Origin of the sequence: Streptomyces sp. NBC_01525 (assembly GCF_045040405.1) — a bacterium.
Classification (GTDB): Bacteria; Actinomycetota; Actinomycetes; order Streptomycetales; family Streptomycetaceae; genus Streptomyces; species Streptomyces benahoarensis.
Genome location: NZ_CP109397.1, coordinates 6,376,753 through 7,096,799, shown reverse-complemented (window position 1 = coordinate 7,096,799; position 720,047 = coordinate 6,376,753). Strand labels below are relative to the sequence as shown.

580 protein-coding genes, 57 pseudogenes and 2 riboswitches (1 of these 639 running past the window's edge) are annotated in these 720,047 nt (G+C 71.4%); of the genes and pseudogenes, 339 read left to right on the top strand and 298 right to left on the bottom strand.

Annotation, left to right across the window (positions count from 1 at the left end; all coding sequences use genetic code 11):
• The coding region (locus tag OG422_RS30850) for a Helicase associated domain protein (protein ID WP_405747569.1) at nucleotides 1–1,814 on the top strand (1,814 nt) is incomplete at its 5' end.
• Nucleotides 1,815–2,069: 255 nt separating this feature from the next.
• Here OG422_RS30850 and OG422_RS30845 read toward each other — a convergent pair.
• A complete protein-coding gene (locus OG422_RS30845) occupies nucleotides 2,070–2,663 on the bottom strand; it encodes a transcriptional regulator (protein ID WP_331757267.1) in 594 nt (197 codons plus the stop codon).
• Complete coding sequence (locus OG422_RS30840) at nucleotides 2,663–3,478, bottom strand: hypothetical protein (protein WP_405738150.1); 816 nt, start codon at nucleotides 3,476–3,478, stop codon at nucleotides 2,663–2,665. The genes OG422_RS30845 and OG422_RS30840 overlap by 1 nt, the downstream gene beginning before the upstream one ends.
• Between OG422_RS30840 and OG422_RS30835 the strand changes: the two are divergent.
• Nucleotides 3,477–3,906: pseudogene (locus OG422_RS30835) on the top strand (transposase); the annotation flags it as partial. The gene OG422_RS30840 and the pseudogene OG422_RS30835 sit on opposite strands and share 2 nt — an antisense overlap.
• 232 nt (nucleotides 3,907–4,138) lie before the next feature.
• On the opposite strand, the gene hutH reads toward OG422_RS30835, so the two are convergent.
• Nucleotides 4,139–5,680: a histidine ammonia-lyase gene (gene hutH / locus OG422_RS30830; protein WP_405738153.1), complete on the bottom strand. Its 1,542-nt coding sequence runs from the start codon at nucleotides 5,678–5,680 to the stop codon at nucleotides 4,139–4,141.
• A 646-nt stretch (nucleotides 5,681–6,326) separates the two neighbouring features.
• The gene (locus OG422_RS30825) at nucleotides 6,327–7,739 is read right to left on the bottom strand and encodes an aromatic amino acid ammonia-lyase (RefSeq protein WP_405748070.1); all 1,413 of its coding nucleotides are present in this window, start codon (nucleotides 7,737–7,739) and stop codon (nucleotides 6,327–6,329) included.
• A gap of 215 nt (nucleotides 7,740–7,954) precedes the next feature.
• Here OG422_RS30825 and OG422_RS30820 point away from each other — a divergent pair, with 215 nt between their 5' ends.
• Both OG422_RS30820 and OG422_RS30815 read left to right on the top strand, forming a co-directional pair.
• A complete protein-coding gene (locus OG422_RS30820; RefSeq protein WP_405738156.1) occupies nucleotides 7,955–9,298 on the top strand; it encodes an MFS transporter in 1,344 nt (447 codons plus the stop codon).
• A gap of 405 nt (nucleotides 9,299–9,703) precedes the next feature.
• Nucleotides 9,704–10,188 (top strand): annotated as a pseudogene (locus tag OG422_RS30815) (IS5 family transposase); the annotation flags it as partial.
• Between the two features lie 448 nt (nucleotides 10,189–10,636).
• Here the strand turns inward: OG422_RS30815 and OG422_RS30810 are convergent.
• The 3 genes and pseudogenes from OG422_RS30810 to OG422_RS30800 all read right to left on the bottom strand — a co-directional run bounded on the left by OG422_RS30810 (nucleotide 10,637) and on the right by OG422_RS30800 (nucleotide 14,103).
• A complete protein-coding gene (locus tag OG422_RS30810) occupies nucleotides 10,637–11,875 on the bottom strand; it encodes an SLC13 family permease (protein WP_405738159.1) in 1,239 nt (412 codons plus the stop codon).
• A 199-nt stretch (nucleotides 11,876–12,074) separates the two neighbouring features.
• Nucleotides 12,075–12,311, bottom strand: a pseudogene (locus OG422_RS30805) (CoA transferase); the annotation flags it as partial.
• Nucleotides 12,312–13,293: 982 nt separating this feature from the next.
• Nucleotides 13,294–14,103, bottom strand: a complete 810-nt coding sequence (locus OG422_RS30800) for an ABC transporter ATP-binding protein (RefSeq protein WP_405747575.1) — start codon at nucleotides 14,101–14,103, stop codon at nucleotides 13,294–13,296.
• Nucleotides 14,104–14,404: 301 nt separating this feature from the next.
• On the opposite strand from OG422_RS30800, the gene OG422_RS30795 reads away from it, so the two are divergent.
• Nucleotides 14,405–15,166, top strand: a complete 762-nt coding sequence (locus OG422_RS30795; protein ID WP_221938146.1) for an IclR family transcriptional regulator — start codon at nucleotides 14,405–14,407, stop codon at nucleotides 15,164–15,166.
• A gap of 241 nt (nucleotides 15,167–15,407) precedes the next feature.
• On the opposite strand, the pseudogene OG422_RS30790 reads toward OG422_RS30795, so the two are convergent.
• The 3 genes and pseudogenes from OG422_RS30790 to OG422_RS30780 form a co-directional block, all read right to left on the bottom strand.
• A pseudogene (locus OG422_RS30790) lies at nucleotides 15,408–17,051 on the bottom strand (methylmalonyl-CoA mutase subunit beta); the annotation flags it as partial.
• A gap of 167 nt (nucleotides 17,052–17,218) precedes the next feature.
• Entirely contained in the window at nucleotides 17,219–18,391 is a 1,173-nt protein-coding gene (locus tag OG422_RS30785) for a CaiB/BaiF CoA transferase family protein (protein WP_405738163.1), read from the bottom strand.
• 3 nt (nucleotides 18,392–18,394) lie between these two features.
• Entirely contained in the window at nucleotides 18,395–18,637 is a 243-nt protein-coding gene (locus OG422_RS30780) for a hypothetical protein (protein ID WP_405738166.1), read from the bottom strand.
• 793 nt (nucleotides 18,638–19,430) lie between these two features.
• On the opposite strand from OG422_RS30780, the gene OG422_RS30775 reads away from it, so the two are divergent.
• Nucleotides 19,431–20,738 carry an MFS transporter gene (locus OG422_RS30775; protein WP_405738169.1) on the top strand — a complete coding sequence of 436 codons (1,308 nt, stop codon included), beginning with the start codon at nucleotides 19,431–19,433 and terminating at the stop codon, nucleotides 20,736–20,738.
• Nucleotides 20,739–20,904: 166 nt separating this feature from the next.
• Here OG422_RS30775 and OG422_RS30770 read toward each other — a convergent pair whose 3' ends face one another.
• A complete protein-coding gene (locus OG422_RS30770; protein ID WP_405738172.1) occupies nucleotides 20,905–21,882 on the bottom strand; it encodes an IS630 family transposase in 978 nt (325 codons plus the stop codon).
• A 421-nt stretch (nucleotides 21,883–22,303) separates the two neighbouring features.
• Here OG422_RS30770 and OG422_RS30765 point away from each other — a divergent pair, with 421 nt between their 5' ends.
• A complete protein-coding gene (locus tag OG422_RS30765) occupies nucleotides 22,304–22,624 on the top strand; it encodes a hypothetical protein (protein ID WP_405747567.1) in 321 nt (106 codons plus the stop codon).
• A 164-nt stretch (nucleotides 22,625–22,788) separates the two neighbouring features.
• Here OG422_RS30765 and OG422_RS30760 read toward each other — a convergent pair whose 3' ends face one another.
• Nucleotides 22,789–23,448 carry a hypothetical protein gene (locus OG422_RS30760; RefSeq protein ID WP_405747565.1) on the bottom strand — a complete coding sequence of 220 codons (660 nt, stop codon included), beginning with the start codon at nucleotides 23,446–23,448 and terminating at the stop codon, nucleotides 22,789–22,791.
• On the opposite strand from OG422_RS30760, the gene OG422_RS30755 reads away from it, so the two are divergent.
• The 3 genes and pseudogenes from OG422_RS30755 to OG422_RS30745 form a co-directional block, all read left to right on the top strand.
• Nucleotides 23,443–23,643 carry a hypothetical protein gene (locus tag OG422_RS30755; RefSeq protein ID WP_405747563.1) on the top strand — a complete coding sequence of 67 codons (201 nt, stop codon included), beginning with the start codon at nucleotides 23,443–23,445 and terminating at the stop codon, nucleotides 23,641–23,643. The two genes, OG422_RS30760 and OG422_RS30755, sit on opposite strands and share 6 nt — an antisense overlap.
• A gap of 91 nt (nucleotides 23,644–23,734) precedes the next feature.
• The gene (locus tag OG422_RS30750) at nucleotides 23,735–24,313 is read left to right on the top strand and encodes a dienelactone hydrolase family protein (RefSeq protein WP_405747561.1); all 579 of its coding nucleotides are present in this window, start codon (nucleotides 23,735–23,737) and stop codon (nucleotides 24,311–24,313) included.
• A gap of 159 nt (nucleotides 24,314–24,472) precedes the next feature.
• Nucleotides 24,473–24,679 (top strand): annotated as a pseudogene (locus OG422_RS30745) (hypothetical protein); the annotation flags it as partial.
• Nucleotides 24,680–24,846: 167 nt separating this feature from the next.
• Here the strand turns inward: OG422_RS30745 and OG422_RS30740 are convergent.
• Nucleotides 24,847–25,845 (bottom strand): LacI family DNA-binding transcriptional regulator, encoded by a 999-nt coding sequence (locus OG422_RS30740; protein ID WP_405748068.1) that lies wholly within the window; start codon nucleotides 25,843–25,845, stop codon nucleotides 24,847–24,849.
• A 245-nt stretch (nucleotides 25,846–26,090) separates the two neighbouring features.
• On the opposite strand from OG422_RS30740, the gene OG422_RS30735 reads away from it, so the two are divergent.
• From OG422_RS30735 to OG422_RS30690, 10 genes and pseudogenes are all read left to right on the top strand, one after another.
• Nucleotides 26,091–26,342: a hypothetical protein gene (locus OG422_RS30735; protein ID WP_405747560.1), complete on the top strand. Its 252-nt coding sequence runs from the start codon at nucleotides 26,091–26,093 to the stop codon at nucleotides 26,340–26,342.
• Between the two features lie 2 nt (nucleotides 26,343–26,344).
• Nucleotides 26,345–27,874, top strand: coding sequence for a sodium:solute symporter (locus OG422_RS30730; RefSeq protein ID WP_405748066.1), 1,530 nt, complete (start codon nucleotides 26,345–26,347; stop codon nucleotides 27,872–27,874).
• A 211-nt stretch (nucleotides 27,875–28,085) separates the two neighbouring features.
• Nucleotides 28,086–28,784, top strand: coding sequence for an urease subunit gamma (ureA, locus tag OG422_RS30725; RefSeq protein ID WP_405747558.1), 699 nt, complete (start codon nucleotides 28,086–28,088; stop codon nucleotides 28,782–28,784).
• Nucleotides 28,785–28,789: 5 nt separating this feature from the next.
• On the top strand, nucleotides 28,790–30,487 hold the full coding sequence (locus OG422_RS30720; protein ID WP_405748065.1) for an urease subunit alpha: 1,698 nt from the start codon (nucleotides 28,790–28,792) through the stop codon (nucleotides 30,485–30,487).
• 195 nt (nucleotides 30,488–30,682) lie between these two features.
• The gene (locus OG422_RS30715; protein WP_405747556.1) at nucleotides 30,683–31,561 is read left to right on the top strand and encodes a hypothetical protein; all 879 of its coding nucleotides are present in this window, start codon (nucleotides 30,683–30,685) and stop codon (nucleotides 31,559–31,561) included.
• Nucleotides 31,501–31,629, top strand: a pseudogene (locus OG422_RS30710) (site-specific integrase); the annotation flags it as partial. The gene OG422_RS30715 and the pseudogene OG422_RS30710, both read left to right, overlap by 61 nt.
• Before the next feature lie 9 nt (nucleotides 31,630–31,638).
• A complete protein-coding gene (locus OG422_RS30705; RefSeq protein WP_405748105.1) occupies nucleotides 31,639–31,761 on the top strand; it encodes a hypothetical protein in 123 nt (40 codons plus the stop codon).
• Nucleotides 31,758–32,084 carry a helix-turn-helix domain-containing protein gene (locus OG422_RS30700; RefSeq protein WP_405747555.1) on the top strand — a complete coding sequence of 109 codons (327 nt, stop codon included), beginning with the start codon at nucleotides 31,758–31,760 and terminating at the stop codon, nucleotides 32,082–32,084. Before OG422_RS30705 ends, OG422_RS30700 begins: the two co-directional genes overlap by 4 nt.
• A gap of 4 nt (nucleotides 32,085–32,088) precedes the next feature.
• Nucleotides 32,089–32,553: a hypothetical protein gene (locus OG422_RS30695; protein WP_405747553.1), complete on the top strand. Its 465-nt coding sequence runs from the start codon at nucleotides 32,089–32,091 to the stop codon at nucleotides 32,551–32,553.
• Entirely contained in the window at nucleotides 32,550–32,840 is a 291-nt protein-coding gene (locus tag OG422_RS30690) for a hypothetical protein (RefSeq protein ID WP_405747551.1), read from the top strand. The genes OG422_RS30695 and OG422_RS30690 overlap by 4 nt, the downstream gene beginning before the upstream one ends.
• A gap of 90 nt (nucleotides 32,841–32,930) precedes the next feature.
• Here the strand turns inward: OG422_RS30690 and OG422_RS30685 are convergent, their stop codons facing one another.
• The gene (locus tag OG422_RS30685; protein WP_405747549.1) at nucleotides 32,931–33,320 is read right to left on the bottom strand and encodes a VOC family protein; all 390 of its coding nucleotides are present in this window, start codon (nucleotides 33,318–33,320) and stop codon (nucleotides 32,931–32,933) included.
• Between the two features lie 87 nt (nucleotides 33,321–33,407).
• On the opposite strand from OG422_RS30685, the gene OG422_RS30680 reads away from it, so the two are divergent.
• Together OG422_RS30680 and OG422_RS30675 are read left to right on the top strand one after the other, a co-directional pair.
• Complete coding sequence (locus tag OG422_RS30680) at nucleotides 33,408–34,220, top strand: TetR/AcrR family transcriptional regulator (protein WP_405747547.1); 813 nt, start codon at nucleotides 33,408–33,410, stop codon at nucleotides 34,218–34,220.
• Between the two features lie 804 nt (nucleotides 34,221–35,024).
• Nucleotides 35,025–36,266 (top strand): IPT/TIG domain-containing protein, encoded by a 1,242-nt coding sequence (locus tag OG422_RS30675; protein ID WP_405747546.1) that lies wholly within the window; start codon nucleotides 35,025–35,027, stop codon nucleotides 36,264–36,266.
• Between the two features lie 272 nt (nucleotides 36,267–36,538).
• On the opposite strand, the pseudogene OG422_RS30670 reads toward OG422_RS30675, so the two are convergent.
• A pseudogene (locus tag OG422_RS30670) lies at nucleotides 36,539–36,726 on the bottom strand (IS5/IS1182 family transposase); the annotation flags it as partial.
• 286 nt (nucleotides 36,727–37,012) lie between these two features.
• Between OG422_RS30670 and OG422_RS30665 the strand changes: the two are divergent.
• On the top strand, nucleotides 37,013–37,519 hold the full coding sequence (locus tag OG422_RS30665; protein ID WP_405747545.1) for a hypothetical protein: 507 nt from the start codon (nucleotides 37,013–37,015) through the stop codon (nucleotides 37,517–37,519).
• 296 nt (nucleotides 37,520–37,815) lie between these two features.
• Here the strand turns inward: OG422_RS30665 and OG422_RS30660 are convergent, their stop codons facing one another.
• Together OG422_RS30660 and OG422_RS30655 are read right to left on the bottom strand one after the other, a co-directional pair.
• Nucleotides 37,816–38,607, bottom strand: a complete 792-nt coding sequence (locus OG422_RS30660) for a nuclear transport factor 2 family protein (RefSeq protein ID WP_405747544.1) — start codon at nucleotides 38,605–38,607, stop codon at nucleotides 37,816–37,818.
• 13 nt (nucleotides 38,608–38,620) lie between these two features.
• A complete protein-coding gene (locus OG422_RS30655) occupies nucleotides 38,621–38,995 on the bottom strand; it encodes a cupin domain-containing protein (RefSeq protein WP_405747542.1) in 375 nt (124 codons plus the stop codon).
• Nucleotides 38,996–39,096: 101 nt separating this feature from the next.
• Here OG422_RS30655 and OG422_RS30650 point away from each other — a divergent pair, with 101 nt between their 5' ends.
• Together OG422_RS30650 and OG422_RS30645 are read left to right on the top strand one after the other, a co-directional pair.
• On the top strand, nucleotides 39,097–39,582 hold the full coding sequence (locus OG422_RS30650; RefSeq protein ID WP_143941042.1) for a MarR family winged helix-turn-helix transcriptional regulator: 486 nt from the start codon (nucleotides 39,097–39,099) through the stop codon (nucleotides 39,580–39,582).
• Entirely contained in the window at nucleotides 39,576–39,764 is a 189-nt protein-coding gene (locus OG422_RS30645) for a hypothetical protein (RefSeq protein WP_251076527.1), read from the top strand. The genes OG422_RS30650 and OG422_RS30645 overlap by 7 nt, the downstream gene beginning before the upstream one ends.
• 29 nt (nucleotides 39,765–39,793) lie before the next feature.
• On the opposite strand, the gene OG422_RS30640 is transcribed toward OG422_RS30645, so the two are convergent.
• The 4 genes and pseudogenes from OG422_RS30640 to OG422_RS30625 all read right to left on the bottom strand — a co-directional run bounded on the left by OG422_RS30640 (nucleotide 39,794) and on the right by OG422_RS30625 (nucleotide 42,414).
• Nucleotides 39,794–40,216 (bottom strand): hypothetical protein, encoded by a 423-nt coding sequence (locus tag OG422_RS30640; protein ID WP_405747541.1) that lies wholly within the window; start codon nucleotides 40,214–40,216, stop codon nucleotides 39,794–39,796.
• A 40-nt stretch (nucleotides 40,217–40,256) separates the two neighbouring features.
• Nucleotides 40,257–41,031 (bottom strand): annotated as a pseudogene (locus OG422_RS30635) (IS5 family transposase); the annotation flags it as partial.
• 110 nt (nucleotides 41,032–41,141) lie between these two features.
• On the bottom strand, nucleotides 41,142–41,699 hold the full coding sequence (locus OG422_RS30630; protein WP_405748063.1) for a GNAT family N-acetyltransferase: 558 nt from the start codon (nucleotides 41,697–41,699) through the stop codon (nucleotides 41,142–41,144).
• 205 nt (nucleotides 41,700–41,904) lie between these two features.
• The gene (locus tag OG422_RS30625) at nucleotides 41,905–42,414 is read right to left on the bottom strand and encodes a M48 family metalloprotease (protein ID WP_405747539.1); all 510 of its coding nucleotides are present in this window, start codon (nucleotides 42,412–42,414) and stop codon (nucleotides 41,905–41,907) included.
• Between the two features lie 197 nt (nucleotides 42,415–42,611).
• On the opposite strand from OG422_RS30625, the gene OG422_RS30620 reads away from it, so the two are divergent.
• Nucleotides 42,612–43,139: a hypothetical protein gene (locus tag OG422_RS30620; RefSeq protein ID WP_405747538.1), complete on the top strand. Its 528-nt coding sequence runs from the start codon at nucleotides 42,612–42,614 to the stop codon at nucleotides 43,137–43,139.
• Between the two features lie 791 nt (nucleotides 43,140–43,930).
• Here OG422_RS30620 and OG422_RS30615 read toward each other — a convergent pair.
• Nucleotides 43,931–45,277, bottom strand: coding sequence for a hypothetical protein (locus OG422_RS30615; RefSeq protein WP_405747537.1), 1,347 nt, complete (start codon nucleotides 45,275–45,277; stop codon nucleotides 43,931–43,933).
• A gap of 285 nt (nucleotides 45,278–45,562) precedes the next feature.
• Between OG422_RS30615 and OG422_RS30610 the strand changes: the two genes are divergently transcribed.
• Entirely contained in the window at nucleotides 45,563–45,790 is a 228-nt protein-coding gene (locus OG422_RS30610; RefSeq protein WP_405747535.1) for a hypothetical protein, read from the top strand.
• A gap of 275 nt (nucleotides 45,791–46,065) precedes the next feature.
• On the opposite strand, the gene OG422_RS30605 is transcribed toward OG422_RS30610, so the two are convergent.
• The 3 genes from OG422_RS30605 to OG422_RS30595 all read right to left on the bottom strand — a co-directional run bounded on the left by OG422_RS30605 (nucleotide 46,066) and on the right by OG422_RS30595 (nucleotide 47,759).
• Entirely contained in the window at nucleotides 46,066–46,257 is a 192-nt protein-coding gene (locus OG422_RS30605) for a hypothetical protein (RefSeq protein ID WP_405747533.1), read from the bottom strand.
• A gap of 84 nt (nucleotides 46,258–46,341) precedes the next feature.
• Nucleotides 46,342–47,454 carry a hypothetical protein gene (locus tag OG422_RS30600; protein WP_405747531.1) on the bottom strand — a complete coding sequence of 371 codons (1,113 nt, stop codon included), beginning with the start codon at nucleotides 47,452–47,454 and terminating at the stop codon, nucleotides 46,342–46,344.
• 11 nt (nucleotides 47,455–47,465) lie between these two features.
• Nucleotides 47,466–47,759 carry a hypothetical protein gene (locus OG422_RS30595; RefSeq protein WP_405747529.1) on the bottom strand — a complete coding sequence of 98 codons (294 nt, stop codon included), beginning with the start codon at nucleotides 47,757–47,759 and terminating at the stop codon, nucleotides 47,466–47,468.
• 530 nt (nucleotides 47,760–48,289) lie between these two features.
• On the opposite strand from OG422_RS30595, the pseudogene OG422_RS30590 reads away from it, so the two are divergent.
• The 4 genes and pseudogenes from OG422_RS30590 to OG422_RS30575 form a co-directional block, all read left to right on the top strand.
• Nucleotides 48,290–48,505, top strand: a pseudogene (locus OG422_RS30590) (hypothetical protein); the annotation flags it as partial.
• Nucleotides 48,506–48,561: 56 nt separating this feature from the next.
• A pseudogene (locus OG422_RS30585) lies at nucleotides 48,562–49,263 on the top strand (M1 family aminopeptidase); the annotation flags it as partial.
• Nucleotides 49,264–49,442: 179 nt separating this feature from the next.
• Nucleotides 49,443–49,652: pseudogene (locus OG422_RS30580) on the top strand (M1 family peptidase); the annotation flags it as partial.
• Nucleotides 49,653–49,762: 110 nt separating this feature from the next.
• Complete coding sequence (locus OG422_RS30575) at nucleotides 49,763–51,457, top strand: DUF885 domain-containing protein (protein WP_405747528.1); 1,695 nt, start codon at nucleotides 49,763–49,765, stop codon at nucleotides 51,455–51,457.
• 140 nt (nucleotides 51,458–51,597) lie between these two features.
• Here the strand turns inward: OG422_RS30575 and OG422_RS30570 are convergent, their stop codons facing one another.
• The gene (locus tag OG422_RS30570; protein ID WP_405747526.1) at nucleotides 51,598–52,161 is read right to left on the bottom strand and encodes a GNAT family N-acetyltransferase; all 564 of its coding nucleotides are present in this window, start codon (nucleotides 52,159–52,161) and stop codon (nucleotides 51,598–51,600) included.
• 260 nt (nucleotides 52,162–52,421) lie between these two features.
• On the opposite strand from OG422_RS30570, the gene OG422_RS30565 reads away from it, so the two are divergent.
• The 3 genes and pseudogenes from OG422_RS30565 to OG422_RS30555 all read left to right on the top strand — a co-directional run bounded on the left by OG422_RS30565 (nucleotide 52,422) and on the right by OG422_RS30555 (nucleotide 54,118).
• Nucleotides 52,422–52,631 carry a hypothetical protein gene (locus tag OG422_RS30565; RefSeq protein ID WP_143944638.1) on the top strand — a complete coding sequence of 70 codons (210 nt, stop codon included), beginning with the start codon at nucleotides 52,422–52,424 and terminating at the stop codon, nucleotides 52,629–52,631.
• Nucleotides 52,632–52,841: 210 nt separating this feature from the next.
• Nucleotides 52,842–53,525 carry a DUF4232 domain-containing protein gene (locus OG422_RS30560; protein WP_405747524.1) on the top strand — a complete coding sequence of 228 codons (684 nt, stop codon included), beginning with the start codon at nucleotides 52,842–52,844 and terminating at the stop codon, nucleotides 53,523–53,525.
• Nucleotides 53,526–53,627: 102 nt separating this feature from the next.
• Nucleotides 53,628–54,118, top strand: a pseudogene (locus OG422_RS30555) (N-acetyltransferase).
• Between the two features lie 66 nt (nucleotides 54,119–54,184).
• On the opposite strand, the gene OG422_RS30550 reads toward OG422_RS30555, so the two are convergent.
• Both OG422_RS30550 and OG422_RS30545 read right to left on the bottom strand, forming a co-directional pair.
• The gene (locus OG422_RS30550) at nucleotides 54,185–55,534 is read right to left on the bottom strand and encodes a SufS family cysteine desulfurase (protein WP_405747523.1); all 1,350 of its coding nucleotides are present in this window, start codon (nucleotides 55,532–55,534) and stop codon (nucleotides 54,185–54,187) included.
• Nucleotides 55,521–56,903: a family 2B encapsulin nanocompartment shell protein gene (locus OG422_RS30545; protein ID WP_143944210.1), complete on the bottom strand. Its 1,383-nt coding sequence runs from the start codon at nucleotides 56,901–56,903 to the stop codon at nucleotides 55,521–55,523. The genes OG422_RS30550 and OG422_RS30545 overlap by 14 nt, the downstream gene beginning before the upstream one ends.
• A 549-nt stretch (nucleotides 56,904–57,452) precedes the next feature.
• Here OG422_RS30545 and gntA point away from each other — a divergent pair.
• Nucleotides 57,453–58,121, top strand: coding sequence for a guanitoxin biosynthesis heme-dependent pre-guanitoxin N-hydroxylase GntA (gntA, locus tag OG422_RS30540; RefSeq protein ID WP_405747522.1), 669 nt, complete (start codon nucleotides 57,453–57,455; stop codon nucleotides 58,119–58,121).
• Between the two features lie 127 nt (nucleotides 58,122–58,248).
• Here gntA and OG422_RS30535 read toward each other — a convergent pair.
• From OG422_RS30535 to OG422_RS30525, 3 genes and pseudogenes are all read right to left on the bottom strand, one after another.
• Nucleotides 58,249–58,452 (bottom strand): annotated as a pseudogene (locus tag OG422_RS30535) (MFS transporter); the annotation flags it as partial.
• A gap of 73 nt (nucleotides 58,453–58,525) precedes the next feature.
• Nucleotides 58,526–59,638: a PP2C family protein-serine/threonine phosphatase gene (locus tag OG422_RS30530; protein ID WP_143944208.1), complete on the bottom strand. Its 1,113-nt coding sequence runs from the start codon at nucleotides 59,636–59,638 to the stop codon at nucleotides 58,526–58,528.
• 43 nt (nucleotides 59,639–59,681) lie between these two features.
• The gene (locus tag OG422_RS30525) at nucleotides 59,682–60,935 is read right to left on the bottom strand and encodes an MFS transporter (protein WP_405747520.1); all 1,254 of its coding nucleotides are present in this window, start codon (nucleotides 60,933–60,935) and stop codon (nucleotides 59,682–59,684) included.
• A 489-nt stretch (nucleotides 60,936–61,424) separates the two neighbouring features.
• Between OG422_RS30525 and OG422_RS30520 the strand changes: the two genes are divergently transcribed.
• Nucleotides 61,425–62,102 carry a ScbR family autoregulator-binding transcription factor gene (locus OG422_RS30520; protein WP_405747518.1) on the top strand — a complete coding sequence of 226 codons (678 nt, stop codon included), beginning with the start codon at nucleotides 61,425–61,427 and terminating at the stop codon, nucleotides 62,100–62,102.
• A 35-nt stretch (nucleotides 62,103–62,137) separates the two neighbouring features.
• Here OG422_RS30520 and OG422_RS30515 read toward each other — a convergent pair whose 3' ends face one another.
• Nucleotides 62,138–62,800 carry a ScbR family autoregulator-binding transcription factor gene (locus OG422_RS30515; RefSeq protein ID WP_405747517.1) on the bottom strand — a complete coding sequence of 221 codons (663 nt, stop codon included), beginning with the start codon at nucleotides 62,798–62,800 and terminating at the stop codon, nucleotides 62,138–62,140.
• A 193-nt stretch (nucleotides 62,801–62,993) separates the two neighbouring features.
• Here OG422_RS30515 and OG422_RS30510 point away from each other — a divergent pair, with 193 nt between their 5' ends.
• The gene (locus tag OG422_RS30510) at nucleotides 62,994–63,941 is read left to right on the top strand and encodes a ScbA/BarX family gamma-butyrolactone biosynthesis protein (protein WP_405747515.1); all 948 of its coding nucleotides are present in this window, start codon (nucleotides 62,994–62,996) and stop codon (nucleotides 63,939–63,941) included.
• Nucleotides 63,942–64,056: 115 nt separating this feature from the next.
• On the opposite strand, the gene OG422_RS30505 is transcribed toward OG422_RS30510, so the two are convergent.
• Both OG422_RS30505 and OG422_RS30500 read right to left on the bottom strand, forming a co-directional pair.
• Nucleotides 64,057–64,830, bottom strand: a complete 774-nt coding sequence (locus OG422_RS30505) for a glucose 1-dehydrogenase (RefSeq protein ID WP_143942399.1) — start codon at nucleotides 64,828–64,830, stop codon at nucleotides 64,057–64,059.
• Between the two features lie 251 nt (nucleotides 64,831–65,081).
• The gene (locus OG422_RS30500; RefSeq protein ID WP_405747513.1) at nucleotides 65,082–65,831 is read right to left on the bottom strand and encodes a DUF4232 domain-containing protein; all 750 of its coding nucleotides are present in this window, start codon (nucleotides 65,829–65,831) and stop codon (nucleotides 65,082–65,084) included.
• A gap of 606 nt (nucleotides 65,832–66,437) precedes the next feature.
• Here OG422_RS30500 and OG422_RS30495 point away from each other — a divergent pair.
• The 3 genes and pseudogenes from OG422_RS30495 to OG422_RS30485 form a co-directional block, all read left to right on the top strand.
• Nucleotides 66,438–67,022 carry a hypothetical protein gene (locus tag OG422_RS30495; RefSeq protein ID WP_405747511.1) on the top strand — a complete coding sequence of 195 codons (585 nt, stop codon included), beginning with the start codon at nucleotides 66,438–66,440 and terminating at the stop codon, nucleotides 67,020–67,022.
• Between the two features lie 64 nt (nucleotides 67,023–67,086).
• Nucleotides 67,087–67,782 (top strand): alpha-ketoglutarate-dependent dioxygenase AlkB, encoded by a 696-nt coding sequence (locus OG422_RS30490; protein WP_143942402.1) that lies wholly within the window; start codon nucleotides 67,087–67,089, stop codon nucleotides 67,780–67,782.
• A 112-nt stretch (nucleotides 67,783–67,894) separates the two neighbouring features.
• Nucleotides 67,895–67,981 (top strand): annotated as a pseudogene (locus OG422_RS30485) (DUF2277 family protein); the annotation flags it as partial.
• 2 nt (nucleotides 67,982–67,983) lie between these two features.
• On the opposite strand, the gene OG422_RS30480 reads toward OG422_RS30485, so the two are convergent.
• Nucleotides 67,984–68,607 carry a flavin reductase family protein gene (locus tag OG422_RS30480; protein WP_143942403.1) on the bottom strand — a complete coding sequence of 208 codons (624 nt, stop codon included), beginning with the start codon at nucleotides 68,605–68,607 and terminating at the stop codon, nucleotides 67,984–67,986.
• Nucleotides 68,608–68,727: 120 nt separating this feature from the next.
• Between OG422_RS30480 and OG422_RS30475 the strand changes: the two genes are divergently transcribed.
• Nucleotides 68,728–69,336: a recombinase family protein gene (locus OG422_RS30475; RefSeq protein WP_405747509.1), complete on the top strand. Its 609-nt coding sequence runs from the start codon at nucleotides 68,728–68,730 to the stop codon at nucleotides 69,334–69,336.
• A gap of 1 nt (nucleotide 69,337) precedes the next feature.
• On the opposite strand, the pseudogene OG422_RS30470 reads toward OG422_RS30475, so the two are convergent.
• Nucleotides 69,338–69,604 (bottom strand): annotated as a pseudogene (locus OG422_RS30470) (dTDP-4-dehydrorhamnose reductase); the annotation flags it as partial.
• 174 nt (nucleotides 69,605–69,778) lie between these two features.
• Between OG422_RS30470 and OG422_RS30465 the strand changes: the two are divergent.
• Both OG422_RS30465 and OG422_RS30460 read left to right on the top strand, forming a co-directional pair.
• On the top strand, nucleotides 69,779–71,110 hold the full coding sequence (locus OG422_RS30465; protein ID WP_405747508.1) for a serine hydrolase domain-containing protein: 1,332 nt from the start codon (nucleotides 69,779–69,781) through the stop codon (nucleotides 71,108–71,110).
• Between the two features lie 81 nt (nucleotides 71,111–71,191).
• Nucleotides 71,192–71,569: a nuclear transport factor 2 family protein gene (locus tag OG422_RS30460; RefSeq protein ID WP_405747507.1), complete on the top strand. Its 378-nt coding sequence runs from the start codon at nucleotides 71,192–71,194 to the stop codon at nucleotides 71,567–71,569.
• Between the two features lie 72 nt (nucleotides 71,570–71,641).
• Here OG422_RS30460 and OG422_RS30455 read toward each other — a convergent pair whose 3' ends face one another.
• The 3 genes from OG422_RS30455 to OG422_RS30445 form a co-directional block, all read right to left on the bottom strand.
• Entirely contained in the window at nucleotides 71,642–72,763 is a 1,122-nt protein-coding gene (locus OG422_RS30455; protein WP_405747506.1) for an IS630 family transposase, read from the bottom strand.
• A gap of 82 nt (nucleotides 72,764–72,845) precedes the next feature.
• Nucleotides 72,846–73,061: a hypothetical protein gene (locus OG422_RS30450; RefSeq protein WP_405747505.1), complete on the bottom strand. Its 216-nt coding sequence runs from the start codon at nucleotides 73,059–73,061 to the stop codon at nucleotides 72,846–72,848.
• Between the two features lie 31 nt (nucleotides 73,062–73,092).
• Nucleotides 73,093–75,033, bottom strand: coding sequence for a glycoside hydrolase family 5 protein (locus OG422_RS30445; RefSeq protein WP_405747503.1), 1,941 nt, complete (start codon nucleotides 75,031–75,033; stop codon nucleotides 73,093–73,095).
• 129 nt (nucleotides 75,034–75,162) lie between these two features.
• On the opposite strand from OG422_RS30445, the gene OG422_RS30440 reads away from it, so the two are divergent.
• From OG422_RS30440 to OG422_RS30420, 5 genes and pseudogenes are all read left to right on the top strand, one after another.
• Entirely contained in the window at nucleotides 75,163–75,699 is a 537-nt protein-coding gene (locus OG422_RS30440; RefSeq protein ID WP_405747501.1) for a hypothetical protein, read from the top strand.
• Nucleotides 75,605–76,192: pseudogene (locus tag OG422_RS30435) on the top strand (DUF6531 domain-containing protein); the annotation flags it as partial. The gene OG422_RS30440 and the pseudogene OG422_RS30435, both read left to right, overlap by 95 nt.
• Nucleotides 76,193–76,237: 45 nt before the next feature.
• Nucleotides 76,238–77,437, top strand: a complete 1,200-nt coding sequence (locus OG422_RS30430) for a hypothetical protein (protein WP_405748103.1) — start codon at nucleotides 76,238–76,240, stop codon at nucleotides 77,435–77,437.
• A gap of 61 nt (nucleotides 77,438–77,498) precedes the next feature.
• Complete coding sequence (locus tag OG422_RS30425; RefSeq protein ID WP_405747500.1) at nucleotides 77,499–78,200, top strand: metal-dependent hydrolase; 702 nt, start codon at nucleotides 77,499–77,501, stop codon at nucleotides 78,198–78,200.
• Between the two features lie 53 nt (nucleotides 78,201–78,253).
• A protein-coding gene (locus tag OG422_RS30420) for an IS5 family transposase (RefSeq protein ID WP_405747498.1) occupies nucleotides 78,254–79,185 on the top strand; the annotation gives its coding sequence in 2 pieces (ribosomal slippage) (nucleotides 78,254–78,587 and nucleotides 78,587–79,185; 933 coding nt in all).
• 15 nt (nucleotides 79,186–79,200) lie between these two features.
• Here OG422_RS30420 and OG422_RS30415 read toward each other — a convergent pair.
• On the bottom strand, nucleotides 79,201–79,977 hold the full coding sequence (locus OG422_RS30415) for a tetratricopeptide repeat protein (RefSeq protein WP_405747497.1): 777 nt from the start codon (nucleotides 79,975–79,977) through the stop codon (nucleotides 79,201–79,203).
• A 390-nt stretch (nucleotides 79,978–80,367) separates the two neighbouring features.
• On the opposite strand from OG422_RS30415, the pseudogene OG422_RS30410 reads away from it, so the two are divergent.
• The 4 genes and pseudogenes from OG422_RS30410 to OG422_RS30395 form a co-directional block, all read left to right on the top strand.
• Nucleotides 80,368–80,613: pseudogene (locus OG422_RS30410) on the top strand (transposase); the annotation flags it as partial.
• A gap of 1,667 nt (nucleotides 80,614–82,280) precedes the next feature.
• Complete coding sequence (locus OG422_RS30405; RefSeq protein ID WP_405747495.1) at nucleotides 82,281–83,042, top strand: hypothetical protein; 762 nt, start codon at nucleotides 82,281–82,283, stop codon at nucleotides 83,040–83,042.
• 98 nt (nucleotides 83,043–83,140) lie between these two features.
• Nucleotides 83,141–83,233, top strand: a pseudogene (locus OG422_RS30400) (SAM-dependent methyltransferase); the annotation flags it as partial.
• A gap of 112 nt (nucleotides 83,234–83,345) precedes the next feature.
• Nucleotides 83,346–83,471, top strand: a complete 126-nt coding sequence (locus tag OG422_RS30395; RefSeq protein ID WP_405747493.1) for a hypothetical protein — start codon at nucleotides 83,346–83,348, stop codon at nucleotides 83,469–83,471.
• Nucleotides 83,472–83,985: 514 nt separating this feature from the next.
• On the opposite strand, the gene OG422_RS30390 is transcribed toward OG422_RS30395, so the two are convergent.
• Complete coding sequence (locus OG422_RS30390; RefSeq protein WP_405747491.1) at nucleotides 83,986–84,159, bottom strand: hypothetical protein; 174 nt, start codon at nucleotides 84,157–84,159, stop codon at nucleotides 83,986–83,988.
• Between the two features lie 148 nt (nucleotides 84,160–84,307).
• Here OG422_RS30390 and OG422_RS30385 point away from each other — a divergent pair.
• Both OG422_RS30385 and OG422_RS30380 read left to right on the top strand, forming a co-directional pair.
• Nucleotides 84,308–84,845, top strand: a pseudogene (locus OG422_RS30385) (DJ-1/PfpI family protein); the annotation flags it as partial.
• Nucleotides 84,837–85,249 (top strand): annotated as a pseudogene (locus tag OG422_RS30380) (DJ-1/PfpI family protein); the annotation flags it as partial. The pseudogenes OG422_RS30385 and OG422_RS30380, both read left to right, overlap by 9 nt.
• A gap of 213 nt (nucleotides 85,250–85,462) precedes the next feature.
• Here the strand turns inward: OG422_RS30380 and OG422_RS30375 are convergent.
• Nucleotides 85,463–86,368 (bottom strand): LysR family transcriptional regulator, encoded by a 906-nt coding sequence (locus OG422_RS30375; protein WP_405747489.1) that lies wholly within the window; start codon nucleotides 86,366–86,368, stop codon nucleotides 85,463–85,465.
• Between the two features lie 103 nt (nucleotides 86,369–86,471).
• On the opposite strand from OG422_RS30375, the gene OG422_RS30370 reads away from it, so the two are divergent.
• The 7 genes from OG422_RS30370 to OG422_RS30340 all read left to right on the top strand — a co-directional run bounded on the left by OG422_RS30370 (nucleotide 86,472) and on the right by OG422_RS30340 (nucleotide 93,669).
• Nucleotides 86,472–87,305, top strand: a complete 834-nt coding sequence (locus OG422_RS30370; RefSeq protein WP_405748061.1) for an oxidoreductase — start codon at nucleotides 86,472–86,474, stop codon at nucleotides 87,303–87,305.
• Between the two features lie 100 nt (nucleotides 87,306–87,405).
• Nucleotides 87,406–88,821, top strand: a complete 1,416-nt coding sequence (locus tag OG422_RS30365) for an MFS transporter (protein ID WP_405747488.1) — start codon at nucleotides 87,406–87,408, stop codon at nucleotides 88,819–88,821.
• Nucleotides 88,822–89,231: 410 nt separating this feature from the next.
• On the top strand, nucleotides 89,232–90,086 hold the full coding sequence (locus OG422_RS30360) for an NAD(P)-dependent oxidoreductase (RefSeq protein ID WP_405747486.1): 855 nt from the start codon (nucleotides 89,232–89,234) through the stop codon (nucleotides 90,084–90,086).
• 49 nt (nucleotides 90,087–90,135) lie between these two features.
• Complete coding sequence (locus OG422_RS30355) at nucleotides 90,136–90,807, top strand: hydrolase (RefSeq protein ID WP_405747484.1); 672 nt, start codon at nucleotides 90,136–90,138, stop codon at nucleotides 90,805–90,807.
• Between the two features lie 171 nt (nucleotides 90,808–90,978).
• Nucleotides 90,979–91,383: a nickel-dependent hydrogenase large subunit gene (locus tag OG422_RS30350; RefSeq protein WP_405747482.1), complete on the top strand. Its 405-nt coding sequence runs from the start codon at nucleotides 90,979–90,981 to the stop codon at nucleotides 91,381–91,383.
• 151 nt (nucleotides 91,384–91,534) lie between these two features.
• Complete coding sequence (locus OG422_RS30345; RefSeq protein ID WP_405747480.1) at nucleotides 91,535–93,283, top strand: enoyl-CoA hydratase-related protein; 1,749 nt, start codon at nucleotides 91,535–91,537, stop codon at nucleotides 93,281–93,283.
• Nucleotides 93,284–93,531: 248 nt separating this feature from the next.
• A complete protein-coding gene (locus OG422_RS30340; protein WP_405747478.1) occupies nucleotides 93,532–93,669 on the top strand; it encodes a hypothetical protein in 138 nt (45 codons plus the stop codon).
• Nucleotides 93,670–94,194: 525 nt separating this feature from the next.
• Here OG422_RS30340 and OG422_RS30335 read toward each other — a convergent pair.
• The 3 genes from OG422_RS30335 to OG422_RS30325 form a co-directional block, all read right to left on the bottom strand.
• Nucleotides 94,195–94,893 (bottom strand): helix-turn-helix domain-containing protein, encoded by a 699-nt coding sequence (locus OG422_RS30335; RefSeq protein WP_405747477.1) that lies wholly within the window; start codon nucleotides 94,891–94,893, stop codon nucleotides 94,195–94,197.
• Nucleotides 94,894–95,209: 316 nt separating this feature from the next.
• Nucleotides 95,210–95,482, bottom strand: a complete 273-nt coding sequence (locus OG422_RS30330) for a DUF1918 domain-containing protein (RefSeq protein ID WP_251076446.1) — start codon at nucleotides 95,480–95,482, stop codon at nucleotides 95,210–95,212.
• A 292-nt stretch (nucleotides 95,483–95,774) separates the two neighbouring features.
• Complete coding sequence (locus OG422_RS30325) at nucleotides 95,775–96,656, bottom strand: universal stress protein (protein ID WP_143940286.1); 882 nt, start codon at nucleotides 96,654–96,656, stop codon at nucleotides 95,775–95,777.
• A 430-nt stretch (nucleotides 96,657–97,086) separates the two neighbouring features.
• Here OG422_RS30325 and OG422_RS30320 point away from each other — a divergent pair, with 430 nt between their 5' ends.
• A complete protein-coding gene (locus OG422_RS30320; RefSeq protein ID WP_405747474.1) occupies nucleotides 97,087–97,515 on the top strand; it encodes a VOC family protein in 429 nt (142 codons plus the stop codon).
• 30 nt (nucleotides 97,516–97,545) lie between these two features.
• On the opposite strand, the pseudogene OG422_RS30315 reads toward OG422_RS30320, so the two are convergent.
• Nucleotides 97,546–97,698 (bottom strand): annotated as a pseudogene (locus OG422_RS30315) (IS5/IS1182 family transposase); the annotation flags it as partial.
• A 20-nt stretch (nucleotides 97,699–97,718) separates the two neighbouring features.
• Nucleotides 97,719–98,102: pseudogene (locus tag OG422_RS30310) on the bottom strand (IS5/IS1182 family transposase); the annotation flags it as partial.
• A gap of 209 nt (nucleotides 98,103–98,311) precedes the next feature.
• Between OG422_RS30310 and OG422_RS30305 the strand changes: the two are divergent.
• The 17 genes from OG422_RS30305 to OG422_RS30225 all read left to right on the top strand — a co-directional run bounded on the left by OG422_RS30305 (nucleotide 98,312) and on the right by OG422_RS30225 (nucleotide 112,680).
• Nucleotides 98,312–99,085, top strand: a complete 774-nt coding sequence (locus tag OG422_RS30305; RefSeq protein WP_405747473.1) for an HAD family hydrolase — start codon at nucleotides 98,312–98,314, stop codon at nucleotides 99,083–99,085.
• A 236-nt stretch (nucleotides 99,086–99,321) separates the two neighbouring features.
• Nucleotides 99,322–100,110: an AfsA-related hotdog domain-containing protein gene (locus OG422_RS30300; RefSeq protein WP_405747471.1), complete on the top strand. Its 789-nt coding sequence runs from the start codon at nucleotides 99,322–99,324 to the stop codon at nucleotides 100,108–100,110.
• Between the two features lie 49 nt (nucleotides 100,111–100,159).
• On the top strand, nucleotides 100,160–100,789 hold the full coding sequence (locus OG422_RS30295) for a hypothetical protein (protein WP_405747469.1): 630 nt from the start codon (nucleotides 100,160–100,162) through the stop codon (nucleotides 100,787–100,789).
• Nucleotides 100,786–101,634 (top strand): hypothetical protein, encoded by an 849-nt coding sequence (locus tag OG422_RS30290; protein ID WP_405747468.1) that lies wholly within the window; start codon nucleotides 100,786–100,788, stop codon nucleotides 101,632–101,634. The genes OG422_RS30295 and OG422_RS30290 overlap by 4 nt, the downstream gene beginning before the upstream one ends.
• Nucleotides 101,635–101,952: 318 nt before the next feature.
• Entirely contained in the window at nucleotides 101,953–103,023 is a 1,071-nt protein-coding gene (locus OG422_RS30285; RefSeq protein ID WP_143940293.1) for a 3-oxoacyl-ACP synthase III family protein, read from the top strand.
• 2 nt (nucleotides 103,024–103,025) lie between these two features.
• The gene (locus OG422_RS30280; protein WP_143940294.1) at nucleotides 103,026–103,994 is read left to right on the top strand and encodes a zinc-binding dehydrogenase; all 969 of its coding nucleotides are present in this window, start codon (nucleotides 103,026–103,028) and stop codon (nucleotides 103,992–103,994) included.
• Between the two features lie 240 nt (nucleotides 103,995–104,234).
• Entirely contained in the window at nucleotides 104,235–104,489 is a 255-nt protein-coding gene (locus OG422_RS30275; protein WP_143940295.1) for an acyl carrier protein, read from the top strand.
• Nucleotides 104,490–104,501: 12 nt separating this feature from the next.
• Nucleotides 104,502–105,482: a beta-ketoacyl-ACP synthase III gene (locus tag OG422_RS30270; protein WP_405747466.1), complete on the top strand. Its 981-nt coding sequence runs from the start codon at nucleotides 104,502–104,504 to the stop codon at nucleotides 105,480–105,482.
• Nucleotides 105,479–106,240: an SDR family NAD(P)-dependent oxidoreductase gene (locus OG422_RS30265; protein WP_405747464.1), complete on the top strand. Its 762-nt coding sequence runs from the start codon at nucleotides 105,479–105,481 to the stop codon at nucleotides 106,238–106,240. The genes OG422_RS30270 and OG422_RS30265 overlap by 4 nt, the downstream gene beginning before the upstream one ends.
• Before the next feature lie 38 nt (nucleotides 106,241–106,278).
• Nucleotides 106,279–107,052 (top strand): SDR family NAD(P)-dependent oxidoreductase, encoded by a 774-nt coding sequence (locus tag OG422_RS30260; protein ID WP_143940298.1) that lies wholly within the window; start codon nucleotides 106,279–106,281, stop codon nucleotides 107,050–107,052.
• A 50-nt stretch (nucleotides 107,053–107,102) separates the two neighbouring features.
• Nucleotides 107,103–107,861, top strand: a complete 759-nt coding sequence (locus tag OG422_RS30255) for an SDR family NAD(P)-dependent oxidoreductase (RefSeq protein WP_143940299.1) — start codon at nucleotides 107,103–107,105, stop codon at nucleotides 107,859–107,861.
• 119 nt (nucleotides 107,862–107,980) lie between these two features.
• Nucleotides 107,981–108,463 carry a MarR family winged helix-turn-helix transcriptional regulator gene (locus OG422_RS30250; RefSeq protein ID WP_405747461.1) on the top strand — a complete coding sequence of 161 codons (483 nt, stop codon included), beginning with the start codon at nucleotides 107,981–107,983 and terminating at the stop codon, nucleotides 108,461–108,463.
• Nucleotides 108,460–109,860, top strand: coding sequence for an MFS transporter (locus tag OG422_RS30245; protein WP_405747459.1), 1,401 nt, complete (start codon nucleotides 108,460–108,462; stop codon nucleotides 109,858–109,860). The genes OG422_RS30250 and OG422_RS30245 overlap by 4 nt, the downstream gene beginning before the upstream one ends.
• Before the next feature lie 135 nt (nucleotides 109,861–109,995).
• Nucleotides 109,996–110,613, top strand: coding sequence for a cysteine hydrolase (locus OG422_RS30240; protein WP_405747457.1), 618 nt, complete (start codon nucleotides 109,996–109,998; stop codon nucleotides 110,611–110,613).
• 287 nt (nucleotides 110,614–110,900) lie between these two features.
• Nucleotides 110,901–111,479 carry a hypothetical protein gene (locus OG422_RS30235; RefSeq protein ID WP_405747455.1) on the top strand — a complete coding sequence of 193 codons (579 nt, stop codon included), beginning with the start codon at nucleotides 110,901–110,903 and terminating at the stop codon, nucleotides 111,477–111,479.
• A 222-nt stretch (nucleotides 111,480–111,701) separates the two neighbouring features.
• Nucleotides 111,702–111,923: a hypothetical protein gene (locus OG422_RS30230; protein WP_143940303.1), complete on the top strand. Its 222-nt coding sequence runs from the start codon at nucleotides 111,702–111,704 to the stop codon at nucleotides 111,921–111,923.
• Between the two features lie 127 nt (nucleotides 111,924–112,050).
• On the top strand, nucleotides 112,051–112,680 hold the full coding sequence (locus tag OG422_RS30225; protein WP_405747453.1) for a TetR/AcrR family transcriptional regulator: 630 nt from the start codon (nucleotides 112,051–112,053) through the stop codon (nucleotides 112,678–112,680).
• Between the two features lie 125 nt (nucleotides 112,681–112,805).
• On the opposite strand, the gene OG422_RS30220 is transcribed toward OG422_RS30225, so the two are convergent.
• Both OG422_RS30220 and OG422_RS30215 read right to left on the bottom strand, forming a co-directional pair.
• Nucleotides 112,806–114,239, bottom strand: coding sequence for an MATE family efflux transporter (locus OG422_RS30220; RefSeq protein WP_405747451.1), 1,434 nt, complete (start codon nucleotides 114,237–114,239; stop codon nucleotides 112,806–112,808).
• An 18-nt stretch (nucleotides 114,240–114,257) separates the two neighbouring features.
• Nucleotides 114,258–114,878, bottom strand: a complete 621-nt coding sequence (locus OG422_RS30215) for an L-threonylcarbamoyladenylate synthase (protein ID WP_143940305.1) — start codon at nucleotides 114,876–114,878, stop codon at nucleotides 114,258–114,260.
• A 258-nt stretch (nucleotides 114,879–115,136) separates the two neighbouring features.
• On the opposite strand from OG422_RS30215, the gene OG422_RS30210 reads away from it, so the two are divergent.
• From OG422_RS30210 to OG422_RS30185, 6 genes are all read left to right on the top strand, one after another.
• The gene (locus tag OG422_RS30210) at nucleotides 115,137–115,895 is read left to right on the top strand and encodes a uracil-DNA glycosylase (RefSeq protein WP_143940306.1); all 759 of its coding nucleotides are present in this window, start codon (nucleotides 115,137–115,139) and stop codon (nucleotides 115,893–115,895) included.
• 273 nt (nucleotides 115,896–116,168) lie between these two features.
• Nucleotides 116,169–118,766 carry an ATP-dependent Clp protease ATP-binding subunit gene (locus OG422_RS30205; RefSeq protein WP_405747449.1) on the top strand — a complete coding sequence of 866 codons (2,598 nt, stop codon included), beginning with the start codon at nucleotides 116,169–116,171 and terminating at the stop codon, nucleotides 118,764–118,766.
• A gap of 133 nt (nucleotides 118,767–118,899) precedes the next feature.
• Nucleotides 118,900–119,055 (top strand): hypothetical protein, encoded by a 156-nt coding sequence (locus OG422_RS30200; protein ID WP_185993807.1) that lies wholly within the window; start codon nucleotides 118,900–118,902, stop codon nucleotides 119,053–119,055.
• Between the two features lie 57 nt (nucleotides 119,056–119,112).
• Nucleotides 119,113–119,433 (top strand): hypothetical protein, encoded by a 321-nt coding sequence (locus OG422_RS30195; RefSeq protein WP_143940308.1) that lies wholly within the window; start codon nucleotides 119,113–119,115, stop codon nucleotides 119,431–119,433.
• A 468-nt stretch (nucleotides 119,434–119,901) separates the two neighbouring features.
• Complete coding sequence (locus OG422_RS30190; protein ID WP_405747446.1) at nucleotides 119,902–121,344, top strand: prealbumin-like fold domain-containing protein; 1,443 nt, start codon at nucleotides 119,902–119,904, stop codon at nucleotides 121,342–121,344.
• Nucleotides 121,345–121,670: 326 nt separating this feature from the next.
• Nucleotides 121,671–122,525, top strand: a complete 855-nt coding sequence (locus OG422_RS30185; protein WP_405747444.1) for an MIP/aquaporin family protein — start codon at nucleotides 121,671–121,673, stop codon at nucleotides 122,523–122,525.
• A gap of 33 nt (nucleotides 122,526–122,558) precedes the next feature.
• Here OG422_RS30185 and OG422_RS30180 read toward each other — a convergent pair whose 3' ends face one another.
• Nucleotides 122,559–123,233 (bottom strand): GntR family transcriptional regulator, encoded by a 675-nt coding sequence (locus OG422_RS30180; protein WP_405747442.1) that lies wholly within the window; start codon nucleotides 123,231–123,233, stop codon nucleotides 122,559–122,561.
• 194 nt (nucleotides 123,234–123,427) lie between these two features.
• On the opposite strand from OG422_RS30180, the gene OG422_RS30175 reads away from it, so the two are divergent.
• The 4 genes from OG422_RS30175 to OG422_RS30160 are packed head-to-tail and all read left to right on the top strand — an operon-like array spanning nucleotide 123,428 to nucleotide 128,460.
• Nucleotides 123,428–124,645 (top strand): sarcosine oxidase subunit beta family protein, encoded by a 1,218-nt coding sequence (locus tag OG422_RS30175; protein WP_405747440.1) that lies wholly within the window; start codon nucleotides 123,428–123,430, stop codon nucleotides 124,643–124,645.
• An 11-nt stretch (nucleotides 124,646–124,656) separates the two neighbouring features.
• Complete coding sequence (locus tag OG422_RS30170) at nucleotides 124,657–124,965, top strand: sarcosine oxidase subunit delta (protein ID WP_143943335.1); 309 nt, start codon at nucleotides 124,657–124,659, stop codon at nucleotides 124,963–124,965.
• Nucleotides 124,962–127,850 (top strand): 2Fe-2S iron-sulfur cluster-binding protein, encoded by a 2,889-nt coding sequence (locus OG422_RS30165; protein ID WP_405747438.1) that lies wholly within the window; start codon nucleotides 124,962–124,964, stop codon nucleotides 127,848–127,850. The genes OG422_RS30170 and OG422_RS30165 overlap by 4 nt, the downstream gene beginning before the upstream one ends.
• A complete protein-coding gene (locus tag OG422_RS30160) occupies nucleotides 127,843–128,460 on the top strand; it encodes a sarcosine oxidase subunit gamma (RefSeq protein WP_405747436.1) in 618 nt (205 codons plus the stop codon). The genes OG422_RS30165 and OG422_RS30160 overlap by 8 nt, the downstream gene beginning before the upstream one ends.
• A gap of 72 nt (nucleotides 128,461–128,532) precedes the next feature.
• Here OG422_RS30160 and OG422_RS30155 read toward each other — a convergent pair whose 3' ends face one another.
• The 6 genes from OG422_RS30155 to OG422_RS30130 are packed head-to-tail and all read right to left on the bottom strand — an operon-like array spanning nucleotide 128,533 to nucleotide 134,390.
• The gene (locus OG422_RS30155) at nucleotides 128,533–128,934 is read right to left on the bottom strand and encodes a DUF6917 domain-containing protein (protein WP_405747434.1); all 402 of its coding nucleotides are present in this window, start codon (nucleotides 128,932–128,934) and stop codon (nucleotides 128,533–128,535) included.
• Complete coding sequence (locus OG422_RS30150) at nucleotides 128,931–129,863, bottom strand: Gfo/Idh/MocA family protein (protein WP_405747432.1); 933 nt, start codon at nucleotides 129,861–129,863, stop codon at nucleotides 128,931–128,933. The genes OG422_RS30155 and OG422_RS30150 overlap by 4 nt, the downstream gene beginning before the upstream one ends.
• Nucleotides 129,860–131,035 carry an Ldh family oxidoreductase gene (locus OG422_RS30145; protein ID WP_405747431.1) on the bottom strand — a complete coding sequence of 392 codons (1,176 nt, stop codon included), beginning with the start codon at nucleotides 131,033–131,035 and terminating at the stop codon, nucleotides 129,860–129,862. Before OG422_RS30145 ends, OG422_RS30150 begins: the two co-directional genes overlap by 4 nt.
• Before the next feature lie 34 nt (nucleotides 131,036–131,069).
• Nucleotides 131,070–132,386, bottom strand: a complete 1,317-nt coding sequence (locus tag OG422_RS30140; protein ID WP_405747429.1) for a M20/M25/M40 family metallo-hydrolase — start codon at nucleotides 132,384–132,386, stop codon at nucleotides 131,070–131,072.
• The gene (locus OG422_RS30135; protein ID WP_405747427.1) at nucleotides 132,383–133,327 is read right to left on the bottom strand and encodes a sugar phosphate isomerase/epimerase family protein; all 945 of its coding nucleotides are present in this window, start codon (nucleotides 133,325–133,327) and stop codon (nucleotides 132,383–132,385) included. The genes OG422_RS30140 and OG422_RS30135 overlap by 4 nt, the downstream gene beginning before the upstream one ends.
• Nucleotides 133,317–134,390: a hypothetical protein gene (locus tag OG422_RS30130; RefSeq protein ID WP_405747426.1), complete on the bottom strand. Its 1,074-nt coding sequence runs from the start codon at nucleotides 134,388–134,390 to the stop codon at nucleotides 133,317–133,319. The genes OG422_RS30135 and OG422_RS30130 overlap by 11 nt, the downstream gene beginning before the upstream one ends.
• A gap of 483 nt (nucleotides 134,391–134,873) precedes the next feature.
• Here OG422_RS30130 and OG422_RS30125 point away from each other — a divergent pair, with 483 nt between their 5' ends.
• On the top strand, nucleotides 134,874–136,133 hold the full coding sequence (locus tag OG422_RS30125) for a nucleotide sugar dehydrogenase (RefSeq protein ID WP_143942231.1): 1,260 nt from the start codon (nucleotides 134,874–134,876) through the stop codon (nucleotides 136,131–136,133).
• 81 nt (nucleotides 136,134–136,214) lie between these two features.
• On the opposite strand, the gene OG422_RS30120 is transcribed toward OG422_RS30125, so the two are convergent.
• From OG422_RS30120 to OG422_RS30090, 7 genes are all read right to left on the bottom strand, one after another.
• Nucleotides 136,215–137,825: a class I adenylate-forming enzyme family protein gene (locus OG422_RS30120; protein ID WP_405747425.1), complete on the bottom strand. Its 1,611-nt coding sequence runs from the start codon at nucleotides 137,823–137,825 to the stop codon at nucleotides 136,215–136,217.
• Nucleotides 137,822–138,646 (bottom strand): class I SAM-dependent methyltransferase, encoded by an 825-nt coding sequence (locus OG422_RS30115; RefSeq protein ID WP_221938143.1) that lies wholly within the window; start codon nucleotides 138,644–138,646, stop codon nucleotides 137,822–137,824. Before OG422_RS30115 ends, OG422_RS30120 begins: the two co-directional genes overlap by 4 nt.
• The gene (locus OG422_RS30110; RefSeq protein WP_405747424.1) at nucleotides 138,643–139,767 is read right to left on the bottom strand and encodes a DegT/DnrJ/EryC1/StrS family aminotransferase; all 1,125 of its coding nucleotides are present in this window, start codon (nucleotides 139,765–139,767) and stop codon (nucleotides 138,643–138,645) included. The genes OG422_RS30115 and OG422_RS30110 overlap by 4 nt, the downstream gene beginning before the upstream one ends.
• Nucleotides 139,764–140,972: a DegT/DnrJ/EryC1/StrS family aminotransferase gene (locus tag OG422_RS30105; protein ID WP_405747422.1), complete on the bottom strand. Its 1,209-nt coding sequence runs from the start codon at nucleotides 140,970–140,972 to the stop codon at nucleotides 139,764–139,766. Before OG422_RS30105 ends, OG422_RS30110 begins: the two co-directional genes overlap by 4 nt.
• Before the next feature lie 92 nt (nucleotides 140,973–141,064).
• On the bottom strand, nucleotides 141,065–141,595 hold the full coding sequence (locus OG422_RS30100) for an EF-hand domain-containing protein (protein ID WP_405747420.1): 531 nt from the start codon (nucleotides 141,593–141,595) through the stop codon (nucleotides 141,065–141,067).
• A gap of 25 nt (nucleotides 141,596–141,620) precedes the next feature.
• Nucleotides 141,621–142,055 carry a hypothetical protein gene (locus OG422_RS30095; RefSeq protein WP_143942225.1) on the bottom strand — a complete coding sequence of 145 codons (435 nt, stop codon included), beginning with the start codon at nucleotides 142,053–142,055 and terminating at the stop codon, nucleotides 141,621–141,623.
• Nucleotides 142,056–142,141: 86 nt separating this feature from the next.
• Complete coding sequence (locus OG422_RS30090; protein WP_143942224.1) at nucleotides 142,142–142,672, bottom strand: EF-hand domain-containing protein; 531 nt, start codon at nucleotides 142,670–142,672, stop codon at nucleotides 142,142–142,144.
• A gap of 506 nt (nucleotides 142,673–143,178) precedes the next feature.
• Between OG422_RS30090 and OG422_RS30085 the strand changes: the two genes are divergently transcribed.
• The 5 genes from OG422_RS30085 (at nucleotide 143,179) to OG422_RS30065 (ending at nucleotide 148,244) form a co-directional block, all read left to right on the top strand.
• The gene (locus OG422_RS30085) at nucleotides 143,179–144,156 is read left to right on the top strand and encodes a UbiA family prenyltransferase (RefSeq protein WP_405747417.1); all 978 of its coding nucleotides are present in this window, start codon (nucleotides 143,179–143,181) and stop codon (nucleotides 144,154–144,156) included.
• A complete protein-coding gene (locus OG422_RS30080) occupies nucleotides 144,153–145,505 on the top strand; it encodes a protoporphyrinogen/coproporphyrinogen oxidase (protein WP_405747415.1) in 1,353 nt (450 codons plus the stop codon). The genes OG422_RS30085 and OG422_RS30080 overlap by 4 nt, the downstream gene beginning before the upstream one ends.
• Before the next feature lie 119 nt (nucleotides 145,506–145,624).
• A complete protein-coding gene (locus tag OG422_RS30075; RefSeq protein WP_405747413.1) occupies nucleotides 145,625–146,503 on the top strand; it encodes an SAM-dependent methyltransferase in 879 nt (292 codons plus the stop codon).
• A gap of 454 nt (nucleotides 146,504–146,957) precedes the next feature.
• Nucleotides 146,958–147,872 carry a nitroreductase/quinone reductase family protein gene (locus OG422_RS30070; RefSeq protein WP_405747411.1) on the top strand — a complete coding sequence of 305 codons (915 nt, stop codon included), beginning with the start codon at nucleotides 146,958–146,960 and terminating at the stop codon, nucleotides 147,870–147,872.
• Nucleotides 147,873–148,100: 228 nt separating this feature from the next.
• Nucleotides 148,101–148,244 (top strand): hypothetical protein, encoded by a 144-nt coding sequence (locus tag OG422_RS30065; RefSeq protein WP_405747409.1) that lies wholly within the window; start codon nucleotides 148,101–148,103, stop codon nucleotides 148,242–148,244.
• Here OG422_RS30065 and OG422_RS30060 read toward each other — a convergent pair.
• Nucleotides 148,234–150,489: a family 2 encapsulin nanocompartment cargo protein terpene cyclase gene (locus OG422_RS30060; RefSeq protein WP_405747407.1), complete on the bottom strand. Its 2,256-nt coding sequence runs from the start codon at nucleotides 150,487–150,489 to the stop codon at nucleotides 148,234–148,236. The two genes, OG422_RS30065 and OG422_RS30060, sit on opposite strands and share 11 nt — an antisense overlap.
• Before the next feature lie 39 nt (nucleotides 150,490–150,528).
• Nucleotides 150,529–151,935: a family 2B encapsulin nanocompartment shell protein gene (locus tag OG422_RS30055; protein ID WP_405747405.1), complete on the bottom strand. Its 1,407-nt coding sequence runs from the start codon at nucleotides 151,933–151,935 to the stop codon at nucleotides 150,529–150,531.
• A 782-nt stretch (nucleotides 151,936–152,717) separates the two neighbouring features.
• Between OG422_RS30055 and OG422_RS30050 the strand changes: the two genes are divergently transcribed.
• Entirely contained in the window at nucleotides 152,718–153,830 is a 1,113-nt protein-coding gene (locus tag OG422_RS30050) for an LCP family protein (RefSeq protein WP_143943108.1), read from the top strand.
• A 16-nt stretch (nucleotides 153,831–153,846) separates the two neighbouring features.
• Here OG422_RS30050 and OG422_RS30045 read toward each other — a convergent pair whose 3' ends face one another.
• The gene (locus OG422_RS30045) at nucleotides 153,847–154,077 is read right to left on the bottom strand and encodes a hypothetical protein (RefSeq protein WP_405747404.1); all 231 of its coding nucleotides are present in this window, start codon (nucleotides 154,075–154,077) and stop codon (nucleotides 153,847–153,849) included.
• 141 nt (nucleotides 154,078–154,218) lie between these two features.
• On the opposite strand from OG422_RS30045, the gene OG422_RS30040 reads away from it, so the two are divergent.
• From OG422_RS30040 to OG422_RS30030, 3 genes are all read left to right on the top strand, one after another.
• Nucleotides 154,219–154,722, top strand: a complete 504-nt coding sequence (locus tag OG422_RS30040; RefSeq protein WP_143943106.1) for a hypothetical protein — start codon at nucleotides 154,219–154,221, stop codon at nucleotides 154,720–154,722.
• A gap of 60 nt (nucleotides 154,723–154,782) precedes the next feature.
• On the top strand, nucleotides 154,783–155,997 hold the full coding sequence (locus OG422_RS30035) for an MFS transporter (RefSeq protein WP_405747402.1): 1,215 nt from the start codon (nucleotides 154,783–154,785) through the stop codon (nucleotides 155,995–155,997).
• A gap of 202 nt (nucleotides 155,998–156,199) precedes the next feature.
• Nucleotides 156,200–156,658, top strand: a complete 459-nt coding sequence (locus tag OG422_RS30030; protein ID WP_405747400.1) for a cyclic nucleotide-binding domain-containing protein — start codon at nucleotides 156,200–156,202, stop codon at nucleotides 156,656–156,658.
• A gap of 61 nt (nucleotides 156,659–156,719) precedes the next feature.
• Here the strand turns inward: OG422_RS30030 and OG422_RS30025 are convergent, their stop codons facing one another.
• The 5 genes from OG422_RS30025 to OG422_RS30005 form a co-directional block, all read right to left on the bottom strand.
• Nucleotides 156,720–157,454: a Mut7-C RNAse domain-containing protein gene (locus tag OG422_RS30025; protein ID WP_143943103.1), complete on the bottom strand. Its 735-nt coding sequence runs from the start codon at nucleotides 157,452–157,454 to the stop codon at nucleotides 156,720–156,722.
• Nucleotides 157,455–157,608: 154 nt separating this feature from the next.
• Nucleotides 157,609–158,286, bottom strand: a complete 678-nt coding sequence (locus tag OG422_RS30020) for a hypothetical protein (protein ID WP_143943102.1) — start codon at nucleotides 158,284–158,286, stop codon at nucleotides 157,609–157,611.
• On the bottom strand, nucleotides 158,283–158,852 hold the full coding sequence (locus OG422_RS30015; protein ID WP_405747397.1) for an RNA polymerase sigma factor: 570 nt from the start codon (nucleotides 158,850–158,852) through the stop codon (nucleotides 158,283–158,285). Before OG422_RS30015 ends, OG422_RS30020 begins: the two co-directional genes overlap by 4 nt.
• Complete coding sequence (locus OG422_RS30010; protein WP_143943101.1) at nucleotides 158,849–159,052, bottom strand: hypothetical protein; 204 nt, start codon at nucleotides 159,050–159,052, stop codon at nucleotides 158,849–158,851. Before OG422_RS30010 ends, OG422_RS30015 begins: the two co-directional genes overlap by 4 nt.
• A 372-nt stretch (nucleotides 159,053–159,424) precedes the next feature.
• The gene (locus OG422_RS30005; protein WP_405747395.1) at nucleotides 159,425–159,832 is read right to left on the bottom strand and encodes a 4-oxalocrotonate tautomerase family protein; all 408 of its coding nucleotides are present in this window, start codon (nucleotides 159,830–159,832) and stop codon (nucleotides 159,425–159,427) included.
• Between the two features lie 38 nt (nucleotides 159,833–159,870).
• Here OG422_RS30005 and OG422_RS30000 point away from each other — a divergent pair.
• Nucleotides 159,871–160,344 (top strand): annotated as a pseudogene (locus OG422_RS30000) (LysR family transcriptional regulator substrate-binding protein); the annotation flags it as partial.
• 9 nt (nucleotides 160,345–160,353) lie between these two features.
• On the opposite strand, the gene OG422_RS29995 reads toward OG422_RS30000, so the two are convergent.
• The 5 genes from OG422_RS29995 to OG422_RS29975 form a co-directional block, all read right to left on the bottom strand.
• The gene (locus OG422_RS29995) at nucleotides 160,354–161,358 is read right to left on the bottom strand and encodes an MASE1 domain-containing protein (protein ID WP_405747393.1); all 1,005 of its coding nucleotides are present in this window, start codon (nucleotides 161,356–161,358) and stop codon (nucleotides 160,354–160,356) included.
• Nucleotides 161,359–161,422: 64 nt separating this feature from the next.
• Nucleotides 161,423–162,259 (bottom strand): PP2C family protein-serine/threonine phosphatase, encoded by an 837-nt coding sequence (locus OG422_RS29990; protein WP_143943098.1) that lies wholly within the window; start codon nucleotides 162,257–162,259, stop codon nucleotides 161,423–161,425.
• Nucleotides 162,260–162,515: 256 nt separating this feature from the next.
• Nucleotides 162,516–164,153, bottom strand: coding sequence for an APC family permease (locus OG422_RS29985; protein ID WP_405747392.1), 1,638 nt, complete (start codon nucleotides 164,151–164,153; stop codon nucleotides 162,516–162,518).
• A gap of 164 nt (nucleotides 164,154–164,317) precedes the next feature.
• Nucleotides 164,318–164,539 carry an acyl-CoA carboxylase epsilon subunit gene (locus OG422_RS29980; protein ID WP_405747390.1) on the bottom strand — a complete coding sequence of 74 codons (222 nt, stop codon included), beginning with the start codon at nucleotides 164,537–164,539 and terminating at the stop codon, nucleotides 164,318–164,320.
• A 180-nt stretch (nucleotides 164,540–164,719) separates the two neighbouring features.
• Nucleotides 164,720–165,961 carry a transcriptional regulator gene (locus tag OG422_RS29975; RefSeq protein ID WP_405747388.1) on the bottom strand — a complete coding sequence of 414 codons (1,242 nt, stop codon included), beginning with the start codon at nucleotides 165,959–165,961 and terminating at the stop codon, nucleotides 164,720–164,722.
• 195 nt (nucleotides 165,962–166,156) lie between these two features.
• Here OG422_RS29975 and OG422_RS29970 point away from each other — a divergent pair, with 195 nt between their 5' ends.
• The gene (locus OG422_RS29970; protein WP_405747387.1) at nucleotides 166,157–168,232 is read left to right on the top strand and encodes a prolyl oligopeptidase family serine peptidase; all 2,076 of its coding nucleotides are present in this window, start codon (nucleotides 166,157–166,159) and stop codon (nucleotides 168,230–168,232) included.
• Between the two features lie 45 nt (nucleotides 168,233–168,277).
• On the opposite strand, the gene OG422_RS29965 is transcribed toward OG422_RS29970, so the two are convergent.
• A complete protein-coding gene (locus tag OG422_RS29965; protein WP_143944516.1) occupies nucleotides 168,278–168,688 on the bottom strand; it encodes an organic hydroperoxide resistance protein in 411 nt (136 codons plus the stop codon).
• 120 nt (nucleotides 168,689–168,808) lie between these two features.
• On the opposite strand from OG422_RS29965, the gene OG422_RS29960 reads away from it, so the two are divergent.
• The 6 genes from OG422_RS29960 (at nucleotide 168,809) to OG422_RS29935 (ending at nucleotide 173,873) form a co-directional block, all read left to right on the top strand.
• Nucleotides 168,809–169,288 (top strand): MarR family winged helix-turn-helix transcriptional regulator, encoded by a 480-nt coding sequence (locus OG422_RS29960; protein WP_405747385.1) that lies wholly within the window; start codon nucleotides 168,809–168,811, stop codon nucleotides 169,286–169,288.
• 282 nt (nucleotides 169,289–169,570) lie between these two features.
• Nucleotides 169,571–169,804 carry an acyl carrier protein gene (locus OG422_RS29955; RefSeq protein WP_405747384.1) on the top strand — a complete coding sequence of 78 codons (234 nt, stop codon included), beginning with the start codon at nucleotides 169,571–169,573 and terminating at the stop codon, nucleotides 169,802–169,804.
• Complete coding sequence (locus OG422_RS29950; RefSeq protein ID WP_405747382.1) at nucleotides 169,801–171,039, top strand: beta-ketoacyl-[acyl-carrier-protein] synthase family protein; 1,239 nt, start codon at nucleotides 169,801–169,803, stop codon at nucleotides 171,037–171,039. Before OG422_RS29955 ends, OG422_RS29950 begins: the two co-directional genes overlap by 4 nt.
• Before the next feature lie 39 nt (nucleotides 171,040–171,078).
• Nucleotides 171,079–171,981: an alpha/beta fold hydrolase gene (locus OG422_RS29945; protein ID WP_405747380.1), complete on the top strand. Its 903-nt coding sequence runs from the start codon at nucleotides 171,079–171,081 to the stop codon at nucleotides 171,979–171,981.
• A 124-nt stretch (nucleotides 171,982–172,105) separates the two neighbouring features.
• Complete coding sequence (locus OG422_RS29940) at nucleotides 172,106–172,837, top strand: HAD family hydrolase (protein WP_405747378.1); 732 nt, start codon at nucleotides 172,106–172,108, stop codon at nucleotides 172,835–172,837.
• Between the two features lie 382 nt (nucleotides 172,838–173,219).
• Nucleotides 173,220–173,873: a transglycosylase SLT domain-containing protein gene (locus OG422_RS29935; RefSeq protein WP_405747377.1), complete on the top strand. Its 654-nt coding sequence runs from the start codon at nucleotides 173,220–173,222 to the stop codon at nucleotides 173,871–173,873.
• A gap of 129 nt (nucleotides 173,874–174,002) precedes the next feature.
• Here the strand turns inward: OG422_RS29935 and OG422_RS29930 are convergent, their stop codons facing one another.
• Entirely contained in the window at nucleotides 174,003–174,191 is a 189-nt protein-coding gene (locus OG422_RS29930; RefSeq protein ID WP_143943057.1) for a hypothetical protein, read from the bottom strand.
• Between the two features lie 526 nt (nucleotides 174,192–174,717).
• Here OG422_RS29930 and OG422_RS29925 point away from each other — a divergent pair.
• Both OG422_RS29925 and OG422_RS29920 read left to right on the top strand, forming a co-directional pair.
• Nucleotides 174,718–175,410, top strand: coding sequence for a transglycosylase SLT domain-containing protein (locus tag OG422_RS29925; RefSeq protein WP_405747375.1), 693 nt, complete (start codon nucleotides 174,718–174,720; stop codon nucleotides 175,408–175,410).
• A gap of 339 nt (nucleotides 175,411–175,749) precedes the next feature.
• A complete protein-coding gene (locus tag OG422_RS29920; protein WP_405747373.1) occupies nucleotides 175,750–176,625 on the top strand; it encodes a lysozyme in 876 nt (291 codons plus the stop codon).
• 112 nt (nucleotides 176,626–176,737) lie between these two features.
• Here the strand turns inward: OG422_RS29920 and OG422_RS29915 are convergent, their stop codons facing one another.
• Nucleotides 176,738–178,300, bottom strand: a complete 1,563-nt coding sequence (locus OG422_RS29915) for an SDR family oxidoreductase (protein WP_405747371.1) — start codon at nucleotides 178,298–178,300, stop codon at nucleotides 176,738–176,740.
• A 411-nt stretch (nucleotides 178,301–178,711) separates the two neighbouring features.
• Between OG422_RS29915 and OG422_RS29910 the strand changes: the two genes are divergently transcribed.
• Nucleotides 178,712–180,007 carry a glycosyl hydrolase gene (locus tag OG422_RS29910; protein ID WP_405747369.1) on the top strand — a complete coding sequence of 432 codons (1,296 nt, stop codon included), beginning with the start codon at nucleotides 178,712–178,714 and terminating at the stop codon, nucleotides 180,005–180,007.
• A gap of 62 nt (nucleotides 180,008–180,069) precedes the next feature.
• Nucleotides 180,070–183,117, top strand: a complete 3,048-nt coding sequence (locus tag OG422_RS29905; RefSeq protein ID WP_405747368.1) for an alpha-mannosidase — start codon at nucleotides 180,070–180,072, stop codon at nucleotides 183,115–183,117.
• A 103-nt stretch (nucleotides 183,118–183,220) separates the two neighbouring features.
• On the opposite strand, the gene OG422_RS29900 is transcribed toward OG422_RS29905, so the two are convergent.
• Nucleotides 183,221–183,436 carry a hypothetical protein gene (locus OG422_RS29900; protein WP_143943305.1) on the bottom strand — a complete coding sequence of 72 codons (216 nt, stop codon included), beginning with the start codon at nucleotides 183,434–183,436 and terminating at the stop codon, nucleotides 183,221–183,223.
• 189 nt (nucleotides 183,437–183,625) lie between these two features.
• Here OG422_RS29900 and OG422_RS29895 point away from each other — a divergent pair, with 189 nt between their 5' ends.
• Nucleotides 183,626–183,817: an antitoxin gene (locus OG422_RS29895; RefSeq protein ID WP_143943306.1), complete on the top strand. Its 192-nt coding sequence runs from the start codon at nucleotides 183,626–183,628 to the stop codon at nucleotides 183,815–183,817.
• A 117-nt stretch (nucleotides 183,818–183,934) separates the two neighbouring features.
• Here OG422_RS29895 and OG422_RS29890 read toward each other — a convergent pair whose 3' ends face one another.
• The 5 genes from OG422_RS29890 to murJ all read right to left on the bottom strand — a co-directional run bounded on the left by OG422_RS29890 (nucleotide 183,935) and on the right by murJ (nucleotide 189,182).
• Nucleotides 183,935–184,177, bottom strand: coding sequence for a hypothetical protein (locus tag OG422_RS29890; RefSeq protein ID WP_143943307.1), 243 nt, complete (start codon nucleotides 184,175–184,177; stop codon nucleotides 183,935–183,937).
• A 92-nt stretch (nucleotides 184,178–184,269) separates the two neighbouring features.
• Entirely contained in the window at nucleotides 184,270–184,476 is a 207-nt protein-coding gene (locus OG422_RS29885; RefSeq protein WP_143943308.1) for a cold-shock protein, read from the bottom strand.
• Between the two features lie 289 nt (nucleotides 184,477–184,765).
• Nucleotides 184,766–186,028 carry a D-alanyl-D-alanine carboxypeptidase family protein gene (locus tag OG422_RS29880; protein ID WP_405747366.1) on the bottom strand — a complete coding sequence of 421 codons (1,263 nt, stop codon included), beginning with the start codon at nucleotides 186,026–186,028 and terminating at the stop codon, nucleotides 184,766–184,768.
• A gap of 178 nt (nucleotides 186,029–186,206) precedes the next feature.
• Complete coding sequence (locus tag OG422_RS29875) at nucleotides 186,207–187,088, bottom strand: endonuclease I family protein (protein WP_405747364.1); 882 nt, start codon at nucleotides 187,086–187,088, stop codon at nucleotides 186,207–186,209.
• A gap of 276 nt (nucleotides 187,089–187,364) precedes the next feature.
• Complete coding sequence (gene murJ / locus OG422_RS29870; RefSeq protein ID WP_405747362.1) at nucleotides 187,365–189,182, bottom strand: murein biosynthesis integral membrane protein MurJ; 1,818 nt, start codon at nucleotides 189,180–189,182, stop codon at nucleotides 187,365–187,367.
• 112 nt (nucleotides 189,183–189,294) lie between these two features.
• Here murJ and ligD (OG422_RS29865) point away from each other — a divergent pair, with 112 nt between their 5' ends.
• Nucleotides 189,295–190,269, top strand: coding sequence for a non-homologous end-joining DNA ligase (ligD, locus tag OG422_RS29865; protein ID WP_405747360.1), 975 nt, complete (start codon nucleotides 189,295–189,297; stop codon nucleotides 190,267–190,269).
• 21 nt (nucleotides 190,270–190,290) lie between these two features.
• Here the strand turns inward: ligD (OG422_RS29865) and ligD (OG422_RS29860) are convergent, their stop codons facing one another.
• Nucleotides 190,291–191,184, bottom strand: a complete 894-nt coding sequence (gene ligD / locus OG422_RS29860) for a non-homologous end-joining DNA ligase (protein ID WP_405747358.1) — start codon at nucleotides 191,182–191,184, stop codon at nucleotides 190,291–190,293.
• Between the two features lie 30 nt (nucleotides 191,185–191,214).
• On the opposite strand from ligD (OG422_RS29860), the gene OG422_RS29855 reads away from it, so the two are divergent.
• Nucleotides 191,215–192,372, top strand: a complete 1,158-nt coding sequence (locus OG422_RS29855; RefSeq protein ID WP_405748059.1) for a Ku protein — start codon at nucleotides 191,215–191,217, stop codon at nucleotides 192,370–192,372.
• Between the two features lie 101 nt (nucleotides 192,373–192,473).
• Entirely contained in the window at nucleotides 192,474–192,848 is a 375-nt protein-coding gene (locus OG422_RS29850) for an RNA-binding S4 domain-containing protein (protein WP_143944556.1), read from the top strand.
• A gap of 25 nt (nucleotides 192,849–192,873) precedes the next feature.
• Here OG422_RS29850 and OG422_RS29845 read toward each other — a convergent pair whose 3' ends face one another.
• Nucleotides 192,874–193,314 carry a YchJ family protein gene (locus tag OG422_RS29845; protein ID WP_405747356.1) on the bottom strand — a complete coding sequence of 147 codons (441 nt, stop codon included), beginning with the start codon at nucleotides 193,312–193,314 and terminating at the stop codon, nucleotides 192,874–192,876.
• Between the two features lie 243 nt (nucleotides 193,315–193,557).
• Between OG422_RS29845 and OG422_RS29840 the strand changes: the two genes are divergently transcribed.
• From OG422_RS29840 to OG422_RS29830, 3 genes and pseudogenes are all read left to right on the top strand, one after another.
• Complete coding sequence (locus OG422_RS29840; protein ID WP_143944557.1) at nucleotides 193,558–193,752, top strand: hypothetical protein; 195 nt, start codon at nucleotides 193,558–193,560, stop codon at nucleotides 193,750–193,752.
• 216 nt (nucleotides 193,753–193,968) lie between these two features.
• A complete protein-coding gene (locus tag OG422_RS29835; protein WP_405747355.1) occupies nucleotides 193,969–195,675 on the top strand; it encodes an FtsK/SpoIIIE domain-containing protein in 1,707 nt (568 codons plus the stop codon).
• Between the two features lie 111 nt (nucleotides 195,676–195,786).
• Nucleotides 195,787–196,120 (top strand): annotated as a pseudogene (locus OG422_RS29830) (VOC family protein); the annotation flags it as partial.
• On the opposite strand, the pseudogene OG422_RS29825 reads toward OG422_RS29830, so the two are convergent.
• Nucleotides 196,118–196,232: pseudogene (locus tag OG422_RS29825) on the bottom strand (IS5/IS1182 family transposase); the annotation flags it as partial. The pseudogenes OG422_RS29830 and OG422_RS29825 overlap by 3 nt on opposite strands.
• A 1,372-nt stretch (nucleotides 196,233–197,604) precedes the next feature.
• On the opposite strand from OG422_RS29825, the gene OG422_RS29820 reads away from it, so the two are divergent.
• The 3 genes from OG422_RS29820 to OG422_RS29810 all read left to right on the top strand — a co-directional run bounded on the left by OG422_RS29820 (nucleotide 197,605) and on the right by OG422_RS29810 (nucleotide 200,491).
• Nucleotides 197,605–197,898 (top strand): hypothetical protein, encoded by a 294-nt coding sequence (locus OG422_RS29820; protein WP_405747354.1) that lies wholly within the window; start codon nucleotides 197,605–197,607, stop codon nucleotides 197,896–197,898.
• Nucleotides 197,899–198,145: 247 nt separating this feature from the next.
• Nucleotides 198,146–198,337: a hypothetical protein gene (locus OG422_RS29815; RefSeq protein ID WP_405747352.1), complete on the top strand. Its 192-nt coding sequence runs from the start codon at nucleotides 198,146–198,148 to the stop codon at nucleotides 198,335–198,337.
• 273 nt (nucleotides 198,338–198,610) lie between these two features.
• The gene (locus OG422_RS29810) at nucleotides 198,611–200,491 is read left to right on the top strand and encodes an ABC transporter ATP-binding protein (RefSeq protein ID WP_405747350.1); all 1,881 of its coding nucleotides are present in this window, start codon (nucleotides 198,611–198,613) and stop codon (nucleotides 200,489–200,491) included.
• Between the two features lie 134 nt (nucleotides 200,492–200,625).
• On the opposite strand, the gene OG422_RS29805 is transcribed toward OG422_RS29810, so the two are convergent.
• Entirely contained in the window at nucleotides 200,626–200,799 is a 174-nt protein-coding gene (locus OG422_RS29805; RefSeq protein ID WP_405747348.1) for a hypothetical protein, read from the bottom strand.
• 128 nt (nucleotides 200,800–200,927) lie between these two features.
• On the opposite strand from OG422_RS29805, the pseudogene OG422_RS29800 reads away from it, so the two are divergent.
• Nucleotides 200,928–201,188: pseudogene (locus OG422_RS29800) on the top strand (helix-turn-helix domain-containing protein); the annotation flags it as partial.
• Nucleotides 201,189–201,194: 6 nt separating this feature from the next.
• Nucleotides 201,195–201,419, top strand: a pseudogene (locus OG422_RS29795) (IS630 family transposase); the annotation flags it as partial.
• A 150-nt stretch (nucleotides 201,420–201,569) separates the two neighbouring features.
• Here the strand turns inward: OG422_RS29795 and OG422_RS29790 are convergent.
• Nucleotides 201,570–203,075, bottom strand: a complete 1,506-nt coding sequence (locus OG422_RS29790) for a PLP-dependent aminotransferase family protein (protein WP_143943184.1) — start codon at nucleotides 203,073–203,075, stop codon at nucleotides 201,570–201,572.
• A 193-nt stretch (nucleotides 203,076–203,268) separates the two neighbouring features.
• On the opposite strand from OG422_RS29790, the gene OG422_RS29785 reads away from it, so the two are divergent.
• The 4 genes from OG422_RS29785 to OG422_RS29770 all read left to right on the top strand — a co-directional run bounded on the left by OG422_RS29785 (nucleotide 203,269) and on the right by OG422_RS29770 (nucleotide 206,814).
• Nucleotides 203,269–203,859 (top strand): YitT family protein, encoded by a 591-nt coding sequence (locus OG422_RS29785; RefSeq protein ID WP_405748057.1) that lies wholly within the window; start codon nucleotides 203,269–203,271, stop codon nucleotides 203,857–203,859.
• Nucleotides 203,856–204,656, top strand: coding sequence for a glycerophosphodiester phosphodiesterase (locus tag OG422_RS29780; RefSeq protein WP_405747346.1), 801 nt, complete (start codon nucleotides 203,856–203,858; stop codon nucleotides 204,654–204,656). Before OG422_RS29785 ends, OG422_RS29780 begins: the two co-directional genes overlap by 4 nt.
• 62 nt (nucleotides 204,657–204,718) lie before the next feature.
• Nucleotides 204,719–206,074: an MFS transporter gene (locus OG422_RS29775; RefSeq protein ID WP_405747344.1), complete on the top strand. Its 1,356-nt coding sequence runs from the start codon at nucleotides 204,719–204,721 to the stop codon at nucleotides 206,072–206,074.
• 362 nt (nucleotides 206,075–206,436) lie between these two features.
• Nucleotides 206,437–206,814: an RNA polymerase-binding protein RbpA gene (locus OG422_RS29770; protein WP_026170122.1), complete on the top strand. Its 378-nt coding sequence runs from the start codon at nucleotides 206,437–206,439 to the stop codon at nucleotides 206,812–206,814.
• 204 nt (nucleotides 206,815–207,018) lie between these two features.
• Here OG422_RS29770 and fxsA read toward each other — a convergent pair whose 3' ends face one another.
• The 5 genes from fxsA to OG422_RS29745 form a co-directional block, all read right to left on the bottom strand.
• Nucleotides 207,019–207,573 (bottom strand): FxsA family membrane protein, encoded by a 555-nt coding sequence (fxsA, locus tag OG422_RS29765; protein WP_405747341.1) that lies wholly within the window; start codon nucleotides 207,571–207,573, stop codon nucleotides 207,019–207,021.
• A gap of 76 nt (nucleotides 207,574–207,649) precedes the next feature.
• Nucleotides 207,650–208,408 (bottom strand): polyprenol monophosphomannose synthase, encoded by a 759-nt coding sequence (locus tag OG422_RS29760; protein WP_143943180.1) that lies wholly within the window; start codon nucleotides 208,406–208,408, stop codon nucleotides 207,650–207,652.
• Entirely contained in the window at nucleotides 208,405–210,081 is a 1,677-nt protein-coding gene (lnt, locus tag OG422_RS29755) for an apolipoprotein N-acyltransferase (protein ID WP_405747339.1), read from the bottom strand. The genes OG422_RS29760 and lnt overlap by 4 nt, the downstream gene beginning before the upstream one ends.
• A gap of 525 nt (nucleotides 210,082–210,606) precedes the next feature.
• Nucleotides 210,607–212,247, bottom strand: a complete 1,641-nt coding sequence (locus OG422_RS29750; RefSeq protein WP_405747337.1) for an amidohydrolase — start codon at nucleotides 212,245–212,247, stop codon at nucleotides 210,607–210,609.
• Nucleotides 212,248–212,401: 154 nt separating this feature from the next.
• Nucleotides 212,402–212,842: an Lrp/AsnC family transcriptional regulator gene (locus OG422_RS29745; RefSeq protein WP_030288641.1), complete on the bottom strand. Its 441-nt coding sequence runs from the start codon at nucleotides 212,840–212,842 to the stop codon at nucleotides 212,402–212,404.
• A 206-nt stretch (nucleotides 212,843–213,048) separates the two neighbouring features.
• Between OG422_RS29745 and OG422_RS29740 the strand changes: the two genes are divergently transcribed.
• Nucleotides 213,049–213,468 (top strand): hypothetical protein, encoded by a 420-nt coding sequence (locus OG422_RS29740; RefSeq protein ID WP_405747335.1) that lies wholly within the window; start codon nucleotides 213,049–213,051, stop codon nucleotides 213,466–213,468.
• Between the two features lie 240 nt (nucleotides 213,469–213,708).
• On the opposite strand, the gene OG422_RS29735 is transcribed toward OG422_RS29740, so the two are convergent.
• The gene (locus OG422_RS29735) at nucleotides 213,709–214,881 is read right to left on the bottom strand and encodes an acyl-CoA dehydrogenase family protein (RefSeq protein ID WP_143941883.1); all 1,173 of its coding nucleotides are present in this window, start codon (nucleotides 214,879–214,881) and stop codon (nucleotides 213,709–213,711) included.
• Between the two features lie 340 nt (nucleotides 214,882–215,221).
• Here OG422_RS29735 and OG422_RS29730 point away from each other — a divergent pair, with 340 nt between their 5' ends.
• The 3 genes from OG422_RS29730 (at nucleotide 215,222) to OG422_RS29720 (ending at nucleotide 219,935) form a co-directional block, all read left to right on the top strand.
• Nucleotides 215,222–216,505: a glycoside hydrolase family 18 protein gene (locus OG422_RS29730; protein WP_405747333.1), complete on the top strand. Its 1,284-nt coding sequence runs from the start codon at nucleotides 215,222–215,224 to the stop codon at nucleotides 216,503–216,505.
• A 411-nt stretch (nucleotides 216,506–216,916) separates the two neighbouring features.
• Nucleotides 216,917–218,173: a GAF domain-containing protein gene (locus OG422_RS29725; protein ID WP_405747332.1), complete on the top strand. Its 1,257-nt coding sequence runs from the start codon at nucleotides 216,917–216,919 to the stop codon at nucleotides 218,171–218,173.
• Between the two features lie 238 nt (nucleotides 218,174–218,411).
• On the top strand, nucleotides 218,412–219,935 hold the full coding sequence (locus tag OG422_RS29720; RefSeq protein ID WP_405747330.1) for an aldehyde dehydrogenase family protein: 1,524 nt from the start codon (nucleotides 218,412–218,414) through the stop codon (nucleotides 219,933–219,935).
• Nucleotides 219,936–220,096: 161 nt separating this feature from the next.
• On the opposite strand, the gene OG422_RS29715 is transcribed toward OG422_RS29720, so the two are convergent.
• From OG422_RS29715 to OG422_RS29705, 3 genes are all read right to left on the bottom strand, one after another.
• On the bottom strand, nucleotides 220,097–221,485 hold the full coding sequence (locus OG422_RS29715; RefSeq protein WP_405747328.1) for a tyrosine-type recombinase/integrase: 1,389 nt from the start codon (nucleotides 221,483–221,485) through the stop codon (nucleotides 220,097–220,099).
• Nucleotides 221,482–221,679: an AlpA family transcriptional regulator gene (locus OG422_RS29710; protein WP_143941878.1), complete on the bottom strand. Its 198-nt coding sequence runs from the start codon at nucleotides 221,677–221,679 to the stop codon at nucleotides 221,482–221,484. The genes OG422_RS29715 and OG422_RS29710 overlap by 4 nt, the downstream gene beginning before the upstream one ends.
• Nucleotides 221,680–222,121: 442 nt before the next feature.
• Nucleotides 222,122–222,439 (bottom strand): MarR family transcriptional regulator, encoded by a 318-nt coding sequence (locus OG422_RS29705; RefSeq protein ID WP_405747326.1) that lies wholly within the window; start codon nucleotides 222,437–222,439, stop codon nucleotides 222,122–222,124.
• Nucleotides 222,440–223,395: 956 nt separating this feature from the next.
• Between OG422_RS29705 and OG422_RS29700 the strand changes: the two genes are divergently transcribed.
• Nucleotides 223,396–223,776, top strand: coding sequence for a hypothetical protein (locus OG422_RS29700; protein ID WP_405747324.1), 381 nt, complete (start codon nucleotides 223,396–223,398; stop codon nucleotides 223,774–223,776).
• Nucleotides 223,777–223,833: 57 nt separating this feature from the next.
• Nucleotides 223,834–225,035 (top strand): IS3 family transposase gene (locus OG422_RS29695; protein WP_405747323.1). Its coding sequence is split into 2 segments (ribosomal slippage): nucleotides 223,834–224,119 and nucleotides 224,119–225,035, totalling 1,203 coding nucleotides; the frame shifts between segments, so codons are not numbered across the junction.
• Nucleotides 225,036–225,253: 218 nt separating this feature from the next.
• On the opposite strand, the gene OG422_RS29690 is transcribed toward OG422_RS29695, so the two are convergent.
• Both OG422_RS29690 and OG422_RS29685 read right to left on the bottom strand, forming a co-directional pair.
• Nucleotides 225,254–226,006: a tyrosine-type recombinase/integrase gene (locus OG422_RS29690; RefSeq protein WP_405747321.1), complete on the bottom strand. Its 753-nt coding sequence runs from the start codon at nucleotides 226,004–226,006 to the stop codon at nucleotides 225,254–225,256.
• 224 nt (nucleotides 226,007–226,230) lie between these two features.
• Nucleotides 226,231–227,018: pseudogene (locus OG422_RS29685) on the bottom strand (IS5 family transposase); the annotation flags it as partial.
• Between the two features lie 229 nt (nucleotides 227,019–227,247).
• Between OG422_RS29685 and OG422_RS29680 the strand changes: the two are divergent.
• On the top strand, nucleotides 227,248–228,030 hold the full coding sequence (locus tag OG422_RS29680; protein ID WP_405747319.1) for a transposase family protein: 783 nt from the start codon (nucleotides 227,248–227,250) through the stop codon (nucleotides 228,028–228,030).
• A gap of 112 nt (nucleotides 228,031–228,142) precedes the next feature.
• Here the strand turns inward: OG422_RS29680 and OG422_RS29675 are convergent.
• Nucleotides 228,143–228,508: pseudogene (locus tag OG422_RS29675) on the bottom strand (transposase); the annotation flags it as partial.
• A gap of 485 nt (nucleotides 228,509–228,993) precedes the next feature.
• Nucleotides 228,994–229,602, bottom strand: a complete 609-nt coding sequence (locus OG422_RS29670; RefSeq protein WP_405748055.1) for a YdeI family protein — start codon at nucleotides 229,600–229,602, stop codon at nucleotides 228,994–228,996.
• Nucleotides 229,603–229,697: 95 nt separating this feature from the next.
• Here OG422_RS29670 and OG422_RS29665 point away from each other — a divergent pair, with 95 nt between their 5' ends.
• The 5 genes from OG422_RS29665 (at nucleotide 229,698) to OG422_RS29645 (ending at nucleotide 234,732) form a co-directional block, all read left to right on the top strand.
• Nucleotides 229,698–231,035: an ISL3 family transposase gene (locus OG422_RS29665; protein ID WP_405747317.1), complete on the top strand. Its 1,338-nt coding sequence runs from the start codon at nucleotides 229,698–229,700 to the stop codon at nucleotides 231,033–231,035.
• Between the two features lie 845 nt (nucleotides 231,036–231,880).
• On the top strand, nucleotides 231,881–232,084 hold the full coding sequence (locus tag OG422_RS29660; RefSeq protein WP_003973099.1) for a cold-shock protein: 204 nt from the start codon (nucleotides 231,881–231,883) through the stop codon (nucleotides 232,082–232,084).
• Nucleotides 232,085–232,429: 345 nt separating this feature from the next.
• Nucleotides 232,430–233,923 (top strand): DEAD/DEAH box helicase, encoded by a 1,494-nt coding sequence (locus tag OG422_RS29655; protein ID WP_405747315.1) that lies wholly within the window; start codon nucleotides 232,430–232,432, stop codon nucleotides 233,921–233,923.
• Between the two features lie 46 nt (nucleotides 233,924–233,969).
• A complete protein-coding gene (locus OG422_RS29650) occupies nucleotides 233,970–234,374 on the top strand; it encodes a CBS domain-containing protein (RefSeq protein WP_405747314.1) in 405 nt (134 codons plus the stop codon).
• A 49-nt stretch (nucleotides 234,375–234,423) separates the two neighbouring features.
• On the top strand, nucleotides 234,424–234,732 hold the full coding sequence (locus OG422_RS29645; RefSeq protein WP_405747312.1) for an SCO5918 family protein: 309 nt from the start codon (nucleotides 234,424–234,426) through the stop codon (nucleotides 234,730–234,732).
• Nucleotides 234,733–234,838: 106 nt separating this feature from the next.
• Here the strand turns inward: OG422_RS29645 and OG422_RS29640 are convergent, their stop codons facing one another.
• Nucleotides 234,839–235,195 carry a hypothetical protein gene (locus OG422_RS29640; RefSeq protein WP_405739126.1) on the bottom strand — a complete coding sequence of 119 codons (357 nt, stop codon included), beginning with the start codon at nucleotides 235,193–235,195 and terminating at the stop codon, nucleotides 234,839–234,841.
• A 1,250-nt stretch (nucleotides 235,196–236,445) separates the two neighbouring features.
• Between OG422_RS29640 and OG422_RS29635 the strand changes: the two genes are divergently transcribed.
• Together OG422_RS29635 and OG422_RS29630 are read left to right on the top strand one after the other, a co-directional pair.
• Nucleotides 236,446–236,778: a MerR family transcriptional regulator gene (locus tag OG422_RS29635; protein ID WP_405747311.1), complete on the top strand. Its 333-nt coding sequence runs from the start codon at nucleotides 236,446–236,448 to the stop codon at nucleotides 236,776–236,778.
• Nucleotides 236,779–236,839: 61 nt separating this feature from the next.
• A complete protein-coding gene (locus OG422_RS29630) occupies nucleotides 236,840–237,643 on the top strand; it encodes a hemolysin III family protein (protein ID WP_405747310.1) in 804 nt (267 codons plus the stop codon).
• Nucleotides 237,644–238,294: 651 nt separating this feature from the next.
• Here the strand turns inward: OG422_RS29630 and OG422_RS29625 are convergent.
• Both OG422_RS29625 and OG422_RS29620 read right to left on the bottom strand, forming a co-directional pair.
• Nucleotides 238,295–238,504, bottom strand: coding sequence for a hypothetical protein (locus OG422_RS29625; RefSeq protein ID WP_405747308.1), 210 nt, complete (start codon nucleotides 238,502–238,504; stop codon nucleotides 238,295–238,297).
• 616 nt (nucleotides 238,505–239,120) lie between these two features.
• Nucleotides 239,121–239,938, bottom strand: a protein-coding gene (locus tag OG422_RS29620; RefSeq protein WP_143944958.1) for an IS5 family transposase whose coding sequence is annotated in 2 segments (ribosomal slippage) — nucleotides 239,121–239,596 and nucleotides 239,596–239,938 — 819 coding nt in all. Because the reading frame shifts where the segments join, the coding sequence is not laid out codon by codon here.
• A 1,145-nt stretch (nucleotides 239,939–241,083) separates the two neighbouring features.
• Here OG422_RS29620 and OG422_RS29615 point away from each other — a divergent pair.
• Both OG422_RS29615 and OG422_RS29610 read left to right on the top strand, forming a co-directional pair.
• Nucleotides 241,084–241,560: pseudogene (locus tag OG422_RS29615) on the top strand (IS701 family transposase); the annotation flags it as partial.
• Between the two features lie 576 nt (nucleotides 241,561–242,136).
• Nucleotides 242,137–242,840, top strand: a pseudogene (locus OG422_RS29610) (PP2C family protein-serine/threonine phosphatase); the annotation flags it as partial.
• 161 nt (nucleotides 242,841–243,001) lie between these two features.
• Here the strand turns inward: OG422_RS29610 and OG422_RS29605 are convergent.
• The gene (locus OG422_RS29605) at nucleotides 243,002–243,391 is read right to left on the bottom strand and encodes an ATP-binding protein (protein WP_405748053.1); all 390 of its coding nucleotides are present in this window, start codon (nucleotides 243,389–243,391) and stop codon (nucleotides 243,002–243,004) included.
• Nucleotides 243,392–244,218: 827 nt separating this feature from the next.
• Here OG422_RS29605 and OG422_RS29600 point away from each other — a divergent pair.
• Nucleotides 244,219–244,557 (top strand): MerR family transcriptional regulator, encoded by a 339-nt coding sequence (locus OG422_RS29600; protein ID WP_405747306.1) that lies wholly within the window; start codon nucleotides 244,219–244,221, stop codon nucleotides 244,555–244,557.
• A gap of 899 nt (nucleotides 244,558–245,456) precedes the next feature.
• On the opposite strand, the gene OG422_RS29595 is transcribed toward OG422_RS29600, so the two are convergent.
• Complete coding sequence (locus tag OG422_RS29595) at nucleotides 245,457–246,575, bottom strand: fatty acid desaturase family protein (protein WP_405747305.1); 1,119 nt, start codon at nucleotides 246,573–246,575, stop codon at nucleotides 245,457–245,459.
• Between the two features lie 8 nt (nucleotides 246,576–246,583).
• A complete protein-coding gene (locus OG422_RS29590; RefSeq protein ID WP_405747304.1) occupies nucleotides 246,584–247,639 on the bottom strand; it encodes a ferredoxin reductase in 1,056 nt (351 codons plus the stop codon).
• An 86-nt stretch (nucleotides 247,640–247,725) separates the two neighbouring features.
• On the opposite strand from OG422_RS29590, the gene OG422_RS29585 reads away from it, so the two are divergent.
• The gene (locus OG422_RS29585; RefSeq protein WP_405747302.1) at nucleotides 247,726–248,865 is read left to right on the top strand and encodes a PucR family transcriptional regulator; all 1,140 of its coding nucleotides are present in this window, start codon (nucleotides 247,726–247,728) and stop codon (nucleotides 248,863–248,865) included.
• 102 nt (nucleotides 248,866–248,967) lie between these two features.
• Here OG422_RS29585 and OG422_RS29580 read toward each other — a convergent pair whose 3' ends face one another.
• A complete protein-coding gene (locus OG422_RS29580; RefSeq protein ID WP_405747301.1) occupies nucleotides 248,968–249,312 on the bottom strand; it encodes a hypothetical protein in 345 nt (114 codons plus the stop codon).
• Nucleotides 249,313–249,871: 559 nt separating this feature from the next.
• Between OG422_RS29580 and OG422_RS29575 the strand changes: the two genes are divergently transcribed.
• The 4 genes from OG422_RS29575 (at nucleotide 249,872) to OG422_RS29560 (ending at nucleotide 251,824) form a co-directional block, all read left to right on the top strand.
• A complete protein-coding gene (locus OG422_RS29575) occupies nucleotides 249,872–250,123 on the top strand; it encodes a hypothetical protein (protein ID WP_405747299.1) in 252 nt (83 codons plus the stop codon).
• Complete coding sequence (locus OG422_RS29570) at nucleotides 250,120–250,509, top strand: restriction endonuclease (RefSeq protein ID WP_405747297.1); 390 nt, start codon at nucleotides 250,120–250,122, stop codon at nucleotides 250,507–250,509. Before OG422_RS29575 ends, OG422_RS29570 begins: the two co-directional genes overlap by 4 nt.
• An 80-nt stretch (nucleotides 250,510–250,589) precedes the next feature.
• A complete protein-coding gene (locus tag OG422_RS29565) occupies nucleotides 250,590–250,997 on the top strand; it encodes a hypothetical protein (protein WP_405747295.1) in 408 nt (135 codons plus the stop codon).
• Nucleotides 250,998–251,006: 9 nt separating this feature from the next.
• Nucleotides 251,007–251,824 (top strand): IS5 family transposase gene (locus OG422_RS29560; protein ID WP_405747294.1). Its coding sequence is split into 2 segments (ribosomal slippage): nucleotides 251,007–251,348 and nucleotides 251,351–251,824, totalling 816 coding nucleotides; the frame shifts between segments, so codons are not numbered across the junction.
• Between the two features lie 20 nt (nucleotides 251,825–251,844).
• Here the strand turns inward: OG422_RS29560 and OG422_RS29555 are convergent.
• Nucleotides 251,845–252,108 carry a hypothetical protein gene (locus tag OG422_RS29555; protein ID WP_405747292.1) on the bottom strand — a complete coding sequence of 88 codons (264 nt, stop codon included), beginning with the start codon at nucleotides 252,106–252,108 and terminating at the stop codon, nucleotides 251,845–251,847.
• A 104-nt stretch (nucleotides 252,109–252,212) separates the two neighbouring features.
• Between OG422_RS29555 and OG422_RS29550 the strand changes: the two are divergent.
• A pseudogene (locus tag OG422_RS29550) lies at nucleotides 252,213–252,558 on the top strand (transposase family protein); the annotation flags it as partial.
• Between the two features lie 51 nt (nucleotides 252,559–252,609).
• Here the strand turns inward: OG422_RS29550 and OG422_RS29545 are convergent.
• Complete coding sequence (locus OG422_RS29545; protein ID WP_405747291.1) at nucleotides 252,610–253,368, bottom strand: GntR family transcriptional regulator; 759 nt, start codon at nucleotides 253,366–253,368, stop codon at nucleotides 252,610–252,612.
• 214 nt (nucleotides 253,369–253,582) lie between these two features.
• Between OG422_RS29545 and OG422_RS29540 the strand changes: the two genes are divergently transcribed.
• The 8 genes and pseudogenes from OG422_RS29540 (at nucleotide 253,583) to OG422_RS29505 (ending at nucleotide 263,393) form a co-directional block, all read left to right on the top strand.
• The gene (locus OG422_RS29540) at nucleotides 253,583–254,743 is read left to right on the top strand and encodes an ABC transporter substrate-binding protein (protein ID WP_405748051.1); all 1,161 of its coding nucleotides are present in this window, start codon (nucleotides 253,583–253,585) and stop codon (nucleotides 254,741–254,743) included.
• Nucleotides 254,744–254,859: 116 nt separating this feature from the next.
• Nucleotides 254,860–255,672 (top strand): ABC transporter permease, encoded by an 813-nt coding sequence (locus OG422_RS29535; protein WP_405747289.1) that lies wholly within the window; start codon nucleotides 254,860–254,862, stop codon nucleotides 255,670–255,672.
• On the top strand, nucleotides 255,660–256,487 hold the full coding sequence (locus OG422_RS29530) for an ABC transporter permease (RefSeq protein WP_405747288.1): 828 nt from the start codon (nucleotides 255,660–255,662) through the stop codon (nucleotides 256,485–256,487). Before OG422_RS29535 ends, OG422_RS29530 begins: the two co-directional genes overlap by 13 nt.
• A complete protein-coding gene (locus tag OG422_RS29525) occupies nucleotides 256,484–257,620 on the top strand; it encodes an ABC transporter ATP-binding protein (RefSeq protein WP_405747287.1) in 1,137 nt (378 codons plus the stop codon). Before OG422_RS29530 ends, OG422_RS29525 begins: the two co-directional genes overlap by 4 nt.
• Before the next feature lie 133 nt (nucleotides 257,621–257,753).
• Nucleotides 257,754–258,443 (top strand): HAD family hydrolase, encoded by a 690-nt coding sequence (locus tag OG422_RS29520; RefSeq protein WP_405747285.1) that lies wholly within the window; start codon nucleotides 257,754–257,756, stop codon nucleotides 258,441–258,443.
• A 4-nt stretch (nucleotides 258,444–258,447) separates the two neighbouring features.
• Nucleotides 258,448–260,337 carry a phosphocholine-specific phospholipase C gene (locus OG422_RS29515; RefSeq protein ID WP_405747283.1) on the top strand — a complete coding sequence of 630 codons (1,890 nt, stop codon included), beginning with the start codon at nucleotides 258,448–258,450 and terminating at the stop codon, nucleotides 260,335–260,337.
• A 443-nt stretch (nucleotides 260,338–260,780) separates the two neighbouring features.
• Nucleotides 260,781–260,888, top strand: a pseudogene (locus OG422_RS29510) (IS5/IS1182 family transposase); the annotation flags it as partial.
• A 1,389-nt stretch (nucleotides 260,889–262,277) separates the two neighbouring features.
• Nucleotides 262,278–263,393: a chemotaxis protein gene (locus tag OG422_RS29505; RefSeq protein ID WP_405747281.1), complete on the top strand. Its 1,116-nt coding sequence runs from the start codon at nucleotides 262,278–262,280 to the stop codon at nucleotides 263,391–263,393.
• Between the two features lie 177 nt (nucleotides 263,394–263,570).
• Here OG422_RS29505 and OG422_RS29500 read toward each other — a convergent pair whose 3' ends face one another.
• From OG422_RS29500 to OG422_RS29490, 3 genes and pseudogenes are all read right to left on the bottom strand, one after another.
• Nucleotides 263,571–263,786, bottom strand: a complete 216-nt coding sequence (locus OG422_RS29500; RefSeq protein WP_405748049.1) for a DUF3761 domain-containing protein — start codon at nucleotides 263,784–263,786, stop codon at nucleotides 263,571–263,573.
• A 276-nt stretch (nucleotides 263,787–264,062) separates the two neighbouring features.
• Nucleotides 264,063–264,444: pseudogene (locus OG422_RS29495) on the bottom strand (transposase); the annotation flags it as partial.
• Nucleotides 264,441–265,403 (bottom strand): FAD-dependent monooxygenase, encoded by a 963-nt coding sequence (locus OG422_RS29490; protein WP_405747280.1) that lies wholly within the window; start codon nucleotides 265,401–265,403, stop codon nucleotides 264,441–264,443. The gene OG422_RS29490 and the pseudogene OG422_RS29495, both read right to left, overlap by 4 nt.
• Nucleotides 265,404–265,857: 454 nt before the next feature.
• Here OG422_RS29490 and rpmF point away from each other — a divergent pair, with 454 nt between their 5' ends.
• Nucleotides 265,858–266,028: a 50S ribosomal protein L32 gene (gene rpmF, locus OG422_RS29485; protein WP_143940751.1), complete on the top strand. Its 171-nt coding sequence runs from the start codon at nucleotides 265,858–265,860 to the stop codon at nucleotides 266,026–266,028.
• Between the two features lie 9 nt (nucleotides 266,029–266,037).
• Nucleotides 266,038–267,139, top strand: a pseudogene (locus tag OG422_RS29480) (GTP-binding protein); the annotation flags it as partial.
• Between the two features lie 585 nt (nucleotides 267,140–267,724).
• Here the strand turns inward: OG422_RS29480 and OG422_RS29475 are convergent.
• Genes OG422_RS29475 through OG422_RS29430 form a run of 10 tightly spaced genes read right to left on the bottom strand, consistent with a single transcriptional unit; the run spans nucleotide 267,725 to nucleotide 278,586 of the window.
• Nucleotides 267,725–269,284 carry an ABC transporter ATP-binding protein gene (locus OG422_RS29475; protein ID WP_143940760.1) on the bottom strand — a complete coding sequence of 520 codons (1,560 nt, stop codon included), beginning with the start codon at nucleotides 269,282–269,284 and terminating at the stop codon, nucleotides 267,725–267,727.
• A gap of 50 nt (nucleotides 269,285–269,334) precedes the next feature.
• On the bottom strand, nucleotides 269,335–270,192 hold the full coding sequence (locus OG422_RS29470; RefSeq protein ID WP_405747278.1) for an ABC transporter permease: 858 nt from the start codon (nucleotides 270,190–270,192) through the stop codon (nucleotides 269,335–269,337).
• Nucleotides 270,189–271,142 carry an ABC transporter permease gene (locus OG422_RS29465; RefSeq protein ID WP_143940754.1) on the bottom strand — a complete coding sequence of 318 codons (954 nt, stop codon included), beginning with the start codon at nucleotides 271,140–271,142 and terminating at the stop codon, nucleotides 270,189–270,191. The genes OG422_RS29470 and OG422_RS29465 overlap by 4 nt, the downstream gene beginning before the upstream one ends.
• Complete coding sequence (locus OG422_RS29460) at nucleotides 271,139–272,746, bottom strand: ABC transporter substrate-binding protein (RefSeq protein WP_405747277.1); 1,608 nt, start codon at nucleotides 272,744–272,746, stop codon at nucleotides 271,139–271,141. Before OG422_RS29460 ends, OG422_RS29465 begins: the two co-directional genes overlap by 4 nt.
• 26 nt (nucleotides 272,747–272,772) lie before the next feature.
• A complete protein-coding gene (locus tag OG422_RS29455; protein WP_405747276.1) occupies nucleotides 272,773–273,585 on the bottom strand; it encodes a class I SAM-dependent methyltransferase in 813 nt (270 codons plus the stop codon).
• A gap of 13 nt (nucleotides 273,586–273,598) precedes the next feature.
• A complete protein-coding gene (locus OG422_RS29450; protein WP_405747274.1) occupies nucleotides 273,599–274,858 on the bottom strand; it encodes an MFS transporter in 1,260 nt (419 codons plus the stop codon).
• Nucleotides 274,855–275,739: an enolase C-terminal domain-like protein gene (locus OG422_RS29445; RefSeq protein ID WP_405747272.1), complete on the bottom strand. Its 885-nt coding sequence runs from the start codon at nucleotides 275,737–275,739 to the stop codon at nucleotides 274,855–274,857. Before OG422_RS29445 ends, OG422_RS29450 begins: the two co-directional genes overlap by 4 nt.
• A complete protein-coding gene (locus OG422_RS29440; protein ID WP_405747270.1) occupies nucleotides 275,736–276,833 on the bottom strand; it encodes a PLP-dependent cysteine synthase family protein in 1,098 nt (365 codons plus the stop codon). The genes OG422_RS29445 and OG422_RS29440 overlap by 4 nt, the downstream gene beginning before the upstream one ends.
• Nucleotides 276,830–277,333, bottom strand: coding sequence for a hypothetical protein (locus OG422_RS29435; protein ID WP_405747268.1), 504 nt, complete (start codon nucleotides 277,331–277,333; stop codon nucleotides 276,830–276,832). Before OG422_RS29435 ends, OG422_RS29440 begins: the two co-directional genes overlap by 4 nt.
• Nucleotides 277,330–278,586, bottom strand: a complete 1,257-nt coding sequence (locus OG422_RS29430; RefSeq protein WP_405747266.1) for an ATP-grasp domain-containing protein — start codon at nucleotides 278,584–278,586, stop codon at nucleotides 277,330–277,332. The genes OG422_RS29435 and OG422_RS29430 overlap by 4 nt, the downstream gene beginning before the upstream one ends.
• A 386-nt stretch (nucleotides 278,587–278,972) precedes the next feature.
• Between OG422_RS29430 and OG422_RS29425 the strand changes: the two genes are divergently transcribed.
• Together OG422_RS29425 and OG422_RS29420 are read left to right on the top strand one after the other, a co-directional pair.
• Nucleotides 278,973–280,244 carry an alpha/beta hydrolase gene (locus OG422_RS29425; RefSeq protein WP_405747264.1) on the top strand — a complete coding sequence of 424 codons (1,272 nt, stop codon included), beginning with the start codon at nucleotides 278,973–278,975 and terminating at the stop codon, nucleotides 280,242–280,244.
• Between the two features lie 220 nt (nucleotides 280,245–280,464).
• Nucleotides 280,465–280,989: a GNAT family N-acetyltransferase gene (locus OG422_RS29420; protein ID WP_405748047.1), complete on the top strand. Its 525-nt coding sequence runs from the start codon at nucleotides 280,465–280,467 to the stop codon at nucleotides 280,987–280,989.
• A 572-nt stretch (nucleotides 280,990–281,561) separates the two neighbouring features.
• On the opposite strand, the gene OG422_RS29415 is transcribed toward OG422_RS29420, so the two are convergent.
• The 4 genes and pseudogenes from OG422_RS29415 to OG422_RS29400 form a co-directional block, all read right to left on the bottom strand.
• Nucleotides 281,562–282,080: a uracil-DNA glycosylase family protein gene (locus OG422_RS29415; RefSeq protein ID WP_405747262.1), complete on the bottom strand. Its 519-nt coding sequence runs from the start codon at nucleotides 282,078–282,080 to the stop codon at nucleotides 281,562–281,564.
• A gap of 137 nt (nucleotides 282,081–282,217) precedes the next feature.
• Nucleotides 282,218–282,610: pseudogene (locus tag OG422_RS29410) on the bottom strand (SDR family NAD(P)-dependent oxidoreductase); the annotation flags it as partial.
• Nucleotides 282,611–283,003: 393 nt separating this feature from the next.
• Nucleotides 283,004–283,165: a hypothetical protein gene (locus tag OG422_RS29405; RefSeq protein WP_405747260.1), complete on the bottom strand. Its 162-nt coding sequence runs from the start codon at nucleotides 283,163–283,165 to the stop codon at nucleotides 283,004–283,006.
• Nucleotides 283,166–283,399: 234 nt separating this feature from the next.
• A complete protein-coding gene (locus OG422_RS29400; RefSeq protein WP_405747259.1) occupies nucleotides 283,400–283,762 on the bottom strand; it encodes a hypothetical protein in 363 nt (120 codons plus the stop codon).
• Nucleotides 283,763–284,108: 346 nt separating this feature from the next.
• Here OG422_RS29400 and OG422_RS29395 point away from each other — a divergent pair, with 346 nt between their 5' ends.
• On the top strand, nucleotides 284,109–284,237 hold the full coding sequence (locus tag OG422_RS29395; protein WP_405747257.1) for a TetR family transcriptional regulator: 129 nt from the start codon (nucleotides 284,109–284,111) through the stop codon (nucleotides 284,235–284,237).
• A gap of 429 nt (nucleotides 284,238–284,666) precedes the next feature.
• On the opposite strand, the gene OG422_RS29390 is transcribed toward OG422_RS29395, so the two are convergent.
• On the bottom strand, nucleotides 284,667–285,209 hold the full coding sequence (locus OG422_RS29390) for a fumarylacetoacetate hydrolase family protein (protein ID WP_405748046.1): 543 nt from the start codon (nucleotides 285,207–285,209) through the stop codon (nucleotides 284,667–284,669).
• A gap of 496 nt (nucleotides 285,210–285,705) precedes the next feature.
• Nucleotides 285,706–286,857, bottom strand: a complete 1,152-nt coding sequence (locus OG422_RS29385; protein WP_405748044.1) for a Dyp-type peroxidase — start codon at nucleotides 286,855–286,857, stop codon at nucleotides 285,706–285,708.
• Between the two features lie 217 nt (nucleotides 286,858–287,074).
• On the opposite strand from OG422_RS29385, the gene OG422_RS29380 reads away from it, so the two are divergent.
• On the top strand, nucleotides 287,075–288,283 hold the full coding sequence (locus OG422_RS29380) for a nitrous oxide reductase family maturation protein NosD (protein WP_405747256.1): 1,209 nt from the start codon (nucleotides 287,075–287,077) through the stop codon (nucleotides 288,281–288,283).
• 7 nt (nucleotides 288,284–288,290) lie between these two features.
• Here the strand turns inward: OG422_RS29380 and OG422_RS29375 are convergent, their stop codons facing one another.
• Both OG422_RS29375 and OG422_RS29370 read right to left on the bottom strand, forming a co-directional pair.
• On the bottom strand, nucleotides 288,291–288,980 hold the full coding sequence (locus OG422_RS29375; RefSeq protein WP_405747254.1) for a hypothetical protein: 690 nt from the start codon (nucleotides 288,978–288,980) through the stop codon (nucleotides 288,291–288,293).
• Nucleotides 288,981–289,283: 303 nt separating this feature from the next.
• Nucleotides 289,284–291,686: an SdrD B-like domain-containing protein gene (locus OG422_RS29370; protein ID WP_405747253.1), complete on the bottom strand. Its 2,403-nt coding sequence runs from the start codon at nucleotides 291,684–291,686 to the stop codon at nucleotides 289,284–289,286.
• Nucleotides 291,687–292,248: 562 nt separating this feature from the next.
• On the opposite strand from OG422_RS29370, the gene OG422_RS29365 reads away from it, so the two are divergent.
• Both OG422_RS29365 and OG422_RS29360 read left to right on the top strand, forming a co-directional pair.
• A complete protein-coding gene (locus tag OG422_RS29365; RefSeq protein WP_405747251.1) occupies nucleotides 292,249–293,124 on the top strand; it encodes an ISAs1 family transposase in 876 nt (291 codons plus the stop codon).
• Nucleotides 293,125–293,303: 179 nt separating this feature from the next.
• Nucleotides 293,304–293,747 (top strand): tyrosine-type recombinase/integrase, encoded by a 444-nt coding sequence (locus tag OG422_RS29360; RefSeq protein WP_405747249.1) that lies wholly within the window; start codon nucleotides 293,304–293,306, stop codon nucleotides 293,745–293,747.
• 147 nt (nucleotides 293,748–293,894) lie between these two features.
• Here OG422_RS29360 and OG422_RS29355 read toward each other — a convergent pair whose 3' ends face one another.
• Nucleotides 293,895–294,104, bottom strand: coding sequence for a MafI family immunity protein (locus tag OG422_RS29355; RefSeq protein ID WP_405748042.1), 210 nt, complete (start codon nucleotides 294,102–294,104; stop codon nucleotides 293,895–293,897).
• Nucleotides 294,105–294,430: 326 nt separating this feature from the next.
• Between OG422_RS29355 and OG422_RS29350 the strand changes: the two genes are divergently transcribed.
• From OG422_RS29350 to OG422_RS29340, 3 genes are all read left to right on the top strand, one after another.
• Nucleotides 294,431–294,793, top strand: a complete 363-nt coding sequence (locus OG422_RS29350; protein ID WP_185993839.1) for a hypothetical protein — start codon at nucleotides 294,431–294,433, stop codon at nucleotides 294,791–294,793.
• Nucleotides 294,794–294,900: 107 nt separating this feature from the next.
• Nucleotides 294,901–295,104: a hypothetical protein gene (locus OG422_RS29345; RefSeq protein ID WP_405747247.1), complete on the top strand. Its 204-nt coding sequence runs from the start codon at nucleotides 294,901–294,903 to the stop codon at nucleotides 295,102–295,104.
• Complete coding sequence (locus tag OG422_RS29340; RefSeq protein WP_405747245.1) at nucleotides 295,104–295,238, top strand: hypothetical protein; 135 nt, start codon at nucleotides 295,104–295,106, stop codon at nucleotides 295,236–295,238. The genes OG422_RS29345 and OG422_RS29340 overlap by 1 nt, the downstream gene beginning before the upstream one ends.
• A gap of 59 nt (nucleotides 295,239–295,297) precedes the next feature.
• Here the strand turns inward: OG422_RS29340 and OG422_RS29335 are convergent, their stop codons facing one another.
• Nucleotides 295,298–295,630: a VOC family protein gene (locus tag OG422_RS29335; protein WP_405747243.1), complete on the bottom strand. Its 333-nt coding sequence runs from the start codon at nucleotides 295,628–295,630 to the stop codon at nucleotides 295,298–295,300.
• A gap of 823 nt (nucleotides 295,631–296,453) precedes the next feature.
• Between OG422_RS29335 and OG422_RS29330 the strand changes: the two genes are divergently transcribed.
• Nucleotides 296,454–296,849, top strand: a complete 396-nt coding sequence (locus OG422_RS29330) for a PPOX class F420-dependent oxidoreductase (RefSeq protein WP_185993838.1) — start codon at nucleotides 296,454–296,456, stop codon at nucleotides 296,847–296,849.
• A gap of 603 nt (nucleotides 296,850–297,452) precedes the next feature.
• On the opposite strand, the gene OG422_RS29325 is transcribed toward OG422_RS29330, so the two are convergent.
• From OG422_RS29325 to OG422_RS29300, 6 genes and pseudogenes are all read right to left on the bottom strand, one after another.
• Nucleotides 297,453–297,593, bottom strand: a complete 141-nt coding sequence (locus tag OG422_RS29325) for a hypothetical protein (RefSeq protein ID WP_405747241.1) — start codon at nucleotides 297,591–297,593, stop codon at nucleotides 297,453–297,455.
• Nucleotides 297,594–297,875: 282 nt separating this feature from the next.
• On the bottom strand, nucleotides 297,876–298,172 hold the full coding sequence (locus OG422_RS29320) for a hypothetical protein (RefSeq protein ID WP_405747239.1): 297 nt from the start codon (nucleotides 298,170–298,172) through the stop codon (nucleotides 297,876–297,878).
• Between the two features lie 169 nt (nucleotides 298,173–298,341).
• Nucleotides 298,342–298,761 (bottom strand): annotated as a pseudogene (locus OG422_RS29315) (Tn3 family transposase); the annotation flags it as partial.
• Between the two features lie 138 nt (nucleotides 298,762–298,899).
• Nucleotides 298,900–299,820, bottom strand: coding sequence for an RICIN domain-containing protein (locus OG422_RS29310; protein ID WP_405747237.1), 921 nt, complete (start codon nucleotides 299,818–299,820; stop codon nucleotides 298,900–298,902).
• An 18-nt stretch (nucleotides 299,821–299,838) separates the two neighbouring features.
• Nucleotides 299,839–302,613: a right-handed parallel beta-helix repeat-containing protein gene (locus tag OG422_RS29305; RefSeq protein ID WP_405747235.1), complete on the bottom strand. Its 2,775-nt coding sequence runs from the start codon at nucleotides 302,611–302,613 to the stop codon at nucleotides 299,839–299,841.
• A complete protein-coding gene (locus OG422_RS29300; protein WP_405747233.1) occupies nucleotides 302,610–308,534 on the bottom strand; it encodes a hypothetical protein in 5,925 nt (1,974 codons plus the stop codon). Before OG422_RS29300 ends, OG422_RS29305 begins: the two co-directional genes overlap by 4 nt.
• A 319-nt stretch (nucleotides 308,535–308,853) precedes the next feature.
• On the opposite strand from OG422_RS29300, the gene OG422_RS29295 reads away from it, so the two are divergent.
• Entirely contained in the window at nucleotides 308,854–309,861 is a 1,008-nt protein-coding gene (locus tag OG422_RS29295) for a hypothetical protein (protein ID WP_405747232.1), read from the top strand.
• Between the two features lie 48 nt (nucleotides 309,862–309,909).
• Complete coding sequence (locus OG422_RS29290) at nucleotides 309,910–310,218, top strand: hypothetical protein (protein ID WP_405747230.1); 309 nt, start codon at nucleotides 309,910–309,912, stop codon at nucleotides 310,216–310,218.
• Between the two features lie 104 nt (nucleotides 310,219–310,322).
• On the opposite strand, the gene OG422_RS29285 is transcribed toward OG422_RS29290, so the two are convergent.
• The 3 genes and pseudogenes from OG422_RS29285 to OG422_RS29275 all read right to left on the bottom strand — a co-directional run.
• Nucleotides 310,323–315,113 carry an FtsK/SpoIIIE domain-containing protein gene (locus OG422_RS29285; protein ID WP_405747228.1) on the bottom strand — a complete coding sequence of 1,597 codons (4,791 nt, stop codon included), beginning with the start codon at nucleotides 315,111–315,113 and terminating at the stop codon, nucleotides 310,323–310,325.
• A complete protein-coding gene (locus OG422_RS29280; RefSeq protein ID WP_405747226.1) occupies nucleotides 315,110–316,681 on the bottom strand; it encodes a hypothetical protein in 1,572 nt (523 codons plus the stop codon). Before OG422_RS29280 ends, OG422_RS29285 begins: the two co-directional genes overlap by 4 nt.
• 431 nt (nucleotides 316,682–317,112) lie before the next feature.
• Nucleotides 317,113–317,280: pseudogene (locus OG422_RS29275) on the bottom strand (NAD(P)-dependent dehydrogenase); the annotation flags it as partial.
• Nucleotides 317,281–318,131: 851 nt separating this feature from the next.
• On the opposite strand from OG422_RS29275, the gene OG422_RS29270 reads away from it, so the two are divergent.
• A complete protein-coding gene (locus tag OG422_RS29270) occupies nucleotides 318,132–318,392 on the top strand; it encodes a hypothetical protein (protein ID WP_405747224.1) in 261 nt (86 codons plus the stop codon).
• Nucleotides 318,393–318,464: 72 nt separating this feature from the next.
• Here OG422_RS29270 and OG422_RS29265 read toward each other — a convergent pair whose 3' ends face one another.
• From OG422_RS29265 to OG422_RS29255, 3 genes are all read right to left on the bottom strand, one after another.
• Nucleotides 318,465–318,713, bottom strand: a complete 249-nt coding sequence (locus OG422_RS29265; protein WP_405747222.1) for a LysM peptidoglycan-binding domain-containing protein — start codon at nucleotides 318,711–318,713, stop codon at nucleotides 318,465–318,467.
• A 123-nt stretch (nucleotides 318,714–318,836) separates the two neighbouring features.
• Nucleotides 318,837–319,169 carry a hypothetical protein gene (locus tag OG422_RS29260; RefSeq protein ID WP_405747220.1) on the bottom strand — a complete coding sequence of 111 codons (333 nt, stop codon included), beginning with the start codon at nucleotides 319,167–319,169 and terminating at the stop codon, nucleotides 318,837–318,839.
• A gap of 229 nt (nucleotides 319,170–319,398) precedes the next feature.
• A complete protein-coding gene (locus OG422_RS29255) occupies nucleotides 319,399–320,160 on the bottom strand; it encodes a hypothetical protein (RefSeq protein WP_405747219.1) in 762 nt (253 codons plus the stop codon).
• A 120-nt stretch (nucleotides 320,161–320,280) separates the two neighbouring features.
• Here OG422_RS29255 and OG422_RS29250 point away from each other — a divergent pair, with 120 nt between their 5' ends.
• Together OG422_RS29250 and OG422_RS29245 are read left to right on the top strand one after the other, a co-directional pair.
• Nucleotides 320,281–321,519 (top strand): helix-turn-helix domain-containing protein, encoded by a 1,239-nt coding sequence (locus OG422_RS29250; protein WP_405747217.1) that lies wholly within the window; start codon nucleotides 320,281–320,283, stop codon nucleotides 321,517–321,519.
• Nucleotides 321,520–322,354: 835 nt separating this feature from the next.
• On the top strand, nucleotides 322,355–322,873 hold the full coding sequence (locus tag OG422_RS29245) for a hypothetical protein (RefSeq protein WP_405747215.1): 519 nt from the start codon (nucleotides 322,355–322,357) through the stop codon (nucleotides 322,871–322,873).
• Between the two features lie 604 nt (nucleotides 322,874–323,477).
• Here OG422_RS29245 and OG422_RS29240 read toward each other — a convergent pair.
• Nucleotides 323,478–323,619, bottom strand: a pseudogene (locus OG422_RS29240) (IS5/IS1182 family transposase); the annotation flags it as partial.
• Here OG422_RS29240 and OG422_RS29235 point away from each other — a divergent pair.
• Nucleotides 323,597–323,778 (top strand): annotated as a pseudogene (locus OG422_RS29235) (IS5/IS1182 family transposase); the annotation flags it as partial. The pseudogenes OG422_RS29240 and OG422_RS29235 overlap by 23 nt on opposite strands.
• A 173-nt stretch (nucleotides 323,779–323,951) precedes the next feature.
• On the opposite strand, the gene OG422_RS29230 reads toward OG422_RS29235, so the two are convergent.
• The 11 genes and pseudogenes from OG422_RS29230 to OG422_RS29180 form a co-directional block, all read right to left on the bottom strand.
• Nucleotides 323,952–324,512 (bottom strand): RICIN domain-containing protein, encoded by a 561-nt coding sequence (locus OG422_RS29230; protein WP_405747213.1) that lies wholly within the window; start codon nucleotides 324,510–324,512, stop codon nucleotides 323,952–323,954.
• Between the two features lie 553 nt (nucleotides 324,513–325,065).
• On the bottom strand, nucleotides 325,066–325,797 hold the full coding sequence (locus OG422_RS29225) for a hypothetical protein (RefSeq protein WP_405747212.1): 732 nt from the start codon (nucleotides 325,795–325,797) through the stop codon (nucleotides 325,066–325,068).
• 488 nt (nucleotides 325,798–326,285) lie between these two features.
• The gene (locus OG422_RS29220) at nucleotides 326,286–326,666 is read right to left on the bottom strand and encodes a collagen binding domain-containing protein (RefSeq protein WP_405747211.1); all 381 of its coding nucleotides are present in this window, start codon (nucleotides 326,664–326,666) and stop codon (nucleotides 326,286–326,288) included.
• 19 nt (nucleotides 326,667–326,685) lie between these two features.
• Entirely contained in the window at nucleotides 326,686–326,871 is a 186-nt protein-coding gene (locus OG422_RS29215; protein ID WP_405748101.1) for a hypothetical protein, read from the bottom strand.
• Nucleotides 326,868–327,716, bottom strand: a complete 849-nt coding sequence (locus OG422_RS29210; protein WP_405747209.1) for an ATP-grasp domain-containing protein — start codon at nucleotides 327,714–327,716, stop codon at nucleotides 326,868–326,870. The genes OG422_RS29215 and OG422_RS29210 overlap by 4 nt, the downstream gene beginning before the upstream one ends.
• Before the next feature lie 150 nt (nucleotides 327,717–327,866).
• A pseudogene (locus OG422_RS29205) lies at nucleotides 327,867–327,962 on the bottom strand (hypothetical protein); the annotation flags it as partial.
• Between the two features lie 163 nt (nucleotides 327,963–328,125).
• A protein-coding gene (locus tag OG422_RS29200) for an IS5 family transposase (RefSeq protein WP_405747207.1) occupies nucleotides 328,126–328,933 on the bottom strand; the annotation gives its coding sequence in 2 pieces (ribosomal slippage) (nucleotides 328,126–328,608 and nucleotides 328,610–328,933; 807 coding nt in all).
• Between the two features lie 351 nt (nucleotides 328,934–329,284).
• The gene (locus OG422_RS29195) at nucleotides 329,285–329,839 is read right to left on the bottom strand and encodes a hypothetical protein (RefSeq protein ID WP_405747205.1); all 555 of its coding nucleotides are present in this window, start codon (nucleotides 329,837–329,839) and stop codon (nucleotides 329,285–329,287) included.
• A 655-nt stretch (nucleotides 329,840–330,494) separates the two neighbouring features.
• Nucleotides 330,495–331,025, bottom strand: coding sequence for a hypothetical protein (locus tag OG422_RS29190; protein WP_405748099.1), 531 nt, complete (start codon nucleotides 331,023–331,025; stop codon nucleotides 330,495–330,497).
• A gap of 153 nt (nucleotides 331,026–331,178) precedes the next feature.
• Nucleotides 331,179–331,394 (bottom strand): annotated as a pseudogene (locus OG422_RS29185) (DNA/RNA non-specific endonuclease); the annotation flags it as partial.
• Nucleotides 331,297–331,812 (bottom strand): hypothetical protein, encoded by a 516-nt coding sequence (locus OG422_RS29180; protein WP_405748097.1) that lies wholly within the window; start codon nucleotides 331,810–331,812, stop codon nucleotides 331,297–331,299. The pseudogene OG422_RS29185 and the gene OG422_RS29180, both read right to left, overlap by 98 nt.
• Here OG422_RS29180 and OG422_RS29175 point away from each other — a divergent pair.
• From OG422_RS29175 to OG422_RS29135, 9 genes and pseudogenes are all read left to right on the top strand, one after another.
• Nucleotides 331,780–332,316 (top strand): annotated as a pseudogene (locus OG422_RS29175) (type I-E CRISPR-associated protein Cse1/CasA); the annotation flags it as partial. The gene OG422_RS29180 and the pseudogene OG422_RS29175 sit on opposite strands and share 33 nt — an antisense overlap.
• A gap of 79 nt (nucleotides 332,317–332,395) precedes the next feature.
• Nucleotides 332,396–333,292 carry a type I-E CRISPR-associated protein Cse1/CasA gene (locus tag OG422_RS29170; RefSeq protein ID WP_405747203.1) on the top strand — a complete coding sequence of 299 codons (897 nt, stop codon included), beginning with the start codon at nucleotides 332,396–332,398 and terminating at the stop codon, nucleotides 333,290–333,292.
• A 33-nt stretch (nucleotides 333,293–333,325) separates the two neighbouring features.
• Nucleotides 333,326–333,970 (top strand): type I-E CRISPR-associated protein Cse2/CasB, encoded by a 645-nt coding sequence (gene casB / locus OG422_RS29165; protein ID WP_405747201.1) that lies wholly within the window; start codon nucleotides 333,326–333,328, stop codon nucleotides 333,968–333,970.
• Nucleotides 333,970–335,094, top strand: a complete 1,125-nt coding sequence (gene cas7e / locus OG422_RS29160; protein ID WP_405747199.1) for a type I-E CRISPR-associated protein Cas7/Cse4/CasC — start codon at nucleotides 333,970–333,972, stop codon at nucleotides 335,092–335,094. Before casB ends, cas7e begins: the two co-directional genes overlap by 1 nt.
• On the top strand, nucleotides 335,091–335,864 hold the full coding sequence (gene cas5e, locus OG422_RS29155) for a type I-E CRISPR-associated protein Cas5/CasD (RefSeq protein ID WP_405747197.1): 774 nt from the start codon (nucleotides 335,091–335,093) through the stop codon (nucleotides 335,862–335,864). Before cas7e ends, cas5e begins: the two co-directional genes overlap by 4 nt.
• The gene (gene cas6e, locus OG422_RS29150) at nucleotides 335,861–336,511 is read left to right on the top strand and encodes a type I-E CRISPR-associated protein Cas6/Cse3/CasE (protein WP_405747195.1); all 651 of its coding nucleotides are present in this window, start codon (nucleotides 335,861–335,863) and stop codon (nucleotides 336,509–336,511) included. Before cas5e ends, cas6e begins: the two co-directional genes overlap by 4 nt.
• A 56-nt stretch (nucleotides 336,512–336,567) precedes the next feature.
• Complete coding sequence (cas1e, locus tag OG422_RS29145) at nucleotides 336,568–337,491, top strand: type I-E CRISPR-associated endonuclease Cas1e (RefSeq protein WP_405748040.1); 924 nt, start codon at nucleotides 336,568–336,570, stop codon at nucleotides 337,489–337,491.
• 1 nt (nucleotide 337,492) lies between these two features.
• Nucleotides 337,493–337,821, top strand: a pseudogene (gene cas2e, locus OG422_RS29140) (type I-E CRISPR-associated endoribonuclease Cas2e).
• A gap of 201 nt (nucleotides 337,822–338,022) precedes the next feature.
• Nucleotides 338,023–338,301, top strand: coding sequence for a hypothetical protein (locus OG422_RS29135; protein ID WP_405747193.1), 279 nt, complete (start codon nucleotides 338,023–338,025; stop codon nucleotides 338,299–338,301).
• A 1,180-nt stretch (nucleotides 338,302–339,481) separates the two neighbouring features.
• Here the strand turns inward: OG422_RS29135 and OG422_RS29130 are convergent.
• The 4 genes and pseudogenes from OG422_RS29130 to OG422_RS29115 all read right to left on the bottom strand — a co-directional run bounded on the left by OG422_RS29130 (nucleotide 339,482) and on the right by OG422_RS29115 (nucleotide 343,084).
• Nucleotides 339,482–340,270 (bottom strand): tyrosine-type recombinase/integrase, encoded by a 789-nt coding sequence (locus OG422_RS29130; protein ID WP_405747191.1) that lies wholly within the window; start codon nucleotides 340,268–340,270, stop codon nucleotides 339,482–339,484.
• 97 nt (nucleotides 340,271–340,367) lie between these two features.
• Nucleotides 340,368–341,222: a transposase gene (locus OG422_RS29125; RefSeq protein WP_405747189.1), complete on the bottom strand. Its 855-nt coding sequence runs from the start codon at nucleotides 341,220–341,222 to the stop codon at nucleotides 340,368–340,370.
• A gap of 181 nt (nucleotides 341,223–341,403) precedes the next feature.
• Nucleotides 341,404–341,634 (bottom strand): annotated as a pseudogene (locus OG422_RS29120) (transposase domain-containing protein); the annotation flags it as partial.
• 109 nt (nucleotides 341,635–341,743) lie between these two features.
• On the bottom strand, nucleotides 341,744–343,084 hold the full coding sequence (locus OG422_RS29115) for an erythromycin esterase family protein (protein ID WP_405747187.1): 1,341 nt from the start codon (nucleotides 343,082–343,084) through the stop codon (nucleotides 341,744–341,746).
• A gap of 677 nt (nucleotides 343,085–343,761) precedes the next feature.
• Between OG422_RS29115 and OG422_RS29110 the strand changes: the two genes are divergently transcribed.
• Entirely contained in the window at nucleotides 343,762–343,983 is a 222-nt protein-coding gene (locus OG422_RS29110; RefSeq protein ID WP_405747185.1) for a hypothetical protein, read from the top strand.
• Nucleotides 343,984–344,038: 55 nt separating this feature from the next.
• Complete coding sequence (locus OG422_RS29105; protein WP_405747183.1) at nucleotides 344,039–345,829, top strand: tyrosine-type recombinase/integrase; 1,791 nt, start codon at nucleotides 344,039–344,041, stop codon at nucleotides 345,827–345,829.
• Nucleotides 345,830–345,900: 71 nt separating this feature from the next.
• Here OG422_RS29105 and OG422_RS29100 read toward each other — a convergent pair whose 3' ends face one another.
• The 4 genes from OG422_RS29100 to OG422_RS29085 form a co-directional block, all read right to left on the bottom strand.
• Entirely contained in the window at nucleotides 345,901–346,836 is a 936-nt protein-coding gene (locus OG422_RS29100) for a GNAT family N-acetyltransferase (RefSeq protein ID WP_405747181.1), read from the bottom strand.
• Between the two features lie 115 nt (nucleotides 346,837–346,951).
• Nucleotides 346,952–347,299 carry a YciI family protein gene (locus OG422_RS29095; RefSeq protein WP_143940799.1) on the bottom strand — a complete coding sequence of 116 codons (348 nt, stop codon included), beginning with the start codon at nucleotides 347,297–347,299 and terminating at the stop codon, nucleotides 346,952–346,954.
• Nucleotides 347,296–348,222 (bottom strand): virginiamycin B lyase, encoded by a 927-nt coding sequence (locus tag OG422_RS29090; protein ID WP_143940800.1) that lies wholly within the window; start codon nucleotides 348,220–348,222, stop codon nucleotides 347,296–347,298. Before OG422_RS29090 ends, OG422_RS29095 begins: the two co-directional genes overlap by 4 nt.
• Nucleotides 348,219–348,896, bottom strand: a complete 678-nt coding sequence (locus OG422_RS29085) for a CatB-related O-acetyltransferase (RefSeq protein WP_405747178.1) — start codon at nucleotides 348,894–348,896, stop codon at nucleotides 348,219–348,221. Before OG422_RS29085 ends, OG422_RS29090 begins: the two co-directional genes overlap by 4 nt.
• Nucleotides 348,897–349,187: 291 nt before the next feature.
• On the opposite strand from OG422_RS29085, the gene OG422_RS29080 reads away from it, so the two are divergent.
• The 5 genes and pseudogenes from OG422_RS29080 to OG422_RS29060 form a co-directional block, all read left to right on the top strand.
• Nucleotides 349,188–350,255, top strand: a complete 1,068-nt coding sequence (locus tag OG422_RS29080; RefSeq protein WP_405747176.1) for a LysR family transcriptional regulator — start codon at nucleotides 349,188–349,190, stop codon at nucleotides 350,253–350,255.
• A 451-nt stretch (nucleotides 350,256–350,706) separates the two neighbouring features.
• On the top strand, nucleotides 350,707–351,474 hold the full coding sequence (locus tag OG422_RS29075) for a hypothetical protein (protein WP_405747174.1): 768 nt from the start codon (nucleotides 350,707–350,709) through the stop codon (nucleotides 351,472–351,474).
• 18 nt (nucleotides 351,475–351,492) lie between these two features.
• Complete coding sequence (locus tag OG422_RS29070) at nucleotides 351,493–351,807, top strand: hypothetical protein (protein ID WP_405747172.1); 315 nt, start codon at nucleotides 351,493–351,495, stop codon at nucleotides 351,805–351,807.
• 841 nt (nucleotides 351,808–352,648) lie between these two features.
• Nucleotides 352,649–352,828 (top strand): hypothetical protein, encoded by a 180-nt coding sequence (locus OG422_RS29065; protein ID WP_405747170.1) that lies wholly within the window; start codon nucleotides 352,649–352,651, stop codon nucleotides 352,826–352,828.
• Nucleotides 352,791–353,126: pseudogene (locus tag OG422_RS29060) on the top strand (transposase); the annotation flags it as partial. The gene OG422_RS29065 and the pseudogene OG422_RS29060, both read left to right, overlap by 38 nt.
• Before the next feature lie 89 nt (nucleotides 353,127–353,215).
• Here the strand turns inward: OG422_RS29060 and OG422_RS29055 are convergent.
• A complete protein-coding gene (locus tag OG422_RS29055; protein ID WP_405747168.1) occupies nucleotides 353,216–353,773 on the bottom strand; it encodes a group II intron maturase-specific domain-containing protein in 558 nt (185 codons plus the stop codon).
• A gap of 84 nt (nucleotides 353,774–353,857) precedes the next feature.
• A protein-coding gene (locus OG422_RS29050; RefSeq protein WP_405747166.1) for an IS5 family transposase occupies nucleotides 353,858–354,666 on the bottom strand; the annotation gives its coding sequence in 2 pieces (ribosomal slippage) (nucleotides 353,858–354,346 and nucleotides 354,349–354,666; 807 coding nt in all).
• 508 nt (nucleotides 354,667–355,174) lie between these two features.
• Between OG422_RS29050 and OG422_RS29045 the strand changes: the two genes are divergently transcribed.
• Together OG422_RS29045 and OG422_RS29040 are read left to right on the top strand one after the other, a co-directional pair.
• A complete protein-coding gene (locus OG422_RS29045; protein WP_405747164.1) occupies nucleotides 355,175–355,801 on the top strand; it encodes a C39 family peptidase in 627 nt (208 codons plus the stop codon).
• Nucleotides 355,802–356,758: 957 nt separating this feature from the next.
• Nucleotides 356,759–357,301 carry a delta-60 repeat domain-containing protein gene (locus tag OG422_RS29040; protein ID WP_405747162.1) on the top strand — a complete coding sequence of 181 codons (543 nt, stop codon included), beginning with the start codon at nucleotides 356,759–356,761 and terminating at the stop codon, nucleotides 357,299–357,301.
• 236 nt (nucleotides 357,302–357,537) lie between these two features.
• Here OG422_RS29040 and OG422_RS29035 read toward each other — a convergent pair whose 3' ends face one another.
• From OG422_RS29035 to OG422_RS29020, 4 genes and pseudogenes are all read right to left on the bottom strand, one after another.
• A complete protein-coding gene (locus OG422_RS29035) occupies nucleotides 357,538–358,338 on the bottom strand; it encodes a DUF6424 family protein (RefSeq protein ID WP_143939501.1) in 801 nt (266 codons plus the stop codon).
• 134 nt (nucleotides 358,339–358,472) lie between these two features.
• A complete protein-coding gene (locus OG422_RS29030) occupies nucleotides 358,473–358,814 on the bottom strand; it encodes a transglycosylase SLT domain-containing protein (protein ID WP_405748038.1) in 342 nt (113 codons plus the stop codon).
• A gap of 195 nt (nucleotides 358,815–359,009) precedes the next feature.
• Nucleotides 359,010–359,303 (bottom strand): annotated as a pseudogene (locus OG422_RS29025) (peptidoglycan-binding protein); the annotation flags it as partial.
• A 29-nt stretch (nucleotides 359,304–359,332) separates the two neighbouring features.
• The gene (locus OG422_RS29020; protein WP_405747161.1) at nucleotides 359,333–360,166 is read right to left on the bottom strand and encodes a peptidoglycan-binding protein; all 834 of its coding nucleotides are present in this window, start codon (nucleotides 360,164–360,166) and stop codon (nucleotides 359,333–359,335) included.
• Between the two features lie 574 nt (nucleotides 360,167–360,740).
• Here OG422_RS29020 and OG422_RS29015 point away from each other — a divergent pair.
• The 4 genes from OG422_RS29015 (at nucleotide 360,741) to OG422_RS29000 (ending at nucleotide 364,989) form a co-directional block, all read left to right on the top strand.
• A complete protein-coding gene (locus tag OG422_RS29015; protein WP_405748036.1) occupies nucleotides 360,741–361,844 on the top strand; it encodes a M4 family metallopeptidase in 1,104 nt (367 codons plus the stop codon).
• A gap of 57 nt (nucleotides 361,845–361,901) precedes the next feature.
• Nucleotides 361,902–362,156 (top strand): protealysin inhibitor emfourin, encoded by a 255-nt coding sequence (locus OG422_RS29010; RefSeq protein ID WP_405747159.1) that lies wholly within the window; start codon nucleotides 361,902–361,904, stop codon nucleotides 362,154–362,156.
• A 390-nt stretch (nucleotides 362,157–362,546) separates the two neighbouring features.
• On the top strand, nucleotides 362,547–363,170 hold the full coding sequence (locus OG422_RS29005) for a lasso peptide biosynthesis B2 protein (protein WP_405747158.1): 624 nt from the start codon (nucleotides 362,547–362,549) through the stop codon (nucleotides 363,168–363,170).
• Between the two features lies 1 nt (nucleotide 363,171).
• A complete protein-coding gene (locus OG422_RS29000; protein WP_405747156.1) occupies nucleotides 363,172–364,989 on the top strand; it encodes an asparagine synthase-related protein in 1,818 nt (605 codons plus the stop codon).
• Here the strand turns inward: OG422_RS29000 and OG422_RS28995 are convergent.
• Complete coding sequence (locus OG422_RS28995) at nucleotides 364,973–366,172, bottom strand: hypothetical protein (RefSeq protein ID WP_405747154.1); 1,200 nt, start codon at nucleotides 366,170–366,172, stop codon at nucleotides 364,973–364,975. The genes OG422_RS29000 and OG422_RS28995 overlap by 17 nt on opposite strands.
• Nucleotides 366,173–367,039: 867 nt before the next feature.
• Between OG422_RS28995 and OG422_RS28990 the strand changes: the two genes are divergently transcribed.
• A complete protein-coding gene (locus tag OG422_RS28990) occupies nucleotides 367,040–368,068 on the top strand; it encodes a zinc-dependent alcohol dehydrogenase family protein (RefSeq protein ID WP_405747152.1) in 1,029 nt (342 codons plus the stop codon).
• Between the two features lie 186 nt (nucleotides 368,069–368,254).
• Nucleotides 368,255–368,929, top strand: coding sequence for an HdeD family acid-resistance protein (locus OG422_RS28985; RefSeq protein ID WP_405747150.1), 675 nt, complete (start codon nucleotides 368,255–368,257; stop codon nucleotides 368,927–368,929).
• 69 nt (nucleotides 368,930–368,998) lie between these two features.
• Here the strand turns inward: OG422_RS28985 and OG422_RS28980 are convergent, their stop codons facing one another.
• The gene (locus OG422_RS28980) at nucleotides 368,999–369,439 is read right to left on the bottom strand and encodes an acyl-CoA thioesterase (RefSeq protein ID WP_405747148.1); all 441 of its coding nucleotides are present in this window, start codon (nucleotides 369,437–369,439) and stop codon (nucleotides 368,999–369,001) included.
• Nucleotides 369,440–369,749: 310 nt separating this feature from the next.
• On the opposite strand from OG422_RS28980, the gene OG422_RS28975 reads away from it, so the two are divergent.
• The 7 genes and pseudogenes from OG422_RS28975 (at nucleotide 369,750) to OG422_RS28945 (ending at nucleotide 377,859) form a co-directional block, all read left to right on the top strand.
• Nucleotides 369,750–371,258, top strand: a complete 1,509-nt coding sequence (locus OG422_RS28975) for an amino acid permease (protein WP_405747146.1) — start codon at nucleotides 369,750–369,752, stop codon at nucleotides 371,256–371,258.
• A 166-nt stretch (nucleotides 371,259–371,424) separates the two neighbouring features.
• Entirely contained in the window at nucleotides 371,425–372,126 is a 702-nt protein-coding gene (locus OG422_RS28970; RefSeq protein ID WP_405747144.1) for a TetR/AcrR family transcriptional regulator, read from the top strand.
• A gap of 197 nt (nucleotides 372,127–372,323) precedes the next feature.
• The gene (locus tag OG422_RS28965; protein WP_405747143.1) at nucleotides 372,324–373,166 is read left to right on the top strand and encodes an enoyl-CoA hydratase/isomerase family protein; all 843 of its coding nucleotides are present in this window, start codon (nucleotides 372,324–372,326) and stop codon (nucleotides 373,164–373,166) included.
• On the top strand, nucleotides 373,163–374,749 hold the full coding sequence (locus OG422_RS28960; RefSeq protein ID WP_405747141.1) for an AMP-binding protein: 1,587 nt from the start codon (nucleotides 373,163–373,165) through the stop codon (nucleotides 374,747–374,749). The genes OG422_RS28965 and OG422_RS28960 overlap by 4 nt, the downstream gene beginning before the upstream one ends.
• 14 nt (nucleotides 374,750–374,763) lie before the next feature.
• Nucleotides 374,764–376,416 (top strand): amidohydrolase, encoded by a 1,653-nt coding sequence (locus OG422_RS28955; protein WP_405747139.1) that lies wholly within the window; start codon nucleotides 374,764–374,766, stop codon nucleotides 376,414–376,416.
• A gap of 210 nt (nucleotides 376,417–376,626) precedes the next feature.
• A pseudogene (locus tag OG422_RS28950) lies at nucleotides 376,627–376,908 on the top strand (transcriptional regulator); the annotation flags it as partial.
• Between the two features lie 156 nt (nucleotides 376,909–377,064).
• Nucleotides 377,065–377,859, top strand: a complete 795-nt coding sequence (locus tag OG422_RS28945) for a heparin lyase I family protein (RefSeq protein WP_405747137.1) — start codon at nucleotides 377,065–377,067, stop codon at nucleotides 377,857–377,859.
• A gap of 759 nt (nucleotides 377,860–378,618) precedes the next feature.
• On the opposite strand, the gene OG422_RS28940 is transcribed toward OG422_RS28945, so the two are convergent.
• The 5 genes from OG422_RS28940 to OG422_RS28920 are packed head-to-tail and all read right to left on the bottom strand — an operon-like array spanning nucleotide 378,619 to nucleotide 383,942.
• Nucleotides 378,619–379,431, bottom strand: coding sequence for an ABC transporter ATP-binding protein (locus OG422_RS28940; RefSeq protein ID WP_405747136.1), 813 nt, complete (start codon nucleotides 379,429–379,431; stop codon nucleotides 378,619–378,621).
• Nucleotides 379,432–379,439: 8 nt separating this feature from the next.
• Nucleotides 379,440–380,465, bottom strand: a complete 1,026-nt coding sequence (locus OG422_RS28935) for an ABC transporter ATP-binding protein (protein ID WP_405747135.1) — start codon at nucleotides 380,463–380,465, stop codon at nucleotides 379,440–379,442.
• Nucleotides 380,466–380,470: 5 nt separating this feature from the next.
• Nucleotides 380,471–381,364, bottom strand: a complete 894-nt coding sequence (locus OG422_RS28930) for an ABC transporter permease (RefSeq protein ID WP_405747133.1) — start codon at nucleotides 381,362–381,364, stop codon at nucleotides 380,471–380,473.
• Complete coding sequence (locus OG422_RS28925) at nucleotides 381,361–382,314, bottom strand: ABC transporter permease (RefSeq protein WP_405747131.1); 954 nt, start codon at nucleotides 382,312–382,314, stop codon at nucleotides 381,361–381,363. Before OG422_RS28925 ends, OG422_RS28930 begins: the two co-directional genes overlap by 4 nt.
• Nucleotides 382,311–383,942: an ABC transporter substrate-binding protein gene (locus tag OG422_RS28920; protein ID WP_143939517.1), complete on the bottom strand. Its 1,632-nt coding sequence runs from the start codon at nucleotides 383,940–383,942 to the stop codon at nucleotides 382,311–382,313. Before OG422_RS28920 ends, OG422_RS28925 begins: the two co-directional genes overlap by 4 nt.
• Before the next feature lie 132 nt (nucleotides 383,943–384,074).
• Between OG422_RS28920 and OG422_RS28915 the strand changes: the two genes are divergently transcribed.
• Nucleotides 384,075–385,139 carry a LacI family DNA-binding transcriptional regulator gene (locus OG422_RS28915; RefSeq protein ID WP_405747128.1) on the top strand — a complete coding sequence of 355 codons (1,065 nt, stop codon included), beginning with the start codon at nucleotides 384,075–384,077 and terminating at the stop codon, nucleotides 385,137–385,139.
• A 54-nt stretch (nucleotides 385,140–385,193) separates the two neighbouring features.
• On the opposite strand, the gene OG422_RS28910 is transcribed toward OG422_RS28915, so the two are convergent.
• On the bottom strand, nucleotides 385,194–386,831 hold the full coding sequence (locus OG422_RS28910) for an amidohydrolase (protein ID WP_143939519.1): 1,638 nt from the start codon (nucleotides 386,829–386,831) through the stop codon (nucleotides 385,194–385,196).
• A gap of 127 nt (nucleotides 386,832–386,958) precedes the next feature.
• Between OG422_RS28910 and OG422_RS28905 the strand changes: the two genes are divergently transcribed.
• Both OG422_RS28905 and OG422_RS28900 read left to right on the top strand, forming a co-directional pair.
• The gene (locus OG422_RS28905; protein WP_405747126.1) at nucleotides 386,959–387,669 is read left to right on the top strand and encodes a TetR/AcrR family transcriptional regulator; all 711 of its coding nucleotides are present in this window, start codon (nucleotides 386,959–386,961) and stop codon (nucleotides 387,667–387,669) included.
• Between the two features lie 112 nt (nucleotides 387,670–387,781).
• Nucleotides 387,782–389,176, top strand: a complete 1,395-nt coding sequence (locus tag OG422_RS28900) for an NAD(P)/FAD-dependent oxidoreductase (RefSeq protein ID WP_405747124.1) — start codon at nucleotides 387,782–387,784, stop codon at nucleotides 389,174–389,176.
• A 97-nt stretch (nucleotides 389,177–389,273) separates the two neighbouring features.
• On the opposite strand, the gene OG422_RS28895 is transcribed toward OG422_RS28900, so the two are convergent.
• A complete protein-coding gene (locus OG422_RS28895) occupies nucleotides 389,274–390,518 on the bottom strand; it encodes a DUF418 domain-containing protein (protein ID WP_405747122.1) in 1,245 nt (414 codons plus the stop codon).
• 650 nt (nucleotides 390,519–391,168) lie between these two features.
• On the opposite strand from OG422_RS28895, the gene OG422_RS28890 reads away from it, so the two are divergent.
• Together OG422_RS28890 and OG422_RS28885 are read left to right on the top strand one after the other, a co-directional pair.
• Nucleotides 391,169–391,831 (top strand): response regulator transcription factor, encoded by a 663-nt coding sequence (locus tag OG422_RS28890; RefSeq protein ID WP_251076363.1) that lies wholly within the window; start codon nucleotides 391,169–391,171, stop codon nucleotides 391,829–391,831.
• Nucleotides 391,828–392,928: a histidine kinase gene (locus OG422_RS28885; RefSeq protein ID WP_405747119.1), complete on the top strand. Its 1,101-nt coding sequence runs from the start codon at nucleotides 391,828–391,830 to the stop codon at nucleotides 392,926–392,928. The genes OG422_RS28890 and OG422_RS28885 overlap by 4 nt, the downstream gene beginning before the upstream one ends.
• A 102-nt stretch (nucleotides 392,929–393,030) precedes the next feature.
• Here the strand turns inward: OG422_RS28885 and OG422_RS28880 are convergent, their stop codons facing one another.
• The 7 genes from OG422_RS28880 to OG422_RS28850 form a co-directional block, all read right to left on the bottom strand.
• On the bottom strand, nucleotides 393,031–395,007 hold the full coding sequence (locus OG422_RS28880) for an acetoacetate--CoA ligase (protein WP_405747117.1): 1,977 nt from the start codon (nucleotides 395,005–395,007) through the stop codon (nucleotides 393,031–393,033).
• Nucleotides 395,004–395,597 (bottom strand): RBBP9/YdeN family alpha/beta hydrolase, encoded by a 594-nt coding sequence (locus tag OG422_RS28875; RefSeq protein ID WP_405747115.1) that lies wholly within the window; start codon nucleotides 395,595–395,597, stop codon nucleotides 395,004–395,006. The genes OG422_RS28880 and OG422_RS28875 overlap by 4 nt, the downstream gene beginning before the upstream one ends.
• Nucleotides 395,594–396,880: an MFS transporter gene (locus OG422_RS28870; RefSeq protein WP_405747113.1), complete on the bottom strand. Its 1,287-nt coding sequence runs from the start codon at nucleotides 396,878–396,880 to the stop codon at nucleotides 395,594–395,596. The genes OG422_RS28875 and OG422_RS28870 overlap by 4 nt, the downstream gene beginning before the upstream one ends.
• Complete coding sequence (locus OG422_RS28865; protein ID WP_405747111.1) at nucleotides 396,864–397,739, bottom strand: TauD/TfdA dioxygenase family protein; 876 nt, start codon at nucleotides 397,737–397,739, stop codon at nucleotides 396,864–396,866. The genes OG422_RS28870 and OG422_RS28865 overlap by 17 nt, the downstream gene beginning before the upstream one ends.
• A 35-nt stretch (nucleotides 397,740–397,774) precedes the next feature.
• Entirely contained in the window at nucleotides 397,775–398,746 is a 972-nt protein-coding gene (locus tag OG422_RS28860; protein ID WP_405747109.1) for a quinone oxidoreductase family protein, read from the bottom strand.
• 26 nt (nucleotides 398,747–398,772) lie between these two features.
• On the bottom strand, nucleotides 398,773–399,831 hold the full coding sequence (locus OG422_RS28855) for a 3-keto-5-aminohexanoate cleavage protein (RefSeq protein ID WP_405747107.1): 1,059 nt from the start codon (nucleotides 399,829–399,831) through the stop codon (nucleotides 398,773–398,775).
• A gap of 174 nt (nucleotides 399,832–400,005) precedes the next feature.
• Entirely contained in the window at nucleotides 400,006–401,025 is a 1,020-nt protein-coding gene (locus OG422_RS28850) for an AraC family transcriptional regulator (protein ID WP_405747105.1), read from the bottom strand.
• Between the two features lie 319 nt (nucleotides 401,026–401,344).
• Here OG422_RS28850 and OG422_RS28845 point away from each other — a divergent pair, with 319 nt between their 5' ends.
• Nucleotides 401,345–402,847 carry a long-chain-fatty-acid--CoA ligase gene (locus OG422_RS28845; protein ID WP_405747104.1) on the top strand — a complete coding sequence of 501 codons (1,503 nt, stop codon included), beginning with the start codon at nucleotides 401,345–401,347 and terminating at the stop codon, nucleotides 402,845–402,847.
• Nucleotides 402,848–403,249: 402 nt separating this feature from the next.
• On the top strand, nucleotides 403,250–403,927 hold the full coding sequence (locus tag OG422_RS28840) for a DUF4232 domain-containing protein (RefSeq protein WP_405747102.1): 678 nt from the start codon (nucleotides 403,250–403,252) through the stop codon (nucleotides 403,925–403,927).
• Between the two features lie 336 nt (nucleotides 403,928–404,263).
• Here the strand turns inward: OG422_RS28840 and OG422_RS28835 are convergent, their stop codons facing one another.
• From OG422_RS28835 to OG422_RS28800, 8 genes are all read right to left on the bottom strand, one after another.
• Nucleotides 404,264–404,851 (bottom strand): NADPH-dependent FMN reductase, encoded by a 588-nt coding sequence (locus OG422_RS28835; RefSeq protein WP_405747100.1) that lies wholly within the window; start codon nucleotides 404,849–404,851, stop codon nucleotides 404,264–404,266.
• Nucleotides 404,852–404,954: 103 nt separating this feature from the next.
• Nucleotides 404,955–405,518: a thiamine pyrophosphate-dependent enzyme gene (locus tag OG422_RS28830; RefSeq protein ID WP_185993785.1), complete on the bottom strand. Its 564-nt coding sequence runs from the start codon at nucleotides 405,516–405,518 to the stop codon at nucleotides 404,955–404,957.
• A gap of 10 nt (nucleotides 405,519–405,528) precedes the next feature.
• Nucleotides 405,529–406,053, bottom strand: coding sequence for a thiamine pyrophosphate-binding protein (locus OG422_RS28825; protein ID WP_185993786.1), 525 nt, complete (start codon nucleotides 406,051–406,053; stop codon nucleotides 405,529–405,531).
• Nucleotides 406,054–406,080: 27 nt separating this feature from the next.
• On the bottom strand, nucleotides 406,081–407,712 hold the full coding sequence (locus OG422_RS28820; protein WP_405747097.1) for a DUF885 family protein: 1,632 nt from the start codon (nucleotides 407,710–407,712) through the stop codon (nucleotides 406,081–406,083).
• A gap of 22 nt (nucleotides 407,713–407,734) precedes the next feature.
• Nucleotides 407,735–409,555 (bottom strand): asparagine synthase (glutamine-hydrolyzing), encoded by a 1,821-nt coding sequence (asnB, locus tag OG422_RS28815; protein WP_405747096.1) that lies wholly within the window; start codon nucleotides 409,553–409,555, stop codon nucleotides 407,735–407,737.
• Between the two features lie 30 nt (nucleotides 409,556–409,585).
• Nucleotides 409,586–410,776: a GNAT family N-acetyltransferase gene (locus OG422_RS28810; protein WP_405747095.1), complete on the bottom strand. Its 1,191-nt coding sequence runs from the start codon at nucleotides 410,774–410,776 to the stop codon at nucleotides 409,586–409,588.
• 103 nt (nucleotides 410,777–410,879) lie between these two features.
• The gene (locus OG422_RS28805; protein ID WP_405747093.1) at nucleotides 410,880–412,241 is read right to left on the bottom strand and encodes a DUF6002 family protein; all 1,362 of its coding nucleotides are present in this window, start codon (nucleotides 412,239–412,241) and stop codon (nucleotides 410,880–410,882) included.
• A 77-nt stretch (nucleotides 412,242–412,318) separates the two neighbouring features.
• Entirely contained in the window at nucleotides 412,319–414,118 is a 1,800-nt protein-coding gene (locus tag OG422_RS28800; protein ID WP_185993787.1) for a non-ribosomal peptide synthetase, read from the bottom strand.
• Between the two features lie 356 nt (nucleotides 414,119–414,474).
• Here OG422_RS28800 and OG422_RS28795 point away from each other — a divergent pair, with 356 nt between their 5' ends.
• The 5 genes from OG422_RS28795 to OG422_RS28775 all read left to right on the top strand — a co-directional run bounded on the left by OG422_RS28795 (nucleotide 414,475) and on the right by OG422_RS28775 (nucleotide 425,105).
• Nucleotides 414,475–414,657 carry an MbtH family protein gene (locus OG422_RS28795; RefSeq protein WP_381058645.1) on the top strand — a complete coding sequence of 61 codons (183 nt, stop codon included), beginning with the start codon at nucleotides 414,475–414,477 and terminating at the stop codon, nucleotides 414,655–414,657.
• Nucleotides 414,658–414,735: 78 nt separating this feature from the next.
• The gene (locus OG422_RS28790) at nucleotides 414,736–421,956 is read left to right on the top strand and encodes an amino acid adenylation domain-containing protein (protein ID WP_405747090.1); all 7,221 of its coding nucleotides are present in this window, start codon (nucleotides 414,736–414,738) and stop codon (nucleotides 421,954–421,956) included.
• Between the two features lie 40 nt (nucleotides 421,957–421,996).
• Complete coding sequence (locus OG422_RS28785; RefSeq protein ID WP_143939542.1) at nucleotides 421,997–422,980, top strand: clavaminate synthase family protein; 984 nt, start codon at nucleotides 421,997–421,999, stop codon at nucleotides 422,978–422,980.
• A 146-nt stretch (nucleotides 422,981–423,126) separates the two neighbouring features.
• The gene (locus OG422_RS28780; RefSeq protein WP_405747089.1) at nucleotides 423,127–424,194 is read left to right on the top strand and encodes an acyl-CoA dehydrogenase family protein; all 1,068 of its coding nucleotides are present in this window, start codon (nucleotides 423,127–423,129) and stop codon (nucleotides 424,192–424,194) included.
• The gene (locus OG422_RS28775) at nucleotides 424,191–425,105 is read left to right on the top strand and encodes an LLM class flavin-dependent oxidoreductase (protein WP_405747088.1); all 915 of its coding nucleotides are present in this window, start codon (nucleotides 424,191–424,193) and stop codon (nucleotides 425,103–425,105) included. Before OG422_RS28780 ends, OG422_RS28775 begins: the two co-directional genes overlap by 4 nt.
• Before the next feature lie 140 nt (nucleotides 425,106–425,245).
• Here the strand turns inward: OG422_RS28775 and OG422_RS28770 are convergent.
• Nucleotides 425,246–425,567 (bottom strand): annotated as a pseudogene (locus OG422_RS28770) (transposase); the annotation flags it as partial.
• Between OG422_RS28770 and OG422_RS28765 the strand changes: the two are divergent.
• Nucleotides 425,533–425,710, top strand: a pseudogene (locus tag OG422_RS28765) (transposase); the annotation flags it as partial. The pseudogenes OG422_RS28770 and OG422_RS28765 sit on opposite strands and share 35 nt — an antisense overlap.
• Before the next feature lie 601 nt (nucleotides 425,711–426,311).
• Complete coding sequence (locus tag OG422_RS28760; RefSeq protein ID WP_251076372.1) at nucleotides 426,312–427,148, top strand: AfsR/SARP family transcriptional regulator; 837 nt, start codon at nucleotides 426,312–426,314, stop codon at nucleotides 427,146–427,148.
• Here the strand turns inward: OG422_RS28760 and OG422_RS28755 are convergent.
• Both OG422_RS28755 and OG422_RS28750 read right to left on the bottom strand, forming a co-directional pair.
• Nucleotides 427,107–428,285, bottom strand: coding sequence for an IS701 family transposase (locus OG422_RS28755; protein ID WP_405747086.1), 1,179 nt, complete (start codon nucleotides 428,283–428,285; stop codon nucleotides 427,107–427,109). The genes OG422_RS28760 and OG422_RS28755 overlap by 42 nt on opposite strands.
• Before the next feature lie 72 nt (nucleotides 428,286–428,357).
• Nucleotides 428,358–429,569 (bottom strand): MFS transporter, encoded by a 1,212-nt coding sequence (locus tag OG422_RS28750; protein ID WP_405747084.1) that lies wholly within the window; start codon nucleotides 429,567–429,569, stop codon nucleotides 428,358–428,360.
• A gap of 61 nt (nucleotides 429,570–429,630) precedes the next feature.
• On the opposite strand from OG422_RS28750, the gene OG422_RS28745 reads away from it, so the two are divergent.
• Nucleotides 429,631–430,677 carry an ArsR/SmtB family transcription factor gene (locus OG422_RS28745; RefSeq protein ID WP_405747082.1) on the top strand — a complete coding sequence of 349 codons (1,047 nt, stop codon included), beginning with the start codon at nucleotides 429,631–429,633 and terminating at the stop codon, nucleotides 430,675–430,677.
• A gap of 447 nt (nucleotides 430,678–431,124) precedes the next feature.
• Here OG422_RS28745 and lpdA read toward each other — a convergent pair whose 3' ends face one another.
• From lpdA to OG422_RS28725, 4 genes are all read right to left on the bottom strand, one after another.
• Complete coding sequence (gene lpdA / locus OG422_RS28740) at nucleotides 431,125–432,552, bottom strand: dihydrolipoyl dehydrogenase (protein WP_405747080.1); 1,428 nt, start codon at nucleotides 432,550–432,552, stop codon at nucleotides 431,125–431,127.
• Nucleotides 432,553–432,797: 245 nt separating this feature from the next.
• Nucleotides 432,798–433,586 carry a hypothetical protein gene (locus OG422_RS28735; protein WP_405747078.1) on the bottom strand — a complete coding sequence of 263 codons (789 nt, stop codon included), beginning with the start codon at nucleotides 433,584–433,586 and terminating at the stop codon, nucleotides 432,798–432,800.
• 131 nt (nucleotides 433,587–433,717) lie between these two features.
• Nucleotides 433,718–434,119, bottom strand: coding sequence for a hypothetical protein (locus OG422_RS28730; protein WP_405747077.1), 402 nt, complete (start codon nucleotides 434,117–434,119; stop codon nucleotides 433,718–433,720).
• A 419-nt stretch (nucleotides 434,120–434,538) separates the two neighbouring features.
• On the bottom strand, nucleotides 434,539–435,054 hold the full coding sequence (locus OG422_RS28725) for a 2,4'-dihydroxyacetophenone dioxygenase family protein (RefSeq protein WP_405747075.1): 516 nt from the start codon (nucleotides 435,052–435,054) through the stop codon (nucleotides 434,539–434,541).
• 643 nt (nucleotides 435,055–435,697) lie between these two features.
• On the opposite strand from OG422_RS28725, the gene OG422_RS28720 reads away from it, so the two are divergent.
• The 13 genes from OG422_RS28720 (at nucleotide 435,698) to OG422_RS28660 (ending at nucleotide 443,302) form a co-directional block, all read left to right on the top strand.
• Complete coding sequence (locus tag OG422_RS28720) at nucleotides 435,698–436,087, top strand: gas vesicle protein (protein ID WP_405747073.1); 390 nt, start codon at nucleotides 435,698–435,700, stop codon at nucleotides 436,085–436,087.
• A gap of 107 nt (nucleotides 436,088–436,194) precedes the next feature.
• A complete protein-coding gene (locus tag OG422_RS28715) occupies nucleotides 436,195–436,650 on the top strand; it encodes a gas vesicle structural protein GvpA (protein WP_185993790.1) in 456 nt (151 codons plus the stop codon).
• Between the two features lie 3 nt (nucleotides 436,651–436,653).
• The gene (locus OG422_RS28710; RefSeq protein WP_405747072.1) at nucleotides 436,654–437,367 is read left to right on the top strand and encodes a GvpL/GvpF family gas vesicle protein; all 714 of its coding nucleotides are present in this window, start codon (nucleotides 436,654–436,656) and stop codon (nucleotides 437,365–437,367) included.
• Between the two features lie 10 nt (nucleotides 437,368–437,377).
• The gene (locus tag OG422_RS28705) at nucleotides 437,378–437,641 is read left to right on the top strand and encodes a gas vesicle protein GvpG (RefSeq protein WP_143939554.1); all 264 of its coding nucleotides are present in this window, start codon (nucleotides 437,378–437,380) and stop codon (nucleotides 437,639–437,641) included.
• Between the two features lie 7 nt (nucleotides 437,642–437,648).
• Complete coding sequence (locus OG422_RS28700) at nucleotides 437,649–438,110, top strand: gas vesicle protein (protein ID WP_405747070.1); 462 nt, start codon at nucleotides 437,649–437,651, stop codon at nucleotides 438,108–438,110.
• A complete protein-coding gene (locus tag OG422_RS28695; RefSeq protein WP_405747069.1) occupies nucleotides 438,107–438,922 on the top strand; it encodes a GvpL/GvpF family gas vesicle protein in 816 nt (271 codons plus the stop codon). The genes OG422_RS28700 and OG422_RS28695 overlap by 4 nt, the downstream gene beginning before the upstream one ends.
• Entirely contained in the window at nucleotides 438,919–439,164 is a 246-nt protein-coding gene (locus OG422_RS28690) for a gas vesicle protein (protein ID WP_405747067.1), read from the top strand. The genes OG422_RS28695 and OG422_RS28690 overlap by 4 nt, the downstream gene beginning before the upstream one ends.
• A complete protein-coding gene (locus OG422_RS28685; protein WP_143939625.1) occupies nucleotides 439,154–439,561 on the top strand; it encodes a gas vesicle protein K in 408 nt (135 codons plus the stop codon). Before OG422_RS28690 ends, OG422_RS28685 begins: the two co-directional genes overlap by 11 nt.
• A 117-nt stretch (nucleotides 439,562–439,678) precedes the next feature.
• Nucleotides 439,679–440,026 carry a hypothetical protein gene (locus OG422_RS28680; RefSeq protein ID WP_143939558.1) on the top strand — a complete coding sequence of 116 codons (348 nt, stop codon included), beginning with the start codon at nucleotides 439,679–439,681 and terminating at the stop codon, nucleotides 440,024–440,026.
• A 5-nt stretch (nucleotides 440,027–440,031) separates the two neighbouring features.
• A complete protein-coding gene (locus tag OG422_RS28675; RefSeq protein ID WP_405747066.1) occupies nucleotides 440,032–440,358 on the top strand; it encodes a hypothetical protein in 327 nt (108 codons plus the stop codon).
• Nucleotides 440,355–441,020: an SRPBCC family protein gene (locus tag OG422_RS28670; RefSeq protein ID WP_405747065.1), complete on the top strand. Its 666-nt coding sequence runs from the start codon at nucleotides 440,355–440,357 to the stop codon at nucleotides 441,018–441,020. Before OG422_RS28675 ends, OG422_RS28670 begins: the two co-directional genes overlap by 4 nt.
• A gap of 178 nt (nucleotides 441,021–441,198) precedes the next feature.
• Nucleotides 441,199–442,080 (top strand): Rieske 2Fe-2S domain-containing protein, encoded by an 882-nt coding sequence (locus OG422_RS28665; RefSeq protein ID WP_405747063.1) that lies wholly within the window; start codon nucleotides 441,199–441,201, stop codon nucleotides 442,078–442,080.
• Nucleotides 442,081–442,975: 895 nt separating this feature from the next.
• Entirely contained in the window at nucleotides 442,976–443,302 is a 327-nt protein-coding gene (locus OG422_RS28660) for a plasmid stabilization protein (RefSeq protein WP_405747061.1), read from the top strand.
• Nucleotides 443,303–443,541: 239 nt separating this feature from the next.
• Here OG422_RS28660 and OG422_RS28655 read toward each other — a convergent pair.
• The 5 genes and pseudogenes from OG422_RS28655 to OG422_RS28635 all read right to left on the bottom strand — a co-directional run bounded on the left by OG422_RS28655 (nucleotide 443,542) and on the right by OG422_RS28635 (nucleotide 448,739).
• Nucleotides 443,542–444,503 (bottom strand): annotated as a pseudogene (locus OG422_RS28655) (electron transfer flavoprotein subunit alpha/FixB family protein).
• Nucleotides 444,504–444,523: 20 nt separating this feature from the next.
• Nucleotides 444,524–445,309 (bottom strand): electron transfer flavoprotein subunit beta/FixA family protein, encoded by a 786-nt coding sequence (locus tag OG422_RS28650; protein WP_405747059.1) that lies wholly within the window; start codon nucleotides 445,307–445,309, stop codon nucleotides 444,524–444,526.
• A 97-nt stretch (nucleotides 445,310–445,406) separates the two neighbouring features.
• Nucleotides 445,407–446,246 (bottom strand): annotated as a pseudogene (locus OG422_RS28645) (acyl-CoA dehydrogenase family protein); the annotation flags it as partial.
• Nucleotides 446,247–446,260: 14 nt separating this feature from the next.
• Entirely contained in the window at nucleotides 446,261–447,760 is a 1,500-nt protein-coding gene (locus OG422_RS28640) for a PucR family transcriptional regulator (protein WP_405747057.1), read from the bottom strand.
• 127 nt (nucleotides 447,761–447,887) lie between these two features.
• Nucleotides 447,888–448,739: a helix-turn-helix transcriptional regulator gene (locus OG422_RS28635; protein WP_405747055.1), complete on the bottom strand. Its 852-nt coding sequence runs from the start codon at nucleotides 448,737–448,739 to the stop codon at nucleotides 447,888–447,890.
• A gap of 54 nt (nucleotides 448,740–448,793) precedes the next feature.
• Here OG422_RS28635 and OG422_RS28630 point away from each other — a divergent pair, with 54 nt between their 5' ends.
• A complete protein-coding gene (locus OG422_RS28630) occupies nucleotides 448,794–449,618 on the top strand; it encodes an SDR family NAD(P)-dependent oxidoreductase (protein ID WP_405747053.1) in 825 nt (274 codons plus the stop codon).
• Between the two features lie 169 nt (nucleotides 449,619–449,787).
• Here the strand turns inward: OG422_RS28630 and OG422_RS28625 are convergent, their stop codons facing one another.
• Together OG422_RS28625 and OG422_RS28620 are read right to left on the bottom strand one after the other, a co-directional pair.
• A complete protein-coding gene (locus tag OG422_RS28625; RefSeq protein ID WP_405747052.1) occupies nucleotides 449,788–451,332 on the bottom strand; it encodes an FMN-binding glutamate synthase family protein in 1,545 nt (514 codons plus the stop codon).
• Nucleotides 451,333–451,983: 651 nt separating this feature from the next.
• The gene (locus tag OG422_RS28620; RefSeq protein ID WP_143939566.1) at nucleotides 451,984–452,964 is read right to left on the bottom strand and encodes an AraC family transcriptional regulator; all 981 of its coding nucleotides are present in this window, start codon (nucleotides 452,962–452,964) and stop codon (nucleotides 451,984–451,986) included.
• 131 nt (nucleotides 452,965–453,095) lie between these two features.
• Here OG422_RS28620 and OG422_RS28615 point away from each other — a divergent pair, with 131 nt between their 5' ends.
• From OG422_RS28615 to OG422_RS28540, 16 genes are all read left to right on the top strand, one after another.
• Entirely contained in the window at nucleotides 453,096–453,275 is a 180-nt protein-coding gene (locus tag OG422_RS28615) for a hypothetical protein (RefSeq protein WP_143939567.1), read from the top strand.
• A gap of 207 nt (nucleotides 453,276–453,482) precedes the next feature.
• Entirely contained in the window at nucleotides 453,483–454,703 is a 1,221-nt protein-coding gene (locus tag OG422_RS28610) for a styrene monooxygenase/indole monooxygenase family protein (RefSeq protein ID WP_143939568.1), read from the top strand.
• A 65-nt stretch (nucleotides 454,704–454,768) separates the two neighbouring features.
• Nucleotides 454,769–456,490, top strand: a complete 1,722-nt coding sequence (locus OG422_RS28605) for a flavin reductase (RefSeq protein WP_405747050.1) — start codon at nucleotides 454,769–454,771, stop codon at nucleotides 456,488–456,490.
• A gap of 572 nt (nucleotides 456,491–457,062) precedes the next feature.
• Nucleotides 457,063–458,331, top strand: coding sequence for a cytochrome P450 (locus tag OG422_RS28600; RefSeq protein ID WP_405747049.1), 1,269 nt, complete (start codon nucleotides 457,063–457,065; stop codon nucleotides 458,329–458,331).
• Nucleotides 458,328–459,461, top strand: a complete 1,134-nt coding sequence (locus OG422_RS28595; RefSeq protein ID WP_405747047.1) for an acyl-CoA dehydrogenase family protein — start codon at nucleotides 458,328–458,330, stop codon at nucleotides 459,459–459,461. The genes OG422_RS28600 and OG422_RS28595 overlap by 4 nt, the downstream gene beginning before the upstream one ends.
• Before the next feature lie 4 nt (nucleotides 459,462–459,465).
• Entirely contained in the window at nucleotides 459,466–460,605 is a 1,140-nt protein-coding gene (locus OG422_RS28590) for a GNAT family N-acetyltransferase (protein WP_143939572.1), read from the top strand.
• Between the two features lie 43 nt (nucleotides 460,606–460,648).
• Nucleotides 460,649–461,095 (top strand): type II toxin-antitoxin system RatA family toxin, encoded by a 447-nt coding sequence (locus tag OG422_RS28585; protein ID WP_405747045.1) that lies wholly within the window; start codon nucleotides 460,649–460,651, stop codon nucleotides 461,093–461,095.
• Nucleotides 461,096–461,136: 41 nt separating this feature from the next.
• Nucleotides 461,137–462,384 (top strand): aspartate aminotransferase family protein, encoded by a 1,248-nt coding sequence (locus tag OG422_RS28580; RefSeq protein ID WP_405747043.1) that lies wholly within the window; start codon nucleotides 461,137–461,139, stop codon nucleotides 462,382–462,384.
• Between the two features lie 20 nt (nucleotides 462,385–462,404).
• Nucleotides 462,405–462,683: an acyl carrier protein gene (locus tag OG422_RS28575; protein WP_405747041.1), complete on the top strand. Its 279-nt coding sequence runs from the start codon at nucleotides 462,405–462,407 to the stop codon at nucleotides 462,681–462,683.
• A complete protein-coding gene (locus tag OG422_RS28570; protein ID WP_405747039.1) occupies nucleotides 462,680–463,930 on the top strand; it encodes a beta-ketoacyl-[acyl-carrier-protein] synthase family protein in 1,251 nt (416 codons plus the stop codon). The genes OG422_RS28575 and OG422_RS28570 overlap by 4 nt, the downstream gene beginning before the upstream one ends.
• Before the next feature lie 31 nt (nucleotides 463,931–463,961).
• Entirely contained in the window at nucleotides 463,962–464,990 is a 1,029-nt protein-coding gene (locus OG422_RS28565) for an SDR family oxidoreductase (RefSeq protein ID WP_405747037.1), read from the top strand.
• A gap of 161 nt (nucleotides 464,991–465,151) precedes the next feature.
• Nucleotides 465,152–465,979 (top strand): alpha/beta fold hydrolase, encoded by an 828-nt coding sequence (locus OG422_RS28560; RefSeq protein WP_405747035.1) that lies wholly within the window; start codon nucleotides 465,152–465,154, stop codon nucleotides 465,977–465,979.
• A 43-nt stretch (nucleotides 465,980–466,022) separates the two neighbouring features.
• Nucleotides 466,023–466,370: a ricin-type beta-trefoil lectin domain protein gene (locus OG422_RS28555; RefSeq protein WP_405747033.1), complete on the top strand. Its 348-nt coding sequence runs from the start codon at nucleotides 466,023–466,025 to the stop codon at nucleotides 466,368–466,370.
• A gap of 259 nt (nucleotides 466,371–466,629) precedes the next feature.
• Nucleotides 466,630–466,932: a hypothetical protein gene (locus tag OG422_RS28550; protein WP_405747032.1), complete on the top strand. Its 303-nt coding sequence runs from the start codon at nucleotides 466,630–466,632 to the stop codon at nucleotides 466,930–466,932.
• A 48-nt stretch (nucleotides 466,933–466,980) separates the two neighbouring features.
• Entirely contained in the window at nucleotides 466,981–468,222 is a 1,242-nt protein-coding gene (locus OG422_RS28545; protein ID WP_405747031.1) for a putative T7SS-secreted protein, read from the top strand.
• Nucleotides 468,223–468,262: 40 nt separating this feature from the next.
• The gene (locus tag OG422_RS28540) at nucleotides 468,263–468,754 is read left to right on the top strand and encodes a hypothetical protein (protein WP_405747030.1); all 492 of its coding nucleotides are present in this window, start codon (nucleotides 468,263–468,265) and stop codon (nucleotides 468,752–468,754) included.
• Nucleotides 468,755–468,843: 89 nt separating this feature from the next.
• On the opposite strand, the gene OG422_RS28535 is transcribed toward OG422_RS28540, so the two are convergent.
• The 24 genes and pseudogenes from OG422_RS28535 to OG422_RS28420 form a co-directional block, all read right to left on the bottom strand.
• Nucleotides 468,844–469,524 (bottom strand): hypothetical protein, encoded by a 681-nt coding sequence (locus OG422_RS28535; protein WP_405747028.1) that lies wholly within the window; start codon nucleotides 469,522–469,524, stop codon nucleotides 468,844–468,846.
• Between the two features lie 133 nt (nucleotides 469,525–469,657).
• Nucleotides 469,658–471,124 (bottom strand): pyridoxal-dependent decarboxylase, encoded by a 1,467-nt coding sequence (locus tag OG422_RS28530; RefSeq protein ID WP_405747027.1) that lies wholly within the window; start codon nucleotides 471,122–471,124, stop codon nucleotides 469,658–469,660.
• Nucleotides 471,121–472,326, bottom strand: a complete 1,206-nt coding sequence (locus tag OG422_RS28525) for a hypothetical protein (protein WP_405747025.1) — start codon at nucleotides 472,324–472,326, stop codon at nucleotides 471,121–471,123. The genes OG422_RS28530 and OG422_RS28525 overlap by 4 nt, the downstream gene beginning before the upstream one ends.
• Nucleotides 472,323–472,856, bottom strand: coding sequence for a GNAT family N-acetyltransferase (locus OG422_RS28520; RefSeq protein WP_143939585.1), 534 nt, complete (start codon nucleotides 472,854–472,856; stop codon nucleotides 472,323–472,325). Before OG422_RS28520 ends, OG422_RS28525 begins: the two co-directional genes overlap by 4 nt.
• Entirely contained in the window at nucleotides 472,853–474,517 is a 1,665-nt protein-coding gene (locus tag OG422_RS28515) for a carbamoyltransferase N-terminal domain-containing protein (protein WP_405747022.1), read from the bottom strand. The genes OG422_RS28520 and OG422_RS28515 overlap by 4 nt, the downstream gene beginning before the upstream one ends.
• A 4-nt stretch (nucleotides 474,518–474,521) precedes the next feature.
• Nucleotides 474,522–475,325 (bottom strand): class I SAM-dependent DNA methyltransferase, encoded by an 804-nt coding sequence (locus OG422_RS28510; protein WP_405747020.1) that lies wholly within the window; start codon nucleotides 475,323–475,325, stop codon nucleotides 474,522–474,524.
• Nucleotides 475,322–476,125 carry a class I SAM-dependent methyltransferase gene (locus OG422_RS28505; protein WP_405747019.1) on the bottom strand — a complete coding sequence of 268 codons (804 nt, stop codon included), beginning with the start codon at nucleotides 476,123–476,125 and terminating at the stop codon, nucleotides 475,322–475,324. The genes OG422_RS28510 and OG422_RS28505 overlap by 4 nt, the downstream gene beginning before the upstream one ends.
• A gap of 21 nt (nucleotides 476,126–476,146) precedes the next feature.
• On the bottom strand, nucleotides 476,147–477,076 hold the full coding sequence (locus tag OG422_RS28500) for an alpha/beta hydrolase (RefSeq protein ID WP_405747018.1): 930 nt from the start codon (nucleotides 477,074–477,076) through the stop codon (nucleotides 476,147–476,149).
• Nucleotides 477,077–477,173: 97 nt separating this feature from the next.
• Entirely contained in the window at nucleotides 477,174–478,172 is a 999-nt protein-coding gene (locus tag OG422_RS28495) for a class I SAM-dependent methyltransferase (RefSeq protein ID WP_405747016.1), read from the bottom strand.
• A 352-nt stretch (nucleotides 478,173–478,524) separates the two neighbouring features.
• Nucleotides 478,525–479,610, bottom strand: coding sequence for a hydrogenase expression/formation protein HypE (gene hypE, locus OG422_RS28490; RefSeq protein WP_405747014.1), 1,086 nt, complete (start codon nucleotides 479,608–479,610; stop codon nucleotides 478,525–478,527).
• A complete protein-coding gene (gene hypD / locus OG422_RS28485; protein ID WP_405747013.1) occupies nucleotides 479,603–480,727 on the bottom strand; it encodes a hydrogenase formation protein HypD in 1,125 nt (374 codons plus the stop codon). The genes hypE and hypD overlap by 8 nt, the downstream gene beginning before the upstream one ends.
• Nucleotides 480,724–481,083 carry a HypC/HybG/HupF family hydrogenase formation chaperone gene (locus OG422_RS28480; protein WP_143939592.1) on the bottom strand — a complete coding sequence of 120 codons (360 nt, stop codon included), beginning with the start codon at nucleotides 481,081–481,083 and terminating at the stop codon, nucleotides 480,724–480,726. Before OG422_RS28480 ends, hypD begins: the two co-directional genes overlap by 4 nt.
• Nucleotides 481,084–481,115: 32 nt before the next feature.
• On the bottom strand, nucleotides 481,116–483,509 hold the full coding sequence (gene hypF / locus OG422_RS28475; RefSeq protein ID WP_405747012.1) for a carbamoyltransferase HypF: 2,394 nt from the start codon (nucleotides 483,507–483,509) through the stop codon (nucleotides 481,116–481,118).
• On the bottom strand, nucleotides 483,506–484,255 hold the full coding sequence (hypB, locus tag OG422_RS28470; protein WP_405747010.1) for a hydrogenase nickel incorporation protein HypB: 750 nt from the start codon (nucleotides 484,253–484,255) through the stop codon (nucleotides 483,506–483,508). The genes hypF and hypB overlap by 4 nt, the downstream gene beginning before the upstream one ends.
• 4 nt (nucleotides 484,256–484,259) lie before the next feature.
• Nucleotides 484,260–484,649, bottom strand: coding sequence for a hydrogenase maturation nickel metallochaperone HypA (locus OG422_RS28465; protein WP_143939595.1), 390 nt, complete (start codon nucleotides 484,647–484,649; stop codon nucleotides 484,260–484,262).
• A gap of 160 nt (nucleotides 484,650–484,809) precedes the next feature.
• Nucleotides 484,810–484,920, bottom strand: a complete 111-nt coding sequence (locus OG422_RS28460) for a DUF6893 family small protein (protein ID WP_405747009.1) — start codon at nucleotides 484,918–484,920, stop codon at nucleotides 484,810–484,812.
• A 15-nt stretch (nucleotides 484,921–484,935) separates the two neighbouring features.
• Complete coding sequence (locus OG422_RS28455) at nucleotides 484,936–485,478, bottom strand: hydrogenase maturation protease (protein ID WP_405747007.1); 543 nt, start codon at nucleotides 485,476–485,478, stop codon at nucleotides 484,936–484,938.
• Complete coding sequence (locus tag OG422_RS28450; protein WP_405747006.1) at nucleotides 485,475–486,908, bottom strand: hypothetical protein; 1,434 nt, start codon at nucleotides 486,906–486,908, stop codon at nucleotides 485,475–485,477. The genes OG422_RS28455 and OG422_RS28450 overlap by 4 nt, the downstream gene beginning before the upstream one ends.
• On the bottom strand, nucleotides 486,905–487,576 hold the full coding sequence (locus OG422_RS28445; protein ID WP_143939598.1) for a DUF6084 family protein: 672 nt from the start codon (nucleotides 487,574–487,576) through the stop codon (nucleotides 486,905–486,907). The genes OG422_RS28450 and OG422_RS28445 overlap by 4 nt, the downstream gene beginning before the upstream one ends.
• Nucleotides 487,573–488,235 carry a DUF5947 family protein gene (locus tag OG422_RS28440; RefSeq protein WP_405747004.1) on the bottom strand — a complete coding sequence of 221 codons (663 nt, stop codon included), beginning with the start codon at nucleotides 488,233–488,235 and terminating at the stop codon, nucleotides 487,573–487,575. Before OG422_RS28440 ends, OG422_RS28445 begins: the two co-directional genes overlap by 4 nt.
• On the bottom strand, nucleotides 488,232–488,771 hold the full coding sequence (locus OG422_RS28435) for a hypothetical protein (RefSeq protein WP_405747003.1): 540 nt from the start codon (nucleotides 488,769–488,771) through the stop codon (nucleotides 488,232–488,234). The genes OG422_RS28440 and OG422_RS28435 overlap by 4 nt, the downstream gene beginning before the upstream one ends.
• On the bottom strand, nucleotides 488,768–490,552 hold the full coding sequence (locus OG422_RS28430; protein ID WP_405748033.1) for a nickel-dependent hydrogenase large subunit: 1,785 nt from the start codon (nucleotides 490,550–490,552) through the stop codon (nucleotides 488,768–488,770). Before OG422_RS28430 ends, OG422_RS28435 begins: the two co-directional genes overlap by 4 nt.
• A gap of 67 nt (nucleotides 490,553–490,619) precedes the next feature.
• Nucleotides 490,620–491,708, bottom strand: a complete 1,089-nt coding sequence (locus tag OG422_RS28425) for a hydrogenase expression protein HypE (protein ID WP_405748031.1) — start codon at nucleotides 491,706–491,708, stop codon at nucleotides 490,620–490,622.
• A gap of 192 nt (nucleotides 491,709–491,900) precedes the next feature.
• Nucleotides 491,901–492,431 (bottom strand): annotated as a pseudogene (locus OG422_RS28420) (chitinase); the annotation flags it as partial.
• A gap of 341 nt (nucleotides 492,432–492,772) precedes the next feature.
• Between OG422_RS28420 and OG422_RS28415 the strand changes: the two are divergent.
• A pseudogene (locus OG422_RS28415) lies at nucleotides 492,773–495,268 on the top strand (BTAD domain-containing putative transcriptional regulator); the annotation flags it as partial.
• Nucleotides 495,269–495,537: 269 nt separating this feature from the next.
• Here OG422_RS28415 and OG422_RS28410 read toward each other — a convergent pair.
• Genes OG422_RS28410 through OG422_RS28380 form a run of 7 tightly spaced genes read right to left on the bottom strand, consistent with a single transcriptional unit; the run spans nucleotide 495,538 to nucleotide 504,240 of the window.
• On the bottom strand, nucleotides 495,538–496,299 hold the full coding sequence (locus OG422_RS28410; protein WP_405747002.1) for a response regulator transcription factor: 762 nt from the start codon (nucleotides 496,297–496,299) through the stop codon (nucleotides 495,538–495,540).
• A gap of 24 nt (nucleotides 496,300–496,323) precedes the next feature.
• Entirely contained in the window at nucleotides 496,324–497,112 is a 789-nt protein-coding gene (locus OG422_RS28405) for a hypothetical protein (RefSeq protein WP_405747000.1), read from the bottom strand.
• Nucleotides 497,109–497,831, bottom strand: coding sequence for a hypothetical protein (locus tag OG422_RS28400; protein ID WP_405746999.1), 723 nt, complete (start codon nucleotides 497,829–497,831; stop codon nucleotides 497,109–497,111). The genes OG422_RS28405 and OG422_RS28400 overlap by 4 nt, the downstream gene beginning before the upstream one ends.
• An 11-nt stretch (nucleotides 497,832–497,842) precedes the next feature.
• A complete protein-coding gene (locus OG422_RS28395) occupies nucleotides 497,843–499,192 on the bottom strand; it encodes a hypothetical protein (protein ID WP_405746997.1) in 1,350 nt (449 codons plus the stop codon).
• A 31-nt stretch (nucleotides 499,193–499,223) separates the two neighbouring features.
• Nucleotides 499,224–499,511, bottom strand: a complete 288-nt coding sequence (locus OG422_RS28390; protein WP_405746995.1) for a hypothetical protein — start codon at nucleotides 499,509–499,511, stop codon at nucleotides 499,224–499,226.
• The gene (locus OG422_RS28385; protein WP_405746993.1) at nucleotides 499,508–503,908 is read right to left on the bottom strand and encodes an FtsK/SpoIIIE domain-containing protein; all 4,401 of its coding nucleotides are present in this window, start codon (nucleotides 503,906–503,908) and stop codon (nucleotides 499,508–499,510) included. The genes OG422_RS28390 and OG422_RS28385 overlap by 4 nt, the downstream gene beginning before the upstream one ends.
• Nucleotides 503,909–503,940: 32 nt before the next feature.
• A complete protein-coding gene (locus OG422_RS28380) occupies nucleotides 503,941–504,240 on the bottom strand; it encodes a WXG100 family type VII secretion target (protein ID WP_143939609.1) in 300 nt (99 codons plus the stop codon).
• A gap of 251 nt (nucleotides 504,241–504,491) precedes the next feature.
• Between OG422_RS28380 and OG422_RS28375 the strand changes: the two genes are divergently transcribed.
• From OG422_RS28375 to OG422_RS28345, 7 genes are all read left to right on the top strand, one after another.
• Nucleotides 504,492–506,039 carry an RICIN domain-containing protein gene (locus tag OG422_RS28375; RefSeq protein ID WP_405746990.1) on the top strand — a complete coding sequence of 516 codons (1,548 nt, stop codon included), beginning with the start codon at nucleotides 504,492–504,494 and terminating at the stop codon, nucleotides 506,037–506,039.
• Nucleotides 506,040–506,285: 246 nt separating this feature from the next.
• Complete coding sequence (locus OG422_RS28370) at nucleotides 506,286–506,858, top strand: TetR/AcrR family transcriptional regulator (protein ID WP_405746989.1); 573 nt, start codon at nucleotides 506,286–506,288, stop codon at nucleotides 506,856–506,858.
• 42 nt (nucleotides 506,859–506,900) lie between these two features.
• Nucleotides 506,901–508,316, top strand: a complete 1,416-nt coding sequence (locus OG422_RS28365) for an MFS transporter (protein ID WP_405746987.1) — start codon at nucleotides 506,901–506,903, stop codon at nucleotides 508,314–508,316.
• Between the two features lie 17 nt (nucleotides 508,317–508,333).
• Nucleotides 508,334–509,503: a M20 family metallopeptidase gene (locus OG422_RS28360; protein ID WP_405746985.1), complete on the top strand. Its 1,170-nt coding sequence runs from the start codon at nucleotides 508,334–508,336 to the stop codon at nucleotides 509,501–509,503.
• 135 nt (nucleotides 509,504–509,638) lie between these two features.
• Nucleotides 509,639–510,112: a carboxymuconolactone decarboxylase family protein gene (locus tag OG422_RS28355; protein WP_405746983.1), complete on the top strand. Its 474-nt coding sequence runs from the start codon at nucleotides 509,639–509,641 to the stop codon at nucleotides 510,110–510,112.
• 116 nt (nucleotides 510,113–510,228) lie between these two features.
• Complete coding sequence (locus tag OG422_RS28350; RefSeq protein ID WP_405746981.1) at nucleotides 510,229–511,152, top strand: RNA polymerase sigma-70 factor; 924 nt, start codon at nucleotides 510,229–510,231, stop codon at nucleotides 511,150–511,152.
• A 384-nt stretch (nucleotides 511,153–511,536) separates the two neighbouring features.
• Nucleotides 511,537–512,478, top strand: a complete 942-nt coding sequence (locus OG422_RS28345) for a phospholipase D-like domain-containing protein (RefSeq protein WP_405746979.1) — start codon at nucleotides 511,537–511,539, stop codon at nucleotides 512,476–512,478.
• 163 nt (nucleotides 512,479–512,641) lie between these two features.
• Here the strand turns inward: OG422_RS28345 and OG422_RS28340 are convergent, their stop codons facing one another.
• Nucleotides 512,642–513,478, bottom strand: a complete 837-nt coding sequence (locus OG422_RS28340) for an EamA family transporter (RefSeq protein ID WP_405746977.1) — start codon at nucleotides 513,476–513,478, stop codon at nucleotides 512,642–512,644.
• Nucleotides 513,479–513,633: 155 nt separating this feature from the next.
• Here OG422_RS28340 and OG422_RS28335 point away from each other — a divergent pair, with 155 nt between their 5' ends.
• The 6 genes from OG422_RS28335 (at nucleotide 513,634) to OG422_RS28310 (ending at nucleotide 520,721) form a co-directional block, all read left to right on the top strand.
• Nucleotides 513,634–514,218 carry a helix-turn-helix domain-containing protein gene (locus OG422_RS28335; RefSeq protein ID WP_143944173.1) on the top strand — a complete coding sequence of 195 codons (585 nt, stop codon included), beginning with the start codon at nucleotides 513,634–513,636 and terminating at the stop codon, nucleotides 514,216–514,218.
• 133 nt (nucleotides 514,219–514,351) lie between these two features.
• A complete protein-coding gene (locus OG422_RS28330) occupies nucleotides 514,352–515,926 on the top strand; it encodes a protein kinase domain-containing protein (protein WP_405746974.1) in 1,575 nt (524 codons plus the stop codon).
• 157 nt (nucleotides 515,927–516,083) lie between these two features.
• Entirely contained in the window at nucleotides 516,084–517,589 is a 1,506-nt protein-coding gene (locus tag OG422_RS28325) for a transferase (protein WP_405746972.1), read from the top strand.
• Between the two features lie 363 nt (nucleotides 517,590–517,952).
• The gene (locus OG422_RS28320; RefSeq protein WP_405746970.1) at nucleotides 517,953–518,861 is read left to right on the top strand and encodes a DUF4328 domain-containing protein; all 909 of its coding nucleotides are present in this window, start codon (nucleotides 517,953–517,955) and stop codon (nucleotides 518,859–518,861) included.
• 262 nt (nucleotides 518,862–519,123) lie between these two features.
• Entirely contained in the window at nucleotides 519,124–519,867 is a 744-nt protein-coding gene (locus tag OG422_RS28315; protein ID WP_143940370.1) for a cyclopropane-fatty-acyl-phospholipid synthase family protein, read from the top strand.
• Between the two features lie 230 nt (nucleotides 519,868–520,097).
• The gene (locus tag OG422_RS28310) at nucleotides 520,098–520,721 is read left to right on the top strand and encodes an FMN reductase (protein WP_405746968.1); all 624 of its coding nucleotides are present in this window, start codon (nucleotides 520,098–520,100) and stop codon (nucleotides 520,719–520,721) included.
• A 62-nt stretch (nucleotides 520,722–520,783) separates the two neighbouring features.
• Here the strand turns inward: OG422_RS28310 and OG422_RS28305 are convergent, their stop codons facing one another.
• Nucleotides 520,784–521,887 (bottom strand): LLM class flavin-dependent oxidoreductase, encoded by a 1,104-nt coding sequence (locus OG422_RS28305; RefSeq protein WP_143940377.1) that lies wholly within the window; start codon nucleotides 521,885–521,887, stop codon nucleotides 520,784–520,786.
• A gap of 291 nt (nucleotides 521,888–522,178) precedes the next feature.
• On the opposite strand from OG422_RS28305, the gene OG422_RS28300 reads away from it, so the two are divergent.
• From OG422_RS28300 to OG422_RS28280, 5 genes are all read left to right on the top strand, one after another.
• Nucleotides 522,179–522,547: a VOC family protein gene (locus OG422_RS28300; RefSeq protein ID WP_405746966.1), complete on the top strand. Its 369-nt coding sequence runs from the start codon at nucleotides 522,179–522,181 to the stop codon at nucleotides 522,545–522,547.
• Nucleotides 522,548–522,872: 325 nt separating this feature from the next.
• A riboswitch (cobalamin riboswitch) is annotated at nucleotides 522,873–523,019 on the top strand.
• A 185-nt stretch (nucleotides 523,020–523,204) separates the two neighbouring features.
• Entirely contained in the window at nucleotides 523,205–525,523 is a 2,319-nt protein-coding gene (metE, locus tag OG422_RS28295; protein ID WP_405746964.1) for a 5-methyltetrahydropteroyltriglutamate--homocysteine S-methyltransferase, read from the top strand.
• Nucleotides 525,524–525,569: 46 nt separating this feature from the next.
• A complete protein-coding gene (locus OG422_RS28290; RefSeq protein ID WP_405746962.1) occupies nucleotides 525,570–525,755 on the top strand; it encodes a hypothetical protein in 186 nt (61 codons plus the stop codon).
• 11 nt (nucleotides 525,756–525,766) lie between these two features.
• Nucleotides 525,767–527,038, top strand: coding sequence for a tRNA uracil 4-sulfurtransferase ThiI (gene thiI / locus OG422_RS28285; RefSeq protein WP_405746960.1), 1,272 nt, complete (start codon nucleotides 525,767–525,769; stop codon nucleotides 527,036–527,038).
• 215 nt (nucleotides 527,039–527,253) lie between these two features.
• Nucleotides 527,254–527,829, top strand: coding sequence for a histidine phosphatase family protein (locus tag OG422_RS28280; RefSeq protein ID WP_405746958.1), 576 nt, complete (start codon nucleotides 527,254–527,256; stop codon nucleotides 527,827–527,829).
• Between the two features lie 175 nt (nucleotides 527,830–528,004).
• Here the strand turns inward: OG422_RS28280 and OG422_RS28275 are convergent, their stop codons facing one another.
• From OG422_RS28275 to OG422_RS28265, 3 genes are all read right to left on the bottom strand, one after another.
• Nucleotides 528,005–528,760 carry a CbtA family protein gene (locus tag OG422_RS28275; RefSeq protein WP_405746956.1) on the bottom strand — a complete coding sequence of 252 codons (756 nt, stop codon included), beginning with the start codon at nucleotides 528,758–528,760 and terminating at the stop codon, nucleotides 528,005–528,007.
• A 22-nt stretch (nucleotides 528,761–528,782) separates the two neighbouring features.
• Nucleotides 528,783–529,001, bottom strand: coding sequence for a CbtB-domain containing protein (locus tag OG422_RS28270; protein WP_405746954.1), 219 nt, complete (start codon nucleotides 528,999–529,001; stop codon nucleotides 528,783–528,785).
• A gap of 63 nt (nucleotides 529,002–529,064) precedes the next feature.
• Nucleotides 529,065–529,147: riboswitch (cobalamin riboswitch) on the bottom strand.
• Nucleotides 529,148–529,290: 143 nt separating this feature from the next.
• The gene (locus tag OG422_RS28265) at nucleotides 529,291–529,905 is read right to left on the bottom strand and encodes a DUF4232 domain-containing protein (protein ID WP_405746952.1); all 615 of its coding nucleotides are present in this window, start codon (nucleotides 529,903–529,905) and stop codon (nucleotides 529,291–529,293) included.
• A gap of 273 nt (nucleotides 529,906–530,178) precedes the next feature.
• On the opposite strand from OG422_RS28265, the gene OG422_RS28260 reads away from it, so the two are divergent.
• The gene (locus OG422_RS28260) at nucleotides 530,179–531,207 is read left to right on the top strand and encodes a MerR family transcriptional regulator (protein WP_405746950.1); all 1,029 of its coding nucleotides are present in this window, start codon (nucleotides 530,179–530,181) and stop codon (nucleotides 531,205–531,207) included.
• A gap of 4 nt (nucleotides 531,208–531,211) precedes the next feature.
• Nucleotides 531,212–531,871 carry a Crp/Fnr family transcriptional regulator gene (locus tag OG422_RS28255; RefSeq protein ID WP_405746948.1) on the top strand — a complete coding sequence of 220 codons (660 nt, stop codon included), beginning with the start codon at nucleotides 531,212–531,214 and terminating at the stop codon, nucleotides 531,869–531,871.
• Nucleotides 531,872–532,019: 148 nt separating this feature from the next.
• On the opposite strand, the gene OG422_RS28250 is transcribed toward OG422_RS28255, so the two are convergent.
• On the bottom strand, nucleotides 532,020–532,196 hold the full coding sequence (locus OG422_RS28250; RefSeq protein WP_405748095.1) for a hypothetical protein: 177 nt from the start codon (nucleotides 532,194–532,196) through the stop codon (nucleotides 532,020–532,022).
• On the opposite strand from OG422_RS28250, the pseudogene OG422_RS28245 reads away from it, so the two are divergent.
• From OG422_RS28245 to OG422_RS28225, 5 genes and pseudogenes are all read left to right on the top strand, one after another.
• Nucleotides 532,158–532,583, top strand: a pseudogene (locus OG422_RS28245) (LuxR C-terminal-related transcriptional regulator); the annotation flags it as partial. The gene OG422_RS28250 and the pseudogene OG422_RS28245 overlap by 39 nt on opposite strands.
• A gap of 382 nt (nucleotides 532,584–532,965) precedes the next feature.
• On the top strand, nucleotides 532,966–534,267 hold the full coding sequence (locus OG422_RS28240) for an amidohydrolase family protein (protein WP_405746946.1): 1,302 nt from the start codon (nucleotides 532,966–532,968) through the stop codon (nucleotides 534,265–534,267).
• Nucleotides 534,268–534,490: 223 nt separating this feature from the next.
• Nucleotides 534,491–535,468 (top strand): annotated as a pseudogene (locus tag OG422_RS28235) (amidohydrolase family protein); the annotation flags it as partial.
• A 228-nt stretch (nucleotides 535,469–535,696) separates the two neighbouring features.
• A pseudogene (locus OG422_RS28230) lies at nucleotides 535,697–536,080 on the top strand (VOC family protein); the annotation flags it as partial.
• 54 nt (nucleotides 536,081–536,134) lie between these two features.
• Nucleotides 536,135–536,695 (top strand): DinB family protein, encoded by a 561-nt coding sequence (locus tag OG422_RS28225; protein ID WP_405748029.1) that lies wholly within the window; start codon nucleotides 536,135–536,137, stop codon nucleotides 536,693–536,695.
• Nucleotides 536,696–536,812: 117 nt separating this feature from the next.
• On the opposite strand, the gene OG422_RS28220 is transcribed toward OG422_RS28225, so the two are convergent.
• From OG422_RS28220 to OG422_RS28190, 7 genes are all read right to left on the bottom strand, one after another.
• On the bottom strand, nucleotides 536,813–538,543 hold the full coding sequence (locus OG422_RS28220; RefSeq protein WP_405746944.1) for an acyl-CoA dehydrogenase: 1,731 nt from the start codon (nucleotides 538,541–538,543) through the stop codon (nucleotides 536,813–536,815).
• 526 nt (nucleotides 538,544–539,069) lie between these two features.
• Nucleotides 539,070–539,567 carry a nucleoside deaminase gene (locus OG422_RS28215; protein ID WP_405746942.1) on the bottom strand — a complete coding sequence of 166 codons (498 nt, stop codon included), beginning with the start codon at nucleotides 539,565–539,567 and terminating at the stop codon, nucleotides 539,070–539,072.
• Nucleotides 539,568–539,597: 30 nt separating this feature from the next.
• Nucleotides 539,598–540,068, bottom strand: a complete 471-nt coding sequence (gene cynS / locus OG422_RS28210; protein ID WP_143940357.1) for a cyanase — start codon at nucleotides 540,066–540,068, stop codon at nucleotides 539,598–539,600.
• Nucleotides 540,069–540,147: 79 nt separating this feature from the next.
• Nucleotides 540,148–540,738 (bottom strand): carbonic anhydrase, encoded by a 591-nt coding sequence (locus OG422_RS28205; RefSeq protein WP_143940356.1) that lies wholly within the window; start codon nucleotides 540,736–540,738, stop codon nucleotides 540,148–540,150.
• A gap of 166 nt (nucleotides 540,739–540,904) precedes the next feature.
• Complete coding sequence (locus OG422_RS28200) at nucleotides 540,905–541,408, bottom strand: GNAT family N-acetyltransferase (RefSeq protein ID WP_251076451.1); 504 nt, start codon at nucleotides 541,406–541,408, stop codon at nucleotides 540,905–540,907.
• A 439-nt stretch (nucleotides 541,409–541,847) separates the two neighbouring features.
• Nucleotides 541,848–542,282, bottom strand: coding sequence for an Rrf2 family transcriptional regulator (locus OG422_RS28195; RefSeq protein WP_405746939.1), 435 nt, complete (start codon nucleotides 542,280–542,282; stop codon nucleotides 541,848–541,850).
• Between the two features lie 224 nt (nucleotides 542,283–542,506).
• Nucleotides 542,507–543,226, bottom strand: coding sequence for a GntR family transcriptional regulator (locus tag OG422_RS28190; RefSeq protein ID WP_405746937.1), 720 nt, complete (start codon nucleotides 543,224–543,226; stop codon nucleotides 542,507–542,509).
• 59 nt (nucleotides 543,227–543,285) lie between these two features.
• Between OG422_RS28190 and OG422_RS28185 the strand changes: the two genes are divergently transcribed.
• The 3 genes from OG422_RS28185 (at nucleotide 543,286) to OG422_RS28175 (ending at nucleotide 545,490) form a co-directional block, all read left to right on the top strand.
• Nucleotides 543,286–543,822, top strand: coding sequence for an amidohydrolase family protein (locus tag OG422_RS28185; protein ID WP_405748027.1), 537 nt, complete (start codon nucleotides 543,286–543,288; stop codon nucleotides 543,820–543,822).
• Nucleotides 543,823–543,884: 62 nt separating this feature from the next.
• Nucleotides 543,885–544,793 carry a transcriptional regulator CynR gene (cynR, locus tag OG422_RS28180; protein ID WP_143940352.1) on the top strand — a complete coding sequence of 303 codons (909 nt, stop codon included), beginning with the start codon at nucleotides 543,885–543,887 and terminating at the stop codon, nucleotides 544,791–544,793.
• A 58-nt stretch (nucleotides 544,794–544,851) separates the two neighbouring features.
• A complete protein-coding gene (locus OG422_RS28175; protein ID WP_405746936.1) occupies nucleotides 544,852–545,490 on the top strand; it encodes a GntR family transcriptional regulator in 639 nt (212 codons plus the stop codon).
• Nucleotides 545,491–545,558: 68 nt separating this feature from the next.
• On the opposite strand, the gene OG422_RS28170 is transcribed toward OG422_RS28175, so the two are convergent.
• Nucleotides 545,559–546,803, bottom strand: a complete 1,245-nt coding sequence (locus OG422_RS28170) for a VanZ family protein (protein ID WP_405746934.1) — start codon at nucleotides 546,801–546,803, stop codon at nucleotides 545,559–545,561.
• 423 nt (nucleotides 546,804–547,226) lie between these two features.
• Entirely contained in the window at nucleotides 547,227–548,735 is a 1,509-nt protein-coding gene (locus OG422_RS28165) for a glycoside hydrolase family 76 protein (RefSeq protein ID WP_405746932.1), read from the bottom strand.
• Between the two features lie 363 nt (nucleotides 548,736–549,098).
• On the opposite strand from OG422_RS28165, the gene OG422_RS28160 reads away from it, so the two are divergent.
• The 5 genes from OG422_RS28160 to OG422_RS28140 all read left to right on the top strand — a co-directional run bounded on the left by OG422_RS28160 (nucleotide 549,099) and on the right by OG422_RS28140 (nucleotide 558,035).
• On the top strand, nucleotides 549,099–549,968 hold the full coding sequence (locus OG422_RS28160; RefSeq protein ID WP_143940349.1) for a serine/threonine protein kinase: 870 nt from the start codon (nucleotides 549,099–549,101) through the stop codon (nucleotides 549,966–549,968).
• A 4-nt stretch (nucleotides 549,969–549,972) separates the two neighbouring features.
• Nucleotides 549,973–552,129, top strand: a complete 2,157-nt coding sequence (locus OG422_RS28155; RefSeq protein WP_405746930.1) for a protein kinase domain-containing protein — start codon at nucleotides 549,973–549,975, stop codon at nucleotides 552,127–552,129.
• Between the two features lie 29 nt (nucleotides 552,130–552,158).
• Entirely contained in the window at nucleotides 552,159–554,282 is a 2,124-nt protein-coding gene (locus tag OG422_RS28150; protein ID WP_405746929.1) for a serine/threonine-protein kinase, read from the top strand.
• Between the two features lie 171 nt (nucleotides 554,283–554,453).
• Nucleotides 554,454–557,192 (top strand): AfsR/SARP family transcriptional regulator, encoded by a 2,739-nt coding sequence (locus OG422_RS28145; RefSeq protein WP_405746927.1) that lies wholly within the window; start codon nucleotides 554,454–554,456, stop codon nucleotides 557,190–557,192.
• Nucleotides 557,193–557,357: 165 nt separating this feature from the next.
• On the top strand, nucleotides 557,358–558,035 hold the full coding sequence (locus tag OG422_RS28140; protein ID WP_405746926.1) for a DUF4232 domain-containing protein: 678 nt from the start codon (nucleotides 557,358–557,360) through the stop codon (nucleotides 558,033–558,035).
• A gap of 162 nt (nucleotides 558,036–558,197) precedes the next feature.
• Here the strand turns inward: OG422_RS28140 and OG422_RS28135 are convergent, their stop codons facing one another.
• Entirely contained in the window at nucleotides 558,198–558,854 is a 657-nt protein-coding gene (locus tag OG422_RS28135) for a TetR family transcriptional regulator C-terminal domain-containing protein (RefSeq protein ID WP_405746925.1), read from the bottom strand.
• A gap of 164 nt (nucleotides 558,855–559,018) precedes the next feature.
• Here OG422_RS28135 and OG422_RS28130 point away from each other — a divergent pair, with 164 nt between their 5' ends.
• The 4 genes from OG422_RS28130 to OG422_RS28115 all read left to right on the top strand — a co-directional run bounded on the left by OG422_RS28130 (nucleotide 559,019) and on the right by OG422_RS28115 (nucleotide 575,133).
• The gene (locus OG422_RS28130; RefSeq protein ID WP_405746924.1) at nucleotides 559,019–560,248 is read left to right on the top strand and encodes a GDSL-type esterase/lipase family protein; all 1,230 of its coding nucleotides are present in this window, start codon (nucleotides 559,019–559,021) and stop codon (nucleotides 560,246–560,248) included.
• Nucleotides 560,249–560,721: 473 nt separating this feature from the next.
• A complete protein-coding gene (locus OG422_RS28125; RefSeq protein WP_405746922.1) occupies nucleotides 560,722–564,756 on the top strand; it encodes a non-ribosomal peptide synthetase in 4,035 nt (1,344 codons plus the stop codon).
• Between the two features lie 92 nt (nucleotides 564,757–564,848).
• The gene (locus OG422_RS28120) at nucleotides 564,849–574,214 is read left to right on the top strand and encodes an amino acid adenylation domain-containing protein (RefSeq protein ID WP_405746920.1); all 9,366 of its coding nucleotides are present in this window, start codon (nucleotides 564,849–564,851) and stop codon (nucleotides 574,212–574,214) included.
• Nucleotides 574,215–574,260: 46 nt separating this feature from the next.
• The gene (locus OG422_RS28115; protein ID WP_405746918.1) at nucleotides 574,261–575,133 is read left to right on the top strand and encodes a TauD/TfdA dioxygenase family protein; all 873 of its coding nucleotides are present in this window, start codon (nucleotides 574,261–574,263) and stop codon (nucleotides 575,131–575,133) included.
• A 55-nt stretch (nucleotides 575,134–575,188) separates the two neighbouring features.
• On the opposite strand, the gene OG422_RS28110 is transcribed toward OG422_RS28115, so the two are convergent.
• Both OG422_RS28110 and tatA read right to left on the bottom strand, forming a co-directional pair.
• A complete protein-coding gene (locus OG422_RS28110; protein WP_405746917.1) occupies nucleotides 575,189–576,016 on the bottom strand; it encodes a hypothetical protein in 828 nt (275 codons plus the stop codon).
• A gap of 49 nt (nucleotides 576,017–576,065) precedes the next feature.
• The gene (tatA, locus tag OG422_RS28105) at nucleotides 576,066–576,479 is read right to left on the bottom strand and encodes a Sec-independent protein translocase subunit TatA (protein WP_405746916.1); all 414 of its coding nucleotides are present in this window, start codon (nucleotides 576,477–576,479) and stop codon (nucleotides 576,066–576,068) included.
• 137 nt (nucleotides 576,480–576,616) lie between these two features.
• Here tatA and OG422_RS28100 point away from each other — a divergent pair, with 137 nt between their 5' ends.
• A complete protein-coding gene (locus OG422_RS28100; protein WP_405746914.1) occupies nucleotides 576,617–578,143 on the top strand; it encodes an LCP family protein in 1,527 nt (508 codons plus the stop codon).
• Nucleotides 578,144–578,171: 28 nt separating this feature from the next.
• Here OG422_RS28100 and mgtA read toward each other — a convergent pair whose 3' ends face one another.
• Entirely contained in the window at nucleotides 578,172–580,832 is a 2,661-nt protein-coding gene (gene mgtA, locus OG422_RS28095) for a magnesium-translocating P-type ATPase (RefSeq protein WP_405746913.1), read from the bottom strand.
• Nucleotides 580,825–581,181 carry a metalloregulator ArsR/SmtB family transcription factor gene (locus OG422_RS28090; protein WP_143939773.1) on the bottom strand — a complete coding sequence of 119 codons (357 nt, stop codon included), beginning with the start codon at nucleotides 581,179–581,181 and terminating at the stop codon, nucleotides 580,825–580,827. Before OG422_RS28090 ends, mgtA begins: the two co-directional genes overlap by 8 nt.
• A 168-nt stretch (nucleotides 581,182–581,349) precedes the next feature.
• Between OG422_RS28090 and OG422_RS28085 the strand changes: the two genes are divergently transcribed.
• The gene (locus tag OG422_RS28085) at nucleotides 581,350–581,763 is read left to right on the top strand and encodes a DUF779 domain-containing protein (RefSeq protein ID WP_405746911.1); all 414 of its coding nucleotides are present in this window, start codon (nucleotides 581,350–581,352) and stop codon (nucleotides 581,761–581,763) included.
• Nucleotides 581,764–581,916: 153 nt separating this feature from the next.
• On the opposite strand, the gene OG422_RS28080 is transcribed toward OG422_RS28085, so the two are convergent.
• Nucleotides 581,917–582,864 (bottom strand): hypothetical protein, encoded by a 948-nt coding sequence (locus tag OG422_RS28080; RefSeq protein ID WP_143939788.1) that lies wholly within the window; start codon nucleotides 582,862–582,864, stop codon nucleotides 581,917–581,919.
• 160 nt (nucleotides 582,865–583,024) lie between these two features.
• Entirely contained in the window at nucleotides 583,025–583,543 is a 519-nt protein-coding gene (locus OG422_RS28075; RefSeq protein WP_143939775.1) for a lytic polysaccharide monooxygenase auxiliary activity family 9 protein, read from the bottom strand.
• Nucleotides 583,544–583,893: 350 nt separating this feature from the next.
• Between OG422_RS28075 and OG422_RS28070 the strand changes: the two genes are divergently transcribed.
• The 3 genes from OG422_RS28070 (at nucleotide 583,894) to OG422_RS28060 (ending at nucleotide 586,046) form a co-directional block, all read left to right on the top strand.
• Nucleotides 583,894–584,238, top strand: a complete 345-nt coding sequence (locus OG422_RS28070) for a WXG100 family type VII secretion target (protein ID WP_143939776.1) — start codon at nucleotides 583,894–583,896, stop codon at nucleotides 584,236–584,238.
• Nucleotides 584,239–584,282: 44 nt separating this feature from the next.
• On the top strand, nucleotides 584,283–584,603 hold the full coding sequence (locus OG422_RS28065) for a WXG100 family type VII secretion target (protein ID WP_143939777.1): 321 nt from the start codon (nucleotides 584,283–584,285) through the stop codon (nucleotides 584,601–584,603).
• Between the two features lie 66 nt (nucleotides 584,604–584,669).
• Entirely contained in the window at nucleotides 584,670–586,046 is a 1,377-nt protein-coding gene (locus OG422_RS28060) for an EsaB/YukD family protein (RefSeq protein WP_405746908.1), read from the top strand.
• Nucleotides 586,047–586,231: 185 nt separating this feature from the next.
• Here the strand turns inward: OG422_RS28060 and OG422_RS28055 are convergent, their stop codons facing one another.
• Nucleotides 586,232–586,867, bottom strand: coding sequence for a response regulator transcription factor (locus OG422_RS28055; protein WP_251076395.1), 636 nt, complete (start codon nucleotides 586,865–586,867; stop codon nucleotides 586,232–586,234).
• A gap of 504 nt (nucleotides 586,868–587,371) precedes the next feature.
• Here OG422_RS28055 and OG422_RS28050 point away from each other — a divergent pair.
• Together OG422_RS28050 and OG422_RS28045 are read left to right on the top strand one after the other, a co-directional pair.
• On the top strand, nucleotides 587,372–588,376 hold the full coding sequence (locus OG422_RS28050; RefSeq protein ID WP_405746906.1) for a hypothetical protein: 1,005 nt from the start codon (nucleotides 587,372–587,374) through the stop codon (nucleotides 588,374–588,376).
• Nucleotides 588,373–591,141, top strand: a complete 2,769-nt coding sequence (locus OG422_RS28045) for a right-handed parallel beta-helix repeat-containing protein (protein ID WP_405746904.1) — start codon at nucleotides 588,373–588,375, stop codon at nucleotides 591,139–591,141. Before OG422_RS28050 ends, OG422_RS28045 begins: the two co-directional genes overlap by 4 nt.
• 87 nt (nucleotides 591,142–591,228) lie before the next feature.
• Here the strand turns inward: OG422_RS28045 and OG422_RS28040 are convergent, their stop codons facing one another.
• A complete protein-coding gene (locus OG422_RS28040; protein WP_405746902.1) occupies nucleotides 591,229–591,945 on the bottom strand; it encodes a hypothetical protein in 717 nt (238 codons plus the stop codon).
• A 202-nt stretch (nucleotides 591,946–592,147) separates the two neighbouring features.
• Between OG422_RS28040 and OG422_RS28035 the strand changes: the two genes are divergently transcribed.
• The 5 genes from OG422_RS28035 to eccCa all read left to right on the top strand — a co-directional run bounded on the left by OG422_RS28035 (nucleotide 592,148) and on the right by eccCa (nucleotide 638,262).
• Nucleotides 592,148–592,465, top strand: coding sequence for a WXG100 family type VII secretion target (locus OG422_RS28035; RefSeq protein ID WP_405746900.1), 318 nt, complete (start codon nucleotides 592,148–592,150; stop codon nucleotides 592,463–592,465).
• Nucleotides 592,466–592,615: 150 nt separating this feature from the next.
• Complete coding sequence (locus OG422_RS28030; protein WP_405746898.1) at nucleotides 592,616–593,143, top strand: hypothetical protein; 528 nt, start codon at nucleotides 592,616–592,618, stop codon at nucleotides 593,141–593,143.
• A gap of 133 nt (nucleotides 593,144–593,276) precedes the next feature.
• Nucleotides 593,277–633,434, top strand: a complete 40,158-nt coding sequence (locus tag OG422_RS28025) for a protein-glutamine glutaminase family protein (protein WP_405746896.1) — start codon at nucleotides 593,277–593,279, stop codon at nucleotides 633,432–633,434.
• Between the two features lie 246 nt (nucleotides 633,435–633,680).
• Nucleotides 633,681–634,112, top strand: coding sequence for a YbaB/EbfC family nucleoid-associated protein (locus tag OG422_RS28020; protein ID WP_405746895.1), 432 nt, complete (start codon nucleotides 633,681–633,683; stop codon nucleotides 634,110–634,112).
• Nucleotides 634,113–634,173: 61 nt separating this feature from the next.
• Nucleotides 634,174–638,262 (top strand): type VII secretion protein EccCa, encoded by a 4,089-nt coding sequence (gene eccCa, locus OG422_RS28015; protein WP_143943591.1) that lies wholly within the window; start codon nucleotides 634,174–634,176, stop codon nucleotides 638,260–638,262.
• 75 nt (nucleotides 638,263–638,337) lie between these two features.
• Here the strand turns inward: eccCa and OG422_RS28010 are convergent, their stop codons facing one another.
• Nucleotides 638,338–641,148 carry a SpoIIE family protein phosphatase gene (locus OG422_RS28010; RefSeq protein ID WP_405746893.1) on the bottom strand — a complete coding sequence of 937 codons (2,811 nt, stop codon included), beginning with the start codon at nucleotides 641,146–641,148 and terminating at the stop codon, nucleotides 638,338–638,340.
• A 479-nt stretch (nucleotides 641,149–641,627) separates the two neighbouring features.
• Here OG422_RS28010 and OG422_RS28005 point away from each other — a divergent pair, with 479 nt between their 5' ends.
• Nucleotides 641,628–642,293, top strand: a complete 666-nt coding sequence (locus OG422_RS28005; protein WP_405746892.1) for a TetR/AcrR family transcriptional regulator — start codon at nucleotides 641,628–641,630, stop codon at nucleotides 642,291–642,293.
• Nucleotides 642,294–642,390: 97 nt separating this feature from the next.
• On the opposite strand, the gene OG422_RS28000 is transcribed toward OG422_RS28005, so the two are convergent.
• Nucleotides 642,391–643,452, bottom strand: coding sequence for a DUF6214 family protein (locus OG422_RS28000; RefSeq protein ID WP_405746890.1), 1,062 nt, complete (start codon nucleotides 643,450–643,452; stop codon nucleotides 642,391–642,393).
• Nucleotides 643,453–643,662: 210 nt separating this feature from the next.
• Nucleotides 643,663–644,034 (bottom strand): ArsR/SmtB family transcription factor, encoded by a 372-nt coding sequence (locus OG422_RS27995; RefSeq protein ID WP_405746888.1) that lies wholly within the window; start codon nucleotides 644,032–644,034, stop codon nucleotides 643,663–643,665.
• Nucleotides 644,035–644,252: 218 nt separating this feature from the next.
• On the opposite strand from OG422_RS27995, the gene OG422_RS27990 reads away from it, so the two are divergent.
• Entirely contained in the window at nucleotides 644,253–644,918 is a 666-nt protein-coding gene (locus OG422_RS27990; RefSeq protein ID WP_405746886.1) for an endonuclease, read from the top strand.
• A 29-nt stretch (nucleotides 644,919–644,947) separates the two neighbouring features.
• On the opposite strand, the gene OG422_RS27985 is transcribed toward OG422_RS27990, so the two are convergent.
• The 3 genes from OG422_RS27985 to OG422_RS27975 all read right to left on the bottom strand — a co-directional run bounded on the left by OG422_RS27985 (nucleotide 644,948) and on the right by OG422_RS27975 (nucleotide 651,045).
• Complete coding sequence (locus OG422_RS27985; protein WP_405746884.1) at nucleotides 644,948–647,437, bottom strand: phosphoketolase; 2,490 nt, start codon at nucleotides 647,435–647,437, stop codon at nucleotides 644,948–644,950.
• A gap of 1,421 nt (nucleotides 647,438–648,858) precedes the next feature.
• Entirely contained in the window at nucleotides 648,859–649,887 is a 1,029-nt protein-coding gene (locus OG422_RS27980) for an SCO6745 family protein (RefSeq protein WP_405746882.1), read from the bottom strand.
• Nucleotides 649,888–650,229: 342 nt separating this feature from the next.
• Nucleotides 650,230–651,045 (bottom strand): SigB/SigF/SigG family RNA polymerase sigma factor, encoded by an 816-nt coding sequence (locus tag OG422_RS27975; protein ID WP_405746880.1) that lies wholly within the window; start codon nucleotides 651,043–651,045, stop codon nucleotides 650,230–650,232.
• Between the two features lie 420 nt (nucleotides 651,046–651,465).
• On the opposite strand from OG422_RS27975, the gene OG422_RS27970 reads away from it, so the two are divergent.
• Nucleotides 651,466–651,654 (top strand): DUF6381 family protein, encoded by a 189-nt coding sequence (locus tag OG422_RS27970; RefSeq protein ID WP_143942008.1) that lies wholly within the window; start codon nucleotides 651,466–651,468, stop codon nucleotides 651,652–651,654.
• 209 nt (nucleotides 651,655–651,863) lie between these two features.
• On the opposite strand, the gene OG422_RS27965 is transcribed toward OG422_RS27970, so the two are convergent.
• Entirely contained in the window at nucleotides 651,864–652,679 is an 816-nt protein-coding gene (locus OG422_RS27965; protein ID WP_251076650.1) for a VOC family protein, read from the bottom strand.
• Between the two features lie 581 nt (nucleotides 652,680–653,260).
• Here OG422_RS27965 and OG422_RS27960 point away from each other — a divergent pair.
• The 4 genes from OG422_RS27960 (at nucleotide 653,261) to OG422_RS27945 (ending at nucleotide 655,586) form a co-directional block, all read left to right on the top strand.
• Nucleotides 653,261–653,803 carry a type 1 glutamine amidotransferase domain-containing protein gene (locus tag OG422_RS27960; RefSeq protein ID WP_405746878.1) on the top strand — a complete coding sequence of 181 codons (543 nt, stop codon included), beginning with the start codon at nucleotides 653,261–653,263 and terminating at the stop codon, nucleotides 653,801–653,803.
• Between the two features lie 149 nt (nucleotides 653,804–653,952).
• The gene (locus OG422_RS27955; RefSeq protein WP_143942010.1) at nucleotides 653,953–654,369 is read left to right on the top strand and encodes a DUF2795 domain-containing protein; all 417 of its coding nucleotides are present in this window, start codon (nucleotides 653,953–653,955) and stop codon (nucleotides 654,367–654,369) included.
• Nucleotides 654,370–654,407: 38 nt separating this feature from the next.
• Complete coding sequence (locus OG422_RS27950) at nucleotides 654,408–655,070, top strand: phosphoribosyltransferase (RefSeq protein ID WP_405746876.1); 663 nt, start codon at nucleotides 654,408–654,410, stop codon at nucleotides 655,068–655,070.
• A gap of 45 nt (nucleotides 655,071–655,115) precedes the next feature.
• Complete coding sequence (locus OG422_RS27945) at nucleotides 655,116–655,586, top strand: DUF5709 domain-containing protein (RefSeq protein WP_405746874.1); 471 nt, start codon at nucleotides 655,116–655,118, stop codon at nucleotides 655,584–655,586.
• Between the two features lie 119 nt (nucleotides 655,587–655,705).
• Here OG422_RS27945 and OG422_RS27940 read toward each other — a convergent pair whose 3' ends face one another.
• Together OG422_RS27940 and OG422_RS27935 are read right to left on the bottom strand one after the other, a co-directional pair.
• Entirely contained in the window at nucleotides 655,706–656,422 is a 717-nt protein-coding gene (locus tag OG422_RS27940; protein ID WP_405746873.1) for a DNA polymerase ligase N-terminal domain-containing protein, read from the bottom strand.
• Nucleotides 656,423–656,603: 181 nt separating this feature from the next.
• Nucleotides 656,604–657,701: an NADH:flavin oxidoreductase/NADH oxidase gene (locus OG422_RS27935; RefSeq protein WP_405746871.1), complete on the bottom strand. Its 1,098-nt coding sequence runs from the start codon at nucleotides 657,699–657,701 to the stop codon at nucleotides 656,604–656,606.
• Between the two features lie 365 nt (nucleotides 657,702–658,066).
• On the opposite strand from OG422_RS27935, the gene OG422_RS27930 reads away from it, so the two are divergent.
• Both OG422_RS27930 and OG422_RS27925 read left to right on the top strand, forming a co-directional pair.
• Entirely contained in the window at nucleotides 658,067–658,657 is a 591-nt protein-coding gene (locus OG422_RS27930; RefSeq protein ID WP_143942016.1) for a DUF4352 domain-containing protein, read from the top strand.
• A gap of 237 nt (nucleotides 658,658–658,894) precedes the next feature.
• Nucleotides 658,895–659,980: a WD40/YVTN/BNR-like repeat-containing protein gene (locus OG422_RS27925; RefSeq protein ID WP_405746869.1), complete on the top strand. Its 1,086-nt coding sequence runs from the start codon at nucleotides 658,895–658,897 to the stop codon at nucleotides 659,978–659,980.
• A 94-nt stretch (nucleotides 659,981–660,074) separates the two neighbouring features.
• Here OG422_RS27925 and OG422_RS27920 read toward each other — a convergent pair whose 3' ends face one another.
• Both OG422_RS27920 and OG422_RS27915 read right to left on the bottom strand, forming a co-directional pair.
• On the bottom strand, nucleotides 660,075–661,034 hold the full coding sequence (locus tag OG422_RS27920) for a sulfurtransferase (protein WP_405746868.1): 960 nt from the start codon (nucleotides 661,032–661,034) through the stop codon (nucleotides 660,075–660,077).
• 210 nt (nucleotides 661,035–661,244) lie between these two features.
• Nucleotides 661,245–661,922 carry a uracil-DNA glycosylase gene (locus OG422_RS27915; protein WP_405746866.1) on the bottom strand — a complete coding sequence of 226 codons (678 nt, stop codon included), beginning with the start codon at nucleotides 661,920–661,922 and terminating at the stop codon, nucleotides 661,245–661,247.
• A gap of 207 nt (nucleotides 661,923–662,129) precedes the next feature.
• Between OG422_RS27915 and OG422_RS27910 the strand changes: the two genes are divergently transcribed.
• The 3 genes from OG422_RS27910 to OG422_RS27900 all read left to right on the top strand — a co-directional run bounded on the left by OG422_RS27910 (nucleotide 662,130) and on the right by OG422_RS27900 (nucleotide 665,242).
• Nucleotides 662,130–663,107: a phospholipid scramblase-related protein gene (locus OG422_RS27910; protein ID WP_405746864.1), complete on the top strand. Its 978-nt coding sequence runs from the start codon at nucleotides 662,130–662,132 to the stop codon at nucleotides 663,105–663,107.
• Nucleotides 663,100–664,107 carry an N-acetylglucosamine kinase gene (locus tag OG422_RS27905; protein ID WP_405746862.1) on the top strand — a complete coding sequence of 336 codons (1,008 nt, stop codon included), beginning with the start codon at nucleotides 663,100–663,102 and terminating at the stop codon, nucleotides 664,105–664,107. Before OG422_RS27910 ends, OG422_RS27905 begins: the two co-directional genes overlap by 8 nt.
• A gap of 178 nt (nucleotides 664,108–664,285) precedes the next feature.
• Nucleotides 664,286–665,242 (top strand): sirohydrochlorin chelatase, encoded by a 957-nt coding sequence (locus tag OG422_RS27900; RefSeq protein ID WP_405746860.1) that lies wholly within the window; start codon nucleotides 664,286–664,288, stop codon nucleotides 665,240–665,242.
• 154 nt (nucleotides 665,243–665,396) lie between these two features.
• Here the strand turns inward: OG422_RS27900 and OG422_RS27895 are convergent, their stop codons facing one another.
• Nucleotides 665,397–666,461: a lactonase family protein gene (locus OG422_RS27895; RefSeq protein WP_143942023.1), complete on the bottom strand. Its 1,065-nt coding sequence runs from the start codon at nucleotides 666,459–666,461 to the stop codon at nucleotides 665,397–665,399.
• 128 nt (nucleotides 666,462–666,589) lie between these two features.
• Complete coding sequence (locus OG422_RS27890; protein ID WP_405748025.1) at nucleotides 666,590–668,089, bottom strand: FUSC family protein; 1,500 nt, start codon at nucleotides 668,087–668,089, stop codon at nucleotides 666,590–666,592.
• 539 nt (nucleotides 668,090–668,628) lie between these two features.
• Between OG422_RS27890 and OG422_RS27885 the strand changes: the two genes are divergently transcribed.
• The 4 genes from OG422_RS27885 to OG422_RS27870 all read left to right on the top strand — a co-directional run bounded on the left by OG422_RS27885 (nucleotide 668,629) and on the right by OG422_RS27870 (nucleotide 672,740).
• Entirely contained in the window at nucleotides 668,629–670,422 is a 1,794-nt protein-coding gene (locus OG422_RS27885; RefSeq protein ID WP_405746858.1) for a coagulation factor 5/8 type domain-containing protein, read from the top strand.
• 107 nt (nucleotides 670,423–670,529) lie between these two features.
• Nucleotides 670,530–671,747, top strand: coding sequence for a cytochrome P450 (locus OG422_RS27880; RefSeq protein ID WP_405746856.1), 1,218 nt, complete (start codon nucleotides 670,530–670,532; stop codon nucleotides 671,745–671,747).
• 90 nt (nucleotides 671,748–671,837) lie between these two features.
• Nucleotides 671,838–672,317, top strand: a complete 480-nt coding sequence (locus OG422_RS27875; protein WP_405746854.1) for an Lrp/AsnC family transcriptional regulator — start codon at nucleotides 671,838–671,840, stop codon at nucleotides 672,315–672,317.
• Nucleotides 672,318–672,461: 144 nt separating this feature from the next.
• Entirely contained in the window at nucleotides 672,462–672,740 is a 279-nt protein-coding gene (locus OG422_RS27870) for a DUF2087 domain-containing protein (protein ID WP_405746852.1), read from the top strand.
• Nucleotides 672,741–672,746: 6 nt separating this feature from the next.
• Here the strand turns inward: OG422_RS27870 and ligD (OG422_RS27865) are convergent, their stop codons facing one another.
• Nucleotides 672,747–673,751, bottom strand: a complete 1,005-nt coding sequence (gene ligD / locus OG422_RS27865) for a non-homologous end-joining DNA ligase (protein ID WP_405746850.1) — start codon at nucleotides 673,749–673,751, stop codon at nucleotides 672,747–672,749.
• 74 nt (nucleotides 673,752–673,825) lie between these two features.
• On the opposite strand from ligD (OG422_RS27865), the gene OG422_RS27860 reads away from it, so the two are divergent.
• The 3 genes from OG422_RS27860 to OG422_RS27850 all read left to right on the top strand — a co-directional run bounded on the left by OG422_RS27860 (nucleotide 673,826) and on the right by OG422_RS27850 (nucleotide 676,940).
• Nucleotides 673,826–674,896, top strand: coding sequence for an ATP-dependent DNA ligase (locus OG422_RS27860; protein ID WP_405746848.1), 1,071 nt, complete (start codon nucleotides 673,826–673,828; stop codon nucleotides 674,894–674,896).
• A gap of 76 nt (nucleotides 674,897–674,972) precedes the next feature.
• The gene (locus tag OG422_RS27855) at nucleotides 674,973–675,698 is read left to right on the top strand and encodes a class I SAM-dependent methyltransferase (RefSeq protein ID WP_143942679.1); all 726 of its coding nucleotides are present in this window, start codon (nucleotides 674,973–674,975) and stop codon (nucleotides 675,696–675,698) included.
• Between the two features lie 162 nt (nucleotides 675,699–675,860).
• Nucleotides 675,861–676,940 (top strand): chitinase, encoded by a 1,080-nt coding sequence (locus OG422_RS27850; protein ID WP_405746846.1) that lies wholly within the window; start codon nucleotides 675,861–675,863, stop codon nucleotides 676,938–676,940.
• 27 nt (nucleotides 676,941–676,967) lie between these two features.
• Here the strand turns inward: OG422_RS27850 and OG422_RS27845 are convergent, their stop codons facing one another.
• The 3 genes from OG422_RS27845 to OG422_RS27835 all read right to left on the bottom strand — a co-directional run bounded on the left by OG422_RS27845 (nucleotide 676,968) and on the right by OG422_RS27835 (nucleotide 680,248).
• Entirely contained in the window at nucleotides 676,968–677,495 is a 528-nt protein-coding gene (locus OG422_RS27845; protein WP_405746844.1) for a DUF4232 domain-containing protein, read from the bottom strand.
• A gap of 256 nt (nucleotides 677,496–677,751) precedes the next feature.
• The gene (locus tag OG422_RS27840) at nucleotides 677,752–678,621 is read right to left on the bottom strand and encodes a D-alanyl-D-alanine carboxypeptidase family protein (RefSeq protein ID WP_143942676.1); all 870 of its coding nucleotides are present in this window, start codon (nucleotides 678,619–678,621) and stop codon (nucleotides 677,752–677,754) included.
• Nucleotides 678,622–678,943: 322 nt separating this feature from the next.
• The gene (locus OG422_RS27835; protein ID WP_405746842.1) at nucleotides 678,944–680,248 is read right to left on the bottom strand and encodes an MFS transporter; all 1,305 of its coding nucleotides are present in this window, start codon (nucleotides 680,246–680,248) and stop codon (nucleotides 678,944–678,946) included.
• A 72-nt stretch (nucleotides 680,249–680,320) separates the two neighbouring features.
• On the opposite strand from OG422_RS27835, the gene OG422_RS27830 reads away from it, so the two are divergent.
• On the top strand, nucleotides 680,321–681,079 hold the full coding sequence (locus OG422_RS27830; RefSeq protein WP_143942674.1) for a DeoR/GlpR family DNA-binding transcription regulator: 759 nt from the start codon (nucleotides 680,321–680,323) through the stop codon (nucleotides 681,077–681,079).
• 210 nt (nucleotides 681,080–681,289) lie between these two features.
• Nucleotides 681,290–683,482 carry an FUSC family protein gene (locus OG422_RS27825; protein WP_405748023.1) on the top strand — a complete coding sequence of 731 codons (2,193 nt, stop codon included), beginning with the start codon at nucleotides 681,290–681,292 and terminating at the stop codon, nucleotides 683,480–683,482.
• A 93-nt stretch (nucleotides 683,483–683,575) separates the two neighbouring features.
• On the opposite strand, the gene OG422_RS27820 is transcribed toward OG422_RS27825, so the two are convergent.
• Nucleotides 683,576–684,352, bottom strand: coding sequence for a LysR family substrate-binding domain-containing protein (locus OG422_RS27820; RefSeq protein ID WP_405746841.1), 777 nt, complete (start codon nucleotides 684,350–684,352; stop codon nucleotides 683,576–683,578).
• A 59-nt stretch (nucleotides 684,353–684,411) separates the two neighbouring features.
• Between OG422_RS27820 and OG422_RS27815 the strand changes: the two genes are divergently transcribed.
• The gene (locus OG422_RS27815) at nucleotides 684,412–684,822 is read left to right on the top strand and encodes a DUF5997 family protein (RefSeq protein WP_143942672.1); all 411 of its coding nucleotides are present in this window, start codon (nucleotides 684,412–684,414) and stop codon (nucleotides 684,820–684,822) included.
• A gap of 45 nt (nucleotides 684,823–684,867) precedes the next feature.
• Here the strand turns inward: OG422_RS27815 and OG422_RS27810 are convergent, their stop codons facing one another.
• Genes OG422_RS27810 through OG422_RS27790 form a run of 5 tightly spaced genes read right to left on the bottom strand, consistent with a single transcriptional unit; the run spans nucleotide 684,868 to nucleotide 690,178 of the window.
• The gene (locus OG422_RS27810) at nucleotides 684,868–686,034 is read right to left on the bottom strand and encodes an MFS transporter (RefSeq protein WP_405746838.1); all 1,167 of its coding nucleotides are present in this window, start codon (nucleotides 686,032–686,034) and stop codon (nucleotides 684,868–684,870) included.
• Nucleotides 686,035–686,038: 4 nt separating this feature from the next.
• Nucleotides 686,039–686,611 carry a GNAT family N-acetyltransferase gene (locus OG422_RS27805; protein ID WP_405746836.1) on the bottom strand — a complete coding sequence of 191 codons (573 nt, stop codon included), beginning with the start codon at nucleotides 686,609–686,611 and terminating at the stop codon, nucleotides 686,039–686,041.
• The gene (locus tag OG422_RS27800) at nucleotides 686,608–687,810 is read right to left on the bottom strand and encodes a type III PLP-dependent enzyme (RefSeq protein ID WP_405746834.1); all 1,203 of its coding nucleotides are present in this window, start codon (nucleotides 687,808–687,810) and stop codon (nucleotides 686,608–686,610) included. The genes OG422_RS27805 and OG422_RS27800 overlap by 4 nt, the downstream gene beginning before the upstream one ends.
• On the bottom strand, nucleotides 687,807–689,135 hold the full coding sequence (locus OG422_RS27795; RefSeq protein ID WP_143944553.1) for a DUF6271 family protein: 1,329 nt from the start codon (nucleotides 689,133–689,135) through the stop codon (nucleotides 687,807–687,809). The genes OG422_RS27800 and OG422_RS27795 overlap by 4 nt, the downstream gene beginning before the upstream one ends.
• Nucleotides 689,117–690,178 (bottom strand): phytanoyl-CoA dioxygenase family protein, encoded by a 1,062-nt coding sequence (locus OG422_RS27790; RefSeq protein WP_405746832.1) that lies wholly within the window; start codon nucleotides 690,176–690,178, stop codon nucleotides 689,117–689,119. The genes OG422_RS27795 and OG422_RS27790 overlap by 19 nt, the downstream gene beginning before the upstream one ends.
• A 662-nt stretch (nucleotides 690,179–690,840) precedes the next feature.
• Here OG422_RS27790 and OG422_RS27785 point away from each other — a divergent pair.
• On the top strand, nucleotides 690,841–692,352 hold the full coding sequence (locus OG422_RS27785) for a glycoside hydrolase family 3 protein (protein WP_143944296.1): 1,512 nt from the start codon (nucleotides 690,841–690,843) through the stop codon (nucleotides 692,350–692,352).
• Nucleotides 692,353–692,480: 128 nt separating this feature from the next.
• Here the strand turns inward: OG422_RS27785 and OG422_RS27780 are convergent, their stop codons facing one another.
• Genes OG422_RS27780 through OG422_RS27770 form a run of 3 tightly spaced genes read right to left on the bottom strand, consistent with a single transcriptional unit; the run spans nucleotide 692,481 to nucleotide 695,482 of the window.
• Nucleotides 692,481–693,308, bottom strand: coding sequence for an ABC transporter ATP-binding protein (locus tag OG422_RS27780; protein ID WP_405746830.1), 828 nt, complete (start codon nucleotides 693,306–693,308; stop codon nucleotides 692,481–692,483).
• Between the two features lie 6 nt (nucleotides 693,309–693,314).
• Entirely contained in the window at nucleotides 693,315–694,400 is a 1,086-nt protein-coding gene (locus OG422_RS27775; RefSeq protein ID WP_405746828.1) for a FecCD family ABC transporter permease, read from the bottom strand.
• Nucleotides 694,397–695,482, bottom strand: coding sequence for a FecCD family ABC transporter permease (locus OG422_RS27770; protein ID WP_405746826.1), 1,086 nt, complete (start codon nucleotides 695,480–695,482; stop codon nucleotides 694,397–694,399). The genes OG422_RS27775 and OG422_RS27770 overlap by 4 nt, the downstream gene beginning before the upstream one ends.
• 164 nt (nucleotides 695,483–695,646) lie before the next feature.
• Here OG422_RS27770 and OG422_RS27765 point away from each other — a divergent pair, with 164 nt between their 5' ends.
• From OG422_RS27765 to OG422_RS27730, 8 genes are all read left to right on the top strand, one after another.
• Complete coding sequence (locus OG422_RS27765; RefSeq protein WP_405746825.1) at nucleotides 695,647–696,615, top strand: ABC transporter substrate-binding protein; 969 nt, start codon at nucleotides 695,647–695,649, stop codon at nucleotides 696,613–696,615.
• Nucleotides 696,612–697,406, top strand: coding sequence for a 2,3-dihydro-2,3-dihydroxybenzoate dehydrogenase (locus OG422_RS27760; RefSeq protein ID WP_405746824.1), 795 nt, complete (start codon nucleotides 696,612–696,614; stop codon nucleotides 697,404–697,406). The genes OG422_RS27765 and OG422_RS27760 overlap by 4 nt, the downstream gene beginning before the upstream one ends.
• A gap of 81 nt (nucleotides 697,407–697,487) precedes the next feature.
• Nucleotides 697,488–698,684 carry an isochorismate synthase gene (locus tag OG422_RS27755; protein ID WP_405746823.1) on the top strand — a complete coding sequence of 399 codons (1,197 nt, stop codon included), beginning with the start codon at nucleotides 697,488–697,490 and terminating at the stop codon, nucleotides 698,682–698,684.
• A complete protein-coding gene (locus tag OG422_RS27750; RefSeq protein WP_405746822.1) occupies nucleotides 698,681–700,330 on the top strand; it encodes a (2,3-dihydroxybenzoyl)adenylate synthase in 1,650 nt (549 codons plus the stop codon). The genes OG422_RS27755 and OG422_RS27750 overlap by 4 nt, the downstream gene beginning before the upstream one ends.
• 14 nt (nucleotides 700,331–700,344) lie before the next feature.
• Nucleotides 700,345–700,977 carry an isochorismatase family protein gene (locus OG422_RS27745; RefSeq protein ID WP_405746820.1) on the top strand — a complete coding sequence of 211 codons (633 nt, stop codon included), beginning with the start codon at nucleotides 700,345–700,347 and terminating at the stop codon, nucleotides 700,975–700,977.
• 2 nt (nucleotides 700,978–700,979) lie between these two features.
• A complete protein-coding gene (locus OG422_RS27740; protein ID WP_143939635.1) occupies nucleotides 700,980–701,207 on the top strand; it encodes a phosphopantetheine-binding protein in 228 nt (75 codons plus the stop codon).
• Nucleotides 701,204–705,133 carry an amino acid adenylation domain-containing protein gene (locus OG422_RS27735; protein ID WP_405746818.1) on the top strand — a complete coding sequence of 1,310 codons (3,930 nt, stop codon included), beginning with the start codon at nucleotides 701,204–701,206 and terminating at the stop codon, nucleotides 705,131–705,133. The genes OG422_RS27740 and OG422_RS27735 overlap by 4 nt, the downstream gene beginning before the upstream one ends.
• Nucleotides 705,130–705,879 carry a 4'-phosphopantetheinyl transferase family protein gene (locus OG422_RS27730; RefSeq protein ID WP_405746817.1) on the top strand — a complete coding sequence of 250 codons (750 nt, stop codon included), beginning with the start codon at nucleotides 705,130–705,132 and terminating at the stop codon, nucleotides 705,877–705,879. The genes OG422_RS27735 and OG422_RS27730 overlap by 4 nt, the downstream gene beginning before the upstream one ends.
• Before the next feature lie 23 nt (nucleotides 705,880–705,902).
• On the opposite strand, the gene fes is transcribed toward OG422_RS27730, so the two are convergent.
• Complete coding sequence (gene fes / locus OG422_RS27725) at nucleotides 705,903–707,192, bottom strand: enterochelin esterase (protein ID WP_405746815.1); 1,290 nt, start codon at nucleotides 707,190–707,192, stop codon at nucleotides 705,903–705,905.
• A 268-nt stretch (nucleotides 707,193–707,460) separates the two neighbouring features.
• Here fes and OG422_RS27720 point away from each other — a divergent pair, with 268 nt between their 5' ends.
• Nucleotides 707,461–708,540, top strand: coding sequence for a YncE family protein (locus OG422_RS27720; protein ID WP_405746813.1), 1,080 nt, complete (start codon nucleotides 707,461–707,463; stop codon nucleotides 708,538–708,540).
• A gap of 87 nt (nucleotides 708,541–708,627) precedes the next feature.
• On the opposite strand, the gene OG422_RS27715 is transcribed toward OG422_RS27720, so the two are convergent.
• The 3 genes from OG422_RS27715 to OG422_RS27705 form a co-directional block, all read right to left on the bottom strand.
• Complete coding sequence (locus OG422_RS27715) at nucleotides 708,628–709,188, bottom strand: helix-turn-helix domain-containing protein (RefSeq protein WP_405746811.1); 561 nt, start codon at nucleotides 709,186–709,188, stop codon at nucleotides 708,628–708,630.
• On the bottom strand, nucleotides 709,185–710,681 hold the full coding sequence (locus OG422_RS27710; RefSeq protein WP_405746809.1) for an MFS transporter: 1,497 nt from the start codon (nucleotides 710,679–710,681) through the stop codon (nucleotides 709,185–709,187). The genes OG422_RS27715 and OG422_RS27710 overlap by 4 nt, the downstream gene beginning before the upstream one ends.
• 183 nt (nucleotides 710,682–710,864) lie before the next feature.
• Nucleotides 710,865–711,737: a YceI family protein gene (locus OG422_RS27705; RefSeq protein WP_405746807.1), complete on the bottom strand. Its 873-nt coding sequence runs from the start codon at nucleotides 711,735–711,737 to the stop codon at nucleotides 710,865–710,867.
• Between the two features lie 413 nt (nucleotides 711,738–712,150).
• Here OG422_RS27705 and OG422_RS27700 point away from each other — a divergent pair, with 413 nt between their 5' ends.
• Entirely contained in the window at nucleotides 712,151–715,369 is a 3,219-nt protein-coding gene (locus OG422_RS27700) for a cytochrome P450 (protein ID WP_405746806.1), read from the top strand.
• Between the two features lie 38 nt (nucleotides 715,370–715,407).
• A complete protein-coding gene (locus OG422_RS27695; protein WP_405746804.1) occupies nucleotides 715,408–716,454 on the top strand; it encodes a zinc-binding dehydrogenase in 1,047 nt (348 codons plus the stop codon).
• Between the two features lie 118 nt (nucleotides 716,455–716,572).
• On the opposite strand, the gene OG422_RS27690 is transcribed toward OG422_RS27695, so the two are convergent.
• On the bottom strand, nucleotides 716,573–717,055 hold the full coding sequence (locus OG422_RS27690) for a DedA family protein (protein WP_405746803.1): 483 nt from the start codon (nucleotides 717,053–717,055) through the stop codon (nucleotides 716,573–716,575).
• Nucleotides 717,056–717,387: 332 nt separating this feature from the next.
• On the opposite strand from OG422_RS27690, the gene OG422_RS27685 reads away from it, so the two are divergent.
• The 3 genes from OG422_RS27685 (at nucleotide 717,388) to OG422_RS27675 (ending at nucleotide 719,364) form a co-directional block, all read left to right on the top strand.
• Entirely contained in the window at nucleotides 717,388–717,714 is a 327-nt protein-coding gene (locus OG422_RS27685; RefSeq protein WP_143939644.1) for a hypothetical protein, read from the top strand.
• Nucleotides 717,711–718,649 (top strand): WXG100 family type VII secretion target, encoded by a 939-nt coding sequence (locus tag OG422_RS27680; protein ID WP_405746801.1) that lies wholly within the window; start codon nucleotides 717,711–717,713, stop codon nucleotides 718,647–718,649. The genes OG422_RS27685 and OG422_RS27680 overlap by 4 nt, the downstream gene beginning before the upstream one ends.
• A 64-nt stretch (nucleotides 718,650–718,713) precedes the next feature.
• Nucleotides 718,714–719,364: a hypothetical protein gene (locus OG422_RS27675; RefSeq protein ID WP_405746800.1), complete on the top strand. Its 651-nt coding sequence runs from the start codon at nucleotides 718,714–718,716 to the stop codon at nucleotides 719,362–719,364.
• A gap of 233 nt (nucleotides 719,365–719,597) precedes the next feature.
• On the opposite strand, the gene rutA is transcribed toward OG422_RS27675, so the two are convergent.
• Nucleotides 719,598–720,047, bottom strand: partial view of a pyrimidine utilization protein A gene (gene rutA, locus OG422_RS27670; protein WP_405746798.1) — the end only. It continues 636 nt past the right edge of the window; only the last 450 of its 1,086 coding nucleotides appear in the window; the start codon falls outside the window, past its right edge; the stop codon is at nucleotides 719,598–719,600.

The following is a 720,047-nucleotide window of genomic DNA, read 5'->3' as shown; positions in this document are numbered from 1 at the left end:
GTTCGCCGGTGCAGATCGTGCAGATCACCGGCCGGGGGCTGCGGCAGGCCCCCGGTGAGGGGAAGGTCGCACGGCTGGTCGTGCCGGTCTTCCTGCAGGCCGGGGAGGACCCTGAGGACATGATGGCCTCCGCTTCCTACCGGCCCCTTGTAGCGGTGTTGCAGGGGTTGCGTGCCCATGACTCCCGGCTCATCGAGCGCATGGTCCTGCGCACCGCCAGCTCCCGTGGCAAGGCCACCTCGGTGGTGGCCCTCGATCCCGGACGCGAGGAGGACGAGCACGACGAGGGCGAGGACGGGCAGTCCGAGGAGGAGCAGCCGGCCTCCGACGGCGGCGCCGGGGAGGGCGCGGAGCAGGACGGCCGGGAGACGGACGCGGCGGCCGAGGCCGCCGGCGGCGAGGACGGGGGCCAGGAGGACGAGGACGGCCGCGGGGGTGTGCCGTTGCTGCGGTTCTCCCTGCCGCGCAACCCCGACGTCATCGCCGCGTTCCTGCGCACCCGGGTGCTGCGGCCGGACTCCGAGGTGTGGCTGTCCGGGCTCAACGCCCTGCGCAAATGGGTCGCGTCGCAGGGGCATGCCCAGGTGCCGATGGACACCGTCGTGCCGCTTGGGACGACCGAGAGCAACGGTGATGGCGGCAACGGCGGGACGTACGCGCTGGGAGCGTGGGTCAGCGAGCAGCGCCGGGCGTTTCGTGCGGGGACGCTGAAGGCATGGCGGGCTCAGTTGCTGGACGAGCTGGGCATGGTCTGGTCAGTCGTCGATGCCCGCTTCTACAAGAACCTCGCCGCCGCCCGGGGCTACTTCGCCGTGCACCGTACGCTCGCTGCGCCCAAGGACGCGTCCCTCGACGGAGTGGCGGTCGGTCAGTGGCTGGCCAACTGCCGCAAGGCGGGCGGGTTGGGCAAGGACGAGGAACGCGCGGCGGAGCGGCGCCGGGCGCTGGAGCGGATCGACCGGGACTGGAATCCGCCGTGGCCGCTCCAGTGGCAGCAGCGGTATGCCGCGCTCGCCGCGGTCCTCGACGACGGGGCCACCCTTCCCGAGATCCTGCCCGGCGTCACCGTGAGCGGCCAGGACATCGGCACCTGGCTCCGCGCGCAGCGGGAGGGGTGGCAGCAGCTGGGCGAAGGGCAACGCAAGCGGCTGGCCGAGCTCGGTGTCACGCCGCTGCCGGCCGCCGTGGAGCGGGCCCGGGCCAGGGCCGCGGAGGGCGGCTCTGCGGCCTTCGATCGGGGGGTTGCGGCCTTGGTGCAGTACAAGGCCCGTACGGGCTCTGTGACGGTGCCCAGGGCCCATGTGGAGACCGTGGTGGTCGACGGTCAGGAGCACGCGGTGAAGCTGGGGGTGTTCTTGTCGAACAGCAAGAGCCGCCGCGCGAAACTGCATGCGGACCGGCTCGCCGCGCTCGCCGCCCTCGCACTGGAATGGGCCGGACCACCACCGAGCTCACCCGGCAGCACGGAGGCGGCCGGCGACGTGCCCGGCCCGCCCGCGCCGTCAGACGCTCGGGTGCCGTCAGACGCTCGGGTGCCGGCGGCCGACGGAAACGGCGCCGGGGCAGAGGAAGAGCACAGGGCCCGGGCGGCGCGGAGCGGCAGGCGGGCGCAGCGCCTGCGTGAGCTCATGCGCAAGCACACCAAGACGGAACTGCTGCGCATGGCCTACGCGCGCGGTCTGGTGCCCTACAACTCCCCCGAGAGGTGGCGCAAGGACGAGATCGCCTCGACCCTCGTGGACCTCGAAGCCCGCGCCCAGCAGGACGAGAACCCTGCGCCGCCGGCCGAAGACCGCGCCCTCGGCACCACCTGACCCGTGGCTGCACCGGCCCGGGGAGGTTGCCCCGGGGCCGGGCGGCGCGTCCGCCCGGCCCCGGGGGGGTGATCGCAGTGGCCATTCCGGCGCCCCGAGGCCTGGCAGCTGGCAGCGCCGGCTCCGGCAGGCCGAGCGGGGCAGGTGAACGACCCAAGCAGTACCTCGTAGATCAGCGCGGGCGGGTGCGGGTTTACGGTGACGGTGAAGGGCCCGGAGTCAATTGGAGTGACTCCGGGCCCTTCGTTCGTGTGGTCAGGCGGCCCAGCCGACGGAGGAGACGTGGGTGTAGGCGTCCCAGTCGGTGCCGAGGCCGCTGCTGATGATCTCGTCCCAGATCGCGTCGAGTTCGTCGGTGTTGCCGTCGATCCAGGCGTCGACGGCGCGGTCCCACACGCCGCCGCGGACGTTGATGGAGCGGGTTTGAAGGTCGCGCTGGTGGCGGCGTTCGACCTGGGACTGGTCGACGGGGTCGATCTCGATGCGGGTGCCGCGGCCGCGGTTGTTGAGCCGGCGCTTGAGGTCGGGGACGGTGTTGCGGCGGCGCAGCTGCCAGTAGGCGGCGTCCAGGCGGGCGAGGTTGGCTTTGCTGGGGGTCTGTTCCTCGGCGAGCCAGGCGATCAGGGTGCGGGGGCGGACGTGGATGCCGGCGCGGTCCATGGCCTCGTAGCCGGCGTCGGAGGCGGTCAGGTAGCGCAGGCGGGCGGCCAGGCCGCGTGCGGTGCCGACGGGTGACTCGATGCCGGTGACCATGCGGTCGAGGCCCTCGGCCAGGGCGACCCAGCCGGGCAGGCCGCGGGCCCGGTAGGCGCCCAGGTCCCGCCAGCGGCCCGCTTCGGTGCCGGCCATCAGCGGGTCACCTTGCCGAGGGTGTACTCGCCGGAGGCCTTGGCGTCACCGTGCTTGATCTTCATCTGGGCCACGCCGCGGCCTTCGGCGAAGACCTGGCGCCAGTCGCCGGTGACGTGCAGCTCGTCGGTGCCCATCATGGCGACGACGTCGAGGCCGGCCTGGTGGGCTTTGTAGGCCTTGGCCCACAGGTTGGCGTAGGCCTGGCTGTGGATGTTGTGCATCCAGTCCGGGCGGATGACGTCGCGGTTGTGGATCGACTCGCCCATGGTGGAAACGAACTTCGAATACATCGCTTTGACGTACTCGGTGGTGACCGTGTCGTCTTCCTCGATCGCTTTTTCCCGCGCGGCGGTGAGAATCTTGCGGAGCGCGTCGAGGAAATTCTCTGTCGCGCCGGACGTCCACGATTCGTGGATTTCTGGCGCGCTGGTAAGGCCGTATTTCGGTCCGGCCAGGCGCGATAGCAGCCTGAGAGTGGCGTCGGTGACCCACAGTGCCCCGTCGGTGTCGCGGTCGCCGAGGGGGTTGGGCAGATGCGGGTGGCGCCATGGGGCGGGGGTGATCAGGTGGACTCCGGAGCGCTTGGGGTCCACGCCGTCGGCGCCGGTGGTGTGCTCCAACTTGCCGATCGGCAGCCAGCACTTGAGGGCGGAGAGGTAGGCCGCGTTGGCGTCGAGGGCGGTGACCTGGACGCTGCCGGGCAGCTTGAGGGAGAAGTCGGGGTGGTGGAAGGCGGGGCGGGCCTCCCAGATCTGGTCCGGCTCACGCTTCGAGGGCTTCTTGAGAATGTCCGGCAGCGCCGGATAGGGCAAGGGCCTGCGACACCAGGTGTTCCTCACCGACACCCCGTACTCCGGCGGCGGCTCCGCACAGTTCCTGGAGGCCCGCCACCGCGGGCATGCCACGGCCGAGGACCATATCCGCTGCGGCAAGACCACCGGCTTCGGCCGCTTCCCCTTCCGCGACTTCACCATCAACGCCGTCTGGCTCGAACTCAGCCTCGCGGCGGTCGATCTGCTGGCTTGGATGCGTGTCCTGCTGCTGGACGGCGAACTCGCGGCTGCCGAGCCGAAGAAGCTCCGGCTACCGGCTGCTGCGCGTCGCCGCCTGCCTCACCCGCGGCGGCCGACGCCTGCGCTTGCGGATCTCGGCGACCTGGCCCTGGAGACACGAACTGGCCACGGCCTTCCACCGCCTCGCCGCTCTGCCCCGCCCCGCCCCGCCCCGCCCCGCCAGCTGACCGGCAAACCCCTGCCCGCCACGAACCGAAGGACTCCGGAGAACCCGACCACCGCGCCGGGACTCCGCCATGCCCGAGCACCGAAACCGCATCGGCCACCCGATAGTGGACCCCTCAGCGACGCCGCTTCAGCCCAACCGAAACGGCGAGGCTAACGATTCGCCCTTTCAGGTCAGGTTGACCGTCGACGGCGGGCGGATAACGCACCGCGCCGCCGGTCCTCAGCCCGACCTCAGCGACCCAGCGGGCCCACCACGTCCTCGGCGACCCGCAGCAACTCCCCGCTTCGCACGAGGTGGGTGATGTGCTCCATGTCGGCGTGGAAGACCCGGTCCTCGTAGACGGTCGGAACGGTCTCCCGGATCCTGGCCCGCAGCGCCTCCGCGGCCGGCGAGGGTGCGAGCGGCGCGAGCAGGTCGAGCGCCTGCACGGCGCACATCACCTCGATCGCTACGACGTAGCCGAGCTTGCGCGCCGCCCGGTAGGCCTTCAGCGCCGCCAGATAGGCGTTGCTGACCGTGTCCTCCTGATTGGCCGAGGTGGTGACGTTGTCCGCGGATGCGGGCATCGCCATGCCGCGCAGTTCCATGGTCAGCGCGGCGGCCGTGTACTGCGCGATCATGTAGCCGCTGTTCAGCCCCGGCCGGGGAGTAAGGAACGCGGGCAGTTCGCTGAAGTTGCTGTTCACCATGCGGTCGGTGCGGCGCTCGGACACCTTGGCCAGCACCGTTATCGCGTTCACCATGGAGTCGGCCTGGATGCCGACGTACGTGCTGTCGCAGTTCGCCCCCATCAGCGCTACCCCGTCCTCGCCCTCGGGGTGGATGACCGGGTTGTCGCCCACCGAGTGCAGCTCCTCGACGATGACCTCCCGGGCCTGCGCGAGCGTCCGCTTCGCACCGCCGTGCATCTGCGGAACGGCGCGCAAGGCCAGGCCGTCCTGGAGCCGATGGTCGAGGAATTCGGCGCTGAGCGCGCTGGATTCGGTCAGCCGCCGCAGGCTCTCAGCGACCGCGGCCTGCTCGGGGTGCCGCTTCCTCTCGTGCAACCGGGCGTCGTAGGCGCGAACGGTGCCCTTGAGTGCCTGCACCGACAGGCTCGCGGCGATGTCGGCGGTGGCCGCCGCGACGCCGGCGTCATGGGCGGCCAGAACGGCGATCGCGGTGACCGAGTGTGTCCCGTTGGTGACCGAAAGACCCTCCTTGCAGCCAAGCCGGGTCGGTTCCTCCCCGATCCGGGTCAACGCCTCGGCCCCGGGCAGCAGTTCGTCGCCATACCAGGCCCGGCCCTCTCCCAGCAGCACAAGAGCCATATGCGCCTCTGGGGCCAGGTAGCCGACGGAACCCTCACTGGGTACGTGCGGCGTGACCCGGGCGTTGAGCATCCGCCGGATCAGCTCCAGGGTCTCAAGCCGGATGCCGGAATAGCCTTCGCCGAGGCCGACCAGCTCCATCAGCCCGATGGCGCGGACGATCTCAGTGGGTAGGGGTTCACCAACCGACACGGCGTGCGAGCGCACAATATTGCGCTGCAGTTGCTCGGCATCCGCCGGGGCAATCACCTCCGTGACGTTGTCGCCGAATCCGGTGGTCACCCCATATACCAAGCGGTTCTCGGCCAGGAAGCGCTCCACGAGCGCGCGGGACTTGCGCACTCGGTCGACATACGTCGCATCGAACTCGACGCGGGCGCCGTGCCGGGCGACCGCGACGAACTGCTCAATGGTGATCGGCTCCTCACCCAAGGTGACATTGGTGATCTTGTGGGCGGCCATGGGGGTCCTCTCAGATCGGCCAGCAGTCGGTGATGGGACCCGTCAGCGGGTAGCCCGTGCTGTCGGCGCCGGTCCCGATGGCACCGTGGGAGCGCTCGGCATTGACGGCGCGACAGCCAGGGCGCGACCGTCCGCAGCGGGCTCCGCCAGGTGGACGGCCACGGACATCTCCTCGCGCTTGACATACATCCATTCACTAGCCAGGCTGAATGAATCACTTTATTTAAAGCTTGGCAAGGGCCACATCGCAGCGAACACTGGGCCCTGCTGGGATCAGGCCGGCGGCTCCCGCCGGATGCAAGCGGCCACGACGGTGGAGCAGACTTTCGCGATCATGAACCGGTACCGGCTTCTGCACCGCGACTACGAGGCACTGCCGACCCGGTCCCGGTCAATGACCCACTGGGCCATAGTCAACTCCATGAGTAACCGGCTGACCGCCAGCCCGAACAAAGTCGGGCAATACCTCCGCCCGAAACCGCCCGCGGCAGCCTGAATCAGTATCGAACACCCTCTCTGCACGCGACGGCGAACCCCCGGCTCATCCGTGCACGCGACTACGGACATTCACAGTCACCACAGCCTGCGCCGGTGTGAGGGTCGGGGGCCGCGGTCCGCCGCGGTGTCCCCGGTGGCCCGGTCACCCTCAGAGTTCTGCCAGCGCCGGCAGCAGATCCTCCGCGACGGTGATCTCCTGCGTCAGCGGGTGATCCTCCTTGATCATCGGCAGGGTCCGCTGTGCCAGCCGCAGCGCGTCCCGCACGGGTGCCCCGGGCAGCTGTGCCCCGCTCATGGTCAGGGCGCGTACGGCTCCGAGCAGCTCGCAGGCCAGGACTGTGCGGTACGACGCGATCGCGGCCGTCGTGGCGTGAGCCGCCTGGGTGGAGAAGCTGGCGTGGTCCTCCAAGCCTCGGGAGATGACGGCCGTGCCGAGTGTCACAGGGGCCGCCGCGTGCCGCATCTGACTGAGGGCGTCGTGGGCCAGGTACTCCAGGATCATGATGCCGGAGCTGCCCGCCGGGCCGTCCGCGAGAAACGGCGGGAGGCCGCTCAGGTCGGGTTCGACCAGGTCGCTCAGGCGCGCCGTGGAGAGTTCCGCAACGTGGTGGACCGCAGCCCGCAGGTGGTCCAGGTCGAGGGCGAGGTGGGAGGTGGCGAAGTGGCCGTGGTGGTAGACGTCGCCCGTCTCCACGTCGATGAAGGGGTTCTCCGCCGCCGCATTGATGTCGACGGTCAGCGCCGTCTCCAGGGCGTCGGCCGCCTCCAGCGCCGGTCCCTGGACTTGCGGGAAGGCACGCAGTCCAAACGGGTCCTGGAGGCGCCGGCCGGGCTCCGGCTCCGTGTCCGCCCACAGCAGCCTGCGCATCTCCGAGGCGCAGTGCACGGAACCGGGATGCGGGCGCTGCGCGTGGACCCGCGCTGCGAAGGCCTCGGGTGATCCGCCCAGCGCGCAGAACGACAGCGCCGCGACGGTGTGGCTGGCGCGCAGCAGAGTCCGCAGGTCGCTCCAGGCGAGTACCGACCGCGCCAGGGTGGCCGCGTTGCTGGAGATGAAGGCGAGCGCGTCACCGGGGCTGACCGGGACCGGTGCGATCCCGCCCGTGCCCCAGGGCCGCTCTCCCGCGAAGGTCAGCGCGATCTCCGCGAGCTGGCCCAGGTCCCCGGTGCCTATGGAACCTCGGGTGTGTGTGACCGGTATCGCGCCGACGCGCAGGGCCGTGGCGAGGGCCGTCAGCAGGCGTGGGTGGACGCCGCTCCCCGCCGCGGCGAGCTGGTTGAGGCGGATGACCAGTGTCGCCCGTACGAGATCCTCGTCCGAAGGCTCGCCCGTGGTGCCCGCGTGGCTGCGCAGCAGGCGCAGGCCGTGCTGGTCGGCGCCGTGCGGGTCGACGACCTCGTGCCTGTTCGCCCCGACTCCGGTGGTGCGGCCATAGACAGCCCGCTTCGTCTCGCTGTCACGCGCTACCTCGTAGGCGTGACCCGCCTGCTCCAGTGCCTTGCCGTCCAGCTCCAGGGAGGCCCTGCGCCGGGCCACGCGGACCACGTCGTCGCACCTCAGTCGGGAGCCGTCAATGCGGAGACTGTTACTGTCGATCGCTGCTCACCCCTTGACACGTTTTCATTCATCAATGAACCTACATGAAACTTGTTATTCACGGCGTTGGCAAGGGTGCGGAGCGGGCGAGGTGTCCACTGCCTGCCGGCCCGGACATACCGCACGTGGGCGGGCGTCGAGAAAGACAACTTCCACGCGGATAGGACCTTAGTGGGACGATGCCTGAAAATAAGCTAGCTCCGATTCCGGTATCAGAGCCGGGACTCGTCCCTTTCGACGACGCCCCCCTCAATAGATTTCACGTCAAGATCACCGCACTCACCTTCGGAGCCAACTTCTCCGACGGCTATCAACTGGGTATCATCGGTATCGCGTTGACACTCATCAGGCCGCAGATGGGATTTGGTTCCGCCTGGGAGGGCCTGCTCGGGGCCTCGGCGCTCATCGGGATCTTCCTCGGCAGCATCACGCTCGGTTGGCTGGCCGACCGTATGGGGCGTCAGCAGCTCTACATGCTGAACTTCGTCCTGATCACCCTGGCGTCGATCGCGCAGTTCTGGGTCGGCGGGCCGATGGAACTATTCGTTCTGCGGCTCCTCATCGGCATCGGCATCGGCGCCGACTACGCCATAGGCCCGACGCTCGTGGCCGAATTCTGCCCCCGGCGGCACCGTGGTTTTCTGCTGGCCTCGCTCACCGCCATGTGGACGATCGGCTACGTCTGCTCCTTCTTCTTCGGCAGCTACCTCATCGACCAGGGCGGCAACGCTTGGCGGTGGCTGCTGGCGAGCAGCGCCCTTCCCGCCCTCGTGGTCCTGCTGATGCGAATCGGCACCCCGGAATCGCCTCGCTGGCTGATCAGCAAGGGGCGGGTCGAAGAGGCCCGCGCCGTCGTGGAGAAGTACATCGGCCGGCACGTGGACTTCGCCTCCATCGCGGCCGAGCCCGGCACGGACAAAGCTCCCTCAGCCTCGTACCGGGGCCTGTTCAGCGCGGAGCAATGGCGCAAGACGGCCTTCGGCATCCTCTATTACAACTGCCAAGTCATCCCGTACTTCGCCATTTACACATTCCTGCCGATCATCATGGCCAGCTTCGGTCTGAAGGAGGGATTCCTCGGCGACGGACTGCTGAACGTATTCCTTCTGCTCGGCAGCATCGCCGGTCTCTGGTTCGTCTCGCGATTCTCGCGTCGCGGATTCGTTATCGGATCCTTTGTGGTGATGGCCGTCGCGCTGGGCCCCATGGGTATCTGGCCCGGTGCTCCGAAGCTTCTGCTCTTCGTTCTCTTCCTGGCCTTCACCTTTATGATGTCGGCCTCGTCCAATCTCGATCAGGTCTATCCCCCCGAGCTTTTCCCGACCGCTCTTCGCAGTTCCGGTGTCGGTCTGCTCAACGGCCTCAGCCGGGTCGGTTCCGCTGCGGGCACCTTCCTGCTGCCGATGAGCATCGATCATCTCGGGTTCTCGCCGTCCATGACAGTCCTCAGCGTGTTCCTGGTCCTCGGCGCGGTGGTCTCCTTCGCCTGGGCGCCCGAGACCTCCGGGGCGACCCTGGACTGAGGGCGTCACGGCCCGGCGCTCGGAGGACTGACCGCGCCACGGCCGGCGGGGCAGCGAACGGGCGGCGCCACGGCCCGGGGGCGGGGCATGCGCAGCGTACGCGGGGCAGCACTGTCAACGCTGCCGGCCCCGCGTCCGCGGGCAGCTCCGCGTCGAGCTCGGCGACGACCTCGCGGACGAGGGTCTCGGCGTCGTGGGCGTCGAAGGTCGGAGTGGTGCGGACGTCGACATTGAGTTCGCACCGGTCTGTGATGACGGAGAAGCCCGGCCGCCGTGGAAGGACGTGACCGACAGCTTCGGCGGCAGCGGGAACGCCGAGGCCCCGTCAATGCCGGGCAGGTCGGCGGCAACACCAGCTCGGCGTGGGCGGAAGCCGTCTACGGGGTTCCGTCGGCCCCGGAGTATGACCATGCCATCGGCCGGTCCCGGGGCGGACTGACCACAAAGATCCACCTTGCTGCCGACGACCGCTGCCGGCCTCTGGCGTTCGTCTGACCGCAGGCCAGGCCGGCGACGCACCTGCCTTCACCGATGTCATGGCCCGCCTGCGGGTTCCCCGCCACCGAGGACGGCCACGCACCAGACCGGACGTGGTCCTGGCGGACAAGGCGTACTCTTCCCGCGCGATCCGCGAGCACCTGCGCAAGCGCGGCATCCGGGCAGTGATCCCCGTCCCCGCTGACCAGCGCGGACACCGGCTGCGACGGGGCAGCCAGGGCGGCCGGCCACCGACCTTCGACCGGGAGGCATACAGGCAGCGCAACACCGTCGAGCGGTGCACCAACCGCCTGAAGCAGTGGCGAGGCATCGCCACCCGCTACGAGAAGACCGCCACCATCTACCTGGCCGGACTCCACATCGCAGGCATCTTCCTCTGGTCCGCCCGATGATCCAAACGAGACCACCTAGTCGTCGAGCCAGCCACGGATCACCGCGCTGAATCTGATCATGCGGCGGCAGCCCGGTGGCAGTCACTCTCCTGGACGGCTCCGACAGCCCTCACCTCCCCGCATTCAGGGTGCCGATGCTCCGGGTCGCCCCTGGCTTCCTTCGAGATCCCCCGGACCGTGGACGCGGCGGCGTTCACGCCCGGCGTGGGACATCTACGATGCACCCTCCCATAGCCCAACTGGGGTTGCCCTTCGCCGTGCACAGGTGTCTCCAACGTCGCCGTGCGATCGGCGGCGTCCACAACTTCACCGAGTTCGCCCGGGAAGCGGGCATCAGCTCCGAACAGCTTGCCCGATCGGCGGTCTCATGGCCCGGCGCGTGGCGAACGGCCATGGCCATGAGACCGCTGATCGAGGCTGGTCGAGCTGCTCGGCCGGTTACGGAACGCTAGATGACGACGAACGCGGCCCAGACCGTGACGGGGGCGAGCGCGCACATACTGGCGCCCCAGCGCAGCAGGCCGCGGTAGGTCGGGGTCCGGACACTCTCCGGTGTGTTGGCGACTACGAGAGCGCCGTTGGTGGAGAACGGACTCGCGTCGACCACGGTGGCCGCGGCCGCCAGGGCGATGACCAGACCAGTGGTGGTGATGGCGCCCGAGGCCAGGAACGGTGCGGCGAGTGGCATCAAGGCTCCCAGGATCCCCGTCGTGGAGGCGAAGGCCGACACGATCCCGCCGACATAGCAGATCAGCAATGCGGCGAACAGCGGGGCGCCGATCGCCGCGATCCTCGTTCCCAGCGAGTCGACGATGCCCAGGCTCTGCAGCAGGGCGATGTAGGTGACGATCCCGCACACGAGGAGCACGACCGGCCAGGCGATCTCCTTGGTGGCGAGCTGCGCCGTGCGCCGGAACACCACGGCCAGGGCCGCTGCCAGGGTGAGGGCGAAGAGGCCGGTGTCCAGGGCGAAGACGGTGGTGCCGACAACCAGCAGCAGCATCGCGCCGAGGGTCACGGCCTGTTCTGCCCCCAGGGCCGGGGCGGGAGTGTCGGCTGCTTCGTCCTTGGCCACCTCGGTGACAGTGGGGCGACGGCGGCCGAAGACGAACCAGGTGATGACGGCGGCGCAGAGATTGACGGCAAAGGTGCCCGCGAACAGCGCGGCGCCGCCCACCCGCAGATGACTGGCTTCGAGGGAGGAGTTCACGATGCCGCCCAGGATCGAGGTGGGGGCGAAACTACCCGCGGCCGCTCCGTTGACCACCATCAGCCCGACGTACAGCGGGTTGAGGTGATGGCGCACGGCGAAGGTGATGCCGATCGGCACGACAATGGCGACGGCTGCCGGAGAGGCGGCACCGGTGGCACACAGACCGGCCGCGAGGAGCAACAGCGTCCAGGGCACCACGGCGGTGCGATGGCCGGCGATGCGGACCGCGGCGTGGACGAGCCAGTCCACCGTCCCGTTCACACGGGCGATGCCGAACAGGAAGGTCACGGCGAACAGCACGATGAACATGTCTGCCGGGAACCCTGCCAGAACCTCCTTGGCGGGAATGCCGAGGCATCCGGTGCCGAACACGAAGGCGGCGACAAGCGCAAGGATTCCCATGTTGAGCCCCCTCAGGCTGGCCAGCGCGAAGACTGCGACCAGGATGAGTACACCGATCAGTTCTGCGGACATGACACGCCTCTGTCCTGGAGGTGCGATGCACGCTGGTCGAACCGGGCGAGCACGGAGTCGGTGTGCTCCCCCAGAGGCGGGAAGGCCCTGAGGCGGCGGTTCGTCTCCCCTGGGCAGTGACCGCCGGGACAAGTCCGCGCGACGTGCCGACCGGGCTGCCCAAGGATGCCCAGTGGCCCCGTTCCCCCAGCGGGGTGCGCATGCCGGAGCAGGTGTACATGCCGACGCAGACGTCGGCGATGGACGGGCCCGCCTTCGACAGGGTGTCCAGGATGCCCGTGCCGGATACCGGTCCGGCCGCGCTCTGTACGAGGAGGGCGTACGCCTTGTGGTCGCGGTATGCGCCACTGCCGCCGTACCCGGATATGGCACGCGTGATCGGGCGTGGGTGGCTGGGCGCCAGGACGGGCCCGGGTGTCCAGCCGGAGCCGTCCATGACCGAGCTACCGAAGGAGCCCCAGGAGGCCTGGCGCTGGTGTTTGGTGAGGCGGACACGGGCGACTGCGGGATCGGTGGCGCTGCTCCGCGCTGGGTGTTTGTTGATCGTCACGAGGATCTCGGTTTCGGTACGGGAGATACGACGGGTGGCGAGCCGGCCCTGCCATCGAGGGCAGACCGGCGGTGATGGGGGGAGGGGAATACGCCGAGCCCGTGCTGCGTGCGGGCGAATGCCGCGAGAGGCGCAGGGGCTGCTCGACACCGCGTGGACCGCATTGCGGACCAATTGACTTCAATGTGGTCCGGAAACTGACGAGGTGACTCGACTCACGTCAAGGGTCAGGCAGGAATTGCACCAGGCCCCACTTGATCGGCGACCAATCGATCGGCATTTCCCTGAGACATCGAAGACCCTGAACACATTCCAGGCACATCGGGCGCCAATCCTGTGCGCAACCCTTGACCCGCCACGCCGCGCCCCATCACTTTCGGTCCACTGTGCGGATCGCTGGACCTCAATGCAGCCCAAGGGAAGGATTGAGAATGCCGAAGGCACCGATCACCGATACCGCCATGATCGGCCCGTCCCACGCGCCGGCAGGCCCACCGGCCACGGGCGTCATCTCGGCTCGCGTTCCCCATCGCCGAACCGCAGTCGGCTCCTCGCCAGTTGCTCCCGACCCACGCCAACGGCGTTCGAGCGGGAGGTGTTCCTCCGCCGGTGCGCGGCCGGCCGCGCACCGGCTGACCCGGCTGGACACCGCCGGGCCCCCGCCGGGGAGGTCCGGACCCTCGACCGGGTCCACGACTGCCCGCAGACCCGGTCGCAGGGACTCGGCATCTGTCACCCCGACGTCCTGGACGTTCGGTACGCCCCACGAAGCGACCGCGCCCGCATCGCGGCGCGGAAAGGCATCCGCTGGGCCGAACGCCCCGATACCCGGACCCCACCGTGGCGAGGGGCCAGGGTCATGCTGCGACTACAGCGGGCGGGGCCCCTGCCCCGAGCGGGCAAGCCAGCGGCCGACGTGGCGTGCCACCTCAATCGGGCGGCCGAAGCAGGCCGTCAGCCGCTCGCTCGTGAGCACGTCGATGGCCGGTCCCGTCGCCTGCACCCGGCCCTCCTCCCGCAGCAGCAGCGCATGCCCGATACCCGGGGAGAGCTCCTCCAGGTGGTGGGTGACCGTGACTGTCGCCAGGTGAGGCCGACCGGTGGCCAGCCGGTGCATGGCGTCGATCAGTTCCTCGCGCGAGGGGAGGTCGAGAGCGTTGAACGGCTCGTCGAGCAGGAGCAGCGACGGATCCGGCATCAAGGCGCGAGCGATGAGGACCCGGGCCCGCTGGCCTCCCGAGCACACGCGGTACGGCCGGTCCGCGAGCTCCTTGCAGTCGAGTTCGGCCAGCAGTTCGTGCGCCCGCTCGCGGGCCTGTGCGTCGTACTCGCCCCACAGCGGCTGGACGGTCCCGGTCGCGCCGGTGAGGACGATGGTGTGGGCGGTGGCGTCCTGCGGCACCTTCTGGGCGCTGGACACCAGGCCGATGTGCGCACGCAGTTCGCGCACGTCCACACGGCCGAGGACGTGGCCGAGGACGTGGCCGAGGACGTCCACTGTTCCGGACGTGGGGTGCGTGGTCGCGCCGATCAGGCGCAGTACGGTCGTCTTCCCGGCACCGTTGGCACCCAGGAGGGCCCAGTACTCTCCGGAGCGCACGGCCCAGTCGATACCGTCCAGGATCACCTGCCCCGTGGTGGAGCGTCGGACGCTCGCCCCCGCGAGGGCCGCGACGATCTGCCCGGCGGTGCTCGCCCCGGCTCCTCCCTCCCCTGCTGGGCCACCCCTTCCGGGTCGTGGCGTCACGACAGATCTTTCCTGCGGGGGGTGCGCTGGTCGCCTGCGGGCTCTGGCGATCCGGGGAGGTCCGGCACGATCACCGGTGGTGCCCCATGGGTGGCCTCGGTGTCCTGGGGCGGGGCTTGCGGCGGCGGAAATTTTCCTCACTCGGACCGCATCATGGACCATTGGCCCTTATCATGGCCCACGGGCTTTCTGAGATTACAAGCCCGCAAATGCGATGGTCAAGGAGTGGGTCATGTCGATGCAGAGCGTGAAGAACGCCCTTAGGGTCCTCGAGGCGGTGGCCGAGCACCAGCCGGCTGGACTGAGTGACCTCACGCAGCGGCTGGGGCTGCCCAAGACCACCGTCCAGCGGTGTCTGACCACGTTGCACGAGGCAGAGTGGATCAAGCCTGCCGGTCAGGAGCAGAGGCGCTGGGCCATCACGGGCCGGGCGTTCTCCGTCGGCAGCCAGGCCGCCAACGACCAGGACCTGCGGTCGGTGGCGCTGCCTCTCCTCGGCGAACTGCAGGTGGCGACGAGCGAGACCGTTCACCTCATGGTGCCCGACGGCAACACGGTCGTGCTGGTCGAACGACTCGACAGCTCCCACCAGCTGCGTACGTTCTACTCACTCGGCACCCGCATGCCACTGCACACATGCTCCAACGGAAAGGCGGTACTTGCCGCGCTCCCGGCCGAGGACGTCGCAGAGTACCTCGCCTCGAATCTGGTCAAGGTCACCGATCAGACGGTCACCGACCCCGACCTCCTGTCCGCCCAGCTGGGGATGATCCGGAAGATCGGCTACGCGGTGAACGAGGAGGAGCAGCAAGAAGGCATCGTCTCGATCGGCGCTGCGATCTGCCCGCCCGGCTCGGGTCCGGTCGCTTCGCTCTCGGTCTCCGCACCCAACATCCGCATGCCCCGCAAGCGCTACGCCGAGGTCGGGAACCTGGTGTGCGAGACCGCCCGGCGCATAGCCCGCCAGCTCCCCTCCTCCAATGGCGTCCACTGACGCGGACCCAGTCGCGCGGCGACCGGCCCCGGAGACACGACGGCTGCCAATAGGGTCCGGTAGACATGGTCCAGAAGCCGCGCGCGAAGGGGTACCACCCAGCAATGGCCTGTCCCTTCCCCCTGGGAGGGACAGGCCATTGCTGCGCTCAGGGAGGGGACAGCATCACTTGGCTGACCCGATCTGCGGCGAGTGGAGCCGGTGATCGTCCAGCCGGTGTTGCGGTTGAGCGGATGGGAGTGGCCGCCCCACTGGATACGAACGCCTCGGCGGCCGTGGACGCGTCCACCGGCATCGGGGCGATGGGTTCGACGCCGCCGGCCTGGAAGAGGCTGGCGGCGAAGGCCGCCGGTGCAGTGTGCGCGGCAGCCGGACCGAGCGCGGCGAGGAAGACCCGGGGCCGGGCTCCGGTAGCCGCCAGATACCCGTCCGATCGCGCGCGCAATGCCTCGTACGCCTCATCGCGGCGGACCCGGGGCAGGCCCTGGCCGTTTTCCACGGGCGCCGGCTCCCGTTCCACGGGCTTCTCGGCCAGGTTCGGGAACTCGCTGACACCTGTGATGATTTCGTGCCGCCGGGCCAGGTTCTCACTCCGGATCTCCCAGGTGGCGGCGAGCCGGGCGCGGACCAGGCCCGAGCGCAATGCGGCCTGCTGACCGCCCGCCCGCTCCAGTTCCTGGAAGAACGCCCAAGCTGCATAGGCGAGGTCGTCCGTCAGTCGCTCCACATACCAGGAGCCGCCTGCCGGGTCGATCACCTTCGACAGATGCGACTCCTCCAGCAGCACCGACTGGGTATTACGCGCGATGCGGCGGGCGAAGGAGTCCGGCAGACCCAGCTGATGGTCGAAGGGCAACACCGTCACGGAATCGGCACCGCCGACGCCCGCGGCGAGACAGGCCACGGTCGAACGCAGCATGTTCGCCCAAGGGTCCCGCCGGGTCATCATCACCGGGGAGGTCACTGCGTGCTGGAGCTGTGCCCCGGCATCGCCGGCCGCCCCGCATGACTCGACGACTCGGGACCACAGGCGGCGTGCGGCGCGGAGTTTGGCGATGGTCAGGAACTTGTCGGCGGTGGCCGCGTAACGGAACTCCAGCTGAGTGCAGGCCGCCTCGACGCTCAGCCCGGCCTCCGTCAGGCGGCGCAGATACGCGACGCCGGTCGCCAGTGAACAGCCAAGCTCCCGGGCAGCCGAGGCCCCGGCCGAGTGGAACGCAAGCACGTCCACGGTCAGGGCCTGCAGAAATGGGTAGTCGTGGTAGCACAGCCGAGCCAGTTCGACGGCCTCCTCCATGCCGGATACCTCGTCGCCGGTGCAGGCAGACAGTCCCAGCGGGTCCGCTCCGAGATTGCCGCACGCTGCCTCTCGGGGCACCCCGCGCTCCTCGTACAACCGCAGCAATTCGCGTGCCGCCGCCTCGAATTCGTCGCCCGGGTCAAGGGCGACCGGCGCCAGTTCGAGGTGGACGCCGGTCAGGGCATCACCCAGGGCCGACACCGGCACACCGGCCGGGCCGCCAACAGCCAGCCAGCCAGCCAGCCACAGCGAAGTGACACCGTTCTCCAGATCTGCGAGCACGGCCTCGTTCGTGTGCTCCGGCTCCGGCCTGGCATGGCGCTGGCGCACGTCCCAGCCGTCGGCCCCGCTGCCCTCGGGCCTCCCGCCGCGGACATAGGGCGCGAAGCCCGGATATCCGGTGTCCAGGGCGGTGTCCCGCGGCGTGTACAGAGGGCGGACTATGAGCCCGTCCTCAAGCGTGATGGACAGCGCTTCCTCAGCCGCCGCACCCGAAACGTCCTTGCCCGACGTGCGCAGTACGCCTTCCACCATGCGCAGCCAATGCTCATGGCTCGCACCCGGGGCAGTCCGGACTCTCCCGATCGCAGGGACGGTGTCATGTCATGTGTCTTTCGTTCGTCCTGCCGGCAACCGCGGCTCGACAGGGATCGGCTGAGACTCCGCGTTCGCGGGTGGATCCGGGGTTTTGGATGACGCCTTGCGCGCGCCGGCGGAGCAGCGCTCCGTCCGCCTGCGCCGCAGTGCCGACGTCAGTCCTCTTGCTCCCGCAGCCATGCGCGAACGGTGCTGTTGTGCTCTCCCAGCCGTGGTGGTGGGGCGTGTCGGAGGCGGCCGCCGTCGTCGAAGCGGACGGCGGGCCCGGGGAGTTCGATGGTGCCGAGCGATGCGTGGTCCACCTCGATCACGAGTCCCTGCGACCGGGTCTGCGGGCAGTCGTAGACCTGGTCGAGGGTCCGGACCTCCCCGGCGGGGATCCCCGCGGAGTCCAGCCGGGCCAGCCAGTGCGCGGCCGGCCGCTGCAGCAACGTCTTCTCTATGTCCCCGACGAGGTCGTCGCGGTGGGCCACACGCTCGGCGTTGCTGGTATACCGAGGGTCTGCTGTGTCCAGCCCGACGATTTCGGCGAACGTGGCCCACTGAGCCTCGTTCGCGACTGCCACCTGGATCGCTCCGCCTTCGCAGCGGAACAGTCCGTAGGGGGCTATGGCCACGTGGTGGTTGCCGGTCGGCCGGCCCACCTCGCCGGCCACCGTGTACCGGGTTCCCTGGAAGGCGTGCACCCCCACGATCGAGGCGAGCAGGGAGGTGCGCACGACCTTGCCTCGCCCGGTGCGCTCACGCTCGTACAGGGCCGAGAGCACGCCGTACGCGCCGTTCATCCCGGCCAGTACGTCGGCGATCGGCACCCCGAGTCGGGTCGGGCTGTCCGCGTCGGGGCCGGTCAGGCTCATCAGCCCGGCCTCGCCCTGAGCGATCTGGTCGTAGCCGGGCCGTCCGCCCTGGGGGCCGTCGTGGCCGAAGCCGCTGATCGAGAGGATCACCAGTCGGGGGTTGATCTCATGGAGCCGTTCGACGGTGAAGCCGAGTCGCTCCATGACCCCGGGCCTGAAGTTCTCGACGAGGACGTCGCCGTGCCGTACCAGCTGGGTCAGCAGGTCCATGCCGTCCGGCGACTTCAGATTGACGGTGACAGATTCCTTATTGCGGTTGCAGGACAGGAAGTACGTCGACTCCGGCGAGACTTCCGGGCCCACGAACGGCGGGCCCCATCCCCGGGACTCGTCGCCCCGTCCCGGCGCCTCGACCTTGATGACCCGTGCGCCCATGTCGCCGAGCATCATCGTCGCCTGGGGCCCGGCCAGGGCGCGTGAGAGATCGACGACGACGATGTTCTCCAGCGGGCCTGCGGTGCTCTGTGCCATGCGTCAGCGCCCCAAGTCGACGGAGACGGGGGTGCGCTGCGGGTACCTGTCCGGCCTCCCCTGGAACGGGAAATCCTCGTCGATCACGATGCCCGGGAGGATTTGCGTGGCGGTGGGAGCAGCCGACGGAGCGGCAGGGGACGCGGCGGCCTGGCCGACCGCGAAGGTGCCGCGGGCCAGTCGCTCGCCCAGGGCGCTCGACACCGGTTCGGCGCCATCCGGAGGTGGGCAGGTGCGATCGGACATGCTGAATTCTCCTTGTGTCGTGCAGAGGTTGAGCCTCGGTGTGACGCGGTGAATGAGCGTGGGGAAGGTGATCAGCCCGGCCGGTGAATCAGCCCGGGTCCGGGGAGACAAGGCGAGCACTACGAGGAGCGGTACGACGGCCACGATCAAGCCGTCGTAGGCCTGCGGTCGGCGGGCGGAACACATCCCGGCCGACACCTGGTGATTCCGGTCAACGGTGCTTTCGTCATCGACACCCCGAAGTGGTCCACTCTACGGTCCACTGATCCGTAGAGTGGTCCGGAGGCTATAGGCGCGCAGCGCAGCAGGTCAAGGGGGTGCGTTGTGGCGCGACGGGAGAGCGCGAAGAACGCCTCTGCAGCCTTGGGGCCGCGGCAGAGCGCCACTCGGTCAAGGCGTCAAGCAGTCAAAGACGCGGACCCTCGAGCGGCAGCCCCCTCCCTGACCGGGCGAACCGCAGGTGGCGACAGGCGGGAACCGCGCACCCCATGACGCTCAACGACGACGCAGTGACGCCATCGAGGGCGGCGGCCTAGCACAATTCCGAGGCAACCGTTGACGCGAGCGGGGCCACCTCGCTAGGGTCCGCGGACCACAATGAAGTCAAGCGGTCCGCAATGCGGTCCAGGTTTATCGAGTGGCCCTTGTGGCGCCTCCCACCATCGCCCCACCGGCAGTCGCCCCGCATGCGGCAAGGGCTCACCAACTCTCTCCCCCCCCACTGCCTACCTGCGACGGAACGCAAGCACCGCCCCCTCCCCCGTCGCCACCTCCCGAGCCGAATCGAGGCCCCATGGCGATCAAAAAGCAAACGGCACCAGCGGCCAGACCTGCACGCATCCGCCTCACCGGCCCCCAGCGTCACGCCTTCTGGGGCTCCTTCGGCGGCTGGGCCATGGACGGCTTCAGCTGGACCATCCCCGGGCTTGTCCTGGCCCCCACGCTGACCGCCCTGCTCCCCGCCGCCGGCATCACCCCGACCCCGGAGAACATCGGCTGGTACGGGCAGATCAGCGCCGCGATCTTCCTTCTCGGCTGGGGCTGCGCTTTCATCTGGGGCCCCATCGCCGACCGGTTCGGCCGCAAGCCCGCCATGATGGCCTCCATCCTCATGTACGGCGTCTTCACCGCCCTGGCCGGCTTCGCCACCAACATGTGGGAATGGAACATATGCCGCTTCCTGGCTGCCATCGGCGTCGGCGGCGAATGGGCCATGGCCGGCACTCTGCTGGCCGAAGTCATGCCGGAGCGCGTCAGGGCACGGCTCGGCGGCGCGATGCACTCGGCCGGATACTTCGGCGTGCTCACGGTCTCGGCCGTGTACCTCCTCTTCGGTCCGGCGCTTGGCTGGCGGGGCATGTTCTTCATCGGCGGCATCCCCGCCCTGGCCATCTTCCTCATGCGCCGCACCACCCCCGAACCCGAGCGCTGGCAGGCAGACGCGTCGAGCCGGAAGGCCCGCTCCTTCTGGCAGCCCGTCGCCGAGGTGCTCTCACCGCCCTACCGCGCACGCACCATCGGCAATCTGCTGCTGCTCATGGTGTGCGTCATCGGTCTGTGGGCCGGCGCCACCTACGTGCCCACCGCCATGACCACGCTGGCGACCGAAGCCGGCTACAGCCACGACACCACGGTGCATCTGGCCAGCCTCTCGTCGATGACCGTCGCCGTGTGCACCATCGTGGGCTGCTTCGCCGTACCCCGGCTCGCCGACCGCATCGGACGGCGCGGCGCGCTCGCCTCCCTCTACGGCCTCATGATCGTCGGCACTGTTGGTGCTTACGGCATCGCCTACCCGATGCACTCCATCGGCCTGACCTTCACCTTCCTGCCGGTACTCGGTCTCGGCGGCGCCAGCTTCGCCGTCTTCACCATCTGGCTCCCCGAGCAGTACCCCACCCGGATGCGCGCCACCGCTTTCGCCCTCGCCACCACCCTCTCCCGCTGGTTCGCCGCCGCCGGCACCTTCCTCATCGGCTACGGCATCCACGCCACCGGTTCCCTCACCATCCCGCTCACCCTCACCGCCGTGGTCTTCGTCATCGGCATCGGCCTGGTACGCCTCGCCCCCGAAACCCGCGGCAATACGCTCCCCACCTGAGCCCAATGGCGTCGGGCGGCCTCGGGCGAGACCGCCCGGCTCACAGCGCTTGAGCGGCACAGGGGCAGCATGCGGGAAGTGCAGCAAGTGCCCTGTGGAGACGGGGCGACGACGTGCGCGGCCCATGCAACCCCAGACAGACATATTGATCAGAAACTCATTGGGTTCACTCGTCGAGGACGTATCGAACGTGCGGGGCTTTGAAGCAGCCGGTAACGATATGGGGCTGACGCTGCCGGCGGTGGAAGAACCTGCGAGTTTCAGTAGCAGGTTCGGCCCGATTCCTGGCCCGCTGAGCGTGGAGCAGGCTGCGTTTGAGGTCGGCGTTGACCAGCTCGTCCAGGTTCCGCTCGGGTGAGTACAAGGGCAGGAAATGCAGCTCGATCTCGTCCTGGCGATCGGCGAGCCAGGCCCGGACGGCTTTCGAGCGGTGGGCCGAGCGCCGGTCCACAATCACGTGGACCTTGTGGCCAAAATGCCCGACGAGCCGGGCAAGGAAATGGCACATGACCTTCGCGTCGAACGACTCGGTGAAGACCATGAAGCACATACGGCCGCAGATACTGATCGCAGACATCGCGTTTACGGAAAACCAGCTCCCGGTACGACGGACGACCGGCGCCCGCCCCTGCCCACCCCAGGCGCGGCCGCTGACCTGGCCCGAGCAGATGCCGACCAGGCCGGCGAAAAGGACTCCACCATTCCCTGCCTTCCCCCCGGCCCAGATAGCCGACCAGGTCTCCTCACGCCAGAGGCGGACCGCTTCCCGATCCCACTCGACGGCCCGTTTGTCTGGACGCTGGAAGGTCAGGCCCCAGCCTGTGAGGTACTCGCCCACGCCAAGCTCGGTGAAGCGGACTCGGCACAGCTTGAAAATCAGCTCGCCTATCTGCCCACGACCCCACAGCTGACCGGAAAGCCCCAGGCCGCAAGGGATGTAATCGAACACCGCCTGCCGGACAGCGACCTGCTCAACCTCAGACAGAACCTGATGTTCCCCCGCGCGACGACCTCGGGCGCCAGACAGCAACGCGCCCCCTCCACCGACCCGCCACTTGACCCACCAGTTGCCCACCACCCTGGCCGACACCTTGAACACAGCGGCGACCTCTACACGGCCCCGGCCCTCCACCAGCACAGACACCACAAGCAACCACACAGCCCCCTGCACATCCGGCGACCAGGTCCGTACATCCCCCACCAAACCACTCACACACCGTCAACAACCCCCAACCCAAAGCACTTCGGATCAATAGAGCCCCAGGTGTGAGCGGCACTCAACCTGAACACATCAACTTGACAGGGAAGCCCGACGCGACGTGCAGGTGCGCCATCACCACGACACCTCCCCACACCCAGACAACGGATTTAAGCCATGACGGCGTGATTCCACCGCACCCTTTATCCGGTAAAATGTTCGAATGAGAGAGTGTGCCCCTCGACGGCCCTCGCGCCCGTTCTCCCTCGTGACGATGCCGTCTGCGGCTCGGTCCAAGAGACCCTCCCGCATGCCGTTTCGCCCGTTTACCGCATAACGCCTCCGCCGTGGGGGTCGCTGTATCCGTGTGACCCCCCGTAGCCTCACCCAGCTCCGGCGCGCGACCCGGACGACCGCCACCAGGGCGAAGGCGCGCAGCGGCGCCGAGGCGGCAGACCGCCTGGCTGCCGCCCGGGCGACTCCTGCGAAGCGGCGCGCCGGTCGGCCACGCGGGCCCGAGCGCGTCCCGTTGTCTGTGCGCCTGCTGGTGGAGACCGACGTCCGGCTCACGCTCGCGTGCGCGCAGACCGGGCAGACGCCTCAGTACCTCGTCGAGGACGCCCTGCAGCTCCTCTTCAAGGAGCTCGGTGTGCCGCGGCCCTCCGCATCGGCGCCGGGAGTCGGGTGATGGCCCGCGGCAGCTTCGGGACCCCGATGACCGTGCACCGACTGCCCACGCGCCCGCCGGACCTCCGCCGCAAGGGCACCTGCCCGAGGTGCTTCGCCATGCAGGGCGAGCAGTGCCGCGACCGGCCCGGCACCCCACCGCCTAACGGCGTTCACGGTGAGCGGCTACGTGCGAACGATGTCGATCCCGCAAAGCTCCCGCCCTACCGGGGACGACGCGGTCGCGGGCGCCGTCGACGCCCCGGCGCTCGCTGAGAGGTCACCCGCTCGCCCCTCGGGAGGAGGCCACGGCTCAGCGGCGGGGTCTGCGGCGTCGACGTCGCCAAGGCTGAGGTGGGCTTCGGCGAGCCGGGACAGGTAGATGGCGTGGCCGCGGGGGAAGGCATCTGCGTTGTATGCCTCCTGGGCATCAGAGGCTTCCAGGAAGTGAGCGAGGGCCCGCTTGGGGTTGCCGAGGTTGAGGGCGGAGCTGCCGAGGAGTTGGTGCGCTTCGCCGAGGTTGTACCAGTAGACGCAGGGAAGATCGTCCTCGATGGGCCCGGCGTACTCGTAGGCGTCCAGGGCGGCGTTGGCGGACCGGTCGGCGGCACGGGTGTCGCCGGCGTGCGCGTGGGCGCGGCAGGCGCGGGCGTGGAGCATGGAGGTCATGCGGGCTGAGCCGGCCCTCGGGGCCTGGGAGAGGGCGGCCTCGGTGAGGTCGACGGCACCGCGGGGGTTGCCGGTCGAGTAGTGCTGGATGGCCCAGAACGAGAGGGTGTTCGCTGCGATCACGGGGTCGTCGGCGCTGGCGGCTGCGAACTCATCGGCCAGATAAGGGACTTGCAAGCCGAGTGGACCGAAGAGGCCATCCAGCGGATCACCACCGAGAACACCACCCTCAAACAAAGGGTCCGCCAGCTCACCACCGATAACCGCACCCTCGACGAGCGACTCAAGGCCGCCCGCTCCAACCTGCGCTTCCAGGACCGCCGCATGGCCGACCTCGAAGCACGGATCGCCGAACCTGGATCAACAACCTGACCCTGCCAGGCTGGGGACCCGCGGTTGTCAGTGCTGCGGGTCATACTCGTGCTGCGGTGCCGCCCAGGCACCGCAGCACGAGGGGAGCGACATGGCTGAGGTGTTGGTTTTCCACCACGGGCACGGACTGACCGCTGGCGTCCGCGAGTTCGCCGAGCAGCTGCGACGGGCCGGACACACCGTCCATGCCCCGGACCTGTTCGAGGGGCACGTATTCGACAGCCTCGAGGAGGGCATCGACTACGCCGAGAGGGTCGGGTTCGGCACGGTCATCGCGCGCGGAACCGCCGTCGCCGAGGGGCTGCCTGCGGAGCTCGTCTACCTCGGGTTCTCGCTTGGCGTCCTGCCGGCGCAGAAGCTGGCCCAGACCCGCCCGGGCACGAAGGGCGCGTTGTTGCTCGAGGCATGCGTCCCGGTCTCGGAGTTCGGCGGTGCCTGGCCCCAGGACGTCCCAGTCCAGGTCCACGGCATGGACGCAGACCCGCTCTTCTCCGGTGAGGGCGATGTGGACGCGGCCCGCGCGCTCGTCGAGACGGCGGCGGATGCTGAGCTGTTCCTCTACTCCGGCGACAGGCACCTGTTCACCGACAGCAGCCTGCCGTCGCACGACGAGCACGCTGCAACGCAGGCCACCCACCGGGTGCTCGGCTTCCTCGACCACATCAAATAGCCAACCGAAGCGGGATCAACAACCTGAGCCTGTCCCCCTGCCCGCCCCTCGAGACCACCAGGACGAGCGACAGCAACGGCCTCAACTCGCCGTCGCGGACGTGTAGTCTACGAATCGTCGCAGTTCAGAGCCGGTACGCGAGCTCCTGCGGTCGGTAAATGTGTGTACCACGTGCGGCCCCACGACGGGCTGGTCGATCCCCGGGTGCCGGGGCTGCGGTTGTCGCCGTCGATGATGTTCGAGCACGGTGTCGCCCGTGCCGGATACATCGAGGTCCCCCGCGACCCGGCGCTCGGATTCGAGTTCCTCAAGACGCAGTGGAGGCCGCTGCACCACTACGGTGTCGAGATCCGCAAGTGCCGCTACAGGACACAGAAGTGCTGCGCCAACCAGGGACACATGCCTACTCAGTTCCGGCCACCCGGACACCGTCCTTGTCATGGAGGCAACACAGGCACGGAAAGCTCTACCGCATCAACATGCGGCGGCGCCGCGCACGGTTACGAACGGCGGCGTATTGAGGATCTTCCTTTTCAGGTCGCGGGGGGTGGCGAGGTGGACGCCCGTACCAGGAGGTCGGCGTTGTGAAGCCACTCAGTGGGGGGTTCCACGGTGGCGGCGAGGATCTCGATCAGCAGCTCGACGGCGCCGCTGCCGTACTGCCGTGGTCGCAGGTCGATCGTGGTGATCGGCGGATCGCACAGCTCCAGGCTCGGGCTGCCTACGCAGGATGCGAGGAGGATGTCGTCGCCCACGTGGCGTCCTATGGAGCGCAGGGTGCCGAGGGCGCGGAGGGCGGTGCCGTCGGGTGCGCACACCACGGCGTCGATGGAGGGTTCCTGCTGGATAAGGTCGCGGACGGCGCGGTCCACCTCTTCCGGCGTGGCGTCGGTGGCGACCGTGCGCACCTGGGGAGCGACCCCTCGGTGCCAGCACCAGCGGTGGTACGCGTCGAGAACGAGTGCGGCCCAGTCGGCTTGGAAGTCCGCATTCTGGGCGATGAGACCGGGAAGTGAGGCTCCGGCCGAGGTCAGGTGATCGAGCAATCGGGCCACCATCGCGGCGTGGTCCGCATTGAGCACCCCTGCGGCGGCCGGGCCGGCGCCGCGGTTTTTACCGACGGTGACCACCGGGAGGTCTGCGGCGAGGAGCTTGGCGGTGATCGGGTCGTTGGTCAGAGGGTCGACGATGACGAGGCCATCGACACGCAGTTGTGGCAGCCGGTCGGCGAGGGGGCCGGGTGCGAGCAGGGTGAGGTCGAGGTGGGATTCGCGAGCCCGCTCGGCAGCGCCGAAGGCGAACTCCATGTAGAAGCTCATGCCCAGCACCCGGCGCGGCATGTACAGGCCGAGGGCGCCCACCTTGCTTCGGCGCAGGTGGCGGGCAGCGGTGTTCGGCGTGTAGCCGATCTCTGCCGCGACCGCCATGATGCGAGCTCTGGTGGCCTCCGACACCCGCCCCCCACCGGAGAGCGCATCCGACGCGGTCGTCTTGGAAACGCCAGCGCGCCGGGCAACATCGATGATGGTCACGGATCGGCTCGACACGGCCGTGAGTCTAGGCACGGCAGGAAACGCAGCCACACCTGGGGCATCCCTGTCCGACGCAGAGTTAAGCGATTTCCCCGTATTGCTCACATTTACCCTTCTTCTTAAGCAACCGAACCCCTTGCCGGAACCTTCCGGCAGCCCTAGATTACCGATGCCGGAACGTTCCGGCTCAGTCTGTCCCCATGCGCAGCGCCTAGCCAGCGCGCGTGGCACGAAGGGCTCCCCCAGTGAGTGAGAACCCCCAGCGCGGCAGTCGCACGCTGCCGCCTTCCCGAAAGCGGGCGCTGTTCGCCGTCCTGCTGGTCATCGATGCGGTGGTCACACTGTTCCCGCCGCTGTACTGGAGTGCAGGAGCCGACCGCAGTGCGGCCGACACGCTGCTGTACTTCATCGGCGGCAGCGGCTTCGTCCTCGCCAGCATCCTGGTCCTGTACGCCATCGACGCCCGCCATGGCACGCACGGGGAGGTCCGGTCGTGAACATGCTCATCGGCTACGGCTCCATCGCCCTCTTCTTCCTCGTCGTCATCGCGGTGCTGGAGAAAACCCGGCGCGCCGATGCGGGCTTCGCCGACTACGCGGTCGCCGGACGCTCCTTCGGCTCCTGGTTCCAGACCATGTCCTTTCTCAACACCTGGTTGCCGGGCGCCGTCTTCATCTCCTTCGCCGGCCTGACGGCCGAAGCGGGAGTCATCGGCTTCTACTGGCTGCCCTACTCCCTGCTCGCGGTCGTCCTGATGTTCTTCATGGCCCAGCGGGTGCACGACTGGGGACGGCAATGGGACCTGAGCACCCAGGCCGACCTGCTCGGCCTGCGCTACGGCTCCACCGCGGTCCGCGTGGTCGCCGCCGTGATCGGCGCGGTCTCGTCGTTCCCATGGGTCGTGCTGGGCATGCAGTCACTCGGACTGGTCTTCTCCTACCTTTCCTTCGGCCGGGTATCCCCCGACGTCGCCATCCTGATCAGCATCGGCGTGCTGGCGGTCCGCCAGATCTGGACCGTGCGCATGGGCATGCGCGGGGTCGTTATCAGCGACATGGTGCAGAGCATCGTGGCCTACGTCCTCGGCCTGTGCATCATCGTCGGCCTGCTCGTCTGGCTGGTCACCAACGGCCACGGGCTGAACCAGGTGCCGGACTCCCACTTCACCATCCCCGGACCGGACAGCGCGGTCGGCCCCCTGTATCTGATGTCGCTCGTACTCACCGGCACGATGGGCGGCTGGTGCTGGCCCGACATCTTCGTCCGGCTGTTCACCGCCCGCAGCACCGCCGTCATCAAGAAATCCGCGGTCCAGGCAGCGCCCATCCTGTTCGTCTTCGCCACCGCGCTGACACTGATGGCGATCCTCGCCGCCTCGCTCCCCTCCATAGCCGACGCGCCCGGCAGCGTCTGGTTCATCACCGCCGGCATCGGCGGCACTGTGCTGGTCGCCCTGGCCGGCCTCGTCGTCCTCGCCGCCACCATGGGCAACGTCGACGCCAACCTCCAGGCCACCGGAATCCAGCTGACCCACGACGTACTGCCACGTCGCACACGCACCGCGGACGGCCGCGAAACCCACGCCGCCAAGCTCACCGTGCTCGCTCTCACCGCCGTGGCCGCGATCACGGCCACGGCCACGATCAAGACCAGTAGCGGCCTGGCCAGCCTGGCGATCCTGTCCTACCAGGGCATCTGCCAGCTCGCCCCCACCCTGCTGCTCGGCATCTTCTGGCGCCGGGGCAACGCGGTCGGCGCGGTAGGCGGCATGGTGAGCGGAATCGTGACCTCCGCCGTCCTGCAGCTCGCGTACCCGACGTCCGTGCCCTGGCTGGGCGGGCTGACCTCGGGTGTCGCCGGACTGATCGTCAACACCGCCGTCTACGTGGCTGCCGCGGTGTTCATCCGGAGTACCGCAGAGGAGGACGCACGCGTCGCCTCGCTCTTCACCGGGCTGCACGGCGCGAGCGCCGAACCGCCGACTGCGGCCTCATTCGCCGGGCGCCCAGCGGACGGACTACCCCACTGATCCCCGGTTGTCGGCTAGGTGATCCCGTCGCCTTCATACGGGACGCCCGCGGCAGACGGCACGAATGATTCCCCTCTGGGGTGGCGGGCGACGTCGGTCGCCCGCCACCCGCACGCCCGTCGGGCCTCCCGCCCGGCAGAAAGCTGATCGACACCATGCACCACTACGGTTCGAACACCCCTCTCAGCGCTCGCTCGGTCCGGGAGGAGTCATGCGGCTGACCCCGACAGAGCGCGACCGACTTCTGCTGTTCGGCGCCGCGGAGCTGGCGCGGGCACGGCGGGCGCGCGGACTGCGGCTGAACGTGCCGGAGGCGACCGCGCTGATCGCGGACACCGTCTGCGAGGCGGCCCGGGACGGGAAGCGGCTGACGGAGGCGATCGAGGCAGCGCGCGGCGTGCTCGGCCCCGACGACGTGCTGCCCGGTGCGGCGGACGTGGTCACCGAGGTGCACGTGGAGGCGGTCTTCGACGACGGTTCCCGGCTCGCAGTGGTCTCCGACCCCATCCGCGGCGGCTCACTAGGCGATGGCGCCCCCGGCGCGGTCATCCCCGGACCGGCCGACGCCGAGCCCGAGCCGACGGTGCGCCTGACCGTGACGAACACCGCAGCGGTGCCCGTCAGCGTCACCTCCCACTTCCACTTCTTCGAGGCGAACCCGCGGCTGGAGTTCGACCGGGCCGCCGCGTACGGCATGCGCCTGTGCGCCCCCGCCGGGTCGTCGACGCGCTTCGACAGCGGCGTCGAGGTCGAGGTCGGACTCGTACCGATCGGCGGTGAGCGGATCGCGATCGGATTCGCCGGACTCGTGGACGGGCCGCTGGACGCGCCCGGCGCCCGCGAGGAGGCGCTGCGCCGCGCCGCCGCCTGCGGCTACCTGGGGGCGAACGTCAAGGAGGAGAACCAGTGACCGGCATCGACCCCCGCGACTACGCGGCCGTGCACGGGCCCCGGGCCGGGGACCGCGTGGTCCTGGGCGACTCCGGGCTCGTCATCCACGTCGAGTCCGACGCGCAGAAGCCGGGCGATGAGTTCCTCGCCGGCTTCGGCAAGACCGCCCGCGACGGTCTGCACCTGAAGGCCGCGGCCGTCTGCGAGACCTGTGACGTCGTGATCAGCAACGTCCTGGTCATCGACGCCATCCAGGGCATCCGCAAGGTGTCCATCGGCATCCGTGAAGGCCGCATCGCCGGCATCGGCCGGGCCGGCAACCCCGACACCATGGACGGCGTCGACGTCGTCGTCGGCACCGGCACATCCATCGTCTCCGGCGAAGGCATGATCGCGACCGCGGGCGCCGTGGACACCCACGTGCACCTGCTCTCGCCCCGAATCATGGAGGCCTCGCTCGCCTCCGGTGTGACGACGGTCGTCGGCCAGGAGTTCGGCCCGGTGTGGGGCGTCGGCGTGAACTCGCCGTGGGCGCTGCGCCACGCCTTCAACTCCTTCGACGCCTGGCCGGTCAACATCGCCTTCCTGGCCCGTGGCTCCTCCTCCGACGCCGCGCCCCTGGTCGAGGCGCTCGCCGAGGGCGGCGCGTCCGGCTTCAAGGTCCACGAGGACATGGGCGCCCACACCCGGGCGCTGGACACCGCCCTGCGCGTCGCCGAGGAGCACGACGTCCAAGTGGCGCTGCACAGCGACGGCCTGAACGAGTGCCTGTCCGTCGAGGACACCCTCAAGGTCCTCGAAGGCCGCACCATCCACGCCTTCCACATCGAGGGCTGCGGCGGCGGACACGTGCCGAACGTGCTCAAGATGGCGGGCGTGCCGAACGTCATCGGCTCCTCCACCAACCCGACCCTGCCCTTCGGCCGGGACGCCGTCGCCGAGCACTACGGCATGATCGTCTCCGTCCACGACCTCAAGACCGACCTGCCCGGCGACGCCGCCATGGCCCGCGACCGCATCCGCGCCGGGACGATGGGCGCCGAGGACGTGCTGCACGACCTGGGCGCGATCGGCATCACCTCCTCCGACGCCCAGGGCATGGGCCGCGCGGGCGAGACCGTGCGCCGCACCTTTGCGATGGCCGGCAAGATGAAGGCCGAGCTCGGCCCCATGGAGGGCGACGGGCCGAACGACGACAACGCGCGCGTGCTGCGCTACATGGCGAAGCTCACCATCAACCCGGCGATCGCCCACGGCCTCGCGCACGAGATCGGCTCGATCGAGGTCGGCAAGATGGCCGACATCGTCCTGTGGCGCCCGGCATACTTCGGAGCCAAGCCGCAGATGGTGCTCAAGTCCGGCTTCCCCGCGTACGGCGTCACCGGCGACCCGAACGCCGCAACCGACACCTGTGAACCTCTCGTCATGGGCCCGCTGTTCGGCGCGCACGGCGCGACCGCCGCCGACCTCTCGGTCGCCTTTGTCAGCGGCGCCGCCGCCGAGGCAGGCTCCCCCGGCAAGGCCTTCGACTCCATGCCGACCCGGCGCCGCCGCGTCGCCGTGCGCGGCACCCGCGGCATCGGCCCGGCCGACCTGGTGCTCAACTCCCGCACCGGCCAGGTGGACGTGGACAGGCGCAGCGGCCTGGTCACGCTCGACGGTTCACCGATGCGCTCCGAACCGGCCGACCAGGTCTCCCTCAGCCGCCTGTACTTCCTCTGAGGTTCACCTTCCCGGTCCCCGACTGTGCGACATCCCGCGAGTTCCCCTGAGCCCAGCTGGGTCCCCGCCCCCGTGGCCAGGGGGTTCTTCCTCTTTCGTGTGCTCTGCGGTTCCGTGACGTAACTTCGGGATTCTTGAAGCGTTCTCGCTTCGTCCGACCGATCCGCAGTCGGGCCGAAGGTGAGGAGGCTCGGGTTGGCGGCGCTGGCAGTCGTACGGGACCTGCGTGAGCACTGGGCGCCCGCGTCGGCGGAGGAACTGGAGCGGTTCGAGACCGACGTGCTCTCCGGGTTCGTCCTCGCGCGGGCCTCGGCGGGCCTGACGGACGGCACCATCCGCGGCGACGTCGGGCACCTGGAGCAGATCAGGACCTGGTTCGGCCGGCCACTGTGGGACATGGAGCCCGCCGACGCCGACGCGTACTTCGGGAAGGTGCTGCGGAACTCGCCCAGCGGTACCCGGCTGGCCCGGTCGCAGGCGCTACCCACGTGCTTCATGTTCCTGGAGCTGCGGCACAAGGTCGAACTCCACCGGATGACCGGCCGGGTGGTCGAGTGCCCGATCGACGAGATGAACCGGCCGCGCGGTGCCAAGGACGCCCAGCTGCGGATCCCGCCGACCGAGCCGGAGATCGGGACGCTGTTCACCGGCTGGGGCGGCGAGCTGGCCACCTGCCGCAAGTTCGCCCCGACCGCCCGGAACTACACCGCGGCGAAGCTGATGTCCCAGGTCGGCCTGCGGGTCAGCGAGGCATGCAAGCTCGACCTGGACGACATCAAGTGGAACCTGGGCCGCTTCGGGAAACTCCACGTCCGCCACGGCAAGGGCGCCCGCGGCTCCGGGCCGCGCGAGCGGATGGCGCCCCTGATCAACGGCGCCGCCGCACGCTGCGGTGGTTCATCCAGGACGTCTGAGGGCAGTTCGACGACGACCACACCCGCCCCGGCGCCCCGCTGTTCCCCTCCGAACGCAAGAACGCCAACGGCTCCTCTCGTCGGGTGGGCGGTGACGCCCTGCGCGGCGGACTCAAGGACGCGGCCAAGGCACACCTGCCAGGCTGGGGCGAGAAGCTGACGCCGCATGTCCTGCGGCATTTCTGCGCGTCCCAACTCTATGAGAACGGCCTGGACTTGCTCGCAATCCAGGAGGTTTTGGGACATTCCTGGATCGCCACGACGATGCGATACGTCCACGTCCAGCAGACCCGGGTCGAGGACGCCTGGGCCGCCGGGACCGAGCGGGCCGCGAAGCGGCTGGAAGGGCTGATCCGATGAGGTGGAACCTGCGGCTGACGGCCGCGAACAAGGGTATCTGGAAGGCGTCCGAGCTCCAACGAAGCCTGGCCGAGCACGGGTTGGTGATCTCGGCGGGGAAGATGTCCGGGCTGTGGTCCGGCCAGCCGGTCTCCCTCAAGCTGGAGGACCTGGACGTCATCTGCGTGGTCCTTGGCTGCGAGATCGGTGACCTGTTGATCCCCGAGCCGGAGAAGGTCCGCCGTCCCGGCGAGAAGACCGGCCAACTGGCCGCAGCAGCGTCCGGTCCCGCCCCGGCGGTGGTCCCGCGTCGGCGGGACGGCCGGTCCCTGCCACCGATGTGACGCGGTGAGTCCGCGCAAGGGCTACCGCAAACCCGCGACCAGCTGTGACGGCTGCCTGGCCTGGGGCGTGTTCACCGGCATGCTCTGCCCGGCGTGCTGGCAGTTCGCTCGTCAGCACGCCGGCGGGGAGTGCGGCGCCTGCCTCCGACGGCAGCCGCTGAAGTCCGGCTACTGCCGGCTGTGCTGGTGCCAGGCCCGCCGGAACATCCGCCTGGCGACCGGCAAGCCGACCTCGGCCGGGCGTGTGATGGCACCCTGGCTGCGGCAGGTCGGTGCCCTTCAGCTGTTCTTCGTCGGCATGCACCACCACCGCGGCGCCTCCACCACACCGCGGCCCCGCGGCGTGGGCCGACGGGGGCGCCCGCGCAAACCGCCACCTCCTGCTGCCTTCCGGCCGGTCAGCCGCTGGTGCCAGCCGGTGCTGTTCGACGGCGTCCCCCGCGACTACACCTGCTCATCAACCAGATGACCGCGTTGAAGACCGGTCCGGTCAGCGGCTGGTGGATTAAGTACGAACTCCATGGTCAGGACGCCACCCTGGAACGGCTCCGCATCGACCGCCAGCTCGAAGAAGCCCTCGTCCACGGTCCCGACCCGCTCCACCTCGCCGAGGTCTTCGACCTGGACGAAAAGACCGCGATCCGCTACGCGGATTCCGCACGGGCCCTGCTGGAGCAGGCCGCCGAGGTCGGCCCTGTCGGGGCTCCCCGAAAATTCGAAAATCTCCAGGCCCGCTCGCGTTCTCTACTTGATTGAGGGGCTCAACAACAGGTCGGGGCCTCTCCTCGCGGCGCCCCTGTGACCCTGACTGGGCGTCATCGCTTTGGGGCGGCGCCGCAGGTCGCCTCAGCGACTGGTGGGTGCGTTCCAGTCGACCAGTTGGACGATGACGCCATTGGGGTCGCGGACCTGAAAGGCACGCTCGCCCCACTCCTCGTCAGTCAGCGGCATGGTGATCGCGACACCTTCGGAGCGCAGGCGCGCCAGCTCGCCTTCGAGGTCCTCGACGATGAAGGCGAGGATCAGACCTGCGGTGTGCTCGTCGCGCTGGTCTGCCGGGAGGGTCTCCAGCCCCCGCCGCAAGAAGATGACGTTCATGCCGACGTCGTCGCGCGTCAGGGACGCGAAACCGTCGGCAGTCATCTCCTCGCGGAACCCGAAGTGCTCGACGAGGAAGGCGCTGGATGCGGGGACATCGTCGACGTTGAGCGACACGGCGCTAGAAGTGATCTTCATGAAAGCCCCTCCGAGATCGCACTGAAGCATATTCTATACGCAGTATAATGTACATAGTACAGAGTTCGACTGCGAGAGGATGACCCCGTGCCAACGGAACGAACCGGCTCGGGCGACCCGGCCCGCACCCTGCAACTGCTGTGGCGCGGATCCTCCTCTGGCCGTCGCCGAGGACCGCGACGGGGGCTGAGTATCGACGCGGTTGTCGAGGCCGCCACCGCCATCGCCGACGCTGAAGGCCTGGACACGGTGACCATGCGCCGGGTGGCCAAGGAACTCGGCGTGGTGCCGATGACGCTGTACACCTACGTCCCCGGCAAGGCCGAACTCCTCGACCTCATGCTCGACGCCGCCTACGCCCGCATGCCCCGCACCGACACCACCGGACAGCCCTGGCGCCAACGCGTCACCGCCATCGCCGAAGAGAACAAAGCCCTCTTCGAACGCCACCCATGGGCTGCGGCCGTCACCACCGTCAGGCCTCCGCTGGGGCCGGGGCAGATGGCAAAGTACGAGCACGAACTGTCCGGGCTCGACGGCCTCGGCCTCAGCGACGTCGAGATGGATGACTGCCTGACCCACCTACTCACCTTCGTGCAGGCATGCGCCCGTGCCGTCGCCGACGCCCGCGCCGCACAGCACGCCAGCGCCCTGAACGACCAACAATGGTGGGAGCTGAACGCCCCGCTCCTCGCCCGGGTCCTCGACGAGAACGCCTACCCCACTGCCGTCCGCGTCGGCGCAGCCGCAGGCGCCGCACACAGCAGTGCCTACGACCCCGCCCACGCCTACTCCTTCGGCCTGCAACGCATCCTCGACGCCTTCGCCGTCCTGATCGGCCGAAGCGGAGACGCGAAGACACCGACTTCACCGCACCGGCACGACGCCATTGCCCCGTGAGCCGGAGCACCTGTCGCCGATGCTCCGGCTGGGAACTCGGTGAGGAGGTCTGGCTCTTCTCCGAGCACAGGGCGGTACAAACAGCTCCATCAGTCCAGCGATTTGAGTACGAGCCCGCGGGCTCATCGCCCAGAATCAGGGGGTCGCACCCACGGGTTCACGTTGAAGTACCTTCAGTTTCCATGAACCCGCGGGCCTCAAGGGGTCCCCGTAGCAATCGCCGCGAAATCAACGGATATCGCTGACCGGTACTGACACGCCTCAGCGATGTTCGGTTACGCGGGCTCTTGGGGCTGACTGGGGACTTTACTGAGATGGCGGTAGACGCCGAACTCGTGCCGCCTCCTGGTGCGCGGCGAGCGCGCGGCGGTGGCCGTCGGAGGCGGTCTCCCGGGCGCGCGGCGGTCCGGCGGGCCCCGGGTCGGGATCGGCCAGCTCGGGCACCAGCACCGTGCCTGGCGCCAGGACGCGCAGGGCGCTGACAACCCGTGCTGCCCGCCGACTTGGGGCCATCCTCGCGGGCGCGGGGAGCAGTAAGACCGTGTCCTATTGATCCGAAATGCTTTGGGTTCAGGCTCAATAAGGTAATCATATTCACCACGTATGCTTCATCGAGTGTGAACTCACTCCTTCCCCTCGTATGGACAGGTCCAGTTCAATCGGTTGAGGCCGCTTCGCAATCGATCGCATTCCGCCTCCATCTGACGGGCTGTTGCCTTGCGGTACGGATGCGGCTGGCTTCTTTGCACAGGTCAGCTGACCTGCGCGCGAACTGATCGCCTACGAGGGAAAGAAGGCTGTGGCATGTCTGCCCACATCACCGCTCTCCACCCGAGCACGGGCCCAGCCGAGGGCGGCAATACCGTCGCCATCAGCGGCTGCGGGCTCGCCGATACCAGCGATGTCACCTTCGGCACCGCTTCGGCCCCAAGCTTCACCGTCACCTCCGACACCACGATCACGGCGGTTGCGCCGCCTGGAAGCGGAAGCGTTCCGGTGACCGTTTTCACCGCCGCCGGCGCCAGCAACAGCCTCACGTACTCCTACGCCGGATCAGCGGAATCACCGGTCCTCAAGGCGATTGCGCCGCAGGCGGGCGATCCGGCCGGTGGCAGCGACATCATCGCTGTGGGCTCCGGTTTCACCGGCGCGACGGCGGTTGACTTCGGTGGTACCGCGGCGGCCGACTTCACGGTGGCCTCCGACACCATCATCGGGATCACCACTCCGCCCGGGACCGGGACGGTGCCGGTGAGGGTCACCACGCCCGGTGGTACCAGCAATGGTGAGGCGTTCACCTACAGCGCCTCACTGCCACCCAAGCTCGTGGCAGTGACTCCGAGGAGTGGCCGTCCCGGCCGCACCGTCGTCATCTTCGGCTGCAAGGTCAACCGCGCTAAGAGCGTCGCCTTCGGTGGGCACCCGGCGGAAAACTTCACCGTCCTGTCCGACAACGTCATCCTCGCTGTCGTCCCCTCCGGAACCGGAACGGTGCCCGTCACCGTCACCACCCCCGCCGGCACCAGCAACCCCGTGCGCTTCACCTACGTCTCGGCACCGGTCCTCAAGGCGATTGCGCCGCAGGCGGGCGATCCGGCCGGTGGCAGCGACATCATCGCTGTGGGCTCCGGTTTCACCGGCGCGACGGCGGTTGACTTCGGTGGTACCGCGGCGGCCGACTTCACGGTGGCCTCCGACACCATCATCGGGATCACCACTCCGCCCGGGACCGGGACGGTGCCGGTGAGGGTCACCACGCCCGGTGGTACCAGCAATGGTGAGGCGTTCACCTACAGCGCCTCACTGCCACCCAAGCTCGTGGCAGTGACTCCGCAGAGCGCCCGCACCGGCGACACCGTCGTCATCTTCGGCTGCAAGGTCAACCGCGCTAAGAGCGTCGCCTTCGGTGGGCACCCGGCGGAAAACTTCACCGTCCTGTCCGACAACGTCATCCTCGCTGTCGTCCCCTCCGGAACCGGAACGGTGCCCGTCACCGTCACCACCCCCGCCGGCACCAGCAACCCCGTGCGCTTCACCTACACCTGATGGTGAATCCCAATGAGCCGTTTCCAACCTGGAGTTGCCACTTCGTTGGCGTGGGCCGGGGGCGGGGTGCTCGGGCCGGTCGACGGCGTGATCCTTAAGGGGCGACCGTCTGCCGTGTGGCCGGTTCCGGGTGCCACGCGGCGGTGGCCTCCTACTCTCCGGAGGAGGGTCCGCCGCAGGTGGGAGCTACTCGCGGCGGATGTGCTGGTGTGGGTGATGGCGTGGCGGGGTGGTGCTGGCCGACCGCGCCGAGCGGCTGCGGAGCACTCGTGTCCGAAGCCCAACTCTTGCGGCAGGAGAACGCACTGGGCCCCGCGGAGCACGAACAACACGCCTTGCAGTGTCTTGCAGCCGTCGATCCGGCGGACCGGTGCCGGCAGCGACGCTCATCCCGAGGCAGCAACGGCCCGGACTCCGCCCACAGTTCGTCACTGACTTCCCACGGCTGCCGCCGAGCCATCCTCACCCCGAGGCGCGATATCACCGACCCCTCCACCGTGCCGCACGAAGATCACACTCGGCCCCGGCACTACTACGGACCTCGATGGATATCGCCTCGTCGTTCACGTCCACCGACTGCACGGCCACGTCCGCGATCGATGCGAATAGCAACTCCCCCAGCCGGAGGACCGTCTCTTCCACGGCGCTGACTGTCGGCTACACCGGGAACCTCACTGGTCATTTTGGGCAACTACCCAATGGCTCGCCGGAGCATCAGCCGTCACTCAGCGTGCGTCAACTTCGCCATGGCCGGAGAAGACGATCCCATGCGGTTCGGCAAAGGCACCCTGCCGCAGCTGAACCGGCACGTGCAATGCCTACACCCGGGTCACGGCCTCTCCGAAGCCCAACGCGAAGAACGCAGGGTTGAAGCCCTTCGAGGACAGCGGCATCCGCTGCGACGACCCGCTCGGACGCCTACCTCGCCTGCCGCACCCCACGGTGTCACCGGGAGTTTCGAGCTGACCACCGTGCATATCGCCTACTCGGACCCGTGGATCATCCCCTTCGTGCTGCGCACGGAAACCGACGGCAACACGACCACCCAACTCGTCGCGTCAGCAAGCCATCCACACGAAGTGCCTATCCCCTTCGAGGAGCTTCCCCGACCACTTACGTCCGAACGAGGACGGATGCGGCGACGGGACCGGGCCCGACTCACTGACTTCAGCACCCAGGCGCTCACGCTCGATTGCCATACGGAGCGGCCTTTCCTCGCCCGCGCCCAGACTCTCCGCAACAAGGAGGTGTGACCCTGGCTGCAGAACCCCCTCATCACACTGGCCGCTCCGCGCGCTCCCCAACGGCCACCATGGCCGTGCCTCGATCGCAAGCCCGGCAGCACCCCGCCGTGCTGGACGGCCAAGGGATCCTCCCGTAAGTGATCGCGCTGGTAGGAGCGTTGGTGAGGATGATGCCGACGGCGGCAAGCGGACCTGATCGGGATCTGGCCGGTCAGGACAGTCGCTTCGCCGCTGCGCCTTCCCCCGGTCATCTGCCGGGGTGTGTCCGCCGCGGCCCGGACGGGATCGAGGCGCACGCCCCCGCGTCACCGGCCCCAACCCCGCATACGGCCTGCCCGTGTAGGCAGTCGCCTACCAGCTGCTGCAGGCGTCTGCACCAGGGCCTGGCCCGGGTCGGCAGCGCCGAGCAGCTGATGTGCTCGCGGATCAGGAGAAGTTGCGATGGCTTTGACTGCGAAAGGCGGCAGGGGCCCTGACATGCGCCAAGGCTTCCGGGATGATTTTTGTTTCTCGTTGTCGGCACGGAGCCAGTCGAACAGCGTCCCGTACAGCTGCCGGACCGGTTCAGGTCGATCGTCGCCGTAAAGGTCGTGGCCAATGGCGTAGTCCTTAGCGCCGAGCAGGCATGTCAACATGCGGTACGAGGGTCGGGCTCGTGCCAGAACATCGGCTTCCAATCGCACGGGCGTGCCGGGGATGCTGGGCGCCAGGCTGTCGTACTCGTACACGGGATCGAGCGAGGTGATCTGCCAGCGCCCGGCGCGGCGTTCGGCGCGGTACAGCAGGCGCGCGTGGGAGGTGAGGTCCACTTCGACGCCGTGCAGATCGCCGCGTAGGTGGATGGCCGCGCCGATCTCGACGGCTGCGCGGTCGCCGACGACGTCGACCGTCGGCGGGGAGAGGATGTGGGTGGCGGCGTCGCCGCGTGCGGCCATCTCCTGGGACGCGGCGACGAACGCCGCTCCCTGTCCGCGGAACCAGCTGAGGCGTATTGCGGCGTCCGGGGCCAGGCACCCTTGCATGAGGTCCCACCAGCCGCGGTCGCGGGCCCGGCGTTCGTGGAGGACCAGCTGGGCCACGGCCGTGATGTCGTTCATGGTCGCTGCCGGTTCACTGGGTCCACGGCGGCGCGAAGGTGGCCCCGTCGGTGGTCGCCTTCATACCGGCGCTGGTTACGGCCGTGAGCTGGGCGGGGTTGTGCGGGCAGCCGTTGCGGAGTTGCAGGGTCGCGTGGGCGGGCACGGTGATCGCGTCGCCCGCCTCGGCGAGTACGTCCTCGCCCGCGACGGTCGCCGAGACCTTGCCTTCGATGACCACGAAGACTTCTTCGCGGTCCATGCTGTGGGTCTCGCTGTGGGCGCCGGGCGCCAGCTCCAGCGCCCAGACGGCCAGCTCGACACTGCCTCGGGAGGGGACGGCGAGCGGGCGGAAGGTGAAACCGTCGCGCTCGAATGTGGGCGCGTCGGCGAGGGGGATCAGGGTCACGGTCACTCCCAGAGAGATATAGTCAACCAACTTGACCATGTGAAGGTACGGCCGATTTCGGAATCGGTCAACTGGATTGACTACTTTGTTGGGGAGTCGCCATGCCGCCCAGTTCCGACTTCACCGAAGCGCGCCCGGGCCAGGTGCCGTTGCTGCTGGCCGTGGCCTACCGCGCGATGACCGACCGATTCCACGCCCTGCTGGCCGAGCTGGGCCGGGAGCCGCTGCGTCCGGCGCACGGGTACACCTTCCGGTATCTGGCATCACATCCGCAGGCGACGACCGTGGACCTCGCGGCCCATCTCGGGGTGACGAAGCAGGCGACTTCGAAGGCGGTCGCGGAGCTGGCGGACTGGGGCTACGTCGAACGGCGCCCGCACAGCACCGACAAGCGGGCCCAGGCGCTCGCTTTGACCACCCGAGGACGTGAGTACCTGGAACTGGCCGACGAGCTCTGGGCGACGGTCGAGGGACAGCTCGCCGACGTCATCGGCGCCGAACGTCTGGCCGCCCTCGACCAGGACCTGCGGACTTACATCGCGGCGGTCCACGCGGACCAGGAAGTTTCGTTCAGGCCCGTGTGGTGATCGCACTGCGCGCGGCGGCCCCGCGCAGGCGATGCCCCATCAAGACGATCCAGGAGGCGACGGGCTGCACGCTTCACGAGGCGCTCGACCTCTTCGCCCAGCGGTACGAGGAGCTTCGCCGTGACCGGCCGGCCGATTTCCAGCTCAGCCGTGAAGAGTACGGCCAGGGCTTTTACTCCTGAGCGGGTTTTCTGGAGCGGTTCGCCGGGTTTCAGGCCGGGTTGGGGTCCGAGGCGGCCGGTGCGGGCTGGGCGGGGGTGAACAGGCCAGGTTCGGTTCGGCGAGGGTGCCGCGGTTGACCAGGCGTTTCAGCTTGGCCCGCGTGGTCTCGACGTGGCGCGGCTCGGTACCGGTGCCCAGGGCTTTGCAGAGGTCCTTGGCGCGGAGTCCTTCCGTGGCCGCCTCGAAGGCGGCCACGGATCTCGGGATAGCCGGGCGGCAGCGGCTCGGGCGGCTCGGCGTTGTCCTCGGCGGCCAGTTCCAGCAGGGTCTCGCGGGTGATCTCCAGCCGTTCCAGGGTCCGTTCGGCAGTGGCGAGTTGCACGCTGAGCCCGGTGATCTGCTCACGCAGCTGGCCGGCGGTCTCGCGGACCAGTTTCTGCCGGGTCTCGATCTTGTCCAGGAGGTGCTTCACGGGTGCTCCTGCTCGGTGGGGATGGGTGCCAGGCGGGCGGGTCACGCCAGGTCAAGGTGGCGGTGCGGGTGAGACGGCGGAGCATGACGTCGGTCATGGACCAGTGGACCCACGCGACCGAGCTGGCTGGCCTGGCCTCATAGTCACGCACGAGGCGTCTGTGCAGCATGAGGGTGCCGAGCGTCTGCTCTACCACCCACCGCTTGGGCTGCGGGGTGAACCCGCGGGCCCCGGGCTCGCGGTGGACGATCTCGACGTCGATGCCGAGGCAGGCGCCGTGCTCGACGACGGCCTCTTTGAACCCGGCGTCCACCCACGCCTTCGTCACGGTGGGCGCGCTCGCGGCGGTCTTGTCGAGCAGGGCGATGCCAATCGCGTTGTCGTGCACGCTCGCCGCCACCACGATCACGGCGATGACCAGGCCGATCACCTCAGTGGCAATCCCTCTCTTCCGGCCCGGGCTCCTCTTGCCCGGATCCAGCCCGGTCGTCTCCTTCGGCGCGTTCGTGGCGGCCCGCACCGTCTGGGAGTCCATCACGAATCGCGGTGGGGTCCTCGCGCCGCCGGTGCATCTCGCGGGCCTGGCAGCGCAGCAGTTCGTGGACGGTCTCGACGGTGCCGTCGTCGCGCCACTTGGCGAAGTAGTAGTACACCGCGCTCTTCGGCGGCAGGTCGTGGGGCAGGTAGCGCCACTGGCAGCCGGCCCGGGCCTGGTACAGCAGCGCGTTGACGATCTCCCGCATCTCGTACTGGCCCTCGTGCCCACTGACCGAGGGATGCCTCGCTTTCCACGCGGCGATGACCGGCCGGATCAGCTCTCAGGCTTCAATCGACAGGTCACTCGGTACGGCTCACGCCCGTCCACGCCCATGAGGGCGCCGCATCCACGGCCTGACGTGAAGCCCAGGAACCGGACAACCTGCCCTCAAGTACTACGACTCCGCCGAGCACTCGCAGGACACCCACTGACATCGTCGGTGTGTGGGCCAAGCGTTCGTTGCATCAGCACGGTGTCGATCCAGCGGTCATGCTTGTAGCCGACGGAGGCCAGCCGGCCCACGTCGGTAAAGCCGAAGCGGCGGTGCAGTGCGACCGAGGCATCGGTGCCGGCGTCGGCGATGACGGCGATCATCTGTCGTACGTGAGTCTGGGCGCAGGCGGTCAACAGGGCTTCCAGCAGGGTGCCGCCAAGACCCTGGCCCGCCCGGCCGGGGGCAAGGTAGATCGAGTTCTCGACGGTGTGCCGATAAGCGGGCTTGGGGCGCCAAGGGGCCGCATAGGCATAGCCCACGACTTCGCCGGACAGCTCGGCGACCAGAAAGGGCAGTTCCTGGGCGGCGAGGTCGTCGAGCCGCTGGTGCCAGGCGGCCACCGGTGGAGGGATCTCCTCGAAGGTGATCACGGTGTAGCGAACGTAGTGCGTGAAGATCTCCGCCACGGCGTCCAGGTCAGCCGGGACCGCGGGGCGGATCACTGACTCCATGGCTGTCACAACGGCGAGTGTAGGTCGTGCTGGACAGGTCACGGCTCAGGTCTGTGGCCAGCGGGTGCGTCCGATATCGATGCCGAGGAGTTCGAGAAGGTGGAGCTGGACGCCGCAGGCATTCACGGCGCCGCGTCGGACGACTGCCTCCGTGTGCAAGGCACCGTCCGCGTGGGGATGCCTCACGTGCCCAGGCCAGGTGTGCTCAGCGCACTTGGTCCGCAGCGAACGGGGGTGTGGCAAGTAGAGGGTGCGGATCGGCCGAGAGGCGCACTGGCGCGGCCGGCGAACCAGCGGCCCAGGTGCGGGGGGGGAAGGCTGTAGAGGAGTTTCCTGGCACGTGAGGTGAGGGGTCTGGCGCGCGTTCGTTGGCGATGTCGGCGCTCCACATGTCGGCGACGGGGGGGGTGCGCCCGCGGGCCTGAACTGCGGCGACGTCACAAGGGAGTTCGCTCCACCAGTTGAAGACCATGGTGGTCATCCACGCGCACAGGGCGGTCAGGGCGAACGCCGGTATGGACAGGAGCCCAGCGGCAAGGGCGCACGCCACCAGGGCGGCCGTCTCTGCGACGCGCTGGGTAAGGGTGTCTCGGCGTCTGACGTGGGCGAGTTCGTGTTCGAGGACGGCCGCCAGGTGATGTGTGTGGTGAGGATGGAACCAGTGACGGCCGATCCAGAGGTGCGCGCGCGTGCCGTGCCGGATGGACCACACCATCGGACAGCCGCAGCGATGCATTCAGGGCCGGCCCTCGCTGGCCGGCGAAGGCGCGCAAGCAGGACACCGAGTTGGCGCCCGTGGTGACGCGGCCCTCCCTCCTCATTCCGAGCGCTGCCGCACGGCGCCCTCGGAGCACCAGAGCGCGCACGCTGGTTGCGGCCGCCGCTCTGTGCGCGGCAGCGGTAGCCGCTGTGATGACGCTGCCGTACACCTCCTCGACACCCGCTCCCCCAGCCGGGACGGTCGCCCCTTCAAGCCCTACCGTCCCGGACACACCACACGGGTACCGGAGGGTTCACGATCCGGCAGGCTTCACCCTGGACGTTCCACAGGGCTGGAGGCGCACACAGAGGACCGACGGGATCTTCTACCAGTCCCCCGGAGGAAAGAACCTCCTCCAGATCATCCGCATCACCGCTCCACAAGAGACGCCCTACGACACCTTGAAACAAGCAGATAAACAGCTCTCGGGGAACCCGGGGTACAAGCGAATCCAGCTGGAGAAGATCAGTTCCGGTGACAATGCCGCTGCGGAGCTCGAGTACACCTATCACAGCACGGAGTACGGACCACGACGCATTCTTGACCGCGTTTTCGCCGAAGGCGACGGTGTGCAGTACGCCGTCGTGGTGGCCGGTCCGGCCGGGCAACGGCTGGAGCAGCGAGAACGGCAGCAGGTCATTCTGGGATCCTTCTGCCCGACATCGCACTGCAGGAAGTGAGCCGTACGAAACCGCCCGCAAAGAGCCCCTACGACATGGGCACCAGACGAATCGACGTCATCAACGAGACCAGTACGTCTGACGACGCCACCCGCACGTGCCCGCACCGCACCGAAACCGCCCGTCCAAGGCCCGCGCTCAGCCCTCTCGCCAAGTCCGTGACCAGCTCCCGACAACGAGCAAGAAACCCGCGCAAACGCACCGGTCCGAAGAGCCGGGCCACGTCGTCAAGCACAGATCCCGACGAACTCATCCGGAAGACACAGCCCGTTATTGGCAGCAAGGCCGACAGACCAAACCTCCAGGTACCCACCGCGCCCGACACGGCACGGCTCACCGCACCCACCCCGGCCGCCCCCACGCGCAAGGACAGCCCCAGCTCAGCAAACCTGGAACAACTCCACCACCTGCACAAGCAAACATCCAGCAACTAACCACACCTCTCAACCAACTCCCCCCCACCACGCCCAACACCACCCCAACCCGAAAAAACAACCACCCAATAACCCACACGCCTGACCACCCCAAAACCCCCAAACGACGGACCCCGACGGCCCCGGCGCGGGCGGTGGCTTCGTGCTTCCGGGTGAAGGGTGTGGTGGACGGGGCGCGTCCGGGACGAAAGTTGGATCAATTGCCCAATTTATTACGTGTGACTGATCCCGTAGACGTGGCAATGGTCCTGGTGGGCGGTTTCCCGACCGCGCCGGTGGACGGCGGCGAGGAGGAACGCGGTACGACGCACGGACGGGGGGACGGGCCGCTCGGCAAGGAGCCGTCCGGCCCGGGGCTCACCTTACGGTCGGGCGCAGAGACTCCCGGAAGTCCCTGACCTGCGGGTTGCTCTGGTAGGGCACGAGGCGGTGGGCGAGCCGGGGCAGCGTGCCGTGGGCGGAGCCCGCCGCCAACTGCCGGTGGTGGCGCAGCGCCTGGAAGGAGTGGTCCACCGCCCCGTCGATCTCGTCGACGGCGAGCAGGGTGTGTGCGATCTGGGCGTGCAGCAGGGCGCGGGCCTTGTGGTGGTCGGCGGGGCGGCAGGCCAGGGAGAGTTCCAGCTCCCCCAGGGCGGTGCGGTGGTCGCCCAGGCAGGAGAGGACCTCGGCGCGTTGGTAGCGCAGCGCGGTCTCGGGATAGCTGGTGAAGGGGCCTTCGGGACCGGTGGCCCGGGCGAGACGCGTCTCGGCCGCCAGCAGATCGGCCCCGGCCCCGCGGCCCCGGCCCGCCCCGGCCCCGACGACCGCGCGCCCGGCGTGCAGATAGGCGCGGACGGCATCCGGCACCGCGCCTCCCGCGAGATCGACGGCCGCGTCGCCGAGGGCCGCGGCCTGCTGATGGTTGCCGAGTTGGTGCGCCTGCACGCTCAGGCAGCGCAGCACGATGGTGTACAGGGTGAGGTCACCGGCGGCGCGGGCCAGGGCGAGGGCTACGTCGTAATAGTGCCGGGCGAGGGCCGGGTGGCCGATCTCGCCGGTGCGTACGGCGAGCAGCAGCGTGAGCTGGGCGGCGCCGGTGAACAGGGCGCGGCGGACGGTGGGGTGGGCAGGGGCGGTCAGCAGCGGCACCACCTCGGTGGCGAGGAACCCGGCGAGCACCGGTCGGCCGTGGGCGCCGCCGTACCGCTCCCCCATGAGGGCGGTACGGAGCGCGACCGTCTCCAGGCGGGCCGGGGCGGCGGCGGACGCCCGGGGTGCGCGGGGGTCGGCCGGGGGGAGTTCGGGGCGCCGTCCGCCCCATCCGGTGTGGAGGCGGGGCGGGTTGGCGAGGGCAGCGGTGGCAAGGGCGCCGCGCCGGGCGGGATCGGCGTCGGTGTGGCAGAGGGCAGCGAGGCGGCGGACCGGGTCGCCACCGCGCAGCGCGGCTCTCGGTACGGGGGCGACGGACGGTTCGGTGAGTCCGGTGCCCTGGAGGGTGACCCGGCGGCCGAGACGCTGGCCGAGGACCTGGCCGATGAGGTGGGCGACCGGGGGGCGGGGGCGGGCGCCATCGAGCCAACGGGCCACCGAGGCGCGGTCGTAGCGCAGGCGCAGGCCCTGGGCGGCGCCGAGGGCGTTGACGGCCCGGGCGAGGTCGGTGGCAGACCAGTCGGCCTCGGCCAACAGGGCGGCCAGCATACGGTTGGGGTGGCGCGGAGGCGTCATGACTGTCTTCCTCGCTCACTGGTCGGACCGGACCGGATGGTCGCGGCGCGCACCTGGGGTCACAGCAGCTCACCGCGGCGGCTTTCCACGCTTCCCGCTGCGATCAGGCGTTCCGCCTCGGCTGGATTCATGGTTCCTTCGGTGCACGGCTCCTGTCTACGGCTGAACGCCTAGCAAGGGCGCTCTCCGGCCGCCGTAAGGCTGCCTCGGAGGAATTCCGGGAGCGCGGCCCATGTCCACGCGCACGGCACCGGCACCCCGCTCAACGACCGTACGGAGGCGGCCGTGCCGGCCCGCTTGTTCGGCACGGACGGGCCGCCGGTGACCTCCGCCAAGGGCGTCCTCGGCCACACCATGGGCGCCGCCGGGGCGATGGAGGCGGCCCTCACCGCCCTGACGGTCAGCCACGGCGCATGCCGCCCACCGCGAACTTCCACCGCCCCGAGCCCGAATCGCCCGCACTCGGCCTGGTCATCGGCGCCCCTCGCGACCGGCCGGTGCCGCCGGCGCTGAGCGATTCTCTGGGGTTCGGGGGCATACGGCGGTGTTGGCGTTCCGGCCGGGCAGCTGACGGGGGCGGCTCCGGCTCCGGAGCCGCGGGCGGAGGTGCCGCCAGGAGTTTCCGCAAAGTCCCGTCGTCCGCCCGCAGGACGGGGCTCGCGGCGTCCGGTGCGTGCCCTCGCAAGGCGGAGGATCGCCCCGATACCGGGTTGTATCGGGGTGATCCGACAACGCCGCAAGGATGCGTGCCGGGTGTCGCGAGCCAGGCGGGGCTTTGCGGACACCCCCTACCGCTGCGGCGGATCCGGGCTGACGCTGAAGGAGACCGGTGCGCTCGGCCGGGCGGGCGGCGGGCCGTCCTGCCAGCCCTCCACGGGAGACCGCAGTGCGCTGATCATCCACCAGCTGAACAGCCCGGCCGCCAGCAGCCCGAGCCCGGCCAGCACACCGCACGAGATCAGCGTCTTCCGTTGCGCCACATCGATTCCTGATCCGGGCCACCGTACGCGGACCGCTCGGCGGGTGTCGTGACGTCGCCCCTGCTCCGCGGCGTCACGGACTTCCTATCCGACGGTCTGCGTCGTGCTGCGCCCCTTGACGTCGAAGTCCTTGGCCATCCCGACCATGTTCAGCCGGGCCAGGTCCGCCTGCTCGAAGTGGAGCGGCCCCTTGTCGAGGTCACGCCGGTGCTCGCTGGGGACACCCCAGTCGTACCGCTTTTGCACCTCGACCTGGTAGGTGACGTGGTCGCCCTCCTTGTGGCCGACGAGACGGTACTGGAAGTGGTTGAGCGCGTAGTACCAGTTCAGGCTCTTGTCGCCCTCGTTGGTGTCGGGGGCGCTGCTCTGCCAGGAGCTTTCGAAGGTGCCGTCCGGGAGTTTCCTCACCTCGGCGAGGGTGGTGTCCACGTTTCGACGGAAGGCCGGCATGTCGGCGAGCATACGGTCCGCGTCGACCTCGACCGGCTCGCCGGAGCCGTCGAGGAAGTGGCCGAGGAGGTCGGCGGCGTCGCTCCATCCCTGGGCATTGAGGTAGCCGCGGACGAGCCCGAGTTGGGCCTCGTTCCAGCCGTCGCCCATACCGGCGTCGTCGCGGTCGACGCGGTCGCGGTTCTCGGTGCGGAAGGTGTCCTCCGTGCCGAAGAGCACCTTCAGGCCGCGCTCCAGGCTCCCGTCGACCTCCGTCGCCAGGCGGAGCACGTCCTTGAGTTGGTTCCCGATCTGCTGGGCCCGGTCGTCGCGTTCCCGTGCGGTGCGCTGTTCCTCCGGCGAGAGCGGGCCCGGTGCGCGTATCACCACCCAGGCGACGGAGCCGTCACCCCTGACGCTGAAGCCCTCGCCGATGGCCTGCTGTTGCAGCTCCGTCGCCTGGCGCTGCAGCTCGGCGAGGCTGCGGAAGCCGTCGCCGGTGCCGTCGACGATGTCGTCCAGGAAGTCCTTGACGCCCTTCGCCTCCTTGGCGACCGCGTCGAGGTCGAGGCCGATGCCCTCGCAGGTGCGGGACGCCTCGGTCGCGTCGTCGCCGCTCCAGTGCGCCCCGGCCTTCAGGGGTGCGGTGACGGCGTCCGTGTAGCTCTCCAGCGACTGCCGCAGACGGGAGGCGATCCAGTCCCAGTCGGAGGCGGCGCTGCGGATCTTCCCGAGATCCAGGCTCACCAGCCCGGTCAGGTCCACCATCGGTCGGCCTCCTATCCGAAGATGTTGTGCCAGGTCTCGGTGAGGAAATTCTCGTTGCCGTCGATATCGCTGGCGTTGAAACGCATGTTCTCCGACGCGTCGGACAGCTCGTCGCGAACGAGTTTGTTGAGTGCCTCCCAGCGCGAGGACAGTTCGTCGACGCTGTCGGTGAACGTCCATCCCGGCGCCGCGCCCTTGAGCGCGCCCACCGCGCCGTCGGCGTTTCCGAGGAGCTTTCCCACGGCGCCACCCGTGGCGTCGATGTCATCGGCGCATTGGCGCATCCAGCGTGTGTCGGCTTCCATCCGTACCCCCGTGCAGTGCCACCGACCGGCCATGTGGGGAGAACGGTACCGGATTCCGGCCCGAGTTGACCCGTGGTCGGCCCGGGAACCGGCCAGCCGACGGTCGGCCCCGCGACCGGCCCCGCCGTACCCGGGAGGCGAGGACCACGAGGGCGGCGCGACTCCGGGGAGCGGGCCTTCCCCCGAACGAATGGGCCGGAATTCGACGGCCGGGAAAGGGAATTCCAGCCTTTCGGTAAACCGCCGAGCGAATCGCCCTTTTCCCTTTCCTGAGGTCCTTGATCGTCGGACCACCCACTCTTGATCCAGCATTTGTGCTTTCGTAGCGCATGCGGACATCCGGGCGTGCATCGAGAGGAGTGCGCCCGCCGGAACGGGCGGCGACGGAAAGGGGATGTCCGCGATGCCGGAACACCCTCCCTGCTCCTCAGTTCACGCTCCCCCCGGCGGCGCGCCGTCGCGGCCCGCGGCGACCGGCATGCTCACCGGCGTACCGGCGGCCACCGCGCGCCCGTCCCGCCGCGCCGGCCCTGGACGCCGGAGGGCGGGTGCTCGACTACCGCACCCTGCTCGCCGAGGTCACCTCGCTCGCCGAGAAGTTGTGGGCCGGCGGCCTCGGCCCCGGTGACCGGGCCACAGGCCGTCCGAAGGGCGTGGGCGTCACCCACCGTTCGGCGACGGCGTTCGTCGACGCGGAGGCCGCGCTGTTCCTCCAGGACGCGCCGCTCGGCCCGGGTAAGACCGTAACGCTCCGCCCCGGAGGCGGCGTACGGGCGCCGCCCCCGGGACCCGCCGTACGTTCGTGACCGGCGCCCTCTCGACCGCCGCGCTGAGCCTCGCAGGGACGGGGCCGCCACCGGCGGCACGGCCCGCCCGGGCGCCGCCGGGCCCGGTGCGCAGCCCCTTCGGGGCGATCGGCTGGGACTACACGCAGGGCTCCGGCGTGGTCGTGGCCAGCCGGCCGCTGGGCGTTCCATCGTGGTTCCCGTGCAACGACCGGCCCGATGACAAGGCCGCCTACCGCATCACGGCCACCGTCCCCGACGTCCTGCACGTGGTGGCCAACGGCGTCCTCCGGGGCCACTCCCCCGGCCCTGGACCCACCCGGACCTGGACGTACGAACATGTTCACCCCATGGCCAGTTACCTGGCGCCGGTCCAGATCGGGACGTTCGTCTTCAGCCGCCAGCACGGCGGCCCGGTGCCGCTGCGCAACGCCTGCCCCGCCCACCTCACCGAGCGCTTCGCCCACGGCTTCGGGCGGCAGCCGGAGATGATGACGCTCTTCACCCGGCTCTTCGGCCCGTACCCGTTCGAGGTCTACGGGGCGGTCGTCGTCGACGCGGTGCTGGACGAGCCGGTGGAGAACCAGACGTACGCGCAGTTCGGCACCAACCGCCTCGACGGGCGGCGCACCGGCGAGCATCTGGTGGCGCACGAGATGGCGCACCACTGGTCCGGCAACAGCGTCAGCCTCGCCGGCTGGCGGCGCATCTGGCTCAACGAGGGGTTCGCCACCTACGGCGAGTGGCTGTGGTCGGAGCACTCCGGCGGGCCGGGCGCCCGCGAGCTGGCCGCGTCGAACTGGTCCGATCTGGCCGATGACGCCCAGCGCATGCGGATCGGCGCACCCGCCCCTCGACGCTCTTCGACGACCGGGTCTACTCGCGCGGCGCGTGCACCCTCCACGCCCTGCGCACCGTCCTGGGCAACGCCACGTTCTTCGCGCTGCTGCGGAGTTGGGCCGCCCGTTACCGCCACGGCAGCGCGGGCACCGAGGAGTTCATCGCCCTCGCCGAACACCACGGCCACCGCCCGCTGCGCTCCCTGCTCCACGCCTGGCTCTGCGACCGGTGTCTGCCGCCGCTGCCGGAGGAACGGGGGCCGGTGTAGCGGGTTGTGGGCGCTTCGTGGCGGGTTCCGGTGCTCCGTCCTCCGGTGGCGCCCGTTCGCCCCGGCCGAAATTCGTGACGCGGACAGCCGGGGCGTACGAGGATGGCGGCATGTCGTACACCCACACACCCGACGAGTCACTGCCCCGCCAGGTCGCCGACGCCTACGTCGACGCCCTCATCGCACTGGACCCGGTCACCGGCACCTACCTCGGCGACGCCGATTCCTCCGGGCGGCTGCCCGATCTGTCGCCCACCGGGCAAGAGGCCCTGGCCCAGCTCGCCCGCACCACGCTGGAGCGGCTGACGGCCGCCGAGGCGCTGCCGGGCGCGGCGAGCGCGGCCGAGAAGCGCTGCGCGCGGCTGCTGCGTGAGCGGCTGGAGGCGGAGCTGGCGGTGCACGAGGCGGGCGAGGGCCTGCGGGCGGTCAGCAATCTGGGCTCGCCGCTGCACCACGTCCGCGAGGTCTTCACCCTCACGCCGTCCGGGACCAACGAGGACTGGGCGGCCATCGCCCGGCGGCTGCGCGCCGTGCCGGACGCCCTGGAGGGGTACCGCGCCGCCCTCGACGCGGGACTGCGACGCGAACTGCCCGCCGGGCCGCTGCAGGTCGCCACGGTCGTGGAGCAGTTGGACGAGTGGATCGGCGCGGGTGCGCGCAGCTGGTTCGCCGACTTCGTCGCGCCGGGGCCTCAGGCGCTGCGCACCGAGCTGGAAGAGGCGGCCGCCGTGGCGACGGGGGCGCTGGCGGAGCTGCGTCACTGGCTGCACACCCACTACGCACCGGCCGTCGCCGACGCCCCGGACGTGGTGGGCCGCGAGCGCTACGCCCGGCTGGCGCGGTACTACACCGGTATGGACCTCGATCTCGACGAGGCGTACGCGTACGGCTGGTCGGAGTTCCACCGGCTGCTGGCGGAGATGCGCATCGAGGCGGAGAAGGTGCTGCCCGGTGCGGCCACCCCGTGGGAGGCTCTGGCCTGGCTGGACGGCAACGGCACGCACATCGAGGGCGTCGAGGAGACCCGGCGCTGGCTCCAGGAGCTGATGGACGAGACCATCGCGGAACTGGACGGTACGCATTTCGCGCTGTCGGAGCGGGTGCGGCGGGTCGAGTCGCGGATCGCGCCGCCCGGCAGCGCCGCCGCGCCGTACTACACCCAGCCGTCGCTGGACTTCAGCCGCCCCGGCCGCACCTGGCTGCCCACGATGGGCGAGACCCGTTTCCCGGTATACGACATGGTGACCACCTGGTACCACGAGGGCGTGCCGGGCCACCATCTGCAGCTGGCGCAGTGGGTGCACGTCGCGGACGACCTCTCCCATTACCAGACCACCGTCGGCATGGTCAGCGCCAACGCCGAGGGCTGGGCCCTGTACGCGGAGCGGCTGATGGACGAGTTGGGCTTCCTCACCGATCCGGAGCGGCGGTTGGGGTACCTCGACGCGCAGATGATGCGGGCGGTCCGCGTGATCATCGACATCGGTATGCATCTGGAGCTGGAGATCCCGGCGGATGCGCCGTTCCACCCCGGTGAGCGGTGGACGCCGCAGCTGGCGCATGCGTTCCTGGCGGCGCACTGCAGTCGGCCGGCGGATTTCGTGGAGAGTGAGATCGTCCGCTACCAGGGCATTCCCGGGCAGGCGATCGGCTACAAGCTGGGCGAACGCGTCTGGCTCCAGGGCCGCGCCGCCGCCCGCGCCCGGCACGGCGCCGCCTTCGACCTGAAGGCGTGGCACATGGCCGCCCTGTCGCAGGGTTCGCTGGGCCTCGACGACCTGCTCGCGGAGCTGTCCGCGCTCTGAGGCCGTCCGGCCGGAACTCGGGTGCGGGGCCCGGGTTCCGGCTTGGGGGCAGGGCCCTCGGCCGGGCCCCGCCTCCGCGATGCCGCCGTCCGGGCAGCACTTCCGTGGTGCCGCCCGTCGGCCTCCGCCGCGTCCGCCCGTCAGCCGGACTCCGCCCGGGGCGCCACCGCGACCACGTGGTAGACGCGCTCGCCCACGGCGACGTCCCCCAGGGGCGTCATGCCGAACCCGTCGACGTGGACGCGCCAGGACGGCCTGTTGGCGGCTTCGATGAAGGCGACGAGTGCATCCGCGCGGCCCGCGGCGGCGGTGCGCGCCATGGTGAACAGCCGTCGGGCGACGCCCCGCCCCCGGTGTGCCGCGTCGACGACCAGCGGCCCGTACAGCAGCCAGCGCACCGTACTCAGCGGGCGCCCCTGCCATCGGAGGGTGTCCTGCGCGGCGAGCAGCGCGCGGACCGGGGGCGGCGGGGCGGGCAGGCTGTCGGGGGCGGAGAGGGCGAGGAGCCCGGCGACCTCACCGCCGTCGTCCGCGAGGAGGAGTCCGCCGTGGGCGGCCATCCCCCGCAGCGCACCCTCGTTCAGGCTCCCTTGGACGAATCCCTGGTCGGCGCGTTGCTCCGCGGTGAGGGCGTCGTGGTGGTTGGCGGCGAAGAGCGCGGCCATGGCGGGCCCGTCGGCCTCGGTGGCATAGCGGTACTGCATACGCCGATGCTGCCACGGATGGGGCACGGCCGCGGCCGGACGGGAGCGGGCACCGGCCGGGTCTCTCCGAGGGGCGGCGCATCGCGCGATCATCTCCGTCGCGCATCGGGCAACCAACGGGGCGTCAATGGTGTTGTAGGAGAGAGGAGTTGGCCGGAAGGGAGCTCGGAGGGAGCCCCGGCGAGGACGCAGGAAGGAACAGGGGGTGCGAGAAGGACCCGATCAAGGACAGGTGCGGGCGGGCCCACTACGCTGACACCGTGTCGAGTAACGAATTGGAACGGCTGGCCCGGATCCGGATGCAGGTGACGAAGGAAACCCTGGAAGCCGCGATGGCGGCCCTTCAAGGACATCCGGTGGACCCCGAACCCGATTCCGACGACGAAAGGCCGCGCACCCCCGAGCCCGAAGCGGACGAACGGCCCGACGACGAGATCCCGCCGCCACCGCGGCTGCGACTGCTGCCCTGACAAGGCATTTCACCGCCCGCACGCGCGGCGCCACCCGGAGCCGGCGGAAACCACCGCCGCGCGGCCGGAGGCCACGGGCAGGGCGGAGCCGCCCACCGGAAAAGCATTGGTGAAACATTCACGGATTGTTGGAGGAATGTCAGGAACGGATCGCATTCTGTGGGGAGCCAGATCCATCGAACCCACCGTTCCTCATGAGGTACCACCATCATGCGCACCGCACTTCGCACCCGCTCCGCCCTCGGACTCGCGTCCGTCGCGGTTCTCTCCCTCTCCCTGACCGCCTGTGACGGAGGTGCGGACGGGTCGAAGGCGTCCGACTCCGCGAGCAGCTCCGCCGCGCGGTCCGACGACGGCGCGGGCACGGACAAGGCTTCCGACAGCTCCCCCGCCCAGGCGGCGAAGAAGGGCGACGAGACCCAGGCCCCGTCCTCGGCCGCGCCGGCCAAGGACCCGAAGAGCGACGACGGTTCGGCCGGTGACGACTGTGTGCTCGGCACCACGGAGATCGCCCTGAAGGAGGCCGGCGGCATGCCGTCGGCGGTGCTGCTGACGGCCACCAACAACGGTTCCACGCCGTGCTCGGTGTACAACGCGCCGTTCGTCTCGGACCCGGTCGCCGGGCACAACCTCACGGTCGACCAGGACAGCAAGCCGCAGGCCGTGGTCACGGTGGCGCCGGGGAGGACCGCGTACGCGGCGATCACCCTGGCGCAGAAGGAGTCGACGCAGAACCACCGCACCAAGAGCCTGACCGTCACGCTCGCCACCAAGGCCAACTCCGGCACGGACGGCCGTTACACGGTCTCCTCCCCCGGCCCGGCCGGTCTGCAGATCAACCCGAGCACCCGGGTCACCTACTGGCAGTCCAGCGAGGAAGACGCCCTGAAGTAAGGGACGGGACGTTGACCCATCGCCCTCGGCCCCGGCCGGCACTTCGCCGCCCGGGCCCAGGCGCGCCGCGCACCCTGTGCAGCCTCGGCGCCCATGAGCTGACTGCCTGACGACTTCGTCCCCCCGTTCACGTGCCGGTGCCCGGCACCGGCCTTCATCTGCGGCCGATCCGGGAGGCGGACACAGCGATCGACCACCCCGCCGTGCTGGGTTCCCAGGAGCGCCTGTGGGAGATCTTCGGCCCGGCGTGGGGCTGGCCCCGGGCGACCCTGACCTACGAGGAGGACCGCGTCGACGTGCTGCGGCACAAGCGGGAGATCGCCGCGCACCAGTCGTTCCACTACGCGCTCCTGGACGAGGCGGAGACGGCGCTCTTCGGCTGCGTCTCCATCGATCCGCCCGAGCGCACCGGCTCCGACGGCGAGATCGCCTGGTGGGTGGTGGACGACCTCGTCGGCAGCGCGGCGGAGCGGGCGCTCGACACGCTGGTGCCGCGGTGGGTCGCCGCCGACCGGCCCTTCCGCGAGCCGCGTTACCTGGGTCGCGGCATCGCCTGGCAGGACTGGCTCGCGCTGTCCCGTACCGCCTCCTGACCGGACGTGGCGGCGCCGCCCACCGGATCCCGCGGACGGGTGGGCGGCGCGCCAGGGGCCGGGACGTCAGGTCTCCGCGTGCAAGCGCTGGAGCGACGTGACCAGCTTGTCCACCTCCTCCGTCGTGTTGTAGAGCGCCAGCGAGGCGCGGACCGCGCTCTCCACGCCGTAGTGGGCGAGCGCCGGTTGGGCGCAGTGGTGTCCGGCCCGTACGGCGATGCCGTCGCCGTCGAGCCAGGAGGCGACCTGGGAGGGGGCGTGTCCGGCGAGGGTGAAGGTCAGCACCGCGATCCGGTCCGGCGCCGAACCCAGCAGTTGCAGTCCCGGCAGCTCGGCCAAGGCCTGGCGGGCGTAGGCCAGCAGGGAATTCTCGTAGGCGGCGACGGCATCCCGGTCGAAGGCGGTCAGCCAGTTCAACGCGGCCAGCAGGCCGACGACACCGGAGATGTGCCCGGTACCGGCCTCCAGGAGGTGCGGGGCGGGCGCGAAGGTGGTCCGGTCGAAGGAGACCGACTCGATCATGTTGCCGCCGCCCTGCCACGGCGCCATGTCCCGCAGGACGTCCGGCTTCGCGTAGAGCGCGCCGATGCCCGTGGGGGCGAACAGCTTGTGGCCGGAGAACACGTAGAAGTCGGCGTCCAGTTCCTGTACGTCGACGGGGAAGTGCGCCACCGCCTGGGCGCCGTCGACCAGCACCTTGGCTCCGTAGCGGTGGGCGAGCGCGGTCATCGCTCGTACCGGCGGGACGGTGCCGAGGACGTTCGAGGCATGGCTGAGCGCGACGAGCCGGGTCCGCATGGACAGCAGGTCGGCGTAGGCGTCCTGGTCGATCCGCCCGTCCGGCCGCAGCGGTACGGGCACCACACGGGCCCGGGTCTCCTTGGCGATCATCTGCCAGGGGACGATGTTCGAGTGGTGCTCAAGGACCGGTACGAGGATGTCGTCGCCCGGTCCGAGGTGGGCGCGTCCCCAGCTCTGGGCGACGAGGTTGATCGCCTCGGTGGTGCCGCGGGCGAAGACGATGTCGTCGGGCGACGGCGCCCCCAGGAACTGGGCGACGGCCGCCCGGCCCTCCTCGTACGCCTCGGTGGCCTCGCGGGCCATGGTGTGCGCGCCGCGGTGGATGTTGGAGTTGGCGGATCCGTAGAACGCGGCCAGGGCCTCGATCACCTGGCGTGGCTTCTGCGTGGTGGCTCCGTTGTCCAGCCAGACCAGCGGGTGGCCGTTCACCGTGCGGTGCAGGATCGGGACGTCCGCGCGCGCGGCCTCGGGGGAGAACGCGGTCCGTCGGCCGGGGAGGCCGGAAGGGTGCGCGGCGGGCGGGGTGGTCGCGGCCGGGGGCGTGCCCGCGTGCGTCGGGGACGGGCCCGGGGGCCGGCCCGGCCGCCAGCCCCGGAGGGGGTCAGGAGTAGTCATGGTAGTGGGAGACCTCGACGTTCTGGAGGACCGCGAGGGCGTCCTCGACCAGCACCGCCGCGTTGAAGTACGCCGTCATCAGGTGTGACGTGATGCCCTTGCGGTCGACGCCCATGTTCCGCATCGCCAGGCCGGGTTCGACCTCGTCCTCAACCTTTGCGGGGCGCAGCCCCACCACGCCCTGCTCGGCCTCGCCGACGCGCATCAGCAGGATCTCGGTGGTCCCGATGCCCGCTCCGCCGGAGAACGGCACCTTGTCGGAGGGGAGCAGCGGCACACCGCGCCAGGTGAGCAGCGGGCTGCCGAACCGGTTGTCGATGACCGGGGGCACGCCCCGGCGGGTGCACTCCCGGGCGAACGCGGCGATGGCGCGCGGGTGCGCCAGGAAGTAGCCGGGCTGCTTCCAGACCCGGGTCAGCAGTTCGTCGAGGTCGTCGGGGGTCGGGGCGCCGGTGCGGGTCTGTACCCGCTGGCCGGGGGCCACATTGCGGAAGAGGCCGAATTCCGGGTGATTGAGCAGGGAGGCTTCCTGACGTTCCCGCAGCGCGTGCACGGTGAGGTTGGCCTGCGCACGGGTCTGGTCGATGGGCCCGTTGTAGAGGTCGGAGACCCGCGTGTGTACCCGCAGCACGGTCTGCGCGAGGGTCATGTGGTACTCGCGGGGCGTGTCCTCGTAGTCGACGTAGGTCGCGGGGAGTTCGGGTTCGCCGATGTGCCCGGCGCTGAGGTCGACCGGCACCTCGGCGCCCGGCAGGACACCGTCCGCCACGAGGTAGGCGTCCAGCGCTCCCCGTACCGTCGCGTCGCGGTCGCACAGCCCGGAGAGCGTGGCGCGGTCGACGCAGAGGGCCACGCCGGGGGTGAGCGCCTTGACGCGGTACGGCAGGGGCGCGGCGCGGGTCCAGGCGTCGAGGTCGAAGAACTGGCCGTCGGCGATCACTTCGAGCAGGGCGTCCTCGCCGTAGCGCCCGCTCACCCGCTTCTCGGCGCGTCCCTGGGCGATCACCCACAGCCGGTCGTGCGCCTCGCCCTCCGCCGCCAGGATCTGCCCGGCGCCGAAGGGGACTTCGGTGAAGGCGTCCGCCAGCTCGGCGAGCAGCGCGTCGTCGGCCTCCCGGAGGTAGGGCAGCTCCCGCAGGTCGCCCGGGATGACGCGGGTCGTTCCGCCGTCGCTGTGGGTGCTGATGCGGTCGTCGCCGAGGACGTAGGTCCGGCGGCGGTTGACGCGGAAGACACCGGATTCGACGTCCACCCAGGGCAGGGCGCGCAGGAGGTAGCGCGGGGTGATGCCGCGCATCTGGGGTGTGGTCTTGGTGGTGGTCGCGAGTTGCCGTGCGGCATCGGGGGTGAGGCTGGTCCGGTCGCTCACAGGGGCTCCTTGCCGAAGGAAGTGCCGACCGGTGGGGCCGGCCGGTACGCGGTGAGCCGATCGTCGATTTCCGATCCCGCCGCCCGCAACCGGCCGCTGCGCGGGCGCGGCCGGAAAGTTTCGCCGTACGGGAGGCGCGGATTCCGCACAGCTGATCGAGCGCCCGCCGCCGCACCGGCGCTACCCTGCGCGCGCTTCCATCACGGGCCCTCGCGGCGCCGTCCTGTTGCGCTCCGTCGAACGTTCCTCACACGACGCGATTTGCCTCGCGAAATACCTTTGATCACCCTCAAGTGAGGCTTATACCAGCAATTTGACGTCTCGTCAGTTCCGCTGACCTCCGTCGGTCACCGCGAAGAGGTGCGGGCGCGGCGCAGTGCCCGTGAAGTAGGGGTTGCCGGTGGAGAGAAAGGGATGCGCGGCCGAGGCTTCGTCGTGCACGATGGCTGACCAGGCACTTCTGGCGTTTTCTTGACGCCGGGGCCGTGATCGTTCTTGACTGCCACGGTCATCCCCGCCTCGGGGCACCTCTCACCGAAGGTCGTGAACATGCTGGCTGACGCCCCCTCCGCCACCGAAGTGGTCGGGCAGTTCCTGCTCGGTGACTCGTTTGCCTGCCTGGCCGGTCGTTCGGCCTGGCGGCAGGGCGGGATCACCCATCGCCATTACACCTGGCTCGGTGACGACGAGGCGGCGCGGCAGCTGGCGGAGGATCTTGAGGCGTATGTGGCGGCCGTGGACTGGACGGCCAAGCCCTTCACCAGCTTCGTCGCGACGTTCTCCGGGCCGCTGGAGGTGCCGGAGACCGAGTTCGAGCGGCTGATGTGGCAGCAGCTGCAGGGCGTGCACGACCACGACAGCCGTACGCACGGCTGGGCCGAGGGGTACGACCACGATCCGCAGTCGGGGGCGTTCGCCTTCAGCGTCGCCGGGCACCCGTTCTTCGTGATCGGGCTGCACGAGACTCATGTCCGGGTCGGCCGTCGGCCGCCGTTCCCGATGCTGGCCTTCAACTCCCATGCGCAGTTCGACCGGATAAAGGCGGCCGGGCTCTGGGACCGGCTCCAGGAGAAGATCCGCAAGCAGGACATCGAACTCCAGGGCGACATCAACCCGAACCTGCTGGAGTACGAGAAGCTGTCGGAGGCCCGGCGGTACTCGGGCCGCCCGAAGCCGGCGGACTGGGTGTGCCCGTTCTCCGCCCAGGTGCGCAGCTAGTCGCCACGCCGGCCGTCGTACGGCGAGGGGCCCGGCCGGGAGATTGCGGCCGGGCCCGTTTCGTTTTCCGGGGTCCGTTTCGCGGGGCGGGCCTCAGTGGTGGACGGGGACGCGGTCCGTACCGGGCGCCGGGGCGGAGACAGGCGCGGCGGGCGGTACGGCGTCGGTGTTCGAGGGCCACCGAGGCGAAGGACAGGACGAGGGCGGAGGCGGCAAGGGCGGCGCCGACAGCGTTGGGGGCCGTGTAGCCGAGATGGGCCGTGAGGGCGAGGCCGCCGAGCCATGCCGCGAGGGCGTTGCCGAGGTGGAAGGCGCCGATGTTGACGGCATTTATTTACTTGCAAGCGCGGGATGTTGCAGTAGCGTAGATACTGGCGGCCGAGGGCGGCTGCTCGGGCCGCTCCCTACGGAGCGTCCGCGCGCCGGATCGCGAGGACCGCCGCGTCGTCGCCGAGCCGCCCGTTGACGTACGCCAGCAGGTCCGCGTGGAGCAGCCGCAGGACGTCGCGGGGGCCGCATCCGCTCCATGCAACGGCGCGGTCGGCCAGCGGGTAGAAGGCGCCCTCGGCGTTGCGGGCCTCGGTGACGCCGTCCGTGACGAGCAGGAGCAGATCGCCCGGCGCGAAGGCGAAGGTGTCGACCCGGAACGAAGCGGGGCCGCCGAGCCCGCCGAGGCCGATCGGCAGGGCGATGTGCCGGGCGTCAAGGGTGCGTACCTCCCCGTCGCGCAGCAGCAGGGGCGGCGGATGTCCGCAGGTGATCGTGTGGACCCGCGGTTCGCGGTCGGGTAGGTCGAGCAGGGTGGCGGTGGCGAAGACCTCCTCCTCGTCCGGGGCGTCGCTCCCCCACTGCGCGGTGTCCCAGCGGATCGCGCCGTCGAGATGCTCCGCGAGGGCGGGCAGCGGTGCCCGGCGGTGCGCGGCCGCCCGGAAGGCCCCGAGGAGCAGCGCGGCGTGCCCGTACGCGGGCAGCCCCTTGCCGCGGACGTCACCGATGAGCAGCCGGGTGCTGTCGCCCGTACGGGCGGCGGCGTACAGGTCGCCCCCCATCTCCGCCTCCTCCTCGGCGGCGAGATAGAGCGAGGCGATCTCCAGGGGGCCGCTGCGGGCGGGCGGCGGGCGCAGCAGCACCCGCTGGGCGACGTCCGCCACCGAACGGGTCGTGGCCAGCCGCCGTTCGATGCGGTCGCGGACCACGGTGAAGAGCACCACCAGGGTGCCGACGAGGATCAGCGCGACGATCTGCACCTGGTGGTTGCGGGAGGTGGCGTCGCCGCTGATGACCCCGATGACGACCTGGGCGACGACGGCGAGCACCGCGATCGCCGCCGTGACCAGCGGCCCGGCGAACGCCGCGGTGAACGTGGGGGCGGCCACCAGCAGCGGCCCGAGGTGCACCTCGGGCGGGAAGAGGCTGTCGACCACGCAGATGGCGCAGATGAGCGCGAGCGGGATCAGCACGAGATACCGGGTGAGCTCCCGGCGTTCCCGCAGTGCGCGCAGCTCGCGAAAGGCCATGTGTCATGCTCGCACCGCGGCGGCCGACGCGCCCGGCGACCCGTTACGTGTCGGAGGCCGACGCGGCCCCCGTTCCCTCGCGCGTCCGCAGGCCGCATACCTGCGGTGACAGCAGCGCCGCGGCGGAGGCCAGGAACACCAGGGCGGCACACCCGGCCAGGGCGTGGCCGAGGCCGACGGCCGCCGCGAGCGGCCCGGCGACCAGCAGCGCGAGCGGTGCGAAGGCCAGGGAGCCGAAGGCGTCGTAGGCGCTGACCCGGGAGAGGACGGCGTCCGGGACCTCGCGCTGGAGGGTCGTCGACCACAGCACGCCGAAGATGTCGCCGGAGACGCCCGAGACGAACATCGCTGCCATGCTCAGCGGCACCGGCGCGTGCACGGCGAGCAGGCCGATCGGCAGGGCCATCGGGAAGGTCGCCAGGACCGCGACGAGAACGGGGCGGCGCACCCGCAGTCGCGCGGCCAGTCCGGCACCGGCCACGGTGCCCAGGGCCTGAGCGCCGACCAGCAGCGACCAGGCGCGGGCACCGCCCAGGTCGCGTTCGGCGATCAGCGGACCGAGCACCCCGACGTGGGCGTTGAGCGCGGCCACGACGAGGGAGAACTGCGCGACGACCACCCACAGCCACTGCCGCCCGGCGAACTCCCGCCACCCCTCCCGCAGATCCGCCCACCCGGAGGCGGTGGAGCGGGGCACCGCCGTCAGCCGCAGGCCCCGGATGAGGGCCGCGCTCACCAGGAAGGAGGCGGCGTTCAGGGCCAGGGCCCAGCCCGCGCCGACGAAGGCGACGGTGACGCCGGACAGGGCGAGGCCGAGCAGCATCGAGGAGTTGGTGCCGACCTTGAGCAGGCCGTTGGCCCGTTGGAGCCGATCCGCCGGGACGATCTGCGGCACCGCTCCGGCCATCGCCGGGGTGAACAGCGCGGTGGCGAGACCGGCCAGCACGGCGAGCGCGCAGAACAGCGGCAGCGGCGCCCGGCCGGTCAGCGCCATGGCGGCCAGTCCCGCGTACGCGGCACAGCCCGCCAGATCCGCGACGATCATCACCCGGGAGCGGGACACCCGATCCGCGATCACGCCGCCGACCAGGATGAACACCAACTGCGGCAGGGCCTGACAGGCGAGGACCAACGAGAGACGCCCCGGCGTCGCCCCGGGCAGCGCCAGCACCGCGAAGGCGAGCGCCACCCGCGCGAAGCTGTTGCCGAGGACGGAGATCGTACGGGCGGCGACAAGCAGCGCGAACCGCCGGTCATGCCGCAGGGACAGTGACGCCGAGGCGGGGGCTGTGGTCACGGGGCGCAGCGTACGGGCTGCCGGGGCGGGCTCGCGGAGCTTCGCGACAGCCGACGGCCGTGTCCCCGAAGGGAGTTGGAGGTGGCCGGTGCCGTCGAGGAGTGCGGGGACGAGGTGGAGGGGTCCGACGGGCCAGGCGGGCCGAGGCAGGACGGCGTGACCGGGGCGCCCGAGGCAAAGCGGCCGAGCCGGGGCGGCCAGGCCGGAGCGCCGCGTTGAGGCCGAGCCAAGCCGGACCAACCGACCTGGAGCGCCATCATTGCGGGCAATTCGATCACCGCATCAGCCACTCCCCCACCCTCAACTCCCTTCCCTCACACGGAGTCCAGCCCCCGGACCACCCTTCCGGGCGGTGGAAATCAAACCACCGAGTTGGTTTTATGGGGCCATGACCCGCCCTCACCCGCACCTTCCCCCCACTTCCGCGCGGCGCTCCACGCGCGCGGCGTCCGGTCCGGCCCGGCGCGTCCGGGTCCTGGGAGGTGCCCGATGAGCCGGCAGCCGCGGTCCGCGCAGACCCGGCGGGCGTTGATCCGTTCCGCCGCGCAGACCTTCGACGAGCACGGGTACCCGCGGGCGAAGCTCACCGCGATCAGCGCGGGCGCCGGGGTGAGCACCGGCGCGCTGCACTTCCATTTCGACACCAAGGCCGCGGTCGCCGCGGCCGTCGAGGACGAGGCGGCGCGCACGCTGCACGAGTCCGCCCGCACCGTGCGGCACCTCACCCCGGACCCGCTCCAGGCACTCGTCGACACCACGCACGTCCTGGCCCGGCAGCTGGCCACCGACGTCGTCGCGCGGGCCGGATACCGCCTCAACTGCCAGTCCGCGTACCGCTCCGGACCGGATCTGCGGACACGCTGGCATGTGTGCGTTCGCGAACTCCTCGACCGGGCCGGGGAGCAGGAACTGCTGGTGCCGGGCCTGGCGGCGGAGGAGTCGGCGACGGCACTCGTGGGGGCGACGACCGGTTTCGAGGTGCTGGCGCGCGAGGACGCGAACTGGCTCACCCCGTCCGCGGTGACGGGCCTGTGGCGGTCGTTCCTGCCGATGCTGGCGGGCCCCGGGGCGCCACAGACCCCGGAGCCGTCCGATACGCGGACGACGCCGCGGATACGGCGGCGAACCGCGGCGGCGCAGCGGACCGCATCGGAGCTGGTGCGGTAGCCCGGCGGGTGAAACGCCCGCCGCGGCGGGTCCGTTCAGCCGCCGGTGGCGGGGGCGTCCGAACCGCCGGACCTCCGGTGGACGCGCCACATCCGGGCGCCGCGGTCGGCGGCGGTGTCCAGTCGGCCCAGCACGCCCGGGACGGCTATGCCCGGCAGCACATGGTCGTACAGCGCCGCGATCTTCGTTTCGAGGCGGCCGCCGTCGATGGCGGAGTTGACCACCTCGACGCCGGTCCAGGCGCCGACGAAGAGCGCGGCGGTCTCCTGCGGGTCGATGTGCGGCAGCAGTTCGCCCTGGTCCTTGGCCTGTTGCAGCATGTCGGCGAGGTAGTCGATCCAGCCCGGCCAGGAGGTGCCGAGGAGCGCGCGGGCGTGCCGGTCGGCGGAGAGCGTGATGGAGGCCCGCAGCAGCGGCTCCTGGGGCAGGCGGTGGGCCAGCACCATGCCGACGTCGACCCATTCCTGCAGCTTGGAGTCCTGCGGCAGCACGCCCTCGGTGGTCAGCGCCTCGCCGAGCACGCCCCGGGCGAGGTCTTCCTTCGAGGTGAAGTGGAAGTACAGGGCGCCCTTGGTCACACCCGCCCGGCCGAGGATCTCCGCGATGGTCGCGGCGTCGTAACCGCGTTCGTCGAAGACCTCACCGGCGGCCTCCAGAATCGTGCGCCGAGTCTGGATCGCCCGTGCCTGCCGCGCCATCAGGGGACCTCATTCGTCTGTCGCCGCCGGTGTTTCCGGCATCCAACGAGCCGGGTTTCCGATGGGCCCGAGCACCGGATCGTCATTATCTTCAGCGACGCATTGCAAAGAAAACCGGGCAGTACGTATCTTAGCATTTGCCGGAGCCGCCGGTTCAGTACCAGACCACCGCACCAGGGGAGTCGAGTGCCCAATGTTGCTCATACCGAGCCACTCCGACCGGCCTGAACTGCCGCACGGCGCACGGCAGCCCGATGCTCCGGAGCGGGCAACCTCCGCGGTGCGCAAGGAATTCCTCCACCTCAGCTTCGATGACTCCGTTTTCCTGACGGGGTGCGAGCGGCGCGGGGCGATGGAGTTCGCTCTCACGGCGCGCTGGCCCGGCTTCATCCGGGCCGCAGAGAGCGGCGGGGTGCGGCACGAATCCCTGGTCGTGGCGCAGACCATCCGGCAGGCCGGACTGCTGATCGCCCATACGGAGTTCGAGACGCCACTGAACCACGCAATGCTGCTGCGGACCTTCGGCTTCCGCCTGGACGCGTCCTTCCAGCCGCCGGAGGGCGTACCGGTCGAGGTCGTCCTGCACGCGTCCGGCACGGAGCAGGGGCGGCGCGGTACCCGGCTGACACGGCTGCGCCTGGAGATGGAGCTGACCACCCCGGAGGGCGTGCGGATCGGCAGCGGGTCCACGGATTTCGAGTGGATCGCCCCGGCGGTCTACAGACGGTTGCGCGGCAATCACGTCGAGGCCGTCCTGGACCAGCCGCCGCTGCCCGTGCCGGTGGCGCCCGAGCGGGTGGGGCGCCACGACCCGGCGGAGGTGGCGCTGTCGCCGACCGAGCGCTCCCGGCGCTGGCAGCTGCGGTGCGACTTCTCCAACCGGCTGCTGTACGACCACCCGGTCGACCACACCCCGGGGCTGGTACTGATCGAAGCCGCCCACCAGGCGGCGCGGTTGACGGCACCCGCCTCGTTCGTACCCCGGACGGTCACGACGGCGTTCGACCAGTACGTCGAGTTCGACGCGCCGTGCTGGATCGAGGCGGAAACCTCCGGCGGCGAGGCCGACGGGGACGGTTTCCGGGTCGTGGTGCGCGGCTACCAGGGCGACCGGCAGGTCTTCCGCAGCACGCTGACGTAACGGCAGCCCCGGCGGGCGGAGGCCGGTGGCCCGGGAGTACGCGCCCCGGACCGCGGTGCTCCGGCCGTCGCCGGGGCGCCGCGGTCCATCGGTACGGACGGTGCCGCCGCTCCCGTCACACCATCGTGAAGCCGCCGTCGACCGGCATCACGACGCCCGTGACGAACGACGAGCGGTCACTGCACAGCCAGGCCGCGGCCTCGGCGATCTCCTCGGCGCGGGCGGTGCGCGCCTGCGGGGTGGCGGCGTGCAGCCGGGGTTCCAGCTCCGGATTGCGGGCGAACCAGTCGGCGATGATCTCGCTGCGCGTGGTGCCCGGGGCGACGCTGTTGACGCGGATGGACCGGTCCGCGTATTCGGCCGCGGCGGCTTTGGTCAGCCCGGCGACGGCATGCTTCGACGCGACATAGGGCGCGGCGGCCGGAATGGACTGCAATCCGCCGACGCTGCTGTTGTTCACAATGGAGCCACCGCGAGGGTTTTCCAACATCGCGCGTATTTCGTACCGCAGGCAATTCCAGGTGCCTCGTACATTCGTTTCCATGATCTGTTCGTAGACCGTGTCGTCCATGAGATGCATGGCGTTCTGATCGCCGCCGATCCCGGCGTTGTTGAATGCCGAATCCAGACGGCCGAAGGTGTCGAGCGCGAGATCCACGACCCTGCGCACCTCGTCCGGGCGTGTGACATCCGTCGGCGCGTACACCACCTGGGCGCCCCTTTCCCTCAGCTCAGTGGCTACCTCGGCGAGCCGGTCGGCGCGTCGGGCGGCGAGCACGAGGGTGGCCTGTTCGGCGGCGAAGACCCGTGCCGCGGCGGCGCCGATGCCGCTGCTGGCCCCCGTGATCAGAACGACTTTGCCGGCGAGAAGGCCGTGTTCGGTAGTCACGGCCGGATTGTGCCACGCCCGTTTCGGACGAATTCCCGGAGAATTGTACGCGGCGGTCTGGTTTTATGGGCGATGAGCGCACACGGGCACCCGGAAGGTCGCCTTCGGGTACCTGATCCCGCGTGGAGCGCCGGTTTTTTCAGACCGTGCGGTTTGGAAATTACGCGCCCGGCGCATTCCGGGGATTCGGAGGCGGCGGGGTGGTATGGCGCGCGGCGGGCCGTGCGTCCGAATCCGGCGGGCTGGCCGCGTCAGCTGAAGGTGCCGGGCTCGACCGCGGTGATGGTGAACTCACCGCCGCAGACCCGGAGGTTGCCGCTGCCCGTCGTCATGGACTCCTTCGAGCCCGGCGCGTAGACGTACACGTAGGCGCCGCGCTTCCAGCACGGGGTGTCGGAGACGCCGTCGTTGACGGTGTGGACCAGGGCGTGGGCGCTCGCGCCGGGCGCCAGGCGGACGACGCCGCCCGCGCCGCCCTCGCGGGTGGCGGGCCTGCCGATGCGGGTGCCGTCGCGGGAGATCAGCGAGACGCCGGGGTATCCGCGCAGCGTGCACGCCTTCTTGCCCTTGTTGGTGAAGGTCAGCGGGTACCGGAAGTTCCCGGCACCGGCGTCGGGGGCGCCCAGGCTCAGCGACATCTGGGCGGAGGTGCAGCGGTCCGATGCGGCGAGCGCGGACGGGGGCTCCTCCTTGGCACCCGGGGTGGCCTTGCCGGGGGCGTGCCCGGGGCTCGCGGACGTCGCGTTGCCCGCTCCGGGGGCGCCGGTGGGCGCGGCGGACTCCTTGGCCCCGGCGCTCGGCCCGTCGCCGGAGGGCTGCGTGTCGACGCCGGAGGGCCGGGTCGCGTCCTGACCGGCGGCGGTGGGCGACGAGGCAGGCGCGGCGTGCGAGCCGGAGCCGGAACCCTCCTGGCAGGCGGTCAGTGCGAGCGCGGCGACGGCGATCAGCGACCCGGCTGCCAGACGGCGGCCGCGGCCGAGAGCCTTGCTGGTGAGCGTCATGCGGCTCCCCCTCGGGTGGTGGGTGGGTACCCGCCTTGCGTGGGTACGCACGGTCGAATCGGCTGCCCGGCCAGCGTGCCCCGAGGCGCTGGCAGGCGGCTAACGGGGCGCTAACGCCTCACTAACGGCGGCGCGGTGCGTTCGGTCGCCCGTCGGCCGCGCCGACCCTCGACGGCAGTATGAACCTCTCGGCCACCCGGCGCCTTCGGACGGCATCTGCCCTCGTGAAGCCCCAGGTCCCGGGCCGGGTGCGCGACCCCGCCCGGTGCCGGGTAGCCGACCGGGGTGTCCGTCCACGGACCGGCTCCGTTGCGTAGGGCAGGTACGTCGATTGGGGAGGGCCCGCACGGCGTACGCCCGGGGACGATACGGCGGGCGCACGGCCGCGTCCAGGGCCCGGCGGCGGGTGGTCACCACCGTCGGGGCGGGGATGACGGCCCGACGGAGCGGCCGACCACCATGGCGGATTTCCGCCGGTCCCCCGCCAGGCCGCGGCGCAGAATTCGGGGGTGACCATCCATGACAGGAGTCGGTACCGCTCGGCCCGGTGCCCGGTGGCGGGGCGCCGCCGGGGCGTCCGCGCGAGCACCGGACGAGGGGCCCGTGATGTCCGCGCGCAGCGGTGAGGGGCGGCGTGCGGCGAGCCCGCTGCTCTCCGCGGCGGAGGTGACCGCGCAGCTCGGCGACGTTCCCCCGCCCGCCGGTCACACGGACGCCGAACTGGCCGCGGTGCTCGGTCTGCTGACGGATCCGACGGGCGCCGGGCGCCGCCGCTCCCGGATCGAGGCGGTCGTCGTCGGGCACAGCCGGGACGCGGCGTCGGCCGCGGCGGCGCGGGCGTTCGCCGGGGCGTGGCGGGCGGCCGGGCGGCAGGTGTGGGCCACTGTCGACTGGCCGGAAGAGGCCGCCTCGTGGCTCCGGTTCGCGGGCCGTCTCACCGCTCCGGAGCCGGACGCCTGGGTGATCGCCGCGGCGGCGCCGGGCTGGGCGCAGATGAGTCGGCGGCTGCGGCACAGCACCGGCTGGGATCCTGCCCGTACGGTCGGTTTCGCGGCGCTCGGCGACTCCCGACTCGCCGCGCTCGCGGGCCCCGGCACCCTCGACGGCATGCGGGGCGCCACCGCCGACGGACACACCTGGGTCATCGACCGGGGCTGGGTCACCCGGTCCCTGCCGGGGCCGCCCGCGTAGCGCGTCGGGAGTGGCAGCCTGGAAGAGGCGTGGCAACAGGCCCGCCTGGAGTGAAGGGGTACGGATGACGACGCCACTGCCCGGTTTCGAGGGGCTCGACGGCCCGGCGGACGGCGCGCCGCGCGCCCGGCGGCAGCTCGCGCCCGGTGCGGTGCACGTCCCGGACTGGCTGGACGTGCGGGCGCAGCGGGAGCTGGTCGCGGCGTGCCGGGACTGGGCGCGCGGCCCGGCGCCGATCCGGCACACCAAGCTGCCCCGGGGCGGCGTGATGTCGGTGCAGACGGTCTGCATCGGGTGGCACTGGCAGCCGTACGCGTACACCCGCACCGCCGACGATGTGAACGGCGCGCGGGTGGCCGCCTTCCCGGACTGGATGGTGGAGCTGGGGCGGCGGGCGGTAACCGAGGCGTACGGGGACGCGGCTGCGGGCGACGGCTACACCCCCGACACGGCGCTGATCAACTTCTACGACGAGGCGGCGCGGCTCGGGATGCACCAGGACAAGGAGGAGCGGTCCGGGGCGCCGGTCGTGTCGCTGAGCATCGGTGACGCCTGCGTCTTCCGGTTCGGCAACACCGAGAACCGCGGCCGGCCGTACACCGATGTGGAGCTGCGGTCCGGGGATCTCTTCGTGTTCGGCGGGCCGTCCCGGTTCGCGTACCACGGGGTGCCGAAGGTGTATCCGGGGACCTGCGATCCGGCGTGCGGGCTGCGGGGCGGACGGCTCAACATCACGATGCGGGTCACCGGTCTCGGCTGACCGGGGGGCCGCTTCCGGTCCGGGTGCCCGCAAGGCCCGTTGCCGTCCGGCTGCCCGGTGGCGCCGGGCGGAGGCAGACTGGGGACATGTACCGCAGCATCACCGCCCGCCCATGACGCCCGAGGTCACCGACGACGACATCAGGGCGGCGGCCCTGCAGTACGTCCGTAAGGTGTCCGGGTCAGGAGCGCCCGCCGCCGGTCAGGCGCCGGAGGTGGTCGGTCCCTGCCAGTCCGCGTAGCGGATGCGCGGGGTGACGTGGACGCCGCCGACGGTGCCCCATTCGTCCTTGCCGAGGCGGCTCAGCGGGCGCAGCCGGTCGATCTCGGCGTGCCCGTCGACCAGGACCTCCTCGGAGATCGCGGCGTGCACCACGCGTCCGAAGACGACGGTCGAGTCACCGATCCGCAGCGTGCTGTGCAGTTCGCATTCGAGCGCCACCGGTGAGTCGGCGACCCGCGGCGGCTTGACGCGCAGGCTGGGCTCGGCGGCGATCCCGGCGGCCTCGAACTCACTGATGCCGTGCGGGAAATCCGTCGCGGTGTCGTTGATCTGCGCGGCGAGCCCTTCGGGGGCGAAGTTGACCACGAACTCGCCGGTGGCCTCGACGTTGCGCAGCGAGTCCTTGCGGCCGACGGAGGAGAACTGCACGACGGGCGGGGCGACGGCGGCGATGCTGAAGAACGAGTGCGGGGCAAGATTCGCAGAAACGCCATACCGGTCGATGGTTGACACCCAGGCGATCGGCCGCGGCACGACCGTGGCGGTCAGCAGCTTGTAGAAATCGCTACGGGGCATCTCTGCAGGATCGAAGTCAACGCGCATGGCGATCAGTATCCACCAGCGAAACCGCGGATTTTACAAAGGATCCACGGCACCGCCCCACCGCGGGGTCCGACGGACAGTGCCCGGTATCGGAAGCATCGCGCACCAGGAGCCGACACCGTGCCAGCCACCGCCCTCACCACCGCCTGGGAAGACTTCGAGGTCCCTGCACACGCCCGCGGCGGGCAGGTCACCCTCAACCTCCACGACCACCTGGCCTCCTATGTCCCGAAGCGCCCCGGCGCCTACCTCCGCATCTCATCCGACCGCTTCGGACTGGAGGCCGGCGTCGACCGCGAGCTCGAAGACGCCGAGGAGAGCCGGGCCCGACTCCGCTGGAGCCCGTTCGTCAAGATCTACAAGGAGAACGACACCTCCGCCTTCAAGAAGCGCAAGATCACCAAACCCGACGGCACCATCGGCTGGGTCGTTCTGCGGCCCGAGTTCCGTCAACTGCTCGCCGACCTCGCCCTCGGCGTGAGCGACGGCGTCACCTTCTACCACCTCGACCGGCTCGTGCGTCAGCCACGCGATCTCGGCCCGCCGCCACCGCCGAGGCCACACCGAGCTCGTCGCCCACACCACGGCCGCACCGCTGGAGGTCCGCGCCCGCCGGGCCGCCGACCAGTACAGCCACCTGGGCGGCGGCGCCGCCCCCCCCCATCGGCCTGCTGCCCGCCGCATCAGCCGTCGCCGGGTCAGCCACCGTCATGGGCAAAACCGGTATGAGTCAACGCTCACGACGCAAGAAGTCACGGGCGCCGCGGAGCGTGGTGTCCAAAATGCGCTGCGTCCGAGCGCTGTCCAGACGGACGTCCAATGCCCCCGGAGAACCGGTGCCGGCGCGGCAGCCGACCGCCAGCGTGGAGGCGTCCAATGCATCACGGCCAGTGATCATGACACCGAGCTCGTGACGGCTGAGGGCGTCTGGCCCTGCCAGGTGGCACACACCTGCGTGTTCGGAGGTGGCCAGCTCAAGGAGAGCTCGGGCGAGGTCGCGGAGCAGGTGGAGTGCGAGAAGCGGGTTTTTGGGGCGGTTTCGTCGTTGATCGAGGCGTTTCAGACGCGACGGGCTGCGGTGTCGGCTGGCGCCCTGGCCGTAGCCGTGGTCGGCATGCTGCCCTCGTCCGCGGCTCAGTCCCACAGCCCCCGTGATGCCGTACGCAAGGGTATGGAACGCCTGTTACAGGACGACAGGTTCCCCGCAGCCCTGGCCGCCACCGTCGACCGTGACGGGCACACCCAGAACTACACCACCGGCGTCGCCGACCTGAAGACCATGGCGAAGGTACCGGTCGACGGACAGATACGGGCGGGCAGCAACACCAAGACGTTCACCGCTACGGTCGTCCTGCAACTGGTCGGCGAAGGCGAAGTCGCCCTCGACGCCCCCATCGAGAAGTACCTGCCCGACCTCGTGCGCGGCGAGGGCATCGACGGCCACCACATCACCGTGCGCCAGCTCCTCCAGCACACCAGCGGACTGCCCGACTACACCAACTTCCTGGGTGAAGAGGCCATATTCGGCACCGGCCGCCACACCTACTACCAGCCCCGCACGCTGCTCGATGTGGCGCTCGCCCACAAGGCGGAGTTCGCCCCCGGGACCAACTGGTCGTACAGCAACACCAATTACGTCCTGGCCGGGCTGCTCATCGAGAAGGTCACCGGCCGCCCGGTCGCCGAGCGGATCACCCACCGGGTCATCGACCGCATCGGCCTACGCCACACCTACTTCCCCAGCACCGGCGACGAACGCATCCGAGATGCTCACCCCAAGGGCTACTCCGCGACGAAGCCCGGAGCCCCGCTGGAAGACATCACACGGATAGACCCCTCCTGGGCCTGGTCCGCAGGGCAGCTGATCTCCACCCCCAGCGACCTGAACCGCTTCTTCTCCGCCCTGATCGGCGGCGAGCTCCTGGGGCCCAACGAGCTCGCCCAGATGCGCACCACCGTCAAGGTTGCCGACACATTCGACTCGGGATCCGGCATCCGGTTCGGCTTGGGACTGACAAGTACACCGCTGAGTTGCGGCGGCCTGATGTGGGGGCACCGCGGTGACACCCCCGGCTACCACACGCGCACCGGCGCCACCGATGACGGCCGCGCCGCCACGATCGCCACCACCGCCAGACCGGCACCCACCTCAAGGGGCCTCAACCACGCCGACGCAACACCGCCCTGTGCAAGAGATAACGGCCGACGCGCCCGGGCTGCTGATGCGATGAGGGGCGTTTGGCCTCCCGCTCCCGCCGGGTGCGCAGGATGCTCGGCTCGGGCAAAGATCCGAACTCGGGGAGGCGATCGAAGAGTTCACCGTACGACGGTGAGCAGTGGGCGGGATGGACCTACCGCTTCGTTGCGCTTCGGCCGGGCGGGCAAGGCAAGCCGTGTGGCCGCGGACGTGGATGCCGCGGCAGTCGATGGGGGCGGCAGCAGGGTCTGCGCCGTGTGCGCAGTACGGCCAGGAGGGCTCCCGCACCTCGTTGCTCCCGTCTAGTGCTGTGACCGGGATGGTCCACCGTGATCGGGGGCCGGCTCGCGGGACGAGCGCACGCGCAACGGCTGGTATTACTGGGGCATGCAGGAAGAGACGGCACGCTCCGCGATCGACACGTTCATCTCCGCGTTTAACGCCTCGGACGACAGCTATGTGACTGCCCTGCTCTCCCAGGCCCTGACCTCAGACGTGGTCTTCTGGGGGCCATTGGGTCGCAGCGAAGGAATCGCGGCGGTCGAGCGGTTCGTGCTGGACATCCGGCGCCACCCGGCGGGGACCGGCACGATGGTGCGCTGCTCATCGGTGGACATGCCTGGCGAGTGGGCCCGGTACCAGTGGGTCTTCACCACGCCGGATGGAGGCCCCCGCCTGGCGGGAACGGACGTCGTCCATCTGCGGCGGAGCCTCATCGACCAGGTCATCGTCTTTGCGGGGGAGATCGAGTCGTCCGCCTCCTGAGTCGTCCTTCTGTCGCTGTCCTTCTCGTGAACTTGTCCCTTTCGGCACTCCGGGGCTGCGGTTCGCGGTCGGTCAGGCTGCGGCGTTGAGGGGGCGTCCGCCCCAGCGGATGCCCTTCTCGCTGCGGATGCGGGCGCGTTCCTTGCGTTGGGCGGCAAGTACGTCGGGGTGGCGGGCGTTGGCGTTGCGCCAGCGCAGGTAGCGGTGCAGTGCCTGGGTTTGTGTGGGGTGGCTGCGGTGGTGGGAGTTGGCCAGGGTGAACTGCCGCAGCGGGCCGAAGTGGGCCTCGATCGGGTTGGCCCAGGATGCGTAGGTCGGGGTGAAGCACAGCTCGACCTTGTTCTTCTTCGCCCAGCGGCGGATGTCGGCGCCGGTGTGGGCGGAGAGGTTGTCCAGGATGATGTAGATCGGGGCGCCGTCGGGTCGGGCGGCGCGGATCGACTTCAGCGCGGCCAGGGTGTTGACGGTGCCCTTGCGGCGGCGGTTGACGCCCCACAGGCGGTCGTCGCCGACGGAGTAGCAGCCGTGGAAGTAGGTGACGCCATGGGTGCGGCGGTAGGTCGCCGGCAGCCGGTTTGGCTTGCCCTGCTTTACCCAGCAGGAGCCTGCGGTGGGCCGGATCCCCAACGGCCCGAACTCGTCGAAGGCGAAGACCCGGTCCGGGAAGCGGTCCAGAACCTGCTCGATCCGGTCGAGCTTGACGTCGCGATCAGGGTCGGGTGATTCCTTCCATGTCTTGGTGCGCTGGAAGGTGATGCCGCGGCTCCGGAGCAGGCACCGTAAGGCTTCACGGCCGATGCGGATGACACGTCCGTGCACTTCCCGCAGGTAGGCGGCGAGTTTGCGGATCGACCAGCGAGTGAAGGGCTGGCCGAGCCTGGTGGGGCGGGTGGTGGCTGTCCGGATGACGAAGTCCTCGTCGTCAGGGGTGAGCAGGCGGGGACGGCCTCCCGCCCACTGAGGGTCCAAGCAGGCCAGGCCGATCTCGTTGAAGCGGTGGATCACGTCGCGCACGGTGCCCTCATCGGCCTGGACCAGCTGGGCGATCACCGGCACCCGGTTTCCGCCCGCCGAAGCGAGCAGCATCATCGCCCGCCGGTAACGCACCGAACTCGTGCTGCCCCGGCGCACGATCTGCTTCAGCTTCTGCCCCTCCTTGTCGGTCAATCTGCGTACACGGACAGGCTCAGCCACCGCGCCTCCAGCGGTCGAATGGACGTCACCGCACATCCAACCGTCACGACCACCAACCCGGCGAACCTACGCGGTCACAGCACTAGGCCGGGTCCCGGCCGCCGCGGCCCGCGGCGCGGCCATTCGCCAGCAGCTCCTCGAACTGCCCGCCCCCGTCGTCGCGGACGCGCTCGGCTACCACGACAAGACCACCACCCGACTCCGCAACGAGACCGGCCGAAAGCCGCTCGAAGAACCACTTCGACAGCCTGCGCGCATCGCGCGGCGCGATCTGGCAGGCGGCTTCCAGCGCGGGCAATGCCGGGTACGGCCAGTCGGTGCGGGGTGGATCAGGCGAGGGGGCGGCACAGCAGGGCGTCGGGGCGGCCGCGCTGGAGCGACTTCCAGGTCATGGCGACACCGGCGACGTACTCGTTGTCGGCACACTGGCCCTTGTAGTCGTTCTCGGCCCAATCACTGCCCTTGGCGCCGCCGGTGGCGGGGCGGTTGTCGCCCTTGTCGAACCACACGCTGCGGCCCTTGGTGGGCAGCGGGGTGGCGGAGGGTGCGCAGAGCAGGGAGACCATGGCGGGGCCGTTCATGCTGTAACCGACCGCGAAGCTGTCGACCGGGCACTGGAGCTTGTTGTAGCCGTTGGCCCAGTCGCCCTGCTGGACGTAGCGCTCGTCGTTGACCATCTCCCAGTCACCCGCTGCCTTGAGCGGCTCGGCGACGTCGGTGCACAGGCCGCGGCCGTAGCTGTGGCTGAGTCCGATCAGACGCTCGGTGTCGGGGCAGTTGCCCTTGGAGTTGCCCGGGCTCCAGTCCGCCTTGGCGAGCATGGCGCGGGAGAGGTTCCAGTCGCCGTGATCGATGTAGACGATGTTCCAGTGGTTGACCGGGGCGATGGGGCCGCTCTTGGCGGGGGCGTTGACCAGCTTGTTCCAGTCGGTGGCCCGCCAGTCGCCGTCGTCCTCGACGCTGAGCCTGTTTCCGGATGCGTCGTACGAGATCAGCGCCCAGTTGTCGTTCGGCGTGCCCTTGTCGTCGCTCCAGCCCACCAGCGGCCACTGGGCGAAGTCGGTGTCGTTCTTCACCAGGATATCGGTGAAGTTCTTGAACCAGGTCTTCTCCTTGGCGTCGGTGGAGCCGCGCCCGGCGGCGCCGAACTCGCTGACCCAGACCGGGGCGGTGAAGTGCTTCCCCTCCTCGGTGACGAACAGGCCCTCGTCGTTCACGACCTGGGCGAGCTTCTCGGGGGTGAAGTCCTGGTAGCGCGGGTCGTCGGTCGATCCCGGGCCACTGCCCGCACCGGTGTTGGCCGGGCCGGTGTAGCCGTAGAAGTGCACCGCGTAGACCAGCTTGTTCGAGTCGATCAGTGTGTGGGACAGAGTGCGGACCGGCTTGAGGTCCGGACGCTGGTGAGGGAGGCCGGCAGCAGGGATGCCCTGCCAGTTGATGCCCTCCATGATGATCAGCATGTCGGGGTCGGCCTGGAGGATCTTGTTGCCGGCCTGCTCGAAGGCGGTGTACTCGTCGTGCTCGTCGCCCAAGCCCCAGTTGGCGTCGTCCCAGGTGTCACGGCGGACCTCGTTGCGCAGGTCGGCACCGACCACGCGCTTGTTGGCCTGGTAGCGCTTGGTCATGAACACCCAGTCGTCGATCCACTGTTGGGTCGACTGTCCGCTGTTCCAGCGCTCGTTGCCGTCCAGGCCGCAGCAGAAGCGGTAGCTGGTGGTGTGGTTGTTGAGGATCACCGCGAAGCCGTCGGCAGTCAGCGCCGCGATGACGGCGTCGAACACTTCCAGCGGCGTCTTCCCCTTGAGCTGGGAGTTGGCCGCGACCGCGGTGTCCGGCACCACGGACTTGTCGTGCACCAGTGCGTTGGCGAACGGCAGCCGGATGCTGTTGATGCCGAGGCTGTGGAAGTCGGCCATGATCTGGCCGATCGGGGTACGGTCCAGGCCGAGCGGAACGTTGTTCGACTTCTGGTGCGCCTGGTGGTTCGCCACGTCGCCGACGTCGCCGCTGCCCACGTACGTCCCCTGGGCTCCCGCCCAGTTGCCGGACTTGAGCTTGAAGCGGTCGCCGTTGGCGTCGACGATGTACCGGCCCCGGGTGCTGAGCGGGCCGGTCCACGAGGTCGCAAGATCATCGCCCGTCAACGCGGCAGGAGCCGAGGCGGGAACGGCGTCCGGAGCGGCGACGGCTCCGGGAACGGCCGTGACCAGCAGCACGGCGGCGACGAGCAACGCCGGGATGCCACGCGTGACGGATCTGACGGTTCTCATGGAGCCCTCCGGGTGTGGTGGGGTCAAGGAGCAGGTCGGTACGGGTCCCGGGCCACGGCCTCATCAGCCACCACGCGAGCCCTTGGCCGCCGTGGACGACGGCACCGTCGCCGAGGAGCACGGCGAGGTGTGGTCCATCACCCTTTCCAAGAGCGGCAGTTGGCGGATCACCGTACACGGCGACCCCGTCGACCGCACCACCTGGACCGGCGGCTTGCGCCCGGCGAGACCCTGCACACTCCGGTCTTCGCCGGTCTGTGCAGCGCGAGCGGCTACGGCGGCGCCAGCCGCGCCTGGCACACCCACGTCCGCACGCAGGCCCTCCCCGAACCGGAACGGGACCGGCCCGTCCTCTCCAACTCCTGGGAGGCCACCGGCTTCGCTGTCGACCGGGCCACCGACCACCCCGACCCCGACCGGCTTCGGACCAATCACGTAGCGCCGTCCACCGGACCAGCGACCGGCTCCGCGCCGACCACCCGGGTCCAGGCCGCCGAGTCCGCCCTCGGCGTCTCCGGTGGTGGCGGAGGGCCTGCGGCAGCGAGTTTCTCCATCCATCCGGAGGGGCTCCATGCACGGGCGGAGCAGCTCCACGCGTATGCACGGACGGTGGCCGGGCACGCCGCCGACTTCCGGGCGAAGGCCGCGGGGGCGAGCTTCGTATGACCAATCCGATCGTCAAAGCGCTGGAGCACGGTGCGGCAAAGCTGGGCCAGACGCTGGGGAAGGACGCGGGCAAGGCGGTCGAGGACCTCTACCACGGGACGGGGAAGCGGCTGAAGAAGGCCGCCACCCACCACGCCGAGAACGACGCCAAGCACGCCAAGGAACTCGACAAGATCCTCAAGGGCGACAAGGAGGACATACCGCACGCGCCTCACGGCACGAGCGGCGGCGGACGGCCGTCCGATGGCGGCCGGCCCGGCGTGGCCCCGAGCAGGCCAGAGCAGGCAACGCCCATGACAGCACCCGCGAGGAGAAGGGGAGGTGCACCGATGGCACGGACCCGGTCGATCTCGCCACGGGCAGGGCGTTCCTGTCCGACACCGACATCGCCCTGCCTGGTGCCCTGTCGCTTGTCTTCACCCGCACATACGAGTCATCGACCCGCATCGGGCGCCACATCGGGCCGTCGTGGTCCTCCACCATCGACCAGCGCCCGGAAATCGGCACCGCCGAGATAATCTTCGTCACCGAGTCCGGGATGCTGCTGCGCTACCCAAGACCCGAGATCGGCGAATGCGTACTGCCCCGGTACGGCCCGCGCTGGCCCCTGATGCGCACCCTCCGGGACGACTGGGCCGTCCACGACCCCGAGACCGGCCGGACTCGCTATTTCAGCGACGCCTTACACGCCCCCGGCCTGGCCCTGCCCAATGAGGTCACCGACCGCAACGGCCACCGGATCACCTTCGACTACGCCGACGAGACCGGCATCCCGTACGCCATCCGTCACAGCGCAGGCTGCGAGCTCAAGCTCACCTGCGACGAGAGCGGTCGCCTGACCGCCCTGCACCTGGTGGGCGTCTCCGAGGACGGCACGGATCAGCTGATCCGCTCCTACGGCCACGATGAGGACGGCAACCTCACCACCGTCACCAACTCCGCGGGCGGCGTGACGCGGTTCGCGTACGACGCCCAGCACCGGATGACCGCCTGGGTCGACTCCAACGGCTTCCGCTACGAGTACACCTATGATCACCGTCACCGCTGCCTCACCCAGTCGGGCGCTGAGGGCCACTCGGTCAACCGGTTCACCTACGGTGAGGCCGACCCGCAGACTGGCCACCGCACCACCACGCGTACCAACGGAGAAGGGTTCGCAAGCCGGTACCTCATCAACGACCGCCTCCAGGTCCTTGCGATCACTGATCCGCTCGGACACACCACTCGCACCACCTACGACACCGGCGGCCGGCCCCTGACGATCACCGATCCGCTGGGCAACACGACACACCTCACCTACGGCGAGGACGGGCACCTCGTCTCCATCCTCCGCCCGGACGGCTCGACCGGCACCGCCGCTTACACCGACCTTGGCCTCCCGACGGAGAGCACGCGATGTGATGGCCTCACCTTCCGCCAGGAGTACGACGCCAAAGGCAATCGGATCACCATCACCGACCCGACCGGCCGCATCACCCGTTTCACCCGTTTCACCCACGATGACCGTGGAGGCGTCACCTCGATCACCGGCCCGCTGGGAAGCGTCACTCGTATCGAGTGTGACGAGGCCGGTCTCCCGCTCACGATCAATTTCGGCGAGCAGTGGTTTGCAGCGAGTGGCGGAGCTGCGCTGCTGCGGTGCAACCGACATCACCGCGTCGACGCCCCTCTTCGGGCGGGGCGTTCCGCTGCTCAGCGGTGCCCCTCCGCCGATCTTCCGGGGCACCCACGCTGGTAGCGTCTGCGCCGTTGTTGAGGGCGTGTCACCGTGCACGCCGGACGGGGAGGACGAACGCACCATGATGGGCCATTCGCACGCGATGAGCGGCGCCCTGCTCTTCGCAGGCACCACACCCTTTCTGCCGCCGATGGTGATGCACGCTCATCTGGCGCCGGAGGAGATCCTGATGGGCACGGTACTCTGCGCCGGCGCCGCGCTGCTGCCGGACCTGGACCACCACGACGGCACCATCGCCAACTTCCTCGGCCCGGTGTCCAAGACCCTGTGCCGCTTCGTGGCCTGGATCTCCGGCGGCCACCGCCACGCCACCCACTCGCTGTTCTTCGTGGCCCTGATGACTGTGGGCACCTGGGCCGGAGTGACGTACCTGGGCAGGCCGTTCACGCTCGGCCTGACCTTCTTCCTCCTGGCCCTGGCGGTCCGCGCGCTTAACCTCTGCCCGCCCGGACACGGCTTCTCCGCCTGGGGCACGATCGTTGCCATGGCCGGGATCGGCACCGCCGTCATCGCCAAGTTCATCCCCTCGGCCCCCGGTTGGCTGCCGTACGCCGTCGGCCTGGGCTGCCTGGCCCACCTGCTCGGCGACTCCATCACCAAACAGGGCGCGCCGTGGCTCTGGCCGCTGAAGAACCGCTACGAGATCGTCATCATCCAGCACAGCGGCAACAAGCTGGAGACGGAGATACTGACCCCGATCATGGGGATCGCCACCGTCGTCCTGCTGTGGTTCACGGCACTGTCGCCGCACCCCTTCAGCTAGGACTTGTCCGGTCGATCATGTGACTGCGCCGTGTCCGGGTCGTTGGTGTGGGCATGGGACGGGGTGATCTGAGTGATGCCGAGTGGGAACGATTGCTGCCGTTCCTGCCGGTTAGCAACCGGCGTTGTGGCCGGTGGCGGGATCACCGGCAGGTGATCGACGGAATGCTGTATCGGGTCCGGACCGGGGTGCAGTGGCGTGACCTGCCGGAACGCTTCGGGCCGTGGAAGACGGTCTATGAACGGCACCGGCCGTGGTCGGCCGACGGCACCTGGGAGCGTCTACTCCAGCAGGTCCAGGCCGCGGCGGACGCCGTAGGTGAGGTCGGCTGGGACATCTCGGTGGACTCCACCATCGTCCGCGCCCATCAGCACGCGGCTGGCGCCCTCACCGATCCGCCACCGGCCCCGGGGTCAAAAGGGGCCGAACTGCCAGAACACCAGCACGAATCCGCGTGGCAGAGCCTGCACGCCCGTCTGGTGGCGGTGGTGCGGGAGGTGAAGGCCTGGGCCGCTCGCGGGGCGGGTTCACCAGCAAGATCCACCTGCGCGCGGACGGCCGCTGCCGCCCACTCTCTCTGATCGTCACGCCAGGGCCGCGGGCGGACTGCACACAGTTCAAGCTCGTGCTGGAGAAGATCCGCGTTCCGAAGCGTGGGCCGGGCCGGCCCCGAAAGAAACCCGACAGTCTCGCGGCCGACAGGGCATACAGCAACGGGCCCTGCCGCGAATACCTGAGACGACGCGGCATCCGACACACCATCCCGGAAAAGACCGACAGCCAAGCCGCCCGCCTGCGCAAAGGCTCACGCGGCGGACGACCACCCGCCTTCGACGAAGAGCGATACAAGAAACGCAACACCATCGAACGAGCAATCAACCGGCTCAAGCAGTACCGAGCCGTGGCCACCAGATATGACAAACGCGGCTACGTCTTCCTCGGCACGGCCACCGCCGCATCCCTGGTCATCCGGCTCCGCACATGACCGCCAGGGCAAGACCTAGTCAGCTCCGCAGGAGAAGCCGTAGTACAGCCCGCAGCCCGGGACGGGCAGCCCTGCGGGCAGCCGGGATCCGGTCAGCTCCGGCACCGGGACGACGTCCCATGGCATGGTCCCCTCGATGAGGTACTGACCGAGGTCGATCGAGCTCAGTTCGACGCCGTCCACATACGTGGTCAAGGTGGGGGCGCCACCCACCCCGCCCTCGGAAAGAGCGAGCCACTCATCGCATGCCCAGCGGATCTCGTCGGCGTCGGACGCGACGATGGTCGCGCTGTGCCGGACGGACCCGCTCCATCCCTCGTCCTCCCACACATAGAAGCTGTACGCACCCTCCGTGGCCGGCTTGCCCTTCGTGCTCCTCACACCAAGCAGCATGGCCAGTTCGTCCAGTCCGGCCTCGGCGTGGTCAAGGGGACCGGCCGCATGTATCCGGGCGTACAGATCCTCCGCCTCGATCTGCCGCTGTCTAATGGTGCCCACGTCCTCCCCGTACTCCGCCATGACGTCAGGGTTCATTTCCAGCACGGATTCCCAGTAGGAGATCTGCTGGGCCACACGCCCGGTCAACATCGTCAGGGCCTCGACGTCATTGGGGTGCGCCTCCACAGCGACGCGCAGCCAGTGCTCCTCAGGCCAGGTCGGCTCACCGTCGCCGGGCTCCTGTGGATCCGATGCCGTCAGACACAACAATCGTCCCAACTGCAGTGCGGCATGGGCATCGCCCGCCACCGCACCAGACCGCAGTCGTGTGATCATCTCGTCAGTGATTGCCATGGGCCGAGGCTACAACCCGCCACTGCCAACCAGGACTCGTGCCGATCCAGCAAGGCGCGCACGAGCCCAGCCAGGCCCACGTCCGTGTCCGTGGCCGTGAGATCGCCGGGCTCCATGGCGAACGGAACGATCAGCCGGTGGGCACGTCACATGATCGGCCGGACAAGTCCTAGTAGAACTTGGTCATGTTCGCTCGATGGTGGCGTGTCCGGCTGATCGGTTGTGTCGTTGATCGGGTGTGCTGGATGGGGAGTTGGCTGCGGTCCGGTGTGATCTGGAGGATTTCGCGGCGGAGGTGTTCGAGCCGTTCGCGCGGGCTGATCAGCGCCGGTGGGGTGCGGTCTATCTGCGGGGCTGCTACTTGACGGCGGGCGCAAGTCGGTGGAGCCGATGGCCGCGCGGCTGGGCGAGGACGGCAACCGTCAGGCACTTGCTCACTTCGTCACCTCCAGCCCGTGGAACCCGGTGCATGTGCGGGCCCGTCTCGCGTGGCGCATGCAGCCGGTCATCAGGCCGACGGCGCTGATCGTGGACGACACCGGCTTCCTCAAGGACGGGGGCGCATCCACGTGTGTGAGCAGGCAGTACACCGGCACTGCGGGCAAGGTCACCAACTGCCAGGCCGGTGTCTCGCTGCACCTGGCCTCGGATAATACTTCGACTGCGGTCAACTGGCGCCTGCTCCAGCCACAGCAGGCACGGGGGGCAGCGAGTCCGCCCGGCTGAGTCACCGGCGGGCTCTTCCTGTGGGCCCAGGCCGAGACCTTGGTCGTGGGCTGCTCCGTGGTGCGCGCCGCGGCCGCACACCATCAGAGCGTTCCGCAGCCGCGCGGTTCGAGCAGTTCCTGGCCGCAGCCGCAGGCGAAGGGCCCGCGCTGTCGGGCGAGCCACACCGAGTCCACCAGCGGCAGGCCGCCGGACTGGATCGGCGATGGCCCGGCCCGCCTCAGCCGCAGCGGCATCGGGCTGGGGACCGCCGGGACCGCACGGACCCCAGCCAGGCGGCCCCCTCGGGGGAACCGCGTTCCACCAACGCCTTCACCAACAGCGCGAGTTCGTCGGACACCCATTGGCGGGCCGCGCCGACAGAGTGGGCCAGCCCTGCCGGGTCACCGCGCCCTGCGGCGAAATCCTCGCAGCGTGACGAACGCGGCGACCGGCTACCGATGCCCTTCGCGGGCGCCGGGCGGACACCACTCGCACACGCAGGCGCCACCCGCGCCGCTCTCCGCACCGGCTCCCGGCTCGCCTGACCCGTTCACTCTGCCCGCCGCATCACCTGCCACGTCGGCGAACGCGCCGCCGCCACTTGTCGCCGACTCCTGTTTCGTAACGACCGGGAATTGTGCCTCAAACGGCGAACTCTTTCCCTCAACGTCCAGCTGGTGGCGGATGACGGTGCCGGCGTCGGGTGTGACGCGCGCCGGGGCCGCTCCTACGCACGTCCAGCGACCAGGCGCACGCACTATCCGCTTTTCCCACCATTCGAGGGAACCCCGTGGATCACCACTGCTGGACCGGCATCGCGCTGCGCAGACTCTGACCGTGTGCCAACTCCACGGATTACCCCCGCCGGTGACCGGCCTCGCCGCCGCCGCTCTCCTCTTGCTGACCGGATTCGCCTCGATACCGGCCCTGGCCTCGTCGGCCGCGGCCGCCGAGACGCACGGCACCGGACACTGCACAACGCACCCCACCGGGCACAGCGTCGTACACCGCACGACACACGGCTCAGGCCACCACAGGGGATACACCACCGACCATCACTCCGCCCACGCCACATCCGGCCACGCCACCGCGCACGCCACCACCGACGGGGCGTACGCATCCTCCGGTGACACCTGCGCCTACGCCGGGACGTGGCCGCCCAGCGACGTGCCGGCCGGGTTCCCGATGCCGCCCGGCTGGCATTTCCCCTGTACGAAGCCGCCTCCCGCCCACCCGCACGAGCCGGCGCCCCGCCCCCGGCCCCACCCGCCGGAGATCACCCCGCGCCCGGCCCCCGCGCCCCGGGCGCCCTCGCGCCCGCCCGCACCACCGCCTCCGCCACCCCGTCCGGCCCCACCCACCCCCGAGCCGACGCCCGCTCCCACCCCGGCCCCGCCCTCTCCCGCACCGCCGGCCCCTTCCCCCATGCCCCCACGCAACTACGCGCCGGTGGCGCACAAAACGCACAACGGGCGCTCGATGGTGACCAGGACCTTGCTGATCACCACCCCCGCCGTATTGGCCGGGGTCGCACTCCGCCCCCGTTCGAGCTCCTCGTCCGGTTCCGCCGGACGCCGTTCCTCGTAGGAGAACCCATGTCCCAATGGCTGGTGCTGGCGATCGCCATGGTCGCTGCCTGTGGCGTCGTCCTGGCCATCACGGTGCTCAAGCAGCGCCGGATCAGCGAGGACGACGATCCGTCCGAAACGCCCGATGTCATCGAGTACATGACGATGATGGTGGGGGTCGTCTACGCAATCGTCCTGGGTCTGGCCATCGCCGGGGTCTGGGAGGCCCGGGGTGCCGCGGAGGACACCGTACGCACCGAGGCGCAGGCCCTGCACGAGGTCAGCGCACGGGCGCGGGCCTACACCCCTCCGGTGCGCGACCGGATCCGTACGGACGTCGACCGGTACGTCACGTATGTGGTGCAGAAGGAGTGGCCGGTCATGGCCGACCGGGGCGAGATCACCGCGCACGGCACCGAACTGCTCGCGAAGGTCCGCGCCGACGTCACCGACCACCGCCCCCGCGACCACTTCGAGGAGCAGTCCTATCAACCCCTCGTCGACCAAGTCGCGGTGGCGGACGGGGCACGCAACGCCCGTGCCGACGCGGCCGGTTCCACCCTGCCGGCCGTCGTGTGGTTCGGGCTGATCACCGGCGCAGCGGTAACCGTCGGCTTGATCTTCACCCTGCAGATCCGGCGGTCGGGGAAGGAACTGCTGATGGCCGGCCTGTTCAGTGCGCTGATCGCGTTTCTGCTGTTCCTGGTCTGGGACCTCGACGCACCGTTCGGCCGCGGCCTCGCCGCTGGAGTCGACTCCTTCACCGCCCTCTTCCCACACGCCAGCTGACCCCACCTCCGGCCGGGGCCCCACCCGGGCCCCGGCCGGAGGCGCGTCGGCCCAGGGGCCGCCGGCCGGAACCAAACGCTCCGCCGCGGAAACGGCCCCACGACGCGGTTTACTCGGTGTTCGGGGCCGCGTGGTTCGCCGCCCCCGGCTGGCTCTTTCCGCTCGTGCGGGCCCGCCTCAACCCGGGCGGTCAAGCCGGCGGTTCAACCCGCCGTTCCGGTGCGCACCTGCGGTCATGCCCAGCGACGGCCAGTGAAGAGGATGTCGAAGGCCGCGTATGACGCGGGGAGTTCGGCGGCGATTGTGCCTGCGACGGCCCGGACGGCGGAGGCGCGCCCGGCGACGGTGGCGAAGTCCGAGCCGCTGGCGTTCCAGATGACGGCCTCGCCGTCCAGGATCGTGCCGGGCGGCAGCTCGGCGGCGGTCTGAGCGTGGTCGGGGAAGGCGAGCGTCGGCGGCCGGAGCAGGTTTGGATGAGCACTTCGTCGCGGCCGCGGACGATCAGGGCGCGCGTGGCCGTAGTTCGCCGGACCGCGCTATGTCTCGGCAGGCGTATTCCGTCGCGTCAGGGGTGAAAGCCACCGACCCGGTTACGCGTGTGGCTGTCTCGGTTCCGTGATGAGCACATGCGGGACCGAAGGTTAAAGGGCCTGGGAGCACTTCTCTACGTTGTTCTCATGGCGGGCTTGATCATCATTTTCCTTCGCACGGGGTGGGACCAGGCGGACAAGATCGCCAGCGTGATCGGTGTGCTGGTTGCGCCGGTAGGAGCCCCGCCCGCTCTCCGCGCCCCCCGTTCTCTTCTCCCTCGCCTCTTGGGAACCGCACCGGCCGCTCGCGGAGTGGCTGGCGGATCAACTGCGCCGCTCCCACCCCGGCCTGCGGGCTTCGGCCACGGCCACGGCCACGGCCACCACCAGCGACACCCGCGGCGATCTCGCTTTCAGGCACTGCTGGGGACGGGGCGCATCCTCTGCTGGACGGCTTCGACGAACTCCCGCCACATGTGCATCCCGCCGCCGTGGACGCCCTCAACCGCGCCCTGACCGCCCGCGGGCCCGTGGTCCCAGCCGCTCGCGCCGCCGCCTACGGGCCGCTCCGGCCGGTCCGGACCCACAGTTCGCCTTAACGGCGCCGCCTCGCCGGGACCAGCCTGACCACCGCGCAGGCGCACCGCCATCACCCTGCGGGTGGTAACCCGGGTGGCAGGAAAGGTGGGGTTTTCGTCATTGCGGACGCAGCGCGAGCTGCGAAAGATGGGAGCCATGACGCAGCGATCCGTGCTGGTCGTCCTCTTCGAGGGCGTGCAGAGTCTCGATGTGACCGGTCCCGTGGAGGTGTTCGCGGGGGCCGGGCAGGCAGACGGGGAACCGTACGCGATCCGCACCGCCTCGCTCGACGGCATGCCCGTCCGCACTTCGAGCGGGCTGCGGCTCACCCCGGACTGTGCGCTGCCCGACGCCGAGACGCCGCACACCCTGCTCGTCCCGGGCGGCAAGGGCACCCACTGCCGACCCCCGGCTGGTCGACTGGTTACGGGAGCACGCCCGGCGGGCGGAGCGCATCGTGTCGGTGTGCAGCGGTGCACTGCTGCTGGCCGAGGCCGGACTGCTCGACGGCCGCCGGGGTCACCGCGGGCATCGATCTCGCGCTGCCCTGGTCGAGGAGGACCACGGCAGGGACATCGCACTCAGCATCGCGCGCTACCTGGTCGTCTTTCTCCGACGCCCGGGAAACCAGGCGAAGTTCAGCGCCCAGCTGGCCGTCCGGACGGCCCGTCGAGAGCCTCTGCGGGAGCTCCAGAACGAGACACTCCTCGGCTGGCTGCGCACCGCCAGCGCCACCAGCGCCTGGACGACTTCGGTCTGCACGGGATCGCTGCTGCTCGGGGCGGCCGGGCTGCTCAAGGGCCGACGCGCGCCACCTCGCACTGGCTGGCGTGGGACAGCCTCGCTGCGTACGGCGCCGTGCCGTCCGGTGAACGGGTCGTCATCGACGGCAAGTTGGTCACCGCGGCCGGTGTCTCGGCCGGCATCGACATGGGCCTCACCCTGCTCGGCAAGGTGGCCGGCGACGAGTGCGCGCAGGTCGTCCAGCTCAGGACCGAGTACGACCCGCAACCGCCGTACGACGCGGGCTCCCCGCAGAAGGCTCCCGCCGCGGTCGTCAGCATGCTCCGTGACAAGAGCAGGTACGTTCAACAGTAGTCCGGTCCATGGCGGCGCCCCGGGGGTGCCCTGGCCCGCGGGGAGCGCGCGCAGGGCGTCCCGAGGTCGCCCCAAGGGCGGGTGTGCTGCTCTCGGTGCCCGATCGGGTCGGCAATCGCGGTTGCCCGAACCCGGGAGTCGGGCTCGGGGTAGCTTCGGTCCTTCTCCCGTCGTCGGGAGCGGATCCCGGCACGTCTTTCGGTCGCGCCCGCCTCAGTCCGTTGTCCCGGTCGCCAGCTCACACGCGCGCACGTACTCCTGCACCAGCCGGCGGTGGTCGTCGGCGCGCCAGGCCAGGGCGAAGCGGCTGGGCGAGATGCCCCTCACTGCACGGGTGACGACTCCGCCGAGGGTGAGCAGCGGGGTGTTCCCGGCCGCCAGCAGGACCACACCGAGACCCGCGACGAGCGCTTCGTACGTCTCCTCGGTGCTTGCCACCTCCGCGCCGATGCGTGCCGGCTTCCCGCCGCGGGAGTCGGTGGCAAGCCAGTGGTCCCGCAGCGGCCCAGCGCTGTCGGGCAGAGCGAGGAACGGCTCGTCCAACAGGTCCGTGAAGTCGATGATCTCCCGGTCGGCGAGCGGGTGAGTATCGGCCATGGCGACCAGGCGGAGTTCCTCGGCGACCACCACCCACCGGTAGCGATCCGGATCGGGCAGCGGTAGCCAGACGAACGCCACATCGCACGTGCCGTCGGCGAGCCCGGCGGTCGCGTCGTTCCAGGGGACCTGGCGAAGTCTGAGGCGGGCACCGGGGCGCGCGGCGGTGAAGCGGGAGCGGATCGCCGGCAGCACGCCGCCGCGCCCCGGGCTGGTACTCATCCCCACGACGAGGACGGCCGCCCGGTCTGCCACGACCCGGGCGACTGCCTCCCGGGCTGCCTCCCACTCGGCGAGAATGCGCTGAGCATGCGGCAGCAGCGCTGCACCGACCGCGCTCAGGCGCACTTCGCGCCGGTCACGCTCGAACAACGCGGCCCCCACCCGTTTCTCCAGCATCCTGATCTGCTTGCTCAGCGCGGGCTGTGAGACGTACAGCCGCTCGGCTGCGCGCGTGAAGTGCAGCTCCTCGGCCACTGCGGCGAAGTACCTCAGGTCCCGTCCGTGAACGTCCATAACCATCGGTTATCACAGCGGATCTTGGACGGGCAACCGGCGTGCCGTGCACGGTAGTTCACACACGGACCGCAGCGAACAGCGGATCACCTGGCACGAGGAGAAGAACATGAACAAGGTGTGGCTGGTCACCGGGGCGAGCAGCGGGTTCGGCCGGGCCATCACCGAAGCGGCGGTGGCTGCGGGCGACATCGTGGTCGCCGCCGCCCGCCGCACTGCGCTGCTCGACGACCTGGTCGCCGCGCACCCGGACCAGGTCGAGACGCTACCGCTGGACGTCACCGACATCGCGGGCATCCAAGCCGCGGTCGACGGCGTGGCAGCCCGGCACGGCCGGATCGACATCCTGGTCAACAACGCCGGCCGGGGCATGGTGGGAGCGGTCGAGGAGAGCACCGACGCTGAGCTGCGGGGCCTGATGGACCTGCATTTCTTCGGCCCCACCGCGCTCATCCGCGCCGCACTGCCACACATGCGGCGCCGGGGCTCGGGCGCCATCGTGCAGCTGACCAGCATGGGTGGGCGGTTCGCCTTCGCCGGAGTCGGCGCCTACTGCGCCACCAAGTTCGCCCTGGAGGGGCTCTCCGAGGCATTGGCCGCCGAGGTCGCCCCGCACGGCATCCGGGTGCTGATCGTCGAGCCCGGCGCGTTCCGTACCGGCTTCGCCGACGCCGCAGCACTGCGGCTCTCCCCGGCCCTGGACGCCTACCAGGACACCGTGGGCCCCGTCCGTTCCGGGCTGCCGGGCGGAAGCGGCCAGGAACCCGGGGACCCGGCCAAGGCCGCGGCCGCCGTCCTCACCGCTCTGGACTCCGACGAACCGCCGCTGCGTCTGCCGCTCGGCAACGACGCCGCCGACGCGATCACCGGCCACCTCGACCGTGCCCGCACCGAACTCCGCTCCTGGGAAATGCTCACCCGCTCCACCGACTTCGACGGCTGACACCTCCAGCCGCCTCCGTACCGGTGCAGGCCGGTCCGCGGTCGTCCCCTGGCTTCCCGTCCCGGTCGCATCCCTTCGAGATCGTCTCAGGAGTGTCCTGATGAAATCGCTGTTCACGTTCTCCCCGGCCGCCCGCATCGCGGGCCCGGCACCGGAGGCGGCCCGGGGTGGTTCCCCCGTGGTGCTCGGTGCCGCCCTGCTGGGCTTCTTTCTCATCTCGCTGGATGCGTTGATCGTCACCGTCGCGCTGCCCGACATCGGCCGCAGTCTTGGCGGCGGCGTGTCCGGCCTGCAGTGGGTGGTGGACGGGTACACGTTGATCTTCGCCGCGCTGATGCTCTCCGCGGGCGCCCTGTCCGACCGCATCGGGGCCCGGCAGGCGTACGGCGGCGGCCTCGTGCTCTTCGGGCTGGCCTCGGCCGCGTGCGGACTGGCGCCCGGTCTCGGCGTGCTGGTGGCGGCGCGGCTGGTGCAGGGGGGTGCGGCGGCGGTGATGATGCCGGCGTCGCTGGCGCTGGTCCGGCAGGGCTTTCCCGACCAGGCCGAGCGGGCGCGGGCCATCGCCATCTGGACCGTGGGCGGCGCGGTCGCGGTGGCGGCCGGACCAGTGCTCGGCGGGGCACTCACCGCCTCCGCGGGCTGGCGATGGATCTTCTTCGTCAACCTCCCGGCGGGCCTGCTGGCGCTCGCCCTGCTCACCCGCGTGCCCGCCTCCCCGCGGCTGCCCTCGCGCCTGGACGCGGTCGGGCAGCTGACGGCGGTGGTCGCGATGGGTGCGCTGACGTATGGCGTGATCGAGGGCGGCGCCGAAGGCTTCGGTCGGCCGTTCGTGGTGGTGTCGCTGCTGGTGGCCGCGGCCGCAGCAGCTGCCTTCCTCGCCGCGCAGGCCAAGGGGTCGCACCCGATGCTCCCGCTGCCGCTGTTCCGCTCGCGGGTGGTGGCGGTGTCCTTGGTGGTTGGCTTCATGCTCAACGCCGCCTACTACGGCGGCGTGTTCATCTTCAGCCTGTATCTGCAGCAGGAGCGCGGGCAGTCTCCCCTGCACGCGGGCCTGATGTTCCTTCCGATGACGGCACTGGTCGCCGTGGTGAATCTGGCCTCGGCGAAACTGGCCTCGCTCTTCGGCCCGCGGGTGCCGATGGTGGCGGGACAGCTGACCGGGGGAGCCGGACTGCTGGCCCTGCTCACCATCACCGCGCACACCAACGTGTGGGTGGTGGCGGCGCTGATGGTGCCGGTCGGCCTGGGCGGGGCGCTGACGGTGCCTGCTCTGATCGCCATGTTGCTCGACGCCGTCCCCGCAGACCGGGCGGGCACCGCGTCCGCCGTGCTCAACACCGGCCGCCAGGTCGGCGGAGCGATCGCGGTGGCGGTCTTCGGGGCGCTGCTGGCGGGGGCGGACACGTTCCTGGCCGGCATGCGGTGGAGCATGCTGATCGCGGCGGCCGGGCTCGTACTGACGGCGGGCGCGACGCTGACGCTGCAGCGGGACGGGCGCCGGGGTGCGGAGGCATGAGCCGGACGGTGTGTCACGGCAGGGCCGCGGGTCTCCTCGCCACCGGAACGGTGCGGACCGAGCTTCAGCGGGTGCCCACGCCCAGCCGAACCGGTATGCGTGGGGCCGCCTCGTGGCCGAACGCAGGTGGAGCGCCGGGGAGGGGTACCGAGCATCCCTGCGGCGAGCCGCACCGAGCGGCGGACACTCTCGAACAACACCGATGACGCACACCCGGCGGCGTCGTCGCCCGCGTCGTGCAGCGCATACTCGCGCTCACCGCAGCAATCTGACATAACGACATCATTGGGCAAAACGCCCTGTGCTCGCTGACCGCCTGTGCCCACTGGCCCCGTGGAATTGATCATCCAGGCGGCGCTCACGGCACCCGCACCATCCCTGCCTGCCCACGGAAACACCGGAAGGAAGCAATGACCACGGTAGCGATCATCGGCTTCGGGGACATGGGGGAGCAGATGGCCCCCCACCTCGTCGCCGCCGGCTACGAGGTCCGTGTCAGCGACACCGACCCCGCCAAGCGGGAGCGCGCCGCCACCACCGGCGCCACCGTCCATGCCACCGCGGCCGAAGCGGCCCGCGGCGCGCAGCTGACCCTCGGCCTGGTGATGTCGCACGACATCCCCGCCGCCTACCTCGGCCCCGACGGCATCCTCGCCGGAGCCTCGCAGGGCTCCCTGGTCCTGGTCTGCTCCACCACCACGCCCGAGCTCCTGAACGCGGCGGTCTCCGCCGCCCCCGGCGGGGTGACCGTCCTGGACGCGCCGATCGTCGGCGGGGTGAAGTACGCGCGTGAGCGCGGCATCACCTTCCTGGTCGGCGCGGCACCGGACGTCTTCGAGCGGGCGCGCCCGGTTCTTGAGACGCTGGGGAAGGTGCGGCGGGTCGGTGAGGTGGGGTCCGGTGTGGCCTACAAGCTGATCACCAACGTCGCCGTCATGGCGGCCGAGGCCGGCATCCGCGAGGCCCTGGACCTGGCCGACCACCTGGGCCAGGACTACGACACCGCACTGGATCTGATGGCGCTCGGGCCCATGGCCGCCGTCGTCTCCCGCGCCCGGGACACCACCAACCCGCGCCCGCTGCGCCGCTCGGCGGAAGACGATGACACCCTGCTCGCCTCCGTCCCCGACCCGGCGCAGCAGTTGCCGATCTCCCACGCCGCCGCCGGACGGCTGTGGAACGCCGTCACCGCGGTCAAGGGCTTCGAACCGGACTTCGTGGACCTGACCCGGAAGACCACCGCCCGCGAGGGGTTCCGCCCCTGAGCCACCACAGCGCCTCCGCACCGATCCAGACGCCGAAAGGGAACACGTCATGACTGCCGATGCCGCCCACAGCAAAACGGCCCCCGAGCCGGTTCGGGACCCGGCCGCCGACCACCTGCTCACGCCGGACAACTGCACCGTGGTCTTCATCGACTACCAAGAGGGCCAGTACGCCACCGTGGGCTCGGCGAGCCGCGAGGAGATCGACCTCGGGGCCGTCACCCTGGCCAAGCTGGCCCGCGCCTACGAGATCCCGACCGTGCTGAGCACCGTCGCCGTGGGGATGGGCGTCAATCAGGCCACGGTCCCCGTGATCACCGCGGAGCTGCCCGAGGTTCCGGAGATCGACCGCACCGGGGTCAACTCCTGGGAGGACGCCGACTTCCGCGCCGCCATCCGGGCGACCGGCCGCAGGAAGATCGTCATGGCCGGGCTGTGGACCGAGGTCTGCCTCACGTTCCCCACCTTGGACATGCTCCGCGAGGGCTTCGAGGTCTACCCGGTCATCGACGCCGTCGGCGGCGTCTCCCCGGTCACACACGCCACCGCGATCGAACGGATGACGCAGGCCGGCGCCCAGCCGATCACCTCACTCGCGTTCGGCTGCGAACTCATGCGCAACTGGGCCCGCCCCGACGCCGACCTCTACCGCACCGTCATCAACGACTACTTCCGCCGCAAGCAGGCCATCGGCGAGAAGACCGGCACCCTCTTCCGGTAAGCGGCCCCTCTCCCCCGCCACCGGCATTCCGGGGCGTCCCTCGACGGGGCGCCACGCCTGACGCCCCCGCCGGTGCGGCCGAGCGGACAACGGCCCGGCCGTGGAACGGCTGGGCCACCGGCCGGACGGGGCGGCGTTCGCGCACAGTGCGGGGCCCCGGCCGTCGCCGAGTTGCGGCCGCTGGCCGAACGGTTGCGGCGCGCCCTCGACGACCACGCGGACGATGAGACGTTGCGCCTCATCGACGCCTATGCCCCGCCGCCCCGGCCCCATGTCGCGGTGCCCCCGCGTGGTGCCACCGGCCACAGTGCCACGGAGGCGCCGCGCGGGCTGCTGTACCACCGCTACACCCTCGATGCGCACGGCACGCTCACCGACGCGGGTCTGGTGCCGCCGACCGCGCAGAACCAAGGAGCGATCGAGGAGGATCTGCGCCGCCTGGTGCAAGAGCGCCTGGGTGCCGGTCAGGCCACCGATGCCGAGCTGACCGCCCTGTGCGAACGCGCCATCCGCAACCACGACCCCTGCATCTCCTGCGCCGCCCATTTCCTCGACCTCACCGTCCAGCGCCGCTGACGGGGCGTCCGCAGGCGTCCCGCCGCGGAACGCGTCCGGGCTCCGGTCAGGTGACCCACCGGGCGAGGCCCGGCACCCGCCGTGACCGTATCGGTGATCATCGCAGCAGCCGGACCGGCATCGGCGCGGGCCCGGCGGCCGGGAGGTAACGGTGCACATCCTGCTGATCGCGAGTGCGGTCAACAGTCTCACCCAGCGTGTCTTCGCCGAGCTGGGCGAAGAAGGCCACACCATGGCGGTGGAGCTGGCGCTGGGCGAGGAATCCTTGCGGGACGCCGTGCGGCGGCACGCACCCGAGGTGATCATCGCGCCGATGCTCACCACCGCGATTCCGCGGGACATCTGGTCCGCGTATCCGTGCCTCGTCGTCCACCCGGGCCCGGTGGGCGACCGGGGCCCGTCGTCGCTGGACTGGGCGATCCACGAGGGCGCCCGCGAGTGGGGCGTGACGGTGTTGCAGGCCGACGCGGAGATGGACGCCGGGGACGTGTGGGCCTCCGTGCCCTGTGCGCTGCCGCCTCTCGGCAAGAGCGATCTGTACCGGGGTGAGATCGGCGACGCCGCCGTGGAAGCGGTGCATCTCGCGGTCCGGCGGTTCGCCTCGGGGCGCTACCTGCCGCGGCCCCAGCGCGCAGACGGTCCGGACGGTACCCGGCGCACGCAGCCCTACTTCGACCAGAGCCTGCGGCGCATCGACTGGGCGTCGGACACCGGCGAAACCGTCCTGCGCACGTTGCGGACGGCGGACTCGCAACCGGGTGTGCTGGATGCGTTCGGGGGCGACGAGTGGTACCTGCACGGCGGCTGCGCCGAAGACACGCTGCGTGGCCGCCCGGGCGAGATCCTGGCCACCCGTGCGGGCGCGATCTGCCGGGCGACGGTGGACGGCGCGGTGTGGATCCCCGAGCTGCGGCCCCGGCGGCGGAAGGGCGGCCCGGCCACCTTCAAGCTGCCGGCCACCCTCGCGCTCGGGGAGCGTCTGCCGCCCGTGCCGGAGGTCCCCGTCCCGCTTCGGTGCCCCGCACACCGGCGGACCTGGACGGACATCCGCTACCGGGAGGACGGCCCGGTCGGCTTCCTGCACGTCTCCTTCCCCGGCGGCGCGATGAGCACCGATCAATGCGGGCGGCTGCTCGCGGCGTACCGCTTCGCCTGCTCCCGGCCGACCCGTGTCCTGGTGCTCGGCGGGGGCCGGGACTTCTTCTCCAACGGCATCCATCTGAATGTGATCGAGGCCGCCGCCGACCCCGCCGAGGAGTCCTGGGCGAACATCAACGCCATGGACGATCTGGTGGAGGCGGTCCTGACCACCACCGACCGGCTGGTCGTCGCCGCTCTCGGCGGCAACGCCGCGGCGGGTGGGGCGATGCTGGCGCTGGCGGCGGACGAGGTGTGGTGCCGCGGCGGGGCCCTGCTCAACCCGCACTACCGCCTGATGGGCCTGTACGGCTCCGAGTACTGGACGTACACACTGCCCCGTAGGGTCGGCCCCGGACAGGCCGCACGCCTCATGCGGCGCGCCCTGCCGGTGACCGCGGCCAAGGCGCTCGGCCTCGGGCTGGTGGACCGCGTCGTCACCTGCGCACCGGAGGACTTCGGTGCCGAGGTCGCCCTCCTCGCCGCGCGCATCGCCACCTCGTCGCCGGTCCAGCGACGCGTCGAGGCCAAGAAGGCGGTACGGGAACGGGCTGAGGCCGTCATGCCGCTGGCCGCCTACCGCGCGGAGGAACTGGCGCACATGCGCCGGACCTTCTTCGACCCCGAGGCCCCCTATCACTCGCTGCGCGGGGATTTCGTGCGCAAACGACGGCCGCAGTGCACCCCGGCACATCTACGGGACGCCGCGCTCCGGGGCGTCCCGCGTGACGCGGCGTACGACCGGCCGCCGGTCGGCCGGTGAGGCCAACTTCTCCACCGGCGGCCCGGACCCCGGCCGCACCACCTTCGCGACGGCGTCATCGAGCTCCCGGGCCACCGCCTGCTCCCGCAAGGTCCGGAGTTCTTGGGCCTCGTCGATCCTGCGGATGGAGCCCGGCGGATACTCCCACGCCGTCACCGCCGTGACGGTGCTCCGCGTCAGCTCCGCCCGGCGCAGCGCCTCCTGCGACGGCTCCTCCCGAAGGGCTGGACGTCACTGTGGCGGAGGGTGTGGCGACCCTCCACGGCGCACACGGCGCACTGGCCGACCGGACGCTCGTGCCGCTGCTGGCCTGCGCCGTGCGGGACGTGGAAGGGGTCGTCGATGTCCGGATGGATCCCGGCATCATCGGTGAAGAAGCCCCGTGAGGAGACGCCGCCCCACGGCTCGGCCACGTCCGCAGGGAAGGGAAGAGGCTGTGCCTGCGTTCCACCTTGTCTCCGGTCATTGTTCCGCTCCTGGTGTGTAGGGCTGTGTACCGTCGCGGAGCCAGGTCCGGCCCCGTGGCCCGCGGGCCACGGTCAGCGGCAGATTTCCTCGACGAAGTGGCAGGTCCTCCGCGGTCGCGCCGCTGCGGACGGCCACCTCGGGCGACGCCCGGCCGGTTTCCCCGGCGAGTCGCTCGTAGGCGGCGGGCACGGCGGCGCGGTGGCCGGGGGCGGCTGCTGACCCTGGTGTGCTGCATGGTGTGCACGCGGGCGGCCGCGGATGACGGACCGCGGCCCTTCTCGTATCCCACCGTGCCTCCCGCCACCGGGAGCACCCCGGTGCCGAAGAGGCCGCCGGCCGGGGCCGGTCGTCCGGGTGCGGCCGGATCGGAAGGTCCCGTAGGGAGTGCCGTCCGTCCCCGGCGAACGGCTCGGTCCGGGCGCGGTGGGCGAGGCGCGTACGCCTCAGGACTCGCGTCGGGTCGGCGTGCCGGGCGCTCCCTCCACCAGGACGCGCCGACCGGTGACCCGGTGCGGGGCGAGCATCACGAGCTGGTCCTGCCCGCCCCCGGCCCAGGGAGCCGAGTGCGCGGCGTCGCGGAGCTTCTCGGTCGCGGCCCGGTCCCTCCCCGTCCGCACAGCGCCGACGAGCAGAACGCTCCAGCCCTGGCTGAAGGCTTCGTCCAGCCGGTCCTCCTCGAAGGCGATCTCGGCGCCGGAGCCCGCGGCCTGCGCGAGCGGCGAGTCCGTCGCGGTCAGGAAGGCGATCTCACCTTCCACGACCCGGTAGTTCACGGGGAAGATCTCCGTCCCGTTCCGGCCGGTGACGGCGACTCGGCCGATGCCGTGGTCATCGAGGAGCTCCCAGCATCCCGTCTCGTCGATCTCGACCATCCGCGCGTGGCCGCCCGCCGCGGATCCGCCGACCGGCAGGTCCGCGGTGTACCCGGTGAGATCCTGGACGGTGGTCTCCAGGGCGTTCGCGATCCGGACCAGGAATTCCACTCTGGGCGTGCACACGCGTTCCTCGAGGTCGGCGACGTAGCCGGGCGTGGCCCCGGCCCGCGTGGCCACCTCCTCCTGGGACAGTCCGAGCCGGGCGCGCCTGGCCTCGATCCGACGGCCGAGGTCGGTCATGTGGTGCCGGTGGGCCGCTGTGCTCATCACAGGTCTCCTTCGGTGGTGGCCGAGCGCCGCTGGGGGCGACGGCGAGCGGGCAGGAGCACGGCCGGCCACGAGAGACCGACGGAGCCGAGCAGCGGACCGGCCGGCGCACCTCGCCCACGGCCCCCGAGACCAGGAGCATGGCGTCCTGTCCCGCGCCGTACGGCTTCGTCGACGGCCCACGCCACGGCCGCCGGGCTCGCGTCGGAACCGTCGACGCCCACCACGGATCGGGCACGCGACGGCGCCGTTCGGCCCTCGCGTCCGGACACGACGGCAGGGACCGATCCGTGGTGGCGGGCGCGCGGCCGCGGGGTCACCGCCGCCGTGGTGCGGCGGACTGCCTCCCGGTCGGCGGGAAGTGCTGGACGTGCGCGTCCGGCCCTGGGAACACCAGGGTGACCCGGTCCGTGTCCGACCAGCGGACGTCATAGGGCGGGGTGCCATCGGTGTGGTGCAGTCCGACGATCTCGCCGTCACGCCCTTCGTCTCCGACGGTGGCACCGCCCACGATCAGCCGGTCGCCTACGCGCGCCCACACGCCCGCGCGGGGCTCGTCGAGGAGGTGTTCCGTCCGGGGCCCGGCCATAGCTGTCTCCTCCCGGGTTGCGCGACCGGCCGCCCGTGCTTCCGTGACCGGCCCCTCCACCGTGCCGTCCTGTCGGCCGCTCCGGCAGGGGCCGAACAGTCCTGTATCGGGACCATTCGGCGCTGCCCCCGGGCGCAGGGACGTGCCCGGGGCCGGGTCGGCAAGGCCCGCCACACCGCCTCCGGGCCGGGCCCCGTCGCGCCGCGCACGGCGCGGGGAAGCTGCTCGCGGACGGTCCGCGTCCGGGGCGCCGGGGTGCGTCACAGGCCCACGAGGACCGGGAGGACGCGCCCTACAGGTCGGGGACCACGGCCACCGGAGCCGGGCAGTGGTGGAGGACGGCATGGGCGACGTGCCCGATGTGCGGCACGTGCGGCCACCGTGTACGGCGGTGTCTGCCGATGACGAGGAGCGCGGCGTGCGCCGAGGCTTCCAGCAGGTGCTGCGCCGGTCGCCCGACGCGCGCCTGCTCGGTGACGTGCACCGCCGGGTACCGCTCCCGCCAGGGTCCGAGCATCTCGTCCACCACTGCCCTCTCCCCCACGGGCCCCCGGCCACCCGGGCCGGCACCGGGTCCCCCGCCGTCCCGGTGGTGCGGGAGCGGGGTCCAGCCGTGCATCACGAGCAACGGGGCGGTGCGCAGCGCCGCGGCCTCGAAGGCGAAGCCGACCACTTCGTCGCAGGGCCGGCTGAGGTCCAGTCCGAGGACCACGGCACCGAGGTCGTCGGCCGCAGCCGGTGGCCACTGCTCTTCCCGGTCGCCGGCCCGGACGAGCACGACGGGACGTTCCGCGTGCGCGACGGTGGCCATACCGACCGAGCCGAGCAGAAAACCCGCGGCCCCGCTCACACCGGCGGTGCCGATCACCAGCAGTTCGGCGTCCGTGGCCGCGCCGCACAGCACCTCCGGCGGCGGGCCGATGACACGTTCCGCCGTGATCTCCAGCCCCGGGTGGCGTCGCCGCAAGCGGTCGGTGACCTCATGTGGCACGCCCTCCGACCACCGGCGTGCGGCCTCCGGTCCCTCCGGCGGGGCGTAGGCATAGGGCTGCCATTCCCAGGCGTGCACGAGCCACAGCGGCACGTCCCTCAGCAGCGCTTCGCGGGCGGCCCAGTCCGCGGCTGCGAGACCGGCCGGTGCTCCGTTCACCCCCGCGGCCACGGGACGTTTCATTCCCGCCTCCTGGAGACACGCGGACGCCGCACCGCCTCACGCGCCCTTGAACCCCTGTTCGTCCGGTACGGCATGCCGGGTTCCTTCCGCTACGACGGACACCTTGAGCATCTCCCGGCAGACGCCCGCGCCGGTATGGGTCGCTCGGCCCCTTGGTGCGCCACCCGGCCCGGCCGGGTGGTCTGCCGTGACGCTCGGGTCAGCTGTGCGGAACTACGGTGAGCAGGGCCAGCGAACAGGACACAGGCGGGCACCCACCGGGACGGGAAGAGCCGGTCCGGCACCCAGCCCACGGCGATCGGCGCGGGGCCGCGCGAACTCGGCGACGGCGCACGGGAATTCCCGGACCACCCGGACGCGGGCGGGCACACTGCGGGGCGGCCGGCAGTCGGCCGCTGACCTTACGTGTCCGCGCTGTTATGGTGCGCCGATGTCCTCGATCAAGCAGTTCCAGGTCACCTTCGACTGCGCAGAACCTGAGCGCGTCGCTCGCTTTTGGTGCGAGGTGTTGGGGTACGTCGTACCGCCGCCCCCCAAGGGGTTCACCACCTGGGGCGCTTTCGATCGCTCTCTGCCGCCCGAGCGGCAGGGATCAGCGTTCGCCTGCATTGATCCCTCAGGCGTCGGCCCGCGACTGCTCTTCCTGCGCGTTCCCGAAGGCAAGGTCGTCAAGAACCGGGTGCATCTCGATGTGCGGGTCGGCACCGGGCTCGTGGGGGAAGAGCGCCTCGCCACACTTGAGGCCGAATGCACACGGCTGGTCGCGCTCGGCGCGGTACGCGTGCGACTCCTTGCCGACGACAACGATTCGTGCATCGTGATGCAGGACATCGAGGGCAACGAGTTCTGCCTCGACTGAGCATCCTCCGGGACGGCGAGGTAAACCGCGTGAGGTGTTGCGCTCTCCCCTCCGAGCAGGCAGTTCGGCCTGGCCGCGTTCGCGGCGGTGCGGGATGACCAGGCCGGTGCCCCGGTAGCCGCCGTCCGCGATGGCCGTGGTCCCGCCAACGGCGGCCTTCGCACCGGACCGTTCCCACGCTTTGATCGTCGACGAGCTCAGAGGTGATCGGCCACCATCGGCTTCAGGACTTCGCTGTCGTGTGTGTGAGAGGCGGAAACGCCGACAGCCGGAGGCAGTCCGTTCGCGTCCGGCGGTACGTGCGTCCCGGAGGCCGGCTCACCCCGGTTCACGGGGCTCGGACCTGTGAGTTCACCCCCCTTTTTCCGTGTTCAGGTGGGCGGAGCCGGGTACCACGCGCGCGACATCGAGCAGGCCGACCTCGTCCAGCCGGTGCAGGATCTCCTCGTGGAGCCGGCCCTACGGGCCGACCCGCGGCCAGATCACGAATCGCCGGTGGGGCGTCGGCTTCACCGTCCCGAAGCACCGCGACAGAGCCCGCCGGACGCACCGCCCACCTGTGCGAAGACGATCGCCGCGAACGTTTCCCGTCGGTCCCCGCGAGTTGCCCGGGACTTACCGGCAACGGTGGTACGTGGCACGGTCTCGACTTTTGAAGCTGGCCGAAACGTAAGCTGCGTCGGCTCCTGTGATGCCTGAGACTGAAGGGACACGACATCGCACTGCGGTGATGCATTCACCAAGGGGATTCATTCCGGCCCCGGTGGATTCGCGTCGCCGGACGGAGGCAAGCGCCGTGAGTGACGGATCTGGATTATCACCGGAATTCAAACATGAGGAAGGCGCCGAGAAGAAACGGCGTCAGGGGGGAGAAAGTCGGCGGTCGGCGGCATTCTTCGATGTTGACGAAACGCTCATCACGGCAAAAAGCATGTTTGAATTCCTGCGCCACTGGCTGGCCCGGAACGGGGACGACGGCACTCTGTACCGGCAAAGAGCCGACGCGCTACGCCAGATGGCCGAACGGGTGCCCCGCGAGGAGGGCAACCGTGCCTACTACACGAACTTCGCGGGCGTTCCGGCCGCCGGGCTCATCGACGCCGGCCGGGACTGGTACGCCGCTTATCGAAGAGGGCCGGACGCATTCGTCACGGCGACCGCCCGCGCACTCGTTCGTCACCAGGCCGCGGGCGACCGCATCGTACTGGTCTCGGGCGGCTTCGCGGCGTGTCTGAGACCGCTCGCCGACGACTTCGCAGTGGACCTGACGCTGTGCTCGGATCCGCTGATCGCCGATGACGGAACGTTCACCGGCGAGGTCGGAACGGCGATGATCGGCAAGGCCAAGGCCGTCGCCGTCGCCCAGGCGATCGCCGAGTTCGGCCTCTCGGCAGCGGACTGCTGGGCGTACGGGGATCACTCCAGCGATCTCGCCATGCTGTCCTCGGTGGGGAACCCGGTGGCCATCGGCGACGACCCGGTTCTGTGCGGATACGTCCGAAGCCAAGGCGGGAGCATTCTGCCGACGACCGGCGGGCGACGGGACGAATGCAGGAGATCAGACGCCTGAGCAAACCCCCTCCGTGCAGGGGGAGAAGAGTGACCAAGACGTGAATATCACGCACCGCCCCATGAGAGGCGCACACCTTCGCCGCCCATGACGTCCTGTCGGGGGCAGGCTGGAATCGGGCCTCATTGGTGCCGCCGGAGCACCCTTGCGGCCTCTCCCTGAATTCAGTGGCGCACACCATGTAAGGGCGCATGAGTGAGGACGCCTGCCAGTCATGTGATGAATGGAATTCTCGCATGCCAGAAAGCAAAACGACCACGTTATTCATCGTCGGCGACCGTTTCGACGCATTTGCCGACCAGACATCGGCCGTTACCGTCTCCCGGTTCATCGACCGGCTGCGGGCCGGCGTGTACCGGAGCACGGCCGACAGCAACGCCCTGGTCCTCGCCGAGGGGCAGGGGGTCACCGCATACGACTGGGACCGCATCCAGGAGGAGTTGACACGCTGCGGCTCGCCCGAGCGCACCGTGATCGAACGAAGCCCACGGGGACGGCCCGGCAATCACACCGAGACGCACAAACACCGCGAGAGCAATGTGCTCATCGCGGGGCTGACCCGGCACTCCGAGACGTCCTTCCGGGCCTCCCTGCGGCTCCACAACGATCAAGAGATGCAGCTTGATCACCAGGCGAGCCATGTGCAGGGCATGGTCGTGCTCGAAGCCGCGCGGCAGATGTACGTCGCCGTGTGCGAGCGCTACCACACCTGCCGCTGGCCGGAACACCGCTACAGCCATGTGTTCGACCGTCTGGAGACCAGTTTCCGCAACTTTCTGTTCCCGTTGGAGGCCAGCATCGATGGCGAGGTCCTCCAGGCGGACCTGAGCGATCCCGATCTGCTGGTGTTCGACATCGAGGTCACGTTCCGGCAGGCCGCCCTGCACGCCGCCACCGTGCGCATGACAGGTACGGCGCTGCCCAGCGCGGTGATGGCGCACAAGGAGCGCCGCGGTGCCGTGCGGGCCGTGCGGCACGCGCTCAAGCGTGTTCCCGCGCCACCCGAGCTCGCGGTCGCCGAGTGAACCGACGGACGCAACCAGCAACCCATTGCCGTGGAAGGGAACGCGTGCGATGACTTCCCCCCTGCTTCTGGTGACAGAGGTACCCGTCGAGCGAGAAGCTTCCCAGGAGGCACTCGCCGTCTGGCAGGACCGCACGCACGCTGCCGCGGGCCGCGGCAGCGTGCTTTACGAGAGCACGGAGGCGCCGGCCGTCCTGGAGCTGACCCCCTTGGCCGGACTCGCCGATCTCGCCGCCCTGACCGACCGCTGGCGTGACCTGCGCGGAGCGCTGGCCCCCCTGTCCACGGGCGATGTCCGCCGCCAGGTGCTGGAGTTCGTGGGAGCGCCGAAGCCCGCGGCGGATGAGCTGCCGGACACGCCGTACATCCAGCTGCGCCACGTCGAGGTCAAGCCTCCGGTGTACGAGGAGTACCTGTCCTGGCGGCAGGGGACCATCTTCGCCGAGGTCCTCAAGTCCGAGCGGATCGAGACGTTCCTCGCGTACCACTCCCTGCTGAGCACGGAGCCCGGAGTCATGTTCGTCTCGGGGTTCTCCTGCCCGCCGCAGGAGTACCTTCCGACGTTCGCCTCGGAGCGCTACGCGGAGATCGCCCGGCAGGCGCATCCCCGGTTCGTCACCGACGAGGGGCTCTACACGCGGATCTACCGTCGAGTGTCCGGCGGGGAGGGCGCGCGATGACTCGTTCCCGGTCGTACGAGCTGAGCATGACGACCCAGGGCCCGCTCTACCCACCGAGCGAAGTGATGAACACCGACGGGCACTTCGTGGTGATCGGTGGGATCAACCGGGCCCTCCCCGGCGGCGAGGTGAAGGCCGAGTGGGGAAGCGCGCTCGTCGCCGCCGACAGTGTTCTCCCGCCCTTCGGTGAGAACGCGCCGTACCGGATCATCCGGGAGCTGACACCCGAACTCTCCGCGAAAGACAGGGAGATGGTTCTCTGTACCTTGCCGCTGCCCCTGCCGTGCTCGAACTACACGGCCGTGATGGCCCCGGAGCAGCAGCCCGATCCGTTCGCCGTGGTGCGTCCGAGCTACCCGTTCCACCAGGTCCCCATCCCGGACCTCCAGCCCGAGGACGGACCCAAGGTGACCGAACCGGTGACGCTGGGACAGTGGATCAAGGCGAGCGGAAACCTGACCGTGACGCTGGCGGAACAGGACACCGCGGCGGACTTCCACGGTGAGTTCCACGGGCTCATCCCGAACAGCCTCTACACCGTCATGGCCATCCGGCGCCGTGATCTCGATCCGGACGGCCCGTCGCATCCCAGCCCGTTCGGCGTCCCCAACGTCTTCGTCGCCGACGAGGAGGGCAACGGCAGTTACCACGCCAGGCTTCCCCACCCCTTCCCGGCGCCCGACTCCGCGGCGGCCGGGAACCGGATCGTCAACTTCGTCGTGCTCTGGATGAGTTACCAGATGAACTACGGCGGCGCCGTGGGACACCACGGCCTGGGCTCGGACATCCACGCTCAGCTGCGGCTTCCCGGACCGGGGTTCGGCGAGTTCGTCACCCACGCCTGACGGCGGACCGGAAGCACCCCGATACGGGATTCCCCACCCGGCTCCCGCACATCGGGCGCTGTGCACTCCCGTACGCGTGTGCCGCACGCCGGCCCCCGGGCGCGGAGCCGTCGGTCCCGTACGGCTGCCCGGGGGTTCCGGCGCCCCTGCCGCACGCGAGCCGCGGCAACGACGCACCGCACCGATGCCAAGACGGCGACGAAACCCCCGGCAGCCGTCGCCGCCATCCGGATGCGTCGGAATTCCCCCTGGGTCCCGCCAGGGAAAAAGACGGCCCTTCGCCGCCTCGCCACCCAACTGACAGATCGGAGTTCCACCATGCCGCACGGCTTGATTCCGGCAACACGAGATATTCCCGATAAAGACCAGGCCCCCCGGCCGTTGAATGCCGCGGCCGGACTCAAACGCCCCGTCGGGATTCGCTCGACCGGGCTCTATGTGCCGCCACGCGTGGTCACCAATGAGGAGCTGACCCGGACGCTCGATACGTCCGACGCCTGGATCACCACGCGTACCGGCATCAAAGAGCGGCGCTTCCTGGAACCCGGCATGGCCACCTCGGACATGAGCACCGAGGCGGCCCGGCAGGCGCTGTCCCGCGGCGGCGTCGACCCGGCCGAGCTGGACGCCATTGTCCTGACGACCTTCACCCCGGACCAGCCGCTGCCGTCCACCGCCCTGATGGTCAAACAGGCGCTGGGCGCGCATCGCGCCATTCCGCTCGATCTCACCCAGGCAGCCTGCGCCGGTGGGATATACGCGCTGCTCGTCGCCGCCCACCTCCTGCAGAACGACTCCTACTCCCACGTCCTGGTCATCGGCGCCGATGCCGGATCGCGTGCCACGGACCCGCAGGACCGCGGTACCCGCGTCTTCCTCGGTGACGCCGCCGGGGCCGTGCTGCTCGGCCCCGGGGCCCCCGGCTTCGGGCTGCTGTCCTGGGACACCGGCGACGAGCTCTCCTACGACGTGGAGATACCCGCGGGCGGCTCCCGCCTGCCCACCAGCCAGGCGACCGCCGACGGCCGTGGCCAGTACCTGAAAATGCTGGGCAAATCCGTGTGGAACATGGCCACCGGCCGGTTGCCGGACAGCATCCGGCAGACGGCGCTGCGCGCAGGGGTCGAACTGGACGAGGTGCGGTACTTCCTGCTGCACCAGGCGAACCTCAACATCATCAACGAGGCGATGCAGAGTCTCGGGGTGCCCGCCGAACGCGCGCCCACGACCGTCGGCCGGTTCGGCAACACGGCCGCGGCCAGCATGTTCACGGTACTGCACGAAACCATGGAGAACGGGGTCCGGCACGGCGACCACCTCATCATGTCCGGGATCGGCGCCGGCTTCCTGTGGGGGTCGGCCTGCTTCCGGTACGACGGGCGGGAGTGAGCATGCTCGCCGTGTCGGCCATACGTACCGACGCCGGAGACCCGCTCGGCTGCCTGGATGTCGGCGAACGGGCCGAGCCCACGGCCGTCGACGGCTGGACGACCGTGTCGGTCCGCGCATCCGCTCTGAACCGGCACGACCTGTGGACGCTGCGCGGCGTCGGCCCGCCGTTCCAGCGCATACCGATCATTCTGGGCTCGGACGCGGCCGGAGTGGACGAGGACGGCAACTCCGTCATCGTCCACTCGGTCATCGGGGACCGTGCGAACCGCCGCGGGGAGGAGGATTCCGACCCGCACTGGTCCGTGCTCGGCGAGCGGCACGACGGAACGTTCGCGGAACGGGTGGCCGTTCCCCGGCGCAACCTCGTGCCCAAGCCTGCGGGCATGTCCTTCGAGGACGCCGCGTGTCTTCCCGGGGCCTGGCTGACGGCTTACCGCATGCTCTTCGACCGGGCGGCGCTGGAACCCGGCGGTACCGTCCTGGTCCAGGGCGCGGGCGGCGGGGTCTCGACCGCCCTGATCGTCCTGGGGTCGGCCGCCGGGTACCGCGTCTGGGTGACGAGCCGCAGCGCGGGGCGCCGCAAACAGGCCGAGGCCCTCGGCGCCGAGGCCGCCTTTCCACCCGGCGCGCGGCTGCCGGTCCGGGTCGACGCCGTGATGGAGACGGTGGGCGAGGCCACCTGGGAGCACTCGTTGCGGAGCGTCCGTGACGGTGGCCGCATCGTGGTCAGCGGCGCGACCACCGGAGCGTTGCCGCCCGCGGGGCTGACACACGTCTTCTTCCGCCAACTGACCATCGCCGGCTGCACTCTCGGCACCCGGGACCAGCTGGCGCGGCTCTCCCGCTTCTGCGCGCGGAACCGGCTCGCCCCGGTCATCGACCGTGTGCTTCCGCTGTCCCGGGCCCGCGAGGGCTTCCGGGCCATGTCCGACGGTTCGGTCTTCGGGAAAGTCGTCTTCGCCTCATGAGACGGATGGTCCGGAAAGCCGACTGAAAGGGGGCCGGCCCACTCGTTGCACAGAAATCGCGGCACCGCCGCTCGCGCATTCAACGGACGCCTTTCCCTTCGGGAACGGGTTATTCGGCATGCGATAAAAGATCGCTCAATGCGCTGCGAGCAGGGCTTGACGGTCAATTATTCACCGGTATAGCTTCACTTTCGAAAGCCATGTCGCCCATCGAATCCAATTCAAGGAGCGTGACTTTTCATGGCAGTTCCCTCCCTTACCAAGAAAGCCGTCGAAGGGTTCGTTGTCGATGTGCTGGAGAAACTCGGCATCGATCGGGAGCAGATCACACTTGACGCGTCGTTCGACGACTTAGGCGTGGACTCGCTCCATGTAACAGAGCTGGGGCAGGCGGTCAACAGGGAATTCGACATCCAGGTGCACGCTGCGGACCTGGAGGATACCCAGAGCCTCCGGGAGGCGCTGGGTGCCATTTACGTGAAAGCCGGCCTCTAGGACAAGGTACCCATGACCGTCACACTTGCCGGTGCCGGAGCGGCGCTGCCCGAGCGGGTATTGAGCAACCACGACTTCGTTCACCTCGACACCTCCGACGAGTGGATCGTCCAGCGCACCGGCATCCGGGAACGCCGCCGGCTGGCCACGGACGCGAGCCTCGCGGAGCTGGCCACGGACGCCTGCGCGCAGGCACTGTCGGACGCGGGCGTCGCCCCGCGCGACATCCGGCATGTGGTCGTGGCCACCTCCACGGCCGACCGGATCAGCCCGGGTATGGCCGTCGAGGTCGCGACCCGGCTGGGCATCGACCGGCCGGCCGCCTTCGACGTCGGCGCGGGCTGCTCCGGGTTCCTGTACGCACTGGACCACGCGATCGCGGTGATCGAATCGGGACGGTCCGAGCATGTCCTCGTCTGCGGCGCCGAGGCGCTTTCCCGCATCACCGACCACACCGACCGCAATACCGCGGTGCTGCTCGGAGACGGAGCGGGCGCGGTCGTCGTGTCGAAGGCGAGCGGCAGCCTGCGACCGGCCTTCGCGCTCGGCTCCGACGGCACGCAGATCGAACTCCTCTACGTGGGGCAGGACCGGTTGCTGCGCATGCGCGGGCGGGAGATCTTCGAAAACGCCGTGGACCTGATGGCCGGGCACACCCAGCTGGTGCTCGAACAGTGCGGCCTCGGCCCGGACGATCTCGATCTCTTCGTCGCCCACCAGGCCAACTCCCGTATCGTCCAGGCCGTCAGGCGTCGGCTCGGCGTCTCCGCCGACCGGGTGTTCCTCAACGTCGACAAGGTCGCCAACACCTCCTCCGCCTCCATACCGCTGGCCCTCGCACACGCGAACGAACAGCGACTGCTGCACCCCGGTGCCGTGCTGGGGCTCACGGCCTTCGGCGCGGGGCTCTCCTGGGGCGCCGGGATCATCACCTGGAAGAGCCCGGCGGTGCACGGCGTGGACGAGCTGCCCGTCAGCGGGGGCGAGAGGTGAAGATCTCGGGCAGCGTCGCGCTGGTCACCGGTGGTACCTCCGGTCTCGGTCTGGCCACCGCGGAGAGATTCCTTGAGGCCGGCGCCCGCGTCGTCATCGTGAGTCCGACGCGGGACAAGGGCCGGGCCGCCGCCGAACGGCTCGGCAGCGGAGCCGTCTTCGTCGCCGCCGATGTCAGCAGCGAAGAGGACATCGACGCCGCGCTCGACGCCGCGCAGGAGCTGGGCACGCTGCGCACCGTCGTGAACTGCGCCGGCGTCAGCAACGCCGTCAAGACCGTGGGCAGCCGCGGCGCGTTCCCGCTGGCGGAATTCGCTGACGTCATCCGGGTCAACCTGATCGGCACGTTCAACGTCATCCGGCTCTTCGCCCAGCGCGTGGGCCAGGCCGACGAAGTGGACGGCGAGCGCGGCGTCGTGGTCAACACCGCCTCCATCGCCGCCTTCGACGGCCTGATGGGCCAGGCCGCCTACGCCGCCTCCAAGGGCGGCATCGTCGGCTTGACGCTGCCCGTCGCCCGCGATCTCGCCGCCCTGAAGATCCGCGTGGTCACCATCGCTCCCGGACTGTTCCACACTCCGATGCTCGCGGCCGTACCCGCGGCGGCCCGCGCCGACCTCGGCTCCCGGACTCCGCATCCCGCCCGGCTCGGCGACCCGAGTGAGTACGCGGAGCTGGCGCTGCACATCGTGGCGAACCCCATGCTGAACGGCGAAACCATCCGTCTCGACGGAGCCATCCGCATGGCTCCGTGCTGAAGCACCGTCCTGATGACTCAGAAAGGCACGGTCCCGATATGACCGGGAAAGACGGCATTCTGTCCGGCAAGGTGAGCCTGATCACCGGCTCCAGCAGCGGCATCGGCGCAGCCGCGGCGCGGGTGTTCGCGCGCGAGGGCTCCGCTGTCGTACTGACCGCGCGCCGTGAGGACCGCCTGGCGGCTCTGGTCAAGGAGCTGCGGCAGGCGGGGGCGGACGCGGAGTACGTGGTGGCGGACGTGATCCGGGCCGATGACATGCGGCGTGCCGTGGAATTCACCGTGGAACGCTTCGGCCGGCTCGATGCGGCGTTCAACAACGCCGGCTACGCAGTCGGCCGCACGCCGTTGCACCTGATGGACGACGAGGTGTACGACCCCATCATGGACACCAACGTCCGAGGGCTCTTCAACTGCCTGCGGCCCGAGATCTCGACGATGCTGGAGAGCGGGAACGGTGGCGCGATCGTCAACACCAGCAGCGTCGGCGGGCTGGTGGCGTCACCGGTCGCGGCCCCGTACGTCGCCTCCAAGCACGCGGTCATCGGGCTGACCAAGGCCGCCGCCGCGGAGTACGGCGGCCAGGGAATCCGGGTCAACGCCATAGCCCCCGGCACCACACGCAGCGAGCTGGTGGAGGAGTGGTACGCCCAGAACCCCGAGATCGAGAAGGAGCTGCACCGGACGACGCCCCAGCCGCGTACGGCGGAGCCCGAGGAGACCGCCGAGGCGGCCGCGTGGCTGTGCAGTGACCGCAGTTCCTATGTCACCGGCGCGACCCTGCCGGTCGACGGCGGCTTCACCGCGCTGTAGCCGCCTGCGCGCGCTCCTGTTCACCCTCCCGTCAGACAAAGGAGAATGTCGTGGTTGGTCGCCTCGAAGGAAGCGTGGCGGTGGTCACCGGCGCGGGGTCCGGCATCGGCAGAGCGATCGCCGAGCGGTTCGCGGCGGAGGGCGCCACGGTCTCCGTCTGGGATCTGGACGAGAAGGACGCCGCCGGTACGGTCGATGCGCTGACGGAACGCGGTGCGAAGTCCGCGGCATGCGCGGTCGACGTCGCCGACGGAGCATCGGTCGGCCGGGCCGCCGAGCGATCTCTGGCCGCGTTCGGGCGGGTGGACATCCTGGTCAACAACGCGGGCGTCTTCGACTATTACGCGCCGGTACTCGACACGAGCGAAGAGCAGTGGGACCGCATCCTGGGCGTCAACCTCAAGGGGATGTTCCTCGTCACCAAGTCGCTGCTGCCCGCACTCCTCGACGGCGGCGGAACGGTCGTCAACACCTCCTCGATCTCCGGAGTGGTGGCGGGCGGCGGCGGGATCGCCTACACGTCGTCCAAGCACGGCGTGATCGGGTTCACCAGGCAACTGGCCGCCGACTACGGCAAACAGGGGGTGCGGGCCAACGCGATTCTGCCCGGAGCCGTGGAGACACCGATGACGAGGCCGATCCTTGAGCAGGGGGACGCCGCCATCCTGGAAACCGTCCGGAGCGTGCCCGCCCAACGGCACGCGCAGCCGGCGGAGATCGCGAACCTCGCACTGTTCCTCGCGAGCGACGAATCCTCGTTCGTGCACGGCTCCAGCTACGTCATCGACGGGGGCTGGACCGCCCTCTGACCGCGGCACCGGCGACTTCGGGGGCCGCACTGCCACCGCGCAAAAAAATGGACAGGTAGCCTGCGGAGATATACTGTGCAGGCTACCTGTTCACTTGGCGAAGTGGTGATGACGGACCAATGGATCTGGCAGCGTTGGCCATGGACCTGGATTTCGCGATGCGGCTGCTGCGCGGTCGCATCCGGGCGGAGTCGGGTGTGGATGCCGAAGGGTTGTCGCGTCCCCAACTGACAGCGCTGTACCGGGTGGTGCGCGAGGGGCCGATCACCACGAGCGAACTGGCCGCCTTGGAGTACATGCGGCCCCAGTCGATGGCGCAGACGCTGGCGGGGCTGGAGAAGGCCGGTCTGGTGCAGCGCAGCCCCGACCCGACCGACGGCCGCAGAATACTGCTCTCCGGTACGGAGCCTGGCAGTGAACTGGTCACCGATCTGCTGGGTCTGCACGCCCGTTGGCTCAGTGCGGCGATCGCGGAAGAGCTGGCCCCCGAGGAACAAGAGGAGCTGGCAGGGGCCGTGAAGCTGATCGGCCGACTCGTCGACAGCACCGTCGGCCCGGTCGTGAGCACGCGCCGCAGGGGCGCCCATGGGGGTGCGCGGTGAGCAGCGAGTTAACCCGCGACAAGGCAGCGGCAGCAGACGGCTCGGCGCGGACGCCGGGGTGGCGTCTGGTCGCCCCGCTGCTGGTGGGATCGGCCCTGAACCCCATCAACAGCTCCATTCTGGCGACGGCGCTGGTGCCCATCGCCCGGTCGCTCGGGGTGAACATCGCGGCGACCGCGGTGCTGGTGTCGTCGCTGTATCTCGCCAGTGCGATCGCCCAGCCCACCATGGGCAGGCTGGCCGAGCGGTTCGGTCCGCGGCGGGTGTTCCTCGCCGGCCTGAGCCTGGTCGGCGCGGGCGGCATCCTGGGAACCCTGGCCCCGAATCTGACGACGCTGACCGTGGCCCGGGTGCTGCTCGGGATCGGCACGGCCGGTGGCTACCCCACGGCGATGATGATCGTGTGGCGGTTCGCCGAGCGCCATCCGGAGGTGAAGGTCGGTGGCACGCTGGGCGCGCTGTCGGCCGCCGGGCTGGTGACCGCGGCCGTGGGGCTGCCGATCGGCGGCGCGCTGGTGGCAGTGGCGGACTGGCGGGCGACGTTTCTCGTCAACGTGCCGATGGCGCTGATCGGCATCGTGATGACCCTCTGCTGGGTTCCGGCCGACGACCGCTCCGGCACCCGCGCTGCGGCGTCGTTGCTCAGCGAGCTGGACCCCCCGGGCATGGTGCTGTTCGCCTCCACGGTCACCTGCATGCTGCTGTTCTGCGGCGACCTGGCCCACCCGGACTGGCTGCTGCTGGCCGCGACCCTCCTGTTGGCGGTCGCGCTCGTGCTCTGGGAGCGCAGGGCCCGGCTGCCCTTCATCGATGTGCGGATGCTCGCCCGGAACCGGCCGTTGAGCATGACCTATCTGCGCGTCGGGGCCACCCTGTTGATTCCGTACTGCATTCTCTACGGCCTGTCCCAGTGGCTGGCGGAGAGCCGGGGGATGTCGGCGATCACGGTCAGTCTCCTGTTGCTGCCCATGTCGTTCCTGGCCTCGGTGGTCACCATCCCCTTCTCGCGCCGGCAACTCGTACGCGGCCCGCTGATCGCCGCAGCGGCCGCGGCGCTGGTCGGGTCGCTGGCGATGGTGAGGTTCAGCCATGGCACTCCCGTAGCCGTGATTGCGGCGGTGACGCTGGTGTTCGGAGTGACGACCGGCCTGGGCTCCGTGGGCAACCAGACCGTGCTCTTCGCGCAGTCCCCCGCCGAACAGGTCGGCGTGGCCTCGGGGCTGCTGCGCACCTCCACCAACCTCGGCGCCATCATGTCCGCCAGCCTGGTGAGTCTGGCGCTCGGCAACACCGCCGGCGACGCGGGTCTGCACGTCCTGGGACTGGCCCTGGCCGGGCTCGCCACACTGCTGTTGCTGGCCACCGTCTTCGACAGGCTGCCGGCGCACACCCGTTGACCCGGGTGCGGATCACCGCCCTCGCTTCGGCGGTGGCCGTCACCCCTGCCCCGCCCGGCGGGCAGCTTCTTTCGGGCCCGCGCCCGATGCCGGGACTGTTGTACACCGTGAGAATGACCGAAAGGAAAGACCACGATGACGGACGCCATCACCTTTGTGCCGAGCCGCACGGCCTTGCTGCTCATGGATGTGCAGGCGGGCATCCTCGGCCTCCTCTCCGACCCTTCCGAGTTGGTGCAGCGGGCCAAGCAGGCCAAGCAGGCGGCCACGGCCGCGGGTATCCAGGTTGTATATGTGCGGGTCGCTTTCACCGAGGAGGACTACAAGGGCATCTCGGAGAACAACAAGACCTTCACCCCCGTGGCCGAGAACCACCTCTTCGCGGAGGGTTCTCCCGAGACCGTCATCGCTCCCGAGATCCAGCCCGGGCCGAACGACAAGGTCTTCACCAAGACCCGGACCGGCGCGTTCAGCACAACGCAACTCGACGATTTCCTGTGCGAGCGCGGGATCGACACCCTGGTTCTGGCCGGGGTCAGCACCACCGGAGTCATACTGTCCACCGTCCGCGACGCGGCCGACCGTGACCACCGGGTGGTCGTGCTCTCGGACGTCTGCGCCGACCCCGACGCGGCCGCCCATCGCACGCTGCTCGAATCGGTCTTCCCCTCGCAGGCCGACCTTCTCGACGGCAAGTCCTTCGCCGACAGCCTGGTCGCGGGCCACGCGGACGGAGTCGGCTCGGCGGAGTGACCGACCCGCGTCCCCGGCCGTGGTCGATGAACCCGGAACTCGGCACCGCACGAGAAGCGGGAGTTCGCCTCCGCCACGGGCCGGAGGACGCGGCTCGGACACGTGACGCCGGCCGGGGGCCACACGGTCCCCGGCCGGCCCCCACTCGTCGGACAGCGTCGCGCCACGCCCTCCCACAGGGATCGCTCTCGCCACCGTCGGCCTGGCAGCGGCCCGCCTGGGGACCACGCGGAGCATGCAGGGCACGGCCGTCGGGCGGTGGCACCCAACTACCGTGGAGGCGCCGCATGGCGATCCGGATCAGGATCGGTGACTACGAGCGGGTGACCGACGACGCACTGGACCGGCACTCGGTCGGCTACTTCCCCCGCATGACCGAGAGCGAGGCATGGGAAGCCGGACGGGGAGTATGGCGCTTGGACCTGCGGATGGTCAGGCGCGAGCGGTACGCCCTCATCGTGGGCGAAGGCCGGGTGAGGGCGATCGCCGAGATCAGCGACGTGACCGTACACGGGACCGACCGGGGCCGGAAGAAGGCGCTGTGGGGCACACTCCTGACGGCCGGGCACCCGATCTACGACCACTACGTCAACCAGATCGATCCGCTGCGCAACGATTCGCGCAACAGCGTCGCCTACGGAGACCTGCCGGAGGAAGTACGGCTGCGGGCCCGGCACTGCGCGTGCGGCTGCGGGCAGCCCACGGAGCAGAACTTCGTCCCCGGCCACGCGCTGCGTGCCATCCAGGCACGGATACGTGAGCACTTCGGCGGCTCGGCGCTCTCCTTCCTCGCCTGGCTGGACAACGAGCTTCCGGCCGAGGAGCCGCAAGCCGAGGTGTTCACCGCCGACAGGGCCAGAACCTGAGAGCAACGTCCGGGCGACGATCGCTCGGCACACAACCGTCGCGCACGCCGACTCCCGCTCCGCTGCGGACCTGTCGGCTCCGGGCATCCCGGCCTCGACCGGAACACCGCCAAGGCCGTGTCCTGCATGGCCGGCGCGAACGGACTGCCCTTACACGTCGGACTCTCCACGGGCGACGCCTACCGCGGTCAGGCGCCGAAGCCGATGCCGTCCCCTTTCCCCATGGGTGACGAAACCGGCCGCTCCGCGTCCGTCCGTGGCTCCCGGATCGCCGTCCTCGACGTGGGCGTACGAGGGCGCTCGACGTGCCATGCCCGGGCGGTCGGTGAGCGAGTCAGCCGCATCGATATCGTCGAGTCGGTCGAACGTTCGGTGACCGGAGTGACCGGCGGTCGGACGCACTCGTCGTCGGCGGTGAACTCCGCGCAGGTACGCCACTGTTGACGTCCGTGAACCGGAGTGCGCCGACCACGCTTGCTTCGTGTCACTTAGCGACATAGCGTCGCATGGCGACACCGTAGCGGAAGGGTGGCGAGGTGCCTTGGTGACGGAGAGACGTAGCGGAGGGGGGATGAGTGAGGCGCGGCGGGCGCGGTTGCGGCTGGAGATCTCCCGGGAGGCGGCACGGCTGTTCTGGGAACAGGGAGTGGCCGCGACGAGCGGGGACCAGATCGCGGCGGCGGTCGGTCTTTCGACCCGCACGATCTGGCGGCATTTCCGCAGCAAGGAGAGTTGCGCCGAGCCGATCGTCCTCCAGGGCACGGTCACGCTGATGAGCGTGTTGCGCGACTGGCCCCGGGAGCGGTCCCTTGAGGAGCACCTGGATGCGGAACTGGTCAGGTTCCGTGACGAGGGGCCGCCCGTCGGTCTTGCCGACGAGAGGCTGGGAAGGAAGATGATCCGGCTCGCCGACACCGAACCGGCGCTGCGCACCGCGTGGTTGATGGCGTGCGATCAGCTGGAGCGGCAGCTGGCGGCGGTCATCGCCGGCCGCCTGGAGCGTCCCGCCGGTGATCTGGAGGTGCGGATGCACGCCGCGGCCGCCGCCGCGGTGGTGCGGGTGCTGGACGAGCACATCGGCGCCGCCCTCCTCGCCGACGCCGACACCACGGAGTTCGAGGACACAGCGGCCGCCTCCCGGCGCTACGCCCAGGCCATCCGGGAGGCGACCGGCGGCGCCATCGGCGATCCCATCACCTGAGCCGTCCGCGACGTCCCGCGGTGACTGCTGTACGAGCAGGACGGCGACGGCGACGAGAACCGGCACAGTGGGACGCCGAAACGGGGCGCGGCCGCCTGGTCGCCACGTCGATGCCGACGGCAGCATCAGACGTGCTGGACCTCGCCCTCGCCCTCGTCGTTCCGCTCCGGTGCGGGCTCCGCGCCGGCGAGGTGGTTCTCGCCGGTGGCCACGGCGCGCCGGATGCGGCGGAAGTAGACGAAGCCCATCACCCCCTCGTACAGCGAGTAGACGGCCCAGATGAGCGTCAGGACGCCGGAGTTGCCGCGGTGGGTCAGGGCGAGGGCGAGGAGGGTGGGGACGCTCAGTACCCAGACGACGCCGATCCGGGTGAGCAGGACGAAGCGGGTCAGGCCGAAGCTCTCCAGGACGGCGCCGCCGACCATCGAGAACAGGAACGCCACCGCGTACATCCACAGCACCCGCGACGCCCCGACCGCGGTGTCCGTCGTCGCCGCGTCGGCGCCGTCGAGGCCGAACGGGGAGAGCAGCAGCGTCGGCAGGAAGACCTGGAAGAAGGCGATGACCAGGACGTACGCGAAGCCGACGGCGAGGGTTGCACGGAGGGCGGGCGGGACGCGGGCGTGCTGGTTCTCGCCGACGGCGTTGCCGGTCAGGACGGAGCAGCCGACGCCCAGGCCGATCAGCGGGATGATCGCCACGTAGTTGAGGGACAGGGCGACGTTGTTGGCGGCGAGCGCGACGGGCCCGAGGAGGCCGGTGATCCATACGAAGGAGGTGTGGCCCAGCTCCTCCAGTCCGCTGGAGCCACCGGCCGGGGCGCCCTTGCGCAGCCGCCGCCCGATCAGCGCGGGCAGCTCCCGGGCGCCGCCCGCCACCAGCCGGGCGAAGCCCGCGTGGAAGGAGCGGGGCAGGCACATCAGGTAGCCCGCGAGCATCACGGAGACGGCGAGGAAGGTGGCGATGCCCGAGCCGCGCATGCCGAGTTCGGGCAGTCCGAAGGTGCCGAATACCAGGCCGATGTCCATGATCACGCCGACCCCCTGCCCGATGAGGCCGACGGCCATCGGGACGCGGGTGCGGCGGGTGCCGTGGAAGTACGACGCAAGCGCCGTGTTGACGGTCATCACCGCGCCGAACCGCACCGACCAGGCCAGGAACACCGATTCCAGCGCGGTGCTCGCGGCCGGGCGGTCGCTGAGCTCCGGGATGCGGACGATCAGCGGGGTGGCGAGCAGCAGCGCCGCGGCCAGCCCGAGAGCGAGGAGGATGCCGACGGCGCCCTCGTCGGCGGTCCCGTCGCGGTCGCCGCGGCCGTGGGCCTGGGCGACGTACGAGCGGGTGATACCGGCGATCCCGGTGACGAACATGATGAGCGTCATGCCGGTGAAGACAGCGGGACCCGAGGCCATGAGGGTGTCGTCCGAGTAGCGGGCCAGCGCGATGCGGTCGACCAGCATCATCACCAGGTTGCCGGCCATGCCGAACATCAACGGCAGCGACACCTGGACCACTTCGCGGGCGATGGACAGATCGCCCCAGGTCCGCGCCGCCCTCACGCCGCCGCTCCCCCGCCGCTACTCGAAGCGCCCCGGGTCCCCCGCGCCGTGGCGGACGATCTCCGGGGCGCCGCCGGAGAAGTCGATGACGGTGGTGGGTTCGGTGCCGCAGTCACCGGAGTCGACGACCGCGTCGAGGACGTGGTCGAGGCGTTCCTTGATCTCCCAGCCCTGGGTCAGCGGCTCGTCCTCGTCGGGCAGCAGCAGGGTGCTGGAGAGGATCGGCTCGCCCAACTCGTCGAGGAGCGCCTGGGCGACGGTGTGGTCGGGGATGCGGACGCCGACCGTCTTCTTCTTCGGGTGCTGGAGCTGGCGCGGCACCTCGCGGGTCGCCGGGAGGATGAAGGTGTAGCTGCCGGGCGTGGCCGCCTTGAGCGTGCGGAACACGTCGTTGTCGATCTGTACGAGCTGGCCCAGCTGCGCGAAGTCGCGGCAGACGAGGGTGAAGTGGTGCCGGTCGTCGAGCTGCCGGATCGACCGGATCCTGGCGACACCGTCCCGGCTCCCGATCCGGCACCCCAGCGCGAAGCAGGAGTCCGTCGGGTACGCGATGAGCCCGTCGGATCGGATCAGTTCGGCGACGCTGCCGAGGGTGCGGCGTTGGGGGTTGTCGGGATGCACATCGAAATACTTCGCCATCCGGCGAGTGTAAGGGCTGTCCCGTCATCCCTGGTGGGTCAGCGCACGGCGTCAGATGCGGTGCATCGCAAGGCGGAGGGACGTCCGGATACTGGGTGTATCCGGGCGTTCCGACAACGCGGCGAGGTGCCGTAGCTGTCGTCGTGCGCCCGCCAGGGATGACGGGACAGCCCTTAGGGGTGGGGGCGGGGCGTCGAGGCGCTGCGCCGAGCCGGATGCGGCGGGGCGCGAGGCGGGCGGCGGTCCTACGGTGTGGGGATGGACGAGGCCGAGGAGGACGCGGGGTTCCCGGCGTACCGGGCGGCGCGCTGTGCGAGCGTGGCGGAACTGGACGGCGCGGTGACCGGGTGCCGGGCCTGCCCGCGGCTGGTGGCGTGGCGGGAGGAGGTCGCGGCGGTGCGGCGGGCGGCGTTCCGGGACGAGGAGTACTGGGCGCGGCCGGTGCCGGGGTTCGGTCCGGCGGACGCGTCGCTGGCGGTGGTGGGGCTGGCACCGGCGGCGCACGGCGGGAACCGTACGGGGCGGATGTTCACCGGGGACGACGCCGGGGACTTCCTGTTCGCCGCGTTGCACGCCGCGGGACTCGCGTCGCAGTCGACGGCGACGCACCGCGCCGACGGGCTGGAGCTGTACGGCGTACGGATCACCGCGCCGGTGCACTGCGCGCCGCCGGGGAACCGGCCGACCCCGGCCGAGCGCGACACCTGCCGCCCGTGGCTGGCGGCGGAGCTGGCGCTGCTGGCGCCGGGGCTGCGGGCGGTGGTGGCGCTGGGGGCGTTCGGCTGGCAGGCGCTGCTGCCGGTGCTGGCCCGGGCGGGGTGGCTGCTGCCGCGGCCGCGGCCGGGGTTCCGGCACGGCGGGCTGGTGACGCTGCCCGGCGGGGAGGGCCGGGGCCCGCTGCACGTCCTGGGGTGCTACCACCCGAGCCGCCGCAACACCTTCACCGGGCGGCTGACCGCGCCGATGCTCACGGAGGTGCTGGAGCGGGGCGCCCGGCTGGCCGGTGGCGCGGGGTGAGCGGCCGGGCGGCTGCGGGCTCATGGCGGCCGGTTCCCCGGTGCGGCCGGCGGCCGGTGACGCGGCGGCCGGTTCCCGGGAGTCGCCGATGGGCGGTGGCCGCGGGTCGCGCGGTCCCCGCGCCGCGGCCCACGGCACCGTCCACATGCGGACCGCCCCGGTGGCCCTGATCCTGAAGCAGGGGCCGCCGTCCGGCGTGTGCGCGCCCGCGGTGGCCGGTAACGGATCCGACAGGCAGCCTGTCGCGGCACCGTGACAGCGGAACGGACACTGATGAGCGACGGATTCATGGGCCCGGAAGGCTTCGAACCGGACCCGTTCGGCGACTTCCTGGGACGCGTCTTCGGCCGTTCGGGCGGCTCCAGCCGGGCGCCGATGCAGGCGGACATCGCCCGGCTGATGAGCGCCGGGGCCCGCGATCTGGTGACCTCCGCGGCGACGTACGCGGCCGATCACGGCAGTACGGAGCTGAGCACCGAGCATCTGCTGCGGGCCGCGCTGGCCACGGAGCCCACCCGCAGTCTCGTACGGCAGTCCGGCGCGGACCCCGACGCGCTCGCCGCCAACATCGACCGCAGCGCGGGGACGGGGCCGCAGCAGTCCCGGGTGGCGGTGACCCCGGCGGTCAAGCGGGCGCTGCTGGGCGCGCACGACATGGCGCTGGGCGGCGGCGCGTCGTACATCGGGCCGGAGCACGTGCTGGAGGCGCTGGCGGCCAATCCGGACTCGGCTGCCGGGCGGATCCTGAACGTCTTCCGCATCGACGCCCAGCACGCCGAGCGGAACGCGGCCCCGGGCCATCCGCCGGTCCCGCCGGAGCCGGGCGCGCCGCCGCGGCACGAGACGCCGACGCTGGACAAGTACAGTCGCGATCTGACGGAGGTGGCGCGGGCCGGGCGGATCGATCCGGTGATCGGGCGCGAGGCGGAGATCGAGCAGACCATCGAGGTGCTGTCGCGGCGCGGCAAGAACAATCCGGTGCTGGTCGGCGACGCGGGCGTGGGCAAGACCGCGATCGTGGAGGGGCTGGCGCAGCGGATGGCCGACGGCGAGGTGCCGGAGACGCTGGCGGGGCGGCGGGTGGTGTCGCTCGACATGACGGGCGTGGTCGCCGGGACCCGCTACCGCGGCGATTTCGAGGAGCGGCTGAACGCCATCATCGAGGAGGTGCGGGCGCACTCCGACTCGTTGATCGTCTTCATCGACGAGCTGCACACCGTGGTGGGCGCGGGCGGCGGTTCGGACGGCGGCGGCATGGACGCGAGCAACATCCTCAAACCGGCGCTGGCCCGCGGTGAGCTGCACGTCATCGGCGCCACCACGCTGGAGGAGTACCGGCGGTACATCGAGAAGGACGCCGCGCTGGCCCGCCGCTTCCAGCCGCTGCTGGTGCCGGAGCCGGACGTGGCGGACGCGGTGGAGATCCTGCGGGGGCTCCAGGACCGTTACGAGGCGCATCACCAGGTGCGGTACACCGATGAGGCGCTGCGGGCGGCGGTGGAGCTGTCCGACCGGTATCTCACCGACCGGTTCCTGCCGGACAAGGCGATCGATCTGATCGACCAGGCGGGCGCCCGGGTCCGGCTGCGTTCGGGGACGAAGGCGGCGGGTGTGCGGGGGCTGGAGCGGGAGGTCGAGCAGCTGACGCGGGACAAGGACCAGACGGTGGCGGCGGAGCAGTACGAGCGCGCCACCGAGCTGCGGGACCGGATCGCCGAGCTCACCGAGCGGATCGGGGCGGGCACCGGGGAGGTGCCGGGCGACGGCCGGATCGTGGAGGTGACCGCGGCGGACGTCGCGGAGATCATCTCGCGGCACACGGGCATCCCGGTCAGCAATCTCACCGAGGAGGAGCGAGAGCGGCTGCTGGGTCTTGAGGAGCGGCTGCACGCGCGGGTGATCGGGCAGGACGACGCGGTGGCCGCGGTGGCGGAGGCGGTGCTGCGTTCGCGGGCGGGGCTGGCCGATCCGCAGCGGCCGATCGGCAGTTTCCTGTTCCTGGGGCCGACGGGCGTGGGCAAGACGGAGCTGGCGCGGGCGCTGGCGGAGGTGCTGTTCGGCAGCGAGGACCGGATGGTGCGGCTCGACATGAGCGAGTACCAGGAGCGGCACACGGTGAGCCGTCTGGTCGGGGCGCCGCCCGGGTACGTCGGCCACGAGGACGCGGGGCAGCTGACGGAGGCGGTGCGCCGCCATCCGTACGCGCTGGTGCTGCTGGACGAGGTGGAGAAGGCGCACCCCGATGTGTTCAACATGCTGTTGCAGGTGCTGGACGACGGGCATCTGACCGATGCGCAGGGCCGGACCGTCGACTTCAAGAACACGGTCATCGTGATGACCAGCAATCTGGGGTCGGAGGCGCTCAGCGGCGGCCGGGGCGCGCTCGGGTTCGGTCCGTCGGGCGGGGACGGCGACGACGGGGCGCGGGAGCGGGCGATGGCGGCGCTGCGGACGCACTTCCGGCCGGAGTTCCTGAACCGGCTCGACGAGATCATCGTGTTCCGGCAGCTCTCCGACGCGCAGCTGCGGGAGATCACCGCGCTGCTGCTGGACGCGACGAGCCGCCGGATGCGGGCGCAGGACATGACCATCGAGTTCTCGCCGGAGGCGGTCGACTGGCTGACCCGGCGCGGTCACCGGCCGGAGTACGGTGCGCGGCCGTTGCGGCGGACCATCCAGCGGGAGATCGACAACGCGCTGTCGCGGCTGGTGCTCGACGGGGCGCTCTCCCCCGGTGACCGGATCCGGGTGGAGATCGAGGACGACCGTCCGGCGTTCCGGACCACGCCCGGCGGGGAGCCCGCACCGGGTGCGCAGCCGCCGGGCGGCGCCACGGCGGACGGGAGCCCCGAGGGGCCGTCGGCCGGGTGAGGGGCCGGTGGCCGGGCGGTGCCAGAGGGCCAGACCTCTTGAAGATTTCTCATGCTTCGCCCCTGTTTGTCGATATCGCGGCCGGGTATCAGAGGGGCACGGGGCAACCCGGTATGAGCGCCGGGAGGTTGTCGTGGTGGTCCTCGGTCTGATCCTTCTCGTGATCGGCCTGGTGACGGGCATCGCGGCACTGTGGGCCATCGGCGCCGTCCTGATGGCCGTGGGGGCCGCGCTCTACGTACTGGGGCTCCGGGGACGCGCCGTCGGCAGGCGGCGCCACTACTGGTAGGCGGCGGGCCGGATGCCCGGCCCGCGCGGTACGCGGAACGCAGCTTCGGAGCACCTCATGTTCGTCATTCTCGGACTCGTCCTTCTGATCGCCGCGGTCGTCGTCGGCGTCGCCGCGGTGGTCGGCAACGTCGGCGCCGGACACGAACTCCTCATGGCGTTCAAGGTGTTCGGCTACCACCTGACGGGCTCCGCGGGTGCGCTGTTCCTCTTCGGGTTGATCGTCGGCGGGGTGGCCGTGCTGGGGCTCGGGCTGCTGGTGGCCGGTGCGGGCCGCTCCTCGCGGCGGGCGCGGACCGAGCACCACGACCGCCCGGCGGCGCCCGGTGAACACCGCCACCGCCGGCATCCGTTCGGTCACCGCACCGCGCCCCACTGACCCGCCCGGGGCGCCGTGGCCGGGACCTGGTCCGGACCCCGGGTGCCCGCCCGCGGAGTGGCCGCCGCGCCACACGTCCCGTGCCGCGGGCGGGATTTGGCCATCGATCGCGGAACGCACCGCGGCCCGTGGGCGGCCGCGGCGGCGAGCGGGGCGGGGCCGGGGCGGCGCGTGGGTGAAGGTCCGCAGCTCGGCGGGGTGGGCCGGGCCGGGCGGTGGTGGCCTGCGGCATTGTGCCCGCCATGGCCGGGATGCGCTTGATTGTGCCGTGTTCCTTTGACATGACCGCGATGGCGGTACTTTTCTGTGGCAGTCCGCGCCGCAGCCGGGCGGAGCCGGGCCCGCCGGCCTCCGCCCGTTCGTGCTGCGGCCGCGCGGGCGGGAGGGGCCGCGCCGCCCGGCGGGCGGCCCGAATTTCGAGGGGGCTCGACTTTCATGCGTACAGCTCGGATGAAGAGACTTTCGGCCATGGGCGCGGTGTCCGTGGTGGTGGGGGTGGTGGGCGCCGCGCTCCCGGCGTCCGCGGCGTCGGCCGCCGACCGGGAGGGACACGAGGGCCGGGCGGTCGGCTGGCATCTGCGGACCGGCAAGCACACCGCGATGTGGACCGGCACCCACGTCCTGGACGACGGCAGCCACGCGCTCTGCCTGGACCTGGCGCTGTACGGCCCGGACGGCAAGGACAACGGCTACACCCGCACCGGCGCGCCCAAGCAGCTGTCCGAGGACACCAAGGCGCGGCTGGCGGAGCTGGCGTCGCGGTACGGCAAGCTGCCGGACACCGTCGAGGGCCGCAACACCTCGGCGGCCGCCGCGCTGGTGACCTGGGCGCTCGCCGCCCACGACGGGATCGACGAAAGCGGCTACAACGGCGAGAAGATCCCCTGGCAGCGGTGGCTGGACAAGGGCATGCCGAAGGGCGCGGTGGCGGGCTACGGCGGCGACGCGTCGGTGGACACGGCGCCCGTCGTCGATCGGTTCAACCGGTTGCGCAAGGAGATCCTGACGGTCGACGCGGCGCCGTACACGCTGAGCGTCGAGGGCTCCGGCAAGACCTTCCCGTACGAGCGGACTCCCCAGGAGAAGGAGCTGACCGTCAAGGTCGCCCAGGGGAAGAAGCCCGCCGAGGGCGTAACGGTGAACAGCACGGAGCTGACCAACGTCGCGCGTCCGGCGAAGCCCGGCGCGGTGGGCACCACCGACGCGCAGGGCCGGACGGTCTTCCGCTTCACGCCGGACAAGCCGGGCGAGAGCGCGGGCGCGGCGTTCGGCGCGGAGGTGTCGGTGAACTCGCCGACGTTCTGGCACACCGACCGCACCGTGCACGGCAAGCCGATGCAGCGGCTGGTGTACTTCGTGGCCGAGCGCAAGCCGCTCAAGGCGTCCGGCGAGATCCGCTTCCAGCCGGCCGCGGTGGTGATCGCGGTGAAGAAGGACCGCGCCACGGGCGAGGCGGTCACCTCCCCGGCGACGTACGAGATCCGGGCGGACGACAAGGGCGCGCCGGGTGCGGTGGTCACCACCGTCACCACCGGGAAGGACGGCCGGTCCGCGGCGGTCGATCTGCCCGCCGGGACGTACTGGATCGTCGAGACGAAGGCGCCCGAGGGCTATCAGCTCGACAAGGAGCCGCGGAAGACCGAGGCGGTGGCCGGGGAGCGGCAGACCGTGACGGTGTGGGACAACGCGGTGCCCAGCCCGTCGCCGTCCCCGTCGGTGCCCACCACCCCGGCCACACCGCAGCAGCCGACGCCCAACCATCCGGCGCCCGCGGGCGTCACCGGCGGGTCGCTGGCGCACACCGGCTCCGACGGCACGCCGTATCTCGCGGCGGGCGCGGCTGCGCTGGTCGTGGCGGGCGGCGGCGCGGTGGCGTACGCGCGGCGCCGCCGGTCGGCGGACGGCCGCTGACCTGCGGGAACGGGTGAGGCTGGCGGTGGGGCGCGGTCCAGGGGGCGGCGCCCCACCGTCGTATCCGGGGGCGGCCCGTCGTCGCGCCCGGGGTGGCGGCCCCCGGAGCGACACGCGGGTGCCGGTGACGGGCGCCCCCGAAAGCGGCCCCGTCGCCCCGCAAGCCGCCCTCCCCGTACGGAGCAGCCGGTCACCCGTCCGGGCCATCATCCGGGCGGCGGGCGGCGGGCCGGGTGGCGCGGGGGACCGGAGGCTGATGACGATCGTGCGACGTCCCGTTTCCACTCCGGCGGGGCGTGACCGCCGAACGCCGGGGAGACGCCGACATGAGCGCACCGCCTCGCACGCCCAAGCTGGTCCATGAACTCCTCGCGGAGTTCCTCGGCACGATGGTGCTCATCCTCTTCGGCTGCGGCGTGGTGGCCCAGGTCAACGCCGGTGGCGCCCTGACCGACCCCAAGGGCGGGCTCGGGGGCCACGACAGCATCGCCTGGGCCTGGGGGCTGGGAGTCACCCTCGGCGCCTATGTGGCGGCGCGGATGACCGGCGCCCACCTCAACCCGGCGGTGACGCTGGCGCTCGCCACGTTCAAGGGCTTCTCCTGGGCGAAGGTGGTGCCGTACGCGCTGGCCCAGACGGTGGGCGCGTTCTGCGCCGCGCTGCTGGTGCGGTGGAACTACACCGAGGTCATCGCGCGGGCCGACCCGACGCACAGCATCAAGACCCAGACGATCTTCTCCACCCTGCCGGGGAACGGTTCGACGACGGCCGGGGTCCACGAGTGGGGCGCCTTCCGGGACCAGATCATCGGCACCGCCGTCCTGCTGATCCTGATCTTCGCCCTCACCGACCTGCTGAACACCCCGCCGGGCGCGAACCTGGCGCCGTTCCTCATCGGCCTGGTGGTCGTCGCGATCGGCATGGCGTTCGGCACGGACGCCGGGTACGCCATCAACCCGGCCCGCGACTTCGGCCCGCGCCTCGCCAGCTTCCTGACCGGATACCGCGGCGCCTGGCGGGATCAGTGGGGGAATTTCTACTTCTGGGTGCCGATCGTCGCGCCGCTCTGCGGCGGCGTGCTCGGCGGCGCGATCTACACGTTCCTCATCGGCAACTTCCTGCGCCGCATCGCGTCCGAACCGGAGCCGCCCGGCCGCATCCCGACGGCCGACGAGGCGTGATCGCGCGGGCACCGCGGCCGGTCGCGGCGCCCGTCAGAGCGCGGTGCGGATGGCGCGTTCGAACCCCTCGACATGGGCGGCGGCGAGGGCTGCGGCCTTCTCCGCGTCACCGGCGACCACCGCGCGCAGCAGCGGGCCGTGCTCCCCGATGTGCCCGGCCACCCCGGGCAGCCGGTCGACGAAGAGGCACCACACCCGGGTGGCGAGGTTGTCGTAATGGACGAGGGTGTCTTCGAGATACGGGTTGCGGGTGGCGGCGTAGACGGCGCGGTGGGCCTGGAGGTCGAGGCGCATCAGCGCGCCGGGGGTGCGGGGCGCGGCCGGGGCGCCCTCCAGTTCGTCCATGAGGACGGTGAGCGCGGCGCGGTGGGCGTCGGTGGCGCGGCGGGCCGCCTGCCCCGCCGCCATCGGCTCCAACTCCCGCCGCACCTCGGAGATATGGGCGAGGTCGGTGATGTTGACCTCGGTGGCGAAGGTGCCGCGCCGGGGGTAGACGGCGATCAGCCGCTCGTACTGGAGACGCTTGAGGGCCTCGCGGACGGGGGTGCGGCCGACGCCGAGGGACTGGGCGAGCTGGTCCTCACTGATGGGGGCGCCGGGGCGGATCTCCAGCATGATCAGCCGGTCGCGGAGGGCGCGGTAGGCGCGTTCGGCGAGCGAGGGCTCCCCCGCGTCGGGCGGTGCGTCCGCCACCCGGTGCTGCTCCATCCGGCCCCCTTGACTGGCTCCCGATCAGTCCCCTACGTTACCGCAAGCTACTGATATATCAGTTGGCCATCAGCTGGTTTTCAGGAAGGTGCGCAGGTCAGGAGGGTCCGGGCGGGCGGCGCAGGCGCGCGGCACGGCGGGACCCTCCTCTCCGGCGCCGCCGCCCGCCTCCGCGACACGAAGGGAACCGCCGGATGAGCACCCCCCTTCCGGAACACCCCGCGCACCTGTGGCGCACCCCCGATCCCCGCTCCTCGTACGACGTCGTCATCGTCGGCGGCGGCGGGCACGGGCTGGCCACCGCCCACTACCTCGCGTCGGTGCACGGCATCACGAACGTCGCCGTCCTGGAGAAGGGCTGGCTGGGCGGCGGCAACATGGCGCGGAACACCACGATCATCCGGTCCAACTACCTCTGGGACGAGACGACCGCCCTCTACGAGTACGCGCTGAAGCTGTGGGAAACGCTCCCCGGCGAGCTGGACTACGACGTGATGTTCAGCCAGCGCGGCGTCCTCAACCTCGCGCACACCCTCCAGGACGTCCGCGACTCCGCCCGCCGGGTGGGCGCCAACCGGCTCAACGGCGTCGACTCGCACTGGCTGGAACCCGAAGAGATCGCCGAGGTCTGCCCGATCCTCAACACCTCCCCGCGCAGCCGCTATCCCGTCCTCGGCGCCACCTACCAGCCGCGCGCCGGGATCGCCAAGCACGACCACGTCGCCTGGGCGCTGGCCCGCAGCGCGGACGCGCACGGCATCGACCTGATCCAGGGCTGTGAGGTCACCGGCTTCGTCACCGACGGCGGGCGGGTCACCGGCGTGGAGACCACCCGCGGCCGGATCCACGCCGGGCGGGTGGGGCTGACCGTCGCCGGGCACAGCAGCGTCCTCGCCGAACGGGCCGGATTCCAGCTGCCGGTGCAGTCCCATCCCCTCCAGGCCCTCGTCTCCGAACTCCACGAACCGGTCCACCCCACCGTCGTGATGTCCAACCATGTGCACGTCTACGTCTCCCAGGCGCACAAGGGCGAGCTGGTGCTGGGCGCCGGGGTCGACGGGTACAACGGCTACGGGCAGCGCGGCGCCTTCCATGTCATCGAGCGGCAGATGGCCGCCGCCGTCGAGCTGTTCCCGGTCTTCGCCCGCGCGCATGTGCTGCGCACCTGGGGCGGGATCGTGGACGTCACGCCCGATGCCTCCCCCGTCATCGGCGCCACCCCGCTGGAGAACCTCTTCGTCAACTGCGGCTGGGGCACCGGGGGTTTCAAGGCCACCCCGGCCGCGGGCTGGGCCTTCGCCCACACCCTGGCGACCGGCGCGCCGCATCCGCTGAACGCGCCGTTCTCCCTCGACCGGTTCACCACCGGCGCCCTCGTCGACGAACACGGCGCGGCCGCCGTGGCCCACTGAGAGGAGACCCCGTGCTCCAGCTGACCTGCCCGTGGTGCGGCCCGCGCGACGAGACCGAGTTCCATCACGGTGGGCAGGCCCATGTGGCCCGGCCCGCCGACCCGGCGGCGCTCGACGACCGGGAGTGGGCCGCGTACCTCTTCTTCCGCGACAACCCCGCGGGGCCGTTCGCCGAGCGGTGGGTGCACAGCCTCGGCTGCCGCCGCTGGTTCCACGCCGTACGGGACACCGTCACCTACGCGGTGCTCGCCACCTACCGCCCCGATGAACCGCGGCCCGGCGTCGCCGCCGCGGCCCGACCGGAGGGAGAGAGCCGATGACCGGACGGCCCGACCAGCCCGCCCGGCTGCCGCACGGCGGCCGGATCGACCGCACCACCACTCTCCGCTTCACCCTCGACGGCCGGGAGCTGACCGGCCACCCGGGCGACACGGTGGCCTCCGCGCTGCTCGCCCACGGGCTCACCGGCGTCGCCCCCTCCCCCTACCGAGGACGGCCGCGCGGCATCGTGGGCGCGGGCGTCGAGGATCCCGGCGCCCTCCTGCGGGTCGAGGGACCCTGCGCGGAGAGCATGCTGCCCGCCACCACCGTCGAGCTGTACGACGGGCTGCGCGCCACCACCCTCTCCGGGCGCGGCCGCCTCGACCCCACGCCGGACCTCGCGGTGTACGACAAGAAGTACGTACACACCGATGTGCTGGTCGTCGGCGCGGGCCCGGCCGGGCTCGCCGCGGCGGCCGCCGCGAGCCGGGCCGGGGCGCGGGTGCTGCTCGTCGAGGACCGGCCGGACACCGGTGGCGCACTGCTCGCCACCGCGCCCGGCGACGGCCCGGAGGGGGCCGCCCTCACCTGGGCCACCGCCACCCGCACGGCGCTGGACGCGGAACCGGAGGTCCGGGTGCTGACCCGCACCTGTGCCTTCGGCGCGTACGACGGCAACTACGTGCTGGCGCTCCAGCGGCGCACCGATCACCTCGGGGCCGCCGCGCCCGCCGGGGTCTCCCGGCAGCGGCTGTGGCACATCCGGGCGCGCCAGGTGGTCCTGGCGACCGGCGCGCATCCGCGGCCGCTGGTCTTCGCCGACAACGACCGGCCCGGGGTGATGCTCGCCCACGCGGTGAGCACCTATCTCCACCACTACGGGGTGCTGCCCGGCCGCCGCGCGGTGGTGGCGACCACCGACGACAGCGCGTACGCCACCGCAGCCGACCTGGCCGCAGCGGGCTGCGCGGTCGCCGCCGTCGTCGACTCCCGGCCCGAACTCACCGATACAGCAAGGGAGTTCCGCGACCGCACCGGGGTGCCGGTGCGCACCGGCAGCGCCGTGACCGCCACCTCGGGCACCGACCGGATCGACGGGGTCGCCGTCCACCCGCTGGACGCGGCGGGCCTCCCCGCCGGGCCCGGCGAGGCGCTGCCCTGCGAGCTGCTGGCCGTCTCGGGCGGCTGGAGCCCGGTGGTGCATCTGCACAGCCAGCGGCAGGGCGCCCTGCGCTGGGACGCGGACCTCGCCGCGTTCGTGCCCGGCACGGCGGTGGACGGACAGCATCTCGCCGGTGCGGTGCGGGGCACGTACGACACCGCCGGATGCCTCGCCGAGGGGGCCCGTGCCGGGGCGCTGGCGGCGTCCGCCGCGGGCCTTCCGGCTACCGTCCCGGCGCCGCACCGGCCGCAGGCCCCGGCGCCGGTACGGCCGCTGTGGCTGGTCCCCGGCGACGGCGACGACCCGGCCGCCTGGGACACCCATTTCGTCGATCTCCCGCGGGAGGTGACCGTCGCCGATCTGCACCGCGCCGCGGGCACCGGGATGCGCGGCGCCGAGCACATCAAGCGGTACACCACGCTGGGCACCGCCCACGACCAGGGGCGGACCTCCGGCGTCAACGCGCTCGGCGTGCTCGCCGCGCTGCGCGGCGCGGACTCCCCCGGGGCGCTGGGCACCACCACCTACCGGGCGCCGTACACCCCGGTCGCGTTCGTTGCGCTGGCCGGGCGGGAGACCGGCGCATTGTTCGACCCCGCGCGCCGCACCGCCCTGCACGAGGGGCACCTCGCGCGCGGCGCGGTCTTCGAGGACGTCGGGCAGTGGAAACGGCCGCGGTACCACCCGCGGCCCGGTGAGGACATGGACGCGGCGGTGGCGCGGGAGTGCCGGGCGGCGCGGGAGGGCGTCGCCTTCATGGACGCCTCCACGCTCGGGAAGATCGAACTCCGCGGTGCGGACGCCGGGGAATTCCTCAACCGCGTCTACACCAACGGCTTCAAGAAGCTCCGCCCCGGCCTCGCGCGCTACGGCGTGATGTGCGGGGAGGACGGCATGATCTTCGACGACGGCGTCACCCTCCGCCTCGCCGACGACCGCTACCTCATGACGACGACCACCGGCAACGCCGCCGCCGTCCTCGACCGGCTGGAGGAGTGGCTGCAGACCGAGTGGCCGGAACTGGACGTGACCTGCACCTCCGTCACCGAACAGTGGGCCACCGTCGCCGTCGTCGGCCCCCGCTCCCGCGATGTCGTCGCCCGCCTCGCGCCCGGACTCGACGTCGGCCGGGAGGCGTTCCCGTTCATGGCGGTCCGCGAGACCGTCCTCGCCTGCGGCGTCCCCGCGCGGATCTGCCGGATCTCCTTCTCCGGCGAACTCGCCTACGAGATCAACGTATCGGCGTGGTATGGGCAAGCCGTATGGGACCGGGTCGAGGAGGCGGGCCGCCCGGAGGGCATCACCCCGTACGGCACGGAGGCGATGCATGTGCTCCGCGCCGAGAAGGGATTCGTCATCGTCGGCCAGGACACCGACGGCACCGTCACACCACTGGACGCCGGGATGGAGTGGGTGGTCTCCCGCCACAAGGACTTCATCGGCAAGCGGTCGCTGTCGCGACCCGACACCGTCCGCGCGGACCGCCGGCATCTCGTCGCCCTGATCCCGGCGGACCGCCGCACCCGGCTGCCGGAGGGCACCCAGATCGTCGACCGGGGCGTGCCGCTGACCCCACAGGACGGGCCGGTGCCGATGCTGGGCCACATCACGTCGGGCTACCACAGTCCGGCGCTCGGGCACCCCTTCGCGCTGGCGCTCCTCGCCGGCGGGCGCGACCGGATCGGCGACGAGGTGGTCGCCGTCGTCGGCGACACCCCGGTGCCCGTGGTGGTGTCCTCCCCCGTGCTGTACGACCCCGAAGGGACCAGGCGTGATGGCTGAACCGACCGCACCGGGGCCCGCCGCGCTGCGCCGCGGCCCGCTGGACCATCTGACCGGCGCGCTGCGCGCCGCCACCGTCACCGGGCCGCGCGCGGTGGCCCTGGCCGAACTCCCCTGCCGGACGATGACCGCGCTACGTGCCGCGCCGGACGGCCCGGCCGCCGCCCGGCTCGCGGAGGTGCTGGGCGCGCCGCTGCCCACGCGGTGCGGGGACACGGCCCGCGGGGAGCACGGCACCGCGCTGTGGCTGGGGCCCGACGAATGGCTGCTGGTCGCGGAGGACGGTGCCCCGGCGCCGCTCGACGCCCTGAGCGCGGCGCTGGGCGGGGACCCGGGTCAGGTGGTGGACGTCTCCGCGCAGCGCACCGTCCTGGAGCTGCACGGCCCCTCGGCCCGCGGCGTCCTGGAGAAGGGGTGCGCCCCGGACCTGCATCCGCGCGCCTTCCCCCCGGGGCGGTCCGTCAGCACCGCCGCCGGCCAGGTCCCGCTCGTCCTGTGGCACCCCGCCGCCGACACCTATCGCCTGCTGCCCCGCGCGTCGTTCGCCGACCATCTGGCGCACTGGCTGATGGACGCGATGGGCGAGTACGGGCTGCCGGAGGTGGACTGAGGGGGCGTCAACGGGCCGGGCCCCGGCGGCGTGCACCCCTCTCGCACCGCCCGGGCCGGGCTCCGCCCGCCGTCACTGCGTGAAGCGGATCTCCGCCTCCGGTGCGAGTGCCAGGTCGGGGCCGGTGCGCGGGGTCGGGGTGGTGAGCAGGATGTTGTAGTGGTTGGGGAAGTGGCAGACGTCGAAGCCGAGGACGGTGCCGAGGCGGCGGCCGTCGGCCCAGACCGTGTCGCCGCGGTCGAGGACCCCGGCGCACTCCAGCTCCACGAAGCCCAGGAACCCCACCCGGTCCACCGGCCCCTCGGCGGCGGTCCCGGTGTGGTCGGTGGTGACCAGCTCATGGACCTCCCCCGCCCGCACACAGCGGGAGGCGAACGGTTCCAGGGTCATCCCGCGGTCGTCGCGGCGGTGCGTGAGGACCTTCACCAGCCGACCGCGCACCGCCCGCTTGGCGCCGTCCTCCGCCGGGTTCACGAGCGGGCCTCCTGCCGGGCGCCGTGGGCGTAGGCGTCGGCGACGAGTTCCGCCGTGGCCAGGCCGTCCGGCGCCGTCGGGCCGCCGGTCGCCCCGGCGCGCACGGACCGGGCGAACTCCCGCAGCACGCCCTCGTACTCGTGCCAGAGCGAACCCTTGAACTCCGGGTGTCCGGCGAGCATGTCGGCACCGTCGGTACGGCCGTCCGCGAGCTGCACCTCCACGGTCTTCCGCTCCCCCGGGTACGACCAGTCCAGCACGATCCGGACGGCGGTCCCGGCGGGGGTGTCCAGCAGGATCTGCGCCGAGCGGTCCACGCCGTGGGCGTCGAGGCGCAGGTCCGCGCCGGTGACGCGGACGTCGCCGAGGAGGAGACGGGCCACGTCGAGGGCGTTGGGCCCGTTGTCGGCGAGGCAGCCGCCGCCGCAGCGCGCCGGGTCGAGGTACCAGCGGTCCCGCCCGGCGTGCTCCTCGATCATCTCCTCGTACCGCACCGTCAGGGAGGCGACGGGCACACCGCGGGGCAACCGGTCGCGGAGCGCGAGGACTTCGGCGTTGTAGCGGCGGTGGAAGGAGGTGAAGAGCACGGCGCCCGTCCCCCGCGCCAGGGCGACCAGCTGCCGGGCGTCCTCGACGCTGTTGGCGAGCGGCTTCTCCACACAGACGGAGCGCCCGGCGGCGAGCGCGTCGCGACAGACGGGGAAGTGCAGATCGTTGGGGACGTTGACGACGACGGCGTCCACGTCGGCGGTGGCCAGCAGCTTCCGGTGGCCGGTGTGGCGGGCGACGTGCGACGGCAGGTCGCGGTGCGTGGTCGTATCCGGGTCGCAGACCGCGACGAGGTCCGCCTCCGGGGAGCGGTCGAGGGCGGCCAGGTAGAAGCGGGAGATGACGCCGAGTCCGATGATGCCGATCCGCAGCGGTGTCATACGGCGCCCCCGGACGGGACGGCGTCGGGGAACGCCAGCCCGGCGGCGTCCGCGACGGCGCGGAGTTCGGCGTGGAGCGCGGGGGCCAGCGGGACGCCGTGGGCGGTGCGTTCGCGGGTGCGGCGCTGCTCGTGCCAGCCCGGGTAGCGGACGGGCTCGTCGGGGCGGTGCGGCGGGCAGTCCAGCAGGGCGCCGAAGAGGCCGGTGGCGGCGGTGGCGACGTTGGCCGGGGAGCGCAGCGCGGACGGGGCGACGGCGAGCAGGAAGTAGCCGACATCGTCGTCGGGCCGGGCGGTCGGCGTCTTCCCGGCGGCGGGCTGCGGGCCCACCCCGGAGCCGGAGACCAGCGCGGACAACACCTCGACCAGCAGCCCGAGCCCGAAGCCCTTGTGGGCGCCGTGCTCCGGGTCGCCGCCCAGCCACCGCAGCTGGGCCTCGCCGCGGTCGTACGCCGCGGGGTCGGTGACGGGGGCGCCGTCGGCGTCGGTGAGCCAGCCCGGCGGGATCGTTTCGCCGGCCCGGGCCGCCGCGCGGATCCGGCCGGTGGGGACGACGGTGGTACTCATGTCGAGGGTGAACGGCGGGTGGTCACCGGCCGGGGAGGCGAGGGCGAGGGGGTTGGTGCCGAGCATCGGGGCGGCGCCGCCGGGCGGCGGGACGAGGCGCTGATGGCCGCAGTTGGCGGTGGCGAGGCCGATCATGCCGTGGCCGACGGCGCGCAGTGCGTGGAATCCGGCGCAGCCGAAGTGGGTGCCGCCGCGAACCGAGACCATGCCGAGGCCGTGGGTGCGGGCGCGTTCGACGGCGAGGTCCATCGCCTCGGCGGCGGCCCACAGGCCGAGGGCGCGGTGCGCGTCGAGCAGGACGGCGGCGCCGGTGTCGGTGACGGTCTCCGGTTCGGCGCGCGGATCGCAGCGCCCGGAGTCGAGGAGCGGAAGGTAGAGCCGGGCGAGGTTGGTCAGGCCGTGGGTGGTGAAGCCGGTGAGGTCGCCGTGGCACAGGGCCTGCGCCGCGGTGGCTGCGCGCCCGCCGGGCAGGCCCCGGGCGCGCAGCACGTCGGTGGTGAAGGTGAGCAGCGCGCCGTACGGGACGCGGACCTCGGGGGCGTCGGCGGGTTCGGCAGCGGTGTCCGGGACGCGGCCGGTGGCCGGTGCGGCGGGAGTCGGGGGCATCGTGGCGGGGTTCCTCTCGGTGTGGGCGGGACGGTCAGCGGGGCGCGCTGGGGTGGGCGCGCCGCCGGGCGGCGAAGGCGGTCAGGACACGGGCGATCTCCTCGGCGTAGCGGTCCAGATCGGCGAGGTCGGCGAACTCCCCGTCGGCGTGGGCGCGGTTGGCGCCGAGGTCACCGGGGCCGAGGACGGCGGTGCAGGTGTCGGGGACATCGGCCATCCAGATGGCGTCGCAGGTGAAGGCCGGTTCGGTGTCCGGCCAGCGGACGAGTCCGGCGTCCTTCCCCAGCAGGTCGTCGGCCCAGGCGGCGCGGCTGTCCAGGGCGGGCAGGCCGCGTTTGTGCCAGCGGACGGAGGTGAGGGCGGCGGCGTCCTCGACGGTGCGGGCGAGGGTGGGTTCGGCAGCGGCTGAGGCCCGGAAGGCGTCGATCCCCTCCCGTACGGCCGCGTGGAGCGCGGCTTCGGCGGCGCGGGCGGTGGCGCGGGTGCCGTAGGAGAGGTTCAGCAGGAGGCGGCCGGTGCCGTAGACCTTGTTGTGGCGGTCGCCGGTGTGGAGCCCGGCGACGCAGACGCCCGCACCGGGCACCCGTCCGGGCAGGACGGTGGCGAGGTGGTGGGCGAGGTGGCCGAGGAGCACGGTGGCGTTGTGTCCGGCGGCCGGGCAGTCGTCGACCGCGTCGACGCCGGCGACCTCGACGCAGGCGGTCATCGCGGCGGTGGCGCGCGGCAGATAGCGGTGGCGGGTCGGTTCGCAGAAGAGGTTGAGGGCGCCGGTCAGCCCCTCGCGGACGAGCGGCCGGGTGCCGTAGGTGCCCATGGCGCCGCCCTCCTCGCCCGCGACCGCCTGGACGAGGACGGCGATGTCGGTGCCGATGGCAGGGTCGCGGGCCATGGCCGCGCGGATCCCGGCGAGGAGGGCGACGGCCGGGCCCTTGGCGTCGATGGCGCCGCGGCCGTGGAAGCGGGCGCCGTCGAAGGACGCGGGCCACCAGCCGCCGACGGTGTCGAGGTGGACGTTGAACATCACAGTGTCCGCGCGCGGCAGCAGCGGTCCGAGCCGCAGGACGAGGGAGGGCTGGCAGGCGAGGAAGCCGGACCGCCCGGCGGCAGCCTCGCGGACCGTCAACGGCACATCATCCAGGTCGAGTTCGTCCGGGTCGGGCGCGGCGTGGCGCACGGTGGTGAGGCCGAGCGGGGCGGCGGCCGCGGCGTAGGCGCGTCCGGCGTCCCACAGGCGGACGCCGGTGGTGTCGCCGCCGGTCTCCAGCGGTCCGGCCGTGGGCGTATCGAGGAGGCGCAGCAGCAGGTCGCGGTCGGCCGAGCCGAGGCGGGCCGGGTGGCGGGGTGCGGTCACGGGCGGCCGCCGTGTTCCGCCGGGGCCGCCGCGGGGCGGACCTCGCGCTCCACCAGGCGTTCCAGGGCCCGGCCGTACGCGGTGAACGCGGCAATGCCGTCCAGCTCGCGGTCGTCCGTGCCGTCGTGCGGGCGCAGCCGGGTGTGCGGTTCGACGGACCAGGTCCCCTGCCAGCCGCGGCGGGCCAGGGCGGTGAGGCAGGCGGCGACGCCGGACTGCCCGTGGCCGGGGAGGGTGTAGACGACATCGCCGTCGGGTCCGGCCGCGGCGTCCTTGACGTGGACGTGGGCGACATGGTCGATGACGGCGTCGAGCAGCGCGGGGGCGTCGTAGCCGTGCGGGACGCCGTTGCCGATGTCGAAGAGCAGGCGCAGCGCGGGGCTGGCGACGTGGTCGAGGAGTGCGAGCATCCGGTCGGCGCGGGTCCCGGCCCAGCCGTGGCAGTTCTCGTGGAGCAGGACGAGTCCGTGGTCCTCGGCGAGGCGGGTGAGGGCGGTCATCCGGTCGAGAACGCGGCGGCGCCACTCATCGTCAGGGAGCCCGCCGTCGGGGTAGGACATCACGCGGACGTGGCGGGTGCCGAGGGTGGCGCAGCGGGCGGCGAGGGTCCTCAGTTCGGCGAGGTCCTGCGCGAACGGATCGGTGGCCGGGCGGCTCCAGTTGGCGATCCGGGAGTCGACGCAGACGACGTCGGTGCCGGTGGCGGCGAGGCGTCCGGCAAGGGCGTCGAAGGCGGCAGGCGCCAGGTCCGCGAGGGCCACGCCGTCGACGGAGCGGAGCTCGACGGCGTACCAGCCGAGGTCGTGGAGGGCGGCGAGCTGGCCCTCGGCGTCGGGCGCCGCCTCGTCGCCGATGCCCGCGTAGCGGATGCCGGGGGCGGCCCATCCGGTGCCCGGGCCCGGCTGTGGGTGGGGGGTGCGTCGGACGGACTCAGCCGGCATGACCGGCCACCTCTTTCCGGTCGGTGGTGAGGGGGTGGTGCGGCCGGGCCATGGCGGCCAGCCGTCGGGCGTCGTCGAGGAGTTCGACGGTGCGGATGTGGAGGCCGAGATCGCCCGGCCCGCCGGGGAGAATCGCGTCGTCCGGGGCGGTGCGGCCCGCGGCGTGGCGGTAGGCGCGGATCAGGCAGCGGGTGAGGGCGTCGTCGGGGAGCAGTTCCCGGGTGACGGTCGTGGGGCCGCCGCCGGGCCGGTGTTCAACGAGGAGCTGCGCCACATCGTCGTCCTCGCTGATCGGGTAGTCGCCGGTCAGGCGGGCGTGGTCGGTGTCGATGACGATGCGTCGGCGGCGGACGGGCGAGGTGAGGTCGGAGTACACCTCGCTGCGCCCGCCGGTGTGGTGGGTCAGGCGCATCCGGGCCGTGCCCAGGCGGGGGGCGACGGCGTCGCCGAGGCGTACGTCGCTCCAGGAGGCGTCCTCGGTGTGGGCGTCGCCGAGCAGCCGCAGCAGCACCCCGACGGCGTGCGGGACCTCGACCTCGAAGGCGCTGGTGTGGCTGGACGCGGTCAAGGAGCGGCGGAAGCGCGGTTTGTGCTGGGTGACGCCGATGTGCCGGACGGCGCCGAGGGTTCCGTCGCCGAGGAGGGTGGCGAGGCGGTCGGTCAGCGCGCTGTGCAGCCAGGGGGCGACGACGGTGACGTCCAGGTGGTGGCGGTCGACGGTGGCGCGGACCCGGCGGAGCGCGGCGCGGTCGGCGGCCAGGGGTTTTTCGACGACGAGGCGGCGGAAGCCGAGGGCCGCGACCTCTTCCAGCACGCCGTCGCGGACGGTGGGCGGGGTGCAGAGGTGGACGACGGTCCGGTCGGGGTCGAGGAGGCGGCGGGCGTCGCGGAGGCCGGCGGCGACGGTGAGGCCGTCCGGGGCGGCGGGCGTCCGGCCCGGGTCCACGCCCACGACCGGTCCCGCGGCGAAGAGACCCGGCTCGGCTCTGCGGGCGCGCAGCAGGACCGGCAGATGGAGCCCCGTTCCGGACCTGCCGAGCCCGACGAGCAGTGTGCGCAGCACGGTGGGTGTGCCTCCTTCGTGTGTTCCGGGTGCCCCGGACCGGGGACCGTTCCCTTTTCCGGCAATCGCCGTTTTCCTGGTATGCCCTCCCCTCCGTCCGTTTTTCCCGGCGGAATTCAGCCAGGATCCGTACGGTGCGAGGCACCCGACAGGAAGGTGGGCGGCGCGTATCCACGCCGGATCATCCGACGGAAAGGAAAACGTGTTGTCACCCCATGACGAGCCGTCACGCTACCCCTCCCCCGCGATCCCTCCCTCCCCCGCCGAAACAATTGATCACATTCGACGAAGGCCGATCGAAAATGCCGAACGATGACCATCGTCAGGCGAATTGAGAGTGACCACGAGCGAGAGTGAGCACTTTCACCAATCCGAGTGAACCCTCTTCGGCTGCCCCCTTCGAACGATTCTGCTCATTTAAGGTTGAGCCGAAAATCGGGGGATCGTACGGAAGTCCGTACGGGGACCGCAGCGTGAGGAGTGATGGTGGAAAGACTGGCCGTGATCGGTCTCGGTTACACGGGGCTCCCGCTGGCGCGCGAAGCGTGCGCCGCGGGAATGCGGGTCACCGGGATGGACACGAATCCGGCCGTGACGGCGACGCTGGAATCCGGCCGTTCACCGCTGCCGGACGTCACGGAAGCCGACGTCAAAGCCATGCGCGCCGCCGGCTTCCACGCCACCACCGACCCGGGAGTCCTGGCCGAGGCATCCGTCGCCGTCCTCTGCGTCCCGACGCCGCTGGACGACGCGGGCGGTCCGGACCTGACGCATGTACGGGACGCGGCACGGGCACTGGGCGCGCATCTGAAGCCGGGCACGCTCGTCATTCTGGAATCCACCTCATTCCCCGGCACCACGGACGGACCGGTCCGCGCGATTCTCGAAGAATCCTCCGGCCTCACCGCCGGCCCGGATTTCTCCCTCGCCTTCTCACCGGAGCGCATCGACCCCGGAAACGAAACCTTCGGCGTACGGAACACCCCACGCGTGGTCGGCGGTTACACCCCCGCCTGTACGGACGCCGCCCTCGCCTTCTTCCAGCGATTGTGCGACCGCGTGGTCCGGGCCGGTTCCGCGCGCGAGGCGGAGCTGTCCAAATTGCTGGAGAATGTCTACCGCAGCGTGAATATCGCCCTGGTCAACGAAATCGCGGTGACCGCCCGTTCCTGGGGTATCGATGTCTCCAACGTCATCGACTGTGCCAGCAGCAAACCCTTTGGTTTTCAGGAATTCCGCCCCGGTCCCGGCGTGGGCGGCCACTGCATTCCCGTCGACCCCGCCTATCTGACGCACTGGGCCCGCGAGATCGGATCCCCGCTGCCGCTCGTCGAACTGGCCCAGCGGATCAACTCCGCCATGCCGTCCCATGTCGTCCGTCGCGCCGGGCAGCTCCTCAACGGCACCGGCAAGGAACTGGCGGGCTCCCGGGTCCTGCTCGTCGGCGTGACGTACAAGCGCAACAGCCGCGATCTGCGGTCCACGCCCGCCGCGCCGCTCGCCCGGCTGCTGGACGAGGCCGGGGCGCAGGTGACGTACCACGATCCGCTCGCCGACGGCTGGTCCCCCGGCGGCACGGCCGTTCCCGCCGAGCCGGATCTGCGCCGGGCCGCGGCCGCGGCGGATCTGACCATCCTGCTCCAGGACCACCGGGTGATCCCCGTCGACGACCTGCCGGGGTGGGCGCCGCTGCTGCTCGACACCCGGGATCGGCTCCGCGGCACCTCCGCCCAGCCGCTCTGAGCCGACCGCGCGGCCCGCGGGCGCTCCCCGGACGGATCGCCGTCCGGGGAGCGCCCGCGGGCCGTTCGCGTGGTGCGGGTGTCACGTCCACCGGCCGGTGCCCAGCGGTTCGGGGGTCCGCGGCCGTACCAGACGCCGCAGCTCAAGGCGGCGCACCTTGCCGGTCTCGGTGCGCGGGACCTCGTCCCACTCCCGTACCACCGGCTCCGCCATCGCGGGCAGATCACGTACCGCCATGGCCCACGCCTCCGGGTCGAGCGTGCCGTCGGCGGTCACCAGCACCGGCAGCAACTCCGGTCCCGGCACGCCCAGGACGGTGCATTCGACGACTTCGGCGAGCCGGTCCTCGATCACGTCCTCCAGCTCCACGCAGCTCGCACCCGGGACGGTGTCGACCTCCCGGTCGGTGAGGATCAGGCTCCCGCCGCGGGTGAGCACACCGATGTCGCCGGTGTTCCACCACGGCCCGTCGGCCTTCGTCGCCCAGCAGTCCTGCTCGCCGACGTACCCCACACACCGCGCCTTGGTACGGGCGAGGAGCAGCCCGGGACGGCCCCGGCCCACCGGGCGCAGGGTCTGCGGGTCGACCACCCGCAGCCGGGTCCGTCCGGGCACCGGCCGCCCCAGGTCACGGGTGGTGGGGTGACGTTCCCCGCTGCGCTCCAGGGACTTGCGGGTCAGCAACCGGAACGTCAGCGGGCCGGTCTCGGTCTGCCCCCAACCCTGCAGCCAGCGCGGCTGCCGGTGCCGGGAGGCCGCCAGGAAGCCGCGGACGGTCGGCGGATGGACGGCGTCGAAGGTGCTGATGTAGAGCCGGACGTCCTGGAGGGCGGCGCTGCGGCGGGCGGCCAGATCGCGCCAGGTGACAAAGGTGGCGGGGGACGCCTCCAGCGTGGTGGGCGGGGTACGCAGCAGCGTCTGCTCCACCGTCCGCGGATCGCGGTCGGCGAGGAGGACGACGGCGCGGGGCTCCAGGTGCAGCACGCTGATCGTCCAGGGCACCGCCCGGCCGTGGGTGAACGGATCGGCGGTCGCCACCGTGTCGGAACGGCGGCTGGCCAGCACCGGAACCCGATTGCACTCGAAGTGGGCGAGCCGGTGGACGATCGTCCGGGTCGAATGCTCCACGAGCTTCGGCAGCCCGGTCGTCCCGGAGGTGTGGTGGATGACCATGGTGTCGTCGACCGCGCGCGACACCACCGGCGGGACGGCGTGCCCGTCGACGTCGGCGGGCGTCAGGATCTCCCCGGCGGCGGGGCCGTCGTACGGTACGCCGCCGACGAGGAGGGTACGCGCGGCGTGCGCGGTGAGGTCGGTGCCGGGGCGGGCGGTGAGGATGGTGGCCGTGGTGACCAGCAGCGCCGGGTCCAGTCGCCGCAGCAGGTCCCGGAGGGCGTCGCCGCTCAGCCGCGGGGAGAGCAGCGCCGGTACGGCGCCGAGGCGGGACGCGGCGCAGGCCAGCAGCACGGTGTCCCAGTGGTTGGGCTTGACGACGGCCACCCGGTCCCCGGCGCGGACGCCGGAGGCGGCCAGCCGGGCGGCGGTCTGCCGCACCAGGTCGGCGAGTTGCCCGATGTCGTACTCCGTCGGGCCGTCGGGCGCCAGGTCGAAGGGGCGGCTGAGGTGCACGGCGGTGCGGCTGCCGCGGTCGGCCAGCAGGTCGAAGAGGGTGCCGAGAGCGGGGGGTTTCACGGTGCCGTACGCACCTTTCCGAGGGAGTCGGAGGCGGGCCGTCGTCCGTGGACGGTGACCATCACCTGGGAGAGCCAGCAGTGGGCGGGGTCGGTGAGGTCCACCTGGGCGCGGGCGAGGCGTTCCTCGGTGACCGCGCCGCGGGCGAGCATCGCGGGCGCCAGATGCTCCAGCCACAGCGCGAACCAGCGCGCCGCGTCGCTGCCGCCGCGCACCACCGCGGAACGCCCTTCCGCCACGATGTCCACCAGCCCGGCGTCGGTGGCGAGTTGGACATCGAGCAGCCCGCAGCGGGGATGGTAGCCGGACGCGCACATCACGTCGTAGGCGGCGCGTTTGACGTCGTTCAGGAAGTCGTCCTGCGCGGGGTGGCTGAAGAGGGAGGCGGTGTCGGTGTCCTCCAGGACGAGATGGCCGCCGGGTTTCAGGGCGCGGTACAGGCGGTCCACGGCCTGCTGCCGGTCGCCGACGTGCTGGAGGACGAGACGGGCGTGGATGAGGTCGAAGTGGGCCTCGGGGAGGTCGTCGGTGACGACGTCGTGGCGGTGGACGGTCACACCGCGGCCGGTCAGCCACTTCAGGCGCTCGGTGTCGAGGTCGGCGGCGACCACCTCGCCGACCGGGCCGACCCGGTCGGCCAGCCACGCGGCGACGGAGCCGCGCCCGGCACCGATCTCCAGGCAGGACCAGCCGGGCCCGACGCCGGTGGCCGCGAGCCGTTCCCGGGTGCCGGGGTCCCAGAGCGCCTCCCCCAGAGCGAGACGTTCCTCCTCCCGTGCGAAGGCGGTGGCGAAGACATAGCGGTCGGCGGCGGGCGTCACCGGCGGGCCCCTTCCGTGGCGAAGGCACAGACGGCGTCGGCGACGTGCTCGACCTGGGTGTCCGTCAGATGCGGGTGGACGGGCAGCGCGAGTTGCCGGGCCGCGGCGCGCTCGGCGTGCCGCCAGCGCCGCCCGGCCGGGGCGTACGGGGCGAACGCCGGCTGCTGCGGCAGCGGCAGCGGATAGTAGACGTGCGAGGCCACGCCGCGCTCGGCGAGGTGGTCGCGGAGCGCGTCGCGCCGCTCGACGAGGAGCGAGTAGACGTAGAAGCAGCGGCCGTCGCGGCCGGGCGGCGGGGGCAGGACACCGGCCTCGCGCAGCGGGGTGAACCGCTCGGTGTAGTACGCGGCGATGCGGGCCCGGCGTTCCAGGCGGGCGGCGAGACCGGGCAGCCGGTGCAGCTGGAAGGCGGCGAGGATCTCGTCGAAGCGGCTGTTGTGGCCCAGGCGTTGGTGGACGAAACGCGGGCCCTCCTGACCGTGGTTGCGCAGCGCCCGTACGGTGCGGCCGAGCGCCGGGTCCGAGGTGAGGACGGCGCCGCCCTCACCCGCCGTGCCGAACGTCTTGACCTGGACGAACGAGAAAACCCCGGCGTCCCCCCAGGTGCCCGCGGGGCGGCCGTCGAGGACGCCGCCCTGGGCGACGGCGGAGTCCTCGACGAGGCGGACGCCGCGGTCGTCGGCGAGCTTGCGCAGGGCCGGCATGTCGGCCATCACGGAGAACATGTGGGCGGGCATCAGCGCCTTGGTGCGGGCGGTGACCGCATCGTCCATCGCCTGGGGGTCGGCCACCATCGTCCAGGGGTCGATGTCGGCGAAGACGGGGGTGGCGCCGAGCCCGGCGACGGTGTTGGCCAGCGGCGCGCAGCCGTAGGCGGGGACGACGACCTCGTCGCCGGGGCCGATGTCCATGGCCCGCAGCACGAGGGTGAGGGCGGAGGTGCCGCTGGAGCAGGCGATGACGTCGCCCGCGCCGTACAGGGTGCGCAGCGCGTCCTCGAACGCGGCGGTGCGGGTACCGAGGATGAACTTCTGGTCGGGCGTGGTGCCGATCTCGTGGACGAGGTCGATGAGGACGTCGCGGTCCTGCTCGAAGAGGTCCGGCGGGAAGAAGGGGATCAACGGGCGGCCCTCCCGGTGGCGAAGCGGCGGATGAGGTCGCAGACGCGGTCGACGTCGTCGGTGCCCAGATCCGGGTAGAGGGGCAGCGCGACGCTCCGCTCGCAGGCCCGTTCGGCGTGCGGGAACTGCCCCCGGCGGTATCCGAGGTGGGCGAAGCAGGGCTGGAGGTGGAGCGGGACGGGGTAGTACGTCTCGGTGCCGACGCCGTGGTCGGCGAGGTACGCGACGAGCGCGTCGCGGCGCTCCACCTCGATCAGATAGACGTAGAAGACCGGCTCGGTGGGGACCTCGCGCTGCACGAGGGTGGGCAGGCGGAGCACGCCGGGGGTGTCGCGGAGCCGTTCGGTGTAGGCGGCGGCGAGGGCGGCGCGGCGGCGGATGTCCTCGGCGAGGGCCGGGAGTTTGCCGAGGAGAACGGCGGCCTGGAGGTCGTCCATCTTGCTGTTGACGCCGATGAGGTCGGTGGGGCGGGAGATGCCCGGGAAGTGGCCGAGGGTGCGGCCGTGGCGTCCGTGGTGGCGCAACGCCGCGACGGTCTCGGCGAGTTGCGGGTCGTCGGTGAGGAAGGCCCCGGCGTCGCCGAGCGCGCCGAGCGTCTTGGTGGGGAAGAAGGAGAGCACGCCGCCGGCGCCGAGGAGCCCGGCGTGGACGCCGCCCCAGCGCATGCCGATCGCCTCGGCGCTGTCCTCCAGGACGGTCAGGCCGTGCCGTTCGGCGACGCGGGTCAGGCCCCGCATGTCGGCCAGCTGGCAGAAGAGGTGCACCGGCATCAGCATCCGGGTGCGGGCGGTGACGGCGGCGTCCGCGGCGGCGGGGTCGAGGCCGTAGCCGACGGGGTCGATGTCGGCGAAGACGGGCGTGCCGCCGGCGAGGGCGACGGAGGAGGCGGTGGCCACGAAGCTGAAGGCGGGGACGACGACCTCGTCGCCGGGGCGCAGGCCGCAGGCGCGCAGTGCGAGGACGAGGGCGTCGGTGGCACTGTTGACGCCGACGGCGAAGCGGGCACCGGTCCAGGCGGCCAGCGCCTGCTCGAAACGGCCCACCTGGCTGCCGTGGGAGAACTTGCCGTCGTCGGCGACCTCGGTGAGGCGGTCGCGGATGGCGGGCCAGCGGTCCTCGAAGGAGCGGGCGTGGGTGAAGAAGGGCACCGGGCGGGGCGGGGCGGTCGGCGCCCCGGTGCGGCCGGTTGTGGTGTGGTGGTCCATGGGTCCTCGGGGTCGGTGCCGGCGGGGCGGGCCGGTGACGGGAAAAGGCCGGGCCCCGCACCCGTCGGCGGGGGTGCGGGGCCCGGGGCGGGTCACAGCAGGGCGACGTCGAGTTCGCCCGCGTGGTACTTGTGCACGGCCTGGACGAGTTCCTCGACGGTCAGCTTGCCGTCGCCGTCGGCGTCGATGGCCTGGAACGCCGTCTCGGCGGTCTCCTCGGGGCTGCCGATCGCGCGGATCCAGGAGCGGAACTCCTCGGGGTCGACCTGACCGTCGCCGTCGGTGTCGCAGAGGCCGACGATGGAGCCGATGGTCGGGCGCAGCACCTCGTCGAAGCCCTCCGGGCCGCGGTCGAGGAGCTGACGGCCGGCGAGGTCGCGGAACTGGTCGAAGCCGAGCGAACCGCCGTCCTCGATCCCGGCGTGACCGGCGAGGTAGTCCCACATGCTGAGGTAGGCGGTGAGGACGGCCTCACCGCGGTCGGAGGACGGGGCGGTCTCGAAGGCGCGGAGGATGCGCTGCGCCTCGTTCTCCCAGTCGCTGCGGTCGATGCGTCCGTCGCCGTCCCGGTCCCACAGCTGGAAACGGCGCTGGAGTCGCTCTTCCTGTACGGCGTTGGTCATGAGGGTCTTCCTTCTCAAGAGAGGGTCATTGGTAGGGCGCGGGGGTACGCACGGCCGTGCCGTGGTCGCCCCCGTCGCGGGCCGAGGCCCACAGGAGGTACAGCGCGACGACGACGGGCAGCACCAGCGTGATCAGCTGGGCGACGACGTCGGCGGGCGAGAACATCGCGAGATGGTGCAGATGGAAAAGGAGGTGTGGCACGGAGAAGGCGAGCTGTGCCAGCGCGGCGGCCCGCACGAGCGGTGGCTGTGGTGTGCGGGCGGCGCAGAGCAGCACCGCCGCCAGCGCCACCACGAGCGAGCCGAAGTCCCGGACCAGATGCTCGTTGTACGGGGCGAACACGGCGACCCATCGGTGGCCCGGCAGCGGGAAGTTCCGGAAGAAGCTGTGGGGCAGGAACATCGCCCACGCGCCCGGAACGCCCTGGGCCAGGGCCGACAGGAGCAGCGCCGCCCGCATCCGTGCCGTCCGTGGGCGGGTCCGGCCCACGCGCAGTGCGGGCCGGGAACGCCGGACCGCACCGCGGGCTGGGAACAGCACCCAGATCAGATGCCGAGCAGCGGGGCGTCCAGCTCACCGGAGTGGTAGCGGCCGACCGCGAGGACGAGCTCGTCGACGGAGAGCTGGCCGTTGCCGTCGGCGTCGACGGCCTGGAAGGCGGTGTCGGCGTTGATGTCGGCGCTGATGGCCTTCAGCCACTTCTCGAACTCGGCCGGGCTGACCTGGCCGTCACCGTCGGTGTCGGCCAGGTCGACCATGGCGCGGATGCTGGGCCGCAGGACGCGCCCGAAACCCTCCGGTCCGGCGGAGATGACCTCCTTCTCGGCCGCCTCCAGGAACTGGTCCTGCGTCAGCTCACCCTCGGCGCCGACCTGCTTGCTGAGGAAGTCGAACAGCTGCGGGTAGGCGGTCAGCAGCGCCTGCGCACGGGGAGCGTCGACCGACTCGCCGAACGCCTCGACGATGCGACGCGCCTCGTTCTCCAGGTCCGCACGCCCGATCCGGCCGTCGCCGTTGGTGTCGTAGAGGGCGAAACGCTGACGGAGGCGGTCCTGCTGCAGAGCCTTGTTGGACATGACACTCCTTGAGGAATGAATGACTGGCGGAATGAGCGACGAAGGACGTCGGAAATGCGGCCGCGGAAGAAATATGCGGACGCCTTGCGCCTCACAAATGACAGACGCGAGGAAAGGTGTCGCGAATACGCACGACGCCTCTGGGAAACCCACCGCTCTCACGGCGCTTCGTGCAATCCAAGAATGTCCCAGCGGCGCCTAGGTATGCGCCGAATGGAGCAAGGACGATCCGTACGAGTGACACCGCCACCCCTTTCCCGCCACCGGCCCCTATCTGGCCGGACGAGTCGGAGAAACGTTCTGAACTGGCCAGATAGGAGGGCCTCGGGCAGCCGGGCGGGGTCCGTGCAGGGCGGTTCGCTCCGGGTGTCGCCTTGAACACGATCACCTGATCTGATGAACATGCCCGTCCGGCACCTCGGCGGGTCCCGGCCTTCTCATACGGTCGCTTCCGATTGATATTCGGCGGACCGTTTTCGAGGTCCGCCGTGACCACGGAGAGTTCTGTGACCCACGATTCACACGGCGCCGTAGCGATCGCGCCACCCGCCTCCTCGGGAAAATTCGCCGCTTATTGCAGACTGGCCAAACTCGACATCTTCGACTATTACCTCAGCCTCGCCATTGCCTGGAGCCTGCTGGCCGCGCCGCTGCGCGCGGACTCCACCACCCTCGCGGTGCTCGCGCTCTTCGGCCTCGGCATGCTCTGCCTCGTCGCCGCGATGACCACGTTCGACGACGTGACGGGGTTGCGCGACGGCAGCGACGCGGCCAACTACGGCCCCGACGCGCCGCTGCGCAAGATCCGTCGCAAGCCCCTGCTGGCCGGGACACTCACCGAACGGGAAGCGATCCGCTTCGGCTGGGCCACGGCCGCCGGGTGCGTGCTGCTGTGGGGCGCGGCCGTCGCCGTCGCCCCGCACGCCCCCTGGTGGGCGGTGGCGACCGCCGCGCTGTGCCTGGTCACCTCGGTGCAGTACTCCTACGGACTGAAGATCAGCTACCACGGCTGGCAGGAGATCTTCATGGTCGCCCTGGGCCTCGGCCTGGTGGTGGCGCCGTACGGTCTGCTGGCCGGGCGTGTCACCGGCTTCGCGCTGGTCCAGGGCACGCTGTTCGGTCTGGGACCGCTGCTGTTCGGCGTCTACTCCAACACCAACGACCGGGCGGGCGATTCCTCCGTGGGCCGTCCGACGGTGGCCGTCCTCACCTCCGAGCGCGGCAACAAGGTCTTCATCGGCGCGGTCTCCGCTACGGAGGGCGCGCTGATCGCCGTGGCGACGGTGGCGGGCCTGGCGCCGTGGTGGTTCCCGCTGGCGATGCTTCCGGTCGTCGCGCTGCGCGTCACGCAGTTCGTGGCGGGCGTGGTCCGCGGCCGGATCCTGACGGCCCGCAAGCTCGGCACGTACACCCATCGCGTCTCCGTCGTGGCGCTGGTCGTCACCAATGTGCTGCTCGCCGCGGCGGCCGGCGGTGGGGCGTGAGCACCGTCCACGACGTCATCGTCGTCGGTGCGGGTATATCGGGGCTGGCGGCCGCGGACACGCTGCGGCGGGCGGGCCGTTCGGTCACGGTGCTGGAGGCGGCCGACGCCGTCGGCGGGCGGATGCGCACCCACCGCGCGGACGGCTATGTCATGGACACCGGCGCCGAGGTCCTGTCCGTCGCCGGATACGACGCGACCTGGCGGCTCATCCGCCGTTCGGGGCTGGGCCCGGCGGAGACCACGCGGATTCCGCACCCCGTCGCCACCTGGCGCGACGGCCGGGCGCACCGCCATGTCGGCGCGCCGCGCGCCCTGCTCAGCGGCGGCGGCCTCTCGCTCCGCGGCCGCGCCTCGCTCGCCCGTTTCCTGACGACGGAGGGCCGTCGCCGGGCCGCCTACGACCCGGATCTGCCGGAGCGCACCCCGCTGGGCACCCTGACGCTGGCGGAGTACGCCCGGGGCTACCGGTCCGAGCTGCACGATTTTCTGTTCCAGCCGATCGCCGGGTGCTTCTTCGGCTGGGACACCGCGCGCTCGGCCGCCGCGCCGTTCGTCACCAACATGCTGGCCTGCGGCTCCACCACCCGCTGGCGCAGCTACACCGACGGCATGGACACCCTCGCCCGCCATCTGGCGCGCAAGGTGGACGTCACCACCGGCTGCGCCGTCCGTGAGGTGATCTCGGCCGCGGGCCACGCCCGGGTGGTCACGGACACCGGCACGCTCACCGCCCGCGCGGTGCTGCTGTGCGTCCCGGCGCCGGTGGCGCTGCGGCTGCACGTCAATGCGCCCGAGGCCGAGGTGCCGTACCTCGCTGCCTGCGGCTATGTCCCGCGCCTGAAGGTGAGTTACACGCTCGACCGGCCCCTGGCGCCACGCGCGGGCGAGTCGGTGTACAGCGTGCTGCTGCCCGCGGCCGGGGAGCCGGATCTGTCGGGACTGATGATGGAGCACAACAAGGGCTGCGGCCGGGCCCCGGAGGGCCGTGGCCTGGTGTCGCTGATGGCGGCGCCCGAGGCGGCCCGGGAGCTGATCCACGCGCCCGAGGGCGAGATCCTGGCCCGGATCGGGGACGCCGCCGCCCGCTATCTGCCGGAGCTGCGCGCTGCCACGCTGCGCACCTTTGTGCACCGCTGGCCGCACGGCATCCCGGAGGCCACGCCGCGGGCGCTGGCGCACCGCGACGCCTTCCTCACCCGCGACGCCGCACCCGTCGAGTACGCCGGCGACTGGCTGATGCTCCGCCCGAGCAGCGAAGGCGCCGTGCGCTCCGCGGAGTTGGCGGCGGCGCGCGTCCTGTCGCGGCTGCCGCACACGGCGCCCGCCCTGCCGGGCCGCTCCCGCTGACCCGTCGTGCGCCCGCCGCTCCGGCCCGGGCGGACGGCGCACGCCACCGAGCCGGACACCCCCGTCCGCCGTACGGCACCACCGTGCCGGACGCCACCGTCACCCTGCGAAGGACCCTCATGACCAGCACGGTCGAAGAGAACATCGGCGAAGACAACTCGGTCATCCGCAGCACCTACGAGCGGCAGCTCCAGGGCTACTGGGACACCAAGACCACCGACGACATCAATCTCCTCCTCGGCGCCGAGGACGGTCTGTACCACCACCACTACGGCATCGGCGGGTACGACCCCGCCGTGCTCGCCGCGCCACCCGAGCGGCGCGAGGCGCTGATCCTGCGGGAGATGCACCGCATGGAGAACGCCGAGACGGAGCTGATCCTGGACGCGCTGGGCGACATCCCGGCCGGGGCCCGCGGTATGGACGCCGGGTCGGGTCGCGGCGGCACCTCGTTCATGGTCGCCGAGCAGTTCGGCTGCCGGATGGACGGCGTCAACTTCTGCGCCCACCACATCGCGTTCGCGGAGCGCGTCGCCAAGGAGCGCGGCTGGGACGACCGGGTGCAGTTCCACTACACGAACATGCTGCAGACGCCGTTCGCCGACGAGTCGTTCGACTTCATCGTCAGCAACGAGACGACGATGTATGTCGACCTGCACGACCTCTTCGCGGAGTTCGCGCGCCTGCTGCGGCCCGGCGGCCGGTACGTCTGCGTCACCTGGTGCCGCAACGAGACGGTCGCGGACCGCTCCGACGCCTCCCGCCGGATCGACGAGCACTACGTGAGCCGGATGCACCGGCGGGGCACGTACTTCCAGGCAATGGCAGCCAACGGGCTGGTGCCGTTCCACGTGGGGCGGCACACCGCCGAGGCGATCCCCTACTGGGAGCTGCGTGACCATTCGGAGCGGCGTACCGGTGTGGAGAAGCCGTTCCTGGAGGGCTACCGGGAGGGGAGCATGGACTATCTGGTGATCGGGTGTGAGCGGGTGCGCTGACCCGGTCCGGCCGGTGGCCGGGCCCGTTCCGACCGGCGTCGTCGCCTTGTGCGGCGGCGCCGGTCGGCGTTTGCCGCCGGCTGCCACGAGAGCAGTCGCGTTGACAGGAAGCGGGTGGCTGCCCGTTAATGGGGCCCGGTGGCGCGTGGCACCGGCCAAAGAGCAGTGGGCCGGCCGGTGGCCGGGCGTGCACCCCGATCGTGAGGGGCCTGCCGTGAGCATGTACTCCACGCCCTGTCTGTGACGTAGCGCGGCCGCCGTGCGGCGCCGTTCCGTGGCGCCCGCCGTGCGCCGCTCCGTCGAGCTGCTTTCTCCTTCTGCCGCGATGCGGTCGTGCGGGCCGTGCCCCGTGCCGCCGCGCCGCGTTCCCGGCCGGTTCGTCCCGTGTACGCCGCGGGTCGCCCGGTCTCGTCACCGCGGCCATCGCCGCCCGTATTCCCGGAGTCTCATCCGTATGTCCTTGTCCTTCACCCGGTCCGTCATCGAGGAGTTCCGCGCCCACGGCGGACGGGTCGGTGGCCCCTTCGAGGGTGCTGATCTGCTGCTTCTGACCACCACCGGCGCCCGCTCGGGTCTCCCCCGGACGACGCCCCTCGGATATGTCCGGCACGGTGGCGCGCTCCTGGTCGTCGGCTCGAACCTCGGTGCGCCGCGCCATCCGGCCTGGTACCACAATCTGCTCGCCCACCCCGTCGTACGCGTCGAGGTCGGTACCCGCGCGTTCGAGGCGCTGGCGGTGCCGGTCGAGGGGGCGCGGCGGGCGGAGCTGTTCCGGGAGGTGGTGCGGGTGGCCCCCGGGTACGGCGACTATCAGGCGGCCACCGAGCGGGAGTTGCCGGTGGTCGAGCTGGCGGCGGCGGAGCCCGAGGGCTGGGCGGGGCCGCCGGAGGTGCGGACGCTGGCCGACAAGATCCTGGAGGTGCATGCCTGGCTGCGCGGGCAGTTGCGGCAGGTGGCGGCGGAGACGGAGGCGCACTTCGCGGCGCGGGACGCGCACCGTGGGGAGGGTGCGCCGCCGGTGCCGGGCCTCGGGCTGCAGATCCGGCAGCGGTGCCTGGCGTTCTGCCAGGCGTTGCGGTTCCATCATGACGGCGAGGACGGCCATGTTTTCCCGGTCATGGCCGGTCACCATCCGGAGCTGGCGGAGGTGTTCGCGCGGCTGGGCGAGGAGCACCGGGTGATCGCCGGGGTCCAGGAGCGGCTGGCGGCGCTGCTGGCCGGTGTCGGGGTGGCCGAGCCGGAGCGGTTCCGCACCGAACTGCGGCGGATGTCGGCGGAGTTGCTGGCGCATCTCGCGTACGAGGAGGAGACGGTCGTGCCGCTGCTGACGGAGATTCCGTGGCCGCCGGTGGCGGGCGGGCAGGGGTGACGGGGCCCGGAGCGCCTCGCGCGGTGGGCGCCGGTTTCCGGTCATTGCCGGGCGTCGTGGACTGGTCAGGGGCGGCGGAGGGTACGTCGGTCCTTCAAGCGGGCGACGCGAAATCGCTGGGCATCTGACGCATCTCCACATATCATGCACATCATGTGCTCAACTTCTGCACCTGGGGCGTTTCCCGCCCGGTCCCTGACCGAGGTGAACGCCGCCATAAGGGCGTTCATGACGGCTCGGGCCGGTCGGCCGCTGGGTCCCGAGGAGCAGGCCGAGTACGAGCAACTGCTCGCGGCCTGGTCGGCCGCCGTCGCGCGGACGCCGGACGCTCCCCGTACGGAACGTCCGGCGTCCGCGCCGCTCACGCCGTAACGGACCGGGGCCTCAGGCGGGCCGCCGCGGTGCCCAGGCCCGTGGGCCCGCCGAGGCGCCGTCCGTGGGCGGCGACGGGACGGCGCAGCTCCGCCTCCTCGTAGCGGTGGCAGCCCTCGTGCCAGATGAGGATGCCGGCAAGCCAGTGCTTCAGCTCCTCGGCGTAGCCGGTGAGCGTGGCCCGGGCGGCCGCGTCGAGTCCGAACTCGTCGAAGAGCGCGGGGAGTTCGACGGCGAGGATGTGCTCGAACTCCCGCATCCGGGAGGTCATGAGGTCGTTGACGATCTCCAGCGCCTCGCGGAGCCCGCAGTCGAAGAAGTTCTGCACGACGAGGACGGCGTTGTGCACCTCGCCCTCGAACTGGATCTCCTTCTGGTACGAGAACAGGTCGTTGAGGAGTCCCGCGTAGTCCGCGGCCGCGTTCTCCATCGCCTGGACGGGGCGGGTGCGGTAGACCTCGGGCGGGACGGTGCGGCCGTGGCCGAGCCGGGACAGGCTCATGGTGAGGTCCGCGCCGAAGGTCTGGCGGCGCATCTCGACGTAGTCGACCGGGTCCGGGATGCGGTTCGCCCAGTGGTTGCCCAGCTCCCACAGCCAGCTTCCGGTCATGTCCTCGATGGTGCGGCGGAAGGTGCGGCGGGCGGCGGGCGTCATGGGGCCCGTGGTGCGCCGCCACAGATCGGCCAGTCCGCGCTCCAGTGCGTTCAGCGGCTCCGGGATGTCCGCGCCGGAGGCGACGGGCATGAACGCCGCGAGCCGTTCGGTGCAGGTCCGGGCGCCGGCCGCGTCGCGGGTGCGGCCGAAGACCACCGGGTAGTAGTCGTCGCCGTAGGTGCCCCAGGTCAGCCAGCCGGTGGTGAGGTCGAGGCCATCGGGGGTGGCGTCCGGATGGATACCGGCGGAGCAGAGGGCGAAGTCGAAGGCGCGGAGCTTGTGTTCGTCCCAGATGACGGACGGCGCGGTGCCGCCGCCGGGCAGCCGCGGCGGCTGTTCCAGCATGCCCATGCGGCGCGCCCAGCCGACGATCCGCTCGCGGGAGCCCGCCAGATGCGGCGAGAGCCGGGTGGTGTACGGCAGGTACAGCTCCGGGAGTTGCACCTGGCCGACGGTCTGGAAGGGGACGTGGGTGTGCTGCCGGACGCGGGCCGGGAGGGTGGCGGAGAGCGAGGCGGCGATACGGGCGGCGGAGGTGCCGAGGCCGGTGGGTCCGCCGAGGACGGGCGCGGCGGCGAGGGCACCCGGCGTTCCGCCCGCGGCATCGTTCATGTAGCGGCTGGAGCGCAGATGCCATTCGTGGCCGCCGGACTGCCAGTCCTGGAGCCCCTTGACGTACGCGGCGATGTCGGCGCAGGCCGCCGGGCCCAGGCCGTGTTCCGCGCAGAGGGCGGGCACCTCGGTGAGCGCGGTGTGTTCGAACTGGTGGAGGCGGGAGGTGAGGAGGTCGTTGACGGCGTCGGCGGCCTCCTGGGTGGTGCAGCCGAGGAATGTCTCGAATACCAGGACGCCGTTGGAGAGTTCGCCCTCCTCCTCGATCTCCCGCTGGTAGGAGAAGAGGTCGTTCCGCAGGTGGACGGCGTCGGAGAAGGTGTCCTTGAGGACCCGCAGCGGACGGCTGGCGGCCACCGCCGCGGGGATCTCGGCGCCCGCCGCGTACTCGACGAGCCCGGCGGACCACGGCGCGCCGCCGACCTTGCGGCGCATCTCGATGTACTCGACGGGGTTGGCGACGCGGCCGGTGCTGATGTTGGCCAGCTCCCACAGCGACTCCTCCAGGAGATGCTGGGTGGCCTCGGCGAAGCGGCGGCGCCAGTCCCGGGACATCGCCGGGATGGTGCGCCGCCACAGGTCGGCGAGGCCCTTCTCGACGGCGTTGACCGGCTCGGGCGGCGGCCCCGCCGGGTCCACCGGCATGAAGGCGGGCAGCCGGTCCAGGTACGCCTTGGCGCCCGCCATGTCCTGGCCGCGTTTGAAGCTCTCCAGGAAGTGGTCGTCGAAGAAGAAGACCCAGACGTACCAGTCGGTGACGGTGGCGAGTTCCGGCGCCGGGGCGTCGGGGTGGGTGTAGGCGCAGAGCAGGGCGTAGTCGTGGGCGTCGAAGTCCCGCTCGCCCCAGATGCCCGACCCTTCGATCATCTCCATCTCGCGGGCCCACGCCTTGGAGTGGTCGCGGACCGCCTCCAGGTGCGGGTTGAGCCGCGCGGGATACGGCTCGTAGAACTCCGGAAGTACGAAGGGCTGTGTCATCTGCGCCTCACCTCGTCTCGTCGTGTCCGCTTGCCTCGGTCAGTCCCGGCCGCGGGCGATCTCGACGTTCTCCAGCACGCCGAGCGCGTCCGGGACCAGCACGGCGGCCGAGTAGTAGGTGCTGACCAGGTACGAGATGATCGCCTTCTCGTCGATGCCCATGAAGCGGACGGAGAGGCCAGGCTCGTACTCGTCGGGCAGTCCGGTCTGGTGCAGGCCGACGACGCCCTGGTTGTCCTCGCCGGTCCGCAGGACGAGCACGGAGCTGGTGCGCTCCTTGGTGATCGGGATCTTGTTGCAGGGCAGGATCGGGACGCCGCGCCAGGCGGGGACCTGCTGGCCGCCCAGGTCGACGTGGTCGGGGTAGAGGCCGCGGGCGTTCATCTCGCGGCCGATGGCGGCGATGGTGCGGGGGTGGGCGAGGAGGAACTTCGAGCCCCGGCGGCGGCTGAGCAGTTCGTCGAGGTCGTCGGGGGTGGGCGGGCCGGAGTGGGTCTGGATGCGCTGGCGGTAGTCGGCGTTGTGCAGCAGCCCGAACTCGGGGTTGTTGATCAGCTCGTGTTCCTGGCGCTCGCGCAGCGCCTCGATGGTCAGCCGCAGCTGGTGCTCGGTCTGGTCCATCGGCTCGTTGTAGAGGTCGGCGACGCGGGTGTGGACGCGCAGCACGGTCTGGGCGACGCTCAGTTCGTACTCGCGGGGCGAGAGTGCGTAGTCGGCGAAGGTGCCGGGGAGGGTGGGTTCGCCGGTGTGGCCGGCGGCGAGGGCGATCTCGGCCTCGCCGTGCTTGTTCTGGGCCTGCTGCGGCAGGGCGGCGAACTCCTGGAGGTGGCTGCGCAGGGCGGGCGCGGTGTCCAGGACCGCGGCGAAGTCGCGGCGCGCGAGGACGAGGACGGTGCCCGCGGTCTCGGCCTTGGCGGTGTACTCCCAGACGGCGTCGGGGTCGGTCAGGCCCTGGGCGCCGAAGTGGTCGCCGTCGGCGAGGACGCCGAGTCCGGCGGCCTGTCCGTAGCGGCCGTCGGCGGAGCGGGCGATGCGGCCGTGGGCCAGCAGGAAGACCTGGTCGACGGGGCTGCCCTGCTCGGCGAGGACCTCACCGGGGGCGACCTCGCGCTGCGCGAAGCGTCCGGCGAGGGCAGCGAGGACGCCGGTGTCGCCGAAGCCGCGCAGCGGGGCGAGTTCGCCCAGTTCCTGGGGGATGACGGCGACGCGGGAGCCGGTCTGGTCGAAGTCGATGCGGCCGTCGCCGACGGTGTAGGTCAGGCGGCGGTTGACGCGGTAGGCGCCGCCCTTCGTCTCGACCCAGGGGAGCATCCGCAGCAGCCAGCGGGAGGTGATGCCCTGCATCTGGGGTGCGGACTTGGTGGTGGTCGCGAGGTTCCGCGCGGCGGCGGTGCCCAGGCTCTGCTGTGCGGCGGCGGTTTCCTCGGTACCGGCGTCGATCGTCATCCGGCGCTCCTCATCGTGATGGACGCCCGGTCCGCGCGGTCGCCGGGCGTGCGGCAATCCGGCGCCGGAGGGCGGGAGTTGAGTGGGGGGGTGGGTGGCCCCGGGGCGGTCGGGCGGATGGTGGCCGGGCCGCTCGGGGATCCGTTGATCACACTAAGGCCGTGCCAGGGGGAAAAAGCCGATTCCGGCACCCCGCCAACCGGGTACGCCCGGACGAGTGACAGTGCGCCCGGCAAACGTGAGGCGGGCCTCGGGTGGCGTGTTTGCGCCCCTCGCTGACGGGTGGGGCGAGGCGCCTCCCCCGGCCTCGCCGCCACTCGGGGGCGGCGAGGCGTGTTCTCGTACGGTCGCGCCGTCCCGGTCCTGGCTTGTTGTCGTGCCCCGGAGGCAAGAGGCAGGGAGCAGAGTGCGTGGCTCCGCCCCGACGGGCCGGGCGCACCGGGCCCGGATCACCCGTGAGGACAAAAAGCGCATTACCCATACTTACGGGCGTGGGGCTCGGGCGTGGTTGTGACCCCGGCCATAGGTCGTCCGTCACGTACGACGCCGGTTAGTGGACGCGGCGGGGGTGTGGGCCTCACGGGTGCGGCGGTTTCCGGGGCGCGGGGCCGGGCGTCTACGCGACGGGGTAGTACGGGCCGTCGTTGCCCGTGGGGCGGCGCCCGCCCAGGATGGTCGGGCCCCGGGCGGTCCGGCGTACGCCGACCGCGATCAGGCGCCCGGGCCATTGACAACGCACGCCGGGCGCAGCCGCGCCCGGGCGGGCGGAGGACGGAGTACAGATGCCGCAGGACAGCGGGAAGAACGGGCCGTATCCGGCGGACATCCCGGCGGACGGGGACGGCCCCCGGCCGCCGCGCCGCCGCCGTCGGGGGCTGCGGATCGCCGCGTGGACCGCGGTGGGCGTGGTGGCCGTGGGCGGCGCCGGGACCGCGTACCTCTGGTCGCATCTGAACGGCAATCTCCAGGGTGTCGACATCGACGCGGCGCTCGGCAAGGACCGGCCCGGCGCGTCGCATGACGGCGCGATGAACATCCTGCTGCTGGGCTCCGACTCCCGGGCCGGTACGGGCGGCGCGTACGGCAAGGGCATCACCGGCGCCCGGTCGGACACCACGATGGTGCTGCACGTCGACAAGGACCACCGCAAGGCGAGCGTGGTGAGCATTCCGCGGGACACGATGGTGGACCGCCCCGTGTGCCCCAAGCCGGGCGGCGGTACGGCGCCCGCCGCGCACCAGGTGATGTTCAACGAGTCGTACCAGGTGGGCGGCCCGGGCTGCACGGTGAAGACGGTCGAGTCGCTGTCCGGGGTGCGGATGGACCACTTCCTGGAGGTCGACTTCACCGGCTTCAAGAAGATCATCGACGAGCTGGGCGGCGTCGACATCACCACCCGGCAGCCGGTGAAGGACGTCCACAGCAAGCTGAACCTCCCGGCCGGGAAGCACACCCTCAAGGGCGAGCAGGCGCTGAGCCTGGTCCGTACCCGGCACGGCGTCGGGGACGGCAGCGACCTGGGGCGGATCCAGTTGCAGCAGGCGTTCATCAAGGCGCTCACCCACCGGATCGACGACGTCGGGCTGAGCAATCCGGCGAAGCTGTACTCCCTGGCGGACACCGCGACGCGGACCGTGCGCGCCGATTCCTCACTTGCCTCCACCGGCAAACTGCTGGGCCTCGCCGAGGAGCTGAAGGGCATCGGCCCGAAGAACATGAAGATGGTGACGATGCCGGTCACCTACGATCCGCAGAACCCGGACCGGGTGGTGCCGCTGCCTGCGGCGTCCGCGAAGGTGTGGCAGGCGCTCAAGGACGACCGGCCGATCCCGGCGTCCGCGGTGCGCGATTCGGTGGGCGACAAGGGCACGTCACCGGTGGTGGCGCAGTCCTGAGCGGGCCGGGGCGGCGTCAGCGGCATCCGGCCGGGCCGCCCCGTCCTCCCGCCCAGCCGTCCCGGTGGCCGGAGACCGTGGCGAAGACGCAGCGGGTGCCCTCGGGGAAGCGGCTGCCGTCGTTCGAGGAGTACAGCGCTGCCCGGCCGCCGGCGGGGACGCCGTAGAGGCCGAGTTTCCAGGCGGCGAGCCGGGCCACGGCGTTCAGCAGCGGTTCGGGGTCGTGGGGTGCGGGTGGGGCGCGCACGCGGCCCGGGGGCCGTTCGGGTGCGCCCGCGCACCCTCTTTTTCCGTTCCCGTCACCCTCGATGACGGTCCGCCAGTGCCCGGGGCGGGTATCAGCCGGTGGTACCGGTGGCATTCCTCTTCGTCTCTCCCGGAGCCGCAGATGATCCAAGCCCGTCCGCAACCCGGCGACATAGGTCTGACTCAAATAAACGGCACCGTGGGCCGGTTGATCCGGTTCGGCCAGTGGCTGAACGGCAACGGCTTCGCCGACTACCAGCACGCGTTCCTCGTCCTGCCCGGCGACCGGCTGATCGAGGCCGAGCCCGGCGGGGCGCGGGTCGCCCCCCTCGACTCGTACGCGGGCGCCGATGTGGTGTACGTCTGCCCGTCCGGTCTGGCCGACGCGGACCGCGACCGGATCTGCGCCGCGTCCTCGGCGTACGAGGGCGTGCCGTACAGCTTCCTCGACTATCTGGCCATCGCCACACACCGGCTGCGGATGCCGGTGCCGGGGCTGCGCCGCTATGTGGCGGCGACGGGCCACATGATCTGCTCCCAGCTCGTCGACCAGTGCTACCAGGACGGCGGGGTACGGCTCTTCGACGACGGCCGGTGGCCGGGGTATGTGACGCCGCTGGCCCTGTACGACCAGCTGGCCGACTGAGGCGGGGCCCGCCGGGCGGACCGGTCGACGGCGCCCGGCGGGGCTCCTACTGTGGCCGTCATGATCACCAGGAGTACGGGCCGCCGTCCGGGGCCCCTCGCGGCGGCCGTGGTGTTCGCCATCGGCATGGCGGGGACCACCCTGCCGACCCCGCTGTACGGCCTCTACCGGCGGGAGCTGGGCCTGTCGCAGCTGATGGTGACCGTGGTCTTCGCGGCGTACGCGCTGGGGGTGATCGCGGTGCTGCTGCTCGCCGGGAACGTCTCGGACGAGGTGGGGCGGCGGCCGGTGCTGCTGGTCGCGCTGGGCCTGTCGGCGGTGAGCGCGCTGTGTTTCGTGGACGAGGGCGGGCTGCCGCTGCTGTTGCTGGGGCGGGTGCTGTCCGGCTTCGCGGCGGGGCTGTTCAGCGGGGCGGCGACGGCGGCGGTGCTGGAGCTGGCACGGCCCGGCGGCGAGGCGTGGGCCGGGTTCGCGGCGACGGCGGCGAACATGGGCGGGCTCGGGTGCGGCCCGCTGCTGGCGGGGGTGCTGGCGCAGTACGCGCCGTGGCCGCTGAAGCTGCCGTTCCTGGTGTATCTGGTGTTGTTGGCGGTGGCCACGGTGCTGGTGATCCGGGTGCTGCCGGAGACGGTGGCGACGCCGGGGCGGCCGTCGCCACCGCGGCCGGGGCGGTTGGTGCCGCCGCCGGAGGTGCGGGGCGTGTTCGTGCCGTCGGCGGTCGCGGCGTTCGCCGGGTTCTCGCTGCTGGGGCTGTTCACGGCGGTGGCGCCGAGCTTCGTCGGCCAGACGCTGGGCGTGCACAACCTCGCCGTCTCGGGCGCGGTGGTCTTCACGGTCTTCCTCGGTTCGACGGCCGGGCAGGCGCTGTCCGGCCGTCTGGGGGTGCGGCGGGCGCTGCCCGCCGGGTGCCTGGTGCTGGTCGCCGGGTTGCTGCTGGTGGGCGCCTCGCTGGCGGTGCGGTCGCTGCCGCTGCTGGTGGGCGGGGCGGTGTGCGGCGGGTTCGGTCAGGGCCTCGCGTTCCGCGCCGGGCTGACGGCGGTGGGCGCGGCGGCCCCGCCCACGCACCGGGGCGGCACGATCTCGGCGTTCTTCCTCGCGGCGTATGTGGGCATCTCCCTGCCGGTGGTGGGCGTCGGGGCGCTCACCGTGCCGCTGGGGCTGCGCGGTGCGGGGCTGACGTTCGCCGGTTGCGTCGTGGTGGTCGCGGTGGTGGTGGGTGTCTATGTGCTGCGGCGGCCGCCCAGCGAGGGGGGAGGGGGCACGGCCGCGAGCTGACGAGGTTCTGCGGGCGAGACGGGGCGGCCCCGGCGGCCGGGCGCCCGAGGCGTGACGTGCCCCGGGCGCCCCGGGCCCGCGGCGGGCGTCCCCCGTCCCGGGGTGCCGTAGCCGCCCGGCGCGGTTCCAATGGAAGGAGAACGGCCGTACGCCCGCGCCGCTGCGGGGCGGGTACCCGCCGACGGCGAGGAGGGCACCGGAGATGACCATCGCGACGCGGCTGCTGCCCGCGCTTCCGACCTCGTACCGTGACCGGCTGATGACGCTGGCGCGTGAGGTGTCGTTCGAGCAGGACACCCGCATCTTCGAGGAACGGGGCCGCGCCGACCGGTTCTGGGTGCTGCGCTCGGGGTCGGTGACGCTCGACGTGAACGTCCCGGGTCGCCGCCGGGTCACGGTGGCCACCCTCGGCCCCGGGGATCTGCTGGGCTGGTCCTGGCTCTTCCCGCCGCACGAGTGGGACTTCGGCGCCGAGGCGTTCAGCCCGGTGCGCGCCCACGAGTTCGACGCCCGCAGCGTGCGCGCGCTGTGCGACGCCGACCCGGCGCTGGGGCTGACCCTGATCAGCATCATCACGCAGGTCCTGGCCCACCGGCTGGAGGCGACCCGGACGAAGCTGATCGACCAGTACGCGGTCCCGCACGGGGCGATGACGATCTAGGGGACGGGAAGGCGCAGGGCCCGGGCCACGCGGAGCCCCGGGCCCGACGCGGCCGCCCGGCTCAGCTCCGGGCCGCCGCGAGGGTGCCCTGTGCCCGGTCGACGAGGGCCTGGAGGCGGGCGTGGTGGGCGCCGCGCCAGTAGACGCGGTCGCACTCCGTGCAGCGGGCGAACACGTCGTAGGTGCGGCGGGTGCCGTGGTGCAGCCGTTCGACGACGGTGTCCTTCCCGGCGTCGGTGAGCGGGCCGTTGCAGGCGGTGCAGCGGGTCCAGGGCGCGGACTCGGGCACGAACCGGCCGAGGACATCGGTGAGTTGGTCGTCGGGCCGGTCGCTGTAGACATAGGCACCGGCCCACAGTTCGCGGCGGTGGAGCAGACCGCGGTCCCGGGTGAGCAGGACCCGCCGCTCCGCCGCCGACCGCGCCGCGAGCGCCGCGTCGCCCGGGTCCTCGGCGGTGTACGCGGCGTCGACGCCCAGCAGCCGCAACCGGCGGGCCAGGGTGCCGAGATGGACGTCGAGCAGGAAGCGCAGCGGGGCGCCGGGGACGGTCTGCGGGCGTGCGACGGCGTGCACCGTGACGCTCTCCCCCGCGCGCGGCACATGCGCCGGGGTGACCGGGACGCCGTCCACCCGCAGCACCCCCACCTCGGTGAGCGGCACCCCGAGCGATTCGACGACATGGCCGAGCGAGGCGGCGCCGTCGGTGACCACGCGGGTCCGGTCGCCGGAGCGTCCCGCCGGGAGGAAGAGGTGGAGCGCGGGCGCGAAGCTGAAGGAGATCTCGGGTCCGTTCACCCCTCCAGCATGGCACCGGCCCCACCGTCCGGGCCAGGGAGTTTCCGCTGGTGGGGGCGGGTGAAGTCCGGCCGTGGGGCGCCGGGCCGCACCACGGACGGGCGTCGGGCCCCGGGCCGGGCCGCGCCGGCGGCCCGCCCCGTGACGGCCCGCCTCAGAGCGCATCGGCGAGTTCTCCGAGCCGGTCGGCCAGGCAGGGATCGGGGTGCGGTACGCGGCCGAACTCGTCGTCCTCGTCGACGGTGAGCAGCCGCACCACGGCGCGCAGGGCGGCGCGGGGCTGCCGGGCGTCGGGGGGTGGTGCGGTGCGGGAGCGGCCGAGCACGGTCGCGCCACCGGCGAGGGCGGCCGCCTGGTCCGCCCAGTGTGCGGCGTCGCGGAGTTCGCCGCGGGTGAGGTGGAGCAGGTGCAGGCAGTGCGCGGCCGCGGCGTTGCCCGCCCCGGCGGCGAACTGCCACCAGAACTGGGCGCCTTCGGGGCACCCGGCGAGATGGAGGAGGCAGCCGAAGTGCAGGGCGCCGTCGGGGTCGATGCGGCGGCTGTTGGCGAGCTTGGCGAGGAGGTCGGCGGCGTCGCTGCGGTGCAGCGCCTGCGCGCACAGGGCGCGCAGGTCGGCCCCGGCCCGGCCGTGGGCGGTGCGCATCACCGGCGCCGGGAGACGGCGGCCGGGGGCGGGGCGCGGAGCGGCGGCGTCCCGGCGCACCGCGTCGGCGGCGGCGAGGTCGTACGCCATGTGCCGCTTGGAGGCGGCGAGGTCGAAGTCGGCGAAGACGTCGGGGATCGCGGCGTCGTCGAGGACTTCGTGGATGCTGCGCGAGGACCGCACGGTCACTCCTCTTCCTTCTCGTCGCCGGTGGCCGCGGTCAGCGGCAACCCCAGCATTCTGGCGATACGGCGCCGGGCGAGGCACCGGTGGGAACGGACGGTGTCGCGGGTGACGCCCATGATGTGGGCGACCCGGTCCGAGGGGTAGCCGAGGACGTAGAGCAGCACGATCACGTCGTACTGCCGCTCGGGGAGGGAGGCGATGGCCGTGTAGAGGCCGAGGGAGGTCTCCATCACCTCGAACTGGCAGCGGACCGATTCGAGGGCGGCGCATGCGGTGCGCTGGAAGGCCGCGGTCTCCACCATCCGCGACGGCGCCGCGGTGAACCGCAGATGGGTGTCGACGCGGACCTTGAGCAGCGCCCAGGCGTACGCCTCGGGGCTCTCCTCCTGGACGACATACGCCCAGTTGAGGGCGAGGTGGGAGAAGCAGGCACGGACGACGACCTGCGCCGCGTCCTTGTCGCCGAGCATCGTGCAGGCGTAGTTGAGATACGCCTTGACGTACAGGTCGTGGAAGGCTTCGAGGGCCGTCGGCAGGGTGTACTGCACCGGCGGTAGGTCGGCGTTCACGCGGAGACCTCCTCGTCCTGGGCGGCCGGTACGTGGTCCGTGCGCCACGGAGGGGCGGGCGGACGGTCCTCGACCAGTGCCGCCGCACCCACGCGGACACCCGCACGCAGCAGACGCCGCGTCATGTGCCGCATGTCCGGGGCGAAGACACGCACCGCGGTGAGCAGTACCAGCGGGGCGAGCGCATCGTTGAGAGTCACGTCGGTGTCCTCCTTCCGGCTCGGCGCCCGCCGCGACGTTGCGGCGGGCGCCGGAGGATTCGCTGTCCTCCTCCGCAGGATTTCGGAAATGGGTGGGCAAACGTGCAACGCGGTCCGAAAGAGAAATACGGAAAGCGATCATCCAGTGACACGGAGAGGTTCCCGCCCCCGCCCGGAGTCCGCTTCCGGACCGCTGCCGGAAGGACGGCCGCCGCCCCGCCGACCTGGGACGGTCACACAACCACCGCTGCACATACGGAACATGACGGAGAGTCAGGCACATGCCACAGGCACCTCCTGCACCGGCCTCCATGTGAGGCAGATCACTGATCGTTGCCGCATGATTCCGGCATGCGCCGGAACCGGGGCCGCTCAGGACGCGGCCGGTTCCCCGGCGAGGCGGCGGTAGTGGACGCGTTGCGTCTCGCCGCCGTAGCCGCAGCTGTCGGGATCCAGTTCGTGGAGCGCGACGCCGCGGCGGGCCAACGGGCCGAGGACGTCCGCCAGCAGCGCGCCCGCCGCGACGACGAACGCCGCCCGCTCCTCCGCGGTGTTCGTGCCCCGCGTCAGGTTGCCCTCGACGTACGCGCCGCGCCCGTCGGCCAGCGGAGCACCGGCCACGTGGTAACGGGCGGGCGGGACGAGGTCGAGGTGGACGAGGGTGCGCGCGACGTCCTTGCGCAGGACGGACACGGCGAGGGCGGTCAGCCCCTCGGCCAGGGCGCGTTGCGCACCGGCGGGCAGCGCGGGGTCGGTGACGGTGACACGGAAGTACGGCATGGCTCTCCCCGGAGCGAAGGTGAACGGACGCCGCCGTCCTCGTCGACCCGCCGTCCGGACCGGGCATCCTCCTCACCACGGACGGCTACCGCGCCCTGCTCCCCCGCGACCACCCGCTGGCGGACGAGCCCCGCGTCGCCCTCGCGGACCTCGCCGACGACGCGTTCCTGGTCTCGCCGAACGGCTGCGAGGAGCGGGTTCGGTACCTCCACGACCCGGTCGGCGCCCGGTTCGCCCCCGCGCGGCGGGTACGCGACCTCGCCACGCTGATCGGCATGGTGCAGGCGGGGCTCGGCGTGACCGTGCTGTCGGAGGCGGCCCGGCCGCTGATCGGGCCGGACCTCGTCCTGCTCCCGCTGGACCCGGCCGCCGCGCGCCGCCTCGTGCTGAGCGGTCCCGGGTCGGGCCCCTGGCACCCGGCGCTGCGTCCGCTGGCGACGGCTGCCGCGGCCCATCCGGCCGGGCCGGCGACGGCCGAGGACGCGCGCCCCGGGCGGGCCACGGCCGGGTGAGGCGGGCGGTCAGCGGCCCCGCTTCCGCCTGCGGGGTGCCGTCGCGCCCGGCGGCCAGCGGTGTGCGGCCTCGCCCGGGGCCAGGCGGTCCACCACCTCGGCCAGCTCCCGGCAGGCGTCCTCGATCTTCTCGCGGATGGCGTTCTGCTCGGCGACGAGCGCGGCGAGCAGCAGCGCGGTGAGCGCCGCCGCGCCGTTCAGGGCCTGGAGGTTGACCATCACCAGCAGGAAGCTGTGCCCGGCGAACGGGCCCACCCGGTCGTTGGCCGCCGCGATGGCCAGGACGGAGATGATCAACGCGACGGGCGCGGCCCCGGCCAGCTGGAACCGTACCGCCGCCCACACGATCAGCGGGAAGACCAGGAACAGCAGCGACAGCGGGCTGCGGGTGCACAGCAGCGCGACGCCGACGGCGGCGATCAGCAGCGCCGCCGCCTCCACGGCGCGCGCCGGGCGGACCGCGCGCGGCAAACGGGCATGCCACGCCACCAGCAGCAGCGGCGTGACGATCAGTACGCCCATCGCGTCGCCCGCCCACCAGGCGGCCCACGCGGGCCAGAACTGCGCGGCCGGGAGATGGCCGATCAGCACCTGGTTCCCGGCGCCGAACGTCGCGCTGATCAGCATCCCGGCCAGCGCGCCGAGCACCACCAGCGCCACCCCGTCCCGCAGCCGGTCGAGTTCGGTACGGAACCCGGCCCGGCGCAGCAGCAGCGCCGCGCAGACCGGGGCGAGGGTGTTGCCCGCCAGATTGCCGAGGATCCCGGCGTCCACCGGGCCGATGCCCGCGATGACGAAGAACGTGCCGAGCAGGATGCCCGGCCACGTACGCAGCCCGAAGACGAGCAGACAGCTCAGCGCGATACCGGTAGGCGGCCACATCGGCGTGACCACCGTCCCGTCGATCACCACCTGCTCCAGCAGGCCGATCCGGGCGCCCGCGAAGTAGGCGACGGCCAGGGCGAGGATCTTCAGGATGTCGGCAGCGAGAGGGGGCACTTTCCCGGTGCGCATCCCCCCAGCATCGGGCAACGGCCCCGGGCCCGCGCGGCCACCGCCACGGACGGCGGCGCCCCGTTCACCCGTTGTCGCGGTCCGCCCGGTCGTAGCAGAGGACGACGACCGCGGCGTCGTCGGTGTGTCCGGTGAACTCCGCGACGTCCATCACCGCCGCGGCGACATCGGCCGGATCGCCGGTCGGGGCGCGATCACGCAGCCGCTTGGCCGCCTCCGCGAGGCCCGCCTCGATCGGGAACGACGGGCCCTCCACCACACCGTCGGTCAGCAGCGCGAACGCGCCGCGCGAGGCGAGTCGCCAGTAGGTGACCGGGTACGTCTCGCCGGGCAGCACGCCCAGCGGCGCGCCGCCGGTCTCCTCGGCGATGCCGCTCCGGCCGTCGTCGGTGGCCCACACGCCCGGTGGGTGACCGGCGCGGGCGGCGGCCACCTCCCAGGTCACCGGGTCGAAGGTGAGGAAGGTGCAGGTGGCGAAGAGCGGGCTGTCCACGGAGAGCAGCAGCTCGTTGGCGCGGGCGAGGACCACGCCCGGGTCGGCGCCGCCGCTCGCCACGGCGCGCAGCCCGATACGGATCTGCCCCATGAACGCGGCGGCCTCGACGTCGTGCCCCTGGACGTCGCCGATGCAGAACGCCAGCCGGCCGCCGGGCAGCGGGAAGCCGTCGTACCAGTCGCCGCCGATGTCCAGGCCGTTGCGCGCGGGGGCGTACGCGGCGGCGGCCCGCACGCCGGGGACGCCGGGCAGGGCGGCCGGGAGCATCTCCCGCTGGAGCGCCTCGGCCAGTTCGACCCGGGCGCGCTGGAGTTCGGCCCCGGCCCGGGCCTGGGCGGTGAGCCGCCCGAGCGTCGACAGCAGATCGTCGGCGCTCAACTCCCGCGCGGGACGCCGCCGGAACATGGACGCCTCCGTGGTGCGGGTCGTGGTCCGCCGCGGGAGGCGCGCGCGGCGTGTCGTGGCCGCCTCCTGATGCCGCCGCCGACCGGACGGGCCGACGCGGAAGCTTCCGTCAGGATAGGCCGCTACGGGCGGTTTCGCCTGGTGGGCGGGGCGGGGCATGGGCCTTACGGTGCGGGGCCGGGGCCCCCGGCGCACGGCGGGACCGGGAGCGCGCCCCACGCGGCCCGAAGGGCCCACGTCCGCCCGCCCGTCCCCCTCAGTCCACCGCCACCGGAGCGGGAGCCGGGACCACCGCCAGGTACCGGACCCCGGACCGTACCGCCCAGAAGAACAGTGCGAGGGCCAGGACGGCGACGGTGAGGGAGTCGTACGGGGCGGGCAGCGCTCCGGTGCCGCCGAAGGAGCCGAGCAGGGACAGGGCGGTCAGCGTGACGAGGTAGCACACCAGCCAGGCGCCGGTGCGCAGTTCGGCGCCGAGCGGGCGGCGGGGCGGCTCGCCCGGGGCGGGGACCGCACCGGGGCGCCGCATGAGGAGGAAGAGCAGCAGCCCGACGAGGACCATCGGCAGCGCCAGCCGCAGCGCGTCCCAGCCCGACCAGTACACGAACTCGCTCGCCACCACGAAGCTCAGCGGCGCGAGCCAGCGCAGGCCCGGCACCCATCCGGCGGTGACGGTGCCGGGATCGGCGCGGAAGACGGCGGCGGCCACCGCGGACGCCGCGTAGATCAGCAGGTACATGTCGCCCATCACGCTCACGATCTGCTGCCAGCCGCCGATCGGCAGGAGGAAGAGGACGATCACGGCGAGGTTGACGGCCAGGGCCCGGCGCGGCACGCCGGAGCGGGCGTCCACCTTCATGAAGTAGCGGGGGATGGTGCCGTTCTTGGCGAGCGCGTAGGTGTGGCGGGCGTCGAGGGCGACACCGACGTACGCGGAGCCGCCGGGTGAGAGGACGGCGTCGGCGTAGAGCAGGCTGGAGAGCCAGTGCAGATTGAGGATGAGGGCGAGCTGGCCGAAGGGCGATTCGAAGGAGACGCCGTGCCAGCCGCCGCCGAGCAGCGACTCGGGGACGGTGAACAGGAACGCCACCTGGAGCGCGACGTACATCAGCACCGCGAGGCCGATCCCGGTGAGGACCGCGGCGGGCAGCGTGCGGCGCGGGTTGCGGGTCTCGCCGGAGAAGTCCAGCGGCGCCTGGAAACCGTTGACGGAGTAGACGATGCCGCCACCGGCGAGGGCCGACAGGCAGGCGGCGTAGCCGTACGGGGCGAAGCCGCCGTGGTCGGTGAGGCGGCCGGAGTGCCAGCCGGAGGCGATGAGGGCGGCCACCGTGACCACCGGCACCACGATCTTGAAGACCGAGACCAGGTTGTTGAGCCGCGCGAACATCCGCACCGCGAACCAGTTCAGCGCGGTCAGCACCACGCTGAGCCCGGCGGCGAGCGCCACGCCGGAGGCGGAGAGCGTCCGCCCGTTGTAGAGGTCGGGCAGATAGTGCGCGGCGTACTGCATGATCGCGCTGATCTCGGCCGCGGTGCCGCCGACCGACAGCAGTACCGACCAGCCGACGAGCGTGCCGACGAGCGGGCCCCCGGCGTGCAGCGGCCAGCGGACGGTGCCGCCGCCCTCGGGGCGGGAGGCGCCCAGTTCGATCATGACGAGGGCGACCAGCGCGCAGAGCAGACCGGCGCCGATCCAGGAGAGCAGGGAGGCCGGTCCCGCGGTCTGTGCGGCGTAGAGGGCGGCGAAGAGCCAACCGGAGCCGACGATGTTGGAGAAGCCGATCGCGGTCAGGCCCCAGAACCCCAGATCCTTGCGGAGCCGCCGCTCCTGCGCCTCCGCCGCCGGGGTCTCCGGCCCCCCGCCCCCGCCCGCCACCTGATGCTCCGCCACGACCTCGGCCTCCCGCTCCGCTTCCGGCTGTACGGCGCCGCGCGCACGGAGCCCGGTGCGGATTCTGCCGGGTGTCGGCCGGAATTCTCCGGGTGACCGGCGAACAGGGCGCCGGGCGCGGCGGGTTCGTCAGCGGATGCCGGTTTTCTTCCGGGGTGGACAGGTCAGCCGCAGTACCAGCACCCGGACCAGCAGGCCGAGCGCGGCGGATGGTGGTGGCATTCGGAGTCGTCCGGGGGCACCACCCAGTCGGTGCCGTCGGCGGTGACAGCGGCGGCGAGGCGGGCGTAGAGGATCACCGTGATCGCCGCCAGTTCCTCCGGTTCGGCCACGCCGCCCTCGATGCGCAGGCCGATGTCGCGGGGCGCGTCCGGCGGGGCGGTCACGGCCGCGCCCCGCGGGTACGGGGCCCCGGCCGGGCGGGCCGTGGCGGGTGGGCGGTGGGGGGCGGGGGTCCGGAGCTGGTCGGCGCGGTCACACGGCCGACCCTAGGAGCGCCGGTGGGGGCTGTCGCGCCCGTGCCGACCGATCGGGCGAGGCGCCTGGAGCACGGGGCGCGGGGGCGGTCAGCCGTCGGCCGTGCGCGGCGTGCCCTGGGCGCCCAGGAGGGCGTCGGCGACCGGGGTGCGGTGGTAGAGGACCGAGGCTCCGGCCCGACGGCGGGTCACCAGCGCGGCGTCGAGCAGCACCTTCAGATGGCCGCCGACGGAGCCCAGGCCCAGCCCGGTCAGGGCGGCGAGCTGGCTGGTGCTCTTGGGCGGATCGAGGAGGGCGAGGAGGGTGGCGCGGTTGGTGCCGAGGAGGCGGGCGAGGGGGTGTCTTTCCGGTCTTCGTGGATCAGGCCGTGGCGTCCGGTGCCGTGCCTCGCAAGGCGGAGCCCCGCCCGCGGACCGGGTGTCCGTGGGTGGGGCGACAACGCCGCGAGGTGCGGTGCCAGGCGTCACAGCCCCACGAAGACCGGGAAGACACCCCCCGAGCGGGTCCGGGACGGGCTGCGGGGCCGCGGGTGCGGGGCGCCCGCCGCCCGCGAGGGCCGTACCGGACGCCGGGTAGATCACCGCGTACCGCTCGGGAAGGTCCCACGCCACCCAGCCGTCCGGGCCGCCGACGGGGACGAAGACGAGGTCGGCGCCGGTGAGGTCGCGGGCGGGGCGGTCGGCGCCGTTGATGCGGAAGCGGCCGTTGCCGAGCCAGCGGGTGCGCGGGCCGAGGTCGGCGACGGTGGCGGCCCAGCCGTGGCGGCTCAGCCGGTGCACCCGCCCGATCACATCGGCCTCCAGCATGCGGCTGCGGCGCGGCCAGTCGGGGCGGACGACGCCCTGCCACACCCGGTCGAGGAGGTCGGCGGCGCGGCCCGCCGGGTCGGGCACGTCCAGGGCGCGGGGCAGCCGCCCGCCGCAGGCCGTGGCGAGGTCGGTGCGGGCCTCGGGGGCGGGGGTGGCGCGGACCCGGGCCAGTTCCCCGGCGAAGGTGGAGGTGTCGTGGCGCGGCGGGCGGCTGAGGAAGTCGGGCGTCCAGTGGACGCCGATTCCGGCGGCCGCCCAGGCGCGGACGAACGGGTCGGCCAGGAGCCGCGCGCGGAACGCTTCCGGGGGCGCGGGGTGCCCGCCGCGCGGGCCGGGGTGCACGGTGAGCGGGCCGGGGTGCGCGGTGAGCGGGCCGGGGTGCGCGGTGAGCGGGCCGGGGTGCGCGGTGAGCGGGCCGGGGTGCGCGGTGAGCGTCCGGAGCGTGGCGACCGTCTCGATCAGCGGCGAGAGCACGAACCGGCTGCGCGCCAGCACCTCCGCGTCGACCAGCCACTCCCCCATGCCGTGCCCCCCGTCCGCCGCCGTCCGCCCCGGGACGGGGCCGCCCTGCATCTCGGTGTGCCTTCGGTCCGGGGACGCTCGGAACGCCGTCCACCCTGGTCACCGGCCACCCCGGCGCGCCGTCCGTCCCGCTCGTCTTTCGTGCCGGGACGAAACAGTAGGACCCCGGGGGCGGGGCGCTCCACTCTGTCCGCCATGCATCCACCCGAGAGCCTTCCGCATCAGTTCCTGCGTACCCGCCGCTTCGCGCTGGGCGCCCCCGACCGGTTCACCGTCTCGCCCGACGGCGCCACCGTCCTGTTCCTGCGCACCGCATCGGGCGGCGATCCGGTGCGCCGCCTGTGGGCGCTGGACACCGCCTCGGGCCGCGAACGGCTGCTGTTCGATCCGGCTGATCCGGCGCACGGCGCGGGCCCGTCCGGCGACGGCGTCACGGCGTACGCCACCGACGCCGCGGTCTCGCTCGCCGCCTGCCTGTGCGGCGCGGCGCTGTGGGCCGTCGACGTCGCGACGGGCCGGGTGCGCGCGCTGCCGGTCACCGGACGCCCGGCCGATCCCCGGCCCGATCCGGCGGGCCGCCGCATCGCCTATCTCGCGGACGGCGCACTGCGGGTGATCGGCGCGGATGGCACCGGGGACCGGGAGATCGCCGCGCCCGACGGGCCCGACGTCCGCTGCGGCGTCGCCGAGTACGCGGCGACCGCTTCGATGGGCCGCGACCGGGGCTACTGGTGGGCGCCGGACGGCTCCCGGCTCCTGGTGGCGCGCGTCGACGAGAGCGCCGTCGCCCGCTGGTACATCGCCGATCCGGCGCACCCTGCGACGCCGCCGCGCGCGGTGCGCTATCCGGCGGCGGGCACCGCCAACGCGGAGGTGACGCTGTGGCTGGTACCGGCCGACGGCGGCACCCGCACCGAAGTGACCCTGGACCGGGCCGCGTTCCCGTATCTGACGGCGGCGGGCTGGGACGCGTACGGCCCGTTCGCGGCGGTGCAGAGCCGGGACCAGCGGACGCTGCGGACGTACGCGGTCGACGCCGCCGACGGGCGGACGGCGCTCCTGGCCGAGCAGCGCGACCCGTGCTGGGTGACCCTGGTGCCGGGCACCCCGGCGCGTACCGCGTCCGGTGCGCTGGTGGCGCACCGGGACACCGAGGGGGCCGACGGCACACGGCAGTTGACCGTCGGCGGCGCGGCCGCCACCCCCGACGGGCTCCAGGTGCGGGAGGTGCTCGGCGTGAGCGGCGAGGAGGTGCTGTTCACCACGTCCGCGGACGTGGTCGGGCAGGCGCTGTGGACCTGGCGGCCGGATACCGGCGCCCGGCCGCTGACCACCGCCCCGGGCGTGCACACCGGGGTGCGCGGCGGCGCCACGCTGGTGCGGGTCTCCCGGGCGCCGGACCGGCCCGGCGCGACGGTGGTGGTGGAGCGCGCCGGGCGCCCGGATCTTCCGGTGGCCTCGTACGCCGAGCGGCCCGTGCTGGCGCTGCGCGAGCGGCGGCTGACGACGACGGAGCGCGCGCTGCGCAGCCGGTTGCTGCTGCCTTCGTGGCACCGCCCGGGCGGCGGGCGGCTGCCGGTGCTGGTCGATCCCTACGCGGGCCCGGCGCTCCAGCGGGTGACCGGGGACCAGGCGCCGATGATGTTCGTCTCGCAGTGGTTCGCCGAGCAGGGCTTCGCGGTGCTGGTGACCGACGGCCGCGGCACGCCGGGCCGCTCCCCGGGCTGGGAGCGCGCGGTGTACGGCGACATCGTGTCGGCGGCGCTGGAGGACCAGGCGGCGGCGCTCACGGAGGTGCTGGGGCGGTTCCCGGAGCTGGATCCGGGCCGGGTCGCGGTCCGCGGCTGGTCGTTCTCCGGGATGCTCGCCGTGGCGGCGGTGGTGCGGCGCCCCGATCTCTTCCACGCGGCGGTCGCGGGCGCGGGCGTCCACGACGCGCGGCTGTACGACACGCACTGGCGGGAGCGGTTCCTCGGGCATCCGGACACGCATCCCGAGCGGTACGACGCCTGCTCCCTGGCGCGGGAGGCGCCACGGCTGACCCGGCCGCTGCTGCTGATGCACGGGCTGGCGGACGGCAACGTCCACGCCGCCCACACGCTGCGGCTCTCCGCCGCCCTGCTGGCCGCCGGACGCCCGCACGAGGTGCTGCCGCTGCCCGGGATGGACCACGCGCCGACCGAGCCGGCGCTCTTCGCGAACCTGCTGCGCCATCAGGTCGACTTCCTGTGGCGGCATCTGGGCCGGGAGGACAGCGGGGCCGTGTCGTAGCGGCCGCTGACGGGGGCGGGCGACGGCGCCGCCCGCCCCCGGGTCTCACTCGATGACCAGCTCGACGTCGATGTTGCCGCGGGTGGCCTTGGAGTACGGGCAGAACCGGTGGGTGGCCTCGACGAGTTCCCGCCCGCGCTCCTCCGCGAGATCGTCCGGCAGCTCCACGCGCATCACGACGGCGAGCCCGAACCCGGTGTCGTCCTTGCCGAGGGAGACCTCGGCGGTGACCGACACCTCCGCGGTGTCGATCTTCAGCTGCCGTCCGACCTGCGCCATCGCGCTGGCGAAGCAGGCGGCGTACCCGGCGGCGAAGAGCTGCTCGGGGTTGGTGCCCTCGCCGCTGCCGCCGAGCGCGGGCGGCATGGCCAGCGGGAGGTCGAGCCGCCCGTCGGAACTGACGGCGCGGCCGTCCCGGCCGTTGGCGGTGGCGGCGGCGGTGTAGAGCGCGTCCATGGGGGTCCCTCCGGTTCCGGCGGCCGCGTCCCGACCACCGGAAAGAACAATGACACACAATTAAGTTGCACACAATTCAATGCTGGGCGATTCAATGCCCCGGCGGGCTAACCTGGGTCCATGGCCGCCTCCCCCAGCCCCTCCGGCTCCCCCGACTCCCCCCTCTCCGACGCCGACCTGCTCCGCCTCGACCACCAGGTCTGCTTCTCGCTGCACGCCGCCTCGCGCGCCTTCGGCGCCGTCTACCGGGACGCCCTCAAGGACCTCGGGCTGACGTATCCGCAGTACCTGGTGATGCTCGTGCTGTGGGAGGACGACCCGCTCCCCGTCAAGTCCATCGGCGAGCGGCTGCGCCTCGACTCCGGCACGCTCTCCCCGCTCCTCAAGCGCCTGGAGGCGGCGGGCCTGGTGCGCCGCGAGCGCAGCGCGGAGGACGAGCGGTCGGTCGGCGTCCACCTCACCGACGCCGGTGCCGCGCTCCGCGAGCGGGCGCTGCCGATGCCCCGCCGGATGCTCGCCGCCACCGGCCTGGACCTGGAGGAACTGCGCACGCTGCGCGGCCTGTTGAGCCGGGTGACCCGCACCCTCGACGAGGCGTGAGCCGCCCGGCCCGGCCGTCACGGACACCCGGATCCGGCCGCGCCCCGTACCCTCCCGTCGCCCCGCGCCGTTAGACGGGGCGAGTGCCTTCCGCGCCGTGCGGGCAGGGGCGCGCACCGCGCGTGCGCCCCCTGCGTCACCCCTCACCCCATCGAGCGAACGGCGTTGGGGAGTCTTCCGGACGAAGGCGTATAAAGGGTGCCGCCGAACCAGCCGGAGCCGCCGGCGGGCCCCGCCAGGACGCGGTGGGCAACAGCGCCTACGAAAGCGGAGGAGTGCCACGTGAACGCGGCAGAAGTCGTCAACACCCTGCTGGTCAAGCGATTCGGGGTCGATCCGGTCAACGTCACCGACGAGACCTCGCTGCAGCATCTGCGGATGGATTCGCTCGCCCTGGAGGAGCTGCGGCTGCTCATCGAGGACCGCCTCGACATCGACCTCGACGAGGTCGCGCTCACCTCCCGGGACACCGTGGGAGCGCTGGTGGCGGCCGTCGACGGCAAAGTCGCCGCGTGACGGCCCGCACGCCGTTCGCCGCGGCCGTGACGGGCGTCGGTCTGGTCACCGCCGCGGGCGTCGGCGCCAAGGCCACCTGGCACACCGTCACCGGGGAGACCACCCCCGTCGGCGTCCGCCACCGCCCCGAACTCACCGATCTGCCCTGCGACTTCATGTACGGCGTCGACGATCTGGACACCACCGAGGTCCTGGGCGTGGCCACCCAGCGGCTGATGGACCGCTTCGCGCAGCTCGCGGTGGTCGCCGCCCGGGAGGCGATGGCCGACGCCGGGCTGGACCCCGGGACCTGGGACGGTACCCGCGTCGCCGTCGTCATCGGCTCGGCCCACGGCGGGCTGCCGTTCTACGAAGAGCAGCACACCGCGCTGCTGGAGCGCGGCGCCCGCCGGGTCTCCCCCAAGCTCGCGCCGCTCACCGTCGTCAACAGCGCGGCCAGCAGCGTCGCGATGGACCTCGGCGCGCAGGGCCCCAGCCTGGGCGTGGCGACCGCCTGTTCCTCGGGCACCGTCGCGCTGGGCACCGCCCATCAGCTGCTGCGCTCGGGCGCCTGTGACATCGCCGTCGCGGGCGGTGCCGAATCGGTCTGCTCCCGGCTGCTGATCGCCAGCGCCTGCCAGATGAAGGCCGTCTCCACCCGCCGCGACGACCCGGCGGCCGCCTGCCGCCCGTTCGACGCCGACCGGGACGGTTTCGTCATCGGCGAGGGCGCCGGGCTCCTCGTCCTGGAGCGCCCCGAGCACGCGCGGGCCCGCGGCGCGACGGTCCGCGCCCGCGTCGCGGGGTACGGCGCGTCCAGCGACGCGTACGCCGCGGTCGCCCCGGACCCCGAGGGCCGTGGTATCGAGCGGGCGCTGCGCGCCGCGCTCGCGGATGCCGGGGTCGGCCCGCGGGAGATCGGCCATGTCAACGCGCACGGCACCTCCACCGTCGTCAACGACCGGATCGAGGCGGCGATGCTCCGCCGGGTCCTGGGCGAGGACGCGCTGGTCACCTCCACCAAGGCGATGACCGGGCACACCCTGGGGGCGGCGGGCGGTATCGAGACCGCGCTCACCGTCCTCGCGCTGGAGTCCCAGCTGGTCCCGCCGACCGCCAATCTGGACACGCCCGATCCCCGGATCCCCCTGGAGATCGTGCGTGGCGCGGCCCGGCCCGCGCCCTTCGACTGGGCGGCCAAGACGTCGCTCGGCTTCGGCGGCCACAACGCCGCACTCGTCCTGACCCGCGCCTGACGCGCGCCGCCCCCGCGGATCTCCCGAGAAGGAACCGTCATGTCCGAGGAAACGATCCGCTCCCTGTCGGTGGGCGGGGTGTCCTACGCATACCGGCTGCTGCACCATCCGGACGGGGCCACCGACCCCGTCATGGTGCTGGGCGGCGCCCTGCAGGGCATGTTCGGGTGGCCGCAGATGGAGGAGCGGCTGAAGCCGGTGGCGAGCGTGATCACCGCCGATCTGCCCGGCATGGGCACCGCCGAACCGCTGCCGCCGGGCCCGAGCACCGAGCTGTTGTGCCGGGCGATCGAGCACATCCTCGACGATCTCGGCGTGGCGCGGATCAACCTCTTCGGCTTCTCCTACGGCGCCGGTCTCGCCTTCGGCTGCGCCCGGCGCTTCCCCGCCCGTATCGCGCGGCTGGCGCTGGGCGGGGTCCCGTCCCACATCACCGACGAGCAGTGCGCCCACTGGGAGCGGGCGGCCGAGGAGCTGCGGCGGGGTGCGGTGGATGCCTTCGCGACGCTCGCCACGGACGGTCTGCTCTGTCTCGACGAGGGGCGGTACGTGACGCGGCGGCGGCTGGCCTACCGCTATGTGCGGCGGTCGATGCTGCAGGCGGCCCGCACCTCCCCGCACGCGCTCGACTCGCTGTGCCGGGCGGTGACCGACCGCCCGGACTTCTCCGGTGGGCTGTCCGGCGTGCCGACCCTGGTGTTCAGTGGCGCCCACGACACCGTGACCTCCCCGGCCCACCAGCAGCGTTTCGCCGCCACCCTCGACGGCAGCCGCTTCCTGGTGATCCCGGACGCCGACCACTGGGTCGTCCTGGAGCGCCCCCAGGCCGTCGCCGACCTCACCGCCCGCTTCTTCACCGACCGCCCGCTCTCCTCGGCCCCGGCGCTGGCTCCGGTCGCCCGCGACGAGGAGCCGACGGACGGGGCTGCGGCGTACGTCTGAGCCGGGGCCGCACGGCGGGCGCGGCTCAGACCGGCGGCGGGCAGGCGCCGTGGCCCGGGCCACGGCGCAGGCGGATTCGGTGGAACGCGCCCGCCATCGGTCCCGTACCCGGTAGGAAGGGCCCATGGCATCCCTCCCGGAGTACGGGCCCGAAGGCCCGATCCGCCCCGTGGCCGCGCGGCCGCCGGTTCCGGTGGCCGGGGTGCTGTTCGACTTCTCCGGGACCCTCTTCCAGATCGCGCCGTACACCGACCGCATCCGGGCGGCCGTGCCGTACGCCGTCGACGACGTCGCGGTGGACGGCTGGCTCACCGCCCTGGCGACCGGGCTGACCGACCCCGGGGTGCGTGCCGCGCAGCACGCCCGCGACACCTCCGCCCGCGCCCACCGGCACGCCTTCACCACCTGGTACGCGTCGGTGCCCGCGCTCGCGCCGTACGCGGAGGCACTGTACGAGCAGCTGCGGACGCCGGAGCACTGGCTGCCGTACGCGGACAGCGCGCGGACCCTTGCGGCGCTGGCGGGGCGCGGGGTCGCGGTCGGGGTGGTCAGCGATGTGGGCTGGGATCTGCGGCCGACCTTCGCCCACCACGGGCTCGCGGAGCACGTCGGGGCCTGGGTGCACTCCTTCGAGCACGCCACCGAGAAGCCCGATCCGCTGCTGTTCCGGCACGCCTGCGACCTGCTCGGGCTGACCCCCGCGCAGACGCTGATGGTCGGCGACCACCCCGCCAAGGACGGCGGTGGCGCCCTCGCCGGGCTGCGCTCCTACGTCCTGCCGAGCGGTGCGGCGCCCGGCGGCATCCGCGGGTTGGACGCGGTGCTGCGTCTGCTCGCGCCGGATCCGGCCGTCTGAGGCGCGTCGCCCTCTCTTCCCCTTGTGGCGCGGGCCACTTCGACCCCCTCCCGCACCGCCTCGCACGCCGCTTTCCGGCCGCCGCGGAGTGAGGGCAGGCACAGGGTGTACGTCACGTACGAGGGCGCTTAGTCGCGGCGGGGCCGCTCATCACACCAGAGAACACGGTTCATTTCGGGCATCACACCTCATCTCACGATGAGAGGTAGTACGTCACATCATTGCCACCGATTCGGCGCCGCGCTAACCATGGATGCCGTAAGCACCGAGAACGTGCCGGTGGACTCCTCGCCCTGGTGAGTGAGCGCGGCCAGACCCTCGGTTCCCTCGCGCCGCCGAAGGCCGCACCCCGCATCAGCACCTGAGAAGAGGTCACCACCGCATGTCCCGTTTCGCCCTGCTCCGCACCGCCCGTGTCACCCGCACCCAGAAGGTCGCCACCGTCGTACTGACCGCCGCCGGCGCCACCACCGCCCTGGCCGTGACGGCCCCCCCGAGCCAGGCGGCGCCCGTCACCGCTGCGCACGCCCCGGCCGCGGTCAAGCCCGTGAGCGCCAACGGCCTGCCGAAGACCGGTGCCGACAAGAGCGCCGAGGCGACGTCCGGCACGGTGTCCGCCGCCGGTCACCTCAAGGTCACCGCCGTCGACAAGCAGGGGCACGCCGCCAAGCAGGCCGCCAGCCGCTCCGCCGAGCGTCAGGCCCCGAAGTCGTACGCGAACAACCTGGACGGCTGGATCCACCAGTCCCTCGACATCATGAAGAACAAGGGCATACCCGGCAGCTACGAGGGCCTGCACCGCAACATCATGCGCGAGTCCTCCGGCAACCCCAACGCCGTCAACGGCTGGGACATCAACGCCGTCAACGGCATCCCCTCCAAGGGCCTCCTCCAGGTGATCCAGCCCACCTTCGACACCTACCACGTCAAGGGCACCGCCCATAAGCTCACCGACCCGGTCGCCAACATCACCGCCGCAGCCAACTACGCCGCCCACCGCTACGGCTCCATCGACAACGTCAACTCCGCCTACTGAGGCGGAACATGACGGCCGTCACCCCTGACGGCGACACCGTCGAGCGACCGGCCCCGGGCCGGTCGTGACCACAGACGAGGGCCCTGTCCGCCTCCCGCGGACAGGGCCCTCGTCGGCGTGTGCGGACGCCTATCGAGCGACGCCGTCCAGCGGCGCGAGGCCGAGGAGGGCGCTGACGACCTCGCCGGCGAACTGCAGACCGGCCTTCTCCTTCGGTGTGAGGTCGTGGTCGTCGGCGGGCGCCGCGGCGGCCGGACCGGCGGTCAGGGCGCCTGCGGCGCAGAGAGCGGCGACCACGACGGTCAGACGACGGAACATAGGCGCTTCCTTACGGTGCGAGGGCTCGGACGGGCCCAGCCTCCGCGAGCCGCGCGCCCCGGCCGGTGCGACAGTCCGGGCGCTGCGGCGAACGGCCCACCGACTGCGCCGCAACGGGCGCCCCGTACGGCCGCGACGCGGGACACCGAGGCCCGCACCCCGCTCAGATCCGGGCCCATTCCGGGCGTGACCCGGGCAACATCCGAGGCCCCCCGGAAGGGGTCGCCTGGTGATGCCGGGCACAGGACGCACGTCACCTACGAGGGCCGGTAGTGACGCCACACCCCCACCAATACAGGATGAAAAGCCCGCAACATCGGACATCTCGCCTCATCTCACTATGAGGCATAGTACGTCACATCATTGCCACCGTTGCCGGACAGCGCTAACTATGAATCCCGTAAGCACCGAGAACGTGCCGACGGACTCCTCCCGCCTGGTGAGCGAGCACGGCCTGACCCTCGGTTCCACGCGCCGCCACAGGCCGCTCCCCCCGCATCCCGCATTCGGAAGAGGTCACCACCGCATGTCCCGTTTCGCCCTGCTCCGCACCGCCCGCGCCACCCGCACCCACAAGGTCGCCGCCGCCGTGCTCGTCGCCGCCGGCGCCACCGGCGCCCTGACCGCCACCGCGACCCCGAGCAACGCGCAGCCCGCCACCGCGCACGCCCCGACCGCCGTCAAGCCCGTGAGCGCCAACGGTCTGCCGAAGGTCGTCACCGGCGAGGCGACGACCGCCGAGGCCAAGACCGCGGACGTCTCCGCGTCGGTCGCCGACGGCCTGAAGGTCACCGCGGTGGCGAAGCAGGACCGGGCCGCCCAGCAGGCCGCCAACCGCTCCATGGAGCGCGCGTCCCTCGCCCCGAAGGCGGCGCCCAAGGCCGCCCCGAAGTCGTACGCGAACAACCTGGACGGCTGGATCCACCAGTCCCTCGACATCATGAAGAACAAGGGCATACCCGGCAGCTACGAGGGCCTGCACCGCAACATCATGCGCGAGTCCTCCGGCAACCCCAACGCCGTCAACGGCTGGGACATCAACGCCGTCAACGGCATCCCCTCCAAGGGCCTCCTCCAGGTGATCCAGCCCACCTTCGACACCTACCACGTCAAGGGCACCGCCCATAAGCTCACCGACCCGGTCGCCAACATCACCGCCGCAGCCAACTACGCCGCCCACCGCTACGGCTCCATCGACAACGTCAACTCCGCCTACTGAGGCGGAGTGACACCGCGCTGACGCGCGCGGGATCCGGCACCACGCCGGATCGCGCGCCGCCCGGACCGCGGACCGGGGCGACTGGCGCGTGCGCCTCGTCCGCAGCCCGCAGCGGGCCCCGTACACCGGGGCCCGCTGCGGCCTTTGCACACCGGGGCGCGCCGTGTCGGCCGACACGCCGTCAGACACGGCCGAACGGGTGAGACTGACCGGCTGAATGGCGGACTGACGGGCCATCGGGTCTTGGGCGTGTACGGATTAGCGTATACGTATTGTTATCGGCAGGAATGTGCCACAGTCTGCCGATTCGACCTCACCGATGGCTTTCGGAGGCACCCGATGCCCTTGCGCAGTTCCGGTTCCGCCCGCCGTGCGTTCCCCGTCACGGCCGGAACCCTTATCGTCCTCACCGCGCTCGCCCTGCCGCTCGCGCTGCCCACCGCCGCGGCGGCCGCTACCGGGAACGGCCAGGAGCCCGCCCACCCCGAGCAGGACTGGATGGGCTCCACCATCGCCGCCCACGAAGGGGGCAACCGGGCCGGCGGCCCGGAGACGGACGACCATGAGACGAAGGCGTCCACCTCGATCGCGTCGGTCAACGGCGTCGACGTCTCCAGCCACAACGGCAACGTCGGCTGGCCCGCGCTGCGGCAGAGCGGGGTGCGCTTCGCGTACGTCAAGGCGACCGAGGGCACCACGTACAAGAACCCGTACTTCACCCAGCAGTACCGGGGGTCGTACGACGCGGGGATCATCCACGGCGCGTACCACTTCGCGCTGCCGGACCACTCCAGCGGCGCGTCGCAGGCGAAGTACTTCGCGCAGCAGGGCGGCGCCTGGTCGAAGGACGGCAAGACGCTGCCCGGGGCGCTGGACATGGAGTACAACCCCTACGGGGCGACCTGCTACGGCAAGAGCCAGGCCGAGATGATCGACTGGATCGCCGACTTCGTGGAGACGTACCGCGCCGAGACCAAGCGGGACGCCATCCTCTACACCTCCACCGACTGGTGGAAGCAGTGCACCGGGAACTCCGAGGAGTTCGGGAAGACCAACCCGCTGTGGGTCCCGCGGTACGGCTCGTCCGTGGGTGAGCTCCCGGCGGGCTGGGACTTCCACACCATCTGGCAGTACACCTCCAGCGGGCAGACGGTCGGCGACCGCAACCACTTCAACGGGTCGTTCAGCCGCCTGCAGGCACTCGCCAACGGCTGACGCCCACCCGGTCCCGGACCACGCGACGGCCGGCTCCCGGCGCCCGAAACGGCGCCGGGGACCGGCCGTTCGCCGTGCAACGACCAGCCCTCTCCCGGCCGTTGCCGCACCGTCACCGTGCGGCCTGGGATTTCTCCGCGGCGTGGGCGATGTTGCGGGCCATGCCGCCGAACACCGCGGCGTGGAAGGGGGCGACGGCCCGCCAATAGGCGTGTCCGGCCAGTCCGTGCGGGTGGAACAGGGCGCGCTGGCCGTAGACGGTACGGCCACGGGCGTCGCGGCCGACGGTCAGCTCCAGCCAGGCCAGGCCCGGCAGCCGCATCTCGGCGCGCAGCCGCAGCAGCCGTCCGGGGACGATCTCCTCGACCCGCCAGAAGTCGAGGGAGTCACCGGCCCGCAGCCGGGCGGCGTCACGGCGGCCACGGCGCAGCCCGACACCGCCGACCAGCCGGTCGAGCAGGCCCCGGACCGCCCAGGCGGCGGGGAACGAGTACCAGCCGTGCTCGCCGCCGATGCCCTCCACCACGTTCCAGAGCGCTTCGGGGCCGGCGTCGACGAGGCGTCGGCGGCGGTCGGTGTAGAGGCTGCCGCCCGCCCAGTCGGGGTCGGTGGGCAGCGGCTCGGCGGGGGCGCCGGGGACCGCGGCGTTGGACCAGCGGGTGGCGACCTTGGCCTCCCGGATCCGGCGCAGGGCCAGGGCCAGCGCGTCGTCGAGCGGGAGCGGGTGGCCGGGCGGGTCGGGGACGTACCGTGCGAGGTCGTGTTCCCGGCAGACGACCTCGTGGCGCAGGGATTCGGCGAGCGGTCGGGCGAGGCTGCCGGGGACGGGGGTGACCAGGCCGACCCAGTGGCTGGACAGGCCCGGGGTGAGCACCGGGACGGGCACGATGAACCGTCTGGCCAGCCCGGCGACGCGGGCGTAGCGCTGCATCATGTCGCGGTAGGTGAGGACGTCCGGGCCGCCGATGTCGAAAGCACGGGAGACGTCGTCGGGCAGGGTGGCGGAGCCGACGAGGTAGCGCAGAACGTCGCGGACGGCGATGGGCTGGATTCGGGTGGAGACCCAGCTGGGCGTGATCATCACCGGAAGGCGTTCGGTGAGGTAGCGGAGCATCTCGAACGAGACGGAGCCGGAGCCGATGATCACCGCGGCGCGGAGGACGGCGGTGGGGACGCCGGAGGCGAGCAGGAGGTCGGCGACCTCGGCGCGGGAGCGCAGGTGCGGGGAGAGCCGGTCCCGCGGGACGCCGGGCGGGGTGAGGCCGCCGAGGTACACGAGGCGGCGGATTCCGGCGGCGCGCGCCTCGTCGGCGAAGATCCGGGCGGCTCGGCGGTCGGTCTCCTCGAAGGTGGCGCCGGTACCGAGGGCGTGCACCAGGTAGTAGGCGGTGTCGACGCCGTCGAGTGCGCCGCGGACGGAGGCGACGTCGGTGATGTCGCCCCGGTAGATCTCGGTGCGGCCCGCCCAGGGGTGGTCGCGCAGCTTCTGCGGGGTGCGGGCCAGGGCCCGTACCGCGTATCCGGCGTCCAGCAGCTCCGGGACGAGGCGCCCGCCGATGTATCCGGTGGCGCCGGTGACCAGCGCGAGGGGGCGCGTCGGCGGGGTGCGTGCGCCGGGGGCCTGCCGGCGCGCGCCCGGGTGGTCCGGGCCGCCGTGCGCTGCGGTGTCGGCCATGGGCCGTGCCTCCTGCCGGGGCGGGTACCGGGCCGTGCCGGGGCGACGGACCGCGCCGCCCCACCCGGATCAGTGTGGCATCGCGAGGGGCAGGGGGCATGGTGGCGGGCCGGGGCGCGGTGCGAGGGCGAGGCACGGGGACGAGTGGTCCGGCGCGCGCCCTGGCGCGTCCCCCGGACGCTCAGCGGGCGGAGGCGGCGGGTTCGTCCTCCGTAGCGGCGGCGAGCCCGTCATGGCCGTTCCGGCCGGTGGCGACCGCGCCCGTCGTGGCCGTTGCGGCCGTCGCTCCCGGCCTTCGTCGCGGCGCGGCGTTTCTCCGTCCTCGATGTGGGTGAGGGTGCGGTCATGGGATGAGGGGTTCGGCCCCCGTCCGGCCGTGTCCGCTGGTTCGTCCGACCCGCAGGAGCCGTCATGCCCGAGCAGGACACCGATCGCCGTCCGCCGCGTTTCGGCGTCAACTACACGCCCTCGCAAGGGTGGTTCCACCACTGGCTCGACTTCGACCTGGACGCGGTGCGCGCCGATCTGGACGCCGTCGCCGGGCTCGGCCTCGACCATGTCCGCGTCTTCCCGCTGTGGCCGCTGTTCCAGCCCAACCGGACGCTGATCCGGCCGCGCGCCGTGGAACAGCTGGTGGCGCTGGCGGACGCCGCCGCCGAGCGGGGGCTTGACGTCGCCGTCGACGGCCTCCAGGGGCATCTGTCGAGCTTCGACTTCCTGCCCGCCTGGACGCGGACCTGGCACCGACGCGGCCTGTTCACCGATCCGGACGTGCTCGCCGGTCAGCAGGAGTACCTGCGGACGCTGGCCGCCGCGCTCGCCGACCGGCCCGCGTTCCTCGGGATGACGGTCGGCAACGAGTTCAACCAGTTCGCGGACGGGCCGCACCCCGATCCGGACCGGATCGACGCGGCGCAGGCCGGGGCGTGGCTGGAGCTGATGCTGGGGGCCTGTGAGCGCGGGGCTCCGGGGCTGCCGCATCTGCACGCCGCCTACGACGCGGCCTGGTACCAGGACCGTCACCCCTTCACGCCCGCGCACGCCGCCCGGCTGGGCGCGGTGACGGCGGTGCACTCCTGGGTGTTCAACGGGACGGCGCAGCGGCACGGCGCCACCGGCGTCGCGACGGAGCAGCACGCCGCGTATCTGATCGAGCTGTCGAAGGCGTGGGCCGACGATCCGCGCCGTCCGGTATGGCTCCAGGAGGTGGGCGCCCCGGCGCCCCACATCCCGCCGGACGGCGTCGCGCGCTTCACCGCGGCCACCGTCGATGCCGCGCTGGACTGCGCGGACGTGTGGGGCGTGACGTGGTGGTGCTCGCACGATGTGGACCGGGCGCTGGCGGACTTCCCGGAGCTGGAGTACGGGCTCGGGCTGTTCACCACCGACGGGACGGCCAAACCGGCGGCGCGGGCCCTCGCCGAGCGGGCCGCCGCATGGCGCGGCCGGCCGCACTGCCCCGCGCCGCGCACCACCGCGCTCGTCGTCGACGTGGGCGAGCCGGAGGCGGCGCCGCGCCGGTCGGTGTGCGCCCCGGGCGGGCCGGTCTTCGAGGCGTGGGCCCGGCTCGCGGCCGACGGGGTCCGGCCCGCGCTGGTGCTGGACTCGCACACCGGCGACGCGGACCGGCTGGCGGCCCGCGGCATCACGGAGCTGGTGACACCGGCGGAGGTGAGCGGCGGCACCACCGTCCGGCGCACCGACTGACCACCGGCCGCCCCCTACCCCGCCCCCCCCCACACGCCCCCTCGACGTGAGGAGCACACCCCATGCACGACGACCGCGCCCTGACCGAAGCCCGCCTCGCCCGCGTGCTCGACGAACGCATCCGGCCCGCGCTGTACTCCGCGTCCGTACCGCTGGAGGTCTCCGCCTGGGTCGCCCCGGGTGAGCCGGTTCCGGTGGCGGAGGGGATCGCGGCCCCGCACTCCCCCGTGGCGGTTGGGGACGCCTGGGGCGCGCCCTGGGGGACAACGTGGTTCAAGGTGACCGGTGAGGTGCCCCGGGAGTGGGCGGGGCGGACCGTGGAGGCGGTGCTCGACCTCGGGTTCGACGAGCGGATGCCGGGCTTCCAGTGCGAGGCGCTGGTCCACACGCCCGACGGCACCCCCGTCAAGGGCCTCAACCCGCGCAACCAGTGGGTCCGGGTCGGCTCCCCGGTGCGCGGCGGCGAACGCGTCGAATGGCATCTGGAGGCGGCGTCGAACCCGGTGATCCTCGGCGATCCGCCGTTCCGCCCGACGCCGCTGGGCGACCCGGAGACCGCGGGCGACGCGCCGCTGTACCGGCTGGCGCGGATGGACCTGGCGGTGTTCGACCGGGCGGTGTGGGAGCTGATCCAGGACCTGGAGGTACTGGGCGAGTTGATGGCCGAGCTGCCCCTGGAGGCGCCGCGCCGCTGGGAGATCCTGCGGGCGGTCGGCCGGGCGCTGGACGCGGTGGACCTCCAGGACGTGGGCGGTACGGCGCCGGCGGCGCGGGAGCGGCTGCGGGAGGTGCTGGCGGCGCCCGCAGGCGCGTCGGCGCACCGGATCAGCGCGGTGGGTCATGCACACATCGACTCGGCGTGGCTGTGGCCGCTGCGCGAGACGGTGCGGAAGGTGGCGCGTACCGCGTCGAACATGACGGCGCTGCTGGCGGACGAGCCGGAGTTCGTGTTCGCGATGAGCCAGGCGCAGCAGTTCGCCTGGCTGAAGGAGCACCGCCCCGCGGTGTACGCGAAGGTCAAGGAGGCGGTGGCGGCGGGCCGGTTCGTCCCGGCGGGCGGGATGTGGGTGGAGTCGGACACCAATATGCCCGGGTCGGAGGCGATGGCGCGGCAGTTCGTGCACGGGCGGCGGTTCTTCCTGGAGGAGTTCGGCGTCGAGAGTGACGAGGTGTGGCTGCCGGACACGTTCGGGTTCGCCGCGGGGCTGCCGCAGATCATCAAGGCGGCGGGCGCCAGGTGGCTGCTGACACAGAAGATCTCCTGGAGCCGGGTCAACTCCTTCCCGCACCACACCTTCCGCTGGGAGGGCATCGACGGCACCCGGATCTTCACGCACTTCCCGCCGGTCGACACGTACAACTGCGAGATGTCCGGCGCGCAGCTCGCGCACGCGGCGCGGAACTTCAAGGAGAAGGGCATGGCCAAGCGGTCGCTGGCGCCGACCGGGTGGGGCGACGGCGGGGGCGGCACCACCCGCGAGATGATCGCCAAGGCGCGGCGGCTGCGGGATCTGGACGGCTCGCCGGTGGTGGCGTGGGAGAAGCCCGCGGATTTCTTCGCGGCGGCGGAGGCGGAGTACCCCGAGGCGCCGGTCTGGGTGGGCGAGCTGTATCTGGAGCTGCACCGCGGGACGCTGACCAGCCAGGCACGCACCAAGCGCGGCAATCGCCGCAGCGAGCAGCTGCTGCGGGAGGCCGAACTGTGGTCGGCGACCGCCGCGGTGACGGCCGGTCACCCGTATCCGTATGCGGCGCTGGACCGGTTGTGGAAAACGGTGCTGTTGCACCAGTTCCACGACATCCTGCCGGGCTCGTCGATCGCCTGGGTGCACCGGGAGGCGGCGCGCACGTACGCGGCGGTCGCGGCGGAGCTGGAGGAGATCGTCGCGGGCGCGCTGGCGGCGCTGGCCGGTGCCGGGGAGCGGGATCTGACGGCGAACGCGGCGCCGCACGCCCGCGCGGGCGTCCCCGCCGGTGGGCTCGCCCCCGCGGTGCCCGAGGGCGGACCGGTGTCGGCGCGCCCCCGCGCAGGCGGCGGGTTCGTGCTGGCCAACGGCGTGCTGCGGGCGGAGGTCGACGGGCGGGGGCTGCTGGTGTCGGTGTACGACCTGGTGGCGGGCCGGGAGTGCGTCGCGCCGGGCGGCGCCGCCAATCTGCTCCAGCTCCACCCGGACTTCCCGAACATGTGGGACGCGTGGGACGTGGACGCGTTCTACCGGAACACCGTCACGGCGCTGACCGACGCCGACGAGGTGACGCTCGCGGCGGCGTCCGACGAGGCGGCGACGGTGCGGGTGACGCGGCGCTTCGGCGCCTCCCGCGTGGTGCAGACGGTGACGCTCGCCCGGGGTGCGGGCCGGGTCGATCTGGCGGCGGAGGTCGACTGGCACGAGACGGAGAAGTTCCTCAAGGCCGCCTTCCCGCTGGACCTGCACACCGACCGGTACGCGGCGGAGACGCAGTTCGGGCATCTGTACCGGCCCACGCACACCAACACCAGCTGGGACGCGGCGAAGTTCGAGGCGTGCGCGCACCGCTTCGTCCATCTCGCGGAGCCCGGCTGGGGCGTGGCGCTGGTGAACGACGCGACGTACGGGCACGACGTGACCCGCACCGTGCGGGAGGCGCCCGACGAGGTGGGCACCACGACCACGGTGCGGCTCTCCCTGCTGCGCGCCCCGCGCTTCCCGGACCCGGAGACCGACCACGGCGTGCATCGCTTCGGGTACGCGCTGGTGCCCGGCGCGGCCATCGGCGACGCGGTGCGCGAGGGCCACCGCATCAACCTCCCGCAGCGGCGGGTGACGGGCGCGGGCCCGGTGGCGCCGCTGGTCACCGTCGCCGAGGAGGCGGTGGTGGTGACGGCGGTGAAGCTCGCGGACGACGGCAGCGGCGATGTGGTGGTCCGACTCCACGAGGCCCACGGCGCACGCGGCACCGCGACGCTCACCACGTCGTTCCTGCCGTCCGCCGTCGTCGCCACCGACCTGCTGGAGCGCCCCGTGCCCGACGGTCCGCGTCTCGTACGGGACGGCGCCGCGGTGCGGCTGGCGCTGCGGCCGTTCCAGCTGGTCACGCTGCGGCTGACGCGGGCGGCGGACGGGGAGTGAGCCCACGGGGGCGAGGGGGCGCGGCCGCCGGCGGCGCGCGAACGGGCCGGGCGGCGTCACCGTGGGCCCGCGCGGCCGCGTCACGGCCGGCCCCGGGGCGGCCTCACGGCGGATGCCCCTCCTCCGGAGCCGTGGAGGGCTCGTTCTCCTCGGGGTAGCCGTCATGGCCCGGGTCGAGGTCCAGCATGTCCATCAGGAGGGACAGCTCACCCTCGTCCCGGGCCCGGCCGGCCAGCGCGGACCGGGCGCGTCGGCGTTCCTCGTCGCGGGTGATGCGGCGGGGCGCGGGCTCGTCGGGCGTGCGGTGTTCTTCGGTCACCGGTGCATTCTGGGCCGGTGACCGGGCCGACCGCCCGCCGGACGGGCCGCCGCTGCGCCGCCCAGGCCGTATCCGTGGCCCGGCCGGGTGACGGCCCCGGGGGCGGGCGCCGTGGGTCGCGGGGATGCGGGTCGCCAGGGCGGGGGCGATGCTGGAGCCGACGGGGATCGTCGTGAGGGAGGATGACCCATGTCCATGCTCGACAAGCTCAAGTCCATGCTCAAGGGCCACGAAGAACAGACCGGCAAGGGCATCGACAAGGCCGGCGACTACGTCGACAAGCGGACCCAAGGCAAGCACAGCGGCCAGGTCGACAAGGGCCAGGACCGCCTGAAGGACGAGTTCGGCGGGGGCGACAGGCGCCAGCCGCCGCAGTCCTGACACCCGGGGCCGCGCCGTCCACCGCGGCCCGCCGCTCCCGTGGCCCCGAGCGGACGCGCCTTCGAGCACGGCCGGACGGGGCCACCGGCACGCCCGGGACGGGCCGCGCTCCCGTCGTCACACCTCGGTGATCTCCAGGCCCCGCAGCGGCTCGGTGTCCAGCACGGCGCCGCCCCCGCCCAGGGAGCGAGGGAGGTCGGCGGCGGTCACTCCGGCGAGGTACAGGGCCGCCTCCTCTCCCTCGGCGGCATGACCGCGCCTGCGGCGGCGGACCTCGATGGTCTCGACCGTCACCTCGCGCGGCCCCGCGGGCAGCGGCAGGAGCGCCCGCTGCCCGGCCCGTATCGCCCCGGAAACCACGTGGCAGAAGATCCTCAACGACCGGGAGCCGTGAGCCGGACACGCCACGGCGCCCGCCCCACGCGTGGGGCGGGCGCCGTGGTGAACCGGGCTCAGACCTCGACGCGGATCTTCTCCGCCTGCGGGCCCTTCTGGCCCTGGGTGACCTCGAACGTCACCTTCTGGCCTTCCTGCAGCTCACGGAAGCCGGTGGCGTCGATGTTCGAGTAGTGCGCGAAGACGTCGGCGCCGCCACCGTCCTGCGCGATGAAGCCGAAGCCCTTCTCCGAGTTGAACCACTTCACGGTTCCGCTGGCCATATCCGTCTCCTTCGTTCAAGGGGCTCGTATCGGCTCCCGCGCGGTGCGGCAGCCGGAGGTGATCGCCCTGGTCCGGAGAGGTATCGCACAGAAAGAACGCCCGTGAAGGCGACACGGGCGTCCGGCACTTCGGAACCACGACAGCTGATCGGGACGCTACACCGAGTGCTGCCCGGCAGTCATCACCGTCGTGGCAGTCGCGTCACGGGTCCCCTACGGGAACGCCCCCACGGTCCACCGAATCCCCGACCGGCCGTACGTCCGTACGGGGCCCGGCCGGGGTGGCGGGTCAGTCCTGGCGGCGGCGCCACACAACCACCGTGAAGCCGCTGACCAGCACCGCGCCCGCGGCGGTGAGCCACCAGACGCCCGGTCCCGGGCCGTCCGGCGTACCGGCGTCGCGGCCCACCGAGGCGGCGCGCAGCACGGCCGCCCGGTCGGTGGCGCGACGATGCGCGGCACGGTCGGCGCGGTCGTCGGCGGGTTCGTGGGAGGCCGGTCCGTCGGCATCCGGCTCCGGGGAGGGCGAGGGCTGCGGACCGACGCGGTCCGGCAGCATGGCGACCGGCTCGATGTCGGGTGCGGCCTCGAAGCCCCAGTCCAGGAGGGAACGGGCCTCCTCGTAGACCGCGTTGTTCTTGCCGGACTGCGGGTTCATGACGGTGACCAGGAGGGTCCGGCCGTCGTGGTGGGCGGCGGCGATGAGCGTGTTGCCCGCCTGCGAGGTGTAGCCGTTCTTGACGCCGATCAGGCCGGGGTACGGCTCCACACCGTGCGAGCCGACCAGCAGCCGGTTGGTGTTCTGGATGCCGAACGAGTCCGGGCCGCCCGCCTCGGGGAACTGTGCCTCCTCGGTGCTCGCGAAGCGGGCGAAGTCCCGGTTGGTGAGCCCGGTCTTGGCGAAGAGCGTGAGGTCGTACGCGGAGGAGTGCTGGCCGGGCGTGTCGTAGCCGTCCGCGGACTCGACGTCGGTGTCGCGGGCGCCGAGGCGGTCGGCCATCGCGCGCATGTCCTCCAAGGTCACCTCCCAGCCGCCGTTCATCGCGGCCAGGGTGCGCACCGCGTCGCTGCCGGAGCTGAGGAAGACGCCGCGCCACAGGTCGGCGACGGTGTAGCGGAGGTCTTCCTTGATGCCGACGAGGGAGCTGCCGGGGCTGATGCCCGACAGGTCGTCCTCGGAGACGGTGTGCACGGTCTCCTGACCGAATTTCGGCAGCACGGTGACGGCGAAGAGGGTCTTGAGGGTGCTGGCGGGCGGCAGTTCGCGGTGGGCGTCCTTGGCGGCCAGCACCCGGCCGTCGTCGGCGTCGGTGACCATCCAGGACAGGGCGGAGACATCGGGAGGTTCATCGACGTCGGGTGCGGTGCGCACCTGGACGCCGGGGTGGTCGAGGCGGGCGGCGGAGGTGGTGGACGGGGCGTCCCCGGTCACGTGGGGGCCGTCCCCCGGAGAGCCTGCGGCGGCGGCCGGGAGGGCGGAGACGGCGACGGTCGCGGCGCAAACGGCCGCTGCGGTACCGGCTTTGACGGAGGGCCAATTCGCTGACGACATGAGGCCACGCTAGGAACGGGCCCGGGCGGGTCGCCGTCTGGAGTGCTCCATACGGTTCATCGTCGGCGCCGGGGCGGTGGCGGGCGCCGGGCCGTGCGGGCGGCGCGGTCGGGTGACGGGCCGGTCGACGCGCGGGGAACGGGCCGGGTCGACGCGCGTCGACCCGGCCCCCATCAGGTCACCAGATCTCGTTGACCCACTCGGGGTGGTCGATGAACGGGTTCCTGTTGTGCTGGTACTTGTCGAAGATCACCTGATTGCGGTGCTGCTCGAAGGCGTCCGGCGGGTCGGCCTGGCTCCACGCCTTGAGGACGGAGAGGCGCCCGATGCTGGGTGCCGAACCGTTGTCGACCTTGTCGTTGGGCTCCAGGTCGGGGAAGCCGTCGTCACCGTCGTAGCGGACGGCCATGTAGAGGATCATCCGGGCGACGTCGCCCTTGACCGCGTCGCGGGGCTCGAAGGAGTCGTTGTCGGTGTAGTTGCCGGGCGCCTCACCGATCTCGGTGCCGCCGTTGTCGAAGTCCTTGTTGCCGCGGTCGCTGTTGACGGAGACGTCGGCGGGCCGCAGGTGGTGCAGGTCGGTGCCGGGGCCGGTGGCGGTACCGAAGTCGCCGTGGGACTTGGCCCAGACGTGCTCGCGGTTCCAGTCGTCCGGGTTGCCGCCGTGGGCGTCCTTGCTCTGGGAGCGGCCGGTGTAGAGGAGGATGACGTTGGACGTGTTGTTCGGGTCCTCGTCGGTGTCCTTGAGGGCGTCCCAGACCTGGCTGTAGGTGAGCTTGCCGGTCTGGGTGGTGCTGATGATGCGGTGCAGGCTGTCCTTCAGCTCCTGCCCGGTCTTGCCGATGGCGTCCTTGTAGTACGTGTCGTCGTAGGCGGCGTGCGCCGCCCCGGATATCGCCGGTCCGCCGGATATGTGGGCGGCGGCCGTCGGGTGGGGGGCGGCGGGGGTCGCCGTGGCGGTGGCCGGGAGCTGGGTGGCCAGTGCGACGGACGCGGCCACGGCGGCCACGGCGAGCGCGGTACGGCGGCGACCTCTGCGGGTCGCGCGGGTGATGTCCACGAAGGTGTCCTCTTCCCGAATGGTGGTACCGGGCCGCCGGTTGTGGGGGTGCGGCCGATACCGGCCGTTGGGTGTACGGCCGGTGGGCAGCCTTCCACCGCAACAATTCCCACCGTGTGAACACCAGGGGGGAGTTGTGTGCGCAGGCAGTGAAGGCCAGGCCATTCATGCCGGACGGCCCCGATTGTCGGACGGCCGCACCGCCGGTTCCACGCCACCGGGTGGCAGCCCACCGGACGGCGTGGCGTCCGGGCCGGGTGGCCACCCGACGACCGGTCAGGCGCGCCGCAGCCCCGGCAGCGGCAGACCGCGCAGTTCGCCGATGCGCAGCAGCCGGGCCAGGGCCCAGAAGGCCGCCGCCATGGTGAGGCCACCGGCCAGCAGGGTCAGGGCGGGCGCCCCGGTGCCGACGATGCCGGTGGCGGCGAGGTGGCCGAGGAGGGCCGCTGCCGCCGCGGCGGCGGCCAGCTTCCCGTAGGTCCGGCACAGCCGCCGCCCGTCGAGCCTGCCGTGCAGCCGGCGGCGCAGCCGGACGGCGGTGAGCAGCAGCCCGGCGGCGTAGGCGACGGCGTACGCGGCGGCCATGCCGGTCACCGCCCAGCGCGGCGGCAGCAGCAGATGGCAGGCGACGGCCAGGGCGATGGTGACGGCGGCGATCTGGGCGGCGGTCCAGAACGGCGTACGGGTGTCCTCGAAGGCGTAGAAGCCGCGGAGCAGCAGGTACTGCGCGGAGAAAGGGATCAGGCCGAGGCCCAGCGCCTGGAGCATGTGGCCTGCCGGGGCGGCGGAGGCGGCGTCGACCGCGCCGTGGGCGAAGAGGAGCTGGGCGGTCTGCGGGCCGAAGGCGAGGAAGAAGAATCCGGCCGGGACGATGACGACGCCACTGGCGCGCAGCGCGCGGGAGAGATCGCCGCGCAGATCGTCCAGGCGGTGTTCGGCCACCGCGCGGCTCATCCGGGGCAGCAGGGCGGTGACGAGCGAGACGGTGACGAGGGACTGCGGCAGCATCCAGATCGTCTGGGCGTAGGAGTACGCGGTGAACCCGACCCCGGCGGTGGGAAGTTGGCGGTCGGCGGCGCCCGCGAGGTGGGTGACGACGGTCATCGCGGCGAGATTGGCCAGCACCAGCAGCAGGGTCCAGCGGGCGGCGGTCAGGCTTGTGCGGAGTCCGGCGCCGCGCCAGTCGAAGCGCGGCCGGAAGCGGAACCCGGACGCCCGGACGAACGGGATGAGCGCCACGGCCTGGACGACGATGCCCGCGGTGGTGCCGATGCCGAGCAGCCGCACCTGGCCCGCGGTGATGTCGGCGACCTCGCGGGGGCCGGTCAGCAGGGCGATGTAGAGGCCGAACACCGCAATGAGGACGAGGTTGTTGAGGACGGGCGTCCACATCATCGCGCCGAACTTCTGCCGGGCGTTGAGGAGCTGCCCGAGGATGAAGTACAGACCGTGGAAGAAGATCTGCGGCAGCAGGAAGCGGGCGAAGACGACGGTGAGGCCGAAGGCCGCGTGATCCTTCGCGCCGTCGGATGCGTAGACCGCGACGATCTGCGGCGCGGCCCACACCGCGAGCACCGTACCGACCGCCAGGACGCTCAACACGAGCGTCACCAGGCGCTGTTCGTGGGCGTGACCGCCGTCGGGGTGCTCGGCTCGGGCCCGTACCAGCTGCGGGACGAGGACGGAGTTGAGGGCGCCGCCGATGAGGAGGGTGTAGACGCTCATCGGGACGACGCCCGCGGTGGTGTACGTGGTGGCGAGCAGGCCGGTGCCGAGGGCGGCGGCCTGGAGGGTCTGGCGGATCATTCCGGTGGCCCGGGAGACGGCGGTGCCCGCGGCCATCAGCGCCGAGGAACGCAGCGCCCCGCCGGGCTTCACCGCGGCGTGACGGCGGCGCGCGGCGGGCGGGCCGTGGGGCGGGGGCTCCGGGGCGGCGGGGTCGGCGGGTGGCTCACCGGGCCCGGCGGGTGGCGGGTCGGTCAGGGCTTCAGCCGGAGCGGGCCCGCCGCACGGCGGGTCGGCCGGGGCCGGACCTCCGGCGTGTACGGACCGTATCCGCAGCGGCAGGGTCTGGTCGGGTTTCTCCTCCGTCATGGGCGTCAACCTATGCGGGGGTGCCGTCGCGGCCGGGCGGATCGGGTCCGTGCGGGCGCAGCCGCCGTCCGTCCGGTCTGCGGGTCCGGGCCGGGCGGCCGACCATCGAGGTATGGCGGATTCCGCGGGCCCCGGGCCCTTTGGTGGTGCGCCGCCGGTGATCGCGCCGATGCTGGCGGTGCCGGGGCCGCTTCCCGAACCGGACAACGACTGGGCGTTCGAGGCCAAGTGGGACGGGGTGCGGTGCGTGCTGACCGTGACGGACGACGGGACCGTGCGGCCGGTGTCGCGGGCCGGGAACGCTCTGACGGCGACCTACCCGGAACTGCTGGTCCCGGCGGACGGCGCGCGCGGGCACACCCTCGTGCTCGACGGTGAGGTGGTGGCCCCGGACGCGGCGGGGCGGCCGGACTTCGGGCTGTTGCAGCACCGGATGGGGGTGACCGACGCGCGGCGGGCGGCCCACCTGGCGCGGGAGACGCCCGTGCGGCTGGTCCTCTTCGATGTGCTGTACCTCGACGGCCGGTCGCTGCTGGCGGAACCGTACCGGGAGCGGCGCCGGGTGCTGAGCGGTCTGGAGCTGTCCGCGCCGGCCTGGTCGGTTCCGGCCGCGCTGCCGGGGCACTCCGCCGAGGCGTGGGACGCGGTGGTGCGGGCCGGGCTGGAGGGTGTGGTCGCCAAGCGGCTGGATTCCCCGTACACGCCCGGTGCGCGGTCGGCGCATTGGCGGAAGACGAAGCGGGTGGAGACGTGGGACGTGGTCATCGGCGGCTGGACGCCGGGGCTCGGCGGGCTGCGGGGGCTGCCGGGGGCGGTGCTGGTCGGCACCGACGCGCCCGAGGGTCTGCGGTTCGCCGGGGCGGTCGGGTCGGGGCTGTCGTTGCGGGAGCGGCGGGAGCTGGCCGGGTATCTGGAGGTGCTGGCCCGCGCGGATCCCCCGTTCGCGGGACCGGTCGAGGTGGCGGGCGCCCGCTGGGTCGAGCCGCGACTGGTCGCCGAGGTCACGGCGTCGTCGTGGACGGACGCCGGGCGGCTGCGGCACCCGGTGTGGCAGCGGCTGCGCCCGGACCTGACGCGGCTGGGGTGAGGGCGCGCCGACCGGGCGTGGTCACGCGGTACGGGGCAGCGGATGCGCGTGGTGGGGGTTGAGCAGCGGGGCGAACAGATCGCCGTGGCGGGCGCGGCGGCCGGCGATCTCGCCGAAGAGGAAGGTGAGTTGGGCGGGGTCGGTGCAGGCGGCGACCTCGTCCCAGGTGACGGGCGTGGAGACGGTGGGGGTGGCGCGGGCCCGCAGGGTGTACGCGCAGGCGGTGGTCTTGGCCGCGGCGTTCTGCGAGAAGTCGAGGAAGACCTTGCCGGGGCGCAGGTCCTTGCGCATCTTGGCGGTGACGAGCCCGGGGAGCGCGGCGGCGGCTTCGGTGGCGAGGGTCCGGGCGTAGGCGGTGGCGTGCTCCGACGGGGCGGGTTCGATGGGGGCGAGCAGGTGCAGGCCCTTGGATCCGCTGGTCTTGACGCAGGCGTACAGGCCGTCGGCGGCCAGCCGGTCGCGCAGCCACAGGGCGACGGCGCAGCATTCGACGAGGGTGGCGGGGGCGCCCGGGTCGAGGTCGAGGACGAGGCGGTCGGCGGTGCCCGGGGTGTCGCGGGTCCACTGGGGTGCGTGCAGTTCGACGACGAGGTTGGCGGCCCACACCAGGGAGGCGAGGTCCTGGAGCACCACCTGTCGGCGCGATGTCGCGGCGCGGGACGGGACCTCGCAGGTCTTCACCCATGCGGGGGTACCGGGCGGCACGTTCTTGGTGAAGAAACGCTCGCCGCCGGGCCCGTCGGGGTAGCGCAGAAAGGAGACCGGCCGGTCGTGGAGGTGCGCGAGGAGGGCGCCCGCCGTGGTGGTGACGTAGTGCAGCACCTCGCCCTTGGTGGTGCCGGTCTCCGGATAGAGGACCTTGTCGAGGCGGGTCAGCGAGAGGCGCCGCCCCTCCACGACGGTTATCGGCGACATACGATGAGAATCCCACACAAGGGATGAATGATGCGATCTGTATGGAACGGCGCCATTTCGTTCGGCCTGGTCAGCATCCCCGTGAAGACCTACAGCGCGACGGACCGCAGCGCCTCGGTGCCCTTCGTCCGCATCCATGAGAAGGACGGCGGACGCGTCCAGTACCGCAAGGTCTGCGAGCTGGACGGCGAGGAGGTCCCCAACGAGGAGATCGGCCGGGGCTACCGGGCCACCGACGACACGATCGTGCCGGTCACCGATGAGGATCTGTCCCATCTGCCGCTGCCCACCACGAAGACGCTGACCATCCTGGCGTTTCTGGACGCCGGTGAGATCGACCCGCTCCAGATGGACCGGGCGTACTACCTGGGCCCCAACGGCCCCACCGCCACCAAGCCGTACACGCTGCTGCGGGAGGCGCTGGAGCACCACGGCAAGGTCGCCATCGGGAAGGTGGCGATGCACGGGCGGGAGACGCTGGCGATGCTGCGGGCGCACGACGGGGCGATCGTGATGCACGCCCTGCTGTGGCCGGACCAGATCCGCTCGACGGCCGGGGTGGCGCCGGACGACGTGGAGATCCGCGACAGCGAACTGACGCTCGCCGAGACGCTGATGGACTCCCTGGGAGACCTCGACCCGGACGAGCTGCACGACGACTACCGCGAGGCGGTGGAGAGCCTGGTCGCCGCGAAGCTGGAGGGCGGCGAACCGGCCGCACCGAAGACCGCGGGCACCTCGGGCGGCCAGGTCATCGACCTGATGGCCGCGCTGGAGAGCAGCGTACGGGCGGCACGGGAGGGCCGCGGCGAGGAGACGGAGGCGAGTGAGGGGGCCGGGGACGAGAAGGACGCGACCGTCACCCCGATCCGGGGCCGGAAGAGCACGAAGAGCGGCACGGGCACGAAGAAATCCGCGTCCTCGGGCGGCACCTCCGGCCGGAAGAGCGCCGCGGGCTCCTCGGGTACGTCCGGCCGGAAGCGGACGGCGGCGAAGACGTCGAGCAGCCGGACGAAGTCGGCTTCCGGTACCGGCAGTTCGGACTCGGGGGCGAAGAAGAGCACCGCGAAGAAGACCGCCACGAAGCGTACGGCGAAGGGGACCGCGTCGAAGAAGACCGCCGGGACCGCCACGTCGGGCGGCTCGAAACCGGCGGCCGGGGGAACGTCGAAGCGCACGTCGGCATGAGTGGCGGGGCGGGCGGGGCCGGGCAGCGGGCGCGGAACGGCCCTCGGCCTCGGACGGGGCTCCGGTGCCCCGTTGTCACCCCGGCGTTCTAGAGTCGGAACATGGCTTCAGACGAGGGGAACACCCGCATCGACAGCTGGATCTGGTCGGTCCGGCTCACCAAGACCCGGTCGCTGGCCGCGGCCGCCTGCCGGGCGGGCCATGTCCGGGTCAACGGCGAGCGGGTGAAGCCCGCCTACACCGTGCGCACCGGCGACGAGGTGCGGCTGCGGTACGCCGGGCGGGAGCGAATCGTGGTGGTCTCGCGGCTGGTGCACAAGCGGGTGGGCGCGCCCGTCGCCGTGGAGTGCTACGTCGACAACACCCCGCCCGAGCCGCCGCGCGCCCAGGCACCGGTCGCCGCGGTCCGCGACCGGGGCACGGGCCGCCCGACCAAGCGTGACCGCCGCGAGATCGAGCAGCTGCGCGGCCGCTGAGCGAGGGCCGGACGCGCCCGGCGGGTCACGGGCCGTCGAGCGCGTCCACGTACACCCAGGCACCGTCCTCGCGGACGAAGCGGCTGTTCTCGTGCTGGCTGTCGGCCTGGCCGCGCCAGGTGGAGTGTGCACGGAACTCCACGGTGCCCTCGGCGTGGAAGGCGCTGCCGCCGGTGGTACCGAGGATGTCCAGGCCGGTCCACCGCCGCTCGGCGTCGAGGTCGAGCGTGGCGGGGCGGGTCGAGGAGTGCCAGGTGCGCAGCAGGTACGCGGTGTCCCCGGCGGCGAAGGCGGCGTAGCGCGAGCGCATCAGCCGCTCGGCGGTCGGGGCGGCGGCGTCGCCCCGGTGGAACGGCGCGCAGCAGTCGCCGTAGACCGCGTCCCGGCCACAGGGGCACGGGTCCGCGGAGGCGAGGACGGGGCGGGCGGCGGGGCGACGGGGCGCGCTCTTCGGCTTCTTCGACACGCTTCGATTGTGCAGGTCCGGCGCCTGGGCCCGGCGGCGGGGCCGTGCCGCGCCCGGTCCGCCCGGACCGAGGGCGGGCCGACGCCCGCGGAACCGGGCCCGATCACCAGGCCGATTCCCCGTGCGCCCATATGGACGGATTCCACGACAAATCACCCTTTTGCGGCTTTTGCTGGCTTGGTACGTCCTGTGAGGTTGGAAGAACTCATGGTGACCGTCCCCACCTCCCAGGAGAGAACCCTCATGATTCTGTCCATTTCCGGCGTGATCCTGCTCGGCGTCATCGTCTTCCTGTTCTTCCGCAAGGACGGCCTCAAGGCTTCGCACGCCCTGGTGTGCGCGCTCTTCGGCTTCTACCTGGCGGGCTCCGCCATCGCCCCGAGCATCAAGGCGGGCGGCGCGAGCCTCGCCAGCCTTCTGGGAGGGATCCGGATCTAGAGGGGGTCCGGCCAGGACCCGGCGGACGGCGCTCCCCAAGGGCGTGTCCGCCCGCCGGACACGACCCGGTGTCCGTAAGGTCGCGTCCGGCCGATGCCCCGCGGGCCGCCCGGCACCGCCCCTCCCCCGCCACGGCGCGCGTCCCGCCCCGCCGTTCTCCGGCCCGGCTCCCCCGCCGGGCCGCCCACCGCCGCGTACGACACCCAGGAGACCGATGTGGCCCGGCGACCTCTGCCCCGCATCCTGACCGACCGCGCACCGCTCACCCGTGGCCGTGAGCTGGCGCGCACCGCAGCCGACGGCGCCGGCGACATCTTCCATCCGCTGATCACCCTCAGCCGCGGGCTGCGCCGCCTCGCCGTCTCCGGCGGGCAGCGCTGGCGCGCCACGCCCCAGGACCGGCGGGCCCCGATGTGCTTCCTCATCGGCGCCTGCGTCCTGGTCGTGGCGCTGGCGCCGTACGGCCCGCTGCTCGGGCTGCTCGCGGTGATGGGCGCGGCCGCCTGGGCCGGACGGGACCACGTGCCCGCGCCCACCGGCCCGGACGAGGCGGAGGCGACCCGGCTCCGTGTGCTGTACGAGGCGCTCGTCCCGTACTTCGCCGGGGACGGCGACCCCGAGCCGCTGTACACGTACGGCGGTGACTGGACGGCGGCGTTCGACGCGTACGAATTCGACGACGACGGCCGGATCGTGCGGCTGCGGCTGCTCTACCCGGCGTACTTCACCGACGGGGAGGCCGCGGCCCGGGCCCGTATCGAGCAGGTGCTGCACGCGAAGTCGGGGCGCGGCCGGGAGTACCGCTTCGACTGGGACGAGGAGGCGAACACGCTGACGCTGACCGTCCTGGAGGCGCTGCCCACCGACATCGCGGCGCAGCGGTTCGTGACCGCGCCGGGTGAGACGGTGCTCGGCTTCACCGATCCGGAGTCGGTCCAGCGGACGCTGCCGGTCACCGACGGCGAGACGGCGCGGGACGAGCCGCCGGTGGTCTGGCGCACCGGACCGCGCTCGACCGCACCGCATCTGCTGATCCTGGGGCAACCGGGTTCCGGCACCACGACGTTGCTGCGGTCGCTGGCGCTCCAGGCGTTGCAGCACGGCGATGTGCTGATCATCGACGGGGGCGGCACCGGCGAGTTCGGGGCGCTGGCCGGGCGCGGCGGGGTGCTCGGCGTGGAGAGCGGGCCGTCGGGCGCGCTGGCGACACTGGCATGGGCGGCGCAGGAGACCGAGCGGCGGCTCCTCACCGCGAACCGGGCGCGGCAGGCGGGCGAACCGGCGCCCGACGACATCCGCCGCCCGCTGTGGATCCTCGCCGACCGGCCCACCGCGCTGGCACATCTGGCGGCCGCCGAGGGCCGCGACGATCCGCAGCGGCTCCTCCAGGTGCCGCTGCGGCACGGGCGCGCGGCGCAGGTCACGGTGGTGGTGGCCGAGCAGTTCGACAGCTCCGACCTGCTGAGCGAGCCGGTACGGGCGCACACCCGGGCCCGGGTGGTGCTCGGGCCCGCGACGCCGGACGAGGTCCGCGCGGTGCTCGGCGCCGCACCGCACACCACACCGACGCCGGTGGTGCCGCCCGGCCGCGGCTACGCCCGGCTGGGGGCGGGCCCGGTGCTGCGCCTCCAGGTACCGGCGACGCCGGACCCGTACGACGAGGCAACGGGCGAGGCACACCGGCGGGCGGTGCTGGCGCTGCTGCCGGAGCGCACCGTGCCCGCCGGGGAGCAGCCGGCCGGTCGGCCGGTACGGATGACGAAGACATTCACCGAACCCGCGACCGGCGAGGAGGCGCCCGGGCGCGCCGCCGTCGATGAGCCAACGCAGGAGGCCGGACCGCCGTCGGCGAGCGCGACCGGCCCCACGGGCGGCGCGATCACGGTCCACGGCACGGTGCGGGCAGCGGGCGCGGAGGGCTGACGGGCGCGCCCGCGTACGTACCGGGAGCCTTGGTGCGGAGAGACCGGTGTGGACGGGCGGCCACGCCCACGGGGTGCCTTTTCGATCTTCGTGCGTCACGGCGCCGCGAAGATCGGGACGACACCCCCAAGGGTTGTCCCGTGCGAGGTGTGGGGGTACGTCGTACCGCCGCCACCTGAGGGGTTTGCCACTTGGGACGTTTTCAAGCGTGCGCACTCACCTGAGCAGCGGGATTCTTGGTTCGCCTGCAGTGATCCCTCAGGTGTGGGCCCGCGACTACTTCCAGCGCGTCCCCGAAGGGAAGGCCACCAAGAACCGGGGGCATCTTGATGTGCGGGTCGGCACCGGACTCGTGGGGAAAGAGCACCTCGCCGCACTTGAGGCCGAATGCGCACGGCTGGTCCCGCTCGGCGCGGTACACGTGCAAACGCTGAATGACGGCAATGGGGTTCGTACCTTCGCTCCGCACCGCAGTGACCAGCTTGCCGAACTGCCGCGGGCTCAGCCCGGAACGGGGCTGTCCAGGATGGCTCCGACGCCGTGATCAGACCAGGCACGGCAAGATCATGCCACCAAGAACAACCGTTACGGGACAACCCTTAGGTCCGCCCGAACGCAACCTGCTCTGGTTGGTCACCGACTGCCGATGCGGACGCTGCTGACCGACCGGGAGGGCCAGGCGCGGGACCAGGTCGTCCAGTTCCGCACCGGCGCCGGCGAACGCTCCGGCGCCCCCGCATCGACCGGCCACCGGGAACTCTCCACCCACAGCGTGGAGTCCAGCGCCTGGCGGCAGGCTCACCGCCCAGCAGACTTCGGCAGCTTCCCCCGTCGGGGAGCTGACCTTCGGCTACGTGAAACGGCGACCCTGGACGCCCCGGGGGAGGCAAACCCTTCGCCTGTATGCAGACCGACGAACAGACCCAACGCAGCCTGCCGCTGTTGCAGGAGGACTGAGGCCGCCGTCTCAAGGGGAACGGGGCGGAGCACCTCAACAGCCGGAGCGCTCCGCTCAGCAGCCGCCCGAGCCAGCGCTGGAAGCGGCCGACGCCGCGATGGCGACATCGGTGCTGCGCCCTACCGCCCGGTCCCCGGCGCGTTTGGCCCCCTCCAGGCCGACACCCCGCGCGCCCGCCGCCATAGTGGCCTCCATACGGCGCTGCTCCAACAACTCGGCGCGCTGCCGCTTCAGTTTGCTCAGGAATGACATCATGGCCCTCGTGTTTTCCTGTGTGACGACACCCAAAGGCGCTGGCGAATCCACTGTACGGCGGACGTACGACAAGACCCCGCGCCACGACGGCGTACCGCTCCAACTACCGCTGCCATAACGGACACCCGGTCCTCGCCCTGGCACACACCGCCCGTGCGGCAGCAAGGGTGTTGGTGGAGGTGGGCGGGCGGGGGCGAGTGGCCACTGGTCCCGACAGCGGTCACGGTTGAGGGTGCCTTCCGCGATGCCGGCACCGCTCGTCCCAGTGGGGCCGACTGCGTTGGTCGCTTCGCTTGTTGAGACGTAGGGAGGGCCGGGCCCTCGTCGTCCGGATCGTCGTCGCAGAGCACGGGTAGGCGACCGGGCCTGCTGTCGGCGATGCAGAAGTCGTTGCCGAGGGCGGTGGTGGCGCACTTGAGCATGAGGCGGAGGAGGAGCAGGTCGACGTCTCCGTTGCGGAGGGCTGTTTCTGCGGCGGTACAGGCGACGGGGGTTGACGCGATGGGCAATACGTACAGGTGACTTCGGCAGCAGCGGGAACTGGCCGGCCTGGCGCAGCAGCAGTTGACGGATGCGGCGATCACGACCCGATCGCGCATTGCCCATATCGAGGCGGCCGGAGGGTCCCCTCCAAGGGGAACGTGTGGGCCTGGCGTCCTCCGGACGGAGAGGTACGCAGGCGCGACGCCACGACCGATTCCCCCTCGGAGTGAGTGATGGGAACGCCGCCGTCGGCTACGCCTGTCCACTCAACGACGTCTCCTCGTATCCAGAAGGAGATCGAGTACGAGGCCGAGGACCACAGCGGCGTCAGCCTCTCCGCCGAGGCCCGCGCCATCCTCGACGGCTACGTCCCACAAACGGGAGAACCGGCGTGTCGGCATCCTCGCCTGGCACCGGGAACCCCTCGCCACCGGCTCGGCACCCCTGACCGGCCCCCGGACCCGACGGGCCTGGACACCTTCTCGGCGCGGCTGACGTGGATGGCGGGGAGCGCGGGCGTGGCGTAGGGACGGGGAAGCCGTCGCCGCGCGTCGACCGTCAGCAACCGCCCTCACACCCACAGCGACATGCACGTTTTGTCTAAATTCCACGCAATGCACTTGTTGGGGTCGAGGGTCCGACGTAGTGTCGAAAGTGTCGCGGTGGAGACGTTCGTCGGAACGAACCGCAGAGAACGCCCTGACGGGCGTGCCGAATCGCCACCAGAGTACGGTCCGGGAAAGCCGCGGCGGCATCCGATCACTGGAGGCAGAGATGACCTTCAAGGTGTTCTTCCCCCGCATCCGCAACGACCGCGGCGGACACGGTGGAGACGGTGACGGCGGTTACGGTCACGGCGGCCGGGGCGATGACTTCGGCGGACGCAACGGACGCGACGGAGGCGGCGGACACGACGGGGGCGGCTACGGCGGATGGGGAGGCGGCCACGGCGGCTTCCGTAGGTGACCATCTGGTCCGTTGTAGCGGATTTCCCGATATCCGTTGACGACCATGTGACATGTGCTTCGGATCCACGGACCTGAGGCACGGGCAGAGGCGGGCTCGCGCACACCGCGCGGGTCGGCCTCGTGAACTGCCGTCAACCGGTTCCCACGGTCCTGTACGCAGCAATCATGCATCTGCGCAACGACCGCCGCGGCCGCGGCCGGAGGAAAGCTGACGACCGTGCGGCGAAAATTCACAACGGCCGGAAACACCGTCAACGGCCAGGAGCGCCGAATGGCCCACGACCGCCTGCCCGAAGCGGACCCGCTCGCCTCCACCGCCGCACCCCTCACCTCGACCCCGGAGGCGCCTCGCCCCTCCTCGCCGCGCACCCAACTCCCCAGCGAAGCGCCCATTCTGACGCGTCACGTCGGCCCCGTAGAGGCGTTCCACCGCTTCTGGCCGCTGACCCGGGGCGACCGCCGCTGGCTGCTGACGGTGATCGGGTGCGCCATCGTCGCCGCCCTCGCCGAGACCGCCGCGATCCTGCTCTTCGCCCAACTCACCGACCACGCCCTGGCAAAGGGCTCGGTCAGCGCCTTCTGGAACCCCGCCGGCAAATGGCTTGCGGTGGCGGTCATCGGCGCTATCGTCGGCTATCTCGGCAACTCCCTCGCCGCCTGGACCGCGGAACGCTTCCTGCTGCGCCTGCGTGCCCGTGTGTTCTCCCATCTCCAGAAGCTTCCGCCGCACTTCTTCCAACGCAATCGCCGCGGCGACCTGGTGGAACGGCTGACCGGCGACGTCGACGCCATCGAACGGCTCGTCGTCAGCGGTGTGGTGGGCGCCTCCGCGGCCCTCTTCTCCACCCTCTTCTACGCCGCCGCCGCCCTCTGGCTGCGCTGGGAACTGGCCCTCGCCACCTTCGTCGCCGCCCCCCTCTTCTACTTCGCCACCCGCCGCTTCACCGGGCGAATCCGCCAGGTCACCCGCCGCCAGCGAGCAGCCGACGGCGCCCTCACCTCCGTCGTCGAGGAAACGCTGGTCAATGTCGTCCTCACGCAGGCGTACAACCGCCAGCACGACGAGGAGGAACGCCTGGTCAGGGAAGCCCGCCGCTGGCTCCGCGCCTCCGTCGCCAGCGCCCGCCTCAGCGCCCTCTACGACCAGTTCATCGAGATCCTGGAAACCCTCTGCGTGCTGGCCATCATCGGCCTGGGCGCCTGGGAGATCTCGGCGGGCCGGCTGACCCTCGGGCAGCTCCTCGCCTTCGCCGCTTTCATCGGCTACCTCTACCCGCCGATCCGCTCCCTCGGCCACCTCGGTCTCACCGCCACCGCCGCCACCGCCGCCGCCGACCGGCTGCTGGAAATCCTCGACGCCCACCCGGCCGTCGCCGACCCACCCCCGGCCCGCGCAATCCCCCTCCCGCACCGCGCCCGCGGCGAACTCCGCGTCGACGACGTCACGTTCCGCTATCCCAACTCCCCCCACCACAACGCCCTCAGCTCCCTCGCCTTCACCGCACACCCCGGCGAGTTCGTGGTCGTCACCGGCCCCAGCGGCGCCGGCAAGTCCACCCTCGCCGCCCTCCTCCTACGCTTCTACGACCCGGACACCGGCACCATCCGCCTCGACGAGATCCCGATCGACCGTCTCCCCCTCACCGACCTCCGCCGCAGCATCACCCTGCTCCCCCAGGAGACCCTCGTCCTCCACGACACCATCGAGCACAACATCGCCTGCGGCCGCGAATACCCCACCCCCACCCGCGACGAGGTCACCCGGGCCGCCCGGGCCGCCGACGCGCACGGCTTCGTCACCGCCCTCCCGGACGGCTACGACACGGTCATCGCCCCGTCCACCGCCGCCCTCTCCGGCGGCCAACTCCAGCGCGTCGCCATCGCCCGCGCCATGCTCCGCGATGCCCCTGTCCTCATCCTCGACGAGCCCACCACCGGCCTCGACACCCTCGCCGCCCAACGCATCCTGGCCCCCTTGCACCACCTCGCCGCCGGCCGCACCACCCTCGTCATCACCCACGACCTCGACCTGGCCACCACCGCCGACCACATCCTCGTCCTCAACGACGGCCACCTCACCGAATCCGGCACCCACCCCCAGCTCCTGGCCCGTGGCGGACTGTACGCGGAGCTGTTCGAAGGGCGGGCGTGAGCGAGAGCGGCCAGTGGCGAGGGAGGACGCCGAGGCACTCGCCACTGTGCGCTCCCGGCAACCAGTGTGATCGGCGGTGGGGCGGCCATCGACGTTTCGGCCCGTGGGCGGGTGGTGCGGTGCGCGACTGCGCGTCAGCCCCAGAATTCCCGCAGCGCGGGGTTGACGGCCGCGGGCTGGATGAGGGCGGGGTCGGGGCGGCGGGCGGCAGCGATGAGCGCGGCGACGGCCGCCGGGCCCGCTGGGGCCTGCGAGGCAGTCGGGACCCGGCCCCCTCCGCCCCCGTCACAGTCATCCCACACGGTCACGTGCACGGCTGTCACAGGGCGCCCTCCCGAGACCTCGGAGCACCAATCCCCAAGGCTAAAGGGGGCTCGGACAGGCCGTGGGAGGCAGGACCTAATGACCTGAGTCGGAGGTTCGTCGTTGGTTGTGTGTGAGTCGTCCTGGACCGAAGATTCCGCCGTTGTCGGTCACTGATGCCCAGCGGGCTGTGCTTGAGGGTTGGGTGCGTCGGCGTTCGACGGCTCAGGCGTTGGCCCTGAGGTCGCGGATTGTCCTGGCATGCGCAGAAGGCCATTCGATCGCGGAGGTGTCGCGCCGTCTTGGGGTCGCTCCTGAGACGGTTCGCACCTGGCGACGGCGGTTCCTCGACCGCGGCCTGGAGGGCCTGTCCGACGAGCCGCGTCCCGGTGTCCCGCGGAAGATCAAGCGCTTCCACCTGCACTTCACACCAACCAGCGCATCCTGGCTGAACCTGGTCGAGCGGTGGTTCGCCGAGCTGACGCAGAAGAAGCTCAAACGCGGCGTCCACCGCTCCGTCCAGGCCCTCGAACGCGACATCCGCGCATGGCTCGCCAACTGGAACGAGCACCCCAGGCCCTTCACCTGGACGAAAACAGCCGACGAAATCCTCAACAACGTCGCCGCCTACTGCCACCGAATCTCTGACTCAGGACACTGGGGGGCGTCTTCCCGATCTTCGTGGATCAGGGCGACAACGCCGCGAGGTGCGGTGCCAGGCGCCACGACCCCACGAAGATCGGGAAGACGCCCCCAGGCCCGGCCCCCGCCGGGCTCAGGCGACCAGTGTCCGCACCGTCTCCACCCCGGCGGTGTGGCCGCCGGCGACCAGCCGTGCCGCGTTCGCCAACCGGTCGGCCGCCTCCTCCGCGACCGCGCCGCCGACCGTGAACGGCAGTCGTACGTACCCCTCGAAGGCGCCGTCGACGCCGAACCGCGGCCCGGACGGCACCCGGACGCCCAGTCGCTCCCCCGCCTCGGCGATCCGGGAGCCGGACAGGCCGCCGGTGCGGACCCAGAGGGTGAGGCCGCCGTGCGGGACGGTGAACTCCCAGTCGGGCAGCGCGCGACGGAGCGCGCCGACGATCGCGTCGCGGTTGCGGCGGGCCTCGTCGCGGCGGATGGCGACCGCCTCCTCCCAGCCGCCGGACTCCAGCAGCGAGGCGATGGCGAGCTGTTCGAGGACGGGTGAACCCAGGTCGGAGTAGGCGCGGGCGGCGACCAGACTGCGGATCAGATCGGGCGCGGCGCGCACCCAGCCGATCCGCATCCCGGCCCAGAACGCCTTGCTGGCCGAGCCGACGGTGATGACGGAGCTGCCCGCCGGGTCGAACGCGCAGACCGGGCGCGGCGGTTCGGGATCGTCGTCCAGCCGCAGTTCGGTCATGGTCTCGTCGACGACGAGGAGCGTTCCGGCCGCGCGCGCCGCGTCGACCATGCGGCGGCGCTGGTCCTCGGTGGCGAGGGTGCCGGTGGGGTTGTGGAAGTCGGCGACGACGTACGCCATGCGGGGCGCGGCGTCCCGCATCACCTGGCGCCAGGCGGGGATGTCCCAGCCGCCCAGCCGCTCGGTGAGCGCCACCGGCACCAGCCGGGCACCCGCGTCCCGCATCAGCTGGAGGATGTTGGCGTACGACGGGGAGTCGACGGCGACGCGTTCGCCGGGGCCCGTGCAGAGCTTGCAGATGGCGGCGACGGCGCCCATAGCACCCGTCGTGACCATGATCTGCTCGGGCATGGTGGGGATGCCGCGGGCGGTGTAGCGGTCGGCGAGGGCCTGGCGCAGGACGGGCAGGCCCGCGGGGTAGTCGCCGTGGGTGTGGGCGTAGAGCGGCAGGTCGGCCATGGCGCCCTGGACGGCGCGGGTCAGCCACGGCTCGGGCGCCGGAAGCGCCGCGCACCCCAGGTCGATCACGCTGCCGCCGGCCTCCGGCGGCAGCGGCTCCAGCCCGCGGGTGGGCAGCGGGTTCCCGGCCGGTACGGCGGTCCAGCTGCCGGAGCCGCGGCGGGACTCCAGGAAGCCTTCGGCACGCAGCGCCTCGTAGGCGGCGGCGACGGTGGTGCGGCTGACGCCGAGGGCGCCGGCCAGTTCGCGTTCGGCGGGCAGCCGGGCGGCGACCGGGATGCGCCCTTCGAGGACGAGCAGGCGCACGCCGTCGGCGAGGCTGCGGTAGGCGGGCAACCGCCGCCCGGTGGCGGTCAGTTCGGCGTCCCTGGGGTCCTGCGACCGGAGCAGCCGGGCGAGCTGGTGAGCGCCCACCGCCGAAGTCCACTGCGCCATGATTGCAGTCCACCTTTCCTGGATTGGCTCTCGATCACCTGCACCGACCTGCCACATGGTGGCATGCGTCGGTCCAATCCTGCCAGGAGGGGGAAGTTCCTTGTCCATCGACGAGGCGCACAAGAAGCCGGGTACTTTTCTGCCGCGTCGGCTCGTGCAGCTCTACACGGGTCTGGTGCTCTACGGCGTGAGCATGGGGCTCCAGCTGCGCGCCGGGCTCGGCCTGGAGCCGTGGAGCGTGCTCAACCAAGGTATTTCCCTGCACACCGGACTGTCGATGGGGACGGTCACCATCGTCACCGGCGCGCTGATCCTGCTGCTGTGGATCCCGCTGCGGCAGCGCCCGGGTCTTGGCACGGTCTCCAACGTCATCGTGCTGGGCCTGGTCATGGACGCGACGCTGTCGCTCGTCCCCGACCCGCGCGCCCTGGCCATCCGTATCCCGCTGCTGCTCTTCGCGGTGCTGCTCAACGGCGCGGCGACCGGGCTGTACATCTCGGCGCGCTTCGGTCCGGGGCCGCGCGACGGTCTGATGACCGGGCTGCACCGGCGCACGGGACAGCCGCTGCGCCTGGTGCGGACATGTATCGAGGTGACCGTGCTGGCCGTGGGTTTCCTGCTCGGCGGTTCACTCGGCGCGGGCACCGTGCTGTACGCGCTGGCGATCGGCCCGCTGGCGCAGTTCTTCCTGCGCCGGTTCGCGGTCAAGGGGCTGTCGCCGGAGCCGTCACGGGTGGTGGCCGGAGCCGATGCCCCGGCCGCACCGGCGATAATTTCCGAGTGACCCCTGCGATACGCCCCCGCCACCCGTACCTCGACCACCCCGCGCCGCTGCCGTTCGCGCACCGCGGCGGGGCGGCGGACGGTCTGGAGAACACCGCCGCGGCGTTCCGGCGCGCGGTGGCGGGCGGCTACCGCTACCTGGAGACCGACGTCCACGCCACGTCGGACGGCAAGCTGGTGGCCTTCCACGACGCGAGGCTGGAGCGGGTCACCGACGGGCGGGGCGCGATCGGGGAGCTGCCGTGGCGGGCGGTGCGTACCGCCCGGGTCGCCGGGCGTGAGCCGCTGCCGCTCTTCGAGGACCTGCTGGCGGAGTTCCCCGAGGCGCGCTGGAACGTCGATCTGAAGGCGGAGGCGGCGCTGGAGCCGCTGGTGGAGCTGGTGCGGCGGGCGGACGCCTGGGACCGGGTGTGCGTCGGGTCGTTCTCCGAGGCGCGGGTGGCGCGGGCGCGGCGGCGGGCCGGGGCGCGGCTGGCGACGTCGCTGGGTACCCGGGGCGTGGCCGGGCTGCGGCTGCGCTCGCTCGGCCCGGCGCCGTTGCCGCTGGACCGGCTGCTGGGCGCGGCGGTGCGGCGCAGCGCGGTGTGCGTGCAGGTGCCGGAGCGGCAGGCGGGGATCCCGGTGGCGGACCGGAGGTTCCTCCGCGCGGCGCATGGCCTGGGGCTCCAGGTGCATGTGTGGACGGTGAACGATCCCGGCCGGATGGCGGCTCTGTTGGATCTTGGGGTGGATGGCATCATGACCGATCACATCGACACACTGCGTGCGGTGCTGACCGGACGGAACGCCTGGATCTGACCCCCGGGCGCCCGGTCGCGCCGCCGGGGGAGAGACGGGGGTGGGCGGTGCACGCACCGACCGTGGACGATCAAGGAGCGCGGCTCGCCGCGCTCCGCCGCGAGCAGCGCGGCTGGTACTGGTACGACTGGGCCAACAGCGTCTACTCCACGACCGTGCTGACGGTCTTCCTGGGCCCGTATCTGACGTCGATCGCGCAGGCGGCCGCCGGTCCGGACGGTTTTGTCCATCCGCTCGGGATACCGGTGCGCCCCGGCTCGTTCTTCGCGTACACCGTCTCGGTTTCGTTGCTGCTGTCGGTGCTGGCGATGCCGCTCGCCGGGGCGCTGGCCGACCGTACGGGGCGGAAGAAGCCGCTGCTCGGCCTCTGCTCCGTGACGGGGTCGGTGGCGACGGCCGGGATGTTCTGGCTGGAGGGCACGCGGTATCTGCTGGGCGGGGCGCTGCTGATCGTCGCGAACGTCGCGTTCGTGGTGTCGATGATGCTCTACAACTCCTATCTGCCGCAGATCGCCGGGCCCGAGGAGCGGGACGCGGTCTCCACGCGCGGCTGGGCGTTCGGCTACGCGGCGGCCGGTCTGGCGCTCATCGCCCATCTCGTGCTGTACGGCGCGCACGCCTCCTTCGGCCTCACCGAGGGCACCGCGATCCGCATCTGCCTGGCGTCGTCCGGGCTGTGGTGGGGGCTGTTCTCGGTCATTCCGCTGCGGCGGCTGCGGGACCGCTGGACGGACCGTGCGGCGGACCGCCCCGGGGCGGGCGGGCCCGCGGTGCTCGGCCAGGGCCTCGCCCAGCTGCGCGCGACGCTGCGCGACATGCGCGCCCACCCGCTGACCCTCGCCTTCCTGCTGGCCTATCTCGTCTACAACGACGGCGTGCAGACGGTCATCACCCAGGCGTCCGTCTACGGCTCACAGGAGCTGGGGCTCGACCAGACGACGCTGATCGTCTCGGTGCTGCTGGTGCAGGTGCTGGCGGCGGCCGGGGCGCTGGTGATGGGGCGGCTGGCCCGGCGGCACGGCGCGCAGCGCACGGTCCTCGGTTCGCTGGTGGCATGGACGGCGACGATCGCGGCGGGGTGCGCGCTGCCGCCCGGGGAACCGGCGTGGTTCTACGCACTGGCCGCGGCCATCGGCCTGGTTCTGGGCGGCAGTCAGGCGCTTTCGCGGTCGCTCTTCTCGCATGTGGTGCCGCGCGGCAAGGAGGCGGAGTACTTCTCCGCGTACGAGATCAGCGACCGGGGCGTGAGCTGGCTGGGGCCGCTGGCGTTCGGGGTGGCCTACCAGCTGTCGGGGAGCTACCGGCTGGCCATCGCGTCGCTGGGGGTGTTCTTCGTGGTGGGGTTCGTGCTGCTGGCGCGGGTGCCGATGCGGCGGGCCGTCGCGGCGGCCGGGAACCCCGTACCGGACCGGATTTAGTGTCGGCGGAGGTGGCGCGGTAGTATACGCCTTTGGCTCACCAGGCGGACCGTTACTGCGCGTTCAAGAAAAGTGGGCGCTGGGTGACATCTCCTGTCAGATGTGACAAAACGGGCGCTGGTGGGTACAACAAGGGGCGGCACGAAGGTAGGCAGCGGCGCACAGCGCCTCCGTCAAGGGCGGTGGTGGGCGACGGGTGAAGGTGAGCAGCGGCGTACGGCGCCTCCGTCAGGAACGGTGGTCGGTGACGGGCGGGCGCATCCATCCCGAATTCGGGAATCTTCACCGCCGACCGGACGTTGACCTGATGACGACGACAGCGACACCTGTCCTGTGGGCGACAAGCCCGGGAGGCACGATTCATGAGTGAGCGAGCTCTCCGCGGCACGCGACTTGTGGTGACCAGCTACGAGACCGACCGCGGCATCGACCTGGCCCCGCGCCAGGCGGTGGAGTACGCATGCCAGAACGGACATCGATTCGAGATGCCGTTCTCGGTTGAGGCCGAGATTCCGCCGGAGTGGGAGTGCAAGGTATGTGGTGCACCCTCGCTTCTGGTGGATGGCGACGGCCCGGAGGAAAAGAAGGGTAAGCCCGCGCGTACGCACTGGGACATGCTCATGGAGCGGCGCACCCGCGAGGAGCTGGAGGAGGTGCTGGCCGAACGGCTGGCCGTCCTGCGCTCCGGCACCATGAACATCGCCGTGCATCCGCGCGACAGCAACCGCAAGTCCGCCTGACGACCGGACTTCCCGACGCAGTACCGCACCACAGCAGCACGCAAGGGCCGGTGCCACCACTCGGTGGCGCCGGCCCTTGCGCATGTCCGGGGCGGCGCGGCGCCGTCCGGGCGGGCGCGGGGCTCCTCTCCCCCACGGGCCCGGCCCTTCAGCGGTGCCGTCCGGGCGGCCCGGCTCCGGCTTCCGCCCGCGGCCTCCCGCCCCTCAGCGGGTCAGCGGCGGGTCCTGGCGGGGCGGGCGCGGCTCGTCGTCGCGGATGACCTCGCCCTGGACGACCTTGCCGTCGGGCCGGTGCATCCGTGCCTGTTGGAAGGCGTCGCCGAGGGAGCCGGGTGCCGGGCGTGCGCCGCGGGTCAGCAGCTTCTCGGCGCGGTGGCGGATCAGCTTCCCGGTCGGCGGGAAGAGGCAGAGCAGTCCCAGCAGGTCGGAGACCATGCCGGGGAGGATCAGCAGCAGACCGCCGAGCATCGGCAGGGTGTTGCCGCCGTCCTTGGCGGGCTCGGGTGCCGTACCGGACTGCACCGAATCGGCCAGCCGGCGCCAGGCCCGGCGGCCCGCCCGCCTGATCACGTAACTGCCCGCGACGACCCCGGCGATCAGCAGCAGGAAGACCGTCCAGCCGCCCGCCGCCTCGGCCACCAGCCGTAGCAGCCACACCTCCAGGGCCAACCAGGCGATCACCGCGAGCGGCAGGACGCGGCGGGCGGCGGAGCGCCGGGGCGGGCGGGACGGTGGCGTGGGCGTGGCTCCGAACGTCATGCCTCAAGTGTGCCTGGCCACCCACGTGGACCGCCCCGGAGGGTCGCCGGGACGATCACCTCGGAGCGGCCGGACGTCACTTCCCGCGGATCTTGTCCAGGCGGGAGCCGACGCCCCAGGCCGTGACCCGCCACAGCGCCTCGACGACGATGTCGCGGCTCATCTTGGAGTCGCCGCGTTCCCGCTCGACGAAGGTGATCGGCACCTCGACGACGTGCAGTTCGGCCTTCACGGCGCGGCGGGCGAGGTCGACCTGGAAGCAGTAGCCCTGGGAGGCCACCTCGTCGAGACCCAGCCGGTCGAGCGCCTCGACACGGAAGGCGCGGAATCCGCCGGTCACATCGCGGATCGGCACATCGAGCAGCAGGCGGGAGTAGGTGGAGCCGCCGCGGGAGAGGAATTCGCGGGACTTCGGCCAGTTCACCACCCGGCCGCCGGGCACCCAGCGCGAGCCGAGCACCAGGTCCGCGCCCTTGAGCGCGGTGAGCAGCCGCGGCAGCTCCTCCGGCTGGTGGGAGCCGTCGGCGTCCATCTCGACGAGGACGCCGTAGTCGTGCTCGACGCCCCAGCGGAACCCGGCGAGATAGGCGGCGCCGAGCCCTTCCTTGCCCTTGCGGTGCAGCACGTGGACGTGGTCGTCCGCGGCCGCGAGTTCGTCGGCGAGCTTGCCGGTGCCGTCCGGGCTGTTGTCGTCCGCGACGAGCACATGCGCCTCGGGGACGGCGGACCGTACCCGCTCGACGATCGGCTTGACGTTCTCCGCCTCGTTGTACGTCGGGATGATCACCAAGGTGGTGCCGAGCGGACCGTACTGCCGCTGACCGCCGTCTGTCACTGCTGCCCCTTCTCGTCCTTCGGTCGCCCGCGCCGGCCGATCAGAGGGGACGCGACGCAGGTCAGAAGGCCCACGATAGCGAGCGTCCACTCAGGTGCCGCACCCACGCGGTCGGCGAGCGTCGTTTCGTCACGCAACGGGATGCGTGCGGAGACGACACCCTGGGTGAATTCGGGAATCTTCCGGACGATCGTGCCGTCCGGCGCGACCACCGCGCTGATCCCGCTGGTCGCGGCGGTGACGACGGCCCGGCCGTGCTCGACGGCGCGCAGCTTCGACATCGCCAGCTGCTGCTCGGGCTGCCCACTGCGGCCGTAGGTCGCGTTGTTGGTCTGGATCACCAGGGCCCGCGCCCCGGCGCGCACGGTGTCGTGGACGATCTCGTCGTAGGCGACCTCGAAGCAGATGACGTCGCCGAGCCGGGCGGGCCCGACCTTCAGGACGCCGGTGTGATCGCCGGGGTAGAAGTCCCGCGGCACCCGCTGGAACCGCGTGATGATCTTGCTGAGCTGTTCCCGGAACGGCACGTACTCACCGAACGGCACCGGATGCTGCTTGGTGTACGAGGCGCCGGGGCCCTTGGCCGGATCCCAGACGATGCCCTCGTTGAAGACGTACCCCTGCTTGCTCGGGTGGTCGACGAGGGCGCCGACCAGCACGGGCACGCCGATGGCCCGGACGGCCTCGTCGATGCGGTCACGGGCCTGCGGGAAGCGGAAGGGGTCGAGGTCGGAGGAGTTCTCCGGCCAGATGACCACGTCGGGCTTCCTCGCCTTCCCGGCCCTGACGTCGGCGGCGAGCTGTTCGGTGGCCCGGGCGTGGTTGTCGAGGATCTGCATCGGGCGGCCGAGGAAGTCCATGCCGGGCCGCTGGACGTTGCCCTGGACGACCGCGATGTCGACGGTGTCGTCGGCCTTCGTCGGTACGGGGATCAGCGTCCCGGCCGCGGTGATCGCCGCGGCGAGGCCGAACGCCTCCACGGCGGGCAGCGCGCGGCGCAGCGTTCCACCGGAGCGCAGCCCCCACAGTCCGGCGGCGCAGGCCGCCAGCAGGCCGCCGGTCAGCGCGACGGCGAAGGTCACCAGGGGCGCGCCGCCCAGCGCGGCGAGCGGGGTGAAGGGCGAGCCGGTGTTCGCGAACGCCAGCCGCCCCCAGGGGAAGCCGCCGAACGGAAGCCGGTCGCGGGCGCACTCCTGGGCGACCCACAGGCAGGCGCCCCACAGCGGCCACAGCGGCAGCCGGGAGACGCGGGCGAGTCCGGCGCCGAGCAGCGCCATGAACAGCGCCTCGGCGAGCGAGAGCCCCACGACCGCGTCCCAGCCGACGACATGCAGCCACTTCAGCAGCACCAGGAAGAACGGCAGGCCGAGGACGAGGCCGAGCCAGGCGCCCTGCGCGGCGCTCCGGCCGCGGACCAGCAGCGCCAGCGCGGCGACCGCGACGAGGGAGAGCGGCCACAGGTCGTACGGCGGGAAGGCGAGGCCGAGGGCGATTCCGGCGCAGGCGGCGAGCGCGGTGCGCGGGGCCATGCGGCGGGCGAGGGCGCCGAGGCGGCGCCACCGGCCGGGGCGTTGCGGTGCCACGTCCGGCGCGAACGGCGGCACAAAACCGTCGGCCGCGTCGCGGTGGTCCGCGGCTTCGGTGGTGTCGGAGGGGCCCGGGGGCACGGTCACGCCTTCCTGCAGGTCGTGCGGTGGTGAGCTGACCGTACATCGGAAGGCCGGGGCGGCGGATGCGGGGGCCGGAGGCACCGGGTGGGGCGGTGCGGATAGGGGCCCGGTGCCCTTCGGGCCGACCTGGGGCCCGCTGGCTGCGGGTCGACCGAGAGCCGTTGTCTACTGAGCGTCCGGGCCCCACCCGGGTCGCACCGTCCTCCCGGCTCTCCAGGGAGCCAGGAGGGACCCCTCCGGCCGGAGCCTTTCCGCGTCCCGTGCCGCTGGTGCTGGACCTGGCTCACAGTGACGGCGTCCGGTCCCGGCACACCGCCCGTGGCCCAGCCGCGGCCGACGACGGTACGGAATCTCCCGGCCGGACGTCCTGTGGTGGACTCGGCCGAACCTACCGGCCGCCGACCGCATGCTGTCAACAGCTGCCACATCCGGGGCCTTTTCACCGCTCCGCCGGGCCGGTGGCCGCCGATCCCAGGCGGGGCAGGGGCGTATGGTGCGGCCGCCGCGCACGGCTGCGGCCGCGGGAAGTCACTCGTTCGGCCGTGCGAAGACGGTACGTCCGGCGACGACGGTGGCGAGGCAGACCGGCAGCGGGCGGCCGGGGCTGAGGTCGGGCAGGCCCGGGGTGCCGGAGCGGGGGTCGGTCGACCAGCGTTCGACGCGCTCGTCGGGCGCCTGGACGACCAGGTCACCGGCGCGCCAGACGGCGTAGTCGGCGGGGGCGCCGGGGACCAGCACACCGGCGTCGTCGCGGCCGATGGCGCGCCAGCCGCCGCGGGTGTGGGCGGTGAAGGCGGCGCGGGCGGAGATGCCGTGCGCCCGGGTGCGGTGGAAGACCGCGGCGCGGATCGTGCCCCAGGGGTCGAGGGGGGTGACGGGGCTGTCGGAGCCGAGGGCGAGCGGCACCCCTGCCTTGAGCAGCGCCGCGTACGGGTTGAGGGTGCGGGCGCGGTCGGCGCCGAGGCGGGCGGCGTACATGCCCTCGCCGCCGCCCCATGCCGCGTCGAAGGCGGGCTGGACGGAAGCGGTCAGGGCCAGGCCGGCGAAGGCGGCGAGGGTGCGCTCGGTGAGCATCTCGGCGTGTTCGACACGGTGGCGGGCGGCGCGGACGCGGGCGAGTCCGACACGGTCGGCGGCGGCCCGGACGCCATCGGTGACAGTGGTCAGGGCGGCGTCGCCGATGGCGTGGAAGCCCGCCTGGAGTCCGGCTTCGGTGCAGTGCGCGACGTGGGCGGCGACGGCCTCGGCGTCGAGGTGGGCGGTGCCGGTGTGGGCGGCGTCGGCGTACGGCGCGTGGAGGTGCGCGGTGTGCGAGCCGAGGGAGCCGTCGGCGAAGAGGTCGCCCGCGGCGCCGGCGGCGCCCAGTTCACGGATGCGGTCGGCCTCCTTTGCGGATGCGACCAGTTCGGCCCAGTAGCCGACGACCCGCGGGCCGTGCCCTTCGGCGGCAAGGGCCAGCAGAGCGGTGAAGTCGTCCTCGCCGGAGATCTCGGGACCGGCACATTCGTGGACGCTGCCGATACCGAGCGATGCGGCACGGGCGAGCGCGGCCCGCTGCGCGTCGGCGCGCTGCACGGGGGTGAGCGTCGCGTACGCGGCCTTGCGCACGGCGTGGTGGGCGTCGCCGGTCAGCGGGGCGTCGGCGTGGAACCCGGCCAGGTCGCGCAGGCCCGGGACCAGGTCGAGCAGGGCGGTGGTGACGACGGCGGAGTGCACGTCGACGCGGGTCAGATAGAGGGGACGGCCGCCAGTGGCCTCATCGAGTTCACCGCGCGACGGCGGGCGCCCCTCGGGCCAGGCGGTGGCGTCCCAGCCGTGCCCGAGGAGGACCCGGTCGTGCGGGCGGGCCGTGGCATGCGCGCGCACGCGGGCGAGCGCGTCGGCGAGGTGGGTGGCCGGGGCGAGGTCGAGTCCGGTGAGGGCGAGGCCGGTCGCCGTGGTGTGCACATGTGCGTCCGTGAACGCCGGGGTGACGAGCGCACCGTCGAGATGGACGACCTCGTCGACCCCGTCGGCGAAGGAATCGGCGGCGCCCTCCTCCCCCACCCACGCGACGCTGTCCCCTTCCACCACCATGGCGGTGGCGAACGGGTCGGCGGGACTGTGCACCTCCCCGCCACGCAGCAGGACGGTACGGGGACGGGCCGGATCGGGGATGCGCTCACTCATACCGGACAGTTTCGCCCCTCCGCGGCCGGTGCCGGTGCGCGGGGTGGGCGAAGGACCGGTGTGGCGGGGAATTCGCCCCGGGCGGACGGATGCGGCCGGGGACGCATGGAACGGTCCGCCCGGGGCGTGCCAGGCGCGCGGGGCGCAGGGTCCCTCAGATCCGAGGCGGCCGCGCCTCGTACGGCGTGGACAGGACGACGGTGGTGCGGGTCGAGACACCGGCCAGGCTGCGGATGCGGCTGAGCAGGTGTTCCAGCTCCAGCGGGGTGGCGACGCGGACCTTGAGGATGTAGTTCTCGTCCCCGGCGACGCTGTGGCACGCCTCCAGCTCGGGAACGTCCGCGAGGCGCTCCGCGATGTCGTCGGGGGCGCTGGGGTCGAAGGGTTTGACCGAGATGAAGGCGGTCAGTGGGAGCCCCACCGCCTCCGGGTCCACGATCGCGGCATAGCCGCGGATCACCCCGCGCTGCTCCAGGCGGCGCACCCGTTGGTGCACCGCCGAGGTGGACAGGCCGGTGGCCTTGCCCAGGTCGGTGTAGCTCATCCGCCCGTCCTTGACGAGCAGATCCACGATTCGTCGGTCCAACTCCTCCACGCGTTCAACTTACTGTGCCGACACGCCCGCGCGCACCGCGCGCCGGGTCGTGGACCCCCCGCACACCGTTCATGTGACGAACGCCACAGGCGCGCTCCGCCGTCCGGAGGGCGGCGGAGATTATGCGCGCGGCATGAGGGGAATTGCTGGTGGTGGCCCGGACCGCCCGTCACAGGAGCGGCGGCCGAGCGGCCCACCCGAGGGGGATGAACATCATGCGACGCGTCAAGCAGGACACCGCTCCGACCCGAGTCGGCACCACGGACGGCGACAGTTCCGGATTCGTGGAGGACGGCGATCCGGACGAGTTCGGTACGTACGACATCTTCCGGGTCTCGTGCCCGGACTGCGGTCAGCCCATCGCGCTGCTCGCCGAGGAGGACAGCCTTCCCGAGCACGCGCTGTGCCCCTCACCGTGGAACCCGTTCGGCCTGACGGTCTGCCAGGGTTCGGGACGGCCGGTGAGCGACGCCGTGGAGACGCCGGGCGCGCTGGACGCCCATGAGCAGGACGCCGCCGTCCTGTTGACGCTGCCGGAGAGCCTGGACTGGCGTCGTCAGCCGTTCTCCCACATCGGCGGCGACGGGTCCCGCGCTCCCCGGTTGCCGCGGATGCGCCGCGCCTGACGCCGCGTCGAAGGCGATCGGCGCCCGCCCCCAACGGCGCCCGGGGCGAGGGAGCCTGACTCCCTCCGCCTCTCCCCCACCGCCCCCGGGCCGGTCCCACCGGTCCGGTTTCTTTCATGCCTGAATCACCGTACGGAAAGCCCCCTCTTCCCTGTACGGAAAAGGCCCGCCCTTTCGGGCGGGCCTTTCCTGATGGTCGAACCGGCGTGGGGCAGGGCGAGTTCGCCGTCCCTGGGCGGCTCAGTGGGATTCGGGTCCGGCGAGGTGGCGGGCGATGACCATCCGCTGGATCTGGTTGGTGCCCTCGACGATCTGCAGGACCTTCGCCTCGCGCATGTAGCGCTCGGCGGGGAAGTCCTGGGTGTAGCCGTAGCCGCCCAGGAGTTGGACGGCGTCGGTGGTCACCCGCATCGCGCTGTCGGTGCAGAAGAGCTTGGCCATCGCCGCCTCCTTGGAGAACGGCAGGCCCGCATCGCGCAGCCGGGCCGCGGCGAGGTAGAGCGCGCGGCCCGCCTCGATCTGGGTGGCCATGTCGGCGAGCAGGAAGCGCAGGCCCTGGAAGTCGGCGATGGGACGGCCGAACTGCCGCCGCTCCGCGGTGTATCCGAGCGCGGTGTCCAGGGCCGCCTGGGCGACACCGATGGCGCAGGCGGCGATGCCGAGGCGGCCGGAATCCAGGGCGGAGAGCGCGATGGTGAAGCCCTGGCCCTCGTCGCCGAGGCGGCGGTCGTCGCCGATCCGTACGCCGTCGAAGTGCAGCTGGGCGGTGGGCGAGCCCTTCATGCCCATCTTGCGTTCGGGTGCGGCGGCGGAGAGGCCCTCGGCGTCGCCGGGGACGAGGAAGGCGGTGATGCCGCGGGCGCCGTTGTCGCCTGTGCGGGCGAGAACGGTGTAGAAGTCGGCGACGCCGCCGTGGGTGATCCACGCCTTGGTGCCGTTGAGGATCCAGCCGTCGCCGTCGCGGACGGCGCGGGTGGTCAGGGAGGCGGCGTCGGAGCCCGACGAGGGCTCGGAGAGGCAGTAGGCGCCGAGGAGTCCGCCGCCGAGCATGGCCGGGAGATGGGCGGCGCGCTGCTCCTTGGTGCCGAATCCGGCGAGGGCATGACAGGCAAGGGTGTGGACGCTGACGCCGAGGCCGACGGTGAGGCGGGCGGCCGCCAGCTCCTCCAGGACCTGGAGGTAGACCTCGTAGGGCTGCTCGCCGCCGCCGAACTCCTCGGCGTACGGCAGGGAGAGCAGGCCGGATTCGGAGAGCAGGGTGAAGGTCGCGCGCGGGAAGCGTCCGGCTTCCTCTTCCTCGGCGGCGCTCGGGGCGATCTCCCGCTCGGCGAGATCCCTGACGAGCGTCAACAGATCGCGGGCTTCCTCGGTGGGCAGACTGCGGTCCACCGGGCGGGGGCCGTACTCGGTCATGGCGGCGCTCTCCTCCGTCTCGGGCGCTGGCGGCTCCGCGCGCGTGGGGTGGGCGGCGGTGCCGTCTTCCGGGTGCCCAGCCGATGATTGCCTTCCGGGTCTCGGAACACGATGACCTGCGACTGTGGCGCTAGGAGTATGCCCGATCGGCGGCCTGGCGTCACGGGTTGACGAATAGGGGATGATCTTTGCGGATGCAGATGAACTCGCGGCGAAATTGGTCCGAACCATTGACGCACTGGTCTAGTCCATCTAGCTTCTCCCCCAACGCCCCACGCGTTTGGGACCGTTCGGAACGCAGGTCGGGTCCCATCCCTCGTCCCCCCTCCGAGGAGAAGACATGCTCAGACCGCACCGTGGACGATCACGCCGAGCCCTCGCCGTCACCACCACCCTGTGTACGGTGGCGCTCTCCGGCTCCCTGCTCGCGGGCCAGGCGCTCGCCGTTCCGTCCGGCGCCCCCGCCGCGCACCCGGCGGCCGCCACGGCGAAGGCGGCGGCGAAGCCCGCCACCGCGGCGGGCGACAAGGTCGTCGGATACTTCACTAACTGGGGTGTCTACGACCGGAATTACCATGTCAAGAACATCGAGGCGTCCGGCTCCGCCGACAAGCTGACGCACATCAACTACGCCTTCGGCAACGTCACCGGCGGCAAGTGCGCCATCGGTGACTCCTACGCCGACTACGACAAGGCGTACACCGCCGACCAGAGCGTCGACGGCAAGGCCGACACCTGGGACGACGGCGCGCTGCGCGGCAACTTCAACCAGCTGCGCAAGCTGAAGAAGCTGCACCCCGACCTCAAGGTGGTCTGGTCGTTCGGCGGCTGGACCTGGTCCGGCGGCTTCGGTGAGGCGGCCAAGAACCCGGCGGCGTTCGCCAAGTCCTGCCACGACATGGTCGAGGACCCCCGGTGGGCCGATGTCTTCGACGGCATCGACATCGACTGGGAGTACCCCAACGACTGCGGCCTGACCTGCGACACCAGCGGGAAGGACGCCTTCGCCAACGTGATGAAGGCGCTGCGCGAGGAGTTCGGGAAGGACGAGCTGGTGACCGCGGCCATCAGCGCGGACGCCTCCGACGGCGGCAAGCTCGACAAGACCGACTACGCCGCTGCCGCCCAGTACGTCGACTGGTACAACCCGATGACGTACGACTACTTCGGCGCGTGGGACGACAAGGGGCCGACCGCCCCGCACTCCCCGCTGACCGGGTACGACGGCATCCCGAAGGCCGGGTTCAACACGACCGACACCACCGCCAAGCTGAAGAAGCTCGGTGTTCCGGCGGACAAGCTGCTGCTGGGCATCGGGTTCTACGGCCGCGGCTGGCAGGGCGTGACCGACGACAAGCCGGGCGGCACCGCGACCGGCGCCGCCCCGGGCAAGTACGAGGCGGGGATCGACGACTACAAGGTCCTCAAGGAGCGGTGCCCGGCCACCGGCAAGGTCGCCGGTACCGCGTACGCCAAGTGCGGTGACCAGTGGTGGAGTTACGACACCCCGGAGACCATCGCCGGGAAGATGGCCTTCAAGAACGAGCAGGGCATGGGCGGCACGTTCTTCTGGGAGCTGAGCGGTGACACCCCCGACGGCGAACTGATCAAGGCGATCAAGTAACCACCTCGCCGGGGAGCGTACGAGGGCGGGAGGCTGCGGCCTCCCGCCCTTCGCGTGGGTGCGCGCCCCCGGTCAGCCGGCCGGCGGCGCCGGGCGGTCCGGTTCGTGTTCCGCGATCAGGCGCAGGGGGTCCCCCAGCCCGCGGACCAGCAGTGCGCAGACCGTTAGCCGTCGGCGGTGTGGCGTACACGGCCGTAGGGCGGCAGGTCGCGGGCGGCCGTGAATTTGAATTTTCGGCAGCCTGCCAGGAACGTCATGTTCGGGGGGCGGGAGTGCGCCGGGGGCGGTCACCGCGGCCCGTACCCCCGGGGCCCGCGCCGGGCACCGTTCTCCCCCGCACGGGGGTTTACGGCGCCGCCGCATTCCCGGACGATCGGCGTACGGGGCAGCGCCGCACCGGAGAGGTGGTACGTGGTCAATCCTTGGCTGGCGTTGGAGGCGGGCGCGGATCCCGCGGCACGGATCGCCTCCCTGCGGCGGGCGCACGAGACGTTCCTCGCGGGCGGGCCGGTGGCGCCGCCGGTGCGCCCGGTGGTCGCCGACTCCTGGCGGCGCTCGGCCGACGCCCGCGCGGCACCCGACGGCACTGTCCCGGTGGAGCTGGACGGCGAGGCGCTGCGCGCCCACCGCGACGGCCATCCGCTGGCCCGCGCGCTGCCCGTCTTCCGGGAACTCCTGGGCGCCATCGCGCAGGACGGGGCGCATCTGCTGGCGGTCTGCGACGCGCAGGGCCGGATGCTGTGGGTCGAGGGCCACCCGGGCGTGCGACGGCGCGCGGAGAGCATGAACTTCGTGGTCGGGGCGCGCTGGGACGAGCAGCACGCCGGGACCAACGCCCCCGGCACCGCGCTCGCCGCCGACCACGCCGTACAGATCTTCGCGGCGGAGCACTACAACCGGCGGGTACAGCGCTGGACGTGCGCCGCGGCGCCGCTGCACGACCGGCGCACCGGGCGGCTGCTGGGCGCGGTCGACATCACCGGCGGCGACCATCTCGCCCACCCCCACAGCCTCGCCCTCGTCCAGGCCACCGCCCGCGCCGCCGAGGCGCATCTCGCCGCGTACACGCCGGAACCCTGCACATTCCTCACCGCGCTGGGCCGCGACGAAGCGCTGCTGGTGGTGGACGGCCGACGGCTGCGGCTGGGGCGGCGGCACAGCGAGATCATGGTGCTGCTCGCCCACCACCCCGACGGCCTGACGGGTGATCAGCTGGCGTTGCTGCTGTACGGCGAACGGGAGGTGCGCCCGGTGACGCTACGGGCCGAACTCTCCCGGTTGCGGCACCTCGTCGGTCCGCTGCTCGCCTCCCGCCCGTACCGGCTGCGGAGCCCCGTCGACACCGACGCCGCCACGGTCGACACCGCCCTGACGACCGGCGGCCCGTCGGCGGCGCTCGACGGTTACCCGGGCCCGCTGCTCCCGCTCTCCGACGCCCCGGGCGTACGCCGGCTGCGGGACGCCCTGGAGGCGCGTCTACGGCGCTCCCTGCTGACCTGCGGCGATCCGGAGCCGCTGCGGCAGTGGACCTGTACGCCCTGGGGCGAGGACGACCTGGAGGTCTGGGAGGCACTGGCCAACGCTCTGCCCCCGCACGCCCCGGGGCACGTACGGGCCCGGGGCGCGGTGCGGCGGCTGCGGGAGGTGTACGGGGTGGCGGGGCGATAGGGCGGGAGGCGCGCATCGGGCGGGTGCCCGGCGGACGGGGCGCGGCCGGGCGGCGGCGCCCGCCGAGTGCGGGCCGCCCCGCCGGACACGGCGCGGGACCACCGTGGCAAGCGGCCCGTGGCCGCAGTCGTCCCCCCCCGCCCGCAACGTTGCGGCAACCTCCCCCGCCCTACCGTGCGCGCACCGTCCTCCGCAGGGAAGCGGAGGGCACCGCGCCGAGCGATTGAGAGGCCGTGCCATGGCCCGCTTTGCCCACCCTGGTTCCGTCGATGCCGTGATGTCCTATCGGAGCCGGTACGACCACTGGATCGGCGGCGAGTACGTCGCGCCCGCGCTGGGCCGGTACTTCGAGAACCCGACGCCGGTGAACGGCCAGCCCTTCACCGAGGTGGCGCGCGGCACCGCCGAGGACGTCGAACGCGCCTTGGACGCGGCGCACGCGGCGGCCCCCGGCTGGGCCCGTACCGCGCCCGCCGAACGTGCCGTGATCCTCAACCGGATCGCGGACCGGATGGAGGCCCACCTCCAGGAGCTGGCCGTCGCCGAGAGCTGGGAGAACGGCAAGCCGGTCCGGGAGACGCTGGCCGCCGACATCCCGCTGGCCATCGACCACTTCCGCTACTTCGCCGGTGCGGTACGCGCCCAGGAGGGCACTCTCTCCGAGATCGACGCGGACACCGTCGCGTACCACTTCCACGAACCGCTGGGGGTCGTCGCGCAGATCATCCCGTGGAACTTCCCGATCCTGATGGCGACCTGGAAGCTGGCGCCCGCGCTCGCGGCGGGCAACGCCGTGGTCCTCAAGCCCGCCGAGCAGACGCCCGCCTCGGTGCACTTCCTGATGAGCCTGATCGCGGACCTGCTGCCGCCGGGCGTAGTCAACATCGTCAACGGCTTCGGCGCAGAGGCGGGCAAACCGCTGGCGTCCAGCCCCCGGGTGGCGAAGGTGGCGTTCACCGGCGAGACCACGACCGGCCGCCTGATCATGCAGTACGCCTCGGAGAACCTGCGTCCGGTCACCCTCGAACTGGGCGGCAAGAGCCCCAACATCTTCTTCGACGACGTCTCGTCGCACGCGGACGACTTCCTCGACAAGGCGCTGGAGGGCTTCACGATGTTCGCCCTCAACCAGGGCGAGGTCTGCACCTGCCCCTCCCGCGCCCTGATCCAGCGCGGCCACTACCAGGACTTCCTCGCGGCGGGTGTGGCCCGCACCGAGAAGATCGTCCAGGGCCACCCGCTCGACACCGACACCATGGTCGGCGCGCAGGCGTCCAACGACCAACTGGAGAAGATCCTCTCCTACCTGGACATCGGCCGTCAGGAGGGCGCCCGCGTCCTCACCGGCGGCGCCCGCGCCGAACTCGGCGGCGAACTGGAGGGCGGCTACTACGTCCGCCCGACCATCTTCGAGGGCAACAACGCCATGCGCGTCTTCCAGGAGGAGATCTTCGGCCCGGTGGTGGCCGTCGCCCCCTTCGCCGACTTCGACGACGCCGTCACCCTGGCCAACGACACCCTCTACGGCCTCGGCGCCGGAGTCTGGACCCGCGACGGCTCCACCGCCTACCGCGCGGGCCGCGCCATCCAGGCAGGCAGGGTCTGGACCAACTGCTACCACGCCTACCCCGCCCACGCCGCCTTCGGCGGCTACAAGCAGTCCGGCATCGGCCGCGAGAACCACAAGATGATGCTGGACCACTACCAGCAGACGAAGAATCTGCTGGTGTCGTATTCGGCGAAGAAGCTCGGCTTCTTCTAGGCCCACGAAAAAAGGCGCCTGACCTGGGCTTTTACCCGTCAGGCGCCTTCCGCCTGGCCCGCTCAGAGCAAGGCCCGGTTTACGTCGTAACTCCCAGTTCCTCCCGCCACTGTCCCGCTCCTGACCAGCTCTTCCGGTCTATTTCCGGTCCAAGTCCCGGCTCACCCCGCAGCTGCCCCTCCTCGGCTGACGCGGTCCCACTCCTGCATGGACTGCTCGATCAGACGGTTGGCCTGCTCCCGGACGCCGTCCAGGAACTTGGCGTAGTGGCGGAAGAGGACTTCAATGCTCTGGCCCGCGCGGCGAGCGCATTCGGCCGGGTCCACACCGGAGTACAGCCAGAACGAGATCCCGGCGTGCCGGAGGTCGTAGGGCCGCTTGGCCAGGCCGGAGGCAAGCTCCGTCCGGGTCAGGACATACTTCCGTGCCCGCGCCCACGTTGTGCCATACGCGGAAGCGTCCACGTAGTTGCCGGCCTCGTTCCGGAACAGTCGGCCGTCCGGCGCCACGCCGAACCGTTCGATGTGTGCACGGAGGATGCGCACGAACTGCGGCGGGATGGGCACAGGCCGGGTCGCGGTAGCCGCACGGCGCTTGAGCGAGTGCACCTCGTGCACTGCACCGTCGTTCGTCCACTCCTTGCCTGCGGTGACGACGCCGCCCGACAGGTTGAGCATCCCCCATCCGGTCTCGGGCAGGTGGCACTGTTCGAGCCGGAGGTGGATGACCTCCGCCGGCCGCATGGCCGCGTAGTAGATGCAGCCGAAGAACGCCTCAAGGTGAGGGCCTCGCCCGCGCTGCTGGGCAACCGCCGCGAGCAGTCGGACAACCTGAGCAGGATTGGGAACGGCAGCCGGGTCCACCTCCTCGTTGACCGCCGGAGCATTCCACCTGAGCCCGTTGAGTGGGTTCTCCGCGAAGTACCCCTTTTCGACTGCGGTGTTGAGAACCTCGTTGAACGCGGCCCTCTTACGCCGCGCCGTCTTGGCCGCAGCTGCCTTCCCATCCAACTTGCGGCACAGGGCGTCCAGCGCCCTTCGCAGCACAACAGCTTCCGCGAGAGCGCTGACGGGCAGGGAGTTCCGCCTTATCCAGTCGAGCGCCTTCCGCCATTCCTCGGTCGGCTCCTGGTCCCACGCGTTCTTGTTGAACGCCCACGAGTACAAGGCGCGCCGCAGCACCCGCGGCTCCGGATAAGTTGCGCCGGGGTGCACCAGGGCAGGCGTGATGGTGGCGAAAGCGTCGGCCAGGGTACGGCGGGTGTTCCCCGGCGTGCGATCCCACCGCTGATCGAGGTATTCGTGGGCGAGGTCGTACCACGTCGTCCGCTGCTTGATTGCTCGCAGCTCGGACGCCGGCAGGCCGGTGTGCTCATCGAACGGCTCACCATCGCGCGCCATCGTCATCAGCTTCGCGCGCCTGCTCTCAGCGAGCCCAGCAGTGCTGAACGATTCCGATTTTTCACGCCCATTGACTGTCCACCGCACCTGGAAACGGTTACGCCGGCCAGGGCGCTCGCGTATGTCCCAGAAGCGGACGTGGTAACTCATCGCCAAGTGTCGGAATCCCTCTCACATGCGTCCCACCAGGCGTCCAGGTCAGCGCGTCGGCACCGGAGTTCACCATTGGGCAACTTGACCATGCGGGGCGCTTGCCCGCGAGCGCGCATTCGGTAAAACGCCGACGAACTCATACGGATTTCCGCCAGAACCTCGGCGAGTTTCAGCGCCGGAGGACGAGCCATGCAGTATCACCTTCGAATTGAAAGACTTCATGCTGGAAATCCGGACGCATATCGATGCGCAGCACAGACTCATATTTCTGCACAGCCGCCCACTGTGGGGTGGACGACAAGGCGCGACCAGGCATCACGGGTCGACATAGCGTGGGATTTCCTCACGGCACACAGGCGAGCGGTCAGCGAGGAGACCTTGCGTAGCGAGCAGCCAGCCATAGCCATAGGCATGAAGGCGCGGACATTGATGTAGCAGCAGGTGGCAGCAGCCGCCCTATTACCTCCTCGCGAATGCGTGCGGCACCGCCTACTGCGTCCGCTACGGCTCCACCGCCAAGCACAGCCGAGTGCGAACACCATCAATGCTCTGGACAATCCCCGGTTTCGGTAACCGGGGATCGTCTGCTATGTATCGCGCTGCGCGACGAGACCTTGCCCATCACCCGCTGTATCAGCCGCGGTCAGGAGGCCAGCCGGTACGACCGGAGAGCGGGGGGGTTGCTCCGTCCGTGACGAGCACCAGCAGCCCGTCGTCGGTGAGTCGGTCGAGGTTGCGGGCCATGACGCGCTCGGAGGCGCCAACGGCTCGGGCGACGTGTCGGGGTGCGGCTCCGGGGTGCACCGCGACGTGCGCGAGGACCGCTCGATCGAGACGGTAGCCGCGTTGCACCAGGTCCTCGCCGAACAGCCCGGCCGCCCAGACACAGAGGCGCAGCGCTGCGGACAGGGCACCGTAGTCCTCTGTCTCCTGCGCGGTCCACGCATTCACAGCGCCAAGCGCCAAGCGGACGGGGGCAGTAAAGCGGACGGATCGGAGAGCGGGATTCGACAGGTGTACCTCCTTGGGACGGGCCTCGGCAGCGAGACAGAGCCGGACGGGGTAAGGGATGCCGTGGCGACCGGGCTGTCTGCCGGTCGCCCCGGAAGCGCACATCCCTTCGCTGACCTGGTGTTTTCCGGGACGTTGTACGTTGGCATGGTCCCGGAGAAGGTTCCAGTCCCTTGGGGCTCTTTCTCGTCTGCCGTGGGCGAATGCCCTTCCGACGCCACACGTCAGACGCGCGCCGCCCCGGACCTATCCGGTCGGGAGAAGCGTTGTGGCAGCGCCGTCACGAAACCAATCCCAGACGATCTGTCGACCGCAGTGCCAATCACCTCTCGGCGGGACAGTAGCGGTCGCGTGCTGCTGTCGCAGCGCACCTCAAGAGCTATGACATGGCCGACCGACCGACGCCCGTCGCGACAAGAATCCAGCACAGCGCTGACCACAAGGACCCACGCACCACCGACCGATACACCTGGCGGTGCTGAGCCCTCGACGCCGGCCCCGCATACGACGCGGCCCCGAGCCTCGCCGAACGGCTGGAAGCCCCCACCGCGTCCTGAGGGGTTCCAGTGGGTAGCCAACGATAACTACGATTGTCGTCGGTAATCTTGAGCCCTGCCGTCATCCGACCTGGTGGAGGGCCATTGAACGACCGATCCCCGCAGGAGCGCTGCCCCGCGCTGGAATTGCCGCACCTGACCTGGCATCAGTACGAAACTGAGTACCGACGCGTACTGGACAGCGAGCACGGGATTCCCCCTGTCCCGTGTGCCAACGCCCTGTCGGCGCGGTCCGCCACTTCTCCCGCAGCAACAGCCAGGCGCACCTCTCGCAGCGCGCCTCGCCTTCGAGCCTTGCGGCCACGAAGCGCTCCTCGGCTACCAGGAAAGGAGGACCACGTGACAACTCTCGTTCCGGCGAATGAGGTTGTGGACGCCGCCCTCGTCGACGACGAGGGCCTGGTGCCCTCCGTCGCCCCGACCGAGGGCCCACTCATCGACCACAACACCGTGCTCCGGCCGGGCGAGGAGATCCCAACCGAGGAGAAAGGTCCGCGATACACGGACCGGGACCTGTACGTCTCCGAGGAGACCGCCCGAGCACTGGACGAGGCGGGCGTCGACGAGTCCGGGCCGCGGGGATCGGCGATGCGCCGGTTCCGGGAGTGGTGTGCCGCGGAGGGGCGCGTCGCCGTCCCGTGCACGACAGCCACGTACACCGAGTACGGCCGGCACCTTATGAGCCGGAAGCTCAAGGTCACCACGATCCGCGGGCCTTGACCCTTGATCCTGGACACACGAGAGACTGGATCCTGAGGATCTGAGAATGGACATCTCGTGGTCATGAAGAACTATCCGCCGCAGTTCAAGGCGGACGCGGTCGCGCTGTACCAGTCGCGGCCCGAGGCGACGATCCGGCAGGTCGCCGCCGATCTGGGGATCAACCCCGAGACCCTGCGGAACTGGGTCCGAGCGGCCGGCGCGAGCCGGCCCCGGGGACGCCGGGCGGAGGTGCCGGCCGAGCCGCCGACTCCGCTGGAGGCGGAGAACGCCGCTCTGCGGAAGAAGGTCCGCGAGCTGGAGGAAGAGCGCGAGATCCTGCGGAAGGCGGCCAAGTATTTCGCCGGGGAGACGCGCTGGTGAACCGCTTCCAGTTCGTCGCCGACCACCAGCGCCGCTACGGCGTGAAGCGGCTGTGCACCATCCTCGGCGTCGCCCGATCCAGCTTCTACTACTGGCGTGCGACGGCCACCGACCGGGCCGCCCGGCAGGCGGCCGACGCCCGCCTCGCCGCCCGGATACGGGTCGCGCACCGCAAGTCTGACGGGACCTACGGCGTCCCCAGGATCACGGCCGAGCTCCGCGAGGCGGGCGAGCGCGTCAACCACAAGCGGATCGCGCGGGTGATGCGGGGTGCCGGTCTGGCGGGAGTGCGCCTGTGCCGCAGACATCGCACCACTGTTGCGGACCCGGCCGAGGCGAAGGCCCCGGACCTCATCGGCCGCGACTTCACGGCAAGCGAGTCGAACACGAAGTACGTCGGCGACATCACCTATCTCCCGCTGGACGGCGGGAAGTTCCTGTACCTGGCCACTGTCATCGACCTCGCCTCGCGCCGCCTGGCCGGCTGGGCGATCGCGGACCATATGCGCACCGACCTCGTCACCGACGCCCTGTCCGCCGCCGAACGGACCCGCGGCAGCCTCGCCGGGGCGGTTCTGCACACCGATCACGGAGCCCAGTACACCAGCCGGGCCTTCGCCGACGCCTGCCGCGAGGCCGGCGTCCGCCAGTCCATGAGCACGATCGGCTCCAGCGCGGACAACGCGCTCGCGGAGTCCTTCAACGCGACGTTCAAACGCGAGACGCTTCAGGGCCGAAAACACTGGCCCAGCGAACGCGAGGCCCGACTCGACGCGTTCCGCTGGCTCAACCGCTACAACACGCGACGCCGTCATTCCCGTCTCGGACAACGCAGTCCCATCGCCTACGAGACAGCACTCGACACGACATCAACTACCCTGACCCAAGCCGCATAGCCCGTGTCCAAGATTCCGGGTCAAGGCCCCTGCATAGATGCTGGTCAACCAACCCCACCCGCAACACTGCCCGTATCCCGGTACCAATGGAAGCCGCACAGGCACCGGATCGGCGTTCTTGCAGGTCATGACGGCAGTGGGCAGGCTGGGAGTCAGCAAACCGTCAGCATCAGTCGAGTCACCGTCCGGCCACTGAGGCTGGTCAGCGATCCCGCCTGCTACGCAGCCAAGTCGTGATCCAAGAGCTTGGCGGCTGCGGCGATCGAACCCGGCATCAGGTGCCGATAGGTGCGGTAGGTGATCTGGATGTTGCGGTGGCCCATCCATTCTGCGACATCCGTGATGGGGATGCCATGGCTCAGACAGTTCGAGGCGAAGAAGTGGCGGAAGCCGTACAAGGTCATACCCTGTGGGGCAGGGGTTTCTTTGAACAGGCTCCGCACGCGGCGCGCCTCCATAGAGAACGTGAAATATCCCGTTGGCCCGCGAAGCAGATATCCATCACTCGAAACACCATATTGTTCAACGAATCGCTCGATGGCTTCCTTAACCGACCTCGGGAGCGGAACCTCACGAAATTCCCCAACCCTTCGATGCTTCAGCGGAGCGGGCAAGTATGTGTTTTTATGTATTTGCTCCGTCACCCGATACACATCGTCGGCAACAATGTTGTTGATATTTACTGCGCGAGCCTCACCATTTCTCAATCCACACCCATACATCATCCTCACGTGCATGGCCAACTGATGATCGGCCGCCTCGGCAGCCTCTCTTATGTACTCGATTGTGGGTATTACAGCCCGACCGGGTATGTACTTCGGTGGTATGACACCGAGTGTAGGATCCGCCGCGATCGCCCCCTTACGGAAGGCGTCCGTCAGGATTGCGTGAAGAACGCCATAAACATTCCTCTGCATCCCAAGCTTCACCTCGTTACGCTCCATGGTTGCTATGAAGCGCTCCAGGACCATCGGAGTGAACGTAGCCATTTTCCTGGAAGACAGCTCCGGGTATACATGCACTTTCAGGTACGTTGCGTGAGCCGGGGCTGTAGCGTAGTCGACGATGTCACGCCGCCGACTACGCCAATCTTCTGCATACTCCTTAAAAGTCATCCGTCCGAGCTCAGCCCTGGCCTCAGCAATAGCAATGGGCGTATTGCGCTTGCTATTGTAGATCTCTGTTAGAGGATGTCTCACGTGGTGAGCTTCGCAAGTCTCTTGTAGCAGGTCAGGGCTGCGGCGAGGCCGAGGAAGGCGAGGAAGTGGCTGCCCTTTCGTTCGTACCGGACGGTGAGGCGGCGGTAGCCGAAGAGCCAGGAGATCGACCGCTCGATCTTCCAGCGGTGCCGGCCGAGCCGCTCGCCGGACTCGATACCGGGCCGGGCGATCCGTGGGATGAGGTTCCGGCCCCGAAGCCAGCGGAGGTGTTCGGCGGAGTAATACGCCTTGTCCGCACGGATCTTCACCGGCCGTCTCCGGCGTGGGCCGCGCCGGGAACGTATGGCGGGGATGCCGAGGATCAGCGGCTTGAACGCCTGGCTGTCATGCAGGTTCGCACCGGACACCGCGACCGCCAAGGACAGACCCTGAGCCTCGGACAACACATGCAGTTTGCTGCCCTTCTTGCCACGATCGACCGGGTTCGGCCCAGTCAGCGAGCCCCCCTTTTCGCCCGCACCGACGCGGCATCGACGATCGCGGACGTCCAGTCCAGCTCACCCCTGGCACCAAGCTCGTCCAGCACCGCCCGGTGCAGCCTGCGCCACAGCCCGGCCCCGGTCCACGCGGTAAACCGACGGTGCGCGGTGGCCGGTGATACACCGAACGACTCCGGCAGATACCGCCACGCGCACCCACTCGTCAGCACGTACACCACAGCCGTGAACACCGCCCGCTCATCCACCGGAGCAGTACCTCCGCCCTGCGGACGGGACGTTATGGAGGGTGACGGGAAGGTTGGCCGACGGAGTCGTTCGGAGCCCCTTGATGGGCAGGCTAACGAGCTCGTGCATGGTTGGCGGTGGCTCGTCGGAACTTGATCGTTGATCATGGTCTGCGTGGTGGGCAACTGGGCACGTGCAGCGGTCATTCGAAGCCAGCGAATCACAGGGCTGACGCCCGACGTCATCGCTGAACTCGTCGCAGAGATCGGCCCGTTGTGGCACGAGCGTCACCAAGCGGTTCTCATCGCGCGCCCTCGACGTAGGGCCGTGGGTGCCGGAGCCAAGCACAAGTTGGTCTTCGTTGACCGGCTGCTGGCCACGCTCGTGCATCTCCGGCACGGCGCCACCCACGACGTACTGGCCTGCTGGTTCGGCGTCGACCGCTCCACGATCACACGTGCAGTCGGTGAAGTGCGACCGTTGCTGGCCGAACGCGGCTGCACCGTCGCGACAGGTCATCGGCTGCGCACCCTCGCCGACGTCATCGCCTACCTCGGTGCCGACGGACGCACCGGGATCATCGACGGGACCGAGGTGAGGGTGCGTCGTCCGGCCGCCGGGCGCAAGGACCGGGAGAAGTTCATCTCCGGGAAGAACAAGCAGAACGCCGTGAAGTCCATGGTCGTCACGGATGCCGACGGACGGCTGCTGTTCTGCAGCCCGGCTGAGCCGGCCAGCTGCGCGGACATCACTCACGCCCGCCAGTTGGGCCTGGTCAAGCTTCTGGCAGACGGCCCCGCCGTGGAGGTCCTCGCCGACGCCGGCTACCAGGGACTGGGCGCCCAGACCGGCGGCCGAGTGGTGACACCGCCGCACCGCAAGTTCAAGAAGAACCCGCCCGAGTGGTACGAGGAGATGCACGAGCGGCAGCGCAAGGCCCATTCTTCACGCCGCATCCGGGTCGAGCACGGGATCGGCCATATGAAGAACTGGCGATCCCTCGCCCGCCACCACGGCCGCCGCGAGCACATGAGCGACATCATCCAAGCCGTCGCCGGACTGCTCTCCCACCAGCAGGCCGTCACGACGGCGAGCGGTACACGAAGGTGAACACTACGGCCGCTCCGCGGCCTTCGACGCGCCACCGCCAACCATGCACGAGCTCGTAAGGGCTGTCCCGTAATCCCTGGCGGGCGCGCGACGACAGCTCCGGCACCTCGCCGCGTTGTCGGAACGTCCGGATACGCCCAGTATCCGGACGCCCCCCCTTTTTCGCCCGGATGTGTGAACCATCCACACACGCCCGGGACCAGTCGAGTTCGCCGGCCGCGTTTAGCTCCGCGAGCAGGATCCGGTGCAGCCGGTCGAAGACGCCGGCCTTCTGCCACCGGTCCAGACGCCGCCAGCACGTCTGACCCGAGCCGAACCCCAGCTCCAACGGCAGGAGTTGCCAGGCTATGTCGTTGTAGAGGACGAACAGGATGCCCTGGAGGCAGAGTCGGTCCGACACCGGCCTCGGCCCCGGCGACCGCTCCGGCCAGGGCGGCAGCAGCGGCTCGATCAGCGCCCACAAGTCGTCATCCACGATCCACGGCCGAGTAGTCACACCATCACGAACGGCCGAATCCTCACACCGGTCACGGCCAACCAGGACGATTCAGCAAGATCGTGTTACGAGCTCTAAGGAGTGTCCGATGGGTCGCCGCAACGCCGCAGAGACCCATCGGACACCCCTTGGAGTTGGGCGGCGCCCCGGCTTACCCAGTCGGGTGAACTGCTCCGGCGGGAACGCGCTGAACCGGTGCGTGGCACGCCTCTCGCAATCGATCGTCCGCCCATGCTGCCCGGCTGGCTGCCCTGTTGGCCAGAAGTCAAGCCGAGAGCGCCCAAGGACGCACACGAGGTTGTTCAACCCGCGAATTGAACATCAGGCACCAAGGCGCAAATCGGGGTCTTCGATCTTGAGCGGTGCGCCCGCTCAGGGCCTCTGACGTTTCGTTACGCTCAGCGAGGTCGCCTGGTGGCTGCTGCTGGGGCCGCAGGCGTGCCGGGGGTCGGGTCCCCTCTCCGTGACTACGGGTGCAGCTTCTCGCCCTTCGCCAGCATCGCTACGTACTTCTCGATCCGGCGCGCCCGGGTCTCGGCCTTCTTGGCATCCTGGATCCGGTACAGGATCGCGTAGCGGTTCTGCCGGTCCAGTGTCTCGAAGAGCTCCGCCGCGCCCGGGTCGGCGGTCAGGGCCGCCGCGAGGTCGTCCGGCACCGTGGCGGTCTTCGCACCGTCGTAGGCCGCCTCCCAGCGGCCGTCCGCCTTGGCGCGGTCGACCTCGGCCTGCCCCGGCGGACGCATCCGGCCCTGCTCGATCAGGGCGGCGACCCTGTCCCGGTTGACCTTGGACCACTTGCTGCGCGGCTTGCGCGGGGTGAACCGCTGGAGCCACCACTGGTCGTCGAACTTGGCCTTCTGGCCGTCGATCCAGCCGTAGCAGAGTGCCACGTCGAGCGCCTGGGCGTAGTCCAGCGCGACGATTCCGGGGCCCTTCCTACGAAGCTTGAGCCAGATGCCCGGCGAGACGGCGTGGTTCTCACCGAGCCATGCCTGGAATGCCTCGGCGGATTCGAATGCGACGATCTCCAAGTCCTGAGTCACCCCAGCAGCGAACCACACCCGGCCGATCGTCATGAGGCATTCGGGCACGGCCCTGGATGCAGGATGCCCGTGGACCTGCGTGATCATCTCTGTTCTCGACGCAGAACGATCATGCAGGAGTCACGGGCTTGCTCAACGATACGACGTTGCTGCTCGACCTCGACGGGGTGTCCGTCGCGTGGGTCGAGCGGCTGGCCGACGGAAGGCGCCGAGTTCACCTGGTCACGGCCGACGAGACAGCCCGAGCCTGCCCGGCCTGCGGGGTGTTCGCCACCCGGGTGAAGGGCTCCGCGGTGACCCGGCCGCGCGATCTCCCTTACGGCGAGAGCGGATTGGAGTTCCGCTGGCACAAGCGACGTTGGTGGTGCCGCGAGGCCGACTGCCCTCGCCGGTCCTTCACCGAGCAGATCCCGCAGATCCCGGCCGGTGCCAGGCTGACCGCCCGGCTGCGGGATGCGGCCGGGTGCCGCATACGGGATGCCGGCTCCACGGTCATCCAGGCCGCACGGGATCTGCATCTGTCCTGGCCGACCGCGATGGAAGCCTTCCGCACGCAAGCCCGCGACGTCACCGAGGCACCTCTGCCGAGGGTCTCAGTCCTGGGCATCGACGAGACCCGCCGCGGACGGACCCGCTGGGAACGGGATGCGGATACCGACAAGTGGCGCCTGACCCGGGACCGGTGGCACACCGGCTTCGTCGACGCCCTCGGCCACGGCGGGCTGCTCGGGCAGGTCGAGGGCCGCACCGTCGCCGACGTCCTGGCCTGGCTCGCCACCACCGACCTGGACTGGAGAAAGGGCATCGGCTGCGTGGCCATCGACATGTCGGCCGCCTACCGCGCCGCGATCCGCATCGGCCTGCCGCACGCCACCATCGTGGTCGACCACTTCCACGTGGTCCAGCTCGCCAACAAAATGCTGTCCATGGTCAGGCGCCGTACCACCGCCGAGACCCGCGGCCGGCGCGGACGGGCGAGCGACCCGGAGTGGAAGGCCAGACGGCGGCTTCTGCTGGGCCGCGAGGACCTCACCGACGACCAGTTCGCCACCATGTGGAACACGCTCCTGAGCGAGGAGAAGATCGGACAGACGCTGCTGACGGCCTGGATCGCCAAGGAGAACCTGCGCACCCTCCTCGCCCTGGCCCCCACCGGAGCCGACCGCCATCAAGTCGGCCAAGCCCGCTGGAAGTTCCTCACCTGGTGCGCGGACTCCGACATCCCCGAAGTCCGCCAGCTCGCCACCACCGTCGACCGCTGGTGGCCCGAGGTCGCCGCGTTCATCGACACCGGACACAGCAACGCCAAGAGCGAAGGGATCAACCGCGTGATCAAGCTCGTCGCCCGCAACGCGTTCGGCTTCCGCAACACCGACAACCAACGGCTACGGACACGCTGCGTCACCACCCGCCGAGCCCGCGGACGCCTCCGCACCGCTCAACCTGACCAATCTGGCCACCTCTGAAGAGGTCGTCGTCGATGCCGGCATCCCCTTCATCCCCGTCGGGCTGGACGGTGAAGCCGTCACTCTGCCGACTCCCGTGCGGTGCCGGATCATTCCCGGGACGCTACGGGTACGGGTTCCCCGCCATCGGCCGGGCGCCACGCCCGCCGGGCGGCCGCCGGGCCGGGGCACCATCCGACGGGTGGCCTCGGCTGTCGGGCGAACGGTTCACGGCCGTCATGCCGGCTGACGGAAGCCGAACCGGGCAGAGCGCGGACTTCCGCCGACCGGATCGAAACCGCACACCGCTAGCTGGCCACACATGCACTCAAGGGAGCACAGATCGACTCCCATTGATCGCCAGGGGGCGAGACGTGGCAGGCAGGATCCTCGAACCCTCCTCAACTCGAACGACCGGAGCATCTCTGCGAACGAGGCGTTCAAGAACCGGCAGACGCACCGGCAGACCGTGCTCGCCTGCCTCGCAGAGCACTCACGGGGCTCGCAAAACGATCGCGGCCGCCCGTGCCTGCCTACGCTGAGTACACCCCAGCGCCCTTCCGGAAACGTTGCACTCCGGGGAATCAATATCTATTCCGGCGACGTGAGAGTTTAGCGGGCCATACGGGCAGAGTTTTTCCTGCAACGAACAGCATGGAATTTTGCAGCGCACACCGGCCGTTCCAGCGTGCTACTGTCGGTGTCAGTTGCAGTTGTGGTTCCCAAAACTTCAAGTGCCCCCATTCGGCTCCTGCCGGTGAGAGCGCTTTTGTATTTCCGGTCATTTTCCGGGCGGGGTAATCATCGCGGCGACACGGTGTCCGCGCAGTGCGGATTCCGCTGTACTGCCCCAAAGGAGATATGACATGGCTGCTGGTACCGTGAAGTGGTTCAACGCGGAAAAGGGCTTCGGCTTCATCGAGCAGGACGGTGGCGGCGCTGACGTGTTCGCCCACTACTCGAACATCGCCGCCCAGGGCTTCCGTGAGCTGCTCGAAGGCCAGAAGGTGAACTTCGACATCGCGCAGGGCCAGAAGGGCCCGACGGCCGAGAACATCGTTCCGGCCTGACGCTGACGCACACTTTGTAGCTGGGGCCCGCATCCTTCGGGGTGCGGGCCCCAGCTGCACGCATTTCCCGCAGCGGTTTCACCTGCGGGACGACTCGGAGGAATCCGCAGTCTCACCACGCGCGGACCCTCCTTCAGGGATGCAGGCGCATCCTGAAGAGCTACACCGCAGTCGACGCCCGGATTTTACGCCCCCGCCGCGTCTCCCATTTCAGCACCCGCGCCCGCGCAGATTTCCGCCGGCCGGACCTGCTTTCTTTTACCATCGGTCCATACTTGTAATTCCCCGTGCCGCTCATCGCTGGCGGGAATTCCTTGATATGCGCCGCATCGAGGAAGGTTCCGCATGAACCGCACACGCACGATCGACCGCTCCGCCCGCACCCGTAATGGCAGTGCCGACGCCGGAAAGGGCGGCAGCCGCTTCGGCTCGCCGGCACCGCGCCGTTCCGGCGGGACGGCCCGTTCCGGCGGTTACGGCCGCCGGCCCGCCGCAGTGCAGGGTGAGTTCGCGCTCCCCAAGACGATCACCCCTGCGCTGCCTGCCGTGGAGGGCTTTGCCGGTCTCGGCATGCCTGAGCAACTACTGGCCGAACTCGGCAAGCAGGGCGTGACCGCGCCGTTCCCGATCCAGGGCGCGACGCTGCCGAACTCTCTGGCGGGCCGTGACGTCCTGGGCCGCGGGCGCACCGGTTCCGGCAAGACCCTTGCCTTCGGCCTCGCCCTGCTCGCCCGCACCGCCGGACAGCGTGCTGAGTCCCGCCAGCCGCTGGGGCTGATCCTCGTACCGACGCGTGAGCTGGCGCAGCAGGTGTCCGACGCGCTCACTCCGTACGCCCGCTCAGTCAAGCTGCGGATGGCCACGGTGGTGGGCGGGATGTCGATCGGCAAGCAGGCCGGCGCGCTGCGAGGCGGGGCCGAGGTCGTCGTCGCGACCCCGGGCCGGCTCAAGGACCTCATCGACCGTGGCGACTGCCGGCTGAACCAGGTGGGCATCACGGTGCTGGACGAGGCTGACCAGATGGCTGACATGGGTTTCATGCCGCAGGTCACCGCGTTGCTCGACCAGGTGCGTCCGGAGGGGCAGCGGATGCTGTTCTCCGCCACCTTGGACCGTAACGTCGACCTGCTGGTGCGGCGTTATCTGACCGACCCCGTCGTGCATTCGGTCGACCCGTCGGCCGGTGCGGTCACGACGATGGAGCACCACGTCCTGCACGTCCACGGCGCCGACAAGCACGCCGCCACGACCGAGATCGCCGCCCGCGACGGCCGCGTGATCATGTTCCTGGACACCAAGCACGCCGTCGACCGGCTGACCCAGGACCTGCTCAACAGCGGGGTCCGGGCCGCCGCGCTGCACGGCGGCAAGTCGCAGCCGCAGCGCACCCGCACCCTGACGCAGTTCAAGTCCGGTCATGTGACGGTGCTGGTGGCCACCAACGTCGCCGCCCGCGGCATCCACGTCGACAACCTCGACCTCGTCGTCAACGTCGACCCGCCCACCGACCACAAGGACTACCTCCACCGCGGCGGCCGTACCGCCCGCGCCGGCGAGTCCGGCAGCGTCGTCACGCTCGTCACACCGAACCAGCGCCGAGGCATGGTCCGCCTCATGTCGGACGCCGGTATCCGGCCGCAGACCACCCAGATCCGCTCGGGCGAAGAGGCCCTGAGCCGGATCACCGGCGCCCAGGCCCCGTCCGGCATCCCGGTCGTCATTACCGCTCCGGTGGTCGAACGTCCCAAGCGCAGTGCCTCCTCCCGAGGCCGGCGCCGCCCCTCTTCGGCGACCCGGCGCGAGCCCGCACGCCAGTCCGTCTTCGATGCGGTGGCCTAGAACCTTCGTGATCAGGAAGCTGACCCATCTCTGCAGGAGGCACCTTTTGTCGCTGGTTCAGATGCAGCCCCGCCCGGCAAGCGCCAACCCCGTGCACAGGACGGTGGTTGAGGTCATGGACGCGACCGGACCGCAGGTCTGTGACGACATGAGCGTCGAGGTGGCGCTGGCCGTCATGGCCGCCGCCCGCACGGGTCGACTGGCTGTTTGCGACCAGGACGGCCAGTGCACCGGCCTGGTCACCCGAACCGACCTCACCGCCGTCCGCGGCAGCTCCGCTTACACGGACCGCGTCCGCCTGCGCGACATCCTCGGCGACCACGGATCGTTCACCTCACCCGTGACCACTGCGGCCGAAGCCGAGCACGCGATGCGCTCCCGTCGGCTCGGTGCCCCGCCGGTGGCCGGCGAGCAAGGCAGCGTCCTGGGCATCCTCGCCCTCTCCCGCTGAACCGTCTCCCCCTGGTCGGGCTGTTCTCCCCTTCTCGCTGTGAGGTCACATGCGCTGCATCATCGCCCGCTTCCCCTTCGAGCTCACCAAGAGCGGCGTGCTGGAATCGATGAAGGGCATCAAGCCCGAACCGGACGCCGGCGAAACGGTGACCATCGGCCGCCGCCACTACCCCGTCAAGCAAGTCGGCCAAGTCATCACCCACCAGGACCGCCGTGACTTCAGCGCCGCCGAAGTCCTCCGGGCCATGACTCAGCTCGGCTTCACCTGCCGCCCCCTCCCCAAGGCCGCACCCGTACGCATCCTCAGCCCGCTCCAGCAAGCCTCCGCGATGCTCGGCACCCCCGTCTCCGTCTGACCGAGGGAACAAGGCACGAGCCGACACCCATACGCGGTGTGGGCCCGACCGGCGCGCGCCGGTCGGGCCCACACCGCGTATAGCGGGTTCTCCTCGCAGTGGTTGCTCAGCGGTCGGAGTAGCTGAAGTCGCCCACGGTCCAGGCGCTGACGTCCTCGATCGCGACGCGGTACATCCCGCCCGTCTCCGGGATCCCGACCGTGCCCTGCAGGATCCGGGCGACATGGAAGTGCAGGTGCGTAGGCGGCCCGTTCGTCGCGGGGGTGTCGAAGACGGCGGAGAACTCGCCCAAGCGGTCCGAATCCGTCAGTACCTCCGACACCCTCTGCCGCCACACTGCTTCGGGAGCCAGCCGACCGGTGAGGACAGCACCACCGGTGACCACGGTCAGGGACATCTGATTGCTCTGCCGGGACTCCACCAGGGCGGCGACGTCAACCAGCAGCTCGTCAGGCTTCGACATGAGGCAGATTATATTTACCGGCCATCCGGCTGCTTGAGCGGTGGCGCTACGGGGCAAGACGGGCGCTTATGGTCTTGCCGCCGGAGGCCCGGCGGGTGACCGCGGTGGCGCGTGTGAGGCGGTTGACCATGGGCCAGAGAGAGGCCGCGGGCCGAAGAAGCGGACCCTCGTCGAGGCGCTGACGGGGCAGCAGGAGCGCCAGTCCGCAAATCGCGGCACCAGCGCCGGCGTGCACCGCTCCCACGAGCTGCTCGGTCATCGGGCCAGGATCGTCAAGGGCCGGCGCAGGCCCTCGCGCCACGCCCGTCACCGGCCAGCCCGTCGGGGTGATACGGCCGGAAGCATGAATGCCCAGTGGTTGGCCGGTACCTGCCGACGATAGCCGTGGCGCCGTCGGCGGCGTCCCGGGAAGCCCGACGGGCTGCGCGGCTGTGGGTCACTCCGAGCGCCGGACCTGAGCTTCGGGGCTGCTCCGACCATCCATGGGCCAGTCGAGGCGGGTTACCTCATCTTCGAGCAGGCGGAAATCTATGCCCGCTGGAGTAGACATTGAGTGGTGGCCTGGTTATGGTTTCTCTCGTAGCCGAGATCAGCAAGGCCCGGCAGAGACGAACTGGCGGGCATCAGTACACACAGTTGCAGTGCGCAAGACGGTGCGGTGGTGGAGTTCCGAAGCCAGGGTTGTTGCAGGACGGCGACGGGACTGACGACCGGACCGGGTGGCCCGCAGTGTGATCAGGGGCCCCGTGAGCAGTACCGCAGTGGCAGTACCCGTAAGTGCAGTTCGCAGTACCCAGCAGTGAAGTCAGTGAGCAGCACCTCGGTGAAGGTGTCGGCTGCGGACGCGCGCACCGGGAGGTTCGGCAGTGGGGTTCTGAGCCAGAGCAGACGCAGGACGGGCGACGGGGCTGACTGTCGAAGAGTGGCGCTACGGGAGGCCACTGAGCAGTACGCAGGAGAGCAGTACCGGCAGTAGGTAAGTGATTGATCTCAGAGGGAAGAACGGAGGGGCCAGGCGCCATCAGGATCGCCCGGGCGGAGAGTTGAGCCCGGGTACCGCAGGACATCGATAGTGAGGTGGTCTCCGGTCAAGCAACCGCGATCCCCGCACACGCTCTCATCCCCCGTGAGCTGGTGCGGAACAAGAAGGCCGGCGCAGTACCAGGGTCGGCAGATGGTGTAGCAGTTCCTTCGGGGCCCTGGTGTCATACGGCACCAGGGCCCCTCCACGTGTTCCACAGAGAGGTGCGATGACAGCGGACGACTCGTACGGCCGTCTCGATGACGACGACTACCCCGCCTACACGATGGGCCGGGCCGCCGACATGCTCGGCGCCACCCAGGGCTTCCTCCGCGCCATCGGAGAAGCCCGCCTCATCGCCCCGCTACGCTCCGAGGGCGGCCACCGCCGCTACTCCCGCTACCAGCTGCGCATCGCCGCCCGCGCCCGGGAACTCGTCGACCAGGGCACCCCCATCGAGGCCGCCTGCCGCATCGTCATCCTCGAAGACCAGCTCGAAGAAGCCCAGCGCATCAACGCCGAATACCGCCGCACCGCATCCCAGCACACGGCAGGCATCTGACCCGCAGTCCGCGGCGACGTGCCGATACCGCACTCTTCCTCTGATTTCATAATATGAGGGCATGATCGCTGAAGACGCCCAGCCGCCGGCACACGAACGGGAGCCCCAGCACCGCTCCGGCACCACGCCCGACACGCTCCGCGCCCCGGCGGTTGATTCGCATGCTGGCACAACCGGCCGGCTGGCTGCCGGGCGGACAGCCGCCGGCCTGGAAGGCGGGGTGGAGTGCGAGGCGGTTGCGCTGAAGCCGAGGATGCGGGGCTGGCTGCACGCCGGGATGTTCCCGCTCTCGCTGGCCGGCGGCATCGTCCTGATCGCCCTTTCGCGCTCGGCTGTGGCAGTGGCGGCATGTTCGGTGTTCGCGGTGTCGGCGTTGCTGCTGTTCGGGACGAGTGGGGTCTACCACCGCGGGACGTGGGGCCCGGGAGGTGAGGCGGTTCTGCGGCGGTTGGACCACGCGAACATCTTCTTGATCATCGCCGGCACTTACACGCCCCTGGCAGCACTGCTGCTACCCGCAGGACAGCAGCTGGTGCTGCTGTCCCTGGTGTGGTCAGGGGCCGCAGCCGGCATCGCGTTCCGCGTCTGGTGGATCAGGGCACCGCGCTGGCTCTACACCTTGTGCTACATCGCACTGGGCTGGGCGGCCGTTTTCTACCTGCCTGACTTCGCGCGCACCGGCGGCACCCCGGTCGTCGTACTCATCATCGCCGGCGGCCTGCTCTACACCGCGGGCGCCGTCGTCTACGGACTCAAGCACCCCGACCCCTCACCGCGCTGGTTCGGCTTCCACGAGGTCTTCCACACTCTCACCATCGCCGCCTTCACCGCGCACTACACAGCGGTCTTCCTTCTAGCCACATGACCAGGCGGGCCACCGGTCTACCGTAGGTCAAAGCCGGTGAAGCCCTCCGCGCCATCAGCCAGCTCGGCTTCACCTGCCACGACCTTCCCCAGGCCACCGCGCTCACGCACTTCCGCAACTCGTTCCAACAGGCCTCCGCCATGCTCGGCGCCCCTGCGGCCATCCGACCCACGAGCATCCGCGAGCGCTGGTCGAGACCGTCCGCAAGACCGGCCTGGACGGGGCAATACCTGCATCGGTATGGCCGAACGCCTCCCACACTGTCACCAACGGCCACGCGATCTCGATCGACGGGACCGCGCACTACCCCAACATGGAGCGCGGTTGCCGCCCTTCTCCGGCAGGCTCCCCAGCCGCGCTCCGCCCGGGCATCAAGGAGCTGGCCACCGGGCTCGTCGCCGGCCTAGCCGCCGCCGGCCCGTCCACCGATCTCGTGGCGGAACTCGCCGCTCCCCTGCCGCTGCGGGTGATCGGCGACCTGCTCGGCGTGGCAGTCGAGGACCATGAGCGCTTCGCCACGCTGGCTGACGCCGCCAGCGCGGCGGACTTCCTCACCGCCGACCAGGGGGAGAACGCGGCGGCGGTGCAGGCATGGAAGGAGCTGACCGTATACGCCGCCGGGCTGGTCGCCGCCAAGCGCCGCCGTCCCGGTCAGCGGTCGAAACCGGGGATGAGCGTGGCAAGGTCCAAGTCAAGGCCTCCTACGATGGCGTGGAGGCTCCAGCTGGGGCCGTCGGGGTTGGCGGTAAGGAGGGCGTTGGGAGCCGGTTGTGCCTGGGAGGGGGTAGCCATTGAGATGCTGCCCAGGGCGAGCAGGGCGCTCACCGCGATGGTGGTGACGATGCGACGGATGCTGTTCATTGCAAACCTCTCGAATGGCGTAAGCGGCTGCTGCCACGCAGACCAGCGGGAGGCTTCCCAGTTCAATGAGCCGCCACTGCCGTACCTGGGGGTGCGCGAGAGCTTGAAGAGGCGTATTGGATCAGGCTTCCGTCATCGCACGACCCGTCGGACAGGCTCTATGCCGGACGAGTTGTGGGAGCTGTTCCGGCGAGTGGTGCCTCCGACAGAGGTGAAGCGCCCGCAGGAAGGCGGTGGGCGTCCATGGCCCAAAGCCGGTGCAGCTCGGCGAGCACCTCGTCTGCGGGCCAAGCACCATGTTGTCGTCTGGACTGAGCGGACCGAGGCTGATGCGTGGGCGCGAGTGCGTGACAACCGCAGCTGTCGTGGGCGTTCTGCGCGGTGTTCACCAGGTGCGCCGATGCCGGCTTGGGTCGCGTGGAAGTCCGCTCACTCCAGCACGGGCCGGCCGTCGGGCGGTCGTGGACGAGGAGGCGCCGGGGGCCGGGGTGAGGTCCTGACAGCGCGTTGGCCTGGGACGTCCACGACGGGGGCGTGTACGTCCCAGGCCGGCGGCCCTCCACCCAGCCGGCCTTGCCTGGCCAGTACCGGGTGGCGGGCGGTCTAAGACCGTGTCCTATGTGGTGAGGCGGGTGAATCGCTTGTAGCAGCACAGGGCTGCGGCGAGGCCGAGAAAGGCCAGGTAGTTGCGGGGGTGGCGTTCGTAGCGGTGGTTGAGTCGGCGGTAGCCGGTCAGCCAGGACATGGTGCGTTCGATGACCCATCTGCGGCGGCCGAGCCGTTCGCTGGATTCGACGCCCTTGCGGGCAATGCGCACGCCGATGCGCTTGCCCCGCAACCATCTGCGCAGGTGAGGGACGTCGTATGCCTTGTCGGCGTGCAGGCGCTGGGGCTTGAAGTGCCGGCCGCGGTGAGGGTCGTGTCTCGTTTGGTGACCGGTGACCATGGGCTTCAGCGCGAGGCTGTCGTGGACGTTGGCTGCAAAGACGCCGACGAGAAGGGGCAGCCCGTTCGCGTCCGACAGGACGTGCATCTTGGAACCCGGCTTGCCCCGGTCCACGGGGCTCGGACCTGTGTGTTCGCCCCCTTTTTCGCCCTCACGTGGGCGGAGTCGAGCACGGCGCGCGAAAGGTCGAGCAGACCGGCGTCGTCGAGCCGATGCAGGATCTCCTCGTGCAGCCGGCCCCACACGCCGGCCCGCGACCAGATAACGAACCTGCGATGGGCGGTCGACTTCGATATGCCGAAGCACGGTGGCAGGGCTCGCCAGGCGCAGCCGCTGACCAGCACATAGACGATGGCCGCGAACACCGTCTCATCAGGCGTGTCCTGAGTACCGCCGCCCTGCGGCCGCATTTTGGACGGCGGGATCAGCGGTTTCGCGATCTCCCACAATCCGTCCGGAACAATCCAACTCCACGTACCCCGCCCCATGATGAGGTCAACGATCGCCTCACCACATAGGACACGGTCTAAGACCGTGTCCTATGTGGTGAGGCGAGCGAAGCGTTTGTAGCAGCAGATGGCTGCGGCGAGGCCGAGGAATGGCACTGCCGTGGGAGGGCACATGTGATCTGACGGCTGCTTGGACGCTTTCGCGGACGTCGCGTGCGATGTCTAGCCTAGGGCGCGGCGGTGGTCGTTGAGTTGCCTGGCGTGGGTGGAGGGCGAGGTGCTCGCGCTGGTCAGGGTTGCGTTGGTAGCAGTCGCGCATTCCCTTCCACACGACTTCACCGACGAGGCCGGCGCCTACTGGCGCGCCCTCACTACGGCCCAGACACACGCACAGCTACGGCACGACTTCCCCGGCGTGCACCTGCCTCGATAAGCCCGTTCCAACTCCGCCCGCTCGGACGCAATTCGTCTGTAACGTTGTGAATAATTCTGTTACTGGGTGTCTGAAAGCGTACGGGGCAGTCAGCTTGATTCATGCCGGTTGATCGGAGTTGGCACGTGCCAAAATTGATACGACCGCAACACGGCTCCCCAAGGGAGAACACCCATGCGCCTGCGTCGACGTATTGCCGCCACTGCCGTTGCGCTTGTGGTGGCCTCAAGTGGCTTGGTCGCTCTCTCCGTTCCCACGGCGTCGGCCGCCCCGACCGGCGCCCAGAGCTGTACCGGCTGGCCCGTCACGGGCAGTGGCGGGCATGCGGGCTGGGAGTTCCAGTGCACCGGTGGGACCGGTGCCAACTGGCGAACCGCCATTGTGTGTCTCGGCGCTCCGCAGCCCTACACGCACTATGGCAACATCGTGAAGGGGAACAAGGCTGGCAAGTCGACCGCGTGGTGCGCGGTTCCCGGTCACCGGGTGACAGACGACGGCGGGGCCATGGTCCCTGCGTAAATCCCGTGCCCTGCGCGGTCCGGCCTTGGGGACCAGCGGTACAGCCGTTGGCGCCAATACTCCAGCAGCACTTTGACGTTTTCCCTGTTCAGGAGCGGGTTGGGTGAGGTAGTGGGCTGGTTGACGGTCCGTATTCCCTTTCCCGGACCGCCCCTCGATCGTGTGCAGCCGCCGCTGATAGTGGCAACGGCCTGGGCAGCCTCCCGGCGTGATCGACGAACGTGCAGTTGAGATCTGGAACGACGAACTAGAGGAACTGTTCCTGCGTACCGGCCACCGCTTTGGGCGCGTTGAGCCGCGTCGCAGGATGCGTGACTACATCCGTGGACTGCTGGGCCCGGTCGGCCGCAAAAACGGCTGGCAGCTGGCCGAATACGCCGGACACCGCACACCCGACCGCCTCCAGCGGCTCCTCAACGGTGCCCGTTGGGACGCCGATGAGCTCCGCGACGACCTCCAGCACTACGTAGCAGAACGGCTCGGCGAGGCTGACGGGATTCTCATCCTCGACGACACCGGCTTCCTCAAGAAGGGCACACCTCGGCTGGCGTGCAGCGCCAGTATTCCGGTACTGCCGGCCGCACCGAGAACTGCCAATCGGCGTGTTCGCCGCCTACGCCACCACGCAAGGACGTGCTTTGGTGGACCGGGAGTTGTATCTGCCAAGTCCTGGACCGACGACCGTGACCGCTGCCGCGCCGCCCACATCCTTACGGCTCCTGAGCACCCCAGATAACGCCGGGCGCCTGCGCCTGGCTGTCGCGCTCGTGCACCCGCTGACCGCCCGCGGTATCCGCGCCACGCTCGCGGGCCTGGCCGCGGGCCTGCGCCGCTCCCCCGCCCGCGGGGGCCGGGCCGCCGCCGTCGCCGCGGTGCTCGCCGCCGCCTACCTGGCCGGCGGCTGGGCCGGCCTGGTCTGCGGCGTGCTCGTCCCGCGCCTGCTGCTGTATCCGCAGCTCGCCTGGATGTCGCTACTGGTGGAACACACCTGGTTCGACGCCGAGCCCCGCACCGGCTCCCCGGCCTGGGTGGAAGCCAGCCGCTGTCTGCGCCTCTACCCCCGCAACCGCGCCCTGGCCCACCTCACCGCGGTGACCTGGCTCCCCTGCGGCGACCTCCACCACTTCGCCCATTCCGGCCCACCCCAGCGTGCGCTGGAACTACCTGCCCGCCCTCGAACGGCACCTGGCCGCACCACACTTCATGCCCGACGGTCTTCTCCTGGGCCCCGGCTCCGTCGCCCGGCGGCACTTCGCTGCGCTGCAGGCCCTCCCGGCCCCCACCACGCGAGGTCGCCGTCACCTTGCAGGAAGCCATGCTCCACGCACCCGACCTGGAGGCATCACCGCAATGTCGCGGTGCGCTACCTGCCCGCAGTCGGCTCCCTCAACGCGTGCGGCGACTGGTACGACGTCGTCGACATTCCGCCCGACCTGCTCGCCCTCGCCATCGGCGACGTCATCGGACACGGCCTTCAGGCCGCCGCCGTCATGGGCATGCTCCGCAGCGCCCTGTCCGCCACCATCCGTGCCGTGCAGCGCCCCGCCCAGGCCTGGAGGTCCTCGGTCTGTACGCCAGGTCCGTGGCCGGTGCCCTGGGCACCACTGCCGTCAAAGCGATCGTCGACACCCGCGGCCGCCTGATCACCTACAGCAACGCCGGCCACCCGCCCCCGTGCTCGCCCACCCCGACGGCAGGTGCGAACTCCTCGACCAGGCCACCGACCCGCCGCTCGGCGCCCGCCCCCTGCACGTCCCCCGCCCGCAGGCCAGCCTGCCCTACAAACCCGACGACACCCTCGTGCTGTACACCGACGGACTGATCGAACGACGCGGCGAGGACATCGACGTCGGCCTGCGCCGCCTGACCGATGCGCTCAGCGACTGTGGCCGCCTGGGCGCCGAACAGGTCGCCGACACCGTCCTGGCGGGCCTCGGCGTCGCAAGCGGCGGCCGGGACGACATCGCCCTGATCATCGTCCGCCTCTGACCTGCCCGGGCGATTGAGCCCCCGGCTTCCACCACAAGCAGGACCCGCGGCATTCGCCCAGTGGCACTGGGCGCCTCGGGGTTCCCACTCCCGACAGCGTCCTTCTCCGCCTCGGTGCCGGGCCCGGGGGCGGGAACGGTGACGGGGCCGGCGCCTTGGTGCTACCGGGGCAGTAGGGCGCTTACAGTCTTGCCGCCGGTCGCGTGGCGGGTCACGGCGGTGGTGCGGGCGAGGCGGTTGACCATGGGCCAGCCGAAGCCTCCGGTGCCGTCGTTCAGGTCGGGGGTGCGCATGAGTGGTGCCTGCGAGCTGTGGTCGTGGACGGCCACCTCGATGGTGTCCGGGTGGGCGGTCAGGTCCAGGGTGCAGGTGCCGCCGCCGTGGCGCAGGGCGTTGGTGACAAGTTCGGAGACGACCAGGATCACGGTGTCGGCGGCCTCGGCTGGAATCGGATGTACGAGACCTTCGAGGAAGTCCCGGGCGCTGGCGCGTGCGCCGGCGACGGATGTCGCGGAGCGGGCGGGTACGGCAGTGGCGCTCATCGTGTCCATCAGGTCACCCTGTCTCTGCATCGTCATGCCCGGTTGTCTGCGCGGTGTTTGTGCCCGGCTTGTGGTCCTTCAACCCCGACGCTGTCACTGTTCGAGGTCGATTACCTCGCCGCCGAACACACGAAAACCTATGTTGGCTGGGGTAGACATTGGGTGGTGCTTTGGTTATGGTTTCTCTCGTAACCCAGGAAGTCAGCAGGGCCTGGCAGAGACGAACTGCCGGGCAGCAGTACCCGCAGTTGCAGTTGGCAGGACGGTGCGGTGGCGGAGTTTCGAAGCCAGGGTTGTTGCAGGACGGCGACGGGGCTGGCGACCGGACCGGGTGGCCCGCAGTGATCAGGGGCCGCCGTGAGCAGTACCGCAGCATCTGTAAGTGCAGTCCAGCAGTGAAGTTGAGTGAGCAGCACCTCGGTGAAGGCGTCGGCTGCGGACGCGCGCACCGGGAAGTTCGGCAGTGGGGTTCTAAGCCAGAGCAGACGCAGGATGGGCGACGGGGCTGGCTGCCGAAGGGTGGCGCTGTCACAGGCCATTGAGCAGTTCGCAGTACCAGCAGTACGCAGTTGATCACCGAGGGAAGAACGGAGGAGCCAGGCGCCATCAGGATCGCCCGGGCGGAGTCTTGAGCCCGGGTACCGCAGGACATCGATAGTGAGGTGGTCTCCGGTCAAGCAACCGCGATCCCCGCAGCCCCCGCCCTCTCCCGGGTGGGCATGCGGATACAGAAGGCCGGCGCAGTACCAGGGCCGGCAGATGGTGTAGCAGTTCCTTCGGGGCCCTGGTGCCAGTACGGCACCAGGGCCCTCAAGCGCGTTCCACAGAGAGGTGCAATGACAGCAAACGACACCTTCGGCCGTCTCGACGACGACGATTACCCCGCCTACACCATGGGCCGGGCCGCCGAAATGCTCGGCACCACCCAGAGCTTCCTGCGCGCCATCGGCGAAGCCCGCCTCATCACCCCGCTCCGCTCCGAAGGCGGCCACCGCCGCTACTCCCGCTACCAACTGCGCATCGCCGCCCGCGCGCGCGAACTCGTCGACCAGGGCACCCCCATCGAAGCCGCCTGCCGCATCGTCATCCTCGAAGACCAGCTCGAAGAAGCCCAACGGATCAACGCCGAACACCGCCGCGTCGCCGGACCACCGAACCCGCCTGCCGCAGCCTGAGACGGCTGGGGGCAGAAACGCCACAAGAGGTTCGCGGGCTGCCGCCCGCGCATGCTGTCCGGAACGCGCAGCGTTCCGGACACCTTTGTCTTTCAAGACTCTTGGGCCGGGAGCGACCTCCGGCCACGGGCCTCACGCACTGTCGTTCTCATAAATGAAGCCGGTGGGCGCGATGGTCATCCCCGCCCAGCGCGGCGGCGTGTTGTTCGCGGTCGGCGGCCGGGACGGGGAGCTGTACGTCAACGGCCAGGCACTCACCCGGTAGTGGGCCGACGACCTGCGGGCCCAGGTGCCGGGGCTGGCCTCGGATGTCGACCGTCTTCAGGCCATGCGTGCGGAGTGGCTGGACTCCCCGCCCGAGGACCGCACGCTGGCGCTGGCTGGCGGCTGCACCGACCAGGGAGTTTCCTGGAGACACGGCACACCCAGTGCGCGAGACCGCATCGAGAGGGCGCCGTGTACGAGACGCTCCGCGTAGACGTCCACACCACCGGGCCTGGCCCACGTCGAGGGAGACCAGAGCCCGCCACCCGTCCCACTTCGGCTCACCTGCCCACCCCGGCTGCAGCGCAGGGTCGGACACAGGGGCGGCGAGCATCGGTTCCGGCAGTGTCTGCGTCATAGCCCATGCCTTCCACCCAGCCCGCCCGTCGGCAAAACCGAGTGCGCGTACGCACCCGACTACCGGCCCGACCACGGCAGGTCAGCGCACTACAACACCTCGCCGGGACCTGTGTGCTGAGCTCCTGGCGCACGTCCAGGCAGCGCAGCCGGACACCGGGCTGCCCGGATCCCGTGTCGTACGGTCTGATGTCGCGGCCGCCCACCGTCCGCAACGGATCTCACCGAACCTGGCGGTGCCGCCGGTAGGGTCGAGAGTTCTGAACCAATACCGGGAATCAGGCCGCGACGAGCTCCTGCTCGCGGTCCGGCGTCTTGGCCTTGGGCTTCTTGTTCGGCAGCGAGAGCCGGAAGACCTTGCTCCACGCGGAGAACACCTGCTTGGGCAGCGGCCCGGTGACGTACTCCAGCTCGTACTTTTCGAACAGCGCGCGCACCTTCACCGCGACCTCGGCGTACCGGTTGCTCGGCACGTCCGGGAACAGGTGGTGCTCGATCTGGTGCGACAGGTTGCCGGTCATAAAGTGCATGGCCTTGCTGCCGCTGATGTTCGCCGAGCCCATCATCTGGCGCAGGTACCACTGGCCGCGCGTCTCGCCCTTGATCGACCGGCGCTCGAAGACCTGCACGCCCTCGGGGAAGTGCCCGCACATGATCACCGAGTGGGACCAGATGTTGCGGACCAGGTTCGCGGTGAACGTGGCGGCGAGCGTGGTGAGGAACGACGGGCCCGACAGCAGCGGGTGGATCACGTAGTCCTTGAGCACCTGCTTGCGGATCTTGCGGCCCACGGCCTTGGCCCGCGCGCGGAACTCCGGGTTCTTGCGGCGGCGCTTGTGCAGGTTCTTGCCGAGCTCCAGGTCGTACGCTGCGATGCCGTACTCGAAGAAGCAGGCGTTGATGAAGTTCCACAGCGGCTGGCCGAGGTGGAACGGGTGCCACTTCTGGTCCTCGTCGACGCGCATGATGCCGTAGCCGAGGTCGTTGTCCTTGCCGATCACGTTGGTGTACGTGTGGTGCAGCTCATTGTGCGAGTGCTTCCACTGCTCGGACGGCGAGACGTGATCCCACTCCCAGGTGGTGGAGTGGATCTTCGGGTCTCGCATCCAGTCCCACTGGCCGTGCAGGACGTTGTGGCCGATCTCCATGTTGTCCATGATCTTCGCCACGGACAGCCCGGCGGTGCCGATCAGCCACGCGGGCGGGAAGATCGAGAACAGCAGCACGCCCCTGCTGACCAGCTCGAGCTTGCGCTGCGCCGAGATGACCTTACGGATGTAGGCGGCGTCTTTCTCGCCGCGGCTGGCGATCACCTCGTCGCGGATCGCGTCCAGCTCGCGGCCAAGCTCCTCGATCTGCCCCGCGGTCAGGTGGGCGGTGGGGTCGATGGCGGTCAAGAATGCTCCTACCGTTCGATGTCGCAGGGGCCCGCCGCGGCGGACACACAGGTCTGGATGAGGACGCCCGGCTCGGCCTCCGTGATCTCGCCGGTGCGCAGGTCGCGGACGGCGCCCGCCTTGAGCGGCGTGACGCAGCCGAAGCAGATGCCCATGCGGCACCCGGAGGGCATGAGCACGCCGGCCTCCTCGCCGATGTCCAGCAACGGCGTGGCGCCGTCCGCGTCGACGGTCTTGCCGGTGGCGCTGAACGTGACCTCGCCACCGTCACCGGCGACGACGATGCCGGGGCGGAAGCGTTCGGTGTGCAGGCGCTCTTGTACACCGTGTTCGCTCCAGTGCTCTTCGGCGGCGTCGAGCAGGCCCGCGGGCCCGCAAGCCCAGGTCTCGCGCTCGGCCCAGTCGGGCACGAGTTCGTCGAGACGGGCGATGTCGAGCATGCCGTCTGTGTCGGTGTGCACCTCGGTGAGCCGCAGCTTCTTGTCCGCGACCAGGTCGTGCAGTTCGTTGCGGAAGATCACGTCTTGCGGCTGTGGCGCGCAGTGGACCATGACGACGTCGTCGAACTCGATGTCGCGCAGCATGCCCATCACGGGCGTGATGCCACTGCCGGCCGTCAGGTAGAGCACCTTGGCGGGCTTGGCCTGCGGCAGCACGAAGTCACCGGTTGCCTGGTCGAGCTGGATCAGCATGCCCGGTTTCGCCCTGCGGACCAGGTGGTTACTGACCTTGCCGTCCGGGATCGCCTTCACGGTGATCGTGACGCGGCCGTCCTGGCGGTTTGTCGGCGAGGTGATGGAGTAGGCACGCCACAGGCGCCTCCCGTCGACGTCGACCCCGATCCGCACGTACTGACCGGCTGTGTGGCCGCGCCAGCCCCGTCCCGGCCTGATCACGATGGTCGCGGCGTCCTCCGTCTCAGGGTGCACGGCCTCGATGCGCCCACGCAGGTCAGCGCCCGCACGCAGCGGGCTGACCAGGTCGAGGTAGTCCGACGGCAGCAGCGGCGTCGTGACCATCTCCAGCAGTTTCCACGCCCTGCTGCGGGGGGCTGCACTCGTCATGACTCCAGCTTGCTGCGCCTCAAGGCGTAAAGTCCTGACCGCAGGACGTAAATCTGGTCGGCTGAATTGTTCGTAGGGAACAAAACGTGAGCTATGCAATCCGGAGGGCCAGCGAACTGGCCTTGGATGAGACGACGGTCACCGCACTTCGGGCCGCGCTGAAGACCACCGCCGACGAGGTCGTCCAGGCGATCATCGACGAGGTCCCTCCCTACGCCAACGCCCTTTCGGGCCGCATGGGCGGCACCATCCGCCGAGCCGTCCGCACCGCCCTGGGGCACTACCTGGACCTCGCGAGCGGGAACGCCACAGGCGGCGACGCCGGTGACGCAGCCTACGAGCTGGGCCGCGGCGAGGTCCGCGACGGCCGTTCGATGGACGCCCTGCTCAGCGCCTACCGCGTCGGCGCCCGCGTGGCCTGGCGATGCCTGGCAGCGGGTGCCGTACCCGCAGGTCTGCCCGCCGCCGAGGTCGCCAAGTTCGCCGAGCTGACCTTCGCCTACATCGACGAGCTCTCCGCCGCGAGCGCCGCGGGCCACGCCGACGAACTGGCCATCCGGGGCAGGGCCCACGAGCGCCACCTGGAACACCTGGCCCGCGACCTCCTCGCCGGCGCGAGTTCGGACGTGCTGCTGGCCTCTGTTCAACAGGCCGGGTGGCAGCCTCCGGTTTCGCTGACCGCGGTCCTGCTGCCCGCCGCCCAGGCCCGGCCTGCCTACCGCGCGCTCGACCCGAGCACCCTCGTCCTCGACGATCTGCCGGAGGCCTTCGGTGTGCTGCTCGTCCCCGATGCCGACCGATCACATCTCTTGCGGCAGCTGACCGACCGCACCGCCGTGGTCGGGCCGACCCGACCATGGACTCGTGCGTCCGCCTCGTACGCACGAGCCGTACGCGCGCGCTCCCTCTCCTCTGATATTCGCGACACCGAGGACCACCTGCCCGAGCTGGTGCTGAGCGCCGACGTGGACGCGTTCGCAGACCTGCGTGCCCGAGCCCTCGCACCGTTGCGGACCTTGCCTGTCGCGACGGCACGGCGGCTGGAGGAGACGTTGCAGGCGTGGCTGCTGCACCAGGGCAGGCGGGAGGAGGTGGCGGCGGCGTTGTTCGTCCATCCCCAGACCGTGCGGTACCGGATGTCGCAGCTGCGGGAGCTGTTTCCGGATCTCGCATCGCCACACCGGGTCCTTGAACTGACGCTGGCGGTCGGTCTTCGGGTCAGCTGACGCGTACTTCGACCGACCACGACCGCGTCCGCGAGCGGTCCAGGAATCGTGTCTCGTTCTCGGTGCCATCAGCTGGCTCATGCGGCCCGGGGAAGAGCGGTATTAGCCAGCCCGGCTCAGGCGTCGGGCCGCGGCGAAGACGCGGAGCGGCGGATCGGCCGCGACGTAGCCACGGGCCAGGGCACGGACATCGGCCGCCAGCTGCTCGCACGCCAGGTCGCCCACGTTGGTGGACTCCGCCCACATCGCCCAGACCGCCGACTCGTCCGCGGCGGCCTCCACCAGGGCACCGCCCACCGGTTCCGGCACGAGCACCGGGGCCGGGGCCGGCGCAGGCGAAGCGGGGGCGGGCCCGGGCTCCAGCAGCTGCCGGTCGGCCGGCGGGAGGTGCGTGCGGTCCTCGTAGTCGACGTCGGCAACGCCGCACCCGTAGAGCTCGGCGAGCATGACCAGCACCCGCGGGGAGGGCTTGCGTCCCGAGGGCGCCGGCCACTTCTCCCATTTCGCGACCAGTGATGGGTCGGCCGCAACCTCCACCCCGCGGCGTGATCCGCCCAGGTCGTTCATACGGTCGGCGGCGGCCTGCAGCGTCAGGCCGTGCGCATGCCGCCACGCTTCACGTGGGCGCAGGAAAGCGCGTTCGCATCTCCATGCTGATCTGCGCCAGGTCACAGCCAGCCTCCGTCATCTCCTACCGGAGCCGGTCCCGGTCGCGTTTCGTGCCGGTCGGATGTGGGGCCATTTCCGCTCCTCGACGGTCTGCCTACCCTCATGGTAGAGCTGTGGCGGGCCGCAGAGGCGTCAACTGGCCGTTCTCCATGGGCTCTCGGTGGCCACACCTGCCGTGCCACACCCGTGTCGCTGCAGGTCGGCCCCGCCCCGCCGTGTCCACATTTCTTGGACTCCAACGCCCGCGACAAGAACGGCGCTCCTTGGAACTGTTGAGGCACCATCCCTCCTGTCGTCTCCCGGACGACCGGTTCGCAGCCCGCGTGAAGGGGCCGTCATGACACCCGGGACCATCAAGAACGCACAACGCGACGCTGAGCTGGCCGGCGCCGCCGCGGCCTCGGCCCTCGCGGCCGCGCTCGCCCGGCTGGGTATCGTCCTCCCCTCGCTGCGCAGCTCCAGCCCGGTCAACGGTCACGGCTTCGTGGAACTGGGTGGCTGCAGTGCAGCCCTGGCGTCCCAGTTGGCGCAGCGCATCGACGACGCCGCCAGCGCCCAGGAAGCATCACAGACGGAGGCGGAGCGGTGACCGCCGTGTACGCCCCCAACGGTCGGCTCGGCGCGAACCTCGGTGTCCGTCTGGACCGCGAGCCGCACATGCGGCTGGTCCAGGCCGTGATTGCCTGGGCCGGCCATGCCACCCTCCCGCCCGGCGATTGCGATCAGATCGCCCTCCAGCTCACCGAGCACGCTCGGACGGTGGCGGCCGAAGTCCGGCGCTGCTGCAGCGTCCTGCTGTCGGACGCCGAGCCGCGCGTCCTGGCTGAGGTGGTGTTGGAGGAAGCGGACCGGCGCCTAGCGCAACGACGTCTGGGAACCGTTCGGTGTGTGCAGATGCGCGTCCGGCAGGTGCGTGCCCTCTATGAGCGGCTCGACCGGTTGCAAGTCGCCCGGGCAGTTGCCACTCCCCCCTGACCGCCTGCAGCTTTCCCCGTAGCTCAGGCGAACGAAGCCCTGGCAGTCCGCACTCCATCTCGGACCGTCGGGGCTTCTCCATGAACGGCGGCGCCGGGCCCCGGCCACCGGTCACGGGCGCCGTGTCAGGCTTGAAGACCGGGTGCTGGGCGAAGCAGCCCGTTGCGGAACAGGTCAGCGGCGGCGTCCTCGATGTCGCGCGGGCTGTGGAGGGGAAGATGCGCCGGCGCTGGGTGTTCGCGAACACCGCCCGCTTCAGGCCACTGTCGGCCGAGACTGATTGGAAGAGGCGGCCAGTTACTTCAAGCTCGGGTTGGCAGCGCGTCACGGTCCAATACGATCAGGAAGCCCCCGACCGGTTCGCGATCGAAGGCTGGGACATGAATGTGCCCTACCTGCTGTTCACCAAGCTCGAGACTGCGTCCACGCTGGACACGGTGACAGGACTTAAAGGGTGTCTCACGTGGCAGTTCACTGATGCGGCATGATGTTGCACCGTGAGGGTTGATCTGTCGCGTCGGCTGGTTCCGGACGAACTGTGGGAGCTGGCAGCTCCGTTGTTGCCGAGGTTCACGTCCCGTCCGCAGGGCGGAGGTACTGCTCCGGTGGATGAGCGGGCGGTGTTCACGGCTGTGGTGTACGTGCTGACGAGTGGGTGCGCGTGGCGGTATCTGCCGGAGTCGTTCGGTGTATCACCGGCCACCGCGCACCGTCGGTTTACCGCGTGGACCGGGGCCGAGCTGTGGCGCAGGCTGCACCGGGCGGTGCTGGACGAGCTTGGTGCCAGGGGTGAGCTGGACTGGACGTCCGCGATCGTCGATGCCGCGTCGGTGCGGGCGAAAGGGGGGGCTCGCTGGCTGGGCCGAACCCGGTCGATCGCGGCAAGAAGGGCAGCAAACTGCATGTGTTGTCCGAGGCTCAGGGTCTGCCCTTGGCGGTCGCGGTGTCCGGTGCGAACCTGCATGACAGCCAGGCGTTCAAGCCGCTGATCCTCGGCATCCCCGCCATACGTTCCCGGCGCGGCCCACGCCGGAGACGGCCGGTGAAGATCCGTGCGGACAAGGCGTATTACTCCGCCGAACACCTCCGCTGGCTTCGGGGCCGGAACCTCATCCCACGGATCGCCCGGCCCGGTATCGAGTCCGGCGAGCGGCTCGGCCGGCACCGCTGGAAGATCGAGCGGTCGATCTCCTGGCTCTTCGGCTACCGCCGCCTCACCGTCCGGTACGAACGAAAGGGCAGCCACTTCCTCGCCTTCCTCGGCCTCGCCGCAGCCCTGACCTGCTACAAGAGACTTGCGAAGCTCACCACGTGAGACATCCTCTAACACGCCCTCTACGGCCCCTCACGCTCGTCCCACCGCTGCATGGAGTCCTCGATGAGGCGGTTCGCGTGATGACGCGCCTCGGCGAGGAACTCGGCGTAGTAGCGGAAGAGAACCCGGATGCTCTGTCCCGCTCGGCGCCACGTCATGATGACTTCCGCGGGGCGCATCGCGGCGTAGTACATGCAGCCGAAGAAGGCGTACAGATGCGGGCCGCGGCCGGGAAGCGCCTTGACCGCTTCGAGCAGACGGGCCAGCTGTGGAGAGTTCGGCACGCAGTCGGGGTCGACTTCGCCGGCAACCTCGGGCGCCGTCCAGCGGAGTCCGGCAAGAGAGCGGGTTCTCGACCAAGATCGCCCGCAGCCACCAGGAGCTTCGCGTGCTTGTCTACCCGTCGTCGATCGACCTGTCCCGTCGCACCCTGCGGTGCCTGACCGGACGACTCACTGTCCGGCGTGGGGAGATCGGAACCCGGTGGCGGCGTCTGCCCGCCGGTCGTCAGACTCTCCTCGCCCTGGCCCATCTGCGATGCGGTGACACCTACGCCCGGCTCGCCCGCCGGGTTCGACATCGGCATCGCGACCGTGTACCGCTACATACGTGAGGCCGTCGAGGTACTGGCCGCCCTCGCCCCCACCCTGGCCGAAGCGATGCGCATCGCCAACCGCATCACAGCGATCGTCCAGGCCGTCCTCGTCCTTCACCACGCGTCAGCGCCACCGGACATGAGCCGACCACCCTCGCACGGCCAACGACGGCAATGACGGCCAGTCAGCTCAGCCGCGTCGGCGCGACAGCGCCGTCGTCGCCACTGAGTTGTGCACCGTGAAAGCAATCGCGCCCGGCACAAAGCGGTCGTCCGACCACATCAACGGTCTGCCCGCCTGGTCCGTGGCCCGCCGCCGCTCCCGCATCAGCGGCGCGTCCGGAGCACAGCCGAGGAGGCGCGTGTCGTCGGCATCGGCGTAGACGAGGTCAATGGTGTGTTCCGTGTCCGCGAACACCACTCCCTCCTCCGCCAGTGGATCGGTGTGCGAGATCGCGTGGGGATCCAGGCGCTTGATCAGGGCGCCGATCCGCTCGGGGTAGAGAGTCCTCTCGACCATGATGGGAACACGCGACAGCGTCCGCAGCCGGAGCACCCGGTATATCTGCGACCCCGGAGCGAGGCCGAGCTGCTCGCATTCCAACGGTTCTGCGGGGCGGCGTTCGATGTCGATGGTGCGGCTGCCCGGTTCCTCTCCGAGCGAGCGTGCCCATCGGGTGAAACTCAGCAACTCGAAAAAACTCTGCGTACGTGCGGTGCCGAGCACGACGCGGCGCGTGCCACGTCGAGAAGTGACCAGGCCGTTGGCGCGCAGTACGGCCAGCGCCTGACGGACAGTGCCGCGTGAGACGCCGTACTGCTGGGCAAGCTTCTCCTCGCTGGGCAGCCGACCGTCCGCCCCGTAGGCGCCGGTAGCTATGGCCTCGCGCAGGTCAGCCGCCAGCCGCCGGTACCGGGCTCCGGTGGTGCCGCCCCCCGCGACCGCCATTCTGCTCTCCTTCTCCCTCAGCCGCCCATCGCCGCTGCTGTGGATCGTGAGCCTATCCGCTCCCGAACGTGGCTCAACGATCAGGCCCCTCCCGCCGCACAGCCCGCGATCTCTTCCCGAAAGGCTGCTCCGCGCGTTCGCCGGCGTTCATCTTCCGTACACCGCCTCCCGAGGTAATGAGTCAAGTTGTACAGCCAACTTATTCCACTGGGAGATTCCATTGAGACTGCACCGCGTTCCCTCGGCGGGCCTTTCCTGTGTCCTTGCCGCGGCCGCGCTGGGACTCAGTGCATGCGGACTGACCAGCACAGATGCGGCAAGCGATAGCGGGAGCAAGGCCGCGACCGCCGTCTCGGCACAGGACGCCGGCGGCCTCGACGCTCTCGTCGCGGCCGCGAAGAAGGAGGGCAAGTTGAACGCCATCGCCCTTCCTCGGGACTGGACGAACTACGGCGAGATCATCGACACCTTCGAGAAGAAGTACGGGATCAAGGTCGAGGTCGAGAACCCCGACGCCTCCAGTCAGGACGAGCTCGCCGCAGTCACCTCCCGCAAGGGACAGGACCGGTCTCCGGACGTCATCGACGTGGGCAGCGCCTTCGCCATCAGCGCGGCCCAGCAGAACCTGCTGGCGCAGTACCGCGTCTCAGCCTTCGACCAGATCCCGCAGGAGCAGAAGGACGCTCAGGCACGCTGGTACAACGACTTCGGCGGCTACGTCTCGATCGGTTGTGACGCGGCCCGCGTCAAGAAGTGCCCCAAGACCTTCGCCGACCTGCTCGATCCGCGGTACAAGGGCCAGATCGCGCTGACCGGCAATCCGACGAAGTCCGGCTCGGCCTTCGGTGCCGTATACGCGGCGGCACTCGCCAACAAGGGCTCCTTCGACGACATCAAGCCCGGCCTGGACTTCTTCGCCCGCCTGAAGAATTCCGGCAACTTCAACCCTGTCGAGTCGAGCCCTGCGACCATCCAGAAGGGTGAGACGCCGATCAGTATCAACTGGGACTACCTCAACGCCGGATACGTCGACGACCTCCGCGCCAAGGGCGTCGACTGGAAGGTCAGCGTCCCGGCCGACGGTGTGTACTCCCAGTACTACTCGCAGGCCATCGTGAAGTGGGCACCGCACCCGGCCGCTGCCCGCTTGTGGCAGGAGTTCCTCTACAGCCCCGAAGGCCAGAACCTGTGGCTCAAGGGCCACGCCCGCCCCGTGCTGATGCCCTCGATGCAGAAGGCCGGCACGCTCGACACCGCCGTCGCCGCCAAGCTCCCCAAGGCACCCGCCGGCAAGACCGCCTTCCCGACGGAGGGTCAGGTCAGCAAGGCCAAACAGGACGTCGTCCAGGGCTGGGGCCGGGGCGCCGGCGAATGAGTACCCTCCAAGCAGTCGCCAGAGGCGACAACTCGAACCGCTCCTCCGGAAGCAGTACTCGTGCGGGTGCCGCCCGGCGGCGGCGCCTTCCTCGCTCGGCAGGCTGGCTGGGTGTCGTGCCGCTGCTCCTCTTCGCCGCCTTGGCGTTCGGCCTGCCCGCCGGGACAATGGTGTTCGGCGCGCTCACGACGCCCGAAACTGTGCCCGGCGGGGCCCGATTCACCGGCGCAAACATGAGCGCCTCACTGCACGGCCCCTACCTCACCGCGCTCCTCGGAAGCGTCAAGCTCTCCGCCCTCTCCGCGCTGATCGCCGCGGTCGTCGGTCTGCCGGTCGCCCACGCGGTCGTGACCTCACGATTCCGCGCGCTGCGCGAGTCAGTCCTGGCCGGGGCGGGCGTACTGGCGAACTTCGGCGGTGTGCCGCTCGCGTTCGCCTTCGTGGCGACGCTCGGCAACGCCGGGGTGCTGACGACCCGCTTCCACCTGCTCGGCCACGGCTGGAATCTGTACGGCTTCTGGGGCCTGACCCTGGTCTACCTCTACTTCCTGATTCCGCTCATGGTCCTCACGCTCGCCCCCGCTCTGGAGGGGCTGCGGCGGCAGTGGCGCGAGGCCGCCCACAATAACGGCGCAAGCACCTTCCGGTACTGGATGCACGTCGCCCTGCCGATTCTCATGCCATCGCTGCTCGGCGGCTATGTCTTGCTGTTCGGCACCGCGTTCAGTGCGTACGCGACGGCCGCCGCGATGGTCGGCAGCTCGGTACCGCTGGTCACCATGCAGATCGCGGACGCGCTGTCCGGCAACGTCCTGGTCGGCCAGGACAACGTCGCCCTGGCGCTCGGCGTCGACATGGTGCTGGTCGCGGGGCTCGTCATGGCCGTCCAGGTGCCGTTGCAGCGCAGGAGCACACGATGGCTCGCTTGAACAGGACCGGATACGGGCGCAGCGCCGTACTGCTGCTCACCGGTGCGTACTTCCTCGTCCCGATCGCATGCGCCATCGCCTTCAGCATCGGAATCGGCGCCCCCCGCCAGGCCCTGGGCTTCGAGGCCTACACCGGCATCTTCGGTGCCGACGGCTTCACCGACAGCCTCACCTTGACCCTGAAACTGGCCGCGGCCACCATCGCGCTGGTTCTGGTGCTGCTCGTGCCTGCCTTGGTCACGGTGCGGCTGGCCGCACCGCGTCTGCGCACACTCGTCGAGATCGTGTGCATGCTGCCGCTGGTCGTACCGGCTGTCGCCCTGGTCGCCGGGATCAGCGCGGTGCTGCGCTGGGGACCGGACCACTTTGCCGGTACCCCGCTCTTCCAAGCCATGGCCGCGCTCCAGGCCCCGCAGTTCCCCATGGTTCTGGTGCTTGCCTACACGCTGATGGCGCTGCCGCTGGCGTACCGCACACTCGACACCGGGTTCGCCGCCATCGACCTGCGCGTGCTCGTCGAGGCTGCACGGTCCTGCGGGGCGCCGTGGCCGCACACCCTTATCCATGTCGTGCTGCCCAACCTTCGCGGGGCGCTGCTCAACACGGCGTTCCTGACCCTCGCACTCGTCCTCGGCGAGTACACCGTCGCCGCGGTCCTCGGCTATCAGCCGTTCGCCGTGTGGATCGTTGCCACCAGCGGCTCGCAGGCGCAGATGTCGGTGGCCGTCTCGATGGTCGGCCTCCTCGTCACCTGGATGCTGCTGCTGATGATCAGCGCCGCCGGACGTGCTCGCCGCCCCAAGGAGAACTCATGACCGACCTTCTCACCGATCCCGAAAGCGTCAGGCCGACGCGGGCCGGTTCAACCGTGGAGTTCCGTGGGCTGCGCCGCGCCTTCGGCACGACGACGGCGCTGGACGGACTGGACCTTGAAGTCCGCTCCGGCGAACTCCTGGCACTGCTCGGCCCGTCCGGCTGCGGAAAGACCACCGCCTTGCGCACGGTCGCCGGCTTCGAACGGCCCGACACGGGCGAAGTGCTCGTGGACGGCGAGGACATCACGCGTGTTCCCGCACACCGCCGCGAGGCGGGCATGGTGTTCCAGTCGTACAGCCTCTTTCCGCACATGACAGCCATCGACAATGTCGCCTTCGGGCTGCGGATGAACGGGACGGGCAAAGCCGCGCGGCGGGCTCGCGCCGCGGAACTTCTGGAGCTGGTCGGGCTGCCGAACCACGCCGCCCGCTTCCCGCGCCAGCTCTCCGGAGGCCAGCAGCAGCGCATCGCGCTGGCCCGCGCTCTGGCACTGCGGCCACGCGTACTGCTGCTCGACGAACCGCTGTCCGCGCTCGACGCTCAGGTGCGGCTGACACTGCGCGAGGAGATCCGTCGCCTCCAACAACAACTGGGCATCACGACGCTGTTCGTGACACACGACCAGGAGGAGGCCCTCTCCATGGCCGACCGGGTCGCCGTGATGCGCGCCGGGAGACTCGAACAGTGCGCGCCTCCCGCAGAGCTGTACGAACGCCCTGCGACCGCGTTCGTCGCCAATTTCGTGGGGGTGATGAGCCGGATACCGGCCCGGCCGGGGGCGGACGGCACGACCGTGGGCGCGTTCGGCCGCACGCTACCGGTCCACGGGACGCTGCCGGGCCCCGTCGGGACCGACGGTGGAAGTGGCGAGGTGGATGTACTGGTACGCCCGGAAGCGATCGGGGTCACGGCGGACGGCGATGGCACGTCCCAGATCGTGGGCGCGACATTCCTGGGCGCGACGACAAGACTGACTGTACGGCTGGCCGGAGGCGCGGAAGTGATGGCGGACGTGGCGACTCACTCGACGGCCGGACTCCCCGTCGGTGCCAAGGTGACGCTGACGCTTCCGGACCGCCCGGTGCTGGTGGATCGCCACAGCTGGGGAAACGGCGGTCGCAGTGGAGGCTGACGGCTCCGGCCGATTCTCGATCCGACCACGCCGTACGAAGCCGTCGCTTCAGACCGAACCCACCGACCTGTCCGGCCTTCGGCGCAGGGAGCCTCCGCTTCCGCCCGTTCGCCACGCACCGGAGAAACTCCTCATGAACCATCACAGGGCCACACCCGGCCTTCCCGCTGCCGTGCTGTTCGACATGGACGGCACACTCGTCGACACCGAAAGGCTGTGGTGGGCGGCCGTGGAACAGGTGGCAGACCGGATCGGGCGGCAGCTGACCGACGCCGACACGCATCATGTGCTGGGCCGACCGGCCGCACACACCGCAGATCACCTGCACCGCACCGGCGGCCCGGCGGTCCCCGCCCCTGACGTGCTCGCCATCGAACTGGACGCGGCGTTCGCCGCCCGAGTCGCCTGCGAGGTCGTCCCGCGACCGGGTGCGCTGCACCTGCTGGACGAACTGGCCGCGGCCGAAGTCCCCACGGCGATCGTCTCCGCGTCGCCGCGCCACGTCGTCGACCTGGTGCGCAAGGCCCTGGGCGAGGAGCGGTTCGCATTGACACTCGCCGTCGAGGACACGGTCCGCACCAAGCCGGCGCCTGATCCGTACCTCGCCGCGGCCGCCGCCCTCGGCGTCGATCCGCGCGCCTGCGTAGTCGTCGAAGACACGCCCACGGGTGTCGCCGCGGCCGAGGCCGCCGGGTGCGTGGTGCTGGCCGTGCCCTCCACCGTACCGATCCCGTCCGCAGCACGGCGGACAGTCCTCGACTCCCTGGAGCGGGCCGATGTGACCTTGCTCGTCTCCCTGTTCACGTCCGCGGAAAGGAACTGACGCCATGGACGACATCCGCCACGTCGTGATCCTCATGCAGGAGAACCGCAGTTTCGACCACTACTTCGGCACGCTGAACGGCGTGCGCGGGTTCGATGACCGTCAGGCTCTGACGTTCCCGAGCGGCGACAGCGTCTTCCGTCAGCCCGCCCCCTCCCGGACCGACGGCGGCTTCCTGCTGCCCTACCGGATGGACTCCACGAAGTTCAACGCGCAGAACGCCGACGGTCTGCCGCACGACTGGGAATCCGGTCACGATGCCATCAACAACGGCGCGATGAACCGCTGGACATCGGCCAAGGGTGAGCAAAGCATGGGCTACCTCACCCGTGAGGACATTCCCTACCAGTACGCGCTGGCCGACGCGTTCACACTCTGCGACGCCTACTTCTGCTCACTGGCCGGACCCACCAGCCCCAACCGCCTCTACCTGTGGACCGGCACCGTCGGCCCGGGCCGGGACGGCACGACCGGCCCGTGGATCGACAACACCCCGCTTCCCGACAACCCAGTCTGCGACTGGACCACCTACGCAGAACGCTTGTCGGCCGCCAACGTCACCTGGCGCGTCTACCACACTCCCGGACTGGACGAGCGCCACGGCAACTACGAGGACAACGCCCTGGAGTACTTCGCCCGGTTCCACACCTTCGACAAGGACGACCCGCGCCACATCAATGCGATGACGAAGTGGGACCTGTCGGCGTTCGACGCCCACTGCAAGGACGGCACGCTGCCGACGGTGTCCTGGCTGGTCTCTCCGTATCTGTTCTGCGAACACCCGACCGCCAGCCCCGCTTACGGCGCCCACTGGGTCAACACCGCCCTTCAGTCGGTCTTCGCCAACCCGGACGTGTGGCGGCACACCGCCTTCCTCGTCATGTACGACGAGAACGACGGCTACTTCGACCACATGGTGCCGCCGTTCCCGCCCCACGCGACCCCCGAGGAGTTCGTGGACGGGCAGCCGATCGGTCTGGGCAACCGCGTCCCCCTGTGGGTGATATCACCGTGGTCGCGCGGCGGCTGGGTCAACTCCCAGGTCTTCGACCACACCTCCGTCCTGCGCTTCCTGGAAGTCGTCACCGGCGTGCGGGAACCCAACATCTCGGAGTGGCGTCGCGCCGTATGCGGCGACCTCACCAGTTGCTTCGACTTCGCCCGGCCCGACTTCTCGATCCCCGCACTGCCAGACACCCGCGCGCTGGTGGAGCAGGCCGACACGGCGATGGAACTGCCACCGGTGGAGCTCCCGGCGCCGGGCACACAGGTCATGCCGACACAGGAACCGTGCGGTGCGCGTCCTCACCGGGCGCTGCCGTACCGCCCATGGGCCGACGTCGCCGTGGACCGCGCCACCGGCAAGGTCACCTGCACACTCGCCAACGAAGGAACGGTCTCCTTCCACTTCACGGTGTTCCCGAACATCGCGCGGCCGTTCGCCGGTACGCCGTTCACTGTCGCGCCGCGCAGCACTGCCACCTACGTGTGGGATGCCGTACGCACGGACGGGCGCTACGACTTCACCGTTCACGGCGCCGACGGCTTCGTCTGCCGATTCGCCGGAACGGTGACCGGAGTTGATCAGAACGACGCTGCCGCTCCTCGGGTGACAGGGGTCCTGCGGGGCGGCAAGCCGGAAAACGCCTCGGTCGAGTTGCTGCTGGCCAACGACGGCGGTTCGGAGGTGTGCTTCACCGTCGCCCCGAACGACTTCGGCGGCACGGAACACACGCAACTGCTCGGCCCGCGCGAGAAGGCGGTCCTGAACCGGCCCACGGACAGCGGGCGGTACGACATGACCGTCACGGCGGACGGAGGCACGGGCTTCGCCCGGCGGTACGCGGGGACAGTGCACGCGGCCCCGAACACGATGACGGCTGATGTCTCGTGATCCGTTGACTCCAGCACGCTCTGCTCGTCCAGCAGGTTGCCGCCCTCGGCAAGCACCGCCTGGCAGAGAGCCGCCGCACCCCGCCCCCGCATCCGAGGAGCCGCCCCATCCGGCAGCACCGGTTCGAACACGCCGCGACGGGTGCTGTGCTCGTATGTGACTCATGCACCACGGCACTCCTGCCGACCTGACGGACCCTGTGGTGCCCGCCCCTCCGGCACCGCAGCGGCAGGCACCACAGCATACGAACCAAGCTGCCAGGGGCGCGGGCATCGTGCGGCAATGACGGTGGATGTCCCACCCAGGCCGCGCTGATCGCCTGTACCGGAGCACGAAGCCGCTCCGTAACAACCATGACAGGCCGAGCGGGCAGCCACATCCCTGCCGCCGAGAGTCTTGGAGCCCGGAGCCACGGCGAGCCGGATCGCTGGTAGAGAGGGCCCCGAAGTTCCGGGACCAGGGGCTTCACCCCCATCCCGAAGCGATGGGCGGCCGAGCGGACCTACGGCTGGCCCATGCTCAGGTCAGTGAGACGGTTGTCCCGCCCGCACCCCGGCCACCACCGGCCTTGGGTACGGGCGTCCTCGGCGTTGCAGGGGACGCGCCACCATGCACATGCGCTACATCGCGTCGGCAGATCGCACGAGGTCGGCTTCAACGGCCAGCCACAGCCGTCCTGAAGGAATCCGGGCGAGCTGGTCCTGCACCCACGCCCGATGAATTCCCACCGGGTCCGGGGCGGAAAGAGCCAGCCACTCCGAGTCCGGATTGCGTGTCCGTGGAGCCATGACCAGCACCGTAGGGATGCTGGCAGCGAGTTGGCCCGCCGTTCCGCGGCCTTCCGGCGCCAACCCAAGAGGTCTCCTCCGCCACCCAGGACTCACCTGCCACGTCGAAGCCGGACATCCGCCGCTTCGGACCTCGGACCAAGATCCGGGCCATTCCCGGTCCATCGCCCCGCCGGCCCCCTCAATGAGACACAGGCAGGCAGGACACGGGCCGAGACAGCGCGGCCGCCGCACCCAGGAACACCAGCGGCCAGGCTCATACCGGTAACTGGGCGGGCGTCGAGGCGGGTCCCATTCGCCCGGCCCACGTTCGTGCCGGCATTCAAGAAGCCCGGGATCAAGGTTGGCATCCCACCCGGGCCGGTTCTCCTTTCCGGCTCGACCGATCCGCAGGCTTCATCGCCCATCCAGGAGAAAAGTCGGAGCAGGGCGCCGCATCCTGACCGGCATCATGGCCCGGTGACGACATGGATGCGTTGCTACTGGGACAAGGGCGACGTCTGGTTCTCCTTCAGGTCGACGTCGGGGGCCATCTTCCCCTGCCCCGGGCCGTCACCCCCACGCTCGACGTCGTGACCGCCGACCCGGGCGGCACGCGTTCCGGAGCCCCGTGCGTCTTCACGTGGCCCTGAGTCACGCCGGACGGTCCTCACCGGACACTGCCCGGCTCCGCACGGCAAGGCACCGAGGGGCCGCAGCTACCGCGGCGACAACCTCCGTGCACCCTCCCACGCGACGAGCGGATGTCCCGGGCTCGCAGATTGCCAACCGTGATTCCGCCCACCGCCGCAGGGTTCGGTGTTGTCGGGATGCTACGGAGCGTTTTGGGGAGTGTTCTCGGGGTGTTCGTCGCATGGTGTCCGTGCGATGCGCGGGGCGTCTTCTCTCCGATGACACCACGCATGGTGCGAGGTCGCTTCCGGAGCCGGGGACCGTCGTCGAGCCGCAAGCCCGCGGCCGCGGGGCACAATGCTGAGGTCTGCGCACCTGCTGCCCGACTGAAGAATCGGGCATATCGTTCGTAGTGTGGTCGGGCGGTGCGCCCAGGGCGGATCCCGTTGGACGCCCCCTTCCCATCTCTTTCGCGGCTATTTCGCCCCTCCGTGGTTCCGCTTCGGCTTCGTGAATCCCCGCGCCGAAAGAAGGCTTCCGATGCATACTGCGCTCACTTCCGCCGACCTCGCCGAGCTCCGTCGGCAGCGGCCCTATCCGGCTGTGTCGGTCCTGATGCCCACGCACCGTCGTGAGCCGGACAGCACACAGGACCCGGTTCTGCTGCGGAACATGCTGGCGAAGGCCAAGGAGCGACTCCAGGGCGATCCCGACGTCTCCAGGCAGCGACGGATCGATGTCATCGAACAGCTGGACCGGGCGGCGTCGGAGATCGACCTGACGCACGCCGAGGAGGGCCTGGTCGTCTTCGCGGCGCCGGGGGAACACCAGGTGTGGTCGCTGGGCCGTACGGTCCCGGCCCGGGTGGTGCTCTCGGACACCTTCCTCACCCGCAACCTCGTCGCCGCGCAGGCCACCGAGCGCCCCTTCTGGGTGCTGGCGCTCTCCGCCGACCGCGTCAGCCTGTGGAGCGGTGCGGCCGACCGCGTCGCCGAGGTGCACCGCGGCGGATTCCCGCTGACCCGCAGCCTGGTGGACCCCGATCCCGAGGATCAGCTGCAGGTGGGCGATGTGCCCAGCACCTTCCGTGATGAGCACACCCGCAAGTTCCTGCGGGACGCGGACACTGCGCTCGCAGCCGTCGTCAGGGCCGCCCCCCGGCCCCTGTACGTGGTCGGCGAGACGGCAGCGCTCTCGCTGTTCGAAGAGGTCGGGACGGTCGTGCGGGGCGGCACCGGCACCAAGATCGCGGTGACGCAGGTGCCGCAGACGGGGCTGGCGGGTGGTCCGCCGGACGCCCTCTGGCAGGCGATCCGCCCGTACGCCGAAAAGCGCGCGGATGCCGAAGTCGCCGATGTGCTGGCCGAACTGGACCGGGCGCGCGGCCGCCGGACGTTCGCAGCCGGCGTGGACGAGATCCGGCAGAGCGCCGAGGTGGGCCAGGTCGCGCTGCTGGCGGTGGAGGAGAACTACCGGGAGACCGTGCGGGACACCGGCGGTCACCTCATGCCGGCCGAGCCCGGTGACCCGGACTCCGTCGACGACATCGTGGACACGATCGTGGAGCGGTCACTGGACACCGGCGCGGAAGTGCGGTTCGTTCCCGACGGCGTGCTCGCCGAGGTGGGCGGGATCGCGGGGACGTTGCGGTATTAGCCCGTTCTTGTCGGGCTCGTGTGCGGCGGCCGGTGCCCCAACGAGGGGACATCTGCCGCCGTTGCGGTCCGTGTGCGGGTGGTGCGGCCCATAGGGCGCCTACGGGATCGATCGTGGCCAATCTCCGGACACGCGTCGAAGGTCACTGCGTAACCGTGCAGCGTCGCGAGGTGATGCCTACTTGTACCAGTAGCGCACTCCGCCATGGTGGGAGCAGGTCCCGCGGAAGTGGGCACTGTAGGAGTAGGAGCCGTCCTTGCACTGCGCGGCGGCCCCGGCCGGGTGACGGCTGCCGGCCTTGCATGTGCCAGTGGTGCGGTGCGCGCACCCCGCCCCGGCTGCATGGGCCGTAGTGCCGGCAGCGACCGGTGCCGGCAGTGCCCCAGTCGCCATCAGCGCGGCCATGCCGACGCGGATCCTCGTGAGCATCGAAATCTCCCCTGTCCGTAGTGACGGGTGTCGGAGTGTCAGAGCAGTTCCGCCGCAGGAGTTCGTACAGAGTGCCCGCTCACCGATCAGAGGAGGATCGGAACGAGGCCGTGACGGTATGGGCGAATCGCTTCGCACGGCGCTTCATGTGGAGCAGGCGAGCCCACCCATGCCGGGAGCCGATCACTCGCCCATCGGACAGCTCCCAGGGCTTGTCCGGTCGGTCATCTGCGGAGCCAGACGAGGAGCATGGCGGTGGTGAGGGCGCCGAGGAAGACGTAGCCACGCTTGTCGTAGCGTGTCGCCGGTGGGCACGGACCGAGGTGGAGTCGACCGACACGTCCCCATCGATCCGCCCGGCAGCGTCGGCCAGGGACTGCACCTGCCGGAGCAGTTCCCAGGCTCCATCCGCCGACCAGCGGCGATGCCGCTCCGAGACGATCTTCCACGGGCCGTAGCGTTCTGGAAGATCGCGCCACTGCGCTCCGGTCCGACCTCGGGGCAGCATGCCGTCGGTCACCTGCCGGTGGTCATGCCACCGGCCATGCCGTCCGTTGTCCACCGGCAGAGGTGGCTCCAGGACACGCCACTCAGCCTCCGGCAGATCACCACGACCAGTCATACAAGTGCGACCGGACAGGACTTGAACTCCCAGGTCACGAAGATATGACCCACACGCGCACGGGACGACTCGTTCTCGTATATGAGTTGCGGGGAGAAGATCGTCAGGTCGCTGCCGCGTTCATCCATGAGCCGCAGCTGGTTGCTCTCGATCGCCTGACGCAGGTCATCGTCGGTGATGACCAGGTCGTCCGGGTCGGGCGCGTCCTCGGGTGCGCCGATCGCAGCCACCTGCTGCTCCCGCCACTGCGTCAGCTGGGGCGGCGCGGTGGTGAAGTGACCGTGACAGTTGGTGATCACGTGGTCGCTCCTGATCGTTGTCGGGGTCAGGCCAGGGAGCCGGCTGGCCAGCCGGTGTACTGCTCGGCGAGATAGGTGCCGCCCGGCGCGCGTGCCCACCACGCTGTCGAGCTCCCCGAGTTGACGCCGCAGGTCGAACGGCGTGCCGCCGGGAGCGGTGTGCAGCAGCTGGGTCATCCGGTACGAGAAATTCTGCGCACGCCGGACTCGCTCCAGGGCACGCGGCTGGTAGTCGTCCAGCGCGGCCTTGCCCCCGCCGCTGAGCGCCCGCAGCAAAGTGCCGGCGAGCACCTTCACGTCGTGCAGCGCGAGATTGAGCCCGCGGGCACCGGCCGGCGGCGCCGTGTACGCGGCGTCGCCCGCCAGGGCCATCGAGCCCCAGCGCATCGGCTCCTGCACGAACGAGCGGAACCGCAGCACCGTCTTCTCCAGGACCGGCCCCTCCTCCGGGCGGAAGCCGTCCCGGCCTGCCACCCGGGCCTGGAGCGTGTCCCAGATGCGGTCGTCCGGCCAGGCGTCGACGGACTCCGCGGAGCCGCACTGGAAGTACATCCGCTGTACGGTCTCAGTGCGCTGGCTGATCAAGGCGAAGCCGTGCTCGGAGTGGGCGTAGACCAGATCGGGCGCGCTCATCGGCGCCTCGGCCAGGATGCGAACCACGCGAAGGGGTACTCCTTGCCGCCGCGAACGTTCCGGGCGCCCGGAACGTTGACACCCTGGGCCGCGTCCGGTCGCCGGTGTTTCCGTCAGGCGGAAGCGCGCAGGGATATCAGGCTGTCGTGCGGGTACGCCTGCCGAGCTCGTCGGAGATCCCGTACGCGGCCCTCGCGAAACAACAGGCCAGCACGTTCCGCCAACCTCATTCGGGAAGAAGAGGTCGCGGGTTCGATGGCGCCGCTGCCAATCGGGGCCCCGGGCGGGGGGGCGGCCGTCTCGGCGCGTTCGGCAAACCGGGCAGCCTCGGCTCATCCCCGGACGAGCGGAGGAACGGACGGTGGCAGGGCAGGGAGCCGAGGCGCTTGTGCAGCCCGGCAGCCACCCAACGCCAATTTGGAAATGGTAGCCATTTTCAATTAGGCTGTTGCCCGTCACCTAGTCGTGCAGGAGGTCGGCCATGGCCGTACCCAAGCGGAAGATGTCCCGCAGCAACACCCGTCACCGCCGCGCCCAGTGGAAGGCGACCACCCCGCAGCTCGTGCCCGTCACCGTCGACGGCACCCCCCACCTCGTCCCGCAGCGGCTGGCCAAGGCGTACGAACGCGGGCTGCTGCGCCCGGAGAGCTGAGCCGGCAGCATGACGCACAATCGACTGCCCGTCACGGTCCTGTCCGGCTTCCTCGGAGCGGGCAAGACCACTCTGCTCAACCACGTCCTGACCAACCGGGAGGGCCTGCGCGTCGCGGTCATCGTCAATGACATGGCGAGGTCAACATCGACGCGAGCCTGGTACGTGGCGGCAAGGCCGCTCTCTCGCGCACCGAGGAACGTCTGGTCGAGATGACCAACGGCTGCATCTGCTGCACCCTGCGCGATGGCCTTCTCGAAGAGGTCGACCGGCTGGCCCGCGAGGGCCGCTTCGGCCATCTCCTCATCGAGTCCAGCGGCATCTCGGAACCGATGCCCGTCGCGGCCACCTTCGCCTTCCCACGCGACGACGGAGCGACCCTGGGCGACCTCGCCCGGCTCGACACGATGGTCACCGTCGTCACCTCCGGCCAACTTCCTGCCGGAGCTGGCCGGAGGTGAAGGGCTGGCCGAGCGGGGGCTGGACCAGTACGAGGACGACGAACGCACCGTCAGCGACCTGCTGATGGACCAGATCGAGTTCGCCGACATCATTATCCTCAACAAGATCGACCTGGTTGATGCCGAGAACGCCGAACGGCTGCCACCCTCGCCCGCCTCAACCCGGCCGCCCGCATCGTGCCCGCACTGCACGGCCGGTGAACCCTCGCGAGATCCTGGGCACCGGGCTGTTCGACCTGGAGCGGGCACAACAGGCCCCCGGCTGGGTGCGGGAGATCAACGGCGACCATGTCCCGGAGACCGAGGAATACGGCATCCCCAGCACGGTCTTCCGTGCCGATGCGCCGTTCCACCCTGGCCGACTGTGGACCTTCGTCACGGAGGGGCTGGACAGCGGCGCTTACGGTCACGTCCTGCGTTCCAAGGGCTTTTTCTGGCTGGCCAGCCGCCCGAATGTCACGGGCTTGTGGTCGCAGGCCGGAGCGGTCGCCCGTTTTGAGCCTTCTGGTGCCCGCGGTGCCGGAGACAGCCAGGGCCAGGAACTGGTCTTTATCGGCACAGGGTTGCATGTCCAGCTGCTTCAAGCAGCCTTGGCCGACTGCCTCCTGGCCGACGGGGAACGGCTTTCCGATGACCCGTTCCCCGCCTGGCACCCTGCGGTGGCGGACACCAGACACCTGCCGGCCGCGACGAACGGCGGCCGCCGTGGCAGCGTTCAGGCATGCCTCCCCGCCTGCGCCCTTCGTGGGTTCGCAGCCTCCGCCCGACCGATCCGCCGTACGCCTGTCCTGCCGAGAGATGCGGCAAAGCCCTGGAGTGGCTCGGCTCAGAGCGGGACGTCATCGAGCAGGTGATCGGGGAAAGCCGCCCAGCCGTCCCAGCCCAGTGACAACTCCCTGTCGTCCAGCAGGGCCGCGGCGAGTGCGGAGCACAGCCGGCCCCGGTCGATGAGTCGGCGCCGGTGAACGTGAGGGCGTTACGGCGTTCGCCGCAGTATTCGTGCCAGAACCACGAGGCCGGGTGCGGCGTTGCGGGGATGCGCCCCGCCAGGCGCTGTCGTCTCCGGGCTCCAGCCAACAGCCCGCTTCGCCCTGGACACCTTGGTTCCGCGGTGGATCACTGACGAGTGGCCCTTTGAGCGTCCCTGCTTCGTCGGCCGGGACCTGTCCGGGCAGGAATGGCTGGCGCTGCCGGACGCCGCCTGATTTTCGATGCGCGTGACCTCGGCGGTGGCTTCACCAGGCTCCCGGCGGGGCAGTCTCCGCCTCCAGGCGTGCCGTCGTCTCCATGAGTGAGACGGTGAACGGGTGCCGCGGCTCGGTCAGTATCCGGTGGGCCGGGCCCTGTTCGACCAGCTCGCCCGCGTCCAGCACGGCGATGCGGTGGGCCAGACGTGCGGTCTCCAGGTCGTGGGTGATCAGCATGAGGGACATGTCCGAACGGTCGCGGAGCAGATCCGTGAGGGCGTCAAGGATGCCGCGGCGCGTGACCGTGTCGAGGCCGGAGGTGATCTCGTCGCAGATCAGGACCCGGGGCCGGGCCAGCAGGGCACGGGCCAGGGCCGCCCGCTGGAGTTCGCCGCCGGAGAGCTCCGAGGGGAGGCGGTGGGTCGTTTCGGGCCGGAGGCCGAGGCTGATCAGTGTTGTCAGAGCTTCCTGAGCGGCTGACAGATGATCGGTGCCGCGCAGGCGTACCGCGGTGCGGGCGACCTGGTCAAGGACGGGACGGTGCTCGTCGAAGGCGGCCCGCGCGTCTTGGAAGACGTACTGCACGGCCGCCAACTCTGCGCGGCTGCGATGCCGTACGCTGCGCGGCAGCGGGGTGCCGTCGAGGTGGACCTGGCCGTCGTGGTCACGATGGAGCCCAGCCAGGCAGCGGGCGAGAGTGGTCTTCCCCGTGCCTGAGCGGCCGACGACAGCCAGCGACTCACCAGGGTGCAGGGCGAGTTCCGGAGTTCGTAGCACCACAGTGGCACCGATGGCGCCGTCGCGGTGGCGCGCGGTGAGATGGCGTACGTGCAGCACGGCCTGTCCGGTGTCCGGCAGAGGCTCGTGCCCGGTGGGCGACGACCGGGCATCGAGCAGTTGTCGGGTCCATTCGTGGCGCGGTGCGCGCCACAGCCGCTGGACCGGGCCCGATTCCACGACCCGGCCCGCCCGCATGACGAGGACCTCGTCGGCGAGTGCATGCACCACGTCGAGATCATGGCTGAGCAGCACGACCGCGATGCCGCGTGCCGCCAGCGCTGCCAGCTGATCGACGATGCGGCTCCTGGTCAGCGCGTCCTGGCCGGTGGTGGGTTCGTCGGCGACGATGACGCGGGCGCCGAGCAGCAGCGCCTGCGCGAGGACGACGCGCTGCTGCTGGCCGCCGGACAGCTGGTGCGGATAGCGCGACAACAGCGCCTCGGCGTCCGGAAGCTGGGCGTCCGACAAAGCCCGCAGCATGCGTTCGCGTGCCGCCGCCCGACGCTGGTTGCGGGGCAGGTCGCGCACCTGGGTGCGGGCGATGTCGTTCAACAGCGCCGAGACCCGGCGGGCGGGGTTGAGGACGGACGCCGGATGCTGGGGCACGTAGCCGACCGGGCCGTCCGCGGCCACGCGGACGTCGCCGGTGACCCGGGCACCCGACGGGTACGCGCCGAGCAGGGCGAGGCCCGTGGTGGTCTTACCGCTGCCGGATGCCCCGACGAGCGCCGTCACCTTGCCGGGCAGAGCCCGCAGCTGCACGCCGTCCACGATCACCCGACCGTCGATCTCCACGCGCAGGTCCCGGATCTCCGCGACGCAGGCCAGCTCGGCATCGGTGCCGGCGCCCGTCGGCGCAGTCGTATCGTTCCGGTCGGTCACGGCCGTGGTTCCCTCTCTCCCCGGCACCGGCCGGGCTTGTGGAGTGCCGCGTCGAAGAGCAGGTTGCTGCCCATGGTCAGCGCGACGATCAGCAGGGCGGGCACCACCACGGCCCAGGGCTGCACGAACAGTCCGGTGCGATTGCGGTCCACCATCACCGCCCAGTCGGCGGCGTCCGGCGCGACGCCGACGCCGAGGAACGCAGCAGTGGCCACGAGGTACAGCACGCCGGTGAGCCGGATGCCGGCGTCGGCGGCCAGGGTGCGCAGTATCGAGCGGCCGACATAGCCGACGGCCGTGCGCCACCACGTCTCGCCCTGCATGCGCAGCGCCTCGACCGCGGGGCGCGCCGCGGCCTCGGCGGCGGCCGCCCGCACGATCCGCGCCGCGTCCGGAACGTTGACCAGCGCGACGAGCAGGGCGAGCCCGGCGGCGCCCGGTGTGAACACGGACGCCACGAGAAGGATCAGCAGCAGGGACGGCACCGCCAGCACCACGTCCAGCGGCCGCATCAGTGTCTCCTCCAGCCAGCGGCGGTGGGTGAGCGCGGCGATGAGGCCGAGGGGCAGCGCCACGAAGTAGGCCAGGGCCGTCGCGGCGAGCGCGGTCAGCACCACCGGCCGGCCGCCGAGCAGGATCTGACGCCAGACGTCACGGCCCACGAAGTCGGTGCCGAACCAGTGTCCGTCGCCGAGTGTGAAGGACGCGGCCCGGGCGCCCGGGTCGCCCGCGAACACCGGTCCCAGGGCGGCGAGGACGAGGGGTGCGGAGATGACGGCGAGCCCGAGGACGTAGCGGCCCGCGCGGCGCGGCCGTACGACCCTGCAGACAGGGGATACGAGCGTGCGGGTCACGCGGCCACCCCCGCCCGGGGTGCGAGTCGGTGGGCGACCAGGTCGGCGCCGAGGTTGAGCACGACGGTCAGGACGCCGAACACCACGGCGAGGCCCTGCACCACCGGTACGTCACGTTCGGCGACGGCGTTGAGCAGGACGGTGCCGAGTCCGGGGATCACGAAGAGGGCCTCCACGACGATGACGCCGCACAGCAGCCAGTCGATGGTGCGGGCGAGTTGCTGGACGGCCGGGGCGAGGGCGTTGGGCAGGGCGTGGGCGTAGCGGACGCGGGCGCCGCCGACGCCGTAGCGGCGGGCGTGCACCGCGTACGGCGCGGCCAGGGCATCGACCATGCCGGCGCGGACCAGGCGAGCCAGCGAGCACACGGGACGGGAGAGCAGGACGAGAACGGGCAGGAGCAACGCTGCGGGGTGCCCGAGCAGGTCGGTGCCGTAGCCGACGGCGGTGGGTGGGAGCCAGTCCAGGCGGAGGGCGAAGACGGTCACCAGCAGCACTCCGAGGGCGAACTCCGGGACGGCGTAGACCGCGAGCGTCAGCGAACTGATCAGCCGGTCGACGAGTCGCCCTTCGTGGCGGGCGGCCAGTACGCCGAGGCCGAAGCCGGCCGGGACGAGCAGTGCCACGGTGAGGGCGGCCAGCAGCAGGGTGGGCCCGAAGCCGTCGGCCAGGTACTGACTGACAGGCCGTCCGGAGGTCACGGAGGCGCCGAAGTCGCCGTGCAGCAGGCCCGCCGCCCACTCGGCCAGTCGCTCGTACGCCGGCCGGTCGAGGTGCATGGCCTCGCGGAGGGCCGCGATACGGGCGGGGTCGGGCTGGTCGCCGGCGAGGGCGACGGCTGCGTCGCCCGGCAGCGCCTCGGTGAGCGCGAAGACCAGCAGCACCACGGCCACGGTCTGTACGACGCCGAGGAGCATTCGCCGGGTGACGAAGGAGCGCAGTCCCGTCACGCGAGCCACACCTTGTCGAAGCGGGCCCAGTCGAGCGTGTTGGCGGGCGCCTTGCGGTCAACCCCCTTCACCGTGCGTGCCGTTCCCAGGATCCAGTCGGCGAAGCCCCAGATCAGGAAGCCGCCTTCGGTGTACAGGCGGCGCTGCATGCGCGCGTACACGGCTGCGCGGGCCTTGGTGTCGGGGGTGGACTGCGCCTGCTGGTAGAGGGCGTCGAAGTCCTTGTGGTGCCACTTGGTGGCGTTGGTGGTGGAGTCGGTCAGCAGCCGTTGGGAGAGGTGGGCCTCGATGGGCATGGCTCCGGAGCGGTAGCAGCACAGGGTGCCGGAGTCGAGGATATCGCTCCAGTACGTGTCCTTGCTGCCCGTCTTGACGTCGATGGTGACGCCCGCCTTGGCGGCCTGGTCGCGGAAGATGCTCGCGGCCTCGGTGAATCCGGCGGCGACGGCCGAGGCGTCGAGGGTGACCTTGAGTTTCTCGGCGCCGGCCTGCTTCAGCAGGGCGCGGGCGCGGCCCAGGTCCTGCTCGCGCTGGGGGAGGTCGTCGGCGTAGTACTCGTAGCCCTTGCCGAACAGGTCGTTGCCGATCTCGCCGGCGCCGGACAGGGCGCCGGCGACGAGCTCTTTGCGGTCGGTGATGAGGAAGAACGCCTGGCGCACCCGCTTGTCGTCGAACGGGGCCCGGTCGGTCTTCATCGCGAAGCCCTGCATGGCGCTGTTGCGCAGCCGGACGATCTCGATCTGTCCCTTGCCTTCGTGTGCGCGGGCGGTGGTGGGGTCGAGTTCGTGGGCGTACTCGACCTGTCCGCCGAGGAGTGCGTTGACGCGTGCGGACTCTTCGTTGGCGACGACGAATTCGATTTCGTCGAGGCGCGGGGCGCCCTCCCAGTAGTCGTCGTAGCGGCGGAAGACGGCCGAACGTCCGGGGGCGAAGGAGACGAAGCGGAAGGGGCCGGAGCCGATCGGTTTCCTGTCGAAAGGGGGCGCGTTCTCGGGGACGATGTACGCGCCGAACGCGGCCAGGATGTTGGGGAATTCTGCGGTGGGGCGCTTGAGGACGAACTCGATGCTGCGCTTGCCGGTGGCGCTGCTCGCGTTGAGGTCGATGGGTTCCAGGGAGGCCTTGGCGCGGAACCCCTTCTTCGGGTCGGCGATCCGGCGGTAGCTGTACAGGACGTCCTGGGCGGTGACCGGCTTGCCGTTGTGGAAGGTGGCCTTGCGCAGGGTGACCTGCCAGCGGTCCAAGGTCTTGTTCGCCTGCCACTTCTCGGCGAGGCGGGGTTGCGCGGACAGGTCGGCGCCGTAGTCGGCGAGCTTGTCGAAGAGCGCCTTGGCGCGGGCGACATCGGCGAAGAGGTTGGCCAGGTGGGGGTCGAGGGTCTCGCTTGCGCCGCCTCCGGCGAAGGCGGCGCGCAGCCGCCCGCCCCGTCGGGGCCGGCCGTCGCCCTTGCCCGTGCCGTCGCCGGAGCCGGGCCCGCCGCAGCCGGTGAGCGCGAGTGCGCCGAGCGAGGCGGCGCCCGTGGCGGCGAGGAAGCCGCGGCGGCGCAGGCCCGGGAAGGGTTGTTCGGCCGGGGCGGGGAGGCGGCGGGCGGATTCTTCGTTCATGCGGGTGTCCTCGTGGTGTGGATGGGTCACGGTGCCGGCTCGATGAGCCGGGCGACGACGTGCAGCCGGTCGGCGTCCGTCGCCTCTCCCGGGGCCATGCCTTCTCGCCAGGGCGGCTCGGTGCGCGGGCCCGGACCGTCGTGCAGGTCGAGGACCTCGAAGCCGTGCGCCGCCAGGAGACGGCGGAGTTCCAGCGGGAAGAGCAGCCGCCATGCGGAGCGCTGTTCGACGGGCGGGGACCCGTCGTCCGCGGTCCATACGCGGGTTCGGCGCAGCAGTTGGACGGTGCGGTCCACGGTGAGCGTGGTGGTGGACCGGTAGGCGGTGCCGTGCCAGGCGAACTCGTGGGGGGTGGGGGTGTCGAGCAGGTCGGTACGGCCCAGGAAGTAGGCGCCGTTACGCATCTCCGCGACGAGCAGGCCGCCCGGGGTCAGCGCGCGACGGCAGGAGGCCAGAAAGCCGTCGAGCTGGGCGTTGGTGTGGCAGTACAGCAAGGAGCTGTCCAGGCAGACGACCGCGTCGAAGGCGTTGTGGCCCAGGTCGAACCCGTGCAGGTCGGCACGGACGTACGCGGGTCCGGGGTGGTGGGCGCGGGCGTGGGTGAGCATCGCCTCGGAGAGGTCGGCGCCGGTCACCGTCCGGCCGCTGCCGTGCAGGTGGGCGGCGTCACGGCCGGTGCCGCAGCCCATGTCCAGCACACGTGAGCCCGCGCCGTACCGCTGCAGGCAGTCCTCCGCCCAGCGACCGGCCAGCCGGTCGGCGTCGGGGAAACGGGCCTCGTACAGCTCGGGGTTGTCGGTGAGCAGGTTGTGCATGTCCTCGGTGGCGGTGCGGGTCATGTCGTCTCCTTCCTCAGGCCGCCACCGTCAGGGCCGGCTTCGGCGTCGTCGGCAGCGCGTTGCGCCGGTGCAGCCAGGCCACACCGCATGCGGAGGCGAGACCGAACAGGGCGCAGCACGCCCAGGGCAGCCAGGGGGCGCCGCGTTCCCCGGTGTCCATGGCCCAGCCGACGGCGGTGTTGCCTGCCGCGGCGGCGACGCCGGAGACCATGTAGAAGATCCCGTAGTAGGTGCCGGTCAGCTCCGTGCGGCCGAAGCCGGGGATGAGCTCCAGCACGAAGGGCTGGGCGATCATGACGCCGAGGTAGAGCAGGAGGGCGCCGAGCAGGACAGGCAGCGTGCGCAGCACCGCGTCGGCGGTGCCGTCCGGGGCGCCGGGTCCGCCTGTCACCAGTGCCGGCGGCAGGAAGGACAGCGCCATCAGAACGAGCCCGATGGAGATCCAACGTGCCCTGGACCCACGGCCTTTGAGGGCGCGTGTGATGCGCAGTTGCAGGGTGAGGTTGGTGACGGTGCCGACGAGGAAGACGAGGCCCGCCGCGCCGTCCCAGCCGGTGGCCCGCCGGGCTCCTTCCGGCAGCAGCAGGTAGAGCTGGTTTTGCAGGGTGAACATGCCGACCATGGCGAGCGCGAAGACCAGGAAGGCGCGGTTGTCGAGGACCTCGCGCCAGTCTGCGAGGAAGCCGCCCTCGCTCGGCTCCACCTTGCGCGCGGGCAGGACGACGGCCTGGGCGACGGTGAGGACGGCGAAGATCCCGGCGGCGGTGAGCGCGGACGTGCGGAAGTCGACGAGCAGCAGTGCGCTGCCCAGCAGTGGACCCATCAACGCGCCGGTGGTGGCGAAGACGTTGAAGAGGGCGAACGCCTCGGCCTTGCGCTCCCCCGCCTCCTGTGCGAGGTAGGCGCGCACGGCGGGGTTGAACAGGGCGCCGGCGAGCCCGCTGAGCACGGAGGCGGCGAGCAGTACGGCCAGCCCGTCGCCCAGCGAGAACAGCGCGAACCCTACGGTGCGCAGGGCGCAGCCGACGATGATGACGCCGCGCGCGCCGAGCCGGTCGGAGGCGGAGCCGCCAATGAGGAACAGGCCCTGCTGGCTGAGGTTGCGGACGCCGAGGACGATCCCTACGACGGCCGCCGACATGCCCAGGTTCTGGCTGAGGTGGGTGGCGAGGTAGGGGACGAGGAGGTAGAAACCGGTGTTGACACCCAGCTGGTTGGCCAGCAGGAGGCGGACGGCCAGGGGGAATCGGCGCATCTCGTGCCAGATCTTCACGCCGCCTCCTCCCCCGGGCTGCGCCGGACTCCCAGCCCCGGCAGATCACTTGCCCGTACGAAGCCGTCGGTGCCGCCGATCCCGGCCCACGGGTCGTGGGCGAGCAGCAGGTGTCTGTCGAGGTCGGCCCAGCGGGCGCGGTCGACCAGGTGGACGGCGGGTGCGAGGCCGAGGCTGCCGGCGGTGAGGCAGCCGAGCATCAGCGCGGTGCCGCTGCCCTCGATCGCCTCGGCGATGCGCAGGGCCGCGTGGACGCCGCCGCACTTGGCGAGCTTGACGTTGACACCGTCCACGCGTCCGGCCAGGCGGCGGGCGTCCTGAAGGCTCACGGCGTCCTCGTCAGCGATGACCGGCAGTGGTGAGCGTGCGGCGAGCGCCTCCGGATCGCCGGGAGCGAGGGGCTGTTCGACGGCCTCGACTCCGAGTTCCGCGAACCGGGGCAGCACGGCGTCGGCCGCAGCGCGCACCGGCGAGGTGATGCCGATGGTGCGGGCCGTGGCGGCCACCCGGGCGGTGGCGGCGCCGGGGAGCCGGTGGACGGGGCTGCCGGCGCGCTTGCCGGCGAGATCGAGGAGCGCGGCCTCGACGGCGGCGGTCACGGCCGGCGGGATGTCCTCCCCCGCCAGTTCGCCCGCCCGCAGGGCGTCCAGCGCGCTTTCGGGGTCGCGGAAGCGCAGGAGGTCCATGGCGACGGCCGCGAGGAGACGTCCGAGGGTGTCGGCGTCGAGGCCGTAGTAGACGCTGGTGACGGCCTCGCCGTGGCCGCGCAAGCCGGCGTGTTCGACGGTCAGCCACACGGCGTCGCGGGCGGCCATGGTGGAGCGGGAGATGCGCAACGGCTCGGCGAGGTCGAGACATACGGTGCGCTGGGTGGCCTTCACAGTGTCTCTTCCGGAGGATGCGGGGATACGGAGGCCCGGAGCGGGTCGGTGACGCGGGTACAGCGGACCCACCCGGCGGCCTCGGCCGCACGGGGGTGCGGTATCTCAATGGGGCGGATGGCCGCGGCGGACGGGGCGAGGCCGTGCGCGGCGATGAAGTCGTCGTCGTAGACGGTGCCGAGATAGCGGTGCGGGCCGTCGGGGAAGACGGTGGCGACCTCCGCCCCGGAGTGGACGCGGGCCGCCCAGGCGGCGACGCGGGCGACCGCACCGGTGCTCCAGCCACCGCTGACGAAGCTGCCCCGGGCAAGCCGCCGGCAGCTGTCCACGGCCTCGGCCGGGCCGACCCAGTGGACCTCGTCGAAGGCGTCGTAGGCGACGTTGCGCGGGTGGATGCTGCTGCCCAAGCCTCGCATCAGTCGGGGGCGGGCGGGCTGGCCGAAGATCGTGGAACCGGTGGCGTCGACGCCGATGAGGCGCAGGGCAGGCCAGTGCCGCCGCAGGGGAGCGATGACCCCCGCGCTGTGGCCGCCGGTGCCGACGCTGCACACCAGGACGTCGAGGTGGTCGAGCTGGGCCGTGAGTTCGGCGGCGAGTGAGGCGTAACCGGCGGTGTTGTCGGGGTTGTTGTACTGGTCTGGCCAGTAGGCGTCGGGCAGCACGGCGAGCAGCTCGCGCAGCCGAGCGAGGCGAGCGGCCTGCCAGCCGCCCTCGGGGGCCGGTCGGTCGACGAGTTCGAGGCGAACACCGTGGGCACACAGCAACTGCCGCATGGACGGCTCCAGTTCCCGGTCGCCGACCAGCACGACCGGGTGGCCCAGCGCCTGCCCGGCGAAGGCCAGGCCGATGCCAAGGGTGCCGGAGGTGGATTCCACCACCGGTGCCCCGGGCCGCAGTTCGCCACGTGCTCGGGCGCCCCTCAGCATCGACTCGGCAGCCCGCGCCTTCATCCCGCCGGCTGCGAGCCCTTCGAGCTTGGCCCAGAATCCGGGGTGAGGCCCCGGCAGATCAGCGGTGATGCGCACCAGTGGCGTACGGCCGAGCAGGGCGAGCAGCTCCGGGCGAGCGGTGGGTCGGGCGGCGTTCGCGATCATATGCGGCCTCCCTGACAGGAGTTGCCGTGCGGCCCCCTGTAGCGGTGGACGACTCCGGCACCGCCGTCGAGCCAGAAGAAGGGGTACGGCTCGGCGCATACCGCGCTCACGCCGTGGCCGAGGAAGCGGGGCAGCACAGCGCTGCCGGTCTGCGCGAACATCACCAGCTGCTTGCCGTGCTGCTGCGCATGCCGCCGAAGCGGTTCGAAGGTGCCATTGCCCAGCGTCATTCCGGAGACGAGCAGCGCCTCGCAGCGGCCGGCCGCCGCGAGCGCATCGGTGACGACCGCCTCGGCCAGGCGCAGGCTGAGTACTTCGTTGCGGTAACCGGTACCGCGCCCGTCGTGGCGTACGGCCTGCCGGGTGGTGAAGGCCACGGTGATCCGCTGTGTGGCCAGGTCGGGGCCCAGCCCGCCGGTGCGGACGCGGTCCACGAGGTCTGCGTACGTCGGGCACGTCTCGTACGCCAGCGCGCCAGCCGCGCCGGTGACGGCGGTCATCGGATCACCAGCCCCGCGCGCAGCCCGGCCAGCAGGGCCTCAACGCGGTCGCGGGCCCCTGGCCCGTCGGCGTCACCGGCCATGATGTGCCCGAGGTACTCGTTGTTGCTGCCCGCCGCCTTCACCACCTTGCCAGGGTCGGCGAGCTGCACCTCCAGCACGCCGGGTGCGTCCCGCAGTTCGCCGCCGTCCAGCGCTTCGAGCGTGCCAGCGGCCTGCGGCACCAGAAATCCGATGGCGGCGCTGCGTAGTCCGGTGCCCGTGCGCCGCAACTCGGGTTGGCGGCCCAGCGCGACCTCCACGAAGGCCGCCGCGAGGTCGATGCCGGTGACGTGGCGGATCAGTTCGGTGATGCGGTTCCCGGCGGGACGAGGGTTGACCTCGACCACGCGCGGCCCGTCGACGGTCAGCTTGATCTCGGTGTGCGCCACGACGCCGTCGACGAGCCCGAGTGCCTTCAGGGCGTGCAGCGCGGTCTGTTCGGCGGCCTCGGCGTCGGCGGGCGTCAGGGCGGCGGGGAACATATGGCCGGTCTCGATGAAGGCGGGCGCCCCGCCGATGCTCTTGTCGGTCACGCCGACCACGTGGACCGTTCCTGCATACGAGACGGTCTCGACACTCACCTCGGGACCGTCCAGCAACTCTTCGAGCAGGATCACGGGCGCGCGCCGCTGTCCGCGCGCATTGACCGGGACGCTCGCCAACGTCCGGTAGACATCGGCGAGTTGCTCCTCGTCATCCACACGCCGTACGTACATGCCGGCGCACAGGTCGACGGGCTTGGCCACCAGCGGGTAACCGATCTCCCGGGCGGCGCCCGCGATGTCGGCCCACTCCTCGTGTACGACGAAGCGCGGGCCGGGCACTCCAGCATCGGTGAGCACACGGCGGGTGGCGTCCTTACGGCAGGCGTTCCCCACCGCTTCGGGCCCTGGACCCGGCAGACCGAGCCGCCCGGCGATCCGCGCCACGGTCGGCAGGTAGTAGTCGCAGGACGTGATCACTCCGTCGAACCCCAACACCGCATGCAGACGCTCGACTTCGGGCAGCAGGGCCTCGGTGTCGTTGGTTTCGGCGGTGATGATGTTGCGGGCCCCGAGCAGCGGGTGTGCCGTCCCCTCGGGCGCGGAGCGCAGATAGTGGTGCAGGTCGCGGGTGAGGAAGGTGAACGTGTGCCCGCCCTCCCGTATCGCCCGTGGCACCAGCCGGCTCATCGCTCCGACCCAGCTCTCGACCACCAGCAGATGAGCCACAACTCCCCTTCCGGGCTTGGACTTCGGGTACGGGGCAGTCGAGTGCCCCTCCGGCGAAGGGTGTCGGGTTTGCCCGTCGCACACTTTAACGATAATCATTTTCATTGTCATCTCGCGGCCAGGTCTTTGCCGCCCCCTTGTTCGCCGAGCCCCTCCGGAAGGCCCCCGTGACCCCTCCCCTACGCCGCACCACCGTGCTGTGCGCGTTGCTGACCGCCGTTAGCCTCGTCCCCGCCGGTCCGATCCAGGCCGCCACCCCGACGCCCCCTCTACGCTTCGGCGCATGCCCTGACTCCCTGCCGAACCCGCCCGCCCCGGAACACGTCGCGTGCGGGCGGCTCCGAGTTCCGCTCAACTGGAACCATCCGCGGGGGCCACACATCGAGGTGGCTGTCTCACGGATACGCGCATCGGGCTCCCGCGGCGAGCGGCGCGGCATCCTGCTGGTGAACCCGGGCGGACCGGGCGGCTCCGGACTCTCCTACGCGGTCACGAAGCGAGCCAAGCTGCCGCAGAGCGTGCGACGGGCGTATGACGTCATCGGCTTCGACCCTCGTGGAGTCGGACAGAGCGCCCCCGTGAACTGCGGCCGGATGGGCGGCCTCTTCACCAGCCCGGGCACGAACCCCGTACCCGTAGGCAGGCCCGCGGAGAAGAACTACCTCACATCGCTACGGAACATGGCCGACGACTGTGCCGCGGGCGCCGGCGAAACGCTGTCCCACCTGTCCACGGAACAGACGGCGCGGGACATGGACGCGATCCGCGCCGCACTCGGCGAACGCCGGACGAGCTTCCTCGGCGTCTCCTACGGCAGCTACCTCGGCGCCGCGTACGCCGCGCGCTTCCCGCATCGCGTGGGCCGCATGGTGCTCGACAGCGTCGTGGGCCCGTGGAACTGGTACGACTTCGACGTCATCCAGAGCTGCGCACTGCTGCGGCAGCGCGACACCTTCTTCACTTGGACCGCCGCCCACGCGGAACGCTTCGGCCTCGGCGGGAGCACGGCCGCCGCGCGCCGGGCCTATCTGCGCGTGCGCCACGGACTTACCAGGCACCCCGTGGACGGCTTCGGACCCGCCGAGTTCGACCGCGCCGTCTACCGCGCACTGGGCCGCACCGAACGCTGGGCCGGCCTCGCCGAGGGCCTGCGCGACCACCTGAATGCCGGACACCCCGACGGGCTCCGCCCCACCGCCGCTTTCGACAGCCCGGATTCACGCAACTACGAAGCAGCGAACCGCGTCGTCAAGTGCGCCGACTCCCCCGCCCCTGCACCTCACCGGATCCTGGCGGACATCCACCGCACCCGCCGGCTCGACCCGCAGCCGGTCCTGACCGGCATGGAGGCGTCCACCTGCCCCTATTGGCGCCACAAGCCTGCCCACCGCACCCCGCTCGGCAGCCCCGACGCCCCACCCGTACTGCTGGTGGCCTCCGCGCACGACCCCGTCACCCCCATCGAGGGCGCACGCCGACTGCGCCGACTGCTGCCCGGCTCGCGCCTGGTCACGCTCGGCAACGACTATTCGCACGGCGTGTTCGCCAGCCGGGGCAACGCATGCGTGGACGACACCGCGGCCGCCTATCTCGTCAACGGCACGGCACCGAAGGCGGACGTGAACTGCATCGGCCCCGGGCTGCCGGACGTGCCGTGAGCGCGGGAGCGAAACAGCTTCCTGAAAATCGTTTTCATGAATTTGCCAGGGTGGCATGTGCCGCGACGGCAGTGCCATCACGCACACGACGCCAGCCGCACAGACGCATGCGCAGCACAGAAACGCATGCCGGACAGGAGAAACCGTGAGCGAGACCGCACATTGCGGATACACCGTGCGCCCCGCGACACCTGCCGACGTGGACCCCGCACGCCGCATCATGCTCGACACGCTGTACCGCGAGTTCGGATACGGCTACGTGCCCCGCTGGCACCACGACGTGCTGGACATCGAAGGCACCTACCTCGACGACCCCCGCCATCTGCTCCTCGTCGCCGTCCACGACGGCGAAGTGGTCGCCACGACCGGAGTACGATCCGCGGGCCCGGCCCACCCCCCGCACCCGCGCTGGCTCGCCGAACGCTACCCGTCCGGAACCACCGCCCAATTGGTCCGCGTCTACGTACGCCCCGAACACCGGCGCCGGGGCCTCGCCCGCACCCTGGCCCACACAGCTTGCGACATCATCGCGACCATGCCCGGCTACAACAGCATCTACCTCCACACCAACGTCAACGTCGAGGGCGTGGAAACCTTCTGGCGGAGCATGGCCGAGGAGGTGTTCGACGCCCGGACCACCGGCGAACACGGCCCGGGCGTCGCCACCGTGCACTTCGAGATCCCTATGAGGCGCCGACCGGCCGACGAAGTGGCGCAGCACTCGACCGCCGGCCGCATCCCGTAACCTCGCCGGCTCCTCGCTCTCCCGCCACGAGAGCGAGGAGCCTGCATCACCGATCCACAAAGGCGGCGCGGGTTCGTGGAACAGCGTGCAGGCCGGGGCCGTAGGCCGCACGCGGCTTTGTCCAGGGGCTGGGCGACATGTTGTCGCCAGAGGCTATAGACGATGCCGGTGCGGCGGCCGGTGACAAGTCTGTGGGCGCGCAACAGACCGAGGCGGGCGGCCCTGACCCGTGCGGAGGCGCCGCCCGTCGCGTCACCGGCGTGCGCGGCGTCCGCGGGCACGATTGCGGACACCCGTGCCCGTGCCCGGCGCGCCGCCCCGATCGAGTGAGGGCCCGGATCCCGGCGACTGTGGCGCAGCACGGGCAGACACGCCGGACCCGGTCCGCCGCACCGCCCGACGAAGGGAACGTGTGGGGCCGGGCCGTGTGGGAAGCGGTCCAGCCGCGAGCGGCTGAGGGCGAGACCGCGCACGGTCTCGTTGCGCCGCGCCGGACCGGGCCTGCGAGCGAGCCGCACCCCGCCACCCCGGCGTACGGCCGGCGTGGAGAAGCAGCCGGTCGGGGGCGCCTGTCACTCCAGTGCGCCGGCGACGACGCGAAGGCCGGAAACGACGCCCGCGGAGGCGGCTTCGCGTTCCCGGGAGCGCAGTACCGCCAAGGGGTGCAGTGTCGCCACGACGAGGGCCGCGCCGTTGCCAGCCGTGTCGTGGGGCGGTGCGCCGCCCCGGTCCTCCGGCAGCGGGAGGGGCGTGCCACGGTCCTTGGTCACCCGGAATGACGACCCGAGCAGTGCCTTGGCGGCGCTCGCCCCGAGCGCAACGACGATCTGCGGCCGGACGAGGCGCAGATCGGCGGTGAGCCACGGGCGGCAGGCCGTCATCTCCCGCAGGCTGGGCGGTTTGTGGATGCGGCGTTGGCCGCGGGTGGCCGTGGTGAATGTGAAGTGCTTGACGACGTTGGTGAGGTAGGCGTCGTCCGCGTCGAGCCCGGCATCGGCGAGCGTCTCGCGCAGCAGGCGACCGGACGGTCCGACGAACGGCTCGCCACAGCGGTCCTCTTGAGCACCAGGCTGTTCGCCGACGAACGCCACCCGTATGCGGCCGCCGCTTCCACCCGGTACGTCGTCGAGACGGGCCACGGCAGCGTGGTGCGCAGCAGCCGCGTGGCCGGGTGCGCGTCGGCGGCGCGGATCATCTCCGTACCGGTCCAGCTGAGGTAGGTGATCCCGACGGCCACGCCGCGGTGTGCGACCTCCGCGCGCGGGGAGTGCGCGAACGCCTCCGCCCCCGACTTGGCGGCGCAGTACGCCGACAGCAGCGGTGCGGCGGTGATGCCCGTCAAAGAGGGGATCTGGCGGCAGTAGCCGCGGGTGTGCAGCAAGCCGGGCAGGAAGACCCGGGCGGTCACGGCGGTGCCCGGGAGATTGATCTCCACGGTGCGGTTCCACGTCTCCGGAGCGGTCTTGAGGAACGGGCCGCCCACCGCCACCCCGGCGTTGGCCACCACCACGGACGGCGGGCCCAGACGCCGCGTCACCTCGGCGGCGGTCCGCGCCATCGTGGCCTCGTCGGTGACGTCGACCGGCCGGTACGCGTGTACGCCGGGCAACGCGGCAGCCATCGGGGCGAGCTCGGCCTCTTCCAGTCCGAGCAGGCCACCGTGGCGCCGGCTGACGAACGGCTCCTCCGATGGTCGAAGTACGGTGGCGAGATGCATGGCGGTGCGGCATCGGCTGATCAGGCGGGCCCCGGAGACGGTCTGGGCGGTTCTCTCGGACCGGGACCGGTACGCGGACTGGGTCGTCGGCACGGACACGTCGCGGCCCGACTCGGGCGACTGGCCCGAGGAGGGGACCCGCCTTGCCTACACCGTCCGCCTGGGGCAAGCCCACCCATGCCGGGACCAGTCACTCGCCCATCGCACAGCTCCCAGGGCTTGTCCGGTCGATCATCTGCGGAGCCAGGCGAGGAGCATGGCGGTGGTGAGGGCGCCGAGGTAGACGTTCGTAGCGTGTCACTGGTGCGCACGGACCGGGGTGGAGCCGACCGACACGTCCCCATCCATCCGCCCGGCGGCGTCGGCCAGGGACTGCACCTGCCAGAGCGGCTCCTCCCGTTCGGTCCATGCGCACACGGCAAAACCGGTGTCGCCGATGCGCAGGTCGACCTCACGCACTGTCAGTTCCAGGCGCCGCCACGTCGTCTCAGCAGCGTCTTCGATCAGTGGACAGCCATCGCGGCCGCCGTCTCCCCGAACCTGCCTCCCCGCACGTCGCCGCAGCGGCCTTCCGTGCGGAGCGCAGGCGGTCGGTGCAGTCCGGGCTTGGCCGTCGGCGCCCGCACTGCGCGCCTGATGACCTGGATCAAGGCCTCACCCGGGCCGCCCTGGGAGCACGATTCGATATGCGAGCTAACAGCGTTCGGCAGGGTCATTGCCGGTGATGCCGAGGTATGTCTCGCTCACCCAGCCCTGCTGCTGGGTGCCTGCCCGTCGGACGTGCCACCAGCCTCGGTTCCCACCGACGGTGTCCCCGTACGTCCAGCAGTGGTAGTACACCTTCACGCGCGACCACTGCCCGAATGAGTCGCAGCTGGTGTGCGGGCCCTTCCGGTAGTTGACGTCGGTTCGGGTGACGTGGGACGAGTACGCGCTCTTGTTGCTCCATGCGTGACCGCAGCCCAACGTCCCGGCCGAAGCGGGAACGGACGCAACCGCGGGTGTCGCCGCCACGACCGCCAGCAGCGCCAGGGCTCGGGCCCCATTGCGCGCCATCTTCCCCGACCGCCTTACTTTCCGCATATCTCCCCCTTGTTGGCGTATATGGCCGCCAACACCGTACGAGAGCCGAGGGCAAAGCGCACGCATGAGACCGGCCAAGAACGTCCAGACAACTGCCTTGCCGAGCAAGGAAGTTCAGTCCCTGCCGGGCTGGGTCAAGAGCTCAACTCCCGGCCCGTACCGGCGCCGTCTCAGCCCTATCGATGCCGTTGCACGTGTCGTCGCCGGACCGGTTGTCAGGCGGCTCCCTCCGTACTCTCGGGGCCATGACGGCACCTAAGGAGAACCAGACCAGCACCCGCCACCGCGCCCCAGCATGTCGCCGGAGCAGTGCCGCGGAATGGCCATCCAGACCGCGATCCCGCTGATCGCCGAGTACGACGCCGCGGTGACGACCTCGAAGATCGCCCGCGCCGCGGGCATCGGCGAGGGCACGATCTTCCGGGTCTTCGCCGACAGCACCGAGTGAGCCCGGATTCCGGTCAGAACCTCAAGACCAACTCGCTGCCCCTTTGACTCGTATCTGGGTCACACCCCCAGAAAGCCGGGTGGCTGTCAGGAAGATGAGCCGGCTTCCACCACAACTCGCGCCGTCATTTCTCATCGCCATCCAGGCGGCGAGAGATCACGATTCGGCTCCCAAGCCCGTCCCCATCTGCTGTTCCTAGAGATGCACGAAGCCATCAGGTGCAGTGCCGAAGACGATCCCGTGATGACCACCCTCATCAGCCCCGAGCGGACGCGTTCAAGGGCCCGGCTGCCCGAGCCGCCGCGTCTTCGCCTCCTCACGATCACCAGTGAGGAGGCGAAGACGCGGCAGGTTCGACTCAGTCGACGCGGTCGGTGCCGCGTCAGCGGGCCTGCTGGGCCGGGAAACCGAGCCGGGTGAGATATGCGGTCATCGCCCGCAGGCCGAAGCCCATGGCGGCAACGCGTCGGTCGGGCGGACCGTGTTGCGCAGGGTTCCGAGGCAGGGGCTGCTGATGGTGACGGTGCCTCCGTCGTGGTGGGTGAAGCCCATGCCTTTCTCACCGCGGTCCTGGGTGGGAGCGAAGAGGGTTCCGGTGAACAGGGCGAATCCGTCCGGGTGTTGGTGGTGGCTGCCGTACGCTGCGGCGACCAGGTCCTCGAAGGTACGGCTGATCGCGGCGAGGCTGTTGCGGCTCTCGAGCAGGTGGGCGTCCTCCCCCTCGATGCGCAGGACGATCTCCTCCCGGCGCAGGGCGTCGAGGTCGAACTCGTCATGGAGCAGCCGGATGAACGGGCCCACGGCGCAGGAGCCGTTGTTGTCCTTGGCCATACCGAGGAGGAGGGCGCTGCGTCCCTCGATGTCGCGGAGGTTCACGTCGTTGCCGAGGGTCGCTCCGGCGATGCGGCCGGTGGAGTTCACGACGAGGACGAGTTCGGGTTCCGGGTTGTTCCAGTCCGAGAAGGAGGGGATGCCGATCGCCGAGCCGTGGCCACGGAGGCGAGTACGGGTGCCGACGGTCGGCTCCCTGCTCCTGCTCGGCCTGCTCGCCGCCCCGCGGGCGCCGCCATCCGGCTCACCGACCGCCTCTACCGGGCACTCGCCCTCTCCGCCGCGCCGGCGGTACCGGAGATGTGGGCGGGAATGTTCGCCTCGTACGCGATGCCGAGGATGCCCCGAGCTTCGCCGTCATGGCCGTCGCCACGGCCGTCTACGCCGCGATGTTGCTGATCCGGCGGCCCGTCTCCGGTCCCCGTATGCGACCCGGCTCCACCCCTCCTCGGCAGTGGCCGCGGTGGTGGCGAGGGTGAACAACTCGGCGAGCAGGTGTCACTTCTCGCGAGTTCCTCGTCGGCTTGCTTCTGCAGCCGCCAGGCGCCCCGGTCGGCGGGCGCCGGGACAGCGCCGCGCAGGGGCACGACGAGGATCGGCGTGTAGCCGAACGGCCACGGCGCCGTCGTCGACCTGTTCAGTGGAACATCTGGGCGCCGAGCGGGTGCTGCTGGTCGAAGCCGGGGAGGATGAGGAAGGTTGCGCTGGCGGTGGTCGTGGTGAATCGCAGCAGTGCGTCGGAATCATCCATGTGAGCAAGAGTGTTGGTGAATGTGCGTATGTCGTTCTGGAAGCTGATGAAGAGCAGGCCGGGGGTGGGCTCGTCGGTGCTGTAGGAGCGGCGGAGCATGAGGCCGACGCCGACCACGTTGGGGTTGGCCCGGCGGACGTGGGCGTCGGCAGGGATGAGGTAGCGCCCGTCCGGTGTTTTGGCGCCGAGGTTCGGATCCCAGGCTGCGGTGCCGCCGGAGAGGGGCACACCGGTGGCTCGGCGCCGGCCGAAGACCGCCTCCTGGTGGGCGACGGAGAGCGCGGCGAACCGCGGCAGGTCGAGTTCCATGCGCCGTAGTACGGCGATCGTGCCGCCGACGACGGGAGCCGGGCCGGCCAGCCACAGGTGGCGTTGGTGTTCGGCCGTCGTGTGCGGGCCCACGATGCCGTCGATGAAACCGAGCAGGTTTCGTGGCGCGGAAATGCCCTTGTCCACCGGGGTATTCGGACCGCGCCGTCCGGACTGCCGCCAGCGTTCACGTATCCGGTCGCCGGCCTGCTCCAGAAGTGCGGCGGCGACGACCGGTAACAGCAAGGCGTCGCTGGCGCAGATCTGTATCAACAGGTCCCCGCCGCGTGCCTGTGGGGCGATCTGCTCGCGGGAGAACCGGGGGAGGTCCGCCGCGCCGGGCAGGGAGGGATCGGCCATGCGCACCAGCCGTGGTCCCACCCCGATCGTGACGGTGAGATCGCCTGGCGGCAGGCCCAGCAGTCGTGGATCGGTCCCCGCGGTGAGCGTGTGAATGGCCTGACCGAGTTCGGCCAGCAGCAGGCCCACGGCCACGGCGTCGCCGAGGTCGGCCACCACCGCCAGGAGGTTCGGCTGGGCCGGTTGTGGGAGCGTGATGCCTGCTTGATAGCGGCCGGTTGGCGGCACCCGTGTAGTTGACGCGAGGGAAGGGGGCCGGGTTGGCTGAGCTGCAGGCGATTCGCACCCGGCGCTGAGCCCGGTGGTCGCCACGGCTCCGGTGGCACCGATGAACGCGCGGCGTGACGGATGGGAGTCGGCTCGGCTCACGGTGTGAAGAATGCCATATCCGTTCTGGCGGTGGCGAGTTGGTCGGCCTCCCCCCCCCGGGATGACTTCATGCCAGGATGAGGTCATGCCTCGTCTCCGTCTTCGCGTGATGGTCGCGTTACTGAGCACCCTGACGTGCGCACTGGCGGGCTGTGGGGCCGGCGATGACGGGTCGAGCCATGGTCGGCGACCGCCCGGCGCGCATGTGACGATCAGAGTGCCGACTGACGCCCCGACGATCTCGGATGCGGTGTCTCTCGCTCGCCCCGGTGACCTGGTGTTGGTCGCGCCGGGCGTGTACCACGAGTCGGTGAAGGTCTCCACGTCCCGTGTCACTCTTCGTGGCGAGTCCCGGGACAAGGTCGTCATCGACGGGCGGTTGCAGCAGCCGAACGGCATCGTCGTCACCGCGCCCGGGGTGGCCGTGGAGAACCTGACCGTGGAGGACAACACGCAGAACGGGGTCCTGGTCACCGGTTCGGCGAAGGCGGCTGCCGGAATGCCGGGGCAGTCCGGCGGCTATGACACCGGCGATGAGCCCGTCACCTTCCTGAAATCATTCCTGGTCTCCCACGTGACCGCGACCCGCAACGGGCTGTACGGCATCTACACGTTCTCCGCGCAAAACGGTGTCATCGAGCACTCGTACGCGTCAGGCGGGGCCGACTCGGGGATCTATGTCGGACAGTGCAAGCCCTGTCACATTGTGGTGCGGGACAACATTGCCGAACTCAACGCGGTCGGTTACGAAGGCACCAATGCCAGTGGCGGCATGTACGTGGTCGGTAACCGCCTTGTCGGTAACCGGGTCGGACTCACCATCAACTCCGACCACCAGGAGAAGTTGCTCCCGCAGCAGGATGCCGTTGTCGCGGGAAACCTGATCGCGGCCAACCAGCAGGCGGCGACCCCCGAACAGGCCGACGGCGGGTGGGGCATCGGCATCGGCGTCGACGGCGGCACCGACAACCAGTTCGTCCGCAACCGAATCGCCTACAACAGCAACGCCGGGCTGATGATCACCGCAACCGCTGACATACCGCCGGACGGCAACCAGATCCTGGACAACACCTTCGTCGCCAACGGCGTTGACGTCGGCTGGACGTTCCCTACCGCCACGCGGGGACGGGGCAACTGCCTGCGCGGCAATGATCTACGAACGACGGTGCCCGCCCGCCTCGCGGCAACCGCGTCCTGCCCGCGTCCCGCCCGGCCGGCCTCGCCGTCCGGCACGTGGGCAACGCCGACGGCACCGAGGGGTATCCCGTTCACCGATGTGGCGGCGCCAGGGCCACAGCCGCAGTTCCCGAACACCACCACGGGCGCCACCGCTGTTCCGGCCATTCCGGCGCTACCGGACATGGCGGGCATCGGGCTGCCGTCGGCGTCACTGCTCGCCGCAGGCGCGCGGGTACGGACGCCCTGAGCGGCGGCTACCGCGTCGGGGTGACTCCGGGTACCGGCCGGACCGGAACGTACTTCTGGGTGTCGAAATCGATGACCACCGGCTGCGATGCGGAAGCCACGCCGACGCGAACCCGGTACATGGTGCCGTCCGAGCCGATCCAGTAGCGCACGGCACCCGCCGTACCCGCCGTACCGCGCGTGGCACGGGCGCTCGGCCCGGTCATGATGTCCACCTGACGGCCGTCCAACCGGTCCTGTCCAACCCAGGCGGCACCGTTCTGTGGCAGTAGTTCGGCATTGTCCGGCCGGTCGCTGCCGAACTTCAGCGCGATGGCCAGCGAACTGTCCAGCGAACTGCCGGACGACTGCAGCGGACGGCCGTACCAGCCCGACCGGGGCGGCGACGCGGGTGCGTGCTCCGGGGCGTTCGCCATCGGGTGGACGAACACCGAGGCGGCCGTCCACTCGATCAGCCCGTCGCTGGACGTGTCGCGCCCGGTGCCGTGCACCACGCCGTAACCGAGTTTGCCTTGGTAGTCGACGGACCCGGTGACGATCAGCCCGCCGGCGGTGCCCGGCACAGTGATCGTCACCGCGCGGCCGTGCGCCTCGTAGTTGCGGAACCGCGTGATCGCCAGCCGGTTCGCCTCGTCCGAGGTCAGTGCGCGCGGACCGCTGGGGCCAGAGCCGCTGCCGATGATCAGGAACGCGGCCACCGCGACGGCCGCTATGCCGATGACGGCTGCCGCCCGGCGTGGCCGCAGCCGTCGGCGCCGGCCGGCCACCAGGCTCCGTAGGCCTCGCTGAACTCTCACGCTCCGCACGCGGCTCAACACTGACACTCCGCTGATTCACCCTCTCCATCAGTACACTGCTCGGCCGCCGTGCGGTCGCGGCGGCACTCGGCTGTCCAGTGACAGACGACGCCACGGCCGGCCCTCGCGGACCGGCCGAGACGTGATCTGCCCGACCGTGCCATCCGGATCGCGGGCGGGCAGACCACCCGTTGTTCCGTTCGTTCAGTGTTTCTGGGCGCGACGCTTCCGGCTCATGAACGCGACGACCAAGCCCGCACCCACCAGCAGAACGACGAGGGCAATCATCTCTGGCAGCCCGGCCATACCGGTGTGCGCCAGCGAACCCGTGCTCCCGCCGGCCGGGGCCAGGTTGGCAGGCGGCGCGGGTGACGGCGGCGTAGAGGCCGGTGGCGAGGTCGGCATCGGGGTCGGGGTCGGCGTCGGGGTCGGGGTCGGGGTTGCCTTCGGGATGTACACCCCGGCGTCGATCGTGTGATCGACCCCTCCCGGCTTGTCCGGCGCCGTGACAGGCGCGTAGCCGTTGCACAACTGCCCGGTGGTCGGCGGGGTCACATTGGAGTCATGCGCCCGGTTGGCACCGGCTCGCGGGAGCGTGAACCGCAGCTCGCTTGCCGGGGGTTGGCTTGGCACCTTGCTGGTGTCCGCGGTACACACGTCGAACTGCACCGTGTATTTCGCACCCGGCGTGAGCTGGTACGCAGCGCCGACACCACCGAAGTAGTACTCGCCGGCGGCATCGGTCTTGGTCGTGGCGACCGGTTTGCCTCCCGCGTCCAGCAGGTTGATCGTCGCCCCCGGCAACAGCACTTCCGCCGGGTCCTGGATCCCGTTGTGGTCGCCGTCGAACCACACGAGGTTACCGATCTGGATCGGCGCGTTCGCCGCCGCGTACGCGATGTCGCCGAGCCCGCCGGCCTTGCCGAACCCGCCTTGTTCCCGGCTGACGAACTGGAACCCGTTGGCGGTCGGGTTGTTGCCCGGGCCCTGACCGGTCGTGATGTTGTGGTACCCGGTCCCTGAGGTCGCGACGTTGACGACCGGGTCGAACTCCGTGCTGACGACCCACTGCTGCTGCGGGATATAGGCCACCGACCCCAGCGCGGTCTCCTGGTGCGCGTTGGCGTAAAAGTCGCCCGGGAAGTATTCGACGACATCGGCGGCCTGGCCGCCATTGTTGGCGGGGGCGGCGTGGTTGGGGCAGCTCCCGGTGCCTTCCCACTGGTATTCACCGGTGGGAGTGGCGCAGACCATGGTGATGTCACCACCGGACATGCCGTTTTCCGCCGTGTCGTTCCCCGGGCGGGGGTCCAGCCCTCCCCAACTGAGCACGTCCATGAACCGGTCGCGGAAACCCAGGATCATCGAGCCGTCGCGGGCGAAGGCGAGGGAGGCCAGCTCCGGCTGCGGATCGATGAAGACGTTGCCCGTCTTCCGGTCGTCCCACATGTCCAGGCTGGTGTTCCACGGGTTCCAGTGGGTGGCCTTGTCGCCGGAACCGAAGACGCTGCCGCGTTCGTCCGTGAGCGGGTGGCTCAGCACCGTGGTGAACCGCTTGCCGTCGTAGGTGGAGACGAAGGCTTTCAGGTCCGCGCGCTGCTGCGTGCTCTCCGCGCTGCACACACCGCCGACGTACAGCGTGTTGTTGTGGACCTGGAGACCGAACGGCCGCCAGTCGTCGGGGCTCGCGCACCCCGGGTCCGGGATCGGGTCCGTCGACTTGGGCGCCGCGGCGGTGGCCCCTGTCGCGTCGAAGCTCACCAGGCTGCGGGTCCTCAGGTTCACCGCGTACAGCGTGGAGCCGTCCTCCGACAGGGCCAGGCCACCGATGCTCTCCTTGCCCGGCGCGTCGGTGAACCCGGGATCCTTGATCATGTTGGCGGTGTCGTGCCGCGTCACCGCGGCGTCCGGCACCCGCGCGAACAGCTTGGGCGTACTCCCGCCGCTGACCGGCATGGTGTAGATCGCGCCACCACCCTCCGGCCCGTACGGGGCGTACCGGCGGGCGAACGCGCTCTGGAACAGCCGGGTCCGGTACTTGTCGTACGCCAACCCGAACGTCGTGCCCACCTGGGCCTGCGTGTCCAGCGTGGCCGGGCACGCCACATCGGTGGGACACGTGCCCCGGGTCTTCGTCCCGAACGCCACCAACGCCCGGTTGTCGGTCCCGTTGGCGCCGTTGTGGATCGGCACGAAGTACCGCGAGTCCGGCAGCGCGTAGTCGGCCGGATCCCACACCCCCGTCACCACCGAGGCGTTCTTGCCGCCCGACACATCCACGAACGACGTGAAGCTGTCGAAGTGGTTCCCCGCCGTCGACGCAGGCGCCGCCCGCAGATAGTCGCTGTACGGTGCCGGGATGCTGACGTCGACGCGGTACTGGCCGCCGCTCAGCACCGTCGACCGCGACACCACGACCTTTCCGGTGGCATCCGTGACGCCGGCGACATCGCGCCCGGCGGGGTCGGAGATCTCCACCTTCATGCCCCGCTGCGGCACATCCATCGTCGCGTTGATCACGCCGGTGCCGAAGAAGTCGCGCAGCACCTCAACCGTCAGCGTGCCGTCGGCGGTCGAAGCGGCGGCCGGTCCAGCCGTCGCCCCCATGGCGCCGCCTGCCAGCAAAAGAACAGATAACCCCATGCGCGCCAGCGGCTCCACAAGCCTCCGGGCCAACCGGCGCGGGTCTCTGCCGACTCGGTTCATGGCATCACACTCCACAGTTCTCTTGTCATGAAAACGAAGCACCCGCTTCTCGCTGCACGTCCACTTCGTGGCCCCGGACGAGGACGCCAGCCGCGAACGCCATGGAAAAACAAAAGGGGCCCACTGCTGTTGCCTGAGCCCCTTTGTGGTGATCGACTGAGGATATTGTGGTCGAGTTGCACCGTCGCAGGCCAGGAAAAGCGAACGTGCGTTCAGGGCCTCGGGCAAGACAGCCCTGGGTTGCGTGTTTTTGCAGCTCAATCACCGGTGCTCTCGCCCCCACCGCCGACCTCACCGACCGCCATCGCGAGCGGCGCGCGCCATACTTTATCCGTTGGAGTCCGGCCTTCACCAGCGGAATCCCTGACATTTATCGGTATCCGCGATAGTCCCCCAGCGCCCAGAGAATGGTGACCGGAAGAATGTGCGGCAGCGACGTGATGGCCGGATCCGGTCCCGTTGGGTGCGTGACGCCTGGATGACGGGGCGGGACGCGCTGGACGCGGCGATCAGCGCATATCTGCAGGCCAGAGCAACACCCCCGCCCTTGTCGGAGGGAAAGCGGCCGGTGCGACGGGTCGTTGCGGTCGGCGGTAAGGCGGTGCGCGGGTCGCAGACCAAGACCGCCACGGCGATCCAGCTGCCGGTGGCAATGGATCACCACGGAGTGGTCCTGGCCCAGCGGCAGGTCGCCTCCAAAAGCAACGAGATCCCCTCCTTCGCACCCCTGCTGGACGGCCTGGATCTGCAGAACGCGGTGGTGACCGCCGATGCCCGGCACACCCAGCACGATCACGGCGCCTATCTGATCGGCCGCGGCGCTCACCACGTGGCTGTCGTAAAGAACCATCCGGCCCTGTACGCCCAGGTCAGGAAGCTGCCCTGGCGGGACGTCCCGCTCGGGCACCGTACCCGCGGCCATGCCCACCACCGCGATGAGATCCGCCGGCTGAAAGTTGCCGCGTTCAGTCACCTGGACTACCCCGGCGCCCGGCAGTCGATCCAAGTCGTGCGATGGCCGCGCGACTTGAGCACCGGGAAGCTGACTATCGAGCGTGTCTACCTGATCACCAACCTGAGCGTCCTCGATGCCAACTGCACCGAACTCGCCACCTGGATCAGAGGCCACTGGGGCATCGAGAACCTCCTGCACCACGTGCGGGACCGCACGTTCCGCGAGGACGCTTCCAAGGTCCGCACCGGCACCTGCCCCGCGCCATGGCTTCCTTGCGCAACCTCGCCATCAGCGTCTTCCGCCAGGACGGCCAGACCAACATCGCCTCCCCGCCGCACCGGCCGCGACTATCTCCGGCCCCTACGGGCCCTGGGCCTCACGTGACCGAACCCGGATAGATCCCGATCACGCAATGCCCCTGCCCTGCGCACCGAACTCCGCAAAGGTGAACTCCCCGCCCTCCACTGGGAAGACCCCGGCCTCGACTGCGGCACCGTCGGCAATTCGCCGCCCCTCCAGCGCGCCGCACCGGCCCGGTCTCACCGCCCTACGCGCCAAAGCCCGTGCCTCCGGACCCCGCATCGCATCAACCCCCTCAAGCTCCACCGGGAACGAAGCAGGAAGAACGCCAAGCCACCGGAGCGGGCTGGACGGACAGCGGGCTCATCTTCGCCACGCCCACCGGCAGCCCTCTCGACCCCGCCAACCTCACCCGGTGCTTTCGCCCACTCCTCGACCGGGCAGGGCTGCGCCGCATCCGCTTCCACGACGTACCACACTCCACCGCCACCCTGCTCCTGGAACAAGACGTTGACCTCGTCGTGATCAAGAAACTTCTCGGCCGCGCGCACATCGGCGTCACCCCCACCGTCTACGCCCACGCAAGGCTCTACCTCCAGCGAGACGCCATCGACCTCCTCGGCCACGCCTTTCGCAGCCCCTGCGAGACCACCGGTCAGCCCGACGACGGTGACGACCCGCCGTTGTCCGCATTCCCCGTCCGCTGACGTTGCCGTCAAAGTGTGCTGAGACCCCGCCAAGCACATGCCGACGGGGTCTCAGATGTGCAACTGTGGTTCCTGGGGAACCGATCCGGGTTACCGGTCCAGCATCGAGGCACCGGATTCACCAGCTCCACCCGAGATTCGAAGAGTCTATTCCTCGATAGGTTCATCGAGTCTATCTGTCGATTTCGGAGTTCCCAATTCTTGAACGGCGGACACGAGGCGCTCGTAGTAAGCCGCGGCGATCGGAAGAGAATCCTCGTAGATCCATGAGCACATCGTATCGAATGCCAACTCCTCTTCGCCTACGCTCATCAATTGGCGAACGTCGGCATAACCTCTTCCGAAGTCAGAGGAGATTCCTCAAGGAGTTGCGAGACGAGAGCCCGCACATACCGATACCGCTCCATATGCCACACTCCTTCACTTCGGGAAGGTCGTGAGAACTCCACCGGTTAGCGGCTCATAGCGAACCTCGATGCCTACCCCTAGCACCTCTCCAGCGATTTCCTGAACGGCAGGATCACCTTTCTCGTTCGGAGAGTTTTCTCAGCATAATTACCTGAACCGGTTTTCCAAACACGCGTACTGTTTGGGCTCGCGGCGACATCCGCCACGGCGTCCAGGATGTCATCGTCGCTCCATCCCTTCGGAAATACCGCCTTTCCAGGCAGTCCCGGATAAGCATGTCCGTCGAGGATGTGCTGGGCACCGTCACCAAGCAACTCTCGCCCGACCCCACCACGCTCGCGGCGTTCTACCCCGCGGCCCGGTCGATGACCTGGCCTGCCAACAGCGGCTCGGAGTGGGTGGAGTCGGCGGCGGTGCGGCAGGTGTCGGCCGGCTACTGGTCGGTGACCGTCGCGGCCCGGGTCACGAGCTCGTCCAAGGACGGCGAAAGCCGGGGCAGCCTGCGGTACTTCCAGGCGCCGGTCCGCGCCATGGCCGGCACCAAGGGCACAGCGTCGGGATGCGTGGCGACTGCGCTGCCGGCCGAGGTCGCGGCGACGTCGAGGGCGAGGCCAAACATGCGGGCGGGTGGCCGCTGACGTACGCAGTCGAACTGCGGGCCCGGGACGGCCGGTGGGAGGTCGCCGCGCTGGAAGCCGCACCCGCCCTCGCCTCGCCGGTCACTTCACACCCAGGAAGAAGCGTCATGACCGGGCTCATGCAGATGGCAAGCTCCATCGCCGACGCCAGGAGCATCGCCGAGCAGCTCAAGGATCCCTATGCCGCGCCCAGCGACCACACAGGGCTGGAGCGGGCCGCCGAACGGCTGGACCGCCTCAACATGGAACTCGGCGTCGACATGGAGGAAGCCACCGCCGCCATCCTGTCCCAGCTCAGCAAGTCCGTCTGATGCACCCGCTCCTGGCCGCCCTGATGGCCGGCGCCGCGCTGCGGCCAGTCGTCGTCGCGCTCGCCGTCCTCGCCGGGGAGCCGACCGGCGTCACCTGCCCCGGCTGCACGCCGACCGGCCCCGGTGCGGCGTAGAGCCGGCAAGCGGTGCGGCTGTTGCCGCCCGGTGGCCGCTGCCCGGCCTGCGGGAGCGTTCACCGGACAGCCGTGCATCGCCTGCGCGCGAAGCGCTCGCCGGGACCGTCCAGCACCGTGAAGATGCCGGAGTCGATGACCTGCTGCCAGTCGAGAGGCTCGACCACCAGGCAGATGTGGTCGACGTTGGAGCCCCCTGACCGCCCGTCGGGCGCCTCGACGAGGTCGATGATGATGGTGGGGCTCACCCGCACGGACGGGAAGGAGACCTTGCCGGCTCGCCACTCCTCCACCCGCACCGGTTCCAGCCCCAGCGGGCCGGTGTAGAAGGCGAGCGAGCGCTCAATGTCGGCGACGTTCAGAACGAGGTGGTCGAAGGCGATCACGCGCATGGGTATCTCCGCGGGGTCGGGGCACCGGGGCACCGGTGGTGGTGCGACGGGGCCGACGGCCTCGGACCTCGCCGGTCCGAGGGCGGTGGCTGGTCGCTGGCTACCGTGGCCCGCCGTTAACTTCAGGAACCGAACGCCGCTGTCGATCATGTCAGCGGCCAGGCATGCAGACAGTTCCCATACCCTCGTGAAGTCGTGTTCCCACAAGCACAGCAGGGTGCCGTGACGCTTCCTCCGCCGACGGCTACGCCTGCCAGGTCACCGCCGCCATCAACGCCCCCCTATCCCGGGGTCCGGGAAATCCGCATCTCCAGCAGCAACCGCTTCTTCGGCCACGCCCCTCGCCGCGACACCTGGCACCCCGGCATGCACGACCGAACACCGAACCGGCCGCAGGCCCACCAGGAAGTGCGTCACGCAGTGCCCCGGTGGGACGCCAATCCGCCTGTTGCCACGATGGGTTCAGTGACGATTTCGGTCCGTCTGCCACGGGGCGGATGCCTCCGGTACGGTCGGACGCCGACGTGGACCGGGACGGTCTCGATCGCCGCGAGCGCGGCGGTGGCCCGGTCCGCCGGCGACACCGGTGAGGACTGCGGGATGAGGGTGGACACGCCGCGCCCCAGGGCGCGGTCGTGGGGCGGCGGAGCGGGAAGGGTCGTCACCGTGGAAGTCTCCCGCACCCGGGGTTGCCGTCACTGCAGGAGTTCAGCTGATGGAGGTGATCTACGGATTCAGGGGCAGGGGAGGCCAGGTTCCCTGCCGGGGCTACCGTTACCCCAGAGCACCCCACCGAACCGACCCCTGGAGAACCCTCGTGCCCGTGCCCCTCGGTGAGGACGTGGTGGCGCTGTTGCGCCGCCCCAGCACCTGCTACATCGCTACCACGATGCCCGACGGCTCGCCCCAGCTCACCCAGACATGGGTCGACACCGACGGCGAGCACGTCCTGATCAACAGCGTTGAGTCGCATCAAAAGACCCGCAACATCGCGCGCGACCCGCGGGTGGCTGTCGCAGTCGCCGACCCCTCGGACCCGGCCTCGTACGTCCAAATCCGCGGCCGTGTGGTGCGTGTGACCACCGAGGGGGCGGTCGACCACATCGAGACGCTCGCGCAGAAGTATCTCGGCGGGCCCTACCCATGGTTCGGCGGCCGCGACCAAGTCCGGGTGCTCTATGTGATCGAGCCCGAACGAATCAGCAGCCCCCGCGGCTAATCACCGTGACGGATCTTGCGCCGTCGCACGACGCCAACTCGCCACTCCGGGACATGTGCGGCGGTGTCCCTCTCGGCGATTGGCTGAGCTCGCGCATCGCCTTCGTCTGCCGCTTCACCGCCTCCGCGATGCCCGGGACGACCCGCTGTGCGGGCGCGGTCGCCTGGTGCGCGACGAGTGTCTGGTGGAAGCCGGGCGGGGCCATTTCCCTGGTCTTCACCGGGACCTCTGGCGCGGCCACAGCTGCCGGGACGGACTCCTCCGTGCGCACCTAGGACACGGCGCCGACGGCCAGGACCCGGATGCTGAGGACCGTCTGCGCACCGGCCGCGCAGTTTGCCGCGGCGACGAACCAGGTGTTGAGCAGCCGGAGTTGGGTGGCGGCTCCCGCAGCGCCCCCGCCGCAACCCGCGCCAACTGCCTGGCCCCGCAGCGGGAGGCTGCCCGGACCTGACAGGTCCGGGCAGCCTTCCGTGTCATGCGCAGCTCGTCGGCGAGGCGTGTCGTGCCCTTCGTATCCGCCTGGATCACTCACGCTCTCACTGCTCGATCAGCTGGCGTCGGGGCTCATTGTCACCAGTGGGGTCCTCGTCGCGCGGTGGGTCAACGGCGTTCGCCGTAGAAGTCGATGGTGAGGTCCAGGCGGTGGCGTGCCGGGCCTGGCGGGTCGATGTCGTGCGGGGAGAGGAAGTCGCCGAGCCAGTTCAGGCCAATGAGGACGGCGTCGTCGCCATGCTCCCCCATCCACGAGCCGGCCAGGGCACCGAAGGCGGGACAGGCTCCTCTGCCGCCGCCGACCGCCCCGACAGCCCGCCCATCCCCAACTGAAGGCCCCGGAGCGGGGCGGCGTCCGGGCGACGGCCTGCCCGCTCCCAACCTCTTCCCGGGAACCGCAGCCCTCGGCACGGCGGCCCGGCACACTGGCCCGGTGACCTCCTGGCTGCACCGCCGCTCTCTCCAGTTGTGGATCCATCTGCACCGCGACTTCGAGAGCGACGAACCCACGCCGTCGCGCAGCCAGCCCCGTCAGGGGATGAGGTCCAGGACGCGGACCGGATCACCTGCCCACCGTTTAGGGGAAGTGGTGGCCACGGTCGCCCCCTCGGACCGCTCCGGCGTCGGCTGCGCCGTGTGCCAGCTGTGCGCAGGGGCCCACGTCTCCCGGCCGGCCACGGCCAGGGCAGCGGGCAGGTCCAGGTCGAGGACGGTGATACCAGGCAGCGCCGCCAGGTGCTCCGCCGTTCCTGGCCGGGCACGGTCGGCTTCGCTCGGCCTCCAGTACCGCACCGCCGTGCTCCGCACCGCCAGAATGCTGGCCTCCACCCTGCCGGACGACCCAGGACGCAAGAACGCCGGCCACAAGCTGAAAACCTCCGCAGCCCAAGCCCACGCCACTCACGACCACATCGCCTCCCTCGAACAACTGGCGCACCACCTGGTTGGTGATCAGCGACCCAGCCGCCCGCAGCTTGTCCGGCCGGTGCGTCTCGATCCGCCCCAGGTTCACCTTGTTGCGGCCAATGGCCTCCAGCGGTCCGTAGTCCCCGGCTGGCTCCTTGCCGTCGGGTACCGGCACGTCCACGCGCCAGAAGCGCTGGTCGGCCAGGTCGCGGAAGCGTGGCGCGAAGCGGAAGCGAGCATCTTGTAGAGGCCGAAGGCCATGTGGAGTACGAGGTGTTGTCGATCGCGATCATCTCCGGCCGCACGCGTCGAGGTTCAGCAGCGTGTCCAGGGTGAAGAGGCTGTCGCGCGGAGTGCCGCGCACGACCATCGCGCCGATCCCGGCCGCCTGGTCGTTTACCGCGTTCAGCCAGGTCAGCCCCCTCTTGTACCTGTAGTACTTGGGTGAGGGCTCGGTGTTGATGCTCTTGACCGGGACGACGAACCGCAGCCCGTCGGCGGATGCGAGCATCCCGCCGCCCACCGCGGCCCGATCAACGGCGCAGCTGCACCGGCCGGTTGGATGCTCGCCTGCAGGCAGCGCCGCCGCGGCACGAAGCACGATGCGGCGTGCCGACGGGCCTCGGCGTCCTACCAGGCCGCAGGGCCGTCACTTCCGGATCCAGCTGTCATCCCGGCTGACGTGGCAGTCCTTGATCATCAAGAGCGCGCCCTGGTTTTTGGACCTGTCGCCCTCCACCTCGAGGCAGAGGCTGTTGCTGGCGTAGTTGTGGATCAGCTCGGTGCCGTCGGGCTGCCGCTCCAGCCACCACAGTTGATTGTCGTCCAGGTTGCCGTTGCAGATGCCCACCCCGACCTTGGTTCCCTCGGGCTGGGGGCTGCCGCCGGGCAGGTCGATGCAGTGGCGATTGCCGTCCGCGACGTTGGCGAACAGCACCAGGTCCTTGCTGTCCGGTGGCATGTGGCGATGGGCGGTCGTGATGTCCCACAACTGGTTGTCCGCTCCGGTGGCGTTGCAGGTGGCCTGCCGGAGCTGGCCCTTTCCCGGGGTGACGGGGCCGGAGCCGGGAAGGTCCACACACATCTTGGTGTGCGCGTTGTAGAGCAAGACCCGGCTGGTGCGGGGCAGGGCATCTTCGGCCTTCGGCTTGACGTCCTCGGGCGGTGCGTGCGTTTTCTCCGGCGGGGTGGCGGGTCCATCGGGCTTCGGGGTGGGCCGGTCCGCCTTCGTGGGCGTCGGGGAGGGTGAGGTGCGAGGGCTGGGCGAGGCGGACGGGGCCGTGGGCGGCTGTGGGGCCGGTTCACCACTCGGCTGCCGGGCGGCGGCCGGCCGCGCCGCGCCGTCGTCGAAGCGCAGATGAGAGACGCCGATGGTGGCGAGCACCACCGCTCCCACCCCCAGTCCTGCGATGGCCGGCACGCCCACCACCGTCCGCCACACCCGGCGGCCGGGCGCCATTCCGCGCCAGGGCATCCGCGCCCCGCGCGAGAAGGTCCGGACGAACGGGGAGGCGGTCGGGGCGTGCTCGCCGGACCCGTCCGGGCCGGAGTCGCTGTTTCGCTGGGACACCGCGGGTTCCTCCTGAGATCAGCTGTGGGACGCGTCCGCCGGGGGCGCGTCGGATACGGATGCGGGGCCGACGGCCGGCTCGGGCACGTCGAGTTCGGGCACGTCCCATGCGGACAGGGTCGTCAGGTCCGCGTCCGACGGTGAGTCGTTCTCCGCGACGCGGTACGCCTGGCGTTCTGTCATCGCCTGGAAGATCTGCCGCGCCGAGCGCCCGTTGCCGAACCGGCCGTCGCGGGGCAGGTGGCTGAAGTAGCCGATGAGCAATTCGCGTGCTGCGTCGGTGAGTTCGTACTGGTGTGAAGCGGCATGCCGCTCCACGATCCGTACCAGGTCCTCGGTGCCGTAGTCCTCGAAGAGCAGTGTGCGGTTGAAGCGGGAGGACAGGCCCGGGTTGGAGTCGATGAAGTGCTCAATTTCCGCCGGGTATCCAGCAACGATGACCACCACCGAGTCCCGGTGGTCCTCCATCAGCTTCACCAGGGTGGCGACGGCCTCCTGCGCGAAGTCGTTGCCGCCGGCGTTGCCGACGGGGGCCAGGGAGTATGCCTCGTCGATGAACAGCACACCGCCCATCGCTTCCTGGAACACCCGTTGGGTCTTCGGCCCGGTGTGGCCGACGTACTCGCCGACCAGCGCGGAGCGGTCGGCCTCCACGAGATGGCCGCGCTCCAGCAGTCCTACGGCGGCGAGAATGCGCCCGTAGAGCCGGGCCACGGTGGTCTTTCCGGTGCCGGGGTTTCCGGCGAAGACCAGGTGGCGGCTGAGCGGCGGCGCGGCAAGCCCGGCCGCTTCCCTGCGCTGGACCATGCGCATCAGCTTCACGAGTGACGCGACGTCCTGCTTGACGCGTTCCAGTCCGATCAACTGCCCCATTTCATGGAGCAGTTCGTCCAGATCGCCCTCGGTGGCCGAGGCGTGCGCGGCGCCGGACGTGGCTGCAGCGGTTTCTTCCGGGGACGTCGCGGCGGGGGCGAAGGGCGCCGGCCAGTGAGGCTCGCGCACCTGCCAGGAGACGCAGGACTCCACCGTCGGCGCGGCTCCGGGCTCCGCGCTCAGGTCCTCGCCGGCGTCCTGGACCCGAATCCGGCGCAGTACGGGCGTCGCCGCCTCGCCGACGTGCACGGCGGGGAAGCCGGGTCCGGTGATGTCGCAGTCCTCGAAGATCCCGGCGCCGTTGGCGTCCACGATCAGGCCGTTCTTGCCGGGGCTGACGATGTGTACGCTCCGGACCCGGGGGCCCGCGCCGGTTGCGACGACCAGCCCGGAGCCCGTCACCTGGTCGATCACGATGTCATCGACGCGCGCCGTGGCGCCCTCCTGGAAGACCAGTCCTGCGGTGCCGGCGCGCCGCACCCGGCCACCGGTCAGCTCCGCTCCTTCGCCCGGTCCGAAGGTGAAGCCGGCCCGTTCGGCGTCGGTCACCGTGCAGTCGGCCAGCCGCAGGCCTCCGGTGGAGCCCGCGGTGACACCGTTGCGGCAGCGCAGCACGGCCAGTGCGGTGGCAGTGGCGCGGGCCGCGCCGGAGAGGTCCAGGCCCGACATCCCGCAGTCGGCGATGCGGGTCTCGGTCAGCTCCAGGCTGCTGTCGGCGACTGCGTGCAGGCCGTGTTCGAGTGTGGCGGCGATCCGCAGGCCGGTGCAGACCGCCGCGGCGCGGCCTCCGGTGTGCACCGCGCTGAACCGGCAGTCGGTCACCTCGGAGTCGGTCAGATGGGCCGTCGCGTCGTCAGTGACCAGCAGTCCGTTGGCGGACGTCTCGCGCACGCTCACCTCCCGGGCGGTCAGCCGGGCGGCGCCGTGCGCCATCAGCGCGGCTGCTGTGGTCCGTACGATCCGGGAGTCGTCCAGCCGTACCCGCGCCCGGTCGGCCGCGGCCACACCGCAGCCAGCGCTGTCGCGCAGCACGCAGCCGGAGAGCAGGACGTCGCTCTGCCCTGCGGCGTGCACTGCGTCCGTTCCCGATGCGGTCAACTCGCAGCCGTACAGGAGCAGTCCGCCGCGTACGTCGGGGGGCGGTGCGCCGCCGGGCGTGTCGTAGGGGTCGTCGGACGCCGGCACCGGTGAGGTGTCCAGCGCCCGTACCGCCTCGGTGCCGCCGGCGCGGATACGGCAGTCCACCACGATTCCCGCCGATCGGTCCTCGAACAGCAGCCCGCTGCGGCCCGCGCCGTCGATCAGGCAGTCCCGAAGCCGCACTTGGGCGTCCTCGCGGGCCCTCAGTCCCGATCCGGACGCTCGCAGGATGCGGGTGCCCGCCAGTTCCAGGCGGGTGGCGCCGCCCACCACGATGCCGGTGCCCGCGGCGTCCTCCAGGGCGCAGTCCGCGAGCCGTACCGCTCCGGTGGTCCTGATCAGCGCGCCGGCCAGTTCCGCGCCGCGGAGCCGGGCCCCGGTCATGGTCAGTGCGGCGTCCCGCAGGATTTCGAGGCGCCCACGGGCGATGCCGCCGCCGCTCCAGTGCGTCGTGCCGCCGGCGAGCAGCACCGCCGGCCGGTCCGGCGCGTGGCCCCGTACGGTGATGCCGTCCAGCACCAGCCGCGCGCCGGGCAGCACTTCGAGGGCGAGCGCCGTGCCGTCGGGAGCCGCCAGGAGCGCCCCGCCGGTGCCGTCGGCGGCCCGCAGGGTGACGTGCCGGTCGATCCGCACGGCCTCGGTGTGCGTCCCGGGGCCGAGATGGACCTCGTCGCCGGGTCCGGCGGTCCTCAGTGCCGCGGCCAAAGTGGCGTGCGCGTCCGGCTGTCCGGGCGCGACACGATGGACCTGCTTGCTGTGGGGCTGCTCGGCCGGAGTCATGTGAGGCCCCCTTGGCTGGTGCCTGGCCTGCCCCGGAAGGGGAGCTTGAAAGCCCGGGGATTGTTGTCCAAGTGGTCGGGGCCGCGCTTGCCCGGCCTGGAGGTGTCCGGCATGGGGGTGTCCGGCATGGGGGTGTCCGGCCGAGGGGCGCCGTGGTCGTCCGACCGGTGGGCGGAATCCCCCAGGACCCAGTGGTGATTTTCGCCGTCCTGTTCTCGTTGCCAAATGAAGTCCAGCGAAGTGTCCTCGTCCATGTGACCGGGTGTCGTCACCGGCACGTCCAGCAGGAGACGGCCCCCTGCATCCAGCAGCCGGATACGACTGCCGAGGGCATTGGCGAAGAGCTTCAGAGCCAGGGTGTCGGCCGCGCCCGCGCGGAAATCCGAGTCCTGGCGTATCCGGCCCGTGGCAAGGGCGGCGAACAGATCCTTCCAGTTGGTTGCGGGGTTCATCTCGGTCAGGATGCTCTTGGCGCCTTTGCCCTTCCGCCCGCTGAGCCCTTGGACCACGTGGTCGAGCACATTCCGGGGGTCCAGGCGCCCTCCCGGGCCGCCTGTGGTGGTGTTCTTCATGGCGTGGAAGAGCGATGTTCTTTCGGTCTCCCAAGACCATTCGGTCTTCCAGGGAGTTTCGGTCCTCCGCCGGGCAGTGTCGGCCACGACGAAATCCAGGTTGCGCACCAGGCGTACGTCCTCGGCGCCGAGCGCCAGGCTGAGAGCGGCGAATCCCTTGTCGCGCTCCGGGATTCCCGCCCGCAGTGCCAGCTCACCTGCCCCCGGGATCGACGCGGAGACATTCAGCCCGAAGGTGTTTTGCGGTCTCAATCTCATTTGCCTGAGGCTGCGCATGATGTCCCTCGGGGACGCCTGGGGCATCCCCGAGTTCCTATGCACCGGCACGAACGGATCTTTGGCCATTGCATTCGCGGGGATGGCGTCCAAGACGCTGTTCCGGTGAGCGGCCCAGGTCACACCTTTCCCCGCGGACAGGTTCGCCGGCCTTGTGTTGGGGACGTCGAAGCTGCCCCGTCCGAAAAGACCTCGCCTCGGCATGTTCAGATCGTCGTGATTCTGGAGCGGTTTGGGGCGCGAATCGGGCTTGGACTTTCTCACGTATGCCTCAAGGATACGAGACAGGTCGGTGGGTACGGCAGCGCCCTCGAATGAGGTGAGGAACGGTGTACCGCGGTCCGGCAGCCGGAAGTTCTCCGCGGCGAGTATCCGTTCGGTGTGCACCTTCATGATGTCGCCCAGCTCATTGCGGGTGAGACTCTCCGTGATGTCGTCGAGCTTCGCGTCCGGGGGCTGCCGGGCGGCGCCGTCAAGCTGCTTTGAGTAACGTCGTTCCGCGATGGCTTCGACTTCCCGCTCGGTGAGCCTGCGCTTCACGAAGACCTGGTCCTCGGATTTCTGGTCGTTGAACTTCACCTCGGCGGTGTCCGTGGGGAAAATGCGCGCCTCAGGATCCGGCAACGGCAGCGTGCGGTGCAGCTCCCAGGCGTTGAAGGAATTGAGCGTTTCGGCCAGCCCCTTGAATTCGCTCCTTTTTTTGCCAAATCTGACCGGATGCCACTCCCCGTCCCGCATTATGTCGTCGGCCTTGTCAACCAGCGTCGCGGCGGCGTCCACATAGAGATTGGGTTCGGGCGAATATGGCAGCAAGGGGTGCAGGGCGGCCTGCCGGTCGCGGGCCCGCATATCTGCCGATACAGCGGCCTTGAAGGGGTCGATGTCGAGCACGGTGGCCCGCCCGGGACCGGGGCGGTTTTCCGTGTCCGCGATCAGGTGGTCGATACCCGCGCCGGGCTGTCCTTGCTCCGGCAGTCGGTAGCCACCGGAAATCGCCAATGGCCGCAACGCCCCCACCTCGAGGTTCAACTCCGTGTTGAGGTGTGCGAAAATGTGCCTGCCGTCGAAGATGAGACGCGGATAGGTGTCGAAGTCCATGAACGCGAAATACATGTGCCCTGGCCGCTCCGGGGAGAACATCATCGAGCGCACCATGAACCTGCTGGCCGGGCTGGTCATGGTGATATTCCGTGCCGTTCCGTGGGGGAAATTCTCGCCGCGGCAGGTGAGGCCCATACCCACCAGCGCTAGCGGGTACTTAAATTCCAGGTCGCGGGTCGCGCCCTCGATAATTTCGTTGACCTTGGCCATCTCTTCGGGATTGCCGTTGACGCCGATCACCACGCCGAATTTCCCCTTGAATTCACGCGAACCGGGAGTGATCACGTCGAGGAATTTCTGGAGCTTTGCACGTCCCGCGTCGTCCTGGATCTCGGTGTATCTAACGATGGTGTTCACCACGAAACCGATGTCGCGACTCTCCGCGGTGCTCTGTTTCATCCATTCCAGGTAGGCGTTGCTGTTCAACCCATCCGGACCATCTCCCCTGAGTTCGCGGAAGGCACCGTTGACCTGGATCCCGCCTCTGCCCGCTGGTTTGAGCTCTGATACGTCCTGCCAGGTCAGGTCTTCAGCGGTGGGCTGCCGCAGGCCGGTAGCCGACGTGCCATCCGGTGCAGCGCCACCGTGCGCTTCGGTGAGGGCGCCGGGGGATCCGCCGACGGCGCCACTGTGTTCCCCGCGATGGAAGAGTTCGGTGCCGACCTGCTGCTGTGCGGCGATGAGATCCTGCCGCATGACATGTGGGTCGATGTCGAGTTCGGCGAGCCGGGACTCGGCCGCGGCCACCGCGGCCCTGTGGACGTCAACCGCGTCCCGGGCCGCCCGTGCCCCGGCCGGCAGCCCGGACGAGCCTGCGCCGTGGGCATCGCCCAGCACCCGCCCCGCCCGGTCACCCGCATCGGCCAGTCCCGCCAGCGCGGCCTCGTACCGCATCCAGGCTTCTCTCCGTGCCTGGGCCTGCCAGTGCGGTGTACCGCCGGTGATCACGTCGTCCCTGGCGCGAGCGCGAGCTGCCGACCCGGGCGTGGAAAGGTCGAAAGCACTCCGCGAGGGCCCCTGGGGCTTCGCGTCGTCGCCCGCGCGCGCGGCGGGTTCCGCCATCGGCGTACGGTTCACCTCTGGCGTCGCCGCCGCAGGCTCGGGGCGTGGCCGCGGGCCGCCGCCCAGGAAGCCGTGTTCGCCGGCCAGTTGGCCGGTGATCACCCTGATTTCCCGTTGAGTGCGCTGCGGGTCGATGCCGAGCTGGTCGAGGCGGGCTTCGGCCTCCGCCACTTCGGCGCGCCGGGCGCCGAGTTCGTCCAGGGCCGCTACGGCGGCGGAAGTCGGCTCGGGCCGGCCCGCGGCGGCGCCCGGTCGCGGGGTGAGGTCCGCCGCCTCCCGTTCCGCCTTCGCGAGATGGGAGAGCGCACCCTCGTAACTGGCCCAGGCGTTGAACTTCGCCCCGGCCTCGGGTCCGGTGGAGCCACCGACGATCAGGTCGTGCCTGGCGCGGATGCGCTGGTTCAGCACGGTGGCGGGCGGGATCCCGCCGAACCGGCTGACGGGCGGCGCGGTGGTGGCGCCGGGGCGGGCCCCGGCGGGGTGCGCCGCAGGGCCGGTGGCCGCGGCGCCGGACGGGTCCTGTTCCGGGTGGGCCGCGGGTGCCGCAGGGCCCGGTTTCGCCGCGGGCTGCGGCAGGGGGACGGCCCGTTCGGCCTTCGCCGGGCCGCCCGGGTGGGCGATCAGGTCGAGGGCCCCGCGCAGGGAGTCGGCGCCGCCGCCCTCGCCCGCGGTGTCGAGGGTGGGGCGGGCCGAGACGCCGGCGGGGCCCGCTGTGTCGGCACTGCTTCCGGTGGCGGCGCGCGGCGCACCGCCCTTGGGGTCCAGCAGGTTCATCGCCATGTCGTGAGCGGAAAGGGCAGGCAGGGACGGTGCGGGGATGCCTGCGGCATTGCGGGCTCCGTTGAGGAGCCCTTGGGGCACGGGGGCCTTGACCGGTGCATGGTCGAGGGTCCCGGCGCCGTTCAGGGACACGCCGCGGCCGGTTCCGGCCGCGCCCTCGCCGCGCGGCACGGCCGGCGCGCCGTGCCCGTCCAGCGCGCCCGGCAACTGCGCTGCGCCCGGCAGGTGTTGGACTGCAGGCGCATCGACCCCCTTGTTGACGGGCGCCGTGAACGCCAGGCTCTCGCCGGTCATCACGCGGGGGGCCGCGTCGCCGATGCGCAACGTGGCCCCGCCCTCGTGGATAGCGGTCACCGAGACATCGCCGACGGACAGCGCGTACAGCTCGGGGAAGGACATGTCGTCCAGGCCCTCGGCATGTCCGACCGCTCCGCGCGCCATCGCGTGTCCGGTGCCGATGCCGTGCTCGGCGCCGGACGTGAAGGTGGTTTCCGGGACGTGCGCGCCGAGGGGTTCGTGCGTCAGGTGCGAGAGCGGCGATGAGCCGTGGGCGTCCTTGAGCAGGTCGATGACGGTGTGCGCGGACAGCAGCAGGTTGTTGTCGAGACGGACGTGTCCGAACGCGAAATCCATCTGCTGCACGGTGAGGGACGCCGAACCATGGGCGTCCGAGGCGAACGTGAAGTCCAGCCGCTGCACGGTGAGCGTGGCCGAGCCGTGCGCGTCCGGCAGGCTCAGGCCGCTGGGGTGGAGCTTGCCGGTCGGCGGTGGGATGAACAGAGCCTTCTCCCCGGGCGGGATGCCCTGGTGCATCCCGGCCGCCGGGGGCAGGTTCAGCCCGCCGGGGACGCCTGCGCCGTGTGCGCCGCCGGGGCCGGTGGGGATCCCCACGCCCGGAGCGCGCGGAACGTCGGGCGCCAGGCGTCCGCCGGGCCCGCTGAAGTCCGTGGCGGGCAGGTGGATCGTCGGCATGCCGGGGAACTCGGCTCCGTGCAGTCCGGACGTGCCGATCGGAGCGTGTGACACCAGTACGCCGCTGCCGAGGTTTCCCGTCCGTACCCCGCCGTGCAGTGCCGCTTGCGTACGACCGGAGTTGGCCATCAGCGCTTCGAGGTGCGGGTAGTCGATGCCCAGTACCCGGCTGCCGAAGGCGAGGCGGGCCGCGCCGCCGAAGCCCAGCACACCGAGTTCCGCGGCGTTCAGCGGCAGGAAGGTGGCCACGACCAGCCGTCCGACGCGCTGGATATTGACTGTGGCGTATGCGCCGAATTTGCCCCAGGAGCCGTTCGCCTGCCCGGTGATGCGCACCCAGTCGTTGGTGAAGGCGCGGCCGGCGCCGTTCCAGCCTCCCTTGACGGCGTTGCCGGCGCGGACCGAGATCACGACGGGCGCTACGACGATCTTGGGCAGGCCGCCGGCCGTCGCGATGTGGTTGATCTGGTTTGCCAGGTTCTTGCCGGATCCCGCGATGCCGCCCGCCCCGGCCTTGAGGGCGCCGCCGAGACCTTTGACCAGGGCGCCGACGTTCAGGGCCTTGGTGGTCGGGAAGAGGACGCCGAGGAAGGCGAGGCCCAGTTCGAGGCCGCCTGCTTTGCCTTCGCTGAAGTCGACGATGGTCTTGATCAGCACGACCGCGTTCATGGCCCAGGCCAGGATGCCGAGCACGCCGCCGGTGAAGACCGCGATGACCGAGATGATGATGGTCAGCCACTTGAACGCTTCCCAGAACAGGTCGCAGTCGCTGACCGGCTGCACCATCAGCTCACCGGCCGCGGACAGCTCCGTGGCCAGGGTGCTCGCGGCGGTCTCCAGCGCGGTCTTCGCGTCGTTGACGCTGTCGGTGTGGCGCTGCCGTTCCGGGTCGTCGTCGTCGAGGCCCTTGCCCGCGGCGAGCGCCCGGTCGGCGTCGCTCTGCGCGTCGGCGAGGGCGGTGGCGTACTTGCGCAGCGCCGCCTCGGCCTTGTGGAAGGACTCTTCGACGTGTCCGACGAAGTTGTGGAGGTGGTCGTCGACCATCTTGCGTAGCTGGTCGGCCGTCTTGCCGATGAAGCGCCGTCCGTCACCTGCGGTGCGCTGGAGTTCGCGCAGGCCCGTGTCGATGGTTCCGGCGTCCCGGGCCAGGGCGCGCATGGCGTCGGCGATGGTTCTGACGGTGGCGGGGTCGCCCGGGGTCGGGTCGCCGTGGAGGCCGAGGGAACTCCAGTCGCCGGGACGCGCAGCCACGCCACTTTCCTCTCGTTTACTGGTGCCGGACGGTCCGGGAACCGTGGTCGCCGGACTTCACATCCATGTTCACGCAGGGACGGCACGAACGGTTCACTGCGAACGAGACCGCTGTGCGATCACCCTATGGTGTCGGACAGGCCGAACTAGTGTGTCGTGCACGGTTTTTGACGGTCAAACAGTTCGCCTGACGGGCAGTATTCCGACACGAGTGAAGGGTGTGAGCGTGTCCGACATCGCTGTTGACTACGAACTCCTCAACGACGTCGCGCGGAAAGCCGGCAAGCTCAAGGACGAGGTCCATCAGGCCCGGGTGAAGAACAAGAACTATTCGGTCGACGATGTCGGCTCCCGCAGGGCCGTCACCGCGATCCGCTCCTTTTACCTGACCTGGCAGAGCGCGTTCAAGCGTTCCGAGGGGAAGCTGGAGAAGCTCAAGGGCCAGTACGAGGGCGTGGCGAAGCAGTGGGCTGAGCTGGACTTCAAGCTGGCCAACGACGCCGCGAAGCAGAGCGCTTCACTCTCCGTGGATCTCCACCGGACCATCACCGAGCAGTGGAACGCATGGCACCAGGCAGTCGAGCAGTACAAGAAGGATCATCCCGACTACAAGGCGTCCGACCTGCCGCCCGAGCCGGAACGGCCGGGTAAACGGCCGAGCACGTGGACCACGGGTGACGGCAAGGGCAACTCCACGACGACGACGTACGAGTACGGGGCCGACGGCAAACCGTCGAAAATCACCACGAAGATGACGACCAAGTCCGGCCTGAAAGCGTCGGACACCACCACCTATCACCCCGACGGCACGTATAACGCGACCTCGACGGATGTGTACGGCAACGTCACCACGACCAAGGGCACCGCCACGGCCATCGAGAACCCCGAGAAGAGGATCACCAAGGACGTCTTCAGCAGCAGCACCAAGGATCCCAAAGGCAAGAAGAGCACCACCAAAGGCACCACCACCTCTGTCTACTACCAGAAGACAGGGCATCGCGATTCGACCAGCACGTACACCAGCGTCGGCCCCGACAAGGACGGCAACGAGCAGACGGTGCACGGCACGTCCCGCTCCTCGGTGGACCTCAACGGCCATGAGGTGATCACCACCATCGAGGTCAAGAAGGACGGGAGCGGCACCAAAATCGTGGTGACCGACGGCAAGACCGTGGAGTGGACGAGCGACCAGGCCGATGAGGACTCGGGCTGGGTCAAGACCGAAACCAAATGACGCCCGGGGGCCGTTCCCCCGCCCTACTGAAACAGGGAGCAACCACCCATGCCCTCAGGAAACATCAATATCGACTACAGCGAGATCAATCGCGTCTCCCACGCGATGAACCAGGCTGTGAACGACATCAACCCGCTGCTGGTGAAGACCAAGACCACCGTCGAAGGGCTGCTGGACAACGGCCTGTTCATGCAGCAGAGCAGCCCGGCGCTGAAGGAGTCGTACACCAACCTCACCGCCTCGCTGCACAAGGCCGTGGAGAGCATCAACAGCTTCGCCACCCAGTTCAAAATGATCAAGGAGTCCGTCGATAAGATGGACAAGGACGTCGCGAGCAAAACGCGGAACGCGAAGTGACCTCCGGCCGCTGAGATGAGCCGGTGTGCCGCCGGGACGTCGGTGCCCCGCGGCCGGACCTCACCGTCCGGTCGCGGGGCACCGACGTCCGGCGACCGCCTCGGTCAGCCGGCTTCCTCCTCACGCAGTACGGTCTGCGGCACCAGCACCGACACCAACACGCCCGTCACCGGGTCGACGGTCAGCCCGCGACCGGGGGTCGGTCGGCCGCGCAGCAGGTCGTAGGGCACCCTCGCGCCGAGCAGGTCGCCTTCGCCGGGTGATTGCGGGGAGAGTAGAAGGCCCTTGCGTACCCGACGGACCAGCCCGAGCCAGCCGATACCCGCCGATGTCAGGGTCTCCGCGGTGGCCGCGGCGACGAGCCCGATCCCGCGGTCACGGCCGGACGTGGCGACCTCGCGCAGCGCTGCGTCGGCGGCCGGGAGCTGGGCGAGCAGGTCGGCGTCGTCCACCAGAACGACCGCGGGCCCTGGCTCGGCCTCCAGCGCCGCGCTGACCTCTTCGGCCAGGGGGTCGAGTTCCTCCAGGACGACGGCCCTCGGGTGCCGGGCCAGCCCGCGCAGCGGCGACTCCCTCGGGGTGAGCGCCACCACTCTGGTGCCGCCGGCCAGCAGGGACACGGCGAGGGTGGTCAGCGCCGTGGACCGGCCGCTTCCGGGCGGGCCGCTGATGAGGAAGGACGGTGCGTCGGCGGCGAAGTCGACACCGACCGCGGCCAGTTCGTCGCCGCCGATGCCCAGCAGGCCCCACAGTGGCCGCCGCCCGGCCTCCGGCACCTTCTCGTACGCCTCGGTGAAGGACACCTGGCGGGGCAGGCTGAGTACCCGTGGCGGCCGGCGGGAAGCGGGCACGTCCCGGTCCCGGTGGCTCGCCCGCTCCCCGATCCGTTGCAATGCCTGTGCCTGGTCGCGGCCGGTGACCGGTCCTGGGCCCGGCCGGCCGAGCAGCGCGATCTGTACTTCGAGGGCGCTGCCGCCGCGCCAGCCGCGGCCCTGTGGCACGGCGGCGGGGACCAGCTTGGGTGAGATGCCCGCCAGGCTGTATTCGTTGTGGTCGGTCATCCGCAGCAGCAGCCGTTCGTCGTTCAGGGACGCGACCTTGCCCGACATCAGGGCGCGCTCCGACGTGGCGATCACATGCATGCCCATGGGCGCACCCTCGCGGATCAGGGCGGTCAGTTCGTGCAGGGGCCGGCCACTGTCGTGCTCGCTGAGCAGTGCCGCAAGGGCGTCCCAGCCATCGATCAACACCACAATGTGCGCCGGGCGTTCGGCGGCGGGAAGCAGGGAGCGCAGCTCGGCGAGGCTGGCCGCGTCGTGCGCGGTGAGCAGTTCCTGGCGTTCGGTCATCTGCGTGACGAGCCGGGCCAGCAGCCGGTTCAGCCGTTCCAGGTCGGCGCGCGGGACGACCGCGCCGCAGTGCGGCAGTGCGGTCAGTGCCGTCAGCGCGCCACCTGCCGCGTCGATTCCGTAGAGGTGGACATCGGCCGACGAGTGGCGCCCGGCCAGGGCGCCGCCGATGGTTCGCAGCGCCTGGGAGCGCCCCGAGCGCGGGGTGCCCAACAGGTAGAGGTGCCCGAAGCGGGACAGGTCCAGCTCCAGCGGTTCCTGACGCTGGGCGCCCGGCAGGTCGACGAGCCCCCAGGGCACCGGGGCGAGCCGGCCGCCGCCCGGGTCGGGGCGCTCGGGCAGTTCGTCGAGGCCGACCGTCTGCGGCAGTGCGGGCAGCCAGGGGCTGGGCTGCTGTGCGATGTCCAGGTCGGCTGCGGCCTGCTGGATCGCCTCGACCAGGGCCGTGAGGTCGGTGGCTGCGTCCTCGCCGGCGGCCGGCTCCGGCGCGTCCTGGGCCGCGCTGTTCTCGTCCGGGGTGGGGGCGGCCGGGGTGCGGCCCAGCAGTGGCCAGTTCAACTCGCTGGTCCAGATAGTATCTTCGGGCCCGGCAGCCGTGGCCGGCCCTGCTCCGGCACCGTCGGCCGGTGTGTCCTTGCGCGCGGTGCCCGCGTAGGCCGTCTGGAAGGGCAGCACCGAGCGGTGCCCGATGCGGGCCAGGGCGCGGCCGGGAGTGCCGCTGGAGATGGAGACCGCGTCGTTGACCTCCAGCACGTCGTGGCTGTCCTGGGCGTCGGTGACCCGCAGTGAGATCCGCAGGTTGGTGTTGGCGCGGATGTCGGCGGTGACCACACCGGCCGGGCGCTGGGTGGCCAGCAGCAGGTGCAGTCCCAGTGAACGGCCGCGCTGGGCGATGCCGACGAGCCCGGGGACGAACTCCGGCACATCATGGGCGAGCGTCGCGAACTCATCGATGATCAGAAGCAGTCGGGGCAGCGGCGCCAGTAACGGATCGCGCCGGCGCAGCGCGCGGTACTCGGTGTGGTCCTTGGCGCCCGCGTCGGCCAGGATGCGCTCGCGGCGGGTCAGTTCCGCGCTGAGCGAGGTCAGGGCCCGCTCGACGAGGTGGCTGTCGAGGTCGGTGACCATGCCCAGGACGTGCGGTAGCCGCTCGCAGCCCTGGAAGGCGCTGCCGCCCTTGTAGTCGACGAGCACGAACGTCATCTCGTCCGGCCGGTTGACGGCGGCCAGCGACGCCACCAGCGTCTGGAGCAGTTCCGACTTGCCGGCGCCTGTGGTTCCCGCGATCAGTCCGTGCGGACCGTCCTTGACCAGGTCGAAGGTGACCGGCCCTGTGTAGCCGGAGCCGAGCAGGACGGCGGTGGAGGCCGGGCGCTGGTGCCAGCGGGAGGTCAGTTCCTCGGCGCGGGCCGGCTCCAGCCCGAGGAGGGAGAGCAGGCCGACACGGTCGGGCAGGCCGTCGGTGCCGTCCGGGGTGACGTCCCGTACGGGTGCCAGGGACCGGGCGATCCGCTCGCACCAGCCGGTGTCGACCAGGTCGGGGCGGATGCCGGTGAGGTCGGTGCTGCCGGTGCGGCGCAGCGTCACCTCGCGGGCGCCGACCGCGCAGACGGTGACGCACTCCTCGGGGAGCATGCGCTCCTCCTGGTCCAGGCAGATCAGGAAGACCCGTACGGCGGGCCCTTCCTTGAGTACCTGCACCACACCCGGGACGTCCCGCAGGCGGCGGGCGCCGTCGATGACCACGACGAGGTCGGGTTCGGGCGGCAGCACGTCACCCCTCGCGTACTCGCGCGAGCGGGCGCGGGAGCGGATGGCGGAGACGAGTTCCGCTACCCGGTTGGCCACCGTCTCCGGGTCGTTGCCAAGCGTCACGCTGGGGCCGCCCGATTCCGGCGCGGCGACACCGCCCTCGCCGGGACGGGCGTGCGGCAGCCAGCGCACCCACTCCCATGCGGGAGCGCCCGACGCGTCGGTGAGGACGGTGATCCGCACATCTCGGGGGCTGTGCAGGATCGCGGCCTGTGCCACCGCCCACCGTGCCAGAGCGCGGGTGTCGTCGCGCTCCCCCGCGATGCCCACGACGCCGTCGCCTGGCAGGTCCACGCCGATCGGCATGTCGGGAATCTTCCAGTTGACGGACCGGTGGTTGTCCTCGCGGGACGCGTCGTCGATGGTCAGCAGCGAGCACTGGCGTACGGTGCCGACCCGAATCAGCAGGTGGTCGGGGTCGCCACGGCGGCGTTCCCAGAGCCGGGCGCCGGGGCCGACGGCCCACAGCCCTGCGACGGCCGGGTCGGGTCCTGCCGCCACCCGCAGCTTGCGTTCCCGCGCGACCAGGTCCTTGACGTCCTGCTCCAACGAGGCGCGGCGGATGCGGTAGTTGGCCACCGACTGCAGGAATTCACGGTGCCCGCTGCGGCGCCCGCTGATGAAGTTCCCGATGGCGAGGACGGGGCTGAACAGCGCGAACATCAAGTAGAAGTACGAGTGGAGGAAGACGACCATGCCGATGCCCATGACCATCGGTGCCAGCACCACGAGCAGCGGAATGCTTCGCTTGGGGGGCGGGAGAGGCGGCGAGGGCAGCGAGAACCGCTCGGGCACCAGGGGCGGGACGATCCGGGGCGGCCGGTTGAAGTCCAGACAGCTGCCGTCGTCCGATACGCCCACCACGGCGTCCGCCTCGGTCGGCTCGGCCACCCGCAGCAGGAATTCACCGAACCGCAGTTCGCCGCCCAGGGGCCATTCCTCCCAACCGTCCGGCACCGGTGCGTGCGGATCGGCGTACGGGTCGGGCAGCTCGGGCGGCGGGGCGGGCGGCAGCGGCGGGGCGTCCGCGCGTGGCCGGCCGACCGGTGCCTCGGGGACCGACAGGGCGACACCGTCGGAGCCGTGGCCCGGCGCACGGCCGGTGGCGCCCCCGGCGGCGTGCGTGGCGGGCGTGACCCCCGCCACGGCGTCAGCACCCTCGGTCCCTTCGGTGTTTCCGGCCCCCGTGGTCTTCCCTGTCTCCAGCAGCACGGTGCCGTCGGGGCGGACGGTGAGGCAGATGCCCTCGTCGGGCACACCCCGCCCCTGAAGGCGTACGGAACTGCCCGCGGCCGGGCCGACAGTGCGCGTACCGAGGTCGAGCGGCCAGCTGCGGCCGGCTCCTCTGCCACCGATGAGCTGCAATTCCACCCGCGGTCCGCGTGGCAGCCGCTCGCCGTCCGCGGACCGGGACGGCGGGGGCAGTTCGCTGCGGTCGGGGCCGTAGCCGCTGTCCGGCCCAGGTGGGACGGGACCGCCGAGCCCGAGCGTGACACCGTCCCGGATACCGGCTTCGGACAGCGGGAGATCGGCGGGCAGTTCACGCTCGCCGAGGAAGAGCGTGGCCGGTGGCCCGCCCGGGTTCTCCGCACCGCCGAGCCGGCCGGCCAGCGCGGCGACAGTGGTCCGGCCGGCGGCTTGCAGGACCAGGTCACGGCGCGGGCCGGAAGCGGAATCCGGTGCGAGGGCGGGCGTATCCGGCGCCGCCGAGGCGATGGTGACGAAGAGTCTCACGGGTTACGAGGCGTCCGTTCCTGGGAGTCGCCGGGTGCGGCGGGGTCGGAGTCAGGGTTGGATTGAGCGGGTCCGGAAGAGGCGGACACACCGGCGTACCCCGGAGGGGCGGTGGCCCCGGGCTCGGCCAGGTCGGGCTGGGCCTGGGCGTCCGGGGCGGGCTTCAGGTCCGTTTCGGGCCGGTCCCACGCGCTGGCCGAGGCCGGTACGTTGCGGTCGACGGCAGGCTGCTGTCCCGCGGTGGCGGGCATACCGGCTTCGAGGTCGGCTTCGGGTCCGGGCTCCTCGAAGTCCTCGCCTGTGGGCGGCTCTTCGAAATCGGCGCCCGGCGGGGGCCGCTCCGCCACGACGGCGTCCGAGGGGGCGGCGGCCGGCGCTACGGGCACCGTTCCCGTCGCCTCGATCGCCGGGCCGTCACCGGGGGCAGCACCCGTCCCCACCGTGTTGTGCGCCACCGTGGGTCGCGGTGCCGTGTCGTTACCGGAATGCTGACCACCGCCCTGCGGTGGCAGGCACCGCGGGACCGGAGTCCCTCGCCGTACCCCACGCGCCACGGCCCAGCCGAGGCCCGATGACTCCACGTCCACCCCCGGGCCGGGGCCGAGCAGCCGACCGTCCCTCTCGGCGTGCAGGAGCCAGCAGAGCCCCGGCAACCGGCCGGCCACCACGGTCCGCGCCCCTCCCCGCGCACACAACTCCACCAACCGGAACGCCTGTTCGAGTGTCGGCTCCCAGCACACCACGACCGGCACCCTGCCCGCAGCCGGCCCGTCGCTGTCCCGCGCATCCGACGCCACTTCCAGCTCCGTGAGGACGTCGTCCAACGCCCTGCCGGGAAACCGCGGATGCACCCCGGTGGTCACCTCGACCGGCGGCCCGTCCACGAACCGGTCGAGCTGCACGGCGAGTGCCTGCACCACCTCACGGGCCACTTTGGTCTCGCCCTCCACACACAGTGCGGCCGGACCGAGCAGCCAGTCGACGAGCACGACGCCCGGCGCCGCCCGGTCCACGCCGAGCACGAGCGGCAGCCGCGCCCGGCGGCGGTGCCCTGACGCATCGGGTGACATTCCGTCGCGGACCCCGGTCGCCGCGGCCGCCCAAGTCCAGTCGCCGGGCTCCGTGCCCGCATCCGCCCAAGGCCGCACGGGCCCTGGCGAGCCGGCCGGGTCACGGCCTGCGACGACAACCCGGACACGCTCACCGCCCGCGCTCAGTTGCACGGTGGGGGCGAAGCACCCCTCCCCCGAGTCCGCGTCCGCACGGTCCAGAGCCGCCCGCGTGACGTCGTGGGCGCTCGGGTCGGCGAAGTGGGCCGCCAGCATCCGCGCGCAGCGCCGGTGACGCCGGTAGGCGCGCACCGGCGCGGTGAACGCCCGTGCCGTCATCCGCAGTTCCCACCCGATGCGGCGCCAGGTCCGCCGCAGCCCGCCCTGTTTACGGATCGCCCGGACCAGCCGCCAGATCAGCAGCGACAGGACGACCAGGAAGCCGAGCAGAATCAGCCAGGACGTACGGTCGGGCATCCCGAACGCGAGCGGCAGCCCCGGCCGCCCGGTGCGCGTCATGCGCTCTCCCCCGCGCGACACGCGGCCGGTCGCATCCGGGGTGTCACCGTGCCGTACGGAATTCCCGGCCCGGAGTACGCGGCGCGGAACGGGCCGGCGAAACGGCCCCGAATCGAGCCAGTATGGGGTTCGCTCATCGCAACGCTGCCTCAGAGTCTTCGAGTTGACGGCCCACGAGCCGTCGGGGCGGCCTGGCTGCACCGGCCCCGGCCACCCTAGCCAGGCCCATTCCACCCCGGCAAAGCTCTCCGGACATTCCCGGCATCCCGCCAACACATCCGGCCACCTTGAGGCCATGGAGACCCCGCGCGGAGCGGGCGTGGTCGGTGTCACATATGAGAGCGAATTGCTCCGCCGCCTCCCCCGACGGCCGTCCCGAACGCCACGCCCTGGCCGCCTCACGATCGGCGACGGCCGTTCGGCGACCGCACGCGCCACTGTTCCTCCTCGCGGATGCCGCAGGAGACCGCGACGGCCTTACGCCCTGCCTCCTCGACCAGCCGTGCCATCTCCCGTGCCTCGTCCTCCTCCGACGCAAGATGGGTGAACACCGCATCATCGGCGCCCTCTCGCGCGCACGCCAGCGCCACCGCCCGTCCCTGTTCCAGGAGGAGGCCAGCCGCCAGCCATTCTTCCGTCCGACAGGTCCCAGCAGCCCGCGGACGTAGACCCGCGTCCGCCACGGCTCCACCCGAGCGAACCGCTCGCCCACTCACAGCAGCAATGAATCCAACTCGGCTTCCCACAAAGCCGCTTGGACATCCGTCTCCATACCGACTTCAACGCACCCCGACCAGGTGAGTCACGAACGCCACGACCATGACGAACCATCAGCCCGCTGGATGAGTGAGTCCAAGGGATGGCCTGCGGACAGGGGACGAGGGTGTCCGATGTCGGTGTGTGAAGACAGACCTGGACACCCAGCGCCCAGTCCACGCCCGGGTCGCGCGATACGAGGGCCAGCGCGAGACGCTCGGGCCGGTGTTGCCGCTCGCGGCGTGCGAGGGCCTGCCGAAGGGAGGCTTCGCAGGCCGCCCGCGCATCGATCCCGAGCGGTGGGTCCGCCTGGGCGCAGCGTCTACGGGCGTGGTGTGCGCGGCGGGCCCTGTGGCGAGATGCGCGGCCCACAGCAGGTCGATTTCAACACTGCCTACTGCCGCAGCTGTTGCGCGATCGCTGATTCGAGTGACCTGCGGGCCGGCCAGGTGGCACGGGACTTCGAGGCCATTCTCACCGACAGCAGCGACGAGCAGAGCGGCTCCGCGCCCGTCCGTTCGGACCCGGCGGACCACGTCGCCAGCTCCGGATGCGCGTCATGAATCTCCCCACTGAAGCCACATCACCGGGCACATCACCGCACCATTCCCCGGTAACTTCGATGACGGATACACGGGATGGGTGGTCATCCACTAGCGCCTGCAGGGCGTAATTGCGGGTGTAGCCTTCTCTCATGGAGAGGCGAAGCGTAGACCCGCGCGACATTTCCTGGGAACAGGAAAACCCCGCATATCGCGTCTACTTCTGGGATAAAGAGTCGGTCACCTCGCATGAATTCGAGGTGACCGACTCAACCATTGATGAAGTTCTGAGCTGGACGCGGAGCCGCGCAACGGAAGAGGGCTGGGAATACACCCTCTACGTGAAGGTCTCCGACCCGGAAGGCGATGGGCTGGTGCGCATCGATGGTCTGACGGGCGACCCGTTCGCGTGACCGCAGCAGCCCTGGTGGGGCCGCCGGGCCCGCCCGGCGGCTGGTGCCGCCCGCCTATAGCTTCTCGGTGAACTACTCGCCGCACACCTCGCACCGGATGCCGCCCACCGCCGCGACGCGCAGGCCGATTTGGAACGTTCGAGCCACCGGCCGGCATCCGCACTGAAGGGTGATCCGGGTGCCCGACCGGCCGCGTGGCGGCGTCGGGAGATAGGTCCCGCCTTCCTTCAACACCTGGGGGTTCAGGGCCAGGAGAGCTGCGAGGGACACCCCGGCGGAAGCGGCGATCTTGCCCAGGGGCTGCCCGGCCTTGACCGTCACCGCCTTGCCCTTTCCGACCCGGCGTGCGAACCGCCCGTGGTCGGCCCGGACGCCGTCGCCTTGTACGTGCCCCCGCGTTCGCGAGCTTCCTGGAGCGCTCGCCTCAAGCGTTGGCGGGGCCGGTCATGAAGCGCCGGTCCGCCAGGACGCACCGAGTTCGGCAAGATGCCTGCGAAGTGCGCCGCGCTGCTCCTCCAGGTCCTGCGAGGCGGGAGACAGGAGATAGACATTGTCTCGGTAGAGGCGGAACCCCAGGCTCTCCCCCCCCTGGGCGATCTTGGCGTTCACGCGGTCCCACTCGGACCTGTCCGTCAGACGTCGGCTGCTGATGTCGGTGATGCCGGGAGAGCAGGCGATGGCCCGACAGCCGGCCATGAGCCGCTGGATCGCCTCGCAGGCGAGTACGGCCGCCAGGCCATGCCCGCGCCACGGGGGATCCAGCGTCACCCGGTCCATGACGAGCAGCGCTGAGCCGACGTACTCCAGCAGTTCGCTGACCTCTGTGGTGAAACTTCCCGTGGCAGGGTCCAGGAGAGCGCGGGCGACCTCGTAGAGATCTTCCGACTCCTCCTCCAGCGCCTTGAGGCACCAGCTCAGTGTCGGCCGGGTCCAGGAGCAGCTGCCCGGAACGCAGCAGGCCCCGGAACTGGGTTCCGGGGCCTGCTGATGGCGGAGTGCTCTTGGGTTAGCTGGTCTCGCTGCTGTCTCCCCGCTCGGGTCCAGCCGACGTACGACGGCGGGCGGCGATCAGGGCTACGGTGCCGACGACGAGGAAGCTCGCGCCGCCGGCGATCCACGGGGTGGCATCGGCGCCGGTGTGGGCGAGGGAACCGGCCGGAGCCTGCGGCGTCGTGTCGTCGGGACCGGCCTCGGGGGTGGACGAGGAATCGCCGTCCGGCGTGATGGCGCCCGTCGAAGAAGTCTCAGTCCGGCCGGGGCCACTGCTGCTCCGTGTGTCCGCGGGCGTGGACGGAGTGCCGGTGGGCTTGTGCGTCGGCTTGTCCGAGGTATCGGGCTTCGGGCTGGTCGTGGTATTGGCGTTGGTGACGGTCACGGTGATCGGAGCCCCGGGTTCCGCGGTGAACATCTTGGTCGGCTTGTAGAGGTCGTAGCCGGTCGTGGCCTTTATTTGCTTGAGCCAGAACTCCGTCTTCCGGCTCGACACCGGCAGTTCCCCGGAGGCCGTGCCCTTGGCCCCGGTGGTGAGGGTGAGCAGCGTCGTGGTGCCGGTGCCGATGTTCACGGTTGCGCCGGGCAGGAGCTTGCCGGCCTTGCCGTCCTTCGCCCGGAGGAGGATCTCTGCGGCCTTGAACGGGTCGGTGATCGTCAGCCGCGTGGTCGCCCCAGGGGTGACGACGACGTCTTGGTCGGCGATGGCCTCGTGGAGCGAGCTACCGGATGTCGGGACTCCCGTGAGTTCCTTCCGTTCGATCCGTCTTCTCCTCACCTGTGACGCTGGTGAGCCGGGGTTCACTCGATCGCGTGGAGAGTTCGACGTTCCGTCGCGATTCCTGAAGGTCTACCGATATCCATGACGCATGGTCGTTAGAATTGAACTGAGGCGTGAATGAAGCTCGCGGTCGTCCGGTCGATCGGGACACCACGGCGGCTGGAGACGGCGCAGGAATACGAGGACTTTGAGCAGGAACTAGTCGACCAGTTCCTGCTGGCCGGGGTCGGCGCTGGGCTAAGCGACGACTCCATCGCCGACGACCGCCGGGTGATCTTCGAGTTCGTGCGGTTCCTCGGCGGGCCGGTGTGGACGACGGCGCCGGAGGACGCGGACCGATTCCTTGCGGATCAACGCAGGGTGAAGCGGCTGGCTCACAGCACGGTCCAGAGCAAGGCATGGACACTCGCCCAGTTTTTCGACTTCCTGATCGCCCGTTACCAGGGCGACGTGCACGCGCTGACCGGCCATGTGCTGGTGCAGCCCATCGACGAGTTCAACCGCCCGGCAAAGAGCGAGTACGGGACGCCGCGGATCCCGCCGTCGGAGATGGAGGTGGACCAGCTGTTCGCCGGCTGGCGGGAGTCGCTGGGGCAGGCTCGGAAGTTCCTGCCGGCCGCCAGGGACTACATGGCCGCCTCGCTGTGGCGCAGGATCGGTACACGGATCGGCGAGACGGTCAAGCTGGACATTCGCGATTGGCGGCCAGACCTGGGCGACTTCGGCAAGTTCCACGTCCGGCACGGCAAGGGCAGCCGAGGGCGGGGGCCGAAATCTCGCCTGGTGCCGAAGGGCGCGGTCGACTCATTCCTCCCCTCCTGGTCCGGGAGACTGACGCCGCATGTGCTCCGGCACTTCTGCGCGTCCTCGCTCTACCTGCAGGGCGTCGATCTGAAGGCTGTGCAGGAGCTGTTGGGCCACGAATGGCTATCCACGACGACCCGTACATCCACGTGCACGACAACCACATCGAGCAGACGTGGGTCGCGGCGAACCAGCGGGTCGCGTCCCGGCTGGGCCTGGGATGAGGAGGAGGGTATGCGTTGGAACTTGCGGATGAAAGCCGCCGAGCAGGGGATCTGGAAATCCACCGAGATGCGTCGCCGTCTGGCGGAGGCCGGATTGGAGATCAGTACGGGGAAAATGTCTGCGCTGTGGACGGGAACGCCCACCACGGTCCGACTCGATGACCTGGACATCATCTGCGTGGTGCTGAACTGCACGACCGCAGACCTGCTGGTACATGAACCGGAGGTGGCGGCGGCCCGCCGGCCGAAGGCCGAACCGCAGGCCGCGACCGGATCTCCGACAGTTGTCCCGCGGCTCGAGCGCGGCCGAACTCTCCCGCCGATCTGATGACGGCGCCGAGGAACTGCCCGGAGTGCCGCGAGCGGCCGGTGGCCAATCACCACTCGAAGTACTGCCACCGCTGTCGGCCGCAGCCGTGCGATCCGCCACCGTGCCGACAGTGCGGATCGACAGAGGACTACTGGACAGCCTACAAATGCCGTAGCTGCTATCGAGGTTCTCCTGAGCTCCCAGCATCCTGCCCGGACTGCTTTGCGTGGGGGATGCTGCGCAGTCATGGCGGGCTGCGCCTGGGGTGCCGAGGCCGGCGTAGGACCTACCCCGGACCGCGGCCGTGCCGGGTCTGCGGACGAGAGCTCTGTCTACGCGACCGCGCGTGTCGGTTGTGTTGGCGGCAAGCCCGGATGCTGCGTCACCCCAAGCGCGCCTTGGAGCTGGAGGGCGCGAACCGGAACGGGCAGCAGTTGTTCCTCGCCGACATGGAGCGACGCCTGCAACTGAGGTAGGACACCCAGGAAGACCGGCAGCCTCCTCCTTCCACCGATCCGCCACCACCGTTGGCCCCAGTCCAGTACCGGCAGCTCGTACTGTTCCCCCCGCACGAGCGCGATCTGCGACGCGGACTCCCAAAGGTCGACGCACCGGGGATCGCAGCAGCCTTGGAGGCGGCAGCTGATGACTACGCACGGCGTCATAGGCTGAAAAAGGGAACCGCCTTCGGCCTCGGTCGTGGACTGCGCATCCTGCTCGCCTTGCAGGACACCCCCGGCGCGCCGTTCCGGGCAACCGACGTCTCCTGAAGCGCCGAGGGCTCATCTTCACCGATCCCACCACCCGGATCTCCGGTGGCAGCACCTTCCCAACCGTGCCACTACCGGTCCAGGTGGACGACCTCCGCGGGACTCTGAAGGACGAGGCCACGCCGAAAGCGGCTCTGGCATCATTGATCATCTTCCACGCGCTCACCTCCGAAGAGCTGCAGACGATGCTGACCACTGACCTGCGTGACGGCCGCCTGTTCCTGCAAGACCGCACCGTCCTGCTCGCCAACGAAGTACGCACCCGCCTGGAGAAGTACCGGGGATACCGAACCAACCGGTGGCCACGCACCGCCAATCCGCACCTGTTCATCTCCCAGACCACCGCCTGCGGCATCGGCAGGTTCAGCCACGTGTGGATCAACGACACTCTCGGCATGCCCGCCCGTCGACTTCGCGAGGACCGTCTCCTTAACGAAGCCGAAGCCACCGGCGGCGACCCCCGCCGCATCTGCGACCTGTTTGGTCTCTCCGTCGGGGCGGCGCTCCGCTACACCTCCACAGTCGACCAGCCCGGCATCGTCGAGTACCGCCTACGCAACTCCGGGCCACGCCCGTCCCCACGCGCCGACGACATCGGCTGACACCGTCGGTTCAGCCCGGACTGTCCGCCGGTCGGGGACGTAGCGCAGGAGGGATTCGTCCGTACCGCTCTCAAAGAGCGTTTTGTCCTGGCAGGGGTGTTGGGTAAGTCCCGGCAGGCCAGGGGGTTAGTGGCCATGCGCGTGAGCATGTCAGGATCCGCTCGTTGGGTGTGATGTGTGTGGAAGGGCGATGTGGCAATGGCCCGTGCCGCCGACCGAGTGGCACGAGGAGATCTGGTCCTGCTCCTGGTGCTACGCCGCCACGCATGTAGGTGGTGAGTGGTTCGAGATCGCGCGGCCGCCGCACCTGCCGATGGAGGTGCGCTGGGAGAGGGCCGTTGCGAACGGCCTTCCTGCTGACGTCGCCCACGCCTTCGGAATCTTCGACAGGACCGTGTGCGCAATCCAGGAAGTCGGCATGTCGCCGTCTGACTACGGGTGACTGCTGGAGCGGGAGAACGCCTGCGGCGCCTGCCGTGAAGCGGCGATGGTCATCGATGAGCGCTGGCCGCGGACCATGAGGAGCGATGACGCGCGGGTGAGTGTGGCTCGGCGACCGGCCACCGGATAGGAGTGCCCGCGTTCCGCCTGCGTCAACCGGCAGCTACGAGTACTTCCAGTTCGGGGTGGATTCGCGGGTGAGTCGTCGGCTTATGAGGTCGATCATCGCGATGTGGATTATGGCTTCGGAGGTGCGGATGGGCCTCGTAGTCGCGAGCCAGACGGCGGTGGTGCATCAGCCAGCCAGTTGGGTCGGCCGCGTGGATGATGCACGCCCGCCGCCACGCGAGGGACTACGAACGGCTCATCCAGCACTTCGAGACCCTGACACCTGGGCCGCCATCACCCTCATGACCATGCGCCTGGCCCGGAAAGGCGCCACCCCCAGCTGGCCGCGGAAACCGGCGCCTGCCAACGGCTGAGCCACTCCTGGCGCCCCGAATCCCTGGAAGAAGAAGACCCAGCCCGTCGACTGAGCCCTACAAGAAGTCCGCGACCGAGCGTGTGTGAGCCCGGCACACTGCGCTCCTGCACCGGTGCCGGGCTCACACACGTCTGGAGGGGCAGAAGCAGCCGCTCAGAGCGGCGGGTTGAGGGTGAAGCGCTGGGAGTACAGGCCAACGCACCGGTACTGGTCGATCGGAACGCTGTCGCCGCCCGACTCGCCCCGGACGGTCAAGCACTTGTCCGCGAACGTCCTGATCTCGTACTGCCCGTTCCCGACTTTGCGGAGGGTGAAGCGCTGGGAGTACAGGCCAACGCACCGGTACTGGTCGATCGGAACGCTGTCGCCGCCCGACTCGCCCCGGACGGTCAAGCACTTGTCCGCGAACGTCCTGATCTCGTACTGCCCGTTCCCGACTTCGCGGAGGGTGAAGCGCTGGGAGTACAGGCCAACGCACCGGTACTGGTCGATCGGAACGCTGTCGCCGCCCGACTCACCCCGGACGGTCAAGCACTTGTCCGCGAACGTCCTGATCTCGCGGCCCATCTGGTACGTGGCGCTTGCCTCCTTCGCGCTGGAAGGCCCGGCTGCGGAAGCAGCTTGAGGCACCCCCATCATGGTGGCCAGGGCGGCTGCCGCTGTGACTGCGGTCACCGCTGGCCGCCTCAGAGTCCTGAGCACATTGCCGATCACGCGAACCTCGCTTCTCGTTGGCTGGATACTCCCGCTCTTACAACCGTCGCTGCGTCGTAACGGTCGAGCTGTTCGTTCCATCGGCAGACGACAACGGACAGTTGAGCCAAACCACTCTCGCTGGGGGCGCAGGAGGCACACGGACTGACCTATTGCGCCTCTCGTCGCCTTGGACACGCCCCCACTCAGTGGCTACACATGACGCCGTTAGAGATCTTGAGAGCGGAGTCCGCTCTGCGAGCTGACTTGAGAATCAGAAACACGCGTTCAGGCCAGGTGCCGCGCGTCGAGGGACAGCCCGGCACACTGCGCTCCTGCGCCGGCGCCGGGTTCACACACGTCTGGAGGGGCAGAAGCAAGCGTTCACAGCACGGAATGCTCGCAGGGGTCCAGCCGGGCCGTCCGACACCCACTCCGATCTCCAGGAGGAGACCTATGCCCACGCCTGCCCAGCTGTCCCCCGGCGTCGGGGAACAGCGGCCAGCGGACGGCGGTAAGCAGGGTGCACGCCGTGCGCTGGCCGTATTCCGGTTCGGTGTGGGCAGGTGCCGGGTCAGCCCAGTTGTTGGGCGTTCAGGCCGGTGAGTCGCTCGTAGGCGGGGTTTTCGTCGGGGTAGACGACCTGGATGTCGATGGGGAGGGCCGTCCCGGGATCGACGCTGTGTCCGCCGCCATCGGGGGAGCTGAGCAGCACGGCACCGTCGGTGCCGCTGCGGAGGATCTCGCCCCAGAAGGTGTCGTTGAAGCTCTTGGACAGTGAGGTTCCCTCCGGCAGGGCACCGAAGCCCACGGCCCACTTCATGACGCGGGTGTCCTCGGCGTACATCGTGAGCCGGTAGGAGTAGAGGTGCCCCGGGCCTTCCGCCCAGTGGCCCCGCAGCTCCTGGTCGACGCGTAGGTTCCCCACGAAGCGGGATGCCAGCGCGGACTGGGCCTGGTCGTTCCAGGAGCCGTTCGGACTCCCGGCCATGGGGATGGCGGCCAGGTTCGCGATCGAGGTCCCTCGGTCCACCGGTAGTGAGTGCCCCTGCTGGTTGGCGGCCGAGAAGAGCGCGTTGTCCTCGATGGTGTTGTTGACGACCCCGCTTACCCCGTCACCGCTGTGGTCGAACCCGTACTCGGAGAAGTCATTGACATACGCGCCCATCGGAATGGCCAGGATCTTGTCACCACGCCCCGGGGTCTGACCCACGTTGAAGCCAGTGGCCCGATAGAGACAGAAATTCCCCTCGGGGCACGCCTCGGCCCCCTGGCCGTAGATCAGCTTCGGTTCCGTATTGCTCACTGCACTCCCTCACCGCTAACGGATGACACGGCTGCCCGGGGCCAGCACAGTGGCCGACCTCCGGGCAGCCGCCAGGTTCTGCGGACCGTGGCTTTCCCGGGTGCTGTTCGGGGGTGAGCCCAGCACATCGTGACGGCGGAAACAGCACAGACACCTACACGACACACTATGCGACCGTTGCGATACTCAACGTAACGACACTGAGGTTCGCATCGGCCGTGGGGCATCGGCACAGCCATCAGCGAGGACGGCTACCGTGACGACGCCACCGTCCTTGCCCTGGCCCGGCCCCTCGCACGCAGCCACTCAACCTTCCCTGCGACAAGACAACCGAGTAGAAGGCGCAGCCGGGTCCACCGACCATGGCCTGTCTTTCGTCACCCCACAAACCGCGCTTCGTCGGTTCCCGACTCAGGCAATGCAGCCTCTCTCGGCGGCCGGGCCCGGGTTCGCCGGACCCGGACGAACCCGGGCCCGGCGGAGTACGGTCACAGCTGCACCACCCGTCGGTTCCGCTCGGAGCCCCCTTCGGAAAACTCGAACCCACGGCCTTTGGTCGTCTGTTTGAGCCGGTAGACGCCCGGCGCGAGGTCGGGGAAGGCCAGCTTCCCCTGAGCGTCGGTCTTCCTGCGTCCGGCCTCCTGGCCGGCGGAGTCGAGCAGCTGGAACTCGGCGCCGGGGAGCGCATCTCCTGCCGGGTCCTTCGCGGTGATCTCGACGCTGCCCGCGTCCGGGGCCGGTGTCTCGGCGGGAGCCGCGGAGGCCGAGGGGGTCGGTTCGGAGGGCTGGGCGCTCGCGGCCGGCGCCCAGGTGAGGGTGCCGGTCACCGCGACGGCGACGGCGGCGGATCGGACGAAACGTGCGTGCACGAGGAGGAGGACTCCTTGATCAGGGGGCAGGGAAGGTCATCGGGTAGGCGTTACCGAGGTCGTCGTGCTGCAGTTCCCAGCCGAGGTCGAGAAGCGGGACGAGGGCGGGGTCGCCGATCCCGGTGGTGGAGGCGAGGTAGCGCGGGGAGACATAGACGTCGCCATCGATGTCGTGGCGCGGGTCCCGGTCGGGCTGGGAGTTCATCGGGCCGCCTGCACGGTCACGGTGAACTCGTCGGCCGCGGTGTCGAGGCGCTCGTCGACCTCGGCGGTGTCGCGGCCGGTGACGATGTAGCACCCGGCTCGGGCGGTGAACAGGTTGCCCTCGGGCGGGAGTACGAGTCGGTCGCCGACCTGGCGTGTCCACTGCACCTGCCGCAGCCAGGGGACGCGGTTGGCGAACGGCTGGTTGATCTGTCGCTGGGTGAGGGTGCCGGAGGCGGGCGGGTAGAGCATGCGGATGCCCGCAGCCTCCTGGCGGGTCGGGGTGAGGTCCGGAGCTGTGCCGCAGGCGAGGTCGGCGGCCGCCTTCGGTAGGTCGATGCCGGTGGCGAGGTGGACGAGGCGGCCGATCATGTCGCCGCCGATCCTGGCGTTGACCTCGATCAGCCGGGGCCGTCCGTCGACGAGGCGCATCTCGACGTGCTGCACGCCGTCGGTGATACCCAGCGCCCTGACCGCGGCAGCGGCGACGGGGGCGACCGCGGCGAGGAGCGGGTCGGCGGCGTCGACGGTATGGCCAGTTTCGTTGAAGTACGGGGCGGGCCCCAGGATCTTGCGGGTCACGGCGACGGCGGTGGTCACGCCGCGGTGGGTGACGCACTCGACGGAGACCTCCGGCCCGTCGAGGTGTTCCTCGACCAGGACGTCGGTGTCCTCGCGGCTGCGGCGCGCGCCGGCCGCGGCGAACTCGAAGGCGGCGGGCAGCTCTTCAGGGCGGTCGATGCGGATCACGCCGATGCTGCCGAAGAACGAGGTGGGCTTGATGACGGCTGGGTAGCCGAGGGTCATCGTCGCCAGTCCGGCCTCCAACAGGGTCCGGGCCTTCATCGATGCAGCCGACGGCACCCCGTGGCGGGCGAACAGGGCGCGGGCGGTGGCCTTGTTGCGGCAGGCCCGCGTCACCTCGACGGAGTTCGCGGGCAGGCCAAGGTTGCGGGCAAGGCGGGCGGTGTGGACGAGGTGCCACTCGTCCCAGGTGACGACGCCGGCGATTTCGTGTCGTGCGGCCAGGGCCTGGCCAGCGGCGAGAAGTTCGGCAGTGTCGTGGAGATCGACGACAGCGTGGTCGACGATGTACGGCGTCTCCCACGTCGGCTCCGTTCCGGTCAGCAGGACAACGTCGTACGCAGCGGCGACCTGCTCCAGACAATAGCCACGGTAGGTCTCATCGCCCGGCGAGACGACGAGGACGAGGGCGGCAATATCCGCGAGGACGCTCTAAGAGCTCGTAACACGATCATGAGCGGGCTTTCTTGAGACGTCTCCAGCAGATGAGGCTGCAGGCGAGGGAGACGAAGGCGTCGTGGAGTTCAGTGCGACGCTCCCATCGGACAGTGAGGCGTTTGAAGTGGTGGAGCAGGGCGAAGGTCTGCTCGACGACGTAGCGGAGCTCGCCCATGCCCTTGATGTTCGGTGATCCCTTGCGGGAGATGACGGGCAGGATCCGCCGGTGACGCAGTTCGTCACGATGGACGTTGGAGTCGTAGCCCTTGTCGCCGAGCAGGGCTTCGGGCCTGCGGCGGGGCCGGCCGGGGCGGCCCGCGACGGGCGGGATGCCGTCGACCAGGGCGAGGATCTGGGTGACGTCATTGACGTTGGCCGCAGTAGTGATGACTTTGAGCGGGGTGCCGCGCCCGTCGCAGATCAGGTGATGTTTGCTGCCTGTCTTGCGCCGGTCGACCGGCGACGGACCGGTGTCGGCACCCCTTTTTCGCCCGGATGTGTGAACCATCCACACACGCCCGGGACCAGTCGAGTTCGCCGGCCGCGTTTAGCTCCGCGAGCAGGATCCGGTGCAGCCGGTCGAAGACGCCGGCCTTCTGCCACCGGTCCAGACGCCGCCAGCACGTCTGACCCGAGCCGAACCCCAGCTCCAACGGCAGGAGTTGCCAGGCTATGTCGTTGTAGAGGACGAACAGGATGCCCTGGAGGCAGAGTCGGTCCGACACCGGCCTCGGCCCCGGCGACCGCTCCGGCCAGGGCGGCAGCAGCGGCTCGATCAGCGCCCACAAGTCGTCATCCACGATCCACGGCCGAGTAGTCACACCATCACGAACGGCCGAATCCTCACACCGGTCACGGCCAACCAGGACGATTCAGCAAGATCGTGTTACGAGCTCTTTGGACATCCGCCTCGACCTCAGCAAGACGTGCCGCGATCTCGACCATACCGTCATTCTTCGCGTGAAACAGCTTCAGGCCCAATCCCCTCCTTGGAACGCACAGTTGTAATGCCAGGAGGGGCTGAATTATTTCCGCGAAAACACCCTTCTTTCTCCGGCGGACCGAAGCCTTGCAGTACCTCTACGGCTCTCGCCTCAGCACCATTACAGCAATCCGTCGTCGCTCGGCAGCAGCGGTGTACGACCCCGACGTGGTACGGCGTCGAGCAAGCCTCACGGCGTCCCGTCGCCACAGTCACCGGCGCCCTCCCGTCCGAAAGCGGCAGAACGACCTTCCGACGGTGGCGGGTTGAGGCGCAGCCAGGCGCTGAGGGTGGCATGGAGTTCGGTGACGCCCTGGCGGTCGAGGTGTTCGGCGGCGTGGCCGACGCGTAGTCGGACGGTGTCTGCGGTGATGTCGTAGCCGGTGCTGTGGTGGGCGGGTGAGGCGATGCGGGATCCGTGGGCGAGGGCGCGCATCAGTGCCGCGACCTTGGGAGGTACGGGAGCTGCGGCCCGCGGGGCGCCGGCCCGGGCCAGGCGGTCGAGGTGCTGTGGGCGTGACGGGGCGCCGATGGCGGTGTAGAAGTCGCGGATCGCCTCCTCCAGCGACCGCGGTGTGCCCGGCGCTGCTCCGGTGAACTCATTGATCAGAGCAGGGTCAGGGCCCGGGGCATCGGCACCCCAAGGGTGGTCTGCCAGTGGCGGCTCGGTCACGTCCAGCCGCAAACTCGTCGGCGGGATGAGCACCTCAGTGTAGCCGCGGCGCAGACGCTCAGCATGCAGCATGCGCAACTCGGCGACCTTGGCATGAACGGGGTTCTCTCCGCAGGACAAGCGCGGCGGAGATACACGTCCGGGCCGTCCATAGACACCGGAGGAAAGGTGCAGTCTGCCGCTCTGCGTCACGAGGACCGTCGCCTGCCGCGTACCGGTCCCTAGCCGGAACCCCACCACCGCCGTCGTCATTCAGCCTCCCCGCACGTTCGTGCCGGTGAGGTTACCGAGGAGCAGCTGGCCCCGGGGGTGGAAACGGCAGCAATCAGCCCTGCGGGCGTTGATCACCGCGTCAACGGCGACGTTCGGGCCTCGATATCCACGAATTTGAGTTCGCCGAAGGCAGCACCAACGAGGACGGCCTCGCCAACGTCGAGTACCTGGTGTGTGGCGCCCGCCTGGTAAGGCTGCCGAGCAGATGCACTCGATCGAGCTGCCGTGGCAGGCGGTCGACCGCCGCCAGACGGACCCGCGCTCCGCATCGCACACCGTCGAGCACGGTTTCCGGTCCGGCATCGGAGCCAAACCGCCGTGGCCCGCTGAACCCTGCGCCACGTGTGCTGATACTCCTGCCGCCTGGCGGGACGGGACTTCGAACTCGCCGACGACGACGTCCCTGAGACCTCTGCTCCGATCGCGCACCGGCGCAGGAGCGTTGCCGCGCACGCTAGATCCAGGGGTTGCGTTCATAGGCGGGCTCCTCGTCAGGGAAGTCCTCCGGAAAAACCTCGCTCACCAGGTCGCCTCGCAGGACCCGCAGCAGATAGCTCTCCACGGGCCCTTCGTACAGGTCGTACTCCCTGCCGCGGCCGATGACGGTGAGGACGGCCCACCGTTCCGGATCTTCGTGCGGGACCAGGAAGCACATGTCCGCATTATCCGTGCCACCCCAGCAGATGAGCTGCGCGGGCTCCACGCCGCGCCCGATCAGTAGCTCCCGGATCCAGTCCCGTGTCCTTTCCATGGTGCCCCGCGCCTTAACCGTATTCGCCACCAGGTCGACATATTTGTTCTCGGCGCCTGCCCGGTACACCTGGAGAAAGTCGTCGAACTTCGCGCCACCAAATGTGTCGAGGAAGGCCCTGAAGCCGGGCGGAAAGCTGGTGTGCAGAGATTCTTCGGCGGCCGCCCAGTCGTTGAGGACCGGTCCTGCTTCACCAGTCGCGGGAAACGATGCCAAGAGTTCGAGATCAGTCATGGGTCCTACTTGTTGATGATGGTCTGGTCGATGTGCAGGCCGGGCCCGACGGCCCTGATGTGGACGCCGGTGGGAATGACGTCGCCCGGGGGGGGCATATACCGGGGCTGCTGAATATTCCACGCTCCCGCGCTCCTTCACCGTTTCGAAGATCTGCTCTTCGAGCTTCTCCATCACGTCGTTGTTCGCCGTCTTGTACATGATCACGATGTTGGCTTCGGAACGGCCGTCGCCCCCGAGGGACCGGGCCAGGAGGTGCCCGCGCGTATGCTCAGCAGCTGCGCCTTCCCAGCCCGGGGGCGCGCCGGGACGCCTTGGTACCGGTGTCGAGCATGGCCTTCGTGATCGTCGTTTCGACGCCGGTGGCACGCCCCATACGGTCCAGCGGCTTCGCATACGGCGGGATGGGTTTCTGTGGCACACGGCCGCGGCCGCCGCTCCCCTCCGCACTGCGCAGCAGTGGATGACCGGTCAGTCCCTTGTCCCTCATGGCTGCGTAGGGGCCAGCGCCGGTGGGTCCCTCCCCGGCCACGGCCAAGCGGGGCCCACCTGCGTTGAGCCGGGTCAGTTCGAACGACTTCAGGCCGGGGCCCTTGAAGGATTTGAGGCCGGTGTGATCGAGCTGGGTGACGACGGCCTTGATGCCGCCGCGGTCCCCTACTGCCAGTGGGAAGGAGGGCACATAATCGGTGGATTCGACCTGCGGGACGAGCGGTGGATCCCGATCCGGCTGGCGACGGGACAAGCCGCGCATGTGGGACTTCGGGAGTTGTTCCACAGGGCTCACGAGATCGTAGACGTGGAGTTACCTCTGCCGCCTGCGGCGTCGGGGCTGCTGCGCATCCTCGCGGTAATGACGGCGCGCATCGCTCAGGACGAGGACGAGGTGCGCCTGGACAACGAGGACGTGACCGAGGGGGTTGTGACGTGGCTGGAAGCACGCGACCGGGTCCTGGCTCGGGGGCGATTCGATACCGCAGCCGTGGACGCGTACTTCGATGACAAAGTGCCGTCGGGCCGCTTCGACTTGTTCGACCCCGAACGCCCCTTCCTGCAGGATCCGCGCCTGGCCGTGCAGTGTGTGGACGGGCACGGCACCCCCAATCCGTCGGGGGTGAACAAGCTGGTCTTCGGGCGCCCCACCGGGGTCAACGGTGCGGTTCTTTTCGGGCACTTCACCGACGATGAGCCTGTGGCGGTGCCGGCGGTCGAGGCGGTGTGGCACCTGATCGCTCAGCTCTACTATGGGCCGTCCGGTCAGTGCACCCCGCGCAGGATCACCGAGGTGAGGGCCGGTAGCGGCGATGCGGGACCGCTACGCAAAGCCATCTCGTACCACCCATGGGGGGCGGGACCTGTTCACCAGCCTCGTGCTGAGCATCCCTCTGCCGGACGATGCCACCGACGAGGACGTGGCAGACGCCTGCCCCTGGGAAGCTACGAATCTGCCGGATCCGCTCGGCCCACCCGAGGCACTGACCTGGCCGGGACGGCTGCTGACCGGACGGTTCCGGCACGCCGTTCTCCTGGTGCCGTCCGCGGATCACAAAGAAGTAGTCGATGCCTACATCACGTGGTCCACGCATGCGCCCCGGCAGGCCACACACGATCCGTACCTCATCCTCGACCGCGGCAACGACGGACAGCTGAGGCAGCGTGAGGCGAGCAGTACGCGGGCGCTGTGGCGGGACGTGGACGCGCTGCTCCTTAAGGACGCCGGCCACCAGTCGTTGCGGCCGCCCAGCCTCAACAGTCTGCCGCCGCGACTGCGCTCCCGCCTGTCAGTGCGCGCGTACGGCTTCGCCCAGGACGGGCAGCAGAAGGACACCACCTGGTTCGAGGCCACCACCCCGCCCATCTTGCAGTGGCAGGAGGAGGCCGACGTCCGGATGGCCCGCCACATGTCCCGCTGCCACCAAGCCGCGGAAGCGGTCGGCTCCCGTCTGGACTACGCCGCCCGTCTGGCCTGGAAGATCGCCAACGACGCCACCGCCGCCTCCGCGGCCAAGGTCAAGCTCGACGCCAAGAAGCCCGGCCCATGGGCCAAGGCCGCGGCGGGCCGCTACTGGCCCGCCGCCGAGCGGGAGTTCTGGCAGCTGGCCGACCCCGAGCGGTGCGACACCCCACCGATGCCCTCGTTGGTGAAGGCCGCGCTGACCGCACTGGACGACGCCTTGGGCCCGGTCAACCGCGCCGACATCCGGGTAGCCCGCGCCCGTACCCGCGCTCGCGCAGTCCTTCGTTCCCTCCTGCGTTCCGACACATAGCCCGCCATACTTCACCGCTTTCAGGGATGTTCCATGCCTCCTGCCTCCGCCGACACGGCGGCTGGACCCGCGCAGCCGCGGTCCTCCGACACCTTCGTTGCCTACGTGCTGTCGCTGTGTGAGAACAAGCGAACCCAGTCCGAGCTGCGCACCGGACTCGGTCTGCCTGTCGAACGTTGCAACTACCTGCACCGCCATCTCGTACGGCGCCTTCCGAAGCACGCCGTGCACAACAGTGGTGCCAAGCGTGCCCACTACGCGGTCGCCGCGCTCATCGCCGCCCGGCCCCGATCCGCCCGTGACGCCGACGCTGAACGATCCGACGAGGCGCAGGCCCCGCCAGACTGGTACACGCGGCCGAACCTGGGCGCGAGCATGGCGGCCGCGGTCAATGCCGACGTCATCAAGCCCGGCTCGGCCGAAGGCGACCTGCACCTCTTCAGCCGCCAGAGCAGCGACGTCCTCCACCCACGGCTGCCGGCCCTGACCCGCCACCTGCTCTCCGGTGGCATCGCCGTGGACTGGGCGGTCCTGCTGGAGGACCTCGCCTGGTGGGACCGCAACCGCGACCGCGTCGCCACCCGCTGGCTGGAGAGCTACTTCCGCACCCTCAACCACGCCGAAGGCAGCGACGACACGAACACCGCACCCACCGACGCACACGAGGAGAACATCTGATGGCTCGCTTCCTGGATCTGTCCGCCACCCAGTCAGTGCCGGCCGCCAACCTCAACAGGGATGATCTGGGATCTCCCAAATCCGTCCGGTACGGCAACGCGCCCCGCATCCGGGTCTCCAGCCAGTCCTGGAAGCGGGTGATCCGCCTCGGCGTGGAGCAGGACCTCGGTGAGAAGGCCGCCCGCACCAGGCTGGTTCCCCTCAAGGTCCGCGAAGCCCTCGTCCAGGCAGGGTGGCCCGCCGACCTCGCCGCCTTCGCCGGCGCTCAGGTCGCCGCCAGCGCCGGCAAGAAGGGCATCGGCACGGAAAAGGACGGCCACACCTCCGTCCTGCTGTTCCTGCCGGAAAGCGGCCTGGAGGAACTCGCCGCGGTCTGTACCGAGCACCGTGACAGCCTGGAGAAGAACGCCAGGAAGAAGAAGCCGGGGCAAGTGCTGCCGGCCGACCGTATCGAGGAGATCCTCAAGCGCCGCACCGCTTCGATCTCCCTGTTGGGCCGCATGCTCGCTGAGCTGCCCGGCGCCAACGTCGACGGTGCCGCCCAAGTCGCCCACGCCTTCACCACCCACGCCGCCGAACCACAGCGCGACTACTTCACCGCCGTCGACGACTGGCTCGGCGAAGCCGATACCGGAAGCGGCCATCTGGACACCAGCGAGTTCAGCGCCGGCGTCTTCCACCGCTACGCCACCGTCAATGTCACCGACCTCCTCACGAACCTCGACAACGATCACGACGCTGCCCGCACCGTTCTGGCTTCCTTCGCCGAGCACTTCCTGCTGTCCCTGCCCCAGGCCAAGAAGAACAGCACCGCCCCCCACACGGTGCCCGACCTCGCCCACCTCGCCGTCCGCACCCAGCGGCCCCTCTCCCTGGCCGCCGCCTTCGAAACCCCCGTCAAGGACCACGAAGGCGGCTACTCCCGGCCCTCACGCGCCGCCCTGGCGACGTACGCAGACAACCTCAACCGCCTTACCGGCGGCGACCGCAACCGCCCCTTCCACGGACACGCCGCCATCGCCACTGAAGACCTTGCTCCCCTCGGGCCGGCCTATGACTCCTTCCACGACCTGATCGACGCCGCCGTGGACGCAGCCCTGCCCGCCCCCGAGGAGCACGCGTGACGGGACTGATCATGCGGCTGGCCGGCCCCCTGCAGTCCTGGGGTGAACGCTCCGCGTTCAGCGCAGAGCGGGACACTGCCCTCTTCCCCACCCGATCCGCGCTCATCGGCATGTTCGCCGCGGCGGAAGGTATCCCCCGGCATGACACCGCAGCACTACAGCGATACGCCGCACTCGAATTCACCATCCGCATCGACCGGCCCGGTGTCAGCCTCGTCGACTACCACACTGTCGGCGGCGGCCAGGCCAAAGACAAAACCGCCGCCACCAGCGGAGGCAGCCGCAAGGGCGCCGCAGTGGTAACACGCCGTCACTACCTGGCCGACGCCGTGTTCGTCATCGCCATCACCGGCCCCCGCAAAGACACCGCCCGCGTAGCGGATGCTCTGCATCAACCGCACTGGGCTCCCTATCTGGGCCGGCGTGCCTGCCCACCGGACGAGCCCCTCCTGTTGCGCACCGACGCGGCCGACCCGGTTGGCGAACTGCTCCACCACGTGCCGCTCAGCCCGGACCTCGCACGCCGCGCTCCTCAAAACGGCATTGTCCTGGCCACGTTCCTGTGGGAGCGCGCACGGCACCAAGCCCCAACCAGTGCGGACACGCTCACGGTTCAAGACGTTCCGCACAGCTTCGCCCCCCACAGCCGCAGCCACGGCAAACGCCGCCTGCACCGCACGGAGGAGAAACTGCCCGCCACGCTGGCGGATAGCCCCCTCTCTCTGCACCGACGACTGGTCGACTACGCCACCAAGGAGGGCCCCTCATGAGTCCCCGCGCGGCCATCGCCCGCATTCGGCTCAATCCCCACAGCCGCGCCGTCCAACGCGACCTGCGCGATGCCACCCAGATGCACCGCACCCTTATGCGGATGGCTCCCGACGGACTCGGCGACAGTCCTCGGCAGGCGGCCGGCCTGCTCTACCGCCTCGACGAGACCGACACCGCCAGCACACTCCTCGTACAGGCAGCCACGCTTGAACCCGCGCGCCTGCCCAGCGAATACGGTCACGCCACGGTCAAGGACCTGACCCCGATGTTCAACGCCCTGAAAGAGGGAATCCCGGTCCGCTACCGCGTCGTCGTCAACCCGGCAAAACGCGAACGCCTCCCCCTGGAGATGAAGAACAAGCGCGGCAAGATCGTCCCGCTCATCGGGCCGGCCGCTGATCAATGGTGGGCCCGTCGCGCCGCCGAAGCCGGACTGCACGTCCATTCCCTGGCGCCCACACCGGTCACAGCGGTGCGTTCCCGCACCAAAGACGCCCCGGGGGTGCAGCACAACCTGCTGCGCTACGGCGGCACCGCCACCGTCACCGACCCTGAAGCCCTCACACACGCCGTACTCACAGGCATCGGACGCGCCAAACCCTACGGCGCCGGTCTGCTCAGCCTCGCCCCAGCAAGCGCCCCATGAACACACCCCGCGGAGAAGGAGAGGCCCGCAAACGCCTCGCCGCCCCCACCCTCGCCATGCTCCCGCGCATCGCAGACTCCCCGTCCTTCCTCTACCTCGACATGGTCCGTGTCGTCCAGGACGACACCGGAGTCTGCGCCCAGATCAAAACCGACGAACACCGCACCGACACCGTCTACATCCCAACCGCCGCACTCACCTGCCTGCTCCTGGGGCCCGGTGTGTCCATCACCACCCGCGCCCTGTCCACCCTCGCCCGCCACGGCACAAGCGTGGTGTGCACTGGCGCGGGCGGCGTCCGCGCCAGTGCAGGCATCCTGCCCGACTCCCTCACCACCCACTGGCTCGAACAGCAGGTGACCGCTTGGACCGACCCACAACAACGCCTGACCACCGCCACCCGCATGTACGAGATGCGCTTCGGCGACGACACCGTCCCCGACGGCACCACCCTCGCCCAACTGCGCGGCATGGAGGGCCAACACATGAAGGCCCTCTACACACTCCTCGCCCAGCAACACGGCATCGGCCGTTTCCGGCGCAACTACCACCCCGACCAGTGGCAGCACCAAGACCCGGTCAACCTCGCCCTATCCGCAGCCAACACATGCCTGTACGGCATCATCCACGCCGCTGTCTTGGCCTTGGGCTGTTCACCAGCCCTCGGCTTCGTCCACACCGGCAAGCAGCACGCCTTCGTCTACGACATCGCCGACCTCTACAAAGCCGAGACAACCCTGCCAGTTGCCTTCTCCCTCCACCAATCGTCCAACCCCGAACAACAAGCCCGCAGAAAATTCCGCGAGGAACTCCGCCTCATCCGCCTGCTCCCCCGCATCGTCCACGACATCCAGGCCCTCCTCGCCCCCGGCACCAGCGACGAACGCCCCGAGCGCCAGGACGTCCGCCTTGTCCACCTCTGGGATCCGAAAACCGGCACCCTTCCCGCTGGGGTGAACTACGCACCGGACGGAGGTTGAGATGCCCTCCATGCTCGTCATCGCCACCACCGCCGTCCCCGACCACCTCCGCGGCGCCCTCAGCCGCTGGACCACCGAAGTGGTACCCGGCATCTTCGTCGGCGCCGTCTCCGCCCGTGTTCGCGACCAACTGTGGACGCCGTCACGGACGTTGTAGGTGACGGCGCCGCGGTCCTGATTCACCCAGCACCTACACAGCAGGGCTACACCCTCCGCACCGCCGGCACCCGCCGCCGCATCCCCATGGACTTCGACGGACTCACCCTCATCCAGATGACAGGAGCTCCACAGCTCCCAAGAATGGCAAAGAAAAAGGAAACCCAGGGATAATCCGCAGGTCGCGAAGTGTTCTCCCCACCAGCGTGGGGGTGATCCGTACCCGGTGACCTGCCCGTTGGCCGGGGTGCCGTTCTCCCCACCAGCGTGGGGGTGATCCGTCGGCGCCGGAGCCGGTGCCGGGGTGCTCCGGAGTTCTCCCCACCAGCGTGGGGGTGATCCGGAGAAGCCCTGCCTGGAGGTCCCGTGCCCCGAGTGAGCGACGTACTCCGGCCGGCGTGGTGGCGCCCGGCCTTACGTGTGTACCGCTGGCGGGTCGACAAGCACTTGGACCCGGCGCAGACGGCGGCGGCCGAGCTGGGCGTCGGCCTGGACGCCGCCTTCGTCCGCCAGGCCCTGGCGTATCGGTGCAGAACGCTCCTGCGCCGGGTTCCGGCCGTCGTCGTCGCCGTCCTGTTCACCGCCTTTGCGTGGACCGTGAACGGGGCGGGCTGCACAGCTGGCGGGGTCCTCGACTACCGCCCTGCGCCATGATGTCCGTCGCTGAATTCTGGTGCGTCTTGGCCATGCCCCTTGCGATCGCCCGGTGTGGGCTGCTGTGGATGGTCTGGCAGGGGGAGGCGATCCAGCCCCGCTACGCGCCGCTGTACCGGGTGCTGGATCTGATCTCTGCCGGTGCTGAGGCCGCGCTGCACGGCGGCCGACACGCAGCAGCGGTCAAAAGCTCAGCACCGCTACCAGGGAGGTCAGCTATCCCCTACAGCGGGTCGCCGACCGCATCGGGGACGAGTTCGGCAACGTCCCAGAGGTCAAGGAAGACCTCTGGGACCATGCGGAATACCGGCGGCCTGCCATCACCACGCCATCCGAACACTCGCCACTCCCCCACAACAGGGCAACCAGAACCGACCAGAGCCCCGCTTGCGACGGCACCACGCCGCAAAGAAGATTCATTGACGAACCGTCAGGAAAGTTAGCATGAGGTCAGCATGGAGGCGACGAGAGCCGCCCACACATGACCACACCTGCACGTTCGCGAATCCTGGCTGCATCCATCGTGACCTGCAAAGATGCTGGCCAGGGAGCCGCCTGCAAAGTAGATGCAAATTGCCGTGCCAGTGAAGCCGAAGAGGCACCGCGCCCAGTGTCTGGCCGGGTTACCCCGCCCATACACATTCAGCTCTTCCCAGGCCCGGCCCCCGCCCCTCGCCTCCTGCACACCGCCCCTCCTACGCAGGGCCACGGAGACAGCGGGCGCCGCGAAGGGCAGTGGCAACGGTCATGGCCGAGCCAGCCGAGGGTCACCACGCCGCGCTGCTCCTGATCAGGCGCCGGCGGCCTGGTGAATGTCGCCCTCCTGGGCGCTGCCGACAGCCCTGGCCCAGCAAGTAGGTAGCTGACGCCAAGATCCGGACCATGCACGGACCAGCGCTCCACCAACGGCAGCCACGGCCGTCATTTCAGCAGGTCAGCACCACTGTGAGCTCTGTACCACCAGCAGACCAAGAACCTGTTGGTGTCGTACTCGCCGAAGAGGCTCGGGTTCTTCTAGAGGCACGAGAAAAGGCGCCTGAGCTGGGATTTTGCCCCTCAGGCGCCTTCCGCTCGCCCCTCTCAGACCAGGGCCCGGTTTACGTCGTAACTATCAGTTCCTCCCACCGCTATCCCGATCCTGACCAGCTGTTCCGGACCAGTCACGGACCAAAACACCGACTCACCCCTCAAGCGTCGCGCCTTGGCTGACACGGTCCCACTCCTTCATCGACTGCTCGATGAGGCGGTTGGCCTGCTCCCGGACTCCATCCAGGAACTTGGCGTAGTGGCGAAAGAGGACTTCGATGCTCTGGCCCGCGCGGCGAGCGCACTCAGCCGGATCCACACCGGAGTACAGCCAGAACGAGATCCCGGCATGCCGGAGATCGTATGGCCGCTTGGCCAGGCCGGAGACGAGTTCGGTGCAGGCCAGGGCATCTTTCCGTGCCCGCGCCCACGTCGTGCCATACGCAGAAGCGTCCACGTAGTTGCCGGCCTGGTTCCGAAACAGCCGTCCGTCCGGCGCCACGCCGAACCGTTCGATGTGTGCACGGAGGATGCGCACAAACTGCGGCGGGATGGGCACAGGCCGGGTCGCGGAAGCCGCGCGGCGCTTGAGCGAGTGCGCCTCGTGCACCGCGCCGTCGTCCGTCCACTCCTTGCCCGCGGTGATGACGCCACCTGACAGGTTGAGCATCCCCCATCCGGTCTCGGGCAGATGACACTGTTCGAGCCGGAGGTGAATGACCTCCGCCGGCCTCATCGCCGCGTAGTACATACAGCCGAAGAACGCCTCCAGGTGAGGGCCGCGCCCGCGCTGCCGAGCGACCGCGATGAGAAGCCGGGCGACCTGGGCCGGATTGGGAACGGCAGCCGGGTCCACCTCCTCGTTGACCGCCGGAGCGTTCCACCTGAGCCCGTTGAGCGGGTTCTCCGCAAAGTAACCTTTCTCCACTGCGGTGTTGAGCACTTCGTTGAAGGCGGCCCGTTTGCGCCGCGCCGTCTTGGTACTCCAGCCGCAACGCCGTTGAGTTAACGCTTTGACCTGGCCTTCAAGCCTTGCTCCATCACCATGACTTCGGTTTCGAAGGTGTAGTGCTGGGCGGTGGCGGGGTGCTGGATGGAGTTCTTGCTGTACTTGCTGGTGGGTTCTTGCGGGTGCGGGCCTTGACTCGCTGGCGGCGGCGGGCGGGCAGGAGGTTGTCCAGGACGGCGCGGCCGATCGTCCCCACCAGCGCGACAGCATCAGGGAGAACCCCGCCGGCGATGGTGACCTGGTCGCGGGCGGCCTCCAGTGCGACGGTGAAGCTGATTCGGTCGGGGTCCAGCCGCGGCCGGCTCGCGGTGGCGTCGCCCGCGATTCGCACAAGTGCCTGGTAGACGGTCAGCAGGGCGTACACCTCCTGGTCGATGTCTGCACAGCACACGGAGCGCAGGACCCGGCCGTCGAGCATCGTGGCCTTGATCGAGAAATAGGCCGCCTCGACCTGCCACCTCTCGTGGTAACCATCGACCAACTCGCTTGCGGGGTAGCCGGTGTGGTCCGTCAGGCTGGTGGCCAGGCGCCACTGCTCTCGGCGTACGGTGCCGTCCTGGTACGTCACGGTGATCCACGCCTCGACGATCCGCACCGGCAGTTTCCCCATGCCGAACGTCGACAGGTACGAGCCGTCCGGCAGCCGCTTGGTGATCAGCGGGATGCGCCGGGCACCGGAACGGCAGACAAACTCCGCTCCAGTGGAGCGAAGTTGGGACAGGAGAGGCCAGCTGTCGAAGCCCGTGTCCAGCAACACGAGCATTCCGGGGGTCAGCTGACCCAGCAGCCGCTCGGCGTATGCGGTCTCTCCCGCGTTCTCCGGACCGAAGGCGGCGCCGAGCACGGCCCGGGTGCCGCACTCGATGAGGACGAGCAGCCGCAGCAAGCGGGTAGCCGAACTCCAGGTCCTCGCCCTTGCGTTTGCGCTTGGAGTGCTGGGCGGCGATCGGCTCGCTGTCGGGCATGTGCAGATGGGCGCCGTCGATGGCTACCGTCCGCAGGCCCCGCCAGAACGCCCCGGGGGTGTGCGCCCAGGCAACGGGCCCCGCCAGCGTCTCGAACAGCGCTTTGAACGGCTTGGCTCCCACTCGGCGACGTGCCCGGCACAGAGCGGAGACGCACGGCCGTGCCAGGGCGAGGACGTTCAGACCGGCGACGAGCTTGCCCCACACCGCTCGGTAGTTGGACTGCTCGAACAGGGCCAGCGCGAGGACGAAGTACACCACCACCCGCGAAGGCAGCAGCCTGACCCGCTTCTGGACGGTCCCGGTCTCCTCCAGCACCGCATCGACCAACACGAAGTCCACCCCAGGTGGACGTCGCGGCGGGCGATGAGCCGGTCGCTGGCCGGGGCAGCCGGGGCGACCCAGCCCGGTGGTCGGCAGGCGCCCGGTTCGCGCTGGGGCGCTATAGCTTGCTCGCCTCCCGAACGGTATGGAGGTGGACCAGGACGTCGTAGGCCCTGCCGATGGCGATCTCGGGCGTCTTGTCGTTCGGGTACTGCGTGCCGACGTTGTATGTCGGGCGCGAGATGTCCAGCCAGCTGCGGGCGGCGGCGGGTGCCTTGCGCAGGTCGGCGTAGTAGTCGCGGTACCGGACCTGCTTGAGCGTGTACTCGTTCGTGCCGGGACCGGCCGGGCCGACGGTGAACTTCTTCCACTCGCCGCCGAGCGCCTCGTCCTTGGAGAGGAAGGAGCCCTGGTCGAAGGTGGTGCCGATGGCGAGGTAGTCCGCGCCCAGGGTGTCGCGGAGGAACGAGCCCTGGGTCTTCGGGTACGTCGCGGGGTCGGAGGCCGCGTAGCCTGCGTGGTCGTTGTGGGCCGACAGCAGGACCCCGCTGCCGGTGCGCCGCTGCCACCATGCCGTGGTCTCGGCCATCACCTGGTCGCGGTAGCGCTCCATGGCGGTCAACGATTCCTGGTCGCCGGGGTTGAGGGTGAGGAAGGTGTAGGTCTGGGCGATGTTGCGGGCGTTCTGCAGAGCGAACTCGAAGTCCTCGCCGCCCCCCGACCTCTGACGTTGTACAAGTTCCAGTATGTGCTGCGCTTTGGCCGCATTCTGCTGCCGCTCCGCGAGTGGCCGCTCCAGGTAGGCGATGGCGTCGTCGAGCGGGCGCAGGCCGGTGAGGAGCTCGTTCAGGCGCGGCAGGGATTCCGGACGGGTCCGCCGAACGTAGTCGGTGACGTTGTCGAAGACCCGCTCGTCGAGCTTGGGCGCGCCGATGTCGTCGCCCAGGAAGTGGACCGGGCGGTCGGGGTGTTGGCGGTTGTGGTCGCGCATCCACCGGACGAGGGTCACGAACTCCTCGCGGTCCCAGGGAGATCCGGCCATCACCTCGTGCACGACCTGCCGCGCGTCGCGGTTACCGTCGCCGTGCTGGAGGTAGTCGTCGATCCGCAGACCCGCCGACCAGCTGATCTCCAGTGCGAAGGTGGTGAATCCCTTCTGCTCGACGAGGTAGCGGAAGACCCGGTCCTTCAAGGCGAAGAACTCGTGCGAGCCGTGCGTGGCCTCGCCCACGCCGACCACCTTGGCGTCGCCGACCGTCACCCCCAGGGCGTGCAGGTCGGCCGTGCCGGTGCCCGGCTCCGTCGACCGCAGCGGATGGGCGATCCGGTCCAGCGCGCGGACGGGGGCCGACGCGACGGCCGATGCGGACGCCGCCGGTGCTGCGCACGCGGCCGCCGCGGGGGCCAGCGTCGCGGACAGGGCGAGAGCCGCCGCGAGCCGCTTCCCGTTGCCGATCATGTGTGATCACTCCTCAACGTGTTTGGTGTCAAGTGCTGCTGAGAAGATCGTCACGCGCGCGGCGGCCCGGGCGCGATGGGGCCGACCCGACACCTTCCCGGGGGATAGCCCCATGACCCGGGTTTCAGGGTCAGGCGCCCTGGGCCCTGGAGGAGCGGGTTGGGCAGCGCCCTGTCCCGGGCATCCTCATTCGTCATCACAGGTGTCTGCCGCTCGCGGCGGGCCAGATCATCTGACACAACGAGCGAATCGGACCAGATCACCTGAGACAGGGACCAGATGGCAGAGACGGGACAAGGATCCAGCGGGGAGCCGCCGGCCGGACGCAGAATGTCTCAACGAAGACAGGCCGGACATCTCAGCGAAGACAGTCGGGCCAGGTCTATAGCCTGGCAGCGACTGACTTCCATGAGACAGGACACCCACCAGGGACGACGAGTCCTTAGCGCATGATCTGACAGCGATGTTCCGACCGCCGCCAGTTGCATCGGATGCGAACTCGCGATAGTCGGCGAATCCTCTAGGGAGGCAAGGGCAATCGCCCTGCGGACCTGCGGACTTGAGCATGGTCTCTGGGGGTGACGATACCCGCGTCTTGGACCTCGTTGCGGTCCGCACAGGCGGCCGACCTGGGATTTTGCCGACGACTCGCACAGGATGCGGTTTTCTCGCATCTGATGCGAGTCGCGGAGGGTGGCGAATCGGTGGGGTTCAACGGGTCGATACCGGGGGCGGCGAGGCTGCATCTGGTCGACGGGGTCGCGTTGCTGCGGCCGGAAGAGCAGGTCTTCGCGGCGATGCTGACGGGGTTCGCCAACCGGCAGCTCGCGCGGAATCTGGCCCGGACGACCGTGGAGGGCCGGGAGAACACGGTCAAAGCGCTCGCGTGGGCTCGGTGACCTACGTTCACTGCGGGACCTGAAGCGCTCAACAATCCGCTCGTACTCCGAGGCCGTGCGAGCGTTCTGCCACTTCGTCACCGATCCGCTCTACGAGTGGACGGCCACCTGCGAAGAGCGGTTCGGGACCCACCCCGTGCAGGTGGTGCACGAGTGGAACACCGCAGCACACGTCCAGGACAACGAGGCGGACGCCAAGAAGCGCGCGTTCACCAAGGCCGAACTGCACGCCTTCTTCGCGCACTACGACGACGAGGTTGCCCGCATCCGAGCTTTCGGCCGCAAGGGCTGGCCGCCCGCCTTCCGCGACGCAACGCTGTTCAAGACCGCCTACGCCTACGGGCTGCGGCGCAACGAGACACGGATGCTGGACGCCGCCGACTTCGGCCGCAACCCGCACGGCGGCGAGTTCGGCGAGTTCGGCCGCTGCCAGGTCCGGTTCGGCAAGGCCAAGAAGGGCTCGCCGCCCAAACGCCGCGGGGCGCTGACCGTGTTCGACTGGACCCCGGACGTCCTGGACGAATGGTTCACCGAGGTCCGCCCGCTGTTCGGCACCGACAACAACCCGGCCGCCTGGCCCTCCGAACGGGACCTGCGGATCGGCTGCCAGCGGCTCAACTCCCGCTTCATCACCTACCGCAAGGCCCTCGGCCTGGACGACGGGCTCGACTTCCACTCCTTCCGCAGGTCCTACGTCACCCACCTGATCGAGGACGGCTGGGACCCTCGCTTCGTCCAGGAGCAAGTCGGCCACGAACACGCCAGCACCACCTCGCTCTACACCAACCGTCCCGGCGGAGCACAGGCCATCTTCCTGGCCGAGATCGGCAAGGAGGAAGAGTCCCGCAACCAGACCCTGACGCTGCAGGCGTTCCGCGACTACCAGGCCGGCCGTCGCCCCTCCGGGCCCGGCGCCCAAGGCCTGCTGGCGTTCTTCGCCAGCGTCGAGCGCCAGCTGGAGGAGCTGGACGTGACGGCTCCGACGGTGAAACGAAGCGACCAGGAACTGATCAACCTGCTGGCCATCCGGGCCGGCGCCCTGCACCTGGGGCTGGCGAACCACTGCTGGTTCCTCGATCCCGGCAAAGCACTGTGCCTCAAGCTCGCCCGCAGCTCCGACCGCAGCCGGCCACTGGTCGGGATGTGCGACTCGGCCCGCTGCCAGCAGGCTACCCACCACTCCTGCCACCGCATCGGGTGGCGACATCCGCCGTCACCAGCCGAGCCTTCATCAGCAAGATCGGACGCGGGCAGAAGACCGAGCGAGCACGACTCACGGCCGAAGCCGAACGCGCCGAGCGCATCGTCGCCACGATTGACGTCACAAATGGTGGAGAAGCCCATGGGCCAGATCAGTAGTGCCGAGCGCCAACGCAACGAGGAACGGATCCGCGCAGCTATGGACCGACTCCTTTGCGGAGAACTCCCGCCCGGAGGCCGTTGCGATCTCAAGTCGCTGGCCGGGGAAGCGGGGGTCAACAGCACCGGCTTCTATCCGAAGAAGGACCCCAACGGCACCGTGAGGGACGGCCCATACCAGCACCTCGCCGAAGAATTCGTACGCCGGCTGAAGGCGCTGCAGGAAGCGGGCACACTCCCTGACCCCCGAGACGCCCAGGTCGCCCGCTTGAAGGCCGAGAGCAACACCCTCCTCGATCGTCTCGCCCGCCAGAGCGCGACGATCGAGGAGCTGACCTCGTTCAAGACCCTTGCGCTTTCCCGCATCGCCGCCCAGCAAGAGGAGATCATCCGGCTGCGCAGCCCTCAGCCCAATCCCGATACGCCGCCCGTGGCCCGCCTTACGACCGTTCCCGGCGGCAGCCAGACCATCGGCTCCTGCAGCTGAGGCACATGCGAAGGTCAACTGCGCGGGGCGAAGCTCGTTTGGGGAGAGATCCGGAGGCGCAGCAGAGGGGGTCAGTCCCAGACCAGGTTGAGGGAGCGTTCGAAGTTGACGTATCCGGCACGGGCGAAGGCTTTTGCCATGGGGACGTTGCCGAGGTCCGTGGATGCCCTGATCCGGTCGACGCCCTCGGCGGCCAGGATGCGGGTGCCCTCGGCAAGGATCTCGTCGATGTAGCCGTTGCCGCGGTGTGCGGGCAGGACGCCGATGTACGCAATGATCGGGTGGTAGCTGTTGCGGGCCGGGATCACGAAGCCCACTGGGCCGCCGCCGTCGGGCAGTTCAGCGATGCGCCACCATTCGTGCGGGCTCTTGAACCTGGCGAACTCTCCGTCGTAGTGCCGTTCCGCCGCCTCGCGCGAGGTCAGTCCGGATGCCAGGTCCGCCTGGCCGTGGGCGTCGAGGGTGCCCTCCATGACCGGGGTCATCAGGGCGAGGAGGTCCTCGCGGTCGGCAACCGGGCGGAAGACGAGACGCCCCTTGGACTCCGGGAGCAGGGACGACGGGGTCCATTGCAGCCGCAGCCGCTCGACCAGCAGCCGTGCGCCCGTGCTCTCCAGCAGGCGCGTGCGGGACTCGACCACCTCGCGGGCTGCGGGGTCCTCACGCCAGTCGGGCGGGACGAAACGACCGTACTCCGGCAGTTTGGCGCCCGCCGGGAAGACGGCCGCCGTCGCTGTCTTGAACAGTCGCTGGCCGATCTCGTCGCGGTCGGCTTTGGGCAGCGTGTCGTCGATGTCGAAGAAGTCGAACTGCAGCGGGATGTCACCGCCTGGGGTCGTCCACCAGGCGAGCCGGGCGAGGAGGCGGTCGCCGTCCAGGGCCACCCAGGTCCACTCGGGGCGGCGGCATCCGTTTGCGAAGTCGTCGGTCAGTTCGTGGTCCAGGACGTAGGAGAGCCGACAGAAGAGTTCGATCTCCTCGGGGCCGGACAGAGGTCGGTAACTCACCGATGTCAGTGTCAAGTCAACTCCTGTGAACGGGTACAGCGCTCGGGACCCGGCAGGACGTGCCGGTCAGGCGCGCCGGATGTCCGGGCAGATGGCGGCGCGGGCCACCTGCCGATCAAGCCGATTCGAGGACCGGGCGGATTTCGAGCGCCTCCGGGGTGGGGAAGCCGCGGGCCAGCTCGATGGCCTCGGCGTGGTCGGCCACCTCCAGCACGAACCAGCCTCCGAGAGTCTCCTCCCCGCTGTGCACGGGCCCCTCGGTCACCGCTGCGGATCCGTCCGCCGTCTTGCGCACGGTGACAGGGCCCTGGTGCTCGGTGTCGAGGGCGTCGCCGCCCGCCAGCTTGCCCGCTGCCGCGAGCTCGCCGATCCACGTCTCGTACGCATTGCGGTAGGCATCGCGGTCGGCCTGGATCCGGGCGCGTGACGCGTGCGTCTCGAAGATCACGAGGGCGTATTTCATGAGGCATTCTCCTGTTCGGTGTTCCTGGTGGTGATGTTGGTGGTGGGTCCGATGCGGGCCAGCGCGCCTGTCTCCAGGGCCGTCCATAGGGCGCCGTCCGGGCCCACCGTGATGCCATGCGGTTCGGAGGCCGGGGTGGGCAGGTCGTGGGCGGTGACTATGCCGTCGGAGGTGATCGAGCCGACGCGGTTGCCGCCCCACTCGGTGAACCATGCGGTGCCGTCGGCGTCGGTGGTGACGGCGTGCGGCCGGGCCGAGCGGTCGGGCAGCGGGTACTCGGTGATCCGGCCGTCGGGCGCTCTGCGACCGATCTGGCCGGCCACGATCTCGGTGAACCAGACACCGCCGTCCGGGCCTACGGCGACACCCACCGGCGCGGCCGCTGCGGTGGGCAGCTCGTGGACCGTGATACGGCCGTCCATGCCGATGCGGCCGATGGCGTTGGCCTGGTTCATCGTGAACCACATTGCGTCCCCGTCCGCGGCGATCGCGGAGGGGAACGCGCCGGTGCACGGCAGCGGGTACTCCGTGACCGATCCGTCAGTGGTGAGGCGGCCGATGCGGTCGGCGGCGGTTTCGGTGAACCACAGCGCGCCGTCCGGGCCCGCGGCGATACCGAAGGGAGCGCACTGCGCGGTCGGCAGCGCGAACTCCGTCATGTGGCCGGCCGTCGTGATCCTGCCGATCCGGTGCGCCCGGTACTGGGTGAACCACAGGGCGCCGTCCGGCCCGTTACTGATGACCGTCGGACCGCTGTCCGGGGCGATCTGATGGCTGGTCGGCTTCTGCCCTGGGACGAGTCGGCCGATCTGGCCGCTGTGCACCATGGTGAACCACAGCGCGCCGTCCGGGCCGGTGGTGATCGCGTACGGGCCGCTGTCGCGACCGGACACCGCGTACTCTTCGACGGTCCGCGTCGTCACTGCTGCTCCAGACCTTCGGCGGCGGCGATGCGTTCGATGTCCTGCGGGGAACCGGTCATGATGGTGCGCGCGTGCGCGGTCACCAGCTCGACGGGCCAGTCCCACCAGGCGGCGCGCACGAGCCGTTCGATGTCGCTGTCGTCGAAGCGCTGTCTGATCGTTTTGGCCGGATTCCCGCCCACGATGGTGTACGGCGGCACGTCGGCGGTGACCATGGCGCCGGCCGCGATCACGGCACCGTCGCCGATCCGTACTCCCGGCATCACGGTGGCTCCGTATCCGAACCACACGTCGTTGCCGACCACCGTGTCCCCGCGGCTGGGCATGCCGGTGACGATGTCGAGGGTCTGCTCGGCCCACTCCCCACCAAACATGGTGAAGGGGAAGGTGGACACCCCCATCGACGGGTGGTCGGCGCCTGCCATCAGAAATCGAGTGCCCGTGGCGATCGCGCAGTACTTGCCGATGATCAGCCGTTCCGGACCGTAGGCGTAGAGCACATTGCGCTGCACGAAGTCGGTCGCGCCGTCGGGGTCGTCGTAGTAGGTGAAGTCACCTGCCACGACGTTGGTTCCGGCGACCAGTGGCTTGAGGAAGACGACCCGCTCGTGGGCAGGCAGCGGGTGGAGCGTGGCCGGGTCAGGTGTCCGGGCAGCGCTCTGGTCGGATGGCACGTGGGAATCGCTCCGTGGGGGTTCGTGCGCGGCGGCCGGGGCCCGGGGCGTGAGGCCCAGGGCCGGTGAGGCACGCGGCTTCCGCGCGGTCCGGGTTTTGCGGGCCGTCGGCTGGATCGAGCGAGCCGATCCAGCTGTCTCGTGCCGGTTCATGCTGTCACCTGTGGGGGCGGCTGACCGGCTCGGCACCCAGTATGCCGAGCGAGCAGCCTGGGAACAACGGCCGATCTTGTTATGGTCGTTAACCCAGAGGTTCATGAATTCGGGGGCCATGAGGGAACCGGGGGCGGAATGGAACTGCGGGACATAGAGATCTTCCTGATGCTCGCGGAGGAGCTCCACTTCGGCCGCAGCGCCGAACGCCTGCATGTCTCCCCAGCCCGCGTCAGTCAGGCGATCAAGAAGCAGGAACGCGTCATCGGCGCTCAGCTCTTCGAGCGGACCAGCCGCCACGTGCGGATGACCCCTGTCGGAGAGGTGCTGCTCCAGCGGCTGAAGCCGGCATACGAGGGCATCCAGGAAGCCATAGCTGAGGTGACCACCATCGCCCGCCATCCGTCCGGCACGCTGACGCTGGGGGTCATGGGTGCACAGATGCATGACATGCGCCCGGTCCTGACCCATTTCCGGGCCGGCCACCCGTCCGTCGAACTCCGGTTCAAAGAGGTGTTCTTCAGCGATCCGTTCGGAGCCTTGCGGGCCGGTGAGGTCGACGCGGTGGCCACCTGGCTGCCGGTTCGCGAGCCGGACTTGACCGTCGGGGTGGTGCTGCGCGAGGAACCGCTCCACTTGATGGTGGCCGCGGACCACCCGCTCGCCCGGCAGGAGTCGGTGAGCGTGGAGGTGCTCGGTGACCACATCGTGCCGCGCCTGAACGGCCCTCTTCCCGCCTACTGGGAGAGCGCGGTCCTGCCGGCCCGCACACCGGCCGGACGCCCTGTCCGCCGCGGCCCGGCCGTCTCAACCTTCTACGAGATCCTTGCCCTCGTCGCGGCAGGTGACGTGGTGTGCACGGTCCCCGACGAGGGACGGCGCTACAACGCGCAGCCCGACGTCGCCTTCCTTCGCCTCCACGATGCCCGGCCCGTCCAGTGGGCCCTGATCTGGCGCACCGACAGCGCGACCCCACTGGTACGCGCACTCGCCGAGGCGGCGACGGACTGCGGGGACGCAACGGAGCGACAGATACGGGATGTGGCGGCGTCGGTGCTGTCGTCCGTGACACCGCCCCGCCACCACCCACAAGCCAAGGCGAGCGCGACCAGCGACCCCTGCGGCGTCATCGCCTCCTGCACGTCCACCAGGCAGGCAGCCAACCCGAACCGCACCGTTCCCCAAGCCAAGAACGCCTCCGGCTGAAACTGCAGCTGATGGCACTCCGATTCGGTCCGTCATCCCGAAGGGTGAAGCCCAGCAACCTTACAGAGGACACGAACGCCTGCTTCGGCGGGCCACAGAGTCCCGCGCTGACCCGGCTCAAAGCCACGCGTCCAGCACGGGACACATCCACTGCGCAAACAAGCACGGCATCGAGGTGATCAGCCTGTTCCACGAGAACATCGGCCGTGTCTGGAACTGGGCCACCGACCCGCTCACCGCCTTCGCCGACCATCCGAGGGCCCGGACCTCTCTGCGTCCCGCACCATCCGCGCGCATACGCACTACACCGCCCAAGCCCGTTCCCGTCGCCCCGAAGAAGACCAGCTCCCCCCCGTACCGCCACCCGCCCGTGATGTCCCCGCTTCCCGTTCCCTGGAGCCTCCTCTGATCACCGCTACAATCGCCCGTCGCCTCCACGAGGGCCTGGTCCATGGCTGACGCACAGATCTTCCTGTCCCACAGCCGGGTGGGCATCGTCGCCATCGCCGTGGGCGAGCGGTACCCCTGGGCACGTTCCGCTCTCGCGGAGAGCGGCTTCCGGTTGGGTAAGGACGGCGTCTACCGTCTGCCAGCGGATGCCTCCGGCGCCACCACGAGCGACTTGGTGCGCTGTGCGGTCCGGCACCGAGTCAGTGTGCGCACGAGTAGCCGACGGTACGTCGGTGACGCTGCCCGGGATATCGCGAGCCTGCTGCCCGGCCGGTGGAGGGCACGCGTCGAGGTCTACTCCCACCCGGTCTGGCAAGAAGACCTCGTGCCCTGGGTGTGGGACAGCAGCGAGCTCGGCCGCGTCCTCCAGACCGAGCGGATCCCCTACGCCGCCACCCTCATCGACGCGGTGCATGGCACGACGCTGCTGCTCGTCGAGCGCCCGGGTCGTCAACTCGACTACCGGCTAGGGGCTTTCGGGACCGAGAGGCTCGACGAGGGGTACGGCGATCCGCACGCGCCGCGCAGTATTGTCCTGTCGCCGCTTCCCGGCCGGGCGGCCCATGCTGTGGTCCACCGGTATCTCCCCGCCTACGAACACGCCGTCCACGCACGCCGGACCACGGCCATCACCACTGCGCTCCAGGACATCCGTGCCGAGCACGACGCATGGCAGACCATGGTCGCCTCCGGCCGCTACAGCGACGACACCCCGCTCAGCGCCGCTGCCCTCGGCGACGCGGCCCAGGAATTCCTCGGCCGCTCCTGAAGCCGCATCCTCACCGTCGTGCATCATGCTCCGGCGCTGCTCCAACGGTGCCGCCCCGCCAGCAGCCCCTGGCCCCAGGACGCCGAAGCCCTTGTCCGGCTGGCCGGCGCCCTGACCGACGCCAACACCCTGCTCGACGACATGACCGGCGGAAGCCCGCTCCCGGCGCAGGAGCGCAACGCCCGCGTATGGGCGGTCGTCGAGACCTGGCTCACCGACAGCGAGCCCTTCCTCCGCCAGGCCCGCGTTAGCGCACCGCACCGCCGCCCGGCTCTCGCCCTCTCCGCGCCGGCACTCCCCCTCGGCCCGGCCCGTCCCGCGCACCACCGCTGATCTGCTCGACCACCAACAACGTCAGGAGCCCCGCCCTGGCCCCCGGCCCCCTCTTCATCTTCGGCACCCATAAGGAGCACGGCTTCGTCGCCTCCTTCACCTCCTCGATCCCCCTGCACCTCGCCCACTGGTTCCTGTCCCGCGAGCAGTTCGAGCCCGTCCCCGGCCGGCCTACGCTGTTCCGGCTCAGTGAGCCCGAGCGTGATGGCCCCCGGCGTACCCGTCAGGCCGTCCACGACCTGCGCCACCAGGGCTACGCCGTGCACGCCGACTTCGTTCTCGACGCCCCTGCCTCGGTCGGCCCGTCGCGTCCGGCCCGTCTGGAGCACCGCAGTCGCCTCGCGCGGGCCGCCGCTGTCCGAACGACGCAGCGCGGCATTCCGTCCGACCGACCGATCCCGCCGCCGCCCGCCTACACGCCCACCGTCCACCGCACGGCCTCGGCGCCAGGACGATCCCGATGACGTCCGGACCGTCGGCACGCGACCTCGCCCACCGGGCAGGCGATTTTCGGCTGCGGATGTCGGTCATCGACACGGAGGCCGAGCAGGCACTGGACACGGCCCGCGCGACCGCTACGGCCGTACCGTCCACCCCGCCGCGGCAGCAGCCGCTCTCGCCCGCCGCAACCAGGACGCCGTCGAGGCATACACCCTGCACCTCGCTCCTCACGCCGATGCCCTGCTCGATGCCGCCCACCACGTGCTCGACGGACTACCGCCCGCACGGCACATCACCGGGTGGCGGGCCGTGCTGAACGATCTCCGCGCCGCCACCGCCGAGATCCGCCAGGCCCTCGACCGGCCCGCCGCCCCCGGCTCGGCAGCCGAACGCGCGCAGCATGCGACCCTATGGCCCCACCTCGGCCTGGGCGGACCACGGCATCATCGCCGACAACCTCGCCGGTCAGCGGCCCCACAAGATGCTGCTGACCGGCGACGAACAACAGCAGTGGACCGCGGCGGCCCAAGCCGCTCAGAGGCGGACCTTCGCCGGTCGACCGGGCCCGACCGGGCAGTAAGCACCTCATCGTCGACCGGAACGGAACCCCGCTCGCTGTCTCTTTGACCAGCGGAAACCGCCACGACGTCACCCAGCTCATGCCTCTGCTGGACGCGATGCCCCGCATTCGCGGCCTGCGCGGCCGACCCCGCCACCGGCCCCGTCGGCTGTTCGCCGACCGCGGCTACGACTTCGACAAGTACCGCCGCCTCGTCCGGGCTCGTGGCATCACACCCAAGATCGCCCGCCGTGGTGCCCTGCACGGTTCCGGCCCGGGCAGGACCCGATGGGTCGTCGAGCGCACGTTCGCCTGGCTCGCCGAGTAGCCGAGGGGATTCTCACCCCTCGGCTCTCACAGATCCGTACGTGACAGTCTCCCGTCATACGGCTCTTGTCGTCCTGATCATCAGATCGATACGACTGCGGTGGTGCAACGCCAGTGCGCAAACATGCGGGGGTATCGCTGGGCGATCTCCTGCATCTTCACGATGGCCTTCCGCTTGGCCGCGAGCCGCTTGTACTTCTGGCGGATCCAGCGCACCAGGTAGGTGTTGATGCGCGTCAGGAAGGGATGTAACTCCCAGGGCCGGAAGCGGCCGTAGTAGTTGATCCATCCCGCCACGACAGGGTTGATCCTGCGGGCGAGCTCGTGGAAGGACAGTTCTGAGCGGGTGTGCAGGTGCCAGGACCTCACCTCCCGCCCCATCTTCTTCAGGGCATCCTTGCTGACCGCCGGATCGAACGACAGGAACAGATTCCCGTGCCGACTCCGGTTTTTCCTGGCACGGAAGGTGTATCCGAGGAACGTGAACGCCGTGTACCCAAAGGCCCGTTGACGGTCGCCGTCCTGGCAGTACACGATCCGGGTCTTGGCCGGGTGCAGTTGCAGTCCGACCTCGGCCATCCTGTCCGTGAGCGCGGCCAGCACCTCGCGGGCCTGACGCTCTGTGACACAGTGCAGCACCGCATCGTCCGCCTACCGCTCGAACCAGACGGTCGGAAACTCCCGTTCCATCCAGGTGTCGAACGCGTAGAGCTCGTAACACGATCACGAGCGGGCTTTCTTGAGACGTCTCCAGCAGATGAGGCTGCAGGCGAGGGAGACGAAGGCGTCGTGGAGTTCAGTGCGACGCTCCCATCGGACAGTGAGGCGTTTGAAGTGGTGGAGCAGGGCGAAGGTCTGCTCGACGACGTAGCGGAGCTCGCCCATGCCCTTGATGTTCGGTGATCCCTTGCGGGAGATGACGGGCAGGATCCGCCGGTGACGCAGTTCGTCACGATGGACGTTGGAGTCGTAGCCCTTGTCGCCGAGCAGGGCTTCGGGCCTGCGGCGGGGCCGGCCGGGGCGGCCCGCGACGGGCGGGATGCCGTCGACCAGGGCGAGGATCTGGGTGACGTCATTGACGTTGGCCGCAGTAGCGATGACTTTGAGCGGGGTGCCGCGCCCGTCGCAGATCAGGTGATGTTTGCTGCCTGTCTTGCGCCGGTCGACCGGCGACGGACCGGTGTCGGCACCCCCTTTTTCGCCCGGATGTGTGAACCATCCACACACGCCCGGGACCAGTCGAGTTCGCCGGCCGCGTTTAGCTCCGCGAGCAGGATCCGGTGCAGCCGGTCGAAGACGCCGGCCTTCTGCCACCGGTCCAGACGCCGCCAGCACGTCTGACCCGAGCCGAACCCCAGCTCCAACGGCAGGAGTTGCCAGGCTATGTCGTTGTAGAGGACGAACAGGATGCCCTGGAGGCAGAGTCGGTCCGACACCGGCCTCGGCCCCGGCGACCGCTCCGGCCAGGGCGGCAGCAGCGGCTCGATCAGCGCCCACAAGTCGTCATCCACGATCCACGGCCGAGTAGTCACACCATCACGAACGGCCGAATCCTCACACCGGTCACGGCCAACCAGGACGATTCAGCAAGATCGTGTTACGAGCTCAAAGGGCCACAAATCCTTCATCTCCCGCACAGCACCATTTCCAGAAGCTGCCCTACAACCAACTCCTTTTCATGTTTCAGGACACAACACCAGTGATCAAGCACCCGGCGGGGGATCTCGGGGTGAGAGTTCGGACGGCCTGCGTCTCAGCCTGCGCTACCAGGTCCAGGGCGACGATGCGTGCGTAGGTACCTGGTGGTCGGCTCGCCGCTGCCGCACCGTACATCGACGCGGCCCGACGCCAGTCGCCGAGCGTTTCGAGGGCCTTGGCCGTCCGGCTGTGAACGGGTAACGGCGGGCGGCCCCATGGCAGTGCCCAGAACGGCACGCCGTCGCCCTTCTCTGAACTCATGACGGTGCGGGCGCGACAGCCAATCTCTGACCCCAGCTCGCCCCAGGACGAATCGGGGGGGGCGGGATAGGATCCGCTGCCATGGGCCATGTGATCTCCACTGTGCAGTCGGTCCCTTACTACGCCCAGTGGGCTTCAGCCCATCTCGTGGAAGACATGGTGACCGGCCGGATTCCGGCGAGCGAGGATCCGGCATGGGCCGACTACGGAGCCACCAGTCCTGAGGAGTACGAGTGGTGGTCGTGGCGCCTGTGCGGAATTGCGTGTCTCCGGATGGCGTTGGAGCACTTCGGGCGCACAGTTCCGTCGCCGATGGAGCTCGCGGCGGAGTGCGTCACTGCCAGCGCATATGTGAAGCACGACGATGGACTCCAGGGGCTGATATACGCGCCATTCGCCTCCTGGGTCGAGGCCCGATTCGGCCTGGTCGCCGAGGTCAGGCCCAGTCTCCCCGCTGCGGAGATTCCCGATATCCTTGCCCACGGGCGGCTCGCGATGCTGTCGGTCCATCCGTCAATTCGCCATCCCGACGCCGAACCACCGCGGGCCGGAGGCCATTTGGTGCTCGCAGTCGGCGCCACCGAGCAGTCCCTGGCGATCCACAATCCTTCCGGATATCCAGGCGCATCCCAGGAATACGCCCAGGTGCCGTGGGACCGACTCGGCAAGTTCTACGCGAATCGCGGCGTCATCCTCGGCGCCGGGTGATCCGCCGGCCATAGCGGATTGCGCTGCTACCGCGATGGTGCACAACGCCGCGCATACGCCCCACAGCAATAGCACGCTGTGTTCGAGGAGCCGGATTCCCCTGAGCGGCGCAGCGGAGCATCGCTCCGCCCCCAAGGCCCAGGTGCTCGCCGACCAAGCGGAGCAGTACGTCGCGGTGTGGGCCCGCAAGGGACCTTCCGGGGTCACGGCCCGTCATGCTCGCTCAGCCCCGCAGAAACGACGGAACACCCTCTGCTCGCCCGGGGCGGGCGACGCGTCAGGCGCGCGCCCGCCCCGGCTGGAGTGTGATGTGCCAGGCTCCGCGGGCGAGGACGGTCGTCCCGTCGGGGCGACGTGGACCTCGGCGCCGCGTACGGGCAACTCGTCCTACGTGAGCCGGTAGGCCCGGATCTCGTCGAGGCGGTCCCGCAGGCGTTGGCGGCCGCCCTTCCGCACGCTCCGGGTCCGCCCCTTCGGTCAGCGTCGGACGAGGCGCGCACCTCATCCGCGTCCGCCGGCTCTCAACCCGTCTCGTCGCGGCCATCGGCTGGTCGGTTGAGCTCGCGAATGCTGCCCCGGAAAGCTGAGGCATACCAGAGCCCACAAAGGCCGCCGACCAGTGACATGGGCATGTGCCGCACGCAACCGAGCAACGTTTGCGGCAGTTTGCTGCGTAATTGTCGCGATGAGCGATCAGTTGTGCGGGCATACCCGCATGATCGGTCGCCCCACACAGTGCATCCGGGCCCATGCAGCCCGGACAGACAACGTCGGCACCCGCACCACACCGGAATCACCACACCGGGCATTTCAGGGCCCTGGAACCGTGTGTGCGGTGACGCGGTGACACAGCGATGAGTGACCGATGTGCACGCAAGAGCGGCCTGACACGGCATGACATGACGGGAGGAGTTTCTGCTGCGAGATCCATATCCATGACACTTCGTGAGGTGCACCATGACTGCCGGTGACTTGGACCCGTCCTTCGGGACGGGCGGCAAGGTCAGCATCGACTTCGGGGCGATCTCCATCGCCAACGCGGTCGCACTCCAAAGCGACGCAAAGCTGGTGCTGGCGGGCCGGGTCGATGATGTCAGCACCGGGGACTTCGGAGTGGCCCGGCTGAACCGCAACGGCGGCCTGGACACCACTTTCGGTACCAGCGGGAAGGTCGTCCTTTGCCTCAGCGCGGCGGAGGACGTCGCCCCCGCCGTCGCCCTCCAGAGCGACGGGAAGATCGTCGCAGGGGGCTTCATCGGCGAGACCACGGGCCTGGCGAGCTTCACCGACCCGGTGGCCGGAGACTTCGCGGTCTACCGGCTCAACGCCAACGGGACACCCGACACCACCTTCGGTATCGGCGGCGCTGTCCGCACCGACTTCGCCGGCCTGGGCGACGGCGGCCGTGCCGTCACCCTCCGGACAGCGAACAGAATCGTCCAGGTGGGCGGAGCAACGACGAACCACCTCAACTTCGCCGCCGCCCGCTACAAGACCTGATCTCCCACAACCCAAGGACGCCGGCACAGCCCCGGGGCCGACTCGGAGGAAGCCCACCGCCGTGCCGGCCCCGGCACCCCACAGCGCTCCTCCATGACCGGCCCAACGACCCACTCACCATGGAGGAGACAGTCTCAGCCGGGTGGCCGGGTCACGGCAACGTGACCCGGCTACCCGGCTACCCGGCTTGAAGCGTCAGAATGTGGCGCGGCTCCGGCGGGAGGGCGTGGCTCCTGTCAGCTCTGCTTCCTGAACGCCTGCTGGGCCAGCAGGTCGTCGGCAGGGAGCACGTTCCTCTCCTCGCCGGAGGCCAGGGCTTCTTCGGTCCGGGCGGATGGCTCCGCCGGGCCGGGGCTCGTCAGGCGCTTCGCGTATGGCGAGCTGGGATGGGCGGCAAGCAGGCGCACCCGGCCATCACCGGAGCCGCGTGGGGAAATCGGCACCACCGCAGCCGGGAGGCCGCTGTCGTCCGTCACGAACAGTGCGAAGTCGTCGTACCGGAAGTGGTCGATGTCCACGATCGGCTTGGGGTAGTGGTGGTACCCGGCGGTCTTCGGGAGCACCCCTGAGTGGGTGCCGGCGGGCAGTGGCACCGAGGCGTTGAAAATCGAGTCCGTCCACTCGGCCACCTGATCTGCGGTCTCGATGGGGGTGTCCAGGAGCCGTTGGCCGTCGTCGTAGCCGAAGCTCGCATAACCGGGCAGGGTGTCCGGGAACGCTCCGACCACCCGCGCGGCGTAGCGGCGGACGTGGTCCACCTTCGAGGGATCCGCGCAGAATTGCGCCGACCACTCGATTCCAAGCGGCAGAAACAGGCACAGCCAGCCGTCGCTGTCCTTGACCCACACTCCCCCACCGTGATGGTCCTGGTACGGTCCGGGCGCAAACACCCAATCACCAGTTGTCCCGACGAGGTCGCCCATCAATTTGCGGCTGGCCCGGTACTGCGAACTCTCGGTACGCGGTGGATGGTCTGCCACGGAGATGGTCCACGGAAAGTCTTCGTGCTCTGGGTGCCCATGTTCCGGGCTGGTCATGGCGATCTCCTTGGCAGACTGTTCAGCTGGCGGGGAGAGCCCCTGGCGAATCGATCCATTGCAACGGCATTTCTCCGATACGGTTGCGTCGATTCTGCGGCTCTGCCCTTACGCGAGGAACCGGCATCCGCTCCTCAGTAGGGATGGGGCGGCAGGTTCGGGTTTGCCTGTTGGACACGTGAGATGTCTCCGTACCTGCGCCAGATGTAGTTGATGGCCGCCGCGATATTTGCCAGTGGGTCGTAGATCAGATGGGAGGTACCCTCTTCGTGGTTCTCGGCGAATGTCACGGCAGTCACCTGTGCGTAACCGCGTGAGCAGTTGAAATGCGCCCCGTCCGATTGTACGGCTCCCGTTGCGTTGACGTCGTGCGGGTTCACCGCGTTCGAGTTGAAGGACGACTCCCGGAACATAAGAGTGAGCAGGTTCGCGTGATTGCTGACCCCGGTGATCCAGCTCGACGGGGCACCGGTCATGGTGCATACCTGTTCCGCGAATCCTCTCGCTGTAGCCTCGTTATTGGGCATAGCAGAGTTTTTCGAGAACCGGACCGAACTCGTCGAAATGGCGCCCGGCTGCCGGCAATCCACCCCAAACCCCGATTTGCGGCCGAGCCTCGTCAGGGAAGAGCAGCCGGGGAACCCGTCGGCATCCGAGCCAGTGAGGCCCAGTGACCTCTGCCAGGCAGCATATGCGGACCTGGTCTGTCCCTCATAAATTCCCGTGACTCCCGCTGGAAGGCTGAATCCCGCAGCTACCAAGGCACTTTGGACGGATTTCACGTCGTTGTTGCGTTTGCCGAAACGGACGTTGGAAAGGAAAACCACCTTGCCTCCTACCCCTTGCGACCTGCGGTGGGGCAGCACCGACCACGGCGCACACCACTGGTGATCCACCACGACCAGGTACCGGCCGACCCCACGCAAATGGAGTGCATCCCAGGGATGCCGTGGGTTCGTCAGCATCCCTGGGATACCGCTGGTTTGTCGTCGCGTCAGACGAGGTGAGGCACGTGCAGCCTGTCCCAGCTGGACTTACCCGGAACCCCGTCGGCGTCGCTGCCCGAGAAGCCGAGCTTGCCCTGCCAGACCGCGTAGGATTCCACGTCTCCCGATTCCCATACGTCGGTCTCGTCACCGGGTGGGTACCGGTTGCATCCTTCAGCGATGAGCCGATTGTGCATGGCCGCGATGACCGGCGACTTCTGGCCGGTGCGGAAGAAGGCCGGACCGGGGAACGGCTCGGTGGCCCGCGGCTGCGTCACGAAGACAGGCCATGAGCCGGGATCGACGTGGTCGTTCTCCGGCACGTGGGCGTGCGCGTACCAGCCGCCCTCGGACTCCCACTTACTCTCGGGGCGATGCGCGGTGAAATCGGTGGGCCGACCCATGGGCCAGGTGTTCGGCACTCCCCAGGAGTGAACCCATGCGTTGAGTTCTTCCCATCCCTTGCACGGGGTATCGGCCAGATTGGCGTACACCTTGCCGTCGACACGACAGTGCGGGAAGAACAGCGCCTCGATCTGGATGACGACCTTGCCCGCGCGATTGGTGTGGGTGCCGCCGGCCAAGTCGCGTAGGGCCTTGCTCCGGGACGTGGCGGGGAAGAACTGGGCGAAGGCCCCGGTGAAGGGGTTCCACAGGAGATGCGGGGCCATCCCTATCCCGCTGTGCGTGAAGAAGCTCTTCAGATTGGCGAATGGCACCAAGTCCTGCGGAGCCGCCGCGCTGGCGATGCGGTCCGCCGTGATGTGGGCGATCGCTTTCGCCGGGAACACCGGGTCACAAGGAGCATGGTCACCGACATCTGCGTTGATGGCCTGAGGCATCCATATATCGGGCATGGTGAAACTTCCTCCTGCCTGCCGTCGAGCCCAGGAGTTGAAGCGGTGAGGGCGTACCGGCTGATAACTCCAAAGCCTCATAACGGCGTTCCGGAGTCGTCGGTACAGAGGTACCTCTCTGGGCATGTGCAATGCTTATTCGATTCTCTTACGGGGTGCGTGGTTCAGCCACTGGTGGGGCAGGCCGGAAGATCGATCGGGGGCCATTCGTCCCGTCCGGCGGGCAGAGACACGCACCTCAGCCGCTCGGGCAGGCCGATTACCCCGCTGGTCCGCTCCATTGACGCACCCGGGCATACACCCGTCGGCAGAGCACTTCGCGCAGAGCAGGTTCGTGGGGCTCCCCCGCCTGAGGGCATCGTCCGCCGAGTGGCGGCACCGGGGGCACCCAAGCTGCATCATCGTTGCCGACCCGGTTGATGCAGACGGGCCGGCAGTGGCTCCGTCCCGGCCCGGCGCTGCGGCTGCACTACTCCATTCCGCCCGCCTGGGCAGGCCATCAGGGTGGTACTGAGGCCGGCGCATGGACCTCGCTGCCGGTGCCGGGGACCTCTTCCGTATGCATACGCCCCTCCCCCAAGACGGGGAACGCCGAGTGCCGAAGCCGGGCAATTGCTTCTGCACCATTGTGCCGCCGTTCGTCCTCGAGAGACTCGCCGAGTCGGACGACCCCAAGGTGAGCGAGTCCGCCCGGGCCACCCTCGAGGCTGACGCCGAGGCCGCGTTCCGGGCCTTCCGGGTCGAATCGCCCGGCCTCATGACGCCGGCCGCTCCAGCAGCCGAGCCCCGTCTGGAGCGGACGATCTTCGACGCCCACCACGGCCTCGGGTTGCCCGGCGATGTGGTCAGGCCCGACGGGGCCGATCCGGTCGCGGACGGCTGCGTCAACCGCGCCTACGACGCCCTCGGCCTCACCTTCAACCTCTACAAGGAGGCGTACGGCCGAAACTCGGTCGACGGCAACAACATGCCGCTGGACGCCAGCGTCCACTACCGCCGCAGCTACAACAACGCGTTCTGGGACGGCGAACGGATGGTCTTCGGCGACGGTGACGGACAGGTCTTCAACGACTTCACCGTGGCCGTCGATATTCCCGCCCACGAAATGACCCACGCGGTCACGCAATTCACCGCGGGGCTCGTGTATCAGGATCAGTCGGGCGCCCTCAACGAGTCGATCTCCGATGTATTCGGCTCGCTGGCCAAGCAGTTCGCCCGACGCCAGACCGCCGAACAGGCGGACTGGCTGATCGGTGCCGGAATTTTCACCCCCACGGTGCAGGCGCAGGCCCTGCGGTCGTTGAAGTCTCCGGGCACGGCCTTCAACGACCGCCGGCTGGGCGGTAAGGACCCCCAACCGGACAACATGGCCGCATTCGTCGAGACGAGCCAAGATGACGGCGGAGTCCACACGAACTCGGGCATCCCCAACCACGCCTTCTACCTTGTCGCGACCGGCATCGGCGGCTTCGCCTGGGAGAAGGCCGGCCAGATCTGGTACGACACGATCACCTCCGGCGAACTGGATCCGAACGCCACTTTCCAGGATTTCGCCCGAGCGACGCTCGCCGCCGCGGCAAAGCGCTACGGCAAGGGACTGGAGTACGAGGCGGTCCTCAAGGCGTGGTTCGAGGTGGGTGTGAGCGGGAACAACAATGGCTGATCTGGTTTCATCCCGGCCCCTGAGCTGCCCGGTCGCGCCGGCGCCATGCGGATCCGGGTGACCAGGAGCGGCGGCCTGGCCGGGTTGACACGCCAGGTCGAGCTGGACACCTCCGGCCGACCTGACGCAGCCGAATGGGAACGCCTCGCGCTCGCCGCCATCGCCGACAGCCTGGCCGAGTCCACCCCTGGTGTGCCGGACGGCTTCCGGTACACCGTGACCGTGGACGACCGCACCGTCGAATTCGCCGATCCGGGCCTCAGCGAAGCCCAGGACGAACTGGTCGACCGTGTGCTTCGGGAAGGCACATAGACGCCGCCTGCCGGGCCTCCTCACCTTCCCATGAGCGTCGGCGCACGGCGCATTCCTCGCGACGCATCCGGGTCGAGCACGGCATCGCGCGCCTGAAGAACTGGCGAGCCCTGGCCCGTCACCTCGGCCAGCTCCCGAAGCCACGGTGGAAGTGGTTCTTGGAGGTGTAGCAGTCCGGTTGCGGGGCATTCGGCGGAGAGTAGCCTGGAGTTGATGTTCTGCCAGTTCTGGAGGTAGGCGATGTTTCTCCGATTGCTGCGGCGCCGTAAGCCGCATCGGCTCGTCCTTCTCGGTAACGGCCGTCTGATCCGCGGCTTCAGCGGCGGGCTCTACGACGGTCACGGATACCAGTCCTGAAACCGTTCACGGTGGAATCCTGGAGGATATGCGGTGGCAGAGGACAGTGATGCCCTGGCAGCCATGGCAAGGGCCCTCTCACCGCATTGCCGTGTCACCCGGATGTCCGACGGGGCACTGATCGCGGACTGGAAGCGGACGCGTTTTCTCGGATTGGCGACGACGGAAGTCCAGAAATTCACTTCCGGAATCCCTGAGGAACGCGCCGAAATTATCTCCGGTCTTAGGCGTGCCGGGTGCGCGGCGGGCCGCCGGAAGAAACATGCGGACGTCGGCGTCGGGCTCCGGTTGGGTGGAGTGCACGTGCTGATCCGGACCCTTGGATTCGGGCGCGTCCTGCGGCTGCTGCCCTTGGCCGCCCCGGATTATGCCCGTGCGGACCTCCCCTCCGCGGAGGAGGTCGGACGGCTGAAACGAGCAGTGCAGTCACACAGCAGCAGAAGCTGGTTCGTCAACGGCGACTGCAAGTCCGAGGCGGTGACGGCTTTCGTCCTGCTGCGGCGGCGTGGCCTGAAAGCCGTACTCCACGTGGGTGTGCGTGAACACCCGTTCGCCCTGCACGCGTGGACAGCCTCGGGCGGTGTGTGCATCCCCGACGCCGATCCGCGAGGGCACGCCTTCACGCCGGTGCTCTCGTTCGGCTGCGGAGGACAGTGACATGGATGCGCTCCGCCTCGAATGGGCCGGGGGCGCACCGAGGCTCCTGACGAGCGAAGCCATGGCGCGTCAGGGACTCGTGACGACGGTCTCCTCGCGGGCCGGCACCGCGGCCGTCGTCGGCTGGGTCGGCTCGGCCCGTGACCGGGCGGCGGGCGCGCGCGGCCTCCTCGACTCCGGCGGGCAGGGGGCCGCCCCGCCTGTGCCGGCCGGCGACTACGCGGCTGTTCTGGTGTACCGCGACCGCATCCTTCTGACGCGCGACGAGCAGGCACGCATCCCGCTGTTCTTCAGGGAGTCCGGTGGCCGCGTGAACGCCGTGAGCACCTCGGTCCGCTGTCTGGGGAGCGTCACAGAGCTGGACCCCCGCTACTTCTGCCGCTACCTCACCGGGAACCTGGCGCAACCGCACGCGGACCTCACCCCTTTCGCCGGGGTGCACCGCGTCCTCGGCGGCGAGGTGGTCGAGCTGTCACACACCGGGCAGATGCGCCGTCGTACGCTGCGACGCGCCCGTCGGGCCACTGACCCGCCCGAGCCGACTGCCGTCGGCTCCTGCCTGGCTGAGGCCGCGCAGGAGTTGCGTCTCGCGCTGGAGAACGCTGTCGGACGCCGTATGGGCACGACGACGGCATGCCATGTCTCGGGCGGCACCGACTCCACCAGCGTCGCGCTGCTCGCCGCACGCCTGCTGGCCACGGAACGGGGCGGCGCCGGGGAGGACCTGGTCCTGCTCGCCGGGCGATTCTCCCGCGGGGAGCTGGCCGCGGAGCGGTCGTACCTCGACGTCGCGATGGAGGAGATCTGCCGTCACACCCCCGCGGCCCGCCCCGTGATCGTCGATGCCGACGACGTGGCCGACTTCGACGACTTCCAGCACCACGCGGGAGACGCCGACGAGCCTCATGCGCACGCCTTCCGTGCCCCGTTCTGGGCCAGGCTGCACGCCGCGGTCGCGGAACTGGGCTGTGACACGCTCCTGACCGGCTGCGGGGCCGATCCGATCGTGGACGCCAACCCGTTCCACCTGCACAGGCTGGCCCGCACGGGGCAGCTCCGGCAGATGACCGAGCAGGCACGTGCCTGGGCCGCGGGAAGCGAGCGGGGCTTGCGGGACATCGTCCGCACCTACGTGGTGCAGCCGACCGCGCCGCTGGCAGCCGAACGGATCACCGCGCTCCTCCGCGGCGGAACCGTTCTCGGCGGCCTCGGCACCTTCAACCGCCCCAGATGGCTGCGATCCGGATTCGCGCGCGCTCACGGCTATCGGGATGCGGGCGTCGCGGAGAGCCGGTTCGTGTTCGGGCGCAAGCCGGAACGGTCGCTCTACGACGCCGCCAATTACGTCGCCGCTCCCGACCTGGTGTCCTGGCAGCGCGCACGACGGGACGGGTTCTTCCTCTCGCACCCCTTCCTCGACCCGGAGGTCGTCGCCACGATGAGCCGCCTGCCCGCCGCAGCCACGTTCCAGCCGGGCCGTCCGAAGGCCGTTCTCCGTGAGGCCATGGCGGATCTCCTCCCGGCCCCGATCCGCGGCCGGGCGGTCAAGGTGCCCTTCAACGACCTCTACTCCCGCGGCCTGCGGATACACGGCGACGAACTCATCGCCCTGTGCCGCTCCGCCCGACATCCGCTGATCGCGGAGATGTTCGACGTCGAGACGCTGTGCCGGGCCGTGCGGGAGGCCCAGCTCGGCCTGGGGGACTCGTATTCCTGGGATCGCGTGAACAGGTCGCTCGCCCTGGTGGCTTGGCTGGAGCGACTGGACCGGCATTCCGGCGCGCCCGACGCGACGGTGCCCGTCACCGCTGGCTCTTGATGTCCCACAGGGTCCGCTCGACCGGGCCGGTGAACAGGTCGACGAGGCCGTACCGGCCCACCAGTTCGCGTGCTTGCTCAGGGGTGGCGATGTTGTCTTCCTCGCCTTTCCGCCCAATGGCTGTCTGCACGCTCGCGCCGTGCGTGCCGAACCTCCAGTAGACGGTGACGAACCGCGGATCCCTTGTGCGTTCGTCGATCGCATTGTTCTCGTGCACCCTGGCACGGTAGATGAGGGAGTCCAGACCGCTCTTCTGTTGCTCCTTCACCCATCCGGGGACTTTTTCCTTACCCCAGGAGTACGCCACGAAGTCGAGCGGTGGCTGCAGCACCAGCCGGTCCTTGCGCGCGAGGCTCGCGGTGGCATAGAACGCCACCTGGTCGTACGGCGTGTCCTTGGGCAGTTGCACCACCACTTTTGTGGCGAAGGTGTCTTTCGACTCAACCCATTGTCCATAGGGCATCCACGGTTGTGCTTCGACCAACTGCCCGGGCTGGTGAATCTCCCGGCGGGAGAGCGGGTTCACTTCCGAGGACTTGCGCCACTGCTCGGCATCGGTTCGCCACTGCTGGCGAAGTCGGTCCTCCCGACTCAGCGGAACCTTTTTCCCCATGACGTGGAACTCGGTGCCGAGCACGTAGAAACCCACGTCGCCGTTGTTCTGGAGGGTGATGTCGACCGGTACGGCGAATGCCTTGCGGTCCTTGCTCAGCACCGCCTTTCCCATGGACAACGTGATGAGCGGCCTGGTTTGTCGCTGGAACGGCTGGTAGAGGTCCTGGTAGCCGAAATTGGCGATCGCGATGACCGAGGAGACGCTCAGCGCGGCGGCCACCCGCTTCGGAGCGGGGATCACGACCGACGTCCGCCACACCGCGAAGACAGCGCACGCCGAACCCGCCGTGAGCGCGCCGAACAGCGCCGGGTAGGCAGCGGAATCGCCGTTCTTGACGGTCTGCACCAGGAGCATGGCGTTGGTCAGCAAGGCCGCGAACGTGCCGATCAGCGCAACCAGGCCGGAGTAGGGGAAGGTCTGCCGGATCCAGTGGTCCAGGACCGCGGCGGTGCCCACGAGCGTGGTGAACGAGACCACGAGAAGGACGGCACCGGTGATGCGACCGGCGAAGGTCAGATCATGGACGAAGTCCTCCAGGCCGAACCGAGCCAGCAGCAGAGTGGTCATGAGGAGGACCAGCACGATCACTGCCAGGGCCACCCGCGACTGCCAGGTTCCCAGCGAGGGCCCTCGCATTTTCGGGTGCGCGCGGGAGTCAGCCCTGGGGGGAGTTTGCACGCGGTCACCTCCTGAGGCCGCCGGTCATGCCCTACACGTGTACAGCACGGACTCAGGAGATCTGCCGCCGCGCCGAGGGTTCGAGCACCATCGTCCGCAGCGATCCATCGGGTCGCCATCCGTATGCCCCCGGACGTGCGAGGGGCGATGCCGACGGCCTGGCAGTGGGCAGCCTTACAAGGGAAGGCCACCGCGAACGCCGTACCCCCGGGGCGGCTCGTCAGGGACCGTGCCACCGTGGGCGATGGCCACCGCTTGGCCGATCGCGAGACCCGAGCCGGTGCTGATGTCTTCTCTCTCACGCGATCCGGCGGTGCCCCGCGGAGTCGCCGGGCGCCCGCGGTGTGGCGGAGGCATCCGGCCGGCAGAGCCGGACCCCCAACGGGCGGTCGGCCAACCCCGACACGTAACGACCGCACCGGCGACCATGAACACGAACGGCACCAACCACCGGCTGTGGCGTTCGACGGCCTTGACCGTTCTCTCCCGGGAACCCGGCCACGCTCCGGCCGGACACCACACCGCGGCCCCGGCCAGGAACACGCTGACGGTCACCACGGTCCCCGACCGAACGCCACCAGCCCGATCAGCCCGATCAGCCCGACCCACCGCATGGGTACGGCCGCTGAACCGAGGGCGGGCAGGGGGAGGGCCGAGCCGGAACCGCGGGCGAGCCGGTGGACCCACGATGTTCGCCTGCGGCCGGCGGTGCGGTGAGCGTTTGCCGGACCCTCCGGACGGCGACAGGCTGGGAACATGGTGCGCGAACCGGCTCCGAACGTGCTGACCGGCTGGGCTGTTCACAGTCCTGGTCCGATCGCGGACTGTCCGCTGGCATCCGTGCACCGTCCTGTGCCCGCGCCGGGTCCTGGCGAGCTGTTGCTGTGGGTGGAGGCGTGTGGCGTCTGCCGCACGGACCTGCACCTGGCCGAAGGCGACCTGCCACCGCACCGGCCGTCGACCGTTCCCGGCCATGAGATCGTCGGCCGCGTGGCCGCCGTCGGCGAATCCGTCACGCGGTTCCGGGCCGGTGACCGCGCTGGTGGGGCGTGGCTGCGGGGCACCTGCGGCAGCTGCCGCTACTGCCGGGCCGGTCGCGAGAACCTCTGCCCTGCCTCCCTCTACACGGGCTGGGACGCGGACGGCGGTTTCGCCGACGCCACCCTCGTCCCGGCGGACTACGCCTACCCGCTCCCGGACGACCAGGACGCCACCCTGCTGGCACCACTGCTGTGTGCCGGGATCATCGGCTACCGGGCGCTGCGTCGTAGCGCCCTGCCGCCCAACGGCCGGCTCGGAATCTACGGCTTCGGGGCCTCGGCCCATCTGGCGGCGCAGGTCGCCCTGGCCGAAGGCGCCACCGTCCACGTGCTGACCCGCTCGGTACGAGCCCGTGAACTCGCCGTCGACCTCGGCGCCTCCTCCGTGGGAGGCGCGTACGACCGCCCTCCCGAACCGCTGGATTCGGCGATCCTGTTCGCGCCGGTAGGTGACCTGGTGCCCGTGGCCCTGGAGGCGCTGGACCGTTCGGGAACGCTCGCCGTTGCGGGCATCCACCTCACCGACATCCCCGCACTCAACTACGGGCGCCACCTCTTCGAGGAGCGGAACCTGCGCAGCGTCACCTCCAACACACGGCAGGACGGCCGCGACTTCCTGGACACGGCCGCGCGGATCGGCATCCAAGTCACCGTCAGCCCGTATCCGTTGAGCCGCGCCGACCAGGCTCTGACGGACCTGGCCGCAGACCAGGTCAACGGCGCCGCCGTGCTCGTGCCCGGATGACCCGCCGCGGCGCACTCCGTGGACGTACCCCGAGCAGTCGGTCCGTGGGTGCAGGCTGTGGCGCAAGTGCCCGGGACGGGCGTCCACCCGAGCGCGACGAAGCTCCCCCAAGCGGGACGGCGCTGAAGGGGTGACGATGGAAACGTCCGTATTCGACCGTGTCGTCCCATGAGAGAGGTGGCAGGCATGACGAATCCCCCCACGGCCTCGGACGACGGCCCGCAGCAACCCCCAGACGCCTCTGCGGAAAGCGAGCACCTGGGGATGCTGACCAACCTCGGCTGGCAGGCCCTGTTCACCATCGGCCTGGCGTCGATCGCCCTGGGCGTGATCGTCCTGGTCTGGCCGGGCAAAACGTTGCTCGTCGTCGGTATCGCCTTCGGCGTCTACCTCTTGGTCAGCGGTGTCTTCCAACTGGCCGGCGCCTTCGGCACACACATTCCCGGGCATCTGCGGGCACTGCACTTCATCACGGGTGCGATCAGTGTGCTCCTCGGACTCATCTGCTTCCGGGGCACCCTGCAATCGACCCTGTTGCTCGCCCTCTGGATCGGCTTCGGCTGGCTGGTGCGCGGCATCATGATGACCGCGGCCGCAGGTTCGGCTCGCCAAGCCCCCGCGCGTGGCTGGCAGCTCTTCCTGGGCATCATCACCCTGCTCGCAGGCATCGTGCTGATCGTCTCGCCGTTCGGTTCGATCGCCGCGCTCACTTCGGTGACGGGCATCATGGCCATCGTCCTGGGCGTCGCAGAGGTGATCAACGCCATTCGCCTGCGCATCGCCATCGGACGCGACACCAAGGGCGCCGCCACCAGGCATCGGCGGTCCATGTTCCACCCACGCCCTCACCCGCAGCACTGACACGAGGGGCTCCTGTCCGGGGCGGCGCGGAGCACGCCGTCCCGGATACCCGGAGCGCTGCAAGGGGCGTCAGGTACGCGCTTTTGCCGACCCGTCGCGCAGCGCCGCGTGCCAGAGTCGCATCGTGCGGGACCACGGGGACGGCCTGCCGTCCGGACCGACCTTGACGAGGGTACGGGTACCCGTGGCCCGGGGCAGCGGATCACCACCCTGCCGGGCATGGAAGCGCCACCTCATGCTCGTACGCCCCAGATGAGTCAGCCACAGGTCGACGGCGAGCCGGTCCGCACCGTCCACCGGGGCCTGGAACTCGATGGCGAACTGGCGCACGACGTAGCGCGGATCGGGGTGACGCTCCCCGGCGCCCCCGGTGTCGTATCCGGCCCCGGCGAAGGCCGCCGTCGTGGCGCGTTCGACCTGCAGGGCGTAACGCGTGTTGTGCAGATGGCCGTTGAGGTCGAGTTCGTCGAAGTGCACCGGCGCGGCGTGAAGGAGATGCGGGACGTCCACGGTGTTCCTCCGGCTCGCCGCTCATGTGCCCGCCGAGGGGGCATATGTGCCTGTTGAGGGGGCATACGATCTCGCTCGATCGATCGATAGCGTAGGGCGTTGATCCGGAGCAACGCAATACTTTCGCCTCTCCGGCGCCCTCAGCGTCGGCCCACCCCTCCAGCGCCTCTCCGACGGAGCGATCAAGGGATGACCAGGGATGTCTTGACCACATTCGGGAATCCCCTCGGCGAGAAGTCTTGTCCCAGCTCGGTTCCGGCCCTACCTTGACGCAAACCAATCGATCGGTCGATCGAGTGAGGGAGACGTCATGACCCGGGATCCAGCAGTACCCCGACAGGCACCACCGCCCGAGGCGGCGTCTCGCCCCCTCGCCACGGAGACGCCCCGCCGGGGCACCGGCAGCCCGACCGCCGCCGGGGATGCCGGCACAGCCACCGGGCGCGCGGGCGGCGACTCCGGCCTCGAACGCGGCCTGCGGAACCGCCAGATGAGCATGATCGCCATCGGCGGGGTGGTCGGCGCGGGCCTGTTCGTGGGGTCGGGAACGGTCATCCGCAGCACCGGCCCGGCGGCCCTGGTCTCGTACGCCATCGCGGGCCTGCTGGTCATCCTCGTCATGCGGATGCTCGCCGAACTGGCCGTGGCGGACCCGAGCACCGGCTCGTTCGCGCACTACGCCTCGCGGGAGTTCGGCAGCTGGTGCGGGCTCGCGATCGGCTGGCTCTACGCCTACTCGTGGTGGGTGACGGTCGGCCTGGAGGCGGTCATCGGCGGCGAGTTGGCCCACCACCTCGTCCCCGCGGTCCCCGCCTGGGTCGCGTCCCTGGTCCTCCTCGCCGCGCTCACGGCGTCCAACCTGATCCACGTGGCCGCGTTCGGCGAGGCGGAGTACTGGTTCGCCCTGATCAAGGTGGTGGCCATCGTCGCCTTCATCGGCCTGGGCGCCCTGGCCGTCGCGGGGCTGCTGCCGGGCACGGACTCCCCCGGCGCGGCCAACCTCCTCGGGCACGGCGGCTTCGCCCCGGAGGGCTGGTACGCGGTCCTGCCGAGCGTCCTGACCGTGATCTTCGCGTTCGGCGGCGCCGAAGTGGTCACCATCGCGGCGGGCGAGGCGCCGCGCCCGGCGGAGGCCGTGCGCAAGGCGATCCGTTCCACCACCGCACGCATCCTCATCTTCTACATCGGCTCCATCGGGGTCATCGTCACGCTGCTGCCGTACGACGAGGCGAGCGTCACGACCAGCCCGTACTCGGCGGCCCTCGATGCGCTGGGCGTGCCCCAGGCGGGCCGGATCATGGACGTGATCGTGCTGATCGCCGTGGCATCCTGCCTGAACTCCGGCCTCTACACGGCGTCCCGCATGCTGTTCGCACTGGCCCACCAGCGCGAGGCGCCCCGCGTCTTCGCGCGGACCCACGCGCGCGGCGTCCCCGTACCCGCCGTGCTTGTGGCCGCTCTGGCCGGGCTCCTCACCCTCGCCTCGAAGTACTTCGCCGGGACCGCCACGCTCTTCACCTTCCTGCTGGACTCCACGGGGGCGGTGATCGTCCTCATGTACCTGTGCGTCGCGGCGTGCCAGATCCGCAGCCGCATGCGGGCGGAGCGCCACGGGCGGACACCGGCGGTGCGGATGTGGGCCTACCCCTACCTGTCGTGGACGGTCGTCGCGGCCCTGACGGCGGTCCTCGTGCTGTTGGCCTTCGACTCCACCACCCAGCGCTCGCTGTTCCTGACGCTGTCGGTCACCGTGGCGGCGGCCGCCGTCGGGGCGCTGCGGCAAAGGCGGGCGCGCACGGGTGACGAGGCCGGGCGGTAGCCACGGCGCCGGGACCGTGGCGGTGCGGCGTCCGGCGCGGCGGCGGGCGCCTGTCCCGGGCGGCTCTCGTGGTTGCGGCGCACGCTTGCCAATCGATCGACCGATAGGGCGCGGTAAACTCGGGCCGTCCGTCCCGCATGCCCGCTCCGAGCGAAGGATCGTCCCCGTGCCCAAGGCTCCCAGCACGCGCGCCGGCGCGAACGCACGTCGCCAGGTCTGGGACGCGGCGATCCGCCTGTTCGCCACGAAAGGCTTCCACGGCGTGGGCATCCGGGAGTTGGCCGAGGGCGCGGGGATGTCGTCCGCGACCCTCTACCACTACATGGGCACCAAGGAGGAGCTGCTCGCCTCGATCATGCGGGCCAGCCTCGACCGGCTGAACGACGCGGCCGAGCGGGTCGTCGCGGACGCGCCCGACCCGCAGTCACAGATCATCCGGCTCGTCCACGTTCACGTGCTCACGCACGCGCTGCGTCCGGAGGAGACCGCCGTGGTCGACAACGAGCTGGAGGCGCTCGGGCCCGAGCGCCGCACGGCGATGGTGGCCCTCAGGGACGCGTACGAGGACCACTGGCGGCGCGCCATCGCCAACGGCTGCGCCTCCGGCCTGTTCACGGTGCCCGACCGGACCTTCGCGCGGATGGCGTTGCTGGAGATGTGCTCCGCGGTGGCCAAGTGGTACTCCCCCGACGGCTCGATCGCGCTCGACGGGGTGGCGACGGCACACGCGCGCCTGGCGCTACAGCTGCTCGGCGTCCCGGCGCACACGATGCCGCGTCCCGCGCCCGCCGAGATCCACGCGGCGCGGGCGCTGGTGGAGGAGATCTGGCAGGTCAGCCTGGGCGCGAGCGCGCCCGCCTCGACCTGACGCCCCTTTGGCCGCTCCCCTCTCGCCTCGCCCTGCGCACGGCGGCGTACGGCCGTCGCCGCCCCTCACCCCACCCCCGTTTCAGACGCCGTAAGTCCGTCGGCTCACCGGGTCCGCACGGCCGCGCACAAGCTCTATCGATCGACCGATCGATAGAGTAACGTGCGCGCTGTTGGGCGACTCCTGAGGAGCACCTTGTGGCTATTGACACCCTTCCCACCGGTACGGCGAACAGCGTCCGTCCGGCCGGCGGCACCGGGGATCCCTGTGTCGCGTACACGGTCCTCGACCACGGCATCGCGCGCATCCGCCTGTCCCGGCCGCACCGCCTGAACGCCGTGACCGAGCGGCTCGTCGACGACCTGCTGGCGGCCCTGCACAGGGCGGCCGACGACGACGTGCGCGCCGTCGTCCTCTGCGGCGCGGGCCGGGCCTTCTGCTCCGGCCACGACCTGAAGGCCGAGCCCGCGCCGGCGGACGCGGCGGGAACCCGCGCCCGCCTGGACCGCATCCAGGACGTGACCCGGATCATCCGGAACGCCCCCTTCCCCGTCGTGGCGGCCGTGCACGGGTACGCGCTGGGGGCGGGCTGCGAGTTCGCCCTCTCCTGCGACCTGGTCGTCGCGGCGGAGGGCACCCGGTTCGGCTTCCCGGAGGTGGGCGTCGGGCTCAGCGTGACCGGGGGCGTCTCACGCCTGCTGACCACCACCGTCGGCGCGATCAAGGCGAAGGAACTCGTCCTGCTGGGCGAGCACTTCGACGCCCGGGAAGCGCGGCGGCTGGGTCTGGTCACCCGGGTCAGCGCACCGGGGCGGCACGAGACCGTGGCGACCGAGCTGGCGTCCGCCCTCGCGGAACGGCCGCCGTTCGCGCTCGCGCTCGCCAAGAAGCTGATCGACGAGGGCCTGGACGGCACCGTCGAGCAGGCCCTGGCGCGTGAGGTGTCGGCGGCCCAGATCACCGGGCACAGCGGCGAACACGACCGCCCCCGGGAGGCGTTCGCCCAGTCGCCCGCGCCGGTCCAGGAGGGCGACCGGTGATCCCGTCCGACGGCCCGGACCGTACGGGCCTGCCGCCGGAGTCCGTACCCGATCTGGCGACGCTCGTGGAACGGGCGGCGGCCCTGTGGCCCGACCGGGTGGCCTGGACGTTCGACGACTACGCCCGCGACCTCACCTTCGCCGACGTCGCACGCGGCGTCCGGCGGACGGCGGCGGACCTGAGCGGGGCGGGTGTCGGGCGGGACGGCCGCGTCGCCGTCCTGCTCCGTAATCGCCCGGAGTTCCCGCTCACCTGGCTTGCCCTGGCGGCGCTCGGCGCCGCCATGGTGCCCGTCAACACGGCCTACCGCAGCCACGACGCGGAGCACGTACTACGGGACTCCGGCGCCCAACTCCTCGTGACATGCGAGGAGTTCCGGCCGATGGCCGAGGAATTGCTGGCGTCCGTCCCCACCCTGCGCGCCGTCCGGTACGTCGACAAGCCATCACCTCCTGTCGTTCCGGCCCCTCTTCCCCACGGCGGCCCGCCCGGCCCCGGCGAACTCGTCAACGTCCAGTACACCTCCGGAACCACCGGCAGCCCCAAGGGCTGCCTCCTGCCGCACCGCTACTGGCTGTCCCTGGCGGGCAGCCTCGTCACCGAGTTCCCGCACCTGGGGCCGGACGACACCCTGCTCACCTGCCAGCCGTTCCACTACATCGACCCGCAGTGGAACGTCGCCGCGGCCCTCCTCTCGGGCAGCCGCCTCGTCGTCCTGGACCGCTTCCACCCCACCACGTTCTGGCAGAAGGTCAGGGAGCACCGCGTCACGTACCTCTACTGCCTGGGCCTGATGCCCACGCTGCTGCTGCGGATGCCGGAGCACCCCGAGGACCGCAACCACCGCGTACGCGCCGTCCAGTGCTCCGCCATTCCACCCGCGCTGCACGCCCGGCTGGAGGAGCGCTGGGGCGTCCCGTGGTACGAGGCGTTCGGCATGACGGAGACCGGCGCGGACCTGCGTGTCGGGCCCGCGGACCACGACGCGGCCGTGGGCAGCGGCTGTATCGGACGGCCGCTGCTCCATCGCGCCGTCCGCATCGCCGGGCCGGACGGCGCCTCGCTCCCGGCCCACGCGGTGGGCGAGATCCAGCTGCGCGGCCCCGGCATGATGGCGGGCTATCTCGGCCGCCCGGACGAGACGGCGGCCGCGTTCGCGGACGGCTGGTTCCACACCGGGGACCTCGGCCACCTGGACGAGGAGGGCCGGGTCCACTTCCGGGGCCGCCTCAAGGACATGATCCGCCGCAGCGGCGAGAACGTCTCGGCGGCCGAGCTGGAGGAGGTGCTCACCGCGCACCCGCGCGTCCACCTGGCCGCCGTCGTCCCGGTCGCCGACGAGCTGCGCGGCGAGGAGATCAAGGCGTACATCGTGCCGGACGGCGAGGAGCCGGCGCCCGATCCGGACGACCTCGCCGCCCACTGCGGCGAACGGCTGGCCGCCTTCAAGGTGCCCCGCTACTGGGAGCTGCGCGACCGGCTCCCCATGACCCCGTCGGAGCGCGTCGCGAAGGGCGAGCTCCGCAAGCACCCCGCACCCGCGGGGCGGACGTACGACCGTCAGGACAAGGTGTGGCGGTGAGGAGAGGAAAACCCGTGCTGCTCGATCTCCTGGTGCGCAACGCGCGCATCCTGACATGCGACGAACAGCGGCCCATGGCACGCACGTTGGGAGTGCTGCACGGTCGCGTCGTCGGCCTCGACGAGGACGTGGAGCACCTCGCCGCGGCCCGTGTGCTCGACGCGGGCGGCGCGACCGTCGTCCCGGGCTTCCACGACGCGCACTGTCACACCGCCTGGTTCGGCCTGTCGCTGAGTCAGCTCGACCTGTCCGGGGCGCGCGATCCGGACGAGGTGCACGCGGCGGTCGCCGCGCACGCGGCGGAGCTGCCCGCCGGGGCGTGGGTCGTCGGAGCGGGTCTCCGGCCCGGCGACATGGACGGCCGCCACCCCCACCGGGACGCCCTGGACAAGGCGGCGGGCGGGCGACCCGTCTGGCTCAAGCACGCCTCGGGGCACGCCTGCATCGTCAACTCCCCGGTCCTGCGGGCGGCCGGCGCCCTGGAGCCGGACTTCGCCGACCCGCCCGGCGGGGTCGTGGCACGGGACGCGGACAGACGGCCGAACGGGCTCCTGGAGGAGACCGCGCAGCGCCTCGTACAGGACCAGGTGCTGCCCTACTCCGTGGCGACCGTCAGCGCGGCGGTCGACCGCGCCACCGGCCACTACCTCACCGAGGGCATCACCAGCTTCACGGAAGCCGGGATCGGTGGCGGCTGGATCGGGCACACCCCCGTGGAACTCGCCGCCTACCAGCACGCCCGTGACACCGGGCGGCTGCACGCACGGGCCCAGCTGATGGTGGCCGCCGATGTCCTGCACCCGCTCACCGCGCATCCGCAGGACGGCATCGCGCTCGGTCTCGATCTGGGGATACGGACAGGTCTGGGGGACGAGACGCTTTCCGTCGGGCCCGTGAAGATCTTCCTGGACGGCTCGTTGTTCGGGCGCACCGCCGCCGTCACCGAACCGTTCTGCGGATGCCCGCACGAGAACACCGGCTACTTCCAGGGCGACCCGGACGCAATGGCCGACACGGTCGTCGCGGCGCACCGGGCGGGCTGGACGGTGGCCGCGCACGCCATCGGCGACCGCGCCGTCGACCTGGCCCTGTCGGCGTACGCACGGGCGCAGCGCGAGGCGCCGCGCGCCGGGGTGCGGCACCGTGTCGAGCACGCGGGGGTGGTACGCCCCGACCAGCTCGCGGCGTTCGCGTCCCTGGGGGTGGTGCCCGTACCGCAGCACAACTTCATCCCGGCCTTCGGCGAGAGCATGGCCGCCGGCCTCGGTGCCCGTCGCGCCGACTGGGCCTACCGGCTGCGCTCGTTCCTCGACCTCGGGCTCACCGTGCCGGGCAGCTCCGACCGGCCCGTCGCGCCGGGCGCGCCGCTCGCCGCGATGCAGGCGATGGTGGAGCGGCTGACGGAGACCGGCGCGCCCTTCGGCCCGCACGAGAGCGTGCCCGCCACCGCGGCCCTGCGCGCCTGGACGGTCGGCTCGGCCCACGCCACCGGCTCCGCGGACCGCAAGGGCCGACTGGCCCCCGGCCTGCTGGCGGACCTCGCGGTGCTCGACGCCGACCCCACCACCTGCGCCCCCGACCGCATCGGCGCCATCACCGTCCTGGCCACACTCGTCGGCGGCCACCCGGCCCACGACCCCCACGGTCTCGTGACGCCCGGCCGCTGAGCCCGACAGACGTGACACTGCTCCCGCCGCGGTGCTCGGCTTTCTGCCGTCCGCCTGTGCCGTGCTGATCGGTGCACAGCCGGCCGGGCGCCGCGTTGGCCGATGCCTCGGCCGCACCCTGGCCAACGGCTGAGGCTCCGGCCCGGGAACCACACCTGGCCTCGGCCGGGCCCTCGCAGAAGCAGCTGTTGATGTCGGGCGCGACGAACTGCCGGGCACCACCCCGGGGACGCGCTCCTGGCGTCACCGGTCGGGCAACTCTCCACCGCATCACCGGAGTTCGCCGCACTGTGGAGCGATCACCGGGTCCGCCCGTGCGAGGCGGACACCTACCGGCTGCGTCATCCGCCGGTCGGCGAGCCCACCGTCACCCAGCAGGTTCTCGTACCCGCCCGCTCCCCCGAAAAGTCCCTGATCCTCGCCACCACGGAGGAGGGCTCCAACTCCCAGGACGCCCTCGTACTCCTCCGCGGACAGCAGCAGGGGACATGACCTCAGCCACCCCCCTCCCACCACAGATTTCCCCGGCAGGTATACATCCTCCTGGCGCTCCGTCACACTTCCTGCTCTCCGCCTTACGGTTCATCGGCCCCAAGGAGTCTTATGTCTCGCGTCCGCTCACCTCGCACGCCACGGCGGAAAATAGCAATGGCCGCCGGGCTGGTGGCGGTGTCGGCAGCCGTCGCCGCTGTCCTGGCATGGCCCGCATCGGCAGGTTCCGCCGCGAACCGCCCCTCCCGGACGGCACACACCAGCAGCTCCTTGCCGGCGACCGCCAACGGCCACGCTCCCACCGCCGCCGCCCCGGCCGCCAAGGGCGGCCGGGTGCTGTGGACCCCGCGCATCAAGGCCGGTCGCTCGGCGTTCCCGGACGTCCAGTGCTCCGGCGGCACTTTCGGGGTGGTGAGCGACCGGGTCAAGGGGAAGGTCTGGCGCGCACGTCAGGCCGGTGGGCGGGAGCGCTGTGAGGCGGTCGGCCCGAAGCTGAAGCTCGGTAGCACCTTCTTTCTGGGCTGGTCATCCAAGGTGAACATCCACGACGGCAAGAGCCGTTACGTCTTTCAGCTGAAGTGCAGTCCGAGCACCGGCACGGCGAACCACCCGGTCGAGATGGACATCACCAAGGGCCGCATCCGCCTGCAGGCGTGGACCCACAAGCATGTCGCGGTGCCGCTGTGGACCGCACGGGTCAAGAACGGCACCTGGCACTCCTACGCCCTGAAGATCCATGAAGGCCGGAAGAGCGGCACCCTTGAACTCTGGTTCGACGGTGCGAAGCAGCGGTTCTCCAACGGCTCGACGCGGTACACCGGCACCACCTACGACGGCACCACCAACTACCTCAAGTGGGGCTCCTACCACCCGTCGACCCGCGACGCCGTGAACTGGTTCACCTCGCCCCGCATGGCCACCACGCTCGCGGCGGCGACCGCCGGTTCGTGATCACGGCCGGTGCGGCGCGGCGCGGCGCGCGGCCGTACTCCCAGGACACCGGCACCGTCTCGGTCGTCGGGGCCCGCAGGACGGGCCACCGCGCCGTGCCGGTCATGGCGCGGTGGCGGATGTCGCGGTGACGACGCACCCGCCATGACGATGTCCACGCCCCCGCTGGAAGGTGGTCCGTCCGCGCCCCTGCCCAGTCCGGGAGCCGGTCGGCGGCACCGGCCCCGGTCTCGCCACCGCACCCGGCTGCGGCATCCTCGGAGCGGGCGGCGCACCTCACAGAGGGGAACGGCCTGCCACTGCGGCATCGGGCGCCTCACCATCGGGCCAGGGATACGACCGACTCGCTCCACGAGCCTCCGTCCGGGGCGACCAGGCGGCGCCGCTCGGCAGGCGTCAGCGACGCCCACGGTCGCCGGATGCCATTGACCAACCCGCCCCGGGCGTCGGGCCCGGACACGAGCAGCGGCTCGCCCCACCGCCGCGCCGGCCGCCACCCGCTGCCCTCCGCTGTGGCCGGACGATCCAGGTCCAGATAGTCGTGCACCGCAGCGAGGGCCTCGTAGGAGATCCAAGAGTACGCCGACCCGAACCGGCCCACGGCTCGCCACGTACGCCGAGCCAGCCCGGCAGCTCGAACAGCGCATGGTCCGGGATCTCGGGCCCGACGAGGTCGCGCGGTTCCGCGAAGCCCTGAAGTGCGCCCACCGGGCGCTCTCCTGACGCCGGAAGAGCGCCCGTCCGCCCGGCCGCCGCGCTTCACTCCGGCCGTCGACGCTCCGGCGCCGCGGGAGAGGCGTGCCATCCGCGCCGGGGTACGGAGCCGAGGAGCAGCTTGGTGTAAGGGTGCTCCGGCGCGTCCAGCACTCGGTCGGTCGGCCCCGTCTCCACGGCCTGTCCCTCCTTGAGTACCAGTACCTCGTCCGCGACGTGCCGGACCACGGCCAGGTCGTGCGTGACGAAGAGGTAGGCGATCCCCGCCTCGCGGCGGATCGTGGCGAGCAGATCGAGAATTTGGGCCTGGATGGACACGTCCAGCGCCGCGACCGCCTCGTCCAGCACGAGGACCCGTGGCTCGACCGCGAGGGCACGCGCGATCGCCACACGCTGGCGTTGCCCGCCGGACAGCCGCCGGGGAAGCGCCGCCGCCTCGCGCTCGCCGAGGCCCACCTGTTCCAGGAGTTCGCGCACCCGGGCGGTGCGGGCCGACGGGGTCAGCGACGTGTGCAGCCGCAGTACCTCCGCCACACAGCCGGCCACCGTCACCCGAGGGTCCAGCGAGAGGTACGGATCCTGGAAGACCATCTGGATCTCCCGGGCCCGGGCCAGACGTTCGCTCCGGCTGCGGGCCCGCGCCGAACGGTCCCGGCCGTCGAGGCGTACGGTGCCGCCGTCGGAGCGTTCCAGGCCGACGAGCATCCGCACAGTGGTCGTCTTGCCGCTGCCGGACTCCCCGACGAGGGCGAGACAGGCCCCCGGCCCCAAGGTGAACGACACGTCGTCGACCGCTTGATGGTCGCCGTACCGCTTGCGCAACCCCTCGACCACGAGGCCCTGCGTTGTCGTTGTCACGGTCCGCGTCACAGCATGATCCCTTCGTCGGCGCGGTGGCACGCGGTGAGACCGTCGCCGTACCGCGCCGGTACGGGGGGCTCCTCGGTGCAGCGCGGCAGTGCGTGGGCGCAGCGCGCGGCGAAGGCACACCCCGAGGGGGCCTCGGCGAGGGAGACGGGGCGGCCGGGGATGGGCCGCGGCGGCGGCGCGTCCCGTTCGATGCGGGGCGCGCAGGTGAGCAGCCCCGCCGTGTACGGGTGACGCGGCCGGTCGAACAGCTCGTCCGTCCTCCGCGTCTCGACGATCCGGCCCGCGTACATCACGTACACGCGGTCGCAGATCGCAGCGGCCAGTTCGAGGTCGTGCGTGACGAACAGGAGGCCGGTGCCGCGCTCGGCTCGCAGCCTGGTGAGGATCGCGATGATCTCCGCCTGGGTCGTGACGTCCAGCGCGGTGGTCGGCTCGTCGGCGACGAGCAGCGCGGGTTCCGCGGCGAGCGCCGCGGCGATCACCACGCGTTGGAGCATGCCGCCGGAGAACTGGTGCGGGTGACGGCGCAGCGCACCCCGCGGATCACGGATGCCGACCGCGTCGAGCAGTTCCTCGGCCCGCGCCGTGGCCGCCGCGGCGGAGGTCCCGGCCGCGCGCAGCCCCTCGGTGAGGAAGTCTCCGACGCGGCGCAGCGGATTGACGGAGGCGCGCGGGTCCTGGAAGACCATGGCGACCTGACGGGCCCGCAGCGCGGTCAACTCCGCGCGGCTCATGGTGAGTACGTCCCGGCCGGCGACCCGCACCTGACCGGTGGTGAGCGCGCCGGGCGGCAGCAGGCCGAGCACACTGCGGCAGGCCACCGACTTGCCGGAGCCGGACTCGCCGACCAGGCCGACGGTCTCTCCCGGAGCGACCCGCAGGCCGACCCCGTCGAGGATCGGACGTGCGGCCTGACCGTCGGGCAGCCGGACGCCGAGCCCGTCGATCTCCAGGACGGGCGCTTCGCCGGGGGCACCGGGAGGAGCGCCGGTGTCGTGCGTGAGGTGCTTCTGCTCGGTCATGTGGTTCACCGCTCCCGCCGTGCGATCCGGTCGGCGAGTCCCTCGCCGACGATGCCGAACGCCACCACGGCGAGCACGATGCAGGCCGAGGGCGCGAGAGCGGGCAGCATCGCTCCCTGGAGGACGGCCGCCTGACCGTCGTTGATCATGGCGCCCCAGTCGGCGGTCGGCGGCTGGACCCCGAAGCCGAGGAAGGACAGCGCCGCGAGGTCCATCAGCGCGTACCCGAAGTTCATCGCGGACTGCGCGAGCACCGTCGGCGCGATGTTGGGCAGCAGATGCCGCAGACAGATGGTCCAGCCCGACCAGCCCTGCACCCGGTAGGACTCGATGTAGGGACGGGCTTTCTCCTGCCGGGCGATCCCGCGCACCAGCCGGCCCGCGTACGGGGTGTAGGCCACGGCCATGGCGACCACGGGCGCCGTCATGCCGGACCCGGCCACGGCGACCAGCAGGATCGCGAGGAGCAGCCCGGGGATCGCGAACACCAGGTCCATCGACCGGGACAGGAACGTGTCCGTCCAGCCACCCCGCCAGGCCGCGACCGCGCCGAGCACCGTGCCGAGGGCGGTGGAGAAAGCGACGACGAGCAGCGGGCCGAGCAGCCCGGTGCGCGCGCCGTGGATGAGCCGGGAGAGGATGTCCCGCCCGGACTGGTCGGTGCCGAGCAGATGGTCGCCCGATGTCCCGACCAGACTGGCCGAGAGGTCGAGCGCCTCGGGATCGTACGGCGCGATGACCGGGGCGAGCGCGGCGACCAGGACGAGCACGGCCAGCACCGCGACGGAGAGCGCGAACAGGGGGCCCTGGCCGAACAGGCGCAGGCCGCGCAGGCCCGGCCGGCGGAACGGCGCGAGGGGCGCGTGCGCCGCGTCGGCCGCGGTTGCGGGTGAGGTCATGAGGAGCCTTCCCCCCGGAGGGACAGACGGGGGTCGATGAGCGGGACGAGCAGGTCGACGACGACGTTCACCACGGCGAAGGCCGCCACGCTGAGCAGCGTGATCGCCTGGACGACGGCGAAGTCCTTGGCGGTCACCGACTGCACGAGCAAGGACCCGAGGCCGGGGACGTTGAAGGCGGTCTCGACGATCGACGTGCTGATGAGCAGTCCGGCGAGCATTGTTCCGCCGACGGTGACGACCGGGCCGAGTGCGTTGCGCAGGACGTGCCTGCGCACCACGGTCCGCCCTGCGACGCCACGGGCACGCGCCACCTCCACGTGTTCACGCCCCAGCTCGTCGAGCATCGCCGAGCGGGTCACCCGCGCGAGCAGTCCCGCGAAGGTCAGCGCCAGGGCGAAGGCCGGGAGCGTCAGGTGATACAGCCGCTCCCCCAGGCCGGTGGGCGTGCCGCCCGGGCCGGGGAACCAGCCGAGGCGTACGGAAAAGACCGACACCAGTGCAATGGCACTGACGAACGCGGGCGTCGCGGTGGCCACCCCGGTACCGATGAGCACGGCACGGTCGAACAGCCCGGGACGCAGCGCGGCGCCGATGCCGGCGGCCACCCCGAGCAGCGCCACGAGCAGCGCGGAGTATCCGATGAGGATCAGCGTCCCCGCCATCCGGGAGCCGATGAGGGACGACACGTCCTGGTGGTACTGGGTGGAGCGGCCGAAGTCGCCCTGGAGCGCCGAGCCGAGCCACTTCACGTACTGCAGGGGCAGCGGGTCGTCCAGGTGGTACTGGGAGCGCAGCGCCTCCACCGCATCCGGGGTTGCCGGACGGCCGTGCAGCAGGAAGGACACCGGGTCGCCGGGCGCGAGATGGACGGAGCCGAAGACCACGAGGGAGGTCACGAACAGCACGGCCACCAGGCCGAGCAGCCGCCCGGTGAGAAATCGGGTCATCGCTTCGCCGCCCCGATGGTCGCCGCCCACGGGTAGTAGAGCTGGGCGATGCCGGTCGGCGCACCGGTGATGCGGTTGCCAAGGAAGACCGAGTACGGGGCCTCGTACACCGGGATGCTCGGGAGGTCCCGCAGGGCGATCCGCTGGAGTTCGGCGGTCAGCTCGGCGCGCGCCTCCGGATCGGGTTCGGCGTTCGCCCGGTCGAAGGCCGCGTCGAACTCGGGGTTGGAGTACTTCCCGTAGTTCCCGAAGTCGCCGGTGTGCAGGTACTGGTAGAACTCCAGTGGGTCCGGGGTGTTGTCGTAGCCGTTGGTGATCACCAGGTCGAGGCCTGCGCGTGCCGACGGGTCGGTGAAGATGCTGCTGTACGCGTCCGGGGAGACGGTCTTGAGGCTGACGTCGAGGCCGATCTGCCGGCCGGCCGCCTGCACGGCATTGGCGACGACGCTGATGTCGGGAGAGAGGGAGCTGGTCACCATCGTGATCTTCTTGCCGTTCGCACCGGCCTTGTGCACGAGCTTCTTCGCCGCGGCGACGTCGTACCCGGGCTCGGGAAGCGAGTCGTAGTACTCGTCGGTCTTCTTCGGGACCAGTGCCCAGGCGCCGCGTGCCGCCGGGGCTTTGGCGGGGACGCCCACGCCGGCCGCCGCGGCCTTGATGATCGCCTTGCGGTCGAGCGCCAACGACAGGGCCCTGCGGACCCTGACGTCGCCGAGCGGGCCCTTGAAGTTGAGCACGGCGAGGTCCGAGGCTGCCGTGTTGGGGCCGAACAGGACCGTCCCCTTGCCGCTGCCGCGCAGCTGGGCCAGGGACGACGACGGCAGCAGGTAGCTGCCGTCGGCGGTGCCGGAGAGGAGCGCGTTGGAACGCGCCGCCGGATCCTCGATGAAGGTGAACTTCACGGACGTCGACTTGGGGATGAGCGAGCGGTCCCAGTAGCGGGGGAACTTCTTCAGCGTCACGCTGTCGCCGCTGGCCCACTTGTCGAGGGCGTACGGGCCGGTGCAGTTGACCCCTCCCTGCGCGGTGCCGTACTTCTTGCCGGCCTTCTTCAGGTACGCGGCGCTCTCGACAGTGCCGGGCGACGCGGCCATCAGCTCGTTGAGCAGGACATCGGGCCTGGTGAGGTGGATCGTCACCGTCAGTGGGCCCGTCTTGTCGATGGCCTTGACGTTCTTGAACGCCGAGGCCCAGGGGGAGCCGACGGCCGGGTCCATGTGGCGCTTCAGGGAGGCGACCACGTCGTCCGCCGTCATGGTCGTGCCGTCGTGGAACGTGACGTTCGGACGCAGTGTGTAGACGAGCGTGCGAGGGTCGGGACGGTCGTACCTGACCGCGAGACCGGGCTCGATCCTGTGCTCGGGGGTGACCCGCATCAACTGCTCGCAGACGTTGGCGAGGACGGTGTTGGGCGGGTAGTCGTAGGCGAGGGCGTAGTCCAGGGTGTACGGCTCCGCGTAGAGGGACCACGTGACGGAGTCCAGGCCGCTCTTCGCGGGAGGCGAGGTCGCAGTGACCTGGTAGTCGGACGCGGCCTGCCGGGGGACGTTGGCGCCGGAGCAGGCGGTGGAGGTGGCCGCGAGGGCGGCGGTGCAGGCGAGCAAGGTGACGGTTCTGCGCATGCGCATGCGGACCAACCCCTTTACGGGTGTTGTGACGGGCGCTGGGGGGATGGAGCGAGTATTGATGCGGGAACGTTCCCGCACAAGGCTTTGCGGGAACGGTTTTGCAGAGGTCGCGAGGGTGGCAACATCACCCTCATGACCGAAGCCCCACGCCAAGCAGGGAAGCCCTCGCAGGCCGGCTCGCGCGTCCGGCTCGTCGATGTCGCCCGCGAGGTGGGTCTGTCGAAGACCACCGTCTCGGCGGCGCTCAACGGCACCGGACGCCTCTCCCCGGCCGTACGGGAGAAAGCGCGCGAAGCCGCGCGGGCAATGGGCTACCGGCCCAACGCCACCGCACGTCAACTGCGCACAGGACGTGCCCGGTTGATCGGATACGTGGTCGGGGAGATGGCCCACGCCCCGTGGACGTTCCTGGAGTCTCCGTACTTCGCCCAGCTGACCGGTGCCACCGCGGCAACCGCGCTCCGGCGTGGCTACGCGGTGGTGCTGCTGCCCGCCGGATCCTTGCAGCGGGAGTGGGCCGACCTGCCGCTCGACGCGGTGGTCGTCGCCGACCCCGTCGCGGGTGACCGGATCGTCGACGATCTCCTCGCCGCCGGCATCCCGGTGTTCAGTGACCGCTCCGTCGAGGGGCGGGCGGGCGCCCACTGGGTGGACGTCGACGCCGCCGCGGCGACCCGCGAGACGCTGGACCACCTCTGGCAGGAGGGGGCCCGGCGGACCGCGATGGTGCTGCCCGACAGTACGACCGGGTTCCACACGGGGGTGCTCGCCGCGTACCGGGACTGGTGCGCGGCGCGCGGCCTGCCGGAGCGGATCGCCCGCGCCGCGACTCCCGGGAACGGGCCGGTCGTCGCGGCGGTCGAGACGGCCCTGACCGGCACCGTGGAGAAGAGCGAGCGCCCCGACGCCCTGTTGGTGGTCGCCGAGGCGAACCCGCCCCTCGTCCTGGAGGCGGCCCGCCGCAACGGCTACGAGGTCCCCGACGACCTGCTCCTGGTGTGCGTGAGCGAGGACATGACCGCCGAGCACACCCAGCCGCCGGTGACCACGCTCAGCCTCCAGCCTCGGGAGGTCGCCCAGGCCGGCACCAACCTCCTCGTGTCCGTCCTGGAGTTGGGCCGTGCGGAGTCGTCCGGCGTACTGGTGCCCACCCGGCTCGACGTGCGGGAGTCCTCGCGGCGGTCGCGGCCCGGCTGAGCGGCACGGCGGCCGGGGCCGCCTCCTGCACGGCCCCGGCCGCCGCCTCACCCGTCAGGCCGCGTGGACGAGCCGGCCTCCCACGTACGTCCGCTCCACGCGTGCCTGCGCGATCTCCTCCGGCGGCGCCGTGAAGATGTCCCGGTCGAGTACCACCAGGTCGGCGAGGTGCCCGGCGCGCAGGCTGCCCGCGTCGTCCAAGCCGTTCACATGGGCGGTGCCCGCGCTGTAGGCAGCGACCGCCGTCTGGAGGTCGAGCCGCTGCTCGGGCAGGAAGACCCGGTCGTCGGTGGCCTCCGGCTCCCTGCGGTTCACCGCCACGTGGATGCCTTCGAGCGGCGCCGGGCTGCTCACCGGCCAGTCGCTGCCCGCCGCCAGTGTCGCGCCGGCGCGTACCAGATCACCGAACGGGTACTGCCAGGCGGCGCGTTCGGGCCCGAGGAACGGGATGGTCAGCTCATCCATCTGCGCCTCGTGGGCGGCCCACAGCGGCTGGATGTTGGCGATCGCCCCGAGCCGGGCGAATCGCGGGACGTCCTCGGGGTGGACGACCTGGAGATGGGCCAGATGGTGGCGGTTGCCGCGCCACCCGTTGGCGGCAAGCGCGGCCTCCACGGCGTCGAGGGCCTCGCGGACCGCACGGTCACCCAGTGCGTGGAAGTGGACCTGGAAGTCGAGCGCGTCGAGGCGTGTGACGTACTCCCGCAGCGCGACGGGGTCGACAAAGCTGAGGCCGGTGTTGGCGGTGGCGCAGCCGCAGCCGTCGAGATACGGAGCGGTCATCGCGGCGGTGAAGTTCTCCGCGATGCCGTCCTGCATGATCTTCACGGAGTCCGCGCGGAACCGCCCGTGGCGCAACTGCGCGCGCAGCGCGACCAGTTGATCGATCTGTTCGGCGCCGCGCTCCCGGTCCCACCACAGCGCACCGGTCACCCGTGCGGTGAGCGAACCATCGCGGGCCGCCGCCAGATAGGCGTCCGACGGGTCGGGCTTCCCGCCGAACACCCCGAGCAGTGCGTCCTGCCAGCCCGTGACGCCGAGAGAGTGCAGCAGTTCCTGCGCGCGCAACAGCCCGGCAAGGCGGTCCGCCGGGGTGCTCGGCGGAACCAGCCGGGCGATCAGGGCGGTCGCGCCCTCCTGGAGCATCCCGGTCGGCGTGCCGTCCGGCTCCCGCTCGATCCGCCCGTCGGCCGGGTCGGGGGTCTGCGCGGTGATCCCGGCCAGTTCGAGCGCGCGCGTGTTGGCCCAGGCGCCGTGGTGGTCCCGGTTCGAGAGAAGCGCCGGGCGGTCCGGGACGACCGAGTCGAGCAGCTGCCGGGTGGGCAGCCCGCCCTCGAAGCTCTCCAGGGACCAGCCGCCTCCGGTGATCCACACGTGGTCGGGGTGGGCCTTCGCATACGCCCCGATCAGGTCCAGGTACTCGGCGGCCCCGACCGTCCCGGTCAGATCGCACTCGGCCAGCTCGGCCCCGCCGTACACGGCGTGGATGTGAGCGTCCTGGAACCCCGGGAGGAGGAGCTTGCCGCGCAGGTCCACGACCTCGGTGGCGGGACCGATGAGGTCGCGTACCTCGTCGTGGCCGACGGCGGCGATCCGGTCGCCGACGACGGCGAGCGAGGAGGCCCGGCTGCGGGCCGGGTCCGCGGTGAAGACGGGGCCGCGAGTGAAGACCAGATCGGCTGTGGTGGTCATGGGCTGCTCCAGGAGACGAGTGGGACGGCGGTCGGGAAAGAGCGGAGGGCGCCATGGCGGAGGCGACGGGCGTCATGCAATAAGGGAGACGGTTCACACGTCAATAGTGTTGACGTAAGGTCGCGCCATGGTCGAACGTGTGGTTCCCGAAGGCAAGCGGCAGCGCCGCAGGCCCACCAAGCAGGGCGCAGTGCTCTCCGAGCGGCTGATCGTCGAGACCGCGCTGAACCTGATCGCGCAGCACGGCGCCGAAGCGCTCTCCGTACGGCGGCTCGGCGCCGCGCTGGGTGCCGACCCCAGCGCGCTGTACCGCTATTTCCGCAACACCGACGCCCTGATGCTCGCCGTCGCCGACGAACTGATCGGCCGCGCTCAGCAGGGCTGGGCCCCGACCGGCTACTGGCGGGCGGACCTGCGCGCCATCGGTCTGCGGATCCACGGCTCGTACCGGTCGAATCCCCAGGCCGCCCTGCTCGCGGCGCACCGGACAACCGGCCGGCCCCATGAGATGCGCGCGGTCGAGACGGTCTTGGGCGTGCTGCGGGAGGCGGGATTTCCGGACGGGCTCGCGGTGCGGGTCTACCACGCCTTCGTGGACCAGGCCCTGGCGTTCGCGGCCCAGGACGCCGCGACCCTCGCCCTGCCGTCGGCCGCCAAGGAGGCCGACGCCGAGGTCTGGCAGGAGGTGTACGGCAGGCTGACCTCCGACACACACCCGCACATTGCCGCCACCTTCCCACTGCTCGCCGCCGACATGAGGGGCAGCGGCTACCCCTTCGCACTGGAGCTGATGCTCGACGCGGTGGCGGCGCTCAAGCCCGTGGCCGACGCGAGGTAGCCGGGCCTTATGTCAACGGCATTGACCTTGAAGGGGCCGACGGAGTCTGATGGGCGGCACTTCGGAGGGCCCGTGCCCCGGCCACCTCCGCGATCCGAAGGAGCCCCACCCGGTGAACCCTCTCGCCTCACTCGCCGACGCCGCACCGACCCCGTTCTGGCTCGACGATCCGCAGCGGCCGGAGCCGCACCCCGCACTCGTCGACGGCACCCGCTGCGACCTGCTCGTCGTCGGCGGGGGCTACACCGGCCTGTGGACCGCCCTCCTCGCCAAGGAACGCGACCCCGACGTGGACGTCGTGCTCATCGAGGCCGACCGGGTCGGGGGCGCCGCCTCCGGCCGCAACGGCGGCTTCTGTGAGGCCGGCCTCACCCATGGACTGAGCAACGGCCTACAGCGCTGGCCCGACGAGATCGGGCTGCTCGAACGGCTCGGCCGCGAGAACCTCCAGGCGATCGAGGACACCATCGCCCGGCACGACATCGACTGCTCCTGGGAGCGCACCGGCTCCCTCGCCGTCGCCACCGAGCCGTACCAACTCGACGGCTTGGCGGAAGAGGCCGAGGCGTCCGCCCGGTACGGCGGCGATCCGCTCCTGCTCGACGCCGAGGCCGTCCGTGCGGAGGTCGACTCGCCGACGTTTCTCGGGGGCCTGTGGACCAGGCACGACGTGGCGATGGTCAACCCCGCCCGGCTCGCCTGGGGCCTCAAGCGCGCCTGCCTCGACCTCGGCGTCCGGGTTCACGAGCACACGCCCGCCACCTCGCTCGACGGCCACGGCACGGTGATCTCCGTCCGCACCCCCTACGGCCGCGTCATCGCCCGGAGGGTCGCGCTCGCCACCAACGCCTACCCGTCCCCGCTCCGCCGCCACCGCCCGTACACCGTCCCCGTGTACGACTACGCGCTGATGACCGAGCCACTGACCGACGAGCAGCTGGCCTCCGTGGGCTGGCGGCACCGCCAGGGCTTCGCGGACTGCGCCAACCAGTTCCACTACGTACGCCTCTCCGCCGACAACCGCATTCTGTGGGGCGGTTACGACGCGATCCACCGCTTCCGGGGCCGCGTCCGCGCCGAACACGACCAGCGGGCCGAGACGTTCGCCACCCTCGCCCGGCACTTCTTCACCACCTTCCCGCAGCTCGAAGGGCTCCGGTTCACGCACGCCTGGGGTGGGGCCATCGACACCAGCACGCGTTTCTGTGTCTTCTTCGACACGAGTCACCAGGGGAAGGTCGCCTATGCGGCCGGGTTCACCGGTCTCGGGGTCGGCGCCAGCCGCTTCGGCGCCGAGACCATGCTCGACCTGCTCGCGGGCAACCGCACCGAGCGCACGCGCCTGGAACTCGTCCGCCGCAAGCCCCTGCCATTTCCGCCCGAGCCCGTTCGCTCCCTCGGCATCGGCGTCACCAAGTGGTCCCTCGCCCACGCCGATCGCCACCAGGGCCGCCGCAACGCGTGGCTCAAGACGCTCGACCGCTTCGGCATCGGCTTCGACAGCTGACCCCGCACTCCAGGAGCTGCCGATGCCGGGTTCCGTCGCCGCCGGATGCCCGTCGTCGCCGGGCCGGCCGGGACCGCCGCCATCCGGACGGGTCGGTTCACTTGACGTGCCTCGCGATGCGGGTGGCGCTGTTGAGGAGGGATTCGAGCGGTCCGCGCGAGAAGTGGCGTGACCAGGAGACGGCGAACAGTGCGCTCACCACGATGAACACGATCAGGAGCAGCAGTGGTTCGCCCGGCAGCTCCTCCATGCCCAGCAGGTTGATCGCGACGATGTGGAAGACGTACACCGTCAGGGACATGGTGCCGACCGCGATGACCGGACGGGCCAGGCGCCGGAAGGAAACCAGACGGTCGCAGGCGGTGATGCAGGCGATCAGAACGAGGAGGGCGACTCCGGTGTTGCCCAGGATGGACAGTGTGGTCTCGCTGTGCGGTGAAGCGGTCAGCAGCCAGGCCGGGGTGTCGGTGGTCGGATCGCCCGCGATGTCCGACCACCACGCTGACATCACCGACCCGGTGCCCGTGCCGGATTCCCCACCGGACCCGTATGCCTCGGCGAGGCCGCCCGCGGCGCCCGGCACCAGGTGCAGGGCGAGCCAGGATCCTCCGTAGCCGAGGACGGCGACGGCGGCGCCGGTGAGCGCGAGGCGGAGGCGGACCGCCGTGGAGGCGAGGTCGAGGCGGGCGACGGCCATTCCGGCGATGACGAACGGCAGCCAGCTCAGCGCGGGATAGCTGCCGGTGAACAGCAGATCGACCAGGACGGCACCGGGACCCCCCATACCGGCGGCCCAGCTCCCCACTCCAGGGCCGCCGCTCTCGATCGCCCATTCCACCATGAACCGCACCTGCGGGAGCACAAGCGCCGTGCCGACGGCGATGGCGGCCAGCCGCCCGGCGCCGAGCCGGTACAGCGGCAGCACCAGCACGAAGTACAGCCCGTAGAAGGCGAGGATCACCTCGATGGGAGTGCCGGTCTTGGTCAGCAGCGTGCCCAGCACCAGCAGGATCGCGGCCCGGATGAGGACTTTGGCGACGGCCTGACGGCCCTCGCGCCCGGTCTTGGGAGTGCGGCGGCCGGTCATCAAGATGACCGAGAAGCCGGCCAGAAGGGCGAAGAGCGCCGAGGCCCGCCCGTGGGACAACTCCATCAGGAAGCCGGTGATCCCACCCTCGGACGGATCGGGGCCCACATGGGCCGCGAACATCCCGAAGACCGCCAGGCCCCGGGCGAGGTCCACACCGACGAGCCGGCCCACGCCGCGGGCGCGGGCCGCAACCGCCGGGTACATGGCCGACTGCGGTGCCGGAACCTCTGCGGGAACTGGGGTCTGATGCATGCTTCCAGGTTCGGAAATCCGCGGACCGCCAGACATCCGGCGGATGTCCGGTGCGCACCCCCCACCTGGCGGGTATCGCCCCGTCGACCAGCGGTACCCGGCCCTCCCACCGACGTCCGTCGGAGTTCGGACCGCCGGGTGGCGGGTGTGCACCGGACGGATGGCGGGTACCGCGCTCCACCGGGTCCGATCAAGGCTCGGGGCATGAGACAGAGCACGGCCCCCCGGCCGGCTGCGGCGTCCGGTGGCCGCCAGACGCTGGGCTTCGAGGAGTACGTACGCAGCCGGCAGGGCACCCTGCTGCGCAGCGCCCACCGCCTGGTCGCCGACCCGGTCGATGCCCAGGAGGTGGTCGGCCCCTTCGCGACGCTCCACGCGAGCACCGGCAGACACACGAGGCGGCGTGAGCGCGGAGTGCCTTGCGGACGGCCCGCACGTACCCATGCCCCCCGCGGCTGCGGCCTGCCGTCCGGCACCCGTCGGAGATCATCCAGCCGACCGGCCGGGCACTCCCGCCGAACGGCTGGACGTACCCCGCCGGTCGGCTGCCGCACCCGTCCGAAGGGCCTGTGACGCGGCCTCTGCCCCTAGGGTCGGCACGAAGACGATCAGGTGCCGCGTGGGCAAGTACGACAGCGAGGCAGGTGCGAGTGATCCGGGTACTGGTGGTGGACGACGAGGCGTTGGTCCGGTCCGGCTTCGAGCTCATCCTGAACGCCTCGGACGACATCCAGGTCGTCGCGACATCGATCGGCAGGGACGCGGTCGACACCGTACGGCGCGAACACCCCGACGTCGTCCTGCTCGACATCCGCATGCCCGACGTCGACGGTCTGAGTGTGCTGCGCGAGCTGCGGACCCTGCCCGAGGGGCCGGTGGTGGCGATGCTGACGACCTTCGACACCGACGAGTACATCCTCACCGCGCTGCGGTCGGGCGCTGCCGGGTTCCTCCTCAAGGACACCGAACCCGGCCAACTGCCCCAGCTGGTCCGCACCCTCGCGGCGGGCGGCGTCGTCCTTTCCCCCAAGGCGTCCCGTGCCCTCCTGCACGACCACCCCGAGCAGGGCGGCATCGACGACGCCGAGGCCGCCCGCGTCAACCGGCTCACCGACCGGGAGCGCGACGTACTGGTCCTGATCGCGGAAGGTCTGTCCAACGCCGACATCGGTGCGCGCATCCACCTCAGCGCGGGCACCGTCAAGGACCACGTCAGCGCGATCCTCACCAAACTGCGGGTCGCCAGCCGCGTCCAGGCTGCCCTCCTGGCCCAGCGGGCCGGGCTGCTGGACGGACCGGAGGGGCAGCGGTGACCCGCCGGTCCGTGCCCTACTGGCTCGTCAATGCGGCAGTCATCGTCCTCGCCGCCCTGGACGCCTGGCTCATAAGCCCCGCTGCCCCTACCCCGGTCCACCTGGCGCTCACCGCCCTGGCCTGCGGATCGCTCGCCCTGCGGCGGCGATTTCCACTGCTGGTGTTCGTCCTCACCCTCCCGGCCACCGTGATCGCGGAACTGGTGGTCGTCCCGTTCGCCGCCTTGTACACCCTGGCCGACACTTCTCGTAACCGCCGGCTCATCAGCGCCTGCGCCGTCGTCTCCGCCGCCGTCGGCACCGTGCCCTGGCCGCTGTCCGGCTTCGAGGGCCACACCTGGACCTTCGTCAGCTTCGTCTACACCCTGGCCACCGCCGCCGCGCCGGTCCTGCTCGGCCAGCTCGTCCAGGCCCGCCGCGACCTCGCGCTCCGGCTGGCGGAGATCGGCGAAGTCCGCGAGCACGAACGGAAGTTGCATGCCCAAGCCGTCCTGGCCCGCGAACGCACCCAGCTCGCCCGGGAGATGCACGACGTCGTCTCCCACCAGGTCAGCCTGATCGCGGTACGCGCCGGAGCCCTCCAGGTCGCGGCCAAGGACCCGGACGCCCAGGACGCCGCCCGCACCATCCGCACACTCAGCGTCAACACTCTGGACGAACTGCGGCACATGGTCACCCTGCTGCGCACCTCCGGCCACCGCTCCGCCGAGCTCACGCCGCAACCCACCCTCGCCGACCTGCGTCAGCTCCTCGACACCAGCGGTATCGAGACCGAGGTGACCGGCGAGCTGCCCCCCGACATCAGTGCCCCGGCCCAGCGGGCGGTCTACCGCACCGTTCAGGAATCCCTGACCAACGTACGCAAGCACGCCCCCGGCGCCCGTGCGACCGTGCGGCTGTGGCATGACGCGACGCATTTCGGCGTCGACGTCACCAACACGCCGCCGACCCGCCCGGCCCTGCCCCTGCCCAGCTCCCACCATGGCCTGGTCGGTCTCGGCGAACGGGCCGAGCTGCTGGGAGGCACCCTGACTTTCGGGCCGACGCCTGAAGGCGGATACGCGGTGCGGCTGCGCGCCCCCAGACAGACGGAGTGAAGCGGGCGCTGTGGTTCGTCCGGGCACCCGCGAGCGGGTGCCCTTCCGGCTCCACGTACATCGCCCATCCACACAGCAGACACCGGCTCTGCCCGGCCCCGATCACTTGCCCTGCAGTGGTCCCTCTCCCCCGCCGGCGCGCAGTTCGGCGGCGAAGTCCGCGAACCAGGCCAGCATGTCGGGCCGGGTCACGGCGCCTTCCGTGCTGACGTCGGTGACACGTGCGCCCTGGAGGATGTGTTTGACCGGGACCTCCAGCTTCTTTCCCGTGAGGGTGCGGGGCACCGCCTCGATGGGGACGACGACGTCCGGCACGTGCCGGGGCGACAGGCTCTGCCGGATCGCGCCGACGATCTCGTCGCGCAGGGCGTCGTCGAACCCGGTCCCTTCCGCGGGCACGACGAAGAGCGGCATGCAGTAGCGGCCGTCGGACAGCTCGGCGCCGATGACGAGGCTGTCCGCGATCCGCGGGAGCGCTTCGACGACGGCGTAGAGATCGGCCGAGCCCATCCGCACGCCCATGCGGTTGAGCGTGGCGTCGGAGCGTCCGGCCACCACGACGGAGAGGTCGGTGTCGACGGTGGCCCAGTCGCCGTGCCGCCACACTCCCGGATAGACGTCGAAGTAGCTGCTCTTGTAGCGCTCGTCGCCAGGGTCGTCGACGAAGTACAGCGGCATCGACGGCAGTGGTGCCGTCACCACCAGCTCGCCTTGCTGCCCGGTGCGCGGCTGCCCCGTGGCGTCCCAGGACGCGAGGGCCACCCCCAGGGCGGGCCCGGAGATCCGGCCCGTGCGCACCGGCAGCAGCGGGGAGCCGCCGGCGAGGACCGAGCAGATATCGGTACCACCGCAGATCGACTGGAGCCGGGCGTCGGGGGCGAGCAGGCCGCAGACCCAGTGCCAGGTGCTGTCGGGCATCGCCGAGCCGGTCTGCAGGATGGACCGCACCGCGCGCAGGTCCGTCTCGGCCGCCGGATGGGCGCCCGCCTTCTCCGCGGCCATCAGGTAGGCGGCGCCGACGCCGACCATCGTCGCGCCGGTGCGTGCGGCGATCCGCCAGACCCCGTTGATGTCGGGGTGGGTGGGGCTGCCGTCGTACAGGACGAGAGTGGTCCCGTGCAGCAGGCCCGCGACCATGAAGTTCCACACCATCCAGCTGGTGGAGGTGTGAAAGAAGTAGCGGTCGTCCGCGCGCAGGTCGACGCCGAGGCCGAGGGCCTTGAACAGTTCGACGACGATGCCGCCGTGGCCGTGCACGATACCCTTCGGCAGGCCTGTGGTGCCCGAGGACCATAGGATCCACAGCGGGTGATCGAACGGGACATCGGCGAAGGCCGGTTGGGCCTGCCGACCGGACAGTGGGGTCCATCTGTGCTGTGTCACGTCCGGCCGCCGCGACCATGCCGGACCGTCCTCGGACGCGTACAGACGGTCGACGGCGACGAGGTGGCGGACCGTGGGCAGGCCGTCCAGGATCTCGGCGGCGTGCGGGCGCCGGTCGTACTCCTTGCCCCCGTAGCGGTAGCCGTCCGCGGCCACCAGGACCGTCGGCCGCGCCTGGCGCAGCCGCGCGAGCACGCTCGGCGTGCCGAAGTCCGGCGAGCAGACCGTCCAGGTCGCGCCGACGGCAGCAGTGGCCAGGAGGGCGACCACGGCCTCCGGGATGTTCGGCAGGTACCCGGCGACACAGTCGCCGGGGCCCACGCCCATCTCACGGAGGGTGGCGGCCACGCCCGCCACTTCGCTGGTGAGCCGTTCCCACGAGATCGCCTGGGGGGCGCCGGTCTCGGACACGGCGATGAGCGCGGGGCGTTCGTCGGTGGCGTGGGCGAGGCACTGGCGGGCGAAGTTGAGGCGCGCTCCGGTGAACCAGTGCGCGTCGGGCATCGTTGCGTCGGCGAGCACCTCGTCGTAGTCGCTGACGCCGTCCAGGCCGTAGTACTCCCAGACGGCGGACCAGAAGCCGGGCAGGTCGTCGGTGCTCCACCGCCACACGTCGGCGTAGTCGGTGAAGGACAAGCCGCGCTCCTTCTCCAGCCATCGCAGGAAGTCGGCGATGTTGGAGCGGCCCGCGCTCACACGCGCGTCCCGGTGTCCGAGGCCGTGCGGCAGCCGAGCTCCTGGAGGAGCTCCAGGGCCCGGGGCCAGTCCCCGTACCCCGATGCGGGGTTGAGGTGTCCGACGGGGCCGAGGTCCACCAGGCGGCTCTCCCAGGCGTGGGCCAGTTCGACGACGCGGCCGAGGCGGGCCAGGGGGTCGTTCGTGCTGGCCGCGACGATGCTGGGGAACGGCAGGGGCGTCATCGGGGTCGGCAGCCAGCCGTTGTCGCGCAGCTTCTGCGGCGAGGGGTGGCCCTCCGGGAGCGGGGTGTCGAAGTCCGGCGGTGTCGCGAGCAGCGCGCCGCGCACCGTGTGATGGTGCCGGGCGGCCCAGTGCACGGTGGTATGCACGCCGGCGCTGTGCGCGACCAGCACGACGGGTCCCTGGATGCCGGACAGTACGTCATTCAGGGCCGTCACCTGCGCCTCACGGCTGAGCCTGAGGTCCGTCAGGGGCGGCACGGTCACGGCGCCGGTGATCCGTGCCGCGAGGGCCGTCTGCCAGTGGTCGGGGACATGGTCGCGCAGGCCGGGGACGAGCACGACGGTGGGCGGGGGTGCGGGGTTCATGTGCGGAGCTCCGTTTTCCTCAAGGGCCGGGCCGTGGCCGCGGCGAGGCCCTTGTCGTAGTGGTGCCGGCCGACGGCGAACGCGAGTCCTGCCACGAGGGAGACGAGCGGGACAACGCGGAGTGCGGCGTCCAGGCCCAGGTGGTCGGCGAGCATGCCGGTCACCGCGGGCCCGGGGGCCAGTCCGAGCAGACTGTTGGCGAGGGTGAGCGTGGCCATGGCCGTCGCCGCGACGGCGGCCGGGGTCAGGCTCACCACCATGGCGGCGGCAGGTCCGGCGGTGGCGTTGGACAGCAGTGTGCCGACAGCGATGAGGACGAGTTGCAGTGCACCGGGAGGGAGTTGGAACCCTGCCGTGAGCAGGATCAGCGACCCGGCACTGCAGACGATGGCGACGGTCCACTTGAGAGGGGGGTTTCCGCGTCCGAGCCGGTCGCAGACCATACCGCCGCCGACCATGCCGATGCCGGTGATCAGCGCGAAAACGCCGGCGGCGAGTCCGGCCTTGGCGGGCGCCAGGCCGTAGTAGCGATCGAGGAAGCTGGGCATCCAGGCCAGCAGCGCCATCGCGAGGAACATCTGGAGGCCGCTGCCGACATAGGCGCACAGCACGGAGACGGAGGAGAACAGCCGTGGCAGGAGCGTCCGCAACGGTCCCCTGGTATCCGGTGCGCCGCCGAGTCCGACGACGACCGATGCCAGTTTCCGCTCCGTCACGACGACGCCGTAGACCGCTGCCAGGACCAGTCCGAACAGGCCCATGACGGCGAACGTCCAGCGCCAGCCCAGGTGTTGGGCCACGACACCGCCGATCGACACGCCGAGTACGGATCCGAAGGCGCCGCCCGCGATGAACGTGCCGGAGAGGGTGGCCCGCAGCCGTGCCGGGAACACGCTCAGCACCACGGCGATGCCGACGCTCCCGTAGGCCGCCTCACCCACGCCGACCATGAAACGGCCCAGGAACATCTGGCCGTAGCTCGCGGCGACGGCGCACCCCAGGGTCGCCAGGCTCCACACCACCGCAGCCACGACCAGGCTCCTGACCCGGCCCCAGCGGTCGGCGAGCAGCGACAGCGGGAAGGTCAGCACGCCGACCATCAGGGCGACGATGCCGCTCAAGGAACCCAACTGGGCGTCGGAGAGCACCCATTCGGCCTTCAGCAGCGGGAACACCGCGTTCAGGACCTGCCGCGACATGTAGTCGGACAGCAGCAGTCCGAAGCTGAGGGCGAACACCAGCCACGCGTAGCCGCGGGTCATCGGCTTACGCGGGCCGGTCACCGGCGACCCCGGCACGCTCCATCTTGCGGACGGCAGGCCAGTAGTCCTGGACGGCGTAGTGCTGGGTGGAGCGGTTGTCCCAGATGGCCACGCTGTTCTCGGTCCAGCGCCAGCGGACCTGGTACTCGGGGACCGCCGCCTGGCTGATCAGGTAGTTCAGCAGGAGGTTCGCGCCGGGGGCGTGGTCCTGGCCGAACCGGACGTTCTCGGGGGTGTGATGGTTGACGAAATGGGTGGTGAAGGCATTGACGAAGAGGATCTTCTCCCCGGTCTCCGGGTGGGTGCGCACCACCGGGTGCTCCGGGTCCGGGTAGCGGGCCTTGAGCCGGTGGCGCTGTTCCCTCGGCATGACCGCGCCGAAGGTTGCCTCGATGCTGTGCCGGGCACGCAGGCCGGCGATCTGCGTGCGGATGTGCTCGGGGAGCCTGCGGTACGCCTCGGCCATGTTCACCCAGATCGTGTCGCCCCCCACCTCGGGGGTCTCGACACAGCGCAGCACGGCGCCCATGGGCGGACAGTCGCGCCAGGTCGCGTCGCAGTGCAGGGCGTTCTCGTAGTGCTCGGGCTTGCTGTCCCGGTCCTTGTAGATGCGGACGAGGCCAGGGTGGTCGGGGTCGCTGCCGAGAACCGGGTGGTCCTCCAGCGGGCCGAGGCGGGAGGCGAAGGCGACGTGCTCGGCCCGGGTCATGTCCTGGTCGCGCAGGAACAACACCTTGTGGCGGAGCAGAAGTTGTTTGATCTCGGCGAAGAGAGTGTCGTCACGGGCCGCGTCGCCGAGCTGGACGCCGTGCAGTTCGGCTCCGATGGTGCAGGTCAGCGGTGTGGCCTGGATCCGGGTCCGGGTGGAGTTCTGCGTCATTGCGCTCTCCTGGAGTGACTTGGGGGAATCAGGGCTCAGGGAATCAGGACGGAAGAGCCCGTGGTGCGGCCCGCCTCCAGCGCGCGGTGCGCCGCCACGGCGTCGTCGAGGGCATAGCGCTGGTTGACGCGTATCGCGATCCGGCCGGCGGCGACGTGATCGAACAGTTCGCCGGCCAGTGCGTCCCGCTCCGCCGGCTCGGCGATGTAGTCGGCCAGCGCGGGCCGGGTCACGAACAGCGAGCCGTGGACGGCGAGTTGCATCGCGTCGAGCGGTGGCACTCCGGATGCCGTACCGAAGCACACCAGCAGGCCGCGGCGGCGGAGCGAGGCCATGGACCCGGCGACGGTGTCTTTGCCGATGCTGTCGAGGACGAGGGGCACGCCTGCCCCCTCGGTCAGCTCCCGCACGCGCGCGGCGACGTCCTCGCGGCGGTACAGGATCGTGTGGTCGCAGCCATGGGCACGGGCGAGTTCGGCCTTCGCCTCCGTGGAGACCGTGCCGATCACGGTGAGGCCGAGCAGCTTCGCCCACTGGCAGATGATCAGGCCGACACCGCCCGCGGCGGCGTGCAGCAGGACCGTGTCGCCGGGCTTCAGCGGATGGATCCGGCGCAGCAGGTAGGCGGCGGTGAGGCCGCGCATGGTCATCGCGGCGGCGGTCTCGCAGTCGATGCCGTCGGGCAGCCGGATCAGCGGGTCGGCGGGCATGATCCGTTCGGTGCTGTAGGCGCCGAGCGGGCTGCCGGTGTACGTGACGCGGTCGCCCTCGGCGACGTGGGTGACGTCGGCGCCGACGGCCTCGACGATGCCGGCGCCCTCGACGCCGAGACCGGCGGGCAGCGGCGCCGGGTAGAGGCCGGTGCGGAAGTAGGTGTCGGCGAAGTTGAGGCCGATGGCCTCGTGCCGGACGCGGACCTGTCCGGGGCCCGGGTCACCGACGGTGACCCGTTCCCGCCGCAGGACGTCGGGGCCGCCGGTCTCATGGAAGCGGATGGCGTGTGCCACGGGATGCTCTCTTCGTTCGGGGGTGGTCAGCGGGTCGTGTCGCGGAGCATGAACCCGCGCTGTCCGGGACGCCGGTTGGGCACCATGCCGAGCCGGGCCAGGGTCTGGTCGGTGTCGGCGTAGTACTCGCCGATGTGGTAGATCTCCTTGGCCTCCGTGCCGCTCGCGATGTCACGGCCGAGGGCGTCGGCGATCCGGACCATCTGCTCGACCTGACGGACGGAGCCCATGCGCTCGCCCTTGCGCGCCCACAGGTTGTCCTCGTTGCCCACGCGGACGTGTACGCCGAGGGCGATGGCGATGGCGTTCATGGGGGCGACGGCGCGCATCGAGGACTCGATGGTGAGGACGGCTCCGTCGGGAACGCGGCGGACGAACTCGATCAGGTCGGCGGGGTGGCGCCCGGCGAACCCGCCGCCGATGGCCACGTAGTTGAGGACCAGGGGACCCGTGTACACGCCGCTGCGGATGAGGCGCTCAACGGTCTCCAGCTGCGCCATGGTGGCGAGTTGGAAGTGCGGTTGGACGTCGTTGGCGTGCAGGCGCCTCAGGTGTTCGAGGTAGAAGTCGGGACCGGCCTCGACGACCATGTCGCGGTAGGCCTTGTAGTAGTCGGGCTTGGCGATGGAGGTGCCGGCCAGGTCGTCGTCCGTCATGATCTCGACGATGTTCATCTGGCTGGTGTTGATGGCGATCGTCACCTGGTCGGGGCGTGGGGTGAGTTCGGCCAGCAGGTGACGGGTGTCGTAGCTCAGCCATTTCGCCTCGGCGCCCTCGTCCTCGGGAGCGAACGAGATGGATCCCCCGATCTGCAGGACCATGTCCGGAACGGCCTCGCGCAGCCGTCCGAGCAGGTCGTTGAACATGGACATGCGCTTGGAGCCGTGGCCGTCCAGTTCACGTACGTGGATGTGGAGCACGGTGGCGCCGGCGTTGTAGCAGTCGACGGCGGCCTGGACGTGTTCATCCATGGTCAGCGGGAGGTCGTCGGCGTCGCCGGGGAGCCACTCCGGGCCGTAGGGAGCGGCCTGGATCACCAGCTTCTCCTGGTTCTCGGGCAGCAGGGAGTCGTCGAGGAAGTGCATGGGTCATCTCCTGGGAAGCAGCCGCGGAGGGCGGATGGACATCGGGCACCAACCGGACCAACTCGTGTTGTCCGCAAGGGCGTTGCTCGAAGAGGAGCTGCGATGTCCCTTGCGGTACGGCCACGTTAGGAGCGGGTTACGCGACGTGCTTCACCGGAGGTGACAGGAGACTTGTCACTTGGGGACAGGGCCGGTGGCCGCCCGGCGGGTGCGCCACTCGCGTGCACTGATGCCGAACTGGTCACGGAACCAGCGGGAGAAGGCGCTGGGGGCGGAGAAGCCGAGCAGGCCGGAGATCTCCGTCAGGGAGCGTCGCGGGTTCGCCACCATCTGCTCCGCCAGCCGGGTGCGCGTGGCGTTGACGAGCGAGGAGAACGTCTCGCCGGACGCGGCCAGATGCCGGTGGACGGTCCTGCGGTCGACACCGAGGCTCCCCGCGACCTGTTCCATCGAGCAGCGTCCGGTCGGCAGCAGGACCTCGATCAGCTCACGCACCCGGTCCAGCTCGGTGGTCTCCGAGGCCACCGCGATGGAATCGAAATACTGGCGGGCGTAGCCACGCAAGAGGGGATCCGACATCGAATTGGGAGTGTCGAGATCGGTGGCGTAGAAAACAAGGCCGTTGAATTCCCGGTCGAATTCCACCACTGGCCCGAAGTGGCGACGGTGCGCTGCGATGTCGTGAGGGGCTCCGTGGGTGAAACACACGGACACCGGCCGCCAGCGGGCACCGAGGAAGACCCGCAGAAAGCCATGGAAGGCACCCACGGCCAGCTCGACGGCCTGCCGTGCCTGGCGTACCTCACCCAGCTCCAAGCTCACCTTGACGGTGGCGAGTCCGTTCGTCTCGGTGAGCCGGCTGCGCAGCATCTCGTTGCACATGCGCTCGTGGCGGACCAGGAGCCGGATGACGCTGCGGACATCGGGTTCTTCACGCAGGACGAGGCTGATGGGCCCGAGATTCGAGAAGCGGCGACGCTCCGCGAGAAGCAAGCCGAACTCCTCTCGGCGGGCGGCCACAGCGGAGAGTTCGAGGAGCTCGGTGACGGCGACGCCGGAGATCCATCGGTCCTGGACGGCAAGCCCGACCGGATCGAGGCCCACCCGCTTCATCAGGGTGCGCGGATCGATACCGAGGGACTGGCTGAGCTCTATGTAGCTGTTCAGTGCTGCGTTGCGGACCAGTGGCTTCATCGGGGCGCTCCAGGGCTCTGTCCCAAATTGATAAGCCATTCGTCCCGTCAGGTCAAGCGATGCGTCAGGCCGTGACCTAGCGTGGCACCACCGCGGAGCCCTCACGGAATTCCGGCACAAAACACCTTGGCAAAGCCTCAGCATTTCGCAAAGCCCTCACCACCGGCTCGAATTCATGGATGGATGCAGGATTCCACCCCAGGTGTCACGGAATGCGCCGATGAAGAGAGGAGAAGCGTGGTGCGCGGGCCATCGGCAGCGTTTCCCCCTGGGGCCTGCCATGCGACGGGCCTGAGGCCCCCGACAACGAGGAAGCCACATGACCGACCTGTTCGCACTCCTGGCCCGAGCCGTCCGGTCCCACGCCGACCGGACGGCCGTGCGGCAAGGTGGTGCCCAGCTCACGTACGCCCAACTCGACGACATGACCGCCCGGTTCGCCGCGCTCCTGCGTGCCGAAGGGCTGCGAGCGGGCGACCGCGTGGCGGTGGCCCTGCCCAACGTCATCCACTTCCCCGTCGTGTACTACGGCATCCTGCGCGCCGGTGGCGTGGTGGTCTCGATGAATCCGCTGCTGAAGTGCGGCGAAATGACCTTCGTGCTCCGTGACTGCGGTGCCCGTCTGGTGGTTGCCTCCCCCTCCTGCTCGGACGAGGCCGCACCGGCGGCGGCGCAGGTCGGTGCGGAGTGCCTGGTCACGGATCCGGTGGTGTTCACCGCGATGCTGCACGCGGCTCCGCCGATGACCGGAGCGGCCTGCGGCACCGACGACGACACCGCGGTGATCCTGTACACGTCCGGCACCACGGGGACTCCGAAAGGTGCGGAGCTGACGCATCGCAACCTCGTGAGCAATGCGCTGACAACGGCGCAGACGCTGCTGCGCGTGGGGCCTGACGACGTCCTCTTCGGCGGCCTCCCCTTGTTCCACGCGTTCGGACAGACCTGTGCCCTCAACACCGCGGTCGCGGCGGGCTCCTGCCTGACCTTGCTGCCCCGCTTCGACGCGGCCGAAGCTCTGGAGACACTGCACCGGGACCAGGTGACCGTCTTCCTGGGGGTGCCCACGATGTACAACGCGCTCCTCCGGAACGGAATCGGGCAGCCCCTGCCGCGGCTGCGCCTGGCGGTCTCGGGCGGCGCCTCGCTGCCCGTCGAGTTGTTGCACGCCGCCGAGCGGGAACTGGGCGTCACCGTGCTGGAGGGCTACGGCCTCTCGGAAACGTCCCCGGTGGCCTGCTTCAACCCGCCGGACCGGCCCCGCAAGGCCGGCTCCATCGGGCTTCCCGTTCGCGGGGTCGAGCTGCGGCTCGTCGCGGACGACGATTCGCCGGTCGGCCCCGGCGAGGTCGGCGAATTGGCGATCCGGGGCACGAACGTCATGAAGGGATACTGGAACCGGCCTGACGCCACCGCACACGCCTTGCGTGACGGGTGGTTCCACAGCGGCGATCTCGCTCGTGTCGACGAGGATGGCTACTACTTCGTCGTCGACCGCAAGAAGGACCTCGTCATCCGCGGCGGTTATAACGTGTATCCGCGCGAGATCGAGGAGATTCTGTACCAGCACCCGGACGTCACGGAGGCCGCAGTGGTCGGTGTTCCCGACCCCGCGCACGGTGAGGAGATCGCCGCCGTGCTGGTTCTCCGGCCCGGCGCCCGCACGACGCCGGACGAACTGCGCGACTACGTCAGACAGCGGGTGGCTGCCTACAAGTACCCGCGGATCGTGCAGTTCGTCGCCGCATTGCCCAAGGGAGCGACCGGCAAGATCCTCAAGCGGGACATCGTGGTCGCTCCGCCGAAGCCCCTGGACACCTGACTGTCACGGCCGGTGCTGCCGAGGACTTCTACGGCACTCGCTCGGCGCGGGAGGTCCGATCGCCCGCGCCGCCTCTTCGCAACGGTGGAGGTGCACAGGGTGTCCAGCCCCCCGGTTCGATCCCGGACGCCACGGCCGCTCGTGCCTCTCGGTCGGTGAGGAGCGGCAGGCGCTCGCCGTCGGGGACGGAGACGTCGTCCATGAGGTCCAGCATCCGCGTGTCCAGGTCGTCCATGCCCAGGCAACGGCGGCCCCGGGCCGCCGCGTCACGGCCTCCCGTCTCGCGGTCGTCTGCGGGACGTGAGTGAGACGTTTCCAGAACGTCAGGGGCCCCGGCAAAAGTGGTGTCCACACCGCGGGAACGGCGCAGAGACGTCCCGCACGAAACGCAGGGGACCGATCATGCGTACTTCCCGGATTCGTACCGTCACCCTGGCCGCCGTCACTGCCGCACTGGCACTGGGCCTGACCGCCTGCGGCGGCGCGGACAACGGCACCAAGAGCGACGCCGCCGCCCCGCAGAGCCGGTCCGCGTCCGGCCAGGACGCCAAGGGCAGCTCGGCGCAGGCCAACAGTGGCAAGGACGCCAAGGGGCAGACGGAGTCGGCATCGGCGTCGGGCGGCCAGAGCGCCTCCGCGGGCAACGGCGGAACCACCACGGCGGACGGCCAGTGCGTCGGCGACGAGCTGATGGTCACCGCGGAGCACCGCTTCGCCGGTCAGCAGGGTGACCACCTGCTGATCACCGCGGTGAACAAGGGCTCCAAGCCGTGCTGGGTCACCTCGTACCCGTCCGTCAAGCTCAACGACGAGGGCGCCGCGCTGCCGCTCTCGAAGAAGGCGGAGGGCGGCGACCGGCAGATCACGCTCCAGCCCGAGGGCAAGGTCTACAGCGCGGTCAACCTCTTCGACTACGGCTCGAACAACCAGAGCGGCACCTCGTTCTCCATGGCACTGCGCGACCAGAACGGCCACGAGCAGCCCGCGTACTCCGTCGACGTCAAGGGCGAGAAGCCGCAGTTCACCTGGAACGAGGCCGACGTCCTGAACTGGAACACCAAGAAGCCCTACGACTTCTGACCGTGCCGGGGCGACCTGGCAGCGACACTCGGCACGGCGGCGTCGAGCGAGGCGCGGCGCCCGGGCGACGGCCACCCGGCAGCGAGGCAGCATCGACGGGCGGCCGCAACGGCATGCCCCTGCGCGGTGGCCACACGCAATGGGCCTACCGTCCTCACGCCGCTCAGCGCCGGGCCGACGCCTGCCCGCCCCGCCCCAAGCCCGGCAGGATCAGCCGGAACGCCGAGCTGCTGGACTTCATCCAAGCCGCCCTCGCCATGCGGTGGAGCCCGGAACAGATCTGCCAGGCCCTTCGCAGACGGTTCCCCGACATGCCTCGTCCCTACTGAGGTGCCGTCAGGCGGTGGCCGAAATGAGGTGGGCTTGTCGCATCCTGGCGAACTCCACCATCTGCTGAGCCATGAGCGTCAGCTGGTCCTGGACATGGGTGTCGTCACACTGTCCGTCGTGGCCGAACATCGTCGTCCTGCTGCTGACCGCCACGCCGATCGGCGTGGGCCATCCACGCAGGGCGTGCGTGATGTCGCGAAGCGTGGACAGAGTGGAGACGGCGCCCTGCCAGCCCTGGCCGACGGCTATGCAGCCCACGGCCCTTCCGCTGAGGTACGGGCGGCTGTCCTCGCGTAGCTCCTCCAGGTGGTCGAGAGCGTTTTTGACCAGACCGGAGACGGTCCCGTGATAGGCGGGGCTCGCGACTACCACGGCGTCGGAATCCGCAACCTCGCGGATCAGCGTGGTGGCATGCTGGTGGATCACCTCCGTCCGGGCGGTGTACAGCGGCATGGTGAGCTCCGCACCGTTGATCAGTCGAACATCCGCCCTCAGGTCTTTCGCCGCGTTCAGGCAGACCTGGAGGGCGCGTTCCACTGTCGATCCTGGACCGGACGAGCCACCGATTCCCACGATCTTGATTCCTGGTTGCACGCGACATCCTTCGGCATGATCAATGAGCCGGCCCGGGCGGTCGGCGGCGCGTGGGGACCGGCCACCGCGCGGCGCAGGCCTCCTCTTCCACGAAGCGATCGGGTCAGGTCTGCGGCTGCAGGAATTCCGAGAACCGGGCGGTGATCCCCTCAAGGTGGTCGGTAACCCGCGGCGGAGGCGGCGTGGTGTCAGCCGTCACCAGGCAGTGGACGAATACAGGCGCGCCCAGGTTCTCCAGCTCGCTCCGGAGCGTCTTCTCCAGGCCCTCCTCGGAGTCCACGGTGTGGGTCCGGGAGAACCCGCACGCGCGCGCCCAGGCAGGCAGGTCCACGGAACGGCCGGGGGAACACTGCCCGCCGGTCGAGTCGTAGACCCCGTCGTCGAGGACCAGCTGGATCAGCGGCAGGTCCTGCCGCGCGCCCGCCATGATCAGCCCGACGGGATTCATCAGGAGGCTCCCGTCGCCGTCCACCACCAGGGTGGTCCGGCCGGAGGACAAGGCGATACCGGTGCCGAGCGACAGGGCCAGCCCCATGGATCCCGTCATGTAGAAGTGGTTCCGCTGCGCGGAAACGGCGCCGATGCGGGAGATGAACCCGGTGGTGAACACCGTCGGCAGGCCGGGGGCCGTGGCGAGTGCGACCGCGACGGCCGCTGTCTTGGTCATGGTCATGGTGCTATGCCTTCCAGGCGAACTCGTCCGGCCGGATGAGGAATGCGAAGGGCTGGCGCTTCTCCTTCACCACGCTGCCAGCCAGCTCCATCTGCCGGGCCGCGCCCTCGCCGGTCAGATACTCGTAGTCGATGCCGAGGCCCTCCAGGACGGGCTCGGTGAGCCGCCCCATCGGGAGGTTCTCGGTGGTGGTGTCCGGGGGTGTCCCACGCATGCTGACCACCAGCAACATGGGGATCCGGTACGGCACGACCAGCGAGGCAAGCGCGTTGACCGACTGTCCGAAGCCGGAGTTCTGCATCAGCACAACTGGGGCGGCGCCCGCCAGACTCGCTCCGGCGGCGACGCCGACGGCATTGTCCTCGCGCGCCACGACATGGTAATCGGCGCCTGTCTCCAGCAGGGACAGCAAGGGTGCCAGGACGCCACAGGGAGTACCGAAAAACGGGCCGAAGCCGTTCGCGGTCAGTCCCTCGTACACGGCGGACTCCGAACTGGTCGGGCGCTCTGTCCCGGTCTCGTGTGGCATGTCTCTCTCCTTCGGACTGGTCATGTATCAGTCACCCCCGAGCCGCCGGGCTTCGTCCAAGTGATCGCGGGAGCCGAGGACCTCCCAACGTTGCAGGGCCAGCGGGACGTTTCCCTCCCGCCACAGGCGGTCGTGGAAGGCGGAGAGGCTGAAGGCAGCCCCCTCCCGCTGGGCGTAGGCGGTCAGCAGATCGAGTACCTGGGCCTTGCCCGCCAGGTAGCTCAGGCCCAGCCCGGGGCGGCTGGCGTAGAAGGCGGTCTCCTCCCACGCCGTCCGACGGTCCATCGGGACCAGCTCGGCCAGCTGGCTGGTCGCCTCATCGAGCGTCAGCTCCCCCAGGGCGAGGCCCAGATCGATCCCCACCCGCAGCGCGCGCAACCGCATCGCGTTCACGACGAACCGTTTACTGGCCGGAGCGTCGTCGAACAGGCCGGCGGTCAGGGCGATTTCCTCCGTGTGGAAGGCGACACCCTCGTTGGCGGCTGAGTCGTAGTAGCGACGACGCACCGGATTCACATGCCGCGCGGACAGGGCAAGCTGCCAGGCATGGACTCCTTCATGGACGATGCCCACGCGCGGGTCCCGGGCCTCGGCCAGCTGGAAGTACGGCAGATCCGGCCGAGGCTCGGGGATGTAGCGAAGCGCATCCTCGTCCCACCCCGCCTGCACAGCGGTGTAGTGCTGTACGCCGAGCCAGGTCAACGGCTCCAGGTGGGCCGGCACCGGGGCGTTGCGGTAGTGCCGGAGGTCGTCGGGCAGGTTGACGATGCCCTCCTTCCTCAGGAACCCCCGGACGTCCTGCTCATCCGCCCGTTGTCGGCTGATCTGTTCAGAGGTGTCAGCAAGCAGTGGCGGAGCGGCTGGCTCCCCATGGCGGTACAGGACAAGCTCGGCTGTCGTTGCTCGGGCGTACTCCCGGCGGCCCAGTTCGCGCAGCTGGTCCACCGAGTAGGGGAGCAACGCGACATGGTGCAGGAAGTAGCGGAACGCCTCGCGGCCCGGGCTGAATGCCTCGGTGAAGGTCGGCAGCATCGCCCGCAGCCACTGCCGGTAGTCGACCAAGCCTCGCTGCGCAGCCGTCGTGGCGGCGTCCAGCTCCGCCGCCACCGCCGTCGGCAACGACCGGGCGAGGGCTCCAATTCCCGCTCCCAGTGCCTCGTCGGCGGTGTCGAGCAGCCGCAGGGCGTACTCGGCGAGTGGTGCGGCGGCGCGACCAGCCAGGTTGAGCCTGCCCTGGGCGAGGATCTCCGGCACTCGGGCCAGCAGGTCCGCCACCACCCTCGCCTGCCCATCGGCGGCGGGCCGCAACAGGTGGTGATAGACCGGCAGCAGGGCCTGGTCGAGGTAGAAGACCGCGTTGCGCTGCCAGTCCCGCAGAAGGTGCAACTCCCAGTGGACGCGGGCCAGCGCCGAGCCGATCAGCTCGGCGTCCACCTGCAGTGGTACGGGCTCGGCCGACAGGTCGAGGCTGCCAAGGCGGCGGGTGAACCCGGACAGGACCCTGCTCCGCTCGGCGACCGAATCCGGCGACCAGTCCGGCAGCCAGCCGTCCGGGCGCTCGACGCGGTTGAGGTCGTCGTAGCAGTCGGGCTGGGTGGCTTCGCGCCATGTCCAGAACTCCTCCGCCAGTACGCGGAGAGCGTTCGCTGCGCTGCTCATCACTGGTCTCCCCGGTTGCCGGTCAGGATGTAAGCGATACGTTGTAGGTGCGCATCCAGCGGTCGACCTCGATGAGCGGCAACAGCAGGTGCAGATTGTCCGCCATCGTCATCATCTGGGTCCGGCCCAAGGCGAGTTCGCGCACCTTGGGCAGGTCCAGCAGCCCGGCCAGCGGGGAGGAGCCGTCGTCGAGCACACGGTTCAGCGCGACGCGCACTGCCTTGGCGTGAGCCGGCGAGAAGGTGGCAGGGAAGGCGCTCTTGCGCCGCAGTAGCACTTCCTGAGGGAGCAGGTCGGCGACTGCGGCGCGCAGCAGGCTCTTCTCCCGCCCGTCGGCGACCTTCATCTTCCACGGCACATTCCACACGTATTCCAGCAGCGTGTGGTCGCAGAACGGGACCCGCACCTCCAGACCGAGCGCCATGCTCATCCGGTCCTTGCGGTCCAGAAGGTACAGCAGCGGGCCCTGAAGGCTCAGATAGAGGACCTCACGCATCCGGGCCTGAAGACCGGACTCACCGGTCAGCCGCGGCACCCGGGCCCGCATCGTGGCGTATCGGTCGCGCTCGTCGTCCGCGGGGCGTATCCGGGCCCGGACGTCCGGGGCGAGGCAGTCGGTCAGCCGGGGCGCGTTACCGAGCCAGGGGAAGGTGTCGCCCCACACGGTGGCCTGGTCGAAGAACCAGGGATAGCCGCCGAAGACCTCGTCGGCGGCCTCGCCGGAGAGCGCGACCGTGGACTGCTCCCGGATCGCCTGGAACAGCAGGTACATGGAAGCGTCGAACTGACCAAGGCTGGGCAGATCGCGAGCGGCCAGCGCGGCGGGCACGACCCCGGTCAGCGCTTCCGGGTCCAGGGTGATCGAGGTGTGGTCGACGCCGATGTGCGCGGCGGCGGCCAGCGCGAAGGGGGCGTCCTGCTCCGGGCGCAGGGCCGTGGGGCGGAAGTCGTGGTCGGCGCCGTCGAAGTCGACCGAGAAGGACCGTAAACCCGGCGCGTGGTGCCTGGCCCCCAGTGCGGTGACCGCAGAGGAGTCCAAGCCGCCGGAGAGCAGGGTGCACAGCTGCACGTCCGCCACCAGTTGGTGGGCGACGGTGTCTTCCAGGATCTCCCGGACCCGGTGCACGGTGGTGTCCTGGTCCTCGTGATGTTCCTGGCTGACCAGTCGCCAGTAGGGCGTCTCGTGCGCCCCGGAGCGGTCCGCCCGGATCAGGTGCCCGGGCTGCACCTGGCGCAGGTCGGTGTAGGGGGTCTCCCAGGGCATGGCGAGCCTGGGGTTGAAGAGGATGGGGAGCTTGTCCTCGCTGGTGCGCGCGGTGAACAGCGGATTGGCGAGGATTGCTTTGGGCTCGGAGGCGAACAGCACACCCCCGTGGTAGGCGTAGTAGTAGAGCGGTTTGACGCCCAGCCGGTCGCGGACCAGGAGCAGTTCCTCCCGGGCGGTGTCCCAGATCGCGAAGGCGAACATGCCGGTCAGCCGGTCGACGAAGCCTGCCCCCCACTCCAAGTAGGCGTGCAGGATCACCTCGGTGTCGGAGGCCGTGGTGAATCGGTGGTTCCGGGCGAGCAGTTGAGCCCGAAGCTCGCGGTAGTTGTACAGCTCGCCGCTGTACGTCAGCACCACTGGGGCCTCGCTGCCGCGCCGGTGTGCCGTCATGGGCTGCTTGCCACCCTCGAGATCGACGATGGCGAGGCGCCGGTGGCCGAGGCCCGCGTGCGGTGCGAGCCATATGCCGTCGGCATCGGGGCCGCGCCGGTGCAGGGTTCCGGTCATGGCCTCCAACATCGGGCGTTCGGTGGTGAGATCCCGGGTGAAGTCGATCCAACCGGCAATGCCGCACATCGTGGCTCCTTGAGGGATGGCGTGGACGAGTCAGGAGAGGGGTGGTTGCCCGGCGGGATTGCGGTGGGGGGACCGGGGCAGACCGGCGAGGAACTCGTCGAGGTCGACAGTCCGGTGGCCGCTCACGCCCGGGCACTCCCAGCGCAGGTCCAGCCGGGCTGGCCGGACCGGGTCACGGAAGTAGACCGCTTCGATGCCGGGGCCGGTCCCCAGCGTCAGTACGGGGTTGGCCGTGAGTAGGTCCCGGACCTCTGGGGTGTCGCGTAGGACCCGCAGGATGAGCCGCTTCTCCCGGAAGTGGTTGTCGGGCAGGGCGACTTCGGGGTGCATCTTGCGCTTGAACTGGAAGATGCCCTTGCTCAGGAACGGCTCGCAGCCGGAGAGGTCGACCCGGGTCAGGCCGTGTTCGGCGGCCCACTGGAGTATCAGCACGTACATTGCCATGTATGTGCCCGAGCGGTAGGGGGCCTCGCCGCCGGCCTCGACGCCGGCGAGCCGGAGGACCAGGGTCCGCCCCTCCAGTCGGCACAGCATCCCCGCCACCCGTCGGCCCGACTCGCAGAGGAAGAACAGCACACCGCGCCGGAAGAGGCAGACGCGGGCTCTCTCCCGCTCCTCCGAGCGGGCCGCGTCGCGGTGCCGGCTCCACATGGTCGGCCGGTGCATGCTGTCGTAGAAGGCATCGAAGTCGGCGTCGGCGGCGGCCACTTCCAGGGTGCGGGAGCGGGACCGAATTTCCCGGCTGTGCTGTTGTCGGGCTTTGCGCGAGAGCCGCTTGAGGACGTCCTGCGGGTTGGGGCCGACCGGTACGGACAGGTTGATCCGGAAGGGCAGCAGCAGACCGTGGCGCGGCGGCTGGCGCGGGACGTCGCGCCGCAGCATGCCGACCGTGAGGAGGTCCGCATCGCGGGCGGCACGGCCGCTGGCCAGTTCCGCCCAGGTGGTGCGGTGATGGCTCTGGTCGGAGTCGGTGCCACGGCGCTGTTCGAGGAAGGGGAGAACGTGTGTCAGGCCATGCTGCAGTCCGCCGTAGGCCAGGGTCGGGCCCCGGCCGGCCGGCCGGGACACGGTGACGGACGGCCGGGCCGCGGCGGCGGCCAGGCCATGTGCGCGCACGACGAGCGGATCGGCGCTGTTGTTCCAGGCGTACCGCCAGTTCGGGGGAATCAACCGTGCCTCACCACGCTCCGCAGAACGGGCGGTGGCCGTGGGACGGAACACGCGCCTGAGGCCAGGAGGCGCGGTCACCAAGCGCCCGTGCGGCCCCGCGGTCCGTGGAACTCTGCGTCGTTCGGTGCATCGCTGTCAGCTCCAGGGTCGGCGGCTACGCGTGCGCGGCTGCGAGGACGGCCCGCGCGAGACCGTTGACGGTGTCGACGCGCGTGAGGTGTTCCTCGCGCAGCGCGGGAAGAAGTTCGTCGCTGTAGTACCCGGAGCCGTGCACCACGACCTCGGTGTCCGGGGCCAGCAGGCCCCGCTCCCGGGAGACGAGCACCCCGGTCAGCGCCTTGACCAGCGACCACTCGCGGATCAGCGTCGGGTCGGCAGTGATCGCGATGCCCGCGTTGGCGGCCAGCGCCCGCACCTGGTCGAACCGCTCCAGGCACTCCCGCCGGGAAACCACGATTCCGCCGCCACCGTGGTGGGCGACGATCTCGTTGATCTTCGCCCGGGTGGGCGGCTCCTTGGTGTAGAAGGTGGCGTCGATCACCTCCTTCGGGTTGTCCGTGACGGCCGGGAACTCCGGGGCCGCGTCCTGGCGCCACACCCCGGCAGCCTCGTCGTGCTCGTAGTCCGGCACCTTCATACCGAGCAGGCTGGTCACCATGTCGGCCGTGGCGAGCTGCTGGACCAGGTAGAACCCGGGGTGCCGGGCAGGCGCGGTGCGTCCGGGCAGGCCCTCGGTGAGCAGCCGGTGCCCAAGGTGGTAGCCGAGCAGCCCGAAAGCGCTTGAGACGGAATGCACGTGCACGCGCGGAGCGGATTCGGCGGTGATGGGCAGCAGCTCCGCCTCGGCGAAGGCGCGCGTGGCGTCGGCGATCCGGTAGTTGTCGAGGTCGAGGGTGTACCAGATGCGGAAGCCGGTGGTGTCCAGGATCTCGGCGGCGTGCCGTTCGACGACCTCGCTGCTGAGCAGCTTGACGTCGGCCGGCTGATCGACGCGGGCCAAGACCACCGGGTTGGCCGTGCGCAAGGTCTGGTCCCCGGCCAGCGCACAGTCGCGCAGCTTGCTGCGCGAGGCATCGGGGGCAAGCATCACGATGCGCAGCTCGTCGGGGGAGGCCAGTCCGGTTGCGTAGGCCCGGGCCACGGCGTCGCGCAAGGCCGTCCCCTTGTTGCCGGAGGTCGGTGTGAAGAGCAGCACCCGCTCGCCGGTACGGCGGATGTGGGCCGCCGCACGGGCGATCATGAGCAAGGAGGCCATGGTCTTGGTGGTCCTGGCGCCCGGGTTGCGCATGAGGTCGAGGATGTGGGTCCGCGACTCCACCTGGGTGAGCCCGATGTCGGTGACCTCGGTGAACGCCGCGAAGGCAGGGTGCTTCTCGGCGAGTTCCAGCGGGATCTCCGGCTCGGTGGCCCGCTCGGCGCCTACCTTCCGGGCAGCAGTCCGGACCTCTTCGAAGTAGCGGTCAAGCGCGTTGTGCACGACCTGGCCTGTGCTGGTAGCGCGGCCCGTTTCAGACACGGCGGATCCACTCCTTTTGGAAGCTGTTGCATACCTGTATCGCTTACATCGCTGGGTCGAAGGCCGGAGGTCGGAGGTCAGCAGCCGGAGGCGGTGATCTCCGCGATGAGGGCCTTCTCCACCGCCTGTGCGAGCCCTCGGACGGTCGGGGCGTCGAAGAGGGCATGGACATCGAGGTCCACGTCGAAGGTCTGGCGGACTCGGGAGACGATCTGCATGGCCTGCAGCGAGTTGCCGCCGAGGTCGAAAAAGGAGTCGTCGATGCCGATCTGCTCCCGCTCCAGGGCCTCCGACCAGATGTCGCAGATGGTCTCTTGTTGGGGGTTCTGCGGCGGGATGTGGTCGGCATCCGGGGCGAGAACGCCGTCCGGCCGGGGCAAGGCAGCACGGTCCACCTTGCCGTTCTCGTTGAGTGGCAGGGCGGTGATCGGGACAATCGTGCCGGGAACCATGTACGAGGGAAGTCGCTGCCCGGCGAAGTCGCGCAGAGCAGCTCGGTCGGGCAGGGCGCCGCCCGGCGCCGGGACCAGGTAGGCCGTCAACTGCCAGGTGCCCTCCCCCGACTGCCGGGCGACGGTCACGGCCTCCTGCACGTTCGGGTGGCCGGTGAGGACGGCGTCCACCTCGGCCGGCTCGACCCGGTGGCCGCGGATCTTCACCTGGCCGTCAATTCGCCCGACGAACTCCAGCTCGCCGGCGGCACCACGCCGAACCAGGTCACCGGTGCGGTACATCCGACTGCCCGGTGCACCGAACGGATCCGGCAAGAAGCGCTCTGCCGTAAGGTCGGGCCGCCCGAGGTAGCCCCGGTTGACCCCGTTTCCAGCGATGTAGAACTCGCCCGGCTCACCGTCCGGGACCGGATCGAGATGCTCGTCCAGGACGTGGCCGCGCACGCCCGGGATGGGCCGGCCGAGTGGCGGACTGTCGGGCCACCGTTCCAGGCCCCCGGTCAGAGTGCAGGCGGTGGACTGGTGCGTCTCGGAGGGGCCGTACTGGTTCTCCAGCACCGTGCCGTCCAGCGCCTCGATGAACCGCCGCACGTCCGAGGTGAGCCACAGCGGCTCACCCGCCGCGACGATCTCCGTCAGCACGAGCTGACCTGTCGGTCCGGGCTCCTGAAGCCCCACGCGAGCGAGCTGGCGCAGGAACGCCGGAGAGAAGTAGACACGTTGGATGCGCTCACGGGCCATCAGGTTGATCAGCGCCACCGGGTCCTGCCGGTGCTCATCCTGAACGAGGACCAGCGAGCCGCCGCTGAGCAGCGCGCCGAAGATCTCCTGGAGGGAGACGTCGAAGCCGAGCGAGGTGAACTGCAGGAAGATCTGGGGCCCGGGCAACCGGTTGACCGCCCAGTCGGCGACGTTCCCGATGGATGCGGAGGTCAGGCCGATACCCTTCGGGTGGCCGGTGGATCCGGATGTGAAGATCACGCAGCGCAGGCCGTGTTCGGGGAGAAGCCGGTCCGGCCGGGTCACCGGGCACAAGGCCAGCTCGGCTGCCACGCCCTCGCATGGCAACACGGGGAGTTGGGCATCGCGGAACGCGTGCGCCAGCCGGTTTTCGGTAAGCAAGAGCAGCGCGCCCGAGGCGGCCAGGCTGTCCGTCAGCCGCAGGGCCGGGTGGCCCGGGTCAAGCGGCTGGAAGGCGCCGCCTGTCTTCAAAATCGCGAGCATCGCGACGAATGCCTCCGGGCGACGGTTCATGCAGACACCGACCACCGTCTCGGGCCCCACACCACGCCCCTGCAGGAAATGGGCGAGCCGGTTTGCCCGGGCATCCAACTCGGCGTAGCTGAGCTGAACTTGACCGGCCACGAGCGCTGTGTCACCAGGGCCGAGCCTCACCCGTTCTTCGAAACGCTCGATGATGTCCAAGACTGCTCCTTGTCGCGGATGCGGCGATCGCGTCCCCCACGATGGCGGCGGGTCGATCGCCCTCAGCATCAGCAACCGGGGGTGGCGGGATCAACGCCAACTGAACGAAGTCATCGGCACTTTCTCGAATCCGCAGTTCCACGCCGCAGCCGACGGAGTGGTGGGCGCCGGATTGAACGTAGTGTCCCCGGCTTGGCGGCAGGCACTTGCCCGGACGGCGACGGTCTATTGATGATCGTTCTCAAGCAGCCGCCGACGGTGCGAACCCGCCACCGTACCGGGCACGGAGCCAGCCGGCTGTCTACCGGGGCAGCCGTGCGCCGAGTCGACTCCACCACCAATTGAAGGACGACGCCATGTACAAGGTCGTGGTCAACCACGAGGAGCAGCACTCCATTTGGCCCGAAGACCGAGAGACTCCGGCCGGCTGGGCAGAGGCCGGGGTCGTCGGCAGCAAGGAGGAGTGTCTGGAGTACATCCGCGGCGCCTGGCCCGACATCACCCCCTTGAGCGTCCGCCAAGCCCTCGCAGGGGCGTAAAGAGCGATACAGGGCACCGCCCTGGCCGCCGCATCCAGACCACAGGGACGCTGTCCCGCGCGTACGTTCGGAGGGGCAATGACCGTCGAGCACCCACCGCGGCTCTCCGCCGCCCAGGCCGAGCTGCTGGCCCGCCGCCTGCGCGGTGGGGCCAGGGAAGGCGCGGGCGGGAAGGCCGCCCTCACCCGGCAGCCCGAAGACGCACGCCCCGTACTGTCGTTCGCGCAGCAACGGCTGTGGTTCCTGGAGCAGTTGCATCCAGGCTCGATCGCCTACCTCACCGCCGACACGGTCTATCGGGTCCGGGGGCCGCTCGACGTGCCCGCCCTCCACCAGGCGCTGAGGTCGGTTGCCGAGCGCCACGCCACGCTCCGCTCGCACTTCGCCGACGATGCCGGACTGCCCTACGTCGTGGTCGATGCGGCGGACCGCATCACCCTCCCGGTGGTCGACCTCACCGGCCACGCCGACCCCCGGGCCGCCGCCGACGAGTACCTCGCGAACGAGGTACGCACCCCCATCGACCTGGCCACCGGCCCCCTCCTGCGCACCACCCTCTTGCGGCTCGCCGAGGAAGACCACATCCTCGTCGCCGTCATCCACCACATCGCCTTCGACGGCTGGTCGATCGGGGTCTTCGAACGCGACCTGGCCACCGCCTACCGAGCCGCCCGCTCAGGCGGTACGCCGGGATGGGCCCCGCTGCTCGTCGACTACACCGACTACGCCGCCTGGCAGCAGAGAGACCTCACGGATGAGCACCTGGACCGGCAGCTGGCGCACTGGCGGCAGGCCCTGAGTGACGCGCCCACCAGTCTTCACCTGCCCGCCGACCGCCCGCGCCCGGCGGCGCCCGGGTACCAGGGCGCCCCGGTCTCGTTCACCGTCGGCGAGGAGACGGCCAATCGCCTGCGCGCCCTGTCCCGCGCGCACGGCGCGACGCTGTTCATGACCACACTGGCCGCGTACCAAGCCTTGCTCTCCCAGTACACGCACAGCGCCGACTTCCTCGTCGGCTGCGCGTCCGCAGGCCGCACCCTGCCCGAGGTCGAGGACCTGGTCGGTTTCTTCGTCAACACCTTGCCCATCCGGGCGGACCTCACCGGCGACCCGACCCTCGGTCAACTTATCGACCGGACCCGTTCGGCCACTTTGGACGCGTTCGCCAACCAGGACCTGCCATTCCAGCGCCTCATCGAGGAGCTCGCCCCACCACGCGAGATGAGCCACACCCCACTGGTCCAGGTCTGGTTCGACGTGTCTGCCCCCGGTGACGGACTCCGGCTCGAAGACACCTCGGTCGACAACATCCGCCCCCGCCACACCTCCACCAACTTCGACCTCGCCCTGAACCTCACGGAATCCGGATCCGGCCCGCTGACGGGCGAACTCGTCTACGCCACCGACCTCTTCGACGAGGCCACCGCGCGCCGGATCGTCGAGCACTATGTCCACCTCCTGGACCATGCCGCGCAGCACCCGGACTGTCCGGTGGTGGACCTGCCGCTTGCCGACGCCGGCCAGCTGGCCCAGCTGCTCGACAACTGGAACGACACCGTGCGCCCCATCCCCGAGGGGACCGTCACGGACGCATTCGAACAGCAGGTGAGCCGCGCCCCCGAGGCCACCGCGCTGGTCGAAGGCGCCCAGCAGCTGTCGTACGGCGAGCTCAACGCCCGGGCCAACCGGCTCGCCCATGAGCTGCGTGCGCATGGCGTCGGCCCGGAACGGGCGGTGGGCCTGCTCCTGCCCCGGGGCACAGACTTCGTTGTGGCGCTGATCGCTGTACTCAAGGCGGGGGGCGGCTACCTGCCGCTCGACCCTGCGCACCCGGCGGACCGGATCGCCTACCTGCTGAGCGAGACCTCGGCCGAGATCGTCGTCACCGATCAGCAGCTCGGTGACCTGCTACCGACCGGCACCGCCACCGTGGTGATGGGGCCGGACGGGTTCAAAGACCGGCCAGCTGCCGACCCGGCACCCCTCGCCACGGGCGGCAACCTGTGCTACGTGATCTACACCTCGGGCTCCACCGGGCGCCCCAAGGGCGTCGCGATGGCTCACACGCCGCTGGCCAACCTGGTCCAGTGGCAGGTCGATCGGACCACCGTCACCGGGCCCACACTCCAGTTCTCCTCACTGCACTTCGACGCCTCCTTCCAAGAGCTGTTCACCACCTTCCTCACCGGCGGCTCCCTGGTGCTGATCAGCGAGGAGCAACGCCGGGACCCGCGCCAGCTCCTGGCCGCCATCCGTGCGTACGGCGTCCGGCGGCTGTTCTGCCCACCGATGGTGCTTGAGCAGCTCGCCGTCCAGGACGCCGCCGAGGCGGCGGAGCCACTACCACTCCAGGAGATCGTCACCGCGGGCGAGCGGCTCACCCTGGGCAAGGAAGTTCGCGCGTTCCTGGCCCGGATGCACGGTGTCGTCCTGGAAAACCAGTGCGGCCCCACCGAAACACACGCGGTCGTCGCCCACCTGATGACCGGGCCGCCACAAGGCTGGCCCACGCACCCGCCGATCGGCCGGCCGATCGCCAACACCCGCATCCACGTGCTGGACGACCGCATGCGGCCGGTACCGGTGGGCATCCCCGGAGAGCTGTACGTGACCCGGCCCTGGCTCGCCCGGGGTTACCTCGGCCGACCGGAACTCACCGCGGAACGGTTCCTGCCGTCTCCGTTCACGACCGAGCCCGGGCAGCTGATGTACCGGACCGGTGACCTGGTCCGCTGGCGGCCCGACGGTGCGGTGGAGTTCGTCGGCCGCGCGGACGACCAGATGAAGATCCGCGGCTACCGGGTGGAGCCCGCCGAGACGGAAGCACAGCTGCGCGAGCTCCCTCAGGTTACCGAGGCAGCGGTGCTCCCGGTCGAGGTGGCTCCAGGGGACCGTCGGCTGGTCGCCTACCTCACGACGGACAGCCGCTGCGATCCCAGCCCGGTGCGGCTGCGGACCTTGTTGGCGGAGTCCCTTCCGGATTACCTGATCCCCACCTACTTCTTGACCGTCCCCCGCCTCCCCCTCACGCCGACCGGCAAACTCGACCGCCAAGCCCTGCGGCACATGGAGTTGCCGGCCCCGGAGCGGGGCGCGGATGTCGGCTCCCAGGCGCCGCGTAGCCCCCGGGAGGAGATCCTTGCAGGGCTGTTCGCCGAGGTCCTTGCCCTCCCGAGGGTCGGCTCTCAGGATGACTTCTTCGCGCTCGGTGGGCACTCCCTGCTCGCGACGCGCTTGATCGCCCGGATTCGCTCCACCTTCGGGGTCGAGCTTTCGATCCGCGACCTGTTCCGGACTCCCACCGTGGCCGGCCTGGTGGATCGGCTTGAGGCGTCCCGGCCCTCCCAGCCGGCCCTCGTCCCCACCGAACGTCCCGCCGTACTGCCGCTGTCAGCGGCTCAGCGGCGGGTCTGGTTCCTGAGCCGGACCGGACAGAGCGCTGACTACAACTCACCCTTTGCGCTGCGGCTGCGCGGCCGGCTCGCCCCAGACGCCCTGGCCGCCGCGCTCACGGACGTGGTCACCAGGCACGAGGCCTTGCGGACGGTCTTCCCCGCCGACGGCGGCGATCCGCATCAGCGGATCCTCCCCGCCGACACGCTGCCTCCGCTGCTGGAGCACGCCGACTGCCCGCCCGGCGACCTCGACCAGGCTCTCGCAGCCTTCGCGCTGAGGGAGTTCGACCTCGCAACAGAGCCCCCGCTGCGTGCGGTCCTGTATCGGACTGCACCCGGGGAACACGTCCTGGCCCTGGTGATCCACCACATCGCCACCGACGGCTGGTCCTTGGGCGTACTCCTGCGAGACCTGTCCGCCGCCTACACCGCGCGCAGCGCGGGAGAGGCCCCCGACCTGCCGCCGCTGCCCGTGCAGTACGCGGACTTCACGCTGTGGCAGCTCGGGATGCTGGACGAGGAGCGGTCCCCGGACTCCCCCGCTACCCGGCAGTTGTCGTTCTGGCGGGAGCGGCTGGCCGGCCTGCCGACGGAACTGGAGTTGCCCTACGACCGGCCTCGGCCCGAAGTGATGGACAACGCCGGCGGCACCGTACCCCTGGCCCTGGACGGCGAACTGCACGCGCGGCTGCTGGAGCTGGCCGGAGCCCACGGCTGCACGCTCCTCATGATCATGCAGACAGCCCTTGCCGCGCTTCTGTCCCGGCTCGGGGCCGGCACCGACATCCCGATCGGCGTGCCAGCGGCGGGACGTGGCGACGATGCCCTGGACGACCTGGTCGGCTGCTTCGTCAACATCCTTGTCCTGCGCACCGACGTCTCCGGCGACCCGACCTTCGCCGAGCTGCTGGCCCGGGTACGAGACAGCGACCTGGCCGCGTACGAGCATGCCGACCTGCCATTCGAGCGGGTGGTCGAGACGGTCAACCCCGAGCGCTCATTGACCCGGCATCCACTGTTCCAGGTGGTCCTACAGCTCGATGGAAGGGTGAGCGACGGCTTGGCGCTTCCAGGGCTGGAGGCTGTCGAGGAGCCGGTGCGCTTCGAGGTGTCCAAGTTCGACCTTCGCGTCGCCCTGACCGACCGGACCGACGCTGCCGGAGCCCCGGAGGGGCTTCATGGCGTACTGGAGTACGCCGAGGCACTCTTCGACCGCGACACCGCCGAGGCCCTGGCCGGCCGGCTGCACCGGCTGCTGGCGCAACTGGTGGCCGACCCGGACCGCCGGATCAGCTCCGTCGACCTGCTGACGGCCAGGGAGCGCCGGCGCATTCTCGTCGACTGGAACGACACCACGACGACCGTCCCGGAACGGAACGTGCCGGAACTGTTCGAAGAGTTCGCGCGCGAGACGCCGGACGCCCCCGCCGTGCGCGACGGCAGCGTCGTCCTCACCTACGCGGAGCTGAACGAGCGAGCCAACCGCTTCGCCCGCCACCTGGCGGACAGGGGAGTCGGGCCTGAACAGCTCGTCGCGGTAGCTCTGCCCCGAACGTCGGAGCTGGTGGCGGTCCTGCTCGGCGTGCTCAAGGCCGGCGCCGGCTATCTGCCGCTCGCCCCCGAGCAGCCCCCCGAGCGGCTGGCTCGGACCATCATGGCCTCCGCTGCCGCGCTGACGGTGACCACCACCGCGCTCAAGGACCGCCTGCCCACGCCCCTGCCCCGGCTGCTGCTCGACGAGCCGGACACCGCCGCCGCCGTAGGCCGGCACCGAGCGGGCAATCTGTCCCGGTCCGAGCGCACCGTGGAGCCCACCCCGGCGACCACTGCCTACGTGATCTACACCTCCGGCTCGACCGGCGAGCCCAAGGGCGTGGTGGTGGAACACCGGTCGCTCAACCTGTACCTGGCCTGGGCCCGACAGGCCTACCCGGCGCTGGCTGGGCGGGCGCTGGTCCACTCCCCGGTCGCCTTCGACCTCACCGTCACCGGACTATGGGGGCCGCTCACCTCCGGCGGCTCGCTCGAACTGGTGACGCTCGACGACACCGACCCGGCCGAGGTGGAGCAGCCGACCTTCGTCAAAGCGACCCCCTCGCACCTTGCGCTGTTCGGGATCCTGCCCGAGACCTACGCGCCCAACGGGCAGCTTGTGCTCGGCGGCGAGCTACTGCTGGGCGCGGCGCTGGACGAGTGGCGGGCCGCACACCCCGGCGTGACCGTGGTGAACGAGTACGGCCCTACCGAGACCACGGTGGGCTGCGCGGAGTACCGCATCGAGCCTGGCGACTGCGTGCCGGCCGGCGGCATCACCATCGGCCGTCCGATCTGGAACACCCAGTGGTACGTGCTGGACGACGCGCTGTCCCCGGTCCCGGCCGGTGTGGTCGGCGAGCTGTACATCGGCGGCGGGTTGCTGGCCCGCGGCTACCTGAACCAACCCGACCTGACGGCGGACCGGTTCCTCCCGGACCCATATGGCGCTCCCGGCGCAAGGATGTACCGGACCGGGGACCTGGTGCGCTGGCGCCAGGACGGACAGGTGGAATTCGCCGGCCGGGTGGACGACCAGGTCAAGGTGCGCGGCTTCCGGGTGGAGCTGGGCGAGGTCGAAGCGGTGCTCTCGGCCCAGCCGGGGGTTGCGGCTGCGGCGGTGAACGTTCTCGACGGGGACCGGCTGGTGGCCTACATGGTCCCGGCGGCCCAGGAGCATCTGGACGTCGAGTCCGTGCGGACCGCCGCCACTGACCTGCTGCCCGCGTACATGCTGCCTTCGGCGTACATGCTGATCGACCGGCTGCCGCTCACCAAGAACGGCAAGTTGGACCGCCGGCGGCTTCCCGCCCCACAGCTTTCCCCGGTCGGCGCCGGAAGGCCCCCGTCCACGCCGTTGGAGAAGTCGCTCTGCGCCCTCTTCGGTGAGGTCCTCGGGCTGTCACAGGTGGGAGTCGACGACGACTTCTTCACGCTGGGCGGGCACTCGTTGATGGCCGCCGGACTGGTCGCGTTGATCCGGTCCTCGCTTGGCCGGCAGCTCGGCATCCAGGACCTGTTCGCAGCTCCGACCGTGGCCGCGCTGGGGGCCCGGCTCGAAGCGAGCAGTCACCAGGACTCACTGGCCCCGCTGCTGCCGCTGCGTGGCGGCCAGCCGCAGCAGACTCCACTGTTCTGCGTCCACCCGGGGGCCGGCATCGGCTGGGTGTACGCGGCGCTCCTCGATCGGCTCGATCCGGACCAACCTGTGTACGCGCTGCAGGCGCTCGCCCTGCGGGCCGAGGAGGCGGCGCCCGAGAGCGTCGTGGAACTGGCCGCCGACTACGTCCGGCGGATCCGGGAGGTCCAACCCTCTGGCCCGTACCGGCTGCTCGGCTGGTCGTTCGGCGCAGTCGTCGCGCACGCGATGGCCGTGCGGCTCCAGGAGCAGGGCGAGGAGACGGAGCTGCTTGCCCTACTCGACGGCTACCCGCCCGAGCCATGCGGTGGCCCGGCCGAGCCGGCTGACGAGCCCGACCCGCTCGCCGAACTCCTCACCTCACTGGGACAGCCGACGGCCGGCACCTCTGGCAAACGGTTGGAGCTCGCCGACTTCATCCGGCTGACCGGCCGGGGGAACGGGCCGCTCGCCGGCCTGGACGAGGAGACCATCTCCGCCATGGCCCGGGCGTTCATCCACCATGTGGCCCTCGGACGCGCTCATCAGCCGGGGGTGTTCCAGGGCAATGCAGTTTTGTTCCCCGCGGCGCTCGATCCCGACGCCGGGGATCCGGATGCCTGGCGCCGCTTCGTTACCGGGGGCCTGGAGGTCCACCCGGTCGACTGCGTGCACGGCGCCATGATGCATCAGCGCCCCACGGAACGGATCGGCGCGGTGATCGCGCGCAGGATGCGCCAGACGCGCGGTTGACAGCTACTCGATTTCTCAGGAATCGCGGAGTGGAGGAAGCATGTCCAAGACAGCACAGGCCACGCCAACCGAGATTGTCCACCGGATCTCCGCGGCTGATGCTGCGGAGACGGCCCGGGTAGGCCGGCATCTGGCCTCGGTGGCCGACCGGATCGACGATGCTGCATGGGTGGCCGCGGCCCGGTCCGCATGGGAGGAACTGCCGTCCGCGTACCGGCGGCGGATCAGCTCCTTCCGACGCTCCGCGGGGCCCGCAGGCGCGCTCGTCCTGCGCGGACTCCCGGTGGACGAGCACGACTTGCTGGACACCCCAACGGTGGCCGGCTCGTTCCAGCGGACGACCACCATGCCGGCGGCCCTGCTGATGATGACCGCGTGCGGGCTCGGCGACCCGGCGGCTTTCCTGGCCGAGAAGTCCGGTGCGCTGGTGCAGGACGTTGTGCCTGTGCCGGGCCAGGAGCAATTTCAGGGCAACGCAGGCTCTACGGACCTGATGATGCACAACGAGAACGCCTTCCACGAACACCGTCCGGACTTCGTGATGCTGCTCTGCCTGCGACCGGATCACGAGGGGGTTGCCGGGCTGTCCAGCGCCTCGATCCGCGAGGCACTGCCGCTGCTCTCGAACCGGGTCCGTGAGTGCCTCCTGCAACCCGAATTCAGCACCCAACCGCCGCCGTCCTTCGGCTCGGCGGACGGCACGGTGTCCCGGCATGCCGTGCTGACCGGGGCACCCGACGACCCTGACATTCAAGTGGACTTCGCGGCCACGACCGGGCTGACCCCGACTGCTCGGGAAGCCTTGACCGAGCTCTCCGACGCGCTCGCGAGCGTGGCCCGGACCGTCCGCATGCGCGCCGGGGATCTCGCGATCGTCGACAACAGGGTCTGCCTGCACGGTCGCACGGCCTTCCGCCCGCGCTACGACGGCCGGGACCGCTGGGTTCAACGTACTTTTGCCCTGGCTGACCTGCGCCGCTCGCGGTCCTACCGCACAGACGACGGCTACGTGCTCGTCCGCTAGCGGCCGGAACGGGTACCGCCTCCCGCGGTGGTGCGGCCCGTCAGGTAGGCGTTCCATGCCGGATATCGAGCAGAGTCGGAGAGACTATGGATTGGCCGACACATTCACCCACCCCGCCGTGTCTACCGGAGCTCGCCGAAGTCCTGGTGAGGCTCCGGGGCGAGGCCGGCAACGACACCGGCGGGCGCCCCGGCGACAGCGTGCTCGACGCGTTACGCGGGAGCGGCGTCCTGCGGCTGCCCGTCCCGGCCGAGTATGGGGGTCTCGGGGCGGACTGGCCGGACGCCAACGCCGTGATCACCGGCTTGGCGCGGGCCGACGCCTCGGTGGCGATCATCGTCTTCCTGCACTATGCGGCCGTGAGCCGAATTATCGCCTACGGCTCGGAAGAGCAACGCAAGCGTTTCCTGACAGCGGTCGCCCGCGACGGCCGGATCTTCGCCTCCTCCTGGAGCGAGCCTGGCGCCGACGCGGCCAAGCAGAAGATCGCGACCACTGCGGTCCGGCAGGCGGACGGCGGCTGGGAGCTCAACGGCGCGAAGACCTTCACCACGGGCGCAGGGGTGGCCGACCTCTACCTGGTCCTTGCCCGCACCGGTGAGGAGGACGCGACGCCAGGACATTACGGCCGGCTCGATCAGGGCATCTTCGTGGTCGACAGCACGCGTCCGGGCTTCACCGTCGACGGAGTGCTGGACCTGTCCGGCATGCGCCGTTCGGCGACCGGACTGATCCGACTGGCCGGATACCTGACGGAGGCCGGAGACGCGCTGATCCACTCCCGCGAGACTCCCGTCGTCATCGGCCACCCACACACATTGGGGCTGACGCTCGGCGCTGTCGCGTTGGGCATCGCCGAGGAGGCTCACGACACCGCGATCGACATTGGGCGTCGGCGCTCTCTCCTGGACAACCCGCTCTATCGCCACCATGTCTTCGAGCTGGGCTCGCGTCTAGCGGCCATCCGGGGAGTGGTGGAGTCGGCCACCCGGACGCACGGGGACCGGACCGGCCATGCGCTGACCGCCAAGGTCTTCGCCTCGGAGACGGCCGAGGTGATCTGCCGGGGGGCGCAGGAACTGGCCGGGAGCACCGCGTTCTCGCGGAATCACAGCCTGAACCGGCTCTCGCAGGACGCGCGCGCCCTCACCCTGATGGGTCCGCCCAACTATCTCTGCCGTGAGTTGGTCGCCACTCATCTGGGGGTGCAGTGACCTCCCCACAGGCGGGCGCTGTCCGGATCGGCGCCGTCGTGCTTCCGGAGTACGAGTGGCCGCAGACGCGGGAAATCTGGAAGGAACTGGAGGAGCTGGGCCTGCATCACGCGTGGTCCTTCGACCACCACTCCTGGCGAACGCTGAGCGAGCTGCCCTGGTACGACCCCTTGGGAGTGCTCTCCGCAGTGGCCACCGTGACCGAGCGCATCAGGCTGGGCACGCTCGTGTCCACCCCGAACTTCCGGCATCCGGCCGTGCTGGCCAAGCAGGTCATGACCATCGACCAGCTGTCGGGCGGTCGCTTCGTCTTCGGGGTCGGGGCCGGCGCGCCAGGCAGCGACGCCCGGCTGCTCGGCGACAGGGGCCTGACTCCGGCCCAGCGAGCCGACCGTTTCACCGAGTTCGTCGACCTCTCCGACGAGCTGTTGCGGAACCAGGTCACGACCTATCAGGGTGAGTACTTCACTACCGTGGATGCCCGGATGGTCCCGGGCTGCGTCCATCAGCCACGGGTGCCGTTCGCCGTCGCGGCGGCGGGGCCGCGCGGTATGGGGCTCGCGGCTCGGTACGGCCAGTGGTGGGTGACGATTGGTGACGCCGGACAGCCCGGAGTCCGGTCGGAGAAGGAGTCGTGGCAACTGCTGGCCCGGCAGCTGACCCGGCTCGCCGAGACCTGTGAGAAGAGTGGACGAGAGTTCTCGGAGATCGGGCGCCTGGTGAACGTCAGCCGGGTGGTGAATTCGCCGTACTCATCCCCCGAACGCTTTGTGGATATCGTGGGGCGGTGTCGTGATCTCGGATTCACCGATGTGGTGGTGAACCATCCACGCGTCGACGGAGTCTTCAGTGGAAGCCGGCCGGATTTCCTCCGCGCGGCTTCCGCGGCCTTGAGTACCTTCCAGCCTTAATAAGTCCTTTCGGTGAGGGGTGGCAGCCGTGCCCGGCTGCCACCCCTCAGCGTGCCCGTCCTTGCGTAGGCGCTGCCTGGCTCCTGCCGAGGTTTTTCCGTGAATGACCTGACGTACTGGATGACCGGCCTGTTTCCCTCTCAGCCAGGGAGGATGAGGTTGGGGAGGCGGGCGATGCCGAGCATGGTGTGGTGAACTCCGTCGTCTTTCAGGCGGCAGCAGCGGAGGATCTTCCAACCCTTCATGTGGGCGAAGACGTGCTCGACGCGGGCACGTACTTTGCGGTGAAGGGTGTTGTGTTCCTTTTTCCAGGCTGGAAGTCCGGCCTGGACGCGTTCACTGGCGATGCGGGATAGCCAGGCCGGTGCCACGGTGGCCGGCAGCGATCACCGCTGTGCGGCCAACGGCAGCTTTCGCGCCGGACGATGGCGGCGCTGCCCTGCCGATCGGCCTGCTCACCACCCACGGCCAGCCCGTCGCATACCTCACCGGCTTGGCGGCCACCGAGCCTCGGCCACCTACCGGGGTGGGGGAAGACCGATGCGAAGGACGCCGTCGTCATCGCCGACCAGGCCCGCATCCGACGGGACCCGAGGCCGACAAGGGGTCGGTGACGCTGCTGACGGGCCCGGTTTCCGGCTGCGATCCACCTCGCGGGTACGAAGCGGATCGAGACCTGACTGAAGAACCGCAAGGTCAAAGGAGCCACCGTACTCGCTCGCTCGGGTCTCCCCATCGGCGGTCGAGTCGTCGCGGGGCTCCAAGCGGCCAATTCCCGTCAGCCATCCAGCTGCTTGTCTTTTACCACCCCACCCGAACCTCGGGCCCTCCGATCTCACAAATGGCCAGATCAGGCACATGCCATGAAGGTAGGACAGCCCTTGGGAAGGCTTCGGTCTGCGACTGCTCCAGCCGCCCTGACAATGGTTGACATCAGTTGGCGAAACGCGGATACATGGCCCAATTCCGGTGGTGCGGCAAATGGCCAGGCGAACCCTTACCCTCTTACCCAATTCAGGCCGGGCGCCGAAGCTCTGCCCTGTCCGCCTATGCCACACCGATCGCCCCGGTCCAGGCCATCCTTACAAGTTGTCTCGAACGTGATCACCGGGCCCAAACCCTATTGATCTTAATAAGTTCCGAGGTCTATGGTGCGGATCGTTTCGGCGACGACCAGACGCTGGTCAGACGGGGGGCGTGCAATCCATGCACATAAAGGTTTTAGGTCCGCTTTTCCTCGGGGCCACCGAAGATGGATTGGGCTGCGCGCCAAGCGCGCCGAAACCGCGCCAGCTGCTTGCGCTGTTGACGGTGAATGCCAACCAGTTCGTCACCACCACCACGTGCATCGACGAACTGTGGGCGGCGGAGCCACCCCGTAGCGCCATAACCACCATACGCACCTACGTCATGCACATACGTCGCGCCCTGCACAAGGCCGAAATCGGGGAAGAGCCGTCGGACGGGATCCTACGCACCCGACAGCGCGGGTACCAGCTGTTCCTCGGGCGGAACAGTCTCGACCTGTTCAGGTTCGTCGACCAGGTGGACGAAGGCAAGCGCGCGCTGTTGCTCGGGGACCACTGCCGTGGAGCAGAGACTCTCCGCAATGCTCTTGCGGTGTGGCAGGGGCCACCACTTGCCGATGTGCAGGCCGGCCCGCTCATAACTGCCCACCAGGCACGGCTACAGGAAATCCGGTTCAACTGCCTCGAACTGCGGATAGAAGCCGAACTCCGTCTTGGCCTGCACAACGAACTGATCAGTGAACTCATCGGCTTGGCCGCCGAGTTTCCCACTCGCGAGAACCTGCATGCCCAGCTGATGTTGGCCCTCTTCCGATCGGGGCGCCAGGCCCAGGCGCTCGATGTCTACCGGCAGCTGCGCACGGTGCTCTCCAAGGAACTCGGCATCGAACCATCCAGGCGTATCCGGCAGTTGCATGACGCCGTCCTGCTCGCCGACCCCGGTCTCGATGCGCCCCGTTCCCTCTCAGGTGCACTACTGCAAACTCTCGACCTTGTTGGCAGCTGCTCGGTTTGACACCGCACACCCGCCACCGTCGCCGTGCAGCCGCCCCAGCAGCTCGTAGGCGTGCGCCGCCGAGACCAGTGTGACGTGATGGTGCCAGCCCCGGAACGATCGTCCCTCGAAGTGGCGCAGGCCGGACTGCTCACCGAGGCGCTGCAAGCCCCGGCTGGCCTGGGACCACAAGGCCAGCAGCTCGAACACGTCGGAGGACCGGACGCTCTCGACATTGGTGATCCACGCCGACTCGACATTGTTCGGCTCCGCGCCCCACTCCACCATGACCCTCCTGGTGCGGTGCGGGAAGCCGACGCCCCGCGCTCGGCACGTCGCCCCGGAGTCCGGCAGCAGCACGGTGCTGTAGCGAGAGCCAGCAGCCCGGTTATCCCGCCAGTGCTGGGCTGGCCCCCGGGAGTCCCCCGCACGTGCCAGTCTCTCTCCCACCGTGACCAACTCACCCGCGGCCAGCCGCACCAACGGGGTGGAACAGCTGACACGGACGACGTACCGAAGCCCACGGCTCTCCAGGCCCCGGATCAGTGCGACCGCCGACGAACTGCGGCTCGCGTCCACCACAACGGGCAGCGGTTTCGCCCGCCAGTCGACGGTCATCTCGTCCAGCGTGTCCAACAGATGGTGCCAGCGCGAGCGGTATCGCACGTGGCAGGGCACCCGGCTGCGGGACCGGCGGTCATGGTCGGCATCCCAGGAACGCGGCAGCAACAGCCGCCAGTTGATCGGCGCCACGCCGACCGGTCCGGCCGCCATCACCACCAGTCCCAGCTGGCAGTTGAGCACGCGGCCCAGCGTCTGGGAGAACTGCTGGGCCACCCCGACCGAGCTGCGCCCGCTCTTCGGCAGCACGACCTCCTCCACCACCAAAGCTCGGGGCGCGAGTGCCGCGCTCACCTCATGGGCGATGCGTTCGCGCACCGGGTGCCAATCCCAGGAGCTCTGATTGACGAACTGCTGGAGGCTCTGGTCGGCGCGCCGCCCCAACAGGCTTTCGGAGATACGGCGCACCGACTTCCGGCCTGGCACCTCCACCAGGCCGCGCACGTACACCTCACCCCAGCGTCGCTGGTCGTGGCGAGCCATGGAGGCGAACACGGAGGCACAGAACCGGGACAGATCGTCGCTCGAAGTCAGCACACGTCCAGGCTGCTTCGCCCGGATTGAAGCCGCATGGAAACGATGTCGAGGCCGCGTGCACCGCGTGGGCCACTACTGCGTGGTGGGGGCGGCGTCCTTCTCCGCGCCCCTCACCTCGTCGGCTCCCGAGCCGTCTCGCAGCCCGGGGGCCAGCAGCAAGGTCGCCGCCAGGGAGGCGGCCGCCGTCGCCACCATGCCGGTGGCCGGCGACGTCAGCTCGGCCACCGCGCCGGCCACCGCCGCCCCCACGCCCTGCATGGTGAGCATCCCGGACGTGTGCAGCCCCAGCGCCTGCCCGCTCAGTTCCTCCGGCGTCAGCGCCATCAGCCGATCCTGGAGCAGCAGCCCCGCCGCGTAACCGAACGTGCCGACCGAGACCAGCACCACCGCAACCGGCAGCGCCGGGTCCAGCGCGAAGAACAGATACGGGGCGGCGAGCAGGACGCACAACGGAACGGCCAGCCGGCCCCGCCACCGTGCCGGCAGGAAGCGGCCCACCAGCATGTCCCCGACCAACATGCTGCCGGCGCCGAAGGCGAACAGCAGACCGGCGTTCCCGGGCGAATACGGGACGTAAAGCGACTCCACCCCGACGATCAGGCCGTTGGGCACCCACAGCGCGAGATAGACGTACCGGCGGGGCACCGAGGACCAGAGGCGTGCGTTGGTCCGCCAGGTTTCCGCGACCGACGGCCTCCCGGAGACCCGGGGCGGCCGGGGGCTGAGCCCGAACCGCGCCACCACGGCCGCCAGCAGAGAGAAGGCGGCGGCCGCGAGCAACGTGCCACGCGCAGAGAGGGTCGTCACCAGCACGCCACCGATCGCGAAACCGCAGATCTGAATGATTCCGACCGACATATTGAAGAGGGACCGTCCGAGCAGGTAACCGTCCCGGGTCAGGACCTCGTTGAGCAGTCCGTATCGCACCCCGCCGCTGACCGACCCGACGACGCCGAGCCCCAGCAGCACCACAAACACCCCCCAGACCGGCAGCCCGGGAATCGCCTGCACGGCAGTGCCCAGGCCGAAGAGCAACGTGAGCCCCGTCATGGCGGCGCGCGGCGGCAGCCGGTCCGCGCCGGACAGCACAGTGGCCGCCCCGACCATCTGGGCGAGCGCGGGACCGAACATGGCCAGGGAGGACAGCAGCGCCGAGTCGGTTTGCTCGAACACCAGGATGCCCAGGGCCAGCCCGCTCACCGTCTGGGCCGCGGTCTGCCCGGCCGAGGCCAGAAAGAGCGGGGTGAATTCCGTCGTGCGGAAGACGTCTCGATACGTACGCATGGCGGAGAGTCTGTCCGGCATGATCAGCGAGGCGTTAGCTTTTCGCGGGGAGGCGAAACCAATGAGTTGGTGGCAGGTCAACGCGGACACGCTCGCGGGGAGCCGGTTCGTCACCTCACCGCTGGCCGAGGCGGTCGCCGGCCTGAAGACCCTCCAGCGCGGCAGCGCGGCCCACGTCGGCGAGCGCCGGTGGCTCGAAGCCCACCTTCCCGGCTACCAGGACCACCTGGCAGGCGACCCGGTCACCGCCACCCTCGTCGGCGCCGCGCTGGGACACCGCTGGAACGCGACCTTCCTCACACCCACGCCCCTCGCCGAGGACGACCCCACGTTCGCCCAGGAACTGGAGCACATCCGCAGCACCCCGCCCGCAGTCGCCCGCGCCGACCTGGCGGAATCCTTGAACGGCTCGCTGCCGGCCCTGCTGTACCGCGACGACCTGGCACAGCGCGCCGCCGACCTGCTGGAATGGGTGTGGACCAAGACCGTCCAGCCCTACTGGCCGCGCCGCAAACGGATCATCGAGGCCGACATCGTCGCCCGTACTGCCCGGCTCGGCCTGAGCGGCTGGGCCACCACCCTGAACGACATGCGCCCCGGGATGCGCTGGCTCGGGGAGAACCGCCTGCAAATCACCCTGTGTGACAGCCCCCCTCTGGAACTCTCCGGGGTGCAGCTGATGTTCGTCCCGGTCACCCCGAGCCAGAGCTGGGTCTGCTGGGACGCCCCTCCCCTCGACGGCCGGCGCACCCACCCCGCCCACCGGTACGCGGTCGTCTACCCGTGCTCCGGAGTCCTGGTAGAGGACGACCGCCGCCCGGTGTCGAAGCCCCTGGCCGCTCTGCTCGGCCACGCTCGTGCCGAGCTCCTCACCCTGCTCGACACCCCCAAAACGACCACCCAGTTGGTGGCTCTCACCGACCAGCCGCTCGGCTCCGTAGGCCGTCATCTCCGGATCCTGCGCGAGGCTCACCTGACCCAGCGCCGACGCGCCGGTCGGTCGGTCCTTTACTACCGCACCACAGCGGGCCAGGTCCTCGTGGGTGCGCAGCCGTCCGGGCCCGATGTGGCAGGGGTGGTCCGAGCTGGGGCTGTTGGGGGTTTCTGAGAGGAGGGCGAGGCATGAGGTCTGGCTTTCGGGTCCAGTGCCGAAGGCTGGCGGTGTGTGCAAGGCCCCTCCGGCGATCAGATGTCACGAGTGACGATCAAGCAGTCGGGCCGGTTGCTCCCTGATGGGCGTGTGTACCGGCAGGCAGGCACACATAGTGGACGGATGTTCGACAGTTGGGGCCGGGGGACCCCGAGAAGTTTCCGGGTGTGACCGCGGCGATCTCAGCGCGACGGGGAGCGGGGGCGCCCTGCACAGCGACGTAGAATTGCGAGATTTTCCGCAGGGCATAGGCCGAGCGCCGCTCACCCGGCGTCCAGACCCCAGGGGCTTTTCTGGGACTTCCGGCCGCATCAACGATGCATGAGCGGGAAACTCCCGAAAGATCATCTGCGCAGGTCAACAGTGCGACGCCATCAGACGCGGCAGGTCACGGGGCCTCGCTGGTCACATGTTGATCATGTGACCGGCCAGCCCGTGCACGGCTTCCTTGACCGCTTCGCCCAGGGTCGGGTGGGCGTGCACATTGCGGGCGACCTCGTGCACGGTGAGATCCCACTGCTGGGCCAGGGTCAGCTCCGGCAGCAGTTCGGTGACGTCGGGGCCGATCAGGTGGCCGCCGATGAGCTCGCCGTGCGTGGCGTCGCTGAGGAGTTTGACGAAGCCGGTGGTGTCGCCGAGGCCGTGGGATTTGCCGTTCGCGGTGAACGGGAACGTGGCGACCTTGACGTCGTGGCCGAGGTCGCGGGCCTGGGACTCGGTGTAGCCGAAGCTCGCGATCTGGGGCCGGCAGTAGGTGGCCCGCGGGATCATCGCGTAGTCGAGTTCCATGGTCTCGGCGTCGGCGATCGTCTCGGCGGCGATGACGCCCATGGCCTCGGCGGCGTGCGCGAGCATGAGCTTGGCGGTGACGTCACCGATGGCGTAGAGGTGCGGGACGGATGTACGGCAGCGGCCGTCGACGGCGATCGCGCCGCGTTCGGTGAGCGCCACGCCCGTGTTCTCCAGGCCGTAGCCGGTGATGTTGGGGGCGAAGCCGATGGCTTGGAGGACCTTGTCGGCCTCAAGGATCTGTGGTGCACCGTCCTGGCCGGTGACGGTGACGCGGACCTGGAGGCCGGACTCGTCGATGGTCTCGACACGAGTCGAGGTCAGGACGCCGATGCCCAGCTTGCGGTACTGGCGGGCGAGTTCGGCCGAGACTTGGGCGTCCTCCAGGGGTGCCATGCGGTCGAGGAACTCGACGACCGTGACCTTCACGCCGTAGTGGTGCAGCACGTAGGCGAACTCGATACCGATGGCCCCGGCGCCCGCGATGATGATCGACTGCGGAAGCTCCTCGGCGAGGATCTGTTCCTCGTAGGTCACCACGCGCGCGCTGCGCTTGGTGCCGGGCAGCAGCTTGGGGGTGGCGCCGGTGGCGATGATGCAGTCCGCGAAACCGATGGTCCGGGTGTTGCCGTCGTAGTCGGTGACCTGGAGGGTGTGCGGGTCGAGGAAGGCGCCGCGGCCGTTCACCTCGGTGATCTTGTTCTTCTTCATCAGGTAGTGGACGCCCTTGACCCGGCCGTCGGCGACCCTACGGCTGCGGCGGAACGCCTCGCCGTAGTCGAAGGAGACCTGCCCGTCGACCTTGATGCCGAAGGTCTTCGCCTCCCGGGTGAAGATATGGGCCAGTTCCGCGTTGCGCAGCAGGGCCTTGGTGGGGATGCAGCCCACGTTCAGGCAGACGCCGCCCCAGTACCTCTCCTCCACCACAGCGACCCGTTTGCCGAGCTGTGCGGCGCGGACGGCGGCGACATAGCCACCGGGCCCGGCGCCGAGTACGACAACGTCGAATCGCTCGTCCTGCTCGACCTCGTCCTGCTCGACCATGATCCCGTCCTCTTCCTCGGTCTTCGTCGGTCTTCGTCGGTTCGTCGGTGTTCAGCGGTTCGCCCGTCGCTCATATGACGCCCTCTTACTTGTGTATCGGGCTGGCTGTACGGGGAGGTGAGACCGATCGGTGGTCGTGGGCTCTTCACGGCGGTGCGGGCGGATGCGTCTGCGGAGGGTTTTCTGGTCAGCGTGGAGCACGAAGTGCCGTACCGGTGAGAGGCGTGCGCGAAGAACTGCTCGGCTCAGGTCCGTGTGACGGTGAGGAGCAGGGGCGCGTGGACACCGAGGCCGGCGGCGGAGTCGGCGACGGCTTCGGCCAGCCATCCGACCGCCTCACACGACCACTCCACGAGTTCGCCGGTGAGAGTCGTGCCGTGCTGGGGCGGCCCGTTCCAGAAACTGTCGTCGAACGGCGGCGTCGGCGCGCCGTCCGGGTCCGCGAGTTCGTTTGTTCCGTACACGAAGACGCCTTGGTCCAACTGGCTGAAGCGGCGGGCGAGCTGCGGCGCAACTGAGGAGATCGACGGGTCGCGCCCGCTGTCGATGCGGATCTTCACCGATGTCCGCGATCGTGGGTTGTACTCGCCGAACCAGTCGATCGTCTGCAGGGACGGCACGAGCGCATAGGGCGGGCGTGACGAGGCGTCGAGCCCCTGAACCGGCAGGAGGATCTGTACCGCGGAAAGACGGACCGTACCGATCCGCGCTGTCGTGTCCTCGGCGCAGCGCAGGAACGGTTGTACGGGGAGCGGCCGGTCCCCCGCCACCGCGCTGGCCTCGACCTGGAACCACGAGATCAGGTTCGGCGCAGGGGCGGCGAGGGGGTGGCTCCACCCGGCGTCGTTCATGGCCCACAGTCCCGGGGCGACGGCCGCGCGCTTCTCGGGATCGTCGCCCTCCACCGTGCTCGCCCGGTCGTCGAGCCAGCCCATGGCCAGCGATCGCTGGTGGAACAACTGGTAGGCGTCGTGCTCGGACGCGGGATCGTGCCAGGAGTGCGCGACCAACTCACCGTAGAGAGCAGCGAACATGGTTCCGGCGGTGCGACGAGCCATAGGCGTGATGCCCGGTTGCTCGGTGGCATCCTGCTCCGGCACATCGTCCTCCGTGGTTCTGTTGCGGCTTCCGCGGTCTGCCCCTCAGAGGCAGCCGACACGGTCCCTCAGTACACCCGGCAGTTCACATCAGCCTGGTTCATCGGCTTCTCGGCGGTGTCGATCTCGCCGATCACGTCGACGTCCACGTGGTTGCGCCACGACGTCCGCTCGGTGCCACGGCAGTCGCGACGGGCCGCCGTGCGGTGGGTGCTCCCGCCACCGGGTTTGAGCGTCTCGGTGCGTGAACACGCCTGCTGACGCCAGCTGTTGTCCGTGTACCACTCGTAAAGGCAGTTGAACACCTTGGCGCGGTCGTTGCTGCAGTTCCCCTTCTTCCACCACCCGTGACCGGACGCCGCCACACCGGTGCCGGACCGGTGTGGATTGTCCCTCCCGCTGACCGGGGTACATCCGAACGCCGCGGCTTCCCAGGCCAGGCCCGAGCTCTCGGCTCCGTGCATATCCATGATCTGGCCCGTGCCGTCCCGATAGACCGCGGTCGCGTCGGAGCCGGGTGGTGCGACACCCGGCACCGCGTCCGCGGCGGTGACCTGCGGAGCAGGACCTCCCGGCGCGTGATCATCGTGAACGGACGCGGATGTCGCCGGGGCCGACATGCCCCCGACCACCAGGGAGGCGAGTACGGCAATGACAGTGAGGTGAAATTTCCTGCTGCGGATGACCTTCCCCCTTCTGTGCACGCGGGACGCACCTGGTTGGATCACACGATCGCTGCATCCCGTACCAGTTTCGAGTGGGCAGGCCACACTCGACCAGAAGTGAGAGGGAAACTCCCCCTATGTGATGAACGGGGCAGCCGGTCGGCGCGGTTCGGGCCGGACCCGGCCCTGGCGGCGCGCCGGAGGAGCCGGCCCTGGGGCCGGGGTCACAGGTAGAGCGCCCGGTTGACCGGGACGCCCTGCTCCTGGCAGCCGCGCTCGTAGTGGTCGATGAGCCAGAAGACGTCCATCACCTCGGTCACCGTGTCGTGCTCGTCGAGGAATTCCACCGGCCCGTTCAGCCAGAAGACGGTCTTCATGCCTTCGTCGGAGAGCAGGGTGTGGGTGCGTCCTGGGCTTTCCCGGATGAAGTCGCCGGGCCGGCCGACCCAGTCGTACTCCAGGTAGCGCCAGCTGCCCTCAAGGACGTAGCCGGAGACGGGGCCGCGGTGGCGGTGGCGGCCCAGCGATCCGCCGGCCTGCACCCACAGCACGTTCGCGGCCGAGTTGCTGCGGACGTCGAACGTCAGGTGCTTGATCATCACCTGTGGGCCGAAGGGGAGCCACGGTGAGGCCGCCTCTGCGATATGGCCCTCGGGCAGCGCGTACCGGTCCCGGCACCGGTCGATCCTCGCTTCGATCGCGGCCAGGCTGTCCGCACCCGGGGGCGGGCTGGTCGTCATGGCTGGCGTCCTTCCTGTCGGTGCTGGGCAGGCTCGCACGCCTACCCGTGTTCCACGCGCCCGACGCGACGCAACAGCGGCTTCCAGACGGTTGGGCGCGGCCGATCGCCGCTCCGGGCGGCATCGGGCGAGCGGGCCCGCCGGGGCGGGAAGCGTACGGAAGCGGTCGCGGATGCCTCTCCCCGGACAGCGGGTGTCGCGCGCCCCTGAAAGGGCGCCCGGACGCGGCCGAACCCGACGGAGACACCGGAGGGCGAACGGTACGTACTTCTGCTGCGCGCACTGCGCCGCGGATGTACGGCGTCAGCGCACTCGCCGACAGCGCCTGAGCACGCGCATACCCGCGGCGCCGTGCCGCCTGATGCGCCGGTCGACGATCCGAGGCCGCCAGCGCGGCCATCTGATCACCGTCCGTGTTCGCCCCGTCGGTGGGCGGAAGCGTTCGCGACGGCACCACCGGGCCCATGACACCTCGGCCATGGGCCCAACTGGCCAGTCAGCTAACGGAAATCACCGCGAGGGGCAGCCCTGAGGCGCCGAGAAGCGCCGTACGCATCGGAGTACCATGGAATGACGCGTTTGCGTATTTTGATCCAGATATTTTGGTACAGACATCTGACGTCTCCGATATCGGAGCGGGAGCATGGCCGCAGACGAAGAGGACAAGGCAGAGCGAGTCCGGCGACCCTCCGGCAAAAGGGTCGCCAAGCAGTCCGGCGATGCTGAGGCCGACAGCCGAGTCGGCGACGCCGGTGGGAAACGCGCGAAGGGCCGCGTGACGGCCGCGCACGCCATGCGGTACGCGGTCGAGCAGCTACAGGAGCTCTTGGGACGGGCCCCCGAAAGCGTCTCCACGGTCAAGCCGACCGGCGAGGGCTGGGAGGCGGCCGTGGAGGTCTTGGAGCTGGAGCGCGTTCCCAGCACCACGAGCGTGCTGGCGAGCTATCGAGTGACCCTGGACGAAGAAGGTGAGTTGGTGTCCTACGAGCGCGTCCGCCGCTACACCCGAGGACAAATCGACCCGCGTATGTAGGACCTGCCCTGGTCAACCCGATGGTCCGTTCACCACGTGGACGGTCCGTTCAGGACGTGGACGACACGGCCAACCAGACCGGAACGGGCCCGCTGAAGGGAGCCACCGTGACTGTCGTGCCGCAAAGCGGAGGAACCGTGGCGCGAGGAGGTGGGGCGAATTCTGGAAATCTGTACGACATCCTCGATCTGATCCTGGACCGCGGCCTGGTGATCGACGTCTTTGTGCGCGTATCGCTGGTGGGCATCGAAATCCTCAAGATCGACGCGCGCATTGTCGTATCGAGCGTGGACACCTATCTGCGCTTCGCGGAAGCGTGCAACCGCCTCGACCTGGAAGCCGGTGCCAAGAAGCCCGAGGAGCTGACGGATCTCGTCGGCGACATCACCGAGGGCGGATCGCACGGCAAGGCCAAAGGAGCCCTGAGCGGAGCCGCGGAGGCAATTTCCGGGGCCCTCAAGGAAGGGCACGAAGACAGCGAGGAGCCGGAGGAACGAGAAAAGGAACCCGCACGGAAGCAGCCCCGGCCGACGCGTCGGCCGGCACGGCACCGAGAAGGGTGAGCCATGGCCGTGTACGTCTACTCCGTTGTCGCGACCACGCACCCGCAACGCCTGGACGGCCTTCCGGGTGTGGGCGACCCACCGGCCACGCTGCGCACGGTACGCGGCGGAAAGCTGTCGGCAGTGGTCAGCGACGCCCCGGAGGATCTCCGCCCCAAACGCCGTGACCTCGCCGCGCATCAGGACGTTCAGGAGCGCCTGATGGCTGACGGCCCGGTGCTTCCCCTCCAGTTCGGCTTCACGACCACGGATGACGATGCCGTTCGTGCGGTACTGGAGGAGCGTGCCGACGCGCTTTCCGAACGGCTGCGAGCCGTGGAAGGCTGTACCGAATACCACCTCAAGGCCGCCCAGGACGAAGATTCGCTGCTGCGTCAGGTTCTTGAGGAATCCGGCGAGGCACGGGCGCTCAACGAGCAGATCAGAAGCGGCGCGAACAACCCGGAACTGCCGCTCGCCCTCGGTGAACTGGTCGCGCAGGAGGTTCAGATACGTCAGGACCGGCTCGCCGCCTCCGTTGTCGAGGCGTTGCGCCCCTTCGCCCGCGAGGAAAGCACGTCGCAGGCGGCCGGGAATGACTTTCTGAGCGTGTCCTTCCTGGTGGCCCGGGACAACGAAGAGGGATTCCGTACCTCGGTGCGGAAGCTCGCAGCGGAACTGGGCGACGACTTCGATCTACGGCTGCGCGGTCCGCTGCCCGCCTACAGTTTCGTCTAGGGAGACTCTCATGGGCCTGTTGACGCACATCGCCACCCTTCCGCTGGCGCCGGTGCGTGGCGTGGTGTGGATCATGGAACGCGCGGTCGAGGCCGCGGAGGAGCGCTACTACGACCCCGAGCCCGTCGAAAGAGAACTTGTCGCACTGGAGCGGCAGTTCTTGGCAGGGGACATCGACGAGGAGGAGTTCGACCGGCGCGAGGACGAGTTGCTGGACCAGCTCGAAGAGATCAGGGCGCATTTCCAGACCGACCCTGACCACGATGCAAGGTGATGTGGCCGTGACCGCGCCAGTCCCCAGGAGAATGAGCGAGTCGCCGTCCAGGGCCGCCCCGTACGGCCAGGGTTCGTCGGCCAATCTCGCCGACATCCTGGAACGGGTTCTGGACAAGGGCATCGTCATCGCGGGCGACATTCAGATCAATCTCCTCGACATCGAGCTGCTCACCATCAAGCTGCGTCTGCTGGTCGCCTCGGTGGACAAGGCGAAGGAGATGGGCATCGACTGGTGGGAGCACGACCCCGCGCTCTCCTCCCGGGCCAGCGACGGGTCCCGCTCGCTCGCCGACGAGAACAAGCGGCTGCGTGCCGAGGTCGAGGCGCTACGGGAAGGCACCGAGCTGCCACCGGCCGAGGATGCGGAGAGCCGCCAGGCCCGTCAACTCGACTCCGTCACGCCCCACGCGTCACGCGGCGAGTGGGCCGGGACCGGTACGCGCGGCACGAGGCGGGATGAGGCATGACCGAGGCCGTCACGTATGCGTACGCCGTCGCGCGGGACGACGACGGAACACTGGAGACGGAGCTGTCCGGGCTGCCCGGCGTGGCGGACGCGCCGGTGCGCCTGGTGCGGGCGGGGCAGGACGATGACGTAGTGGTCGCGGTGAGCCCGGTGCCCGCGCAGGACTTCCGGGAGGAGGCGCTGCGTGCCCATCTGGAGGACATGGACTGGCTGGAGACGGTCGCCCGCGCCCACCACCGTGTCATCGAGGCGCTGGCGGTCCGCGCCACGGTCCTGCCGCTCCGTCTGGCCACGGTCTACCTCGACGAGGAACGCGTGCGGCTGATGCTCAAGGACAGCAGGGAGGCGTTTTCCACCCAGCTGTCCGAGATGGCCGGGCTTGTGGAGTGGGGCGTCAAGATCTACGTCGAAGACCTCCGGGCCGCCGAAGGCCCCGCCGCGCCGTCCGCCGAAGCGGGCCTGAGCCCGGGGCGCGCCTACCTCAGCCACCGCAGCGCGCAGCGGCACGCCCGCGAGGACGCGTACCGGGAGGCCGAGCAGGTGAGCCGGGATGTGGAGGCCGCCGCCCGCCGCCATGCGGTCGCTCGGGTCCAGCACCGGCCGCAGCAGGGCGAGCTTGCCCGCGGGCCGGGAGAGAACGTCGTCAATGACGCCTACCTCGTCCCCCAGCAGGCCGCGGACGGGTTCTGCACCGATGTGCTGCGGACCGCGGACGGGGCCCCCGGCGTGCGGGTCGAGGCCACCGGGCCCTGGGCCCCGTACTCCTTCGCCACCTCCCTCGACACCGAGCCGGTGAAGAGGGCCACGCCATGAGAACGGCGAACGGGCCGCCGGCCACGGCGGCAGAGCCGTTGCCCGACCGGCAGGTCGCGCTGATCGACCTGTTGGACCGGCTGCTCAGCGGTGGCGTGGTCCTCACCGGTGACCTCGTGCTGTCGATTGCCGACATCGACCTGGTACGTGTCTCCCTGAATGCGCTGATCGTCTCCATCAGCGAGCAGAACCCCGCCCCGTGGGCCGCCGTCCCCCCAGTACGTGACGACCATGAGGGGTGAAGGCCGCGCCCCCCGCAATCGCTTCGACGATGTCGCCGACGCGGCCACTCGCGCGTTCCGTCTCCTGCCCGCAGCACCCGAGGACATCACCCCCTCCACCGGTCCGGAAGCACACAGAGCCGCACACCGGGTCACCGCCGACCCCGATACCGTCGAACGGGACCTGATCAAGCTTGTCCTCACTCTCGTCGAGCTTTTGCGGCAGCTCATGGAACGCCAAGCCCTGCAACGGGTGGAGGCCGGAGACCTCACCGAGGAACAGGAAGAGCGACTGGGTTCGACATTGATGATCCTCCACAGCCGCATGGTGGAACTGTGCGCTCAATACGATTTGTCGATGCAGGACCTCAATCTGGACCTGGGGCCTCTCGGGCCGTTGTTGCCACCACAGGAATAGACGGTGAAAGGAGGACCAAAAGAATCCAGGAAGTCGGGCCGAGGCTCAGGAGGAGGAAGTACCCCCACTCCGCCGGGGCGTCCTCGGACTGGTTCTCTCCGTCCTTGAGAGGCGCTCATGGATCACTTCACGAAAGTCTCTCTCACCGCCGCTGTTGCGGCCGGCTATGTCCTGGGCAGGACCAAGAAGGGAAAGCTGGCCATCGGCCTCGCATCCCTGGTGGCGGGCCAGCAACTGCCACTCAGTCCACGGGAAATCGTCAGTCTGGGCATTCATAAGCTGGCGCAGAACCCGCAGTTCGCGCCCCTCATCGAGCAAGCTCGGGGCGAGGTGCTGGAAGCCGGGCGCACAGCCCTGTCGGCCACCGCGAACCGCCGCCTCGAAGCCGTTGCCGACGCCCTTGAGCAGCGCACCAAAAAGGCAGCCGCGAAGAATCACCCGCACCGCAACAGCCGTAGGAGGTAGCTCCCATGGCCAAACAGGAGCGCAGCCCCACGGACAGGAATGCCTCCGGCCTGGACCAGGTCAAGGAGCAGTTTTCCGCCTATCTTGCGGCCCAGGGAAAGCGGATGATGGAGTCGGCCACCGGAAAGCTGACCGACCTCGCACAGGGCCTCGAAAACACGGCTGGAGGCGGCGGGGGTGATCTCCTCGACGTCGGGAAGCGGGTGCTCGGTGGCGAGAATCCGGTCAAGGCATTCGTGAGCGAAAAGGCCGGCACGATGAAGGACAAGGTCGTGGATTCGGTCAAGAGTGCCTTCGGGGTGGCAGCGGAAAGTCCGGAAGCGTCAAGGTGACCAATATCGTTGAGGCCGTCGACATCGGCATGCCCTTGCGTACGGTGTATGACCGGTGGACCGAGATCGAGGAGTTCAGCTCCTTCACCAAGGGTGTCACCGGCGTCTCCCGGAGAGATGACGTCGCCAGTGGCTGGAAGCTGAAAGTTGCTTTCTCCCAGCGCAGTTGGCAGGCGACCGTCCAGGAGCAGGTGCCCGATGACCGCATGGTGTGGACGTCCGAGGGCGCCAAAGGGACGACCCACGGCGCCATCAGCTTCCATGAACTCGCACCGGCCCTGACGCGCGTCATCGCCGTAGTCGAGTACACCCCCTCCGGGTTCTTCGAGAAACCGGCAACCTCTGGCGTGCGCAGGGACGCCGCCTGCGTCTGGACCTCAAGCACTTCCAGCGGTACGTCACCCTCACCGATGACGAGGAAGCCGAGGGCTGGCGCGGCGAGATCCGTGGAGGAGAGATCGTCCGCAGCCACGAAGAAGGGCTCAAGGACGACGAGGACGAAGCCGGAAGTGCCGGGGAAGACGGAGAACCGCAAGGCGCGGAGGACGACGACTACGACGCACGCGAAGCCGAGGGGGATCTTGAAGAGGACGAGGAGCCCGAGGACGAAACGGAGGAGTGAGTCTCCCGCGGGTCCTCGGCCTGTCCGGTGGCGTGGATGACGGTGCTGACAGCCGGGGACCGGGACCGCTCGGCCGGTCGTGCGGGCGTCCACGCCGGTCCCTATGGTGGAAGAGACGACGGCCGTGGCGGGACCCCGCCACGGCGGAAGGGTGAGCGACAGTGCGCAGGACGACCGTTCGACATGACCGGACCGCGCGGGTTCGCGAGGCGGCGGAGGTGTCCGAGCGGCCGCCGCTCTCCGCCGCCGTGGTGCGGGCCCTCGACCGCATGGGGCGGTTGACGGGCCTCGACCTGGTGGCCACGCCCCTCGCGCGCGTGGTGCGGGCCTTCCCCCTGGGGCGTTTCCGCGACATCGCGCACGGGCTGCCGCTCGGCCACCCGCTGCATCCGCTGCTCGTCCAACTTCCGCTCGGCACCTGGCTGTCCGCCGCGGCCCTGGACACCCTGCCCGGGGCGCGGCGCGAGGCCCGGTTCCTGGTGGGGGCCGGAGTGCTCGCCGCGGCGCCCACGGCACTGGCCGGGTGGGTGGACTGGGCGGAGCTGCACGCGGAGCAGCGGCGTACGGGCCTGGTGCACGCGGTCGCGGGCACGACGGCGACCGGGCTGTACGCGGCCTCCTGGGTGCAGCGCGGCCGCGGCCACCTGGTGCGGGGCAAAGCGCTCGGCTTCCTCGGGCTGGCAGCGGCCGGGGCGGGCGGCATGCTGGGCGGGCACCTGGCCTACCGGCAGGGCGCGGGCACCAACAAGGCCGCGCCGGTGCCCCATCTGGTGGCGGACCGCTGGTACCCCGTCGGGCGGCTGGAGGACTTCCCACCGGGGCAGGCGGTACGCCGCATGGTGGGCGAGGTGGCCGTCCTCGTCGTCCGGGAGAAGGACGGCCAGATCCTGGCCCTGGCCGACCAGTGCAGTCACCTCGCCGGGCCGCTGTCGGGCGGGCGGCTCTTCGACGGATGTGTGGAGTGCCCCTGGCACGCCAGCGTGTTCCGGCTGACGGACGGCGCCGTCGTACGCGGACCGGCGACCGCCCCGCAGCCGTCCTTCCGGGTCACGGTCCGCCCGGGCGGTGAGGTGTGTGTGGCCCCGTCCGACGCCATGTGACACGCGGGCCGCGCCCCTTCACCGTCCTGTGGGACGGTGAAGGGGCCCGGCTCGTCGGGCGGCGTTCCGCGATGTCCCGGTGGACGGCCGCCAACGCGGTGACGTCGGAGTGGAGGTGGCGCAGGAGGGCGTGCGCGCAGGCTGTGCGCGGCTCCGTCAGGGACGGTACGTGAGGGGTCGGCGGCACGCTGTCCGGCGACCGGGCGGCGGGTCCCGTGGGCGGCCGCCTCGGCCGACGCGGCAGGCGGAGTCGCCGCGCCGCGGTTCCCCCCACCGACACCGGCCCCCGTCGCGCCCGCCCGTCGTATGCCGCACAGTGGGAGAGGGGCCCGTACCCGCACGGGAGACACGGGCGGAGACCGAGAGCCGCACGGCCGGTGCTCCGCCACCGGGCCCGGCCCCTGATACTCCACGCACACCGGACGCCGTCCGGCGCCTGCCACCGCCCCGAGGGACAGGAAGACGCATGCGCTTCGGCTCGCCCGGTCCGACCGCGCGAGGCGTCGGGCCGAAACCGCCCTCCCGGCCCGCGCCCCCGCGCGAGCCGCCGTTCCCGCCGGACCCCGAGGCACCACGGCCACCGCCTCCGGGCGTGCCCCCGCCGTCCCGGCGCCCGCTGTTCCCACCCGACCCGGAGGCACCACGGCGTCCGGAACCCGCACCCGACCGGGACGACGACGCGCCGCCGGGCTCGGCCGCGTCACGCGGGCGGCACCGCGCACGCCACCGCCGCGTACGGCCGCCCCGGGCAAGGCGCCCGGCTGGAGGAGGAAACCCCATGGCCGATGTCGCCCGCGCCCTGGCGAATCCGCAGGTCGGCGACCTGCTCACCGCCCTGTCCACCGACTGAGCCGCCACCGCGCGCACCGGCGCACCCCACGATCGAGGAGGAGCCATGCCCGCAGGTTCCAGCAGGAAGCGCGAGCGGCAGTACGAACACATCGAGGAGCAGGCCGAGGAGCGCGGCACCTCGACCCGCCGCGCCAAGGAGATCGCCGCCCGCACCGTCAACAAGGAACGCGCCCGCTCCGGCGAGGCCAAGTCCGCGAGCAAGGTCTCCACCCAGGACCCGAAGTCCGCACCCCAACGCGGCGGCGAACGCTCACACAAAGGCCCGCAAGGACCCACCCGCGACCAGCTCTACGAAGAAGCGAAACGTAAGAACATCGAAGGCCGCTCGCAGATGAACAAGGACGAACTGCGCAAGGCCGTCGGCAGGTAGACCGCGCCCGAGATGCGCGGTCCCACGGCATCGCGGCAGGTCACCGCCCACGGCGAAAAGTTCGTCCGCGGCGATCCGGCCGTCCTCGTCGCCGGCGCGCAGAAGTACCTCGCGCAGGTCGTCATCCGGATCGTTACGGCGCCGTGCGACCACTTCGGAACGGCCCCGGTGGCGCTCCCGCTGCGGGGCGCCACCGGGTCACGCCGCTGCCGACGCGGGCAAGGTCGGCCGGAGGGGCTTCAGCCCTTGCGGGTCTTGACCTCTTCGGTCAGGGCCGGGACGACGTGGAAGAGGTCGCCGACGACGCCGTAGTCGACCAGCTCGAAGATCGGGGCCTCGGCGTCCTTGTTGATGGCGACGATCGTCTTGGAGGTCTGCATACCGGCGCGGTGCTGGATCGCACCGGAGATACCGGCGGCGATGTACAGCTGCGGCGAGACCGACTTACCGGTCTGGCCGACCTGGTGGGTGTGCGGGTACCAACCGGCGTCCACCGCGGCACGCGAGGCACCGACGGCGGCACCGAGCGAGTCGGCCAGCGCCTCGATGACCGGGAAGTTCTCGGCGCCGTTGACGCCGCGGCCACCGGAGACCACGATCGCGGCCTCGGTCAGCTCCGGGCGGCCGGTCGACTCCCGCGGGGTGCGGGACACACCTTGGTACCGGTGGCCTGATCGGAGAACGACACCGTCAGCGCCTCGACCGCACCGGCGGCCGGTGCGGGCTCGACCGGCGCCGCGTTCGGCTTCACCGTGATCACCGGAGTGCCCCTGGAGACGCGGGACCTGGTGGTGTACGAGGCCGCGAAGACGGACTGCGTGGCGACCGGGCCCTCGTCACCGGCCTCCAGGTCAACGGCGTCGGTGATGATGCCGGAGCCGATACGCACCGCGAGACGCGCACCGATCTCCTTGCCCTCGGCGGAGGACGGCAGCAGCACGGCGACCGGGGACACCGCCTCGTAGGCGGCCTGGAGCGCATCCACCTTCGGAGCCACCGGATAGTCGCCGAACTCCGGGGCGTCCGTGGTCAGGACGCGGGTCGCGCCGTGCTCACCGAGCGTGGCCGCCGTGGCATCGGCACCCGCGCCGAGCGCGACCGCGACCGGCTCGCCGATGCGGCGGGCCAGGGTGAGCAGTTCGAGGGTGGGCTTGCGGACGGCACCGTCCACGTGGTCGACGTGGACAAGAACTTCAGCCATGGGAAAGGAACTCCTACCGATCAGATGAACTTCTGAGCCGCGAGGAAGTCGGCGAGCTGCTCGGCGCCTTCCCCCTCGTCCGTGACGATCGTGCCCGCGGTACGGGCCGGGCGTTCCGCCGCGTCCTCGACCAGCGAATACGCGCCCTCCAGGCCGACCTCGTCGGCGTCGATGTCCAGCTCCGCCAGGTCCCACTCCTCGACCGGCTTCTTCTTGGCGGCCACGATGCCCTTGAAGGACGGGTACCGGGCCTCGCCGAACTGGTCGGTCACCGCCACCACCGCCGGGAGCGACGCCTCCAGCTGCTCGCCGGCGGTGTCACTGTCCCGGCGGCCGGTCACCTTGCCGCCGTCCACCGCGACCTCGGAGAGCTGCGTCATCTGCGGCACCCGCAACCGCTCGGCCAGCATCGCGGGCAGCACCCCCATCGCACCGTCGGTGGAGGCCATCCCGCACAGCACGAGGTCGTAGCCGGTCTTCTCGACGGCCTTCGCCAGCACGAGGGAGGTGCCCAGCGCATCGGTGCCGTGCAGGTCCTCGTCCTCGACGTGGATGCCCTTGTCCGCGCCCATCGACAGCGCCTTCCGAAGGGCGTCAACCGCATCCTCCGGGCCGACGGTGAGGACGGTCACCTCGGCGTCGTCGGCCGCCTCCTTGACCCGCAGGGCCTGCTCGACGGCGTACTCGTCCAGCTCCGAGAGCAGACCGTCCGCCTCGTCGCGGTCGACGGTCAGGTCCTCGGCGAAGTGCCGGTCGCCGGTGGCGTCGGGCACGTACTTCACACAGACAACAATCCTCAAGGTCATGCGGCGTCCTTCCGGAACGATGGGTGGCTTCGGGGCGTCGGGCCCTGGCGTGCCGGGGCCGGTGGGGAAGCGGCGCCCGGTCGATGTGCCGGCCCGCTCACCGTGTCTGCAGCAGTTTCCGGGCCATCACGATCCGCTGGATCTGGTTGGTGCCCTCATAGATCTGGGTGATCTTCGCGTCGCGCATCATGCGCTCGGCGGGGAAGTCCTGGGTGTAGCCGTACCCGCCGAGCAGTTGCACCGCGTCGGTCGTCACCGCCATGGCGACGTCGGACGCCAGGCATTTGGCGGCCGCGCCGAAGTACGTCAGGTCGGGGGCGGCCACACAGCTGCGGGCCGCGGCGGCGTAGACCATCTGCCGGGCCGACTCCACCTTCATCGCCATGTCGGCGAGCATGAACTGGACGCCCTGGAAGTCGGCGATGGCCTTGCCGAACTGTTGGCGTTCCTGCACATAGCCGACCGTGGTGTCGAGGGCTCCCTGCGCGATGCCCAGGGCCTGGGCGCCGACCGAGACGCGGGTGTGGTCGAGGGTCCCCAGCGCCACCCGCAGTCCCCTCCCCCGCTCGCCGAGGAGGCGGTCGCCGGGGATCCGGCAGCCGTCGAAGTACACCTCGCGGGTGACCGAGCCCTTCAGGCCCATCTTCCGCTCGGGCTCGCCGTAGCCGATGCCGGGGTCATCCGCGTGCACGACGAACGCCGAGATGCCGCGGGAGCCGGCGTCGGGGTCGGTGACCGCGAAGACGATGAGGTACGTGGCAACCCCGGCCGAGGTGATCCAGGTCTTGACGCCGTCCAACACCCAGTCGTCGCCGTCGGCGGCCGCCCGGCAGCGCATCGCGGCGACATCGCTGCCCGCCTCGCGCTCGCTGATCGCGTACGCCATCAGCGCCTCGCCCGCGGCGACTTCGGGGAGGTACCGGCGTCGCTGTTCCTCCTTGCGACGCCCGGTCACTCCTCGGGCGGCGCGCCCGCGGGGTCGGCGTCCAGCGCGGTCAGGGCGAGCCACAGCTCCATGCGGTCGGCGAGGCGGCCGAGGTCGCGGCCGGTGAGCTGTTCGAGCAGTCGCAGCCGGTAGCGCAGGCTGTTGCGGTGCAGCGTCAGCTCGCGGGCGGTCGCGGCGGGCGAGCAGTCGTGGGAGAGGTACGACCGCAGGGTGGTGACGAGTTCGGCCCGGTGTGCCTCGTCATGGTGCAGCAGCGGCGCGAGCACGGCGTGCCCCAGCTCCCGCAGCGGCAGGTCCAGATTGCCCATCAGCAGCCCGGCGATGCTCAGCGGCGCCGCCCGGTGCACACCGGGTCCGGACCGAGCGGCCTGGCGGGCCTCGAAGTAGCCGAGCCGCAGCCCGCTCACCCCGCGCCGCGGCTCCCCCACGCCGACGCGGACCCGCGGGTCCAGCATGCTCAGGTGGTCCGCGACCGTACCGGCGGCGGCCCCGGCGTCGGCGGTGTCCGGCACGACGACCATCACGCTGTCGTCGACCAGGGCGGTGGGCAGCCGGTCCCGCGCCCGCTCCAGGAGCGGGCCCAGGGTCCACGGCAGGCTGCGCAGCCGCGCGGGGTCGCCGCCGACCCGGGCGACGACGACCGTATGGGGGCCGTCCACGGCGAGTCCGTACGAAGCCAGCCGACGACGGGCGTCACCGTCGGAGACCGTGCGGTGCAGGACGTCCTCAAGAACCTGGCCGAGCAGTTCCCGTCGGCCGGTGAGCACGGCCTGGTGACGGGCCACTTCAAGGCCGAGGATGCTCGTGGCGAACGACAGGATGTCCTGCCGCGGTGTGGGGCGCCGGGTCCGCAACTCCGCGACCGGTACGCCGTCCACCATGACCGGCACGGACGTTCCCTCCGGGGCCCGCCCGTCCGCTCCGGAGCGGGCGGACTCCGGCCAGTGGGACGAGGCGGGGTGGCGTGCCAGGACGCGACCGCCCTGCTCGACCACGGCCACCGGCCCCGCTCCCAGCTCCCGGTGCAGCCGCCGGAGCAGCCCACGCAGCCCGTGACCGGACAGCAGTTCCCGGACCAGCTGGTCCTGGAGGGTGACGGCCGACCGCACCGCGTCGTACCGTTCCGCGAAGATCCGATCGGCCACCCACCGGCTGATCTGGACGAACGGCACCTCGACCGGCGAGCCGACGAGGGCCAGCCCCGTTCTCTCGGCGGTCTCGACGACGGCGGGCGGCACCTCCTGGTGCACCAGCCCGGTGCCGAAACACAGCGCGGTCACCGGCAGCTCCGCCAGCCGTTCGACCAGCCGGGTCCATCCGGCGTCGTCCCGCTCCAGCATGCCCGTCGTCATCACCAGCTCGTCACCGCGCAGGAACGGCAACGGATCCGGCAACTCCGTCGTGGACACCCACCCGATCCGCCGGTCCGCATCGTGGCAGTGGCTGCTCAGCGCCCGAAGCCGCAGGGAGGGTTCGGCGAGCAGATCGGCAACGGAGACAGGCACGCGGTGATTGTGCAACAGGGCGGGGTGGCGGCGGAACGGGGGCTCCCTCCGGCGGTCGGCGCCTCGATCCCCGCGGGGCGGGTCCGCCGACGGAGTTCCGGCCGGGACGGCCCCGCACCCGGACCGCTCAGCCCGGTACGTCCAGCCGTTGGGTGCCGATGACCGACAGCAGTCGCAGGGACTCCTGCGACGGTGAGCCGGGGGCGGCGGTGTAGAGCAGGACCCGCTGGTCGCGGTCGGCGATGTCCAGGATGTCGCAGGTGACGTCGACGGGTCCGACCAGGGGATGCGCGAAGGTGGAGCAGGTGGCGGGCCGGGCGGCGACGTCGTGTGCCGCCCAGATCCGGGCGAACTCCTCGCTGCCGTGGAGGAGTTCGCGGACCAGGCCGGTCACCTCCGGGGCGTCGGGGTAGCGCGCCGCGGCCGTCCGCAGGTGCTGGGCCGCGGTCCGGGCGAACGTATCGGTGTCCCCGAGGCCGTACAACCGTCGGCCGTGGGGGTGCGGGCCGAGGAAGGCGCGCCGGAGGAGGTTGCGGTCGCGGCGCGGCAGGGCGGAGAAGTCCTCCGTCAAGGCGGCGGCCAGGCCGTTCCAGGCGAGGACCTCGTAGGTCGCCGAGAGGACGAGCGCCGCGGTCTCCGGCAGCCGGGCGAGCAGGTCGACGAGGCTCTGCCGCACCTCCCGCGAGGGCCCGGGCGGCGGTCCGGGCGGGGCGCCGGCGAGGTGGTGGAGGTGGTCGCGTTCGGCGTCCGACAGGCGCAGCGCGCGGGCGAGCTGGGCCAGCACCTCGCGGGACGGCGAGGGGGCGCGGGCCTGTTCCAGCCGCGTGTAGTACTCGGTCGAGATGAACGCGAGCTGCGCCACCTCCTCGCGGCGCAGCCCCGGGGTGCGGCGGCGCGGTCCGGTGGGCAGGCCCACGGTGGCGGGGCGGAGGCGCTCGCGCCGACTACGCAGGAAGCCTGCCATTTCTTTTCGGTCCACCCTCCCAGTGTGCGCGGGCGGCGGACCGCCCAGCCAGGTACTGCCGGTGCCTGGATGGGCCCGGCCGCCGGGCCCAGGCTCGTCGGCATGAACCACACATCGCTCACGTCCACCACAGTTCCCGGTCTGCTCGCCGGCAAGGTCGCGTTCGTCACGGGCGCCGGCCGCGGCATCGGCGCGGCGGCGGCCCGGCTCTTCGCCCGGGAAGGCGCCCGGGTCCTCCTCGCGGCCCGCAGCGCCGATCAGCTCGCGGCGGTCGCCGAGGAGATCCGCGGGGAGGGTGGCACCGCGGACCACGTCCGGTGCGATCTGGCCGACCCGGCGAGCGTCCGCGCCGCCGTCGGCCGGGCCGTGGAGCTGTACGGGCGGCTCGACGTGGCCTTCAACAACGGCGCGGCGGGCCAGCCGCCCGGTCCGATGGACCAGTTGCCGGAGGAGGAGTTCGACCACGTCTGCACCGTCACCTTCAAGGGCGTGTGGGTGGCCATGGCCGCGGAGATCGCCGCCATCCGCGCCACCGCCGGGCGCGGCGCCGTCGTCAACACCTCCAGCGTCGGCAGCCTGATGGCCAACCCGGAGCTGCCCGTGTACGGCGCGGCGAAGGCGGCGGTCAACAGCCTCACCGCGTCGGCGGCCGCCACGTACGGTCCGGAGGGCATCCGCGTCAACGCCATCGCACCGGGCACCACGCTGACCGAGATGCTGCGGGAGTGGGACGCGAGGTCCCCGGGCACCATCGCCCGGCTCAACGCCCTGACCCCGCTGGGCCGGGCCGCCGACCCGGACGAGGTCGCCCAGGCCGCGGCCTGGCTGCTGAGCGACCGCGCCTCGTACGTCACGGGCACGGTGCTCCGGATCGACGGGGGGATGCGGGCCTGAGGCCGATGCTTGAGGGATTGCCCTCCAAGGCCCAGGGCTCATGGACCGCACCGCACGGCACGGGTGAGCGCGGACCTTCGGCGGGCGGGCTCGGCTCCGTACCGTACGGAGCCGAGCCACGGCACGGCCGCCGGGCGTGGAGCGCAGCGAGCCCCGTGCCCGCCCCGCGTCAGGCCCCCGGCTTCCCGGGAGAGTGCGGCCCTGCCGTCAGCAACTCCGTGATCTCCTCCGCGAGCTGCGGGCCGAGTTCGCCCCAGCCGTCCTTGTAGCCGTAGACACCGGCCAGGGTGCGGGCGTCGTAGTCGCCGTTCAGGATCTCGATGTCGGTGGCGGTGATGAGTGCCGGGTGGGCGACGCCGACGGCGGCCGAGACCTTCAGCAGTTCCTTGCGCAGGGTGCGCAGGTAGACGGCGGCGCGGGTGGCCTTCGAGGTCGGGTCGAGGCCGCGGACCAGCCACGGGTCCTGGGTGGCGATGCCGGTGGGGCACTTGTCGGTGTGGCACTTCTGCGCCTGGATGCAGCCGATGGACAGCATCGCCTCACGGGCGACGTTGATCATGTCGACGCCCAGGGCGAAGGCGACCGCGGCGTTCTCGGGCAGGCCGAGTTTGCCGGAGCCGATGAAGGTGAGGTCGTCGGTCAGCCCCTGCTCGGCGAAGGTGCCGTAGACGCGGGAGAAGCCCATCCGGAACGGCAGCGACACCGAGTCGGAGAAGATCAGGGGCGCCGCGCCGGTGCCGCCCTCGCCGCCGTCGATGGTCACGAAGTCGACCCCGCGGTCACCGCGCGCCATCAGCGTGGCCAGCTCCTGCCAGAACTCCATCTCCCCCACGGCGCTCTTGATCCCGACGGGCAGGCCGGTCTCGGTGGCGAGCAGTTCGACGAAGTCGAGCATCGAGTCGACGTCGTGGAACGCGGTGTGCCGCGACGGGGAGGCGCAGTCCTCACCCACCGGGATGCCGCGGATCCCGGCGATCTCCGGGGTCACCTTCGCGCCCGGCAGCATCCCGCCGAGACCGGGCTTGGCGCCCTGGGAGAGCTTGATCTCCAGCGCCTTGACCGGGGCACCGGCGACGACCTCCTTCAGCTTGTCGAGGCTGAAGGTGCCGTCCTCGTTGCGGCAGCCGAAGTACGACGTGCCGATCTGGAGGATGAGGTCACCGCCGTTGCGGTGGTACGGCGAGAGGCCGCCCTCGCCGGTGTTCTGCATCGTGCCGGCCAGCGCCGCGCCTTCGTTGAGCGCCGTGATCGCCGCGCCGGAGAGCGAACCGAAGCTCATCGCCGAGATGTTCACCACGCTCGCCGGACGGAACGCCTTGGCGCGCCCGCGCGGCCCGCCCAGCACCTTGGCCGAGGGCAGCGGGGCCTGCGGATCGTGCACATCGGGCAGCGCACCCGCGAACGTGCGCTGCTTCACGTAGGCGTGCCCCTGCATGTGCTCGACGTCGTTGTCGGTTCCGAAGCCGAAGTAGTTGTTCTCCCCCTTCGCCGACGCATAGATCCAGGTGCGCTGGTCGCGGCTGAACGGGCGCTCCTCGTCGTTGGAGGTCACTATGTACTGCCGCAGCTCCGGCCCGACCGTCTCCAGCAGGTACCGGGCGTGCCCGATCACCGGGAAGTTCCTGAGCAGTGCGTGCTTCTTCTGGATGAGGTCGCGGGCGGCCACCACAGCCAATGCTGTGGCGGCGGCCGCCCCGATGCTCCGGGCGCGCATGATCGTTCCTCTCCTCGGTGCTCGACTCCCTCGCCATGCGGTGGGCGTCGTCATGTCGTGTCGGGCGTTGGGCGGCGGGCACGGCCAAGCGGGCGTCAGCGCCCGCCGGAGAACGCGAAGTGATACTAGAGGCCCGCGCGGAGAGGCATGGGGTCAGGGTCGTCGGGGGGCGGCCCTCCGCACCGGTCTGCACTCTTCCGCCCGGTGTCGGTCACGCCGCCTTCACGCCTCCGCTCGCACGCCCTTCACTTCGGTACGCGTTCTTGCCGGATCCGCCGAAGTGCTGCGGAAGCGTCGTCGCCCACGAAGCGGGGCGGTGGGGCGAAGGTGTGCATGTCCGTACCCCCCGGATCGGCTCGGTGCGCCCCAGCTCCCGGTCACGGCCCCAGGACCGCGTCGCGGCAGCCCGCAGACCCGCCCCGTACACCCACAGGCGTCGCGCGGAGGGCATCCCACCAGTCGGCGAGCCACTCCCCGTACGCTGCTTCCGCCCTCTGTTCATCCCCTCATCGCAGCATCACGGCGGATGCTCGGAAAAGGGAAAGAGCGCATACCGGCGTTCTGCGACACCAGCGGCTATGAGTGCTCGGCCCACGTCGTCGGGACCGCGGTGGGCCGAGTCCGTTCATGCGAGGCCGTCGGCATGTCCCCTTATGACCGCAACGTCTCCGAGGGCGATTCCCCGAACTGCCGGCGGTACGCGACGGAGAAGCGGCCCGGGTGCAGGAAGCCCCAGCGGGAGGCGATGGCGGTGACGGTCGTGGCGCCCGGGTCGGCGGCCAGGAGTTCCGTGCGGATACGGTCCAGGCGGACCTCGCGCAGGTAGGCGAGGGGTGTCGTGTCGAGGTGGCGGCGGAAGCCGTCCTGGAGGGCCCGTACACCGACGCCGACGCATTCCGCGATCTCCGCGACGGTGAGCGGTTCGGCGGCGTGCCCCTCGATGACCTCCATGGCGCGGCGGACCGCGAGCGGGGCGACGCGTGGCTGCTCGCCGAGGAGCGCCGGGGTGTAGGTGTGGGGCTGGGCCATCAACAGCTGGGTCATGAGGAGCGATTCGAGCTGTGTGGTGACGAGGGGCCGGCTGGTCATGCCGCCGGGGCCCTCCGCTTCCCGGCGCATCAGCTCGACGATGTTCAGCCAGGAGCGGGAGCCCGGCGTGGTGAGGTTCATACCGAGCGAGAAGCGGATCGGGCGGCGCACGGTGCGGCCGAGCAGGCTGCCCAGGTGCGCTTCGAGGGACGAGCGGTCGAACCACACGATCAGCTGCGGATTGCCGCCGCCCCAGCGCATGTCCAGCTTTCCGGTCGGCGAGGGGACGGAGGCGAGTTCGGGGGAGGAAATGATCTCCTCGCGGCCGCAGGTGATTTCGGCGTATCCGGCGAGCGGTATCTGGACCAGGAAAAAGCTCTCCAGGTCGCCCGGCGTGATCCGGACTTCCGTTCCGTAATCGAGGTAATACAGACCTGTCCGGTCGAAGGGTGTGCCGTGCAGCCGGGCGTCGAGCGTCGCCGAGCGCTGCGTGATGCGCAGGTCGTGGGGGCAGAAGGCCCGGCCGACCTCGGCCCGCGCCTCCCAAATGTCCGCTGTATGGAACAGCTGGTGATTTGCGAGCAGGGGCTCTTCAGCGGACATAGGAACCTCCCCCGCCGAGTTGCGCGATCGGGACAGCGACCCGCGTGATCCGGATAGCGCAGATGATCTTGCCATACCAAGGTTGATCCCCGACCGCCGCGGACCCGAGAAAGAAACCAGGGAATTCAACGATGCAGGGAGTGCCGGGCCGGACCGCGTTCGCCAAGGGCGGCGTCCCGCCCAGCGGACAGTCCGTCGTCCGCTCGCCGCGCGCGACCGGCGCGGCGAGAGCCGCCGAGGCCGCAGCCCCGCACGTCGCGGCGCCCTTGCCGCTGCTGCCCCGGTTCGCCGGGTCGGCCGGACCCCGGTAGCCCGCCGGGTGACCCGGGACCCCTCCTCTGGCCCCCGGGTGAACCGGCTTCCCTCGGCTGCCCGCCGGACTCCCCCCGCCGGCGGGCAGCCACCTTCCGCACCACCGCACGCCCATCCATTGACGCCGCCGCGTCGCCGAAAAAAGCTGTAACGGCGCACGGCACCGCTCCTTCCCGCACCACCCGCACCCCGGAGGCCCCTTCTTCATGCGCAAGATCACCATCGTCGGAGCCGGTCAGGCCGGTCTCCAGCTCGGTATCGGCCTGATCGACCACGGTTACGACGTCACCCTCGTCTCCAACCGCACCGGAGACCAGATCCGCGAGGGCCGGGTCATGTCCAGCCAGGCCATGTTCGGCACCGCACTGGCCCACGAGCGCAACCTCGGCCTCGACTTCTGGGGCGACGCCTGCCCCGCGATCGCCGGACTCGGTGTGAACATCGCCGACGGCCAGGGCGGCCGCGCGATCTCCTTCGACGCCCGCCTGGAGGCCACCGCCCGCTCCATCGACCAGCGCGTCAAGATGCCGCTCTGGATGGGTGAGTTCGCGCGCCGCGGCGGCCGCCTCGACTTCCGCGAGGCCGGGATCGGGGACCTGGAGCGCTACGCCGCCGAGTCCGACCTGGTGATCGTCGCGGCCGGAAAGGGCCAGATCGCCGGGTTGTTCGAGCGGGACGCGCAGCGTTCCCCGTACAACGCCCCGCAGCGCGCGCTGGCCCTGGCGTACGTCACCGGCATGGAGCCGCTGCCGCACCGCACCGGTGTCAGCTTCAACGTCATCCCCGGTGCGGGCGAGTACTTCACCATGCCCAGCCTCACCACCAGCGGCCCCTGCGACATCATGTTCTTCGAGGGCGTCCCGGGCGGTCCGCTCGACTGCTTCGACGGGCTCGCCCCCGACCAGCAGCTGGCGACGTTCCTGGAGCTGCTGCGGACGTACGTCCCGTGGGAGGCCGAGCGCTGCACCGATGTGGCGCTCACCGACTGGAACGGCACCCTCGCGGGCCGCTTCGCGCCGACCGTCCGCAAGCCCGTCGCCACGCTGCCCTCCGGCGCGCAGGTCCTCGGCCTCGCCGACGTCGTCGTCCTCAACGACCCGGTCACCGGCCAGGGGTCCAACAACGCCTCGAAGTGCGCGGCCTCCTACCTCGCCGCCATCCTGGACCACGGCGACCGCCCGTACGACGCGGCGTTCATGGAGCTGGCCTTCGGCCGCTTCTGGGACACCGCGCAGTCCGCCACCACCTGGACCAACGCGATGCTCGGCGCCCCGCCGCAGCACGTCCTGGAGCTGTTCGGCGCGGCGACCGTCAACCCCCGTGTCGCCGCGCGCTTCGTCAACGGCTTCGACGACCCGCGCGACTTCTTCCACTGGTTCATGGACCCGGCCGCCGCGCAGAACTACCTGGCCGAGGTCAGCGCCTGAGCGCACGTCGGTACATCTGACGGCACCTCAGCGATACACACGTCACGAGAGCAGGACAGCAGGACATGAGAAGGATCGCGGTGATCGGCGCCGGTCAGGCGGGCGCCCAACTCGCCCTGGGGCTTCAGGCGCACGGCTACGACGTCACCCTGGTCACCGACCGCAGCCCCGACGAGATACGCCGCGGTCCGGTCATGTCCAGCCAGTGCATGTTCGACACCGCGCTGCACAACGAGCGCGAACTCGGCCTGCACCACTGGGAGGAGCAGGCCCCGGACATCTCCGGTATCGCCTTCTCCCTCATCGGTCCGCACGGCACTCCGGACATCTCCTGGCGCGCGCCGCTGGAGGGCCCCGCGCACTCCGTCGACCAGCGGGTCAAGTGCGCGGCCTGGATAGAGCAGTTCGCGGACGGCCACGGCGAGATCGTGCTGCACGAGGCGGGGGTCAACGACCTCGAGTGGTACGCCCGTACGCACGATCTCGTCGTGGTCTCCACGGGCAAGGGCGAGCTGAGCCGGCTCTTCCCGCGGAACTCCGAACTCTCCCCGTACGACCTCCCGCGCCGTGCGCTGGCGCTGACGTACGTCGCGGGCGCGGCGCCACGGGAGGGGGAGGCCGCCGTCCACTACCGGCTGGTCCCCGGCGTCGGCGAGTACTTCTCCCTCCCCGCCCTCACCACGACGGGACCCTGCGAGATCATGGTCTTCGAGGGCGTCCCCGGCGGCCCGATGGACTGCTGGGACGACGTCCACACACCCGAAGGCCACCTCACCCGCTCGCTGGAAATCCTCCACCGGTTCTTCCCCGACGAGTTCGAGCGCCACCGGCACTCCCACCTCACCGACAGCGGCGGCGTGTTGCGCGGCAGGGTCACCCCGACCGTCCGGCATCCCGTCGCCCGCCTGGCCTCCGGCCGCCACGTCCTCGGCATGGCCGACGCCGTCGTCCTCAACGACCCGATCACCGGCCAGGGGTCGAACAACGCGGCGCAGGCCGCGACCCACTACCTCGACAGCATCCTCCGTCACGGCACCGCGGAGTTCACCGCGCAGTGGATGCAGCGCACCTTCGACAACTTCTGGCGCGGCTGGGCCCAATGGGCCGTCGGCTGGACCAATTCCCTGCTGACCGACCTGGGTCCCCATCACCGCGAGATCCTGACGACGGCGGCCGAGATCCCTTCGGTCGCGGGCGCTCTCGCCGCCGGATTCGACGATCCGCGCACCCTCTACCGCTGGTGGTTCGAGGAAGCCGAGGCCCACCGTTTCCTCACCGAGAAGCGCGCCCAGCACGCCGCCCGCTTCGACGGCCGCGAACTGCGCCGTGCGCTGGGCCAGTACGCCACCGGCGTGACCGTGGTGACGGCCCGCGCCCCCGACGGCCGCAATGTCGGCATGACGGCGAACTCCTTCACCTCCGTCTCCCTGGACCCGCCCCTCGTCCTGTGGTGCCCCGGCAAGAACAGCCCGAGCCTGCCGGACTTCACCGACGCCTCACACTTCGCCGTCCACGTACTCGCCGCCGACCAGCACCATCTCTCCCGCCAGTTCGCCACCCCGTCCGACGACAAGTTCCGCGGTACGCCGACCACCCCCGGTATCGCCGGAACTCCCCTCCTGGACGGCGCGGTCGCCCGTTTCCAGTGCCGGACCGTCCAGCGCCTCGACGCCGGTGACCACATCATCTTCCTCGGCGAGGTCGAACAGTACGAGTCCGACGGCGGCACCCCGCTGGTGTTCCACTCGGGGTATTACCACGTGGCGACGAAGCATCCGGATCTGTGAAACCGGCCGCCGGGCGCGGCTCCTCTCACACGAAGGCGCACACCCGGAGTGCCGACGCCCCCCCCGCGACGTCGGCAAGCGGCACCATGTCGCCGAGTGACGCACACCAAGTGGCGACGTGCCGGCCCGCGACCGGGACCCGAGAGCGACAGGGACCGCTCGGCCGACGCGACGAACTCACCTCGAATGACGAGAAGTTGCCCCTACCGGACGGCCGGATGGAGACGACCGATCCCAGGGCGTATCCATCACGCCGGCGAGTCGTTGGTGGGGTCGTGGCGGCGTTGCCATGAGGTGGCTGACCAGGCACGGATGAGGGCCGAGCGGCTACCGGTCCCGCCACGAAGGGGCCGGTAAGGCCTCCGCCGCCGGGCGCGCCGGAGCGGGCGCCCCGGAGTCCCGCGCCGTTCCGGTTCGCGCTCTTGCACCTCCGTCATTTAGCGACATAGCGTCGCTTGAGGACAAGGGAAGAGACGTGTCCGTCCGCGGTGGCGGATCGGCGGCGTGGGCGCCGTCCGACCGTGCCGGGACCCGTCGACCGCCGAGGCTCATCGACCATCGAGGTACGCATCGTGAACTCGCCGACACCGCAGGCACAGACACTGCTCTTCTCGCTGTTCACACCGGAAGGGCGGGAGAACCCGCACCCTGCGCTGGAAGCTCTGCGGCGGACCGCGCCCGTGTACCACGACCCGGATCTGGACACGTTTTTCCTGACCACTTTCGCGGACTGTCAGACCGTCCTCACCGACGCCGCCCACCGCGCCCCCGACCTGGCCTGGTGCGAGGAGAATCTGCCGGACTGGCGGGAGCACCCGGCGGCCGACTTCTTCTACTCCTCGATGCTGCGGGCCGGTGGCGCCGACCACACCCGCCTGCGCCGACTCGCCGGAAAGGGCTTCACGCCACGCCGGGTGGCCGCGCTGCAGGCGGCCATCGAGAAGATCACCGATGGTCTGCTCGACGACCTCGCCGACGCCACCTCGGACGGCGGCACGGCCAATTTCCAGGACCTCGTCGGCTACCCGCTCCCCGTGGCCGTGGTCGGTGAGCTGATCGGTGTGCCGGAGGCCGACCGGGTCCGGTTCCGGTCGCTCGGCGGCGATGCCAGTCGGCTGCTGGAGCCGGTACGTACCCCGGAGGACTGGGAGCGGGCGGATGGTGCGGTGGAACAACTACGCGAGTATTTCGGGGAGTTAGCCGATCGGCGCCGACGTGAGCCCGCGGATGATCTCGCCACCACGTTGGCCCGGGAGAGCGAGGGGACGCTGACGGAGCACGAACTCGTCGACACGCTGCTGCTGGTGTTCGTCGCGGGGTTCGAGACCACCACCGGGCTGCTGGGAACGGCCGTGCACACCCTGCTGAACCACCCCGGCCAGCTGGCCCTGGTCTCGGCCGACCCCCGCCTGGTGCCGCAGGCCGTCGAGGAGTCGCTGCGCTGGGACACGCCCGTCCAGATGACCGAGCGCATCGCCGGTCGGGCCGGGGTCATCGGTGGGGTGCCGGTCCCGGAGGGCGCCAACGTCACCACCGTGCTGACCGCCGCCAACCGCGACCCCGCACAGCACCCGGACCCGCACCGCTTCGATGTGACCCGCACCGGCACCAGGGTGCTCAGCTTCAGCGGCGGGCCGCACTACTGCCTGGGCGCCGCCCTGGCCCGTATGGAGGGCGCGGTCGCCCTGCGCCGCTTGTTCGCCCGCTTCCCCCGGCTGGCGCCCGCCGGGGACCCGGTGCGGCGGGAGTCCTTCAGCCTGCGCGTCTTCGAGGATCTGCCCGTCCGCCACGGCCCCGCCGCCGTACCGACCGTCACGAACTCCGGAAAGGCCGCCGCATGAGTTTTCTGGACACCGAGCGCGAGGTGCTCGAACGACTGCTGCCCGGCCTCGACGCCGCGCTCGCCGGGCACCCGCTGGCCACGCTGGAGCGGCCCGGCAGCCCCGGCGTCGCGGCGTTCCGGGACGCCGGGGGAACCGCCCTGCTGGTGCCCGGGGAGAGCAGCGGCATCGGCACGAGCCCGCTGGAGGCCGTCCGGCTCCAGCGGGCCGTGGGCGCCCGCTGCCCTTCGCTGGCCGTCGCCTCCACCATGCACCACTTCTCGGTGGCCGGCCTGGTGGAGGCCACCCGGCACGGGGGCGGTTTCGCGTGGATGCTGCTGGAGGCCGTCGTCAACGACCGGCTGCTGCTGGCGTCCGGCTTCGCCGAGGGCCGCACCGGCCAGTCCGTCCTGCGCCCGGCCATCACCGCCGAGCGGCGCGGCGACCACATCGTGCTCAACGGCAGCAAGAAACCGTGCAGCCTCGCCCGCTCCATGGACGTCCTCACCGCCTCCGTGACGATGACCGACGAGGACGGCACCGAGCGCCTGGCGGTGGCCATCGTTCCCGCGACGGCCGACGGCGTGTCCGTACGGCCCTTCTGGGGCAACTCCGTGCTGGCCGGTGCCGAGAGCGAGGAAGTGGTCCTCACCGACGTCGCGTTGGACCCGCAGATGGTCGTCACCACCGACGTCACCGCCGGATCGGCGCTGGACGCGCTGCACATCGCGGGCTTCCTCTGGTTCGAGCTGCTGATGACGGCCGGGTACCTGGGCACGGCCAGCGCCCTGGCGGAGCGGGTGCTGCGACGCGGCGGGGGCTCCGCCGCCGACCGGGCCACGCTCGTCACCGAACTCGACGCCGCCATGCTGGCGGTGGAGGCCGTGGCCCGGGAGATGGGCGAGGCCACCGGGTGGGGCGAGGCGCTGCTGGTCAGGGCGTTGACCGCGCGCTACGCCGCGCAGGACGCCATCGCCCGCGCCACGCCGGTCGCGCTGGCCGCGCTCGGCGGGATGTCCTTCATCGGCTCCGACGAGGGCACCTACCTCGCCTCGGCCGCGACCGGCCTCGCCTTCCACCCGCCGTCCCGGGGCCGGACGGCCGAGGCGCTGTGCGCGGCCGTGGACGGCCAGGCGCTGCGGGTCGGGTGACGGGATGACCGCAGCGACAGGTCCCACCGTCGAGATCCTGCCCGGCGTCGACGCCATCCCCGCCGGGACATGGGACGAGCTTGCCCCGCCGCACGACCCCATGTGGGGGCGGGAGGTGTTCGCGGCGATGGAACGCGGTGCCATCGGCCCGGACGGCTACGCCTACGCGGTGGTCCGTGAGGCGGGCCGCACGGTCGCGGTCCTGCCGCTGGCCGCCGTCCGCGGGCTGCGCCTGGACCAGGTCGTCGGGGAGCGGGAGCGTCAGCTGCTCGCTCCCGTACGGCGGCTGTGCCCTGGCCTGCTGCGCGTGCCGATGCTGTTCTGCGGCAACTTCCTGGGCCAGGGGCACGTCCTGAGCCGGGAACCGCTGCCGGGCCCGGTCGCCGCGCTGTTGGTACGTACGGTGCTCGACCATGCGCGGCGCCACCGGCTCGGCACCGTCGTCCTCAAGGACTTCGCCCCCGGCGAGCTGGCGACCCTGCGACCGGCACTGGAGGCGGCGGGCTTCTTCCAGGTGCCGAGCATGCCGGACACCGAACTGGCCCTGGGGTACGACTCGTTCGACGAGTACGTCGCCGCACTGCCCGCCAAGGCGCGCCGCAATGTCCGCAGCAAGCTGCGCAAGTTCCACGCCCGGGGCGACCTGCGGATCGAGGTGCTTTCCGACTTCGCCGATCTGGTCCCCGCCATGCTGGGGCTGTACCGGCAGGTGATGGACCGGGCCGACCAGACGCTCGACGTCCTCGACGCGTCGTTCCTCCGGGCGCTCCACCGGCCCGGCGGCCCGGACCAGCGGCTGGTGGCCTGCTTCGAGGGGGACCGTCTCGTCGCGTATCTGCACTGTCTCTTCCGCGGCGAGGGCGCGATCGGGGCACGTATCGGGCTCGACTACCGGCTGGCCCACGAGGCGCACCTCTACCACCACGTCCACTACGCGGCCATCGAGCTGGCGATCGGCCGCGGGTGCCGCCACATCCGGTTCGCGCAGACCGCCTACGAGCCCAAACGGGAGCTGGGCTGCACGCTGGTCGAGCAGCGCTACGCCCTCACCCATGTACGCCCGCTGCCCCGCGCGGTACTGCGCCGGCTGCTTCCGCGCGCGCTCGAAACGGCGCTCGCCCGGACGCTCGCGCCCCGGTCATGAGCACGCCGCCGCATCCGCAATTCCCTCTCACGGAAAGGCCCTCATGCCCCGCGTCGAAGTAGAGCTTCATATCGCCGCCCCGCCGGACCGGAGCTGGGCCACCGTCGTCGACGTCGAGAGCTACCCCGCCTGCATGGAGAACGTCCGGTCCCTCACGGTCGTCGAACAGAACGGCCCGCGGGAGCGGACCACCGCCTGGTCCGTCCATCTCAAGGGGTCGGTCCTCGAATGGACCGAGGCGGAGCGGATCGACGAGGAGGCCCGCCGCTTCGACTTCCACCAGGTCAGCGGCGACCTCGCACACTTCGTCGGCCACTGGGCCATCCACCCGGCCGACGACGGCGGCAGCCTGGTGTCCCTGCATGTCGAGTTCGACATCGGTATCCCGCTGCTCTCCGAAATGCTGAACCCCGTCGCCGCCACCGCGCTGCGCGAGAACGCCGAGCAGATGCTCACCGCGCTGGAGCGCCGCCTGACCGGCTCCGTCTGACCGGCACCGCCCCTCGCCCATCCCTGTCCAGGAGGCCGCACATGACCGACCCGTCCCAGGCCGCCGCGGTGTTCGAGCGGTTGCGCCGCCACCAGTCGCCCAAGCTCGCCCTGACCGGCAAGTTCGCCGGACGGGGCGCCGTGGAGTCCGCCGCGTCGGGCTCGCGGGTCACCCTCTCCGACGGCCGTTCGGCCCTGGACTTCGGCTCGTACGCGGTCACCCTGCTCGGCCACCGCCACCCCGGCGTCGCCGCCGCCGTGCAGCGGCAGCTGGAGGTGATGCCGACCTCCACCCGGAGCCTGGCCAACCCCGTCAGCGCCGAGGCGGCCGCCGTCCTCGCCGACTATCTGGGCGGCACCCTGCCCAAGGTCCACCTCGGGCTCAACGGGTCCGACGCCGTGGAGATCGCGGTCAAGCTCGCCCGCCTCGCCTCCGGCCGGGACCGGGTACTGGCGGTGCGCGGCGGCTTCCACGGCAAGACGATCGGCGCGCTGGCGCTCACCCACAGCCCCCTGTTCCGTAAGGGACTGCGCGGCTGCACCACGGACGTCGTCCACCTCGACCCCGACGACGCCGACGCGGTCCGCAGGGAATGTGCCCGGGGCCCGGTCGCCGCACTGGTCTTCGAGCCCGTCCAGGGGGAGAACGGCGCCGTACCGCTCTCCCCCGAGGTGCTGCGGCGGTGGGCGCGGGACGCGCACGCGCAGGGTTCCTTCGTGATCGCCGACGAGATCCAGTGCGGCCTGCGGCGCTGCGGTGAACGTTCGGTCGCCCTCGCCGAAGGGCTGCCCGTCGACGCGGTGCTCGTCGGCAAGCCGCTCGGCGGCGGCATCGTGCCGCTGTCCGCGATGGTGTGCTCGGAGGAGCTGTACGCGCCCCTGGCGGCCGACCCGTTCCTGCATTCGGCGACCTTCGGCGGGCACCCGCTCAGTTGCGCCGCCCTGCCCGCCGCGCTGACGGCCGTGGAGGAGCTGACCGACCACGGCCGTCAGCTGACCGACCGGCTGACCGCCGGTCTGCGCGCCCTCCACGCGCGCCACGGGCAGGTCATGAGCGGTTTCCACGGCCGGGGCCTGCTGTGGGGCATCGACTTCACCGCGCCGGGGGCCGCCGGGGAGGTCGTCGTCGGCCTGGCCGACGCCGGGCTGCTCGTCTCGCCCTGTCTGAGCCGCCCCACGACCGTACGGCTGCTGCCCCCACTGACCACCACGGCCGCCGAGCTGGACGAGGCCCTGGACATCCTCGACGCCGCCCTCGACGGCGCGGGCCGCGCCCTCACCGCCGACTGACCCCGACCCAGGAGAACGACGTGACCGACCCCGCAGCCCCCCAGGCCCCCGCCACCGGACCGGCGCTGGCCGACATCGTCCGCGCGACCATCGCCGACGTTCTGGGCACCACGCCCGACGACATCTCCGACAGCACCGACCTGGAAGCCGACCACGGCGTCGACAGCCTGGAGCTGATGGCCATCGGCGCCCAGCTCGAACGCGCCCTCGGGGTGCAGATCTCGCCCGAGGACCTGATGCGCGCCGAGAACGTCGGCCACGCCATCGCCCTCCTGACCGAGCGGAAGGCCACCCGGTGACGTCTCCCCCGCCCGCAGCGGACCGCCCCCGCGTCGTCGTGACCGGCATCGGTGTCAAGACTCCGGCCGGGAACACCCTCGACGAGGTGGTCGCCGCCGTCATGTCGGCCGAGTCCACCGCCGCCGCCCTCGTCGACGAACTGGTCGACCGGCAGGCGCCGGTGCGCTTCGCCTGCCGAGTGCCGAACTTCGACCTGGAGCCCTACCTCACCCGCCGCGAACTCCGGCAGATCGACCGGCCCACCGCACTGGCCCTGTGCGCCGCCGTCGACGCCGTACGCGACGCGGGACTGCCGCCGATACCCCCGGACCGCGTCGGCGTCCACCTCGGCACCGGCATCGGCGGGCTGCCGTCCATGGAGGCCACCGCCCTCGACCACGGCGCCGATCCCATGGGCATGCCCGTGCACACCGTTCCCCGGACCATGGCCAACTCGGCGGCCGCCCGCATCGCGATGCGCCACGGCTTCCTGGGCTCGTGCCTCACCCACACCACGGCGTGCGCCAGCGGCACCAACGCCATCGGGGAGGCGCTGCGCAGGATCCAGCACGGTGAGCTGGACGCGGCGGTGACCGGCGGCTTCGACGCGGCGATCACCACCATCATGCTCAGCGGCTTCGCCCGGATGCGGGCCCTGTCCCTCCGCAACGACGACCCCGGCCGGGCCAGCCGCCCCTTCGATGCGGACCGCGACGGCTTCGTCATGGGCGAGGGCGCCGCCCTCCTCGTCCTGGAGCGGCGCGACGCCGCACTCGCCCGCGGCGCACGGATCCACGGGGAGGTGGCCGGGTACGCGACCAACTCCGACGCGTTCCACATAGCCGCGCCCCATCCGGAGGGCGCCGCTGCCGCCGCCTGTATGGCCCGCGCGATCGCCGATGCCGGGCTGCGTCCCGCCGCCATCGGGCAGGTCAACGCGCACGGCACCGCCACCCGGCTCAACGACCGTGCGGAAGCCACCGCCCTTCACCGCTGCTTCGCCGGTCAGGCACCGCCGGTGACCTCGATCAAGGGCGTCACCGGCCATCTCATCGGCGGTTCCGGGGCGTTGGAGGCCGCGGTCGCCCTGGTCTGCGCCGGGCGCCGCACCGTGCCGCCCGTCGCCAACCTCACCACCTGCGCCGAGGCCGACCGCATCGATGTGGTCGCCGGTGCGCCGCGGCAGGTGGCCCTCGCCCCCGTGTTGTCCAACTCCTTCGGCTTCGGCGGGCAGAACGCCTGCCTCGTGCTGACCCCCGGGAACTGACCCACCCGCCTCCTCGCCAAGGAGATCTGTCATGCGCATCCTGCTCACCGGGGCGACCGGCATCGTCGGCACCGAAGTCACCGCCCGCCTGCGCACCATCGCGCCCCGCGGCACCGACCTCGTCCGGGTCGCACGTCGCCACGCCCCGAACCCCCTGGTCCGCTGGGACATCGGCGCCGCACCGGTGCCGACGGAGCTTTCCGGCCCCTGGGACGTCATCGTGCACACCGCCGCCTCGACGCGCTGGACCCTGTCCCGTGCCGAGGCCGCCGACGCCAACATCCGCCCCCTGCGCGCCGTCCTGAGCCTGGCCGGGCCCGACACCCATGTCGTCCATGTCTCCACCGCCTACGTCGGGGGCATACGCACCCCCGAGGATCTGCGCGGCCCGGAGTTCGAGGGCTACCGCAACGGCTACGAGTGGTCCAAGGCCGTCTGCGAGGAGATCGTCACCACCGAGCATCCCGGGCCCGTCACCGTGATCCGCCCGCCGCTGATCATGGGCAGCCGGGCCGACGGCCGGATCTCCCGCTTCTCCGGGCCCTACACCCTCTTCCCGGCCCTGGTCTCCGGCCTCGCCGCCGTCGTCGTCGGCGACCCGGACGGCTACGCCGAGATCAGCCCGCTCGACGAGGTCGCCGACGCGATCGTGGCGGCGGCCCTGGGCCCCGTACCGGCCGCCCCGCACACCGAAACCCTCGCCGCCGGTGCGGCCAGCCTGCGCCTGAGCGCCCTCGTCCGGATCAGCTGCGACACCCTCAACGCCTTCCGGGCCGCCCACGGCGCCGGTCCCATCGCCGTCCCCCCGACGGTCTCCACCGACAGCTGGAACCGCTTCTTCCTGCCACTGGCGCGGCAATGGCTCTCGCCGGTGCAGCAGCAGGCCGTCAACCTGCTCGCCATGTTCCAGAGCTACACCAGCATGGCCGAGCCCTTCGCGCCCACCCGGCCCGTGCGCGACCCGGGCGAGGTGATGGCCTCGTCCGTACACCACTGGGCCCGCAGCAGGCCCCGGCAGGCGCTGGCCGACCCCCGCCCGTGGACGCTCGTCGGGGCGTAAGGCCGGGCGTGGCCCGGGCGCTCTGTGGCCGGTTCCCCCCTTTTGCCGCTCGGGTGGTCCGCTCGCAGTATGGCGGGAGGGAGGGTGTGCCCTCCCGTGCCGGGGGCGAGCCGCGGCGGTGGCCGTCGCTCGTCCGGCCCGTCCACCCGAAGGGACATACCATGCCTGCCTGCACGACGCGCGACGGTGTCGACATCTTCTACAAGGACTGGGGGCAGGGCCGCCCGGTTGTCTTCCTCCACGGCTGGCCGCTCAACGGCGACGCCTGGCAGGACCAGCTCAAGGCGGTGGCCGACGCCGGTTTCCGGGGCATCGCCCACGACCGGCGGGGCCACGGACGCTCCGCCCCGGTGTGGGACGGCTACGACTTCGACACCTTCGCCGATGACCTCAACGACCTGATCACCGGGCTCGACCTGCGCGATGTCACGCTGGTCGGGCATTCGATGGGCGGCGGCGAACTCGCCCGCTACATCGGCCGTCACGGCACCGGCCGGATCCGGTCCGCGGTGCTGCTGTCGGCGATCCCGCCACTGATGCTCCAGGGGCCCGCGAACCCCGAGGGCGTCCCGCAGAGCGTGTTCGACGGCATCAAGGACGGCATCCTCCACGAGCGCTCGCAGTTCTGGCAGTCCACCGCCGTCGGCTTCTTCTCCGCGAACCGCCAGGGCACCCAGGTCACCAAGGGCAACCTGGACGCGTTCTGGTACATGGCGATGCAGGCGACCATCGAGGGCGGTGTGGCCTGCGTGGACGCCTTCGCGGCCACCGACTTCCACGAGGACCTCAAGAAGTTCGACGTCCCCACGCTCGTGGTGCACGGCGACGACGACCAGGTGGTGCCCCTCGACGCGACCGGCCGCAAGACGGCCCAGCTCGTCCCGGGCGCCACGCTCAAGGTCTACGAGGGCGGCTCCCACGGCATCGCGCTCGTGCCCGGGGACAAGGAGAAGTTCACCGGGGATCTGCTGGACTTCCTGGCCGGGTGAACGGTCCCGGGCGTGCGCCCTCGCGCGACCTCTCCGGGTTCCGGTGCCCGAGCCGCCGCCGGAGCCGGACGAGGAGCCGAACTGCCAGACCTACGCCGAGGACCAGCCCTGGCACCACCACGACAGCGGCTCCCTGAGCACCATCGGCCGGTGCCTGGACATCGAGGGCAACGGCACGGCCGACGGCACCCCGGTCCAGCTGTGGGAGTGCAACGGCGTCGGCGGGCAGGTCTGGCGGCAGCACGCCGACGGTGCGCTGGTCAACCCGCGCTCCGGCCGCTGCCTGGAGGCCCCCGGCGGCGCCACGGCCAACGGCACCCGCCTGCGGATCGCGGACTGCGACGGCTCCACGGCGCAGAAGTTCAGGCTGAACCTGCCGAAGTCCGGCTGACGGAGGGTTTCGCCGCCTCCCGTTCGGGCGACGCGCGACCCACACAGGAATTTGCCCCTGCACCAACCTCCACAAGTACAGCCAGCCGACCCATTCGCCAAGAAATCAGCTTTCGCAACTTTCCCAACATTGAGGACAGTTACGGCAATAACACCCCGGCCACCCTGTGCCTTCGGTCGATGCACAGAAAGTGATACGGTCCTTCGACGGCGGCCAACTCGCTTCTCGTTGGCATGCGTTCAAGGGACAGTGATTAAGCGTGACTATCAACGGCGACGGCTTCAGCGCCGAACCGGAAGAGCTCAGGGGCGGCGCTTCGGACATCCTGAAATGCCTGAAGCCGGCAGAAGATGTCGACTTCGAGGCGATGTTCAAGGGTTTTGACGGTTCCGAGCAGAGCGACGTGGTCCTCTCCGGGAAGTTCCAAAAATTCTGCAGCACATGGACCGCGGCCTACCTGAGCCTCGGCGACCGTTCGGTCGACGCTGCGGGACATCTCAAGACCACGGCCCGCAACTACGAGCAGGCCGATGCCTATGCGAACGGGCGCCTGCACACGTAGGACACGGCACAAAAGGACAAGAACAATGGGCGGGAAACGGGGATAGGCGTGGCGGCGGAACTGGGGGAAACCAAGGACCCCAAGGAACTCATTCCTGGCAACACAGGGGACCTGGAAAGCGTCGCAGACTCACTGAGAAAAGCGTCGGGGAAATTCGAGGACACCGGCACCCGGCTGGGCGGTGTACGCATTTCTGGCTGGTCCGGCAAGGCCAGCGATCAGTTCTGGGAGAAATTCTCGGGCGAGAAGAAGAACTGGCTCTACGCCGCCGATGCCATGTCCGATGCGGCCTCGGCGGTGAGCAAGTACGCCGCAGCGCTCAGGGGAGCGCAGCAGCAGGCGGCGGAAGCAATCGATCTCTGGGAGAGCGGCGACGAAACCCAGGCCCGAACCGTCCTGAACGCCGCTCGGCAATCCCTCAAGGAAGAGGCCGGTACGGCAGGGAAGAAGCTGGCCGATCTGGCCGGCGGTGCCTCCAACGCGCCGGACTGGCTGACCAAGGCCGGGGAAGTCGCCGAGCAGCAAAAGGAATCGGGAAAAGGCAGCCAGACCTTCTGGGAGAAGGAAGGCAAGTCGCCGACCGATCCCAGCAGAAGGTGGAGCAGGAACAGGCCCTTCGGCACCACAAGCCCTGAGGAACCCGGCGGCAAGAAGCCCGGTCCGGAGGTCAAGCTGTGGGAGCGGAAGGGCGAAGCGAGTGTCTGGGGCGCCGAGGCCGAGGGTGAGAAGCAGGTCGGGGACGGAAAGCTCAGCGGAAAAGCCGGACTCAAGCTCCTCGGGGCCGAGGGAACCGTAGGGGCGTCCTACAAGGACGGCAATCTCGAAGCGAAAGTCGGTGGGACCGCCTACCTCGCCAAAGCATCCGCCGAAGGCGGCTACGAGAACGGCGCCTTCGAGGCCAAGGGAGATGCCTCGGCTTTCGCCGGACTGGACGCATCGGCGACGGCGGCCGTGGGCAAGGAGGGCGCACACCTGGGCGCCGAGGCTTTCGCGGGCGCCAAAGCGACAGCGAGCGGGCATGCGGACGTCGGCGGTATCGGGGCGGGTGCCACCGCCGAAGGATGGGCCGGGGCCGGCGCCGAGGCCCACGTCGATGCCGGGATGAAGGACGGCAAGTTCGTCATCGGCGGCTCGGTGGGCGTCGGACTCGGACTCGGCGGCAAGGTCGGCGCGCAGATCGAGATCGACCCGCACAAGGTCGTTGACACGGTCAGCGATGCCGCGGACGCGATCGGCGACGGCCTCGACGCGGTGGGCGACGGTCTGAAATCGCTCAATCCCTTCGGCTGACAGTAGCCTCGGTTCCATACATCAGGGAGTTGATTTCACCATGGCGACCACGCTGCCGGTAAAGATCGAATTTTCGCTGCCGGAAGGCTGGCAACCGGCGCCCCCCGATGAGGTGGGCGCCCCCGGAGTCGCGTTCATCGCACTCCATCCGGCATCGCGCGAAGGATTCACCGCGAACATCACCATCGCCGGGAAAATGCGGGACACCATCGACCTGGTGGCGATCGGCGACGAGTCGGTTCAACGGCTGCGCGAGGCAGCGACGGTGAGTGTCGCCCATCGCACCGAGGTGGGCACCCCCGAGGCCCCTGCGCTCACCCAGACGCTGCGTATCTCCACCTCGCTGCACGGACGGCTTCTGGACCTGGTCCAGAGCCAGGTTTATCTGGTGATGCAGGATGTTCACAACCTGGCCGAACACGCGGTGATCGAATTGGTGTTGACGGCCAAGTCGACGCAGATCGCTCAGGTCGAGGAAGATTTCAAGGACTTCGTCCGGTCACTTCGCCCGGCGGATTCCTCCGCCGAATGATTGCCGTGCGCGGCGGCGCTCATGGGTGAGCTCCACACCGATCGATTTCGGTGTGGAGCTCACTCATGAGTACGCCGGTCGGCGCGCGCTCACGCCATTGCGCCTTGGCGGTCCAACACGTCGCACAGGTAATCCAGTTTCGCCTCGACATGCTCCGGGCGCAACCGCCCCTGGTACGAGGTGACCGCGGCGTTCCGCTGGAAGCGGAGCGGCTCCGCCTTGGCCCGGGGGTCGGAGGTGAGGAACCTCACCAGGCCGTCGGTCAGCATGTGCCGCGCAACGGTCTCGTCAGTGCTGATGACGCGAAACGCCTCGTCAAAGGAGGGAATGCCCAGCTCGACGACTTTGCCATGGCGGAACAGACGGGCCTCCACCGTGTCCAGGGGGCGACGCCGCTTGACGGTCGTATAGGGCACGGAGTTCGGTATGTTCACCGCGAACAGGACGGCGTACTGCGTCCTTTCGGACTGACTGGTACCACGGTGGCGGTACTCGAAGCAGCAGAAGGAACGCCCGCGGAACTCACCGGCCACGTAGTCGTAGACAGGCTCGTTGACGGTCTTGCCGGCGAAATACGCATCCCCGTCTCCCTGCGTGAATGGGGTGTAGCTCCACCCGCGCTGTTCCGCGAGCTGAACGAGTTCCTCCCGCTGCTGTCCGCTTCGCTCGAATTTCCTCTTCCCCCACCACCACATATAACCGGCAATGCCGAAGATTCCGGCCCCGAACAGGTACGCGCCAGCAGTGACAAGCACTTCCCACACCTTCATGCGCCCGAGTATGGCGGACTCCGGACCGTAAAGCACATCCCCGGACCAAACCCGGTCAAGCCGCGCGCATTTCACCCGGTGCGCGGTGAACCGTAACGTTGCCCGGTAATGCTTCGCGAACGACCGCCACGCATTACCGGGAGGTCATCGCGGCCCCCTGCTCACCCTCGTCCCCCGCAGAGGCGGCCTTCCGGAGGGCCCGCCACGCCTCGTGAACATGGCGGTCCTCCGTGAAGGTGCCGCCGGTGGCGAAGCGGAGGAAGTAGGTGCCGTTCTTCTCGGAGTGGGTGAGGAAGGTGGTGCCCTCGGTGTTGACGGTGTCCAGCAGGCCGCGGTTGGCGGCGTCGGAGGCGTTCAGACGGAACGTCACCAGGCCCAGGACGGGCGGGGCGAGCAGCGTGAAGCGGGGGTCGGTGCGGAGCAGGCCGGCGAAGAGCCGGGCGTGACGGACGCCGGTACGGATGTGGGCGCGGAGCCCTTCGGCGCCGTACCAGCGGACCACCGACCAGAGTTTCAGGGCGCGGAAGCGGCGCCCCAGGGGGACCTGCCAGTGCCGGTAGTCGGTGACCCGGCCCGAGGCGGAGGCCGGGTTGCGCAGGTACTCGGGGAGCACGCTCAGGGCACCGACGAGGGCTTCGGGGGCGGTCACCCACAGCAGGTCGCAGTCGAAGTTGGTGAGCAGCCACTTGTGCGGGTTGGTGCAGTAGGAGTCCGCGTGGTGCACGCCGTCGCCGACCCAGCGCAGTTCGTCGCAGATCGCGGCCACCCCGGCGTAGGCGGCGTCGACGTGCAGCCACACCCCGTGCCGACGGCATACGGGCCCGATGGCGTCCAGGGCGTCGAAGGAGAGGCGGGAGGTGGTGCCGCGGGTGGCGACCACCATCAGCGGGGTCGCACCGGCGGCCCGGTCGGCGCGGATGCGGGTCTCCAGGTCGGCGGCGTCCATGGCGCCGTCGGCGTCGGTGGCCACTTCGTGGAGGGCGCGCAGGCCGAGTCCGGTGATGACGGCTGCCTTGGCGGCGGCGGAGTGCGTCTCGCGGGTGAGGTAGACGCGGTAGCGGTGCCCGTCCGTGCCGTGGTCGCGGGTGCGGCCGCCGCTGGCGCGGTGCAGGGCGGTGAGCAGCGCGACCAGGAGGGCGCTGGAGGCGGTGTCCTGGATGACGCCCGTGCCGCGGAAGTGGGCGGGCAGGCCGAGCAGTTGGACGAACCAGTCGAGCATCTGCTGTTCGACCTCGGTGCAGGCGGGGCTGGTGCTCCAGTTCATGCCCTGGACGCCGAGGCCCGCGGAGAGGAGTTCGGCGAGGACGGCGGGGCCGGAGGCGTTCGCGGGGAAGTAGCCGAAGAAGCGGGGGTGTTGCCAGTGCAGCAGGCCCGGCAGCACGATCCGTTCGAGGTCGGCGAGGAGCGCCGGGAAGTCCTCGCCGTGTTCGGGCGGGGCCGACGGGAGCTGGGCGCGGATGCTGCCGGGTTCGACGGGCGGCGCGACGGGGTGGTCGGCCAGGTGTTGCCAGTAGTCGGCGATCCAGTCGACCGCCTGGTGCCCCAGGGTGCGGAAGGTGTCGGGGTCCATGTGCGGGGAGGGCGCGTCGGCGGGGTTCACAGCAGCGGCTCCTTCAGGTGACGGGCGAGGTAGCGCACACCGTCGGTCCCGCCGGTGCCCGGCACATCGCCGATGACCTTCTTCGCCACGCCGAGATGGGTGCGTTTCCACCGCCGCCACTGTTCGTTGACCGCGTCGGTCGCCAGGCGGAGGCGGGCGGCCGCGGCCCGGTCGTGGGTCTCCAGGCGGGCGGTGACGCGGGCGAGCGCGGCGCAGAGCGGCGGGGCGAGGGTCGGCGCCGCGTCCAGTCCGATCGCGGCCAGCGGTTCCGGGCGCAGGGCAGCCGTGCCACGGCAGCGGCGCTCCAGGCGGGCGAAGCCGGCGGACTGCAGGGCGCCGGTGCCGACGGTGGCCGCGCGGATCGCCGCGAACTGTGCGGGGTCGATGGTGGTGACCAGGTGGAAGACGTGGTGGGCGTGGGCGATCCCGGCGGCGGTGGCCCGCAGCTGCGCGGCGAGCGCGGCGGGCTCCGGGGTGGCGGCCAGGGCCTGCCGGTGGGCCTCGCCGATGTGGCAGGCGGCCTGTTCGGCGAGGAGTTCCATGATCTGCACGGTGCGGAGGAACAGCGGCTCGTCCGGCTCCGCCGTGGCCACCGGGAGCGACGACTCCACCAGCAGCGCCGGCGGGACGGGCAGGCCCCGGCCGCCCGCGGACAGCAGGGTGCCGCAGCGCCGCAGGGCCTGCGCGGTCTCCAGGTGCGGGGGTGTCGCGCCGGGGTCGGTCCACCCGTCGTGCGCGTCGAGTTGGCGGGCGAGGCGGGCGGCCGCCGCCGTACGGAAGCGGCGTTCGGCGGGGCGTTCCTCGCGGGCGGCGCGCCGTAGTTCGTGCCGGACGAGGTCCGCGGCGAGGAGCGCGGAGAGCCGTGCCGTGCGCCGGGGGGCGTCGCCCAGGCGGCACCACTGTCCGAACAGTGCGGTCATCGTGTACGCGTCGTAGGAGGGCGCGTCGCGCAGGGAGCTGGTCAGGCACTCCAGCCAGAGCGCGGTGGCCCATTCCGGGCCACCGGGTTCGCGGGGGCTCTCGCGCGTGCGGTCCCAGGCGTCGAGGAGCCGGTGTTCCAGGCCGCCGGGGAGGGCGGTGATGCCGTGGGCGGCGACGGCGCGGGTGACCGGCCGGTGCGGGAACGGGCCGGGCGGGCCTTCGCGGCTGCGCCGGAGCCAGCTGGCGACCGCGCGTTCAGCGAGGCGGGCCGAGGTCGTCATGGGGGGTCTCTCCAGACGGGGATCAGGGGCGTTCCGTCGGGGAGCCGCAGCGTCCCCGTCGGGCGGAAGCCGTGGCGCAGCATCAGCCGGGCGCCGCGCCAGGTGCTGGCCTCGGCGTAGGTGCCCGTGCGGTCGCGGTCGGCGCGGGCGGTGAGGCGGGCGAGCATCCGGCCGCCCAGGCCCCGGCCCCGGTGGGCGTCGCGGACGCCGTAGAACAGCAGGTAGTGGTGCGGGGCGTGGGGGTGGCAGGCGTCCAGCGTGCGGCGCATCGCGGCCTCCCGCCCGTCGGCCGGGTCGTCGGGCGGTTGGACGCCCGGGGGCAGGGCGAGCAGCGCGGCGGCGCCGGGCACCAGCTCGACGGTGCCGCCGACGGTATGGACGTGGTCCGCGACGTCCGAGAAGAAGCGGGCGCGGGCCGCCGCCCCGCCGGGGAACACCCACCGGCTCGGCGGGTCGTCGGCGAACGCCTCGGTGAGGGTGGCGGCGACGTCGGGGAGGTCGCGGGCCGTCGCGGCGCGGAAGGCGGTCATGTGCGGCGGTAGAGGCGGCCTTCGGACCAGATCGCCGGGACGCGCCCCCAGGCGGCGGCCGAGGCGACGTCCGGGAAGAAGCCGCGGCCCTTGTGGTTGGCGCTGGTGTTGCAGAGCAGCGGGAGGCCGGAGAGTTTTTCGTAGGCGGTCAGCAGGGCGTGGAGGAAGGGGGATTCGCGGTCGCTGACGGTCTGGAGGCGGGCGGTGCCGTCGAGGTGGACGACGGCGGGGACCTTGGACTCCCAGCCGGCCCGGGTGTCGTGGTCGAAGAGCATGTGCGGGTCGGGGGTGCCCGGGGAGAACAGTTCGGGGGCCCGGTGTTCCAGGCAGACCGGAGCGACGGGCCGGTAGTCCTCGCGGTCCTTGAGGCGGTTGAGGCGCTGCTTCATGCCGGGGTCGGTGGCGGGCGCGAGGATGCTGCGGTGCCCGAGGGCGCGTGGTCCCAGCTCCGCGCGGCCGGTGAGGACGACGACGGGGGCGCCGGTGTCGTGCAGGACGTGGGCCAGCGCGTCGATGTCGCAGGGCGCGGAGGTCCACCCCGCGGGGTCGCCCTCGGCGGGCCGCAGCCGGGGGCCGCGGTGGACGGACCAGTCGAGGACGGGCCGTCCGCCGGTCCGCACCCACTCGACGGTGGCGGCGCCGAGGGCGGCCCCGGAGTCGTTGGGGAACGGCGGGACCCACACCGCGTCGAACAGGCCGCAGGAGCGCAGCAGGCTGTTCCATTTGATGTTCAGCGCGCAGCCACCGGACAGGCAGAGGCGGGGCGGCAGGTCGCCGTCGCGGACGGCGGCGGCGAGGGCGGTGCGCAGGCGGCGGCCCAAATAGCCCTGGAAGGTGGCGATGAGGTCGGCGCCCGTGGCGTCGGGCCAGGGGCTCGGGCCGTCGTCCGTGAGGGCGTGGGCGAGTTCGTCGCCCATCGTGTACGACAGCTCCCGCGCGTCGAGGTCCGCGGAGAGGAGGGAGTCGAAGCCCGGATCGTCCGTGCCGAGCGCGGCGTACGCCATGGCCTTGCCCGCCACGTCGAGGTTGCGGGGCATGAGGTGCGGGTCGGTGGTGGCGGGCTGCGCGCCGCGGAACGGCGGGAGGGCGGCGCAGAAGTCCGCGAAGACGCTGCCGTACAGGGGGAACAGCTCGCCCAGACGCGTCACGCGCAGGGGTTCGGGGTCCACCCGGTAGAGGACGGGCGGCATGCCGCCGTCCCACACCAGCACCAGCGCGTCCTGTCCGCGCCGGGCGAAGGGGCTGGTGGCGTAGGCGCCGATCAGATGCTGGGTGCTGTGGTGGTAGCTGCTGTAGGGATGGGTCGTGGTGCCGAGCGGCAGGCCGGCGAAGGGGTGTGGGGCAAGCACATCGGCGCCGGGCACGTCCTGGTACGGGGCCACCGGGAGGCGGGCGGGGCGCCCGTGGTGGGTGACGTGCAGCACCGGGTGGCGCTGGTCCTCGCCGAGGGGGGCGAACCAGCCGTCCACCACGAACCGGTCGATGTCGCCGGGGGCGATGCCTTCCCCGGCGAGGAGGTCCTCCACCTGCTCCAGGCGGTCCAGGGGCTGGAATCTCCGGCCGTTGCCGACCTTCTCGCGTTCCACGGAGAGCAGCAGCCTGCCGTCCTCGACGAGGGCGAGTCCCCCGTCGTGGCTGAGTTTCAGTCCGCAGATCAGCATGGCCCTACCCTTCGCCCCGGGTCAGGACCCAGGTCTCGTAGCGGGTGGTGTCGGTGGCGGGGCGTGCGGTGTAGTTCTCGAAGACCTCCGCCCGGGCGAAGCCCGCGGCATGCGCGCGGTCGCGGACCGTGGCGTGGTCGAAGGCGTACAGCCGGTGCACCTCGCGGGCGGCGGTGTAGGTGCCGGCCGGGGCGTCGTCGCGGGTGAACTGGGTGTAGTGCAGATCGCAGTAGGCGGTGTCCGGCTCGCTGGTGAAGTTCCAGAGGAACGTCACATCGCCCTGGTCGGCGGCCCAGATACGGTTGCCCCAGTGGCCCTTGAGGAGTGCGGCGGTCTCCAGGTCGAAGACGAACGTCGCGCCGGTCGGCAGCGCCTCGGCCACGGCCCGCAGCGTATCGCCCAACGGCTCCGCGCCCGGCTGGTAGTTGAGGGCGGCGGCGGTGCACACCACGGCGTCCGCGCCGGTGGGCAGCGGTGCGGGCAGTTCGATCCGGTGGAGGGCGGCCGACCCGCCGACCCGCTTCTTCGCCAGGGCCAGCATGGTCTCGGAGCGGTCGAGGGCGGTGACCTGGTAGCCGCGGCGGACCAGTTGTTCGGTCATCAGGCCGGTGCCGCAGCACAGTTCCAGCACCCGGCGGACCCGCTGTCCGCGCGTCGCCCACGTCTCCTCGATGAAGTCCGCCATCCGGGCCCGTGGCGACTCCCCCCACTGGTCGGTGGCGTAGGCGACGAGCCGGTCGTAGAGGTCGGCGGTCGCGGCGTACGGCTCGGGCATGCCCGCGTCCCGGTGCGGCTGTCCCTGCATCATGGGCGCATTCCTCCTCGGTCGCGGGTGAGGACCCAGGTGTCGTAGAGGGTGTGCGGGTGGGCGGGGGCGTCGGTGTAGTTGTCGAGCACCTCGGCGTGGGCGTACCCGGCCCGTTCGGCGGCGCGCCGGACCTGGGGGTGGTCGAGGACGTACAGCCGGTGCTGTTCGCCGGTCCGCTCGTACGTGGTGCTGTCCGCGCCGCCCCGGCGGAGGAATTGCGTGTAGAAGGCGTCGCTGTAGCGCTCGTCGGGGTGGGTGAACTCCCAGAGGAAGGCGAAGTCGCCCTGGTCCGCCGCCCAGACGTGGCGTCCCGCGTGCTCGGTGAGCATGTGGCGGGAGAGCACGTCGAAGAGGAAGGTGCCGCCGGGGCGCAGGACGCGGTGCACGGCGCGGAGGATGCCGGTCAACTCCTCTTCGCCGGGGGTGTAGCTGAGCGCCGCGCCGGTGGAGCAGACCGCGTCCATGGCCGCGTCGGGCAGCGGCAGGTCGGGCAGTGCCGCCTCGATCAGCGGGACGCCGTCGCCGAGGCGGCGGCGGGCGAGGCCGAGCATCTGCGGGGACCGGTCCAGGCCGGTGACCCGGTATCCGGCGGTGGCGAGCGCGTGCAGCACGCTGCCGGTGCCGCAGCACACGTCCAGGACGTCCCGCACCGGGCGGCCGTGCCGCGCCCACCGGGTGCGCAGGAAGGCGACGCGGGCGGGGACGGGCTGTTCGTGCCAGGTGGCGACGATCCAGTCGTCCAGCCGGTCGTAGATCTCGGCGATGGCCCCGTACATCGGGGCGCGGGCTTCGGTTGCCACGCCGGTTCCTTTCTGTCCGGGTCAGGCGAACGCGGCGGTCAGCGCGCGGACCGCGTGCCGCCGCAGGGAGGCGGCGCGGGGGGCCACGCCGTCCAGGTGGAGTGCGCAGTGGATGAGGCCCGGGCACCGTACGAGGGTGGTCGGCACCCCGGCGGCGGCCATCCGCGCCGCGTACGCCTCGCCCTCGTCGCGCAGCGGGTCGTACTCGACGGTGAGGACGGTGGCCGGTGGCAGCCCGGTGAGGTCCGGGGCGAAGGCGGGGGCGGCGCGCCACGGCACGTCGTCGAGCGGTCCGTCGGGCCGGTTCAGGTAGGTGCGCCAGCACCGCTCCATCATCGGCGCGCTGTTCTGGTAGCCGGTGGCGAACTCCCGGTACGAGGGGGTGTTCCGCCGGGGGTCGGTCGCCGGGTTGATGAGGAGCTGGTGGACGAGGGGGAGCGGCGAGCCGCGGGCTTCGAGGGCGACGACGGTGGCGAGGGCGGCGCCCGCGCTGTCCCCGGCGACGGCGCACCGCGCGGGGTCGGCGCCGAGCGCGGCGGCGTTCTCCCGGGCCCAGGCGGTGACGGCCTGGGCGTCGTGCAGCCCGGCGGGGAAGGGGTGTTCCGGGGCGAGCCGGTATCCGGCGCTGAGCACCGCCACGTCCGCCTCGACCGCCAGGGCCCGCAGCGGCGGGTCCATGTACGCGATGCTCCCGGCCGTCCAGCCGCCGCCGTGGAAGTAGACGACCAGCGGGAGGCGGGTGCCCGGACGCGGGTGGTAGAGGCGGAACGGCACCGTGCCCGTGGCGTGTGCGGCGGTGCCGTCGGTGACCCGGGCGACCGGGGGCGGCGGGGCGCAGTGGGCGCGCAGGGACTCGACCGCCGCGCGCAGGTCGCCGGGGCTCATCGCCCCCGGTGGGCCGGCGGCGTTGAGGGGGTCGAGGAAGGCTTCTCGGATACGGGGTTCGAGCACGGGATGCGGGCCCTTTCCATGAAGGCCGCGGCGTTGTCGCCGTGTGCGCCGTGGTGACGGCGCGCGACCGTGGGGCTGCCCGGGGCGTCCGGTGGGTCTACGCCCCGGGGGCGGCGCCGGGCAGGAGGTTGCCGGCGATGCGGCAGGTGCACCGGTGCAGGGCGGCGCCGCGTCCGGCCAGGGCGCGGAAGCCGGTGGGGCGTTGGACGAGTTCCACGGCCCGCAGCCGGTCGAGGTGGTCGAGGGCGTCGATCCGCCTCCGCAGCCCGGGGTCGTCGAAGAGGTCTTCCGGGCGCAGCAGTTCGGGGCCGTGCGGGGGGAGTCCGCCGGTGCCGGACAGGTCGAGGTAGGGGGCGCCGTGCGGGCCGTAGAGCCGGTCGGCGGCGATCCAGTCGGTCACCCCGTCGAGCAGTCGTGGCAGGTCGGCGAAGCGGAGGGTGTGCACCACCGGGTTGAGGTAGGCGTCCGCGTCGAAGACGTCCTGTTCCCGCTGGTCCAGCGCGGTCCCGGCCCAGGCGCCGGGCATGCCGTAGGCGTCGAGCGAGAGGGAGAGGCCCAGGGCCCGGACGACATCGAGCCCCGGGGCGTCCTCGTGCGCGCCCAGCAACCGGACCAGTTCGCGGTCGCGCATGCGCTGGGCCTCGCCGATGGCGTGGTACAGCCACAGGTGCAGCAGTCCGTCGTCGGCGAGGTGTTCACCGAGCCATGCGAGTCCGGCGTGCGGGTCCGGGAGGTGGTGGATCACGCCGTAGCTGTAGATGAAGTCGAATCGCCGGTCGAGTGCGGCGTCCGGCAGCGCACCGTCCACGATGTCCACATTGGTGACGCCGTGCCGTCGGGCCAGCCGCCGGGCGATATCGCGTGCGGCGGCGGACGGTTCGAGCCCGGTGAAGTGCACCCGCGGATAGGCGCGGGCCAGGCCGACCAGGGTGTGGCCGGTGCCGCAGCCCGCGTCGAGAACCGACCAGCCATCGGCCGGCCCTCCCTCGATGACCAGGGGAATCTCGTCCGCCACGACATCGATCAGCGGCCTGTCGACGCCGGGCGAGGGAAAGGGAAAAGTTTCATAAAGGCACTGCGTCGCGCTGGTGGCCATACCCATCCTTTCCGCGGAAGCACAGGTGTGCACAAGGCGCATCCGGGGGCGGGAAAGCGCTTCTCCGGCGCCGCTCGGAATACCGCGGGAGCAAGGGGAATCGGGCTTCTTCTCGCGCCTCTCGCGGGAATTCCCCCGCACCATGAGGCCCCGCGAGGCCCCGCGAGATGGGAAAGGCGTCCGGTCCCTTCTCCGCGCCTCTCCCCATCGTAGGGAGTTCGACGCCTCGTGCATGTGCAGCGCCGATGGCGCGCAGCAGCGCACAGTCCTGGTGATCGCAAACGGAAGGCTGAACACCGCGGCCGCGCCCGGGCCCGCCTCCGGAAGGCGGGCCCGGGCGCGGCCGCGGTGTTCAGCAGATGCGGGGCAGTTGCTCGCCGAGCGGGAGGTCGACCACGCGGGTGCCGCCGAGTCCGGTGCGGGCGACGACCATGCCGGGGTGGTCGGTGACGCATTCCCCGATGACCGTGGCGCCGGCGCCCAGCGGGTGGGCCCGCATCGCCTCCAGTACGGCGTCGGCGTGTGCGCGGGGTACGAAGGCGACCAGCTTGCCCTCGTTCGCCACGTACATCGGATCGAGGCCCAGCACCGCACAGGCGTTAGCCACCGGTTCCGGGACGGGCAGGTTCCGTTCGTCGATGACCACACCGACCGACGCGGCGGCCGCGATCTCGCCGAGGGCGGTGGCCAGGCCGCCGCGGGTGGGGTCGCGGAGGACGTGCAGATCCGGGGTGACGGCGAGCATCGCCTCGACGAGCCCGCCCAAGGCCGCGCAGTCGCTCTCGACACCGACGCCGAACTCCAGCCCCTCCCGCACGCTCATCACGGCGATACCGTGCACACCGATGGGCCCGCTGACGAGGACGACGTCGCCGGGGGCGGCGCGCTGCGGGCGGATGTCGACGCCGTCCGGGATGAGGCCGATACCGGCGGTGTTGAGGTAGATGCCGTCGCCGTGGCCTGCCTCGACGACCTTGGTGTCGCCGGTGGCGACCTCCACGCCCGCGGCCCGCGCGGCGGCGCCCAGTGCCTCGGCCACCCGCGCGACCAGCGCGGTCTCCACGCCCTCCTCCAGGATGAAGCCGCAGGAGAGGTAGGCGGCGCGGGCGCCGCTCATGGCGAGGTCGTTGACGGTGCCGTTGACCGCGAGGTCGCCGATGCTGCCGCCGGGGAAGAACAACGGCCGCACCACGTAGGAGTCGGTGGAGAAGGCCAGCCGCGCGCCGCCCAGCGTCACCGCGGCGGAGTCGGCGAGCGAGGAGAGCACCGGGCCGCCGAAGGCGGGCGCGAAGACATGCTCGACGAGTTCGGCGGAGAGCACCCCTCCCCCGCCGTGCCCCATGACGATCCGGGGGTGGTCGCGCAGCGGGGCGGGGCAGGTCCAGCCGGAGAAGTCCGGGGCCGGTGGCGCGGCCTCGTGCAAGGTGGTGTCAGACAACGGGGGTCGCCTCCAGTGGTGCGGTGGGGGTGCCGAGGCGGCGGTAGAGGTAGTAGGCGGCGCAGGCGCCCTCGCTGGAGACCATGGTGGCGCCGAGCGGGGTGCGCGGGGTGCAGTCGGTGCCGAACGCCGGGCATTCATGGGGCTTGATCAGGCCCTGGAGCACATCGCCGCTGCGGCAGGCGGCGGGCTCCTCGGTGGTGATGCCGGTGACGGCGAAGCGGTGCTCGGCGTCGTAGTCGCGGTAGCGGGCGGAGAGTCGCCAGCCGCTGTCGGGGATGGTGCCGATGCCGCGCCAGGAGCGGTCGGTGACCTCGAAGATGTCGGCGATCATCGCCTGGGCGGCGGGGTTGCCCCGGGGGCGGACGGCGCGGGCGTAGGCGTTGTCGACGCGGTGCTCGCCGCGCTCCAGCTGTTGTACGGCGCGGCGGACGCCTTCGAGGATGTCCAGCGGTTCGAAGCCGGTGACGACGATGGGCACGCGGTGGCGGGCGGCCAGCTCCGGGTACTCGTCCACACCCATCACGCTGCACACGTGTCCGGCGGCAAGGAAGCCCTGGACGCGGCAGTCACCGGAGCGCATGATCGCCTCGATGGCCGGGGGCACCCGTACGTGCGAGACGAGCAGGCTGAAGTTGCGGATGCCCAGTCGGTGCGCCTGGTGCACGGTCATGGCGTTGGGCGGCGCGGTGGTCTCGAAGCCGATGCCGAAGAAGACGACTTCCTTGCCGGGGTTCTCCCGGGCGACCTTGAGGGCGTCGAGCGGGCTGTAGACGACGCGGACGTCGCCGCCCTCGCTGCGGACGCGGAAGAGGTCGCGGTCGGTGCCCGGGACCCGCAGCATGTCGCCGAAGGAGCAGAAGATCACGTCCGGGCGGGAGGCGATCTCCAGGGCCTTGTCGATGGTCTCCAGCGGGGTGACGCAGACCGGGCAGCCGGGCCCGTGGATCAACTCGACCTGGTCGGGCAGGAGTTGGTCGATGCCGTGGCGGATGATGGTGTGCGTCTGGCCGCCGCACACCTCCATCAGGGCCCACGGCCGGGTGACGGTGGCGTGGATGTCGTCCAGCAGCCGCCGCGCCAGGTCAGGGTTGCGGAACTCCTCCAGGTACTTCACCGCTGTGCCTCCCGCGCCGCGTCGGCCGTGGACCGGGCGCCGGGCGGCGCGCCGATGCCGTTCCCGGTGGCCGCGCCCCCGGTGGTGCCCTGCGCGGCGGCCGCTTCCCACGGGTCGCCGAACTCCTCCTCCAGCAGGCCGAGATCGCCGAAGAGGGCGAGGGTCTGCCGGGCCGACTCCTCGTCCAGCCGTTGGAGGGCGAAGCCGACGTGCACGATGGCGTACTCCCCGACCGCGAGATCCGGCAGATATTCCAGGCAGACGTCTTTGTGTACGCCGCCGAAGTCGACGGTGGCCATGCGTGTGCCGTCACGCTGCCGGATCTCCAGCACCTTGCCGGGTACCGCGAGACACATGGGGTTCTCCTCGCTCTGCGGGATCGGGTGGTTCAGGGGGCGGTGGTCGCGCCGCGGGGGTCCGCGCGGGCGGCGACCATCAGCTGGCCGAGTGCCAGTCCCCCGTCGCCGGGCGGGACGAGCCGGTGGCGCAGCACGGTGAAGCCGTCCGCGCGCAGTGCGCGGGCGCAGGACGCGGAGAGCAGCCGGTTGGCGAAGACGCCGCCGGTCAGGGCGACGGTGTCCAGCCCGTGCCGGTCGCGGGCGGCGGCGCAGACCCGGCCGACCAGCGCGGCGACGGCGTGGTGGAAGTGCGCCGCGATCCGCCCGGCGGGGACGCCCGCGCGCACCTCGGCGGCGAGGGCGGCGAGGAGCGGCGCGGGGTCGGCTGCCACGGGGCCCGCCACCGTGTCGCGCAGGGTGAAGGTGTAGCCCGGCGGCGGCTCATGCGGTGTGCGGTCCTCGGCGCGGCAGGCCGCCGCTTCGAGCGTGACGGCGGCCTGGGCCTCGTATCCGGCGGTGTGGCAGACGCCGGTCAGGGAGGCGACGGCGTCGAAGAGGCGGCCCATGCTGGAGGTGGGGGCACAGTTCACACCGCGCGCCAACTGCCGTTCCAGCAGCGGGAGTTGGCCGGGCGGGCAGGCCCGTACGCAGGGCAGGTCGGGGTCGCGGGGCAGGCCGGCGGCGTGCAGATGGGCGAGGGCCATCCGATAGGGGTGGCGGACGGCCGCGTCGCCGCCGGGCTGCGGGACGTAGGCGAGGTGGGCGAAGCGGTGGAAGCCGTCGTAGTCGGCGAGGAGGAATTCGCCGCCCCATACGGCGCCGTCGTCCCCGTAGCCGGTGCCGTCGAAAGCGACGCCGATCACCTTCCGGCTGCCGTCGAGGCCGTGTTCGGCCATGGCGGAGGCGATATGGGCGTGGTGGTGCTGGACCCGCCGTACGTCGTCGCCGCCCGCGGCGCGGCGGGCGCGGCCGAGGGAGCGGTAGCCGGGGTGCCGGTCGGCGACGACGCGCCGGGGGCGGACGCCGGTGAGGTCCGCGAGGCGGCCGGCGGCGCGGTCGAAGGCGGTGACCGTCGCCAGATCGTCCATGTCGCCGATGTGCGCGGACAGCCAGGCACGTCGGCCCTCTCCCAGGCAGAGGACGTTCTTGAGGTCGCCGCCGACGGCGAGCGCGGGGGTGACGGGCACGGGCAGCGGCAGCGGGTCGGGCGCATAGCCGCGGGAGCGGCGCAGCAGCACCGGCGCCCCGTCGATCATCCGGACCACCGAGTCGTCGCACGGCACATGGATGGGCCGGTCGTGGGTGAGCCAGCCGTCGACGAGCGGTGCGAGGGTGGCGAAGGCGTCCGCGTCGTCGGTGACGATGGGCTCCCCGCCGCGGTTGCCGCTGGTCATGACGAGCAGCCCGGGCCCCGGCGGGTCGCCCGGCAGCCCGAACAGCAGGTGGTGCAGGGGCGTGTAGGGCAGCATGACACCCAGGTCGGGGCTGCCGGGGGCGACGGCGTCCGCGACGGCCGGGGCGTGCGGCGGGCGGTCGGCCGCGTCCCGTCTGCGGAGCAACACGATGGGGCGGCGGCCACCGGTGAGGAGGTCGCGTTCGGCGGCGGAGAGGTGGACGAGCCCTTCGACGGCGGCGAGGTCGCGGGCCATGACGGCGAACGGTTTGCCGCCGCGCGCCTTGCGCTCCCGCAGCAGCCGCACGCTGCGCTCCCGGGTCGCGTCGCAGGCCAGGTGGTAGCCGCCGAGGCCCTTGACCGCGAGGATCGCGCCGTCGGCGAGCATCCGCCGGGCCGCGGCGACCGGGTCGGCCGGAGCGGCACCGGTGGTTCCCGGGTGGCGGCGCAGGGCCATCCGGGGGCCGCAGTCGTGGCAGGCGATGGGCTGGGCGTGGAAGCGCCGGTCGGCGGGGTCGGCGTACTCGCGGGCGCAGCGGGCGCACATCGGGAACGCGGCCATGGTGGTGGCGGCCCGGTCGTAGGGCAGGGCGGTGACGATGGTGAAGCGCGGCCCGCAGTGGGTGCAGGTGAGGAAGGGGTGCCGGTGGCGGCGGTCGCCGGGGTCGGTCAGTTCGGCGAGGCATGCCGCGCAGGTGGCCGTGTCGGGGGCGATGAGGGTGCGGGCGCGGTCGCCGGTGCGGGTGGCGGCGATGCGGAAGCCGGTGGAGCCGCCCGGCGGGAGCGGGTGGTGGGCGACGGACTCGACGACGGCGAGGGGCGGCGCGTCGGTGCCGATCCGGCGGCAGAACGCGGCGACCGCGCGGGGCGCGCCCTCGACCTCGGCGACCACGCCGTCCCCGGTGTTGCCGACCTGGCCGGTCAGCCCCAGCTCCGCGGCGAGGGTGAAGACGAACGGGCGGAAGCCGACGCCCTGGACGACGCCGCGGACGGTGACCCGTCGCCGTTCGGCCGCGGGCGGCGCCGCGACCGCTTCCCGGGACGCGGTCATGAGTGACTGTGCGCGACGCCGTCGTGGTGGTGGGTGTGGCCGTGTTCGCGGGGCAGGACCTGCCGGGCCATGACGGGCCGGTGGGCGGGGGCGTTGCCGTGGGCAGCGAGCGCGTGCTCCAGCAGCACTCCGGCGCCCTCGCCGGTGCGGGTGGAGGTGAGGACGGTTTCGACGCCGGGGTTGACCTGCTGGACGTGGGCGCGGAAGGCGGCTTCGTCGAAGCCGACGGCGTCGGCGAGGTCGCTCTTCGTCACCAGGACCAGGTGGGCGAGGCCGAAGGCGGTCGGGTACTTCAGCGGTTTGTCCTCGCCCTCGGTGACCGAACAGAGCGCCACCCGCAGCGTTTCGCCGAGGTCGTAGGTGGCCGGGCAGACGAGGTTGCCGACGTTCTCGACGAACAGGACGCGGGTGCCGTCCGGCAGCCAGCCGTCGAGGTGGCCGCGGAGCATGTCCGCCTCCAGATGGCACAGCCCGTCGGTGAGGACCTGCTTCACCGGCGCGCCGGAGCGGCCCAGGCGGCGGGCGTCGTTCTCGGTGGCCAGGTCGGCGGTGAGGGCGGCGACCGGGATGCCGCGCGAGCGGGCGAGGGTGAGTTCGGCCTCCAGCAGCGCGGTCTTGCCGCTGCCCGGGCTGGACAGCAGGTTGACCACCGTGGTGCCGCGGGCGGTGAGTTCGCTACGGAGTGCCCGGGCGCGCCGGTCGTTCTCGGCGAGCACGGCTTGCTGGAGGTCGACGACGCGGCACATGGGTTCAGTTCTCCTCGGATGCGGGGGCGGGGGCGGGGACGACGCCGTGGTCGGTGCGGTGCACGCTGACGATCCGCAGCTCCCGTCCCGCGACGAGGGCGGCGGCGGTACCGCGGCAGGCCGGGCAGTGCAGGTGGGGCGGCATGCCGGTGGCCCATTCCTGTCCGCACGGTGTGCAGCGGGCGCGTCCCGGCACGGTGTCGATGTGCAGGGCGGCGCCTTCGAGGGCGGTTCCCTCGCAGGCGAGGGTGAAGGAGAAGTGCAGGGCGTCGGCGACGACTCCGGCGAGTTCGCCGACCTGGAGGCGGACGGTGTCGACGGTGCCGGGTGGCTCGTCCCGCAGGGCGCCGTCCACCTGATCCACCACCGCCAGGGCGAGGGACATCTCGTGCATCGGTCTCATTCCGGATCGCGTGCCGGACCGCGCCTGCGTCCGACCGCGCGGCCGGTGCCATTACAGGGGGCGCGGCGGCGGTGGGCGGGGCGCCACGCCGCCGCCGGTGCCGCGCCGTGGGCCGTTCGGGCGGCGGCACGGACCGGCGGCGCGCGGCGGCTCACATGGACCGGATGCGCAGGTAGCGCTTGATGTCGGGCAGCAGGGCGATCGCGCCGCCCGCGGCGGCGACGGCGGCGAGTGCCGCGGCCGCCAGCAGGACCTTCCGCATGGGTACTCCTTCGTATCAGGTGCGGGCGGCGGGCCCGCTCGCGGGTTCGGGTGCTCCGGGAGGGGCGTCCGTGGCCTCGTGCAGCAGCGTGCGGAGCAGCCGTACCGCCTCCTCGACGGCGGCTTCCACGGGGGCGCTGAGGCCGATGCCCTCGTCCAGACGGGCCGGGACGCATCCGACGACGAGGACCCGGCGCGGCCGTCCGCCGCCGGTGGTCTCGCTCAGGTGGTCCAGCAGGGCCAGGACCGCGTCGGGCGTCATGTGGTGACCGTCCACGGCGACCGGGCCCGCGGGCGGCCGGGCGCCGTCGGGTGCGAGGAGGCGGACGGTGCCGGGCGGGCCGTCGCCGGGGACCGCGTCCACCAGGACGACGGTGTCGTAGCCGTCCAGCATCCGGTAGGCGAGGTGGACGCCGCGGACGCCGATGTCGGCGAGTTCGGTGTGCGGCGGCAGCGGTTCCGCGGCGAGACGGCGGACGGTCTCCACGCCGAAGCCGTCGTCGCCGAGGAAGATGTTGCCGATACCGGCCACGAGCACGCGGGGCGGGGCGTTGGTCATGTGTCCTCCACGGCGGCGAGCGGGGCGAGTTCGTCGGGTTGGAAGTAGAGGAAGCGGCCCTGTTCCCGGCGGATGTCGGCGCCGGGGTCGCCGTCCACGGTGACGGCGAGGTGCACCCCGCCGTCGACGTCGTGCAGCACCGCCTCCACCACCGCCGTACGGCCGTGCAGGAACAGGTCCTGGGCGTCGGTGCGCCGCGGTCCGGGGCGGAGGGCGACCCGGCTGCCCGCGCCGACGGGCGTGCCGTCGACGAGGACGCGGTCGCGGACCGGGTCGACGGCGGCGTCGGCGGCCGGGTCCCACCAGGGCGCGCCGCCGGTCCCGCCGTCGAACGGGCCGGGGGGCGCGGCCGGCGCCCGCGGAGGTGCCGGGGGCGGTGCGGCGCCGGTGACCTCGCGCAGCGCCCGGACCGCGCCGTGCAGCCGTTCCAGCACCTCGGGCGGCATCGAGTCGGCGAGGTCGATGACGGCGGCCGCCCGGTCGTCGGTGCCGCGGGCCTCGCGTTTCTCCTCGTCGGTGAGGGCGGCGGTGCGCAGCGCCAGGATCTCGTCGATCTCCGTGGCGTCGTAGAGGGCGCCGGGGCTCTCGGGGGCGATCCGCGGGTGGTCCTCCAGGATGATCGGGGAGGACAGGACGGTGCGGGCGTTGCCGTCGGCGCCCGCCAGGACGGGCCAGGTGTGGGCGTTGCGGCAGGTGGCGGCGGCGCCCGAGGCCCACTGAGGCGGGTCGGTCAGGGAGAGGAACGCGCCGGAGGTGACGCCGAGCAGCAGATGCGCGGAGAGCAGCGCATGCGGCAGCGCCGCCTCCCGGTCGGCGTCGCCGTCGCCGCTCCAGTCGCCGGTGTTGCGGACGGTCGCGGTCAGCCGCAGCAGCCGGCAGGGGCCGTCGAGTTCGGTGGCCGTCAGATGCAGTTCCCCGGCCACGCGCTCCCGGCGCCGGAGCTGGCGGCCCACCAGGCGGCCGCCGTCGTGGAGCGGTTCGCTCTCCTCGTGGACCGGCAGGGCGAAGGGCAGCCGCACCCCGTCGCCGGTCAGCCGGGAGACCTCGACGGCGAGGTCCACCTGCTCGGTGACGCCCTCGTCCCAGGGCCGGACGACGCGGTCCGGCAGCTCCAGGGCGTCGACGGTCTCGTACGTGCCGTCGGCCCGGGCCCGCTGGACGGTGCGGCGCTGGGCGTGCAGGAAGCGGACCTGCGCGTGGAGGGCGGGGTTGCCGCGGGGCTCCAGCAGGCATTCGGTGCGCTGGAGGCTGTGTTCGGAGGCGGCCCCGGGCCACTTCGGCGGGACGAGGACGCCGAACTGCCAGCGCATCCGGTTCTTCGCCGCCGACGCCCGGTACGGGTAGAGCACATAGCCTTCGAGCAGGACGGCGTCGGCGATCTGGCGGGCGTGGGCGAACAGGTCCTCCCTCGCAGGCGCGGCGGACGTCATGACAGGGCCTCCCGGGGGCGTACGGGCGTGGGGTGCGGGTCCTGGCCCGCCGCGGCGAGGAGCGTCAGCACCGTCTCCTCCCAGGAGGGCAGGGCGCGGCGGGAGCGGTAGGCGCCGAGGGCGTCCATGGCGGTGCGGGAGAGGCGGAGCCAGCCGCAGCCGGGGAAGTGCTGCTCGATCATTTCCCTCCAGACGGCCACCGGCATCCGGTACGCCGCCTCCCGGTCCCAGGGCACGGGCTGTACCCGGAAGCCGCCCGCGCCGCGGAAGGCCGTACCGGAGAAGAGGAGCAGCAGCGGGACCTCTCCGGTGTCGAGGGCGGCGAAGTACTTCGCGGAGGCGATGTCGGTGTCGTAGGTGCAGGGCACCGGCAGGTCCACCTCGGTCGCGCCGGTGAAGCCGGGGACGACCACGGAGGCATGGGCGAACTGGAGCGGGTTGAGGGTGCTGCCCCAGCGGTCCCGCTCGCCGAACAGGTCGCCGAGGTGCGCGGCCTCGGTGTCGGTGTAGCGCCGCCGGGCCGGTTCGATGCGGAACTGGCAGCGGAGCGCGAGGGCGTGCACCCGCTCGGGCCCGGACGCGGTGATGCGCAGCCGGAAGACGAGGGTGGGGCCCGCGGCGTACGGGTCGGCGCGGACGCCGGTGCAGGAGAAGGCGAGGTCGCTCACGGGTGTGCCGCCTCCCCCGGGACGCCGGTGGCCCGCCGCTCCAGCGTGGCGAAGAAGGCGTCGAGGGTGGCGCGGGCCTCGGCTCCGCCGTCGAAGCCCTTCCAGTGCAGCCGCATCCGGCCGACCAGTTCGTAGGCCACGTCGACCGGTACGAGATAGCAGACGGCGCCGTCGTCGGTGCGCCGGACCAGCAACGCCTCGACGTCCGGCTCCAGCAGCGCGGCAAGGCGGGAGCCGGCGAAGGCGGTGTCCCAGGCGGCGGGGTCGATCTCGGTCTCGGTGGCGCCCGCGGGGCTGGGGCAGAGGGCGACGGGGCGGCCGAGCGTGGAGTGGTGGAAGAAGAAGGCGAGGGCGACGGGGATGTGCAGGGCGCCCCAGGCGGCGGCGGACGGCGCGGATCCGGGGTCGGCCAGGACGCGGTCGGGCACCGTGCGGAACCGTCCGCCGCCCGCGTCCGGGCGCGCGAAGAGCAGGGCGCAGGGCGGGCAGGCGCAGGCGAGGGAGCGTTGTGCGGTGTCGACGAGGTGGCGGTGGCCGGTGTCCAGGGCGGTGCCGCACAGTTCGCAGCGTTCCGGCGCGGGGGGCCGGGGCCGGGTGAAGCGGTGCAGTCCGCGCGACGGCGGGCCCGGGCGGTGCCGGGCCGTGTGCGGCGCGGTCACGGCGCCGGTGTCCGGCCGGGGCGGGCGGCGCCCGCGGGGACGGGCTCCGGCGGGCCGCTGCCGATCTGCAGCAACGGCGCCGCGGCGGCGGTCCGTTCCAGCGCGACGCCGGTCACCTCCGGTGCGTGGCAGGCCAGCGCGGCCTCGATGCGCTGCCGGGTGGCGTCGGCGGTGCCGGGGCAGCCGCCGTCCTCCTGGCTCAGCCGCAGGGCGCCGGTCGTCCCGTCGAACCCCTCGACGACGGCGTCCCCGGCCCCGGCGGCGCGCAGGGCCCGCGCGATGCGGGCGGGGGCGTCCTCGGGGTGCAGTCCGTGCAGCACCAGCAGCCCGGCGACGCATTCGTCGTCCAGCAGCTCCGGCGGGGGCGTGCCGTCCGCCGTGCCGGTCAGCGCGAGGACGCGGGCGAGTCCGGTGCCGTAGAAGTCCATCAGGACGCGGACCAGTTCCTCCGCCGCGGCGCCGACGCCGGGGTCGTCGTGGGCGGCGAGGCGGTCGAGTACCGCCTCGACCCGGCGGGCGGTCTCCTCGGCGCTCATCCGGCCAGTCCGCTCAGCCCGGTGGGCAGATGCGTCTCCTGTACGGTGCGGCCGCCGCCGACGTACATGTGGACGCCGCACGGCAGGCAGGGGTCGAAGCTGCGGACGGTGCGCATGATGTCGATGCCCTTGAAGTTCTCCGGCGTGTTCTCCTCGAAGATCGGGGTGTTCTGGACCGCGTCCTCGTAGGGGCCGGGGGTGCCGTAGCTGTCGCGGACGCTGGCGTTCCAGGGCGTCGGCGGGTACGGGTGGTAGTTGGCGATCTTGCCGTCCCTGATCACCATGTGGTGGGAGAGGACGCCGCGGACCGCCTCGGTGAAGCCGCAGCCGATGCTCTCGTCGGGCACCTCGAACTTCTCCCAGGTCTGGGTGCGTCCGGCACGGACCTCGTCGAGCGCCTTCTCGGCGAAGTGCAGGGCCAGGGCGGCGGTGTACGCCTGGAAGTAGGTCCGGGCGCGGTTGCGTTCCAGCGCGTTGCTCCACCGCGGGATCTTCCACTCGAAGCTGGTCTCCGGCTTGGTGAGGGAGCGCGGCAGGTTGATGACGACGCTGTGGCCGGTGGACTTGACGTAGCCGCAGTCGACGAGCCCGGACAGTGCGGTGGACCAGAGGCGGGCGAGGGGGCCGCCGCCGGTGTCGAGGGCGAGGTGGTCCTTTCCGTCGAACCAGCGCGGGGACATCACCCAGCTGTACTTGTCCTCGAAGTTCCGCTTCTGCGGGGCGGGGATGGTGTGCTGGTTCCAGGGGTGGCGCGGGTCGACGGGGTTGCCGAGCGGATCGTGGGTGACGAACCGCTCCTGGCCCGCCCAGTCGTCGTAGTAGGAGCTGCCGAGCAGGATGCGGATGCCGAGGTTGATCTCGGTGAGGTCGTTGGTGACGAGCTTGCCGTCCACGACGATGCCGGGGGTGACGAACATCCGCCGGCCCCAGTCGGTCATGTTGCGGTAGGTGAAGTCGCAGTGGTCGGGGTCGTTGAGCGCGCCCCAGCAGCCCAGCAGGACGCGGCGGCGGCCGACCTCCTCGTAGCCGGGCAGCGCTTCGTAGAAGAAGTCGAAGAGGTCGTCGTGGAGCGGGACGACGCGTTTCATGAATTCGACGTAGCGCATCAGGCGGCTGAGGTAGTCGGTGAAGAGCTGGACGGAGGCGACGGTGCCGACGCCGCCCGCGTAGAGCGTGGAGGGGTGGACGTGCCGCCCTTCCATGAGGCAGAACATTTCCCGGGTGTAGCGGCTGACCTGGAGCGCTTCGCGGTAGAACTCGCCTTCCAGCGGGTTGAGGGAGCGCATGATGTCGGCAATGGTGCGGTAGCCGTGTTCGGCGGCGTGCGGTGCCTCGGTGCGTTCGGCGAGGTCGAGGACGCCGGGGTTGGTCTCGCGGACCATTTTCTCGCAGTAGTCCACCCCGACCAGGTTCTCCTGGAAGATGTTGTGGTCGAACATGAACTCCGCGGCTTCACCGAGGTTGATGATCCACTCGCCGAGGTGCGGCGGCTTCACGCCGTACGCCATGTTCTGCGCGTACACCGAGCAGGTGGCGTGGTTGTCCCCGCAGATTCCGCAGATGCGGCTGGTGATGAAGTGGGCGTCACGCGGGTCCTTGCCGCGCATGAAGACGCTGTAGCCGCGGAAGACCGACGAGGTGCTGTAGCACTCCGCCACCCGCTTCTGCTTGAAGTCGATCTTCGTGTGGATGCCGAGGCTGCCCACGATCCGGGTGATCGGATCCCAGGACATCTCCGTCAGGCCGCTGCCGTCCGCGGAGGTCTTCGTCGTCGGTGCCATCGTGTCTGCGGTGCCCTTCACCTTCGTCAAGCGGGGAGGTCGGTCGGGTCGGGTGGCGGCGGGGCCATCACCACGGGGCGCGGTAACCGGTGGTGAGTTCGGTGCCGGTGTGGCGCCAGCGCGGCTCCTTGTCCACCGTCTTGCGGGTGATGTCGCGCAGCCGGCGGATAACGCCGCCGTAGAGGCCGCTGGCGGCGCTGGAGACCTTGCCGCCGGGCGGCGGGTCCATGAACGGCATGAACTTGTCGGGGAAGCCGGGCATGGTGCAGGCGATGCAGATGCCGCCGACGTTGGGACAGCCGCCGATCCCGTCCATCCAGCCGCGTTTGGCGACGTTGCACTTGACCACCGGGCCCCAGCAGCCCAGTTTGACCAGGCACTTGGGCGAGTCGTAGGTGGTGGCGAACTCGCCCTGTTCGTAGTAGCCGGCGCGGTCGCAGCCCTCGTGGACGGTGGCGCCGAACAGCCAGGTGGGGCGCAGCTTGTCGTCCAGCGGGATCATCGGGGCCGAACCGGCCGCCTGGTACAGGAGGTAGGTCAGGGTCTCGGCGAAGTTGTCCGGCTGGATGGGACAGCCCGGTACGCAGACGATCGGGATGCCGGCGCCGGATTTCCAGTCCCAGCCGAGGTAGTCGGGGACGCCCATCGCGCCGGTGGGGTTGCCCTCCATGGCGTGGATGCCGCCGTAGGCGGCGCAGGTGCCGATGGCGACGACGGCGAGGGCCTTGGGGGCGAGGCGGTCGATCCATTCGCTGGTGGTGATCGGCTGGCCGGTGGCGGGGTCGTCGCCGAAGCCGCACCAGTACCCCTCGGCCTTGATCGCCTCGTTGGGGATGGATCCCTCGATGACCAGCACGAACGGTTCGATCTCGCCGCGCTCCGCCTTGAAGAACCACTCGATGAAGGTGTCCGCGCCCTGGACCGGGCCGCATTCGAAGTCGATCAGCGGCCAGTGCACGGCGATCCTGGGCAGTCCGGGCAGCCCCTGGAGGGCGATCTGTTCGATGCTGGGCTGGGTGGCGGCGGTCAGCGACACGGAGTCGCCGTCGCAGCTCAGACCGGCGTTGATCCAGAGGATGTGGATCGGCGCCTCCTCCTCCGTGGCGGCGGAGGACGTGGCGGTGGAGCCGTTCGGAGCCGGTGCTGCTGCATCCATGCGGATGCCTCCTCTGGGGTCCGGGGCGGGAAAAGCCACATAAGGCAGATAACGTGCCTGCCACCCGTGATAGCAGCCGACACGCCGCGCGACGCCACGGGGCGGGGCAGTCCAGTGACGTCGCTGCGGCAGTCCGGGGACGGAGCCGGGGTCACCCCTCCCGCGGGGCCTGTACGCGGAGCCCTCATGCCCGGCCGGGTCCTGCTCCACCAGCGACGGGTTGTTCAGCAGGTCGATGCCGAGCGCGTCGCCGGCGGCCTTGTAGTTGAAGTTCCAGCTCAGCTGGATGGGGCCGCGTCCGTAGTACGCGGCCTGACCGGCGGGGCAGCCGTAGGGCTGGGTCGCGTCGCAGTAGTGCGGGTAGTTGCCGGTGTTCTGCTCCACGACGTGGACGAGACCGCCGGTCTCATGGCTGACGTTCGCGAGGAAGGCGGCGGCTTCCTGGCGCTTGACGGTGTCACTTCCGGTGTTCGCGAACTCCGGGTAGGCGCTGAGCGCATCGGTCAGCCCCTGGTAGGTGTAGAACGCGTTCCGGTTCGGGAACATCTGCTGGAACTGCGCCTCGCCGACGACGAACCCCTCGGCCCTGGTCTCAACGTTCGTACAGGTGAGGGCGGTCGGGGCGCACCTGAGCGCGGCCCCTGCGGATGCGGCGGGCGCCAGGACGGCCACACCCGGGGCCAGGGTGGCGGCGCCGATCAGGGCGGCGATACGTGATCTCATCGGGAACTCCTTCGTGCGGCCGCCCGCCGGACAGGAGAGCCGGGCCTCGCGGGCTCCGGGACACCGGGCGGGAAGCAGCCGCTGTGGGGGAATTGCCTTACCGAGCGGGCCTGTTGGGCGGCACCGCCGCCCAACAGGCCGGTGGAACACCACGGCACGCGAAATGGACCGCGCAACCGGCTGCGGTCTAGACCAACATCAGGCGAGAGGCGCCGCGCCGAACGCGTCCATACCGCGTCGCCGAAGAAGCGAACCCCAGCCCGCCATACCGCGTCTGAAGAGTTGAAAGTCGCACCGAACCACCCCTGCGCCACAGCCATCACACGGCGTGCGCCGTCCGAATGCGCCTGCCTGCCCCCATTCCGCCTTGTCCGTCCGAGGACGGGCCCCGGAGACTGGACAGGCTCGGCGGTACTCACGGCACGCCCTCCCGGTGGTGCGCAGGTGGCACGTCCCTACCTGGAGGTCCCATGCTCCTGTCGCCCCGTGACGGACTGAAGGTCGAGGTCCTCGGCCCCTTGCGCGCGTACGCCGGGGACAGCGAGCTGAGACTGGGCCCGCCGAAACAACGCGCGACCTTCGCCATCCTCGCGCTGCGGACCGGCACCGTGGTCACGCGGGACGAGCTGGTCGACGGCCTGTGGGGCGCCTCGGCCCCGCCCACCGCGGTCGGCAGTCTCCACACCTATCTGTCCGGGCTGCGCCGGGTGTTGACCGGCCCGTCCGGCGATCCGCCGCATCCACTGACCAGTTCCCCCCGCGGCTACGCGCTCCGCCTCGATCCCGCGCGGCTGGACCTCACCGTGGCGGAACGGCTGGCGGCGCAGGCCCGCGACAGCCGGGCACGGCAGGACCTGACCTCCGCGGTCGCCGCCTACGACAGGGCGCTCGCGCACTGGCACCCGGGCTCCGCGCTCAGCGGACTCCCCGGCCCGCTCGCCGCCGAACACCGGACCTGGATGTCGGAGCTGCGGCTGAGCCTGCTGCTGGAGCGCGCCGAGTCCCTGCTGAGCCTCGGCCGGCCGGAGCTCGTGGCCGCCCAGCTGCCCCGGCACGCCGCGGAGAACCCGTACCACGAGCGGTTGAGCACCCTGCTGATGACGGCGCTCAGCCGCAGCGGCCGCACCGCCGACGCCCTCGCCCACTACCACGGCCTGCGCCGGCGGCTCGCCGACGACCTGGGGATCGATCCGACGGCCGAGCTGCGGGCGCTGTACGAGTCGCTGCTCGACGACCATCCGGCCGGACCGGAGCCGCTCACCGTGCGCCCGATCCGGCCGGCGCAACTGCCGCAGGGCGTCGGCAGGTTCGTGGGCCGGGCCGACGCGGTGCGGCAGGTGCTGGACGTGGCGCGGGCACCGACGCCCGGGGCGTCACGGATCGCGATGATCGTCGGGGTCGGCGGCGTCGGCAAGACCGCGCTCGCGGTGCACTGCGGCCATCAGCTCGCCGACGCCTACCCGGACGGTCAGCTGTACGTGAACCTGCGCGGCTTCGACCCCAAACGTCCCGCCAACGCACCGGCGGACGTGCTCCACACCCTGCTCACCTCGCTCGGCGCCGAGGCGATCCCCACGGCGGAGGAGGCACGCATCGCGCTGTGGCGCAGCCTCGTCCGGGACAAGCGGCTGCTCCTCGTGTTCGACAACGCCGAGTCCGCCGACCAGCTGGACGGTCTCCTGCCCGGCGGCGGGCCGTCCTTCACCCTCGTCACCAGCCGCAACCGGCTCGGCGGTCTCGCGGTCCGCTACTCCGCCCGCCGGGTGACGCTGTCCCCGTTCAGCGCCACCGAGTCCCTGGAACTGCTCTCCGAGGCGATCGGCGGCGCGCGGGTCGAGGAGGAGGCGACGACGGCCCGCCGCCTCGCGGAGCTCTGCGGCCATCTGCCGCTGGCGCTGCGCATCGTCGCCGATCAGGCGTCGGCGGCGCCGTCCCGGATCGCCGATCTGGTGGCCGATCTGGAGGACGTCCGGCGCCGGCTGGACACCCTGGAGATCCCCGGCGACAAGCTGGCGTCCGTACGCGGCGCGCTCTCCTGCTCCTACGCCAAGCTGCACACCGAGGACGCGCACGCCTTCCGGCTCCTCGGCCTCTTCCCGGGCGGGAGCATCCGTCCGGAGACGGCCGCCGCGCTGCTGGACGTGCCGGAGCCGGCCGCCACGGAGGCGCTGCGCAGCCTGGCCGCCCAGAACCTGCTGGAGCCCGCCGGTGACCGCTACGTGATACACGATCTGACCCGGATCTACGCGGAGGAGGCGTGCCGCAGCGGTGAGTCGGCCGCCTCGCGGCGCAGTTCGCTGGAGCGGGTGCTGCGGCTGCATGTGTGGACGCTGTCGCGATACCACACCACCGATGAGCCGCCGCTGCCGTTCACCGTCGGGGACGAGCCGGCCGACGAGGAGCCGCCGCGCTTCGCGGACCGGCAGGCGCTGGTGGCCTGGTGCGCGCAGGACTGGGAGAACCTCGGCCCGCTCGTGCGGACGGCCCAGCGGATCGGCTGCCACGACGCGGCCTGGCAGCTGACCTATCTCCTCTTCGACTACTTCTGCGCGGCCGGCCGCACGCAGGACTGGGCCGACACCCTGTGGATCGGTCTGCGCAGCGCGGAGCTGATCGGTAACCGGCGGGCCGAGGCGGCCCTCCGCAACCATCTGGGCATCGCCCACCGACGGTTGGGTCGGCACGCCATCGCCGTGGAGCAGTGGGAGCACGGGCTGCGCCTCGCCGAGGAGACCGGCGACGACACCCTGCGCACCAGCCTGCTGGGCAATCTCGCCGCCGCACTGCGGGAGGACGGCGACATCCCGGCGGCGCTGCACCATGCCGAGCGGGCGCTGGCACTGGCCCGCCGCACCGGCTCGGTGTACCACCGGTCCTTCTGCCTGGGTCTCCTGTGCGAACTCCACCTGGAACAGGGCGCGTTCACCCGTTCACGGCGCTACGGCGTTCCCGGCCTCGCGGCGGCCCGGCGCTGCCGCAACCCGTTGCTGGAAGCGAACGTCCTGATCAACCTGGGCCTGGCGGAGCGCGGGCTCGGTGACGCCACGGCGGCGGAACGGCGTTTCCAGGAAGCGCTGGCGCTGTACGTACCCAACGGCGACCGCCCTCACGAGGCGTTGGCTCTGGCGGAGCTGGCCAGGATACGACGGTCGGCCGACACGGATCTGGCCCGGGAGCGGCCGACGGAGCCGGGGACGAGGGAGGGCGCGGCCCTCGCCGGCCTCCTGGCGGCGCCGGACACCGACGGCCCGCTCCCGGAACCGGCCACCCGCGGTGCGGCGTCGGCCTGTGTGCGTGCGTTGCGCTGATCTCGGTGCCAGAGGAGTACCGCCTCGATCCGGCTGCTCGCCCCCAACTCCCGGAAGATGCGGTTGAGGTGGTTCTTCACGGTCTTCTCGCTGAGGTCCAGCTGCTCGGCGATCTCGGCGTTGCGCGCCCCGCGGGAGACCAGGGCCATCACCTCTTCCTGCCGCCGGGACAGCCGGCAGGGGATCTCCGGCGCCTCCGCCGGTACGGGCACAGGGGCGGCGCCCTCTTCCGCCGCCGGGCCGGTCGCCGGTTCCTGCTGCCCGGCGGGGCCGACCACGCTGAGCCGGTACTCCGCACACAGCCGGCGCGCCGTCGGCGGGGTGGAGCGGCGGCCGCCGCTCCATGCCCGGTCCGGCTCGCTCCCGGACACGGTGCGGCCGAGGCGGCCGGTCACCGGCCGAACGGCCACCTCGACGTACGGCATCCGGGCGATCTCGACGTCGAGGTTCCGGTCGGCGAACTCCTGCCGGATGTGGGCGAGTATGTCCGGGCTGACGATGGCGATACGGACGCGGTGGGTGTCCTGTGGTGCGAAGGGCGAGCTGACGTCGACTGTCATGGACCCAGCATGCGCGGCCCCGCTTCAGTCTCTCTTCACGTCCGCTTCATGCGACGCCCCGGCCGCCTCGGCCGCCTTGACCTGCCCGGACTTCTCGGCCGCCTCGGCTGTCTCAGCCGTCTTGACCGCCCCGGCCGCCCCGGCCTCCTCCAGCTCCTTGAGCCGCGCGAGGGGCGCGTCGGCCTCCGCGAGGATTTCGTCCTCGGTCGGGACGGCGATCCGCTCCTCCCAGCGCAACGACGACACGATCACGTCGAAGACCAGCACCACGGCCTGGACCGGCTCGGCCTCGAGGTCGCCGTCGGTCAGCACGGTGTAGGTCAACAGCCCCCACACACCGGGGACTTCGGGGTGGGAGACGTAGTACGAGATCCGCCAGGCCGGCTGCTTGCGCCCGAGGCGGCCGGTGTCCACGACCGAGGCCATGCGCACCGCCGGCACCCCGTCGATCTCCAGGTAGGTCCCGGAGTCCCCGGCGTCTTCGAGGAGGGACGCCAGCATGGCCTCCGCGTCCTCGTCCTCGTTCCCGCTCTCGAGGACGGTGACCACCAACGACCCTGGCATCTTCATGCCGTTGAACTCGCGCAGTGGCAGCACCACCGAGCGGGCGCCCTGCCGCGAGGCGTCATCGGTCGCCGCGACCAGCTCCTTGCGGAGCATGCGGCGGTAGGGGCCCGCCTTGTCGCGGGGCAGCGAGTCGGGCAGGTGGACGCGGATCAGCTCGTCGATGAGCCGGGCGCGCACCCGGGCCGTGTCCGCCGTGGTGGGGATCTGCACCCAGCCGTCGGGCACGATCAGTTCGAAGTCGATCACGACTGCACCCCCGGTACGAAGCCGAGCGGCGCCCGGCCCCCGCCGGGCGGTGGCACGCTCGCCGCGGCGATCTCCTGCATCAGCTGTTCCACCCCGGCACCGATCACGGCCATCAGCCCCATGTCGGTCACCGACGTCTTCAGCAGAACGTCCACGCCGTGCTCGGACGCATCGCCGTCCTGCGGGATTTCGAGGCGGAGCGCCGCGCCGACGCGCCCGTAGCCCCCGCCATCGGGCGTCCGCCCCAGGGCGAGGAGCCGGAACCCGTCACCGGCAGCGGTGGTCACGTACTCGACCACGGGCTTACGGGCATCGCTCTCGATGCCTTCGGCTCCCATGCGCTCCAGGAGGTAGTTCGGGTCCTCGCCGTCGGGATCGCGGAATTCCACGACCACCGGGACGGGCGCCCAGTGCGGCTTGTCGTTCACGAACGCCGCGCCCCAGGCAAGCCGCGACCACGCGGGTAGTTGTCCCGCGCGCTCGCGCAGCCAAGCGGCGACGGTACGCCCTATCGCGTCCGCGGTGACCGGGAACTCCTCCCCGGCATCCTCGGGCCAGAGTTTCCGGCCGGCGGCCAGCCCCTCGGCCATCCACGCCGTGTAGATCTCCACCAGGTGGGCGACCCAGGGGTCGTCGTCCGTACCACCGGGCGAGGCCGGGGGCACCCATTCCCAGTGCCAGGCACAGGTCGGCATCGAGAATTTCTGCTGACTCAGCATTTCTTCATCCTTCAGGCCGGCGCACCGGGCGGGTTGACATCAGGGAACAGCTTCTGGAGGCGAAGGATGCTGTAGATGAGCGAGAACATGTTGAATCCGGCACCCGCGACACCCCAGAGGTAAACCCATCGCGGGACCACGATTCCGGTCGCTTTGAAGACGGCCGCCAGCTCGCGCGCATCCTGAATTCCCGCGAGATAGGCAAGGAATTGCTTGAAGGACGGCCCGGAGAGCTTGAACATCGATTTCCAGAGCTCCCAGGCGCCTTTGAGCTGCGCCCAGAAGGACTTGAGGAAACCCACCTCGGGGGTGATGATGCCGAGACCTCGCAGCAGCCAGTTGAAGAGCGGATTGTTGAACCATTCCGCCATGTTCAGCCATTCGAGCGCCGCCGCCGCCCCCTCGGCGGTGATGGGCCCGGTCGGGACCAACGGAATCGCGTCTCCGCCGATTCCCCACCCACGGCCACCAGTACCGAACATACGGGCGAAGGCCCTCGCCGCAGCGGCCTCGATCTTGCCCCACAGCGAGACGATGGCGCCGAGTCCTGCGGCCCCCAGCCCGAGGGCCCCCAAGATGACGTCGAGGAGGCTTCCCTTGCCCTCGTGATAGAGGATGGAGCTGACCACCAGTGATAGCCCGGCTGTCACGAATGCCCCCAGGACGATGAGGTTCACCCCTGGGATGAGGAGGGCCAGGATCGCGAAGGCCGCGGCGAGCCAGCCGAAGAGGTCACCGCCGACCCGCGCCAGCCAGTCGACGAACCTGTCCCACCCCGAGTCGGTCAGACCGTCGTCGTACCGGTCGCAGTTGACCGCGTCACCGAAGCGCTTTCCGGCGTCGTTGAGCGCGTCGAGCGCGTTCTGGAGGTCCTTCTTCGCATCGGCCAGCTTGTTGTCGGCGTTCTTGGCGGCCTTGTCCTTGTCGTCGCCCTTTTCCTTCTCCTTGTCGGAGATCTTGCCGTCCGAATCCTTCTGCGGATCCGGCATGCCCGTGGCCTTGGTCTGATCGCCCTGGGCTTCCTCGGCCTTTTCGAGGGCCTTCTTGGTGTCGCCAAGACCCTGCACCAGATGCGGCTCGTAGATTCCGGCTTCCCGCACGACATCGTCGTAACGGGCGCCGGCCTTCTTCAGATCCGCCTTGATCGACTCCGCGTCGGACTTGAGGCCCTCCACATACCCGCCCGCAAGGCCTTCACTGTTACTGCTGATGATCTTGTCGAGCTTGGCTACGGCGTCGTGGATGGTGTCGGCAATGTTCTTGAAACGCTTCTGTGCCTCATGCACCGCGTCGAGGTCGGTGCGGACCGGATCCTTGTCGAGGTCCAGCGGTGACCAGTCGAGACTCCTGATGCCAGACATCGGTTCTCCTCAGCCCTTTCCGGCCTGCGTATCAGGCGTCATTTTCTTTGAACGAGTCCTTCATCTTCTGATCGGCCTTCGTCCACTCCTCGTCGACCTTGGCCACCTTCTCGCTGAAGGAACTCATCTTGTCGGCCATGTCCGAGCGATGGACCTCCCAGTTGTAGGCGAAGTCCTTCATCGACAAGTTGGCGTTCAGCTGGCCCCAGAGGTCCCTGGACTCATTCTGGAGGTCGGTCGCCGCCTTGAAATTTCCGGCCAACTGGGTGAGGTCGTCGGCCAGTTCCTTGAGGTCCTTCACCACGAGGTCTGCCATCACTGCCTCCTACGGTCGTCCGTGGCCGCCCCCGGGCGGGGCGCCGTCGGAATCTGTGTGGTCATCAGGGCACCGCTGCCCAGATGCAGCAGCCCGGCGCCCGGTACGACCTTCGCCGCCAGCTGGGAGCGGGAGAGCCTGACACCCACCAGATCCCCGTCGCCCATGTTGGGCGGCGACAGCAGGACTCCGCGGCGGTTCTTCTTGATCTCCGACTGCCAGCCGGCGAAGCCCACACCCACCGTGGCGACGTCGCCACCGATGATCACGCCGCGGTTGCTGCCGGACGCCTTGCGGACGAAGGTCTTCAGCCAGTCACGGCAGATCAGGTCGCGCCACACCTCGGCGTCGTCGACCACCAGCACCACCGGACCGTCACCCGGGTCGAGCAGTTCGGCGAACTGCTTCTCGGTGGGCTGCTCGTCGGTGAGGACACCGCGGACACCGGCCCGTCCGGCGAAGGCACGCAGCGGGGAGTTCATCGGCGCGCCGATGACCACTTCGGTGCCGCCGCGCAGCAGCGACTCCGTCATGACGCCCAGCGCGGTGCTGCGGCCGGAGCGGGACGGTCCCGCCACCAGGAAGGTCGGCTGGTCGCCGCGGAGATCGGCGCCGACCGGTTCGAGTTCGTCACCGGCCACGCCCACCAGCGCCCACATCTGCTGCGGCGTGTCGACCATCTCCCATGCCTGGTCGAAGGAGAGCTCGGTCGGCATCACCGCGATGCGGTTCGGCCGGGCCGACTTCGGCACCGCGGCCTCCCGCTCGACGAGCCGGTCGGCCAGCGCGTGCACCGCGGCGACCTGCGCCGGGCCCGACGGATCGGCCGCGACCAGGGCGACCTGCGTCTCGACCGCGTTGAGCGCGACGTAACCGCGGCCCGGCGGCAGGTTCTCCGGGATCTTGCGCGGGTTGAGCCCGGCCAGGCTGGCGTCCGAACGGTCCGAGAGGCGTAGCACGAGCTTGTCCTCGCACAGCGACGACATCCGGCCGCTCAGCAGCATCCGGTCACCGGCGATGACCAGGTGGACGCCCGCGCTGCCGCCCTCGCGGTGCAGGGTCTGGATCAGATCGGTGAGCGCCCCGCCGTCGTACTCGCCGAGGGTGCCCATGAACCCCTCCCAGCGGTCCAGCAGCAGCACGATGTGCGGCAGCCGTTCCTCGGCGGGCCGCGCCGCGCGCTGCTCGGCGACATCGGCGAACCCGGACTCACCGAGCAGCCGCTGACGGCGCTGCACCTCGTCGTGGAGCCGGGTGAGCAGCCGCACCGCGCGGTCGGTCTCCGTACGCTGCACCACCGCGCCGCAGTGCGGCAGCCGGCTCAGGGAGAGCAGTGCGCCGTTGCCGCAGTCGAGCCCGTACAGATGCAGATCGGCCACGCTCGATGCGGCGGCCGCGGCGGCGGCGAAGGTGCGCAGCGCCGCCGAGCGGCCCGAGCGGGGTGCGCCGACGATGTGCAGATGCCCGAAGGTGGCCATGTCGACCGTCACCGGTTCCTGGCGCTGCTGTGTCGGCAGGTCCTGGATGGCCCAGGAGAACGCGGGGTCCTGCCCGGAGCCGGTGACCGGGTCCGTCGCCAGCTCGACCACCGGGGAGAGCGGCAGCGGCGGGAGCCAGGGGCGGCGCTGTTGCGGGATGTCCAGCATCTCCCCCGCCCTCCGGACCGAGTTGACCAGTACCGACAGGTCGGTCGCCTCGTCGGTCTCCCCGGCGACCCGCGGGCGTTGCGGCGCGGGCAGTCCCAGGTCCAGCCAGGAGACCGGCTTGAGGAACGGCGCGACGACTTCCTGTGCCCGGTTCGCCGACGGCCGGCGGCCGCCGACCCGGCCGGTCTGGAAGGGGATCAGCGAGCTGTGCCCGAGGCGGGCGTAGGCACGTCCCGGCGTCGACGCGGAGATGTTCGCGGCCTCGCGGTCGTCGATGACGTCGGTGCTCTCCCCGGCGTCGGTCACCCGCAGCGCGATCCGCAGGTTGGTGTTGGCGCGGATCTCCGCGGAGACCACGCCGGAGGGCCGCTGGGTGGCGAGGATCAGGTGGATGCCCAGGGAGCGGCCCCGCTGGGCGACGTTCACCAGACCGGTCACGAAGTCCGGCAGCTCGCGGGCCATGGACGCGAACTCGTCGATGACGATGAGCAGCCGCGGGATCGGCGCGAGGCCGGTCCGCCGGGTCGCGTAGTCGAGGTAGTCCTCCAGGTCCTTGGCGCCGGCGGCGGCGAGGAGGCGCTCGCGGTGGGTCAGTTCGGCGCCGAGCGAGGTCAGGGCGCGTTCGACGAGATGGGGGTCGAGGTCGGTCACCAGTCCCACGGTGTGCGGCAGCCGGATGCACTCCTTGAACGCGGCGCCGCCCTTGTAGTCGATCAGTACGAACGTCATGGCGTCCGGGCGGTTGGCCACGGCCAGCGACGCGACCAGTGTCTGGAGGAATTCCGACTTGCCGGAGCCGGTGGTACCCGCCACCAGGCCGTGCGGACCGTGGTTGACCAGGTCGAGGGCGAACGGGCCGTCGAGCGAGGTGCCGACGACGGCCTTGGTGCTGCGGCCGCCGGCGCGCCAGCGGCCGGCGACCGCGGCGGGATCGGGATCCTCCAGGTCGATCGTCTCCAGCAGGCGTGCGGTGGCGGGCAGCGCGGCCTCACCCTGGTTGGTGCTGACGTCCCGCAGCGGGGCGAGCCGCCGTCCGGTGGCCTCGTACCAGCTGTCGGCGACGTCGTCGGCGAGGATGCCGTCGATCTGGTCGGCGCGCTGCTGCCGCAGGCTCGCCGGCTGGGCCGCACCGCCGACGACGACGGTGGCGCACTCCTCCGGAAGGGTGCGCTCGTCGGTGTCCACGCAGATGCTGTAGATGCCGACGGCCGGGCCCTCGCGCAGGATCGTCACCACGCCCGGCAGCGCCCGCAGCCTCCGGGCGCCGTCCATCACCACGACGATGTCCGGGTCGCTCAGCACCGCCTGCGCACCGGCCTGGAGCAGTGCCTGCTTGCGGACGTTGATCAACTCGATCAGCTCAGCCACCCGGTGGCCGAGGGTCTGGGCGTCCGCACCGACCAGCGCCAGCGCCTGCTGCCCCAACTGCGGCCGGGTGTGCGGCAGCCAGGCCGCCCACTCCCACAGCCGCTCGCCCTCCGGGTCGGTCAGGACGTACAGCTGCACATCGCGCGGGCTCTGCAGCACCGCCAGCTGTCCGGCCAGCCAGCGGGCCGTGCGCCGGGGCCACTCCTGGTGTCCGGCGACACCGACGACGCCCGCGTGGGCGAGGGAGAAGGCCGCCGGGACGTCCGGTGCGGCCCGCAGGTCGCGCCGGTGGCGGCCGCCTTCGGCCTCCTCCTCCACGATGATCTCGGTGGGGAGGTCGGCGATGCCGACCCGGACCAGGAGGTGGTCGGGGTCGACGCGGCGGCGTTCCCAGAGCCGGGCGCGCGGGCCGGTCGCGATGGACAGCAGCTCACCGGGGTCGGGGCTGACGGCGCGGCGGTCGAGGCGTTCCTCGTCCAGTGCGGCGGCGATCTCCCGTTCGGTCTCGGCCCGCCGCTCCTGGAACTCGGCGATCTTGCGGCGGTGGCCGACCTTGCCCTGGCGCCGCCCGGAGATCCAGTTCCCGATCATCATCACCGGGGACATCGCGGCCATGAGCAGGAACATCGGGTTGTCCGACACCAGCGCGATCACCCCGCCGAGCACCGCGGGCAAGGTGGCGGCGAGCCACGGCAGTGCGCTCGGCGTCGGGGCCTTGGGCTCGGCGGGGAGACGGAACTCGGTGCGCTTGGTGGGCGGGAGCAGCCGCGGCGGGCGGTTGTAGTCCAGGTACTCGCCGTCCGGGGAGGGGTCGATGATGGCGTCCGGGCGCTGGACGGGCTGCGCCTCCAGGAGCGTGTCACCGCACCGGAGTTGGGACCGTGGCTGCCAGGCGACCTCGTATCCCGGCAGGGGGGCGCGGTCCAGAAGGGGGCCTTCGACGGACGCGGAGAGTTGCACGGTCGCGTCCAGGAGCACCCGGATCACGGCGGCTTCGGACGGCTGGTCGCTGCCCAGCCGCACCTGGCAGCTCCCGTGGGAGCCGATCCGGTGCTCACCGGCGTCCAGGTTCCAGACCTGGCCCGCTCCGGTGCCCGCCACCGCCCGGACGGTCACCAGACCGGCCCGTTTCCTCGTGCCCTTGCCGGGCTGGTCGAGCCAGAGGACGCTGCCGTCGTGGATGCCGCTGCCCCCGAAGGGCTGGTCGAGATCGAGGCGCTGCGCGCCGAGGTAGACCTCGGGCAGCTCCGTCTTCCCCAGCGGTACCGGCGCGACACCGGCCAGCAGTTCCCGGACCACCTCGCGTAGGACGGTGTGGGGGTCGGCGTCCACGACCACGTCGGCCGACACGTCCGGGTGCCGGGCAATGGTGATCATCATGGGCATGGCTGTCCCCCTTCCTCCGTCCGGCCTTGCTCTTACTTGTGGTTCAGGGAGCTGGACATCTGGTTGTCCATCTCCTGCATCGAGCTGACCGCCTTGTCGAGCCACTGCGACAGCTGGTCCAGGGTCTCCATCGCCGTGTTCGCCGAGGTGACGAACTCGGTGTGCACCTCTTCGAACTTGCCGGACGCCTGGTCGGTGACGAAGCCGCTGGCGGTCAGGTTGTCGACGATGCTCTTGCACTCGTTGAGCTTGGCGTCGATGTCGGCCTTGTTGTTGCGCATCCGGCTCGCGCTGTCCTGCATCTCGCCGTACGTCACGTTCATGTTCGCCATGAGGGGCCCCTTCTGCTGTCGCCGCGGCCGTCAGCCGGCACATCGGCGCTCACCGGTTCGGATGCGGTCGATGCTAGGAACGGGCTCGGGAGGGGGTCCACCGCTCCCGGGCCGCGATGGGCCCTAGGTCCCAAGTCCGCCCTCCGGCGCTCGACACCCCCGGTCCCCGCCGGTCACCGTTCTTTCCACGCCCGCGAAGCCGCGCGAACTCGAATCCGTTCGCCGTCCGGCAGGCATCAGAGGAGTTGAAGGTGTCACAGCCCCGCCGTCCCGCCGATCGAGACCGCCCCGCCAATTGGTTCACCCGCATCTTCGGCAAGCGCCGGGCCGACCCGTTCACGGGGGGCCTGCGCACCGATCACGGGATGTGGACGGTCGACCGGGCGATGCGGGTCATGGCCACCGCCTGCGCGCGGGAGAACCGGGAGGTCCCGGAGGCCCAGGCGGTCCTCGTGGGCGCCGACACCGTGCGCTTCCTGCTCCGCAGCCCCGACGAACGGCCTCCGGCGGGCTGGACCGCCGACCCCGACGCCCGGGCCTGGACCGCGCAGCTTCGCGGGATCCAGACCGCGGAGGTCGAGGAGTCCGTACGGGAGCCGTATCCGCAGTTGGTGTCCCTCGGCAGCTCCAGCGCGGGCTTCGCCCTGCTCAACCTCGGTGACTCGGGCGGGATCATCGCGCTGGAGGGCGACAGCCGGCGCGCCCGGGCGCTCGTCCAGGAGTGGACGCGGGAGCTGACCACCAACCCGTGGTCGCGGGGTGTGCAGGTGGTCCGGGTCGGGTTCAAGCCCGGCACCGCGGACCCGGTCGGGACGACCGAGGTGCAGAGCCTTGAGGACGCCGCGGCGGCGATGTCCCAGCCGGCCGGCGGTGTGCTGATCCTCGCGAGCATGCCGGGCGGGCGGGACAAGGAGCGCGTCCGCTACCTGGCCGACCACCCCAGGACGCCCTGGGCGGTGGTGGTCCTGGGCCGTGGTGACCGCCCGCGGTGGCGGTTCACGCTCGACTCCCGGGGGCTGATCGACACCCGGCTGCTGCCCGAGCCGGTGTTGCGGCCGCTGAACCCGGCGCTGGACACCCCGCCCCTCGCGGACGATGTCAAGGACGTCACGGTCACCCCGGCGCCCCGGGCGGCCGCTGCGCCGCCCGCCCGTCCCGTAGCCGGGGAGGCGGCCGGCAAGAAGTCTTCCTCCCGCCGCTCCGCCGTCCTCACCGGATCGGCGGTGGTCGCCGTCTGCGCGGTGACGGCCGGTCTGATCTTCTTCCTCGGCGACCGGAAGTCCTCGGACTCCGCCTCCCCGGCCTCCGCCTCCCCGGCGCCTTCCTCCTCCACCGCCGCCACCGCCGCCACCGCCACCGCCGGCACCGGCGGCACCGGCGGCACCGGCGGCTCCCCTTCCCCGACGTCCGGCGACGGGCCCGCAGAGCCCAACCCGTTGGGCACGTCGTTGATCAACGACGCCACGGGCAATTGCCTCACCGGCGGCGCCGGGAGCGACGGCACCCCGCTGGCGCTGGCACCCTGCGACGGCCAGCCCAACCAGCTGTGGAAGATCTCCGAGGACGGCACCATCCAGACCAAGGGGCTGTGCATGGACGCCGCCTGGGGCGCCACCGAGGCCGGTACGTCCGTCCAGATCGCGAACTGCAGCGGGAACCCGGCCCAGCAGTTCTCGCTGCGCAACGACACCCTCTACACCTCCCATGCCGACAAGTGCGTCAGGGAGATCGACCACGGCAAGTCCGTCCAGCTGCAACCGTGCGGCAATGGCCCCCTCGAACTCTTCCGGCGCAAGTAGCAGGCCGGGGAGCGCATCCCCGAGACATCACCACCTCTACCGAAGGCCCCCGGCTGCAGCCGGGGGCCTTCGCCGTTCAAGGGGCGGGGACGCGGAAACGTCCCCGCCCCTTGATAAGTAAACACAGTGTTCCCTCTGCCTGGCCAGTGCCTGGCCCAACATGGAAAGTACGCAACACATCCAGGGAACACATTGTTTACCTCAAACCATTGACGCGCCCGGCGGCCGTCCCTAAGTTGATCCGCCATGGGCAAGGAGAACGCGTCGAGCGGCGCGCAGCGCAAGGTGCTGGACGCCGTCGCCGAGTTGCTGTCGGAGCTCGGCTACCTGGAGCTGACCGTCGACAAGGTCGCGAAGCGGGCCGGGGTGACGCGCAAGACCATCTACCACCGGTGGCCGAACAAGGCCGCGCTGGTGGGCGAACTCCTCATCCGGGATGCGCGGATGGACACCGTGCCCGAGCTCGGCGACAGCCGGGCCGAACTGCGCCATCTTTTCGACCTGATCCTCCGCGACGCGCAGGGGGAGGGCACGCTCGTCCTGCCCGCCCTCTGGGCGAACATGGGCGAACCGGCGGTGATGGAACGCTTCCGCCGTGAGGTGCTCGCGCCACGTCGCCAGGACGCCCGGGCCACCGTCCAGCGGGCGATGGTCCGCGGCGATCTGCCCCCCGACACCGATGTGGACCTGCTGCTCGACAGCTGGTCAGGGGTCGTTCAGTTCCGCAGCCAGATGCGCTCGGACGTCTTCCTGGCCGCCCAGGCCGATGAGCTGGTGGACCTGGCGCTGCGCGGCGGTGTGCCCCGGCTGCGCCGCTGAACCGGGCCGCCACCCCTCCCAAGAGCTCCGAGGAGAGCCGCCATGCCCGAAACCACCACCGCTCCACCCACAGATCTGACGAATCGTCAAATACGGCTGGGAGTCGGGGCGATGCTCGCCTCGATGGCCGTCGTCGAGACCGTCAGCGGCTTCACCCAGCAATACCTCTACCCCGTACTGCCCGCGGTCGGCGCGCGGCACGGGATCGACACCGTCCAGCTGTCCTGGATCTATGTGGTGCAGCAAGTCGGGATGACGGTGTTCACCCCGCTGCTGTCCCGGCTGGGCGACAACCACGGTTACCGGAAGATCCTGCGGCTGTCCGTGGCGATGCTGGCCTGCGGCTCGCTGCTGATGGCGGTGTGGCCGTCGCTGATCGGCATCGCGGTGGGCGCGCTGCTCCAGGGCAGCGTGGTCGGCTTCATGCCGCTGATGATCGGGATCCTGCGCGACCGTACGGGCGACGAGGGCGCCCGGCGCGGGATCGGCGTACTGGTCGGGGTGCTGCTGGCGGCCATCGGGGTGGCCGGGGTGGCGGCCGGTGCGATGGCGGCGGTCAATCCGGTACTCGGGCTGTGGACGGGGGTCGCCGTGGCGGCCCTGGGCCTGGTGGCCTGCCTGATGATCCCGGCCGAGCGGTCGGCCCCCGCCGGGGAGGGCTTCCCGCTGCGGCCGTTCGGTCTCCTGTCGCTCGGCCTGATCGGGATCACCCTGGCGCTCTCCCAGGGCCCGGTCTGGGGCTGGGGCGCACCCGCCACGCTGGTGAGCGCGGGGGTCGGCGTACTGGCCGCGGTGGCCTGGCCGTTCGCGGAGCTGCGGGCCGAGCGGCCGGTGGTGGACGTACGGATGTTCCGCAACCGGCGGGTGGTGCTGCCGTCGGTGGTGACCTTCTGCCTCTCCTTCGTCACGATCGGCACGCTCGGCGCCAACTCCACCTTCCTGGGCGCCGATCCGCAGAAGGTCGGGTACGGCTTCGGGCTGGGCTCGATGGCGATCGGCTTCGCGATGCTGCCGCAGGCGGCGACCGGGGTGGCGGCCTCGCTGCTCACCCCGCGGGCGCTGCGGCTGCTCGGCGACCGCGTGACGGTGGCGATCGGCGGCCTCGCGGCACTGGCCGGATTCGGCGGGTTGGCGCTCGTCCACGGCACATTGGCGGCATATCTGGCGCTGTCCTCGCTGACCGGCGTGGCCATGGGCGTCTTCCAGTCGGCCACCCGGGCGCTGGCGGTGGAGGCCGTGCCGGTGTCCGAGACGGCCACCGCGGCGGGCGTCAACGAACTGGTGCTCTCCCTGGGCGGGGCCGTGGGCGCCGCTCTGGTGAGCGCGATGCTGAGCGCCCATGCGGGTGCCGGCGGACGGGTGGAGATCGGCGGCTACACCGTCGCCTGGGCGGTCTGCGCACTGCTGGGCGCGGTGGCCACGATGGCGGCGTTCCGGCTGCGCACCGAACGGACATGAGAATGGAGTCAGCGACGATGACGACGACCGAGCCGCGCCGCCGGGTGGCGGAACGCGTCCGCGAACTGCGCGGGGAACTGGTCGGGCTCAGCCACCGGCTGCATGCCGAGCCGGAGCTCGCGTTCGAGGAGCACCACTCCGCCGCGGCGATCACCGCGCTGGCGGAGAAGGCCGGATTCACGGTGGAGCGCGGGGTCGGCGGGCTGCCGACCGCCTTCGACGCGCGCTGCGGCAGCGGCGATCTGGTGATCGCCTACTGCGCCGAGTACGACGCGCTGCCGGAGCTGGGCCACGCCTGCGGCCACAACGTCAACGGGGCGTCCGCCACCGGCGCGGCGCTGGCGCTGGGCGCGGTGGCCGACGAACTCGGGCTCACCGTACGGCTGATCGGCACCCCGGCCGAGGAGGACCGCGGCGGGAAGGCGTATCTGATCGAGGCGGGCGTCTTCGACGGTGTCGCCGCGGCGATGATGGCGCACGCCAACGACAAGGACCAGGTGAACGGCGACTCGCTGGCCATCTGCTCCTGGGACATCCGCTACACCGGCCGTCCCGCACATGCGGCGGCCGCGCCCTGGGAGGGCGTCAACGCGCTGGACGCGCTGACCGTCGCCCAGACCTCGCTCGGCCTGCTGCGCCAGCAGTTGCCGCGGGACGCGGTGGTCCACGGCATCGTCACCGACGGCGGTCAGGCGGCCAACGTCATCCCGGCGCACACCGCCGCCCGCTACGAGGTCCGCGCCGAGTCCCTGGAGCGGCTGCGCGACATCCAGCGCCGCGTCCGCGCCTGCTTCGAGGCGGGCGCGCTGGCCACCGGTGCCGAGCTGGAGATCACCCCGCACGGCCACGACTTCGCCGAACTCCGCCAGGACGGGGAGATGACCGCGCTGTACGCCGCGGCGGCGGAGGAACTGGGCCGCACCGTCGACCGCACGCCCTGCCGGACCGCCTCCACCGACATGGGCAACGTCTCCCACCTCGTCCCCTCCATCCACCCCATGCTCGGCTACGACACCGGCGGCGCCCGCCAGCACACGGCGGAGTTCGCCGCCGCCGGAACCACCCCCGGAGCCGACCGCGCGGTCCTGGACGGCGCCCTCGCCATGGCCTGGACGGGCGTGGAGTGCGCGGGGCGACCGGCGCTGCGGGAGCGGTTGCTGGCGGGGGTGCGGGGGCGGGGGGCGTAGGTCCCGGCCGGGCAGGCGGGCCGACGACACGGGGAGACGACACGGGGAGACGCAGGTCACATCGGCGCGTGTCACGGGGGGCCCGGCCGTCTCGTCCCAGGTGTGTAGCCATTGACGAGCACGGAGGAGCACACCATGGACGCGCGAGTGACCTTCACCACCGGCCCGGACGCCCCGAAGTCCTTCAAGTACCTGATGGCCGCGGGCCAGGCGCTCAAGGAGGGGCCGCTGCCGACCGTGACCCAGGAGCTGGTGGCCCTGCGCGTGAGCCAGATCAACGGCTGCGCGGTCTGTATCGACATGCACACCAAGGAGGCCACGGCCGCCGGGGAGAGCGCGGTGCGGGTGCATCTGGTGGCGGCGTGGCGGGAGGCCACGGTCTTCACCGAGGCGGAACGCGCCGCGCTGGAACTGGCAGAGGAGGGCACCCGGGTCGCGGACGCGGCCGAGGGGATCAGCGACGCGGTATGGGCCCGGGCCGCCGCGCACCACGACGAGGAACAGCTGACCGCCCTCGTGGTCCTGGTCTCCTTCATGAACATGGTGAACCGGCTGAACGTCCTCACCCGTCAGCCGGCGGGCGACTACGAGCCCGGCCAATACCACTGAACGACTCCGGTGCCCGGTGCCCCGCCGCGGGCTCCGGGCACCGGGCACGAGGGGCCCGCGCCGACGTACGGCCGGGCGGAAAAGGACCACAGAGGAAACAAGGGGAAGGGATCGGTGTGAGCAAGGTCGAGGAGTTCGAGGAGCTGCGGCCGCTGCTGTTTTCGCTCGCGTACCGGATTCTGGGCAGCGTCGGGGAGGCCGAGGACGCGGTGCAGGAGACCTGGCTGCGCTTCGACCGTTCGGCGACCCGGCCCACGTCGACCAAGGCGTATCTGTCGGCGGCGGTGACGCGCCTCTCCATCGATGTGCTGCGGTCGGCGCGGGTGCGGCGCGAGGAGTATGTGGGCCCGTGGTTCCCCGAACCGCTGCTCAGCGATCCGTATCAGGACCCGGAGCGCTCGGCGGAGCTGGCCGACTCGCTGTCGATGGCGGCGCTCCTCCTGCTGGAGCGGCTCAGCCCGCTGGAGCGGGCGGTGTTCGTGCTGCGGGAGGTGTTCGGCTTCGAGTTCGACGAGGTCGCCGCGGCGGTGGACCGGACACCGGCGGCGTGCCGTCAGTTGCTGGTGCGGGCGCGGCGGCACATGGAGGACGGGCGGCCGCGGTTCGCGGCGGTCCGGGCGGAGCAGGAGGAGTTGGCGTCCCGGTTCTTCGCGGCGCTCCACGAGGGCGACATCGCCGGTCTGCAGGACGTGCTCGCCGCGGATGTGACGATGATCGGCGACGGCGGCGGCAAGGCCCCGCAGTTCGCCCGGGCGGTCGTCGGCGCCGAGAAGGTGGCCCGGCTGCTCGGCTCGGTCTTCCCCTGGATGACCCAGGTCGGCATCACGCTCACCCCGCACGAGATCAACGGCCACCCGGGCGCGGTCTTCCGCACCGCGGACGGCAAGGTGCTCCACACCCTGATGCTCGACATCCTCGACGGGCAGATCCAGACCGTCCGTGGGGTGCTCAACCCCGACAAGCTCGGCCACCTCGGGCCGGTCGCCGACGCCTGGAGCGTCGACCGTGAAATGCGGCAGGTCCGTCGGCAGCAGAGCTGACGGTGGTGTCGGCCGCCCCCGCGATATCCGGGCGGCCGGCACACTTTCCCCTCACGTCACGGGCGCTACGTGAACGGAATGCCGTCGGAGGAGTGACGGTGGAATCCCGGCACGGCGACACCCCGAGCGCATGCGAACGAGAATGCGCGGCCTCCCCGCTGCACCGTACCGTCAACGCGCCGAACATCAGGGATAATTGACTCTGCGTGAGTTCATGGGCTGCCTTTACCTCATCCTGCCCCGTTGTTCACCGAACCGGGCTTCAGCACGCCCCGACGCCGTGTCTTACTGGATCCGCTACGCGCAGTGCGTGCCGTCCCGGCCACGTGAGGAGTTCCGGTGAGCCCCATCCGTAGTCTCACAACCACTCTCGCCACAGGCGCCATGGCCGCGGTGAGTTCCCTCGTTCCCGCCGCCCATACCGCGAGCACCCATTCCCTGGTGGTCCTGCCGGACCAGAAGGAAAGCGCGATCTACGCGTTCGTCAACTCGGCCAGGAAATCGATCGACGTGACGATCTATGAGCTGCGCGACACCACCCTCGTCGACGATCTGGTGAAGAAGGAAAAGGCGGGTGTGAAGGTGCGGGCGGTCTTCGACGCGCAGCACACGGACGTCGACGGCGCCGCCTACAAGGCACTGTCCGCCGCCGGTGCCGGGGTGACGTACTCGTCCCCGTCGTACGTCTACACCCACCAGAAGACGATCACCGTCGACGGCGCCACGTCGTACATCAGCACCGGAAACTTCGATACCACGTACTATCCGACCTCCCGCGATTACGGCGTCTTCGATCACGACGCGGCCGATGTGAAGGCCATCGAGAAGGTCTTCGACGCCGACTACGCGAAAAAATCCGTCACCCCGTCCGACGGCACCGATCTGGTCTGGTCGCCCACCGACTCACAGAGCCATCTGCTGGCGCTGATCAAGGACGCCAAGCACAGTCTGGACGTCCAGGAGGAGGAATTCGGCGACACCACTCTCGTCAACGCGCTCGTCGCGGACGAGAAACGTGGTGTCGCCGTCCGTGTCGTCGCGGAGAACCAGTCCTCGAAGTACAGCAAGCAGCTGAAGAAGGTCACTGCGGCGGGCGGAAAGGTCACCACGTACACCAGCTCCACCGGCTACTACATTCACGCCAAGGCGATCGTCGTCGACCACGGCACGTCCGGTGCAAAGGTATTCGCCGGATCGGAGAACTTCTCCTCCAATTCTCTCAACCACAACCGCGAACTCGGCATCATCGTCAACGATTCCGCGATCGTCGGCGGCATCGAGAAGGCGTTCACCGCCGACTTCCACAAGGGCTCCGGCCGGACCTGACCACCGGCCCGGCCGCGCGTGACCCGTTCGGGTTCAGCGCGGCGTTCCGCCGGTGGCCGTACGCGCCGGAGGGGTGAGGGGTTCGGCCGCGCCGGGAACGGAGAGGTCCGGCGGGCGGGGGCGGCCGGTTGCGGCGCCCCCGTGCGGGTCGGGCCGGGGTCCGTCAGGCCAGGGCGAGAAGGCCGACGGCGACGGCGGCGGCGCCCAGGCCCACGAGCTGGCCCCGGTGGATGCGTTCGGCGAGCACGCCGCGGGCCAGCAGGACCGTACCGGCCGGGTAGAGGGCGGTGAGCACGGCGACGACGGCGAGGTCGCCGCTGCGGGCGGCGAGGAGGAACAGCAGGTTCGCCAGCGAGTCGAGCGCGCCCGCGCCCACCGACATCGCGTAGGCGGGGCGTTCCGTGCCGAGCCGGTGGCGCAGCAGCCCCGCCGCGGTGAGGGTGACGGCCGAGGAGACCGCCCGGCCGATGATCAGCGGGGCCACGCCGCTGTCGGACGGCGCCTGGTGCAGGAAGACCAGTTGGAGGGCGATGGCGCCGCCCGCGCCGAAGGCCAGCAGCAGCGCGGTCCGGGAGGGGCGGGCCGAACCGGCGCCGTGCCCGGCGCTGACCAGCACCACCGCGATCAGTGCGAGCGGCAGTCCCACCAGGGCGGCGGAGCCCAGGTGTTCCCCCTGGAGCAGGCCCACCGCGACCGGCAGCGCGGCGGAGACCATGGCGGTCACCGGCGACAGCACGTTCATCGGGCCGATCGCCAGGGTCCGGTAGAGCAGGGCGAAGACCGCGGCCGACGCGACTCCGGAGGCGGCGCCCCAGGCGAGGGCGCCGGGGCTGAACTCGGCGCCGAGGAGCGGCCACAGCAGCAGCTCGACGGTGAGACTGGCCGGAGCCGCGATCATCACGGTGCGCAGCACATGGGCTTTCCGGGCGCCGAGACCGCCGAGGAAGTCGGCGCATCCATAGGCGAGGGAGCTGCCCAGGGCCAGCAGCAGAGCGATCACGGCACTTCCCTTACTATGACAACGGAACGACCGAACCGTACAACCAAACGACCGCAGCGTGTCAATCGACCGACCGCGGGGTGCGGGGCGGCGTTCCGCTCGTGACAGGCGGCGGCCACCGGTGGCCCGGCGGCCGGCAGGCGGAGGGTGATCGGATGGACGGGACGGCGGCTGCCCTGCGGACGCTCGCGCACAACGTCAGGGCGGCGCGCGGCCGCGCCGGTCTGTCCCTGGACGAGCTGGGGCGGCGTGCGCAGGTGAGCAAGGGCGCCCTGGTGGGGCTGGAGAAGGCCCAGGGCAACCCGAACTTCGCCACCCTGGTCCGGCTGGCCGACACCCTCGGCGTCCCGGTCTCCGCCCTGCTGGAGGGGCCCGCCGAGGGCCGGGTCCGGGTGGCGTCCGCCGACGCCGTGGCGCCGCTGTGGACCGGGCCGCACGGCGGCGAGGCGCGGCTCCTGCTGACGACCTCCGGCCCGGCGCCGGTCGAGGTCTGGCGCTGGCGGCTGGAGCCCGACGAGGAGTACCCCAGCCATCCGCACCGGGCCCAGGTCGTCGAGACGGTCAGCGTCACCACGGGCCGGATGACCCTGGTCGTCGACGGCACCGAGTACCCCGTCGCCGCGGGCCAGACCGCCACCTTCGACGCCGACGTCCCGCACGCCTACCGCGGCTCCGGCACCGGAACCTGCCACCTGATCATGACGGTCCACCTCCCACCCGGAGCCGCCGCCCTGGCCTGAACCGGGGCACAGGAACGCGTCGTCGCCGCCCCCGGCGCCCGGCACGGTCGGTATCGTCGCCGTTCTTACGACAAGTTCTTACGACGTCGGCGACGACGGACACGTGCGGTGTCGGCTACGAGGGGCGAGGGCTGTGACGCAGGAGGGCACGCCGGGGCGGCTGATCGGGGGGCGGTACCGCCTGCTGGACGAGGCCGGGTCCGGCGGCATGGGGCGGGTCTGGGAGGGGCGGGACGAACTGCTGGGCCGCCCGGTGGCCGTCAAGGAGGTCCGGCTGCGGGCCGCGTCCGCCGAGGAGCGGGAAGAGGTGCTGGCCCGCGCACAGCGCGAGGGCCGCACCGCCGCCGCCCTCGCCGACCACCCCAACGTCGTCACCGTCTACGACGTGGTGATCGAGGACGGCGTGCCGTGGACGGTGATGCAGCTGGTCAAGGGCCGTTCCCTGCGGGAGGAGTTGGCGAACGGTCCGCTGGCTCCCGGCCATGTCACGCACATCGCCGCGGCCCTGCTGTCGGCCCTGCGCGCGGCGGACGCCGCGGCGGTCGTGCACCGCGACATCAAGCCGGGCAATGTGCTGCTGGCCGATGACGGGCGGGTGCTGCTGGCGGACTTCGGGATCGCGCGGGTGCTCGGGGACGAGACGATCACGGCTCCCGGTGCCTTCGTCGGGTCGTTCGAGTACACCTCACCGGAGCGCGCCGACGGCCGGTCGGGCGGCGTGACCTCGGACCTGTTCTCCCTCGGGGTGACCCTGTTCCACGCGGTGGAGGGCGCGCCGCCGTTCCGCCGCGAGTCCCGGAGCGACACCCTGTCCGCCGTCCTGCTCGCCCCGCTCCCCGGGATGACCCACGCCACCAGTGGCCTGCGGGAGCTCATCACCGCCCTGACGGCGAAGGACCCGGCCGAACGCCCCGGTGTCGAGGCGGCCATGACGCTGCTCAGCGGTGCGGGGCGGGCGGGGCGGGCGGCGGGTGCGACCGGGACGGCGGGTACAGCCGGAGTGGCCGGTGCGACCGGGTCGGCGGGCAGCGGGCGGCCCCCGCCCGCCGACACGCTCGCGGCCACGGTCACGGACCCGGCTCCGGGCGGCGGTGACGCGGCGCGGTCCACCGTCGGCGCCCTCCCGCCGGACGTGCCGCAGCCTCCCGACGACGCGGTCCGGCGGCGCGCGAACCGGCTGCCGGTCGTCCTCGCCGGGGTCTCGTCCCTCACCGTCGTCCTGACCGTCGGCGCGTTCCTGCTCACGCACCCCGGGGACGACGGGGACGACGCCGGGTCCGCGCCGCCGCCCGCCGTGTCGGCGTCCGCGCTCGTGTCAGCCGGGTCGCCCGGGCCGGTCGCCGGGCCCGGCGGCACCTGCCTCGACGTCTACGGCGAGGACGACGGCGGCGATCACACGCCCGTGGACCTGTGGGAGTGCCAGCCCTCGGCCGCCGACCAGCAGTGGAGCCACCGCCCCGGCGGTGCGCTGGAGACGCAGCGGCGGTGCCTGGGCCTGGTGCGCAGCGGCACCGCCCAGGACACGGCGGTCGAGCTGCAGGACTGCACCGGCGCCGACGGACAGAAATGGGAGCAACGGGCCGACGGCTCCCTGCTCAATCCGTACTCGACCCGCTGCCTGGAGCCCGACGGCGCGCTCCGGAACGGCGTCCCGCTCCGCATCCGCGACTGCAGCGGCGCCGCCGCGCAGAAATTCACCCTGCCCTGACGTCACCTCGCCCTGACATCACTTCGCCCTGACGTCACCTCGTCCCTTCACGGTTCCGCTCCCTGCCGAGGTGGTGGAGAGTACGTACGCCGAACTCCTCGGCGGCTGGGGCACGTTGGCGGCATGGCAGGCGGGCAGGGCGGAAGGGTGAACCGAGGTGTCTTCGGGGTTGCGGGCGTGGGCCCGGCTGTTCACGGTGGGCGCGGTCGTCGCCGGCTATGTCGCACTGCACCTCGCGCTCGGCGCGGGCGCGGCTCTCCGCGCCCAGGACCGTTTCCGGGACGCCCCGGCGCGGGCCGCCGCGTTCACCGCCGCGCTGAAACATCCCGCCGATGGGGCCGCGCCGCCCGCCGGGATCCGTACGGGCACCGCATGGTTCCGGGAGCACGCCCCGGACGGGCGGACCCGGTCCATGGTCGTCGCCGCCGCCGACGCCGCCGGGGCGGGCCGGATCTCCGTGGCCCGCGCACGGGTCTCCGGGCTGGCGGCGGAGGTCCGGCGGGAGGAGGCGGGGCTCGCCCGGGACGCCGCCGCATCGCGCACCGTCACGCTGTGCTGGGCGATGCCCGCCGGGGTGCTGCTCGTACCGGCGCTGTGGCTGCGGCGACGGCGGCGGGCGGGCGCGGCGGAGGTCGTCGCCGTGGTCAGCCGGTTCGTACCGCGTCAGCCGTGGTGGCGGCGGCGGGTGTACCTGGTGGCCGACGGCTTCGGGTACGTCCTGTTCGTGGTGGGCACCCTCGCCGCCCAGATGTCGCAGCAGCAGGGCTACAAGATGCCGTTGACGGCACAGGTGCTGCTGCTGGCCGGCGGACTGGCCGCGCTGGGCGCCGGGGTCCTGGTTCTGCGTCACACCCGTCCGCGCGCGGTGCGCGGGGCGGCCCAGGCGTTGCGTGCCGACGGCCGCCGCCCCGTGCTGTATCTGCGCAGCTTCGCCGACGACGCCGCCGCGGCCGAGGTCGACGACGGGCCATTCGTCACCCTGCATTCGCGGGAGGAGCAGCTCGCGGGGGCGTTGGGCGCCGTCGGCCCCGTGATCACGGTCGGCAGGCCCGGGGAGCCGCTGCCCCATCTGGGCGCCGCGCGGTTCTACCTGCCGCTCGACGACTGGCAACCCGCGATCCTGCGGCTGATGGAGCTGTCCCACCTCATCGTGCTGCGCCTGGGGGCGGGCGACGGGCTGTGGTGGGAGGTCGAACAGGCCCGCGCCACCCAGCCCGCGCGGAAACTGGTCCTGCTGGCCTCCGGCAGGCAACCGGGCACGGCCGCGCGGCTGGACGCGCAACTGCCCGTCCCGTCCGGGTTGGACGCGGTGGTGTCGGACGATCCCTGGACCGCCGCGGTCGTCGTCTTCGACCCCTCGTGGGCGCCGCGGCTGTATCCGGTGGGTTCGAGCGCGGGCGCCCGGCGCCGGGGCCCGCTCACACGGCAGTTGGCGCGCGTCGGCCGCCTCTACCGGACGGCGATGCTGCCGCTCACCCCCACGCACCACCTGGCCCGCACCCTGCAAGCGGCCCTGGCGACCGTCGACGTCCATGCCCGGAGGATGGCGTGGCGGGCCACGTTCGCCACCCAGGCGTCGCTGTGGCGCGGGTTCGCGCTGGTCACGACCCTGGGGCTGCTGGCCTGGCCCGGGTACCGGGCGCTGCGGTTCTTCGGCGGCTGACACGGCGCCGGGCGCGGACGGCCGGACAACGGGTCAATCAGGGCCCGCCGGACCGGGGACGCGGCGGCCTCGCGCCCACTACGCTTCCCGTTCCCGGACAACGTCCGGGAACCGCACAAGTCTTCGGGGGAATACGTGGACGGTGCACATCGGCACACGACGGCGGGTGCGGGCCCGGTCGGCCCGGCGGGCCCCCTCGGTCCGGCAGGTCCGGCAGGTCCGGCAGGTCCGGCAGGTCCGGCAGGTCCGGTCGGCCCCGCAGATCCGCCAGGACCGGCAGGCCCGGTCGGCCCGGAAGGCCCGATGGGCCCGGGAGGCCCAACAGGTCCGGCCGGCCCGGTCGATCCGCCGCAGTTCAGGGCCGTGGCAGGGCCGGCCCTGGCCGCCACGCTGCTCATTCTGTCGGCGCTCGTGGGCGACGCCTTGGAGACGGTCTCCGACTGGCGCAACTACCTCGTCGTGCACGCCTTCCGGGCGGGCGCGGCAACGGTCGCGGACCTCGGGGCCGCCGACACCTTCTCGCTGTGGGTGTCGCTACCGGGAGTCGTGGTGTACATCGCGGCGGGTGTGGTGTTCCTGGTCTGGTTGTGGCGGGCACGGTGCAACGCCGAGCTGTGGGGCGGCCGTGCCTCGCACCGCCGCTCCCGGGGCTGGGTGGTCGGCGGCTGGTTCGCGCCGGTGGCCAACCTGTGGATCCCGTACCACGTCGTGACGGACATCTGGCGGGCCAGCGCGGAACGGCGCCCTGCCCCGCGCGGCCCGGTCACCGCCTGGTGGGCGACGTACGTCGCCGGAAGCGTGCTCAGCCGGTCGCTGGGCCAGTTCTACCTGGCCAAGAAGATCACCGAGTCGGGGCTGCGCAACGCCGCGGTGCTGTCCACCCTCTGCTTGGTGCTCGACGTGGCGGCCGGTGTCCTGATCATCGTCATCCTCAACCGGGTCACCACCTGGCAGAGCGGGATGACCACCGCCAACGCCGCCCAGGCCGCGGGCAGTCTGCACGGCTGCCCGTCCGGGGCCGTCTGCGTCTACCCGCAGAACGCCGGGTGGAACAACGACCGCCCGTCGCTGGCCTATTACAGCTACGGCGCCCACAACCTCAGCAACCAGGTCGGGCAGCACTACGTCCTGAACAACCAGACGGGCGGCGCCACGGCCCGCACCTGCACGGGCTACAACGGAACGGGCGACTGCCAGGGCTACCTCGGCGCCGGCTACCACGTCGACAAAGACCTCACTCCGATCAACTCGATCCTCCTCGTCAAGCCGTAGCAACGGCCGTACAACGATGGGGTACGCGCTCGGTCCGGTCCTCTTCCGGGGCCCGGACCGGGCGTTGCCGTGTGTCGGCCGGTTGGGGGCAGTGGCCCGGCCGGAGCGATCCGTCCGGAAGCGGGACGGCGGTCGGTCGCGGACGGACGACGGGGGGCGGCGGTCGGCCGCCCGGCAGCGTGGCGCCTCACCGACCGCCCGACCGAGATCCCCACGTAAGAATGGAGATGCGCCGCCCACCTCCCCTTGGCAAGCTGCCCCGATGAATCGTGAACAGATTTCCCGGATCGCCCACGCCGGGCATCCGATCAAGTCACCGCTCGACGACGCTTCCGTGCACCAGTTGCTGGAGTGTGCGCTTCCGCGGGGTGACGAGCGGGTGCTCGACCTCGGGTGTGGTGGTGGGGAATGGCTGCTGCGGGCCCTGGAGGCGCGGCCGGGGCTGCGGGCCGAGGGGGTGGATGTCTCCGAGGACGCGCTGACGCAGGCCCGGGAGGCGGCGCGGGAGCGGGGCATCGAGGAACGTCTCACGCTGCACCACCGGCCGGCCGCGGAGTTCGCGTCCGCGGAGCCGTTCGACCTGGTGCTGAGCGTCGGGGCGGCGCACGCCTTCGGTGGGCTGTTGCCCACCCTCGCCGCGGCGCGCAAGCATCTGGCCCCGGACGGCCGCGTGGTGATCGGTGACGGATTCTGGGAGCGCACGCCGTCCCAGGAGACCATCGACATGCTCAGGGACTTCGCCGACCTCGCGACCACCATGGACCGCGTCGCCGCCGACGGGTGGACGCCCGTACACGGGCACATCAGCAGCCGTCAGGAGCTGGACGCCTACGAATGGGCGTGCTGGGGTTCGCTGGCCGCCTGGGCACTGGATCACCCCGCCGATCCCGACAGCACGCAGGCGCTGACCACCGCGGCCACCCGCCGCTCCGAGTGGCTGCGCGTCTACCGGGACACCTGGGGTTTCCTCACGCTGGTCCTGCGCCCGACCCCGGACGGTCTCTGAGACGACGGGAGGCACGGCCACCGGCCCGTAACGGCGACGAGCGGTCCTCGCCGGTACGGGCCGGTGGCCGTGAACCTGCCGGGTGCGGCGGTGGACCGTAGCCTGAGGGGACAAGGCGCCGGACGGGTCGGGGTGCCGGACGGATCGGTGTGAAGGGACGCGTCCGTGGGCGGTCGCGTGGTGCGGCGCGGGCTCGGGGCGACGCCGCCGGGACGGAGGATCGTGACGCGATGACGAATTTGGCGATCATCAGCGGGGGCCTGCGGGAGCCGTCCTCGACCCGGCTCCTGGCCGACCGGCTTGAGGCCGCGGTGCGCACGGCGCTGGAGAACCAGGGGCAGCGCGTCGACTCGTCGTTCGTGGAGTTGCGGCCGCTGGGCCGGGCGATCACGGACGCGATGCTGTCCGGGTTCCCCACCGGCCCGCTGGAGGAGGCGTTCGAGACGGTGGCACGGGCCGACGGCGTGATCGCGGTGACGCCCGCCTTCAACGCCTCGTTCAGCGGACTGTTCAAGTCCTTCTTCGACGTGCTGCCGGAGGGGACGCTGTCCGACATGCCGGTGCTCATGGCCGCCACCGGCGGTACGGAGCGGCACTCCCTGGTGCTGGAGCACGCGATGCGGCCGATGTTCTCCTATCTGCACGCCGTCGTCTCCCCCCGGGGCGTCTACGCCGCGACCAGCGACTTCGGCTCGGACAACGCCCAGCAGGGCGCGTCGCTGCGGGACCGGGTCAAGGCCGCAGCGGCGGACTACGCCCGGCTGGTCCAGGGCTGCGGGGCGCGGGTCAGGCGCGACGAGTTCGAGGACGTCGTACCGATGGAACAGCTGCTGGGCGGCGGGGCAGCTTCCTGACACCGGCCGCCCGGTCCCCGTCGTACGTCGCACGACGGGACCGGGCGGCGCATCCGTTTCTGCTAGGTGGCGTCCGTGTCGATGCCGGGGGCCGCCTCCCGGGCGGCGACCGCCGGGTGCGGGGGTGCGGAGGCGGGTACTCCGGCCGGGCGGAGGGCCGCGAATTCCTTGCGGAGGACGGGGACGACCTCGCCGCCGAGCAGGTCGAGCTGTTCCAGGACGGTCTTCAGCGGCAGTCCGGCGTGGTCCATCAGGAACAGCTGGCGCTGGTAGTCGCCGACGGCGTCGCGGAAGCCGAGGGTCCGCTCGATGACCTGCTGCGGCGAGCCGACGGTCAGCGGCGTCTGCTCGGTGAACTCCTCCAGGGACGGCCCGTGCCCGTAGACGGGCGCGTTGTCGAAGTACGGGCGGAACTCGCGTACCGCGTCCTGGGAGTTGGCACGCATGAACACCTGGCCGCCGAGGCCGACGATGGCCTGTTCGGGGGTGCCGTGGCCGTGGTGGGCGAAGCGCTGCCGGTAGAGGCGGATCATCCGCCGGGTGTGGGACATGGGCCAGAAGATGTTGTTGTGGAAGAAGCCGTCGCCGTAGTACGCGGCTTGTTCCGCGATCTCCGGGGAGCGGATCGAGCCGTGCCAGACGAACGGGGGGACGCCGTCCAGGGGCCGGGGCGTGGCAGTGAAGCCCTGGAGCGGGCTGCGGAACGTGCCCTCCCAGTCGACGACGTCCTCCCGCCAGAGCCGGTGCAGCAGCGCGTAGTTCTCGATGGCGAGCGGGATGCCCTGGCGGATGTCCTGGCCGAACCACGGGTAGACGGGGCCGGTGTTGCCGCGGCCCAGCATCAGGTCGACGCGGCCGTCGGCGAGATGCTGGAGGTAGGCGAAGTCCTCGGCGATCTTCACGGGGTCGTTGGTGGTGATCAGCGTCGTGGAGGTGGACAGGACGAGCCGGTCTGTGCGGGCCGTCAGGTATCCGAGGAGGGTGGTGGGCGACGACGGCACGAACGGCGGATTGTGGTGCTCGCCGGTGGCGAACACGTCCAGACCGACCTCCTCCGCTTTCGCCGCGATGGCGAGCGTGGCCTTGATGCGCTCGTGCTCGCTCGGCGTACGGCCGGTGGTCGGGTCGGCCGTCACATCGCCGACGGTGAAGATGCCGAACTCCATGGTGACCGCCTCGTTCGGTTGCATGCTCAGGGTGCGGCCGGGCGTCCGCCCCGGTCGTGTGGGACGGCCGGCCGCTCCGGTCTCCGGGGCAGCCGATTCCTGCCTCCGGTGTCGCCGCGCCCGCGCCACAGCCAGGGTGCCACGCCACCCCACCGGGCGACATTTCGGAGCGGAGTGGACAGATCGGGTGGTGTGTGCGGGGTGTGGCGCCCGCCTGGCCCGGCGGGGACCGCTTTCCGCCCGTTCCACCGATCCCGCCCCACGCGCCGTGCGGTGCGTCAGAATCGGCCCATGCTGACAGTGGGTTCCGTGGTGCTGGGGGTCTCGGACGTGCGGCGGGCGGCGGCGTTCTGGGGTGAGGCGCTGGGATACGTCCCGCGCGAGGAGATCGAGGACGACTGGGTGGTCCTCGTACCGGCCGCCGGGCACGGCGTGCAGGTGGCACTCGGCCGCAGCGTGACGCCGGTCCAGGAGCGTCCGCGGGTCCATCTGGACCTGTACGCCGGGGACGCCGCCGACCAGGCCGCCGAGGTCGAACGGCTGGTGGGCCTGGGTGCCCGGCGGGTGGCGTGGGACCTCGCGGCGGACGACGCGGATTTCCTCGTCCTCGCAGATCCCGAGGGCAACCGCTTCTGCGTCATCGACACCGGGCGGCACTGACCGGACCGGACGGACGAGGCGTCGCCGACCGGGCCGGGCGGACCAGCCATCTCCGACCGGCCCGGGCCGCACAGGCCGGGCCGCACCGACCCGGCGGAGCGGGCTGAGGGGCCCGGTCCGTGCCGCCGGTTGAGGGACCGGCGGCCGCTCATCGGTGGCGGGGCAGCAGGCGCGTGCCGCGTTTCCCGCCCTCGTCCGATTCATGCGGGCGCGCCGCGTGGCTCACCTCACCGTCCGGATGACGGACGGACCGCCGCCGCGGCGCCGGCCGGACCGTAGGGTGGCGCGTGCAGCTGGTTCGCCCCGTCCGCCAGGCGGGTCGTCGTAAGAGGGAACCCGGTGGGAATCCGGGACTGCCCCGCAGCGGTGAGCGGGAACGACCGCCGTCATACGCACTGGGTCCATGGGGCCCGGGAAGCGACGGCCAGTAGGTGTCCTCCCCCGGAGGACGTGCCCGCGAGTCCGAAGACCTGCCAACTGCCCGGGTGCGCGCCCTGTGTGCCCGGACATCCCGGTGACCTCGTGGGCGGGTCGGCGTACACATATCGGACGGAGACCGCGCCGCGTCGCGCGGGGCCGCGCCGTCCGGTTCGTCACCCCTTCGCGCTCCGTCCCGTCGCCGGGATCTCAGGGATTCATCTCGCGAAGGAGATCTCCGTGACCACCGAGTCCGCGGCAGCGGCAGCACGGGCCACCGTGTACGGCTACCCCCGTCAGGGGCAGAACCGGGAACTGAAGAAGGCGATCGAGGGGTACTGGAAGGGCCGCGTCACCGCCGACACGCTGCGCGCCACCGCCGCCGACCTGCGCCGCACCCACTGGCGGCAGCTGGCCGACGCCGGTATCGGCGAGGTCCCGACCGGCGACTTCTCGTACTACGACCACGTCTTGGACACCACCGTCATGGTGGGCGCGATCCCCCGGCGTCACCGCGAGGCCGTCGCCGCCGACCGGCTCGATGGTTACTTCGCCATGGCGCGCGGGACGCAGGACGTCGCGCCGCTGGAGATGACCAAGTGGTTCGACACCAACTACCACTATCTGGTGCCCGAGTTGGGGCCTGACACGGTGTTCGCGGCCGACTCCGGCAAGCAGGTGGGCGAGCTGACGGAGGCCCTGGCGCTCGGGCTGACGGCCCGTCCGGTACTGGTCGGCCCGGTCACCTACCTCCTGCTGGCGAAGCCCGCGCCCGGGGTCGCCTCGGACTTCGACCCGCTGACGCTGCTGGACCGGTTGCTGCCCGTCTACGCCGAGGTGCTGGCCGATCTGCGGGCCGCCGGTGCCGGGTGGGTGCAGCTGGACGAGCCCGCGCTGGTGCAGGACCGTACGCCTGCCGAGCTGAACGCCGCCGCCCGCGCCTACCGTGAGCTGGGCGCCCTCACCGACCGGCCGAAACTGCTCGTCGCCTCCTACTTCGACCGTCTCGGCGACGCGCTGCCGGTGCTGGCGAAGGCGCCGGTGGACGGGCTGGCGCTGGACTTCACCGAATCCGCCGCCGCCCACGTCGACGCGCTCGCCGCCGTCGGCGGGCTGCCCGGCAAGCGGCTGGTGGCCGGTGTCGTCAACGGCCGCAACATCTGGGTCAACGACCTGACCGCGTCGCTCACCACTCTCGGCACGCTGCTGGGGCTGGCCGACCGGGTCGACGTCGCGGCCTCCTGCTCCCTCCTGCACGTCCCCCTCGACACCACCGCCGAACGCGACATCGACCCGCAGATCCTGCGCTGGCTCGCCTTCGCCCGGCAGAAGGCCACCGAGATCGTCACCCTCGCCCAGGGCCTGGCCCGCGGCACCGGCGCGATCGCCGCCGAACTGGCCGCCAACAGGGCCGACCTGGCCTCCCGGGCGAACTCCCGCCTCACCCACGACCCGGCGGTCCGCGCCCACGCCGCCGCCGTCACCGACGCGGACGCCCGCCGCTCCCAGCCGTACGGCGAGCGGACCGCCGCCCAACGCGCCCACCTGGGGCTGCCGCTGCTGCCGACGACGACCATCGGCTCGTTCCCGCAGACCACCGAGTTGCGCACCGCGCGGGCCGATCTGCGGGCCGGGCGGATCGACACCGCCGGGTACGAGGAGCGGATCCGGAGCGAGATCCGCGAGGCGCTGGCCTTCCAGGAGAAGGCCGGGCTGGACGTCCTGGTGCACGGCGAGCCCGAACGCAACGACATGGTCCAGTACTTCGCCGAGCAGCTCACCGGCTACCTCGCCACGCAGCACGGCTGGGTCCAGTCGTACGGCACCCGCTATGTCCGGCCGCCGATCCTCGCCGGGGACATCTCCCGCCCGGAGCCGATGACGGTGCGCTGGACGACGTACGCGCAGTCCTGCACCGAGCGGCCCGTCAAGGGGATGCTGACCGGGCCGGTGACCATGCTGGCCTGGTCGTTCGTCCGTGACGACCAGCCGCTCGGCGCCACCGCGCGCCAGGTCGCACTGGCGCTGCGCGACGAGGTCGGGGACCTGGAGGCGGCCGGTACGCCGGTGATCCAGGTCGACGAACCGGCGCTGCGCGAGACCCTGCCGCTGCGCGCCGCCGACCACGCCGCGTACCTGTCCTGGGCCACGGAGGCGTTCCGCCTGACCACGGGCGGAGTCCGTCCGGGCACCCAGATCCATACGCACATGTGCTACGCGGAGTTCGGCGACATCGTGCAGGCCATCGACGATCTGGACGCCGACGTCATCAGCCTGGAGGCGGCCCGCTCCCATATGCAGGTGGCCCGCGAACTGGCCGCCCACGGCTACCTGCGCGAGGCCGGCCCCGGCGTGTACGACATCCACTCGCCGCGCGTACCGAGTGCCGGGGAGACCACGGCCCTGCTGCGAACCGCCCTGAAGGCCATCCCCGCCGAACGCCTGTGGGTCAACCCCGACTGCGGCCTGAAGACCCGCGGCTGGGCGGAGACCCGGGCGTCTCTGGAGAACCTGGTGGCGGCGGCCCGTACGGTGCGGGGTGAGTTGCCCACGTCGTGACGGGACGCTCGTACGGGGCCGGGGCGCTTGCAGGGTCCCGGCCCCGGTGGGTCATCCGTGGAGATCACGCCGTCCGGCCCGGCCCGGCGGCGCGCGGACGGAGGCCGGTCCGGAGATCCTGGCGGCGGTGTCGCCGGGCGCGGACGAGAATGATGAGTTCTCCTCCGGCTCCGGCTCATCCACCGTCATGGGCGGGGCGGAGGACACCGCCGACGACGACTGGGAAATGTGAGAGGTTCACCAATGACCGGCAACCCCCGTGTCCCCGCTCCCCGGGACACTTCCACCGCTTCGGCCGGCGGTCCCTGTGTGCTGCTCAAGCATGGCGAGGTCTTCCTCAAGGGGCGGAACCGTCACCGGTTCATCGAGCGGCTGCACGACAATCTGCGGATCGCGCTGCGCGGGATCGGCGGCTCCACCTGGATCAAGGGCGCGCAGAACATCACCGTGGTGGGCGGTGAGGTGCCACTGGAGGCGTTGGTGGAACGGGCCCGGCGGGTCGTCGGGTTCCACTGCGTCGAACCGGCCGTGCGGACGCCGTCGACCATGGAGGACGTCACCGCGACGGCCGTCGAGGCGCTGCGCGTGGTCTGTGCGGAACGGCGGGTGCGCAGTTTCGCGGTACGGGTGCGGCGGCGGGACAAACGGTTTCCGCTGACGTCGTCGGAGATGGCGGTGCATCTGGGGGCGCGGATCCAGGAGGCGGTGGTGGGTCTGCCCGTCGATCTGACGACGCCCGGCGTCACCCTCTCGGTGGAGATCGATCACCGGGAGACCTATCTGTCGTGGGAACGCCACCGGGGGCTGAGCGGCCTGCCGGTCGGTTCGAGTGGGCGGGCGCTGGTGCTGCTGTCCGGCGGGTACGACTCGCCGGTGGCCGCACACCGCGCCATGCGGCGCGGTCTGGCCTGTGACTTCGTCCACTTCAGCGGGGCGCCGTACACCAACGCCGCGTCCGTGTACAAGGCGTATGCGCTGGCCCGTGAGCTGAATCGCAGTCAGCCGCCGGGTGCGCTCCATGTCGTCGCGCTCGGCCCGGCGCAGAAGCAGCTCGCGGTGGCGGGCGCGGGGCGGCTCCAGGTCGTCGCGCAGCGGCGGCTGATGGTGCGTACCGCCTCGGCGCTGGCGGCGCGGACCGGGGCCGAGGCGCTGGTGACGGGGGACAGCCTCGGGCAGGTGGCGAGCCAGACGCTGGCGAACATGGTCGCGGTGGACGAGGCGGCGCGGCTGCCGGTGCTGCGGCCGCTGGTCGGCTGGGAGAAGCAGGAGATCATCGACGAGGCGCGGGCGATCGGCACGGCCGAGGTGTCCGTCCTGCCCGACGAGGACTGCTGTTCGCTGCTGGCCCCGCCGCAGGTCAGCACCCGGGCCCGGCTGCCGCAGCTGCGGTCGGTGGAGCGGCGGCTGGAGATGGACGAGGTGATCGAGGTGCTGCTGGCGTCGGCCCAGGTGCTGCGGCCCGGGGAGGACGGGGTGGCACCGGCGCCGGGCGAGGGGTGTCCGGCGCCTGCTTGAGGGTGTGTGCCAGGACCTGCCCGCGCCTCGCGTCCGCAACGCCCCGCCGCGCCGTGCCGGGAGTGCCGCGGGCTGGCACATGCCTGACGGTGCATCAAGCCTGCCCGCACCTCATGTTCGTGAGGTCCGTCGGGTAGTCGAAGAACGGGGATGGATGCCCTCGCGGGTACCCCATCGTCCACCGCATCCCCGCCCGCCCCGCCGAAGGAGCCTTCGTGACCAGCCGTGTTCTGCTCGTCTCCCCCGCCGCCACCGCGTCGCTGCGTCGCGCGGCGTTCGACGACGGTGATCCGCTGGACGCCTCGGGGGCGGCGCGCGCCCGGGCGGCGGCCGGTTCGCTGCCCGCCGCGGACGCGGTGGTGACCTCGCCGAGCGTGCGCTGCCGGGAGACCGCCGAGGCTCTCGGTCTGGTCCCGGGGGACGCGCCGCCGGAGCTGGCCGGGCTGGACGCCGGGCACTGGCGCGGCCGGACGCTGGAGGAGGTGGGGGCGGCCGAGCCGGAGGCGGTGGCGCGCTGGCTGGCCGATCCCCAGGCGGCGGTGCCCGGCGGGGAGTCGGTGGCGGACGCGTGCGCGCGGGTGGCGCACTGGCTGGACGCGCTGCGGCCGACCGGGGGCCGGATCGTGGCGGTGGTGGAGCCGGAGGTGGTGCGGGCAGCAGCCGTCCATGCCACGGGCGCGCCCGCGTCCGCGTTCTGGCGGTTCGATGTGCCACCGCTGACCTGCACGGAGCTGAGCGGACGGGCGGGGCGCTGGAACCTCCGGCTCGGGGGGCCGCTCGCCGCCCGCTGAGGGAGACCGGACCGCACGGCGGCCGGGGCGCGGAGCGAGACGGGGGTCAGGGCGCGGGGCCCGGCCACGCCGCAGGTCGAGGCGCGGCCTGGGCGCGGGGTCCACGCCACGTACCCGGCCGGGCCACGCGAAAGGGCCCCCGGTTGCCGGGGGCCCTCCGTGCGGACGGCTCGTCTCACGAACCGGCCGGTACCGCCTGGGCGGACGCCGTCGGCGCCGGGCGCAGCAGGCGCTGCGCCAACTCGCCGAAGAGCAGCCCGAATCCGGCCCACAGGGTGAGCTGCATGCCGAGGGCGGAGAGCCGGAAGCGCCAGAGCAGCGCCGCCGGGAAGTGCTCCGGCACTTCGTTGACCACGGGCAGGAACGCATACGCGAGGCCGATGACCATCGCGAAGGCGAGCACGGCCACGACCGTCGCGTACCAGTTGCCGGTCCGGGGCGCGAGCTGTTTGCCCAGGAGGGTGGCGGCGACGGCGAGGAGCACGCTGAGCAGCATCATCAGGAAGTACAGGGCGGTCCGCTTGCCGATGGTGTCGGGGTCGCCGACGGCGGGCGGGTTCGCCGGGTACTTCAGGAACGGTACGACGTAGACGGCGAGCAGGGCGCAGCCGGACAGCAGCAGCGCGGTGGCGCGGGGACCGAAGCGGCCCACGCGGCCGAGGGCGAAGCAGTAGGCGAGGGCGGCGAGGCCGCCGAAGGCGACGCCGTGGACGAGGACGCCGGTGGCGAGTCCGGCGGTGGACTGCAGGCCCCGGGAGACGAGTTCGGCCTCGTCGCCGTGGGAGTGCCCGGCGTGGGCCTCCTCGAAGCCGATGGCGCTGTGGACGTTCGGCTCGCCGAGGACGTAGGCGACGATCAGGGCGAGCACACCGGCGCCCAGGCCGGCGAGCATGCCCCGAACGAGCAGGTTGCGGACGGTGGTGGAGTTCATGGAGGTCGCGGCGTCCCTTGCGTCAGTGGCAGGGGAAGCCGAGCAGGTGGCGGGCGTCGTGCACCCATTCATGGACCCCCGTGCCGTTGATCACGGAGGTGGCGCCCTGCTCGGCGCCGACGAAGTAGAGCAGGACCAGCATCAGGATGCCGAAGAAGACGGCCCAGGGAGCGACCGCCTTCAGCGGAAGCTTGGCGGGGAGGGCGGGGGTGGCGGTCGGCTGGGCGAGGTGCTGCGCCATGGCGGTGCCTCCTTTGGGAGTTCGCGTCCCATCTCGGTGGTGCACAGGAGACGACGGCCCCGGGTCTGACTCACACGCCGCCCCGTCCGTGGAAAGGAGCGGCGTGCACACAGTGGCGCGACCGTGCCGGAGTTGCACCGGCTTCCGTCGTGCCGTCGTCGATATCGCACCGAAGGTACCGCGTGGCGGGTGACCGGCCAAGGCCGGGCCCCGGAACGAACGGCCCCCGCCGGGTGCCGGTACAGGTCGCCGGCGGGGCGTGGCCGGCTCGGGACCGTCGGCGGCGGTGTTACTTGCCCACGCCGACCGGGTCGACCGTGATGGCCGCGGGCTTGTCGGAGGCGGGGAGGTTGATGCTGGCGGGCACGGAGTGGGAGTGGGTCTCGTTGGGCGGGGTGACGATCAGGGAGGTGAAGGTCACGCCGCTGCCACCGGAGGTGTTCGGCGGGACGTGCAGGGTGAAGCGGGCCTCCTCGCCGGGCTTGACGTCGACCTTCGGCCCGGTGAGCTTGCTGCGGGTGGCGCTGATGGTGCCGTCCTTGCCCTTGAGGTCGACGCCCGGGAAGCCCTGGAGGGTGCAGGCGGCGGACCCGGTGTTCTTGAGGTTGACCAGGTAGCTGCCCTCGCCCATGCCGCCGGAGAGGCTGAAGTCGAGCTGCGCGGTCTTGCAAGCATCGCTCGCGCCGCCCGCCGGTGCGCTGCCGGAGCCGGAGCCGGACTCGTTGGGGGCGGAGCCCTTGTCGGCGGGGGCCGGGGTGTTGCCGCCCCTCTGCGAGGAGTCGCCGGAACCCTGGGCGGAGGAGGACGCCTCGCTCGCCGCGGAACTGTCCCCTCCGTCGCAGGCCGTGAGCGTGAGCCCGGCGACGAGGGCCAGACCGGCGAGGGACAGGGTGTGGGCGCGCATCTTCTCTCCTTGCGGGGTGGTACCGCTCACCCGTGAGTGAGCCTTCCTTGATCACCGAGACTCCCACGGCGCAGCGCCCGCTCGGTGCCCAGCCCCCTTGTCTCCACAGTCCGTTGACAAACGGGGCGACGCCGTGGAGGGAGATACCCGGCTATGTCTGGATGCGAGGCCCGGCCGCACGGACGCGGCGGGCGAGGGCCGGGCGGCGCGTCCCGCCGTCGCGCGGAGCATGCGTGTTGCCTCTCCAGCGGCTGGAGACTCCAGGATGGCGCCATGGACGGAACGACCCGCTACTCGATCGGGGAACTCTCCCGACGCACCGGCGTGCCCGTGCGCACCATCCGGTTCTACTCCGACGAGGGGCTGGTCCCACCGGCCGACCGCACCCACGCCGGACACCGGCGCTACGCCCCCGCCGCCCTGCAACGCCTCGACCTGATCCGCTCCCTACGGGAGTTGGGCATCGGCCTCGCGACGATCCGCCGGGTACTCGACCACGAGCTGCCGATGGCGCGGGTGGCGCTGGCGCAGGCCGAGGCCGTCGAGGTGCAGATCCGTGCGCTACGGCTGCGCCGGAGCGTGCTGCGCGCCGCGGCCGCGCGCGGCACCGGACCCGAGGAGACCACACTGATGCACCGACTCACCCAGCTGACCGGCGCGGAACGCCGCCGGCTCATCGACGACTTCCTGGACGCCACCTTCGGCGCCGGGCACGATCCGGCCGCGGCGGCGATGGTGCGCACCGCACTGCCCGATCTGCCGGAGGACCCGTCCGCCGACCAGGTCACCGCCTGGACGGAGATCGCCGGGCTCCTGGGCGACGCGGATTTCCGCGCCCGGATGGGGCGTTCGGCCGCCCGCCAGGCGTCCGGGGAACCGCTCGCCTTCGAAGCGCTCGCCGGGGAGGAGGTGACGCGGGACGCCCACCACGCCCTCGCCGAGGCGCGGGACGCGGAGCTCGATCCGTACGGCGCGCAGGCGACGGCGCTGGTCGACGGTCTCGTACGACGGTTCGCCGAGGCGTGCGGACGCGCCCCGGACGTGGAGTTCCGTGCCTGGCTGACCGAGCAGTTGACGGAGGCGCACGACCCCCGCGCCGAGCGGTACTGGCGTCTGGTGTGGGCCGTCAACGGCTGGTCGGTGCTGCCGCACCTGGTGCCGGTGCACTCCTGGTTCCTGCGGGCTCTGTGCGGCGGCCGGGATCTGCGCGACGGGGACGGGGCGGGCCCGGTGGCGCGGACGCAGCCGGGAAGGAGAAGTGACCATTCCGGCGCGGTGGCGCCGGGCGTTGCTCCAGCGTGATCGTATGAGCGAACAGTCCGGCGCCGCCCCGGCGTATGTCCTGCGCGACCTCGTCCCGCCGGAGGCGTGGGCGGCACTGGCGGACCATTCGCGGCGTCCGCATCCGGCCGGTGAGATCCTGCTGCGGCAGGGCGACTCCGGAACGCATGTCTGCGCGCTGCTCCGGGGCATGGTGAAGGTGGTACGCACCGACGCCGACGGGCGGGAGCAGTTGCTCGCCTTCCGTGGGCCGGGCGAGGTGCTGGGCGAAATGGCCGTCCAGGCCGGAGGCCTGCGGCTGGCCGACGTTCGTACTCTTGGCATCTGCGAAGTCGCCATCGTTCCGGCGGACACCTTCCGCCGCTTCGTCAAGGAGTACGACCTGGCGACGCAGTTGGCGGCGTATGCGGTGAACCGGCTGCGGGAGCAGACCCAGGTGTCCGAGGGCGCCATCGACCAGCGGCTGGCGGCGACGCTGCTCCGCCTGGCAGAGATCTGCGGCGTGCACACGTTCTCGCTCACCCGCGAGGACCTGGCCCAGCATCTCGGCGTGGGACGCAATTCCGTCACCAAGGCACTGACCCGGTTCGGCGCCCAGCGGGTCCGGGCGGAACGGACCCTGATCCGCGTTCTCGACGCGCCGTATCTCCGCGAGATCGCCGCGCGCTGCGTGTCCGCTCCGTAGTTTCCGCGGAAAGGCGTTCCGGTGGGTGCCGTAGGGCATCGGCCGGGGCGCCTTTTGCGTTCCCTGGGCCGGTTTTCCGGAATTCCCGCTTCACGCGGCGCTGAGACGCGCGGCCCGGGGCTACGGCGCCCCGGGCCGGTGCCGCCGGTCAGCTCAGGAGGAGGGCCGCGTCCCAGCCGCTGGCCGGGGGCGCGTCGATCGCGTAGGCGTGGAGGGCGAGGGCGACGCCGGAGGCGCCGGTGAGGAGGCCGGCGCCGTTGACGACCCCGTCCGTGTCCCTCGCCGGACCACCCGCCGCCTGACGGCCGCCGGCCCGTCGCCGCATGTGCTGGTGCTGACGACGTATGACACGGACGCGGACATCACCGGGGCCATCGAGGCGGGCGCGACGGGCTATCTGCTGAAGGCGGAGCGGCCCGACGAGCTGTTCGCGGCGATCCACGCGGCGGCGCAGGGCCGCACCGCGCTGTCGGCGCCGGTCGCCGGCCGGGTGATGGCGCAGATGCGGCAGCCGCGCCCGACCCTGACCGACCGGGAGCGGGACATCCTCGCCCAGCTCGCCCAGGGCCTGGGCAACCGCTCCATCGCCAAGGCGCTGTTCATCAGCGAGGCGACGGTCAAGACCCACCTGGGCCGCATCTACGACAAGCTCGGCGTGGACACCCGCGCCGGGGCGGTGGCGGTGGCGAAGGAGCAGCGGCTGCTGCCGTGAACCGGGCCCTGCGCGGGGCGGCCGGTGGACGGCGTCCGGCCGCCTCGGGGCTGTCGTGGCGGGCGAGCCGGGGGCCGGGCCCGGCGCGTCTCGGGTGCGCGCGGGGCGGGGCGTCCCGGTCCGTACGCCCTCGGCCCGGGCTGCCCGCGGCGTGCGGAGGTACGCGCGCGGCGGGAGCGCGCCGGTCCATGCCCTCGCGCCCGGCATACCAAACCCCGCACAGGCGCCGCCCCCTCCCCCGTACCCGCGAGAAGCCTGGTACCGCAGCGGACGATCTCCCAGGTAACGGCCCTTGTCGCGCCCCACCACTTTGGTATACCAATTGGGCCATCCGTTGACCGACCGTCCGTGCCGTAGGCAGAGAACGTCGAAGGAGCCCGCCATGTGTGTCGAGAACGTGCCGCCCCCGTCCAGCCGGGTCACCCGCCGTGGCGTGCTCGCCGGGGCCGCCGCCCTCGCCGGGACGGCCGCCACCCTCTCGGCCGCACCGGGCGCCGTCGCCGCCCCGGCACGGGACTCCGGGCGCGGCCCGGGGACCGGCGCCGGGCCCACCGGTGATCTCGTCGTCGAGGGCGGCACGCTGCTCGACCCGGCGACCGGCGAGGTCACCGAGGACGCGGTCGTCGTCATCCGCGACGGGGTGGTGCACGCCGCCGGGGCCCGCTCCCGTACCGCCGTACCGAAGGGCATCCCGCGCCTGGATGCGCACGGCCGCTGGGTGCTGCCGGGCCTGATCGACGCGCACATCCACCTCAACACCGCCACCGAGGCCCGGGACGCGGTCCGCCAGGGCGCCACCAGCGCGCGCAGCGGCTCGACCAACTTCTACCAGGACATCGCCGTACGGGAACTGGCCCGCCAGGCCCCCGAGCAGGCGCCCCGGCTGCGGGCCGCGGGCGTCTTCGTCACGCCTGACCTGGGGGACACGGTCCTCGCCGATCCCGACCTCACCCCGCTCGCGCGGCTGCGGGACGGGGTGCGGTCCGCGCAGGCGCTGCGCCGCGTCGTGGAGGTCAACCTCGCCCGCGGCGCCGACGTGATCAAGACCCGGGTCAACGAGCGCGCCGGCCTGCCCGAACAGGACCCGCTGACGCAGGTCTACTCGTACGAGCAGCTGTCCGAGGTCGTGGCGGCGGCGCGGCGCGGCGGCAAGGGCGTGCTGTGCCACAGCTACAGCGAGCGCGGCTGCGACGACGCGGTGCGGGCGGGCATCCGCTCCCTGGAGCACGGTGTGTTCGTCGGCGAGCGCACGCTGCGCGACATGCGGCGCCGGGGCACGTACTTCACGCCGACGCTGACCGCCATCTCCGGGATGATCGGCGATGCCGACCCGGTGCTCGACGAACGCGGCCGCACCTATCTGCCGATCCTCAAGGAGGCCGTGCGCACCGCCCATGAGCTGGGCGTTCCGCTGGCGGCGGGCACCGACTCGTCCGGCGGGACGGTCGAGCCGATCGGCCGGGAGATCACGCTGATGCACGCGGCGGGGCTGTCGGCGCTGGACGCGATCCGCACCGCCACGACCGGCGCCGCCCGGCTGCTCGGCGTGGAGCGCACGGCGGGTCGCCCGGCGCGCGGCTTCGCGGGCGATGTGATCGTGGTGGACGGCGACCCGCTCGCCGACCTGTCCGTCCTCACCAAGCCCCGCCACGTGGTGCGCGCCGGACTGCCGGTCCGGGACTGACGCGTGGGGCCCGGCCGGGCGAACGGCGGGGCGCCGCCGACGCGCGGTCCGGCCGGGGCGCGGTGCCCGGTGTGCCCCGCTCCCCTCCCCCGGCCGGGGCACACCGACCGCCCATCGAAGCCACCTGACCCGCCCGATCCACCGCATCCCCCAGGAGTCGCCATGACACCCGCCCCCGATCCGTCCCGGCGCGGTGCCGGGGCCGTCACCGGCCGCCCGGTGGTCGCGCCGGGCGGCGCACTCCACCGAGGAGTTCGCGGCGCAGGACGCCGAGCTGTTCCGCCGTCAGCACCGGTCCGTCGCGGAGCGGGCGTACGGGCTGATGGCGCACGCCGTCACCCGCGGCACCCGGGCGATGCGCGCGCACGCCGATGTCGCCCCGGCGTACGGGCTGGCCGGTGCGGAGGGCCTGGCGCAGGCCCGCGAGCGGCTGCGGCACGCCCTCGACGTGCAGATCGTGGCCTTCCCGCAGCACGGCGTCATCCGCACCCCCGGCACGGCGGAGCTGCTGACGGAGGCGGCGCGCAGCGGCACGGTGGACTTCGTCGGCGGCATCGACCCGATCGGTTTCGACGGGGCGCCGGACGCACAGCTCGATCTGCTCTTCGGCCTCGCGGACCGGTACGGCGTGGGGCTGGACATCCATCTGCACGACCGGGGCGAGAAGGGCCTCACGTCGCTGCGCGGCATCATCGACCGCACCCGGGCTCTGTCACTGCGCGGCAAGGTGACGGCCAGTCATGTCTTCTGTCTGCCGGGCCTGCCCGACGCGGAACTGGCGGCGGTCGCCGCGGACCTGCGTGACCTGGGCATCGCGCTGACCACCGTGGCGCCCAGCGGCTCCCTCGTCCTGCCGATCGCCTCGCTCACCGGGCACGGCGTCCGCGTCGGCCTCGGCTCGGACGGCGTCCGCGACTCCTGGAGCCCCTTCGGCAACGCCGACATGCTGCACCGGGCGCATCTGCTGGGCCGGGTCCGCGACGACCGCCTCGACCCGGAGCTGACGGCCTGTTACGAGGCCGGGGCGCACGGCGGCGCCGACGTGCTGGGCCTGCCCCGCGCCGACCTCTCCCCCGGCTCCCCCGCCGACTTCCTCCTGGTACACGGCGAGTGCGTCCCGCAGATCGTGGTGGACCTGCCCGCGCGCGACCTCGTCGTACGCGGCGGCCGGGTCGTCGCCCGGGACGGCGTACTCGTCTGATCCGCGCGCCGCATCGCCCACGGCGCGGCGGCAGCGACCGCCGCCCTCGCCCGCACCCCGGGTCCGGCCGCCGCGGTGGAACGGGCGGCGTGAGGCCGTCGCCGCCCCGGCCCTCAACCGCGGTTGACGGGCCGGGAAAACAGCGATGAGCGTCCGCAACGGCATCGCGTGCCGGTCACCGGCCGGGTGAGGCATGGAGGTGCCGGGACATGCCTTCGGAGGCATTCCATGTCGGTCGAGCTGAATCACACCATCGTCCATGCCCGGGACAACCGGGAATCCGCCGCGTTCCTCACGGAACTGCTGGGCCTGGAAATCACCGCGGAGTGGGGGCCGTTCGTCGCGGTCGCGCTGGGCAACGGCGTCACCCTGGACTTCGCCACCGTCCCCGCCGGCGACATCGCCCCGCAGCACTACGCCTTCCTCGTCTCCGAGGAGGTGTTCGACGCGGCGTACGCGCAGATCGCGCGCCGCGGCATCACGCACTACGCCGATCCGCACGGCGAACGCCCCGGGGAGATCAACCACGACGGCGGGCGCGGCGTCCACTTCCTCGATCCCGCGGGGCACTTCATGGAGCTGCTGACCGTGCCGTACGGCGGGTGGCCCGCTCGGGGCCCGGGAAATCAGGTGGCGCCCGGGGTCACCGGACGCCATCATGCCCGTATGAGTGAGGAACTCGAACGGTGGACCCAGGCAACCGTCTACCCCGACATGTGGGCAGATCCGGACGATGACCCCCGCGAGAACACCGGTCCCAGTCCGGACGGCGAACTCGCCACGCTCCAGGACTTCCTGACGGGGTATCGCCTGACCCTGCGGATGAAGTGCGGGGGGCTGGACGCGGAGCAGTTGGCACGTCGGTCGGTGCCGCCGTCGACGATGTCGCTGCTCGGCCTGGTGCGGCATCTCGCCGAGACGGAGCGGGACTGGCGCAACTGGATCGGCGACGAGCCCCCGCTGGCGAAGCTGTACGGCGCGCGGGACGCGGACTTCGACGACGCCGTCGCCGAGCAGTCCGTGGTCGACGCCGCCTACCGCGACCTGGAGCGCGAACAGGAGGCGACCGATGCCGCGCTGGCCGCCCACCCGGATCTGGGCGAGCGGGTGGGCAAGGACAAGATCGCGATCCGGGAGCTGATGGTCCACCGGATCGAGGAGTACGCCCGCCACTGCGGCCACGCGGATCTGCTGCGCGAGCGCGTCGACGGGCGGGTGGGCCAGTAACGCGGGCAGCCGCCTCCTGCCGCCACCGCCCCGCCCCGTCCATCGTGCTTGACGGGCCGGGGCGGCGTGTTCGGCGGCATCGCGCCCGCCCGGTCAGCCACCACCGACCTCGCCGGGTCAGTAGGCCAGTTGGCCGCTGCCCCAGGTGGTGAGGGGGTGATCGTTCAGGACATCGTCGGCGACGCCGAAACCGGCCGTCAGGGTCAGCGCCTGCGGGGCCAATTCCTCGACGACCGCGTCGGTGAGGTCGGGGAGGTCGCGAACCTGATCTGCGGTGAGGGCGCCGTCGGCCAGGAGGTCCCCTCCGTGCGCGGCGACGCGCCGCAGGGCGAACAGCCGGTGCAGGGCGTGCAGGAGGGAGGCGGCGGCCGGGTCGGTGGCCCGGCGGGCGGCGGCGAGCAGGCCCTCTGCGGCGAGCCGCTGGGCGTGGGCGTCGACCAGCCGCAGAGCGGGGGTAACGGTGCGGTTCCAGCGGCCGAGCGGGCCGCCGGAACCGCCGGAACGCAGGCGGGTACGGGCCCGCCGGTGCCAGATGCGCTCGATGTCTGCGAGCAGGTCCTGCAGGACGTCGGGGTCGGTGGGACTGCGCTCGGCGGCGGGGGTACCGGACGGCGGCCGGGGGGTGAAGTGGCCGAGCAGCATCTCACCGGCGGCTTTGGTCCAGATGACGAGGTTGTCGCCCTCGGCGGTGATGGTGCCTTCGTTGGCGGCGAGCTGCGCGGCGATGCCGTTGGCGAGGAACAGGCCCTGCGCACCGCAGCGTTCCCGGCACTCGGTCATCACGGCGCGCGCCTGCCAGGTGATCCAGCCCTTGACGACGGCGACGAGCCGCTCGGCGTCCTCCCGGGGCGCACCGCTCGTCCCCCCGTCCCTCGCCCAGCGCCGTACCGCCGTGCGCTGCAGCAGGGTGGCGGCGTACGCGGTGGCGAGGGCGTCCAGCAGCGGGGCGTGGTGGCTGCGGTAGCCGAAGAGGGGGACCGGGGGACCCGAGGTCATGCCCGAGGTGTGCCGGCGGTGGGCGTGGTGCACCGCGACGGTGACGGCGTGGCGGGTGATACCGAGGCTGGAGGCGCTCATGCAGAGTTTGCCCTCGGTGACGCGGCCGACCGAGGCGAGGAACCGTTTGCGGCGGTTGCCGACCGTGCTGCTGAAGGATCCGTCGGGCCGCAACCGTCCGTGGTCGGCCTGGAGCATCGCCTCGTACGGCAGCCGGACGCGGTCGAAGGAGGTGACGCAGTGGTCGACCGGGGCGGTCCCCGTCTGCGGCAGTCTGCGTATCTCCACACCCGGCAGCGGGCGCCCGGTGTCGTCGTGGAGCGGGGTGAGGAAGAGGAAGACGCCCTCGTCCCTGCCGTCGACGAGAAGGCGAGCGGCGACGACGGCGGTCTTGGGGCCGCCGACGGAGGAGGTGTTCGGCATGAACTTCGCCGCGGCGGCCGACGGCGTGTGCAGGAGGAAGGTGCGGGTGGCCGGGTCGTAGGCGGCGGTGGTCTCCAGGGAGGAGGCACTGTTGCCGTGGCCCGCCTCGGTGCACAGGAAGGTGCCCGTGCGCCGGAGGGAGGTGAAATCCCGCAGGTCGCGCCGGTCGCCGTCGTGGCCGAGCAGGCTGCCGAGGAAGAGATTGAAGTGGATGGACCCGACCGTGAGCAGCCCCTGGTCCACCGGCCCGACCCATTCGTGGAGTGCGGCGAGCTGTTCGATGTCCGACGCGAACCGCTCAGGGGCGGTGACGGTCTCGTTGACCGCGTGCAGCCGTTCGTAGGACAGAGCGGCCCTTTCCTCCGGTGACAGCCCTTCCCGGTACCGGAAGGCGGCCGTGGAGAAGAGTCTCCGCCACGGCTCATGCAATTGTTCGAATTGGTCTCCGAAGAGAATCCGGTTGAGGTCTGCGGCGGTGGAACGAACTTCCACTCCGGGGAGTCGAGTGAGCACGCTCCGGAAGGTAGGACAGGTTCCACTTCCTCCTCAACGTGATCACCGACACGATTCCGGCTCGATGGACTACGGGTATCCTTCCCGCCCCTTCACCGCCGCCCGGCCCCTTCCCTCACTCCGGGCCACCCGGCCCCGCACCACGGCGACGACCACAGTGACGCCGGGCATGCGGGCACCTCCGGCGCCCCTCGGAGGCGCCCTGTGGCGGCGGCGAATTACCGAAGCCCCCGAAATCGAGAGCCTCACGGCAATTCCTCGCGGATGAGGCCGCGCAGCGGGACGGTAAACCAACGGACGCACATGCGACGGAAAAGCCCCTCCACCACGGAGAGAATTCCGATGGCCCGCGCGAAATACTCGGACGGGCGCGGCGTGCCGCACCCCATGCCGGAGTGCGGCCCTCGGCCCACGCACGGACGGCGTGTTGGTGCGGCGCCGGTCAGGAGGTGGGGGCGCCGACGACGCGGCGCTCACCGCCGTTGCGCTGCTGCCACCGGCGGTAGACGTCGACGGCGTCCTCCCGCGGCTCGTACGTCATGGGCAGTCGGCGGTCGGTGTAGTCCTTGGTGAACTCACCGTAGAAGGTGGCGAGTTCGAAGTACTTGCGGTCGTCGACGTAGTGCGGCTCGTAGGCGTCCCGGGTGGTGAGGAAGACGACCTCGTCCGGGGAGCAGTAGTAGAGCGAGCCCAGGCACATGGGGCACGGGTGCGCCAGGACGTAAAGGGTGGCGCCGGTCAGGTGCTCGGTGCCGAGGGTGCGGCATGCCTCGCGGATGGCGAGGATTTCCGCGTGGGCGGTCGGGTCCGAGGTCTGGGCGACCAGGTTGGGGCTCTCCGCCAGGATCTCGCCGTGCTTGACGATGACGGTGGCGAAGGGGCGCCCGCCCTCCTCGACGTTGCGCCGGGCGAGGTCGATGGTGCGCTGTGCGAAGTCCACGGTTCCTCCGGGGAGTTGGTGAGGGGGACGTCAGAAGGGCTTGGTCGGCAGGTACTTGCCGTCAAGGGTCACGACGGCGCGCTCGCCGCCCTCGGGGTCGGCGACCTTCTTGACGTCCAGCTTGAAGTTGATCGCGCTGATGATGCCGTCGCCGAACTGCTCGTGGATCAGGGCCTTGAGGGTGGTGCCGTAGACCTGGAGCATTTCGTAGAAGCGGTAGATCGTCGGGTCGGTCGGGATGCCGCCGGGGATCGAACCGCGGGTGGGGATGGTCTGCAGGAGCGCCGCGGCGTCCGCGTCCAGGTCCAGCAGTTCGGCGACGGCCAGCGCGGAGCGCTCCGGCAGGGCGTGCTGCCCCAGGACAGCGGCGGTGACGAAGGCGACGGACAGTCCGGCGGCTTCCGCGATCTCCTGCCAGGTCAGGTCCTTACGGGTCTTGGACTCGACGGCGACGAGGGCCAGGGCCTGACGGGCGGCGGGGTCGAACTGGGCGTGCGGCATGGTGCTTCCTTTCGGGAGGCGCCGGACGCGCGGTGCGTCCGGCCCGGTACGGGAATCGGAGGGTAGGCGGCAGGGGCCGTCAGACACCGGTGCGGTCGAGGGTTTCGAGCCGGTCGACCGTGCCGGAGGCGATGTCGAAGACCCAGCCGTGCAGCGTGAGGCGCCGCTCGGCGAGGGCCCGCGCCACCGAGGGGTGGGTGGCCAGGTTCCGCAGCTGGGCGGAGACGTTGGCCCACACCAGGGCGGCCACCTCACCGGGCCCCGCCGTGGCGGCGCGGGCGAGGGAGGCGTCCGCGTGGCGCAGCCAGGTGGCGACCTGGGGTGCGCCGGTGAGGTCGTGCCCCTCGGCCAGCGCCGTCATCGCGCCGCAGCCGGAGTGGCCGCAGACGATGACGTCGGTGACGCCCAGCACGCTCACCGCGTACTCGATGCTCGCGGCGGTGCCGTCAGCGGTCGGGCTGTGGGCGGGGACGAGATTGCCCGCCGTACGGATGACGAACAGTTCCCCGGGCTCGCTCTGGGTGATCAGCTCGGGCACCACCCGGGCGTCGGAGCAGCCGATGAACAGCGTGGCGGGCCGGTGCTCGGTGGCCAGCCGGGCGAAGAGTCCGGCCTTCGCCGGGAAGACGTCCCGGCGGAAGTTGGCGACACCGTCCATGAGGTCGGGCATGGTCACTCCCTTCAGTGGCTGCCGGCCCCTGCCGGGCCGACGGGATCCACCATGCACGACCTGGATCTATAGCGTCCAAGACGCAGTCGCCATGATTACTATTGGTGTCACCTATAGGTGTCCGCCTGTGCGGCCCGGACACGGGGAGGCGCCGTCTCCCCGTTGTTCAGGGAGACGAGAACTCGTCCCGGGCCAGGGCGTGGACGGTACAGGGGCGACCGAGGACCGTGTCCTCGCGCAGACGCGTGAATCCGAGGCGCTGAGCGACGGCGGAAGAGGCGGTGTTGTCGTGATGGATCATGGCGGTGATCTGCTGGAGCCTCAGGACCCCGAAGCCCCACGCGAGGACCGCTCGGGCCGCTTCCGTGGCATAGCCCCGCCCCCAATGGGCGCGGGCGAAGGTCCAGCCGATTTCGGTCTCGCCGAACTGTTCCCACCAGTTCAGGCCGCAGCGTCCCACCACTTGGCCGGTACTGCGCAGTTCGACGGCGCACAGTCCGTGACCGCGCCGATCCCACTGCTGCTGTATCTCGTGCAGGCGCGCCGCGGCCTGCTCTTGGGTGTAGCCGCCGACAAACCGGTTGACCTCCTCATCGGCGTGGAGACGCACCCACCAGTCGGTGTCGGCGTCGGTGAGCGGGCGCAGCCGGAGGCGTTCTGTGGTGATCACTGACATACAAGTCCTTTTCCCAGGGCGAGTTGAGGGCAGCGCGCCACTTGGCCCGTAGTGGCTGAAGCGGTGCCGCGGGGACGCCGTGCCGCGCGTGTCGGTGGATGACGGCGTACGCCGCGTCCGCCGCCCCGAGGCCACGTGCGAGGAACACCGCACCGACGGGACCGAGCCGGTGCGCGCCGAACCATTCCCTTCCCGCCTGTCCGACCAGGGGGGGGTGATCGCGACGCCGAGGGAGTGTGCCGCGTCCGGCAAGATGCCTGCGATGACGAAGCTGTCGGTGCCGATGGCGAACATTCCGGCGGCGCGGACGACCGGCGGTCGGTACACGATGCGGAGACCTCCGGATATCGCGATGTAACAGGAATAGCTACGACAAAGGTCCGAAGAGAGGCCGGTCCGGGAGGACCGGCCTCCATGGATTGCGGGGCTGGGCTCAGGGCCCAGGAACCGTCTCCCTCGCCACGTCGGCGACGGTGACGGCTGCCAGCTCGGCTTTCATCAACTCCTCCGCACGGTCGTACACCTCTCGCAGCACGGGCGGGATCCCCCGCCCGACAGGGCACTGCTGATTGGGGGGCGCGGAGTGCAGGGCGAGGAGCGGATCAGGCTCGACGGCGAGGTAGACATCCCTCAAGGTGATGGATTCCGGAGTGCGGGCCAGCCGCCAGCCCGCCCCCTGTCCACGCCGGGACTCCACCAGACCCGCGTCGCGCAGGCTCCCAAGGGTGCGGCGGATGACAACAGGGTTGGTGTTGACGCTGGCGGCGATCTGTTCGGAAGTCACGATGCCGTCGGGGCGCCGGGGGCAGACCCACGCCATCCACGTCAGCGCGTGGGTGGCCACGGTCATGCGGCTGCTCATGCCCATGAGACCTCCAGCTGTCCGAAGTCGTCGACGCCACCTGTGTCGCAACCAATACTGTGACGACACGGGGTCACGTGTCCAGCCGGTGACGCCGTCCGGCGACAAGGCCACCGCCCTCTGTGCGTCCGAGCCCAACTGATCCGCTGCAACAGCTTGTTTCATGAGCGTTCGCTCATGAAACAGTCCGGGAGCGTGAGCGACGGCTTCCGGCGCGGAAGCGCGCCCCGTCAGGCGGTGCCGTGCTCCGGGGCGGGGCGGTCCTCGGTGGCGCGGGCGGTGAGGCAGCGCAGCGCGGCGGCGCGGGTTCCGGCGACGTGGGCGCGGGCCCGCTCCTCCGCCTGACGCTCGTCGCCCGCGCGGATCGCCTCGTACAGCCGCTCGTGCTCACCGCACATCGGATCGCCGTCGTTGAGCTCGGAGGTGAGCCGGAACAGGCGGCGGAGGCGCGAGTCGAGGGGCGCCATCAGGTCGCACAGCAGCGGGTTGCCGGAGGCTTCGACGATGAGGTGGTGGAAGTCGGCGTTGTGGGTGACGGCCTCGCGCAGCCGGCCCGACTCCGACGCCTTCCGACTGCGCGCCAGGAGCCGTTCCATGGCGCGGAGTTGCACGGCGGTGGCACGGCGGGCGGCGAGTCCGGCGGCCAGTCCCTCCAGCTTCTCGCGGACGTCGAAGAGGTGCTCGGCGCCCTCGGTGCCGAAATCCGCGACAACGGCGCCGCGGCGCGCCTGTACCCACAGGAACCCTTCCGATTCCAGGCGCTGCATCGCCTCGCGCAGCGGGATCCGGGAGACGCCGAACTCCTCGGCCAGCTCGCGCTCCACCAGGCGCCGCCCCGCCGAGTACTCCCCCTCGATGATCCGTTCGCGCAGCTCCTCGTGGACCCGGTCGCGCAGGGACCGGTGGGTGTCGCCTATCGGGGTGCGGCGGTCCGGGCGGCGGGTGGTCATCACGTCAGCTCCAGGTACGGGCGGACAGGGGCGCCGGGCGAGCCCCTGGCGCTTCGATCATCGCCGAGCGCACCGCCGCCCTCGGGCTCGGCGGCACCGTCACCGTCAGCCACGCCTACGCCCTCGGCCAGGTGGACGGGCCCGAACTCGACCGCACCGCCGCCGCGTTGGCCGCCGCCGGTGTCGCGATCACGACGAACGGCCCGCGCGCCACCATGCCGCCGGTGCTGCGGCTGTGCGACCACGGCGTGCGGGTCTTCGCCGGGTCCGACAACATCCGCGACTCCTGGTGGCCCTACGGCACCGCCGACATGCTCGAACGCGCCACGATCATCGGCCTCCAGGGCGGTCTGATGACCGACGAGGAGCTGCACACCGCCGCCTCCCTGATCATCGACGGGGCCGCCGCGGCGCTCGGCCTGACCGGTTACGGACTCGCCCCCGGCGACCGCGCCGACCTCGTGGTGATCGCCGCCGACGGCGTGCCCGAGGCGGTCGCCGCTCACCCCGAGCGGCTGCTCGTCCTGCACGGCGGGCAGGTCGTCGGGCCGGAGCCGCGCACCACGTACCCGCGGTTCGCTCTGCCGTCCCCGTAAGGCCGAGCGGCCCGCCGCGGGCCGGTGCGGGTGCCCGGCGGGCCGCTGCCTATAGTCCGCGTATGGGTCCGGAACTGCGTCATCTGCGCTATCTGATCGCGGTCGCCGAGCACGGCAACTTCACCCGCGCCGCGGAGGCGCTGACCGTCTCCCAGCCAACGCTCTCGCAGCAGATCAAGCAGCTGGAACGGTCGGTGGGCGCCCAGCTCCTCGACCGCAGCGGGCGCGCGGTGCGGCTTACCGACGCGGGCACCGCCTACGTCCACTACGCGCGGCGGGCGCTGCGGGAGCTGGCCGCCGCCGACCGCGCGGTCCTGGACGTCGCGGACCTGACCCGGGGCCATCTGCGGCTGGCCATGACGCCGACGTTCACCGCGTATCTCCTCGGCCCGCTGGTGGCGGCGCTGCACGACGAGCACCCCGGGCTGACGCTGGAGGTGCACGAGCAGGCGCAGGACCGTATCGAGGCGGGGCTGCTCGCCGACGAGATCGACCTGGGTATCGCCTTCGAGGGCCCGCATCTGCCGGGCATCGCCGCCACCGCACTGTTCGCCGAGACCCTCGGGCTGGTCGCCACCGCGCACCGGCCCGGGGCGGACGATCCGCGGCCGATGCCGGTGGACCGGCTCGGCGGGCAGCCGCTCGCGCTGCTCAGCGAGGACTTCGCGACCCGGCGCCATATCGATGCCTACTTCGCCCACCACCGCATCGGGCCGCCGATCGCGGTGGAGGCCAACACCATCCAGGCGCTCACCGAGATCGTGCGGCGCACCCCGCTGCTGGCCACCGTGCTGCCCGACGCGATCACCGACGACCATCCGCATCTGGCGCCGGTGCCGCTCGATCCGCCGCTGCCCACCCGCGTGGCGGCGTTGCTGCGGCGGGAGAGCGCCTACCGCAGCGCCGCCGCCCGCGCCTTCACCCGTGTGGTCGCGCAGGTCGTCCGCGACCGCGGCTACCCACCGGCCTGAGCGCGGCGCCGGGCGCGCGGGGCCGGGCGGTGCGGGCGCCGATGAGAGAATCGGGCCCATGACAGGGTCTGAGAAGTTCGAGCCCGAATCGGAGCGGGTCACCCGGCAGTTGCGCGACGACATCATCGACGGCGTCCGCGCGCCGGGCAGCAAGCTGGTCGAGCGGGAACTGGCCGCGGAGCTGGGCGTGAGCCGGCTGCCGATCCGGGACGCCCTGAAGGCGCTGGTCACCGAGGGGCTGGTGACGCCCCGGCCCCGGAGCTGGGCCGTGGTGCGGGAATTCACGCCGTCGGACCTCGCCGATCTGGAGGAGGTGCGCTCGGCGCTGGAGACGATGGCATTCCGCCTCGCCGCCCAGCGCCGCACCCGCGCCGGACTGGCGCGGCTCCGCGCCGACCTCGACACCGAACTGACGGCGGCCCGCGCGGGCGACGCGGTACGGGCCCGGCGGGCGGCGGCCGACTTCCACGAGACGGTGACCTCGCTCGCCGACAACGAACTCCTCAACGAACTGGAACGCACCCTGCGCAGCCGGATGCGGTGGCTGCTGGGGCAGCACGACGATCTGGTGGCCATCGCCGAGGAACACGAGGCGCTCTACGACGCCCTCGTGGACCGTGATGCGGACCGGGTCGCGGAATTGACGGCCCGTCACCTCGCGACCGGTCGCCGGGCGGCCGCGGCACGGCAGGGCTGACGGGGGCGGTACGGCGGAGCGTTTCGGGTGCGCGGCGGCCAGATGTCCGGCCGCCGCACGCTGTCCGGTTACCGTCCGGTGGGGGCTTTCCCGGCTTTGCCCGTAGCGTCCGGGCCGGGGGCGTCCGCGTCGGGGGCGTCCGCCCCCGCCCTCTCCCGCTTCCGTGCCCGCCAGTGCGGAAGCGACGTGTTGGCGACGCCGGACCAGATCTCGTGGTAGCCCAGTCCCTCGGGGTGGCGGCGGGCCGCGCGGAGGGCCCAGAGGTACAGCACGAGGCAGACCATCGCGCCGCAGCACAGCATCGCCGCGAGGGCCAGCAGCGCCACCGCGTTCACGGCCGCGCCGTCCTCCAGCAGCCGCAGGGTCACCAGGGCCATGCCCAGCGCCAGGACCAGCGGCGGTGCGGCGAGGACCGCCGCCCGCAGGGCCAGCGGGATCAGCCCGGGCCGGGAGCCGTCGCGGGCCGTCAGCCGGAGCAGCAACACCCGCTTGCCCGGCGTGAATCCGCCGGTCAGCCACGGCACCACCACGAACCACAGGGCGGTCAGAAGCACCGATGTCAGCACCCCCGTCTCGGTGCCGCTGAACATCGTCACCACGAAGCTCACCGGCGGCCCCACCACGAACAGGCCCGTCACGTCCAGCAGCAGGGCGACCAGACGGCGGCCGAACGGGACGTTGTCGCTGGCGGCCATCGCCCGGTCGTCCAGGGCGTTCAGCTCCGGCAGGAAGCGGGCCAGCGGCGCGGCGAGCGCCCAGCCCAGCGACGCCCCGGCCGTGTTGGCGAGCAGATCGTCCACCGCGAAGAGCCGGTAGGGGCAGGGATAGATCCCCCACAACCCGGTGAACTGGGTCAGCTCGAAGAAGAGGGAGGCGCCGAACCCGGCGAGCGTGGCGGCGAGCAGGCCGCGCCGGAAGTGCAGCCGTACGAAAACGCCCAGCGGCAGCAGGAGGAGGAGGTTGAAGACCGTCTGCCAGAACGCCGAGTTGTGCAGGATCAGCGCGCCGAAGGAGAGCTGATGGTGGGCCTCCTTCCACATGTCGGCGACGAACATCCCCGGCGTCCACTGCGGATTCTTGAAGGTCGGGAACGCCTGGCAGACGTCCACGGCGCTGCTCGGCAGCGGCACCACCACGAGGCAGAGCGCCGAGACGGCGAAGTAGACGAACGCGAAGATGGAGAGGGTGCGCCAGCGGGTCATGATGCCGTGGCGGCGGTACAGGACGATCGCGACCGGTACCGATATCAACAGGGCCAGGCCGGGGAAGAGCATCGCCGCGGTGTTCAGGGGGAGCAGGTAGGCGCCGGTCACCGCGTGCCCTCCCCCGCGGCGGCGGTGCGCGCCCGGTCCGGCCTGTCCGCCGTGTGCCCGCCGGCCGGTGGTGGCGGGCACACGGCGCGGTGGTCCGCCACCGCGCACCGATTCCTCGGCCGGACGACTCCCGTGGGAAGGAAGGTCCCGAAGTTCATCTGTGTCCTGTCATCTTCACGGCAAGGATCGCGGGAGCCCGCCCCGGTCCGCGGGGTCACCCCATCGCCTCACGGCGGGATTAAGGGAACGGGCCTCCGTCATGATCCTGTCAGACGGACAAGCGCACCGGAAAACCCGCGCGCACCCCGTGCGACCTGCCCGTTTCGTACTGCGGGGGCGAACCGTGCGGTACCGCACCACTCCCCCGTCACCGGAGGAGAAGCGGTGCCCGGCGGGCGGGTGGCCCGCCGGGCCGGGCGGCGGCTACGGTGCCGCGTTCAGCAGGTCCAGCGCGGAGTGCTGGCAGCCGTGGCCGGGGCCGTCGCCGCGGTCGCCGTTCCAGTGCGGGCCGTACTGGTCGAGCGCGTTGCGGTCCTTGGCGTAGGCGGTGTCCGCCTGCTTCGTGAGGTAGCCGTCGTAGGGGTGGCCGTCCAGTTCGCGGTTGAGGGCGCCCAGTCCGCGGACGTACGCGCCCTTGAAGCTGGGGCCGTCACCGGTGCAGCTGTGGGACTCGCCCGGCTCGCGCAGGATCCCGCCCGGGTTGAGGTCGCCCGATCCCGTGGAGGCGTCGGCCAGTTCGCGGGCGCCGCGCAACAGTGCGTCGTCGCCGGTGGCCCGGTGCAGCTCCGCGAGACCGCCGAGGATCACGCCCTGGTTATAGGTCCAGGTCGGCTGGCCGTTGTTCTTGCAGGAGTCGTTGAGACCGTCGTTGACCAGGTGCTCTCCGTTGATCATGCCGCTGCCGCGCAGCCAGTTCCAGCCGCTGTTCGCCCGGTCGAGATAGCGGGTGTCGCCTTCGGTCCGGTTGTGCAGCGCGGCGTTGAGGGCGATGTACAGCTCGTTGGTGACGGCGTTCTTGTACGCCGTGTCGGTCTTCCACTGGACGCCGCCGCCGCACGTGTCGGTCCAGTACCCCGCCATGTGGTCGGCGTCGGCGCGTGCGGTGTCCAGGTAGCGGGCGTCGCCGGTCAGGTCGTACGCCTTGACCCAGGCCAGCCCCCACCAGCCGGTGTCGTCGAGGTACTCGTTGCGGAACTGCCCCAGCCGTCCACCGTCCGTACGGTCCTTGTTCTTGTCGTACGTCTCGTCGACGGCGTAGGCGTAGCTCTTGACGCCGGTGCGGCGGATGGTGTCGATGAGGGCGGTCAGGGCGTTGGCGGAGGTCCACCAGCCGTCGCCGCCGAACAGGCCGGTCTTCCGGTCGTAGTCCATCATCAGCGCGGTGGCGGCGGCCTGGCGGCGGTCGGCGCCGTTCCAGTCGGAGCGGGCCCAGCCGGTGCAGGCGATGTCGTCGTCGCCGGTGACCTGCGCGCAGGCGCGGAGCGCGCCGATCCGGCCGGTGTTCCAGTCGTCGACGTTGTACATCTGCGTACGCCAGCCGCCGACGCCGCCGGGGGCGGTGGTGTCGCCGAGGCGGCTGCCGCCGTCCCAGGTGCGGCCGCCGTCGAACGAGCGGTCCACCCAGATCTTGTCGCCCGGGACAACGTTGTCGAGGGTGCCGAAGGCCATGGCGCTGCCGTCGTCGACGTGCAGGGCCATCGCCCGGCCGTGCAGCGTCGCGGTGACCGGTACACGGTCCTTGAGGGCGTTCGCGGGGTCGCGGGCGTCGCAGTACGTGTTGCAGACGCCGCCGTCCGCCGCGACGGCGGGCGCGGATGCCGCGACGGCAGCGAGCATTCCCGCGGCGGCGAGCGCGGCGGCCGCGCGTCGCACCGCCGCGCGCCGCGGGGACGCCGGTGCCGGGTCGGGGGTGTTTTCCGGTTGCGGTGGCATACGGACTCCTCGTCGTCGGGTCGCCGGGAGGGCGCCGGGCGGCGGCCCACCGTGCGCGACCACACTCAAGGCCCGCCGTCCCTCCGGCGTCAAGTTCCGTGGAATACGGGTCCGTTGATGCCCGGAACGGGCGGCGCGACGGGCGATGCGGGCCCGCCCGGCAAGGGGCGGCGCGGGGGCGGAGGCGTGCCGGAGGGCGGTCCGGGTGCCGGGCCGACGCGCCGTCCGGGCGAGCCCGTGCGGCGGGCGGCGGGCGGCGGCGCACCCCCGGCCGTTCCGGCCCCGGCGTGATCACCCCGGCCGCCGGGCCCAGTGATCGCCGGGTAGGCTCGCGTGCCGGTGCTTGACGAACGGGGAGACGGTATGGAAGGGCTGCGGCAGGACGATCCGCCGCGGATCGGGGAGTTTCTGACGCTGGCGCGGCTCGATCCGGCCGCGCGGCGGGACGTTCCCGAACGGCGATATCTGGCGCGCAGCGCCGACGGGTCACGGACGGTACTGATCAGCCTGCCCCTTCAGGGCGCCGATCCGGGGCGCTGGGCGGCCGAGGCGCAGTGGGCGGCGAAGCTGGCGCAGCCCGGTCTGTGGCCGGTGGCGCAGGTCGGCGGCAGCGCCGCGTTCCCCTGGCTCGCCTCGCCCTACCGGCCGGCGCTGCCGCTGCCGGAGGCCATCGACGCCCACGGCGGTCCGCTGCCCGAGGAGGCGGTGCGGACGCTGGGCGCGGCGCTCGCCGAGTCGCTGGCGTCGGCGCACGTCCTGGGCGTGGTGCACGGCGGGCTGTGCCCCGCGTCGGTGCTGCTCACCGCGTACGGTCCGCTGGTCTCCTGCTTCGGCGCGGTGCGCGCGGCGGCGCCGGACGGTATGCCGCGGACCGGGCTGCCCGGTATCGACGCGGGCTGCCTCGCGCCCGAATCGGGTACGGGCGGGCCGGTTCAGGCACCCTCCGATGTGTACGCGCTGGGCGCCGTCCTGGCGTACGCGGCGACCGGTCACACCGTGCCGGAGCGGGCGGAGATCCCCGCCGGACTGCGGGCGCCGATCACCGCCTGCCTGTCGCGGGATCCCGCCGCGCGGCCCGAACCGGCCCAGGTCCTGGCGCAGCTGGCGCCCGGCGCGGCCTGGGGCACGCAGCACGCGGGCGCCGAGCCGGTGTCGCTGCCCGGCCGGGTGGTCGCGGCCCTGTCCCTGCAGGCGGCCGCGGTGCTCGCCGCCGAACTCCCCGAGGTGCGCTGACTCCATGCCGACCGCTCTTCTCCACGACGATCCGCACACCGTCGGCCCGTATCTGCTGCTGGCCCGGCTGGGCGGCGGCGGTATGGGCACGGTCTATCTGGCGCGTACGGCGGGCGGCCGCACCGTCGCGCTCAAGGTGCTGCACCAGCGGCTGACCGCCGATACGGCGCTGCGCCACCGCTTCCGGCTGGAGGCGGACGCGGCGCGGGTGATCGGTGGCCGCCACGGTGCCCAGGTCCACGACGCCGACCCGGACGCGCCCCGGCCGTGGCTGGCGACGGAGTACGTCCTCGGCCCGCCGCTGGACGACGCGGTGGAGGCCGCCGGTCCGCTGCCGGAGCGGTCCGTGCGGGCGCTGGGTGCGGCGCTGGCCCAGGGCCTGGCGCAGCTGCACCGCTGCGAGGTGGTGCACCGTGACCTCAAGCCGTCGAACGTCCTGGTCACGGCGGCCGGGCCGAAGATCATCGACTTCGGGGTGGCCCACGCGGTCGGCGAGGCGCCGCTGACGCAGGCCGGTGCCGCCGTGGGGACGCCCGCGTTCATGTCGCCGGAGCAGGCGTCCGGTGGCGAACACGCGGCGGCGGGCGATGTGTTCGCGCTCGGCGGGCTGCTGGTGTTCGCCGCGGCCGGCCACGGCCCGTTCGGCTCCGGGCAGCCCACGGATCTGCTCTACCGCGTCCGCTACACCGAGGCGGACCTCGGCGGGGTGCCGCCGGAGCTGGTGCCGGTGCTGAGCCGCGCTCTGGCGAAGGACCCGGCGCAGCGGCCGACGACCGAGGATCTGGCCGCCGCGCTGGCGCCGGACGGCATACCGCAGGTCTTCGCGGACGTGCTGCCGGACGGTGTGCTGCGCATGGTCGCGCAGCGCGGCGACGAGGTGTGGCGGCAGCCGCCACGGCTGGCGCCGCCGCCCCCCGACGCGCCGCCGGGACCCGTGACGCTGCCGGGCGGGCCGGGGCCGTCGCGGCGCCGCATGCTGGCGATGACCGCCGGCGGGGTCGTCGCGGGCGCCGGTGTGGCGGGCGGGCTGTGGGCGTGGCTCGGCCGGGGCGGTGGTCCCGGTGGCGGTGATCCGGCGCCGAAGCCGGTGAAGCCGCCGACGCGACTGTGGACGTTTGCCGCGCGCACCCCGGACCGCGACGGCCAGGTGCTGTCGACCCGGCACGGGCTGGCGATGCCCGGCGGCATCGTGCTGTGCGGCGTCAACCCGGAGAGCGGCGAGGGCACCTGGCAGGCGAACGTCTCCGACGCCTGGCGGTGGGCGACCGACGGCACCGACATCTACGCGCTGCGCGAGCACGACAAGGGCAAGAAGCTGGCGGTGTGCCTCCTCGATCCCGCCGACGGCCAGCCCGGCGAACCGCTGGTGGAGCCGGCGGAGTTCGTGGGCGGCGAGAACCGCAACCAGCTGCTGTGCGTGGTGAAGAAGACCGCCTACCTGGTGGCCAGGGCCGTGAACCGCGACCGCTGGTACGTCGTCGCCCTCGATCTGCGCACCGGCCGGGTGCGGTGGCGCACCCAGGTGGACGCGGCGGCCGACGGCTACCTGCCGCCGATGCTGCGCGGCGTGGTCATCGGCGACCGGCTGGTGGTGTCCCGGTCCGACTCGGGCATCCACTTCGTCAATGTGACGTCGTACGCCCTCGCGGACGGCAAGATGCTGTGGACGCTCTCCTCGCCGTTCTCCGGCGAACCGCCGTCCGAGCTGGTCGTCGACGACCGGTACGCCTACCTCACCGACGAGGCGGTCAGCGCCCTCAAGCTGTCCGACGGCGAGAGCGGCTGGCTCTTCGGCAACGACCGGAACGTCGGCGGCAGTGCGGGCCAGAGCCGGGTCTACGGAGCCCCGGCCCTCCACGACGGGGTCCTGTACTGCACCGAGGGCGACCGCGGCCTTGTGGCCCTGGACGCGGTGACCGGCAGCCTCAACTGGGCGGAGAAGGGCCTCAAGGGCCGCCGCCTCAGCCGCGAGGTGCCGCCGGTCGTCGGCCGGAAGTATGTCTACAGCCTCGACGACAAGGGGCTGCGCGCGGTGGACCTCCGCAGCCGCACCGCGGTGTGGACGTTCCCGACCGACGCGACGGTGGTGACCGCCGATCGCGAGCGCGGGCGGCTGTATCTCCGCGAGCAGCAGGCCACCTTCGCGCTGCCGCTCGCCTGAGCGCCGCCTCGTCCAGGAAGGACTTGAAGTTGAGAACACTCGGCCCCGGAGATCCGCTCCGGCTCGGCCCGTACCGCATCGTCGGGGTGCTCGGCGAGGGCGGCATGGGCAAGGTGTACCTCGGGCGGGACGCGGCGGGGCGGCCGGCGGCCGTCAAGGTGCTGCTGCCCGAGCTGGCGCACGACCGGCATCTGGTCGACCGGTTCGTCCGGGAGGCGCAGACGGCGCGCGCGGTGACCAGCGAGGGCGTCGCGCGGGTGCTGGGCGCGGAGCTGGAGTCGGGGCGGCCGTGGATCGCGTCGGAGTTCCTGGCCGGGCCGACGCTGGACGACGCGGTGCAGCGGCACGGGCCGCTCGACGAGGGGCTGCTGCGGGAGACCGCGCGGGCGCTGGCGGTCACGCTCGGGGACATCCACGCCACCGGTCTTGTCCACCGCGACCTCAAGCCGTCGAACGTCGTCCTGACCTCGAACGGCCCGCGCGTCATCGACTTCGGCATCGCCCGCCCCGAGCACGGCCTGACGCTGACCCGGACCGGTCAGATCCCGGTCACGCCGGGGTACGGCGCGCCGGAGCAGGTGCTGGGGCAGCGCGTCGGCCCCGCCGCGGACCTCTTCTCGCTGGGCGCGGTGCTGGTCTTCGCCGCGAGCGGCCGCCCGGCGTACTCCGGCGCCGAGGTCACCGCGCTCCTCTACGAAGTCGTGCACGGCTCCCCGGATCTGACGCTGGTGCCGCAGGCGCTGCGGTATCTGGTCGAGCCGTGTTTCGCGAAGGATCCGGGGGCGCGGCCGCTGCCCTCCCAGGTCGCCGAGGCGGCCCGGGCGCCGCAACGGGGCGCCCGGCTGTGGAAGTCGGGACCGTACGCCGCTGACATCCGCGACCGGGAGACGGCGGCCAGGCGGATGACCGGGGAGACCCCGCCGACGGTGCTGCCGGGCGGGACGGCTCCGGCCACGGAGGCGACGGCGGTGCCCGGCGCGAAGCCGTCACGGCGGCGGCTGCTGGTGACGCTGGCGGGCGGCGGCGCGCTGGTCGCGGCGGGGGCGGGCGGCGCGGTGTGGTGGTTGTCGGACGGCCGGCCGTCGGTCTTCACCGACCCGTTCGACATCCCGTCGGCCGCCACGGTGCGCCCCGCGGAGCTGGGCACCGGCACCGGGACGCCGGAGCCGCTGTGGGGGCCGGAGGAGGGCGTGGCCGACGGCGGGTCACCGCCGCCGCTGCCGGTGCGGGACGTGGTGGTCTTCGCGGCGGCGGGCGGCGGCGTCGCCGCGCGCCGGGTCACCGACGGCAAGGAAGCCTGGCGGGCCGGGGAGGTGCGGGGCGACGCGGGTTATCTCTCGATCGCCGACCGGCTGGTGGCCACCGCCGACGGCGACGGCGTGCTGCGCACCTACGTCGCCTCCACCGGCGATCCCCGGTGGACCGTCGACGCCGGGGTGGACGCCCTGCTCGCCGCCGACGCCGCCCATGTGTACGTGCTGACGTCCGAGGGCGCGCTGCGGTGCGTGGCGACGAAGGATGCAACGGTCCGGTGGACGCGCCGTCCGCCGCTGCCGCTGACCGGGGGGCGCCCGGCGGCGGCGCTCGGCGGCGGGGTGCTGGTGATCTGTACGTCGGGCGGCGATGTGGTCGCGGTGCGCGCCGCCGACGGTGCGCGGGCGTGGGTGCGCAAGGGGCAGGCGGCGGGCGCGCTGCGGCCCGCGATCGACAACGGCACGGTGTTCCTGGGCGGGCACACCCTGGCGGCGGTCGGCGCGCACGACGGCAAGGTGCGGTGGAACAAGCCCGCCATGCAGCCGATCCGGCGCGGGGTGTACGGCTTCGGCCCGCCGACCGTGGCCTCCGGGGTGGTGTACGTCCTCGACGGTGACGCGATGCGGTCGCTGCGTCCCGACGGGGAGGAGGCGAGCATGACGACGATGGTGGCCGGGGTGACGCCGCCGTGGCAGCCGCCGGTCGTGCAGGCGGGCAGCGTGTGGGCGGTGGAGAGCCGCGACACCGGGGTGAGCGGCTGGCCGCGCAACGGCGACATCAGTTCCGGCCAGGGGCAGACGTACCCCCTCAAGGAGGGCTCGGGCCGTACGGCCGCGGGCGCCGCGAACCGGCTGTTCGTCCTCAACTCGGGTGCGCTGGTGGCGCTTCGGGTGTTCTGAGGAGGGCACGGGCGATTTTCGGGGTGTCGGCCGGACGGTGCGTGCCCGGCCGGTCCGCCGGCGGGCGTTACACGGAGGGCCCCGGGCCGTGCGTTCGGTGCCGCACCGGGGACGGGGACGCTCCCCCGCCCTCCGGTAATCTGACGGCTTCCCCCAGGAGGAGATGCGTCAGTGGAGTTCCGGTTGCTCGGAGCGGTTTCCGTCGTCACCGAGGTCGGCGATCTGCCGCTCGGCCCCGCGAAGCGGCGCAGCCTGCTCGCCGCTCTGCTGCTGCGGCCCAACCATCCGGTTCCGGTGGAGGCACTGACGGACGCACTGTGGGACCAGAAGCCGCCGCCGCGGGCCCGGAGCGTCATCCAGGGCCATGTCTCGCGGCTGCGGTCGCTGCTGACCGAAGCGGGCGCCGGGATGTACGGCGTGGAGCTGGTCACGCAGGGCGCCGCGTACGTGCTGCGGATGCCGGAGAGCCTGCTGGACGCGCACCGCTTCGAGGAGCTGGTGGCGCTGGCGCGGGGCCAGCGGGTGGTGGGCGACGCGGTGGCGATGTACCAGGAGGCGCTGGCGCTGTGGCAGGGGCCCGCGCTCACCGGCGCGTACCGCAGCGCCCCGCTGCAGGCCGCCGCGCAGGCCCTGGAGGAGCTGCGGCTGACCGCCGTGGAGCTGCTGGCCGGGGCGTACACGCAGGTCGGCGAGTACGCACGGGCCGCGTCGCTGCTGCGGGCGGAGGCGGCCGCGCAGCCGCTGCGGGAGTCGCTGTCGGCCGCGCTGATCCGGACGCTGCAGCGGGCGGGGCGCCGTTCGGAGGCGCTGGACTGGTTCCATCGCACCCGGCAGCTGCTCGCCGAGGAGTTGGGCGTCGGCCCGGGGCGGGAACTGGCGGACGCGTACGCGGTGGTGCTGCGCGGCGACGGCGACCCGGCGGCTCCGGTGGCCGCGACGGCACCCGCGCCGCCGGATCCGCAGGCCGCGCCCGCCCCCGCGCACCCGGGGACCGCCGACCTCCTCCCCCGTATGCCGCGCGGTTTCCACGGCCGGGCCGACGAGCTGACGGCGCTGAGCCGGGCCGCCGCCGGGGAGGCGCCCGTCTGTCTGGTCACCGGGCCCGCCGGGGTGGGCAAGACCGCGTTGGTGGTGCACTGGGCGCACCGCAACCGCGACCGGTTCCCCGGCGGTCTGCTCTACGCCGATCTACGGGGCTTCAGCGACACCCGCGAGGTGGAGCCGGCCGAGGTGATGCGGGATTTCCTGCTCGCGCTGGGGGTGGCACCGCGCCGGATACCGGAGTCGGCGAGCGGGGCGTCGGCGCTGTTCCGGTCGCTCGCGGCCGACCGTCAGCTGCTGGTCGTCCTGGACAATGCGCCCGGCTCCGCGCAGGTGCAGGAGCTGCTGCCGGGCGGCGCGCGGTGCGTCACGGTCGTCACCAGCCGCCACCGGCTGCCCGCACTGATCGCCTCCGACGCGGCCCGGCCGGTGCCCGTGGACGTGCTGGGGCCCGAGGACAGCGCCGCGCTGCTCGCCGCGGTCCTCGGTGAGGAGCGGGTGCGTGCGGAGGCGGGGGCGGCCCGGCGCCTCGCGGAGCTGTGCGGCGGGCTGCCGCTCGCGCTGCGGGTGGCCGCGGCCCGGCTGACCGATCAGCCGGAGTGGTCGCTGTCCACGCTGAGCGGTGAGCTCTCCGACGAATCACGGCGGTTGGCGCTGCTGGACGTCGAGGACACCGGCGTCCGGGCGGCGCTGCGGCTGACGGTGCGGCGGCTCCCGGCGGACGCCGCGCACCACTTCGCGCACCTGGGCCGCCACCCCGGCACCCATGTCGACCGGTACGCGGCGGCGGCCCTGGCGGCCACCGACCCGGCGACCGCCGAGGCCGCCCTGGACCGGCTCGCCGCGGCGCATCTGGTGACCCGGACCGCGCCGGACCGCTGGACACTGCACGATCTCGTCCGGCTGTACGCGCGGGGTCTGGACGCCGACCCGGACACCCTGCCGCGGGCGCTCGACCATGCCGTGGCGACCGCGCTGGCCGCGGCGGACGCGGCCGAGCCGGGCGACGAGTCGTGCTTCCCGCTGCCCGCGGACTTCCGCGCGCCCCCGGAGATCCGCCGGTTCGCCGCCCGGGACGAGGCGATGGCGTGGTACGAGGCCGAGCGGGACGGGCTGACGCTGGCGGCGGCAGCGGCGGACGCCGCGGGGCTGCACAGCCGGACGTGGCGGCTCGTGCTGGGCCTGTGGCCGCAGATCGTGTGGCGGGTGCGGGACGGCTGGACCCCACTGCTGGGGACGGCGCTGGAGGCGGCGCGGGCCGACGGGGATCTGCGGGCGCAGTCGCGGATCCTGGCGCTGCTGGGGTGGGTGTTGACGGAGGAGGGCCGCGTCCCGGAGGCGCTGGCGCATCTGGAGGCGGCGCCGGTGCTGGCGGCGCGGGCGGGGGACCGTAGCGCGCAGGCGACGGCGCTGATCAATCTATCGCTGGCGCAGGCGGCGCTCGGCAGTCCGCAGGAGGCCGTGGAGGAGTGTGCGGACGCGGCGCTGCTGGCACACGACGCCGGGGATCCGTACACCGAACGCCTCGCACTCTACCACCTGACATGTCATCAATTGGCCTGCGGGGCCTGGGAGTCGGCGTTGGAGACGGTGGCGGCGGCGCAGGCGCTGGACGATCTGGCGGACGCCTCGGCGGCAGGGCGGGTGCTGTTGGTCGCCGCGGCCGGTGAGGCGCTGCTGGGGATGGGCGACGAGGCGGCGGGCACCGCCCGGCTCCGGGAGGCGGCGGGCGCGGCGGAGGCGTGCGGTTTCGACGACGGCGCGGTACGGGCGCTGGGCGCGCTGTTGCGGGTGACGACAGGCGCGGAACTGGCCACGCTCCAGACGCGGCACGACAAGGCCCTGGCGCGGCTGCAATTGCGTTCCTGACCTGCGATGACGCGCCCCGACGGAGAGTTTCACCCATTCGCTCGCGGACCGTCAGCGGCACGTTGGTGAGGCGTTGGTGGAACGTCAGCCGACCCGGGAAAAGTGGTGCACACGACGCGGGAACGACCTCGGAGAGTCCCGCGCACGAATGCAGGGAACCCGATCATGCGCACTTCCCGGATCCGCGCCACCGTCCTGGCCGCCGCCACCGCCACGCTCGCGCTGAGCCTGACCGCCTGCGGCGGTGGGGACACCGGTACGAAGAGCGACGCCGGCGCCCCGCAGAGCCAGTCCGCGTCCGGCGGGGACGCCAAGGGCGGCACGGCGCAGGCCAACAGCGGCAAGGACGCCAAGGACGACACCCGGTCGACGTCGGCGTCGGGCGGCACGGGCACCGCCGCGGACAAGGGCGGCGACACGGCGGACGCCCGGCAGTGCGTCGGCGACGAGCTGATGGTCACCGCGGAGCACCGCTTCGCCGGGCAGCAGGGCGACCACCTGCTGATCACCGCGTCGAACGAGGGCTCCAAGCCGTGCTGGGTCACCTCGTACCCGTCCGTGAAGCTCGGCGACGTCGACGCCGTGCTGCCGCACTCGAAGAAGGACAACCCGGGCGGCGGCCAGCAGATCACGCTCCGGCCCGGCGGCAAGGTCTACAGCGCGGTGAACCTCTTCGACTACGGCTCGAAGAACCACAGCGCCACCTCGTTCGCCATGGGACTGCGCGACCGGAACGGCCACGTGGGCCCCGAGTACTCCGTCGACGCCAAGGGCGGGTCGAAGTTCACCTGGAACGAGGCCGACGTCCTGAACTGGAACACCAAGAAGCCGTACGACTTCTGACGGTGACGTGGCCCCTGCCGGACGGCATTCGAGGGCGGCACGTCCGACCGGGGCCTCCCCGCCGGTCGGAGGCGGCTGTCACGCCCGCGGGATCAGCCACTCCCGAAGCTCGACGAGGTTCCCCTCGGGGTCCTTGAGGTGGGCGACACGCGTCCGGCCGGGTCAGCGGGCGGTCGTCCGGTCGTCCCCCGGGACGCGGGCCGGCGTGCCCGGCGGCAGGCCGAGTTCGCGTTCGGCGGTGGTCACGGCCATGCGGGTCACCGACTCGGGGCGGTCGGTGGTGCCGGTGGTGGCATGGGCACCCAGGCCGTCGATGACCACCAGGATCTGGATCATCGTCACGTACGGGTCGTCGGTACGGAACTCCCCTTGGACGACACCCTCGCGGATCAGCGCCTCCAGCCGCTCACGCCAGACGGCCTCCTGGTCGCCGACCCGTTCGCGCAGGACTGGGTGGTAGCGGCTGAGGTGGCGGGCGTTGATCCACAGGCGGCTGACGCCGTCGTACGCGGGGCCCGTGGCGCGGGCGAAGAACCGGGCGGGGCTTCCGGTGGGGGTGGTGCCGGTGCGGCCGGCGGGCAGCAGGGCGTCCAGTTCGACGCGGGCGGCGCTGCCGAACGCCTCGGCGACCAGTTCCTCGACCGACGGGAAGCAGTGGCCGATCAGGCCCGGCCGTACGCCGAGGTCCTCGGCGATCCGGCGCAGGGTGATGCACCCCAGTCCGCCGGCCAGGGCCACGGCGGCGGCAGCCGCGATGATCTCGGCCCGCCGGGCGGCGGGGGACTTCCGGGTGTGCCTGCGCGGGACGGTGGAGGACATACCGCGACGCTGTTGATGGTGGTCCCGCGGTGCAGCTGCGGCCCGTTTCCCCGTGGGGCGCGGGGACCGGCCTCGCGGAACGGCGCCCGGCCCGCCGCCGTCCGCTCCGCGCTCCGCACGGGAATTCGTGTGCGTATCCGGAAAGCTCTTGACAGGCTGGTGCCATGACCTCTCAGCACGACGACACCGCGGGCCCGGCCGCCTCCGCGGACCTGCTCGCCACCCCGCTCACCGAGGAGCTGCTGCGTGGCGCCCTCGATGTGGAGCGCACCACGCACGGGCTACTGCCGCACCGGCTGCCCGCGCGCGCCCGCGCGCAGTTCTCCGACCCTCAGCTCTCCCTCGCGGAGTCGCAGCCCTCCGGCGTCCGGCTGGTGTTCCGCACCCGGGCCACCACCATCGAACTGGACACGCTGCGCACGAAGATGGCGTACGTGGGCGCGCCGGAGCGGCCGGACGGCATCTACGACCTGGTGGTCGACGGGCAGCTCACCGCGCAGGCGTCGACGGACGGCGGGAACGTCCTGCTGGTGGACATGGTCAAGGGGTCGGCCGAGACGAAGCCGGGGCCGCTCGGCACGGTGCGCTTCGTGGGGCTGCCCGAGGGCGCCAAGGACGTCGAGATCTGGCTGCCGTACAACGAGATCACGCAGCTCGTGGCGTTGCGTACGGACGCGCCCGTCGAGCCGCCGCCGTCGCGCGGGGCGCCGGTGTGGCTGCATCACGGCAGTTCGATCAGCCATGGCTCGAACGCCGCGAGTCCCACCACGACCTGGCCGGCGCTGGCCGCCTCCCTGGGCGGCGCGGAGCTGGTCAACCTCGGTCTGGGCGGCAGCGCGCTGCTCGATCCGTTCACCGCCCGCGCGATGCGGGACACCCCGGCGGATCTGATCAGCGTCAAGATCGGCCTCAACCTCGTCAACGCCGATCTGATGCGGCTGCGCGCCTTCACCCCGGCGGTGCACGGCTTCCTCGACACGATCCGGGAGGGCCACCCCACCGCTCCCCTGCTGGTGATCTCGCCGGTGATCTGCCCGATCCACGAGGACGCCCCGGGCCCCAGCGTCCCCGACTTCGAGAACCTCTCCGCGGGGCAGCTCCAGTTCAAGGCCGCAGGCGACCCGGCCGAGCGGGCCACCGGGAAGCTGACGCTGAACGTCATCCGCGAGGAGCTGGCCCGTATCGTGCGGCAGCGCGCCGCCGGGGACCCGCGGCTCTTCCTCCTCGACGGCCGGGATCTGTACGGCGAGGCGGACTTCGCCGAACTTCCGCTCCCCGACCAGCTCCACCCGAACGCCGCCACGCACCGCCGCATCGGCGAGCGGTTCGCGGCGCTGGCGTTCGGCCGCGGCGGCGCGTTCGCCGGTACGGGCCGGCCCGCCGGGACGGCCTGAGCGGCGGGCGCGAGGGACGGCGGGATAGCGGCGGCGCGGCCGAAAATGCCTGTTCCGGGGCGCCGCGGTCCCGGAACAGGATCACGAACCGTCGGCTTCGAGTCACCCACCGCGATGTGAACCTCCGACCATTGACACCCACTCACGTGTTGATCAATCATCACTGAGGTCACAGGAACGAGCTTTCGACTCATTCCGCCCGAACCGACCCCCGCACGAGCGGTGCCACGGCGACGGAGTACGTACGTGGCGGGCGGACATCGGCCGCTCGTTCCCGCCGGTCCCGCCCGGCGGACGGGAGACCGGTGCCGCCGCCCGGCACACGGCGCGCCGGGCTTCCGCGGCACCCGGCCCGACGGACCCGGAACCACCGCTCCCCCTTGGAGCGCCATCAGCCGTCCCCCTCGACGCGACGCCCGTCGGCGCGCCCCGCCCGCACGAGCCTCCGACCGCCTCCCCCACAGAGGAAAGAGATGGTTTCCCCGGTGACACAGACCTTCGCGCATCCCCACAGCGGCCCGTCCGAAGCGGTGCGGCCCTCCCGCGGGCGGGCAGCGGTGCCGGGAGAGGGGGTGCCGCGGCCGCTGTCTCCCTCGCAGCGCCGCCTGTGGGTGCTGAGCCAGTTGGAGGGGGCCGAGGACGCCTACAACGAGCCGCTGCCGTACCGACTGCGGGGGCCTCTCGACACGGCGGCACTGGGCCGGGCCCTGGACACGATCGTGGCGCGGCACGAGATATGGCGTTCCCGCATGGTGGCCATCGACGGCGAGACGTACCAGATCGCGGCGCCCGCCGATGCCGGCTTTCCGCTGGTCACGATCGATCTGTCGGACGAGTCCCCCTCGGCGGAACGGCTCTTCGCGGTGCTCCGTGAAGAGGCCACCGTCCCGTTCGACCTGAGCACCGGCCCGCTCGCCCGGGGCACCCTCGTACGGCTGGCGCCGGAGGACCACGTCCTGATGGTGACGGTGCATCACATGGTGATCGACGGAGCGTCACAAATCGTTTTCATCGAGGAGTTGAACGCGCTCTACGCGGCGTTCCTGACCGGCGCGGACGATCCGCTGGCGCCGCCGTCCCGGCAGTTCGCCGACCATGCCGCCGATCAGCTCGCCCGGGCGGCCGACCCGGAGGTCGTCGCGCAGGAGGCGTACTGGCAGGAGCGGCTCTCCGGCGCGCCGCCGGTGCTGGAGGTGCCCGCGGACCGGCCGCGCCCGCCCCGGCAGGATTTCCGCGGCGACCAGGTCGCGCTGGAGCTGGACGAGGGGACGACGGCCGCGCTCCGGCGCGCCGGACAGCAGCACGGCGCGTCGCTCTTCGCCGCCGTGCAGACCGGCTGGTCCATTCTTCTGTCGCGCCTGTCCGGCCAGACGGACATCGTTGTCGGAATCCCCAGCGGGAACCGCCGCGGCCGCAACGCCGACGATGTCATCGGCTTCTTCGCCAACACCCTCGCCCTGCGCAGCGACCTGTCCGGCGACCCCACCGTCGCCGAGGTGCTGCGCCGCACCCGCGCCGGGATCCGTGGCGCACTGACCCACCAGGAGCTGCCGCTGGAACGGGTGGTGGAGCTGGTCAACCCGCCGCGCAGCAGCGCCCACACCCCGCTGTTCCAGACGACGCTCTCCTGGACCCCGGCGCTCCGCACGCTGCTGGAACTGCCCGGCCTCACCGCGGAGAAGCTGGAACTCCCCTTCATCGCCGCCAAGTTCGATCTGATGCTGATGGTGACCGAGGAGGACGGTTGCCTGACCGGCCATATCGACTACGCCACCGCGCTGTTCGACCGCGCGACGGTGGAGCGGTACGCCCGCTATCTGGAGCGGGTGCTGGCCCAGATGGCCGCCGCGCCCGAGCGGACCGTCGGTGAGCTGGAGCTGCTGAACGAGGCGGAGAGCCGGTGGCTGCTGTCCGACTGGGACGCGACGCGGGGCGGCGGCGCGGTTCCGGCCACCGCGCCCGCTTCGCCGGTCGCCCGCTTCGATGCGCAGGCCGCGGCCCGTCCCGACGCCACGGCGCTGGAGTGCGAGGGGCAACGGCTCACCTACGGGACGCTGGCGCTGCGCGCGGGGCGGCTCGCCGCCGCGCTGGCCGCCCGCGGGGTGCGGCCCGGTCAGGTCGTCGCGCTGCACGCCGGGCGGACGCCGGAGCTGGTGGTGGGGCTGCTCGGCATCCTCAAGGCGGGCGCCGCGTTCCTGCCGCTCGACCCCGGGCAGCCGGACGCCCGGCGGGCGGCGATGGTCACGGACGCCGCTCCGGCGCTGGTGCTGACCGACCGCGCCGACGCGCCCGACGGCCACCTGGACCTGCGGACCGTCGAGGCGGAGGGCGACCCGGAGAAGGCGCCGACGGTGGCGACGGCACCCGACGATCTCGCGTACGTCCTCTACACCTCCGGCTCGACCGGGCGCCCCAAGGGCGTGGCGGTCACCCATCGCAGTGTGCTGAACCTCCTCGACACCTGGCTGGACCGGTTCGGGCCCACACCCGGTGAGGCGACGTCCGCATGGTCGGGCATCGGCTTCGACGCGATGGTCCACGAGCTGCTGCTGCCGCTGACCACCGGCGCCGAGCTGCACCTGGTTCCCGACGAACTGCGGGCCGACCCCGACGCGTTGCTGGGCTGGATGCGCGACCACCGCATCGTCCAGGCGTTCCTGCCGCCCGCCTACGTCCGCTGGATCGACGAGGCGCCCGGGGAGCGGCTGGCGGGGCTGGCGCTGCGGCAGCTGCTGACCGGGGTGGAGCCGCTGCCCGAGAAGGCGCTGTACCGGATGACGGAGGCGCTGCCGGGGCTGCGGATCTGCTACGGCTACGGGCCGACCGAGGCCACGGCGTACAGCACCGCCCACACCGATCCGCGGCCGCTGGACCGGTCGTGCCCGATCGGCCGGCCCATCGGCAACACCCGGCTCTACCTCCTCGACGCGCGCATGCGGCCGGTGCCGCCGGGTGTGCCGGGCGAGATCTGGCTCGGCGGCGCCTCCCTCGCCGCCGGGTACCACGGCCGTCCGGATCTGACCGAGGAGCGGTTCCGGCCCGATCCGTTCGTGCCGGGTGAGCGGATCTACCGCACCGGCGACCTGGCGCGGCGGCTGCCCGACGGCACCGCGGAGTTCCTGGGCCGCCACGACGACCAGATCAAGCTGCGCGGCTTCCGCATCGAACCGCGCGAGGTGGAGACGGCGCTGCTGGCGCTGGACGGGGTGCGGGAGGCGGCGGTCCTCGCCGACCGGGACGACGCCGGTGAGCTGCGGCTGGTGGCCGCCCTCGGCCGGGGCGACGCCGCCCCGCGCCGGGCCGACGAGTGGCGCACCGCGCTCGCCCGCCGGCTGCCCGACCACATGATCCCCGCGCTTTTCGTGGAGTTCCCGGCGCTGCCGCTGAACCGCAGCGGCAAGGTGGACCGGGACGCGCTGCTGGCGGCGGCGCACGCGGTGCCGTCGCGGGTGAACACCGCGGCGCCGCGCGATCACATCGAGCTGGCGCTGCACCGGATCTGGCAGGGCGTGCTGCGGCGCCCGTCGATCTCCGTCGCCGACAACTTCTTCGACATCGGCGGCACCTCCGTCTCGGCCATCAAGGTGGCCTCCGCCGTCCGCGAGGAGTTCGGCGAGACGCTGCCCATCCGCGACCTGTTGACCCATCCGACGATCGAGGCGCTGGCCGGGCGGCTGCGGTCCGGCGCGTCCGGGCAGCAGGGGAGCAGCCTGATCGAGTTCCGGCCGGGCGACGGGCGGCAGCGGGTGGTCTGCGTCCATCCGGCGGGCGGCACCGCGTTCTGCTATCTGCCGCTGGCCACGGCGCTGCCGCCGGAGGCCGGGGTGGTCGGGATCCAGTCGCCCGGTCTGAACGCCGGGGAGGAGCCGCTGCCGTCGGTGGAGGCGATGGCCGAGGAGTATCTGCGGCTGATCGGGGTGCGCGAGGACGAGGCGCTGGTGCTGTGCGGACTGTCGTACGGCGGGCTCGTCGCGCATGCGATGGGGCGGCTGCTGGCGGAGGCGGGGCACCGCCGGGTGAGCGTGGTGCTGCTCGACACCCGCTCCACCGACGACCCGGCGGCGCGGGCGGCCGTCGTGCCGGTGGACGCCGAGGAGTTCCGCGCGAAGCTGGTGCGGTTCAACGGGATGTACCCGGGCATTCAGGACGCGCAGATCGACCGGTACCTCCGGATCTACAACCACAACCGGATGACCGCCCGCGACCACGAGGTGCCGTCGACCGGCGCCCGGCTGGTGTTCGTCCAGGCCACCGAGGAGGACGAGGCCCCGGCGGCCCGGCAGGAGGTACGGGCGTTCTGGGAGCGGCGGGCCGGCGGCGGGCTGATGACCGCGCCGGTGGCCTGCGGCCACTGGGACATGCTGGAGGGCGACCAGTTGCCGCGGGTGGCGGAGCTGATCGCCGCGGAGCTGGCCCGGCTGCCGGAACCGGCGCCGCCCGCCGCCCCGGAAGCCCCTGACGCCCCTGACGCCCCGGGTGACGACTCCCCCGCCGGAGGTGCGGCATGACGGAATCCCCGAACGAGCCCGTGGCGCACCGCGGGACCGCGCCCACAGAGCCCACAGAGCCCACCGAACTCCCGTATCCAGAAGGCGGGTTGATGCCCCGACTGGCGCAGGCGGTGCATGCCCGGGCGCTGCGCACCCCCGATGCGCCCGCGGTGTGCGACGGTGCGGTGCGGCTCGGCTACGCCGCGCTGGACGCGGCCGGTGCCGCCGTCGCGGACGGGCTGCGCCGTCACGGTGTGCGCCCCGGGCAGGCGGTGGCGGTGCAGCTGCCGCGCTCCTGGCAGCTGGTGTGCGTGATGCTCGGCGTGCTGCGGCTGGGCGCCCACGTCGTCCCGCTGGACGCGCAGAGCCCGCCGGAGCGGCGCCGCCACATCCTCACCGACGCGGACGCCGTCGCCCTCGTCCACGGCACGCGGGCCCCCGAGGTCCCGCCGGGCGTCCGGCCGCTGGACGCGGACGGGCTGCTCGCCGCGCGGGACCGCTTCCCGGCACCGCAGGAGCGGCCGCCGTCCGGCGGACCGGTCTCCTTCCTCCTCTACACGTCCGGAACGACCGGCCTGCCCAAGGGAGTTGAGGTCCGGGATGCCGGGGTGCTGCGGCTGGCCCGGCCCGGGTTCGTCGACACGGCGCCGGGCATGCGGTTCGCCTGCCTGTCCAATCCGGCATTCGACGCGCTGACCTTCGAGGTGTGGGTGCCGCTGCTGACCGGCGGCTGCTGTGTGATCGTCGACGACGCGGACGTCCGCGATCCGGAGCGGCTGGCCGCGGCGTTGCTGCGGGAGGGCATCGAGACGCTGTTCGTCACCGCGGCACTGTTCAACGCCGTGGTGGACACCGCGCCCGGCTGCTTCGCCGGTGCCCGGCAGGTCCTGGTCGGCGGCGAACAGCTCAACGCCCGCACCGTCCGCCGCTGGTATCGGCACAACCCGGACGCCGCCACCCGGCTGTTCAACGGCTACGGGCCGACGGAGGCCGCCACCTTCGCGGTGTCGTACGCCATACCGCGCGACTTCGACGGCGAGGTGGTGCCCATCGGGCGGCCGCTGCCGGAGACCGGCGCGGTGGTGGTGGCCACGGACGGGACACGCGCCGCGGCCGCCGGTGAGATCGGTGAGCTGTATCTGTCGGGCTCCGGGCTGGCCGCCGGGTACCGCAACCTCCCCGAGGAGACGGCGCGCCGCTTCGTCCGGCTGCCCTGGTACGACGGCGGGCGCGCGGTCCACTACCGCACCGGCGACCTGGTGCACGCCGACGCCGACGGGCTGCTGACGTTCGTGGGGCGCGCCGACCGGCAGGTGAAGGTCCGGGGCTTCCGGATCGAACCGGGCGAGCTGGAGCGGCAGATCGCCACGCACCCGGCGGTGCGCCGCGCATATGTGTGCACCCGCCGCTCCGGCGCGGACGGCCCACGCGAACTGCTGGCGTTCCTGGTGCTGGACGGCGAGCTGCCGTACGAGGAATGCGCACGCCACCTCGCCGGCGGGCTGCCCACCTATATGCGCCCGCACCACCTCTTCCTGGTGGACGCGGTGCCGCTGACCGCGAACGGCAAGGTCGACGAGGCGGCGCTGCTGGCCCGCGCGGACCGGCCGTGGCGGCGTACCGGCGAGGCGCCCGCGGCCGAGGTCACGCCGTGGCAGCGGGAGGTCCTGGAGCTGGCCGGTGAGGTGCTGGGGCTGGCGGATCCCCGGCCGGACGACCGGTGGATCGCGGCGGGCGGCGACTCGCTGAAGGCGCTGCGGTTCTGCTTCGCGGCGCGCCGCCGCTGGGGCTGTGAACTGGACCGCTCGCTGGTCCTCGGCGGGGATCTCGCCGCCGTCGCCGAGGCGGTGGCCGCCGCCCGCGACACCGCCGGGTCGCCCTATCCGCCGGTGGCGCCGCCCTCGGGCGCGCGCTCCGCCCCGGCCACGAGCGAGCAGCAGCGCCTCTGGCTGCACCAGCGGCGCCACCCGGCCTCCCGGGCGTACCACGTGGGCCAGGCGTTCCGGCTGGACGGCACGGTCGACGCGGCGGCGCTCCGGCACGCGCTGCGGCAGTTGGTGGTGCGCCACCCGGCTTTGCGGACCGGGTTCGAGGCGACGCCCGAGGGGCTGCGGCAGACCGTCGGCGCCCCGTACGACCCGTGGACCGACCCCGGCGCGCCGCCTCCGGACGAGGAGGGCCGACGCGCCTTCGCCGCACGGTATTTCGCCGAACCGTTCGACCTGGCGGAGCCGCGGATGCTCCGCGCCTGCCTGCTGCCGGACGCCGACGGCGCGGTCCTGCTGCTGCATCTGCACCACATCGCGGTCGACGGCTGGTCGCTCAACGTCCTCTTCGCCGACCTGTCGGAGGCGTACGCGGCGTACCCGGGCGAGGCGTCCGCGGCGCCGGACGCCGGGTACACGCCGCTCGACCACGCCCACTGGCAGGCGGAGTGGTTCACCCGCCCCGCCTACGCCGGGCGCCGCGACGCGCTCGCGGCGCACTACGCGCAGGCGCAGCGGCCGGGCGAACGGCTGCTGCCCGCGCGCCAGACGCCGTTCCCCGAGGCGCGGCTGCTCCACACCCGCCTCGACACGGTGCGCCGCACCCATGTCGACCGGCTCTGCGCCCAGCTGGGCCTGACCCGTTTCCAGGTGCTGCTGGGCGCCTTCGCCTGGGGCCTGTACGCGGTGACCGGCCGCACCCGGCCGCGGATCGCGGCGCCGGTGGCGGGCCGTCCGGTGCCCGAATTCGCGGACGGCGTCGGGATGTTCGCCAACACCGTGCTGCTGCCGCTGACCGTCGCCCCCGACGAGGAGCTGCGCGCCCAGCTGCTGCGCTGGGGCGCCGAGGTGGGCGCGGTCCTGGACCGGCAGGACGTGGCGCTCTCGGACGTGCTGGACGGCCTTGCCGACGTGTCCGGGGACGACGGCGCGCCGTTCGATGTGCTCTTCGTCCAGGAGAACACCGACTTCGAGGCGCTGCGGCTGCCGGGCTGCGCGGCCCGCCCCCTGTGGTGGCCGCCGGCCGAGGCGAAGTGCCCGCTGACGCTCTCCGTCGTCGCGTACGCGGACGGCCTGGAGTGCGTCTGGGAGTACGCCACCGACCACTTCGACGCCGAGGACGTCGCGGCGCTGGACACGCTGCTGCGGCGGGCCCTCGATCTCCTCGCCGCCGCGGGCGCGCACACCCCCGCCGAACTGGCCGCACCGCACCGCGCACTCCTGCCCGACCACGGCCGCGGCCCGCGGGCCCACCCGTCGTACGCGACGGTGGCCGAGGGCTTCGCCCGGCAGGTGGCGCGCACCCCGCACGCCCCGGCCGTCGACGACGGCACGCTGACCGTCGACTACGCCACGCTGGACGGGTACGCGGCGGCGCTGGCCGCGGAGGTGCGGGAGGCGTTCCCGGTCGCGGACGGCGCCCCGGCGCGGGTCGCGCTGTACCTGGAGCCGTCGCTGACGCATGTGGTGGCGCTGCTGGCGCTCGCCCGGCTGAACCTGACGATCGTGCCGCTCGACCCGTCGTATCCGCCCGCCGTGCTGCGGCAGGTCCTCGACCGGGCCGCGCCGCTGTGCGTGCTGGTGCCGCCGGGCGGTGCGCCCGGCCTTGACGCCGTCGACCCCGAGGGCCGTGTGGTGCGGCATCCGGTGACGCTGCGGGCGGGCGGCCCGGGGGCGCCGGTCGCGCCGCACGACGGGGCCCGGCCGCTGTACACGCTGTTCACGTCGGGCTCCAGCGGTACCCCGAAGGGCGTCCAGGTCTCCGACCGGACGCTGTGCAACCTCCTCGCCTGGCAGGCGGGCGCGGGCGGTCTGGGCGCGCCCGCCGTCACCCAGCAATTCTCGATGCTCTCCTTCGACGTGTCGTTCCAGGAGATCTTCGGGGCGCTGTGCGGCGGCGGGACGCTGCGGCTGATCGGCCCCGGCATGCGGCAGGACGCGCCCGCGCTCCTCGCTCAGCTGGAGGCGTCCGGCGCGGAGCGGATCTTCCTGCCGTACGTGGCGCTCCAGCTGCTGGCGGAGCACGCCGTCCACCTGGGCCGGTACCCGTCGCGGCTGCGCGACGTGGTCACCGCGGGCGAGCAGTTGGTGTGCACGGACGCGATCCGCCGCTGGCTGGCGGGGCTGCCCGGTGCCCGGCTGTTCAACCACTACGGGCCGACCGAGACGCATGTGGTGAGCGCCCTGTGCCTCGACGGGGACCCGACGTACTGGCCGGAGCGGCCCGCCATCGGGCGGCCGGTGGCCGGTGCGGTGCTGCGGGTCGTCGACGGCGACGGGCGGCCGGTGCCGCCCGGCTGCCCCGGCGACCTGCTCATCGGCGGGGCCATGGCGTCCCGCTGCTACCTGGACACCCCGGGGGCGGACCTCAACGCCGAGCGGTTCACCGAACTGCCGGGCGAGGGACTGTTCTACCGCAGCGGCGACCGGGCCCGGTTCGACCGGGACGGGCTGCTGCACTATCTGGGCCGCGACGACCAGCAGATCAAGCTGAGCGGGCACCGGCTGGAGCTGGGCCAGGTCGAGGCGGCACTGCTGCGGCACCCGGAGATCACCAACGCCGTGGTGGTCCCGGACGGCGCCGCGCTGACGGCGTGCTTCGCATGCCGCGGCGCGACGCCCGCCGCCGACGACCTCACCGCGCATCTGGCGACGCTGCTGCCCGCGTACGTCCGCGTCACCCGTTTCCGGCGGCTGGCCGCGCTGCCGCGTACGCCCAGCGGGAAGCTGGACCGGGCGGCGGCGCTGCGGGCGCCCGGTGAGGAGGTGGGCGGCCGGGCGGCGGACGCGGTGCCGCGTTCGCCGCGCGAGGCCGAACTGGCCGCGCTGTTCGAGGAGGTGACCGGCCACGCCATTGAGCCCGACCGGACGTTCTTCGACGCCGGGGCCTCCAGCCTGACCCTGATGCGCTACCACCTGCGCTGCACCACGGAGCTGGGGCTGCGCTTCACCGTCGCCGACCTCTTCGAGCACGTCACGGTACGGGCGCTGGCCCGGTTCCTGGACGGGACAGCGGACGGGGCGGGGGCGCCGGGGTCTGACGCCGCACCGGCCGCCGTATCGGCATCGGCTCCCGCGGCGGCGCCGGCCCCTCTCCCGCAGGCCGAGCCGATCGCCGTCGTCGGTATGGCGGTCCGGCTGCCCGGTGCGGTGGATCTCGCCGCGTTCTGGGAGCTGATACGCACCGGCGCCCGCGGCATCGAGCACTTCGACGCCGCCGACGGGCTGGTCGGGGCGCGCAGCCGGATGGACGGGCTGCTCGCCTTCGACCCGGAGCACTTCGGCATCAGCCGCGCCGAGGCCCGGCTGATGGACCCGCAACAGCGCCATCTGCTGATGTGCGCGGCGCAGGCGCTGGCGCACGCCGGGATCGCGGATCCGTCGGCCGGTCCGCACACCGGGCTGATAGCGGGCGCGGGCGAGAGCACGTACTACCGCACGATGCTGCGGGAGGCCGATCCGGCGGCGCTGCCGGACGCGTTCCGGCTGGCGCTCCACCACGAGAAGGACTTCCTCGCCACCAAGCCCGCCTACCACCTGGGGCTGACCGGCCCGGCGTTCACCGCCCAGGCCGCGTGCGCCAGTTCGCTGGTCGCGGTGCATCTGGCGGCCGGGCTGCTGCGGCAGGGCGACGCGGAGGTGATGCTGGCCGGCGGGGTGCTCGCCGATGCGACGCTCGGCGACGGCTACCGCTACCAGCCGCAGCACATCTTCTCCGCCGACGGCCACTGCCGTCCGTTCAGCGGCGACGCGAGCGGCACCGTCGGCGCCAGCGGCGTCGGCGTGGTCGTCCTCAAGCCGCTGCGGCACGCCCGGCGCGACGGCGACACCGTCTACGCGGTGCTGACCGGCTCCGCGGTGAACAACGACGGCGCGGACAAGATGGGCTACAGCGCGCCGTCGCTGGCCGGGCAGCGGGAGGTGATCCGGGCGGCCCTGCGGCGCAGCGGCCGCACCGGCGCCGACCTCGCGTACGTCGAGGCGCACGGCACCGGCACCCGCCTCGGCGACCCGGTCGAGATCGGCGCGCTGCGGCAGGCGTTCGACGTGCCGGAGTCCGGCCGCACCGCGCTGGCCTCGGTCAAGAGCCAGCTCGGGCATCTGGGTGCGGCGGCGGGTGTGGTGGGGCTGATCCGCACGGTGCTCGGGGTGCACCACGGGGTGATCCCGCCGCACGCCGACTTCCGGGCCCTGAGCCCGCACATCGACCCGGACCCGACGCCGTTCCACTTCCCGACCGCGGCGCTGCCCTGGCCCGCCGACCGGCCCCGGGTGGCGGCGGTCAGCAGCTTCGGCATGGGCGGCACCAACGCCCATGTGGTCCTGGAGGCGGCGCCCACGGCGGAGGACGGCGCCGGGCCCGAGGCCGGGGACGGCTGTCTGTTCCTCTCTGCGTCGAGCCCCGCCGCGCTGCGCGCCGACGCCGCGCGGATCGCCGACCATCTGACGGCCCGCCCGGAGACGTACGGGGCGGTGCTGCGGCATCTGCGGTCGGGGCGCCCGGAGTGGCGCTGGCGGGCGGCCGCGGTCTGTCCGGACGCGACGGCCGCGGTGCGGTGGCTGCGCACCGTCGAACCGGTCGCGGCCCGGCCCCCGGAGACCTCCGGCACCGGCGGGGCACCGGTCGCGGACGCCCGCGGCCCGCAGGAGACGGTGGCCGCCTGGCTCGCCGGTGCGTCGCTCACCGCGCACCCCGGCCCGGCACCGGCGCCGTGGGACTTCCCGCCGCCCGCCTTCGACCTGGCGGAGTACGACTTTCCGCGGGCGCATACGGAGGACGGGGAACGGGCCTCGGCCGGGAGCACGGCGGGGCACGCCACTGGGAGCGCCGCCGACGCCCGGCTCACGGCGGCCGTGCACTCCGCAGCCGGCGCCGTGCCCGACGCCCGGGCCGCCTCCGCCGCACCGCCCGCGAGCGGCGCCCCGGCCCAGGAGGCCGACGGCGGCACCCCGACCGCCGCGCAGCCGACGGCCGAGGCCGCCCCCGCCGTCCCCCCGCGCCTCCCCGAGGCCGCCTGGCTGAGCCAGCCCCACTGGGTGCGGTGGCGCCGGGCCGCATCCGGCAGCCGGGAGTGCACCCTGCGGCGGCTGGTGCTGGTCACGGACGGGCCGGTGCCGGATGCGGTGCCGCCGGAGTTCACGGCGGCGTACGACCAGGTGGTCCGGGTCGGCACCGGGGACGCCTTCGCCCGCCACGGCGACGACGCCTTCACCATCGACCCGGCCGACCGCACCGCATGGCGCCACCTGCTCGACGCCCTCGACCCGGACGCGGACGGCGGCACCGACTGGCTCCACGCGCTGCCGCTGGGCATTGCCGGACCGGTCGACGCCGCCTGCCTGGCGCGGGCCGAACGGGCCTGTCTGGACGCCCCGGCCGCCCTCCTCCAGGCGTTGGCGGACACCCCGCCCGCGTTCCGGCCGCGCCTGTGGTGGCTGTCGTACCGGGCGCAGCCGGTCCACGGCGACGTCGAACGGCCGGAGTCGGGGCTGCTGACCGGTGTCACCACCGTCGCCGGTCAGGAGGGTGCGGCCGACGGCCGGTGGCTGGATCTGCCCGGGCCCGACCCGGCCGACTGGGCCGGGCCGCTGGCCGCGCTGCTCACCTCCGCCACCCCGCGCACCGCCCTGCCGGAGCGGCTGGCGCTCCGCGACGGCCACTGGTGGCATCCGGTGGTCGTGCCCGTCACCGCCGCCCCGGACCCGGCGCCCGCACTGCCCGAGGACGGCGACCATGTGGTCCTCGGCGGCACCGGCGGCATCGGCACGGGCATCGCCGCCTGGTTGCTGGAACACACCGCGGGCCGGGTGCTGCTGGTGTCCCGGCACCCCCGGCTGCCGGAGGCGCTGGTGCCCTGGGCGGAACGGGTCGAGCTGATCGAGGCGGACCTCGCCGACCCCGGCGGCCACGACGCGCTGGTGGCGCGGATCGCCGCCCGCGCCACCGGCCCGGCCACGGTGGTGCACGCCGCCGGTGCCGCCACCGGCGGGCTCATCGTCCGGCGCCCGGGCGGCGCGCACGGCCAGCGGGCCAAGCTGCACGGCGCGCTCCTCGTCGAGCGGCTGATCGCCCGCTGCTCCCCCGCGCTCGTCGTCCACTGCTCGTCGATGTCGGCGCGGCTCGGCGGCGTCGGGCAGTACGACTACGCCGCCGCGGCGGGCCTGTTGGACGCCTTCGCCCACCACCGGCCCGGCGCCACCGCGCGGATCGCCCTCGACTGGGACGTGTGGCGGGAGACCGGGATGGCGCTGCGGGTCCCGGCGGGCGACGCCCGGCACCGCGCGCATCTCTCCGTGGGCCTGACCGTCGAGGAGGGCAGGCGGGTCTTCGGGCGCGCCGTCGCGCTGCGGCTGCCGCATCTGGTGGTCTCCACCACGGACATCGAGGCGTCCCGCACCTTCTACGCCGGGCCCGCGCCCGGACCGGAGGCCGCCGGTGCTCCCGTACGGGGCGCGGCGGCGGGAAGCACGGCGCCGGACGCCCCGGAACCGGCCGGTTCCGTCCCGGCGGATCTCCTCGCCGACTGGCTCCGCGACTGGCTCGACGCCGGCCCGCTCGACCCGGACGCGTCGCTGTACGACCTGGGCGCCGACTCGCTGACCCTGCTCGATCTGATCGGCGTGGTCAAACAGCACCACGGCGTGGAACTCGACCTGTCGTGGTTCGGCCCCCGGGTCAGCCTCAACGACCTGCTGGCCCATCTCGCGCAGGACGCGGCGCCCGAAGCCGCCGCGGCGGACACGGTGACGCCGGACGTGTGGCAGGAGGGCACCGGGCCCGAGGTGGTGTGCCTGCTGCATCCGGTGGGCGGCGACATCCAGGCGTACCGGTCGCTGGTGTCCGCGCTCGACGGCCGGGCGACGGTCTGTCTGATCGCGGACCCGGCGCTGCGCCACCCGGACGCGGCCACGATGACGCTGGACGAGCGGGTCCGCCGCTACCACGACGCGCTCCGCGCCCGGTTCGGCGACGCCACGGAGCGGCTGCATCTGGTCGGCTGGTCGTTCGGCGCCTGGACGGCGGTGGGCATCGCCGCGCTCGCCGAGGCGGCGGGCCGCCCGGTGCGCGGCGTCCAGCTGCTCGACCCGCCGCCCCCCGGCTCCGGTCCGGGCTTCCAGGGCTACGACGAGCAGCAGCTCGAAGCGCTCTTCGCGCACGAACTGGGCTCGGTGGACGGCGCGTTCACCGGCGAGGGACAGGCGTACGCACAGCGGCTGGCGCGGTGCTGCCGGGCCAACCTCGCCTCCATGGCCGACCACCGGCTGCCGCGGCTGGCCCGTACCCCCGCCCGGGTGTGGCTGGCCGAGCACCCGGCGGAGGGCCTGCCCGCACCGCTGCCCGCCGCCGCGCACCGGGAGCTGTGGCGCGACCACCTGGCGCTGCCCGGCGACTGGCAGCCCCTGCCCACCGACCACTACGGGATCGTCCGGCCACCCCACACGCAGGCCGTCGCCGCCGCGCTCCACACGGCGCTGGACGCCCGGCCCTGAGCCCTCCTCTGCCCGCTGTCCCATCCATCCACCGAAGGAAGCAGACATGGAGCAGTACGAACTCGACGCCATCGAGCGCCTCACCACCCGGCCCGCCAGGGAGTACCGGACCATCGAGGTCGCTCCGCTCACGCCGGTGATCGGCGCCGAGGTGTCGGGGGTCGACCTGACCAGGGAACTCCCGGACGACCAACTCGCTGAGATCAAGGCCGCGTTCCTCGACCACCACGTCCTGGTCCTGCGGGATCAGGACATCAGCCCCGAGGACCACCTGCGGTTCGCCGCCCACTTCGGTGAGCTGCGGCCGGTGAACCCGCCGCCGGTCGACGGGGACCCGCACATCCTGGAGATCGTCACCGCCCCCGGCGCGGAGGACGTGGCGGGCAACGCCTGGCACGCGGACGGCACCGCCGACGCCGAGCCGTCGCTCGGGTCGATGCTGCACGTCCTGAACCCCCCGGAGGGCGGCAGCGGCGGCGACACCCTCTTCGCCAACATGCACCTGGCGTACGACATGCTCTCCCCGACGATGCGCGGACTCCTCGACGGGCTGACCTCGATCCATGACGGTCTGCTCGCGTTCGGGAACCGGCCCATACCGAAGGGGCACATCACGTCGAGGAGCGAGCATCCCGTGGTGGTGCGCCACCCGGAGACCGACCGCAAGATCCTCTACGTCAACCCGATCTACACCCAGCGGATCCCGCAGCTGTCGGAGCCGGAGAGCCAGGCCCTGCTGGACATGCTCTACCGGACGACGGCGGGACGGCCGCTGCTGCACTGCCGGGTGCGCTGGGCGCCCCACACCCTGGTGTTCTGGGACAACCGCTGTGTGCAGCACCACGTGTCGTACGACTACTACCCGCTCACCCGCTACGCGCGCCGGGTGGCGATCAACGGCGGTCCGCTGAAGGGCTGAGACGCGGCAACGCCGCCGGGGCGGTGCCGGTCACGCGGCGCCGCCCGGCGGGGGCTCAGCGCTCCGCGGCGCCGCCCGGCCCGGTGAAGTCCGGGCTGCCGAAGTCCGGGCTCGCGAAATCGGGGCTCGTGAAGTGCGGACCGGCGAAATCGGGGCTGGCGAAATCGGGCGCGCTGAACCCGGGGCCCGTACGGGGCGGCCGCTGTCCGCCCGGCGTCGACGGCGCGTCCGCCTCCGGCAGGGCCTCCCCCGCGGCCTCCCCCGCGGCCTCCCCCGCGGCCTCGCCCAGCCGGGCCCGCAGGAACGGCAGCAGGCCGCGCTCGACCAACGCGTTCCGATACGCCGTCAGGGCGCGGTCCACCTCGGCGTCCGCCGCCGAACGGGCGCCCGCCGAGGGACGGTTGCGGGCCGCGGCCACCAGCATCCACAGCAGGCCGCAGAGCGTCGCCACCGCCGCGACACCTGCCGCGATCTCCCCCGCGACGATCAGCTCATCCGCGAAACGACCGCGCAGTCCGACGCCGCGCAACCCGAAGCCGAGCAGCAGGAAGATCGCCGCGGCCACCGCCGCCAGGCCCGGTACGAGGACGCCGAGGGCGGGCAGCACCCCGCCGGTGGCCCGGGCCGACGGACGGACCGACGGCCGGGCCGGGCGGGACGCGGGGCGGGCGGCGGCGAGGCGGTGGTAGGCGCGGTACTCCTGCTCCGCGGCGGCGGCGATGGCGGCCACCGAGCGGAGCGCGTCGGCGCGCAGCTGCCCGGCGTCGGGGTCGCCGTCCGCGCGGCGCAGCGCCTCCGCGATCTCCCGGGTGGCCAGGGCACTGTCCAGGAGCTGCGGGAAGTCCGCCTCGTCCGGTGGCCGGAACGCTTCGGTCGTCGGCACATCAACCCCCGTGGTCGGTGCGGTCGGAAGGAGGGTGCGGGCTCTCTCGTCAGCCACCGCCGGTCCCCCGGTCGGTGACGGGCACGGCGGCCGGGGCGGCGTCGCCGGACGCGGCGGGCCGGGCGGCGCCCGGCGCGGCCAGGGTGGGCGCGGCGGGTGCGGCCGGGCCACCGGACGCGTGGGCCGGTGCGGAGGCGGCGGGCGCCTGCTCCGGGGCGGGCGCGGCGGTGGCGGTCGTACCGGCGGCAGGGAAGACACCGGAGGAGGCGGCGGGATCCCCGGGGCCGGGCGGCGGCCCCGCGCCCGCGTCGTCGTTCTTCATCGCCTTGGTCTCGCTCTTGAGGATCCGCAGGGATTTACCCAACGCGCGTGCGGTGTCGGGAAGTCTGCGGGACCCGAAGAGCAGGATCACCACGATTCCCACGATCAGCAGGTGCCAGGGCTCCAGTCCGTTGCGCAGCATCGCCGCCGCCTCTCGGATTGCCGGGTCTCCGGTGGAACACCACCGGCCTTTACTTGCTACATTGCGCAACTATACAACTTTGGGCGGGGCGAACCTCCTTCCCCGCAGGAAAAATCCGGGCAATTGAGGGTGCACACGTGACAGGCAGCCATTCGGCACGCGACGGACGCCGTAACGGGGACAACGCCGCCCGGGGACGCCGCAGGCGCAGGCGCAGCAAGGCCCGCATAGCCGGGGTGACGGCCGCATCCTTCGTGGTCCTGCTGGCCGCCGGGGCCGGATGGCTCTACTACCGGCTCGACGGCAACATCACGACCTTCGGCGCCGACGGCGTCAGCCGCGACCGCCCCACCGCGCACACCGGTGGCAGCAACGTCCTCGTCATCGGTTCCGACTCCCGCTCCGGTAAGAACAGCGAACTGGGCGGCGGCGAGGGCGATGTGGGCCGCTCCGACACCGCGTTCCTGCTGCACATCTACGGCGACCGCAAGCACGCCCTCGCGGTGTCCATCCCCCGCGACGCCCTCGTCGACATCCCGCCCTGCAGGCTCCCTGACGGTTCCTGGACCCAGCCGCGCAGCAACACGATGTTCAACTCGGCGTTCACCGTGGGCGAGACGGCCCAGGGCAACCCCGCCTGCACCCAGAACACCGTCGAGAAGCTGACCGGGGTGCGCGTCGACCACACCGTCGTCGTCGACTTCAACGGCTTCGCCAAGATGACCGAAGCCGTCGGCGGCGTCCCCGTCTGCGTACCGCAGGACGTCTACCAGGGCGATCTCAACCCGAACCGCGGCTCACGCGGCGAACGGATCTTCACCAAGGGCCCGCAGACCGTCGAAGGCCGCAAGGCGCTGGACTACGTACGGCTGCGGCACGGCATCGGCGACGGCTCCGACATCGGGCGGATCAAGCGGCAACAGGCGTTCGTCTCCGGGCTGATACGCAAGATCAAGGAGCAGGGAGTCAACCCCACCACGCTGCTGCCGCTCGCCAACGCGGCCACCGAATCCCTCACCGTCGACCCGGAGCTGGGCAGCGCCCAGAAACTCCTGTCGTTCGCGATGTCGCTCAAGGACATCGATCTGCACAACACCGCGTTCGTCACCGTGCCCTGGCGCTATCAGGGCGCCCGGGTCGCGATCGTGCACCCCGCCGCCGACTCCCTCTGGGCGTCCCTGCGCGCCGACCGCACCCTCGACGGCAAGGACGCCGCCGGGGCGAGCGGCCCGAAGAAGAACGACGAGCCCACCGCACCCGCGTCCGAGGGGCCCGTCTCCGGCGCCGGGATCGACGTCACCGTCCTCAACGGCACCCATGCCACCGGTCTTGGCTCCCGCGTCGCGGACACCCTGCGTTCCTCGGGCTTCACCGTCGTCGCCACCACCACCGCGCCGACCCAGGACCACACCACCACGCTGATCTCCTACGGCCCCGGCCAGGAGCAACAGGCCCGCACCACCGCCCGGCTCTTCCCCGGCGCGGAACTCCACGAGGGGTCCGCGCCCGGCATCGCCGTCACCCTGGGCAGCTCGTACAGCGAGCAGCCCGCGCCCGGCGCCACCGCCTCGTCGCCGTCCGCGGACGGCACGGTGCCCTCGGAGGTCAGCGACGACGCCCGCACCGCCGATGACGATGCCTGCGCGAAGCTGTCGTACGGCTGACGGGACACGCGGGCCGGGCCCCGTCCGGTCAGCGCGTGCCCGGCAGGTACCGCCGCCGCGCCGCCGCCAGCGCCGTCCCGTACAGCGCGAGGACGGCGGCGAGCAGCGCGTAGTACAGCGGCGGCGGTGCCGCCAGGCTCAGCGGCGGCCCCAGCGGGGAGAGCGGCAGCAGCAGACCGATGACGGCGAGGCCCGCCGCGGCGCACGGGACCGGCCCCGGGCGGCCCCGCACGGTGAGGTGCCCGGCGCGCAGCAACAGCATCACCAGCGCCTGGGTGAAGAGGTTCTCGGTGAACCACGCGGCGTGGAACACCTCCTCACCGCGGGCGCCGGAGGTGTGCAGGGCCACCGCGAGGGCGGCGAACGTCGCCAGGTCCGCGGCGGCGTTGATCAGCCCGAACACCGTGATGAACCGCAGGAAGGCCCGTGGCCGCAGCGCCGCGGGCCCGCGCAGCACGCCGTCGCCCGGCCTGTCCAGGGCGAAGGCCAGCTGGGCGGCGTCGAAGCAGAGGTTCTGCACCAGGACCTGCGCGGGCAGCATCGGCAGGAACGACAGCAGCAGCCCGGCGCCGAGCATCGCGAGGACGTTGCCGAGGTTGGACGAGAGGGTGATGCGCAGATACGCGGCGAGGGAGCCGCTGCTGTACCGGCCGGCGGCGACGGCCCGGCCGATGGCGGTGAGGTCCTTCTCCGCCAGCACCACATCGGCGCCCTCCCGCGCCACCGTCACCGCGCCGCGCGGGGTGATGCCGACGTCGGCGGCGTGCAGCGCGGGAACGTCGTTGACGCCGTCGCCGAGGAAGCCGGTGACCTGCCCGGCCTCGCGCAGCGCGGCGACGATCCGGGCCTTGTCGGCGGGGGTGCAGCGGGCCACGACGGTGGCACCGTCGACGGCCGCGGCGAGCTCCGGGCCGTCCAGCTCCGCCAGCGCCCCGGCGGTCAGCACCTCGCCGGGGTCGAGGCCCAGGTCCCGGCAGGCGCGGGCGGCGGTGCCCGGGTGGTCACCGGTGAGGATCTTGACGCGGATGCCGCGCCGGGCCAGGACGCCGAGCGCGTCGGCGGCCGACGGGGCGAGGGCGTCGCGCAGTGCGACGAAGCCGAGGAGGGTCAGGCCCCGCAGATCGGCCTCGCGGTACGCGCCGGTGCGGGCGGGGCGGTCCGCGACGGCGACGGCCAGCAGCCGCAGCCCCTCGTCCGTCTCCCGCGCCACCTGGGCGAGCAGCCGCGCCCGCTCGGCGTCGTCCAGTTCGGTGCCGGCACCGTCACCGCCGGTGCCGCGCGCCCGGGCGCAGCGGGCGAGGACGTCCTCGGCCGCGCCCTTGACGACGAGGGTGTGGGTGCCGAGCGCACCGGGGCGGCGGACGACGGCGGCGGCGAGCCGGTGCACCGGGTCGAAGGGGAGCGCCGCGACGCCGTCGTAGGCGAGCGGGTCGGCGCCCGCCTCGTCCGCGGCGGCGAGGACGGCCTCGTCGAGGGTGTCCGGGGCGGGGAGTTCGGCGAGTTCGAGGGTCCAGAAGCTGCCCACCGCGGCCCAGCGCAGCACGCCCGGGTCGGAACGGCCCCGGGCGTCCACGGACCGTTCGACCAGCGGCCGGTCCTGGGTGAGGGTGCCGGTCTTGTCGAGGCAGAGGACCTGCATCGCGCCGAGGTCGTGGAGGGCCGGGAGCCGTTTGACGATCACGCCGCCGGTGCGGGCGAGCGTCGCGGCGCCGCGGGCCAGCGTCGCGGTGACGACGACCGGCAGCATCTCCGGGGTCAGTCCGACGGCGACCGCCACCGCGAACGGCAGGGTCTCCAGGCCTCGCCCGCGCACCGCCGCGTTCGCCATCAGGACCAGCGGCGGGGTCAGCAGCATGAAGCGGATGAGGGTCCAGGCGATGCCGTGGACGGAGCGGTCGAAGGCGGTCTCGGCGCGCCGCCGCCCGAGGGCGCGGTACGCGGTGGCGAAGCGGGTGGCGGCGCCGGTGGCGACGACCAGTCCGGTGCCGCTGCCGGTGGCAACGCTGCTGCCCTGGAAACACAGGTGCGGCGGATCCGCGTCCCCGCCGTCCGGCGGATCGTCCACGGCGTGCTTGGCCACCGGGGCGGACTCGCCGGTCAGCGACGCCTGGTGGACGGTCAGCCCGTTCGCCCGCAGCAGCCGCAGGTCCGCGGGGACCAGATCGCCGGGGCCCAGCCGCACCACGTCGCCGACGACCAGCTCCTCGACGGGGATCTCCCGTACCCGGGGCGGGGCGTCGCCGTCCGGGCGCCGCTGCACCGCCGCCGTGGTGGCGACCATCTCGCGCAGCGCCGCCATCGCGCGTCCGGCGTGCGCCTCACCGGCCGAGCGGAGCACACAGCTCACCACGACCAGCACCGTGATCACGCAGGCGGTGCCCCAGGACGCCACGGCCGCCGAGACCAGGCCGAGGCAGAGCAGTACGGCGGTGAACGGATCGCGCAGGCTGCGCAGGAACCGGCGCGGCCAGGACGGCGTGCGCCAGGCGGGGACGGTGTTCTCGCCGTCGCGGGCGAGCCGGGCATCGGCCTCGTTCTCGGCGAGGCCGCGCGGTCCGCTCGCCAGGCGGCGCATCAGCTGGAGCGGGGTGAGGGCGGCGCCGTCCCCGGCGCCCGGGGTCAGGTCGGCGGGCGCCTCGCGGGGGCCGGGCGGGTGGCCGGTGCCCGGTGCCGCGTCGGTCTCAGGCACCGAAGCGGCGGGCGCGGGACGCGTGCTGCCCGCCGCGGTCGGCGAGCCGACCGACGAGGAGCCGTACGACGGCCACCACATCGGGGTCGTCGACGAGGTAGACGACGCGGCGGCCCTCGCGGCGCGAGCGGACCAGACCGGCCAGTTTCAGCTTGGACAGATGCTGGCTGACGGCGGGCAGCGCGCCGCCGACGCGCTCCGCGAGGCCGCTGACGTCGCTCTCGCCCTGGGTCAGCGCCCAGACGAGGTGCAGCCGCGGCGGCGAGGCCAGCAGGCCGAACATCGCGGCCGCCTCGGCCAGCACCTCGGCGGACGGATCCGCCCCGCCACCCTCGATGCCCCTTGCCACTGCCGTCTCCGTCCCCCTGGGCGTATGCCTCGTATCGAGGGGACAGTCTAGGGCGGCCGGGCGCAGGGGCGCCGGTCGGTGCAACGTCCGTGCAACCCGGCGGCGGGTTGGCTGGGCGGCGGCCCCACGCGGGAGCGGCCCCGGGGGCCACGGACGGAGGGACCGCGGATGGACGAGGCGGGGAACGGGCCGGACGGCGCGGTGACGCGGGTGGCGGTGACGGAGGCGGCCGCCGGTCTGCTGCGGCGGCTGCGGGCGGCGCACGGGCCGTTGATGTTCCACCAGTCCGGCGGTTGCTGCGACGGCAGCGCACCGATGTGCTTCCCGGCCGGGGAGTTCCGCACCGGCGCATCGGACGTGCTGCTGGAGCGGTTGACGGTGGCCGGGGTGGCGGAGCCGGTGGAGTTCTGGATGGCCGCCGATCAGTTCGCCCGCTGGCGTCACACCCGGCTGATCGTGGACGTCGTCCCGGGCCGCGGCAGCGGCTTCTCGCTGGAGGCGCCGGAGGGGGTGCGGTTCCTGATCCGCTCGCGGCTGCTGAACGCGGTGGAGGAAGGGCGGCCGGGCGGCGCGGAGGGGTGACCGGGACGGCCACGGCGGGCGCTGCGGCGTCCGGCTGCGGACATGGCGAGACCCCGCGCACGGGGGATGACGCGGGGCCTCACTCGGGATAACGGGTCAGGGGCCGTCGAGGTTCCCTTTCCCGGGAAAAATGCCGCAAGAATTTTTCGGCGGTCACGCCTCGTCGTCGACCAGGCGCTCCAGCATGTGCTGGAAATCGCCGTCCACGACCACCCGCAGCCCCGCCCCGTCCGGCTCACTGAGCGGCGTCATCACGCCCCGGCGCCACCAGAACACATGGGGGCTGATCGCGCCCGCGGCGTCCTGGTGCCCGGCGGCGGCGAACGCGGCCATCGCCTGGAGCGCCGGGATGACCTGGGCGTCGCGGATGCGATGGAAGCCGAGCTGGTGGCGGAAGGGCATCGCGACGAGCGCGCCGTCGGCGGTCAGCGGGGTGCCCATGATCCGCTCGACCAGTTCGCCGAGGGCCAGGACCCGGCTGGCAGTGAAGAACGAGTCGCCGAACAGCACCTCGAAGGAGGCGCCGTCCGGGCGGCGCACCGTCTCGTGGCCCTCGACCGGCAGGGCACGCAGATTGTTCATGGCGCGGATCCGCAGCTCGGCGATGTCCCCGACGTCCCGCAGGGAGTCCTCGCTGAGCATCTGCACCGCGTCGGGCAGATCGAGCGCCAGCACCTCCCGCAGCCCCTCGGCGAGCTCGCGGCCGTAGCGGAACGCGTCGGAGGCGGGCAGGGTCTCCTCGGCGACGACGCGGGGGTAGAGGCAGGCGCGGATCTCGTCGGCGGAGAGGATCTCCAGCGGCTGCGGGCCGTCCATGGTGCGCAGGACCTTGCCGACATGGTCGCGGACGAGGCCGGGCCAGCTGCGTTCGCCGCGGCGGTCGCGGTGGCAGACGGCGGCGAGGTTGCCGAGGCCGAACCGGCGGCCGCCGGAGTCGGCAACGACGCCCGCGTAGACCGTGACCTCCAGGCCCTGTTCGGCGAACGCCTGGCGGACCTGGGAGCGGAAGACGCCGCCCTCCCGGTCCGAGAAGAAGGGGAACTCCCCGTCGCGTGGCAGGTCACGGGGATCCCGCTTCGGTCCTCGGCGGAACAGGCCCATCTCGTCCTCCCGGCGACGGCCACGTACGACGGCCACAAAGGGCCGATCGTAACGGGTGTGCCGGGGCGCCGTTCACCGTGTGGTGCGGGGGCGGGGCGCGCGGTGCCCGGACGGACGGACCGGAAGCGGAACCGGCCGTCCGGGCGGTGCCGGTGTGCGGTCAGCCGCCGATGTTGACGTCGACGCAGGCGTAGAAGGCGTTCGCGGTGTCGGCGATGTTCCAGACCGCGAGGACCTTCTGCTTGCCGGTGACGCCACCGAAGTTGACCTGGTGGGTGACGGTCGCGCCGGGCTGGGCGCCGTGGTCGTCGAACTCGGCGACCTTGTTGCCCCCCACGTAGTACTGCCAGGTGCTGGTCGCGTGGCGGGCCGTCAGCTGCCAGCTGAAGCTGGCGGTGCTGCCGACCGGGGTGACCTTCCAGCCCTTGGAGTCGTCGTCGAGGTCGGCGAACTGGCTGTTGCCGCCGCTGCAGCTGGTCAGCCCCTTCGGTCCCTCGACGCTCTGCGGCTCCCACTTGATGGGTCCGCAGTCGACCGTCCCGGCCGCGCACTGCGCCTGGCGGCTGGGCGGGTTGGAGATGTAGCCGTGGGCGCTGGCGGAGCCGGCCGGGACGGTGACGACGAGCAGCGGGGCGATGGCCGCGCCGATGCCCAGGGCCAGCCTGCGTTTCTTGTTCATGGCATACCTTTCGCGAAGGAGGCCACCGCGGAAGACCTCGGGACGCGGCGCCGCCTGGCACGCACGCCCCCGGGCAGCCTCGGGAGTGGGGGTGAATGACGCGAAGGTGGTGCACGGTGGGACGGGCGGCGGCCTGCGCCCGGTGCCGACACCGGATGCGAGGGCCCGACCCGCTCACCAATTGGTCTGGACTTTACTCGTTGTCTGCGTACGGTCAAGAGGTCGGGACGGTTCCGGGGTACGGGCGGGACATCTGAACAGGGGACTGTTCCGACGCGTCCGACCACTGCGAAAGTGGCCGCGGAACAGCCAACTGCCGGGCGGGATCCGGCACGCGAGAGGGCGGGCAGATGGAACAGGGCGGGCAGACCACGTCGGGCTTCAAGGTCACTCCGGAGATGATCGCCCAAGCCGCCAGCTCGTGTGACAACACGGCGGCGGACGTCGAGATCAAGCTCCAGAACCTCAAGGCGTACGTCATCTCGTTGGAACAGTCCTGGCAGGGCATCGCCCACAACACGTTCCAGATCTACATGGCCGAGTACGACACGTACGCGCAGATGCTGCACAACGCCCTCACCGACATCGCGTCGGGCCTGCGCGGCAACGAGGTCAACTACAAGGAATCCGAGCAGGACAACCTGAACCGGATCAGGGCCCTCCAGGCCGAGCTGCCCACGGCCCGGCTCAGCTGACCACCGAACCGACCGGCTGACCGCCCAAACACTCAAGGAGCGTCGTGGCAGGAATCGACGGATCGTCCATCCTGGTCCGCCAGGAGCTGGAGACCGCAGGCAAGCACATCAATGACCTGTCGGAGCAGATCTCGGAGGAGCTGCATCAGCTGATCCTCCTGCTGCAGCCGATCTCGGAGACCTGGACCGGTCAGGCACAGGTGTACTACGAGGGGCTGCAGGCGGAGTGGAACACCGCCGCCGAGGGCCTGTTCGGACCGGGCGGCGTGCTCGGCCAGATCGCCATGGCGATGAACGTCAACTGGTCGAACTACTCCGAGGCCGAGTGGGCCAACGTCCGCACCTGGCAGAGCAGCGCGAGCTGAACACCCCGTTCACCTCCGCTTCTTGAGCAGTACCGCACACCGCACGAGAGGACCTGACAGCACCCGATGGCCGATGAGCGCTGCCGGATCACGGTCGTGGGCGAACACAGGCAGGTGGACCTCGCGGTCCCGGCCCGTGCTCCCATCGCCGAGTACATCGATGACCTGGCCCGCCTGTGCGAGCTGGAGGAGAACGAGCTGATGCCCGCCGCCTGGTCGCTGGCGACGGGGACGGGCGGGGCCATCGCGCCCGAACGCAGCCTCGCCGACCTCGGCATGGCGGACGGTCAGCTCCTATACCTGCGCGACGTGGTCGCCGACGAGTTCGACGAGCCCGTCGTGCTGGACGTCGCCGAACAGGTCTCCGAGGTCTCCGAGCAGGCACTGGACCGGCGCTGGGACGCCCGGTCGCGGACTGTGACGGTGATGGCCTGCGGACTGGTGTGGTGGCTGGCCGCGCTGGTGCTGTTCGCCGTGGCGCAGCCGGTCGAGCCCGCGGTCACCGGCACCGCGGCCGCCGCGCTGGGCCTGCTGCTGCCCGGACTGTCGTGGCTGGCGACCGAGCGGCGCTGGGCGGTACCGGGCTCGGTGCGGCTGGCGCTGGCGCTGAGCGCGATCCCGTGTCTGGCGGTCGCGTCGTGGGCGCTGGTGGCCCAGGAGACCGCGCCGTCCGCCGCGTTGACCGCGAACGGGACGACCGCGCTGTGCCTGGCGGGCGGAGTGCTCGTCGGTGCCGTGCTGGCCGCCGTCGCGTCGATGGGCGTCACCACCACCGCGGTGCTGCTCGGCGCGCTGATCGGCACGGTGGTGACCGGTCTGCTGGTGCTGTTGAAGGCCGACACCGCGCAGTGCGCCGCGGTGATCGCCGTCGTCGCGTTCGGGCTGCTGCTGATCGCACCGGCGACGGCCGGGCGGGTGGCCGCGTTCGGCTACCGGCGCCAGGGCGGGTCGACGCCGGAGGGCGCGGAGCTGGAGACCGCGGTGCGGACCGCGATGCTGCTGCTCGCGCTGTGGGGCGGTGCGCTGTCGCTGGCGTGCGCCGTCGCGCTGGTGCTGCTCGGCACCGACGGCACCTCGCCGTTCAGCGCGGCGATCACCGCCTGTATCGGGCTGGGGCTGCTGCTGCGGGCCGGTGCCGCGAAGGTCGTCGTCGAGGTGGCGCCGGTCGGGATCGCCGGTGCGATCGGTCTGTTCACGCTGCTGCTGGCCGGGTCCGCGCAGCTGGATCTGCCGGGCTGGTCCGGTCCCACGGCCGCGGTCGTCGTCGGTGCCGTGCTGGTGCTGTACGGGTTCCGGCGGCTGATGCGGCCCGAACTCCCGTCGATGCGGCGCCCCCTCTGGTTCGGCGGGCTCGGCGCGGTCCTGGGCGCCTTCGCCATCCCCCTCACCGTCGCCGCCTTCGGCGTCTTCGACCAGCTCATGGGCATCGGCCGGAATCTGTGAGAGGCGACGTGCGGGCGGCGGGAGGGTCTCGGCCGGGGCCGGCGGCGGACTGCGCGGTGGTATCCGCGCAGTCCGCCGGCCAGGCGTTGGTGGTGACCGCCGTCCGGCGTCACAAAGGTGCGCCGGAGGTACCGTCCGGTGCCGGGTCGGCGGTGTCCGGTACGGCGGATGCCTCTGTGGTGCCGTCAGTTCTTGCCGAGCAGCAGGGAGCGGGAGCGGCTGGCCATCGGGCCGAGCGCCCGGCCCGGAGCGGGCAGCGCCGGACCGTCGCCACCGGCCGCCGCGGGGTCGCGCAGCAGGCCCAGCTCGATGGCGGTGCGGGTCAGGTCCGCCTTGTTGCCGACGTTGAGCTTGGTACGGATGCGCTTGACGTACGTGCTGACCGTGGCCTCGGTCAGGCCCATCCGGCGGCCTATCTGGCTGTGGGTCAGACCCTCGGCGAGCAGGCGCAGCGCCTCCAGCTCCCGGCGGGCGAGCGAGCGGGGCTCGGCGCCGCCGGGCTGCTGCAGTTCGGACTGGAGCCGCGGCACGAGCGTCGAGGAGAGGTGGAAGCCACCGCTGACGACGGTGTCGACGGCGCGCAGCAGCTCCTCGTCGTCCACCCGTCCGGTGACACAGCCCAGCACCCCGGCGCGGACGGCCTCCAGCACGCGGTAGGGGCGGTGGAAGTCCGAGACCAGGAGGACCGGGGCGCAGGCGACGAGCCGGGCCAGGGTCTGTCCGGGCAGTTCGGATTCCGCGGCGCAGTCGTGCACGGGCGGGCCGTACAGGATGGCGTCGGGTCCCGGGGTGCCGAAAGGGAAGTCCTGCACGCGCTCCATCGCGGCCACCACGTCGAGCCGTGGGCTCTGGGAAAGCACCCTCTCCAGTCCGTGCCGGACCAGATTCTGATGCTCGATAATGGCAATTCGCGCACAATTGGACATGCGTATTCCCGTCCTCAGGTCAATGCGTCACGCTCAGATCCCCCGCTCGACACGCTATCCGGGCAGCGAGTCGATGCCCTTTCAATGTACCGGACAAAATCAACAGTGCACGGATCGATGGGGATCCGTGACAGAACCATGGGGTCGCAGGTCAGAGCGTTGACGCAGCATCAAACCCCGCACAGGTACACCGGGGACGGATCCATCGCCACCATGGTTCCCCATCCCAGGTCACGATTGCATAATATTTCGCCACGGCCGCGTAATAAATCCGTATGGCACCGCAAGACAAATCGCTCAAGCTGAAATGAATTTTCCTGGCGGACATTTTCCGTTTACCCCTCGGCGGTATTCTGTGCCGCCTGTCCCTTACGGCAAGACAATTTGGAGAGTACGTACGTGGCTGAACAGGAGAAGCCCCCGCAGCCCGCTGCCGAGGCACCAGGCCGCCTGCCGGAGGAGGACCGGCACGGCTTCGTCTCCGCGTTCGTGGGCGGCGTCCGCCCCGACGGCGAACAGGGCAAGCCCGGCAAGCGTCTGGTGGCGATCGGCATCGCCGTCGTCGCCGCGCTGAGCCTCGGTGCCCTCGCCATCGGCGTGCTCAGCAGCCCGGGCGACAAGAAGAACCAGGCCGACAAGGTCGCCCCGGCGGGCGCCACCGCCAAGGCCGACCACCACCAGGACGGCAAGGCGCCCTCCAACAGCCCCGGTGGCAACGCGGGCGGCACCGGCGGCCAGCAGCAGACGGTGCCGGACGGTCAGCGGATCATCCCCGCCGAGGACAGCCCCACCACGGGCTCGGCGCACACCCCGCCGTCGCCCTCCGCCACCAAGGACGAGGGCAGCAAGACCGTTTCGCAGAAGTCCGTCCCGTCGTTCACCGCGCTCGCCGGGTACGGCTGCCCGTCGTCCGCGAGCGCCAAGATCTGGGCGAAGGACCCGAACTTCAGCCAGGAGGCGGGCTGGCTGAAGTCCACGAGCGGCGGCTACACCGGCTCCGGCTGCAACGGCCAGTACCTCTCCCTCCCGATGTCCGGCTCGTCGACGAAGTACGACGCGACGCAGTACGTGCTGTGGAAGTTCGACTACCGCACGAAGATCAAGGGCGCCGCCTCCTGCCGCCTCGCGGTCTTCGTGCCGGGCAGCTCCGACATCCGTTACGTCGGCGGCCACCCCGCCAAGTACGCGGTCTACGCGTCGGACCACAGCGGCGGCACCCCCGCCGGGAGCTTCGACGTCGACCAGGTCAACAACCACGGCAAGTGGCTGGCCCGCGGGCCGTTCAAGGTCGACGGCGGCTTCGTGACCGTCAAGATGTTCAACACCGGCATCGACTACACGTCGTCCACCAAGGACGCGCACGACGCTGCCGGGCCGGTCCAGCTCAGCTGCACTCCGGCATGATCGGGCGGTCCAGCGGCTCGGCCGCACTGCGCGTCGGAGCCCGGGGCTGGGGCGGGCACCGCACCATCGGCGCGGCGTTGCGCGCCGCTGGACCGGGCACCGTGGTCTCGGTCCAACCCGGTACCTACACCGAGAACATCATCCTGGAACGGGACATCAGCATCGTCGCCGAGCAGGGCGCCGGAACGGTCCGCCTGGTGGCCTCCCGCGGCACGCCGCTGACCGTGCTCGGCGGCGCCGGGGAGGTCCGCGGGCTCACGGTCCAGGGCATCGACCCGGATCAGCCCGCGGTCGCCGTGACGGGCGGCACCGCCGTCCTCGACGGCTGCGAGATCGCCAGCGGCCGCGTCGAGGTCACCGGCACCGCCGCGCCCACGCTGCGCGACTGCCGGGTGCACGGCGCGGGCGGGCCCGCGGTACGCCTGAGCGGGGACAGCCGGGCGACGCTGGAGCGGGTGACCGTCACCGACACCGGCGGCACCGCGTTGCTGGTGGAGCACGGCGCGGACGCCACCGTCACCGGGCTCAGCGTCAACACCGCGGCCGGGCACGGCGTTCTGATGCGCGGACCGGCCACCGGCAGCTTCACCGACTGCGAGATCACCAGGACCACCAAGGCGGCGCTCGCCGTCGAGGACGACGCCCGGCCCGTGCTGCGCTCCTGTCGGCTGACCGACGGCGCCGCCCAGGGCGTTCTCGTCACCTCCTCCGCCACCGGCGCCACCCCGGCCCCCGCACCGGACGACACCGACGCGGGCAGCGGCCCGGAGGGCGATGCCGGGGCGTCCGGGAACACCGCGGGCGTGCTGCTGCACGACTGTGAGATCGCCCGGAGCGGCACCGCGGGCGTCCAGGCCGCGGGTCCGGTGCTGCTGACGCTGCGTTCCTGCCGGATCGACGAGTCCGGGGGCGTCGGCGTGCTCGCCGCCCAGGGCGCGGTGCTGCGGCTGGATGCCACCACCGTCGGCGACTCCGCCGACAGCGGTCTGGCGGCGGGCGGCACCGCACAGGTCGAGATGCGCGGCGGTGGCCTCGCCCGCTCCCGCGCCAACGGCGCCTTCGCCACCGACGAGGCGCAGCTGACGCTGATCGACTGCGCGGTCACCGACAGTGCCTTCACCGCCCTGCACCTGGCGGGCTCCGCCCGTGCCACGGTCCGCGACGGTGAGCTGCGCGGCACCCCCCAGCACGGCGCGCGGGTCACCGAACGCGCCCTGCTGACGCTCACCGGAACCCGGGTCGAGTCGGCCGAGCTGTCCGGCATCGCGGTGGACGGCGGTGATCTGACGGCGCGCCGCTGCCGGGTGACGGACGCCGGTACGGGCATCAGCCTGACCTCCGCGCACCGCCCACTGCTCGACAACTGCGAGATCACCGACTGCGGCACCGGGCTGGAGGTGACCGCGGACACCGGCGCGCTGGTGGCGGACACCCGGGTGCGCGGCAGCCGTTCGGCCGGGGTGTTCCTCGGCGAGCGCAGCACCGCCTGGCTGGACAGCTGCGAGATCACCGACAGCAAGGGCAGTGCCCTGGTGCTGTGGAACGGCGCCCGGCCGCGGGTCAGCGGGACGCGTATCGCCCGCTCCGCGAAGAACGGCGTGTACATCGCCGACGGCGCGGCGGGGCTGCTGACCGACTGCGACATCTCGGCCACCGGCTTCCCGGCGCTCTACGTCGGCAAGGACGCGAAGCCGGTGGTGCGCCGCTGCGTGGTCCGTGACACCGACGAGGACCTGAAGCTCGCGGACGGCGCGGAGCCGGTCTTCGAGGAGTGCCGGGCCGACGCGGTGAAGGACAGCACCCTGCCGGTGTCCGCGAAGGGCCCCGCGCCGGCCGGCGCCCGCGCGCTGGCGGCGGGCGGCGCGCCCGGCACCGGCCCGTCCCTGGGCGCCGAGACCGTCGAGGCGTCCGCCGAGTCGCTGGAGGACCTGCTGGCCGAACTCCGGGCCCTGATCGGTCTGGAGCGCGTCAAGCAGGACGTGGAGACGCTGGTCAAGCTGATGCAGCTGGTCCGGCGCCGCACCGAGGCGGGCCTGCCGCCGCCCCCGCTCAGCCGCCATCTGGTGTTCGCGGGCAACGCCGGTACGGGTAAGACGACGGTGGCCCGGCTCTACGGGCGGCTGCTGGCCGCGCTGGGGCTGCTCACCCGCGGGCATCTGGTCGAGGCGGACCGGGGCGCGCTGGTCGGTGAGTACGTCGGCCACACCGCGCCGAAGACCACCGCGGTGTTCCGGCAGGCGGTCGGCGGTGTCCTCTTCATCGACGAGGCGTACGCGCTGGTGCCGCACGGCCAGGGCAACGACTTCGGTATGGAGGCCATCTCCACGCTGGTGAAGCTGATGGAGGACCACCGCGAGGACGTGGTGGTGATCGTGGCCGGCTACCCCGATGAGATGGGCCGGTTCATCGACGCCAACCCCGGTCTCGCCTCCCGGTTCACCCGGACCCTGCTGTTCGACGACTACGACACGGACGAACTCGTCGGCATCGTGGCGCAGCAGGCCGAGCAGCACCGCTACGAGTTGGGCGGCGCGACGATGGACACGCTGGCCACGTACTTCGCGGGCGTCGAACGCGACGACCGGTTCGGCAACGGCCGTACCGCCCGTCAGCTCTTCCAGCGGATGACGGAACGTCATGCGGCGCGGTTGGCGGACTCCGCACTGCTGACGTCCGCGACGTCGGACGAGGTGGACGCCGAGGCGGAGACGAAGAACCTGGTGACGCTGTTGCCGGAGGACATCCCGCCGATGCAGACGCTCTAGGGACACCACGGCAAAGGGCCGGGGCACCGTTTCACGGGAAACGGTGCCCCGGCCCTTTGCGTGCCGTCCGGGCCCGGTGGGCGGCGGTCACTCCGCGATCGGCTTGCCCCGCGGTTCGGGGAAGACGGACGCGTGGTCGGCGTTGGCGTAGTAGGTGCCCGCGCGGTCCAGCCGGACGATGAACTGACCCGCCAGCTCGATGGCGTTGGCGCACTCCGCCAGCACCTGGTTCATCTTCGGGACCATCGCTGCGGCGTAAGCCTTGGCGGCGTCCTGCACCTGCTCGTCCGGTTCGTTGCCGCCGTTGTGCTTGGCGTAGTTGGGGCTCACGCCTTTGGCGTTCTGCAGGCTGTGCGTGGCGCTGCCGTCCTGCTTGCCCCAGTCGTCCTTGTGCGTCGCCTGCTGGCCGAACGTGGCGTTGTCGGTCGAGGCCGTGTAGACGATCGCCTTCAGCGTCTGGTAGTTGGCGACCGAGCGCCGGGACGACTCCAGCATTGACTGCATGGTGTCGACGATGCTGCCGACGCCCACGTTGATCGCCGGGTGGATACCCGCGGACTGGTTGTCGCCACCGCCCCCGCCGCCGCCCTTCGCCAGGTAGGTGGTGATGGGCGGCGCATCACCCCAGATCATCGACAGGGTGGGAGGCTGCTGGTACGAGGGGACGATCTGCCCTTCCAGCTTCTCCTTCTCTTTCTGTTCGTCCGACTTCCCGTCGTCCTGGTGCGGATCCGCTTGCGGCGGCCCGTCCTTCTCGTCCTCCCTGGGCGGGCCGTGCCGTGAGTTCCGCGGGTCTACTGCCATAGCTGCCTTCCACCGGGTGCGCTCGGGTAGGGTCCGGTCAATCCCACCTCATCCCATCGGATGCGGCGGCGGCCTGCCAGGTCCCTGTTCAGAAAGACGCCGACGGCGGCGGGCCTGGGGAAGGTCCCCGTTCAGAGACACCGCGCCTGTCGGAGAATTTGGGGCGTACCCCGGGTCTGGCGGCCGCCGCTAGGCTCGCAGGGTGGCCTCTCATACCTTGACCCTGACCGAGTTCCGCGTCGAGCTGGAGCACCTTCACGACGCCATGTCCACGGTGAAGGGCTGCACCGCCAGTATCGAGAACGACGTGATGCTCGTGAAGCAGGTCCTCAACCTCGCCGAGGGCGTCTGGCAGAGCCCGTCGGGCGCGACCTTCGGCAACCTCCAGCGTGAGTTCGGCGACAACATGACCGTCCTCGTCGAACTGCTCCGCGACATGTCGACCCGGCTGCACTCGGCGTACGAGGAGTACCGGCAGGTCGAGGAAACCAACGCCAATAACTTCCACAAGCCGCACTAGCCTCGCGGACCGCGGACGCCGTCGCGCGACGGGCCGCCCGGCCTTCCGGTGCGGCGACGATGCCGGGCGTCAGGACCACGCCAGCGAGGGAGCCACCCGCGTCGCCCGCCCCGGCCCGGAGTGTGCTCCCCACCCCCTCCAGGAGCACCGGTGAGCCCTCAGCAGCAGCCCGACCCCATCGACCTCGACCCGACGAAGGCGCCCGTCTACGGCGCCCGTGGCGCCAACAACGCCCAGATCAATGTCGACGCCCAGCTTCTGCGGATCTTCAGCTCCCAGCTCGGCGGTACCGACGGCACCGGCGGACTGGTCGAGAACCTCGTCTCCCAGATCTCGACGATCAACGCCGTGATGGGCGGGCTGAAGCTCGCCTGGGCGGGCCGGACGAAGGACGAGGTCGAGGCGTTCTACGAGCGCTGGGACGCCTGCATGACCGACCTGTTCGGCAAGCAGGGCGACGACGCGAGCGCGCAGAACGCCATCCTGCCGCGCATCGCCTTCTCGCTGGGCGCCGCGGGCAACAACTACCTCCGGGCCGAGGACAACATCGTCAAGGAATTCACCGATTTCAAGAACCAGATCAACGCGGATTCCGGCGGCGAGGGCGGGGGCGGCACCACCTCGCCGCAGAGCATCAGCGACCCGTCCATGACCGCGATCGCCGAGACCTACGGCTGACGCTCCCGCTGCCCCGGCCACCGCGCCACGGCACCCGCTCCACCCTCCGCACCACCGGCGGTGCTCCCGGCACTCCGGGGACACCGCCACCCCTCCCCCACTCCGTTGACTCCGTCCCACAGGTGATGTCGCCATGTACGAACCCGATCCGACTGTCACCGACAGCATCTACGCGCTCGGCAACGCGTGGATCGACTTCAGCGACCAGCTGTGGGAGGAAATGTCGGCCATGGACGCGGCCGTCCACGGGATGCAGTGGAGCGGCGACGCCAACAACGTCGTCCAGGACTCCTGGAACACCCTGCACAACCAGCGCATCCAGATCGCCGTGGACGACGCCCGGCAAATGGGCAACAACATCAACGCGTTCGGCGACTACATCAAGACCTTGCAGGCGCAGGAGCTGCACGCCGCGGAGATGGAATCGATCAAGGCGCTGATCGAATTCATCCTGCCCGCGATCGCCGCCGTCGCCCTGGCGGTGCTGCTGCCGCTGTCGGCGGTCGTCGCGGCGATGACCGCGGTGCTGGAGGCCATGGGCGCGGTCATCGAGGGCGCCGCCGCGGCCGCGGTCTTCGCCGCGGGCATCGCCACCGACGTGGCCATCCAGGCCGCTGCCCAGCTCGGCTTCGACATCGCCGCGCAGGCGTTCGCCTCGGCCGTGACCGGCACCGCCATGCCCGACTTCGGGAGCGGCGAATGGTGGAAGAGCGAGGCCGTCAACATGGGCCTCGCGGGCGCCGGCAGCCTCCTCGGCCCGGGCATCAAGGGCATCGGGATGGCGAAGAAGGGGCTGAGCGACCTCACCCACGGCGGCTCGCCGATCAAGTCCCCCGACATCAAGCCCGCCGAGATGACCACGCCCAACGGCGGCGGGGTCGGTGGCGCGCCCACAGGCGGCCTCACCGGGGGCGCCACCCCGACGTTCAAGTCGCCCGGCTCGATGACGCCGGCCGGCGGCGGCGCGAAGGGCATCACCGGCCACGCGGAGAACACGCCGTTCGCGCCGAACGGGGCCACGCCCGGCAAGGGCGGGCCCGGCGAGACCTTCACGAACGGGCCGAAGGGGGTCCCCGCCAAGACCGACGGAGGCGTCGTCGGCGGAAAGACGCCGGTCGAGCCGGGGCGCCCCACCCCGAACGTCACGCGTCCCGACACCTCGGTCACCGGCGGAACGGCGCCCAACAAGACGCCGGGATCCCTGAACCAGACCCACGCCGAGACCTCGCCGTCCGTCAGTCAGCAGCACGCCCCGGCCACGTCCAAGACGTCCACCCCGAACGAGACGGCCCATTCGTCCTCGTCGGGCGGGACCACCGGCACACCGGCGGCCAACAAGCAGCCCGGTACGCACCCGTCGGCGAACGAGCACGCCCCGAACAACCAGAGCCAGAAGTCGCCTTCGCAGGGCGCCTCGGCCAAGACGGAGGACACCACCCACTCCCGAACGAACAACAAGAACTCGGAGCAGATCGACCACGCCCCCGAGAAGTCCGCCGGCGAGAACAACACCACCGACACGAGCGTCGGCGAGGAGGGCACCCACCAGCAGCACACCGGCTCCGAGGGCGCGTCGGTGAAGGCCGGGGACGAGGCCGTCTCGGTGGGAGGCCAGGCCCAGAAGGGCACCCACGAGACGTCCGTGGTCCAGCAGGCGAAGACGGAGCACGTCAACGGGGGCGCCGCCAAGTCCGAGAACGCCAACGGGGGCGCCGCGAAGACGGAGGCCACCCAAACCGGCGGTGCGAAGACGGAAAACGTCGGCGCCACCAAGACCGAGACCACCAACGGTGCCGCCAAGTCGGAGGCCACCAACAACACCGTCAAGACCGACAACGCCAACACCGGCGCCGCGAAGACGGAGCACACCGGCAACTCCGCCAAGACGGAGCAGACCCACACCGGCGCGGCCGAGAAGCAGAACCAGAGCGCGTCCGCCCAGAAGCAGCACGCTCAGGACTCGGCGGCGAAGGAATCGGCCGTCACGAAGGACACCGCGAAGGACACGGGCAAGGCGTCCGCCACCACCAAGGAGACGCAGTCCGGGACCTCGACGACGAACACCTCGTCGAAGGGCACCGCCGCCGACAAGACCGGCGAGCACACGCCGACGAAGACGGAAGCGAAGGCCGAGACCAAGGCAGAAACGAAGGCGGAGACCAAAGCCGAGACCAAGGCGGAGACCAAGGCCGAGACGAAGGCCTCCGCCGAGAACACCGAGCACACCTCCGCGTCCTCCGACAAGAAGGCCGCCGAGGACCACAAGGTGGGGGCCGAGGGCGAGAAGAAGGCCACCGCCGAGCACCGGACCGCCTCGCACGCGTCGGAGTCGGGCGCCCCCGGCGAGGGGCACGCCGGGCCCGCCACGAAGCACGACGCGGGCGAAGCCGCCCATGCCAACGCGGCGAAGGAGCACGCGGAGCCGTCCGCCACCAAGAAGCTCGCGGACACGTTCACAGCGGCCAGGAAGCAGGCCAAGTGGGATGACGTGAGCGGCTCGGTGAAGAAGGACTTCGCCGACAAGCTGCAGGCGGCGGATCAGGTCAAGGAACTGGCGTCGAAGGAACACCTCCACGAGGGGCTGGAGAAGGCGCAGAAGCAGTTCGCCAAGACCGCCAACACGTCCAAGGCCCTGCGGGACCTGGACACCGCCGAGCGGCAGACGGTCTTCGACAAGGCCGTGGACGAGCTGCGTGCCAAGCACGAGAAGATCTTCGGAAAGCTCCGCGACAACCCGGATGTCACCACGGCTCAGGTCACCAAGGCCGAGCAGCAGTGGCAGCGCGAGCTGAACAAGATGAACGACACCTACCGCGGGCGCGCCAAGCTGTACCGCCTGGAGGAGGAGTTCGAGCATCGGATCGACGGCCTCGTGAACAAGGCGAGGGGGGAATGGCGCGGCCTCGACGAGGAGTTCGCCGCCTCCGCCGCCAAGGAGTACCGCTCCAGCCTCGAAAAGGCCGCGGACGCCTCCTCCGGGCCGCTGAAGGAGAAGCCGCACTGGCAGGTCCTCGACGCACGGGACCAGTTCGCCACGATGGCCGACGACATCAAGCACGGCATCATCGACGAGACCCTCCGGAAGAACGCGTTCGACGACATTCTGGGTCAGACGCACAAGGACATCGACAGCAGGCTGGCCGTGGCCCGGGACACCGACCCCAGCTGGTCCCACAGCGACCTGAAGGCCCTCGGCGACCGCTACCACGAGGGCGCCCGGAACCACTTCTCGAAGATGGCCGGGGAGGAAGGCGCCAAGACGCTGCACAAGCCGCTGCCGAAGAAGCTCACGCCCAAGCTCAGCGGCAAGGAGATCAAGGCCGCCGAGGACAAGGTGCTCAAGAAGTGGGGCGCCGAGCACGACACCATCGTCAAGCAGCTGGAGTCCGAGCTGCAGGCGGCGGAGGACGTCCGGCACTTCGTGTCGGAGCTGCCGACCGTCCTCGACGACACACTCCTGAACGCTTCCTTCAAGGATCTCGGGCACGGCTCCGCCGGCCGGATGCAGCACACCAACAGCGTCCACGCCTCGCTCAAGAGCGACGCGGAGCAGCTGCTCGCCGACATCAAGAGCAAGCCGGTGGGCGCCAAGACGCCGGGCCTCTCGGCCGATACGGCGTCCGCTCTGTCCAAGCTGGACCACAGCATCGCCGATCGCTTCCGGTTCGAGGCCAAGGTCCACGACCTGTGGGATCCCCACGGCCCCACGTCCCTGCCGCACGCGAAGGACCTCGGCGGTCAGGGTGACTGGGTGAAGTCCCGGCTGAACGACCTCGCGAAGGACGCGGTGGCCGACGTCCGCAAGGGGCTCGGCACCACCGACTACTCCGCCACGCACGTCAACGACGCGGTGACCCAGCTCGACAAGTCCCTGACCGACATCAAGAACTCGGCACACGAGCTGGCGCAGACCGCCGACCAGCTGCCGAAGGTGAGCGCCGAAGCCGACCAGGCATGGCACGATCTCACCGACGGCCGGAGCGGCATCGACCCCGCCGTGGCGGAGCAGATGAAGGCGGACTTCCGGCACGAGTGGCTGTCCGGTTTCGACAAGGTCTACGCAGACGGCCGCTTCCACGGCAGCAGCTGGACGCCCCCGAGGGCGAGCGACTCGCCCTACCAGCATCCCGCTCTGGCAGCGCAGCACGCCGCGGCCAAGGAACAGCTCGTCGGCCACTACCAGCACGTTCTGGATGTGTCCGAGGAGCGGAACATCCATCTGTCGAAGCTCTCCTCCGACGTGGAGAAGGCCGCGGCCGACTGGAAGCCGCTGGACCAGCGGCTCAAGACGGCGCAGGGTCCCGTGGACAAGGCCGCCCTCGCGAAGGCGAAGGAGACGGCCGACTTCCGTGAGGTGGCCGGGCTCCCCGAGTACAAGCCGGCCGCCGCGGACATCAAGGCCGTCCTGGACGACGTCACGGCCGACCTCCACGCCGAGTTCAAGAAGCTCACCAAGGCGCCCGAGCCCGGCACGGTCGTCGAGCCGGAGTCCCTGATCCACTCCTGGTCGGACGTCCACAAGAAGCTCATCGACAGCCTGCCGGAGCGCTTCGACGCGCGGGCCCGCGGGGCGGGCCCCGATCCGCAGGTCACCAAGGCGTTCGACGACCACCTGTCCGGTACGGCGTACCAGCAGAAGCCGCTCCCCAAGGACCTCGTCGACCTCGTCAAGTCCAAGTACACCGCGGAACTCCAGGCCAAGCAGGAGGCCGCGGGCGGCAAGGAACTGTCGCCCGCCGATCTCCACGAGCTGGGCGACCCCGCCGACCGTCTCGCCTTCGCGAAGGAGGCGGAGGCACGTACCGACGCGTTCATGAAGGACTACGACGACGCCGCCGCCAAGCGCGGTACGGACATCGCCGACGACACCTTCCGCAACGACGGCGGCCGGGAGAGCTGGCGTCACGGCGTCCGCGACCAGCTGCTGGACACCTACCAGGACATGCGGCAGTTGCGCGCGGACGGGCTCGATGGGCCGCACGCCACCGACCAGGCACTGCACAGCACCGCCACCCGGCTGCGCGAGCATCTCCGGCTGGAGCAGGAGGTGTTCCCGGGCATCGAGCAGAAGCTGGAGGACGCCGCTCTCCGGCACGACATCACCACCGTCGACGCGCCCTTCGCCAAGGCGTTGGAGAGCCTCAAGAAGGACCTCTCGGCCGCCGTGAACGACGCGTTCTCGCACCTCCCCAAGGAGGAGGGGGTGTGGCACACCGCCGTCGACAGCGCGGCGCAGAAGAGCCGGAACGCCGCCGACCTGATGGTGGGCGAACGGGCGCTCGCCAACCGCGTGAAGTACCACCTCGAGGTCGAGGCGCACCTCGCGAAGACGCGCAACGCCATCGAGAACTCTCTCCTCCACCACGAGACCACGCTGGAGCGTGTCGCGGACGAACTGGCCGCGAAGATCGAGCAGCTCGCCGAGAAGCACCTCGGCGACCTGCGCACCGGCAAGCACATGATGCTCGGCGGTGACCTGGACCCCGCGTTCCGCGAGTGGCGCAACGAAGCCGACAAGCTCTTCGACAACCGCTACGCCCACCTTGACCAGGATGCCTTCCGGCAGGACGCGGCCTTCGAGGCGGGCGAGGTCTTCGAGAGCAAGTTCGGCGACCACTCGGCCTTCGACAACCTGCGCGACCCGAAGTGGCACGGCAGCGCCGACGTCATACCCGCCTTCCGGGACGACTGGGTGGCCCTCCAGGACCACTTCTCCCACCCCTCCGCCACCGATCTCACGTCATGGCTGGCGACCGAGAAGAACACCTCCGACGCGTTCCAGAAGGGCGTCGAGAAGGTCGACGCCGCGCATCAGCTCCAGGCGGCGAAGAAGCTGGAGAAGCACGGGGCCACGGAGGAGGCCCCCGCGCCGAAGCCGGAGGGTCCGGCCCACGACCCGGCCGTCGCCGGCACAGGCCGGGACGGTGCGGGCACCCGGGGAACCCTGCAGGACCACCTGGAGCCGGAGAAGCTCCAGGACCGCTCCGGGCCGCAGCAGCACGCCGCGCAGGAGCAGGCGGGGAAGGACCAGCAGCTCCAGACCCAGGAACGGCCTCAGTCCAAGGAACAGCTCCAGGCCCAGGAACGGCCCCCGGCCAAGGAGCAGCTCCAGACCCAGGAACAGCTCCAGGGCCAGCAGCAGATCACCGTGGAGCTCGACGCCCCGGCGCTCACCGGCACGGACCGGAACGCGTCGGACGTCTCCCTGAAGCAGTCCCTCGGTGAGGAGCAGGTGCCGCAGAAGGAGGGCACGCAGCACACCACCGAGCCCGCCCGGTACCGCTCCTGGAAGTACCACTCCCACCTGGAGTCCGGCCGGGCGCACTCCGCCTTCGACAGTTCGACGGCTGCCTCCCGTCTCCAGCGCGAGTTCTCCGACCACTTCGTCCGGGCCGTCACCCAGGAAGGGCGGTCCGACACCCAGGCGGCCGAATACGCCGCGCAGCAGGTGCGCGACAGGTACCAGCAGGCGTACGAGAACTGGCAGGTCCGGGAGGGCCTCAAGGACGAGTTCCGCTCCGTGCTGAAGCAGGGGCCGCTCACCCCCCGGCCCGGCCTGATCCATCACATGCTGTGGAACAACGACCTCAGCGGCCACCAGGCGCACTGGGACGGCCAGGTCTGGGAGTGGTACGACGGCAAGCTGGCTCAGATGGAGCTGGAGTACATCGAGATACGTACCGCGCAGACGCCCGAGGAGCGGGCCCAGGAGCTGTCGCCCGCGATCACCAAGGCGTTCCGGGCCAAGGCGCTGCACCTGACCGACAACGCCGTGCCCATGGCGGAGCTGACCCACAAGCTGAGGTCGTACTTCAGCTCCTACGGCTTCCAGGCGGACAGGCATGTCTGGAGCGAGGAGACCATCGCCTGGTACCACGCCGAGCAGTCCGCCAGCAAGGCGCAGGCGATCAAGGCCCTGGAGCGTGCCCCCGGCTCGCTGGCGGCGGTCAAGCAGCAGTACGCCGAGCAGATGTCCCTTCTCCGGGAAGGCGCCCGGTACCGGGAGGACCCGGCCCTGCTCGGCGAGGACACCACGGCCTTCACCCCCGTCCCCTCGCACGTCGGGCACGACGACTGGCGGGTGCCTCTGATGCGGAAGGCCGAGCAGCGCCTGCAGGAGAAGTACGAGGACCTGCTCGACCAGGCGGCCCACGACGCGGCCTACCGCGAGCAGGTCCAGGAGACCGTCGAGACCTGGGCGCAGGAGGAGGAGCACACCCTGTCGCCGCAGCAGCTGGAGCAGCTGAGCGACCAGGCCTCTCGCATCCGGAACCTGGAATCCGACGCCTCCCAGGATCTGCGGGAGTCGCTGCAGCACCACTTCGATGCGCTGAAGGGCCGGCCGGACCTTGAGGCCGCGCACCGGTCCGCCCTGGCGGAAGGCCGCGCCGCCTTCACGCGCGCCATCACGTCCTGGAGCAACGGCCACCTGCCCGGTACCGACGCCGCTTCCCCCGCCTTCGTCCTCGACGAACAGCTCGTGCAGCAGGTCGCGACGGAGGAGTGGGCCCTCTTCGAGAAGAAGCTCGGCAAGCACATCCGTGCCACCTTCGCGACGGTCGAGGACCTCCGGGGCGAGCGCCTGTCCGAGAACGTACAGCGGGGCAACGCACAGCTGCGCACGCTTCTCGACGAGCTGCCTTCCGCCCTGGACCGGCGGGCGTTCCGCGCGTCGCAGTGGAACCGCGCGGAAGAGCAGTTCACCGCCGCCACGCAGCAGCTCGACGCACACCTGACGGAGCCGCAGAAAGACTTCCTGGAGCGCTTCGACGCGAAGGGACACGTCCTCTCCCAGGCCGGCCTGCGGGTGGTACGCGACCGGATGTACGCCGCGCTCGACAAGGCGCTCCCCCCGGTGTCCGGCCTCACCTCGGTGGCGCGCGGGGAGAACCCCGGGGCGCTGGAGCGGTGGGACGAGCAGTTCACGTCCGTGCTGGCGAAGGTGCCCGCGCAGCTGATCGTGCAGATCGCGCGCGAGGCCGTGGTCCTGGCGTCGCTGAAGGAGGTCGCGACCGCGGCCGCGGCGCTGAGCACGCCGGCCGGCCTGGCGAAGGAACTGCTGGGGCACTTCTCCGACTCCGTGCCGGACACGGCGCCGGCCCTGGCCGTGTCGGTGGTCCAGCGCTCCGTTGCGGCGGCTGTGAGCACCGCGTTCGACAAGATCTCGACCCGTGGCTGGTCCGCGAAGGCCCTCGACGCGTGGGATGCCACGTACGAGAAGCTGGTCGGCGGCGAATCGCTGCAGGCGCAACTGACGGCCGTCGTCGCCAGGGTGTCCGCGCGGGAGGCGGCCGAGCGGTCCTTCACCGCCCAGCTCACGGACTGGCAGGCCCACCACCCCGGGCAGGAGCTGACGGACGAGGCGATCGAGCGGGTCGGCACCGACTTCCGCAAGCGTGCCGCGGAAGCCTTCACCGCCTCCTTCGGCCGGCTGCCCGGCACGGAGGACATGTTCGCCGGGGTGCTGGACTGGAAGCGCCGGATCCGGCAGCTGGAGAGCGCGCTCTTCGACCACTTCCGCTTCGAGGCGGAGACCCCGGCCGCTCTGCACGCCGCCGCCGACGCGTACACCACGCTCACGGAGGACCGTTCGGCCGACGAGACCACCCTTGTGCAGCTCGCCTCCGCGCACCACAAGGACTTCTTCTCCGCATACCGCGGTCTGTGGGCCCCGCGCGACCTCTCCGCGTCCTGGCTGGAGGAGTACGACAGCGCCCCGAAGACGTCACCGCACCCGGCGGAGCACACCCGTACCGACGAACCCGCCGTGGCTCGGCAGGACCTGGCGGGGAAGGAACACCACGAGGCCGGACCGCTCACGTCCCCCGGTCTCACCACCCTCACCGTCCCGGTGTCGCAGTCGTCCCCCCAGTGGTCCGACTCGGACACGCTGCTGGACGAGCAGCTCATCCTTGCGTACATGAACGACGAGCCGTTGCCGCTCCAGGCCGAGGAGCAGCTCGCGGACGAGGTGACGCAGTTCCTGATCGGGAATCTCGTGGACCCCGTACAGCTCCAGCAGTTCCTGGAGAGCCACGCGGCACCGGCCGAGGCCCACACCACCGACGCCTTCGACCGCGCCTTCTACGAGCGCAACGGGTTCACCCTGCCCGTGGCGCTGCACTACTACCAGCTCTCCGGTCTGCTCGGCACCGAGTCCGTCCTCGCCGTCCTCCAGCACTTCTACGGGCCGCGGTCCCCGCAGGACGGGTGGGACATCGACGTACGCCATGTCGCCGAGGGCGTGCGGCCCCAGAGCCTCCCGCAGGCGCAGGCGTTCGCGCACCGGCTGTACGTCCTGCTGGAGAGTGCCCGGAGCGGCCGGTACGACGCCTACTGGGGCGCCCTGAAGCAGCTCGACGGCCTCGGGCGGGAGCTGCGCAAGGTGTGGGTGGTCGAGGACGCGTTCGCGGAGCTGTTCGGTACGAGCCTGCGTGACACGCTCCAGAGCCTCTCCCCCACCGCGGAGCTCGCGCAGGCCGTCGGCCATGTGCTCGGCGACGTGGTGGACACCCAGCCGGTCCCCCTCGCCCGGGTCCACGCCTGGTACGCGGAGCTGGAGACGCTGCAGTACCTGCACCCCACCATGGGTCAGCTGCCGATGCCGAGCGGCCACCCGGAGGACGGCTGCTACCTGCGGGCCCACATGGCGGCGACGAAGCTCCAGCAGTGGGGCGCACCCGTCGAGAAGATCATCGTTGCCCGCGCGCATCCGCTGCTGAACGTGCGTTCCATGAACGCCGCGGACTCCGGCGTCTTCGAGCCGGGCCTGGTGCAGTGGCATTACCACATCGCCGCCGGCGTCCGCGCCGTGCGGGACGACGGCACCACCGTCTTCATGGTGCTGGACCCGGCCCTGGGACTCGGAGCGGTGCCGTACCAGGAGTTCCTGGCCGCGATCGGGGTGACGGAGAGCGAACCGCAGCTGCGGTTCGAGGGGCCGCTGGAGCAGGTCGCCGCGCAGATCACCGCGGACCACCTCGCGTCACCGGACAGCTGGACCAGGATCGGCTCCTTCCTCTACCCGGCGGACAAGGCCGTCATCGTCCTCACCGACCCGTTCGCCGGCGACTTTCCCAGCCCGCAGCGCGGGTTCCACCACTCGATGCGCGAGGTGGACGAGACCCACCGGGGCTGGCTCGACACCCTCACCGAGCACACGATGGAGCAGTTCGCCCGCGAGATGGTGGCGAAGGCGCGCAAGGGCCTGGCCGACCGGCAGAGCGATCCCGGGTCGGTGTCGCCGGAGTGGGCGGCGGCCACCTACGACAGACTCCGGAACGCCGGACTGCTGAACGAGAACCCCGATGTCGCCATCGGCCTGATGGCGCTCCTGCCGGAGAACCATGCGCCGTCCTCGGGGGCCATCGAGTCGGATATCGACCGCATCATCCGCGAGGCGGGCGGATCACCGCAGTTCACGGATTTCGCCCACGCGCCCGCGGTGACGGACTTCGACCCCTCCACCGACGACTGGGAGCTGTACGTCCCGCAGCACTTCCCGCAGGGCGCCCTGCTGTCCCAGCCCGGTGCGCAGGGCACCCGCTCGACGATCGGCTCCTGGCTGTCGGTCGACGCGGCGATCGCGCGCGAGCAGGAGCTGTCCGAGCGGTTCGGCGTCGAGATCGGTCCCCTGGAGCCCGGCGGCGCCCACTTCACCCTCGCGGAGCTGAAGGTGCTGGAGGACCTGCTCGGCAGGGTCCCCCGTGCCCACGTGGCGGACAACCCGTACCTCCAGCGCATCGTGCTCGACACGAGCGGCGCCTCGACCGTCTCCTCGTACCACGTGAGCTCCAAGACCGTCCTGGTGAGCCGGCCGTTCGGCATGCCCGGCTGGCTGTACCCGCTCCTCAGCCGTGAGGGCACGGTGCAGCGGAAGGTGATGGACCAGGTCTCGCTCCTGGGCTACCCGGGCCTGACCACCGCCGAGGCACTGGGGCTCGTCGGACCGCCCCGGCACGTCATGGGTGGCGTCTCCGACGTCCTGGCGCAGGGCAGCCTCGTCGCGTGGACGCTCCGGCACGAGCTGGGGCACGCCGTCGAGCTCGGCGCCGGGTGGGAAATCCTCCACGCCGGCAAGGAGGAGTTCGGCGGCTGGCGGACGCACGACACGCCGAAGAAGCTCAGGGCCGTCGCCGTGGCCTTCCTCGACAAGGTGGGTATCGAGGGCGACGAGCAGCTGGTCCGCGACCTCGCGGAGCTCATCCAGCGGGACGAGGCGAGCAACGGTCCGGACCTTCAGGCGATCGAGTCGATCCCCGCGAAGCTGGCACACGGCGACACGGAGCGGCACGCGAAGCTGACGACGCTGACCGGCCACCTCAAGGCGGCCATGGCGCAGCCGTGGACGCTCGACGACGGTGGCATCGACGACGTGGGCCACGACGGGCGCATCTACCAGGTCACCCACGACACCGGCCAGTGGGTCAGCTACCACGCCCCGGCCCGCGCACACGCCGTGTCCAACTACCAGTTCGCCACGCCCGACGAGTGGTTCGCCGAGGCGTACGCGGCGTTCCACGACCCGCGGACGGTGAACTCGCCCCGCGAGCGTCTGCACCCGGCGGTGCGGGATTGGTTCGCCGCCGAGGAATCCGGGTCCGCACCGCAGCAGAACGCCGCCCCCGGCAAGCCGCGCTCGGCGGGTCAGGTGCAGATCGACGTCGCCGACATCAACAACCGGGTGATCCTCAAGCCCGGTACCGGCATCAGCACGGGCCGCTCCTTCCACACCCCGGAGGAGGAGGACGAGCGGCTGCTCGTCCACACCGATCTCGACCTGCGCAACCGGCACTTCGCGCACTTCGACCCCGCCCGTCAGCAGGGCAGCCAATACACCGTGTTGCCGACCGACCTCGCCCCCGTGCCGTGGCAGCCCGAGGACGACCTGTACCTGCTCCTGCTGCACGGCGAGAAGGGCTGGCTGACCGTTCCGGTCAACGGCAAGCCGGTGCACGTCTCCCCGCAGGAGTTCGCCAGGACCGTCATCAACCGGCGCGACAGCATCGTGGAGCTCAAGCGGCGTGCCGGGAAGAACGCCTGGCTGGTGCTGGCCGCCTGTGAGGCGGGCGCCGTGGACAAGGACGGCAAGTCGGTCGCGCAGACGGTGGCGGACGAGACCAGGATGAAGGTCGCGGCGCCCACCACGGTGCTGAACGCCATCCCGGGCAAGAAGGATTTCAGCTTCCTCGTCCACCCGGATGCCGACGGCAACCGGGGCGCGTTCCAGGTGTTCCACCCGTCGCACGCCGCCTCCTCGTCCGGTGACACCGTCACGCAGCAGACCGACGAGGGGCCCGTCCTGGTGCCGCCGACGGTGATCAACGCGCCGTTGCCGGTGACGCAGAGCGCGCCGCGCTCCTCGGGCACGTTGCAGCAGCGGCTCGACGCCATGGCCGCGGCCAACAACTGGGGTTCTCTGGAGGCCATCACCTTCGCGGGGATGCCGCGCGAGCTGACGGTGGGCGGCACCCACGGCACGCTCGCCTCCGTCCCGCAGGACCTGCACTTCATCTGGGTCGGCGGCCGGATGGAGGACGCCACGCTGGAAAACCTGCGCACCTGGGTGGCACGGGCCGCGGGCTCCGGCTGGACGGTGAACCTCTGGCTCGACGCCTCCGCCCAGGCGGCCAACGGCCCGCTGCTCACCGGCGAACTGTCCGCCATCGCCGTCCGGAGCATCGATGACGCGACGCTCTACGACCGTCTCCCGGAAGCGGTACGCGATAAGGTGCGCGCGCTCGCTGGGTTCTCCGTCTCCCGCGGCGCGTACTTCGCAGCCAGCGACATCATCCGCTTCGCGCTGCTGTGGCACTACGGCGGTGCGTACTTGGACGTCGACATCGCCCCCGGAGACTTCACCCTTCCCAAGTCCCCGCTGCAGATGGCGGTGGACGGTCCCAACCTTCCGCTCATGGCGCCCATGCTGCGGGACCACGCCGTCTTCGAGAGGGTCCGCGGCCATCTTCGCGACGCGGGGCTGCCGCTGGGCACCACCATCGCCGACCAGATGGAGAGCGTCGCCCGCTACCGGTACGCCCGCGGCGACTACAACGGCAATCTGCTGGTCACACCGCCCCGCTCCGCGTTCCTGGAGCATGCGTTCGCCCAATTGCCCGACCCCGAGGTGCCGGCCATGGCGCCCGAGGAGGACTACACCTCCTGGTTGGGGCAACACGCCACCAAGCTGTTCCAGTTCCAGAACTTCATCGACGCCAGCTCCGCGCTGACCGGACCGGAATTCCTGGTCAACGCCGCCCGCGAGTACGCGAAGAACTTCGACGTCCCGACGGACGCGGAGTTCCGGCCGCTCAACGTGGAGCTGCGGGACCAGTGGCTCCCGCTGCAGTGGATCACCGACGAGAGCGACATCAGCGCCGCCGAGACCACCCCGGTGCTGTCGTCGTTCCCCCCACTGTCCCTGGAGCAGCAGGCCAAGCTCACGTTCCAGATCCGTTCGCGTCGCGGTCTGCTCGCACCGGGCCGGCGGGTGGGCGGCCCGCCCCCGCTGGACCAGACACAGCTGCTGCGGACCGTCGACGTGGTGAGCGTCCACGACCACCTCTACGCGGACCGGCGCGGCGGCGACCGCGACCTGTCCGTGCTGGTCTCGCTGCGCAGGCTCGCCGAGGTGATCGAGCGCCGGAACGGCAGCACGTTGAGCCGTTTCACCGTCGGGTCCCTGGACACGCTGGTCCACGCGACCTTCGGCACCACCACGGTCACCGACGACCACCGCCGGCTCCTGGTCGACACCGCACAGAAGGCCAAGCGGCGAGGCCACCCGCTCACCGTCGACGCCCTCACCGCCGCGGCCGGTGCCACCGGCACGACGCTCGACGTCAGCGAACTGCCGACCCAGTCCGCACCCCCGGTCCGCTCCGAAGCGAACACGCAGAGCGACGACTCGGTGACGGATGACGCCGGCCTGGCGGCCTGGAACGCCGAGCGGCGCGAGCCCGCCTACTTCTATCGGGACGAGGAGTCCCTGCCGGCCGCGATCGCGGCGATCACCGACGAACTGGAGGCGGCCGGACCGGGCTCCGGTTCGATGGTGATGGTGGCCAGCGGCGACCAGGCGTTCCGGCTGTACGCCGGCAACGTCGACGGCTCGGTGTTCTGGACCTCGTACGGGGACAGCACCCGGTACCCGGCGGACCAGCTGCCGCTCCCCCCCGAGCCGGACACGGTCTTCAGCATCGATCTGAAGGAGGACGGCAAGATGCTCAAGCCGTCCGCCGCCCTGCTCGCCCTGGGCGAGGGCGCGGACGACTTCTCCGGTCTGCTGTCCGAGATCATGGACATGCTCACCGACCGGCACACCGCGCCGCCCCGCCTCGTCGTGGAGACGCCGAGCGGCACCAGGACGCAGTTCCTCGTCGACGAGGAGCTGCCGCAGCAGTCCACCCTCGAAGCCGTCGAGGAGTCGGACGCGGTGTCCGAGGCGGGCAGCAGCGTGGCGACCGATCCGATTCCGCAGGTGCCGCAGGGCTTCGCCCACGGCGGACGCCGGTTCCCGATGGGCGTGTTCGGCACCGCGATCTCGCTGGGCGGCCTCCGGTTCGACAAGCTGCCGCAGCCGCACGACCCGGCGAAGGACACGCAGCACGCCGCGACCGGGCCCCGGAACCTGGACACGTACGACACGATCGCCGACGCCGTCGCCGGTCTGCTGTCGCCGACAGTCCCGAGCTGGGTCCCGGCGGCCGTACGCACCGAGGTCCACCGGCTCGTGTCCGCATACCGCCCGCGAGGCTTCGCGCAGCGGCTGCTGGGCGCCGGGCTGACGCTGGAGCTGGCCCGGAAGGGTGAGAAGTACACCGTCCACGTGGCGCTGCGCGGCGTCGACCGCGACCACGCGAAGGTGATCGAGGACCAGTACCGGCCGTTCGGCGAGCGGAGCCGGCCGCGCGGTCAGAAGAACATCGGTAACCAGGAGGCGTACACCCAGAAGTACGTCTCCAGCAGCACGGGCGTCTCCTCGTCCACCGGCGTCAGCCTCGGCGACTCCGGCAAGGTCACCGCCGCCGTCTCGCCGGTGGGCGTGTCCCCGCAGATCGGTATCGGCATGAAGTCCTCGCGCGGCGAGGGCTACAGCACGATGGATCTGATGTACGCCAACCCGTCGGTGGGCCTGACGGGTGAGCTGACGTACTTCTCCTTCACCGGCGTCAAGCTCCAGGTGACGGTCAAGCCGCAGCGCGCCACGGCCACGATGTCCGAGGCCCCGGGCGAGCTCGTCGTGGCCTTCCCGACCGAGCTGACGGCGTGGGTGGCGAACATGCCGCGCACCACCTGGCAGAGCGAGAAGCTGCCGGAGGGCACGCCGGAGTCCGCCTACGCGCTGCTCAGCGACGAGCTGCTGCGCGCCTTCCCGGTGGTGCAGCAGATCGGTGGTCTCGAAGACGTCCACGACGCGCTGTTCCGCGCGCACCTGGAGGCCAACCCGGGCACCGAACTGCACGAGTACGTGCACCACCGCCTGAGCGAGATGACCGTCATGGCGGACTTCATGCGGATCATGGGCGGGGAGACGAAGCTGCCGCCGTTCCGGATGGCCAACGGCGACACCCTGCTGCTGACCCTGCGCGGGCTCGTCCTGTCCGCCGAGCAGATGGGCGACCCGACGGAGATCCCCACCACCCTCAACTCCCGCAAGCTCGCGCTGCGCGGCGGCAACAACAGCACCGGCAGCAGCCGTTCGCTCGGCGTCGGTGTCGCCCTGGCGCCGAACACCCACGGGTCGGCCCTCACCGGCAAGGGCTCGGTCAGCTTCGACGCGAGCACCAGCGCGGGCGCCTCCACGTTCTACGACATCGGCGGTGGCCGCTGGCAGACGCTGCGGAACCACGACGACACCGTGCCGTTCCACCTGGTCGTCCGGCTCAAGGTGGCCTCCGAGGTGCTCCACCAGGTCGGCCGGGACCACTTCGCGGACATCCATGTCGTGGTGCGCATCCCCAAGCAGCAGGCCGGGGACTTCCGCACGGCCGTCGACCGGATCGTCGGCGCGGTGAAGGCACAGCCGCAGCAGATCGGGCAGATCGACCCGTTCGCCCTGCACACCACCCCGGGCACACAGGAACTGACCATCACCCGGCCCGAGGAACAGACCGAGCCGCTGCCCGAGCCGCCGACGGAGCTGACCACCCCGACCGGACCGCTCGGACTGTTCGCCCCCGCCGGGCTGGCCGGCGCCGGGGGGGTACGCAACGCTCTGGTGCACTCCCTGCGGGAAGCGGAGAAGCGCGCCGGAATCCAGGGATGGAGCCCGGAGGAAGTGGCGGACCGGTCCGCCTTCATGGACACCCACTTCCACCCCGAGTCGCTGAACAGCCAGATGACGGAGCTGTTCTCGGACAGCGGCCTGACCCAGACGCTGACCCGGCGGCTCCCGGACAACTCCGTGGAGGTCGTGGTCTTCCAGGTACGGGGCGAGCGGGTCGCCGTGCCCGGCACCGGCACGATCCGTCCCGTCGTCGGCAAGCGCATGCCGATGACCGGGTTCGACCACCTGCCCGCCGCGATGTACGACGCCGGTACGTCCGTGTCGAGCAGCGCCACGGTCTCGCTGAGCAGCACCGTCGCCATGAACCTGGGCTCGGCGGCAGCGGGGAGCCACTCCTTCGGCCTGTCCATGTCACGTACCGACGGCAGGCAGCACACGAACTCGTACTACACGTACCGGCTGAACGGCCACATGCGGCCGCCGTCCGACGAGAACGAGAACGTGCTGTACACGTACAAGACGGTGCTGACGCCGTCCGTCACGGTGCACCGCCTGAAGCCGCAGGGCCTGATCAACCGGGCCGAGCGGGTGGTGGGCAACAGCTGGGCGAAGTGGAACGGCGAGTACGTCCGCGTCCCCACCGCACCGCAGAGCCACACCGGCCGGCCCCTCAAGGGCGAGGCCCGCTGGCTGGCGCCCACCTGGCCCGCTCAGGAGCAGACCACGACGGCGCCGACCGAGCCCGTCACGGTGGAAGGGGACGACACCACCACGCTCACCCACCGCGACCGGGTCATCGACGCATCGGGCGTCTCCCGCGTGCGCGGCCTCATCGCCGATGTGCTGCACGAGCAGCTCCAGGTCCCCAAGGCGATCGCCGAACTCCAGGCGCAGGCGGTGGTCAGCACCGACCAGCTCGTCGCCGTCCTGAACACCGCGTCGCACTCGACGACCGGCGGGTTCATCCTCGACGGGACGTTCACCGACCAGCGGTTCCGGCTGGCGCTTGAGGCGGAGGTCACCCAAGTCACACCGACCCGGCCCGGCACCCTGCTGCTCAACGCGATGAACGCCCATGAGAACTCGACCGGGTTCACCAGCGGGCATTCCGTGACCACCGGCAACTTCTTCCGCAACCGCAGCCACACCATGGGCATCAGCGGCGGTTCGGGCGCCCTGGCCGGCGGCGGCTCCTACACCACGTCGGTGAGCGACAGCCGTGGCCGCAGCCACTCCCACGTCCTGAACGTCAACCCGGGCCACTTCGTCCTCCGCAACGACGTGCCGTTCTCCCTCCAGTCCGGGACCGTCACCTGGAAGGTCACCGTCGTCCGGGAGGACGTCAACCAGCTGGGCACGTGGAAGCGGAAGCTCGTCGAGAACACCGGCACCGAGGGGACCGGCGAGGAGCGGGCGGGCACGGCGGAGGAGCGGACGCCGACTCCGGTCACCCGGCTCGTGATCGAGGACGGCATCCGCTTCCTGCGGCAGCACCGGCCGGTGACCACCGCACCGCAGACGTCCGGCTCCGGCGCGGTCACGAGCACGCCCCCCCTCACCACCGTCCCGGGCACGCTGCGGTCGCGCGACCTGCCGCTCACCGCCGTCACCGACACGCTGCGGCTGGCGTCGAGCGCCGCGGAAGTGCTGCACAAGCAGATCATTCACGAGCTGAACGCGCTGCTGGAGAGCCACGCGCCGGGCAGCAAGAACCCGCTGTGGAAGCTGGAGTTGCCGGGCAACAGCGTGGCCGGCTCCCTGGACATCCTGCTCGACCCGGCCTCCCTGGTCAGCATGACGGACGCCCTGCGCGGCGCGGGTGTGGTCCTGCAACCGCTGTCCTCGGGCGGCCCCGGCTTCCGGCACCGGACGCAGATCCTCCTGCGTCTGAAGCGCGGCACCGTCGCGAAGCAGCACGGCACGCCCTTCGAGGGCACGCTGAGCAAGTACATCCAGTCCAACGCCCGTTCGGAGGTGGCGCACAAGAAGTCGCAGGGAAAGAGCCACAAGTTCGGCCTGGCCGTCTCCGAGTCCGCCGCGTCCTTCACCCGCGGCACGTCGACGGCGCAGTCCGCCGCGCACAGCCTGGCCTCGCGCCGCCACGACGCCCTCACCCTCGACGGGCCCCTGGTCTCCTACACGGTGGAGGACGTGCTGGAGATCTCCGTCGTGGACACCGTCCGCCTCTCGCAGGCCCTGGCGCCCGCCCGTCCGCTGGCCTCGCTCGCCCAGCCCCCCACGCACCGGCCCGAGGTCTGCGAGGTCAAGCTGACCGAAGAAGTGGTGGTCGCGGTCTCGGAGCTGAAGGACCTGCCGGCGGAGGAACCGGCCGACGCGGTGCAGCAGACCGTGCCGGCCGTCACGCAGCAGTTCCCCGCCACGTGGCGCCCCGAGGTCAACTACTCCATCGGCGCCGAGGACCTGGCCCTGAAGCACGCCGTGCTTCTGGTGAACCCGGAGCCGCTGGGTGCGCTCTTCGGCATGTTCCTCAACAACGCGACCACCGTCGGCCCGCTGGCAAGCCTCGCGGGACGCGGCACTTCCGCGCAGGGCGCGCTGCACAAGATCATCAACGCCAACGTCCTGAACCGGCACCTGATCGAGCACGGGATGACGGGCGTCCCCACCGAGGTGCCGGTCGACCTCCTGACGGTTGACGAGTTCTTCACGAACACGCTCGGCAAGGTCTTCGTCTCATTCCTCCCGGTCGAGGCCGGCACCTTCCGGGCGGCCCGCCCGGTGACCGTCGAGCGCAGCGAGTACGGCTCGCAGCACCACAGCTTCTCCACGAGCGGGAGCCGGAGCAACGCCACCGGTGCGTCCGCCGAACCGGCGCACCCGCTGCACGGTGAGCTGTCGGGCAGCGCGAGCGGGGGCCTGTCCCAGTCGCAGTCCACAAGCCTGACCACCGGCACCGGCGGCTGGAACATGAACCGCGTCGAGGGCACGGCGACGGACACCTACCTCCACACGTTCGGTCCCACCGATGTGCTGGTCCGCATCAGGATCGAGACCCGCAGCGTCCTCGGCCCCTTCGGCTGGTCCAGCGGTGCCTACGACGTCGCCTTCCTCGTCCGCGATCTGGTACAGATCGGCCTGACCCCGGTGGGCATGCTGAGGAACCTCGGCAACCTCGACACGGAGAACCCGCACGCGATCCGTACACCCTCCGGCTGGTATGTGCCGCCGCGGCGCGCGAACGGCCCCGAGGACGAGCTGCTGCTCGAACTCCTCCACGCCCAGCAAGTGGAGGAGCAGGACCACACCCTGGTCTGGCAGGTCCGGCCCCTGGAGGGCTCCGACGAGGACATCGTGGTCTTCGGCACCACCATGACCCGCGACACCTTCGCCGAGGTCCACGTCCAGCCGGAGTTGGACCGCGACCCGCTCACCCGCGGGTACCAGCTCACCTGGGGCGCCACCGTCAACGGCCTGGTGCAGCTCACGGCCGCCGCGCCGCCGGTGGTGATGAAAGCGGACGGGCACCAGGAATCCGACGACAAGGGCCGGACCGACAAGAGCGATGCGGAGAACGCCTCCCCGCACCACTCCGACGACCAGGAGCAGCACACCGAGACCCGGAGCACCCCGGCTCAGACCGACCCCCTCCCGGAATCCGAGTCGCAGGAGAGCGCCGGAAGCGGGGACGAGCCCCAGGAACAGCAGGAGACGCCGGAGAAGAAGGAGAGCGAGCACCCGTCCGAGGAGCAGTCCGAGGAGCAGTCCGAGGAGCGGTCCGGCAAGAGCGACCCGAACCATCAGGTCACCCGCAACCCGTGGACCGAGCAGCGGGTGGACGACCAGCAGGCCCCCGGGCTGACGCAGGAGAAGCTCCAGCCCGTTGGCACGCGCGCCGACGGTGACTGCTTCTTCCACGCCGTTCTCGCCACCCTCGTGGCACACGACCGGGCCGACGAGCTGCCCGTGCACGGCCTGGAGCAGCTGCGTCGGCTGCTCGCCGACCGGTTCGACACGCTGCGCGAATCCTCCGACCACGAGTCCTTCTGGATGCAGGTGGCCGCGCCGCTCTCCGATCTGTACCGGGCCGGTGTCCGCAACAGCACGCCGAACGAGGCGTCCCAGGTGAGCGAGCAGCCCCAGGCGGCCACGCTGTCCCCGGGGGAACAGGAACTCCTGAACCTCCTCACGGGCTACCTCGCCCGGGAAGAGGTGCCGGACGCCGTGCGCGAGAACGTGCAGAACGGCTCGCTGAACATCGCCTCGTGGAAGGAGGCGGTGAACCACTCCGGCATCGCCGACCGCATCAGGAAGGACATCGTCACCAAGGGTCACTACGACTCCCTCGGCGGTGACCTCATCCCGCTGCTGTTCTCGCTGGAGTTCCCGGAGCTCGCCGTCTCCGTCCTCCACCCGAGGAACGGCACGTGGCACAGCCTCGGCACCAACCAGCGACCGGTCCACCTCGTCCATGTCCGGCTGGAGGAAGGACAGGACCACTACCTCGCCACGGCACCGGAACCGGCATCCCCGCAGGAGCTGACGCCCTCCCAGCCGGCTGCGCCCACCTCCCGCTCCCCGCGGCAGCCGGTGCCCCAGCCGTCCGCAGCGACGTCCACGACCGGGCAGGAGATGCCCCTGACGTCCCAGGAGCAGCAGCAGGCCCAGCAGCAGGCCGAGGAGAAGCCCGGGACGACGGGCGACAAGAAGACCGCGGAGAGTTCTTCGGCCACCACTTCGGACAAGGCGCCGACGGCTACCACGCAGGAGCCCGCCCCCGCGCCGCAGCTCCCGGCGCCGCCCGCGCGGCTGGCCATGGGGCAGCTGAGCGCCGGGGACTACGTCGAGGAACTCGGCACGTCCGAGGACCAGTTGGTCGAGGCCGTGATGCCGGCGCTGCGCGCGGCACTCGGCGAGGAGGCTGCCGCGCAGGCACGGCAGCAGATCCTCCGCTACCTCGGCACGGAGGAGATCAAGCCCTGGCTGTCCGGCATGAGCCGCGGCGGCAAGCGGTGGGTGCCGATCGACGTCTCGGGCTGGAGCGGTGAGATCGAGGTCGGTGTCTCGTTCCGCGACGCGGTGACGACCGGGATCGTGCCCAAGGTCGAGTTCGAGAACGGCGCGGAGTCCGCCTCCGGCGCCGGTTACCTGGACGAGGAAGGCTGGAACGTCAGCTACGGCGGCACCCTGCGCATCCAACTGCCGGGCGGCCGATTCGACTTCTCCACGGGCAGGCAGCACCAGCGCTCCGGCGGTGAGGGCAACGAACAGCTGGGCCGGATGTTCGCGCGCGCCAAGACCCCGACCGAGGCGATGCGGGTACGCTCCGTCGCCGAGTTCACCCTCGACTTCTCCAAGGTGACCCCCACCGGCATCGGCAAGATCCTCGGCAAGGGCGCGTCGCTGCCCGTCCAGGACCCGCAGGCCAGCACCGCGCAGCAGCAGACGCAGCCGCCCGCCACCACGTCCGTCCGGACCCCGCGGACCGAGATCGCACAGGCGCCGAAGCAGCAGGAAGAGAAGAAGGATTCCACGCCGGTCGTCGTCGGACTTCCCACGACGCTGCTCATTCCGTCCTGGGACTCGGGCCACCACTCCGCCGCCGCCTGGGACCTGACCGGCCACACCCCCATGAAGTGGGGCCCGACCGACAAGAAGAAGACCGCGACGAGCGTTCCGCGGCTGCCCGCCGCGCGCACGCGGGAGCTGCGCGCCATCGGCGCCACCGATGTCGTCGTGGACGTGTACGCCGCCGGCCTGGAGGGCAACCGGCTGCACGGCATGGAAGACCTGCTCCAGCAGAAGGTCGCCGGCGGCCCCTCCGTCGAGGACATCGGCAAGCAGGTCTTCGGTGACGACGGCTGGAAGCAGGTACGGACGCAGCTGCTGACCCGTGTCGACTTCGGTCTGCTGCACGAGCAGCTCACCGCGACGATGAACGGCGAACCGCTGCAGATCGACCTGACGGACGGTCTGGGGTCGGTGCTGCTCTCGACCGAGGTCGCGGCGATGCGGCACCTCCACGACACCGTGGAGACCGAGTTCAACGTCGGCACCGACGTGACCCACACGGTCACCGAGGTGTCGTCGAAGGGCTCCGGGTCGACCTACGCGGCCCGTGGCCAGGCGGCGCCGCTCGACACCCTGCCGTTCAAGGTCGTCGGCCAGGGCCGGACGACGTCCGGCACCGACGACGTCATCCTCTCGTCCCAATCCGCCCGTACCGGCACCGCCACCAAGACCAAGGTGCCGGGTTCGCTCTTCGACGGTGTGGCGTTCCTACGCGTCGAGTTCGTCCAGGGCACCGGCGCGAAGAGCGAGTCGGACCACGCGTCCGCCGCCGACCGGCCCACCCAGGACGTCCAGGAGACCGGGCAGCCCCGGGAAACCCATCAGCTCCAGGAGGCCCGGCGGACCGCGGAGGTCCAGGAGAAGCCGACGCAGCAGACCACGGTCGCCTACACCACGCTCGGGTTCCGTTCCCTCTCCGAGACCTCGGAGACCGAAAAGACCGACGAGCCCACGGTGTTCCTGACCGACTGGGCGCGGCAGCTGATCCAGACCTCGTTCCAGGGACAGGAGTGGCCGGCGCCGTCGCCGCGGATCCTGGCACCCTCGCAGTTCCCGCAGGGGCACCAGAGCTACATGCCGCCGCACTCGGTGTGGCGCATCACGCCGGGGCAGAGCGGTCTGCCCGACACCGCCGTGGTCCACTCCGTGTTCGCCGGCGGTGACTTCCAGCTGGTCCAGGAGGCCGCCCGCGCGCAGCAGCCGACGAAGGCGCCGATGTCGATCCGTCAACGGATCGACGCCATCGTCGACGCGATCTTCACCCAGGAGGAGGCCCAGGAGGTCCGGGCCATCGCCCACAGCAGTTTCCGCATCGAGCGGTTCGGGAGCGAGCTGGGCTGGCTCACCCGCGGCGGAAAGCTGAACAGCACCTCGCTGGGGACCGCCGACGGCAAGAAGCACCGGATCATCTCGGCGGAGGGCGGCGCGGTCCAGACGCTGCGCTACCTGCGGACGGTCAACTCCGCCGACCTCAATCTCCTGAGCGAGACCGGTACCAGCACCGCGCAGCGTCACCTGGTGTGGCGCGAGGGCGGCTGGCAGGTGCTCGGCGGCGGCCACGCGAGCCTGCCGAGCAAGAGCTACCTGGAGGGCACCGCGGGCTTCGGCCAGTCCCTCCGCAACCGCACGGGTGACCGGGCCGCCACGCAGGCCAAGAGCGTCAACAGCGTCAAGTACCGCGAGCCGATGGTGGTGTTCGCCGGCGAGGCCACCGTGACGTTCAAGGTCACCGACGACAACGGGCAGGAGGTCGAGGCGGCTCTGGGCAACGAGGTCGCCACGCTGCCGTTCATCGTCGCGATCCCGAAGGCGCTGTGCACGCCGGTCGAGGGCACGTATGTGTTCACCCGCGAAAGCGGAAAGGCGGCGGCGAGGAAGCAGAAGGACCAGGAGCAGGCGGACGCCCAGCAGCAGAAGGGCGCCCAGGGACAGACGGACGCCGCGAAGACCCGGGTGGTGTACCCGCCGCGTCGGGTCACCCAGGATGAGGTGCTGGCACCGACCGACCACGTGCTGAGCCTGAAGAGCGGCCGGTGGCCGCTGGTGGTGCTGCGCGAGGAACTGGAGCGGGTCTTCGGCCCGCACTGGCCCGAGGCCGAGGAGCAGCTGGCGGTCCGCCTCAACCTGCTGACGCTGCGGCCCCGCATCCCGCAGCTCAGCCTGCGCCCGGATGCGCTGGAAACGATCACGGTGCGGGCCGGTGGCATCGCCGCCGAGGTTGCGCTGACCGACGTCAAGGTCAGCGGCATGCACCACCGGGACCAGGTCGAGAAGTTCGAAACGGAGACCGGTACCGACCAGTCGGCCGGCACCGGTCTCATGAAGGACGACCGCGAACGGACGCAGTTCCTGCGGGACGCGGTCATCAAGCCCCCGGTCCTCACGGTGCAGTACGCCAACAATCGCACCAAGGACACCAGCGTCGGCCACGCCCTGGACTCGGGCGGCGCGTCGATGGCCAAGGGCAAGACCACCGAGCCGCACGACCTGTTCGACGGGACGATCTCGTTCCGCTTCTCGGTGAAGTGGTGGAGGTTCCACCCGGAGAAGGGGACGCAGCAGCCGGAACAGGAACAGCAGGAGCAGCAGGACGCGGTTCCGACGACGTCGTCCGCGCCTCCCGAGACCACGGCCTCCGCCCCGCAGGCCACTGTCCCCACGGCGACCGGCACCACGGAGCAGGGTCCGAAGGAGAAGAAGCCCGCAGACCCGACGGAGATCGAGGTCGAGGCCGACGCCGCGGCGGTCTTCGCCTTCCCGTCGCGCGAGGTCACCCACGCCGACGGCACTCCGGCGTACGCACACAAGTGGTCCCGTATCGGCGTGCCCGAGCGCATCAAGCTCTCGGGCCGCCTCGGGGACACCGACATCGTCCAGCACGTCACGCTGCCGGCGTCGGTCAAGGACATGTTCACCCTGCTCGGCGCGCTCGACGGCCAGGGCAAGCGCGTCTTCGGCCGGGGCTGGCCGACGGTCAAGCAGCAGTTGGTGGCCGAGTTGCCCACCGACACGCTCACGCGGCGCCTCCGCGGCATGCTGGCGGACGAGCCGCTGCGCGTCGAGGTCAAGGGCGGCCTCGTCCTCGTCACCGCCGGTGTGAAGTCCGTCGAGGAAGAGGAGGTGGACGAGGAGAAGGTCGAGACCACGACGAAGAAGACCGTGAAGGCGGGGACGCAGACCGGCGAGACCGAGTTCACCGCCGGCTCCGAACGCACCTTCGGCGTGGGCTTCTCGGACGGTGTGTCCGCGGCCGCCGGTGGCACCTCCACCGGCCACAGCCTCGGGCTCAGCGCCAGCATCCCGGTCACGGCCGGCGCCAACGTGGTGGGCGGCGTGAGTGGCGCCAGGACGAGTGGCAAGGACGTGAACTCCACGGCCGGCACCACCGGAAAGACCACCAGGACCACCAAGAGCAAGGTGGCGTCGGCAAGCCACCGCGGTCAGGTCGTTCTGTACTTCACGATGCAGTCGACGAAGACCGGGCTGCACCACAGGGCGCTCCGCGCCGTACAGCGCCACAAGGCCCACCGCATCGAGGAGGCGCTGGGCAACCTCCAGACGCAGCAGCCGCCGCTGACGCCGGAGGAGAACGCCGAGCTGCTCCGGAAGGCGGAGCGGAACGCCGAGCTGCTCCGGACGACGGAGCAGAACCCCGAGCTGCGCCAGAAGGCGGAGCAGGAGGCCGAAGAGCTCAAGAACCAGCTGCGGAAACCCGTCGCGTTCACCCCCACGCCGCCGACGCCGCAGCCGGCCCGGACCGGCTTCCGGCTGCCGCTCGACGGCCTGCGGAAGGTGCTGGGGAAGCTCCGCCCGGGTGGGTCGTCCCAGCCGCAGCAGCTGCTCGACAACCCCGATACCCAGCGCAAGATGTTCGAGCGGCGGGGCTCCCTGATCATGGCGGGGCACGGCCGGGCGATCGGCGGAGTGGAGCTCGACTTCGCCTTCCTGACGGAGGACGTGCCGACACTGGCCGGGCACCTCCTCAAGTCGGTGCGGCCCACCCGCGACTGGGTGATCCGCAACCTCGACTCCCTCGGCGGCGTCCACCAGATGCTGGCGGCCGGGGGCACCGAGTACACCGGCAAGTGGAACAAGAAGTCCGGCACCACCACTTGGGGCAAGCAGGCGGAGCTGTACTTCAGCCATGCGCAGTTCATGGCGCGGCTCGTGCAGATGGCCTCCGTGGAGGGGACGCCGGAGGACGCGCGCAAGGCGCCGGGTGTGGACCTGTGGAAGGAGGGGGGCGAGCAGATCCGGGTGACGGCCACCATCGATCTGCCCGAGCCGCTGCTTCTGGGCCGGATCGACGAGAAGGCCGAGGTGGCGCAGGCCACCGAGGCCGGACACCGGTTCGGCACGGCCCACCACCACATCGAGCAGCGGTCAGGCCAGGCCATGCTCGGCGGCTCGGCCGGCGCGCCCGGAGTGGACGCCGTGCGGGTCACCGGCAACGCGGGCGCCGGTACCACCTCCCGCGTCGGCGGCACCCAGAACGAGTCCGGCCGCGTCTTCATGGGCACCAAGACGCCTCAGCCGCAGGAGATCCGCAACGGTTCGGTGCGGGTGACCTTCTGGTACTTCAAGGGCGACGAGCTGCTGGGCACGCACCAGGGCATGACGCCGGTGACGGTCGCGTTCCCGTGGGACAAGTCCGCCCCGCTGGAGGACCCGAAGACGGAGGAGGCGCCGGAGCAGGAGGAGACTCCGGAGCGGGAGCAAGCCCAGAAGACGGCGCCGGAGCAGGCCCAGGAAACGGAGCAGAAGCAGGAGGACCCCGGGCAGAAGTCCCTCACCGCCCCGGACTCCACGGCCATGACGAACGCACTGGCCGACTCCCAGGAGCAGGGCCTGACGCAGTCGGTACCGGACCAGGCGCAGCCGGTTTCCCGGGAAGTCCGGGAAGTCCGGGAGCGTTACACGGCGCCCTACGTCTTCTCGCGGGGCAAGCTGACGCTGCAGAGCAACTTCGAAGAAGCCGCGGGGCGCATGGTGCATCTGTACCTCAGCACCCGGGAGCGCGGGACCGCGCCGCCCGTCGCCGAGATGAAGATCTTCGGCGACGTCTCCGTGCTGAACCGCACGGAGAATGAGGTGCACACCCCTCGGACGCTGGCCACCGAACTCGTCGAGCAGTTCCGGGAGCGGCTGCGCGAGGCATCGGCGAACGCCTTGCCGGAAGGCGGTACGCCGCTGGACCTGGAGGCGCTGCAGGTCGACGCGGTGAAGCCGTCCGCGTCCGAGGTCGAGGACGACCGGACGAGTGGGGTCCGGGTCGAGATCACGCTCCGCCTTCCCGGCGTGAGCGATGCCTACCTCGACGAGAACGTCCAGCTGGAGGTGGTGCCACAGAGCGAGTGGGACGACGAGGAGGTTGCCTCGATCAGGATCGGTGACCTTGTCAGCCGACGGTTCACCACCAAGCCTGCCGGCGATGCGGCCGGCTACCACATCGGGCGGGTCTTCCACGGGAATGCAGAGGTCAACCGGGGCATCGAGGGCCACACCCTCGTCGATCTGTCGTATCCGCACTTCCTGCTCATGGCGCCGCAGCAGCCGAACGGCGGGCAGACGCCCATGCCCACGTGGGGCACCGTGCCGTGGCAGCTGTCACGCGATCTGTACATGGCGATGGCCCATGGCCTGCCCGGCCAGGTCGAGTTGGTGATCGAAGAGGAGGGCTCCGACACCAAGTACATCGCTTCCGGTGAGGCGTTGGGCACGGTTCTGAAGAACCGGAGGAGCCTGTGGAACCTGCTGGAGCGACAGCCGAGGCCGAAGCCGAAGCCGCTGCCCCAGATCGTGCTGTTCATCTGCCTGGCAGGCGCGGAGGACCGGAGCGGGGTGACCTCCGCTCAGGAAGCGGCGGACAAGGCCGGCCTGGAGGTCTGGGCGAGTACCACGTCGGTCCACGTCTGGAGCCCCAAGACCGCGCAGAGCAAGGGCACCGCACTGGCGCTGGAATACGACGAGGAGGCGCAGCAGGAAGGCGAGTGGAAGCTCTTCCGTCCCACGTCGTGGACCTATACCGCACACCCCAGGTACGAGGAGTACAAGAGCGGGTTCAAGAGCCTGGTGAAGCTCCTGAGGAAGGGATCCGAAAGCGACTTCCTCAAGGCCGTCCACCAGTGGGAGAAACTGAAGCCGGAGGTTTACGCACTCCTCGACGGCCGACAGGACTACGCGATCGAGCAGGACGCCGAGGGCATTTCCCCCAAGGCCACGCAACCTGCCCAGCGGCGCACCCGTGAGCTGGGCATTTGGGTATCCGGCCAGCTCGACAAGATGAACCGCGCGCTGAAGCGCCTGCCGGAGGAGGTCACGACAAAGGACACCGTGGCGGCAAGCTTCGGGGCCCTGCGGGAGGAAACGGCGGAGCAGTCCACGCGGGTCATGGACGAGCTTCTCCCCCGGTGGGACGAACAACTGGGGGACTCTCTCACCGACCCCATGTCCTCCGCCGACCTCCCGAAAATCACCAAGGGAATGGCGCTGGACGACATTCCCGCGCCCCCGCCCGAATTCACCATCTTCGAAACAGGCACCACCCCCGCACCCCCCACCGAATTCACCACCTTCGAAACGGAAGACTTTCCCGCACCCCCGCCCGGATTCGCAGAGGTATTCCCGACCCGAGTCAGTCCAGACGTCGGCATGCCCTTCGAGCCCAGCACGTTCACAAACATCGCGGACACCTCTGCCTGGACGACCGACATGCCCGGGCAATCGGGCCACTTCGTTCTCGACGAAGAGCCCCCCGCCGCGTTCACGCAGTGGGAATTCGACGTCACGGGAACCTCCGATCAGGTGGCGACCGAGCCGGTGCACCCCACCCGGACCGATGCCGACGCGGGCCGGAAGGCGATATCCGTCCCGAACGCGCCGCGGACGGCGCACAGTGCTCGGAAGGCGCCGCTGCACCAATCGCCGGCGGAAGAGCAGTCCCCGATGTCCGGCTCCGAGGACATGTCCTCGGACGACGACCATCTGTCCTCGGACGACGAGTCGATGGACGACGAGTCGATGCACTCGCACGACTCGGAGCACATGGAGGACGACGACCTGGCGGCCCGCTGGGTGTCCGACGTGTCCTTCCCGCTCAGCGCCGCGCTGGACCCCCAGCCGACCGAGGATGAGCTCAAGGCCAGGAATCTGTCCCGCGCCCGGGCGGCGCTGCGGCAGCTGCGTACGTACTTCGCCACCTGGGAGCAGTCGCAGCAGCCGGAGGACGCACGGACCCCGCACCCCTGGTTGGCGGACGGACCGCAGGAGCCCTACCACACCCGCAAGAAGCGGCTGGACGCGTTCCTCGGCGCGAACATGCCGCTGTTCGCGGAAATACTGAAAGACGGCCACGACATCGCCGTCCACCGCTTCATGACGCAAATCGTGGAGCCGTGGACGGAGAGCCACCTGCTGGACGAGATCGCCGAGGGATTCCAGGGCCTCGCCGATGCGACCGTTCCGCACATCGGCTCGCAGCAGCAGCCCCGGGCCCCGATTGCCGGGCTGCTGGCCGAAGTGCGGCAGCGGCACTCCTTCGCCGACGAAACGGTCTGGCAACTGACCTACGCCTGGCCCGAGTTGACGACGACGCTGGCGCCCGGCGCGGATCAGCAGGACCAGTCGCCACGCGTGTACAAGGACCGCGCCGCGGAGCGGATACTCCGGTATCTGCACCTGGCCGAGGGCAGCACCGGCCGCCGGGTCGTCCCGGTGACGACACTGGCCACGACGCTGCTGCTGACCGGCCTGCCGCTGCCCGTCGCCAACGGGCGGGTCGTGCACCCCGACTCCGTGATGTGGCAGCGCTACCACGGCCTGTTCGGTACGGCGGACGCGGTGCTCGGGGCGGCCGTGGCGGGCAAGGCGCGCTACTACTTCGGCCAGTACCTCGGCGGCTTCCTCCCCGCGGAGCAGCTGTTCGGCTTCTTCGTCGAGGCGGCGTTCCGGCTGGCCGGCCGGAACGATGACCTTCCCGAGGAACTGCCGGAGGACATGGCACACGACGTGCAGATCCTGTTCGGCGAGCTGCACCAGTTCTTCCAGGTCGAGGCAGTGTCCCCCTACCTGGCGGACGAGAACCACCCCGGACCGGTGCCGAACCCGACGGGCCCGCTGTTCGCGTCCCACCCCGCCCCGAACGGTGGCGCCGTCCTGGACCTGGTCCAGGGGCCGACGCCGCAGTTCCGCTACGACGGCGTGTACCAGGAGCGGTACGCGCAGGTGGCGGAGCTGTTCGCGACGACCGAGCGGATCCGTACGGCATTCACCGACGCCGTACGGCAGCGGCTCACCACGGAGGCGTGGCGGGACAACTGGCTCCTCGCCGACGACCCGCTGGACCGTCTGAAGAACGGCTACCGGCCGACACCACAGGACCACGCCTTCCACCTCAACACCCGGGCACAGCTGCGCCCGTCGCGGCACGACACCGCCTCGATGTGGTCCTCCTTCCACCAGTTGGCCGGCGGCGGACAGAGCACCGACGCCTCCCCCGACGCGGTCCGGGAACTGGCCGCGGTGTACGCACTGGTCGTCGGCGACATGCCGCCCGCCTTCGGGCAGGGCCTCGCCAACCGGTCACTGTCCGCCATGGCCACCGCCGCCGTCGTGGGCGCCGGCCTGGAACGGCTGGATCCGTACACCGGCCAGGCATGGCAGCGGCTGACCATGACCGGACTCCCCTACATGGTGGGGAGTGAGATCGACCTCAGCCTCTCGGTCGCGGGGACCGCGCCGTGCGGCAGCGGCAACGTCGAGATCCACTACACGTCGTTCTCGGCCGCCTCGACCGCGCCGCTCTTCGGGAACAACCCGCAGGCACCCGTGGTCTTCGCGCCGGGCACCCAGGGCGTCGTCACCTCCATCGAGCAGGCGCCGGAGCTGAGCACACCGAATGCCCCCGGCTACCGTCTGCGCGTCGTGCCGATGGCGCGGGAGATCGGCTCTCCGGTCCACGTGGAGCCGCCGTCCGACAGCATCACAGATCTGTTGGGTTCGCTCGGCCCGGTGTGGTTGCAGCAGTTCGAGGTCCGGCGCTACGAGCTGGGCGACGGAACGCATCTGACCCGGCTGACCGCCACCATCCGCCTGGAGGCCGACACCGAGCTGACCGCCGAGGACGTGGCCACGATCCAGCGGACGGCGCTCGATGTGCTGCGCGAGAAGGACAACGTGGGGCACCGCTTCCCCGACGGCGATCTGGTGCAGTTCGTCCCGACGTTCACCACCGACGCGCCGCGCGTACACCATGACGTGTCTCTGCTGCCGGGTAACGGCCGTGCGGACAGCGCCACCTGGTACACCGGGTTGCACAGGGAGGTGATCCGTCACGAGGTGTCCCACCTCTACGGCCCCGGTGACTGGTACCAGGAGGGCAGGCCGCGTCCGCTGGACGAGGACGGCTCCCTCATGTCTGTGTCGTTCACCGATGCGCGGGGCGCCATCCGGCTGAACAACAACTTCCCGGCCGCCGTCGAGGGCTTGACCGTACCGAACCTGCGCTGGCTGCCGCACGACCTGAAGATGCTGTGGTCCGCGATCCAGCGCGCCCGCCTGCGGCAGGGCGCCGCTTCTCACCTGTCCGACGGCACGCTCCCGCAGATCACCGTGCCCCTGGAGGTCCGTGAGCGGGTGTTCTGGGGGAACGCCTCCCGGCCGGGACGGATGGCGCCGCGCAATGGTGCCACCCACCGGGAAACCCCGCAGATCAAGGGGGAGCCCAACCCCAACGGCACCTACTGGGCCGTCTATCCGAGTCGGCTGATGGAGCGCGGCGGCCAGGCCCTGTTCCCGAGGGCGATGACCGAGGACACCGCGCATCTGCCGGGCGCGGGCGAGCTCTCCAGGTCACTGCCGCGCGACGGCCGCGTCCTGATGTTCCCGAGGGAGATGACCGAGGACGAGGTGGTGACCTCGGCCCAGCAGGCGCTCCTGAACTGGTTGGAGAAGAACGGCGGTTGGCCCGAAGGGGCCGGACAGGTCACGTTCGACGGCGTCTACCAGGGCCTGCGTATCCGGGGCACGGCGGACGCCACCGGCACGATCCTCGACTTCGGCCCGCACGAGAAGCAGGTCGACCCCGAGCACCGCGCCCTGGACCCGCGACCGCTCCAGCCGCCGCTGTCCCGCAGCCGGATGATGGCGCCTCCGGCGGGCAATCCGCCGCGCATCACCCGGATGACGGAACGCTTCGTGCTCGACGGCGACCGGGCCAAGCGCGTCGGCGCCCACCACCACTACAAGGCGGAAGTGAAGCCGGAGCCCGGCACTCCCGGCGAACCGGTGGACGCGCAGAGCCTCCGCGGTGTGATCTACGACGACGAGTCGGCCCCGGGCCCTGTACTGCCGAACGGCGTTCGGTCGGCATACGTGGCGTTGCTGGACGACAAGGTGTCGCGGGACGAGAAGGCGGCCCTCGAACAGGACTCCTGGCGCTGCGTCCTCGACGGCGTGGACGGCATCCACCGGCTGTTCCCCGAGGGCTGGTCGGCGAACACCCTCTGGGGCGCCATCACGGAGGCCCATGAAGTCGCGCTGAACACCGGGCGGTTCGCCTGGTCCGGCGCAGGTGACGCCGGTCCCTTCCAGGCCGGTTACCTCTGGGTCGGCGAGAGCCACGGCGTCCGCATCGAGGGGTACGTCCTTGAGGGGCGGCACGTGTGGGTCCGGCCCGCCACGATCCAGCCGCTGCCCCACTGGGCACAGTGGCAGCCCCGCGCCATCAAGGTGTCGTCGCCCCAGAGCACGGTGGAGCTGACCACCGGGGCCACGCAGCCGAAGCCCTTCCTGGTCTCGTACCACGTGCTCGACGGCAACGACCTGGGCATGCGGCTGGTGCGCGTCGTCAAGCTGCCGTACATGACCCCCGGGGAAGTGAAGCGGTTCCGCCAGCTGGCGGCAGCGGTACAGGAGCACATCGACACGCGGTACAACTCCGCCGCCCGCACGAGCGGCAAGCCGCTGGTCCGCTTCGACCTGACATACCAACCGCTCGGCGAGCCCGGCACCGGGGCCATGACGGCCGCCGACTTCCTCACCCAGGTCACGACGGCCGGGGCGGAAAAGCTGGCGGTGCTGTGGCTGGGTATCGATGCCCACCCCACGAGCATCGACGCGGTCGCCACCGCGGCGAGGATGAGGGCGCCGATGCCGCTCCCGAACCACACCGGGAGATGGCACCCCGCGCTCACGGCCGAGGATGCGACACGCGTGGCTCAGGACCCGGCGTTCAGGTCCGGGATCGTGCAGCAGTCGATCGAGCACGTGCAGCGGGCGCTCCGCCTCCGCGCCACGTCCGGCCTGCTCAACGACCCCACGGCCAGGCCGCTGCTGAGCGCCTACCCGGCCCACGAAGTGGCGCCCTACGCCACCGCGCAGAGCACCGTCGAAGAACTGCTCGCCCAGCGTCGCGGGCATTTCAGCGACCGCGCGTGGAACCTGCCGCTGCGGAACCTGCCCGCCGGTTACACGGATGCGCACCTGCGTCTGCTTGCCTTCCGCACAGCCCGGCAGGGGCTGCTGGACACGCCGGGCCACACCGTCTTCAGCCTGCATCTCCCCGGCCACCAGGACATGTACCTCCAGGCCAGGACTGACGCCACGGGCCTCATCCACGACTACCGGCTGGTGCCGACGGCGCAGCTCAACTCCCCCTGGTCGGCCGAGAACACCGCCGAGCAGCCGGACACCGTGGCGGACGGCGACGGGGTCGGCGACATGGACGTCAGCGAGTCGGAGGGGGAAGACGGCCACTCCGAGCAGAGCTTTTCCTTCAGCTTCGACAGCGACGACGAGCACGACCCGACCGCGTACATGAACGCCGGTCCGAGCCAGGTCGGCGAGGACAGGGTGCGGCCGTCCGAGCAGGTGCCGGATGATCTCTCCGACGCCATGAGCACCATGTCCGTGGACGACGACCACGCGAGCACCGTCTCCCAGGACTCCGATGCCGTCTCCGACACCGACGAGATCATGGAGGAGGGCACCCACGAGGAGGGGGGCCTTCACGAGGGCGGGGCGCAGCGGCTCCGGAACCCGCTGCCGTCCGCGCTGACGCCCCGCCGGGCCGGAAAGCAGCGGATGACCGCGGCGCTCACCTCGGCCAACGACGCGTCCGTCCCGTCGGACGACGACCTGCAGTGGGCCGCCGGCATCGTGCGCGGCCCGATGGTCATCAACGACCCCGAGGTACAGGCCGCGGTAGCGGCCGTGCGGGAGGACATCGCCCGCCGCCGACGCGAGTTCGCCGACAACGCCGCGGCACGGCGGAAGGCCGACTCCCTGCTGGAGCCGAAGCTGACGGCGCTGGGCGTCGAGATGCCGAAGGACGGGCTGCGCGGCGGCGGGCAGGCCAAGAGCGTGCCCCTGCCCACGAGCACCCTGGTCACGGACGGCCTCGGCGGCAGCCGGGAGACGCACACCGTGTACTTCGCGGAGCGCTCCAAGGAACTGTCGGGCGAACAGCGCGAGAAGATCGAGGAACTCGGCGCCGCGCTGGTGGAACTGACCGTCTCCAACCGCCGGGCGGGACTCCCGGCTCCGGAGATCGAGATCGCCGGCATGGGCAACAAGTCCATGGACGCGGCGGCGCAGCGGGCAGCCGCGGTGGCAACCGTACTGCGCACCGTTCTCTCGAACGGCCTGGCGAACCATGCGGACAACCTCTTCGGACTGGCAGGGGACCATCTCCGCGTCTCGCACGGCCCGGTGACAAAGAACGGCACCGCCAAGGACCAGGTGCGCAGTGCGACGGTGACGGTGCACCGTGTCCCCCAGCAGGTGTATCTGGGAGACACCGGCGGGCAGCACACCGTGCCTGTGGCGCGCACCGTGCACCTGGTGTGGCTCGGGACCAAGCCGCTGAGCGGGTCCGCGAAGGAGAACGTCACGGAGTGGGCCCGGAAGGCAGCCCAGTCCGGATGGCAGGTCGCCTTCATCGCCGACGCCGATGCCCGGCGGACCAACGCCGGCTTCTTCACGGAACTGGCCAAGGGCGCGGCCCGGATCCTGCCGGTGGAGGAGCTCCTCGGCGGGCAGGCGTCCACCTCGCGGGGCCAGTCGTCCGCGGCCACGACGAAGACCGGTCCGGAGCGGGCCCGGGAGCTCTACGAGTACGCCCTCGGCAAGGGTGCGTACGCCATGGCCTCGGACGCCGCGCGGTACCTGGCGCTGTGGCTGCACGGCGGTGTCTACGTGGACGTCGCCATCGCTCCCGGTGCCGTTGTCCTGCCGCGTGAGGGCCTGTCCATGGCACCCGACGCGGTGCCGTTCCAGGCACCGCTGTTCCAGGACTGGGCGGATTACCGGGACACTCTGCATGGCGCCGGGCGGTGGCTGACCGGTCAGGCGCCGGTGAACGCCGCACAGGCGCAGGGGCCGCTGAGGAAGCTCGTCGACCACCAGTATCTGCACGGCCGTGTCGGCAACAGCTTCCTCGTGGCCCCCGCCGGGTCGGCGTACCTGGCACGGGTGCTGGAGAACCTCCGGGACCCGGAGGAGCTGAAGGGCTCCGTCCTGGAGATGGAGCTCGCCAAGAACGCCGGTCACCTGACCGGACCCGAGTTCCTTCGGAAGCAGGCGCACGCGTATCTGAAGGCGAACGACGGCCTCCCGGAAGCGGGCAAGGTCTACGACTCCCACCTGTTCCATCTCGGACGCCTGCAGCCCGACCCCAAGCAGCTGAAGCTGTGGGGAGACCTGATGTGGCTGACCGCCGAGAGCGACGTTCTGACGTATACGGCGCACCACAGCGCCTCGGTCCCCGTGGTGGAGCCGTCGGAGGACGATCTGCGATGGGGCGGGGAACAGGTGCGAGCGGCCGTTGACACCACGGACCTCTCCGCACCCCTTCGGGGCCTGGTGGAGCTGGTCGTCCGGTGGGCGGCGCAGCAGCGCGCCACCATGGGCCCGCAGGAGGCGGACCAGCAGGCATCGAAGATCGTCGATGACGCGCTGGTGAGCTACGGCCTGACGCCCGGGACGCCCTGGCCGCAGGGCACCACCGCGAACGGCCTGCCGTCCCAGGAGAACATGGACTGGGCGCGGCAACTGGTCCGCGTCCGGTCGATCCTCGACGACCACCGGAAGCAGGAAGCCCGGAAGGCGGTGGTCACCGAGCTCGCCCGGCAGCGTTCCGCCCTGGAGCGCAGGCCCGACGCGCTGAAGCGGCGCATCGCCGAGCTGCTCGACGGGCACGGTCTGGTACCCGAGGGCGGGCTGCCCGGCGGCCACTTCGTCGAAGAGCAGCCGCCCTCCGGGGACCAGCTGCCGGAGACCGACGTGGCGAGCACCTCGGCCACGACGACGGTGGTTCCCCACTCCACGCCGCAGGACCTCCCGCAGCAGCTCGCGGACGAGTCCCCGTCGGAGGAGCAGGCGGTGATCGCTCCGCCGCAGGGCGTCGCGCCCGAGGAGGACACGGCACAGGAGGTCGAGGAGGCGTACCGGCTGCCCTTCACCACGGACAACGTGGAAGCGGTGCAGATGCTTTTGCAGGCCATCGCGACCCGGGCGGGCCAGCTGGCTCTGAACAGCGTTCACGAGAAGACACCGCTGCCCGTGATCGAGGTGCGGGTCTTCGCAAGCGACCGCAATCCGGTGGTGGACTCCAAGGGAGTGCTCACCGCCGAGAAGCTGGCTTCGCGGATGGTCAAGAAGATCCGGAAGGAAGTGACCCGGCAGCTCGGTTTCCTCGACCCGGACAAGCTGCTGGAGAACGCCACTCTCTCGATCACCGCGGTGAAGGTGGAGGACGCCGCGCGGCTTTCCGCCGCCAACAACGAGACGTACGCCGAGTTCCGTATCCGGCTGCCCGAGGTGACCGACGGGTTCCACGACCCGAACTTCACGATCCGGAGCATCACGGCCCGGCCGGGTCAGGCCGGTTCCCTCCGGATCGGCGACCTGCACCACCAGCGCGTCCTGACCGCCGACGGCGAGCGGGCCGGGCGGGTCTTCTTCTCATTGTCGGAGTCCAACCAGCGGATCGAGGAACGCACCCAGTTCGACCTGGCGAAGAAGCACTTCGCACACTACGACGTCACGTACGTGATGACGGAGCAGGGGGAGCGCAGGGAGAAGTATGTCCTCAGCGGGTACGAGAAGGTGTCGTGGGACTCCTCCCGGCCCCTCTACGTCGCGCTCACGCACGGGACCCCCGGCTCTGTGCAGCTGACGGTGACGGTCGGCAGCGAAACATCGTCCCACTCGGTGGACGGCGAGGCGCTGAGTGAGGTGCTCGGGCGCCGCCCGAGCTACCGCGACATGAAGCAGCGCCACGGCAAGGAGGCGCAGCTCATCCTCCTCATGTGCCACGCCGGAGCCACCGACGCGTCCGGCCGGAGCGTGGCGCAGGAGGTGGCCGACCGGCTCGGGACCGAGGTGTGGGCCGCCACCACCGCGACCATCCCGGTGATACGACGGAATCCCGCCTCCTCGGGCACTCACTCCTTCGGCCTGCTGCCTCACCCGAAGACGCAGCAGCGCGGCGAATGGCTGCTGTTCCGGCCCACGGCCTGGGGCCTTCCCACCGGAATCACCTCCGATGAGCTGAACACGCAGGGCGAGTTCTCCACCACCGTCGACACGCTCGACGGCCTCCCGGCCCCGGTGGGCTTCGAGCCGCCGGCGAGAATCAAGCCTCCGGCCGGCTTCGAGCGCACGGTCAACGCCGGCACGGCCCCCCGTTCCTCGGTCCGGCGGTCCGCACCCCTGAGTTCCGACGCGATGGACATAGGCGCCCTCAACGAGGCGCTGACGCCGGAGACCCCGGAGCTGGCCGAACCACCGGCCGTGGAGCCGCCGAGCGGGCAGACTCCGACGGAAACGCAGCCCGAGGCATCCGCCACGGAAGCGACGCCGGAGCCGGTCGGGAGCAGTGCCTCCGAGGTCCGGGAGACATACCTGCTGCGCTCCACGGAAAAGAGGAAGCTGACCCAGCAGGGCATGCGGCGCGTGATCTCCGAGGTCGCGGACCGCCTGGTCGCTCTGGCAGCGAGCACCCGACGACGGGGCACGGCCCTGCCGCGCGTCGAGGTATCCGTCTTTGGCACCACCGGGCCCCTGACGGTGGACGGCTCCGACGAGCCGCATACCGGCCGGACGCTGGCGGCGGAGATCACCGATGACCTGAGGGCGGGCCTGTACAAGCTGGCCGACGAGTACACCGAGGAGTTCTCCCTCACACAGGTGAAACCGCCCCAGCACGCGGGCACGTTCGCCGCCGAGATCTCCCTCGTTCTCCCCGACGTGACCGATGCGTTCCTCGACGAGGACGACGAGGTGCCGACGGTGACATCGGCCACCGACCAGCGCGCCGTCATCCGGCCTCGCGACCTCGACCACCGGCGGATCCTCGTCAGGCAGAGCGGTCCCGTCGAGTACTTCGCCGGCCGGGTCTTCCATTCGGCGCACGAATACGCCGACGACAGCTGGGACATCACCGGCATCGATGTCAGCAGTGCCTACTTCCCGCACTTCGTCAACGAGAAGGACCAGAACGGGAAGGAACGGGACCGGGTCGTCGGTTGGGGAACGGTGGGATGGGATCCGCGACGCCCCACGTACCTGGCGATGACGCATGCCAAGCCCGGCTGGCTTGAGCTGGTCGTGGCGGAGGGCCGGAACCCCCAGGCGGTGCGCTTGGTTCCGGGAAAGACGTTCGGCACCATGCTGAACCGGCGTCCGAGCCTTGAGAAGCTCAAGGAGCTCGGCCGCCCTCAGCTCATCCTCGTCGCGTGCTCGGCCGGTGCCGACGCACAGGAGTCCGGCGTCAACGCGGCCCAGGAGGTCGCGGACGAGACCGGCCTGGAGGTGTGGGCGAGCAGCGCCACCGTCACGTCGTTGCAGTCGAAGGGTGACTCGCAGGGCAGCGCCTTCGGTCTGGATGTCGAGGACAACCGGTACGGCGAGTGGAAGCTGTTCCTCCCGACGTCCTGGACCAAGGAGTCACACCCCAAGTACCCGAAGCACGAGGAGAGCTTCGCGATGCTGCGGGGCCTGCTCCGTGGCGAGGCGGGCTCCGAAGATCCGCTGGATGACTGGCAGGAGGCCGTATCACTCTGGGAAGAGCTACAGGAGCCGCTGAGGAACCATCTCTTCATCACCCCGCAGGATTCCGCGCAACTCCCGGCGGACACCGTGGAGATGGCACCCTCACACCCGTCCGTTCAGCCCGCCCTACGGCGGGCCCGCGATCTCGCGGTATGGGCCCGTGATGAGCTAGGCCCGCTGGGCGACCTGCTCGGCGGCGTGCTGCAGGACCTCTCCGTGGCGCGCCTGCTCGTCGACGGGCCGCAGCACACCGCCCTCACGAGCCGGCTGGAGGGCATGCGCGGGGGCGTCGGTCAGATGAAGGACGCCATCCACAGCACGCTCCTTCCCCTGTTGGACAGCCACCTGGGCGACTCGCACCACGTCCCCCGGTCCTCCGCGGACCTCCCGGTGTACGAGCAGGAGGAATATCCGCGCCGGGATGGTTTCCCCCCCTCCTCGCACTCGGAGTCGGAGCGGGACTCCGAGTCGGACTCCGACGACTTCATGGAGAGCGACGACGAGTACGCCGATGACGCCGCTGCCCAGGGCTCGGCGCCGATGGATCTCGATGACGGATCCACGCTCTCGTGGCTGTCCGACCGCGACATCGAATCCGATCTGTCCGACGAGGAGATGGAGTGGGACGAGCCGGCGGCACCCACCGGCCCGCCCCTCTCGGACGCCCGTAGGAGGAACACGGGGCAGGCAGCAACCTCGGCTCCGGCGAAGAGCGAGAAGGGCGAGGAGCCCCTGCTCGCAAGCCCGCCGCAGACATCGCAGAAGCCGTCGCAGTCGGTTCCCGCGTCCGGGCAGCGGAAGCAGCCGGCGGCCTCGCACCCGCTCGCCAACCTCGACGCCAAGCCGGTCGCCAAGCCCGCACCGCAGCAGGCCACGGCCTCCTCGACGACGGAACCGCAGGTCGCCGAGGAGCCGGTGGAGCAGCCGGTCGCGAAGCAGCAGATCACGAAGGAGGTGCCCGGCAACGTCCAGCAGCCGCCTCAGGTGCCGCTGGTCGACAGCCCGGACACGTTCCGCGGGCGGCTGCAGGTGACGCAGTGGCAGCCGGGCGGGGCGAGCACGGCCGGTGCGGCCGTCGGCCAGATCCGCTACCGGTCCGGTCAGGTGGACATCGCGGGTCTCACGCCCGGCAACCCGGTCACGATGCTGGCGGCCGGCGGGCAGGGCGGGCGGCCGCCGCGGGTGCTGCACCTGAGCGGGGCGCTGTGGGACGAGTCGTCCGACGAGACGGCGCGGATCGTCGAGGCGCTGCTGCGGCGGGCCGCCGGTGTCGCGCAGGGCGACGGCATCGACACGGGGGCCGACCACGTCCTCGTGGAGGCCAACGCGCCCGTACTGACGCCCGAGATGCTCGGTGTGTACGGTTTCGAGCAGCTGGACGGGGGCCTGTGGCACACACCGACCGGCGCCCTCATCGCGGTGGTACGCGAACGCCCGCGGCCGGAGGGCCTGGTCGTCGTCAACTGCGAGACGGTCCGGTAGCCCGGTGCGGGGGGGGCGCGGCCGCACCGGACCGCCGTGCCTTCGCCCCGTCCCGGCTAAGAGGTCCCCGAACAGGGATCTGGGCAGGTGCGAGGCGGGGCGGGATGATGTGCGTGGACCGATGCCGTTCCCCGCGCGCGACGCCCGGCAACCACCTGTCGCCCGGTGGCGCCCGAAAGGGCCGCCGTCGTCCGTCGTGCACCGGCATCTCCGCGCCGTTTCCAGCCCGCACGAGGAGCACCGCCCATGTCCGACCGCCCATCGTTCGACCTCGCGGCCCTCACGGAGCGGATGCGCAGCCTTCAGGGAAGCCTCGTCGGAATGAACGACGCCATCGGTGCGGCCGAGGCGACCGGCCACGCCGGTGGCGGTCTGGTCACCGCGAAGGTCAACGGTGAGGGCCGGGTGACGTCGCTGCGGATGGATCCGTCGGTCATCGACCCGGACGATCCGCAGACGCTGGAGGACCTGGTCATCGCGGCGATCGACGCGGCGCAGTCGACGCTCAAGGCGGCGCGCGTCGAGCAGGTCGAGGAGTTCACCCAGGGACTCACCGGCCTCGCCGCCGGGCTGCGTGAGCAGACCTCGCGCCGTCCCAAGACCCCTCCGGTGAACCCGTTCGCCGCCCCCTCCGACGGTGCCGCCCGCCCGCCCCAGGACGGTCCCGCCCCCCGCTGACCCGCTCAGCCGGGCCCACGCCCCTCCTCTGCCGCCCCACCTCCCTGCACAGAGAGCCCTGATGTCGCGGATCGTTTTCCACCGCCCCGCCCGGGTCGCCCCACCCCAACTCCCGACCGACCCGGTGGTGGTGGCCGCGCCACCACAGCCGATCGCCAAGGACTCCGGCGCCAACTGGCTGATGCTGCTGATGCCGCTGCTGTCCAGCATCAGCATGGCCGCCTACATGATCGTCGCGGGCAAGAAGATGCTGATCCTCCTCGGCATCTCCTTCGTTCTCCTCTCCATCGGCCTCACCTTCGGTGTCCGTATGCAGATGCGCGGCACCCAGCGCAAGCAGCGGCTGGGCGCCCGCGACCGCTATCTGGAACACCTCGTCGAGATCCGGAAGACGGCCCGTCAGGTCGCCTCCGACCAGCGCACCGTCGCCGCCTGGCAGCACCCCTCGCCGCACCGCCTGTGGGCCATCGCCCGGCGGCGGCGCCGCGTGTGGGAGCGCCGCCCCAGCGACCCGGACTTCCTCCAGATCCGGATCGGCACCGGCCGCGCGCCGCTGTCCACGCCGGTGCGGCTGGCGACGCGTAACGACCCCACGGTCGAGTACGACACCCGTGCCAAGGCCGCCGCGGACCGGCTCATCGAGAACACCTCAAGCGTCGGCCACCAGCCGGCGACCGTGGACCTCGACCAGTCCGGCGTGATCAGCGTGGTGGGACCGGCCGGGCGCGCCCGTGGCGTGGCCCGGGCGCTGCTGAGCCAGGTCGCGGTGCTCCACGCGCCCGACGACGTCTGCCTGACCGTCGTCACCGGCGGCTCCGAGGACGCGCAGTGGGAATGGGCGAAGTGGCTGCCGCACACCCATGAGGAGGACGCGACGGGTGAGGCGGGCGTGGTCCCGCTGGTCGCGGAGGACTTCGACGGTGTCGCCGACCATCTCGCCGCCTGGCTGACCGCCGCGCACGAGCAGGCCGCCGCCGCCCGCCGCACCTTCACCTCCGGCCGCGAGGCCGCCGCCAACCGCCGCCGTCTCGTCGTCCTCCTCGACGGCTACGACCCGCGCAGCGCCTGGGCCCGCTCCGCCGTCGCCACGCAGCTGCTGGCGGACGCGGGTCCCGGTACCGGCGTCACCGTCGTGTGTGTGGTGAGCCGCGAGGCCGACGAGCCGACCCGGGCCGATGTGCGGGTGCACGTCGACGACGAGGGGCGGCTGCGCATCGAGAACCGCCGCAACGACAACCGGGGCTCCGCGTATGTCGACGGGGCCGTCGCCGACGAGCCGAGCCCGGTGCTGTGCGCGGCGACCGCCCGTGCGCTGGCGCCGCTGCGGCTGTCCGCGGAGGGTGAGGAGATCCTCGCCCAGACCATGTCGCTGCCGAATCTGCTGGGCGTCCCGGACCTCGACTCGTTCGACCCGGAGGACCTGTGGATCGAGCCGGACTCCGAGGACGTGCTGCGCTTCCCGGTCGGCTTCGACGCCGAGGGCAAGCCCCTCGCCCTGGACCTGAAGGAAGCCGCTCAGAGCGGTATGGGCCCGCACGGTCTGGTCGTCGGTGCCACCGGCTCCGGCAAGAGTGAGCTGCTGCGGACCCTGGTCGGCGGTCTGACCGCGATCCACTCGCCGGACATCCTCAGCTTCGTCCTCGTCGACTTCAAGGGCGGTGCGACGTTCGCGGGCGTCACCGAACTCCCGCACGTCGCCGGTCTGATCACCAACCTGGTGGACGACCTGGCCCTCGTCGACCGGGTCCGCGACGCCCTCCAGGGTGAGCAGCAGCGGCGTCAGAAGCTGCTGCGGGACGCCGGGAACCTCGACAACGTCCGCGAGTACCAGTTGCGCCGGGCCGCCGGGCAGACCGGGCCCGACGGGAAGCCGCTGGAGCCGCTGCCGTATCTCCTCGTCATCGTCGACGAGTTCGGTGAGCTGCTGTCCAGCCGTCCCGACTTCATCGACCTGTTCGTGCAGATCGGCCGCGTCGGCCGAAGCCTCGGCATCCACCTCCTGCTCGCCACCCAGCGGCTGGAGGAGGGCAAGCTCCGCGGTCTGGAGTCGAACCTCTCGTACCGGATCTGCCTGCGGACGTTCTCCGCCGCCGAGTCCCGCGCCGTCATCGGCACCCCGGACGCCTACCAGCTGCCGCCCATCCCCGGCTCCGCGTACCTCAAGGTCGCCGACTCGGTGTACGAGCGGTTCCGCGTGGCCCATGTCTCCGGGCCGCACGAGAGCGCCGAGGACCGGGACGCCGTCGAGGGCCCGGTGTCCGCGGCTCCCGTCCCGTTCGGGCTGCGGCACGCGCCCGACCCGGACGCGGAACCGGTGCCCGAGCCCGAGCGGCGTTCCCGGCCGCTGCTCACCGGTCCCACCGAGATGCAGGTGCTGGTCGAGCGGCTGCTGCGCTCCGGGCAGGCCGTCCACCAGGTGTGGCTGCCGCCGCTGCCGCGGGCCCTGCCGCTGGACGCGCTCACCGGCCCGCTCGCCACGACGCCGGACCTCCCGGGGCTGCGCGCCCAGTGGTGGCCGGAGCACGGTTCGCTGAAGCTGCCGGTCGGCGTCGCGGACATCCCCGTGATGCAGCAGCAGCACCCCGTCGTCCCGGACTTCGCGCACGAGTACGGGCATCTCGCCCTCATCGGCGCGCCCCAGTCCGGCAAGAGCATGTTCCTGCGCACCCTCATGCTCTCCGCGATGGCGACCCACTCCCCCGACGAGATCCAGTTCCTCTGCGTCGACTTCGGCGGCGGCGCGCTGGCGCCGTTCGACCGGGCGCCGCACGTCAGCGGCGTGGTCGGACGGCACGACGTGGAGCGGGTGCAGCGCGCGCTGGCCGAGGTCAGCCAGCTGCTCACCGAGCGGGAGCAGCTCTTCCGGGAGCTGGGCATCGACTCCGCCGAGGAGTTCCGGCGCCGCCGCGCGGCCGGGGAGCTGCCCGACGGCGTCCGCAGCGCGGATATCTTCCTGCTCCTCGACAACTGGGCCGGGGTCCGCGGCGAGATGCTGGACCGGATGGACATCGACGCGACCGTGCTGGACATCGCGGCGCGCGGTCTGGGCGTCGGCATCCACATGGTGGTGACCGCCAACCGCTGGGCGGATCTGCGGATGGCGCTGCGCGACAGCATCGCCGCGCGGCTGGAGCTGCGGCTCAACGACCCCGCCGAGTCGGAGATCGACCGCCGTGCGGCGCGCCGCTTCGCGTCCGCGACCGCCCCGGGCCGTGGTCTGGCGCCGGGCGGTGTGCAGTTCCAGGTGGCGCTGCCGCGTCTGGACGGCATGGACACCCTCGACGGACTGGCCGACGCCCAGCAGGACGCCCTCACCAAGATCGCCGACTCCTGGCCGACGGCCGCGGCACCGCCCATCCGGATGCTGCCGGAGCGGATCACCCTCACCGAACTGGCGGAGCTGCCCGCCGCATCCGACCGTCCGGCGGCGGGCGTGGCGATCGGCGTGGCCGAGCAGGACCTGCTGCCGGTCCACCTCGAACTGACCGACGCGGACCCGCACTTCCTGGTGTTCGGCGACTCCGGCTCGGGCAAGTCCGCGTTCCTGCGCAGCTGGCTGACGGGGATGACCGAGCGGCACTCGGCGTGGGAGGCCCGCTTCATCGTCATCGACTACCGGCGTTCGCTGCTCGGCATCGTCCCCGACGAACACCTCGGCGCGTACGCGGGCGACGCCACCGCCGCCGCCTTCTACGCCGAGCAGGTCGCCGAGAAGCTGGCCGAGCGGCTGCCGCCGGCCGATGTCACGCACCAGCAGCTGCGCGACCGCGACTGGTGGGAGGGGCCCGAGCTGTATGTCGTCGTCGACGACTACGACCTCGTCGCCCACGGGCGGCAGTCGCCGCTGGCGCCGCTCGTGGACTATCTTCCGCAGGCCCGTGAGCTGGGCTTCCATCTGGTGGTGGCGCGCCGGGTGTCGGGTTTCGCGCGGACCGCGATGACGGACCCGATGCTGACCCGGGCGCGGGAGCTGGGCGCCTCCGGGCTGGTGCTGTCCGGCGATACGAAGGAGGGCGCGGTGCTGGGCAGCGAGCGTGCCGAGCCGCGGGTGCCGGGCCGTGGTGTGCTGGTGCAGCGCCGCGCCCCGCGGACGGTGGTGCAGCTCGCGCTCACCGAGGCGGACGCCGCCGAGCCGGGCGGCGGCTACTGACCGCCGCACCGCGCTGAAGCCCGTACGTCGTGGGGCCCGGTCCGTCCGGGCCCCACACGCATGTGCGGGGCCGGGTCATTCCTCCTCGTCGTCCCACTGGTCGAGCAGGTCCTCGTCGCTCATCACCTCGGTCGGCATCGGGGCGGGCTCCAGGGACTGTTCCGTCCACACCACCTTGCCGCGGTCGGGGTAGCGGGTCCCCCAGCGTTCGGCGAACTGCGACACCAGATACAGCCCGCGGCCACCCTCGTCGGTCATCGCGGCGCGCCGCAGATGCGGTGCGGTGGGGCTGCCGTCGGACACCTCGCAGATCAGGCTGCGGGCCCGCAGCAGCCGTACGCGGACCGGGCCGGTGGCGTAGCGGATGGCGTTGGTGACGAGTTCGCTGAGGATGAGTTCGGTGGCGAACCCCAGGTCGGCCAGGCCCCAGGAGCCGAGCCGCCCGACGACCTCCGCGCGGACCGGTGCGACGGCCGACGGGTCGCTGGGCACCGCCCATTCGGCGACATGGTCGGCGTCCATGCGGCGGGTGGCGGCGACGAGCAGGGCGATGTCGTCGCCGGGCCGCGGTCCCACCATGGCGTCGAGGATCGCCTGGCAGGTCTCCTCCGGTCCGGCGTCGGGCAGCCCCGCGAGGACGTCGCGGAGGGTGGCCAGACCGGTGTCGAGGTCGCGGTGGCGGTCGCTGACCAGCCCATTGGTGAAGAGCACCAGCCGACTGCCTTCGGGCAGCTCCAGCGTCGCCGTCTCGAACGGTTCGCCGCCGAGACCGAGCGGCGGTGAGACGGGGATGTCGGGGAAGCTGACCGTGCCGTCGGGCAGCACGAGCGCCGGGCCGGGGTGCCCGTTGGTCGCCATGGTGCAGCGGCCGGAGGCCGGGTCGTAGACCGCGTACAGGCAGGTCGCGCCGGAGACCTGGGCGGTGTCGGCGGTGCCGCTGTCGTCGATCCGGCTGACCAGTTCGTCGAGGTAGCCGAGGAGTTCCTCGGGCGGCAGGTCCAGCGTGGAGAAGTTGTGCACGGCGGTACGCAATCGGCCCATGGTCGCGGCGGCGTGCAGACCCTGGCCGACGACGTCCCCGACGACCAGCGCGACGCGGGCCCCGGGCAGCGGGATGACGTCGAACCAGTCGCCGCCCACCCCCGCCTGCGCCGGGAGGTAGCGGTAGGCGGCGTCCACGGCGTCCTGGTCGGGGAGTTCGCCGGGGAGCAGGCTGCGCTGGAGGGCGACGGCGGTGGTGTGTTCGCGGGTGTAGCGGCGGGCGTTGTCGATGCAGACCGCGGTCCGCCCCACCAGCTCCTCGGCGAGGGCCAGATCGTCCTCGTTGAAGGGGTCGGACGCCGCGGTGCGCCAGAACTCGGCCAGGCCCAGCACCCGGCCGCGGGCCCGGACCGGCACGCTGATCAGCGAGACGAGGCCGAGGGCGTGGATCCGCTCGGCCCGCCCGGCGTCCGCCGGCCGGGTGTCCCCCTCCGCGGAGGCCCCGGTCCGCCCGGGCGCCGTCGGCCCGCCGGCCAGCTCCGGCACCTCGGACAGGTCGGAGACGAGGATGGGCTCCCCCTCGGCGAGCGCCCGGGCGTGCGCGGCGGGCCGCACCACGGTGACCGGCTCGCCGACGGCGAACGTCGCGCTGCCGTCGTCCGGTCCGGTCCCCGTCGGCACCGCGGTGACGGCCGTCCGGCGCAGCGGCTGCCCGGCGATGTCCGGTTCGTTGCCGCCCAGCACCGGGTCGGCGAGGTCGATGGTGGCGACGTCGGCGAAGCGCGGGACGGCGACATCGGTCATCTCGCGGGCGGTGCGCCGCACGTCCAGGGTGGTGCCGACCCGGGCCCCGACGTCGTGCAGCAGCCGCAGCCGCTCCCGGGCGGCCTCGGCGCGGCCGGTGACCGCCTGCAGTTCGGTGGTGTCGCGGAGCGTCGCGACGCTGCTCGCCGCGGAGCCCGGGCCGTCGGTGAGGCGGACGTTGATGACCAGCAGCCGGTCGCCCGCCGGGCGGACGGCGTCCGACACGACACACCGGTCGGTGAGCAGCGCGGCGACGGACGGCTCCAGGCCCAGTTCGGTCACCGGCCGTCCCTCGGCGTCCGGCCCCAGGCCGAGCAGGCGCCGCGCCTCGTCGTTGGTGAGCAGCAGCCGCCCGTCGGCGTCCACGATCAGCACCCCCTCACGGACGGCGTGCAGCACCGCGTCGTGGTGCTCGTACATCCGCGTCATCTCGGCGAGCCCCAGCCCGTGGGTCTGGCGGCGCAGGCGGCGGCCGACGAGGACGGTCCCGGCGGCGGACAGCGCCAGGACGCCCGCGGCGCTCCCGAGCAGGGCGGGCAGTTCCGCAGTGGTGTTGCTCTGCACCCGTTTGACGGTGACGCCGACCGAGACCAGTCCGGCGATCGAGCCGTTGCCGCGGGCGACCGGGACGACGGAGGTGACGGTGATGCCGTGGATACCGGGGATGGTGCGGGTGAAGGCGCCCTCGGTGAGGGCGTCCTGGTACATGCGGTTGGCGTGTCGGCCGATGAGCGACGGGACGGGGTCGGTGTAGCGGACGCCCTGGGGGCTGAGGAGGACGACGAAGTCGACGCCGGCGGACTTGCGGATCACCTCGGCGCGCGGCTGCAGCTCCGCGGTGGGGTCCCGGCCGTCCAGGGCCTGTGCGGTGCCGGGTGCCAGGGCGAACGCCTCGGCGACGGCCCGGGTGCGGTGCTGTGCGTCGTGGGTGCTGGCGTTGCGCGACTGGAGGACCAGCGCCAGCGCGGCGACGGCCACGAGGACCACCAGCAGCACCAGTTGCATCAGCATCAGCTGTCCCGCAAGACTCCGCGCGTTCCAAGGGAAGCGCAGGGCCCGCGGTGGTGCGGTGCCCGGTGCCCGGTGCCCGTTCTTGCGCATGCGCTATCCGTCACCTGCCGGATCGCCACACACGCCCCGGTCGGAGACCGGCCCGGCCATGTGGCTGAGGAACTGGAAGCATATCGATGCAAATATACCAATTTATCACCACGTTCGTGCGGAGCTCGCGACCTCCACCACCCATTCCGCCGCACCCCAATCACCCACCCCACCGCAGCCGTTACCTCACTTTTTCGGCCATTCAGGAGGTTTACGGAGAAGTGAGAAGGGAGCGCCGTACGGGCCGAGGAATGCACGGCGCGAGCGGACGAAGATCCACAATGCGGCAGCGCCCGTGCGCCGCGTCCTTGCGATTCCCCGCTCGGACGCCGCGCACGGGCGCTGCCACGGACTGGTTCGGACGATCCCCCGCGTCGTCCGAACCAGCCCATGCGGCCGGATCTCATGCCTCAAAAGGCGGGCACCCGGCTTGCCCTGAGTATACTGGCTGCCAGCCAGCCAACGCAGGAGTTAACAGGATGTCCCCTCGCAGCGCATCGGTCAACGAAGAACTGCGGCGACGTTCCCGCGAGCGGCTGCTCCAGGCGACGGTCGACCTCGTGGGCGAGCACGGCTACGACGCCACCACCCTCGGCGACATCGCCCGCCAGGCAGGCACCGCACGCGGTCTGGTCTCGTATTACTTCCCCGGCAAGCGACAGCTCCTGCAGTCGGCCGTGCACCGCCTGATGCACCTCACCCTCCAGGAGGCCCTGGAGCGCACACCGCGCCCGGAGGGCCCCGACGCGGGCCGCGAGCTGATGGCCCGCGCCATCGACGCGATCCTGGGCCTCACCCGCGACCACCCGCTGCTGATGCGCACCCACATGGCGGGCATCCTCACCGCCGACGGCTTCATCCAGTGCCCCGAGCAGCAGCGCCTCGCCCATCTCCTGCGCGAAACCGTCATCGCCTACGGCTCCACCGACCCGGACGCCGACTACCCCCTGCTTCGCGCCCTGCTGATGGGCACGGTCGTCCCGCTGCTCCTGCCCGGCGCCCCCACACCCCTCCCCCGCCTGCGCGCGGAACTCTTCCAACGGTACGAGCTCGATGGGGAGTCGGGGTTCCCGCCGGAGCCGGAGGACGGACCGGACGCCCCGGGGGCCGGGGCGCGGGTGGGCGGGGAGCGGGACGCGTCTTAGGGGACGCGTTCGCCGGCGGCGCATTTCCTGGGAGCACCGTTCCCGGACGCACTCCCCCTGATGCGCTCTTCAGGCCCGCCGAAGAACGGATGTCCCGTCAACGCCGGTGGTGCCGGGGCGACAGCAGGCCCGCGTCGCGCGCACCGGCGATCAGCCGCAAGGCCCGGCGGCGGCCTCGTCCGGTCGCGCTCATCACCGCTTCCACCGGGTCCCGCCCTTCCCGCTGTGCCTCCCGGTACGCGTCGGCCACCACCTTGCTCCGGTCACCGCCCCGCCCCCACATCGCCCATCCCTCGGCCGCGGCGGGCTCAGTGACCGCGGCGGAGGGATCGGCCCGGGGTGGGGACGGGGCGGGGTCTGTGGCGTCCGGAGTGTCGGTTTCCGGGGCGGCGGACGGCTCGGTGGCAGGGGCGGCATCGGGGTCGGCGATCCGGGCCTCGGCGGGGGCGGCCGGTGATCCAGTGGCGGCAGTCCGGGCCTCGGCGGGGGCGGCCGGTGATCCAGTGGCGGCGGTCGGTTCGGCGGCTCGTTCTGCCACTGGAGGTGTCGCCTGCTCCGCTGTCGGAGCCGCCGCCGGACCCGTAGCCGGACCCGTAGCCGACTCCGCCACTCGATCCGTCGCTTGTGCTGCCGCTGGTTCCGCAGCCGGATCCGGCGCTCGGTCCGCCGAGGGGCCCGCGCCGGGCCCGATGGATGGCACGGCGCCGCCGGCCGACGGCTCACCCTCCGCGGGGGACATGCCGCCGCTCCCCCGCGCGCCGCCGTCGTACGGCCCGCCCGCGGCCGACGGATCTGCGGCGGGGGCCGGTACGGGACGGGGCCTCCGGGTGCGGCCGGTGGCGATGCGGCAGGCGTCGTCGAGCGGGCCCTCGATCCAGTGGGCGAGGGTGGCGAGCCCGCTGAGCGGCAACGGCGGGTCGGCCCGCAGGTCCTCCACGGTGATGCCGTCGTCCTCGACGGTGACCAGCACGTCGATCCGGGCGCCGTCGGGGAACGTCAGCCGGGCGCTCACCCAGGGCTCCAGCGGATCCAGCCGGGACGGCGCGGCATCGGCCGTCTCCAGGGGGCCGTCCCCGTCCGGGAGGCCGTCCGCGCCCTCGCGGGACGGCGCGGCCGAGCCGTGTCCGCGCAGTTCCCAGGCGGGCCAGTCACCCCTCACGTCCTGGGCTTCATATCGTTCACTAACGGTATAAAAGTCGCTTTCCGACACGGGGGAAACCTAGCGCCCACCCCGCCCGGCCCAGCCGCGCGGCACGCTCATCGCACTGGGACTACACCGATAGCGCAGCTCACTTCACCGGCGGAACACGGCTCACCTGCTCGGAGGCCCGGCATCCGGGCGCCCTCCGCGTACGGCGCTCCCGCCCGGTCAGTGCGCGCCGAGCCGTTCCGCCTGGAGGTCGGCCGCGCGCAGGACGCCGTCGATCAGGCCGGGGAACAGCGCGTCCAGATCCTCCGTACGCAGGGCGTTCATCTTCGCCGTGCCCCGGTAGCTCTGCCGGATGACACCGTTCTCGCGCAGGACGCGGAAGTGGTGGGTGCAGGTGGACCGGCTCACCGGCAGTTCGATGTCCGCGCAGTTCAGATCGGTGTGCGCGGCCGCGAGACGGCGGACGATGCGGAGCCGCATCGGGTCGGCGAGGGCGTGCAGCACCTCGGCAAGACGGATGTCCTCGCAGCGCGGATGCTCCAGTGCACGCGCGCCGGTCGCGGTGCCTGCGGACGGCGTCTCGGTCGGCATGGCGGCTCCTGACGTGCGGCGACGGTGAACGGCGGGCCGGTGCCCACCGGCCTTCATGGTACGAGGACCATCGTAATTCCCCGGCCGTCGCCCGGGGGCGCACTCCCCGAACCGGGCGCCCCCATCCCATCCCCGCGCGCTGCCCCGCCCACCCGTGAGAGAACGGAGAGAAGGGGGCGGTCACGGTGTCCGCGGGGGCGAGGGACGGAGGTGCGAGCATGAGCCGGAAGCGCGACCGGGACGTGGCCGGGGTCCTGCTGGACCGGCACGGTACGACGTACGCGGCGGAGGCGGGCATCCGGATGCGGGACACCCCGCAGCCGCTCTATCAGCTCCTGGTGCTGGCGTTGCTGCTCAGCGCCCGGATCCGGGCCTCGGTCGCGGTGGCGGCGGCCCGCGAACTGTTCGCCGCCGGGATGCGCACCCCCCGCTCGATGGCCGAGGCCACCTGGCAACAGCGCGTCGACGCCTTGGGCGAGGGCGGCTACCGGCGCTACGACGAGCGGACGGCCACCCAGCTCGGCTCCGGCGCCACGCTGCTGCGCGACTCCTGCGGCGGCGATCTGCGGCGTATGCGGGACGCGGCCGACGGCGACCCCGGCGCGCTGAGCGACGCGTTGCAGGAGGTCCCCGGCATCGGCCCGGCCGGGGCCGCGATCTTCCTCCGCGAGGTGCAAGGGGTGTGGCCCGCCCTCGCGCCGTTCCTCGACGGCAAGGCCCTCCAAGGCGCCGAACGGCTCGGCCTCCCGCAGGACCCCGACCGGTTGGCCGCGCTCGTCCCGGACGAGGACCTCGCCGCGTTCGCCGCCGCCCTGGTCCGGGCCGCCCTCGACGCCCATGTGGTCGATGACGTACGCGACGCCTGCGACGCCTGCGAAGGTTGAGCCGACGATGAGGCGTGGGGCGGCCGCCGTCAGCCCTCGCCCCACGTCCAGTCGGCGACCTCCGGCAGGTCCGTCCCGTGGCGGCGGGTCCAGGCATGGTGGCGGGTGCGGGCGTCGGCCATGGCCTGGCGTACCGCGACGGCGCGGCCGCCGAGTCCGGGCACCCGGTCCACGACGTCCATGACCAGCCGGAACCGGTCGAGGTCGTTGCGGACCACCATGTCGAACGGCGTGGTCGTCGTCCCCTCCTCCTGGTAGCCGCGCACATGCAGATGCTCGTGCCCGGCCCGCCGGTACGTCAGCCGGTGGATCAGCCAGGGGTAGCCGTGGTACGCGAAGATCACCGGCCGGTCGCGGGTGAAGACCGCGTCGTACTCGGCGTCCGGCATACCGTGCGGATGCGCGTCGCGCGGCAGCAGCCGGGCCGGATCGACGACATTGACGACGCGGACCGCCAGGTCGGGCAGATGGCGGCGGAGCAGCCAGGCGGCGGCCAGGGCCTCCTGGGTGGGCACATCGCCCGCACAGGCCAGCACGGCGTCCGGTTCGCGGCTGCCGTCCTCCGTCCCGGCCCACTCCCAGACGCCGACGCCCCGCGCACAGTGCGCCCGGGCCTCCTCCAGCGTCAGCCAGTCGAACGTCGGCTGCTTGCCCGCCACGATCACATTGACGTAGTCGCGGGAGCGCAGGACGTGATCCGCGACCGAGAGCAGAGTGTTGGCGTCCGGCGGGAGATAGACCCGGACCACCTCGGGGCTCTTGTTCAGGACATGGTCGACGAAACCGGGGTCCTGGTGGGAGAAACCGTTGTGGTCCTGACGCCAGACATGCGAGCTGAGCAGGTAGTTCAGGGACGCGACGGGGCGGCGCCAGCGCAGTCGGCGGGCGGTGCGCAGCCATTTGATGTGCTGGTTGACCATCGAGTCCACGATGTGCGCGAACGCCTCGTAACTCGCGAACAGCCCGTGCCTGCCGGTCAGCAGATACCCCTCCAGCCACCCCTGGCACAGATGCTCCGACAGCACCTCCATGACCCGGCCGTCACGCGCCAGATGCTCGTCCGTCGGGAGCATTTCGGCCTGCCATGCCTTGGCGGTCGCCCCGTAGAGCGCCTGGAGACGGTTGGAGGCGGTCTCATCGGGACCGACGACGCGGAAGTCGCGGCGCGCGGCCGTCGCCGCCATCACCCCTTCGAGGAGACCGCCGAGGACCCGCGTCGGCTCGTGCGTCCGCCTCCCCGGGGCCTCGACGTCCACGGCGTACGCCTCCAGCGGCGGGATCGGCAGGTCGCGCAGGAGGAGCCCGCCATTGGCGTGCGGGGACGCACCGAGCCGGCGGACGCCCTCCGGGACCCGCGCCAGCACCTCCGGGCGCGGCCGTCCGCCCTCGTCGAACAACTCACGCGGCCGGTACGAATGGAGCCAGGACTCCAATTGCCGCAGGTGGGCGGGGTTCTCGCGGACGGCTGGCAGCGGCACCTGATGGGCCCGCCAGGTGCCCTCGACCGGCACCCCGTCGACATCGTGCGGCCCGGTCCACCCCTTGGGCGTACGGAGCACGATCATCGGCCAACGGGGCCGGTCGGCGCCGCCGTCCGCACGGGCCCGGCGCTGGATCGCGGCGATCCGGTCGAGCGCACGGTCCATCGCGGCGGCCATCGCATGGTGCACCGGGCCGGGCTCGTCGCCCGTGACGTACAGCGGCTCATGGCCGTAGCCGCGCAGCAACGCGTCCAGCTCCGCCTCGGGGATGCGGGCGAGGAGGGCCGGATTGGCGATCTTGTAGCCGTTGAGGTGCAGGACCGGCAGGACCGCGCCGTCGTGCACCGGATCGAGAAACTTGTTGGCGTGCCAGGACGCCGCGAGCGGCCCGGTCTCCGCCTCGCCGTCGCCGATGACACAGGCGACGACCAGTTCCGGGTTGTCGAACGCCGCCCCGTACGCATGCGTCAGCGCATACCCCAGCTCCCCGCCCTCGTGCAACGAACCGGGCGTCTCCGGCGCGACATGACTGGGCACACCCCCGGGGAACGAGAACTGCCGGAACAACTCCGCCATCCCCACCGCGTCCCGGCTCACATCCGGGTACGTCTCGGAGTACGAACCGTCCAGCCAGGAGTGCGCGAGCACGGCCGGACCACCGTGCCCCGGCCCCCAGACACAGACGGCGTCCAGGTCCCGGGCCTTGATCACGCGGTTGAGGTGGGTGTGGACGAGCGTGAGACCGGGCGAGGTGCCCCAGTGCCCGAGCAGCCGGGGCTTGATGTGCTCCGGCCGCAACGGCTCGGTCAGCAGCGGATTTCCCCTGAGGTAGATCTGCCCGGCGGCCAGGTAGTTGGCGGCCCGCCATTGGGCATCCAGTTCTGCCAGTTCGGTGGGGGTCAGGGCGGTGGGGGTGCCCGGCTTGGTGGGGGTGAGTTGCCTGGTGGGTGGTGAGGCGTCCGTGTTGCTTGAAGCTTCGGCGGATCCCTTGGCAGGCGTGGAGGCGGTGGGGTCGACCGGGTCGGTGGGGTGGGGCATGCGGGGCATCTCCTGGGGTGGGGCCCGAGCGTTCGCGGGCCGGGGTTCGCGGGGCGGTAGCCGTGGACGGACCGGCGAGGCGTGTCCGGGGCGTCACTTCGTTCGCCCGGCGGACGGGGGCGGACGCCGGGGGCCGGCGGGGTGGAGAGGCTTCCCCTACGAGAACGAGTGCGGCGGGGCCGCGAATGCGCCTGGCGGATGCCGCGTACCGGGCCAGGGAACTACGCCGCTGGCGGCGGAGCCGGGCGTCGCGTCGCTGCCTACGATGATCGGGGAGACGTCGCCCGCAGTGGGGTGGGCTGCGGGTTGAGGCACCCCTCTCAGCCCGGGCCCGTCCTGGTCCGTTTTTCCGGGTCCGCCCCGGTCCGAGCCCGGTACTCCGGGTCCGTCTTGGCCAGGATCCGCCCCGGTCCGGTCCGCGCGGATCCATCAGTCCGGCGGCTCGGGAACCTGCGGCTCGTCGTCAGGATCGGAGTCCGGCTTGCGCACCGGCCCGGGCTCTTCCTGCGGCTCCGGCTCTTCCGGCACCGGCCCACGCGGCTGAGGGTCCCGGGGCACCGGACCTGGCTTATCGGGCACGGGCCCGGACCCGCCGGGGGCTGATTCGGTCGTCATCGTCGTTCCTTCCTCCCTGGGGCTCTTGCGGAACCACCGCACAGAGGCGCACCCCTCGACGCCTACCACGGCGCCCGCTCCCCTGCCCGTCGCAACCACCCGCCTGCCTGCTTCGCCTGCGGCGATGCGGCACTCACGGAACGGATCCGCGCCCCGGGTACGGGCCTGCCGGCTACGGGGGTACGGGCCTTCGGGGCGATGCGCGTCGACGTTGAGGCGTTGCCGCGCGATGGGCATCTCGGCGCTGCCCGCAGTCGACTCATATGCCAGGCCCGGGGGCGGCGCCCTCACGGGCCGACCCGCACGCGCTGGTGCGTACATGGGCGGGCCCGGCGGCGGACCGGCCTCGTTCCAGGGGGCCGGTTCCGTCTACGGGTACCCGGTCCGGCGGGTTTCTGTTGTCAGGTCGGTCTGCACCGACCGGTCGGGTGAACCTGACGGGCAGGTCAACCTGCGATGTTCAGGGCGGCCCACGGTGAGCAGGGCGGCCTCCATTGGTCGACCGGTACGCCCCCGGTTCGGCCGGCCTGTACTGGTCCGGCCGCTCTGCGGGTCAAACCGGTCCGTACGGTCGGCTCCGTACACGGTCGGCAGGGCGATACGTGGCCTACCGTCGGCCATGCCTCCCGGTTTCCCGATTCGACGCACCCCACACATGGGGACGGCGACCGTTTTCCCTTCCCCCGGGGGGCTCCCCCCTCCCCCCCCACCCGCTCCCCCGCCCCGCCCCGTCCCCAGCCCCTGGGGCCCGCACCGCTCCCGCCGGCGGGAGCGGATGCGACGGCATCGGACGCAATCAACCAGCCTCAGTCCAGCGCCCCCCGCCCCACGTTCCGCCCATCAATGTGCCTGCTGGATGCCGGAGGAGGCGGCAGCCCTATCGGATTGGGGAACGGCAGCAGCTTGGTGGCAAGGACGCGATGGGTGACGGGCTTCAGGTCCCGCAGGAGTTGGTCGGTCTGTGCGGTGCTGAGAGGTCTGAGGAGCCGGGCGGCGAGGTCGTCGGTGCGTTGCTCGATTTCCGTTCGTTCCGCTGCGCCGCGGGTGGTCGCAGCGCCCTGGCTGTCGACCAGGCCACGCGAGCGCAGGCGGGCCGTTGCCGCGGTCCATTCCTCCTCGGTCCAGCCCCGGTCCTGGCGCATCGACTCCTCGGGGACGAGGCCGCAGGCCACGGCCAGGACCAGGGATTCGCAGCCGTCGAGTTCGTGTTCGGCGAGAACGGAGAGGTGGGCGTCGCCGCGGAACTCCCTTAGGGCGGTGGTGAGTTGCCACAGGTCTTCGACCGGGTCGGCGCGGTCGCAGAGTGCCTGGTTCGCAGCGAACAGGGGCCGTGCGGCTCTCGGTGCGTCGTCGACCATTGCTCTGAGGGCGGGGGCCACCTTCGTGACGGATGCCTCGACCGCCGGATCGGCGGCCCGCAGCGCGTCGGCGGCGCAGCGGGCGCGGGCGTCGAGAACGCGCTCCGGGCCGACCACGTCCCAGGCGGCTGGGAGGGCACGGGCGATCATGGCGGGGGCGAACACGCCCAGCAGTTCGGTGGCCGGCGGGGCGGACACGGCGCCCAGCGGTGCCGTGCGGGCGGCGAGGTAGCCCATCCAGAAGCCTTTGAGGCCGATGGCCTTTCCGAGGCCGCGGCAGGTTGCGTCGAAGTAGCTGACGGCGTGCAGTGGCTCGGTCAGGTGCCGGAGTGTCCGGGCGGCGGCGGATGCCTCCGCTTCCGCTTCCGGCCGGGGCCGTCCCTGCGTTCGGCCCGTTGCCCGGGCGTACTGCTCGTTTCTGTCGCGTTCCTCGCTCCGGCCGTGGTGCCTGCTGCGGCCCTGCACCTGCCCTTGCACTTCTCCCCCGCCCTTCTTTCCGGCTCCGACGTGAGGTGTTGCGGCGTCGATGGGGCGAACGCTACCGCCGCGTAGGGCGTGTAGGCACGGGATTCGAGGAAGGTCAGGGGGTGATCGGGGACATCCCTGAGTGATCACGGATGGTGACAGTGTGTGATCTCAGGGGGAAGTCGGGTGCGAGGCGGGAACTCACCGTTACCGAAGGCAGATCGTCTACCGAAGGCAGATCGTCGCCGGAACCCGGGCGCGACCGACACCGCGCGCGGGCGGCCACCGCACGGTCCGTCCGGCAGCCGAGCCATCTGCCTTCCGGTCCAGGCTGCCGATCCGCCGATGCCGCGGTCACGATTGCGGCGCCAGCGCCTTCTCGCGCACATACGCGCAGGAGCGGCGCAGCAGCCGGGAGACGTGCATCTGGGAGACACCGACCCGGTCGGCGATTTCGCTCTGTGTCAGGCCGAGATAGAACCGCAGGTAGAGGATGTGGCGTTCGCGTTCGGGCAGGGTGCGCAGGCCGGTGGCGGCGGCTTCCCGGTCGTCGACCAATCCGAGTGCCGGGTCCTCCTGTCCGAGGAGGTCGCCGAGGGTCTGTTGGGTGTCCTCGCCGCCGAGGGGGCGTTCCAGGGAGAGTGCGGTGAAGGTCTTCTGGGCGTCGAGGCCGATGAGGACGTCTTCGTAGGGCATGCCGGTGTGGGCGGCGACGTCCTGCACGGTGATGGTGGCGTGGCCGGGGCGGATGGCGAGTTCCTGGCGGGCCCGGTGGACCTGGGCGCGGAGTTCCTGGGCGCGTCGTGGGACGTGTACGGCCCACAGTTCGTCGCGGAAGTGGCGTTTGATCTCGCCGATGATGGTGGGGACGGCGAAGGCGCCGAAGGCGGTGCCGACACCGGGGTCGAACCGGTCGATGGCTTTGAGCAGGCCGAGGGCGGCGACCTGGCGGAGGTCCTCGTCGCTTTCGCCGCGGCCGCTGTAGCGGCGGGCGAGGCGGTGGGCCATCGGGAGCCACGCGCAGACGATTTCCTCGCGCAGCCGGGTGCGGGCGGGTCCGTCCGGGAGGGTGGTGAGCCGGTGCAGGGCGGCGCGGGTGTCCGGGTCGAGTTGCGGCGTCCGGCGTCCGGTGGGCGCCTGGTGGGCGACGCGTCCGGTGTGGATTGTCATTCCCCTCACGCCTTCCGTTCCGTTCGGTGGTCCGCAGAGTGCGGGGTCCGCGGCGGGTGTTCCGGTCGGTGTCCGCGGGGCCGTGGTGCGGCCGTGGGCTCCCGTTGCTCGGCGCCTGTACGGGGCCGCGCGTTCGGGACGTTTCCGCCCGTCGACTGGGTACTCGGGGCGTCTCCGCCCGTTGGCGCGGCGTTCCTTCACTCGTCCGTGTGACGTCACTTCCACTGTGCAGCAGGCGGGAGCGGTGTGCGACAGCGTTCCCGGCCGCTGGTGGCAGGAGGTCGCGGTGAGGGGACGTCGCCGTGGGGCCGGGTGGTGACTGTGGGTGATTCTTCAAGGTGCCGATGGGGGCGGGCGCTGATTCGCTGGTGGTGGAGGTTGCCGACCCGTGTTTCCGTTCGGACCGTTCAAGGAGTGATCATGAGCGCAGACGAAGTGCGCGGCCGGATCCGGCAGATGCGTGAGAAGGCGCAGCAGCTGGAGGACGCGGCGCAGCACACCAGCGACCCCGCCGAACGCGACCGCCTCAAGGAGAAGGCCCGGAAGTTGCAGAGCCGCAGTGAGCAGGAGAGCGGTATGCGGAGTGGGGACATTCATCCGTCCCTGTGAGGGGGTTCGGGGCCCGTAACCCACGACGGGTCCCTGGCCGCGGCCGCCCGTAGGGGAACCGGGCGTGCGTCCCCGGGGAATAGACAAAGCGGCTGTGCCCGTCCTCTGTAGGGGGCGGGCACAGCCGCTTTGTCCCTTACGGGCGGGCCGTACGGGAAGAGCGTTCCCGTACGGAAGGCCGTTCCCGTACGGAAGGCGCTGACGGAAAATCAGTCGTTCTCGGGGGCGTCCGTGACCGTGAAGAGGGCGCCGTAGGGGTCGCAGATCATGGAGCGTCCGCCGGGGCGCCCGGTTTGGGGTGCCGGGGACATGACGGTTCCGCCGGCGGCGACGGCCGCGGAGATGACGGAGGGCAGGTCGCGTACCTGGAAGTGGACGTGCCACCGGGGGCGCAGGTGCGGATCGGGGGCCTCCTCCACGCCGCCGCCCCGGAGCGCGGCGACGATGCGCCGGTCCTGGCGGACGATGACCTGCTCGTCCTCGTAGGTGACGTCGCAGCCGCCGGGGCGCTGGGTGGCCCAGTCAAAGATCTCGGCGTAGAAGATGGCGGCGGCAAAGGCGTCGCGGGTGCGGAGTTCCAGGCAGGCGGGGGCGTTGGCGCGGCCGACCGCCCAGCGCAGGGTCTGGCCCTCCCAGAGGCCGAAGACGGCGCCGTCGCGGTCGGACGCGAGGGCGGCGCGTCCGGTGCCGAATTCGAGGGGGCCGACGGCGACGGTGGCGCCGCGTTCGCGGATGCGGGCGGCGACGTCGTCGGCGCTGTCGACGGCGAAGTACGGGGTCCATGCCGTGGTGCCGCGCAGGCGCTGGGTGAGCTGGGCGATACCGGCGACGGGACGGCCGTCGTCCAGGGCCACGCAGAACTCGTCACCGAGGCTGCCCTGCCGGAACTTCCAGCCGAGAACCTCGGTGTAGAAGTCCTGGGTGGAGCGCAGATCGCGAGTCATCAGGTTGACCCAGCAGGGCGCGCCGTGGGTGGGGGCGGTACGCGCGGCGGTGGCGGATGCGCGGTGCTCAGCGGCCGACATGGCGAACATCTCCCTTTCACGGACCACGCGGTGAGCACTCCGCCGGGTCGGCGTGGTGCACTCGGAAACGGTGCGGGCGTGCGGTGGGCGACCGTGGCCCGGGCACGTGGCCGGGCGGCCGTGTTCACTCCAGGGCGAGGCGGCCTCTCTCCGACGGTACGCCCCCGGCGGGTGCCCGGCGCGCTCGCACGGCCGGGCGGGGTATCCGCCCCGGGGAGGGCGGGCGAGTCCGTCGCCGGGATGCGATCTCGTCGTATCCGGAGTGCGATGGAGGAGGCCCGGGCGCGTCCGGGTGACGGGGGGCGCGCTGGCTTGGCGCGGGCGCCCGGTTGTGGCGGGTGGGTTGCGGCGCGGTACGGCCGTCCTTTCCGGTTTTTGGGCTCGATCGGGGCTCGATGCGGTGAGCCGTACACACCGCGCACCGTGCAGGGAATCGAAACCGCGGGGATGCACGTTCGGGAGAAATTCGGGGGCTCGGGAAGGGGAATCGGGGAGGGAATCGAGGGCAGGGCGGGAATCTCAAGGAATCCGGCACTGGTATTCGATGCATCCGGCGACATCGCGACGAGAGGGCGGACGACATGCAGATCGCGTTTCTGGTGGCCTCCGAGGGCGTGGAGCAGGTCGAGTTGACGGAGCCGTGGCAGGCGGTGGTGGATGCCGGTGCGGTGCCGCATCTGGTGTCGCCGTCGGGTGGGTCGGTGCAGGCTTTCCATCATCTGGACAAGGCCGACTCGTTCACCGTGAATCGCACGTTGGACGAGGTACGGGCGGAGGATTACGGCGTGCTGGTGTTGCCGGGTGGAGTGGCGAATCCGGATGCGTTGCGGCTGGATGAGCGGGCAGTCGCTTTCACGCGTGGATTCTTCGGCACCGGAAAGCCGGTGGCGGCGATCTGTCATGCACCGTGGACGCTGATCGAGGCGGATGTGGTGCGGGGACGCACCCTTACGTCCTGGCCGAGTCTGGCGACGGATATCCGCAATGCGGGCGGTTCCTGGGTCGATGAGAGGGTGAAGATCTGCACCAGCGGCCCGAATACGTTGGTCACCAGCCGTAAACCGGGCGATCTGAAGGCATTCTGTGCGACGCTGGTCAATGAATTGGACGATGGCGGGCGGTGAATTTCCCCGAAAGGAGCTCGCGGGGTGGTGTTCACCCGTCGTCGCGGAAGGCGCGCGGCGGTCGGAACGGATTTCCGTTCAGGGGGCGGGTCCGGTGGGGTTCCGTTCCCCGTCGCCTGCCCCCTGTACGCCGTCACCTGGAGGAAGACATGGTCATGGAGCACGGTGCGGACAAGATCGGGCCCGCGCGGGACGAGATGATGAAGAAGGCATTGCGGGCGGAGATGACGACCGACCGGTCGCTGCGTGCCGCGGAGGAAAGGGAACTCCAGCCCGCGGGTGAGGATCAGCCGGAGGTGGCGCAGGCGCCCGACAGGGTATTCCGCGGGGGTACACCGCAGGGTATGACCGAGGAGGACGTCGGCATCCGTTCCGAACTCGCGCGGCATCTCGGCCGGAGCATCTATCCGGCGGACAAACCGTCGGTGATCGACAAGCTGCGCCGGGACAACGCTCCGGACCGTTTGGTGTCCCTTGCCGAAAAGCTGCCGCCGGAGGGTACGTATCCGAATATGCAGAGCATCGCGCAATCCCTCGGCCTCGGTACGGAAAGGCGGCGGGGCTGACCGTGAACGGGGCCGATACGGCGCGGGGCGGGCAGGATATGCGGTATTTCGACCGGCGGCACGCCGGGGAGGCGTTGGCGACGCGCTGTCTGGCGTTGGTGCGTACCGACGCGCTCGTGGACCCGCTGGTGGTGGCGTTGCCACGTGGCGGTGTTCCGGTGGCGGCGGTGGTGGCGCGGGCCCTGGGGGCGCCGCTGGACGTGCTGGTGGCGCGGAAGATCGGGATGCCGGGACGGCCGGAGGTCGGAGTGGGGGCGCTGGTCGGTGAGGACCCGCCGGTGTTCGACGTGGGCGCGCTGGCGGCGCTGGGGCTGACCGTCGAGCGGTTGGCCGAGGACGTCGAGCGGGAGCGCGCCGAGCTGCGTCGCAGGCAGGAGGTCTACCGGGCGGGCCGTCCGCCGCTCGGGGCCGCCGAGGTGGCGGGCCGGGCGGTGCTGCTGGTCGACGACGGGCTGGCGACGGGCGTGACGGCGCGCGCCGCGCTGCGGTATCTGCGGCGGCTGGAGCCGGCGCGGCTGGTGCTGGCGGTTCCGGTCGGGGACGCCGCTGCGGCTGCGGCGCTGCGCGAGGAGGCGGACGATGTGGAGTGTGTCCACCAGCCGCGGAATTTCCATGGCGTGGGCAAGTGGTATCTCGATTTCGACCAGGTGCAGGACGCGGAAGTCATCAGTATTCTGCGTGGATCCGGCACCGCAGTATGAGAAAGCAGGGTGAGAAACCCTCGTATCCGGAGAAGGAGAGCGGACATGCCCGACAATGCGATGGGGGACGAGGTCTATCAGCCGTCCGCTTCCGATCCGCAGGACAATCCCGATGACCTGGATATGGAGGACGCTCTCGGTGAGCCGGATCTCGACCAGATTTTGGACGAGGGATATTCGCCGCCCGAGCGTCCGCTCGCGGTGAATCGCGGCACCACGGCGCAGGAGCAGTTCGACGGTGAATCCCTGGATCAGCGGCTTTCGGAAGAGGTTCCGGAGGTGTGGGCACCGGACGGGGACGGCATCGGGGACCAGGTGGACGGCGACGGGGAGCCGGTGGACGACCAGGTCGGCGGGGAGCGCGCCGGGCGGCTGATGACCGCCGAGGAGGGGTTTCCGCGGCACCACAACGACGTCGTCGCGCACGACGTCGGCATCGACGGCGGGGCGGCGTCCGCCGAGGAGGCTGCGGTGCACCTGTGCCCGGAGAGCGGCGAGGAGACCCCGGCGGGGTGAGGGGCGGACCCGCCGGCCGTGCGGCGGTACATCGGGCGCTGACAGCGCTCACCAGCCCCGGGAACAGTCGGATGGCCACGTATGCGGATTCAGGCCACGGCCACCGGACCGGCGGTGGTTCAAAAACCGCGCGGCGGGTCGTCCCGGGTATCGGCGGCCACCTGCCTGAGGGTGCGGCCGCTGCGGACGGAGCGGGCGTGCAGCGGGTCGGGGGCGCCGTGGGCGGCCGCGCGGTCGTCGTTCTCCTTGACCAGCAGCCAGGATTCCCGGTCGCCCGCCTCCTCGCCGGTACGGAACCGGGTGAGGGCGTAGCCACCGTGCAGCTTGGTGCCGTCGAGCCAGAAGGAGACGTGGCCCCGCTCCAGTGCCTCGGCGAAGCCCGCCGCGCCGTCCACGTGATCCCGGCGCTTGCCGGGGAGGGGCCGGTAGGTGCCCTGGTCCCAGACGATGACGGTGCCCGCGCCGTACTCGCCCCGGGCGATGACGCCCTCGAACTCCCGGTAGTCCAGCGGATGGTCCTCGGTGGGGACCGCGAGACGCTTGTCGCGCGGATCGGCGGACGGCCCTTTGGGCACGGACCATGACTTGAGTACGCCGTCGGCCTCCAGCCGGAAGTCGAAGTGCATCCGGCGGGCATCATGAATCTGCACGACGAAGCAGGGCGCGTCCCCCGGGACGCTCGGCGCGCCGCGCGGTTCCTGGGTGCGGTCGAAATGCCGTGTGCCCCGGTAGACGGCGAGCCGGTCGGGGTTCCCCTGGACGGCGCCCCCCGCCTCGGAGGGGGCGTGCGGGGCGTTCCGTCCGCCCCGGTCGTGCGTCGCGTCGTCGCCGTTCATGTCCGTCCCTCCACCCCTCTGCCGCACCGGCGCGTTCGCGGGGCTCGCGCGCCCCGCACGCCCATGTTTGCGCCCCCTGGACGGCGCGGCCACCGCAGCACGGGACGGGCCTGCGGCGCGCGGCAGCGGGTCGGGGCGGGCGTCCCCATGCGCCCCGGCAAGAACCCGAGGCATCCGGCTGTCAGACGGCCCTGTGGTACTGAACCGGCCCGGTCACCGCGCCACCGAGTTCGCGTGCCGCATGCCGCGCGAAGTACGGGTTGCGCAGCAGCTCACGGCCGATCAGTACCGCGTCCGCCTGCCCGTTCCCGATGATTTTTTCCGCCTGGCCCGCTTCGGTGATCTCCCCGACGGCGCCCACGGGAAGCCCGGCCTCAGTCCTGACCCGCTCGGCGAACGACACCTGGTATCCGGGGCCGGTGGGGATGCGGGCATGGGGCGCGTTGCCGCCGGTGGACACGTCCAGCAGGTCGACCCCCTGCGCCTTCAGGACGGCGGCGAACCGCACCGTGTCGTCCGCGGTCCATCCCTCGCGGGCGTCCTCCGGGTTTTCCGTCAGCCAGTCGGTCGCGGAAATGCGGAAGAAGAGAGGCAGTTCCTCGGGCCAGACCGCTCGTACCGCGTCCACGACCTCCCGCGCGAAACGCGTCCGCTTCTCGAACGATCCGCCGTAGGCATCGGTGCGGTGGTTGGTGTGCGGGGAAAGGAACTCGCCGATCAGGTAACCATGGGCGCCGTGGATCTCCACCACCTCGAATCCGGCGTCCCGGGCCCGCCGGGCCGCGGCGGCGAAGTCCTGAACCGCCTGCTGGATCCCCTCGACCGTCAGCTCGTCCGGGACGGGGTGCCCCTCGTCGAAAGGCAGCGGGCTCGGTGCGACGGGCTGCCAGCCGTGTGCCTCAGGACCGACGGGTGCGCCGCCACGCCACGGCGCGTCCGTCGACGCCTTACGACCGGCGTGTGCGATCTGCACACCGGGCACCGTGCCCTGCGCCTTGAGGAAGGAGGTGATCCGCCGGAAAGCCGCGGCTTGCCTGTCGTTCCAGATGCCCAGGTCTCCGGGGCTGATCCGCCCTTCCGGGGAGACAGCGGTGGCCTCGACCACGATCAGCCCGGTGCCACCGGTGGCTCGCGCGCCGTAGTGCGCGAGGTGCCAGTCCCCCGGAACGCCCGTCTCCGGTCCCGATTCCTCGGCGCTGTACTGGCACATCGGGGACATCCAGACCCGGTTGGGGATGGTCAACGACCGAAGCCGGAAGGGTTCGTGGAGGGCGCTCACAAAGGACTCCGTTCACGCGGGCAGCCGTCTCGGCCCCGCTTGGTACGACGACAATCACCGTACTACGAAGATTCTCGAATTACGACAGCTCTCGTACAACCCCGGGTCGAACGGCTGCCAGCCCCTCGACCAGGAACTACCCCGCGACCCCTCGTGGGCCCGGCATGCCGCCCGGGAGCTGAATGGCGAGGTCCACGTCCCCCCACCCGTATCACCGGCCGCCGGGCCCGGTCACGGGCGCCGTACGGCGGCGGGCGGAGGCTGCGGCTCCGCCCACCGTTCCCGCGTGATCACTGTCACCTTCATGACGTAATCTGACGCTCAATCGCGGGCAGGTCGGCCCGCCATGAACGTCGGGGTACGCCATGCGCCCATCCATCCGTGTCGCCACGCTCATCGCGGGCGCCCTCCTCACCGCCGGTCTGACGACGGGCTGTTCGTCCTCGGGCGACGACTCCAAGGCCCCCGCGGCGTCGGGGAAGTCGCCGGAGGCCCCGAGCGGCGACATCGCCGAGCAGCCGGCGGGGAAGTCCGGGAAGACCCCCGTCACCATCGGCGACTCGGGGACGTACCAGGCCGTCGACAGCGCCTCGGGGGCGCGGACGCAGACGTCGGTCACGTTCAAGGACGTCCGGGCGGTCCAGGCGTCGGAGATCAAGGCCACCAAGCCGCCCCAGCACCAGTACCTCGTCCTCACGTTCACCGTGAAGAACACCGGTGACAAGGACGGCGCCTTCCACCCGCAGCGGCTGAAGTGGACCGACGGCCAGAGCCCGGAGCGGAGCGTCGCCACCACCGAGAAGTCCGGCTCCGGGCAGAACCTCGACGCGACGCTCCACCCGGGGCAGAGCGTCACGGGCGATGTCGTCCTGGACATCCCCGGGGCGGGTGGCATCCTCCGCTACTACGACGGTTCCGGCCCCGTCTCCCTCTCGTTCGAGGTGCCGGCGGACTGAGCCCGGACCCGAACAGGGCCCGCGCGGCCCGGCCGACGGCGCGCCGCACCGGATCCCGGTGCGGCGCGCCGTCGTGTACGGGCTCCATGCGGCCGGTTCGGCAGTGGTCCGGTGCGCGGTCGTCGCGTCCCGACGGGCCGTGTGACCTGGGACGATGGCGTGCCGAGGCGCCGTTGTCAGTGGTCGGGTGCAGACTGGCGACATCTGAGACAACGGCGTCGCGGAGGTGTTCCGGTCATGACCGAGGTGCTGCTCGCTGTGGGCACACGTAAAGGACTTTTCGTCGGCCGCAGGAGGCACGGCGACTGGGAGCTGAGCGGCCCCCATTTCCCCGCCCAGGCGGTGTATTCCATCGGGATCGACAGCCGCCGGGAGACGCCACGGGTGCTGGTCGGCGCCGACAGCGCGCACTGGGGGCCGTCCGTCTTCCACTCCGACGATCTCGGGGAGACGTGGCACGAGCCCGCGCGGCCCGCGGTCAAGTACCCGGAGTACACCGGCACTTCGCTGGAGCGGGTGTGGCAGCTGCATCCGGCCGGGCCCGCCGCGCCCGATGTGGTCTACGCCGGTACGGAGCCGGGCGGGCTGTTCCGTTCCGAGGACCGCGGCGAGACGTTCGAGATGGTCAGAGCGTTGTGGGAGCATCCGAGCCGGGAGCGGTGGGTGCCCGGTGGCGGCGGTCTCGCGGTGCACACCGTGATCACCGACCCGCGCGACGCGGACGCGGTGACGGTCGCGGTGTCGGCCGCCGGGGTGTTCCGCAGCGCCGACGGCGGCGCCAGCTGGGAGCCGTCGAACACCGGCGTCAAGGCGTCGTTCCTGCCGGACGAGCACCCCGAGTTCGGCCAGTGCGTCCACAAGATCGCGCAGGACGCCGTCAACCGCGACCGGCTGTACCTCCAGAACCACTGGGGCGTCTACCGCAGCGACGACGCGGGCGCCCGGTGGACGGACATCGGCACGGGGCTCCCCACCGACTTCGGCTTCGCGGTGGCCGCCCACCCGCACCGCGCCGACACCGCCTATCTGTTCCCCATCACCGCCGACGCGGACCGCGTTCCGGCCGACCACCGGTGCCGGGTCTTCCGGACCTCCGACGCCGGTGCCTCCTGGGAGCCGCTCTCCCACGGCCTGCCGGAGGAGGACCACTACGGCACGGTGCTCCGCGACGCCCTCTGCGTGGACGACACCGGCCCCGCGGGCGTCTACTTCGGCAACCGCAACGGCGAGGTGTACGCCAGCGCCGACGACGGCGACAGCTGGCAGCAGCTCGCCGCCCATCTGCCGGATGTGCTGTGCGTACGGGCATCGGCGGTGGCCTGAGGGCGCGGGGACTCCGTCGGCGCGGCGGGACGGAGGGCGCAAAGGCCGGGGCGCCGTCCGGGCCCGGTGCCTCACCCGGTGGCACCCGCGTGGGTCACGGCGTCGCGCTTCCCTCCGCCGGTCCGTCCGCCGGGACCGCGTCCGGTACCTCTCCCGGCTCATCGCCCGTCACCACCGGCAGTGCCGACGGCAGTCCCCATTCGCTCCACGAACCGTCGTACACAGCCAGATCGCGGTGGCCCGCCAGGTACGCGCCCAGGGCCAGGACGCAGGCGGTGACCCCGGATCCGCAGCTGAAGTACAGGCGCTGCCCGTGGCCCGCCGATGTGGAGAACGCCGCCCTCAACTCGTTCGCCGGGCGCATCAGGCCGTCGCGCCGGAGGTCGCCGAAGGGCAGGTTCACGGCACCCGGCATATGGCCGCCTCGCAGGCCCGGCCGGGGCTCGGGAGCCGTACCGGCGTACCGTCCGCGGGTACGGGCGTCGAGCACCACCACCGCCGGGTCGGACAGCGCGTCGAGCACCTCGGCGCTGCCGACGAACATGCCCGCCCGGGGGCGTGCGGTGAAGGAGCCACGGGGACCTTCATAGGCGGCGGGTTGCGGCGCCAGCGGCAGGCCCGCGCCGCGCCAGGCAGGGAGTCCGCCGTCCAGGACGGCGACGCGGCCGAAGCCCATGGCGCGGAGCATCCACCAGGCGCGGGCGGCGGAGTAGACACCGGCGGCGTCGTAGACGATCACGGTGTCCTCGTCGTCGAGGCCGAGACCGCGTACGGCGGCGGTGAACGCGTCCGCGCCGGGCAGGGTGTGCGGCACCGGGGCGGAAGGGTCGGACAGCTCGCCGTCGAGGTCGAACGGCCGGGCCCCCGGGAGGCGTTCGGCCGCGCCCCGGTGGGCGCCGACGGACGCGTCCAGCAGCACCAGCCGCGGCGCACCGAGCCACTGTGCGAGCCAGCCGACGTCGACCAGCGGACCGGGCAGGCGCGGTGCCGGCGGGCCGGACCGCGGCTCCTGCGGGTCACCGAGGGCCGGGCCCGGAACGGAACGCGTACTCATGCGGTGCCTCCCTGCGCCGGCAGACCGCCTCCGGGCCTGCGTACGGGCGCCAGTCTGCCGCGCGCCGGGCGTATGGCTGCGGAGGGGCCCTGCGCCATGCGGCGAAGCAGCGAACCGCACCGGTCAGGTCGCGGACCGCACATCGCGGCACAGGTCCAGGCCCGCGCAGCGCCAGTGCAGCGACCGCCTACGGGCAACCCGCCCCTCAGCTCAGGGAAGCCGCCAGTCCACCGGCTCGGCCCCCTGGCGGATGAGGAGCTCATTGGTGCGGCTGAAGGGCCGTGAGCCGAAGAAGCCGCGGTCGGCGGACATCGGGGACGGGTGGGCCGATTCGATCGCCGGGTACGCGTCGAGGAAGGGGCGCAGGTTGCGGGCGTCGCGGCCCCACAGGACGGGCACCAGCGGTTTGCCGCGGGCGGCGAGGGCACGGATGGCCTGCTCCGTCACTTCCTCCCAGCCCTTGCCGCGGTGCGCGCCGGGCTTACGGGGCGCGGTGGTCAGCGCCCTGTTGAGGAGCAGGACGCCCTGGCGGGTCCACGGGGTCAGATCGCCGTTGGAGGGGCGCGGCAGGCCGAGGTCGGAGTGGAGTTCGCGGAAGATGTTCTCCAGGCTCCCCGGCAGCCGCTGCACCTCGGGCGCGACCGCGAAACTCAGCCCGATGGCCATGCCCGGCGTCGGATAGGGGTCCTGACCGACGATCAGCACCCGTACGTCGTCGAACGGCTGCTGGAAGGCGCGCAGGACGTTGGCGCCCGCGGGCAGATAGGTCCGCCCGGCGGCGATCTCCTGACGGAGGAAGTCGCCCATCTCGACGATACGTCCGGCGACGGGGCGCAGCGCCTCCGCCCAGCCGGGTTCCACAAGTTCGTTCAAGGGTCGTGCTGCCACAGCACCTCACCCTACCGGCCCAACGCCCGGGACCCGTTCCATCCGGAGCGGGCACGGGCGCCGCAGGCCGAGGCCGCGATGGCGACGGGCGGCCGGAGGCGCCCGTCCCCCACGACCGGGCCGCGTCCTCGCCGTTCCGGCCGGGCGGTGCCCGGGCCACCATGGTTCAGGGCCCGGCGGTGTCCCGGCGGCCGGTACTGTGCCGCCATGACACATGCGAACATCCCTGCGGGCTGGTATGCGGACCCGCAGGGGACTCCCCACCAACTGCGCTGGTGGGATGGCGCCCGCTGGACCGAGCACACGCACGCAGCCCCGCAACAGGCTCAGGGCCAGGCTCCGGCCCAGCACGCCCCCCAGCAGCAGGTTCCGCCGCAGCAGACGCCCCCGCAGCAGCCGCAGGCGGCCCCGGTCGGGACCGGAGCGCCGCAGCAGATGCCCGCCGGGCCCGGGGCGCCGTACGGGGCGCAGCAGGCCCCCTACGGGCAGCCCGGATATCCCCCGGCGGGGGCGGCGCCCGGCAACCCCGACGCGGCCCGGCAGGTCCAGCAGCAGGCGGGCATCGCCCCTGCGGGTCCCGGCGGCGGCACGCTGTTCACCGAGCCGGTGCTGGTGGTGAACCAGAAGGCGAAGCTGATCGAGGTCACCAACGAGTACGGCGTCTTCGACCAGAACGGCAACACCCTCGGCACGGTCGTCCAGGTCGGGCAGAGCACCGCGAAGAAGGTGCTGCGGGTGGTGTCCAGCCTGGACCAGTACATGACGCACAAGCTGGAGATCCGGGACGCGTACGGGCAGCCGCAGCTGGTGCTGACGCGACCGGCGAAGTTCATCAAGTCGAAGGTGCTGGTGGCGCGTCCGGACGGGCAGCCGGTCGGCGAGATCGTCCAGCAGAACGCCATCGGCAAGATCAACTTCGGGATGATGGTCAACGGCCAGCAGATCGGCGCCATCAAGGCCGAGAACTGGCGGGCCTGGAACTTCGCCATCGTCGACCACACCGACACCGAGATCGCACGGATCACCAAGACGTGGGAGGGCCTGGCGAAGACGATGTTCACCACGGCCGACAACTACGTCCTGCAGATCCACCGGCAGCTGCCCGACCCCCTGCTGAGCCTCGTCGTCGCCACGGCGTTGACCGTCGACACCGCGCTCAAGCAGGACTCCCGCGGCCTTGGCTGAGCCGTCGCGCACGGCGGGCCCGGCCGTCCTGGGCGTCGACTCGGGTGGTTCGGGGCTGCGCCTCGCCGTCGCACCGGTCGCCGCGCCGCACGCCCGGCCGGAGACCCTGTACGCGTCGGACACCCCGGTACGCACCGGGGAGCGCGGTATCGACGCGCGGCACCTGCTGGACCAACTGCTGCCCGCTGCCGAGAAGTTGCGGCAGACGGTGGGGGTGTCCGGCTTCGCGGCGGTCTGTGTCGGCGCCGCCGGGATGGCGACGCTCGGGCAGGACCTGCGGGCCGCGCTGCCGCGGGCGCTGGCCGACGCCTTCGGGGTGCGTGACCTGGCGCTGGCCACGGACGCGGTGACCGGGTACGCGGGCGCGCTGGGGCAACGGCCGGGCGTCGTCGTCGCGGCCGGTACGGGTCTGGTCGCGCTCGGCGCGGACCCGGCGTCCGGGGACGGCTGGCGGCGGGCGGACGGCTGGGGCCATCTGCTCGGCGACTGCGGGGGCGGGGCGTGGATCGGCCGGGCGGGCCTGGAGGCGGCGCTGCGGGCGCACGACGGGCGGCCCGGCGGCTCCCCGGCACTGCTGCGGGCCGCCGAGGAACAGTTCGGGCCGGTCAGCGGCCTGCCGGGGCAGCTGTATCCACGGGCGGACCGGCCCGCGGTGCTGGCGTCGTTCGCGCCATACGTGGCGCGTGAGGCGGCCGGTGACGCAGTCGCGGCGGGCATCGTCCGCGAGGCCGCGGAGCAGATCGCGGACACCGCGGCGGCCGCCTGTCCGCCCGGGCCGGGGCGGGCCGTCGCGCTGACCGGCGGGCTGTTCCGGCTGGGCGAGGTGCTGCGGGCGCCGGTGCGGGCCGGGCTGGCGGCGCGGCTGCCGGACGCGGTGTGCGCGGAGCCGGACGGCGGCCCGCTCGACGGGGCGCTGCGCCTCGCCGCCGCGCTGGCCACCGACACGGTGCGGCTGCCGGTGGACGGCACGCTGCTCCGGCTCGTCCACCACGGGAGGTGAACGGTACGCGCCATCCGGGGGCGGGCCGCCGCAGGTGGGCCGTCGTCCCGAGGTGCGTCCGCCGTTCCGGGCGGCCTCCGGGCGGGCCCCGTGACGCGCGGGATAAATCGGGACGGATACCTCCCGGCCGAACCCTCCCCCGGCAGTGTGTCGGTACGAGGCGTTAGCATGCGACGCCATGAGTTCCCCCACTGGGCCCGCACCTGGCTCGCCCCGCTTTGACGACGATTCTCCGAGCTCGGCGCCCGGCCTGCCCGTACGAATGCCGCGTCCCCGGCAGTCCGGCCGACACCGGAAGCCGGATCCGGTCGCCGCGCCCGAGGGCGCACCCGCCCTGGTGCTGGCCGTTCCCGGCACCCCCACACGCGCCGCCCGCTCCCTGGCGGAGGAGGTCTGCAGCATCGCGCGTTCCGAGCTGCCCGGCCTCGACGCCCGGATCGGTTACGTGGACGGCGACGGCGAGGAGTTCCCGGCGCTGGATGCGGTGCTGGCGCAGGCCGGTGCCGAGCACAAGGCGCGTGCCGCGCAGGGCGGCGGCGCGGCCGCCGGTCCGGCCGCGGTGGTCGTGCCGCTGCTGGCCGGTCCCGACAGCGCGCTGCTGCGGCGGATACGCCAGGCGATGATGAACAGCGGTTCCGGCGCCGAGCTGACGGATGTCCTCGGCCCGCACCCGCTGCTCGCCGAGGCGCTGCACGTACGGCTGTCCGAGGCGGGGCTGGCCCGCGCCGACCGGGCGCGGCTGTTCACCGTCGCCACGGCGGCGGACGGCATCATCCTGGCCGCTGTGGGCGGCGAGGAGGCCGTGCAGGCCGCGGGGATCACCGGCATGCTGCTGTCGGCCCGGCTGGCGGTGCCGGTGCTGGCCGCCGCGCTGGACGAGGACGGGGCGATCTCGCGCACCGCGGAGCAGCTGCGGACGTCCGGTTCGCGGCAGCTGGCGCTCGCGCCGTACCTGATCGGCCCGGAGATCTCCGACGGGCTGCTGGGGGCGGCCGCGGCCGAGGCGGGTTGCGCGTCGGCGGGGGCGCTGGGCGCCTACGGGGCGGTCGGCCGTCTGGTGCTGTCGAACTACGCCGCGGCGGTGGGCATCACGCTGCGGCCCGCCGGAGGTCCGCAGTACGCACCGGCGCGCTGAGCCGCGTTTTCCGGGCGGCCGCCCGGCCACCCGGAACCGTAAGGGCCGTTCCGCTTCGTGCGGGGCGGCCCTTCGCGCTGCCCGGCGGCGGACGCGGCCCGTGACGGAAGACGCAGGTGTACTTCGGCGGCAGCTTCCCGCCGGGCTGAGCGTCTCAGGCGAAGACGACGCAGGAGGCCGCGGGCGCCGCCGTCGAGCCGGTGCGGGTGGGAATGCCGGTGGAGTGGTCGACGGTGAACCAGGTGATGTCGCCGGAGCGTTCGTTGGCGGCGTAGAGGAACCGGCCGGTGGGGTGCATCGCCAGGTCGCGGGGCCAGCTGCCGCCGCAGGGCACGCTGGTGACGGGGGTGAGCTCCGCGCCGGAGGCGTCGAGGGCGTGGACGCAGATGCGGTCGCGGCCCCGGACCGCGGTCCACAGGAACCGGCCGTCCGGGGAGACGACCGCGGTGGACGCACAGCCGGCGTCGGCCGCCGGGTCCCCGGGCGCGCCGTCGCCGTCCGCGAACAGCGGGGTCTCCCCCAGGGGCGTCAGGGTGCCGTGTTCGGCGTCCCAGCGGCAGCGGGTGAGCGCCGGTGCCAGCTCGTTGACGACGTAGACGTGGCCGCCGTCCGGGTGGAAGGCGAGGTGGCGGGGGCCGCTGCCGGGGCGGAGCCGGACCTCGTCGCGGATCTGCGTCATGCCGGTGGCGGGGTCGAGGCTGCAGCTGCGGACCGAGTCGGTGCCGAGGTCGGCGGTGAGCAGCCGGGTGCCGCCGGGCGCGGCGTACACGGAGTGGGCGTGCGGGGTCTTCTGGCGCTCGGGGTCCGGGCCGCTGCCGTGGTGGGCGAGGACGGCGGCGGGCCCGCCGAGGGTGCCGTCGGGTCCGATGGGGAGCGCGCTGACGCTGCCGGAGGTGTAGTTGGCGGTGACGAGGTGACCGGCGGCCAGGGCGAGGTGGGTGGGGCTCGCACCGCCCACCGGGACGGGCGGGGCGAGAAGCTCCGGGCCGTCGGGGGTGAGGGCGAAGGCGGCGGCCGCGCCGTGGCCGGTCTCGCTGACCGCGTAGAGGCGCCCGCCGTCGCGGCTCGGGGCGAGGAAGGACGGGTTGGCGACCTCCGCGGTGGTGTGCAGCGGGGTGAGCGCACCGGTCTCCGGGTCGAGGGCGGCGGTGGTGATACCCGCGCCGCCGTGCTGCGTGAACGATCCGATGTAGGCCCGCAGGCCCTGCTCCGTGGTCACCGATGTGCCGCCTCTCGTCCGGTCGCCCGCCGCCCCCGCGCGGGGCGGGGCACAGCGACGCTAACAGCCGGGGCGGCGGCGGGGGCGGGATTGTCGGGCGGGGGCTCGGAGCCGTACCCCCGGTGGGGTCAGGCCCCGGCGAGCGGGGCTCGGGGCGGACTGGCCAGTGGGGCGGCGAGGGCGGCGAGTTTCTGCTCCAGGCCGTGGAGGTGGAGGAGCGGGCCGTCCCCGGCGGCGGGCGGGGCGGGCGCGGGCACCGGTGCGGTGTGGCGGGCGGTCAGGGTCTCGACGGCCGCCTCGACGCGGCGCCAGGCGTCGGCGAGGTGGGCGCCGTGCGCGCCGTCGGTCCGCCCGGCGGGGGCGAGCGCCGCGAGGGCGGCGATGTCGTGGGCGCAGGCGTCCAGCAGGGCGAGGACCTGGCGGGCGCGGGCCTTGCGGTGGCGGAGCGGGTTGAGGGGGTGGAGCAGCGGCGCGAGGGAGAGGCGGACCTTGCCGAGGAGGGCTTCCAGTTCGCCGGTCCGCCCGGCCGGGTCCGCGTCGTGGGCGCCGCCGAGGCGGGCGACGGCCTGCGCGGTGCACTCGTGGACGCACCGCACGGCGCGCTGGATCCAGGCGTTGGTGGTGGCGTGGGTGGTGACGGGCAGGACGAGGACGACGGCCACGGCGGTGGCGAGGGCGCCGACGCCGGTCTCGGCGAGCCGCAGCGCGAGCAGCCCGGGGTGGAGGACGCCGAGGAGGCCGTAGAGCAGTCCGGCCATGACGGTCACGAAGAACATCATGTACGTGTACGAGAGGGGCGCCGTGTGGAAGAGGCCGAAGATGCAGACGGCGACGAGGGCGGCGGTGGGGGCGGGGGCGCCGTGCAGCGGGACGGCGACGAGGAGTCCGGCGGCGATGCCGGTGACGGTGCCCAGGACCCGGCGGAAGCCGCGGACCAGGGTCTCGCCGCAGGACGCGGTGTTCACGAAGATCCACCAGACGGTGGCGACGGCCCAGTACCAGCGGTCGGCGGAGACGGCCTGGCCGACGGCGAGCGCGGCGGCGCAGGCCACGGTCGCCTGGACGGCCTGCCGGGTGGTGGCGCGGTCCAGTCCGCGGCCGGGCGGCGGCGGTGCGGGCGCGGGGGCCGGCCGCAGACCCCGTTCGTAGCACCAGGCGCCGAACCGGATAGCGGCGGCCACGGCGGCGCCGACGAGCACGGCCACGATGAGCGGCGGCAGCCGGCCTGGCTCGGCGTGCAGGAACTGCGCCATGAAGAACATCATGAACGCGAAGATCCCGAGGGCGTGGCCGCGCGGGCCCCAGCGGCGGGCGTACCCCCCGGCGCCGACGACGGCGAGGAACGCCGCGTCGCGCCCGAGGGGATGCCCGTGCAGCCCCGCCGCGAGGGCCAGGACGGGCAGGCCGACGACGGGCAGCAGGGCGGTGGTGACGGCCTGGCCGCGGACCGTGGGGTCGGCGACGGTGAAGAGCGCCAGCAGCGCGGCGAGTCCCCCGGCGATGGCCCCGGTGAGGGTGGGGACGGCCAGGCCGGACGCGGTGGTAGCCAGGCCGATGCCGAGCACGGCCCGGGTGGCGGCGCGCAGCCGCAGCCGCCCCGGGTCCGGCACCCACACCCTCCTCATCAGCAGCGTCATCCTCTTCAGCACCGCTTCCTCTCCGTACGCGTCGGGGGCGCGGGCGCGGCCGGGTGGCCGTGCGCGCATGAAAAAGGCGCCGCGGAGTTCCGCAGCGCCATCGACAGATCCATCTCAGCACCCGACGCCCAGTGGTTCAACAGATGCCGATTTTGCTGGGCCATTGGTACAGCAAGAAGGGGAATATATGGTTCCGGAAAGGGCCAACGGCCGCGTCGGGCGCGAGGGGGCGGGCCGGAGCCCGTACCGGACGGGAAACGGGCCCCGCAGGTACGGAAACGGGCACGGTTGGCGCGGCCCCCAGGGCGCCCCGCCCTCAACACCTCCTGAACACAGCCACCGGAACGCGTCCCCGCTCAGCTCCCCGCGGAGAAAACGCAACCCCGCAGGCCAGCCGCACGTCATCCCGGAATGGGAACGCCCTTTCCGGGCAGGAGGGTTGACGGTCCGTCCACACACCATGACGATGCTGCGGGCGAGAGAGCGCTCCCCCCATCTCATGTGTTCACTCCCTGAATCAGGAGGGCTGCATGCCCACTCCCCCCACGCCGGAGCGCGCCTCCGGTCTGCCGCGCCGTGCCGTGCTGGCGTCGATGGCCGCCGCGCTGCCGCTGGCCGGTCTGCCGTCCACCGCCTGCGCCGCCACACCCCCGGCCACCTCGCGCGGCGCCGGTCCGCTGCCCGGCGGCGGCGATCTCGGCGAGAACGTCCTCGTCTTCGACCCGGCCACGCCCGGTATCCAGGACAAGCTCGACGAGATCTTCCGCAAGCAGGAGAAGGCGCAGTTCGGCACCGATCGCCACGCGCTGTTCTTCAAGCCGGGCACCTACGACGGGCTCAACGCGCAGCTCGGTTTCTACACCTCGATCGCGGGGCTCGGCCTGTCGCCCGACGACACCACGATCAACGGCGATGTCACCGTCGACGCGGGCTGGTTCGACGGCAACGCCACCCAGAACTTCTGGCGCTCGGCGGAGAACCTCGCGCTGAAGCCGGTGAGCGGCACCAACCGGTGGGCGGTCGCGCAGGCGGCGCCGTTCCGGCGGATGCACGTCAAGGGCGGGCTGAACCTCGCGCCCGACGGGGACGGCTGGGCCAGCGGCGGCTATCTCGCCGACTGCCGCGTCGACGGCACGGTCGAACCGCGGTCGCAACAGCAGTGGTACACCCGCGACAGTGCCCTCGGCGGCTGGCAGGGCGCCGTGTGGAACATGGTGTTCTCCGGCGTCGAGGGCGCCCCGGCGCAGAGCTTCCCCGACCCGCCGTTCACCACGCTGGACCACACCCCGGTCTCCCGCGAGAAGCCGTTCCTGTACCTCGACGGCGACGCGTACAAGGTGTTCGTGCCCGAGAAGCGGACCGACGCGCGCGGCACCAGCTGGGGCAACGGCACGCCCCGGGGCACCTCGCTGCCGCTCGATCAGTTCTATGTGGCGAAGCCGGACGCGGACGCGGCGACCCTCAACGCCGCCCTCGACCAGGGGCTCCACCTGCTGCTGACGCCCGGCGTCTACCACCTCGACCGGCCCGTCGAGGTCACACGCGCCGACACCGTCGTGCTGGGCCTGGGCTACGCCACGCTGATACCGCAGAACGGCGTGACGGCTCTGAAGGTCGCCGACGTCGACGGGGTGCGGCTCGCCGGGCTGCTGCTCGACGCCGGGCCGGAGAACTCCCCCACCCTGCTGGAGGTCGGCCCCGAGGGCGCATCGGCCGCCCATGCGGCGAATCCGACCACGGTGCAGGACGTGTTCGTCCGCGTCGGCGGCGCCGGACCCGGCAAGGTGACCTGCGCGATCGTGATCAACAGCAACGACACGGTCATCGACCACACCTGGGTGTGGCGCGCCGACCACGGCGAGGGCGTGGGCTGGGACATCAACCGCGCCGATTACGGCGTACGCGTCAACGGCGACGGGGTGCTGGCGACCGGCCTGTTCGTCGAGCACTTCCGCAAGTACGACGTCCACTGGCGCGGCGAGCGGGGCCGCACCGTCTTCTTCCAGAACGAGAAGGCGTACGACGCGCCGAACCAGGCGGCGGTCCAGGACGGCGACACCAAGGGCTTCGCCGCGTATCTCGTGGATGACGCGGTGACCGAGCACGAGGGCTGGGGCCTGGGCAGCTACTGCTTCTACAATGTCGACCCGTCGATCCGGCAGGACCACGGGTTCGCCGTGCCCGAGGCGCCGGGCGTCAAGCTGCACGGGCTGCTGGTGGTGTCGCTGGGCGGCAAGGGCCAGTACGAGCATGTCATCAATGGCACCGGCGGGCCGACGTCGGGCGATACGACGGTGCCGTCCACGGTCGTCTCCTTCCCCTGAGCCGTCTCCGGGCGCGCGGCGGGCCGGGCTCTGGACGGGCGGGGTGCGGCGGCTTAGCGTCCCGCGTGGAAGCGTCAACTCCATTCAGAAAAACTGAGGTTGAGCCTGTGACGACTGTTCCGCCGCCGCCCGACATCCTCGCGCCGGAGTTCGCGGCCGACCCCTACCCGGCGTACCGCGTCCTGCGGGACCACTATCCGCTCCACCACCACGCGGGCACGGACAGCTATCTCCTCTCCCGGTACGAGGATGTGGCGCGGGCGTTCAAGGACCCGGTGTTCACCACCGACAACTACGGCTGGCAGCTGGAGCCGGTGCACGGCGGCCGCACCCTGCCGCAGATGAGCGGCGCCGAACACGCCGTGCGCCGGGCCCTGGTGGCGCCCGCCTTCCGGGGGCGGGCGCTGCGGGAGCGGTTCCAGCCGGTGATCGAACGGAACAGCCGCGAACTCCTCGACGCCTTCCGGGGCGCCGAGGAGGCGGATCTGGTGGCGCAGTTCGCCACCCGGCTGCCGATCAACGTCATCGTCGACATGCTGGGCCTGGACCGCGCCGACCACGATCTCTTCCACGGCTGGTACGGCGCGGTCGTCGGCTTCCTCGCCAACCTCGCGCAGGACCCGGAGGTCGCCGCCGCCGGTCTCGCGGCCCGCGACGAACTCGCGGCGTATCTGCGGCCGATCATTCGGCAGCGGCGTGCGGCGCCCGGCGACGATCTGCTGTCGGAGCTGTGTACGGCGGAGGTCGAGGGGACCCGGATGAGTGACCGGGACATCACCGCGTTCGTGAGTCTGCTGCTGTCTGCGGGCGGCGAGACGACGGACAAGGCGATCGCCTTGACCGTCCGCAATCTGCTGGCCCACCCCGCGCAGCTCGCGGCGGTCCGCGCCGACCGGAGCCTGGTGCCGATGGCGTTCGCGGAGACGCTGCGGTACTCCCCGCCGGTCCAGATGATCATGCGGCAGCCGTCGGCGGACGTCACGGTCGACGGCGGGACGATCCCGGCGGGCGCGACCGTCACCTGCCTGATCGGCAGCGCCCACCGCGACGAACGGCACTACGCCGGCCCCGACACCTTCGACATCTTCCGCACCGACCTGACGGCGTCCACGGCGTTCAGCGCCGCCGCCGGCCATGTGGCGTTCGCGCTCGGGCGGCACTTCTGCGTGGGGGCGCTGCTGGCGAAGGCGGAGGTGGAGACCGGCATCAACCAACTCCTCGACGCGTTCGGGGAGATGCACTTTGCGGACGGCGCCGCGCCGCCGGAGTCCGGGGTCTTCGCCCGCGGCCCCGAGACGCTGCGGGTGCGCTTCACGGCCGTGTGAGCGCAGCACCGCCAGCCGTCGGGCGCCCGGGGCGAGCGGCCGTTGCTACAGTCCCCAGGACAGATCCCGCCCCTGGAAAGGCCCGGAAGCATGGCCGTGGACGCCTTGGACGCGAAGATTCTGGGGCTGCTGCTGGAGGCGCCGCGGACCAGTGTGCGGGAGTACGCACGGCTGCTGGGCGTGGCCCGCGGGACCGTTCAGGCGCGGCTGGACCGGCTGGAGCGCGACGGCGTGATCACCACGTACGCGCCGCGGCTCTCCCCCGCCGCGCTGGACCATCCGGTGCTGGCGTTCGTCCACATCGAGGTCACGCAGGGGCATCTGGAGGAGGTCGCCGACGCGTTGGCCGAGGTGCCGCAGATCATCGAGGCGTTCTCGACGACCGGCGGCGGCGATCTGCTGGCGCGCGTGGTGGCCCGGGACGCGGCGCATCTGGAGGACGTCATCCAACGGCTGATCAGTCTGCCGGGCGTGGTACGCACCCGCACCGAGGTGGCGCTGCGGGAGCGGGTACCGCACCGGATGCTGCCGCTGGTCCAGGACGTCGGCGGGGCGGACCGGGGGCGGTGAGAACGGGGCGGGGTGCCGGGTACGCGGGAGCCGGGGCGACGCGCCTGGTTGCGCCTCTTCCGGGCCCGGCCCGGCCGTCCGTCCCTCTCTCCCTCCGCGGAAACCGCGTTGCCGCCACCCCGGCCGGCCGGGAGACTCCCCGCCATGACCGACCATGATCCGCACAGTTCCTCCGCCGTCTCCGCGCTGTTCTCCCAAGGGCGGCTGACCTCGATCCCCCGGAAGACCGCGCGCCGCGAGCAGTTGCTCGCCCACCTCGCGGCGACGCTCTTCGAGACGGACCGCTCGTACAGCGAACGCGAGGTCAACGAGGCGCTGTTGACCGTGCACGACGACTGCTCGGCGCTGCGCCGTTATCTCGTCATCGGCGGACTGCTCTCCCGCACCCGGGACGGCAGCAGCTACCGGCGCGTCACCGGCTGACGGGCGTCACTTCCGGGCCCGGCTCGGCTGGACGCGCTTGGGTTCGCCCTTCATCTTCGGGTGCTCGGGCGGGTAAGGCAGGTCGCCGAGGCCGTGGTCGCGCTCGTCGCGGGCGGCCAGCTCCAGCGCCTCGTCCAGCCGGAACGCCTCGTCGTCCATGGCGGCGTGCAGATCGCCGAGTGCGGCGAACCGGTCCGGCATGGTGGCGAGGTCGAAGTCCTCGGGGACGGCGTCGGGGACCTCCTCCCAGCGCAGCGGCGCGGAGACCGGGGCGTGTGCGGAGGGGCGTACGGAGTAGGCGCTGGCGATGGTGCGGTCGCGGGCGGTCTGGTTGTAGTCGACGAAGATCCTGGCGCCGCGCTCCTCCTTCCACCAGGCGGTGGTGATGCGGTCGGGGGCGCGGCGCTCCAGCTCCCGGGCGAGGGCGATGGCCGCGCGCCGCACCTGCGTGAAGTCCCACTCGGGGGCGATCGGCACGAAGACATGCAGGCCGCGGCCGCCGGAGGTCTTGGGCCAGCCACTCAGGCCCAGCCCGGCGAGGACGTCGCGGAGTTCGAGGGCGGCGCGTACCGCGTCCGCGTAGTCGGTGCCGGGCTGCGGGTCGAGGTCGATGCGGAGTTCGTCGGGGTGCTCGGTGTCGGTGCGCCGCACCGGCCAGGGGTGGAAGGTGAGGCAGCCGAGGTTGGCGGCCCACAGGACGGCGGCGGGTTCGGTGGGGCAGATCTCGTCGGCGTACCGGCCGCTGGGGAAGGCGATCCGGCCGGTGGGGATCCAGTCGGGGAGGTTCTTGGGCGCGCGCTTCTGGAAGAAGGACTCGCCGGTCACGCCGTCCGGGTGGCGTTGCAGGGTGGTCGGGCGGTCGCGCAGGGCGCGCAGGGCTCCGTCGGCGACGGCAAGGTAGTAGCGGGCGACGTCGCCCTTGGTGAAGCCGCGCTCGGGGAAGTAGACCTTGTCCGGGTGGGTCACCCGGACCGTCCGTCCGCCCGCCGTCAGCTCCAGTGCGTCTGCCATGGGGCCACGCTAGGCGCGTCGTGGCGGGGCCGCCCGGCGGGCGGCGGGCCGTGCTTCGCCGGACAATCCGGTGCATGGACCTTCCGGTGATGCCGCCCGTGAAACCGATGCTCGCCAAGAGCGCCGCGACCATCCCGCCGGGCCTCCTGTACGAGGCGAAGTGGGACGGCTTCCGGGCGATCGTCTTCCGTGACGGCGACGAGATCGAGCTGGGCAGCCGCTCCGGCAAACCGCTGACCCGTTACTTCCCGGAGGTCGTCGAGGCGCTACGGGCGCAGGTGCCGCGACGGTGTGTGCTGGACGGGGAGATCGTCATCGCGCGCGAGGGGCGGCTGGACTTCGACGCGCTGCTGGAGCGGATCCATCCTGCGGAGTCCCGGGTGCGGCACCTCGCCGAGGTGACCCCGGCGAGCTTCGTGGCGTTCGACGTGCTGGCGCTCGGCGACGAGGCGCTGATGCCCGAGCCGCAGCACGCGCGGCGCACCGCGCTGGTCGCGGCGTTGCGGGAGGCGGCGGCGCCGGTCTTCACGGCGCCCGCGACCGACGACACGGAGCTGGCGCGGGAGTGGTTCGAGCGGTTCGAGGGCGCCGGTCTCGACGGCATCGTCGCCAAGCCGCCGCAGCTGCCGTACCGGCCCGGCGAACGGGTGATGACCAAGGTCAAGCACGAGCGGACCGCCGACTGTGTGGTGGCCGGAGTACGGCACCACAAGAGCGGGCCGGTGGTCGGCTCGCTGCTGCTGGGCCTGTACGACGACGCCGGGCGGCTCCAGCACGTCGGGGTGTGCGCGTCGTTCCCGATGCGGCGGCGGCAGGAACTGATGACGGAGCTGGAGCCGCTGCTGATGGCGTCGGTGGCCGGTCATCCGTGGCAGGCGTGGACCAGCGAGGAGGCGCAGGCGTCCGGACGGCTGCCGGGCGGCCCGAGCCGGTGGACCGGCGGCAAGGACCTGTCGTGGCTGCCGCTGCGCCCCGAGCGGGTGCTGGAGGTGGCGTACGACCACATGCAGGGCGACCGTTTCCGGCACACCGCCCAGTTCCGCCGCTGGCGTCCGGACCGCACACCGGCCAGCTGCACGTACGCGCAGCTGGCGGAGCCGGTGCGGTACGACCTCGGGGAGGTGCTGGGGCACGGGGGACGGTGACGGCGGGACCGGCGCGGGCAGCCGGGCGCGGCCAACGGGCCCGGGCACCGCGCCCCCGCCCGTATGCTGATCCGCCATGTTCACCCCCCAAGGCCCCACGCTCCGCGAACTGGCCGTGCAGGCGCTGTCCTCCGTCGAGCGGGGGTACGACCTGCTGGCCCCCACGTTCGACCACACGCCGTTCCGTACGCCGCCCGCGGTGCTGGACGCGACGGCGGCGGCGCTGGCGGCGCTCGGCCCCTTCGAGGACGGGCTCGATGTCTGCTGCGGCACCGGCGCCGGGGTGGAGGTGCTGCGGCGGGTCTGCGGGCGGCGCGTGGTGGGGGTGGATCTCAGCGCCGGAATGCTCGCGGTGGGCCGGGCGGCGCTCGGCGGGGGCGACCGGCCCCGGACGGAGTGGGTACGCGGCGATGCGCGGGCGCTGCCCTTCGCACCGGCCTTCGATCTGGCGGTGAGTTTCGGCGCGTTCGGGCATTTCCTGCCGCGGGAGTGGCCGGGGCTGTTCGCGCAGGTGCGGGGCGCGTTGCGGCCGGGCGGCCGGTTCGTCTTCCCAGTCGTGGCACCGGCGCGGCCCGGTTCGGCGCTGTACTGGACGCTGTGGGCGTTCGACGGGGCGATGCGGGTGCGCAACACGGTGTGGCGGCCGCCGTTCGTCATGTACTACCGGCCGTTCCGGCTGGGCGGGGTCCGTGCGGCGCTGGAGCGGGCCGGGTTCGCGGTCGGGCTGCGGGCGCTGCCGGAGCTGGGGACACGGCCGGACGGCAGTCCGCGGTGCCGGCTGGTGGTGGCGCGCCGGGACTGAGCGCGGGGCCGGGCGAGCCCCCTACTCCCCTTTGGTCCAGACCTCTTGACGAGAGGTCTGGACCACCTTACGTTGTTGGCCGCTGCGCAGCCGCACATGCCGTCCGGGCCGCATCGCCGGTCCGCCACCGCGAGTCTTCGCTCGCACGGACGAGGAGCCGCCATGTCCGGTCGTCGCACATCACGTCTTCTGGGGGCCGGTCTGGCGCTGGCCGTCGCCGCCCCCCTGCTGGTCGCCGCCGCGCCCGCCGCCCCGTCCGCGCCGTCCGCCTCGTCCGCGCCGCGGGCCGCCGCCGACTGCGGGGTGAAATCCAAGCCCGCCGGGAAGGTCGTCCAGGGGTACTGGGAGAACTGGGACGGCGCGGCGAACGGCGTGCATCCGCCGCTCGGCTGGATCCCGATCACCGACTCCCGGATCGCCGCGCACGGCTACAACGTCCTCAACGCCGCCTTCCCCGTGGTCCTTTCGGACGGCACCGCGCTGTGGGAGGACGGGATGGACGCGACGGTGAAGGTGCCGACGCCGGAGGAGATGTGCCAGGCGAAGGCCGACGGCATGACGGTGCTGATGTCCATCGGCGGGGCGACCGCGGGCATCGACCTCAGCTCGGAGGAGGTCGCCGGCACGTTCGTCGACACGATCGTGCCGATCCTGCAGAAGTACCACTTCGACGGCATCGACATCGAGTCGGGCCTGTCCGGCAGCGGGGACATCGCCAAGCTCTCCCCCTCGCAGGCCAACCTGATCCGCATCATCGACGGCATCCTCGCCAAGATGCCCGACGGCTTCGGCCTGACCATGGCGCCGGAGACCGCGTATGTCACCGGCGGCAGCGTCACCTACGGCTCGATCTGGGGCGCGTATCTGCCGATCGTGAAGAAGTACGCGGACAACGGCCGGCTGTGGTGGCTGAACATGCAGTACTACAACGGCAGCATGTACGGCTGCTCCGGCGACTCGTACGAAGCGGGCACCGTCGAGGGGTTCACCGCGCAGACCGACTGCCTCGACAAGGGCCTGGTGGTGCAGGGCACGACCGTCAAGGTGCCCTACGACAAGCAGGTCCCGGGGCTGCCGGCCCAACCGGGCGCCGGAGGCGGTTACATGGCGCCCGGTCAGGTGTCCCAGGCATGGCAGCACTACACCAACGGCCTCAAGGGCCTGATGACCTGGTCGGTCAACTGGGACGGCTCCAAGGGCTGGACCTTCGGTGACAACGCCAGTTCACTCCAGGGGCGTTGAGCCGGGGCCCGGCCGACGGGGCAGCGCTCAGGCGGTCGGCTTCTTGGCCGCCCAGGCGGTCACGTTGAGCTTGTGGTTGTCGACGGCGTCGTCGAGGGATATGACGCTGTGGGAGTTGCTGCCGGTCGGGGAGACCTGGAGGTACTTGGCCTTCGCGGCGTTCGCACCACTGTGGGTCCACTCGATGTTGGCGTAGGCGGCCTTGCCCGGCTTGAGGGTGACCTTGTGGACACCCGGGTTCTTGGCGTAGTAGGTGTTGCCGTGGTGCACGACGGTCTTGAGCGCCGTGTGGCCCTTGCCCTCCAGAGCGAGGCCCGGGTAACCCTGGAAGGTGCAGGTGGTCTTACCGGTGTTCTTGGCGACCAGGTAGAACCCCGCGTGCATCATCCCGCCGGAACCCTCGGGCAGCGGCGCCTGGGAGACCTTGAGGGTGCCCGGGGCGCAGGCGGCGGTGGCGGTCGCGCCGGCCGGGGACGCCGAGGCGACACCCGCACCCGTGACGGCTGCCACGGCGACGGCGGCCGAGGCGAAGGCCGCGATACGCAGACCACGCATGTACATCAACTCCTGTTGTTTCGTGGGTGGTTCGAGGGAGGCGGGCGGGGCGGGTGGTGACATCCGGCGAACCGGCGCCCCGCGCGTCCGCGCTGCGGGGGCGAGTCTGCCGGTGCTTTCTAAAGATCGGCTAACACTCCGCTAACGTCGGCGCGTTAACAATCGGCTCCCCCCAACGCAAAGGGCCCGTCCGTGACGTGTGGTCATGGGCGGGCCCTTGATCCGTCCGGTCAGGTGCCCCGGGCGGAGAGTGCGGTTACTTCTTGAAGCCGTAGTCCATCAGCTTCTTGGCGTCCGCCGTGCGGTTGGCGACCGACGAGGACGTCAGGACGGTGCCGACGACGGTCTTGCCCCCACGGGTGGCGGCGAAGACGAGGCAGTACTTGGCCTGCGGACCGGAGCCGGTCTTGACGCCGATGGCGCCGGAGTAGCTGCTCAGCAGGTTGTTGGTGTTCTGCCACGACATGTAGCGGTAGCCACCGCTCTTGGTGGTGACCGTCTGCTTCGTCGCCTTGGTCTTCACGACCGTACGGAACGTGGAGTACTTCAGCGCGCTGCTGGCGATCTTGGACAGGTCGCGGGGCGACGAGTAGTTCGAGCCGTTGCTGATGCCGTCGAACGAGTCGAAGTGCGTGTTCTTCAGGCCCAGGCTCTTGGCCGTGGCGTTCATCTTGCCGATGAACGACTTCACCCGGGCGGCCCGGGTGGAGCCGCTGCCGAACTTGTCGGCGAGGGCGTACGCCGCGTCGCAGCCGGACGGCAGCAGCAGACCGTACAGCAGCTGGCGGACGGTGACCTTGTCACCGACGATCAGGTGAGCCGAGGAAGCGCCGTTGCGGACGATGTAGTCGCTGTACGCCTTCTGGATCGTGACCTTGGAGTTGAGGTTCAGGCCCTTCTGGCCCAGCACCACCCGAGCGGTCATGATCTTGGTGGTGGAACCGGTGGAGCGACGGGTGTCGGCGGCCTTGGTGTAGAGCGCCTTGCCCGTGCCGTTGTTCATCACGAAGCCGCCCTTGGCGACGATCGACGGCGCCTTGGGGACGGCCGCCTGCGCCGGTGCGGCGAACACACCGGCGGACAGGACGGCACCGGCGGTGACGACTGCCGCACCGGACCGCCGCATACCTTTGATACCAATTTTCAAGATTTATACTCCAAATACCCTTGCAGTGCGGCCGCATGGGAGGACCGCTCACTCCGAGGACACGCGATACGACTGTATGGATGCACGCCCTGACGCATTCTTTACCATGCGTGAATTCCTGGGGTGCACGGGGGATGAACGCCCTTCCCCGCCCCGGGTACCGGGCGGGGGCGTGGAGTCCGTCATACGGGAAAGGTGACCACGGGCTTGAGACCGCGCCGTGGCGGGCGGCGCCGATCGCGCATCCGTACGGCGGAGCCGCCCCTTCGTACACACCGCCGCCCGGACAGCTGACGACCCGTCAGTGAGCCGTGTCGCGGGCCGACGGCCGGGCGGCGCGCCCCTCCCGTACGGGCGCGGCGGACGGCGGCCGCAGCACCCCGGCCGCGCAGACCGCGACCACACAGAACGCCACCGGCAGGAAGAAGGTGAGGTTCAGCGGCATGACACGGGTGAGCGGGCCGATGACGGCGGGCCCGGCGAGCATGCCGAGGTAGCCGAGACCGGCGACGCGGGAGACGTTGGCCCCGGCGGCGTCCCGGTCGGCGTGCCCGGCGGCGCTGAACAACTGCGGTACGCAGCCGGAGAGTCCGATGCCGAACACCGCCCAGCCGATCAGCGCCAGCGGCACCCAGGGGGAGAGCGCCGCCGCCGTCAGCCCGGTGGCCGCCACCGCCGCGCCGTACCGCAGGACGTCGACCGGGCCGTGCCGGGCCGCCACCCGGTCGGTGAGGAGGCGGCCCGCGGTCATCGCGGTGGAGAAGCAGCCGTACGCGAGCGCGGCGGTCGCGGCGGGGGCGTCGAGGGCGTCCCGCAGATGCAGCACGCTCCAGTCGTTGGCGACGCCCTCGCAGAGCATCAGCAGCAGCGCGAGTCCGGCGAGCGCGCGGACCCGGGTGGAGGTGCGCCGCCCGCGCCGGGGAGCGGGCTCCGGGCCGGTGGCGGGTCGGCCGTCGGCGGGGCGACCGGCCGCGTCCGGGCCCGCCTCGGGCTCCGGCTCCGGCTCCCGGCGGAGCAGCGCGGGTGCCGCGCAGGCGGTGACGGCCAGCCCCAGGAGTCCGGCGGCGGCGAGCGTCGCGACGGGCGGCCAGCCCCGGCCGAGCGCGGGGGCACCGGCCAGCGCCGCGAGGACGCCGCCGAGCGAGAAGGTGGCATGGAAGGCGGACATGACGGGCCGCCGGTAGGCGCGTTCGACCTGCACGGCGTGGACGTTCATCCCGACGTCCAGCGCGCCGTTGCCGAAGCCGAGGACGAGGAGCGCCGCGCCCAGCGTCCAGCCGTCGGTGGCCAGACCGGGCAGCACCAGCGCCGTCGCGCAGAGCGCCGCGCCGGACGGGACGACCCGGCGGGCGCCGAACCGGTCGGCGAGCGGGCCGACGAGCCGCATCCCGGCGAAGGCGCCCGCGCCCAGGAGCAGCAGCAGACGGCCGAGGACGGCGTGGTCGACGCCGGTGCGGTGCTCGACCACGGGGAGGTGGACGATCCACATGCCCATGAGGAAGCCGTTCAGGGCGAAGAAGGCGAAGGTGGCCAGGCGGGCGGCGCGCGGCGGAGGTGCGGCGGCAGGGAATGGTCGGTCGTCGGCGGGGCGCGGTCGGTCGTCCATGCCGAGAACGTACCGCACAAGCATCCCGTTCGTAAGATTGCCTTTCGCACATTGCGGATGTTCAATTGCGGGGTGGGAAACACCGAACGGCATCAGCGGATCATCGACGCGCTGCGCGAGGCGGGGCGGCTCGGCGTCGCCGAACTCGCCGCGCTCACCGGCGCGTCCGAGATGACCATCCGCCGCGACCTGGAACTCCTCGCCACCGACGGCGTCCTGGAGCGCTACCGCGGCGGCGCCCGCAGCCTGCTGCTCCGCGGTGAGGAGCCGCCCTTCGCGCTGCGGGCCCGGGAGGGGCAGGAGGCCAAGCGGCGGATCGGCGCCGAGGTCGCCGGGCTGCTGGCCGACGGCGAGTCCGTCGTCCTGGACGCCGGGACGACCTGTCTGGAGGTGGCCCGCGCACTGGAGTCGCGGCGGCTGACGGTGATGCCGCTCTCCCTGCACGCCGCGAATGCGCTGGCCGCCGCACCCCGGCTGACGCTGCTGCTGCCCGGCGGGCGGCCGCGCCCCGGCGAACTGTCGCTGACCGGCCCGCTCACCCTCGCCTCGCTGGCCGCCGTCCGCTTCGACACCGCCGTCCTCGGCTGCTGCGGGCTGACCGCCGCCGACGGTCTGACCGCGTACGACCTGGACGACGCGGCCGTCAAACGCGCGGCGCTCGCCGCCGCCCGCCGCGTCATCGCCGTCGCCCCGGCGCCGAAGCTCTCCCGTACCGCCCTCGCGACCGTGGCCCCCGCCGACGCGCTGCACACCGTCGTCACCGATGCCCGCGCGCCACGGGAGGAGACCGAGGCGCTGGACGGGGCGGGGGTGCGCGTGCTGCGCGTCTGACCCCCGTACGGCGCCGCCGGGCCACATTTCCGCGCCGTGTGCGCGCGAGCCACCGCCTCTGTCCGGCCCGCGGCCCGCATGCCATGCTGAGGCATCCGCAGGTCAGGGCAGAGGTGGGGAGAGTTCATCAGCGTGAGCGCAGGTATACGGCGGGGCGCAACCGGCGTCTGGGACCGATTCGCGGCATCCGACCCCGGGTTGCTGCGGCTGATGGCGGGGCTGCGCACGGTCGCGGCCATCGCGCTGACCCTCGTGGTGCTCACGGCGCTCGGCACCGACATGACGCACACCATCGCGGGGGCGATGACGGCGATGGTCGCCACCTTCGCCATCAAGGAGAAGCAGGTCCGCGATCAGGCGGTGACGCTGGCGCTGGGCCTGCCCGTGGCGCTGGCGGCGGTGGCGCTCAGCACACTCCTCAACTCCCGCATCGTTGCAGGTGACGCGTTCTTCATCCTGCTGATCTTCGGCGCGGTCTACTGCCGCCGCTTCGGCGACCGCGGCACCGCGCTGGGGCTCATCGGCTTCCAGATCTACTTCGTCTCGCTCTTCGTCGGCTCGTCCGTGGACGGGCTGCCGATGCTCTGCCTGACGCTGGTCCTCGCCTTCGCGTGCAGCGCCGTCGTCCGGTTCGCCGTCGTACCGGAGACACCGCAGCGCATCCTGCGGCGGCTGCGCGACGCGTTCCGGGCGCGATTGGCGCAGCTGGTGGCCAGTCAGCTGGAGCTGCTGGACGCCGGGCCCGAGGAGCTGGACGGCGTCGTCGCCGATCTGCGCGAGCGCACCGCCCGGCTGCACGAGGCCGCCCTGATGATCCAGGACCGGCTGGAGGAGGGCACCCGGGACACCGCCACCGCGGCGCTGCTGGAGCGGCGCATCGCGGACGCCGAGATCGCCACCGAGCGGCTGGGCGTTCTGTTGCTCAACGCCCGCAGCGCGGAGCGCGCCAACACCCTGACGCTGCATCTGCCGGACGCGACGGTGGCGACGTCGGGGCCCAACCTCATCGCCGCGGACGACAAGGTCACCGCCACTCTCCGCCGCGACCTCAACGCCCTGCACCACCTCGTCGCCCACCCCACATCCGCCGACCGCGGCACCGCCGTCGCCCACGTCCGCAACCGTCTGCTGGGCTACCGCGACGAGGAGAGGCTGCCGCGCGCCTCGACCGCCGTCCAGGACGTCTTCCGCGGTCTCGGTGAGGTCGCCCGCGCGGTGCTGGGTCTGCGTCTGGCGCTCGACGGGCCGCAGGACGAGTCCAACGACTCCCCGGCGACGACGCGTTCCCGTGAGGAGTTCGACGCGGAGGACGTGGCGCTCGCCGCCGAGGAGGAGCCGGAGGAGGACCGGACGGGACTTCAGCGGCCCACCACCCGCGCCGCGTGCCAGGTGGCGGTCGGCTCGGTCCTGGCCATGGTCGGCGGTGAGTTCCTCTCCACCCAGCGCTGGTACTGGGCGGTGCTGACCTGCTGGGTGGTCTTCCTCAACACCGCGTCCACCGGCGAGATCCTGGTGAAGGGCTACCGCCGGGTGGTCGGCACGGTCGTCGGCGTGGTCGCCGGTGTGGCGCTGGCCGGTCTGGTCGGCGACCGCACCTGGATCGCGTTCGCGCTCGTGCTGCTCTTCATCTTCGCGATGTTCTTCACCGCTCCCCTGTCGTACGCGCTGATGTCGTTCTTCGTCACGGCGATGCTGGGGATGCTCTACACGCTGCTGCACACCTACAGCCTCGACGTCCTGGTGCTGCGCATCGAGGAGACGGCGCTGGGGGCGGTCTGCGGCATCATCGCCGCGATGGTGGTGCTGCCGGTGCGCACCGACCGCCGCACCGACGAACTGCTGGGCACCGTCCTGGACCGGCTCGGCGACGTGGTGTCGGCGGCGGTGGAACAGCTCTGCGGCGGGCCCGCATCGGACCTGCTGGGCCGGGCGCGGGACCTGGACACCGCGCTGGACGACCTGCGGGCGTCCACCAAACCGCTGACGCATCCGATCACCCCGCTGCGCGGGCGGCGCCGTACCGCGCGCTATCTGGTGGCGCTGCTGGAGACCTCCGCGTTCCACGCCCGGTCGCTGGCGGCCACCGCCGAGCTGGTGCCGGACAGCCGGAACGTCGCCGCCGACCCGCGGCTGGGCCGGGCCGGGCAGCGGATCGCCCGCAACATCGAGGTGGTCGCCGCCCATGTCCGTGACGAGCCGACCGACGCGAAGGTCGGCGCCGGTGCCAGCATCGCCGCGATCCTGAAGGAGGAGGGCAGCCGCACCCCGCCGACCGGTTCGGTGGCCTCCCGCGTGCTGCGCCATCTCCAGCGCGTCGACGAGGGCGTGGTGGGCCTCGCCCGGCCCCTGGGCGTACCGGTCGATGACGGGACGGAGCCGCAGACGACGGGCGCGCGGGACTGAGGAGGCGTACGGGACGGGCCCGGTCGGAGTGGTGCCGCTCCGACCGGGCCCGTCCTGCCGTATACCGGTTCCGCCCCGGGCGCTCCCGTGCGGCTACGGCCGGCGCCGGGGCGCCCCGCGGCGGGTGCTCTTCGCGCCGCCGGAGCGTGCGGTGCGGCCCTTGGCGGCACCGCGGCCCTGGCCCGTGGTGCCGCTCTTGCGGGCGGAGCCGTCCTGCCCCTTCCGCGTACCAGCCGTACGGTCCTCGGCGGTCCGGGCGGCGGGGCGGCCGCGGGTGCTGTTGACGGTGCGACCGCGGACGATGCCGATGAGGTCCTCGACCAGCTCGGCCGGGTCCTCCTTGGGCCAGGACAGTGCGACGCGGGAGACCGGGGCATCGGTGAGCGGCCGGTAGGTGAGGTCGCGGCGGTGGTGGAGGCGGGCGAGGGACTGCGGGACGGCGAGCAGGCCGATACCGGCGGCGACCAGTTCGACGGCGTCCGCGGTGGTCTCCGGGCGTGTGAAGGCCGCCTCGCCGGGCGGCCTCTCCCAGCCGAGGGTGTCGTCGAGGGGGTGCAGCACGGTCTCGTCCGCCAGATCGGCCGTGGTGACCTCCTCGGCCGCGGTGAGCAGATGGTCCTTGGGGACCACGACGACGGTCGTCTCGCTGTAGAGCGGGATGGCGTGGAGGTCGTCGTCGACGGGCAGCCGGACGAAGCCCGCCTCCGCGTCGCGGGCGCGCAGCGCCGCGGGGGCGTCGGCGGCGGGCACCGGTACGAGGGTGAGGGGGACGTCCGGCAGCCGCTCCTGCCAGATCCGCACCCATTTACCGGGGATCACACCGGGGACGTACACGAGGCGGAACGACGGGGATACTTCCGAGCCTGTCACGCCGCAAGGGTATCCGGTCGTGGTCGGCGGCCGCCCCGGCGCTCGATACCCTTGACCTCATGAAGTCCCAGCAGACCACCCAGACCATGAAGCCCGCGACGGCGGCCAAGAAGCTGGGCGTGTACCTCGAGGCCACGCCCGCCGCGTTCCAGGAGGGCGTCGTCTCCCGCGCGGAGCTGAACGCGCTGCAGGCCGAGCCGCCGCAGTGGCTGGCGGACCTGCGCCGCAACGGCCCGCACCCGCGTCCGGTGGTGGCGGCGAAGCTCGGCGTCTCCATCGCGGGCCTCGCCCGGGGCGGCGTCACCGAGCCGCTGACCACCGAGCAGATCGACGCGCTGAAGCAGGAGCAGCCGGAGTGGCTGGTGCGCGAGCGCGCCACCCAGGCCGAGGTGCGCAAGGAAACCGTGCGCGTCAAGGAGAAGCAGGCGGCGGAGCAGGCGAAGAAGGAAGCCAAGGACGCGCAGTCCTGAGCCCCCGCCGCGTCGCCGGGCCCCGCCGCCCGGCGACGCGTCCGCTCAGGCGGGCCGCGGCCAGCGGATGCGGGTGGCGCACACCGCGACCACCAGCGCCGAGGCGGCGACGGCGGACATCCCCCAGACCAGCCCTGCGGCGCCCGCCAGGAAGCCGATGAGCGGCGGGCCGGCGAGCAGCCCGGTGGTGCCCATGGCGGCGACGAGCGTGAGGGCGTCCGAGCCCTGCCGCGCCGCGGCGACGTAGACGCACGGGGTGACCGCGGCGACGCCCAGCCCGACGCAGGCGAAGCCGAGCAGTGCCGGGGCGACGCCGCCGCTCAGCAGCGCCAGGGCGAGCCCGGCGCCCGCGAGGGTGGCGCCGACGCGTACGACGCGGCCGTCCCCGAAGCGGCTGCGCCAGCCGTCGGCGAAGAGCCGCGCCACCACCATCATTCCGGAGACGACGGCGATGCCGAGCGGCGCGATCTCCGCGGCGGCGTGCGTCACGTCCGTCAGGTACAGCGCGGACCAGTCGTTCATGGCGCCCTCGGTGAGGGTGCCGAACACCATCGCGCAGCACATCCACGGCGTCACGGCCGTCGGCAGGCGCCAGCCGCCGCGGGGCCGCTGCGCCTTCTCCTTCTCGTCGGCCGCCGGGGGCGGCTCCTCCCGCAGCAGCCGCGGCGCCGCGAAGGCGACCAGAGCGACCAGCAGTGCCGCGGCGACGGTGAAGTGCGTGGCCACGGACGGGGTGATCGCGTGGGTGGCGGAGGCCAGCAGCGCCGCGCAGAGGGAGCCGCCGCTGAAGACCGCGTGCAGCCGGGCCATGGCGGTGCGTTCGTGCGCGGCTTCCAGGGCGGCACCCTGGGCGTTCATCGCGACGTTCAGGCAGCCCACCAGGACCCCGTCGACGCACATGACCGCCAGGGCGACCGGGTAGTTCGGCGCGGCGGCCAGCGCGAGGAGCGCCGCCGCCAGGCCGAGGGCCGCCAGCGGTGCGAGACGGTACGAGCCCAGGCGCCGCATCAACGCCGCGACCAGCGGGAACGACGCCGCGGCGCCCACTCCGGCGGCCATCAGCAGCAGCCCGACCTCGGCGGCGTTCAGCCCGAGGTCGTGCTTCAGCTGCGGCAGCCGCGCGGTCCAGGTGGCGTACTGGAAGCCGAGGCAGCAGAAGAGCGCGGCGATGGCGCACAGGGCGCGGCGGAACGGGTCGTCGAGTCGGAACACGCGATCAGCTCACTTCGTGGGGCGCGGCGGGGCGGTGGCGTACGGGGCGCCGCGGTCCGGTGGCGCGTCCGGCGCGCGGGGGCAGGGGGCGGAGCATGGGGACGGCGTCCGGCCCGTAGTCGGGGCCGGGGGCCGCGGCCCGGCGGTCGGGGGCGAAGCCGCGGGCCGTCCAGAAGGGGTGGCTTCCGCCGACGGCGATCAGCGAGATCTGTTCGTAGCCGTGCGCGGTGGCGGTGGCCGTCAGGCGGTGCAGCAGCAGCCGGGCCAGGCCACGGCGGCGCTGCGGCGGGGCGATGGCGAGGTCGTGGAGGTGGAGGTTGCGGGAGACGTAGGGGCGTTGCTCGGCGCGGGTGAGCCGCGGGTGGGCGTGGGGTGTGTAGGGCAGGGCCAGCAGATAGCCCGCGAGCCGGTCGCCGCTCTCGGCGACGAAACAGGTCGCCGGGGAGACGCGGGCCCGGGACTGGAGGGCGGCGCGGTCCTCGGAGAGGCCGAGGGGGGCGTAGGTGGCCGCCTCCAGGGCGGTGAGGGCGTCCCAGTCGCCGTCGGCGAGCTGCCGTATCCGCAGGTCAGGACTCATCTGCCGGATGCCTTTCGGGATGCGGTGGCGCCGTCGTCGGTGACGCAGCTGTACGGGAGCGGGGCGAAGCCGTTGAACTCGCGGGTCATGTAGCTGAGGGCGTAGGCGCCGCTGGAGAGGATCCAGACGGGGTCGCCGGAGGCGGCGTCCGTGGGGACGGGGACGAGGTGGTCGGGCGAGAACGCGTCGTCGCTGTCGCAGGTCGGCCCGGCGACGACGGCGGGCACGGTGCGGCTGCCCGGCCGGGTGGGGAAGACCAGGCGGTACTGCACGGCGTCCATCTCGTAGAGGCCGTTGAACTTGCCGCAGCTGAGATAGAGCCAGGGGCGGGGCGTGCCGTCGGGGGCGCGGCGGACGGCGAGGCGGCTGACGTGGGCGCGGATGGCGCCGTGGTCGGCGACGAGGTGGCGGCCCGGTTCGATACGGAAGTCCAGCGGGTGACCGGCATCGTCGGCGAGGCGCCGCATGCTCTCGCGGAGGACCGCGAAGATCTTGTCGAGCGGCGGGTCGAGGTCCCTGCCGTGCCGGTCGCGGTAGCCGAGGGCGGGCAGTCCGCCGCCGAGGTTGAGGTGGTCGAGGGTGATACCGCGCCGTCGCAGGGCGGCGAGGACGGTGCCGAGGCGGTCGAGGGCGGTGCGCCAGGCGTCGGCGGTCATCTGCTGCGAGCCGACGTGGACGGAGAGTCCGGCGGGGGTCAGTCCGGTGTGCCGGGCGGATTCCAGGATGTGGACGGCGTCGTCGGCGGAGCAGCCGTTCTTGCCGGTGAGGCCCCAGAGGGCGCCGTCGCCGTCGGTGGCCAGGCGGCAGAAGACGCGGGCGCCGGGGGCGTGCGCGGCGAGGGCCGCGACGTCCTCGGTGCTGTCGGTGGCGTAGTCGGTGATGCCCAGCCGGTGGGCGTGGGCGATGTCCCGGTCGGATTTGACGGTGTTGCCGTAGTGGATACGGGCGGGCGGGACACCGGCGGCGAGGGCCTGGGTGATCTCGCGGGGGCTCGCCGCGTCGACGCCCGCGCCGCGCCGGGCGAGCCGGGTGAGGACCTCGTCGGCGGGGCACGCCTTCATGGCGAACCGGACGTGGATGCCCGGGAGTTCGCGCTCCAGCGCGTCGTAGCTCTCCTCGATGCCGGTGAGGTCGAGGAGGAGGCGGTCGTCGTCGGTGGCGGCGAGGGCGGTACACAGCCGGGTGCCGGGGCGGCTCATCGGCGCCCTCGGTCCGGGCGGCGGGCGGCGGGGTGCACGGCGGTCGCCGCGCTCGCCGTGATGAGGCGCTGCCATGCCTCGGTGAGCAGGGCGAAGTCCTCGATGTCGCGCCGGGCTTCGTCGAGCAAGCGGGCGCGCTGTGTGGCGAGGCGGTCGGCGAAGGCCGCGTACCGGCCGCCGAGGCGGCGGTAGGAGCGGTCGAGGACGGTGAGCCGTCGCAGGTTCTCCGCCGGGTCGAGGTGGGCGCTCTCCCGGGCGAAGAGGGCGATGTCGGCGGCGCGTACCCGGTCGTCGCCGTCGAGCAGGGCGGGTCCGGCGTGGGCCATCCGGTCGTAGAGGTGGTGGAGGTGGAGCATGGAGAGGAGGAATTTCACGAACCGGGTCTGATAGGCCAGGAATCCGGCGTCGGTGCGGCGTTCCCCGGTGTAGTAGTTGACGATATGGCGGTTGTGCAGCACGCCGGGGAGGGTGGCGCTGCGGGCGAGGTGGAAGAGGAAATAGTCGCTGCCGATGGTGTCGGTGGCCGGGGGCAGCGGGACGTCTTCCTGAATGCGGTGGAATCCGATGTTGCACATGTCGACGTGCATGGGGTCGACGAGGGTAAGTGTCGAATGGTCGCCGGTGAAGGGATCGGTTCCGGCGCCGAGGAAGGAGATGTCCGCCAGTTCCCTTTTCTCTTCCGCTGACCAGTTTTCGGGCGCCCACAGTCCGACGATGTCCCGGTAGATGTCCGGGGCGGCCGCGCGGATTTCCCCGATATCGACGGAGAGTTCGCCGACGAAGGAGGCGCCGGCCATGACCACGGGTTTGTCGGCGTGGTGGGCATCGAGGGAATTTTCGGTGACGGCGTCGGCGGCGTCGCGGGCACGCTTTCCGAGGGAGAGCAGTTCGTGGTGGATCGGGTAAACGGGTTCGCCGTGGTGGGTCCGGTAGCGGCTGTCGGAGTCGCGGCGGTGGACGGAGCGGCAGCCGAGGGCGGCGGCGAGGAGGAAGGCGCGGTTGGTGCAGGCGCCGTAGGAGAGCCGCTCCGGGAGCATCAGGTCGAGCATCAGCTCGGGTTTGGGCAGCCCGGCGCGGTCGATGACGCGGCGCAGGAAGTCGCGTTGGGCGGCTTCGTCGAGGTGGTGGACGGTGACGTGTTCCCCCGCGGCGGCGTGGGCCGCGCGGGCGTGGCGGGCGCGGTCCGGGGCGGCGGCGGAGTCGAGGATCAGCAGATCGACCTCGACGCCGAAGTGGTCGGCCGCGTAGGCGGCTTCCTCGCCGAGGGCGGTGAGGGTGGCGGTGCATTCCCGGTTGGTGGGAAGGGTCAGACAGATGCGGTCCATGCCCCGTCTCCGGTCGGCTGTGCGGTGGGGTTTCCGTGCCAGGATTCGAGGCCCAGCAGTCTGGCGCCGAGCGAAGTGAGCGTGGCCCGGCCGTAACGGAGGGATTCGTGCCGCACGGCGTCGCCGAGCAGCGTCGCGTTCCATTCCGGGGTACGCAGATGGCGCCAGGAGGCGATACGGGAGCGGCGCAATTCCTCGTGGGATTCGAGGGCGGGCATCATCGAGAGGTACTGCACCGCGCGGACGCCGTCGGCGGAGGCGTTCGGGGCGACGCCATGGGCGAGTGCGCCGTTCCAGATCAGCAGGTCACCGGCGCGTAATTCGGGGCGGACGACCGGGATTTCGGCGGGATCGATGCGGGGCCGGATCGGGTCGCGGCCCGGTGGCTGGAGGGCTTTCCAGCGGTCGAAGTCGCGGAAGAGTTCCGGGGCGCACTGGAATCCGCCGGTCGCGGGGTCGGTGTCGTTGAGGGCGATGATTCCCTGGACGCGCTGCGGCAGGACGCCGAGGGAGGTGTCGATGTCCCAGTGGAGTGTGATGTCGAATCCGCGGTCGGTGGTGGGGATCAGCGCGCGGTCGCGGTTTTTGACATTGGGCGGGTTGAGGTTGAGGCGGTCCAGCGTCACCCAGAGCTCTTCGCAGTCCCAGACGTCGACGAACGCGTCGTAGACCCGCTGCGCCTGTCGGCTGTCCCAGAGGAGCTGGTGGTGGTACGCCTCGACGAAGCCGTAGATGTGCAGTTCCCGGTCGAGGTCCGAGCGGTAGGGGCGGTCGCGGTACCAGGTGTCGGGGCGGGCGGGGTCGAGGCCCTGGAACTCCCACGCGAAGGCGAGGAGTTCGGCTGCCGATGCGGCGGGGATCGCCTCTTTGACGACGACGTAACCGTAGGTCTGCCAGTGGGCGAAGTCCGCTTCGGACAGGACCCGCAGCGGGCGGGTCCTGGCAAGGTCGCGCAGCGGGGTGCGGGCCAGGTAGGTGTCGGCGTCCGCGCTGAAGTAGGGGACGCCGGAGGGTGCTCGGTACAGGTGGTCGGGGGCCGGCATATGTGCACTCCAAGGCTCGAAGGTCCGGTGGCCGGGGCCGTTTCCCGGGTGCGCCGCGCCGGGCCCGGTGGGGCGGGCGGCGGGTGCGGGAGGTTCCGGACGGGCGCGTCGGTGGCGGTGGGGGGCCGCGCGGGGCGCGGCGGCACGGACGGCCGTCGGTCGGGAGGGATGCGCGTGCGGAAGGAGTCGGTGCGGGGTGGCGACGGGTGCGGCGGTGCGCTCGCCCGTCGCCGGAGGACGGTGGTGACGACAGGCCCTGGACGGGGCAAGTGCCGGGGCGGGGCGCCGCGCGGCGCTCCGTACCGGGAGGAGGGCGGCCCTCCCCGGCAGCGGCGGCGGGTGTGCCGCGCTACCCGGGGCGGGTCACAAACGCCCCTTGCTTCACTCGCGTCACACCAAAATGGACTAGACCACGACGCGTGTCAACAGTGGTCCGGTATTCGACGCAGCGTCAACCTCCAGGAGATTCACGGCTGTTGGGATACGGGAGCGAGAGCGCAGGAGGCGCGGTGGGGTACGCGGCGGGCAGCGGGTGGCGAGGCGGTGGCCGGCGGGTGCGGCAGGGGCACCCTTGACAGCGGCAATTGGTACAGGCCAATATCCATTGGCCTGTACCAATGAACACTGTGGCGATGTGTCGGCACTACCCGGAAGGCCGGTCGATGTCCTCCACCATGCACAGCAAGGAACTGCGGCGGCTCGCCCTCTCCGTCCTCCAGCCCGGATTCACCGGCACCGTGGCGCCCCCGTGGATCCTGCGCGCCATCAGCGAGGGGCTCTCCTCCGTGGTGCTGTTCACCCGGAACATCACCGGCGTGGAGCAGGTGGCGCAGCTCGCGGCTCAACTACGCGCGGAGAACCCCGAGTTGATCATCGCCATCGACGAGGAGGCCGGTGACGTCACCCGCCTGGAGGCGGCGACCGGCGCCACCCGGCCGGGCAACTTCGCGCTCGGCGCCGTCGACGACACCGAGCTGACCGAGGCCGTCGCCCGGGACCTCGGCCGTCAGCTGCACGCCGCCGGGGTGAGCCTGGACTACGCGCCCAGCGTCGACGTCAACTCCAACCCCGACAACCCCATCATCGGCGTCCGGTCGTTCGGCGTCGACGCCAAGGTCGTCTCCCGGCACGCCTCCTCCTGGGTCCGCGGGCTCCAGTCGGCCGGGGTCGCCGCGTGCGCCAAGCACTTCCCCGGCCACGGCGACGTCGCCATCGACTCCCACCACGGGCTGCCCAGTTACGACGCCACCGCCGACGAGATCGCGGCGCAGGCGCTGCCGCCGTTCCGCGCCGCCCTGGACGCGGGCGTCCGCGCGGTCATGAGCGGCCACCTCCTGGTCCCCGCCTACGACCGGGAGCTGCCCGCCACCCTCAGCCGCCGCATCCTGGTCGATCTGCTCCGCGGGGAGCTGGGCTTCGACGGGCTGATCGTCACCGACGCCATCGAGATGGGCGCGGTCACCGGGCTCTACGGGATCGACGGCGCCGCGGTGCGGGCCGTCGCCGCGGGCGCCGACGCGCTCTGCGTCGGCGGGGAGAACGCCGGTCAGGACACCGCGGAACTCCTGGTCGGCGCGCTGGTCGCCGCCGCCTCCGCGGGCACGCTGCCGCAGGAGCGGCTGGCCGAGGCGGCCGACCGGGTCGGCGAGTTCGCCCGCTGGTCGGCCGGGCTGCGCCGCTCGGTGCCCGCCGATCCGGTCCGCCGCGACATCGGCCTCGTCGCCGCGCGGCGCGCCCTGCGGGTCAGCGGCGCGGGCGACGGGGTGCTGCCGCTGGCCGCACCGGCGCATGTGGTGGAGCTGGTGCCGTCCACCAACCTCGCGGTCGGCAACGAGACGCCGTGGGGCGTCGGAGCGCCGCTGCGCGAGCGGCTGCCCGGCACCACGTCCGTGCGGATCCCCCGTCAGGAGGTGACCGGCCGCCCGGGCGTGCTGGAGGAGCAGGCGTTGGCCCCGGCCACGGGGCGGCCGCTGGTCGTGGTGGTGCGCGACGCCGCCCGGCACGGCTGGATGGCCGATGCGCTCGCCACACTCGTCGCGGCGCGGTCCGACGCGGTCGTGGTGGAGATGGGGCTGCCCGGGCCGGACGTGCCCGGGGCGGTCCGGCTCTTCACACACGGTGCGACGGCCGCCTCCGGCGTCGCCGCGGCGGAGGTCCTGGCCGGTCCCCGCTGACCCGGCGTCCGGCCGGAGCGCGGCCGGACCCGGGCTCCCGAACCGCGGGACGCGACCTGGCCGGGCGCGACTGGCGGGGGTACGGGGCGGCGGCACGTCCGCCGCCCCGTACCGCACGGCGGGTGCCCTCAACCGACCGGTGCGGACGTCGGCAGCGGTGTGCCCGCGCGGGGGACGACGACCGGTGCCCCGTCGCCCGGGGCCCGCAGGATGTCGGCGTCCAGCCCGTACACCTCCTTGACCAACGCCGCGTCGACGGTGTGGTGCGGGGCGCCCTGGGCGATGACGCGGCCGTCCTTCATGGCGACGACGGTGTCGGCGTAGCGGGCGGCGGCGGCCAGGTCGTGCAGGACCATCACGACGGTGCGGCCGGCGGCGGCCACCTCGCGGACCAGGGTGAGGACGTCGACGGCGTGGCCGAGGTCGAGGGCGCTGGTGGGTTCGTCGAGCAGGACGACCGGGGTGTGCTGGGCGAGGACCATCGCCAGCCAGCAGCGTTGGCGCTGGCCGCCGGAGAGCCGGTCGAGGCGTTCGGCGGCGAGTTCGGTGGTGCCGGTCGCGTCCAGCGCCTCGCGCACGGCCGCCTCGTCCTCCCGCGACCACTGGCGCAGCAGCCCCTGGTGGGGGTGGCGGCCGTAGCGGACGAGTCCGGCGACGGTGACCGCCTCGGGGGCGCGGGGCGACTGCGGGAGCAGGGCGATGCGGTGGGCGGCGCGGCGGCGGCCGAGCGCCCAGATGTCGGCGCCGTCGGCGTGCACGGTGCCGGAGTCCGGGGCGTGCAGCCGGGCGGCGGCGCGCAACAGGGTGGACTTCCCGCAGCCGTTGGGGCCCACGATCGCGGCGACCTGCCCGGCGGGCACGGCGAGGGAGACGTCCCGGACGACGGGACGGCCGGGATGTCCCACGTGCAGCTCGCGTATCTCCAGGCCGGGCGGACGGGTCGGCTGGTCGGTCATGGCAGGTCAGTCCTTTCGGGCGGGGCGGTCCGCACGGAAGAGGACCCACAGCAGGAAGGGGCCGCCGAGGACGCTGGTGACGACGCCGACGGGCAGTTCGACGGGGGCGATGACGCGGCCGAGCGCATCGGCGGCGACGACGAGGGCGGCGCCGGTCAGCGCCGAGCAGACCACCGGGACGCGGGTGGGCCCGGCCATCCGCTGGGCGAGGACGGGCGCGGCGAGGCCGACGAAGGCGAGGGGTCCGCCGACGCCGACCGCGACCCCGGCCAGCGCCACGGCCAGCGCGAGGGCAACGCCCCGCACCCGGCGCAGATCGACGCCGAGGGCGGCGGCCATGTCGTCGTCGAAACGCAGGAGTTGCAGCCGGTGACCGGCGGCGAGGGCGAGCGGGACGAGTACGAGGAGGGCGATCAGCAGCGGCGTCCCGGCGCTCCAGTCGCGGCCGCTGAGGCTGCCGACGGCCCACAGGAAGACGCCGCCCGCGGTGTTGTCGTTCTCGCGGGACATCAGCAGGTCGCTGACGGCGCCGAGGGTGGTGGAGACGCCGATGCCGACGACCAGGACGCGGTATCCGGCGGAGCCCGCGCCGCCCGCGCAGAGGACGACGACGGCAGCGGCGGCGACGGCGCCGACCGGGCCGAGCCACCAGTCGCCGACCATGCCGGTGGTGGATCCGGCCGCGGCGGCGACGACCGCGGCGGTGGCGCCCTCGTTGACGCCGATCAGGTCGGGGGTGGCGAGGCGGTTCCCGGCGAGGGTCTGGGTGAGGCAGCCGGAGATGCCGAGCGCGGCGCCCACCATGAGGCCCACCAGGACGCGCGGCAGCCGGAAGTCCCGTACGACCATGACCGTCCCGGCATCGCCGGTGCCGAGGAGTCCGCCGAGCGTCTGCGACGGGCTCATCCCCGTCGAACTCGCCGTCACGGACAGGGCGATGAGCGCGGCGAGCAGCGGGACGAGGAGCGTCGCCGCCAGCGCGCCGCGGCGCGGGAAGAGCCAGGAGAGGGTGCCGGTGCGCAGGACGGTGGTGTCCGGCAGCGCGATTCCGGTGCGCGGGGCCGGTGCCCCGGTGGTGCGGTGCGCGCTCATGCGGACGCTCCGGCGGTGGAGAGGTGGGAGGAGCGGGCGATCCAGACGAGCAGCGGTCCGCCGACGAAGGCGAGCAGCACGCTGACCGGCGTCTCCCAGGGGCGGATGACGACGCGGGCCAGGATGTCGGCGAGCAGCATGACCGCGGCGGCGACCAGTGCGGAGAGGGCGAGTTGGGCGGTGAGGCGGGGCCCGGCGACGGCGCGCGCGGCGTACGGCGCGAGCAGGCCGAGGAAGGCGATCGGTCCGGCGACGGCGACCGCGCAGCCGACGAGGAGGGAGACGGCGGCGGCCACCGCGAGGCGGATCCGGCCCGGGTGGTGGCCGAGCGACCGGGCGCTGTCGTCGCCGAGACCGAGCGCCGACAGCGGGCGGGCGCAGCCGAACGCGAGGAGCAGTCCGACGGCCGCCGGGGCGGTGAGCGGCAGCAGGTCGGCGGATTCGACTCCGGCGAGCGAACCGATCGTCCAGTAGCGGTAGGTGTCGAACGTCGACCGGGTGCCGAGCAGGACGTACGAGGTCAGGCCGTGGAAGGTGGCGCCGATGGCGGTGCCGGTGAGGACGAGCCGCAGCGGGGATCCGGCGGTGCGGCCGGATGCGGCGAGCAGCAGCACCACGGCGCTGGCGGCCAGGCCACCGGCGAGGGCCCAGCCCATCAGGGCGGTGGGCGAGGTGGCGCCGAAGAAGGTGAGGCCGAGGACGACGGCGAAGGCGGCGCCGGAGTTGACGCCGAGCAGGCCGGTTTCGGCCAGCGGGTTGCGGGTCGCCGCCTGGAGCAGACAGCCGGAGACGCCGAGGCAGACGCCGACGAAGACGGCGGCGAGGGTCCGCGGCAGCCGTACGTCCAGCACGGCCAGGCGCAGTGGGGCGTCGGCGCGGGCGGCGGGGTCGCCGGTGAGGAAGTGCCAGGCGTCGGCGGCGGAGCTGTGGCCGGTGCCGATGACCAGGGAGAGCACGGCCAGGGCCGGCAGCGCGACGCTCAGCGCGAGCGCGGTCCGGCGGACGGGGCGGTGGCCCGGCGTGAGGGGCTGGCCGGGGCGGTGCCCGGTGCCGTCCGGCCGCCCCTCTTGCGCAATCAACATGAGGTTAGCCTAACCTAAATTGATCGCTCCGGATTTTCATGCGGGGCGGTCCCCCGCATGCCCGAAAGCGGACGAACTGCCGTACCCGTACGCCGCATACCGCCCGGACACGCCCCTCTTTCCGCGTTTCCGCCACCGACACACCCCTACGGAGAACCCAGGCCATGGCGCCCACCCCCGCCCTCAGACCCGCCCGCACCACCGCCGCCGTCGCGACGCTCGCCGCCTGCGCGCTCACGCTGACCGCCTGCGGCTCCTCGGACACCCCGTCCGGCGCCGAGGGGGGCCGCACCACCGAGGTGACCGACGCGACCGGCACCGCCGTCTCCGTCCCCGCCGTCCCCAAGCGCGTGGTGGCGCTCAGCGAGATGGACCTGGACTCCGCACTCACCCTCGGCGTCGAGCCCGTCGGCCTGACCGCCGGGCGCGGCCAGAAGGGCGCCCCCGCCTACCTCGCCGGCAAGGCCGAGGGGATACCCGTCGTCGGCGCCGTGACCGGGCCCGACATCGAGAAGGTCGTCCAGGCGAAGCCGGACGTCATCCTCGCCGGCCAACTCGCCGACAAGCAGGTGCTCAAGCAGCTGCGCACCATCGCCCCGACCGTCGTGACCATCGGCGCCGACAAGAGCTGGCGCACGTCCCTGGAACTGACCGGCAAGGCCCTGGGCCGGACCAACCGCGCCGAGACGTTCCTCGACGGCTACGACGGCAAGGTCGCCGCCCTCAAGAAGGACCTCGGCTCCCGCGCCGGTGCGTCCGTGTCGGTGGCCCGCTACTCCGCCAAGGGCACCGCCGTCATGCAGCAGGGCGTCTTCATCGGCGACGTCCTGAACGATCTCGGCTTCAAGCGCCCGGGCATCCAGGCGCAGCCGGGCAAGGGCCACTCGACGCCGCTCAGCGAGGAGAACCTCAAGGAGATCGACGCCGACTGGCTGTTCATCGGCACCCTCGACCCGGGCAGCTCGGAGTCCTCGCTGCTCAAGGAGCTGATCGGCAAGCCCGCCTACCGCCAGCTCGACGCGGTCCGCGACAAGCACGCCACCGTCATCGACGGCTCCAAGTGGACCAGCCTGGGCGGGCCGCAGGCCGCCGTCTCCGTCCTCGACGACATCCGCAAGGCGATGGTGAAGTGAGCACCGCACCCGAACTCGACGGCCGCCTCGCCCTCGTGACGGGCGCCGGGCGGGGCATCGGCGCCGCCGTCACCGCCGCCCTCGCCGCCCGCGGCGCCCGCGTCCTCGCCACCGATCTGACGCCCGGCGAACTCCCCGCGGCGGCCCGGCCGTACGCGGAGCGGATCACCACCCGCGCGCTGGACGTCACCGACGCCGCGGCCGTCGAGGCGCTCGTCGCGGAGACCGAGGAGACCGTCGGACCGCTCGACATCGCCGTCAACGTCGCGGGGGTGCTGCGCGGTGCGCCCGTCACCGAGCTGTCCGACGAGGACTGGGCGGCGACGTTCGCCGTCAACACCGACGGCGTCCTCCATGTCTCGCGGGCCGCCGCCCGCCGGATGGCCGCCCGCGGCCGCGGCAGCATCGTCACCGTCGCCTCCAACGCGGCGGGCATCCCCCGCGCCGGGATGGCCGCGTACGCCGCATCGAAGGCGGCCGCGGTGATGTTCACCAAGTGCCTGGGTCTTGAGGTCGCCGCCCACGGCGTGCGCTGCAACACCGTCTCCCCCGGCTCGACCCTCACCGACATGCAGCGCGCCATGTGGACGGCGTCCGGGCAGGACGAGGAGTCCGCCGCCCGCCACATCATCGAGGGCGACCTCGCCGCGCACCGCACCGGCATCCCCCTCGGCCGCATCGCCGACCCGTCCGACATCGCCGAGGCCGTCGCCTTCCTGGTGTCCGACCGCGCCCGCCACATCACGCTGCACGACCTGTACGTCGACGGCGGCGCCACGCTGCGCGCCTGACCGTCCGGGCCGGGCCGACGCCCGCCGCCCCGGCCCGCGCCCGCGCAGCCCTCCCTGCTCACCCCCTTCCTGGAGACCGCCATGCCCGCTTCCCTGAGCGACCCCCGCACCACGCCCGTGGTCACCCCGGGCGAGGCCACCGCCCTGCTCGACGCCTACCGCGCCGGAACGGACCGCTTCCTCGGCACGCCCCGCCACACCCTGCTGGGGCGCGGCACCCGCGCCGACGTCCCGCACGACTCCAGACCGGTGCATCTGCGGGTGCGCGAGAAGCTGCGGGAGCGGCGCGCCGCGGGCACGCCGTCGCCGGTCGTGGTGGGCGCGCTGCCGTTCGACCCGGACGGCCCGCCCGCGCTGGCCGTACCCGCGTCAGTGGCCTGGGCGCCGCCGCTGCGCGAGGACCCGCTCGTCGCGCTGCCCGCCCCCGACGCGGAGCGGGCCGCCGACTGGCAGGTGCGGGAGGTGCCGGAGCCCGCGGCGTACGGCGCGGCCGTCGCCGCCGCCGTGGCGCGGATGCGGGCCGGGGAGTTCGACAAGGTCGTCCTGGCCCGCACCGTGGAGCTGACGGCACCATACGACCTGGACCTGCCGTCGATGGTGCAGCGGCTGGCGCGCCGCGACCCGTCCGGCTACACCTTCGCCGTCCCCGGCGGCCCCGGCCGCACCCTCGTCGGCGCCAGCCCCGAACTCCTCGTCTCCCGCACCGGCGGACGGCTGACCGCCAACCCGCTGGCCGGATCCGCGCCGCGCAGCGCCGACCTCGCCGAGGACGTACGGCGCGCCGCCGCCCTGCTGGAATCCCCCAAGGACCTGCACGAACACGCCGTCGTGGTGGACGCGGTCCGCGCGGCGCTGGCGCCGTTCTGCACCCGCCTGGAGGTGCCCGAACGGCCCGCCCTGGTGCGGACGGCGGCGATGTGGCATCTGTCGACGACCGTCACCGGCGACCTCGCCGACCCAAAGGTGTGCGCGCTGGAGCTGGCGTCCGCGCTCCACCCGACACCCGCGGTGTGCGGCACCCCGACCCCGCTGGCGCGCGAGGTCATCGCCGCCTCCGAACCGTTCGACCGCGGCCCGTACACCGGCATGGTCGGCTGGCAGAACGCGGACGGCGACGGGGAGTGGGTCGTGACGATCCGCTGCGCGGAGGCCGAGGGCCGTGCGCTGCGGCTCTTCGCGGGCGCCGGGGTGGTCGCCGGCTCCTCGCCGGAGGCGGAGACCGCCGAGACCGGCGCGAAGTTCCGCACGTTCCTCAGCGCCGTGGGAGCCGCCCTGTGACCACGCCGCCCGCCACCACCCCGGGACTCGACGCACCCACCTGGCCGGAGGAGTTCGCGGCCCGCTACCGCGCGGCCGGCTACTGGCGCGGGGAGACCTTCGGCGCCGTGCTCCGCGCACGCGCCGCCGCCCACCCCGACCGCACCGCGCTGATCGACCCGGCGCCGGACCGCCGTACCTGGACCTACCGCGAACTGGACGAGGCCGCCGACCGGATGGCCGCCGGGTTCGCCGCCCGCGGCATCACCAAGGGCGACCGGGTCGTCGTCCAGCTCCCGAACGTCGGGGAGTTCCTGGTCGTCGTCTTCGCGCTGTTCCGCATCGGCGCGCTGCCGGTGTACGCGCTCCCGGCACACCGCGACACGGAGATCGCCTGCTTCTGCGCGTTCACCGAGGCGGTCGCGTACGTCGTCCCCGACCGGCACGCGGGCTTCGACCACCGGGCGCTCGCCTCGCGGGTCAAGGAGCGCACGCCGACGCTGCGGCACGTCTTCGTCGCCGGGGAGCCGGGCGAGCACACCGCGCTCGCCGAGGTGCCGTGCGCCCCGGCGGGTCCGCTCGACGGGCCGGAGCCGCATGAGCTGGCCTTCCTCCAGCTGTCCGGCGGCACCACGGGCGTCCCCAAGCTCATCCCCCGCACCCACGACGACTACGGCTACTCGCTGTGGGGCTCCAACGAGATCTGCGGTGTCGACGCGGAGACCCGTTTCCTCGTCGCGCTGCCCGCCGCGCACAACTTCCCGATGTCGTCGCCCGGTTGGCTGGGCGTGCTGTACGCGGGCGGCACGGTGGTGCTGTGCCCGCGGCCCGATCCGGCGACCGCGTTCCCGCTCATCGCTCAGGAACGCATCACGATGACGGGCCTGGTGCCGCCGCTGGCGCTGGTGTGGACCGAGGCGGGGCCGGACTCGGAGCACGATCTGTCCAGCCTGGAGCTGGTACTCGTCGGCGGCGCGAAGTTCTCGGCGGCCGCGGCGCGGCGCCTGGAACCGGCGCTGGGCTGCCGCCTGATGCAGGTCTTCGGCATGGCCGAGGGGCTGGTCAACTACACGCGGCGGGACGACGACCCGGAGACCGTCGTCACCACCCAGGGCCTGCCGATCTCCCCCGACGACGAGATCCGGGTCGTCGACGACGCCGACGAGGACGTCCCCGACGGCGCGTTCGGCCATCTGCTGACCCGCGGCCCGTACACCATCCGCGGCTACTGGCGCGCCCCGCAGCACAACGCGCGGGCCTTCACCGCGGACGGTTTCTACCGCACCGGCGACATCGTGCGCCGCACCCCGACCGGGCACCTCGTCGTCGAGGGCCGGGCGAAGGACCAGATCAACCGGGGCGGCGAGAAGGTCGCACCGGAGGAAATCGAGAACATCGTCCTCGGCCATCCGTCCGTGCACGACGTCTCCGTCGTCGCGGTCGCCGACGTCTGTCTCGGTGAGCGGACGCTGGCGTACGTGATCCTGCGCGCGGGCGCCGAGCCGCTGAAGCCGGTCGCCGTCAAACGGCACGTCCGGCAGGCGGGCGTCGCCGACTACAAGGTCCCCGATCTCGTGGAGTTCGTGGACGCCTTCCCGCAGACCGGGGTCGGCAAGGTCAGCAAGAACGGCCTGCGGTCCGCCGCGGCCCCCACCGAGCAGGACTGAAAGGCCCGTCCACCATGGCACTTCCCGCCATCGCCCCCTATCCGCTCCCGTCCCCGGAGGAGCTGCCCGCGAACCGCGTCGCCTGGACCGTCGACCCGGCGCGCGCCGTGGTCCTCGTCCACGACCTCCAGCAGCACTTCCTCGGCGCGTACCCGGCCGGTGCGCAGCCGCTGGCCGGGATGCTCGACAACACCGCGCGGCTGCTGTCCGCCTTCCGGGAGCGCGGTGTGCCCGTCGTCTACTCCACCCAGCGCGGCGGGCAGACGCCCGAGGAACGCGGTCTCCAGCGGGACTTCTGGGGGCCGGGCGTCGCCGACGACCCGGCGAAGCTCGCCGTACCGGACCAGGTCGCGCCGGAGCCGGGCGACACCGTCCTCACCAAGTGGAAGTACAGCGCCTTCGTCCGCACCGACCTGGAACAGCGGCTCCGCGACAGCGGGCGCGACCAGCTGGTGATCGTCGGGGTGTACGCGCACATCGGCGTGCTGATGACGGCGTGCGACGCGTGGATGCGGGACATCCAGGCGTTCGTCGTCGCGGACGCCGTCGCGGACTTCTCCCGCGCGGAGCACGAGATGGCCCTGCGCTGGGCCGCCGGCCGCTGCGCGGTCGTGACCACCACCGACGCCCTCCTTGAGGAGATCTGAGCATGGCACTCACCCTCGATCTGATCCACGCCGACGTCGCCGACGCCCTCGGCGAGGACCCGGCGGACATCCCCGTCGACGAGAACCTTCTCGATTACGGCCTGGACTCGGTCCGCATCATGGCGCTGCTGGAGCGCTGGCGCCGCGACCACGGCGTCGACGCGGGCTTCGCCGATCTCGCCGAGGCGCCCGCCATCGAGGCGTGGGCTCCGCTGCTGGGGGTCGGATGACCACCCCGCTCACCGCAGCCGCGCGACCTTCCCACGAGGCCGGGGCCGAGGCCGGACTGCCGCTGAGCGCCGCCCAGTCGGGCATGTGGTACGCGCAGGCCCTCGACCCGCTCAGCCCGGCGCAGAACACCGCGGAGTGCCTGGAGATCGCCGGGCCGCTCGACCCGGAGGTGTTCGCCGTCGCGCTGCGCCGCGTCACCGCCGAGGCCGACGCGCTGCGCGTCCGCGTCACCGACACCCCGGACGGGCCGCGCCAGCATCTGCTGGCGGAGGTCGAACTGCCGCTGTCCGTCCACGATCTGCGCGGCGCCGCCGACGCCGACGCGGCGGCCGAGACGTGGATGCGCGCCGACCTGGCCGAACCGTGCGATCTGGCGGCCGGACCGCCGTTCCGGCACGCCCTCTTCCGCGTCGGCGACGAGCGGTGGCTGTGGTACCAGCGCATCCACCATCTCGTCATGGACGGCTTCGGCTACTCCCTGCTGGTGCGCCGCACCGCCGAGGTGTACTCCGCTCTCGTACGAGGTGAGGAGCCGGGCCCGCGTGCCTTCAGGTCGCTCGCCGACCTCGTCGCGCAGGACGCCGTGTACCGCGACTCGGAGGCGTGCGCCGCCGACCGCGACCACTGGCGGACCGCGTTCGCCGACCGCCCGGAGGCACCGCGGCTCGCCGGGCGCGGCGCGCTCCCCTCGCGCACCTTCCTCCGCACCACCGCGCACCTCTCCCCCGAGTCGGCCGAACGGCTGCGGGAGCTGGCCGCCGGGCTCCGCGCGACGTGGCCGGACGTGCTCATCGCCGCGCAGGCGCTGTACACCTCCCGCGCCTGCGACCGCGCGGACGTGGTCCTCGGCCTGCCGATGATGGGCCGTCTGGGCTCGGTGGCGCTGCGGGTGCCGGGCATGGTGATGAATGTGCTGCCGCTGCGGCTCTCCGTCACCCCCGAGGCGACGTTCGCGCAGCTGGTGCGGCAGGTGGTGCTCGGCATCCGCGAGGCCCGCCGCCACCAGCGCTACCGCTACGAGTCCCTCCGCCGCGATCTGGGGCTGCTCGGCGAGGCCCGCGGCCTGGTCGGGCCGCTGGTCAACGTCATGCCGTTCGACTACGGCGCGGAGTTCGCGGGCACCTGGGCGCGGGCCCGGAACCTGTCCGCCGGTCCCGTCGAGGATCTGACCGTCAACATCTACGACCGCGCCGACGGCCGTGGCCTGCGCATCGACCACGACGGCAACCCGGCGCTGTACGACGGTGACGCGCTCGCCAGCCATCAGGAACGGTTCCTGAACCTTCTGGAACGGCTCACCGCCACCGACCCGCAGCAGCCGCTCGCCACCCACGCCATCGCCACGCCCGCCGAACGCGCCCTCGTCATCGAGGAGTTCAACCGCACCGACCACGAGGTGCCGCCGACCACCCTGATCGGGCCGATCGAAGCGCGGGCGGCGCGCAGCCCGGACGCCACCGCGCTGGTCTTCGGGGACACGGCGCTGACGTACGGGCAGCTCAACGCCCGCGCCAACCGGCTCGCCCGCCATCTTCAGGGCCTCGGCGCCGGGCCCGGGAAGCTGGTGGCGGTCTCCGTGCCGCGCTCGGTGGAGCTGGTGGTCGCACTGCTCGCGGTCCTCAAGTCGGGCGCCGCGTATCTGCCGCTCGACCCGGACTACCCGGCGCGGCGGCTGACATACATGCTCCAGGACGCGGCGCCGGTGTGCGCCGTCACCGACCACGCCGGGCGGCTGCCGTCCGACGCCGGGACGCCGCTGGTCGCCCTGGACACGCTCGATCTGTCCGGGTACCTGCCGGTCAATCCGGCGCGGGCGCTCACCCCGTCGCACCCGGCGTACGTCATCTACACCTCCGGGTCCACCGGCCGCCCCAAGGGCGTGGTGGTGTCGCACGGGGCGATCGACAACCGGCTGCGGTGGATGCAGCACGCCTATCCGCTCGGCGCCGGGGACCGCGTCCTCCAGAAGACGCCGTCGTCGTTCGACGTCTCGGTGTGGGAGTTCTTCTGGCCACTGCGGGCGGGCGCGGCGCTGGTCGTCGCGGAGCCCGGGGTGCACAAGGACCCGGTCCGGCTGGCCCGGCTGATCACCGAACGGTCCGTCACCACCTGCCACTTCGTCCCGTCGATGCTCCAGGTCTTCCTGGCGGCGCCGCGGGCGGACGGCTGCACCGCGCTGCGGCAGGTCTTCGCCAGCGGCGAGGCGCTGCCCCGCGAGACGGCGACGCTCTTCGCCCGGACGCTGCCGGGCGCCGCACTGCACAACCTCTACGGGCCGACGGAGGCGGCCGTCGACGTCTCGTACCACGCGTGCGCGGCGGACGGCTCCGGTCCGGTGCCGATCGGGCGGCCGGTGTGGAACACCCGGCTGTACGTCCTGGACGCGGCGCGGCAGCCCTGCCCGCCCGGGGTGCCCGGCGAACTCTTCCTCGCCGGGCGACAGTTGGCCGACGGCTATCTGCACCGCCCGGAGCTGACGGCGGAGCGCTTCGTCGCCGACCCGTTCGGGGCGCCCGGCGGCCGGATGTACCGCACCGGCGATCTGGCGCGCTGGACGGCGACGGGCGAGGTGGAGTACCTCGGCCGCACCGACCACCAGGTCAAACTGCGCGGCCAGCGCATCGAACTCGGCGAGATCGAGGCGGCGCTCACCGCCCGGCCCGGCGTGGACGGCGCCTGTGCGCTGGTCCGCGAGGACGGCGCGGGCGAGCAGCGGCTGATCGGCTATGTGACCGGCGGCGCGGACCCCGCGGCCGTCCGGGCGGAGCTGGCCGTGGCGCTGCCGGAGCACATGGTCCCGGCGGCGGTCGTCGCGCTCGACGTGTTCCCGCTGACCCCGAACGGCAAGCTGGACCGGGCGGCGCTGCCCGCGCCGGTGTTCGGCGGCAGCAGCGCGGCCCGTCGCCCGGTCAGCGCCCGGGAGGCGACGGTGACCCGGCTGTTCGCGGAGGTCCTGGGCGTCGCGGACGCCGGGCCCGACGATGCCTTCTTCGACCTCGGCGGCACCTCGCTGCTCGCGGTGCGGCTGGTGGCGCGGATACGGGAGGAGTGCGGCGCGGAGCTGACCATCGGCTCGCTCTTCGAGGCGCCGACCCCGGCGGCCCTCGCCGCCCGGCTGGACACCGCGGCGCCCGCCGCCGGGGACGCGCTCGACGTCGTCCTGCCGCTGCGCGCCGAGGGCGGCCGGCCCCCGCTGTTCGCCTTCCATCCGGCGGGCGGCCTGTCCTGGTGCTACGCGGGCCTGTCCGCGCGGCTCGGCCCCGACCAGCCGCTGTACGGCATCCAGGCCCGCGGACTGCTCGACGACGGGCCGCTCCCGCCGGACCTGGAGACGCAGGCCGCCGGGTACGTCCGCGCGCTGCGGGCGGTGCGGCCGCACGGCCCGTACCGGCTGCTGGGCTGGTCGGTCGGCGGGATCCTGGCGCACACCGTGGCGGTGCTGCTCCAGGAGGCGGGCGAGGAGGTCGAACTGCTGGCGCTGCTGGACGCGTTCCCGGCCGAGCAGTGGCGCGAGCGGCCCGCACCGGAGGAGGGCGATGCGCTCACCGCCGTCCTGCGGATGGCCGGTTTCGACCGGACGGACGAGCGGACCCGCGAGGACGTGCTGGCGACGCTGCGCCGGGCGGGCAGCCCGCTCGCCGGGCTGGGCGACCACACGCTGTCCCGGATCGTCGGCATCGTCCCGCACCACGCCCGGATGATGCGCGCCCACCGCCACCGCCGCTTCGAGGGCGACGTGGTGTTCTTCACGGCGGCGGCGCCGCGCGCGGAGGACTGGCTGACCCGCGAGGCATGGCGCCCGCACGTCTCCGGCCGGATCGTCAACCACGATCTGGACTGCACCCACCCGCAGTTGATGCGGGAGACACAGTGGGACGCCATCGCCGCCGCCCTCGCCCCGCACCTGACGGACACCGCCGGATGAGGCCGACGGGCCCCACGCCGGACCTCACGCGGGCGGGCGGTCCGGGCCCCGCCGCCGCGGGCCCCGCCCGGGGCCCGTCACGGCGCGGCCCCACCGCCTCCGAGCTGGCGCGGGGCCCGTGGCTGCGCCTCGTCACGGCGGAGATGTCGTACGAGGACGACGCGGCGCTGCTGGACGCACGGGAACGGCGGCGGGCGGCGGCACTGCGCCGCCCTGCCGACCGTGCACTGTACGTCGCCGTCCACGCGGAGCTGCGCCGGGTGCTGGGCGGTCTGCTGGGCATGGCGCCGGGCGCGGTGGAGCTGGTCCGGCTGGAGTGCCCGGGGTGCGGCGGCCCGCACGGGCGCCCGGCGGTGGCGGGCGGGGCGGTGCATTTCTCGCTCGCGCACGGCGATGGCCTGGCGCTGCTGGGGCTGGCGTCCGCGCCGGTGGGTGTGGATGTGGAACGCGTCCCCGCCGCCCAGGTGGCGGCGGATGCGTCCGGCGCCCTGCACCCGGCCGAACGGACGGAACTGGCACGGCTGCCGGAGCACGCCCGCCCGGCCGCCTTCGCGCGGTGCTGGACGCGTAAGGAGGCGTATCTGAAGGCAACGGGCGAGGGCCTGTCCGGCACCGCACTGCACGACCGCCACCTGAGCTGCGGGCCGTGCCCTGCGCCGGTCCCGGGGTGGACGCTCACCGACGTACCGGTCCCGGGCGGCTGGGCGGCGGCCTGCGCGGTGCGGGGCCCGGTCGGCGCCCCCTGATCCGCAAGAAGTCCCGCCCGGCGTCACGAGCCGGGCGGGACTTGTGCGGTCCCGCCCTCACGCTTGTCGGCGAACAACTCCACGATCCCCCCGGCGAGTTCGCTGCGCCAGCACAGGTAGTCGTGGCCGCCGTTGAACTCCCGGTAGGTGGCGTCGTCGTACCCGGCGGCGGCGAGCGCGTCGCGGAACCGTCGGGCGGCGGGCAGCGTCACCCACTCCTGGGCACCGAAGGAGAGCCGGAAGCGCACCGGCAGTCGCGGGGTGGCGGCGAGGCGGCCGGTCAGCCACTCCGTGTCCGGTCCGGCCGGCCACCAGAACGACCCGGACTGGGCGAGGACGTTGCCGAACCGGTGCGGCGCGGTGAGCGCCGCGTACGCCGCGGTCAGCCCGCCCAGGCTCTGCCCGGCGATCACCGTACGGGCCGGGTCGGCGGTCAGCGGGAGGTGTCCGGCGGCCCACGGGAGCAGTTCCTCGTCGAGGAAGGAGACGAACTCCGGGCGGCAGGTCAGCTCCCGCCAGCGGGTGGCGACATCGACGGATTCCGGGAGGACGGCGGCGACGGGCGGGATGCGGCCGTCGGCGATGAGGTTGTCGAGGAGGTCCGCGACGCCGAGCCCCGGCTGCCAGTGCTCGCCGTCGAGCAGCACCAGCACCGGCAGTTCGGTGTCCGGCGCGGTCTGCGGCGGCCGGTAGAGCCGGACCCGGCGGGCGCCGCCGAGGTGGGTGCTCGGCACGTCGTGTGTGGTGACGGTGGACCGGGCGACGCCGGGCCGCGGCTCCCACTCCGCGTCGCGCGGCGCGCCGGGCAGCCGTGCACAGGAGACCTCCGTACCGCCCCAACGGCCGGGCAGTGCATGGGAGTTGAGTGGGTCGGGGTGACGTCGGGTGCGGAGCCAGGGCCAGTAGCCGTCGTCGTCCGGCGCTGGGCCGTCGCCCTCGTCGACGCAGAAGTCGTAGGTGCCGTACCAGTCGCGGCGCAGCCGGAGCGTCCAGTGCCATACGTCGGTGCCGGGCAGGCGCGTCATCAGGTTCGCCTCGGGGGCGCGGGGGTCGACGAGCTTGTTGGGCAGCACCTGGACGGCGCGGGTGGCGGGGGTGCCGCGCCACAGGAAGGTGACGGCGACGCGGTCCACGTCGCCCTCCGGGTCGGGCCCGACGAGCGGGGTGCCGGTGCGGGCCACCTCGGCCCAGAACTCCGCGACGCGGTCCGGCGCGGGCAGGACGGGGCCGGTCGCGATCCTCGGCAGCGGCTGCGGACGGGCCACGCGGGGCGGATGGTGGGCGGTGCCCTCGGGCGGCGTGGACGCGAGCATGCGGCGGAACTCCGGTGACGGGGGCGTGCGGCCGCATGGACCGCGCACCCGGACGGGCTTCCGGGGCACCCCTCGGCCACCCCAGACACTTAGGGTCACCTTACCTTTGCCGCCACGCCACACCCAGGGGAGGCCGCCCCGACCTCGCCCGTGACGGGCGCCACACCCGCTCCGGTTCAAACTTAGGTAAGCCTAAGTTAATTTATTGACAGCTCGCTTCTCCGCGAACACCCCCAAAAGGCATCCCCGCCAAGGAGACTGACGCCGCATGTCCTCATTGACCCTCCGCATCCGCCGGCTCGCCGCCACCGCCGTGGCCGTCGCCGTGGGCGGCACGCTCACCCTCACCGGCGCCGCCCACGCCGCCCCCGCGACGCTCGCCGCCCACCCGGCGGCCCGCGCCGAAGCCGCGCCCGCCGCGGCGGCGCCCCTGGTCAAGGGGCTCTACCAGTCCGCGTACTCCGAGCGGAACCACGTCCTGTGGGCAACCGCCGCGGTGGGCCGCCCGCCCGTCACCCAATCCGCGCTGGTGAAGGTGGACCCGCGCTCGATGAAGGTCCGCGCGTCCTACGCGCCGCCCGTCACCGATCAGGCCACCGGCGCCGTCGAGGCGGTCTACGGCATCGACGTCGACGACCGGCACGACACCGTCTGGACCACCAACACCCGCGACAACTCCGTCGCCGTCTACAGCCAGCGCACCGGCAAGCACCTCGCCACCCTGCCCGGCGTCCACCACGCCCGCGAGGTCGTCATCGACGAACGCCACCACACCGCATGGGCCAGCGGCTTCGGCGACGGCACGCTCGTCGCGTTCGACACCCGCACCTACAAGGAGAAGAAGCGCGTCACCGTCGAGGGCGCCGGTCCCGCCGGACTCGCCGTCAACGAGCGCACCGGCACCGCCTACGCGACCGACCTGAACGGCAACCAGATCATCGAGGCGGCGCCCGGCGCCAAGAAGCCCCGGTTGATCCCCACCGGCGAGGGCCCGATCTCGCTCGCCCTCTCCCGCGACGGCCGCACCGCCTACACCGCCGACCAGAAGGCCGGTACGGTCTCCGTCGTCGACCTGCGCAAGGGCTCCGTCGTCACGACCGTGCCGACCGGCGAGGGCACCCTCGCCGTCGCGAGCGACCCGCGCACCGGCACCGTCGCGGTCGCCAACCGCACCGCGGCCACCGTCTCCCTCATCGACCCCCGCAAGGGCACCGTCGTACGGACCGTGACCACCGGCGCCGGCCCGAACCACATCGAGATCGCCCGCGGTACCGCCTATGTCGTCGACAAGTCGGGCACCGGCCCGCAGGGCGAGGACCAGCTCAACCGGATCCGCGTCACCCGCTGACCGCTCCCCCACGCGCCGCGGCCCCGGCCCCTGCCCACGGGCGGGGACCAGGGCCGCGGCGCTTCCGCGTTCCGGGCCTGCGCGCTCCTACTCGCCGCCCCGCAGCGTCTCCTGGAGCAGCGCCGCCAGATCGTCCGACGCCACCTCGCCCAACTCCTCGAAGGCGCCGGAGCTGCGGCCCAGCACGATGCCGATGACCGCGGCGACCACGATCTCGGCGCGCAGCCGGGGCTGCGCCCGGCCCTCCGCCACGAACCGGCGGTGCAGCGGCTCCACGAGCCGGTCGTGCAGCGCGGCACGGGCCGCCGCGTCCGCCTCCGGGTCGCTCAGCGGCTGGACGCCGACCTGGAGGATGGGGACGAGACCGCGGCGGGCGGCGCCTTCGAGGACCTGGCGCAGCCGGTCCGGCGCGAGGAGGTCGCTGACCGGAACGTCGCCCCGTTCGGCCTCGACCGCGGCGAGGTAGAGCTGCGTCTTGCCGCCGAAGTACCGGGCGATGAGCGCCGGGTCCACGCCCGCGCGGCGGCCGATGTCACGGGTCGTGGTGCGGTCGAAGCCGCGCTCCGAGAAGAGTTCGCTCGCCGCGCGCAGCAGCGCCTCGCGGCTGCGCGCGGAATCCCTGCGGCGCGCCTCCTGAGTGCCGGTCACCGCCGTGCCTCCACATCCTCCCGCACCGCGGGCTCACCCTCCGTCACCGCCACCTTATGCGCCGCGGCGGACGGCGCCGCCCCCAGGGAGCCGGATGTCGCCCGCCCGGACCGGACGTGCACCAGCAGATAACCGACGAGCGCGGTGACCACCCAGACCCCGCACCCGGCGAGCCCGGCCACCCGGTAGCCGCTCTCGGCGGGCAGCCCGCCGGTCCCGGGGTGGGCCGCGAGCACCGCCGCGGTGAACGCGCTGCCGGAGGAGTAACCGATGTACTTCACCACCTGGTTGAAGCTCATCGCGCTGCTGGTCTCGTGCGCCGGGACCGAGCCCACGATCAGCGCGGGCATCACGGACATGGTCACCCCGGCGCCCAGCCCGATAAGCCCCATGGCGACGAACGCCTCCCACAACCCGCCCCGCACACAGGTGAACAGCACCGTCCCGCCCAGGCAGATCAGACAGCCCAGCGGCAGCATCCGGCCCGGCGGGACGGAGCGGGAGGCCAGCCGCACCAGCCGCCCGGAGACCATGCTGGCCACCGAGAACGGCGTGAGGATCAGCCCGGCGATCACCACCGAGGCGCCGAATCCGTACCCCGCGGACCGCGGCGTCTGCACGTACTGCGGCACCAGCGACAGCATCACGTACATCCCGACGCCGGAGAGCACCGCGGTGAGGTCGGCGGCGAGCACCGGACGGTCGCGGACCAGGCGGACGTCGACGAGCGGGTGCGGGGTGCGCAGTTCGTGCACCACCCACCAGGCGAGCAGCGCCACGGATGCCCCGGCCAGCCCGATCAGCCTCGGCGAGGTCCAGCCCCAGCGGCCGCCCGCGGTGGTGGTGAGGAGCAGCCCGGCCATACCCGCGGCCAGCAGCAGCGCCCCGGTGATGTCCAGCGGATGCTGCGGCCTGCGCGGCGACGGCGGGAGGACCACGGCGAGGGCCACCAGCGCCAGTGCCGAGGCGAGGGCGGCGAACCAGAATCCGGCGTGGAGGCCCAGGTACCGGGCGAGGACGCCGGTGAGCGGGTAGCCGAGGCCCACCCCGGCGGCGGCGGTCAGGGAGAGGGTCGCCACCGTGTGCCGGGCCCGTTCGGGCGGCAGCGCGTCACGGGCGGTGGCCATGGTCAGCGGGGTGAGCGCGATGCCGACGCCCTGCAGTGCCCGCCCGGCCAGCAGCCCGGTGAAGCCCGTCGGCAGTGCCGCCAGCAGGCTGCCGGAGAGCGTCAGCACCAGCCCGCCGAGGATCACCCGGCGCCGGTGCGGCCCGTCCCCCAGCCGCCCCATCAGCGGCGTGACGACCGCGCCCACCAGCATCGTCACCGTCAGGGACCACTGGGCCAGCTCCAGGGAGACATGGTCGACCCGCGCGATGGTCGGGATCAGCGGCGCGCCCAGGCTGCTGATGATCGCCACCAGCATCCCGACCGACACCAGCACGGGCACCAGCGCCCGCTCCTGCCATGAGGGCCTTGTCCGGGCGGGTTCCACGGCCAGTTCCTCCTGTTCGGCGACGCCGCAATGTCAGCGGCTGATGTCATCGTACGATGACATGTGCGATTCCCGCCGCCGTCGGCCCCTGGAGTGAGGCAGGACACGGACCGGGACGACCCGGAAAAGGGCGGAGGCGCACGGTGGGGAACCGTGCGCCTCCGCCCTCGCGTCCGCGGGCCGCTACTCGGGCCGGATCGCCTGGATGTCCAGCTCCACGCGGATCGTCGCGCCGATCGCGGCGATGCCCTTGGCCAGCATCGTGCGCCAGTCGAGGGTGAAGTCCTCACGGTGCAGCTCGGTGACGGCCTGGCAGGCGGTGCGGGTCTCGCCCGCGATGCCGGTACCGATCCCGAGGTAGCGGGTGTCGAGCTGCACCGTGCGGCTGACGCCGTGCAGATGCAGCACACCCTGCACCGCCCAGCGGCTGCCGCCCTTGTGCACGAACCGCTCCCCGGCGAACTGCAGATACGGGAACCGCGCCACGTCCAGGAACTCCGCCGACCGCAGATGCTCGTCCCGCACCCGCACCCCGGTGTCGATGCTCGCCGCCTCGATGGTCACCTCGACCCGTGAGTCCGCCATCCGTTCGCCGATCCACAGCCCGCCCTCGAAGCGGTTGAAGCGGCCGTGGATCTCGGCGAGCCCGATGTGCCGGGCGGTGAAGCGGATGGCGCTGTGGTCGGGGTCGATCCGCCACTGCCCGGCGGCGGGCAGCGGGAGCGCCGGGACGGGCTCCAGGGCGATCGGGCGCGGCGTGGTCCGTTCGCCCGCCACCACCTCGGCCTCGCACCGCACCGGGCAGAAGCCGTCGGACGTCACCACGAGCCGGTACGTACCGGGCCGCAGCGTCACCGTCAGCCGCCCGTTGGGGTCGGTCCACCCCTGCGTCACCTCTTGGCCGCCGAGGTTGCGGACCGAGACCGTCACGCCCGCCATCGGCAGTCCGACGGGATCGTCGACCCGCAGATCCAACGCGCCCGCCCCACCAGGAAGGGGCGGGGCAGAGCTGTGCGGCATTCGGTCACGCAGGCGGTGGAGGAAGGCGAGCGGCATGGCAGGACGGGGCCTATCAGGTGTGCGGTCCGGCAGGGGGACGGGAGCGGAAAACGGAAAGAAAGGAACAAGTGGTGCAAATTCCCTTCTCTTCCGCTTCTATCCTGTCATTGACGCCGTGGCGAAATGATCCTGACCTGTCACGATCCCCCCAAAGGTGACCTTTCTCGCACCTCGCCTCCAACGGGATCCCACCGCCCCGTTCCACCGCCTCGGACGCCCACCACTCCGCCGTCCGCCGCATGACACATCCCGGACACTTCCGCAACCCCCGTGCACACCGGGGCCCTACACGATCGTGCAGGACGGTGGCGGCCCGCTCCCCGAGCACCGGCGAGGCTGGAGACGACCGCTGGAACCGATCCCCGCGGGTCGTTCCGGTCTCCCTGCTTCACGGAAGGCGGTTCGCCTCAATGTCCGCGACTGTGCTCCCCTCGCACCCCGACGACCTCGGCGGCATCCCCGTCGTCGACGTCTCCCACACCCCGGCCCGCACCCCTCTGCTGCGGACCATGGCCCTGGCCCGGCAGCACGGTCCGGCCTTCGTCCAGCGGCAGCACGGCCGGGACACCCTGTTCGTCAGCAGCCTGGACCTGGTCACCGAGCTGTCCGACGAGCGGCGCTTCGGCAAGGCGATCGGACCGGCGCTGGAGAACGTCCGGGAGTTCACCCATGACGGACTGTTCACCGCGTACAACGACGAGCCCAACTGGACCAAGGCGCACGACATCCTGATGCCCGCCTTCGCGCTCGGCTCGATGCGGACCTACCACCCGGTGATGCTGCGGGTCGCCCGCCGGCTGATCGGCGCCTGGGACCGCCGGTGCACGGACGGCGCCCCCGTCGACGTACCCGACGACATGACCCGGATGACGCTGGACACCATCGGACTCACCGGATTCGGCTTCGACTTCGGGTCCTTCGAGCGGGACGAGCCGCACCCCTTCGTCGAGGCGCTGGTGCGCTGTCTGCACTGGGCGATGACGAAGCTCAGCCGCGACCCGGAGCTCGACCACACCCGGACCGACGCGGCGTTCCGCGCCGACGCGGCCTATCTGGCGTCGGTGGTGGACGAGGTCATTGCGGCGCGCACCGCCCCGGGCGCACCGGCACCCGACGGCGAGGATCTGCTGGGGCTGATGCTCGGCGCCACCCACCCCTCGGACGGCACCGCCCTCGACCTGGCCAACATCCGCGACCAGGTCATCACCTTCCTCATCGCCGGGCACGAGACCACCTCGGGCACCCTGTCCTTCGCGCTGTACAACCTGCTCAAGCACCCGTCCGCGCTGCGGCTGGTGCAGCGCGAGGTGGACGAGCTGTGGGGCGACGTGCCCGACCCGGAGCCGACGTTCGAGGACATCGGCCGCCTGCACCACACCCGCCAGGTCCTCAACGAGACGCTGCGGATGTACCCGCCCGCCCCCGGCTTCTCCCGGCAGGCGCTCACCGACACCGAGGTGGGCGGCGTACCGCTGCGGGCCGGGCAGTGGGCGACGGTGCTGACGCCGATGCTGCACCGGGACCCGGTCTGGGGCGACAACCCCGAGTTGTTCGACCCCGCGCGCTTCTCCCCCGAGGCGGAGGCGGCCCGCTCCCCGCACGCCTTCAAACCGTTCGGTACCGGTGAACGTGCCTGCATCGGGCGGCAGTTCGCGCTGCACGAGGCCACCATGCTGCTCGCCATGCTGGTCCACCGCTACCGGCTGCTCGACCACGCCGACTACACGATGGACCTCAAGCAGGCGCTCACCATCAAGCCGGAGGGCTTCGCCCTCGGCCTCGCCCCGCGCACCCCGGCCGACCGCGCCGCGAACCGCGCCGCGCTGCCCACCGGCACGGTGCGCGAGAAGGAAGCCCCGGCCGACGGCGGCGCCCTGCCCACCCGGGTACGGCAGGACACCGGAGTGCTGCTGCTGCACGGCTCCAACTACGGGACCTGCCGCGACGTCGCCGCCCGGCTGGCCGACGCCGCCGCCGACACCGGCTGCGCCACGGCGGTCGCCCCGCTCGACGCCCACACCGGCGCCCTGCCCACCGACCGGCCCCTCGTCATCGTCGCCGCCTCGTACAACGGCCGCCCCACGGACGACGCCGCGGAGTTCGTCCGCTGGCTGGAGACCGCCGGGCCCGGCGCCGCCGACGGTGTCACCTACGCCGTCCTCGGCGTCGGTGACCGCAACTGGTCCGCCACCTACCAGCGCGTCCCCAACCTCATCGACGACCGGCTGGCCGCCCTCGGCGGCACCCGGCTGCTGGAGCGCGCGGAGGCGGACGCCTCGGGCGACCTGAACGGCGCGGTCACCGCGTTCACCGGCGCCCTGCGCACCGCCCTGCTCGGCACGTACGGCGACCCGGCCACCGTCGGCGCCTCCCCCGCCGCCGCGCCGGAGGGCCCCGCCTACACCGTCACCGAGGTCACCGGCGGTCCGCTGGACGCGCTGGCCGCCCGGCACGGCATGGCCGCGATGACGGTCACCGAGACCGGCAGCCTCACCCACCCCGACCACCCGCGCGCCAAGCGCCACGTCCGCCTCGCGCTGCCCGACGGGCAGACGTACCGCACCGCGGACCATCTGACGGTGCTCCCGGCCAACGCCCCGGAGCTGGTCGAGCGGGCCGTCCGGGTCCTGCGGGTGGACCCGGACGCCGTGCTGCGGATCGCCGCCCACCGCCCGCGCCGCGACGGCCTCGCGATCGACCGGCCGGTCACCGTACGCCAACTCCTCACCCACCACGTCGAGTTGCAGGACCGCCCGACCGCCGGGCAGCTGACCGTCCTCGCCGGGCTCAACCCCTGCCCGCCCGAGCGGAAGGCCCTGGAGGCGCTGGCGGAGGACGCCGAGGCGCGCGCCGCCGACCACCGCGAGCTGCTGGACGTCATCGAGGACAGCCCGGCGCTGGCGGCGGAGCTGACCTGGCCGGTGCTGCTGGAGCTGCTGGAGCCGATCCGGCCGCGCCACTACTCCGTCTCGTCCTCACCCACCGTCGACCCGCACCACGTCGACCTGATGGTCTCGCTGCTCCAGGCGCCCGCCCGCTCGGGCCGGGGCACCCACCGCGGCACCGGCTCGGGGTATCTGCACACCGTGCGCCCCGGCGACACCGTGTACGCCCGGATCCAGCCGTGCCGGGAGGTCTTCCGGATCCGGCACGACGCGGACACCCCGCTGATCATGGTCGCGGCCGGTACCGGCCTGGCTCCCTTCCGCGGCGCCGTCGCCGACCGGCTCGCCCTCGCCGCGGACGGCGCCGCACTCGCCCCGGCGCTCTGCTACTTCGGCTGCGACGCCCCGGACGCCGACTACCTGCACGCCCGGGAACTGCGCACCGCCGAACTGGCCGGGGCGGTCCGGATGCGCCCGGCCTTCAGCGCCGCACCGGTCGACGGCCGGCGCTTCGTCCAGCACCGGATCGCCGCCGAATCCGACGAGGTGTGGCAGCTGCTCGACGCCGGAGCCGCGGTCTACGTCTGCGGCGACGGCGCCCGCATGGCCCCGGGCGTACGCGACGTCTTCCGCGCCCTCTACCTCACCCACACCCCCGGCGCGGACGCCGCCGACGCCGCCGCCTGGCTCGACACACTGGTCGCCGACGGCCGGTACGTCGAAGACGTCTACGCGGCCGCCTGAGCTGTTCCTCCCACCACACAAACCCGGAGGTTCCCGCCATGAACACCATGCTCGCCGGACGTCTGCACGTCCCCGGCACCACGTTCCGCGTCGAAGAGGTCCCCATCCCCGAACCCGGTCCGGGAGAGGTACTGATCGAGGTCAAGGCCGCCGGGGTGTGCCTCTCCGACGTGCACCTCATCGACGGCAGCCTGAAGCCGTTCGTCCCCGTCGAGACGGTCACCCTCGGCCACGAGGTCGCCGGGGTGATCCACACCCTGGGCCCCGGCCTCCTCGGCGACTGGGCCCCGGGGATGCGGGTGGCGCTCCAGGCGGGCCAGAGCTGCGGCCGGTGCGCGAACTGCGCCATGCGCCGCGCCCCATGCCTGAGCCCGCACACCCGCGGCGTCGACTACGACGGCGGCTGGGCCGCCTACGCCCTCGCCCGCGAGGACACCCTCGCCCCGATCCCCGACCACCTCCCCTTCGACCAGGCGGCGATCATCCCCGACGCCGTCTCCACCCCGTACGCCGCAATCGTGGACACCGGCGCGGTCCGCCCCGCACAGGCCGTGGGCGTCTGGGGCGCGGGCGGTCTGGGCATCCACGGCATCCGCCTCGCCCGGCTCGCCGGAGCCGCCCCGGTCATCGCCGTCGACCCGCTGGCCGGTGCCCGCGACCGCGCCCTCACCTTCGGCGCCGACCTCGCCCTGGACCCGGCCGACCCCGACTTCACCGCGGCCGTACGGCGCGCCACCGGTGGCCGCGGCCTGGACGCCGCCTTCGACTTCGCCGGGGCCCCGGCCGTCCGCGAACAGGCGGCAACGGTCCTGCACCGCGGCGGGATCATGGTCCTCGCCGGCCTCACCCCGCACCCGCTCACCGTCACCGACGGCACCCGCTTCAGCTGGAACCGCAACGAGATCCGCGGCCACTACGGTTCCTCGCCCGAACACGTCGGCCAACTGATCCGGCTGGCCGCCATGGGGCGCCTCGATCTGGGGCCGTCGATCACCGATCACCTTCCGCTGGCTGATGCGGCGGAGGCGGTGCGTCGCTTGGAGCAGAAGGCCGGCGATCCGATTCGGTTGATTTTGGTGCCGTAGAGGGACGGGCCGGGGGTCTGGGATTCCGGGGGCCTCCGGCCCGGCGGTGCGGTGGTGCAGCAGTGCGGCGCTCGGCCTCCGGCCCGGCGGTGCGGCGCCCGCGCGCTGCCGCGTCCCCTCAGGCTTCGTCGGCCGCGCCGCCCCGCGCGGCCGACCCGGCGTTCCGGCGCCGGTACACCACCACGCCGCACACCGCGGCGAGCAGGGCGGCGACCACCGCCACCCCGAGCGCCGTCCGCTCGGCGAACAGCCGCGCCAGCACTTCCAGCGCACCGACCCCGACCGTCGCGTAGACCAGCGCCCAGCACGCCCCACCCACGAACAGCGCGGGCAGATAACGCGGCAGGGGCATACGCATGCTCCCCGCGAGAAAGTTGGCGGCCGTCTGGAATCCGACGGTCAGGAAGGAGACCGCCACCACCGGCGCACCCCACCGCTGGATCGCCCGCTCCGCCCGCACGAACGTGGCCGAGGACATGCGCTCCGCGAGCCGACCGCGCCGCACCCCGGCACCGGCCAGCCACCCGACGGCAAAGGTCCCTCCGGCCCGCAGCAGGACGATGACGTACAGCCCGGCGGCCGTGAGCACGACCTTCTCCACGACGCTCCGCCCTCACCGCCGGCCCCGACCCGCCGGGGCGGCACCGGCTACCGGCCCCGACGCGGCACACCACCACACCCGGGCTTCCCGATACGACCCTGACCAGGGCCATCCGACACAGCCAGGGTAAGCGAACGGCCGTACCCGGGGCGCGCTCCGTCGGCCATGCTCCCCCGCGCCCGCTCAGCACGGTGAATCGCCGCATCCGGAAGGCTTCAGCAAACCTTGAAGGTGGCGTGAGGGTTGCTTGACCCTGTCTTGAATAGGGCCTTCCTTGGCCTGCCTAGGGTGACGCGGGAGGAAGTACGACCCGAGCTAGGGGGACTCACATCATGGGCGAGGGATTCCGGACCGATCCCGACGCGATATTCCGCTACGCGTCGCACACCGACCGGCAGAAGGAAGAGGTGCCCCGCATCGGGCGGGCACTGGAGCATGTGGAGATCCCGTCGGGCGCCTTCGGCAAGCTGCCGGAGTCCGACGAGTTGCACACCTCGTACAACGAGCACGCCACCGCGGCGCAGCAGAACATCCACGACCTCGCCGAGCTCCTGCAGGGCGTGGCCGAGGGCCTGCGGGCGACGGCGGGCAGCTACGTCCAGACCGAGTACGCCCAGCAGCAGAGCTTCGGCGGACAGGGCGGGGGCGCGGCCGGATGACCGTCACCGACGCCTACGCGTGGGTCAACAAGGAGATCGAGAAGCTCCCCGACATCGAGCAGATCCACCGCAGCGAGGAGCACGGTCTCGACTCCGGCCTCGACGAGGCCATCCGGTGGTTCCTGGACAAGGTCGGGCTGATGGACAAGCTCGAAGAGGTCACCGGCATGCCGACGCGGCTGACCCAGGCCGCCCAGGAGTGGAAGGCCCAGGGCGAGGCGCTGCACCGAGTGTCGGCGGAACTGCGGTCGGGGGCGCGGGGGCTGCCCGAACAGTGGGCCGGCGACGCCTCCGAGGGCTTCGGCCACAGCATGGGCAAGATCATCGATGCGCTCGACGACACCGGCAAGGACATGGGCAAGACCGCCCAGATCCTCAGTCAGGCCGCCAAGGAGAGCAAGTTCGCCGAGGACTCCATCGTCGCCATCATCCGCGAGGCGATCGAGTGGGCGGCGATGACGCTGGCCGCGATGGTGGTCACCGACATCCTCACCCTCGGCCTGGCCACGGTGGTCGACGGGCTGGTGGCCGAGGCCGAGGTCGCGGTCTTCCTCACCCGGGTGGAGAAGGTCTCGGCGGAACTGGCCAAGACGCTGCGCGAGTTGATGAAGGCGGTCAAGGAGTTCAAGAGCGGCGCCAAGTCCTTCAACGAAGCGCGCAAGGCCGCCGGTACGCTGCGTAAGTTGGGCGGTCCGATGGGCAAGGGGGCCTTCCGCAGCAAGGACTGGTGGGCCCATCACCTCGTGAGCGGGAAGATCGCCGAGTACGGCTCGAAGCCCCTGCTCAACGAGGCCACCGGCCTCACCGGCGACTTCAAGACCCCGGCCGAGGACGCGATCAAGCACTTCGGCGGGGAGGCGTTGGACGACCAGGGCCCGAAGGAGCCCGAGCCGTACCACGTACCCAAGCGCAGCATCGAGGACACCTTCGGCTGACCGCCCGGGCGGGCCGGCTCCCGCAACGGACCGAGAACGTCGCAGCAGACCCGAAGAGAGGGACATGCACCCCACCCCCGTGACCCCGGAGCGGGACGGCTGGCTCCTGACGCACTCCGCGCCATTCCTCGACCCCGGGGAGACGCTGCGCGGTGCGCTGTCCGTCCGGCTCGATCCGCTGGCTCCGGACACCGTCCCCCAGCGCTACCGCAGGCCCAAGCCCGCGGCGGAGGAGAAGGCCCGGTTCACCGGGTGGCAGCGGATTTTCCTGCCGGTGTCGTTCGTGATGTGGCTGTGTTCCCTGCCCGCCGGGCTGCTGGAGGTCGGCGCCCGTCGCACCTGGCGCGGCATCCGGCGGGTCTTCCGGGGACGGGTGTGGGCCGGCGGCTGGGACAGCGCGGCGGGCCGCTTCGTCATCGACGCCCGCACCGGTACGGCGGACGTCGCCGGGTACGACAACACGCACCTGGCGCTGGCCGTCACCGACCGGCGGCTGTTGCTGCTGAACGAGCCGACGTCTCCGGAGCGGGAGGCGGCACAACTGCTCGGTGCGGTACCGCACGGCACCTACGGCCTGCGCCCGGAGCCGCACCCGCAGCGCCACCGGGCCCGGGTGGACCTCGCCTTCGCCGACGGTTCGTGGCTGGCGCTGGAGGCGCCCGACCGCCGCCAGGTGCCGTGGCTCGGCGAGCTGTTGGCGTCGGGTCGGGGGTAAGGCTCCTGCCGTCGGCCAAGACCTGCAGGCGCTCGACACGGACCGGCCCGCTCGGCCCGGCACCTGCGCGAACGACGCGGTGACGGCGTTCCTGACCACCGGGCGGCGCCCGTCGCAGGACCTCGCCTGCGCGGCCGGGGAGGCAGGGACCCGCCGCGTGCGGCGCCCGCCATGGCCGGCGTCGCACGCGGCGTCCTGCCGGGAACGTCAGCGGCAGGGCCACGCCCCGTTCGTCACGGCGTCCCCACGGCACGTCCCGACCGGGACCTCATCAGCGGTTGGATGCGCGTTCCGAAATTCTCGATCCCTTCGAGGAAGTCGTCGAAGACCAGCATGATCCCCTTGATGCCGGGCACCTCGGCGATCTCGTCCAGCATCCTCGCGACGGTCTCGTACGAGCCAACGAGCGTCCCCATGTTGAAGTTGACGGCGCCCTCGGGCAGCGCGATGGTCCGGGCGGTGGCCGATGCGTCGTCCGTCGCATCTGCGGCCGTCTCCCCCGACATGTACGCCAGCGCCGCGTGGTCGGCGTGGTCGTGGTAGTCCTGCCACTTCGCGCGGGCGGCCTCGTCGGTCTCGTCCGCGATGACCATGAACAGCGACAGCACACCGACGTCGCGGCCGGTCCGCCGTGCCTCGTCCATGAGCGCCGCGGTGGTGTCCGCGAGGGCGAGCGGGGTGTT

What these genes read in the sequence shown, in the direction of transcription:
- OG422_RS30845 (WP_331757267.1), bottom strand. Translation starts at nt 2,663, where the DNA reads ATGGCCGGCACCGAAGCGGGCCGCTGGCGGGACCTGGGCGCCTACCGG.
- hutH (WP_405738153.1), bottom strand. Translation starts at nt 5,680, where the DNA reads ATGGCCGCCCACAAGATCACCAATGTCACCTTGGGTGAGGAGCCGATC.
- OG422_RS30820 (WP_405738156.1), top strand. Translation starts at nt 7,955, where the DNA reads ATGCCTGAAAATAAGCTAGCTCCGATTCCGGTATCAGAGCCGGGACTC.
- OG422_RS30810 (WP_405738159.1), bottom strand. Translation starts at nt 11,875, where the DNA reads ATGTCCGCAGAACTGATCGGTGTACTCATCCTGGTCGCAGTCTTCGCG.
- OG422_RS30795 (WP_221938146.1), top strand. Translation starts at nt 14,405, where the DNA reads ATGTCGATGCAGAGCGTGAAGAACGCCCTTAGGGTCCTCGAGGCGGTG.
- OG422_RS30785 (WP_405738163.1), bottom strand. Translation starts at nt 18,391, where the DNA reads ATGGCACAGAGCACCGCAGGCCCGCTGGAGAACATCGTCGTCGTCGAT.
- OG422_RS30780 (WP_405738166.1), bottom strand. Translation starts at nt 18,637, where the DNA reads ATGTCCGATCGCACCTGCCCACCTCCGGATGGCGCCGAACCGGTGTCG.
- OG422_RS30775 (WP_405738169.1), top strand. Translation starts at nt 19,431, where the DNA reads ATGGCGATCAAAAAGCAAACGGCACCAGCGGCCAGACCTGCACGCATC.
- OG422_RS30750 (WP_405747561.1), top strand. Translation starts at nt 23,735, where the DNA reads ATGGCTGAGGTGTTGGTTTTCCACCACGGGCACGGACTGACCGCTGGC.
- OG422_RS30730 (WP_405748066.1), top strand. Translation starts at nt 26,345, where the DNA reads ATGCTCATCGGCTACGGCTCCATCGCCCTCTTCTTCCTCGTCGTCATC.
- ureA (WP_405747558.1), top strand. Translation starts at nt 28,086, where the DNA reads ATGCGGCTGACCCCGACAGAGCGCGACCGACTTCTGCTGTTCGGCGCC.
- OG422_RS30700 (WP_405747555.1), top strand. Translation starts at nt 31,758, where the DNA reads ATGAGGTGGAACCTGCGGCTGACGGCCGCGAACAAGGGTATCTGGAAG.
- OG422_RS30690 (WP_405747551.1), top strand. Translation starts at nt 32,550, where the DNA reads ATGACCGCGTTGAAGACCGGTCCGGTCAGCGGCTGGTGGATTAAGTAC.
- OG422_RS30685 (WP_405747549.1), bottom strand. Translation starts at nt 33,320, where the DNA reads ATGAAGATCACTTCTAGCGCCGTGTCGCTCAACGTCGACGATGTCCCC.
- OG422_RS30675 (WP_405747546.1), top strand. Translation starts at nt 35,025, where the DNA reads ATGTCTGCCCACATCACCGCTCTCCACCCGAGCACGGGCCCAGCCGAG.
- OG422_RS30665 (WP_405747545.1), top strand. Translation starts at nt 37,013, where the DNA reads ATGGCCGGAGAAGACGATCCCATGCGGTTCGGCAAAGGCACCCTGCCG.
- OG422_RS30660 (WP_405747544.1), bottom strand. Translation starts at nt 38,607, where the DNA reads ATGAACGACATCACGGCCGTGGCCCAGCTGGTCCTCCACGAACGCCGG.
- OG422_RS30650 (WP_143941042.1), top strand. Translation starts at nt 39,097, where the DNA reads ATGCCGCCCAGTTCCGACTTCACCGAAGCGCGCCCGGGCCAGGTGCCG.
- OG422_RS30630 (WP_405748063.1), bottom strand. Translation starts at nt 41,699, where the DNA reads ATGGAGTCAGTGATCCGCCCCGCGGTCCCGGCTGACCTGGACGCCGTG.
- OG422_RS30625 (WP_405747539.1), bottom strand. Translation starts at nt 42,414, where the DNA reads ATGGTGTGGTCCATCCGGCACGGCACGCGCGCGCACCTCTGGATCGGC.
- OG422_RS30620 (WP_405747538.1), top strand. Translation starts at nt 42,612, where the DNA reads ATGACGCTGCCGTACACCTCCTCGACACCCGCTCCCCCAGCCGGGACG.
- OG422_RS30615 (WP_405747537.1), bottom strand. Translation starts at nt 45,277, where the DNA reads ATGACGCCTCCGCGCCACCCCAACCGTATGCTGGCCGCCCTGTTGGCC.
- OG422_RS30600 (WP_405747531.1), bottom strand. Translation starts at nt 47,454, where the DNA reads ATGGTGGACCTGACCGGGCTGGTGAGCCTGGATCTCGGGAAGATCCGC.
- OG422_RS30595 (WP_405747529.1), bottom strand. Translation starts at nt 47,759, where the DNA reads ATGGAAGCCGACACACGCTGGATGCGCCAATGCGCCGATGACATCGAC.
- OG422_RS30575 (WP_405747528.1), top strand. Translation starts at nt 49,763, where the DNA reads ATGTCGTACACCCACACACCCGACGAGTCACTGCCCCGCCAGGTCGCC.
- OG422_RS30570 (WP_405747526.1), bottom strand. Translation starts at nt 52,161, where the DNA reads ATGCAGTACCGCTATGCCACCGAGGCCGACGGGCCCGCCATGGCCGCG.
- OG422_RS30560 (WP_405747524.1), top strand. Translation starts at nt 52,842, where the DNA reads ATGCGCACCGCACTTCGCACCCGCTCCGCCCTCGGACTCGCGTCCGTC.
- OG422_RS30550 (WP_405747523.1), bottom strand. Translation starts at nt 55,534, where the DNA reads ATGACTACTCCTGACCCCCTCCGGGGCTGGCGGCCGGGCCGGCCCCCG.
- gntA (WP_405747522.1), top strand. Translation starts at nt 57,453, where the DNA reads ATGCTGGCTGACGCCCCCTCCGCCACCGAAGTGGTCGGGCAGTTCCTG.
- OG422_RS30530 (WP_143944208.1), bottom strand. Translation starts at nt 59,638, where the DNA reads ATGGCCTTTCGCGAGCTGCGCGCACTGCGGGAACGCCGGGAGCTCACC.
- OG422_RS30520 (WP_405747518.1), top strand. Translation starts at nt 61,425, where the DNA reads ATGAGCCGGCAGCCGCGGTCCGCGCAGACCCGGCGGGCGTTGATCCGT.
- OG422_RS30515 (WP_405747517.1), bottom strand. Translation starts at nt 62,800, where the DNA reads ATGGCGCGGCAGGCACGGGCGATCCAGACTCGGCGCACGATTCTGGAG.
- OG422_RS30510 (WP_405747515.1), top strand. Translation starts at nt 62,994, where the DNA reads ATGTTGCTCATACCGAGCCACTCCGACCGGCCTGAACTGCCGCACGGC.
- OG422_RS30500 (WP_405747513.1), bottom strand. Translation starts at nt 65,831, where the DNA reads ATGACGCTCACCAGCAAGGCTCTCGGCCGCGGCCGCCGTCTGGCAGCC.
- OG422_RS30495 (WP_405747511.1), top strand. Translation starts at nt 66,438, where the DNA reads ATGTCCGCGCGCAGCGGTGAGGGGCGGCGTGCGGCGAGCCCGCTGCTC.
- OG422_RS30490 (WP_143942402.1), top strand. Translation starts at nt 67,087, where the DNA reads ATGACGACGCCACTGCCCGGTTTCGAGGGGCTCGACGGCCCGGCGGAC.
- OG422_RS30480 (WP_143942403.1), bottom strand. Translation starts at nt 68,607, where the DNA reads ATGCGCGTTGACTTCGATCCTGCAGAGATGCCCCGTAGCGATTTCTAC.
- OG422_RS30465 (WP_405747508.1), top strand. Translation starts at nt 69,779, where the DNA reads ATGGAACGCCTGTTACAGGACGACAGGTTCCCCGCAGCCCTGGCCGCC.
- OG422_RS30460 (WP_405747507.1), top strand. Translation starts at nt 71,192, where the DNA reads ATGCAGGAAGAGACGGCACGCTCCGCGATCGACACGTTCATCTCCGCG.
- OG422_RS30445 (WP_405747503.1), bottom strand. Translation starts at nt 75,033, where the DNA reads ATGAGAACCGTCAGATCCGTCACGCGTGGCATCCCGGCGTTGCTCGTC.
- OG422_RS30430 (WP_405748103.1), top strand. Translation starts at nt 76,238, where the DNA reads ATGCTGCTGCGCTACCCAAGACCCGAGATCGGCGAATGCGTACTGCCC.
- OG422_RS30425 (WP_405747500.1), top strand. Translation starts at nt 77,499, where the DNA reads ATGATGGGCCATTCGCACGCGATGAGCGGCGCCCTGCTCTTCGCAGGC.
- OG422_RS30415 (WP_405747497.1), bottom strand. Translation starts at nt 79,977, where the DNA reads ATGGCAATCACTGACGAGATGATCACACGACTGCGGTCTGGTGCGGTG.
- OG422_RS30405 (WP_405747495.1), top strand. Translation starts at nt 82,281, where the DNA reads ATGTCCCAATGGCTGGTGCTGGCGATCGCCATGGTCGCTGCCTGTGGC.
- OG422_RS30375 (WP_405747489.1), bottom strand. Translation starts at nt 86,368, where the DNA reads ATGGTTATGGACGTTCACGGACGGGACCTGAGGTACTTCGCCGCAGTG.
- OG422_RS30370 (WP_405748061.1), top strand. Translation starts at nt 86,472, where the DNA reads ATGAACAAGGTGTGGCTGGTCACCGGGGCGAGCAGCGGGTTCGGCCGG.
- OG422_RS30365 (WP_405747488.1), top strand. Translation starts at nt 87,406, where the DNA reads ATGAAATCGCTGTTCACGTTCTCCCCGGCCGCCCGCATCGCGGGCCCG.
- OG422_RS30360 (WP_405747486.1), top strand. Translation starts at nt 89,232, where the DNA reads ATGACCACGGTAGCGATCATCGGCTTCGGGGACATGGGGGAGCAGATG.
- OG422_RS30355 (WP_405747484.1), top strand. Translation starts at nt 90,136, where the DNA reads ATGACTGCCGATGCCGCCCACAGCAAAACGGCCCCCGAGCCGGTTCGG.
- OG422_RS30335 (WP_405747477.1), bottom strand. Translation starts at nt 94,893, where the DNA reads ATGAGCACAGCGGCCCACCGGCACCACATGACCGACCTCGGCCGTCGG.
- OG422_RS30330 (WP_251076446.1), bottom strand. Translation starts at nt 95,482, where the DNA reads ATGGCCGGGCCCCGGACGGAACACCTCCTCGACGAGCCCCGCGCGGGC.
- OG422_RS30325 (WP_143940286.1), bottom strand. Translation starts at nt 96,656, where the DNA reads ATGAAACGTCCCGTGGCCGCGGGGGTGAACGGAGCACCGGCCGGTCTC.
- OG422_RS30320 (WP_405747474.1), top strand. Translation starts at nt 97,087, where the DNA reads ATGTCCTCGATCAAGCAGTTCCAGGTCACCTTCGACTGCGCAGAACCT.
- OG422_RS30300 (WP_405747471.1), top strand. Translation starts at nt 99,322, where the DNA reads ATGCCAGAAAGCAAAACGACCACGTTATTCATCGTCGGCGACCGTTTC.
- OG422_RS30295 (WP_405747469.1), top strand. Translation starts at nt 100,160, where the DNA reads ATGACTTCCCCCCTGCTTCTGGTGACAGAGGTACCCGTCGAGCGAGAA.
- OG422_RS30290 (WP_405747468.1), top strand. Translation starts at nt 100,786, where the DNA reads ATGACTCGTTCCCGGTCGTACGAGCTGAGCATGACGACCCAGGGCCCG.
- OG422_RS30285 (WP_143940293.1), top strand. Translation starts at nt 101,953, where the DNA reads ATGCCGCACGGCTTGATTCCGGCAACACGAGATATTCCCGATAAAGAC.
- OG422_RS30280 (WP_143940294.1), top strand. Translation starts at nt 103,026, where the DNA reads ATGCTCGCCGTGTCGGCCATACGTACCGACGCCGGAGACCCGCTCGGC.
- OG422_RS30275 (WP_143940295.1), top strand. Translation starts at nt 104,235, where the DNA reads ATGGCAGTTCCCTCCCTTACCAAGAAAGCCGTCGAAGGGTTCGTTGTC.
- OG422_RS30270 (WP_405747466.1), top strand. Translation starts at nt 104,502, where the DNA reads ATGACCGTCACACTTGCCGGTGCCGGAGCGGCGCTGCCCGAGCGGGTA.
- OG422_RS30260 (WP_143940298.1), top strand. Translation starts at nt 106,279, where the DNA reads ATGACCGGGAAAGACGGCATTCTGTCCGGCAAGGTGAGCCTGATCACC.
- OG422_RS30250 (WP_405747461.1), top strand. Translation starts at nt 107,981, where the DNA reads ATGGATCTGGCAGCGTTGGCCATGGACCTGGATTTCGCGATGCGGCTG.
- OG422_RS30240 (WP_405747457.1), top strand. Translation starts at nt 109,996, where the DNA reads ATGACGGACGCCATCACCTTTGTGCCGAGCCGCACGGCCTTGCTGCTC.
- OG422_RS30235 (WP_405747455.1), top strand. Translation starts at nt 110,901, where the DNA reads ATGGCGATCCGGATCAGGATCGGTGACTACGAGCGGGTGACCGACGAC.
- OG422_RS30230 (WP_143940303.1), top strand. Translation starts at nt 111,702, where the DNA reads ATGGGTGACGAAACCGGCCGCTCCGCGTCCGTCCGTGGCTCCCGGATC.
- OG422_RS30225 (WP_405747453.1), top strand. Translation starts at nt 112,051, where the DNA reads ATGAGTGAGGCGCGGCGGGCGCGGTTGCGGCTGGAGATCTCCCGGGAG.
- OG422_RS30215 (WP_143940305.1), bottom strand. Translation starts at nt 114,878, where the DNA reads ATGGCGAAGTATTTCGATGTGCATCCCGACAACCCCCAACGCCGCACC.
- OG422_RS30210 (WP_143940306.1), top strand. Translation starts at nt 115,137, where the DNA reads ATGGACGAGGCCGAGGAGGACGCGGGGTTCCCGGCGTACCGGGCGGCG.
- OG422_RS30205 (WP_405747449.1), top strand. Translation starts at nt 116,169, where the DNA reads ATGAGCGACGGATTCATGGGCCCGGAAGGCTTCGAACCGGACCCGTTC.
- OG422_RS30195 (WP_143940308.1), top strand. Translation starts at nt 119,113, where the DNA reads ATGTTCGTCATTCTCGGACTCGTCCTTCTGATCGCCGCGGTCGTCGTC.
- OG422_RS30190 (WP_405747446.1), top strand. Translation starts at nt 119,902, where the DNA reads ATGGGCGCGGTGTCCGTGGTGGTGGGGGTGGTGGGCGCCGCGCTCCCG.
- OG422_RS30185 (WP_405747444.1), top strand. Translation starts at nt 121,671, where the DNA reads ATGAGCGCACCGCCTCGCACGCCCAAGCTGGTCCATGAACTCCTCGCG.
- OG422_RS30180 (WP_405747442.1), bottom strand. Translation starts at nt 123,233, where the DNA reads ATGGAGCAGCACCGGGTGGCGGACGCACCGCCCGACGCGGGGGAGCCC.
- OG422_RS30175 (WP_405747440.1), top strand. Translation starts at nt 123,428, where the DNA reads ATGAGCACCCCCCTTCCGGAACACCCCGCGCACCTGTGGCGCACCCCC.
- OG422_RS30165 (WP_405747438.1), top strand. Translation starts at nt 124,962, where the DNA reads ATGACCGGACGGCCCGACCAGCCCGCCCGGCTGCCGCACGGCGGCCGG.
- OG422_RS30160 (WP_405747436.1), top strand. Translation starts at nt 127,843, where the DNA reads ATGGCTGAACCGACCGCACCGGGGCCCGCCGCGCTGCGCCGCGGCCCG.
- OG422_RS30150 (WP_405747432.1), bottom strand. Translation starts at nt 129,863, where the DNA reads ATGACACCGCTGCGGATCGGCATCATCGGACTCGGCGTCATCTCCCGC.
- OG422_RS30145 (WP_405747431.1), bottom strand. Translation starts at nt 131,035, where the DNA reads ATGCCCCCGACTCCCGCCGCACCGGCCACCGGCCGCGTCCCGGACACC.
- OG422_RS30135 (WP_405747427.1), bottom strand. Translation starts at nt 133,327, where the DNA reads ATGCCGGCTGAGTCCGTCCGACGCACCCCCCACCCACAGCCGGGCCCG.
- OG422_RS30125 (WP_143942231.1), top strand. Translation starts at nt 134,874, where the DNA reads ATGGTGGAAAGACTGGCCGTGATCGGTCTCGGTTACACGGGGCTCCCG.
- OG422_RS30105 (WP_405747422.1), bottom strand. Translation starts at nt 140,972, where the DNA reads ATGGACCACCACACCACAACCGGCCGCACCGGGGCGCCGACCGCCCCG.
- OG422_RS30100 (WP_405747420.1), bottom strand. Translation starts at nt 141,595, where the DNA reads ATGACCAACGCCGTACAGGAAGAGCGACTCCAGCGCCGTTTCCAGCTG.
- OG422_RS30095 (WP_143942225.1), bottom strand. Translation starts at nt 142,055, where the DNA reads ATGCGGGCGGCGCTGCTCCTGTCGGCCCTGGCCCAGGGCGTTCCGGGC.
- OG422_RS30090 (WP_143942224.1), bottom strand. Translation starts at nt 142,672, where the DNA reads ATGTCCAACAAGGCTCTGCAGCAGGACCGCCTCCGTCAGCGTTTCGCC.
- OG422_RS30075 (WP_405747413.1), top strand. Translation starts at nt 145,625, where the DNA reads ATGACCAGCACGGTCGAAGAGAACATCGGCGAAGACAACTCGGTCATC.
- OG422_RS30070 (WP_405747411.1), top strand. Translation starts at nt 146,958, where the DNA reads ATGTCCTTGTCCTTCACCCGGTCCGTCATCGAGGAGTTCCGCGCCCAC.
- OG422_RS30065 (WP_405747409.1), top strand. Translation starts at nt 148,101, where the DNA reads ATGACGGCTCGGGCCGGTCGGCCGCTGGGTCCCGAGGAGCAGGCCGAG.
- OG422_RS30060 (WP_405747407.1), bottom strand. Translation starts at nt 150,489, where the DNA reads ATGACACAGCCCTTCGTACTTCCGGAGTTCTACGAGCCGTATCCCGCG.
- OG422_RS30055 (WP_405747405.1), bottom strand. Translation starts at nt 151,935, where the DNA reads ATGACGATCGACGCCGGTACCGAGGAAACCGCCGCCGCACAGCAGAGC.
- OG422_RS30050 (WP_143943108.1), top strand. Translation starts at nt 152,718, where the DNA reads ATGCCGCAGGACAGCGGGAAGAACGGGCCGTATCCGGCGGACATCCCG.
- OG422_RS30040 (WP_143943106.1), top strand. Translation starts at nt 154,219, where the DNA reads ATGATCCAAGCCCGTCCGCAACCCGGCGACATAGGTCTGACTCAAATA.
- OG422_RS30035 (WP_405747402.1), top strand. Translation starts at nt 154,783, where the DNA reads ATGATCACCAGGAGTACGGGCCGCCGTCCGGGGCCCCTCGCGGCGGCC.
- OG422_RS30030 (WP_405747400.1), top strand. Translation starts at nt 156,200, where the DNA reads ATGACCATCGCGACGCGGCTGCTGCCCGCGCTTCCGACCTCGTACCGT.
- OG422_RS30005 (WP_405747395.1), bottom strand. Translation starts at nt 159,832, where the DNA reads ATGCCGTACTTCCGTGTCACCGTCACCGACCCCGCGCTGCCCGCCGGT.
- OG422_RS29995 (WP_405747393.1), bottom strand. Translation starts at nt 161,358, where the DNA reads ATGCGCACCGGGAAAGTGCCCCCTCTCGCTGCCGACATCCTGAAGATC.
- OG422_RS29990 (WP_143943098.1), bottom strand. Translation starts at nt 162,259, where the DNA reads ATGTTCCGGCGGCGTCCCGCGCGGGAGTTGAGCGCCGACGATCTGCTG.
- OG422_RS29975 (WP_405747388.1), bottom strand. Translation starts at nt 165,961, where the DNA reads ATGGGGGAGTGGCTGGTCGACGCGGAGGTGCTGGCGCGCAGCCGGTTC.
- OG422_RS29970 (WP_405747387.1), top strand. Translation starts at nt 166,157, where the DNA reads ATGCATCCACCCGAGAGCCTTCCGCATCAGTTCCTGCGTACCCGCCGC.
- OG422_RS29965 (WP_143944516.1), bottom strand. Translation starts at nt 168,688, where the DNA reads ATGGACGCGCTCTACACCGCCGCCGCCACCGCCAACGGCCGGGACGGC.
- OG422_RS29960 (WP_405747385.1), top strand. Translation starts at nt 168,809, where the DNA reads ATGGCCGCCTCCCCCAGCCCCTCCGGCTCCCCCGACTCCCCCCTCTCC.
- OG422_RS29945 (WP_405747380.1), top strand. Translation starts at nt 171,079, where the DNA reads ATGTCCGAGGAAACGATCCGCTCCCTGTCGGTGGGCGGGGTGTCCTAC.
- OG422_RS29940 (WP_405747378.1), top strand. Translation starts at nt 172,106, where the DNA reads ATGGCATCCCTCCCGGAGTACGGGCCCGAAGGCCCGATCCGCCCCGTG.
- OG422_RS29935 (WP_405747377.1), top strand. Translation starts at nt 173,220, where the DNA reads ATGTCCCGTTTCGCCCTGCTCCGCACCGCCCGTGTCACCCGCACCCAG.
- OG422_RS29930 (WP_143943057.1), bottom strand. Translation starts at nt 174,191, where the DNA reads ATGTTCCGTCGTCTGACCGTCGTGGTCGCCGCTCTCTGCGCCGCAGGC.
- OG422_RS29925 (WP_405747375.1), top strand. Translation starts at nt 174,718, where the DNA reads ATGTCCCGTTTCGCCCTGCTCCGCACCGCCCGCGCCACCCGCACCCAC.
- OG422_RS29920 (WP_405747373.1), top strand. Translation starts at nt 175,750, where the DNA reads ATGCCCTTGCGCAGTTCCGGTTCCGCCCGCCGTGCGTTCCCCGTCACG.
- OG422_RS29915 (WP_405747371.1), bottom strand. Translation starts at nt 178,300, where the DNA reads ATGGCCGACACCGCAGCGCACGGCGGCCCGGACCACCCGGGCGCGCGC.
- OG422_RS29910 (WP_405747369.1), top strand. Translation starts at nt 178,712, where the DNA reads ATGCCCGAGCAGGACACCGATCGCCGTCCGCCGCGTTTCGGCGTCAAC.
- OG422_RS29905 (WP_405747368.1), top strand. Translation starts at nt 180,070, where the DNA reads ATGCACGACGACCGCGCCCTGACCGAAGCCCGCCTCGCCCGCGTGCTC.
- OG422_RS29895 (WP_143943306.1), top strand. Translation starts at nt 183,626, where the DNA reads ATGTCCATGCTCGACAAGCTCAAGTCCATGCTCAAGGGCCACGAAGAA.
- OG422_RS29885 (WP_143943308.1), bottom strand. Translation starts at nt 184,476, where the DNA reads ATGGCCAGCGGAACCGTGAAGTGGTTCAACTCGGAGAAGGGCTTCGGC.
- OG422_RS29880 (WP_405747366.1), bottom strand. Translation starts at nt 186,028, where the DNA reads ATGTCGTCAGCGAATTGGCCCTCCGTCAAAGCCGGTACCGCAGCGGCC.
- murJ (WP_405747362.1), bottom strand. Translation starts at nt 189,182, where the DNA reads ATGACGGAGGAGAAACCCGACCAGACCCTGCCGCTGCGGATACGGTCC.
- ligD (WP_405747360.1), top strand. Translation starts at nt 189,295, where the DNA reads ATGGCGGATTCCGCGGGCCCCGGGCCCTTTGGTGGTGCGCCGCCGGTG.
- ligD (WP_405747358.1), bottom strand. Translation starts at nt 191,184, where the DNA reads ATGTCGCCGATAACCGTCGTGGAGGGGCGGCGCCTCTCGCTGACCCGC.
- OG422_RS29855 (WP_405748059.1), top strand. Translation starts at nt 191,215, where the DNA reads ATGCGATCTGTATGGAACGGCGCCATTTCGTTCGGCCTGGTCAGCATC.
- OG422_RS29850 (WP_143944556.1), top strand. Translation starts at nt 192,474, where the DNA reads ATGGCTTCAGACGAGGGGAACACCCGCATCGACAGCTGGATCTGGTCG.
- OG422_RS29840 (WP_143944557.1), top strand. Translation starts at nt 193,558, where the DNA reads ATGATTCTGTCCATTTCCGGCGTGATCCTGCTCGGCGTCATCGTCTTC.
- OG422_RS29820 (WP_405747354.1), top strand. Translation starts at nt 197,605, where the DNA reads ATGGGAACGCCGCCGTCGGCTACGCCTGTCCACTCAACGACGTCTCCT.
- OG422_RS29815 (WP_405747352.1), top strand. Translation starts at nt 198,146, where the DNA reads ATGACCTTCAAGGTGTTCTTCCCCCGCATCCGCAACGACCGCGGCGGA.
- OG422_RS29810 (WP_405747350.1), top strand. Translation starts at nt 198,611, where the DNA reads ATGGCCCACGACCGCCTGCCCGAAGCGGACCCGCTCGCCTCCACCGCC.
- OG422_RS29790 (WP_143943184.1), bottom strand. Translation starts at nt 203,075, where the DNA reads ATGGCGCAGTGGACTTCGGCGGTGGGCGCTCACCAGCTCGCCCGGCTG.
- OG422_RS29785 (WP_405748057.1), top strand. Translation starts at nt 203,269, where the DNA reads ATGGGGCTCCAGCTGCGCGCCGGGCTCGGCCTGGAGCCGTGGAGCGTG.
- OG422_RS29770 (WP_026170122.1), top strand. Translation starts at nt 206,437, where the DNA reads ATGAGTGAGCGAGCTCTCCGCGGCACGCGACTTGTGGTGACCAGCTAC.
- fxsA (WP_405747341.1), bottom strand. Translation starts at nt 207,573, where the DNA reads ATGACGTTCGGAGCCACGCCCACGCCACCGTCCCGCCCGCCCCGGCGC.
- OG422_RS29750 (WP_405747337.1), bottom strand. Translation starts at nt 212,247, where the DNA reads ATGAGTGAGCGCATCCCCGATCCGGCCCGTCCCCGTACCGTCCTGCTG.
- OG422_RS29740 (WP_405747335.1), top strand. Translation starts at nt 213,049, where the DNA reads ATGAACATCATGCGACGCGTCAAGCAGGACACCGCTCCGACCCGAGTC.
- OG422_RS29735 (WP_143941883.1), bottom strand. Translation starts at nt 214,881, where the DNA reads ATGACCGAGTACGGCCCCCGCCCGGTGGACCGCAGTCTGCCCACCGAG.
- OG422_RS29730 (WP_405747333.1), top strand. Translation starts at nt 215,222, where the DNA reads ATGCTCAGACCGCACCGTGGACGATCACGCCGAGCCCTCGCCGTCACC.
- OG422_RS29720 (WP_405747330.1), top strand. Translation starts at nt 218,412, where the DNA reads ATGGCCCGCTTTGCCCACCCTGGTTCCGTCGATGCCGTGATGTCCTAT.
- OG422_RS29715 (WP_405747328.1), bottom strand. Translation starts at nt 221,485, where the DNA reads ATGAGTTACCACGTCCGCTTCTGGGACATACGCGAGCGCCCTGGCCGG.
- OG422_RS29710 (WP_143941878.1), bottom strand. Translation starts at nt 221,679, where the DNA reads ATGGCTCGTCCTCCGGCGCTGAAACTCGCCGAGGTTCTGGCGGAAATC.
- OG422_RS29690 (WP_405747321.1), bottom strand. Translation starts at nt 226,006, where the DNA reads ATGGTCCTGGAGCGCTTCATAGCAACCATGGAGCGTAACGAGGTGAAG.
- OG422_RS29670 (WP_405748055.1), bottom strand. Translation starts at nt 229,602, where the DNA reads ATGACGATCGGCCGGGTGTGGTTCGCTGCTGGGGTGACTCAGGACTTG.
- OG422_RS29660 (WP_003973099.1), top strand. Translation starts at nt 231,881, where the DNA reads ATGGCTGCTGGTACCGTGAAGTGGTTCAACGCGGAAAAGGGCTTCGGC.
- OG422_RS29655 (WP_405747315.1), top strand. Translation starts at nt 232,430, where the DNA reads ATGAACCGCACACGCACGATCGACCGCTCCGCCCGCACCCGTAATGGC.
- OG422_RS29645 (WP_405747312.1), top strand. Translation starts at nt 234,424, where the DNA reads ATGCGCTGCATCATCGCCCGCTTCCCCTTCGAGCTCACCAAGAGCGGC.
- OG422_RS29640 (WP_405739126.1), bottom strand. Translation starts at nt 235,195, where the DNA reads ATGTCGAAGCCTGACGAGCTGCTGGTTGACGTCGCCGCCCTGGTGGAG.
- OG422_RS29635 (WP_405747311.1), top strand. Translation starts at nt 236,446, where the DNA reads ATGACAGCGGACGACTCGTACGGCCGTCTCGATGACGACGACTACCCC.
- OG422_RS29630 (WP_405747310.1), top strand. Translation starts at nt 236,840, where the DNA reads ATGATCGCTGAAGACGCCCAGCCGCCGGCACACGAACGGGAGCCCCAG.
- OG422_RS29625 (WP_405747308.1), bottom strand. Translation starts at nt 238,504, where the DNA reads ATGAACAGCATCCGTCGCATCGTCACCACCATCGCGGTGAGCGCCCTG.
- OG422_RS29605 (WP_405748053.1), bottom strand. Translation starts at nt 243,391, where the DNA reads ATGGACACGATGAGCGCCACTGCCGTACCCGCCCGCTCCGCGACATCC.
- OG422_RS29600 (WP_405747306.1), top strand. Translation starts at nt 244,219, where the DNA reads ATGACAGCAAACGACACCTTCGGCCGTCTCGACGACGACGATTACCCC.
- OG422_RS29590 (WP_405747304.1), bottom strand. Translation starts at nt 247,639, where the DNA reads ATGACGAGTGCAGCCCCCCGCAGCAGGGCGTGGAAACTGCTGGAGATG.
- OG422_RS29580 (WP_405747301.1), bottom strand. Translation starts at nt 249,312, where the DNA reads ATGCTCGCCGAGCTCTACGGGTGCGGCGTTGCCGACGTCGACTACGAG.
- OG422_RS29575 (WP_405747299.1), top strand. Translation starts at nt 249,872, where the DNA reads ATGACACCCGGGACCATCAAGAACGCACAACGCGACGCTGAGCTGGCC.
- OG422_RS29565 (WP_405747295.1), top strand. Translation starts at nt 250,590, where the DNA reads ATGAACGGCGGCGCCGGGCCCCGGCCACCGGTCACGGGCGCCGTGTCA.
- OG422_RS29545 (WP_405747291.1), bottom strand. Translation starts at nt 253,368, where the DNA reads ATGGCGGTCGCGGGGGGCGGCACCACCGGAGCCCGGTACCGGCGGCTG.
- OG422_RS29530 (WP_405747288.1), top strand. Translation starts at nt 255,660, where the DNA reads ATGGCTCGCTTGAACAGGACCGGATACGGGCGCAGCGCCGTACTGCTG.
- OG422_RS29525 (WP_405747287.1), top strand. Translation starts at nt 256,484, where the DNA reads ATGACCGACCTTCTCACCGATCCCGAAAGCGTCAGGCCGACGCGGGCC.
- OG422_RS29520 (WP_405747285.1), top strand. Translation starts at nt 257,754, where the DNA reads ATGAACCATCACAGGGCCACACCCGGCCTTCCCGCTGCCGTGCTGTTC.
- OG422_RS29515 (WP_405747283.1), top strand. Translation starts at nt 258,448, where the DNA reads ATGGACGACATCCGCCACGTCGTGATCCTCATGCAGGAGAACCGCAGT.
- OG422_RS29505 (WP_405747281.1), top strand. Translation starts at nt 262,278, where the DNA reads ATGCATACTGCGCTCACTTCCGCCGACCTCGCCGAGCTCCGTCGGCAG.
- OG422_RS29500 (WP_405748049.1), bottom strand. Translation starts at nt 263,786, where the DNA reads ATGGCGACTGGGGCACTGCCGGCACCGGTCGCTGCCGGCACTACGGCC.
- rpmF (WP_143940751.1), top strand. Translation starts at nt 265,858, where the DNA reads ATGGCCGTACCCAAGCGGAAGATGTCCCGCAGCAACACCCGTCACCGC.
- OG422_RS29460 (WP_405747277.1), bottom strand. Translation starts at nt 272,746, where the DNA reads ATGAACGAAGAATCCGCCCGCCGCCTCCCCGCCCCGGCCGAACAACCC.
- OG422_RS29455 (WP_405747276.1), bottom strand. Translation starts at nt 273,585, where the DNA reads ATGACCCGCACCGCCACCGAGGACATGCACAACCTGCTCACCGACAAC.
- OG422_RS29440 (WP_405747270.1), bottom strand. Translation starts at nt 276,833, where the DNA reads ATGATCGCGAACGCCGCCCGACCCACCGCTCGCCCGGAGCTGCTCGCC.
- OG422_RS29435 (WP_405747268.1), bottom strand. Translation starts at nt 277,333, where the DNA reads ATGACCGCCGTCACCGGCGCGGCTGGCGCGCTGGCGTACGAGACGTGC.
- OG422_RS29420 (WP_405748047.1), top strand. Translation starts at nt 280,465, where the DNA reads ATGCTCGACACGCTGTACCGCGAGTTCGGATACGGCTACGTGCCCCGC.
- OG422_RS29400 (WP_405747259.1), bottom strand. Translation starts at nt 283,762, where the DNA reads ATGGCGCGCAATGGGGCCCGAGCCCTGGCGCTGCTGGCGGTCGTGGCG.
- OG422_RS29395 (WP_405747257.1), top strand. Translation starts at nt 284,109, where the DNA reads ATGGCCATCCAGACCGCGATCCCGCTGATCGCCGAGTACGACGCCGCG.
- OG422_RS29370 (WP_405747253.1), bottom strand. Translation starts at nt 291,686, where the DNA reads ATGGGGGCGACGGCTGGACCGGCCGCCGCTTCGACCGCCGACGGCACG.
- OG422_RS29350 (WP_185993839.1), top strand. Translation starts at nt 294,431, where the DNA reads ATGTCCGTCGAGGATGTGCTGGGCACCGTCACCAAGCAACTCTCGCCC.
- OG422_RS29345 (WP_405747247.1), top strand. Translation starts at nt 294,901, where the DNA reads ATGACCGGGCTCATGCAGATGGCAAGCTCCATCGCCGACGCCAGGAGC.
- OG422_RS29340 (WP_405747245.1), top strand. Translation starts at nt 295,104, where the DNA reads ATGCACCCGCTCCTGGCCGCCCTGATGGCCGGCGCCGCGCTGCGGCCA.
- OG422_RS29335 (WP_405747243.1), bottom strand. Translation starts at nt 295,630, where the DNA reads ATGCGCGTGATCGCCTTCGACCACCTCGTTCTGAACGTCGCCGACATT.
- OG422_RS29325 (WP_405747241.1), bottom strand. Translation starts at nt 297,593, where the DNA reads ATGGGGGAGCATGGCGACGACGCCGTCCTCATTGGCCTGAACTGGCTC.
- OG422_RS29305 (WP_405747235.1), bottom strand. Translation starts at nt 302,613, where the DNA reads ATGACTCCGGCCGAGCAGCCCCACAGCAAGCAGGTCCATCGTGTCGCG.
- OG422_RS29300 (WP_405747233.1), bottom strand. Translation starts at nt 308,534, where the DNA reads ATGCGCGCCCTGGCCCGGGACGCCGGAACCATCGACACGGGCCTGCGC.
- OG422_RS29290 (WP_405747230.1), top strand. Translation starts at nt 309,910, where the DNA reads ATGCCCTCAGGAAACATCAATATCGACTACAGCGAGATCAATCGCGTC.
- OG422_RS29280 (WP_405747226.1), bottom strand. Translation starts at nt 316,681, where the DNA reads ATGACGCGCACCGGGCGGCCGGGGCTGCCGCTCGCGTTCGGGATGCCC.
- OG422_RS29270 (WP_405747224.1), top strand. Translation starts at nt 318,132, where the DNA reads ATGGAGAGGCGAAGCGTAGACCCGCGCGACATTTCCTGGGAACAGGAA.
- OG422_RS29260 (WP_405747220.1), bottom strand. Translation starts at nt 319,169, where the DNA reads ATGGACCGGGTGACGCTGGATCCCCCGTGGCGCGGGCATGGCCTGGCG.
- OG422_RS29250 (WP_405747217.1), top strand. Translation starts at nt 320,281, where the DNA reads ATGAAGCTCGCGGTCGTCCGGTCGATCGGGACACCACGGCGGCTGGAG.
- OG422_RS29215 (WP_405748101.1), bottom strand. Translation starts at nt 326,871, where the DNA reads ATGAACTCCCAGCCCGACCGGGACCCGCGCCACGACATCGATGGCGAC.
- OG422_RS29210 (WP_405747209.1), bottom strand. Translation starts at nt 327,716, where the DNA reads ATGAAGGCCCGGACCCTGTTGGAGGCCGGACTGGCGACGATGACCCTC.
- OG422_RS29195 (WP_405747205.1), bottom strand. Translation starts at nt 329,839, where the DNA reads ATGCTGCATGCTGAGCGTCTGCGCCGCGGCTACACTGAGGTGCTCATC.
- OG422_RS29190 (WP_405748099.1), bottom strand. Translation starts at nt 331,025, where the DNA reads ATGACTGATCTCGAACTCTTGGCATCGTTTCCCGCGACTGGTGAAGCA.
- casB (WP_405747201.1), top strand. Translation starts at nt 333,326, where the DNA reads ATGCCTCCTGCCTCCGCCGACACGGCGGCTGGACCCGCGCAGCCGCGG.
- cas7e (WP_405747199.1), top strand. Translation starts at nt 333,970, where the DNA reads ATGGCTCGCTTCCTGGATCTGTCCGCCACCCAGTCAGTGCCGGCCGCC.
- cas6e (WP_405747195.1), top strand. Translation starts at nt 335,861, where the DNA reads ATGAGTCCCCGCGCGGCCATCGCCCGCATTCGGCTCAATCCCCACAGC.
- cas1e (WP_405748040.1), top strand. Translation starts at nt 336,568, where the DNA reads ATGCTCCCGCGCATCGCAGACTCCCCGTCCTTCCTCTACCTCGACATG.
- OG422_RS29115 (WP_405747187.1), bottom strand. Translation starts at nt 343,084, where the DNA reads ATGATCGGCAACGGGAAGCGGCTCGCGGCGGCTCTCGCCCTGTCCGCG.
- OG422_RS29110 (WP_405747185.1), top strand. Translation starts at nt 343,762, where the DNA reads ATGCGAGTCGCGGAGGGTGGCGAATCGGTGGGGTTCAACGGGTCGATA.
- OG422_RS29095 (WP_143940799.1), bottom strand. Translation starts at nt 347,299, where the DNA reads ATGAAATACGCCCTCGTGATCTTCGAGACGCACGCGTCACGCGCCCGG.
- OG422_RS29080 (WP_405747176.1), top strand. Translation starts at nt 349,188, where the DNA reads ATGGAACTGCGGGACATAGAGATCTTCCTGATGCTCGCGGAGGAGCTC.
- OG422_RS29075 (WP_405747174.1), top strand. Translation starts at nt 350,707, where the DNA reads ATGGCTGACGCACAGATCTTCCTGTCCCACAGCCGGGTGGGCATCGTC.
- OG422_RS29065 (WP_405747170.1), top strand. Translation starts at nt 352,649, where the DNA reads ATGCGACCCTATGGCCCCACCTCGGCCTGGGCGGACCACGGCATCATC.
- OG422_RS29045 (WP_405747164.1), top strand. Translation starts at nt 355,175, where the DNA reads ATGGGCCATGTGATCTCCACTGTGCAGTCGGTCCCTTACTACGCCCAG.
- OG422_RS29040 (WP_405747162.1), top strand. Translation starts at nt 356,759, where the DNA reads ATGACTGCCGGTGACTTGGACCCGTCCTTCGGGACGGGCGGCAAGGTC.
- OG422_RS29035 (WP_143939501.1), bottom strand. Translation starts at nt 358,338, where the DNA reads ATGACCAGCCCGGAACATGGGCACCCAGAGCACGAAGACTTTCCGTGG.
- OG422_RS29030 (WP_405748038.1), bottom strand. Translation starts at nt 358,814, where the DNA reads ATGACCGGTGCCCCGTCGAGCTGGATCACCGGGGTCAGCAATCACGCG.
- OG422_RS29020 (WP_405747161.1), bottom strand. Translation starts at nt 360,166, where the DNA reads ATGCCTCAGGCCATCAACGCAGATGTCGGTGACCATGCTCCTTGTGAC.
- OG422_RS29015 (WP_405748036.1), top strand. Translation starts at nt 360,741, where the DNA reads ATGCATACGCCCCTCCCCCAAGACGGGGAACGCCGAGTGCCGAAGCCG.
- OG422_RS29000 (WP_405747156.1), top strand. Translation starts at nt 363,172, where the DNA reads ATGGATGCGCTCCGCCTCGAATGGGCCGGGGGCGCACCGAGGCTCCTG.
- OG422_RS28995 (WP_405747154.1), bottom strand. Translation starts at nt 366,172, where the DNA reads ATGACCACTCTGCTGCTGGCTCGGTTCGGCCTGGAGGACTTCGTCCAT.
- OG422_RS28990 (WP_405747152.1), top strand. Translation starts at nt 367,040, where the DNA reads ATGGTGCGCGAACCGGCTCCGAACGTGCTGACCGGCTGGGCTGTTCAC.
- OG422_RS28985 (WP_405747150.1), top strand. Translation starts at nt 368,255, where the DNA reads ATGACGAATCCCCCCACGGCCTCGGACGACGGCCCGCAGCAACCCCCA.
- OG422_RS28975 (WP_405747146.1), top strand. Translation starts at nt 369,750, where the DNA reads ATGACCCGGGATCCAGCAGTACCCCGACAGGCACCACCGCCCGAGGCG.
- OG422_RS28945 (WP_405747137.1), top strand. Translation starts at nt 377,065, where the DNA reads ATGGCCGCCGGGCTGGTGGCGGTGTCGGCAGCCGTCGCCGCTGTCCTG.
- OG422_RS28935 (WP_405747135.1), bottom strand. Translation starts at nt 380,465, where the DNA reads ATGACCGAGCAGAAGCACCTCACGCACGACACCGGCGCTCCTCCCGGT.
- OG422_RS28930 (WP_405747133.1), bottom strand. Translation starts at nt 381,364, where the DNA reads ATGACCTCACCCGCAACCGCGGCCGACGCGGCGCACGCGCCCCTCGCG.
- OG422_RS28925 (WP_405747131.1), bottom strand. Translation starts at nt 382,314, where the DNA reads ATGACCCGATTTCTCACCGGGCGGCTGCTCGGCCTGGTGGCCGTGCTG.
- OG422_RS28920 (WP_143939517.1), bottom strand. Translation starts at nt 383,942, where the DNA reads ATGCGCATGCGCAGAACCGTCACCTTGCTCGCCTGCACCGCCGCCCTC.
- OG422_RS28915 (WP_405747128.1), top strand. Translation starts at nt 384,075, where the DNA reads ATGACCGAAGCCCCACGCCAAGCAGGGAAGCCCTCGCAGGCCGGCTCG.
- OG422_RS28910 (WP_143939519.1), bottom strand. Translation starts at nt 386,831, where the DNA reads ATGACCACCACAGCCGATCTGGTCTTCACTCGCGGCCCCGTCTTCACC.
- OG422_RS28905 (WP_405747126.1), top strand. Translation starts at nt 386,959, where the DNA reads ATGGTCGAACGTGTGGTTCCCGAAGGCAAGCGGCAGCGCCGCAGGCCC.
- OG422_RS28895 (WP_405747122.1), bottom strand. Translation starts at nt 390,518, where the DNA reads ATGCATCAGACCCCAGTTCCCGCAGAGGTTCCGGCACCGCAGTCGGCC.
- OG422_RS28875 (WP_405747115.1), bottom strand. Translation starts at nt 395,597, where the DNA reads ATGAACCCCGCACCCCCGCCCACCGTCGTGCTCGTCCCCGGCCTGCGC.
- OG422_RS28865 (WP_405747111.1), bottom strand. Translation starts at nt 397,739, where the DNA reads ATGACGCAGAACTCCACCCGGACCCGGATCCAGGCCACACCGCTGACC.
- OG422_RS28855 (WP_405747107.1), bottom strand. Translation starts at nt 399,831, where the DNA reads ATGCACTTCCTCGACGACTCCCTGCTGCCCGAGAACCAGGAGAAGCTG.
- OG422_RS28850 (WP_405747105.1), bottom strand. Translation starts at nt 401,025, where the DNA reads ATGAAGCCACTGGTCCGCAACGCAGCACTGAACAGCTACATAGAGCTC.
- OG422_RS28845 (WP_405747104.1), top strand. Translation starts at nt 401,345, where the DNA reads ATGACCGACCTGTTCGCACTCCTGGCCCGAGCCGTCCGGTCCCACGCC.
- OG422_RS28840 (WP_405747102.1), top strand. Translation starts at nt 403,250, where the DNA reads ATGCGTACTTCCCGGATTCGTACCGTCACCCTGGCCGCCGTCACTGCC.
- OG422_RS28830 (WP_185993785.1), bottom strand. Translation starts at nt 405,518, where the DNA reads ATGACCAAGACAGCGGCCGTCGCGGTCGCACTCGCCACGGCCCCCGGC.
- OG422_RS28825 (WP_185993786.1), bottom strand. Translation starts at nt 406,053, where the DNA reads ATGCCACACGAGACCGGGACAGAGCGCCCGACCAGTTCGGAGTCCGCC.
- OG422_RS28820 (WP_405747097.1), bottom strand. Translation starts at nt 407,712, where the DNA reads ATGAGCAGCGCAGCGAACGCTCTCCGCGTACTGGCGGAGGAGTTCTGG.
- asnB (WP_405747096.1), bottom strand. Translation starts at nt 409,555, where the DNA reads ATGTGCGGCATTGCCGGTTGGATCGACTTCACCCGGGATCTCACCACC.
- OG422_RS28795 (WP_381058645.1), top strand. Translation starts at nt 414,475, where the DNA reads ATGTACAAGGTCGTGGTCAACCACGAGGAGCAGCACTCCATTTGGCCC.
- OG422_RS28790 (WP_405747090.1), top strand. Translation starts at nt 414,736, where the DNA reads ATGACCGTCGAGCACCCACCGCGGCTCTCCGCCGCCCAGGCCGAGCTG.
- OG422_RS28785 (WP_143939542.1), top strand. Translation starts at nt 421,997, where the DNA reads ATGTCCAAGACAGCACAGGCCACGCCAACCGAGATTGTCCACCGGATC.
- OG422_RS28760 (WP_251076372.1), top strand. Translation starts at nt 426,312, where the DNA reads ATGCACATAAAGGTTTTAGGTCCGCTTTTCCTCGGGGCCACCGAAGAT.
- OG422_RS28750 (WP_405747084.1), bottom strand. Translation starts at nt 429,569, where the DNA reads ATGCGTACGTATCGAGACGTCTTCCGCACGACGGAATTCACCCCGCTC.
- OG422_RS28745 (WP_405747082.1), top strand. Translation starts at nt 429,631, where the DNA reads ATGAGTTGGTGGCAGGTCAACGCGGACACGCTCGCGGGGAGCCGGTTC.
- lpdA (WP_405747080.1), bottom strand. Translation starts at nt 432,552, where the DNA reads ATGGTCGAGCAGGACGAGGTCGAGCAGGACGAGCGATTCGACGTTGTC.
- OG422_RS28735 (WP_405747078.1), bottom strand. Translation starts at nt 433,586, where the DNA reads ATGTTCGCTGCTCTCTACGGTGAGTTGGTCGCGCACTCCTGGCACGAT.
- OG422_RS28730 (WP_405747077.1), bottom strand. Translation starts at nt 434,119, where the DNA reads ATGGATATGCACGGAGCCGAGAGCTCGGGCCTGGCCTGGGAAGCCGCG.
- OG422_RS28725 (WP_405747075.1), bottom strand. Translation starts at nt 435,054, where the DNA reads ATGACGACCAGCCCGCCCCCGGGTGCGGACAGCCTGGCCGCGATCGAA.
- OG422_RS28720 (WP_405747073.1), top strand. Translation starts at nt 435,698, where the DNA reads ATGGCCGCAGACGAAGAGGACAAGGCAGAGCGAGTCCGGCGACCCTCC.
- OG422_RS28710 (WP_405747072.1), top strand. Translation starts at nt 436,654, where the DNA reads ATGGCCGTGTACGTCTACTCCGTTGTCGCGACCACGCACCCGCAACGC.
- OG422_RS28705 (WP_143939554.1), top strand. Translation starts at nt 437,378, where the DNA reads ATGGGCCTGTTGACGCACATCGCCACCCTTCCGCTGGCGCCGGTGCGT.
- OG422_RS28695 (WP_405747069.1), top strand. Translation starts at nt 438,107, where the DNA reads ATGACCGAGGCCGTCACGTATGCGTACGCCGTCGCGCGGGACGACGAC.
- OG422_RS28690 (WP_405747067.1), top strand. Translation starts at nt 438,919, where the DNA reads ATGAGAACGGCGAACGGGCCGCCGGCCACGGCGGCAGAGCCGTTGCCC.
- OG422_RS28685 (WP_143939625.1), top strand. Translation starts at nt 439,154, where the DNA reads ATGAGGGGTGAAGGCCGCGCCCCCCGCAATCGCTTCGACGATGTCGCC.
- OG422_RS28680 (WP_143939558.1), top strand. Translation starts at nt 439,679, where the DNA reads ATGGATCACTTCACGAAAGTCTCTCTCACCGCCGCTGTTGCGGCCGGC.
- OG422_RS28675 (WP_405747066.1), top strand. Translation starts at nt 440,032, where the DNA reads ATGGCCAAACAGGAGCGCAGCCCCACGGACAGGAATGCCTCCGGCCTG.
- OG422_RS28660 (WP_405747061.1), top strand. Translation starts at nt 442,976, where the DNA reads ATGCCCGCAGGTTCCAGCAGGAAGCGCGAGCGGCAGTACGAACACATC.
- OG422_RS28650 (WP_405747059.1), bottom strand. Translation starts at nt 445,309, where the DNA reads ATGACCTTGAGGATTGTTGTCTGTGTGAAGTACGTGCCCGACGCCACC.
- OG422_RS28630 (WP_405747053.1), top strand. Translation starts at nt 448,794, where the DNA reads ATGGGCCCGGCCGCCGGGCCCAGGCTCGTCGGCATGAACCACACATCG.
- OG422_RS28625 (WP_405747052.1), bottom strand. Translation starts at nt 451,332, where the DNA reads ATGCGCGCCCGGAGCATCGGGGCGGCCGCCGCCACAGCATTGGCTGTG.
- OG422_RS28620 (WP_143939566.1), bottom strand. Translation starts at nt 452,964, where the DNA reads ATGTCCGCTGAAGAGCCCCTGCTCGCAAATCACCAGCTGTTCCATACA.
- OG422_RS28615 (WP_143939567.1), top strand. Translation starts at nt 453,096, where the DNA reads ATGCAGGGAGTGCCGGGCCGGACCGCGTTCGCCAAGGGCGGCGTCCCG.
- OG422_RS28610 (WP_143939568.1), top strand. Translation starts at nt 453,483, where the DNA reads ATGCGCAAGATCACCATCGTCGGAGCCGGTCAGGCCGGTCTCCAGCTC.
- OG422_RS28605 (WP_405747050.1), top strand. Translation starts at nt 454,769, where the DNA reads ATGAGAAGGATCGCGGTGATCGGCGCCGGTCAGGCGGGCGCCCAACTC.
- OG422_RS28595 (WP_405747047.1), top strand. Translation starts at nt 458,328, where the DNA reads ATGAGTTTTCTGGACACCGAGCGCGAGGTGCTCGAACGACTGCTGCCC.
- OG422_RS28590 (WP_143939572.1), top strand. Translation starts at nt 459,466, where the DNA reads ATGACCGCAGCGACAGGTCCCACCGTCGAGATCCTGCCCGGCGTCGAC.
- OG422_RS28585 (WP_405747045.1), top strand. Translation starts at nt 460,649, where the DNA reads ATGCCCCGCGTCGAAGTAGAGCTTCATATCGCCGCCCCGCCGGACCGG.
- OG422_RS28580 (WP_405747043.1), top strand. Translation starts at nt 461,137, where the DNA reads ATGACCGACCCGTCCCAGGCCGCCGCGGTGTTCGAGCGGTTGCGCCGC.
- OG422_RS28565 (WP_405747037.1), top strand. Translation starts at nt 463,962, where the DNA reads ATGCGCATCCTGCTCACCGGGGCGACCGGCATCGTCGGCACCGAAGTC.
- OG422_RS28560 (WP_405747035.1), top strand. Translation starts at nt 465,152, where the DNA reads ATGCCTGCCTGCACGACGCGCGACGGTGTCGACATCTTCTACAAGGAC.
- OG422_RS28540 (WP_405747030.1), top strand. Translation starts at nt 468,263, where the DNA reads ATGGCGACCACGCTGCCGGTAAAGATCGAATTTTCGCTGCCGGAAGGC.
- OG422_RS28535 (WP_405747028.1), bottom strand. Translation starts at nt 469,524, where the DNA reads ATGAAGGTGTGGGAAGTGCTTGTCACTGCTGGCGCGTACCTGTTCGGG.
- OG422_RS28525 (WP_405747025.1), bottom strand. Translation starts at nt 472,326, where the DNA reads ATGACGACCTCGGCCCGCCTCGCTGAACGCGCGGTCGCCAGCTGGCTC.
- OG422_RS28520 (WP_143939585.1), bottom strand. Translation starts at nt 472,856, where the DNA reads ATGACCGCCTTCCGCGCCGCGACGGCCCGCGACCTCCCCGACGTCGCC.
- OG422_RS28515 (WP_405747022.1), bottom strand. Translation starts at nt 474,517, where the DNA reads ATGCTGATCTGCGGACTGAAACTCAGCCACGACGGGGGACTCGCCCTC.
- OG422_RS28510 (WP_405747020.1), bottom strand. Translation starts at nt 475,325, where the DNA reads ATGATGCAGGGACAGCCGCACCGGGACGCGGGCATGCCCGAGCCGTAC.
- OG422_RS28495 (WP_405747016.1), bottom strand. Translation starts at nt 478,172, where the DNA reads ATGGCCACCAGCGCGACGCAGTGCCTTTATGAAACTTTTCCCTTTCCC.
- OG422_RS28480 (WP_143939592.1), bottom strand. Translation starts at nt 481,083, where the DNA reads ATGTGTCTCGCGGTACCCGGCAAGGTGCTGGAGATCCGGCAGCGTGAC.
- hypF (WP_405747012.1), bottom strand. Translation starts at nt 483,509, where the DNA reads ATGACCGCGTCCCGGGAAGCGGTCGCGGCGCCGCCCGCGGCCGAACGG.
- hypB (WP_405747010.1), bottom strand. Translation starts at nt 484,255, where the DNA reads ATGTGCCGCGTCGTCGACCTCCAGCAAGCCGTGCTCGCCGAGAACGAC.
- OG422_RS28465 (WP_143939595.1), bottom strand. Translation starts at nt 484,649, where the DNA reads ATGCACGAGATGTCCCTCGCCCTGGCGGTGGTGGATCAGGTGGACGGC.
- OG422_RS28460 (WP_405747009.1), bottom strand. Translation starts at nt 484,920, where the DNA reads ATGCGGAAGGTCCTGCTGGCGGCCGCGGCACTCGCCGCCGTCGCCGCC.
- OG422_RS28455 (WP_405747007.1), bottom strand. Translation starts at nt 485,478, where the DNA reads ATGACCAACGCCCCGCCCCGCGTGCTCGTGGCCGGTATCGGCAACATC.
- OG422_RS28450 (WP_405747006.1), bottom strand. Translation starts at nt 486,908, where the DNA reads ATGACGTCCGCCGCGCCTGCGAGGGAGGACCTGTTCGCCCACGCCCGC.
- OG422_RS28435 (WP_405747003.1), bottom strand. Translation starts at nt 488,771, where the DNA reads ATGAGCGCCGAGGAGACCGCCCGCCGGGTCGAGGCGGTACTCGACCGC.
- OG422_RS28430 (WP_405748033.1), bottom strand. Translation starts at nt 490,552, where the DNA reads ATGGCACCGACGACGAAGACCTCCGCGGACGGCAGCGGCCTGACGGAG.
- OG422_RS28425 (WP_405748031.1), bottom strand. Translation starts at nt 491,708, where the DNA reads ATGGATGCAGCAGCACCGGCTCCGAACGGCTCCACCGCCACGTCCTCC.
- OG422_RS28410 (WP_405747002.1), bottom strand. Translation starts at nt 496,299, where the DNA reads ATGACAGTCGACGTCAGCTCGCCCTTCGCACCACAGGACACCCACCGC.
- OG422_RS28400 (WP_405746999.1), bottom strand. Translation starts at nt 497,831, where the DNA reads ATGCTGAGTCAGCAGAAATTCTCGATGCCGACCTGTGCCTGGCACTGG.
- OG422_RS28395 (WP_405746997.1), bottom strand. Translation starts at nt 499,192, where the DNA reads ATGTCTGGCATCAGGAGTCTCGACTGGTCACCGCTGGACCTCGACAAG.
- OG422_RS28385 (WP_405746993.1), bottom strand. Translation starts at nt 503,908, where the DNA reads ATGCCCATGATGATCACCATTGCCCGGCACCCGGACGTGTCGGCCGAC.
- OG422_RS28380 (WP_143939609.1), bottom strand. Translation starts at nt 504,240, where the DNA reads ATGGCGAACATGAACGTGACGTACGGCGAGATGCAGGACAGCGCGAGC.
- OG422_RS28370 (WP_405746989.1), top strand. Translation starts at nt 506,286, where the DNA reads ATGGGCAAGGAGAACGCGTCGAGCGGCGCGCAGCGCAAGGTGCTGGAC.
- OG422_RS28365 (WP_405746987.1), top strand. Translation starts at nt 506,901, where the DNA reads ATGCCCGAAACCACCACCGCTCCACCCACAGATCTGACGAATCGTCAA.
- OG422_RS28360 (WP_405746985.1), top strand. Translation starts at nt 508,334, where the DNA reads ATGACGACGACCGAGCCGCGCCGCCGGGTGGCGGAACGCGTCCGCGAA.
- OG422_RS28355 (WP_405746983.1), top strand. Translation starts at nt 509,639, where the DNA reads ATGGACGCGCGAGTGACCTTCACCACCGGCCCGGACGCCCCGAAGTCC.
- OG422_RS28345 (WP_405746979.1), top strand. Translation starts at nt 511,537, where the DNA reads ATGGCCGCGGTGAGTTCCCTCGTTCCCGCCGCCCATACCGCGAGCACC.
- OG422_RS28335 (WP_143944173.1), top strand. Translation starts at nt 513,634, where the DNA reads ATGGACGGGACGGCGGCTGCCCTGCGGACGCTCGCGCACAACGTCAGG.
- OG422_RS28315 (WP_143940370.1), top strand. Translation starts at nt 519,124, where the DNA reads ATGAATCGTGAACAGATTTCCCGGATCGCCCACGCCGGGCATCCGATC.
- OG422_RS28310 (WP_405746968.1), top strand. Translation starts at nt 520,098, where the DNA reads ATGACGAATTTGGCGATCATCAGCGGGGGCCTGCGGGAGCCGTCCTCG.
- OG422_RS28305 (WP_143940377.1), bottom strand. Translation starts at nt 521,887, where the DNA reads ATGGAGTTCGGCATCTTCACCGTCGGCGATGTGACGGCCGACCCGACC.
- OG422_RS28300 (WP_405746966.1), top strand. Translation starts at nt 522,179, where the DNA reads ATGCTGACAGTGGGTTCCGTGGTGCTGGGGGTCTCGGACGTGCGGCGG.
- thiI (WP_405746960.1), top strand. Translation starts at nt 525,767, where the DNA reads ATGACCGGCAACCCCCGTGTCCCCGCTCCCCGGGACACTTCCACCGCT.
- OG422_RS28275 (WP_405746956.1), bottom strand. Translation starts at nt 528,760, where the DNA reads ATGAACTCCACCACCGTCCGCAACCTGCTCGTTCGGGGCATGCTCGCC.
- OG422_RS28270 (WP_405746954.1), bottom strand. Translation starts at nt 529,001, where the DNA reads ATGGCGCAGCACCTCGCCCAGCCGACCGCCACCCCCGCCCTCCCCGCC.
- OG422_RS28265 (WP_405746952.1), bottom strand. Translation starts at nt 529,905, where the DNA reads ATGCGCGCCCACACCCTGTCCCTCGCCGGTCTGGCCCTCGTCGCCGGG.
- OG422_RS28260 (WP_405746950.1), top strand. Translation starts at nt 530,179, where the DNA reads ATGGACGGAACGACCCGCTACTCGATCGGGGAACTCTCCCGACGCACC.
- OG422_RS28255 (WP_405746948.1), top strand. Translation starts at nt 531,212, where the DNA reads ATGAGCGAACAGTCCGGCGCCGCCCCGGCGTATGTCCTGCGCGACCTC.
- OG422_RS28250 (WP_405748095.1), bottom strand. Translation starts at nt 532,196, where the DNA reads ATGCGGCGACGGGCCGGCGGCCGTCAGGCGGCGGGTGGTCCGGCGAGG.
- OG422_RS28240 (WP_405746946.1), top strand. Translation starts at nt 532,966, where the DNA reads ATGTGTGTCGAGAACGTGCCGCCCCCGTCCAGCCGGGTCACCCGCCGT.
- OG422_RS28225 (WP_405748029.1), top strand. Translation starts at nt 536,135, where the DNA reads ATGAGTGAGGAACTCGAACGGTGGACCCAGGCAACCGTCTACCCCGAC.
- cynS (WP_143940357.1), bottom strand. Translation starts at nt 540,068, where the DNA reads ATGCCGCACGCCCAGTTCGACCCCGCCGCCCGTCAGGCCCTGGCCCTC.
- OG422_RS28205 (WP_143940356.1), bottom strand. Translation starts at nt 540,738, where the DNA reads ATGCCCGACCTCATGGACGGTGTCGCCAACTTCCGCCGGGACGTCTTC.
- OG422_RS28195 (WP_405746939.1), bottom strand. Translation starts at nt 542,282, where the DNA reads ATGGGCATGAGCAGCCGCATGACCGTGGCCACCCACGCGCTGACGTGG.
- OG422_RS28190 (WP_405746937.1), bottom strand. Translation starts at nt 543,226, where the DNA reads ATGACCACCCGCCGCCCGGACCGCCGCACCCCGATAGGCGACACCCAC.
- cynR (WP_143940352.1), top strand. Translation starts at nt 543,885, where the DNA reads ATGGGTCCGGAACTGCGTCATCTGCGCTATCTGATCGCGGTCGCCGAG.
- OG422_RS28175 (WP_405746936.1), top strand. Translation starts at nt 544,852, where the DNA reads ATGACAGGGTCTGAGAAGTTCGAGCCCGAATCGGAGCGGGTCACCCGG.
- OG422_RS28165 (WP_405746932.1), bottom strand. Translation starts at nt 548,735, where the DNA reads ATGCCACCGCAACCGGAAAACACCCCCGACCCGGCACCGGCGTCCCCG.
- OG422_RS28160 (WP_143940349.1), top strand. Translation starts at nt 549,099, where the DNA reads ATGGAAGGGCTGCGGCAGGACGATCCGCCGCGGATCGGGGAGTTTCTG.
- OG422_RS28155 (WP_405746930.1), top strand. Translation starts at nt 549,973, where the DNA reads ATGCCGACCGCTCTTCTCCACGACGATCCGCACACCGTCGGCCCGTAT.
- OG422_RS28140 (WP_405746926.1), top strand. Translation starts at nt 557,358, where the DNA reads ATGCGCACTTCCCGGATCCGCGCCACCGTCCTGGCCGCCGCCACCGCC.
- OG422_RS28135 (WP_405746925.1), bottom strand. Translation starts at nt 558,854, where the DNA reads ATGTCCTCCACCGTCCCGCGCAGGCACACCCGGAAGTCCCCCGCCGCC.
- OG422_RS28130 (WP_405746924.1), top strand. Translation starts at nt 559,019, where the DNA reads ATGACCTCTCAGCACGACGACACCGCGGGCCCGGCCGCCTCCGCGGAC.
- OG422_RS28125 (WP_405746922.1), top strand. Translation starts at nt 560,722, where the DNA reads ATGGTTTCCCCGGTGACACAGACCTTCGCGCATCCCCACAGCGGCCCG.
- OG422_RS28120 (WP_405746920.1), top strand. Translation starts at nt 564,849, where the DNA reads ATGCCCCGACTGGCGCAGGCGGTGCATGCCCGGGCGCTGCGCACCCCC.
- OG422_RS28115 (WP_405746918.1), top strand. Translation starts at nt 574,261, where the DNA reads ATGGAGCAGTACGAACTCGACGCCATCGAGCGCCTCACCACCCGGCCC.
- tatA (WP_405746916.1), bottom strand. Translation starts at nt 576,479, where the DNA reads ATGCTGCGCAACGGACTGGAGCCCTGGCACCTGCTGATCGTGGGAATC.
- OG422_RS28085 (WP_405746911.1), top strand. Translation starts at nt 581,350, where the DNA reads ATGGACGAGGCGGGGAACGGGCCGGACGGCGCGGTGACGCGGGTGGCG.
- OG422_RS28080 (WP_143939788.1), bottom strand. Translation starts at nt 582,864, where the DNA reads ATGGGCCTGTTCCGCCGAGGACCGAAGCGGGATCCCCGTGACCTGCCA.
- OG422_RS28075 (WP_143939775.1), bottom strand. Translation starts at nt 583,543, where the DNA reads ATGAACAAGAAACGCAGGCTGGCCCTGGGCATCGGCGCGGCCATCGCC.
- OG422_RS28070 (WP_143939776.1), top strand. Translation starts at nt 583,894, where the DNA reads ATGGAACAGGGCGGGCAGACCACGTCGGGCTTCAAGGTCACTCCGGAG.
- OG422_RS28060 (WP_405746908.1), top strand. Translation starts at nt 584,670, where the DNA reads ATGGCCGATGAGCGCTGCCGGATCACGGTCGTGGGCGAACACAGGCAG.
- OG422_RS28055 (WP_251076395.1), bottom strand. Translation starts at nt 586,867, where the DNA reads ATGGAGCGCGTGCAGGACTTCCCTTTCGGCACCCCGGGACCCGACGCC.
- OG422_RS28045 (WP_405746904.1), top strand. Translation starts at nt 588,373, where the DNA reads ATGATCGGGCGGTCCAGCGGCTCGGCCGCACTGCGCGTCGGAGCCCGG.
- OG422_RS28040 (WP_405746902.1), bottom strand. Translation starts at nt 591,945, where the DNA reads ATGGCAGTAGACCCGCGGAACTCACGGCACGGCCCGCCCAGGGAGGAC.
- OG422_RS28025 (WP_405746896.1), top strand. Translation starts at nt 593,277, where the DNA reads ATGTACGAACCCGATCCGACTGTCACCGACAGCATCTACGCGCTCGGC.
- OG422_RS28020 (WP_405746895.1), top strand. Translation starts at nt 633,681, where the DNA reads ATGTCCGACCGCCCATCGTTCGACCTCGCGGCCCTCACGGAGCGGATG.
- eccCa (WP_143943591.1), top strand. Translation starts at nt 634,174, where the DNA reads ATGTCGCGGATCGTTTTCCACCGCCCCGCCCGGGTCGCCCCACCCCAA.
- OG422_RS28010 (WP_405746893.1), bottom strand. Translation starts at nt 641,148, where the DNA reads ATGCGCAAGAACGGGCACCGGGCACCGGGCACCGCACCACCGCGGGCC.
- OG422_RS28005 (WP_405746892.1), top strand. Translation starts at nt 641,628, where the DNA reads ATGTCCCCTCGCAGCGCATCGGTCAACGAAGAACTGCGGCGACGTTCC.
- OG422_RS27995 (WP_405746888.1), bottom strand. Translation starts at nt 644,034, where the DNA reads ATGCCGACCGAGACGCCGTCCGCAGGCACCGCGACCGGCGCGCGTGCA.
- OG422_RS27990 (WP_405746886.1), top strand. Translation starts at nt 644,253, where the DNA reads ATGAGCCGGAAGCGCGACCGGGACGTGGCCGGGGTCCTGCTGGACCGG.
- OG422_RS27985 (WP_405746884.1), bottom strand. Translation starts at nt 647,437, where the DNA reads ATGCCCCACCCCACCGACCCGGTCGACCCCACCGCCTCCACGCCTGCC.
- OG422_RS27975 (WP_405746880.1), bottom strand. Translation starts at nt 651,045, where the DNA reads ATGACAATCCACACCGGACGCGTCGCCCACCAGGCGCCCACCGGACGC.
- OG422_RS27970 (WP_143942008.1), top strand. Translation starts at nt 651,466, where the DNA reads ATGAGCGCAGACGAAGTGCGCGGCCGGATCCGGCAGATGCGTGAGAAG.
- OG422_RS27965 (WP_251076650.1), bottom strand. Translation starts at nt 652,679, where the DNA reads ATGTCGGCCGCTGAGCACCGCGCATCCGCCACCGCCGCGCGTACCGCC.
- OG422_RS27960 (WP_405746878.1), top strand. Translation starts at nt 653,261, where the DNA reads ATGCAGATCGCGTTTCTGGTGGCCTCCGAGGGCGTGGAGCAGGTCGAG.
- OG422_RS27955 (WP_143942010.1), top strand. Translation starts at nt 653,953, where the DNA reads ATGGTCATGGAGCACGGTGCGGACAAGATCGGGCCCGCGCGGGACGAG.
- OG422_RS27950 (WP_405746876.1), top strand. Translation starts at nt 654,408, where the DNA reads ATGCGGTATTTCGACCGGCGGCACGCCGGGGAGGCGTTGGCGACGCGC.
- OG422_RS27945 (WP_405746874.1), top strand. Translation starts at nt 655,116, where the DNA reads ATGCCCGACAATGCGATGGGGGACGAGGTCTATCAGCCGTCCGCTTCC.
- OG422_RS27940 (WP_405746873.1), bottom strand. Translation starts at nt 656,422, where the DNA reads ATGAACGGCGACGACGCGACGCACGACCGGGGCGGACGGAACGCCCCG.
- OG422_RS27930 (WP_143942016.1), top strand. Translation starts at nt 658,067, where the DNA reads ATGCGCCCATCCATCCGTGTCGCCACGCTCATCGCGGGCGCCCTCCTC.
- OG422_RS27925 (WP_405746869.1), top strand. Translation starts at nt 658,895, where the DNA reads ATGACCGAGGTGCTGCTCGCTGTGGGCACACGTAAAGGACTTTTCGTC.
- OG422_RS27920 (WP_405746868.1), bottom strand. Translation starts at nt 661,034, where the DNA reads ATGAGTACGCGTTCCGTTCCGGGCCCGGCCCTCGGTGACCCGCAGGAG.
- OG422_RS27910 (WP_405746864.1), top strand. Translation starts at nt 662,130, where the DNA reads ATGACACATGCGAACATCCCTGCGGGCTGGTATGCGGACCCGCAGGGG.
- OG422_RS27900 (WP_405746860.1), top strand. Translation starts at nt 664,286, where the DNA reads ATGAGTTCCCCCACTGGGCCCGCACCTGGCTCGCCCCGCTTTGACGAC.
- OG422_RS27885 (WP_405746858.1), top strand. Translation starts at nt 668,629, where the DNA reads ATGCCCACTCCCCCCACGCCGGAGCGCGCCTCCGGTCTGCCGCGCCGT.
- OG422_RS27875 (WP_405746854.1), top strand. Translation starts at nt 671,838, where the DNA reads ATGGCCGTGGACGCCTTGGACGCGAAGATTCTGGGGCTGCTGCTGGAG.
- OG422_RS27870 (WP_405746852.1), top strand. Translation starts at nt 672,462, where the DNA reads ATGACCGACCATGATCCGCACAGTTCCTCCGCCGTCTCCGCGCTGTTC.
- ligD (WP_405746850.1), bottom strand. Translation starts at nt 673,751, where the DNA reads ATGGCAGACGCACTGGAGCTGACGGCGGGCGGACGGACGGTCCGGGTG.
- OG422_RS27860 (WP_405746848.1), top strand. Translation starts at nt 673,826, where the DNA reads ATGGACCTTCCGGTGATGCCGCCCGTGAAACCGATGCTCGCCAAGAGC.
- OG422_RS27855 (WP_143942679.1), top strand. Translation starts at nt 674,973, where the DNA reads ATGTTCACCCCCCAAGGCCCCACGCTCCGCGAACTGGCCGTGCAGGCG.
- OG422_RS27850 (WP_405746846.1), top strand. Translation starts at nt 675,861, where the DNA reads ATGTCCGGTCGTCGCACATCACGTCTTCTGGGGGCCGGTCTGGCGCTG.
- OG422_RS27845 (WP_405746844.1), bottom strand. Translation starts at nt 677,495, where the DNA reads ATGCGTGGTCTGCGTATCGCGGCCTTCGCCTCGGCCGCCGTCGCCGTG.
- OG422_RS27840 (WP_143942676.1), bottom strand. Translation starts at nt 678,621, where the DNA reads ATGCGGCGGTCCGGTGCGGCAGTCGTCACCGCCGGTGCCGTCCTGTCC.
- OG422_RS27835 (WP_405746842.1), bottom strand. Translation starts at nt 680,248, where the DNA reads ATGGACGACCGACCGCGCCCCGCCGACGACCGACCATTCCCTGCCGCC.
- OG422_RS27825 (WP_405748023.1), top strand. Translation starts at nt 681,290, where the DNA reads ATGGCGGGGCTGCGCACGGTCGCGGCCATCGCGCTGACCCTCGTGGTG.
- OG422_RS27815 (WP_143942672.1), top strand. Translation starts at nt 684,412, where the DNA reads ATGAAGTCCCAGCAGACCACCCAGACCATGAAGCCCGCGACGGCGGCC.
- OG422_RS27805 (WP_405746836.1), bottom strand. Translation starts at nt 686,611, where the DNA reads ATGAGTCCTGACCTGCGGATACGGCAGCTCGCCGACGGCGACTGGGAC.
- OG422_RS27800 (WP_405746834.1), bottom strand. Translation starts at nt 687,810, where the DNA reads ATGAGCCGCCCCGGCACCCGGCTGTGTACCGCCCTCGCCGCCACCGAC.
- OG422_RS27795 (WP_143944553.1), bottom strand. Translation starts at nt 689,135, where the DNA reads ATGGACCGCATCTGTCTGACCCTTCCCACCAACCGGGAATGCACCGCC.
- OG422_RS27790 (WP_405746832.1), bottom strand. Translation starts at nt 690,178, where the DNA reads ATGCCGGCCCCCGACCACCTGTACCGAGCACCCTCCGGCGTCCCCTAC.
- OG422_RS27785 (WP_143944296.1), top strand. Translation starts at nt 690,841, where the DNA reads ATGTCCTCCACCATGCACAGCAAGGAACTGCGGCGGCTCGCCCTCTCC.
- OG422_RS27780 (WP_405746830.1), bottom strand. Translation starts at nt 693,308, where the DNA reads ATGACCGACCAGCCGACCCGTCCGCCCGGCCTGGAGATACGCGAGCTG.
- OG422_RS27775 (WP_405746828.1), bottom strand. Translation starts at nt 694,400, where the DNA reads ATGAGCGCGCACCGCACCACCGGGGCACCGGCCCCGCGCACCGGAATC.
- OG422_RS27770 (WP_405746826.1), bottom strand. Translation starts at nt 695,482, where the DNA reads ATGTTGATTGCGCAAGAGGGGCGGCCGGACGGCACCGGGCACCGCCCC.
- OG422_RS27765 (WP_405746825.1), top strand. Translation starts at nt 695,647, where the DNA reads ATGGCGCCCACCCCCGCCCTCAGACCCGCCCGCACCACCGCCGCCGTC.
- OG422_RS27755 (WP_405746823.1), top strand. Translation starts at nt 697,488, where the DNA reads ATGCCCGCTTCCCTGAGCGACCCCCGCACCACGCCCGTGGTCACCCCG.
- OG422_RS27745 (WP_405746820.1), top strand. Translation starts at nt 700,345, where the DNA reads ATGGCACTTCCCGCCATCGCCCCCTATCCGCTCCCGTCCCCGGAGGAG.
- OG422_RS27740 (WP_143939635.1), top strand. Translation starts at nt 700,980, where the DNA reads ATGGCACTCACCCTCGATCTGATCCACGCCGACGTCGCCGACGCCCTC.
- OG422_RS27735 (WP_405746818.1), top strand. Translation starts at nt 701,204, where the DNA reads ATGACCACCCCGCTCACCGCAGCCGCGCGACCTTCCCACGAGGCCGGG.
- OG422_RS27730 (WP_405746817.1), top strand. Translation starts at nt 705,130, where the DNA reads ATGAGGCCGACGGGCCCCACGCCGGACCTCACGCGGGCGGGCGGTCCG.
- fes (WP_405746815.1), bottom strand. Translation starts at nt 707,192, where the DNA reads ATGCTCGCGTCCACGCCGCCCGAGGGCACCGCCCACCATCCGCCCCGC.
- OG422_RS27720 (WP_405746813.1), top strand. Translation starts at nt 707,461, where the DNA reads ATGTCCTCATTGACCCTCCGCATCCGCCGGCTCGCCGCCACCGCCGTG.
- OG422_RS27705 (WP_405746807.1), bottom strand. Translation starts at nt 711,737, where the DNA reads ATGCCGCTCGCCTTCCTCCACCGCCTGCGTGACCGAATGCCGCACAGC.
- OG422_RS27700 (WP_405746806.1), top strand. Translation starts at nt 712,151, where the DNA reads ATGTCCGCGACTGTGCTCCCCTCGCACCCCGACGACCTCGGCGGCATC.
- OG422_RS27695 (WP_405746804.1), top strand. Translation starts at nt 715,408, where the DNA reads ATGAACACCATGCTCGCCGGACGTCTGCACGTCCCCGGCACCACGTTC.
- OG422_RS27685 (WP_143939644.1), top strand. Translation starts at nt 717,388, where the DNA reads ATGGGCGAGGGATTCCGGACCGATCCCGACGCGATATTCCGCTACGCG.
- OG422_RS27680 (WP_405746801.1), top strand. Translation starts at nt 717,711, where the DNA reads ATGACCGTCACCGACGCCTACGCGTGGGTCAACAAGGAGATCGAGAAG.
- OG422_RS27675 (WP_405746800.1), top strand. Translation starts at nt 718,714, where the DNA reads ATGCACCCCACCCCCGTGACCCCGGAGCGGGACGGCTGGCTCCTGACG.